This is a genomic window from Enterococcus sp. DIV0802b (genome assembly GCF_050543535.1).
GTDB lineage: Bacteria > Bacillota > Bacilli > Lactobacillales > Enterococcaceae > Enterococcus_D > Enterococcus_D entomosocium.
This window is the reverse complement of the sequence record NZ_CP172941.1, coordinates 2,101,372-3,024,117: the sequence shown is the minus strand read 5'-3', so window position 1 is coordinate 3,024,117 and position 922,746 is coordinate 2,101,372. Positions and strand designations below refer to the sequence as shown.

General features: G+C 43.0%; 819 protein-coding genes, 5 tRNA genes, 4 pseudogenes, 1 riboswitch and 7 other annotated features (1 of these 836 only partly in view). Of the genes and pseudogenes, 641 read left to right on the top strand and 187 right to left on the bottom strand.

What is annotated here, in order from left to right; genetic code table 11:
• Positions 1 to 64: 64 nt before the first annotated feature.
• A complete protein-coding gene (locus tag IGJ12_RS14090; protein WP_430619143.1) occupies positions 65 to 2,389 on the bottom strand; it encodes an HAD-IC family P-type ATPase in 2,325 nt (774 codons plus the stop codon).
• A gap of 259 nt (positions 2,390 to 2,648) precedes the next feature.
• Here IGJ12_RS14090 and queG point away from each other — a divergent pair, with 259 nt between their 5' ends.
• Positions 2,649 to 3,824, top strand: a complete 1,176-nt coding sequence (queG, locus tag IGJ12_RS14085; protein ID WP_034872140.1) for a tRNA epoxyqueuosine(34) reductase QueG — start codon at positions 2,649 to 2,651, stop codon at positions 3,822 to 3,824.
• A gap of 39 nt (positions 3,825 to 3,863) precedes the next feature.
• On the opposite strand, the gene IGJ12_RS14080 is transcribed toward queG, so the two are convergent.
• Positions 3,864 to 4,220, bottom strand: coding sequence for a hypothetical protein (locus IGJ12_RS14080; RefSeq protein ID WP_005228172.1), 357 nt, complete (start codon positions 4,218 to 4,220; stop codon positions 3,864 to 3,866).
• Between the two features lie 165 nt (positions 4,221 to 4,385).
• Between IGJ12_RS14080 and IGJ12_RS14075 the strand changes: the two genes are divergently transcribed.
• The 6 genes from IGJ12_RS14075 (at position 4,386) to IGJ12_RS14050 (ending at position 9,778) form a co-directional block, all read left to right on the top strand.
• Positions 4,386 to 5,261 (top strand): SPFH domain-containing protein, encoded by an 876-nt coding sequence (locus IGJ12_RS14075; protein ID WP_008379560.1) that lies wholly within the window; start codon positions 4,386 to 4,388, stop codon positions 5,259 to 5,261.
• A gap of 3 nt (positions 5,262 to 5,264) precedes the next feature.
• On the top strand, positions 5,265 to 5,762 hold the full coding sequence (locus IGJ12_RS14070; RefSeq protein ID WP_005233908.1) for an LURP-one-related/scramblase family protein: 498 nt from the start codon (positions 5,265 to 5,267) through the stop codon (positions 5,760 to 5,762).
• 19 nt (positions 5,763 to 5,781) lie between these two features.
• The gene (gene scrK / locus IGJ12_RS14065; protein ID WP_002347415.1) at positions 5,782 to 6,654 is read left to right on the top strand and encodes a fructokinase ScrK; all 873 of its coding nucleotides are present in this window, start codon (positions 5,782 to 5,784) and stop codon (positions 6,652 to 6,654) included.
• A gap of 100 nt (positions 6,655 to 6,754) precedes the next feature.
• Positions 6,755 to 7,504: an alpha/beta fold hydrolase gene (locus tag IGJ12_RS14060; protein ID WP_010749998.1), complete on the top strand. Its 750-nt coding sequence runs from the start codon at positions 6,755 to 6,757 to the stop codon at positions 7,502 to 7,504.
• 107 nt (positions 7,505 to 7,611) lie between these two features.
• Positions 7,612 to 8,574, top strand: coding sequence for a rhodanese-related sulfurtransferase (locus IGJ12_RS14055; RefSeq protein WP_016612875.1), 963 nt, complete (start codon positions 7,612 to 7,614; stop codon positions 8,572 to 8,574).
• Between the two features lie 265 nt (positions 8,575 to 8,839).
• Positions 8,840 to 9,778, top strand: coding sequence for a 2-dehydropantoate 2-reductase (locus tag IGJ12_RS14050; protein WP_086316570.1), 939 nt, complete (start codon positions 8,840 to 8,842; stop codon positions 9,776 to 9,778).
• 160 nt (positions 9,779 to 9,938) lie between these two features.
• Here the strand turns inward: IGJ12_RS14050 and IGJ12_RS14045 are convergent, their stop codons facing one another.
• On the bottom strand, positions 9,939 to 10,688 hold the full coding sequence (locus IGJ12_RS14045; RefSeq protein WP_008380325.1) for a MurR/RpiR family transcriptional regulator: 750 nt from the start codon (positions 10,686 to 10,688) through the stop codon (positions 9,939 to 9,941).
• A 154-nt stretch (positions 10,689 to 10,842) separates the two neighbouring features.
• On the opposite strand from IGJ12_RS14045, the gene pfkB reads away from it, so the two are divergent.
• From pfkB to IGJ12_RS13985, 12 genes are all read left to right on the top strand, one after another.
• On the top strand, positions 10,843 to 11,781 hold the full coding sequence (pfkB, locus tag IGJ12_RS14040) for a 1-phosphofructokinase (protein WP_430619142.1): 939 nt from the start codon (positions 10,843 to 10,845) through the stop codon (positions 11,779 to 11,781).
• On the top strand, positions 11,778 to 13,184 hold the full coding sequence (locus IGJ12_RS14035) for a PTS fructose transporter subunit IIC (RefSeq protein WP_016621854.1): 1,407 nt from the start codon (positions 11,778 to 11,780) through the stop codon (positions 13,182 to 13,184). The genes pfkB and IGJ12_RS14035 overlap by 4 nt, the downstream gene beginning before the upstream one ends.
• On the top strand, positions 13,181 to 13,630 hold the full coding sequence (locus IGJ12_RS14030; protein WP_008380329.1) for a PTS sugar transporter subunit IIA: 450 nt from the start codon (positions 13,181 to 13,183) through the stop codon (positions 13,628 to 13,630). Before IGJ12_RS14035 ends, IGJ12_RS14030 begins: the two co-directional genes overlap by 4 nt.
• A 4-nt stretch (positions 13,631 to 13,634) precedes the next feature.
• Positions 13,635 to 14,612 carry a tagatose-bisphosphate aldolase gene (lacD, locus tag IGJ12_RS14025; protein ID WP_008380331.1) on the top strand — a complete coding sequence of 326 codons (978 nt, stop codon included), beginning with the start codon at positions 13,635 to 13,637 and terminating at the stop codon, positions 14,610 to 14,612.
• A gap of 558 nt (positions 14,613 to 15,170) precedes the next feature.
• A complete protein-coding gene (locus IGJ12_RS14020; protein WP_430619141.1) occupies positions 15,171 to 15,971 on the top strand; it encodes an SDR family oxidoreductase in 801 nt (266 codons plus the stop codon).
• Positions 15,972 to 15,986: 15 nt separating this feature from the next.
• The gene (locus IGJ12_RS14015; RefSeq protein ID WP_430619140.1) at positions 15,987 to 17,849 is read left to right on the top strand and encodes a BglG family transcription antiterminator; all 1,863 of its coding nucleotides are present in this window, start codon (positions 15,987 to 15,989) and stop codon (positions 17,847 to 17,849) included.
• On the top strand, positions 17,846 to 18,331 hold the full coding sequence (locus IGJ12_RS14010) for a transcriptional regulator GutM (RefSeq protein ID WP_430619139.1): 486 nt from the start codon (positions 17,846 to 17,848) through the stop codon (positions 18,329 to 18,331). The genes IGJ12_RS14015 and IGJ12_RS14010 overlap by 4 nt, the downstream gene beginning before the upstream one ends.
• Entirely contained in the window at positions 18,331 to 18,885 is a 555-nt protein-coding gene (gene srlA / locus IGJ12_RS14005) for a PTS glucitol/sorbitol transporter subunit IIC (RefSeq protein ID WP_430619138.1), read from the top strand. The genes IGJ12_RS14010 and srlA overlap by 1 nt, the downstream gene beginning before the upstream one ends.
• A 12-nt stretch (positions 18,886 to 18,897) precedes the next feature.
• A complete protein-coding gene (gene srlE, locus IGJ12_RS14000; protein WP_430619137.1) occupies positions 18,898 to 19,896 on the top strand; it encodes a PTS glucitol/sorbitol transporter subunit IIB in 999 nt (332 codons plus the stop codon).
• A gap of 22 nt (positions 19,897 to 19,918) precedes the next feature.
• Positions 19,919 to 20,275, top strand: coding sequence for a PTS glucitol/sorbitol transporter subunit IIA (locus IGJ12_RS13995; RefSeq protein ID WP_016621850.1), 357 nt, complete (start codon positions 19,919 to 19,921; stop codon positions 20,273 to 20,275).
• Between the two features lie 42 nt (positions 20,276 to 20,317).
• Complete coding sequence (locus IGJ12_RS13990) at positions 20,318 to 20,998, top strand: fructose-6-phosphate aldolase (protein ID WP_008380347.1); 681 nt, start codon at positions 20,318 to 20,320, stop codon at positions 20,996 to 20,998.
• On the top strand, positions 20,995 to 21,645 hold the full coding sequence (locus tag IGJ12_RS13985) for an HAD family hydrolase (RefSeq protein WP_430619136.1): 651 nt from the start codon (positions 20,995 to 20,997) through the stop codon (positions 21,643 to 21,645). The genes IGJ12_RS13990 and IGJ12_RS13985 overlap by 4 nt, the downstream gene beginning before the upstream one ends.
• A 111-nt stretch (positions 21,646 to 21,756) precedes the next feature.
• Here IGJ12_RS13985 and IGJ12_RS13980 read toward each other — a convergent pair whose 3' ends face one another.
• Complete coding sequence (locus IGJ12_RS13980; protein WP_008380351.1) at positions 21,757 to 22,545, bottom strand: PHP domain-containing protein; 789 nt, start codon at positions 22,543 to 22,545, stop codon at positions 21,757 to 21,759.
• Positions 22,546 to 22,677: 132 nt separating this feature from the next.
• Between IGJ12_RS13980 and IGJ12_RS13975 the strand changes: the two genes are divergently transcribed.
• From IGJ12_RS13975 to IGJ12_RS13950, 6 genes are all read left to right on the top strand, one after another.
• On the top strand, positions 22,678 to 23,544 hold the full coding sequence (locus IGJ12_RS13975; RefSeq protein ID WP_005233920.1) for an AraC family transcriptional regulator: 867 nt from the start codon (positions 22,678 to 22,680) through the stop codon (positions 23,542 to 23,544).
• A 234-nt stretch (positions 23,545 to 23,778) separates the two neighbouring features.
• On the top strand, positions 23,779 to 24,852 hold the full coding sequence (locus tag IGJ12_RS13970) for a Gfo/Idh/MocA family protein (protein ID WP_430619135.1): 1,074 nt from the start codon (positions 23,779 to 23,781) through the stop codon (positions 24,850 to 24,852).
• Between the two features lie 30 nt (positions 24,853 to 24,882).
• Positions 24,883 to 25,635 (top strand): sugar phosphate isomerase/epimerase family protein, encoded by a 753-nt coding sequence (locus IGJ12_RS13965; RefSeq protein ID WP_430619134.1) that lies wholly within the window; start codon positions 24,883 to 24,885, stop codon positions 25,633 to 25,635.
• Positions 25,632 to 26,351: a ThuA domain-containing protein gene (locus IGJ12_RS13960; RefSeq protein ID WP_430619133.1), complete on the top strand. Its 720-nt coding sequence runs from the start codon at positions 25,632 to 25,634 to the stop codon at positions 26,349 to 26,351. The genes IGJ12_RS13965 and IGJ12_RS13960 overlap by 4 nt, the downstream gene beginning before the upstream one ends.
• On the top strand, positions 26,348 to 27,316 hold the full coding sequence (locus tag IGJ12_RS13955; RefSeq protein ID WP_005228209.1) for a sugar phosphate isomerase/epimerase family protein: 969 nt from the start codon (positions 26,348 to 26,350) through the stop codon (positions 27,314 to 27,316). The genes IGJ12_RS13960 and IGJ12_RS13955 overlap by 4 nt, the downstream gene beginning before the upstream one ends.
• Positions 27,317 to 27,340: 24 nt before the next feature.
• Positions 27,341 to 28,369: a Gfo/Idh/MocA family protein gene (locus IGJ12_RS13950; RefSeq protein ID WP_016612868.1), complete on the top strand. Its 1,029-nt coding sequence runs from the start codon at positions 27,341 to 27,343 to the stop codon at positions 28,367 to 28,369.
• Positions 28,370 to 28,447: 78 nt separating this feature from the next.
• Here IGJ12_RS13950 and IGJ12_RS13945 read toward each other — a convergent pair whose 3' ends face one another.
• Positions 28,448 to 29,356 (bottom strand): ArsR/SmtB family transcription factor, encoded by a 909-nt coding sequence (locus IGJ12_RS13945; protein WP_008380365.1) that lies wholly within the window; start codon positions 29,354 to 29,356, stop codon positions 28,448 to 28,450.
• Positions 29,357 to 29,602: 246 nt separating this feature from the next.
• Between IGJ12_RS13945 and IGJ12_RS13940 the strand changes: the two genes are divergently transcribed.
• The 9 genes from IGJ12_RS13940 (at position 29,603) to IGJ12_RS13900 (ending at position 40,713) form a co-directional block, all read left to right on the top strand.
• Positions 29,603 to 30,844 (top strand): extracellular solute-binding protein, encoded by a 1,242-nt coding sequence (locus IGJ12_RS13940; RefSeq protein WP_016612867.1) that lies wholly within the window; start codon positions 29,603 to 29,605, stop codon positions 30,842 to 30,844.
• Between the two features lie 155 nt (positions 30,845 to 30,999).
• A complete protein-coding gene (locus tag IGJ12_RS13935; RefSeq protein WP_016612866.1) occupies positions 31,000 to 31,875 on the top strand; it encodes a carbohydrate ABC transporter permease in 876 nt (291 codons plus the stop codon).
• 11 nt (positions 31,876 to 31,886) lie between these two features.
• The gene (locus IGJ12_RS13930) at positions 31,887 to 32,720 is read left to right on the top strand and encodes a carbohydrate ABC transporter permease (RefSeq protein ID WP_008380370.1); all 834 of its coding nucleotides are present in this window, start codon (positions 31,887 to 31,889) and stop codon (positions 32,718 to 32,720) included.
• Between the two features lie 18 nt (positions 32,721 to 32,738).
• Positions 32,739 to 34,532: a glycoside hydrolase family 2 protein gene (locus IGJ12_RS13925; RefSeq protein ID WP_016612865.1), complete on the top strand. Its 1,794-nt coding sequence runs from the start codon at positions 32,739 to 32,741 to the stop codon at positions 34,530 to 34,532.
• A gap of 30 nt (positions 34,533 to 34,562) precedes the next feature.
• Positions 34,563 to 35,969, top strand: a complete 1,407-nt coding sequence (locus IGJ12_RS13920; protein ID WP_016612864.1) for a glycoside hydrolase family 43 protein — start codon at positions 34,563 to 34,565, stop codon at positions 35,967 to 35,969.
• 204 nt (positions 35,970 to 36,173) lie between these two features.
• A complete protein-coding gene (locus tag IGJ12_RS13915; protein WP_034872138.1) occupies positions 36,174 to 37,100 on the top strand; it encodes an alpha/beta fold hydrolase in 927 nt (308 codons plus the stop codon).
• A 125-nt stretch (positions 37,101 to 37,225) separates the two neighbouring features.
• The gene (serC, locus tag IGJ12_RS13910; RefSeq protein WP_005233933.1) at positions 37,226 to 38,305 is read left to right on the top strand and encodes a 3-phosphoserine/phosphohydroxythreonine transaminase; all 1,080 of its coding nucleotides are present in this window, start codon (positions 37,226 to 37,228) and stop codon (positions 38,303 to 38,305) included.
• Positions 38,306 to 39,490, top strand: coding sequence for a phosphoglycerate dehydrogenase (locus IGJ12_RS13905; protein WP_005233935.1), 1,185 nt, complete (start codon positions 38,306 to 38,308; stop codon positions 39,488 to 39,490).
• Complete coding sequence (locus tag IGJ12_RS13900; RefSeq protein WP_016612862.1) at positions 39,490 to 40,713, top strand: DUF1015 domain-containing protein; 1,224 nt, start codon at positions 39,490 to 39,492, stop codon at positions 40,711 to 40,713. Before IGJ12_RS13905 ends, IGJ12_RS13900 begins: the two co-directional genes overlap by 1 nt.
• Positions 40,714 to 40,755: 42 nt before the next feature.
• Here the strand turns inward: IGJ12_RS13900 and IGJ12_RS13895 are convergent, their stop codons facing one another.
• Positions 40,756 to 42,105, bottom strand: coding sequence for an Nramp family divalent metal transporter (locus IGJ12_RS13895; protein ID WP_008380385.1), 1,350 nt, complete (start codon positions 42,103 to 42,105; stop codon positions 40,756 to 40,758).
• 156 nt (positions 42,106 to 42,261) lie between these two features.
• A complete protein-coding gene (locus IGJ12_RS13890; protein ID WP_016612861.1) occupies positions 42,262 to 44,604 on the bottom strand; it encodes an ABC transporter ATP-binding protein/permease in 2,343 nt (780 codons plus the stop codon).
• A gap of 138 nt (positions 44,605 to 44,742) precedes the next feature.
• On the opposite strand from IGJ12_RS13890, the gene IGJ12_RS13885 reads away from it, so the two are divergent.
• The 8 genes from IGJ12_RS13885 to IGJ12_RS13850 all read left to right on the top strand — a co-directional run bounded on the left by IGJ12_RS13885 (position 44,743) and on the right by IGJ12_RS13850 (position 55,278).
• Positions 44,743 to 45,228 carry a MarR family winged helix-turn-helix transcriptional regulator gene (locus tag IGJ12_RS13885; protein ID WP_034872137.1) on the top strand — a complete coding sequence of 162 codons (486 nt, stop codon included), beginning with the start codon at positions 44,743 to 44,745 and terminating at the stop codon, positions 45,226 to 45,228.
• Between the two features lie 160 nt (positions 45,229 to 45,388).
• Positions 45,389 to 47,176, top strand: a complete 1,788-nt coding sequence (locus IGJ12_RS13880) for a glycoside hydrolase family 13 protein (protein WP_034872136.1) — start codon at positions 45,389 to 45,391, stop codon at positions 47,174 to 47,176.
• 304 nt (positions 47,177 to 47,480) lie between these two features.
• Positions 47,481 to 48,533 (top strand): aspartate-semialdehyde dehydrogenase, encoded by a 1,053-nt coding sequence (locus tag IGJ12_RS13875; protein WP_008380394.1) that lies wholly within the window; start codon positions 47,481 to 47,483, stop codon positions 48,531 to 48,533.
• 122 nt (positions 48,534 to 48,655) lie between these two features.
• Positions 48,656 to 50,338: a ribonuclease J gene (locus IGJ12_RS13870; protein ID WP_005228243.1), complete on the top strand. Its 1,683-nt coding sequence runs from the start codon at positions 48,656 to 48,658 to the stop codon at positions 50,336 to 50,338.
• Between the two features lie 241 nt (positions 50,339 to 50,579).
• On the top strand, positions 50,580 to 52,019 hold the full coding sequence (locus IGJ12_RS13865) for an MFS transporter (protein ID WP_016612801.1): 1,440 nt from the start codon (positions 50,580 to 50,582) through the stop codon (positions 52,017 to 52,019).
• Between the two features lie 198 nt (positions 52,020 to 52,217).
• Positions 52,218 to 52,901 (top strand): metal-dependent hydrolase, encoded by a 684-nt coding sequence (locus IGJ12_RS13860; RefSeq protein ID WP_005233945.1) that lies wholly within the window; start codon positions 52,218 to 52,220, stop codon positions 52,899 to 52,901.
• A 37-nt stretch (positions 52,902 to 52,938) separates the two neighbouring features.
• Entirely contained in the window at positions 52,939 to 54,270 is a 1,332-nt protein-coding gene (locus IGJ12_RS13855; protein WP_005233948.1) for a DRTGG domain-containing protein, read from the top strand.
• A 54-nt stretch (positions 54,271 to 54,324) separates the two neighbouring features.
• A complete protein-coding gene (locus tag IGJ12_RS13850) occupies positions 54,325 to 55,278 on the top strand; it encodes a DHH family phosphoesterase (RefSeq protein ID WP_008380500.1) in 954 nt (317 codons plus the stop codon).
• Between the two features lie 144 nt (positions 55,279 to 55,422).
• On the opposite strand, the gene dapD is transcribed toward IGJ12_RS13850, so the two are convergent.
• The 3 genes from dapD to dapA are packed head-to-tail and all read right to left on the bottom strand — an operon-like array spanning position 55,423 to position 57,799.
• Positions 55,423 to 56,136 (bottom strand): 2,3,4,5-tetrahydropyridine-2,6-dicarboxylate N-acetyltransferase, encoded by a 714-nt coding sequence (gene dapD / locus IGJ12_RS13845; protein WP_005233952.1) that lies wholly within the window; start codon positions 56,134 to 56,136, stop codon positions 55,423 to 55,425.
• Between the two features lie 12 nt (positions 56,137 to 56,148).
• On the bottom strand, positions 56,149 to 56,904 hold the full coding sequence (dapB, locus tag IGJ12_RS13840) for a 4-hydroxy-tetrahydrodipicolinate reductase (RefSeq protein WP_005233953.1): 756 nt from the start codon (positions 56,902 to 56,904) through the stop codon (positions 56,149 to 56,151).
• A gap of 13 nt (positions 56,905 to 56,917) precedes the next feature.
• Complete coding sequence (dapA, locus tag IGJ12_RS13835; RefSeq protein WP_008380503.1) at positions 56,918 to 57,799, bottom strand: 4-hydroxy-tetrahydrodipicolinate synthase; 882 nt, start codon at positions 57,797 to 57,799, stop codon at positions 56,918 to 56,920.
• Positions 57,800 to 58,021: 222 nt separating this feature from the next.
• Between dapA and IGJ12_RS13830 the strand changes: the two genes are divergently transcribed.
• The 8 genes from IGJ12_RS13830 to IGJ12_RS13795 all read left to right on the top strand — a co-directional run bounded on the left by IGJ12_RS13830 (position 58,022) and on the right by IGJ12_RS13795 (position 65,616).
• A complete protein-coding gene (locus IGJ12_RS13830; protein WP_008380505.1) occupies positions 58,022 to 59,191 on the top strand; it encodes a M20 metallopeptidase family protein in 1,170 nt (389 codons plus the stop codon).
• A gap of 4 nt (positions 59,192 to 59,195) precedes the next feature.
• On the top strand, positions 59,196 to 60,512 hold the full coding sequence (gene lysA, locus IGJ12_RS13825; protein ID WP_005233959.1) for a diaminopimelate decarboxylase: 1,317 nt from the start codon (positions 59,196 to 59,198) through the stop codon (positions 60,510 to 60,512).
• A 23-nt stretch (positions 60,513 to 60,535) separates the two neighbouring features.
• A complete protein-coding gene (dapF, locus tag IGJ12_RS13820) occupies positions 60,536 to 61,369 on the top strand; it encodes a diaminopimelate epimerase (protein ID WP_429968809.1) in 834 nt (277 codons plus the stop codon).
• A gap of 92 nt (positions 61,370 to 61,461) precedes the next feature.
• Positions 61,462 to 61,696 (top strand) — a binding site (T-box leader).
• Between the two features lie 50 nt (positions 61,697 to 61,746).
• Positions 61,747 to 62,604 (top strand): MetQ/NlpA family ABC transporter substrate-binding protein, encoded by an 858-nt coding sequence (locus tag IGJ12_RS13815; RefSeq protein WP_074934143.1) that lies wholly within the window; start codon positions 61,747 to 61,749, stop codon positions 62,602 to 62,604.
• 17 nt (positions 62,605 to 62,621) lie between these two features.
• A complete protein-coding gene (locus tag IGJ12_RS13810) occupies positions 62,622 to 63,647 on the top strand; it encodes a methionine ABC transporter ATP-binding protein (protein WP_087664616.1) in 1,026 nt (341 codons plus the stop codon).
• The gene (locus IGJ12_RS13805; RefSeq protein ID WP_104010350.1) at positions 63,640 to 64,299 is read left to right on the top strand and encodes a methionine ABC transporter permease; all 660 of its coding nucleotides are present in this window, start codon (positions 63,640 to 63,642) and stop codon (positions 64,297 to 64,299) included. Before IGJ12_RS13810 ends, IGJ12_RS13805 begins: the two co-directional genes overlap by 8 nt.
• Positions 64,300 to 64,481: 182 nt before the next feature.
• A complete protein-coding gene (locus IGJ12_RS13800) occupies positions 64,482 to 64,814 on the top strand; it encodes a zinc ribbon domain-containing protein YjdM (RefSeq protein ID WP_005233964.1) in 333 nt (110 codons plus the stop codon).
• Positions 64,815 to 64,908: 94 nt separating this feature from the next.
• Positions 64,909 to 65,616 (top strand): zinc metallopeptidase, encoded by a 708-nt coding sequence (locus IGJ12_RS13795; RefSeq protein WP_016612795.1) that lies wholly within the window; start codon positions 64,909 to 64,911, stop codon positions 65,614 to 65,616.
• A 55-nt stretch (positions 65,617 to 65,671) separates the two neighbouring features.
• On the opposite strand, the gene IGJ12_RS13790 is transcribed toward IGJ12_RS13795, so the two are convergent.
• Complete coding sequence (locus IGJ12_RS13790) at positions 65,672 to 66,352, bottom strand: hypothetical protein (protein ID WP_430619132.1); 681 nt, start codon at positions 66,350 to 66,352, stop codon at positions 65,672 to 65,674.
• 748 nt (positions 66,353 to 67,100) lie between these two features.
• On the opposite strand from IGJ12_RS13790, the gene IGJ12_RS13785 reads away from it, so the two are divergent.
• Positions 67,101 to 68,708 (top strand): CTP synthase, encoded by a 1,608-nt coding sequence (locus tag IGJ12_RS13785; RefSeq protein ID WP_061053230.1) that lies wholly within the window; start codon positions 67,101 to 67,103, stop codon positions 68,706 to 68,708.
• Between the two features lie 263 nt (positions 68,709 to 68,971).
• Here IGJ12_RS13785 and IGJ12_RS13780 read toward each other — a convergent pair whose 3' ends face one another.
• Entirely contained in the window at positions 68,972 to 69,427 is a 456-nt protein-coding gene (locus tag IGJ12_RS13780) for a YehR family lipoprotein (protein WP_430619131.1), read from the bottom strand.
• A 368-nt stretch (positions 69,428 to 69,795) separates the two neighbouring features.
• On the opposite strand from IGJ12_RS13780, the gene IGJ12_RS13775 reads away from it, so the two are divergent.
• The 5 genes from IGJ12_RS13775 to IGJ12_RS13755 all read left to right on the top strand — a co-directional run bounded on the left by IGJ12_RS13775 (position 69,796) and on the right by IGJ12_RS13755 (position 74,878).
• Complete coding sequence (locus IGJ12_RS13775; RefSeq protein WP_005228297.1) at positions 69,796 to 70,665, top strand: class II fructose-bisphosphate aldolase; 870 nt, start codon at positions 69,796 to 69,798, stop codon at positions 70,663 to 70,665.
• Positions 70,666 to 70,838: 173 nt separating this feature from the next.
• Positions 70,839 to 72,098 (top strand): UDP-N-acetylglucosamine 1-carboxyvinyltransferase, encoded by a 1,260-nt coding sequence (locus tag IGJ12_RS13770; protein ID WP_005233977.1) that lies wholly within the window; start codon positions 70,839 to 70,841, stop codon positions 72,096 to 72,098.
• Positions 72,099 to 72,100: 2 nt separating this feature from the next.
• Positions 72,101 to 73,396, top strand: a complete 1,296-nt coding sequence (gene rho, locus IGJ12_RS13765; protein WP_005233978.1) for a transcription termination factor Rho — start codon at positions 72,101 to 72,103, stop codon at positions 73,394 to 73,396.
• Between the two features lie 99 nt (positions 73,397 to 73,495).
• Positions 73,496 to 73,759: a type B 50S ribosomal protein L31 gene (locus tag IGJ12_RS13760; protein ID WP_008380527.1), complete on the top strand. Its 264-nt coding sequence runs from the start codon at positions 73,496 to 73,498 to the stop codon at positions 73,757 to 73,759.
• Between the two features lie 492 nt (positions 73,760 to 74,251).
• Positions 74,252 to 74,878 carry a restriction endonuclease gene (locus tag IGJ12_RS13755; RefSeq protein WP_016621684.1) on the top strand — a complete coding sequence of 209 codons (627 nt, stop codon included), beginning with the start codon at positions 74,252 to 74,254 and terminating at the stop codon, positions 74,876 to 74,878.
• 144 nt (positions 74,879 to 75,022) lie between these two features.
• On the opposite strand, the gene IGJ12_RS13750 is transcribed toward IGJ12_RS13755, so the two are convergent.
• The gene (locus IGJ12_RS13750) at positions 75,023 to 75,922 is read right to left on the bottom strand and encodes a LysR family transcriptional regulator (protein ID WP_005234023.1); all 900 of its coding nucleotides are present in this window, start codon (positions 75,920 to 75,922) and stop codon (positions 75,023 to 75,025) included.
• Between the two features lie 236 nt (positions 75,923 to 76,158).
• Here IGJ12_RS13750 and IGJ12_RS13745 point away from each other — a divergent pair, with 236 nt between their 5' ends.
• The 8 genes from IGJ12_RS13745 to IGJ12_RS13710 all read left to right on the top strand — a co-directional run bounded on the left by IGJ12_RS13745 (position 76,159) and on the right by IGJ12_RS13710 (position 87,504).
• Positions 76,159 to 77,010, top strand: coding sequence for a sugar phosphate isomerase/epimerase family protein (locus IGJ12_RS13745; RefSeq protein WP_086298059.1), 852 nt, complete (start codon positions 76,159 to 76,161; stop codon positions 77,008 to 77,010).
• A 30-nt stretch (positions 77,011 to 77,040) separates the two neighbouring features.
• Positions 77,041 to 77,889 (top strand): shikimate dehydrogenase, encoded by an 849-nt coding sequence (gene aroE, locus IGJ12_RS13740; RefSeq protein WP_008380533.1) that lies wholly within the window; start codon positions 77,041 to 77,043, stop codon positions 77,887 to 77,889.
• An 87-nt stretch (positions 77,890 to 77,976) separates the two neighbouring features.
• Positions 77,977 to 79,260: an MFS transporter gene (locus tag IGJ12_RS13735; RefSeq protein ID WP_086298056.1), complete on the top strand. Its 1,284-nt coding sequence runs from the start codon at positions 77,977 to 77,979 to the stop codon at positions 79,258 to 79,260.
• 115 nt (positions 79,261 to 79,375) lie between these two features.
• Positions 79,376 to 80,704, top strand: coding sequence for a hypothetical protein (locus IGJ12_RS13730; RefSeq protein WP_005234027.1), 1,329 nt, complete (start codon positions 79,376 to 79,378; stop codon positions 80,702 to 80,704).
• A gap of 17 nt (positions 80,705 to 80,721) precedes the next feature.
• Positions 80,722 to 82,842 carry a hydantoinase/oxoprolinase family protein gene (locus IGJ12_RS13725; RefSeq protein ID WP_086298053.1) on the top strand — a complete coding sequence of 707 codons (2,121 nt, stop codon included), beginning with the start codon at positions 80,722 to 80,724 and terminating at the stop codon, positions 82,840 to 82,842.
• A 12-nt stretch (positions 82,843 to 82,854) separates the two neighbouring features.
• The gene (locus IGJ12_RS13720) at positions 82,855 to 83,523 is read left to right on the top strand and encodes a hypothetical protein (protein ID WP_086298051.1); all 669 of its coding nucleotides are present in this window, start codon (positions 82,855 to 82,857) and stop codon (positions 83,521 to 83,523) included.
• Between the two features lie 87 nt (positions 83,524 to 83,610).
• Positions 83,611 to 84,450: an SDR family NAD(P)-dependent oxidoreductase gene (locus IGJ12_RS13715; RefSeq protein ID WP_034878349.1), complete on the top strand. Its 840-nt coding sequence runs from the start codon at positions 83,611 to 83,613 to the stop codon at positions 84,448 to 84,450.
• A 138-nt stretch (positions 84,451 to 84,588) separates the two neighbouring features.
• On the top strand, positions 84,589 to 87,504 hold the full coding sequence (locus IGJ12_RS13710) for an FAD-dependent oxidoreductase (RefSeq protein WP_420694323.1): 2,916 nt from the start codon (positions 84,589 to 84,591) through the stop codon (positions 87,502 to 87,504).
• A 922-nt stretch (positions 87,505 to 88,426) separates the two neighbouring features.
• Here the strand turns inward: IGJ12_RS13710 and IGJ12_RS13705 are convergent.
• From IGJ12_RS13705 to IGJ12_RS13695, 3 genes are read right to left on the bottom strand one after another with little or no spacing between them, the layout of a single operon-like run.
• Positions 88,427 to 89,200, bottom strand: a complete 774-nt coding sequence (locus tag IGJ12_RS13705) for an ABC transporter permease (RefSeq protein ID WP_086298045.1) — start codon at positions 89,198 to 89,200, stop codon at positions 88,427 to 88,429.
• A 5-nt stretch (positions 89,201 to 89,205) separates the two neighbouring features.
• On the bottom strand, positions 89,206 to 90,009 hold the full coding sequence (locus IGJ12_RS13700) for an ABC transporter permease (RefSeq protein ID WP_016621669.1): 804 nt from the start codon (positions 90,007 to 90,009) through the stop codon (positions 89,206 to 89,208).
• A complete protein-coding gene (locus IGJ12_RS13695) occupies positions 90,006 to 90,980 on the bottom strand; it encodes an ABC transporter ATP-binding protein (RefSeq protein WP_005234036.1) in 975 nt (324 codons plus the stop codon). Before IGJ12_RS13695 ends, IGJ12_RS13700 begins: the two co-directional genes overlap by 4 nt.
• Before the next feature lie 396 nt (positions 90,981 to 91,376).
• Here IGJ12_RS13695 and IGJ12_RS13690 point away from each other — a divergent pair, with 396 nt between their 5' ends.
• Positions 91,377 to 92,045 (top strand): CPBP family intramembrane glutamic endopeptidase, encoded by a 669-nt coding sequence (locus IGJ12_RS13690; protein ID WP_034872126.1) that lies wholly within the window; start codon positions 91,377 to 91,379, stop codon positions 92,043 to 92,045.
• 46 nt (positions 92,046 to 92,091) lie between these two features.
• Here IGJ12_RS13690 and IGJ12_RS13685 read toward each other — a convergent pair whose 3' ends face one another.
• On the bottom strand, positions 92,092 to 92,883 hold the full coding sequence (locus tag IGJ12_RS13685; RefSeq protein ID WP_061053219.1) for a helix-turn-helix domain-containing protein: 792 nt from the start codon (positions 92,881 to 92,883) through the stop codon (positions 92,092 to 92,094).
• Positions 92,884 to 93,118: 235 nt separating this feature from the next.
• Between IGJ12_RS13685 and IGJ12_RS13680 the strand changes: the two genes are divergently transcribed.
• The 3 genes from IGJ12_RS13680 to IGJ12_RS13670 all read left to right on the top strand — a co-directional run bounded on the left by IGJ12_RS13680 (position 93,119) and on the right by IGJ12_RS13670 (position 95,906).
• Positions 93,119 to 94,132 carry an acyltransferase family protein gene (locus IGJ12_RS13680; RefSeq protein WP_086298042.1) on the top strand — a complete coding sequence of 338 codons (1,014 nt, stop codon included), beginning with the start codon at positions 93,119 to 93,121 and terminating at the stop codon, positions 94,130 to 94,132.
• A gap of 177 nt (positions 94,133 to 94,309) precedes the next feature.
• Positions 94,310 to 95,374 carry a DUF1002 domain-containing protein gene (locus IGJ12_RS13675; protein WP_008380562.1) on the top strand — a complete coding sequence of 355 codons (1,065 nt, stop codon included), beginning with the start codon at positions 94,310 to 94,312 and terminating at the stop codon, positions 95,372 to 95,374.
• 160 nt (positions 95,375 to 95,534) lie between these two features.
• Positions 95,535 to 95,906 carry a YccF domain-containing protein gene (locus IGJ12_RS13670; RefSeq protein ID WP_008380564.1) on the top strand — a complete coding sequence of 124 codons (372 nt, stop codon included), beginning with the start codon at positions 95,535 to 95,537 and terminating at the stop codon, positions 95,904 to 95,906.
• Positions 95,907 to 96,163: 257 nt separating this feature from the next.
• Here IGJ12_RS13670 and IGJ12_RS13665 read toward each other — a convergent pair whose 3' ends face one another.
• Positions 96,164 to 97,015 carry a MurR/RpiR family transcriptional regulator gene (locus IGJ12_RS13665; protein ID WP_008380566.1) on the bottom strand — a complete coding sequence of 284 codons (852 nt, stop codon included), beginning with the start codon at positions 97,013 to 97,015 and terminating at the stop codon, positions 96,164 to 96,166.
• A 152-nt stretch (positions 97,016 to 97,167) separates the two neighbouring features.
• Here IGJ12_RS13665 and gnd point away from each other — a divergent pair, with 152 nt between their 5' ends.
• The 11 genes from gnd to IGJ12_RS13610 all read left to right on the top strand — a co-directional run bounded on the left by gnd (position 97,168) and on the right by IGJ12_RS13610 (position 106,463).
• On the top strand, positions 97,168 to 98,067 hold the full coding sequence (gnd, locus tag IGJ12_RS13660) for a phosphogluconate dehydrogenase (NAD(+)-dependent, decarboxylating) (RefSeq protein ID WP_008380568.1): 900 nt from the start codon (positions 97,168 to 97,170) through the stop codon (positions 98,065 to 98,067).
• Positions 98,068 to 98,078: 11 nt separating this feature from the next.
• On the top strand, positions 98,079 to 99,080 hold the full coding sequence (locus IGJ12_RS13655) for a D-isomer specific 2-hydroxyacid dehydrogenase family protein (protein WP_016612775.1): 1,002 nt from the start codon (positions 98,079 to 98,081) through the stop codon (positions 99,078 to 99,080).
• A 15-nt stretch (positions 99,081 to 99,095) separates the two neighbouring features.
• On the top strand, positions 99,096 to 100,199 hold the full coding sequence (locus IGJ12_RS13650) for an iron-containing alcohol dehydrogenase family protein (protein ID WP_430619130.1): 1,104 nt from the start codon (positions 99,096 to 99,098) through the stop codon (positions 100,197 to 100,199).
• A gap of 11 nt (positions 100,200 to 100,210) precedes the next feature.
• A complete protein-coding gene (locus tag IGJ12_RS13645; protein ID WP_008380575.1) occupies positions 100,211 to 101,044 on the top strand; it encodes a PTS mannose/fructose/sorbose/N-acetylgalactosamine transporter subunit IIC in 834 nt (277 codons plus the stop codon).
• Between the two features lie 19 nt (positions 101,045 to 101,063).
• Positions 101,064 to 101,921, top strand: coding sequence for a PTS system mannose/fructose/sorbose family transporter subunit IID (locus IGJ12_RS13640; protein ID WP_008380577.1), 858 nt, complete (start codon positions 101,064 to 101,066; stop codon positions 101,919 to 101,921).
• A gap of 18 nt (positions 101,922 to 101,939) precedes the next feature.
• Positions 101,940 to 102,446 (top strand): PTS system mannose/fructose/N-acetylgalactosamine-transporter subunit IIB, encoded by a 507-nt coding sequence (locus IGJ12_RS13635; protein WP_005234049.1) that lies wholly within the window; start codon positions 101,940 to 101,942, stop codon positions 102,444 to 102,446.
• Between the two features lie 110 nt (positions 102,447 to 102,556).
• Positions 102,557 to 103,432 (top strand): hypothetical protein, encoded by an 876-nt coding sequence (locus tag IGJ12_RS13630; RefSeq protein ID WP_005234050.1) that lies wholly within the window; start codon positions 102,557 to 102,559, stop codon positions 103,430 to 103,432.
• A gap of 24 nt (positions 103,433 to 103,456) precedes the next feature.
• Positions 103,457 to 103,912, top strand: coding sequence for a PTS sugar transporter subunit IIA (locus IGJ12_RS13625; RefSeq protein WP_005234051.1), 456 nt, complete (start codon positions 103,457 to 103,459; stop codon positions 103,910 to 103,912).
• A 20-nt stretch (positions 103,913 to 103,932) separates the two neighbouring features.
• Positions 103,933 to 105,030 (top strand): mannonate dehydratase, encoded by a 1,098-nt coding sequence (gene uxuA / locus IGJ12_RS13620; RefSeq protein ID WP_430619129.1) that lies wholly within the window; start codon positions 103,933 to 103,935, stop codon positions 105,028 to 105,030.
• The gene (locus IGJ12_RS13615) at positions 105,027 to 105,644 is read left to right on the top strand and encodes a bifunctional 4-hydroxy-2-oxoglutarate aldolase/2-dehydro-3-deoxy-phosphogluconate aldolase (RefSeq protein WP_430619128.1); all 618 of its coding nucleotides are present in this window, start codon (positions 105,027 to 105,029) and stop codon (positions 105,642 to 105,644) included. Before uxuA (IGJ12_RS13620) ends, IGJ12_RS13615 begins: the two co-directional genes overlap by 4 nt.
• Before the next feature lie 96 nt (positions 105,645 to 105,740).
• Positions 105,741 to 106,463, top strand: coding sequence for an HAD family hydrolase (locus tag IGJ12_RS13610; protein WP_430619127.1), 723 nt, complete (start codon positions 105,741 to 105,743; stop codon positions 106,461 to 106,463).
• 262 nt (positions 106,464 to 106,725) lie between these two features.
• Here IGJ12_RS13610 and IGJ12_RS13605 read toward each other — a convergent pair whose 3' ends face one another.
• A complete protein-coding gene (locus tag IGJ12_RS13605) occupies positions 106,726 to 107,520 on the bottom strand; it encodes an AraC family transcriptional regulator (protein ID WP_172634710.1) in 795 nt (264 codons plus the stop codon).
• Between the two features lie 266 nt (positions 107,521 to 107,786).
• Between IGJ12_RS13605 and IGJ12_RS13600 the strand changes: the two genes are divergently transcribed.
• The 4 genes from IGJ12_RS13600 (at position 107,787) to IGJ12_RS13585 (ending at position 112,600) form a co-directional block, all read left to right on the top strand.
• A complete protein-coding gene (locus IGJ12_RS13600) occupies positions 107,787 to 109,403 on the top strand; it encodes a glycoside hydrolase family 43 protein (protein WP_042890502.1) in 1,617 nt (538 codons plus the stop codon).
• Positions 109,400 to 110,725, top strand: a complete 1,326-nt coding sequence (locus tag IGJ12_RS13595; RefSeq protein WP_430619126.1) for an ABC transporter substrate-binding protein — start codon at positions 109,400 to 109,402, stop codon at positions 110,723 to 110,725. The genes IGJ12_RS13600 and IGJ12_RS13595 overlap by 4 nt, the downstream gene beginning before the upstream one ends.
• A 129-nt stretch (positions 110,726 to 110,854) precedes the next feature.
• Positions 110,855 to 111,766 (top strand): carbohydrate ABC transporter permease, encoded by a 912-nt coding sequence (locus tag IGJ12_RS13590; protein ID WP_015510298.1) that lies wholly within the window; start codon positions 110,855 to 110,857, stop codon positions 111,764 to 111,766.
• Entirely contained in the window at positions 111,767 to 112,600 is an 834-nt protein-coding gene (locus IGJ12_RS13585) for a carbohydrate ABC transporter permease (RefSeq protein WP_430619125.1), read from the top strand. It begins immediately after the preceding gene.
• A gap of 61 nt (positions 112,601 to 112,661) precedes the next feature.
• Here IGJ12_RS13585 and IGJ12_RS13580 read toward each other — a convergent pair whose 3' ends face one another.
• Positions 112,662 to 113,840: an ROK family transcriptional regulator gene (locus IGJ12_RS13580; RefSeq protein ID WP_086332668.1), complete on the bottom strand. Its 1,179-nt coding sequence runs from the start codon at positions 113,838 to 113,840 to the stop codon at positions 112,662 to 112,664.
• Positions 113,841 to 114,090: 250 nt separating this feature from the next.
• On the opposite strand from IGJ12_RS13580, the gene xylB reads away from it, so the two are divergent.
• From xylB to IGJ12_RS13545, 7 genes are all read left to right on the top strand, one after another.
• The gene (xylB, locus tag IGJ12_RS13575; protein ID WP_430619124.1) at positions 114,091 to 115,587 is read left to right on the top strand and encodes a xylulokinase; all 1,497 of its coding nucleotides are present in this window, start codon (positions 114,091 to 114,093) and stop codon (positions 115,585 to 115,587) included.
• A 117-nt stretch (positions 115,588 to 115,704) separates the two neighbouring features.
• Positions 115,705 to 117,012: a xylose isomerase gene (gene xylA, locus IGJ12_RS13570; protein ID WP_008380597.1), complete on the top strand. Its 1,308-nt coding sequence runs from the start codon at positions 115,705 to 115,707 to the stop codon at positions 117,010 to 117,012.
• 141 nt (positions 117,013 to 117,153) lie between these two features.
• The gene (locus IGJ12_RS13565) at positions 117,154 to 118,620 is read left to right on the top strand and encodes a glycoside hydrolase family 1 protein (RefSeq protein WP_008380598.1); all 1,467 of its coding nucleotides are present in this window, start codon (positions 117,154 to 117,156) and stop codon (positions 118,618 to 118,620) included.
• A 36-nt stretch (positions 118,621 to 118,656) separates the two neighbouring features.
• Entirely contained in the window at positions 118,657 to 120,066 is a 1,410-nt protein-coding gene (locus tag IGJ12_RS13560; protein ID WP_005234063.1) for a response regulator, read from the top strand.
• 137 nt (positions 120,067 to 120,203) lie between these two features.
• Entirely contained in the window at positions 120,204 to 121,103 is a 900-nt protein-coding gene (locus IGJ12_RS13555) for an ROK family protein (protein ID WP_086316537.1), read from the top strand.
• Positions 121,100 to 123,370 carry an alpha-xylosidase gene (gene yicI, locus IGJ12_RS13550; RefSeq protein WP_430619123.1) on the top strand — a complete coding sequence of 757 codons (2,271 nt, stop codon included), beginning with the start codon at positions 121,100 to 121,102 and terminating at the stop codon, positions 123,368 to 123,370. The genes IGJ12_RS13555 and yicI (IGJ12_RS13550) overlap by 4 nt, the downstream gene beginning before the upstream one ends.
• Positions 123,371 to 124,834: a family 43 glycosylhydrolase gene (locus IGJ12_RS13545; protein ID WP_430619122.1), complete on the top strand. Its 1,464-nt coding sequence runs from the start codon at positions 123,371 to 123,373 to the stop codon at positions 124,832 to 124,834.
• Between the two features lie 57 nt (positions 124,835 to 124,891).
• Here IGJ12_RS13545 and IGJ12_RS13540 read toward each other — a convergent pair whose 3' ends face one another.
• Together IGJ12_RS13540 and IGJ12_RS13535 are read right to left on the bottom strand one after the other, a co-directional pair.
• Positions 124,892 to 126,688, bottom strand: a complete 1,797-nt coding sequence (locus tag IGJ12_RS13540; protein ID WP_086316535.1) for a sensor histidine kinase — start codon at positions 126,686 to 126,688, stop codon at positions 124,892 to 124,894.
• A complete protein-coding gene (locus IGJ12_RS13535) occupies positions 126,685 to 127,290 on the bottom strand; it encodes a YesL family protein (protein ID WP_005234068.1) in 606 nt (201 codons plus the stop codon). The genes IGJ12_RS13540 and IGJ12_RS13535 overlap by 4 nt, the downstream gene beginning before the upstream one ends.
• A 234-nt stretch (positions 127,291 to 127,524) precedes the next feature.
• On the opposite strand from IGJ12_RS13535, the gene IGJ12_RS13530 reads away from it, so the two are divergent.
• From IGJ12_RS13530 to rbsK, 11 genes are all read left to right on the top strand, one after another.
• Positions 127,525 to 128,466 carry an ABC transporter permease gene (locus tag IGJ12_RS13530; protein WP_005228459.1) on the top strand — a complete coding sequence of 314 codons (942 nt, stop codon included), beginning with the start codon at positions 127,525 to 127,527 and terminating at the stop codon, positions 128,464 to 128,466.
• Positions 128,467 to 128,481: 15 nt separating this feature from the next.
• A complete protein-coding gene (locus IGJ12_RS13525) occupies positions 128,482 to 129,414 on the top strand; it encodes a carbohydrate ABC transporter permease (protein ID WP_005234069.1) in 933 nt (310 codons plus the stop codon).
• A gap of 21 nt (positions 129,415 to 129,435) precedes the next feature.
• Positions 129,436 to 131,184: an ABC transporter substrate-binding protein gene (locus IGJ12_RS13520; protein ID WP_005234070.1), complete on the top strand. Its 1,749-nt coding sequence runs from the start codon at positions 129,436 to 129,438 to the stop codon at positions 131,182 to 131,184.
• 138 nt (positions 131,185 to 131,322) lie between these two features.
• A complete protein-coding gene (locus IGJ12_RS13515) occupies positions 131,323 to 131,979 on the top strand; it encodes an SGNH/GDSL hydrolase family protein (protein WP_005234072.1) in 657 nt (218 codons plus the stop codon).
• Positions 131,976 to 133,442 (top strand): alpha-L-fucosidase, encoded by a 1,467-nt coding sequence (locus tag IGJ12_RS13510; protein ID WP_086372346.1) that lies wholly within the window; start codon positions 131,976 to 131,978, stop codon positions 133,440 to 133,442. Before IGJ12_RS13515 ends, IGJ12_RS13510 begins: the two co-directional genes overlap by 4 nt.
• A gap of 10 nt (positions 133,443 to 133,452) precedes the next feature.
• Positions 133,453 to 134,262 carry an alpha/beta hydrolase gene (locus tag IGJ12_RS13505; RefSeq protein WP_008380605.1) on the top strand — a complete coding sequence of 270 codons (810 nt, stop codon included), beginning with the start codon at positions 133,453 to 133,455 and terminating at the stop codon, positions 134,260 to 134,262.
• 151 nt (positions 134,263 to 134,413) lie between these two features.
• Positions 134,414 to 135,427 carry a LacI family DNA-binding transcriptional regulator gene (locus IGJ12_RS13500; protein ID WP_008380606.1) on the top strand — a complete coding sequence of 338 codons (1,014 nt, stop codon included), beginning with the start codon at positions 134,414 to 134,416 and terminating at the stop codon, positions 135,425 to 135,427.
• 140 nt (positions 135,428 to 135,567) lie between these two features.
• Complete coding sequence (gene rihC, locus IGJ12_RS13495; protein WP_301388211.1) at positions 135,568 to 136,488, top strand: ribonucleoside hydrolase RihC; 921 nt, start codon at positions 135,568 to 135,570, stop codon at positions 136,486 to 136,488.
• Between the two features lie 12 nt (positions 136,489 to 136,500).
• Entirely contained in the window at positions 136,501 to 137,871 is a 1,371-nt protein-coding gene (dcuC, locus tag IGJ12_RS13490) for a C4-dicarboxylate transporter DcuC (protein WP_005234077.1), read from the top strand.
• Between the two features lie 4 nt (positions 137,872 to 137,875).
• Positions 137,876 to 138,370 carry a GNAT family N-acetyltransferase gene (locus IGJ12_RS13485; RefSeq protein WP_430619121.1) on the top strand — a complete coding sequence of 165 codons (495 nt, stop codon included), beginning with the start codon at positions 137,876 to 137,878 and terminating at the stop codon, positions 138,368 to 138,370.
• A gap of 4 nt (positions 138,371 to 138,374) precedes the next feature.
• Complete coding sequence (gene rbsK / locus IGJ12_RS13480; protein ID WP_430619120.1) at positions 138,375 to 139,283, top strand: ribokinase; 909 nt, start codon at positions 138,375 to 138,377, stop codon at positions 139,281 to 139,283.
• A 112-nt stretch (positions 139,284 to 139,395) separates the two neighbouring features.
• Here the strand turns inward: rbsK and IGJ12_RS13475 are convergent, their stop codons facing one another.
• Positions 139,396 to 140,610 carry an amidohydrolase family protein gene (locus IGJ12_RS13475; protein WP_430619119.1) on the bottom strand — a complete coding sequence of 405 codons (1,215 nt, stop codon included), beginning with the start codon at positions 140,608 to 140,610 and terminating at the stop codon, positions 139,396 to 139,398.
• Positions 140,611 to 140,839: 229 nt separating this feature from the next.
• Between IGJ12_RS13475 and IGJ12_RS13470 the strand changes: the two genes are divergently transcribed.
• The 20 genes from IGJ12_RS13470 to IGJ12_RS13375 all read left to right on the top strand — a co-directional run bounded on the left by IGJ12_RS13470 (position 140,840) and on the right by IGJ12_RS13375 (position 164,760).
• A complete protein-coding gene (locus IGJ12_RS13470) occupies positions 140,840 to 141,253 on the top strand; it encodes an RDD family protein (RefSeq protein ID WP_005234081.1) in 414 nt (137 codons plus the stop codon).
• Positions 141,231 to 141,524, top strand: coding sequence for a hypothetical protein (locus IGJ12_RS13465; RefSeq protein ID WP_005234082.1), 294 nt, complete (start codon positions 141,231 to 141,233; stop codon positions 141,522 to 141,524). The genes IGJ12_RS13470 and IGJ12_RS13465 overlap by 23 nt, the downstream gene beginning before the upstream one ends.
• Before the next feature lie 50 nt (positions 141,525 to 141,574).
• Positions 141,575 to 143,902 (top strand): glycoside hydrolase family 65 protein, encoded by a 2,328-nt coding sequence (locus IGJ12_RS13460; protein WP_430619118.1) that lies wholly within the window; start codon positions 141,575 to 141,577, stop codon positions 143,900 to 143,902.
• Between the two features lie 11 nt (positions 143,903 to 143,913).
• Positions 143,914 to 145,191 carry a sugar ABC transporter substrate-binding protein gene (locus IGJ12_RS13455; protein ID WP_430619117.1) on the top strand — a complete coding sequence of 426 codons (1,278 nt, stop codon included), beginning with the start codon at positions 143,914 to 143,916 and terminating at the stop codon, positions 145,189 to 145,191.
• A 61-nt stretch (positions 145,192 to 145,252) separates the two neighbouring features.
• Entirely contained in the window at positions 145,253 to 146,161 is a 909-nt protein-coding gene (locus IGJ12_RS13450) for a carbohydrate ABC transporter permease (protein ID WP_008380619.1), read from the top strand.
• Between the two features lie 5 nt (positions 146,162 to 146,166).
• Positions 146,167 to 147,003: a carbohydrate ABC transporter permease gene (locus IGJ12_RS13445; RefSeq protein ID WP_016612747.1), complete on the top strand. Its 837-nt coding sequence runs from the start codon at positions 146,167 to 146,169 to the stop codon at positions 147,001 to 147,003.
• The gene (locus tag IGJ12_RS13440; protein ID WP_430619116.1) at positions 146,990 to 149,116 is read left to right on the top strand and encodes a glycoside hydrolase family 65 protein; all 2,127 of its coding nucleotides are present in this window, start codon (positions 146,990 to 146,992) and stop codon (positions 149,114 to 149,116) included. The genes IGJ12_RS13445 and IGJ12_RS13440 overlap by 14 nt, the downstream gene beginning before the upstream one ends.
• 3 nt (positions 149,117 to 149,119) lie before the next feature.
• Complete coding sequence (locus tag IGJ12_RS13435; protein ID WP_005234088.1) at positions 149,120 to 150,145, top strand: LacI family DNA-binding transcriptional regulator; 1,026 nt, start codon at positions 149,120 to 149,122, stop codon at positions 150,143 to 150,145.
• Between the two features lie 244 nt (positions 150,146 to 150,389).
• Positions 150,390 to 152,270 carry a BglG family transcription antiterminator gene (locus IGJ12_RS13430; protein ID WP_430617461.1) on the top strand — a complete coding sequence of 627 codons (1,881 nt, stop codon included), beginning with the start codon at positions 150,390 to 150,392 and terminating at the stop codon, positions 152,268 to 152,270.
• Positions 152,271 to 152,273: 3 nt separating this feature from the next.
• The gene (locus IGJ12_RS13425) at positions 152,274 to 153,059 is read left to right on the top strand and encodes a tyrosine-protein phosphatase (protein ID WP_008380628.1); all 786 of its coding nucleotides are present in this window, start codon (positions 152,274 to 152,276) and stop codon (positions 153,057 to 153,059) included.
• Positions 153,060 to 153,074: 15 nt separating this feature from the next.
• Complete coding sequence (locus tag IGJ12_RS13420) at positions 153,075 to 154,340, top strand: PTS sugar transporter subunit IIC (protein ID WP_034872121.1); 1,266 nt, start codon at positions 153,075 to 153,077, stop codon at positions 154,338 to 154,340.
• A gap of 28 nt (positions 154,341 to 154,368) precedes the next feature.
• Positions 154,369 to 154,668 (top strand): PTS sugar transporter subunit IIB, encoded by a 300-nt coding sequence (locus IGJ12_RS13415; RefSeq protein WP_034872120.1) that lies wholly within the window; start codon positions 154,369 to 154,371, stop codon positions 154,666 to 154,668.
• Position 154,669: 1 nt separating this feature from the next.
• A complete protein-coding gene (locus IGJ12_RS13410) occupies positions 154,670 to 155,011 on the top strand; it encodes a PTS lactose/cellobiose transporter subunit IIA (protein ID WP_061053195.1) in 342 nt (113 codons plus the stop codon).
• A 156-nt stretch (positions 155,012 to 155,167) separates the two neighbouring features.
• The gene (locus IGJ12_RS13405) at positions 155,168 to 156,508 is read left to right on the top strand and encodes a hypothetical protein (RefSeq protein WP_430617458.1); all 1,341 of its coding nucleotides are present in this window, start codon (positions 155,168 to 155,170) and stop codon (positions 156,506 to 156,508) included.
• Between the two features lie 217 nt (positions 156,509 to 156,725).
• The gene (guaD, locus tag IGJ12_RS13400) at positions 156,726 to 158,090 is read left to right on the top strand and encodes a guanine deaminase (RefSeq protein WP_061053193.1); all 1,365 of its coding nucleotides are present in this window, start codon (positions 156,726 to 156,728) and stop codon (positions 158,088 to 158,090) included.
• A 40-nt stretch (positions 158,091 to 158,130) separates the two neighbouring features.
• On the top strand, positions 158,131 to 159,414 hold the full coding sequence (locus IGJ12_RS13395) for a uracil-xanthine permease family protein (protein ID WP_016612741.1): 1,284 nt from the start codon (positions 158,131 to 158,133) through the stop codon (positions 159,412 to 159,414).
• 328 nt (positions 159,415 to 159,742) lie between these two features.
• The gene (locus tag IGJ12_RS13390; protein WP_008380639.1) at positions 159,743 to 160,360 is read left to right on the top strand and encodes a LysM peptidoglycan-binding domain-containing protein; all 618 of its coding nucleotides are present in this window, start codon (positions 159,743 to 159,745) and stop codon (positions 160,358 to 160,360) included.
• A gap of 287 nt (positions 160,361 to 160,647) precedes the next feature.
• A complete protein-coding gene (locus tag IGJ12_RS13385) occupies positions 160,648 to 161,034 on the top strand; it encodes an MmcQ/YjbR family DNA-binding protein (RefSeq protein WP_034872119.1) in 387 nt (128 codons plus the stop codon).
• Positions 161,035 to 161,278: 244 nt separating this feature from the next.
• A complete protein-coding gene (locus IGJ12_RS13380; RefSeq protein WP_077451992.1) occupies positions 161,279 to 162,988 on the top strand; it encodes an ABC transporter ATP-binding protein in 1,710 nt (569 codons plus the stop codon).
• 2 nt (positions 162,989 to 162,990) lie between these two features.
• Positions 162,991 to 164,760, top strand: coding sequence for an ABC transporter ATP-binding protein (locus tag IGJ12_RS13375; protein WP_430619115.1), 1,770 nt, complete (start codon positions 162,991 to 162,993; stop codon positions 164,758 to 164,760).
• 208 nt (positions 164,761 to 164,968) lie between these two features.
• Here IGJ12_RS13375 and IGJ12_RS13370 read toward each other — a convergent pair whose 3' ends face one another.
• A complete protein-coding gene (locus tag IGJ12_RS13370; protein ID WP_008380645.1) occupies positions 164,969 to 165,286 on the bottom strand; it encodes an RNHCP domain-containing protein in 318 nt (105 codons plus the stop codon).
• Between the two features lie 514 nt (positions 165,287 to 165,800).
• Here IGJ12_RS13370 and IGJ12_RS13365 point away from each other — a divergent pair.
• On the top strand, positions 165,801 to 166,118 hold the full coding sequence (locus IGJ12_RS13365; RefSeq protein WP_086316521.1) for a hypothetical protein: 318 nt from the start codon (positions 165,801 to 165,803) through the stop codon (positions 166,116 to 166,118).
• Between the two features lie 107 nt (positions 166,119 to 166,225).
• Here the strand turns inward: IGJ12_RS13365 and IGJ12_RS13360 are convergent, their stop codons facing one another.
• Complete coding sequence (locus IGJ12_RS13360; protein WP_176273425.1) at positions 166,226 to 167,017, bottom strand: L-threonylcarbamoyladenylate synthase; 792 nt, start codon at positions 167,015 to 167,017, stop codon at positions 166,226 to 166,228.
• A gap of 325 nt (positions 167,018 to 167,342) precedes the next feature.
• Between IGJ12_RS13360 and IGJ12_RS13355 the strand changes: the two genes are divergently transcribed.
• Together IGJ12_RS13355 and IGJ12_RS13350 are read left to right on the top strand one after the other, a co-directional pair.
• Positions 167,343 to 168,263 (top strand): cation transporter, encoded by a 921-nt coding sequence (locus IGJ12_RS13355; RefSeq protein ID WP_008380653.1) that lies wholly within the window; start codon positions 167,343 to 167,345, stop codon positions 168,261 to 168,263.
• A 58-nt stretch (positions 168,264 to 168,321) separates the two neighbouring features.
• Positions 168,322 to 169,158 carry a YitT family protein gene (locus IGJ12_RS13350; RefSeq protein ID WP_005234105.1) on the top strand — a complete coding sequence of 279 codons (837 nt, stop codon included), beginning with the start codon at positions 168,322 to 168,324 and terminating at the stop codon, positions 169,156 to 169,158.
• Between the two features lie 97 nt (positions 169,159 to 169,255).
• On the opposite strand, the gene IGJ12_RS13345 is transcribed toward IGJ12_RS13350, so the two are convergent.
• A complete protein-coding gene (locus IGJ12_RS13345; RefSeq protein WP_005234106.1) occupies positions 169,256 to 169,924 on the bottom strand; it encodes a GntR family transcriptional regulator in 669 nt (222 codons plus the stop codon).
• Positions 169,925 to 170,112: 188 nt separating this feature from the next.
• Between IGJ12_RS13345 and IGJ12_RS13340 the strand changes: the two genes are divergently transcribed.
• From IGJ12_RS13340 to IGJ12_RS13320, 5 genes are all read left to right on the top strand, one after another.
• Complete coding sequence (locus IGJ12_RS13340; RefSeq protein WP_086316519.1) at positions 170,113 to 171,708, top strand: mannitol dehydrogenase family protein; 1,596 nt, start codon at positions 170,113 to 170,115, stop codon at positions 171,706 to 171,708.
• 3 nt (positions 171,709 to 171,711) lie between these two features.
• Positions 171,712 to 172,788, top strand: coding sequence for a mannonate dehydratase (gene uxuA / locus IGJ12_RS13335; protein ID WP_061053189.1), 1,077 nt, complete (start codon positions 171,712 to 171,714; stop codon positions 172,786 to 172,788).
• Positions 172,789 to 172,804: 16 nt separating this feature from the next.
• Positions 172,805 to 174,193 (top strand): glucuronate isomerase, encoded by a 1,389-nt coding sequence (gene uxaC / locus IGJ12_RS13330; protein WP_430619114.1) that lies wholly within the window; start codon positions 172,805 to 172,807, stop codon positions 174,191 to 174,193.
• Between the two features lie 139 nt (positions 174,194 to 174,332).
• Complete coding sequence (locus IGJ12_RS13325; protein ID WP_429969694.1) at positions 174,333 to 174,659, top strand: MGMT family protein; 327 nt, start codon at positions 174,333 to 174,335, stop codon at positions 174,657 to 174,659.
• Entirely contained in the window at positions 174,656 to 175,363 is a 708-nt protein-coding gene (locus IGJ12_RS13320) for a GntR family transcriptional regulator (RefSeq protein WP_101699311.1), read from the top strand. Before IGJ12_RS13325 ends, IGJ12_RS13320 begins: the two co-directional genes overlap by 4 nt.
• A gap of 94 nt (positions 175,364 to 175,457) precedes the next feature.
• Here the strand turns inward: IGJ12_RS13320 and IGJ12_RS13315 are convergent, their stop codons facing one another.
• Positions 175,458 to 176,657, bottom strand: coding sequence for an enolase C-terminal domain-like protein (locus IGJ12_RS13315; protein ID WP_086297948.1), 1,200 nt, complete (start codon positions 176,655 to 176,657; stop codon positions 175,458 to 175,460).
• 290 nt (positions 176,658 to 176,947) lie between these two features.
• Here IGJ12_RS13315 and IGJ12_RS13310 point away from each other — a divergent pair, with 290 nt between their 5' ends.
• Positions 176,948 to 178,777, top strand: a complete 1,830-nt coding sequence (locus tag IGJ12_RS13310; protein WP_008380669.1) for a glucose PTS transporter subunit IIA — start codon at positions 176,948 to 176,950, stop codon at positions 178,775 to 178,777.
• Positions 178,778 to 178,829: 52 nt separating this feature from the next.
• On the opposite strand, the gene IGJ12_RS13305 is transcribed toward IGJ12_RS13310, so the two are convergent.
• The 3 genes from IGJ12_RS13305 to IGJ12_RS13295 all read right to left on the bottom strand — a co-directional run bounded on the left by IGJ12_RS13305 (position 178,830) and on the right by IGJ12_RS13295 (position 180,953).
• On the bottom strand, positions 178,830 to 179,600 hold the full coding sequence (locus IGJ12_RS13305; RefSeq protein WP_005228499.1) for an ABC transporter permease: 771 nt from the start codon (positions 179,598 to 179,600) through the stop codon (positions 178,830 to 178,832).
• Entirely contained in the window at positions 179,593 to 180,528 is a 936-nt protein-coding gene (locus IGJ12_RS13300; protein WP_429969696.1) for an ABC transporter ATP-binding protein, read from the bottom strand. The genes IGJ12_RS13305 and IGJ12_RS13300 overlap by 8 nt, the downstream gene beginning before the upstream one ends.
• A 176-nt stretch (positions 180,529 to 180,704) precedes the next feature.
• Positions 180,705 to 180,953 carry a helix-turn-helix domain-containing protein gene (locus IGJ12_RS13295; RefSeq protein WP_077451962.1) on the bottom strand — a complete coding sequence of 83 codons (249 nt, stop codon included), beginning with the start codon at positions 180,951 to 180,953 and terminating at the stop codon, positions 180,705 to 180,707.
• Positions 180,954 to 181,147: 194 nt separating this feature from the next.
• On the opposite strand from IGJ12_RS13295, the gene IGJ12_RS13290 reads away from it, so the two are divergent.
• Entirely contained in the window at positions 181,148 to 181,411 is a 264-nt protein-coding gene (locus tag IGJ12_RS13290; protein ID WP_005228502.1) for a hypothetical protein, read from the top strand.
• 13 nt (positions 181,412 to 181,424) lie between these two features.
• On the top strand, positions 181,425 to 182,342 hold the full coding sequence (locus IGJ12_RS13285; protein ID WP_008380675.1) for a LacI family DNA-binding transcriptional regulator: 918 nt from the start codon (positions 181,425 to 181,427) through the stop codon (positions 182,340 to 182,342).
• 60 nt (positions 182,343 to 182,402) lie between these two features.
• On the opposite strand, the gene IGJ12_RS13280 is transcribed toward IGJ12_RS13285, so the two are convergent.
• Positions 182,403 to 183,176 (bottom strand): MerR family transcriptional regulator, encoded by a 774-nt coding sequence (locus tag IGJ12_RS13280; protein ID WP_086316513.1) that lies wholly within the window; start codon positions 183,174 to 183,176, stop codon positions 182,403 to 182,405.
• A gap of 114 nt (positions 183,177 to 183,290) precedes the next feature.
• Here IGJ12_RS13280 and IGJ12_RS13275 point away from each other — a divergent pair, with 114 nt between their 5' ends.
• The 5 genes from IGJ12_RS13275 (at position 183,291) to IGJ12_RS13255 (ending at position 189,125) form a co-directional block, all read left to right on the top strand.
• On the top strand, positions 183,291 to 184,172 hold the full coding sequence (locus IGJ12_RS13275) for an HAD-IIB family hydrolase (protein WP_005234118.1): 882 nt from the start codon (positions 183,291 to 183,293) through the stop codon (positions 184,170 to 184,172).
• Entirely contained in the window at positions 184,159 to 184,515 is a 357-nt protein-coding gene (locus tag IGJ12_RS13270; RefSeq protein WP_008380681.1) for a DUF1827 family protein, read from the top strand. Before IGJ12_RS13275 ends, IGJ12_RS13270 begins: the two co-directional genes overlap by 14 nt.
• Positions 184,516 to 184,759: 244 nt before the next feature.
• Positions 184,760 to 186,226, top strand: a complete 1,467-nt coding sequence (locus IGJ12_RS13265) for a nicotinate phosphoribosyltransferase (protein ID WP_429969698.1) — start codon at positions 184,760 to 184,762, stop codon at positions 186,224 to 186,226.
• 62 nt (positions 186,227 to 186,288) lie between these two features.
• Positions 186,289 to 187,113 (top strand): ammonia-dependent NAD(+) synthetase, encoded by an 825-nt coding sequence (nadE, locus tag IGJ12_RS13260; RefSeq protein ID WP_016612726.1) that lies wholly within the window; start codon positions 186,289 to 186,291, stop codon positions 187,111 to 187,113.
• Positions 187,114 to 187,304: 191 nt separating this feature from the next.
• Positions 187,305 to 189,125, top strand: coding sequence for an LTA synthase family protein (locus IGJ12_RS13255; RefSeq protein ID WP_430619113.1), 1,821 nt, complete (start codon positions 187,305 to 187,307; stop codon positions 189,123 to 189,125).
• A 67-nt stretch (positions 189,126 to 189,192) separates the two neighbouring features.
• Here the strand turns inward: IGJ12_RS13255 and IGJ12_RS13250 are convergent, their stop codons facing one another.
• Together IGJ12_RS13250 and nrdI are read right to left on the bottom strand one after the other, a co-directional pair.
• Positions 189,193 to 190,842, bottom strand: a complete 1,650-nt coding sequence (locus IGJ12_RS13250; RefSeq protein WP_086316512.1) for a MutS-related protein — start codon at positions 190,840 to 190,842, stop codon at positions 189,193 to 189,195.
• A gap of 41 nt (positions 190,843 to 190,883) precedes the next feature.
• Complete coding sequence (gene nrdI, locus IGJ12_RS13245) at positions 190,884 to 191,333, bottom strand: class Ib ribonucleoside-diphosphate reductase assembly flavoprotein NrdI (protein ID WP_429969699.1); 450 nt, start codon at positions 191,331 to 191,333, stop codon at positions 190,884 to 190,886.
• Positions 191,334 to 191,468: 135 nt separating this feature from the next.
• On the opposite strand from nrdI, the gene gloA2 reads away from it, so the two are divergent.
• Both gloA2 and IGJ12_RS13235 read left to right on the top strand, forming a co-directional pair.
• Entirely contained in the window at positions 191,469 to 191,846 is a 378-nt protein-coding gene (gene gloA2 / locus IGJ12_RS13240; protein WP_005234127.1) for an SMU1112c/YaeR family gloxylase I-like metalloprotein, read from the top strand.
• Between the two features lie 93 nt (positions 191,847 to 191,939).
• Positions 191,940 to 192,506 carry a GNAT family N-acetyltransferase gene (locus IGJ12_RS13235; protein WP_005234129.1) on the top strand — a complete coding sequence of 189 codons (567 nt, stop codon included), beginning with the start codon at positions 191,940 to 191,942 and terminating at the stop codon, positions 192,504 to 192,506.
• 4 nt (positions 192,507 to 192,510) lie between these two features.
• Here the strand turns inward: IGJ12_RS13235 and IGJ12_RS13230 are convergent, their stop codons facing one another.
• Together IGJ12_RS13230 and IGJ12_RS13225 are read right to left on the bottom strand one after the other, a co-directional pair.
• Positions 192,511 to 193,032: an LURP-one-related/scramblase family protein gene (locus IGJ12_RS13230; protein WP_005228514.1), complete on the bottom strand. Its 522-nt coding sequence runs from the start codon at positions 193,030 to 193,032 to the stop codon at positions 192,511 to 192,513.
• Between the two features lie 39 nt (positions 193,033 to 193,071).
• Positions 193,072 to 193,941 carry a Cof-type HAD-IIB family hydrolase gene (locus IGJ12_RS13225; protein ID WP_086297929.1) on the bottom strand — a complete coding sequence of 290 codons (870 nt, stop codon included), beginning with the start codon at positions 193,939 to 193,941 and terminating at the stop codon, positions 193,072 to 193,074.
• Positions 193,942 to 194,072: 131 nt separating this feature from the next.
• On the opposite strand from IGJ12_RS13225, the gene IGJ12_RS13220 reads away from it, so the two are divergent.
• The 5 genes from IGJ12_RS13220 to IGJ12_RS13200 all read left to right on the top strand — a co-directional run bounded on the left by IGJ12_RS13220 (position 194,073) and on the right by IGJ12_RS13200 (position 197,624).
• Complete coding sequence (locus IGJ12_RS13220; protein WP_005234138.1) at positions 194,073 to 194,762, top strand: uracil-DNA glycosylase; 690 nt, start codon at positions 194,073 to 194,075, stop codon at positions 194,760 to 194,762.
• A gap of 141 nt (positions 194,763 to 194,903) precedes the next feature.
• Positions 194,904 to 195,887 (top strand): phosphate acetyltransferase, encoded by a 984-nt coding sequence (gene pta, locus IGJ12_RS13215; protein ID WP_008380699.1) that lies wholly within the window; start codon positions 194,904 to 194,906, stop codon positions 195,885 to 195,887.
• Between the two features lie 215 nt (positions 195,888 to 196,102).
• A complete protein-coding gene (tsaE, locus tag IGJ12_RS13210) occupies positions 196,103 to 196,576 on the top strand; it encodes a tRNA (adenosine(37)-N6)-threonylcarbamoyltransferase complex ATPase subunit type 1 TsaE (protein ID WP_034878371.1) in 474 nt (157 codons plus the stop codon).
• Positions 196,569 to 197,093: a GNAT family N-acetyltransferase gene (locus IGJ12_RS13205; protein WP_016621612.1), complete on the top strand. Its 525-nt coding sequence runs from the start codon at positions 196,569 to 196,571 to the stop codon at positions 197,091 to 197,093. The genes tsaE and IGJ12_RS13205 overlap by 8 nt, the downstream gene beginning before the upstream one ends.
• A 15-nt stretch (positions 197,094 to 197,108) precedes the next feature.
• Complete coding sequence (locus tag IGJ12_RS13200; protein ID WP_430619112.1) at positions 197,109 to 197,624, top strand: GNAT family N-acetyltransferase; 516 nt, start codon at positions 197,109 to 197,111, stop codon at positions 197,622 to 197,624.
• A gap of 75 nt (positions 197,625 to 197,699) precedes the next feature.
• On the opposite strand, the gene IGJ12_RS13195 is transcribed toward IGJ12_RS13200, so the two are convergent.
• A complete protein-coding gene (locus IGJ12_RS13195; RefSeq protein ID WP_005234143.1) occupies positions 197,700 to 198,233 on the bottom strand; it encodes a 3'-5' exonuclease in 534 nt (177 codons plus the stop codon).
• An 84-nt stretch (positions 198,234 to 198,317) separates the two neighbouring features.
• Positions 198,318 to 199,070: an exodeoxyribonuclease III gene (locus IGJ12_RS13190; RefSeq protein ID WP_008380708.1), complete on the bottom strand. Its 753-nt coding sequence runs from the start codon at positions 199,068 to 199,070 to the stop codon at positions 198,318 to 198,320.
• Between the two features lie 214 nt (positions 199,071 to 199,284).
• Between IGJ12_RS13190 and IGJ12_RS13185 the strand changes: the two genes are divergently transcribed.
• From IGJ12_RS13185 to IGJ12_RS13170, 4 genes are all read left to right on the top strand, one after another.
• Positions 199,285 to 199,560, top strand: coding sequence for an AbrB/MazE/SpoVT family DNA-binding domain-containing protein (locus IGJ12_RS13185; protein WP_005234145.1), 276 nt, complete (start codon positions 199,285 to 199,287; stop codon positions 199,558 to 199,560).
• On the top strand, positions 199,554 to 199,904 hold the full coding sequence (locus tag IGJ12_RS13180; RefSeq protein WP_008380710.1) for a type II toxin-antitoxin system PemK/MazF family toxin: 351 nt from the start codon (positions 199,554 to 199,556) through the stop codon (positions 199,902 to 199,904). The genes IGJ12_RS13185 and IGJ12_RS13180 overlap by 7 nt, the downstream gene beginning before the upstream one ends.
• 138 nt (positions 199,905 to 200,042) lie before the next feature.
• Positions 200,043 to 200,927, top strand: coding sequence for a UDP-N-acetylmuramate dehydrogenase (gene murB / locus IGJ12_RS13175; RefSeq protein WP_375137363.1), 885 nt, complete (start codon positions 200,043 to 200,045; stop codon positions 200,925 to 200,927).
• Between the two features lie 116 nt (positions 200,928 to 201,043).
• Positions 201,044 to 202,264, top strand: a complete 1,221-nt coding sequence (locus tag IGJ12_RS13170) for a hypothetical protein (protein WP_008380714.1) — start codon at positions 201,044 to 201,046, stop codon at positions 202,262 to 202,264.
• A 66-nt stretch (positions 202,265 to 202,330) separates the two neighbouring features.
• Here the strand turns inward: IGJ12_RS13170 and IGJ12_RS13165 are convergent, their stop codons facing one another.
• Genes IGJ12_RS13165 through IGJ12_RS13150 form a run of 4 tightly spaced genes read right to left on the bottom strand, consistent with a single transcriptional unit; the run spans position 202,331 to position 205,303 of the window.
• Positions 202,331 to 202,975 carry an ECF transporter S component gene (locus IGJ12_RS13165; protein WP_005228527.1) on the bottom strand — a complete coding sequence of 215 codons (645 nt, stop codon included), beginning with the start codon at positions 202,973 to 202,975 and terminating at the stop codon, positions 202,331 to 202,333.
• Between the two features lie 2 nt (positions 202,976 to 202,977).
• Positions 202,978 to 203,535, bottom strand: coding sequence for a phosphopantothenoylcysteine decarboxylase (coaC, locus tag IGJ12_RS13160; RefSeq protein ID WP_008380717.1), 558 nt, complete (start codon positions 203,533 to 203,535; stop codon positions 202,978 to 202,980).
• Positions 203,536 to 203,567: 32 nt separating this feature from the next.
• Positions 203,568 to 204,317 carry a phosphopantothenate--cysteine ligase gene (coaB, locus tag IGJ12_RS13155; protein ID WP_008380720.1) on the bottom strand — a complete coding sequence of 250 codons (750 nt, stop codon included), beginning with the start codon at positions 204,315 to 204,317 and terminating at the stop codon, positions 203,568 to 203,570.
• Positions 204,314 to 205,303 carry an acryloyl-CoA reductase gene (locus tag IGJ12_RS13150; protein ID WP_008380723.1) on the bottom strand — a complete coding sequence of 330 codons (990 nt, stop codon included), beginning with the start codon at positions 205,301 to 205,303 and terminating at the stop codon, positions 204,314 to 204,316. Before IGJ12_RS13150 ends, coaB begins: the two co-directional genes overlap by 4 nt.
• A 386-nt stretch (positions 205,304 to 205,689) precedes the next feature.
• Between IGJ12_RS13150 and IGJ12_RS13145 the strand changes: the two genes are divergently transcribed.
• Genes IGJ12_RS13145 through IGJ12_RS13125 form a run of 5 tightly spaced genes read left to right on the top strand, consistent with a single transcriptional unit; the run spans position 205,690 to position 210,062 of the window.
• Positions 205,690 to 206,232, top strand: coding sequence for a helix-turn-helix domain-containing protein (locus tag IGJ12_RS13145; RefSeq protein WP_008380724.1), 543 nt, complete (start codon positions 205,690 to 205,692; stop codon positions 206,230 to 206,232).
• Between the two features lie 16 nt (positions 206,233 to 206,248).
• Positions 206,249 to 207,337, top strand: a complete 1,089-nt coding sequence (locus IGJ12_RS13140) for an ABC transporter ATP-binding protein (protein WP_005228533.1) — start codon at positions 206,249 to 206,251, stop codon at positions 207,335 to 207,337.
• 12 nt (positions 207,338 to 207,349) lie between these two features.
• Positions 207,350 to 208,159 (top strand): ABC transporter permease, encoded by an 810-nt coding sequence (locus IGJ12_RS13135; protein ID WP_005234157.1) that lies wholly within the window; start codon positions 207,350 to 207,352, stop codon positions 208,157 to 208,159.
• The gene (locus IGJ12_RS13130; protein ID WP_005228535.1) at positions 208,156 to 208,992 is read left to right on the top strand and encodes an ABC transporter permease; all 837 of its coding nucleotides are present in this window, start codon (positions 208,156 to 208,158) and stop codon (positions 208,990 to 208,992) included. Before IGJ12_RS13135 ends, IGJ12_RS13130 begins: the two co-directional genes overlap by 4 nt.
• Entirely contained in the window at positions 208,989 to 210,062 is a 1,074-nt protein-coding gene (locus IGJ12_RS13125) for an ABC transporter substrate-binding protein (RefSeq protein ID WP_194199245.1), read from the top strand. Before IGJ12_RS13130 ends, IGJ12_RS13125 begins: the two co-directional genes overlap by 4 nt.
• A gap of 140 nt (positions 210,063 to 210,202) precedes the next feature.
• Here IGJ12_RS13125 and IGJ12_RS13120 read toward each other — a convergent pair whose 3' ends face one another.
• Positions 210,203 to 210,649 carry a MerR family transcriptional regulator gene (locus IGJ12_RS13120; protein WP_016612709.1) on the bottom strand — a complete coding sequence of 149 codons (447 nt, stop codon included), beginning with the start codon at positions 210,647 to 210,649 and terminating at the stop codon, positions 210,203 to 210,205.
• A 253-nt stretch (positions 210,650 to 210,902) separates the two neighbouring features.
• On the opposite strand from IGJ12_RS13120, the gene IGJ12_RS13115 reads away from it, so the two are divergent.
• The 6 genes from IGJ12_RS13115 to IGJ12_RS13090 all read left to right on the top strand — a co-directional run bounded on the left by IGJ12_RS13115 (position 210,903) and on the right by IGJ12_RS13090 (position 217,191).
• Positions 210,903 to 211,910, top strand: coding sequence for an aldo/keto reductase (locus tag IGJ12_RS13115; RefSeq protein WP_086316509.1), 1,008 nt, complete (start codon positions 210,903 to 210,905; stop codon positions 211,908 to 211,910).
• A 171-nt stretch (positions 211,911 to 212,081) separates the two neighbouring features.
• The gene (locus IGJ12_RS13110) at positions 212,082 to 212,375 is read left to right on the top strand and encodes a zeta toxin family protein (protein ID WP_231472762.1); all 294 of its coding nucleotides are present in this window, start codon (positions 212,082 to 212,084) and stop codon (positions 212,373 to 212,375) included.
• Positions 212,368 to 212,535, top strand: coding sequence for a hypothetical protein (locus IGJ12_RS13105; protein ID WP_086316508.1), 168 nt, complete (start codon positions 212,368 to 212,370; stop codon positions 212,533 to 212,535). Before IGJ12_RS13110 ends, IGJ12_RS13105 begins: the two co-directional genes overlap by 8 nt.
• Before the next feature lie 408 nt (positions 212,536 to 212,943).
• Positions 212,944 to 214,710, top strand: coding sequence for a 1-deoxy-D-xylulose-5-phosphate synthase (locus IGJ12_RS13100; protein ID WP_430619111.1), 1,767 nt, complete (start codon positions 212,944 to 212,946; stop codon positions 214,708 to 214,710).
• Positions 214,711 to 214,999: 289 nt separating this feature from the next.
• Positions 215,000 to 216,178: an MFS transporter gene (locus IGJ12_RS13095; protein WP_034872112.1), complete on the top strand. Its 1,179-nt coding sequence runs from the start codon at positions 215,000 to 215,002 to the stop codon at positions 216,176 to 216,178.
• Between the two features lie 125 nt (positions 216,179 to 216,303).
• Entirely contained in the window at positions 216,304 to 217,191 is an 888-nt protein-coding gene (locus IGJ12_RS13090; protein ID WP_008380734.1) for a MurR/RpiR family transcriptional regulator, read from the top strand.
• Between the two features lie 35 nt (positions 217,192 to 217,226).
• On the opposite strand, the gene IGJ12_RS13085 is transcribed toward IGJ12_RS13090, so the two are convergent.
• A complete protein-coding gene (locus IGJ12_RS13085) occupies positions 217,227 to 218,048 on the bottom strand; it encodes an MBL fold metallo-hydrolase (RefSeq protein WP_430619110.1) in 822 nt (273 codons plus the stop codon).
• A gap of 98 nt (positions 218,049 to 218,146) precedes the next feature.
• Between IGJ12_RS13085 and IGJ12_RS13080 the strand changes: the two genes are divergently transcribed.
• The 3 genes from IGJ12_RS13080 to IGJ12_RS13070 all read left to right on the top strand — a co-directional run bounded on the left by IGJ12_RS13080 (position 218,147) and on the right by IGJ12_RS13070 (position 221,808).
• Positions 218,147 to 218,302, top strand: a complete 156-nt coding sequence (locus tag IGJ12_RS13080; RefSeq protein WP_430619109.1) for a hypothetical protein — start codon at positions 218,147 to 218,149, stop codon at positions 218,300 to 218,302.
• A gap of 213 nt (positions 218,303 to 218,515) precedes the next feature.
• Complete coding sequence (locus IGJ12_RS13075) at positions 218,516 to 220,372, top strand: beta-glucoside-specific PTS transporter subunit IIABC (protein WP_430619108.1); 1,857 nt, start codon at positions 218,516 to 218,518, stop codon at positions 220,370 to 220,372.
• Between the two features lie 11 nt (positions 220,373 to 220,383).
• Entirely contained in the window at positions 220,384 to 221,808 is a 1,425-nt protein-coding gene (locus IGJ12_RS13070; RefSeq protein ID WP_086297909.1) for a 6-phospho-beta-glucosidase, read from the top strand.
• A 122-nt stretch (positions 221,809 to 221,930) separates the two neighbouring features.
• Here IGJ12_RS13070 and IGJ12_RS13065 read toward each other — a convergent pair whose 3' ends face one another.
• Complete coding sequence (locus IGJ12_RS13065; RefSeq protein ID WP_008380738.1) at positions 221,931 to 222,815, bottom strand: AraC family transcriptional regulator; 885 nt, start codon at positions 222,813 to 222,815, stop codon at positions 221,931 to 221,933.
• A gap of 132 nt (positions 222,816 to 222,947) precedes the next feature.
• Between IGJ12_RS13065 and IGJ12_RS13060 the strand changes: the two genes are divergently transcribed.
• Positions 222,948 to 224,054: a glycoside hydrolase family 88/105 protein gene (locus IGJ12_RS13060; RefSeq protein ID WP_010749873.1), complete on the top strand. Its 1,107-nt coding sequence runs from the start codon at positions 222,948 to 222,950 to the stop codon at positions 224,052 to 224,054.
• Between the two features lie 39 nt (positions 224,055 to 224,093).
• A complete protein-coding gene (gene rhaM / locus IGJ12_RS13055; RefSeq protein ID WP_061053170.1) occupies positions 224,094 to 224,405 on the top strand; it encodes an L-rhamnose mutarotase in 312 nt (103 codons plus the stop codon).
• A 155-nt stretch (positions 224,406 to 224,560) separates the two neighbouring features.
• On the opposite strand, the gene IGJ12_RS13050 is transcribed toward rhaM, so the two are convergent.
• From IGJ12_RS13050 to IGJ12_RS13040, 3 genes are read right to left on the bottom strand one after another with little or no spacing between them, the layout of a single operon-like run.
• Positions 224,561 to 226,012 carry a response regulator gene (locus tag IGJ12_RS13050; protein WP_005234181.1) on the bottom strand — a complete coding sequence of 484 codons (1,452 nt, stop codon included), beginning with the start codon at positions 226,010 to 226,012 and terminating at the stop codon, positions 224,561 to 224,563.
• On the bottom strand, positions 226,009 to 227,778 hold the full coding sequence (locus tag IGJ12_RS13045; RefSeq protein WP_430619107.1) for a sensor histidine kinase: 1,770 nt from the start codon (positions 227,776 to 227,778) through the stop codon (positions 226,009 to 226,011). Before IGJ12_RS13045 ends, IGJ12_RS13050 begins: the two co-directional genes overlap by 4 nt.
• On the bottom strand, positions 227,747 to 228,403 hold the full coding sequence (locus IGJ12_RS13040) for a DUF624 domain-containing protein (RefSeq protein ID WP_010749870.1): 657 nt from the start codon (positions 228,401 to 228,403) through the stop codon (positions 227,747 to 227,749). The genes IGJ12_RS13045 and IGJ12_RS13040 overlap by 32 nt, the downstream gene beginning before the upstream one ends.
• A 264-nt stretch (positions 228,404 to 228,667) precedes the next feature.
• Between IGJ12_RS13040 and IGJ12_RS13035 the strand changes: the two genes are divergently transcribed.
• From IGJ12_RS13035 to IGJ12_RS12960, 16 genes are all read left to right on the top strand, one after another.
• Positions 228,668 to 229,978, top strand: coding sequence for an ABC transporter substrate-binding protein (locus IGJ12_RS13035; protein ID WP_430619106.1), 1,311 nt, complete (start codon positions 228,668 to 228,670; stop codon positions 229,976 to 229,978).
• 189 nt (positions 229,979 to 230,167) lie between these two features.
• Positions 230,168 to 231,127: a carbohydrate ABC transporter permease gene (locus IGJ12_RS13030; RefSeq protein WP_430619593.1), complete on the top strand. Its 960-nt coding sequence runs from the start codon at positions 230,168 to 230,170 to the stop codon at positions 231,125 to 231,127.
• A gap of 3 nt (positions 231,128 to 231,130) precedes the next feature.
• Positions 231,131 to 231,964 carry a carbohydrate ABC transporter permease gene (locus IGJ12_RS13025; protein WP_005234188.1) on the top strand — a complete coding sequence of 278 codons (834 nt, stop codon included), beginning with the start codon at positions 231,131 to 231,133 and terminating at the stop codon, positions 231,962 to 231,964.
• 75 nt (positions 231,965 to 232,039) lie between these two features.
• Positions 232,040 to 233,653, top strand: coding sequence for a glycosyl hydrolase family 28 protein (locus IGJ12_RS13020; RefSeq protein WP_016621591.1), 1,614 nt, complete (start codon positions 232,040 to 232,042; stop codon positions 233,651 to 233,653).
• Between the two features lie 423 nt (positions 233,654 to 234,076).
• Complete coding sequence (locus IGJ12_RS13015) at positions 234,077 to 235,330, top strand: glycosyl hydrolase family 28 protein (RefSeq protein ID WP_194188651.1); 1,254 nt, start codon at positions 234,077 to 234,079, stop codon at positions 235,328 to 235,330.
• A 419-nt stretch (positions 235,331 to 235,749) separates the two neighbouring features.
• Positions 235,750 to 237,261: an extracellular solute-binding protein gene (locus IGJ12_RS13010; RefSeq protein WP_430619105.1), complete on the top strand. Its 1,512-nt coding sequence runs from the start codon at positions 235,750 to 235,752 to the stop codon at positions 237,259 to 237,261.
• 281 nt (positions 237,262 to 237,542) lie between these two features.
• Positions 237,543 to 238,214 carry a DUF1961 family protein gene (locus IGJ12_RS13005; protein ID WP_194188649.1) on the top strand — a complete coding sequence of 224 codons (672 nt, stop codon included), beginning with the start codon at positions 237,543 to 237,545 and terminating at the stop codon, positions 238,212 to 238,214.
• Positions 238,211 to 238,885, top strand: a complete 675-nt coding sequence (locus IGJ12_RS13000) for a DUF624 domain-containing protein (RefSeq protein ID WP_194188648.1) — start codon at positions 238,211 to 238,213, stop codon at positions 238,883 to 238,885. Before IGJ12_RS13005 ends, IGJ12_RS13000 begins: the two co-directional genes overlap by 4 nt.
• Complete coding sequence (locus tag IGJ12_RS12995; protein WP_430619104.1) at positions 238,860 to 241,373, top strand: hypothetical protein; 2,514 nt, start codon at positions 238,860 to 238,862, stop codon at positions 241,371 to 241,373. Before IGJ12_RS13000 ends, IGJ12_RS12995 begins: the two co-directional genes overlap by 26 nt.
• On the top strand, positions 241,358 to 242,305 hold the full coding sequence (locus tag IGJ12_RS12990) for an ABC transporter permease (RefSeq protein WP_005234199.1): 948 nt from the start codon (positions 241,358 to 241,360) through the stop codon (positions 242,303 to 242,305). The genes IGJ12_RS12995 and IGJ12_RS12990 overlap by 16 nt, the downstream gene beginning before the upstream one ends.
• A gap of 11 nt (positions 242,306 to 242,316) precedes the next feature.
• On the top strand, positions 242,317 to 243,195 hold the full coding sequence (locus IGJ12_RS12985) for a carbohydrate ABC transporter permease (RefSeq protein ID WP_086297880.1): 879 nt from the start codon (positions 242,317 to 242,319) through the stop codon (positions 243,193 to 243,195).
• Between the two features lie 86 nt (positions 243,196 to 243,281).
• Positions 243,282 to 245,492, top strand: coding sequence for a helix-turn-helix transcriptional regulator (locus tag IGJ12_RS12980; RefSeq protein ID WP_430619103.1), 2,211 nt, complete (start codon positions 243,282 to 243,284; stop codon positions 245,490 to 245,492).
• 193 nt (positions 245,493 to 245,685) lie between these two features.
• Entirely contained in the window at positions 245,686 to 248,358 is a 2,673-nt protein-coding gene (locus tag IGJ12_RS12975) for a beta-galactosidase (RefSeq protein ID WP_430619102.1), read from the top strand.
• The gene (locus tag IGJ12_RS12970) at positions 248,330 to 249,169 is read left to right on the top strand and encodes a sugar phosphate isomerase/epimerase family protein (protein ID WP_430619101.1); all 840 of its coding nucleotides are present in this window, start codon (positions 248,330 to 248,332) and stop codon (positions 249,167 to 249,169) included. Before IGJ12_RS12975 ends, IGJ12_RS12970 begins: the two co-directional genes overlap by 29 nt.
• A 286-nt stretch (positions 249,170 to 249,455) precedes the next feature.
• Entirely contained in the window at positions 249,456 to 250,439 is a 984-nt protein-coding gene (locus IGJ12_RS12965; protein WP_430619100.1) for a LacI family DNA-binding transcriptional regulator, read from the top strand.
• A 273-nt stretch (positions 250,440 to 250,712) separates the two neighbouring features.
• The gene (locus IGJ12_RS12960) at positions 250,713 to 251,480 is read left to right on the top strand and encodes a histidinol-phosphatase (RefSeq protein WP_086316497.1); all 768 of its coding nucleotides are present in this window, start codon (positions 250,713 to 250,715) and stop codon (positions 251,478 to 251,480) included.
• 68 nt (positions 251,481 to 251,548) lie between these two features.
• Here the strand turns inward: IGJ12_RS12960 and add are convergent, their stop codons facing one another.
• From add to IGJ12_RS12940, 4 genes are all read right to left on the bottom strand, one after another.
• A complete protein-coding gene (add, locus tag IGJ12_RS12955; RefSeq protein ID WP_430619099.1) occupies positions 251,549 to 252,565 on the bottom strand; it encodes an adenosine deaminase in 1,017 nt (338 codons plus the stop codon).
• Between the two features lie 151 nt (positions 252,566 to 252,716).
• Positions 252,717 to 253,823: an alanine dehydrogenase gene (gene ald / locus IGJ12_RS12950; protein WP_008380781.1), complete on the bottom strand. Its 1,107-nt coding sequence runs from the start codon at positions 253,821 to 253,823 to the stop codon at positions 252,717 to 252,719.
• A gap of 147 nt (positions 253,824 to 253,970) precedes the next feature.
• Positions 253,971 to 254,693, bottom strand: coding sequence for a C39 family peptidase (locus IGJ12_RS12945; RefSeq protein WP_086297862.1), 723 nt, complete (start codon positions 254,691 to 254,693; stop codon positions 253,971 to 253,973).
• A gap of 100 nt (positions 254,694 to 254,793) precedes the next feature.
• Complete coding sequence (locus IGJ12_RS12940; protein ID WP_430619098.1) at positions 254,794 to 256,725, bottom strand: ABC-F family ATP-binding cassette domain-containing protein; 1,932 nt, start codon at positions 256,723 to 256,725, stop codon at positions 254,794 to 254,796.
• Between the two features lie 217 nt (positions 256,726 to 256,942).
• On the opposite strand from IGJ12_RS12940, the gene IGJ12_RS12935 reads away from it, so the two are divergent.
• The gene (locus tag IGJ12_RS12935) at positions 256,943 to 257,617 is read left to right on the top strand and encodes a redox-sensing transcriptional repressor Rex (protein ID WP_005228549.1); all 675 of its coding nucleotides are present in this window, start codon (positions 256,943 to 256,945) and stop codon (positions 257,615 to 257,617) included.
• A gap of 92 nt (positions 257,618 to 257,709) precedes the next feature.
• Here IGJ12_RS12935 and IGJ12_RS12930 read toward each other — a convergent pair whose 3' ends face one another.
• Positions 257,710 to 258,072: a thioredoxin family protein gene (locus IGJ12_RS12930; protein WP_429946740.1), complete on the bottom strand. Its 363-nt coding sequence runs from the start codon at positions 258,070 to 258,072 to the stop codon at positions 257,710 to 257,712.
• A gap of 220 nt (positions 258,073 to 258,292) precedes the next feature.
• Between IGJ12_RS12930 and IGJ12_RS12925 the strand changes: the two genes are divergently transcribed.
• From IGJ12_RS12925 to IGJ12_RS12865, 13 genes are all read left to right on the top strand, one after another.
• Positions 258,293 to 259,240 (top strand): permease, encoded by a 948-nt coding sequence (locus IGJ12_RS12925; protein WP_008380792.1) that lies wholly within the window; start codon positions 258,293 to 258,295, stop codon positions 259,238 to 259,240.
• 3 nt (positions 259,241 to 259,243) lie between these two features.
• A complete protein-coding gene (locus IGJ12_RS12920; protein ID WP_005234239.1) occupies positions 259,244 to 260,074 on the top strand; it encodes a TIGR03943 family putative permease subunit in 831 nt (276 codons plus the stop codon).
• Positions 260,075 to 260,219: 145 nt separating this feature from the next.
• A complete protein-coding gene (locus IGJ12_RS12915) occupies positions 260,220 to 260,486 on the top strand; it encodes an IreB family regulatory phosphoprotein (RefSeq protein WP_005228556.1) in 267 nt (88 codons plus the stop codon).
• Complete coding sequence (gene ruvX, locus IGJ12_RS12910; RefSeq protein WP_005234242.1) at positions 260,486 to 260,917, top strand: Holliday junction resolvase RuvX; 432 nt, start codon at positions 260,486 to 260,488, stop codon at positions 260,915 to 260,917. Before IGJ12_RS12915 ends, ruvX begins: the two co-directional genes overlap by 1 nt.
• Positions 260,918 to 260,939: 22 nt before the next feature.
• A complete protein-coding gene (locus IGJ12_RS12905) occupies positions 260,940 to 261,257 on the top strand; it encodes a DUF1292 domain-containing protein (protein ID WP_005228559.1) in 318 nt (105 codons plus the stop codon).
• 106 nt (positions 261,258 to 261,363) lie between these two features.
• Complete coding sequence (locus IGJ12_RS12900) at positions 261,364 to 261,780, top strand: NUDIX hydrolase (RefSeq protein ID WP_313150981.1); 417 nt, start codon at positions 261,364 to 261,366, stop codon at positions 261,778 to 261,780.
• Positions 261,781 to 261,931: 151 nt separating this feature from the next.
• Positions 261,932 to 263,035, top strand: coding sequence for an alpha-hydroxy-acid oxidizing protein (locus IGJ12_RS12895; protein WP_422700711.1), 1,104 nt, complete (start codon positions 261,932 to 261,934; stop codon positions 263,033 to 263,035).
• A 176-nt stretch (positions 263,036 to 263,211) separates the two neighbouring features.
• Positions 263,212 to 263,838, top strand: a complete 627-nt coding sequence (locus IGJ12_RS12890; RefSeq protein ID WP_005234264.1) for a glycosyltransferase family 32 protein — start codon at positions 263,212 to 263,214, stop codon at positions 263,836 to 263,838.
• A gap of 113 nt (positions 263,839 to 263,951) precedes the next feature.
• Positions 263,952 to 264,461, top strand: coding sequence for a GNAT family N-acetyltransferase (locus IGJ12_RS12885; protein ID WP_086297857.1), 510 nt, complete (start codon positions 263,952 to 263,954; stop codon positions 264,459 to 264,461).
• A gap of 121 nt (positions 264,462 to 264,582) precedes the next feature.
• Complete coding sequence (locus IGJ12_RS12880; protein ID WP_429968031.1) at positions 264,583 to 265,425, top strand: DUF368 domain-containing protein; 843 nt, start codon at positions 264,583 to 264,585, stop codon at positions 265,423 to 265,425.
• Between the two features lie 259 nt (positions 265,426 to 265,684).
• Positions 265,685 to 267,136 carry an amidase gene (locus tag IGJ12_RS12875; RefSeq protein WP_430619097.1) on the top strand — a complete coding sequence of 484 codons (1,452 nt, stop codon included), beginning with the start codon at positions 265,685 to 265,687 and terminating at the stop codon, positions 267,134 to 267,136.
• A gap of 9 nt (positions 267,137 to 267,145) precedes the next feature.
• Complete coding sequence (locus IGJ12_RS12870) at positions 267,146 to 267,997, top strand: transporter substrate-binding domain-containing protein (protein WP_015510211.1); 852 nt, start codon at positions 267,146 to 267,148, stop codon at positions 267,995 to 267,997.
• Positions 267,997 to 268,677, top strand: a complete 681-nt coding sequence (locus IGJ12_RS12865; RefSeq protein ID WP_015510210.1) for an amino acid ABC transporter permease — start codon at positions 267,997 to 267,999, stop codon at positions 268,675 to 268,677. The genes IGJ12_RS12870 and IGJ12_RS12865 overlap by 1 nt, the downstream gene beginning before the upstream one ends.
• A 124-nt stretch (positions 268,678 to 268,801) precedes the next feature.
• Here the strand turns inward: IGJ12_RS12865 and IGJ12_RS12860 are convergent, their stop codons facing one another.
• The gene (locus IGJ12_RS12860; RefSeq protein WP_430619096.1) at positions 268,802 to 269,122 is read right to left on the bottom strand and encodes a helix-turn-helix domain-containing protein; all 321 of its coding nucleotides are present in this window, start codon (positions 269,120 to 269,122) and stop codon (positions 268,802 to 268,804) included.
• Between the two features lie 255 nt (positions 269,123 to 269,377).
• Here IGJ12_RS12860 and IGJ12_RS12855 point away from each other — a divergent pair, with 255 nt between their 5' ends.
• The 6 genes and pseudogenes from IGJ12_RS12855 to IGJ12_RS12830 all read left to right on the top strand — a co-directional run bounded on the left by IGJ12_RS12855 (position 269,378) and on the right by IGJ12_RS12830 (position 273,662).
• The gene (locus IGJ12_RS12855; protein WP_430619095.1) at positions 269,378 to 269,713 is read left to right on the top strand and encodes a PTS cellobiose transporter subunit IIB; all 336 of its coding nucleotides are present in this window, start codon (positions 269,378 to 269,380) and stop codon (positions 269,711 to 269,713) included.
• A 13-nt stretch (positions 269,714 to 269,726) separates the two neighbouring features.
• Positions 269,727 to 270,083 (top strand): annotated as a pseudogene (locus tag IGJ12_RS12850) (PTS lactose/cellobiose transporter subunit IIA).
• Complete coding sequence (locus tag IGJ12_RS12845; protein WP_087665048.1) at positions 270,073 to 270,591, top strand: hypothetical protein; 519 nt, start codon at positions 270,073 to 270,075, stop codon at positions 270,589 to 270,591. Before IGJ12_RS12850 ends, IGJ12_RS12845 begins: the two are co-directional and overlap by 11 nt.
• Positions 270,584 to 271,936 carry a PTS cellobiose transporter subunit IIC gene (gene celB / locus IGJ12_RS12840; RefSeq protein ID WP_430619094.1) on the top strand — a complete coding sequence of 451 codons (1,353 nt, stop codon included), beginning with the start codon at positions 270,584 to 270,586 and terminating at the stop codon, positions 271,934 to 271,936. Before IGJ12_RS12845 ends, celB (IGJ12_RS12840) begins: the two co-directional genes overlap by 8 nt.
• Positions 271,937 to 272,082: 146 nt before the next feature.
• The gene (locus tag IGJ12_RS12835; protein WP_153883883.1) at positions 272,083 to 272,721 is read left to right on the top strand and encodes a GyrI-like domain-containing protein; all 639 of its coding nucleotides are present in this window, start codon (positions 272,083 to 272,085) and stop codon (positions 272,719 to 272,721) included.
• Entirely contained in the window at positions 272,718 to 273,662 is a 945-nt protein-coding gene (locus tag IGJ12_RS12830) for an ROK family protein (protein WP_074535512.1), read from the top strand. The genes IGJ12_RS12835 and IGJ12_RS12830 overlap by 4 nt, the downstream gene beginning before the upstream one ends.
• Before the next feature lie 44 nt (positions 273,663 to 273,706).
• On the opposite strand, the gene IGJ12_RS12825 is transcribed toward IGJ12_RS12830, so the two are convergent.
• Together IGJ12_RS12825 and IGJ12_RS12820 are read right to left on the bottom strand one after the other, a co-directional pair.
• Positions 273,707 to 274,906, bottom strand: a complete 1,200-nt coding sequence (locus IGJ12_RS12825; protein WP_430619093.1) for an AI-2E family transporter — start codon at positions 274,904 to 274,906, stop codon at positions 273,707 to 273,709.
• 201 nt (positions 274,907 to 275,107) lie between these two features.
• The gene (locus tag IGJ12_RS12820; protein WP_005234285.1) at positions 275,108 to 275,476 is read right to left on the bottom strand and encodes a PaaI family thioesterase; all 369 of its coding nucleotides are present in this window, start codon (positions 275,474 to 275,476) and stop codon (positions 275,108 to 275,110) included.
• A gap of 188 nt (positions 275,477 to 275,664) precedes the next feature.
• On the opposite strand from IGJ12_RS12820, the gene menB reads away from it, so the two are divergent.
• From menB to menC, 6 genes are read left to right on the top strand one after another with little or no spacing between them, the layout of a single operon-like run.
• Complete coding sequence (menB, locus tag IGJ12_RS12815) at positions 275,665 to 276,480, top strand: 1,4-dihydroxy-2-naphthoyl-CoA synthase (RefSeq protein ID WP_005228595.1); 816 nt, start codon at positions 275,665 to 275,667, stop codon at positions 276,478 to 276,480.
• Positions 276,480 to 277,979, top strand: a complete 1,500-nt coding sequence (gene menE / locus IGJ12_RS12810; protein WP_430619092.1) for an o-succinylbenzoate--CoA ligase — start codon at positions 276,480 to 276,482, stop codon at positions 277,977 to 277,979. Before menB ends, menE begins: the two co-directional genes overlap by 1 nt.
• Positions 277,957 to 279,321: an isochorismate synthase gene (locus IGJ12_RS12805; protein ID WP_430619091.1), complete on the top strand. Its 1,365-nt coding sequence runs from the start codon at positions 277,957 to 277,959 to the stop codon at positions 279,319 to 279,321. The genes menE and IGJ12_RS12805 overlap by 23 nt, the downstream gene beginning before the upstream one ends.
• Entirely contained in the window at positions 279,314 to 281,026 is a 1,713-nt protein-coding gene (gene menD / locus IGJ12_RS12800) for a 2-succinyl-5-enolpyruvyl-6-hydroxy-3-cyclohexene-1-carboxylic-acid synthase (RefSeq protein WP_196043934.1), read from the top strand. The genes IGJ12_RS12805 and menD overlap by 8 nt, the downstream gene beginning before the upstream one ends.
• Positions 281,023 to 281,862: a 2-succinyl-6-hydroxy-2,4-cyclohexadiene-1-carboxylate synthase gene (gene menH, locus IGJ12_RS12795; protein WP_430619090.1), complete on the top strand. Its 840-nt coding sequence runs from the start codon at positions 281,023 to 281,025 to the stop codon at positions 281,860 to 281,862. The genes menD and menH overlap by 4 nt, the downstream gene beginning before the upstream one ends.
• A gap of 15 nt (positions 281,863 to 281,877) precedes the next feature.
• On the top strand, positions 281,878 to 283,005 hold the full coding sequence (menC, locus tag IGJ12_RS12790) for an o-succinylbenzoate synthase (protein WP_196043932.1): 1,128 nt from the start codon (positions 281,878 to 281,880) through the stop codon (positions 283,003 to 283,005).
• 73 nt (positions 283,006 to 283,078) lie between these two features.
• Here the strand turns inward: menC and IGJ12_RS12785 are convergent, their stop codons facing one another.
• Positions 283,079 to 284,617, bottom strand: a complete 1,539-nt coding sequence (locus IGJ12_RS12785) for an AMP-binding protein (protein ID WP_430619089.1) — start codon at positions 284,615 to 284,617, stop codon at positions 283,079 to 283,081.
• Positions 284,618 to 284,811: 194 nt separating this feature from the next.
• Positions 284,812 to 285,435, bottom strand: a complete 624-nt coding sequence (locus IGJ12_RS12780; protein ID WP_430619088.1) for a DapH/DapD/GlmU-related protein — start codon at positions 285,433 to 285,435, stop codon at positions 284,812 to 284,814.
• A 94-nt stretch (positions 285,436 to 285,529) separates the two neighbouring features.
• Between IGJ12_RS12780 and IGJ12_RS12775 the strand changes: the two genes are divergently transcribed.
• The 4 genes from IGJ12_RS12775 (at position 285,530) to IGJ12_RS12760 (ending at position 290,498) form a co-directional block, all read left to right on the top strand.
• The gene (locus IGJ12_RS12775; RefSeq protein WP_196043929.1) at positions 285,530 to 286,723 is read left to right on the top strand and encodes an NAD(P)-dependent oxidoreductase; all 1,194 of its coding nucleotides are present in this window, start codon (positions 285,530 to 285,532) and stop codon (positions 286,721 to 286,723) included.
• A 54-nt stretch (positions 286,724 to 286,777) separates the two neighbouring features.
• Entirely contained in the window at positions 286,778 to 287,431 is a 654-nt protein-coding gene (locus tag IGJ12_RS12770; RefSeq protein ID WP_086316481.1) for a GntR family transcriptional regulator, read from the top strand.
• 135 nt (positions 287,432 to 287,566) lie between these two features.
• Positions 287,567 to 288,781 (top strand): quaternary amine ABC transporter ATP-binding protein, encoded by a 1,215-nt coding sequence (locus IGJ12_RS12765; RefSeq protein ID WP_042890221.1) that lies wholly within the window; start codon positions 287,567 to 287,569, stop codon positions 288,779 to 288,781.
• The gene (locus IGJ12_RS12760) at positions 288,774 to 290,498 is read left to right on the top strand and encodes an ABC transporter permease/substrate binding protein (protein WP_005228611.1); all 1,725 of its coding nucleotides are present in this window, start codon (positions 288,774 to 288,776) and stop codon (positions 290,496 to 290,498) included. The genes IGJ12_RS12765 and IGJ12_RS12760 overlap by 8 nt, the downstream gene beginning before the upstream one ends.
• 119 nt (positions 290,499 to 290,617) lie before the next feature.
• On the opposite strand, the gene IGJ12_RS12755 is transcribed toward IGJ12_RS12760, so the two are convergent.
• Genes IGJ12_RS12755 through IGJ12_RS12745 form a run of 3 tightly spaced genes read right to left on the bottom strand, consistent with a single transcriptional unit; the run spans position 290,618 to position 292,521 of the window.
• Positions 290,618 to 291,454, bottom strand: a complete 837-nt coding sequence (locus tag IGJ12_RS12755; protein ID WP_194188633.1) for a histidinol-phosphatase HisJ family protein — start codon at positions 291,452 to 291,454, stop codon at positions 290,618 to 290,620.
• Between the two features lie 19 nt (positions 291,455 to 291,473).
• Complete coding sequence (locus IGJ12_RS12750; protein ID WP_430619087.1) at positions 291,474 to 292,115, bottom strand: sugar O-acetyltransferase; 642 nt, start codon at positions 292,113 to 292,115, stop codon at positions 291,474 to 291,476.
• 13 nt (positions 292,116 to 292,128) lie between these two features.
• Positions 292,129 to 292,521 (bottom strand): VOC family protein, encoded by a 393-nt coding sequence (locus IGJ12_RS12745; RefSeq protein WP_008380837.1) that lies wholly within the window; start codon positions 292,519 to 292,521, stop codon positions 292,129 to 292,131.
• Between the two features lie 170 nt (positions 292,522 to 292,691).
• Between IGJ12_RS12745 and IGJ12_RS12740 the strand changes: the two genes are divergently transcribed.
• Positions 292,692 to 293,672, top strand: coding sequence for an ROK family protein (locus tag IGJ12_RS12740; RefSeq protein WP_086297807.1), 981 nt, complete (start codon positions 292,692 to 292,694; stop codon positions 293,670 to 293,672).
• An 88-nt stretch (positions 293,673 to 293,760) separates the two neighbouring features.
• Here the strand turns inward: IGJ12_RS12740 and rnhC are convergent, their stop codons facing one another.
• Complete coding sequence (gene rnhC, locus IGJ12_RS12735) at positions 293,761 to 294,687, bottom strand: ribonuclease HIII (RefSeq protein WP_086332635.1); 927 nt, start codon at positions 294,685 to 294,687, stop codon at positions 293,761 to 293,763.
• A 216-nt stretch (positions 294,688 to 294,903) separates the two neighbouring features.
• Here rnhC and zapA point away from each other — a divergent pair, with 216 nt between their 5' ends.
• The 9 genes from zapA (at position 294,904) to IGJ12_RS12690 (ending at position 304,468) form a co-directional block, all read left to right on the top strand.
• Positions 294,904 to 295,344 carry a cell division protein ZapA gene (gene zapA / locus IGJ12_RS12730; RefSeq protein WP_005228634.1) on the top strand — a complete coding sequence of 147 codons (441 nt, stop codon included), beginning with the start codon at positions 294,904 to 294,906 and terminating at the stop codon, positions 295,342 to 295,344.
• Between the two features lie 23 nt (positions 295,345 to 295,367).
• Positions 295,368 to 295,922: a CvpA family protein gene (locus IGJ12_RS12725; protein WP_016612652.1), complete on the top strand. Its 555-nt coding sequence runs from the start codon at positions 295,368 to 295,370 to the stop codon at positions 295,920 to 295,922.
• A gap of 78 nt (positions 295,923 to 296,000) precedes the next feature.
• Complete coding sequence (locus tag IGJ12_RS12720; protein ID WP_430619086.1) at positions 296,001 to 298,364, top strand: endonuclease MutS2; 2,364 nt, start codon at positions 296,001 to 296,003, stop codon at positions 298,362 to 298,364.
• Positions 298,365 to 298,460: 96 nt separating this feature from the next.
• Complete coding sequence (trxA, locus tag IGJ12_RS12715; RefSeq protein ID WP_005228645.1) at positions 298,461 to 298,775, top strand: thioredoxin; 315 nt, start codon at positions 298,461 to 298,463, stop codon at positions 298,773 to 298,775.
• Positions 298,776 to 298,953: 178 nt separating this feature from the next.
• Positions 298,954 to 301,188, top strand: a complete 2,235-nt coding sequence (locus IGJ12_RS12710) for a L,D-transpeptidase (protein WP_422705730.1) — start codon at positions 298,954 to 298,956, stop codon at positions 301,186 to 301,188.
• A 123-nt stretch (positions 301,189 to 301,311) separates the two neighbouring features.
• Positions 301,312 to 301,638, top strand: coding sequence for a PadR family transcriptional regulator (locus tag IGJ12_RS12705; protein ID WP_005234324.1), 327 nt, complete (start codon positions 301,312 to 301,314; stop codon positions 301,636 to 301,638).
• Positions 301,625 to 302,305, top strand: coding sequence for a DUF2812 domain-containing protein (locus tag IGJ12_RS12700; RefSeq protein ID WP_005234326.1), 681 nt, complete (start codon positions 301,625 to 301,627; stop codon positions 302,303 to 302,305). Before IGJ12_RS12705 ends, IGJ12_RS12700 begins: the two co-directional genes overlap by 14 nt.
• A 17-nt stretch (positions 302,306 to 302,322) precedes the next feature.
• Positions 302,323 to 303,222, top strand: coding sequence for an ABC transporter ATP-binding protein (locus IGJ12_RS12695; RefSeq protein ID WP_005234329.1), 900 nt, complete (start codon positions 302,323 to 302,325; stop codon positions 303,220 to 303,222).
• A complete protein-coding gene (locus tag IGJ12_RS12690) occupies positions 303,215 to 304,468 on the top strand; it encodes an ABC transporter permease (RefSeq protein ID WP_008380850.1) in 1,254 nt (417 codons plus the stop codon). Before IGJ12_RS12695 ends, IGJ12_RS12690 begins: the two co-directional genes overlap by 8 nt.
• A gap of 72 nt (positions 304,469 to 304,540) precedes the next feature.
• Here IGJ12_RS12690 and IGJ12_RS12685 read toward each other — a convergent pair whose 3' ends face one another.
• Together IGJ12_RS12685 and gloA are read right to left on the bottom strand one after the other, a co-directional pair.
• Positions 304,541 to 305,254: a gamma-glutamyl-gamma-aminobutyrate hydrolase family protein gene (locus IGJ12_RS12685; RefSeq protein ID WP_008380852.1), complete on the bottom strand. Its 714-nt coding sequence runs from the start codon at positions 305,252 to 305,254 to the stop codon at positions 304,541 to 304,543.
• A gap of 76 nt (positions 305,255 to 305,330) precedes the next feature.
• Positions 305,331 to 305,705, bottom strand: a complete 375-nt coding sequence (gene gloA, locus IGJ12_RS12680; protein ID WP_005234340.1) for a lactoylglutathione lyase — start codon at positions 305,703 to 305,705, stop codon at positions 305,331 to 305,333.
• Between the two features lie 147 nt (positions 305,706 to 305,852).
• Between gloA and IGJ12_RS12675 the strand changes: the two genes are divergently transcribed.
• Complete coding sequence (locus tag IGJ12_RS12675; protein ID WP_005234342.1) at positions 305,853 to 306,296, top strand: NUDIX hydrolase; 444 nt, start codon at positions 305,853 to 305,855, stop codon at positions 306,294 to 306,296.
• A gap of 42 nt (positions 306,297 to 306,338) precedes the next feature.
• Here the strand turns inward: IGJ12_RS12675 and yidA are convergent, their stop codons facing one another.
• From yidA to IGJ12_RS12660, 3 genes are read right to left on the bottom strand one after another with little or no spacing between them, the layout of a single operon-like run.
• A complete protein-coding gene (gene yidA / locus IGJ12_RS12670; RefSeq protein WP_016619757.1) occupies positions 306,339 to 307,157 on the bottom strand; it encodes a sugar-phosphatase in 819 nt (272 codons plus the stop codon).
• 9 nt (positions 307,158 to 307,166) lie between these two features.
• Positions 307,167 to 308,537, bottom strand: a complete 1,371-nt coding sequence (locus IGJ12_RS12665) for an HD domain-containing protein (protein WP_008380856.1) — start codon at positions 308,535 to 308,537, stop codon at positions 307,167 to 307,169.
• Complete coding sequence (locus IGJ12_RS12660) at positions 308,521 to 309,342, bottom strand: lipoate--protein ligase family protein (RefSeq protein ID WP_430619592.1); 822 nt, start codon at positions 309,340 to 309,342, stop codon at positions 308,521 to 308,523. The genes IGJ12_RS12665 and IGJ12_RS12660 overlap by 17 nt, the downstream gene beginning before the upstream one ends.
• A gap of 221 nt (positions 309,343 to 309,563) precedes the next feature.
• Here IGJ12_RS12660 and IGJ12_RS12655 point away from each other — a divergent pair, with 221 nt between their 5' ends.
• Positions 309,564 to 310,001 (top strand): DUF1934 domain-containing protein, encoded by a 438-nt coding sequence (locus IGJ12_RS12655; protein ID WP_016612645.1) that lies wholly within the window; start codon positions 309,564 to 309,566, stop codon positions 309,999 to 310,001.
• 84 nt (positions 310,002 to 310,085) lie between these two features.
• Positions 310,086 to 310,694 carry a DNA-directed RNA polymerase subunit delta gene (rpoE, locus tag IGJ12_RS12650; RefSeq protein WP_005234347.1) on the top strand — a complete coding sequence of 203 codons (609 nt, stop codon included), beginning with the start codon at positions 310,086 to 310,088 and terminating at the stop codon, positions 310,692 to 310,694.
• A 164-nt stretch (positions 310,695 to 310,858) separates the two neighbouring features.
• Here rpoE and IGJ12_RS12645 read toward each other — a convergent pair.
• Positions 310,859 to 310,930: transfer RNA gene (locus tag IGJ12_RS12645), tRNA-Arg, on the bottom strand.
• Between the two features lie 51 nt (positions 310,931 to 310,981).
• Here IGJ12_RS12645 and rpoN point away from each other — a divergent pair.
• The 8 genes from rpoN (at position 310,982) to IGJ12_RS12605 (ending at position 331,676) form a co-directional block, all read left to right on the top strand.
• A complete protein-coding gene (gene rpoN, locus IGJ12_RS12640) occupies positions 310,982 to 312,301 on the top strand; it encodes an RNA polymerase factor sigma-54 (RefSeq protein WP_185932222.1) in 1,320 nt (439 codons plus the stop codon).
• 246 nt (positions 312,302 to 312,547) lie between these two features.
• Positions 312,548 to 313,585 carry a sugar-binding transcriptional regulator gene (locus tag IGJ12_RS12635; RefSeq protein ID WP_005228675.1) on the top strand — a complete coding sequence of 346 codons (1,038 nt, stop codon included), beginning with the start codon at positions 312,548 to 312,550 and terminating at the stop codon, positions 313,583 to 313,585.
• A 40-nt stretch (positions 313,586 to 313,625) separates the two neighbouring features.
• Positions 313,626 to 314,627 carry a type I glyceraldehyde-3-phosphate dehydrogenase gene (gap, locus tag IGJ12_RS12630; RefSeq protein WP_008380858.1) on the top strand — a complete coding sequence of 334 codons (1,002 nt, stop codon included), beginning with the start codon at positions 313,626 to 313,628 and terminating at the stop codon, positions 314,625 to 314,627.
• Positions 314,628 to 314,726: 99 nt separating this feature from the next.
• The gene (locus tag IGJ12_RS12625) at positions 314,727 to 315,917 is read left to right on the top strand and encodes a phosphoglycerate kinase (RefSeq protein ID WP_008380859.1); all 1,191 of its coding nucleotides are present in this window, start codon (positions 314,727 to 314,729) and stop codon (positions 315,915 to 315,917) included.
• Positions 315,918 to 315,980: 63 nt separating this feature from the next.
• Positions 315,981 to 316,736: a triose-phosphate isomerase gene (tpiA, locus tag IGJ12_RS12620; protein WP_008380860.1), complete on the top strand. Its 756-nt coding sequence runs from the start codon at positions 315,981 to 315,983 to the stop codon at positions 316,734 to 316,736.
• Positions 316,737 to 316,848: 112 nt separating this feature from the next.
• Entirely contained in the window at positions 316,849 to 318,150 is a 1,302-nt protein-coding gene (gene eno, locus IGJ12_RS12615; protein WP_005234360.1) for a surface-displayed alpha-enolase, read from the top strand.
• 230 nt (positions 318,151 to 318,380) lie between these two features.
• The gene (glf, locus tag IGJ12_RS12610) at positions 318,381 to 319,493 is read left to right on the top strand and encodes a UDP-galactopyranose mutase (RefSeq protein WP_005234362.1); all 1,113 of its coding nucleotides are present in this window, start codon (positions 318,381 to 318,383) and stop codon (positions 319,491 to 319,493) included.
• Positions 319,494 to 319,652: 159 nt separating this feature from the next.
• Complete coding sequence (locus tag IGJ12_RS12605) at positions 319,653 to 331,676, top strand: KxYKxGKxW signal peptide domain-containing protein (RefSeq protein ID WP_430619085.1); 12,024 nt, start codon at positions 319,653 to 319,655, stop codon at positions 331,674 to 331,676.
• A 135-nt stretch (positions 331,677 to 331,811) separates the two neighbouring features.
• Here the strand turns inward: IGJ12_RS12605 and secA2 are convergent, their stop codons facing one another.
• The gene (secA2, locus tag IGJ12_RS12600) at positions 331,812 to 334,181 is read right to left on the bottom strand and encodes an accessory Sec system translocase SecA2 (RefSeq protein ID WP_430619084.1); all 2,370 of its coding nucleotides are present in this window, start codon (positions 334,179 to 334,181) and stop codon (positions 331,812 to 331,814) included.
• A 46-nt stretch (positions 334,182 to 334,227) separates the two neighbouring features.
• Positions 334,228 to 334,623 (bottom strand): hypothetical protein, encoded by a 396-nt coding sequence (locus IGJ12_RS12595; protein ID WP_225869310.1) that lies wholly within the window; start codon positions 334,621 to 334,623, stop codon positions 334,228 to 334,230.
• 323 nt (positions 334,624 to 334,946) lie between these two features.
• Here IGJ12_RS12595 and IGJ12_RS12590 point away from each other — a divergent pair, with 323 nt between their 5' ends.
• The 55 genes from IGJ12_RS12590 (at position 334,947) to IGJ12_RS12320 (ending at position 390,488) form a co-directional block, all read left to right on the top strand.
• Positions 334,947 to 336,164: an accessory Sec system protein translocase subunit SecY2 gene (locus IGJ12_RS12590; protein ID WP_430619083.1), complete on the top strand. Its 1,218-nt coding sequence runs from the start codon at positions 334,947 to 334,949 to the stop codon at positions 336,162 to 336,164.
• Positions 336,165 to 336,185: 21 nt separating this feature from the next.
• Positions 336,186 to 337,787, top strand: coding sequence for an accessory Sec system protein Asp1 (asp1, locus tag IGJ12_RS12585; protein WP_430619082.1), 1,602 nt, complete (start codon positions 336,186 to 336,188; stop codon positions 337,785 to 337,787).
• The gene (gene asp2, locus IGJ12_RS12580) at positions 337,777 to 339,360 is read left to right on the top strand and encodes an accessory Sec system protein Asp2 (protein WP_061053140.1); all 1,584 of its coding nucleotides are present in this window, start codon (positions 337,777 to 337,779) and stop codon (positions 339,358 to 339,360) included. The genes asp1 and asp2 overlap by 11 nt, the downstream gene beginning before the upstream one ends.
• A 15-nt stretch (positions 339,361 to 339,375) precedes the next feature.
• On the top strand, positions 339,376 to 340,281 hold the full coding sequence (asp3, locus tag IGJ12_RS12575) for an accessory Sec system protein Asp3 (RefSeq protein ID WP_225869308.1): 906 nt from the start codon (positions 339,376 to 339,378) through the stop codon (positions 340,279 to 340,281).
• Between the two features lie 16 nt (positions 340,282 to 340,297).
• Positions 340,298 to 341,737, top strand: coding sequence for a glycosyltransferase (locus IGJ12_RS12570; RefSeq protein ID WP_016612576.1), 1,440 nt, complete (start codon positions 340,298 to 340,300; stop codon positions 341,735 to 341,737).
• Positions 341,727 to 342,575, top strand: coding sequence for a hypothetical protein (locus IGJ12_RS12565; RefSeq protein ID WP_086372295.1), 849 nt, complete (start codon positions 341,727 to 341,729; stop codon positions 342,573 to 342,575). Before IGJ12_RS12570 ends, IGJ12_RS12565 begins: the two co-directional genes overlap by 11 nt.
• 7 nt (positions 342,576 to 342,582) lie before the next feature.
• Entirely contained in the window at positions 342,583 to 343,140 is a 558-nt protein-coding gene (locus tag IGJ12_RS12560) for a hypothetical protein (protein ID WP_016612578.1), read from the top strand.
• Positions 343,141 to 343,189: 49 nt separating this feature from the next.
• The gene (locus IGJ12_RS12555; RefSeq protein WP_077452924.1) at positions 343,190 to 343,381 is read left to right on the top strand and encodes a hypothetical protein; all 192 of its coding nucleotides are present in this window, start codon (positions 343,190 to 343,192) and stop codon (positions 343,379 to 343,381) included.
• A 45-nt stretch (positions 343,382 to 343,426) separates the two neighbouring features.
• Entirely contained in the window at positions 343,427 to 344,413 is a 987-nt protein-coding gene (locus IGJ12_RS12550) for a helix-turn-helix domain-containing protein (protein WP_016612580.1), read from the top strand.
• Complete coding sequence (locus tag IGJ12_RS12545; RefSeq protein ID WP_086316465.1) at positions 344,410 to 345,426, top strand: sugar transferase; 1,017 nt, start codon at positions 344,410 to 344,412, stop codon at positions 345,424 to 345,426. The genes IGJ12_RS12550 and IGJ12_RS12545 overlap by 4 nt, the downstream gene beginning before the upstream one ends.
• Positions 345,423 to 345,806: a hypothetical protein gene (locus tag IGJ12_RS12540; RefSeq protein ID WP_086316464.1), complete on the top strand. Its 384-nt coding sequence runs from the start codon at positions 345,423 to 345,425 to the stop codon at positions 345,804 to 345,806. The genes IGJ12_RS12545 and IGJ12_RS12540 overlap by 4 nt, the downstream gene beginning before the upstream one ends.
• A 71-nt stretch (positions 345,807 to 345,877) precedes the next feature.
• Positions 345,878 to 347,215: a hypothetical protein gene (locus tag IGJ12_RS12535; RefSeq protein WP_430601144.1), complete on the top strand. Its 1,338-nt coding sequence runs from the start codon at positions 345,878 to 345,880 to the stop codon at positions 347,213 to 347,215.
• Positions 347,216 to 347,878: 663 nt separating this feature from the next.
• On the top strand, positions 347,879 to 351,763 hold the full coding sequence (locus tag IGJ12_RS12530; protein WP_430619081.1) for a Cna B-type domain-containing protein: 3,885 nt from the start codon (positions 347,879 to 347,881) through the stop codon (positions 351,761 to 351,763).
• A 144-nt stretch (positions 351,764 to 351,907) separates the two neighbouring features.
• A complete protein-coding gene (locus tag IGJ12_RS12525; RefSeq protein WP_430619080.1) occupies positions 351,908 to 352,864 on the top strand; it encodes an alpha/beta hydrolase in 957 nt (318 codons plus the stop codon).
• A 17-nt stretch (positions 352,865 to 352,881) separates the two neighbouring features.
• Positions 352,882 to 353,154 carry a GNAT family N-acetyltransferase gene (locus IGJ12_RS12520; RefSeq protein WP_005234370.1) on the top strand — a complete coding sequence of 91 codons (273 nt, stop codon included), beginning with the start codon at positions 352,882 to 352,884 and terminating at the stop codon, positions 353,152 to 353,154.
• Between the two features lie 156 nt (positions 353,155 to 353,310).
• Entirely contained in the window at positions 353,311 to 353,547 is a 237-nt protein-coding gene (secG, locus tag IGJ12_RS12515) for a preprotein translocase subunit SecG (protein ID WP_005228700.1), read from the top strand.
• 123 nt (positions 353,548 to 353,670) lie between these two features.
• On the top strand, positions 353,671 to 354,423 hold the full coding sequence (locus tag IGJ12_RS12510) for an alpha/beta hydrolase (protein WP_087665018.1): 753 nt from the start codon (positions 353,671 to 353,673) through the stop codon (positions 354,421 to 354,423).
• 3 nt (positions 354,424 to 354,426) lie between these two features.
• Positions 354,427 to 356,787: a ribonuclease R gene (gene rnr / locus IGJ12_RS12505; protein ID WP_005234372.1), complete on the top strand. Its 2,361-nt coding sequence runs from the start codon at positions 354,427 to 354,429 to the stop codon at positions 356,785 to 356,787.
• A 15-nt stretch (positions 356,788 to 356,802) separates the two neighbouring features.
• Entirely contained in the window at positions 356,803 to 357,261 is a 459-nt protein-coding gene (smpB, locus tag IGJ12_RS12500) for an SsrA-binding protein SmpB (protein WP_008380870.1), read from the top strand.
• Positions 357,262 to 357,553: 292 nt separating this feature from the next.
• Positions 357,554 to 358,273: a F0F1 ATP synthase subunit A gene (gene atpB, locus IGJ12_RS12495; RefSeq protein ID WP_008380872.1), complete on the top strand. Its 720-nt coding sequence runs from the start codon at positions 357,554 to 357,556 to the stop codon at positions 358,271 to 358,273.
• Positions 358,274 to 358,305: 32 nt separating this feature from the next.
• Positions 358,306 to 358,518, top strand: coding sequence for an ATP synthase F0 subunit C (atpE, locus tag IGJ12_RS12490; RefSeq protein ID WP_005228705.1), 213 nt, complete (start codon positions 358,306 to 358,308; stop codon positions 358,516 to 358,518).
• Positions 358,519 to 358,606: 88 nt separating this feature from the next.
• Positions 358,607 to 359,131, top strand: coding sequence for a F0F1 ATP synthase subunit B (gene atpF, locus IGJ12_RS12485; RefSeq protein WP_005228706.1), 525 nt, complete (start codon positions 358,607 to 358,609; stop codon positions 359,129 to 359,131).
• On the top strand, positions 359,118 to 359,660 hold the full coding sequence (locus tag IGJ12_RS12480; RefSeq protein WP_005234375.1) for a F0F1 ATP synthase subunit delta: 543 nt from the start codon (positions 359,118 to 359,120) through the stop codon (positions 359,658 to 359,660). The genes atpF and IGJ12_RS12480 overlap by 14 nt, the downstream gene beginning before the upstream one ends.
• A gap of 23 nt (positions 359,661 to 359,683) precedes the next feature.
• Positions 359,684 to 361,240, top strand: a complete 1,557-nt coding sequence (gene atpA, locus IGJ12_RS12475; protein WP_008380876.1) for a F0F1 ATP synthase subunit alpha — start codon at positions 359,684 to 359,686, stop codon at positions 361,238 to 361,240.
• Positions 361,241 to 361,256: 16 nt separating this feature from the next.
• Positions 361,257 to 362,159 (top strand): F0F1 ATP synthase subunit gamma, encoded by a 903-nt coding sequence (locus tag IGJ12_RS12470; RefSeq protein ID WP_005228710.1) that lies wholly within the window; start codon positions 361,257 to 361,259, stop codon positions 362,157 to 362,159.
• A 26-nt stretch (positions 362,160 to 362,185) separates the two neighbouring features.
• Positions 362,186 to 363,592, top strand: coding sequence for a F0F1 ATP synthase subunit beta (gene atpD, locus IGJ12_RS12465; RefSeq protein ID WP_005234377.1), 1,407 nt, complete (start codon positions 362,186 to 362,188; stop codon positions 363,590 to 363,592).
• A 31-nt stretch (positions 363,593 to 363,623) separates the two neighbouring features.
• Complete coding sequence (locus IGJ12_RS12460) at positions 363,624 to 364,046, top strand: F0F1 ATP synthase subunit epsilon (protein ID WP_005228716.1); 423 nt, start codon at positions 363,624 to 363,626, stop codon at positions 364,044 to 364,046.
• A gap of 157 nt (positions 364,047 to 364,203) precedes the next feature.
• Positions 364,204 to 364,437, top strand: a complete 234-nt coding sequence (locus tag IGJ12_RS12455; protein WP_008380880.1) for a DUF1146 family protein — start codon at positions 364,204 to 364,206, stop codon at positions 364,435 to 364,437.
• Positions 364,438 to 364,527: 90 nt separating this feature from the next.
• Positions 364,528 to 365,820, top strand: a complete 1,293-nt coding sequence (gene murA, locus IGJ12_RS12450) for a UDP-N-acetylglucosamine 1-carboxyvinyltransferase (RefSeq protein WP_008380882.1) — start codon at positions 364,528 to 364,530, stop codon at positions 365,818 to 365,820.
• Between the two features lie 20 nt (positions 365,821 to 365,840).
• The gene (locus IGJ12_RS12445) at positions 365,841 to 366,017 is read left to right on the top strand and encodes a DNA-directed RNA polymerase subunit beta (RefSeq protein ID WP_005228723.1); all 177 of its coding nucleotides are present in this window, start codon (positions 365,841 to 365,843) and stop codon (positions 366,015 to 366,017) included.
• 92 nt (positions 366,018 to 366,109) lie between these two features.
• Positions 366,110 to 366,385, top strand: coding sequence for a membrane protein insertion efficiency factor YidD (yidD, locus tag IGJ12_RS12440; RefSeq protein WP_008380886.1), 276 nt, complete (start codon positions 366,110 to 366,112; stop codon positions 366,383 to 366,385).
• A 39-nt stretch (positions 366,386 to 366,424) separates the two neighbouring features.
• On the top strand, positions 366,425 to 366,883 hold the full coding sequence (locus IGJ12_RS12435; protein ID WP_016612593.1) for a GNAT family N-acetyltransferase: 459 nt from the start codon (positions 366,425 to 366,427) through the stop codon (positions 366,881 to 366,883).
• 126 nt (positions 366,884 to 367,009) lie between these two features.
• The gene (locus IGJ12_RS12430) at positions 367,010 to 367,891 is read left to right on the top strand and encodes an ROK family protein (protein ID WP_005234383.1); all 882 of its coding nucleotides are present in this window, start codon (positions 367,010 to 367,012) and stop codon (positions 367,889 to 367,891) included.
• A gap of 284 nt (positions 367,892 to 368,175) precedes the next feature.
• Positions 368,176 to 369,363: an ABC transporter substrate-binding protein gene (locus IGJ12_RS12425; protein ID WP_008380891.1), complete on the top strand. Its 1,188-nt coding sequence runs from the start codon at positions 368,176 to 368,178 to the stop codon at positions 369,361 to 369,363.
• Positions 369,364 to 369,471: 108 nt separating this feature from the next.
• Positions 369,472 to 370,350 carry a branched-chain amino acid ABC transporter permease gene (locus IGJ12_RS12420; RefSeq protein ID WP_008380893.1) on the top strand — a complete coding sequence of 293 codons (879 nt, stop codon included), beginning with the start codon at positions 369,472 to 369,474 and terminating at the stop codon, positions 370,348 to 370,350.
• A gap of 9 nt (positions 370,351 to 370,359) precedes the next feature.
• Positions 370,360 to 371,337 carry a branched-chain amino acid ABC transporter permease gene (locus IGJ12_RS12415; protein WP_005228744.1) on the top strand — a complete coding sequence of 326 codons (978 nt, stop codon included), beginning with the start codon at positions 370,360 to 370,362 and terminating at the stop codon, positions 371,335 to 371,337.
• A complete protein-coding gene (locus tag IGJ12_RS12410; protein ID WP_008380898.1) occupies positions 371,318 to 372,094 on the top strand; it encodes an ABC transporter ATP-binding protein in 777 nt (258 codons plus the stop codon). The genes IGJ12_RS12415 and IGJ12_RS12410 overlap by 20 nt, the downstream gene beginning before the upstream one ends.
• Positions 372,094 to 372,795, top strand: a complete 702-nt coding sequence (locus tag IGJ12_RS12405) for an ABC transporter ATP-binding protein (protein ID WP_005234392.1) — start codon at positions 372,094 to 372,096, stop codon at positions 372,793 to 372,795. The genes IGJ12_RS12410 and IGJ12_RS12405 overlap by 1 nt, the downstream gene beginning before the upstream one ends.
• Before the next feature lie 3 nt (positions 372,796 to 372,798).
• Complete coding sequence (locus IGJ12_RS12400) at positions 372,799 to 373,446, top strand: CBS and ACT domain-containing protein (protein ID WP_005234394.1); 648 nt, start codon at positions 372,799 to 372,801, stop codon at positions 373,444 to 373,446.
• A gap of 122 nt (positions 373,447 to 373,568) precedes the next feature.
• Positions 373,569 to 373,802: a DUF2969 domain-containing protein gene (locus tag IGJ12_RS12395; protein ID WP_005228752.1), complete on the top strand. Its 234-nt coding sequence runs from the start codon at positions 373,569 to 373,571 to the stop codon at positions 373,800 to 373,802.
• Between the two features lie 85 nt (positions 373,803 to 373,887).
• A tRNA-Tyr gene (locus tag IGJ12_RS12390) sits at positions 373,888 to 373,971 on the top strand.
• A gap of 4 nt (positions 373,972 to 373,975) precedes the next feature.
• Positions 373,976 to 374,047: transfer RNA gene (locus IGJ12_RS12385), tRNA-Gln, on the top strand.
• Between the two features lie 103 nt (positions 374,048 to 374,150).
• Positions 374,151 to 374,333, top strand: a complete 183-nt coding sequence (locus IGJ12_RS12380) for a hypothetical protein (RefSeq protein WP_086297747.1) — start codon at positions 374,151 to 374,153, stop codon at positions 374,331 to 374,333.
• Positions 374,334 to 374,443: 110 nt separating this feature from the next.
• Positions 374,444 to 375,151, top strand: a complete 708-nt coding sequence (locus IGJ12_RS12375; RefSeq protein ID WP_005234399.1) for an EAL domain-containing protein — start codon at positions 374,444 to 374,446, stop codon at positions 375,149 to 375,151.
• A gap of 4 nt (positions 375,152 to 375,155) precedes the next feature.
• Entirely contained in the window at positions 375,156 to 376,265 is a 1,110-nt protein-coding gene (locus IGJ12_RS12370) for a GGDEF domain-containing protein (RefSeq protein WP_086297741.1), read from the top strand.
• 332 nt (positions 376,266 to 376,597) lie between these two features.
• Entirely contained in the window at positions 376,598 to 377,650 is a 1,053-nt protein-coding gene (locus IGJ12_RS12365; protein ID WP_005234402.1) for a GGDEF domain-containing protein, read from the top strand.
• Between the two features lie 60 nt (positions 377,651 to 377,710).
• Positions 377,711 to 378,751: a bifunctional glycosyltransferase family 2/GtrA family protein gene (locus IGJ12_RS12360; protein WP_008380912.1), complete on the top strand. Its 1,041-nt coding sequence runs from the start codon at positions 377,711 to 377,713 to the stop codon at positions 378,749 to 378,751.
• Complete coding sequence (locus IGJ12_RS12355) at positions 378,748 to 381,012, top strand: glycosyltransferase family 2 protein (protein ID WP_086297732.1); 2,265 nt, start codon at positions 378,748 to 378,750, stop codon at positions 381,010 to 381,012. The genes IGJ12_RS12360 and IGJ12_RS12355 overlap by 4 nt, the downstream gene beginning before the upstream one ends.
• On the top strand, positions 380,987 to 382,816 hold the full coding sequence (locus tag IGJ12_RS12350) for a lantibiotic ABC transporter permease (RefSeq protein ID WP_086316460.1): 1,830 nt from the start codon (positions 380,987 to 380,989) through the stop codon (positions 382,814 to 382,816). The genes IGJ12_RS12355 and IGJ12_RS12350 overlap by 26 nt, the downstream gene beginning before the upstream one ends.
• A 303-nt stretch (positions 382,817 to 383,119) precedes the next feature.
• Positions 383,120 to 385,024: a BglG family transcription antiterminator gene (locus tag IGJ12_RS12345; protein WP_420694348.1), complete on the top strand. Its 1,905-nt coding sequence runs from the start codon at positions 383,120 to 383,122 to the stop codon at positions 385,022 to 385,024.
• Position 385,025: 1 nt separating this feature from the next.
• Complete coding sequence (locus IGJ12_RS12340; RefSeq protein WP_005234407.1) at positions 385,026 to 385,475, top strand: PTS sugar transporter subunit IIA; 450 nt, start codon at positions 385,026 to 385,028, stop codon at positions 385,473 to 385,475.
• Positions 385,476 to 385,498: 23 nt separating this feature from the next.
• Positions 385,499 to 385,816: a PTS fructose transporter subunit IIB gene (locus tag IGJ12_RS12335; protein WP_005234408.1), complete on the top strand. Its 318-nt coding sequence runs from the start codon at positions 385,499 to 385,501 to the stop codon at positions 385,814 to 385,816.
• Positions 385,806 to 386,942, top strand: coding sequence for a PTS fructose transporter subunit IIC (locus IGJ12_RS12330; RefSeq protein WP_086316458.1), 1,137 nt, complete (start codon positions 385,806 to 385,808; stop codon positions 386,940 to 386,942). Before IGJ12_RS12335 ends, IGJ12_RS12330 begins: the two co-directional genes overlap by 11 nt.
• 2 nt (positions 386,943 to 386,944) lie before the next feature.
• On the top strand, positions 386,945 to 389,530 hold the full coding sequence (locus tag IGJ12_RS12325) for an alpha-mannosidase (RefSeq protein ID WP_420694349.1): 2,586 nt from the start codon (positions 386,945 to 386,947) through the stop codon (positions 389,528 to 389,530).
• A gap of 103 nt (positions 389,531 to 389,633) precedes the next feature.
• Positions 389,634 to 390,488 carry a GRP family sugar transporter gene (locus IGJ12_RS12320; RefSeq protein ID WP_005234411.1) on the top strand — a complete coding sequence of 285 codons (855 nt, stop codon included), beginning with the start codon at positions 389,634 to 389,636 and terminating at the stop codon, positions 390,486 to 390,488.
• A 172-nt stretch (positions 390,489 to 390,660) separates the two neighbouring features.
• On the opposite strand, the gene IGJ12_RS12315 is transcribed toward IGJ12_RS12320, so the two are convergent.
• On the bottom strand, positions 390,661 to 391,629 hold the full coding sequence (locus IGJ12_RS12315; RefSeq protein ID WP_086316456.1) for an AraC family transcriptional regulator: 969 nt from the start codon (positions 391,627 to 391,629) through the stop codon (positions 390,661 to 390,663).
• A gap of 152 nt (positions 391,630 to 391,781) precedes the next feature.
• On the opposite strand from IGJ12_RS12315, the gene IGJ12_RS12310 reads away from it, so the two are divergent.
• Together IGJ12_RS12310 and IGJ12_RS12305 are read left to right on the top strand one after the other, a co-directional pair.
• The gene (locus IGJ12_RS12310) at positions 391,782 to 394,439 is read left to right on the top strand and encodes a glycosyl hydrolase (RefSeq protein ID WP_228085300.1); all 2,658 of its coding nucleotides are present in this window, start codon (positions 391,782 to 391,784) and stop codon (positions 394,437 to 394,439) included.
• On the top strand, positions 394,436 to 396,250 hold the full coding sequence (locus IGJ12_RS12305; protein WP_086316454.1) for a beta-glucoside-specific PTS transporter subunit IIABC: 1,815 nt from the start codon (positions 394,436 to 394,438) through the stop codon (positions 396,248 to 396,250). Before IGJ12_RS12310 ends, IGJ12_RS12305 begins: the two co-directional genes overlap by 4 nt.
• A 57-nt stretch (positions 396,251 to 396,307) precedes the next feature.
• Here the strand turns inward: IGJ12_RS12305 and IGJ12_RS12300 are convergent, their stop codons facing one another.
• Positions 396,308 to 397,189 (bottom strand): AraC family transcriptional regulator, encoded by an 882-nt coding sequence (locus IGJ12_RS12300; protein WP_430619079.1) that lies wholly within the window; start codon positions 397,187 to 397,189, stop codon positions 396,308 to 396,310.
• Positions 397,190 to 397,340: 151 nt separating this feature from the next.
• On the opposite strand from IGJ12_RS12300, the gene rhaB reads away from it, so the two are divergent.
• The 11 genes from rhaB (at position 397,341) to tkt (ending at position 409,291) form a co-directional block, all read left to right on the top strand.
• The gene (rhaB, locus tag IGJ12_RS12295; protein WP_087665014.1) at positions 397,341 to 398,825 is read left to right on the top strand and encodes a rhamnulokinase; all 1,485 of its coding nucleotides are present in this window, start codon (positions 397,341 to 397,343) and stop codon (positions 398,823 to 398,825) included.
• Positions 398,800 to 400,053, top strand: a complete 1,254-nt coding sequence (rhaA, locus tag IGJ12_RS12290; protein WP_005234414.1) for an L-rhamnose isomerase — start codon at positions 398,800 to 398,802, stop codon at positions 400,051 to 400,053. Before rhaB ends, rhaA begins: the two co-directional genes overlap by 26 nt.
• A 7-nt stretch (positions 400,054 to 400,060) precedes the next feature.
• Positions 400,061 to 400,885, top strand: coding sequence for a rhamnulose-1-phosphate aldolase (gene rhaD / locus IGJ12_RS12285; protein WP_016612608.1), 825 nt, complete (start codon positions 400,061 to 400,063; stop codon positions 400,883 to 400,885).
• Positions 400,886 to 400,969: 84 nt separating this feature from the next.
• Positions 400,970 to 402,121, top strand: coding sequence for a lactaldehyde reductase (fucO, locus tag IGJ12_RS12280; RefSeq protein ID WP_034872046.1), 1,152 nt, complete (start codon positions 400,970 to 400,972; stop codon positions 402,119 to 402,121).
• A 345-nt stretch (positions 402,122 to 402,466) separates the two neighbouring features.
• Positions 402,467 to 403,945 (top strand): BglG family transcription antiterminator, encoded by a 1,479-nt coding sequence (locus IGJ12_RS12275; RefSeq protein WP_430619078.1) that lies wholly within the window; start codon positions 402,467 to 402,469, stop codon positions 403,943 to 403,945.
• On the top strand, positions 403,938 to 404,375 hold the full coding sequence (locus tag IGJ12_RS12270) for a PTS sugar transporter subunit IIA (RefSeq protein WP_016612611.1): 438 nt from the start codon (positions 403,938 to 403,940) through the stop codon (positions 404,373 to 404,375). The genes IGJ12_RS12275 and IGJ12_RS12270 overlap by 8 nt, the downstream gene beginning before the upstream one ends.
• A 58-nt stretch (positions 404,376 to 404,433) precedes the next feature.
• Positions 404,434 to 404,886: a PTS sugar transporter subunit IIA gene (locus IGJ12_RS12265; RefSeq protein ID WP_016612612.1), complete on the top strand. Its 453-nt coding sequence runs from the start codon at positions 404,434 to 404,436 to the stop codon at positions 404,884 to 404,886.
• 25 nt (positions 404,887 to 404,911) lie between these two features.
• The gene (locus tag IGJ12_RS12260) at positions 404,912 to 405,232 is read left to right on the top strand and encodes a PTS fructose transporter subunit IIB (RefSeq protein ID WP_008380953.1); all 321 of its coding nucleotides are present in this window, start codon (positions 404,912 to 404,914) and stop codon (positions 405,230 to 405,232) included.
• 24 nt (positions 405,233 to 405,256) lie between these two features.
• Positions 405,257 to 406,357 (top strand): PTS fructose transporter subunit IIC, encoded by a 1,101-nt coding sequence (locus IGJ12_RS12255; RefSeq protein ID WP_430619077.1) that lies wholly within the window; start codon positions 405,257 to 405,259, stop codon positions 406,355 to 406,357.
• A gap of 71 nt (positions 406,358 to 406,428) precedes the next feature.
• Positions 406,429 to 407,121 carry a D-allulose 6-phosphate 3-epimerase gene (gene alsE, locus IGJ12_RS12250; RefSeq protein WP_008380955.1) on the top strand — a complete coding sequence of 231 codons (693 nt, stop codon included), beginning with the start codon at positions 406,429 to 406,431 and terminating at the stop codon, positions 407,119 to 407,121.
• A gap of 166 nt (positions 407,122 to 407,287) precedes the next feature.
• Positions 407,288 to 409,291 (top strand): transketolase, encoded by a 2,004-nt coding sequence (gene tkt / locus IGJ12_RS12245; RefSeq protein WP_194199698.1) that lies wholly within the window; start codon positions 407,288 to 407,290, stop codon positions 409,289 to 409,291.
• Between the two features lie 85 nt (positions 409,292 to 409,376).
• Here the strand turns inward: tkt and IGJ12_RS12240 are convergent, their stop codons facing one another.
• The gene (locus IGJ12_RS12240) at positions 409,377 to 410,249 is read right to left on the bottom strand and encodes an alpha/beta hydrolase (RefSeq protein ID WP_016613703.1); all 873 of its coding nucleotides are present in this window, start codon (positions 410,247 to 410,249) and stop codon (positions 409,377 to 409,379) included.
• A gap of 169 nt (positions 410,250 to 410,418) precedes the next feature.
• On the opposite strand from IGJ12_RS12240, the gene allC reads away from it, so the two are divergent.
• The 7 genes from allC to arcC (IGJ12_RS12205) are packed head-to-tail and all read left to right on the top strand — an operon-like array spanning position 410,419 to position 418,386.
• Positions 410,419 to 411,648 (top strand): allantoate deiminase, encoded by a 1,230-nt coding sequence (allC, locus tag IGJ12_RS12235; protein ID WP_016613702.1) that lies wholly within the window; start codon positions 410,419 to 410,421, stop codon positions 411,646 to 411,648.
• 15 nt (positions 411,649 to 411,663) lie between these two features.
• Positions 411,664 to 412,449: a (S)-ureidoglycine aminohydrolase gene (allE, locus tag IGJ12_RS12230; RefSeq protein ID WP_016613701.1), complete on the top strand. Its 786-nt coding sequence runs from the start codon at positions 411,664 to 411,666 to the stop codon at positions 412,447 to 412,449.
• A gap of 13 nt (positions 412,450 to 412,462) precedes the next feature.
• Positions 412,463 to 413,539, top strand: a complete 1,077-nt coding sequence (gene allD, locus IGJ12_RS12225) for an ureidoglycolate dehydrogenase (RefSeq protein WP_005234452.1) — start codon at positions 412,463 to 412,465, stop codon at positions 413,537 to 413,539.
• Between the two features lie 8 nt (positions 413,540 to 413,547).
• A complete protein-coding gene (gene fdrA / locus IGJ12_RS12220; protein ID WP_008379230.1) occupies positions 413,548 to 415,302 on the top strand; it encodes an acyl-CoA synthetase FdrA in 1,755 nt (584 codons plus the stop codon).
• 12 nt (positions 415,303 to 415,314) lie between these two features.
• Positions 415,315 to 416,577: a DUF1116 domain-containing protein gene (locus IGJ12_RS12215; RefSeq protein ID WP_005234461.1), complete on the top strand. Its 1,263-nt coding sequence runs from the start codon at positions 415,315 to 415,317 to the stop codon at positions 416,575 to 416,577.
• A gap of 37 nt (positions 416,578 to 416,614) precedes the next feature.
• The gene (locus IGJ12_RS12210) at positions 416,615 to 417,478 is read left to right on the top strand and encodes a DUF2877 domain-containing protein (RefSeq protein ID WP_034872369.1); all 864 of its coding nucleotides are present in this window, start codon (positions 416,615 to 416,617) and stop codon (positions 417,476 to 417,478) included.
• Entirely contained in the window at positions 417,451 to 418,386 is a 936-nt protein-coding gene (gene arcC, locus IGJ12_RS12205) for a carbamate kinase (RefSeq protein ID WP_008379225.1), read from the top strand. Before IGJ12_RS12210 ends, arcC (IGJ12_RS12205) begins: the two co-directional genes overlap by 28 nt.
• Positions 418,387 to 418,416: 30 nt before the next feature.
• Here the strand turns inward: arcC (IGJ12_RS12205) and IGJ12_RS12200 are convergent, their stop codons facing one another.
• Entirely contained in the window at positions 418,417 to 420,048 is a 1,632-nt protein-coding gene (locus tag IGJ12_RS12200) for a PucR family transcriptional regulator (RefSeq protein WP_087665007.1), read from the bottom strand.
• A 130-nt stretch (positions 420,049 to 420,178) separates the two neighbouring features.
• Here IGJ12_RS12200 and IGJ12_RS12195 point away from each other — a divergent pair, with 130 nt between their 5' ends.
• From IGJ12_RS12195 to abc-f, 4 genes are all read left to right on the top strand, one after another.
• Positions 420,179 to 421,393, top strand: a complete 1,215-nt coding sequence (locus IGJ12_RS12195) for a pyridoxal-phosphate-dependent aminotransferase family protein (RefSeq protein ID WP_429967316.1) — start codon at positions 420,179 to 420,181, stop codon at positions 421,391 to 421,393.
• Between the two features lie 151 nt (positions 421,394 to 421,544).
• Positions 421,545 to 422,795: an MFS transporter gene (locus IGJ12_RS12190; protein ID WP_005225368.1), complete on the top strand. Its 1,251-nt coding sequence runs from the start codon at positions 421,545 to 421,547 to the stop codon at positions 422,793 to 422,795.
• 18 nt (positions 422,796 to 422,813) lie between these two features.
• Positions 422,814 to 424,082, top strand: a complete 1,269-nt coding sequence (locus tag IGJ12_RS12185) for a dicarboxylate/amino acid:cation symporter (RefSeq protein WP_429967315.1) — start codon at positions 422,814 to 422,816, stop codon at positions 424,080 to 424,082.
• Between the two features lie 359 nt (positions 424,083 to 424,441).
• Entirely contained in the window at positions 424,442 to 425,911 is a 1,470-nt protein-coding gene (gene abc-f / locus IGJ12_RS12180; protein ID WP_429967314.1) for a ribosomal protection-like ABC-F family protein, read from the top strand.
• 156 nt (positions 425,912 to 426,067) lie between these two features.
• On the opposite strand, the gene IGJ12_RS12175 is transcribed toward abc-f, so the two are convergent.
• The 3 genes from IGJ12_RS12175 to IGJ12_RS12165 form a co-directional block, all read right to left on the bottom strand.
• Positions 426,068 to 427,213, bottom strand: coding sequence for a cation:proton antiporter (locus IGJ12_RS12175; protein WP_005234488.1), 1,146 nt, complete (start codon positions 427,211 to 427,213; stop codon positions 426,068 to 426,070).
• A 204-nt stretch (positions 427,214 to 427,417) separates the two neighbouring features.
• Complete coding sequence (locus IGJ12_RS12170; RefSeq protein WP_430619076.1) at positions 427,418 to 428,215, bottom strand: alpha/beta hydrolase; 798 nt, start codon at positions 428,213 to 428,215, stop codon at positions 427,418 to 427,420.
• Entirely contained in the window at positions 428,212 to 429,789 is a 1,578-nt protein-coding gene (locus IGJ12_RS12165) for a PucR family transcriptional regulator (RefSeq protein ID WP_008379210.1), read from the bottom strand. The genes IGJ12_RS12170 and IGJ12_RS12165 overlap by 4 nt, the downstream gene beginning before the upstream one ends.
• Before the next feature lie 116 nt (positions 429,790 to 429,905).
• On the opposite strand from IGJ12_RS12165, the gene fdrA (IGJ12_RS12160) reads away from it, so the two are divergent.
• The 11 genes from fdrA (IGJ12_RS12160) (at position 429,906) to IGJ12_RS12110 (ending at position 445,598) form a co-directional block, all read left to right on the top strand.
• On the top strand, positions 429,906 to 432,914 hold the full coding sequence (gene fdrA, locus IGJ12_RS12160) for an acyl-CoA synthetase FdrA (RefSeq protein WP_430619075.1): 3,009 nt from the start codon (positions 429,906 to 429,908) through the stop codon (positions 432,912 to 432,914).
• Positions 432,904 to 433,725, top strand: a complete 822-nt coding sequence (locus tag IGJ12_RS12155) for a DUF2877 domain-containing protein (RefSeq protein ID WP_061054456.1) — start codon at positions 432,904 to 432,906, stop codon at positions 433,723 to 433,725. Before fdrA (IGJ12_RS12160) ends, IGJ12_RS12155 begins: the two co-directional genes overlap by 11 nt.
• A gap of 15 nt (positions 433,726 to 433,740) precedes the next feature.
• Positions 433,741 to 434,991 carry an MFS transporter gene (locus tag IGJ12_RS12150; RefSeq protein WP_008379204.1) on the top strand — a complete coding sequence of 417 codons (1,251 nt, stop codon included), beginning with the start codon at positions 433,741 to 433,743 and terminating at the stop codon, positions 434,989 to 434,991.
• Positions 434,988 to 435,920 (top strand): carbamate kinase, encoded by a 933-nt coding sequence (arcC, locus tag IGJ12_RS12145; protein WP_008379201.1) that lies wholly within the window; start codon positions 434,988 to 434,990, stop codon positions 435,918 to 435,920. Before IGJ12_RS12150 ends, arcC (IGJ12_RS12145) begins: the two co-directional genes overlap by 4 nt.
• A 13-nt stretch (positions 435,921 to 435,933) precedes the next feature.
• Positions 435,934 to 437,151 (top strand): dicarboxylate/amino acid:cation symporter, encoded by a 1,218-nt coding sequence (locus IGJ12_RS12140; protein WP_430619074.1) that lies wholly within the window; start codon positions 435,934 to 435,936, stop codon positions 437,149 to 437,151.
• Positions 437,152 to 437,199: 48 nt separating this feature from the next.
• Positions 437,200 to 438,261, top strand: a complete 1,062-nt coding sequence (allD, locus tag IGJ12_RS12135) for an ureidoglycolate dehydrogenase (protein WP_430619073.1) — start codon at positions 437,200 to 437,202, stop codon at positions 438,259 to 438,261.
• A 228-nt stretch (positions 438,262 to 438,489) separates the two neighbouring features.
• A complete protein-coding gene (gene ssb / locus IGJ12_RS12130; RefSeq protein WP_074534919.1) occupies positions 438,490 to 438,972 on the top strand; it encodes a single-stranded DNA-binding protein in 483 nt (160 codons plus the stop codon).
• A 293-nt stretch (positions 438,973 to 439,265) separates the two neighbouring features.
• The gene (locus tag IGJ12_RS12125) at positions 439,266 to 439,976 is read left to right on the top strand and encodes a gamma-glutamyl-gamma-aminobutyrate hydrolase family protein (protein ID WP_005234504.1); all 711 of its coding nucleotides are present in this window, start codon (positions 439,266 to 439,268) and stop codon (positions 439,974 to 439,976) included.
• Between the two features lie 28 nt (positions 439,977 to 440,004).
• A complete protein-coding gene (locus tag IGJ12_RS12120; protein ID WP_430619072.1) occupies positions 440,005 to 441,648 on the top strand; it encodes a peptide ABC transporter substrate-binding protein in 1,644 nt (547 codons plus the stop codon).
• A gap of 463 nt (positions 441,649 to 442,111) precedes the next feature.
• A complete protein-coding gene (locus IGJ12_RS12115) occupies positions 442,112 to 443,866 on the top strand; it encodes an ABC transporter ATP-binding protein (protein ID WP_430619071.1) in 1,755 nt (584 codons plus the stop codon).
• A complete protein-coding gene (locus IGJ12_RS12110; protein ID WP_086332607.1) occupies positions 443,850 to 445,598 on the top strand; it encodes an ABC transporter ATP-binding protein in 1,749 nt (582 codons plus the stop codon). Before IGJ12_RS12115 ends, IGJ12_RS12110 begins: the two co-directional genes overlap by 17 nt.
• 137 nt (positions 445,599 to 445,735) lie before the next feature.
• Here IGJ12_RS12110 and IGJ12_RS12105 read toward each other — a convergent pair whose 3' ends face one another.
• Together IGJ12_RS12105 and IGJ12_RS12100 are read right to left on the bottom strand one after the other, a co-directional pair.
• The gene (locus tag IGJ12_RS12105) at positions 445,736 to 446,647 is read right to left on the bottom strand and encodes a LysR family transcriptional regulator (RefSeq protein WP_005234515.1); all 912 of its coding nucleotides are present in this window, start codon (positions 446,645 to 446,647) and stop codon (positions 445,736 to 445,738) included.
• A gap of 123 nt (positions 446,648 to 446,770) precedes the next feature.
• On the bottom strand, positions 446,771 to 447,625 hold the full coding sequence (locus tag IGJ12_RS12100) for a MetQ/NlpA family ABC transporter substrate-binding protein (protein WP_430619070.1): 855 nt from the start codon (positions 447,623 to 447,625) through the stop codon (positions 446,771 to 446,773).
• A 49-nt stretch (positions 447,626 to 447,674) separates the two neighbouring features.
• Positions 447,675 to 447,906: a binding site (T-box leader), on the bottom strand.
• Positions 447,907 to 448,107: 201 nt separating this feature from the next.
• Between IGJ12_RS12100 and IGJ12_RS12095 the strand changes: the two genes are divergently transcribed.
• Positions 448,108 to 448,713 (top strand): short chain dehydrogenase, encoded by a 606-nt coding sequence (locus IGJ12_RS12095; RefSeq protein WP_016613677.1) that lies wholly within the window; start codon positions 448,108 to 448,110, stop codon positions 448,711 to 448,713.
• Between the two features lie 82 nt (positions 448,714 to 448,795).
• Here the strand turns inward: IGJ12_RS12095 and IGJ12_RS12090 are convergent, their stop codons facing one another.
• The gene (locus IGJ12_RS12090; protein ID WP_429967304.1) at positions 448,796 to 449,380 is read right to left on the bottom strand and encodes an SOS response-associated peptidase; all 585 of its coding nucleotides are present in this window, start codon (positions 449,378 to 449,380) and stop codon (positions 448,796 to 448,798) included.
• Positions 449,381 to 449,598: 218 nt separating this feature from the next.
• Entirely contained in the window at positions 449,599 to 449,745 is a 147-nt protein-coding gene (locus IGJ12_RS12085) for a hypothetical protein (RefSeq protein ID WP_005234527.1), read from the bottom strand.
• A gap of 721 nt (positions 449,746 to 450,466) precedes the next feature.
• Between IGJ12_RS12085 and IGJ12_RS12080 the strand changes: the two genes are divergently transcribed.
• Genes IGJ12_RS12080 through IGJ12_RS12070 form a run of 3 tightly spaced genes read left to right on the top strand, consistent with a single transcriptional unit; the run spans position 450,467 to position 454,644 of the window.
• Positions 450,467 to 451,324: a PRD domain-containing protein gene (locus IGJ12_RS12080; RefSeq protein WP_008379178.1), complete on the top strand. Its 858-nt coding sequence runs from the start codon at positions 450,467 to 450,469 to the stop codon at positions 451,322 to 451,324.
• The gene (locus tag IGJ12_RS12075; RefSeq protein ID WP_430617317.1) at positions 451,314 to 453,185 is read left to right on the top strand and encodes a beta-glucoside-specific PTS transporter subunit IIABC; all 1,872 of its coding nucleotides are present in this window, start codon (positions 451,314 to 451,316) and stop codon (positions 453,183 to 453,185) included. The genes IGJ12_RS12080 and IGJ12_RS12075 overlap by 11 nt, the downstream gene beginning before the upstream one ends.
• A gap of 28 nt (positions 453,186 to 453,213) precedes the next feature.
• Positions 453,214 to 454,644: a glycoside hydrolase family 1 protein gene (locus IGJ12_RS12070; RefSeq protein ID WP_008379173.1), complete on the top strand. Its 1,431-nt coding sequence runs from the start codon at positions 453,214 to 453,216 to the stop codon at positions 454,642 to 454,644.
• Positions 454,645 to 454,761: 117 nt separating this feature from the next.
• Here IGJ12_RS12070 and IGJ12_RS12065 read toward each other — a convergent pair whose 3' ends face one another.
• Together IGJ12_RS12065 and IGJ12_RS12060 are read right to left on the bottom strand one after the other, a co-directional pair.
• Positions 454,762 to 456,366, bottom strand: coding sequence for an amidohydrolase (locus IGJ12_RS12065; RefSeq protein ID WP_008379171.1), 1,605 nt, complete (start codon positions 456,364 to 456,366; stop codon positions 454,762 to 454,764).
• On the bottom strand, positions 456,367 to 457,446 hold the full coding sequence (locus IGJ12_RS12060; RefSeq protein WP_430619069.1) for an ABC transporter substrate-binding protein: 1,080 nt from the start codon (positions 457,444 to 457,446) through the stop codon (positions 456,367 to 456,369).
• A gap of 267 nt (positions 457,447 to 457,713) precedes the next feature.
• On the opposite strand from IGJ12_RS12060, the gene IGJ12_RS12055 reads away from it, so the two are divergent.
• From IGJ12_RS12055 to IGJ12_RS12040, 4 genes are all read left to right on the top strand, one after another.
• The gene (locus tag IGJ12_RS12055) at positions 457,714 to 458,682 is read left to right on the top strand and encodes an NADP-dependent oxidoreductase (RefSeq protein WP_034878421.1); all 969 of its coding nucleotides are present in this window, start codon (positions 457,714 to 457,716) and stop codon (positions 458,680 to 458,682) included.
• A 14-nt stretch (positions 458,683 to 458,696) separates the two neighbouring features.
• The gene (locus IGJ12_RS12050; protein WP_010747697.1) at positions 458,697 to 459,059 is read left to right on the top strand and encodes a TIGR02328 family protein; all 363 of its coding nucleotides are present in this window, start codon (positions 458,697 to 458,699) and stop codon (positions 459,057 to 459,059) included.
• Positions 459,060 to 459,211: 152 nt separating this feature from the next.
• Complete coding sequence (locus IGJ12_RS12045) at positions 459,212 to 460,273, top strand: LLM class flavin-dependent oxidoreductase (RefSeq protein WP_087627089.1); 1,062 nt, start codon at positions 459,212 to 459,214, stop codon at positions 460,271 to 460,273.
• Positions 460,266 to 460,982 carry an NADPH-dependent F420 reductase gene (locus tag IGJ12_RS12040; protein WP_087664998.1) on the top strand — a complete coding sequence of 239 codons (717 nt, stop codon included), beginning with the start codon at positions 460,266 to 460,268 and terminating at the stop codon, positions 460,980 to 460,982. Before IGJ12_RS12045 ends, IGJ12_RS12040 begins: the two co-directional genes overlap by 8 nt.
• Before the next feature lie 235 nt (positions 460,983 to 461,217).
• Here the strand turns inward: IGJ12_RS12040 and IGJ12_RS12035 are convergent, their stop codons facing one another.
• Positions 461,218 to 461,670 carry a DIP1984 family protein gene (locus IGJ12_RS12035; RefSeq protein WP_005234539.1) on the bottom strand — a complete coding sequence of 151 codons (453 nt, stop codon included), beginning with the start codon at positions 461,668 to 461,670 and terminating at the stop codon, positions 461,218 to 461,220.
• Between the two features lie 562 nt (positions 461,671 to 462,232).
• Here IGJ12_RS12035 and IGJ12_RS12030 point away from each other — a divergent pair.
• Positions 462,233 to 463,885 carry a peptide ABC transporter substrate-binding protein gene (locus IGJ12_RS12030; protein WP_086373195.1) on the top strand — a complete coding sequence of 551 codons (1,653 nt, stop codon included), beginning with the start codon at positions 462,233 to 462,235 and terminating at the stop codon, positions 463,883 to 463,885.
• Positions 463,886 to 463,978: 93 nt separating this feature from the next.
• Here IGJ12_RS12030 and IGJ12_RS12025 read toward each other — a convergent pair.
• Positions 463,979 to 464,060 (bottom strand) — tRNA-Leu (locus IGJ12_RS12025).
• 631 nt (positions 464,061 to 464,691) lie between these two features.
• Positions 464,692 to 464,931 (top strand) — a binding site (T-box leader).
• A gap of 92 nt (positions 464,932 to 465,023) precedes the next feature.
• On the opposite strand from IGJ12_RS12025, the gene IGJ12_RS12020 reads away from it, so the two are divergent.
• The 6 genes from IGJ12_RS12020 (at position 465,024) to IGJ12_RS11995 (ending at position 471,121) form a co-directional block, all read left to right on the top strand.
• Positions 465,024 to 465,872, top strand: coding sequence for an SAM hydrolase/SAM-dependent halogenase family protein (locus IGJ12_RS12020; protein WP_430619068.1), 849 nt, complete (start codon positions 465,024 to 465,026; stop codon positions 465,870 to 465,872).
• Complete coding sequence (locus IGJ12_RS12015; protein ID WP_430619067.1) at positions 465,869 to 466,423, top strand: ECF-type riboflavin transporter substrate-binding protein; 555 nt, start codon at positions 465,869 to 465,871, stop codon at positions 466,421 to 466,423. Before IGJ12_RS12020 ends, IGJ12_RS12015 begins: the two co-directional genes overlap by 4 nt.
• Before the next feature lie 26 nt (positions 466,424 to 466,449).
• Positions 466,450 to 468,159 carry an ABC transporter ATP-binding protein gene (locus IGJ12_RS12010; RefSeq protein ID WP_008379154.1) on the top strand — a complete coding sequence of 570 codons (1,710 nt, stop codon included), beginning with the start codon at positions 466,450 to 466,452 and terminating at the stop codon, positions 468,157 to 468,159.
• The gene (locus IGJ12_RS12005; RefSeq protein WP_061054436.1) at positions 468,149 to 468,979 is read left to right on the top strand and encodes an energy-coupling factor transporter transmembrane component T family protein; all 831 of its coding nucleotides are present in this window, start codon (positions 468,149 to 468,151) and stop codon (positions 468,977 to 468,979) included. The genes IGJ12_RS12010 and IGJ12_RS12005 overlap by 11 nt, the downstream gene beginning before the upstream one ends.
• A 445-nt stretch (positions 468,980 to 469,424) precedes the next feature.
• Entirely contained in the window at positions 469,425 to 470,309 is an 885-nt protein-coding gene (locus IGJ12_RS12000) for an ABC transporter ATP-binding protein (protein WP_005234548.1), read from the top strand.
• Positions 470,306 to 471,121 (top strand): ABC transporter permease subunit, encoded by an 816-nt coding sequence (locus IGJ12_RS11995; protein WP_430619066.1) that lies wholly within the window; start codon positions 470,306 to 470,308, stop codon positions 471,119 to 471,121. Before IGJ12_RS12000 ends, IGJ12_RS11995 begins: the two co-directional genes overlap by 4 nt.
• 284 nt (positions 471,122 to 471,405) lie before the next feature.
• Here the strand turns inward: IGJ12_RS11995 and ypfJ are convergent, their stop codons facing one another.
• Positions 471,406 to 472,296 (bottom strand): KPN_02809 family neutral zinc metallopeptidase, encoded by an 891-nt coding sequence (gene ypfJ, locus IGJ12_RS11990; RefSeq protein ID WP_016613658.1) that lies wholly within the window; start codon positions 472,294 to 472,296, stop codon positions 471,406 to 471,408.
• A gap of 201 nt (positions 472,297 to 472,497) precedes the next feature.
• Here ypfJ and IGJ12_RS11985 point away from each other — a divergent pair, with 201 nt between their 5' ends.
• The 5 genes from IGJ12_RS11985 to IGJ12_RS11965 are packed head-to-tail and all read left to right on the top strand — an operon-like array spanning position 472,498 to position 476,848.
• Positions 472,498 to 474,138, top strand: a complete 1,641-nt coding sequence (locus IGJ12_RS11985) for a BglG family transcription antiterminator (RefSeq protein WP_430619065.1) — start codon at positions 472,498 to 472,500, stop codon at positions 474,136 to 474,138.
• Positions 474,135 to 474,563, top strand: coding sequence for a PTS sugar transporter subunit IIA (locus IGJ12_RS11980; protein ID WP_005234553.1), 429 nt, complete (start codon positions 474,135 to 474,137; stop codon positions 474,561 to 474,563). The genes IGJ12_RS11985 and IGJ12_RS11980 overlap by 4 nt, the downstream gene beginning before the upstream one ends.
• Before the next feature lie 12 nt (positions 474,564 to 474,575).
• Positions 474,576 to 474,857, top strand: a complete 282-nt coding sequence (locus IGJ12_RS11975; RefSeq protein WP_005225413.1) for a PTS sugar transporter subunit IIB — start codon at positions 474,576 to 474,578, stop codon at positions 474,855 to 474,857.
• A 2-nt stretch (positions 474,858 to 474,859) separates the two neighbouring features.
• Entirely contained in the window at positions 474,860 to 476,110 is a 1,251-nt protein-coding gene (locus tag IGJ12_RS11970) for a PTS ascorbate transporter subunit IIC (RefSeq protein WP_218193353.1), read from the top strand.
• Positions 476,111 to 476,848 carry an SIS domain-containing protein gene (locus IGJ12_RS11965; protein WP_430619064.1) on the top strand — a complete coding sequence of 246 codons (738 nt, stop codon included), beginning with the start codon at positions 476,111 to 476,113 and terminating at the stop codon, positions 476,846 to 476,848.
• A gap of 150 nt (positions 476,849 to 476,998) precedes the next feature.
• Here the strand turns inward: IGJ12_RS11965 and IGJ12_RS11960 are convergent, their stop codons facing one another.
• The gene (locus IGJ12_RS11960) at positions 476,999 to 479,140 is read right to left on the bottom strand and encodes a helix-turn-helix transcriptional regulator (protein WP_074534941.1); all 2,142 of its coding nucleotides are present in this window, start codon (positions 479,138 to 479,140) and stop codon (positions 476,999 to 477,001) included.
• Positions 479,141 to 479,360: 220 nt separating this feature from the next.
• On the opposite strand from IGJ12_RS11960, the gene IGJ12_RS11955 reads away from it, so the two are divergent.
• From IGJ12_RS11955 to IGJ12_RS11940, 4 genes are all read left to right on the top strand, one after another.
• Positions 479,361 to 480,731: an extracellular solute-binding protein gene (locus IGJ12_RS11955; protein WP_074534942.1), complete on the top strand. Its 1,371-nt coding sequence runs from the start codon at positions 479,361 to 479,363 to the stop codon at positions 480,729 to 480,731.
• 84 nt (positions 480,732 to 480,815) lie between these two features.
• Positions 480,816 to 481,709, top strand: coding sequence for a carbohydrate ABC transporter permease (locus IGJ12_RS11950; protein ID WP_008379138.1), 894 nt, complete (start codon positions 480,816 to 480,818; stop codon positions 481,707 to 481,709).
• A gap of 9 nt (positions 481,710 to 481,718) precedes the next feature.
• The gene (locus tag IGJ12_RS11945) at positions 481,719 to 482,549 is read left to right on the top strand and encodes a carbohydrate ABC transporter permease (protein WP_218193351.1); all 831 of its coding nucleotides are present in this window, start codon (positions 481,719 to 481,721) and stop codon (positions 482,547 to 482,549) included.
• Complete coding sequence (locus tag IGJ12_RS11940; RefSeq protein WP_218193350.1) at positions 482,546 to 485,635, top strand: alpha-mannosidase; 3,090 nt, start codon at positions 482,546 to 482,548, stop codon at positions 485,633 to 485,635. Before IGJ12_RS11945 ends, IGJ12_RS11940 begins: the two co-directional genes overlap by 4 nt.
• 50 nt (positions 485,636 to 485,685) lie before the next feature.
• Here the strand turns inward: IGJ12_RS11940 and IGJ12_RS11935 are convergent, their stop codons facing one another.
• The gene (locus IGJ12_RS11935; RefSeq protein ID WP_016621425.1) at positions 485,686 to 486,525 is read right to left on the bottom strand and encodes an aldo/keto reductase; all 840 of its coding nucleotides are present in this window, start codon (positions 486,523 to 486,525) and stop codon (positions 485,686 to 485,688) included.
• Between the two features lie 128 nt (positions 486,526 to 486,653).
• Complete coding sequence (locus IGJ12_RS11930) at positions 486,654 to 487,481, bottom strand: manganese catalase family protein (protein ID WP_034872349.1); 828 nt, start codon at positions 487,479 to 487,481, stop codon at positions 486,654 to 486,656.
• A 186-nt stretch (positions 487,482 to 487,667) separates the two neighbouring features.
• Here IGJ12_RS11930 and IGJ12_RS11925 point away from each other — a divergent pair, with 186 nt between their 5' ends.
• On the top strand, positions 487,668 to 488,609 hold the full coding sequence (locus IGJ12_RS11925) for a magnesium transporter CorA family protein (RefSeq protein WP_016621424.1): 942 nt from the start codon (positions 487,668 to 487,670) through the stop codon (positions 488,607 to 488,609).
• A 71-nt stretch (positions 488,610 to 488,680) separates the two neighbouring features.
• Here the strand turns inward: IGJ12_RS11925 and IGJ12_RS11920 are convergent, their stop codons facing one another.
• A complete protein-coding gene (locus IGJ12_RS11920) occupies positions 488,681 to 488,869 on the bottom strand; it encodes a hypothetical protein (protein WP_430617313.1) in 189 nt (62 codons plus the stop codon).
• Positions 488,853 to 489,104 carry a hypothetical protein gene (locus IGJ12_RS11915; RefSeq protein ID WP_430617951.1) on the bottom strand — a complete coding sequence of 84 codons (252 nt, stop codon included), beginning with the start codon at positions 489,102 to 489,104 and terminating at the stop codon, positions 488,853 to 488,855. The genes IGJ12_RS11920 and IGJ12_RS11915 overlap by 17 nt, the downstream gene beginning before the upstream one ends.
• A 425-nt stretch (positions 489,105 to 489,529) precedes the next feature.
• Here IGJ12_RS11915 and IGJ12_RS11910 point away from each other — a divergent pair, with 425 nt between their 5' ends.
• From IGJ12_RS11910 to IGJ12_RS11900, 3 genes are all read left to right on the top strand, one after another.
• Positions 489,530 to 489,778: a GlsB/YeaQ/YmgE family stress response membrane protein gene (locus tag IGJ12_RS11910; RefSeq protein WP_005225422.1), complete on the top strand. Its 249-nt coding sequence runs from the start codon at positions 489,530 to 489,532 to the stop codon at positions 489,776 to 489,778.
• Positions 489,779 to 489,959: 181 nt separating this feature from the next.
• Positions 489,960 to 490,361, top strand: a complete 402-nt coding sequence (locus IGJ12_RS11905) for an Ohr family peroxiredoxin (protein WP_005225423.1) — start codon at positions 489,960 to 489,962, stop codon at positions 490,359 to 490,361.
• Positions 490,362 to 490,438: 77 nt separating this feature from the next.
• Positions 490,439 to 491,473 carry a hypothetical protein gene (locus IGJ12_RS11900; protein ID WP_430617312.1) on the top strand — a complete coding sequence of 345 codons (1,035 nt, stop codon included), beginning with the start codon at positions 490,439 to 490,441 and terminating at the stop codon, positions 491,471 to 491,473.
• Positions 491,474 to 491,533: 60 nt separating this feature from the next.
• On the opposite strand, the gene IGJ12_RS11895 is transcribed toward IGJ12_RS11900, so the two are convergent.
• A complete protein-coding gene (locus tag IGJ12_RS11895; protein WP_005234590.1) occupies positions 491,534 to 491,878 on the bottom strand; it encodes a peptidase in 345 nt (114 codons plus the stop codon).
• A 292-nt stretch (positions 491,879 to 492,170) separates the two neighbouring features.
• Between IGJ12_RS11895 and pepA the strand changes: the two genes are divergently transcribed.
• The 4 genes from pepA to ytpR all read left to right on the top strand — a co-directional run bounded on the left by pepA (position 492,171) and on the right by ytpR (position 495,063).
• Positions 492,171 to 493,247 (top strand): glutamyl aminopeptidase, encoded by a 1,077-nt coding sequence (gene pepA, locus IGJ12_RS11890; RefSeq protein ID WP_034878843.1) that lies wholly within the window; start codon positions 492,171 to 492,173, stop codon positions 493,245 to 493,247.
• A 134-nt stretch (positions 493,248 to 493,381) separates the two neighbouring features.
• Positions 493,382 to 493,702, top strand: a complete 321-nt coding sequence (locus IGJ12_RS11885) for a thioredoxin family protein (protein ID WP_430619063.1) — start codon at positions 493,382 to 493,384, stop codon at positions 493,700 to 493,702.
• A gap of 12 nt (positions 493,703 to 493,714) precedes the next feature.
• Complete coding sequence (locus IGJ12_RS11880) at positions 493,715 to 494,176, top strand: universal stress protein (protein WP_005225429.1); 462 nt, start codon at positions 493,715 to 493,717, stop codon at positions 494,174 to 494,176.
• 272 nt (positions 494,177 to 494,448) lie between these two features.
• Complete coding sequence (gene ytpR / locus IGJ12_RS11875) at positions 494,449 to 495,063, top strand: YtpR family tRNA-binding protein (RefSeq protein WP_005234600.1); 615 nt, start codon at positions 494,449 to 494,451, stop codon at positions 495,061 to 495,063.
• Between the two features lie 67 nt (positions 495,064 to 495,130).
• Here the strand turns inward: ytpR and IGJ12_RS11870 are convergent, their stop codons facing one another.
• The gene (locus IGJ12_RS11870; RefSeq protein WP_008379110.1) at positions 495,131 to 496,435 is read right to left on the bottom strand and encodes a S1C family serine protease; all 1,305 of its coding nucleotides are present in this window, start codon (positions 496,433 to 496,435) and stop codon (positions 495,131 to 495,133) included.
• A gap of 373 nt (positions 496,436 to 496,808) precedes the next feature.
• Here IGJ12_RS11870 and rlmH point away from each other — a divergent pair, with 373 nt between their 5' ends.
• From rlmH to map, 3 genes are all read left to right on the top strand, one after another.
• A complete protein-coding gene (gene rlmH / locus IGJ12_RS11865; RefSeq protein WP_430617310.1) occupies positions 496,809 to 497,288 on the top strand; it encodes a 23S rRNA (pseudouridine(1915)-N(3))-methyltransferase RlmH in 480 nt (159 codons plus the stop codon).
• 65 nt (positions 497,289 to 497,353) lie between these two features.
• Positions 497,354 to 498,091 carry a tRNA pseudouridine(38-40) synthase TruA gene (gene truA, locus IGJ12_RS11860; RefSeq protein WP_005225435.1) on the top strand — a complete coding sequence of 246 codons (738 nt, stop codon included), beginning with the start codon at positions 497,354 to 497,356 and terminating at the stop codon, positions 498,089 to 498,091.
• 42 nt (positions 498,092 to 498,133) lie between these two features.
• A complete protein-coding gene (gene map, locus IGJ12_RS11855) occupies positions 498,134 to 498,919 on the top strand; it encodes a type I methionyl aminopeptidase (RefSeq protein ID WP_087664984.1) in 786 nt (261 codons plus the stop codon).
• Between the two features lie 490 nt (positions 498,920 to 499,409).
• Here map and IGJ12_RS11850 read toward each other — a convergent pair whose 3' ends face one another.
• Entirely contained in the window at positions 499,410 to 501,242 is a 1,833-nt protein-coding gene (locus IGJ12_RS11850) for a hypothetical protein (RefSeq protein ID WP_430619062.1), read from the bottom strand.
• A 665-nt stretch (positions 501,243 to 501,907) separates the two neighbouring features.
• Here IGJ12_RS11850 and IGJ12_RS11845 point away from each other — a divergent pair.
• Positions 501,908 to 502,252 carry a DUF7006 family protein gene (locus tag IGJ12_RS11845; RefSeq protein ID WP_005234616.1) on the top strand — a complete coding sequence of 115 codons (345 nt, stop codon included), beginning with the start codon at positions 501,908 to 501,910 and terminating at the stop codon, positions 502,250 to 502,252.
• 259 nt (positions 502,253 to 502,511) lie between these two features.
• Here the strand turns inward: IGJ12_RS11845 and IGJ12_RS11840 are convergent, their stop codons facing one another.
• Positions 502,512 to 503,093: a hypothetical protein gene (locus IGJ12_RS11840; RefSeq protein ID WP_207463048.1), complete on the bottom strand. Its 582-nt coding sequence runs from the start codon at positions 503,091 to 503,093 to the stop codon at positions 502,512 to 502,514.
• A gap of 387 nt (positions 503,094 to 503,480) precedes the next feature.
• Here IGJ12_RS11840 and IGJ12_RS11835 point away from each other — a divergent pair, with 387 nt between their 5' ends.
• The 24 genes and pseudogenes from IGJ12_RS11835 to IGJ12_RS11720 all read left to right on the top strand — a co-directional run bounded on the left by IGJ12_RS11835 (position 503,481) and on the right by IGJ12_RS11720 (position 525,299).
• Complete coding sequence (locus IGJ12_RS11835) at positions 503,481 to 504,098, top strand: CPBP family intramembrane glutamic endopeptidase (RefSeq protein ID WP_194188426.1); 618 nt, start codon at positions 503,481 to 503,483, stop codon at positions 504,096 to 504,098.
• Between the two features lie 249 nt (positions 504,099 to 504,347).
• Entirely contained in the window at positions 504,348 to 505,199 is an 852-nt protein-coding gene (locus IGJ12_RS11830; protein WP_194188425.1) for a helix-turn-helix domain-containing protein, read from the top strand.
• Between the two features lie 87 nt (positions 505,200 to 505,286).
• A complete protein-coding gene (locus IGJ12_RS11825; protein WP_194188424.1) occupies positions 505,287 to 505,493 on the top strand; it encodes a DUF3955 domain-containing protein in 207 nt (68 codons plus the stop codon).
• A 259-nt stretch (positions 505,494 to 505,752) separates the two neighbouring features.
• Positions 505,753 to 506,604: pseudogene (locus IGJ12_RS11820) on the top strand (helix-turn-helix domain-containing protein).
• Between the two features lie 364 nt (positions 506,605 to 506,968).
• On the top strand, positions 506,969 to 507,133 hold the full coding sequence (locus IGJ12_RS11815) for a hypothetical protein (RefSeq protein WP_176374317.1): 165 nt from the start codon (positions 506,969 to 506,971) through the stop codon (positions 507,131 to 507,133).
• Between the two features lie 138 nt (positions 507,134 to 507,271).
• The gene (locus tag IGJ12_RS11810; RefSeq protein WP_207491133.1) at positions 507,272 to 507,523 is read left to right on the top strand and encodes a hypothetical protein; all 252 of its coding nucleotides are present in this window, start codon (positions 507,272 to 507,274) and stop codon (positions 507,521 to 507,523) included.
• Between the two features lie 457 nt (positions 507,524 to 507,980).
• Positions 507,981 to 508,244 (top strand): AbrB/MazE/SpoVT family DNA-binding domain-containing protein, encoded by a 264-nt coding sequence (locus IGJ12_RS11805; protein ID WP_087664981.1) that lies wholly within the window; start codon positions 507,981 to 507,983, stop codon positions 508,242 to 508,244.
• Positions 508,238 to 508,588, top strand: a complete 351-nt coding sequence (locus IGJ12_RS11800) for a type II toxin-antitoxin system PemK/MazF family toxin (protein ID WP_087664980.1) — start codon at positions 508,238 to 508,240, stop codon at positions 508,586 to 508,588. Before IGJ12_RS11805 ends, IGJ12_RS11800 begins: the two co-directional genes overlap by 7 nt.
• Positions 508,589 to 508,863: 275 nt before the next feature.
• Positions 508,864 to 509,787: a peptide-methionine (S)-S-oxide reductase MsrA gene (msrA, locus tag IGJ12_RS11795; RefSeq protein WP_087664979.1), complete on the top strand. Its 924-nt coding sequence runs from the start codon at positions 508,864 to 508,866 to the stop codon at positions 509,785 to 509,787.
• 348 nt (positions 509,788 to 510,135) lie between these two features.
• Positions 510,136 to 511,497, top strand: coding sequence for a hypothetical protein (locus IGJ12_RS11790; RefSeq protein WP_005225442.1), 1,362 nt, complete (start codon positions 510,136 to 510,138; stop codon positions 511,495 to 511,497).
• Positions 511,498 to 511,513: 16 nt separating this feature from the next.
• Complete coding sequence (locus tag IGJ12_RS11785; RefSeq protein WP_430619061.1) at positions 511,514 to 512,737, top strand: amidohydrolase family protein; 1,224 nt, start codon at positions 511,514 to 511,516, stop codon at positions 512,735 to 512,737.
• A 246-nt stretch (positions 512,738 to 512,983) separates the two neighbouring features.
• Positions 512,984 to 513,391, top strand: coding sequence for a helix-turn-helix domain-containing protein (locus IGJ12_RS11780; protein WP_430619060.1), 408 nt, complete (start codon positions 512,984 to 512,986; stop codon positions 513,389 to 513,391).
• Positions 513,392 to 513,713: 322 nt separating this feature from the next.
• Entirely contained in the window at positions 513,714 to 514,250 is a 537-nt protein-coding gene (locus IGJ12_RS11775; protein WP_430619059.1) for an LOG family protein, read from the top strand.
• Between the two features lie 38 nt (positions 514,251 to 514,288).
• Positions 514,289 to 514,624, top strand: a complete 336-nt coding sequence (locus tag IGJ12_RS11770) for a nucleoside 2-deoxyribosyltransferase (protein ID WP_430619058.1) — start codon at positions 514,289 to 514,291, stop codon at positions 514,622 to 514,624.
• A gap of 120 nt (positions 514,625 to 514,744) precedes the next feature.
• Positions 514,745 to 515,449: a deoxynucleoside kinase gene (locus IGJ12_RS11765; protein WP_086316414.1), complete on the top strand. Its 705-nt coding sequence runs from the start codon at positions 514,745 to 514,747 to the stop codon at positions 515,447 to 515,449.
• 648 nt (positions 515,450 to 516,097) lie between these two features.
• Positions 516,098 to 517,147 (top strand): FUSC family protein, encoded by a 1,050-nt coding sequence (locus IGJ12_RS11760; protein ID WP_005234658.1) that lies wholly within the window; start codon positions 516,098 to 516,100, stop codon positions 517,145 to 517,147.
• Positions 517,148 to 517,382: 235 nt separating this feature from the next.
• A complete protein-coding gene (locus IGJ12_RS11755) occupies positions 517,383 to 519,452 on the top strand; it encodes a BglG family transcription antiterminator (protein ID WP_086316413.1) in 2,070 nt (689 codons plus the stop codon).
• 24 nt (positions 519,453 to 519,476) lie between these two features.
• The gene (locus IGJ12_RS11750) at positions 519,477 to 519,779 is read left to right on the top strand and encodes a PTS sugar transporter subunit IIB (protein ID WP_005225455.1); all 303 of its coding nucleotides are present in this window, start codon (positions 519,477 to 519,479) and stop codon (positions 519,777 to 519,779) included.
• Positions 519,780 to 519,810: 31 nt separating this feature from the next.
• Positions 519,811 to 521,100, top strand: a complete 1,290-nt coding sequence (locus tag IGJ12_RS11745; RefSeq protein ID WP_008379073.1) for a PTS sugar transporter subunit IIC — start codon at positions 519,811 to 519,813, stop codon at positions 521,098 to 521,100.
• Between the two features lie 18 nt (positions 521,101 to 521,118).
• Positions 521,119 to 521,511: a hypothetical protein gene (locus tag IGJ12_RS11740; RefSeq protein WP_005225457.1), complete on the top strand. Its 393-nt coding sequence runs from the start codon at positions 521,119 to 521,121 to the stop codon at positions 521,509 to 521,511.
• 22 nt (positions 521,512 to 521,533) lie between these two features.
• The gene (locus tag IGJ12_RS11735) at positions 521,534 to 522,400 is read left to right on the top strand and encodes a class II fructose-bisphosphate aldolase (protein WP_005234664.1); all 867 of its coding nucleotides are present in this window, start codon (positions 521,534 to 521,536) and stop codon (positions 522,398 to 522,400) included.
• On the top strand, positions 522,401 to 523,021 hold the full coding sequence (locus IGJ12_RS11730) for a zeta toxin family protein (protein WP_016613624.1): 621 nt from the start codon (positions 522,401 to 522,403) through the stop codon (positions 523,019 to 523,021).
• A 206-nt stretch (positions 523,022 to 523,227) separates the two neighbouring features.
• Complete coding sequence (locus tag IGJ12_RS11725) at positions 523,228 to 523,827, top strand: NUDIX hydrolase N-terminal domain-containing protein (protein WP_086316410.1); 600 nt, start codon at positions 523,228 to 523,230, stop codon at positions 523,825 to 523,827.
• A 161-nt stretch (positions 523,828 to 523,988) separates the two neighbouring features.
• Positions 523,989 to 525,299: an NCS2 family permease gene (locus IGJ12_RS11720; RefSeq protein WP_016621395.1), complete on the top strand. Its 1,311-nt coding sequence runs from the start codon at positions 523,989 to 523,991 to the stop codon at positions 525,297 to 525,299.
• Positions 525,300 to 525,531: 232 nt separating this feature from the next.
• Here IGJ12_RS11720 and mazE read toward each other — a convergent pair whose 3' ends face one another.
• Complete coding sequence (gene mazE / locus IGJ12_RS11715; RefSeq protein ID WP_087664974.1) at positions 525,532 to 525,762, bottom strand: type II toxin-antitoxin system PemI/MazE family antitoxin; 231 nt, start codon at positions 525,760 to 525,762, stop codon at positions 525,532 to 525,534.
• A gap of 363 nt (positions 525,763 to 526,125) precedes the next feature.
• Here mazE and IGJ12_RS11710 point away from each other — a divergent pair, with 363 nt between their 5' ends.
• The 3 genes from IGJ12_RS11710 to IGJ12_RS11700 all read left to right on the top strand — a co-directional run bounded on the left by IGJ12_RS11710 (position 526,126) and on the right by IGJ12_RS11700 (position 530,130).
• Positions 526,126 to 527,121, top strand: coding sequence for a LacI family DNA-binding transcriptional regulator (locus IGJ12_RS11710; RefSeq protein ID WP_042890342.1), 996 nt, complete (start codon positions 526,126 to 526,128; stop codon positions 527,119 to 527,121).
• Between the two features lie 146 nt (positions 527,122 to 527,267).
• Positions 527,268 to 528,644, top strand: a complete 1,377-nt coding sequence (locus tag IGJ12_RS11705; protein WP_015509272.1) for a PTS transporter subunit EIIC — start codon at positions 527,268 to 527,270, stop codon at positions 528,642 to 528,644.
• Positions 528,645 to 528,687: 43 nt separating this feature from the next.
• Entirely contained in the window at positions 528,688 to 530,130 is a 1,443-nt protein-coding gene (locus IGJ12_RS11700) for a glycoside hydrolase family 32 protein (RefSeq protein WP_429967284.1), read from the top strand.
• Positions 530,131 to 530,252: 122 nt separating this feature from the next.
• Here IGJ12_RS11700 and IGJ12_RS11695 read toward each other — a convergent pair whose 3' ends face one another.
• Complete coding sequence (locus IGJ12_RS11695; protein WP_151195787.1) at positions 530,253 to 530,924, bottom strand: cyclic nucleotide-binding domain-containing protein; 672 nt, start codon at positions 530,922 to 530,924, stop codon at positions 530,253 to 530,255.
• Positions 530,925 to 531,016: 92 nt separating this feature from the next.
• On the opposite strand from IGJ12_RS11695, the gene IGJ12_RS11690 reads away from it, so the two are divergent.
• The gene (locus IGJ12_RS11690; RefSeq protein WP_430619057.1) at positions 531,017 to 531,673 is read left to right on the top strand and encodes a YczE/YyaS/YitT family protein; all 657 of its coding nucleotides are present in this window, start codon (positions 531,017 to 531,019) and stop codon (positions 531,671 to 531,673) included.
• A 109-nt stretch (positions 531,674 to 531,782) separates the two neighbouring features.
• A complete protein-coding gene (locus IGJ12_RS11685; RefSeq protein ID WP_430619056.1) occupies positions 531,783 to 533,045 on the top strand; it encodes a PTS sugar transporter subunit IIC in 1,263 nt (420 codons plus the stop codon).
• Positions 533,046 to 533,101: 56 nt separating this feature from the next.
• Here the strand turns inward: IGJ12_RS11685 and IGJ12_RS11680 are convergent, their stop codons facing one another.
• The 3 genes from IGJ12_RS11680 to IGJ12_RS11670 are packed head-to-tail and all read right to left on the bottom strand — an operon-like array spanning position 533,102 to position 535,284.
• Positions 533,102 to 533,506 (bottom strand): arsenic metallochaperone ArsD family protein, encoded by a 405-nt coding sequence (locus IGJ12_RS11680; protein WP_086317419.1) that lies wholly within the window; start codon positions 533,504 to 533,506, stop codon positions 533,102 to 533,104.
• Between the two features lie 51 nt (positions 533,507 to 533,557).
• Positions 533,558 to 534,535, bottom strand: a complete 978-nt coding sequence (locus IGJ12_RS11675; protein ID WP_430619055.1) for an ABC transporter substrate-binding protein — start codon at positions 534,533 to 534,535, stop codon at positions 533,558 to 533,560.
• On the bottom strand, positions 534,532 to 535,284 hold the full coding sequence (locus IGJ12_RS11670; RefSeq protein ID WP_429967500.1) for a polysaccharide deacetylase family protein: 753 nt from the start codon (positions 535,282 to 535,284) through the stop codon (positions 534,532 to 534,534). Before IGJ12_RS11670 ends, IGJ12_RS11675 begins: the two co-directional genes overlap by 4 nt.
• A gap of 96 nt (positions 535,285 to 535,380) precedes the next feature.
• Here IGJ12_RS11670 and IGJ12_RS11665 point away from each other — a divergent pair, with 96 nt between their 5' ends.
• The 3 genes from IGJ12_RS11665 (at position 535,381) to IGJ12_RS11655 (ending at position 537,710) form a co-directional block, all read left to right on the top strand.
• Complete coding sequence (locus tag IGJ12_RS11665) at positions 535,381 to 536,100, top strand: ABC transporter ATP-binding protein (protein WP_429967281.1); 720 nt, start codon at positions 535,381 to 535,383, stop codon at positions 536,098 to 536,100.
• Positions 536,097 to 536,831 (top strand): ABC transporter permease, encoded by a 735-nt coding sequence (locus tag IGJ12_RS11660; RefSeq protein ID WP_429967280.1) that lies wholly within the window; start codon positions 536,097 to 536,099, stop codon positions 536,829 to 536,831. Before IGJ12_RS11665 ends, IGJ12_RS11660 begins: the two co-directional genes overlap by 4 nt.
• 99 nt (positions 536,832 to 536,930) lie before the next feature.
• Entirely contained in the window at positions 536,931 to 537,710 is a 780-nt protein-coding gene (locus IGJ12_RS11655) for a sulfite exporter TauE/SafE family protein (RefSeq protein ID WP_005225475.1), read from the top strand.
• 63 nt (positions 537,711 to 537,773) lie between these two features.
• On the opposite strand, the gene IGJ12_RS11650 is transcribed toward IGJ12_RS11655, so the two are convergent.
• From IGJ12_RS11650 to IGJ12_RS11635, 4 genes are all read right to left on the bottom strand, one after another.
• On the bottom strand, positions 537,774 to 538,616 hold the full coding sequence (locus IGJ12_RS11650) for a hypothetical protein (protein WP_008379024.1): 843 nt from the start codon (positions 538,614 to 538,616) through the stop codon (positions 537,774 to 537,776).
• A gap of 181 nt (positions 538,617 to 538,797) precedes the next feature.
• Positions 538,798 to 539,013 (bottom strand): DUF378 domain-containing protein, encoded by a 216-nt coding sequence (locus tag IGJ12_RS11645; protein ID WP_008379021.1) that lies wholly within the window; start codon positions 539,011 to 539,013, stop codon positions 538,798 to 538,800.
• Between the two features lie 28 nt (positions 539,014 to 539,041).
• Complete coding sequence (locus IGJ12_RS11640) at positions 539,042 to 539,386, bottom strand: YrhK family protein (protein ID WP_430619054.1); 345 nt, start codon at positions 539,384 to 539,386, stop codon at positions 539,042 to 539,044.
• 19 nt (positions 539,387 to 539,405) lie between these two features.
• The gene (locus IGJ12_RS11635) at positions 539,406 to 540,539 is read right to left on the bottom strand and encodes an alcohol dehydrogenase catalytic domain-containing protein (protein ID WP_086299276.1); all 1,134 of its coding nucleotides are present in this window, start codon (positions 540,537 to 540,539) and stop codon (positions 539,406 to 539,408) included.
• A 288-nt stretch (positions 540,540 to 540,827) separates the two neighbouring features.
• Between IGJ12_RS11635 and IGJ12_RS11630 the strand changes: the two genes are divergently transcribed.
• Positions 540,828 to 541,112 (top strand): hypothetical protein, encoded by a 285-nt coding sequence (locus IGJ12_RS11630; protein ID WP_005234711.1) that lies wholly within the window; start codon positions 540,828 to 540,830, stop codon positions 541,110 to 541,112.
• Between the two features lie 70 nt (positions 541,113 to 541,182).
• On the opposite strand, the gene IGJ12_RS11625 is transcribed toward IGJ12_RS11630, so the two are convergent.
• Positions 541,183 to 541,686 (bottom strand): isochorismatase family cysteine hydrolase, encoded by a 504-nt coding sequence (locus tag IGJ12_RS11625; protein WP_086332574.1) that lies wholly within the window; start codon positions 541,684 to 541,686, stop codon positions 541,183 to 541,185.
• A 242-nt stretch (positions 541,687 to 541,928) separates the two neighbouring features.
• Between IGJ12_RS11625 and IGJ12_RS11620 the strand changes: the two genes are divergently transcribed.
• The 9 genes from IGJ12_RS11620 (at position 541,929) to IGJ12_RS11580 (ending at position 553,176) form a co-directional block, all read left to right on the top strand.
• A complete protein-coding gene (locus tag IGJ12_RS11620; RefSeq protein WP_008379010.1) occupies positions 541,929 to 543,245 on the top strand; it encodes an ABC transporter substrate-binding protein in 1,317 nt (438 codons plus the stop codon).
• 132 nt (positions 543,246 to 543,377) lie between these two features.
• Positions 543,378 to 544,289, top strand: coding sequence for a carbohydrate ABC transporter permease (locus tag IGJ12_RS11615; RefSeq protein ID WP_005234717.1), 912 nt, complete (start codon positions 543,378 to 543,380; stop codon positions 544,287 to 544,289).
• On the top strand, positions 544,289 to 545,149 hold the full coding sequence (locus IGJ12_RS11610; protein WP_005225484.1) for a carbohydrate ABC transporter permease: 861 nt from the start codon (positions 544,289 to 544,291) through the stop codon (positions 545,147 to 545,149). The genes IGJ12_RS11615 and IGJ12_RS11610 overlap by 1 nt, the downstream gene beginning before the upstream one ends.
• Positions 545,146 to 545,748 (top strand): hypothetical protein, encoded by a 603-nt coding sequence (locus IGJ12_RS11605; RefSeq protein WP_429967279.1) that lies wholly within the window; start codon positions 545,146 to 545,148, stop codon positions 545,746 to 545,748. The genes IGJ12_RS11610 and IGJ12_RS11605 overlap by 4 nt, the downstream gene beginning before the upstream one ends.
• 141 nt (positions 545,749 to 545,889) lie before the next feature.
• Positions 545,890 to 546,924 (top strand): LacI family DNA-binding transcriptional regulator, encoded by a 1,035-nt coding sequence (locus IGJ12_RS11600; protein ID WP_429967278.1) that lies wholly within the window; start codon positions 545,890 to 545,892, stop codon positions 546,922 to 546,924.
• A 99-nt stretch (positions 546,925 to 547,023) separates the two neighbouring features.
• Positions 547,024 to 548,358, top strand: a complete 1,335-nt coding sequence (locus tag IGJ12_RS11595) for a PTS sugar transporter subunit IIC (RefSeq protein ID WP_015509292.1) — start codon at positions 547,024 to 547,026, stop codon at positions 548,356 to 548,358.
• A gap of 53 nt (positions 548,359 to 548,411) precedes the next feature.
• Complete coding sequence (locus IGJ12_RS11590) at positions 548,412 to 548,879, top strand: hypothetical protein (protein WP_086373180.1); 468 nt, start codon at positions 548,412 to 548,414, stop codon at positions 548,877 to 548,879.
• 8 nt (positions 548,880 to 548,887) lie between these two features.
• Positions 548,888 to 551,125 (top strand): alpha-galactosidase, encoded by a 2,238-nt coding sequence (locus IGJ12_RS11585; protein ID WP_430617302.1) that lies wholly within the window; start codon positions 548,888 to 548,890, stop codon positions 551,123 to 551,125.
• Complete coding sequence (locus IGJ12_RS11580) at positions 551,122 to 553,176, top strand: beta-galactosidase (protein ID WP_430619053.1); 2,055 nt, start codon at positions 551,122 to 551,124, stop codon at positions 553,174 to 553,176. The genes IGJ12_RS11585 and IGJ12_RS11580 overlap by 4 nt, the downstream gene beginning before the upstream one ends.
• A gap of 74 nt (positions 553,177 to 553,250) precedes the next feature.
• On the opposite strand, the gene IGJ12_RS11575 is transcribed toward IGJ12_RS11580, so the two are convergent.
• A complete protein-coding gene (locus tag IGJ12_RS11575; protein ID WP_034878454.1) occupies positions 553,251 to 554,087 on the bottom strand; it encodes an NAD(P)H-hydrate dehydratase in 837 nt (278 codons plus the stop codon).
• A 159-nt stretch (positions 554,088 to 554,246) separates the two neighbouring features.
• Between IGJ12_RS11575 and pepV the strand changes: the two genes are divergently transcribed.
• Both pepV and IGJ12_RS11565 read left to right on the top strand, forming a co-directional pair.
• Complete coding sequence (pepV, locus tag IGJ12_RS11570) at positions 554,247 to 555,671, top strand: dipeptidase PepV (protein ID WP_008378990.1); 1,425 nt, start codon at positions 554,247 to 554,249, stop codon at positions 555,669 to 555,671.
• Between the two features lie 220 nt (positions 555,672 to 555,891).
• Positions 555,892 to 556,185, top strand: coding sequence for a hypothetical protein (locus IGJ12_RS11565; protein ID WP_016613595.1), 294 nt, complete (start codon positions 555,892 to 555,894; stop codon positions 556,183 to 556,185).
• Between the two features lie 143 nt (positions 556,186 to 556,328).
• On the opposite strand, the gene IGJ12_RS11560 is transcribed toward IGJ12_RS11565, so the two are convergent.
• Both IGJ12_RS11560 and IGJ12_RS11555 read right to left on the bottom strand, forming a co-directional pair.
• Complete coding sequence (locus IGJ12_RS11560) at positions 556,329 to 556,535, bottom strand: hypothetical protein (protein ID WP_008378986.1); 207 nt, start codon at positions 556,533 to 556,535, stop codon at positions 556,329 to 556,331.
• Positions 556,536 to 556,666: 131 nt separating this feature from the next.
• On the bottom strand, positions 556,667 to 556,975 hold the full coding sequence (locus IGJ12_RS11555) for a DUF5960 family protein (protein WP_008378984.1): 309 nt from the start codon (positions 556,973 to 556,975) through the stop codon (positions 556,667 to 556,669).
• A gap of 221 nt (positions 556,976 to 557,196) precedes the next feature.
• On the opposite strand from IGJ12_RS11555, the gene IGJ12_RS11550 reads away from it, so the two are divergent.
• Positions 557,197 to 557,487, top strand: a complete 291-nt coding sequence (locus IGJ12_RS11550) for a hypothetical protein (RefSeq protein ID WP_430619052.1) — start codon at positions 557,197 to 557,199, stop codon at positions 557,485 to 557,487.
• A 120-nt stretch (positions 557,488 to 557,607) separates the two neighbouring features.
• Here the strand turns inward: IGJ12_RS11550 and IGJ12_RS11545 are convergent, their stop codons facing one another.
• Positions 557,608 to 558,351: an NADPH-dependent oxidoreductase gene (locus IGJ12_RS11545; protein WP_008378980.1), complete on the bottom strand. Its 744-nt coding sequence runs from the start codon at positions 558,349 to 558,351 to the stop codon at positions 557,608 to 557,610.
• A 349-nt stretch (positions 558,352 to 558,700) separates the two neighbouring features.
• Here IGJ12_RS11545 and IGJ12_RS11540 point away from each other — a divergent pair, with 349 nt between their 5' ends.
• The gene (locus IGJ12_RS11540) at positions 558,701 to 561,352 is read left to right on the top strand and encodes a cation-translocating P-type ATPase (RefSeq protein ID WP_430619591.1); all 2,652 of its coding nucleotides are present in this window, start codon (positions 558,701 to 558,703) and stop codon (positions 561,350 to 561,352) included.
• A gap of 58 nt (positions 561,353 to 561,410) precedes the next feature.
• Here IGJ12_RS11540 and IGJ12_RS11535 read toward each other — a convergent pair whose 3' ends face one another.
• The 5 genes from IGJ12_RS11535 to IGJ12_RS11515 form a co-directional block, all read right to left on the bottom strand.
• Complete coding sequence (locus IGJ12_RS11535) at positions 561,411 to 563,549, bottom strand: transglutaminase domain-containing protein (protein ID WP_430617300.1); 2,139 nt, start codon at positions 563,547 to 563,549, stop codon at positions 561,411 to 561,413.
• A complete protein-coding gene (locus tag IGJ12_RS11530) occupies positions 563,546 to 564,589 on the bottom strand; it encodes a DUF58 domain-containing protein (protein ID WP_005234735.1) in 1,044 nt (347 codons plus the stop codon). The genes IGJ12_RS11535 and IGJ12_RS11530 overlap by 4 nt, the downstream gene beginning before the upstream one ends.
• A gap of 2 nt (positions 564,590 to 564,591) precedes the next feature.
• Positions 564,592 to 565,530, bottom strand: a complete 939-nt coding sequence (locus IGJ12_RS11525; protein WP_005234736.1) for an AAA family ATPase — start codon at positions 565,528 to 565,530, stop codon at positions 564,592 to 564,594.
• A 192-nt stretch (positions 565,531 to 565,722) separates the two neighbouring features.
• Positions 565,723 to 567,564: an FAD/NAD(P)-binding protein gene (locus IGJ12_RS11520; protein ID WP_430617299.1), complete on the bottom strand. Its 1,842-nt coding sequence runs from the start codon at positions 567,562 to 567,564 to the stop codon at positions 565,723 to 565,725.
• Between the two features lie 37 nt (positions 567,565 to 567,601).
• Entirely contained in the window at positions 567,602 to 568,597 is a 996-nt protein-coding gene (locus IGJ12_RS11515; RefSeq protein ID WP_016621584.1) for an ROK family protein, read from the bottom strand.
• A gap of 172 nt (positions 568,598 to 568,769) precedes the next feature.
• Here IGJ12_RS11515 and IGJ12_RS11510 point away from each other — a divergent pair, with 172 nt between their 5' ends.
• Positions 568,770 to 569,576: a Cof-type HAD-IIB family hydrolase gene (locus tag IGJ12_RS11510; RefSeq protein ID WP_042890481.1), complete on the top strand. Its 807-nt coding sequence runs from the start codon at positions 568,770 to 568,772 to the stop codon at positions 569,574 to 569,576.
• 85 nt (positions 569,577 to 569,661) lie between these two features.
• Here IGJ12_RS11510 and IGJ12_RS11505 read toward each other — a convergent pair whose 3' ends face one another.
• Complete coding sequence (locus tag IGJ12_RS11505; protein ID WP_430619051.1) at positions 569,662 to 571,812, bottom strand: GH92 family glycosyl hydrolase; 2,151 nt, start codon at positions 571,810 to 571,812, stop codon at positions 569,662 to 569,664.
• Between the two features lie 5 nt (positions 571,813 to 571,817).
• Complete coding sequence (locus tag IGJ12_RS11500; RefSeq protein WP_005234743.1) at positions 571,818 to 572,870, bottom strand: GntR family transcriptional regulator; 1,053 nt, start codon at positions 572,868 to 572,870, stop codon at positions 571,818 to 571,820.
• 154 nt (positions 572,871 to 573,024) lie between these two features.
• Here IGJ12_RS11500 and IGJ12_RS11495 point away from each other — a divergent pair, with 154 nt between their 5' ends.
• The 17 genes from IGJ12_RS11495 to IGJ12_RS11415 all read left to right on the top strand — a co-directional run bounded on the left by IGJ12_RS11495 (position 573,025) and on the right by IGJ12_RS11415 (position 594,018).
• On the top strand, positions 573,025 to 574,314 hold the full coding sequence (locus IGJ12_RS11495) for a glycoside hydrolase family 125 protein (protein ID WP_016613582.1): 1,290 nt from the start codon (positions 573,025 to 573,027) through the stop codon (positions 574,312 to 574,314).
• 73 nt (positions 574,315 to 574,387) lie between these two features.
• Positions 574,388 to 577,066 (top strand): alpha-mannosidase, encoded by a 2,679-nt coding sequence (locus tag IGJ12_RS11490; RefSeq protein ID WP_430619050.1) that lies wholly within the window; start codon positions 574,388 to 574,390, stop codon positions 577,064 to 577,066.
• A gap of 3 nt (positions 577,067 to 577,069) precedes the next feature.
• A complete protein-coding gene (locus IGJ12_RS11485; RefSeq protein ID WP_430619049.1) occupies positions 577,070 to 577,945 on the top strand; it encodes an ROK family protein in 876 nt (291 codons plus the stop codon).
• Entirely contained in the window at positions 577,938 to 579,329 is a 1,392-nt protein-coding gene (locus IGJ12_RS11480; RefSeq protein WP_400449663.1) for a glycoside hydrolase family 1 protein, read from the top strand. Before IGJ12_RS11485 ends, IGJ12_RS11480 begins: the two co-directional genes overlap by 8 nt.
• A gap of 240 nt (positions 579,330 to 579,569) precedes the next feature.
• Positions 579,570 to 580,451, top strand: coding sequence for an ABC transporter permease (locus tag IGJ12_RS11475; RefSeq protein WP_086294872.1), 882 nt, complete (start codon positions 579,570 to 579,572; stop codon positions 580,449 to 580,451).
• 13 nt (positions 580,452 to 580,464) lie between these two features.
• Positions 580,465 to 581,385, top strand: a complete 921-nt coding sequence (locus IGJ12_RS11470; protein WP_005225516.1) for a carbohydrate ABC transporter permease — start codon at positions 580,465 to 580,467, stop codon at positions 581,383 to 581,385.
• 27 nt (positions 581,386 to 581,412) lie between these two features.
• Complete coding sequence (locus tag IGJ12_RS11465; RefSeq protein ID WP_430619048.1) at positions 581,413 to 582,882, top strand: ABC transporter substrate-binding protein; 1,470 nt, start codon at positions 581,413 to 581,415, stop codon at positions 582,880 to 582,882.
• A 273-nt stretch (positions 582,883 to 583,155) separates the two neighbouring features.
• Positions 583,156 to 583,776 (top strand): DUF624 domain-containing protein, encoded by a 621-nt coding sequence (locus tag IGJ12_RS11460; protein ID WP_008378954.1) that lies wholly within the window; start codon positions 583,156 to 583,158, stop codon positions 583,774 to 583,776.
• Entirely contained in the window at positions 583,769 to 585,517 is a 1,749-nt protein-coding gene (locus tag IGJ12_RS11455) for a sensor histidine kinase (protein WP_008378953.1), read from the top strand. The genes IGJ12_RS11460 and IGJ12_RS11455 overlap by 8 nt, the downstream gene beginning before the upstream one ends.
• On the top strand, positions 585,510 to 586,994 hold the full coding sequence (locus IGJ12_RS11450) for a response regulator transcription factor (protein ID WP_430619047.1): 1,485 nt from the start codon (positions 585,510 to 585,512) through the stop codon (positions 586,992 to 586,994). Before IGJ12_RS11455 ends, IGJ12_RS11450 begins: the two co-directional genes overlap by 8 nt.
• 107 nt (positions 586,995 to 587,101) lie before the next feature.
• Entirely contained in the window at positions 587,102 to 587,701 is a 600-nt protein-coding gene (locus IGJ12_RS11445) for a YczE/YyaS/YitT family protein (RefSeq protein ID WP_430619046.1), read from the top strand.
• 188 nt (positions 587,702 to 587,889) lie between these two features.
• The gene (locus IGJ12_RS11440; RefSeq protein ID WP_430619045.1) at positions 587,890 to 589,110 is read left to right on the top strand and encodes an MFS transporter; all 1,221 of its coding nucleotides are present in this window, start codon (positions 587,890 to 587,892) and stop codon (positions 589,108 to 589,110) included.
• Between the two features lie 123 nt (positions 589,111 to 589,233).
• The gene (locus IGJ12_RS11435) at positions 589,234 to 590,565 is read left to right on the top strand and encodes an APC family permease (protein ID WP_008378950.1); all 1,332 of its coding nucleotides are present in this window, start codon (positions 589,234 to 589,236) and stop codon (positions 590,563 to 590,565) included.
• Positions 590,562 to 591,521 carry a D-2-hydroxyacid dehydrogenase gene (locus IGJ12_RS11430; protein ID WP_218193209.1) on the top strand — a complete coding sequence of 320 codons (960 nt, stop codon included), beginning with the start codon at positions 590,562 to 590,564 and terminating at the stop codon, positions 591,519 to 591,521. Before IGJ12_RS11435 ends, IGJ12_RS11430 begins: the two co-directional genes overlap by 4 nt.
• A gap of 168 nt (positions 591,522 to 591,689) precedes the next feature.
• On the top strand, positions 591,690 to 592,721 hold the full coding sequence (locus tag IGJ12_RS11425) for a YibE/F family protein (RefSeq protein WP_430617290.1): 1,032 nt from the start codon (positions 591,690 to 591,692) through the stop codon (positions 592,719 to 592,721).
• On the top strand, positions 592,718 to 593,479 hold the full coding sequence (locus tag IGJ12_RS11420; RefSeq protein WP_430619044.1) for a YibE/F family protein: 762 nt from the start codon (positions 592,718 to 592,720) through the stop codon (positions 593,477 to 593,479). The genes IGJ12_RS11425 and IGJ12_RS11420 overlap by 4 nt, the downstream gene beginning before the upstream one ends.
• A gap of 17 nt (positions 593,480 to 593,496) precedes the next feature.
• A complete protein-coding gene (locus IGJ12_RS11415) occupies positions 593,497 to 594,018 on the top strand; it encodes a GNAT family N-acetyltransferase (protein ID WP_420657639.1) in 522 nt (173 codons plus the stop codon).
• Positions 594,019 to 594,100: 82 nt separating this feature from the next.
• Here IGJ12_RS11415 and IGJ12_RS11410 read toward each other — a convergent pair whose 3' ends face one another.
• On the bottom strand, positions 594,101 to 595,099 hold the full coding sequence (locus tag IGJ12_RS11410; RefSeq protein WP_430619043.1) for a LacI family DNA-binding transcriptional regulator: 999 nt from the start codon (positions 595,097 to 595,099) through the stop codon (positions 594,101 to 594,103).
• Positions 595,100 to 595,354: 255 nt separating this feature from the next.
• Here IGJ12_RS11410 and IGJ12_RS11405 point away from each other — a divergent pair, with 255 nt between their 5' ends.
• From IGJ12_RS11405 to IGJ12_RS11390, 4 genes are all read left to right on the top strand, one after another.
• The gene (locus tag IGJ12_RS11405) at positions 595,355 to 596,626 is read left to right on the top strand and encodes an extracellular solute-binding protein (protein ID WP_086373165.1); all 1,272 of its coding nucleotides are present in this window, start codon (positions 595,355 to 595,357) and stop codon (positions 596,624 to 596,626) included.
• Between the two features lie 139 nt (positions 596,627 to 596,765).
• Positions 596,766 to 598,001: a carbohydrate ABC transporter permease gene (locus IGJ12_RS11400; protein ID WP_016613570.1), complete on the top strand. Its 1,236-nt coding sequence runs from the start codon at positions 596,766 to 596,768 to the stop codon at positions 597,999 to 598,001.
• 1 nt (position 598,002) lies between these two features.
• Positions 598,003 to 598,857 carry a sugar ABC transporter permease gene (locus IGJ12_RS11395; protein WP_008378938.1) on the top strand — a complete coding sequence of 285 codons (855 nt, stop codon included), beginning with the start codon at positions 598,003 to 598,005 and terminating at the stop codon, positions 598,855 to 598,857.
• Positions 598,858 to 598,866: 9 nt separating this feature from the next.
• Complete coding sequence (locus tag IGJ12_RS11390) at positions 598,867 to 600,924, top strand: beta-galactosidase (RefSeq protein ID WP_430619042.1); 2,058 nt, start codon at positions 598,867 to 598,869, stop codon at positions 600,922 to 600,924.
• A gap of 92 nt (positions 600,925 to 601,016) precedes the next feature.
• Here the strand turns inward: IGJ12_RS11390 and IGJ12_RS11385 are convergent, their stop codons facing one another.
• Positions 601,017 to 602,531 carry a flavocytochrome c gene (locus IGJ12_RS11385; RefSeq protein WP_008378933.1) on the bottom strand — a complete coding sequence of 505 codons (1,515 nt, stop codon included), beginning with the start codon at positions 602,529 to 602,531 and terminating at the stop codon, positions 601,017 to 601,019.
• Positions 602,532 to 603,103: 572 nt separating this feature from the next.
• Here IGJ12_RS11385 and IGJ12_RS11380 point away from each other — a divergent pair.
• Complete coding sequence (locus IGJ12_RS11380; protein WP_005234801.1) at positions 603,104 to 603,826, top strand: metal ABC transporter ATP-binding protein; 723 nt, start codon at positions 603,104 to 603,106, stop codon at positions 603,824 to 603,826.
• 1 nt (position 603,827) lies between these two features.
• Positions 603,828 to 605,585, top strand: coding sequence for a metal ABC transporter permease subunit (locus IGJ12_RS11375; RefSeq protein WP_087627167.1), 1,758 nt, complete (start codon positions 603,828 to 603,830; stop codon positions 605,583 to 605,585).
• Between the two features lie 29 nt (positions 605,586 to 605,614).
• On the opposite strand, the gene IGJ12_RS11370 is transcribed toward IGJ12_RS11375, so the two are convergent.
• From IGJ12_RS11370 to IGJ12_RS11360, 3 genes are all read right to left on the bottom strand, one after another.
• Positions 605,615 to 605,788, bottom strand: coding sequence for a hypothetical protein (locus tag IGJ12_RS11370; RefSeq protein WP_016613567.1), 174 nt, complete (start codon positions 605,786 to 605,788; stop codon positions 605,615 to 605,617).
• 134 nt (positions 605,789 to 605,922) lie between these two features.
• Positions 605,923 to 606,783, bottom strand: coding sequence for a metallophosphoesterase (locus IGJ12_RS11365; RefSeq protein WP_005234806.1), 861 nt, complete (start codon positions 606,781 to 606,783; stop codon positions 605,923 to 605,925).
• A gap of 173 nt (positions 606,784 to 606,956) precedes the next feature.
• Entirely contained in the window at positions 606,957 to 607,673 is a 717-nt protein-coding gene (locus IGJ12_RS11360) for a hypothetical protein (protein ID WP_016613566.1), read from the bottom strand.
• 185 nt (positions 607,674 to 607,858) lie between these two features.
• Between IGJ12_RS11360 and IGJ12_RS11355 the strand changes: the two genes are divergently transcribed.
• The 15 genes from IGJ12_RS11355 (at position 607,859) to IGJ12_RS11285 (ending at position 622,099) form a co-directional block, all read left to right on the top strand.
• A complete protein-coding gene (locus tag IGJ12_RS11355; RefSeq protein ID WP_016613564.1) occupies positions 607,859 to 608,629 on the top strand; it encodes a TatD family hydrolase in 771 nt (256 codons plus the stop codon).
• Positions 608,622 to 609,194 (top strand): ribonuclease M5, encoded by a 573-nt coding sequence (rnmV, locus tag IGJ12_RS11350; RefSeq protein ID WP_005234813.1) that lies wholly within the window; start codon positions 608,622 to 608,624, stop codon positions 609,192 to 609,194. Before IGJ12_RS11355 ends, rnmV begins: the two co-directional genes overlap by 8 nt.
• A complete protein-coding gene (rsmA, locus tag IGJ12_RS11345; protein WP_005234815.1) occupies positions 609,191 to 610,078 on the top strand; it encodes a 16S rRNA (adenine(1518)-N(6)/adenine(1519)-N(6))-dimethyltransferase RsmA in 888 nt (295 codons plus the stop codon). Before rnmV ends, rsmA begins: the two co-directional genes overlap by 4 nt.
• Before the next feature lie 119 nt (positions 610,079 to 610,197).
• Positions 610,198 to 610,809, top strand: coding sequence for a hypothetical protein (locus IGJ12_RS11340; RefSeq protein ID WP_005225537.1), 612 nt, complete (start codon positions 610,198 to 610,200; stop codon positions 610,807 to 610,809).
• Between the two features lie 138 nt (positions 610,810 to 610,947).
• A complete protein-coding gene (locus IGJ12_RS11335; RefSeq protein WP_016613561.1) occupies positions 610,948 to 611,718 on the top strand; it encodes a C39 family peptidase in 771 nt (256 codons plus the stop codon).
• Between the two features lie 399 nt (positions 611,719 to 612,117).
• Positions 612,118 to 613,086: a homoserine O-succinyltransferase gene (locus IGJ12_RS11330; RefSeq protein WP_016613560.1), complete on the top strand. Its 969-nt coding sequence runs from the start codon at positions 612,118 to 612,120 to the stop codon at positions 613,084 to 613,086.
• The gene (locus IGJ12_RS11325) at positions 613,076 to 614,275 is read left to right on the top strand and encodes a MalY/PatB family protein (protein WP_430619041.1); all 1,200 of its coding nucleotides are present in this window, start codon (positions 613,076 to 613,078) and stop codon (positions 614,273 to 614,275) included. Before IGJ12_RS11330 ends, IGJ12_RS11325 begins: the two co-directional genes overlap by 11 nt.
• Positions 614,265 to 615,359: an aminotransferase class I/II-fold pyridoxal phosphate-dependent enzyme gene (locus IGJ12_RS11320; protein WP_430619040.1), complete on the top strand. Its 1,095-nt coding sequence runs from the start codon at positions 614,265 to 614,267 to the stop codon at positions 615,357 to 615,359. The genes IGJ12_RS11325 and IGJ12_RS11320 overlap by 11 nt, the downstream gene beginning before the upstream one ends.
• A 255-nt stretch (positions 615,360 to 615,614) precedes the next feature.
• Positions 615,615 to 616,445: a MetQ/NlpA family ABC transporter substrate-binding protein gene (locus IGJ12_RS11315; protein ID WP_005234826.1), complete on the top strand. Its 831-nt coding sequence runs from the start codon at positions 615,615 to 615,617 to the stop codon at positions 616,443 to 616,445.
• A 50-nt stretch (positions 616,446 to 616,495) separates the two neighbouring features.
• Positions 616,496 to 618,076 carry an ABC transporter substrate-binding protein gene (locus IGJ12_RS11310; protein ID WP_144330504.1) on the top strand — a complete coding sequence of 527 codons (1,581 nt, stop codon included), beginning with the start codon at positions 616,496 to 616,498 and terminating at the stop codon, positions 618,074 to 618,076.
• Between the two features lie 72 nt (positions 618,077 to 618,148).
• Positions 618,149 to 619,108 (top strand): ABC transporter permease, encoded by a 960-nt coding sequence (locus tag IGJ12_RS11305; protein WP_005234830.1) that lies wholly within the window; start codon positions 618,149 to 618,151, stop codon positions 619,106 to 619,108.
• On the top strand, positions 619,108 to 619,938 hold the full coding sequence (locus tag IGJ12_RS11300; protein WP_005234832.1) for an ABC transporter permease: 831 nt from the start codon (positions 619,108 to 619,110) through the stop codon (positions 619,936 to 619,938). Before IGJ12_RS11305 ends, IGJ12_RS11300 begins: the two co-directional genes overlap by 1 nt.
• A 3-nt stretch (positions 619,939 to 619,941) precedes the next feature.
• Positions 619,942 to 620,820, top strand: a complete 879-nt coding sequence (locus IGJ12_RS11295; protein ID WP_144330505.1) for an ABC transporter ATP-binding protein — start codon at positions 619,942 to 619,944, stop codon at positions 620,818 to 620,820.
• The gene (locus IGJ12_RS11290) at positions 620,820 to 621,710 is read left to right on the top strand and encodes an ATP-binding cassette domain-containing protein (RefSeq protein ID WP_005234837.1); all 891 of its coding nucleotides are present in this window, start codon (positions 620,820 to 620,822) and stop codon (positions 621,708 to 621,710) included. The genes IGJ12_RS11295 and IGJ12_RS11290 overlap by 1 nt, the downstream gene beginning before the upstream one ends.
• Positions 621,707 to 622,099 (top strand): OsmC family protein, encoded by a 393-nt coding sequence (locus IGJ12_RS11285; protein WP_016613552.1) that lies wholly within the window; start codon positions 621,707 to 621,709, stop codon positions 622,097 to 622,099. Before IGJ12_RS11290 ends, IGJ12_RS11285 begins: the two co-directional genes overlap by 4 nt.
• Positions 622,100 to 622,153: 54 nt before the next feature.
• On the opposite strand, the gene IGJ12_RS11280 is transcribed toward IGJ12_RS11285, so the two are convergent.
• Positions 622,154 to 622,810 (bottom strand): Crp/Fnr family transcriptional regulator, encoded by a 657-nt coding sequence (locus IGJ12_RS11280; RefSeq protein ID WP_061054390.1) that lies wholly within the window; start codon positions 622,808 to 622,810, stop codon positions 622,154 to 622,156.
• A gap of 222 nt (positions 622,811 to 623,032) precedes the next feature.
• Between IGJ12_RS11280 and IGJ12_RS11275 the strand changes: the two genes are divergently transcribed.
• From IGJ12_RS11275 to IGJ12_RS11260, 4 genes are all read left to right on the top strand, one after another.
• The gene (locus IGJ12_RS11275) at positions 623,033 to 624,298 is read left to right on the top strand and encodes an MFS transporter (RefSeq protein ID WP_087664929.1); all 1,266 of its coding nucleotides are present in this window, start codon (positions 623,033 to 623,035) and stop codon (positions 624,296 to 624,298) included.
• A 31-nt stretch (positions 624,299 to 624,329) separates the two neighbouring features.
• On the top strand, positions 624,330 to 624,512 hold the full coding sequence (locus IGJ12_RS11270; protein WP_005225550.1) for a hypothetical protein: 183 nt from the start codon (positions 624,330 to 624,332) through the stop codon (positions 624,510 to 624,512).
• Between the two features lie 231 nt (positions 624,513 to 624,743).
• Positions 624,744 to 624,845: riboswitch (THF riboswitch) on the top strand.
• 26 nt (positions 624,846 to 624,871) lie between these two features.
• On the top strand, positions 624,872 to 625,402 hold the full coding sequence (locus tag IGJ12_RS11265; protein ID WP_005234846.1) for a folate family ECF transporter S component: 531 nt from the start codon (positions 624,872 to 624,874) through the stop codon (positions 625,400 to 625,402).
• A 130-nt stretch (positions 625,403 to 625,532) separates the two neighbouring features.
• Positions 625,533 to 626,759: a glycoside hydrolase family 3 protein gene (locus IGJ12_RS11260; protein WP_430619039.1), complete on the top strand. Its 1,227-nt coding sequence runs from the start codon at positions 625,533 to 625,535 to the stop codon at positions 626,757 to 626,759.
• 71 nt (positions 626,760 to 626,830) lie between these two features.
• Here IGJ12_RS11260 and IGJ12_RS11255 read toward each other — a convergent pair whose 3' ends face one another.
• From IGJ12_RS11255 to IGJ12_RS11215, 9 genes are all read right to left on the bottom strand, one after another.
• Positions 626,831 to 627,682, bottom strand: a complete 852-nt coding sequence (locus IGJ12_RS11255; protein WP_008378897.1) for an Rgg/GadR/MutR family transcriptional regulator — start codon at positions 627,680 to 627,682, stop codon at positions 626,831 to 626,833.
• 403 nt (positions 627,683 to 628,085) lie between these two features.
• On the bottom strand, positions 628,086 to 628,274 hold the full coding sequence (locus IGJ12_RS11250; RefSeq protein WP_005234854.1) for a hypothetical protein: 189 nt from the start codon (positions 628,272 to 628,274) through the stop codon (positions 628,086 to 628,088).
• Between the two features lie 229 nt (positions 628,275 to 628,503).
• Positions 628,504 to 628,701 carry a hypothetical protein gene (locus IGJ12_RS11245; protein ID WP_429960630.1) on the bottom strand — a complete coding sequence of 66 codons (198 nt, stop codon included), beginning with the start codon at positions 628,699 to 628,701 and terminating at the stop codon, positions 628,504 to 628,506.
• 8 nt (positions 628,702 to 628,709) lie between these two features.
• Positions 628,710 to 628,925 carry a hypothetical protein gene (locus IGJ12_RS11240; protein WP_429960631.1) on the bottom strand — a complete coding sequence of 72 codons (216 nt, stop codon included), beginning with the start codon at positions 628,923 to 628,925 and terminating at the stop codon, positions 628,710 to 628,712.
• A 103-nt stretch (positions 628,926 to 629,028) separates the two neighbouring features.
• On the bottom strand, positions 629,029 to 629,613 hold the full coding sequence (locus tag IGJ12_RS11235; protein WP_005234861.1) for an AAA family ATPase: 585 nt from the start codon (positions 629,611 to 629,613) through the stop codon (positions 629,029 to 629,031).
• A 116-nt stretch (positions 629,614 to 629,729) separates the two neighbouring features.
• Positions 629,730 to 630,101: a hypothetical protein gene (locus tag IGJ12_RS11230; RefSeq protein ID WP_008378891.1), complete on the bottom strand. Its 372-nt coding sequence runs from the start codon at positions 630,099 to 630,101 to the stop codon at positions 629,730 to 629,732.
• A gap of 257 nt (positions 630,102 to 630,358) precedes the next feature.
• Complete coding sequence (locus IGJ12_RS11225; RefSeq protein ID WP_429969268.1) at positions 630,359 to 630,844, bottom strand: tetratricopeptide repeat protein; 486 nt, start codon at positions 630,842 to 630,844, stop codon at positions 630,359 to 630,361.
• A gap of 57 nt (positions 630,845 to 630,901) precedes the next feature.
• Positions 630,902 to 631,429 (bottom strand): GNAT family N-acetyltransferase, encoded by a 528-nt coding sequence (locus IGJ12_RS11220; protein ID WP_430619038.1) that lies wholly within the window; start codon positions 631,427 to 631,429, stop codon positions 630,902 to 630,904.
• Positions 631,430 to 631,453: 24 nt separating this feature from the next.
• Positions 631,454 to 631,666, bottom strand: a complete 213-nt coding sequence (locus IGJ12_RS11215; RefSeq protein WP_008378885.1) for a hypothetical protein — start codon at positions 631,664 to 631,666, stop codon at positions 631,454 to 631,456.
• A 720-nt stretch (positions 631,667 to 632,386) separates the two neighbouring features.
• Positions 632,387 to 632,440, top strand: a sequence feature (sodium ion sensor (DUF1646 type); this cis-regulatory element may regulate processes involved in with the transportation of sodium ions).
• Between the two features lie 112 nt (positions 632,441 to 632,552).
• On the opposite strand from IGJ12_RS11215, the gene IGJ12_RS11210 reads away from it, so the two are divergent.
• The 10 genes from IGJ12_RS11210 (at position 632,553) to IGJ12_RS11165 (ending at position 642,425) form a co-directional block, all read left to right on the top strand.
• A complete protein-coding gene (locus tag IGJ12_RS11210) occupies positions 632,553 to 632,885 on the top strand; it encodes a hypothetical protein (protein WP_008378883.1) in 333 nt (110 codons plus the stop codon).
• Positions 632,863 to 634,824, top strand: coding sequence for a V-type ATP synthase subunit I (locus tag IGJ12_RS11205; RefSeq protein WP_016613540.1), 1,962 nt, complete (start codon positions 632,863 to 632,865; stop codon positions 634,822 to 634,824). Before IGJ12_RS11210 ends, IGJ12_RS11205 begins: the two co-directional genes overlap by 23 nt.
• A complete protein-coding gene (locus IGJ12_RS11200; RefSeq protein ID WP_005225567.1) occupies positions 634,821 to 635,291 on the top strand; it encodes a V-type ATP synthase subunit K in 471 nt (156 codons plus the stop codon). Before IGJ12_RS11205 ends, IGJ12_RS11200 begins: the two co-directional genes overlap by 4 nt.
• A gap of 13 nt (positions 635,292 to 635,304) precedes the next feature.
• A complete protein-coding gene (locus IGJ12_RS11195; RefSeq protein WP_430619037.1) occupies positions 635,305 to 635,889 on the top strand; it encodes a hypothetical protein in 585 nt (194 codons plus the stop codon).
• 3 nt (positions 635,890 to 635,892) lie between these two features.
• Positions 635,893 to 636,879, top strand: coding sequence for a V0D/AC39 family V-type ATPase subunit (locus tag IGJ12_RS11190; protein WP_218193196.1), 987 nt, complete (start codon positions 635,893 to 635,895; stop codon positions 636,877 to 636,879).
• Positions 636,869 to 637,177, top strand: a complete 309-nt coding sequence (locus IGJ12_RS11185; RefSeq protein ID WP_005225570.1) for a V-type ATP synthase subunit F — start codon at positions 636,869 to 636,871, stop codon at positions 637,175 to 637,177. Before IGJ12_RS11190 ends, IGJ12_RS11185 begins: the two co-directional genes overlap by 11 nt.
• A 15-nt stretch (positions 637,178 to 637,192) precedes the next feature.
• A complete protein-coding gene (locus IGJ12_RS11180) occupies positions 637,193 to 638,980 on the top strand; it encodes a V-type ATP synthase subunit A (RefSeq protein ID WP_218193195.1) in 1,788 nt (595 codons plus the stop codon).
• Positions 638,964 to 640,361, top strand: a complete 1,398-nt coding sequence (locus tag IGJ12_RS11175; protein WP_005234898.1) for a V-type ATP synthase subunit B — start codon at positions 638,964 to 638,966, stop codon at positions 640,359 to 640,361. Before IGJ12_RS11180 ends, IGJ12_RS11175 begins: the two co-directional genes overlap by 17 nt.
• On the top strand, positions 640,342 to 640,971 hold the full coding sequence (locus IGJ12_RS11170) for a V-type ATP synthase subunit D (RefSeq protein WP_005234899.1): 630 nt from the start codon (positions 640,342 to 640,344) through the stop codon (positions 640,969 to 640,971). The genes IGJ12_RS11175 and IGJ12_RS11170 overlap by 20 nt, the downstream gene beginning before the upstream one ends.
• 77 nt (positions 640,972 to 641,048) lie before the next feature.
• The gene (locus IGJ12_RS11165; RefSeq protein ID WP_086296973.1) at positions 641,049 to 642,425 is read left to right on the top strand and encodes a TrkH family potassium uptake protein; all 1,377 of its coding nucleotides are present in this window, start codon (positions 641,049 to 641,051) and stop codon (positions 642,423 to 642,425) included.
• A 43-nt stretch (positions 642,426 to 642,468) separates the two neighbouring features.
• On the opposite strand, the gene IGJ12_RS11160 is transcribed toward IGJ12_RS11165, so the two are convergent.
• Entirely contained in the window at positions 642,469 to 643,128 is a 660-nt protein-coding gene (locus IGJ12_RS11160; protein WP_430619036.1) for a hypothetical protein, read from the bottom strand.
• A 321-nt stretch (positions 643,129 to 643,449) separates the two neighbouring features.
• On the opposite strand from IGJ12_RS11160, the gene IGJ12_RS11155 reads away from it, so the two are divergent.
• The 6 genes from IGJ12_RS11155 (at position 643,450) to IGJ12_RS11130 (ending at position 650,996) form a co-directional block, all read left to right on the top strand.
• Positions 643,450 to 643,821: a MarR family winged helix-turn-helix transcriptional regulator gene (locus IGJ12_RS11155; protein ID WP_016613534.1), complete on the top strand. Its 372-nt coding sequence runs from the start codon at positions 643,450 to 643,452 to the stop codon at positions 643,819 to 643,821.
• A 171-nt stretch (positions 643,822 to 643,992) separates the two neighbouring features.
• Entirely contained in the window at positions 643,993 to 645,102 is a 1,110-nt protein-coding gene (locus IGJ12_RS11150) for an NADH-dependent flavin oxidoreductase (RefSeq protein WP_086316369.1), read from the top strand.
• A gap of 350 nt (positions 645,103 to 645,452) precedes the next feature.
• Positions 645,453 to 646,499 (top strand): hypothetical protein, encoded by a 1,047-nt coding sequence (locus IGJ12_RS11145; protein WP_430619035.1) that lies wholly within the window; start codon positions 645,453 to 645,455, stop codon positions 646,497 to 646,499.
• 228 nt (positions 646,500 to 646,727) lie between these two features.
• A complete protein-coding gene (licT, locus tag IGJ12_RS11140; protein ID WP_005234912.1) occupies positions 646,728 to 647,564 on the top strand; it encodes a BglG family transcription antiterminator LicT in 837 nt (278 codons plus the stop codon).
• 116 nt (positions 647,565 to 647,680) lie between these two features.
• On the top strand, positions 647,681 to 649,552 hold the full coding sequence (locus IGJ12_RS11135) for a beta-glucoside-specific PTS transporter subunit IIABC (protein ID WP_218193194.1): 1,872 nt from the start codon (positions 647,681 to 647,683) through the stop codon (positions 649,550 to 649,552).
• 16 nt (positions 649,553 to 649,568) lie between these two features.
• A complete protein-coding gene (locus IGJ12_RS11130) occupies positions 649,569 to 650,996 on the top strand; it encodes a 6-phospho-beta-glucosidase (protein WP_016621528.1) in 1,428 nt (475 codons plus the stop codon).
• Positions 650,997 to 651,078: 82 nt separating this feature from the next.
• Here the strand turns inward: IGJ12_RS11130 and IGJ12_RS11125 are convergent, their stop codons facing one another.
• A complete protein-coding gene (locus IGJ12_RS11125; protein WP_008378851.1) occupies positions 651,079 to 652,026 on the bottom strand; it encodes an AraC family transcriptional regulator in 948 nt (315 codons plus the stop codon).
• A 117-nt stretch (positions 652,027 to 652,143) separates the two neighbouring features.
• Here IGJ12_RS11125 and IGJ12_RS11120 point away from each other — a divergent pair, with 117 nt between their 5' ends.
• From IGJ12_RS11120 to yicI (IGJ12_RS11105), 4 genes are all read left to right on the top strand, one after another.
• The gene (locus IGJ12_RS11120) at positions 652,144 to 653,418 is read left to right on the top strand and encodes an ABC transporter substrate-binding protein (RefSeq protein WP_430619034.1); all 1,275 of its coding nucleotides are present in this window, start codon (positions 652,144 to 652,146) and stop codon (positions 653,416 to 653,418) included.
• 71 nt (positions 653,419 to 653,489) lie between these two features.
• Positions 653,490 to 654,356 (top strand): carbohydrate ABC transporter permease, encoded by an 867-nt coding sequence (locus tag IGJ12_RS11115; RefSeq protein WP_008378847.1) that lies wholly within the window; start codon positions 653,490 to 653,492, stop codon positions 654,354 to 654,356.
• Positions 654,353 to 655,228 (top strand): carbohydrate ABC transporter permease, encoded by an 876-nt coding sequence (locus IGJ12_RS11110; RefSeq protein ID WP_430619033.1) that lies wholly within the window; start codon positions 654,353 to 654,355, stop codon positions 655,226 to 655,228. The genes IGJ12_RS11115 and IGJ12_RS11110 overlap by 4 nt, the downstream gene beginning before the upstream one ends.
• A gap of 12 nt (positions 655,229 to 655,240) precedes the next feature.
• The gene (gene yicI, locus IGJ12_RS11105; RefSeq protein WP_430619032.1) at positions 655,241 to 657,523 is read left to right on the top strand and encodes an alpha-xylosidase; all 2,283 of its coding nucleotides are present in this window, start codon (positions 655,241 to 655,243) and stop codon (positions 657,521 to 657,523) included.
• A 109-nt stretch (positions 657,524 to 657,632) separates the two neighbouring features.
• Here the strand turns inward: yicI (IGJ12_RS11105) and IGJ12_RS11100 are convergent, their stop codons facing one another.
• Both IGJ12_RS11100 and IGJ12_RS11095 read right to left on the bottom strand, forming a co-directional pair.
• A complete protein-coding gene (locus tag IGJ12_RS11100) occupies positions 657,633 to 659,336 on the bottom strand; it encodes a sensor histidine kinase (RefSeq protein ID WP_430619031.1) in 1,704 nt (567 codons plus the stop codon).
• Positions 659,333 to 660,856: a response regulator transcription factor gene (locus tag IGJ12_RS11095; RefSeq protein ID WP_087664916.1), complete on the bottom strand. Its 1,524-nt coding sequence runs from the start codon at positions 660,854 to 660,856 to the stop codon at positions 659,333 to 659,335. The genes IGJ12_RS11100 and IGJ12_RS11095 overlap by 4 nt, the downstream gene beginning before the upstream one ends.
• Before the next feature lie 168 nt (positions 660,857 to 661,024).
• Between IGJ12_RS11095 and IGJ12_RS11090 the strand changes: the two genes are divergently transcribed.
• The 6 genes from IGJ12_RS11090 (at position 661,025) to IGJ12_RS11065 (ending at position 667,031) form a co-directional block, all read left to right on the top strand.
• Positions 661,025 to 662,314: an ABC transporter substrate-binding protein gene (locus IGJ12_RS11090; protein WP_005234924.1), complete on the top strand. Its 1,290-nt coding sequence runs from the start codon at positions 661,025 to 661,027 to the stop codon at positions 662,312 to 662,314.
• 61 nt (positions 662,315 to 662,375) lie between these two features.
• Entirely contained in the window at positions 662,376 to 663,251 is an 876-nt protein-coding gene (locus tag IGJ12_RS11085) for a carbohydrate ABC transporter permease (RefSeq protein ID WP_005225588.1), read from the top strand.
• Positions 663,248 to 664,069, top strand: a complete 822-nt coding sequence (locus IGJ12_RS11080; protein ID WP_010747842.1) for a carbohydrate ABC transporter permease — start codon at positions 663,248 to 663,250, stop codon at positions 664,067 to 664,069. Before IGJ12_RS11085 ends, IGJ12_RS11080 begins: the two co-directional genes overlap by 4 nt.
• Before the next feature lie 40 nt (positions 664,070 to 664,109).
• Positions 664,110 to 666,302 carry an alpha-galactosidase gene (locus tag IGJ12_RS11075; protein ID WP_430619030.1) on the top strand — a complete coding sequence of 731 codons (2,193 nt, stop codon included), beginning with the start codon at positions 664,110 to 664,112 and terminating at the stop codon, positions 666,300 to 666,302.
• A 190-nt stretch (positions 666,303 to 666,492) separates the two neighbouring features.
• A complete protein-coding gene (locus tag IGJ12_RS11070; protein ID WP_430619029.1) occupies positions 666,493 to 666,771 on the top strand; it encodes a (4Fe-4S)-binding protein in 279 nt (92 codons plus the stop codon).
• Complete coding sequence (locus tag IGJ12_RS11065) at positions 666,759 to 667,031, top strand: GNAT family N-acetyltransferase (RefSeq protein ID WP_430619028.1); 273 nt, start codon at positions 666,759 to 666,761, stop codon at positions 667,029 to 667,031. Before IGJ12_RS11070 ends, IGJ12_RS11065 begins: the two co-directional genes overlap by 13 nt.
• Positions 667,032 to 667,100: 69 nt before the next feature.
• On the opposite strand, the gene IGJ12_RS11060 is transcribed toward IGJ12_RS11065, so the two are convergent.
• From IGJ12_RS11060 to IGJ12_RS11040, 5 genes are all read right to left on the bottom strand, one after another.
• Positions 667,101 to 668,855 (bottom strand): ABC transporter ATP-binding protein, encoded by a 1,755-nt coding sequence (locus IGJ12_RS11060; RefSeq protein WP_061054371.1) that lies wholly within the window; start codon positions 668,853 to 668,855, stop codon positions 667,101 to 667,103.
• The gene (locus IGJ12_RS11055; RefSeq protein WP_430619027.1) at positions 668,852 to 670,582 is read right to left on the bottom strand and encodes an ABC transporter ATP-binding protein; all 1,731 of its coding nucleotides are present in this window, start codon (positions 670,580 to 670,582) and stop codon (positions 668,852 to 668,854) included. Before IGJ12_RS11055 ends, IGJ12_RS11060 begins: the two co-directional genes overlap by 4 nt.
• Positions 670,583 to 670,634: 52 nt before the next feature.
• Positions 670,635 to 671,177 (bottom strand): GNAT family N-acetyltransferase, encoded by a 543-nt coding sequence (locus tag IGJ12_RS11050; protein ID WP_034878476.1) that lies wholly within the window; start codon positions 671,175 to 671,177, stop codon positions 670,635 to 670,637.
• Between the two features lie 149 nt (positions 671,178 to 671,326).
• Positions 671,327 to 671,686 carry a hypothetical protein gene (locus IGJ12_RS11045; RefSeq protein WP_016621521.1) on the bottom strand — a complete coding sequence of 120 codons (360 nt, stop codon included), beginning with the start codon at positions 671,684 to 671,686 and terminating at the stop codon, positions 671,327 to 671,329.
• Between the two features lie 73 nt (positions 671,687 to 671,759).
• Positions 671,760 to 672,692, bottom strand: a complete 933-nt coding sequence (locus IGJ12_RS11040; protein ID WP_430619026.1) for a helix-turn-helix transcriptional regulator — start codon at positions 672,690 to 672,692, stop codon at positions 671,760 to 671,762.
• A 77-nt stretch (positions 672,693 to 672,769) separates the two neighbouring features.
• On the opposite strand from IGJ12_RS11040, the gene IGJ12_RS11035 reads away from it, so the two are divergent.
• The 8 genes from IGJ12_RS11035 to IGJ12_RS11000 all read left to right on the top strand — a co-directional run bounded on the left by IGJ12_RS11035 (position 672,770) and on the right by IGJ12_RS11000 (position 681,030).
• Entirely contained in the window at positions 672,770 to 673,234 is a 465-nt protein-coding gene (locus IGJ12_RS11035) for a VOC family protein (protein ID WP_042890471.1), read from the top strand.
• Between the two features lie 193 nt (positions 673,235 to 673,427).
• Positions 673,428 to 674,567: an LCP family protein gene (locus IGJ12_RS11030; protein WP_430619025.1), complete on the top strand. Its 1,140-nt coding sequence runs from the start codon at positions 673,428 to 673,430 to the stop codon at positions 674,565 to 674,567.
• A gap of 176 nt (positions 674,568 to 674,743) precedes the next feature.
• On the top strand, positions 674,744 to 675,661 hold the full coding sequence (locus IGJ12_RS11025; protein ID WP_144330518.1) for a cation diffusion facilitator family transporter: 918 nt from the start codon (positions 674,744 to 674,746) through the stop codon (positions 675,659 to 675,661).
• Between the two features lie 771 nt (positions 675,662 to 676,432).
• Positions 676,433 to 679,099 carry a cation-translocating P-type ATPase gene (locus IGJ12_RS11020; protein WP_430619024.1) on the top strand — a complete coding sequence of 889 codons (2,667 nt, stop codon included), beginning with the start codon at positions 676,433 to 676,435 and terminating at the stop codon, positions 679,097 to 679,099.
• Between the two features lie 209 nt (positions 679,100 to 679,308).
• Entirely contained in the window at positions 679,309 to 679,716 is a 408-nt protein-coding gene (locus IGJ12_RS11015) for a MarR family winged helix-turn-helix transcriptional regulator (RefSeq protein WP_008378808.1), read from the top strand.
• A gap of 14 nt (positions 679,717 to 679,730) precedes the next feature.
• Positions 679,731 to 680,366: a nitroreductase family protein gene (locus IGJ12_RS11010; RefSeq protein WP_008378805.1), complete on the top strand. Its 636-nt coding sequence runs from the start codon at positions 679,731 to 679,733 to the stop codon at positions 680,364 to 680,366.
• 14 nt (positions 680,367 to 680,380) lie between these two features.
• Positions 680,381 to 680,668, top strand: coding sequence for a putative quinol monooxygenase (locus tag IGJ12_RS11005; RefSeq protein WP_275626590.1), 288 nt, complete (start codon positions 680,381 to 680,383; stop codon positions 680,666 to 680,668).
• A gap of 2 nt (positions 680,669 to 680,670) precedes the next feature.
• Positions 680,671 to 681,030: a DUF1304 domain-containing protein gene (locus IGJ12_RS11000; RefSeq protein ID WP_275626591.1), complete on the top strand. Its 360-nt coding sequence runs from the start codon at positions 680,671 to 680,673 to the stop codon at positions 681,028 to 681,030.
• A gap of 132 nt (positions 681,031 to 681,162) precedes the next feature.
• Here the strand turns inward: IGJ12_RS11000 and IGJ12_RS10995 are convergent, their stop codons facing one another.
• Entirely contained in the window at positions 681,163 to 681,765 is a 603-nt protein-coding gene (locus IGJ12_RS10995) for an ECF transporter S component (protein ID WP_430619023.1), read from the bottom strand.
• Positions 681,766 to 681,875: 110 nt separating this feature from the next.
• Here IGJ12_RS10995 and IGJ12_RS10990 point away from each other — a divergent pair, with 110 nt between their 5' ends.
• The 3 genes from IGJ12_RS10990 (at position 681,876) to IGJ12_RS10980 (ending at position 686,234) form a co-directional block, all read left to right on the top strand.
• Positions 681,876 to 682,496 (top strand): TetR/AcrR family transcriptional regulator, encoded by a 621-nt coding sequence (locus IGJ12_RS10990; RefSeq protein WP_005225615.1) that lies wholly within the window; start codon positions 681,876 to 681,878, stop codon positions 682,494 to 682,496.
• Between the two features lie 366 nt (positions 682,497 to 682,862).
• Entirely contained in the window at positions 682,863 to 684,353 is a 1,491-nt protein-coding gene (locus IGJ12_RS10985) for an NlpC/P60 family protein (protein ID WP_430619022.1), read from the top strand.
• Between the two features lie 33 nt (positions 684,354 to 684,386).
• Positions 684,387 to 686,234: a glucosaminidase domain-containing protein gene (locus IGJ12_RS10980; protein WP_430619021.1), complete on the top strand. Its 1,848-nt coding sequence runs from the start codon at positions 684,387 to 684,389 to the stop codon at positions 686,232 to 686,234.
• Positions 686,235 to 686,296: 62 nt separating this feature from the next.
• Here the strand turns inward: IGJ12_RS10980 and IGJ12_RS10975 are convergent, their stop codons facing one another.
• On the bottom strand, positions 686,297 to 686,920 hold the full coding sequence (locus IGJ12_RS10975; protein ID WP_005234960.1) for a hypothetical protein: 624 nt from the start codon (positions 686,918 to 686,920) through the stop codon (positions 686,297 to 686,299).
• Between the two features lie 489 nt (positions 686,921 to 687,409).
• On the opposite strand from IGJ12_RS10975, the gene IGJ12_RS10970 reads away from it, so the two are divergent.
• The 3 genes from IGJ12_RS10970 (at position 687,410) to IGJ12_RS10960 (ending at position 690,095) form a co-directional block, all read left to right on the top strand.
• Complete coding sequence (locus IGJ12_RS10970) at positions 687,410 to 687,787, top strand: DUF7006 family protein (protein ID WP_005234961.1); 378 nt, start codon at positions 687,410 to 687,412, stop codon at positions 687,785 to 687,787.
• Positions 687,788 to 687,925: 138 nt separating this feature from the next.
• Positions 687,926 to 688,693: a putative ABC transporter permease gene (locus IGJ12_RS10965; protein ID WP_430619020.1), complete on the top strand. Its 768-nt coding sequence runs from the start codon at positions 687,926 to 687,928 to the stop codon at positions 688,691 to 688,693.
• A gap of 205 nt (positions 688,694 to 688,898) precedes the next feature.
• Complete coding sequence (locus IGJ12_RS10960; RefSeq protein ID WP_420657714.1) at positions 688,899 to 690,095, top strand: 3D domain-containing protein; 1,197 nt, start codon at positions 688,899 to 688,901, stop codon at positions 690,093 to 690,095.
• A 297-nt stretch (positions 690,096 to 690,392) separates the two neighbouring features.
• On the opposite strand, the gene IGJ12_RS10955 is transcribed toward IGJ12_RS10960, so the two are convergent.
• Entirely contained in the window at positions 690,393 to 691,862 is a 1,470-nt protein-coding gene (locus IGJ12_RS10955) for a helix-turn-helix domain-containing protein (RefSeq protein WP_430619019.1), read from the bottom strand.
• Positions 691,863 to 692,722: 860 nt separating this feature from the next.
• Between IGJ12_RS10955 and IGJ12_RS10950 the strand changes: the two genes are divergently transcribed.
• From IGJ12_RS10950 to IGJ12_RS10865, 18 genes are all read left to right on the top strand, one after another.
• The gene (locus IGJ12_RS10950; RefSeq protein WP_430619018.1) at positions 692,723 to 693,592 is read left to right on the top strand and encodes a hypothetical protein; all 870 of its coding nucleotides are present in this window, start codon (positions 692,723 to 692,725) and stop codon (positions 693,590 to 693,592) included.
• Between the two features lie 45 nt (positions 693,593 to 693,637).
• Complete coding sequence (locus IGJ12_RS10945; RefSeq protein ID WP_430619017.1) at positions 693,638 to 694,570, top strand: LCP family protein; 933 nt, start codon at positions 693,638 to 693,640, stop codon at positions 694,568 to 694,570.
• A 15-nt stretch (positions 694,571 to 694,585) separates the two neighbouring features.
• Positions 694,586 to 695,365: a YveK family protein gene (locus tag IGJ12_RS10940; protein ID WP_008378786.1), complete on the top strand. Its 780-nt coding sequence runs from the start codon at positions 694,586 to 694,588 to the stop codon at positions 695,363 to 695,365.
• Between the two features lie 9 nt (positions 695,366 to 695,374).
• Positions 695,375 to 696,082 carry a CpsD/CapB family tyrosine-protein kinase gene (locus tag IGJ12_RS10935; RefSeq protein ID WP_420680569.1) on the top strand — a complete coding sequence of 236 codons (708 nt, stop codon included), beginning with the start codon at positions 695,375 to 695,377 and terminating at the stop codon, positions 696,080 to 696,082.
• A gap of 23 nt (positions 696,083 to 696,105) precedes the next feature.
• Positions 696,106 to 696,870 (top strand): tyrosine-protein phosphatase, encoded by a 765-nt coding sequence (locus tag IGJ12_RS10930; protein WP_008378782.1) that lies wholly within the window; start codon positions 696,106 to 696,108, stop codon positions 696,868 to 696,870.
• Between the two features lie 12 nt (positions 696,871 to 696,882).
• Positions 696,883 to 698,700, top strand: coding sequence for a polysaccharide biosynthesis protein (locus IGJ12_RS10925; RefSeq protein WP_430619016.1), 1,818 nt, complete (start codon positions 696,883 to 696,885; stop codon positions 698,698 to 698,700).
• 12 nt (positions 698,701 to 698,712) lie between these two features.
• Positions 698,713 to 699,327, top strand: a complete 615-nt coding sequence (locus IGJ12_RS10920; protein WP_176257001.1) for a sugar transferase — start codon at positions 698,713 to 698,715, stop codon at positions 699,325 to 699,327.
• Positions 699,324 to 700,190: an NAD-dependent epimerase/dehydratase family protein gene (locus IGJ12_RS10915; RefSeq protein WP_016613508.1), complete on the top strand. Its 867-nt coding sequence runs from the start codon at positions 699,324 to 699,326 to the stop codon at positions 700,188 to 700,190. Before IGJ12_RS10920 ends, IGJ12_RS10915 begins: the two co-directional genes overlap by 4 nt.
• Positions 700,187 to 701,410: a glycosyltransferase family 4 protein gene (locus IGJ12_RS10910; protein WP_430619015.1), complete on the top strand. Its 1,224-nt coding sequence runs from the start codon at positions 700,187 to 700,189 to the stop codon at positions 701,408 to 701,410. Before IGJ12_RS10915 ends, IGJ12_RS10910 begins: the two co-directional genes overlap by 4 nt.
• 2 nt (positions 701,411 to 701,412) lie before the next feature.
• Complete coding sequence (locus tag IGJ12_RS10905) at positions 701,413 to 702,435, top strand: polysaccharide biosynthesis protein (RefSeq protein WP_430619014.1); 1,023 nt, start codon at positions 701,413 to 701,415, stop codon at positions 702,433 to 702,435.
• Complete coding sequence (locus tag IGJ12_RS10900; protein ID WP_430619590.1) at positions 702,432 to 703,541, top strand: capsular polysaccharide biosynthesis protein CapF; 1,110 nt, start codon at positions 702,432 to 702,434, stop codon at positions 703,539 to 703,541. Before IGJ12_RS10905 ends, IGJ12_RS10900 begins: the two co-directional genes overlap by 4 nt.
• Before the next feature lie 2 nt (positions 703,542 to 703,543).
• Positions 703,544 to 704,668, top strand: a complete 1,125-nt coding sequence (wecB, locus tag IGJ12_RS10895; RefSeq protein WP_430619013.1) for a non-hydrolyzing UDP-N-acetylglucosamine 2-epimerase — start codon at positions 703,544 to 703,546, stop codon at positions 704,666 to 704,668.
• Positions 704,665 to 705,720 (top strand): glycosyltransferase, encoded by a 1,056-nt coding sequence (locus IGJ12_RS10890; RefSeq protein WP_430619012.1) that lies wholly within the window; start codon positions 704,665 to 704,667, stop codon positions 705,718 to 705,720. The genes wecB and IGJ12_RS10890 overlap by 4 nt, the downstream gene beginning before the upstream one ends.
• 68 nt (positions 705,721 to 705,788) lie before the next feature.
• A complete protein-coding gene (locus IGJ12_RS10885) occupies positions 705,789 to 706,997 on the top strand; it encodes an O-antigen ligase family protein (protein WP_430619011.1) in 1,209 nt (402 codons plus the stop codon).
• A gap of 99 nt (positions 706,998 to 707,096) precedes the next feature.
• On the top strand, positions 707,097 to 708,212 hold the full coding sequence (locus IGJ12_RS10880) for a glycosyltransferase (protein WP_430619010.1): 1,116 nt from the start codon (positions 707,097 to 707,099) through the stop codon (positions 708,210 to 708,212).
• 1 nt (position 708,213) lies between these two features.
• Positions 708,214 to 709,209, top strand: coding sequence for a Stealth CR1 domain-containing protein (locus IGJ12_RS10875; RefSeq protein WP_430619009.1), 996 nt, complete (start codon positions 708,214 to 708,216; stop codon positions 709,207 to 709,209).
• Positions 709,210 to 709,309: 100 nt separating this feature from the next.
• Positions 709,310 to 710,359 (top strand): glycosyltransferase, encoded by a 1,050-nt coding sequence (locus IGJ12_RS10870; RefSeq protein WP_430619008.1) that lies wholly within the window; start codon positions 709,310 to 709,312, stop codon positions 710,357 to 710,359.
• A gap of 15 nt (positions 710,360 to 710,374) precedes the next feature.
• Positions 710,375 to 711,844, top strand: a complete 1,470-nt coding sequence (locus IGJ12_RS10865; protein WP_430619007.1) for an oligosaccharide flippase family protein — start codon at positions 710,375 to 710,377, stop codon at positions 711,842 to 711,844.
• Positions 711,845 to 712,370: 526 nt separating this feature from the next.
• Here the strand turns inward: IGJ12_RS10865 and IGJ12_RS10860 are convergent.
• The gene (locus tag IGJ12_RS10860; protein WP_430619006.1) at positions 712,371 to 712,985 is read right to left on the bottom strand and encodes a helix-turn-helix domain-containing protein; all 615 of its coding nucleotides are present in this window, start codon (positions 712,983 to 712,985) and stop codon (positions 712,371 to 712,373) included.
• 636 nt (positions 712,986 to 713,621) lie between these two features.
• On the opposite strand from IGJ12_RS10860, the gene IGJ12_RS10855 reads away from it, so the two are divergent.
• On the top strand, positions 713,622 to 716,753 hold the full coding sequence (locus tag IGJ12_RS10855) for a MucBP domain-containing protein (protein WP_430619005.1): 3,132 nt from the start codon (positions 713,622 to 713,624) through the stop codon (positions 716,751 to 716,753).
• Between the two features lie 82 nt (positions 716,754 to 716,835).
• Here IGJ12_RS10855 and IGJ12_RS10850 read toward each other — a convergent pair whose 3' ends face one another.
• Entirely contained in the window at positions 716,836 to 717,507 is a 672-nt protein-coding gene (locus IGJ12_RS10850; RefSeq protein ID WP_016613494.1) for a CPBP family intramembrane glutamic endopeptidase, read from the bottom strand.
• A 234-nt stretch (positions 717,508 to 717,741) separates the two neighbouring features.
• Between IGJ12_RS10850 and IGJ12_RS10845 the strand changes: the two genes are divergently transcribed.
• A complete protein-coding gene (locus tag IGJ12_RS10845) occupies positions 717,742 to 719,304 on the top strand; it encodes a polysaccharide deacetylase family protein (RefSeq protein ID WP_194199537.1) in 1,563 nt (520 codons plus the stop codon).
• A gap of 71 nt (positions 719,305 to 719,375) precedes the next feature.
• Here the strand turns inward: IGJ12_RS10845 and IGJ12_RS10840 are convergent, their stop codons facing one another.
• Entirely contained in the window at positions 719,376 to 720,260 is an 885-nt protein-coding gene (locus tag IGJ12_RS10840; RefSeq protein ID WP_144330535.1) for a helix-turn-helix domain-containing protein, read from the bottom strand.
• A 1,153-nt stretch (positions 720,261 to 721,413) separates the two neighbouring features.
• Between IGJ12_RS10840 and IGJ12_RS10835 the strand changes: the two genes are divergently transcribed.
• From IGJ12_RS10835 to IGJ12_RS10780, 12 genes are all read left to right on the top strand, one after another.
• Complete coding sequence (locus IGJ12_RS10835) at positions 721,414 to 730,788, top strand: Ig-like domain-containing protein (protein ID WP_194199538.1); 9,375 nt, start codon at positions 721,414 to 721,416, stop codon at positions 730,786 to 730,788.
• 102 nt (positions 730,789 to 730,890) lie between these two features.
• Positions 730,891 to 732,360 (top strand): adhesive domain-containing protein, encoded by a 1,470-nt coding sequence (locus tag IGJ12_RS10830; protein ID WP_430619004.1) that lies wholly within the window; start codon positions 730,891 to 730,893, stop codon positions 732,358 to 732,360.
• Positions 732,361 to 732,374: 14 nt separating this feature from the next.
• Positions 732,375 to 732,683, top strand: coding sequence for a hypothetical protein (locus tag IGJ12_RS10825; RefSeq protein ID WP_016620539.1), 309 nt, complete (start codon positions 732,375 to 732,377; stop codon positions 732,681 to 732,683).
• Complete coding sequence (locus tag IGJ12_RS10820) at positions 732,680 to 733,327, top strand: WxL domain-containing protein (protein ID WP_005235021.1); 648 nt, start codon at positions 732,680 to 732,682, stop codon at positions 733,325 to 733,327. The genes IGJ12_RS10825 and IGJ12_RS10820 overlap by 4 nt, the downstream gene beginning before the upstream one ends.
• A 111-nt stretch (positions 733,328 to 733,438) precedes the next feature.
• Positions 733,439 to 734,482 (top strand): DUF916 and DUF3324 domain-containing protein, encoded by a 1,044-nt coding sequence (locus IGJ12_RS10815; protein WP_008378736.1) that lies wholly within the window; start codon positions 733,439 to 733,441, stop codon positions 734,480 to 734,482.
• Between the two features lie 656 nt (positions 734,483 to 735,138).
• Positions 735,139 to 735,867: a LytTR family DNA-binding domain-containing protein gene (locus IGJ12_RS10810; RefSeq protein WP_005235024.1), complete on the top strand. Its 729-nt coding sequence runs from the start codon at positions 735,139 to 735,141 to the stop codon at positions 735,865 to 735,867.
• Between the two features lie 28 nt (positions 735,868 to 735,895).
• Positions 735,896 to 741,826, top strand: coding sequence for a bacterial Ig-like domain-containing protein (locus IGJ12_RS10805; protein WP_430619003.1), 5,931 nt, complete (start codon positions 735,896 to 735,898; stop codon positions 741,824 to 741,826).
• Between the two features lie 266 nt (positions 741,827 to 742,092).
• Positions 742,093 to 743,769 (top strand): potassium-transporting ATPase subunit KdpA, encoded by a 1,677-nt coding sequence (kdpA, locus tag IGJ12_RS10800; protein WP_008378734.1) that lies wholly within the window; start codon positions 742,093 to 742,095, stop codon positions 743,767 to 743,769.
• A gap of 12 nt (positions 743,770 to 743,781) precedes the next feature.
• Positions 743,782 to 745,812: a potassium-transporting ATPase subunit KdpB gene (gene kdpB / locus IGJ12_RS10795; RefSeq protein ID WP_005235034.1), complete on the top strand. Its 2,031-nt coding sequence runs from the start codon at positions 743,782 to 743,784 to the stop codon at positions 745,810 to 745,812.
• A 48-nt stretch (positions 745,813 to 745,860) separates the two neighbouring features.
• Positions 745,861 to 746,397 (top strand): potassium-transporting ATPase subunit C, encoded by a 537-nt coding sequence (locus IGJ12_RS10790; RefSeq protein WP_430619002.1) that lies wholly within the window; start codon positions 745,861 to 745,863, stop codon positions 746,395 to 746,397.
• 12 nt (positions 746,398 to 746,409) lie between these two features.
• Positions 746,410 to 749,010, top strand: coding sequence for a sensor histidine kinase (locus tag IGJ12_RS10785; RefSeq protein WP_194199543.1), 2,601 nt, complete (start codon positions 746,410 to 746,412; stop codon positions 749,008 to 749,010).
• 11 nt (positions 749,011 to 749,021) lie between these two features.
• Positions 749,022 to 749,723, top strand: a complete 702-nt coding sequence (locus tag IGJ12_RS10780; protein WP_016613477.1) for a response regulator transcription factor — start codon at positions 749,022 to 749,024, stop codon at positions 749,721 to 749,723.
• A 296-nt stretch (positions 749,724 to 750,019) separates the two neighbouring features.
• Here IGJ12_RS10780 and IGJ12_RS10775 read toward each other — a convergent pair whose 3' ends face one another.
• Entirely contained in the window at positions 750,020 to 750,451 is a 432-nt protein-coding gene (locus tag IGJ12_RS10775; protein ID WP_005235070.1) for a GNAT family N-acetyltransferase, read from the bottom strand.
• A gap of 282 nt (positions 750,452 to 750,733) precedes the next feature.
• On the opposite strand from IGJ12_RS10775, the gene IGJ12_RS10770 reads away from it, so the two are divergent.
• Positions 750,734 to 752,074 carry a peptidoglycan DD-metalloendopeptidase family protein gene (locus IGJ12_RS10770; RefSeq protein ID WP_086373109.1) on the top strand — a complete coding sequence of 447 codons (1,341 nt, stop codon included), beginning with the start codon at positions 750,734 to 750,736 and terminating at the stop codon, positions 752,072 to 752,074.
• Positions 752,075 to 752,151: 77 nt separating this feature from the next.
• Here IGJ12_RS10770 and IGJ12_RS10765 read toward each other — a convergent pair whose 3' ends face one another.
• Positions 752,152 to 752,520, bottom strand: a complete 369-nt coding sequence (locus IGJ12_RS10765) for an iron chaperone (RefSeq protein ID WP_430619001.1) — start codon at positions 752,518 to 752,520, stop codon at positions 752,152 to 752,154.
• A 417-nt stretch (positions 752,521 to 752,937) separates the two neighbouring features.
• Here IGJ12_RS10765 and IGJ12_RS10760 point away from each other — a divergent pair, with 417 nt between their 5' ends.
• The 23 genes from IGJ12_RS10760 (at position 752,938) to IGJ12_RS10650 (ending at position 780,059) form a co-directional block, all read left to right on the top strand.
• Entirely contained in the window at positions 752,938 to 753,450 is a 513-nt protein-coding gene (locus IGJ12_RS10760; protein WP_034878497.1) for a hypothetical protein, read from the top strand.
• Positions 753,434 to 754,789, top strand: a complete 1,356-nt coding sequence (celB, locus tag IGJ12_RS10755; protein WP_005235081.1) for a PTS cellobiose transporter subunit IIC — start codon at positions 753,434 to 753,436, stop codon at positions 754,787 to 754,789. Before IGJ12_RS10760 ends, celB (IGJ12_RS10755) begins: the two co-directional genes overlap by 17 nt.
• Before the next feature lie 101 nt (positions 754,790 to 754,890).
• Positions 754,891 to 755,619, top strand: coding sequence for a GntR family transcriptional regulator (locus tag IGJ12_RS10750; protein WP_008378710.1), 729 nt, complete (start codon positions 754,891 to 754,893; stop codon positions 755,617 to 755,619).
• Between the two features lie 787 nt (positions 755,620 to 756,406).
• The gene (locus tag IGJ12_RS10745) at positions 756,407 to 757,492 is read left to right on the top strand and encodes a DivIVA domain-containing protein (RefSeq protein WP_430619000.1); all 1,086 of its coding nucleotides are present in this window, start codon (positions 756,407 to 756,409) and stop codon (positions 757,490 to 757,492) included.
• Between the two features lie 137 nt (positions 757,493 to 757,629).
• Positions 757,630 to 758,937 carry a hypothetical protein gene (locus IGJ12_RS10740; protein ID WP_008378705.1) on the top strand — a complete coding sequence of 436 codons (1,308 nt, stop codon included), beginning with the start codon at positions 757,630 to 757,632 and terminating at the stop codon, positions 758,935 to 758,937.
• Complete coding sequence (locus IGJ12_RS10735) at positions 758,934 to 759,308, top strand: hypothetical protein (RefSeq protein ID WP_005235091.1); 375 nt, start codon at positions 758,934 to 758,936, stop codon at positions 759,306 to 759,308. The genes IGJ12_RS10740 and IGJ12_RS10735 overlap by 4 nt, the downstream gene beginning before the upstream one ends.
• Positions 759,241 to 760,620 (top strand): glucosaminidase domain-containing protein, encoded by a 1,380-nt coding sequence (locus IGJ12_RS10730; protein ID WP_430618999.1) that lies wholly within the window; start codon positions 759,241 to 759,243, stop codon positions 760,618 to 760,620. Before IGJ12_RS10735 ends, IGJ12_RS10730 begins: the two co-directional genes overlap by 68 nt.
• Entirely contained in the window at positions 760,613 to 761,656 is a 1,044-nt protein-coding gene (locus IGJ12_RS10725; protein WP_194188345.1) for a hypothetical protein, read from the top strand. The genes IGJ12_RS10730 and IGJ12_RS10725 overlap by 8 nt, the downstream gene beginning before the upstream one ends.
• A gap of 13 nt (positions 761,657 to 761,669) precedes the next feature.
• Entirely contained in the window at positions 761,670 to 763,124 is a 1,455-nt protein-coding gene (locus IGJ12_RS10720; RefSeq protein ID WP_194188344.1) for a hypothetical protein, read from the top strand.
• Between the two features lie 38 nt (positions 763,125 to 763,162).
• The gene (locus IGJ12_RS10715; protein WP_005235105.1) at positions 763,163 to 763,486 is read left to right on the top strand and encodes a hypothetical protein; all 324 of its coding nucleotides are present in this window, start codon (positions 763,163 to 763,165) and stop codon (positions 763,484 to 763,486) included.
• Positions 763,487 to 763,511: 25 nt separating this feature from the next.
• Positions 763,512 to 764,207 carry a type IV pilus modification PilV family protein gene (locus IGJ12_RS10710; protein ID WP_005235106.1) on the top strand — a complete coding sequence of 232 codons (696 nt, stop codon included), beginning with the start codon at positions 763,512 to 763,514 and terminating at the stop codon, positions 764,205 to 764,207.
• Positions 764,208 to 764,250: 43 nt separating this feature from the next.
• Entirely contained in the window at positions 764,251 to 764,937 is a 687-nt protein-coding gene (locus IGJ12_RS10705) for a PulJ/GspJ family protein (RefSeq protein ID WP_430618998.1), read from the top strand.
• On the top strand, positions 764,924 to 766,972 hold the full coding sequence (locus IGJ12_RS10700; protein ID WP_008378689.1) for a hypothetical protein: 2,049 nt from the start codon (positions 764,924 to 764,926) through the stop codon (positions 766,970 to 766,972). Before IGJ12_RS10705 ends, IGJ12_RS10700 begins: the two co-directional genes overlap by 14 nt.
• Before the next feature lie 14 nt (positions 766,973 to 766,986).
• Entirely contained in the window at positions 766,987 to 768,561 is a 1,575-nt protein-coding gene (locus IGJ12_RS10695) for a GspE/PulE family protein (protein ID WP_430618997.1), read from the top strand.
• Positions 768,562 to 768,652: 91 nt separating this feature from the next.
• Entirely contained in the window at positions 768,653 to 769,963 is a 1,311-nt protein-coding gene (locus IGJ12_RS10690) for a type IV pilus twitching motility protein PilT (RefSeq protein WP_008378685.1), read from the top strand.
• A 3-nt stretch (positions 769,964 to 769,966) separates the two neighbouring features.
• Entirely contained in the window at positions 769,967 to 771,178 is a 1,212-nt protein-coding gene (locus IGJ12_RS10685; protein WP_430618996.1) for a type II secretion system F family protein, read from the top strand.
• 75 nt (positions 771,179 to 771,253) lie between these two features.
• Complete coding sequence (locus IGJ12_RS10680) at positions 771,254 to 771,778, top strand: type II secretion system protein (RefSeq protein WP_008378681.1); 525 nt, start codon at positions 771,254 to 771,256, stop codon at positions 771,776 to 771,778.
• Positions 771,779 to 771,874: 96 nt separating this feature from the next.
• On the top strand, positions 771,875 to 772,627 hold the full coding sequence (locus tag IGJ12_RS10675; RefSeq protein WP_008378680.1) for a prepilin peptidase: 753 nt from the start codon (positions 771,875 to 771,877) through the stop codon (positions 772,625 to 772,627).
• A 108-nt stretch (positions 772,628 to 772,735) separates the two neighbouring features.
• On the top strand, positions 772,736 to 773,782 hold the full coding sequence (gene pilM, locus IGJ12_RS10670) for a type IV pilus biogenesis protein PilM (RefSeq protein ID WP_430618995.1): 1,047 nt from the start codon (positions 772,736 to 772,738) through the stop codon (positions 773,780 to 773,782).
• Between the two features lie 2 nt (positions 773,783 to 773,784).
• Positions 773,785 to 774,408 carry a hypothetical protein gene (locus IGJ12_RS10665; protein ID WP_430618994.1) on the top strand — a complete coding sequence of 208 codons (624 nt, stop codon included), beginning with the start codon at positions 773,785 to 773,787 and terminating at the stop codon, positions 774,406 to 774,408.
• Positions 774,401 to 775,027, top strand: a complete 627-nt coding sequence (locus IGJ12_RS10660; RefSeq protein ID WP_016613452.1) for a hypothetical protein — start codon at positions 774,401 to 774,403, stop codon at positions 775,025 to 775,027. Before IGJ12_RS10665 ends, IGJ12_RS10660 begins: the two co-directional genes overlap by 8 nt.
• Positions 775,028 to 775,048: 21 nt before the next feature.
• Complete coding sequence (locus IGJ12_RS10655) at positions 775,049 to 779,092, top strand: pectate lyase-like adhesive domain-containing protein (protein WP_430618993.1); 4,044 nt, start codon at positions 775,049 to 775,051, stop codon at positions 779,090 to 779,092.
• 253 nt (positions 779,093 to 779,345) lie between these two features.
• Positions 779,346 to 780,059, top strand: coding sequence for a demethylmenaquinone methyltransferase (locus IGJ12_RS10650; protein WP_244732008.1), 714 nt, complete (start codon positions 779,346 to 779,348; stop codon positions 780,057 to 780,059).
• A 97-nt stretch (positions 780,060 to 780,156) separates the two neighbouring features.
• Here IGJ12_RS10650 and IGJ12_RS10645 read toward each other — a convergent pair whose 3' ends face one another.
• The 5 genes from IGJ12_RS10645 to IGJ12_RS10625 form a co-directional block, all read right to left on the bottom strand.
• Positions 780,157 to 781,962 (bottom strand): ABC transporter permease, encoded by a 1,806-nt coding sequence (locus IGJ12_RS10645; protein WP_430618992.1) that lies wholly within the window; start codon positions 781,960 to 781,962, stop codon positions 780,157 to 780,159.
• A gap of 13 nt (positions 781,963 to 781,975) precedes the next feature.
• On the bottom strand, positions 781,976 to 782,728 hold the full coding sequence (locus IGJ12_RS10640) for an ABC transporter ATP-binding protein (RefSeq protein ID WP_005235131.1): 753 nt from the start codon (positions 782,726 to 782,728) through the stop codon (positions 781,976 to 781,978).
• A 7-nt stretch (positions 782,729 to 782,735) separates the two neighbouring features.
• Positions 782,736 to 783,098: a YxeA family protein gene (locus IGJ12_RS10635; RefSeq protein WP_005235132.1), complete on the bottom strand. Its 363-nt coding sequence runs from the start codon at positions 783,096 to 783,098 to the stop codon at positions 782,736 to 782,738.
• Positions 783,099 to 783,266: 168 nt separating this feature from the next.
• Positions 783,267 to 783,617, bottom strand: a complete 351-nt coding sequence (locus tag IGJ12_RS10630) for a hypothetical protein (protein ID WP_008378669.1) — start codon at positions 783,615 to 783,617, stop codon at positions 783,267 to 783,269.
• Positions 783,614 to 784,915 carry a DUF1576 domain-containing protein gene (locus tag IGJ12_RS10625; protein WP_086316314.1) on the bottom strand — a complete coding sequence of 434 codons (1,302 nt, stop codon included), beginning with the start codon at positions 784,913 to 784,915 and terminating at the stop codon, positions 783,614 to 783,616. The genes IGJ12_RS10630 and IGJ12_RS10625 overlap by 4 nt, the downstream gene beginning before the upstream one ends.
• 360 nt (positions 784,916 to 785,275) lie before the next feature.
• Here IGJ12_RS10625 and IGJ12_RS10620 point away from each other — a divergent pair, with 360 nt between their 5' ends.
• The gene (locus IGJ12_RS10620) at positions 785,276 to 787,069 is read left to right on the top strand and encodes an oligopeptide ABC transporter substrate-binding protein (protein WP_244731999.1); all 1,794 of its coding nucleotides are present in this window, start codon (positions 785,276 to 785,278) and stop codon (positions 787,067 to 787,069) included.
• 311 nt (positions 787,070 to 787,380) lie between these two features.
• Here the strand turns inward: IGJ12_RS10620 and IGJ12_RS10615 are convergent, their stop codons facing one another.
• Positions 787,381 to 788,244, bottom strand: coding sequence for a helix-turn-helix domain-containing protein (locus IGJ12_RS10615; protein ID WP_008378664.1), 864 nt, complete (start codon positions 788,242 to 788,244; stop codon positions 787,381 to 787,383).
• 1,047 nt (positions 788,245 to 789,291) lie between these two features.
• Between IGJ12_RS10615 and IGJ12_RS10610 the strand changes: the two genes are divergently transcribed.
• The 3 genes from IGJ12_RS10610 to IGJ12_RS10600 all read left to right on the top strand — a co-directional run bounded on the left by IGJ12_RS10610 (position 789,292) and on the right by IGJ12_RS10600 (position 793,766).
• Complete coding sequence (locus IGJ12_RS10610; RefSeq protein ID WP_008378663.1) at positions 789,292 to 790,134, top strand: PRD domain-containing protein; 843 nt, start codon at positions 789,292 to 789,294, stop codon at positions 790,132 to 790,134.
• 169 nt (positions 790,135 to 790,303) lie between these two features.
• Positions 790,304 to 792,205, top strand: coding sequence for a beta-glucoside-specific PTS transporter subunit IIABC (locus IGJ12_RS10605; RefSeq protein WP_016613444.1), 1,902 nt, complete (start codon positions 790,304 to 790,306; stop codon positions 792,203 to 792,205).
• A 91-nt stretch (positions 792,206 to 792,296) separates the two neighbouring features.
• Positions 792,297 to 793,766 carry a glycoside hydrolase family 1 protein gene (locus IGJ12_RS10600; RefSeq protein ID WP_430618991.1) on the top strand — a complete coding sequence of 490 codons (1,470 nt, stop codon included), beginning with the start codon at positions 792,297 to 792,299 and terminating at the stop codon, positions 793,764 to 793,766.
• A 581-nt stretch (positions 793,767 to 794,347) separates the two neighbouring features.
• On the opposite strand, the gene IGJ12_RS10595 is transcribed toward IGJ12_RS10600, so the two are convergent.
• Together IGJ12_RS10595 and IGJ12_RS10590 are read right to left on the bottom strand one after the other, a co-directional pair.
• Positions 794,348 to 794,605, bottom strand: a complete 258-nt coding sequence (locus IGJ12_RS10595) for a hypothetical protein (protein WP_430618990.1) — start codon at positions 794,603 to 794,605, stop codon at positions 794,348 to 794,350.
• A 106-nt stretch (positions 794,606 to 794,711) separates the two neighbouring features.
• Entirely contained in the window at positions 794,712 to 795,887 is a 1,176-nt protein-coding gene (locus IGJ12_RS10590) for a helix-turn-helix transcriptional regulator (protein ID WP_253271636.1), read from the bottom strand.
• Positions 795,888 to 796,047: 160 nt separating this feature from the next.
• On the opposite strand from IGJ12_RS10590, the gene IGJ12_RS10585 reads away from it, so the two are divergent.
• The 7 genes and pseudogenes from IGJ12_RS10585 (at position 796,048) to IGJ12_RS10555 (ending at position 805,700) form a co-directional block, all read left to right on the top strand.
• Positions 796,048 to 798,249: a glycoside hydrolase family 3 N-terminal domain-containing protein gene (locus tag IGJ12_RS10585; RefSeq protein WP_139960154.1), complete on the top strand. Its 2,202-nt coding sequence runs from the start codon at positions 796,048 to 796,050 to the stop codon at positions 798,247 to 798,249.
• Between the two features lie 19 nt (positions 798,250 to 798,268).
• Entirely contained in the window at positions 798,269 to 799,621 is a 1,353-nt protein-coding gene (locus IGJ12_RS10580; RefSeq protein WP_008378647.1) for a PTS sugar transporter subunit IIC, read from the top strand.
• Positions 799,622 to 799,630: 9 nt separating this feature from the next.
• The gene (locus IGJ12_RS10575) at positions 799,631 to 800,536 is read left to right on the top strand and encodes an ROK family protein (RefSeq protein WP_430618989.1); all 906 of its coding nucleotides are present in this window, start codon (positions 799,631 to 799,633) and stop codon (positions 800,534 to 800,536) included.
• Positions 800,529 to 801,889: pseudogene (locus tag IGJ12_RS10570) on the top strand (glycoside hydrolase family 1 protein). Before IGJ12_RS10575 ends, IGJ12_RS10570 begins: the two are co-directional and overlap by 8 nt.
• Positions 801,890 to 801,892: 3 nt before the next feature.
• The gene (locus tag IGJ12_RS10565; RefSeq protein WP_008378639.1) at positions 801,893 to 802,864 is read left to right on the top strand and encodes an alpha/beta hydrolase; all 972 of its coding nucleotides are present in this window, start codon (positions 801,893 to 801,895) and stop codon (positions 802,862 to 802,864) included.
• 2 nt (positions 802,865 to 802,866) lie between these two features.
• Positions 802,867 to 804,567 carry a DUF4091 domain-containing protein gene (locus IGJ12_RS10560; protein ID WP_430618988.1) on the top strand — a complete coding sequence of 567 codons (1,701 nt, stop codon included), beginning with the start codon at positions 802,867 to 802,869 and terminating at the stop codon, positions 804,565 to 804,567.
• A gap of 245 nt (positions 804,568 to 804,812) precedes the next feature.
• Entirely contained in the window at positions 804,813 to 805,700 is an 888-nt protein-coding gene (locus IGJ12_RS10555; protein WP_005235175.1) for an SDR family oxidoreductase, read from the top strand.
• Between the two features lie 83 nt (positions 805,701 to 805,783).
• On the opposite strand, the gene IGJ12_RS10550 is transcribed toward IGJ12_RS10555, so the two are convergent.
• On the bottom strand, positions 805,784 to 807,289 hold the full coding sequence (locus IGJ12_RS10550; protein WP_142971681.1) for a helix-turn-helix domain-containing protein: 1,506 nt from the start codon (positions 807,287 to 807,289) through the stop codon (positions 805,784 to 805,786).
• A 139-nt stretch (positions 807,290 to 807,428) separates the two neighbouring features.
• Between IGJ12_RS10550 and IGJ12_RS10545 the strand changes: the two genes are divergently transcribed.
• From IGJ12_RS10545 to IGJ12_RS10535, 3 genes are read left to right on the top strand one after another with little or no spacing between them, the layout of a single operon-like run.
• Entirely contained in the window at positions 807,429 to 808,049 is a 621-nt protein-coding gene (locus IGJ12_RS10545) for a WxL domain-containing protein (protein ID WP_005235179.1), read from the top strand.
• Positions 808,050 to 808,065: 16 nt separating this feature from the next.
• A complete protein-coding gene (locus tag IGJ12_RS10540; protein WP_430618987.1) occupies positions 808,066 to 809,115 on the top strand; it encodes a DUF916 and DUF3324 domain-containing protein in 1,050 nt (349 codons plus the stop codon).
• An 18-nt stretch (positions 809,116 to 809,133) separates the two neighbouring features.
• On the top strand, positions 809,134 to 811,293 hold the full coding sequence (locus IGJ12_RS10535; RefSeq protein WP_430618986.1) for a lectin-like domain-containing protein: 2,160 nt from the start codon (positions 809,134 to 809,136) through the stop codon (positions 811,291 to 811,293).
• A 55-nt stretch (positions 811,294 to 811,348) separates the two neighbouring features.
• Here IGJ12_RS10535 and IGJ12_RS10530 read toward each other — a convergent pair whose 3' ends face one another.
• Positions 811,349 to 811,525, bottom strand: a complete 177-nt coding sequence (locus IGJ12_RS10530) for a hypothetical protein (RefSeq protein WP_005235184.1) — start codon at positions 811,523 to 811,525, stop codon at positions 811,349 to 811,351.
• Positions 811,526 to 811,979: 454 nt separating this feature from the next.
• Here IGJ12_RS10530 and IGJ12_RS10525 point away from each other — a divergent pair, with 454 nt between their 5' ends.
• Together IGJ12_RS10525 and IGJ12_RS10520 are read left to right on the top strand one after the other, a co-directional pair.
• Entirely contained in the window at positions 811,980 to 812,348 is a 369-nt protein-coding gene (locus IGJ12_RS10525; RefSeq protein WP_430618985.1) for a DUF7006 family protein, read from the top strand.
• Positions 812,349 to 812,626: 278 nt separating this feature from the next.
• A complete protein-coding gene (locus tag IGJ12_RS10520) occupies positions 812,627 to 812,989 on the top strand; it encodes a hypothetical protein (protein WP_008378626.1) in 363 nt (120 codons plus the stop codon).
• Positions 812,990 to 813,039: 50 nt separating this feature from the next.
• Here IGJ12_RS10520 and IGJ12_RS10515 read toward each other — a convergent pair whose 3' ends face one another.
• The gene (locus IGJ12_RS10515; protein ID WP_086373082.1) at positions 813,040 to 813,474 is read right to left on the bottom strand and encodes a MarR family winged helix-turn-helix transcriptional regulator; all 435 of its coding nucleotides are present in this window, start codon (positions 813,472 to 813,474) and stop codon (positions 813,040 to 813,042) included.
• 58 nt (positions 813,475 to 813,532) lie between these two features.
• The gene (locus IGJ12_RS10510; protein WP_034872372.1) at positions 813,533 to 813,943 is read right to left on the bottom strand and encodes an organic hydroperoxide resistance protein; all 411 of its coding nucleotides are present in this window, start codon (positions 813,941 to 813,943) and stop codon (positions 813,533 to 813,535) included.
• Between the two features lie 185 nt (positions 813,944 to 814,128).
• Between IGJ12_RS10510 and IGJ12_RS10505 the strand changes: the two genes are divergently transcribed.
• The gene (locus IGJ12_RS10505; RefSeq protein WP_016620494.1) at positions 814,129 to 814,404 is read left to right on the top strand and encodes a hypothetical protein; all 276 of its coding nucleotides are present in this window, start codon (positions 814,129 to 814,131) and stop codon (positions 814,402 to 814,404) included.
• Complete coding sequence (locus IGJ12_RS10500; RefSeq protein WP_005235198.1) at positions 814,401 to 815,360, top strand: SPFH domain-containing protein; 960 nt, start codon at positions 814,401 to 814,403, stop codon at positions 815,358 to 815,360. Before IGJ12_RS10505 ends, IGJ12_RS10500 begins: the two co-directional genes overlap by 4 nt.
• 65 nt (positions 815,361 to 815,425) lie before the next feature.
• On the opposite strand, the gene mprF is transcribed toward IGJ12_RS10500, so the two are convergent.
• Both mprF and IGJ12_RS10490 read right to left on the bottom strand, forming a co-directional pair.
• A complete protein-coding gene (gene mprF, locus IGJ12_RS10495) occupies positions 815,426 to 817,972 on the bottom strand; it encodes a bifunctional lysylphosphatidylglycerol flippase/synthetase MprF (protein WP_005235200.1) in 2,547 nt (848 codons plus the stop codon).
• Positions 817,973 to 817,974: 2 nt separating this feature from the next.
• Entirely contained in the window at positions 817,975 to 818,700 is a 726-nt protein-coding gene (locus tag IGJ12_RS10490) for an alpha/beta fold hydrolase (RefSeq protein ID WP_005235202.1), read from the bottom strand.
• Between the two features lie 266 nt (positions 818,701 to 818,966).
• Here IGJ12_RS10490 and IGJ12_RS10485 point away from each other — a divergent pair, with 266 nt between their 5' ends.
• From IGJ12_RS10485 to IGJ12_RS10475, 3 genes are all read left to right on the top strand, one after another.
• Positions 818,967 to 819,992 carry an NAD(P)/FAD-dependent oxidoreductase gene (locus IGJ12_RS10485; RefSeq protein ID WP_005235204.1) on the top strand — a complete coding sequence of 342 codons (1,026 nt, stop codon included), beginning with the start codon at positions 818,967 to 818,969 and terminating at the stop codon, positions 819,990 to 819,992.
• A gap of 200 nt (positions 819,993 to 820,192) precedes the next feature.
• Positions 820,193 to 821,068: a cation diffusion facilitator family transporter gene (locus IGJ12_RS10480; protein ID WP_005235206.1), complete on the top strand. Its 876-nt coding sequence runs from the start codon at positions 820,193 to 820,195 to the stop codon at positions 821,066 to 821,068.
• A gap of 131 nt (positions 821,069 to 821,199) precedes the next feature.
• Positions 821,200 to 821,370, top strand: a complete 171-nt coding sequence (locus IGJ12_RS10475) for a hypothetical protein (RefSeq protein WP_005235207.1) — start codon at positions 821,200 to 821,202, stop codon at positions 821,368 to 821,370.
• Between the two features lie 113 nt (positions 821,371 to 821,483).
• Here IGJ12_RS10475 and IGJ12_RS10470 read toward each other — a convergent pair whose 3' ends face one another.
• A complete protein-coding gene (locus tag IGJ12_RS10470; protein ID WP_042890964.1) occupies positions 821,484 to 821,747 on the bottom strand; it encodes a hypothetical protein in 264 nt (87 codons plus the stop codon).
• Between the two features lie 171 nt (positions 821,748 to 821,918).
• Between IGJ12_RS10470 and IGJ12_RS10465 the strand changes: the two genes are divergently transcribed.
• From IGJ12_RS10465 to IGJ12_RS10455, 3 genes are read left to right on the top strand one after another with little or no spacing between them, the layout of a single operon-like run.
• Positions 821,919 to 822,422, top strand: coding sequence for a GNAT family N-acetyltransferase (locus tag IGJ12_RS10465; RefSeq protein ID WP_008378608.1), 504 nt, complete (start codon positions 821,919 to 821,921; stop codon positions 822,420 to 822,422).
• Between the two features lie 14 nt (positions 822,423 to 822,436).
• Positions 822,437 to 822,616 (top strand): MurR/RpiR family transcriptional regulator, encoded by a 180-nt coding sequence (locus IGJ12_RS10460; RefSeq protein ID WP_430618984.1) that lies wholly within the window; start codon positions 822,437 to 822,439, stop codon positions 822,614 to 822,616.
• Positions 822,617 to 822,630: 14 nt separating this feature from the next.
• A complete protein-coding gene (locus tag IGJ12_RS10455) occupies positions 822,631 to 823,173 on the top strand; it encodes an SIS domain-containing protein (protein WP_430618983.1) in 543 nt (180 codons plus the stop codon).
• A gap of 23 nt (positions 823,174 to 823,196) precedes the next feature.
• Here IGJ12_RS10455 and IGJ12_RS10450 read toward each other — a convergent pair whose 3' ends face one another.
• A complete protein-coding gene (locus IGJ12_RS10450; RefSeq protein ID WP_430618982.1) occupies positions 823,197 to 823,967 on the bottom strand; it encodes a MurR/RpiR family transcriptional regulator in 771 nt (256 codons plus the stop codon).
• Positions 823,968 to 824,138: 171 nt separating this feature from the next.
• On the opposite strand from IGJ12_RS10450, the gene IGJ12_RS10445 reads away from it, so the two are divergent.
• From IGJ12_RS10445 to IGJ12_RS10405, 9 genes are all read left to right on the top strand, one after another.
• Entirely contained in the window at positions 824,139 to 825,530 is a 1,392-nt protein-coding gene (locus IGJ12_RS10445; protein WP_196044016.1) for a glycoside hydrolase family 1 protein, read from the top strand.
• A gap of 12 nt (positions 825,531 to 825,542) precedes the next feature.
• Entirely contained in the window at positions 825,543 to 826,847 is a 1,305-nt protein-coding gene (locus IGJ12_RS10440; protein WP_008378600.1) for a PTS sugar transporter subunit IIC, read from the top strand.
• Between the two features lie 387 nt (positions 826,848 to 827,234).
• Complete coding sequence (locus IGJ12_RS10435) at positions 827,235 to 828,533, top strand: PTS sugar transporter subunit IIC (protein WP_005225702.1); 1,299 nt, start codon at positions 827,235 to 827,237, stop codon at positions 828,531 to 828,533.
• A gap of 27 nt (positions 828,534 to 828,560) precedes the next feature.
• Positions 828,561 to 828,812, top strand: a complete 252-nt coding sequence (locus tag IGJ12_RS10430) for a hypothetical protein (protein WP_005235223.1) — start codon at positions 828,561 to 828,563, stop codon at positions 828,810 to 828,812.
• 1 nt (position 828,813) lies between these two features.
• Positions 828,814 to 829,908, top strand: coding sequence for a DUF871 domain-containing protein (locus tag IGJ12_RS10425; protein WP_430618981.1), 1,095 nt, complete (start codon positions 828,814 to 828,816; stop codon positions 829,906 to 829,908).
• A 4-nt stretch (positions 829,909 to 829,912) separates the two neighbouring features.
• Complete coding sequence (locus IGJ12_RS10420; RefSeq protein WP_430618980.1) at positions 829,913 to 831,025, top strand: amidohydrolase/deacetylase family metallohydrolase; 1,113 nt, start codon at positions 829,913 to 829,915, stop codon at positions 831,023 to 831,025.
• A complete protein-coding gene (locus IGJ12_RS10415; RefSeq protein WP_008378592.1) occupies positions 831,009 to 832,115 on the top strand; it encodes a DgaE family pyridoxal phosphate-dependent ammonia lyase in 1,107 nt (368 codons plus the stop codon). Before IGJ12_RS10420 ends, IGJ12_RS10415 begins: the two co-directional genes overlap by 17 nt.
• On the top strand, positions 832,112 to 832,861 hold the full coding sequence (dagF, locus tag IGJ12_RS10410; protein ID WP_008378590.1) for a 2-dehydro-3-deoxy-phosphogluconate aldolase: 750 nt from the start codon (positions 832,112 to 832,114) through the stop codon (positions 832,859 to 832,861). The genes IGJ12_RS10415 and dagF overlap by 4 nt, the downstream gene beginning before the upstream one ends.
• Before the next feature lie 9 nt (positions 832,862 to 832,870).
• Positions 832,871 to 833,875: a sugar kinase gene (locus IGJ12_RS10405; RefSeq protein WP_087663964.1), complete on the top strand. Its 1,005-nt coding sequence runs from the start codon at positions 832,871 to 832,873 to the stop codon at positions 833,873 to 833,875.
• A gap of 106 nt (positions 833,876 to 833,981) precedes the next feature.
• On the opposite strand, the gene IGJ12_RS10400 is transcribed toward IGJ12_RS10405, so the two are convergent.
• From IGJ12_RS10400 to IGJ12_RS10365, 8 genes and pseudogenes are all read right to left on the bottom strand, one after another.
• Positions 833,982 to 834,560: a TMEM175 family protein gene (locus IGJ12_RS10400; protein WP_176374269.1), complete on the bottom strand. Its 579-nt coding sequence runs from the start codon at positions 834,558 to 834,560 to the stop codon at positions 833,982 to 833,984.
• Between the two features lie 99 nt (positions 834,561 to 834,659).
• A complete protein-coding gene (locus IGJ12_RS10395) occupies positions 834,660 to 835,220 on the bottom strand; it encodes a TetR/AcrR family transcriptional regulator (RefSeq protein ID WP_005235234.1) in 561 nt (186 codons plus the stop codon).
• 2 nt (positions 835,221 to 835,222) lie between these two features.
• Entirely contained in the window at positions 835,223 to 836,146 is a 924-nt protein-coding gene (locus IGJ12_RS10390) for a phytoene/squalene synthase family protein (RefSeq protein ID WP_016620479.1), read from the bottom strand.
• Positions 836,136 to 837,623, bottom strand: a complete 1,488-nt coding sequence (locus IGJ12_RS10385; RefSeq protein WP_086373069.1) for a phytoene desaturase family protein — start codon at positions 837,621 to 837,623, stop codon at positions 836,136 to 836,138. The genes IGJ12_RS10390 and IGJ12_RS10385 overlap by 11 nt, the downstream gene beginning before the upstream one ends.
• Positions 837,620 to 838,336, bottom strand: a complete 717-nt coding sequence (locus tag IGJ12_RS10380; RefSeq protein WP_005235241.1) for an ABC transporter ATP-binding protein — start codon at positions 838,334 to 838,336, stop codon at positions 837,620 to 837,622. Before IGJ12_RS10380 ends, IGJ12_RS10385 begins: the two co-directional genes overlap by 4 nt.
• A gap of 11 nt (positions 838,337 to 838,347) precedes the next feature.
• A complete protein-coding gene (locus IGJ12_RS10375) occupies positions 838,348 to 839,412 on the bottom strand; it encodes an ABC transporter permease (RefSeq protein ID WP_016613416.1) in 1,065 nt (354 codons plus the stop codon).
• A gap of 316 nt (positions 839,413 to 839,728) precedes the next feature.
• A pseudogene (locus IGJ12_RS10370) lies at positions 839,729 to 840,376 on the bottom strand (HD domain-containing protein).
• Between the two features lie 22 nt (positions 840,377 to 840,398).
• A complete protein-coding gene (locus tag IGJ12_RS10365) occupies positions 840,399 to 841,289 on the bottom strand; it encodes a dihydrodipicolinate synthase family protein (RefSeq protein WP_142971940.1) in 891 nt (296 codons plus the stop codon).
• Between the two features lie 336 nt (positions 841,290 to 841,625).
• On the opposite strand from IGJ12_RS10365, the gene IGJ12_RS10360 reads away from it, so the two are divergent.
• From IGJ12_RS10360 to IGJ12_RS10350, 3 genes are read left to right on the top strand one after another with little or no spacing between them, the layout of a single operon-like run.
• Positions 841,626 to 843,458, top strand: coding sequence for a beta-glucoside-specific PTS transporter subunit IIABC (locus IGJ12_RS10360; protein ID WP_086316292.1), 1,833 nt, complete (start codon positions 841,626 to 841,628; stop codon positions 843,456 to 843,458).
• A 46-nt stretch (positions 843,459 to 843,504) separates the two neighbouring features.
• On the top strand, positions 843,505 to 844,968 hold the full coding sequence (locus IGJ12_RS10355) for a glycoside hydrolase family 1 protein (RefSeq protein ID WP_005235257.1): 1,464 nt from the start codon (positions 843,505 to 843,507) through the stop codon (positions 844,966 to 844,968).
• 20 nt (positions 844,969 to 844,988) lie between these two features.
• Positions 844,989 to 845,837, top strand: a complete 849-nt coding sequence (locus IGJ12_RS10350) for a PRD domain-containing protein (RefSeq protein WP_005235258.1) — start codon at positions 844,989 to 844,991, stop codon at positions 845,835 to 845,837.
• 67 nt (positions 845,838 to 845,904) lie between these two features.
• Here the strand turns inward: IGJ12_RS10350 and IGJ12_RS10345 are convergent, their stop codons facing one another.
• Positions 845,905 to 846,306, bottom strand: a complete 402-nt coding sequence (locus IGJ12_RS10345) for an HIT family protein (RefSeq protein ID WP_430619589.1) — start codon at positions 846,304 to 846,306, stop codon at positions 845,905 to 845,907.
• 173 nt (positions 846,307 to 846,479) lie between these two features.
• Here IGJ12_RS10345 and IGJ12_RS10340 point away from each other — a divergent pair, with 173 nt between their 5' ends.
• From IGJ12_RS10340 to IGJ12_RS10325, 4 genes are all read left to right on the top strand, one after another.
• On the top strand, positions 846,480 to 847,460 hold the full coding sequence (locus IGJ12_RS10340) for an aldo/keto reductase (RefSeq protein ID WP_005235260.1): 981 nt from the start codon (positions 846,480 to 846,482) through the stop codon (positions 847,458 to 847,460).
• Between the two features lie 75 nt (positions 847,461 to 847,535).
• Entirely contained in the window at positions 847,536 to 847,940 is a 405-nt protein-coding gene (locus IGJ12_RS10335; RefSeq protein ID WP_061054285.1) for a MerR family transcriptional regulator, read from the top strand.
• A gap of 66 nt (positions 847,941 to 848,006) precedes the next feature.
• Positions 848,007 to 848,567, top strand: coding sequence for an NAD(P)H-binding protein (locus IGJ12_RS10330; protein ID WP_061054284.1), 561 nt, complete (start codon positions 848,007 to 848,009; stop codon positions 848,565 to 848,567).
• 168 nt (positions 848,568 to 848,735) lie between these two features.
• Positions 848,736 to 849,353, top strand: coding sequence for a YitT family protein (locus IGJ12_RS10325; RefSeq protein ID WP_008378566.1), 618 nt, complete (start codon positions 848,736 to 848,738; stop codon positions 849,351 to 849,353).
• Between the two features lie 52 nt (positions 849,354 to 849,405).
• Here the strand turns inward: IGJ12_RS10325 and IGJ12_RS10320 are convergent, their stop codons facing one another.
• Genes IGJ12_RS10320 through IGJ12_RS10305 form a run of 4 tightly spaced genes read right to left on the bottom strand, consistent with a single transcriptional unit; the run spans position 849,406 to position 852,485 of the window.
• Positions 849,406 to 850,170 carry an ABC transporter permease gene (locus IGJ12_RS10320; RefSeq protein WP_061054282.1) on the bottom strand — a complete coding sequence of 255 codons (765 nt, stop codon included), beginning with the start codon at positions 850,168 to 850,170 and terminating at the stop codon, positions 849,406 to 849,408.
• Complete coding sequence (locus tag IGJ12_RS10315) at positions 850,167 to 851,078, bottom strand: ABC transporter ATP-binding protein (protein ID WP_008378547.1); 912 nt, start codon at positions 851,076 to 851,078, stop codon at positions 850,167 to 850,169. The genes IGJ12_RS10320 and IGJ12_RS10315 overlap by 4 nt, the downstream gene beginning before the upstream one ends.
• The gene (locus tag IGJ12_RS10310) at positions 851,075 to 851,302 is read right to left on the bottom strand and encodes a PLD nuclease N-terminal domain-containing protein (protein WP_005235274.1); all 228 of its coding nucleotides are present in this window, start codon (positions 851,300 to 851,302) and stop codon (positions 851,075 to 851,077) included. Before IGJ12_RS10310 ends, IGJ12_RS10315 begins: the two co-directional genes overlap by 4 nt.
• Complete coding sequence (locus IGJ12_RS10305; protein WP_061054280.1) at positions 851,295 to 852,485, bottom strand: helix-turn-helix domain-containing protein; 1,191 nt, start codon at positions 852,483 to 852,485, stop codon at positions 851,295 to 851,297. Before IGJ12_RS10305 ends, IGJ12_RS10310 begins: the two co-directional genes overlap by 8 nt.
• A 167-nt stretch (positions 852,486 to 852,652) precedes the next feature.
• Between IGJ12_RS10305 and IGJ12_RS10300 the strand changes: the two genes are divergently transcribed.
• Positions 852,653 to 853,819, top strand: coding sequence for a glycerate kinase family protein (locus IGJ12_RS10300; protein ID WP_430618979.1), 1,167 nt, complete (start codon positions 852,653 to 852,655; stop codon positions 853,817 to 853,819).
• A gap of 69 nt (positions 853,820 to 853,888) precedes the next feature.
• Here the strand turns inward: IGJ12_RS10300 and IGJ12_RS10295 are convergent, their stop codons facing one another.
• Entirely contained in the window at positions 853,889 to 854,227 is a 339-nt protein-coding gene (locus IGJ12_RS10295) for a RidA family protein (protein ID WP_016613408.1), read from the bottom strand.
• Between the two features lie 269 nt (positions 854,228 to 854,496).
• On the opposite strand from IGJ12_RS10295, the gene IGJ12_RS10290 reads away from it, so the two are divergent.
• Positions 854,497 to 857,061, top strand: a complete 2,565-nt coding sequence (locus tag IGJ12_RS10290; RefSeq protein WP_430618978.1) for an HAD-IC family P-type ATPase — start codon at positions 854,497 to 854,499, stop codon at positions 857,059 to 857,061.
• 16 nt (positions 857,062 to 857,077) lie between these two features.
• Here the strand turns inward: IGJ12_RS10290 and IGJ12_RS10285 are convergent, their stop codons facing one another.
• Positions 857,078 to 858,529, bottom strand: a complete 1,452-nt coding sequence (locus IGJ12_RS10285) for a helix-turn-helix domain-containing protein (protein ID WP_005235280.1) — start codon at positions 858,527 to 858,529, stop codon at positions 857,078 to 857,080.
• 812 nt (positions 858,530 to 859,341) lie between these two features.
• Positions 859,342 to 859,554 (top strand) — a binding site (T-box leader).
• Between the two features lie 66 nt (positions 859,555 to 859,620).
• Positions 859,621 to 859,866, top strand: a binding site (T-box leader).
• Positions 859,867 to 859,924: 58 nt separating this feature from the next.
• Here IGJ12_RS10285 and trpE point away from each other — a divergent pair.
• Genes trpE through trpA form a run of 7 tightly spaced genes read left to right on the top strand, consistent with a single transcriptional unit; the run spans position 859,925 to position 866,334 of the window.
• Positions 859,925 to 861,331, top strand: a complete 1,407-nt coding sequence (gene trpE, locus IGJ12_RS10280; protein ID WP_430618977.1) for an anthranilate synthase component I — start codon at positions 859,925 to 859,927, stop codon at positions 861,329 to 861,331.
• The gene (locus IGJ12_RS10275; RefSeq protein ID WP_087663971.1) at positions 861,312 to 861,908 is read left to right on the top strand and encodes an aminodeoxychorismate/anthranilate synthase component II; all 597 of its coding nucleotides are present in this window, start codon (positions 861,312 to 861,314) and stop codon (positions 861,906 to 861,908) included. Before trpE ends, IGJ12_RS10275 begins: the two co-directional genes overlap by 20 nt.
• Positions 861,908 to 862,942: an anthranilate phosphoribosyltransferase gene (gene trpD / locus IGJ12_RS10270; protein WP_430618976.1), complete on the top strand. Its 1,035-nt coding sequence runs from the start codon at positions 861,908 to 861,910 to the stop codon at positions 862,940 to 862,942. The genes IGJ12_RS10275 and trpD overlap by 1 nt, the downstream gene beginning before the upstream one ends.
• A 26-nt stretch (positions 862,943 to 862,968) precedes the next feature.
• Positions 862,969 to 863,727, top strand: coding sequence for an indole-3-glycerol phosphate synthase TrpC (gene trpC, locus IGJ12_RS10265; protein ID WP_086316286.1), 759 nt, complete (start codon positions 862,969 to 862,971; stop codon positions 863,725 to 863,727).
• Positions 863,724 to 864,371 carry a phosphoribosylanthranilate isomerase gene (locus tag IGJ12_RS10260; RefSeq protein ID WP_008378521.1) on the top strand — a complete coding sequence of 216 codons (648 nt, stop codon included), beginning with the start codon at positions 863,724 to 863,726 and terminating at the stop codon, positions 864,369 to 864,371. The genes trpC and IGJ12_RS10260 overlap by 4 nt, the downstream gene beginning before the upstream one ends.
• Positions 864,368 to 865,561 carry a tryptophan synthase subunit beta gene (gene trpB / locus IGJ12_RS10255; RefSeq protein ID WP_086373060.1) on the top strand — a complete coding sequence of 398 codons (1,194 nt, stop codon included), beginning with the start codon at positions 864,368 to 864,370 and terminating at the stop codon, positions 865,559 to 865,561. The genes IGJ12_RS10260 and trpB overlap by 4 nt, the downstream gene beginning before the upstream one ends.
• Positions 865,558 to 866,334, top strand: coding sequence for a tryptophan synthase subunit alpha (gene trpA / locus IGJ12_RS10250; RefSeq protein ID WP_430618975.1), 777 nt, complete (start codon positions 865,558 to 865,560; stop codon positions 866,332 to 866,334). The genes trpB and trpA overlap by 4 nt, the downstream gene beginning before the upstream one ends.
• Positions 866,335 to 866,487: 153 nt before the next feature.
• On the opposite strand, the gene IGJ12_RS10245 is transcribed toward trpA, so the two are convergent.
• The 4 genes from IGJ12_RS10245 to IGJ12_RS10230 form a co-directional block, all read right to left on the bottom strand.
• Positions 866,488 to 867,345 (bottom strand): PhzF family phenazine biosynthesis protein, encoded by an 858-nt coding sequence (locus tag IGJ12_RS10245; protein WP_315040048.1) that lies wholly within the window; start codon positions 867,343 to 867,345, stop codon positions 866,488 to 866,490.
• Positions 867,346 to 867,706: 361 nt separating this feature from the next.
• Positions 867,707 to 867,955 (bottom strand): hypothetical protein, encoded by a 249-nt coding sequence (locus IGJ12_RS10240; RefSeq protein ID WP_010747977.1) that lies wholly within the window; start codon positions 867,953 to 867,955, stop codon positions 867,707 to 867,709.
• A 471-nt stretch (positions 867,956 to 868,426) separates the two neighbouring features.
• Positions 868,427 to 868,500: transfer RNA gene (locus IGJ12_RS10235), tRNA-Arg, on the bottom strand.
• A gap of 145 nt (positions 868,501 to 868,645) precedes the next feature.
• Positions 868,646 to 869,344, bottom strand: coding sequence for an O-methyltransferase (locus tag IGJ12_RS10230; protein ID WP_008378512.1), 699 nt, complete (start codon positions 869,342 to 869,344; stop codon positions 868,646 to 868,648).
• Positions 869,345 to 869,920: 576 nt separating this feature from the next.
• Between IGJ12_RS10230 and IGJ12_RS10225 the strand changes: the two genes are divergently transcribed.
• The 4 genes from IGJ12_RS10225 to leuD are packed head-to-tail and all read left to right on the top strand — an operon-like array spanning position 869,921 to position 874,452.
• The gene (locus IGJ12_RS10225; RefSeq protein ID WP_016612263.1) at positions 869,921 to 871,441 is read left to right on the top strand and encodes a 2-isopropylmalate synthase; all 1,521 of its coding nucleotides are present in this window, start codon (positions 869,921 to 869,923) and stop codon (positions 871,439 to 871,441) included.
• Positions 871,438 to 872,502, top strand: coding sequence for a 3-isopropylmalate dehydrogenase (gene leuB / locus IGJ12_RS10220; protein WP_005235314.1), 1,065 nt, complete (start codon positions 871,438 to 871,440; stop codon positions 872,500 to 872,502). Before IGJ12_RS10225 ends, leuB begins: the two co-directional genes overlap by 4 nt.
• Entirely contained in the window at positions 872,483 to 873,865 is a 1,383-nt protein-coding gene (leuC, locus tag IGJ12_RS10215; protein WP_086373056.1) for a 3-isopropylmalate dehydratase large subunit, read from the top strand. The genes leuB and leuC overlap by 20 nt, the downstream gene beginning before the upstream one ends.
• Positions 873,865 to 874,452 carry a 3-isopropylmalate dehydratase small subunit gene (leuD, locus tag IGJ12_RS10210; RefSeq protein WP_016612252.1) on the top strand — a complete coding sequence of 196 codons (588 nt, stop codon included), beginning with the start codon at positions 873,865 to 873,867 and terminating at the stop codon, positions 874,450 to 874,452. The genes leuC and leuD overlap by 1 nt, the downstream gene beginning before the upstream one ends.
• Positions 874,453 to 874,469: 17 nt before the next feature.
• On the opposite strand, the gene IGJ12_RS10205 is transcribed toward leuD, so the two are convergent.
• A complete protein-coding gene (locus IGJ12_RS10205; protein WP_034872574.1) occupies positions 874,470 to 875,123 on the bottom strand; it encodes a uracil-DNA glycosylase in 654 nt (217 codons plus the stop codon).
• A gap of 169 nt (positions 875,124 to 875,292) precedes the next feature.
• Positions 875,293 to 875,363 (top strand) — a sequence feature (ribosomal protein L21 leader region).
• Between the two features lie 19 nt (positions 875,364 to 875,382).
• Here IGJ12_RS10205 and rplU point away from each other — a divergent pair.
• The 37 genes from rplU to IGJ12_RS10020 all read left to right on the top strand — a co-directional run bounded on the left by rplU (position 875,383) and on the right by IGJ12_RS10020 (position 907,934).
• Complete coding sequence (gene rplU / locus IGJ12_RS10200) at positions 875,383 to 875,691, top strand: 50S ribosomal protein L21 (protein WP_005225751.1); 309 nt, start codon at positions 875,383 to 875,385, stop codon at positions 875,689 to 875,691.
• A 26-nt stretch (positions 875,692 to 875,717) separates the two neighbouring features.
• Complete coding sequence (locus IGJ12_RS10195) at positions 875,718 to 876,062, top strand: ribosomal-processing cysteine protease Prp (RefSeq protein WP_005225752.1); 345 nt, start codon at positions 875,718 to 875,720, stop codon at positions 876,060 to 876,062.
• Between the two features lie 12 nt (positions 876,063 to 876,074).
• Entirely contained in the window at positions 876,075 to 876,368 is a 294-nt protein-coding gene (gene rpmA / locus IGJ12_RS10190) for a 50S ribosomal protein L27 (protein ID WP_003126181.1), read from the top strand.
• Positions 876,369 to 876,477: 109 nt separating this feature from the next.
• Positions 876,478 to 876,942, top strand: coding sequence for a GNAT family N-acetyltransferase (locus IGJ12_RS10185; RefSeq protein WP_430618974.1), 465 nt, complete (start codon positions 876,478 to 876,480; stop codon positions 876,940 to 876,942).
• 463 nt (positions 876,943 to 877,405) lie between these two features.
• Positions 877,406 to 878,341 carry a phosphate/phosphite/phosphonate ABC transporter substrate-binding protein gene (gene phnD / locus IGJ12_RS10180; protein ID WP_005235326.1) on the top strand — a complete coding sequence of 312 codons (936 nt, stop codon included), beginning with the start codon at positions 877,406 to 877,408 and terminating at the stop codon, positions 878,339 to 878,341.
• A 95-nt stretch (positions 878,342 to 878,436) separates the two neighbouring features.
• Positions 878,437 to 879,225, top strand: coding sequence for a phosphonate ABC transporter ATP-binding protein (gene phnC / locus IGJ12_RS10175; protein WP_430618973.1), 789 nt, complete (start codon positions 878,437 to 878,439; stop codon positions 879,223 to 879,225).
• Complete coding sequence (gene phnE, locus IGJ12_RS10170; protein WP_005235330.1) at positions 879,222 to 880,004, top strand: phosphonate ABC transporter, permease protein PhnE; 783 nt, start codon at positions 879,222 to 879,224, stop codon at positions 880,002 to 880,004. Before phnC ends, phnE (IGJ12_RS10170) begins: the two co-directional genes overlap by 4 nt.
• Complete coding sequence (gene phnE, locus IGJ12_RS10165; protein ID WP_008378503.1) at positions 880,001 to 880,792, top strand: phosphonate ABC transporter, permease protein PhnE; 792 nt, start codon at positions 880,001 to 880,003, stop codon at positions 880,790 to 880,792. Before phnE (IGJ12_RS10170) ends, phnE (IGJ12_RS10165) begins: the two co-directional genes overlap by 4 nt.
• Before the next feature lie 145 nt (positions 880,793 to 880,937).
• Positions 880,938 to 881,846 carry a diacylglycerol/lipid kinase family protein gene (locus tag IGJ12_RS10160; RefSeq protein ID WP_008378502.1) on the top strand — a complete coding sequence of 303 codons (909 nt, stop codon included), beginning with the start codon at positions 880,938 to 880,940 and terminating at the stop codon, positions 881,844 to 881,846.
• Positions 881,847 to 881,942: 96 nt separating this feature from the next.
• Positions 881,943 to 882,476 (top strand): GNAT family N-acetyltransferase, encoded by a 534-nt coding sequence (locus IGJ12_RS10155; protein WP_008378501.1) that lies wholly within the window; start codon positions 881,943 to 881,945, stop codon positions 882,474 to 882,476.
• 230 nt (positions 882,477 to 882,706) lie between these two features.
• Positions 882,707 to 885,481 carry a sigma-54-dependent transcriptional regulator gene (locus IGJ12_RS10150; RefSeq protein WP_430601627.1) on the top strand — a complete coding sequence of 925 codons (2,775 nt, stop codon included), beginning with the start codon at positions 882,707 to 882,709 and terminating at the stop codon, positions 885,479 to 885,481.
• 229 nt (positions 885,482 to 885,710) lie between these two features.
• Positions 885,711 to 886,205, top strand: coding sequence for a PTS system mannose/fructose/N-acetylgalactosamine-transporter subunit IIB (locus IGJ12_RS10145; RefSeq protein WP_026008065.1), 495 nt, complete (start codon positions 885,711 to 885,713; stop codon positions 886,203 to 886,205).
• Positions 886,206 to 886,273: 68 nt separating this feature from the next.
• Positions 886,274 to 887,266, top strand: coding sequence for a mannose/fructose/sorbose PTS transporter subunit IIA (locus IGJ12_RS10140; RefSeq protein WP_008378493.1), 993 nt, complete (start codon positions 886,274 to 886,276; stop codon positions 887,264 to 887,266).
• A 30-nt stretch (positions 887,267 to 887,296) separates the two neighbouring features.
• The gene (locus IGJ12_RS10135; RefSeq protein ID WP_008378492.1) at positions 887,297 to 888,100 is read left to right on the top strand and encodes a PTS mannose/fructose/sorbose transporter subunit IIC; all 804 of its coding nucleotides are present in this window, start codon (positions 887,297 to 887,299) and stop codon (positions 888,098 to 888,100) included.
• 20 nt (positions 888,101 to 888,120) lie between these two features.
• Complete coding sequence (locus tag IGJ12_RS10130) at positions 888,121 to 889,032, top strand: PTS system mannose/fructose/sorbose family transporter subunit IID (RefSeq protein ID WP_005235347.1); 912 nt, start codon at positions 888,121 to 888,123, stop codon at positions 889,030 to 889,032.
• A 116-nt stretch (positions 889,033 to 889,148) separates the two neighbouring features.
• Complete coding sequence (locus IGJ12_RS10125) at positions 889,149 to 889,514, top strand: DUF956 family protein (RefSeq protein ID WP_005235348.1); 366 nt, start codon at positions 889,149 to 889,151, stop codon at positions 889,512 to 889,514.
• A 74-nt stretch (positions 889,515 to 889,588) separates the two neighbouring features.
• Positions 889,589 to 889,828 (top strand): GlsB/YeaQ/YmgE family stress response membrane protein, encoded by a 240-nt coding sequence (locus IGJ12_RS10120; protein ID WP_005225767.1) that lies wholly within the window; start codon positions 889,589 to 889,591, stop codon positions 889,826 to 889,828.
• A gap of 214 nt (positions 889,829 to 890,042) precedes the next feature.
• Positions 890,043 to 891,107 (top strand): M24 family metallopeptidase, encoded by a 1,065-nt coding sequence (locus IGJ12_RS10115; protein WP_005235349.1) that lies wholly within the window; start codon positions 890,043 to 890,045, stop codon positions 891,105 to 891,107.
• Between the two features lie 209 nt (positions 891,108 to 891,316).
• Positions 891,317 to 891,742 carry an Asp23/Gls24 family envelope stress response protein gene (locus IGJ12_RS10110; RefSeq protein WP_005225770.1) on the top strand — a complete coding sequence of 142 codons (426 nt, stop codon included), beginning with the start codon at positions 891,317 to 891,319 and terminating at the stop codon, positions 891,740 to 891,742.
• Entirely contained in the window at positions 891,735 to 892,199 is a 465-nt protein-coding gene (gene nusB / locus IGJ12_RS10105) for a transcription antitermination factor NusB (protein ID WP_005235350.1), read from the top strand. The genes IGJ12_RS10110 and nusB overlap by 8 nt, the downstream gene beginning before the upstream one ends.
• 293 nt (positions 892,200 to 892,492) lie before the next feature.
• The gene (locus IGJ12_RS10100) at positions 892,493 to 893,344 is read left to right on the top strand and encodes a bifunctional methylenetetrahydrofolate dehydrogenase/methenyltetrahydrofolate cyclohydrolase (RefSeq protein ID WP_005235351.1); all 852 of its coding nucleotides are present in this window, start codon (positions 892,493 to 892,495) and stop codon (positions 893,342 to 893,344) included.
• Positions 893,345 to 894,697 carry an exodeoxyribonuclease VII large subunit gene (xseA, locus tag IGJ12_RS10095; RefSeq protein ID WP_005235354.1) on the top strand — a complete coding sequence of 451 codons (1,353 nt, stop codon included), beginning with the start codon at positions 893,345 to 893,347 and terminating at the stop codon, positions 894,695 to 894,697.
• Entirely contained in the window at positions 894,678 to 894,899 is a 222-nt protein-coding gene (locus tag IGJ12_RS10090) for an exodeoxyribonuclease VII small subunit (protein WP_086299366.1), read from the top strand. Before xseA ends, IGJ12_RS10090 begins: the two co-directional genes overlap by 20 nt.
• Positions 894,896 to 895,792, top strand: coding sequence for a polyprenyl synthetase family protein (locus IGJ12_RS10085; RefSeq protein WP_005235358.1), 897 nt, complete (start codon positions 894,896 to 894,898; stop codon positions 895,790 to 895,792). The genes IGJ12_RS10090 and IGJ12_RS10085 overlap by 4 nt, the downstream gene beginning before the upstream one ends.
• Entirely contained in the window at positions 895,789 to 896,610 is an 822-nt protein-coding gene (locus IGJ12_RS10080) for a TlyA family RNA methyltransferase (protein ID WP_005235360.1), read from the top strand. Before IGJ12_RS10085 ends, IGJ12_RS10080 begins: the two co-directional genes overlap by 4 nt.
• Before the next feature lie 97 nt (positions 896,611 to 896,707).
• Positions 896,708 to 897,157 carry an arginine repressor gene (argR, locus tag IGJ12_RS10075; protein ID WP_005235362.1) on the top strand — a complete coding sequence of 150 codons (450 nt, stop codon included), beginning with the start codon at positions 896,708 to 896,710 and terminating at the stop codon, positions 897,155 to 897,157.
• Positions 897,158 to 897,172: 15 nt separating this feature from the next.
• Entirely contained in the window at positions 897,173 to 898,846 is a 1,674-nt protein-coding gene (gene recN / locus IGJ12_RS10070) for a DNA repair protein RecN (RefSeq protein ID WP_005235363.1), read from the top strand.
• A gap of 96 nt (positions 898,847 to 898,942) precedes the next feature.
• Positions 898,943 to 899,674: an alpha/beta hydrolase gene (locus tag IGJ12_RS10065; protein WP_172634716.1), complete on the top strand. Its 732-nt coding sequence runs from the start codon at positions 898,943 to 898,945 to the stop codon at positions 899,672 to 899,674.
• Positions 899,675 to 900,073: 399 nt separating this feature from the next.
• Positions 900,074 to 900,928: a phosphate ABC transporter substrate-binding protein PstS gene (locus IGJ12_RS10060; RefSeq protein ID WP_008378479.1), complete on the top strand. Its 855-nt coding sequence runs from the start codon at positions 900,074 to 900,076 to the stop codon at positions 900,926 to 900,928.
• Positions 900,929 to 901,025: 97 nt separating this feature from the next.
• Complete coding sequence (gene pstC, locus IGJ12_RS10055; RefSeq protein WP_005235375.1) at positions 901,026 to 901,946, top strand: phosphate ABC transporter permease subunit PstC; 921 nt, start codon at positions 901,026 to 901,028, stop codon at positions 901,944 to 901,946.
• The gene (gene pstA / locus IGJ12_RS10050) at positions 901,946 to 902,830 is read left to right on the top strand and encodes a phosphate ABC transporter permease PstA (RefSeq protein ID WP_008378478.1); all 885 of its coding nucleotides are present in this window, start codon (positions 901,946 to 901,948) and stop codon (positions 902,828 to 902,830) included. The genes pstC and pstA overlap by 1 nt, the downstream gene beginning before the upstream one ends.
• A gap of 13 nt (positions 902,831 to 902,843) precedes the next feature.
• Positions 902,844 to 903,650, top strand: coding sequence for a phosphate ABC transporter ATP-binding protein PstB (pstB, locus tag IGJ12_RS10045; protein ID WP_005225783.1), 807 nt, complete (start codon positions 902,844 to 902,846; stop codon positions 903,648 to 903,650).
• A gap of 31 nt (positions 903,651 to 903,681) precedes the next feature.
• Positions 903,682 to 904,440 (top strand): phosphate ABC transporter ATP-binding protein PstB, encoded by a 759-nt coding sequence (gene pstB / locus IGJ12_RS10040; protein WP_005235379.1) that lies wholly within the window; start codon positions 903,682 to 903,684, stop codon positions 904,438 to 904,440.
• 11 nt (positions 904,441 to 904,451) lie between these two features.
• Positions 904,452 to 905,129: a phosphate signaling complex protein PhoU gene (gene phoU / locus IGJ12_RS10035; RefSeq protein WP_008378477.1), complete on the top strand. Its 678-nt coding sequence runs from the start codon at positions 904,452 to 904,454 to the stop codon at positions 905,127 to 905,129.
• Positions 905,130 to 905,654: 525 nt separating this feature from the next.
• Positions 905,655 to 907,217 carry a daptomycin-sensing surface protein LiaX gene (gene liaX / locus IGJ12_RS10030; RefSeq protein WP_016612240.1) on the top strand — a complete coding sequence of 521 codons (1,563 nt, stop codon included), beginning with the start codon at positions 905,655 to 905,657 and terminating at the stop codon, positions 907,215 to 907,217.
• A 49-nt stretch (positions 907,218 to 907,266) separates the two neighbouring features.
• Positions 907,267 to 907,575: a PspC domain-containing protein gene (locus tag IGJ12_RS10025; protein ID WP_005235384.1), complete on the top strand. Its 309-nt coding sequence runs from the start codon at positions 907,267 to 907,269 to the stop codon at positions 907,573 to 907,575.
• Positions 907,575 to 907,934: a phage holin family protein gene (locus tag IGJ12_RS10020; protein WP_005225788.1), complete on the top strand. Its 360-nt coding sequence runs from the start codon at positions 907,575 to 907,577 to the stop codon at positions 907,932 to 907,934. The genes IGJ12_RS10025 and IGJ12_RS10020 overlap by 1 nt, the downstream gene beginning before the upstream one ends.
• A gap of 63 nt (positions 907,935 to 907,997) precedes the next feature.
• On the opposite strand, the gene IGJ12_RS10015 is transcribed toward IGJ12_RS10020, so the two are convergent.
• Positions 907,998 to 909,698, bottom strand: coding sequence for a M3 family oligoendopeptidase (locus IGJ12_RS10015; protein WP_430618972.1), 1,701 nt, complete (start codon positions 909,696 to 909,698; stop codon positions 907,998 to 908,000).
• Positions 909,699 to 909,855: 157 nt separating this feature from the next.
• Here IGJ12_RS10015 and hprK point away from each other — a divergent pair, with 157 nt between their 5' ends.
• The 6 genes from hprK (at position 909,856) to IGJ12_RS09985 (ending at position 914,956) form a co-directional block, all read left to right on the top strand.
• Positions 909,856 to 910,791: an HPr(Ser) kinase/phosphatase gene (gene hprK / locus IGJ12_RS10010; RefSeq protein ID WP_005235388.1), complete on the top strand. Its 936-nt coding sequence runs from the start codon at positions 909,856 to 909,858 to the stop codon at positions 910,789 to 910,791.
• A 14-nt stretch (positions 910,792 to 910,805) separates the two neighbouring features.
• The gene (gene lgt / locus IGJ12_RS10005; RefSeq protein ID WP_005235390.1) at positions 910,806 to 911,636 is read left to right on the top strand and encodes a prolipoprotein diacylglyceryl transferase; all 831 of its coding nucleotides are present in this window, start codon (positions 910,806 to 910,808) and stop codon (positions 911,634 to 911,636) included.
• A gap of 75 nt (positions 911,637 to 911,711) precedes the next feature.
• Positions 911,712 to 912,740, top strand: a complete 1,029-nt coding sequence (locus IGJ12_RS10000; RefSeq protein ID WP_008378474.1) for an NAD(P)H-dependent glycerol-3-phosphate dehydrogenase — start codon at positions 911,712 to 911,714, stop codon at positions 912,738 to 912,740.
• Positions 912,741 to 912,757: 17 nt separating this feature from the next.
• Positions 912,758 to 913,675 (top strand): UTP--glucose-1-phosphate uridylyltransferase GalU, encoded by a 918-nt coding sequence (gene galU, locus IGJ12_RS09995; protein WP_008378473.1) that lies wholly within the window; start codon positions 912,758 to 912,760, stop codon positions 913,673 to 913,675.
• A 160-nt stretch (positions 913,676 to 913,835) separates the two neighbouring features.
• Positions 913,836 to 914,261, top strand: coding sequence for a DUF948 domain-containing protein (locus IGJ12_RS09990; RefSeq protein WP_430618971.1), 426 nt, complete (start codon positions 913,836 to 913,838; stop codon positions 914,259 to 914,261).
• A gap of 14 nt (positions 914,262 to 914,275) precedes the next feature.
• On the top strand, positions 914,276 to 914,956 hold the full coding sequence (locus tag IGJ12_RS09985; protein WP_005235400.1) for a YtxH domain-containing protein: 681 nt from the start codon (positions 914,276 to 914,278) through the stop codon (positions 914,954 to 914,956).
• Positions 914,957 to 915,038: 82 nt separating this feature from the next.
• On the opposite strand, the gene IGJ12_RS09980 is transcribed toward IGJ12_RS09985, so the two are convergent.
• Positions 915,039 to 915,917 (bottom strand): NAD-dependent epimerase/dehydratase family protein, encoded by an 879-nt coding sequence (locus IGJ12_RS09980; protein WP_008378472.1) that lies wholly within the window; start codon positions 915,915 to 915,917, stop codon positions 915,039 to 915,041.
• 54 nt (positions 915,918 to 915,971) lie between these two features.
• Positions 915,972 to 917,072, bottom strand: a complete 1,101-nt coding sequence (locus tag IGJ12_RS09975; RefSeq protein WP_086373049.1) for a M24 family metallopeptidase — start codon at positions 917,070 to 917,072, stop codon at positions 915,972 to 915,974.
• Positions 917,073 to 917,266: 194 nt separating this feature from the next.
• Here IGJ12_RS09975 and ccpA point away from each other — a divergent pair, with 194 nt between their 5' ends.
• A complete protein-coding gene (ccpA, locus tag IGJ12_RS09970) occupies positions 917,267 to 918,265 on the top strand; it encodes a catabolite control protein A (RefSeq protein ID WP_008378470.1) in 999 nt (332 codons plus the stop codon).
• Positions 918,266 to 918,407: 142 nt separating this feature from the next.
• Here the strand turns inward: ccpA and IGJ12_RS09965 are convergent, their stop codons facing one another.
• Positions 918,408 to 920,846, bottom strand: coding sequence for a transglycosylase domain-containing protein (locus IGJ12_RS09965; RefSeq protein ID WP_016612234.1), 2,439 nt, complete (start codon positions 920,844 to 920,846; stop codon positions 918,408 to 918,410).
• A 262-nt stretch (positions 920,847 to 921,108) separates the two neighbouring features.
• Between IGJ12_RS09965 and tyrS the strand changes: the two genes are divergently transcribed.
• Both tyrS and IGJ12_RS09955 read left to right on the top strand, forming a co-directional pair.
• On the top strand, positions 921,109 to 922,371 hold the full coding sequence (gene tyrS, locus IGJ12_RS09960) for a tyrosine--tRNA ligase (protein ID WP_008378466.1): 1,263 nt from the start codon (positions 921,109 to 921,111) through the stop codon (positions 922,369 to 922,371).
• Between the two features lie 70 nt (positions 922,372 to 922,441).
• Positions 922,442 to 922,746 carry the 5' end (the start) of an AEC family transporter gene (locus tag IGJ12_RS09955; RefSeq protein WP_005235411.1) on the top strand. 607 nt of this gene lie beyond the right edge of the window, so 305 of the gene's 912 nt are visible here — the first part of the coding sequence; the start codon lies at positions 922,442 to 922,444; the stop codon falls past the right edge of the window.

The following is a 922,746-nucleotide window of genomic DNA, read 5'->3' as shown; positions in this document are numbered from 1 at the left end:
AGAGGACAAAAAAACAGCATCGTCTTTCTGGACAAAGCAAGAAAGAGCGATGCTGCAAAATCAATTAGGATTGTTTAACGAGCACTTTGGCTGAAAAGCGCTTCGTTAGGAAAGAAAGCCCCACGTACAGGCAGATGTTCAATGCCATCATGCCAAGGAAGTAAGGCAATGTTACGGCGGTCAAGAAACCGACTTCCAGCAATCCGTGGAAAAGCATTGCTGCGACATAGATCCCCACGGTAGTGGTAATCGCTAAGAACAATCGCAATGGATTTAATGGCAAGCAAGCGCGAATCACAGCGATACAGCTGATCCCGATCAACAAATAGTACAACAAGGTCGTCGTATCAAATTGCGACCAACCGTAGTCGGTTTGTAAAAAGCGGATCGCAAAGTAATTGACTAACACCAACAAGGCATTTGGCAACGCATTGAGCAAGACTGTCGGCAAGTAACGACCTTTGATCGGTGCTTTGTTTTCTTCAAAGGAAAGGAAGAAAGATGGATAACCTTCAATTGCTAAGTCGATCAATGTGATTTGGATCGGCAAGAACGGAAAGGCGCTGGATGTCAGGATACAAACCAAAGAGAGCAAGAAGCTGTAAATCGTCTTGATAAAGAAGATTCCCGACGCTTTGGTCACGTTATTGACGACGCGGCGTCCTTCAAATAAAACATCTGGCAACGTAGTAAAGTCAGAATCCAATAAGACAAAGTTAGCGATTTGACGAGCCGCACTGTCGCCAGCAGCCATTGCAATGCTGACGTCGGCTTCCCGTAGTGCCAACACATCGTTGACGCCATCACCCGTCATGGCAACGGTCCGTTGATTGGCTTTTAATTCTTGAACGAGTAGTTTCTTTTGTTCAGGAGTCACACGACCAAAGACCGTATAGCGTGTCGCAGCTTCTCGGACTTCTGCTTCGGTCGTTAAGGTAGAAAGATCGATGGCTTGATCGGCATTCGCTAGGCCTGCACGATGGGCGATCGCTGCGACTGCTATTGGATTATCGCCAGAGATCACTTTTAGATCGATGCCTTGATCCGCTAAGTAAGCCAAGGTTTCTTCTGCGTTTTGGCGGATGATATCGGATAAAATCAAGACAGCCACCGCTTGTGCGTTGGTTGGGTCAAAGGATGTCGGCGTTTTTGGATCAGTTTCTACGGCTAAAATCAACACCCGTAGACCAGCTTCTTGCGCTTCTATGACTTGCGACAAGGCAGCAGAGCCGGCGACTTTTTCAGGTGCGCCAAGATAGACATTTCCTAGATGTTCAAAAGCCACAGCACCCCATTTGCGCTGTGAAGAAAAGGCAGCGACTTCGATCGGCTGATGATCCGTTAGCTCAGGGCAGCCTTGACGCAATGCTTGCATCGTCAAATTGTTATCTGTGCTGGCTGCCAAATAATTCCCTAAGAGCATGTTAGGGTCGCTGTCGGCTTGGAGAGGAACGATCGATTCGAGAACCATATGGCCTTCCGTCAACGTCCCCGTCTTATCCAGACAAAGGGTATCGACATGCGCCAAGGTTTCAACGGCATACATGTCTTGGACCAAAATCCGTTTTTTGGCCAATTTAATGACACCTGTCGTCAAGGCGATACTGATCAGCAGGACAAGTCCTTTTGGTAACATTCCTAATAAGGCAGCGGCAGAAACGACGACGGATTCCTTGATCCCAGCATCTCGCATCATAAAGGCTTGGAAGAACAAAATCACCCCTAAAGGAACGATCACATAGCTGGTGAATTTGGATACACTACGGATCGAAGCAAGCAGCTCAGAGCGGATCGGTTTGTGGACCTTCGCCTCATTGCTTAGTTTCGCTGCGTAGTTTTCTGCACCGACATGAATGACTTTTCCTGTCACTTCACCGCTGACGATGAAACTTCCTGAGAGTAAGGAAGCACCTGCTTCTTTGACAACCAGATCGGCTTCACCAGTCAGCATCGCTTCATTGACTTCGACTAGTCCAGAAAGCACCGTCATATCAGCGGGGATTTGGTCCCCAGCACCAAGAATGACTGAGTCGTCCAAAACCAATTCTTTGGCTGAAATCTCATGGATTTGACCATCTCGAATCACTCGTACCGTTTGCGGTGAAACAAGTGAGAGTTTTTTTACTAAATTACGTGCGTGCAATTCTTGGCTGATCCCAATGGTGATATTCACAAAAATAATCGCTAAGTAGAACATGTTGGAATAGGCGCCTACGGCAAATAAAAAAACGCCAATCAATAGGTTGAGAAAATTGAATAACGTCAGTAAATTGTCCTTGATGATCGCAGCAGTTGATTTACTGGTTTTGGTTTCATAATCATTGTGCAGTCCCTCTTGGGTTTTCTTGGCGACTTCTGCTGCAGTCAAGCCGGTGGGTAATTGAGTCATAAGCATCTCCATTTCATTTGTTCATTTCTTTCTGATTCCTTTATCTAGTCTAGCATTCGAAAAAGGCAATGCAATCGTTGCGAGGAAAATAACGATAAAATTAATTAAAATCTTAAACAATCAACACGTGTTCTTTTAAAGAAAGAAAAAAACTGGGGGAACAAACCGCACCATCGACTTTTTTCTGGTGCTTACGTATAATAGGGGAAGAGAAAAAGCCGAGAAGCAGATGCTTAGCGGACAAAAGAGGGTAGCGAGCATGTCTTTAAAAGAAAAAATTATTGCAGAAAGCAAGCGGCTTGGCATCGACAAGATCGGGTTTGCTTCAGCGGAGCCGTTTTTGGCATTGGAGCCTTCCTTGCGGGAACAAAAAGCCAAAGGCCATACCTCTGGTTTTGAGCATCCCGTGATCGAAGAGCGGATCTATCCTGAACGGACATTTGAAAATCCGCAAACGATCATTGCGATCGCTTTAGCTTATCCGACAAAAATCAAAGAGAAAGTCCCCCGGGATGAAAAGCGTGGCATGTTTGCCCGTGCCTCGTGGGGCATCGATTACCATGATATTTTGCGAGAACGATTGGATCGCTTGATCGCCTTTATCAAAGAACAAGCGCAAACGATGGAAGAACAAGTCGAATGGCGTTTCGCACCGCAAGTCGATACAGGGGAATTGGTGGATGTGGCGGCAGCGCAGCGGGCGGGTCTTGGCTTTATCGGTCGTAATGGCTTGCTGATTACTGAAGAATTTGGTTCGTTTGTTTATCTAGGGGAGATCGTCACTAATATCTCTCTTGAACCAGATGAAGAAGTCCCGTTTGGTTGTGGGGATTGCATGCGTTGTGTGACGGCTTGCCCCACCAAAGCGTTATTGGGCGATGGTCGAATGAATGCCCAGCGCTGTTTGTCCTATCAAACCCAGACGAAGGGTATGATGCCAGAAGAGTACCGCAAAAAGATGCATAACGTGATTTACGGCTGCGATATTTGTCAGCTGGTCTGCCCTTATAATCGGGGGAAAGACTTCCATTTTCATCAAGAGATGGAGCCTGAAGTCGATACCGTTTATCCAAAACTGCAACCGATGCTGTCTTTATCAAACAAAGCCTTCAAAGCACAATTTGGCCATCTATCTGGCTCTTGGCGGGGGAAAAAACCTCTGCAGCGTAATGCCATCATCGCCTTAGCCAATGTGGGAGACCGCAGTGCCTTGCCAGCGATTTGGCGCTGTGCGACAGAAGACGTGCGCCCAGTGATTCGAGGAACGGCTTATTGGGCCATTGGCCAGTTGGGCGTCAAAGAACCAGAAATGTGGTTAGAGCGACTGCAACGGTGTGCAGAGTTAGAACCCGAAGAAGAGGCGCTACAAGAATTGCAGCCTGCCATCGAACGATTGCAAGCAGTCATTACCAAAAAGCAGGAAAAAGAGCTATAAAAAAAGCAAAACGTGCCCGTGGCCGTTTTGCTTTTTTGTTTAATCTAGTACGTCATCACTTTCAACGATTTCTTCTGAATCCAGTTCAAAATCAGGTGCTGGATGCACACGCTCAGGCAGCTCCATTTCTAACTCGCCTTCTTCGGTGTATTGGTTGTCGGTATCGGCAACGTCAACTAAAATTTCTTCAGGAAGCTCTTGCTCCAACCGATAGCCTTCTGCATGACGTGCATCGAGTAATTCCAAAAGATGTTGCCACTCGTCTTTCGAGATCACTACAACGTCAATGCCATCTTTGTTTTGTACCTCTACAACAGAGGAAAGATCGGTGCCGACCGTTTTAATGATCGATTCCAACGACCATTTACTCGTTTCTAAGTCAATTTTTTGTGCCATAAGAATTACTCCTTTTTTGAGAAAAATTTTGTCCTACCTTAATTGTAACGGGAAAGTTGCAGAAAACAAAATAGCTTGATTGGGAATCGTCCCTGATATGCGCAAGAACATTTGCACAGCGGCTTTAACCAAGGTAAGATAAGAGCAAGAAGGGAAGGAATAAAAATGACAGAAAAACAGACATTTCATGTGAATGGGTATTTAGCACTGGTTGTGCTGATCGGGTTATTAGTTGGCGGCGGTTATTTGTTTTATCATGGGTTCGTAAATGAGAGCGTTCTCGAAATCGTTCTCAGTATTCTTTTATGGATCGTTTCGTTTCTTTTCCTTAGTTCGTTAACGATCGTACAACCCAACCAAGCCAAAGCGATCCTCTTTTTTGGGCAATATTTAGGAACCATTAAAGACAACGGCTTGTTTGTGACAACCCCATTAACCCAAAAAATCAATGTTTCATTGAAAGTTCGCAACTTTAACAGTTCGCTGTTGAAGGTCAATGATTCAGACGGAAACCCGATCGAGATCTCGGCAGTGGTGGTTTTTAAAGTTGTAGATACCGCTAAAGCATTGTTTGATGTCGATTATTACCAAGACTTCATTGAGATCCAAAGTGAAACAGCGATTCGTCACATTGCGACGCAATACCCTTATGACACGTTCAATGACGATGATCTGACGTTGCGAGGCAATACAAGTGAAGTCTCGGAGGAGCTGGCAAAAGAATTGCAGGAACGATTAGCTGTTGCTGGGGTCGAAGTCATAGAGACCCGCTTAAATCACCTCGCGTATGCGACTGAGATCGCTAGTGCGATGCTGCAGCGCCAACAAGCTAAAGCAATTTTATCAGCACGGCAAATCATTGTTGAAGGGGCCGTCTCCATGACACAAATGGCGTTAGAACAAATCGAAGACGGACAGGACATCAATTTCACAGACGACCGCAAAGTCCAACTGATCAATAATTTATTGGTGTCGATCATTACCGATAAAGGCACTCAGCCGGTGATCAATACGGGTGATGTCAAAGAGAAAGGAGTGTAGCATTTGAAGAAACTTTACATCAAACAGAAGGTTTTCAGCATCGGCGAAAAATTTACCGTGACCGATGACTTACAAAACCCTCGCTATTATGTCGAAGGCAGTTTTTTTAAGATTCCGAAAAGTTTTACGATCTTCAATGAGCAGCAGCGACCGATCGCGGAGATCACCAAAAAAGTGTTCAGTTTATTACCGAAATTTTTTGTGGAAGTCCACGGCCAAGAAGCGATCGTTTTAGAAAAACATTTCACATTTTTTAAAGCCCGCTATTCCATCAGTGCAGAAGGCATCGATGTGGACGGCAATTGGTGGGATATGGATTTTGTGGTCAACCGCAACGGCAAGCGGATCGCAGAGATCCACAAAAAATGGATCTCTTGGGGCGATACCTATGAAGTCGTGATCTATGAAGAAGATCTAGATGACCTGATCATTGCATTAGTGGTAGCCATCGATCGCGTCAAAGCAGATGATGCCGCAGCATCAAGTTCAGCAAGTAGTTAGAAAAAAAGGAGCGATGTGCATGTTATACGGTTCGATTGAAGCAGGCGGCACAAAATTTGTGTGTGCCATTGGCGATGAAGAAATGACGATCAAGGAAAGAGTGAGCTTTCCGACAACGACACCTGAGGAAACAATGCCTTTAGTCATTGATTTCTTCAAACAATACCAAGCAGATTTAGCAGGGATTGGGATTGGCTCATTTGGGCCCATCGATATCCATCGCGATTCTGCCACTTATGGGTACATTACCTCAACCCCGAAATTGGCATGGCAAAATTTTGATTTCATCGGTACCATGAAAAAAGAATTTCCGATCCCGATTTCTTGGACAACAGATGTCAATGCGGCTGCCTATGGTGAGTATGTCTTCGGCAGTGGCAAAGGATTGAGTAGTGTCGTTTACTACACGATCGGTACAGGTGTTGGCGGCGGTGCCTTACAAGAAGGGCGCTTTATCGAAGGATTTAGTCATCCAGAAATGGGGCATATGCTCGTCGTCCCTCATCCAAAAGATGACTTTGCTGGCAGCTGTCCATTTCATGGCAACTGTTTAGAAGGGATGGCCGCTGGACCCGCCATCGAAAAACGCTTAGGGAAAAAAGGACAAGAGGTTGCAGAAGATGATCCTTATTGGGAAATCGAAGCCTCCTATATTGCTCAATGTGCCTACAATACAACTTTGATGTTTTCTCCAGATGTGATCATTTTTGGCGGTGGTGTGATGAAACAACGCCATATGCTGCAAAACGTCCATGACGCATTTGCAAAATTGGTCAATGGGTATGTCGAAACACCTGAGTTAAGCAAATATATCGTGACCCCAGCATTGGAAGACAACGCTGGAACGCTCGGTTGTTTGGCATTGGCTCGAGAAGCGGTCTTACATTCATAAACGAAAAAACGGATCATACTCTTCGGGTATGATCTTTTTTTACAGCGTATCAGTGGCGCTTTTGGCGACTTTTTGTATACTTAAGCTGAGGTGGAAAAGAATGAAATTAGCTGTTCGAAAAAGAAAAATCGGGAATATTCCGGTCTTAGAAGTCGTACCAGAAGAAATGATTTATGAACCGCTGCCATTGATTATTTACTATCATGGTTGGCAGACGAGTAAAGAATTAGTGTTGACACAAGGCAGAAAGTTGGCTAGAGAAGGTTTTCGGGTGGTCTTGCCAGATGCAGCCAATCATGGGGAGCGCAAGACCCAGCTATCGGAGATTCCTTCTTTAACTTTTTGGCAAAGTATCCAAACCAATCTATTTGAGTTTTCTTACTTAGTCGATTTTTTTGAAAACCTTGGTTTGGTCAACGGTCAGATCGCAGTTGGCGGTGTCTCCATGGGAGGGATGACCACGTGTGGTTTATTATGCCAGCATCCAGAAATCACAGCGGCAGCTTGTATCATGGGTTCTCCTTCCATGTTGAAATACCGTGACCGCATCCAAATGCACGCCGGCGCTGCTGGGTTCTTTGTACCCGAGGATTATGGTCAGCTTTTAAGCTGGATGGATGCTTACGATCTGTCTTCTCAACCAGAGAAATTAGGACAGCGTCCCCTTTTATTTTGGCATGGTACCCAAGATGAGAAAATTCCTTATGGTGATGTGGAAGCCTTTGTGGCAGAAAATCCAGAAGCAAATCTGCAGTTTATCTCGCGAGAAGAACGCCATCTGGTGCGTGGAGAAACGATGGATCAAGTCACAGCTTTTTTCGTGGCAGAGCTCAATCAAACCAATCCATGACACTGTTTGCTCAAAGAAAAAGATTGTGTGAAAAGGTACAAGCATAAAACTCGTTTTTTGTCACGCGATAACCTATACTGTAGGGTGCAAAAAAAGGAGGAATTGGTTTGACATACCGCGTTTTATTATTTTATAAATATACAACAATTGAAGATCCGGAAAGCTTCGCCAAGGAGCATTTAGCATTTGGAAAAGAAATTGGCATCAAGGGCCGTATTTTAGTAGCCAATGAAGGGATCAATGGCACGCTTTCTGGAACGGTTGAAGCAACAAATCGCTATATGGAAAAAATGGAAGCTGATCCCCGTTTTAAAGGGATTTTTTATAAAATCGATGAAGTAGAAGAACATGCGTTTAAAAAGCTATTCGTTCGTCCGCGCAAAGAATTGGTTTCATTGAACCTGGAAGATGACATCGATCCATTAGAAATGACTGGAAAATATTTAGATCCTAAAGCGTTCAAAGAAGCTTTGTTAGATGAAGATACCGTGGTGATCGATGCCCGTAACGATTATGAATATGACTTAGGCCATTTCCGAGGAGCCGTTCGTCCCGATATCCGCAGCTTCCGTGAGTTGCCGCAATGGATCATCGATAATAAAGAAAAATTTATGGATAAAAAAGTCGTTACTTATTGTACTGGTGGTATCCGTTGTGAAAAATTCTCAGGCTGGTTGCTGCGAGAAGGCTTTGATGATGTGGCCCAACTTCATGGTGGTATCTTTGCTTATGGGAATGACCCAGAAGTTCAAGGCGAGCTTTGGGATGGCAAAATGTACGTCTTTGATGAACGCATTAGTGTGGAAATCAATCATGTGGATAAAAAAGTTATCGGTCGCGACTGGTTTGATGGCACACCTTGCGAGCGCTATGTAAACTGTGCCAACCCAGAATGCAATCGCCAATTTTTGACTTCTGAAGAAAATCAAGCTGCCCATTTAGGTGCCTGTAGCTATGATTGTGCCATCCACGAACACAACCGTTACGTGGAACAACATGGGATCACAGAAGCGGAAAAAGCTGAACGGCTAAAAAACTTTACAACAAACAATGAAACAGTCACTGCCTAAAACGACAACTGTTTCACAGGAAATAATTGAATAGAAGGGTCGCACGTGAGTCCGAAAACTGGTTTCGCTCAGTCAAGTTTTCAATCTTCCGTGCGACTTTTTGAATGGACAAAATTGGAAACGACCGTTTTTTAATTATCTGAAAAATCTAACTATTCCAATTGTTCTTTTTTCTTTCCTATCGAGAAAAAACGCAAGGCTCTCGCATATTTCACGATTTTAGAGTAAACTATACCTAATTGTGGAAGAGGAAAGAGGAATTCAGATGAAAATTGTTATTGCTGGTGCAGGTGCTATGGGCAGCCGTTTTGCTATTATGCTAAAAAGAGGCGGAAATGACGTCACGTTGATCGACGGCTGGCCGGCGCATATCGAAGCGATCCGTGAACACGGATTACGAGCGAACTTAAACGGTGAAGAGATCGCAGTCCCTTTTTCGATCTATTCGCAAAATGAGATCCCAACGACTGTACAAGCAGACTTGATCCTGGTCTTTACTAAAGCGATGCAACTGGATCAAATGATGCAAACGATCAAACCGATGATCGGAGAGCAAACGAAAGTCTTATGCTTATTAAACGGGATCGGTCATGAGGACACGATTGAAAAATATGTCAGCACGGATAAAATCTTTTTAGGAAATACCATTTGGACGGCGGACTTGATTGGTCCTGGTAATGTTCGCTTGTTTGGGGATGGTTCTGTAGAACTGCAAAATATCGAACCGGGCAAAGAAGAAGATGCCCGTCAATTAGCGGCAGTCTTGGCTGATGCTGGGTTAAATGCGTCTTATTCTGAGAACATTCGCTACTCCATCTATCGCAAAGCCTGTGTCAACGGCACACTAAATGGTTTGTGTTCGATTTTAAATGTGAATATTGCCCAATTCGGACAAACCTCAACGGCGCGTGCGATGGTCCAAACGATTGTGGAAGAATTTGCGGCAGTTGCTACCCATGAATCTGTTCAACTGGATGTATCCGAAGTAGTCCACCATATTGAGGAAACCTATGATCCAGAAGGCATCGGAATGCACTATCCATCCATGTATCAAGATTTGATCAATAATCATCGCAAAACCGAGATCGATTATATCAATGGCGCAATCTCACGAAAAGGCCGCAAGTACCAAGTGCCAACGCCTTATTGTGACTTTTTGACTCAAATGATCCATGCCAAGGAAGATATTTTAGCAGCAGAGTAAACACTTCTGCGAAGGTAATAACTCTTAAAATCGCTAGCAGTCAGTAGCGATTTTAAGAGACTGCATCCAAATCATTCAGCAAAAAAGTCTTTTCGCTCGCTCATAGCAGAAACACTATGAGGGCGAAAAGACTTTTTTTATTGATTTCGAGTGAGTCTGCTTATTTTTTCTTGATGCGAATCGCATAAGAATCCAACAATATTCGAGCAATGACCGATAAGGGCAGTCGTGAGCGGACTTCATAATCAGGGAAAAAGGAAATTTCTGATTTGAAGCCAATCAAAGAAAGCTCGACTAATTCCAGCAAGCGGCTTTCTTTTGAGGCGGTGATCAAAAGCGATCCGATTTCTTTGTCGTAACAATTTTGAGCCGCGATGACTAATTCTTCGGTTTCCCCATTTAATGAAACAAAAATCACGGTATCTTCTTTGCGTAAACGCTTACTGATCGTAGTGATAATATTGGGATCAGTGTACAACTCACAATATTTATCCACCAGTTGAAATTTTGTCTTCATTTCTTCCCCAATCAATTCTGAAAAGCCCCGTGCAAAAATAACGATTCGTTTCGCGTTGTATATTTTTTGGATCGCATCTTCAATAGTGCCCGTATCCAGCATATTTAAGGTACGAATGACTTCTTGTTCATTTTTAATAATGGAGCGACGGATCTCTTCATCCACCATCTCCACGTTTGAAAAATTCAAGGTCATATTCGATTGCTCTTTTAAATGATGTTTAAAAGAGGTGTAGCCCTCATAGCCCTTTTTCTTCATGGTTCGGACGATCGTTGTCGTTGAAACATTTGCCAGTTCACTTAGTTTGATAATCGAAAGGCTCGGAATTTCTGAAAGGTTTTGCGTAATGTAATTCCATAAAAATAGTTCTGCTTCACTTAATTTGTTGTCCATCTTGCCACCTCTTATCGCTATTTTAGTGTGATTGTATCTGAAAATCAAATGGAATCAAACAAGATTGAAAATGTTTTCAACAGAATGGATCGTTTTAGAAAACATGTACATTCAGAAACAGTGCATACTTAAGGTACAGCAAGGAGGAACAATTATGGGAACGATTTACACATGCACGATGAATTTAGCGATTGACTTATTTATTGAAACAGAACAGCTTTTGCCTCAAGTTGTCAATCGTACACTAGATGATGATATCCAAGCCAATGGCAAAGGGGTGAACGTTTCTCTTATTTTGAAAATGCTAGGTATTCCCAGCACTGCTTTAGGATTTAGTGGTGGCTTTACAGGAAAATATATTGAAGATTTTTTAAGCGAAAAGCACATCAAGAACGATTTTGTAGCGGTTAATGGAATGACAAGGATCAATGTCTTTACACAAGTCAACGAAGAAAACAAAGAATATAAATTGGTCAATCAAGGACCAGCGATCAGTCCAGAAAATGTGGAACGATTGTTAGCAAAAATCAAGACTCTTATTCCAGGTGATTTTCTCTGTGTTTCTGGGAGTTTGCCAAAAGGTGTTCAGCCGACGGTTTTGATTGAGATCAGTAAAATCTGTCAGGAACGAGAAGTCAAGCTGATTATTGATAGTAGTTATAAGGAAGTTCGGGAATGTTTGCAGTATCGTCCTTACTTAATCAAACCAAATGAAGAAGAGTTAGCGACACTATTTGATGTCGCCACGATCGCACCCGAAGATTATCAGAAATACGGTCAAATGTTAATTGCAGAAGGAGCGCAAAATGTGTTGCTGTCTTTAGGAAGTGAGGGGGGGATTTTTTTAAATGAAGCAACTTGTCTGATCGCTAATGCTCCAAAAGGCAAAGTGGTAAATACAGCCTGTGCGGGAGACAGCTTATTAGGGACCTTTATTGCTGGGATGGTTCGCAAGGAGAAGGTTTCTCATACATTGAAAAGAAGTATTGCAGCGGGAAGTTCAACTGCTTTTAAAAAGGGATTGACTGACTTTTTAGATATCCCTGAATTGGAAGCGCAAATACATGTTCATAGAAAGGAAGTCCATAAATGACAAAATTTCAGATAGTAGCTGCGACGGGATGTCCGACGGGGATCGCGCATACGTATATGGCACAAGAAGCATTAGAGCAAGCCGCTAAGAAGCGAGGCATTTCGATCAAAGTAGAGACTCATGGACAGATTGGGATCGAAAATGCATTGACTGCTAAAGAGATCGAAGCTGCCGACGCAGTCATTATCGCGGCTGATAAAGATGTTCAAGCCGAACGTTTTGCAGGCAAAAAAATCATTGATGTCCCGGTAGCTTCGGGCATTCGCAATGCGGATCAATTGATCGCTGATGCCTTAGAGGGTGCAGGGAAAATCAAACAGTCGAAGCAATCTGTTCCGACCGATAAAGAAGAAGTAGCCGTCAGTGGGATTGGACATACGATCTACAAAAACTTAATGAATGGTGTCTCTCATATGTTGCCGTTTGTGGTCAGTGGGGGAGTCTTGATTGCTATTTCATTTCTTTGGGGGATTTATTCGGCTGATCCAACTAACGCTCAGTACAACGAATTTGCTGCCCGACTCAATGGAATCGGTGGTTTTGCTATGAGTATGATGGTCCCGATCCTATCAGCATTTATTGCGGAGAGCATCGCGAAACGACCAGGACTAGTGGTTGGGTTTGTTGGGGGCTTGATCGCGGCAGACGGCGGCACTGGTTTCTTAGGTGGGATCGTTTCAGGTTTCTTAGCCGGTTATGTCGTGCTAGGTCTGATGAAGGCATTGATTCTTTTACCTAAATCATTAGATGGTTTGAAAGCAATTTTTCTTTATCCTGTTTTAGGAGTCTTGATTACAGGACTGATTATGGACTTTGTGTCAGGACCGATGGCAACAATCAACGAAGCAATGATGTCCTTCTTAGCTGGTTTCGAAAACTCTAGTCCCTTTGTATTAGGAATTATTGTTGGCTGTATGTGTGCATTCGATATGGGAGGACCAATCAATAAAGCAGCTTATGTAACAGGTACTGCTTTATTGGCACAAGGAAATACTAGTTTCATGGCAGGAGTTTCGGCAGCATGCATTGCCCCACCATTGATTACAGGTTTTGCCGTTTTATTCTTTGGGAAGTATTTTGATGCAAATGAAAAAAATGCTGGATTAGTCAATTTTATCTTAGGCTCAACACATATTACAGAAGGAGCGATTCCTTTTGCGGCAAAAGACCCGCTGAGAGTGTTACCGATCATGATGTTTGGTTCTTCGATTGCTGCTGTACTGACCTATCTCTTCAAAGTGCAAGTGCCTGCACCTCATGGTGGCTTCCTGGTATTACCCGTTGTTACTCATGGTCTTTTATGGGTAAGTGCGATTTTGGCAGGATCGATCGCAGGTGGTTTGTTGCTAGGATTGGTTCAAAAAAGAAAAGTTGCCAAACAGAGAATGGACGTGAAAGCATGATTACGGAAGAATATATTTTTATCGATTCCCTCTTAAAGAATAAAGCAGAAGCTTTATCATTTCTAGCAAAAGAAAGTCGGAGACAAGGCGATGCTACGAATGCTTCAGAAGTGGAAGCAGCATTTATCCTTCGAGAAGAACAAGGCTCTACAGGCATGATGGATGGTTTTGCCATTCCTCATGCGAAGAGCAGTGTTATTAGACGACCATTTATTAGTGTAATCAAACTTAGAGAAGCAATCGATTGGGACAGTTTAGACGGACAAAAAATCCATACGATCATCGCTATGTTTATACCAGAGAATGAAGCTGGGAGTACCCACCTTACGATTTTATCTCAAGTGGCAAGGATGCTGATGAAAGAAGATTTTAAAAAAGCGATCCAAACAACTACTTCTAAAACAGCTTTACTACAAGTAATGAATCAGTATCTAGAAGGGAATTGAAAAAATGACTACGACAATGAAGCAACCGATAGCAGTAACAAAACTTTGTAATTCAAAAGGAATCATCAGTGCCTTAGCGATCGATCAAAGAGGCGCATTAAAGAGGATGCTAAGTCAATATAAAAAAGAAGTGTCGGATGCAGCGATCGAGCAGTTTAAAACCATCGTCTCTGAAGAACTAACACCCTATGCATCGGCTATTTTATTAGATCCAGAATACGGACTTCCGGCAGCAAAAGAACGCGCTCAGCAAACTGGTCTATTGATGGCTTATGAAAAAACGGGGTATGACGCAACGACGCCTGGGAGACTCCCAGACTCGTTAAATTATTGGTCAGTCAAGAAGCTCAAAGAGGCAGGAGCAGATGCCTGTAAGTTTTTACTCTACTATGATGTAGACGAAAGCGATGCGATCAACGATCAAAAGAAAGCTTATATAGAACGAATCGGTTCTGAATGTCTGGCGGAAGGGCTGCCCTTTTTCTTAGAGCTAGTCTCCTATGATGCGACCATTTCGGATAACACATCGAAAGAATACGCAACGATCAAACCACATAAAGTCAATCAAATGATGAAGGTTTTTGCGGAGTCGCGCTATAACGTGGCTGTTTTGAAAGTAGAAGTTCCTGTCAATATGAAGTTTGTTGAAGGGTTCGGAAATGAAGTTGTCTATACACAAAAAGAGGCTGCAGCATTCTTTAAAGAACAAAGCCAAATGACTGCTTGTCCATTTATTTTTCTTAGCGGGGGCGTCAGTGCGGAGCTTTTTCAAGAAACCCTCCGTTTTGCCAAAGCAGCTGGTTCAACCTTCAATGGTGTATTATGCGGGCGAGCAACTTGGGCAGATGGTGTTAAGGTATTTGCCACTAAAGGAGAAGCTGCTGCAAGACAATGGATGCAAACAGACGGTAGAAAAAACATCGAAACATTGAATGAAGTGCTAATGGAAACAGCTTCTTCTTGTCAGGCAACAACTGAATGATTTCTTTCAATGGGAATATCTGAACTTGGGGAAATAAGGTGTCAACATATGCTGGCTTCCAGACGGTTAAACGGATATCTGAGATTGACTTTCGCCGAAGTCTTCATTTGAAAAAGTCAACGAGTTGGGTCATTCTTAAGGAGCGTACTAACCAATCTCCGCCTTTTTAATACACTCTAATTTCAATCGTTTCAATTAGCTTAGGGAATTTTCCTAAGCTTTTTTTGTGGAAGAAAAAGGTAGGAGTTTTTCTTTCTTTGACTGCTTGTTATTGGAGTGGCTTTGTTGTGGAAAAATCGAGAGCAATTAGTACACAAACCATCCTTTAAAAAAGAGTGGATGGCTCCATCTAAGGAGAAGATAGGATAGAATAGAAGTCGCTTCAACATGAATTCTTTCAGTTGCAAAATAAAATTGCATTGTTTTATAAGGCAAACGGTCTGAAGATTATTCAGTGAATTCGTACACTTTTTTTCCAGATCTTTGAAAAAATCCTGTCTTAATTATTATTGGTCAACGCTTATACTGAAAGCGTAATCAAATTGTAGGAGGGAACGTATGAAAGACTGGTTAAATATAGCTGGAAAAACCGTGATCGTAACAGGAGGTTCTTCAGGAATCGGAAAGAGGATTGTCGAAAGTTTATTAGAGCAAGGGGTGAATGTGGCAAATTTTGACCTTACAGAAGCTACCCAACAACATGACAATTTGTTGTTTGTTGAAACGGATATTTCAGTAAGGGAAGAGGTGGAGTCAGGTGTAGAAAAAGTCGTTGAGCGGTTTGGAACTGTCGATGGTTTAGTGAACAATGCAGGGATCAATATTCCACGTCTTTTAGTAGATAAGAAAGATCCTCATGGGAAATATGAATTGTCAGATCCTATTTTTGACAAGATGAGTGCAATCAATCAAAAGGGCGTTTTCCTAATGACGCAAACAGTAGCCCGAGAATTGGTCAATAAAAAATCTGGAGTCATCATCAATATGTCATCAGAATCAGGGCTTGAAGGATCTGAAGGGCAAAGTGCATATGCTGCTACCAAAGCGGCACTCAATAGCTATACAAGATCATGGGCAAAAGAATTAGGAAAATCAAATGTTCGAGTGGTGGGTATTGCACCCGGCATCATGGAAGAAACAGGTTTGAGAACGCCTGCCTATGAGGAGGCATTGGCTTACACAAGAGGGACGACAGTTGAAAAACTGCGAGAAGGATACACAAAAACGAGTACAATTCCTCTAGGTCGGAGTGGCAAATTGTCAGAAGTAGCTGACTTGGTCTGCTATTACCTGTCTGATCGATCCAGTTATATTACAGGAGTGACAACAAATGTAGCGGGAGGAAAAACTAGGGGATAGAAATAGGGGGATAAAATGGCATTCGTAAATCGATGGTATCAAATCTTAGACTTGTTAATAACCCATAAGGATATTTCAATCATTGATTTACAGAAAAAGTTGAGCAGTAGTTCAAAAACAGTAAAGAGTAGTATTGATCTGCTTAATGAAGAACTAATTGGTATTGCGAAAATCGTGCAAAGGAAAAAGAGCTATTCGATTGAGGTAGAAGACGCTGAAGAATTTGAACTCATTTTGGCTGGAAAGTTAAAAAAAGAAACCGATTTTAACTCAGCAAGTAAGCGGGTAGCATTTATCCTAAAACAATTGATCGAGGAAAAGTCATTTATTTTAATTGACGATCTGTCTGAAGCGCTAGGGATCAGTAGGAGTACTGTCTATAATGATTTTCGGATGCTAAAAAAGCTACTCAAGCCTTTTGATACAGAAGTAGTTGGAACGCCAAATAGAGGGATTCAGATTAAAGGAAGTGAATTTAATCTGCGATTGCTTTACATCTATTATGTACAAGATTATTTTTATGAAAATCATTTAGAAAACGATACACGAGCAATGATCCAAAAAATCATTTCTCTCTCAGGGATTCCGCAGTATTATGGTCGTTTACTGTATAAAGTGATTTCTATTTCCATGAAAAGGATCATTGAAGGGAATTATTTAGAGACGATACCGAATTGTTATACAAATTTCATCAAAGAAGAAGAACAAATCGAGCAGTTGATCTATCATCTAGAGACCAAATACCGAGTGACTTTAAGTCAAACAGAACAGGACTTTCTCTGGTTCCCGTTAAATTTATCTGCAAATTCCTTAATTGAGCGTACGGTTGTCCCGACAGCAGTCGAACAGTACTTTAAAGCGATGCTAAAGCGAATCCATCGCACGCTCGTTTTGGATATCAATGAGAAAGTTTTGTTTTTAGAAATGAAAGAACACTTAAAGTATATGATCAACCGAATCGTGGTCCAAGCAAAATTAAGCGATTTGTTTTACGGCGAAATCGAGCGACAATATCCCTTTGCCTATGAATTAGCCAAAGTCGGTCTACAAGAGATTGAAGAAGTGGTTGGTCGAACCATACCCACAGTCGAAATCAGTTATCTAGCACTTTATTTTGAACTTGCTTTGAAAAGCCAACAAAACGAACCAGCCAAAAAGCAAATTGCTGTAGTTTGTCACAGTGGCAGAGGTACGGCGATGATCATTCGTCGTCAATTGGAACGAGTCTTAGGCAATGATATTCGCATCACCCATTTATCAGAGGAAGCCTATCAGCAGGAAAATATGACCGATTACTTCGCCATTTTTACGACGATTCCATTAAAACATTTAGAGCAAGTGAAAAGTCCAATCATTAAATTGACCAACTTATTTGACGATCATTGGTTGCGCAATGAGTGGGAAAAAGCCGAACGCTTGCAGTCAGTAGGGAAGCAGTCGATCCTCTTACATTTTAATCACTTAGATCCTGACTTGACCTATCAAGAGAATGTCCAGTCAATGATCGCCGAATTAACAAAGGAGCATATAGTAGATGAGTGCTTTTTGGAACGAATCAGACAAAGAGAGGAAAAACATGCCACGATTTTTGATTCTGAGATTGGCTTTCCCCATGCGATCAATGATCAAACAGATAAAATCGTTCTGTCGATAGGTGTATTCAAAAGGAAATTGGTTACTCCTGAGGGCAATATCAAACTGATTTTTTTGTTAGGTATTCCAAGTGAATTGACAGGGAAAAACGAACAAGACTTGTTGCGCATTTATGATGAATTATTTGCGATTGCTGGCAACGCGGATTTCAGAGAAGAAATCAGTGCCCGAGAAAATCTATTGGCATTGAAAGAATGGCTTTATCAGAAGGAGTTGATTATATGAGTTTTGTTTATCTATTTGGTATTTTTGCCTTAGGCGCCTATTTGTTACAAATTCTTTTTGGGTTAAAACAGATCAAACACTTTAATCAAAACTATCAGCAACTGCGCAAAAAAGGCAAGGTAGCGATTGGACGCAGAGCTGGGAAAATAAAAGCAGGAACGATCGTTTTATTTGCGGTCGATCCAGCAGGGATCATTCTTGATGCCAGAAAGATGCAAGGGGTAACCGTGTTGGCGAAGTTTAAAGAGCTGCCGGTCTATCTAGGAGAAGATATTCATTATATCGATAAGTACCATCCCAATGTGCAAAAAGAAAACAAGTTGACGATTCAAGCGATGGAAAATGCCAGAGAAATCTATTTGCGCACAGAAGCCGGGAACTATACCGAAAATCAAGGAGTGTCGCCTGTAACACTGTTGAAAATACAAATACAAACATGGAAAGAGAAAATATACATGAAAGAAAAAAGGAGTGCAAAATAATGGAGTATATTACAAAATTTGCTGAAAGTTTTATGAGCCTTTTTCAAACCGGAGCAGAAACCTTTATCTCATGGATGACAGGTATCGTTCCAGTGGTGCTAATGCTGATGGTCGCCATGAATACGCTGATTGCTTTCTTAGGAGAAGAACGCGTGACCAAAGTGGCACGTTTATCTTCAAAAAATCCTTTTACTCGCTATTTGCTTTTACCTTTCCTATCTGCCTTTATGTTAGGAAATCCAATGTCGTTTACTATGGCTCGCTTTTTACCTGAATACTATAAACCTAGCTATTATGCTTCACAAGCGCAATTTTGTCACACCAGTAATGGGGTATTTCCTCATATCAATCCGGGAGAACTCTTTGTATGGTTGGGTATTGCCCAAGGAATCACAACATTAGGCTTAAACTCGATGGAGCTGGCGATTCGTTATCTGTTGGTCGGTATGATCATGAACTTTATTGGTGGTTGGGTCACCGACTTTACGACTGCTTACGTGTGTAAGCAGCAAGGCATCACTTTGAGTAAAACCGTCAAACTAGTGGCAGAATAAGGAGGAATCAAGATGACGTATAAAAGTATACGAGTAGTCAAAGGCAGCGGTGGTTATGGCGGTCCCTTAGTGATCACGCCGACAGAAGAAAGACATAAATTTATTTACATTACTGGTGGTGGTGAGCGACCTGCAATCGTTGATAAAATTGTTGAATTAACGGGAATGGAAGCAGTCAATGGCTTTAAAACATCGATTCCCGATGATGAAATTGCATTGGCAATCATTGACTGTGGTGGCACACTACGTTGCGGTATTTATCCCAAAAAAGGGATTCCGACGATCAATGTCGTCGCAACGGGGAAAAGCGGGCCATTAGCACAATATATCAATGAACAGATCTATGTTTCAGCGGTTGGGGTCGACCAAATTTCATTAAGCGAAGAGCAAGAAGCAATCACTGTCATCAATGAAGCAACAGCTACTAAGCGGGAATTTACCTACGATACTTCGAAAAAAATCACGGAGCAAAAAGCCGAGCAGCAAAATTTTATTGCCAAGATCGGGATGGGCGCCGGGAAAGTCGTTGCGACCTTTAACCAATCTGCACGAGATGGGGTTCAGACGATGATCAATACCGTCATTCCCTTCATGGCATTTGTTTCCCTGTTGATTGGGATCATTCAAGGGTCAGGCGTTGGAAATTTCTTTGCGAATGTAATGGCGCCATTGGCTGGCAATATTTGGGGATTGATGATCATTGGCTTTATTTGTTCCCTGCCATTTCTCTCCCCGTTACTTGGACCAGGGGCAGTGATCAGTCAAGTGATTGGAACTCTGATTGGGGTCGAGATCGGTAAAGGAACGATTCCACCTCAACTTGCTCTACCTGCATTATTTGCGATCAATACTCAAAATGCCTGTGATTTCATTCCAGTTGGGTTAGGATTAGAAGAGGCAGAAGCGGAAACGGTTGAGGTTGGGGTACCTTCTGTTCTTTATTCTCGTTTCTTAAATGGTGTACCACGGGTCTTCGTAGCATGGCTTGCAAGTTTTGGACTTTATAGTTAAATCAGTATAGGAGGAAGCAGAAATGGCAGTTTTTACTACGACAGTTCTTTCAATCGGTGTGGAGGCAGAATTATTTCGCGAAGAAAATATGATCATTCTTTTTGGCAAAGATGCACCGGCAGCATTAGCTGACTATTGTTACAATATTGAAGTACAGCCAATGAATGGCACGATTACATCTGAACAAAAATTATGGATCGATGATCAAAGCTATCAAATTACCTCGGTAGGTGACGTGGTATCAAGGAATTTGCAAGAGTTAGGACACATCACGATTAAATTTGATGGCAGTTCGACCTCTGAATTACCAGGCACACTTTATGTAGAAGAAAAAACGATCCCTGTGATTGAAAAAGGAACAAAAATCAGTATTAAGTAAGGAAACTGTCTAGTAAAACGTAAGATTGAAGGAGTGTAAACAATGGAATTCTTTTTGGATACAGTAAATCTTGAGGAAATCACCCACTATCAAAAGGTACTCCCGCTGGCAGGAGTAACCTCGAACCCCACGATTTTGAAAGCTGCGGGGAACATCGACTTTTTTACTCATTTGCAAGCAGTGAAAGAACGAATCGGAGAAGCGTCCTTACACGTTCAAGTGGTTGGGGAAACTGTCGATGAGATGATTCTAGATGCAGAAACGATTATCAATAAGCTGGGAAACGACGTCTATATCAAAATCCCTGTCAATGAAAATGGGTTAGAAGCCATCAAACGATTAAAAGAGCGTGAATTCAATTTAACAGCTACAGCCATTTATACCGAATTACAGGGGTTCTTAGCGATTGGTGCTGGAGTCGATTATTTGGCGCCATACTATAACCGTATGGAAAATATCAATGTTGATGCACCAACAGTCATTGAATCATTGGCACAAGCGATTCATACCACTCAAGCACAAAGTAAGATCCTTGCTGCAAGCTTTAAGAACACTGCGCAAATGAATCGCGCGATTCGTGCAGGGGCACATGCGCTCACTGCTGATCCAGACATCTATCGACAAGGATTAGCCATGCCTTCCATTCAAAAAGCAATAACGGACTTTCACAATGACTGGGTCGAGACATTTGAGTCGCCATCGATTCAGGGGTTATGCCAATGATGCCAACGGTAATTTTTGATATGGATGGGGTTATCGTAGATTCTGAGTATACGTTTTTAGAATCAAAAACAGCGATGCTTCATAGTGAAGGACACCTTGTAGATGAGTCGTATCACTATCAGTTCATGGGGACCACTGCAGAATTTATGTGGGAAAAAATGAAGGAAGAATTACAGTTACAAAAATCTGTTTCAGCGTACATTGAAGAAATGAATCTCAGAAGAAAAGCGTTGATCACACGTGATGGCGTCAAAGCGATTCCTCATGTGCAAACATTGATTCGGCAGTTAGCAGAAGCGAACTTTCAGCTTGGTGTTGCTTCCTCTTCTCCCAAAAAAGAGATTGAGGAGAACCTGGATCAATTGCAGTTGCGAAACTATTTTACTGAGATCGTCAGTAGTGAAGAGGTAGCACGCTCGAAACCTTTTCCCGACGTATTTTTGAAAGTAGCGTCTTCGTTGGGCACGAACCCTCAGCAATGTATCGTCATTGAAGATACGATCAATGGCTGTAAAGCTGCCAAAGATGCGGGTATGTACTGTATTGGTTTTGCAAATCCAGCATTCCCTGCGCAAGATCTGCCAGCGGATCAAACGATCATTAATTTTCGTGACCTGAATGTGCAAGGATTGAAAACCATTAAATAATACGCACGTCTAAAATGACCAGCCTATAAAGGATGATTGCTAATGAAGCTGGAATCATCCTTTATAGGCTGGTCATTTTTAATTTTTTAGCATGATAGTCAAAGAATAAGCTTATTCTGTCGGCAGATCCGCCATAAACCGTTCGCTACCTTGAAAGACCGCTAATTGATTGACACCAAAGGAACGCAATAGATCGCTCATCGCTGCAAAATCTAACCGATAGTCACTGGCTTTATGGGCATCAGAGCCGAGGGTGAACAAGTTACCCCCGACACTTTGATACAGCGGGATAGCATATTGGTAAAGGTGGGCATTTTGATAGGGGCCAAAGCTCTTCGCGTTGATTTCCATCGCTAAGTCACGGGCAACGATTTTTTTGAAGATCGTCGTTAACTCTGTTTCAAAATGGGCGGCCAATTCCTCAGCTGTAAATTGGAAACGACGCAAGCCATAATCAAAGTGGGTCACGATATGCCCGTCTGGAAACGAGTCCAATACGTGGGCCATTTGGTCAAAGTATTGTTTGGCGACTGCAAATTTGTCCTTCGTCAACACGGCATCGTCCATATAATCAAAGGTACCGTTTTGATGGATACTGATCAATTTCAAGTCATAAGGATGGCTTTCAAGATAGCGCAAGATTTCTTGTTCTTGACCAGGCACGACACCAATCTCGATGCCTTTTAAGAGTTTCGTCGCTGTGGTCTCTTGCAGCTTCTGGTGGGTTTTTACTAGTAATTCATAGTCAGGAATATCATCACGGAATCCCGAATAGGGGTTCTTCAAATCGAAATGATCTGTCGCAACGAAGTAGGCAGGCTGGTAAGCTAGATAATTCTCAAACTGTTCATCTGAATCAAAAGACAAAAATGTATGCAGATGTTGATCATAATAATTCATAAACAAGACTCCTTTTCTTGAATACGATACCACAAAAAAGCAGAAGAAACTATGATTGGCTGAGAAAAGGTTTTCTCTTAGGCAATTTTTCGCTTATAATAAATAAGAATAGAGCGAAGGAGTCGGTCAGCCATGAGTATGTATCTTGAAATTCCTGAATTTGAAAGTGAATTTCGTTTTCGAACGTTTCTAAATGATGGTTTGACCATCGTTTATCCCCATGTCCATAAAGAAATCGAGATCATTTACGCTAAGCGTGGCACGGTGAATATTGGTGTTGACGATACGATCATTGAGTTGGAGGAAGGGGATCTGTATCTTTTTTCCAGCGGGCAACCCCACTATTTTCTAGCATCGCCTGAGAGTGAACGCTATGTCTATCAATTTGATATGCAGCTTTTTGAAGAGCCGTTGCTGCGAGAAAATGAAGTATCCTTGATGACACTCTTTGAAGAAGGGGAGCCCCACAGCAAAAATTGGCCAGCGAGTTTTACGGAAAAAATAACAGGTCTCTTGATCGAGTTGTATCAGTTGGAAGAGGAAAATGTTGTTGGGAAGCGTTATTTGACTCTCGGGCTGCTTTACCAGTTGATCGGGGAGTGCTATCAAAGCTTGCCAAAGCGAAAACGAGCCGTCAATCCACTAAAACGAACGGCCGCACAATACAAAGAAACCTTGCAGCGTCTGAATGATGTCTTTGAGTACATCGAATCCCATTACCAAGAAGTCTTGACAATGGAGGACACCGCAAGACATGTAGGGTTTAGTCCCCATTATTTCACGCGTTTCTTTAAAACCAATACTGGCAAGACCTTCATGCAGTTTTTGACGGAATACCGCATCAATCAAGCCAAATTTATCTTGGCAAATGAAAAGATCCCGATGGCGGAAGTCGCTGAAAAAGCAGGCTTTGCCAGTGTCAAAACATTTCATCATGTCTTTAAGGAAGCTGTTGGTCAATCACCGTTGCAGTACCAGAAACAATTGAATCAAAATTGATAGAAACAGCCGATGAGCCTTTGCTTGTCGACTGTTTTTTTGTTGATCTGGCACTATTTTTTTCTCGATAGTGTTTTTTTAAGCGCTTTGCATAAATTGTGGAGTGGTTCTTTTTGTTAAAGTTTCATAAGATAATTTTCGGGAATTTTTTCAATGGAAACTGGGAAGAACTGCTTTCGATGTTTCGCTATAATGAGGGGGTAGAAAATAATAAGCGTTTTCAGGAGGAAAGATATGACAGTTAAAGTTGGAATCATTGGGTGCGGTGGGATCGCAAACGGCAAGCACATGCCTGCCTTGTCTCAAGTAGAAGAAGTAGAAATGGTTGCCTTTTGTGATCTGCTGGTTGAACGTGCAGTTGAAGCGAAATCAGCATTTGGGACTGAAGATGCCCAAGTATTCAGCGATTATCAAGAAATGTTGGCACAAGCTGATCTAGATGTAATCCATGTGTGTACACCAAACGCCTCACATGCTGAGTTGACGATTGCTGCACTAGAAGCAGATTGTCATGTCATGTGTGAAAAACCAATGGCAAAAACAGCGGCAGAAGCCAAAGCGATGATCGAAGCAGCCAACCGAACAGGAAAAAAACTCACGATCGGCTACCAAAACCGTTTTAGAAAAGATTCTCGTTATCTTCATGAAGTGTGCACCGAAGGACAGTTAGGAAACATTTATTTTGGGAAAGCTCATGCGATCCGTCGTCGGGCTGTGCCAACTTGGGGTGTTTTCCTTGATGAAGAAGCGCAAGGCGGCGGTCCGTTGATCGATATTGGTACCCACGCATTGGATCTGACCTTATGGATGATGAACAATTACAAACCAAAATTTGTTGTCGGAAAAGCGTATCATGAGTTGTCGCAAACCAAAAATGCCGCAAATGCTTGGGGCCCTTGGGACCCAGAGAAATTCTCAGTAGAAGATTCGGCCTTTGGTTTTGTGGTCATGGAAGATGGCGCAACGATTTTCTTAGAAGCCAGCTGGGCGCTCAACAGCTTGGATGTGAAAGAAGCCAAAACGACACTGATGGGCAGCAAAGCCGGTGCGGATATGAACAACGGTTTGACCATCAATGGGGAAGACCACAGCTTGCTGTATGAAAAAAATATCGAACTTGAAACAGGCGGCGTTGATTTTTATGAAGGAAACGGGGAGACGCCAGAAATTTTAGAAGCACAATCGTGGATCCATGCGATCATCAACGATACCGAACCAGTGGTCAAACCTGAAGAAGCAATGGTCGTGACGGAGATTCTAGAAGCGATCTACAAATCATCGCAAACCGGTGAGCCAGTCTACCTATAAGAACTGCTGGAAGAAAAGGAGCGAGCATAAATGACAAAACCGAAAATCGCTTTACAGCTTTGGAGTATTCAAGAGGACTGCAAGACAGATCTTTTTGAAGCGTTGAAAACAGTAAAACAAAACGGCTATGACGGTGTTGAATTTGCAGGTTATCATGGACACAGTGCTACTCAGATCAAAGAAATGCTGGAGCAGTTGGATTTGGCGGTCGCGGCTTCCCATATCCCGTTTGAAGCATTGCAAGATCGTTTTGAAGAAACCGTCGCTTTTGAAAAAACGATTGGCAATCAACGGATCGTGATTCCGTATGCGGGCTTTGATTCTTTGGAAAAATGGCAAGCCTTTGCTGCGGAGCTGACCCAGATCACCCAAAAATTGCAGGCAGAAGGGCTGACTTGCTACTACCACAACCATGCCCATGAATTTACTGAAGTTGCTGGAAAATCCATGATCGATGAACTGATCAAAGACAATCCGCAACTGCGTTTGGAAGCCGACCTTTACTGGTTAGCCTTTGCAAACGTGGCTGTTTTACCTTGGCTAAAGGAACGCGAAACGAAGGTCGGCTTGGTTCATATCAAAGATATGCAAGAGCAGCCGCAAGAAAGCACCGAGATCGGCAATGGGATTTTACCAATTAAGTCGTATGTAGAAGCAGCTAAAGCATTAGAACTACCATGGCTGATCGTCGAGCAGGAAGCGTTTCAAAAATTCGCTCCTTTAGAAGCTAGCGGGATTGATTATCTGCAATTAAAAGACATCGTAGAGGAGGTCTACCAATGATCCATGTTACGGTATGGAACGAGTTTCGTCATGAAAAAACGAATGAGATCGTCCAAAAAATGTATCCAGAAGGAATCCATGGTCAAATTGCCAAGTTTTTAGAAGAGGATGATTTCCAAGTGCGAACGGCGACCCTTGATGAACCAGAACATGGGTTGACTGAGCAAGTATTGGCTGACACGGATGTGTTGGTTTGGTGGGGCCATATGGCGCATGAAGAAGTCGATGATGCTATCGTTGCTCGTGTGCAACAGCGTGTATGGGAAGGAATGGGACTGATCGTCTTGCATTCTGGTCACTTTTCGAAAATCTTTAAAACGTTGATGGGAACGTCGTGCGATTTGAAATGGCGAGTAGACGATCAGCATGCGCGGATCTGGAATGTTAATCCAAGCCACCCAATCGCTGAAGGAGTCGGCGAATGGATCGAACTAGAGCAAGAGGAAATGTATGGCGAACACTTTGATATTCCAGCGCCGGATGAATTGATCTTTGTCAGCTGGTTCCCTGGGGGTGAAGTTTTCCGCAGCGGCTGTACATTCCGCCGTGGGAATGGCAAGATTTTCTATTTCCAGCCTGGTCATGAGACATTCCCAAGCTATTACAATCCCAAAGTGCAAAAAGTGATCCAAAATGCGGCTCGCTGGTGTGCACCAACAGAAAATCGTTACCCAACATATGGGCATTTTCAAGCAATTGAGGAGGAAAGAAAATGAAATTAGGTGTTTTTACCCCGTTATTCAATCAACTTAGCTTTGAAGAAATGATCGATGAAGTAGCGAAAAAAGGGCTCCAAACCGTTGAGATCGGTACCGGTGGTTCTCCCGGCAATGCCCACTTAGACATTGACCGTTTACTAGCAAGTGAAGCAGAGCGAAAAGAATACTTAGCGAAATTAGCTGATAAAGGATTGGAAATCTCAGCTTTGAGCTGTCACAACAACCCAATCTCTCCACTAAAAGCAGAAGCGCAAGAAGCCGATGAACTTTTGCGCAAAACCATCAAATTAGCCAGCTTAATGAATGTACCTGTTGTGAATGGATTTTCAGGCGTTTCAGGCGGAAATGCAACAGATACGCAAGTCAACTGGCCAGTATTGCCATGGCCAACGGAATACGATGACAATTATAATTATCAATGGGAACAAAAACTGATTCCTTATTGGAAAGGCATCAACACGGAAGCGGAAGCGGCTGGTGTTAAAATCGGGATCGAACTTCATGGCGGCTTTTTGGCACATACTCCTTATACGATGTTGAAACTACGAGATGCTGCGGGGAAAGCCATCGGCTGTAACTTGGATCCAAGTCATTTATGGTGGCAAGGGATCGACCCAGTGGCAGCGGTCAAAATCTTAGGGGAAGCCGATGCGATCCATCACTTCCATGCCAAAGATACGTATTTGGACCAAGACAATATCAACATGCATGGCTTGACGGACATGCAGCCATATAGCAATGTCAAAACCCGAGCTTGGACCTTCCGTTCAGTCGGTTGCGGCCACAGCTTACAAGTCTGGTCAGATATTATTTCTGCGCTTAGAATTTATGGGTATGATTATGTCTTGAGTATTGAACATGAAGATCCAATCATGTCCATTGATGAAGGACTGACTCGTGCCATCAGTAACTTGAAGACGATTATGATCCGTGAAGAAGCTTCATCCATGTGGTGGGCATAAGAAGAAAACCGAGGAGTGTCAGACATGAGTGCAATCAATTTTGCAGTAATCGGATATGGCGGCATGGGTGCGTACCATGTCCACAATATCTTACCAAATGAAAACGAACGAATCCACATCGTAGGAACTTACGATATCAATGAAGAACGTCAAGCGATCTCACAAGAAAAAGGGCATAAGATCTTTAAAAGCTATGATGAAGTCTTAGTCGATGAGACGATCGAAGCAGTATTGATCGCCACACCTAATGACTTGCATAAAGAGTTATCGATCGCTGCATTGAGAGCAGGCAAACATGTTGTTTGCGAGAAGCCTGTTGCGCTGAATACTGCGGAACTAGATGAGATCGTGGCGGTTGCCCAAGAAACCGGCAATACCTTTATGGTTCACCAAAACCGCCGTTGGGATCCTGATTTTCTACTTGTACGCGAACTGTACCGTAATGGACAGATCGGTGATTTGTTCCAATTAGAGTCACGGGTCCAAGGGGCAAACGGCATCCCAGGAGACTGGCGCCATGTGAAAAAACAAGGTGGGGGAATGCTTTTAGACTGGGGCGTTCACTTGCTGGATCAAATGCTATGGCTGATCGACAGCCCAGTGAAAGACGTCAAAGCGGATCTTAGCTTTGTGTTGGGGGAAGAAGTTGATGATGGGTTCTTCGCTTTGATTACTTTTGAAAATGGGGTCAAAGCAATCGTGGAAGTTGGAACCTCCAATTACACGCAATTGCCTCGCTGGTACATCAAAGGAACGGAAGGAACAGCCACCATCACCGATTGGGATCTAAATGGTGAAATGGTTCAGGCAACAGGTCGCGAAGACGTGGCCGCACCAAAACCAGTTCAAGCAGGCGTTGGCTTGACGAAAACGATGGCACCGCCATCGGAATTGGCAGCCAAAGAGATTCCTTTCCCGAAAGCCGAAGCGGATTTTGAACCTTTCTACAAGAATTTTTACAACGTTGTACGCAACGGTGCCGAACCTATCGTTAAAAACGAAGAAGTCCGAGCAGTGATGCAGTTGATTGAACGCATTTTTGCCACAGCGTAAGAGAATAGAAAAAAGCACTAGCTGAGGGAGTGGTCTCTCTTCGCTACGTGCTTTTTTTGTGTAATGGAACGACAACAGTCATTCCGATACGTAAAAATTGAACAATAAATCTTGAGGATAATTTCCCCATCGATCGCCGAAAATGGTCAAACCACCAGCGTTTTCGGCAGTTGCAGGTGCAGCAATTTTAAAGGTGAAAAAGTCACTGTGGTCTAAGTCGATTTCATTCAGGTTGTGATCTGTTAATTTTTCTCCATCGAGGGAAGTATCATAGCGATTGATGCGTAAATGCTTAAGCAATCCATATTGACTGAACTCATCGATCCACCATTGCGGAGTCAGAGAACCTCTGACATCCGAAAAGTTTCCTGGTACGGTGTAACTACCGATGCAGTGATTGTTTAAGTAAAAGGAAAGATCACTGGGCCAATAGTTATTCGAAATTGGGAACTCTGAAGCGATCTCCATACTGATTTCCAGTAATTCGATTTTTTCACCATTTTTCAAAGGATTTGGGATTTTGTATTCTAAAAAACCGTTATTTAGCCAGATGATACTTGCATCAACACGTTCTTGATCCAGAAAAGATTTTGGATCATCTAAGGCGCCAATCAAGCGGTCTTTGGTCGCCATTCCACAAGAAGGCTCAGCTTTAAAATCGGTGAAGTGGCCGATTTTCACAGATTGGGAGGTTAGATTCATTTCTGGAAACACTTTTGCTGGGAAATTGATATTGATGAAATCAGTTTTTAGAGACAAATATTTTTTCTTCCAGTCTTGCCCCGATCCTTTTTCGGTTTTGATCAACTGAGCTTCTTCGAGTTTACGGATATGTTTGGTCATTAAAGCATTGCTGATTGCTAATTTTTGTCCAATTTCACTGATGCTTTTCTTCTTATCGCCTAATTCTCTTAAAATCGCTAAGCGAGTTTCATTTGCCAGTGCTTCGTAGATCGGTAAAGATGCGTTTGTTAAATCCAATTCCATAGCGATCACCTCGTTATACTAAAATGTTTAATGAAAAGATGGTTTAATTATAACACAACCTTGTGGATTTACAAAATAGTAAAATGATATAATTTTTGGTTATACCTTGTTAAAATAATGTTGACAGCGCTTTATGTTTATAGTAACTTTACGGTGTAAACATTATTTGACGATAGTCTAACGATTATGTTTATTGATAATTGGATGTCATTTTACTTTTTAGTTAAATTAAAAGGAGTGTAAAAAATGAAAGTAAGTAAATCTATTGTTTTAGTAGGGACAAGCTTATTATGTACAGTGTTGTTAGCTGCTTGTGGCGGGAGTGGTAGCTCAAGTAATAATTCAGAAATTTTGCTTTGGTCTTCGACGACAGGACCAGACGGTGAAAAAATCAAAAAAACGATTGATCAATACAATGAAACAGACCCAGACTTTAAAGTGAAGTTAGTAAGCATGCAAGGTGATACCTTTACTTCAAAGTTGACGACTGCGGGGAAATCGGGGAAAGGTGTTCCTGATTTGGCTTTGATTGCCTCAGAAGCTTTGCCTACGTACAAACACCAAGACATGCTTGAAACCTGGGATGACATGATCGATGGGACAGAATTGGCACGGGAAAACTACGTTGAAGCTGCTTGGGACACTGGTGTAGTGGATGATAGTCAATATGGGATTCCGGCAACCATGGGTTCGTGGGTGATGTATTACAACCAAGATTTGGTGGATAAATATGTTCCAGGAGCGTTGGATGATGGCGTAGTGACGTATGAAGAAATCAGACAAGCTGGGGAAAAAGCAAAAGCAGATGGTATCTATAGTTTTGGCTATACATGGGGCATGCAGAATTATTCGAATCTCTACCAACAAATGGGTGGGGAATGGCAAGATGCACAAGGAAACATCAATATCGATAATGAGTATTCTTACAATGCCGTTCAAGAGTTTAAGGATCTGTACGATGCCGGCTACATGGTCCCAGATGGTGAAGATGCAAATAAACTTTTTGCAAACCAGAAACTGATTTTTCTTCCAGAAGGAACATGGATGCTAAGTAATATGGAAGAAATCAGTGACTTCACTTGGGGCCAAACATTTACTCCTCAATGGGATGCGGAACATATCATTCAAGGTTCAGGCGTCGATCAGTTTGCAATGTTCAAAACGAACGAGGAACGTTCCGATGAAAAGAAAAGTGGCATGGTCGACTTTCTGACTTGGTTACAAGCAAACCAATTAGAGTGGGTCAAATCAGGTGCAAATCCTACTTCCTTAGCTATGCTAGACAATGAAGAATATGTTGAGATGCCACAATCCTTCTTATTGAAGACAGAAAAAGGACAAGCGGCAATTTCTGTTAACGCAGTTGATGGCTTATCGTATATCTTTGGTGAATATGATAATCGCTCATGGGACATGATCACAGGAAAAGCAGATATTCAAACGACTTTTGGTGAGATCCAAAAAGTTGTAGAAGAAAAGATGAAATAATCTTCTCACATAGAGGCTGTGGCAGAAGGAAGAGCGACCATAAAAAGAATTCAGTCCATTTTTTGATAGGGGAGGAATTCTGATAGGCTTAAAGGGCTGTCACAGTTGTTTCTTGTTGAGAGCTGCACTAGAAATACAAGGAAGGATGGGTATTGATGAAAAAAAGGTTAAATGGCTGGCCAATCGTTTTTATTGGTCCGCATATGCTCCTTTTTCTTTTATTCTTTTTAGTTCCTGCAGTGATTGGGATCTATGTTTCTTTTACTGAATGGGATCTGTTCAGTACACCGATTTTTGTCGGGTTTGATAATTTTCAAACGATTTTGTTTGATCAAGACTCGTTGTATCATACGCAATTTTTTAATGGAATGAAAAATACGCTGTTTTTTGCGGCAATCTCCGTTCCGTTATGTATTGTAATTCCCTTGTTGCTAGCGGTTGCATTGTCTGCTAAACCAAAAATGATGCGTTTTTTTCAATCGATTCTCTATCTGCCAACACTGTTTGCAATCTCTGCCGTCATGATTATTTGGGGGTTCCTTTTGAGCAAATCTTTTGGGCCAATCAAAGAAGTATTCGGTATCGACATCAATTTTGTAGGCACGCAACCATGGGCATGGATCGCTATTTTGATCGTGACGATTTGGTGGACATTAGGTGGGAATCTAATTATTTATGTTGCTGCATTAAATGGCGTCTCTAAAGAGCAGTTAGAAGCAGCAGAATTAGATGGTGCAAATAGTATAACGAAATTTTTCCGTATTTCTTTGCCGAGTATTCGCAACCAGCTTGTTTTTACCACGGTCATGACGACCATCGCTCAGTTTAATATTTATGGTCAGCCACTAATGTTGACGGGTGGCGGACCCAACAATTCTACTCGCGTGTTGATGATGTACATCCAAGAAAATGCTTTTGGTAGTAGTACCTCGGTTGCAGGAATTTCTTCAGCGATGGCTATTTTACTAGGTTTTGTAATCATGGCAGTTTCGATTGTGCAATTTATGGTCATCAAAAAAATGGAAAGATAGGAGGGAAGAAGATGCGAGAAAACAAACTAGGGAAAAGAATTGCCTTTATTTTGCTAGCGATCGTCTGTGTGATTTGGCTCTTTCCTTTGATATGGGCAATTTTTACCTCGTTTAAATCGGAGGCAGAGATTCAAAAGGTTGGGTTCAGTTTGATTCCACAAGATTGGACGCTGGCTAATTTTTTTGGCTTGTTACAAGGCAATGATTCTTCTCCTGTGTTCCGCTGGTTTGTGAATTCAATGATTATTTCAACTTCACATACGCTGTTGGTTATGGTGATCGTCTCGTTTGCAGCCTATGGCTATACACGACTCACCTTTAAGGGGAGAGATTTGATTTTTGCCCTATTGTTAGGAACGATGATGTTTCCCGGGGTGGTCAATTTGATCCCGAATTTTAAAATCGTTGATACGTTAGGTTGGACCAATACATTTCTGGCAGTCATCGTTCCTGGGGCTGCAGGTGTTTATAACATTTTCCTCGTTCGGCAGTTCATTTTAGGGATTCCTAAAGAATTGGATGAATCGGCTGTGATCGATGGGGCCAACGAGTTTCAAATCTTTTATCATATTATCTTACCACTGATCAAACCTGTATTGACGGTGGTTGCGTTATTTAGTTTTACTGGCTCATGGAATGACTTCTTGTGGCCATCGATCGTGATAAACGATATTGATAAATTACCGATTACACCGGGGCTGCAGTTGCTACAAGGGCAATACATGACCTATCCGGGAATTGGAACTGCCGGAGCAATCTTGGCTTTGATCCCTACCTTTTTATTGTATTTGGTGGCGCAAAAAAGCTTTATGGCGTCAATGTCGTTGCAAAGTGGCATAAAATAATTTGTTTTTGGAGGAAATATGAGTAGAGAAGAATACCCGAGACCGCAATTTGAGAGAGAGAATTGGTTAAGCTTAAATGGTGAATGGCAATTTACCTTTGATGACCAAAATCTTGGTTTAAAAGAAAAGTGGTACACAAATGAAGCAAACTATCCGTACAAGATCAATGTTCCCTTTGTCTATCAAAGTGCATTGAGCGGCATTGATCATCGAGAAGTGCACGACGTTGTATGGTATTATCGGACCTTCAATGTGCAAGTCCCTGAAAAAAGTCGTGTCCTTTTGCATTTTGGGGCGGTGGACTATGAAGCAGATGTGTTTGTCAATGGCAATCATGTGAAAAATCATTGCGGAGGGCATACCTCTTTTGATATAGACATCACGGATGCTTTAGTATCTGGACAAGAGCAAATACTAAGTGTGCGAGCATTTGATCCACATTTTGATGAAAGCATTCCACGGGGGAAACAATTTTGGGAAGAAGAATCAGCAGGAATCTGGTACACAAACTCAACAGGGATCTGGCAGCCAGTTTGGCTTGAAGTAGTTGCCGAATCCCATCTGCAACAGGTGAAATTTACGAGTGATTTTGATGCTGGCGCCGTTAAGATCGATGTAGAACTGAACCAGTTACAGCCACAAGTAGTCTTAGAATATCAAATCTATTTTAAAGGTGCTTTAGTTACCAGCGGAAAGGCAGACTTTATCACTTCTAAGTTGAGTTTTGCGGTTGATATTTTCCAGCAAGAAATTTTTCGGACGAATTTTCACCATGAAGGCTGGTCTTGGACACCTGAAAAACCGCAATTATTTGATGTTGAATTGACTCTTAGAGAAGCAGGGAAGGCCATCGATCAGCTAAAAAGTTATTTTGGTATGCGTAAAATACATACAGAAAACGGTATGATTTACTTAAATAACAAGCCTTACTACCAGAAGCTGGTGCTCGATCAAGGCTATTGGCCGAGCGGCTTGTTAACTGCACCAACAGATGAGGACTTTAAACAAGACATCTTATTGGCCAAAGAAATGGGATTTAATGGTTGCCGAAAACACCAAAAAACAGAAGACCCACGCTTTTTATACTGGGCAGATAAATTAGGATTTCTTGTTTGGGGAGAGTGTGCGGCGCCGGCAATCTATACAGATCTTTCGGTAACGCGCTTGATGCAAGAGTGGGCAGAAATCATTACTCGGGATTATAGTCATCCTTCGATCGTTACTTGGGTCCCAATCAACGAGAGCTGGGGTGTGCCAAAAATCTCATTTGATCGTCAGCAACAGCATTTTTCTCAAGCGATGTATCACTTTATCCATTCGTTAGACCAGCAACGGTTGGTTATTTCAAATGATGGTTGGGCGATGACGGAGACCGATATTTGTGCGATTCATAATTATGCGCATGGGCAAGAATCCGAACGGCAAAAATATCTATACTTCAAAGACAGTCTCAGCACGAGAGAAAAATTGGTGAGTCGAGTATCGACCCCGTGGCCGATTTTCGCTGGAGGATTTTCTTATCAGGATCAGCCTATTTTATTGACCGAGTTTGGTGGTATTGGCTTCGATGTTTCGGGGCAACCCGGTTGGGGCTATACCTCAGTGGAAAATCAACAAGATTTCTTGAAGGATTATCAGCGAATCATGGTGGCTGTTTATGACTCTGTCGGACTCTGGGGCTATTGCTACACTCAGTTGACAGATGTCGAACAAGAAATCAATGGGTTACTGACCTATGATCGCCAACCAAAAGTTGATTTGGCAGCAATTAAAGAGATCAATGAGCAGTTTCATCCACCGCAGGTAGAATAAAATGATTGGTAAGGAAAGGGGCGATGTCCGATGGGGAAATCAGCAGCTTGGCTCAGTGGAGTAAGTATCTTGATTGCTGCGCTTATGATAACCGGTTGTAGCGCTGGAACTGATCCAGGGGAAGAAGTGACCGATTTTACTTCAATTATCGATAATGATGGGGCAGATCCTTGGATCTTGCAAACGGAAGCGTTCTTTTATTATACCAAAACGACTGGGAATAATTTAACGCTTTGGCGTGCTGAAAACCTCTCTCACGTTGCTGCTGGTGAAAAAAAGATCATCTGGGAAATGCCAGCAGAATTTGAAAGTATCTGGGCACCTGAACTTCATTACTTAGATGATCGCTGGGTGATGTATTTCGCGGCTAATCGTCCTTCAGAAACGCATCGTATGTACGCATTAGTCAATCATCAAAAAGATCCATACATGGGTGAGTGGCAATTGGAAGAGATCAAAGGGATGGATGATAAATTTGCGATTGATGGAACAGTCTTAGAGATCAATGACAAACGCTATTTCCTTTGGTCGGGCTGGAAAGGGTATGAAAATGTTGCGCAAAATCTTTATTTAGCGGAAATGGCCTCCCCTACGGAAGTGATTGGGGAGAAACGACTTATCTCAGAACCAGAATATGAATGGGAAATGCGGCAAACACCATTGATCAATGAAGCCCCTCAAGTGATGATCAAAGACGTAACAGTCAATTTGGTATACTCTGCCAGTGGAAGCTGGGACAATGATTACGCTCTTGGTCTTATGACCCTAGATGTGGCTGATGATCCGCTAGAAAGAGCGAACTGGCAAAAGGAACCAGCGCCGATTTTCCAACAGACAAACACTGTCTATGGACCTGGTCATAATGGATTTGCTAAATCAAAAGATGGTTCTGAAGACTGGCTGATTTATCATGCTGCTCGGTGGGATCATTCGGGCTGGAACCGTTCGATCCGCTTACAAAAGTTTGGTTGGGATCAAGAGGATAAAATTCTAATGGAAGCTCCTTTGGATGAATGGCATGTTCAAGCGTTGCCAAAAGCTGAGCCCAATCGACTGCGATTAACTGCTAGCCGTGCTTTGCTGGAGGGCGATTTAGTGCTTGTCGAAGATGAGGCAGCACTCTCTAAGAAAGTCGTCCAAGGCTTTGAATCAACGACTGACAAAATTATCTTTGCCCCGCAGATTGAAGAAGCAGACGAATTTCTGGTGATTGCCTATGTCAAAACCACTGATTATCTCTCCTTGAATGACCCAATTCAGGTCAGGATTGAAACGAAACAAGCAAACCACGTGGTGGATGTCTATCCTTCCGAATATTATCAACCGCTACAAGTCCGCATGAAGTTACCGAAAGGGGCGCAGGAAATCACCCTTTCGTCTGAGATTGGGGTGGATACGCTAAGTATTGATCGTTTAGAAATCGTCAAATTCAAATAAAAAATAGTGAGGAAGTTTTCCAATCCAAGCGATGGGTAATGATCGTTTGACTCCTGCTACTTTGTCTCTAGACAATGTGGCAGGAGTTTTTTATCCTCGCAAATTCCCAACTCCTACCGCCATAGCCTAAAATTCCATGTATAATAAAGAAAACGACCGTTTTATTTGGCGGAGGGAAAAGAAAAAGCAAAAGAGGTGCAAACTATGAGGATGAATCAAGAAAAGCTGACTTCATCAAATGGGAAGGATCAGCTTTTTGTCAAAACGTGGCTGCCAGAAGAACAGCCAAAAGCAGTCGTGCAAATCGTCCACGGAATGATTGAGCACATTGAACGTTACCATGAGTTTGCGGAATGTTTAACTGCACAAGGCTATGCGGTGGTCGGTCATGATCACTTAGGGCATGGGCAATCCGTGAAGGACACACAGGCTTATGGGCATTTTGGTGAAAAAGAGGGCGCCAAACATTTAGTGGCAGATGTGGCAATAGTCCATCAGTACGCCGCTGCTTGCTATCCAGACAGGCCATACTTTATCTTAGGTCACAGTATGGGATCGCTGGTTTTGCGGAATTATTTGTTTAGTCAGCCACATCCATTGACAGGAGCGATCATCATGGGCACCACGATGGAAAAAGCCGTGCTGATGCAAGGAGGCAAACTCGTCACGAACTTGTTGCGGCCGTTTGCCGCTCAGCAATGGCCTTATCACGTAATGGAACAGCTAGTTTTTGGCCAGCACAACCGGCGTTTTCGTCCCAATCGGACCGCCAAAGATTGGTTGACCAGTGATCCGCAGCAAGTGGATCGCTATTTGAAGGACCCTTACACCCAATTTCATTTTTCTTTAGCAGCTTACAAGGATCTCTTTACATTGACACAAGCTGCCAGTGATCCGGATCAACTGCGCAAGATTGATTCAGAATTGCCGCTGCTGCTGATTTCAGGTGGAGACGATCCTGTTGGGCACTATGGCAAAAGCGTCCGCCAATTGGCTCAGCAACTGAAGCAAAATGCTGACGTGACGATGTATTTGCTCGAACATGGCCGTCATGAGATTTTGAATGAGCGCAACCGCGAGATCGTTTACAATGAAATTTCTCGCTGGCTATTTGAAAAAATGCCGAAATGACGAACGTTAAGAAATTGGTAGTCTTTTCTGAAAATTCAAAATTATTTTCTCTTTTAAGGCTTTTTTCATTTTCGGCTATCTGTTATAATGATTTTCACATCTAACATAAAGGAGAGATTTTTTGTATGACAGTTTATAACTTTTCAGCTGGTCCTGCCGTATTGCCCCGTCCCGTATTGGAGAAAGCACAATCCGAACTTTTGAATTACCGCGGAAGTGGGATGTCCGTTATGGAGCTGAGTCATCGGTCCTCCTTGTTTGAAGCAATCATTAAAGATGCAGAAGCACTTTTACGAAAATTAATGGGGATTCCTGAAAACTATCAGGTACTGTTTTTACAAGGCGGCGCGAGTCTCCAATTCAGTATGATCCCTTTGAATCTTGCACAAAACAAAAAAGCCTTATACGTAAATACCGGTTCTTGGTCGAAGAAAGCTATTGAAGCAGCAAAAGCGCTTGGAAACGTGACGGTGGAAGTCATTGCCTCTAGTGAGGATCAAAACTTTACTTATATTCCAGAAATTTCAGAAGATGCGATCGATCAAGAAGCGGCTTATTTGCATATCACCACGAACAATACCATTGAAGGGACGGCCTTTCAAACGATTCCGCAGGCTGGCAATGTGCCGATCGTAGCAGACATGTCCTCAAATATTTTAGCCAATGACTATCGCGTAGAAGACTTCGGTGTGATTTATGCTGGGGCCCAAAAGAATATTGGTCCTGCAGGGTTGACGGTAGTGATCATCCGAGAAGATTTACTCAATGATGATGCTGTTTTCGCTCCAATGCTGGATTATCGTCTACAGGCTAAAAATGACTCATTGTACAATACACCACCAACGTATGCTATCTATATTGCTAAATTGGTGTTTGAATGGTTGGAAGAATTAGGCGGCATTCCTGCAATTTTAGAACAAGACCGCCAAAAAGCGGCGCTTTTATACGAAACGATCGAAGCCTCTGCTCTTTACAGTAGTCCTGTGGCTGTTGATAGCCGTTCACTAACGAATATTCCTTTTGTAACAGGGGATAAAGCATTAGATCAGCGCTTCAATGAAGAAGCTGTCAAAGCTGGTTTTGAGAACTTGAAAGGGCATCGTTCCGTTGGAGGAATGCGAGCAAGCTTGTACAATGCCTTTCCATTAGCTGGCGTTCAAGCGTTAGTCGACTTTATGAAATCATTTGAAGCGGAGGTCAAATAAATGTTCCAAATCAAAACATTCAATGCGATCGCACCAGAAGGATTACAGCGTTTAGAAAAAGAAAAGTATGCCATCAACGAGAGCGACCAACCGCAAGGGATTTTGCTGCGCAGCCAGAAATTGCACGATTACGCTTTTCCTGAAAGTGTCTTAGGTATTGCTCGTGCAGGGGCTGGGACCAACAACATTCCCGTCAAAGCATGTACTGAAAAAGGGATCGTCGTCTTTAATACACCCGGTGCCAATGCCAATGCGGTCAAAGAATTAGTGATTGCTAGTCTGCTCTTAAGTGTCCGCCCGATTTTACGAGGTGCCCAATGGGTCCAAACCTTGAACGGTGATAATGTGGAAGAACAAGCAGAAGCACAAAAAAGTCAATTTGCTGGAACAGAGTTAGAAGGTAAAAAGTTAGGAATCATCGGCCTTGGTTCTATTGGAGCGATGGTTGCCAACGATGCTTATCGTCTAGGGATGGAAGTAGTCGGTTATGATCCTTACGTGTCAGTGGATACTGCTTGGACGATCTCTCGTCGGGTCAAGCGTGCCAATGATATTGCGGAAGTCTTTTCAACCTGTGATTTTATTACGGTTCATGTGCCGCTAATGGAAAACACGCATCATCTCGTCGGGGAAGCCGAACTTGCGAAAATGAAACCAACAACGAAGCTATTCAACTTTTCTCGTAAAGAAATCGTCGATACAGATGCCGTTTTACGTGCGTTAAAAGCCGACCGTTTAGCGGGCTATACGACTGATTTTGCGGATGAACAATTGCTGCACAATGAAAAAGTACTCGTCTTGCCGCATTTAGGTGCCTCAACAGAAGAAGCTGAAGTCAACTGTGCCAAGATGGCAGCCCGAACATTGAAAAAATTCTTGGAATTCGGGACCATCAAGCGCTCGGTGAATTTTCCAACCGTTGAGATGGCTTTTCATTCGCCTTATCGTCTGACGATCATCAATCGCAATGTACCGAATATGTTAGGTCAGATTTCGTCGATCATTGCGGAATCTGGGATTAATATCGACAATATGCTGAATCGTGGACGGGAAGACTTTGCTTACACCCTAGCAGATGTCGCTTCTGAAGATGAGGCATTGTTGAATCAATTAGCCGATAAACTGCGGGAGAACGAAAATATCGTTCGTGTACGGGTCATCAAAAATCAGGAGGTTGGGTATTAATGGTTCAAGTATTTCCGTTTAAAGCCATTCGTCCAGAAGCCTCATTGGCAGAAAAAGTGGCCGAGCTGCCTTATGACGTGGTCAATTCACAAGAAGCCGCAGCGTTTGCGCAAGGCAATCCTTACAGCTATTTCCACATCGACCGTTCGGAGATCGACTTGCCAGGAATCGATCCTTATGATACACAGGTGTATCAAAAAGCGGCTGAAAATCTTGCATCTTTTCAAGAAGAAGGCTGGTTGATTCAAGAAACGGCGCCCGCATATTATTTGTATGAATTGACGATGGCTGGCAGAAGTCAAACTGGGCTTGTCGCCTGTACCTCGATCGATGATTATGTCGCTGGGAAAATCAAGAAACACGAGTTTACCCGTCCAGAAAAAGAAATCGATCGGATCAATCATATTCTGGCATGTGATGCCAATACAAGTCCGATTTTCTTGAGCTATCGCCAACCAGCAGCAGTCAAAGAAGCGATCGATGCGTGGCAAGCAGAGCATGCGCCGATCTATGATTTTGTCAGCTATCATGAGGTGCAGCATCGTGTTTGGCTGATCGATGATCCAGCGCTAGTCGCCTCTTTTGCCCAGCAGTTTCAGGCTGTAAATGCCCTCTATATTGCGGATGGACATCACCGTACAGAGTCAGCAGTTAAAGTTGGCTTGCAAAAGCGAGCCGATGGCCAAAGCAGCCAAGAAAGCGACCGCTTTTTAGCAATCTTATTCCCAGAAAATGAATTAGCGATTTGGGAATACAATCGGGTCTTGCGGGTACCGGTGCCAGAAACCTTTTTTGAGCAGGCAGCCCAGCATTTTACGATTCAAGAAACTACAACGAAGAAACCAGCGCAACGTGGTTCGATTCATCTGTACCTAAACCATGCGTGGTGGGAGTTGACCATCAAACCGGCATCTGTGCCGCAAGATGCGGTAGGACAGCTGGATGTGTCGCTTTTACAACAATACGTGCTGGCTGATATTTTCGCGATCCAAGATGTGCGGACAGACAAACGCATTGATTTTGTCGGCGGGATTCGTGGTCCAGAAGAATTGGAACGTTTGGTGGATAGCGGAGAATGGACATTGGCTTTTTCCATGTATCCAACGCAAATGGCCGATCTTTTGGCAGTCGCCGATGCGGGAGAAATCATGCCGCCAAAATCAACTTGGTTTGAACCAAAACTGTTAAGCGGTCTGTTTTTACATGATTTAGAAACGAATTAACCAAAAAAGCTTACGAGGCTACCTCGTAAGCTTTTTTCGATATTAGAAGTTGCCGAGTGTTTCGATGATCAAGCGGACATTTAAGACCGTCAGTGCAATGGCACAAATCCAGCCTAAGGTAGAGACCCATAGCGGATTCTTGAAGCGTTCCCCCATGATTTTTTTTGAGCTGGTAAAAAGAACCAGCGGAATCATCGAAACGGGTAAGGCGATGCTTAAAAAGACTTGCGAATAGATCAGCAGATCGTCCAGAGCTTGTTCGTTGCCGCCAAAGTAAATTGTACAAAGCAAGACGGGGATCACCGATAAGCCACGGGTGATCAGACGTCGCGCCCAAGTAGGGATCTTCATATGGATAAATCCTTCCATCACGACTTGGCCTGTCAGTGTCCCAGTGATCGTTGAATTTTGACCGGATGCCAAGAGCGCTACGGCAAACAGAACGCTCAAGACTGGACTGGCGACAGCACCAGCAATGGAGGAATCTTGCAATGCATTGAACAGCGCGGAGAAGGTGCCGACTTCTTCGCTATGACCAAAGAACAAGGCGCTTCCTAAGATCAAAAGCAGGCAATTGACCAAAAACGCAGCGGATAATTGGATATTGGAATCCCAAGTAGCGAACCGCACGGCCGTTGCCACTTCTTGAGTATCGCTGCGATCGATTTTTCGTGACTGGGAGATCGAAGAATGCAGATAGAGATTATGGGGCATCACAGTCGCACCAACGATCCCCAATGCCATTGTCAGCTGCCCATGGTTCAAGACTTGTTTTTGCGGAATAAAGCCTTGCAAGACAGCCGGTAGATCCGGTTGAGCAATAATGACTTCGTAACAAAAGACCAGCATAATGACCAAAATCAGTGTCATGACGATCGCTTCGATTTTACGGAAACCTAGTTTCATTAAAAAGAGCAGAAGCAATACATCGAAAATCGTTAAGATGACCCCAACTAATAACGGTAAGCCGAATAGTAGATTGAGAGCGATCGCTCCTCCGATCACTTCCGCGATATCCGTTGCCATGATAGCCAATTCGGTGACGATCCACAAGACAAAGCCTAAACCTTTGCTGGTGTGTTTACGAGTTGCTTGCGCAAGGTCCATCTGGGTCACGATCCCTAGCTTGGCTGCCATGTATTGCAGTAGCATAGCGATCAAACTGGAAATCAAGATCACAGAAAGTAAGAGATAGCCATATTCAGCACCGCCTCCGATCGAGGTGATCCAGTTTCCTGGGTCCATATAGCCCACGGCTACCAATGCCCCAGGACCAGAGAACGCTAAGAGATTGCGCCAAAAGCTGCCGTTTTTTGGGATGGCAACTGTATTATTTATTTCTTCCAAGCTAGGACCGTTGGCCGCTTGGATCAATTTTTTTTCTTCATTCATCGTTTCACACCCTATCTTTTTAGGTATACCTAAAAACAAATCTATTGTATTCCTCATTTATGGATTTTTCAAGAGAAACCTTTTGGAAGTCAGAAGGAAGGACAAAAAAACAGCAGCCAAGGGGATGGCTGCTGCCTGTTAGGCTTTCTTATAAAATTAGTCGGCGCGTAAAGCGATCGCTGCATCTTTTTTCGCTGCCATTCGAGCTGGAATGTGGCCGCCAATCATGGTTAGAACGGTGCTGACGGCAATCAAGATCAGGCCGTGGACCGGATTTAATTGAGCAACATTTTCGAGATCAGTCATACTATATAAGATCGCGTTGATCGGGAATGTAGCTAACCAAGCAATTAGGACACCTAAAGCCCCTGAAGCGATCCCTAAAATACAGGTTTCGGCATCGAAGACGCGGGTGATGTCTTTTTTACGAGCACCTAATGCTTTTAAGACCCCAATTTCTTTCGTGCGTTCTAGTACAGAGGTATAAGTGATGATACCGATCATGATCATGCTGGTTACCAAAGAGATTCCTGCAAAAGCGATCAAGACATAGGTGATCGCATCCATCAAGCCACCAGTCAATTGAGTCATCGTACCGGCTAAATCGGAATAAACGATTTGGTCTTCTTTGTCTTTGCCTTTGTTGAAGTCATCCAAGTAATCAAGGATTTTTTCTTTGGCACTGAAATCATTTGGATAGATCATAATGCTGTTTGGTAAATCACTGCCGCCGAGATAAGCGATCAATGAATCTTTGGCACTTTCGTCAACGGGTTCATTCGTCATCACGTTGGTGTCGCTATCTTTTTGTGCTTGGACGATCGCTGAGTCTTGGTTTTCTTTGATCACTTCTTGCGCGAGGGCATCACTGTAGGCAATGCCGGTTGACAGCAAGTTCATCGTAGAGTTTTGCTTGATACGTAAGATTCCGCTGATCGTTAATTCTTTGTTGTTGCTGTTATCGAAAACTTCATTTAAATCTTGGTTTGGAATGAAGTTTCCAGTCGGCAATTCGGTGTAAAAGGCATCATTAGACGCCAATGTGATTTTTGTTCCCACGATATCGTCGAAGGAAACCGTGTCACCATCTTCAATATCAAAACCGAGATTGATCAATGCATTGACATTCGTTACGTTATTTTCATCGACGATCAAAACGACATCTGTGCTGGCACTTGGGTAGCTGCCTTCTAAAAGGTCATAGTTGTCTTTCAAGAAATTGCCGTTATCTTCTGATAACTGCTCAGGGAAAGTCGAAACCCCAATACCGGTTGAGGCACTCATGGCAGACATCATGGCATTGGTCTGTTCATTGTCAGGCGACGCGTTGGAGAAGCTGACTTGTTCCACATTGTCATCGATCTTGCGGAAAAGATTCAATGAAGTTGAACGAGTGTAGCCGATATTGTTACTTAACTCAGGATCAATGTCGTTGATGTAATCGAGAAACTCTTGATCGATTTTGTTAATATGAGTTGCACGATCCGTATCACTTAATTTGGCAGTGACCTCTTTATCTGAAGGGAAATCTTCAGATTTATCCCGCGTACCCATCGCTGATGGATCTTGTTCAGTGGCCACTTGTGAGATCGTAATCGGAAAACGAGCTAATGTTTCTGACTGGGTATTGTCGATTTGTTTTTGGAATCCCGTTGATAGTGACAAAACAATGGCGATTCCGATGATTCCGATACTAGAAGCAAAGGCTGTCAAGAAGGTGCGCCCTTTTTTGGTTCGGATATTGTTAAACGACAAACGTAAGGCCGTCATAAAACTCATTTTTGTGTGCTTTAATTCGAATTGGTCTTTCTTTTGTCCTTCAACATGGGGGTTCGAATCTTTAATAATTCGTCCGTCTTTGAATTCAATGATCCGTCCAGCGTATTTGTGGGCCAATTCAGGATTATGAGTAACCATGATGACCAATTTTTCTTTTGATAGTTCTTGGATCAGTTCCATGATTTGGACACTTGTCTCTGAATCTAAGGCACCTGTAGGTTCATCACAAAGGAGGATATCAGGATCATTTGCTAAGGCACGGGCGATCGCTACCCGCTGCATTTGACCACCAGAAAGCTGATTTGGTTTTTTGTGCATATGTTCAGCCAAGCCCACACGCGTCAAAGCATCGGTTGCTTTGGCTCGTTTTTCTTCTTTTGACACACCGCTCAAGGTCATCCCAAGCTCGACGTTGTCGATGATGCCTAAATGACTGATCAAATTGTAGCTTTGGAAGACAAAGCCAATCGAATTGTTCCGATAGGCATCCCAGTCGCGGTCTTTAAAGGATTTGGTTGATTTTCCATTGATGATCATATCACCAGAGTCGTAATTATCTAAGCCGCCGATCACGTTCAACATGGTTGTTTTCCCAGAGCCGCTTGGCCCTAAAATGGCAACAAACTCTTGTTTACGAAAGGCGACGGTGACGCCGTCGAGGGCTTTCGTAGTACTGGAGCCAACTGTATAATACTTCTTGATATCTTTTAATTCTAACATGGGGTCACTCTTTTCTTGCCGTTTTCACGATTATTTTCATTATGTAACCACGCTATCATAATGGTTAACAAAAATCAACGATTATCATTGTTTAAACAAATAATTTATACTAAACTAAAGACAGAAAAGAGGGAGAGTATGGAAAAAGCGTTAGGAACATTCAATATGGCAGTGTTTGCGGAGATATTTTCGCTGATGGGAAACATATTGTTTGAAGAAATCGGTCTGGAAGATTTAAAATTGACCAAAATGGAAATCTTGGAACTCGTGGTGATCTCTAGTAATGAAGGAATTACGATGTCCGAGTTGGCCCAGCAAATCGGTACATCAAAAGTCCAAATCAGTCGTTCGATCTCGGGGTTGGAAAAGGCTGGCTTTGTGGTACGCAAAACCAACGGCGTCAATCGTCGCAACGTCAATGTTTATTTGGAAGAAGCTGGGAAGCAGTTGTTTATCCAAAAGAAAAAACAAGTGGAAGACCGCTTGAATGCCAAAACCGCTCAAATGGCTGCGGAAGATATCCAGCAGTTGAGTCAATCGTTGACGGAGGCAGTGGGGATCTTGCGGAAATATGACATTTTACGGACTGGCAATCAATGTGAGAAGAAGACACCGTTTGATTAAAAAAGGGTGAAGCAATCGTTTGCTTTTTAATTGCTGAATTAATTTCATATTGACCTATATTATCGATTTATTAGATAAAGCAACCGATTGCGTTTTTCTCTTGTTTTGACTTCTGATTTGTGCGACAATGGGTATATCAAACAAGTCAAAGGAGTCTGCTATGAATACTACTGCCATCTATCATCGTCCCGAAAGTGAATTTGCGTATTTGTACGAGAAGGATAAAATGCATATCCGTTTGCGTACCGCCCGTCAAGACGTCCGCCATGTCCAGCTACTTTGCGGTGATCCTTACACACTGTATAAAGAAGCTTGGTACCAACAAAGAATTGAAATGCAAAAAATTCTTTCCACGGACTTGCATGATTATTGGCAAGTATCGGTCGGAGCAGAATTCCGCCGTTTGTCTTACGGCTTTTCCATCGAAAGTTACGATGGGTTGCATGTCTTCTATGGGGATCACGGGGTCTACCCCTTTGAACAGCAATATTTAGAAATGAACAACAATTATTTTCGGATGCCTTACTTCCAAGAAGCCGATCGTTTCAAAATTCCCGAGTGGGCGAAAGAAACGGTTTGGTATCAAATTTTCCCTGAGCGCTTTGCAAATGGGGACCCATCAAATGATCCTGAAGGTGTGTTGCCATGGGGCTCAAAAAATCCCGATCGCCAAGACTTTTTCGGTGGGGATCTACAAGGAGTCATCGATCATTTGGATTACCTTGTCGATCTAGGAATCAATGGGATCTATTTCTGTCCGATTTTTGAGGCATATTCGAATCACAAGTATGATACCATCGATTATTTGGCCATCGATCCTGCTTTTGGTGATAACGATACCTTTAAACGATTAGTGGAGGAATGCCACAAACGCGGCATCAAAGTTATGCTGGATGCTGTTTTCAACCATATGGGGGATACTTCGCATCAATGGCTAGATGTCATCAAAAACGGCAAAGATTCGCCGTTTGCTGATTGGTTCCACATCAATGAGTTTCCTGTCAACTACAAAGAAGGGGAAAACTTTGAAGATGCTTATGACATCACCTATGATGTTTTTGCCTTTACGCCGCATATGCCGAAACTCAATACGGAAAATCCCGATGTGCAAGATTATTTGTTGAAGATCGCTCGTTATTGGATCGAAGAATTTGATATCGATGCTTGGCGCTTGGACGTGGCTAATGAAGTTAGTCACTTCTTCTGGAAAAAATTCCGCCAAGTGTGTGATGAGGCCAAAGATGATTTTTATATCCTTGGGGAAATTTGGCATTCTTCTCAACGCTGGTTACAAGGCGACGAGTTTCATGCAGTGATGAACTACGCCTTTACAGATGCAATTATTGAATATTTTGTCAAAGACGAGATCTCCATGACGAAAATGGTCTCGGAATTAAATAACCAGCTGATGTTGTATCGGGAGCAAACCAACCAAGTGCAGTTCAATATTTTGGATTCTCATGATACCCCGCGTTTGTTAACTTTGGCTCGGGGAGACAAAGACTTGATGCGCCAAGTGATGGCCTTTACGTATCTGCAACAAGGCGTTCCTTGCCTGTATTACGGCGATGAGATTGGTTTGACCGGTGATATGGATCCGGATTGTCGTAAATGTATGATTTGGGATGAGGAAAAGCAAGATCGTGATTTGCTGCATTTCACCCAGTCATTGATCAAACTACGCAAAGACAACCAAAAAGTCTTATCTGAAGGTTCCTTGAGTTGGAACTGGGTTTCGGAAGAAGATGGCCTGATCATTTTCGAACGAGAGTTGGGGGCACAGCGGATCATCGGTATTTTCAACACTGGCGAGGACCAACTTACACTCTCTCGTCCTGATTCAATTTTGATGGAACAGTTTGTCCAACTGGAAGATGAGACGATGATCATCGATAACAAAGGCTTTGCTATCGTGAAAGTAAATAACGAAGAATCGAATGAAGCATAAAAATGAGGCAAGAATTGCATATGCAATTCTTGCCTCATTCAATGTTTTGGGTATTTTTAATTTCCCCATGCACGTTGGAAAGAATCTTCCCCAAAATTCCTTCTGTCGGTATTATATCCTATAACACCTAAATGTGACAAATGATAACCCTTAAATATAGGTAGTTTTTTCCTGAAACGGGGAAAACGATAGAAAATTTAGATAGTTCTGCCTTCTTTTTGCGCTTCTTTCCACGAAAGGCCTTTTCTTTTTTACAAGATATGATAAACTAGTAAAAATGTATTTTTATTCGAGGAGTGATTTGATGAGTACAGGGTATCACATAGCAGTTGTCGGAGCTACCGGCGCAGTAGGAACAAAAATGATTGAGATGTTGGAGAAGACCACGTTGCCGATCAAAAAAATAACGTTGTTGGCATCCAAACGTTCTGCTGGGAAGACCCTTGTGTTCAAAAATGAACCGCTCGTTATTCAAGAGCTGACCGCAGATTCCTTTGCGGGAGTCGATATTGCATTGTTCAGTGCCGGTGGTGGCATTTCAAAACAATTTGCTCCAGAAGCAGTCAAACACGGTGCAGTCGTAATCGACAATACCAGTCATTTTCGGATGGATCCGAATGTTCCTCTAGTCGTTCCTGAGGTGAATCCTCATGCATTAGCGCAACATAAAGGAATCATTGCCAATCCGAATTGTTCAACGATTCAAATGATGGTGGCATTAGAACCGATTCGTCAAAAAGTCGGTTTATCGAGGGTCTTGGTTTCAACGTATCAAGCAGTTTCAGGTGCTGGCGCACAAGCCTTGGCTGAATTGACTCGTGAATCTCAAGAACTATTAGCCGGAAAAGCCGCTGATGAACTAAACCCTGAGATTTTACCAGCAGGCAGCGATAAAAAGCACTACCCAATCGCGTTTAACGCCTTGCCACAAATCGATGTCTTTGCTGAAGACGATTATACTTACGAAGAGTGGAAAATGATCAATGAAACGAAGAAGATCATGGAAGATGCGCAGATCAAAGTAGCAGCTACGTGTGTGCGAATCCCTGTGTTTAGCGGTCATTCGGAGTCGATTTATATCGAGACCAAAGACCATGCCAGTGTTGAGGAAGTTAGGCAGTGGATCAGCGAAGCCCCAGGAGCTGTCTTGCAAGATGATCCGAGTCAACAAGTGTACCCGCAAGCTTTGACCAGTGTGGACAAAACGGCAACCTTTGTTGGTCGGATTCGCAAAGATTTGGATGTCGAAAACGGCTTGCATTTATGGGTCGTTTCTGATAATTTGCTGAAAGGTGCGGCATGGAACTCTGTTCAAATCGCCGAAAGCCTGCATCAGCAAGGATTAGTTCATGTGTAAACCATAAGTTTTTCAGAAAAGTGTGGTGAATGCCACGCTTTTCTTTTTTTTGTTGTATAATAATAGGGACGGCTTATGCTTGGGAAATAATACAGTAGAAAAAAATTAAGAGGTGAATAAAAGTGGAAACGATAAAAATCATTCCTCTTGGCGGTGTACGCGAAAACGGAAAGAACATGTACATTGCTGAAGTTGGCGAGGATATATTTGTGCTGGATTGCGGTGTCCGTTATCCAGAAAATGAATTATTAGGGATCGATACAGTGATTCCAGACTTCACATATTTAGAAGAAAATGCCGACCGTGTGGCTGGTGTCTTCTTGACCCACGGGCATGCAGATGCGATTGGTGCATTGCCTTATTTCTTGGAGAATATCCAAGTACCGGTCTTTGGGACCGAGTTAACGATCGAACTAGCAAAATTGACCGTGAATAAAAATGAAGCTACCAAGCGCTTCAAAGATTTTCATGTGATCGATGAACATTCGGAGATTGACTTTGGCCATGCGACCATCAGCTTTTTCCGTACGACCCACTCTATCCCTGATTCTGTTGGAATCAGCGTAAAAACAGAAGCTGGCAATATCGTTTATACAGGAGATTTCAAGTTTGACCAAACAGCGATCCCTATGTATCAAACCGATTTTGGCCGCTTAGCGGAAATTGGAAAAGAAGGAGTCTTAGCATTGCTAAGTACGTCCTCAAATGCCGAAAATCCAACGCCGATTGCTTCTGAATTGACGATCCAAGATGAAGTTTATGACAATATCCGTTACTGGGAAGGTCGGATCATCGTCGCTAGTGTTGCTAGCAATTTGCAACGGGTGCAACAAGTATTAGATGCGGCGTTTCGTTCTGACCGCAAAGTCGTTTTGACTGGTCAAGATTTTGGTCGGATCATCAAAACGGCCATGAAGTTAGGGAAATTAAAATTACCTGCCGAAGACTTGCTGATCACCCAAAAAGAAATGAAAAAATACTCAGACGAACAGTTGTTGATTTTAGAAACAGGTCGTATGGGGGAACCAATCAAAGCGTTGCAAAAAATGGCCAACGGCTCTCACCGGACGCTGCGTATCAAAGAAGGAGATCTTGTTTACATCACGACGACGCCGACAACGGCAATGGAAACGGTGGTTGCGAAAACGGAAGATATCATCTATCGCGCTGGCGGTACCGTGAAACAGATCTCGGATAATTTCCGTGTTTCTGGTCATGCCAACCCGAATGATCTGCAGCTGATGTTGAATATGATGAAACCGAAGTACTTTATCCCTATTCAAGGCGAGTACCGCCAATTAGCCGCCCATGTGGACTTGGCGCAAGAAGTCGGGATTCCGATGAAAAATATCTTCATTACTGCACGCGGGGATGTTTTAGAATACAAAAAAGGCGAAATGATCGCCGCAGGTGCGGTTCCAGCTGAGAACGTCATGATCGACGGGATCGGTGTCGGAGATATTGGGAATATCGTCCTGCGAGACCGCAAAGTCTTATCTGAAGATGGAATTTTCGTTGCAGTAGTGACGATCAATCGTCGCGAAAAGAAAATTATTTCTGCCCCTCAAATCACTTCTCGCGGGTTTGTCTACGTGAAAGCCAGCCGTGACCTGATTCGTGAAAGTGGCGAGATCGTGGAAGAAATCGTAGAAAAACACCTTCATGATGAAGAGTTTGAATGGAGCAAATTGAAACAAGATATCCGTGATCGTTTGAGTCGTTTCTTGTTTGAACAAACCAAACGCCGTCCAGTCATCTTGCCGGTCATCATGGAATCAAGCCAAAGAAATCGCAACCGTAAATAATTCGTTTTGACCTACTGACAAAAGCAGGTGAAAGAATAGCCGTTTGACGGCCGATTTCTTTTCACCGAAGCTTTTGTCTTTTTTTGTGCAAGAAACAGGCGACGTTTTTTCAATAAATGCCCCTTATTTTGATCGTGAATGGGCAGATAAGGATTGACGGCGAATGGATTTCGATCAATAATACAAAGTTGTCCCCCTAAGACTAGAGGAACAAAATAAGCAAAGAGAGGATGGTCGATTTGTGAATAGTTATCAAGAAAACCCCGTAGTACAACAGAGAAAGTGGTGGATTCTCATTGCTGTTTCGATGTTTACCTTTATGTCAACACTGGATGGGAGTATCGTAAATATCGCATTGCCGACGATCTCGGCAGATATGGGTGTACCTATGAATCAAGCGGAATGGGTCGTGTCCGTTTACTTGATGATCGTTTGTGCCTGCCTTTTATTATTCGGTAAGGTAGGGGACAGTTGGGGCAAAATCAAAGTTTTCCGCTTGGGAATGCTAATTTTTATTATCGGTTCGCTGTTATGCGGGTTTAATCACTCCTTAGCATTTCTTTTATTTGCCCGAGTGGTGCAAGCGATCGGTGCTAGCATGACGATGGCGACGAATACCGGAATCATTACTGAAGTTTTTCCTATGAGTGAACGAGGACGCGCCTTAGGGATGATTGGTGCCTTTGTTTCGTTAGGCTCCATCGCCGGTCCTGGATTAGGCGGAGTGATTTTGGCGCATTTTTCTTGGCCGTTTATTTTTTGGATCAATGTTCCTGTCGGTATTCTGACGATGATTGCTGGAGAAAAGGTGTTACCAAAAGATATTACCATGAGTCATGATTCCATCGATAAAACCGGGTTTGTGCTGTTTTCAATTGCAATTATCAGCTTCTTCGGCGGCATTTTTCTTGGACAAGAGCGTGGCTTTCTAACGTGGCTGCCGCTGCTGTTGGGTGGGATCGCTTTAGTGGCATTCATCGTCTTTTTGCGAGTAGAAGCGCGTGTGAGCAAACCGCTGATTACCTTTGGGATCTTTCGTAATAAAATTTTCACCATGAGCCTGATCACGGCGTTGCTGATCTTTTCTGCAAACTTTTTTGTCAATGTCGTGATTCCCTTTTACTTGCAAAGTGCCCGAGGCTTAACGCCGAGCGTGGCAGGGATGCTGATGATGGTCTTTCCTTTGATGATGGTCATTGGTTCACCACTTAGCGGGTATTTGACGGACCGTGTAGGACCGGAGATTTTGGTCTTAGCTGGCTTAGCGTTGCTGTCGATCACTCAGCTGATGTATATGTTTATGAATCAGGATACGCCGATTTGGTATTATATCGTTGCCACTGCCATCATGGGACTTGGCAATTCGTTGTTCCAATCCCCAAACAATACGATGGTAATGAGCAGTGTCACCAAAGAAAATCTTGGGGTGGCAGGTAGTCTAAATTCCTTTGCCCGTAACTTGGGCATGGTGTTAGGGATATCCTTAGCAACGACGATTCTCTATGCAGCAATGAGTCAAGCGTATGGAAAGCATGTGACGACCTATATCGCAGGTCGGGCAGATATTTTTGCCTATGGCATGAAAATCACCTTCTTTGGGGCGTTCCTTCTTTGTATCACGGCGTTATTCTTAACAGTCTGGCGCATCTATAAACAAGGCGGACGTAAGAAAACGCTATGATCGCTTGAAGTCATCAGGTCGAACTGTTCTATTCCTTATTCAGAAAGGGTAGAACAGTTTTTTTATTTTTCTTGACAAGAACCAGAAAAAGGACGGATGTAATAAAGCTGCCAGAATTTGTGCTTTTGGATTTCTGGCGTTATCTGTTATAATGAAAAATATTAGACTGTATTACTTAGATGGAAAGGGGAATGTTGTATGAAACTCACGTATCACGGACACTCAGTGCTTGCTATCCAATTAGCGGATGGCCAAAAATTGTTGTTTGACCCTTTTATTACTGGAAATGCTCTGACTGATTTAGATGCAGAGACAGTGGAAACCGATTGGCTTTTGATCACGCATGGTCATAGTGATCATATTGGGGATATGGTGCCGATCGCCAAAAGAAATGAAGCGCCAGTGATCAGTGTCGTTGAAATTTGCCGCTATGCAGCCCGCAAAGGCGTTGCTGAGACGCATGGCATGAATATGGGAGGTTCTTTTGAGTTTCCGTTTGGCAAAATCTCAATGGTGGAAGCGAAACACAGCTCTGGCCTTGAAGAAGACGGAACGATGATCTATATGGGCAATCCTGTTGGAATCATTTTAGAAGCAGAAGGCAAAACCATCTACCACGCTGGAGATACTGCACTCTTTAGCGATATGGCGATGATCGGTGAACGTTTCGACATCGATGTGGCATTTTTACCGATCGGGGATAATTTTACGATGGGCGTTCAAGATGCCGCAACAGCAGCGGCCCTTTTAAACGCGAGCAAAGTAGTACCGATCCATTACAATACGTTTCCAATGATCAAGCAAGATCCGCAAACCTTCGTGAATTTATTGCCGGCAGGTGTGGGCCAGATCCTTGCAGTCGGTGAGACATTAGAAGTTTAAGCAACAGGAAGATTCGTAGTAGGAATAGGGGATAATTATGGCGACAAAACACGACTTGATTTTAGCGCATATCGAGAATCTGCCTGTAGGCGATCGCATCTCGGTGCGGGGAATCGCAAAAGACTTGAATGTCAGTGAAGGAACAGCCTATCGGGCAATCAAAGATGCGGAAAATATCGGCTTGGTTTCAACGATCCAGCGTGTCGGAACCATCCGTATCGAACGAAAACTAAAAAAACACATTGAAAAACTAACTTTCGGCGAAGTCGTCCAAATCATTGAAGGTGATGTTTTGGGCGGCGCTGCCGGTTTGGACAAAGACTTGAACAAATTTGTTATCGGCGCTATGAAAGAATCAGCAATGGAACGCTACATCACGCCTGGCTCCTTAGTGATCGTCGGAAACCGCAACGAAGTCCACAAGTTGGCACTGGAGGATGGCGCAGCCGTCTTGATCACGGGAGGCTTTGAAACAACAGAGGAAATCTGTCGTTTAGCAGACGAATTGGAGTTGCCGATTTTACAAACGACCTATGACACCTTTACCGTGGCAACGATGATCAACCGTGCCTTAAGCGACCAGCTGATCAAAAAGGACATTATGCTGGTGAGTGACATTTATATGCCATTGGAAAAAACCAAGTATCTGCACACCTTTGATACGGTCAAGGATTACAAACTGCTTTCGGAGTCTACCAATCACTCCCGCTATCCAGTCGTCAACAAGAATATGCGGGTCGTTGGGATCATCACAGCCAAAGATGTCTTAGAAAAGCCTGATACGCAGATCATCGAACGAATCATGACCCGGGAACCACGGGTCGTAAAAAAAGAGATGAGTGTGGCCTCTGCCAGCCATCAGATGATTTGGGATGGCTTAGAAGTGATGCCCGTCGTAGCTGATGACCTTTCTTTGATTGGGATTGTCACACGCCAAGACATTATGAAAGCGATGCAGATGGTCCAACGACAAACGCAAATTTCAGATACGATTTCTGACCAAATCTCGGGACAGATGCAAGTTATCGAACAAGATTTTGAAGGGAACAAATTGCCACAGCCGTATTTCAGCTTTGCGGTGACGCCCCAAATGGTTAATGAAGTCGGAACGATCTCTTTTGGTGTCTTGAGTGAAGTAATCGCTAATACGGCGAAACGTACGATGCAGTTGAATCAACGACGCAATAGCTGGATCGAGCAAGTCAATCTGCATTACTTCCGTTTGATCCAATTAGAAAGCGAGATCATCATTCAACCGAAGATTCTAGAACTGGGGCGACGTTCGGCGAAAATCGATATCGAAGTATCGATCGAAAATTCCTTAGTGGCAAAAGCGATCGTGGTATGCCAAGTAATGGAACGCCCATAAATCATCGAAAACGGCACTTATGGAAAAATTTTAGAGAGAAAGTTGAGACCATTCATGAAGGTACAAGAAGAAATACTTGCAACAATCAAAGCATTCGACCGGATCATTATCCATCGGCACCAGCGCCCTGATCCAGATGCATTAGGATCACAAGTGGGGTTGGCAGAAATTTTACGAGCTAGTTTTCCCAAAAAAGAAATCTATCAAGTTGGCGGACCCGTTGAAGGATTGGATTACTTGGCGCTGATGCAGACGATCCCTGATGATTTGTATAAAGGGGCGCTGGTGATCGTTACAGATACGGCCAATGCACCACGGATCAGTGACCAACGCTATGATCAAGGGGCGAAATTGATCAAAATCGATCATCACCCTAATGATGAACCTTACGGAGAACTGGTTTGGGTCAATACGAAAGCCAGCAGCTGTAGTGAGATGATCGTTTCGTTTTGGCAAATGTTTCAAAACGAGCTGACGATGACGCAAGAAGCGGCTCGTCTGTTATATGCGGGCATTGTTGGTGATACTGGACGGTTTTTATATCCGGCAACGACAGCGACAACCCTGCGCTTAGCGGCTGAACTATTGGATTACGGCTTTGATGCTCCGAAGATCAATCGTCAATTGGATCAAGTCTCTCGCAGTGTTGCTCGCCTTTCAGGGTATGTCTACGAAAACATCGAGATTGATGAGATTGGTGCTGGCAAAGTGATCCTATCGCAAGAATTGCAGCAGCGTTTTGGCGTAGTAGATTCGGAAACCTCAGCAGTCGTTTCCTTACCAGGGAAAATCGACGAAGTGATGGCTTGGGCGATCTTTGTCGAACAACCAGAAGGCTATTACCGTGTGCGGATGCGTTCGAAAGGTCCAGTGATCAATGAGATCGCCAAACGCCATCATGGTGGTGGACATCCGCTTGCCAGTGGAGCAAATGCAAAAGACCTTGAAGAAGTTGCAGTGATCTATCAAGAGATCCAAGCAGCGATCAAAGAATTTCAAGCAGAATAAACACTTTTACAAGCACATTTGCCAATAGAAAAAGGGCGTGCCAAAAGCTTTCGGCACGCCCTTTTTTAGACAAAACGCAGCGCAGGCTCATCACTGAACCGGTACTGCGTTTTTTTGTTGCGTATTTACGAGAAAATAAGAAGTTTACCCCCGTAGATCGTCTAAAAATTCGGTTTTGCTTTTCGTTTTCTCGTCTTTCATTTTGATGACTTTAGCTGGTGAGCCAGCAACGACTGCTCCAGCAGGGACATCTTCCGTCACCACAGAACCGGCAGCAACGACTGCACCTTCGCCGACACGGACGCCTTCAAGGACGACGGCATTTGCGCCGATCAAAACATTGTCTTCAATGATGACTGGGCTTGCTGAAGGTGGCTCAAGAACGCCAGCCAAGACAGCACCAGCGCCAATATGGGCTTTTTTCCCAACGGTTGCCCGGGCACCTAAAATCGCACCCATATCGATCATGGTTTCTTCACCAACCACAGCACCAATGTTGATCACTGCCCCCATCATGATAACGGCATTTTTTTCAATGATGGCTTGGTCACGGATAAAGGCACCTGGTTCGATACGGGCATCGACTTTCGTCAAGTCCAACAAAGGAATCGCTGAGTTGCGGCGATCATTTTCCAGATAGTGATCGGTGATCTTGTCTTGGTGCGCGGTTAAAAACTCAGCTACTTTTTGACTGTCACCAACCACGAAATAGAAGGTGCCGTTACCAAACAATTGGATGCCATCTGCTTGGACGTCGCCAAGATCTCCATTGATATAGACTTTTACAGGTGTTTGTTTATTTGCTTCTTTGATATATTTTGCTAATTGATAAGGATCGGAAAATTGTAATTCTGTCATGAGAGACCACCTTTACTTGTCGATTAGATTTTGCATGGAATAAAAACCGGCTGGTTGATCGGCTAAAAATTCCGCTGCTTTTAGTGCACCATTGGCGAAGATTTCGCGGGAGAGCGCAGTGTGTTTTAATTCAATGATTTCATCCTGCCCAGCATAGATGACAATGTGTTCCCCAGGGATCGTTCCGCCGCGAACGGCATGGATACCCATCTGCTTGCGGTCATTTACTAGATCACTGCCTTCACGCCCGTAGAGATACTCTTTTTTTGTTTCGCAGCTGTCATTGATACTATCTGCCAACAGCAAAGCTGTACCGCTTGGTGCATCAAGTTTTTGATTATGATGCTTTTCGATGATCTCAATGTCAAAGTCAGCTTCTAATGCGGGGGTGATACTTTGTAGTGCTTTGATCAGTACATTGATCCCCAACGACATATTGGCAGAATAGAAAACCGGAATCACTTTAGCAGCCAACGGCAGCATCATCTGCGTGTCTTCCGTCAAACCAGTTGTAGCAACCACGATTGGCAGCTGCTGTTCGACACAATAGTTCAACAAGGCAGGCACATTGCTATAATGAGAAAAATCAATCACCAAATCGATCGGTTGCGTGATTTTTTCTGGACGATCATAGATTGGAAAAGGACCATCTAATTGCTCGGTACGATCTAAGCCGGCGGCCACTTCTAACTGAGGGTGCTTTGCGATCAGGCTTTGCAACACTTTGCCCATGCGACCGTTTGCACCGCTTAATAAAATTTGTTTCACCAAAAACTCCTCCTTACAGCAATCCGTAATTGGTCATTTCTTCTTCTAAATGAACGAGGGTCGCATCTTCCGGGACACCCAAAGGCAAACGATAATGCAATTCGCATTTGCCCAGTAAGGAGACCGCTGCTTTGATCGGCACAGGATTTACTTCACTGAAAATCGCATCGATCAACGGTTTTTGTCGCAACTGCTCTTTGATGGCTGCTTTTACATCACCATTTAAGAAATCAGCAACGAGTTGTGCCGTTTGTTTCGGAGCGATATTGCCGATCGTTGAAATCACGCCAGAGCCACCTAAAGCTAAAATTGGGGTTACTTGATCGTCATTTCCTGAATAGATCGCAAAGTCATCATCCGCAAGACGAGCGATTTCTGCGATTTGCGAAATATCACCGCTGGCCTCTTTGATGCCTTTGATATTAGGGATTTTTTTTAGTTCTGCCACGGCTTCAGGTGTTAAATTTAAGCCGGTTCTTGAGCTGACGGAGTATAAGATCACTGGCAGCTCAACGCTTTGACAGATTGCTTCATAGTGAGCGACTAAACTTTTCTTGGTCGCTTTGTTGTAGTAAGGTGTTACAACCAATAATGCGTCAGCACCAACGCGCTGTGCTTCTTTTGAAAGATGGATCCCATGTTGGGTATTGTTGGAGCCTGTTCCTCCGATAACGGGGATTCGACCAGCAACTTGTTTTACCACCGCTTCGATCACCGCGATATGTTCTTCATCGTCTAACGTGGATGCTTCACCGGTCGTACCGCATGCAATGATTGCATTCGTTCCTTGCTGCACATGCCACTCCGCTAACTCCTTCAGCTTATCGAAATCCACCGAACCATCTTGAAGCATAGGGGTAATCAACGCAACGCCAGAACCTTTGAATATTGTCAAACTACGACACATCCTTTCAACCAATTTATTTTTCGTTACTCTACGTATAAGTGTACCAAAACGAGGGGTAAAATTTTCAATAAAAATCGAAACATTTCGACAATTTATACTATAGATTATTCGAATTATATACTATAATATTAAACAATATCAATGAAAAACTGAATATTCGCTGGTTTTTATGGATATTTTTAAAAGGAATGTATAGAAAGGTGTTTTAACATGCAAGTATCGCAAACAGTCACAGAATTAACCGAAGACGTGGTTCGTTTTCGTCGTGAATTACATACAATCCCTGAATTAGGGTTAACTGAGTTCAAAACAAAGGAATACTTGCTGCGTCAGTTGCAATCCTTTGGGATCAAAGAAATCTATCCAGTGATTGAAACCGGCTTGATTGCTGTCTTTCGCAGTGAGCGTCCAGGAAAGACACTGGCCTTTCGAACGGATATCGATGCACTACCGATCAAAGAAGAGACCGGTGTTTCTTTTGCTTCCAAACATGAAGGAAAAATGCACGCCTGCGGTCATGATGGCCATATGGCAACGATGCTAGGGTTTGCCAAATACTTAGCGACGCATCCTGAAGTGATTCGTGGAACGATCGTTTTGATTTTCCAACCAGCCGAGGAAAGCCCCGGTGGCGCTCAACTGATGATCGATGAAGGCATCTTACGAGATTTTGGCGTGGAAAAAATCGTGGGGCTGCATGTCTTCCCAGACTTTCCCGAAGGAGTCATTGCGAGTCGGAAAGGTCCGATGATGGCCCGTAACGGCGAGATCAATCTAACGATCAACGGTACGAGTGCCCATGGTGCCCAGCCTCATCAAGGGCATGATGCCATTTTAGCTGCGGCTGCGATCATTCAAGGATTGCATTCGATCATTTCACGCAATATCAGCCCGCTTTCTGCTGGGGTCATCACTTTTGGGAAGATCCATGGGGGAGATGCGGAAAATATCATTCCCGGCAAGGTCGTTTTAAAAGGAACGATGCGGGCGTTTGAAGATGAAGTCTATGAAACGATGACGCGCAGAATCACCACTGTCGCACAAGAAATCGCCAAAGGATATGATTGCACGGCGGATGTTGAATTCGAACATCTTTATCGTGTCGTGGACAATGATCCTGAGATGGTGGAAGTATTGGAAAAAGTGGTCGGGGAGAGCTACCGAGAAACACCGCCATATATGTTGGCAGAGGATTTTTCGATGTACCAAAAGGAAATCCCCGGCGTCTTTTTCTTTGTCGGTACCCGAAATGAAGAAAAAGGTTATGTCCACCCTTTACACAGCAGCAAAATGAATTTTGACGAAAAAAATCTATTGCAAGGCATCGAATGCTACGTTCGTTTGATCGAGGCGTTGAACGAGCCGACAGACAAGGAGTAAAGCGATGGCAAAAGAAATCAAGAACAATCACTTATACATTGACGGTTGCGATACCGTTGAACTGGCAAAAACCTTTGGAACCCCCCTTTACGTGTATTCCGTTTCGGAGATTCGCGAAGAATGCCAAAAGATTCAGGCGCAGTTTTTGACGCGCTACAGCAAGACACGAGCAGCCTATGCCGCCAAAGCTTTCTGTACTACAGCGATGCTGCAAGTGATCAAGTCAGAAGGACTTTCATTAGACGTGGTTAGCGGTGGGGAGCTGTATACAGCGATCCAAGCTGATTTTCCAGCAGAACACATCGAGTTTAACGGCAATAACAAATCCATTGAAGAATTAGCAGCCGCCCTTGATTATGGCGTGGGACGGATCATCGTTGATGGCATTCAAGAAGTCGGCTTGATCCGCGCGTTATGTCAAGAAAAGCAAGTCGTTGCTAAAATCTTGTTGCGCATCACACCCGAGGTTTCGGTCAGCACCCATCAATTTATCTCGACCGGACAAAAAGATTCAAAATTCGGGATTCCTTTAGATGAAGAAATCTTATTTCCATTAGTGGAAGAAGTGATTCAAGCACCTGAATTGGATTTCTATGGACTGCATTTTCATGTCGGCAGTCAATTGTCGGACAATCGCTCACATCTAGCGGCAGTTGATGCGGCTTTGGCCCTTGTCCAAACCATTCATGAACGTTTTGATTATTGGATCAAAGAACTAAATGTTGGCGGCGGCTTTGGCGTTCGATACACAGATGCAGATATTCGCCAACCCTACAGCTATTTTTTAGATCCTGTGATGGAAAAAATCGACGCCTTTTATGCGCAGCACCAGAGCGAACGTCCGACCATCGTTATTGAACCCGGTCGCAGTATCGTCGCAGAAGCAGGTATCAGTTTGCACACCATCGGCAGTATCAAGACATTGCCGGGAATCAGAACATACGCCAGCATTGACGGTGGCATGACAGACAATATTCGTCCTGGTCTTTATCAGGCAACTTACACTGGGATCTTAGCCAACCGCGCTTCCGAAGCAGCGACACAGAAGATCACCATTTCTGGTAAAGCTTGTGAGAGCACAGACATCTTAGTAAAAGATCTTGCATTACCGCCCGTTGAAACTGGGGATCTGTTTGCTACGTTCGCAACAGGAGCTTACGGCTATTCGATGGCCAGCAGCTACAATAATTTACAGATACCCGCAGTCGTCTTTGTGGAAAATGGCCAAGCGGAATTAGCCGTTAAACGCCAGTCCTACGAGCAAATGCTGCAAAATGAAGTGGTTCCTTCGTTTCTAAAAGAAGAAGCTTCCAGCAAGTAAAATTTTGAAAAGCAGGTGACAACATGACGATTCCTTATACAAAAATGCAAGGTGCGGGGAATGATTTTATCGTAATCGATAACCGCACATTGAAATTCTCCCATGAACAACTGTCGCAATTTGCTGCTCAAGTTTGCCATCGGAAATTTTCTGTCGGCGCGGATGCAGTCATGGCAGTGGATTTCCCCACAGGAACCGCTGATTTTCGGATGCGGTTTTACAATGCTGATGGGACCGAAGCAGAAATGTGCGGCAACGGCGCTCGCTGTATTGCCCGTTATGCCTTTGAGAAGGGAATTGCTGGCGAGCAGATGACCATCGAAACAGTTGCTGGCGATGTCCCCGCATGGCGCTTGTCGGCAAAACACTACAAAGTAACCTTGAACCCACCGACCGTGACTACATTTGATCAAGCGTACCCGAATCCAACGGTTTCTTTCGTGGACTATGTGGAATTAGGTGATCCAGGAATCCCTCATGCGGTGGTTCACTATCCTGGTCTGGCAGAAACTGAGTTGGAACAGCTGGCTGAACTTGCCAAAGAGATACGCTATTGGGAGGTTTTCCCCAAAGGGGCGAATGTCAATTTCTATGAAGAAGATGACAAGGGTGAGCTGATCGTTCGCACGTATGAGCGAGGGGTGGAAGGTTTTACCTATGCGTGCGGCACAGGATCTGGTGCCACTGCGTATGTCGTGACCAAACGCCAACAGCAAGCGGCAGCGAATGTCTTGCTGCACGTGTTAGGTGGCGAGTTAACGGTAGAAGTTGATGTTGATCAGGGCGCATTAGAATTGATCGGTGATGCGGTTATGGTATCTGAAGGCTTGATTTTAGATGAGAATTTGACTCTGTAAACACTGTGAAAGTTATTGCAAAAAGATGATATTTTCGTGAAAAAAAGAATTGACATTCATTTGAGGCTATCGTATAGTTAAACACAACTTAAAAACACGCGATGATAAGAAGAGTAAGTCAGTTTCGATTGGATCAGAGAGCTCGGATTGGTGAGAAAGAGCACAGCCGTTTGACTGAAGATGGCCTTGGAGCGTTTGGACGTGAGCAAAAGCAAGCGTGCAGCGGGATTGCCCGTTATAGCAAAGCAGTTGATAAACTGATAAGGTTGGCAGCTTGTGCCAATGAATCAAAGGTGGTACCACGAACAAGGTTGTTTCGTCCTTTCTCTATGATGGAGAAAGGACGTTTTTTTATTATAAAAAGGGGGAACAAAAAAATGAAACAGTTGAAAAAGGGAATCGTTGGATTAGTTGCTGCTGCTGTCTTAATTACATTGGCAGCTTGTGGCAATACTAGCAGCACAGAGGATACACAGTCTGGTGAAAACAGTGTAGATGCAGTGGAAGAAAAAGTCGTTGGAGTGGCACCAGGACCATATGGGGATATGGTGACAGAGGTGATCTCTCCATTACTGGAAGAAAAAGGGTATCAACTAACGACCAAAGTGTTTAATGATTATATTCAGCCGAACAATGCCTTGGCGAATGGCCAAATCGATGCCAATTTGTTTCAGCATACGGCCTATCTAGAAAAATTTTCGGCAGATAACCAGTTATCTCTTACGGCATTACAAAAAGTGCCCACACTGGGAATGGGCATCTATTCGAAGCAACTGTCCAGCTTGGATGAGTTAGCAGACGGGGCGACTGTTTCGATTGCCAATGATGCCTCAAATTTAGCTCGGACCTTGCAACTGTTAGCTGCCAATGAGTTGATCACCATCGCAGACAATATCGACGAAACGAAGGCAACGGTGAATGATATCGAAGAAAATCCGAAGAATCTGACATTTAAAGAATTAGACGCAGCCCAATTGGCTCGTTCGTTAGATACAGTTGATTTAGCTTTAGTACCAGGAAACTTCGCTTGGGCGGCTTCTCTTGATCCTGCAGATGCTTTGGCGTTGGAGTCGTTGAAAGAAGAATATAAAAATGTCTTTGTGGTGTCCACCGAAGAAGAAGACAGTGATTTTGCTAAGGCAGTTACGGAAGTATTAGAAAGTGATGCATTTAAAGAAGCGATTGCCGAATCACCGTTCAGCAACTTTGATCAACCGAAATTTTGGACTGAGTAAGAAGAAGGGCATATCCTATGGCAAAAATAGAAGTAAAACAAGTATCAGTGACATTCACTCATAAAAAACAAATCAAAAAAGCAGTGGATTCCGTTGATTTTTCCGTTCAAGCTGGAGAAGTATATGGGATCGTCGGATTGAGCGGGGCGGGGAAAAGTACCTTGGTTCGTACGTTGAATCTACTGCAGGTGCCATCTAGCGGTCAAATTCTGATTGATGGTCAAGACATCACGCAAGCCAAAGGGAAACACTTGCGTGAAGTACGACAAAAAATCGGGATGATCTTTCAGCATTTCAATCTGATCCATAATCGAACCATCAAGGAAAATTTAGCCTTTGCTTTGCGTGCTGGGCATTATCCGCAAGAAAAGCAAGAAGCGAGGATCAAGGAACTGTTGGAAATGGTGGATCTGCCTCACAAAATTCACGAGTATCCGAATAATTTGTCTGGGGGAGAAAAGCAACGGATCGGCATTGCGCGAGCGATTGCCAACGAACCTGAGATTTTGTTGTGTGACGAAGCTACCAGTGCGTTAGATGTTGAAACGACTGAAGAAATTTTGAAATTATTGATCCGAATCAAGGAACAGACAGGCATCACCATCGTCTTTATCACCCATGAATTGGATGTTGCCCGAAAGTTTTTTGATCGGGTAGCAGTGATGGAGAAGGGTCGCATCGTTGAAGAACAAACGACCTACGGCTTGTTCAGCCAGCCTAAACAGCCTATTACGAAAAAACTGGTTGGCCGCTACTTGGATCTGACGCTTCCCGAGGAGATTCTAGCAACCTTCACGGAAGGCGATTTGCTGGAATTGCGCTATCAAGGGGAGTATACGTTAGAACCGCTGATTTCGACTGTAGCTAAAGCCTATGATGTGTCGATCAATATTATCCACGGAAAAATTGAGTATATCAAAAAAGATGTGATCGGTATTTTGTATATCTATTTGACCGGACCCGCTGAAGAAGCAGCAAAAGCCCGAGAACACCTAGCTGCGAACGTCTTTTCTCTAAGAAAGATAGGTGAAGAAAATGGCTGATACGCTTGAGATTTTAAAAACAAACCTGCCCCAAGCACTATGGGAAACATTCTTCATGGTGGGAACTTCAGCAATTATAGGAGTAGTTTTCGGCTTATTGATTGGATTAGTCCTGTTTTTAGTCGGCAGTAACCTTTTTCATAAAAATGTTTTCTTGCATCATCTGGCCGATTTTGTCGTCAATGCAATCCGTTCGCTACCATTTTTGATCTTATTGATTACGTTGATTCCGTTATCAGCGGTGCTGATCGGTGATCCTTATACCCCGGCGGGCGGAGCGATTGCTTTATCGATTGCCGCGATTCCTTTTTACGCCCGAATCGCTGAATCCGCATTTGCCGAAATCGACTATGGCGTCCTTGAAGCTAGTGTCGCTTCCGGAGCATCGACGGGGCAAGTTATTCGCGAAGTGATTTTACCAGAAAGTCTGCCAGCTTTGATTCGCGGATTTGTGTTAACTTTGATCAGTCTTTTAGGCTACTCGGCGATGGTGGGAACGATTGGCGCAGGCGGCATTGGCGATTTAGCGATTCAGTATGGTTATTATCGCTATGAAACGGCGATTTTGATTGTGGTGATTCTCCTGCTGATTCTTCTGGTACAAATCATCCAGTGGGTCGGCGATGCTTGTGCGAATCATTTCTCAAAATAATACCCAACGCTTTGTAGTTCCTTTTCGAATACACTTGAGTTATCGCTTCTGTTATTACTCTACAGAAGCGATTTTTTTTACTTACAGGTCACTGATTTTTGGTTGCACCACTAGTGGTTTTTCGGTATGCTGATGGTGAGTTGTTTTTTACAGCGAAAATTATATTTTAAAGGAGCAACACTATGACTCAAATTCCTAATTGTCCAAATTGCCAATCTGAATACGCTTATGAAGATCGCGGGCTGTTTGTTTGTCCTGAATGCGGAAACGAATGGCAAGAGCAACAAGCGGCGGAAGAAGCACCCGTATACAAAGATGCCAATGGCAATATTTTAGTAGATGGTGATACAGTAACGGTCATCAAAGACTTGAAAGTCAAAGGCGCATCTGGCGCCATCAAACAAGGAACGAAAGTGAAAAACATCAAATTAGTCGAAGGCGACCATAACATTGATTGCAAGATCGATGGCTTCGGCCCAATGAAACTAAAATCAGAATTTGTAAAAAAAGGTTAAAAACAAAATCTTCCAGTCATCTTCATAATTTTTTCACCACTTTAATGGTAAAATAAGGTCAAAGATTAAAAGGGGGAATTTTATCGTGTATGGTATGGGCGGATACGGGTTCGGCTTTTTTTATGACCCGACTTTCATTCTCGTAATTATCGGTATGGTGATTTCGCTAGCAGCGTCAGCGTATGTCAAAAGTACCTTTAACAAATATGACAAAGTCAGAAGTAAAAATAATATTACCGGCACAAAAGCGGCGCAGTACATCTTGCAGAGCCAAGGAATCAATAATGTTGGTGTGCAAGCGATCGCTGGTGATTTGACGGATAATTACAATTCTGGCAACAAAATGTTGAGTTTATCGCAATCCACCGCACAATCAACTTCGGTAGCAGCAATCGGTGTTGCGGCCCATGAGTGTGGTCACGCAGTCCAAGATGCCAAAGGCTATTTTCCTTTGCGTTTGCGTCATGCGATCGTACCGATCGCCAATATCGGAACCAGCATCTCGATCCCGTTGATTTTGATCGGGGTACTGTTACGAGGCTCGTTTCTGATCAACTTAGGTTTGTTGGCTTTCTCATTGGCGTTTATTTTCCAATTAGTGACCTTGCCAGTCGAGTTCGATGCCTCAAAACGGGCGATCCGTATTTTGGCAGATGGTGGCTTGTTAACAGAAGAGGAAGTACCACAAGCGAGAAGAGTGCTCTTTGCCGCAGCGTTGACCTATGTCGCAGCTGCCGTAGCAACCTTATTGCAACTCTTACGTTTGATTATTTTATTTGGTAATAACAACCGTCGGAATTAATCGACAGTGTGACAGAAAAAAGACCAGCTCAGCATCCTGAACTGGTCTTTTTTCGTTATTCTACTATTAAGTAAACGTAATAGACGTTTTCAACGCTTTTTAAATTTTCTTCAGATAGATTGTTTTCCATTTCAGCATATAGTTTGACGTCACCGCCCTTGGCAATATAAAGCAACGGAATTTCTTGTTTTTTCTCAATGTTAAGCTCGTTATTGGGAATACTAGTGCTAGCTCCAGTGGGAGATAAACTATCTTCTCCAAGGGACGTATAGTGGAATTTAGATAAGTCGGTCATTGTATTTGATGAGGAACCATTTGAAAATAAATCAACGAAGAGTAGAGAATCGCTCTTAGTAATTCCTATGTTCAAATAGCCATTATAATCACTTCTTGGCTCTGTTATCAGGGAAGCGACTATTTTGTGTTCTTTTATCTCCCTTTTTTGATAATAATCAAAGTAAACCGTCATGGACTCAGCCACTGTGTTAAATTTCAGTTGTGAGCCAAAATCCAACAATAAACTAGAAAGGTCCATAGGGTTCTCTAGCTGAACAAGGTGATTATTGGGGACGCCAGCTACTTTTTTACTAGGGAAAGGACTGTAATTATAGTAATAACAATAAAGCATGGTAGGTAGCCCTATCACGAGCAAGAATGCGAAAAAAATCTGTAAAGGATTTCGAGACCGGATTAGTGTCTTGACAGTATCTGGTGCTTTTTGGTTTTTAGCAGTCATTGTCTTCTTCCTCCAAAATTGTGGCTTCTATAGAATCTCTTTTGGGAGACAATAGAATTTGATTGTTTCCTTATCGGTAAATGATTACCGGAAGATACCACAAAAAAATAATTTAAATATATATCTATAATCTCAAAGATAACCAAAAAGCGCAATCAAATTTTGATATTTATTGAGAGCACTCCTTATTGGGGAATAATCATTCAGAGCACATTACTTGGCAGACAAAAATAGCAGAATAGTTAGCTCTATCCTGCAAAAGAAAAATTATCTTAGCGTAGAAGGCAGGAATCGAACCTGCACCTCGTCTTTGCCAAAAATAACCAGAAATATGTTCCGATCATTTTTACCAAAACGAGTAAAGCGCCAGACTTCATCTACACTTTGTATTATGCCAAAGAGAGTTCAACGATTTCGTAAGAAGCAATGAAAAATTTGCAAAAAGTTGTGCAGAAAACATGAAGGTTGTTTAAGAAAGAGTAACCTTAGAATGCCAGTGTGAAAAAGGAGGAACCAGCTGCAACGAAGCGTAAAGCGCTTCGTTTGGAAGCCTCCGTTTTTTCTGAAAAAATCAGATAAAGTTTTCTTGACATTTGTGAGGTGAGAATGTATCATTCTGTTTGGGCACTCTTTACAAGAGTCAGAAAGTGATTTAGAATTTTCGCTCCCTATTCATTTATGGATAGGGAGCTTTTATTATTTTCTAAATGCTTTTCCTGTAAAATAGATTAAAGGAGTTTTTCAGTTTATGACAAAATATATTTTTGTAACCGGCGGTGTGGTTTCTTCTATTGGTAAAGGGATCGTAGCAGCATCATTAGGACGTTTGTTGAAAAATCGCGGCTTGAAAGTAACCATTCAAAAATTCGATCCGTACATCAACGTCGATCCAGGAACGATGAGCCCATATCAACATGGTGAAGTATTCGTAACCGATGATGGAGCAGAGACCGACTTAGACTTAGGTCACTATGAACGCTTTATCGATATCAATTTGAACAAATACTCAAATGTAACAACTGGAAAAATCTATTCAGAAGTTTTGCGGAAAGAGCGTAAAGGAGAATACTTAGGCGCGACTGTTCAAGTGATCCCGCACATCACCAACGAGATCAAAGAAAAAATCATGCGGGCAGCCAAAATGACTGATTCAGATGTGATCATCACAGAAGTCGGCGGAACAGTAGGGGATATTGAATCATTGCCGTTTCTAGAAGCTTTGCGTCAAATGAAGGCAGACGTAGGTGCGGACAACGTGATGTACATCCATACGACGCTGATTCCTTATTTGAAAGCAGCAGGCGAAATGAAAACAAAGCCGACACAACATAGTGTGAAGGAACTGCGCGGCTTAGGGATTCAACCAAATATCTTGGTCGTTCGGACAGAACAACCTGTAGGACAATCAACAAAAAACAAATTGGCACAATTCTGTGACGTGGCACCAGAAGCCGTGATCGAATCTCGTGACGTTGAGACCCTGTATTCGATCCCATTGGCACTGCAAGCGCAAGGCATGGATCAAATCGTGTGTGATCATTTGAAACTGACTGCACCAGTTGCTGACATGACTGAATGGCAAGCATTGGAAGAAAAGGTGCTGAATTTGAAGAAAAAAGTACGCATCGCGTTAGTTGGAAAATATGTGGAATTGCCAGATGCTTATCTATCGGTTGTCGAAGCCTTGAAACATTCTGGTTTTGCCTTTGATGCAGACATCGAGATCGATTGGATCAAAGCCCAAGAAATCACACGGGAAAATGTGGAGTCTTACTTAGGTGAAGTAGACGGGATCCTTGTTCCTGGTGGATTTGGTGATCGTGGGATTGAAGGGAAAATTGAAGCGATCCGTTATGCTCGGGAAAATGATGTGCCATTCTTAGGTATTTGTCTTGGGATGCAAATGGCTTGTGTGGAATATGCCCGCAATGTCGTTGGGTTGGAAAATGCCAATTCCGCAGAAACAGATCCTGAAACAGCCAACAATATCATTGATTTGATGGCTGACCAAGAAAACATCGAAAACTTAGGCGGGACATTGCGCTTAGGCTTGTACCCATGTAAAGTGAAGAAAGGCACCAAAACAGCTGCAGCTTATGACGGAGAAGAAGTTGTTCAGGAACGTCACCGTCACCGTTATGAATTCAACAACAAATACCGTGAAATCTTTGAAGCAAACGGGATGGTTTTCTCAGGTGTGTCACCAGACAATCGTTTGGTTGAGATCGTTGAGATTCCAGAAAACAAATTCTTCGTGGGTTGCCAATTCCACCCAGAATTGATTTCTCGTCCAACTCGCCCACAACGCTTGATCAAAGCCTTTGTTGGAGCTTCATTAGACAACCGCCGAGCATAATAATCGCTAGCGGCAAAATCAAGCAATGAATGTGCGAAACTCCTCATCTCAAGATGGGGAGTTTTTTGAGTTGCGCGATCCCAGTAATCCGTAAAAGGTTGAAACTTGCTTGAGCGTTGGTAGAAGCTATCCCTTTTTGCACACAAAAAAACTTCCGTCAAAGCGACCGGAAGTTTCTGACTGATGCATTATTTTTTTCGCTAACAGTTCGAATGAAATCCGCCAGCGGTAACGCATGTTGATTTGCTGGTGCCTAGAGAGGATTATTCTTTTAGCTTATACCCTTGGTCTAAGAGCATTTCCTCTGTACGTTCCATGCTGATCCCATTTTCGGTGTTTCCTTCAAAACTAACTCCAGGCAATTGTTTCGCTGAATCATAATCCAACTCATCATAATTGATGGTCAATGATTCAGTCGCATCACTATCTGTATAGTCGAGGGAATAGTCCAACCCTTTGACTTGCTGATACTGCTCTGCGATCGGATCAAGTACCGTCTGTGCTTCTTCTTTGGTCGTTACCCCAATCGCTGAATACGGCATGATATTGTTCGCAGTCTGGGTTTTTACTTTATCGCCTTCATAAGTGAAGACCAGTTCCATCGAAACCCCATTTTGATCCATTGTGAATGTTTTGGTTTCTTCTTTGGCCCCCGAGCTGCAACTTGCCAAGAAAAGAACCCCGATGACTGCCAAAAATCCAATAAGCGCTTTTTTCATTTTATCCCTCCTTTTTTACATGATAATATAGCCGCTTTCACAAGGCTATTCTTATGCTCAGAGGAGAAGAAGGAAGGATTTACTGGAAGATTATGATAAAATGACGAAAAAATATGTGAAATTTTTCTCGAATTTTCACATGCCGATTTGTTATCTAACGACCGCAGACAGAAGAGAAAAACCTTACAGAATCGTAGACTTTCAGAAAAGATGATGAAAATGCTGGATTTTTATATTTGTGCAATCTTTTTTTGAAAAGAGAAATTCCTCTTTTTAGTAGCAAATACCGCAAATCTTTGCTAAAATAGCATTGTCGGTTAAGCATTGCTTAACAAATAAAGTTTTTCAAAACTTAGGAGGAATTTTTTATGCCAGTAGTATCAGGAGCTGAATTCTTAAAAGCTGCTCGTCAAGGCGGATATGCAGTCGGCGGATTCAACACAAACAACTTAGAATGGACACAAGCGATTTTAAAAGCTGCTGAAGCGAAAAAAGCGCCAGTTCTAATCCAAACTTCAATGGGTGCTGCCAAATATATGGGCGGATACAAAGTTGCTAAAGACATCGTTACAAACTTGGTTGATTCAATGAACATCACTGTTCCAGTTGCAATCCACTTAGACCATGGTGATTACGATGCAGCAATGGAATGTATCGAAGTTGGTTACACTTCTGTTATGTTTGATGGCTCTCACTTACCATTTGAAGAAAACTTGAAATTGGCTAAAGAAGTTGTCGAAAAAGCACACGCAAAAGGCGTTTCTGTTGAGTGTGAAGTTGGTTCAATCGGCGGAGAAGAAGATGGAATCATCGGTTCTGGCGAATTAGCTGACATCGAAGAATGTAAACAAATGGTTGCAACTGGTATTGATTACCTAGCTTGCGGAATTGGTAACATTCACGGTCAATACCCTGAAAACTGGAAAGGCCTTGCTTTTGACCACTTACAAGCAATCGCTGATGCAGTAGGTTCTGATGTACCATTAGTATTACACGGTGGTTCTGGTATTCCTCAAGACCAAATCGAAAAAGCAATCTCAATGGGTGTTTCTAAAGTAAACGTAAATACTGAATTCCAATTATCATTTGCTAAAGCAACTCGTGAATACATCGAAGCTGGCAAAGATAAAGAAGGCAAAGGATTCGACCCTCGTAAATTATTAGCACCAGGTGTTGCTGCAATCGTTAAAGATGCAGAAGAACACATCGACTGGTTCGGTTCAGCTGGTAAAGCTTAATCTTAATCAAAGATCAAAACTCTTAGAATCACTGATTCTAAGAGTTTTTTTGTTTTCTAAGAAAATATTCTTGATGCGGGGATCAAAAATATACTGCATCTTTTTTCTTTGTGTAATCTGTGCTAAAATTGGAATGATACACATAAATTAAAAAAGAGTATAGGTGGAATTCAATGAAAAAAATTGTCATCAACGGCAATCGTCCCTTAAAAGGTGAAGTCACCATTAGCGGCGCAAAAAACAGTGCAGTCGCATTGATCCCGGCAGCGATCTTAGCTGATTCACCGGTCATTTTAGAAGGAGTGCCCGACATCCAAGATGTGCACTCATTAATTGAGATTATCGAAATCATGGGCGTGAAGACCCATTTTGAAAACAATACGCTAGAGATCGATCCAACCAATATCGTTTCGATCCCGATGCCTAACGGAAAAATCAATAGTCTACGGGCTTCGTATTATTTCATGGGGGCATTATTGGCGAAGTTTGGTGAAGGCGTCGTTGGGTTGCCTGGCGGCTGTTTCTTAGGCCCGCGACCAATCGATTTGCATATCAAAGGCTTCGAAGCACTTGGCGCAAAAGTCACCAACGAGCATGGCGCCATGTATTTGCGTACCGAAGAAGAAGGCTTGACTGGCGAACGGATTTTCTTAGATATGGTCTCCATCGGAGCAACAATCAATGTAATGCTGGCAGCAGTAAGAGCCAAAGGCAAAACGATCATTGAAAATGCTGCACGGGAACCTGAGATCATTGATGTCGCGACCCTTTTAAATAATATGGGAGCGAAAATCAGAGGTGCAGGTACCAATGAAATTCGTATCGAAGGTGTGGAAGAACTGCACGGTTGTCGTCATTCTATTATTCCAGACCGAATCGAAGCAGGAACCTATCTTTCTTTAGCCGCAGCAGCGGGTGAAGGCATTACAGTCAAAAATGTGATTTATGAGCATCTAGAAAGCTACATTGCGAAATTGGAAGAAATCGGTGTGCGAATGGATATCAGCGAAGATGAAATCTATGTGCATCCCTCAAAAGAGTTGAAACCAGCGACTGTGAAAACTTATCCTTATCCGGGATTTGCCACAGACCTGCAACAGCCGATCACACCATTATTGCTAAAAGCAAAGGGAACATCGGAGATTATGGACACGATTTATGCCAAACGGGTCAACCATATTCCTGAATTAGCACGGATGGGCGCACAAGCAACGACAGAAGGCAACATGATTTTTGTCAGCGGACCGAGCCAATTGCACGGAGCAGAAGTTGTCGCTTCTGATTTGCGGGCAGGGGCTTGTCTAGTTATTGCCGGATTGATGGCGACTGGCACGACTAGCGTCTTTAATGTCGAGTACATTTTGCGCGGCTATGATCATATCATCGAAAAACTAACGGCTCTTGGAGCTGATATTCAAATGATAGAGGAGTAATTATGAGCGATTATCTTACGATGGCAGAGTTGGAAAACAAAACCTTAAAAGAGATCTACACCTTTGCCAAAGAGTTTCGAATTCCTTATTACAGCCAAATGAATAAAAAAGAATTGTCATTGGCTGTGATACGGGCGCAGGCGGAAAAACAAGGCTTCTTTTATATGGAAGGAATCTTGGATATCGTAGGCCAAGAAGGCTATGGTTTTTTACGTCCAATCAACTATGGACCGAGTGCAGAAGATATCTATATTTCTTCTTCACAGATTCGTCGGTTTAGTTTGCGTAATGGCGATAAAGTCGCCGGTAAGGCGCGCCCGCCTAAGGAATCTGAACGCTATTATGGATTGATGCACGTTGAGTCTGTTAACGGCAAAGATCCAGAAGATGCCAAAGAGCGCCCGCATTTTCCAGCGCTGACGCCCCTTTATCCGAACCGTCATTTAAAATTAGAAACAACGTCAGGACGTCTTTCGACTCGGATGATCGATATGCTGGCGCCAGTGGGTTTTGGTCAACGGGGACTGATCGTTGCCCCGCCTAAAGCTGGGAAAACCAGTATATTGAAAGAAATTGCCAATGGGATTACGGACAACTATCCTGAGGTGGAATTGATCGTACTTTTGATCGACGAGCGTCCAGAAGAAGTAACTGATCTAGAACGTAGTGTCAAGGGTGACGTGGTTTCTTCAACCTTTGACCTACAGCCTAGCAATCATACCCGTGTTTCAGAATTGGTACTAGAACGGGCGATGCGCTTGGTGGAAGACAAGCGTGATGTCGTGATTTTGATGGATAGTATCACTCGTTTGGCGAGAGCTTATAACTTAGTCGTTCCTCCAAGCGGACGTACACTAAGCGGCGGGATCGATCCAGCTGCTTTGTACAAACCGAAGAAATTCTTTGGCGCTGCCCGCAATATTGAAGAAGGCGGTAGTTTGACGATCCTTGCCACAGCTTTGGTAGATACCGGCAGCCGCATGGATGATGTCATCTATGAAGAGTTTAAAGGAACCGGCAATATGGAGCTGCAGCTTTCTCGCAGCCTCGCAGAACGCCGGGTCTTCCCAGCGATCGACATCAAGAAATCTGGTACCCGTAAAGAAGAATTGCTGATGAGCAGTGAACAATTGGAGGAAACTTGGCGCTTACGCAACAACATGTTGGGGGATTCCTTGGAGTTCACAGAACAATTCATTCAATTCTTGCGCAAAACGAAAAAGAATGAAGAGTTTTTAGCGGCTTTTCATGATGTCCATTTCGGAGACAAGCGGCCAAAAAGAAATATAAAAAGATAATTGCATCTAAAATCCAAACATGGTAAGATAGTCATGTTGTAAAATCGACAAATCAACTCTGGTGAAGCAAATGAGCCAGGGCAAAGGAGAGAAGAAGAAATGAAACAAGATATCCATCCAGATTATCATCCAGTTGTATTCATGGACTCAACTACTGGTTTCAAATTCTTATCAGGTTCTACAAAGAATTCTCAAGAAACTGTTGAGTGGGAAGACGGCAACACGTATCCATTGATCCGTGTCGAAGTAACTTCTGATTCACATCCATTCTACACTGGACGTCAAAAATTCACACAAGCAGACGGACGTGTGGACCGTTTCAACAAAAAATACGGTCTCAAAGACAACAACGCTGCAGAATAAGACAAATAAATGTAAATGTTGTTTCGATAACATTTCTGAGGTTTCCCTTTTACGAGGGAAACCTTTTTTGTTTTTATAGGTAATAGACACTCAACTGCTAAACCGAAAAAAAACATTCAGAATCTGTTACAAACAAAGTAAAAGGACTCAATAAATCTGTAGGCAAGAATGTGGAAATTAGCACTGTAACGAATCCTATCTAGTAATTTTCGAAATGGAGCAATGATCAAGAGTGGTTTGATTTAATCATCGATTATTATTGAATATTCAAACTTCAATTGACATTTATCTTGAATAAAATTATCATTAAATTAATAATATTCCGTTATAAGTTTCTTATTTTTGACTTATTTTATCGAGTTCACACGATTTTTATTGAGAAAAGTAGATAGTTCTCTCTTTAAGAACCAGTTTCTATTCTACATAATTAAAGACCACTCACTAGCTATGCTTTAACGAATCACATCCAAAACAATCAAGAAAGGAAGAGACATGTTTTCATTTAAGAAAAAGAAGGAAGTCATTAATTTCCCAGAACTAAGCAACCATAATGAACGTACATACCCGAAAAAATTGAAAAAGATTGTGGCTCAATTAGAAACCTGTAAATCAGAGGATTTGAATTATATTGCTGAATGTATTTTACAAAAGATGGGATATACCGTCCAAAACATCGATGGTTACAAAGATGGTGGTATTGATGTGTATGCTTTTTCTAATAATAAAAAGGCAATAGCGGTCCAATGTAAAGCCTGGAATCCGCAAAAAACAACGGAGCGGATCAGTAAGCCACTCGTTGCCGCATTTAAAGGGATTTTTCCAGACAAAGGGTTTCCCAATGGGCTTTTCATCACTACACATTTTTTTACAGATCAAGCATTAGAAATAGCCGGTGATAATCTACTGCTGGTTGATAGAAAAAAACTGATTGAGCTTCTTGCACATTTTTATCCAGAGATGATCAGTGAGTTGTTTTATTATAAAACCTTGACGGAATTAGAAGAATGCAAGAGTTGTAAAAATGGGAAGAAGTTGAAACTCTACAATAAGAAGAAGCGCAATTATTACTATATCTGCGAAACGTGCGGTGAGTATAGCTCTTTTAATTATTCGTCATGAGAAAAAGAACAAGAGAATAAGCAATAAAAAACAGACATTCCATTAATGAATGTCTGTTTTTTATTAAGTGAAAACGCCAAAAAAAGGCGGGAACATAGTTTTATTCCTATTTTCTAAAGCTTTGTTTTTCACCCACCCAGTCACTCAATAAACGATCTGTTTCGGATTTGCATGGGCCAAAATAAATTCTTTGAAATTGCTGACTACAGGTGGTAAGTAAGTCTCTTTATTGTAGGCTAAATAAAAGTATCGCTCCCAACTGATGCCATTAAGTTTGATTCGCTTAAGGGGCAAAGAGTCAAGCATCGTCATATTGGGAATGATAGCAATCCCCAATCCTTGACTGACTAGTCCAGCGATCACTTGATCGATCTTGACTTCGTAGGCTACTTGATAGCTGACGTTGTTACGCTGATAAAGGTCATCGATGATTTCACGTAAGGCACTTTTTTTGCTGAAAATAATCTGGGGATATTCTGCTAAGTCGTCCAAAGAGACTTCATCAAATTGTGCGAGAGGATGATCCAACGCGGTGATCACGACAAGTTCTTGACTTGCAATCGGGACGAATTCAATGGTTGGTTCATTGGTGATGTAGGAACAAATACCGAGATCATAGCGCAAGGTTTTTAGTCCTTGGACTGTTTCGGTACTGACGCTATCTGAGTGAAATTCAAATTGAATCTTTTTTTCAGGATTTGCTTCAAGAAATTGTTTAGTGATTTTTGGTACGTAAGATGTACCGAGGACTTGCAAAAAAGCAAAGCTGATATGCCCAAAGCCTTTGCTGATTTTTGTTACTGTATCGATACCTGAATCTAAGTTTTCTAACGTTCGTATAACATGTTCATGGAAAATTTTTCCAGGCTTGGTTAGGATCACATTTCGTCCGTTTTTTTCAAAGAGTTGTACACCTAGCTCATCTTCTAAAAGTGAAATGGCATTACTGAGACTTGGTTGTGTGATGTTGAGCAATTTACTCGAACGTGTATAGTGTTCTTCTCTAGCAAGGATATCAAAATATTTTAAATGCTGAAGATTCATTGAAACCTCCTCTAAAATCCTTCTTTTTTTATCAGTATATCACAAGACTTATATCTTTTATCTATAGATCCATAAAGAAAAAACAATTAGAAGTACGGAGAGGGAAAAGCTATAATAACGGTAATAAACATTGTGAATAAAAACACAATTACTGCGGCCGCTTTTTAGTTCGTGTTTTTATTTCCAGCTGTAAACCAAGTAGTAGTTGTTTACAGACTTTTAAAGGGGGAAATAACATGAGAAACATTCCATTGACGATTAGCTCTTACACATTAGGGACAGAGATTAATTTTGAAGACAGAGTGAAGATCGCGAAAGAGGCAGGATACGACGGGATCGGTTTACGTGCGGAGACCTATATGCTTGCTGTGAAGCAAGGCTATTCTGATGAGCGGATGCTTGAAATTCTTGCAGAACATGACATGAAAGTAACCGAGGTCGAATATATCACCTTGTGGGCTGATCCAAATAAAACGATGGAAACACCGGAAACACTGCTGCAACAATTTAAAGAGCAAACGATCTATCATATGGCACGTTTGTTTGGTGTTGGGCACATCAATTGTGGCTTAATGGAAAAATACCCAGCAGAGGTTCATATCCAAGCCTTTAAAGAACTATGTACACGAGCAAAAGAATTAGTCATTGGGTTAGAATTCATGCCTTATAGCGGTGTTCCTGATCTAGCTAGTGCATGGAATATTGTCAAAGAGGCAGATTGTGAAAATGGGATGCTGATCCTAGATACATGGCACTGGGCGAGAGCCAACATGACAGCAGCTGACTTGGAAGGGGTCCCAGCGGAGAAAGTTGTTTCGATCCAAATTTGTGATGTTTTAGAAAGACGATATCCTGATACGATCTTACGGGATGAGTCGATGCACGATCGCTTATGTCCAGGAACAGGATGGGGTGATACCGAAGGCTTCTTACGGGCACTAAAAGTACACGGCATCAAGCCTCGTGTTGTAGGCACGGAAGTGATTTCTGATCCGATTTTAAGTCAAGGCTATCAAAAAGCAGCAGAGCAAAATTACAAAACGAGTATTGAAGTGATCCAAAACGCATGGCCAGAATTGCTTGCGTAAAAAAAAATCAAATAGAAAAGAGGAAATACGATGAGCGAAAAAATTTCGGGAAAAACGAAGCTCTTAGGATTGATCGGTACACCTGTTGGGCATTCTGGTTCGCCAGCCATGTATAATTATGGCTTTGACCAGCTTGATATCGATGCAGTTTATTTAGCTTTTGACATTAAAGAAGACCAAGTCGCCCAGGCGATCGAGGCATTTCGAACCTTCAAAATGAGTGGAAATGTCACGATGCCTTGCAAGACGGCAGCGGCAGAATACATGGATGAATTGACCCCCGCTGCAAAAATGGTTGGTGCCATCAATACTATCGTCAATGATGAAGGCAAGCTCGTCGGCCATATTACCGATGGTGTCGGCTTTGTTGATAATCTGCAAGCACACGATGTAAAAATGAAAGATCAAAAATTTGTTGTGATCGGAGCTGGTGGAGCTGCCACCGCGATCCAAGTCCAATTGGCGATCGAAGGCGCAGCCTCCATTGCAATTTTCAACATCAAAGATGCATTTTATGAAAAAGGCAAAGAGACCGTTGCTCGCATTAAAGAATATTACCCTGATCTAGTAATTGATATTTATGATCTGACGGATCAAGCGTTACTTGCTGAAAAAATAAAAGGAGCCGATTGTTTAGTGAATGCAACGACTGTTGGAATGGGTGAAGGAAATACAGCGACACCGATTGCAGACACAGAGGTACTGCATGCAGATTTGACGGTGGCTGATGCGATCTATAACCCACCAATGACCCAGTTATTGAAAGATGCCAGCGCAAAAGGGTGTAAGACCGTGGGTGGAAAAGGAATGCTGGTGGGACAAGGAAAAGCCGCCTTTAAACTGTTTACTGGCAAGGAACTGCCTGTCAGAGCAAACTAACTAGGGAACGAGTATCCCTTTCCTACGAAAATTTCCCTGTGGGTATTTCGTAGGAAAGCTGGATGTTCTTTTATAAGGAGCGTACAAATGAGAGCAAAAAAGTATATTTTGTCACTGGCAACTATCTATATGTGTTATTTCACTCATGGGATCCAAGCCATTATTTTAAGCCAAAATGCGACTTATTTTTCGGATAAATGGGGCTATACCGATGCTTCTGCAGGAGCCGCTGCGGTATCGTTGGCCATCACTGCGACCGGATTAGGAAAATTTTTGACCGTCTGGATCGGTGGAGAAATTTCGGATAAAGTGGGACGCAAAAAAATGGCGGTCATGGGGGCTGTTTTGTATACGCTATGCTTTTTAGGTCTGTTACTGACGACGAATATGGTGATCGCGTCTGTCTGTGCCTTTATCGCAGGGGTGGCGACTTCTGGTTTCTGGGATGCTGCATTGTATCCCGCTTCTCAAGAAGCAGCACCGAAATATGCGGCTTCAGCAATGATTGGGATCAAGTTTTTTGTTTCTTTGTCAGGGGTTATCTATCCCTTACTTGTGGTAAATTTCATCGGGTCTGGGAATCAGTCGATGGGGATTATTATTCCATTAGTCCTATCGATCGTCTGCACGATTTTAGCAGCTATCGCGCCATTCGCCTATGATGACATGATGAAAGAAAAAGCGGCAACCGTCGATGGAAAAGAAACGAATGCGGTTCAAGAAGAAGTTGCGGCAATGAAGGCCAGAATGCTTGTTAAGCCGAATATGGTCGTTAACTTCTTCACAATGTTCTTTGGTTTCATCTGTATGTTCATCATGTACGGCGCCCAACAGTATACCAAAGCGTTTGGTTTGACGAATGCTGGTTTGACTGAGATGCAGTCAGCAGGGCTAACATCGATCTATACTTTTGGCTCAATGGTGGCTGTTTTGTTTTGGGCAGTAATGATGGGGAAATTGCGTTGGAATCCCTTAAAAGTCTTGTTTATTGATACGGTATTCATCGCTCTTGCGTTAGGGATGGTATTAGTGATCCAACATGTCGTAGTGATTTATATCAGTATCGCCTTCTTGGGTTTCTTTGCTGCCGGAGGAGCGTTGCAAACTGGGCTAGGGGTACGACAAATGTTTTGCCCTGGACCAAAAGGTCGAAATACCGGGATCTACTATACTTGGATGGGCTTAGCAAGTACCTTTTTACCTTACATCGTTGCTTCCATGACTCGGTCAGTAGGAGAAACGCAAGCGATTTTTATTATGATGGGCTTATTACTCGCAGCTGCGGTTTTAGCGATCGTCATGATGGTTTATTTGTTACTGCAACACAAAAGAGTATTTGGCTACAGCGCATTTGATAAATTAAAGGACTAAACGTCCTGGAGGATAGTGGCCAACCACTTCCTCCTTTTTCGCTTTTGTTAAACGGCGGCTTTCGCGTATCTGGCTGCAGGTTCAAACGGCGTAATTTGTATGGAGGAGAAGAAGAATGGATAGCTTGATTGGCTTATTACTAGTAGTGTCATTTGGTGGCATGGTTTTTTATTGTATCAAAGGATATAACCTGATGATTGGTTTTATCGTTATGGCAACATTATGGGTGTTGTTGCCGCTTATAGGGAATGTCATTTCACCCAATCCGGCATTTGAAAACCTCCCTTTTACCGAGATGCTGGCACAGGTCTATCAACAGGCGCCAGAACGCTGGGGGGCTTCACAAATGAATATTTTTGTAGGAGCATTCTTTGGTAGGATCTTGTTGGAAACGGGCATTGCGGCAACTATCATTCGTAAGAGTGTGGAACTAGGTGGGGATAGCCCAGCGATTATTCTAGTAATTGTCAATTTGATTACCGGCTTTATCTTTTCATCCATGTCAGGTGCCGGATCTGTCATCGCGATCGCCGTGATCGTATTGCCAATTTTATTTTCGATTGGTATTCCTAAAGTCGTGGCATTCTTTAGTTTTTCGGCTTCCGTTGCAGCAGGTGTTTTCTTAAATCCAATCAATTTCACACAGTATCAAGCCTTTTTTGGTAATGTGAATGGTGGGGTTGATTACACCTATAATGATTATTTTTCGTTTGGATTATTGGCTTTCTTTGTGATGATTCTGGTTTCTTCGATTTTTGCTATTGGGTATTTGAGAGTAGAAAGTTTGACCTATGCTTGGGCGGTTGGAGAAGAACCGAAAGTTCAAGACGTTCCTAGTTTGGCGTTACTTACCCCTTTTATACCGGTCGTAGGAGTCATCATCTTTCAATTTCCAGTGATCTTTTGTTTTATTGGTGCGAGTCTTTATGCCTTGTGGATTTGTGGTGTTTTAAAGGATGGGTTTAGAAAAGATTCTCAGATTTTGACACGTATTTTTGCAGATGGGGTCAAAGATACTGCGACCTTAGTTGCCTTTTGGATGACCCTTGCGATGTTCAATGCAGCTGCAACCTTCGCTGCACCTTATTTTGAATCATTGCTAGGAGGAATCATTCCGACGCATCCCTTAGCGCTTTGTTTGCTTTTTGGTTTTTTAGCTCCCTTGACCTGGTTTCGCGGGCCACTTTCTTTGATTGGTTGTGGTGCAGCGTTATTAGCAGTAATCAGCAATCAAACCAATTATCCTGTGACGTTTTTATATCCGTTGTTCATTTCTAATATGATCGGTATGGGTCATTTTGATTTGACCATTTCTTGGAATGCTTGGGGATTAGGCTTCAATAATATCAATACGAAAGATTACATGAAGGTTGCTTTTTTACCAGGAGTCGTCATTTCGCTGGTTCTTGAAATTGCGACGTTCCTGTTATATAGCCCGATTTAAAAAAGTAGGTGAAAAAAATGAGAAGAAGTGTCCGAATTGGCATTGATGTGGGTGGAACTCATACGAAAGCTGTCGCAATCAACAATGACACGCAAGAGGTGATTGGAAAGTCATCTGTAAAAACGACCCACAAAAGTGAGCAAGGGGTTGCAGAAGGTGTAGTGGCCTCTTTTATTAAGTGTTTAGCCGAAAATCAGATCCAGCCAGATGAAGTGGTCTTTGTCGCTCACAGCACAACCCAAGCCACCAATGCACTCTTAGAAGGAGATGTAGCGAAGGTCGGCATTATCAGTACAGCAAAGGGCGGCGTCGAAGGTTGGCTGGCAAAGTGGCAAACGGCATTAAAAGACATTGATTTAGGTACGGGAAGAAGTATTGAAGTCGTTGCTCGCTTTATTCCTAAAAAAGAGCTTTCAGAAGCAACAATCGAAGCGGCATTAGCAGAACTACAACAGGCACAAGCTCAGGTCATCGTGACTTCAGCAGCTTTTGGTGTAGATGATTTACAAACAGAAGAAAGAATCGCTGAAGTAGCCAAACGAAAGGGCATCGAAGTAACCTTGGCGTCGGAGATGACCAAACTATATGGGTTATCCCGGAGAACCCGTACCGCAGCAATCAATGCATCGATTTTGCCAACGATGCTGGAAACGGCAAATTCAACAGAAAATAGTGTTCGCCAAGCAGGTGTGGATGTACCACTGATGATCATGCGGGGCGATGGCGGGTTGATGGAAATTGTTGAAATGAAAAAACGACCGGTGCTAACGATGCTTTCTGGTCCAGCAGCCAGCGTGATGGGAGCATTGATGTATCTGCGAACGTCGAACGGTATTTATTTTGAAGTAGGGGGAACTTCTACGAATCTTGGCGTGATCAAAAATGGTCGGCCAGTCATCGATTACTCAGAGATTGCAGGCCATAAGACGTATGTCAATTCATTAGATGTTCGCGTCCTAGGTGTGGCTGGCGGCAGTATGGTTCGAGTGAACAAAAAAGGCGTGATAGACGTCGGCCCAAGAAGTGCCCATATCGCTGGGTTAGAATATAGTACGTATCTGCCAGAAGAAGAGATCGTTGCACCAGAACTGGAGCTTTATGCGCCAAAAGAAGGTGACCCAGCAGATTATGTTGCAATCAAACTTGCTAACGGGAAACGAATTACGATCACGAATTCTTGTGCAGCGAATGTCTTAGGATATGTCACAAAGGATGATTTTTCCTATGGCAATGCCCATTCGGCCAGAAAAGCCATGCAGCCTTTAGCGAAGTACTTAGAAACGACGGTGGAGGATGTCGCACAGCAAATATTGGATCAAGCAGTCCAAAAAATAGCACCTGTGATTCAATCTTTTGCCCGCAAGTATCAATTAGAGCCTAACCAAATGACTTTAGTAGGTGTAGGAGGAGGCGTCTCTTCACTGATCAAACATGCAGCGAAACAATTGTCGTTGAATTATAAAATACCTGAAAATGCTGAAGTGATTTCATCGATCGGTGTGGCGTTATCCGTCGTTCAAGACGTGGTGGAACGAATTGTCCCGAATCCAACAAAAGCGGATATTGCAGCAATCAAGCAAGAAGCAGCTACTTTGGCGATCGAGAGTGGGGCAACGCCTGATAGTATTGAAGTCTATATTGAAATCGATCCTCAGACGCAAAAAATTACTGCGCGAGCCTCCGGTGCCACAGCTGCTCAAGCCGCTGAGCGTCAAAACCAAATTAACCGTGAAGAAGCGCAAGACATTGCCTATGCTGAGCTGCAAGTTGCTAAAGAAAACGTGGTTTCTTGTGCTACAAGTGAACATTTTTATGTTTATGGCGCAGCGACAAAAAAAGGCGATCGTGTTTGTGTCATTGATCATCGAGGCTTTATTCGCGTGCAAAGAGACCATGCAGATGTCGTGAAAACGACGATCCAAAGTTATAGTGAACAAATCGCTCGTCTTTGGGAAAGTATGGCGAACTACCAAAGTGATCTAGTCATCCGGCCAGATTTTTATATTTGTGCTGGACCGCGTCTCTTTGATTTTAGTTCGACAGATTATACCCAATTGATGATGTTGATCGATATTGAATTAAGTCAGTTGATTGGTACAGAAGAGATTATTATTATTGCTGCGAACCGCTTGCAGTAGGCCAAGGAAGGAATGAGATCCGTGAAAGTAGAAGAATTTTGCCAACAATTTTTACACCTATGGTCTCAAGCAACCAATCCTCACCTGCAGCTGTTCAAACAAGACCCCCTTCACGCCAAAGTTGATCCTGCGCAGGCAGAGTCCTTTATTGAAACTGCTAAAAGCATAGGTAAGCAAGAAGCCCGCTGGTATCGAGAGCATCCTCAAGAATTGCAAGGAATCATTGATTCATTAAAGATCAATGAACTGCCTGAAGCGCAAGCGCAACAGGAGCGCTATACCTTTGCTGTCTATAAAAAAACAGATCATATTATGATTGATCGCAATTTCTTGGCGCAAGCGCAGCATTTTATCGAAGCACAGCAATTAAGCCGATTACTTCCTGCGACGACACTTACGGAATTGGTTTTCATGCATGAAGTGTTTCATGTATTGGAATATCGTAAAAATCTCTGGACCATTCAAAGACAACTGCACTATCAGATAGGTTTTTTGAAAAAACAGGCACGTCTCTATTCCTTGAGTGAGATCGCTGCTGCATCTTTTGTACAGACGTTTTATCAGCTGGAAAATTCCCCTACATTGCTTGCTAGCTGCATAATCTATTGTAAAAATCCTGAGCTCGCTCAAGCGCTCGTTACGACTGCGTTAAAGGAACAAACCATTCACAGAAGCTATTGATCAATGGAAAAAAAGAATTAGTTTCTCTGCTCATATCAAGGTATATTGTTAGTGAAGAATATAACAATATTAGAGGTGGTATAAATGATGGAGCAATCTTGGTTGAATCTTAAGAATGAAGTCGTAGTTATTACTGGCGCTTTAGGTGGTATGGGGAAAAAAATCGCACAGGACTTTGCTGATCAAGGCGCACAACTTGCATTAGTTGATTTGCATGAGGAAAACCTTGCCAACTATGCTGTACAGCTAGCAGATCAATTCGGTGTGAAAGTAAACAGTTATGTCTGCAATTCGACGATCGAAGCGCAGGTAGATGCATTGGCAGAAAAGGTCAAAGAAGATTTTGGCCGCATTGATGTTTTGGTAAACACAGCGGCTATTTTGAAATTTTCATTGCTTGAAGATCTACCATTTGAAGAATGGAAACAAGTGATCGACGTCAACTTAAACGGCTACTTCTTGGTTTCTCAAAGAATCGGGCGAGTGATGATCGCACAAAAATCAGGGCGGATGGTGCATGTCTCAACGATCGCCTCAATCAGCCCTGAAACATATTCTGGTGCGTATAGCCCAAGTAAGGCTGGAGTTAATATGATGTCGAAACAAATGGCTGCAGAGTGGGGGCAGTACGGCCTTCGCAGCAATTGTGTCTTGCCATGCTTTGTGAAGACACCTTTATCCGCAAGCTTTTATGCAGACCCAGAAGTTGAAGAGGGGCGGAAACGTTTAACTGCCAATAAGCGAATCGGCGATGTGCAAGACATTGCTAATGCAGTCCTTTACTTAGCCAGCGAACGTTCCGATTATACGAACGGGCACGAATTACGTGTTGAAGGCGGTTTTGGGATCATGATGGGGGATCAAGTACCAAAACCTGGTGGGCGTAAACAGTATGCCATCAATTCTCGGCCGGAAAACCAAAAATAAATGGGGAAATGAAGTAAGTAATAACTGAACAGGGGAGACACTCATCTTTTCGACTTGTCCGAAAAAGATGGGTGTATTTCGTGATGCCTTAATACATGCGGTCTGACGAAGCAAGCTATTTGAAAGGAACTGATTTTTATGAAAAAAGAATTATTTGAACCGATCAAACTATCTTCTGGCGTTGAACTTAAAAATCGACTCGTTATGGCACCTATGACAACTCAATCTGCTTTTTACGATGGTGAAATAACGGAGGAGATCATTGAATACTATCGCTGTCGTGCCGGTGCAGCTGCGGCAGTGATCGTAGAAAGCTGCTTTATCGAAGAACATGGGCGTGGGTTTCCGGGAGCACTCGGGGTAGATACAGACAAGAAAATTGCTGGGCTCACTAGATTAGCAAAAGCCATCAAAGAAAAAGGCTCAAAAGCGATCCTGCAAATTTATCATGCTGGACGAATGGCATGGCCTGAGTACAATGGTGGAGTACAACCGATTTGCGCAAGTCCCGTCGCAGCGTTACGACCAAACGCACCTGTTCCGAAAGAAATGAGTAATGATGAGATCCTAACGATGATTCAACGATTTGGAGACGCGACTAGGCGTGCCATCAAAGCTGGTTACGATGGCGTGGAGATACATGGTGCGAATACCTTTTTGATCCAACAATTTTTCTCGCCTCACTCAAATCGCAGAAACGACTATTGGGGAGGCAGTCTGGAAAAAAGAGCGCACTTTCCATTAGCCGTATTAAAAGAAGTACAGCGGATCCGTCAAGAAGAATCGGTTGAAGACTTTGTTATCGGTTATCGTTTTTCGCCAGAAGAAATGGAAAAGCCTGGGATTTGTTTTGAAGAAACGATGTACTTGTTGAATCAACTAGCGAAAAGCAAGCCAGAGTACCTTCATTTTTCAATGGGAACGTACCAACGAAGCTCTATTATTGATAACGAGAGCAGCGAGCCATTAATTGTGAAGTTTTTAACAATGCGTTCGCCTGAACTTTCGACTATTCCGATTATAGGAGTGGGCTCTATCTTGCAACGAGAAGACGCAGAAGCAGCACTGAAAATTGGCTACGATTTGCTTGCCATCGGGAAAGGATTTTTAGTCGAACCTAATTGGGTTCAGATGATCGCCGAGAAGAAAGTTGTTCGTCATTTTGCTCTTAGTCATGCGCAAAGTGAGTTGAAAATCCCAACACCATTGTGGCAGTTTATGGAAGATATGGTCATTGATCCAGAAGAGGAGAAACAAAAGCATGAACGCTTGAAAGAACTCCAAAAGCGGAAAGTCGCTTACCAACCAGGGACTTATCTTGTACAAGCCCAAGGACACAATAGTCCGATTGAAATGCAAGTGACTTTTTCAAAGGAAACGATTGAAAAGATTACGATTGATAAAGGCAATGAATCTGAAGGTTTATCTGATTTAGTCTTTACGAGAATTCCGGCACAGATCATTGAAGGACAAACGCTGAATGTCGATGCTGTTTCTGGTGCTTCTGCTTCCAGTCAAGGGGTGATCGCAGGGGTGGAAGAAGCGGTAAAACTTGCAGGCGCCGATGTAGAGGTCCTCAAAGCACGGCCAAAGCCAGTCGTGGCTTGGTCAGAAGAAGTGGTTGAAGAAGCAGTTGATGTAGTGATCATTGGCTCAGGCGCCGCTGGGCTTGCTGCTGCATTGCGAGCGGATCAGTTAGAACGAAAGGTCATCTTACTGGAAAAATTAAGTTTTGTGGGTGGAGCGATCTCTATTAGTGGTGGAAACCAAATCGTGACTGGTTCGAAACTACAACAGATTGCTGGTGTAAAAGATGATACACCGACAGCAATGGTGGCTGATTTTCTGGAAAACGGGAATGGGCTGAACGATCGAAACCTTTTGACCCTTTTCGCTGAGAACGTAGGAGAAACCACAGATTGGGTCCATGAATACTTAGGTGTAGCCTACGATATGGAGCAAGGGCTGCACGTCCTACCAGAATATCAAAAAAATCGCGAACTTGCTTATCAAGGGGGCGGCGCTGGATTTGCCCAGACCGTCCGTAAAACACTACAGAATAGTGGGGTTCAGGTCTTGCTCCAAACGAAAGCCCAACAGCTACTAGTAGATGATCAAAATAATGTCATAGGCGTCAAAGCCGTCGAAGAATCAGGGAAAACTCATATGATCTATGCCCCAACGGTCATTATGACAACCGGTGGCTATGGGAATAATGCCTCCTTACTCAAGGAAAGATTCAAGCAAATTTTGTATTATGGACCAAAATCTGCCACCGGCGATGGTCTGTTGATGGCAACCATTCCTGCTTTAAAGGCACAAACGCGAGCGATGGATCAAGGAAAAATCTATCCCAATGGATTGGAAATTTCTCAAGGGGTGGCGAAATCAACGATTGGTGGCAATCTGATCGTGTTGAAAGAAAACGGTATTCTAGTGAATCAATTTGGAAAGCGGGTAGTAAATGAGCGAGCTAGCAATAAGCTAGTATTAGAAGCATTATTAAGACAACGCTCGCCAATGCTTTATTTATTGCTAGACGGCAAACACTTTGAGCATTTCAGCCAAGGTGTAGCAGAAGGCGGAATCACCAGTGAAGAGCTGGCTTGTTGGATTGCGCAAGAAGGAAAGGCCACACCTCGTATTCTTAAAGCTGCCACGTTAGAACAGTTAGCCATCAAAGCGCAGATGCCTGTAGAACAACTGATCGAAACAGTGGATAATTTTAACTACTGGGTAGCGCAAGGAAGCGACGAAGAGTTTCACCGTGCACCTGAATACTTGCAAGAACCGATTGGTGCAGGTCCCTATTATCTTATCGAACAAAAGCCTCGGTTTGCGACTACGCTAGGTGGGTTAGCGGTCAATCGTTCGTTGCAAGTTTTGAATCAGCAAAACCAGCCCATTAAAGGGCTCTATGCTGCAGGTGAAGTTGTGGGAGGCGTCATGGGATCAGACTCTCCATCAGGTGCCAATAATGCCTGGGCATTGACTTCTGGGAAATTAGCAGCAGAAGCTGTTTGGGAAATGACGAAAAGACCGAAAAAAGCGTAGAATCCGCTTTTTCGCTTTATTGCTAAATTGAGAAACCAGCGTCGATGACGGATCAGCTAGGAGAATCCTTCTATAATTCTCTTTCAGAAATTTGGCTAGAATCAGAGCGATTTAGGTCGTTTCTCTAGATAATCAAATCAGCAAAAAAACCAGAACGATCCTTTCGGGGGTTCTGGTTTTTTCGTGTGATTTTAACAAACTTGTCGTTTACGACTGATTGGTCGCCTGTAGCCACTGTCAATCTACTTTGCAAAAAAACATAAGTGGTACATCGTTCTACCTCGGACTTGGAAGAGTGATCGGCGAACGCACGGCATCCACAAAGGTTGCTGCGAAGATGGGGACGATATCACCGACATCAAAGGTGCATATGTTGCTTTCGCTAGACTTGATAAAGAGCAAAAGAACAGCGATTTGTTTGAAGGTGGACACAAATTGTGTGTGTCTAATAGCTTCTAAATCGGGTGTAATGACTAAAACAGCCTCGTTTGTTTCGGTAGGTTCGTAGCCATCTCCCCGTGTTTTTGACAACTTAAAGTGTATTTGAATAGAAGAAAACGTAAGAAATGGCAATCAAGCAAACCAACAATAAACCAGAGAGTGACAGAAAAAGCAGCATGATTCGTTTCTTCTTCAATCCAAGTACAAGTATCACTACATTCAATAGAAAGAAAACAAGTAAAATCGCTAAATATTCCATAACTGGTCCTCTTTTACGTTTTTATTTATCTTACCAGAGATTGCTTGCTTTTCCTAGCCAGTTTTTGTCTTTAAGGGGATAAATATTTACAGTATATCAGTGACGTGATTGCTCAAATAAAAAGCGACTGAGCAATTTTACAATTATCGAAAAGAAAAAGAGCACCAATCATTAGAGGATGCGTCTTCAATGATTGATGTCTATAAGGGCTTCTTGCTTGTTCTACGAACCCGTAGAAATATAATTCTTCAAACCTACTCGCCAAAAGAAGAAGGCGGGAAAGGCAAAGAGCAGACAAACCAACGGTGATAAGATCCACCAAGGATTAGTTACCCGACCAATGACATACAAGAATGGATAATACTGAAACCAAGCCATCGGCACGACGTAGGTCAACAAACGCAAGACGTGTTTTCCGTAGATACTAAATGGGTAGCGGCCAAATTCTCGGGCACCATCGGTAAAAATATTCATAAATTCAAGTCCTTGGATCGTAAAGAAGGAAATGGCGGCATACACTAAGAACAATAGGGCGAAAAAGAGGGCGCCGCAGACGATCATTAGAAAAAGAGTCAGGACATTTCCAAAATGCCAAGTAATTCCACTATTGGGAATCGCATAAGCAAACAACAGCAAGGCTTGAATAAAACGACCGAGACGAGAGAACTCCATTTTGGAAGCTAAGACTTGAAAGATCAAGGAGCGAGGGCGCACGAGTGCCCGATCGAACTCGCCATTACTGATCATTTGTGGAAAAAGATCGAACCCGCGAAAGAAGCATTCCGCAATCGAAAAGGCAAACAAAACCGTCGCAAAGGAAAGCAAGACTTCTTCAAAGGTGAAGCCATCCACTTGATGAAACCGGGTAAACATAAACCAAATGCCTAAAAAAGCAGTAAAGGAACCTAGAAATTGTCCCAAAGCAGTTAACACAAAGGAAACTTTATATTGCATCTGACTTTTGAGATGAATACAAAAATAATGCCAATAAACCATATTCCTTAACCTCCTTGCACAACGACACGCTTGAGTGCCTGCTGCAGCCAAATTTTTCCGATCACGATCAAAAGTACGAGCCAAAACGCTTGTAAGAGCAATGCTGAAACAAGCGCAAAGCCAGTCAGATCCCCGTTGTAAATTCGCAGCGGGACGTTTTGCATGGAAGCAAAAGGCAATAGTTCCACGAATTGGCGAAAAGGCTGTGGAAAGAAAGGCAGAGGAATGACCCCGCCAGCTAAAAATTCACCGATGGAGCTGATGACGATCCGCACCCCGATGGAGGATAATGTGTAAAAAGTCGAGATATAGACCAGCTGCGACATAGCGATCACTACACCTAAACTCAGCGCCATAGACAAAAGAAACAAGAACAGGGCAACGATGTTTGCTGGCAGAATCAAGCGATAAGGTGCTGGCAGTAAAAAGGCAATCACAAAAATCGGTCCGCAACGCAAGACGGCTTTTGCTAAGCGATTGGCAGCCGATTGGCAAAACCAGCGATTGTATAGATCCATCGGCCGCACAAGTTCGTAGGCGATCGTCCCTGTGGTGATGGTATTGAAAATTTCTGCCTCAAAGAACCACAACATAAATAAAGACAAGAAGGCTTGCTGGAGCCAAACATAGGAGACGGTTTGTTGAAAGGTCATGGGAAAGGCACTAGGATCTGCTTGGTAAAAGGCGTGGAATGCCAGAATTTCCATCAAGCCCCAAGCTAGTTGCGTAGCCATCCCGGCAATTGCCGCCGAGCGGTATTGCAAGGTATTGATAAAGCGAATGCGGAAAAATGCCTGATACTTCCTCATATTTGATACTCCTGATACAGCTTAGCGACCATTTCTTCGGCGGTGATACTGGCAACGGCCAAATCGGTGATCTCGACTTGATTGCTGAGCAGACTGAGCAGCTGAGCGACCGACACTTCTTTGGGATCAAGTTTCAGAACAAGGCGACCAACGTCTTTTTGAAGCAGCTGGACGTTTTCTGGCAGATGAGGTTCATTCCCTTGATAGTCGATCTCCAGCGTTTTGACATCAGAAAAACGATGCTTTAGTTCATCGAGGCGACCATCCAGCAAAATTTGCCCTTTGCCGATCAACAGAATTCGCTGTGTCAGCGCCTCGATATCTTGCATATCGTGGGTCGTTAGGATGACTGTGGTGCCTTTTTCTTGGTTTCTTTTTTTAATAAACTGACGCACGGCAATCTTTGATACAGCATCTAAACCGATGGTGGGTTCATCAAGAAATAAGATTTTGGGGTCATGGAGTAAGGAGGCGGCGATCTCACAGCGCATACGCTGACCGAGACTCAAGGACCGAGCAGGGGTTTTTAAGATCTCACCTAAATCTAGTAAGGTGACTAATTCTTCTAGGTTGCGCTGATAACTAGCAGCGTCGACTTTGTAGATATCACGGATCAAATCAAAGCTGTCATTGACGGGGACATCCCACCAGAGTTGACTGCGCTGCCCGAAGACGACGCCGATGTCTTTGACATGTTGAATACGTTCTTGCCAAGGCGTACGACCATTGATGTGACAAATGCCTTGATCAGGGGTCAAAATCCCGCACATGATTTTTATGGTGGTACTTTTTCCAGCACCATTAGGCCCGATGTAGCCAACCATTTCGCCTTCATTGATGGTAAAGCTGATGTCTTGCAACGCATGGACGGTGGTGGTTTCACGAGAAAGAAATGCTTTGGCTGCTTGGCGAAAGCCGCTTTTTCGCTTGGACACTTGGAAGGTCTTGCTGAGGTGTTCTACTTGGATCATTTGGATTCACTCACTTTCTTTTGACAAACGCGACAAAAAGAGCATTCGAAATCGAATACTCGCAACGAGTTGGTCCAAACGAACATGGTTGGGGCAGCGGTTCGTCAGCCAAACAAAAGTAGGAACAGTGTAGCATAAGAGAGCGCTTTTTTCAAACACTACTTATATTTTTTTGAGGGCAGCGAAAGAAAAAACGTGGTTTGTTGGATAAAATACGCAAAATAACTGTTTTTATTTTTTATTTGTTGTAAATACTGAGGAAACTCAGTATCATTAGAAACAAGCCGATAGCGGCTAAGTAGTTTCTGGATATATGGGGAACCAAGTGATGGACTGTGTCATGATTTGTCGTAACCCAATCCTGCAAAATGCAATGAGCAAACGATGGAGGAGAGCATGAAAGCAGTAAAGAACTTATTTATTTTGATTGGCTTATTCTTACTAAGTCAAGTAGGGATGACCGTATTCAGTGTGGTAAAAATCTATTATTTGGAAGCAGGAGAGCCGAGGATTCCTGCGATGATGAGCTACGGGTTGATTGCCTTGCTTTTGGCAAACATTGGCCTACTGATGTATTTGGCTCGGAAGCTAGGACTTGCCACCTTTGACTTTGGGTGGTCAACGAAGCGCAACTGGCTATGGATCATCGGTGGTTTTGTTTTAGGTCGAGTCGTTGCTGTTGGTGGTACCATGTATCTGCAGCATATATCCGATCAAGAGGCGACCGCGAATGATGCATTGTTAGGGGAACTGTTTACAGGCGAAAATCCGCTTTTGATCTTCCTATTGATCGCTGTGGCGGCGCCAATCATGGAAGAAATCGTTTTCCGTGGTGGGTTTATCGGCCTTTTATTCAAGAAATACCCGATAGTCGGGATCATTTCAAGTGTAGCCGTTTTTAGTATCATCCATTCCGTCACCAACCTGGTCGAGTTTTTGATCTACGGTGCTATGGGGCTGATCATGGCGTTGATTTATGTAAAAACCAAGCGCTTAGAAACAGCCATCGCCATGCATTTTCTCAATAACGCCTTGGCGGCGATCGCAATGATCTTGCTAGGATAAGAAGTCAGCAAAAAACCACCGATCAAAACGATTCGGTGGTTTTTGTTTACTCTGGCAGTTGTCCTTGTTCAAAGGGTAATTGTTCCAGTTCTTCTGCAGTAAAGAGGAGATCGCCTTCGTCTTCGATAGAAAATGCGTCACCTGCTGCAGATTTTTGATAGGCGCGCGCTTTATTCATATTACGAAGATAAAGATCCTTGTTTGCATTTAATTCTGGTGCAGCTAAATTGTCTTCGCGATTGCTGCGAATGATGATTTTGCTTGTTTGCGTGCCAAAATGAAAACCGTGATAACCCGAAACCATTAATTGGCTGGCATTTTCGCTGCTGTATTCTTTATAACCCGACAGACGGCCCGTTTTTACCATTGGCCGATCGATCGTATAAGTGATCAAGTATTCCGTATCTTCAGGCAGCTGAATCACTTGTCCGGTTTCCTGATTCGTTATCTCAGTGGCAGGCAAGTGGTACTTTTTAATAGAAGTGATCGTTAGGTCTTCTTTTGTGAAAAAGACTGGATCGATCCAAAATCCTGCCAGCAAAATCGTACTTAAGCTAATACTGAGAACAGTCAAAAGGGCGATCAATACGAGGCCAATTCGTTTTCGGTGAGTGGTCAGATTGAGTTCTTGGACCATCTGTTTGTCTTCTTTTAATAAATAGTCCAAGGTCAATTCAAAATAGTTGCTCAGTTTGACTACTTGGTCTAGATCAGGATAGCTCTTGCCGTTTTCCCATTTTGAAATCAGTTGCCGAGTGACAAAAAATTCCTGCGCCAATTGTTCTTGCGTGAGATTTCGTTTGGTGCGTTCTTCTTTAATAATTTTCCCAATATCCATGTGTCTGTTTTGCCTCCATCATTCTTCTTATATATTATAGCAAACTCTTTTCTATGCGAACGAGGATCTATGAAATTAACGATGCAACAAAGGGTAACATCCTTTATTTATCAATGTTTCTACTTGTTGCACTGTCTTTCTATTCTGGAAGCTTTCAGTGCTGGTCATAAAAAGAAAGGTCCAGTAGAGTGAAGTATGTTTGATCAAATTTGACGGAGAAAGGAGAAACGATCGAATGAAGACAAAACACCTTATGGTTCCAATTGGCTATACCCAATTCTTCGCTTCCTTACTGGTGATTCTCGTTCACTGTGGTCGACTGGCAGAAAACAACGGGCTTCATTTTTTGTTAAAGAGTCTCTTATGTCGTTTGGCGGTTCCTTTTTTTCTGCTGCTGAATGGCTATTTTTTTCAAAAGAGCACCTGTTCATGGAAGCAATGGTGCAAACGACAACTCAAGCTTTATTTGCGTTGGTCGATCGTGTACCTTCCCTTAGGTTGGTTTTATTTAGGACAGCAAAATCTTGCCGATCCATTACGGGTCATCGGTTTGGCTGCTGGCTTTTTAACAGTAGGGGTCTGGTACCATCTTTGGTATTTTCCAGCGTTGCTCTTTGGCATGTGGTTAGTAAGGAAAACCCGTTTTCTTGGCTATCGGTGGCAGTTTTTACTGGCGATCAGTTTGTATTTGATTGGCTGTCTTGAAACGTACAGCAGTTATTTAAGTGGACCTTTATTGGTATTTTATCAAAATTATCGGACCCTATTTTTTACAACGAGAAACGGTCTTTTTTATGGGTTTCTTTTTTTGCTGTGCGGGTTTTGTTTAGGTGAACACCAGAAACGTCCTTTTTTCACGAAGCATCTTGGCAGAAAATTCGCGGTCTCTCTTTGCTTATTAGGCATTGAAGGTCGACTGGTGTATCTCAATCAGGGGGACGATAAGAATTTCATGCTGTTCTTTGTGCCGACGACTCTTTTTTTCCTTGCTTGGCTGATCAAGCAGCAACCACAAAAGCGGACTTGGCAAGAAAAACAGACAGCTGAGGCTAGTCGATTGATCTTTCTGAGTCACCCGCTGTTTCTGGAATCCGGGAAAGTCTTTTTTTCACTAGGAGGGTTTCCGTTGTTCTTTTATACGATAGTTTTAACGGGAGCCTTTCTCGGCTTGAGGAAAGTGGGCAGTCATTTCAAATCCTATGCTGTTGGGTTTGCTAAAAAAACAGTTGATGAAAAGAAAAGCGCCTAAAGCATTGCTGCGCCAAGGATAATACCAAATTACGCCTTTTTTAAATAGCAGCAGAGTTCTAAGTTTTTCTTCATTTCAGACCCTAGACGTAGGCTTTGCAAGAAAACCTATAGTACAATAACAGCAGTAAGAGGGAAAAATCCCTGAAAAAGAGATCAACACTTGGAGGATATAGTGATGAAAAAACAGACTCGAAAACCAGCGATGATTTTAGCGACTCTCTTGGTATCTAGCCAAGTTTTATTAGCAGCACCACAAGTTTTTGCTGACGAAACCAATTCAACGACGAGCAGTTCCACTGCAACAAGCAGTTCTACCGCAACGACAGCCACTACCGACAGTCAAACAAGTACCTCTGACAGCAGTTCAGATCGTTTGCAAGTCAATGCTGTGGCGATCGGAAATGCCTTGACGAAAGCACAAGAAGACTACACACTTGAGCGCTTAGGCATCCAAGGCGAAACACCGATTTATACGACAAACGGTAATGACTTGATGAAATACATTCCCGATGGTGGCTTTACCGCAGATTGGGCGGTCTATAGCTCGGTCAGAATGCAGACGCTAGAAAGCGGGGCAGGAATCACTGTCGATATCGCGACACCAGATAACATTACCCGCATCACCGCAGCCCAGTATCAAAATGCGGCGCTGACGGCAGGGATCACTGATGCGAAGCTAACGGTTGCTTCTGCTGTACCGATCGACGGTTCCGGTGCTTTAGCTGGGGTTTACAAAATCGTTGAAGAATCAGGCGGCGTCATCAATCAGAATCGAGTAGCTGTAGCTCAAGATGAGATGGATGTGCTTTCTACGATCACCGAAGAGAACAAAGACAAAGAAGGCTATTCCGATGAAGCTTTGAATGCTGCGCAAGAACAAGCGAAAACCGATTTGGCTGCTCAAACCGCAGATGGTACGGAATTGACTCAAGCAGATATTCAAGAGACAGTAGAAAAAGCCTTGAAGGACAACGGACTTGAAGGAATCGTTACGGAAAATCAAATTTCTGAATTGACTTCTTTGATGAGCGACATGCGAGACAACAATATCTTCGATGACTTCATCAAAGAATTGGATCTGTCAGAAGCTCGCAAGCAAATCGAAGAAACCTCTAAGGGCCTTTGGGAAAATATCAAGAGCTTCTTTAGCGGCATCTGGTCTTCGATCACCGGTGTCTTCGGCAATGACTCAAATGAATCAAATAACAGCAGCGAATCAACGGTTGATTCTGGACAATAAGCATTTTACAAAATAACGTATTTCGCTTGTATTAAGAAAAAAGAGAAGAGCGCAGGGGAAGGAGCAGGGACGCTAGTGCACATCTGAGTGCTAACGATGTCCTCTGCTTTCTTTGCTAAAACAGGAGCAGTCTTTATTAAAAGAGAAGGAGGGCAATCAGATGAATTTTTTAGGCAACGTGATTTGGTTTGTCTTTGGCGGCTTGATCGGTGCGATCTCATGGTTTTTGGCTGGGTGTTTATGGTGTATTACCATCATCGGCATTCCCATTGGTCTGCAATGTTTTAAGTTTGCGACTTTGTCATTAGCACCATTTGGGAAAGACATCGTTTACCGTGGCGGTGGCGTGTCCGTGATTCTCAATATTTTATGGTTGATTTTTTCTGGTATACCACTGGCTTTAGGACATTTAGCTAGCGCAGTCCTTCTAGCCATCACGATCATCGGCATTCCATTTGCGGCGCAATCATTGAAAATGGCGCGCTTAGCGTTGATGCCCTTTGGAGCAGAGATTGTGTCTAGTCGTTATTGATTTACCCCAAAAAATAGTCTTAAAAAACCACATTACAGAGCGGATAGCTTTGTGATGTGGTTTTTTTGCGAATATCAGCAAGAGTAAGGGACAAGATTTTTGGCAGGCTCACCGCAGTTGAATTTCAGAACTGAAAAAGTTGTTAAGAAACCAAAGAAGAGGACAGGAAAAAACACACAAGTTTTTTTGCATATCAACCGTGATTCACAAAAGATTTAGCGAAACACAGAAAAATGTTAAGTTTTTTTCTTCCCTTCTCAGGGTTCTTTGATTTTTGAAATGGAGCGCCGAATTTTGGCAATCGATTGTTGTGCTTTGTCTCGATTAATAAACATTAAGATGACATAGAGGGAATCCATGATGCTCAGTTGAGCGATTCTGGATGCCAATGCCTCTGAGCGAAACTCAGTTTCTTCGGAAATAGAGATGAAAACCACGTCGCCGAGTTTGGCTAAAGGAGAAGCAGCATGGCTAGTAATGACGATAATTTTGGCACCATTGTTTTTGGCAACTTGAGCTAGTTCAATGGTTTCTCTTGATTTTCCAGTATGAGAGATAAAAATGCCGCAATCATCTGGCGTCAACAATGAAGCCTCCATCAGTTGGATGTGATAATCACTGCTGTGGAAAACAGTGATCGGCGAGCGCAAAAATTTGTGATAGGCATCGGTTGCCACGATTTCTGAACCACCAACGCCGAAGAAAAAAAGTCGTTTAGATTTATTGATCATTGCAGCAGCAATCTTTAAATCTTCTTCTTTTAAAAGATTTTTGGTATCAGTCAGTGTGGTCATATTGGAATCAAATACTTTTTGAGCCATAGTCAATTCATTATCAGACTTCTGGATATTTTCATGGATCGAAATGGCAGAAAAATCATTTTCCTGCATCAGCATTGCCATTTTGAAGTCTTTAAATCCGTTGTAACCGAGTTTTTTTGTGAATTGAAAAAAGGTCGAATCAGCGATGCCTAATTCATTGGATAAATCACTGATTGAACTGTGGCTGACTTTACTAGGATTTTCCAAAATGTAGTCGGCAATCGCTTGTTCTTTGAGACTTAAGTCTTTATAAAGCGTTTTTATTTGCAGTCGAATCGAAACAGTCAAAGACGGTTACCTCCTTTATATGAACATTATCATCTTTGTATTGTTACGTTACCTCTTTTAAAGAAAAAAAGCAAATAAAAATTATTTTTATTTTTATTGTTTACAAAAAAATATTTTTTTGTATAATGGAAGTATGAAATGGAGGCGCTATCATGGAGGTAGGAATTATCGGACTTGGAAAAATGGGATTGAACTTAGCCCTCAATTTAAAAGATCAAGGTTATCAAGTAAAAGGGCTGGATCTTTCGGTACATGCGCAGAAAACAGCGCAAGAAGCTGGAATCACACTCTATCAAACGCTAGCTGATTTGACTAATTCCTTTAGCGGCCGACGGATTTTATGGTTGATGCTTCCTGCGGGAACGGTGACTGAGGGGGTTCTTGAAGAACTATGGACCCTTGTATCAGCGAAAGATATCGTGATTGAAGGCGGAAATTCTAATTACAAAGATTCGATTCGCCGAGCAGCCTGGTTTAAAGAAAAAGAGGTGCATTACTTTGATTGTGGGACTTCTGGTGGGGTTTCCGGAGCTAGAAAAGATGCATGTTTGATGATTGGCGGGAATGAGATCGCTTTTTTAGAGGTGGAATCTTTGTTTGCAGATGTGGCTGTTTTAGGAGGCTACCTTTACGCAGGGGAATCAGGAAGCGGTCATTTTCTAAAGATGGTCCATAACGGTATCGAATATGGAATGATGCAAGCGATCGGTGAAGGCTTTCAATTGATTGAACAAAGTGCCTATAACTTTGATTTGGCTTCCGTCGCGGAGGTATGGAATCATGGATCGGTTATTCGCAGCTGGCTGATGGAAATCGCAGCGGCCCAATTTAATGAGAGCCCTAAGTTGGAGGAATATCGCGGGGTTGTTGCAGCTTCTGGTGAAGCTAGGTGGACAGTGGAAACGGCTTTGGAGATGAATGTTGCTGTACCGACGATCGCTATGAGTTTGTTTATGAGAAATTTGTCCCAAGAAGAAGACAGTTTCTCAGCAAAAGTCGTCTCTGCGCTAAGGAATGGTTTTGGTGGTCATGAGATTGTTGCAAAAGAGTAAGGAGGAAGAATATGGAACAGTTTAAGATCGCTATAGTGAATTCCAGCAGCTTTGGAAAAATCTTTCCGCAACATATCGAGCGGTTGAAAGCAATCGGAACTGTCAGTCCTTTCACGTTCGATAGCGAAATCAACGGGAAAGAATTGGCAGAAAAGCTTAAGGGATACAACATCATTATAGCAAGTGTTACCCCATTTTTTACCAAAGAATTTTTTGAGTACAAAGATGAATTGCTACTGATCACACGCCACGGGATCGGCTATAACAATATTGATTTAGAAGCAGCGAAGGACCACCAAACGATTGTTTCGATCATTCCAGCTTTGGTCGAGCGTGATGCAGTAGCAGAAAATAATGTGACCAATCTATTGGCGCTTCTGCGCTGTACAGTTGAATCGAATACAAAAGTCCGCGAAGATCAATGGGAAAAACGAGCGAACTTTGTCGGACGCGCACTATTTAACAAGACAGTAGGCGTGATTGGTGTCGGCAATACTGGAAGTTGTGTAGTAGAAATATTGAGAAATGGTTTCCGCTGCGAGATTTTGGCATACGATCCATATAAGTCCGCTTTGCATATTCAAAGCTATGGCGGAAAAAAAGTCGATCTAGACGAGCTGCTAGCAAAATCAGATATTATTTGTCTATGTGCTAACTTGACGGAGGAAAATTATCATATGATTTCCTTTGAAGAAATTTCAAAAATGAAAGATCAAGTGTATCTCTCCAATAGTGCCCGTGGCGCACTTTTGAATGAAGAGGCAATTGTAAGCGGATTAAAAAGTGGGAAAATCGCTGGTCTTGCCACCGATGTCTTAGAGGAAGAGCCTGGTCATAAAGATCATCCGTATTTAGCTTTTGAAAATATAGTTATGACACCGCATACATCAGCTTATACTATGGAATGCTTAGAAGAGATGGGAAACAAATGTGTAACGGATATTGAACGAATCGTTAAGGGACTGCTGCCAGACCGTGCTGTTCAAGCGGAAAGTCGGTTTTTGGCTGTATAAAGGAGAGTGAAGCTCGTGCTAACGGATTTAAAAGTAAAGGTTGGACCGCAAGTTTATCGTTACCATGAAGGCGCGATCGACTATGTGCCGGAAGTATTAAAAGAGTACAAAGTAAAACGACTGCTGCTCGTACATGGAACGGTTTCATGGGAAAAAGCGAAACCAAAATTACCCTTTTTAGAAGATGCGCATTTGGAAATTTTTTATCATCGCTACACAGGAGAATGTAGCTATTATGGCGCTGGACTGATTGCTGATCTTGTTGAAGAACTGGCGATCGATTTTATTCTGGGGGTTGGTGGCGGGACGTTAGCCGACTTAGTGGGATATGCAGCACATGTAGTCAATCGACCCTTTGGACTGATCCCAACATTGGCCAGTAATTGTGCACCATGGACACCCTTGTCTGTCATGTATAAAGAGTCGGGAGAATCTGAAGGGAAGTCGGAACACTATTTAAGACAGGCTGCTTTTTTGATTACCGATCCGACGTTAGTGATCGATGCACCAGTCTCCTACTTTATCGCCGGTTTAGCAGATACGTTGGCAAAGTGGATTGAATCGGAAGCAATCTTAGCCCAACCACATTTGAAAAATGAGCCTTTCTTGCAAATGGCAGGCTATACAGCAAAATTATGCGAAACAGCTATTTTGACACAATCGAAACAAGCGATTGAAGATATGAAGCGGCAGGAAGTGACAGACGCCTTTTGTCATTTGTCGGAGATCGTTATTGCAGTTGCTGGAATGGTAGGCGGGCTAGGCGATAAATATGCCCGCAATGCAGCGGCGCATGCGATGCATGATGCCATCAGTAAATATCTTCCTGAGAGTCATCGTTTTCTTCACGGGGAAAAGGTTGCCTATGGGATGTTTTATCAATTAGCGCTTGAAGAAAAATGGACGGTCATCGATCAGTTGATCCCCTTTTATCAAGAATTGCACTTACCAATGAGTTTACATCAAATGGGTATTTTTCCTGAAGATGCACAAGTCATTGATAAGTTGGTGCAGTTCATAGATTCAAAAGAAAAAGTACACTTGATTCCAGTCTTAATCACCAAAGAACGCTTGAAAGAAGCTGTTCTTGATTTAGAAAACTATTTGAAAGAAGTTTAGGAGGAGGAAAAATGGATACATTAAGTGTTACACAAAGTTTACTGATTGCGCTATGGGTTGCAGCAGTCATGTCTCGTTGGCTCGGCGGAGGCGCCACACTGACTTTACGTTTTTCACCGTTGATGACGGGATTAGTTGTCGGACTGGTGATGGGAAATGTGCCTCAAGCCATGATCGTCACTGCCGCTTTACAAATGATTTACATGGGGGTATTTTCTCCCGGCGGATCCATGCCGGCGGAACCTTCGATTGCAGCGGCGATTGCCGTACCGGTAGCTTTGCTAGGAAATCTGCAACCAGAAGCAGCGATTGCTGTTGCCGTACCTGTTGGTTTGCTTGGGAGTTATTTATATCAGTTCCGTTTCTTTATCAATACCTTCTTAGGAAAATATACGGATAAAGCAGTGGAAGATCTTAATGACAAAGCAATGACTCGTTCAATAATTTTATACCCAACGCTGGCTTCATTTATTTTATTTGTTCCGCTGGTATTTATTGCACTTTATTTAGGCGCTCCACTGATTGCTGATGTCATCAATGCTCTTGAGGGGACAGTCGTTATCCATATTTTAGAAGTAGTCGGCGGCGGATTGGCAGCGATCGGGATTGCAACTACCGTCTATGTGATCGGTCGAAAAGATTATATGGTCTTTTTCTTCTTGGCCTATTTCATGAGTGTAGTTTTCAGTTCGCTGGAAATTACCATGGTCACCTATGCGATTTTTGGTATTTTGATCGCGTTGATTTTTGTTCAGTCACAAAAAGGAAAATTGGCCCCAGCCCCAGAAACGAATACAGCATCACCATCCTTTGATGATGACGATGACTATGATGACGGGTTCTAATCGATAAGGAGGAGCAGTAATGACCGAAATAATTCAAAAAGCGCAAGGCGCACCGGAAGAAATCACGAAGAAAGATGTCACAAAAGCATACCTAAGATGGCATTTCGCCAATGAGATCCCGCATTCGTTTGAACGGTATTTATCACCATCGCTTTTATACGCCATGATGCCGATTTTGCGCAAACTTTACAAAGACGATGAGGCACTGAAAGCTGCCTACAAACGCCAACTGTTGTTTTTCAATACCCAGCTAAGTTGGGGTGGCGGTGTTATTACTGGGCTGATGTCATCAATGGAACAACAGCGAGCCGAGGAAGAGCATGAGAAAAAAGAGATCTTGATGCAGGATGATCTAATGTACAACACGAAAGCTGGTTTGATGGGTGCTTTAGCAGGAATCGGGGATGCCATCGACTCAGGAACCGTTCAATATATCTTTATTGCGATTGCCGTCCCTTGGGCACAGCAAGGAAGTCCGCTAGGTGCGTTGTTTCCGTTCATTTGCTTTGCACTGTATCAAGTTTCTCTAGGAATGTTTTTTGCCCGCCAAGCGTTCTCAATGGGACGCAACGCAACTGGCTTGATGCAGAGTACAGGTGTTCAAACTGCCATTGAAACACTGTCGGTTCTCGGTTTGTTTATGATGGGGGTTCTGGCTGGAAACTATGTCAAAGTCAGTTCTTCGCTGCAGTTTGATATTTCTGGACGAGAATTTATTATCCAAGATATCCTTGATCAGATTGTACCAGGGATCTTGCCGTTAGCAGTTGTAATGGGCGTCTACTGGTTCTATACAAAGAAAGGATTAAAAGTCACGCAAGCATTGCTATGGCTGACTTTGATTCTGATTATTTTAGCCGGTGTCGGTATTTTATAAGAAAAGGAAGTGTCAAAAATGGGTGTAGTAAATTTAGCACGAGTAGACGAGCGATTGATCCATGGGCAGGTCATGATGACCTTGTCGCAAAAAAGCGGAGTCAACTCGATCTTTGTAGTGGATGAGGTAGTAGCTAAGGATAAGTTCATGCGGGAACTATACAAAAATGCCGGTAGCCGAACAGGGCAAAAAACGATCGTCGTTACACCAGAAAAAGCCAAATTTTACTGGGATGAATACAACTTCAAAGATTACAACTGTATCTTGATCGCCAAAACCGTCAGCGTGATGTACGACTTAGTCAAACATGGCGTGCCGATGAAAGAATTGAACATAGGCGGTATCGCCCAAAAAGATCCTGAAAAGGATCTTCTCGTTACAAAATCTGTTTATTTAAATCAAGCTGATGCGCAAAAACTCAAAGAGATGAATGAAGAATATGGTGTGGAATCAATCTATTTTCAAGCAACGCCATCTGCACCGAAATCAACACTTAAAGATGTGTTGAAGCAGTTCAAGTTATAAGTAGCACACTAATTCATTTATCTCTAAGGAATATTGTGAGGGAAGCTGGGGGATCTCGCAAGGAAAAGAGGTCCTCCAGTGTCAGTAATTTGTGAATAGGAGAATCCGCCATGAATCAAACAGAAACATTTCGTGATTGGCTGTTTCGTTATCGGTATGTCTACCGAGCGCGATCAACGGATAAAAGCAAACAAAGATTTTTGAAGGCACTCATCGCGGATATCATTCCATTTCGCAAAGACCTTCAGGTGATCGAGTATGATCACACGAAAAAAAATGCCTCACGCAATTTGTATGTTGGTGATCTGACTAAAGCAAAACGGATCATCTGCACGTATTATGATACACCGCCAGAGCATTTCGGCGATTACCATTTTTTTGATCGGCAGGAGCAAGGCCGTAAAACAAATCAATTTATTCTGACTGCTTCAGCAGTGATGATTCTTTTAGGGCTGTTGGGAACTTGGCTTTATATCCACTTTGCTTCAGGGAGATTTCCCTTGTTGTCTTGGCAAACAGCACTTTTTGCTTTAGGGGTCGGTGTTTATTTTCTGCTATTAAATCGCGTAAGCCACGGGGCAGGATTTCAGCAAAATCTAACCCGCAATACCTCCTCTATCTTAGCGCTGCTGTCCTTAATCAGTCAAAACAGTCAAACAGCGACGGCCTTCGCATTTCTTGATGAAGGAAGTTACGGAGAACGCGGGTTGGAAGTGTTACGTGATTCAGTAAGGCCGAATGCGAAGATTTATTATTTAGATTCTATTGGTGCCGATGCTCCGATTCGAGCTATCGGCAAGCAATTCAATGAAGGGCAACTGCAGCAGTTGGCGATCGAACACAGTAGTGAAGCAATGGGCAGCATCAACTATCTGTTTTGTGCAGAAAAGCAGCAGGATCAGACGTATGTGCTGCCTAGAAAACAATTAAAGCAAAAAGAGCTGAATCTGAGGAATATGCAAAAAGTTCTTGCGTTATTTGGTTAGGAAGCGAAAAAGGAGGAATAACATTTGTTAGGAATCGTATTGGCAACTCACGGACAGCTGAGTACTGGTTTTAAAGATGCTGCAGAGGTGATCATGGGCAGTGTCGAAAATATTGCGGTCGTTAATTTGAACCACGGAGAGGATATTCAACTTCTGGGAAACAAAATCCATGAAGCGATTCATGAAACAGATCAAGGGGACGGTGTCTTGGTGTTTGCTGATCTATTGAGTGCCAGTCCCTACAATCAGTCGGTTGTTACGATCAATCAATTAGAAGAATCGCTTCAGGAAAAGACGTATGTGATCGGCGGAGTGAATCTACCGATGGTATTAGAAGCAATCAATCACCAATTTTTGGCGACACCGATTGAACAGGCGGTGGCAGCAGTGATCCAGCAAGGAGAAAACAGTGTAGCGCTTTGGCACAATTCTTCAGCAGGTGATAGTAGCGAAGAAACTGATGAGGACGATGATTTTTAAAAACGAAAGGATGACAGCAAATGCAATGGGGGTTTCGATGGTACGGGGAAGGGGATACGATCCCGTTAACGAATATTCGACAAATTCCAGGAATGCACGGCATTGTAGGAACACTTCTAAATAAAATGCCTGGAGATGTCTGGGAGATTTCCGAAATCAACGCACTAAAAGCATCAATTGAAAAAGAGCATCTTTCACTATTAGGGATTGAGAGTGTGGCGATCCACGATGCGATCAAAGCCGGAACAGAGGAACGGGATCACTACATCGATCAATATATTCAAACAATTCGGAATTTAGCAGCTTGTGATGTACATATGATCTGCTATAGCTTCAAACCGATCTTCGGCTGGGCAAAAACAAATCTATTTTATCAAAACGAGGATGGCAGCTTCTCTTTGCTCTATGATCAAGCCGTTGTGGATGATATGGAACCTAGTGAGATGTATACGCTGATCCATAGCCAATCAAAAGGCTTTAAATTGCCAGGCTGGGAAGAAGAACGACTGAAAAAGTTCCAGCGTTTGATGGCAACTTATGAAGGGGTCACTCAAGAGATCCTCTTTGATAACTTAAGCTATTTCTTAAAGCGGATCATTCCTGTGTGTGAAGAAGTAGATGTGAAAATGGCGATCCATCCGGACGATCCACCTTGGGAAATTTTTGGTTTGCCACGGATCACCAAAAATTTAGAGGACTTGAAAAAAATCATGGCCATCGTGGATTCGCCTTATAATGGGGTAACGTTGTGCACCGGTTCGTTAGGTGCCGATCCAGAAAACGACATGGTGGAGATCGTTCATGGCTTAAAAGGCCGCATCAACTTTGTTCATTTTCGCAATGTGTTGTTTATGGGGGAACGCAAATTTAAAGAATCTGCCCATCTTTCCACTGAAGGATCGTTAGATATGTATGCCATTATGAAAGCCTTGGTTGAGGTCGGTTTTGATGGTGTCATCCGTCCTGATCACGGGCGGACGATCTGGGGGGAAGTGGCGATGCCAGGCTATGGTCTGTATGATCGCGCGATTGGTATCAGTTATCTTCAAGGGCTTCATGAATCCGTCTTGAAAGAGCAAATGCAATCGAGGGGAACGAAGGGAGGAGAGAGCGTATGACACTCTATGAACAATTGGCAAAAACAAGGGTGTTGCCTCTTTACACTGCAACAGACCTTACCTATTTGCCAGTAGTAGAATCACTGCTGATTGAGCATGAACTGTATTTTATTGAAGTGACCTTCCGCAGTGACCTTGCTTTAGAAGCGATTGAAAAACTCTCTCAATCGGGCAAATTGATCGTAGGCGCAGGCACGGTCCGCACCTTAGAACAAGCGAAAGCAGCGGTTGAGAAAGGGGCGCGCTTTATTGTTTCCCCTGCTCTTGTACCTGATGTGGTGGAATTTTGTCTTGCCGAAAACATTCCAGTGATTCCAGGGACAGCTACCCCCAATGACATTCAACGGGCAACGGATTATGGCTTATCAGTTGTGAAATTTTTCCCTGCGGATATCTACGGGGGCTTGTCGGCAATCAAAGCCCTCAGTGGTCCGTTTTACGATATTCGATTTGTCCCAACTGGCGGAATCACTCTCGAAAATGTTCAAGACTATTTATCTGATCCGCAAGTATTAGCGGTTGGCGGCTCCTTCATTCTGTCAGAAGCGCTAGTAAAAGAAGGGCGGGAAAAGGCTGACAGCCATTTGGCGCATGTAAAATCATTGCTAAGTTGAGCAGTCAGCTGTATATAAACAAGATGAAGCAATGGGTGCCAAAGGATTTTGGTACCATTGCTTTTTTATTCGCAGAAAAGCAAAGGAGGCCATAGGATGGAGAAGATAAAACTGGTGATTTTTGATATGGACGGTTTGATGTTTGAAACTGGTCGGTTAGCTTACCGCGCCTATTTAAGAGCCGCGGAGGAGTATGATTTTGAAGTTTGCCAAGATGTTTATTATTACCTGACTGGCAGAACGGAAGCAGATATTCGTAAAGGGATGCAGGAACTCTATGGCAGTACGGTACCAACGGATCGGTGGCGAGAAGCGATGAATCGTCAGAAAGAAGTGATTTTAGCTGAAGAAAAACGGGTGTTCAAAAAGCCCGGCCTTCTTGAACTATTGGAAGCATTAAAAAAACAAGATTGCTTGATAGCCGTGGCGTCCTCTTCGTCGAAAGATAAAATCAAGGCGTATTTTGAAATGGAACAGATGCCAGATTGGTTTGATACGGTGGTTTCTGGGGATCAAGTGCGAAAGGGCAAACCTGATCCAGAAATCTTTCTGACAGCATGCCAACAATTAGGCGTAAAGCCTGAAGCAGCCTTGGTATTAGAAGATTCTCTAGCCGGCATAAGAGCCGCAAAACAAGCCAAGATCCCAGCTTTTCTGATTGCGGATGATTTGAGTATTTTGCCAGTCAAGAAAAATGGGAAGTATCCTTTGCTTAAACAGCCAAAACTTGAGCAAGAAGTAGCTGCACAGGTGAAAACTTTTTCTGATCTGACGGAAGTCAGAGACTGGCTAGTCGTGAATCATTTTTCTTGGGCTTGATCGTTATTCCAAGAAGCTTCGATAAAGCAAACGGCATTAAGCAAGAACATACGGTGCTATAAATCAGGCATAGCGTTGCGGAATCGGTAAAACAACAAAGGTTGATTTTGGCAATTGGTTTTTTCCTGCTCATGTCTCTATGAAGAAGGGGAGCGTTAGAACGTTTTTCACTACTTTCTGGGAACGTGGCAAAAGGCTGACTAGAAAAACGAGTAAGATTGTAGCAGCTCACTTTATAGGTAAGTGAAGCTGCTTTTTTGCGCTATTCCTTCAGCAACGAAAAATGAGCATTGTGTGTTAAGCGGTATTCTTTCGGAGTCAGTGAGGTCAAAGCTTTGAAATTTCGATTGAAGGTTCGCACATTTTGAAAGCCAGCCTGTTCTGCTACTTCCGTAATCGGCAAGAGACTATGAGTCAGCAAAAAAGAGGCATGGCGAATTCTTGCTTGATTCAAAAGCCGAGGAAAGGTGCTTTTCAATTTCTCAGTGATCATTCTGGAAACGTAGACGCTACTATAACCGATACTGCTGCTTAGTTTTTCGAGCGTCAGCTCTTCTTTGAAGTGTGACTCGATATAGGCAAGCAGCTGGATCAGGATATCCTCTTGGTTTTTGGCTGGTAGTAAAGTCGTTTGGTGCTCAAAAAGGTAAAGGACTTGATACAGTGCCGATTTTCGTAAATAGAGGGAATCCGTTTCAAATAAAGGATAATACAGCTGATTTGCGACAGACGGATCAATGGTGATAACGGGATCTGACAAAGCGAAATCTTTGGTTTTAGCATAAAAATCTGGAATAAACTCCGGCGAAAAAACCAGAATATGTAGTTGTGATTCCTTAGGGGTTTCGATGGCATGGGTCTGGTAAGGCATGACTAATAACACTTGGCCAGTTGTAAGGACATAGGGACTTTCTTCGATTTTGACAACCGCTTCGCCGTCACTACAAAAAAGCAACTCAAAGGAACGATGAAAATGTTCCATGTAATTAAGCGAGTAGGGATGGTAACTGGAAACGCCTAGGTATTCGCCAAAATGGTATTCTTCTAAAATGGTCACGCAATCTTTCCTCCATTTTTTGTCTATCGATGTGTGGAAATCGTCCTGTGAATGATAGCGATTTCATTTTATAATTATGACAGTTCAGCTGAAGAAAGTAAATAGAACAATGATTAGTGAATATTTTTAAAATGGACTACAGCAGCAAGTTTCTTTTTTTAGTTAGGTATATTAGTAAAGAAAACTTACTAACTGAAAGATGCTCATTCCTATTGACTCTCAGTTGAATCACAAAATGCCAAAAAGGGAAAGAGGAGGAAATTTTTTTGATTACCAATCCGATACTAACAGGCTTTCATCCAGACCCGAGTATTTGTCGTGCAGGAGAAGATTATTACATTGCTACGTCGACCTTTGAATGGTTTCCAGGTGTGCGCATCTTCCATTCGAAGGATTTGAAGAACTGGCGCTTGATCAGTACACCAGTCAATCGTGTCAGTCAGTTGAATATGCTGGGAAATCCTGATTCTGGGGGCGTTTGGGCGCCAAACTTAAGTTACAGTGATGGTCGTTTTTGGTTGATTTATTCAGATGTCAAAACACAATCCAATAGCTGGAAAGATGTGAACAATTATTTGATCACCTGTGAAACCATTGATGGGGATTGGTCAGAACCAATCTATATGAATTCTTCTGGTTTCGATCCCTCTTTATTTCATGACGATGACGGCAAAAAATATTTTCTGAACATGGTCTGGGATTATCGCCCGACAAATCATTCCTTTTATGGGATCGTTCTCCAAGAGTTTGATTGGCAAGCCAAGAAATTGGTGGGGCAGCCCAAAATTATCTTCAAAGGAACAGAGCGCAAATTGACTGAAGCACCGGTCATGTATAAAGTGAACGGCTATTATTATTTATTAACGGCAGAAGGTGGCACCCAGTTTGAACATGCAAGTACCATCGCTCGTGGGACACACATCGAAGGCCCCTATGAAGTTCATCCTCAAAACCCTCTGATTAGTTCATGGGGACAGCCAGAGATCCCGCTACAAAAAGCCGGTCATGGTTCATTTGTGAAAACGCAGACCGATGAATGGTATTTTGTTCACTTAACAGGACGAGCGCTGAAGTATCCAGAAACGCCCCTCTTAGAAAATCGCGGCTATTGCCCGCTCGGACGAGAAACAGCGATCCAGTCTGTTTACTGGGAAAATGATTGGCCGTATATCACAGGCGGAAACTTTCCAAAAGCGGAGGTCCCACAGCCACAGCTGCCCGAACATCCGTGGGAAACAGAATCAGGCTTTGATGATTTTGAAGAGGTGTCGTTGGCACCAGTGTTTCAAACCTTGCGGATTCCCTTTTCTGAGGAGATCGGTAGTTTGACCGCACGACCAGGGTACTTGCGCTTGTATGGCCGAGAGTCATTCAATTCCTTATTCCATCAAGCACTGGTGGCAAGGAGATGGAGCGATTTTCGTTTTGAAGCAACGACTGCCGTCGAATTTTCGCCGACCTCGTTTCTACAGTTGGCAGGCATGACGAATTACTACAATACACAAAATTGGTCGGCGATCTACATCACTCATGATGAGAGGAAAGGAAAAATCATCACTGTATTGGCAAGCGAAAAGGGCCAACTGAAGAGCCAAAAAGTATCAAAAGTTGTGATACCAGCCGATGTACAAACGGTCTACTTCAAAACGATCGTTAATTATGCCCACTATCAATACGCGTACTCCTTTGATCAAAAAGAGTGGCAGGTCATCGATCAGCTATTTGACAGCTTGCAATTGTCTGACGACTATGTGGCAGAACATTACGGTGGGTTCTTTACGGGGGCTTTTGTGGGGATGTTTGCGATCGATACGACTGGCAATCGTTTGGCGGCTGATTTTGATTCATTTGACTATCAAAAAATCGAGGAGGAAGAAAGATGAAAAATTGGAAACGGGTCTTACAAACAGCGTCAGTGGCGGGCTTAGCGGCTTTTATGCTTAGTGGCTGCGGGAATGGTTCAGGAAACAGTGGCTCGGATAACAGCGCAACGGGAAGCAGTGGCAAGGATGAACTCGTGGTTTGGACCTTTACTTCAGAATTATCAACGATGATCAATGATTACTATTTGCCGGCGCATGACGATTTGGCCTATGACATTCGGATCGTGGAGATTCCTTCTGACCAATTCGAGACCAAGCTCGATCCGATTCTCGGTTCCAAAGATGCACCAGATGTGATTGCTTTAGAATCTGCCTTTGTCAAAAAATATGTGGAATCAGGGATGATGGCAGACCTTGGTTCACTGGGACTTGATGAAGCCGCGGCAGATACGTATCAATATGTCAAAGACGTAGGAACTTCAAAAGACGGGGTTCTTCATGCCTTGGCTTGGCAAGCTGCTCCTGGCGGGTTTTATTACCGGGCGTCGATGGCAGAAGAGCTGCTAGGGATCGATGATCCAGCGGCTGCGCAAGTGGCCTTGTCAGACTACGACAAGTTCTATGAGGAAGCCAAAGCAGTCAAAGAAAAAAGTGGTGGAACCACCTATATGATCTCTAGTGTCCAAGATTTGGCGAAGCCTTTTTATGGTCAACGCGAACATGGCTGGGTTGAAGACGGTAAATTAGTGATCGACGACAGTTTGTATGATTTGTTGGATATATCACGAAAATTTGTAGAAGAAGGCCTGACACAAGATACAGAAGGACAATCAGAAGCTTGGTTTGCTGGAATGAATAGCGACAATGTATTCGGTTATAGTTTGCCGACATGGGGGCTGCACTATTGGTTAAAACCAAATGCGACAGCTGCCGATAACTCCAGCTCAACAGAAGGGGACTGGCGCATGATCCAAGGACCGTCGTCGTGGTTCTGGGGCGGCACATGGATCGGTGCTACGGCAAATTCTGAGATGCAAGAAGAAGCGGCGCAATTGGTGGCTTACTTGACCACAGATCAAGCATTTTTAAAACAATGGGCCGAAGATACCGGTGATTTTGTATCGAATGAGCGAGTCGTTGAAGAAATTAAAAGCGAATACCAAGAGGAATTTTTAGGCGGTCAAAACCACTATGCAGAATTTGCCGATATGGTTCAAGACATCAACGCGAAAATTCTGACCGAGTATGACCAAACGATTGAAACCCTCTTTACGGATAGTTGTTTGACACCATATTCAAAAGGTGAAGTGGATCAGGAAACGGCGATCCAAAACTTTAAAGATGCGGTCGTCAATGCTTATCCAGATGTTCAAGTAGATTAGGTGTTGTTGAAACCGGCACCGAATAACGGGGTCGGTTTCAACCTTTTCTAGGTACTACGCGCTGCTTAAATGGCTTGTCTTTACAGGCAGAAGTTGACAGTGGAAGAAAAAAATATCAGGGGGATTACGATGCAGAATAAGAGAAGATTTGAACAGTATCATCGCTATGGGCTATTATTTATCGCACCATTTTTTCTAGCATTCTTGGTTTTTCAGCTTTATCCAATTCTCTATACGATTTACCTGAGCTTTACAGATCTAAAAGGGTGGAATCCAGCTGCCAATCTTGTCGGACTGGATAACTATTTTGCGATTTTTCGCAACCCGTTATTTTTAAAATCGATCAGCAATACTTTTATTTTGTGGGGTGTAAACTTTGTCCCTCAAATTGGCTTGGCTTTGTTGTTGGCGGCATGGTTTACCAATATCAAGCTACGCTTGCGAGGGAAAGGCTTCTTCAAAGTCGCTTTTTACTTACCCAACATCATTACTGCGGCTTCAGTAGCAATCTTATTTTTTGTTTTGTTCAGTTTTCCGTTAGGTCCGATCAACTTAGTCTTGCAGCATTTCGGTGTTTTGGACCAGCCCTATGACTTTTTCCGTAGTGAAACGGGCACTCGGCTGATCGTTTCCTTCATCCAATTTTGGATGTGGTATGGTCAGACAACGATCGTTTTGGTTTCGGGCATTTTGAGCATTGATGATGCTCTTTTTGAATCAGCAATGGTCGATGGAGCCAATGATGGTCAAATTTTCCGCAAGATCACGCTGCCTTTGTTAAAACCAATCTTGCTTTATACATTGGTGACGTCCTTGATAGGCGGCTTGCAAATGTTCGACATTCCTTTTTTGCTGACAAACGGTAATCCCAACAATAGTGTCTTAACGATCACGATGTTCATCTACAACCAGGCCTTTACCGGGAGTCGGAATTTCAACGTTGCCGCAACCGCGTCGGTACTATTATTGGTACTTTCAATCGTATTAAGCACGTTATTGTTTCAATTTTTCAAAGAAAACAGCAAAGTGGGGCGAAAATAAATGGAAAATAGCTATCGAGCAAAACGATTGTTGATCTATGTCTTTTTGGTATTGCTGACCATCCTAAGTATATTGCCGTTTTGGGTCGTCTTAGTCAATGCAACCCGTTCAGCGGAACAGATCCAGCAAGGGCTGTCCTTGTGGCCCGGCGGTAATCTCCAATACAACTGGTCCGACTTAATGGGCAGAGGCTTCAATGTTTTCAATGGGTTTAAAAATAGTTTCCTGATTGCTGCTGGTGCTACCGTTCTCAATGTGTATTTTTCGGCGCTGACGGCTTATGGCGTGATCGCCTATGAATTTCGTGGCAAGAAAGTCCTGTTTGCTGTCATTCTTGGGCTGATCATGATTCCTCAGCAAATCAGCATGATCGGTTTTTATCAATTTATGAATCGCTTAGGACTCTTAAATAATTTTCTGCCATTGATTTTACCAGCGATTGCATCACCCGCTACCGTTTTTTTCTTAAAGCAATACTTAGAAACGATCTATCATCCTGATTTGGCAGATTCTGCTCGTTTAGACGGAGCCGGCGAAATCAAAATTTTCCATCGCATCATGTTGCCTTTGATGAAACCGGGCTTAGCTACCATGGCGATTTTCTCGTTCGTGACCTCGTGGAATAATTTCTTGATGCCCTTGATCTTGATCAACGATACGGAAAAGTATACGTTGCCGATGCTGGTCCAATTGTTGAAAACTGATGTTTACCGTACTGAATTTGGCAGTATGTATCTAGGGATCTCATTAAGTATTATTCCTTTACTGCTGATTTACCTGTTTCTATCGAAATACATCGTGGGCGGTGTGACGGCTGGCGGAATCAAAGGATAGCGAGACCCTTTTACCAAAAGAAAACACTGGACTGAGTTTTCAGTCCAGCATTCATTTACATTTAACGGATCGCACGGGAGAGATCAAGTGCCGCAAAGCGCAAATCGTTGATATTCAAGAAATGTTTTGCCACTAGAACGTTGCCGCCAAACAGCGGGGCTTGATCGCCTAATCGACTGTTTTTGATCTTCGTGTTTTTGGTGAACTGACTGGTCAATTTTTGCTGCAGCGCCAGTAATAAATCAGGAATTTTGCGATAGACTGAGCTGTTGATATAGACTTCTTCGGGATCAGAAAAAGTGATGACATTGTTTAGCCCAATACTAAGAAACTCAACATTTTGTTGCGCCAATTCGACTGCTGATTTTTCTCCGGCATGATAGGCTTGTGCAAAGGTATCCGAATTAACGAACGCAGTTTTTGTATAGTGACTGTAGGTGTCAAACAAGACTTTGTTCGACGCATATTGCTCTAAGCAGCCTCGATTGCCGCAAGGGCACAAGTTGCCGTGAGGAAAGAGCGTAGAATGACCAACTTCCCCCGCCATGCCGTGAGTACCGGTTTGCAGCTGCCCATCAACGATGATTCCGACACCGATCCCACTATGGACGCTGACGCTCAGTAAATTCGTGGAATCAGAAGAAAAACAGTACTCGCCTAAAGCCGTCAGATTGGCTTCGTTCTCTATATAGACCGCCGTATTGTATTTTTGGCTCAAAGGGGCGATCAAATCAAAGTGTTCCAAGTCGTAGTAGGGGGCAAAGGTGATCGTCTGATTGTGAACGATGCCGTGGATCGCCAAACAGATTCCTACTAATCCATGAGTGGTTTGCGGCATTTGCGGCCAAAATTCTTTCATCATGGAATCGATCGTCGCCAGTACATTTTCTTTGGTGATCAATTCATGGGAATGGTCGGCGGAGGCGATCATCTCGCCATTGATATAAGAAAGCATTCCACGAACATAGTTATAGCCGATGTCAAAGGTAACAGCTAAGCTGCTGCGGTGATTGAATTGCAATTGAATCGGTTTGCGACCACCGATCGAAGTGGAATCCCCAATGCCGACTTCGCGAACGAAGTCCGTGTCGATCAGTTTTTTGGTTATTTGAGAAACAGACGCTTTATTGAGATGGGTCAAATTTGACACTTCCGCTCGTGACACATTTTCATTGTCAATGATCGTCTTCAATACAGCCGCTTCATTTTGTTCGCGTATGCCCATTTTATTGATAATCATGTGTTCTCCTCTTCATAGATGTGATTAGTGTTAGTTTACCGTGCAAATTAATATTGTGCAAGCTGAAGAATAAAGAAAAGAGGAAGAATGCAAGATCAGCAGTTTGAGAACGAAAAACCATGAAAGATTCGTTGAAAGCGCTTGACAGAAATGCGAGAATCGTTTACTATCCAATTAGTTAGTTTTGAATGCTAATTAACCGATTGAGAGGCAATGGTTAACTGCTTCAAACAGAGGAAGGAGAGAAGAGATGGCTTATTTTTTAGGGTTGGATCTAGGAACAAGTGCGTTAAAAGGCTTAGTTTTTGATCAAACCGGGGAACTCCAAGGAACAGCAAGTGTTGACTATCCATTGTCATCCCCTAGACCGGGGTTCAGTGAGCAAGAGCCGGTGCATTGGCAAGAGGCGGCAGATAAGGTAATCAAAACCTTGATCCAGCAGCTTCCAAAGCTGCAGAAGGAATTGATCGGCATCAGCTTTTCCGGGCAAATGCATAGTCTTGTTTTATTGGATGAAGAAAACCGAGTCATTCGCCCGGCAATATTATGGAATGACGTTCGAACCACCAAACAATGTCAAGCGATCATGGCATCCTTTGGAGAGGAAATAAAAGCAATCACCAAGAATGTTGCTTTGGAAGGGTTCACCTTACCAAAAATTTTATGGGTTCAAGAACACGAGCCTGAACATTGGCAACAAGTTCGTCACATGATGCTGCCAAAAGACTACTTGGCTTTTTGGCTGACAGGTAACTATTCGATGGATTATTCTGATGCGGCGGGTACGTTACTGCTGGATATCGAAAAGAAGTGCTGGTCTGAAGCCATTCTAGAAAAATTCGCAATCGCATCGGATTTACTGCCGCCGCTTTTTGAATCAGCAGCGCCTGTAGGGCAAATGCGAAAAGAACTGCAAGAAGCCTTTGGCTTTGAACAAGAGGTGACGATCTATGCAGGTGGCGCAGACAATGCCTGTGCTGCATTAGGGTCCGGGATCATCGCCGAAGGTGTCGGCATGGTGTCGATTGGCACTAGCGGTGTGTTCTTATCCTTTGAAGAAGCGCAAGAGGTTGATTATCAAGGCGATCTACACCTTTTCCGTCATGCGATCAAAGACAAGTTGTATTCAATGGGGGTCACTTTAGCCGCTGGAAATTCCTTAAGCTGGTATCGTGATACGTTTGCCCCAAACCAATCGTTTCAGGAATTGCTTTCAGCGATCAGTGAGGTAAAATCGGGGGCAGAAGGCCTGCTGTTTACGCCTTATATCGTGGGTGAACGCACACCACATACCGACAGCCAAATCAGGGGAAGTTTTATTGGTATTGACACACGGCATCGCGAAAAGCATTTCAGTCGTGCCGTCTTAGAAGGGATCACCTTCTCTCTGAAAGATTCCCAAATGATCATGGAAGAACGAGCACAGCGGAAATTCACCCAGATCGTTTCTGTGGGGGGCGGTGCGAAAAATGCCGAATGGCTGCAAATGCAAGCCGATATTTTTAATGCAGAAATGCTGACTTTATCTACTGAACAAGGTCCAGGTATGGGCGCAGCAATGCTGGCAGCAATCGGCAGTGGCATTTATCCAGATGCGGCCGCTTGTGTTAACACCTTTGTCAAATACAGCAAGGCCATTGCACCGATTCCTGAAAATGTCGCCAAATACCAAGAAATCTATGCGATCTACCGGACCGTCTACCAGCAGACCGCGCCTATCTGCCATGCGTTGGCGCAGATCGAATAGCATAATGGCAGCAGAAAATCTGCTTGATCAAAGCGAGGAATCGTTTTTGGTTCTAAATGATTGGAACCAAGTAAGTTAGTTTATTACACTAAAAAACATAAAATGGAGGCAACAACAATGACTTATTTCCCAGAAATCGAAAAAATCCGCTACGAAGGTCCTAAAACAGACAATATGTTTGCATTTCGCCACTACGATGCCGAAGAAGTTGTTTTAGGCAAGAAAATGAAAGATCATCTACGTTTTGCAATCGCCTATTGGCATACGATGACGCAAGACGGCTCTGATCCTTTCGGCGCACCCGTCAACAAACGGACGTGGATCGGTGACACCGAAATGGAAACGGCGAAAAATCGAGTAGAAGCTTTTTTTGAGATTTGCGAAAAATTAGGGGCAGAGTTCTTCTGTTTCCATGATGTTGACGTGGCACCTGCGGGAGAAACGTTAGAAGAATTTTTCCAAAACTTAGACGAAATCACCGATTTGATCAAAGAAAAAATGGAACAAACGGGGATCAAACTATTATGGAATACAGCAAATATGTTCTCACACCCTCGTTTCAACAACGGCGCTGCTTCCACCAATAATGCGGAAGTTTACGCGTATGCAGCAGCCCAAGTTAAAAAAGGCTTAGATATCTCGAAAAAATTAGGCGGTGAGAACTATGTCTTCTGGGGCGGCCGTGAAGGCTATGAAACCTTGTTGAATACAGACATGAAATTTGAACAAGACAACATCGCCCGTCTATTCAAAATGGCGATCGCTTATGGCGAAAAAATCGGTCATAAACCGCAGTTCTTATTAGAGCCGAAACCAAAAGAACCCTCAAAACACCAATATGATTTTGATGCAGCGACAACGATGGCCTTCATTCAGCACTACGGCTTAGAAGGAGATTTCAAATTAAACCTAGAAGCCAATCATGCAACATTAGCTGGCCATACCTTTGAACATGAAATCGCCGTTGCCCGTAGCTATAACGCATTAGGCTCACTGGATGCCAACCAAGGAGATATGCTGTTAGGATGGGATACGGATGAATTTCCAACCAACGTTTTTGACTCGACACTCGCTTTATACGAAGTCTTAGAAAACGGCGGCATCGCACCGGGAGGAATCAACTTCGATTCTAAAGTCCGTCGTTCGTCATTTGAAATGGAAGATCTGTTGTTAGCCCACATCGCTGGTATGGATACGTATGCCCGAGCGTTAAAAGCAGCAGCGAAACTGAAAGAAGACCGCTTCTTAGACGAGTTGAAGGAAAAACGGTACGCCTCGTTCCAAGAAGGCATCGGAGCGAAGATCGTTGCTGATGAGGAAAACTTAGAAACACTGACAGATTACGCATTGGCGCATGATCAAATCGAATTAGAATCCAGCCACATTGAATATGTGAAATCTCGTTTGAATGATTACCTGTTTTAATAAGAAACGACTGTCGTTCTGAGGAGCGACAGTTTTTTCACCTAAAAAATATCTTTTGGCAATTGTTACGAATCAACCAAATTATGATACGATAAAATGTAACCGATTTAACTCGGTTTAGGAATTGAAGGAGGCAACTTGATGTTTCACACAAACTTAGATCCTTTCCCAGAAAACTTCTTATGGGGGGCGGCTTCGGCGGCCTATCAAATTGAAGGTGCATGGGCAGAAGACGGCAAAGGTCCGTCGATTTGGGATACCTATGCCCAAATTCCCGGCAATACCTTTGAGGAAACCAACGGCAAAGTGGCGATCGATCACTACCATCGATACAAAGAAGATGTTGCCTTGATGAAGCAAATGGGCTTGAAAGCCTATCGCTTCAGCGTGGCGTGGTCGCGAATCGTGCCTGATGGCGAAGGTGCGGTCAATGAAGCTGGTGTGGCGTTTTACGAAAAGCTGGTGGACGAATTGCTTCGGCAAGGAGTAGAACCGATTTTGACGCTGTATCATTGGGATCTTCCTCAGGCTTTGCAAGACAAATACCAAGGATGGGAGGGACGAGAAACAGCAGCGGCATTTGAACGGTATTGCCGAATCCTTTTTGAACGCTTAGGAAAGAAAGTCACCTATTGGGTCACCATGAATGAACAAAATGTCTTCACTTCTCTTGGGTACCGTTGGGCGGCACATCCACCGGGCTTGAAGGACTTAAAACGGATGTATGCAGCCAATCATATCATCAACCTTGCCAATGCAAAGGCAATTAATTTGTTCCATGAGCTGGTTCCACAGGGCAAGATTGGTCCAAGTTTTGGCTATGGACCGATGTATCCTTTTAGCTGTGACCCAGAAGATGTGCTGGCTGCAGAAAATGGCGAAGCCTTCAACAACGCGTGGTTTTTAGATGTCTATTGCAAAGGCGAATACCCGAAATTTGTCTACAAGCAATTAGCCAAAGTCGGTCTGGCTCCTGAAGTCACTCCAGAAGATCAAGCACTATTAAAACAGGCAAAACCTGATTTCTTAGGGATCAATTACTATCACGGTGGAACGGCCCAACAAAACAATTTGCAGAAGCAGTCAGCTGAAAAGAAAGAATTTTCTAAAGTCGATCCGTATTTGATGCAAGCGGCAGCTGGCGAGTTCTCACCAGAAGAAACCATGTTTGCGACGGCGGAAAATCCCCACTTGAAAAAAACAGATTGGGGTTGGGAGATCGATCCCGTTGGTTTCCGTGTGGCCTTGCGACGTATCCAGGCCAATTATGACTTGCCGATTTTTATTACTGAAAATGGGTTAGGCGCCATCGATCAATTGACAGAAGACAAACAGATCCATGATCCATACCGCATTACCTATTTGCAGGAACATCTGGTGGAACTGCAAAAGGCCATCACGGATGGGGTTGAGCTGATCGGCTATTGTGCTTGGTCCTTTACAGATCTACTAAGTTGGTTGAATGGATACCAAAAACGCTATGGGTTTGTTTATGTCGATCGCGACAATCAAAACGAACGTCAGTTGGCGCGCATCCCGAAGGATAGTTTTTATTGGTATCAAGAGGTGATTCGCACCAATGGGGCAAGTTTGACAAGTGAAACATGATGTAACGAAGGAGTAGCTGAAAATGGAGGTTGGAAAATGCGTAAAGTGTTGATCGTTGATGATGAAGCATCGATCCGAAATGGACTGCCTCTGATCATCGATTGGGAACGTCTGGGGTATCAAATCGTCGGGTCGGCGGAAAACGGCGAAGCTGGCTTGGCAATGATCCGCGAATTGAAGCCAGACGTTGTGATCGCTGATATCCGTATGCCGGGAAAAAATGGTCTTGAGATGGTGCAAGCAGCATCGGAGGAAGGGCTTTTGTTTTTTGCCATTATTTTGTCCGGCTACTCAGATTTTGACTATGCCAAGCAAGCTTTGCAACTGGGCGCTGTGACCTATTTGCTGAAACCAGTTGATGAAGAAGAGCTGATCGGTATTTTGACGAAAATCGATCAAAAAGCCAAGACCGATCAGCAGAAAAATCAGAAGAGTCAGTTGATGGAGAAATTGTTTGGCGGGGATCAAACGGGGATCAAAGACGCACAAGCCATCAAGCTATTGCGACTTTCCGAGGAGGCAGATGCCCAAAAGCTGGTTGAGAAATTACAGGAGCAAGTGGCGCAAGTCATCACCTTGATCCATCGGCATCATCGGTATTTGGTTTTGTTAAACGAGGAACGCTTTCCCGACGAGGCGATCGATGCGTGGTGCCGCAAAAAAATGGCTCATCAAGAGATCTTGATCTCCCGATGGTTTGCGGCGCAAGAGAACTTGAAGCCATTGATGATCGATATCCAGACATTAAGTAAATTGATTTTCTTATTTCCCAATCAAGTCATTTCTCACCATGTTTTGGATACGACCCAAGAAGCAGAAGAACGAAGCGATTTGCGTGAAGAATTAGTAAAAGCGATTTTGGCAAACGATCCGTTGGAACAGCCGTTATTCCGCTATTATCAAACCTTTTATCATTTATTGGCATTGGAAGAAGAGATCAAATGGCAAGTCAATGGCGACATCGAATGGCTGCAGCATCAAATCAGTGAAAAAGTAGCATTAGCGATCGAATGGTCGACAGACGAAGTGCATCAGCAGATTTTTCTCGCCCAAACGTTTCCGATGCTACAAGAGGTGATCACCGAAAAACTAGCAGACTTGCAAGCAACAGTCGCCAGCAGTTTGAACCAAATCGATATCATTGCAGAATTGATCCAATACACAAAAAAGCATTATCAAGAAGATTTGACCTTGAAAAAAATCGGGGAACGTTTCAATTACAATAGTGCCTATCTAGGCAAGAAGTTTCGCAAAGAAACCGGTAAAAATTATTTGGCGTTCTTGGATGAAGTACGAATGGAAAAAGCGGTGGAAATCTTACGTCATTCCAATCTAATGGTCTACGAAGTTGCTGAATTGGTGGGCTACAGCAATGTTGATTATTTCTATAAAAAGTTCAAACAATACCATCGGGTTTCACCGAATGAGTTTCGGAAAAATGAATAACCACAAAGATGTCCGTGATTTTCTACGGACATCTATTTTTTAGGGTAACGATGACTAAATTGCTTGGTAGGCTTTCTTTTTTTTCTTTTATATAATTTAAATGAAACTGTAAGCGCTTTTTGAACGGAGGAGGAGAAATGACAGATGTACGCCTGTGCTTTGATGTAGGCGGGACCTATATCAAATTCGGGGTTTTTACCGAGAAGAATCAATGGCTGGACCGAGGCAAAATCAAAACCCCGAGTAATACGCGGGATGAACTTTTTGCTGCCTTAGCTGCCAAAATACAAGAAGTCGAGCAAGCGCATGTTATCGAAGGGATCGGGCTGAGTTTTCCTGGTTTCATTGATTCAGTCAATGGCCGAGCGATCATGGCGGGGGCGTTGGCTCCTTTACACGGCTGTGCTGTCGTACAAGAGCTACAGCAGCGTTTAACCAAGTCTTATCCGATCTGGATCGAAAATGATGCGAAATGTGCTGCTTTAGCAGAACTCTCGACCGGCAATGCTACTGACGTACAAGATTTTGTCATGATCACATTAGGCACCGGTATTGGTGGCGCGCTCGTTCATCAGCGCCAGTTGATTCACGGAAATGGGTTTCGGGCAGGAGAATTCGGAATGATGATCACTGATTTTCAAGCATCTTCTTTTGCGACCCTCCATGACCTAGCTTCAACGAGAGGACTGATTGATGCCTATCGACGGGCAAAAGCGATTCCTGAATCAGAGGAGATTTTAGGCGAAACCATCATGCAGCAGCGGTCGAGTGATCCTGAAACGCAAGAGATTCTGAAACAGTGGGCACGTTATGTCGCACTTGCGATTTACAACCTAGCTGTCACGATGAATCCCGAAAAAATACTGATCGGCGGCGGCATCAGCCAAAACCCTGATCTATTAGCTATAATCAAACAAGCAATCAATGAGAACCCCCATTGGCCGGATTTCCAAGTGCCGATAGAGACTTGTCGTTACTATAATGATTCTGGTCTGTTAGGGGCGTTGACATTGATCCAACAAGGAGGAAAAAAATGAAATTTTCAGATGGCGGTTGGTTATTTCGTGAAGGATTTGATGTGAAATTTGCGGTGCATGTCTACGATGCCCGTAAAGAAGAAAACAAATTGGTCTTATATCTGCCTTATAGCTATGTCGGGCATAAAGGGGCAACACTGGATGGCGGATTGTTAACGATGGAAGTTACTACCCCTAGAACCAATATCATTGGGATCACCCTCTACAATTATAAAGGGGTCCAAGCCAAAGCCCCCAACTTTGAATTGATGACAGAAGAGATCACTCCTGATATTTCAGAAGATGAGCAATCGTATGTTTTTCGCTCGGGAGACTTGCAAGTCGTGATCAGCAAAGAGGAAAATGTGACAGCTTCGTTTTATTACAAAGAACAGCTGATTACCCAAAGCAAACCTCGCAGCAAAGCCTTAGTGATTGATCCGCAAGCAAATACCCATATCAGCGAACAGTTGACCCTGGATGTGGGAGAAACGATTTATGGTTTAGGGGAACGCTTTACAAATTTCGTGAAGAACGGCCAAAGTGTTGATATCTGGAATGCCGACGGGGGCACTGGTACGGAGCAAGCTTACAAAAATATTCCGTTTTATGTAAGTAATAAAGGGTATGGCGTCTTTGTCAATTCACCCGACCGGGTGCAATTTGAAGTGGGGAGTGAAAAAGTTTCTCGTGTTCAATTCAGCAATCCAGGACAAACGCTGCAGTACTTTGTGATCGCCGGTGATGAGTTAAAACAAGTGATCCAGCGCTACACTGATTTGACGGGGAAACCGTCGCTGCCACCTGCGTGGTCCTTTGGGTTGTGGCTAAGTACCTCGTTCTTGACGGATTATGATGAACAAACCGTAACATCTTTTGTAGACGGTATGGCAGAACGTGAGATTCCCCTTGAGGTCTTTCATTTTGACTGCTTATGGATGAAGGAATACGAGTGGTGCAACTTCACGTGGGACGAACGAACTTTCCCAGAACCGGAAAAAATGCTGCAGCGCTTGAAAGCCAAAGGATTGAAAATCTGTGTCTGGATCAATCCGTACATTGGGCAAAAATCACCCTTGTTTGACGAAGGGATGGCCAATGGCTACTTTTTGAAACGCGCCAATGGAGATGTCTGGCAATGGGACAAATGGCAAGCAGGTTTGGCGATCGTCGACTTCACCAACCCTGAAGCGGTCGCTTGGTACAATAGCAAGCTGCGTGCCTTATTAGACATGGGTGTGGATTGCTTCAAAACGGATTTTGGTGAACGGATTCCCACCGATGCGGTGTACTATGACGGCTCTGATCCAGAAAAAATGCACAATTATTACGCCTACCTATACAATAAAGTCGTCTTTGACTTGCTGAAAGAAGTCAAGGGAGCAGAAGAAGCCATCGTTTTTGCGCGGGCAGCTTCGGTTGGTTCGCAACGCTTGCCTGTACACTGGGGTGGCGACAGTACCTCAGATTATCCATCAATGGCAGAGTCACTGCGGGCAGGTCTGTCCTTTGGGTTAGGCGGCTTTGGATATTGGAGCCACGATATCTCAGGGTTTGAAGCTGGCTCAACCCCAGACCTTTACAAGCGCTGGACACAATTTGGTCTGCTGTCTTCCCATAGCCGTTACCATGGCAGCTGGGAATACAAAGTGCCTTGGGTTTATGACGACGAAGCCGTGGCGGTAGCCAAAGCCTTTACCAAGTTAAAATTGTCCTTGATGCCTTACTTGCAAGCTCAATCGGTGCTAACCGCCCAAACGGGGATTCCGATGATGCGGGCGATGGTCTTAGAGTTTCCTGAAGACGAGATGACCCATCATTTGGATCGCCAATACATGCTGGGGGAACACCTTTTAGTTGCGCCCATTTTTAATGATCAAGGAACGGTCTCCTTTTACGTACCGAAGACGAAGGGGCATTGGATCGACTATTTATCTGGCAAAGCTTACGAGGGCGGACGTTGGTACCAAGAAACCTATGATTATTTCCACTTGCCACTGTTAGTCCGACCCAATCAACTGATTATCGAAGGCCTTGAACAAACCAAAGCAGTCTATGACTATGCCGAACATCCAACGATCCATCTCTTTGATCCGCAAGACAAGACCGCTGCGGCTATCTATGATCACCACGGTGAGTGGATTGGCGAGGTGGCTGTTGAAAGAGTCGATCAAGAACTGATCGTCAAGCTGACAGGGATCCAGCAAGCATCCTTGCAGATTCACACGACTGCTGGAAAAACGAGCCATAAGCTGACGGCTGACCAAACCACGATAAAGGAGTTCTAGATGCCGATGCGAACCATCACGAATCCAATTTTACCTGGATTCCATCCAGATCCCAGTATTTGCCGTGTCGGTGAAGACTTTTATCTGGTGACGAGTACTTTTGAATATTTTCCTGGATTACCAATTTATCACAGTAAAAACTTGGCAGACTGGCAGCTGATTGGTCATGGACTTTCGCGACCTGAGCAGCTGCAGTTATCGACGGAAAATCCCAATGCTTTTGGTCTGTATGCCCCAACCTTGCGTTTTATCAAGGACCGCTTTTACCTCGTTTGTACCAACGTTGGGGCAAACGAAGGAAGAGAAGGCAACTTTCTGATCTGGACAGATGACATCGCCGGTGAATGGTCTGCCCCGATTTGGTTGGACACTCCTGGGATCGACCCGACGATTTTCGCAGATGACGATGGGCAGACCTATTACTTAGGCACCCATAAGGAGATCTATCTGCGGACGATCGATTTGGCTTCTGGAGAATTAGGCCCGCGCCAAAACATTTGGACTGGCAGCGGAGCGGCTGATCCAGAAGGCCCCCACTTGTATAAAAAAGACGGCTATTACTACCTGTTGATCTCCGAAGGCGGAACGTCCTATGGTCATATGCTGACCATGGCCTGCAGCCGTTCCTTGACGGGACCCTATGAAGCATGCCCCAACAATCCAGTGATGACCAATCGTAGTACGAATCTGCCGCTGCAAGCTGCAGGGCATGCGGACCTCGTGCAAGATACCCAAGGCAATTGGTGGGCAGTTTGTCTGGCAGTACGCCCCATCAGCTATCCTTTGAGGCATTTGCTAGGTCGGGAAACATGCCTGCTACCGGTGGACTGGTCAAACCCATGGCCGGTGTTTGGCGAGGAAGGTCACTTGCCAGAAATCATTCAGGTAGACACAGCGGCGGCACCAAAGGAAACACAAAAGAAGAGCAGCAAGCCTGATTACGTGACTTTATTCGAATGGGACCCGACGTTGATTGAAGAAGAGCCGCATGGCTTCTTGCTGCATCCTAATCAGACGGGTCTATCTGATCAAGGCAAACTCGCCGCAGTGTTCCAACGGCAAACCGCCTTTGAGCAACAATTTCAGGCAACCTTTGATTGTCGGCAACTAACGGATGGACAAGCAGGATTGACGGTTTTCTTAAATGCCACCCATCACTATGAGGGATACCTAGAAAAAACGGCGTCCAGTCAGCAGCTAGTTTTCCGCCGACAAATCGGTTCCTTATGGAAAGTGGAAAAGAAACTGCCTTATGCAGCAGATATGGTCACCTTGCAGCTGAGCGCCGATAAAGAAACCTATCGTTTTTCTGTTCTTGATGAACAAGGACAAGCACAGCTTTTAGGCAGTGGAGAAACAAAATATCTGACCACTGAAGTCGGTGGTGTCTTTACTGGGATCATGGTGGGCTGTTACGCCAGTGCTTCTTCACCACAACAAACCGTTCGTGTGCGGGATTTCTAATCAATCAAAAGCCCCCTTTCGATTTCTGAAACAGGAATCGAAGGGGGCTTTACTGTTTTAGTGAAGAGAAAATGAATCTTGGCTTAGATCATGGATGCGCAAGATGACTTGTGTGCCGCTACCCAGCACACTCTCGATCGTCAAGCCGTATTCAGGTCCATAAAACATTTTGACCCGATGATTGACGTTGGCTAGCCCAATGTTCTTTTTGGCATGGGTGGAGGGCGTCTTGATTTTTTGCTGCAAGCCTTCGAGTTTTTCTGGCGGTATCCCGCTGCCGTTGTCTTGTACCACGATCACCAGATCATGGCCGTCTTTGGTGATCGTCAAACGGACAAACCCTGGATAGGTGATGCCTTCCAAGCCATGGGAGATGGCGTTTTCCACCAATGGTTGAATCAGGAGGGGCAATATTTGGACTTCTTTTTGGTCGATCTCATTGGAGACTGAATAGGAAAAGTTGACTCGATCGCCAAAGCGCATCCGCTGGATCTTGACATATACGTGAACGGCATCTAAGGACTCTTCTAAACTCGTTCGCTTGGTTCCGTGGGCTTCTAGCGTATAGCGCATCGATTTTGCCAGTAATTTGATGGCGTAAACGACGTCAGAATTGCCGGAAGTCAGCGCCATCATGCGAATCGTTTCTAACGTGTTGAACAAAAAGTGGGGATTGATCTGCCCCGCTAAGATATTAAATTCCATTTGCTGTTGTTGAGTCAACAGCTCTTGCTGCGCCAGACGCGAACGGTAGATCTCTTCTTCTTTTTTCTTGATTCGTTGAATGATCTTATGGAAATCAAGAGAGATCTGAGAAATTTCGTCTTCGCCACTAATATTTTGAAAGAAATCATAATCCTCGATCGAGGCAAAGTAGACCGCCTGCTGCAGTTGAGAAATTCGTTTGGTAAAGAATCGAGCAAACAGAAAGACGATGATGAAAGTAGTGATCAAAATCACCAAAACGATCGTGCTCCAACGGATCAGATTGGCGCGTAGATTGCTATAGGCATTTGTATCCGCACTATAAATTGTGATGATGTCTTCTTTGTTACTCATGGGTAAGGTGCTTTTGGTGAGCATCACCTTGGTACCATCATCTTTTAAAAAGGCAGCACTCGTTTGCGGCTCAGAAAGAGTCGTAAGCTGTCCCGGTTCACCGACTTGATTGATTTTGTCGCTATAAAAGATGACATCATCATTTAACTGTAATTCCAATTCATAGGATGAATTACGAAGTCGGTTGCTGAGATAATTATAATCGACTTGGATCTCCAAAACGGCAGTTTCTTTTGATAAAGGCAAAGGCAACGTTTTATAAAGACTCAAACGATTTGCTTTGTAATCCTCTGGCATCGTCATCAAAAAAGCATCGGGTTGCTTGAGGGCTCGTTGGTACCAGGCGGTCGCTTGAATTGTGTCATCTGCCTGTTGAAAATATTTATAGTTCGGAATGGTTTGATTCGTCGTATAGATAGTTAATTTCGCAATCGAGGTTTGAAGATTTCTGATCTCATCTAGCTGATCATAGCTATTGATGTCCACGATCGCTTCTTGGTCGTCAAGGTAATTGGCAGTTAAAAGCTGACGTAGATGAGTATCGTTTGATAAGGAACTCGCCGTGTTGGTCAGCGTGTTTGTTGTATCAAAAAGAACAGATTTGACACGCTGAGCATTCAACTCTGCCAAGTGTTGGTAATTGCCTGTCAGCTGTTTGGTTGAATCGTAGACTAATAAGAGACCTATAGTCACTGTGGATAAAAAAACAACAGGCAGATAAAGAATGAATAATTGTCGCCGAATGGAAAACTGACTCAGACGACGAAAAAGTGAGAGATGACTGATTTTTTTCATGCTTGTTGATTACGAAAGATAGAAAGCAACAGGAACGAACTACAATAAATAACGAAAGAAAAACCAAAAATCAACAAGAGGAATTTAAACAATGGAAATAAAACAACAAAACAAAACGCAGCGATAGGAATAAGCGCGAGGGCTAACGAACGGATAGGGTCCGCAATCGGTAACAGAAACGCGTTTTTTAATGTTTGCCTAAAGCTGTTTTCATAACGTCCAATTAACGCGAGGCAATAGACTAACACAATAAACAGATAAATAGCTGTAACAATTAGAACGAAGGCAAAAATACTGGCAAGAATGGTTTTTGAGGAAAACCAAAACAAGCTACTATACAGTAGTGCTACCATGGGCAATCCAAGAAGGAGAAAACTACCGGTGGCTTTCATAAAGTTTGCTCGTAGCGCTCGGACATAGCCCACGATCAATTCACCACGCTCTTCATCCGCATAACGAATCGTCACTTCATAAAGGGCAGCTGTCGCAGCTCCAATCGTAATAATTGGCAAACAGCTAATGATATATAGTAAATTTAACAATGTGAATTGTGAAAAAACGGTGGTTATTTTGTACAGTTGACCATCAGGATTGTACTTCATTTTTATCCCTCCAAAATTGATATATTCCTATAGTACTCGCAAAAAACAAATTTTGAAAGCCTTACCATTTAGGTGTCTTTTATCTGAAACCTTGATGTATCAGCATTCTTTATAAATAAAAGAAAAATAAAGTCTAAAATGTACGGATTGACCTCTATTTTTAACAGGTGGCAAATGAGATTTCAGGTGCTAGTATTAAAAATGTAAAAGCGGTTACAAAAAAGGGGGAGGAAAATGGAAAGTAAACTAAGCAGTGTCCCAAGAAAAAATAAGCGGGTGACACGAGAAGGGAAGATTTTGTTTTTATGTATCGTTCCCTTTCTGATTCTCGTGTTTTTGTTCTCTTATTTTCCTTTGCACGGATGGATTTATTCACTTTATGATTACAAACCAGCATTAGGTTTAGCGCGCAGCGAGTTTGTAGGCTTCAAATGGTTTCGACTTCTTGTCTCTAGTCCAACACAAGTGGATCAGATCGTACAAGTAATGAAAAACACCTTTGCCATGAGTTTTTTAGGGATCGCCACTTCGATCCTACCAGTAGGCTTCGCCATTTTATTGAACGAAATCAAGTGCAAATGGTTTAAAAACTTGGTCCAAACGCTGACCACGCTGCCGAATTTTATCAGTTGGGTTTTGGTGTATACGATCGCCTTTAGCTTGTTTTCTTCAACAGGGCTGGTAAACACGTTGCTGCAAGAATGGGGCTTCGTTACAGATCCAGTCAAATTTTTGGATAGCGGCAATCATACGTGGCTTATGATGTGTCTTTGGAATATTTGGAAAGGCTTGGGCTGGGGTGCCATCATGTATCTTGCAGGCATTTCAGGAATTGACCCCGAATTGTATGAATCGGCACGAATCGATGGGGCGAATCGTTTCCACCTGATGCGTCATATCACACTGCCTGCCTTGATGCCGACGTTCCTTGTGATGCTGATGCTGTCTATCGCCAACTTGTTGAACAACGGGATGGATCAGTACTTTGTTTTCCAAAATGCATTCAATCGAAATACGATCCAAGTCCTCGATTTGTATGTCTACAATTTAGGGATGGGTGGAAATAGTCTATCTCTGGCTACCGCGATCAGTATGCTAAAAAGTGTCATTTCTGTTGCCTTGTTAGCCATCGTCAATATTGCTTCGAAAAAAATTCGGGGGACTTCCATTATTTAGGAGAGGAGGATATCTATGGAACTATCGATTAGTGAAAAGAAAAAGGCGAAAAAAGTACCCAAACGTGAAAACCTGACGTTTAGTATCCTCAATTATACCTTTTTCTTTCTGATTACGTTGATTTGTGCGTATCCTTTTTATTACTTGATTATTAATTCAATCAGTAATAATGAGTTGAGTGCGTTAGGACAAATTCGCTTTTTTCCACAAGAGATCCATTTTGAAAACTACAGTCAAGTGTTACAACTAAAAGGGTTGCCATTAGCCGCAACCGTTTCGGTGGCTAGAACGGTGATCGGAACAGCAGCAACCGTCTTAGCTTCAGCCTTCTTAGGCTTTATGTTTACCCAAGAAAAAATGTGGAAACGAAAATTTTGGTATCGCTTTGTCGTGATTACAATGTATTTCAATGCAGGGCTGATTCCATTATTCATCACGATGAAGACATTAGGTTTAACGAATAATTTTTGGGTCTATATTTTGCCGGCTGTCGTTCAGCCTTTTAACATCATCTTAGTGAAAACCTATATTGAGTCAATCCCCAAATCGTTGCAAGAAGCAGCTGAAATGGATGGAGCTGGCATCATTCAAGTATTCTTTCGGGTAATTTTACCCAACTGTACGCCGATTTTAGCAACAGTCGCGATCTTCTCGGCAGTTGGTCAATGGAATTCTTTCCAAGATACACTGATTTACATTACGGATCAAAGTCTCTACTCCTTGCAATACCTTCTTTATACGTATATCAATCAAGCCAATTCGTTGGCACAAATGGTCAAAAATACATCGGGATCACTTTCCAGTATCGCTTCAGCTGCAACAACGCAGACACCGACTTCGATTCGCATGACCGTTTCAGTCATTGTTGTTTTACCAATCATGTTTATTTATCCGCTTTTCCAGAAATATTTTGTCAAAGGAATTATGTTGGGTGCGGTGAAAGGTTAATAAAAAGAAAGAGGGAAGAAAATGAAAAAAATGTCGAAATATGTAACAACAGGTTTGTTAGGCATGACATTGCTAGGTAGTTTAGCCGGCTGTGGAGGAGCGGCTGACTCTGACACAGACGCTGCTTCCAGCGAAAGTGGCTACGATGAAACGATCACGATCGATGTCTATAATGGGCTAGCCAACTATATGGGGATGCAAGAAGGTTGGTTTGCCAAAATCGTGCGGGATAAATTCAATATGGAATTGAACATCATCGCACCAAACGTTGCTGGAAACGGAGACACTCTTTATCAAACGAGGACGGCAGCAGGTGATTTGGGCGATTTGATCATTGTTGATAATGGCCAACAATACAACGAATTGGTTGAAGCTGGTTTGTTGACCGATGCGAGCGAGTATTATGAAACTATGGAAAATGTTCAGCGCTTCGATGCGGCTGTTCAAAATCTAAACAAAGATGCCGATGGTCTATATGGCTTTCCAACTTCCGTTTCTACATTAAAAGCCACCGATCCTTCAGAAGGATTAGATCCTACATTTGGTGCTTATGTGCGTTGGGATCTTTATGGGGATCAAGGATATCCAGAAATCGGTACATTGGAAGACCTGCTTCCTGTGATTCAAAAAATGCAAGAAGACAATCCAACAACAGATTCTGGGAAAAAAGTTTATGGGTTTTCTCTATTCAGCGATTGGGACGGCAACATGATGAATGCAGGCAAACAGCTGGTCACCTACTATGGGTACGATGAATCAGGTTTTGTCTTGGCAAAAGCGGATGGTTCTGATTATCAAAGCATTCTCGATAGTGATTCTGAATATATTCGCGCACTTAAGTTTTATTTCCAAGCCAATCAAATGGGCTTAGTGGATCCAGAATCAACGACGCAAAATTACGATACACTTTTTGCCAAATTCCAAGAAGGACAAGTCTTATTCTCATGGTGGCCTTGGTTAGGTCAAGCGGCTTTTAATACGACTACGAACTTGAATGAAGGAAAAGGCTTTATGTTGGCACCGATTCAAGACCAAAAAATCTTCTCTTATGGTGCGGAAGTTTACGGTGGCAAACAATTTATCGGGATCGGTTCAAATGCCGAAGACCCAGAGCGAATCGCAGCCTTTATTGACTGGCTCTACTCTTCAGAAGGCGTGTTAGCAAATTCTTCTCAAACAAGCGGTAGTAGTGGCCCTGAAGGCTTAACTTGGGAAATGAAAGATGGCGAGCCTGTCTTAACTGAGTTTGGGAAACAAGCGTTGCTAGATGGCGATGGGGATGTGCCAGAAGAATATGGTGGCGGAAGTTACAAAGATGGTGTATCCGCGCTAAACGTCAATACGGTATTACCGATCGATATCAATCCTGATACCGGCTTCCCATATGCTTATACGATGTGGGAAAGCTATCAAAATGAAACAACCGATCCTGTAAAAGAAGATTGGTCAAAAAATATGGGTGGTGCAGAATCGACCATTGGCTATTTAGAGGAGAACGACCAATTGTTAGTTGCCCCTGGTGCCAGCTATGTAGCGCCAGAAGATAGTTCAGAGATCTCTACGTTGCGGAACCAAGCCAAAGCGACAATCATCGAGTACTCTTGGCGAATGGTTTTTGCCAAAGATGAAGCAGAATTTGACCAATTGCTAAAAGAAATGCAAGAAACAGCAGACGGCTTAGGCTATCAAACAGTGCTAGAATTTGACATGAATAATGCGAAAGATCAAAACGAAAAACGGGTAGAAGTAGCGAAAGAATTTGGGGACTAATCAAAAACAAAGAATCATAAAAATGGTTGGTCAACGGTTCCTTGACAAAAGTGAGTAAACAGCGTTTGGTTAAGCAATCACTTAAGAAGATTGATCCAGCACCAGCGGATCAGTCTTCTTTCTTTAAGGAGGAAAACAATGATAGTGGATAAAAAAGATCGTCTGCTTTTTATGGGGGATTCGATCACAGATAGTAATCGAAATTATCAAGCGATACCTGCGGGATGGTCGTCATGGGGGGACGGCTATGTTCATCTGATCAACGCCTATACCACAGCATTACTCCCACAAATGGAATTAATGATCGTTAACCGAGGCATCAGTGGAGATACAGTCGTCGATTTGAAGAAGCGTTGGAAGGATGATGTATTGGCATTTCAACCAGATTGGGTAACGATCATGATCGGTGTAAATGATGTGTGGCGGCATTTTGATGGCACATTTGCTCAAACGGAACTGGTGGGGATTGAAAGATTTGAATCAGAGTTGCGTGATTTGATCGCTCAGACATTACCGAGTGTCAAAGGAATGATTCTCTTGACCCCGTTTATGGTTGAAGCCAACAAAGAAGATCCACTAAGAGAAATGCTTACCAACTACCAACACGTGCTTGCTAAAGTAGCGCAAGAGTATGGTATCCTTTTAGGAGATACGCAGGAAAAGTTTGATGATTTTTTGCTTTATCAGTCATCCTATGTCTTAAGCAGTGATCGTGTGCATCCGTCGACTGCAGGACATGTGTTGATTGCAAAAACATGGCTGGAAACAGTCGGTATTTTGGAGGAAAGACCATGATCACAGTAGAAACGATCCACCAAGTCGCGCATCAAGGCCCCTTTTTCCCAAATTGGCAATCTTTGGGCGCTTTTGTTCTACCGGAATGGTTCCCCAAAGCAAAATTTGGGGTCTTCATTCATTGGGGATTGTATAGTGTTCCTGCATTTAATAACGAGTGGTACTCCAGAAATATGTACATCAAAGACCATCCGGAATACGATCACCATATCAACACCTACGGTCCGCAAAAAAACTTCGGCTACAAAGACTTTATTCCCATATTTACTGCAGAAAAATTCGATGCAAATGAGTGGATTCGACTGATCAAACAAGCCGGTGCCAATTATCTTTTTCCCGTTGCAGAACATCACGATGGGTTTCAGATGTACAAAAGCGAGCTTTCTGAATGGAATGCGGCAGTTATGGGACCGAAAAAAGATATTCTTGCGGAATTAAAAGAAGCAGCTGAGGAACAAGGCCTGCATTTTTGCACCTCATCTCATCGTGCCGAACATTGGTTTTTCATGGGACATGGTAAGGAATTTGACAGCGACATCAAGGAACCGTTAGCAAAAGGCGACTTTTATTGGCCTGCTATGCCAGAACCTGATAATCAAGATTTGTATAGCGAGCCATATCCCTCAAAAGAGTTTTTAGATGATTGGCTACTGCGAACCTGTGAACTCGTCGACAACTATCAACCAGAGCTGCTGTATTTTGATTGGTGGATCCAACACGAAGCCTTCAAGGAGCACCTGCAAGTTTTCGCTGCTTACTATTACAATCGTGGGGCTGAATGGGGCAAACAAGTTGGTATCTGCTACAAACACGATGCCATGATGTTTGGTAGTGGTATTGTGGAGATCGAACGGGGAAAATTTGCCGAACCACAACCTTTTTACTGGCAAACAGATACAGCGATCGCTCGCAATTCATGGTGTTATACCACAACGTTGGATTACAAAACAACGCGTGAGATTTTACAGGATTTGATCGAAGTCGTCAGTAAAAATGGCAATCTTCTTTTGAATATCGGGCCGAAAGGGAATGGTTCGATCCCAGAAAAAGATCAAACGATCTTAAAAGAAATCGGTGCGTGGCTGGATGTAAACGGTGAAGCCATTTATGAAGCGAAACCATGGCGCAAAGCCGGGGAAGGACCCACGACCGTTGTCTCAGGCCAATTTCAAGAGGCACAGGCGACGACATACACGAGCCAGGATTTCCGCTTTACGGTTCAGGGGGATTCGTTGTATGCTATTGGCATGGCAAGTCCTGAGAATGGACACGCAAGGATCCAAGCACTGGCCCAGTCTAAAGATCAAAATTTGCCAGAATTTCACGGCATCATCCAAACCGTGACGATTCTAGGACACGAAGAACAGCCTATTGATTGGCAAGTGACCGATGAAGGCTTGCAACTAACTTTTGAACCAATTGAAACCGACCAACCAATCGTCTATAAAATTACAATGAAATGAGGCGCAATCCGTGATACATGAAAAAAGAACCGCACTTTTACCAGAAAGCCAAGCCAGTTTAACCACGTATGTCATGGAAAATTCTCCTGAAATGGAACCAGATCGTGTTCGACCAGCGGTCATCATCTGTCCTGGCGGCGGCTATGAAATGTTGTCTGATCGCGAAGCGGAACCCATCGCCATCAAAATGATGAGCTTTGGTTTCCAAGCCTTTGTGTTGCATTATAGTATCAAACCGGCTGTCTATCCGTTAGCCTTAAAGGAATTGGCGGCTGCCGTTCGTCTTGTGCGCACCAATCATGAGGTCTGGCACGTCGATCCTGAAAAAATCATTGTTGCCGGTTTTTCAGCTGGTGGTCACTTAGCTGCTAATCTGGGTGTGTCTTGGCAGCAACCTTTTCTAGCAGAGGCTTTACAAGGAGCCAATGAAGAATGGCGACCTAACGGGTTACTGTTGAGTTATCCGGTCTTATCTAGTGGTGAACTTGGGCACCAAGATTCCTTCCGTTCATTATTAGCAGATCGCTATGAAACAGAAAAAGCCGCTTTGTCTTTAGAGACTTTAGTCAATGAACAGACACCGCCGACGTTTCTTTGGCATACGTTAGAAGATGGATTAGTCTTGGCGGAAAACAGCCTCCTTTTTGCCGAACAGCTGCGCAAATTTAATATACCTTATGAGCTGCACATTTTCCCTCGCGGTGGTCATGGACTAAGTTTAGGAACACCGGAAACCGCCAACGGCAATCAACACGGGATCGAAGCATCGGTTGTCCGTTGGCCAGAATTGTTTGCTGATTGGGTGAGGTGGAACATCTAAGAGGAATTCAAAAAAACAGTATAATCTTTAATCAATCATCTTTGTCTAATTCTCAAATCCGTTTTTTCAGCAGTATAAAAAGGATTTACTGAAAACATAAGATTGAGTGCTTGGTTCATTTACAAAATTAGGAAAGCGAAAGGGGTATTCAGTGAAAGTCAGATTAAAAGACATTGCAAAAGAAGTAGGTGTATCGATCGCAGCCGTTTCTCAAGTGTTAAATGACAAACCGATTCGGATCACAGAAGAAAAAAAACAGCAAATCAAGCGCTTGGCGGCAGAAAACAATTATACGCCGAATGCTGCGGCTAAAAGCCTGGTTTTGAAAAAAACCAATACGATCGGACTGATCATCCCAGATATCAACAATCCTTTTTTTGCCAACTTGGCCAAGGTCTTAGAAGATTTGCTGCGAAAACAGGGGTATCTGCTGATTTTGGTCAACTCAGATGATAAAGTTGACGTTGAGAAGGAATTGATTCAGCTCCTGATTGACCGCAACGTTGATGCGTTGATCATCGCCCTTTCAACCGAATCCTACGCGGATGAGGTACAAACCAAAGAACGATTGAAGAATCTTTCGGTTCCAATCGTTTTGGTTGATAGAGGAATAGATAACTTTGAGGTCGATCAAGTCTTTTATAATAATCGGCATGGGGGATACATTGCTACCAGTGAGCTAATAAAAAAAGGACACAAAAAGATTGGTACGATGATGAACCCTGATAAAAATATCAATTGTGTGTATCGATACCAAGGCTATTTAGATGCGCTGAAGGAATTCAATCTCCAACGAAAAGACAGTTGGCATGTGGTAACAAAGTTCCAATTTGAAGACGCCTATGAAAAAGCAGACATTCTCTTAAAAAACCGAGATGTAACCGGCATTGTTGCTGGCAACGACTTGATTGCATTGGGAATTATGAAGCGTGCCAAAGAACTAGGAATCAAGGTTCCAGAGGATGTTTCGATCGTAGGATACGACAATCTTGTTTTGAATGATCTTTTAGAAGTATCTCTAACGTCTGTGGAACAAGATGTAAATGATTTAGGTGAAAAAACGGTTCTTGCCTTGATGAATGCAATCAGCGGACAGAAGCCACGTTACGTCCAATTGACACCTAGATTGATAAAAAAGAACAGTGTGACTGAAAGAGTTTCCTAGCGAAACTCTTTTTTTACTATTGACAGCGCTTTAAAACGATGCTATTCTTTGTGTGAACATTAGATAAAACGCTTTATCAGATGTTCGCTTTTTTTAGAAAAATGATAAAACGTTTTATCAAAGGTGAGAGGAGAATACGTATGTCAAAAAAAGAAGTCATTATTGATACGGATCCGGGGATCGATGATGCAGTTGCGTTGGGAATTGCTCTATTTAGTGAAGGCTTGGAGGTCAAGTTGATCACGACAGTGGCCGGAAATGTCGGTATTGAACATGTCACCAATAATTTACTGAAACTGCTTTCCTTTTGGGATTTGTCGATTCCAGCAGCACAAGGTGCATCTCAGCCACTAACGCGAGCAGTCAAAGATGCCAGCGATGTTCATGGGGTCACAGGAATGGCCGGCTATTCATTTCCAGAACCAGATCGTTCATTGCTGCTGGAAACTTCAGCTGTGGAAACGATGTATCAAACGATCAAAAAGAATAAAGAAAAAATCACAATTGTCGCATTAGGTCCTCTAACGAATATTGCTCTTTTGCTTAAGATTTATCCAGAAGTCAAAGAAAAAATCGATGAGATCGTTTTAATGGGCGGAGCCTTAGGCAGAGGAAACTTTGGTGTATTGTCAGAGTTCAATATTGCGATTGACCCCGAGGCTGCAACGATTGTTTTTGAGAGCGGCTTACCACTTTCTGTAGCACCATTAGATGTGGGCGCAAAAGCGCTTGTTTACCCAGAAGACAGCGCAAAAATCAAAGAAATGAATCAAACCGGAGATATGATGGTTCAATTATTCAAAAAATACCGTGGTGGCAGTTTTGGCACGGGGCTGAAAATGTATGACAGTTGTGCGATCGCTTATCTTTTGTGTCCAGAGATGTTCACTGTTCAAGAGACTTTTGTTGCGATCGAAACACAAGGAGCCTACACAGCAGGTGCGACAATTGTCGATCTCAACAATCGTCTGAAGCAGAAAAACAATTGCCGTGTTTGTGTCGATATCGATGAAGCGCTCTTTAAAGAATGGTTTTTACAGGCAATCAGCAAGTGTAAATAGGAGGGGAAAGAAATGATAGAAGCGATTTTAGTACTCGTTGTTTTGGGGATCGTCGGATATTTTATTATTAAGAGTTATAATCCAGCATTGATTTTGATTATTGGGGCACTTGTCTTGCTTTGTGCATCCGTTGCTTTAGGAAATCCGCTTTACCCAGAAGGCGAAGGGACTGGCTTGGCCTTATTCGATATTTTTTTAAAGCTTAAAGATACGATCATCTCTCAAGTAAGTTCTGCTGGTCTAGTGATCATGATCTTATTCGGATATTCAGGTTATATGAATCTCATTGGTGCCAATCAAAAAGCTGTCAATATCCTGGTTCAGCCAATGACCAAAATCAAGTCTAAGGCATTATTTATTCCGATCGTTTTCTTATTAGGGAATTTGATGTCATTAGTCGTCCCAAGTGCATCTAGTTTGGCAATAATTTTGATGGCAATCCTTTATCCACTGCTTCAAGGGATTGGTATCTCTTCCTTAACAGCAGCCGGTGTTATCGCAATGACTGCCACGATCATGCCGACGCCATTAGGTGCGGATAATGTGATTGCGGCTCAGACATTGAATTACAACATCTTAACTTATGTTCTGTACCATGCGAAAATTTCCATCCCAACATTGCTGATCATGGCCATTGTTCATTACTTTTGGCAAACGTATTGTGATAAAAAAGAAGGCAAAGATGCCTTTGTAGAACTAAAAGAAATTGAAAGTAAGTCAGAAGAAACGGCTGTTCCTGGATTTTATGCAATTTTACCACTCCTTCCTTTGGTGTTGATCATTATCGTTGGTATAATCGGTATATTCAAAGAAGGTGTAACAATGGATATTTTCGTCCTAACGATGATTTCCTTTTTTGTCGCATTACTGATTGAATGTTTGAGAAAGAAATCTTTCAAAATCGCGCAAGAAAGTGCAGTGGAACTATTCAAAGGAATGGGACAAGGGTTTAGTCAAGTAGTCATGTTGGTTGTGGGTGGATCATTATTTACCACAGCTATCCAAAGCTTAGGAGTGATTGATTCACTAATGAGTGCGGTAGAAAATTCTCAATCTGCTGGCGTGTTAACGGCATTGATATTCAGCGGCGCAACCGCATTGTTCGGTATTTTGAGTGGCGGAGGATTGGCGATGTTTTACGCTGTGATTGAACTGATTCCCGATATTGCCGCTAAAGCGGGAATTGACGGGATTTTGATCGCCTTGCCAATGCAGATGATCGCCAATCTTGGCAGAACGATCTCACCAGTTGCCGCTGTAATTATGATTGTGTCTTCTTCAATCGACGTCAGCCCTGTTCGGTTACTGAAACGAACCAGCGTTCCAACGATCGTTGGGATTATAGCAGTGGTCATTTTGTCGTTGGTATTGCTCCCTTACTAGAGTCATGGATGAACTACAAAGGGCGTCACGGCAAGAATTAGCAGAGATTTTTCAACTGTTCATCGAAGCAAAGCAGCAGATGAATAGAAGGAAAATCTACCAGTGGACTGATACTTATCCCTCCCTAGAAATCTTAGCGAAGGATATCGAGAAAAAGGAACTGTTGGTGTTGAAGGATGAAAATAAAAACATTGTAAGTGTCGGTGTTTTGTCAGTTGACTCATTGTCAAATTGTAGCAAAGAATATCATGGGATAAGAACGATTCAGCGACTCGTTGCGAGACCATCTCAAGCGGGGCAAGGCTTTGGCCGCCAGTGGATCAGAAGCTGTTTGGAACAACAGTGTGATGAAGGGGAAACACTTCTTTCAATCACAAATCATACCAATCTGCCCATGCAGCGATTATTTGTAAAAACAGGGTTTTTAAAGGTTGGTGAAACGACCATTGAGGGTCGGGAAGCCTTTGGTCCTTTTTATATATTCAAGAGAAATAGGTGATTTTTTGAGTAAGATAACGATTTTAGGTAGTGTGAACATGGATATCGTGATCACGACAACACGAATGCCGAGGATCGGCGAAACGATCATTGGGGAGCAAATTGATTATTTTGTCGGGGGCAAAGGAGCAAATCAAGCAGTGGCAGCTTCTCGTTACGGTGCATCAACAAAATTTTTAGGGAAAATCGGGGAAGATACTTTTGGGGAAAAGGTTCTTCAGCACCTCAGCAGAGAAGCTCTCGATTTATCGGCTGTTTCCCGTGAAAAAAATATGTTCACAGGAATTGCGAGTATTTTTAAATTAGCAGAGGATAATTGTATCACTGTCGTCCCCGGTGCGAATGGACTGATCGATGAAGCCTACGTTCAGCAAACAATCAGTGAACTTTCACAAGGGGATATCTTACTTACTCAACTGGAAATTCCTGTGGAAACAATCAAACAAGCATTGATTCTTGCCAAGAAAAAAGGAGTTCTAACGATTTTGAATCCTGCTCCTTACAATGAAATCGTACCGGAACTCCTGCCGTATATTGATATTTTGACACCAAATGAAACGGAATTTGCCGCTTTGATCGGTAAAGAGGCCATTTTGGAAGACGAAATTGAGCAGGTCATTGCTGATTGGCAAAAAAAATATGCCACGCGAATCGTTGTCACACGAGGAAGCAAAGGGGTAACATTTGTAGAAAAGTCACAAGTTGTGACGATTCCATCGAACAAAGTTTCAGTTGTAGACACTACCGGTGCAGGGGATACCTTTAATGGCATCTTGGCAGCAGCTTTAGGGGAAGGAGCCGATTTTTATGAAGCCGTTTCTATGGCGAATAATGGAGCTAGTCTGTCCGTTCAAAAGCTGGGGGCTCAAACAGGAATGCCACTAAGAAGTGAAATAGAAGAGTTTATGAAGTAGCAGGTTGATTCATTTACCTGAAAGGCTATGTACAATTAGCAAACGACTATTCCTGAAAAAAGGCATCTGCGCCTCTAAAAAGAAGCGCAGATGCCTTTTATATAGGTAAGATTTATGCGGTGAAAACAACTGTTCCTTGATAAAAGCTTTTGCTGACGAAGCCTTTACGGGCAACGAATTCTGCCGTACAAGTAGCTGGTGTCAGTAAGAAATCAGCCGAATCACCAACCTTAGGCCATTGCTGCACACCGTTTTTATCCAACGGGACTTTGCCATCCGTGACTAAACCTAATGCTTGCGTCAAGTCTTCCTGACTTTTGACGGCAAAAATCTCTAAATAGCGGGCCAGTTTTTCTTGTAAAGAACCATCTCCTAGAGAAGACCAAGAATCATAGACGTTGTCGCAACCAATATGAACAGCAACGCCATAGCTTTGCAATTCCTTAAGCGGTGGAATCGTGCCAGGGCTGATGGGAATACTTGAAATGATGTGGATCTCTAAATCTGCTAAGGCTTGAAAGACTTCTTTGCGTTCTGTGCCTTCAAAGTCATTTAGACCAAAGGCGTGACTGATCGCCACATTTCCTTGCATATTGAATTCCTTCGTCAAACGAATCATTTCTTTGACGGTCGCTCTGCCAGCTTCTTGCCGATCGTGAAGATGGAGGTCAATCCCGACATGTCCTTTTTGAGCAAGTTCAAAAGTTGTCCGTAAGGAAGCCTGGTAATCTTGATCGAGTGTATAAGGATCAACACCGCCAATAAAAGATGCTTTGCCCGTTGCTAAGGCTTCTTCAATCAAAGAAGCAGCATTTGAGCGCAATAAGCCATGTTGTGGGAATAAGACCAACTCCGAGCCAAAAGGTTGTTCGGCAACTAATTCGGTAATCGCATCAAAATAACGCAGCTGAGTCATTGGTTCAATATCAATATGTGAGCGGAACATCACCGCACCATGAGGCAGTTCTAAATCGATCAGCGCTTGTCCGCGTTCTTTGATCGATAACGGCAAGGCATCTAATTGGGGAATCTCAGTTTCAAATCGTTCCACCAAGCTAGCTGCCGGCGTTACTGGACGCCAAGGAGTACCTAATTTACTTTTGTCCAAATGACAATGTTTTTCGATCAATCCTGGCAACAATAACTGATTTCCCCCATCAATGATTGTCGCTTCGCTTGATGCCTGCCATTCGGTCATCGGCACGATCTCCGCTATTTTTCCATCATTGATCCCGATTGCTGTATTTTCTGTTTTGGTTCCATAAGACCAATCGCCTTCTTTTAAATAACTCGTCTCAAGTTGTACATTTGTAAGCCATAAATCCAAGAAATCGCCTTCTTTCGTATTTGCTTCATGGTATCACAAGTAAAGCTGGTTCCCAACCAAATCGCTTGCAAAAAAACAGACAATCTAAAACGTTTTAGTATTTACGCGATTTTCCATTAGGAAATCGGAAAAAATAAAAATTATTTTTTATGAAAACGCTTGAATAGAGAAAAGATGTCTGGTAATATGTGGATGTAACGAAAAGGTTTTCGAAAAAAGGGGGACAAATATGCTGTTACTAAGATTGCTAGCATTTTTGATTGATTGCATGATCATTTTTTTACCAAGTACCATGCTTAGCTATCTCCTAATGGTACCTGCTGGAGTAACGATTGTCTTGCCACAACTTCTCTTTGTGGTCTACAACATGATTTGTTTGAGTAGTTTTGAGGGGAAAACGATTGGCAAACATTTTGCGAAACTCGTTGTTTTTACGAATCAACGTAATTTATTAACTGTAGGAATGAGGGAAGTAGCAAAATTGCTCTACTTTTTACCAATGATCGGTTGGTTGTTTTTCACTGGTTCTTTCTTCCTCTATCTAGGTACGAAAAAAACGTTACACGACATTTTAGGACAAAGTGTAGTGGGGTTCAATAAGAAACAGGGGAATGATCAGTATGAACGAAACCTCCTTCGATGAGTTGTTAACAGGGAATCCTTTATTGGAGATCAATACACAAGCGCTACTTTTGTTAGTTATTTTTGCTTGGGCTAGTGCGAGTCTTATTGCTTGGAAGTGGCGAAACGAATACCAAGCCGCAAAAATAATTAGAGATTATGCTTACTATGCGCCACTCCACTTGATCGTAGGATGGGTGTTTCTTAACGCAGCAATTGTCCTAGTAATTGGTAGTTACTTCATGGGCTTGATTGTACTTTTGTTTCGGTCCAATAACTATTTTTATAAATAAAAAATTTTTGAAAGAAACTAAAACGTTTTCTGAAGAAATAGGAGGAAAAAATGGAGACAGCGATGCAGTATTTAAAAGAAGACCCTTGGAAAATTACGGAAAAGACCTTTGATACAAAATGGTTAGGCAAAGCAGAAGCCATCATGTGTTTGGGCAACGGGTATCTGGGGATGCGCTCTGTGACAGAAGAGAAATATGTTGGCGAAACGCGTAATCTTTTTGTTGCAGGAACCTTTAATAAATTCGACGAAAATGAAGTGACTGAGCTTCCTAATGTGCCGGATATGATTGGAATGGAGCTCCTTTTTGATGGCGAACGATTAGATTTATCAAAAGGCAAATATTCAAACTATTCACGTGTCTTAAATTTGAGAACTGGGGAACTCACGCGCTCCTTTCAATGGAAACATGGTCAGATTAATGTCGAACTTACCTTTAAGCGATGTGTTTCCTTTGCCCAAAAGCATGTGTTTGCGCAACAAGTGCTGGTCGAAAATTTAGGAAAAGAAGTCACGTTGGAAATTATTTCTGGTATTGACGGACAAAAGACAAATAGCGGCTCGCAGCATTTTACTGAAGGTGACAAATCATTAACAGAAAATCGTTTCTTACAAATGATGCCAAAGACCACTCAATCTAAGATCACCTTTGTTCTTTCGACAGCACATAATCTAGAAAAAACAGAAGATTGCTATGATGGAACCAAGAAGCGGATCCAGATGGGAAGACGGAAAATCTACAATCGTTACTGGCAAACCTTGGCACCTAATGAGACGTTGAAGCTTGAGAAGTTTTCTTCTGTTTATACCACGATCGATAAAGAGCATTTAGGAAAGACACCACAAGATTTGAAGAAGATTGCCCTTGAAGAGCTGAAAGAGATTCGCAAAAACGGCTATCAGGAATTAGCAAAAGCTTCAGCAGCGGCATGGGACAAAGAAGTCTGGTCCGTCTTTCCAATCAAAATCAAGACAGAGAACACACTAGATCAATTAGCGATTCATTTTGCAAAATATCATCTACATGTGATGACACCAGCCCATGACGAACGCATGAACATAGGTGCCAAAGGCCTATCTGGGGAAGGGTACAAAGGACATACCTTTTGGGATACAGAGATTTTTATGCTGCCATATTTTACCTTCACACACCCAGAAATCGCCAAAAAATTAGTGACTTATCGCTATTTAGGTTTGGCTGGTGCCCATAAAAAAGCTACTGAGAACGGCTATCAAGGCGCCCAATTTCCGTGGGAAGCTGCTTGGCCTGAAGATGGTGAGACTACGCCAGTTTGGGGCGCTGCGGATATCCTTACGGGCTTACCAACGAAAATTTGGTCAGGATTTATTGAACAGCATATTACCAGCGATGTCACCTACGGCATCAAACAATTTATTGATGTAACGAATGATCAACAATTTGCATGGGAAAAAGGCTATGAAGTGATTTTTGATACGGCGATCTTCTGGGCGAGTCGTTTAGAGTGGTCCGAAGAAAACCAGCGCTTTGAAATTTTAGACGTAGTCGGACCAGATGAATATAAGGAGCATGTCGATAATAATGCTTTCACGAATCATACTGCGCACTGGAACATTCAATTAGCTATTTCATTGTATGAAGAGTTGAAAAAGAACCAGCCAGAACAATTTACGAAACTAGCTGAAAAATTACCATTAAATGAAGCTTATCAAGAATGGCAAGCAAAAGTAGTTGCTATTTATTTACCGCAACCGAATGAAGCGGGAATCATCCCGCAAGACGATACCTATTTGACGAAAAAAGAGATCGATCTCACGAAATATAAAAATGATTCGCAAGTAGGCACACTGTTCCATGAGTATAACTTAGAACAGGTCAACGAGATGCAAGTTTCGAAACAAGCGGATGTTCTTTTGCTCTTGTTCTTATTTGAGAACCTTTTTCCAAAAGAAGAGAAACGGTTGAATTGGGATTACTATGAGCCGAAAACGTTGCATGATTCTTCCTTATCCTTATCGACACATGCCATCCTCGCTGCTGATTTAGGGGAAATAGCACTTTCTTATGATTTGTTTCAACAAGCAATCAACATTGATATGGGAGAAAATATGCTGTCTTCCAATGAAGGGATTCATGCAGCATCACTCGGCGGTATTTGGCAAATGACGGTCTTCGGCTATGGTGGTGTCCGTTGTTTAGACGGCCAGTTAAGAATCGAACCACATTTACCAAAGGCTTGGGAAGCACTTGAATTTGGTATTATGTGGCACCAACAGCCATTAAAGATTGAGGTCACACAGGAAGGTTTTACGGTCACCAACCATGGGGAGCAAGCGATTGAGTTTATCGCTTTTGATAAGGTTTATCTGCTTGAAGAACAAATCAAAATCACTTTTTAGGGGGAAATAAAATGACTGGATGGAAAAAAGTAGTAGGAACAGGGCTTCTATTGTCTGCAGCAGTGGTGCTGGCAGCTTGTGGGGGAAACGAAGACACCAGTAGTTCGACAGATCAGACGGATTTCACAGGGGATTCGTTAACGATCGGTGTTTGGGGTGGCAACGAGGCAGAAGAAAAATCGTTGGATGAGATGATCCAATCTTTTGAAGAAGCAACGGGTGCAACAGTTGAAAAGAAAGTATATACCGATTATAATACCCAAATTCAAGCTGACATGGCTGGTAGAACGGCACCAGATGTCTTTTACGTGGATGCCTATATGTTCCCATGGTTCTCAGATAATGGCACACTTGCAGAGCTGGATCCGGCTAATTTTGAAAGTGAGCAGTTTTATGATAGCTTGATCGATGCTTTTACGACTTCGGATGGACAACTGCAGGCTGTTCCCAAAGATATGTCAACTTTAGCACTCTATTTCAATACAGCGATTTTTGAAGAAGCGGGTGTGTCGATCGATGAAGTGCCAGACACACTTGAAGCGTATGTTGAGTGGCTGCCGTCGTTCCAAGAAAAAATCAATGAGGCGTATGGTGACGGAAATGTTTTTGCCATGAGCTATAACCAAGATATGGCTCGCAACTATCATCTTGCAACGCGGGAAAATGCTCAACCAATCAATGAAGATGGGACGGCTAATTTGGCTGATCCAGCAGTAGTTGATAATCTTTCTATTTTAAAAGAGTTGGTCGATACGAAAGCAGCTGTTACACCGCAAGATATCGGAACAGGTTGGAACGGCGAAGCTTTTGGTTCTGGAAAAATTGCGATCATGGATGAAGGAAACTGGGTGTATGAGACACTTAAGACAGAATTTCCTGATATTCCTTTTGTTGTAAAAGAAATGCCAACGTATAAAGGAACGGAAGGGTCAATGATGTTTTCTGTCGGTTGGGGAAAATATGTTGGGACTGAAAAAAGTGCCTTGGCAGATAAATGGATTCAACACGCTACTGGTCAAAGCGGTATGCAAGCATGGGTTGAAGGAACCGGGACATTACCTAGTCGTCAAGATGTAGCAGATGCGGCCAAAATCACAGAAAACAGTGACTTGAATGTTCACCTAGAGGCTTGGGATTATGCAACGATTTGGCAAAAGGGCACCACTTTAGATACGATCAACAAAGCCTATCAAAACTTTTTACCGAATGCTTTAAATGGAAACATGACCTTTGAAGAAGCAATGGAAGCTGCTGATGAACAAGCGAACGCAGATATTACAGCAAACTAGTCTGAATTTGAACGAGGGAGAGGAACTCCTCTCTCTTTTCTTTTGGAAAGGTGACAACATGATGGAACGAAAAAAAACTAACTATACAAAAAGCCAATGGCAAGAAATCCGACAAGCGTGGCTCTTTCTGGCTCCAGCAATCATTGTCGTAGGAATCTTTTTCGTCTTAGCTGTTCTCTTTGCTTTTTATCTATCTTTCAACGACGTCAATTTGTTTACCAATACATTTTCTTTTAAAGGGATAGAAAACTATTTACGTATCTTCACCGATCAAAAAGCGCGAATCGCTCTTAGAAATACGGCCACGTTTGCCTTGGTCGTCGTTCCGTTACAAACGATTTTTGCTTTGATTATCGCGTATATTTTAAGCAGCAAAGGAATCAAGGGGAAGAAACTGTTTCGGATGGTTTATTTTTTGCCAACTTTAACTTCTAGTTCAGCATTGACGATCATCTTTATGTTTATTTTTAATATTTACGGTCCAGTCAATGACTTATTTATGAATTTAGGATTTTACTCAGAACCAATCAATTTTTTACAAGAACCGGCCTATGCGTTGAAAGTGATTATGGTAATGAATATCTGGTCGACCGTGCCTTATTATATGACGATCTATTTGGCTTCTTTAGTTGATCTGCCTCATTCTTTGTACGAAGCAGCAGAGATCGATGGTGCGACAACCGTGGATAAATTACGGTATATCACGATTCCCTATCTACGCCCAATCACTACCTATGTACTGCTGACGGGGATCATTGGTACCTTTCAGATGTTTGACCAGGCGTATATCTTCTCGAACGGATCAGGGGGACCCAACAATTCGACTCTGACCTTGTCACTAATGATTTACCAATACGCCTTTGGACAAATGAACACGATGGGGTATGCGGCAGCATTAGCGATCGTTTTAGCAATTATTATCTTTATCACGTCACTTTTAGCAGAAAAATTGAACAAAGAAAGAGGGTAACGTACGTGAGAGGAAAAGAGAAAACAAAAATTTTAAAGATCTTGCTCTATACGATCTTGATTCTTTATGCAGTACTGACCTTTTATCCTTTTGTCTGGGCAATTGCTGCATCTTTCAAACCCTATAGAGAAATTGTTTCTGGGGATATGAGTTTGATCCCCAATGAGTTTACTTTAGACAATTTTCGATATGTCTTGGGGCGCTCTTCTTTGTTTATGCGCTGGTTTCTAAACTCCGTGATTATATCCGTTATTGGAACGACCATCAATATTTTATTAAATACGATGGCAGGTTATGCCTTAGCAAGATTAAATTTTCCGGGGCGTGAACGAATTTACTATGGGTTTTTGGCATTGATGATGGTGCCAGCTCAGGTTTTGTTGATTCCAAATTACTTAATCTTGATGAATCTAGGAATGTTAGATAGTTTTTCAGCGTTGATTTTACCAGCTGCGATCAACATCGGGAATATCTTTATGATGCGTCAATTCTTTTTATCTTTTCCAAAAGATGTGGAAGAAGCTGCGGCAATCGATGGTCTCGGCAGATTTCAAACATTCTTTCGTATCGTGATGCCATTAGCAAAACCATCCATCGCAACACAAGCTGTCTTTATTTTTATGGGCTTTTGGAACGAATTCATGAAACCAATGCTCTATTTGACCACGCCAAGTAAATATACTTTGACTCTAGGGTTGCAGACTTTCCAAAGTCGAAATGGTGGTGTACGATGGGATCAGACGATGGCGGCAAGTGTGATCACGATCATTCCCATTGTGATCATTTACTTGCTGTTCAACAAATATTTCTTACAAGGAGTGCGAATGGATGGCGAAAAATGATTCATTTAAAGTAAGAGCACAGGAACTTTCTCATCAAACCCCTGAATACTTAGAAACATTGTTTGCAGTTGGCAATGGTCAAATTGGCGTGCGGGCAGGGCATCCTTTAAAAGTTAATGAGCTTTACGGGGGAAATCCGGGCTCCTTTGTTAACGGTTTTTTTGATAGTGAGCCGATTCAATACGGTGAATGGGCATACGGCTATGCCAAAGAGCATCAGACGATCATCAAGCTGCCGAATCTAAGAGGCGTACGTTTACAGATTGGTGACGAGGACTCTAGTGCTTCAGAATGGCAAGTAAAGCCTATACAAATGACTTTGGATTTGGAAAAAGGCGTGTTGGATGAATCCTATAAAGTAGTAACGCCACTAGGTAAAACTTTTGAATTGGTGATGCAGTCGTTTGCCTCTATGACACGAAGTGAACTCTACGTCTGTCAGTATCAAATTAAGAACACCAATTTCTCAGAGCCAATTTCCATGACACATCCGTTAGAACAAAAAGCAGCAATTGTTCAAACAGATGATCCTCGGGTTGCCAGTAAAGCACATCACTTACGAAAAGCTGATTATCAGGATTATGCGATTTGGACTGCTGAAAATAGTCAACGAAGTATAGCAATTCGAGTGATCAATGGCGAAAAGCAAGTACAAGCAGAGGAAACGCTTACGACGGTTTTCCAAATGAAACTACTTGAAGATAATCAAAATCACGAAACACCTTTTAACCAAGAGTTAGCCGATTTTGAAGTTCTCTTGCAAGAGCAGCAACAAAGTTATCAGCAATTTTGGGCGGCAAGTGATATCCAAATCGAAGGAGATCCAGTTCTTCAAAAAGGCATTCGGTTCAATTTGTTTCATTTGAATCAAGGTGCGGGGCGAGACGGCAGAACAAATTTCGCAGCCAAAGGATTGACTGGCGAGGGATATGAAGGGCATTACTTCTGGGATACGGAAATGTATCTGTTGCCGTTTTTTATTTTCACGAACCCTGAAATAGCCAAGGCATTGCTTTCCTATCGCGGGAAGATCTTGCCGCAAGCCAAACAACGGGCGCAGGAGCTAAGCCAAGAGGGTGCTTTGTTTGCTTGGCGAACAATTGATGGAAATGAGACGAGTGCTTATTATCCAGCGGGAACTGCCCAAGTCCATATCAATGCGGATATCGTTTATGCATTCCAATTGTATGAACGAGTGACTGGCGACCAGGCATTCATCGAAACGGTTGGCAGTGAAGTTGTTTTTGAAACGGCGAAATTCTGGTTGAGCTATGGCGATCTAGTAGAAAAAGAGGGCAAACTTGCCTTTTGCATCAATGGAGTGACTGGACCTGATGAGTACAGTGCCCTTGTTAATAATAATTTTTATACGAATAAAATGGTTCAAAATAATCTATATTATGCCATTGAGTTAGCACAGCGGTATGGTAAATACCAAGAAACAATTAGTGCTTGGCAGCAAGCAGCCGACTTAATGTACTTTGGTTACGATGAACAGCGAGGGATTACGAAGCAAGACGATGGATTCTTAGAACAAGCAGTCTGGCCATTTGAAACTACACCTGCTGAAAAGTATCCTCTCCTGCTGCATTATCATCCAATGGTCATCTACAAACATCAAGTCTGTAAGCAAGCCGATACGGTTTTAGCCCAAATGCTCTATACAGGAGACTTCAGTCTTGAGCAATTAAAAAAAGATTATGACTATTACGAACAAGTGACGACGCATGATTCCTCCTTGTCTCGTTCTATTTTTAGCGTGATGGCGAGTCGAATTGGGGATTCTGAAAAAGCCTATCGTTATTTTATGGATACGGCTTTGATGGATTTAACGGATCTCCAAAAAAATGTTGTCGATGGCATTCACGCAGCAAATATGGGGGGAAGTTGGCTGAGCTTGATTTACGGTTTTGCAGGGTTGTATTACGATCAAGGCCTGCGATTAGCGAATCATTTGCCACAGAAAATAAAAGAACTAAAATTTACGCTCTTTTATCAAGGAGAACCTGTTAAAATCAGTTTAAAGGATCGCGATATTGACTGTCAGTTAGCGGAGACAACCCAATTGTTCGCTACGAAGACTGATGGTGGTATTTGGATAAAGGAGAGATAGCAAATGCGAACAACGATTCGCGATGTGGCAAAGGCAGCCGGTGTATCAATAGCGACTGTATCCAAAGTTTTTAACGGGTATAGTGATATCAACCAACAAACCAAGCAAGAAATTTTAAAAATAGCGAAAGAATTAGACTATTCCCCAAACATGGCAGCAAGGACACTGTCTTCGAAGAAACAACAAACCATCGCCTTGATTTTAAATGAGTTGAATTTCAACCGAAAATCAACGATGCCTTTGGAAGTGTTGAATGGGGTCTATCGTTATACGGATCAGTCAGATTTTGAGTTTGTCTTTTATGGGACAAGTACTGAGAAACAAAAGCAAAAGACGTTTAGTCAGTTCTGCAATGAGCACAATATCACTGGTGTAGTGATCCAAGGGTTAAAAACCACCGATCCTTACTACCAGGAAGTACAGCAAACCTCTTTGCCGACAGTTCTGATTGATATGGAAATCGACAATCCTAAGATCGGCTTGGTTTCGATTGACAATGAAAAAGCGGCGCAAGAAGCTGTGGATTTTTTGATTGCCAATAATCATCGACAAATTGGCATGATCAACGGGAGTCGTGATGCCAATGTCAGTGAACTTAGAGAAAAAGGCTACCGCGCTTCTTTGGCAGCGCATGGCTTGTTAGTGAATGAGTCGTATATCCAGTACGCCAACTATGAAGAAGAAATTGCCTATTTGATTTGTAAAAATCTGTTAGAAAATAATCAAGAAATCACTGCACTGTTCTGTGCTAGTGATATTATGGCAATCGGAGCGATACGAGGAATCAAAGACATGGGCTTGCGGGTTCCTGAAGATATTTCGGTCATCGGGTTCGATGATATTATTTTGGCTAGCTACGTAACGCCTGAATTAACAACCGTTGCCCAAGATATGGAACGAATCGGTTATGAAGCAGCTGAATTACTAGCAGACATCATCACCAATCAAGCAGAAACGAGCCATCGAAAAATTAGTCCCCATCAATTAAAAGTGCGACAGTCGGTAGAGAAAATCAGCGAGGTTCGCTAAATAAAAAAGACATGACCTTCATTGAGTGAAGATCATGTCTTTTTTTGTGGAGAAGAAAACTCAAACAAATTGGTCGGTCATATGTGGCAACAACAAAGTGAAAGTCACGACCATTCGTTTTTTTCATAAGAAGCAAAGCACAAGGCAAGCAACTTCTTGTAGAAATTTCCCTTAATGAAAGGGAAGATATACCTATGGAGGTTGCTTGGGTTTGACTCTAAACTAGTAAGCGAGGGAGAGAGAGATGGAAAAATTAAGCCTATTGTTGTTAAGAACACTTTCGGAGCATGACGGTTTTATGACGAGTAAAGCGGCTGCTGCCGAGTTGGGTGTTAGCAGAAAAACCGTTCGCCGTTATGCAGAAGAAATCAACCAGCATCAAGAACGATACGGTTGTATGATTCAAGCGAAAAAAGGGAGTGGGTTGTATTTACAAATAACGAACGAAGAAGCTTTTCAGCGAAGGAAAGAACAAGCGTCCCACAATGACGACTTTGTTTCTAGAATTATTGAATTCTTTATTCAAGAAGAAACGTATATTAAATCCGAAATGCTTTGCGAACGCTTATTCATTTCTCAGAGTAAGCTATCTCAAGAATTGAAAAAGCTGCGACGGATACTAAGCCATTACCAGCTATCCATTCAAACGAAGCCGTATTACGGAATGAAACTTAGCGGTAGCGAATTTGACTTGAGACGGTTTATGGCTAGTAATTATTTGCAAAGAACCCATATCAAGCAGTTAGAAGAGGGCACAATCAGCGAAGATACACCGTCGCTTCTTCACCAGCAGATAAAAGCGATCGTTTCGTCGGAGTTTTCGCAAAAAGCCTACCCCATGTCGGAGGCTATTTTGAACAATCTGGTGAATCATTTAGCGATCGCTGTCTTACGCATGCAAAGCGGCCGCTACTTAGATCGAAACCTACCGATCAGCGGCAGGACCAATGATGAGCAGACATTACTAGGAGAGCGAATCATCGCCAGAATTGAAAAAGAGTGTGCTGTACATTTTACCGAATACGAGCGAAATTATGTTTTAGGGCAAATCGTTGGCAAACGAGTAGTCCCTAGAAATGAAAAGATGACTGTTTCAGATGAAGCAGCAGAATTGGTCAGCAAAATTTTAAAAGCGATCAAGGAAAGCCGCCAAATCGATTTCAGTAAGGACTTGGATCTGCAAACGATGTTGATGTTGCACTTTGCTCCGCTGATCGATCGGATCGAATTGGGGATCGAGCTGAAAAATCCTTTGTTGAATGAGGTGAAGGTACACTGTAATGTCGCTTATGATTTAGCCATTATTGCCGGTCAAGTCATTGCAAAGCAATTTGAAAAGACCGTCAGTGATCATGAACTCAGCTATTTGGCGATGCACTTTGATGTGGCTTTAAATAAGAAAGATTCGCAAACACAGCGCAAGTATATTTTAGTGGTCAATGACCTCGGCCGAGCGGCCAATACCTTCCTTAAAGAGAAATTTGAGTTTTATTTTCGCAATTATATCAAGAAAGTCACGGTATGCAATCCTTATGAATTTTTGCAAATGATCGAAGAGCAGGAGTTCGATTTTATCTTTTCTTCGATTCCACTTCCTTACGAAGGAACGATTCCTGTTATGAATGTTGATTATTTTATGCAACCGGATATGATCAAAAAGATCGAAGCCGCATTGGCCGCTATCTTCACAGAAGAAGTGCTTTTGAACTACTTTAAGGAATCGTTATTCATCTGTGAACAAGAATTTGAAACAAAAGAAGCGGTGTTGCATTTTTTATGCCAACAAATCAAAGAACAGTATTCAATGCCTGAGAATTTTGAAACGTTGGTTTTTGAACGAGAAGCCTTTTTTGGAACCGATTTCTTGCCGTCAGTCGCTTTCCCTCATCCCAATGCGCTGATTGGTGCAGAAACGGTGATTGCCGTTGCAAACTTGAAAAAGCCAGTGTTCTGGTACAAACAGACGGTTCGTCTCGTTTTCTTATTAGTGATTGCTGAACAAGATCACTTAAAAGTGAAACCGCTGAATGATCATTTGATCAAACAATGTTCTTCGTTGGATAAAGTAAACAAACTAGCTGCGACAACGGACTTTATGACGTTCATTAATTATTTAAAGGAGTAGTGTATGACAAATGAAAAAGTAACCTTAGAAGGTGCGTATAATTTTCGCGATTTTGGCGGCTATCGGACCAAAGAGGGCAAATACGTAGTGACTGGAAAACTATATCGCTCAGACGAATTGAGCAAATTGACAGAAGCCGATCAGAAAAAATTAGCAGCTCTGGGAATTGAGAAAATTATTGACTACCGCAATGCCCAAGAAAGAGCAGACAATGAAGACAAACCCATTGGGAATGCTCAGATACTTTATTTGACGCCAATTGCTGATATTGCTGCTTTAGCTTCTTCAGAAGAAGGGGAGCCAATGGCGCTTTCTGCAGAAAAAATCACCGCCGAAGTTGCAAAAGAATTGATGATTCGGCAAAATTATGAATTTGTTGAAAACAGTCAATGCAAGACCGTTTTCAAAGAAGTATTGGCCATTCATTTGGAAGCTGAAGGTGCAGTGGTTCAGCACTGCCGTGGTGGCAAAGACCGCACCGGGTATGGCGTTGCCCTGATTCAGTTACTGTTGGGTGTCAGTTATGAAGAGGTCATGGAAGATTACCTGCTGACCAACGAGTACAAAAGGGAGAAAAATACCAAGAGTCTCAAGCAGATACAAGAAGAAACGAACAACCCCGATTTTGTGGCAGCAATGCGATACTTCAAAGAAGCTGATCGGTGTTTTTTACAAACCGCTTTGGATTTGATTGAGGCTCATGGGGGGATTGAAACATATGTAAAAGAAGAACTGGGTTTTTCACAGCAGAAAATCCAGCTACTTAAAGATAAATACTTGCGGGATTAAGTGAAGGAGGACCTTATGAATACACTGAAAGATAAAATACTAGCTGCAGCCGTTCAAGTACAAAACAATATTTATATGAAAGCCATTGCCAATGCAATGATGGGCTTAATGCCCGTCATGATGATCAGTTCCATTGCCTCCTTGATCAATGCGATCGACATTGGGGCAACGCAACAGATAATGGAACAAATTGGTTTGAAAGCATTATTAACCCAAGTCAACGCGATGACGATCGATGTCGTTTCCGTTTATGTCGCCTTTCTAGTTGGCTATAAATTAGCCGAGCATTTAAATGCGGATCAACTAAATGCCGGTATCATGAGTTTGGTATCATTTTTGATCTTGAGTCCGATTTCGACTTTAGAAGAAACCCGTACGATGGAGTTGTCGACCCTTGGCTCCGGTGGGATGTTTGTCGCCATGTTTGGCGGATTGTTGGGTGCCAGAATTTACATTTTATGTGTACAGAAGAATTTGATGATCAAAATGCCGGATTCGGTACCGCCGATCGTCAACAAATCCTTTGCAGCGATCGTGCCAGCAATTATTGTTTCAGCCATTATGGGCATCATTTACGTGGGTATGGCGGCAACTCCTTACGGCACGCTGACAGATATGATCTATACTTGGGTACAAGCTCCATTGACCTTATTAGGAGCGAATATTTTTGCTTGTATGATCATTGTGGCGTTTATCGAATTTCTTTGGTTCTTTGGCATTCACGGAGTGTTGGCTGTTTATCCGATCTTGATGTTGGTCTTTTACCAACCAGGGCTTGATAATCTGGCGGCGTACAGTGCCGGCCAAGCATTACCACATCTGTTTACGATTGGGTTTATTTTGAACAATCGCGGGGCTCGTTCATTTGCAGTCGCTTTACTGGCTATTTTTGGCTGCAAATCAGAGCAACTAAAAGCTGTTGGTAAAATTGGATTGATCCCTTCCATGTTTGGTATTTCTGAGCCAATCAAATTTGGGATTCCTCAGGTGATGAATATCAGAATGCTGCTTCCCTTGATGTTAACACCGGCTGTTTCCGTGTTGTCAGCATATCTCTTAACAATTGTCGGCTTTTTGCCTTACCACAATGGAGTCAATATCCCAACTGGATTTCCGATTATTTTCGGTGGCTTCTTAGTGAATGGCTGGCAAGGGATCATTGCACAATTGATCCAATTTGTCTTATGTATCATCATCTACATCCCTTTTATGCGTCTGCAAGACAAAGCAGCACTAGCTGAAGAAAAGAATCTGCAAACCCAAGCGGCAGTCGTTGAGTAACAAATAACGAGAAAATGGAGGAAAAATGATGAAAAAAATAGTGTTAGTTTGCGCTGGCGGCATGTCTACTGGCGTCTTAGTAAATAATATGAAGAAAGCAGCGCAAGAAAAAGGAGAAGCGGTGGCGATCGATGCGTTCTCCATTGAATCTGTCACGACTGCAGCAAAAGATGCTGATTGCGTACTGTTAGGACCGCAAGTTTCTTACCGATTAAATGAAGTCCAAGGCTTAGTTGCTTGTCCAGCAGCCAGTATCGACATGCGCACCTATGGCATGATGGATGGAAAAAAAGCATTGGAACAAGCACTTGAACTAATAGGAGAGTAGAATGGAAGAAAAAGAACAAATTTGTTTTCAGATTATCTCGCAAGCGGGTATGGCAAGAAGTTGCTTTTTTGAAAGTATTCAAAAAGGAAGAGAAGCCCAGAATCTGGCTGCACTGCAAGCAATCGAAAAAGGAAAAGAACACTATCATGAAGCCCATTTGGCACATCGGAAGTTAGTTCAACAAGAAGCTCAAGGGGACAAAGTTTGGATGTCCTTACTATTAAGTCATGCGGAAGATCTTTTGATGAGCGCAGACATCATGAGTGAGCTTGCAAAAGAGTTTCAAGGGTTGTATGAAGAAATTCAGGCAATTAAGCAAACGATTCAGTCTACTGGCTCCTAGCCGAAAATCGCAATAAGAAAAAGAAACGAAGTGTCAGTCTTTTGACAATACACTTGGTTTCTTTTTGCTTAAATTTGGCACGCAAGTTGACAGGATTGCTTGAAAGTGTAGGATAGAAGAAAGATGGAACTTTAAATCAAGGCAAGGAGTCGGACGATGAAAGTTTTAAAATCCCATACCGCACTTTTGATCATCAGCAATACGATCACGATCATCCCGTATCTTTATTTCTTATCTTTGAGCAAAGAGCAGTCGCTAAGTGCAGCATTAGCCTTTGCGCTCTTTTATACCTTTCGCATGACAGGGGTCTTTTTCTTACAGACGCTTACGGCGCTTTTTGCACCATCATTGTTAGCAGCCAGTGTCTTGATCGGCGGCGCCGGCGCATTGGTAGGTATCTTGAGCACTTGGTGGAGCGTGGCACTCTTGCCAGCTGCTGGTTTGTTGGGGATCAGTGCTTCTTGGCTGCCGCCAGCTGATCTGATGGTACGACAAAAAGCCAAGCTCACTGAACAGCCGCTGAAAAATGATTGGAAGGAGGCGCTGTTCTTTCTTTTTGTTTTACTGTTTGCCTTACGGTTGCCTGATGACCTTCAAGGCGTTGGCCTATTTGGCAGTTATTTTGCACTCTTTGTGCTGGCAGCTAAGAGTAGTCAAACCTTCAACAACCTCCCAAAAAGACCGTTGATGCAGCGCAACCAGTTATTCAACAAGCAGTTTTTGTTGTATTTCTTTTTCTTTCTCTTACTGTTTGGCTTGCGAGCAGCCAGGCTGATCAAGTCGAATGCCCTGTTTGAGTGGGCGATTACTGGCTTCTTGTTTCTCTTTGCTTTGCTGCTGATCACTTTAACGAAACGCAGCCGCTCGTGGAAACAGCCGCTTCACTTGAACATCCTCACCTTTATTCGGGGAGTGATCGGTAACTTTCTTTTTCTTTTCGGCTCGGTCTATGTTACCGGTCGATTTGGGGCACAAGCGCTTAGTACTCACGTTTACTTGCCTTATGCACTGGGCCTTTTTGGCGCAATGTTTCTCGGAGGAAAACTCGCACGCTTGCTAGAAAAACAGTTAGTACCGGCGTATTTGCTTGGATTGATGGTTGGTGTTCTTCTATTTAGCAGCGATCTTTTGATCCCAATAAGTTTATTTGTCATTAGTTTCTTTAATGCGGGATTGAATCAATGGCTCACGAAACAGTATTTGGCGGCAAAACCGGAAGCAATTGAACAGCAGAGCTTGGCCAAGTATGCCACACAAAGCAAAGGGAGTCTGGTACATCAATTTCTTTTGATGACACTCCTATTTATTATTCTTCGTTTTGAACATCAGCCGCTGGCTTTCTTGTTTCAGCTATCAGGAACGACGGCAACGAATCAGACCTCAAGGATCCAAAGCTTTTTAGAGCCAGCAAAATGGGGCTCGATTGCAGGAGTACTCTGTTTGCTAGTAGGTGGACTGGTGGTATTTTATCGGCAACTAAAGAAAACAAAAGTATAAGCGTCGTTAACTGACACTGTCTTATTTCTAGACGGTGTCTTTTTTTGAAATCGCATAAAAACCGAACATTTATCGTTTTATCTTTCTTTATGATAGTGAATTTTATTGCACTATTTTCGAATAGCGTTAAAATAAGAACATCGTGTTAGTGAAAAAGGAACATTAAATGAACGGCTTTTTCCTGACAATGTCTTAGAGAACGGGGGAAATCAAACAAATGGCAACCATTCACTATTTTAAAGGAGATGTTTTCCATACGCCAACTGATGGAAAACTAGAATATATAGAAGAAGCTTTGATTCAAGTCGATGACGCAGGGATCATCACGAAAGTCACTGCCAAAACAGATCAAGGGTATGAGGCAGAGCTGGCAAAAGCATCAGAGAATCTTCAGGCTTTATCTGAAGGCCAGTGCTTTTTACCAGGGTTTGTCGATCTGCATGTCCATGCACCGCAATGGCCGCAAGCAGGGATCGCGTTAGATGAACCGTTAAATGTCTGGTTAGATGAATGCACGTTTCCGCTGGAGGCAAAATATGCCGATCCAGCATTTGCCAAAGCTGTCTATCAAGATTTGGTGGCACAGCTATTGGCAAGAGGAACGACAACGGTTCTTTATTTTGCAACGATCCATCTAGAAGCGAGTCTTCAATTGGCGAAGACTTGTGCCGCTCTTGGTCAACGGGGATTAGTCGGAAAAGTCGTTATGGACGATCCTCAAGCCAATCCTGCTTTTTATCGGGATGCGTCAACAGAAGAGGCATTAGCGGATACAGAACGTTTTATTCAAGAAGTACAAGCAATCGCAAAGACCGCACCTCAAGGCGTTTATCCTGTGGTCACTCCGCGATTTGTCCCCAGCTGTACCGATGAAGGCTTGGCAGGGTTAGGCGCATTGGCTCAAAAATATGATGTCCATGTTCAGACCCACTGCAGTGAAGGGCAATGGGAACATGACTTTGTTCAAGAACGATTTGGTAAAACGGATACCGAAGTGCTGCAAGATTTTGGCTTGTTGCGTGAAAAAGCAGTGATGGCTCATGGCAATTTCATCAGCCCAGCTGACGGCGCCCGTTTTGTCGAAACCGGCGCCGCAGTTGCGCACTGTCCCATCTCAAATGCCTACTTTGCCAATGGCGTGATCCCAATCAAGCGCTTGAAAGAACAAGGGGTCACGATTGGTTTAGGAACGGATATCTCCGGCGGTTTTTCACCGAGTTTGTATGACAACATCAAACAAGCTGTGATGTCTTCGAGAATGTTAGAAGATGGCGTGGATGTCACGCTTCCTCAAAACACACGAGGAGTAGCTGATTCTCGTATATCCGTGATCGATGCGTTCTCATTGGCGACAAAAGGCGGCGGTGAGGCACTAAAATTACCAGTAGGTGTCATCAAAGAAGGGTATGCGTTTGATGTGCAAGTGATCGATACGCGACAAAAAGAAAATCCTTTGCCTGACTTCGGTGTGTTTACTTCACCCGAAGCAAGATTACAAAAAATCCTGTACTTAGCAACGATGCAAAATATTCGCCAAGTCTGGGTCCAAGGAAAAAAAGTACACGAAAAACGAGGAGAATGAGACAGTGGAATCAACGAAAAACAAACATTTAACGATCGGAATGAATGAAGACATTCCCTTTGGTCAAGCAGTACTTTTAGGATTACAGCATGTGTTGGCAATGGACGTGTATGTGCCGCCATTTATTATCGCAACGGCGGTGGCGATGTCCTCTTCAGACGCATCAGGTTTGATCCAATCGACCTTTTTAGGAGCAGGGATCGCTTCTTTGATCCAAGTCCTCTTTTTCTTGAAATTACCCGTATGTCAAGGGCCGTCCTTTGTCCCCGTTGGAGCGATCATCGGTATTTATTTTGGTGCCAACGGCATGGACACGGTGTTAGGAGCCAGCATCGTTGGTGCCGCAGCAGTCATTTTACTAGGTTTTACTGGAATCTATAAGTATATCGTTCGTCATTTTATTCCTACGATCGTCAGTGGAACGATCATCATGATCGTTGGTTTGACGCTGTTGCCAACGGCCTTTACTAGCAATATCTATCCTGCCACTGAAACACTAAGTGCCAATCAAAACATGTTGTTGGCTGCGATTACTGCGGCGATTTTGATCTTGTTTTCCATGTTAGGCGATTATTTTCCAGGAATGGGAAAATACTTCCGAATCAGTTCGGTCATTATTGCTTTGGTTATCGGTACCGTGATTGCTTCCTTTATGGGAGGCGTTGATTTTCAGTCGGTGGCGGATGCTTCTTTCTTTAGCCTGCCAAAACTGGTATTTCTAAACTATGGCCTGCATTTTGATGTTTCAGCGATCTTAACGATGCTAGTGATCTATATGGTTCTCCTAGCAGAAACAACAGGAACTTGGTACGCGGTCAGTTCTGTGACAGAAGAACCTGTTACGGATGAACAGATCAATAAAGGCGTGATCGGTGAAGGGTTAGGCTGCTTGGTTGCCGCCTTAGTTGGAACGACACCTGTAACTGGTTATTCTACCAATGCAGGGATCATTTCGATCACCGGGGTTGCTAGTAAAAAAGTCTTTGTGATGGCGTCCGTCTGGTTTATCCTATTGTCCTTCATGGGAAAACTTTCAGCCTTGATTCACGCAGTACCTTCTGCTGTCATCGGCGGCGTGTTCGCGGTCGTCTGTGTCATTATTTTGTTGAGCGGCTTTCGGGTCATTAAGAATGAAGAGTTTTCCGAGCGTGAGTTGTATATTATCGGGGTACCATTGATTATTGCCATCGGCTTGTTGTTTATGCCAGCAGAAATCAAAGAATCTGCGCCTCAATTCTTACAATATTTATTAGATTCACCGATTGCTTTAAGCGCTATTGCGGCGATCGTCATGAATAAATTGATCCCAGTGAAGAAAAAATAGGAAGTAAATGAGGAATGAGACCTTGTCTCGTTCCTTCTTTTGTTACAAATCTGTGTAAAAAGAGGGTTTTTTGTAATATAGGAAAGGTTTTCTAAGGTTAACTGGTTTACCTAGAAACAAAATAACTGTAATGTTAAAAATTACAGCAGAGAAAAGCTTGATATGATAGTCTTTTTCAATTCTTACGAAACGTAAGGCAACTGTCGTTTTCGTAATCATCTGTAATGATTTCTTTACCTATGAAATATTCTTCGGTGTTAGACTTGTTTATGCGCTTGAGTCATCTCAAATGACGCAAAATGAGTTTCAAAGAAGGAGATTTAATTATATGAAGTCTTTAAAAACTGTTTTACTTAGTACAGCTGTCCTTGCCGGTTTCGGCCTTTTCTTAGGTGGGAAAGACGCCTTTGCAGACGAACAATACACTGTTCAATCTGGTGATACATTATCAACAATCGCTACTAACTTTTACGGTTATAGCTCTGATGATACGATCAATGCGATCGTTGAAGCAAACGAGATTGCTGATAAAAACTTGATTTTTGTTGGGGAAGCATTGATCATCCCTACAGATGGCACTGCCACTTATACAGAATCTGCAAACACGACTGCTGCAGCAAGTGTACAACAACCAAGTGAACCAGCAGCTTCACAATCAAGCAACACACAATCTGCTGCTGCAAGCACACAAAGCAGCTCAAGCTACAGCTCTTCAGCTAGCGGCTCAGAAGCTTCAGCAAAAGAATGGATCGCAAACAAAGAATCTGGTGGTTCTTACACAGCGACAAACGGACAATACTACGGCCGTTACCAATTAACCAACTCTTACTTAAATGGTGACTATTCAGCTGCTAACCAAGAAAAGGTTGCCGATGAATATGTTGCATCACGTTATGGTTCTTGGTCTGCTGCCAAAGCATTCTGGGAAGCAAATGGTTGGTACTAAGATTCTAAAATGAATCTTGTCCATGACATCTAGTAATCAATTGCCCTTATTGGCGAGTACATCTTACTCGCTGATAAGGGTTTTTTTGTATCTTCTGAGAGAGATGAATGAATGTAACGCCGCATGCAACTCTCAAGAGTCATTTTCAGGCAACATGCCATTGATAAAAAATCCCTTTTTACACGGCAACCATGTATAATAGTAGGAAATAGAGCAGAAAGCGATTCAATCTGTCAAAATTGAGACAGAAAATGATGGTTTTGATAGTAGAAAGTGAGGGAAACACAATGAGTACATCGATTGAAGAAAAAATTGCACAAAAAATGCAGCGATTTCAAGCATTTGGGGAAGGCTTGCCGGGAGCCAAAGTCTATTACCGCGAAGATTGGGATGCAATCTACTTTGATTTAGTAGGAAAACAGTTTGGGATCATGAGTCCGCAAGCAGAAGAAACAGCATTTTTGACTTTGAAAAATCTGCCCGAGGTCAACGAAACGCTGCGAGAGCAATTTCCTGACGTCATCATTCCGGGGTATTATGCCAATAAGACCCATTGGAATACCATCAAGTTGGCATCTGATGCCTTGATGGAAGAAAACATCGAACAAATGATTTTGGTTTCCTACGATCTAGTCAAACAAAAACTGACAAAAAAACAAAAAAGTGAGCTGTAAAACAGCGAATCGTAAGTCAAAGATTTAGCGCCAGAAAATAAGGAAGACCCTCTTGAGGATCATCATAATCCCTTTATTATTCGTTATTTTCGCCAACATTTATGCAATATTTTCAAAGAGCTTTCATGAAAGCTCTTTTTGTTTTATTTGTTCGCTTGTTTCTAGTCGTGATCCATGGTAAATTGTTGTGCAACCGAAATTTTTTGGCAGTCTTTTCTGCTAAACACAAAGGAGTGGTACGTATATGGATCTGGTCTTACGCCATGTCAAAAAGTACAAAGCGGCAACTGGCATTGCCTTATTATCGGTCATTTTAATGGTCGTTGCTGCATTATGGCAGCCAAAGCTCTTGCAGCAAGTGCTAGAATCAATTATTACTGAAAACAATGATGAAATGAAAAAAATTGGTGTGCAGTTGATTGGGCTAGCATTGCTAGGACTTGTTGCAGGGATCATCAACACGGTTTTTTCTGCGAAAGTGGCGCAAGGCGTTAGTGCCGATATTCGAGAAGAGATGTTTCGGAAAATCCAGACATTCTCATTTGGAAATATCGAAACCTTCTCAGCGGGAAATCTTGTGGTGCGCTTGACCAATGACATCACGCAAATTCAAAACTTAGTGATGATCTCGCTACAATCGTTGTTTCGGATCCCGTTCTTATTTATCGGTGCCTTCATTTTGGCGATGACAACCATGCCGCAACTGTGGTGGATCATCGTCTTACTGATTATCGCTGTCCTAGTGATTACGGCACTATCCTTTACACGGATGGGCAAACACTTTATGATCATCCAGAACTTGATCGACAAAATCAATGGGATTGCCAAAGAAAATTTGATGGGGATTCGTGTGGTGAAATCTTTTGTTCAAGAAGACAACCAACTGCAAGGCTTTTCCAAAGTCAGTGAAACGTTAACGAAGCATAATATTATTGTAGGAACCCTGTTCTCTGTAATGATCCCCTCCTTTATGCTGGCGGCCAACTTAGCAGTGGTCGGCGCGATTTTCTTTGTCAGTGATCTAGCGAAAGATGACCCAACCTTGATTGGGGGAATTGCCTCATTCATGAATTATTTGATGCAAATTATGATGGCGATCATTATCGGCGGCATGATGATGATGATGACTTCACGGGCTGCAGTTTCGCTAAAACGGATCAAAGAGATTCTAGATACCGAACCGGATCTGCAATACCAAGATGTCCCAGAACAAGAATTGTCTGGAAGTGTCGCTTTTGAAAACGTCAGCTTCCGTTACCCTGGGGATGAAAAAAATGCCCTAACGGCTATCAGTTTTACCATCAAACCTGGCGAAATGATTGGGATCGTAGGAGCGACTGGTGCCGGCAAATCAACACTGGCGCAGCTGATTCCCCGTTTGTTTGACCCAACGGAAGGTGTCGTGCGGGTTGGCGGCGTTGACCTAAAAGAAGTCAATGAACAAAGCTTGCGTAAAACGGTCGCCTTTGTCTTGCAAAAAGCGATCCTCTTTTCAGGAACGATTGCCCAAAACTTACGGCAAGGGAAAAAAGATGCCTCAGAGTCTGAGATGTCTCGCGCAACAGAAATCGCTCAAGCCAGCGAATTTATTCAAAAATTGACAGCGGGTTTTGAAGCGCCGGTCTCCGAGCGCAGCAGCAATTTTTCTGGAGGACAAAAGCAACGCTTATCGATTTCTCGAGGCGTGATCGGTGAACCGAAAATTTTGATTTTGGATGATAGTACGAGTGCATTAGATGCTCGTTCGGAAAAATTGGTTCGCGAAGCGTTTGAAAAACAATTAAAAGACACGACAACAATCATTATCGCGCAAAAGATTGCCTCTGTTGTGAAAGCCGACCGCATCTTCGTTTTAGATAATGGACGTTTGGTTGGTGAAGGAAGCCATGAATTTTTAGCCAATAACAATGCCATCTATCAAGAAATCTTCGCAACACAGAAAGGAGAGGAGTAACCATGACAGATTTGTTCAAAGCGAGTAAATTTTTCTACCATTACTTAAAACAATACAAGTGGTCGTTTCTATTCATTTTTGTGACGGTGATTCTGGCAACGTATCTGCAAGTACAAGCGCCAGTCTTTATCGGAGAAGCGTTCCAGGAATTGGCGAATTATGTTGGCGGTTTGATGCAAGGGGTCGATGATAAATCGGCTTTTCTATCGATCATTTGGAAACTGTTGATTTTTTATGTCTTAGCCAGTGCAGCCAATTTTGTCTATAGTATCTTGTTCACGCAAGTGGTGGGGAAATCAACCAACAGAATGCGGATCGGTTTATTTAATAAACTGGAAAAATTGACGATCAAATTCTTTGATTCTCATCAAGACGGTGATATTTTGAGCCGTTTCACCAGTGACTTGGATAACATCCAAAACAGTCTGAACCAAGCATTGTTGCAAGTGCTGACCAATGTAGTCTTAATGGTGGGGATCTTGATCATGATGTTCCGTCAAAACGTTGAATTGGCATGGGCAACGATTGCTTCTACCCCGATTGCGGTGTTGATCGCGGTGATCGTGATCCAAAAAGCCCGCAAATATGTCGATCTGCAGCAAGATGAAGTCGGAAAATTAAACGGCTATATCGATGAAAAAATCAGTGGTCAACGAATCATCATCACCAATGGACTGCAAGAAGAAACCATCAATGGTTTTCTGGTCCACAACCAACAAGTCCGGGAAGCTACCTACAAAGGGCAAGTCTACTCTGGGCTGCTTTTCCCCTTGATGCAAGGGATGTCCTTGTTGAACACGGCAATCGTGATTTTTTTTGGTGGCTGGTTAGCATTGAACGGTGACTTAGAACGTTCCGTTGCTTTAGGATTAGTTGTGACCTTTGTCCAGTATTCGCAGCAGTATTACCAACCATTGATGCAGATCTCTTCTGGTTACAGCATGATTCAGTTGGCGATCACCGGTGCGCGCAGAATCAATGAAATGTTTGATGAACCTGATGAGGTCAAACCAAAAGACGGGATCAAAGTGAAGGGCATCAAAGAGGCGGTTGCTTTGAATCATGTGGACTTTGGGTATGACAGTCAAAAATTGGTCCTAAAAGATGTGTCGATCACGGTCAACAAAGGCGAAATGGTCGCATTGGTCGGACCGACTGGTTCAGGAAAAACGACCATCATGAACTTGTTGAATCGCTTCTATGATGTGAATGGTGGTTCTGTGACCTTTGACGGCATCGACATCCGGGAGCTAGACTTGGATCTGCTGCGTTCTCAAGTGGGAATCGTTTTGCAAGAATCCGTGCTGTTCTCAGGGACGATTCGTGAAAACATTGCTTTTGGGAAACCAGAAGCGACCGAAGCAGAAGTCATTGCAGCAGCGAAACAAGCCAATATCCATGAGTTTGTTATGACGTTGGAAAAAGGCTATGACACGGAGATCACCGAAGAGAATAATCTTTTCAGTACTGGTCAAAAACAATTGATGAGTATTGCCCGAACGATTTTGACCAATCCAGAATTGTTGATTTTGGATGAAGCCACCAGTAATGTTGATACCGTGACCGAAGCGAAAATTCAACGAGCAATGGATGAAGCAATCAAAGGACGAACCAGTTTTGTGATCGCCCATCGCTTGAAGACGATTTTGAATGCCGATCGCATCGTTGTCTTAAAGGACGGCGAAGTCATTGAAGAAGGCAATCACCATCAATTGGTGGCGGCTGACGGCTTTTATGCGGAACTGTATCACAATCAATTCGTTTTTGAATAAGCGCAAACCAACGTAAAATCATCAAGAAGACACTAGCAGGACAGCCCGCTGATTTCGTCAACCAATCGACGAGACAGCGAGCTGTTTTTTTTAGGTTAAAGTAAGCACTTCTTATGACGACAATGTCTATGAGCAGTTAGTGGTATAAGGGGGCCGTTGTTCTGATTACCAAAAAAGACCAGCCTGAAGCATGGTCTTCTTTGGCTGTTTAGTGATACGCAGCGGTTTGAGCCAACCACTCAATAAAATGGTCAGGCTGTTGCGTATCCTGTGCCACGATATTCCACTGCTGGTTTTTGCAGCGAGTGCATTGATGCAGCAGCTGATAGCCTTTTTTGGAATGTTGGCGATAATCGATGGGTCGCATCAGGCCATGGCAAGTATTTTGACGATCACCCGGGCGAATATCCACGTGTAACGAGTAGAGACACTGGGGACAATGGTTGCGGTAAGAACCATTGGTCAAGGGTGCCACAGGCGTACTGCAGTTTTTACAAACAAAGGTCGTATTTTCACCTTTTCTCATTTTGCTTTCCTCCAAAAGAATGATTTCTTTTGAGAGAAAAGGGTTCCGTTCGTTCTTCATCAGGCTTCTTTGGCTAGGGACACATTCACCGTCCGTAACGATTACTTCTGCTTCCAGCTTCATGCGATTTCGCAATCCGTACCACGCTTAGTTTTTTCGTTTTGTGCTAAGCACTGTGTTGCGGCAGCCCACAACCCAGCAGTAAGTGTAGTCCAAAGTCACTGTCATTGGCGTCGTCCCCTAGAAAGCAATTGAGGAATGCTTTTTCATAGAGTCCCTCCTATGTGTTTATGAGGGGATTATAGCAGAAATAGAGTTGGAATTCTATGACAGAGAAAATCCGATCGTAATTTACCTCCTTTTTTATCTTTAAAAACAACAAAATGTAGATTATAATGCTTTTTTATGACAAAATGTTCGTATGTAGGTTTCTCTCAATTTTATTTTGGTCACTGAAGAAGAGACACGGAATCACAAAATGGAGGAAGGATGACCTAACGAAAGGAGAACAAAAATGTTTGGTACGAACAAGAAATCTGAAAATTCGAATGGCACACAAGGCAAGAAACGAAAAAAGCGTTTGACTGTAGAAGACCTGATCAACCAGTATATTGTAGAAAAAGAGGTTCATGAATTGAGTGAGGGTCTGTCTGTTCAGATTTTTAATGACTTAGCTGCTCACCGCGGACTGTTCATGGAGATCCCCAAACTCAGTTACAAAGACCTTGGAGCAGCTATCCAAATCGATCAAAACTGGATTAAAATCAAGCAACAAGATACGATCATCAAACAACAGGCACAGATCATTCAGCTTTTGAAAGAAACACGATAGAAGAAAAGTATTTTTTTCTATTGAAAAACCGAAGAACGAGCTGAGCGTTTTTCCTTGAAAAGGAGGGCCGTTAGCTGGTTCTTCGGTTCTTTGTTGACGATGAAAGATTAATAATACTCCCCGTGGCGATAGTCCCATGAGTTGAAGTGATCAGAAAGGTACATTTGGATTTTTTCAACATCGAGTCCTTTACGGATCAAGACAGGTGCTGGCGTGATGGAGCGTTGGTCTCCTTGCTCTGGAATCAAGTTGCCGTCTTGGTCAACGAAAGAAACCATGACTCCTTGCTCATAGCGGGTTTCCAGCGTTTTGTCTGGTTGGATCGATGCAACATAGTCGTTGCCTTCGATGATCAGATCGGCTTCTTGCGCGATTTGTTCGCCGATCCCTTCAACAAGTCCGCGATTTCCTTTGCCTGAAGGGTTCGCTGAGCTGGCGAAAAGCAATTTCTTTTTTTGATCCCAAAGTTCTTTTGAGATCTGCTCACCAGGGACACCGAATTTGATCACGAAACAGCTGGTTCCCCGAACGTCCGTCATCAATTCTTCTGAACCATCTTTTGGGATATAGGCTTTTCCTGATTCTTTCCAAGGCAAAATCGCACCGAATAACACGTCATTGTTCCAACACGTTTCATAAACGGCGGCGGTTTCCGCATTTAATTCGGCTAATTCATGTAGCTGCTCCAATGAGCTGCAAAGAACGACGCCTGGTTTGTTACGCTTGCGATTCTTTGCTGAAAACTTGCGTTCCAGCCCTTTTTTATCAGAGACGGCAATGATATAGCCGACTTTGGTTGGGCAGACGATCACTTTGCCTTCTTCATTCAAATAGTTGATCGCTCGTTGGTTTGGTTCTCCTGTCCATGGGACTTGTTTTGCTTCATTCACTCTCTTCATCCTCCCTGTCTTCCAATGAATCGCCGTTATGAAAAATATAACGGAATATTCTGAAAATTCTGATTGAATATGGTTACCCTTGATGATAAGGGAATCAATCCGCGTAGTCAAGGGGATTTACACCAGAATGTAAAAAGAGTGGAATAGAAAGATCGAATATGCATCACTAGAGAATAGAGTGAATGATTGACAGCAATACTATTTTTTTCCGCTTTGTATGAAAAAATTGACTGTTTTTTATGTTATTTATATGGGAAGATAGGCTTATAGATAGAAGAATGCAATCAAATTGATAGTTTTTTTGAAAAAAAGAAAGAGGAGTATCATGAGTGAAAAGAAAAAAATACGCAAGCTTTTGTTGGCATCGATTGTCGCTGGGAGTATTTATGGCGGCGGTGCCTTGCTTTTTGGGTTACTGGTCAGTTATAACGTCCTCTTGTTAGATGGTGTTTATACATTGATTGGTGCAGTGATGTCACTGATTGCTTTGTATGTGGCAAAATATATCCAAGCCCAAGACTTTGAACGTTTCCCATTCGGCAAAGAAGCGTTGATGCCGTTGGTTGTTTTTATTCAATATAGTATCATCTTGCTGATCTCAATTTATGGAGTCATTGAATCTGCTTTTAGTTTATTACACGTCAGTGATGGCATGATTGATCCAATCGGTTTGTATTTCTCGCTGATTGGTACGATCTACTGTTTCTCTTTTTACTTGTACTTAAAAAAGAAACCACTGACTCATCCCTTTTACTGGGTAGAACTAGAACAATGGCGTTTCGGCTTTTTCTTTAGTCTGGGTGTCGTCGGTTCATTTCTTGTGTCATGGCTGATTCAAGCCAGTCCCTATGGAAATTTCGCGATGTATGTCGACCCAATCATCTCCATCGGGATCACCTTGTTCTTTATTCAGCTTTCGATTAAAGAGTTGAAAGCGGCCATTCTGGAATTGACTTCTTCAACTCCGAAAGAAGAACTACGAGAGTCCATCATGACGATCGTTGAAAAAGAACTGCGCGCAGAAGAAGTGGTGGACTTTGTGTTACGTACCGCCAAAGTCGGCAATCAAGTCATTGTGGAATTAGATGTGGTGATTTTACCTGCAACACCTCTCGATACAGTTGGGCGGCAAGATCCCTTGCGAGAACGATTGAATCAAGCAATCAGCCAACAGATTTCCGGTTATTCCCTCTGGCTAAACATAAATTTTGTCGGTGACATCAAATGGGCGTATAGTGAGGAGTAAGAATGGCTGCAAAGCGGCTTGAATAAACCGTGAAAATGACAGAGAAAAGAGGAAACAAATGACAATTCTGAAAACCTATGGAAAAATCACCGCAGCACTTTTCTTGTTAGCGGCAAGCATCAATTTATTTTTAGGCCCGCATCATGTGGCAGCTGGCGGTGTCAGCGGAATCGGTATTTTATTAGAGTCAGCCCTCGGTTGGGATCGAGCGGCTGTGATCATGGTCTTGAATATTCTCATGCTTATTCTTGCCTATGCCTTTTTAGGGAAGGGGCCTTTTTTGAAAGTCCTCTATGGTAGTTTTGCTTTTCCAGTAGCAATTGCTTTAGTCCCAGAATATATGGTGGCTGAAGATCGGCTGCTTTCCGTGATATTTGGCAGTGCGATTTTTGCTTTAGGAGTAGCGATTTTGTACAAAAATCAATCTTCTAGCGGTGGCACAACGATTCCACCGCTGATTTTCAAGAAATACTTTAATTTGAATCCAGCGATTGGCTTGCTGGCGACCGATGCGATCGTGGTCTCCATGAACTTGTTCGTTTTCGGGTTTGAAGAGTTCTTGTTTGCGATATTATCGATCGTGATCACCTCTGGTGTGATGACCTACATTGAAACGGGCTTTAACCGGAAGAAATCCATCATGATCTTAAGTGAGAACCACGTGAACGAGATTCGAGAAGCAGTCTTTGATAAAACAGCTCGTGGTGCCACACTATTGGCTGCCCAAGGCGGCTACCAGCAAGCAGACAAACAAGTACTGTTGATCGTGGCCAGCGACCAAGAATTTATGCAGATCAGACAAATCATTGAGACCATTGACCCAAAAGCGTTTGTGATCGTCAATAATGTCTCAGAAGTACTGGGCCAAGGCTTTAGTTATCACCCAATCGAATGAGCGTATTCTCGCTTGTTCAGCGTATGAAACCACTCTCGTCAAGTAGGCAATCTACTCGACGAGGGTGGTTTTTAAGGTCCATGATTTTCAAATAGCTTTACTCCGTAAAGTAATCGGGAAAGGCCTTTTCCACAAAAATCAAATCGTTATCAATGACATCAATGTGTTGTCCGACCAAGGGAGCAATTTTGGCTTGGTCTTTTTCTTTTAAAGTGGCTAAGATTTCTTCGTGATCCCGCAAAATAATTTCCCAAGACAATTCCTCCACCTCTAAACGTAAGAAGCGGAAGCGATTTAAAGGCAGATTGATCGTTTGTAGCCAATTCCAGACATTTTCTTTGTCGGCGATTTTATAAATCAACTGATGGAAGGCCTCGTCGAGTTGGAAAAACTCGATTTCATCCTTCAATTGGGCATAGGTCCGCTGCAAAATAACGAGTTTTTCTAGTTCTTTCAGCTGCTCTTCTGTAATGGCTTGGCAGGCCGCTACGAATACTTCTTTTTCAAGCGTCTCTCTGACAAAACGAGCTTCTTCAATTTGTTTGATACTGATTTTAGAAATATAGGTGCCGCTTTGGGGAACGACATGGATCAGTGCTTCACGGCGCAGACGAATAATTGCTTCACGGATCGGCGTCCTGCCAATGGTTAGCCGTTGCTCCAATTCCTTTTCAGATATTTTTTGACCGGGAATCAGTTTGGCGGTTAAAATCAACTCTTTGATTGATTCATAAGCTTGTGATTGAAAATTTGTAGGGTTCAACATAAACGCTTCTTTCTGTATCAGGCATTCAATTACCTTCTAAAGAAAAACTCTGAAGGAAGGTGCCTAGGGATAGTTTTGAGTAATAAAACTAGTATATAAGTTGAATAACCTTTTGTAAAGGCTTGCAATTCAGTATAGAATGAACTAGAATACTAATATATCAGTTTTAAGAAAAAGGAGGAAGTAGGATGTTTGATTTTGCTGCCTTGAAGCAGGCAGGAGTTACGATGCCGATCGTTCCCAAAGAAGTGACGGATCAATCAGATACTCAGTTTCAATGGTTACACTTTGGTGGGGGAAATTTGTATCGGGCATTTCACGCAGAAGTAGCCCAAACGTTGATCGATCAACAAGCGCTGACAAAAGGAATCGTAGTTTGTGAAACCTTTGATGAACAGGTGATTGATCAAGTATATGCCCCTTACGAGAATGATATTTTAGAAGTGGTCATGCATGAAGGGGGACGGTTGGAGAAAAAATTGCTCCAGTCAACGGCGGCTAGTTATTATTGCCATCCTTCCCGTGCTGCGAGTTATGAGCAAATACGCAAAGTATTTCAGGAGCCGTCACTACAGTTGGTTACCGTAACGATCACAGAAAAAGGCTATGGCTTAAAAGACAGTCAGGGGAAATTTTTACCTGTCGTACAAGCGGATCTCGCTGCGGGTCCCCATCAGGTCAACCATACAATGAGCATTTTGGCTAGCTTTTTATGGGATCGTTTTCAATCAGGGGCACTTCCGATCGCTATGGTTTCCACCGATAATTTTTCGCAAAATGGGCTCCGTTTCCAAACGGCGATTGTCACCATTGCAAAAGAATGGCAAAAGCTGGGGCATGTTTCAGAAGCGTTTGTCCGATACTTAGAAAACAACGCGCAGGTGACGTTTCCGTGGTCAATGATCGATCGGATCACGCCAAATCCTTCAACAGCAGTTGCAGAAGAATTAGCAGCAGCTGGGATCGAGCAGCTGCCAGTCATCCGTACCGATAAAGGAACGAATATCGCTCCGTTTGCTAACACAGAGACGACTCATTACCTGGTGATTGAAGATGATTTTCCAAATGGTCGCCCGAATTTGGATAAAGCGGGGGTGATCTTGACGAGTCGAGAGATCGTCGACAAAACCGATAGTATGAAAGTCACAACTTGTTTGAATCCACTGCATACCGCAATGAGTTTGTTCGGCTGTTTACTCGGTTATACATCTATTGCTGCGGAAATGACCGATCCAGATATTGTTGCTTTGATCAAAGGAATCGGCTATCGTGAAGGCTTGCCGGTAGTGGAAGATCCTGAGATCATTCAGCCAAAGAAATTTATCGATGAGGTGGTGGGCCTTCGTTTACCCAATCCCCTGATTCCTGACACTCCACAGCGGATCGCCGCAGATACCTCACAGAAAATCGCCATCCGTTTTGGCGAAACCATCAAAAAGTATGTGAAGAAAGAAGGCTCGGCTTCTGAGCTGACTTTCATTCCCTTAGCGATTGCAGGCTGGTTGCGTTATCTATTAGCGATCGATGATGAAGGCCATCCATTTGGCCCAAGTCCTGATCCCCTCTTAGCAGAATTACAAGAGATTTTACGTGAGTGTCAGTTAGGGACAGCCGCCGATGTTCAAGGGATCATTCGACCAATCTTAGCAAATCCGCAGATTTTTGGTTTGGATCTCTATCAAGCAGGAATCACTGAAAAGGTGGGTCACTTGTTCGCTAAGATGCTGGCAGGAACCGGCGCAGTCCGTAAAACATTACATGAAACAGTAGAAGGGATCGAATAAAAAATGGAAATGACATTTCGTTGGTATGGAAAAGACTACGATAAAATCAAGTTAGCAGATATCCGTCAAATTCCTGGAATGAAAGGCATCGTCGGCACACTCTTTGATTTGCCTGCTGGGGCAGTTTGGCCGAAAGAACGGATCAAGGCGCTCGTGGAAGAAGTCGAAGCAGTTGGCCTTTCCCTGAAGGTGATCGAAAGCGTCAATATTCATGATGACATCAAGATTGGCTTGCCTTCGAGAGACCTGTATATCGAAAACTACAAAAAAACGATTCGTAATTTGGCAGCATATGGGATCGAAGTGATCTGCTATAATTTTATGCCGATTTTCGATTGGATCAAAACGGATCTCGATTATCGCTTAGCCGACGGTTCTTCTACGATGGCATTTGAAAAAGCAGGGATTGACAAAGACCCAGAAGAGATCGTCAAAGAAGTTGAGGAGTCAAGCTCTGGCTATACCTTGCCAGGCTGGGAACCAGAACGTTTGGCACATGTCAAAGAATTGTTTGCTGCGTATAAGGATGTCGATGATGACAAATTAAGAGAAAACTTTGCTTACTTCCTAAAAGCCATTATTCCCACCTGTGAAGAGGTCGGCATCAAGATGGCTGTTCATCCAGATGATCCTCCCTATTCGATTTTTGGTCTGCCGCGTATCGTTAAAAACCGCGATGATTTGGATTGGGTCTGCAACGTGGTCGACAGTCCGTCAAATGGTATCACACTTTGTACTGGCAGTATCGCCGAAGACCCAGCCAATAATGTCTATGAGATTTTGGCTGAGTTTTGTCGCCGGGATCGGATTCCTTTTGCCCATGTTCGTAACATTCAATACTTGGGCAATGACAAAGACTTTTATGAAGCACCGCATCTCTCCTCTGAAGGCTCATTAGACATGTATCAGATCCTAGAAGCGATGTACAAAAATGGCTTTGACGGCTACATTCGACCAGATCATGGGCGAATGATCTGGGGAGAAACGGGACGTCCAGGCTATGGCTTGTATGATCGGGCGATCGGCGCTTCCTACTTATTAGGGTTGTGGGAAGCCATCGACAAGAGCGTGGGGCGTTAAGAAAAGGAGCGAAGAAATGTTTTTAACTGACGATTTTATTTTGAAAAACAGCTTTGCCAAACAGTTGTACCATGAGTATGCAAAAAAGCAGCCGATCATTGATTACCATTGCCATTTAGAGCCGAAAGAGATTTTCGAAAACCAAAACTTCACCAATCTCACCCAAGCGTGGCTGGCGGGGGACCATTACAAATGGCGCTTGATGCGTGCCAATGGTGTTGCAGAATCTTTGATCACTGGCGATGCTGACGACTACGAAAAATTCTGTGCTTGGGCGCAGACCTTGGAGGCTTGCATTGGCAATCCATTATATGTCTGGACCAATTTGGAATTGAAGCGAATCTTTGGTATTGATGAGCGATTGACACCAGCCAATGCAGCAAGCATTTGGGAAAAAGCCAATCAACAGCTGCAAACGAAGGAATTTTCACCACGAGGGCTGATCAAAAAGATGGCTGTTGAGGTGATCTGTACGACGGATGATCCCATTGATTCGTTGACGTATCATCAAAAGCTGGCAGAAGAATCCTTTGACGTGTATCCTACCTTTCGTCCTGACAAAGCAATCAATCTGCAGAATCCAGAATTTCCAGCGTACCTTAAGCAATTGGCTGCAGCTGCGAGCAAAGAAATCACTAGCTATCAAACGCTGGTTGAAGCATTGACAGTGCGTATTTCCTACTTCCAGCAACAAGGTTGTCGTTTAGCAGATCACAGTCTGTCACGTCTTGGAGAGGAAGCTTATGATGGCGCTGCACTTGAAGCGATTTTTCAAAAGCGTTTGACCACTGAGACACTGACTAATGAAGAAATCAGACAGTTTCAAACCGGCTTGCTGATTGACTTGATGCGCCAATATGCGAAACAAGGCTGGACCGCGCAATTGCATCTGATGGCGACTCGCAACAACAATCAAAAACTTTTCCAACAACTAGGACCTGATAGCGGCGGTGATGCGATGGGGGACGATCGTCTAGTGAGCGGCTTAAGTCGGACATTGGCGCAGCTTCAGGCGGAAAGTTTATTGCCGAAGACGATTTTGTATTCACTGAACCCCAAAGATTATCCAGTGTTGACTGCGCTGATGGGGGCGTTCCAAGAAGAGAGCAAAGGCAAGCTGCAATTAGGCTCTGCTTGGTGGTTCAATGATACGTATTCTGGTATGCGATATCAGTTGACGACCCTAGCAGAAGGCGGGATTCTTGGAAACTTCGTCGGCATGCTGACGGATTCTCGCAGCTTTTTGTCTTATCCACGCCACGAGTATTTCCGGCGGATTTTGTGTCAGGTGATCAGTGAATGGGTAGAAGACGGACAACTACCAGCAGATGAAATATATTTAGGGCAGATCGTCGCAGATATCTCATATCACAATGCGAAAACCTACTTTGATTTTCCAAACTAATGACTACTCGATTCGTTCTTGGCTTGCTAGAGAAGGAATCGAGTGTTTGGATGGCTATTGCTAAAGTTGCGTCTGTTCATTTACTATTGGCAGGGAATCCAGTACTATGATAGAAAGAATCAAAGAAGGAGCGAACAGTATGAATCCATTCTATGAAGAAGTCTATGCGCTGGCGCGGCAGATCCCTTTTGGTAAAGTCGTCTCCTATAGTCAGATTGCGTGGAAATTGGGACAAATCAACGGCGCGCGAGCAGTCGGTCGAGCGATGCGCTTGAGTCCTCAGGATGTCCCTGCTCATCGAGTCGTGCGGGCAGATGGCGTCTTAGTTGGTTCCTCCGCCAATGGGCGAAAAGCAGCACTCGTCGATGAAGGGGTGGTCTTCAAAGCCAGTGGTCGTATCGATATGAAGGCTTGCAGTTGGTCCATGAGCGAGATCGCTCCCGCTCAAATGAAGGAGCCATTATGAAAAAACGTGAATTTATCGTGCAAGATCTGTTGAGTAAAATCTATCAGGAAGAATTTTCTGCCGGCAAATTACCCAACCAAAGAACCCTTGCGCAAACCTATGGCGTTTCTCGGTTTACGATCCAGCAAGCAATCAAAAACCTTGAAGAGATCGGGATCGTCAAAGTGGTACAAGGTTCAGGGATTTTTATCCATGAAAAATGGGTCAAAAACCCAATGATCTTTAATTCCTTGACCCGCACTCCTTATGACCGCATCCATTCCAAAATGATTTCCTTGAATAAGGAGGCAGCAACGTTGGATGAACAGCAGATTTTCCAAATAGGCCCAGACGAGGAAGTCTGGACCTTTGAACGAGTGCGGATCGTCAATTACAAAATCGAACAGCTGGAAACCTCTAAATTGCCCGTCAGCCTATTTCCCGAATTGACACAGGAAATCGTGGAGCACTCGATCCAACGCTATGTCGAAAGCTGCGGGTACCGTATTTCCCACTACATCACCAGCTATACCCCCATCACCACATCGACCGCTCAATCGGGCATTTTATTGTGCAAGCGGGGGACGCCGGCAATGCAGATCAGCAATCGGGCGATTTTAGAAGACGGCCGCGTGTATGAGTTCAGCAATATCGTTGCCATTGATTATGCCGTGACCTACATCCGTCCCTTTGACCGTGAGATCCATCGCTCACGCATCGATTGATTTGGAAAAGCAAATGTGCCAGTTGCGTCTTTTTTATCCAGAAAGAACAAAAGACATCCCCTGTCGGTTGGACAGGGGATGTCTTTTGTTGTGTTTAAGGAGTGATCAATGTGCCGTCTGGTGTACGGCTCTGGGTCCATTCATGAGGACGGTAAACCACGGGAAATTCCGCAGCTGCTGCTTCATCGAACGTGATTCCGATCCCACTTTTCTCGATCGGATAAAAATAGCCGTTTTCAGGTTGCGGACTGCCACCAAAGACCGACTGGGTATTTGCTGGGATCGCAATCGTTTCTTGGATCGCGGCATTGTGCAGATGGATATTTAGATGGGTGTTGACGGCTAAGCCGACAGGGCTGATATCAGACGGCGTGTGCCAAGCGATCCGAATGCCCATCGCATCGCAGAAGTGAGCCAATTTCAATGCTGGCGTGATCCCACCGATTTGTGAGACATGGGCACGCATAAAGTCAATCTGTTGATTTTTGACTAGCTCTTGCCATTCCATCGGATTATTGAACAATTCGCCGGTCGCGATCGGGGTCGCCGACTGGCTGCGGAGTTGCTGCAACCACTTGTTTTGATCCGGCGGCAAAATATCTTCTAGGAAAAAGAGATTAAAAGGTTCAGCGGATTTTGCAAATTGAATCGCTTGGTTTGGATGCAGCCGTTCATGCACGTCATGCAGCATTTGAAATTGATTGCCGTATCGTTCTTGGATCGCAGCAAACATTTTCAGTGTTGTGTCCATGTAGTCTGTTTGATCAAAATAGGAACCAGCGATGGGCTGATCGGGTGTTTGCAGTTGGCTAGGATTTCCACCATAAAAGCCTAATTGGCAACGGATATAGCGATACCCCTCAGCCAAGAAGCGATCGATTTCTTGATAAAGGCCTTCGAGATTATCTGCCACGGCATGGGTATAGGCGGGAATCGCCGTACGCGCTTTTCCACCTAACAGTTGATACAATGGCATATCGGCTAATTGTCCCTTGATGTCCCATAAAGCCATGTCGACTCCTGAGATGGCATTGTTGGTGATCGGACCATTCCGCCAGTAAGAGTTGACATTCATCACTTGCCAAAGATCTTCGATTTGATTGGCATCGCGGCCAAGTAAGAGGGGGCGTAAATACTCGTCAACGACGGTTTTTACGGCTAGTGGGCGAAACTGGAAGGTTGCGCAGCCTAACCCAGATACGCCTTTGTTCGTTTCTACTTTAACGACAACAAGGTTATGGCGATCAGGTTTGATCGCAAAGGCTTTGACGTCGGTGATGATCGTTGGTGTCATTTCATTCACTCCAATTTTTGTCTCTAGTTGCTATAGCCATTGAAACATGCTTGGCAACCGCTGTCAATTTGGTCTAATAAAAACTAGATATACACCATAAAACCAGTCCAATTTTTTACTTTTTTATAATAAAACGTTGATATATAGCGTTTTTATTCTGTTTTTATCAAAAAAGGACTGGTTTTACAAGTATGTGTGAGCATGCTACTATGTGTGTGAAAACGGAAACACCTGAAAGGGCGCCCGTCAAAAGGATCAGGACCGTTAGCAAACAACAGGGGGAAAAAAAGATGACCAAAGAAGACATCGTAAAACAGATTATTAAAGATGTTGGCGGATCAGAAAATATCAACAATGCATGGCACTGTATGACTCGCTTGCGTTTTGATTTAAAGGATGAGAAGAAAGTCGACTATGCGGCGTTAGAAAAAACACCCAAAGTCGTAGGAACAAAATATCAAAGCAATCAGCTGCAAGTAGTGATAGGAACGGATGTTGCTGATTATTATGCACCTTTAGCCAAAGAATTAGGTCTTGATGAAGCGAACCAAGGGGGAACATCAGAGAAAAAAGGGGCCGTTTCCTTATTTATGGATACCGTTTCTGGCGTTTTTGGTCCGATCGTTCCAGCTATCGCTGGCGCAGGAATGATCAAAGGATTAATGGCTGGATTGGTGGCTTTGAATGTCATCTCTAATCAAACAGACACCTATTTAGTGATCGACATGATCGCGAGCGGCGTATTTACATTCTTGCCATTTTTTGTTGCTGCCTCAGCCGCTCGGATTTTTAAAACCAATCAATATTTAGCGATCGCAATCGCGGCAACGCTGCAATTTCCAACGATGACCAATGCGGTAGCCGAAGGAAGTATTTCCGCCTTTCGCTTGTTCGGCATACTGCCAGTACCCGTCTTTAACTATGCAGGAACAGTGATTCCCATTATCTTTGCCGTGCTGGCGCTCAGTTATATTTACCGTTGGGTCGATAAACTCTTACCACAAGTGCTGCGTACCGTGTTTACACCGACGATTTCGTTGTTTGTCGCTGGTATCTTGACATTAACGGTCATTGGCCCAATCAGTATCCATCTAGGAAACTTACTGGCTGCTGGCGTGGCTGGTTTATTCACTATCTCGCCTGTCTTAGCAGGAATTGTGGTAGGGGCGATTCGACCAATTGCAATCTTCACGGGATTGCATCATGCCATGACCCCGATCGCTTTGCAAAACTTCGCCAATCAAGGGTATGACATGTTGATGCCAATGATGTTTATGGCAAATATGGCAATCACCGGCGCAACAGCAGCTATTTATTTCAAAGTCAAAACCAAAGAAGAAAAATCGATCATTCTATCTTCGGCGGTTTCTGGCTTATTAGGGATCACAGAACCTGCGTTATTCGGGATTTTGTCGAAGTATAAAAAAGCCTTTATCGCAGCAACAGTTGGTAGTTCTGTGGCGTCTGCCTTCATCAGTTTCTTCGGTGTTCGGATTTATGGATATATTCTTTCAAGTATCTTTAGTTTGCCAGCCTATATTGGGGAATACTTTATCTATGCTGTTTTAGGGATCATCTTGGCAATCGGCTTATCCTTTGCAATGAGCTGGTTCTTGGTACCAAATCAAGCAGCCGAAGGCGATCGTTACACCAACGAAGTGGATCTGCATGCCGTGACCCATGGAGAATATGTCCCATTAGAAGATGTACCAGATGAAGTTTTTTCAACGAAAATGATGGGAGAAGGCTATGCCATCGAGTCACAAGATGGGCAAATCTTTGCACCGGTCAGTGGCGAAGTCACCACTGTGTTCCCTTCAAAACATGCCGTCGGGATCAAAACCCAAAACGGCGTTGAAGTTCTTGTGCATATGGGGATCGATACAGTCTCACTTGGCGGACAAGGCTTTGATGTCTTTGTCAAAGCTGGGGAGCAAGTCACTCCGCAAACCAAACTGGCACAAATGGATCTACCTTATATCAAGCAGCAAGGCAAAGAAACCATGGTGATCGTTTTGATCACCAACATGGATCGCGTGCAGCAATTTTCTGGAAGTACTGATTTAGAAGGCAGACACCAAGCCGGTGCATTGCTGGAAAAAGTCGTTTTGAATGCCTAATAAAAAAAAAAGATGAGCTTCATTAATGAAGTTCATCTTTTTTTTATTGCAATTAACTACGCAGCCCGCGGCCTTTTTGGATCAAGTACCAGCATACGCTGTATAAGACAACAATGAACAAGACCAAAATACCGATGGATAGGAAAATTGGGACATCGATGGTGCCTAAAAAGCCGTAGCGGAAACCAGAGATCATATACACGATCGGGTTGACTTTGGAGATCGTTTGCCAAATCGGCGGCAGCATGCTGATGGAGTAAAAGACGCCTCCAAGATAGGTCAATGGTTGTAAAACAAAGGTTGGCACGATGGAAACATCGTCAAAGGATTGGGCGAAGATCCCATTTAGCAACCCTGCTAATGAAAATAAGATGGCGGTCATGACTAGGGTTAAGACAACGATGACCCAAGAATACACATGTAATGGCACGAAGAAAAGGGAAATGATGGTCACCAATGTGCCCACCAAGATACTACGGCCAAGTCCGCCAAAGACAAAGCCCCAAATGATGACGTGAGTAGGAACCGGCGCCACTAAGAGTTCCTCAATGTTTTTTTGAAACTTCTGTGAAAAGAAGGAAGAAGACACATTGGAGTAAGAGCTGGTGATCGTCGACATCATGATCAGCCCAGGAACGATAAATTCCATATAAGAAAAGCCGCCCATTTCGCCGATGCGGCTGCCAATCATTTTCCCAAAGATAATGAAGTATAAGGAAGTAGTGATGACGGGTGGGACGAGGGTCTGCACCCAAATCCTTAAATAGCGGTTGGTCTCTTTGACCGCTAAACTTTTTAAGGCTGTAAAATAAAGACTAAACATGGTTTTCCTCCGCTTCGTGTGCTTCTTCGGTGATTTTCAAAAATAGTTCTTCCAAGCGATTGGATTTGTTGCGCATGGAGAGGACATTGATCCCTTGCTGGCTGAATTGAGCAAAAAGATCGTTGACGCCTTGGTCTCGAGCGACTTCAACGGCGATGGTCTGTTCATCTTCCATTTGGATCGGATATCCAGTGATCGTTGGTGCTTGTTTGATCGGTGCGATATCAAAAAGAAAGGTTTCAAATTGCAGTTTTGCCAACAAGGATTTCATGCTGGTGTTTTCGATCAGTTCACCAGATTGAATGATCCCGATGTTGCGGCAAAGCATTTCCGCCTCTTCTAAATAATGGGTCGTCAAAATGATCGTTGTGCCATTTTGGTTCAGCTCCCGCAAAAAGCTCCACATTTCCCGACGCAATTCGATATCGACACCTGCCGTCGGTTCATCCAAAATCAATAACCGTGGTTCATGCATCAGGGCACGAGCGATCATCAAACGGCGTTTCATCCCGCCCGACAGCATCCGCGCACGAACATTGCGTTTTTCCCACAAATTCGACTGCTTCAAGTATTTTTCGCTGCGCTTGATGGCTTCGTTGCGGGGGACACCATAATACCCAGCTTGATTGACCACGATCTGCTGGACCGTTTCAAAGGGATTGAAATTGAATTCTTGGGGAACCAAACCAATCTGTTGTTTGACTTGGACCAATTCTTTGTCTAAATCGTAGCCGAAGACTTTGACGCTTCCGGAAGATTTATTGACAAGAGAGGTGATAATGCCGATGGTGGTGGACTTTCCAGCGCCGTTAGGGCCTAACAAGGCATAAAAGTCGCCTTCTTCCACCTTCAAATTTATGCCCCGCAACGCTTCAACGCCGGTGGTATAGACTTTGCGTAAATCGGTTAGTTCTAGTGCATAGGTCATGTTTGTTTGAACTCCTTCTATGTATGATGGTTTATTCTATCATTTTTTTTCAAGAAGAACCGCATGATTTGATTTTTTTCATTTGATTAGATAACAATTGTTGCTAATCGATGAAAAGTGGGAAAGAGGCAAAAGAAAAAACGACCGTTTGATCGTTTTTTCGATAAAGTCGTTTGTTAGCATAAATACCGTTCTGGTCGTTCTGTCTGTCCTAGTAAGTAATCGACAGAGACATTATAGAGGGAAGCTGCGTGTAACAGCGTCAATACATCGGGTAAGCGATCGCCTGCTTCGTATAAGGTGTAATCGGGGTAAGGCACATCGAGATGCTGGCATACTTCTTTTGGGCTCAATCCGCGTTCTTCTCTTAAAAATTTGAAGCGGCATCGCAAGGTGTCTAATAAAAAAGCTTCTTCTAATGTCACTTTGCGGTCCTCCTTAAAAAAATCGCGCTTCCTTTCGCACTGTTCTCTTTTTATTGTACCAACAAAAGCAAAATATGCGAAGTAATTCACATGAAAGTCGATCGGTTTTTGTTAAAAAGTGAAACAAATGACTTGCTCTGAGACGCGTTTCATACAGTATGCTTGATTCATAAAAAGGAAGGCGGGATGAAAAAATGAATACGTACATGAAGAAGAATGGTGCGGAATGTTGTTATGTAACGTTGGCTTTTGATGGACAACAATTGGTATTGACGAAACCAAAAGGGTTCTTTCAAGAACGCTTGGTAGAAATTCCGGTGGATGAGATCAGTCATTTGACATGTGATGAACACTTCGGGTCTCAGCGGATCGGTTTTATTCATCACAATGATTACTATGAATTTTATACATGTGGGTTAAGTGTGATAGACTATATGAAAGAACAATTATTCGTTTAAGGAGCAGTGAGTCATGGCAAACATTCGGGATATTGCACGCTTGACCGGCTATTCGGTCTCCACAGTTTCACGAGTCATTAACAACAATCCGTATGTCAGTGAAGAAAAGCGTCGCAAGATCCTGGCTGTCATGAAAGAGGTCAACTATATTCCAAATTACACGGCACGAGCGTTGAGTGTTGGTAAAACCAAAAATATCGGTGTGATCCTACCGTTTGTCAATCATCCCTATTTTGATCGATTATTGAGCGGCATCACAACAGCAGCGTTTGCTCGGGGCTATAAGGTTACGCTTTTAGCCACGAACTATGATCCGCAAGTAGAGGAAGCGTATTTGCAAGAATTTGCGGCGAAAAGCTTTGATGCCTTGATCATTGCCTCGCGGGCGAATCCGATCGAAACCTTATTGCCTTATCGTTCTTACGGTCGCATCGTCTTTTGTGAGAATATCTCGTATTTGACTGACGGTTGCACCTATATTGATCGAGAGGAATCGATCAAAGAAGTCTTTACGTATTTTAAGGAACAAGGTATCCAGAAAATTGGCGTGACATTGGGACGCAGCCGCAAGCTCAGCAGCAATTCAAAAATCACGGTCCGTTTGGCTCATGACTATTTTTCGACTTTTTCCGAAGACTTGATCTTTTGGGATTGTTTGACGGAAGAAGATGGCAAAGAAGCAGCTGCTTATTTTGCAGATAAAGGGGTCGAAGCGATTTTCACCAATGGGGATCATGTTGCTGCTGGGATCCAGTCACAGGCGCCGGGAGAATGGCTCGTGATTGGACGGGACAATTTATACATCAGTGAGCTGCTACAGCTTTCAACGATCGATCATCACTTGCAAGCTTGCGGGGAGACTGCCGTCCAATTGGCGATAATGGAAAAAAGCGGCAACTATCGCATGCCCTATGAGTTCATCAAACGATAGCATAGACGAAACGATGCGCAAACAAAGCCCCTGAGCGGGCAGTGCTTGCGCATCGTTTTTTTAATGGGATTCGGTGTAATGGTCAATGATCTGTTTCAACAGCTGGGCGCTGCCGACGCCCGCTTTTTGATCGTAATAGGCGGTAAAACGCTCGTCTTGAACGTACATTTCCCCTAAAGATCGGTGATATTTTGCTGAGTAAAAGGGTGCTGCTTGTTTGAGCCATGCTTGATGTGCAGCAAAAGCCATTTGGGCTTTGTCAGAAGGGATTCGTTTCCCTTCCTTTTCAGTCAATAGCTCTTTTAACAGCTGCAATAAGCGGTTTTCGTTGTCGGTCAGTGCTTGATAATCGACTTGGGTCATCTGCTGCCACTTTTGGTTGCTTTTTTCGATGATCTCCTCACCGTAGGTTTCTCGTAACTCGGCACCGTAGTTTGCTTCGTTTTCACGAATTTTTTGTTTCTTAAAATAACTGAATTTCTCTTGATCGGTCATCGTCTTTTCTCCTTCATAATAATCAATTGTTTGCGCTAAGGTGGTCAAAAGACTGTCCAGGGCTGCTCGCTCTTGTAAAAGCTGTTGGTAATGCTGCAACAAGACCGTTTGGATCGATGCTTGCGGCTCATCCAAGATCCCGCGGATCGTTTCTAATGACAGCCCAAAAGACTTAAAATACAAAATCTGCTGTAGGCGATCGACTTCCTGTCTCCCGTAGATACGGTAACCAGCTGAGTTGGTGCGTTGCGGTTGTAACAACTTGATCTGATCATAATACCGCAGGGTACGGCTGCTGACTCCTGACAGTTTGGCTAAGGCACTGATCGTATATTCCATCGGCTTTTCCCTCCTTACACCTGTATCCTAAAGGTTGACGTAACGACAAAGTCAAGAAAATTTTTTTGCGTTTTTTAAAATGTGCTATAATTATAACAAAGAAAGGAAGATAAGATGCAAATAGTTTTTTCTGATATTGATGGGACGTTTCAAGAAATGGGGCACCCGATTCATGAGATCAATAAAGAAGCCATCCGTTGTTTGCAAGCCCAAGGGGATCACTTTGTGTTTGTCACAGGGCGAGGATTTGAGCTTGTTCAAGATATGATGGCGGAAGAAGGCCTTTCCTGCGATGTGATTTTCGGAAACGGCGCCGGTCTGATGATAAAAGGAGAAGCGCCTGTTTTGACGCATACCTTACCCTATAAGACATTGGCACAAGTGATTGGTATCTTAGAGACAGAAGCGGTTTTTTATTTCTTACATACTGACCATGGCATCATTTCCCCACAAGCGCATTTGTATGAAGCGCAATTTCAAGAAAGCCGTAAGCAGTTACTCGCGGAGTTAGGGGAGCGAGGGCAAATCATCGCTGACTACAAATACGAGTTCTTCTACAACGAATGCCTTCATAAAGACGACGTGTTGCAGTTTATGAAGGAACATCCAGAGATAAAGGTCATCAAAATCGAACTGATGGAAGCGTCAGACGAAAAAAGAGAACGGCTGCGGGCGATGATCCAGTCAGAAACGGCAGCGATTTTTCAATCCTTTGTCCAAACACTGGAAATCGTTGATCCATTGGCGACCAAAGGTGCGGCGATCCGTAGCTTTTTAGAAGCTTTTCCCGCTGCCAAAAGCTACGGGATCGGTGATGGTGAAAATGACCTTGCGATGTTTGAAGCGGTGGATGTTTCTTTGGCTGTAGCAAATGCCAGCCCAGCGATCAAAGCAGTTTGTGATCGAACCATTGAGCGCGCGGAAGACGGCGGTGTTGGCCGCTTTATTTTAACAGAATTAGTTTCGAGAGAGGATGTTGTGCATGAAGTTGATTGAAACCCCAGTAAACCAAAATCTAAATATGGAAACTTTTTACCCGAACATCTCCAAGTATCTATTCGACAAAATAGCGATCAAATACTATAAATTGTATTCGCTTGATCGGACGCAGATTCTCTATGTGGATAGTTTTGATACGATTTCTTTAGTATTGATCAACAATAAAAAGAAAATCAGTCGGGAAGAAGTCGATACAGCGATTCATCGTTTGCTGAAGGTCGATCGCAAAGACGTGACCGTCAATATCAATATTCGTAAAGAAATGGAAGCAAGAGGCATCACCTTTTCTAAACCGAGAAAAGATGTCATTCTTGTTCAATTGCCTGTGAAAGAACACTAGTTGAAAGAAGTTGGGACATGCATGTTGCAAGAGCAATCAAACGTTGAACAAAGGGGCGACCTTATACGAGCGCGCAAATAATGCGCAATAAGTAGGAGGCTGACCCATGCTTTGGAGCAATTTGTTCTCAGATGGATTGCCTTGTACTGGCAAAAGCCCAACTTTTTTTTGAAAAAACAAGTTTTTCTGTCTTTTGTGTTTTTTTTGCTATAATGAGAAGAAGTAAGCTAGAGGGAGTAAGAACATGCAGAAATTATTTAAAGATGACAGCTTGACGCTGCACACCGATCTCTACCAAATCAACATGATGCAAACCTATTGGGAGTTAGGCAGAGCCGATCGTAATGCGGTGTTTGAATGCTATTTCCGTGACATGCCTTTTGAAAATGGCTATGCGATCTTTGCCGGTCTGGAACGTTTGATCGATTATTTGAACGATTTATCCTTTTCAGAAACGGATATTACCTACTTGCGAGAAATCGGCGGCTACCCAGAAGCCTTTTTAGAGTATCTAAAGGAGTTCAAGTTTGCTTGTACCGTTCGTTCAGCGTTAGAAGGCGATTTAGTCTTCAACAATGAACCAATCATTCAAGTAGAAGGGCCGTTAGCACAAGCGCAGCTGATCGAAACAGCGCTACTGAATATGGTCAATTTCCAAACCTTGATCGCCACGAAAGCTGCCCGCATCAAATCCGTGATCGGCACGGATCCCTTGTTGGAATTTGGTTCACGTCGGGCACAAGAATTGGATGCAGCCATTTGGGGGACCCGAGCGGCTTATATTGGCGGAGCGGATGCGACGAGTAATGTGCGGGCAGGGAAGATTTTTGGCATCCCAGCCAGCGGAACCCACGCCCATTCCCTCGTGCAATCCTACGGCAATGACTATGATGCATTTATGGCGTATGCCCAAACCCACAAAGATTGCGTATTCTTAGTCGATACCTATGATACCTTGCGTTTAGGTGTGCCAAATGCGATTCGTGTGGCCAAAGAGATGGGGGATAAGATCAATTTCTTAGGTGTGCGGATCGACAGCGGCGATATGGCCTATATCTCGAAAAAAGTCCGTGAACAGTTGGATGAAGCGGGATTCACGGAAGCCAAAGTCTATGCTTCCAATGATCTAGACGAAAATACGATTCTAAGCTTGAAAATGCAAAAGGCGAAAATCGATGTATGGGGTGTCGGCACCAAGCTGATCACCGCTTACGATCAACCGGCATTAGGTGCGGTTTATAAACTGGTTGCCATCGAAAATGAGCAGGGAGAAATGATCGACACCATCAAATTATCCAGCAATGCCGAAAAGGTTTCGACCCCTGGGAAAAAACAAGTCTGGCGGATCACCCGTAAATCGGACGGCAAGTCAGAAGGCGATTATGTCACGCTATGGGAAGAAAATCCGCAAGCAGCAGACGAACTGTTCATGTTCCATCCTGTTCACACTTTTATCAACAAAACAGTGACGAACTTTGATGCGCGACCATTGTTGCAAGATATCTTTGTAGATGGCCAGCAAGTGTATCAAGTACCTGACTTAGAACACGTCAAAGCCTATGCGACGAATTGCTTGGATTCCCTTTGGGATGAGTACAAACGTGATTTGAATCCACAGAAGTACCCAGTTGATCTCTCGCAAGAATGTTGGGATCATAAAATGCGGACGATTGAAAAAGTACGTAAACAAACCAATGGCGCGATTTTGTAATCCGCAACTGCGCTGGTCCTAGGATCAGTCAGCTGCTTCAAAAAATAAGAGGAGGCGTTTCTATGACCATGCAACAAGAAATTATCAAAGAATTAGGAGTCTTACCGACCATCGACCCGAAAGAAGAAGTTCGTAAGAGTATTGATTTTTTAAAGGCGTATCTGCAAAAGAATTCGTTCTTGCATACGTTTGTCTTGGGGATCAGTGGTGGGCAAGATTCGACATTAGCTGGCCGGATCGCGCAATTGACGATGGAGGAAATGCGCAGTGAAACCGGGAATCCCAACTATCAGTTCATAGGGGTACGCTTACCTTATGGGGAACAAGCAGATGAAGAAGATGCAAAAAAAGCCATTGAATTTATCAAACCAGATATTGAGCTGCGGGTAAACATCAAAGCCGCCGTCGATGCCCAAGTGCAAGCGGTGGAAGAAGCAGGCTTAGCGGTTTCTGACTTTAATAAAGGCAATATCAAAGCCCGTCAACGGATGATTACGCAATATGCCATTGCGGGTGAAAAAGCAGGAGCTGTTCTGGGTACGGATCACGCTGCTGAAAATATCACCGGCTTCTTTACGAAATACGGCGATGGCGGTGCCGATATCTTACCACTGTTTCGTTTAAACAAACGCCAAGGCCGCCAACTCTTGCAATACTTAGGCGCACCAGAAGCATTGTATACAAAAGTCCCAACTGCGGACTTGGAAGACGGCAAACCTTTAGTTGCAGATGAAGCAGCTTTAGGAGTGACCTACAACGACATCGATGACTATTTAGAAGGCAAGGAAATTGCGGCTGAAGCCCAACAAACCATTGAAAACTGGTGGAACAAAACGCAACATAAACGCCACTTGCCGGTCACGATTTTTGACGATTTTTGGAAATAAACGAAACCAGTGATTGAGTTCCATTCGGATAGAAAGAAGAGTCTAGGGGGCAAGAAACCTTAGACTCTTTTTTATGAGGGTTGCTTTCTTTAAAAATAACAAAAGCTTCTTGCCCTGGCTTTACTTTCTTGTCTTGAAAGCATAAAATACGAGGGTACCTAGAACGTGTAGAAAAGGAGGAATGTTCCTTCGTGAAAATAAATAGCCATCCTTATCTGAAGATCGCATTAAAAGGCATCGCCATCGTCCTGTTGATCATTTTCAGTAATTTATATTTGCAATGGTATCAAAACAATCTTTCCGTTGAATTAGCCTTGAAATTTGCCTTTTCGTGGCATACAGCAAAGTTTTTCTTGGCTTGTGGGGTGCTACTGCTGGTGTATGGGGTGTTTGCCAGCTTGGCAGGTTCGGTACTGATTGGGGGCATCTTTTATAGTGTCGTCATCGGAATCTTAGGGTATGCCAATCACACGAAGATGGTCTATCGCCAAGAACCAATCTATCCCGATGATTTAAAGATGGTCACTCAATTCGACCTTCTACGAACTATGATCGGCAATGGCGCCTTTTTCTTAGCCATCCTCTTCGCTCTGGTGGCGATCGGAGCGATCGGCTGGAGTATCTATCGCAGCCGCAAATTAAACCGGCGTTTGCAAGTGATGCGAGGAGCGGTGCTGGTCGTATGCTCGCTGGGCTTAGTCTATGTTTCACACTTCAACGACAGCAACAACCTTTTACGCAAAGCCTACAATCAGACGGCGCTCTGGATTCCGTATTCACAAAAAATGAACTACTACAATACGGGATTTATCGGTGGTTTTTTGTACAACCTGCGGGTAGATGCCATGACGAAGCCTGAGGGGTATTCAAAAGAAGCGATCCAAGCGATTGCGGACACCTACAATGCACAGGCGGCGGAGAAAAATCAAGACCGTGAAAGTGAAGCACCAAATATCGTCTATGTGATGAGCGAGAGTTTTTCCGACCCGAGCCATTTAAATGGCTTATCGATCACCGGCGATCCGTTGAAAGACTATTACCACGTCGCCGATCAAACCATCAGTGGAAAAATGCTTTCGCAAAATTATGGAGGCGGTACGGCAAACATCGAGTTTGAAGCGTTGACTGGTTTTGCTATGGGCCTATTGAATCCACAGATGACAACGCCTTACACGATGCTAGTGCCGAAATTGACGCAACTGCCATCCTTGGTTTCTTTCTTGGAACAATCAGGGTATACGGCAACGGCGATCCATCCTTACGATACATCGATGTACAAACGCAAGGATGTCTATGGGGTGATGGGGTTTGAACAGTTTATCGATCAAGATACGATGACCTATACCGACAAAATCGAAAATAATCCTTATATCTCTGATGAGGCGGCCTACAAAGAAGTGCTGGCTTTGTTGGAAAACGATCAGCAACCGCAATTTGTCCATTTAGTGACGATGCAGACCCATATGCCTTATGCTGGCAAATACGATACGTTGAATTACCAAGCGAGCGGTCCGGGCAATATGGCTTCTTTGGAAAACTACCTGCAGGATATCTCTTATAGCAGTACAGCGTTGAAAAACTTTGTGGCTGAATTAGAGCAGCTGGATCGGCGAACGCTGGTCGTCTTTTGGGGAGATCATTTACCAGGCATTTATGACGATGAGATCAAGGATCAAAATGAAACGGCTGCCCTGCATGAAACCGAATTTTTGATGGTTGATTCGCAAGGGAATTTTGCGCCAGAAGATGTACCAGTAACAAGTCCTTTTTATTTTGCGCCGAACCTATTAGAAGCCAGTGATCAACCAACCAGCGGGTTTTACCAGTTGTTGTTGGCCTTGCAAGATGAGTTGCCGGCTTTTGAACTGGGTCAGTATTATCAAGAGGGACAATGGCAGACGACTCTTGCGTTGGATAAAGAAGCCCAAGAAATCTATGATGCCTACAATTTGATCCAATATGATGTGCTACAAGGAGAGCAATACAGTTTAACGACTGGTTTGTTTGACTAAATGAAACATAAAATAGCGCCTTATCCTGTGACTGACACTGGGATAAGGCGCTTTTGTTTGTGTGAAGTTATAATTCCTGCCATTTACGATTTTGATCAAAATCATTGGCGGCGGCATAGGCGTCTTGAACGATCGTTTCAGGGTAGCCCATGACTTTTAAGAGGGCGATCGCGTTGCGGCTCAAGGCAGGACCGGATTTGACCTTATAATCAAAGGAGATGCCGTCATCTTCCGTGACTTGTTCAGAAAAATGAATGTTGCGGCAATCATTTTTCAAAATTTCAGTCAGCTCAATATCATGGGTAGCGACAAAGGCCAATGATGGGTAGGCTCGCAACCAATGGATGATGCTAGCAGAAGAAGCGATTCGTTCCACCGTATTGGTTCCTTTTAAAATCTCATCAACAAAACAGTAGCAGCGCTGTTTCGTGGCAACGGTATCTAGCAGGCGTTTGATGGATTTGATCTCCGCCACGAAATAGCTGTCGCCTTCAAATAGATCATCTTCGACAGCCATCGAGGTAATGACGTGACCAGGAACCATCGTAAAGGTTTCAGCTACTGCTGTCTGGATGGTTTGTGCCAAAATACAGTTGATGGCGACACTTTTGACATATGTCGATTTGCCTGAGGCATTGGAGCCAGTTACAAGGGTATTGTGGTTCCAAGTGACATCATTCATGACTGCTTCACTCAGAAGGGGATGATACGTACCCGTTGCTTCTACACCTCCGCTTGTTTGGAAGGTCGGTAGGCAAGTGATGGGCATATACGTGCGAAAATTTAAAATGGCGGCTGCGACTTCCAATTTTCCCAGCAAATTCCACAGATCGATGGCTGCTTGTTGGTGTTTGGCCAGAGTAGTGGTGACCGTTTGATAGGAAATAAACGGCAGCATAAAAATGATATTGATGTATTCAAACAACATGTCTCCTTCGCTGCCGTTTTTGGCACGAAACGAGAAAGCGAAACGAGTGATCTTCTTTAATGGTGACAAAGATTGTTTGATCTCATCTTGGAGGGGCGTGTTGATTTTAGCGATCTGACTGCCACAGGCAATCGTTTGAACCAAATAGCGCATGCTGTTCAGTTCTGTTTCCAGCTTGGCTTTTTTGATGGAGTAATAGATCGTATTGAAAACGACACTAATCAACGTCAACAGGAGACCTTGGACAATCCCCAGCAGGAGCAGCAAGATGCCGACTAATGGCAGCACACCTAAAAAGACAAAGAACGGCAGAGAACCGATCGATTGCGCCGCTTCATTGGCCAAGTAGGCTTTCGAAAAATTATCATCTTGTTTTCCTAAACGAGCAAACGTATATTGGGATTGTTCGCGTGCGGCACTGTCAGCAGCAAAAAAGTCGATCAATTTGGTCAGCTGTTTGTCCGGCTTGAAGTGGAAATTGCGTAATTGCTGGTACAACGCTTCTGAACCAACACTGGAAAACGTCAGATTAATGGACTCAAACAACGAAAAGCCATCCAAGTCATACCAAGTGATGTCATCGACCTCGCTATCAAAATCGTGAAACTTCTTCTCAGTCAGCCAAGCTTTTTTCAAACTCGCTTCTTTATCAAAGCGGGGCTGACGGGGAAGTTTTCCCCAAGCAAGCCGAACGTAACGGCGTACTTTGTATCGATTCCAGATATCTAGTGCGGTCAAGATGAGAATGCTGGCGAGTATGATCAAAATGACCATCGTTTGTGGTTCCATATGCAAAAGTCCTCCTAATGGCTAATGAATGCTGGCTAAAGCTAAGTGTTGCTGTGGGCAGGATCGATTTCTTTTAAACAAGCATAGATCCGTTCAATATCTTGTGACGTGCCTCGCAGCTCGAAATCCGCTAAGAACGGGATCGAAAATTGTTCCGCATATTGCTTTGCGGTCAAGCAATATTGATAATTAAAGTTTTTGTTGCCGCTGCCGATCACGCCTAAGCAAAGAGCGGCGTTGTTTTCATAGTCAATGTATTCCCGCATGGTTTCTGTGAGGATCTCCTGATCGCCGTTATCGACGCCGTTTCCACCTTCTAAATAGGTAGGGACAAAAACCACATAAGGTTCGTCTTCTTGTTCAAAGACACTATTGTCATGAATTTCTTTGGCTTCCCAAGTGCTCGGTGTGTCTTGCTGATCTGCATAGGCCAACAAGCGGTTGACGAATGCACGGGTATTTCCAGAGATTGAAATATAAAGTAGTTTCATTTTTTCATCACCTTCCGCTTTCTAGTATAACAGAAACCATTTATGAAAAGAGGAGAACTTCGGCAGTCTTTTCTAGTAAAATGCAGCCAAAGGCTTTAAACTGAGAGAGGAGTCCAATACAAAGGAGTGGCAATAATGTTTTCAAAAATGCATCATGTGGCGATCATCGCTAGTAATTACCAACAGACCAAAGAGTTTTATGTAGAAAAATTAGGCTTTGAAGTGATTCGTGAACATGCGCGCCCAGAAAAGAAAGATGTAAAAATCGACTTGCGCTTTGGGGAATCAGAAATAGAACTGTTTGTGGTGGAAAACCCACCAGCAAGACCAAGTTTTCCCGAAGCAGCCGGCTTGCGACATTTGGCCTTTGCGGTGGAAAATATTGAAGCAGTCGTAGCGGAGTTAGCCACTAAAGGGATTGTGTGCGAACCGATTCGTTTTGATACCTTCACCAATAAGAAGATGACCTTTTTCCAAGATCCAGACGGCTTGCCGTTGGAATTACATGAATAAACAAGGAAGACTTTGTGTTGATCCTTTGTCGATTCAACTTGGTTTTTCTTGAGAGAATTGTTATTCTATGTATAGAAGCAAGGAGGAAAAAACGTGATAAGATTTGCAAAAGAAGAAGATCGTTTTGTCATGGCTGAACTCGTTTTAGTCATTTTAAAGGACATGGAATTGCCGTTTGTCAAAGAGATCGGAGAAGCCAAGACCTTAGAGATCTTGGCAGATGCCATGCTAGAACCCGATTATCGTTACGGCTTTCGCCGTGCGCTAGTCAATGAGATCGACGGAGAAGTTGCTGGCGTCGCCTTTGGATATCCAGACAAAGAAGAGGCGACGATCGATCAGCCTCTAGATAAAGTGCTGGAACAGTACGGTTTGAGTAAAGACATGAAGCTGTTTATCGATGAAGAGACTTTACCAAATGAATGGTACTTAGATACCATCTGTGTGGCTGAGAAATTTCGGGGCAAAGGCGTCGGCTCAGCCTTGTTAGAAGCATTGCCGAAAATTGCTTCTAGAGATGGTTATGAGGTGATCGGCTTGAGTGTTGACCGAGCAAATCCCCATGCGAAGCGGCTCTATGAAAAGCACGGATTTGAAGTCGTGGCCCAAAGAGAGATCAGTGGCCATCTTTACGACCATATGCAAAAAAGAACCAGCTGATTTTTCAGCTGGTTCCATTTGTTAGTCGAAGCTCAAGAGGATGGTCTTTTTTGCGGTGCCGATTGTACAGCCAGTAATCCATGACGGCCGCAATACAGATGCAGACCGGCGCATCCCGGTCATCGACAACATCCAGTACATAATAATCCCCCGTCAACAAGGTCGCTTTGTCCATCTCCATAATCTTTTTATTGAAATGATGGATCCCATAGCGATGATTATAGATATCGCCGTGGACCGCCCAGTGAAGCTGCTGGATATAGTAGAAATCACCTGGCCAGTTAAAGATTTTTTGCAGTGTACCGACTTTCTCAAAGTCTTTGTAGATCTCAAAGCGTGTACCAAAAGTAAAGCTGATTTGTTTGATACTAGCGACCATTTGCCCATTTAAACGGTAAAGGGAGAGGGCATCGCCCTTGGTTCCCCAACGTCCCACCATCAAAAATAGTGATTTGCCTGTTTCATCTTTGACAATGGTTCGTGTGACTCTGCTAAGTTGCCTATCTTGGATGAAAAATTCTGACATACTTACGCCTCCTCATGTATCCCCAAAAAGCTGCGTGGTTTAAAGATTTTCATCAATTGCCCGAACGATTGCTTTGCCGACACCAGCCTCAATATTGGTGTCCGTCAAATACTTCGCGACTTCTTTTACCTCTAACTCGCCATTTCCCATTGCAAAACTAACGCCTGCCAGTTGCAGCATACTTACATCATTTAAGTTGTCACCGATCGTCATCACTTCCGCCAGTGAGATCATCCGATCTTTGGCGACATGTGCCACTGCGATTCCTTTTTGCGCGTTTCGGTGGTTGATCTCAATATTGTTTTGTCCAGAAGAAGTCACCACTAGATCGCCGTACCCATCGATGATTTTCGTGATAGGACCCAATACCCGGGCACCGTCTTGGTGGAAGCAGATCACTTTCAAAAATTCTAATTCTTCGATCGAAAACAACTCACTGAAATCATCGACATAATTGATCGGTAAAAATTCTAAACGGGCAGCTGTCATAGCAATCGCCATCTTATGGGTTAAATGGGGCATTGCTTCTGCCGTATGGATCGCAAAATTTTCGATCCGACGTGTCTGACTTTCCGAATAGATCCCATTGCTCGTTGAGATCTCAAAATAGATGTCGTTTTCTTTTAGTAGGTCGATCAACGAACGAGTTTGTTCATGGCTGATCGGCACAGTAAATAATGAATTACCCGCTTCGTCATAGACTTGGGCCCCATTCAAGGTGATCATTGCACAGTCGATCCCGGCTTCTTGCAGCGGCGGCAATGCCTCTTTACGGTTACGGCCAGTTGCGACCATAAATTCGATTCCTTTGGATTGGGCATATTTGATTGCTTGGATATTTTCTTCTGAAATCTGCATACTGGCATTTAAAAGCGTACCATCCATATCAGAAGCAATTAATTTGATCATTGTCAGCGTCCTTTCTTAATCGTTTCTACAAATAGTGTACCATAAATCACGGATTTTTTTCTTTCGAAGAGTAATTCTTGTTTCTAAGGGGAGGGATTTGTTATCCTAGAAGAAAACAAAGGAGATTCGCCATGAAACGACTATTGGACAATGATTGGCAAGAACAATTGCAGGAATCATTTGAGCAACCCTATTACCAACAACTACGGGCTTTCTTGAAACAAGAATATGCCCAGCAAAAGATCCATCCAGCGATGGATCATATTTATGAAGCACTTAAACTGACACCATACCATGACGTAAAAGTTGTCATCTTAGGTCAAGATCCTTATCATGGCCCTCACCAAGCCCACGGACTGTCGTTTTCCGTGCAGCCGGGGGTCAAAATACCGCCTTCCTTACGCAATATTTACAAGGAATTAGCCGATGACTTAGGGATTGCACCTGTGTCCCATGGCTATCTTGTGCCATGGGCGCAGCAAGGGGTCTTATTGTTGAATACCGTATTGACGGTACGTGAGGGACAAGCCTATTCACATCACGGGCATGGCTGGGAGCAGCTGACAGATACGATTATCGAAAAATTGAATCAACGAGAAAAACCGGTCATTTTTGTGCTTTGGGGCAAACCCGCTCAAAAGAAAGCCGCTTTACTAGATACCAGCAAACATATTATTATAACAGCGCCTCATCCAAGTCCGTTGTCGGCACATCGAGGATTCTTTGGTTCAAAGCCTTTTTCTAAGATCAATCAAGCGTTGCTGGCATTAGGGGAAGAACCGATTTCTTGGGCGTTACCGGAAAAAATAACACAGTTGTAAAACTGTGTTATTTAGAATGAGTGGATTTGTGAAAAAGGTAACGATATTTAAAATAATCGACTAATACAGGATTTTTATCTGTTCTTTTTTTCATAGTTATTGTACAATGGAAGGGTATAAAAAAACTGGAGGTCTTTACCCGTGGAATTATTCGAAAGTTTAAAATTTAAAATCGTGCGTCGTCATATCAAAATCGTTTTTCCAGAAGCAACAGATCCTCGTATCCTAGGTGCTGCTAGCCGTTTACGTTCAGAAGAATTGATTGAACCCGTTTTGATCGGTAACCCGGTTGAAATCGAAAAAGCAGCAGAAGCTCGCGGAATCAACGTATCAAACTTTGAAATTTTAGATCCTGAAAATTATGATCGTTGGGATGAAATGGTTGAAGCTTTTGTGGAACGCCGCAACGGCAAAGCAACGAAAGAACAAGCAGAAGAAATCTTAAAAGATGTCAACTATTTCGGTACAATGTTGACTTACATGGGCATTACTGAAGGAATGGTTTCAGGAGCGATCCATTCTACGGGTGATACAGTAAGACCCGCTTTACAAATCATCAAAACAAAACCAGGTGTGAGCCGTACAAGTGGTGCTTTCTTAATGGTTCGTGGTCGTGACCAAGAAAAATACTTGTTCTCAGACTGTGCCATCAATGTAAACCCAAATGCACAAGAATTAGCAGAAATCGCTGTTGACTCAGCGAAAACCGCTGAATTATTTGAAATCGATCCAAAGGTTGCTATGTTAAGCTTCTCAACGAAAGGTTCTGCGAAAGCACCAGAAGTAGATAAAGTCGTTGAAGCAACAAAAATCGCCAAAGAATTGGCACCAGAATACCAAATCGATGGAGAATTGCAATTCGATGCTGCGTATATCTCAGCAGTTGCTCAATTGAAAGCTCCTGAATCTGAAGTAGCAGGTAAAGCAACCGTCTTTGTTTTCCCCGATTTACAATCAGGAAACATTGGCTACAAGATCGCCCAACGTTTCGGTAACTTTGAAGCGATTGGACCAATCTTACAAGGGTTGAACAAACCAATCTCTGATTTGTCCCGTGGTTCAAATGAAGAAGATGTCTACAAATTATCAATCATTACTGCGGCACAAACATTAATGGAAAAATAAGCAGCCTATCGCTGCACTTATGAAAAACTGATCCGTTGAGGGTCAGTTTTTTGTTTTGCTTTTGGAAAGTTGAGGGCAACAAAGCAGGGGGCGTCCATATGAATCAACGATCCAGTGGTCGTCGGGAAATTTTCCTTAAGCTCCTTCTTTACAATTCCTTGAAAAACAAGCTATACTAGCAACTAGTAAATTAGATTGATCAAAGGATGGGGACTATGTTTACCATTAACGACTTAGAAGCAACCGCAGCATTTGCAAAAATCATTGGAGAAGTAGCCGAGCCAGGGGATAATCTGGTATTGACGGGCGACTTGGGTGCTGGCAAAACAACATTGACGAAAGGCATCGCCTTGGGGTTAGGGATCGAGCAACTGATCAAAAGTCCGACCTATACGATCATTCGTGAATATACCAATGGGCGGATGCCCCTGTACCATATGGATGTCTATCGGGTGGAATACGGTGCAGAAGATTTAGGACTGGATGATTATTTCGAAGGGGATGGCTTGTGTGTGATCGAGTGGGGCAATCTCTTAGAAGCCTCCCTGCCAGAGGATTATTTAGAACTGATTTTGGAAAAAGATGATACAGATGAACAAAAACGTCTTGTGAAATGTCATGCATATGGCACCAAAGCAACCGCCTTTTTGCAACGGATCACAACCAAATGGCAGGCAGCCCATGAGTGAGATCCAATTACAGATCAAAGAAGCCACGGGTGCTGATGCGAAAGCCGTGTTAGCAGTCAGTCAACTGCTAGGAGAAGAAACGGATTTTCTCTTAATGGATGAAAGCGGCTTGGCGTTGCCAGAAGCCCTATTGGCAGAACAGCTGGATGCTATCTATGAACGGGAGGACTATTTGCTGTTGTTGGCATTTGATCAAGAACAATTGATTGCCATGGCATCAGTCAAAGGCAATGAAGAGTGGCAATTAGCCCATGTCGGAGAGATCGGTATCTCGATTTTAAAAGACTATTGGGGCTTGGGCTTAGGTTCGCTCCTGATTGAAGAATTACTGGACTGGGTAGTAGAAGTTGGCGAATTGACCCGCATCGAATTGACCGTCCAAGCGAGAAATCTACGAGCGATCCACCTGTATCAAAAATTTGGCTTTCTAACAGAAGGCTGTATGAAAGAAGCGGTGCAAACCCGCGAGGGGCAAAAAGTTGATGTCTTGATGATGGCACGTCTTTTTGAATCATAAAAAGGAGTGAAGGAAATGGAGTTTCGGGAACCGACGATCGCAGACTGCGATCAAATCGAAGCGTATCGGCAAGCGTTCGAGAAGAATCAAGAAGTCATTCACGGTGGGGCAGGACTTGTAGAAAGTCCGACAGCCAAAGACTGGCTAGAGGGATTGGCGGATTTTAAAACAGCAGAAACGGTACCAGAAGGATTCGTTCCCGCCCGTACCTATCTGGCTATCCAAGATCAAAAAGTGATCGGTCTCTTGAATCTGCGTCTGACACTTAATGCGTATTTGCGCCAAATTGGCGGACACATCGGGTATTCGGTGCACCCAGACCATCGAAAGCAAGGCATCGGCTCGGCAATGTTGGCACAGTCATTGGTAAAGGCCAAACAATTTGGCTTGAACAACGTGTTAGTAACCTGTGAAGAAGCCAATCGTGCTTCCGCCAAAGTCATTGAAAATAACGGAGGTAAACTAACCGAAAAAGCCATTGATCCTGAAGATGGCGCTGTAATCTGTCATTATTGGATCGATCTAACTTAAAATGATTCCTTCCTTAAATGAAAACGTGCGTCCTAAAGTCTAGCGCAATGCTGACTTTAGGACGCACGTTCTTATTTATTTGACTAAAACCATTTTTTTTAATGGATCGATGCCAAATTCTTCTTCTTGACGCAATAAGATTTGGGCACATGCCCGGCTATCTTCCAAGGCATCATGGTGGTTTAGTAAAGGAATCTGCAATTGCTCACAAACCGTATTTAATTTGTGGTTCGTAAATTCTGGATACAGTTTGCGGCTTGTTCGTACCGTGCACAAGGAAAGATAGTTTGGTTGTGACAACCCATAATAGTCAAGACACCCCGCCAAAACGCCGGTATCAAAACCAGCATTATGCGCAACAATCAGACTGTTTAATTGATAATATTGTTGGATTTGTTTCCATACGTCAGGAAACTTAGGCGCTTCTTGCACATCTTCTGGACGAATGCCATGAATTTGAATGTTTTTCCAAAAAAATTCCGTTTCCGGTTGGATCAATGTGTAATATTCGCCCACGATTTTGCTATCTTGTACCATGACTAGTGCAAGGGAACAGGCACTATGCTTTTGATAATTTGCTGTTTCAAAGTCCATTGCGATAAAATTCATCAGACTCACCTCATTGCCATTCTAGCACAAAATCAAAGAATGAAAAGCGAACAAACGTTAAGAAAAACTGAAGTTTTCTTACGGTTATTTGAGATCCAGTTCCACCGGGCAATGGTCACTGCCGATGATATCTGTATGGATCTTGGCATCTAGCAAGCGCTCATTTAAGTTATCCGAAACGACAAAGTAATCGATGCGCCAGCCGGCATTGTTTTTGCGAGCGTTGAAACGGTAGCTCCACCAAGAATAAATGCCTTCTGCATCTGGATAGAAATAACGGAACGTATCGGTAAAGCCAGCAGCCAAAAGAGTCGAAAACTTTTCCCGTTCTTCAGGTGTAAACCCAGCACTTTTTTGATTGGTTTTCCAGTTTTTGATATCGATATTTTTATGGGCAACATTCAAATCACCACAGAGAATCACTGACTTTTGTTGTTTCAATTCAGTCAAGTAAGCCAAAAAGGCATCTTCCCAAGTCATGCGATAATCCAAGCGGCGCAATTCATTTTGGGAATTTGGTGTGTAGCAAGTAATCAAGAAAAATTCAGGATACTCCAGCGTGATGACGCGACCTTCCGTATCATGTTCTTCGATCCCTAATCCATAACGGACAGATAGCGCAGGTTCTTTTGCGAAAATCGCCGTGCCAGAATAGCCTTTCTTCTCCGCATAATTCCAGTATTGATGATAGCCTGGTAAATCCAATTCAATCTGACCTTCTTGCAGCTTTGTTTCTTGTAAACAAAAGAAATCAGCATCGAGGGCTTCAAACACTTCAGAAAAATTTTTTTTAACGATGGCCCGTAAACCATTGACATTCCAAGAAATAAATTTCATTGAGACTCCTCCTTATTTTCCACTACGCCTCCCATTTTACCTAAAAAAGCCAGAAGCGCAAAGCAAGTGAGCGGAATAAGGAAAACAAGGAGGAAGAATGAGGATTAAATTTGGATGCTAGAGAAAATTCGTTTGTGGTACGAAAAAGGATTAATAAATCCTTACTTTTCCTTACGTTTTATGTTACAATCGTTTTGAAAAGGGGGCAGTTCACATGACGATCAAAGCGCAAGTTTCAGCGAAAATGACTTCGAAAAATCAAATAACTATTCCAAAAAGTGTGCGGCAAAAGTTAGGCTTAAAAGAGAATCAGCGGGTAATTTTTGAATTTACTCCAGAAGGCGAGATCAAGGTAACAGGCGAAAAAGCAGCACCTTCCTTTGAAGATTTTTGGAAACAAGAATTAGCGATCGTAGAAGAAACGGGGAAATTTGATACAGGTGAGATGTTTTTTGGAGAAGATTTAGGTGAGGAGAATATTGAATGGTAAGACAAGGAGATATTCTTTTTATTGACTTAAATCCCACCAAAGGAAATGAAATGGCAAAAAAAAGACCGTGTGTGGTGGTTAGTAATGATTATTATAACAAGAGTTTCAATACCGTCTTAGTGATGCCAATCAGTAGCTCAAAAAAATATGTAGAAGAAAAATTCGCTCGATCGAATGCGTTTCAAACAGTTACCGAAACACAAAAGAGTAAAGTTCAAGGGACGATTCTTTGTCAGCATATTCGCAGTGTGGACCTCTTGCATCACAGCAACTTAGAAGTAGTCGATAAAGTCACTACGGAGATGAAAGAACGATTATCTGAAATAACAAAACACTTTTTTTGAAGCTTACTCTTTATTAATCAGGTCATTCGATTATTAAGCTTTTCTTTGATTCACCAGAGGTAGCAACTTTTCCTTGAACATGCTAAAATAAGTGAGATGTTTATTGTGAAAGGAAACCTTCTCGTGAATAAAGACTTGATGATTGCGCAATTCCCTGAAATTGCCTTATTAAAAGATGAACCCTTATTGAACTATACGTATACAAAAACTGGTGGACCGGCAGACATTTTGGCTTTTCCCAAAACAGCAGAAGAGGCTAAACAGCTGCTTGATTATTGCCGAGAACAAGCGATTCCTTGGATCGTCTTAGGAAACGCCAGCAACTTGATCGTCCGTGATGGTGGTATTCGCGGCGTGGTGATCATGCTGTCGGAAATGAACCAAATCGTGGTAGACGGCACTTCTTTGATCGTCGATGCTGGAGCAAAGTTGATCGATACCACCTATGTCGCTTTGCATGAATCCTTGACTGGTTTTGAATTTGCCTGCGGGATTCCTGGCAGTGTCGGCGGTGCCGTCTTTATGAATGCTGGCGCTTATGATGGCGAGATCCAAGATGTCTTTGCGTCCTGCGACGTTTTGCTGGCTGATGGTCAAATCGTGACATATACCAAGGAAGAAATGGAATTTGCTTATCGGCATAGCAAATTGCAAGAGCAAAAGATGATCATTTTGAGCAGTCGCTTTGATCTAGCAAAAGGCGATCAAGAGCAAATCAAAAAGCGAATGGATGAACTGACAGAATTGCGGCAATTGAAGCAACCGCTAGAATACCCCTCTTGTGGGAGTGTCTTCAAACGCCCAGTCGGTCATTTTACCGGCAAGCTGATCCAAGATGCAGGCTTACAAGGATTGAAATGGGGCGGTGCCCAAATTTCGGAAAAACATGCGGGCTTTATCGTGAATGTCGATCAAGCAACAGCCACGGATTACGTTGAACTGATCGCTCATATCCAACAAGTCATCAAAGAAACTTTTGATGTCACCTTAGAAACAGAAGTCCGAATCATCGGCGAAGAATAGATTAGCGAAAAGATTGTCCCGCGGGGCAATCTTTTTTTCATGAGAGCTAATAAAAAGAGCTTAGGATTGTAAGCTTTCGCAGTCTTCGGTACAATAAACGAAAAGGAGTGAGCAGGATGAAAAAGTGGGGATGCGTCATTTTGTTTGTTGGGTTCGCCTTTCTTTTCGGTGGTTGTACGAAATTACCGCAAGAACAGTTTGCCGAACAGTTAACGAATCAGCAAGCAACGAATGCTGGTGAATTCCAAGCGACGATCGATACCTTTGAGATAGGCAACAGCAGCGAATACGGTCAAGAAGCCGATAGGTATGCCTCTATGTTGATGTCACAGTTAGTCGGCTCGTCATTTAAAGGGGACTTCGTCCAAGACAAGGAAACCAAAGCGATTTTACTCAATCTGGCAGTCGCTTATGGGGGGCAGGAGCTGCCGATCAAGCTGATCGTCGATCCTGAAAAACAAGAAGCGTATGTGTCAGCTGAAATCTATGAAACACTGCAAGGGTATATCAGCGCATTTGGTAGTGACAGTTATGGGACAAAACCAGACGCTGCGGAATATGAAGGCAAATACCTGCGCATCGATCAAGAAACCTTAGATTCTTACTTTGGCGAAGGAACTTTTGCAGAGGACGGCGAGGGGACGACCGAAGCAGAAAAAGCGCCTGAAAACCTCTTTACCATGAACAGTCTTTTTCATAATGAGACATTTGCAGACTATTTGAAAACCTTCGAACCGGATGCTTTCAAAAGAGATGGAGATACGATCAGCCATACGTTTACCAAAGAAGAATTGGCAGATTATGCAACCTATGCCCAAGAACACGGTGCCGATCAAAAGCAAGTCGCCGAATTAGAAACGATGCTGGAAGAAGTCGAGCAGTTTGACTTAGCTATGACCGTCAATACGAAAACAAATCAGCAGAAAATGGCTTTTCACTTCGTGCAAGCGGATGAGCTGCAAACGACTATCGGAGCTACGGTGACTTTTACAGGAAAGAAAAGTGATACAGCCGTTGCGATCCCCACAGCGGAAGAATTGATTGACCCAGAAGAATTGTTTTCTCCCTATGATTATGGCTGGGATGACAGCTATGACGATGGGTATGAGAATGATTATGATGATGAGTACTGGGATAGCTATGATGAAGCCGATGATTGGTCTTCTTATATGCTGACGGATGAGGAGTTCGAGGAACTGCTACTGCAAATCAAGCAAGAGCTGCCTTATTTGACCCAAGCAGATATCGATGATTATCTGACATTTTATGAAGAGTATTTGACCCAAGAGCAGTATCAAGAGCTTGTCGAAGCACTCCAGATGACACAAAGTTTATGAGTCACTCAAAAGGGAAGCGACCGCCTAAGTTAGCCAAAAAGCTAACTTTAGGCGGTCGCTATTTTTTTAGATACGATTTTTTTTGCGGTTCATGACTAAGCGCAAAAGGACGGTTCCAACTGCCATCGTGGCGATTCCCGCTACAATGGCTTCAGGTACACCTTGGGCGAAGATCACACCCAAAATCGCTGCATAAACAGCATTGCCAGCTTTCCCCACAACCTCCGCATATTCTTGCTGGAACAAGAAGTAGATCAAGTTCATTACCAGAATCGTATTCGTCAAACCTCCGGCAACACCAGCAATTAGTAGCGAAAGACTTTGCTGTTTGTTTTTCCAGATTTTTTGACAGCCCTTATAAACAAAGTAAGGAACGACACCAATCAAAATACGGGGAATCAGCGCTACGAGGATCGCTTTCCAACTTCCTTGATCACTCCCATAAATCGGTACGAAAGGAGAGAAGACAAAAGAAAGCGGGGTGATGATCCACGTCGAACGTACCATACTGATGATCCCAAAGGCACCGCCTAAAAAGCCACCGATCCGAGGGCCCAATACAATGGAAGCAATGATGACAGGAATGTGCATCGTTGTCGCATTGATTGGTCCTAAGGGAATAAATCCAAGAAAGGGTACCGATGCTAAAAGAATCAAGATTCCTAAAAAGAAAGCTGTTAAGACAAGTTCAAAAGTTGATATTTTTTTCATTGTTAGACACTCCGTACTTCCAAAGCAGTCAATGCTTTTTCGAGAATCGTTTCTGTTGCTGCTAATGCGCCTCTGCCGAAATCACCGCAAGCCAGTAACGCTTCACGGGGTTCAATCTCTTGGAAGCCGACTTCTTTCAAAATCCCCAAATTTCTTTGAACAATCGGGTTTTCGTACATGACGGTATTCATGGCTGGTGCAATCAAGCGGGGCACGGATAACGGCAACGCTAAGGCAACTGTTGAGATCAAATCATCGGCTAACCCATGCGCCAGCTTGCCAATACTGTTAGCACTGGCTGGGGCGAGCAAGAAAAGATCGGCTTGTTTGGCTAGTTCAATATGATTGATCCGATCTGGTTGGCGCTCTTGCATAACATCCACATGGATCGGGCGTTTGGATAATGACTGTAACGTCAAAGGCGTAATAAATTGTGTGCTATTTTGAGTCATTAAGACATCCACTGCATAGCCCTTTTTGGTTAATTCATTGGTCAGGTCGGCTGCTTTGTATGCAGAGATACTGCCGCTGACGCCAAGCAGAACGTGTTTTTGTTTCATGATTCTTTCTCCTTTTCTAAAAAAACATCTAGCTAAGCACGCAGGTCATTGCGTAATGTGTCAACGATCAAGGTTGCGATCTCAGCTTTTGTGCGACCAGTCCCGATTTGTCCTTCTTGTGTCAAAAGGTGGCCAACATGCTGGTTTCCTGAAATTTGCGTCAAGTCGTTGGCCAACACATAATCCGCTTGGCTAGCCAGCAAACTTTTTCGTGCGACCGCGAACAACTCGTCTTCCGCTACGGCTACTAATAATTTGAATCCGACTAATAAGGTTGTCGGCTGTAATGCTTTGATGGTTTGGATCACTTTCGGGGTTTTCTTCAACACTAAAAACAAATGATCCGTATTGGAAGAAACTTTGCCTGCCGTTGCTTCAGATTGTGCGAGCACGTGTGCCATCAATGCCGGAGTGACCTGGTTGTCATAAGTCGGTAGGGCATCGTTGATTGCTTCATAAAAGGCTGCTTCTGAAAAATGAGCAGCAGGGGTAAAATCACTAACTGCCATACTGTGGATCACGGCAGCATACGAATGGGTCGTCAATAAATCGGTCAATTGCCCCAACAAGTCCGTGGTCCCTTCAATGAAATGACAGGTAACTCGTGGATCGGTAGGCGGTTGCTTGGCAGTTTTCGTCGTAACGTAATCGATGGTCACCTCAGGGTACCGCAGCCATTCATTGGCAATCGCTTGACCAAGTGAACCCGTGGAATGATTCGTGATTGCACGGACATCATCGATTTTTTCGGAAGTACCGCCAGCCGTAATCAAAATTCTCATTGCCCTTGTGACACCTCAACGATCGTCCGTCCTTGGTGCGTGCCAGCTAATAAAGCTGCCAACGTTTCTGGTAAGTCTTCCAAAGTGATGGCTTTCGTGTAAAGCTGATCGATCACATTCCACTCACCCGCTAATTTCTCCCATAATGCCGTGCGGATCTCATGGGAAACATTGACTGAATCGATCCCAATTACGCGAATCCCACGCAAAATAAAGGGTAAGACAGTCGTTTCGATTTTGATCCCACCAGCATTGCCGCATAAGAAGGCACCGCCCCCATAAGCGATTTGCGGAAGCACTGCCGCAAGCAATGGACCGCCAACAGTATCGATGACCGCTGCAAACGATTGTTTTGCTAATGGTTTGACCTTTTCGGGTACCACTTCATCCGGACGGATGATTTTTGCTGCGCCTAGGTCTAACAACCATTGCGCATCGGTTTTACGAGATAGCGCCACTATATTTGTATAGCCCAGTTTTTTCAATAAGGCAATGCTGACACTGCCGACGCCACCGCTCGCACCTGTCACCAAAATCGCAGCGTCTTTTGCTAAGTGCAGCTGCTCTAATTCTTGCACCGCTAAAGCTGCTGTGAACCCAGCCGTGCCATAGGTCATACTGTCTTTCGCTGAAAAACCAGCAGAACGTTTTACGAGCCACTCGGCCGGGACCTGTTGAAATTGACTGTAACCGCCTGGGTGAGAAACCCCTAAGCCATAGCCAGTCACTAAAACTTGATCGCCTGGGGCAAAATCAGCAGACTGACTGTCCACGACTTCCCCTGCTAAATCGATTCCCGGCGTCATCGGATACGTGCGAATCACGCCGCCATTTTCATTTGCTGCCAAGGCATCTTTGTAATTAACATCTGAGTAATCAACACGGACAAGCACATCGCCTGCTGGCAGCTCGTCAAGGGTTGCAGTTGTGAGTGAAGCAGTAAAATTTGGTTCATTCATGACACGAAAGGTAGAGAAATTCGTCATTTCAGACACTCCTTTGATGGTTTGTACTCATAATACCATAAGTTTTATTTTTTTAACCAGTGAAGCAAGAAAAGGCAGGGCTTCTTATCAAAAAATCAGTAAAAACAGATCATTATTAAATCTACCTTTTCTTCGTTAAAATAGAAGATGTTCTTTTAAACCTGTGAAAAGCGAAAATGACGGGACCGCCAATCGTTTCCTTTATAGCACAAGCATTTAGCATCACTCCTTTTTTTGATTAGGGAGAAAAGAATTCAAAGAAATGAAGAAAAAAGGCTTGTGTTTTTTGCAATTATTTGTATACTAGAAAAAGTGAAATTAAACATGAAGTTTACTTATAGCAAACTTTTTTACTTGCAGTTGTGTCAATAAAAGGGGGAATGAACATGGAGATTGGCGAGAAGCTGCGCAATTTGCGCGTTCAAAAGAATTTGACCCAAGAAGAATTAGGCGAGCGGACCGATTTGACGAAAGGCTATATCTCACAGTTGGAACGTGATTTGAGTTCGCCTTCTATGGAAACTTTTTTTACGATCTTAGAAGTTTTAGGCGTGACACCAGAGGAATTTTTCCGAGAAGAAAATGCGCAGCATCAAGTGGTTTATCGCGAAGAAGACAGTACGCTTTATTATGATGAAGAAAATGGCTATGAATTGAAATGGCTGATTCCCGATTCCAATGAAAAAGAAATGGAGCCAGTCTTGCTGACTTTTGATAAAGCCGGCGAATACAAGACCTTTGAACCATCGTTAGCAGAAACATTTATCTATGTCTTAGAGGGCAGTGTGGCGTTGTCGTTAGGAGAAACGCAGTACAAGGCTCGTAAAGGCCAATCGATCTATTATCAGGCGACTGAGCCGCATCAATTAAAAAATATCGCCGGCAAAAAAAGCCGTGTGCTCGTAGTCGTGACGGATTCTTATTTATAGTACAGGAGGAAAGAGTGTGGGAAAAACAATAATTTCATTCAACAATGTGGTGAAGCGATTTGATGATGATGAAACAGTTTTGAAAAAAGTGAGTTTTGATATTGAAGAAGGTCGCTTTTATACATTGTTAGGTCCTTCAGGTTGTGGAAAAACAACTATTTTACGCATCATTGCGGGTTTTTCGGACGCAACAGAAGGCGACGTTTATTTTGATGGACAAAGAATTAATGACGTTCCTGCCAATCAACGGCAAGTGAATACTGTCTTTCAAGATTATGCCTTATTCCCACATATGAACGTTTTTGAAAATGTGGCATTTGGTCTGCGAATCAAAAAATTACCAAAAGATGAAGTGAATAAAAAAGTCTTAGAAGCGTTACGGTTAGTACAACTTCCTGGTTATGAGAATCGTGAAATCAGCGAAATGTCAGGAGGTCAACGCCAACGGGTCGCAATCGCACGAGCGATCGTCAATGAACCCAAAGTATTGCTTCTTGATGAACCATTGTCCGCATTGGACTTGAAATTGCGAACTGACATGCAATACGAGCTGCGGGAATTGCAGCAGCGACTAGGCATCACCTTTATTTTTGTCACCCATGACCAAGAAGAAGCGTTGGCCATGAGTGATGAGATTTTCGTCATGAACAAAGGGAAGATCGTCCAAAGCGGAACACCAGTGGATATCTACGATGAACCAATCAACCATTTCGTGGCGGATTTTGTCGGTGAAAGCAACATCGTCACAGGCACGATGATCGAAGACAACTTAGTGGAGTTTGTCGGCAAGCAATTTGAATGTGTCGATGGCGGGATGCGGCCGAATGAAGCCGTTGAGATCGTGATCCGTCCGGAAGATTTGAATTTGACGACGGCGGAAAAAGGCAAGCTGGTCGTTGAAGTAGACACGCAATTGTTCCGAGGCGTGCATTACGAAATCATTTGTTACGACGAACAAGGCAACGAATGGATGGTTCACTCTACAAGAAAAGCCACTGAAGGAAGCAAGATCGGGCTTTCCTTTGAACCAGAAGACATCCACGTCATGCGTTTCAATGAGTCCGAAGAAGATTTTGATGCTCGTTTAGAGAGCTACGAAGATTAGGAGGGAAAGCTAATGACGAAAATGCGTCGTTTTTATGCGATACCCTATGTCTTTTGGTTATTGCTATTTGTTATTGCACCAGTCTTATTGATCATCTACCAATCTTTTTTTGATATGAACGGCAACTTTTCGCTGGTCAATTATCAAAGCTACTTAGGTTCGGGAAAATATTTGATCATGACCTTAAACTCGGTTTGGTATGCCTTTTTGATCACCTTGATTACCTTAGTGATCAGCTACCCGACAGCGTATTTCTTAACTAAGCTGCGCCACAAAGATTTGTGGCTGCTGTTGATCATCTTACCAACGTGGGTCAACTTATTGTTAAAAGCCTATGCGTTTATTGGGATTTTCGGCATTCATGGCAGTGTCAACAACTTCCTAGAAATCATGGGGGTTGGACCAAAGCAGATTTTGTTTACTGACTTCAGCTTTTTGACGGTTGCCGTCTATATCGAACTGCCCTTTATGATCATGCCGATTTTTAATGCCTTAGAAGAAATGAATCCCTCTTTGATCAGTGCCAGTCGCGATCTAGGGGCAAACAGTTATGATACTTTCCGACGAGTGATTTTCCCTCTTTCGTTAAACGGGGTAAAAAGCGGCGTCCAAGCCGTCTTCATTCCATCGCTCTCCCTCTTCATGTTGACCCGTTTGATTGGGGGAAATCGCGTGATCACGCTTGGTACGGCGATCGAGCAGCACTTTCTCGTTACCCAAAATTGGGGCATGGGTTCGACCATCGGCGTCATTTTGATCATCGCCATGTTCCTCGTGATGTTGTTTACGGGAGAAAAGAAAAAAGGAGGGCAACGTAAATGAAAAAATTTCGCTGGTCGAATCTTTATCTGATCGTCGTCTTTATTCTTTTGTACGTGCCGATCTTTTATTTGATTTTCTATTCCTTCAATGAAGGAGGCACCATGAATGCTTTTACGGGTTTCACTTTTGAACATTACCAATCCGTCTTTCAAGATACCCGCTTGATGATCATCGTGTTGAACACCTTTATGCTGGCATTTTTATCAGCATTACTGGCAACGATCATTGGCACATTTGGTGCGATGGGCATCTACTATACCCGCAAGCGCCGAACGAGAACGGCCTTGTTGAGTTTAAATAATATTTTGCTGGTTTCACCAGATGTCATCATTGGTGCCAGCTTCTTGATTTTCTTTACGATGATCGGCAACTTGTTCCGTGGGTTTAGCTTAGGCTTTTTCAGCGTATTGCTTTCGCATATCGCCTTTAGTATCCCGATCGTGGTCTTGATGGTCTTGCCGAAATTGCAAGAGATGAACGATTCAATGATCGATGCTGCCCGTGATTTAGGCGCGAATAATTTTCAAGTCATCAAAAATATCATTTTGCCTTTCTTGACACCGGGCATCATCGCCGGCTATTTCATGGCCTTTACTTATTCACTTGATGATTTTGCCGTGACATTCTTTGTGACGGGCAATGGCTTTAGTACCTTATCAGTAGAGATCTATTCTAGAGCACGTCAAGGAATCAGTTTAGAAATCAATGCATTAAGCACACTTGTCTTCTTATTCTCCATGATTCTGGTGGTAGGCTATTACTTTATCAGTAAAGAAAACGGCGCGAAGAAATTACGTAAAAACCGCCGTGTGGAGGTGGCAAATCTGCGATGAAACGACTACAATCTCTGATTATCGGTATTGTTGCGATCGTCCTGATCTTGCTCTTTGGTGTCCGTGAATTGGAACGCACCTCTGGTATGGCAGGTGCTGAGGTCGTCAACATCTACAACTGGGGCGACTACATCGACCCTGATTTGATCAGTAAGTTTGAAGAAGAGACTGGCTACAAAGTCAATTATGAAACCTTTGACTCAAATGAAGCGATGTTCACGAAGATCCAACAAGGCGGTACGTCTTATGACATCGCCATACCGAGTGAATACATGATTGAGAAAATGATGGAACAAAATCTTTTAAAACCATTGGATCACAGCAAAATCAAAGGGCTAGACAATATCGACCCTCGCTTTTTGGACCTGAGTTTTGATCCTGGCAATCAATATTCGATCCCTTATTTCTGGGGAACACTGGGGATCGTCTATAACGATAAGTTCTTTGATGAAGGTGAAATCACCCAATGGGACGATCTTTGGAAACCCGAATTAGCAAATAGCATCATGCTGATCGATGGCGCGCGTGAAGTAATGGGATTAGGTTTGGACAGCTTAGGCTATTCTCTTAACAGCAAAGACGATGATCAGCTGCAAGAGGCATTCAATAAGCTGCGGACCATGACTCCAAATATCAAAGCCATTGTCGCAGATGAAATCAAGATGTACATGGCAAATGAAGAAGCATCGGTTGCGGTCACATTTTCTGGGGAAGCAGCCGACATGATGTACGAGAACGAGCACATTCATTACGTGATCCCTTCAGAAGGCTCCAACTTGTGGTTCGATAATATGGTCATTCCTAAGACCTCACAAAACGAAGCCGGCGCCTACGCCTTCTTGAACTTTATGCTGGAACCCGAGAACGCTGCACAAAACGCAGAATACATCGGCTATTCCACACCTAACCAAGCAGCCATGGCATTACTGCCAGACGAGATCACCGAAGACGAACAATTCTATCCATCCGATGAATTGATGGAACACCTCGAAGTCTATGAAAACTTAGGTGCTGAGTATCTGGGCATCTATAATGATTTGTTCTTGGAATTGAAGATGTATCGGAAATAAGCAAACTGCCATTAAGCAGGGAATGGATCCTGTTTAATGGCAGTTTTTTAGTAATGAATAGTCTATTTCAGCACTATACGAATATAATCATCAAAAAATTAAGTGTCTATTGATCCAAATCATTGGTAAAATATCTTCATTCAAGTTCTATTCCGCAATACTGCTTCCTCCTCCCAAGTTGCCGGATTCAATGGATCGTTAGAAGCTGTTTTCTGGTTGATGAGCTCTTGATAGGTATTGCTTTTCTTTTCTAAATAAGCGACTCGTTTTTGCGCTTCTGTAAGTTTAACGAGCGCTTTTTCTTTTTGCGATTGAATGATGTCGGCTCTTTCTTTGATCGTCGAATCGCCAAGGAGGCAAAGCGAAATATAATGCTTAATGGCTTCTAAAGACATGCCTGTTTCGCGCAAATTCTTGATACCAGTTAACCAATTGATGGAAGTCTGATTAAAAACCCGTCTGTTGTTTTTGTCCCTGATCAAACTAGGAACCAAACCCATATCGGTATAATAGCGAATCGTGTGTTCAGACAATTCAGTGATCGTGGCTGCTTCTTTGATAGAGTAAATGTTGGTCACGCCTTTCATAATTTGCTGAAGTCAAGCAAGTCGTTTGAACGTATTAGTAAAAACTGTTGTAGATCATTTTCTTTTTATATCGCGTATTATAGCACAGATAATTTTGTGGAGAAAAGTAGCTTCCTATTTGAGAGCCTCAAAAAGACAAAAGGTGGAAGAAAAATGATTGTTAGAAACTCCTTGACTTCGAGTGACTCGAAGATGCTAAAGTTTAGCTAGCTTAACGAGTGCATAAGGTATCGATGAAGGAGGGAATTGTAATATGAAGAATAGAAAAATCAGAAGTTTAGCAGTTTCGCCAATCGGAATGGGGTGTATGGGGTTTTCTCACGGATATGGAAAGGTGCCAGAAGAAAAAGAGAGTATTGCATCTATTCGCAAAGCTTACGAATTTGGCTGTACATTTTTTGATACAGCAGAAGCTTATGGAAAAGAAATGTTTTATTCTGGACATAATGAGGAGTTGGTGGGTAAAGCACTGTCGCCTTTTCGAAACAAAGTTGTTCTTGCCACCAAGTATCATCTCGACGAAAAAGAAGTGAATGAAAGCACAACTCTTTACACAGCCATCCGTAACCATTTGATTGCTTCAATGGAAAAATTGCGCACCGATTATGTTGATCTCTATTATCTTCATCGAATCAATGAACAGCTTTCTTTAGAAGAAATAGCTGATGTGATGGGACGATTGATCAAAGAAGGTATGATCAGAGAATGGGGACTCTCACAAGTTTCCGTGGAGACACTTGCTAAAGCACATGGGATTACCCCCGTTGGTGCTGTGCAAAATCTCTATTCAATGGTTGAGCGTGATTGTGAGCGAGAGATTTTCCCCTATTGTCTTGAGAACGAGATCGCCGTCGTTCCTTTTTCACCAATCGCTAGTGGGTTTTTATCTGGAAAAGTCACACCAGATACATCCTTTGAAGGGGATGATGTTCGCAAATTCGTCCCTCAGCTGGCTAAAGAAAACCTCGTAGCCAATCAACCGATTTTAAATATGCTAGCAGAAGTCGCTCAAGCAAAGCAGTCGACAAATGCCCAAATTTCATTGGCGTGGATGCTTCACAAGTACCCGAATGCAGTGCCGATTCCTGGATCAAAAAATCGAGGCAGGATTTTGGAAAATCTAGCTGCTTGGGATGTACAGCTTACAGATACCGAGTTTCAAGTAATTGAAAACCAATTGAATCAAATACCTGTATATGGCCATCGAGGACATGTCGAATCACAACAACAATCTTTCGGAAAACAGTGGGACAAACACTAAATAAAGAAAAAGTTGGAAAAGCAGACTGCATGACAAATGTAGTCTGTTTTTTTGCGTATAGTTCATTAACAGAAATTTTTGCCATCTTACTTCTCGCAATAAATGATTCTTGTTTCACCCACTAAAAAAGCTGATCAAAATATTGCGCGATGCTTAAAAAAGAATTATGATGTGCTTATCTATTATATCTATCAAGATCCTTTTATTGCTTGGAATTATACGAAGCAACGTGAAAAAATAGAAGGACGCTTTGTTCCTAAAGAACATTTTATAAATGCTTTTTTTCAATCAAGATATAACTTGATTAAAATGAAGGAATTGTATAAAGAAAATGTGACCGTTAATATTTTTATAAAAGATTTTCAGAATCGCCATTCTCATACGTTGATGGCAGTTGACAATGTATCGTTCGCTTTGCCATTAACATACACAAAGGAAGAATTGGAGGAGAAGCTCAATGACTGAGAAAGAAAAAGTAGAAACAATCATGATACAATATCATCGAAACTTCTCGATCTTACAGAAAAAGGCAACGCCTAGCGAATTGAAAACAGTTTTAAACTTTGTTGCAGAAGAATCGAACCGTAAACAGCGAGTGCTTGTTGGCTTAGAGAAAGAAGAATAAGTGGTCAATGAAAAAATTTAGGTTTCTTAAGAATGACCATTGAACAAGTAAAACCCGAGATAAGAAGCAAGCGCTTCTTATCTTTTTTTGTATCATTATGGCGGGCACGCAGTAAAGATAGGATCAAAATAGAATAAATTCACAAAAAGTGCTTGACCTAAAGTCAGCTCTAGGTGGTATCTTTTTAGATAGAAGAAATGAGCAGCGATTGTTGAAACTCAGAAAAATTACGATTTCCCTTTAGGATAACTTGCTATTTCTCGGTTTGACAGGAATTCTAAAAAGAGCGTCTAGCTCCGATGGCCACGTTTTTCATTCTAGAGAACGATCCACTCATTTCGATTTCGTGTCTTTTTCCTTGTGAGTAAACACACGAAACATTCAAACATTTCTACAGGAGGTACGTACATGTTATTAGAAAAAATCAAAAGCCCCAAAGAGTTAAAAGAATTGACCAGTGGGCAACTTCAAGAACTGGTAGTAGAAGCACGAACTGCTTTATTGGAAAAAATCAGTCACCATGGGGGGCACAATGGCCCCAATCTGGGGATGGTTGAGATGACGATTGCGTTGCATAAAGTCTTTGATTCCCCCACAGATAAGCTGATTTTTGATGTGTCCCATCAGACCTATATCCATAAAATGTTGACGGGACGCGCCCATGCCTTTCTTGATGCTGCGCAGTATGGTGCGGTTTCTGGTTACACGAATCCGAAAGAAAGCGAGCACGATCTCTTTACGGTCGGTCATACCTCCACCTCAGTTTCGTTGGCAAATGGTGTGGCGAAAGCCCGTGACCTAAAAAATGAAACGTATAACGTCGTTGCCGTGATTGGTGATGGTTCTCTATCAGGCGGGTTAGCGTTTGAAGGCTTGAACAATATCGTGGAATTAGGCACCAATACCATCGTGATCCTCAATGACAATGACCAATCGATCGCAGAAAACCATGGGGGGATGTATCAGAATTTGCGGGCATTGCGGGAAACAAAGGGGCAAGTAGCAGACAATCTGTTCAAAGCGATTGGTTTTGAGTACCACTATTTAGATGAAGGAAATGACCTCGCTGCACTGATCGCTTTATTTGAAAAAGTGAAAGATGTTGATCATCCTGTTTTATTACACATTCATACGATCAAAGGCAAAGGCTTCAAGTTTGCGGAAGAAAATCGTGAAAAGTTTCATGCAGGCGGTCCCTTTCATTTAGAAACCGGCGAATATATTTCTATTGGCGGCAATCAAGTAACGTACAATAGCTTAACGACGGATTATTTATTAGAAAAAATGGCGTCAGATCCTAAAGTCGTGGCAGTAAACGCTGGTACACCGATGCTGCTTTTTTCTCCGGAACAAAGAGAAAAAGCAGGCAAACAATTTGTAGATGTAGGTATTGCAGAAGAACATGCGGTATCGATGGTTGCTGGGTTAGCAAAAAATGGAGCAAAACCTGTCTGGGCCGTTTTTTCTACCTTTATGCAACGTAGTTTTGATCAAATTTCCCATGATTTGGCCTTAAATCATCTGCCTGGAACGATTCTGGTATATGGTGCATCGATTTACGGCATGAATGACGAGAGCCATTTGGGAATTTTTGATATTCCATTTTTGGCACATATTCCCAACCTTATTTATCTTGCGCCAACCTCTAAAGAAGAATATCTGGCAATGTTGGATTGGTCGCTGGAACAAACCAGCGCACCAGTTGCGATCCGGGTACCGGTTGGACCTGTCAACGAAATGGCAGTGACAGTCTCTACTGACTACAGTGATCAAAAAAATGAAGTGACTCAAGCTGGCACGCAGGTAGCCATCGTCGGTGTTGGGAACTTTTATGCGCTAGCGGAAGAGATCGCAGAACAATTGAAAATGCAACATGGAATTACGCCAACGGTGATCAATCCTAAGTTTATTTCAGGGGTCGACAAAGAGTTGTTGGATGCTGTGGCACGATCGCACAAACTCGTTGTCACGTTGGAAGATGGCATACGAGAGGGTGGCTATGGACAAATGATTGCCAGCTACCTGGGTGATCGTGAGATTGTCGTCAAAAACTATGGCTTAGAAAAGAAATTTTATGATAATTACCGGGCAGCGGACGTTTTATCTGAACTTGGTATCACCGTTGAGACAATTACGAAAGACGTTATGGAACAGTTACAGCAATCAATTCACTAAAGCATTCTGAGTAGTTACAGTCGATTTATGAAAAGAAGGAAACCTTGCAGAAAACATACTGCAAGGTTTCTTTTTTTAGACAAACATAAATGAGTTCCAGCAATCGCCATAGAAACCCAGTAAAATACAGAAGACCAATGCTTTTCAAGCATAAAGCCCAAGCGCGTTAAGCATTGGTCAACGAGGACAATCTAGCGAATAATAAGGTAGTGAAAGGATCACTTTGTCATCTTGGACTATTGGGTTCAGAGACAAGGAAGAAAAGGTGTTTTTAAGGAAAGGGGTATTTATGAAATTTTTTTCTATGAAGTTGTTGGCACTGCTGTCGGTGGCAATGGTTGTCTATTCGGCACCGGCGATTTCTGCCAATGTCCCAGCGATTGCGGCAAGCTTTCCAGAAGTTGATGCGGTCTACATTGGGTTACTGACCACGATTCCATCATTGTTTCTTTTACTGGGGATTTTTACTACCAGCATGATCGAAAAAAGGATCGGCAAAAAATACACGATGGTCACCGGCTTGGTCATTGTGGCGGTTTTTGGCACGCTGCCGGCATGGTATCAGGGGAGCTTTCCCGTCTTGTTTCTTTCTCGAGGGATTCTTGGCTTCGGGATCGGCTTATTCAATCGTTTGGCGATTCAAATGATTAGTTTGCTGTTTCAAAATGAGCCGCAAAAGAAAGCCAAAGCTCTTGGATTAGAAAGTGCCGTCGGTGGTTTAGGTGGTATCTTTATGACTTTGCTGGTTGGACAGCTAGTGAAAATCAGTTGGGAAATGTCCTTCTTGGTTTATGGCTTTGCCCTGATCAGTCTCTTCTTTGTCCAGCTGTTTATTCCAAACGAAACACAGGCTGTGACTAATGAGACGTTATTGGCGAACGTCACGGTTTCAAAAGAACGGAAACAGCGATCATTCGTTCTGGGTGTGCTCTTGTTTCTAATCGTTGTCTTATTTATTAATTACAATTTACAGATCACACCATTGTTATTGGAAAAAGGAATCGGGGACGCCACTGAAGGCAGTAACATGATTGCCGCCATTGCGACGGGAGCATTTATCGCCGGCAATGCCTTTGGCTTGATATACAGTCGCCTACATCGCTGGTTGCTGCCCATTGCGGCATTGCTTGCAGGAAGCAGCATCTATTTGACTTATCCATTGCAGACAGTGGGGCTACTCTTGGGTTGTTCTTTATTATTAGGCTTTGCCTTTCGCAGCATCATGCCTTTTTTCACCCACTTGCTGACGACTGGTGGTGAAGCAGAAGCTAAGTTTGGCACGATCGTCTCGATCGTTGCTTACAATTTAGGGGTCACGCTCGCACCCTATGCATCACGCTTGCTGATACTAGTCAGCGGCAATGAAACAGCAGGGATGCAGATGATCTTATCAGGGGGCATGCTATGTCTGATTGGTATGATCGCCCTTTTGGGAAATAAATTCTTTTTGTATTTTGAACGAGGGTAGGCATACGCTGGCGTGCTCCACGCTTTTCTGTCTTCAATTCATCACTTTCAGTGCTTTTAGATAGAAAGAAACGTGAATGAATGGGACGTGTAAAACTAACAGCAGCAATCAGAAGGGAGAACCAGATGTATCTTTTTCAAAAAATTGAAGAAGCAGCGTTTAAACAAAATGATGCAAGAAGGACGATCGGTGATTTTTTACTAGGCAATCGGGAAAAAGTCAGTGAGTATACTATGGAAGAAATCGCAAAACTGACCCATACCTCAAAGCCGACGTTAGTCCGTTTTGCAAAATATTTTGGCTTTTCCGGTTGGAAAGAATTTGTGTATGCCTTCGTGCATGAACTGGCACACTTTGATGATGGCTCAGCAACGATCGATGTGAATATCCCTTTTGGTGAGGCGGCAGACACATTAGAAATCATTGAAAACTTGGCGAACTTACGCATGCAGACGATTAAAGAAACAGCGGCACTTATGACGGTAAAAGACCTGAATCAAGCCGCTCGACTCATCAATGGCGCTCAAAACGTTGTCATCTATGGGCGTAGTCCAAATTCGTATTTCGGGCAGCTGTTTAAACGCAACTTAAACACGATTCATAAAAAAGCCTTTGTTGCGGATACGGACGAAGCGGGCTTGATTTCCCAAACGCTGACCCCGCAGGATTGTGCCATTCTTATCTCTTATTCTGGCAATAATTCAGAGACCTATCCTATGAAAAATGTGAAAACATTGCTGAAAAATGGTGTGCCAATTATCAGTCTTACGAGTGGTGGGGACAACTATTTGCGGGACTATTCGACGATCGTCTTGACGATTGCTAGCCGAGAAAAACTATATTCTAAAATCGGAAATTTTTCCACAGAAGAATCGATTCAATTCCTTTTGACGGTTTTGTTTGCTCAGATTTTTTCCCTCGATTATCAGGAGAATATCCAAATGAAAATCAGCAACGCTCGTTATTTAGAAACGAGTCGAAGAACGACGTTTAAAGAGATGGCAGAAGAATAAAAGGACCACACCAAAAACGGTGTGGTCCTTTTTCCCTATTCTAAATTGTTGGAAGTGGTTGATTTCAATTCGATCGGCTCACCGGCAGCAACTAGACGAATCCGTTTCGGATTGACGATCCGATCGTACAAAGCTTCAGGGTCCCCATTAAAAGCATCGATATGCGGAGCATCCACTGTTCCCCAATGGGAGAGGATCAATTCAGCATGAGGATAGGTATTTGCCAGTTTCACGGCGTTCTCAAAGCCGATATGCCAAGCGTTGTCGTTAAAGTCAAATAAGATCGCATCTGGTTGAGGCATCTCTAATTGTTCTGGTAAAAGACGAGAATCGCCAGGAATCCACAAGGAACCATCCGGAGTATCGATCCAAAAGCCGCAATAGTCCTCAATTTGGAAGACACGGTCAAATTTTGTCGTCTCATTTTGCCAAAGGTGATACGCCTTTGTTAAAGAAATCTCCAAATTTTTAACGATGAATGAATCATAGATTTCGTGACCTTGGGCAGCAACTTGAAAGTGCTCTTGCATAAGTTCGGCAACATATTTGGGTCCATGGAAGCTATCGGTAATCGGGACTAATTTTTCAATCGTCGGAATGCCGTAGTGATCATTATCTGAATGGGTGATCAATACCGCATCTAAGTGAGGGACTGCCGCCGGTTTGATTGGCAGATCGATCAGTAACGGCAGGTCAAATCCTTCTAAGACCGGATCGACCATGATACATGTACCACGGCTGTTTAGAAGAATACCGGAGTTTCCTAACCAGCGAATGATCGTTTGATCTGTTTTTTGAAAAGCTTCTTCATGAAAGAAAATCGTTTTTGGGGGTATTGCTTGTTTCGCGTTTGTCATGTTTCTTCGTTCCCTTCGCCTGTTTTTTATAAATCCAACCCAGAATAGCCGTTCATAACAGGCTAGACCAAATCGTTGATTCAGTAAGGATTGCTTCAATGGTTGGGGGAAGAAGCAGTGGTTTGATCCGTTGTTGCGGGATCATCGGGGCGCTCTTTTTCGGTTGGTGGATCCATTACGTTGAAAAAGCCTATTATGATCGCGATAAATCAAAAGTAACACAATCATCTAGTAAATTATATCATTGTTTCTAGTGGCTTCGTCAAGGCGATGTTTGGTCTTTTAATGGAATGGATTTCGAAAAAAGAGCGGTTTTTAATGAAAAGATGAAATCCATTTCGTCTTTAGGAAAATATATTGGAAACGCTCTCTATAAATGGTACATTGCTGGCAGAAAGAACAGTATGTTATACCGGTAAGCACATACAACATAGATTTTCTTTGAAATTTATTTAGGGGTGGAATGTATGAGTGAAAATTATCAATCATTAGCAAAAAAAATCGTCCAGTATCTGGGGGGACAAGAAAATATCACGGATGCCTATCACTGTCAAACCCGATTGCGCTTTAAAGTCAATGAAGAAAAGCGTATAGATCAAGGAGAACTAGAGGCACTCGATGGGGTTGCCAAATACATCAATAACGCAGGGGTACATCAAGTCGTGATCGGAACACATGTCAAAGATGTCTATGAAGAAGTCACAAAATTGGTTTCGCTTCAATCATCAGGGGCGTCGGAACCTGGGGAGAAAAAAGGACCAGCAGCTGCAGCGATCGATTTTGTGGCAGGAACGTTTCAACCAATTATTCCCGCACTGTCCGGTGCCGGAATGGTTAAGGCAGTTTTGGCTTTATTGATCGTTTTTGATGTGATCACGGCTGATTCGCAAACCTATTACATGCTGAATCTTTTTGCAGATGGTGTTTTCTTCTTCTTACCAATAATCCTGGCCTTCACTGTGGCACAAAAATTGCGATGCAATCCGATTTTAGCGGCTTCAGTGGCTGCTATGATGATGCATCCTAATTGGGGTGCCTTGGTCACAGCAGGCGAACCCGTTCACTTTTTTGGGGTTATTCCTTTTACATTAGCAAATTATACGGGATCAGTCATTCCGATCCTGATCGTGATTTTTTTCCAATCGTATGTCGAAAAGTTTTTGAACAAAGTGATTCCAAAATCAGTGGAGCTGGTTTTTGTTCCGATGCTAACATTCTTGATAATGGGTACATTAGCCTTCTCGCTATTTGGACCGATCGGTAGTATCTTGGGTGGTTATTTGGCAACTTTCTTTACCTTCTTAAGTGTCCATGCTAGCTGGGTTCCAGCGGTTTTGATTGGGGGCTTTTTGCCAATCATGGTGATGTTTGGATTGCACAATGGGATTGCTCCTTTAGGGGTGATGCAAATGGCAGAACTTGGGTATGACAGTATTTTTGGTCCAGGGGCATTGGTCTCAAACATTGCTCAAGCAACCGCAGTAGCAGTTGTCGCATTGCGTACGAAAGAGAAAAAAACTAAGCAGTTGGCGGTATCAGGGGCAATCACTGCCTACATGGGGATTACCGAACCCGCTTTATATGGCATCAATTTGCCCAAAAAATATCCGTTGGTTGCGGCAATGATTGGTGGGGCTTCTGGTGGTTTGTATGCTGGCTTGACCAATACGCATCGCTTTGCGACCGGTTCGTCTGGTCTCCCAGCAATCTTACTATATATCGGTGATGATACGATGCGCTATTTTTGGAACATCATTATCGCATTGGTGATTGCAGCTGTGGTGAGTGGGGCCGTTACCTATGTCTTAAGTTTCAAATATGAAACAAAAGTGACAATTGATGTTCCGGAGATGAAAGCAGTAGTACTAGAAGATACCGGCTTGATCAATCCTGTACCGGGAATCGTGATTCCGTTGAATCAAGTCAAAGATGACGCATTTGCTTCTGAAGCACTCGGAAAAGGATTTGCGGTCGATGAACCCATCGGTGAAGTCATTGCGCCTTTTGATGGAAAAGTCGCTGCTGTTTTTCCTACCAAACACGCGATTGGCTTGGTTTCAGACACCGGAATCGAATTGTTGATCCATGTCGGTTTAGACACAGTGGAACTAAATGGTCAGTATTTTGATGCTTTAGTAGAAGCAGAGCAAAAAGTTACAAAAGGGCAGCGATTGCTGACGTTTGATGTACCGCAGATAAAAGCTGCAGGATATGTCACACAAGTACCGATCATCGTTACCAATACACCACAATATACCGCAGTCGAACGTGTGAAAGAAGGTTTGGTAGCTAAAGAAGAGGAAGTACTTGTAGTCAAAGTTTAGGAGGAAATAACATGGGATTATCAGATGATTTTTTATGGGGCGGTGCAACGGCTGCCAATCAAGCAGAAGGTGGTGTATTAGCAGGAGGACGTGGCTTATCAAATGTCGACCTCTTACCAACTGGTCCTGATCGCGCAAAGGTCGCTGCGGGTGAACTGGAAATGTTGGAATGGCAGGAAGATTCTTTTTATCCAGCCCAAACGGCCATTGATATGTACCACCATTATATGGAAGATATTGCCCTTTTTGCCGAAATGGGGTTTAACGTGTATCGGATGTCACTTTCTTGGTCACGGATTTTTCCGAATGGCAATGACGAAGCGCCCAACGAAGAAGGACTGCTTTTTTATGAGAAAATCTTCAAAGAATTGAGAAAACATCAAATCGAGCCATTAGTCACGATTGCCCACTTCGATGTTCCGCTGCATTTGATCAAGGAATTTGGTGGCTGGAAAAATCGCCGACTCATTGATTTCTATGTGACTTATGCGGAAACCGTCTTCCAACGCTATCGCGGGTTGGTCAAATATTGGCTGACGATCAATGAAATCAATATTTTGCTGCATCAGCCCTTTGTAGGTGGCGGGATCGTCTTTAAAGAAGGGGACAATCGTCAAGAAATCAAATACCAAGCAGCGCATCATCAGTTAGTCGCCAGTGCCTTAGCAACCCAAAAGGCTCATGAAATCGATCCGACCAATCAAGTTGGTTGTATGCTGGCTGGTGGCAGTCATTATCCTTATACTTGCCGACCTGAAGATTACCAAGAAGCAATCGATCGTGATCGCGAAGGCTATTTCTTTATCGATGTGCAAGCCCGAGGCAAATACCCCAATTATGCCTTGAAAAAATTTGAGCGAGAAGGCTTAACAATCAAAATAACACCTGAGGACGAGGCGATTTTAGCGGCTTCTCCTGTTGATTTTGTCAGTTTTTCTTATTACTGTTCGCGAACGGTCAGTGCCCACCCAGAAGACTATGCGCAAGCGACAGGGAATCTCTTTCCATCAATTAAAAATGAACATCTATCATCGACTGAGTGGGGGTGGCAGATTGATCCGTTAGGACTGAGAAATTCATTGAATCAATTGTATGATCGCTATCAAAAACCGTTGTTTATCGTAGAAAATGGGTTAGGGGCGATCGATACCCCTGATGAGAATGGGTTTGTCGCAGACGATTATCGGATCGACTATTTAAAAAAACATATTCAAGCCTTCAAAGATGCAGTGACGATCGATGGCGTGGAACTACTTGGTTATACTACTTGGGGTTGTATTGATCTTGTAGCAGCCAGCACCGGTCAAATGAGTAAACGCTACGGCTTTATCTACGTGGATCGAGACGATCAAGGCAACGGCACCTTGAAACGAACCAAGAAAAAATCCTTTGAGTGGTATAAAAAAGTGATCGCTTCAAATGGGGAAGTTTTATAGCATACAAAAAGAATGACACATTTCCTCGTGTCATTCTTTTTGTATTGTGTCATCTAACATCAGGAAAGGGAAGCAGCAACTCTTTTTTCACGAGCCAATGATTGGCGCTTTGCAACGGCTTGCTATTTTTTCCCTGCAAAATGCGTAAAACGGACAAACTGATTTTGGGCTTCTTCTTGTAAAAATTCTTTTGGTGTCAGCTGAAATTCTTGTTTAAAGCAGCGTAAAAAATGGGTATAGGAGTTGAAGCCGCAAGCTTCGAACGTGGCGGTGGCGCTTCTGGTTTTACGTAAAATTTCTTTGCTCTTTAAGAGTCGTTTCTTTACCACATAGGCATGAAAGGCGACGCCAGTTTCTTTTTTGAAGGTCCTTGAAAGCGAGTATGGGCTCATGAAAAGGGCTTTGGCGACGGTCTCTAAGGAGAGATCAGCGGTCAAATGCTGATTGATATAGGTAATAGCAGCCAAAATGTCTTTATTTTTATAGAGTGAGTCGGATAAAAATAGCGGTTCTTTTTCCTGATAGGCAATCGTATTGATGGAAATCAAAAACGCAATCAAATGATTTTGATAAAGTAAGTCGGTGCCATAATTGCTATCCGTTTTTTTGCGTAAAGGACGCAATAGCTGGTCTAGTTGGTCGGCATCGATCGATAAAATACGACTGTTGATGCCGCCGTTGCTACGAAAACAGGCAGTGAGATCTGTTTGGGTAGTGGAGAGGGCAGCGAGATAACTAGGATTGATATACAGGTAGGTTCGCTCGAAAAAATCAGAAGTTTGATGAACGATTCGATGCAAGACGTTTGGAGGAATCAAGATGATCGTACCAGGTTCTAGAGGGAATTCTCCGCCATCGATAAAGAAGACCGCTGATCCTTTTAAGGTACAGTGAATCTCATAAAAACTATGGTAATGATAAAGGGTATTGTTTTCTTCTACGATGTCTTTGATATGAAAGGCCTCAAAACGATCGTTGATCATCGTATCCGCACTTTGCTTCTCCATGATTGGCTCCTTTCGTACTCGTTTGTTTTTATCATACAAGAATAGATAGTAAAGTGTCAATAACTGCTATTTTTGTGTAAATGTAAGCGTGTTACGATCAATCTATCAAAGAGAAATGAGAGGATGAACCCAATGGTGATTTTAGAACAGTTGTTTGTGGAAAAACGTGTTGTAGAAGAAAAAATTGATCGCATGATCGAAAATTTAACGACGATCAAGGATGATAATGGCGAATTTCTATTAGACTTTGACGGCTTGATCGTTGATGATAAAAGCTGGGGGATTTGGAACTGGCCGCAAGGGGTGGGACTATATGGCATTTATAAAAACTACCAAATCACCAAAAATCCTAAAGCGCTCCAAGTTGTGGAAGAATGGTTTGAGCAGCGGATGTTAGAAGGCGCGCCGCCTAAAAATGTCAACACGATGGCGCCGCTTTTGGCAATGGCGTATCTTTATGAAGACACCAAAGATTCTCGTTACTTGCCTTACCTTGAACAATGGGCGGAATGGGTCATGCATGATATGCCGCGAACCGATGAAAATGGTCTGCAGCATGCGACCTATGGACCAGAAAATCGCAACCAGCTTTGGGACGATACCTTGATGATGACCGCTTTGCCTTTGGCGAAAATTGGCATGTTGCTGAATCGTCCGGCTTATATCGAAGAAGCAAAACAACAATTTATGATCCATATCAAATACTTAGTGGATAAAAAAACTGGGCTTTGGTTCCACGGCTGGACCTTTGAAGAACGCCACAATTATGCACAAGCGCTTTGGGCAAGAGGCAACTGCTGGATCACCATTGCGATTCCTGAGATCATTGAAATTCTCGACTTGCAAGAAGGAGATGCGTTACGTGGCTTCTTAATCAATACCCTCTTAGACCAACTAACTGCCTTGCAAGAAATGCAAGATGAAAGTGGCCTGTGGCACACCTTGTTAGACGATCCTAGCTCGTATGTGGAGGCTTCCGCGACGGCTGGTTTTGCCTATGGGATTTTAAAAGCCGTTCATAAGCGTTACATTGACAAAGCTTGGGAAGATGTTGCCTATAAAGCGTTAGCCGGTTTGATCGAACAAGTCGCAGAAGATGGAGAAGTCCAAAATGTTTCCATCGGTACTGGAATGGGAGAAGACTTGGCGTACTACAAAAATATCGCGATTACGGCGATGCCTTACGGGCAATCACTGACAGTTTTAGCATTTACTGAACTATTGGTTTCATTTTGTTAAGCAGAACACCTTACGTAATAAAGAGAGGAGCAGACAAAGATGATCAAAAAAGCGATTCGGATGAAGCTACATCCTGGTTATGAAGCAGAATATGAAAAACGGCATCGCGAACTATGGCCAGAACTAAAAGAGCAGCTCATAGCACACGGGGCGAAAAGCTACCAGATTTTTTTAGATCCAGAAAGCCTTGCGTTGTTTGGCTACCTTGAGATTGAAGATGAAACCCGCTGGCAGCAGTTAGCGGCAACCGAGATCAACCAAAAATGGTGGCAGTACATGGCAGAACTTATGGAAACAAATCCGGATGATTCGCCAGTGACACAGGAGTTAAAGGAAGTCTTTACGCTGTAAGCTAGACAAAAATGTTTATTTCTTAAAACGAACACGGTCGCATCAATTGTTTGACATCAATTACTGGTTAGTCAAAGAGGTAGTTCGCTCACGAATGTGAGCGGACTACCTCTTTTGTTGAAATAGCAAAACAATCATTTCGGATAGAAGAACCGTTAAGAGAGAAGTGCTTTTTCTTGCTGCTTCAAGAATTTCTTTGGTGTCATACCGGTAATCTTTTTGAACGTTTGAACAAAATATTCGGGGGCATTACTAAAGCCCGTCATCGCTGCCACTTCGTAGACTTTGTAGTTTTTCTTCAGCAATTCTTGTGCTTTTTGGATGCGGTATTCGGCTAATTTTTGATTGAAGCGAATCCCGGTTTCTTTGTAATAGGTTTTTCCTAAGTATTCAGGATTTAAGTACAAAAGATGGGCGGCGATCCATTTCAATGACAATGCTTCATGGTCATAATATTCTTCGATGATTAGATTGACTTTTTGGGACAACTGCATGTTCTCGCTATCGTCTAAGCTGCCCCGCATCAAATCGATACAGTGAAGCAGCATAAACTGGAGTTCGTGCCAATTATTCAAGAGCATGATCTTTGGGGAATAGTCATCGAAGTAGATGTCTTTTTTGATGCGATGATTTTCAAAAATTGCTGATAACAAATCGTTGACCTGCAGCCGCAATAGTTGGACAGGGTAAAGCTCCATGCGACAGGTAGAAAAAAAGTTTTCCGTAAGAACTTGGGCTAAAGTCAGTTCGCCTTTGTCGATCAATGCCAAAAGTTTTTCACGGTATTCCATGTAGAGACTATTTTCATAGACATTTTCTTGTGAGATTTGGGCTTCTTGGATGACTTCAAAGGTATCAAAATAAAACTCCTTATCCAAGTTCCGCTTGCCTAAATGATAACTGAGTAAAAATTTTTCGGGGGTTTCGACCCAGCAATTGATGGCGATCCCTTTTCCTAGATGCGCAGCCTGTACCTTCGTTTTAAAAAAGAGATTAAAGGTATTTTCCGTACTGAAGTTCAGGATATAGCCAACTTTGTTTTGATGACCGATCACCAACTCGTGATGGTTCTCATAGCTTTCGATCCGCTTGGCGATGGCGTGATAGAATTTCGAATCAAATAAGTACATACAAAATGGAAAAACGAACGATTCAGGCAGCGGTTCTTCTCCGCAGCTATTGATGTATTGTTCAATTTGTTGTTTTAAATAGAGGGTAGATTCCATTTGACGACGTTCAGAACGTTCGATCGTCTCAGCCAACGCTTCTGAAAGCTTGCTCGGAAAAACAGGTTTTTCAAGGAAAAATTTGACCCCTAAAGCCATCGCTTCTTTGGCAAAGGAGAAGCTGCCAAAGCCTGTCAAAATAATGATTTGAATCGCAGGATTGATGGCTTTTAATTTTTTGATCAAGGCAAGTCCATTGACTTTAGGCATATTGATGTCGGTAATCACGATGTCGATGGTGTTTTGCTGACAAAATGCCAAGGCTTCTTCACTGTCTGTGTAAATTCCTTTGACCACTAATGGGAAATCAAAAGAAGCAACGAGGTTAGCCACACCATTTGCTATCAAGGGTTCATCGTCAACAACGAGGATATTTTTCATGTTTCACTCACTCCTTTTAAGGGGATCACAAAGCGCACCGTCGTCTTTTTGAAGGGAATCGAGGAGACGATGGCTAAGGACGCTTGATCACCATAATGCAGTTGCAATCGTTTTTGAATATTGGTCAATCCGATGCCGCCTTCTTTTTCAATCGAGAAGTTGGCTTTAAAACCAGGGCCATTGTCAGAGACACTGACTTGGAGAAAGGTTGCTTGTTGTTCAATCGTAAGGACGAGGCGACACGTCTCCTTCATATCATTGACGGCGTATTTAAAGACATTTTCAATCAATGGTTGAATCAGTAACTTAGGAATCTTAAAGGACAAGTCATTCACCAAAATTACTTCGATATACTCGATCCGTTTCCCGAAGCGAACGTTTTGAATATTGATATAGGCGTGCACGATATCTAATTCATCTTGTAGCGTTGTGAAGTCAGACTTGGTATCGATTTTTTTTCGAAACAAATAGGCAAGGGAGGTGACCATCTCTGAGATCTGCCACTGCTGATTTTCAATGGCGATCCAGTTGATCGAGTCTAACGTATTGTATAGAAAATGTGGATCTAATTGCGCTTGCAATCCTTTAAATTCGATTTCTTGGGACAATATACGCATTTCATAATTGTCCTTGATCAAGGCATTTAATTCATCGATCATCGTATTGTAGCTTTCATAAAGGACCATGATCTCTTCTTGACTATTTTCTGGGACAGCGAGGGTCTTTAAAGAGGCCAGTTTTTTCGTTTTCCGCAGAACTGCCATTTGCGAAGCCAAGTCAGCTAAAGGGCGGGTCAGCTGATTGCTTATTTTCCGAATCACAACAATAATCAAACATAAAAAAGGCAAACTCACAGCGATGGAAAGGCCTTGTAGTTTATAAAGATCAGCTAAGACTTGATTTTCAGGCAGCAAATAAATGAAGGTCATATTCGGCATCGTCTTCCGATCCATTGCGTAGTAGTACTGGCGATTATCAAACGTCATGGAGCCGATCGATCGCTGGAAGGTTTCCATTTTTTGCTGCAAGGTATTTTGATCCGCAGCGAGGGTTTGCTCGTCATTTGCGGTACTATAAAATTGGTTCTGATACGCCATGAAAAATTGGTTTTGTTCGGAGACAATGGGAAGACTTTCGATCTCGTTACGAAAGAAGGACGTATTCACTAGAAATATCACCGTACCAATATAGGTTAAAGAAAGATCGGCTGTTGAATAGATTTTTCGCAGGTAGACGCCTTGAGAAAGGTCTTTTGCAAAAAACCAACTCCCTTTGGCAGGCTTATCGGGCAAAGTCTCGATCATATCTTTGATGGTTTGGGCATTAAAGATATGGTCGGTCTCGGCTAGAAAGTTGATCATGTTTTCGTTCGTTGGGGTAAAGAGATAGACGTTTTGAATCGTTGATTCATTGCGTACGAGGGCGTTGATTTCTGCACTTAAGGCATTCTTTTGGTCGATCGCCTCTAAGGATTGCAAGGAATCTTGTGCCAAGATCCTTTGTAGGCCATTTTGGATCGGTGCACTATCGATAATGCGAAAAGAGAGGGTTTCGACGGCAGTTAAACGCTTGGCGATATTTGTTGAAATGATCGAGACATCTTTATACGCGGCTTCTTTCAGCTGCGCCATGTAGACTTGTCGCCAAACTAAGGTCAGGAGAACAGCCAATGAGACGATAATTGCCACCGTCGCAAAAAAGACAAAATGTAACTGTCGCTCAAAAGGCTGCTTTTTAAAGTGATTGATCAGCTTCTGGGACTTCATGGACACTGCCTCGCTTTGCTTGCAATTGTTTGGTTTTTTCAATCATCTGACCATGAAAAAATTCAGCGAAGAACAAGAAAATCACCAGTCCAAAGACGAGTAACAAAGAGGTTTTGGCAGTCAATAAGAGAAACAATAAATACCAGGTAAACAACAAGGCAAGGCCTTGCAGTGGGTAGCGAAAGACTAGAAAGATACTGACGTACAAGGTCTGTTTCCAAGCGTGTTGTTCGGCTTTGGCATAGGTCATAAAGCTGATGAATGCAGTGTAAAGGAGGAGAATCGTTAAAAGTAAATAGACAGGACGCAGCCAAGCCATTTCAGTCGGGAAAAAATGAGTAATCCGTAAGTTAAACAACAACAGGAGTACTGTACTTAATAGTCCAATGCCAAAAAGGGAAAAGGTGCGAAAGGCTTGCTTGTAGGCTTGCCAGAAGGCAACAGCTGAATAGTCATGACCAGTTTTACGAAAATCATGTAAACATTTGATCGTGACAGCGGTGGCAGGACCGAAGCCAAAAATCCCCAACCCTAAAAGGGTAAAGAAAAGCCATAAAAGGTTTAATTTAGCAAAATAAGCTGTTACCGTAAAAAGACGAAACAGTCCGGTTTGTATTTTTTTCATTGTTTCCACCTACCTTGTTTTTTGAAAAGTAAGCCTTTTCAACGCTAGTATAGCATAGTATATTGGAAAAAATAGAGCATGTCTGTTTTTTTACATTTTTCATCTGTTTTTCTATTTTTTTCTAGCTATTGCCCGTGAAGGCTTAGCCTTCAGCAAAAACGACAGTCTAGTTTTTCACATATTTGCTCTTGTTTTTTCATTTTTATTAACGAGGATTTCCATTACAATCAGCTTGTAAGCGCAAACAAAAAGGAGTGTAGAAGAATGAAGAAAACTTTTTTTAAAGCAGCGAGCTTGTTGTTTCTTGGTGCGACCTTAGCAGCTTGTGGCAACAACGGCAATAGTAGCGGAAGCTCAGAAGCTGATGCAGATGGGAAAACGACGATTTCCTTTACCTGGTGGGGCTCAGAAGTCAGACACGAGAAGTATATCGAATCAATCAAAGAATTTGAGAAACAAAATCCTGACATCAAAGTTGAATATGAATATGGTTCTTGGGATGACCATTGGAAAAAACTAGCAACAAAAGCGGCTTCTGGAGAATTACCTGATGTGATCCAGATGGATGTGCAGTACATTGCGCAATATGGAACGAAAAATCAATTAGCAGATATGTCAGAATTTATCGGCAATGAGATTCAAACCGATGATATCAAAGAATCGATTTTAGCAACTGGCGAGTTAGATGGAAACATTTTTGGCATACCAACTTCTGTCAATACTATGGCGATGCTCTACAATCCATCATTGGTAGAACAAGGGGGCACTGGGATCGACTTTAGCAATTATACCTTCGATGACCTTGTAGAAAGTACGGCAGCGATCGCTGAAGTAACAGGTGATTACGGTTGGAATGATAACAATGACAACAGTACGATTTTGCAATACTTTTTACGCACTAAAGGTGAAGATCTATACAAATACGATGCGGACGGCAAACCAGAGATCGGTTTTACCAAAGAAAACTGGGTTGAATTTATGGGGGCTATCGCGGATCTTACGGAAGCCAAAGCAATGCCAACCGCAGAAGTGACTAGCAATGCCAACAGTATGGATCAATATCCGTTTTCACAAGGAAAAGCAGCCTATATGATGACTTGGTCCAATCAATACTTGACCTATAAAGCCTCCGCCGCAGAAGATGTCGAAATCAATTTGGCTCGTCCTTTTGACTCAGAAAACGGGGCGATGGCGTATCGACCAGGGTTCTTTTATTCGATCGCGAATGCTTCTGAATCAAAAGAAGCAGCTGCGAAGTTTGTTGACTTTTTAGTGAATAGTGAAGAAGCCAATAAGATCATCGGTACTGAGCGGGGAATTCCTTCCAATGATGCCATCAAAGAATTGCTTTATGCCGACATGACACCAGAAGAACAAGAGTCCTCTGATTTCTTAGATGATATTGCAGACATCGTCGGTGATCCATCCCCAATCCCACCAATTGGGTTTGCTGAAATCAACACGTACTTTAAAGAGCTGTACGCAGAGATCACTTATGGCACGATGACACCAGAAGAAACTTATGATGCCTTTACGCAACGCTGCGAAGAAATTTTTGCAGAAAACTATCAATAAGCATAGATGCGGCGCCTTTACTGACTTTTTCAGTAAAGGCGTTTTTTTAGGAGAAGCACTGGAGGAAAAAAATATAGGTCCTCTAGTTTTTCACATTTCTGTGCTTTTTTTTCTATTCATTCTTAAGAAGTACTTCGTTAAAATCAACTTGTAAGCGTAATCAACTATAGGAGGTAGGAAGTGAAAATTATGGAACTACAATCAAAATCACCCACGGCCAAAGAACCTGGGAAACTCAAAAGCTGGTTTAATCGATTACCAGAATCAAAACAGAATATGGTTACAGGCTACTTATTTATCTCACCCTTCATCATTGGCTTTTTTGCTTTTATAATCGTCCCGATGGGGATTTCTCTTTTTATGTCTTTTCATGACTATGATCTATTGACAGAGGCGCAATTTGTTGGCTGGAATAACTTTATAACGATTTTTACGAATGATCCCAAGTTTGTTCAGTCACTGACTGTTACGCTGAAATATGTTGTGTTGGCAGTCCCTTTACGGCTGATCGTCGCATTAGCAGTGGCGATGCTGATCAACCGCCCATCGAAATTAAGCGGCGCTTATCGGGTATTATTTTATATCCCTTCGATTTTAGGTGGGAGCGTGGCGGTATCGATCATGTGGCGGAATCTTTTTGGCGATTCAGGGTTGATCAATGGCGTGCTAGCGGCGATCGGCTTAGACCCGATCTACTTCTTTAAAAGTCCTGGCTCAGCGTTGATGACCTTGATTTTATTAGCAGCGTGGCAATTTGGCTCGTCGATGTTGATTTTCTTATCCGGTTTGAAAAATATTCCGAAAGATTATTACGAAGCGGCGGAAATTGATGGGGCAGGAAAAATCAGACAGTTTTTCAATATCACGGTCCCAGTCCTGACGCCAATCATCTTTTTCAATCTGATCTATCAAACGATCATGGCCTTTTTGACCTTTACACCTGCGTTTATCATTTCGAATGGGACGGGTTCACCCCGTAACGGCACGTTAGTCTATTCCTTGTACATGTATCAACGAGCCTTTACCGATTTCAAAATGGGCTATGCTTCAGCCTTAGCGTGGATTTTACTGGTCATCGTTGGGTTGATTACGATTCTGTTGTTCGCAACATCGAAATTTTGGGTGTTTAAAGAAAACGAGGAGGTTTGATTGATGCGTGAACAAAAACAAAATTATTTCTTTGATGCCGTGATCTTAGTTGCTGCATTACTGATGCTTTATCCGATTTTCTGGCTGCTGTTTAGTGCCTTTAAACCTAGTAGTGACATTTTTCGAACGGCAACGGAGTTGATCCCCCGCAGCTGGACGTTAGAAAACTTTACCAAGGGGTTTGAAGGGATCGCAGGGATTCCCTTCATTCGCTATATTTTCAACTCATTGCAAATCGCGTTGATTTCAATGGTAGGGGCGGTCTGTTCTTCGGCTGTCATTTCTTATGGATTTGGTCGGATTCCTTTCAAAGGAAAAGGCTTTTGGTTTGCTTGTATCTTGGTCACGATGATGCTACCGCAAGAGATCATCATGGTGCCTCAGTATCTTTGGTTTAATCAATTAGGCTGGCTTAACTCGATTCGTCCAGTGACCGTTCCTTCATACTTCGGACAAGCCTTCTTTATTTTCATGATGGTCCAATTCGTCTCTGCGATCCCGACAGATTTAGATGAAGCAGCAAAAATGGACGGCTGTGGACGGGTCGGTATTTTCTTCCGCGTGATTCTACCGTTGATGAAGCCTTCCTTGGCAAACGCTGCGATCTTCTCTTTCTATTGGAAATGGGAAGAACTGATCGGACCGATGCTGTACCTCACACGTCCGCAAAACTACACGGTATCGATTGCCTTGAAGCAGTTCCTGGATGCTAGCAGCACCTCCAATTGGGGAGCCATGTTCGCGATGTCTGTGGTCTCCTTGCTGCCTGTGTTGATCATTTTCTTTATTTTCCAAAAATACATTGTTGAAGGCATCAGCACGACTGGTCTTAAATAAGTATGGAAAAAGATATTCGCTGTTTTGGAATATCTTTTTTCTATTGAATGAATTCGTTGAAGAAAGGACAAACCGATGGAACCATTTCAAGTAATTGATTTTCATGTCGTACCAAGCACGATCGGCGCTCATCAAGCGACCCTTATTTGGGAGAAGCCGCTGCACGCTCAAGCTATTTTTGGTTATCAATTGTTTTTAGACAACGATTTGATCCAAACCAGACCAACAAACAAGACGCATTGGACGTTGACAAACTTATCTGCCGATCAAACGTATCAAGTAACGATCATCTGCCTCGATCTTCAGGGATGTCTGCTTACAAATACCGCAGTCACGACGACCTTTCGTACAAAGAAAAAAAGTGTTGTGTTAGATGTTACGCAAGCACCATACCATGCTGATAGCGAAGGCAAAGAAGATAGTACCGCCATTCTCCAGCAAGCGATCAACGATTGTCCTAGCAACGGCACAGTCTGGATCCCAACAGGGGCGGTGATCCTTTCCGGTGCGTTGGAGCTAAAAAGCAATATGATTTTTCAGGTAGATGGCACATTGCAAGCAAGCCTCGACATAGAAACGTATCGGGTTGCCCCTCACGATTATTTAGGAAGCGTGAATCAAGAGGGGTTGCCATTAAGCCGTTATGAAGGCTGGGAATTGTTTTGTTTTCGTTCATTGATCAACATTGGGTATATCGATCGGGGCGATCGAGGGCGTATCGTTTGTGAAAATGTCCGTCTTTGTGGCAAAGGAACGATCATTGGTGGCGGGAATCCATTAGGACTAGCGATGCGAAACCCTTATGCAGACCGTGAACAGTATCCAGAATATGTTTCTGATGGAAAACCTGGAAGACGAGTAAGGGGACGTTTGATCTGTATGATGCAGGCCAAAAACATCCATTTGACAGAGCTGACGTTGAGTGATCCACCATGCTGGACTGTTCATATGATTTACTGTGACACCGTTGTGACCCATGGGGTGACTATTCAGTCCAAAGGCATCGACAATGGCGATGGTTGGGACCCAGATTCTTCGCAAAATTTGCTGATTTTTGACACCGTTTTTGATACGGGCGATGATTGTATCGCAATCAAATCTGGCAAAAATCCAGAAGGAAATCAGATCAATAGACCAGCGAAAAATATTCGGCTGTTTGATTTGGCTATTCGAGGGGGACATGGCATCGCGATTGGTAGTGAGCAATCTGGTGGTGTTGAAAATATCGCTTTTCGAGATTGTCAACTGACCAATACGCTTTATGGACTAGAATTGAAAGCGCAGAATGATCGTGGTGGCTATATTCGTCAAGTGACGATCACCGATTGCCTGTTGGATCGTTTCATGGCTCATCCTGTTGCTTACAATGCCGATGGTCAGGCAGCACAACAGTTACCGATCATTTCGGATATTTTGGTCAAGAATACCCGTATCGTAGGGCAGAACCCTTTGGTCGAGCTAAAAGGGTTTGTCGATGAACAAACACAGCAGGTTTCACCGATCCAACGCGTTACTTTTGAGTCAGTTGCCTTTGAATCAGCTAAAGGGCAAAAGAAAATGATTTTTGAACAGTGTCAGGAGGTCAGCTTTAAAGAGGCAGCGATCATTGATCGAGCGGCCATAAGTGACGCAATAAGTTGCCAAGAAACAGTCGAACTATCCATGGTGGGGCAAAAGAAACGCACGTAGAACAAGCTTTTGGAAATGATCTGCGTTGGTTTTCCCAATGAGAAACAGTTAGTTAAGCACCTTATTTCCTTCCTTGACAGGTTGCGCCTTTTTGCTTTTGTAGACAAAAAGGCGCATTTTTCTAACAAGAAAGGACGTTGCAAAAAAAGACGATCCCCAGAAATCAAAAAGAACTTTCTTTTCCCGCTAAGGGGACTATAGTAAAGAATGTAGAGAAAAAAGACGCCAAAAATACATGGGAAAAGACAACGAGATGAGCCAAGAGGAACGCTTTACTTGATGGGCAGCGCCAGTAAGAAGCACTTAGTTCTATCCAAATAAACGATAGATGAAAAAAGGTTGGCGATGCGCAAATTTTTCAAAGTCATGGATATCGACAAACCTATTTGTAGCGTAAAACAAAAGCGCAGGAGGAAAGCAAGAATGGAAGACATCACGCAATTATTGCAACGAGAAATTGACCAAGCATCAACTGTGCAGGGAACAGTGATTACACCACCCGGCGCCTATCAAATCGGCGCACTGTTTTTAAAAAGCAATGTGCACTTGATTGTCTCAGAGGATACGATTCTGTATGGTAGTCAAGAACTGACCGATTATCCCGAAGTAAATAATCGGGTCGCAGGGATCAATATGAAGTGGCCTGCAGCGATGATCAATGTTTTTCACGCAGAAAATGTCATGATCTCGGGAAAAGGAAAACTTGATGGTCGTGGAGAAACATGGTGGCAAACGTTTTGGGGAACAGATGAAGCCAGCGGGATGATGGCGGATTACGCAAAGAGAGGCTTACGCTGGGCAGCAGATTATGATTGCAAGCGTCCACGGAATATCCTTGTTTATGAAAGTCAGCAAGTAACCATCAAAGATATTTCGTCGGTACAGTCGGGTTTTTGGAATACCCAAATCACGTATTCTCACCACATATTGATCGACGGCATCACGATAGACAATGGGAAAGGGCCTAGTACCGATGGCATCGATATTGATTCCTGTGAAGAAGTCACCATTCAAAATGCTCACATTTCCTGCAACGATGATAATATCTCGATTAAAGCGGGACGTGGGGCAGAAGCCTTAGCCCAGCAAAGAAGCTGTCGGAAAATCACGATCAAAGACTGTCAGTTAGGGTACGGTTCAGGAATTGCCATTGGCAGTGAAACTTCAGGTGGGATCGAAGAGATCAAAATCCAAAAAGTCGTCTTTGAGCAAACTGGCGCAGGGTTTCGGATCAAATCCGCCAACAATCGAGGTGGATTTATACGCAAGGTCACTGCTTCGGATTTAACGATGAAGGATGTTGGCTTTCCTTTTCTCTTACAAACAAATTGGTACCCAGATTATAGTTATCCAGAACTGCCAGCTGATTATGCGGAAGAGATTCCCGACTATTGGCACAAATTGATGGCACAACCTGCTATTCCAGTAGGTCCAGCAAAGGTCTGCGACATTACTATTGAAAACGTGCAAGCTACCAAAATAGGACAACAAAGCGTGCGTGCTTTCTTCATCGAGGCCAGCCCAGCAGAACCGATCCGCAATCTAATATTGAAAAATCTTTCCATCCATGCCGATGAGTTCGGCAAGATTGCAGGGGTTGAGAACTTAAAGATGGTGGAAACGATCGTCACTGCGTTAGCGCCAACCTTGGATCAAAATGATGTGTATGAGCGGTAGTACTCTTTCTGTCAAATATGAATAAGTGGTGATCCGCTTAGTACTAAAAAACTGATGAATTATCAAAGAAGACCAATGAGTTGGTCTTTTTTTCATGATAAGGTGTTTCCAAATCTCTCACGAATAAGAACATCAGTACTTAGGCTACTTTTTCTACAACGAGAATTTAAGAATGATAGGAATCAGAAAAACTGCGATAATTAAATTGATTGAGCGAACTAAGAACACGAAGAACTATTTATTCTTTTTTCCTATAATTTACGATACCTGCAAATGTAGAGCAAAACTCCCTACCCAGCCATATATCAACGATTAACAAAAAATGTCAATTGCTGGAAATCCTGCTTTTCGTTATGCTTTTGGTATTGAAAGCGGTTTACTTAATCGGGCTCAACAACAAAATCTAAGGAGGAAAAGTAGTGAAAAAATTAAGTACGATTCTTGGTTTGGGGTTACTATCAGTCGTCTTTTTGTCGGCATGTGGGAAGGAGGAAGCAGGTTCCACAACAGATTATGATACGATTTCGATTTTATCGCCGTACATTGAAACTGAACCACCTGCAAGTGACAACGAGATTTTGAAACAATTAGAAGCTTACACTGGCAAAAACATTGATATTACCTGGGCACCCAATACATCCTACGAGGATAAAATGAATATTACGTTAGCTTCAGATGATATTCCAGAAGTGATGGTCATTCAAGGAAAATCAGGAGGATTTATCAAGTCAGCAGAAAATGGCGCTTTTTGGGATTTGACCGACTATTTAGCTGATTATCCTAATCTCTCTCAATCTAACGAGGATGTTTTGCGTAATTCTTCTGTGAATGGTAAAGTGTACGGAATTTATCGAAAACGTGATGCGATGCGGACGGCGGTGATCATCCGAAAAGATTGGTTAGAAAACTTAAACTTAGAGGTACCAGAAACGATCGATGATCTTTATGAGATTGCCAAAGCATTTACTGAGAACGATCCCGATGGGAATGGTGAAAATGATACGTTTGGTTTGATTATTCCCCAATGGCCTGGCTCGATCAATTCAAATAGTCCTTACGATGTGTTAGCTACTTGGTTTGGGGCAGGAAATGCTTGGAAAGAAATAGACGGCACTTTAGAGCCATCCTTTATGCAACCAGAATACCTAGAATCAATGCAATTTGTTAAAGATATGGTGGAACAAGGCTATGTCAATCGGGATTTTGCAACTATGGCAGCAGATAAATGGGATGAGCCGTTTATCAATGGACGTGGTGGGATCATTATTGATACGTATTCACGAGCAGCACAAATCAGTAATAAATTATTGCAAGCTGGAGAAGAAGACCTCGTCGTCTTTACAGGGAATTTAAAAGATAATAACGGTACGATGAATGCGTTACCGACAGATGGCTATTCTGGTTTCTTGGCGATTCCTAAGTCGAGTGTCCAGACAGAGGAACATCTAAAAGAGGTGTTGACGTTCCTTGATAAATTAAATGATAAAGAAGCACAGGTATTGCTGAACAACGGAATCGAAGGAATCAATTTTGAAGTAGTGGATGGAATGTCCGTCGCACTAGAAGGATCAGAAGCTGAAGCGCTAGCCAATGCGGTCAAAGGGTACTCACAAATTGGGATGAATGTAACGGAAGATACCCTGTACTATATTGCTAAACCTGATACAGAAGCGGCTACTGAAAGCTATGAAAAACGATTGTCACTGATGGAAGCTGATTTAGAGCACGCTGTCTTTAATCCAGCAGCCTCCTATAATACAGATACGTATGTAACGAAAGGGGCACAGCTTGATCAGATCATTAGTGATGCACGGGTTCAATTTATTGCAGGACAAATCGATGAAGCGGGATGGGAAGCTGCGATCGAACTTTGGAAGAATCAAGGAGGCACGCAGCTGATGGAAGAAACGAATGCCCTTCATCAAGCATAATAACGACAGTCGAAGAAGGTTGAGTGGATCTTGCTCTCAACCTTTTTCTTTTTCACTGATTTTTTCCAGCTAATTTTTCAGCTAATAAATGGAGTAATAGTCGAGTGAGACGAGACAGGTAGTAAGAAATCAGAAAAGAAAAAATGGAAACAAGCAAATGAAAACCCTAATCTAACGCTTGATATCAAGGAATTCAAAAAAAGTCAATTGTTAGAAATGTAGGTCAAGTTTACTATGAAAAGAGAAAAGCAGCTCATATAAGCATAAAAGGAGAAGAAGAAATGGTAGCGAAATTGATCTATGAAAATCCGCTGAATCAAGCAGCAGATATTCAACACTTTATTGCTGAAGGAGAGCCCAAGATTACTTTCCAAGACGGGATGATTCTGGCGAATACGTATTCTGAAGAATCAAACAAACAACCACATTTTGTTTTATGGCTGCCTCAACAATTTCCAGCGGACCTACGAATCACCTGGCAGTTTCAACCACTGGCTGAACCAGGCTTATGTATGCTCTTTTTTGCAGCAGCCAATCGCAAGGGTGGCTCGATCTTCGATTCTGGAGTACCCAAACGAACCGGGGCATATCCCGAGTATCATTCTGGAGGGATCGATGCTTACCACCTTTCTTATTTTCGAAGAAAGTATGAGGAGGAACGGGCGTTTGAAACGTGTAATTTGCGCAAAAGCCATGGGTTTCATCTGGTCGCCCAAGGCGCAGATCCACTTCCGAGTGTAGCAGATGCCCGAGGGTTTTATCACCTAAGAATCGATAAGGTAGGTGCAACGATCTCCTTTTGGATCAACGACTTATTGGTGTTAAGGTATCTTGATGAGGAACAGTTTGGTCCCATATTAACCAAAGGAGCGATCGGATTTCGGCAAATGGCGCCAATGAAGGCCCGCTATAAAGACTTAAAGGTATATTCCTTAGAGGAGGAACGGTTATGAATTGGCAGAAAGTATATCAAGCAGCAGATTTTGTCTTTTATTGTTTGCTGATAAATGTAACCGTTATTATAGGTGCGCTAGTAGGTGGGATCATCTTTGGACTGGCGCCTAGCGTACAAGCAGGATTCCACGTAGCAAAGAAAACCCTTAAACAGGAATCGCCGCCTTTTTTTCAAACGTTCTTTTGGTATTACCGCAGGAACTTTTGGCGATCGAATCGCTTGGGCTTACCGATCATTCTCTTTTATTTGTGCCCCATGGTAGTGATCCAGCAAGGATTTTTAGCGGCATTGACTCAAACAGGCTTGATCCTATTGATCGTTAGCCAATGCGTCGCGATCGCTGTGATTAATACATTGCTTAGCATGTACGAATATTATGTGCTCCCAACGAAGAAGTACCTAGGCGCTTCACTACGCTTTCTTTTTTTTCAACCTATTGGCACCTTTTTAGGCGTCCTTTGGTTTGGGATTTGTAGTACGATCAGCTTTTTTCTCCCCGGTCTCCTGCCATTTTTAAGTATTGGGATGTGGATCATTGGCACAATGGGGATTTACTTGAAATTATTTGATGAAAATGAACAAAAGCTAAAGCAACAAAACGATGCAGTTCAACCTGCAGAGAGAGAAGGGGAGGAAATCGAACATGGCATTGAAATGGCTCAAAAATAAACCTAAGGGAAAACGTGGGCTGAGTTTTGGGTATCCATGGGAAAAAGGAGCTTTACAACCTGAGGTTCTAAGGGAGGAACTGTTTTTGCTGGGGGAGGAGCCGCTGCAAACGAAAGTACTGGCTTACTGGCCAGATGGCAGTGTGAAATGGACAGGACACAGTGGTCTGGTGGCAGAAACGACGCAGTTACTTTTTCAAAGAAAACAGCGTGTCCAGAAGAAACAGGCGATTGCTAGGGAAGCTTACAACGGTATTTATTTTGACAACGGTACGATCAAAGGCTTCTTCCCGAAACATGGGGAAGGGAAAAATGTATTGGACTGGGTAGCGGTCAATGGGCAGAAAAAATTGCAAGATCTTCACGCAATCCTGCAATACCAAAACAAAAAGGTGCAGTCCAAAGTAACGGACTTGATGTTGGAAGAAAATGGTTCAGAAAAAGCCGTTATCAAAGTATCGGGCGTCATTGAGATCAATCAAGAAGTGGTGCAAGAGTTTATTTTACGGTTCCGTATCTTTCGCGAAATCAGCAAATTGGAAATCATTCATACGGTCATTATCATCAAACCACTTGCTTATGAAGGCATGGGGGTAGCATTTGATTATGCGTTGACAGGTGAAAATTGGAATCGACAAGTCAAATTTATTGCAGATGCTGTGTATCATGAAGCGGCACAATTGTTACTTTCACGGCGACACTATCAGCAAAACATTCCCTATCAACAACAAGCCAGTGGACAGCTCGTTTCATTGACCCCAGCGGACGAGCCGATGCTGTCTCATGCGGTGGAAAATGCTATTTGGGACAATTTTCGGGTCAATCAAATCAATCATCGGTCATTTGAATTAGAAAAACAGACCGAAGCTGGGTACTGTTGGTTGCCCATTGGGGATGGCGAGCATTATTCAGGTACCTTTTACGCTGGGGGAGAAACCGGCGGCGTTTCTTGCAGCATGGAGAAATTTTGGGAAAAAGCACCATCTGCGATCGAGGTGACAGGCATCACCCAAAAAGAAACCCAAATCACGATGTGGCAGTGGTCACCGAATGCCAAGCCAATGGATTTTCAGCACTATTCCAAACGGGATCATATGCTTAGCGGATACGAAGGAATGGAAGAGATTCGTTCGACGGCAGTTGGTGTAGCAAATACGACGCGTTGTTGGTTGGATCTTTATGAAGAAGCCCCGTCAGAAGAAGTGTTGCTGGGCTTAGCTCAAGAAAACCAAGAACCTGCCCAGATCGTTTCATTGCCAGAGCGTTATCAAGAGACGAGGGTTTTTGGCAGGATCAGTTTACCAGACGAATCAACGAAAACGAAACAATTGCTGGAGCAACAATTGGCTGAGATGCGGCAATTCTATTTAGCAGAAGTCCAACAAAGAGGTTGGTATGGCTATTGGAACTATGGTGATGTCATGCATACCTATGATCAGTTTCGACACCAATGGCGCTACGATCTTGGTGGGTACGCTTGGCAAAACACTGAATTGGTCCCTAACATGTGGCTTTGGTTAGATTTTTTACGGACTGGTGATCCAAGCGTCTACTATCTGGCTGAAAGCATGACGAGACATACTTCAGAAGTCGATCAGTATCATGCTGGGGAATACAAAGGATTAGGGTCACGGCATAATGTCGTTCATTGGGGTTGCCAAGCCAAAGAAGTTCGAATTTCAATGGCGGGTCTCCATCGCTACTACTACTATTTGACAGCGGATGAACGCATTGGAGAGATTATGGAACAAGTCAAAGACAATGAAACCTATGCTTTTGATGCGTTACCACCGATGCGCGAGTTTTATGAACGAGAAACGAAGCGGATACCGATTCGCATCGGACCAGATTGGGCTGCGCTAGTCTCGAACTGGTTTACCCAGTGGGAACGGACGAATGATCCTGTTTACCTTGAAAGAATTCGCACCGGCATCACCTGCATCAAAGCCATGCCCCAGCGCCTATTGTCTGGTCCCACAGTGTTATTTGATCCACAAGACAAAACCTTATCTTATATGGGAACAGGGAATTTTGGCGGCTATCACATGGTCATCTCCTTTGGGGCGCCGCAAATTTGGTTAGAACTTGCTCAAGTGCTGGAAGACCCAGAGTGGACAGAGATGTTAGGGGAGTTTGGCTGGTTTTATAGCTTGAGTCCTGAAATAAAAGCAGAAGAGTCAAACGAGGTACTGACGGAACCTCATTTTGCCTGGCCAATGTTTGCGTCGACGATGATGGCCTTTGCTGGGCGAGTGCGTAACGATCGAGCAATCAGTCAAAGGGCTTGGCAGTTATTGCTTGATAATGACAAATCGGGTGTTCCATTGCCGATCGAAGCGACCATTGAAGCAGCGACAACGTGGAAAAAAATAAAAGAAATGCCGTGGGTATCGACCAATGTGTTGTCACAGTGGGGGCTAAATACGATTTGTTGTTTAGCACTGATTGGAGCGGAATTAGAGGAGGAGAATGAATGGAAACAACAATAAAAAAAGTGCCGAAAACGAAAGAGCAATGGGGGAGTTTTCTCAACCATTTTAAACAAAATAAATGGCTCTATATTTTGACGATTCCCGGGATCATCTATTTTGCAGTATTTCGTTATGCACCGATGTATGGGTTGATCATTGCTTTCAAAGATTATGTGCCTTTTTTAGGAATCGCAGATAGTCCATGGGTCGGAACACAAAATTTTATGGATTTCTTCAATAATCCTGATTTCTTTCGGATCTTGTGGAACACGTTGATGATTGCCTTTTTAAACATCTTCTTTTCGTTTCCAGCACCCATCTTTTTGGCACTGTTACTGAATGAATTGCGCAACAAGCTGTTTCAGCGGACCATTCAAACCTTCGTCTATGTACCACATTTTCTTTCATGGACGATCGTCGTTAGTCTTTGGCATATCTTATTCAACATCGATCATGGAGCGATCACTCAATTTATCGCTTCGTTGACAGGCGTTGAAATCGACTTTCTCTCAGACCCGCAATGGTTCCGCCCCATGATCGTGATGCAATCGATTTGGAAAGAGATCGGTTGGGGGACCATTATTTATTTAGCTGCCTTATCAGGTGTGGATCAAGAACAATACGAAGCCGCGATCATGGATGGTGCAGGACGTTTCCGACGTGTGTGGCACATTACTTTGCCTGCGATTCGTTCGACGATCATCATTATGCTGATCATGCGGATCGGGTCGATTTTGTCTACTGGGTTTGATCAGATTTTCTTGATGACCAATCAATTGAACCGGACAGTAGCAGATGTTTTTGACACGTATGTGTATATGATGGGGATCACCAATGGCGCTTACAGTTACTCAACAGCCGTCGGATTATTTAAATCGATCGTTGGGATCATCCTCGTACTTTGTACCAATAAATTAGCGAAACGTTTTGGCGAAAGCGGCTTATACTAAGGAGGAAAAAGATGGCTACTTTACACAATACGAAAGCAGGGAAAATATTTGACATTTTTAATGCGCTATTTTTGGCATTGATTGGGTTATTCATGGTGATTCCTTTTATTTATGTGATCGCCGGTTCATTTGCTACGGAGTTAGAATTGACCACTCGCTCGTTTTTCTTATGGCCAAACGAGATCAGTCTCGACTCCTATCGTTTTATTTTTTCAACCAACACCTTTATCCGTAGTTTGCTTGTAACGGTCGGCGTTACCATCGTTGGTACGCTGGTGCAACTTTTCTGTACCTTCACCTTTGCCTATCCTTTATCACGCAAGCATCTAAAAGGACGGAACACCTTGTTGAATCTCGTGATTTTTGCGATGCTCTTTTCAGGTGGGATGATCCCAACGTTTATCGTGGTGAAAAATTTAGGACTGATCAATTCTTATTGGGCATTGATTTTGCCAATCGCGATCAACCCGTTCAACTTAATGATCATTAAAAATTTCTTTCAAGAAATGCCGATCGAATTGGAAGAATCCGCCAAGATGGACGGCTGTACGGAACTAGGGATTTTATGGAAAATCATTTTGCCTTTATCAAAACCAGTGATCGCGACCTTCACTCTTTTTTACGCCGTTGGTATCTGGAACGACTTCATGAGTGGATTGCTTTATATCAACGATTCAGCAAAATGGCCGATTCAGTTATTGTTAAGACAGATCACGATGGCGTCCAGTGGTGCCAATGCGTTAGCAAGTATGGACCCCAACTATGTGCCCCCGGAACAAGGAATCAAATTTGCAGTCATCATTGTGGCTACTTTGCCAATTTTGATCTTCTATCCGTTTTTGCAAAAACATTTTGCCAAAGGAATGCTGATTGGATCCGTCAAAGGATGATACACTTCAATAGTTGTGGATAGGTTGTCATGCGTTTTTTCGCATGACAATTTGTTACATAAAATCTATTACAAGGGTGTTTGGGAATGAAGTACTTTAAAACAGGCGGTTTTCATCGAAAACTGCAGCTAGCCAGTCTATGGATCGTCGTGCCGCTATTAGCCGTTGCAATCTTTTTGCATGCCTATTTGATCGGACCATTACAACGATCGTATCAGGAACTAAATAATCGCCAAGTCGAAGGAATCGTTAGTAACATCAACCAACAGTTCTCGCAGCTGGAAGTGACTTTAAGCGTTTGGGGGCAATCGTTTCAAAGGCGCTACCAAGAAGATTTATTGGAAACGACAAATTATCAGACGCTGATCCAGCTGTCGGAAGAATTGTTTTACTTAACAAATAGCTCCAATTATGTCAATCGAATCGGTATTTATTCACTAGGCGAGACGCCTTTTGGGATTGAAAGTGGCGGCACGTATGAATTAACACTCGAGCAAACCAAAACAGCATTTGCACGCTATCGGATCGATAATGGTAGGCAGTATCAGTGGAAGATCATTGAAGAAGAGGATGAATTGATTTTTGTACAAAACATTGATAGCCAAGGCGAAGATCAGCCTAAAATTTTTTTAGTTGCAACGATCGACGAGCAATCATTGTTAAAGTATTTTTATGATACTCAAATTGAAAATGGACTCGCAGCGATTTCCTTTAATCATGAGAGTTTTCGTTTTATTGGCGATCAGAACTTAGCGAATGTTATCCAACCGCTGAGTGAAGAGCATCAAGGAACTTGGGTCGAATCGATCAATGGCAATGATTATAGCATGATCGCCGTAAACAGTACGCGACTCAATCAAATATGGACCTTTTATACCGTCGTTCCCTTAGCATTGATTACTGAACCAGTCACTCACTTGGCTAGAGTGCTGATCGTCGTAAGTATTCTTTTTATTGCTTGTGTGGCAGTCATGAGTCTCTTTTTGGCAAAAAAACAGTACCAACCTTTTGAAAAAACGATGGATCAGCTCTTTGGTAATACCCAATGGAAAAAAGAAAACGATCTGGAGTTTTTGGTGGACCGTTGGCAACAATTAAGTCGGGAAAAAGGATTGTTGCAAAATCAGGCGGAACGCTTTCAAGATTCGCTCAAGCGGCAAGTGATCCAACATTTGATGGAAGGGTATTATGGCTATCTGTCAGAGGAAGAATCGCAACAATTACTGCAGCAAAAAAACTGGCGCTTAAGTGACCAAGGGTATCGCCTGTTTTATTTCCAACTCAATGATCTATTAAGCAATCAAGCAAATTCACAAGATGAAACCCATATTTTGTTTGCGCTAGAAAACATTATAACGGATGTCACAGCCATGTTTTTCCCTGAATCAACCATTGTTTCTTCAAATGAAGGACGGATTTTGGTTTTTGTGGTCAATCAAGAGCAGCTACTGACAGATTACTTCACGATGATCACCAAGCAAATCAATTTGATCGTCTGCCGTTATGTCACCATCGTTAGTTCGCAACAAGAAACAGAGATTCGCAAGTTGCCTGAAGTTGCCCAACGTCTCAAAAAGCAAATCCATCTGCAACGGTTGATTCCCGAAAATCAAGTGCTTCAAGGAGAGAAAATGCGCCCGCTGCCGAAGTATTCTCTTTCGCAAGAAAATTTGATTTTAACAGCGCTGAAAAGTGGCTATCATGAAGAATTGCAACGAAGTGTCCAGCGGTTTTTAGAACAGGTCGTGGCAGAAAACAATCAACAGGCTGCGGTGATCTATGTGGTCAATCGACTGTACGATCAAGTCGATTACCTTTTAAATGAAAATGGGGTCTCACGAACGGATTATGTATCGAAAACGGTTGTGTTAGAGCGAATCGAACGACTTTTGGACATCAATCAGATCCAAGCCTTTTTGTACCATCATTTCTTAAAACCCGTCTCCATCCTCTGGCAAGAAAATGTCGCTAATTCTTATAGTGAAATGATCCAAAAAGTAGCTGAGTACATCCAATCTGATTTTCGCAATGAACAAATTTCGTTAGAATACGTTGCGGATCGTTTCGAAGTAGACCCAATCTTTTTGAGTAAGGAGTTCAAGCGTGCCAAGCAGGTCAACTTTATTGATTATTTAACCAATGTTCGCATCGTAGAAGCAAAACGGCAGTTGCTCGAAACTGATCACCAAATCAATGAAATTGCAGAAAACCTTGGGTATAATCCCAGTTACTTCAATCGTTTATTTAAAAAGTGCACGGGAATGACCCCAGGACAATATCGAAAAGGTCAGAGCTGATCACTGTTGGTTGCTGCGGAAAAGCTCGTATTTTCGCAGCTTTTGCTCTGATTTTTCCATGTTTTCGTCAGCGAATGTTTTGTATAATAGAAAAGAAAGCGATTTCTAATGCAGCTTATGTTCAGCAAGAAAACCAGTGGACTTGTCGAAGCTGTTGGAAATCTGATAGTAAATAGATGGAGGAAGAAAAGAAATGAAAATCGTTCTAGGCGGAGATTCAACCGTGGCGGATTATCCCCTTGATCAACAGCCAATGATGGGCTGGGGACAAGCTTTACCAAGCTATCTGTCCCCAGAAGTAGACGTACACAATTTTGCGAAAAACGGCAGTACGACTCGTTCCTTTATCGAAGAAGGGTTGTTTGAGCAACTCCTGCAAGAAGTCGAACCGAATACAGTCGTCCTACTGCAATTTGGACATAATGACCAAAAAGAGAAAAATCATGTCACGATGGAGGCGTACATTGCTCATTTGACAGACATGATCCGTCAAATCAAAGAAAAAACAGGAATCCCGATCCTGTGTACACCTGTTGAACGGCGTGTAGGAGAAGAGGGACGACTGGCGCATACGTTGTCAGCGTTTTTATCGGTCTTAAGAGAACTTAGTCGAACGGAAGAAGTGGATTTGTTTGATTTAAATCGCTATACCTATCATTATTATGACACACTAGGACTAGAAGCTTCCAAAGCACTCTTTGTTTGGTTAGCACCGGATGAACACCCCAATTATCCTGCAGGTCTCGCAGATGATACCCACTTTTCAAAGGTCGGGGCGCATATGATCGCTCGCTATGTAGCGATTCGTTTACAGGCGTTTTTCCATGAGCAACCACTGTTTCCTGATATTTATTACGGCGCCTGCATGTATCCAGAAGTCTGGTCGGAAGAAATCATGCAAAGTGATAGTCAAACGATGAAAACGTTGGGCATGAATTTTGCTAGAATTGGGGAATTCATGTGGCGCGACTTGGAGCCTCAACCTGGAGAATATGATTTTTCGTTGTTGGAACGTGCGCTAGAACAGTACCAAGCAAATGGCATCGATGTTTGCTTATGTATTCCAACTCCGACCCCACCCCGCTGGTTTACAAAACAGTACCCAGAAGCATTGGTCACTAACCAAGATGGAACGAAGATGCATCACGGCTCAAGACAGCATGTCTGTACCAACAACGAGGACTTTCGCCGTTATGCCTATCGTTTGACGAGAAAAATCGCTGAGATTGCCGAAAAACATGAAAATGTCGTTATGTTGCAATTGGACAATGAGTTTAAATGTCATGTCGATCTATGTTACTGTACGACGTGCCAAACGCGTTGGCATACGTATTTAAAAGACAGCTATCAATCCGTGACTAACCTCAATGAGTGTTGGGGAACGAAGGTGTGGAGTGAGTGGTATGACGCATTTGAGGATGTCGTCTTGCCGCTAACGACCCCATTTTTGCATAATTCTTCCTTGATGAATGCCTTTCGCCGTTTTACCACCGATACGTTGAATGAGTTTGCGCATGATCTTTGTCATTTTATCCGAATGGAGACCGCGTTACCCATTACCCATAACTCCGCTTTTGGGTTTAACTTGCAAAATGATGAGCTATTTGCTGATTTAGATATTGCTGGTTTTGATACGTATGCACCGGCAGACAACTATCCAGCGTATACCATGAACTTGGATCGTTGGCGGAATGTCAAACCGCGCAACAAGGAAATGTTATTGTTAGAAACTTGTACCGCCAATGCCGGTCATATTGAAAACTATGCGACTCCTCGTCCTCATGGGTTTGTCACAAGTGAAGCGTTCATTGGCTATGCTGGTCATTTGAAATCCTTCTGCTTTTGGCATTTTCGTGGACATCGCTATGGTGTGGAGCAACCCCATAGTGCCGTGTTAACTGCTTGGGGAGAGCCAGATCGTGGGTATGAAGAGGTAGTTCGGATTGGCGAACTAAGACAACAGATCGCACCACTTTTAGCGGAAACGAAGTATGTATCGGCAAAAATAGCCATTATCTACTCGGATTACTCGAAACGCTTTTACACGATCGATCATGGGGGTGTTTATGATTATCGCAGCCTGTTTACCGAATTTTACGGCAGTCTGATTCGCCAAGGGATTCGTGTAGAAATCATTCAAGAAAATAGTCCGTTAGAAGAGTATGATGTTGTTCTTGCCCCATTTGTTCGTTGGATCAGTCCGACCTTGCTGAAAAAATTTGCCGCCTTTACTGAAGCAGGAGGCAAGCTGATTTTAGGCCCGATGACGGGGGATCGGACCAAAGAGCTGGCGTGGCCAGCGACAAATGGCTTAGATCGTTTAGGAGAATGGCTCGGGTTTGACCAAATCCAGCAATTTACGGTGAAAGGACTGACTTATCAGCTAACCTATGACGGCCTAAAAGAACCTTTGGATCATTTGGTCACAGTTTTTCATTGCCCAGAAGATTGGGAAACGATCGGACGAGGGAATGACCAAACGCTACTAGCTAAGAAACAACTGGCTCAAGGAGAGATCATCTATTTAGGTGCGCTACCTAGCAATTTAACAGACAGTTTGATATGGCAGTCGTTTTGTCACAAAGAACTTTTCCCTTATGAATCAGAGCGCCTGTTGATCAAATGTTCGGAAGGTGTGATGAAGTATCGCCGAGAGTCAGCGACCCATGTCCAACTCTGGATCAGTAACTTAGGGATGACGACAGCTGACTTTACCTTACATCTCCCCGGTTTCGAACGCTTATCAGGTGAAGCGCTGGCGCGGGGTAACCATAGGCTAGAACCTTATGAAAATTTGATTATTGAATGGGAAAAAACAGTAGAAAGCGAGGAGTCAGATGATTCATTTAGCCATCCGAGGGCATGACCTCTCAGGAGAATATACACCCAAGCAGCTAGCACAAGCGGTAGGAGCAAAGAAAATAAGAAACGTTCAGTTTGCCTTGAATGCGTCTTTTCCAGACCTAAGTGCTCCTGAAAAAATGAGTCCAGGTATGGGGACCTTCTTCAAGAATGAATTCCAAGAACAAGGCGTTCAAATCGCTTTGTTAAGTTGTTATAGTAACTTGATTCATCCCGAACCAGAGGAACGAGAGAAAATCTTACAGAAATTTGAGCGCTACTTATTCCATGCCCGTTATTTTGGTGCCAGCATGGTGGCTTCAGAAACAGGCTCAGTCATTGCCGCGCTGGGATATAGCGAAGAGAATTTTTCGGATGAGGTTTTTGAAAACTTGATCCATGTGATCCAGCGACTCGTTCGAGTGGGAGAAAAATATCAAATCATGGTAGGGATCGAAGCAGGACTGAATCATCCGTTGTATTCGAATCAGCGCATCGCCGAGCTGATTGAACGTGTTCCTTCTGATTATCTAGGGATCATTTACGATCCAACGAATTTGATCACCGCAAAAACGGCTGCTGATCAAGTTGCATTGGTAGAAGAAGCGTTTACTCTTTTTGGCGAGAAAATCGTCTGCTTGCACCTAAAGGATTTTCAACTCTCGAGAGAAGAAGTGATCCCTGTCCCGTTAGGTGAAGGACAAATACGGTATCCAGAAATTTTACAGCTTCTGATCAAACACAAGCCATACTGTTACGTGGTGCTAGAAGAAACAAAAGATGCTGGGATCGATCGTGCGGTGGCGTTGATTGAAGGCTTAGATTTAAAAAATTAGCTGGGTGCTTGTGTAAATGATTGTTTAAGAGAACACGGGAGTGATTTTCTTGTTTTCTTCAAAGACGCTGACATTAATGCAAACTTTTATCGAGCATAGAAAAGTTGTTTATGGTGAGATTTTATCTAAACAGCTTTTTTATTTTCATAAAAACAGAAAATATGATTCAAGGTTTGTTATTATAGAATAAAAAGAAAGCATTTTAGAGTGTTGCATTCGGATAATAGATCAAATGGAAAAGGATTTAACAATTACGAGACATGTAAAAGAGAGAAAGGAGGGACCAATGACAAACATGCAAGACGTGGCAAAACTTGCCAATGTATCCGTGACTACCGTCTCACGAGTGATCAACAATAAAAAATACGTGAATGAAGAAACAAAGCAGATTGTGCTAGAAGCAATTCAAGCACTTGATTATGTACCAAATGAATTAGCACGGTCCTTTTATTACAATTCCTCAAAGATGATCGGCTTGCTGATCTATGATTTGAAAAATGATTTTTATAATCAATTTATTACCCGAATCGAGTCGCAACTGATTGAGAAAGGCTATAGTTTGATGATTGGTACCACACAAGGAAATCCTGAAAGAGAAGCCTATTTTTTGAACTTGTTTCTCGCAAATAATATTGATGGGTTGATCTTATGTACCAACCTTTGTACGCAAGGTCCGTTGTTGCAAAAGGTTCTCAAATTACCTCTAGTGAGTGTGGGTAGAGTCCTTAGCGATGAAGTATCCTCCGTTTCTGCGGATAATACCTCAGGTGGACAGTTGGCAGCACAGATCTTAATCCAAAATCGTTGTCGCGAGATCCTCTTCATTAATGGGCCAAAGACATTACATTCCGTTCAAGAAAAATCGGCTGGTTTTTATCAAGTGATGGACCAATACCCAGAGATTCTTGTTCACGAGGTCGTACTCGATTTTGTAAATGTCACGCAAACATCCTTTGATCAACTTTTTCATCAATGGCCTTCTATCGACGGCATTTTTGCGGCAAGCGATTTTTTGGCAGCCTGTGCTTTACGTTCCCTTCATTCACTGGATAAAAAGATTGGTGAAGCGATTCAGGTGATTGGTTATGAAAACACCAATGTTTGTCTTTGTACTAGCCCTTTGCTTTCGTCCATCGCACGACCTTTAGAGGAGATGGTGGATTGGACGACCCAGCTACTTTTTCAAGAGGTACAAGGAGACAAAACCGCACCAAGACACGTCCTCTTGAAAAATTCATTTGTCCCAAGAGAAACGACTCAATGGAAGTGATGGGAAAAGAAGCAACCGTTTGCAGCTTTCTTTTGATTGTCTTGGGATAGCCGCAATTCTATAATGAAATGGACTGGAATAAATCCAGACTGATGAAGTTGCTAAGTGATAGGTGTTGATAGCTAGTACTATTTTTTCGAAAAAACGGTTCCGTTTACAAAAGATTCTGTAAAATAGCGAACGGTTTGAAGGATAACGCCTCAAGAAGAGTGTACCTAAAATGCGATCACAAAAACAAATTAACCTAAATGTAATAAGAAGGAGTGAATAACCATGTGGAAAGCAAACTATCATACCCACACAACTCGATGCAAACATGCACGGGATTCTGATGAAGACTATGTGATCAAAGCCATCCAAGCTGGCTTTAAGGAAATCGGCTTCGCTGATCATTGTCCATGGCCCTTTGAGGATGGGTATGTCTCGCCGATGAGAATGGATGTTGCGCAATTGGAAGATTACGTTTCATCGGTGAAAAGCTTACGGGAAAAATATCAAGGACAAATCGATGTGAAATTAGGATTAGAGTGTGAATATTTTGAAACAATGATTCCTTGGCTAGTTGCAGAGAAAGAAAGGCTGTCGATCGACTATTTGATTTTTGGCAATCACTTTCCTGAAATCGAAAGCAATCACTATTACGACCATACACCCGGGGATTCGGTAAAAGCGATCAAAGATTATCTCCGTGTTTCTTTACAAGGGATCGAATCAGAAATTTTTGCTTATATGGCACACCCAGATGTGTTTATGCGGGGCTATAAAACCTTCGATTCCCATTGCGAAGAAGTTGCTTACCGTTTATGCGAAAAAGCCAAAGAGTATCAGCTGCCATTGGAGTATAATTTGGCGGGCTATACGAATGGTGGCTATCCGCATCCTGAATTTTGGAAGATCGCTAAGGAAGTCGGCTGCTCTTGTATTATTGGGATCGATGCCCACGAGAGTGCGGCTTTCACAAATACAGAAATTTACGAAAGAGCTCTTTTAGAAATCGATGCCTTAGGATTAACAAGGATCGATCGGCTCTTCTTTGCGTGAAGGAAAGAAAGTTGATTGTTTTGGAAATAAACATGGACGCCAGTGGGGATCACTAGCGTCCATGTTTATTAGAATTGCCATTCTTGAATTTTTTTCAAGAGTACCGCTTTGTCGGCAGCTTCCGCAAAGGAATGCTGAGCGGCAGTTTCGTTTATGAAGCGCATCTCTGATTCGGACATGTCGCAATGATGAGCCATTTGCAGGTATTCATTGGTCAATGTCGTATTTGAGACCGTTCGGTTATCTGTGTTCAAACAAAAAGGGACATTGGCTTCCAGCCATTCTCTTAATGGGTATGCCGAGTATGTGGGAATCGCACGAGTATGAACATTGCTGGTAGGACAGCCTTCGATACAGCGCTTTTGTTCTCGAACAAACGCTTGAGCAGTGTGATCTCCTTTTAAGGCGATGCCGTGGCCAATCCGCTGCGCACCGCTTTCGATGGCTTGATAAATGTTTTGCACACAGCCGCATTCGCCTGCATGTAAGGTCAGCTGGACACTTTGGTTCTTGAGGAACACTTGATAGCTGGCAGCTAAATCAGGGACGTACCCGTCTTCTTCTGGACCTGCTAGATCAATACCGACTACTTTTTCATCGGTAAGAGCGATCGCTTCATCAAAAATCGCCGTAATAGCTGGTAGGTCTTCTTGACGCATCCCAATGACCAAAACATTGCCTTTGATTGGGTAGCGTTTTTCTGCTCGTGCGATGCCTTCGATCACGGCTTGGATGGTCTGGCTGCAAGTGAGTCCTTTGTCCATCGATAAGCTGGGGGCAAAGCGGATCTCAATATAAGCGACCCCATCTTGAGCGGCTTGTTCCATCACGTCATAGGCAGCAGCTGCTAACGCTTCTTGTGTTTGCAAATACGGCCGAACGAAATCAAAGCAGCTAAGATAATCCCTCAGGTCATGACAATCTTTGGGGGCTTGCATCTGTGCTTTCACAGCTTCGATGTCTTGCTCGATCGGTAGTTCTTGCTGATTGGCGATGGCGATCAATGTTTCTGGACGAATGGAACCGTCGAGATGGCAGTGAAGTTCTACTTTGGGAAATGCTTGGATTTGTTGTTGAGTAAGCACAGTGTTCCTCCTGTCTAGGTCGAATTTTTTTAAGTATGAATATAGCATACTTCCAAAGCCCATGCTACCCAAAAAAGGAAATTCTCATAGAAAGCAAAACAGCAACCGCGAATTACTTGTGCGGCTGCTGGTTTTATTGTGGGAGAGTGGCTCAAATCAATTCCGATAGATCGGTAAAAGGCAATGACAGATCGTGAGCGGCTTCTTTTGAAGTAAATGCGCCCTCATAGGCGATGACCCCTTTGGCAAGGGCCTCGTTTTCTCGCAACGCTGCTAAAGGGTTTTTCGCTAGCTGCTGGGCATACGGTAATGTGGCAATGCTCAATGCGATGGTTGCCGTTTGCGGCACAGCTCCCGGCATATTCGCCACTGCATAGTGAATAACTTCTTCCCGGATATAGGTTGGCTCGTCGTGGGTGGTGACTTTGTCTTCAGTCTCGAAAATTCCGCCTTGGTCAATGGCAATATCGACGATCACGGATTTTTCAGGCATCTGTTTCACCATGTCGCGGGTCACTAAGCACGGGGCTTTTTGTCCTGGCAATAAAACTGCTCCTACCACCAAGTCTGCGGATTGGATCGTTCGCTCGATATTCAAACGATTGGAATACAAAGTTTGGACTTGACCAGAAAATTGTCGATCCAGCTCTTGTAAGCGTGGGATTGAAACGTCTAAAATTGTCACTTGTGCGCCTAGACCTACGGCGACTCTCGCGGCATTCTCGCCGGCAACGCCACCACCAATGATCGTTACCCGACCTTGACGGACGCCGGGAACACCCGAGAGCAGGATCCCTTTTCCGCCATAAATTTTTTCGAGAAATTGCGCGCCAATTTGAACAGACATTCTTCCAGCGATCTCACTCATGGGAGACAGTAAAGGCAGGGTGCCGTTCGCCAGCTGGACGTTCTCATAAGCAACAGCGATCACTTTGCTGTCGATCAACGCTTGAGCAAGCTGTTGATTGGCGGCTACATGGAAATAGGTGAATAAAACCAGTCCCTCATGCAAAAAGGGGTATTCTTCTGGTAAAGGTTCTTTGACTTTCATAACCAATTCAGAGGCCCAAACCTCTTCAACGGTAGCAATCGTAGCGCCGACTTCCTGATACGCTTGATCAGAAAAGGTTGATCCTGCACCAGCGCCTTGTTCAACGAAGACTTCGTGTCCGTCTTGGACTAACTCATAGACTCCGGAGGGCGGCAATGCCACACGATTTTCATTGTTCTTAATTTCTTTGGGGATACCGATTTTCATAGATTTCACACCTTTCTTTCTTCCATTATAATAGAAAGCGGATTCCCAAAGGGAGAAAAAAGGGTTTTTTTATTAAAAAAGTAAGATCCAGTTGCTGCTTTCGGGACGACAAAGAAAAAAGCCCCCAATGGGACTTTTTTCGAACAATCAGCTGAAGGTCCAAAAGCGCAAGCTTTGATCAGCGATTTCATCTAGTGTGTAGTAAGTAGCGTAGTGGGATTTTTCCGGATCATCATTTGGATCTAAGACAAACACTTGATCGCCCATCATTCCACCTAAGACCATGATATGGCCGCCATCTGTAAATTCCCCTGGGGTCATAGAAACGATGACGGGATGATTTTGTTGCAAGTAGGCTTCAACGCTAGCTAGGTCAGTACTAAGATCATAATAGTTGTAGCCGTTTGCATCGGCAAAGTCAGAAAAAATCCGCCAGTCCGTTCCTTGGCCGTCAACGTAATAATGATCTCCTGCCCAATCAAGGACTTCCGGTGGCGTAATGTGATAGCCTTCAAGATAGGATTGAACCATCGCAAGAGAAGCGATCGCACAGCCGTTTTCTGCTAAGGTTTGGCTGCCGTCATTGCCATAGGATCTATCGGCCCATTCTTCGTTCGTCTGCAGGAAAATCGGTGTTGTGATGTCCATTTCCCCTAAGTAAGCATTGATATCTTCACTAAAAATAGCTTGAGAGTAAATATATTCGTCGTCATAACTCTCATCATAGGCAACGACGGTGTGCACGTGTTCGGACAACTCTCCGTACAACACGTGATGAGAGATTCGATTGAACCCTATCCAAATCAACACCAATCCTGCTAAAACAATCATTGGCCGACGCTTTCGATAAACATCTGTCTGTTTTTGCATTTTTCCCTCCTTGTTTTACGAATCGTACGTATTCATCCTGTTCTTTTAAGTAAAACAAAGGAGGGGGAGCTTGTCATCGGCCTACAGACCGATTCCACGATCAACTTTCAAATGCCTCTAGTTCTAAGCTAGTATTTTCCCATGCTTCTAATAGGGCTTCTTGTTCAGTGCGGGCTTGTTCTAACGCTTGATTCAACGCGGTCAATTTTACATGATCATTCAACGCTTCTGGTGCGGTCATGTCTTGTTCCAGTTGCTGGATCGTTTCTTCTATCTTGGCAAGCTCTTCTTCGATTTGGGCGACTTTTCGCTGTAAGGTTCTAACGGCTTTTTGCTGTTCTTTGCTTTGGACAAAGTTTTGTTTGCCTGCTGAAATGGTGGTTTCGGTTGTTTTTGCTTCCAACATTGCTGCGATCTCAGCTTCTTCTTGTTTCTTTTCTAAATAATAATCGTAATCGCCTAGATAGAGCTTGCTGCCGTTTTCAGACAGTTCCACGACCTTGGTGGCGATTCGATTGATAAAGTAGCGGTCATGAGATACGAAGAACAACGTGCCTTCATAATCGATCAGGGCATTTTCTAAGACTTCTTTGCTGTCGATGTCTAAATGGTTGGTTGGCTCATCCAAAATCAAGAAATTGTCATGGTCCATGGCTAATTTTGCCAAAGCGACACGGGCTTTTTCGCCACCGCTTAACAGCGTGATCGGCTTTTCAACATCTTCTCCCGAAAATAAGAAGCTGCCTAATATATTGCGAATCTCGACTTCAGGTGTGGTACTGTGGTCATCCCAAAGCTCATGGAGGATCGTTTTTGTTGAGTGCAGATCGGATTGAGTTTGGTCATAGTACCCGATTGAAACATTGGCGCCAAAATGCACCTTTCCTTGAATAAAGGGGATTTTATGAATCAGCGATTTCAGTAAGGTTGACTTGCCGATCCCATTCGGCCCCACTAAAGCGATCGCATCTTTGCGACGAACATCTAAGTCGATGGGCGCCGATAAAACTTCTTCTTCAGAATAACCGATAGCGGCATTTTCTACTTGCATCACAACATTTCCTGAAGGTTTTTCAATGGAAAAAAGGAAGTGGGCGGATTTTTCATCTCCTTGCGGGCGATCCAACCGGTCCATTTTCTCTAATTGCTTACGGCGACTTTGCGCGCGTTTGGTGGTAGAGGCACGGACAAGGTTGCGGGCAACAATGTCTTCCAGTTTATTGATTTCTTCTTGCTGCTTTTCAAAGGCTTTCCATTCGCTTTGCAGCTGTTCAGCTTTCAAGGTCAAATAGCGGCTGTAATTGCCTTTGTAGTGGCGCATTTTTTGCCGACTCAGTTCGTAGACTTCGTTGACAACTTTGTCTAAGAAGTAACGGTCATGGGAAACGATCAGCAACGCACCGGCATATCCTTGTAGATAGTTTTCCAACCAAGATAACGTTTCGATGTCTAAATGGTTGGTCGGCTCATCGAGGATCAAGATATCAGGTTTTTGCAGCAGCATTTTTGCTAATGCCAAGCGGGTTTTTTGACCACCGGAAAGGGTATCGATCGGCTGTGTGTAAAAAGAAGGATCAAACTGAAAACCGTGCAAGACGGAGCGAATTTCATTTTCATAGCCATAGCCGTTTTTTTCTGCAAATTCATGTTGCAATTGATCGTATTCTTTCAGAAGATTGCCAGAGTCAGCAGCAGGATCTGCTTCGGAGATGGCGATCTCTAAGGTACGCATGCGCTGCTCCATCTGTCGAACCGTTGCAAAAGCTCCTAGCATTTCTTCCCAAACGGTGGCCTGACTAGCAAGTCCGGTATCTTGAGCTAAGTAGCCCATCGTAGCGGTCTTGTTTTTAGCGATCGTTCCTTTATCAGGACTTTCGAGTCCAGCAATAATTTTCAGCAGCGTTGATTTACCAGCACCGTTGCGCCCAACAAGCGCGATTCGGGAATTGCTGGCAATCTCTAATTGGATATTTTCAAATAAAACCTCGGCTCCGAAAAGACGGGCGATTTGGTTGGCTTGTAATAAAATCATGTGTATGTCATTCCTATCTTTAAGAAACTTGTCTGTATCAAGGTTACAATACTACAAGTCTATCATATTTTAGGGGAAACGGCGATTGGGAAAAAGTTTGATTTTACCATTATAAAATTTATATTTCAAATTATGAGCATTCAAATTGATTTTTGAACAATGTATTTGTTATGATAGCTTCATCACAAGTGAATTTTTCACAATGGGGGAGTATTCTTTGAAAGATCATCAAATTCCAAAGGCAACAGCGAAGCGATTGCCTTTATATTATCGTTACTTGCGTATTTTGCACCAAGCTGGCAAATTAAAAGTTTCTTCGACCGAACTAAGTGAAGCTGTTCAAGTTGATAGTGCGACGATCCGCCGCGACTTTTCCTACTTTGGTGAATTAGGAAAACGCGGCTATGGCTATGACGTTGAAAGCTTGATGCAGTTCTTTGCGAAGACATTGAACGAAGACCACATGACGAATGTAGCTTTAGTCGGTGTCGGAAACTTGGGGAGCGCCTTGTTGAAATACAAATTTCACCAAAGCAACAGCATTCGGATCAGTGCTGCATTTGATGTCAACGAAGATCTAGTTGGTCGAATCGTAGATGGTGTGCCGGTCTATCCAATGGATGACATGAAGGAACAAGTGAAGATCCAGCAGATCGATGTGGCTATTTTGACGGTTCCCGCACAACATTCACAAGATTTAGTGAATGAGCTTGTGAAAGCTGGCATTAAAGGAATCTTGAACTTTACACCTGCACGGATCACTGCACCAAAAGGCGTGCTGATTCAAAACGTTGACTTAACCAATGAATTGCAAACATTGATTTATTTCTTGCATTCAGGCAACGTCTTGTCACATGAAGAACCAGTAGAAGAACCATCACTAAGCGAATAATCGCATCACATAAATAGGAACCAACAAAACAGCTGCCAGATCGTAGTATATACAACGATCTGACAGCTGTTTTTTGCTTTTCGCCATTGATCTTACTCGTCTAACTGGTCAAAAAGTGATTCGTAGGAATCTTGCTCTTCAACGCTTGTGAGCGCTTCTTGATACCGCAAGATTTGTTGAGTCAAACGTGTGAAATCGATGATGCGGGCTTCACGATGCACTTCTTTCCCATTCGCGAACAAGAGGATGACGGGAACCGTCAAGACCGAAAATAAACTGGCTGCTTCTGGCTCTGTCAGCGTGTTGATGGTAAATAGTGGGAGTTGTTGGGTTTGTGCCAGTGTTTGGATGCGTGGTTTGTCCGCAACACAAATACTGCAATTTGGTTGAGAGAGATAGAGTAGTGCCAACGGATGTTGGGCGAGCCTCTCTTGGATCGGTTGATTTTTTTGCATAAGTCATTCCTCCATGGAAAATGTACGCTGTTCTTGAGGAAAAGTCAAAATATCTGCTAGTTGCTGATCATTTAGGTGAACAAGAAGGATTTAAAGATAAGGAAAATCTAAAGCAACGATTAAAAAAACAAACTGCTTTAAAAAAAACGTTGTATAAAAAAAGGAAAAAACGTATAGTAATTCCAGCGTTTCGAATTTATTGATAAAGAAGGTTAAAGTTATGTTTCAGGCATTACCGAATTCTGTCCTGCAAATGAGTGTTATTTTTTTATCTATCGTCATTGAAGCCTTGCCCTTTGTCCTATTGGGCTGCTTGATATCAGGTGCTTTACAAGTCTTCTTGACGCCAGAAAGAGTCACGAGACTCTTACCAAAAAACAAATTGGCATCGATCACTGTTGGTTGTGGCCTGGGGGTATTTTTTCCTTCCTGCGAGTGTGGGATCGTACCGATCGTTAATCAGTTTGTAAAAAAAGAAGTGCCAGTGTATACGGCGTTTGCCTTTATGCTGACTGCACCGATCATCAATCCTATCGTGATTTTTTCGACATTCATTGCCTTTGGAAATTCCGCGAAGTTCGCCTTTTTGCGTGTACTGGGCAGCTTATTGGTCGCAATGGTCGTGGGGATCTGGCTGGCGTATTTTAACAAACAAGAGGTCTTAAAAACACGGCTTGCCAATCAATTAAGTGGCGGGAATGAGCAAGTAGCTCACCCACACCATCATGGGCATGATCACGCCCACCATCAAACAGAAAAGACCAGTCATCCGCTTCTTCGGCAGATTCGTCATTTGCTGCAGCATAGTTTGGATGAGTTTTTCGATACTGGGCGTTATTTGATCATTGGTGCGTTGATCGCCTCAGCGATGCAGACCTATCTGCCAACTGGCTTGATGCTGACATTAGGCTCCACGAAGCTGTTAGCGGTTTTCGTCATGCTGCTGTTGGCACTGACATTATCCCTATGTTCCGAAGCAGATGCCTTTATCGGCTCTTCGTTGTTGAGTTTATTCGGCACTGGACCAGTCGTCGGTTTCCTGGTTTTTGGTCCAATGGTAGATATTAAAAACCTGTTGATGATGAAGCGGTACTTTTCGGGGCGTTTTATCGCTTCTCTGGTTGGTTTAGTCGCAATCGTCGTTTCAATTTATGCATGGGTGGTGTAAAGGATGATTCGTTTTTTGATCTTATCAGGCTATTTTGAATTAATGATGTATTTGCAAGTGACGGGCAAACTCAATCAATTTATCAACATTCATTATCGCTATCTCGCTATTTTATCTATGATCATTTCTTTATTGTTGGCTTTGGTCCAGCTGTACTTTTGGGTCAAACAAGAGCCCGATCATCATCATGACGACGAGCACCAGCATGGATTAGAGAAAAAATACCAACGAGTGATTGCGTATTTTCTATTAGCCTTACCGATCATCGTGGGTCTCTTTTTTCCCACCGTTAGCTTGGATACGACGATCGTTGAAGCAAAAGGGTTTAATTTCCCCCTAAGTGAAGAATCTGTGGGGGATCCAGAAATGACGACCCAATATCTGAAACCCGATACAAGTCTTTATTTTAACAAAGAAGATTATGACACTCAGATGGATGCCGCATTGGCACGTTACGCCAAAGATGAGACGATTGCGGTAACGGAAGAAAATTACTTGGAAGTCATGGAGTTGATCTATACGTATCCGAGTGAATTCATTGGTAAGAAAATCACCTATGATGGATTTGTGTACCATGCAGATCAAGATGATGCCAACGAAATCTTTTTGTTTCGTTTTGGGATTATCCATTGTGTGGCTGATTCAGGCGTTTTCGGCTTGCGAGTGGAATTACCGCAGCAAGCGACTGCAGAAAATAACCAGTGGCTTCACGTGGAAGGGACGATTCAATCGAAGTACTATCAACCCTTCAAACGAGACTTGCCGATGGTGGTGGCAGACCAAGAGAAGACGATTGAAGCACCAGAAAACCAGTATGTCTATCGCGCGTTCTAGCTTTTTTTAAGAAAGTTCATAAAAACATCATAAACCTTTGTTATAATGGAGAAAATCTAAGCATATGTTTGTAGTTTTATCAAACGTTTAGTACAATATAGTAGGAACATATGCTAAAATCTATACAAAAGAGAGGTGTCGTGAAATGGGTTTTACAGATGAAACAGTTCGCTTTGATTTTGATGATAGCCGTAAAAAAGAAGTCAGCGAAACATTAGCTATCGTCTACCGAGCATTAGAGGAAAAAGGATACAATCCGATCAATCAAATCGTCGGTTATCTCCTTTCTGGCGACCCGGCTTACATTCCTCGTTATCGGGATGCCCGGAATTTGATTCGTCGTCACGAACGGGATGAGATCATGGAAGTTCTGATCCGTTATTATTTAGGCAATCACGGGATCAACCTATAATGAGAATCATGGGATTGGATGTTGGTTCGCGGACAGTCGGCGTGGCGGTCAGTGACCCAATGGGCTGGACAGCACAAGGGATCGAGATCATTCGCATCAATGAAGATGAAGGCAATTTCGGTTATGATCGACTTGCTGAATTGGTGAAAGAATATGAAGTCTCACGTTTTGTGGTAGGACTACCTAAAAATATGAATAATACGATCGGACCTAGAGCGGAAGCTTCTATGGCTTACGGCGCAGCGATCGAACAGCAATTCGGTTTGCCTGTCGTTTACCAAGACGAACGTCTGACGACCGTTCAAGCAGAACGAATGCTGGTAGAACAGGCGAATACATCGCGTGCCAAACGAAAAAAAGTGATTGATAAATTAGCAGCAGTCATGATTTTGCAGAATTATTTAGATGGTGCTGGGAAACAGCTGTTTTAATTTACAGAAAAGAGGAAAATAAATGTCAGAACATACACACGATCATAACCACGATCACGATCATGAAGGACATGAACACATTACTTTGATCGATGACCAAGGAAATGAAACCTTATACGAAATTCTATTAACGGTTGACGGTACGGAAGAATTCGGCCGCAACTACGTCTTGCTTTATCCAGCAGGCGTACCGGAAGAAGAAGACGTTGAATTACAAGCGTACGCTTATATTGAAAACGAAGACGGTTCTGAAGGTGAATTAGAACAGATCGAAACAGAAGCAGAATGGGATATGATTGAAGAAGTCTTCAACACATTCATGGCGGAAGAAGAAGAATAACAAGCTGCAAGTGCTGATCCTTTCCATAAGGGATCAGCACTTTTTTTGATTTTTAACGACTGTTTATTATAGAAGCAAGCCTGCTTTTTTGAAAGGAATGAGTAAAATGAATCACGTAACGATTTTTGAGCTTGAAAAGATCGCAGAAGAGCAGCTAGTTTTTGCGGTGATCATCAGCAAGTACCAAGAAAAGTTCGTCTATGTCAAACACAAAGAACGAGACACCTTGGAGATCCCTGGAGGCAAGCGAGAACTAGGAGAAAGCATCACAGAGTGTGCTGCCCGTGAATTAAAAGAAGAAACAGGCGCCAAGCACTTTACCCTAGAACCGTTATTTATCTATGGTGTAGAAAAAAACGGGGAGACCGATTACGGCTTGGTGTTTGAAGCCCAGATCACGGACTTGCAGGATGAATTGACCTCAGAGATCGAAGCAATCTATGTAATGGCAGAGCCGCCTGCCAACTGGACATATCCAACGATTCAGCCGTTGTTGTTGGCAGAATATTTCTCACGAACATAAAAATAATTCAGCCAGCTCAAATGGAGGGCTGTCTTGAGTTGAAAAGTAAAAGCAGCGTGTTGAGTAGGAATGAGCGAATGAGTTGCGTGATCCTGCAATCAGGGGTAGGATGAAAATGTAAACGTTATCTTATTGGAGAGTAGGGAAAGGCATGGAAAAAATTTATCAAGCAAGTACCGCAGAAGGAGCAATCGATTTTATCAATATGCGCGATTTGGAGATCGCGGCAGAGGAAGTGATTCCTAAAGGTGGGTATGGCTATATCAGCAGTGGTGCGGGGGATATTTTTACCTATCAAGAAAATGAACGCGCCTTCAATCACAAATTGATCATTCCTCATGTCTTAAAGGACATTGAATTACCGGACACAACGTTGTCCTTTGGCGGCGATACGTTGTCAGCGCCAATCATTATGGCGCCTGTTGCCGCCCACGGCTTAGCAAATGTTGCGGCAGAACAAGCGTCAGTCAAAGGTGTTTCACGTTTTGGCACGATCTATACGGCGAGTTCGTATGCCTCTTGTACGTTGGAAGAAATCCGAGCAGCTGGTGGCCAAGAAGCGCCGCAGTGGTTCCAATTCTATATGAGCAAAGACGATGGCATCAATAAAGACATCTTGGCGATGGCAAAACGCAATGGCGCCAAAGCGATCGTTTTGACCGCAGATGCAACCGTGGGGGGCAATCGAGAAACGGATCGCCGCAATGGCTTCACCTTTCCGTTGGCAATGCCGATCGTTCAGGCTTATCAATCAGGGATCGGACAAACGATGGATGCCGTTTACGGCTCCTCAAAACAAAAATTAAGTCCTCAGGATGTCGCTTTTATCGCCAAAGAATCTGATTTGCCGGTTTATGTCAAAGGGGTGCAATCAGAAGAAGATGTGGAACGAGCATTAGGGGCAGGTGCACAAGGGATTTGGGTCTCAAATCACGGGGGACGCCAATTGGATGGTGGTCCAGCTTCCTTTGATTCCTTGCAGATCGTGGCTGAAGCAGTGGCAGGTCGGGCGCCGATCGTCTTCGATAGCGGGGTACGGCGAGGACAGCATGTCTTTAAAGCGATCGCTTGCGGAGCTGATCTAGTGGCGATCGGCCGCCCAGTGATCTATGGGTTGGCTCTAGGTGGTGCCACTGGTGTTCAACAAGTCTTTGATTTCTTCAAAAAAGAATTGGAGATGGTCATGCAGCTTGCGGGGACGCAAACGGTGGCAGACATCAAAAAAGCCGTTTTACGGGACAATCGCTATTTATAGGCAATCCCTCAAAAAGGCGCTAGGATCGCTGATTCTGGTGCTTTTTTTTATGGCTTTTTCTGATCATGCCGAGGAGCAGGAACAACTGCTTTCGCTGAAAAAGTGTATATGATTTTGAAACAATTGCAAAATCAGCTACACTTAAAAGAGACCAATAAACTAAAGGAGAGAGATTGATGATTCCAAAAATTATTCATTATTGCTGGTTTGGCGGCAATCCATTAGGTGAACAAGAAAAGAAATACATGGATACCTGGAAGAAATATTGTCCGGATTATGAGATCAAACGTTGGGATGAATCAACGATCGACCTTTCAAAATTCGGTCCTTATCTAAAAGAGGCCTATGACCAAGAAGAATGGGCCTTTGTGTCAGATGTGGTTCGTCTGTATGCATTAGTGACAGAAGGCGGTATTTATATGGATACCGATATCGAGGTGGTCAAACCTTTAGATGAGCTCTTGACACTGGAGGCATTTATGGGCTTTGAGATCGAAACCAAGATTTCTACTGGGATCATTGGAGCGGTGCCGCATCATCCCTTTATGGAAGAATGGTACCACGATTACGATGACCGAAAATTTGTCCGGGCAGAAAAAACGGAAGATGTCGTCACCAATGTGATCCGAGTGACGGAACTGTTGCAAAACCACGGATTAGAATTGAATAATCAACAACAAACCGTTAAGGGTGTAGAAATCTTCCCGCAAATGACGTTTTCACCAAAAAGCTATATCACTGGTGAGGTCGAGGAAGATCCGAGTACGATGGTAATCCATCAGTTTTCTGGCTCTTGGTTATAAAAGAGTAAGTCTATGAAAGGACGGACAGTGGGGAAAGCTGTCCGTCCTTTTTGCTTTTGCAAGGGATGATGGAGATGTGATAGAATAGCTTGAAAAAATGAGGAGGCGTTTTGATGGCTATCAAACGATGTACTTTGGCAGATTTAGAAGAATTGGGAGAAATCAGCGTATCCACCTATTACGATACATTTGCTCCTTTCAATACGGAGGAAAATACCCGCATCTATCTAGAAGAAGCCTACAATCTGCCGAAACTGACCCGAGAGTTAGAAAATCCGCAATCGGCGTTTTATTTTTTGCAAGAAAATGATCAAACCGTAGGGTATATCAAACTTAACTGGGGGGAGGCGCAAACGGAAGCGATCGCCCCAGAGGGGTTGGAAATTGAACGGATCTATATCAAAAAAGAACATAAGCGGATGGGCTATGGCAAAACACTGCTGCTGTTTGCCCAAGAGACCGCCAAAGAGCTGCAGAAAAAGTCGATCTGGTTAGGCGTTTGGGAATTTAACGACAATGCTTTGGCTTTTTATCATACGATGGGCTTTGAAAGAGTTGGCAGTCATTCCTTTTTTATGGGGGATGATGAGCAGACGGATTTCTTGATGCTGAAAGAGCTTTGAGTGCCGCCTTGTATGAGGAATTAGAAATTACTTTCCATTTTTTTGGCAATCAAGTATAGTTAAAGGGATTGATGAAAAAAGAACGATTGGTGAAAACCATCGCTAAGGAGAGCAATTGTAAATGGAAAAACAGAGAAACGAAAGTATTTTGTCACGTTTTTTTAAAGGCGTGGTGATTGCCTTGGGCTTTATCTTGCCTGGTGTTTCAGGTGGCGTATTGGCAGCCATCTTAGGTATTTATGAGCGGATGCTGCGCTTTATGGCACATCTGACGAAGAATTTTAAAGAGAATTTCCTCTTTTTCCTACCAGTAGGGATCGGGGGAATCGTAGGGATCGGGCTTTTATCGAAGCCATTAGAGTGGTTGCTGCAAAATTATCAAATCATCGTTTTGTGGGGCTTTGCGGGGGCAATTATTGGGACATTACCGGCACTTGCCAAAGAATCGACTTTAAAAAGCAAACGAACAACCGGTGATTTGATTTGGTTCTTCGGCAGTATGGTCATCGGCTTCTTGTTCCTCTATTTTATGGGCGATATCTTAGGAACCATCCCTGCTAATTTCATAGGTTTTGTGATCGCCGGCGGTCTGATCGCGTTAGGTGTTTTGGTTCCCGGCTTGAGTCCTTCAAACCTTTTGCTCGTTCTGGGACTTTATGATCCGATGTTGAAAGGCTTTAAGAGCTTTGACATCATGGGTGTTTTTCTACCGATCGCCATTGGCGGCTTGGCAGTGATGCTGTTGTTTTCGAAACTGATGGAGTGGCTATTGACGCATTATCATTCAAAAGTCTATCACTTCATTTTAGGGATCGTTATTGCCTCAACGGGTTTGATCGTGATTCCTCCGGTGGCAAACTATAGCGGCTTTACTTGGGTAACGGCCGTCATCGGAATTATCTTGTTTGTCTTGGGGGCTTGGTTAGGTCTTTGGATGAGCAAGCTGGAAGAAAAATACAAGTAAATCAAAACGGCACATCGTTTGGCGATGTGCCGTTTTTGTTAGGTTATGATTCGGGCAGCTAAGAGAAAGCGTTGGTGTACAGCCAGTAGTAAAAAGATTGGAACGTTTGATAACGATGTGATACAGGTTTAAAAACTGTTCTATTTTTGTTGAAAGATTTCCTAGTGTTTGGTATATTGTAGTCTATATAAAGAAGAATTTCCCATGTGTTACAGTTTAGATAATTGTTTGAGGTTATTGAGAAAAAGGAGGGACAAGCATGCAAGATGCGACCTATTGGGCGGAACAATTGCGGCAAGGACAAATCAGCTTTGCTGAGCGGGTGGCGATGATCGAAGAAAGAGTCAATCAACAAAATTCGCTTTTGAATGCGCTTGTAACATTTGATCCGCAAGCAGCGATCCAGCATTACGAGCAGCATCTTCAAAAAACGGTTTTTGGTGGACAACCCATGCCGTTAAAAATACTCGGCCAAACCAAAGCAGGGTGGCCAGCAACGTCAGGAGCCAAACTGTTTGCAAAAGCACGAGCCAGCCGCACGGCACATTTTGTCTCTCGTTTAGAAGAGGCGGGCTTTGTGCCGTTAGGGCAAACCAATGCACCAGAATTTGGATTCAAAAATATCACTGATCCAACATTGTATGGACCTACACGTAATCCGTGGAATCCTGCCTATTCAGCTGGTGGTTCCAGTGGTGGTGCGGCAGCGGCAGTGGCTTCGGGGATGTTTCCGATTGCAGGTGCCAGTGATGGCGGCGGATCGATCCGCATTCCAGCTTCCTTTAGCGGATTGATCGGTTTGAAGCCAACCCGTGGCACGATGCCAGTGGGTCCTAGTGAATGGCGCAGCTGGCAAGGCGCTTCCATCAACTTTGCGTTGACGCTTTCTATGCGTGATACGGAACAGTTGTTTTATGCGTTGCGGACGTCACAGCCGGCAGCCCCTTATCAGGCACCGCAAGTAGAATGGCATCATCAGCAAGCGAGTCAAAAACCGCGGTTGAAGGTTGCTTTTACTACCGCATCGCCGACCGGTGGACAAGTGTCTGAAACTGCCATCCAAGCAGTCCGAAGTGCAGCCGCATTTTTAGAAAAGCAGGGGCACGAAGTCATTGAAGTGGGCTATCCAGTGGATGGTCAGCAAATGATGACCACTTATTACGCCATGAATGGTGGCGAAACAGCTGCGATGTTTGCTGAGATCAATGCTGCTCGTCAAGAACCGGTCAGACGGGAAGAAATGGAATTGATGACCTGGGCACTTTACCAATATGGCAAAAAACTGCCGGCCGCCGATTACGTTCTTGCCTTGCAGTGGTGGGATCAGCTGGCAGAAAAAATGGAAGAAGTCTTTTCGACCTATGATCTCTTTTTAACACCGACGACGGCTTTTCCAGCCCCTTTGATCGAGGAAGACTTACAAAGCGATAGCATACGCCAAAGACTGCATGAGATCGAGACGCTTGGAAAAAGTGCTGCGGGTGAGTTGATCGAAGAAATGTTTGCCAAGAGCTATGCTCTGACACCTTACACTCAATTAGCCAATTTAACGGGGCAGCCAGCCATCAGCTTGCCAACTGCTCTTAGCGAGGAAGGGTTGCCGCTAGGGATCCAATTTATGGCGTCTAAAGGCAGAGAAGATCTGCTTTTCCAAGTCGGCTATTTATTTGAAACACAGCAACGATTTCTGTTGCCAAAACAAGGAGACTAGGAGGATATTATGAAACAAGTTAGAAAAGGGAAAATCGTTGCAATGGTTGGCTTTTTAGGTTTATTTGCGGGAGTCTTGTTAAGTGCCTGCAGCAAACCAACGGAAGAAGACACCAGTCTAAGCAAGGTGGAAGAAGCCAAAACATTGGTTGTTGCTACTTCGGGAACCTTGTATCCATCGTCTTACTATAACGATGAAAATGAATTAGTGGGCTATGATGTCGATGTGGCAAAAGAAGTCGCCAAACGATTAGGCGTAGAGATCACATTTAAAGAGTACAATGTCGATGGACAAGTTTCTTCTTTAACACGTGGAGAAGCCGATTTTGCTGCCAACGATTTTGGTTTGACGGATGAACGGGCGGAAAAATTCAGTCTTTCAACGCCTATCAAATACTCGTTCGATAGTATGATCGTGCGAAAAAGTGATGACTCTGGGATTGCTTCTTTAGAAGATTTGGATGGCAAAAAAGCTGCTGGTGAACCAAATACTAGCTACATGCGCTTAGCCGAATCCTATGGGGCAGAATTAGTGACTTACGACAACGCAACGAATGATCAGTATTTGACAGATGTTGCGAATGGTCGAACGGATGTGATCTTGAATGATTACTATTTGCAAAAAATGGCAGTCGCTGCTTTGCCAGATATCCCTGTTAAAATTTTAGAAGATGTCTACTTTAATCCGAATGAAACGGGCTTCTTATTTGTGAAAGATCATCAAGCATTGCAGGAAAAAGTGGATGCTGTTTTAGCAGAAATGAAAGAGGATGGCCGTTTAAAAGAACTTGCGGAAACGTATTTTCAAACCGATATTTCAGTAAAATCTGATCAAGCGATCCAAACGGTTGAAACAGACTAATGTATATTCCAACCCTTGATTTGCCGTTGATGTGGGAGTCATTGCCCTATTTGCTGTCGGGCTTGTCCTATACGGTCGGCATTGCTGTCGTTTCGTTTCTAGGAGGCAACGTATTAGGGATCATGCTCACCTTCTTAGGGATGCTGGAAAATCCATTCATTAGAGGGTTCGTGCGGGGCTACCTCTCCTTTCTAAGAGGCGTCCCAGCGTTGGTCTTGTTGTTCCTACTGTATTTTGGCTTGCCTTATCAATTGTCGGCGCTTAGTGCTGCGATCATCTGTTTTACATTGACCAGCAGCGCATTTATCGGAGAAATCTACCGAGGATCAATTGCTGGTGTGGATCGTGGGCAATTTGATGCTGCCTATGCGTTAGGGCTATCCTTTACGAAAACGATGCGTCTGATTATTTTGCCACAAGCCTTTCGTATTTCTGTACCGGCATTGAGTAATGTGGCAATGGATTTGTTGAAAGGAACCTCCTTGGCAGCAATGATCACGATTCCTGATATTTTTCAAAAAGCTAAGATCGTTGGCGGACGAACCTTTGATTACATGTCCATGTATGTGCTAGTTGCCATCATCTATTGGCTGTTGTGTATTTTGATTGAAGCCGGGCAAAAGCGATTAGAACAACATTTTTCAAAACGCTTTGCCGCTAATGAGGCTGTAAGACAATAAAAAAAGAGCCGTGGCTCTTCAGCTGCTGTCAATGTTTCCTTGTGAGACATTGACCGCAGTTTTTTCTTTAGGTAATGAAGCAGCACCACAAGTTAGCCAGAGAAAAAAGGCAGAATAGTACCGTTTACTCTGGGCGGTTTTTTATAAATTCGATAAAGGTAATGATTTCAGATAGTTGATATTCAGTAAAGTCCTCATTGATTCTTGAAGCCACACGAATCTGTTTCATAGAGAGGGCCTCCAAATCATTCGGACATCCATGCAAATAATCGAGACTGACATTGAAGTAATCAGCAAGTTCTTTTTGGATCTCAATATCGGGCATCCGATTGCCTTGCTCATACGAAGCATAGGTTGTTTTGGCGATTCCTAAATATTTTGCCATTTTTGCTTGTGTTAAACCAGATCGCGTTTTCCGCAACTGTCTTAAACGATCTTTAAACATGAAATCCCCTCCACAAAATTATTCTACTATGACACGATAGAAGCAGAAAGAAATTAATGTTTTATATCACTAATAGAGTTTTATTGCATTTACAAAGTACTCGATATGTAATGCTATTTATATGAAGAAGGATTACTGCCTGTAAGAATCAGCAGATAGTGAATCGTTCTCAAGGATTTTTTATAGCACGAAGGAGGGGAGAAGAAAGGAACAGATACAACGAAATGGAAGCGTTTCATAGAAGGAGGAAGGGAAATGAAAAAAGTATTGATAATTTGTGCAGCAGGCATGTCTTCATCGTTGGTCGCCAAAAAAGGAACAAGCTTTTTAACCACAGAAGGCTGGTCAGTTAGGATCGATGCCATCTCTGCTTCAGAGGGCATCGCTACGATCGCCAAGGATGACTACGATTTATATCTAGTTAGCCCGCAAACGAAAATTCATTTTGCCAATTTAAAGAAAAGCGCCGATAAATACGGCAAACCAATCGTGAATATTCCCCCGCAAGCGTATATTCCGATCCCAATCGGAATCGAGAAATTAGCACAGTTAGTCAAAGAAAGCATTGCATTAGAAAAAAGTACGAAATAAATGGAGGCAGGCTATGGATAGTGAAAAAATACAAGAAATATCCTTTGAACTTATTTTAGCAAGCGGTGATGCCCGCACGATGATTCATTAAGCCTTTGAACAGATGCGAATCAGTAGTTGTCAAGAAGCGCAAGAGTTGTTGGACACAGCCAATGATTCATTAGTCAAAGCCCACCGCATCCAGTCAAAAATGCTGCAAGAATATGCTTCAGGGACCTCATTTACCTGCGATATCTTGTTGATACATGCACAAGATCATTTGATGACAACCATGACCCTCAGAGAGGTTGCACTAGAAATGCTAAGGATTTATCAAAAGATGAATCGCCTTGAAGAAGCGATCCAATGCAGGAGTGCAGATGGCGAGTAAGCAAGCAAAAGTCGCGCAAAGAGATGCATCGCAAAAACTGACGAAGAAAAATCTCTATTTTCAACGTCTGTTGTTTTTGCGGTACTTAGTCGCATTCTCTTTCTTTTTTAACCTATATTGGCTGTTAGCTGCTTCTTTGGCAGGGCAATGGCTGCGTGTGGTTCCACTGAGCCTGTTGCTTTTTTCAATGGGAGCGATCAGTGAGTTTATCCGCTTATATGGACACCACGCAACCATCGTCCGCAAGCAACTCTTTTTTACTACTTGGTATTTACGCCTTCAAATGGGGACAATGACCATTCTTTTTTTATTGACTTTTTTTGGAGTGACAGAAGTTATTTTCCCCTATTTCACCTCGCAAAGTACGGAGTATGTTCGCATAGTTCTCTGGATAAGTGGCGTCTTTGCTTGGAGTGGTATCAGAAAACTGAAGAAAATTTTTCGTAATAAAGATCGACAATGGCAATGGATACGTGAATTTGAAGAGATAGAAAGAAAGGGTGATTGAATTGACAGAATCGAACAATAAACTATTTCAACTTTTGGAAAAAGCAGTAATGGGTCCGATGGGAAAGATTTCCCAATACAAAATCGTTCGTAGCATCATGGCGGCAGGGATGGCGTCGATTCCTTTTACGATCGTAGGCTCAATGTTTTTAGTATTCAACATTTTACCGATCACGTTTCCGTTTTTAGCTGACTTTTTTGAAGCGACTTTTTTGAATTTCAGTGATTTGTATATGTTAGCAAATAGTACGACCATGGGGTTATTGGCATTATATTTTTGTATCGTTCTGGGCTATGAGTATTCCAAGATCATTCAAGTCGAGGAGAATCTCGACCTGACGCCGATCAATGGGGCGTTGTTAGGTGTTTTTGCTACATTGATGTCGATTCCTCAGCTTGTTTTTGACGGCGGAAAAATGACACGGATGAATGATGTGGAAGAAGGGCTGATCAATGGTTGGTTGATTGGTGCCGATGGAGTCGCACGTCTAGGAACTGTTGGTATTTTCACCGGTATCGTGATGGCGGTCGTTGCCGTTCAGCTGTATCGTCTCTGTGTAAAAAACAACTGGGTCATCAAAATGCCCGAAGAAGTGCCTGAAGGTGTGGCTCGTAGTTTTACAGCACTGATACCAGCCTTTGTAGTGGCAGTTGTGGTTCTGACCATCAATGGGATTTTAGTTGTTTTTGGGACGGATATTTTTCAACTAGTGGCAATTCCGTTTGGGTTTGTTACCCACCTTACGGATAGTTGGTTGGGAATCATGGTGATTTACTTCCTCGCGCATGCCTTGTGGTTGGTAGGGATTCATGGATTCAATATCATTAGTCCACTGATCACCCCGATCATGTTAGCTAATTTAGCTGCCAATGTTGAAGGGGCGAGTTTCCCATTAGCAGGCCAATTTACCAACGGGTACGTGACATTAGGTGGTTCGGGAGCAACCCTTGGTTTTACCTTATTTATGATCTACATTGCTAAATCGAAACAGATGAAAGTATTAGGGAGAGCTGCCATCGTCCCGTCGATTTTCAATATCAATGAACCGATTATTTTCGGGGTGCCGATCATCTATAATCCTTATTTAGCAATTCCTTTCTTGTTAGCACCGATGGCATCCGCCACGATCGCGTATTTTGCCACAAGGATGGAATTGATTCGTCCCATGATCGCCAATATTCCTTTCCCAACACCCGTTGGACTTGGTGGCTTTATTGGCACCGGTGGAGACTGGCGTGCAGGCGTCGTTGCCATTGTTTGTGCAGTTGTTTCTTTCTTGATCTATTTTCCATTTGCGAAGTTTTATGACACAAAATTGCTGAAAGAAGAACAAGAAGCCGCATAAGACGAGCAGTTGGGGTAACAGCAAGTAACTACATTATCTCTATAGAAAAAACAATCGTCCCTTTGCAGTTGAGGGGATAACTGTTTTTGCGATGTCCCTTCTTTTTCATGGTAAAATAAAGAAAAGCAAATCGAGGAGGGTCTTTTATGAAGTATGAATGGCGCAAACTAGAAAAAGAGCTTTATCTTCCCAAAAAACCAACAGTGATCGAGGTGCCAACGTATCAATTTATTAGTTTGAGCGGCAGCGGCAATCCGAATCGTCCTGAATTTAGCGAAGAGATCGCCGCTTTATATACGATTTCTTATTCACTCAGGATGGGATTGAAAAAAGGGGCTTTTGGCAATGAACCCTTTGAATACACGGTCTTTCCTTTGGAAGGCGTGTGGACCTCTCTGACAAAGCCAGAGGGTGCCATCAACAAAGAAGAATTGATCTACAAAATCATGATTCGCCAACCAGAACCAGTCACGGAAACACTGTTTCAAGAACAGCTCTTGGCCGTCAAAGAGAAGAAAGACAATCCAAATCTAGAAAAGCTCATCTTTGAGCGCTATGAAGAAGGATTGTGTCTGCAAGCGATGCATACAGGTTCTTTTGACACTGAAGCGGAAACATTTGCGAAAATGAAGGAGCTGTTAAAACAAGAGCAGTTAGTGATCCGTCCAACGATGGACACGTTCCAGCATCGAGAAATCTATTTGTCTGATCCGCGAAAAGTTTCACCAGATAAAGCCAAAACCGTCCTGCGATGGGCAGTAGAAGCAGAGGGTGGGATTCAGTGAATAAAAACTATTTAAGCATCGACATCGGCGGCACGAAAATCAAATCGGCTGTCATTGATCGCTCGGGGAATATTCTGACACGAGGACGGATGGATACGCCGAAAAATCTTACGGAATTTCTGACAGGGATTGAAACGATCGTTGAAGACGTTCATGGGAGCATTCGGGGCATTGCTGTTAGTACTCCAGGAAAAGTCAACCCAGAGACAGGGACGATCTCGTTTGGCGGGGCATTGCCTTTTTTAGATGGAGTCTCCTTAAAACAGCTGCTGGCAAAGTACCAAGTGCCGCTGGCTGTGACCAACGATGGCAAGGCAGCCGCATTAGCTGAATGGTGGCTAGGAAACCTTAAAGGGATTCAAAATGGGGCTGCCATAACCTTAGGTACTGGTTTGGGTGGTGGTGTGATCGTTGAAGGAAAACTGATCCAAGGTGCACATTTTCAAGCAGGGGAATTAAGTTTTCTACTAAATGCCACTAAGAGAAGCGATGCTCCAGAAAACGCTGAGCAACCAAATAATCAGGGATTGACCCTGCAGCAATTGGCAGGTTTTAGCGGTTCAGCGGTCGCCATGATTCGCCGCAGCGCCCAACTGCTAGGCTTAGCTGATCTTGCGGATGGTGAAGCAGTTTTTGACGCTATCAATCAAAAAGAGCCACAGGTCTGGGCGCTGTTTACAGCGTATTGCCGAGAAATTGCGTGTGTCATACTCAATGTTCAAGCCGTGATCGACTTAGAGCGCTTCGTGATTGGTGGTGGCATCAGTGCCCAAGCGATCGTGGTGGAAGAAATCGACCGTCAGTATCAGCAACTGCTGGCTAGTTTACCGATTTTGCAGCAGACCTTGACGAAGCCGGAGATTCAAGCCTGCAAATTTCAAAATGACGCCAATTTATTAGGGGCGCTCTATCATTTCTTTTTGGAACATGAGATGAAATAAAATAGACAAAAAACTGCCGCGAACCAACGATTCGCGGCAGTTTTTTAGGCTTTTTTCTTGGTGTCTTTGTCTTCGTCACCTAGGTAATCTTTGCTAGTGAAGGCACTGTGGAAGTATTTGCCCTCTTGACCGTAATAGCGGTTGTAGCGCTGCTTGAATTTGCGGAACACGTAAACGACAAGAACTTTTAGCAGACAATAAATCGGGATTCCGAAAATCACCCCAACGATCCCCATCAAATCACCCATCACTAATAAAACAACCAGAATCGTAATAGGATGGATTTTCAATCGGTCACCCATCACACGGGGCACGACTAAATCGCCATGAAGCAACTGTACAGCAAACCAAGCAATCAAAAACTTAACCAACATCCCGGTGGAGTCTTGTGCGGCAATGAAAAGCCCTGGGAAAAAGACGATAAAAGGTCCAATATAGGGGATGATGCAAAGCAGACCAGCGGCGATCGCCAGAATACTGGCATACTCTAGGCCGATCAAGAGGAAAACGACCCAATAGATCGCCCCTAAAATCAGGGATGAAATGATTTGTCCTTTCAAAAAGGCACCGACTTGTAAGTCAGAGATCTTGACGATTTCATTAAAGTCTTTGCGAAAACGTGGTGGCACTAATGAGAGGACCGAAAAATAAAACTTGTTTGGGTTACGCAATAAGAAAAAGGCAATGATCGGTCCAGTAAACAAAGCAATGAACAAGGTCGAAATGGTTGAAAACAAACTGCTGAGCCCAGCGGCACCAGTTTGCCAATAGTCTCCAATAAAACTCATGATATTACTGGTGATATTTTGTAGTGTGTCTGTAATTTGTGCCATCTCATCTTGAAATGGGGTATTTTCTAAAAAGGCGGTCGCGTTTTTCTCAAAGTCACTGACCAAACTCGGTAAGCTGTTGATCAGATCGGTGGTTTGCTGCTCCAAAATCGGGTAAAGCTGGAAACCAGCAAAGACGATCAACAAAAGAATCAACAGATAGATCCCAGCAATCGAAACACTGCGGGGAATTTTTTTCGATTCCAATTTATCGACTACCGGGTTAAACAGATAGTAAAGGATCAGCCCAAATAAAAAGGGTGGGATAATAGCTGTAAGTATGGCTGAAAAGGGTGTAAATAAAAAAGAAATCTGATTTAGCAAAAAGACAGCAACTGCCGACAAGATAATCAGTCCTAAGACATAATAGCTTGTTTTGCCGCCTAAAAAGTGGATCAATCGGTTATTTTTCATAATAAGCCTCGCTTTCTTAGCTACATTATAACGAAAGACCCCTATTCTGTAAAAAAACAACGTACCTTTTGAAAAAACTACGCTCATATTCTCAATATCTTTATAACGAAAGAATATCTTTGATAAGGGGTTAACTGATGGCATCTTTCTTCAAAGCAGGCCAAAAATGCTCCCGTGTTTACAACACAGGAGCGAAAAGAATTATTTACGCACTGTCGTCAAGGTACAGCGACCAACGGCTGTTTTTAACCCGCTAGCTAACCAAATAGTGGCTTGCCAAGTTTGGATACGAGCGCCGATACGATCAGGACTAGCTTCTACGATCAGGGTTCCTTCTTGAGCGGCGGCTAGATGGTTGACTTGTAGGTCAACGCCGGCGGCGAAGGCTTCTTCTTGAGCCAAAGCTTGATTGGCACCGATGCTGCAGGCAGTCTCGATCAAAACGCCGTTAATGCCACCGTGAACGAGACCAAAAGGCTGTTTATGCTGTTCTTTGATGGGCATCCGTAAACGAACAAAATCGGCTGTTGCTGCTTCTACTTCGATTTCTAAAGCTTCTAGTAAGTTCATTTTTTGCTCCTTTTTCTAAGAAAGTTACCATGATTATAGCACGAGTTTTGGTAGAAATAGCCGAAGTTCTAAGAAAGACAGCAACAGGGGGAGAAGTCTTAAGAAATTCCCTTAACCAAAGCAATTTCTAACGAAAAGCGACTAGATATGTGTATAATAGAGCTATGTGAATTGAGGAGGAACAAGTAATGAGAGAATGGAAAACCTTAAAAGAATATGATGAAATTTTATTTGAACAACATGGAAAAGTGGCGAAGATCACGATCAACCGCCCAGAAGTCCACAATGCGTTTACACCAAAAACGGTGTTTGAAATGATTGATGCGTTTTCAATCAGTCGCGATGAACCAGGCATCGGCGTGATTATTTTGACAGGCGCCGGCGACAAAGCCTTTTGTTCAGGCGGAGACCAAAAAGTCCGTGGTCACGGTGGCTATGTTGGGGAAGATCAGGTTCCTCGCTTAAACGTATTGGATCTGCAACGCTTGATCCGAACGTTGCCAAAACCGGTGATCGCCATGGTCAAAGGCTGGTCGATCGGCGGCGGAAATGTTTTACAATTGGTTTGTGATTTAACGATTGCCGCTGACAACGCTAAATTTGGTCAAACAGGACCAAATGTCGGTAGTTTTGATGGTGGCTATGGTTCGGGCTATCTTGCACGGACGATCGGACATAAAAAAGCCAAGGAAGTTTGGTTCATGACAAAACAATATACTGCCGAAGAAGCATTGGCGATGAACTGGATCAATACAGTCGTTCCTCTTGATCGAGTAGAAGATGAAACGATGGAATGGGCCGAAACGATGCTGCAAAAGAGCCCGTTGGCGTTACGTATGATCAAAGCATCAATGAATGCCGATACGGATGGATTAGCTGGCATTCAGCAATTAGCTGGCGATGCGACCTTATTGTATTACACGATGGATGAAGCCAAAGAAGGTCGTGACGCGTTTAAAGAAAAACGTCAACCAGACTTCGACCAATTCCCTAAATTCCCATAATGACTGGGAGTTGGCTGCAAAGGCAAGCACAACTTCATCCAGAACGACCAGCTTTTTATTGGCATGAAAAAAGCTGGTCGTTTGCTGCCTTGCAAAAAGAGGTTTATGCTTATGCTGCTTATTATCAAGCCCAATTCGTTGTTCTGCCAAACCGGGTAGCCCTTTTTAGCAATAACTCCCCTGAATTGGTTTTTACGATCCTTGCGTTGTGGGAGTTGGGGATCGAAGTCCAGCTGTTGAATACGCGATTGACAGCCGCTGAAATCACCTTCCAATTGCAAGATGCCCACTGCGACTGGGTGATCACGGCAGATAAGATTGCGGTCTCGGGTGTTCGCAGCATGACCTTTGGACAAGCGATGGAACAGGCGAAGGCTCTTGCCAGTTCTTTTGATCCTTCGTTTGTTCCTAATAAAGCAATCTATCAAGCAGAACAAGTAGCTTCGATTATGTATACATCCGGTACGACGGGCAATCCCAAGGGTGTGCCGCAAACCTTTAGGAATCATCTAGCAAGTGCCGAAGCAACTCAAAAGAACTTAACGATCACTAGTGAGGATTGTTGGCTTTGTGCAGTTCCGCTGTATCATATCAGTGGATTATCAATTCTCTTGCGTTCCTTGCGACTTGGAATGAGTGTTCGTTTGTATGAGCGCTTTGATGCTGGAGAAATGGCGAAAGATCTTGAGGCAGGAAAAGGGACGATCGTTTCTTTGGTGGCGAAAATGTTGACAGATTTGCTGCCGTTGGTGCCCCAACAAGGCTTTGATTCGTTGCGTTATGTACTGCTAGGCGGCGGTCCGATTGCCAAAAGTATATTGGAAAAATGCCAGCAAAAACAGGTTTCTGTGATCCAATCCTATGGGATGACAGAAACCTGTTCACAAGTGGTGGCATTGCCGCCAGAAAAAGCTTCAGAAAAAAACGGCTCCTCAGGGGTTCCCCTGCAAGGTGTCCATTTACGAATTGCGGTTGATGCGAAAATGGCAGATCATCAGACTGCTGAAAGTACCCAGTCGATCGGAGAGATCCAACTGCAAGGACCGGCGATCACGACCCGTTACTTAAACGATCGCAGTCCACAGCAGTGGGACCAAGAGGGCTGGTTTGCCACAGGAGATCTAGGGTATCTTGATCAAGAGGGCTTTTTGTATGTAGTCAGTCGTGCAAGCGAACTGATCATATCTGGTGGAGAAAACATCTATCCCGCAGAAGTGGAGCAAGCCTTGTTGCAGCATCCAGCGGTCAAAGAGGCAGCTGTGGTGGGGGAACCAGACGAGGAGTGGGGACAATCTGTCGCGGCTTATTTAACGTTAAATGAGTCCGTCCGACTCCAAGCGTTGTTGGGTACATTAGAAGGGCAGATCGCCCATTATAAATTTCCGCGCCGTTTTTATCACGTACGAGAAATGCCGCGCACAGCAAGCGGCAAACTTTTAAAACGGCTATTGCTGAGTGAAGAAAGAGTGAACTACATTGAACAGCAAATCATCAAGTAATTATAAAGCAGCGATCGCTGCCGGGAAAACCTATTTGAGTGAGTATCAGCCTTTAAAAAGGTGTGACTTACTGGCTCTTTATGCAGCGGCACAAGAATATCAAGGGGAACGCTATTTCTGGCGTACTCCTGATGAAACGACTAGTATGGTAGGGTTGGGTTGGTTAGTCACTTTTTCGCAACCCAAACTTGCAGACTTTTCAGAAGTCCGCTCTCTCTTAAAGCAAGCCCATTATCAACCAGAGGCACCTTTTCAGGCGCAGCTGGTTGGGGGCTTTGCTTTTGATGAACAGGCAGAAGTCAGTCAGGATTGGGCTGAGCTAGGTGCCGGTCTCTTTGCGTTGCCAGAAATACTGGTCCGCAAAACTGGCGATCAGTGTGGCGTCGTTTATACAGTAGCCGCTTCTTCCGAGGAACAACGACAACAAAAAGTCGCTGTCTTACAGGAAAAAGTCGCAAGCTGGTTGAATGCCAACCCGGACAAGAGTCTTGTAGCAGAAACGCCTGCTTTTCAGGCACAAGAGGAACTAGAGGTGCCCCAATGGCTGCAAGCGGTCGAAGAGACAGTGGCAGCCATTCGCTCGACTGAAACACCGTTGAAAAAAGTGGTTCTGGCAAGGAGAATGAAGATAGAAACGAAGCAGTCGATCATTAGTGCTGCGGTGTTGCAACGGTTGGCGCAACAGCAGCCGAATACCTATCTTTTTGCCATCGAACATGGGGGCCATGTTTTTGCTGGTGCGACGCCAGAACGCTTGCTAAAAGCGACTGTCGATCAATTTGAAACGGTAAGTATCGCAGGTTCCGCGCCAAGAGGCAAAACCAAAGAAGAAGATGAGGCACTGGCACAAGCCCTCTTAGCGGACGCAAAAAATACCCATGAACATCAAGTAGTTGTCGATCGCTTAGAAACGGCATTGGCTACTTTGTTAGCTGACGGTTTTCAATCAGAAGCCCGCTCCGTGATCAAAAATCGGGACATTCAGCATTTGTTTGTTCCTTTAGCAGGGCAAAGAAAAGCAGGAGTCAATTTTCTGAGCGCCGTGCAAAAACTACACCCGACCCCAGCATTGGGGGGAGAACCGAAAGAAGCAGCCGTCTCATGGATTCGTACCCATGAACCAGCCAGCAGAGGGATGTACGGTGGACCGATCGGTTGGTTGGGTATTCAAGAAGATATTGGCGAGTTTGCTGTGGCCATCCGCTCAGGATTCTTTAGCGGCAATCAAGCAACGCTGTATGCAGGCTGTGGGATCGTTGCCGATTCAGATGCGGAATCCGAACGTCAAGAAACACGGTTAAAATTTCAACCGATGAGGAGAGGGATCTTAGGAGATGAATAACCAGACAGTCATGACAGACTATTTATTAGCGGCAATCCAAGGACTAAAAGCAGCGGGTGCGAAGCGAGCGGTTATTAGTCCCGGTTCACGCTCAACGCCATTGGCGCTACTATTGCATCGTGATCCTGAGATCACCTGTATGGTGGCTGTCGATGAACGTTCGGCTGCTTTTTTTGCTTTAGGGATGTCCAAAGTTGATCTCCAACCGACGATCTTACTGTGTACCTCTGGAACTGCAGCAGCCAATTATTATCCAGCAATTTGTGAAGCAGAGGCCACCAACTTGCCATTGATCGTCTTAACGGCTGATCGCCCGCCAGAACTGCGGGGCGTTGGGGCGCCACAAGCAATGGACCAACAGAATTTGTATGCCTCTCACGTCAAAAAGATGGTAGAGATGACGGTGCCAGAAAACGATCCTGCTTTGTTGCGTTATAGTTTTTGGCAAGCTACAACTTGCACGATCGAAGCGCAAAAACAGCCGAAAGGCCCGGTCCAAATCAACTTTCCATTACGGGAGCCGCTGTTGCCTGACTTTAGTCGCCAATGCAGTATTCAGCAAGACGTGAGCTATCTGGCACCACAACAAGAGCTGTCAGCAGAGATGATCACCCAGCTAGCCCCTTACTTTGATAAAAAAGGTATTCTGATTGCTGGAGAAAGCCTTACGATCGAAGAAGCGCAGCAGTTGCTGGCTTTTTCAGAGAAATTAGGCTGGCCGATTGTCGGCGATCCATTGACCAATCTGGCGACAGCCGGTACCAAAGTAGGAACATTTATCAGTCAAGCCGATCTTGTTTTCCCGCAATTGACTTCTGCCTTCCAACCAGAAGTGGTCGTGCGTTTTGGTCGCTTACCAGTCACTAAAAATGTCCTATTATGGTTGAACAAAGCAGCGGATACGACGACGTGGCTCTTTGTTGATCCATCGGGGCAGTGGCAAGATCAGCTGCATCGGGCAAACTATTTGATCGAAGCAGCGATCAGCACTTTCGTGGCGGCCATCACCCAGTTGCCGATCGTCAAACATACGGCGTGGCAACAACAATGGCAAGCACTTCAAGCGCGGGCAGATCAGGTGATTGCTGCAAGTCCGCAGTTGAAACAATGGGATGAGAGCAGCGCTGTGCGCATGCTTCAACAATGTCTACCTGAAGAAGCGCAAATTCTTTTGGCAAACAGCAATGCGATCCGTTTCTTTGATCGCTACGGCAGCAAAACTTCCTCCACTTATCGAGTGTATGGAAATCGGGGCGTCAATGGGATCGACGGCCTTGTCTCGACCGTAGCTGGGATTGCTTCAGCCAGTCAAAAGCCTACCTACTTGTTGATTGGTGATTTAGCGTTGTACCATGATATGAACGGCCTACAACTACTGCGTCAGTATCAATTGCCAGTAACGATCATTTTACTGAATAATAACGGTGGTGGGATCTTTTCCTTTTTGTCACAAAACACCTTAGAACCAAACGACTTTGTCCCGCTCTTTGGCACGCCGTTAGACCTTGAGTTTCAAAAAGTGGCGGCCTTATATGAGGCAGATTGGCACACACCGACCTCATTGCTAGAGTTTCAAACGATTTTAACGGAAACAAGCCAACAGCTGCGTTTTCAAATAATCGAAGTGAAGGGTGAGCCAAAAGATCCGGTTGATACTTGGCAAGCACTGCAACAGCAGTTTAGCGAGGCGGGAGCGCAGCAATGAGGGACACGATAAATGGCGTCAGTTATTTTTATCAGTGGTTGCAACCGTACCGACCAGCCTTACCAACCCTTGTGGCATTGCATGGCTTCACGGGTTCTTCGGAAAGTTTTCGACCGGTTTTTGTAGAGGAAGGTTCTTATAATGTATTGGCAGTCGACTTGATTGGACATGGACGGTCATCGATTTATGTCCATCCCATGCGTTATGAACTTCCTTTACTGGTGGAGGATCTCGCACAGCTTTTAGCGAAGTTAGGGATTGAACGCTATGGTCTTTATGGCTACTCGATGGGGGCACGAATCGCACTTGTCTGGGCAGTCAAGGAACCAGCTGCAGTGACCCATCTTTTGCTTGAGAGTGGTTCCCCCGGGTTGACTGATCCAGCAGAACGACTCGCTCGTCAGCGGCACGATCACCGCTTAGGATTGCGCTTACTAAGGGAGCCTTTGGTCGATTTTGTCGATTACTGGCAAGAACTGCCGTTGTTTGCTAGTCAAAAGGAGCTGCCCTTAGTGCAGCAGGCTGCTGTACGCCAAGGACGCTTGCAGCAAAATAAATTTGGCTTGGCAGTAAGCTTGGTTTACGGTGGTACTGGCAAACAGCCAAGCTGTTGGTCGGCACTTCCGCAGCTAGCTTGTGAAATTCTTTATTTAGCGGGGGAAAAAGATTTAAAGTTTCGGAAAATCGCCCACCAAATGAAGCAGCTGCAACCAGAGATGACCATCAAAGTTGTTGCTAATGCTGGACATTGTATCCATTTAGAACAGCCGACAAAGGTTCGTCATGAAATCGATCAATGGTTTGTAAAAGGATCGAGGCCACAGTCAGCTGATTGACAAGGAGAGAACGCAATGAAGATTGAGAAAATTGAACGCATCGCCTGTCGCTTGCCCCTCAAACAACCCTTTGTGACAAGTTACGGACAATTAACAGAAAAAGCCTTTGATCTTTATTTGGTGACGGCAGAGGATGGAATGGTTGGCATCGGTGAATTGGTCGCTTTTGAGCAGCCAGATTACATTGAAGAAACCCTCTTTTCTGCTCGACAAGTGATTGAAACAGCACTGATCCCATTATTGATTGACCAGGAGATCGAGCATCCGCAAGAAGTTTGGCAGCTGTTTCAAACGGTCCAAGGAAATTACATGGCAAAATCGGCTTTGGAAACAGCAATTTGGGATCTATATGGCAAGCAAACGCATCAAAGTGTGAAAGAGCTGTATACCGCAACCCGACCGAGTGTCGCTGTTGGCGTTAGTATCGGCATACAAGACTCTGTCGAAAAACTAATGGCTCTTGTTGCCGCTTATGTCGCCCAAGGGTATCAACGAATCAAATTAAAAATCAAGCCGGGGCAAGATGTGGCACCCTTGCGAGCGATTCGACAAGCCTTTCCAGAATTGCTTTTGATGGCAGATGCGAACGGGGCCTATCAAAATGAACCTGAACGCATTTTGGCACTTGATGACTTAGGCTTGGTGATGATCGAGCAACCCCTTAAGGTACGAGATCTGGTGGGGCACAGTCAGCTACAGCGACAGATGAAGACGCCTCTATGTTTGGATGAAGATATTCGAACGGCAGAAGACGTCGATACAGTCGCAGCACTGGACAGCTGCCGTGCGATCAACCTGAAAATCCCTCGTGTCGGTGGGATCACCGAAGCTTTGCGAATCCTTGATCGATGTCAAACCCATGGACTACTCGTTTGGTTAGGCGGCATGTTTGAGTCTGGTGTAGGACGAGCCATGAATTTGCAATTTGCGAGTCAAGATATTTTCCATTTTCCCGGGGACCTTTCCGCTTCTGACCGTTACTTTTATGATGATGTCATTACACAGCCTGCAACTTTGCATGAAGGAAAGCTGCTGGTACCTGATGGAAAGGGCTTTGGTATCACATTAGCTGAAACAAAGCTAAGTCAATATGGGCAATCTAAAGAACGTATCTACTCAAGAAAACGGTCAGCGAAAGAATAACCGCAGCGAAAGAAAACACAGCGAAAGCAAAAGAAACGGCCAGCAGGGAAATCTGCTGGCCGTTTCTTTTGTTTTAGTCTGCGTTTTTGAATTCTTTTTCAATTTGTAGTCGTTGAACTTTCATGGTTGCTGTTCGTGGGATATCTTCGTAGTCGCGTAAAATTGGTTGATTGAGGTGAGGGAGATCTTCCACCATTTTCCACCAAGCATCCCAATCCATTTCACGATTTGGCGCTAAAGCAATGATTGGTTGTGGTGAGTTTTCTTTGTCGCGAACAATCACAACTTCGGCAAGGAAGTCTAAATGATCCAGCAAAAGGTCTTCCAAGGCAAGATTGCTTTCAATATTTTTGATCAAGTCCACTTGACGGTCTTTTAAGTAAAGATGGCCCTGATCATCCATCATGCCGTAGTCACCACTGTCCCACCAAGCGCCATAGACATTGTCAGCAAAACGCTGATCTTCTTTATAATAGGTCAACGCGCGTCCTTTTGAAAGGAAATGGATGTGCCCATCGGTATTGGCTGGCAGCTCGTTGCCCTCTGCATCGGCGATCCGTGCTCTCGTTAAGTCCTCGAGACCCACACCCATATCACGGGCATCGTTGGTAGCGATGCTTTCTAAGGTATGTGCTTTTAGGATCATTGGCCCGCATTCACTTTGACCATAGACTTGCAAAAAGATTGCTTCTTTTGTTGCTGAAGTATTTAAAAAAGTGGCCATTGTTTGGTTGTTGATGGCATCAAAGGTTGAATGGTAATAGCGAATATTGGCGAAAGCATCTGGTTGTTCTTTTGCCACAAAGCTCCATTGGACAAAATTGTTTGGATGAGTTTCCAAAGCGATTGGTGGGTATTCTTTTAGCATGCTTACGACATGAGCGCCGTTGGCATTGGCTAATGGCATCATCGGAAAGCCCATCGCCATCAAGGATGAGATGCCAATATTGAAGCGGGAGTGCACCGGTGAGATATGGAACGCAATTAAATCAGAGTCTGCCTTGGTGCGATCAATCTTGGTGAAGATCGTTTTTTGCCATTTTGTCCGCCAGCCCATGGAGTTTGCCGAATGACAAATCAATTTTGGAATACCCGTTGTTCCAGAAGTGTGGGTCATATAGGAAATTTGATCCGCCGGTAACTCAGTTTGTGCCACGGGTTCCGCTGGTTGTTGCAGCAGATGACGAACAGAAATTTGTTTATCAGTACTGCTATTTTTCACTTGTGCGACGCGGCCTTCGGTTTCTTCATCAAATAAGATGAATGGATCTTCTAAGCGATCCACAAACACTTCGATGGTTTCAGCAGGGAAATGGTAAGAGATCATAGCAGGCACTGCGCCAAGGTAAGAAGCAGCCGTTGCTAATAAATAGGTATCGAATTTTGAAGATTTATAAAGGATGATTTTATCGCCGGCTTGCACGCCTAGTGCAGCAAGTTGGTAAGCACGTTTTAAAATCATTTCATGACTCGAACGGTAGGTACTACGATAGCCAAGTTCAGGAAATGCTGGTAGCACTTCATCGTGGATGATGGTTGTGTCAGGAAATGCCTCGGCAGCTTCGCGGTAATTGGTGTAAAGATTTAATGGACGATAGTCTAAAATGGACAAATAGAACACTCCTTTAAAAGTTCGTGAAAAACTTCATTTGATTTCTCCATTTTAGCACAGGAATTTCTCGATACAATAGATTTTCAGTGTTTTTTATTTATTTCTAAAAAATCCTTCCCTCAAAGACTTTCGAAGAATGAACGACTGTGATGTGTTATCATTCATTCCTCGTGCTAAGCGGAAAAAGCGCATAATCAACGGGTGTATTTTACTACAAAATCTTCGATTGGGAGGCGAAAGTCTAAATAGCGTGCTTCTAATTCTGCACGATTCCAATTCCACCAAGCGATTTCTTGCAAAGCAGTGATCGTTTCTGGATCAAAGCGGTATTTGATCACTTTTGCTGGAACCCCGCCGACGATCGCATAAGGCGGCACATCTTTGGTTACGACTGCGTTTGAGGCGATCACGGCACCATCACCGACGGTCAAACCAGATTGGATCACGGCACCGTGGCCGATCCAGACATCATTGCCAATGACGGTCGTTTTTGCTTTGCGTTTTTCTAAGAAGGACTCGTCCTTTGGCGCAAATCCATAGCCTTCGCCATTATAGGCAAAAAGATGCTGACTAGGGCGTTCATAGGGATGATTGGTAGGTCCGACTCGAACCATCGCTGCAATACTGACAAAACAACCTAATTGACTATTCTGAATGAAGCAATATTGACCCGTATAGGTATAATTGCCGATGGAAGAATGATCAATGTGATTGGCTTCGCCAATTTCGACATAGTCTCCTAAAGTTGTGTCTTGAAGCTGCGAGTCTTTGCCAACGATCGGCTGTTCATCTGGAAAATTTGTGATCGATAGGTGCATAGTAATCATCCTCTCTTGCGTATTGCTATCATTTTACCGCACTTTTTTGTACTATTTGACTAATACGCACTAAAGACAAAAGGAGGTCTGCTTTATGGAGACGATTTATCAGTTAGATAAGATGACCGAAACGATAGGTAAGCGAGCAATCAAAAAAGGATACTCGTTAAAAAATCAAGCGGCCCCAGAGGCGCTGTTTGTACGCAGTTCAACGGTTCCTAACGAATGGATCACACCAGAATTAGCTGTGATCGCTCGCTCAGGAACAGGCACCAATACGATCGATTTGGCACGGTGTACTCAAAATGGCACAGTAGTCTTCAATAGTCCCGGTGTCAATGCCAATGCAGTCAAAGAATTGGTGCTCTCCAATTTGTTTCTCAGCGTTCGCCCCTTATTCAAAGCCATCCAGACGGTAGCCGATTTGCAAGAAGAGCTAACGTCAGGTCAAATTGAAGCAGAAGATGTGTTGAAGGTAGCTGAAGAACGGCGAAAAGAAGTGATCGGCGAAGAATTAGCTGGAAAAACCATCGGTATTTTAGGCTTAGGAGAGATCGGTGAACGGGTGGCAAAAGCCTGTCACCAGTTAGGAATGGAAGTCCTCGGCTATGCCCGTACGAAAAAAGCGGCCCACGATTACGAACAAGTTAGTGACTTGCACGTACTGTTGGCCGAATCAGATTTTGTAGTGGTTTTGCTCCCTTTAAGTCAGGAAACCAAAGGCATGCTGAATCGCCAAACGATTCAGCAGATGAAAAAAAATGCAGTGTTGATGAATTTTGGTCGCGGGGAGATCGTGGAAGAAGCAGCCGTCTTAGAAGCACTAGCCAAAAATCAGCTCAAACAATACATCACCGACTTTCCTAGTGCCGGCTTGATCGGACAACCGAAAGTGTTGTGTTATCCGCATATCGGCGGCAGTACTACCAATGCCTTGGAAAAGGGGGATCACGTAGTTTTTAATCGCATGCATGCCTATTTGCGCGCTGGGACGATTCAAGAATCGGTCAATTTTCCTCATGCAGAGTTGCCTTTTTTGGCACCGTATCGCTTGGCGCTGTTTTATCACGACAAGCCTGGTGCTTTTGCCCCGCTATTGCGGATCATTTCTGAAGCAGGCGTAGATATCGATAATTTGGCGAGTGAGAGAAAAGCCGGAGTCGCCTATACCTTGATTGATCTTGATGAGACAAATGAAATACTGCTGCAAGATCTACAAAAGCAGATACAGCAAGAAACAGCGATCATCCGTGCCCGCTTGATCAAAAATTCGCGAACCAGTGAATAGTTGCCACCAACAATGTTTCTTGTTATGATGAAAAAAAAGTAAAGGAAATTCATCATGACGAATAAGTTTCAAGATAAAAAGAAGGTCGCTTTGCCTCGTTATCAGCAGATTGCCGTAGCGATCGCGGAACGAATCGTTGAAAATCGCTACCAAGTTGGGCAAAAGATCCATGCGCGCTCAACGTTAGCCAGCAATTTCAATGTCTCTCCTGAAACAGCCCGCAAAGCGATCAATGTATTAGTTGATTTAGAAATCATGGATGTCCGTCATGGCAGCGGCGCCTATATCGCTTCAAAGGAAAAAGCACAGGCCTTTGTTGAACAATACCAAGATGTGCAGTCGATCCAAGAAATCAGACAAGACATTTTAGACAGTGTGGAGCGGCAGCAGCAAGAGCTGGATAATTTTTCTGACTTGTTGAACACGTTAGTGCAGCAGACCAAAAAGGTACACCATATGAGTCCGTTTGTGCCCTTTGAACTTCAGTTGACGGTACAAGCGCAGCATTTGGAAAAAAGTATCAATGAATTGAATATTTGGCAAGCCACAGGGGCGACGATCATCGCAATCCAAACAACCGAAGAATTGTTGTTGTCACCAGGACCTTATGCGAAATTCAGTGCAGGCAATACGATTTATTTTGTCGGAAATGAACTGGCGTTGCAGCGCATGACCAATTTCTTCTATCCAACGGACCATTCAGCGTAATTCTTTTTCCTGATTCCCATGCTTTTTTTGCAAAAGAAAAAGCATTGGGAAATTTTTTTTGACAAAGTGACCACATCTTGTTAAGATAGTATGGTCACTTTCGTGAAATTTTTCAGAAAAAGGAGTATTAATCATTTGAGTAAAGTTAAAGTGGAACACTTAACCAAAATCTTCGGTAAGAAAAAGCAGCAAGCTCTTGCCATGGTCAAAGAACAACGCAGCAAAAACGAGATTTTAGAAAAAACAGGTGCCACCGTCGGGGTCTATGATGTGAACTTTGAAGTCAACGAAGGCGAGATTTTCGTCATCATGGGCCTTTCTGGAAGCGGGAAGTCAACATTGATTCGACTATTGAATCGATTGATCGAGCCGTCTGGCGGAGATATTTACATAGATGGCGTAGATGTTGCCAAAATGAGTAAAGAAGAACTGCGAGAAGTTCGTCGTCACAAAATCAACATGGTTTTCCAAAGCTTTGGCCTTTTCCCTCATCGGACGATTTTAGAGAACACCGAATATGGACTAGAAGTCCGTGGGGTCTCGAAAGAAGAACGAACAGCGAAAGCGGAAAAAGCGTTAGAAAACTCAGGATTGCTTTCTTTTAAAGACCAATATCCTGACCAGCTGTCTGGAGGGATGCAACAGCGTGTGGGACTTGCCCGTGCGTTAGCCAATGATCCAGAGATCCTCTTGATGGACGAAGCCTTTTCAGCACTCGATCCGCTGATTCGCCGTGAAATGCAAGATGAACTTTTAGAACTACAAGCCAATGTTCAAAAAACGATCATCTTTATCACCCATGATTTGAACGAGGCCTTGCGGATCGGTGACCGGATCGCTTTAATGAAAGATGGTCAGATCATGCAGATCGGTACAGGAGAAGATATTTTGACGAATCCTGCCAACCAATACGTGCGTGATTTCGTGGAAGATGTCGATCGTTCCAAAGTCTTGACTGCGCAAAACATCATGGTTCCAGCATTGACGACGAACATCGAGATCGATGGACCAAGCGTAGCATTGAACCGGATGCGGAAAGAAGAAGTCAGCATGCTGTTAGCCGTCGACAAACGTCGTCACCTAAAAGGAAGCTTGACAGCCGAGTCTGCTCGTGAGGCGCGGAAAAACAATCTGACCTTGAAGGAAGTTATTGATAAAAATGTTAAAAAGATTGATAAAGATATGCTGGTAACGGATATCTTCAATTTGATCTATGATTCGCCTACACCTTTAGCCGTGGTAGAAAACGATCGTTTGATCGGAGTCGTGATCCGCGGAAGCGTGATTGAAGCGTTGGCTGAGACCGATTCAGCCGCTCTAGCAGAGGAAGGGGTAGTGACAAATGGATAATTTCTTACAACATACGATTCCGGTGGCTGATTGGGTCGAAAACTTTACTGATTGGCTAACAGGAACTTTCAGTGGATTGTTTTCAGCCTTACAGTCTTTCGGACAATTTATCATGGACGCTATTACAAATGTATTATTGTTTGTACCACCGTTGTTAATGATCGTCTTATTGACGGCTGCTGCCTTTTTCGTTTCACGCAAAAAATTCGGCTTGCCAGCCTTTACTTTTGTTGGGTTGCTGTTCATCTATAACCAAGGGTTATGGACAGACTTGATGAACACCGTGACGTTGGTCTTGTTGTCAAGTTTGGTTTCGATCATCATTGGGATTCCACTAGGGATCTTAATGGCGAAAAGCGAAAAAGCGCAAAGCATCGTGACGCCAATCTTAGACTTTATGCAAACGATGCCTGGTTTCGTTTATTTGATTCCTGCGGTTGCTTTCTTTGGGATCGGCATGGTTCCTGGGGTCTTTGCCTCAGTGATCTTTGCTCTACCACCAACCGTTCGGATGACGAACTTAGGGATTCGCCAAATTTCTCGTGAATTGGTAGAAGCCTCTGATTCCTTCGGTGGGACTGGCTGGCAAAAACTGATCAAATTAGAATTGCCACTAGCCAAAAGCACTATTTTGGCTGGGGTCAACCAAACCACGATGCTGGCATTATCAATGGTCGTGATCGCGTCAATGATCGGTGCTCCTGGGTTAGGGCGCGGCGTCTTGTCCGCCTTGCAACGAGCACAAGTCGGTAACGGATTTGTCAGTGGGGTATCCTTAGTTATTTTGGCGATCATCATGGATCGCTTTACCCAGAATTTGAATCGTTCGGCACATCAAAAAGCAGCCAGCAAGACAAGTCGCAAACAAAAACGTCTTTTTGGCGGGATTGCTGCAGCGGCAGTCGTTGCTTTGATTGGCGCATCGTTTGCCTTTGGAAATGTTTCTGACAGCAAAGGCACGGTGAACTTGGCGTATGTCGAATGGGATACGGAAGTCGCATCTACCCATGTGGTGGCAGAAGTCTTGTCGCAAATGGGCTACGAAGTCAACACGACGCCTTTGGATAATGCCATCATGTGGGAATCGGTGGCAAAAGGGGAAGTTGACGGGATGGTTGCTGCTTGGCTGCCATCTACGCATCAATCCCAGTATGAACAGTACCAAGACCAAGTCGAGAACTTAGGTCCTAACTTAGAAGGGGCAAAACTGGGGATCGTTGTACCAAGTTATATGGATGTAGATTCCATCGCAGACCTTTCTGACGAAGCTGGAAAAACCATCACTGGTATCGAACCAGGCGCTGGTGTCGTAAATGCAGCGGAAAATACGGTTGCAACGTATGACAACCTTTCCGATTGGAATGTCGCTACCTCTTCTTCAGGAGCGATGACAGTGGCATTAGGCCAAGCCATCAAGAACCAAGATGAGATCGTTATTACTGGCTGGTCTCCACATTGGATGTTTGCGAAATATGATCTGAAATATCTGGATGATCCAGAAGGAACAATGGGTGAAGCAGAAAGCATCAACACTGTTGTACGCCAAGGATTAGCAGATGACATGCCAGAAGTTTACGAAGTACTTGATCGTTTCAACTGGACACAAGAAGATATGGAAGAAGTCATGTTAGCAATCAATGACGGAACGTCAGCCGAAGATGCAGCCAAAGATTGGGTAGCCAATCACCCAGAAGAAGTTGCTGCATGGACGAACTAATGTCTAAAAAAAGAACGACCGTAGATTGAAGCGGTCGTTCTTTTTGTTGTTTAAAATACTTAGGTTCATAACGAAAGACGAGGGGATGATTTTTGCAAAAGACGGAGCTTTTGTGCAGGTTAAGCAAAACGATGAAAAATCGGCTGCATCTGTTCAAACGTACAGAGTTCAGTAAATCCTAATGATCGTAAAAGATCTTGTCCCTCTTTGATTTGAAACCCGAGCTGCTCTGGTTTATGACTGTCGCTGCCGATGGTTAGCACGCTTCCCCCCAAGTCACGATAAAGCTTGAGGATCTCGATCGATGGCGTATACCCATTGATTCCGTAACGGTGGGAAGAGGTATTCAGTTCAATGCCTTTGCCATCTTTGATCACGACTTTCAAGATCTCTGCGATTTGTTCTTTCGTTTGTTCAAAAGCATCCTTCTCTTTATCTAAATAACGACGAATCAAATCCATATGAGCTAAGACGGAATACTCTTTATATGTCGTGACCAGCTGATACATTTCATCATAATAGCGCTCGTAGCATTCCTGTTGGCTGCGTCCTTTTTGAAATTCTCCGGTCCAAAATTCTTGATCGTCTACCTGATGAACGGAAAGTAAAATGAAGTCAAAGGGATGCGAATGATAAAGACGGGTAAATTGTGGGATCGTGTGCATTTGCATCCCAAATTCCAGCCCAGTTTTTAGCTTGATTTGGTCACTGTATGTTTCCTTTAAGCGTGCCAGTTCGGTAAAATACAAGTCGTAGTAGACATTTTTTACGACTTTATTGGCTCCGACGAGGTACGCATCCGTCGCTTGCCAGTCTTCTTTGACCCCATAATCCACATGATCGGTAAAGCAGATTTCTGCTAAGCCTAGGTTAATGGCGTCTTTGACTACATCTTCCATCAAATACCAAGAATCATCGCTGTAATCACTATGAACGTGATAGTCTGTAAAAATCATGGCGTCTCCTTTTGTTTCGTTATTTTTGCTGCTTCTGCCAGTCTGCTCGTTTTTGATAATAAAGCTGGGCGGCCGTTTCCCAATGCTCTTTGTCAGTCGGCTGAATCTCACGGATCAGACGGGCTGGATTGCCGCCGACGATCGTATTCGGCGGCACATCTTTTGTGACGACGGAACCAGCAGCGACGATGGCATGTTTGCCGATCGTGACACCTGGTAAAATCGTACTATTGCCTTCGATCCAAACGTAATCTTCGACGGTGATCGGTAGGCCAAATTCCAAATCTTGACTGCGGATCACAGAATCGATCGGATGGCCGGCTGTATAGAAGCTGACCCGTGGTCCCACCATCACATGATCACCAATCAGAATCTTATTGACATCTAAAAAAATGCAATCCATATTGGCATAAAAGTGATCACCAATCTCAACATGGCGACCATAGTCGACAAAAAGGGGTGGTTGGACAAAGCAATGCTGCCCAAATTTGCCAAAGAGTGCTTTTTCTTTGGCGATGATTCCTTCTCGGTCATCGACTGGTAAAAGGTTGATTTCCTGGGCACGTTTTTTCCCCTCCACTGAGCCATTCTCAGGGAGAATACCGGCAGCTTGATACAGTTGACCAGCCAACATCGCTTGATAATCAAAATCTTCTTTCATTGCAAAATCCTTTCTAAGACGGTAAATCGTCGGTGGTTAATTCAATCAAATTGCCTTCGGGGTCTTGGACAACTGCTTCATAATAGCCATCGCCTGTCGTACGAGGACCATTTAAAAGAGGGTAGCCATCTTCAACAAACCGTTGAGCGTATCGATCAACGTCAGCTTGATCACCTACTGCAATCGCAAGGTGAGTGTAGCCTAAGCTCTCACTGACACGAGGGCTTAAAAATTTCTTGGTCGTTAATTCTAACCGACTTCCAGAATCAAAGGTCAAAAAATAGGACTGAAAGCCTGTTTTCGGATTATGATATTTTTGGTTGCTGACCGCCTGAAAGTAGGTTTCATAAAATGTTCTCATTTTTTCTAAATCATTGACATATAGTGCGATGTGTTCAATTTTCATTATTGACAACTCCTTTAATAAGCAACATGCGTCGTTCTTTCTTCGTTCCTTTTTGAACTTAGTAAACTTTGTTTAATAAGTTGCTTCTATTATACCTTTGTTAACAAAATTAATAAAGGTGTATTCCCAGCTTTTTATCTGTTAAAATAGGAGCGTTGAGGGGGAGAAAAATGAAAGCTTATCAGCCAACGACCATTAAATTACATAATCAGGCAGTATTGCTGGATTTGCTAAAACAGCAGCAAGCGCCTATGACCAAGCGCCAACTGGCAGATGCCTCTCAATTAAGCGTGGTAACGATCAACAAGCTGCTTCCTGAATTGATAGAAAAGCAGTTGCTTTTGACGACGGATCAACCGCAACGAACGGGAGGACGTCAAGCTGCGGCTTACCAGTACAATGCGCAACGGACACTGTTGTTGATCATTCAGTTTATCGAAGAAGACCAGCAGATCGTGATTCGTTTTTCAGTCGTCGATCTCGTCGGGAACATTTTGCATCATGAGCAGTCAGCAGAGGGCCGATTGCCGCAGTTCTTGCAAGTGATTCGTCAGATAAAACAGGAATACCCGAAAATCAGCTTGGCAGTCGTGGGAATTCCTGGTGTGGAAATTGCTGGAAGACTGAAGATCATGGATGCTCCAGCATTTAAGGACATGGCGCTAGGGGAATTGATTGAAAAGGAGATCGCGGTAAAAACGCTTATTGAGAATGACGTGAATGCAGCGGTATTCCATTTCAAAGAAGAGAAAAAAATCGTGGCTGGCATTTATTTTCCGAAAAATTATCCGCCAGGTGCGGGACTGGTCATCGACCAACAGCTCTTTAAAGGAGCCAACCATTTAAGTGGCGAAATCAAGCATTTGCCGCATCTTTACAAAGTTTCTTACCCTTTGGCAACAGAGGCGATCCAAGAGCAAGTGACTGCCACTCTTCAAGCGATCGTGGCAGTCACGGACCCGCATCAAGTCATTTTGTTTTTGCCCTCTGAGTGGCAGGCGCTTGTGCCGCGCTCTTTTTTGGAAAAGCAGCTGGCAGCAGTGTTTCATTATGGCGTCTTACCAAAGTTACACTTTTCAGATCGGTTTTCAGAAAACTATTTGGCTGGGTTGATCACGATGGGAATCGAAGCAGCGGGCTTAGGGCTTTGATTCGCAGCATTTAAATGGTACTGAGGACAAAAACTGCCGCTGCTTCCTTTATCAGAAGCAGTGGCAGTTTTTTTGAAAATACGAGAACTCACAGTTTAGCGAGTTTCTGTGCTTTTTCGGTATTCGCAAAATGCAGTTTGGCATATTTGCCCAATAGTGCTATGCCACCTTGCTGCAGTAATTTTGCGGCAACTTGGTCAGCAGCTGCGTGGGCGCCAGAAGGCAAGCGCATACCGACTTCTTTGGAGGCTGCCTCTAATTCATCCAAAAAGACTGTACGACATAAAATAGAGGCTGCCGCTACTGCTAGATGATATTGTTCACCTTTCGTCGCAAAATAGAGCTTTTCGGTAACCGCTGCTTGTTCCGATTTTAAATAAGTGCGATAATTTTTTTCGCTTGTGAACTGATCGATCAAAATGGCATCTGGTGTCTCAGGAGCAATCTTTTGCAAAAGCAAACGAATGGCTTGATTATGCAAAGCAACTTTCATTCGGACCGTGTTGTATTTTGGTTGGATCTCGTTGTATTTGCTGGGTGTAACAGTGAGCAATTGGTAAGGAACCAATTCTTTGATTTTCGGCGCCATCTTACGGATCTCTGGATCTGTCAGCATTTTTGAGTCCTTGACACCTAAGGCTTTCAGCTGTGGCAATTGCTCTTTTTTGGCATAGACGGCACAGACCACCAAAGGACCGAAATAACTGCCGTTGCCGACCTCGTCACTGCCGACGACGCTTTTTTCGCTAAATCCTGCTGGCAACGCAGTGGTTGAAACAGTCGCTTTTTTCTTATCCGGTACAGCACTTGCCGTATCGCCCCATAAGGAAGCTTCTTTTTCAGCAGTCGCTCCTTGAAACATGACTTTTCCAGACGTATAAGCAGTGATCGTCGTTGGCCCTTTTTTGGCGACAAACACTGTATAAGGAACTTTCTTAGCCAGCAGTTCTCGTTGGTAAAATTGCTGCATCTTTTGGATAGTTGAAGTTGGTACTTTGATAACGATCGTACTCATTTGATTCCTCCTGTTTTTTTGTCTTTTCTTAGGTAGACAAAAGGATACTTTAAGATTTTACCATACTTCTTATTCTTTTTTACTAAGACGATCAGCAAACAAACGATTGGCATGGAAATTCATAAGAAAATCACGTATAATAGTTAAGAGTTTGCGACACATGTTCAATAAGTGATAGAATAGAGCAGAATGTAAGCAATGGGAGGAAATATTCCTATGACGGAGCAAAAGAAACGCTATAAAGCAGTTATCGCGAATCAAAGTTACACGATTATTGGACGCGAAAGCAAAGAACACATGGATATGGTGACAAGATTGGTCAATGACCAACTGCTTGAGATCATGCAATTATCGCCACAAACCGATCAAGAACAAGCGTCGATCTTATTAGCGATCAACGCTGTTTCCGACCAGCTGAAAAAACAAGAACAGCTTTTGGTCCTACAAAAAAAAGTGGACGAGTTGCGGGGACAAGCCATTAAAGCAACGGAGCTTGAGAATCGCATCAAGCGGATCGAAGCAATCGAATCCGAAGCACGGAAAGTTCTCGATGAGACAGGTCGCAGTGATGTGGAGATCCATAATCATGTGGAAGCACAACAGATCTTAAATGAACAAAGGAAACGAAAAATTCAAGAAAAGACAGCCCATGGGTAGTGCGGCGTAGAAAGGATTCCTAAATGATTGGATTATTTGTCTTGGTTTTGTTGTTGGCAGCCTTTTACGGCGGCGCGCGGCGCGGAACCAGTTTACAATTGGTCTCAGTTTTGGGCTATTTGCTCTCTTTTTTCTTTGCAGTTGCGAATTACCAAGAAATTGCGAAAAAAATTGAGCTCTATGTTCCTTATATGTCAGTAACGGCGGATTCAAAGTTAAAATACTACGATATGGAACTGGCTTTAGATTTAGACAAAGCCTATTATGCGGCCATTGCTTTTGTGATGGTACTCTTTGCTGGTTGGCTGATCACCAAACTATTAGTGATTTTTGCAGACAGTTTGCGTTACAAACGCCTACGTTTTTTAGGCGGCTATGACTGGGCAGTTGCGGGTGTTTTGAATGTCATCTTGATGTATATCAATTTGTATATGTTTTTCATGATTCTCTCAATGATCCCGTTTGCCACGATTCAAAATCTGTTTGAAACGAGCGGAACTGCGAATTTCATCGTTGATCGGTCACCGATTCTCTCAGATTACTTCTATCGATTGTGGATCACAGATGTGATTGGGTAAAAAGCAGGCAGATGGTTGCAGAGCCATTCTGCCTTTTTCTTAGGAACAAAAAGTTAAAACAAAGCAGGTGAGAAAAGAATGAATACTAAGATCCTTGATGTTTTAGGATTTGAACAAGTAAAGAGTCAAATCGGTCAGTATATCGTAACAGCCCAAGGAAAAGAAGCCTTAGCAAAGCTTGTGCCATCAAGTGATGCGCAAGTCATTTCCTCTTGGCTAGCAGAAACAGAAGACGCGATCAAGATCCAGCGTTTAAGAGGCGGAATCCCTGTACCAAAAATTGAGAATATTCGTCCCCAAATGAAACGGATCGAAATCGGCGCAGATTTAAACGGCGTTGAATTGGCACAAGTTGCCCGCGTCTTATCAACTACGCAGGAATTGAAACGCTTTTTTGCTGATTTGTCTGAAAGTGAGATTGAATTTTCCCGCTTGTATCACTGGGAAGAACAGTTGGTTTCTTTACCAACCTTGAATCGTCGCTTGAAAGAAGCTATCGATGAGGATGGCCGAGTCACAGACGATGCCTCTCCAGCACTTCGGGGAATTCGTCAATCGATCCGACGAGCAGAACGGACGATCCGTGAGACATTGGATGGCATCGTCCGAGGTGGCAATGCAAAGTATCTAAGTGATACGATCGTAACCATGCGAAATGAGCGTTATGTGATTCCAGTCAAACAAGAATACCGAGGTGTTTTCGGCGGCGTGGTTCACGACCAAAGTTCATCTGGTCAAACCTTGTTTATCGAACCGAAACAAGTAGTGGAACAAAATAACCGCTTGCGTCAGCATCAAATTGCGGAACGGGACGAAATCACTCGTATTTTGGCGGAATTATCAGCAGAGTTAGCTCCGTACCAAAGAGAGATCCTCCATAATGCATATGTGATCGGAATCATGGATTTCATGAATGCCAAGGCTCGTTTTGGGAAAGAGATGAAGGCAATCGTACCAGCGATCAATCAAGATAACCATGTCTTTTTTAAACAAGCACGTCATCCATTGATCGATCAAGAAAAAGTCGTTCCTAACGATATTACGATTGGAAAAGACTATCAAGCTGTTGTCATTACTGGGCCGAATACCGGCGGGAAAACCATCACCTTAAAAACATTAGGGCTATTGCAGATCATGGGCCAAGCCGGCTTACCAATCTTGGTAGAAGAAGAAAGCCAAATGGGGATCTTCAATGAGATTTTTGCGGACATTGGTGATGAACAATCCATTGAGCAAAGTCTATCGACCTTTTCTTCACATATGACAACGATCGTTGATGTGTTGAAAAAAGTCGACGAAACAAGTCTGGTGCTTTTTGATGAACTAGGTGCTGGGACCGATCCCCAAGAAGGGGCAGCACTAGCAATTGCGATTTTGGACGAACTCGGGGCTAAGTCGGCTTATGTCATGGCGACGACCCATTATCCAGAATTGAAAGTTTATGGCTATAACCGATCCAATACGATCAACGCCTCTATGGAGTTTGATGTCGATACCTTAAGTCCGACCTATCGCTTGTTGATCGGGGTTCCGGGACGAAGCAATGCGTTTGAGATTTCGAAAAGACTTGGCTTGCCAGAGACGATCATTGATCAAGCCAAAGAGATCATGGACGGAGAAAGCCAAGACCTGAATGAAATGATCGCTGATTTAGAAAATCGAAGAAAAATGACGGAAACCGAGTATCTGGAAGTTCGTCATCATGTAAAAGAAGCAGCCCGCTTGCACCAAGAATTAGAAGCAGCTTACAGTTATTTCTTTGAAGAACGCGAAAAAGAATTGGCAAAAGCCCGTCAAAAAGCCAATCAAATCGTAGAAGAGGCTAAAGAGGAATCTGAAAAAATCATTGCCGATATTCGTAAAATGCAGTTAGCCGGCGGTCAAACGAAGGTCAAAGAACACGAACTGATCGACGCGCGCACCAAGCTATCAGGACTGCAGCAAGAAGAACATCTGCAAAAAAACAAGGTTCTGCAAAAAGCCAAAGCAGCCAAGACGCTGAAAGAAGGAGACGAGGTACTCGTAACTTCTTATGGGCAGCGTGGGGTACTGTTGAAAAAAGCCGGTAAAAATCAGTGGCAAGTCCAAATCGGCATTCTGAAAATGAATTTGCCAGAAACAGATCTCCAACCAGCAGCGCCAGTGAAGGAGCCTACACAGCGTATCGTTAATACGATTCGTTCTGCTGACAGCAGTCCAGTGGTCAATCAGTTGGATTTACGCGGCAAGCGGTACGAAGAAGCCCTAAATGAAGTGGATCAGTATTTGGATGCAGCAATTTTGGCAGGCTATCCGCAGGTGACGATCGTTCACGGTAAAGGAACTGGCGCATTGCGTCAAGGGATCACTGACTACCTAAAAAATCATCGCTCGGTGAAAAGTTTTGAATTTGCGCCAGCAAATCAAGGGGGCAATGGAGCGACCATTGTGAAGTTTAACTAAACGTTAAGAACCCTTACCTTTTGTAAGCAGACGATTTTAAAAAACTTAGGATACGTGGTATACTTTTTTTAGTTTTAAAAATGGAGGGGAAGTACGATGGCAAAAGAAATTACCGATAAAACTTTTTCAGAAGAAACCGATAAAGGCTTAGTCCTTATTGATTTTTGGGCAACTTGGTGTGGCCCTTGTCGTATGCAAGCACCGATCTTGGAACAATTAGCGAATGAATATGAGGAAGACGAATTGAAGATCGTGAAAATGGATGTGGATGAAAATCCTGAAACACCTGCTTCATTCGGGATCATGTCTATTCCTACTTTGTTGTTGAAAAAAGACGGACAAGTCGTTGATAAAGCAATTGGGGTGCATACAAAAGATCAATTGAAAGCTTTAGTTGCGGAACATATGTAATAGAATAAGTGTTTTTGAAGCAATAGCCAAAAGAGGCTATTGCTTTTTTGTTTTTGGGAGGTTTTTTTTAGATATTTCTTTCGGCAGTGGTATACTTAAAGTGGGGAGTGGCACTAAAAAATATCTCGTTTATATAGTAAGAAAGTGATACCAAAATAGGATTAAAGGGGGAATAAAAATGAAAAAGTTGAAACGCGGGTTATTTCAAGGCGTTGCGATTGTTGGGGTACTGGTCGCACCCATCGTAGGAACGATCACACAAGTCTATGCAGTAAATGAAGGAGATTCGACAACAGCTTCTTTCGCTGCGCAAGAGACTACGTCAGTAAGTTTCTCAGAAGAAAGCGCAGCATCATCTCAAGAGGCCAGCACTGAAAGTATAGAGTCAAGTTCGACAACAGAGTCCTCATCAACGTCTACCTCTTCATCAGAAACAACGTCAAGTACTGGCACGGCTACGACTGAGACCAGTCAGACCGAGGCCACCCAAGACTCATCTACTCAATCGACGGAAGAAACTTCGGAAGAACCAGAACTTGGGAACATTGATGTTGAACCAGTTGCAGATAAAAACCAATATGTAAAAATCAAGCCGGTCGTAGCAACGGATCCAGAAACACACAAAATCCTTTACCGTTTAGAAAATGGCCAATTGATCGAACAAGGAACGATCGATGAATTAGCTGGCAAGGTATACCGTAGTGTCAAACGGTATCAAGATACCGATAAGCAGACCTATCTTGAAATTCGCGACGATCAAAAGGTTATCGGTGTCGTAGCAGAAGCAGCAGTGAAAGTTGCCGGCGGAACCTTCAAAACCGAGAAGAAATATGCAACCATCACAAGTGCGAAAGAACCGCTTTGGCAAGATGTGTTTTTAGATAAAAAAACGAGCACCTCTTCAAGCATTAATGGTCAAACCTTTGAAATCAAAGAAATATTCACGACGAATAATAACGTAGTCTATTACGCATTGTATTCAAATAAAAATGTTCTCATCGGTTGGATAAAAGCTACCGGCGTTAAGTTAGCGACAACTCCTGGGGGTGCATGGCAGTCTGAATCAAAATATGCCACGATCATCAGCGGGAATTATACGCTATGGCAAAATTTTAATTGGACAGCGAAGAAAGGAACGACAGCCGCTTTAAATGGCAAAACAGTCAAAGTTACTGGGAAATATCGTCACTTGAATGGGTCGACGTACTATTCCCTTTATACAAATAACAATAAATGGCTAGGCTATATCAATGCCTCGGGTGTTAAGTTAACGACGGATGCACAAGGTGCCTATCAATCCTACGGAAAATATGTGACATTGACCAAGAAAAATTACACGATTTGGGGGAATTTCCGTTGGTCGAGTAAGAAAAATACTACAACGAAATTAGCGGGAAAAACCTATCTTGCAAAAGGAAGATATAACCATGTCAATGGCGGTGTCTACTTGTCCCTTTATGATGCTAACGGAAAATGGATCGGCTACTTAAATGCCGATGCAGCAACGGTTGCCAACAATCAAGGCGGTACTTGGCAAAGTGAAAAACGCACAGTCCGCCTAAAAAGTAAGAATTATACCTTATGGCAAGATTTAGCTTTTGCGAAGAAAAAAGGCAGCAGCGCTGATTATATGAACAAGAATATTCAAGTTACTGGGAAATATCAACATTTCAACGGCTCCACCTACTATTCACTTTATCTCAATAACAAGTGGCTGGGTTACATCAATGCAAGTGGGGTGACTAATGCCCATACGATCACCTCTCAAAGCAACATTAGCCGCTACGTGGTCGTCAAGAATGGGGATGGCAATTTCTTTGAAAAAGCTGATCCAAATAGTACGAAACTTGGGAAAAAGAGTGCCTACAAAGGGTATATGGCACAAGCGACCAAACTAGCAAAAACGAGTGATGGCAACTACCTGTATCTCGTTTCGCCAGCCGGTCGAATCGGTTGGGTCAAGGAAAATCAAACCACAAATGTAAATAGTAACTTTTGGATGTATACTACTGGAGGAAAATATCCTTCATTAAACGTTCAAAACTTAAATATTGAAGTATCCATCAGCAAGCAGCGGGTTTATATCAAATCAGGGAATAAAGTGATTTATACGATGCTTTGCTCGACCGGTGCCTTCAATACACCAACACCTTTAGGGAATTTTCGCATCCAAGCAGAAAAAGGCTTAGCTTTTTCAGGAGCCGCCTACTACCGTTCCTTTAAAGACCATGGGGTCTATTTATTCCATACGATCCCAACGAGTATCGCTTGGTCCACCAATGCTTTTAGTTCCGTTGAAGGACGAAAATTAGGCACTCGGGCTTCTCATGGCTGTATTCGATTAGCAGTGCCGGATGCCAAATGGTTTTACTATAACATGCCTTATAATACGCCTGTCAAAATTGCTAATTAATGATCAAAAGTCGTTTCCGTCAACGGAGACGGCTTTTATTTTCCCAAAAAAAAAGATTGACGCTGGCTATATCATTCGATAATATATCATTAAGTGATATAGTTAGTGGGATGGAGGAATCAAATGGATGAGGCATTGACAGATTCAACCTATTTGATTTTATTAGCGCTTTTAAAGCCAAAACATGGGTATGTCATTATGAAACAAATCCATGAGCTAAGCCAAGGAACATTTGAGATTGGCCCCGCGACGATGTATACGATTTTGAAAAAGCTGACGAAAAAGGGGTGGATCGATTTAGAAGAAAGCGTCGATCGAAAAAAAATCTATCAGATTACACCAGAAGGAAGACAGGTTCTGGAGAAAGATATTCAGCGACGCAAACTATTTTATCAAATCGGAGAACAGGTCTTCGAAGCGTTAGGAGGGGAACAAGATGGGCATCAATAAGAAATATCTTCTTTCTCTTGGAGTCGCCTATTATCCGGAAAAGGAAATGGTTCGTTTACAAAAACAAGCGTCAATGGGCTGGCATTTTGTGAAGATGAATCGGTTAGGGTTTTTGAAGTTTATCAAAGGAAAATCGGAAACGACCAAATATGCAGTGGACTTTTTCGAAGGAGATCCTTCTGAGATCGTTGATTACCTAGCGATGTATCAAGCTGGGGGCTGGACCTATATCAGCAATTATAAAGATCGGTATTTTTATTTTAAAGCATCTCCGGATACACCAGCGATTTTCAGCGATCAAGAAAGCTATCAAGAACGAATCGATAATGAGACGCGCTATTTGATGAAAAAATCGATTCTGTTTTCAGTGGTCAGTTTAGCAATTTTAGCAGTGATTTATTTTTCCATTCGTTATTTCAATATTCGTACAAATCCCTTTTGGTCCTTTGGGCTAGGATTGATTACTGGGCTAGTATTTATTCCGATAGGGGTAGGATTGACCACGATTTTGATGAAATTTTTATACAAAAATCGAGCAAGTTATTACAATGAACCAGAGAAACTGGCGAAACGCCAACGGGTGATCCGCGACTCTATCATCTTGATGGTTGCAGGAGCAATCGTTGGTGCCATTATCGGTTTTTTCTTTAGTGACATATTTTATTAGACAGGGAAGGTGAGCATGTGTTAGAAGCAAAACAGCTAGTAAAAACATTTGGGGATTATACAGCAGTCGATCAATTGTCTTTTACCATCAATGATGGTCAGATTATGGGATTAATTGGTCAAAACGGAGCAGGAAAAACGACGACATTCCGATTGATCTTGGATTTTTTGAAAGCCGATCAAGGAGAAGTATTATGGGATGGTCACAAAATTAGTGAAAAAGAATACAATCTTATTGGCTATCTGCCAGAAGAACGCGGCTTGTATCCAAAAGTCACGATTGAAGATCAATTGATCTACTTCGCGCGTTTACGTGGTAAAAAGAAAGAAGACATCGTACCCAAAATCGACTATTGGATGGACAAGTTTAAAGTCAAAGGCAAGAAAACTGATAAAGTCAAATCTTTATCAAAAGGAAATCAGCAAAAAGTTCAGCTAATTTCAACGTTGATCCATGAACCAAAATTAGTGATTCTAGATGAACCGTTTAGTGGCTTAGACCCAGTCAACGCGGAACTGTTGAAAAACGGGATCATTGAACTGAAAAAAAATGGCTCTTGTGTCATCTTCTCCAGTCATAATATGGATAACGTAGAAAAAATCTGTGACCACTTGATTATGCTAAGGGATGGTCAAACTGTCTTAAACGGAAAGGTCCATGAAATTCGTGAATCCTTTGGACGAACGAAAGTTTATTTGGAGTCTAATTTGACGAAAGAACAGCTTTTGGCAGTGGCAGGTGTTGAGGAAGTCATTGCCAGAGAAGACGGCAGCTATGATATTACGATCGCTGATCCTGCAGTAGGAAAAACCTTATTTGATTTAGCGACGGCGGATGGTTATATCCCTATGTTCAATCAACAACCGCCAACGTTAGAAGAAATCTTTAAGCGGAAGGCAGGAAAAACAAATGAATAAGTTTTGGGTAATCGCATTAGATGTTTATAAGAAAAATATCAAATCAATTTCGTTTTTGATTATGATATTGGTTCCATTCATTGCAATGGGCGGATTTTATCTGATTAGTTACTTTGCCGATGGTATGAGCAGTGTGGATAAAATTGTCGTTTATGCGAATGAACCAGCCATTGCGCAGACCTTTGTGGAGCAAAGTAGCGATGATTATGAATTTGAAGTTGTGGAAAGCGAAGAACAAGGACAACAACAGTTGGCTGACAAAGATGCTGATGCCTTGTTAGTTATTACTGCTTCAGGGGATACGCTGCAAGGGGAATTATTAAGCGAGTCCTCAATGGGGCAAGCTTTAGAGCTGACGATCCAACAATTATTGACGGGCTTGCAGTCATCCTTTCGAGCTAGCGAGCTTGGTTTGACTGCTGAGCAAGTGGCAGTTCTTAGTGAAGTTGCACCGCTTGACCGGCAAAAAGTTTCCTTCAGTGAAGGTGGCGAAATGACCTATGGAGAAGATAATACCGCGATGCAAGCAGCAGTTAGTACCATCGCAACAATCGTTCTCTTTTTCTTTATCATCACTTACGCACAAATCATTGCGCAAGAAATTGCTTCTGAAAAAGGAACGCGCATTATGGAAGTCATTTTGTCTAGTACGCGTGCACAAACCCATTACTACGCCAAATTAACTGGGGTGATCATGGTTGCAGCGACCCAGCTAGTTGCGTATGTTGCGATTTTTGGCGGGAGTTATTTCTGGATCAAGGACAACTCCATGGTAAAAGACTTATTGGCAAGTTTTTCATCAGATGGCATTTTTGGTCCTTTCCTCGTGTTTGCGATCGTTTTCGTCTTCTTAGGAATCTTGATCTATTCTGTCTTGTCAGCCCTTTGCGGGTCGTTAGTGAACAAAGCAGAAGATACGGCGAAAGCCATTATTCCAGTGACGTATCTTTCGTTGGGCGGGTATATGCTAGGAATCGTACTAGGCGGTATGGATCCGCATAACGTTGTTTTACGAGTAACTTCTTATATCCCATTCTTGTCCTCGTATATTATGCCAGTACGGCTTGCTAATGATACAGTGGGGATTGGCGGAGCGTTGATTTCAGTAGGGATCCTTGCTGTTACCACAATCGTCCTGATGCTGGTTTCTGCAAAAATGTACAAATCAAATGTCTTGATCTATAACGACAATGGCATCTTGGCAACGTTGAAACAATCACTGGTGTTAATGAAAAATGAGAAATAAACAAAACGCCCGATCCTTTTTGTGATCGGGCGTTTTTTATTGGCTAGAATCTAGAAAACAAGGTGCAGGCCTTTAGAATTCCTGCACAAAAAAGTCGAAGATCGATTGCTCAGAAGGCAGCTTGTGAGCGGCTAGCTCAGGATGCCACTGAATGCCTAAGATCGGTGCGCCATAGGCGGTGGATTCAATGGCTTCAACAACACCATCAGGAGCGGTGGCGGTCACATTGAAATCATCTGCAACTGTTTTGACTGCTTGGTGATGAAAAGAATTGACTTGATAGGTTGTGCCTAAAAGAGCAGCCAAACGACTGTCTGCCTTGATTTCCACCCGATGTGTAGGGAATTGAAAGAACGTTGGTAATTGCACGTGTTTGATCGTTGGGTGATCGATCAAAGAGAGATCTTGGTACAAACTCCCACCAAATGCGACATTTAGTAACTGCATGCCGCGGCAGATTCCAAAGATGGGTTTGTTTTGAGCCACTGCTTCTTTGATCAATGCCAATTCAAAGACATCACGATCAGGATGAATGCCTTGAATCAAAGGATGAGGATCTTCGCCATAATGATCAGGGGAGACATCATGACCACCGGCTAACAAGAGTTTATCGATTTTGCTGATGTAAGTCGCAGCATCTTCCACGACACCCATTGGTAATATTAGGGGAATGCCTTGGGCTTGTTGGATATGGGTGACAAAATTTTTGGGTGTATAGGACAACCAATGTTCTGCTTCTTCAATCATTGGCCGTTCATTAGCAGCGATGCCGATAATGGGTTTCATTTGATCAAACCTTTCTATAAGTAAATGGAACGAAAAGAAAAAAGGACACGAGGTCCTTTTTTCGAGCATCTTCGCTTTATTTTTCGCGAATAACTTCGATTTTATAACCATCAGGATCTTTCACAAAATAGTAAGATGGAGAAGTCCCTGGTAGTCCTTTCAAGTCAGTGACGTCAAATCCGGCAGCTTGGTGCTTCTCATGAAGCGCTTCTAGATCATCGGTACTGATGGCGATGTGGCCATAGCCGTCGCCTAACTCATAGCCAGGATGGTCATAGTTATATGTCAACTCTAGCTCGTAGTCATCTCCAGGCAATGTTAAGTAAACCAAAGTAAATTGATGTTCAGGAAAATCACGACGGCGAGATTCTTCAAAACCAAAGGCAGTTTGATAAAAATCTAGAGAAGCCGTTAAGTCTTTGACGCGGACACAAGTGTGAGCCATTTTCATGGGTAAATCATCCTTTCGATCTTGATAGTTGTATGATAACATATTTTCTCATTTTATAACGAATAAAAGACAACAGAGCGTTATTTCCAGCTTGTCCAGACTATTGGCATAGGGTAAAATGGAAAGAAAGTGTTGGTGGAGGGAATCATGCCAGAAAAGGAAATTGTGTTCGGGGAAAAAGAAGCGGGGAAACCATACAAATCAAGATATGGCGCGTATGTCGTTCTTCCAAATGAAAAAAATGAAGTGATCTTGGTACAAGCACCCAATGGCGCCTATTTTTTACCAGGCGGTGAAATTGAACCAAATGAGACCAAAGAAGAAGCGATCCAGCGAGAATTAATAGAAGAACTTGGATTTGAAGGGGAGATCGCTGCCTATTTAGGGGAGGCAGTTGAATACTTCTATTCACGCCATCGCGATACATTTTACCATCATCCCGGCTATTTCTATTTAATGACCAAATGGAAAAAAGTCTGTGAACCGACAGAAGAAACCAATCAGTTGTCATGGCATACGCCAGAAGAAGCGATTCAGCGATTGAAACGCGGCAGCCATAAATGGGCAGTTGAACAATGGTTGGCAAAATAAAAAAGGCAGGCTTCCGATAAAAAGGAAACCTGCCTTTTACACTTAGTTATTTGCTAAAACATACTTGTTGATTACTTCTGCCACACCGTCTTCTTCGTTTGATGCAGTTAGGACATCTGCGGCATTTTTCACGTTTTCAGTGGCATTGGCCATCGCCACACCGATACCAGCGTATTCCACCATGGTTAAATCATTTTCGTTATCGCCGATCGCCATGACTTCTTCTTGTTTGATGCCTAAGTGCTCCGCCAATTTTTTGACAGCAGCCCCTTTATGGGCTTGTTTATTTAGAACTTCCAAGAAGTAAGGAGCACTTTTGACCACATTGTAATTGTCCGTCAAACTGCTCGGCAATTGTGGGATGATCTGATCAAGTATTTCGGGATCATCGATCATCATCATTTTGATGATATTCAAGTCAGCAGTCATTTCTTCTGGTGTCCGATATTTCAATGGCATGTTGACTAAGAAGGCTTCATAAATCGTATAAGGACTGATATCGCGGTTAGCGGTATACATGGTATCTTCGGTTTCTACATGAAGATGAACCCCTAATTTTCTCGCAGTCATCTCAACAAAGAGATAGTCATCTTGGGACAAGCCGAATTCAGAGATGATCTCTTGGTTTTTGGTTTTTTGAACCAAAGAGCCATTATAAGTAATAACGAAATCATTGTCCGTAAATAAGTCTAGTTCCTTTAATAAATCTTGGACACCAGTTAAAGGGCGTCCCGTACACAAAACGATGCGTACACCTTGCTTTTCAGCGTCTTTCAATGCCTTGTAAACGGCTGGGGTGATCTTGCGGTCGTTGTTCAACAGGGTACCATCGATATCGATGGCGATCAATTTGATACTCATAAGTTCCTCCTAGTGGCTTGGTTTGATCAAAGCACCATTGCGAATGTGCTTGGCAAACTCTTGATACGTCTCTCCAAATAAATCATAGTGATTTTGGATGTTGGGGTCAATCATTTCTTTTGGAAAATAAAAGCGTTGGTCACCTTGGGTTTGTCCCGCTAAAGCTGCAACTAGCTGACTGGCTTGGGATAATTCCACAAGGGAACCATCTTTTTCCTGTAATTCGATTTGTGTCCGATGTTTGCCTGAAGTCGGCCGATAAAAATCATAAGGCAGATCGAAGCTTGAATTGATGGCAGTATAATAGCGGGGATTGAAGCCGACTTTTTCCACCAGTCCCTGCATTTCTTCAATCATCGGCAACTGCGTCTCATCGTCAAAGCGGGCGGATTTCAACGGTTTACGATTTAAGAACCGCTTGGCCAAATCGCTGAGGATCGGATCATTTTCTTCCGTCCATTGGGTAAAGTAGGTATTCAGAACGCCATCGTCGAGTTTCAAGTATTCATCTAAGGTGAATTCTTGTTTTAAAAATGGGAGAAGCAGCTGCGAATGGCCTTGAAACAATTCTGAATCCACTTGATACAGTTCTGCAGCTCGATCCAGCAAATGGGCTAAGATCACTTCCATCCCTCGAGAACTCGCATGGAAATAAACTTGCACATACATCTGGTAACGACTGACGATGTAGTCCTCCACAGCGTGCATGCCATTCATAGAAAAAGCAATACCGCCTTCGTACGGACGAATCACTCGTAAAATTCGGGTCAGATCAAACGTGCCGTATTCAGTGCCGGTAAAATAAGCATCGCGCAGCAAGTAGTCCATCCGATCAGCATCGATTTGACTAGAAATCATTTGAACGACTTGAGGATTTGGATAAGTTTTAGTGATAACACTTGCGACTTTCTCAGGAAATCCAGCTTCCACTCGGTTCAATATCTGATGAACTTCCGTTTCAGGAGAAGTAATGATCGCCACTGTGATGGCTTCATGGTCTGTATGGAAAATGTGCTCAAAGGTGTGGGAGTATGGTCCGTGGCCCACATCATGAAGCAATGCTGCACACAAGGTCACTAAACGCTCTTTATCATCCCAGCCGTTTGGTCCGACTTTTTCAAGGGAATAATTGCGTTGGAAAATATCGCAAATGCGACGGCTGATTTCATAAACGCCCAAGGAGTGAGAAAAGCGGCTATGTTCTGCTCCGTGAAAGGTAAAGGAAGCAGTTCCCAGCTGTTTGATGCGCCGCAAACGCTGCACTTCTTTGGAATTGATCAAATCTAAAATCACTTGGTGCTGTACATGGACATAGTTATGAACAGGATCACGAAATACTTTTTCTATCGCTAAGGTTTGATATTTATATGGTAGGCTCATCGCTAAACTCCTTTATTGGTTGGTTTCGCTTTTCCATGCCAGCTAAGCGTTGCTGCATTTGTTCGCTAAGGTTATTTTCTGTCAGCCATTGATCCAGTGATTCAAGCGGATATAGGGATTGGTCTGTGATCAAGGGAAGCAGGGCTTTTTGCAAGCGGTCAGTCACCTCGTGTGTGGTAAACTTACGGCCGAGGGCCGCTTCTAAAGTGGTCATGCTCGCAGGATTGACGACTGGATAGCCATCTGTACCAAAGCGCTCTTTCAAACCTGCTTGGTAAAAACGACGAACGAGAGAGCCGCGGGCTGGTTGGTCGCCGTTGACACTCAGATACATCATGACAGCCACGCCGTCTTTGATTCGTCGTTGTGCTGTACCAGCAATTTTTTTCCCATCAATACTCAGGTCATAGGTGCCTGGGCAATACGAGTCAGCAATTTCATAAGCCAAAATTGTCCGCTCAGGAAAGGCGGTTTGCAGCAATGTCGCCATCATTTCATAGGCTGCATCTGTGGTGGCAGCCAAATGTTTAGGGAAGATGAGGGAGACATTCAAAATACCGGCATCATTAATTACACCAAGCCCCCCTGAGTTGCGGATGATCGAGGCATAGCCAGCTTCTTTCAAAACCTGCAGACCATCTGTCAAAAAAGGCAGCCGGGTATCTTTCATTCCTAAAATCATCGTATCGGACAACTGCCAAAAATGACAATAAACTTGTTCCTTTTTGCCAGCAACTTCGGTGGCAACATCGGTGAAGGCAAACGGCTCATAAGGATTGTGGATACGTGGTAAGGTTTGATCCATTACATAGATAGTCAAATCGGTTAAACTCCTTTAAAATACCTGTTATCCTTATTATATACGATTCTTGGAAAATTACTTGGAGAAAAGAATGAAAACTTGCTTTTGTTTTCGTTTTTTATTTTCAATGAAGAAATAGACCAAGGAGAATCAACTGAAATGATTGACAAACGAATGAAAAAAAGCAAGAATGAAACTGAAATCTTCAAAGGAGGCACTCGTACATGCAAGAATTATCAAAAGGAATCCCAATCTCGATTCATTTAACAACCAATGTACGTCAAGCAGGGGAAACAGAAAACTTTCTGTTTGATCTGCAAGGACAAGCAGTCAAGATCGGTGATACCTTATATCTCCGTTACAAAGAGATCCAGCCAGACGGCACCGACGTTCCCGTTACGATGAAAATTATGCCAGACGGATTGATTCAATTGATTCGCTCAGGGGAAATGCGCATGCGCTTGAAATTTTCTTATAAGGAACGTTTAGAGACGAGTTATCAAACCCCGTATGGCTTGATGATGTTCCACACCTTCACCAATCACTTGCACGTTAGCTTGAAAGACCGTCCATACTCGGGAAAGATCGATATCGATTATGACTTGTTCATGGCTGCTGACAAAGTCGGCGAATACAAACTGTCTTTAGAATTTACCGCTTAATCAAAGGGAAATTGAAAGAAAAAATTGCAATTTGAGACGTAATTTTGTATGATTAGGAGTAGACTGTGAAAGGACGTGTCCCGTTTGGAAATTAATGTATTTGAAGGTGTAAATAAAAACGAATTGTCGATGATTGAAGTTGCCCATGCGATTTTAGAGCAGCGCGGTGACGTGATGGATTTTTCTGATTTGGTCAACCAAATTCAAAACTATCTTGAAACTTCAGACAGCGAGATTCGTGATTCATTGGCGCAGTTTTATACAGACTTGAATATCGACGGTAGTTTTATTTCTTTAGGCGACAATCGTTGGGGCTTACGTTCATGGTACGCCATTGATTCGATCGATGAAGAAGTCAACCATGGCATCGAAGACGAGGATGAAGATACACCACGTCGTCGCAAACGTAAAAAAGTCAATGCCTTTATCAACGATGATGAAGATGCAATCGATTATAACGATGATGATCCTGAGGATACTGATTTGTCAGATGACGAAGAAGATGATCTCTTTGATGATGATGATGACGAGGATGAAGAAATCTCGGCATACAATTCAGACTTGCAAGAAATCGGCGCCGACAATAGCACCGATGATGAAGAAGAATTACCTGACAGCATTGAGGAAGATCTAACCATTATCGATGACGATGATGAAGATGATTTTGCGGATGAAGAGGAAGAAGAGGAGTAATCCTCTTCTTTTTTTCGCCTTATGGCTGTAAGCAGCTTTTAATCGTTGAAGGACGAGTTCGCCTTCTTACATAGATACAAATAAAAAAGGAACCGCATCAGCGGTCCCTAAGTGCTTTTGAATTATTGATTTGAATCGAGTATACTTGTAACGAAAAGAAAAAACGCGCCTTGAGGGAATCGAACCCCCGTCTCAAGAACCGGAATCTTACGTGATATCCACTACACTAAAGGCGCGAAGCACAAATATTAGTTTAACCAATTTCAGTGAAAAAAACAAGAGGTAGAATGATGAAATTTCAACAGCAATTTTCACAACAACAAAAACAGACGCAAAAGCTTGCTATGACGCAGAAATTACAGCAATCGATCCAAGTGCTGCAATTTTCTGCAGATGAATTATTGTCCTTCATAGATAACCAGGCATTAGAAAATCCGTTGATTGATCTGGGGGAATATGATTCGCCCATCACACCAAGCAAGAGCAGCGGCTCGTCAGAACAAATAATGGATTACTTAAGCCAGATCCCTGATCAGCACACGTCTTTATTCGAACACCTCATTGATCAAGTTCATTTAAATTACCGCGACACCTTTTTGCGGACGATCGTTTTATTTTTAGTCGAGTACATTGATTTAAACGGCTTTTTGACGATTGATTTGGAAGAAGCTGGGAAGCTTGTCGGGGGGACGCCGATCCAAATGCTTGATGCTTTAACCTTGATCCAGCAACTGGATCCGGCAGGAGTCGGTGCTCGTGATCTAAGAGAGTGTTTGATGCTGCAAACGGAAAGAGATGACTATGCGCCGCCAATGGCTTATCTCATTTTAGAAGAATTCTTCACGGAAATGGCAGAGCGCAAGTGGGACAAAATCAGCAAAGCGCTGCAGATTCCATTAACTGAGATTCAAAAGGTCTTTGATTATGTTCAAACATTGACCCCCACACCAGGGGCGGCGTTTGGGTCGACCGATGGGCTTTACATCGTTCCTGACCTGCGAGTGACGGTTGAAAAAGGACAACCGATCGTGAAATCAAACAAACGCGCCTTACCAGAGGTTCGCTTTCAGCAGCAGTACTTTGACCAATTGAAGCAAAGCGGTGATCCAGAAGTCTTAAGTTATTTAGACAATAAAGCCCAAGAGTTCGAGTGGTTAAAGAAGACCTTGCTGCAACGAGGGGATACCATCTATCGTGTCGGGGTGCAGATCGTTGCGCGGCAAAAGGAGTTTTTCACTCAACCAGATCGACCATTAAAGCCATTGGTTTTAAGAGAAGTTGCCGAAGAATTAGGAATTCATGAATCAACGGTCAGCCGGGCAGTCAATGGGAAATACTTGGAGACCTCCTTTGGGGTGTTTGAATTAAAACTATTCTTTGGACAGAAAGTTTCGACGCAAGAAAGCGGTGATGACCTGACGACGGCATCGATCAAACAGCAGCTAAAAGCACTGATCGATGAAGAAAATAAAAACAAACCATTGTCAGACCAAAAGTTGACAGATGCCCTCAAAGCCCAAGGCATCGATATTTCTAGACGAACGGTGGCAAAGTATCGTGAAGCCATGAATATCCCTGGTTCTTCCAAGCGGAAACGATTCGAGTAAAGCAAAACTTACTATTAACGATGAGTAGGGAAGGCAGCAAAGCCTTTCCTTTTTTTATCGATCCTTTCCTCTTTTTCAAATTATGACGATTTTATGAAAAGCAAGATTTTGTGACTGAAATAGTTGCGTATCAAGGCGATAAGTGCTACTATTATTGGTGTAGGAAACAGATTTAAATTTTTTTTGCAATCGATGGGTCATTTTAAGTCATTGTAGGACGAAAATTGTCCAACGGGAGGATATAAAATGCTCGATGAATTAAAATTGATTGAGGCAATCACCCCGGATATTCTCGCTGTACTCCAGGAACGTTACCGTATCTTAAGAAATATTTATTGGATGCAGCCCGTTGGCCGCCGGACACTTTCGGAAAGTTTATCAATGACGGAACGCGTGTTGAGGACGGAAACAGATATCCTTAAAAAGCTGAAACTGATCGACTCTTCAAAAAGCGGCATGCAATTGACCGCCTACGGAGAAGAAGTGTACACGAAGATTGGTGCACTGATGGATCAGCTGTTCGGAATGCACCAAATCGAGAAACGATTATCAGAGACCTTTGGCATCGAACGTTGTTTGATTGCGAGCGGCGATGGTGATCGACAACCGAAAGTTATTGCTGAATTTGGCCAGTTGCTGAATGAATCGTTGGATCTCTTATTGCCAGAAGGCAAAAACACCATCGCAGTAATGGGAGGGACGACAATGGCGAAAGTTGCCGAGGAATTGGGTAATTTGGAAACCGCCAAACGTCATAACTTGTTTGTTCCAGCCCGTGGTGGTATCGGAGAATCAGTCAACGTGCAAGCAAACTCTGTCAGCTCGGTGATGGCAATGCAGACAAATGGCGATTATCGCTCCTTGTTTGTACCAGAACAATTAAGCATGAACACCTACGAGTTTCTCTTGAAAGAACCCGCCATCGTTGATGTCTTAAACTTGATAAGTCAAGCAAATTGTGTTATTCATAGTATTGGACGGGCGTTGCATATGGCGGCTCGAAGAAAAATGTCAGAACAAGAAATTCTGATGTTGAAACAAAAAAATGCAGTTGCAGAATCCTTTGGGTATTTCTTTAACGAAGCAGGCGAGGTCGTTTACAAAGTTCCTCGAATCGGACTTCAATTAAAAGATTTACAAAAAGTCCCAATCATTTTTGCGGTCGCTGGCGGACAATCAAAAGCCAAAGCGGTCAATGCATACATGAAAAATGCACCAAAACAAACCTGGCTCATCACCGATGAAGCTTGCGCAAATGAGATTTTAAAAGGGGCAACCCTTTAAAATAAATATTTTTATGATTTTCATAAGGAGGAAATCTTAAATGACAGTTAAAGTAGGTATTAATGGATTTGGACGTATCGGACGCTTAGCATTTCGTCGTATCCAAGAAGTAGAAGGAATCGAAGTTGTGGCTATCAATGACTTAACAGACGCTAAAATGTTAGCTCACTTGTTAAAATATGATACAACACAAGGACGTTTCAACGGTACAGTTGAAGTTCACGAAGGTTCATTCAATGTGAACGGAAACGAAATCAAAGTTTTAGCTAACCGCAACCCTGAAGAATTGCCTTGGGGCGAACTAGGTGTTGAAATCGTGTTAGAATGTACTGGATTCTTCACTTCTAAAGCAGCTGCTGAAAAACATTTAACAGCTGGTGCAAAACGTGTAGTTATCTCAGCTCCTGGTGGAAACGATGTTCCAACAATCGTTTACAACACAAACCATGAAACTTTAACAGGTGAAGAAACAGTTATCTCTGGTGCTTCATGTACAACAAACTGTTTAGCTCCTATGGCGAAAACATTGAACGACAAATTTGGTGTGATTGAAGGATTAATGACTACAATCCATGCTTACACAGGTGACCAAATGACTCTAGACGGACCACACCCTAAAGGTGACTTCCGCCGTGCCCGTGCTGCTGCTGCAAACATCGTGCCTAACTCAACTGGTGCTGCTAAAGCGATCGGCTTAGTAATCCCAGAATTGAACGGCAAATTAGATGGTGCTGCTCAACGTGTTCCTGTTGCAACTGGTTCATTAACTGAATTAGTTACTGTTCTTGACAAAGAAGTAACTGTTGATGAAATCAATGCAGCAATGAAAGAAGCTTCAAACGAATCTTACGGTTACAACACAGACGAAATCGTTTCTTCTGATATCGTTGGTATGACTTACGGTTCATTATTTGATGCAACTCAAACAAAAGTTATGACTGTTGGCGACAAACAATTAGTTAAAACTGTTGCTTGGTACGACAATGAAATGTCATACACTGCACAATTAGTACGTACTTTAGAATACTTCGCTAACCTATAAGAGTTGCGAACGACTTTAATTTAAACCATCGCAAGAGAAAGCGGGGAAGCATCGCGCTTCTCCGCTTTTTTTAACAATTATGCTAGGAGGAATCTGTTCATGGCTAAAATGACAGTTCAAGATATCGATTTAAAAGATAAAAAAGTTCTTGTACGTGTGGACTTCAACGTTCCATTGAAAGATGGAGTGATCGGAGATGATACACGGATCAAAGCAGCATTACCAACAATCAATTATGTGATCGAAAACGGCGGAAAAGCAATTCTTTTCTCACACTTAGGTCGTGTGAAAGAAGAAGCAGATAAAGCTGGAAAATCTTTAGCGCCAGTTGCGAAACGTCTTGGCGAATTATTAGGCAAAGAAGTAACTTTCATTGATGAAACCCGCGGCGAAAAATTAGAAACAGCGATCAACAACATGCAAGATGGCGATGTCGTTGTTTTTGAAAACACTCGTTTCGAAGACATCGATGGCAAAAAAGAAAGCAAAAACGATCCTGAACTAGGCAAATACTGGGCTTCTTTAGGCGATGTTTTTGTAAATGATGCCTTTGGTACCGCACACCGCGCACACGCTTCAAACGTAGGGATCGCTTCAACAGGTATCCCAACAGTTGCTGGTTTCTTAATGGAAAAAGAAATCAAATTCATCGGGGAAGCAGTCGAAGAACCAAAACGTCCAATGATTGCGATTCTTGGTGGAGCAAAAGTATCTGATAAAATCGGCGTAATCGAAAACTTGATTCCTAAAGCAGACAAAATCTTGATCGGCGGCGGAATGACGTATACGTTCTACAAAGCAAAAGGCATGGAAATCGGTAATTCTCTTGTGGAAGCAGATAAAGTAGAATTAGCAAAAGAATTGATCGAAAAAGCTGGCGATAAATTAGTATTACCAGTTGATTCAATCACTGCTGCTGAATTTTCAAATGATGTCCCAACAGAAGAACATACTGGTGATGTTCCTGAAGGACAAATGGGCTTAGATATCGGACCTGAAACCATCGCTTTGTTTGCTGAAACATTAAAAGGCGCAAAAACAGTCGTTTGGAACGGACCTATGGGTGTGTTTGAAATGTCTAACTTCGCAAACGGTACGATTGGTGTTTGTGAAGCAATTGCCAACCTTGAAGATGCAACAACGATCATCGGTGGCGGTGACTCTGCAGCTGCAGCAGAACAATTAGGGTTTGCTGACAAATTTACCCACATCTCAACAGGTGGCGGTGCCAGCCTTGAATTGCTAGAAGGAAAAACACTTCCTGGCCTAGCTGCGATCAACGATAAATAATCAATGACAAGCCGTGCAAAGAACTTTCTTTGCACGCTTGATAACGAAAAGGAGTGCCAGAACATGCGCAAACCAATTATTGCCGGAAACTGGAAAATGAACAAAACTGCGAAAGAAGCAAAAGAATTTGCTGAAGCAGTCAAAACAAAAATTCCTAGCAACGAGACAGTTGACTCTGTGATCGGTTCGCCAGCTTTATTCTTAGAAACATTAGTGAATGCTGCTGAAGGAACAGAATTAAAAATTGCTGCTCAAAACAGCTATTGGGAAAATGAAGGTGCCTTTACTGGCGAAACTTCACCAGCAGCTTTAGCAGATCTAGGTGTTGACTATGTCATCATCGGCCATTCAGAACGTCGTGAATACTTCCATGAGACAGATGAAGACATCAACAAAAAAGCCAAAGCAATCTTTGCAAACGGCATGATTCCAATCCTATGCTGTGGTGAATCTTTAGAAACCTATGAAGCTGGCAAAACAGCGGAGTGGATCGAAGGACAAATCACTGCTGGCTTAGACGGTTTAACAGACGGTCAAGTAAGTAATCTTGTGATTGCTTACGAACCAATCTGGGCAATCGGTACTGGTAAATCAGCGGATGCAAACATCGCAGACGAAATTTGTGGCGTTGTCCGCAAAACCGTTGAAAAATTATACGGCAAAGAAGTTTCAGATAGCGTGCGTATCCAATACGGCGGTTCTGTAAAACCTGAAAACATTGCTGAATACATGGCAAAAGAAAATGTTGACGGAGCATTAGTTGGCGGCGCAAGCTTGCAAGCTGATTCATTCCTAGCATTATTAGATGCTGTAAAATAATTTCATTTTCATGAAAATAACATTTGCAGAATCGTGATTTTTTCACTACAATTAAGTTGTTCGCAAGGGGTATTCCCCTTAAGATAAAACAAACTCAAAGGAGAGACAAAACATGTCAATTATTACTGATGTTTACGCACGCGAAGTCTTAGACTCACGTGGTAACCCAACTATCGAAGTAGAAGTCTACACAGAATCAGGTGCTTTCGGCCGCGGAATGGTTCCTTCAGGAGCTTCAACAGGTGAACACGAAGCAGTTGAATTACGTGATGGCGACAAAGCTCGTTATGGCGGTAAAGGTGTAACGAAAGCAGTTGACAATGTAAATAACATCATTGCAGAAGCTATCATCGGCTACGATGTACGTGACCAAATGGCTATCGATAAAGCAATGATCGCTTTAGACGGAACTCCTAACAAAGGCAAATTAGGCGCAAACGCGATTCTTGGTGTTTCTATCGCTGTTGCTCGTGCAGCTGCTGATTACCTAGAAGTACCTTTATACCACTACTTAGGCGGATTCAATACAAAAGTATTGCCAACTCCTATGATGAACATCATCAACGGTGGTTCTCACTCTGACGCACCAATCGCTTTCCAAGAATTCATGATCTTGCCTGTAGGCGCACCTACATTCAAAGAAGGCTTACGTTGGGGTACTGAAGTATTCCACGCTTTGAAATCAATCTTGTCTAAACGTGGTTTAGAAACTTCAGTAGGTGACGAAGGTGGTTTCGCTCCTCGTTTTGAAGGAACTGAAGACGGTGTTGAAACAATCTTAGAAGCAATCAAAGCTGCTGGTTTAGAACCAGGTAAAGATGTATACCTAGGATTTGACTGTGCATCATCAGAATTCTACGAAAACGGTGTTTACGACTACTCTAAATTTGAAGGCGAAAACGGCGTAAAACGTACTGCTGCTGAACAAGTTGACTACTTAGAAGAATTAGTTAACAAATACCCAATCATCACTATCGAAGACGGTATGGATGAAAACGATTGGGATGGTTGGAAACTATTAACTGAACGCTTAGGCGACAAAGTTCAATTAGTAGGGGATGACTTGTTTGTTACAAATACTGAAATCCTTGAAAAAGGAATCAAAAACGGTATCGGTAACTCAATCCTTATCAAAGTTAACCAAATCGGTACATTGACTGAAACATTCAATGCTATCGAAATGGCGAAAGAAGCTGGTTACACTGCAGTAGTTTCTCACCGTTCAGGTGAAACAGAAGATTCAACAATCTCTGATATCGCTGTTGCAACAAACGCTGGCCAAATCAAAACTGGTTCTCTTTCACGTACTGACCGTATTGCAAAATACAACCAATTACTACGTATCGAAGACCAACTTGGTGAAGTTGCTGAATACAAAGGCTTGCAAGCTTTCTACAACTTAAAAAATAAATAATCTTTCGATTATTGCTTTGCTCTGAAAGAGCAGCGGTTGATTTAACAGTCAGCTGCTGCGATTTCAGAGCTTTTTTGTTGTCTCGATTCATTCAGTGCAGACAATGACCAATCATTTAAGATAACAGAAGGTAGTCATTTCTTCTTTATTTTCTTTTTCAAAAAAAAGAAATTATAGTTCTGACTTATCAAAATCCTATAATAGAAGAAAATAGTTTTTAGGAGAAAAAAATGGCTTATGATTATTTGATCGTTGGTACAGGTCTTTTTGGCTCAGTTTTTGCTCATGAAGCAGCGAAACGGGGACATACAGTCAAAATGTTGGAAAAACGGACACATATTGGCGGTAATTGTTATACAGAAAAACAAGCAGGAATCGACGTACATAAATATGGTGCGCATATTTTTCATACATCGAGTAAAAAAATTTGGGACTATATCAATCAGTTTACTGAATTCTATCCCTACATTCATGCTCCTATTGCAAACTATCAAGGCGAGCTATATAATCTTCCTTTTAATATGAACACATTTTACCAACTATGGGGAACCAAAAATCCTGCTGAAGCTCGTACCAAAATAATGACTCAAATTGAAAAGACAAGAATAAAAAGACCACGAAATTTAGAAGAACAGGCTCTTTCTTTAGTCGGACCAGACATCTATCATAAGCTGATCAAAGGCTACACTGAAAAACAGTGGGGACGAGAATGTGATCTTCTTCCTTCTTTTATTATCAAAAGGCTGCCGATCCGGTATACCTTTAACAACAATTATTTTACGGATATTTTTCAAGGAATACCTAAATTGGGTTATACACAAATGATTCAAAAAATGCTTACACATCCACTGATTGATGTTTCTTTAGAGACTGATTTTTTTGCAGATCGCACACGACATGAAGCCTCTTCTAAGAACATTGTTTATACTGGAATGATTGATCAATATTTCGATTATTGTTATGGCGAGTTGGCCTATCGGTCTTTACATTTTGAAACTGAAGTCTATAACACGGATAATTACCAAGGAACAGCCGTCATGAACTTTACAGACAGTCAAACGCCCTATACGCGAATCATTGAGCATAAACATTTTTGTCCAGTGGTGTCAAAAAGAACAGTTATCACTAAAGAATACCCGAAAGAGTGGAAGAAAGGAGATATTCCTTACTACCCAATTAACGATCAAAGCAATAATGCATTGTATCGCAAATATGAAAAATTAGCGCAACAGCAAAAAAATTGTTTGTTTGGTGGGCGCCTAGCCAGCTATCGCTATTATGATATGGACGATACGATCGCAGCTGCTTTAAAGCTTGTCCAACAGGAATTTCAAGTGGAGTAACCTCTTCTATTGGAGAGGTTGCTTTTTTTTGTCCCGATTCTGGGACAAAACGTAACTTTTTTACTAGCTATGAAATAATTAGTTATCCTATCTTCTAAATAAATAGGACTTGGGGAAGTTTATAAAACATTTTTACGAAAGGGGAGAAAAATAAACGTAATGAGTAAAAAGAATAATTATCGAAAGTTGTTACGCTCCAATAAAAGTGAACGCTACAAGATGTATAAAAGCGGAAAACATTGGGTCTATGCAACGATCACTTCTTTTACTGGCATTGCTGGATTGAGTATCGCGCCAATCGTGGCACATGCTTCAGAAATCACACCGCCATTAGATGCAAGTAAAGAAGCAAATGCCGAGAATGTCTTGGCAAATAAAACGACGACCAAAATACCGGCTTCATCGACACAAGAAAGTGAAGCTACTTCTCAATCTGAAAGCACACAGCCATCGGATAGTTTTTCTGAATCCGAAAGTATTACCCAGTCACAAAGTGCAACAGAGTCAACTAGTTTAACCGAATCACAGAGTGTGAGTGATTCAGAAATTGAAAACAATGTTACCACTATTGAAGAATCCCAAAGCACTTCTGAATCAATGAGCCTTTCCGAGGAGGAGAGTGTGTCTGAATCAGAGAGTTTGAGTATCTCAGAAAGTACCTCTATTTCAGAAAGTGGTTCGTTGTCGTCAAGTGCATCAGAATCGACTAGTCTATCGATGTCACGATCTACCAGCGTCTCTCATTCAACGTCAGTAAGTCAAAAGAACCCACCAAAACAAACAGTCTCCGAAAAAAATAAAGTAGAATCGCAAAAAGCACAAGATCTCTTTGATCAATTAGTGCCGAAGAAAGTACAAGCGTCGGTTGACACTACAACGAATTCATTAGAGATAGTAGTCAAAGATGGCAATTCACCAAGTACATCTTTGATACGGGCAGCGCAACAATATGCTAGTGCCAATAATTTGATTGCAAGTTTTGCAATTACCACCCAATCGGGGCAGATCATTAAAATCAATGTTTCTGCAGATCCGGATATGGGTCGAGAAGAATTTGAGCAGGCAATCAATGATGGAAATAAAACCAATTCACCTTCTGGGGTAACAGTTGATGTGCCAGACCAAGTGAAGAATAAAGATTTATATAAGCAAACCGCTATTGCTAATGGCACTTATGCCGCAGTTACTGACTGGGCTACCTTAAAAGCAGCATATGGAAATTCTTCGATTACCTATATCGAGGTAACCGCCAATATTACAGCGGCTACCAATGTGGCAACTCGTGATTTGGGTTGGCGCGAAACGAGTGTGATTATTGACGGGAATGGTTTTACAGTCAATATGGCAGGAGCAGCGTTTAATGTAGGGGCAAGTTCTACGGTTCGCGGTTCTATTTTTACGATCACAAATATTAACTTGATTCATTGGCAGTCAGGCACCAATTCAGGAGACAGTGGGACAGGTACAGCGGACGCTGTGATCGATTCAAGGTCGGCAACAGGTGGTTATGGATACTGGTACTTCAATATCGATAATGTCACTCTCGAAGGACGAGATGGTGTTAGCGGAACAGATACTGCTTATCAACCACGACGACTACTGGATGCTGAGGATAGTCAAGTGACATTATCAGGCAAAATCGTTGCCAATGTAAAACAAGAATTGATGCAAATTGGGGAAGTAGCTATCGCTAACGGATCCCATGTAGAGTTGAATCGAACAGCTGGTACCACTGGTTATTCCATGTTTTACTATATGGCCATCCGAGGGAACAATGCGAGTGATACAGGATTCAACCATACCTTTAAAGTAGGTGATGGAGCGACAATTATTGGGAACGAACTTAGTACCTATAATAGTAACAACTATCCCCTTGTCTATTATGGATTTAACTCAATCACTGTTGGAGATGACGTAACCTGGAAACAAGACGGCTTCCAAATGCTCCTTGATTTTTCTCGTTATTCAGGAAGTCAATCAAATGACCGAACTGCAACTTTTGGACAAAATTTACAAATGACGGCTACGCGTACAGTAGGTTCTAACTCGCTGAATGTCACAAATAGAGCGGTTGTTACATTTAATGCAGGAACGGTACTTGATTTGCAACAATGGAATGCCAATACTGTTGTAAACGTTGATTCTGGCGCAACCATTCGCTTTATTTCACCGCGAGCATTGCACTTAGCACGTTTAACTTCTTCAGGAGCTGTTTCGGCTGGCCGATTGATTACAGGTTCGGGAACATTTGTCATGAATAATTCTCAGATTAGTACATGGCAAGGCAGCAGTAGCCAAACCGCTGCTCCAGAAGGAAACCGTAACTTAAAATTCGTAGAGATGACTATTTCAGGTACGACAACCACCATTAAAGATACGGCTGGAAATGTTACTACATCTAATATTGTAGATACTTCTACCCGTGAATTAGCGACTGTTGCTATTGCACCAGGAACTGTAACTGTAAACTATGTTGATCAGTATGGCAATATTATCAAAACTGTTGATATGCCAATTGATCCAGACGTTAATTACATTGGTGAGTATCTTGATTTGCAAACGTTGGAGTATGCCAATGATCTAATGCCTGATAATTATATGTGGGCAATTGGTACTCAAGTCGCTAGTTCTGCGAAAAACGATGGCCAAAGTGGCGGAGATAGTACGACTAATGCCGATAATGGGGATAGTTATGGACAAGCGACAGTTGCGATCGTTCCGATGGAAAACACCAATTATACCTATAATATTTATGTATACGGTGTTGCTAATAATTCGGTTCAGTACCAATATGTTGACGTTAAGACAGGTCAAGTGATTTCTTCTGAGTACATGAATGCTGGTACCGAAGCTTCAGGAACAGATAGAGTTCCTGCAAACTACGGGAATGTTATTGATTGGACCAATAGTTACTATACTTCGACGAATTTACCTCCTGGTTACTATTATGCAACAGGTGCAGTATTAAATGGCAATGTACAGCCTGGATCTACTACAGTAGGAACAGGTGCGAGTCTAACCACTATTTACGTTGTAGCAGATACACAAACAGTCAATGTAACATTTGTTAATTCAGATGGTCGTCCATTACAAAACCAAACTGGCACAGTTGCCATCAATGGGACGACCGGCCAAGAAATAAGTTATGAGGATTTAATTGCGGATTACCTCACTCAAACCGGTTATTATGCAGATCAAACAGGGACATTTGTTTTTGATAATACTAGCAATAATGGTAGTACGACAGATAGTGATCAACAGTTTATTACGATCACTCTCTATCCGTCTTATCAAGAAGTCGGTGTCGTTGGAAATAATCAACCGGAATCAGATCCTGCTACAGGGGAAGCATTTGAGCAAATCCCGGGAACAGTCACTGTTGGAAAATATGGTACTTCTGGCGTTTCAAACGAAAGTATCACTCTTGGTGTAACAGATGCAGATTTAGAGAGAAATGGATATATTTATACGGTTACAGGACCAGATGGAGTAGTCTACAATACATTAGCGGAAGCTATGGCTGCCAATCAAACTTTTGATACCACCAGCAATGGAGCATCTCAAATGGATTCTTCACCTCAGATGTTCACGGTCAATTATGAACAAGATCCGGTATCTTTGTCTACTTCAGAGTCTGTTTCGGGAAGTGAATCATTATCAGAATCCATTATTACTTCTACTTCAGAATCAGAAAGTGTTTCTCTTTCTCAATCGATTTCAGAAAGTGACTCTTTATCAGAATCGATCTCTGTTAGTGATTCAGAATCAATGTCTACATCAATGAGTGAGTCTGTTTCAGTTTCAGAATCAGAGAGTGACTCATTGTCATCGTCTATTTCAGAAAGTGAATCTGATATGAATGATTCGACATCTGAATCATTATCAACATCAATCTCTACTTCAACTTCTTTAAGTGATTCAGAATCGGTTTCGATCTCATTGAGTGACTCAGAATCAGCGTCTCTTTCAACAAGTGAATCTATTTCAGTGTCGGACTCAGAGAGTAACTCGTCATCGACCTCTATCTCAGAAAGTGAATCAATGTCTCTTTCAATTTCGCTTAGTGATTCAGAATCTTTATCAGAATCCCTGTCTGAAAGTATTTCAACATCGATTTCATTGTCGGATAGTGATTCAATGTCAGAAAGCCTTTCAGCATCAGAATCGTTATCCATATCAGCTAGTGTTTCTGAGTCAGATTCAGAAAGTGATAGTTCTAGCTTTAGTGCCTCTGTTTCTGGATCATTGAGTAACAGTACAAGTGATTCTGAAAGTTTATCTTTATCTGAGTCAGTATCAGTTTCACTCTCGCAATCACTCAGTGAATCCACTTCACTGTCATTGTCAGAGAGTGATTCAGTATCAGAAAGTATTTCAGCATCAGAATCATTATCGGTCGCAATTAGTGAATCTGATTCTTCTTCGCTTAGTGAGAGCATTAGTTTCAGCGAATCTATTTCTGATTCATTGAGTGCCAGCATGAGTTTATCAGAAAGTTTATCGGAATCAGACTCGATCTCAAATTCAATTAGTACGTCGATGTCATTGAGCATTAGTGAAAGCAATAGTGAGTCTACTAGCGAATCAGCAAGTTTCAGTGGCAGCACAAGTGTAAGTAACAGTGATTCCACAAGTGTAAGTACGTCAGCTAGTGCATCAACATCTGTAAGTATTAGCGAGTCAATCAGTACCAGCACATCAGTTAGCGATTCATTATCATTAAGTAACAGTGAGTCAATGAGTTTGAGTACCTCGCTTAGTGATTCATCCTCATTGAGTGCCAGCATTTCGACATCATTAAGTGCAAGTGACTCTGCAAGTTATAGCGGCAGTACGAGCGTAAGTAATAGCGATTCGGCAAGCGAAAGTATATCTGCAAGTAATTCACTTTCAGTAAGTATTAGTGAGTCAACAAGTGAAAGTACGTCAATCAGCGATTCATTATCATTGAGTACAAGTGTTTCATCTTCCCTAAGTGCGAGTGAATCAGCAAGCTTTAGCGGTAGCACAAGTGTAAGTAACAGTGATTCGACAAGTGCAAGTACGTCAAGTAGTGAATCAACATCTACAAGTATCAGTGAGTCGACAAGCTTGAGCACCTCGATCAGCGATTCATTATCATTGAGTACAAGTGTTTCATCTTCCTTAAGTGCGAGTGAATCAGCAAGCTTCAGTGGTAGTACAAGTGTAAGCAACAGTGATTCCACAAGCGCAAGTACGTCAAGCAGTGAATCAACATCTGCAAGCATTAGTGAGTCAACAAGCACCAGCACGTCGATCAGCGATTCGTTATCAGTAAGTACAAGTATCAGTAACAGCGAATCAGCAAGTGAAAGTACGTCAATCAGCGATTCTGCATCATTGAGTACAAGCATTTCGACATCCTTAAGTGCGAGTGATTCTGCAAGCTTCAGTGGTAGTACAAGTGTAAGCAACAGTGATTCGACAAGTGCAAGTACGTCAAGTAGTGAATCAACATCTACAAGTATCAGTGAGTCGACAAGCTTGAGCACATCAATTAGTGATTCATCATCATTGAGTACAAGTGTTTCATCTTCCCTAAGTGCGAGTGAATCAGCAAGCTTCAGTGGTAGCACAAGTGTAAGCAACAGTGATTCCACAAGCGCAAGTACGTCAAGCAGTGAATCAACATCTGCAAGCATTAGTGAGTCAACAAGCACCAGCACATCGATCAGCGATTCGTTATCAGTAAGTACAAGTATCAGTAACAGCGAATCAGCAAGTGAAAGTACGTCAATCAGCGATTCTGCATCATTGAGTACAAGCATTTCTGCATCATTAAGTGCGAGTGATTCAGCAAGCTTTAGCGGCAGCACAAGTGTAAGCAACAGTGAGTCCACAAGTACGAGCACGTCGATCAGCGATTCATTATCAGTAAGTACAAGCATCAGTAACAGTGAATCAGCAAGCCTGAGCACATCAGTCAGTGATTCATCATCATTGAGCACAAGCATTTCGACATCCCTAAGTGCGAGTGAATCAGCAAGCTTCAGTGGTAGTACAAGTGTAAGCAACAGTGATTCCACAAGCGCAAGTACGTCAAGCAGTGAATCAACATCTGCAAGCATTAGTGAGTCAACAAGCACCAGCACATCGATCAGCGATTCGTTATCAGTAAGTACAAGTATCAGTAACAGCGAATCAGCAAGTGAAAGTACGTCAATCAGCGATTCTGCATCATTGAGTACAAGCATTTCGACATCCTTAAGTGCGAGTGATTCTGCAAGCTTTAGCGGCAGTACAAGTGTAAGCAACAGTGATTCCACAAGCGCAAGTACGTCATCGAGCGAATCAACATCTACAAGCATTAGTGAGTCAACAAGCCTAAGCACATCGATCAGTGATTCATCATCATTGAGTACAAGTATTTCTTCTTCCCTAAGTGCGAGTGATTCAGCAAGCTTTAGCGGTAGCACAAGTGTAAGTAACAGTGATTCGACAAGTGCAAGTACGTCAAGTAGTGATTCAACATCTACAAGTATTAGTGAGTCGACAAGCACCAGCACATCGATCAGCGATTCGTTATCAGTAAGTACAAGCATCAGTAACAGTGAATCAGCAAGCCTGAGCACATCAGTCAGTGATTCATCATCATTGAGCACAAGCATTTCGACATCCCTAAGTGCGAGTGAATCAGCAAGCTTTAGTGGTAGCACAAGCGTAAGCAACAGTGAGTCGACAAGCGCAAGTACGTCAGTGAGCGAATCAACATCTACAAGCGTTAGTGAGTCAACAAGCTTGAGCACATCAATCAGTGATTCATTATCATTGAGCACAAGCATTTCGACATCCCTAAGTGCGAGTGAATCAGCAAGCTTTAGTGGTAGCACAAGCGTAAGCAACAGTGAGTCGACAAGCGCAAGTACGTCAGTGAGCGAATCAACATCTACAAGCGTTAGTGAGTCAACAAGCTTGAGCACATCAATCAGTGATTCATTATCATTGAGCACAAGCATTTCGACATCCCTAAGTGCGAGTGAATCAGCAAGCTTTAGTGGTAGCACAAGCGTAAGCAACAGTGAGTCGACAAGCGCAAGTACGTCAGTGAGCGAATCAACATCTACAAGCGTTAGTGAGTCAACAAGCTTGAGCACATCAATCAGTGATTCATTATCATTGAGTACAAGTATTTCGACATCTCTAAGTGCGAGTGATTCAGCAAGCTTTAGTGGTAGCACAAGTGTAAGTAATAGTGATTCCACAAGTACGAGCACGTCGATTAGCGATTCATTATCAGTAAGTACAAGCATCAGTAACAGCGAATCAGCAAGTGAAAGTACGTCGATCAGTGATTCACTATCATTGAGTACAAGTATTTCAGCATCCCTAAGTGCGAGTGATTCAGCAAGCTTTAGTGGTAGCACAAGTGTAAGCAACAGTGAGTCCACAAGTACAAGCACGTCGATTAGCGATTCATTATCAGTGAGTACAAGCATCAGTAACAGTGAATCAGCAAGTATAAGCACATCAATCAGTGATTCATCATCATTGAGTACAAGTGTTTCGACATCTCTAAGTGCGAGTGATTCAGCAAGCTTCAGTGGTAGTACAAGTGTAAGCAGCAGTGATTCCACAAGTACGAGCACGTCGATCAGCGATTCATCATCATTGAGCACAAGTATTTCGACATCTCTAAGTGCGAGTGATTCTGCAAGCTTCAGTGGCAGCACAAGTGTAAGTAATAGTGAGTCGACAAGCACCAGCACGTCGATTAGCGATTCAATGTCTGTAAGTACAAGTATCAGTAACAGTGAATCAGCAAGTGAAAGTACGTCAATCAGTGATTCATCATCATTGAGCACAAGTATTTCGACATCTCTAAGTGCGAGTGAATCAGCAAGCTTTAGTGGTAGCACAAGCGTAAGCAACAGTGAGTCGACAAGCGCAAGTACGTCAGTGAGCGAATCAACATCTACAAGCGTTAGTGAGTCAACAAGCTTGAGCACATCAATCAGTGATTCATTATCATTGAGTACAAGTGTTTCGACATCTCTAAGTGCGAGTGATTCAGCAAGCTTTAGTGGTAGCACAAGTGTAAGTAATAGTGAATCAACAAGTACAAGTACGTCGATCAGTGATTCACTATCATTGAGTACAAGTATTTCAGCATCCCTAAGTGCGAGTGATTCAGCAAGCTTCAGTGGCAGCACAAGTGTAAGCAACAGTGAGTCGACAAGCTCAAGTACGTCAGTGAGCGAATCATCATCTACAAGCGTTAGTGAGTCGACAAGCTTGAGCACATCGATCAGTGACTCATCATCACAAAGCACAAGCATTTCGACATCATTAAGTGCGAGCGATTCTACAAGCTTTAGTGGCAGCACAAGTCTAAGCAACAGTGATTCCACAAGTACGAGCACGTCGATCAGCGATTCATTATCTGTAAGTACAAGCATTAGTAACAGTGAATCAACAAGCCTGAGCACATCAATCAGTGATTCATCATCATTGAGTACAAGTGTTTCGACATCTCTAAGTGCGAGTGATTCTGCAAGCTTTAGTGGCAGCACAAGTGTAAGTAATAGTGAGTCGATAAGTACAAGCACGTCGATCAGCGATTCATTGTCTGTAAGTACAAGCATCAGTAACAGTGAGTCGATAAGTACAAGCACATCAATCAGTGATTCATCATCATTGAGTACAAGTGTTTCGACATCTCTAAGTGCGAGTGATTCTGCAAGCTTTAGTGGCAGCACAAGTGTAAGCAACAGTGAGTCCATAAGTACGAGCACGTCGATCAGTGATTCATCATCATTGAGTACAAGTATTTCGGCATCCTTAAGTGCGAGTGATTCAGCAAGCTTTAGCGGAAGCACAAGTGTTAGCAGTAGCGATTCCACAAGTGTAAGTACGTCATTAAGTGATTCATCATCGCTAAGTACAAGTGTAAGCAACAGTGACTCGACAAGTACAAGCACGTCGATCAGCGATTCGTTATCAGTAAGTACAAGTATCAGTAACAGTGAATCAGCAAGTACAAGCACATCAATCAGTGATTCATCATCGCTAAGTACAAGTGTAAGCAACAGTGACTCGACAAGTGCAAGTACGTCGATCAGTGACTCGTTATCTCTAAGCACAAGTACTTCGTTGTCATTAAGTGCGAGCGATTCTACAAGCTTTAGCGGCAGCACAAGTGTAAGTACTAGAGAATCACTAAGTACGAGTACGTCATTGAGTGACTCATTATCAGTAAGTACAAGTATTAGTAACAGTGAGTCAGCAAGTATTAGTACTTCACTAAGTGATTCATCATCATTGAGTACTAGTGGTTTAATGTCACAAAGTGCAAGCGACTCTGCAAGCTACAGCGGTAGCACAAGTACAAGTAATAGTGAATCAACAAGCATTAGTACGTCTGTGAGCGATTCACGGACTAGTGAAAGTCAAAGCTATAGCAGCAGTACTTCAGCCAGCTTGAGCATGAGTACTAGTGTCAGTACTTCGGTTAGTGACTCTGCTTCAATTAGTACAAGTAGCAGTAACAGTGAATCGAATAGTTTGAGTACGTCAATTAGTGATTCACGATCAAGTATGAGTGAAAGTTTTAGCAGCAGTACCTCAGCAAGTATTAGTCTAAGTACTAGTGACAGTACTAGCTACAGTAGCAGCACCTCAGCAAGCATAAGTACAAGTACTAGCGATAGTACAAGTATTAGTAATAGTGCTTCTGAAAGTATGAGTGAAAGCTTGAGTATCAGTACATCAATGAGCGACTCATCGTCAATCAGTGCTAGCTTGAGCAATAGCGATAGTCTTTCAGAAAGCAGATCACTAGCAAGTGAAAGTCAAAGCTACAGTAGTAGTACTTCTGCGAGTCTAAGTCTCAGCACAAGTACTAGCAGTTCATTAAGTGATTCATCGTCAACTAGTGCGAGCGACAGCTACAGTTTGAGTAATAGTTTGAGCCAATTGACAAGTGACTCACTTTCCGAAGGTATTAGTTTAAGTAATAGCCTAAGTAATAGTTTCAGTCAAAGTACTTCAGCTAGCACGAGTTTGAGTTCAAGTACAAGTCTAAGTGAACAATTATCTCAATCAGTCAGTGCCAGCGAGTCACGGAGTGATAGCCTAAGCTATAGCAGCAGCACATCAATTAGTACGAGTGAAAGTAGCAGTACTAGCTTGAGCGAATTACTATCTCGGTCAACCAGTGCCAGTGAATCACGGAGCAATAGCATGAGCCAAAGCACAAGTACTTCGTTGAGTGGCAGCAACAGCTCTAGCTTAAGTTTAAGTGAAATGAACTCTCAATCTAGCAGTGCGAGCGAATCACGGAGTGATAGTGTAAGCAATAGCATGAGCACATCAACCAGTGACAGCTTAAGTTCTAGTACGAGTGTAAGTGATTTACTTTCTAGATCAGAGAGTGCAAGTGAATCTAGAAGTGATAGCCTAAGCTATAGCGGCAGCACGAGCGTAAGTAACAGCTTAAGTTTAAGCGCGAGTCTAAGTGATTTACTATCTAGATCTGAAAGTGCCAGCGAATCACGTAGTTTCAGTACGAGTGATAGTGCAAGCACATCACTCAGCAATAGCGATAGTGCAAGTGATAGCTTAAGCGATCTATATTCAAGATCGAACAGTTCTAGCCTTTCAACCAGTGACAGTACAAGTACAAATGATTCTGTCTCAGCAAGTGCTAGTGAGAGCACCAGCATTTCACAATCTACTAGTACAAGTCTAAGCGAATCGGCATCAATCAGCACATCGCTTAGCGAAAAACAAGAAGTGATTGAATCTCAAAGTGTGAGTGCTTCGACAAGTGATTCACAAAGCTCTAGCACCAGTGAATCAGTTAGCGTCAGCATCAGTACTAGCGAAAGCGAGCGGAATAGTACGGAAGTTACACCTAGCGAATCAACCTCCATTAGCGAAAGCATTAGTACAAGTGAAAGTGTACGAGATTCCGAATCGGTTAGTTCAAGTGACAGTACAAGTTTGAGTCAATCTATGAGTACGAGCGACCAAGCCTCCGCCTCTGAAAGCACAAGCAACAGTTCTAGCATTCGCGATTCTGAGTCTGAAAGCGCAAGTATTTCTACGGAAGAAAGCCGCAGCTTCAGTACAAGTGAGTCGATTTTTGCAAGTGAGAGCACATCAATCAGTCAAAGTGACAGTACAAGTATGAGCGAATCAGCTAGTGAAAGTACCAGCATTAGTGACAGTGAACGTGGTTCAATGTCTGATAGTGCAAGTGTAAGTGATTCGACTTCAACCAGTGACAGTACAAGTGTGAGTGAATCTGTTAGCGAAAGTACCAGCATTAGTGACAGTGAACGTGGTTCAATGTCTGATAGTGCAAGTGTAAGTGATTCGACTTCAGCAAGCGAAAGCCTAAGTGTGAGTGAATCAGCAAGCGAAAGCACCAGCATCAGCGACAGTGAACGTGGTTCAATGTCTGATAGTGCAAGTGTAAGTGATTCGACTTCAGCAAGCGAAAGCCTAAGTGTGAGTGAATCAGCAAGCGAAAGCACTAGCATCAGCGATAGTGAACGTGATTCAATGTCAAATAGTGCAAGTGTAAGTGATTCGACTTCTATCAGTGACAGTACAAGCGTAAGTGAATCAGCAAGCGAAAGCACCAGCATCAGTGATAGTGAACGTGATTCAGTATCACTTAGCGCCGAATCAAGTGATTCAGGGTCAACAAGCGAAAGTCTGAGTGCTAGCAACTCGGCTAGTCAGAGTGAAAGCTTTAGTGCCTCTGATCGAGATTCAGTCTCCATGAGCGCTAGTGAATCAATCAGCGATAGTACCAGCGTGAGTGACTCTGCTTCGCTAAGCACAAGTACAAGTGATATCAACTCTGATATCGTCAGTGAATATCACAGTAATAGCTTGTCTGAGAGTCTATCAGAGCTGCAATCACAATCAACTAGCCAAGATCATTCACTTTCGGCAAGTGAGTCTAACAGCGGCTCTACTTCAACACCATCAAGTTCTGATCAGAACAATGGAGTAAATGGAAATACAATAACGCCAATTGGCAACACAGAAGTAGGGAGTCATACGACCGGTGCAACTGGTTCTACTCTTCCTAAGACTGGCGAATCTGATGCAAGTGGTATTCAAATGTCTCTTGCTGGAATTGCCACGCTGTTAGCTGCTATTGCTTTAATGAAAAAGAAAAAAGATGAAGCAAAGCGTGAAACAGAGTAACTCGTTAGTTTTGTTTTGTGAAGAGCTAGGATAAATTTCCTAGCTCTTCTAAAATGATAAAAGTACTTCTATTAAATAAAAAAGCATCACAGTTAGGCAAACTAACTGTGATGCTTTTTTATTGGCTATGGTTGGCTATGGAAATTCAACATCGAATGAACCATCTTCTGTTTTTACCAACTCGGATAATAATAAATTTCTGACTGCTTCTAGATAAATGGCTTCACGCATTTCAGTAAAAGAACGATGTGCTTCTACTTGAAATTCATAGATGGGGCGATGTTGTCCCCAGTTTCGCCCATTGATGACTGTTTTCAATTGTTGCAGGTTGTCTGATTGTTCGATCCAAAGAGTATCTAAGGCTTTTAAAAGAATGATTCGCTTGAAAAATAGCTGTTGGAAACTATCTGGCATAAATTGTTGAATGTGAATCAAACGCTCTGAAATCAGATCCAATAAAAATTTTTTGACCGTTCGCTTATTAAATTTATCTAGTTTCTCGATTTCAAAAACATCAAAATTATAGTCCAAATTATTAAAGATAAAATCAAGGATCGCTTGTTGATTTAGGTTCTCTTTTTTAGTGGTGAATTGATTGATTGTTTCTTCTATGCATTGATTAATGATGTTTTCTAACTCGACAGGGGTACCTTTCATAATGCTGTTTCTCATGCTGTACATTTTGTCTCTTTGAATGGTAATAATTGAGTCAAATTCTAGCGTCGTTTGACGTCCGGCAATTTCTTGATTTTTGCGATTGCTTTGAGACTGATTGATTAGTTTATTGTATTTTTTCTTTTTTAAGGGCGTGAGATCACTGGATAATTCTTCTTGTTCAGTTAATAATTCTCGTTCGTCGGCGGCCCATTTGGGTGCACTTTCAACCACGATTTTGTCTTCCATAGATACATAGAAAATACTGTCACCCGGATCTCCTTGACGTCCAGAGCGGCCCCGAAGCTGATTGTCAATTCGGTCACTGGTCATCCGCTCAGTTCCTACTACTAATAGACCACCATTTTCCCGTGCGTCTTCTTCCAGTTTAATATCTGTACCACGCCCAGCCATTGAAGTAGCCACAGTTACGGCACCTTTTTTACCAGCTTCTGAGATGATCCAGGATTCCTTGGTCGCTGTTGTAGCGTTTAAAAGATTATGAGGGATTCGATGCTTTAAGAGAATCAGGGAGTATAACGTCGACATTGAGACTGATCCTGTCTCAATCAATACGGGGCGTTCTTGCGTCAAAGCATTTCTTACTGCTTCTAAAGAAGCCATGATTTTCGACTGATTGGTCACATAGACCAGATCCTGATGATCTTTTCGGCGAATGGGTTTATTTGTCGGGATTTCGATTACGTCAATATCATACGTTTCTCGAAATTCGTCGGCGTCTGTTTTGGCAGTACCAGTCATTCCGGACAAAATTTTAAATTTTCGGAATAGGTTTTGGTAGGTAATGGAGCCCATGGATCGGCTCTCTGTAGTAATCTCTACGCCTTCTTTCGCTTCGATTGCTTGATGAAGGCCAGCTTGTAGTTTTGTTCCAATCAGCTTACGTCCATTTGCTTCATCAAGCAAAAGAATCTCGTTGTCCTCCACAACATAGTCTTTGTTTAAGTGTAAGAGATAATTGGCCCGTAAGGCAATGACTAAATGACGGTAAAGACTTTTCCATTTTTCTGAAAGAATAGTTTCAATACCTAAGTAGTCTTCGGCTTTTTTTATGCCTGCTTCTGTAAACCAAGCGTGACGTTTGTTTTCACTTCTCATAAAGTCTTTACCTTCAATCAAGCTTTTCACAAACCAATCAGATAGCGTAAAAAAATTTGACTGAACTTTGGGTGCTCCTGAAATGATCAATGGCGTTTGCGCCATATCAAGTAATATTGCATCGATTTCATCTATCAGTACATAATTGAAGTGGGTGACATATTGTTCGTCTGGAGAAACAGCCAAGTTGTCAAATAAATAGTCAAAGCCCAGTGCGCTATGCGTCGTATAGACGATGTCTGCTGCATAGACCACCTCTTTATCGATTTCTTCTCCTTCATCTTCATGTTCAGGAACACCTGCAGCCACGGATAGTCCTAGAAAACGATAGACTTTTCCCGTTTCTTCAATATCTCGCAAGGCTAAATACGTATTAGAAGTAATCAAGAAATTGCCTTTGCCTCCCAGACCATGTAAATACATCGGCATGGTTGCGGACAATGTTTTTCCTTCTCCGGTTTTCATTTCAGCAACATTGCCGTAAAAAAGAGCAATTGCGCCAAGAATTTGAACAAAATAAGGCTCCATTCCCAAGACACGACGGTCTGCTTCGACAACGACAGCATAGGCTTGCGGGAGTAAACTCTCCAGTTTTTTGCCCTGTTCGAGTTGTTGTCGAAAATGAATGGTTTGCATTTGCAATTCTTGATCTGATAATTGCCGATAGTTTTCTGCTAGACTTTGAACTTTTCTCGCCAACCGAATATACTTGCGAAACTTTTTATCTTTCATTTTTTTGTTCCTCCTTTCAAAAACTTATATTGCTTGTGGCTTAAGCTTAATCAGCAATGCTTTCTAATTTAGCACGAATCATGACGTCGTCTAGGTCAAAAAGATATTCCCTCATCAAATCATTGGCTTCTAAAAAAAAGACGATCTTTCCCTTCTGAGTAACTAGTTTCATCTTTCTTGATGCAATAAGTGGTTCTTTGTTTTGATCCAGCAGCGCTTCACCAGAACTTGTTACGAAGTGAAGTGAAAACGTATAGGTTTTGGTGCTATCCATATTATAGTAGGGAAATTCACCGTGATAGATGGACTCTTGATCAACTGCTTCCAAAGAGTCATCAGTCCGCAAAACGACAGCTTTTAGGTTTAACTTAGGCGTCGGTTCATTGTCAGGGACCCTAGATTCTGTAGTCGGTGTTTCGTTGACTGTTAAATTTTCTTTCAAAAAAAAGATACCTCCTAAGAGCAAAACGAGAGGTATGATGACTTCAATTAGTTTTTTCATAGTAAAGACCTTCTTTTGGGGGCTATTTCTCAGGAAATTCTCCCTTTTTTTCTTTTCCAATCCTTGTATTTCTCTGATGACCATTTAAAGTGAGTAGTTTTTACTTATTTGAATTTAAAACGATGATACCACAATGACCAACCTCACCTTTTCCTTTTTTTTTTTTATTTCAACAAAAAACAAGTACAAAAGGCAATTTTAAACCTGTTACTATTTTGTTAAACCTTGCAGATTAAAAAAAAGTAAGAAAATTGGAGATGAAAATGAAGAATCAAAAAGAACTCATTCGAAGAATAATCGCGAGCTTTTTCCTTTTGTTCATTGTTGAGATAGGTAAGCATATCCAGGTTCCTTTTTTTATTTCAGAAAAGATACCAGAGGAATCAACTAGTTTGATTCTGAAATTTTTAGCGACATCAACCGGTGGGAATTTTACTGTTCCAACGCTTTTTTCTTTAGGGATGGGCCCGTATATGACTGCCCTGATCATCTGGACAACGATCAGCATGATTGATACAGAAAGTATCGGAAATCTTTCCACCAAACGAATTGGGTATATTCAACGCAGTTTGACTCTTTTATTTGCTATCCTTCAAAGTTGCGCACTGGTTTTAAAATTTCGTTCCTCAATGATTGATCAAAAAGCAATTGGAGGCTCTATTGTCCTGTTGTTTTTAGGAGCAGTTCTTCTTTTGACGGCTGGGGGATTGTTCGTTGCATGGCTAGCTGATATCAACATTGATAAAGGAATTGGAGGTCAAAGTCTGTTTATTGTTCCAGGTTTACTGATGAATATCCCAGCTATGTTAATTTCGGGACAAACAGAATCCGTTCATTTAAGTCAAAACTTTATTATCGGGTTAGTTATGGTGACCTTAGTTTTTATTAATCTCACACTCTTCCTGTACAATGCAGAATACCGTATCAATATTGAACGGACAGGTATCGACAGTCGCTTTAACAATTCATATATTCCTATTCGACTTTTACCTGCCGGGGCAATGCCTTTCATGTTTGCAGTAACCGTCTTTTCAATGCCACAGCTTTTACTATTGAACGAAAAGTGGGGAGACACAGGCTTTTCAAATTTTATTACGACTTACTTTTCCTTTAATAATGTGCGGGGTATTTTCACTTATGGTCTGATTCTCTATGTTTTAGGTTACGGATTTAGTTTTATAAATGTTCGACCATACGATATAGCCAAAAATCTAAAAGAGACGGGAGATTACATTTTAAATGTTGCTCCTGGCAAACAGACAGAGCGATATATATTGAAGCGTTTATCAACCGTTGCATTACTTGGCAACAGTTATCTTGTGATCGTTTCAATGATTCCCTTGTTGATTGGATTGCAAAATCAAATCATTTCCAACTTAGCTTTTTATTTCGGAAGTATTTTTATGTTGATCATCATTTTAGAAACTATCACAAATGAAATACGGTTCCTCTTTTCCAGACATACTTACCGGATTTTTTAGAGGATGTTAGGAGGCAATTTTTTGAATTATTTTATCCCTGATTGGACGACCAGTAGTGGCAATTTAGAAAGTGATTATATGATGAATATCATTCAGCTTTTCAAGAACAATCGAGAACCGTATCACTTATTGTTATTGGAGCATATACCGTTTTTACGTTATCAGATGCATGCATATGAATTAGAAGTAGCGCAAATGACTTCGCTTTATGATCGCTTGCAAGACATTCAAAAAACCAATGGATTTCCCTTAGATGTCGATGACTTGCCTCTTGCTCAGAATGTTGAGAAGGTCTATACACCTTTTGGAATCACGCTGATTAAGGAAAATCAACCATTTGGTGAAATTCGGTTCAATTCATTTGGTTTTGCAGAACAGATGTCTATAATGACGGAACCTTATCGACAAATCCTCTTTTTCGATGATCGGGGATTTATTTCTGCAAAATCGTTCCAGAATGACAAAGGGGAACAAGTAAAGAAGATTTATTATAACGAATCGGGAATGGAAAAATGTGTGGAATACTTTGGAGAAAATCCACACGTTGAGCTGGTAAATCCTCGGAAAAGTGGACTAAAGAAAAGTCAGTATCGAAGCATGGATGAACTTCTTTTAGAGATGATGAATCAATTTCAACTGAGCCTTGAGCCAGAAGATCAAATCCTCTGTTTGACAAATGAGCGGAGTCTACGATTGGTCAAAACGAACGAGGAACGAAAAAGAGTGATCCAGATCGTTTCTGATGCCCACAGACTTTCAACTTGTGCATCAGATGAAAAAGCAGCATTATGGGCTGGCGAAAATAAAATCATTACGGATTCGACTAGTAATCAAACAGCGCTTTTCTCTTTAATGAAACAGTCCGGTGTCAATGACCTATCTCGGATACAACGCATCCCTATTTACACAACTTCTTTTCAGCTGGGCAATAGCAACTCCATTCCCCAGCTGGTTCTTTATTGGAACGCCGGTGAGCTTAACGAAGACGTTCGGAGAATCCATCATCTATTACTGCAAAAAGTTATTCAGAATGATCGTTATGACTTAATTATCGAAACGACGACATTCCAAAGCGAAGTCGTTTTACGAGAAGCACAAAAAGAACTGGTTGATACTCACTTCGGTGTCGATAGTGAATCTGAGGAGTATCAAAAGGTATTAAAGTATTTCGAAGCAAAAAAGGCGAAAAAGTTATTTAAAACGGATGAAGAGGCGATTGAAGAGATCCGAGAAAGCAAAAATTGGCGAAATCTAGTAGAGGCAGTTGATGTCAATTTTAGGATTCACTTTCGCTTGGATTCTCATCTCACCACGATTCGTCAGGATTTCAATGAGACACGATTGTATATTGATTTGTCTGCTGAAGTTGATGTCCAGAAACAAGCACTAGCTGTTAGTGCAGGGATTCCTCAGCTTGTTAGGAAGAAAACCGATTATGTGGATGACCAAAAGAATGGGCAAATCATTGGTCAAATTAGAGAATTAGATGCAGCAATCGCTTTTTACCTAGACGATTTAAATAATTGGAACCAAGCATTGGTGGAAAATATTAGTTATATTGAGCGTTTTAGTGAGGAAAATATTATTAAACAATGGAGGGAGTTGCTAGAGGGTGTCGTCTAAACAGATTCAGGTATTTCATGTTGCAGCTGTTTCTTCTGAGGGGCAAAAGCAGCTTTCTCCTTTGTTTGCCTATCAGTGGCTTCCGTTGGCCTATGATTTCAGAAAAGATGAGCAGGAGCTACAGCTGTTTAAGAAAGACAAATATAATACCAAATACCATCGGGCAATTTTTCTTCTAGAGGAAAATGCCGCGATTCTTGAAAATTTGGAATTTTTAAAACAATTACCAGCCTACCAAATATTTTACGAAGAAAATGGGCAGCTATCTCCAGAAGTTCAAGCGCTATTCACATTAAAAGCAGCGAATCCTTTTGATAAAAAGCAGCTAGAAAATGTTTTTCGTACGATCAATGAGCAATTCTCAGCAAAGCAACAAGGATATAAGCTATCTATGGATCACATGAAATTTAATAAAACTGTCCCGTTGCAGATCGTTAAAGAAGGACATGCAGCCTGTCAGGTAAAGGCACAACTGACATCAGACGATCAGCAAATAACTACTTGGAAAATGACTAACCTGATTCCTAAAAACGAACGCACCTGTTTTTATCCGGAGATCGCAGATGTTCAAGGAGAAGTGACATTAAAAATCAAACTCTTTTTCATTAAAGAAAACACGAATCAAGTCATCCAAGTGATTGAGGTCCTTCACGATCAAATCATAAATGGGGAGCCGGTTTACTTCAAATTAGATCAAAATTCATACATCAATGTTTCATTGTATGCCAAAGGAAATCGAGGGCAATTTACGATCGGGCAGATGCACCTGCGAAGAGCAATGGCAGATGAAAGTGTCATGATTCCAGGAGGTGGTCGGATTCGGGATGAAGAGAATCTGGGGGGAGAAGTGATCTATTACTTTAATCCGGGAGATTTAAAACCTCCATTAGCGGTTTATTTTTCTGGCTATCGTTCAGCGGAAGGATTTGAAGGCCGTGGGATGATGGGAAGTATGGGCTGTCCGTTTCTGCTGATTGGTGACCCTCGTTTAGAAGGTGGGAATTTCTATCTAGGCAGCCAGAAATTCGAACAAGAAATCGTAGCGATCATCTTAGGGAAACTAGCACTGCTAGGTTTTGAAAAGTCAGATCTCATTTTATCCGGATTGTCGATGGGAACGTTTGGCGCGCTATATTTTGCTAGCGATTTAAGCCCAAACAGTGTCATCGTGGGAAAACCGTTGACGAATCTTGGTTCCATTGCTCTAAATGAACGCATCAATCGACCAACTGGATTTCCAACCTCATTGGATATGCTGCTTTACAATATTGGGGTTGTTTCAAAAGAAGCGAGCAGTCAATTGAATGAACGGTTCTGGAGCAAATTCAAAAGTGGCGATTATCGGGAGACAACCTTTGCGATCGCCTATATGAAACAAGACGATTACGACATGGAGGCATTTCCAATGTTGTTTGAATTTTTAAAAAATAATTTCCCCATGACTCGTGTTCTGTATAAAGGCATGATCGGCCGACATAACGATAATAGTCCTGCCATCAATAATTGGTTTTTGAAACAATACAAAAATATTCTCGTGCATACATTTCACCGCGATATCAAGAAAATATTATAGGGAATGAGGGAGTCGATGAATAGTTTATATCGTATCAAGTGGGGGATCGACTTTAATGACAATTATAATTATGGCGCAAAAATAGCTTATATGCCCTCTGGGGATGTCTTGTACTCTTCTCCTTTGATGCCTCCAGGCGTCAGTATTAAATCTTGGTATTCGAAAACAGAATTTCATATTAGTCGGAAATCACCAATGCTACCAATGTTACTGCCTGGATACAAGTACGAGTTAACACTTCATGCTGCATTCGATCGTAAGGAAGCAGTACAGCTATTGGTGGAATTTTTTGATAAGGATGGGTTTCTCCTTGAAAAACTAGTCTTCGAAACAAACCAAGAATGTTTTCTCTTTCCGCAAGGTGCCACTGATTATCAGATTCATATGGTAAACAAAAAGCATCAAGAGATTCATTTTAAGGAATTGGTTTTATCCACTAAGGAGAATCAAGCATTTGAAGTGGTTCCTATAAATGCAACCACTGGAGCAAACCAAGGCTCAAACATAGCAACCAGCGTTGTTGCGGTTACACCGTTGGTTGAGAAACATGCTGCATTATCGGTCGTATTTGAAAAACAGAACAGCTATGTCAAAGAATATTCACTTTCAGATTTTGAAGCAGGATTGTTTGTTGAACCGGATACTAAGGCTGCATCATCGTATTTGGAAGTATTGCTTGAACAAATCTATCAGCGAAGCGACAGTCCCGAAAAAATCAACCTTAAAATGGGACAAAATTTTTCTTTGCTGGAGTCTTGTTACCACGAAGATTTTTCTGTATTAGCTTTATTATTTGCAAAGCCAAATAAAGAAGCCGAAGCACCCGAGCTTATGGATCGTCTGCAAAAAAAGATCGCACTTAATCAAAGGGCACTAAAAGTTTTAGAGAATGTAAAAGAAAACAGGAAAAAATCAACCTAATAAAGAGGGGGACATCATGAATTTTTTTGTAAATAAAGCAATGGGGATTGGTAATTCTGGTGTGGAACATGCACAGTTCTATCGTGCTGCTTGTTTTGATAGAAAAAATATTCCCTATAAGTATATTTTTATGGAGCTAGTGAAGAATCTCCATGAAGCCATGGCGGCTTGGAAAATACCAGATGATAAAGTCATCTCCATGTGGGAATATTTTGCACTAGAAGGTGATTATTTAAGGCAAGGGGCTAAAGCAGTTTTTACTGCACAACAAGATCTCTTAGTAGATGCTACGAACACACATAGAATCAAAGAAACCATCACGTCATCAGGATTAAAAATCGTTGAGCATATGGAAAAATCTCCTAGTCCAAAAAAGGAAGGCTTACTGCTAGTTTCGGATTATCGGGTAGAGATTTTTGACTATCGAACGAATCAAAGAAAAATCATGTACAGTTATCGAAATGATTCGCATCGAGGAAGAGTAATGACGAATATTCATTTGTTTGCTTTCAAAGGCAAACATCGTTTCTTTAGAAATGAAGTCTTATTGCAGCGATTTTTCTTTAAACAACTGATAGAAGAATTCCCAGAAACCAAAAGTATCATCATTGATCGGGGGGAGGAAAGCGAGGCTGCTTTATATGATCATTGTCCTCCGGAAATCAAATTGATTGAGATCGTTCATGCCGATCATTTATCTGATCGTGACGTAGCTAGCGCACCTCTTTGGAACAATTACTATGAATTTGCTTTGACGCATTTGGAACAAGTCGCTCATATCGTTGTTGCGACAGAATTGCAAAGGCAAGATTTGTTGATCGATTTCCCAAACGAGTCCAAAAAAATTGTGACGATCCCGGTGGGAGGGATTCGCGATGTGACAGAAGATTCATTTGAATTAGGCAAACAACAGGCAGAAAAGTTTGTGACAGTCTCTCGTTTGGCATCCGAAAAGCACATTGATCTTGTGATGCGGGCAATTGCTGCAGCAAAAAAAGAACATCCAACGATCTCTTTAGACATCTATGGTCAAGGGGGAGAAGAAGGTAAGTTAAAAGCAGTGATCAAGGAGTTGAATGCAGAAGAGTACATTCGGTTAAAAGGGCATTCTCATGCAATCAATGAAGTATATCCTGATTATGATGCATTTATCTCTGGTTCTTTTTCAGAAGGTTTCGGATTGACTTATATTGAAGCTTTAAATGCAGGATTGCCAATTGTAACCTTCAAGGCTCGTTTTGGGGCCATGGAGTTGATCAAAGAAGGAGTCAATGGTTATTTGAAAGATTTTTCTAGAACTGATGAAGCTTATACTATTCAGCAACTAACAGATGGCATTCGTCAGTTGACTGCTTCTGATCTGAACCAACTTAAAGCCAATACCCGCAAGTCTGTACGAATGTTTCAAGACGCGATAATTGCAGAGAAATGGAGTGAGTTGATCGATGCATTATGAATTAGTCACCGTGATCCGACCAAATGACCGAATTTGGATGGCACAAAAATCACGAATCAAAGAAGGAAGTCAAGTGTTGTCCATCTCACCGAGTCCAAATTTTCAAGCGATGCTCCAAAAAGAAGCATTGCAGGGAATAAATATTTTAGATCAAGTGACACAGCGCAGTCACGATCCAGAAGCCTTTCTGTTTTTTAACCAAGTACCAACAGCTTACTCTACAGAAGTTTATATGAACGAGGACCGGACCATTTCCTTGATCACTGATGGAGATGAAGTAGGTAAAGTGAGCTTGTATCCTATGACTAGAAGACATGTCAAAGAAGTTCGCTACTTTTATCCTGATGGCACGACAGATTTCATTGAAGAATATGCCGCAGATGGGAAATTATTCTCAACTATTTATTACTGCAATGACCAGGTTCAAGAGATTGCTTTTTTCAATGATCAGCAACAAAGTATTCTGAATTACTATTTTTATCAAGGCACCATCAATTTAGTCACGATTCGTGATACAGAAACATTCAAGGTAACTCAAAAATTTAACACAACACTTGATTTCATTCGTGATCAGTTAGCTTTTCGGTTAACAGAAAATGATACAGTGGGCATTTCATATATGGGGTTAGAATTATTTTCTCTAGCAAAATCCAACTCGACAAATACACTTTATCTGGAAGAATCGCCGCTTGATGGCAAAGGGAATATCAAAGGGAACTTAATGAGTATTTTAGATGACCGCGTTCCTTATATTCATAAGGTAGAAGTCGATCAAAAGAATTATCAGTTGTTGGCAAACAAAAATGTATGCATGGACAAAGTTGTGTTGAAAGGATGAAGACAAAATGAAAAAAATGAAAACCACTGAATTGTATGAGCAAATTATGTTGTTAATAAAAGAGAACAGCGGGTCCATGCTCACTTTTGAGAAGGAACAAGAGGAAGCAAAGAAACTTTTTGCTCATCAAAACGCATTGATTGATCAGCTGATTCAAATCAATCAAGAAATGAAAGCAATGATGAACAAGTCAGAAAACGATATCGATCTAAATGTGATCCAAACATTAAAAAAACAATTCAATGCATCTTTTGAGCAGCAACAGGAGGAGCAAAATAAATTACAAATGATTTATGAGAAGCTCTTTTCTGCTTATGAGGTTGAAAAGCAAATGCTTCGAACCTATTTTTTGAATGAAACCGAGCAGATCATTGAACGGTTAACCTCAACCGTCGAAAGACAAGATAACGATGTGAATCAATTGAGTCAAGAGCTGATTGATGAGCTTCGGGCAGTGGAAGTAGCAGAGGTAGTGAATGAGATAGCTACAAACGAAAATGAACCAGTAGAAAATGTTTCAGAACTGAGTGAATCACTACAACTGGCAGACGATCAGAACCAGTAGATAAACCAGTTTTCTTCATAGTTGTTTGCCGAAAATAAACTGGGAAGAGGTGATTTCGTTGGCGAATAATCAGCTAGAAAAAACGATTCAAGCGGGATTTCAAGAAGAACGAGAAAACGTAAGAAATCACTCAGAAGAAAAGAAAAAGGGCAAAGCGATCACCATCGTGCTTTCCTTAGTTATGTCGATCGTGATCCTTGGATCGTTGGTTTATTCTTTATTGGAAGCATTACAGAAGTAAGAATAAAAATAGGTCCTGCATTTTAGAAAAAAGGATTTGAAAAATATGGAAACTAGATTACTAAGCGTTTGTCGATTAATTAGTACGATCAACCCAGACTTAAAGATACCTGATACATCAGTCGTTGCTGTCAATATTGATCGCGAGAAATTAGAAGAGATACGCAAATGTAAAGGACTATCTGTGAAATCTTTTGAAAGAAAGATTGGGTTATCTCGCTCACGGTACTATAGATGGGTACAATATGAGATCGATTTGCCCTTCGAATTGGTTGTTGGCATCAAGAAAATGTTGAGCATTTCAGATACCGAATTGCTAGACATGTTTGCAATGTCAACAGATGAACAACTTCATCTATTGAGTGTATTGATTTATAGCTCTTTATCAACGAAAGAGGACATGTTTGTTACCTTTATGAAAGTTAGAAAAGAGTTAGAAAAGTTTCGCCCCTCAACTGAGGATAATACGATATTTAAACTCATGTTGGCCTATTCTGACCTCGTATTTGGTTGTATGAACCAGAAAGTCCCGGATGCAAGTTTAGAAATGCTTGAAACATTTTTTCTGGGAACTGATTTTTATACATTATTTGACAGCCTTTTATATTTAGCTACATTACGCATCAAACAGCGCTATGGCTTGCACGCTTCATCTTTAGAAAAACAAATTTTTTTGTTAGAGAGCTGCCTTTTAAAGAAAATAAATTCGACTGATTTTACGGAACTGCGGCCAGTCTTAGTAGGCGCCGTATTAGATTTATCAGAATGTTTGGTAGACATCCAACGCTGTGATGATGCGGTTCAATTACTTCAACATGCAAGTCGTTTAATGGAGGAACATTGGCATATTGATGTCTATAATCAGACAGTTCTAAAACTAGTCAAATATTTGCTGCTTACAAGGAATACTGCACAAGAAGATCCTGCTGTACAACTGTTTTCTAAAAATTTGAAGGGTGCAGAATGGTGCTTACCAAAAGATGAAGTGATGTTTGTGCGGGCAATGATGGAAAAGGAGATGGGACAAGCGTGAATCGGTGGGTGACGACGATCATTGAATCGAATGCAGCAGATTCAGTCAAAAAAGCGAAAGTAGATGTTTTTCACATTGCCAATGGGATGGATTATCAACCTTTATATATTTATCGTTATATCGATGAGAATGAAGATGATTATGCACTTATGTCAAGGATTGATGGCATTACAGCTGGTGTCGCTTATGAAGATATCGTGGTCTATCAATATCCAAGTTATAACGGAGCCCATTTTGACCGAATGTTCTTACAAAGAATGAAACAAAGAGGGATTTACACGAGTTTATTCATCCATGACGCTGAGATGTTGCGTGGGAAAGTCGATTTTGATGAATCTGCTCTTTTCAATGAAGCAACAGTATTGATCGTTCATAGCCAAGCTATGCAGACAGCCTTAGTCGAAAGAGGCGTAACACGGAGAATGATCCAAAAACCATTTTTCGACTATCAGCATCAAGAAGTTAGTGTCAGTCATGAAAGACCAGAAAAACGAGTTGTCTTTGCAGGAAATTTGGCAAAAACCCGTTTTCTACAGCAGTGGCCCAATCGCACGGAAATTCTTGTATACGGCGATAAAAACGACAGTCAATTTGGTCCGAATGTTCATTATTGTGGTGTTTTTGAGCAAGAGAAATTGGTTCGTAGGATGGAGAAAAATGGTTTCGGACTTGCGTGGGATGATAAGTTGCCTGATGGTGGTGACTACCAACAATATACGAAGTATAATGCACCGCACAAAATCTCGTTGTATCTCTCGTTAGGAATCCCTGTCATTGTATGGAAAGAAGCAGCTATAGCAGAGATGGTACAGAAACTGGAACTTGGCATTACTATCAACGCAATTGAAGACATTGATCATCAATTAAGTGAGTTAACAGATGAAGAGCTGCTGCGGATAAAAAATAATGTTCTTTCATTTAGTCGTTTACTGCAATCAGGAATATTTACTAGAACGGCACTGATGGATTCAGAAGTGAAAATACTCCTAGGCAAAGGAGCAAGTCAAGCATGAAACAATCAATGAGTACAAAGAAGTTATCCGCAATCATTCAAATCAGCGAACTAGACCAGATGTTGACTGATTTGAAACAAACGATCGAACAACGGGACAGTAAAATTGCGCGATTACAACAAATGATTTTAGAAAAACGACAGTCAGCCATTGGTTATCGCGATTTTATTGTCTTAAAGAATAGCCAAGAAGAATTGAGAGAGTTATGCAAAAAAATTGACTTGCAGCTGGTCAAAACCAATGAACTTTTGCGGCATATACGTAATACAAAAGTAATTTTCAGCGACTTGTTGCTTTTAGAAGCAGAAGTCAACGAACAAATGAGTAAAATTCATGAACTGTCCAATGCATTCTTTATCCAAGAAGAGGCAGGAAAATAGAGGATGAAATAGCAATAGTGTTATTAGGGAAGCTGTAATTCATGATAAATAGGGAAGTTAGGGGGATTAGTGTGAACAAAATCATTGCATTAGACATTGATGAATTTCGAGTAGGCGTTGTTGGCTACGGTTATCAAGATGTCAGAAGTTCTGTTTATTCAGAAGTCAAAAAAAATAATCTACAATATCTTTTAGGAAAGAATAATGAACCGATCTACCTAAAAAACAAAGTAGGGAAACGAATACTTCTCGGGGGCAGCGAGAAAGAAATCACTTGGGGGCTCGACAAGTTGTATAGTCGACGATCAGAAGCCTATCAAACATTTGGCAATCCGTTGGCAACCCTGGGAGACCAAAAATTTAAGACATATATCAAAACGATACTCTCTTATTTAGTAGCGAAAAGACCCTCACTTTTTACTGAAATTGCAGAGGATTACTTTAGCTGTTCATTATGCCTTGGCGTAGCAACAGAAAGTTTTGACCGGCTTGCTGACATTGAGAGACAACTGGCAGATGAATTCGAGACAGTTGTTGATGGCACGCACTATCGGATTCGCATCGAGCGAGTAAAGCTGATCCCAAAATCTCTGGGCGCAATTTTTGAAAGCAAACGAAATGATATTCATTTGATGTTAGGCGTGGAAGAAATTCTGGCTGGGTTGACCTATGTGATTGAAATCAATGATCATTCACTCACTTGTGATAGCTACGAAAATGGGGAACTGATCAAAAGTTCAAAAGTCACAGACGGCTTGTTTGAATTGGCAGGCAACGTGGTACAAGCTTATCAAGAAAATGAGGGGGATCATCCCGCACCTATCTTTGCGCTGGATCATGGCGTCGTTTACGATATGCTTGTCACAGCTAAGAAAAACAATCCATTTGTCGTGACGATCAATGGACGTCAGACAATAGATTTAACTGAGATCGTTAAAAAAGAGACGACTGCTTTGACAGATCAATTGATTGATTATGTAAACAGTGATCAAGATATTCAATATGCTGATACAATTCTAATCAGAGATATTCCTTCAGAAACGATCAACGAAAACACAGTAAATCAGACACTCACCAAGATGGGGTTATCTTGTAAAGTGTTTAACAATAAAAATGCTCTGGGCGTGTATCTTTTCGGAGAGTTGTTTTGGAAAAGTCAACTGAATGCTTCGATAGATCACTTTGAGGATAATAGTCCATTTCCAATGAAGCCAGACGGTTTAGAGTCGAAAGTGAATGCAGAACCTTTACCAGTTGAGAATTCCCTCGAATCTTCAACTAACCAAATTGATGCTGAACTACCAGAAGCTACCAAGCAAAAGAGTCATCATAGAAGCTTATCTGTAGAAGCAATCTTTGCGGAACAGTCGGAATTGCTTGATTTCTTGATCAGCAACGACAAAGAATAGTCAATTTGGAGAAGGAAACGTGAATTTCGAGCGGATTGCAATAACCATTCCCTTTTTTCCAATGGTCAGTCTTTTGTACTAGATCAGAACATCGGACTTTGCAATAAAGTCTTGTCGTCAATAAGGATTGATATGTTGTACAAAAATCACACTTGGGACTGAAGAATCAATTATGAGTCATCAGTCCCAAAAATGATAGAGACGTTTCTTTGTACAGTAAAAGTTAAGAGAACTTATAAATAGAGGGAAAATAACAGTAAGATTTTAAAGAATCTGCTAAAATTTTTGTAACCAAAAATGAAAATAATATGATTGTTTATGAAAATTTTCATTTTCAGTTTACAATTATTTTTTTTTGACAAGTGAAATTTTAGCAAGTAGCCAATCACTCCTGGTGTTTAAGCGTTTTGAAGGAAAGAACTTTTATCACAAACAAAAGATTCTTTCTGGATTTTGAGTATTTATCATGAAAAAAATATTCTAATGTTTTTCAAACTAAAGAAATCCTATTTCATTTTCACAAATTCCCTTGAGAGCAGGAACCATTTTTCGGTTTTTGCTCTCATTTTTCTCACAGAATCAAAATTTGGTCCATTTTGCATTTTCTCTTTTTTCCGATTAGGATAATCACCTGAGTAAAATTTGTTGTTTGGAGGAAGAGAAATGCGTACTTATGTGAAAAAAACAGCTTACCCAATGTTCATGCTGTCCTTACTTATGTTTTCCTATTTGGCGCCTTTATTATCAGTCATCACAGCCAATGCGGACACCGAGGAGAATCCCAAAACAATCCTATTTCAAAACGAAAAGGGCACAGCGCAAGTGACATCATTACCAGATCCTACCACAGGGGAGATCACTTGGACGATCGAAGTAGAAAAGAATCAACAAGCAGCAAATCAACTGGCATTCAGCTTGAGTGAAGGGGAACAAACGGTTCTGGCGAACTCGATTCAAAGCAGCGGCACGCCATTTACATATGATCCGCAAAGACAGCAGCTGATGGAAGAAACCGCTAGCAGTTCTTTTAGCCAAATGACGCTAACGTTTCAAACAAAAAGTCTTCAAACATTGACAATCAAATCCGCCTTTCTTCAAACAGATGAAAAAAATGGACAAGTGAAAGAAGACATCATCAACACAACAGATGTAGCAGTTGTTCTACCTGAAAATGAATCCACAGAAGCAACGAGTACAGAAGCCGTACTTTCTGATACTCAGGATCAAACAGAGGCTTCTGAAAAACAGGTTGTAACAACAAGCAGCGAGTCACAACAACAAACGGCGTCAAATACTGCATCAAAAACCATAGAATCAACGCCTGATACCCAAGCAAGTGCGCCAGCAGCTTCACAACTTTCAAGTGGGGGCATTTTTAAAAATGATGTTCCTGAAGTTGATGACGCACTTCTAGGAGAAGCGCAATATTTTCATATTTTTGCTAACCATGCGACGCTAAATACACACACGAACGGAAATTTGGCCGTTGGTGAATTAAACGGAAATGTCAATTTTGGGACCAGTATTCAGGATGGTTCTTTGCCAACAGAAATCAATTATATTCAAAAGGTCAATTCCATCGCAAACTCTTCTTTTGTATCAGGAACGGATAGTAGAAAAAACAAAGTTGTTTTTGGCCCATCAGTCACAGTAGATTTAGCAGATCAAAATCAGCAACCTGCCGTTTTTGTAAATGGTCAGAGAATGGATCACTTGAAGACTTCCGAAGTTTTTCAAGATCAATCCGTGAGTGAGCCTTATATAGACTTTGAACAGGCATTTTCAACGTTACAGGCGACGTCAGAAAGACTGGGAGCTTATCCGCAGACACCCGGTGTAACCAAGGATTTCACTGATAATAATCAGCGGGTCATCAATACAGCCGATGCCGAAGATGAGACACAAGCGGTTGTTTTGACCTTGACAGACGAACAAGGAAATCCACTTGATGATGGTGTTTACGAACTTCAAAACAACAAGACGCATAAGGAAGTCGATGAAGAAGTCACAAATGATGATGGGCAGGTGATCGAAGCTGGTCTTCCAGAGGGAGAATATTCCTTTGTGGAAACGGAAGCGCCAGACGGCTATCTGATTGATAAAAAACCCATTTCTTTTTCAGAAGATACAATTGCGAAAGAAGATCAAAAGGTTGTTGTTTCTCTTTCAAAAACGGAATTAGAAAAAGATACGCCAATCACCATTAAAGGGCTAACAAGAGGAAATACGCCTGTGATCATCAATGTGGACACTGAGGGAGCCAGCACCGTTAATGTTAAGTCCCAAATCAAACTAGAATATACGGATGGTACGTCTCGTAATAGCCATGAAACAGAAGAGTTTGATGATGCTGTTATCTTATGGAATTTTGTTGACCAATCAGAGGGCCAAACGATTTCGATTAATAGTCCATTCCAAGGAACCATCTTGGCTGTTGGTGATACAGTCGATGTCCATCAAAATGTTGACGGCAGTATCATTGCTGATACAGTGCTGGTCAACGCAGAAACCCATCGCTGGGATCTGCAAGCAAATGAAACAATCGTGCCGACTATTAAACTAGCTGCCATGAATCAATTACTTTCTTTTGATACAACGACAATCAGCGGGACCAAAACGTGGGATGATTATGACAACAAATTCAATACCCGTCCGACAAGCATTATGGTTCAATTATTGCAAAACGGTGAAGTATTCCAAACAAAAACGGTTACCCAAAGTAAAGAGGGGGACTGGCATTATGAATTTACTGATCTACCGAAAACTGACGAATCTGGTCAGACTTATGAATACACAATCCAAGAAACACATGTTGAAGGGTATTCTACTAAAGTAAACGGTTATGACCTGGTCAACACGTACCGCAATATTGAAACGACAGACGTAGCTGGAACAAAGACATGGAAAGACTACGATAACAAATTCGAAACAAGACCAGAAAGCATCACTGTCAAGCTGATGCAAAATGATAAAGAAATCGACAAGCAAGTCGTAAAAGCAGATAACCAAGGCGACTGGACTTATCACTTTGAGAATCTGCCTAAGTATGATGAAAAAGGTCAAGCATACACGTACACGATCCAAGAAGAAAAAGTTTCAGGTTACACCACTGAAATCAATGGTTATGACCTAGTCAACACCTATCGCAATACTGAAACGACAGACGTAGCTGGAACAAAGACATGGGATGACTATGGCAACAAGTTCAATACCCGCCCTGAAAACATCACTGTCGACTTAATGCAAAACGGTAAAGAGATTGACAAACAAACCGTAAAAGCTGATAAAGAAAACAACTGGACCTATCACTTCGAGAATCTGCCTAAGTATGATGAAAAAGGTCAAGTGTACACGTACACGATCCAAGAAGAAAAAGTGCCAGGTTACACCACTGAAATCAATGGTTATGATCTAGTCAACACCTACCGCAATACTGAAACGACAGACGTAGCCGGAACAAAGACATGGAATGACTACGATAACAAATTCGAAACAAGACCAGAAAGCATCACTGTCAAGCTGATGCAAAATGATAAAGAAATCGACAAGCAAGTCGTAAAAGCAGATAACCAAGGCGACTGGACTTATCACTTCGAGAATCTGCCAAAGTATGATGAAAAAGGTCAAGCTTACACCTACACGATCCAAGAAGAAAAAGTTTCAGGTTACACCACTGAAATCAATGGTTATGACCTATTCAACACCTATCGCAACACCGAAACAACGGTAGTATCGGGAACGAAGACGTGGAATGACTATGGCAACAAGTTCCACACCCGTCCAGAGAGTATCACTGTGAAGCTGATGCAAAATGATAAAAAAATTGACAAACAAACCGTAAAAGCAGATAACCAAGGGAACTGGACCTATCGCTTTGAAAATTTGCCTAAGTATGATGAAAAAGGTCAAGCATACACGTACACGATCCAAGAAGAAAAAGTGCCAGGTTACACTATTAAAGTCAACGGCTATGACCTGGTCAACACCTATCACAATACCGAAACAACGGTAGTATCGGGAACGAAGACGTGGAATGACTATGGCAACAAGTTCAATACCCGCCCTGAAAGCATCACTGTCGAATTAATGCAAAACGGTAAAGAAATCGACAAGCAAACCGTAAAAGCAGATAAAGAAGGCAACTGGACCTATCGTTTTGAAGATCTGCCAAAATATGATGAGAAAGGTCAAGCGTACACCTATAGCATTCAAGAAGTGGCTGTCAAAGGATACAGGTCAGAAGTCCATGATTATGATTTGATCAATACTTATGTCGAACCAAAAACGCCGAGAACGCCTAAGACACCGAATGATCCTAGCGGTCCCAAAGTACCAACACCTTCTGACAAGTCTGATAAACCGATAAAAATAGCCGGAAACGCCGAGCAAAAGCTGGATGACAAAAAGAACCAGACAGAGTCATCACAGACAGATAATGAAAAACGATTGCCAAAGACAAATGAGGAATCCTCTTATGAACTAAGTGTTCTTGGAAGTATTTTACTCACCATGATCGCCTTCCTATTCTATAAACAGAAACATATTTAACCAAACAAATCTTTGTACTGCTCCTTCGCTAGAAGTCAGTACAAAGATTTTTTCTTAAAAAAGTATAGGACTTATTTAAGACTTGCGACAAAACTTTGGCTGAAAACCGGTGTAAATGGTAAACTAAAATGAAGGGGGGATCCTATGGTTTGGCTATTGCTACTACTGCTAATTTTTATTTTTTTGGTGTACTATGTATATCGCACGTCTGTGATGAAAAAGGGCGTACGCTATTTTGTTTCGGCAATTATTATGCGTAACAATGAATGGTATGAAAAAGAAGGCAGAAAGAAACTGGGGATTCCATACAAAGAGCGGATCGCGAAAAGCAGTTCGGCTTTTTGGTCACAAGGTTCGGAATGTACGGTAACGACCACCGATGATCTGATCCTGAGAGCAGAAGTCTTTGATCAGTGTGCTAAAACGTGGGTGATCTGCTTGCATGGGTATCGCAGTGATGGGCAAGCAGACTGTCAAGATGCGGCCGAGAAATTCTGGGCTGCGGGTTACAATGTTTTAGTTCCTGATTTGCGTGGACATGGCCGTAGTGAAGGCAAAGAGATCGGCTTAGGGTGGCTAGATCGGATGGATCTGCTTTTGTGGATCGATAAGATTTTGGAAAAAGACCCACAAACCCAAATCTTCCTCTATGGTTTAGGGATGGGAGCGGCGACTTTGCTGCTGGCCAGTGGAGAAGTCATGGCGGTGCAAGTTGCGGGTTTGATCTCAGACAGCAGTTATACGTCCGTTTATAGTGCCATTCGGGCAAGTCTACCACAATTTTCTCGGTTACCCGTCAAGCGCTTTTTGCGATTAGCCAATCGTTACAGTAAACACTTAGTCGGCTACCCCTTCCTACAAATCTCAGTGACCCGACAAGTCGGCAGCAACCATTTACCTGTGCTGTTTTTACAAGGAGAAAAGGATACGTTTCTTTCTGAAAAAGAAATCAATACTTTAATGGAAGCAACGGCTGGTCCGAAACAAAAAGTCCTTTTTCCCAATATGGGACATTTACAGGCAGTTAAAGATGCCCCAGAATATTGGCCAACCGTTTTGCAATTTATTGAGAATATCAAACAAAAAACAGACATTGTCTGATAGAAAGGGCGAAAACAATGGAAATAAAAGAAGAAAACAAGCGTTTTGCTTTATATGATGGAGAAACAGAAATTGGTGAGATTACATGGCAAGAAACACCAGATGATGTACTTGAAGTTGATCACACCTTCGTCAACCCTGATTATCGTGGACAGCAATTGGCGCAAAAATTGCTCAAAGCAGTTGTTGAAAAAGCACGACGGGAAGAGAAAAAAATTATGCCTGTCTGCTCCTTTGCGGTCAAAGAGTTCAAAGAAAAACCAGAATATGATGACGTACTCGTTCGCTGATTTGAACGAAAGCGATCTATGAGAAAAAGGCTGTCAGAAAGGACAGTCTTTTTTTTAAACCGTCACGCAACGAGCAATGACAAAAAGGGAGTAGTAATTTCTAGCGGAAAATGCTAAAATAGAAAGGACGACTTTAGCAAGCAAGGAGGAGCTAACGTGTATAATATCTTATTAACTGCTGTAATTGTTATTTCGATTTTAATGGTCATTACGATCATGATGCAGCCTAGCAAGCAAAATAGTGCAGCTAGTGCCTTTACTGGCGGTGCGGATCAATTGTTTGGTAAGCAAAAAGCCCGTGGATTTGAAGCAGTGATGCAGCGCTCAACGGCCATTTTAGGGTTTGTTTGGATGGTCTTGCTCTTTATTTTGGCTTTTCTTTCATCAAACTAATCATTTTGCTAGCGAACCTCTCGTAAAGAGAGGTTTTTTTCTTTTTAAGGGGAAGATTTTGATCGCATTTGTCGAAGTATTCTTCTTAACTATGGTAGAATTGGACGTGAGGTGAAAGGAAACATGAAAACATTTAATCAACCAAAACCGGTTTTTGCTGAACACGGCAAGCGAGCAGTCATTTTGTTCCATGCCTATTCAGGTAGTCCTAACGATGTGCGTATGCTTTGTCGTTCGTTAGAACAAAAAGACTACACGGTTTATACTCCGATGTTTACTGGACATGGTACGCCCAATCCAGATGATATCTTAAATCAAGGGATGGCTGTTTGGCAGCAGGATGCTGCAGATGCAGTTACTTATGTAAGAGAAAAAGGCTATGAAGAAGTTGCCGTTCTTGGACTTTCGATGGGCGGGATTTTAGCGATGGATCGTTTGACACAAGATCCAACATTGATGGGGGGCGGACTGTTTTGTTCGCCATTATTTGAAACCAAGAATGAAGTGCCAGTCAATTTTGAAAAGTATGCTGAAATGGTCATACCCTATGCTGATTTAGACGAGGCGACCCAAAAAGAAATATTGGCAGAAGTCCCTTGTAAGGTCAGAGAGCAACTGCAAGGAATCGAAACAGTCGGACAAACCACAGCTGGGCATTTAGGGAAAATCGAGCGCCCAGTCTTTCTATCACAAGCAGGAAAGGATCAAATGATCGATCCACAGACGGTTTTCAAAACAGCAGGGGCACTGTCCCATGTTCCCTATACGCTTCAATGGTATCCCGAAAGCGGTCATGTGGTGACCGTTGGACCAGAACGGAAAAAATTAGAGCAGGATGTGTTTGCTTTCTTAGAAACACTTGCTTGGAAAGAGTGAGTTATGACAGAAACGATTAAAACAAAAATCATTCAGTTTCTCGAAGAAAGCCGCAAAAAAAGTTTTTCAATGGAAGAAATTGCTGAAGGTCTAGGACTTCAAAAAAGTACAGACTTTAAGAATCTTGTTCAGACAGTAGCGGCGATGGAACGAGAAGGCAGCGTGATTTTTAACAAAAAAGGCAAAGTGAAATTACCCATGAAACGAGTGTTTGTGGAAGGAACCTTCCGTGCCAACGAGCGGGGCTTCGGCTTTGTCACTTTGGATGAAGAAGAAGACGATATTTATATCCCTAAAGAAGCAACAGGCTATGCCATGGACGGCGATACCGTTGCTGTGGACATCGTGCACGTTGCGGATCCTTTCTCAGATCGTGGTGCAGAGGGGAAAGTCGTTGAGATCAAACAACGGGCCATCAGTCAGTTGGTCGGCGAGTTTACATTATTTGATGAAAAAGAGATCGAAGAGTCGGATCTATATGGCGTTGTTCAGCCTAAAGATAAAAAACTAAGTGAATTAAAGGTGTTTATTGGTGCTCAAGGGATTCGACCTGTAGATGGGAGCATTGTGATCGTTGAAATCAGCCATTACCCAGAAAAAGGTTATTCGAAAAGCTTAGAGGGGTTGATCACGAAAGTTGTAGGACATAAAAACGATCCTGGAATGGATATATTATCGATCGTCGTGGCGAACGGGATTCCAACAAAATTTGAGGAAGAAACCTTAGCAGCGGCAGACGCAGTACCAGATACGATCGATCCTGCCGACTTTCCGGAACGGCGGGATTTGCGAGATCAACAGATTGTAACAATCGATGGAGCGGATGCCAAAGATTTGGATGATGCGGTGACCGTAAAAGCATTGCCTGACGGTAGCTTCTATTTGGGCGTGCATATCGCCGATGTTTCTTATTATGTGACCGAAAACAGCGCATTGGATAAAGAAGCGTTTGATCGGGGAACGAGTGTCTATCTTACGGATCGTGTGATTCCGATGATCCCACAGCGTTTATCAAACGGGATCTGTTCGTTGAATCCGAATGTCCCAAGGTTGACTATGAGCTGTGAAATGTGGATCAACCAAGAGGGGATCGTCACAGATTACAATATTTTCCAAAGTATTATTCAAACAAGTGCCCGTATGACGTATCAAGCAGTCAATCAAATCATTGAAGACAATGATCCAGAAACCACCAAAGAATATGCGGAATTAGTACCGATGTTCCATGATATGGCCGCCTTGCATCACGTGTTAGAAGCGATGCGCATCAAACGTGGGGCAGTTTCTTTTGAAGACCGAGAAGCAAAAGTCTTGGTCGATGGAGAAGGACACCCGCAAGAAATCGTTCTACGAGCACGGGGCGTCGGCGAACGATTGATCGAATCCTTCATGTTGGCAGCCAATGAAACCGTGGCGCGTCATTTCAATCAGAAGCATTTACCATTTATTTACCGGATCCATGAGGAACCAAAAGAAGAGAAAATGCGCCGCTTCTTTGATTTTGCATCTGCTTTAGGGATCGTAGTCAAGCAGACCAATGGCTCGATCTCACCAAAACAATTGCAAAAAGTTGTTGAAGATGTCGCAGATAAGCCAGAGGCAATGGTTGTCAATACGATGCTGCTAAGAAGTATGCAACAAGCGAAGTATTCTGAAGAAAACGTCGGTCACTATGGTTTGGCAGCGGAAGATTATACCCACTTCACGTCACCGATCCGTCGTTATCCCGACTTGATCGTGCATCGTTTGATTCGATCTTACAGTGAAGATGTCTCAGAAGCCAACCAAAACAAATGGGCTGAAATCTTGCCGGACATCGCGCTGCACAGCTCCCAAATGGAACGACGAGCAGTCGATGCAGAAAGAGAAGTCGATGCGCTTAAAAAAGCTGAGTATATGGCCGATAAAGTAGGAGAAGAGTTTGACGGTATCATCAGTTCCGTCGTTAAGTTTGGCTTGTTTATTGAATTGCCTAACACGATTGAAGGGTTGATCCATATCAATAATCTGAAGCAAGATTACTTCCATTATTTGGAAAACCATCTGGCACTTGTGGGTGAACGGACAGGCCTGACCTTTAAAATTGGTCAGAAAGTTCGCATCAAAGTCGTAAAGGCTGATCCAGAAACAAGAGAGATCGATTTCGAACTGGTAGCAGCAGAAGAAGTTGAAAAACTGCAAGCACCAAAAGCCAACAAACGTAACAACAATCAAAAAAATGAAGCTAGCCGCCGTGGAAAAAAACAACGAAACCCTGAGAAAAACCAAGGGAAACGCTTTGAGCAATCAGGTAAAGGCAAGCCGAAAAAAGCTGGCAAAGTGAAAAAGAAAAAACCTTTTTACAAAGGAATCAAGAAAAAATAATTGGAGGGATGGCCCGTGCCTAAAGGAGAAGGGAAATTAATCGCCCAAAACAAAAAGGCCCGCCATGATTACACGATCCTCGATACGATCGAAGCGGGGATCGTCTTACAGGGAACAGAGATCAAAGCGATCCGTAACAGCCGGATCAATTTGAAAGACGGCTTTGTACGCATTCGTAACGGTGAGGCATTCTTAGTCAATGTGCATATCAGTCCTTACGAGCAAGGAAACATTTTTAATCACGATCCATTGCGGACGAGAAAACTGTTGCTACACAAAAAGCAGATCGCTCGTCTGATTGGCGAAACAAAAAATACCGGTATGACGATTGTGCCATTAAAGGTGTATATCAAGGATGGTTATGCCAAAGTTTTGATTGGTTTAGCGAAAGGAAAACGCGAATATGACAAGCGGGAATCCTTGAAACGCAAAGATCAAGAAAGACAAATTGACCGAGTTCTTAGAAATTTCTAATTTTCTAAGAACTTCTTTTAGAATCCGATAGAGGTTATTGCTTTGAAAATCACGCTAAATTTGGTAGCATTTAAGGGAAAGCTGTTGATATAACAGGCTTTTTCTTCCACATAGCGACACGAGGATTTTTCAATTAATTTAGGATTTTTGGCATTGTGAGTTTTTTGTCTAATTTTCTTGAAAATGCTTTGAAATTTTCCATTCGTGGTGGTATGATACCGATTGTTATGAGAGGAAACGCATTGTAACACCAGATTTTTTCTGGAGATGACAGGAAAAGAGGTGAGAAAGATTGGAAGATAAATCGCTTATGTTTCATATCGGTCCTATATGGTTTGATGGAACTGTAGCTATGATGACAATCATTTCTTGTATTATTGTTTTTTTGGTGGTCTTTATTTGTACACGTAACCTGCAAATGAAACCGAAAGGGAAGCAGAACTTCATTGAATGGGTCATTGACTTTGTTCGTGGCATCGTGGCGGACAATCTACCAGGATCTCAAGTGAACAACTTTCATTTGCTCGGTGTAACAATGTTTCTTTTTGTGTTTGTGGCAAATGAGATCGGCTTAGTCACAAAAATCGTGACGACAGATGACATTACCTTATGGAAAAGTCCGACAGCAGACCCGTTTGTTACATTGACACTTGCACTTATGGTTATTTCCTTGACACATTTCTTTGGGATCAAGTCGTTGGGCTTCAAAAATTACTTGATCAATTCGTATCTGAAACCGGTGGGCTTTTTATTGCCGCTAAAAATCATCGAAGAATTTACGAATGTCATCACGTTAGGCTTGCGTTTATATGGAAATATATTCGCTGGTGAAGTGTTATTAGGATTGATTGCCAACATGTTTATTAGTCTTGGTTGGTGGTCATTGCCGATCGTGATGCCGCTAGAAATGATCTGGATTGGCTTCTCGCTCTTTATTGGAGCGATCCAAGCTTATGTATTTGTTACATTGACCATGGTATTTATGAGCCACAAAATCGTGGCAGAACATTAATCGAATCGACATACAATTAGGAGGAAAAAAGAATGAACTTTATTGGAGCAGGATTAGCAATTATCGGAGCAGCAATTGGTGCAGGGTATGGTAACGGACAAGTAATCGCAAAAACGATCGAATCAATGGCACGCCAACCTGAAATGTCAGGTCAACTACGTTCAACAATGTTTATCGGGGTAGCGTTAGTCGAAGCTGTACCGATTCTAGGGGTAGTTATCGCGCTGTTATTAGTCTTCCGATAAGACAAGCACGAAAAGGCAGAAACGAACAATTGCACTCGTTTTTGCTTTTTTCTAATGAAACAATGACTTTCAGAAAGGAAGAATCGTTATGCTAAATCAGTTGGTTATAGCGGAAGTTCAAAATCCAATGCTTGGCAATATTATCGTTGTCAGCGGATCAATTCTTCTTTTGCTATTCTTATTGAAACATTTTGCATGGGATGCCATCAGCAGCATGATGCAAAAACGGGAAGATAAAATCGCCAATGATTTGGATTCAGCGGAACAATCACGCTTGAATGCAGCAAAATTAGAAAAAGAACGCCAAGAAAAATTGGCACGTTCTCATTCTGAAGCTGCGGAGATCATCAAGAGCGCCAAAGATAGCGGGGAATTGAGTCGACAAAATATTTTGAGCGAGACCAAAGAAGAAGTGGCTCGTTTGAAAGAAAAAGCAAACTCAGATATCACCCTTGAAAAAGAAACTGCGTTAAAAGAAGTGAAAGATGATGTTGCAGAACTTTCGCTTCAAATCGCAGAAAAAATCTTAGGCCGCGAATTGACTCCCGAAAATCATGAATCCCTAATCAATCAATATATCGAAGGATTGGGTTCAGTTAATGAAACTCGATAAATTCACAGTGGGAAAACGTTATGGAAAAGCGTTGTTCGAATTGGCGATGGAAGAACAGCGCTTGACAGAAGTTTACCAAGAATTATTGACCTTGCGTCAGATTTATCAGGAAATTCCAACATTCGGCCAAATCGTGACCGATAACCGTTTGGATCTTCATGAGAAAAGACAATTAGTCGATCAATTGCTGAAGGGCTTTGAAGGTTTAGTCAGAAATTTCTTGGAGATCGTTTACGAATATGATCGCATGGATGATTTATTGCTGATCATTGATGAATACGAACGTCGTTACGATGAATATCAAGGTCTTGTTCTCGGAACGATCACAACGGCTGTTGCTTTGTCAGCAGAACAAAAAAGCAAAATCGAAAAGCAAATCGCCGATAAGCTTGGGTACAAGCAGGCACAATTGAAAGAAACGATCGATCCAACGATTTTAGGCGGTGTCATCGTTGAAGCAAATCATCAAGTGATCGACGGTAGTATTAAGAGCCAACTGGATTATCTGCGACAAAAAATCGGCAGATAAACAAGAGATAAGAGGTGAATCGGATGGCCATCAAAGCAGAAGAAATTAGTGCCTTGATCAAAGAGCAAATTAAAAATTATCAGAACGAACTTTCTGTAGAAGAAATCGGTACTGTCACATATGTTGGGGACGGGATCGCCCGCGCCCACGGTTTAGAAAATGCCATGAGTGGAGAACTGCTTGAGTTTTCAAACGGTTCTTATGGGATGGCACAAAACTTAGAGTCAAACGATGTCGGAATCATCATCCTAGGTGATTTTGAAACCATTCGTGAAGGGGACAAAGTAAAACGAACTGGTAAAATCATGGAAGTTCCTGTCGGCGATGCATTAATTGGCCGGGTAGTAAATCCATTAGGGCAACCAATCGATGGTTTAGGTCCGATCGAAACAGATAAATCACGCCCAGTCGAAGCAGCTGCACCAGGTGTTATGCAACGGAAATCCGTTTCGGAACCAATGCAAACAGGGTTGAAAGCTATTGATGCTTTAGTACCAATCGGTCGTGGCCAACGGGAATTAGTCATCGGTGACCGGAAAACCGGAAAAACAACGATCGCTATTGATGCGATCATCAACCAAAAAGGGCAAGACATGATCTGTATTTATGTCGCAATTGGCCAAAAAGATTCAACTGTTCGTGCACAAGTGGAAACATTGCGTCGTTACGGTGCGCTTGATTACACGATCGTGGTCTCAGCAGGTGCTTCACAACCAGCACCACTGCTTTATATCGCACCTTATGCGGGGGCTGCGATGGGGGAAGAATTCATGTATAACGGCAAACATGTTTTGATCGTCTTCGATGACTTATCAAAACAAGCGGTCGCTTATCGTGAACTTTCTCTACTTCTACGTCGTCCGCCAGGTCGTGAAGCATACCCAGGGGATGTCTTCTACTTGCATTCTCGTTTATTGGAACGTGCAGCGAAATTAAGTGATGAACTAGGTGGTGGATCGATGACGGCATTGCCGTTTGTTGAAACACAAGCAGGGGATATTTCAGCCTATATCCCAACCAACGTGATTTCTATCACAGATGGACAAATTTTCTTAGAAAACGACCTTTTCTATTCTGGTGTTCGTCCTGCCGTAGCGGCTGGATTATCCGTTTCACGGGTTGGGGGGTCTGCGCAGATCAAAGCAATGAAAAAAGTTGCCGGTACCTTGCGTTTGGACTTGGCTAGCTATCGCGAACTAGAGGCCTTTACGCAGTTTGGGTCTGATCTAGATGCTGCAACACAAGCCAAATTAAACCGCGGTCGTCGAACCGTTGAAATCTTGAAGCAAAAACTGCATGAACCACTGGCAGTAGAAAAACAAGTCGTGATTCTTTATGCCTTGACGCATGGATTCATTGATAGTGTACCAGTCAATAAACTATTGGACTTTGAAGCAGAATTATTTGAATATATCGAAGCAAATGCAGCGACGATTTTTGAAACCATTCGGACAACGAAAGACTTGCCAGAAGAAAGCTTGTTAGATGACACCATTAAAGCATTCAAAGATATTTTCATGGCATCCAACGGTTCTCGGGTGACACCCCAAGATAAAATATCGACAATGCAAAACGCATAAAAAGAGGTGAGAGAAAATGGCTGCTTCATTAAATGAAATTAAGCAACGAATTGCCTCAACAAAAAAAACCAGCCAAATCACAAAGGCCATGCAAATGGTTTCAGCTGCAAAATTAACAAAATCTGAAGCTCATTCGAAACAGTTTCAAGTGTATGCCAACAAAGTACGTGAAATCGTTACGCATTTAACTGCGCAGCAGCTTTCCGATCTTGCAGGTTCTGGTCCTAAAGATGGTGTGAACTATAACAGTATGTTGGTTAGTCGTCCGGTCAAACGCACAGGCTACATCGTCATCACTTCTGATGGCGGTCTAGTAGGCGGCTACAATAGTTCCATCTTGAAGCAAATGATGACCATGCTGGATGAAGACCATGCAAAAGAAGAAGAGTATGTCATGATTGCCATTGGTGCAACTGGCGCTGACTTTTTCAAAGCACGGGGCATCAATTTGGCGTACGAGCTAAGAAACCTTTCGGATCAACCAAGCTTTGACGAGGTGCGTAAAATCGTAACATTGGCGACAACGATGTACCAAAACGAAGTCTTCGATGAATTATATGTGTGTTATAACCATCACATCAACTCATTGACTAGCCAATTTCGTGTGGAGAAAATGTTGCCGATTTCCGATCTAGATCCTGAAGAAGCCGAAAGTTATGAACAAGAATACTTGTTTGAACCTTCCAGAGAAGCAATTTTGAATCAATTACTGCCTCAATACGCTGAAAGCTTGATTTATGGTGCGATTGTTGACGCAAAAACAGCCGAGCATGCTGCCGGAATGACAGCGATGAAAACAGCAACAGATAATGCCAAAAATATTATTGGGGACTTGACGATCTCTTATAACCGAGCGCGCCAAGGAGCGATCACCCAAGAAATTACTGAAATTGTGGCGGGGGCATCCGCGTTAGAATAGTTTCAAGAACGAATGGAGGAATACGAATGAGTTCAGGCAAGATTGTTCAAGTCATTGGTCCCGTTGTTGACGTGGAATTCTCTCTAGACCAATCATTACCAGATATCAACAATGCGTTGATTGTTTACAAAAAAGATGAGCAGAAAACAAAAGTTGTGTTAGAAGCTGCCTTAGAACTTGGCGACGGCGTTATCCGTACGATTGCCATGGAATCAACAGATGGCTTACAACGAGGAATGGAAGTAATCGATACAGGCGCCTCCATTTCTGTTCCAGTTGGGACAGAAACCTTAGGACGGGTGTTTAATGTCTTAGGGGACACCATCGATTTAGAAGCACCGTTTCCTGAAGAAGCACCCCGCAGTGGGATCCACAAAAAAGCTCCTGACTTTGATGAATTGTCAACAAGTACTGAGATCCTTGAGACTGGGATCAAAGTTATCGACTTATTAGCCCCTTATTTAAAAGGGGGGAAAGTTGGTCTTTTCGGTGGTGCCGGTGTTGGTAAAACTGTCTTGATCCAAGAACTGATCCACAACATTGCCCAAGAGCATGGGGGGATCTCTGTCTTCACAGGTGTTGGTGAACGGACACGTGAAGGAAACGACCTTTATAATGAAATGAAAGAATCTGGCGTTATCGAAAAAACAGCCATGGTGTTTGGACAAATGAACGAACCACCAGGTGCCCGGATGCGGGTTGCCTTGACTGGGTTGACCTTAGCGGAGTACTTCCGCGATGTAGAAGGACAAGACGTGCTCTTGTTTATCGATAATATCTTCCGATTTACTCAAGCTGGTTCTGAAGTATCTGCCTTACTAGGTCGGATGCCTTCTGCCGTTGGATATCAACCGACACTAGCAACCGAAATGGGACAATTGCAAGAACGGATCACTTCAACAAAAAAAGGATCGGTTACTTCTATTCAAGCAATCTATGTTCCTGCCGATGACTACACGGACCCGGCACCAGCGACTGCTTTTGCCCATTTGGATGCAACAACCAACTTGGAACGTAAATTGACTGAACAAGGGATCTATCCAGCTGTTGATCCGCTAGCTTCTTCTTCTAGTGCGTTAGCACCTGAAATCGTTGGTGAAAAACACTATGAAGTAGCGACTGAAGTACAGCATGCGTTGCAACGTTATCGCGAACTACAAGACATCATCGCTATCTTAGGGATGGATGAGTTGTCTGATGAAGAAAAAACGTTAGTGGCTCGTGCGCGTCGGATCCAATTCTTCTTGTCGCAAAACTTCCACGTAGCGGAACAGTTTACTGGACAACCTGGTTCTTATGTACCAGTTGAAGAAACGATCAAAGGCTTTGCTGAGATTCTTGAAGGAAAATATGATGATCTTCCAGAAGAAGCCTTCCGTAGTGTAGGACGAATTGAAGACGTCATTGAAAAAGCGAAAAAAATTGGCTATTAATTAACCAGCCTTGAAGAAAGAGGGGAACCTCATGGATCAATTTTTAACAGTCAATGTGGTGACACCTGCTGGTTTGGTTTACGATCATCACGCGAAAATCGTGGTTGCACGTACGACAGATGGTGAGATCGGTATTTTGCCGCATCATGCCCCAATCATCGTTCCTTTGACGATTGATGAAGTCCGGGTCAAACGGATCGATTCAGATACTCACGTCGACTGGGTCGCCGTTAATGGCGGTATCCTTGAAGTGCGGGACAATGTTGTCTCCATCGTAGCCGATAGTGCGGAACGTGATCGTGATATCGACGTTTCACGGGCAGAAAGAGCAAAACAACGTGCAGAACGTCAAATCGAAGAGGCCAAACAAGTCGAAGATATCGACCAGCTTCGTCGCGCAACGGTTGCTTTGCACCGCGCCATTAATCGAATCAACGTGTCAAAACATTCCTAAAAAAACAAGGGCATCTTGCCTTTGTTTTTTTTATTCGAGAAAACGTTTTAAAAACTTTTTAAAGTCTTTTCATGAAGGTTTCAAGAAAGATTATTTTTTATCTTGACATCTTTGTGGTATGATAGGAATGTTCAATTATGAAAAAGGAGCAGGAAGTATGCAAGTGTATGGAATTGATGCAATCATTCGAATCGTGAGTCATTTAGCGTTCATCTATTTAGCATTTTGGGCATTGCAATCTGTGCGGATCGATGCTTTTTTTAAAGCCTTACGAACGACTCAGATACGAATGGTCATGGTGTTTCTTGCGATTGCATTAGGCTACACCGCCAGTACTTTTTTCCTTGAGTTGATTGCGTTATGTCGTAATTTATTTTTAACAGGTTTTTAAGAATTTCATTAATATATGCAAAAACACCGAATATTATGCTATAATTGGCAAGATTTGTGTGAGTCACTGCATTATTTGGAGGGAACATAAATGGAAGAGATGATCGTTCAAGGTGGTAATCGATTAACTGGAACAGTGAAGATCGAAGGGGCAAAAAATGCTGTTCTACCTATCTTAGCGGCAAGCTTATTAGCGGAAGAAGGAACAACGACATTAACAAATGTACCGATCCTTTCCGATGTATTAACAATGAAAGAAGTGATTCGGCATTTAAATGTCGCAATCGATTTTGAAGAAGAAAACAATACGATGACGATCGATGCATCACAAGAGTTAGCGATCGAAGCACCTTATGAGTATGTAAGCCAAATGCGCGCTTCAATCGTAGTCATGGGGCCTTTGTTAGCCCGTAATGGTCATGCCAAAGTGGCAATGCCTGGCGGCTGTGCAATCGGCAAACGACCAATTGATTTGCATTTGAAGGGATTTCAAGCACTAGGCGCGCAAATCATCCAAAAAGATGGATACATAGAAGCGATCGCCGATGAGTTAAAAGGCAATAGCATTTACTTGGATTTCCCAAGTGTCGGCGCAACGCAAAATATCATGATGGCTGCGGTAAAAGCTAAAGGTATCACCATCATTGAAAACGTCGCTCGTGAACCTGAAATCGTCGATTTAGCAAACATTTTAAACAAAATGGGTGCCAAAGTCTTTGGTGCAGGAACCGAAACGATGCGTATCGAAGGGGTCGATCACCTTCATGCGGTGGAACATTCGATCGTCCAAGACCGTATCGAAGCAGGAACCTTTATGGTTGCAGCAGCGATGACCCAAGGAGACGTCATTATTAAAGATGCGATCTCAGAACACAATCGTCCATTGATCTCAAAATTGATCGAAATGGGCGCAGAAGTGACTGAAGTAGCTGAAGGGATTCGTGTCGTTGGACCTGAACAATTGAAGGCAACAGATGTGAAAACAATGCCTCATCCAGGTTTTCCTACGGACATGCAAGCGCAAATGTCTGCTATTCAACTTTTAGCAGCTGGAACAAGTGTTGTGAATGAAACGGTATTTGAGAACCGTTTCCAGCATTTAGAAGAAATGCGTCGGATGAATGCTCATGTCAAAATCGACGGCAACGTAGCAGTGATCGAAGGCGGCCATGAATTGCAAGGTGCGCTGGTCTATGCAACGGATTTACGTGCAGCAGCAGCGTTAATTTTATTAGGGCTACGTTCAACTGGTCGGACACGTGTCCGCAATCTAAAATATTTGGATCGTGGCTATTACAAATTCCATGAAAAATTGCAGCAATTAGGTGCTTCTGTGGAACGAGTTTCTGAAGCAGTTGAAGAAACCGTACCAGTAAACGCATAGTAGGAGTAGGAGAGAATAAAGTGAAGTTGAACCGTTACATTCTAACTAGCTTGATAAAAATTCTAATCGTCATATTATTAGCTATTTTATTGTTCTTAGCCGGAACGATGATTGGCTATGGGGTGATTGGCGACGGTAGTCCTTTTAAAGTCTTCTCTCCAAGTCTTTGGAATCATATCTTTGAGTTTATGAAGTAACCCCAAACTAGGACTTATGCCTCGTGCTGAGTCCTAGTTTTTTCTATCTATCTTCACTGAATCGTGATCATAAAAAGAAAGGTTGGCAAGAAATGAGTAAACTTTTGATTGGCTTTGTTCGTTTCTATCAACGTTTTATTTCCCCATTATTTCCTCCTAGCTGTCGTTATTATCCGACTTGCTCAGGATACATGATCCAAGCGATCCAAGTCCATGGCGCAGCCAAAGGAGGTTTGATGGGGGTAGCTCGTATCTTACGCTGCCATCCCTTTGTAAAAGGCGGTATAGATTACGTACCCCAGACGTTTACTTTAAAACGAAATACGCAAGACAAAGTCAAACCAACGTACCGTTATCGGAAAAGTTAAAAGGAATCAACAAAAATGTAAAAAAGGAGCCCAAAAGCCATGATTCGTCCAATCGACTCTAATGAAGCGTATCCTTGGGCGTTGCTGCTGGATGCAGATCCTGAAAAAGCAGTCGTAGAAAGCTATCTATATAATAGCCAAACACTTGTTTATGAAGAAGCTGGAGAAATGATTGGTGTGCTAGTTTATCAAAATCAAGGCAACAATTGGGAGATTATGAATGTGGCCGTTTCTCCAGAAAAGCAAGGAATGGGCATTGGTCGTCAATTGCTGCAAGCTGCCGAAGAAGCAATCCTCAGTCAACACCTTGGGGCAAAACGGCCGATTGTAGTGATCAAAACTGGTAGTCTGCCCTCTGCAGCCCTGACTTTGTACCAAACGCAAGGCTATGTTGAAAAAGACCGGATGGATAATTATTTCACCACTCACTATGCTGAACCGATTTTCGAAAATGGGCAGCAGTTGATCGATCAAGTTATTTTGGAAAAGCAGCTCTAATCCCATAGAGACAGTCTATGGCGATTTTAGGCTGTTTTTTTTATTGTTCTCGGAAATCGCTTTCTTCAAGCAGGGACTTACGGTAAAATAGATAGTATCAGAATAATAAAGGATTGAGGGAAAAAAATGGCGATTTTAGTCTTTGATATGGGTGGTTCAGCAGTAAAATATGGCGTCTGGGCACAGGATTCTTTGGTGAGTAAAGGCAAATTTACTACACCAAGCACGTGGCAAGAAATGAAAGCCCAGTTGCAGCAAGTAAGAGCAAGCGTAAACGAAGAGATCGAAGGGGTCGGGATCAGTGCTCCAGGTGCAGTCAATGCCCAAGAACGTCGAATCGACGGTATCAGTGCGATTCCTTATATCCATGGGTTTGACATCTACTCTGAACTCGAAGGAGTGTTTGGGGTACCAGTAACCATCGAAAATGATGCCAATTGCGCTGGGATGGCTGAATTCTATCAAGGAGCGGGCAAAGAGTATCAGCAAGCAGCTTTCGTTGTGATCGGAACAGGCGTTGGCGGTACCCTGTTTCAAAATGGTGAGCTAGTCCGTGGGGCACATTTATACGGCGGTGAATTTGGGTTGATGATTTTGGATCAAGGCAAAACATTTTCGCAACTAGGGACAGCGGTTCAGATGGCTTGGCGTTATTGTGATCGAATTGGTGTAGATCGAACCACAATTACCGGCGAAGAGGTCTTTCAACGTGCAGAAGATGGGGATGCCATTGCGATCGAGGAAGTCAATAAATTTTACCGCTATTTAGCGCAAGGACTATTCAGTATTCAATTTGCTTTTGATCCTGAAGTGATCATTATCGGTGGCGGTGTCAGTGCCAAAAATGGCTTGTTAGAAGAAGTGAATCAACGGTTGAAAAAAATGTTGGCAGATCAAGCTTTAAATGATTTTGTCCCACTGATCAAGCTATGTGACTATCGCAACGATGCCAATCTAGTTGGGGCGGCAGCCAATTTTCAAGCATTGTATCCACGAAATAGCCGCTAACATCTTGATGTAATGTTTTCAAACGTCCTTTTGACAAAAAATGAAGCAATTCGAAACGATCAAAAAGTAAGCAAAGGAAAAAAAACTTTGCTTGCTTTTCTTTTTGTTCAAAAAAATGAAAAGCGATTCCATTATTGATGGAACAGTGTTTTAAAAACACTATTTTTTCCTAGTAAAAAAAATAAATTCTGAATAGGTGAAATATTCTGATAATTCGTTGACATTTTCCAGATTTTTCAGTATATTGGATAACATATTCAGGGGAAGTGAAGGAGAGGAAAATTATGAAAAAGAAATTTGCGTTTTTGTTTGCGAGTTTGTTTTTGTTGACAGCATGTAGCGCTGGACCAACAGGTGGATCAACGGATGGCAGCGGGGCTGCTGAAGGTGGCAATAAACAAGAGGGAGATACCATCAAGATCGGAACCAACTTAGAGTTGTCAGGAGCCGTAGCTGCTTATGGGACGGCTGAAAAAGAAGGAATCGACTTAGCAGTAGAAGAAATCAATGCTGCCGGCGGTATTCTTGGAAAACAAATTGAAATTATTTCGAAAGATAACAAATCAGATAACAATGAAGCTGCAACGGTAGCAGCCAACTTAGCTACAAATGATAAAGTTGTAGCCATCATTGGTCCAGCAACTTCTGGTGCTACGAAAGCGGCTTTGCCTAACGTGACCAGAGCACAAGTACCAATGGTTACACCTTCAGGTACTGACGATGCGATTACTTATACTAGTGGGAAAGTGCAAGAATTTGCCTTCCGTTCTTGTTTCCAAGATAGCTTCCAAGGAACGATCTTAGCGAAATATGCGGCTGAAAATTTGGATGCATCAAAAGCCGTGATCTTGGGAGACAACTCAAGTGATTACGCAATTGGATTGACGGAAGCATTTAAAGAAAGTTACCCAGGCGAAATTGTCTTAGAAGATAACTTTACTGAAGGCGACAAAGATTTCCAAGCAGTTCTTACAAGAATCAAAGATGTCGACTTCGATGTCTTGTTCATTCCAGGCTACTACACAGAAGCTGGTTTGATCATCAAGCAAGCGCGAGAATTAGGAATTGATCAAGCAATCATTGGTGCCGATGGATTCGGTGATGAAAAAATGGTTCAAACAGCTGGTGCAGAAAATGTCAGCAATGTTTACTATACCGGTCACTTCTCTACCAAAGCACCAGCAAACGACAAAGTTGAGCCCTTTGTGGCAGCGTTCAATGAAAAGTATGGCAAAGAACCTTCTGCTTTTAATGCGTTAGCCTATGATGCAGTTTACATGATCAAACAAGCAATCGAAGATCAAAACTCAGCAGATTCATTGGCAATTGCAGCTGGTTTGTCTGAACTGAAAGACTTTGTCGGCGTGACAGGTGAAATCACAATGGATGAAAATCATAACCCTGAGAAATCAGCAGTTGTTTTAGGATTGACTGACGGGAAGGAAACCTCAGCAGACACTGTGGAACCTTAAAAACCTGTAGTTGTTTGGCAGTGAAAACTGGGACAGACCTGATGTGTTTGTCTCAGTTTCTTTTCTCTAATGAGAAGAACCATAATAAATGATATTGGAAGTGAGTATATGGAAATGATGATCCAACAATTGATCAACGGCTTGTTTCTAGGCAGTATCTACGCCTTGTTAGCGTTGGGTTATACGATGGTGTATGGCATCATCAAGCTGATCAACTTCGCCCACGGAGAAGTTTATATGATTGGTAGTTTTATCGGTTACTTTTTGATCAATCAATGGCAATTGGGCTTTTTCCCAGCGTTATTCATTTCGATGATCGCCAGTGCAGCACTTGGGGTAACGATTGAATTTTTAGCCTATCGTCCTTTGAGAAATTCCACGCGAATTTCGGCATTGATTACGGCAATCGGGGTTTCTTATTTTTTGCAAAATGTCATGATTTTTTTCTTTTCTGCCAATGTGCGCCCGTTTCCGCAAGCAATCGAACGAAAAACCTATTCCATCGGGTTTGTTCAAGTAAGTAATGTCCAGTTATTGATTTTGGCTGTTTCGGTTACCTTAATGATTCTCTTGCAATTGATCGTGAAAAAGACCCGTATGGGAAAAGCGATGCGTGCAGTAAGTGTTGATGCAGATGCAGCGCGTTTGATGGGGATCAATGTTAATCGAACGATTTCCTTTACCTTTGCCTTAGGCTCGGCTTTAGCTGCAGCTGGCGGGATGCTGATCGGTTTGTATTATAATTCCATTGATCCATCAATGGGGGTCGTTCCTGGTCTGAAGTCTTTTGTTGCGGCGGTTCTCGGCGGGATCGGGATCATTCCTGGTGCAGCTTTAGGCGGCTTTGTGATCGGTTTAGTGGAGACAGCAGCGACAGCGCTTGGTTTTTCTGATTACAAGGATGCTTTAGTGTATGTCATTTTAATAATTATATTGTTGGTTCGTCCAGCTGGGATCCTCGGCAAAAATATCAAAGAGAAAGTGTAGGTGGCAGAAATGAAAAAGAATTTACGTTACAACTTAATCTGGCTCGCTCTGGCAGCTATTCTTTATTTTGGATTATTTGCAGCCTACAATGGCGGAATGATTAATTTGTTCTCTGATGCGATCATCGTCAATATCGGAATCAATATCATCTTGGCAGTCAGTTTGAATCTAATCATCGGCTTTTCAGGGCAATTCTCCTTAGGACATGCTGGGTTTATGGCAATCGGTGCTTATGCTGGCGCGATCCTGTCGGCAAGCAATCCAACCTTTGGCGGCTTTTTAACTGGTTTACTGGTGGGGATGCTGGTTTCAGGTGCAGTCGCATTAGTGGTTGGGATTCCGACCCTCCGTTTAAAAGGCGACTATCTAGCGATCGCTACCCTAGGTGTGGCAGAGATCATTCGGATCTTGTTGGTGAACCTACGAGGCTTGACCAATGGTCCTGCTGGAATTTTCGGATTGCCCCAATTCAGTAATTGGCAGATCGTCTTTCTCTTTGCCGTTCTATCGATTCTTGTCGTTTCAAACTTTATCCATAGCGGACCAGGCAGAGCGACTTTAGCGATTCGGGAAGATGAGATCGCTGCAGAATCGATGGGGGTCAACACAACGAAATACAAGGTAATTGCGTTTGTGATGGGGGCAGTGATGGCAAGCATTGCTGGTACCCTTTATGCCAGCTATCAGCAGTCGGTTTTCCCACGAGATTACGGTTTTATGAAATCGATCGATGTGTTGATCATCGTCGTTTTTGGAGGGCTTGGGAGTACCACAGGAGCGGTTGTTTCGGCAGTAGTGCTAGGAATCTTAAACATGTACTTGCAAGGCTTCTCTGATTTGCGCATGATCATTTATGCATTGGCTTTGATCATCATCATGATCTTTAAACCAAGCGGACTTTTAGGGACCTGGGAATTCTCCGTAAAAGGACTGTTGGACAAATTTAGAAAAAAGGGGGATGACAACGATGCCTCTATTAGAAGTTAAAAGCTTAACGAAAAACTTCGGTGGTTTAGCTGCTGTTTCTCATGTAGACCTCCATCTAGATACCAATGAGCTGGTCGGGTTGATTGGACCAAACGGTGCCGGCAAGACAACGCTCTTTAACCTCCTGACAGGTGTTTATGAGCCTAGTGAAGGCGAAGTGCTTTTTGAGACCCAAGGTAAGCCAAAACGTTTAAATGGCGTGAAGCCTTATAAAATCGCGGATTTAGGCCTTTCAAGAACCTTCCAAAATATTCGCTTGTTTAAAAACTTGACCGTAATGGATAACGTCTTGATCGCTATGAACAGTAAGCATAAAGAAGGACTACTGACGAGCATCTTGCGTTTGCCAAAGTATTACAAAAACGAAGAATCCATGAAGAAAAAAGCCTTAGAGCTGTTACGGATCTTTGATATGGATGGCAAAAGCCAAACGTTAGCGAAAAATTTGCCTTATGGCGAGCAACGCCGTTTAGAGATCGTACGCGCATTGGCTACAGAGCCAAAAATTTTGTTTCTTGACGAGCCGGCAGCGGGGATGAATCCTCAGGAAACAACAGAACTGACAAAGCTGATCTATAAGATCCAAAAAGATTTTCAATTGACGATCCTCTTGATCGAGCATGATATGAGTTTGGTCATGGAAGTGTGCGAACGGATCTATGTACTGGAATACGGGCAAGTCATCGCCCACGGTGAACCAGAAGAGATCAAAAACAATCCACGGGTAATCGAAGCCTATCTAGGAGGGGAAATCTGATGCTGGAAATTCAAAATTTAAGTGTTCACTACGGCATGATCCAAGCAGTTCATGATGTTTCCTTCCACGTCAATCAAGGAGAGATCGTTTCGCTGATTGGTGCCAATGGTGCCGGAAAAACCACGATTTTACGGACGATTTCTGGATTGATCCGTCCTTCAAAAGGCTCCGTCACTTTTGAAGGAAAGCAAATTGAGAAAGAAGCACCGCAAAAAATCGTCGCAAACGGCTTGTCGCAGGTGCCAGAAGGGCGGCACGTCTTTTCCGGTTTGACGGTTCAAGAAAACTTAGAGATGGGCGCCTTCTTGCGTAAAGACAGTGGTGTCAAAGAAGACTATGAACAAGTTTATCGCAAGTTTCCTGTATTGAAAGAACGCCTCTCGCAAGATGCGTCGACATTATCTGGCGGTGAGCAGCAGATGTTGGCAATGGGGCGGGCATTGATGTCAAAACCGCGCTTGCTTTTGCTGGATGAGCCATCGATGGGCTTGGCGCCAATTTTTATCAAAGAAATTTTTTCCATCATTCAAGAAATCAAGCAGCAAGGAACGACTGTGCTGCTGATCGAACAAAATGCGAAAATGGCTTTATCGATTGCCGATCGCGGCTATGTATTAGAAACCGGGAAAATCGTTTTAGAAGGTACCGGAGAAGAATTACTAGCAAGCGATGAAGTTAGAAAAGCGTATCTAGGAGGTTAAACAATGAGCGTAAGTGATTTTATGACGAAGACGGTCATCACCGTCGATTCACAAACACCGATCTTTGATGCAATAGATGTGATGAAGCAGCACGATATCCATCGTCTACCTGTCGTTGATGATGGCAAATTAGTAGGGTTGATCACAGAAGGAACGATCGCTGAAGCAACTCCCTCAAAAGCGACCAGCTTAAGCGTTTATGAAATGAACTATCTCTTAAATAAAACGACGGTCGCTGATATCATGTTGAAAAAAGTGACCACGATTGAACCGGAAGCTTTATTAGAGGATGCGATTTCGGTGATGCGAAGTGAAAACGTTGGGGTTTTACCAGTCATGGATGATGATGCCTTAGTGGGAATCATTACCAACAATGATATTTTCGATGCCTTTTTGAAAATCACTGGGTACCACGATGGTGGAACACGAGTGTCCATTGAGATCACGGATGACCATGTGGGTGTTTTAGCAGACGTGACGAAACTCCTTGCGGATCATCAGATGAGTATTTTGACGATTGTGGTAAATCGGATGGCACTAAAAACAGTTGTTGAGATCCAAGTAGAATCACGGCAAGTCGCAGCAATCGAGAAAATTTTAAGCGATGCAGGCTATACCGTGACGAGTGCTGTCTTGACGAACCAGAAGTGATCTAAGAAAAAGTAGCTGATCGTAAAGATTGGCTACTTTTTTTATTTCCAGAAGAGATTTTCTTTTTCTTTTGTTGCTTTTCTGTTAAAATAGGAAGGTGCTGTAAAGAAAGAGGTGCAACCATGTCTAAGAAAAATAAAGATATCGAAGTACGTATTGAAGAAACAACAAAAGCCATTCATGGCAAAGACTATACCGTCAATGAATTATTCATCGGAAAAAAACGCATTGGTGAGATTTTAACAACTGGACCAAAAGAATTTCAAAGCTTTTTAGGGGATGAAGATCTAGGTTCGAGCAGAAGCTTAGAAGCTGCCATCGAGATGATTATTCGTCAATGGAATTTACATGAATAATTTCTAGAAAAATTTACTTTTTGCTCTTGCAATTTGTTATCTTTTTCGGTATTATAACTATTGTCAGGTTTGAGAAAAACCTTTTGGAGGAGTAGCGAAGTGGCTAAACGCGACGGACTGTAAATCCGTTCCTTAGGGTTCAGTGGTTCGAATCCACTCTCCTCCACCATTATTGGGGTATAGCCAAGCGGTAAGGCAACGGACTTTGACTCCGTCATGCGTTGGTTCGAATCCAGCTACCCCAGTCAAAGAGATACGTAGAAAAAAACAGCAAGCACTCTTGCTGTTTTTTTGTTATTTAAAAAGAATCGTGTTTTTTATAAGTACTTAAAGAAACAGGAGACTGATATGGAAGAAGCCACTTTCAACAAGCTAGTTTCTACGAAATTGAAAAAAGCAATGGTTGCTTTGGGGCATTTCTATGAAACAGGCATGGAGTGGAACGGAAAATCACAGTCGATTCTTTCACAGAAATTTCTTTCAGAGAATTTAAAATATTTGGGCATTTTTGGTTCTGTTTGGTATACTTAGGCAAATCAGTTCCTTTGAGAGAACCATTTTATAGCATGAGAAACGAGCGATGACAGGAATATTGCCGATTTTCGGAAGTGATAACTTTACTAGATGGGGGCTTAACGAAGATGGGAAATGAAACGACTTGGGAGAACACAGACCGCCTTTATCTGTTGTGTCAACCAATCATGCAGGTAAAATCGCTAAGTCAGCAAGAGGTGAATGGCTATGAAGTCTTGCTACGTAGCGAGAAGAACAACCGATTTCCACAGCAAGAATTCAGCACAATGATTCAAACTGAAAGTGGCAATCAGCAATTGATGAGATGGTATGCCAAGGAATTGCGGCGTCTATGCAAAAAAAAGCCGGAAACCCGCTTTAGTGTCAATATACATCCACAACAGCTGCTGTGGCAGTCTACGTGGTCCTTTTTTGAAACGATGGCTGTTTATAAGGCGCAGTTGCAGATTGAATTGACGGAACACCCCGTACGCATACAGCAAGAGTCATTTGATTTGTCTGTAGCCATTGCAAAAATTAAAGCTTATGGTTATGTGATCGCGGTCGATGATATCGGTTGCGGACAAAATACCCTCTCGTTGGTCTTTGCCAATCTTGCCAGCGTTGATTGTTTGAAATTTTCGTTGTTACCGTTTATTCAGCTTGATGAGGAGATTGGCTTCAGCTTTTTGGCTTGTTGGTTGAAGGTTGCCCAAAAATATCAGCTTGAGCTGATCGTTGAAGGGATCGAGAACCGCGAAAAAATGGTCCAGTTGCTTGAGATGGGGGTGCATTTGCAACAAGGATATTTATGGTCTAAAGGAGAGCGATTGTGATGGAATGTTAGAACGAGGCGTGCTTTTGGCGTTTGGTTTGCCGCTGATGATTGCCAGTTTACTGGTGACCGCAGATGTTTTTGTACGAAGTGTGCAAAAAATATCGGTTTCTCGTCCATTTAAGTATTTTATTATTGGTATTCTGACGTTTACGCATTTGTATTTTATTCTTTCTTTCTCAATGAATTCAGTTGGGTTTATCTGTTATCAATACACAACTGCTTTTATTGCGAGTCATTTTTTCTATGGTGATCGTGGCAAGATCTTGATTTTGATAACGCCGTGTATGGTCGTTTTCTATTTACTGTTTGTCGGTTTTTCTGACATTGGCAAAGCCTTTTATTTACCGCTATTAGGTGTCGGTGTCTTTGTCCTTGATTTTCTCTTATCAAAAATCAAGTCGCTGCGTCCGCAACAGCAATTTTATATGATGTATTTTTTGACCTGCCTGCTCTCACCGCGTTTTTCGATGCTAGTCCATCATACGACGACCTATGACTGGGAAGCGATGTTGGCAGTATTTGTTGGTTCTTTCGTGCTGCTAGGAAGTTTTATGTGGTTGCATCGATTGATTGAGGGGCAAGAATACCAAGTACTGGCAGAGTTAGCGAATAGTAAGATCGATGCGTTGACCGGCTGCTTCAACTATGGGACCTATAACCACGATCTGCTTCAAGCCGTTTCACAGAAAAAGACTGTGACGATCGCCATGATCGATCTCGATCACTTCAAAAAGGTCAACGACCGTTATGGTCATATCGCCGGAAATGAGCTATTGAGAACTTTCGCCTCACGGACGGCCACTTTTTTAGAGGCGCATTTTGCCGAGACCTTTTCCTTTTATCGTTATGGCGGCGAAGAGTTCTGTGTCGTGATCGAAGGGGATGTCAAAGAACAGACCGTAGCTGCGATGACGACACTGTGTCAAACCATTTCTAGTAGTATGTTTCCTGTCGCTAATTTTGAAAAAGGGACGATGTCTTTGTCTTGCGGCGTTGAAGCGAGCACCGTTTGTCATGGGGATATCTTGGCAGCCGTCGAAAGAGCCGATCAAGCACTCTATCTCGCAAAACAAAGTGGTCGAAACCGGGTGTGCACCTTACCTGAGACGTAAAAAAATAATGAAAAAATGATTTGCACAAATTCACAAAGAATTAAATCTTTATGCACAAATTGTTAGTAATAATAAAGAAATAATGTTATTTATTTACAAAATATACATTTTGATTATTTTATTTATCTTGAGAATCTTCGCATATCAACAAAAAGATTGAAACTATGTATAATTTCTGGTAAATTATTCTAAATCAAGAGTGATAAAAACTGTCAATAATTAATAGTGATTCTTACTTGATGCTTTGTCCGCTTTTCCAATGAAATGTTTCTGGAATTGTCCCGTCGAATCAGCAAGTAAGGGTTCTTTTTTTTAGAAAGGAAGCACAGGAAATGGCAAATACGCTGGTTGTCAATACACTCGCAAATTTAGGCGCAATTATCATCAATATTTATTTGTTATTCAAAATCAGTGACGGATTCGTTGGCCAAGGGACGTTCAAAGCGAAACAGATCGCAGCGGCGATTGCTTGTGAAACCGTGGTGGGGATGCTGATGATGAATTTCTCTTATGTCGTATACGAAACGCGATTTGACCTGCGCTTCTTGCTTTACGCTTTTTCCATGAAATATCTGGGGTGGAAGGTGACCGTACCGACGATGGTCAATCTAGCGTTAGGGCGTTTCTTGTTTGAAGTATCAAAATCTTCTTGGCTGAACTTATATCTTACGTTTTTTTTGATGGTGACACTGACATTTCTGCATGCCTGGGCCAAACGGCGATTTACTGACAAACAAGAGTTGTTCCTATCAATAACCTACTTGATCGCTATCTCCTTTCTTTTTGGTTTTTATTTGACGGGTGATATTCAAAAAACGACCCTAATTTATATAGTTTATGGCATTCTCGCCTATACGTTGGCGTTTTTCCTTTATTCGATAGTCAATGATATGCAGCGCATTTTGGCATTGGTCAAAATCGATGATCTTACGCAGTTGAACAACTTTCGTAAATTTCAAGATGACCGCCAACGCCTAGATACGACCGAGGTGGACTTATCGATCGCTTTGATCGATATCGATCATTTCAAAAATTACAATGACCGTTACGGACACCGTGCCGGGGATGTGATTTTGCAAGAAATCGCTCGTATTTTTTCGACCTACTGTACGGCGAGCAATCCGGTCTATCGCATCGGTGGGGAAGAGTTTGCGATCTTGATCCAAGGAGACGCACAGGCTGCTGCTTATCTCCTTGAAAAAATTCAAAAGCGCATCCGTTACCAAGAAATCATCTTGGATGCCGGTGATTCGGTCAGCATCACGTTGTCGATTGGGATCGCACAACGGCAAAGGGGTGAGTTGCTACAACAAACGCAAGAACGTGCGGATCAAGCATTGTATCGAGCCAAACGCAGCGGTCGCGACCAACTCTGTCTTTACTGATGGGGGTGGCTTCTTTTCTTTTTTTGTTTTCAAAAATACTACCTTAAATGAGGAGCGCATATGGAAAATAGTTTAATCATGATTCCTTCGCTAGAACCTGACCACAAACTGCTGGCTCTGGTGGAGAAAATTCGTTTGCATAATCAGCACCTGCCGATTTTGGTCGTGGATGATGGCAGTGGGGCAGCTTATCAGTCCGTCTTTTCGGCATTGGAACAGAAGTTTGGTTGTCAGGTTTTGACCCATCCAAAGAATCAGGGAAAAGGCGCAGCCATCAAAACCGCTCTCACTGAAGTGCTGACAAACCAGCCAGCTGTTGAATTTATGGTGACCATTGATTCGGACGGGCAGCATGAGTATACCGATATGATGGCTTGCTTAGCAAAGGCCCAAGCCCATCCGGACAGCATTATTTTAGGGACCCGATCCTTTGGCAAAGAAGTGCCCTTGCGGAGTAAGTTCGGCAACATTTTGACCCGAAATATCCTGCGTTTAGCGACTGGTCTTGCTATTGAGGATTCGCAGACGGGCTTAAGGGTTTTCCCTCGAAAATTCATGACAGATTTGTTGGCGATCTCAGGTGAGCGTTTTGAATATGAAACGCGGATGCTAATCGAAGCCCAGAAGCGGGGGTGGCCGATTCTTTCACAACCGATCGCAACCATCTATATTGAAGAAAATGCCTCTTCCCATTTTCGGGTCTTGGCAGATTCTGTCGCTATCTATAGCGTCTTTTTGAAGTATTTGTTTTCATCTGTGGTCTCCTTTTTTGTCGATGTGATCGCTTATGCGTTATTGATCCATTTCTTGTCTGTCATCAATCTGTCCTCCATCGTGATCGCTTCGTTGGGTGCCCGATTGATTTCGGCGATCGTCAATTACTACATCAATCGCGAGCTTGTTTTTGGTCAACGGACAAAGAACAGTATGCTGCAGTATTTTTTATTGGTGATCGTACAGATTTTGCTGTCCTCTTTTCTCGTCTACCTGATTTATTTGATCCTACCGATCGGAGATTCTGTGTTGTTAAAAATAGGCGTCGATTGCCTGCTCTTTTTCTTTAGTTACCATGTGCAAAAAAATGTCATCTTTAAGGAGTGATTGAGGTGGAACAAAAACGTTTGCCTTGGGCGAAAAAAGTCGTTTACTTTCTGGCGTTTGTCTTTTCGCTGATCTATTTATCATGGCGGGGGCTGTATACATTGCCATGGCACGAGTCTTGGTTTGCCTTGCTGTTTGGTTTGCTGCTTTGGGGCAGTGAGATCGTATCGAACTTTACGGGCTTGCTGTTGATTTGGAACAAAAACAAAGCAAAGCCCTTTGAAAAACCGGTCGTGCCAGAAGCCGACTATCCGGCGATCGATGTGTTGATTGCTACTCATAATGAAGAAGTGCCGCTTTTATTAAAAACGGTCAATGCGGCAGTTCATATGAAATACCCCGATCCCAAAAAAGTTCACATCTATTTGTCAGATGACACCAACCGTCCAGAGGTCAAAGCACTGGCAGATAAATTTGGCATCGGCTATATCGGATTGATCGGCAATCAGCATGCCAAGTCAGGCAATCTCAATCATGCATTATCAAAAACCAATTCGCCGCTAGTGGCGACCTTTGATGCAGATATGATTCCTTACTCAGATTTTTTGCTGGAAACAGTGCCATATTTTGTGGCAAATCAGCAGGAACGCCGCAATGACCAGACCATCAAACCGTTGGGCTTTGTTCAAACACCGCAAAGTTTTTACAATGCGGATCTTTTTCAGTACAATCTTTTTTCAGAAGCGGCGATCCCTAACGAGCAGGACTTCTTTTCCAGAGAAGTCAATGTTTTGAACAACGCCCATGATACCGCTATTTATACAGGTTCCAATACGGTGATTGCACGAGAAGCGATCGAAGCCGCTGGCGGATTTCCGACGGACACGATCACGGAAGATTTTGAATTAGGCGCCTTGATCAATTGCCAAGGTTATCGCAGTTTATCAACACTGCAGCCAATGGCCAGCGGTCTGTCTCCAATTGATATCCCAAGTGCCTTAAAGCAGCGAATTCGCTGGGGAAGAGGAGTGGTCCAAAGTGTCCACAATCTCCATCTTTTTAAGAATAAGACGTTGTCTTTGGCGCAAAAAATGGTTTTCTTAAACAGCTATCTGTATTGGTGGTCGTTTCTACGACGGCTACTATTTATTTTCGCGCCGATTTTGTACACCGTCTTTAATGTAAGGGTCGTAGAGACAAACTTTTGGGTCTTGCTGCTGTTTTGGCTGCCAAGCTATACGTTCTTGCATTTGGCGATGCAGGATTTGAGCAGTGATATTCGAACGCAGCGTTGGGGCGAGATCCAGGAAACGATTTTTGCACCTTACCTAGTGATTCCTGTCTTTTTGCAAGCCATTGGAATCAAAGAGACCCGCTTCAAGGTGACTAATAAAGCAGCAACTCAGTCTAAAAAAGACTTGTTGTTTGTGGTGCCGCATTTGTTGCTGTTGATTTTGACGATTATCGGCTTAGTGAAGTTTAATTACGGCAAATTCGGCTCAGAGATTTTCTACGGCAGTGTGTTGACCTTCTGGCTGCTGACCCATTTCTTTAACTTAACCTTTGCGGTCTTATTTTATCTCGGTCGCCCGATTTATCGAACGACGGAACGGTTCAGAGCCCATTATCCTGTTGAAGTTTCCGACCAAGACGCCAGCTATTCTTTGATGACAGAAAATATCTCAGAAAATGGCTTGTCCTTCGTTTCTGACGTTCCTCTTTATTTTCCGCCAGATGCGCCGCTGACTTTTAAAATCACCCGTAATGGCTACCAAGCAGAGATGACTGGAAATATTGTCCGCGTCTTTTCTGGAAAAGATCGATGGGTCTATGGCGTTGCTTTAAACCAGTTGACAGAAAAAGATTACTTAGCCTATCTGCAGATCATTTATGATGGCTTCAATCAAAGCCTGCCGGTTCTGCGGGATCCGTGGATGACCTTCTTTGACAGTCTTTTTGAAAATCTCGGTAAGCATCTGCTGCAAGCCAAACAAAAGCCATTGCCGCCTCAAAGAGTGCCCATACTGACCATTGATCAAAAATGGCACTTTGATGAAGGAACCTATGCGGTCACAACATTTGGTTTTGATCAGTTCACGTTGGCAAAAACAGAGGAGGTCGAGATGCCGGTCCATCTAAACTTACCGATCAGTAATCTTGTGCTTCACGCTGAAAAAGCGACGCTTCAGCCAAAAGAAAATCAAGTGATATATCAAGTAAGCAATCTTTCAGAGCTGCGTTCCACAGTAGCCCTCCAAGAATGGGTAGACAGCTTGCTGAGAAAGGAGGCAGACGATGATCGAGATCCTGCTGCGATTTAGTCTATTTGGTTTATCATTAGCTGGCTATGCCTATCTTTTTGTACGAGTTTGTCATTTTACCAAATACATTAGCTGGATCGCTGCCTGCTGTTTGCCGATCCTCGTTCTTTCCTTTGTCGCATATGGTCCCAAAGGATGGTTGATCTGGGGGGCCTGGTTTTTATTTGGTCTTGGCTTACTATTATGCGTTTGGCGTTTTTGGCAGGAGCGCCATCAGGTGCGCTGGGGTTTACAAGAGCCCATCATGCTGTGGTTTTATGGCTATTTTGCTTTGTTCGTTTTAACATTGCTTCACAGTCATTTGACCCACTATGACAACTTCTCTCATTGGGCGACGATCGTTAAATTCCTTTATACGCAGGGACAATTGCCAACGGCAACCGATGCCATCATCAGTTTTACTTCCTATCCTTTAGGCAGCTCACTGTTTGTTACTTATACAGCAATCATCGTTGGCTATCATGAGAATGTCTTGCTGATTGGTCAATTGATTTTGATTTTCTGTAGTCTGTATAGTTTTTTTGCGATTATTCGTGATCCGAAAAGAAAGCTGGCTTTTGTCTTGGTCTTCACCAGCATGGCCGTATTCAATTATTTTAATATTGCGATTCGAATGAATAATTTGCTGGTAGACTTCATTCTTCCCGTTTTAACTTTGGCAGGCATCTCCGGGTTATTTTCTTTAAAAGGCAAAGTGCTGCCTTCAATCAGCTACTTTCTTTTGATTGGCGCCTCTCTTGATTTGGTCAAAAATAGTGCCGTCTTTTTTCTGCTGATTTTAGGTGGCTATTTACTAGTCTGCTTATGGCAGGCATCAATTCGTTGGCGGCAACGGCTAGGCTTGATGATTGTAGGATTAGCTGCCATTGGGCTATCTGTCCTGCCGGCGATTCTTTGGAACCTGCATGTCAAAGCGAATTTTCCTAAATCGAAGCATGAAGTCAGCGTGACCGCTTATAAACAGATTTTTGGTGAAAAGGATTCTCAGATACTGCAGCAGATTACGGATGTTTTTGTCAAAACGATCACGGATGTTACGACGGTTTCCACGCAAGGGATTCTCTTGATCCAGGTCATCCTGTTGGGCAGTTGGCTATTTGTCCGATTTATTATAAAAAAACGCAATCCATTTCTAAAAGAACTGCTGTTGATCGATGGTATTATTGGTCTCTATTACTTGGGTATTTACGCCATGTTCTTGTTCTCGATGCCCACTGATGAAGCACTGTCTTTGGCAGGGTTCGATCGCTATGCTTCGAGTATTGTGATCTTGGCATTAGGTTTGATGACCTTTTTCATGGTCCGGGGCATTGATCATTTGTATCATGAACAAGCGATCGATCGGCGAAACTACCGTAGTTTTGCCAGCTTGACCACAAAAAAAATCTATCAATACAGTACCTTGATTCTGTTATTTTTTGCGACATTGCTGATCCTTTCAGAAAATAATGGCATGCGTTATACCAATCGTGAATATGCTGCTTCGATTCCAGCACAAGTTTCAGCCGTTACTGGCGATCGCTTTGACCTAAACCAGAAAAAATACTTGGTCGTCAGTACCAATAAAGAAGCAGTAGACAGCTACTTAGTTGGCTATGTCGGCAAATATTACTTGTTTTCACCCAATGTCGATGGCCGAGAGAATTTCCTCTTATCAGATGCAGATTTTCGCACGCTATTAAAACAATACGATGAAGTCGTCGTCCTAGAAGAGCACTATACCTTTAATGCCATGACGAAGAAGCTAACAGGCAAGACCTTTGCCCCTGGTGTTTATTCGGTGGCGGAGGTGTTGGGGCAATAGATGAAGGAATTTCTCAAGCGCGTCTCCTTATTAGAGAATCAATAGTAAAAATACCAATGAAACAGACGTATCGTTTGTTCATTGGTATTTTTTTTCTGTTCCCACTGAGTAATATCCTCTATACTATGAAAATACCAAAAGATATGTAAATAATCTGGATTAAACGAAAGGGTACACATGAATAAAAAAACGGCGCAATATTTTCAGTGCCTATGATTTACTGTAATCAATGCAGTAAAAGTAAGTGTTTTCATTTTTTTGAGAAAAAGCTACCATTAGAAATGTAGACGAGGTGAAAGTTTCATGATCAGTGAACGGGAAAAAGCAATTATTCGATATCTCTTAGAGAATGGACCAACAACGGTTGCTAAAATTGGGTTGCATATGTCGCTTTCGCAAAAGACAGTTTCGCAATCGCTAAAGAGAATTGATGAATTTTTGCAGGAAACAGCAATAAGGCTTGTTCGCAAACCTAGAGTAGGTGTATTTCTTGATGGCGATTCAGCTGAAATTCTAAAGTATCTTGATGGGCACGAGGAATCAAACTTACCGACGAGCAAAAAAGATCGTATTCAGTTTCTTTGCTTTGAAATACTGAAACAAAAAACGTATTTTACGCGTCAACAACTGCAAGATGCACTCTACATCAGTAAATCAACTTTAGAAAATGACATGGGGCAGGTAAGCGAGATCTTTCGTCATTTTAACGTTACGATTGAAGTTTTACCGGGGAAGGGTTCCTTTTTGAATTTGTCAGAACAAGAAAAACGTCGTTTAGCATTTGATTTGATCTACTATTTCTGGGGTGGAAATTGGAAAATAACACAAGAGCAGCAACGCTATTTGCATTCGATTCAAGGAATTCCTCAGTTTGTTAATGATTTTATTGACCTGACAAAAATTTCTTTAGTTGATACGCTCTTACAAGAGTATTTGAAAAAAGAACAAATTACGCTTAATGATGCTGCCTATCACTCACTATTGCTTCATCTAATCATCATGATTGATCGGGTCAAAGAGAAGAATTATCTGACTTTCGAAGAAAGAAGCCATCCTTTGATGGAGAATAGAGCTTTTTATCGATTTATCGCATCAATAGAAGAAACGTTTTCTCTGTCGTTGCCAGTTTCGGAAGTTCATTATATTTCGCTTCATATCTATGGGGATTCGTTGATGAAGAAGAATGACTCCGATGATTTTCTTGATGAAACGATACGAAAATTGATTCATGAGACGATCTCCCTACGCAATGAAAGTCTTTTGTTAGGATTGGTATCACATATCAAAGAAGCTATTTATCGCATTCAAAAAGGATTAGTCATTCATAACCCGTTTCTAAATGATGTGAAGAAGAATTTCCCTTTGTCTTTTGAGGAAGCGCTTCGATTAGCTCATGCCTTAAATTGGCAGTTTTCGATTTCGATCCCCGAAGATGAGGTTGCTTTTTTGGCCGTACACATCCAAGTGATGAAAGAACAGCGAGAAGAAAAACAACCGCAGAAAGTGAGTGTCTTATTAGTTTGTAGCAGTGGGAAAGGCACTTCACAACTATTAGCTGCTCGCATTCGGAGAAATTATGAGCAAATCGATATTTCCAGAATTCTTTCTATTCAAGAGTTGATTCAGACCAATATTTATGAGGACTTGATTTTATCGACAGTGGATTTAAAAATCGATTCGATTCCAACAATCAATGTTTCACCTGTACTGAATAAAGATGAGCAGCGAAAAATAGAAACCTTTTTAAAAAATGTCGAAGAAAAGCAAAATGGTTCTTTCAGTCAGTTTTCGAAACTGATTCACGAGGACTTGATTTTTTTAGATCATCATTTTGAAAATTATCAAGAGGTGATTACATTTATTGGAGAGCAGTTGGTTACTCGTGGGTATGTGATCGAGGAAATGATTAATTCTTCCCTAAAAAGGGAACAGCTTTCCTTTACTTCTTTTGGACGATTCGCAACGCCTCATGGGACGCCAGAATACGTGAAAAAATCAGCGATTGTATTTTTACGTCTTAATAATGAGATCCACTGGGGAGAAACAAAGGTGAAATATGTCTTTTTCATCTGTATCAAGGATGAAACTGTACAAGACCTTGAGGAAATCTATGACACGATGCTTAATGTGATGGAATCAGATGAACGAACCTTCCTCCTTAAAGGGACGAAAGATGAATTAAAAAAGTATTTACAAGGGGGAACATAAAATGAATATAGAAACACTACTACCTTTTGAACATATTGTTCTTGGTCTAGAGGCAACCACTAAAGAAGAAGTGGTCCGTCAATTAGCAAAAATATTAGTAATTGAAGGAATCGTTCAATCCGAAAATGAGTATGTTCAATCAGTCATGGAAAGAGAAGATCACTCGACCACAGGAATAGGCAATAATATAGCTATCCCTCATGGAAAAAGTCGTGCAGTTTCTGAACCCGCAATCGTTTTTGCTCGGTTAAAGGCACCATTAGAATGGCAATCTTTAGATGATGAACCGGTAACGGTTGTGATTATGCTTGCTATTCCTGAAGAACATCAAGGAGACACCCATTTACGGATTTTATCAGAAATTGCCATGAAATTGATGGATGAAGACATCACAGAAGCGCTGAAAAGCGAAACAGATAAAGAGATTATCGCGAAATTATTAAGCGAATAAAATGGAGAAAAGGGGAAAGACGAATGAAGAGAAAAATTATTGCAGTAACGGCGTGTGCCACAGGAGTTGCTCATACCTTTATGGCGGCACAGGCGCTAAAAAAAGCAGCAGCGAAACGTGGCGATTTAATCAAGGTTGAGACACAAGGAGCAACAGGTATCGAAAATGAATTGAACGAGCGGGATTGTCAAATTGGGGAAGTCGTGATTTTTGCCGTTGATACGAAAGTGAGAAATGAGGAGCGTTTCAATGGCAAAATGATTCTCAAAGTCCCGGTAGCAGCCCCTATAAAAAACGCAGAAAAAGTAATTGAAGATGCATTAAAGCTGATTGATCAATAAAGAGGAGGAAAATCAGATGAAAAAGTTGGCAAGTGAAATGAAAAATCATGTTTTAACAGGAATATCTTATATGATTCCTCTAGTGATTGCCGGAGCAGTTATCATGGCGATTTCTCGAGTAGGTGGATCAATATTTGGGATTGTTGATATTTGGGACGCCTCTCATGGAGAAAGTGCGAATACGATTATCCGATTACTCCATAGTTTAGATGGATTCGGTGGCATTGCGTTAGGACTGATGTTTCCCGTAATATCGGCATTTATTGCTTATTCGATTTCCGATAAGCTAGGGATTGCCCCTGGTCTTGTTGGAGGTATGTTAGTAAAAGACATTAACGCAGGCTTCTTAGGCGCAATTGTTTCAGGGTTGATCGCTGGGTACATCTGCTTGTGGATCAAAAACCATATCAAACTGCCAAAATCGATGGCATCGGTAGTTCCAGTGTTCTTAGTTCCTGTTTTAGGTACTTTAGTCACTGTCCTACTTGTGAACTATGTGATCGGTACACCATTTGCAGCTATCAATGTGGGCTTAGAGTCATGGTTGAACGGATTGAGTGGCGGAAATGCGGTCGTGATGGCGGCAGTTGTAGGGGCAATGGTTGGATTTGATCTTGGAGGGCCAGTAAATAAGGCAGCTGTGACAACCGCGATGGCTTTATTGACAAGTAACGTTTATGCACCAAACACTGCAGCACAAGTGGCGATTATCATTCCGCCAATTGGTTTAGGATTAGCGACTGTTTTTGCAAAGAATAAATACAATAACGAACTAAAAGAAGCAGGAAAATCGTCGATCATTATGGGACTAGTAGGTATTTCAGAAGGAGCGATCCCATTTGCGGTGGAAAATCCACTAAAAGTGATCCCAGTGAATATGATTGGTTCAGCGATTGGTTCTGCAATGGCTGTAGGTCTAGGAGCTGTCAATACAGCGCCAATCTCTGGTTTTTATGGTTGGTTCACCGTAGAAAAATGGCCACTGTATGTTTTATCGATTGCTACTGGCTCATTATTCATTGCGATTTGTACAAGCTTGCTACGTTCAAAAGATGCGGGGAAAGAAACAGATGCCACGATGGAAGAGTTTGACGAAGCGGCTTGGGAAGAGCAGTGGGAAGCATAGCTATGACAAATGTACACATAGTAAACCACACCCATTGGGATCGTGAATGGTATTTTACTTCGATGGACTGTGTCGTTTTGAGTGACCAATTATTTAGTGATGTACTAAAAGAACTAAAGAGGCAACCGACTGCTTCTTTCGTGCTAGATGGACAACTGTCTATTCTGGACGATTACTTAGAACTCTATCCTGAGCGCTTGACTGAGGTCAAAGAGTTGATCGCCAATGGTCAATTGTTCATCGGTCCTTGGTACACCCAAACAGATGCCTTTTTCGCTTCTGGTGAGTCCATCATTCGAAATGCCATGATTGGTATATTTGATAGCAAAAAATATGGCAGCTATATGCCGATCGGCTATTTGCCAGATACATTTGGTTTTAATGCTCAAATGCCAACCATATTGAACGAAGTTGGACTTGATAACATTATCTTTTGGCGAGGCATCGATTTAGGGGAACAGGTCAAATCCCCTTACTTTAAATGGACGAGTTTAAGTGGGCAAGGTTCACTGTATGCGGTGAATTTTCCTCAAGGATATGGTGCACAGCAGCAATTGGAGCCAACGAGCAGTTATGTAGATGGCAGACTCGATAAAGGTGTTGATTTTATTAAGAGCTACGCGAATGAACCTGAAATTTTGATTCCAACTGGAAATGATCAGTTAGGCATTGTTTCTGCCATAGAAGAAAAACTAACGAAAATCAATCAGCTTGGAAAATACAAGTATCAATTGAGCACCTATCCAGCATTTATGGAGATCGTCCGTCAAAAAGAACTGGAAGTTTATCAAGGAGAGTTTCGTGCACCGGTTTTTGCACGGGTTCACAAAACGATTGGTTCTGTACGAATGGATCTGAAACGTGAGATTTTTCGATTAGAAAACAAATTAGTTTTAGAAATTGAACCAATGTTAGTTATTGCGAAAGATTTAGGGATCGAATTAAGCAATCGCTTGCTAATGAAAGCTTGGAAAAAGTTATTTGAATGTCAAGCCCATGATAGTTTGGCAGGCTGTGTATCAGATAGTGTTGCACAAGATATCAGTCATCGGTTAAAAGAAATTAGTGAGATTTGTGAGAGCATTGAAAATTTGATTTTAAAAAGAATCAGTGAAGGACTCGCTTTACAAGCCAACCAATTTCTGATTCTTCATCCAACACCAGTGCCATTTCAAGGAGAGAAATTAGTTAAGATCGTATCCAGAACCAACAATATCAAGGTTATTGGAGCTGATTCATCTGTACTTGAAGCAGTGTATATCCCAAGCAGGAAAAATATTATGGAAGAAACTCCGGCTGGCAACCGTTTTATTGAAGAAGAGGGGTATTATCTGTTAACCGTTCAAGTGACCTGTGCCTTTTCAGGCCTTGGTTATCAAGTCCTTACATTTGAAGAGCAAGAGACAACTCCCGAATCGTCTTTAGATCAAAACACATGGATTAGAAATGGAAAATACATGCTTTCCTTTGAAGACGGCAACCTGATTTATTCAGATGGAAAACAACAGATCGTGGATTTCTTGTCGATCATCGATGATAGTAATGCCGGTGATACGTATGACTATTCGCCTATTTTGAATGATCAACCGATCACGCTTCGTTTTGCCAGCTGCAATGGGAAGCAAGAAACATTGGCTTTGGAAGGAAGTTTACAGCTACCGTATACGATCGAAGAACGGATGAAAGGAATCGCCACCAAAACATTCGCTTATACATTGACCCTCCAACTGACAAAAAATGGTGAGGTAAACGCAAAGCTACGTTTTAAAAATACGCTTTTAAATCATCGGATTCGAGTGAAAGCTCGATTAAACAAGCCGATAGAAAGAGCGGTTGCGGCCATTCAATTTGGCTATCTTGAAAAAAGAAATCAAACACTGGAAAATTGGCAAGAAAAATATGCAGAAAAACCTGTCAATATTGAACCATTTGAAAAACAAGTGGTTGTTTATGATCAAGAGAACGCCCTCGTTTTTTATAGCGAGCAGAGCAAAGAGTATGAATATATCGATGACTCCTTATATGTAACGGTACTAGCTGCAACCGACTCTCTAGGAAAACCAGATTTGTTGTATCGACCAGGTCGTGCTTCTGGCGATACAACCAAAAAGGGACATATTATGATGGAAACACCTCTTGCTCAAATGGAAAACTATGAGATGGTCTTCGATTTTTCCCTAAGGGTCGCATCAACAGCTATTTCTGAAGAGTTGTTGGCTACTTGGAAAACTGTTAAAGAACAGCCATCGATTTCTTATCAATTGCAAGATTTGAATTACTTTATTTATCGTATAGACAATAAAATTCAAAAGCGCATTGATCCATTATCTCTGACCGACATGTCTCTTTCTTTGTTGTCTTGCAGCTTAGAACCAGGTGTGGGAGTCAGTGCGCTCCATAATGCTTATTACTCTGAGGGAATCGTTGTCCGTTTCGTCAATTCAACGAGCAAAGAACGTCCTCTTGAGCCCAAAAAATTATTTAATGGGTACGAATATCAGCGAATCAATGCCTTAGAAGAACCGCTTGAAGCGGATCATATTATCCACGCTTATGGAGTAGCAACCTATTTATTAACTAAAAACTAGGAATAAAGAACACAAAATTTGTCGAGAAGGAATTGCTTCTGTAACGTTTTCCTCTACAAGATTTTGTGTTCTCGCTTTTTTACAATATTTAGAAGGAGTTTTTATGTCCGTACAACTTTTATTGCTTGCCTCACTGCCTGCACTAGGATGGGGCTTAATGCCAATCGTCGCTAAATTGATGGGAGGAAAATCAGAGGAACAACTGCTAGGAACAACAATCGCAGCCTTGATTTTCGGTAGTGTATTTGGTTTCTTGAATCAAGTGAGTTATGCCATGGTGCCATTTTTCATCAGTTTATTATCTGGGGTTTTTTGGGCTTGCGGACAATACTTCCAATTTCTTGCTTTGGAGAAAGCGGAGGTTTCTAAAGTAATGCCCGTCTCCGTCGGGACCCAATTATTATTTGTTACATTAGCATCTGGCTTCTTTCTCAAAGAATGGACAGATTTAACGACTGTAATTTTCTCAATCATGGCATTAGGAGTCATTCTAACAGGTGTTTTCCTTGTAACTAAGACAACTCATCAGCAAACAGGCTTAACACAGCAAGTACTTCTTTATCTATGTTGTTCTTCAGCTTTTTTGATGCTATATGTGACAGTCACTGGTCTGTTTCAGATAAGTGGCGCACAGATTTTCTTGCCTCAGGCAGTAGGGATGTTTCTCGGGGGAAGCGTAATTTCCTTGAAAAGTAAGCAACAGTTGCGTTTCCGCAAAATAATCCACAATTTAGGTACTGGTAGCACATGGGTTATCGCGAATACTTCGTTATTCGCTGTATCGTCTTCTTTAGGTGTAGGCGTAACCTATTCATTTTCTCAAATGAGCTTACTTGTTGCTACTTATGGAAGTATTGTCCTCTTAAAGGAACAAAAAGTTGGCAGAGAAAAGCAATTTGTAGCTCTTGGTAGCTTGCTCTATATTGTTGGTGTATTAGGGATGAGTTGGTTGAAATAACTTTGCACCTGAGCAATTTTAGTTAGTGATCAATAAAGTAGCAGATAACAGTTTAACCAATAAAGAACTTATCTTAAAAATCAAAGAGTGGGTAACCACTCTTTTTTTTGTTTAGAACATGAATATTTAACTTATGCCACATTTTTTTATTTAAGCAAGTAGCGACATAGAATCATTTTTTCTTTTTTGGCGTATGCCCATAATACAGTTTGTATTTTTTATAGAAAAAAGTGATATTGGTGAAACCTGCTTCAGCCGCACATTGGGTGATTGGTTTGGTGGAGGAAGCAATTAAGTTGTGGGCGAGATTCAATTTCTTTTCGATAATCAATTCGGTCAAATTTTTACTAGTTTCTCGTTTGATCAATGTACTTAAATAGGAAGGAGAATAGTTGAAAAGGGTGGCGAGTTTTGGCAAAGTAACCGTTTGGAAGTTCTCTTCGATATAGGTCAAGATCGCTAGAATGTGCTGTTTTTTTGCCGCTTCTTGCTTGTTGGTCTGATAGTCGAACTCACGTACGAGAAAAGTGAAAAGAATGGCTATTAGATTGCTGATGATTCGTTTACTACCAATGGCTTTTTCATAAGTTTCTTTCAGCATTTCTTGAATCACAGCATGGATCCGATCATCTTTATTGTTCTTAAAGACAATATATTGGTCATGCGCGTGCTTGTCTGACAATGCAGTCAGAACAAAATCAAGCACGACCCCTTCATTAAACTGTTCTCGACTAATCAATTGAGCGAAATAATCCCGCTTGATCAAAAGATTGATCAAAACATCGTCTTCACCAGTCATTTCAATCGAATGGGGAATTCCGGTATCAATCAGACAAATTTGTCCTTTTGTCAGCGTAACTTTCTGATCATCGATCAATTGGGTGCATGTTCCTGAGTAGATATAATTTAATTCGATAAAACTGTGGTTATGATAAGGAACTGGACTGAAGCGGCTTTGCTTTAACAGAGTAAAGTTTTCTTGTTCTTCCATCAGATTATCGAATAAGTAAACTTGTCGGCCATTGATCATCACTTTTTCCAGCTGTTGATAATAGTCAGAAAGGTGGTTTGGATGGTCTCTGTGATAGCATTCCCGCTCAGATAACTGAAAAAGCTTTTTTTCCATTTCTTCGGTTGTCATTATGATCTCCTCCTTTCGTAAATCTAAAAATGTGATAATTATCTGCAAAGAAGATGACATTGTTTCAATCTGCAGAATTGCTTATGATACATTTGAAAGCGTATTTATTATGATTTTAAATGAAGTTGAATGAGAAAGAAAGAGGAATTTGTATGAAAAAGATAACGAATTTATTGAACGAAAAATATGATAATCATATTTTTCCGTTTTTATGGATGCATGGAGAAGAGAAGGAGACGATTCAAACTTACATCAATAAAATTTACGAAGCCGGCATCCGATCTGTCTGCATCGAATCACGCCCTCATGAAGAATTTTTGAAAGCGCAATGGTGGGACGAGTTGGCGATCATCATTGAAGAGTGTGAAAAAAGACAAATGACACTTTGGATTTTGGATGACAAGCACTTTCCAACAGGCTACGCCGCAGGAGAAATTGAGAAGAATCATCGACATTTGCAGAAAGAATTTTTGAATTTTCGACAATTTGATTTTGTAGGCCCAAAAAAGAATGCTGGAATTATGTTGGATTGGTGTTCCAATGCAGAGCGACCGAATATTTTGAATTCCGAAGGGGAAACGGTTAACGAGAGTGGCAAATCATTTTTTTCTGCTGAAATCATCAGCGCCGTTGCGGTCAAAAAAACTGGATTTAAGCAGATCAGCGAGGAGGAGTGGATCGACCTTACAGACTCAATGATTGATGAGACATTGTATTGGTCTATTCCTGAAGGAGAGTGGAGTATCTTTGTCTTTTACACGACACAAGAAGGAGGGGAAGCTTCGACACAAGGGTACTTGAATCCTTTGGTACCAGAAGCAACGGATGTTTTGCTGGAAACGGTTTATCAAAGTCATTATCAACACTTTGGAGAGAAATTTGGCACAACGATCCAAGGATTTTTCTCAGATGAACCGCGGTTTGGGAATATCAAGGGTCCTGATGCAGTCCTTGGAAAAGTAGATATGCCATTGCCGTGGCGGTATGATTTGTTGACTTTGTTAGCAAACCAGCTAGCCATATCTGAAACTGAGCTGCGAGGGCTGTTGCCGGCTCTCTATCGTGGTGAATCAAAACAGACGGCTAAGATTCGTTACAATTATATGTCGTTGGTTTCTGAGCTATATAGTCAACACTTTTCTCAGCGGATCGGACGCTGGTGTCGGGAACATAAGGTCGACTATATCGGACATGTGATTGAGGATAACAATGCCCATGCACGTTTAGGCTATGGGGCAGGTCACTTCTTTCAATCGATGAAAGGACAATCGATGGCAGGGATCGATGTCGTTTTGCATCAATTGATGCCGCAACAAAATGACGGATACTTTGAAGCCATGACATCTACTGGCTGGGATGGCGAATTTTTCCATTACGCATTAGGGAAAATGGGGGCATCTTTAGGAAACTTAGACCCTGTGAAACAAGGTCGAACGATGTGCGAAGTATTCGGTGCATATGGTTGGTCAGAAGGAACCAAACTGATGAAATGGCTAACCGATCACATGCTGGTGCGAGGGGTCAATCATTTTGTCCCTCATGCTTTTTCAATGAATGACTTTCCTGATGCCGATTGCCCGCCACACTTTTATGCGCAAGGCCATAATCCACAATTTGAGGGCTTCAAACAGCTGATGACGTATATGAATCGTTTGAGTTATCTATTTAGCGACGGGAAACATCAAGCGGATATTGCTGTGCTGTACCATGCTGAAGCGGAGTGGGCAGGCGCTTATATGCCGATTCAAAAAGTTGCTCGTGAACTGATGGAACATCAATACGAATTTGAAATCGTTTCGGTTGAGATGATGCTTGATGCGCAATTTACGGATCAAACGTTTGTCATCAATGAGTATGCCTTTCAAACATTAGTCATTCCATATACTGAGCGAATGTCTGGTCCATTGATCAAAAAGCTGACAGCTCTCGCAGAATCTGGAATTCAAATTATTTTTGTTGAGGAAATGGTGAAAGAAGCCCTTGAACAAACTCTGCTTACCCATGAACTGCGGCTTCTCGCTCGCCTTACGGAAGTAACACCGCTCACAGCACTTACTGATAACGTTGGCTTGAAGGTACGGGATCGTTTAGAAACATCAAAAGCTCTGCCGTATTTGCGCTACTATCATTATCAGCAGCAGACAGATGAAATATTCATGCTTTTCAATGAAAATGACAGTGAATCGCTGCAGTTTCAGGCTGTTTTTCCTGCTAAGAAGCCTTTAGTTCAATATGATCCAGTAGAAAATAAACTGAAACCTGTGTCATATAAAAATGGCAGCTATGAGATTCATTTAGCACCAGCAGAGAGTATGATTCTTTTTGAAGCTACCTCGGAACAACCATTGCGTATTGATAGAAGCAAACCAGTGAAAGAAGTTCATCTAAACGATCAGCCATGGCAAGTCACTTTCGAAGGAATCGGGAAAGAGCAAGCGGTAGTTGCCTGTCAAAAACAATATTCGTCATTGCCTTTACTGGGAGTCGGTGATGACTTCAGTCGGTTTAGCGGGAAAATCACTTATACCGTGGACTTCCCTAAAGCAGCAGGAGAGGTTTTATTAAGTATTGAAGATGCTTCAGAAGTTGTGACTGTTTCAGTGAACGGTCATTGTGTAGGCACAAGAATCAGTACACCGTATACATTTGAGTTGACGGACCTGCTTCAAGAAACGAATAATTCCATCCAGATTGAAGTGATCAATAATTTAGGTCGCAGTATGCGGGATTATCTTTCACAGTTTGTCCTGTTCGAGCCTTTGGGGATCACTGGCGAAATCAAACTTTTTATTGAGGAGGAGCAAAAATGAACAACCAGCAGTTGGCAACAGAGGTTTTAAAGGAAATTGGTGGAAAAGCCAATATCGAATCGGTGACCCATTGCGTCACACGTCTGCGTTTTGTATTGCATGATACAGATACCCCAAGTAAGGAGACCATTGCTAGTCTTGACGGAGTGATTTCAGTCGTTGAACAGGGCGGACAGTACCAGATCGTTTTAGGAAATCGTGTAAACGATGTCTATGAAGCGGTCCTGCAACAAGTCGGCGAATTAATAGAAGACAATACCCATGAAAAAACAAAAAAATCTCTTTTTGATCAGTTTACCTCCACGATTTCAGGGATTTTCACGCCAGCTTTAGGCGCTATGGCTGCGTCAGGAACGATCAAAGGGATCTTGACGATTTTATCAGTAGCAGGTATTTTGTCAGAAACTTCGGGAACCTATATCGTTTTGTATGCATTGTCTAATGCTTTCTTTTACTTCATGCCAATCTTATTAGGTGCTTCGGCGGCAAATTATTTTAAATTAAACAGCTATGTCGGAATGTTGATTGGGGCATCATTGATCTATCCTACTTTGCTGCCGTATGCGACAGAAGGTAGTTTGACCTTTTTGTCGATTCCCGTGAATATGATGGACTATACTTCTTCCGTTTTTCCGGCAATCATTGCTGTCTGGGTGGCAGCCAAAATCAATGGCTTCGTTCAGAATTGGCCGTTGAAAGATTTGCGATTCATGGTACAGCCTCTTATCGTGTTACTAGTTTCTGTCCCTCTTGCCTTGCTGGTCGTTGGTCCAATTATATCCAACTTATCAAGTCTACTGGCAACGCTTGTTAATAATGTTTATCACTTCAGTCCGGTTTTGGGCGGGCTGGTGATTGGGGGACCATGGATCTTGATGGTCATGTTCGGATTGCATTGGGCATTCATTCCAATTTTTCTTAACAACATGGCGATGCAAGGATTCGATCCTGTGATGGGTCTGCTCTTAGCGAACCAAATGGCAATGGCTGGAGCTGTCGTGGCGGTTGGTCTACGAACGAAAAACGATAAAACGAAAGCACTCGCATACTCAACAGGTCTGACAACCCTGATTGGTGTCAGTGAACCAGCATTGTACGGAGTATTACTTCCTTATAAACGTCCGTTGATCGCTGCTGTCATCGGTGGAAGTTTAGGTGGTGTTATTGCAGGATTTATGCAGACAGTGCAGTATTCTTTTGGTGGTTCAGGATTGTTGGGTATTCCTTTGATTATCAATCCAGCAGGAATCGATGGTGGATTTTATGGTGGGATTGCTTCGCAGGTAGTAGGGCTTGTTGCGGCATTTCTAATCACCTATTTTTGGGGAATTGTAGAACCTGAAAAAAGGAAAGCAGTCAATTCAAAAGAGCCAGTGAATTCAAAAATCAATTTTCAAGAAGTCGTTCAAGGAGAAGTCGTTCCCTTAACAGAGGTTCCTGACAAAGTTTTTTCAGAAGGCTTGATGGGGCAAGGGAAAGCAATCAAACCACAATCAAACACCTTTTATGCCCCTTTTGATGGCGTGGTCACTGCTTTATTTCCAACAAAGCATGCGATCGGCTTGACCAGTGATCAAGGCGTTGAACTTTTGATCCATATCGGTGTTGACACAGTAGAGCTAGAGGGAAGGCACTTTACGACCCTTATTGAAGCAAATCAAGCAATCAAAAAGGGCCAGCCGCTGATAAAAGCCGATCTCGCAGCTATCCAAGCAGAGGGATATGCGACCATTACGCCAGTTGTGGTAACGAATGCGTCAGCATTTGAGAAGATCATGAATGAAAAAGAGTCACTTATTGTTGCCAACTAAAACCTTAGATTCAATGCAAAGAAACATGAAATCAGTGAATGATTTCATGTTTCTTTTTTACCGTCCATTCTCCGTCTGTCGATAATCACTAGGTGAAATGCCGACTTTTTTCTTGAATAAACGGCTGAAATAGGCGGTGTTTTCGATGCCGATCGCCAATGAGATCTCTTTGATGGAAAGCCGAGAATAGCGCAAAAGGTCTTTCGAATAAGAGATGCGTTTGCTGATCTGGTACTCGATGGGGGGCAAGCCCATGTATTTGGAAAACTCCTTGACGATTTGATACTTATTGATATGATACCTTTCCTCCAAAGAGTCCAAGGTGATCCCTTGACGGAAATCTTCTTCTAGCTGGTCACGAATCTGCAAAATATAAGTGGGGATCTCACTATCCGAAAAATCGAGATGATATTTTTGCAGGAGCAGTTCATTGAGCAGCTGATGGATCAAAACAGAGCTTTGGAAGGCAGTTTTCGCATTTGGTTCTGGCTGTAGCATCAATAAATCTTGTAAGACCAAGTGGATCGGATTTTGACGACTGCTGGCAGGATTGGTGTGAAAAACTGGACTGCCATTTTTGAGGAATTCCTCATAAAACGCTGCGACGTTGGCGCCATATAGATGGATCCAGTCCATTTCCCAGGGCTCTTGACTAACGGTGCGGTAGTACTGATAGTCTAGACAGTCGATAAAAAACACATCACCCGCTTTCAGTTGATAGCTTTTTCCTTTGTAGCGCAATTCACCGCAGCCGGACAATGTATACTTGATCAAATAAGAAGGCAGGTTCTCTCGTTCTGTAAAGTAAGGTTTGCTGGCTTTGAAATAGCCGATTTCTTGAATGTAATAGAAAAGTTCACGCTGCTTTTGAGTTGAAGTATTGATGTAACGCAGTGAATCGGTTGACCATGAGTGGTTGGCTTTTTCCCAGTAGTCCATCGGATCCTCCTTTTTACCAAGATTGTGCAAGTCTTTATCAAAATTGTGTGATGAAACTCGTTGATTGTCAAGCTAAAATTGAGGCAACAAGAATGAATCAGTAAATTGTAATCGATTTATTTTTAACCAAGATAATGAAAGGTGGAGACCAGTGAACACATTTATCGCAATCGATATCGGCGCATCAAGCGGTCGTCTGATGTTGAGCCGTTGGGAAAATGAGCAGATCACTTTAGAAGAGATCCATCGCTTTAAAAACGGCTTTCGTCCCCTTGAAGGCTTTGACCGCTGGGCGATCGATTATTTGATCCAAGAGATTTTAGTAGGACTGCAAAAAGTGAAACAAGCCGGTATCAATGACTGCTTCGTCGGAATCGACACCTGGGCAGTGGACTACTGTTTGATCGATCAAGCAGGCGAACGTTTAGGCGACCCAGTCGCTTATCGAGATAGTCGCACCAATGATGCGATCGCGGCTTTTGGCCAGCGCTATTCTTTGCAAAAACTGTATGAGAAAACAGGCATTCAGCTGCAGCCCTTCAACACGATTTTTCAATTAGCCACAGAAGAAGCGCAACTGTTGCAAAAAGCCGACAAACTGCTGTTGATTCCAGATTATTTGGGCTACGTTTTTACCGGCAAGATGGTCACGGAAAAAACCAATGCCTCGACGATGCAGCTTCTAAATGCCAATACCCAAACATGGGATGTAGAATTATTAGCTGAGATTGGCGTAACAGAAGGACTGTTCCCACCATTGGTTGATGCTGGGACGGTTTTAGGCGCACTGCAAACTCAGAAGTTTCCAGCTTATGATTTGCCACAAGCGACCTTTGTCACTGTCGCTAGTCATGATACGGCTTCGGCGATCATCGGTACACCCGGAGAAGGGTCAGAGTGGGGCTACATCAGCAGCGGGACATGGTCATTGCTGGGGATCGAAACCAAAGTACCCAATGTTTCCCTTGCCGCCTTTGATGAAAATTATACGAACGAATGGGGTGCCCACAACACGATTCGCTTTTTAAAAAATATTATGGGCATGTGGCTGATCCAAGAAGTGGCTCGGCAGCAAGATTATCAGTATTCCTATGCAGAACTGGCGGAATTGGCGCAAGCAACGCCTGCTTTTCAACAGTTTGTCGATGTCAATGATCCTCGTTTTTTGAATCCAGAAAATATGATTACTGAACTGCAAGCGTATTGTCGAGAAACCCAGCAGAAAGTTCCAGAAACCGCAGGGGAACTGGCTCGCTGTGTGTATGATAACTTAGCGCTTTGTTATGCCAGCGAATTGCAAAAGCTGGAACAGCTGACAGGTATGACGAACAAGCTGCAAAAACTGCATATCGTGGGGGGCGGTTCCAACAATCGCTTTTTAAATCAACTGACGGCTGATGCTGCGCAGCTGACGATCGAAGCTGGCCCAAGTGAAGCAACGGCGATCGGCAATCTTTTAATGCAGATGATGAGTGCTGGCATCTTCACGTCGCTGGTTGAAGCACGCCGCGCGGTCAAACACTCATTTCCTTGCAGTGTTCATGAACCACAGCCTTTTGATCACAAGATTTTAAGCAACTATCAACGTTTTATAGAAGGAGAAGGAAAAAATGACAACGATTCAACAGCGTTATGAAGAAGCTAAGACAGCATATGCCAAATTAGACGTCGACACGGATGCGGTTTTGAAAAAATTAGCCGATGTGAAAATCTCGATGCATGTTTGGCAAGGGGACGATGTGCAAGGATTTTTGAGTGATGAAGCGTTATCTGGTGGGATCTCTGTAACAGGGAATTATCCTGGTGCTGCGCATACCCCTGAGGAGTTGCGCCAAGATTTAGAAAAAGCCTACTCTTTGATTCCTGGAAAACACAAATTGAACCTTCACGCCATCTATTTAGACACCGAGGAAGCAGTGGATCTAAATGAATTGGAGCCTAAGCATTTTGAAAAATGGGTCGCTTGGGCGAAAGAACAAGGCTTAGGTTTAGACTTCAATCCAACCTTTTTCTCACATCCCATGTTCAAAGATGGCTTTACCCTTGCTTCACCAGATGAAGAAGTTCGTCAGTTTTGGATCGAACACGGCAAACGTTCGCGTCAAATCGCTGCCTATATGGGCAAAGAAACTGGGCAAGTCTGTGTCAATAATTTCTGGGTGCCAGATGGCTACAAAGACAACCCGATCGATCGTTTTACACCACGGGAACGCTTGATGACAGCATTAGATGAGATTTTTGCTGAAGAATTGCCAGCGGAATACACAGTGGATGCCGTGGAAAGCAAGTTGTTTGGTCTTGGCGCCGAAGCCTACACCGTCGGCTCTCATGAATTTTATATGGGCTATGGCTTGACGCGCGATAAACTGATTTGTTTGGATGCTGGACATTTTCATCCAACTGAAGTGATCTCCAATAAATTGTCTTCATTGGCACTATTCAGCAAAGGCATTTTGCTGCACGTCAGCCGTCCTGTACGCTGGGATAGTGATCATGTCGTGATCATGGATGATGAATTGCAAGAGATTGGCCGCGAATTGGTTCGCAATGACTTATTGCCAAAAACCAACATTGGGTTAGATTTCTTTGATGCGACGATCAATCGGGTCGCTGCGTGGGTGATCGGGACGCGCAATACTCAAAAAGCGTTGCTAAAAGCGATGCTAGAACCGATCGAAGAACTAAAAGCAATCGAATTATCAGGTGATTTCACCACTCGTTTAGCCATGACGGAAGAATTAAAAGACTATCCGTATGCAGATGTTTGGAATTACTTCTGTGAAAGCCAAGGGGTACCAGCAGGTCTGGATTGGCTATCAGAAGTGAAAGCCTATGAAGAAACCGTCTTAAAAGCCAGAAAGTAGGAGAACGATGAAAAAGATTGATATTTTACAAGCGAATTTTGTACAAGAAATGATGGAAACGACAGCAAATCTTTACCGTTTAGGGTGGGATGAGCGCAACGGTGGCAATATTTCTTACTTATTAACAGAAGAAGAGATCTTGCCTTTCATCGATCCGCAAAGCGTCTTGCGGGAAATTCCCATGATTTTTGATGCTACGGCACTAGCCGGCAAGTACTTTATTGTGACAGGTTCAGGAAAATACTTTAAAAATGTAGCCGCACATGCAGCGGAAAACCTTGGTGTGATTCGGGTCAAAGAAGATGGGCAAACATTGGAATTGCTTTGGGGCTTGGAAAATGGTGCGGTGCCAACGAGTGAACTGCCAAGTCATTTCATGAGTCATATCGCTCGCTTGTCGGTCGATCCAGAAAACCGAATCATCATGCATAACCACGCATCGCATCTTTTAGCCATGAGTTTTACCCATGAGTTGGATGAACGCAGTTTCACGAGGACCCTGTGGCAGATGTGTACGGAGTGCTTGGTGGTCTTCCCAGAAGGTGTTTCCATCATTCCTTGGATGGTTCCAGGAACGAACGAGATCGGCGAAGCAACAGCTGCTAAAATGAAAGAAACCCGTTTGGTACTTTGGCCGCAACATGGCATCTACGGTGCTGGCAAAGATATGGATGAAGTCTTTGGCTTGATTGAAACGGCAGAGAAAGCTGCGGAAGTGTACACCTATGTCAAAGCGCAAGGCCCAATTTTACAAACCATTACAGATGAAAATCTGAAAAAATTGGCTGACGCTTTCAAAGTCACTCCCCGAGCAGGCTATCTTGAGGTATAATCAATGGTAGAAGAATAGAAAAGGCTTTCAGTCTTTTCTATTTAACCTATATTGTGAATAAACAAACAAATGGAGGTAGGAAGAATGGCGAATAGAATGATTTTGAATGAAACATCGTATTTTGGAAAAGGAGCAATCGAGAACGTACCGACAGAATTCAAGGCACGAGGGTTCAAAAAAGCGGCAGTGATCACCGACAAAGATTTGGTGAAATTTGAAGTAGCAACCAAAGTGACGAAATTATTGGATGAAGCAGGTGTCGACTATGCGTTATATGATGGGATCGTGCCCAACCCAACGATCCAAAATGTCAAAGACGGCTTAGCGTTTGTCAAAGAAGCCCAAGCTGATTGTATCATTGCGATTGGCGGTGGTTCACCGATCGATACGGCAAAAGCGATTGCGATTATTGCTACGAATCCTGAATTTTCAGATGTGATTAGTTTGGAAGGCGTGGCAGACACGAAACATCCATGCTTGCCGATTTTAGCGGTACCGACAACTTCTGGGACTGCAGCCGAGGTAACGATCAACTATGTGATTACAGATGAAGAAAATCATCGGAAATTCGTTTGTGTAGATCCTCACGATATTCCTCTAGTAGCCTTTGTGGACAGCGATATGATGATGGGGATGCCGAAGAGCTTGGCAGCCGCAACGGGAATGGATGCCATGACCCACGCCATCGAAGGCTTCATCACCAAAGGCGCTTGGGAAATGACTGACATGCTGCACATCAAAGCAATCGAGATCATCGGGCGCTCATTGAGAGATTCCGTGAATGGCGATCAAGCAGGACGAGAAGCGATGGCACTAGGGCAATACATTGCCGGTATGGGCTTTTCAAACGTCGGCTTGGGCTTAGTCCACGGCATGGCACATCCATTGTCCGCTTGGTACAACATTCCTCACGGAGTAGCGTGCGCGTCTTTGTTGCCAACCATCATGAAATACAACAAAGACTTTACGGGTGAAAAATACCGTGAGATCGCGATCGTTTTAGGCATTGAAGGGGCAGAAACGATGTCACTTGAAGACGTCCGAGATGCTGCTTGCCAAGCAATCGATCAGTTAAGCACAGATGTGGGTATTCCAGCGACCATTTCTGAATTAGGCGTCAAAGAAGAAGATATCCCAGCCATCGCCAAAGATGCCTTGAATGATGTCTGCACACCAGGCAACCCGCGGGATACGACTTTAGAAGAGATTATTGAGCTTTATCGTTCGTTGATGTAAAAGCTCAAATCGTTCCTTTCAATGAGCGTGCTTATTTCGCTTGCTGTATAGGCGCTCAAACCTGGATTGCTCCTTAACGACGGTTGAAGGGTTTCGATAAACGGCGTTTTCCTTATCGTTTCATGGGAACTAGCAGCTTTTCTTATTCCAACAGTTGAATAATGAACATTGATGATAACACTGACTTTGTTACAGCCATTTTGAAAAATGGCTGTTTTTTTTGTCCTTAACGTTGTATTGTAATTCTTATTATCGATCGTCTTTGTCCCTTGAAGGGGACAAAGAATGATAGAACGCTTACATTTCCTGGTGCTATGATAAGTGTGTAGAAAGGAGAACGGTTACATGACTGTTATGGAACAACGAAAGAGAAAAATCATCCATATTCTTTCCAATACGAGAGAATTTGTCACAGCCGATGAACTATCCGCAGCGCTTCGACTTTCTACAAAGTCGATTTATCGCATCGTAAAAGCGATCAATGAGGATGCCACGATTGACTATGTGATTCTCTCAGAAAAAGGGAAAGGCTACCGCTTAAGTTTCCATCATCAAGAAAAGCCCCAGAGTCAGAAAGCGGAGATGCCGAATGCACTGACACCAGTGGAACGCCGTAACAAGGTGATGGAGGAGCTATTGCTTATTTCACCCAAAAGAAAGAATATTTTTTCCCTGTATCAGCCTTTTTATGTGAGTGAAACGGTCATCAACAGTGATGAGAAATTAATTTCTGAAGCTTTGCAGCGTTTTGAGCTGACGGTTTCCCGCAAAAATAAAATGATCGGGGTGAACGGTGCAGAAAAAAATATCCGTCGAGCATTGCAGGAGTATATCCAGCAAACCCGCAATATCCGCTTGGATGATCTGCATGTGACGAATGAGTCGTTCAACCGTTATGATGCGGAGTTTGTTTTTCGACAGCTGAATTTGATTGAAAATCACCTAGGCTTAGTAATTCCTCACCCATACAACATCAATCTTTTTTCTCACCTGTATATCTTATTGCGGCGGTTTCGCAAAGTAGGGAATTCGTTTAACGAGGATATTTTAGATGAGAAAGAGAAACAGCAAATGCAAGAAAACCCAGAATTAGCCACCATCGCCAAAGAGATCATTGGCAATAGCGAACAGTACTTGCATACGAAATTACCAGAAAACGAAAGCTATTATATGTATCAGTACCTCGTCTCCTCACGGATGCAAAAGGCCACGGATGAATTAGAGGATCTGTCAGAACAAGTAAAACTGATTTCCAATGCATTTATAGAAAAAATGAGCACTCAGCTGCAGCGCTCATTTGAAGACGAGGAGTTATTCGGTAAATTGGCTCGCCATATCAAACCAATGATCAATCGATTGCGACATGGGATCGAAGTCAAAAACAATCTTTTGGAGCAAATCAAATTAGAATACACAGATTTGTTTTTTGCTACCGAAGAGACTGCAAGAGAAATCTGCCATGTGTACGATTTGCCAGCGCTCACAGAAGATGAAGTCGGCTTTGTCACCCTTTACTTTGCTCAAGCGATCGAAGAACATCCTCAACAACTCAAGGTTATGATCGTCTGTACTACGGGAATCGGGACCTCCGAATTATTAAAAGTAAAAGTGCATAAGAAATTTCGTGAGTTGGCAATCACCGCTGTCCTACCTTCTCGTGATGTGGAAGCGGCTTTAAAGCAACACCCGGATACGGAGATGATCATCTCAACCGTTCAATTAACGATCGATAGTCCGATTCCGGTCGTGATCGTGAGCGCCATGCTGACGATGGAAGACCAAAAACGCCTTGAAGCGATGATTGGGAGGGTGAGAAATGTCTAAATTCCCTTTGTCCCTTACTTTAGTTTCAACAGAAGCAGGAGAGACGAAAGTCGATGTTTTAAGGAAGATTGCAGCTGTTAGTCAAACAATCGGGCTGACGGAGAGCAAAACCCTGCTATTTGAAGCACTGCAAGCCCGAGAAGCGAGCGGCAACACGATGATCGCTGAAGATTTTGCGCTACCACACATTGAAAGTGCTGTGGTGAAAAAAAGCGGAATCGTCCTCGTCAGAGGTGAAAAAGTCCTTTGGCAGGGAACGCTGCAAGCAAAAACGATTTTTGCGATCCTGATGAAGACTGACGAAACAACCGCGGTGAAACAAGCAGTCATCCGCTTAATGAAATGTTTCGCCTATGAAGAAAATCTGCAATTCATTGCAGAAAAATCAAAAGAAGAAATCGAAGCCTTCCTTCTCAACCAACGCGGCTGATAGGAATGAATGGTCAATTCAGTAAGGCAAGAGGTACTCAACTAGAGGAGGAAAACGAATGGATATTTCAACAGTAATTGATCCAAAAATAATCAAAACCAACATGGAGGCCGCTTCTAAAGAAGAAGCCCTGCAGCAATTGAGTCAGCTTTTATATACCAATGAGTACTTGACGGATCAGGCAGCATTTTTAAAAGATGTCTATGAGCGGGAAGCAGTTGGTCAAACAGGGATTGGTAATTACATTGCCATTCCTCATGGAAAAAGTGCTCATGTGAAGGAGATTGGTGTAGCAATCGGGGTTTTAAAACAAGAGATCCCTTGGGAAACGTTGGATGGCAAGGGAGTGAAAGGAATTATCTTATTCGCCGTCGGTGATGACACGGAAGGGGCGCAAAAGCATTTGAAATTGCTCTCTTTGTTCGCTCGGAAATTAGGAAATGACGAGGTGACGGCTGCCTTGTTGAAAGCAAAAGAGCCGCAGCAAGTGATTGAAGCATTTCAAGGATAACAGAAAATTTAAGGAGGAATTATTTATGAAAATCGTCGGAGTATGTGCATGTACAGTAGGGATCGCTCACACTTATATTGCTCAAGAAAAGTTAGAAAATGCGGCAAAAAAGGCAGGTTACGAGATCCATGTGGAAACACAAGGAACGATCGGTCGTGAAAATGAATTGTCACCTGAAGCGATTGCGGCTGCAGATGTCGTGATTTTAGCAGTTGACGTCAAAGTAGCAGGACGTGAACGATTTGAAGGGAAACGAATCATTCAAGTGCCGACCGAAGTTGCCATCAAGTCCCCAAGCAAATTGTTGGAAAAAGCCAAAGAGGTCGTCCAACAGCAGGCGGTCTAAGCAAACCGAAGGAGGAAGGAAACTATGGAAAAAATCAAAGCATTGAATTTAAAAGGACATTTGTTGACAGCCATCTCCTATTTGATTCCGATTGTCTGCGGTGCCGGAATCTTGATTGCCATTGGCATGGCTTTCGGCGGCACCAGCCAGGGACAACTAGTGCCAGGTGAATTTACGATTTGGGATGCTTTAGCTACGATGGGAGGCGCAGGACTCGGGTTGCTTCCAGTGGTCATTGCGACAGGAATTTCTTATGCGATTGCCGAAAAACCGGGGATCGCGCCAGGGTTTATTATTGGTTTGACAGCCAATGCCATTGGTGCAGGTTTTATTGGGGGAATTTTGGGCGGCTACTTAGCTGGATATCTAGTAATTGCTATTTTACGATTTATTAAAGTACCAAATTGGGCGAAAGGCTTGATGCCGACATTGATCATTCCCTTTTTGACCTCTTTGATCGGTGGTCTGATCATGGTCTATATTATCGGTACACCGATCACTGCCTTTACGAACTTACTGACGAACGCACTAAATAGCTTAGGCTCCTCTTCATTATTGGTTTTTGGTGCCGTCATCGGCTTGTTGAGCGGCGTTGATTATGGTGGACCAATCAATAAAACGGTCTTTGCTTTTGTTCTGACGATGCAAGCAGAAGGGATCAATGGACCGATCACTGCACTGCAATTAGTCAATACTGCAACACCGATCGGCTTTGGTTTAGCATTCTTTATTGCAAAACTGTTCGGCAAAAACATCTATACGCCTGTAGAAGTGGAAACGTTAAAATCTGCCGTACCAATGGGTGTGATCAATATCGTTGAAGGGGTGATCCCAATCGTTATGAACGATATCGTCCGAGGGCTGATCGCAACAGCTATCGGTGGCGCTGCTGGAGGTGCTGTTTCAATGGTCTTAGGGGCAGATGCAACGGTACCGTTTGGTGGTGTGCTGATGCTGCCGACTATGACTCGTCCATGGGCTGGGGCAGTAGCTTTGTTGGTAAATATAGTAGTGACTGGGATCACCTTGGCTTTGATCAAGAAAAATGTCACTGAAGAACAAGTAGCCGCGCAAGCAGAAGTGGAAGAAGAAGAAATCGATTTAGATGATATTCAAATTTTCTAAGAAAAGCGATTCAATTGAAAGAAGAATCGTTCCTCTCAGTACAAGACTGATCGAGGAGAAAGGATAAGTCTATGAACAAAGTTGAATTTTCACCGTCACTGATGACGATGGATCTAGATAAATTTAAAGAGCAAATCACTTTTTTGAATGACCAAGTGGACTCCTATCATATTGATATTATGGATGGTCATTACGTACCCAATATTTCCCTATCCCCATGGTTTATTCAAGAGGTCCGCAAAATCAGTACTTTGCCTTTGTCCGCTCATTTGATGGTCACTGAACCTGCCTTTTGGGTGCAGCAGCTGATCGATATCAACTGTGAATGGATTTGCATGCACGCTGAAGTTTTGGATGGGTTAGCATTTCGTCTGATCGATCAAATCCATGATGCCGGATTAAAAGCCGGGATCGTCTTAAATCCTGAAACGCCAGTATCGGTCATTTTGCCTTATATCGATCGTTTGGATAAAGTCACGATCATGACGGTTGATCCAGGGTTTGCTGGCCAACGCTTTATTGAAGGGGCGTTAGATAAAATTGTTGAACTGCGGGAATTACGGGAAGAATACGACTATCACTATGTCATTGAAATGGATGGTTCCTCCAATCGGAAATCCTTCAAACGGATCGATGAAGCCAATCCAGACATCTATATTGTCGGACGCAGTGGATTGTTTGGTTTAGATGATGACATTGCCAAAGCATGGTCGATCATGGTCGCAGATTATCAAGAAATGACTGGAAAAGTTTTGAGTAGCTAAGCAAAGCCGAAAGCAAAAGAACCGGACGACTCAAGTTGCGGACTGTTAAAAAGAGGAGCATTAGATGCCTCCTAGCCTGTAAACTTTGGGTGTCTGGTTCTTTTCTATTGTGAAAAGGCAGTGAATAGAAACATGCTGGCTGAAGAAAGTGAAGGAGGCAATTTAATTGAAAAAATTATTTGATAAAATCGATCAATTAGGAGTGAACACCCTTCGTACATTAAGTATCGAAGCCGTACAAAAAGCCAATTCAGGACATCCAGGATTACCGATGGGGGCAGCACCCATGGCCTATGCCTTGTGGACCAAACACTTGAAAGTCAATCCAACAACTTCTCGCAACTGGGTGGATCGTGACCGCTTTGTTTTGTCTGCTGGACACGGTTCGGCGTTATTGTACAGCTTGTTGCATGTGTCTGGTTACGATGTGACCATTGAGGATCTAAAAAACTTCCGTCAATGGGATAGCCGCACACCAGGACATCCAGAAGTCGATCACACAGACGGCGTGGAAGCAACCACTGGACCTTTAGGACAAGGGATCGCCATGGCAGTCGGTATGGCAATGGCCGAAGCCCACTTGGCTGCAACCTATAATCGCGAAAAGTATCAAGTCATCGATCACTATACCTACGCTTTATGTGGCGATGGCGACTTGATGGAAGGTGTTTCGCAAGAAGCTGCATCCATGGCTGGTCACATAAAATTAGACAAACTGATCGTCTTGTACGATTCAAATGACATCTCCCTAGATGGCCCAACTTCAAAAGCCTTTACAGAAAATGTCGGTGCGCGTTTTGAAGCGTATGGCTGGCAACACATTCTCGTTGAAGACGGCAATGATTTAGAAGCGATCTCGAAAGCGATCGACGAAGCAAAAGCTGAAAGCGACAAACCAACCTTGATCGAAATCAAGACTGTGATCGGATACGGTGCGCCAAATCAAGGCACCTCTGCCGTTCATGGTGCGCCGATCGGTGCCGAAGGCATTTCTGCAGCCAAAGCGATTTATGGTTGGGAATACCCAGAATTTACCGTACCTGAAGAAGTTGCCGCGCGCTTCAAAGAAACCATGATCGATGAAGGACAAAAAGCTGAAGCCGCTTGGAACGAAACTTTCCATGCCTATGAAGCAGCCTACCCAGAACTTGCGGCGCAATTCAAACAAGCCTTTGCGGGTGAATTGCCAGCAGATTGGGATGCAGCATTACCAAGCTACGAAGTTGGCAGCTCACAAGCTAGCCGGGTATCCAGCAAAGAGATGATCCAAGCCTTATCCAAAGCCGTCCCTAGTCTCTGGGGCGGATCGGCTGACCTTTCTGGTTCCAACAACACGATGGTGGCAGCAGAAAAAGACTTTGAACCTGGCCAATACGAAGGCCGCAACATTTGGTTTGGTGTCCGAGAATTTGCGATGGCGGCAGCGATGAACGGAATCCAATTGCATGGCGGTACGCGAATCTATGGCGGAACCTTCTTCGTCTTCGTTGATTACTTGCGTCCAGCGGTGCGCTTGTCTGCGATCCAGCATGCACCTGTGATCTATGTCTTGACGCATGACTCCGTGGCGGTGGGAGAAGATGGACCGACGCATGAGCCAATCGAGCAATTAGCCAGCGTCCGGTGCATGCCAAATGTCCAAGTGATTCGTCCAGCAGACGGCAATGAAACCCGTGCTGCCTGGAAATTGGCCATGACGACAACGGATAAACCAACGGTCTTAGTCTTAAGCCGACAAAATCTACCAGTGATCGAAGGCACGCAAACCGGTGCGGATGAAAATGTCGCAAAAGGTGGCTACGTGATTTCAAAACAAGCTGGTGAAACACCAGCGGGGATTTTGATCGCCACAGGTTCTGAAGTGAATCTTGCGGTCCAAGCACAAGCTAAATTGGCAGAAGAAGGCATCGATGTATCGGTGGTCTCCTTACCAAGCTTTGATTTGTTTGAAGCACAAAGTTCAGAATACAAAGAAAGCGTCTTGCCAAAAGCAGTGAAGAAACGGGTAGCGATCGAAGCGGCTTCCCCATTTGGTTGGGAACGTTACACTGGCTGTCATGGAAAAGTGATTGCGATCGATCATTTCGGTGCATCCGCACCTGGTGACAAAGTCTTAGCGGAATTCGGCTTCAGTGTTGAGAATGTCGTGAATACCTTCAACTCACTATAATCAAAAAACAGGCGATCTTTAGAGGGAACATTCCTTTGAAGATCGCCTGTTTTTGTTTACTAAAGAAGCATGGCCAAATCTGCGCTTAATTTTTCTCTATTGTTAAAAGGAGCCATGAAATCATCTCTCGATAGCAGTCATCAGCGATCGCATTTGGTGTCCGATCAAAGTCATGCTGTTCTAAGTCGAGCCAAAGTGTTTTGGCACGGGGGACTTGTGCAGCGAAAGCTTCGGAGGCGCTGAAGGGAACGTCTGGATCTTTTTTGCAATGAACGACAAAGCAAGGAGGAAAGTCTTTGTAAGCGGCAGCAGGAATCGCCAAGGCTGCCAGCTGTTCCCGATTGCCTAAATAACGCTGCCAGTTGCCATATTGACGGGCGGAAAGGTACAAAGGGAATCGTTTTTCTAACGTGCCGTGGGTGATTGGTTGGCTTTCGATCATAGCTTCGGCGTCGAGTGGCGGGACTTTCGGAAATTGCGTGTAAAAGCGTGCCGGCTGCAAAAATTCTTTATAAAACAACTCTTGGTATCCGTAAAATCGGATCAAGCCTTTTTGCTCCGGATGCTTTGTGCGTGCGGTCAGTAAGGTCGCTAAAAAACCGCCGGCGGAGCGACCGAATAGAATGTACTCATTTGCACCAACGCCGCTGAAGTGCCAGCCCTCTGTCAAAAACCATTCCACTGCCTTTTTTGTATGAAGGTAAATGTCGTTCAGCGCTACTTCGGGAGCCAGTGGATAATCAAAGAGATAAAGGCTAACACCGGCAGCCAGCAATTGGTGGACATAATCCTGCGGAAGGTCTTCCCGCTGACCATAGAGGAAGCCACCACCATGAAAATACAAAAGGCTGATCCGAGGCTGCGCTGCTTTTAGGATCGTCACTTCTAACGGCAAAGTGCCGTAGGTGTCAAATTGGATTTTTTCTGTTTGCGCAAAGGCATTTTTAGGATAAACCATTGTTTTCTTCCTTTCTCTTCTTCGATAGTATAAGGAAGAGTATAGGAGAAGGAAGCGGTTTAAAAAACAGCGTTATGACTAAAAATAGAAACGGTTTTGTCGAAAGTGAACAATGATGTCCTTCAGTAACACGCTTACAATAACCGTATAAATTAAAGGAGGCAGAACAATGGAGTTGAAAAAAGAAGTAGCGGCAATGATCGATGCATTATCTCAGATTGGGAATGATCCAACTGGAGGAATGACTAGACTGCTTTATACCGATTCATGGAAAGAAGCGCAATCATTTGTAGAAAAACAATTAAAAAAAACTGGCTTAACGACGTCCTATGATGCAGTCGGCAATCTCTTCGGCAGAATGGAAGGCAGCCAGTATCCAGAAGAAACGATTCTTTCAGGGTCACATATCGATACCGTCGTCAACGGTGGCACATTAGACGGTCAATACGGGGTCGTTGCTGCTGCTTTAGCGATCAAGTATTTAAAAGAGACCTATGGGCAACCTTTACGCTCCTTGGAAGTCATCTCAATGGCAGAAGAAGAAGGCAGTCGTTTTCCAACCGTTTTTTGGGGAAGTAAAAACTTTGTCGGAGAGGCCAAAAAAGCCGATGTTGAAGCGATCGCAGATTTTGAAGGCAATAGCTTCGTGGCAGAGATGCAACGCCAAGGCTTTGATTTTCGCGACCCACAAGAACCGGTTCGATCAGACATTAAAGCCTTCGTGGAAATCCATATCGAACAAGGCAGTGTTTTAGAAAAAGAAAATTTGCAGATCGGTGTCGTCAATAGTATCGCTGGTCAAAAGCGCTACACCTTTGTCTTAAAAGGACAAGCCAATCATGCAGGAACCACACCGATGGGCTATCGCCAAGATGCTGTGTATGGTTTTGCCAAAATGTGTGCCGCAGTGATCGACCGTGGCTTAGAGCTTGGGGATCCATTAGTAGTGACATTCGGTAAAGTTGAGCCAAAACCGAATACGGTCAACGTGGTTCCTGGTGAAGTGTTGTTTACGATGGATTGTCGCCATACTGATGGGCAGCTATTGGATGCCTTTACTGCTGAAGCAGAACAGATCATTCAAACGATCGCCCAAGAGCATGACTTGACAGTGGAGATGGATCTATGGATGGATGAACGCCCTGTGCCGATGGACGATACGATCGTTGCCACGGTGGAACACGCGGTGAAGCAAACTGGCAAACGCTACAAAGTCATGCATAGTGGGGCGGGGCATGATTCCCAAATCATTGCACCACATTTTCCAACGGCGATGCTTTTTGTACCAAGTATTGATGGGATTAGCCACAACCCAGCCGAAGCAACGACTATCGAAGATTTAACAGCTGGGGTAGAAGTTTTAGCAGCTTCCCTTTACGAGCTAGCATACAAAGAATAGAAAGCAGGGACACACATGGGATACAAAAATAATAATACGGGCTATTTAGATGGATTGCTGCAATCACGAGCAGTCATTAGAAAAAATAATTTTGCGATCTTGCCGCATGATGGGCTAGTGAATAATGTCATTCCAGGCTTCGAAAACTGTGAATGTTCGATACTCGGCACACCAAAATTAGGGGCGTCTTTTGTCGATTACATCATTTCATTCAAAAAAGATGGCGCCAACCAATTGGGCTTCGGCGGTCCAGAGATCGAGAGTTTTTTGTATGTCATCTCGGGCAAACTGGAAGTAAGTGATGGCAAAGAAACCCATACATTGACGGACGGAGGCTATATCTATCTGCCTGCTGGAGAAAAACTGTATATGAAAAATCTCCAAGAAGAAGCGACAGAAGTGTTCTTGTATAAGAAACGTTACCAACCACTTGAAAATCACCAAGCCTACAAAGTAGTGGGGAATCTCTCAGAGTTGACACCGATCCAATACGAAGGGATGGAAGACGTCTTGCTTTGGGATTTCTTACCAAAAGAGCTGGGCTTTGACATGAATATCCATATCCTTTCCTTTGAACCAGGGGCAAGTCATGGCTACATTGAGACCCACTACCAAGAACATGGAGCGTACTTACTGTCAGGTAAAGGGATGTATAACTTAGATAATGAGTGGTTCCCAGTGGAAAAAGGCGACTACATTTTCATGAGTGCCTATGTACAGCAAGCGGCCTATGGTGTTGGTCGTGACGAACCATTGACCTATATTTATTCCAAAGATTGCAACCGCGATCCGGAAATTTAAAGGAGTTTAGAAAATGGAAGAGACGGTTATTGTACAGTCACAAGAGTTACAGCAATTGATCCAAAAAAAATTAGCGGCTGCTGGTTTGTCTGAAGCGCACGCAGCCATCGTTGCAGAGCATTTGGTCTTTGCCGATGCCAGCGGGATCCACTCTCATGGGGCTGTACGGGTAGACTATTACGCAGAGCGGATCGCTAAAGGTGGAATGAATCGCACTCCACAGATCACGTTTGAAGAGACTGGGCCTAGCAGCGGGATCGTTCACGGTCAAAATGGCGCAGGGCAGGTCGTTGTATTAGAAGCGACAAAGCATGCCATTGAGATGGCCAAACGTTCTGGGATCGCGGCGGTTGGTGTACGGAAAACGAGTCATAGTGGGGCGCTATCCTACTATGTCAAAAAAGCTGCAGAAGCTGACTTGATTGCATTATCTATGTGCCAATCAGATTCAATGGTGGTTCCTTTTGGCGGCAAAGAAAATTATTTTGGTACCAATCCAATCGCATTTGCCGCACCACGAAAACAGGGGGCACCGGTGGTCTTTGACATGGCAACGACGGTCCAAGCGTGGGGCAAAATATTAGATGCTCGCTCCAAAAATAAAGAGATTCCTGCGACATGGGCCGTGGATGCTCATGGCAAGCCAACGACGAATCCACATCATGTCCACGGCTTACTGCCTATCTCAGGGCCAAAAGGCTTTGGGTTGATGATGATGGTGGATATCTTATCAGGAATGCTCCTTGGGCTGCCTTTTGGCAAGCATGTTTCCTCTATGTACAACGATCTGACGAAAGGTCGCGACTTAGGGCAATTTATTTTGCTGATCGATCCGCAACGCTTTACAGATTTAGACACATTTAAAGAGTCGGTGGAGACGATGGTTGCCGAACTGCACGACATACCGGCTGCTGAACAGTTCCAGCAAGTCTATTATCCAGGCGAGATCAATCAACTAACCTATGAAAAATATATGGCAGAAGGCATTCCCATCGAGAAGAACATTTATCGCTATCTCATTAGCGACACGGTTCATTTTGACCAGTATTCTGGGTCAGATGCCTTTGCACAGACAGGAACAGGAGAGTGAGGAGACCCATGTTACACACTATTATTCAAAAAAACAATTACCAAGATTCCATTGTTTTAATGCTTTTGACCAATCGTCTACTGACGATCGAAGGGATCAACAACGCTTCGGTCATGATGGGCACACCTGCCAATAAGGACATTTTCAAGACGGGTGGTCTTTATACCGAGGAGATGAGCAATGCGACATCTAACGATATGGTGCTCGTTTTAGACATCGAAGAGGAAGAAATCATCGAAACAGTCCTGTCAGAAATCGATGCCTTCTTATCGGACCAAAGCAATAGCGCAGGAGAGGAAACCCAAAGCGTCAAAACTTGGGAAAAAGCCTTAGATCTTGGAAAAGATGCGAAGGTCGCTGTCTTATCGATTCCCGGTACTATGGCAGCACCAGAAATTGAAACCGCATTAGCAGCGGGCAAACATGTATTTTGTTTCAGTGATAACGTTTCATTGGAAGAGGAAGTTCGGCTAAAGAAACTGGCGCATGAAAAAGGACTTCTTTTAATGGGACCAGATTGTGGCACAGGGATTCTCAATGGGATACCAGTAGCCTTCACCAATGCCGTCCGTAAAGGGAAAATCGGTGTTGTCGGCGCTTCGGGTACTGGTATCCAAGAAGTCACCACTATTATTCATAAATTGGGTGCCGGTGTGACACAAGCCATCGGAACCGGTGGACGAGATCTCAAAGAAGCCGTCGGTGGGATCACCATGAAAGATAGCATTCTTGCCTTGGAACACGATCCTGATACGGAGGTGATCGTGGTGATCTCCAAACCACCTGCACCACGTGTCCGAGATGAAGTGTTGGCACTTTTAAGAAGAGGAACAAAACCTGCAGTCACGATTTTTCTTGGGGAAGAGCCAACGGACCACGAAGAAAATCTTTACCGAGCCTACACGCTGGAAGAAGCGGCTCAATTAGCCGTGCAGCTGCTACGTCAAGAACAGATTGGACTAGAGCCAGTGAAAGAGGAAACAGCAGCTGCCACTTTTGGACCTGAACAACAAAAAATCAAAGCTTACTATTCTGGCGGAACATTGGCGTACGAAGCAGCGATGCTTGTTAAAGCAGGATTAAATCTGGAACAAGAAGATACCCATCAGGAAGGATACATCTTAAAAGCAGCTGGCCATGAGATCATCGATTTAGGTGATGACATTTATACTCAAGGCAAGCCCCATCCGATGATCGACCCAACAAAGCGGATCGAACTGTTGAAACAAGCGGGGGAAGATCCTGAAACGGCAGTGATTTTGTTAGATATCGTTTTAGGGTACGGCTCTCATCAAGATATGGCGAGTGAATTGGCACCGACCATCAAATCATTGAAGGAAGAAGCACAAGCAGCTGGTCGGGAGTTAGCGGTGATCGCTACGATCGTTGGAACTGATTTAGACCCCCAAGATAGCAACGAGCAAGCAGAGATTTTAACCGCAGCTGGCGTGATTTTGTGTCAAAGCAATGCCCAAGCAGTCAAAAAAGCTTTAGCAATGCTCGGCCATCCCTTTTCCCCAATTAGTCGTAAGCTGTTGCCAAAAGCAGTGACAACTGCCGATGGGTTGCCAGAGCCATCTGAAAAGAGCCGCGAATTGTTGTCGAATGACGCGTTCATCAATGTAGGGTTGCGTAGCTTTGCAGAAGCGATCCAGACGCATCACGGTCAAGTCGTTCAATACGACTGGCAGCCAATTGCTGGTGGGAACGTAACGTTACAAAAAGCCTTACGTTTCTTAGCACAAGTGTCACTATCAGAGTAGGAGGAAGTTATCGTGTACGAAACTATTGAAGAAGCAAACCAAGCCGTTATTGCCAAGATCGTTGCCGGTTCGCCTTTTTTGTTGGATGTCGTTCCAGCAGTCAGTGTCATTCCAGAATTAGGTGAAGGAAAAGTCCTATTGCACGCAGGACCACCGATCCGCTACGACCAGATGATCGATCCGATTCAAGGCGCTTGTGTTGGAGCGGGACTTTTTGAAGGCTGGGGCGAAACGGAAGAAGAGGTACGTCATTTATTAGCATCTGGGGAAGTTCAACTGATTCCTTGTCACCACGTGCAAGCGGTTGGCCCAATGGGGGGCATCACCTCTGCCAATATGCCGGTTCTCGTGGTGGAAAACAAAACAGACGGCAACCGAGCGTACTGTACGATGAACGAAGGGATTGGGGCAGTTTTACGTTTTGGCGCCTATTCTCAAGAAGTCATTGATCGCTTGCATTGGATGAAAAATACGTTAGCACCAGTTTTAAGTGCTGCACTACAAACAAAACCCGATGGCTTGAACATCAATGTCTTAGTCGCAAAAGCAATCGCCATGGGGGATGAGTTCCATCAACGGAATATCGCTGCTTCGTTGGCGTTCTTAAAAGAAGTAGCACCAGCGATCGTTACCCTTGAAGGATTTGAAAAAGAAAAACCAGAAGTCATTCAGTTTCTAGCAGACACGGATCAGTTTTTCTTGAATATCATGATGGCTTCTTCAAAAGCGGTGCTTGATGGCGCCCGGACGATTGAAGAAGGAACGGTTGTGACAGCAATGTGTCGCAACGGGCATGAATTCGGTATCCGTATTTCTGGTATGGGGGACGAGTGGTTTACCGGTCCTGTCAATACACCAAAAGGGTTGTATTTCTCAGGATTCAGTGAAGAAGATGCCTCTCCAGATATGGGCGACAGTGCCATTACGGAAACCTTTGGTGTTGGGGGAATGGCGATGATTGCTGCCCCAGCTGTGACACGCTTCGTTGGTTCCGGCGGATTTCACGATGCGTTGAAAACCAGCAATGAGATGTTAGAGATCTCCATTGATACCAATCCGAATTTTCCCGTTCCTACATGGGACTTCAAAGGGATCTGTTTAGGGATCGATGCTCGGAAAGTCGTGGAAACAGGGATCTTACCGGTGATCAATACAGGGATCGCCAACAAACAAGCTGGACGGGGACAAATTGGGGCCGGGACAGTGACACCACCAATGGATTGCTTTGAAAAAGCTGTCTTGGCTTATGCAAAAAAATTAGGATTTGAAGAATAACTCAGGGTCTGAAAACGTGAAAAGGAGCAACCTAGCGATGATACAGGCAAAATGGATCGACCAAGCTTTATTTGAACCCGCATTTATCAATGGCACCTGGCTCGTTCACAGTGTGTTTCAGCATAGTTTCAATCTGCAAGATCCTCGTCAGGATCAGCTGATCTGTGTCTCTAAACAAGCGGCTCGCGTGCCCAAAGGGATGATTTTAGCTGCCGACGATTATGCAGCGTTGGCGACCGACTTGCTTGCTGGTACCACTCTTTTGGTTCAGCAACGAGTGATCCATTTTCCGCATCATCGTCTGTCTTTTCAAAAGGCAGCCATGTTTACAACCACCTTCCCAGCTGGCACAGCCCCATTTGATCGAGAACTGTTTTGGTCAACCCTCCAACATGTCACGGAAAAGACGGGGATTCAAGAAGCTGTTTCACAAACCATCAGCAGCAATCATCCGTTTTATGACGCAATCGATCAGCTATGCACGCCTTCATTTAAAGAACAACGGCAAGCAGTCGCTTATTTAGTCGGACGGGGTGTCGGATTGACCCCCACAGGCGATGATATGCTAGTTGGTCATTTGCTGGCTCGCCGAGTGATGGGGCAAGAAGATACCCGCTTGGTGGCTTATCTACAAAGAAGGCTGTTGACAGTCAATGATTTGACGACTGACGTCAGTAAACATTATCTTCTGCATGCGTTGACAGGCGCATTCAATCAATCGGCGTTATCCTTGACCAGGTGTACCGATTCAGCGGCTTTTTACCAAGTAATCAAAGAGATACTAGCGATCGGTCATACCTCGGGGGCTGACTTTTTGGCAGGGTTTGCTCGCAGTATCAATCAATTTCAAAACAATAGAAATGAGGAATTCATATGGCAAAACGAGTGGTCATCGCTCTAGGGGGCAATGCAATTTTAAAACCGAATCAACCAGCGACCGTAGAGACACAGCTTGCAAATATCCAGTTAAGTGCAGAACAGATCGCTAAAATCGAGAAACTTGACCATCAAATCGTTGTGACGCATGGCAATGGGCCGCAAGTCGGCAATATTTTACGACAAAATGAAGAAGCCAAAGAAGTCGTGCCGCCTTTTCCACTGGATGTCTGCAATGCAGAGTCACAAGGCTTTATCGGTTATTTGATGGAGCAAAGCATCAAAAATAAAATCGATCAAGAAGAACTGACCAGCAATGTCGTGACCTTATTGACTCAAGTGGAAGTGGCAGCGGATGATCCCGCGTTTGAAAAGCCAACGAAGCCGATCGGCTTGTTCTACTCAGAAGAAGAAGCAAAAACAATGGCTGAGGAAAAACATTGGGTTATGGAAGAAGATGCTGGACGTGGGTACCGTCGCGTCGTGCCATCCCCACAACCTGTGACGATCCACGGCGTGGAATCAATGGTTCATTTATTGAATCAAAATACCATCGTGATCGCTGGTGGCGGCGGTGGGATTCCAGTCGTAAAACAAGCGGAAGGCTTGAAAGGGATCGAAGCAGTCATCGATAAAGACCGAACTGGGAAAAAATTGGCAGAACAAGTGGATGCCGATGTATTTATGATGCTGACCGACGTCAGCAACGTTTATATCAATTACGGAACACCGGAGCAAGAAAAATTAACGGGGTTATCCGTAAGTGAAGCGCAAGCATATTTTGATGCGGGGCATTTTGCAGAAGGCAGTATGGGGCCGAAAATGGAAGCAGCGATTGCGTTTGCCAAGCAAGGAAAGACGGCAATCATCTGCTCATTGGAAGAAGCAGACTTAGCATTGTTAGGTGAAGCAGGCACAAGGATCGCTGGGTAACACCAGCGATCCAACTGCTTGATTCGCCTATTAGTCGCCTTCTTCGGACAGCTCAAGGGCTAAGCGCAGATCCAGGCTAATGCTAGGATCATGCACGTTTTTTCCTAGTAGCTTTTGGCACTGTTCGATGCGGTATTTGATCGTATTGCGATGAACGAACAAGGCTTTGGCGGTGCGGGTGATCTCACATTGATAATCCAAGTAAGCCCGTAAGGTTTTGCGCAATTCGATGGTGGCATCTTCTTGCGGAAACGCCAATTCTTTGAGGATCGTGCGGCAGAAATAATGGATATCTTCAGGGCTCATTTTTTCAAATAGACTCCGCATTCCCCGTTGATGGTAGAAAGAGACGATGGGAGAATCATGTTGGCCTCTTCGTTCTTCATAAGCAGTCTTTGCTTCAATGTAGGAGCTGGCTAAATCATTGATGCTTTCACAGACACTCCCTACACCAAAGGCCATTCGAAAAGGCAACCGATTGGTCAAAGCATTGGCGGTCTCAATCAAATGGTCTTCTAAGGCATCACACTTATGCTGCACGAAAATCGCAAAGTGATTGCTGCCCTTTAAGCGAAAGAGACAAACATCTTTGATGCGATAAGGCAGTTGTTCACTAAACCACTGATAGACCAAGTCACTTTCTTCTTTTAGGTATTTGTCTTTGCCTTTGGTTTCTTTGGTTGGTTCGCAGGCACCATAGATGACACGATAATGGCGGGCTTTGACCAACCCATAAGTTTTTCCGAGATCTAACCAATCCTTTTGTTCTTGCTTGGTCGATTGCTGGTATTCGATCATTCGTGTTAAAAAGTCACTTTTTAAATCTTCAAAAGATTCTTGCACTTTTTGGTTTTTGTAGAGCATAAACGACAAGACCAATGCTGCTTGTTCCAGCGCAAAATCCGAGACAGGATAAGGAATCGCCTCAGGATTCAAAATGACTAAATAATGGGGGAAATAAGTGGAGGTTTCAATGGCATAATAAGAAATTTGTGACGTTTTTTCATGAAGATCTTTGATAGGGATTGCCCCGCTTTTTTCACCAGTAAAAACCCCTTTCGTTTGTCCTAATTGATGGATGTAATACTCCGCGGGTTTTGACATGCGGGTGAAATGCTTGGAGTGGGCAATCACTTGTTTAAAAGGATTCAACAAAATGATCGGTGTATTGACCATTTGGCCAAAATCAGCGATAAAGCGAGCGATGCTGACATCCTTCATCAAGGAAGCAGAGAACCGTTTTTGAATGTCTAATGCATAACTCAGCTGCTCGGTTTTGGTGTTCCATAGCAAATTCAAAAGCTGGTGCATCAAACGCCCCAGCGGCATCGTGGCAGGTACTTCTACGATGGGGAAACCCAAGCTATCGGCGTAGGCGATGACTTCAGGATCGATGACATCCAAAAAACGACCAATCTTGATGCCTAATCCAGCGGCATTTTTGGCTACGAGAGAATCGATCAGCTCTAGAAGCGCTCCTTGATTATCTTTATAAACCATCGCCGTGCTTAAGATAAAGGTATGCTCAGGAATATAGTGGGCGATATCGGGGGTCTCGGTGATTTCGATACTGTCGACGGGAATTTCCGCAGTCAGGGGATCTGTCAATAAACGCAAATTGGAAAAGCGTGGTATAGCAAGCAATTCAGCAACTAACTTCATAGAGAAACTCCTTTTGGAATTGAACAAAACAAACAAAAACATGTCCTTTTTTAGCTTTATTGTACAACAAACTTGGAAACGTTGACAAGGCGTTGGACAGTGAAATCAAAAAGAGAAATGAGGGAAAAAGATGTATAAAGAGTTAACGATCGCACAACGTACGATCATGACACCTGGGCCTGTAGAAGCCCATCCAGCTGTTCTACAAGCAATGACCAATCGCATTTTGGGGCAGTTTGATCCGAATTTTTTGGCGATCATGGATGAGGTCAAAGAAATGATCAAACAACCGTTTGGAACCAAAAATAAAGAGGCATTTGCCATTGATGGGACTTCCCGAGCTGGTTTAGAAGCGGCGCTGATCGCTTTGATCGAACCAGGGGACAAAGTCTTGATCCCCGCCTATGGGCGCTTTGCTTTCTTACTTGGAGAAATCTGTGAACGTGCCCAAGCGCAAGTCAAATATGTAGAAAAAGAATGGACGGCTCCTTTTGCACCCGCAGAGGTCATCAAAGAAATCGACGCATTTCAACCCAAGATCGTGGCGATGGTCCACGGGGAAACTGCCAATGGGCAAATGCAGCCGTTAGCAGAAATCGGGCAGTATTGTCGCGCAAAAGATATTTTCTTTGTCGTTGACATGGTGGCGACTTATGGTGGCGTGGCCCTGTCAGTCGATGATTGGTGTGTCGATTTGGCAATTGCCGGTACACAGAAGTGTTTAAGTGTGCCGTCTGGTCTTTCATTAGTGACCTACAACGATCGAGTCGAAGCCGTCCTTAATGCCCGTTACCAAAAAGAATTAGGCTTGAGCAAAACGGATCGAAACAAGCGGTACATTATGAGTAATTACTTGGATTTGAGTCAATTGCAACGCTACTGGAACAAAGAGCGAATCAACCATCACACAGAAGCGACGAGTATGATCTATGCGCTTCATGAAGGATTACGGATGTTGCTAAACGAAGGCCTCGATGCAGCCTATCAACGTCATTTGACGAATGAAGGGGCGTTGGTCGCTGGACTGGAGGCAATGGGGCTTTCGATTTATGGCGAAAAAGCAACCAAAATGCCGACAGTTACCCCCATCTTTATTCCAGAAGGTGTTGATGGCGAAGCTGTCCGAGAAGAGATGCTTCACTCCTTTGGTGTAGAGATCGCTAGTTCATTTGGTGATCTAAAAGGAAAAATCTGGCGGATTGGAAATATGGGCTACAGCAGCCGCAAAGAAAATATTTTACATGTCCTAGCCGCGTTAGAAGGGGCACTATTGTACCAGCAAGCACCAATTTCTGCCGGCAAAGCGCTCATCGCTGCGTTAAATTACTACCAAAAAACGACTTAAAATTTTAGCACAAATGCACAACGACTGAAAGCGCTTTGTGAAAAATGACAAATGCAATAGTCGGCAAAAAAACGTACACTAAGACTATCTTAAAGCGCTTTCGTTGGCGTGCTTCACAAACTTTACTTGTGTAACTGATGGAGGGAAAAAAATGGAAATCAATAAAGAACGTGGTGGGCTTGCCTACTGGAAACAAATTATTATCTTAATGTGTTCAGGCTGGGTCACTATCTGGATTTATCGCGCTGCGTTATCACCGGTCTATCCGCAAATCAATGAGTCACTTGGCGGCAATATTTCTGATACAGCATTAGGATCGATCGCCAGCTTTTACTTTTTCGGCTATGTGATCATGCAGATCCCTGCCGGCTTTTTAGTGGATAAGATTGGGAAGAAAACAGTTCTGCTTCCGGGATTTGTGGTATTTGCACTGGCAGCTTTACTGATTTCACAAGCCTCTTCAATCTCCATGATCTATACCGGTAGCTTTTTAGCAGGGATCGGCTGTGGATCATTTTATGGTTCCGCGTATTCTTTGACCTCACAGAACATTCCGAAAGAAAAGAAGAGCTTCTCAACAGCGATCGTCAATAGTGGTTCTGCCGTTGGGTCAGGGTTTGGGATGATCTTATCAAGCTTTATCGTTATTCAGATGAACATGCCTTGGCAAACAATGATGTATTTATCCGCTTTCTTGATCGTTTGTATGACGATCGCTTTCGCATTGGTGATCCGCAGCAACAAAGAAGACGTAGCTTTCTTGGAGAGTCAAGCAGCAGCTGAAGAAGAAACAACGGATCAGCCGAAAGAAAAAGTTTCCCTTTCGACCTTGTTCTCCCTGCGGATGCTCTTTACGTATGTGTTATATTTTGCGACGTGTTATGCCTACTATATGACGGTTACTTGGTTACCAAACTTCTTAGGAACAGAACGAGGCTTCCAAGGAGTCGCAATCGGCTTCTCTTCTTCATTGGTGGCATTTGCTTCGATTCCTGGGGCCTTGTTCTTTAGCCGCTTGGCAGACAAATACATGCATAAAAAAGTTACCTTTATCGTTATTTTAGAAGTATTAGCGGCGTTGATGTTATTAGTAACGGTGCAAGCAACAAATTCGACCTTCTTAATGATCGCGTTGATCTTGTACGGGTTCCTTGGAAAACTAGCGGTTGAACCAATCATCATTTCTTGGCTAGGGGAAAATGCACCAAAAGTTGGGGTCGGTACGACATTAGGGGTCTTCAACTTTTTCGGCATGATGTCTTCCGTTATCGCACCAACATTGACCGGATCGATCTCGGATGCAACAGGGTCAAAAGTAATGGGCTTTTATATCGCAATTATTTTGTTGATCGGTGGTACATTCTTATTCTTGACTGTAAACTCTAAGAAAACAGCAAAGTAGAAAAGTGAGGAACAACAGATGAAAAAACGATCCTTAAAAATCAGTTTGACCAACCAAATCATGATTGCAACGGTATTGGGGATTTTTTGGGGCGTTTCCTTTCCCGGTTTAGGTGATCAAATGCAGCTAGTCGGGGACTTCTTCTTGCGACTGATTCAAATGTCTGTGGTCGTGTTGGTCATGGGCTCGGTGATTGAAGCGGTGGGGGGACTTGATCCAAAAGAATTAGGTGGGATCGGCGGGAAAGTCTTCCTCTGGTTTACCGGTTCGACCCTCGTCGCCGCTATTTTCGGTCTCTTGTTCGCCTTGATCCTCAAGCCCGGCGCAGGCCTTGACCAGTCGCTGCTGCAAAGTACAGAAACTGCATTAAGTACCAGCAGTATAGAAGAAGTCATCTTGAACTTTGTTCCACTGAACATTATTCAAGCCATGGTGGAGCAGAATATGGTCCAAGTGATTATTTTTTCGCTCTTCTTTGGCCTTGCCTTGAGCTTAATCAAGCATGAAAAAAAGAATCAGCTGTTTCTAGATATGATCGGTAGTTTTAATCATATTTTGTTAAAAATGGTCAGCATGATCATGAAGTTGGCGCCGATCGGGATTTTCGGCCTTGTTGCTTCCTTGGTAGAAGATACCGGCATTCGTGTGTTGGGAATGTTAGCCAGTTTTTTATTGACGTTAGCAGCGGCATCTTTGCTCTTTTTGTTTCTTTGGTTTCTCTTGACGTCGCTCTATTGCAAAGTTTCCTTGTTTCGTTTGATAAAGAATATGTGGCGTCTATCGGTGGTTTCCTTTACGACCACCTCTTCTGCTGTTTCATTGCCGTTTCAAATCGAAGATGGCAAAGAACGATTTGGGATCAGTGATCGAATCAATAAGCTCGTGATGCCTTTAGGCATGACCTTAAATAGCAATGGGCTCTCCTTATTTTTAGCCCTGGCAATCGTAACCGTTGCTCAGGCGTACCAGATCCAATTGAGCTGGGGGGATCTTTTGCAAGTGGTCTTGTTGTCCTCGTTGGCATGCTTGGGAACGATCGTCGTTCCAGGCGGCGGATTAGTCACACTGGCTACGGTTTTACCTATGTTAGGACTGCCTAATGAAAGCATCGCCTTACTGGCAGGGATCGATTGGTTTTCTGGGATGTTTCGGACCCTCTTGAATGTTGACCCTGACGTCACGGTGGCGTTGATCGTTGCTCATGATGAAGGAGAACTGGATCGTGCAATCTTCAATGGTGAAAAAGCCCAGGTCAAATTAGCAGAAAAAATCACCGATGGCGTATAAGACCAATCATTCTTGTGATGAAACTTTACTCTTTTTTGGAAACGTGCTACGATTGATTCGTTGATAGACTAAAGAAGCTTCCTGAAATACCGTAAACGGTAAACAGTAGCGGCTGATTTTCCGCTTGTCATTCAACAGACAAATACGACAAAAAGAGGAGGAAAAAACATGACAGCATCGATGAAATTGTGGATTGACCTTTTGAATAGCTAATTTAAATCTATTTCAAAAGTCTAGGCAATCGTGATTTCAAGGGATGAGTGTCCTCTTTTTTCCAATTTCTTATTAAAATCAGGGTATAGCGGTAGGCTATGCCCTTTTTTTGTGCTTGCGTTTTCCTAGACGGGAAGGACAGACTGATGGAACAATTAAGTGTAAAAATAAACAATCTAATCAAAAATTATGGGGCCAAAGAAGTACTGAACATTGAAGAACTGAGTGCCTATCAAACGGATCGTATCGGGATCGTGGGCGCAAACGGGCAAGGCAAGTCTACCTTGCTGAAGTTGATTGCGGGAGTGGTCGATCCTGATTCAGGAACGATCCAAAAAGAAAATTCGTTTCACTATTTCCCGCAAATCGCTGAGGTGACTGAAAAGACGGAGGCCCTTGACTGGGCGCTGTTCGGTCGTTTTTCGATCCCAACAAATGAATTGGCGACACTAAGCGGCGGGGAGGAGACCAAATACCGGTTGGCACAAACGTTATCTTCCTATCAGTTAGGACTTTTGCTCGATGAGCCAACGACCCACTTGGACCAGCAAGGAATTCAAGTCTTGATTGATGAACTGCAGTATTATTATGGCACCCTGATCGTGGTCAGTCATGATCGGTATCTATTGAATCAGCTGACAACGAAAATCTGGGAAGTCGATCAAGGAAAAGTCACCGAGTATTCTGGTAATTATGACAGTTACCGACAGCAAAAAGAGCAAGCGGCACAGCGTGTTGCCTGGGAGGCTGCGCAGTATCAGCAACAAAAACAGCAGTTGACCCAAGCGATCCAAAAGAAAAAAGAACAAGCGATCAAGAGCAGTCGCATTTCTGAAAAAAAGCGGCAGCAGAACATCCGACCAGACCGTTTGTCGTCATCAAAACAAAAAGACACGGTGCAAAAGTCATTGCAAAAAACAGTCAAAGCCATGGAAAGTCGCTTGGATCAGTTGGAAGAAGTGAAGGGTGTTGCCCGGCAGCAGGTGATTCGTTTTCCGGTAGTCCCTGCAGTGGAGCTGCATAATAAACGACCGATTCGTGGGGAGCAAGTAACCATTCAAAGAGGGGCGAAACGTTTGCTAGACAGCAGCAGTTTCCAGTTTGCTGCCGGGAAGAAAATCGCTATCGTGGGTCCGAACGGTTCGGGAAAGTCGACTTTACTAAAAGAAATCATCGCAGGTGGAGAGGGAATCTATGTATCACCGAAAATCGTCTTTGCGGTCTACGAGCAAATGGGCTATCGAAAAAACAGCACCACACCGCTTTTGACGGAATTGATGGCTCAAACAGACTATCAGGAACCACTGGTCCGCAGTATTTTACACAATCTGGGATTAAGCCAGATTGACGTGATGAAGCCAGTCAATGTGCTAAGCGGCGGGGAAGCGACACGGGTCGAGCTCGCACGCATCTTTACTCAACCTGCCAATGTCTTGATACTTGATGAACCGACGAACTTTATTGATCTACCGACAATCACCGTCTTGGAACAATTGATTCGCAGCTATCGTGGTATGGTTTTGTTCACATCTCACGATCAAGCGTTTATCGATGCCGTCGCGGATGACGTGTGTCTAATCGATCATGGGAAATTAACATTGGTTTCTAGTAACTAGCAGCATTGTCGCTTTTATACCTGTATAGAGAAAAACAGCGCGGGAAAGGAAGCGACCGCCCAACGTTCGATCAACAATCGGCCGTTGAGCGGTCACTACAAAACCCGCGCTGTTTTTTTCGCAATCATCGGTATCGCCTCGCTGTTGCTACATCGCTTAATAAATCTTTTTCGTAAAGTATTTTAAGATCAGGGGAGAGATCAAGGTACTCAACAAGACAACGATCACCAAAGGGGAATACAATGCGGACGAAATCAATTGGTTTTGTTGACCAATCTGTAAAATGATCAATGCCATTTCACCTCGGGAAATCATTCCAGCTCCCACCATCCAAGCACTGTTGTTTGAGAATTTCGCGATTTTCGCCCCGACATAGCCGCCGACCAATTTGGTCATGATCGCGACCACGGTAAAGGCAAGAATAAAGAATAATTGCTCATTTAAGCGGGAAAAATCAACTTCTAAGCCAACGCTGACAAAGAACACCGGAATGAAGACGGCGTAACCTAATGCTTCGACACTGTGTTCCACTTCCTCACGAACCTTCGTTTGACTGACAGCGATCCCTGCGAAGAAGGCACCAATGACCGAGCTTAACCCAACGAGGTCAGCAAGATACGCCATTCCTAAGCAGATGATCAGTGACATGATGATCACCGCGGAATTTGCAAATAGCTTTTCTGCAAGTGCCAATAAGAACGGAGCAATCCATTTCACTAATAGAAAAATCAACACAAAATAAATCAATTCTACCAATAAGGTGACCGGCAGTGGTGTTGCTTGGCTGCTTTCGCCGCCTAAAAAGGAAAGGCTAAGACTCAAAACCAACACGACCAAAATATCATCCACGACGGAAGCACCAAGAATCGTCGACCCTTCTTTCGTATTCACCACATTCAACTCTTTCAATACTTCGACAGAAATACTGACTGAGGTGGCAGCTAATACGATCCCGAAAAAGAACGCTTCTGTGGGACTGCTTTGAAAACCGACCCCCGTGGCATACCCGAAGAGCATAGGGAACACGATCCCCAAAAGGGCAACGAGCATCCCTGGACGAAAATAGCGTTTCAATAAAGAAATATCACTTTCCAATCCCGCTAAAAACATCAGCAAAATAACACCAATCTCTGAAAAATCATGAACCAGAATATCTGGATGGACCCAATTGAGTCCTGCGCCTCCTAATAAAACCCCCGCTAACAACTGCCCGATAACAGCAGGAACGCCCATCCGTCTCGCCAGATGCGAGAAGAGGGTCGTCGTGATTAGGATCAAACACAAAATCCCGACAAAATGCATAAAACCTCATCCTTCTTTCCTATAACATACTCCCCTTTAGTATAGCATTCTCTCTTGAATTGAGCCTGTATCAAGCCTTTTTTTATTAAAAGAGTTTCATTAAACCACACGTTTTTTGAGATAAGGAGGAAGCGAAGGCAATCAGAGTTTTTCTGTGCACTCGTCGAAATAAAAAAACATTATTTTCACTTTACTTGTATCAAATTATTGTTTGAGCCAACGGGCGAGCTGCTGAAACACCATTTGGACTTGCGGCTCCTCGACGTTTTTCAAAAAGTCGTGGGGCAAATCATAGACAGGGACAAATTTGCTTTTAGGCACTTTCTTCAAGCCTTTGCTGTAACGAAAAGGAACTTCCTCATCGGTATTGCTGGCACTGCTGAAAATTGGAGGAAATTGAGCAAGCAGCTCAGGATCAATGGCATAGTCAGAAAGAGCTTCAGCTGTTAGACCATAGATCGTGGTGAGTTCTTGCTGTTGAACCCAATAAACATAAGGCAAATAGCGCTGAAACTGCGGATCATCCCAAACGATCTCGGTTTGATCCAAAGGAGGAACTTGCTCTTTGCTTAAGAGCGGCTGCTGCAAGACTCGTTTGTTTTCAATAAAAGAAAGATCGGTATACCCATAAAAATTGACCAGTTTTTCAGGCAATCTCTGTTGTTCCTTCAGTAATTGCTGGGTCAGCGCCAGCATCAAATAACCGCCAGCTGAGCGTCCGCAGAAACAAAACGGGTTATCTTTAAGCACAGTTGCTTGCAATTCTTGAAAATTTTGCCAGTTCAGCGCCAAAATCTCCGCTAACGAGGAATTGGGCGCCAGTAAATAATCGACTGTGAGGACGCTGTATTGCTGCTCTTGAAATAGTGCGATCAGTGATGCGGGAATGTCTTGGCGGGTTCCATAAACAAAACCGCCGCCGTGAAAGTAAATCACGTATTTCTCCGAAGCAGGATAAAGGGACACCGAAGCACCGGTGGTCAATTGCCATTCTTTTTTCATTTTGCTTGACTCCTTTTCTGAAGCTCTAATAAATAGGTGCCGATCTCGTAATTGACTAATTGGATCGGACTTGTCAGATCGATCTCTAGTAGCTGTTCGATTTTGCTTAGCCGATAACGAATCGTTTTGGCATGAAGAAACAAGGTTTCAGCCGTATTTTTGTAATTGCGATTCGTGATAAAAAAGGTATACAGCGTTTTGAACAGCTCTTCATTTTCTTCCGAGAGTTGATACAGCTTCGGGGGAATGCTTTGCTGCAGCTTTTCCAGTTGGTTCTCCTTGATAAAGGAACTAAAGATACCTAAGTCGCTATAGGCAATGATCGGCGCCAAATAAAACTGCCGATTGAAGCGGATCGCATCCAAACACTCTGGCAGGATCTCTTTGATCTGTTCCTTGCGCAAGACTTCGCTGACCACCAAGCAGCCATGTTCATCGGCTAACAGGGCATCATCAAAATGTGTCTGCAGCATCTGTTTCGTCACCTGATGGGCGATCGATTGGAAATTATAGAGGATCACCAAATAATTGTGGTGTTCAAAAAAGACGTGGGGTGTTTTCAACGCCCGTAGCTTGTGCAAAACGACGGACTTACGCTCCTTATCTTTAAAGCTGTTGGAAGCAAAGGCGATGCCTTGGTAAAAATCGTAGCGATCCAGTTGCGCTTCTTCTAACAAAAGATCCAGCTCAGCCAAATTGCTAGGAGTGTTTTGCAAGATCGCATCGGCAAGATTGTTCATGCGATTGTAGCGCTCTTTCTTCAACAAATACGCCATTTGGAGGCGTTCATAGATGACGTCGATCACATTTTCAATAATCATGACTTTTGCCTCAGGGATCTGCGAATCTTTCTGATAAACGATCAGGGTACATAGATCATTGTAAGGATTGATGATCTCTACTTTGATGGCAGTCACATATTGATTGTTCTCATGAGAAAATAATTCCAAATATTCGTAGTGGTTCTTGGTAAACTCGATGGTCTTCATAGGTTCTTGTTTGGTCACCACGAAATTCTTAAAGGATTGACCGACGGACACATGCACATCTAAATGGGGGATGCGCAAAGAACAAGGCTTTTCGATCAATTGATAGAACTCTTGCATGATCTGATCGAAAGAAGAGTGGTTGCGCTCGACTTTCATGAAGCGCTGGCGAACTTCGTAATAGGTACGCAGCAGCTGGGTTTGGTGATTCAGCAATGGTTCGTAAACCGCTAGCATGATAGCTTCATAGCTGACTTCTTGCTGTACTTTGATCAAAGGGATCTGATAAGCAAAGCTAAGCTCAATCACCCAATCTGGAATCATAGGGATCAAGCGATCCACTTTGATCACTAAACCGCTGACACCGATTTGCTGCATTTTTTCAAAAAAAACACGCAGTTCCTCAGGCGATTGGTCTTTGAAGGCATAAAAAGAAGTCAAAATCAATTGATGGGCTTTGCTCCATTTTTCGATATCCATCGCTTCCAACACCATAACGGAACCAACGGAATTTGTTAAACCAATGGAGCCAGTCAGGACTTTACTTTTTTCAAAAAGCGGCAGTTCAACCAATTCTTTTAATTTCATAAAATGCTCCTTTTTTCTCTTTTGGATAAAAAGTATAGCATTTTTTTAGAACTTTATCCAATGAAAACGCAAACAAGGCTCGTTAGAATGAGAGTATAAGAAAAGGAGGAGAACAAATGCTGCACACAGTAATCTTAAAGAATAACTACCAAGATTCCATTAACTTAATGCTGCTGACGAATACGATCAATGATCTAGGCGATGTCGAAATGAGTCAAATCATGATGGGGACGGATGCAAACAAAGATATATTAAATAACACTGGATTGCTTTCTAAAGAGGCAGAAGGTGCTTCACCCAACGATATGATGATCGTGGTCGATAGCCAAAACGAACAGATCATGGATCAAGTAATGCCAGCGATCGATTCATTTTTAGCTGATCTTTCAGCAAAAGATCAAGGCAAAGAAACGCCAGCGGCGGCTTCATGGCAAGAAGCCTTGAGCGCAATGCCGGATGCCAATGTTGCACTATTTAGTATTCCTGGGGAATATGGTGCTGCCGAGATGGAAAAAGCCTTGAAAAATGAATTGCATGTATTCTCGTTTACGGACAATGTTGCTATCGAAGATGAAGTGCGTTTGAAACAGCTGGCTCATGAAAAAGGCTTATTGATGATGGGGCCAGACTGTGGGACCGGTATTATTTCCAGCATTCCGATTGCCTTCACGAATGTCGTGGCACCAGGAAACATCGGTGTTGTTGGTGCCTCTGGTACGGGGATTCAAGAAGTGACGACGATCATTGACCGATTAGGCGGTGGTGTCGTTCATGCCATCGGGACCGGCGGACGTGACTTAAGCGACAAAGTTGGGGCGATCACTGTCAAAGATGCCATCGTTGCTTTAGAAAATCATGAACCGACAGATGTGATTTGCGTGATCTCGAAACCACCTGCAAAAGAAGTGCGGGATGAAGTCGTTCAATTGCTACAAAGTATCAGCAAACCTGTAGTAGCGATTTTCTTAGGAGAAAAACCAGAAGCCCATGAAGGAAAAGTCTATTTGGCACATACTCTGGAAGAAACAGCGCGCATTGCTGTTGATCTTGCCAATGAAGAACCAGTCAAGGCGAACTATTTTGAACGCGTGGCAACCCCAGATGTGCCCAAGCTCGCTGCCGACAAAGTGGTTAAAGGTCTTTATTCTGGCGGAACATTAGCTGCCGAAGCAGGAATGCTGATCTCAGAAGCCTTGAATCTAGAAGGCCTTGTAAAACAAGAAGGCTATATCTTGCATTCCCACGGCTATGATGTGATCGACCTTGGTGATGATATCTATACCCAAGGCAAACCGCATCCAATGATCGATCCTGAAGTGCGCATCAAAAAAATCGAAGACTATGCGCAAGATGAGCAAACCGGGGTCATTTTATTTGATGTGGTGTTAGGTTACGGCGCACATGCAGATATGGTAGGTGCACTGTTACCAGCCATCGAAGCTGCACAGCAAACAGTCCAAGCAGCTGATCGCACGCTGTACTTTGTTGCTACCGTCTGCGGAACTGAAAAAGATCCGCAAAACTATCAAGAAGCAGTCAACCGTTTGAAAGCAGCTGGCGTCTATGTGGCACCAAGCAATGCTCAAGCAGTGCAATTAGCCCTAGCTTTAAAAGGGGCGACTCTTTCTGAAGCAGACAAAGCGGTCAATGACTATACTGGTAGCAAAGTTGAGGTGCCGACAGTCAGCGAGAAAGTGATGGAGCTGTTGACCACCAAACCACGGATCATCAATGTTGGCTTACAAAGCTTCAATGAATCGATCCTGCAATATGGCGGGAAAACAGAACAATTCAACTGGCGTCCTCGTGCCAACGGCAACAAGAAAATGATCCGTATTTTAGACGCGTTAGAAGAATTTGACGAAAAAATCACAGATGAAAACCAAGCAGTGACGGATAAAATCAAAAATGCCCAACCATTCTTGATCGATGTCGTTCCGGCTAAATCAGTGATCGCTGAATTAAACGAAAGTCAGAAAACCTTGCTGCATGCAGGACCGCCGATCCAATGGTCGGAAATGACGGGACCGATGCAAGGGTCTTGTATCGGCGCTGCCTTGTTTGAACGCTGGGCGAAAGATGAAGACGAAGCCCGCCGCTTACTCGAAAGTGGGGAAGTCCGCTTTATGCCATGTCACCATGTCCAGGCAGTTGGACCAATGGGGGGAATCACTTCTGGGAATATGCCTGTCTTTGTGGTTGAAAACCGCCTTGTCGGCAACAAAGCCTACTGTATTTTGAACGAAGGGATCGGTAAAGTCTTACGATTTGGTGCCTATTCACAAGAAGTCATCGATCGTTTGGATTGGATCAAAGACGTCTTAGGACCAACCATTGCCAAGGCATTAAAACTAACTGAAGAAGGCATCAATTTGAATGTATTGATTGCCCGGTCGATCACAATGGGGGATGAATTCCATCAACGAAATATTGCAGCATCATTGAACTTCTTGAAAGAGATCGCGCCGTTGATCATCCAAACAGAAATCGATGAAAAGCAAAAATATGAAGTGATCAAGTTCTTAGCAGATACCGATCAGTTCTTCTTGAATATCATGATGGCAACCGGCAAAGCCATCGTTGACGGTGCCCGTGTCGATGCCAAAGGAACGATCGTGACCACCATGACGAGAAACGGCGTCAATTTTGGGGTTCGTGTCGCCCAAACAGAAGACCAATGGCATACTGCACCAGTCAATACGCCGAAAGGTTTGTACTTTACTGGGTTTACCGAAGCAGATGGCAATCCTGATATTGGGGACAGTGCCATTACTGAAACCGTCGGTGTCGGAGCAATGGCGATGGTAGCCGCACCAGGTGTAACACGCTTTGTCGGCGCTGGTGGCTTTGAAGATGCGCTAGAAACTTCCAATGAAATGGCAAAAATCTGTTTCGGTCATAATCCGACCTTCTCGATCCCAACATGGGACTTCCAGGGGACTTGTTTGGGGATCGACATCCGGAAAGTCGTTGAAACAGGCATCACCCCAATCATCAATACTGGGATCGCCCATAAAGAAGCAGGTGTCGGTCAAGTCGGTGCAGGGACGGTGCGTGCACCGTTAGGCTGTTTTGAAAATGCCTTGACGGCTTATGCGAAGGATCTGGGGATCGATGTTGACTGAGAAAATCAAAATCAGTGATTATCTAGACCCATTGCAACGATTCGGTCGTACCGGTCGGGTGCATAGCGTGTTTGATCGTTCATTCAATGTGATGATCGGGCAGCAGCTGGTCAATATCAACAACTATCGCAACTATTTGACTGGCTTCGGAGTCTTTTTACCAGATGCATTGTTTGAGCAAGTCCTGCCTTTGATCGAGGTCGGCAATCGCGTGCAAGTCCGAGAGCATGGTCTGACCTTTTACAGCACAAAAGGAACATTTTCTCTTTCATTAGAGGAAAAAGAATTGGTTTCGCTGCAGGTGAAGGAGCTATCCTTCACCTCTGCGGAATTGCAGCTTTTGAAAGAAATCCTGCTTCAACAAAAACTAGAAACCAAGATTGGGTTGCCCGAAGATGAGAAAACCCAAGCAGTGTTTGCGGCATTGCGGCAGCCTGTCTCAGATTGGGAACCAATCATTGCTCACCTGATTGGCCGCGGCAAAGGATTGACACCTAGCGGCGATGATCTTTTAGTTGCCTATCAAGCGATGCTCTATGCCTTGCAGCAGCCGGAAGCTGACGCGTTAGCGCAAGCATTGGCAAAACCGCTGTCTACGACGGATGTCAGCCTTGCTTATATTCAAAGTGCCAGTCAAGGGTATGTCAATTCTCTGATGCTGCAATTATTCAAAGACTTAAAAAAGCAAAACCCACAAGTGATTGAAAAAGATGTGCAGCAGTTGATGTCCGTTGGTCATTCGTCAGGCAAAGATCTTAGTTTTGGGTTGTTGTTAGCGTTGGAGTCATTGTCACTTGAGGAAAAAGAATAGAAATGGGGAGAAATCATGGAAATCAGTAACCAGAAAGATGCGGTCAAAGTAAGCAATTCTTACTGGAAAAAAGTCGTTGCTATTTTCTTTGTCGGCTGGATTTTAATGTACGCCACACGGACGATCTTCAATCCAATCATGGGTGTGATCGGAGAAGAATTCAATTTAAGCAACACACAACTAGGACTTGCCAATAGTATTTTCTTTTTGACATATGCCGTTGCGCAAATTCCTTTTGGCATCATCGGCGACAAAATCGGTCGCAAATTGGTGATCGCCCTAGGTTTTGTTTTATTGGCGGTGACTACTTACTTCAGTGGGCTAGCCACAAGCTTCGTTTTGTTCTTAGTGATTCGTGCCATTGCAGGGATTGGTCAAGGTGCCTATTACGGTCCGCAATACGCATTGTCTACCGAAGCGATTCCCGACAACAAACGGACCGTCGGAAATGCCATTATCAACAGTGGGATGGCGTTTGGAACGTCTGGCGGGTACTTGCTTTCTAGTAAATTGGTCTTGGATAACGGGGGCCATTGGAGCCAACCCTTCTTCCTAATGGCGTTTCCGACCTTGATTGTCGGTGTCTTGTTCTATTTTGTTTTGAAAGAAAAAGTGATTCGTCCAGAAGATGAAGGACAAGAAATAAAAGAAGAGGGGCCAAAAGAAAAGATTTCCTTGAAGCAGATTTTTTCAAACCGCAATCTCGTGGCAGCCTTTGTTCTATGCTTTACCAGCATTTATGCAAACTTTGTGATTATAACTTGGCTGCCGCAATTCTTGATTGCCGAGCGTGGCTTTGAAGGGGCGAGTGTCGGCTTTATTGCTTCCTTAGTCCCATGGGCATCGATTCCAGGTGCGTTGATTTTTGCTCGATTGAATGATAAAACTGGCGCGACGAAAAAATTAGTCTATTTATTGGTCCCATTGGCGACCCTTTCCGTATTTGCCATTGCCTTTGTAACGGATCGTACCTTATTGATCACTGTTTTGATTTTGTATGGATTGACTGGCAAGCTGGCGCTTGATCCAATCGTCGTGACCTTTGTGACGAAAAACGCACCAAAAGGCGCCTTAGGAACAACCTTGAGTGCCTATAACTTTATCGGGATGTCGGGGTCGATCTTAGCGCCTTATGTTACTGGCTTTTTAGCCGATTCTTTAGGATCGATGCAGGTCGGGTTTTACCTGTCTTGTTTATTACTGCTGATCGGATTAGGTGTTTTTGCCGTATTAGCAAAGGAAAATCAGAAGGAGAGCATAAAATGAGTTTGAATGTGATCGCTTTAGGCGGCAATGCTATTTTAGATAAAGACCCCAGTGATGAAGGACAAAAAGCAGTCGTTGCGCAAGCAGCACGTTATATTGCCGATTTTGTCGAAAAAGGGGAAAAAGTCATTGTTTGTCACGGCAATGGACCACAAGTCGGCAACTTGCTGTTGCAGCAAAAAGCCGGGGAAAGTGAAAAAAATCCCCAATTGAAATTAGACAGCTGCGTAGCGATGACCCAAGGAAGTATCGGTTATTGGCTGCAAAATGCCTTGATCAATGAGTTTGCCACACGTCAAGCACATCCATCGGTAATCTCATTAGTCACCCAAGTTCGTGTCGATCCAGCAGATCCATCGTTTGAGAAACCTTCCAAACCAGTCGGACCTTTTTATAGTGAAGAGGAAGCCAATGCTGCGATGGCAGCCAATGGCGGGGTGTATCAAGAAGACGCTGGGCGTGGTTACCGCAAAGTGGTTCCATCGCCGAAACCGCAAGAAATTGTTGAAAAAGAAGCCATCAAAACATTGGTCGATGCAGGTGTGATCACGATTTGTGCCGGTGGCGGTGGCGTACCTGTCGTTCGCAACGATAATGGGTTTACTGGCGTGGAAGCCGTCAACGACAAAGACTTTACCGCCAGTGTCTTAGCAAAAGATGTGCAGGCCGATCGCCTGATTATTTTGACCGGTGTCGACAATATCTACATCAATTACAACCAGCCGAATCAGCAAGCCTTAGGAGAAATCAGTGTGGCACAAGCCAAGGGCTACATCGAGGAAGGCCATTTTGCAGCGGGCAGTATGTTGCCAAAAATAGAAGCTGCGATTGATTTTGTTGAAGAAGATGCAGCCAGAACCGCGATTATTACCTCAATCGAAAAGTTAGCTGAACTGGATCAGCATACAGGAACCATACTTCGAAAATAAAGAGGGGATCAAAGTGAAAGCAAAAAAACTACCGATGGTGACGCAGATCGTTATTGCCGTTCTTCTAGGGATTCTTTGCGGTTTGTTCTTTGGGCAAGCCGCTGCATTCCTAAAAATCTTGGGCGATCTTTTCTTGCGTCTGATGCAAATGGCGATCCCGTTATTGATCGTTGGACAAATCATTCAAGCAGTTGGGGGGATTGCCCCGAAAGAACTCACTCGTTTGGGTGGAAAAACGATCGCTGTCTTTGGGATTTCCTCCTTATTCGCTGCTGCATGGGGCGTGCTGATGGCGCTCTTCTTTGCTCCAGGCAAAGGGATCGACTTTTCACAAGCTGCCGGCGAACCTCTACAAGCACAAGAAATTTCTATATCAGAGACTGTGATCAACTTTATTCCCACGAATATTTTCGATGCGTTGAGTAAAGGGTCAATTATTCAAATCATCGTTTTTGGGTTGTTCTTTGGTGTTGCTCTCAATCGCTTTATGCAAAAGAAACCTGAGTCATCTCTTTATGGGCTGATCGTGGATCTAAATGAGGTTGTCATCGCTATCATTCGTTACGTGATGATCGTGGCACCAATCGGTATTTTTGCTTTGATCGCTTCAACGATCAGCTCCCTGGGCTTGCAGATCATTTTGCCATTAGGCAGCTATTTGCTCGTCTACGGTCTAGCCACCGTCACGTTCCTTGGGCTGTGGCTAGTCTTATTGACCGTTTATTGTCGGATCAATCCGTTACGATTGATCAAAAATATGAAGAATATGTCGGTCATGGCATTGGCGACGACCTCCTCTGCCATCACGCTGCCGATCGCTATGGAAGAATCCCAGAACAAATTAGGACTCAGTAGCCGCATCACCAATTTGGTATTGCCATTGGGCATGTCTTTGAACAGCAATGGGTCAGCGATGCATATGGCGATTACCGTCATGACAATCGCCCAAATGTATCAAATCAACTTTGACGGGATCCAAATGGTGACGGTAGCTGTAACTGCGACTTTCGTTTCTTTAGCCAATGCAGTTGTTCCCGGAGCGGGGTTAGTTTCCTTGGCAATCATCGTTCCCCAGCTTGGTTTACCAATCGAAAGCATTGCGCTATTTGCTGGTGTCGAATGGTTTGTTGGCATGCTGCGGACGATTTTGAACGTGAACTCAGACGTCTATTCAGCGCTGCTGATCGCTAAGTCAGCCGATGAACTGGATTATCGCGTGTTTAATCAATAAGAGAAGCCGTTGCCAAGCGTGCTTCTCTTTTTCTAAGGAGGAGAAAAGATGGAAGAAATGAGCAGACGTTCTCTGCTGGAATTAGAAGCATTGATGAAAAAGAAACTATTGGCTGCTGGTTTGCCAGAAGCCGCTGCCAGTGAAACAGCGGCGCATTTGACCTTTGCGGATGCTTGCGGGATCCATTCTCATGGTGCCGTGCGGATGGACTACTATGCCGAGCGTTTAGTAAAAGGTGGCATCACGCTGGAACCAAACATGTCTTTTGAAAAAACAGGCGCCGCTACCGGAATTTTCCACGGAGATAACGGCATGGGGCATTATGTGTGCAATGAAGCGATCGCGATCGCCATTCATCTGGCGAAAGAAGTCGGGATCGCTGCAGTAGGAATCGAGCAGACCAGCCATAGCGGGACGATGGCGTATTACGTCAAACAGGCTGCTGAAGCCGACTTAGTGGCGATCGCCATGTGTCAATCGGATCCGATGGCGGTGCCTTTTGGTGGGATCGAAAACTATTTTGGCACCAATCCAATCGCGTTTGCAGCACCACGAGCCAATCATCCGCCGGTGGTTTTTGATATGGCGACGACGGTTCAAGCGTGGGGCAAAATTTTGGACGCTCGCTCGAAGAAGCAGCAGATCCCCGATACTTGGGCCGTAGACGAGCAAGGCTTGCCTACCACCGACCCCTATGCAGTCCAAGGATTATTGCCAATCGCTGGTGCTAAAGGATATGGCTTGATGATGATGGTGGATATTTTAGCTGGCTCGATGCTAGGCTTGGCTTTTGGTAAACAGGTCACCTCCATGTATGCGGACTTGACGGAAAAACGCCGCTTAGGACAATTCCTTCTTGTGATCGATCCATCTCGTTTTACCAACACCGAAACCTTCAAGCAAAGCATCGATCAGATGGTGACTGAGCTGCATGCAATCCCGCCAGTAGAAGGGCAATCACAAGTCTACTATCCTGGAGAGATCAGCCAAATACACTTTGAAAAAGCCCAGCAAGAAGGGGTCATGATCCCCAAAGCGATCATCGATTATCTCGAAAGCGAAACCCTCCATTTTGATCGCTATGGTAGTCAAGATTCCTTTGCTAAATAAAAATCCGCAAAAGGCAGTTGGTTCAGAGGGGGATTGAACCAACTGTTTTTTTGCTGTCTGGAGCAAAGAGAAGTTTTCAGTCAGAAAATCGCACATTATTGGAAAGATTAGACGAATTCTTTGAGTTGGTTCATTTTGTTCAAAGCATTTCTTAAGCCATTCGACCTTTGATTGCTTGTTTTTTGGAATGTGGTAGAATAGGTCGCATAAGTTAAGATCACTCAAGAAATGAGAGAAAAGCGAGGATGCAACGTGGCAATGAATAAAGTGGTTCTTACTGGGAAAATCGCAGAGATGCCTAGTAAAGAAGCGTTTGATGCGGCGGACGATCAGGGCGTACGTTTTGATCTTGTCATTGTGTCTCAATGGCAAAACAGTGAAGAAGTGCACCATGAATGGTTTGCTTGCGTCATTCATGGAAAACAGGCAGAGACCTTTTTACGGTATACTCAAAAAGGGGCAAGTATCAAAATCAATGGACACTTGCAAGGCTGTCCTTATGAAACACCAGAAGGTCAGAGACTTTGTGCGGCAGAAGTGGTGGTGGATAGCTTCCAAATCATAGAGTTGGCAGAAGAACCAGCGGCGCCTTTTCCTAAAACGCGGCCATCGACACTTGATGAAACGACGCAAACAAAGTCGATCCGTAATGAAAAAGATCCCCTAAAAACACAGATGCTGGAGTTTTTAAAAGACAATCGATTATTTTAATGACGAAACATGCGGAAAGCAACGGCTTCTCGCATGTTTTTTTACGTAGAAAAAGCATTGGTAAAATTCAACTATATCTGACTAGCGGTGTTCTTTATTGCTTATCAAAGAGGGGGTTAAATAGAATGGTGATTGTAATAAATGATCGCGAAAGTGAAAATAGTGTTTCACAAAAAGTGCGGATTGGTTTAGAATAGTTGAAACATATCTTGAGAAAAAGTGCGGCGCTTGCCTTGTTCAACTGCTAGATACCGCTTTTTTCTGAAAAAATCGTTAATCAGGGAGGGATGTCGATGGGCAAACCAATTATAGGGATCGCTGCGAATGAAGTGCAAGATGCTGGCGATGTGCTGCATCATTTGCCGATCGCCTACACACCATTAGGGTATGTGCGAGCGATCCAGCAAGCGGGCGGACTGCCATTGCTCGTGCCAATCAGTGAGCCAGCTGCAGCCAAGGACTATGTTTCACAGATCGATAAACTGGTATTAGCTGGTGGACAAGATGTTTCACCCAAGTTTTATGGGCAGGAGGCCCATCAGGCAACTGGAAGCGGCTTGTTGGCACGGGATGAGTTTGAACTAGCGCTGATCGATGAAGCGCTGCTGCAAAAGAAACCAATTTTTGCGGTTTGTCGGGGAATGCAGCTGGTCAACGTGGCATTCGGTGGCACGCTGCAGCAAGACATCAGTACCTTCAGTGAGATCATTCATATGCAGGCGCCGATTCCGAAAGAAGTGCCGACCCATGCCATCGTGACGGCTGAAAAAAGCATGTTGGCTCGTGTTTACGGTCAAAAAACAAAGGTTAATTCCTTTCATCATCAAGCGGTGGATCGATTGGCTCGTCCATTGCAAAAGACAGCTTGGAGTCCTGATGGCATCATTGAAGGCATTGAACACGTGGGTCAGCGCTTGTTGGCGGTTCAATGGCATCCTGATTTTGCCTATGATGCGCTTATACAAGAACAAGCGGTTTTCAAGTATGTCGTTGACGTATTGTAAGAAAGAGGATCACGCAAGGAGGAGAAAAATGAAAAAGAGAATGATGGGTATCACTGCTTTCACAGTATTGGTTTTAAGTGCCTGCAGTACCACGAGCCCCACGACGGATTCTGGACAGCAAGAGGAGCAAGGAGCCGTTGCGCAAGAAATTCAAGTGTCAACCGCTGGCGCCTTATCAACCCTTGATAGCGGACAATACACGGATGTCAATAGTTCCGATATGATCGGACAAGTGGCAGAAGGGTTATACCGTCTGGATCAAGAGGGGGATCCTGAGCTTGCGATGGCCGCTGAAGAGCCTACGGTATCAGAAGACGGACTGGTTTATACCTTCACCATTCGTGATGCAAAATGGAGCAATGGCGATCCTGTTACTGCGGATGATTTTGTCTACGCCTTTCAATATGTTGCTAATCCAGAGAATGGTTCTAGTAGCAGTAATCAAATGGATGTGTTGAAAAATGGCAGTCAAGTGCGTCAAGGGGACGCTGAGGTGAGTGAGTTAGGTGCAAAAGCATTGGACCAGCAGACGTTAGAGCTGACATTGGCAAGTCCAATCTCGTATCTGGATCAAATTTTGGTCGGGACACCTTTTATGCCAAAAAACCAAGCGTTTGCTGAAGAAAAAGGCGCCGATTATGGGTTATCAGCGGAAAATTTTGTTGGCAATGGCCCATTCTTGATCGAAGGGTGGAACGGGACCAACGAATCATGGACGTTAACGAAAAATCCTGATTATTGGGATGCTGAGAATGTCCAATTGACCAAGATCGACGTGCAAGTAGTGAAGGAAACGGCGACTGGTGTCAGCCTTTTTGAAACAGGAGAACTGGACTACACCACCTTAACGGATACTTACGCGCAGCAATACCAAAACTCAGCTCAAGCCAACTATGTGCCAAAGGCGCTGGTGGGGTATTTAAGTGCCAACCAAAAACGAGAAGTCACAGGCAATGTCAAAGTACGTCAAGCAATTTTACAAGCCATCGACAAAGAGGCATTTGCCGAAAATATCTTAGGTGATGGGTCCACTGCATTGAACGGCTTTGTGCCAAGCAACTTTGCCAAAGATCCTGAAACAGACCAAGATTTTCGTGAAGAAAATGGCGATTTACTGCCGTACGATTTAACAGCCGCACAAGAGCTTTGGGCACAAGCCAAAGAAGAGTTGGGACAAGAGGAAATCACTTTGGAACTGTTGTCAGCAGATACAGCAGCAGCCAAGAAAACCATCGAGTTTGTCCAAGGGCAGTTAGAAACCAATTTGCCGGGATTAACCATCGATGCCAAGTCGATTCCTTTACAAAACCGTTTGGACTTGCAATCCCAAGGTGAATTTGATCTCGTTTTTGGGACTTGGACACCAGATTACGCGGACCCGATCAACTTCTTAGAATTTTATGATTCAACAGGTGGCTTGAATACGTCTGGGTATGCTAGTGAAAGTTACGATCAAGGGTTAGCAGAAGCACGGACGACTTTAGCAAACGACCCAGCTGCCCGTTGGGACTTATTGAAAGAACTGGAAAAACAATTGATCGTTGAAGATACAGCCGTTTTGCCGTTATATCAAGGGGTGGTGGCGTATTTGAAAACAGATCGTTTGCAAGGGGTGCAAGTGTTTCCTTTTGGACGAACAGTATCCTATCGCCTAGCATCTGTCACAGAATAAACAGGTAGTAAGAAAACAGAGGAACTTTTTTTCAACCAAGTGTGCTGATCAAACAGCGTTTGTTGAAGAGAAGGGCATCTGTTTTTTTATTTTAGCCAAAATCGTTGCAACTCTTGGGGTAAAACAGAAATTCGTTTTCAAAAAAAGGTTGTTAAAAAGGGCTGTTTTCACATCTGTGTTTTTAGAAAAGTCAATCTTTTTTAAAGAAAATTAATAAAAGTTGTTGCATTCTCAGAAACTTATCTGTAAAGTGTTAGGTGTAGTCAGCAAAATAAAAAGAGAAGGAGGGATTACGATGCAAAAAGTATTTGATAAAAAAACAACCAAATTGAATAAAGTGAATCCCTCATTCGGTAACCATTAGTGTACAGATAATGTCTATAATAACGACGTTTATGCTCTGTCCTTTTTCCGAAGGGACAGAGCTTTTTTGTGTGCTTTTTTAGAATGTGAGGGATAAAACATGAAGTATGTATTAAAACAATTAACAACGTATTTTAAAGAACATAAGGTGCGCTATACCTTCGTATTCGTCTTTATGGTGATTGCTAGTGCGATGTATGTCGCACCAATCTATATCTTGCGCTTATTCATTGATGCGCTGATCCAAGATAATTTTGATTATTCGGTACTGGTCCAATACGTGACCCTCTTTGCCGGAGCTATCTTGTTAGGATATCTGGCCGAATTTGTTTGGACGTTTAATTTATTTATTGGTTCTTACGATTTGCAAAAACAATTACGGGAACAATTGATGAGCCACTTTCTCAAAATGGGGGCGCCGTTTTACCATCGTTTCCGAACAGGTGATTTAATGACTCGTTCCAGTGACGATGTCCAAGTGATGGGGATGACCGTTGGGTATGGTCTGATGGTTTTCTTAAATACTAGTTTGTATCTAAGTTTTATCGTAGCGATGATGGCTGGGACGGTTTCTTGGCTACTGACCTTGATTGCCTTGATTCCAATGCCGCTTTTAGCCTATTACATTTTCAAATGGGGCTCGCAAGTCGATAAGGCGTTTACGGAAGCGCAGAATTCTGTTTCTGAGATGAACAGTGAAGTGTTGGAGATCATTGATGGCATTCGGGTCGTCCGAGCTTATGGACTAGAAGGAGCCACCACGGAACAGTTTCAAAAGAAAACACTGGAAACACGAGCGAAAAACAATATCGTTTCTGAGATCGATTCCCGTTTTGGGCCGCTGATTACCATCATCTTAGCAATCAGTTTCGTGATGAGCTTTGGTGTGGGGGCGTTTCTTGTTGCCAACCAAACGATCACCATCGGTGCGATGGTCTCTTTCCAAGTGTACTTGACAATGGTCGTTTGGCCGATGATCTCAGCAGGAGATCTTGTGAATGTGATGCAGCAAGGTGCCGCATCCTGGCGTCGGATCAATGAAGTGCTGCAGACGGGAGATGAATTAGAAACGCCAGGCGAAGCCGACCTGCAAGCCATCAATACGATCCGTTTTGAAGCATACCATTTCCAATACCCGCAAGCAGCTCGTTATGTGTTAGAAGGACTGGATTTGACGATCACTCGTGGAGAAGTCTTAGGGATCGTTGGGAAGACCGGCAGCGGAAAAACGACGCTGCTAAGACAATTCGGTCACCGCTATCCATACTCTGATCAAGTCCCCTTGATCAACGAGCAGCCGTTGACGGCCTATCAAACAACAGCAGTGCGCAACCACTTTGCAGAAGTACCGCAAGAACATACCTTGTTTTCACGAACGATTCGCGAGAACTTGTTATTCGGACAGCCAGACGCTTCCGAAGAAGTATTGTGGGAAGCACTGGAAGCTGCTTGCTTTAGCGAAGACATCAAGCGGATGCCAGAAGGGCTCGAAACGGTCGTCGGTGAGAAAGGCGTTTCCCTTTCTGGTGGACAAAAACAACGCTTGTCCTTAGCACGGGCGTTTTTACGAAACAGTGAAGTCCTCTTACTGGATGATGCCCTTTCGGCAGTTGATGCCAAAACGGAACAAGCCATCATCACGAATTTGAAAACGATGAAGCAGGCACCGACCTCCATCATCGTGACCCATCGATTGTCCGCCATCACCGAAGCGAATCAAATCATCGTCTTAGAAGACGGACGGATCACACAGCGTGGTACCCATCAGGAGTTGATCGAAACGCCAGGCTGGTACCAAGAACAGTATTACCATCAACAGTTAAAGGAGGACGATACAAGTGTTCTCAACGATTAAGCGTTTGCTCACGTATTTGAGCTATTATAAAAAACAATTTACCGTGGGCGCGATCTTGCTGTTGCTAGCAGCAGCGCTCGAGCTGACTTCACCACTGATTGCCAAACAGCTGATCGACCGAGTGATGACACCGGCGGTTGACAGCAGAAACCTAAACACGATGCTTTTGATCCAATTACTCGCTGGGTATTTGCTGGTCAATTTGATTGGTTCCCTCTTTCGTTATATCAGCTTGCTGCAATTGCGAAAAATGTCCAACAGTATTGTCAAAAAAATGCGGGATCAGCTTTTTGACCATATGCACAAATTACCGGTTTCTTACTTTGACCAGATCCCAGCTGGTAAAGTCGTCGCACGGATTACGAATGACACCGAAGTTTTGCGGTCTAATTTCTACGTGATCGTGATCAGTAATTTGTTAAGCAACATCATCCAAATCATTGGTGCGTTTATTGCATTATTTCTTTTGAACCGCACCTTAGGAGCAGCGATGCTGATCCTGATCCCGATTTTAGGAATCTGGCAGCATTTTTACACCAAATATGCCTCTCGTTACAATTTAGCAATGCGGGAATACATCTCACAAATCAGTGGGCAGTTAAATGAATTTGTCCAAGGAATGGCGATCATCCAAGCCTTCCAACGAGAAAAGCAGTTGCAGAAAGAATTTAATGAAACAGTAGAGAAATGGTTCAAAACTGGACGTAAATACCTCTTACTCGATTCAAGTATCGCTTGGGGATTAGGCAATTTGTTGCGAAACTCAACGATCTTGATTTTGATCACGACCTTGGCCGCCTTTTTCCTTGATGGCCGCTTGGCGATCTCAGCAGGCTTGCTGTATGCCTTTATTGATTACATCAACCGCCTGTATGATCCCATCGAAGGGCTTGTCCAAACCATCACCAATGTGCAGCAATCATTGGCTGCCGGACAGCGGGTCTTTGAGTTTGCTGATCAGCCGGTTGAAAAACAACAAAGTGAGCAGCTGACTGTCACGAATGGCGATGTTTCTTTCCAACAGGTGACCTTTGGCTACGATCCTGAGCAAGCGATCTTGCACGATATCAACTTTGACGTTGCCGCAGGAGAGACCATTGCTCTAGTCGGTCATACTGGTTCTGGAAAATCGAGTATTTTGAACCTGTTGTTCCGTTTTTATGATCCGCAGCACGGAAAAATCGTTGTGGATGGACAAGTGATCGCTGATTTTGATCGTCATAGTTTAAGAGATTCAATGGCGATCGTCATGCAAGATCCCTATCTATTTACTGGAACGATCGCCAGCAACATCGGAATGAACGATCCAACGATCACCGAAGCGATGATTATCGATGCCTTGAAACAAGTCGGCGCTGACTACCTTTTGAGCCGCTACGAAAAAGGCATCCATCATCCAGTCGTTGAAAAAGGCAATGAGTTTTCTAGTGGAGAACGCCAGCTGATCAGTTTTGCCCGTGCATTAGTGTTTGATCCGAAAATCTTGATTCTGGATGAAGCGACGAGCCATGTGGACACTGAAACAGAATCCATCATTCAAAAGGCGATGACCATCTTGCAAAAAGGACGGACGACCTTTATGATCGCTCACCGTTTGTCAACGATCAAACAAGCAGATCAAATCTTGGTCTTGGATCAAGGGAAGATCGTGGAACGGGGAACCCATTCGAGTCTTGTCCAAGGGCAAGGAATCTATCAGCAAATGTATCAAATGCAGGCAGAGCAGCTGTAATCAGCGGTGATTGCCGACAATGTTAACCGTAAAAGAAAATCCTTGAGCCTCCTGCATGGGAAGTGGCTCAAGGATTTTTTATATAATGCGAAGGAGCAGCCAATCATCTATGGGGAGTTGGAAGAGGAGGCCTTCGCTTATATATCACTAGGAAAAGCTGTAAGATGATGCCGTAATTTTGCTAAGAAACGCTCGCCGATCACTGATAACGGGCGATCGTTCTTTTTAATGAGGATGATCTCACCCTCGGACGCGTCGATCAAAGGAAGAAAAGCCAAGCCTTGGCGTTCTGGTTGGGCAACGATCCCCGAGCCGGTTCCATAAAGATCCGTCTGTTGTAATAGCTGGACCATCGTGCCTCGATCGCTGACATGCACCACTTGAGGGCTTTGAGCGAAGTCGATCAAATCTTCTGAGAAGAACGAATAGCGTTCATCTTCTTGCAAAAAGCGTACTTGTGGATAAGGGGCGAGATCTCTTAAGGAAAGCTGCCTTTTTTCTGTCAAGGGATGAGCTGCTCGCAAAAAGACATGGGGGCGAAACCGTCCCAACGCCTCGAAGGACAATTGGGCGCCTTGCAGCAGTCGTTCCAATCCTGCTTGGTTTTGCTCATTCAAATAAAGGATCCCAAATTCACTTCGATATTGTTGCACGTCCGTGATCACCTTTAAGGTCGTGGTTTCTAATAAGCGAAACTGGCGGCAGTCGGGAAATTCCTGCAGCAGCTCACTGAAAATTCCAGCCGTGAAATCATAGTGCTGGCTTGCGATAGCGAAGGTTTGACTCGCTGCTTGCTTGCTGGAAAAACGCGTTTGCAGCTGCGCCACTTGACTCAAGATTGGCTGGGCATGGTCTAGAAATTCCGAGCCTTCGGCAGTCAAGCGGGCGCCTTGATTCGTACGCTCGAAAAGCTGGACCTCCAATTCTGTTTCCAACTCTTTCACGGCTTGGGAAAGACTTGGCTGCGAAAGATACAGCCGTTTGGCTGCTTCACGAAAACTTCCATGGTCAGCGATCGCTTGCACGATGCGCATTTGTTGAATATTCAATTTTTGACCTCCTTTACAAAGATTCAGACGGGGAATGGTCCACTAATCAATAGTAGTCATGTCTTTTCCTTCTATAGTAATAGAAGCTTCTTTAAAAAATACGACGACAGTTGCTGCCTATTGCTACTTGTGAAGCGGGCATTGCAATTCTTCAGGAATAAACCAATAACCCGTTTGATTTTCTTCTGCCAGCAGTTCTTTAAAGGCTTCAGAATGATAAGCTGCCACCACTGCCTGTGCCCAGTCACTATCTTTGTTGGCTTTTTTTATCGTTGCCACCAGTTCATACTCTTGCAAAATGTCTTCACTTAATAAGCTTTCCTCTGCAGCGATTCCAGCACTGTAAACGATGCTGCCGGGAATCACCGCATAGTCTAAATCTGCTAAGCTGCGGGGGATTTGCGCAGAATCCATCTCAACGATATCCAAGTCATAAGGATTGTCAGTAATGGTTCTTAACGTCGCGTCAATGGGCGCCACTTCCGGGTCAAGTTCGATCCAGCCGGCTTTTTGCAGCAGCAACAGGGCACGGGCACTATTTGACGGATCATTGGGGATCCCGATGGTATCGTTTGCTTCAATCGCTGCTAAATTGTCCTTTCTGCCAGGATACAAGCCGGCTGGAACGGTAGGAATCGGTGTGATACCCACTAAATCGGCATCCGTGTTTTCATTGAAGTTTTCTAAATAGGCGGTGTGCTGATCGACGTTTAAGTCGATCTCGCCATCGTTCAATGCAATGTCCGCTTCCAAGACTCCAGTAAAGCCAATATCCGTCACAGTATAGCCAGCTTCTTCTAAAATCGGTTTGATTCCTTTGAGAAACAGTTCGCTGTAAGGCCCTGGTGTCGTCCCCAATCTGATTTCTGTCTGCTGTTCCTCGGCATTTCCCGTTACTTCTTCTTGATTGCCACAACCGGCAAATAAAACTAAGGACAATAAACCAATGCCCACACCCAATCGAATCTTTCGTTTCATAACTTTTCCTCCTTTTTTATAAAAAAAGCCTTCCCAAAGAATAGTCTTTGGGAAGGACGATCATTTCGCGGTACCACCTTCGTTTGTTTTTTGCTGAAACAAAAAACCTCAGTCAGTTCATCAAATAAACTGCATTGCGCTATCGGGCTTTCTCCGTCGGGGATTGTTCGTCCACGAATGCTCAAAGGTCATTTTCGGATCGTCTTCCTTACTCGTTTCCACCAGTTCCGAGTTCTCTTGAAAGAAAGGGGGGATCGTACTCTTCTTCTCACAGCATGTGTATGAAATTAGTAGTATCTTAGAACAAGATGAGAAAGTTGTCAATTGCTTTCGTGATAGGTGATTCCAATCACTACGCAGGTAGTAGGGGAACAAATGGACAAGGGCAAGAATAGACCTAAAAAGCAGGAAAAGCAGATGAATGGTCGAAATCGCTTGGTTGGGTTAGAATCGAAACACAAAACAAAAAAAGAGGCGAGCAAATGAAATTACTTTTGATTGGTCATACCGGCACACTTGGGCAGCTTTTAGTTGAAGGCTTTCAGCAGCTACCAGAGGTGGAGCTGATCACGGCTAGCCGTAGCAGCGGCGATCATCAAGTCGAAATTGCGGATGCAGACAGTGTCAGCCAGCTATTTGCAGCCACTGGGAAAGTGGATGCCATTGTTTCCGCTGCGGGAAGCACAGTGTTTAAACCCTTTGAGGAATTGACGCCAGCAGATATTCAACAGTCGGTGGCTTCGAAGCTGCAAGGACAAGTCAACCTTGCGTTGATTGGCCAGCATTTTCTCAATGAAGGTGGCAGTATCACGCTGACTTCTGGAATTATCAAAGACGAATTTATCCCAATGGGCACGCCTTCAGCACTGGTCAACGGCGGTTTAGAAGCCTTCGTGGCATCGGCAGCTTTTGAGATCGGTCAGGGGATACGAATCAATGCAGTCAGTCCCAATGCGCTTGTGGGCTCTTGGGAAACCTTCGCCGATTCTTTCAAAGGCTTTATTCCCGTTGGTGACGCACCCGTTTTTGCAGCGTATCAAAAAGCAGTCTTTGGAATCATGACTGGCAAGACCTTCACCGTTTATTAAGAAAAAGCAGAAGTAGAAAAAAACCGCCAAATCAAAGCTGACTTGGCGGTTTTTGTTCTGCTGAAAAAGAAGTAGCAAACAGTTAAGAAGAGAGCAATTGGGTTTTCAGCTTGGGCATTTCTGCTTTGAGTTGTTGGCGAGCAAAAGCCAAGTCATTGATCCAAGAAGCAATCGCTTCTTTTTCTAAGAACAGAGGCATTCGATCATGGACTGGTTCAACAGAATCGTTCGCGGCAGTCGTTAGAATGATTGATTCGGTTTCGATCTGATCCTCTTTTTGAAGGATGCGATAAAAACCAGCAGCATAAATCACGTGATCTTGCGAAAAGAGGAACTTTTCCTTTTCATGATTCCATTCATAGAAACCAGACATCGGAAAGACACAGCGATGCTCTTGGAAAGGCTTGCGAAAAGTCGGTTTTTCTTCAACAGTCTCAGAACGCGCATTGATCATCAAATGCCCTTTTTTAAAGCCGGTAAAGCCCCATCTTGTCACACCGGCTACAACTTGTTGTTGTTGATTTGCACCGATGGTTACGACGTGATTGGAGGGGAAAACATCATTGATAGCGACAGTCTGTTGGCGCTTGCGGGCTTTCGCCGCGGCTTCTTGATAATATTCTGACAATTCGCCAGTTGATGGATCAAATAAGTATCGGCCGCACATGGACAGGTCACTCCTTTTTTGGATTGGCTGGTGCCTTTGTTTCAGTATAAAGACTCAAGGCGTCAAAACCAACTAACTTGCTTCACAGCGTGATTCGACAAGGAAAGGATAGGGACGGTTATGTAAAAAGTTAGTACCGCGAAAAGAGTTAAAAGAAATCAGATAACAAAAAAAGGCAGTCACCTACTGAGGTTGACAGCCTTTTTTATTCTAGTTGGTTAGCCAATTTTTTTAACTCTCCCGCCGATTTTATTTGCGAAACGTTCAGCATCTTCTCTGCAAGTATAGGTCAATGCAATTGTTTTGTCCCGTGTTCTTTTTCCTTCGGCGGTTAGATAACCATGAAAGATTTTAATCGCATACAATCGATAAACACCTCCTTATCCTTCGTAATAATAACAAATTTACCGCTTACATTCAAGAGATATAGTAAAAGTTTATTTTTTGTTAGTTATTTTATTAAGAAATTGTTCAAACGCTTAAGAAAAGATTGAGAGATAAAGGGAGGAGGTGTGGAATAGACCAATGCGCATTTGAAAGGAAAGACGAAGGAACCTAGATGTATAAAGTTACTGCTACTTGCTTTCCAGCATAGAAGGACAAAGAATGAAAGCTGTTTTGTTTTGAAATTTAAACAAATAGACCAATCGAGGAATAGCTAAGATAGGTGTCAAAAGTAGAGAAGAGAATCTATTTTTGTATTTGCGTGTTATTGAGACATTTTCCCCTCAAAAAATGGTTTGTAGAAAGAAACGATGATTCAAGCGCTGCATAAGCACGAAGATTGTTGTTTATTGTGCCGGCAAGTTGCTGGTTTGGGGATTAAAAAAAGCAAAAGTTGTTCTTAAAACACCAGTCTGACAAAAATAGCTTTTGTGAGAAGCTCAACGGTGGCTTAGCGATCGTGTGAAAAAATTTAAGGAAGCGATTGACAAGTTTTTTTTGAAGTGCTATGATACCGATGTAATTAGATAACGGTTACAGAAGTGCTGTGACCAAGAGGCGTGTTACTGTAAGAAGGCAAACCTCATATTCCACCAAGGGTGGAGTATGAGGTTTTTTAGTGTTTTTAAGGTGGAGGAAATCATGAAAATAAAGAAGTTTTTAAATAATAATGTTGTCTTACTAAAGAAAGGCAGCAATGAAATTATCGGATTTTCTACAGGCATCAGCTTCAATAAGAAGGTAGGAGATGATGTAGAAGAACAAGATTTTGAAAAGATTTTTGTATTGGATACTCACGCAATGTTGGAACATTTTAGCTATCAATTAGGAAAATGCGATCCGAAATACGTAGCGATCGTTGCTAAAATCGTGGCTTATGCCAAACAGAATTATCGCTTAGCAGTCAGCGACTATATTTATTTGACTTTGCTGGATCATATTGATTTCACTGTTCATAGGATCAAGCAGCAAATGACTTTTCATAGTCCTTTGCAATGGGATATTCGGCGATTTTATCCCGATGAATATGCCATTGGGGTGTATGCTGTCCAGCTTATGGAGCAAGAACTAGCGATCGATGTACCAACAGAAGAAGCGATCTCCATCGCATTGCATTTTGTAAATGTCCAATCACAAAAGAAGGATATGGCGGTTACCAATCAAATCGCGAAATTTATAGAAGACGTACTGACGATCGTAAAGTATGAGTACAAACAAAATTTTGATGAGAATAGTTTCCATTATTCTCGCTTTGTCACGCATCTGCACTATTTTGCACAAAATGTGATCAATCATACACTTCCCAGCTATGAAGCGTCGACGCTCTATGCACAAATTGAGAAGATGTATCCGCAAGCGTTTCACTGTGTGGAAAAAATCAAGGTTTATATCAAAAATACGTATGATATCAGCATCTCAGAAAATGAAGAAATTTATCTATCACTCCATATCCAGAAATTGACGGAACAAGGAGAAAGGGAGAAAAACAATGGACTATAAAAAACTAGCCAATGAAATTTATGAAAATGTCGGCGGAGGTAAAAATATCCAGCACGTGACCCACTGTGCAACAAGACTGCGTTTCACGCTGGCCGACGACAAAAAAGCTGACAGTGAAGCAATCAAACAGTTAAAAGGAGTGACTGGACTCGTTCAGGGAAATGGTCAATACCAAGTGATTATTGGGCCAGATGTATCGAGTGTATACGCTCAACTACCGACGACAGAAACGACGGCTGATCAAAGCAGTAGCGATCAATCGATCATCTCACGACTCCTTGACTTTATCGCAGGCTGTTTTACACCGATGATTGCAATCATAGCAGCTGGAGGAATGCTGCAAGTGGTCCTTTCACTATTGGAGTTATCAGGAATTTTAGCTGCAACTGACGATACGTATCTCGTATTGTATCAAGTATCGCAAGCAGCCTTCTTTTTCATTCCCGTTTATTTAGGAAATTCTGTGGCCAAACGATTGAAAATTGATCCTTTCTTAGGAAGCTACGTCGGAGCGATTTTTGTGATGCCAGGATTGACGGCCCTTCTTAGCCAAGAAGGAGGAATCACATTATTTGGATTGCTCGTACCGAATGTGAGCTACAATGCCTCCGTTTTGCCAGTTTTATTAAGTGTCTGGGTTATGTCTTATGTCTATCGGTTCGCCGATCGGATTTTACCGAACAGTGTCAAATTTATTCTACGTCCATTGATCGCCATCATCGTGATCACACCGCTGGCTCTATTGCTAATCGGACCATTAGGTGTGACGATCGGCAACTATGTGTCACAGTTTTTGAACTACTTAACAAACAATTTTGGTCCGTTAGCCGTCTTGTTTATGGGTGCCTTTGCTCAATTGCTAGTAATGACGGGCATGCACACGACGCTGACCCCTATTTTATTAACTTCTTTGGCAACGTACGGGTATGATGATTTGATCGTCCCTGGTATGCTGCTTGGATTGGCTGCCGAAGCAGCGATTTGTTTAGCGGCTGGAATCAAAGCTAAGGATACGGAATTTAAACAAGTGAGTTTTTCATCGGCAATTACTGCCTTGATGGGTGTGTCTGAACCTGCTTTGTACGGAGTAACCTTACGTCTGAAAAAACCGATTGTCGGAATGATCCTTGGGGGTGCTGCTGGGGGACTTTATTTTGGTTTGATGAAAATCAATACGCCAGTAGTCATTGCTTCATTTGTGGCGCTTCCATCATACAGCAGTGTGTTTCATGCGCTGATCGGCTCGTTGATTACTTTTGCGATTGCCTTTGCTTACACCTGGGTCATGGTCAAAGATGCAGATTTTCCTAATAATAATCAGCCGCAAGCAGTCAAATCTGGAGCGCAAGATGTGACAGCCAAAGCAACTGATGTTTCTTCTGAAACGAAGAAAGAACAATCAGCGATTGAAAAAATTGTATTATCACCTTTAAAAGGAACTGCCGTTCCATTGACAGAAACCAATGATCAGGCGTTTGCTTCATTGGCATTAGGTAAAGGAATTGCTGTTAAGCCACAAGATCAACAGGTGATTGCCCCATTTACGGGACAGGTTTCTGCCGTTTTTCCAGGAAATCATGCGATTGGACTTACCAGTACCGAGGGGATTGAACTTCTGATCCACATCGGTATTGATACGGTGAATATGCAAGGAAGTGCCTTTGAACGACTAGTCAATGAAGGTGATCAAATCACTATGGGAGAAACATTATTGCACTTTGATGCAGAAAAAATCGCTCAGGCAGGGTATGAAGATACCGTTATGATCACTGTTACCAATACGGCAGACTTCTTAGATGTTGTGGCACTTGCCCAACATCAAGAAATTAAAGCTGGCGATCAGTTATTAGCCATTTTTTAACCATTAGAAAGAAGAAAGGATGACAGCAATGAGTTTCCCAAAACATTTTTTATGGGGCGGCGCTTCGGCGGCAAACCAATATGAAGGCGGCTATAATGAGGGCGGAAAAGGACTCGCTTGTGCTGACTTGATCAGCGGTGGCAGCCATACGACTTCTCGGAAAATCACAGCAAAAATTGAAGAAGAGTTGTTGTATCCAAGCCACGAAGCAACTGATTTTTATCATCATTATCAAGAAGATATTGCATTGTTTGCAGAAGCTGGATTTAAAGCTTTCCGCATGTCTATCAACTGGACCCGAATTTTTCCCAAGGGCAACGACGCTGAACCGAATGAAGAAGGCCTGGCCTTTTATGATCGCGTGTTTGACGAGTGTCGGAAGTACGGGATTGAACCAATTGTAACCATTGCTCATTTTGATGTTCCCGCATATTTGAGCCAAGAATACAATGGTTGGGCGAGTCGTGAAGTGATCGACTTTTATGCGAGATATGCGGCGGTGTTGTTGGAACGCTATCACGAAAAAGTAAACTATTGGATCACTTTTAATGAAATCAACACGGCCACCTTAAGTATCGGAAACTTTTTATCACTGGGACTGCAAGTTGGTGAATCTGAATTTATCAATCAGCCGGATAATCTACAGCAACGCTACCAAGCCCTGCATCATCAATTTGTTGCCAGTGCAAAGGTTGTCGCTTACGGACATGAGCATTATCCAGACCTGAAAATCGGCTGTATGATTTCTTATATGCCACGCTATCCTTATACTAGCCATCCAAATGATGTATTACTAGCCAAACAAGAAGAAAATATGCACTCGAAATTTTGTGGCGATGTGCAGGTCACAGGGAAATATCCTTATTATGCAAAGAAATATTTTGCTGATCATGGCTTTGCAATCGAGTTTGCACCAGAAGATCAAGCGATCCTAGCTAAGGGAACAGTGGATTACTACACGTTTAGTTACTATCTAACACTTTGTGTCTCTGCAGATGAGAAAGTTACCAAAAATGGGCACAGTATGATTGGCGGTTCAGGCGTAAATAATCCTTATCTAGAGCAGACGGAATGGAATGCGATGATTGATCCAGTAGGATTGAGAATTGCGTTGAATGATATTTATGATCGCTACCAACTGCCATTGATGATCGTGGAAAATGGGATCGGGGTTTCAGAAACTGTTGCTGAAGATGGACAGATTCATGATGATTATCGCATCGATTATTTAGAAAAGCATATTGCTGAAATGGAGAAAGCCATCGATGATGGTGTCGAGTTGATTGGTTACACGATTTGGAGTGCCGTTGATATTGTCAGTGCTTCTACAGGAGAAATGAAAAAAAGGTATGGCATCATTTTTGTGGATAAATATGACGACGGGACAGGGACTTTAGATAGAAAGAAAAAAGACAGTTTCTATTGGTATCAAAAAGTGATTGAACGAAACGGCTTATGATTAAATACTCCAGTACTTGCGGTGTACAAGTGCTGGAGTTTTTTTGCGTATCAATTTCAGCGCGTACAAAACAAAAACCACGCGTAAAACACGCGTGGTCCATATCAGGGGTTCATGTTAGTTGCCCCAATAAACAAATCGTCCATCAAATACGGTGGCTTCAACGGTCGTTTGAAGCAATTCTTCGGCAGTTAAAGGCAAGATGTTTTGTGACAAAATACAAAGATCGGCTAAACAGCCAACTTCTAATTGACCGATATCTTGCCGACTCAAGGCTTTGGCGGCGCCTGCGGTGTGGGCATAGAGGGCATCGGCGATGGTGATTTTTTCCTGTGGCATCAATCCGCCTGCTGGCTGGCCATTTTTTTCTTGCCGAGCAACCGCATAATACAGCGAGTCTAAAGGGGTCACGTCGATCACGACCGGCGTATCAGTCCCAAAAGCCAAGGTGGCACCTTGCTCTAGAAAGGATTGAAAAGGAAACATTTGACTGGCACGCTGAGGTCCTACTTCTTCATCGAGGGTCTCATAACCGACTAATAGATGGCTAGGCTGTACGGAGAGTACTAGTTGTTCTTGGCGAACTAGTGGCAAATCGGCGGCATCCATCACTTCCAAGTGTTCCAAGGTATTGGCTTTGCCTTTAGAAAGCGGGTGAGCAGCAGCACTTTCTTGATAAAAGAGGAGTGCTTGTCGAATCGCTTCATCACCGATGGTATGGATGCGCATCGGCCAGTCTTGCTGGTTAGCTTGTAATATAAAGCGGCGCATCCGTTGAACATCGATCAACGGCATCCCGACATCACCAGCAAAATACGGTGTTTCATATTCCGCTTTTAAAAAAGCCGTGTGCGTACTCGTCACGCCGTCAAAAAATTGTTTGACGCCGCCCATTTGTACTTTTTCGGAGCGATACGTACGGTAAGTTTCTTTTAGTTGCGTGATGTCTTCTCGCATGGCTGGATAAAAGACAGCGCGCAAGGTCGCTTCTGCTTCCGTTTGTCGATAAAGATTGGGGTAGACCAAATCGTCCCAGCTTTCTCCTGTCAAGGCAACATCGCCGATCGTCGTGATGCCGTATTGATTGAGCTGTTTCATATAGGTCAGAAAAGCAGCAGAGCTTTGCGCTTGGAATGACTGTAAGACCTCTGCTAAATAATGAATGGCGATCGCTTCTAAAAAGCAGCCGCTTAATTGTCCGCTGTTTTCGTCAAGCAATGCCTCCCCGCTGATCCCCGTTGGCAAGTTCTCAGGTGTGATCCCTAAAGCAGCGATCCCTTGGCTATTTAACCAAATGCTGTGGGCATCACCGGAAATCAGCATGACAGGCGTGTCGGCACAATAGTTGTCGATCGAATCTTTCGTTGGGTAGACTTGCTGACCGAAATCACTGCTGAACCAGCCGATGCCGATTTTCCATCCATGTGTGATGGGCAGCGCGGGCACTTGCTGGGCAACGGCTTCTTCTGTCACTCCCGTAAGATGGGTCAGTGCCCCTTGATGGAGTAATGCGGAAAGATAAAAATGAACATGAGCATCAATAAAGCCCGGGATGATCATTTGTTCTTTGAGATCAATGACCTGGGTGTCTTCAGCAAGTGTTGGCAGCGCTGAAAGAGGACCCACAGCCGTGATTTTCTGGTCTTCTATCAGGAGAAAGCCCGCAAAAGTCGTTTTCGTTTTGGTATCAAAGATGTGTTCAGATTTTAGTAATAGTGACAATTATAATCCCAACTTCCATTCAAGGAAAAGGTCGTTATAAAGCTCAACCGCTTCTTTTCCTAAGTATTCATAATGTTCCATTTGTTCCATCGCACTTGGCTCAGGGTAGAAAGCCTTGTCAGCAGTAAGTTCTACTGGTAGCATGGCTTTGGCCGTTTCACTCGGCGTGGCGTAGCCCACGTATTCGGCATTTTGTGCGGCATTTTCTGGGCGCAGCATAAAATTGATGAAGGCGTAGGCTCCCTCAAGATTGCCAACGGTTTTCGGGATCGCAAAATTGTCTGTCCAAATCGCACCGCCATCATTGGGAACGATATAGGTGACGGCAGGATTTTCCGCCATCACATAAGCGGCATCGCCCGAATACCCGATTCCTAAAGGGGCATCGTTGTTGATCATCAAGGTTTTGATCTCGTCGGTCAAAACTGCTTTGACGTTGGGGCGGATACTTTCCAGCTTCTTCAAGGCTTCGGCGACTTTGGTCGGGTCTTTTTCATTTTGGGAAAGACCGAGCGTCTGTAACGCGATTCCTAAGGTTTCGCGAGCACCATCCACCATCAATACATCATTTTTAAATGCAGGGTTCCATAAATCCCCCCAGCCATGGATCGAAGAAACATCGACTTCTTCAGTATTTGCCATGATCCCGATCGTGCCCCAAAAATAGGGGATCGAATAGGTATTGTTTGGATCAAAGGCTTGATCCATCAAAAAAGGCGACAGATCTTCCGTTCCCGTCAATTTCTGATGATCTAAAGGCACTAACAGTCCTTCTTCGATCATTTTCGGAATGATCGATTCGCTAGGGAAAACCAAATCATAGCGTGAGCCGCCTTGTTTGATTTTTGTTTCCATCGCTTCGTTGGAGTCAAATGTATTATAAATCACTGAGTAACCAGTCTCAGTTTCGAATGTTTTGATCAATTCGGGGTCAATATATTCGCCCCAATTGTAAATAATCACTGTATTTTTGTCGGACGACGTTGCTGCCCCCGATTCTCTCGTTAACACCGAAGCACCGAAAAACAGCAATGCGGTGATGCCGATCACACCGCCAAAAAATACCCACAACCTTTTCAATTCATCAATTCCTTCTTTCTTTACAATTTCGTATTTCTTGAGTAGCGTAATTGATTTTTAAAGAAAAGGCAATAAAAAAATGAAGAAAAAATAAACCCGTTTCCTTCAAGGCTTAGCAGGAGGAACGGCCAGGTGGCTGCGGCAGTTTCCAAACATATCATTTGTCAAATTTCTTCCTTTTGCCTAAGCTAGGGAAGTGAGAAATCAAGGGATGGAAAAACAGGAACCTCTCTTTGATGAAGAATGAATGTAAGGAGTGAAGCATCAATGGAAACACGTGCTGTCGTTATTGAAGCCTATGGTGGAAAAGACCAATTAAAAGAAGCAACGGTCCAATTACCAGAATTAAAAGCAAATCAATTATTAGTCAAAGTTGCCGCAACATCCATCAACCCAATCGATTGGAAATTAAGAGAAGGCTATTTGAAACAAATGTTTCCATGGGACTTCCCAATTATTTTAGGCTGGGATGTCGCAGGGGATATCGTAGAAATAGGCGCTGACGTGACAGAATTCAAAGTTGGTGATGCAATCTATGCCCGCCCTGAAACGACTCGTTTTGGGACGTATGCTGATTATGCCATCGTGGATGCTGAGTTAGCAGCGATTAAACCAGAAAACCAAAACTACGCAGAAGCAGCTGCAGTGCCATTAGCTGGTTTGACTGCTTACCAAGCGTTGTTTGAACACGGTCGTTTAAAAGAAGGGGAAAAAGTCTTGATCCATGCCGGAGCAGGCGGAGTTGGTACCTATGCGATCCAACTGGCCAAAGCAGTTGGCGCTTACGTCATCACGACGGCTAGTCCACGTAACCATGAGTTATTGCAAAAACTTGGTGCCGATGAGATCATCGATTACCACACGACAGATTTTGAAGAAGTCTTGCAAGACATCGATTTGGTCTTTGATACGATGGGGGGCGACACCCAGAAGAAAAGTTTCACTGTCTTAAAACCTAAGGGCCGTCTGATCTCGATTTTGAGTATTGAAGACGAAGACTTGGCAAAAGAAAAAGACATCTTCGCCAAAGCAGTTTGGTTACGAACCAACGGCAAACAATTGGCAGAATTGACAGAGCTGATCGAAGCAGAAAAAGTCAACAGTGTCATCGGTGCAACCTTCCCATTGACAGCACAAGGAATTTACGATGCCCACGCATTGAGTGAGACACACCATGCAGTCGGCAAGATCGTTATTGAAAACCAAGACAATTTCATCAGCCAAGACGCAGAATAAAGGAGGCTGAACCGATGCGCTTATGGCATGAAGCGCTGATACCTGCTTTGCCTCGGCAGCAGCTGTTAGGCCAGCATCGTGAAGCAGCAGCCTTGCGGGGGCTAGGCTGGGGCAAGAAGCACGCAACCGTCGATTACGTTTTTACCCATCCGCCCTATAAATTGTTTCAATACCATCAGTTAGTGCTGGATGAAATGACCTATCGAGGCTATCGGCCAGCACCTGAATGGTACGATCCAGCGTATCGTGGCAAAAATCTGCCGCTGGAACCCTCCGTTCAAGCTGTTCCTTTGACTACGCCGATCTATCCAGAACATGATGAAGCATACTTGGAAGAATGCTTAGTGAATCTCCATAGTAAAGGGATCTATCTTTAAAGACCAAACACTTTCCTGAATTTTTGTTCGGGAAAGTGTTTTTTTGCTTTAAAATCGATAACTTACAAAAAGTAAGCATATTGTTCGCAACTTTTTTTGTTCCTTGTTATAGTGAGAACAGAGAATCAGTAATGAGAAATGAGGAAAAGAAAATGACCATCAATCACAGAAATCTTGAATTTGGGTTAGATACGTTTGGCGATCTAGCCTTTGATGATACAACGAAAGAACGGATCAGTTACAGCGAATCGTTGCGCAATATCGTGGCAGAAGGAAAATTAGCCGATGAAGTCGGCATCGATGTCATTGCCTTAGGGGAGCACCATCGGGAAGAATATTCGATCTCAAGTCCTGATACGGTACTAGCGGCTTTAGCGATGGTTACCAAAACCATCAAATTAGGTACCGGTGTAACTGTCTTGAGTTCGGATGATCCCGTGCGGGTCTACGAACGGTTTGCGACCGTTGACGCGTTGTCGAACGGTCGTGCACAAATCATGCTGGGACGAGGATCTTTTACTGAATCATTCCCTCTATTCGGCTATGACTTGCAAGATTATGAAGAACTATTTGAAGAAAAAACAGCGATGTTCAGTGAATTGAGAAAAGGCAAACCATTAACTTGGGAAGGCAAGTTCACGCAATCCTTAAAAAATGCCGACGTTTTTCCAAAAATCGAGGGACACCAATTAGATACCTATGTGGGTGTCGGTGGAACCCCTGAATCGATCATTCGTGCCGTCCGTTATGGGTTTCCCGTTATGTTAGCGATCATCGGTGGCGAACCTGCTCGTTTTGCGCCGTATGTTGATCTGTATAAAAAGGCAGCGCAGCAATTGGGGCAACCGATTTTGCCAATCGGCATGCACTCCCATGGTGTGATCGCCGACACCGACGAAGAAGCCTATGAAATCGGCTGGAACTACATCAAAAAGAGCATGGACAAAATCGGTCTTGATCGCGGCTGGCCAGCCATGAGCAAAGAGCGCTTTGACTTTGAAGTCGAACATGGTTCTTACTATGTAGGCAGTCCAGAAACCGTGGCGCAAAAAATCGCCCGTATGATGCCGCAAGTCGGTGTAGAACGCTTTGATCTGGTTTACGGTACTGGCGGACAGCTGCAAAAAGACCGTTTCAAAACGATTGAATTGTATGGAACCAAAGTGATTCCACGGGTGAAAGAATTGTTGGCAGCAGGTGATAGCAATGCCTAAAACCATCGGTATTTTAGGCGCAGGCAAGTTAGGCTTAGCACTCGCAAATCTTGGTGCCAAGGCGGGCTATCGGGTCTTGATCGCTAGTACGAAGCCAGCAGAAAAAATCGCCTTGTCCGTTTCTGTGTTGGCTCCGGGAGCGATCGCAAAAAATGCCGCTGAAGTGATGACAGAAGCCCAAACGATCCTTTTGGCAATTCCGTTGAGTAAGTACCAACAGCTACCAGCAGAAGCTTTGGCTGGCAAGCTAATAATCGATGCCATGAATTATTGGTGGGAAGTCGATGGCAAAGAAACAGAATACTCATCCATCGAGCAGACTTCTTCGGAACGTGTGCAACGCTATTTTTCCCAAAGTAAAGTAGTCAAAGGATTCAATCATATGGGGTACCACGACATCCAAGAGGAATCTTTGCTGACGAGAACGGCTGCTCAAGGAACTGCCAAAAAAGCCATCGCCATTGCTGGTGATGACCAAACCGCCCTCGATCAGACAGCAGAAATCGTTTCTGCCTTCGGCTTTGATCCCTTTCCTATCGGTGCTTTAGCTAATGGCATCATGTTGGAACCCGGCAGTCCTTTCTTTGGTGCCAATCAAACCAAAGAGGGATTGACGGCATTGATGAAGGAGTTTTGGAGCAGTGAGAAAGGGCAAGCGTTTCTGGCGCGTCCTTCCGCTGTGAGTAACAAGCAGCAGGCTTCGCAGTAAAAGAGCCGCCTCCATGTACGACTGGATACGATAAAAACAACCCTCTTCTCAAAAAAGAAGAGGGTTTTTCCCATCCAGTCAAATCAGCACGTGGTCGCTAAAAAATACAATGTGATTGTTACGATTGTGATTCGTAAGCAGTGGTTGTTACGTTTACGTCTCTGCCAGACGTTCCATAGTGTACATATCAGCCTGTACCTGCTTTGTGCTCGCCTTTGACACCCACCCATATTGATTAAAGATCGACCAGCCAGTTGGTTTGTTGGATCTTTCCATCTAATTCTCGCAGCTGCTTGGCGGTCGCATTCAATTGCTCCGTTAGCGTTTTTGTATCGATCGTACGCACCAGTCGAATTTCGTTGCGACCTATTCGGGGAGCTGCTTTGGTTTCATCCAGTGCTTGCGTTAGCAGTGCATGCTTGCGGCGCAGCTGTTCTCGCTGTTCTAGTGCTTCCATCAGCAATAACGCACTATCTGCTAAAGAGGCAGTCGCATTTTTCCGATTGATGGCAACGACTAATTCTGAATATTGTTGATTGATCTCATCGTATTCCTTGAACAATTCTGTGATACTACGATCCAAGGTATCGCCTTCTTGGACTAACACACTGCTAGAGATCTCGTTACGTAATTGAAACAGACGATTGTTCAAATCCCGTCTTAAAAGTAACGCTTCTGCTAATTTCATTTTGGCACACTCCTTTTTACAAATGAGAACAGCTTATCTAGTTCTTATCCTAGAGAAGAACGTGATGAAAGGCAAGCAAGATGCAAAAAAAGGTCTGCCAGAAAAATCATAAAAAACTGAATATTCGCAATTCTTGTTGACTTCCAAAAACACCAATAGTATACTTTATAACAATCATGAAATAGACAAAAAAACGTCATTTACCTGTTTTTTAGATAAAAAGAAAGACGATGAAGAGAAGAGTAGCTTTGGAATCTGTTAGAAGAGAACCCGGATGGTGAGAAAGGGCAGCAGAAAAAAAGTGAAGATGAGCTCTGAGTGATCTGATTTGTTCACGCAAATCAGACGGAAAGCAGCCGTTATCGTGCCAAGTATCTTAGCGTACTGTTGAGGTGCCATTTGTGAGGATGGTGCGAAAAAGGGTGGTAACACGAAAATCTCGTCCCTTTGTTTGTCAAAATTGATAAGCAAAGGGATGAGGTTTTTTCTTTTTATCGATGAATGCGTTTTTTGCCGTCATGAAAAACACTTGCGTTGGTTGCGCAATCACATAGGAGGAAGAATGGAAATGATCTGGAAGAAGCGTTTATTGGTTGCAGCAGGAGTGATTGGGTTGACCCTTTCCGGCTGCACGACAACAGGAAATACCGAGGGATCAGAGGCTGAAACTAACGGAGCGCCGAATCAAGCGATTGCGGTGAGTCTACCGGCTGAGCTGACGACTCTCGATACGACTCAAACGACGGATAAAGCAACATTTACCATCGTTCAACATTTATTCGAAGGGCTTTACCGTTTCGATGAAAACAGTGAACCAGTTCCGGGCTTGGCAGAAGGAGTCGAAATCAGTGAAGATGGCAAAACCTATACCTTTACCTTGCGAGAGGATGCGAAGTGGAGCAATGGCGAAGCGATCACTTCAGCTGACTTTGCTTATGCGTGGAAAAAGTTAGTCGATCCAGCAACGATGGGACCTAACGCCTATTTGTTAGATAATGTAGTTAATAGTAAAGACATTCGTGAAGGCAATGCTGATATAGAAACGATTGGTCTGGAGACCCCAGATGACGCGACCTTTATCGTGCAGTTGGAGCAGCCACAGCCATCCTTTTTATCCTTGATTTCCATCGGCTGGTTGGCACCGCAAAACCAAGCCTTTGTTGAAGAAAAAGGTGATACCTATGCTCGTACAAGTGAAGATTTGCTGTATTCTGGTCCCTTTACCTTGACCGATTGGCAACAGACTGGGGATGAGTGGACATTGGTGAAAAATGACCAATACTATGATGCTGATGTCGTTCAATTGGAGGAGATCAAAGGCTCCACCATCAAAGAAGAAAATACTGGGATCCAATTGTTTGAAAGCGGCGACCTTGATTTGCAAAAAATCAGTGGGATCTATGTTCAACAATATGGAGACAATGAAGAGCTAGTTACGCAAAATGATGTTGCGAACTTTTTCTTAGACTTTAACAAAACGGCCAACGATGCCTTGGCAAATGTTCATGTGCGTAAAGCGATCGCGTTGGCGATCGACAAAGAAAGTCTCGTGGATAATGTGTTGAACGATGGAGCGAAAGTTTTAAACGGGCTGGTCCCCACCGGCTTAGCTACGAATCCAAATACTGGCGAAGATTTTCGAGCATATAGCGGTGATTACAACTTGTATGATTTAGAGGCGGCCAAGGAAGAGTGGGAAAAAGCCCAAGCGGAAATTGGCGAAAGTACGACGTTGCGTTTATTAGTGACAGATGATGACAATGGTCAAAAAATCGGGGAGTACTTGCAAAGCCAACTGCAAGAAAACTTGCCAGGCTTGTCGATCTCCATCAACAAACAGCCACGTGCCAGCTTGAATCAATCAAGAGCAAATAGTGATTACGAGCTTTCCGTTTCTGGCTGGATCGCTGGAAGTAGTGACATGGATATGTTCTTTATCTTATACAAAAATGGCGCTTCCTTTAACTACGGCGGCTATGTCAACGAAGAATATACGGCATTGACGGAAGATGCTCGCACCGTTCATGCCAATGACCCCGATCAATATTTTGAAGATTACAAAGCGGCAGAAGAAATTTTGTTGGAACAAGATGCTGCGCAAGTCCCTCTATACCAGAGTGCTTCAAATTATCTGATCAAATCAAATGTAAAAGACATCCAATTCCCAGCCTATGGCGCGCATTTCTTTTTCCGCACCGCCTATGTCAGTGAATAAGGAGAAAAATAGCTGAATGAAGAGCGCATGTTTATTCGATGAACATGCGCTTTTTGCAACAAAAAAAGCAGTTCAGAAAGCTGAACTGCTAAATGCGGAAGATGGGAGTTGAACCCACACGAGATAAACTCACACGCGCCTGAAGCGTGCGCGTCTGCCATTCCGCCACTTCCGCATAAGATAAAGATAATCCTTTCTAGGAAGAAATGCAAGTCCAATCTCACAAAAAGGAGCCCGCCAGCGGGGACTGGCGGGATAGGAGTAAAAATGAAAAAGTGTTAGGGTTGTTTGTTGGTATGCATTTATAATAGCGTGTAAATGTGAAAAAAAATTGACGAATCAAACAGAATTCTGAGAAGAAATCGCCAAGAAAAAGTGAAACTAGATAAAACAATCAGAAGACAAAAAGGAGCCCGCCAGCGGGGACTGACGGGATAGGAGTAAAAATGAAAAAGTGTTAGGGTTGTTTGTTGGTATGCATTTATAATAGCGTGAAAATGTGAAAAAAAGTTGACGAATCAAACAGAATTCTGAGAAGAAATCGCCAAGAAAAAGTGAAACCATGTAAAACAGTCAGAAGACAAAAAGGAGCCCGCCATCGGGGACTGGCGGGAAGGAGTAAAAATGAAAAAGTGTTAGGGTTGTTTGTTGGTATACAAGTATCATACCGAGAAAATATGAAGAATTTTCGAGCGAAATTTAGGAATTGCGTGAATCTTTTGACAAATTATGCCTTCTGTTTGAATTTTTTCTTAAAAGAGAATTGACAAAAGGCACAAGCTTTGATAATTTAAATGAAACAAAATGCAAACGCGATGAAAAAGAAAGTAGAATCAAGGAAGTTGTCTAGCAGAGAGTTCCGGTAGGTGGGAAGGAACGACAACGAATGATTTGAAAATGACTTTGGAGCGGATTTTCTGACTAATTAGGAAAATACGGTTGCCCCGTTAACAAGCGACAGTCTCCGAGTGTTTTCGGGTACTGAATGAGGTGAAGCCTGTGAAGGTTTTGCAGATTAAGGTGGTACCGCAGGTGATGCCCTTAGCTTTGGCTAAGGGCTTTTTTTGTGTCTGCACGGTCAGCTGTTTCAAGCGCAGGTTTTGTTAAAAAGGAGAAAGGTTGTTGGGAGGAGAGAAAAATGCACAAATTAGTGGTTCAAACCGATTTTGGTTTGCAAGATGGAGCGGTTAATGCGATGTACGGGGTAGCTTATCAAGTGGCACCGGAGCTGGTCATTGCTGATTTGACTCATGAGATCGAGCCATACAACATTCATGATGCCAGCTATCGTCTGCTGCAAAGCGTCACCTATTGGCCGGCAGGAACGGTCTTTGTTTCAGTGGTCGATCCTGGCGTAGGGTCTGATCGACGAAGTGTGGTTGCCAAGTTGGCGACCGGACAGTTGGTTTTGACACCAGATAATGGCACACTGACTTATTTAGCGACTTATATCGGAATCACTGAACTACGGGTGATCAATGAGGCAACTGAGCGGTTGGCAGGATCAGCCGAAAGCCATACATTTCATGGTCGGGATGTTTATATGTATAACGCCGCGCGTCTCGCCAGTGGCGCCATCAGCTTTGATGAGCTAGGAACACCCGAACCTAAAGAAGCGATCCAAGTCTTTGTCATTGAAAAGCCAAGCCAAACAGCAGAAACGATCACTGGCACGATCGATATTCTTGATATTCGTTTTGGTTCGTTGTGGACGAATATTCCCCATACGTTCTTTAAGCAATGGCAGGTACAGTACAATGAGCCGCTGCTCGTCAGTATTTATTACCAAGATACGCTTCGTTATCAAGAAGAAGTGCGTTTCGGACGCTCCTTTGCGCAAGTGTCGGAAAATGAACCTGTCTTATATGTCAATTCCCTATTGAATATTGGTTTAGGGCTCAACTTGGCTTCATTTGCTGAAACCTATAAAATCGGGACTGGCACGAATTGGAAAATTACCCTCAAAAAAAGGAGAAATGAAAAATGAATCAATCAAAATTTACAGTAAAACACATTGTTGCTATCGGAATCGGTGCTGCCGTCTTTTTCGTCTTAAAACGTTTCGTCACGATTCCAACTGGTTTTCCAAATACAGATATCGCCACAGCCTATCCTTTCTTGGCACTATTAGGCGTTGTCTACGGTCCAATCGTTGCTGGTTTAGCGGGCTTTATCGGCCATGCCCTAGGAGATTTGACGACTTATGGTCCGTGGTGGTCTTGGATCGCCGCCTCTGGGATCTTAGGGGTGTTCTTCGGACTTTTGACTCGTTGGATTCCAATCCAGCAAGGAACCTTTGGCGCTAAAGAAATTCGGACCTTCTTGATCGGTGAATCGATTGCAAATTTGGTCGTCTGGGTGATCGTTGCCCCAATCGGTGATATTTTGATCTATGGCGAACCAGCGAACAAAGCCTTTGCACAAGGAGTCATTGCGGGATTGACCAACGCAGTCGTAACTGGGATAATCGGAGTGATCCTGCTAAAAGCCTATGCCCAAACCAAAACCAAAAAAGGCAGCTTGAGCAAGGAATCCTAAACAAAGAAATGTGTGAAGGCTAAAAAATGAAACAAAAAATCATTCAATTTACGAATTTTTCTTTCCAATATGATGCACAAGCGGAACCGACCTTGAAAAACATCGATCTAACGATCTATGAAGGAGAAAAAGTCCTGATCGTCGGTGCTAGCGGTTCTGGCAAAAGTACATTAGGAAAATGTTTGAACGGTTTGATCCCGCAAAATGACGAAGGTAGTAGTACCGGAGCATTGACGATCGGTACCAATGCCTTTGGGCAAGCTTCCATCTACGAGCTGTCTTTGACCGTCGGCACGGTGCTGCAAGACACCGATAGCCAATTTGTAGGCTTAACCGTAGCAGAAGATATCGTGTTTTCCTTGGAAAACGATCAGCGTAGTCAAGCTGTGATGCAGGAGGCGCTGCGCGTTTGGGCAGAAAAGACCGACTTAATGGATCATTTGGCAAAAAAACCGCAGGAATTATCGGGTGGCCAAAAGCAGCGTGTTTCAATGGCAGGTGTTTTGATCGATGAAACACCGATTCTACTGTTTGATGAGCCGCTAGCCAACTTAGATCCGCAAACAGGTGTGGAAGCCATCAAAATGATCGACCAGCTGTATCAAGAGAAGCGTTTTACCACCATCATCATCGAACATCGCTTAGAAGAAGTGTTAGCCGCCGCTGTCGATCGCATCATCGTGATGGAAGAAGGCCGCATCATTGCCGACAGTACACCGAATGAACTATTAAAAACGGACATGCTGCAGCAAGTCGGCATTCGTGAACCACTGTATTTAGCCGCCTTAAAAAAAGCGGGGGTTCCTGTGACCGATGCTGCTGATTTGGTCGCGGTAGAAGCATTTGCATCACCTGAGATTGCCGAAAAACTGACTAGGTTTCAAAAGGAATATCCGAAATCGGCACTTCCTAGCCAACAGCCGCCGTTGTTGGAAGCGAAGAATTTATCGTTTTCTTACCAAGTGGGCAAACCAATCTTGCAGGCACTGGATTTTACCATCCATCAAGGAGAAATGATTAGTTTGGTTGGGCATAATGGCGCAGGAAAATCGACCTTGTCCCATTTGATTACCGGCTTTTTGACACCGACTTCTGGCAAGTTGCTTTGGCAAGGAACAGACATGGGCAATGATTCCATCAAAGAACGAGCGCAAAAAATCGGGTATGTTTTGCAAAACAGCAATCAAATGCTGTCAAAAAACTTCCTGTTTGACGAAGTTGCCTTAGGCTTGCGCAACCGAAATGTCCCAGAGGCTGAAATCACAGAAAAAGTTCATCAGACCTTGAAAATTTGTGGTCTTTATCCGTTTCGCTCATGGCCATTGTCGGCACTAAGTCATGGGCAAAAACGCCGAGCCGCCATTGCAGCGATCCTCGTCTTAGATCCTGAACTCATTTTATTGGATGAGCCGACAGCGGGACAAGACTATCGCCATTACACCGAAATGATGCAATTTTTACAGGAGTTGAACCAGCGGGGATTAACGATTGTTATGATCACCCACGATATGCACCTGATGTTGGAGTATACACAGCGGACGATCGTTTTGACGCAAGGAACGATTTTGCTGGACGCACCGCCAGAAGTTGTTTTAGCAGACAAACAAGTGGTGAGTGCCGCGAACCTTAAAGAAACCAGCTTGTATACACTGGCGACCCTTAACCAGTTGACAGATCCCGCCGCTTTTACTGCCGCCTTCATTGCCAGCGAGAAGGAGGGACACGATGGAGAGTAATCTAATCGGCTATCTTGACCGCAAAACGTGGATCCACCAATTAAGCGGTGCCGCAAAACTGATTTGTTTTTTGCTGCTATCCGTTATCGGGATGATCTCTTATGATACGCGTTTTCTTATTGGACTGGCATTGTTTTCGGTCTTTCTATTTGCCAGTGCTGGAATTCGCTACCGAGATATCGCTTTTGTATTAAAATTTATCATCTTCTTTTCGATTTTGAATTTGGTGGCGGTCTATCTTTTCGCTCCAGAATACGGGGTGGAGATCTATGGGACGCGCCACGTGATTTTCGAAGGGATCGGTCGGTATACATTGACCCAAGAGCAAGTGTTTTATGAGTTGAATCTGTTGATCAAATATTTTGTCACGATTCCGCCAGGGTTGATTTTCCTGTTTACCACTAATCCAAGCGAGTTGGCGTCCAGTATCAACCGCATCGGGATTTCCTACAAGATCGCCTATGCAGTCGCACTGGCTTTGCGTTACATCCCTGATATTCAAGAGGATTTTCGAACCATTGCCAAAGCGCAGCAAGCACGGGGCGTGGAGCTTTCTAAAAAAGCACCTTTGCGCAAACGAGTGGCAGGCAATGTCACGATCGCGATTCCTTTGATTTTTTCCAGCTTGGAACGGATCGACCATATTTCTGCTGCCATGGAGCTAAGAAGGTTTGGCAAGCATAAGCAGCGTACCTGGCTGAAAGCTAAGCCGATCCAAGGCAAAGATCTCTTGGCGATTGCTGTCGTTTGCTTGATCGTGGCGCTTGGATTGTTCTTGATGGTCCTTAATGGCGGACGCTTTTACAATCCGTTTCGTTAACAAATCAACACATGAAAACTTAAAAAAACGGACTCATTGTCAATAATGAAAGTGGGACGGATGAATCAACTCTGATTCATCCGGTCCCATAAATGATCGAGACAAAAAACGCAGGACAGTCAGTCAATTGACTTTAGCGAGTGCTACATTTGCTAAAGCCAGTTGCTGCTAGGTCTGCGTTTTTTTGCCGATAAAAAAAAGGAGCCCGCCAGCGGGGACTGGCGGGATAGGAGTAAAAATGAAAAAGTGTTAGGGTTGTTTGTTGGTATGTATTGATAATAGCGGGAAAATGTGAAAAATATCGGAAGAGAAAGTAATAGAAGTGTGTCAATCTTTTGATGATTTTCGTAAAACATTCCAGCGGAACCCTTTTAGATCTTTGATTGACGGAAACACGAAATAAGGCTACACTGATGGCATCAAAGCAGTACAAGGAGGGGACAGGATGGATGCCATTACGATCAACGGATTAAGCAAACAATACAACAAGAAGTACGCCATCGAGAATGTATCATTGCAAGTGGCAGAAGGAGAGATTTTTGGCTTTATCGGACCAAATGGTGCGGGAAAATCAACGACCATCAAAGTATTGTTGAATTTTATTAAACCGGATGCAGGGCATGCGGCGATTTTTGGACGAGATTGCCAACAAGCAGCCAAAGAAATCAAAACGTTTACTGGATATGTTTCCAGTGATGTACGGTTTTATTCAAAAATGACGACAGCAGAATTGCTGGCATTTACGGCAGATTTTCATCAAGTCAAGCAGCCAAAAAAAGAGATTCAGAATTTGATGGAGCTTTTTCAAATTGATCCAAACAAATCGATCGCAGAACTTTCTTTGGGCAACAAGAAAAAAGTCGGGCTTGCGAGCGCCTTGATTGCACAACCGAGAATGTTGATTTTAGATGAACCGACCAATGGCTTAGATCCCTTGATTCAAAAACGGCTGTTTGAAGAGCTCCTTAGAAGAAACAAACAGGGGATGACGATTTTTCTATCTAGCCATGATTTGCATGAAATTCAGACCTATGCCCATCGGACCGCCTTTATTCGTGAAGGACAGATCATCACCGTGAAAGAACTGAGTGAGGAAGAAAATTTCGGCAAAGTTGTAACGCTCACGAATGAGGACAGTATCTCATTAGTCGGCTTGGAAAACGTACAAGTTCTTGCTCAGGAATCACACAGCTTGCGTTTTTTCTATCAAGGAGACATGAATCAGCTGGCACATTTTCTAACCAATCCTGCCATTAAAGAGTTCACGATCGAACACCCAACCCTTGAACAGCAATTTATGCTGCTCTATGAAGGAGGTTCTCAAAAATGACTTTAATGAAAATCGACCTTAAAAATACCTTCAAAGGCTGGCTGGTCTGGACGATCCTTTTTGCAGCAATCATTTTTGGATTTACGGCTATCTATCCTCAAATGATCACGCCAGAAATGAAAACGTCCTTAGACCAGATGTTGGGCTCTTTCAGCCCAGAATTACTAGGCATCTTTAACATCCAACTGACAGGACCCTCAAGCTTGGTTTCACCGACAGGCTTTTTCGGGTACTACTTTCAATACTTATTTATCGCCGCGTGTATTTATGGGATGCTTTTAGGCTTGAACAGTCTGATCACTGAAGAATCAGAAGGAACGATCGAGTATTTATATGCTCAGCCTATTAGCCGCAGAGAAATCGCTGGGTGGAAGTTCCTCGCCCGATTGTTGCTGCTGACTGGCTTTTGGCTGATTGCCTATGGCAGTAGTCTGGCCTCGTTTGCTCTATTCAAACTACCAGGAGACGACCTGTCCTCTTTTATAGAAGAAATCAGCAAAATCTTCGTTGCCGAGTATGGTGTCTTAGTCTTCTTCCTCTGTCTAGGTTTCTTTTTATCCACGATCTTGCGTTCCAGCAAACAAACCGCAAGTGTCGGCTTAGGCTGCGTGTTTGGTCTGTATTTGCTCGGCATCGTGGGGGAACTCTACGATAAATTGGAATGGCTGGCAGGACTTTCGCCTGTGCGGATGGCATTACCCGTCCAACTCATGGATAACGGCGCCACATCAATCCTATGGGTACTGCTGATCGGTGTATTGTGTTTCTTTGGCACCTTTTACCGTTACGAGCGCAAAGACTTGCAGGTCTGAGCACTACAATCAAAAGACGAAAAAGAGCCTGTCAGCGGGGACTGACAGGCAAAGGAGTAAAAATGAAAAAGTGTTAGGGTTGTTTGTTGGTATGCTTATATAATAGTCTCGAAATGTGAAAAAAGTATGACGAAGCAGGCACGTTTTTGCGAAAAAATCGTTGCGAAAGTTAAGAAAGCCTAAAGTGTCCCTTCACCAAAAGGCTTGAAGGGACACCCAGAACCTAAAAACACTCCGAAGCAGCAGGCGGTTCATGCTGTTACGGAGTGTTTTTTTAGTTGAAGCTACTTGCTCAAATCAAGGCTATCGACATTAAAGGTGTCGCCATGTGCTAAGTCACCATAACGATAGCCACGGTTAAACCAGTCCACGCGCTGCTGCGATGTGCCGTGCGTAAAACTATCTGGAACAACATAGCCTTGGTATTCTTTTTGCAGCGTATCATCCCCGATGGCATTGGCAGCCGTGATCGCTTCTTGAATATCGCCAGCTTCTAAAATCGGCTGTCCTTGATAGGTTTCGCCTTGCAAATATTTCGCAAAGGTACCAGCTAAGTAGTCAGCTTGCAACTCCAAGCGAACGCTGTACTGGTTGTACTCCTTCTCTGAAACTTGCTGGCGGATTTTTTCCAATTGTTGGGTGATCCCCAGCTCATTTTGCACATGATGACCGACTTCATGGGCGATGACATAGGCCATTGCAAAGTCGCCGCTTGCGCCATATTTATCAGAAAGCTCATTGGCAAAACTCAGATCAAGGTACACATTCTCATCTGCTGGGCAATAAAACGGACCAACCTGTGACGTGGCATAGCCGCATGCCGACTGGACACTTCCCGTAAATAATACGAGTGTTGGGTCTTGATAGGTTTCTTGCCGCTCTTGAAAAACGTCTTGCCAGTAATCTTCTAAATAGCCGAACACGACTGCGGAAAACTCTTTTTCTTCCGTGTACTCACTGGTGCCCACATTTTCTGTCTGGTAATTGGCTGCTTGTCCGCTGCCACCCAAGACATCCGGCAGCGAATTTAAATCACCACCGCTAAACAGGAAAAATAAAACAGCGATGATCACCGTACCGATCCCGCCACCAGCAGCCAACATCCCACCTGAGCCAGATGATCGCCCCGTTCGATCATCGACATTGCTGCTTTGTCTACCCCCACGCCATTTCATGTTATCTCCTCCTATATAAATCCTAGCTTAATTATAAGAGAAAGGCGGCAGATTGTGAAAAAAAGCGCCTTGAAATTGTTATAAAATGCCTTCAGGAGCCTTAAAAATCAAAGTGTACACTCCTTTTAATCATTCTTTAATCTAACAATTAGCCTTCTAATTTGGTACAGTAGCAATAAAATAGATGTAGAGGGTGAGCGTATGAAAATGAATTATTCGGGGACATCGGAACGAAGGATTTTGATTTTTAAACGGTTGATTGCTGGCGAGCACCTCAGCTATCAGCAGTTAGCAGAGGATTATTTCGTTTCCCGCAGCAGTATTGCAAAAGATATTTCTTATTTAAAAGAGCTGTTTCAAAAAGAAAGCTTACGTCTGAGATTTGATAATTCAGGTACATTTTTTGAAGGAAGTGAATCCCAGATCCATCGAGTGCTCAAACGCTTTTGCTTAATGATGCTGGATCAACCAGCGGCGTTTTCCTTGTTGGTGGAACCTGCGAAATACCAGAAAGTAAATCAGGCCTTTCGTCGAGCGTTAATGGAAAAACAAGTGGAAATGCCCGACAGCTATATCCAAAGTATTGTCCTTTCCATCGTGCTGCTGATCGAGCGGGCGAGTCATGCGGAAAGCTTAGTGATTGAAGAAAACCGCCAAGTGGGGAAGCTGTTTTTGGAGTTCGACAAATATCCGTTAGTCTATGAGCTACTGAAAGAAATCGAAGAACAACACATTTATCAATTTTCACCAAAAGAAGTGCAATATCTAACCTACCTAATTGTAGGTAGCGGCTTGAAATTTTTTATGAAAAGTGAAAAAGTTCCTTTCGTATTTCGGGGAAAAGTGCGTAACTTGATTCAAAAGATCAGCGAAGGCTTAGGCACCGACTTGACCCAAGACAATCGTTTGGAAGAAGATGTGACGATCCATCTGTATCAACTACTGCTGCGGATCGAAGCGCAAACCACAGTCATCAACCCTTTGTTAGAAGAAATCAAACAAAACTATCCTGCCTTGTATGGCGTGGTCTGGTTCTCGCTTCATGATTTCTTGAAAGCGTATCAAGTGGGGATCTCTGATGATGAGATCGGATTTGTCACGATCCATTTTCAAGCAGCAATCGAGCGAATGCGCCGCATGAACAAAATCATTTTTGTCTGCCCCAATGGCGTCGGCACTAGCTCATTTGTCTCTGCGAAAATCCGTCGCATTCTGCCAGAGATCGACAGTATCGAAACCGTTTCAGTAGAAAAATTAAAGCAGATGGACATTTCGGCGATCGATTTTATTATTTCAACTATCGATCTCGTAGGGATTCAAAAACCTGTGGTGCGGATCTCGCCTATGGTGACCAATCGCGACATGAAGCGGATCATGAATCACTACATCGATTTAGTCATCGATAATGAGGCGGTGGTCGATCAAAATGGTTTACTTCTTCAAGCCCAATCGATGATCCAGCCAACCGTCTTTTTCGAGCGATTTGCCAGCAAAACAGAAGCCATCAATTTTTTGATCGAACAAACCCCTTTTAGTGATGAAAAACGAAAAGCGCAGTTTCGGCAATCCGTCATTGAAAGAGAGCAGCTACAATCAACCTATTTAGATAATGGCTTTGCCATCCCTCATGGCAATCCGAATTATGTCGAAAAAACAGCGATCTCGATCCTGCTTTTGGATCAGCCAGTAGAATGGGGCAACCAAAAAGCGGACATCATTATTTTATTGATGATCCGAGAGGATGAGACGCAAAAGGTGGAACCAATGATGAAATTGATCATGCAAGGAATCGAAAACAAAGAATGGTTCCTATCAAAAATGTTGGAGGTTAAATCAGAATGAAAGTGAAGGATTATTTGCCTGAGAAGCATATACAGACGGATGAGACAGTGGCAGATTGGCGCTCAGCCGTAAAATTAGCCAGTCAGCCCTTGCTCGATGAAGCGCTGATCACGTCAGAATACATCGAAGCGATGATTCAAAGCGTGGAAGAAAATGGTCCTTACATGGTGTTGGCGGATTACTTTGCGCTGATGCATGCCCGTCCTGGAGAAGGGGTTTTGGAGCAAAGTATGAGCCTTTTAGTAACGAAACAGCCCATCGATCTTGAGGGCAAACCGGTGCGGATATTTCTTGTCTTAGCCGCCGCAGATAGTGAAAGCCATCTAGAAAGCTTGAAAGAGATCATGGCGATCTTTATGGATGAAGAAAAATACAACGTGATATTAAACGGCGATCGGGAACAAATTTGTCAATTATTCCATTAGGAGGAAAAGGATATGAAAATTTTAGCAGTATGTGGATTTGGTGTAGGAAGCTCAATGGTATTGAAGATGACGATCGATAAGGTGATCAAAGAGTTAGGGTTGACGGCAACTGCCGAGAATACTGATTTATCAACGGCAAAAGCGACACCAGCAGATGTTTATTTTACGAGTAATGAATTATTGAATGAGTTAAAAGCATCCGTGAAAGCACCCGTTTATCCAATCAAAAAGTATATGGATAAAGAAGAAGTCAAACAGCAAATGGAAAAATTTTTAGCTGAAAGAGAGGGATAATCATGAATTTTGTCACGGATTATATTTTAAAAAATCCGCCAGTCCTACTGGGGATCATTGCCATGATTGGGTTATTGGTACAAAGAAAGCCCTTCGCAGAAGTCGTCAAAGGAACCTTAACAGCTTCCTTCGGGATGGTGGCATTGACGGCTGGGGTAAACATGTTGGTGGGAACGATCGCACCGATCAATGCTGCGGTTCAAACCCAATTAGGCGTTGCTGTGTCAGATGGACTCTCTGACATCACCTTTACGGCAGAATACGGCGGAACAGTTGGTTTAGCGATGTTTTTCGGCCTGATCATTCATTTATTGATTGCTCGCTTTACACCTGTGAAGACGATTTTCCTCACCGGTCACATGTTGTGGTGGTTCCCATTCGTCATCGTCGCTGGGGGCGTTGAAGGCGGACTTACCGGAATCCCACTGTTGATCTTAGGGGCGGTTCTATCTGCTTGTTACTGGTCCTTCATGCCATGGATCATGCGTAAATATGTGTGGGATGCCACAGGCGATGATTCATTCTTGATCGGTCATCCAACGGGGATCTTGTCATTGGTTTCAGGCTTTGTTGCAAAACGGGTCGGAAACAAAGAAAAATCGACGGAAGATTTGAAAGTGCCAGAAAATCTATCGTTTTTCCGTGAAATATCGATTACTGGCGCGTTAGTGATGTTTTTGATGAATATCGTTATCGGTCTGATTGCGCCCGTATTAGTTCCTGAAGGGGGCAACTTGGTGATGTTTGCGGTTAATGCTGGCTTGAACTTCGGTGCAGGATTATTGATCATGTTGTATGGGGTACGTCTATTGATCAACCAAATCATTCCCGCCTTTCAAGGGATCGCAGAAAAAGTCGTTCCTGGAGCAAAACCAGCTTTTGATGTGCCAATCTTGTTCAACTACCGTCCAAATGCTGTAATCATCGGCTTTATCGTGGCGATGATCACCTCAACGATTTTAGTGGTGATTGCCAATACCACCAACGTCTTTGGCATTTTGATCGTTCCTTTAGTCATCACCAGCTTCTTTGAATGTGGCGGTGCTGCGGTGATCGGTGAAGGACAAGGGGGCTTGCGAGGGGCAATTATTGGTACGATCACAGCTTCTGTCGTTATGGTAGCACTCGTTGGGATCTCTGCAGCGTTATTCTCAACGACGATTCAAAACTGGATCTTGATTTTCGGTGGGAACGATTTATCTCTATGGGGCATCCTTGGTGAATTGATCGGCAAGCTGTTTGGAGGGTTTTAAATGTTTCAATACTTTGAAAAAGCAAAAGAACTATTGTCTATTGTAGAAGAAAAAGAAGTACCAGCGATTGAGCAAGCCATTGAATTGCTGACGCAAGCCAACTTGACCAAAAAAGCCATCTACATTTTTGGCGCTAGTCACGCTGGGATCTTAGCCGAAGAGATGTATTATCGAGCAGGCGGCATGATGACGATCAACGCGATCTTTGGAAGAGAACTGATGCTTGATCGCAGCCCAATCACCTTCACTAGTAAAATGGAGCGCTTAGAAGGCTACGGTAGTGCCTTGGCGGCGACCCAGCCCTTTACAGCAGGCGATGTGCTGATCTTGCATTCGGTGTCTGGGCGAAATCCAGTTATCATCGATATGGCGCTTCATGCCAAAGAAAAAGGGGTCAAGATCATCGCATTAACGAACCTTACCTATTCGAAAACAGTCAGCAGCCGTCATACATCAGGCTTGCGTTTGTTTGAAACGGCGGATATCGTCATCGACAATCATGGGGAGATTGGCGATGCTGCGTGTACGATTCCAGACGTAGAACAAAAAGTCGGACCTACATCCACCGTAGTCGGCGCAACGATCTTAAATGCGATTATCGTTGAAGTTTGCCAAAAACTAAAAGAAGCCGGTGTCGACTATCCGCCGATTTTTTACTCAGCGAACCTAGACGGCGGGGATGAATTGAACCAGTCCCTGTTTGAAAAGTACCAAGAAGCGATCCATTATCAGCTGTGACTGTATAAGTAACTTATCTTTTTATTAGAACGATCAGAACGAAAAATTTGAAAACTACTAATAGAACGAATTTTCTTGGGGGAATCAATTCGTAAATGTAGTGGTCAAATCTCGTTCAGATCGTTTTTTTTTGTATTAGAATTTTAGAGCTTAATGAATTTTATTGGTACGATAAGTACCAGGTGTCGACCCTTCAAATTGTTTGAATACCCGAATAAAGGAATTGGTATTTTTAAAGCCGACTTTACTAGCAATTTCATTGATTGAACTTTCTTGTTCGCTCATCAGACGTTTGGCTTTTTCGACACGTAGTTGATTGACGTATGGTTTGAAGGACATGGACAGTCGTTCTTTAATCAACCGGCTTAAATAGGCTTCACTTAGATGAAACTGCTGGGCAATATCTGTTAAACTGAGGTCGCTGCAATAGTTGCTATTAATATATTGAATGATTTCATCTATTTTGGATCCATTATTTTTTTCCATGGTTTCGATCTGAGTGATCAGCGTGTCAAAAAGGGAAAAAATCGTTTTTTTCACATCGGGATCTGAAAACCCTTTTCTTAAATAAAGAAATTGTTTCTTATTTTGATTGTAGAATTCAGGATAGGAAATCTCTTTGATCACAGCAATTCGTTTTATTGTTAAGATCAGAGCGGTTGAAAATTCCTGAAGGAAGCCTAGGGAATGGTTGCTGGAAATATTGATCTCCACGATTTGTTGCAATAATTCTCTGGCATGGACAAAATCATCTACTTTGAAATATTGGATCAATAACTGTTCCTCATCAACGGTATAATTGATTTTATGAAGAGCATTGGATGTTGGAACCGGTATTTGATGGAACTGATCTTCGCCATTGCATTCATCTGACCACTGACAGGTTTCATGAAAGACTTCGATAAAATGTTCAAGAGAATGAAAAGGTTTTGATAGCAAGTAAGTCATTCTTAAGTTCAAACTGTCTTCGATTGTTAGTTTCAATTGATCGATCTCTTTCATGATTTGTGAAAATTCCTGATCATAAAAAAGAATGGCAAGGTGTTTTTCGGAAAAACTGATGATATCATAACACTTGATATGAAGATTTTTCTTGATCAACTGTTTTCGCACATGAATGATCTCTGTTTCATTAAAAGTGGCTTCTTCCGCCATCTCGCCTGAGAAGGTCAGAAAAGCAAAACTCCCACGTTTTTCTATGCCTTCAAGATGGAAAGTGGGCAGTAAACTCTTGCTCATATTGTACGTATATTTTCCGTAAAGCAGATTCTTCAAGAATAGTTCCTTTACTTCTTCTGAGACAGGGGATTGGAGCTGGTTGATCGAACTAGACGACTCGATTATCTGGTGCAAAGCTAAGTTGATATCATCAACTGTTAAAATATCAACATTACTCTTTTTGATTTCATCTAATATTTCTAGATAAGGTTTGTACATCCGCTTACTCAAGAAAATGACGATCAAAGCACCCAGTACGATCAAAACCATTAATGGAAGGAGAAAGGACGAAATTGTAGAGAGTGGAAAACTGCTTTGAATCGCGGTTGTCAATTCATAATTGGCAAAAGGGAGCACCTCTGAATTTTTTATAAAAACGATAGTATCTGATTGGATCTCTTGCTGAATGGTATTTTGTGTAAAATCAGTAAGTATCGGTGAACTAGTCTTACTAGAAGGATATTGTTGATCGATAACTTGTAGTCCTTGATTCATTGGAGACAGTAGTTCATTTTTTTTCCAGTAGGCAAAGAAGTAGAGGGTCTGATTCCCTACTTGCTCTTTATGAAGCATGATCAGCCGTTGATCAAAGGTTTCGAAGATGGAGGAACTGAAGCTGGCATCTGCCAGCATTTCGGAAAGAAGCCCGGATTTTGTTTCTATATTCAAGAAGGAAAAGAAATCATTGTAAACAAAATAGCCGTCAGAACTTACGATGATATGATTTTCTGGATTCAAGATTCCGATAGAGTATTCAAACTGATTCATTAATAAATAGTTTTCACGAATTTCATCATACATCGCTGAAAACAGCGCATAATCAGATTCAGTACTTTGGGAAAACAGTATAATACTTTCTTTTGTTGCTAAAGATTTCATTGAATTGAGGGCAAATCGAAGTTGCTGATCAATGCGAAAAGCACTGTTTTCTAGCGTCATAATACTTTGGGTAGTTTGTTCAGTTTTCCGCTGATTAACTTCATTATTGATGACAATCACCATAATAAAAATAGTATATGCAATGATTACCGTTAAAAAGGTTAAGAATATTTTTCGATATGTTTTTGATTTCATAAGTGCTCCTTTCTTTTTTTGGTAACGTTTACATTGATTATAGAGATAAATTAGCTTGAGTCAAATCATCATTATTTGTAGTTGTCTACAAAACTTGATATTAAGAGTAAAAAGTGTATATTTCAACGAATAATAATGATATTCAACAATGGCTAAACAGGCTATATTTAAAGCGCTTACTTTAAGCGATAGAAAATGAAAAAATTTAGGAGGAACGATTATGTCGATGAAAAGAAAAGCTGTATCATTACTGTCTCTACTGACACTACCAATGGTTTTAGCTGCTTGTGGGAACAGCGACGGCTCGTCAAATGGGGACGGGGCAGAGGGGAAAACCGAGATAAAGGTTACTTGGCGCAATACCGGGGAAAACGATAAAATGACCCAATATTTGGAAGAAACATTTATTCCACAATTTGAGAAAGAAAATGAGGACATTAAAATCGTACTTTCTCCGATTACCGCAAGTGAGGGAGACTATTTTTCAAAAGTTGCTCTTTCTATGCAATCGGAGAGCACAGCACCCGATGTAGTGGCAGAAGATTCCTTTATGTTGAATTCTGATGCAAATGCCGGTTACTTAACCAATCTTGATGAATATGTTGCTGACTGGGATCAATGGGATAAATATACAGAAAACTTAAAAGCTGGTGTCATTGCTGAAGATGGTAGTACGTATGCCATTCCAGGAACTTCTGATTCTCGCGGGATTTGGTACAACAAAAATGTCTTTAAGAAAGCCGGTCTGCCTGAAGACTGGCAGCCAACAACTTGGGGGGAGATTATTGAGGCAGCTGAAGCAATCAAAGCTTCCGATGAGAATGTGATCCCCTTAGGATTAGGTGTGGCTAAAGCCAATGGTGAGTCGGTTTCCATGCAGACTTTCCAGATGCTCTTATATGGTACTCAAGATACATTATTTGATAGTGAAACGCGTAAATGGCAAGTGAATACACAAGGGATTATTGACTCTCTGGCTTTTATTGATGAAGTGTATAACCAGAAACAATTAGGTCCTTCTTTATCCATCGCTATTAACAGTAATTATGGATCTGTGATGTTCCAAGATAAATTTCCTAATGATGAAGTCGGCATGCTTTTAGATGGATTTTGGAGTGCCGGTAACTGGGCCGAAAATGGGGCAACTCCTGTTGAGAATATGACAGAACGCTTTGGTTTTGCAGCCATGCCTACACAAAATGGTGGTGAACCGCCATTTACGACCATGTCAGGAGGCTGGACATGGGCCATTCCTGAAAAAGCACAAAACAAAGAAGCGTCTTGGCGAGTGGTTCAAGCACTCGGTGGAAAAGAACAGCAAGCTGCACGCGCAATCGCTGAAGGGAATTTAACCGTCCGAGACGATTCAGCAGAAATAGCTGAATATAAGGAGCAGCCTTTTATTGAACAAGCAACCTCTTTCTTACAATACGCTCATTTCCGTCCTGCAGATGACAAATATCCTAATGTTTCAGTAGAGATTCAAACAATGGTTGAAGCAGTTGCCACTGGCAGCAAGACACCAGAAGAAGCAGCTAGTGATTATGCCGCCAATGTAACAAGGATCGTTGGAGACGATGCCGTTAACTAAATCATTAATAAAGAGAAGGAATTGCAGCAAACAATCCGAATGGAGGCTAACGTTTCTTCTCTTTAAAAAAGAAAGGAGAAAAGAATGGAAAATTCGCTAAAACGAGAGCAGCAAATGTCCAATAGTAAAAAAGCGTTGATCTTTTTATTTCCCAGTTGGCTCTTGCTGCTGATATTTTTTGTTGGTCCAGTTATCTTAACTTTTATCTTTTCCTTCACGAACTTGGCTCTGACCGGTGCTGAAGCAAGTCAATTGCGGTTCATCGGCTTTGAAAATTTTGTGCGCATGTTCAATGATCCGGCTTTTCAAACTAGTGTCGTACGAACCTTGATTTTTGTCATTTTTTCTGCAGTGATCGGTCAATGTTTCTTAGGTTTTTTGATTGCATTTATGATGCGGGAGAAAAATCGAGCCTTTCGGCGAGTCGTTGGTCTGATCATCATTGCTGCATGGGTTACGCCGGAAGTCGTTGTTTCCTTTTGCTGGGTCGCTTTTTTAGGAGATAGCGGAACAGCTAATTGGTTGATGGGACTGATGGGATTTGAGCCGGTTGCTTGGCTGTTTGCGTTTCCTATGATAAGCGTTGTGGTTGCCAATATTTGGCGAGGAACCGCTTTTTCAATGATGGTGTTTCAATCCGCTTTAGATGAGATCCCTAAGGAAGTAGAGGAAGCTGCAGTTATGGATGGCGCCAGCCGCTGGCAAGTGATTCGAAAAATTACGATACCGATGGTCAAAGGTACCATTGCAACGAATTTGATGCTCGTCACTTTGCAGACATTGGGTGTCTTTACGTTGATTTATACTATGACTGGTGGTGGTCCCGGCAATCAGACTGCAACCCTGCCGGTCTTCATGTACAAACAAGCTTTTGTGAGCTATCAGCTAGGATACGGAACAGCGATTTCGCTGGTCTTGCTACTGATTGGTGCTGCCGCAAGCTTGATTTATATGAAAATGCTGAAAGTGAAAGTGTAGGTGAAAAAAATGGTAAAACGCAGTGAAAAATTGGAGACCATGATTCATTATCTGCTTTTGGCAGTATTAGCCTTATTGTTTTTGCTCCCATTGTTGTGGATGCTGATCGCCTCTATTGATCCGGGCGCTATTCAAACTTTGAAATTACCTGAAGCAGTATCATTTGAAAATTTTGCTTCGATCCTTTCTGATCAAACTATCATTCGGTCATTCGGAATCGGCTTGCTTTTGTCCGGCTGTCAATCGATTTTAGTTGTTGTCATATGTGTTTTGGCAGCATATCCCTTGTCGAGGTATCAGCTAAGATATAAAAAAAGTTTTTTGATGGCGGTGCTGTTCATGACCTCATTACCGATGACTGCTGTCATCGTGCCGGTCTATCAACTGTTTATCTTTTTAAAGTTTCAAGATTCGTTACTGGCGGTGACGTTCTTCTTGACGGCGTCCTCACTGCCTTATGGGATTTGGATGATGAAGAACTTTATGGATTCGGTACCAATCGACTTAGAAGAGTCCGCTTGGGTCGATGGGGCTTCAACATGGCAAGGGGTGCGAAAAGTCGTAGCACCGCTGATGGTTCCAGGTATTTGTACGGTTGGTATTTTTACTTTTACTGGAAGCTGGGGCAACTTCTTTGTTCCTTATATTTTGATTCAGTCACCCGAAAAAATGCCGGCATCAGTCTCGATCTTTCAGTTTTTCGGCAACTTTGGTATGGTCAATTATGGCCGTTTAGCCGCTTTTTCGGTGCTATATACCTTACCAGTCGTCATTTTATATGCTTTGTCACAAACGTATATGTCTAAAGGATTTAGCATGGGAGGAGCGACGAAAGGATGAAAGATCCATTTCATACGACAAAAAAATTAACGAAACGAATCGCTGAACTAAAAGCGTATCGTTTTCAAAAAGTACAAGACCTTACAATGTGGTCGGCAAAAGAAGATAAGTCAAAAACGGAAAAACACCCACCAGAAGAGTGGGACTTTACACTTTCAGTTAGCGATTTCTGGCAAGGGAGAGACCGTTATATTTGGGCTCATCATGAATTGACAGTTCCAGAGGAGGAAGACTTATGGTTACTGATCGATTTTGGTCGTACAGGTGGTGGCTATAATTCAGGCTTTGAGTCCTTGCTATTGATCGATGGTGAACCTTATCAGGGTGTCGATTCGAATCATACAGAGATTTTTCTGGCGGATCATTACCGGGGGACAACCATCCGACTTGATTTAAAACTATGGTCTGGCTTGGAAGGCGGTGGGGCTGAAGTCATTCAACGGCATGAGTTTCGGCAAGCTTGTTTGGCAAAGCGACACTTAGCTGCTGATGACTGTTTCTTTCTCGCTGACATGATGGCGAAAACTATCGATGGGTTACCGGAAAATGAACCGATACGATACAAGCTGTTGAATCTTTTAGATGATGCCTTTCGTTTGATTCAGTGGCAGGTACCCGGATCTATCTCTTTTTACTACAGCGTTGAGGAAGCGGATCATTATTTAAACCAAGAACTGCAAAAAATACCTAAACTTTCGGAGATCACTGTGACAACTATCGGTCATACACATATCGATGTTGCTTGGCTGTGGCGGCTGAAGCATACAGGGGAAAAAGCTGTCCGCAGTTTTTCAACGGTTTTACGTTTGATGGAACAATACCCAGAATATATTTTCTTGCAAACCCAACCTCAGCTATACAAATATGTCAAAGAAAGCTATCCAGCTCTTTATGAGAAAATCAAAAAGAGAATCAAAGAAGGCCGTTGGGAAGTGGACGGAGCCATGTGGCTGGAAGCCGATTGCAATATACCGTCAGGCGAATCATTGGTCCGTCAGATACTCCATGGGAAAAAATTTGTGAAGGAAGAATTTGACAAAGAGATGCATTTCTTGTGGCTTCCAGATGTATTCGGTTATTCTTGGGCGTTGCCCCAAATTTTAAGAAAATCTGGCATTGAGACGTTTATGACGACCAAAATCAGCTGGAACCAATACAACCGGATGCCCCATGATACCTTTTATTGGCGGGGAATCGATGGGACAGATATTTTGACGCATTTTATCACCACGCCAGTTGATGGTAAAACGGATGAATGGGCAGAAGAATGGTTTTATACCTACAATGGAACGCTCTCTCCGGGGACCGTTCAAGGAATTTACGACGGATATCAAGACAAGCGTTTGAATCAAGAATTTCTGCTGTCTTACGGTCATGGGGACGGCGGAGGCGGTGTCACTAGAGAGATGCTGGAAAATCGACGACGCCTTGACCAGATTCCAGGATTGCCGCAAGTCAAAACAGGAATAGCGAAAGCCTTTTTTGAACGACTGCATCAGACAGTAGAACGAAATAAGTCGCTGGTCTCTCGTTGGGATGGCGAATTGTACTTGGAATATCATCGAGGAACCTATACCTCGCAAGCGTTTGTCAAAAAAATGAATCGAAAAGCTGAAATTGCTCTACGGGAACTTGAGATTCTCTATACATGTTTAGCAGCCAGCAAAGAAGACGAGTATCCTAAGGATCCGCTTTTTGAAACATGGGAGACGGTTCTTCGTAATCAATTCCACGATATTATTCCTGGTTCTTCGATCAAAGAAGTTTATCAAGACCATAGAGCAGAGTTTGCCGTCGTGACTCAGACCATTCAACAGTTATTTGAACAATTAGATGGACCTGCTAATCAAAAGTATACAGTCAACAATACAGCTAGCTGGTCAAGGAATGAACTGATTGAACTTCCACTTTTACAAGAAGGTCGCTTTATTGATTCACAAGGAAAAGAACTTCCGGCTTATTTTGATGGAGAAAAACAGTCTGTTCTTGTGACAAATGTTCCGCCAATGAGTCAGGTGATGATAGAGTTTCAACCGATAGCAGAAAATAAAGACATCAAACCGCTCGCTGAGTTCACAGAGGGAGCGCTTGAGACCGATCGTTTGCGAATTTTATGGGAAACATCGGGAAATTTGATCAGCATTTTTGATAAGAAACTAGGTAGAGAAATGTTGGAAGGAAAAGGGAATGTTTTTCAGCTATTTGAAGACAAACCTTTAAATTACGATGCATGGGATATCGATAGTTTTTATCAAGAAAAAGCAACAGTGCTTCAAGCCGATCAAATACGATTACGCTCAAATAATGCGCTTTACGCTTCCGTAGTATTTGAGTATACGTTTGGTAATTCGCAGATACATCAGGAAATGCGGGTCTATGCTCATACACAACGAATCGATTTTTTAACAAACGTGTCATGGCATGAACGCCAACAACTGTTGAAGGTAAACTTTGATGCAGCAATTCGATCAACTGAAGCAGTATTTGATATTCAGTACGGAAATGTAAAACGAGCTACCCATGCTAATACCAGTTGGCAATTGGCTCAGTTTGAAACAGTAGGCCACCAATGGGCAGATCTTTCAGAAAAATATTGTGGGGTAAGTTTATTGAATGACTGTAAATATGGTTATGCTGTTAAGGAAAATCAATTAAGCTTGACCTTGCTTAAAGGCGCTATCTATCCTGATCCACTGGCTGACGATGGCGATCACAAATTTACTTACAGTTTTTATGCCCACGAGCACGATGCCATCGATGGGGGAACAATGGAAGAAGCATGGTCCCTCAACTCGCCATTAACGGTTATTAACGGAGAACATTCTTGGTTGCTTCCGTTGCAAATAGACTGTGAAACCTCAGTTACCATCGACGCCATCAAGCAAGCAGAAACCGGCAAAGGGTGGATTTTACGCTTACATGATCACACGGGAGGAACTAGAAAGGTTACATTGCAGTTGCCAAGCAGTTTTTGGCAAGAAACAGATTTAATGGAGATACCTTTAAATAATGAGCAGTGGAAAGATGAAGTCTCATTTACCTTGTCACCCTTCGAAATAAAAACATTTCATTTTGAGTTGAGATAAACTAAAACCAGCAGATTCTCCATTTATAGCGGAGAATCTGCTGGTTGTGTTTATTCAAATTCTTCATACTCATTTGGGTCTTGACCATCGATGCGGCCGTCTGCTTTGTTTAACTGATTGATTTGATTGATTTCATCTTCAGTCAGTTCAAAGTCGAAGATCGCAAGATTTTCTCGTTGATGGGCGAGGTTTCTTGATTTAGGTAGGGGCAAAATGCCACGTTCCACATGCCAGCGCAAGATGATTTGACCAGCTGATTTTTGGTATTTCTCAGCTAATTCAGTGATCAGTGGTTCTTTCAGGGCATCGCTGCCGCGGCCTAATGGGCTCCAAGCTTCAGTTACGATGCCGCGTTTTTTGTTCTCTGTAACCATTCGTTCTTGGACCCAGTAAGGATGGATCTCAATTTGATTTAGCGCAGGGGTCACACCAGTTGCTTCAATGATGGCATCCAAATGTTCTGGCTCGAAATTGGAAACGCCGATGGAACGGATCAAACCTAATTTCTGGGCGGTCACTAAGGCTTGCCAAGCTTCGACATATTTGCCGCGTTTTGGTAATGGCCAGTGGATCAAAAAGGCATCGAAGTAGTCGAGTCCCATGCGAGCAAGGGATTCTTGAATGCTGGTTAAGGCATCATCATAGCCATGGTATTTTCCCGGTAATTTTGAGGTGATATAAAATTCTGAACGTGGGATACCAGAGCGACGGATCGCTTTGCCGACAATGCCTTCATTGTCATAATTGGTTGAAGAATCGATTAATCGATACCCGTCAGCGATCGCTGCTTGCAGCTGGCTCAACCCTTCGCCACCGCGGATCTGATAGGTACCGATGCCCACGGCGGGGCGTAAATTGCCGTCGTTTAATGTCAGTAAAGGTGCTTTCATAAAATGATTCCTCCTTTTCTTTACATTCTACTCTAACGCTTTTTTGCCAGGAACGTAACCAACTTGCTCAGACAAAGAAAAAAGAGCAACGGTTTCTGTTTCAGAAACAATTGCTCTTTTTGATTAAATTATTTTTCAGGCGGTGTGCCATACATTTTTGGTGTGACTTGATCGAGTTTTGGCGCTTTTCCTTCGATCTTTGGTTCGTCTAGCCATTGGTATTCGCCTTCACCATCAAGGGCTTTGCCTTTCGCCCAAGAGCCTTCTTTACTTTGGTCGCCTTCTGAGAAGTTATAGAAATCATAAGCGATATCTAAGCGTTCGTTTTTGCGGTCAAAGGTAGTCGGCACTAAAATCGAGCCTTCGTTTTCTTCCAATTCTTTCACGGCAGCTGCCCAAAGATTTTGGTGGTAGCTATCACGCGCTAATAAGACCGAAAGTAAGTCTTTGACCCCACGGTCATCGATCATTTCATAGATGCGTGCTACTTGCAGACGACCTTGTGATTCTGCATTTAAGTTGGCACGGAAATCAGCAAGCAAGTTGCCACTAGCAATGATATACGCACCTGACCATGGATTGCCGACGCTATCAGCAGGACGTGGTCCTAAGCCGGCAACGATGGCATGTTGCGGATTCATTCCGGAAATGATCGCACCGATCGTTGGGTCTTTTTTCATGGCAGCTTCCTGATCTTCCACAGGTGCACCTTCCAGCAGACGTGCAACCATCGTTGCCAACATTTCAACGTGTCCAAGCTCTTCAGTAGCGATATCCATTAACATGTCTTTGTATTTTTCTTCCCCACGGCAGCTCCATCCTTGGAATAAGTATTGCATGGCAACACTCATCTCTCCATATTGTCCACCGATTAATTCTTGAAGGTATTTCGCAACTAACGGATTTGGTTTTTCTGGTTTAGCTTCAAACTGTAGTTCTTTTTGATGACGAAACATACTATTCCTCCTAAAATTTTTTATTGGGCCCATAAAAAGTTTCTCATGAATCGAAAGGTTCGTCTAATAAAATGCACTTAGTTCAAAATGAAAAAAGCTCCAAAAAGAAAAGCCATTTACTTTGACAAAAAGCGAGAAGCGTTAGATAGTTAAATTAAGAGAGAATTAGAAAAGGAGCGAGTCACCATGTTTCAGTATTACAAAATGGACGACCGAAAAATAAGGGAATCCTCGGAGGAAGATTACAATTGGCTGGTGGTTTCTGGGACAGATCCAGAGGAACAACGCCACTTGTTAGATAAGTATCAACTGCCCGAAGATATTTTTATTGGCGCCAATGAACCGGAAGAAGTCTCACGTTTGGAATACTTACGTAACACTAAGTTAAATCATCCGATTCTTTATACCTTGATCGATTTGTCAGAAGTGACACAAGACCGCATCGAAGATCGTTTAGAACCGGTGACGTTTATTTATACCAAAGATCTTTTAATCACGTATGTCTCTCATCAATCTACACTGATTAAACGCCTGATTGAAAAGCATGAGCAAGATATTCAACGGTATGAAGATATTGTTGCCTACTCGACGCTGATGATCTACACCCATTACATCAAAGGTCTGCAGGAAATGAAGAAACAGATCGATGCACTAGATGAAGCAGCCCGTAAAACGACGGAAAACAACGAATTGTTTAATTTAGCCGATACCGAACGAGACATGGTCTATCTGGATCACACCTTACGGGATCAGAACCATACTGTCGATCGTTTGATGGATCGCAAAGAATTTTTGGATCGTTTGGATAATGAAGCACTCGTTTATGACATTAAGCTTCGACAGAAGTTTGCCATGAAAATGGTCACTATCTATCGCGACTTGTTAGAAACCATTGGTGGCTTGTTCTCCGATATGATGGACAACAATCTAAACCATCTGATGAAATACTTAGATTCTGCGGCATTGGTGGTGGCTGTGCCGTCCTTGATCGCGGGGCTATGGGGGATCAACACCGGGGGACTGCCAGGAAAAGACAATGCCATCGGTACGATCATTGTCTTTGGTTTGGCTATTTTAGTTGGGATATTAACCGCCATTTACTTGTCACGGAAAGACTTTTCAAAATAAAAAGCGCCGCTGCTCTGTGGCACCGTTCATCCATAAAAGGAGAATGGTGTGACGAAGCAGTTGGCATTTTTTTATTTTAACCCGCTGTCCAAATTGCTGTCGAGAATCCAGCGCTGAAAGGCGAGAAAGACCATCAGCAAAGGCAAGATGTAAATTACCAAGGCAGCAATCAAAATCGTCCAATTGATGTTTTCAGTGCCCACCAAGCTGCGGTTCGCCACTTGCAAGGTGTATTTTTTCGGATCATTCAAGATGATCAAGGGCTAGATATAATCCTTCCACCGCCACTGGAAGGAGAAGATCCCCAGTGTCATAATGATTGGTCGGGCAATCGGCAGCATGGTGATGGCGATGATAGATGAAGAAAAAAATGGCATCGTATTTTGTAAGCGCATAGCTGCAGTCGGCACTGACTAGAATCCTCAATAAATCCGCGTAAGGCAAATCAGGTACTTCTACAGTCACACCGTTTTTTTCTGAGTATTTTCCCGTCATTTTCAAATAAGTACCGCTTTCGCTGGGAGCTCTGGAAGCAAACATGGGAATCTGCGAAGACATTTCCAATCGGCAACGATCGAAACGTCCTCTAATGAAAAATAGATGAAGTGCTGAAAGGATAGCTGTCCTAAAACGCACTGAGGAGTAAAAAGTGCCAATTATCTGACAAAATAAGAGTGGTTCTCCCTCAGTTTAGCGGATAAGATGCAAAATACAAAATAAAACGATTTCAAAAAATGCACCAATACTAAAAAAAACGAATTAAAGCTCTTACAACGATAATTAGGAAGTACTGATAAACGTTAATATAACAAGGTTTGAAATTTTTTTTTGCAAATTGAGTGCAAATCTTTTGTCTAAAACGGGGATTAAGCGTAACATAATATGTGTAATAACTACTTAAAAGAAAGAAGGAGAAAAATATGCATTGGTTATGGGTATTAATCGTAGGAGCTATTATCGGTTTGATCGCCGGAGCTATCACAAATAAAGGTGGATCAATGGGTTGGATCGCCAACATCGTTGCAGGTTTAGTAGGTTCAGCTATTGGACAAGCGATCTTAGGTTCTTGGGGTCCATCACTTGCTGGAATGGCAATCGTCCCATCAATTATTGGTGCGGTTATTGTAGTTGCTGTTGTTTCATTCTTCTTAGGACGTTCAAACGGCTAGTCCATTCAGCAATTGTTTCCATTCATTTATTTCGGGTAGTAATTACCTCGAATAGACAGGCAAATCCAGATTTTCTGGGTTTGCCTTTTTTGTTTTTAAGGAAGCATAAGCAATCCTTTTGTCATATCGGGAAATTGTCGTTACACTTGAAGTAGGTCAAAAAAAGAAAGGAAGAGGTTCAATGAAAAAGCAATATGAAACAGCGATGATCAATCGAGGCGGACGTGTCGGAGAGGTCGAAGCACCAAATGGCAGTTTTCACCTGAAAATCGACAAACCGGGTCTTCACAGTGAGGGCACAAACCCAGAACAATTATTTGCCGCTGGCTATGCTTCTTGTTTCAACGGTGCCGTACAGCATATGCTGAAAGAGCATAACATCGAATCCGAATCCGAAGTTAAAGCAAGAGTGTCTTTGTATCAGCATGAGGACGGCAGTTACCAAATCGGCGTGATTTTAGAAGTGTCGTTACCAGGCGTTGAAAAAGCCGAGGCAGAGAAAATCGCAGAAGAAGCCCATGATTTTTGTCCGTATTCTCGGGCAACTCGTGGCAACATTGATGTCGAAGTACAAGTAGTCTAAGCATTATTGCAGCTAGACAAACAATAAGCGGCTGATGAATCAGCCGACAAGAGGGAATTCATCAAGGAGGCCAATCAATGAGACAAACAGAGATCCTGCTGCTTTTGGGCGTGTTTGTGGTTGGCCTTTTTGTGGTGTACTGGCTGAAAAAGCATCGACATGCGGGCCACAATCAAGCACTGGCAGCTCAGCTGAAGCGTTATCCCAGTGTGCGGAAAGCGTGGTTGGCAGCCGGGGCAAAAAGGGAAGCAGTCCTTTTGGTTCCTGGTTTAAAAAAAGCTACTGCCGCAGTTGCAACGACGGCAACGGCGAAAGCAGAAACGAGGCTGTACAAGCATGCGGATCAGTGTCAGGCAATGACCCCACAAGGGTTGGCCGTTTCGGAGGACTATTTGTTCCTCTCTGCGTACTGTTCGCAGCAGGAACATCACTCACAGCTTTATATAATAGAAAGAACGAGCGGACGGCATCTGAAAACGGTGGTTCTGCCAAAACGCCCCCATGTCGGCGGATTAGTCTTTGATCGAGCAACGCAAGTGCTGTGGCTAACCATCACTGGGAAAGGAATGGGACGAGTGGCGTGTGTTTCACTGCAGACACTGCTGGAAGATGATTCCTTGGCAACCAGTCAGCCGATCGCTTATCAGCAAGTCATCGAATTGGCAGGCATCACTCACAGCTCCTATTTGGCAGCCGATAGCGGTGAACTTGTCTCAGGGACCTTTGCCTTGAAAAACGGTGGCGTGGTGGCGAATTATCCGCTGCCTGTTCTTTCAGACAGCGGTCGCAAAGCGTCTCTTCGCATCAAGCCGCATAAGAGAAGGATCACCACCACGAAAGTCCAAAGTATCGCCTTTACCACTGAATATTTGTTGCTGGCACGTTCCTTTGGACCAGGGTCGGCTGAGTTATGGGTCTTTTCAAAGGATGCAACGGTGCTGACCCGCAAACATGCGTTGCGGCGCATCAAGTTTCCCCATTACCTTGAACAGATCGTGGTAGAAAAAGGGCAGCTGTACTGCTTGTTTGAAAGTGGGGCATGGGCGTATCGGCAAAAAGGCGGCAGCATCGATGAAGTCGTGGTATTGGACCTTGCGACCTTACTTCAGTAAGATAACTGCTTAAAAAGAAAAAAGACCAGCCTCTTAAGAAGTTGGTCGTAAGTGCAGTAATTATTCCACGATTGCTCGTTGGATATCTAAGACGGTGCCGGTATGAGCATCTGCCAAAAATTCATAGGTGACAAGCTGTCCGTCTTCGGTGCGGGTGATGCCGCCAGTATATCCTTGGGAAGTGATCGCAAATTTGCGCAAAGGTTGTTTTTCGAAATTGATCCAAGAACCTTCGATCGGTCCTTCTTTGATAAACGCCGCTTTTATATTGTCTAAGACATCATCGGCATTCATGGCTTGCCTTTTCTTCAACCAGATCGTTGAAAAAATCCCTCCTGCAAAGCCAAGACCTAAACCGATGGTCAGTCCATTTTTAAAATAATGCAATGGATGCTCATTCTCCATCTAATGTCCCTCCTAAAGTAAGTTTTCCCGAATGTTTTGATCTCGGTGAAAGCACAGGTTCTCTTAACAATAGTTTACCATAGTTTAGAAATATTCTATAAGAAAAATAACCAACAATAGAAATTTGCGCTATAATAAAGAATATCAGTAGGAATAAGGAGGAAGAGAGCACATCCGTTGTTTCACCCGAAAATTGCTGGAAAACACAGCAACAGCAAGCGTTGCTTTTTCAAAAAAAGCAGCTTTGTTTCTTTGGGGCAGCAAACAACTGATATGTGTTTCTCGAATGATCATGGAAGAAAAAACATTTCAACGTATCAAAGAACTAACGGAGTTACAAGGAACCAGCGGGTTTGAACACGACGTGCGAGCGTATATGCGTGAAGCGATGACTCCATTGGTAGATGAAATCCAACAAGATGGCTTAGGCGGCATCTTCGGTTTGCGTCACCACCAAGAAGCAGATGCACCACGAGTGATGTTAGCTGCTCACATGGACGAAGTTGGTTTCTTATTGACGACGATCACCGATCGCGGCTTATTCAAAGTCACTCCTTTAGGCGGATGGAACCCTTATGTGGTATCTGCTCAACGGTTTACATTGAAAACAGCGAAGGGCGATTACCCATGCGTTTCTTCTTCAGTACCGCCACATTTGTTGCGAGGAAGCAGCGGTCAAAAAAATGTCGAAGTGACAGATATTTTGTTTGATGCTGGTTTTGAATCAAAAGAAGAAGCAGAAAGCTTTGGCGTACGTCCTGGCGATACGATCGTCCCACAAGTGGAAACCATCAAAACAGCCAATGGGAAAAACATCATCTCGAAAGCTTGGGACAACCGTTACGGCTGTGCTGTCGTATTAGAAGCACTTGAAGCCTTGAAAGAGGAAACATTAGGCCATACGTTGATTGCTGGTGCCAATGTTCAAGAAGAAGTCGGCTTACGAGGTTCTCGTCCGTCTGTGACGAAATTCAAACCAGACTTGTTCTTTGCGGTCGATTGCTCGCCAGCAGATGACACAGTTACCAAAAATGGTACCTTTGGTCATCTAGGAGCCGGGACTTTGATGCGAATCTATGATCCAGGCATGATCATGTTGCCACGGATGAAAGAATTCTTGTTGGATACAGCAGAAAGCAACAACATTCCTTATCAATACTTTGTTTCAAAAGGTGGTACCGACGCTGGTGCGGCACACATGGCAAATGAAGGGATCCCAAGTTCAGTTATCGGTGTTCCCGGACGGTACATCCATACCCACCAAACCCTATTCAGTATCGCCGATTATGAAGCGGCACGGGAAATGGTGATTCAAGTCTTGAAAGGTTTGGATCGTTCAACCGTTGATACGATTTTGGCAGGACAATAAGCGAGAACGAACGAAAGCAAAGAGACAGCCACCCGTTGTCTCTTTTTTTTCTGCAGGGCTTTGCAAGATCAGCATGTCAGTTGGTAGTCCCTGAAAGAAAGGTGTATACTTAAAGAAAAGAAAGTGGTGAGTATTTGATTATTCCAAAATATTTAGCAGAGTTAGCAACATATGTGGAGAAAGGCAAAAATGTCTTCTTTTTCACCGCCGATTGGTGTGGCGATTGCCGATATATCAAACCGCAATTGCCTGAGATCGAAGCGGACTTTCCAGATCTTCAATTTATCGAAGTCGACCGTGACGAATACATGGATGTAGCGGTTGAATGGAACATTTTTGGTATTCCTAGCCTCGTCGTTATCGAAGACGGCAAGGAGCTGGGACGGTTAGTCAACAAGGATCGCAAAACCAAAGAAGAGATCGAAGCCTTTTTAACCAGAGTACAATCAGCATAGGAGGGGAAAAAGATGGAAGCACAAAGATATCAAAACATTTTAGTAGGGATCGACGGTTCAGATCAAGCGATGTCAGCCTTCAAAAAAGCAGTGGAAGTCGCTCGTCGAAATCAAGGGAAGGTCTATGCCGCAACGATCATCGATCAGCAAGTGCCGACCATGATGGGCTATGCACCTTTGGATAGTTCCATCTTAGAACAAGAAAAAGACACGGCGAAAAATCTGATCGACGACTGCAAAGCCTACGCAAAATCAGTGGATTTTGATCTAGTAGAAGGCATCGTCGCTTACGGCTCCATCAAAGACGCCCTTGCCACCCAATTACCGGATCAATACGACATCGATTTGATCATGGTGGGGCAATCCGGGCTGAACGCCGTGGAACGCTTCATGATGGGGAGTGTCGCCAGCTTCGTTATCCGTGAAGCCCGGTGCGACGTGCTGATCGTATCACCTGAAGAAACCAAAGCGTAAGGTCATTTTGGAAAAAATAAGCTTGTCGTTGCCGTGTTCTTTTCCATAGTTCGCATGGTAGTAACAAGTGACAAAAGGAAGTTCCTGAGAACCAGTGGTTTTGCTCGCTAGTGAAGCATTGTCTTTAGCAAATGAGCAGTAGCTGGTTTTCAGGCTTTTTTGTCTTTGAAAATAACTAGAATTTCAAGGAAAACAAAGAAATTCCATGACGGATGCCGAAAAATTTGATAAGATTATGGGCGGAATGTGTAAGTACCTAAGGAGGAAAAAACGTGATTTTTGCTTATAACAAAGAATATGTTAGTGATACACTGCTTGCGATCACAGCAGATGATAAAGGATTAGAACAAACCGTCGAACGCAAAGGCAATGTTGCCCAAATCAAAAATGAAGAAGGCACGATCGTTGGCTGGAACTTTTTTGCGATCTCAGAAGTGATGACGATCGAAGGCCGTGGTCAAGTGACGTTGACGAAAGAACAAATCCAACAATTGAACACCATGATCAAAGAAGCAGGATTCAGCGAAGAACTGCCTGCAGATACGGAACCAAAAATCGTCGTTGGCTATGTGAAATCTTGTGTAGAACATCCAGACAGCGACCATCTTTCTATCACGGAAACAGAAGTTGGAGATGGGAAAGTCTTGCAAATCGTCTGTGGCGCTGCCAATATTCGTAAAGGATTGAAAGTCGTTGTCGCAAAACCTGGCGCAATGATGCCGGATGGCTTGATGATTTGGCCGGGGACACTTCGTGGCGTAGAAAGCTTCGGAATGATCTGTTCTGCTAAAGAACTACATTTAGAAGGTGCCCCAATGAAAAAAGGCATCCTTGAGCTGCCTCAAGATGCCGTTGTAGGTGAAGCTTTTCCAGTCGGTAAAGCCTAAAAAATGAACTGCCGCTTCCTGTTTTTGCGGCAGTTCATTTTTTGATTGTTTCGATTGGTTTTGGTGATTAGTTGCTGCTGTCTGTTGATTGTTCGTTGATCGATGTATCAACGGAAAGTTTTACTTCTGCTGTTTTTTCTTCATCGCCACGATAGAAGGTTACAGTGATCGTGTCACCGACTTTGTGTTTGTACAACGCAGATTGCAGATCCGTTGTGGTGCTGACTTCTGTATCATCGATTTTCGTGATAACGTCATATTGTTGCAATCCTGCTTGTTCTGCTGGTGTTGCATTGTTGACTGAGTAGATCACAACGCCTGAAGTTACAGATGAAGGAACTTTCAAGATTTGTTCTTGTTGTTGTGATGTGATTGAACCTAAATCGATCGTTTGGATCCCTAGTGCAGGGCGAACCACTTTGCCGTCTGCTTCTAGTTGATTGATGATCTCAACGACATCGTTACTTGGGATCGCAAAGCCCATCCCTTCGACACTAACGCCTGAAGCAGAGCCCGAGGTGCTGGCGATTTTACTTGAGTTGATCCCAATCACTTGACCATCAACGTTGATCAGTGGACCACCTGAGTTCCCTGGGTTGATTGCAGCATCCGTTTGGATCGCATTGATACTGATCGTACCACCAGATTCGTTTTGGCTTGTTACTTGACGATTCAAGGAAGACACGATCCCTTGTGTCACAGAGTTTGCATAGTCAGAGCCTAGAGGAGAACCGATCGCGATTGCTGGTTCGCCGACTTTCAAGGCACTTGAATCGCCAAATGTTGCGGCAGTTGTAACTTTTTCAGAAGAGATTTTTAAGACGGCTAAGTCTGTGTAAGAATCGGTACCTACCAATTCAGCTTTGACTTTTGTACCATCTGCTAAGACAACTTCCAAACCATCTTGACCTTCAACTACGTGGTTGTTGGTTACGACATAGGCATCGTCGCCATCGATTTTGTAGATGACACCACTACCTTCAGAAGAAGCTTCTAAGGCGCTGTCGTCTTCGCTTTGGCTATCGCCTTCACTTTGTCCACCTTGCTGACCAAAGAGGCTGTTCCAATCGTTGCTTTGACTTTGTTGTAAATTAATGATGGAAACGACGGAATCTTGTACTTTTTCAACTGCTTCAGTGACATCGCTGGTCACATCAAGTTTGACATTAGATACTTGTGTTTGCCCGTTAGAATCTTGGACCCCACTGTTGGTCGTGGTTTCTGGTGTTGAAGTCAAGGATGAACCCATTGCCAGATACAGACCGCCGAAGGTCAATAATCCGCCGACCATACCGCCTAAAATCCCAATACCTAATCGTTTTAATAAACCAGGAGAAGTTTTCTTACCTGGTGTGACATATTTTCTTGCCATTACTATTTCCCCCTTAATGAATAATTCGTTATAATCAGTATATTCCTTCTATCTGAGATTAGTCTACTAAGAGATTTTGAAAAAAATATGAAGAAGTTGCGTAAGAATCTGTTTCAAACGATGAAATTTTCTTCGCAAAGCCCGTTCATTTTTGAATAAAAATAGCAGAGAAATCTGGGGAGAAGTAAAGGTCTTTTTATCCACAGTGTGTGGACAAACTTGATGGGGTTGGTTGGGTGGATGAAGAAATCGTTGAAGTGTCGCAGTTTTATAGATAAGATAGAAGGATTTCAAAGAAAGTCAAAGTGTGTAAAAGGTTGTGGATAGCATTGTCCACATTTTCATAAAATAAGGGGATAACGAGGAGAAATCTATGAAAATCAAAATCGTCACGGTAGGAAAACTAAAAGAAAAGTACCTCGTTCAAGGAATCAACGAGTACGCCAAACGATTGGGGGCATACGCAAAGCTTGAGTTTATCGAAGTACCAGATGAAAAAGCACCAGAAACCTTGAGTGAAGCCCAAATGCTGCAAATCAAAGAAAAAGAAGGCCAGCGCATTTTAGCCAAAATCAAAGACACCGAATATGTCTTTGCCTTAGCAATCGAAGGCACCAATCCCACCAGCGAAGCCTTCGCCAAACAAATCGATCAACTCGGCATCCAAGGAAAAAGCCAACTGACCTTCGTCATCGGCGGATCCCTAGGCTTAAGCCAAGAAGTCATGAGCCGCAGTGATGCCAAAATCTCCTTTGGCAAAATGACCTATCCGCATCAACTCATGAAGTTGATCTTATTGGAGCAAATCTATCGCGCGTATCGAATCAATACGGGAGCGCCGTATCATAAGTAAATATCTTAAGCAGTATAATAGAAAAAATTATCCACCGGTACTACCGGTAAAAAGGAGCAACAACCATGCGAAATATCAAACTAACGATTGAATACGACGGCAAGCGCTACTTAGGGTGGCAACGACTAGGAGATTCTGAAAAAACGATCCAAGAAAAAGTTGAAGGGGTCATCAAATTATTGACGGGAGAAGAAATTGAGATCGTGGGTTCTGGTAGAACCGATGCGGGCACGCATGCTCGAGGACAAGTGGCAAATTTCAAGACGACCCATCAAATGAGTTTGCCAGAGATGCAGCAGTTCTTTAACCGCTATTTGCCGCAAGACATCGTTGTCAACAAGATTGAAGAAGTGCCTGAACGATTCCATGCACGCTATCACGCCAAAGGCAAGCAATACAGCTATTATGTTTGGAACAACGCGATCCCATCGGTCTTTGCTCGCAATACCAGTTTTCATTGCCCGCAGCCCCTTGATTTGGAAAAAATGCAGCAAGCAGCTGAGAAGTTGATCGGCACCCATGATTTTATTGGCTTTTCTGCGTTGAAAAAATCAAAAAAATCAACGGTGCGGACGATCGATGAAATCACCATCACACCAGAAGGCGACCTACTGCGGTTTACCTTCAAAGGCAACGGTTTTTTGCATAAAATGGTCCGAATCTTGACAGGCACACTGATTGCCATTGGCGATGGCACACTGCCGCCAGAAGTGATCGATCAAGTGTTAGCCGATAAAGTACGACAAGCAGCTGGTGAAACAGTGCCTTCTCATGGCTTATTTCTAGATGAGGTGTATTATTAAAAGAAACATGGTAATGGCTATTTAAGGAAAGGAGATCATCTATTGATCACATTAAAATCCCCACGAGAAATCGAACAAATGAAAACTTCCGGTCGTATCTTGGCAAGTATTCACGAGCAACTACGGGAAAAAATCGTTCCCGGTATCACCACGAACCAAATCAACGCCTTTGTCCATCAACAGATAGAAGCTGCAGGGGCAACAGCCGCGCAAATTGGGTTTGAAGGCTATGAATTTGCGACGTGTATCAGTGTCAATGAAGAGATTTGTCATGGTTTCCCTTCAGAATATGTTTTAAAATCAGGCGATGTCGTCAAAGTCGATTTTTGTGTCGATTACAAAGGAGCAATCTCTGACAGCTGTTGGACATATGCTGTAGGAGAGATTTCGCCAGAACATCAAGCGCTGATGGAAGTAACGAAAGAAGCCTTAATGAAAGGCATCGAGCAAGCACAAGTCGGCAACCGCGTCGGCGATATTGGCTATGCGATCCAAAGCTTTGCTGAAGAAAAAGGGTATGGTGTCGTGCGGGACTTTATTGCTCACGGCATTGGCCCAACCATTCATGAAGAACCCTTCTTTCCTCATTTCGGGTTACCTGGCAAAGGAATTCGTTTGAAAGAGGGCATGACGATCACCATCGAACCGATGATCACGACCGGCACTTGGCGCATGAAGATGGACCCAAACGGCTGGACAGCACGCACGATTGACGGCAGTTATTGTGCCCAATATGAACACTCGATCGCCATCACCAAAGAAGGTCCAGTCATCACGACGTTGCAAAAGGAAGAAACGTCATCATCACTTAATGTCTTTGAAAAATAACTGTGCGGAACTTCTGTATCATGTAGATTTTCCACATCTCTTAAAAGGGCGTACCTAACTGATGGTACGCCCTTTCGATCTGTGCTTTTTTCAAAAAGATCGTAAAAGAACTCAGTAATCAACGAGTGCTTGTCTATTCATATTGGTATTTTTGATGGAGTCGTTCATATAGTATATCGTGTCCTTAGTTGTTTTGGGGTGATTTAAACAAACTAGAGAATGATCTTTTTTCTACTTAAAATGAAAATGAGATTGGAGAGTCAATTCTGATTCATCAGTCCCATAAATTATAGCGCCTTTTTTATAGATTAAGAAAAGAGGGGCAGAAACTTAAAATTTTGATCTCTATTTTATTAATATTTTCATAGATCATTAGTACTAGCGATCTATGAAAATATATTAACTTAAGTTTACAAATAATAATACTTTATATGTCAAATTTCAATAAAGCATAAAAAGACTAGCCATATAGAGCTAGTCTTTTTATATCTTATTTCTTGTAACCTTTTCTACTTTTAAATGATAAACCTAACAGACTTAGACTAGCCAAAACAAAACCAATGATTCGTAAACTTTCTTGAAAAGTAAAAGAGTCGGCGTCTCCTGTTTTAGGCATCATTGCTAGGCTTGAAGATTTTAAGAGTGTGGATTTCACGTCATGCCTTGAAGACCTAGTAGGCAGGGGAATCGTCTCTCTATTTACCTGATTTTCTTTTTTTGTTAAAGATTGCGCTGTTTGTTTACTTTCAGATTTCATGAGCGCTGTTTTGAATTGGATTGTTTTAATTGTTTGCTTTTCTTCAGAAGTCTTAGGGACAGGTCGGCTTGTTTTCTGTTCACTTAGTTGTTCCAATTTCATAATTACTGGTTTTTCAATAATTGGTACTCTACTAGCTTGAATAAACTGTTTATGATCAAAAGGGTTTAAATTTTTAGGGATATCTCCATCGATAAGTGATGGCTGTTTTTCGACTAGTACATTAGTTGCAGGAGTAATCTTTTCTGTATTTGTAGAGAATGTATTATCAATTATAGTAGTCGCAAAAGTATTGATTTCTTGCATAGAAAAATTAAAAGTATTCATTTGTGGAAATTTTTTAATAGGAACATTTATTGTCATTTCTGCTGGTTGGCTAGGTATCATACTAGGTACTTCTTTTAGCTGTTTATTTATTGGATCCTCGTATTTTTTATTCGGTACTTTTTGCTCAGAGACAGGTTTAACTGATGCGATATACTCGGCTTTTGTAGGAACAGCAGGAGTAGCAGGAACCAATTGAACCGATGCATTCGGCTGCAAATCAGGGACGATTATCACAGGAGTTGCAGGTACAAAGGGCGTATTTGGTACTTTTTGCTCAGAGACAGGTTTAACTGGTGCGATATACTCGGCTTTTGTAGGAACAGCAGGAGTAGCAGGAACCAATTGCACAGGCGTATTCGGCTGCAAATCAGGGACGTTTATCACAGGAGTAGCAGGAACAGCTGGCGTATTCGGTAGTTTTTGCTCAGAGACAGGTTTAACTGGTGCGATATACTCGGCTTTTGTAGGAACAGCAGGAGTAGCAGGAACCAATTGAACCGATGCATTCGGCTGCAAATCAGGGACGATTATCACAGGAGTTGCAGGTACAAAGGGCGTATTTGGTACTTTTTGCTCAGAGACAGGTTTAACTGGTGCGATATACTCGGCTTTTGTAGGAACAGCAGGAGTAGCAGGAACCAATTGCACAGGCGTATTCGGCTGCAAATCAGGGACGTTTATCACAGGAGTAGCAGGAACAGCTGGCGTATTCGGTAGTTTTTGCTCAGAGACAGGTTTAACTGGTGCGATATACTCGGCTTTTGTAGGAACAGCAGGAGTAGCAGGAACCAATTGCACAGGCGTGTTCGGCTGCAAATCAGGCACATTTATCACAGGAGTAGCAGGAACAGCTGGCGTATTCGGTACTTTTTGCTCAGAGATAGGTTTAGCCGGTGCGATATACTCGGCTTTTGTAGGTACCGATGGTGCAGATGGGGTTTCTTGCTTAATAATCGGCGGTGTTTGATTAGGTTCAGCAGGCGTTAAAGACTGCTCAGGTTTTTGCTGACCGGGAGTATTCGGTGGTGTAATGATACCGTTATCCCCTGAAGTTTGGTTATACCATACATTATTATCATTAACCCAAGTTTCACCATTTTCACTGGTGGCTTTTTTTTGTGTTTGATCAGTTGTTACATCAACGCCATTGATGGAGTCTGCATTGGCTTGAGCCTCAGTCGCGATTACGGTAGTTATGCTAGCTAATATGATTGATGTGGCAATGATTTGTTTTTTCATGATTAAAATTTCTCCTCAAATTCGATTTGTGATTGGTTTTTCTCGTAGAAATACAAGTATCTTGTCTAAGAACTTAGAATAAGATAGTCAATCCACGGCAAAATAAAAGACAAATCTCCATGAACACCAGTGAAAATGGAAGTAAATACTGAATGGTATTTAAATTCAATGAATTATTTCATGAAAATTTCTTGATTCTGTCTGACAAAACTTATCATATAAGGTTTTGGCTTATTCTACATAGAAGGTCTTAAATTTAGTACCTCAATGATAATTATGGTGAGTGCTATTATATTATTTATTGAAATTCTTGTTCTAAAACAGCCCATTGTTTCTTCTTTTGTTTCTAGTAATCATATTCTTACTTGTATTCAAAGATAATAAGGACAAAATGGTTAATTAATTTTTCTGAATATGTGTGTACATAAAGATGATTAATATCTCTTTTGTAACTCAATTCCATGAATAACAATAAACTTCCAAAGTCATATGTTCTTTTATAAGTCCTAAATTAAAGACTTTTTTTTCTTTGACCAAATTCAAGAGGTAAAATAAATGGAAATTCGCAGACTGCTTTTAAAATGACAAGTAGAAGAGGAAACATTTTGAATAAACGAATAGGTATTGTGCGGATCTCTTAGAATAAATTTGAAAGGAGATAACAAGTGACAATAAAATCAGCTAACGAATATTTCTTATTTTTCGATGATTTTTTCGAAAAATATAACTATCCATTAATTAACGAGTACTATATAACGACAAAAGAAAATTTCATTAAATTGATTCAGAATATTTCTACCAAAAATGCGTTTGCAACCATCAAAGAATTGGTACGAATCGATGCTAAGTTGCAAATTTTATCTAGTTTAATTGATGACAATATTTTCAAATTATCTGAAACTGAAATAATAAGATTGGCAGAAATAGATAGCGGAACTTACTATGAAGAAATATTCAGGATGGATGGAATGACAAATATTAGTAAGATTCACTCACTTATACTTCTATAAAATAAATGACTTCAGGAGACTGTTCAAAGTGAATTTTATTCAGATAATATAAAAATTTAATATGCGATTTAAATATATATTTACAATAAAAAGACAGGACAGAACTTTACTCTCCTGACCTGACATTTTTATTTATGACGGGTTGCTTTTTTATTATTTACCTCAAAGTTTATTATCTATTGAGCATAATACTTTGAATAAACCTATTTAATGTTAGGGTTCATGATTTACAGTTTGATATTAGAAGAACTAAACAAATTTATGAATTACCTTGATTCACTTTTTCTGTTTGATTCTTATTGGCGTCATCGACAGCTTTTGCTGCATCATCGCTACCTTTTAATGCTTCTACACTATCTTTATTACTGTCAGGAAGCACATTGTGCTCAGACAGGATACTATCAACTGCAGTTTTAAGGGCGCCTAGTTGTTCATCTTTTGCAGCTGCTACGGCACTTCCTTTATCTTCAGCAGTTTTTTTATCAAGAGCTGCACTGGCTTGCGCTTCTGTGACAGCGTTATTGGCATTTGTAATTTGTGTTCTTAAATCAGTAATTGTGTTATTTGCCGTTTCGAGATTATTTTCGACAGCTTTCTTCTCATTCTCAGCTTTTATTTTATCAGCTTCTGCTTTTGCTTTATCTACTAACGCTGTTGCCAAGTCTGTCTTAGTGCCGCTTAAAGTTCGGGATAAGGCATGAACACCTTGGTAGATAGCTTCTGTAGTTGCCGTGGAGTCACGATAAAGTGCAGTGCTGGCTGCAAATGTTGTAACACTCCCGAATATTGTACAAAGTAAGCCAGTGGCTATTAAAGATTTTGATAATTGCTTTTTTTTCATGTTCTAAATTCTCCATTTATTTATTTTGTTGCAAAATCTATTTTAGGTTATTTTAGGTTCAAATAACCTAAAAAGACAGATATTTCATACTTCAAAAAAGTAAAATATAGGTACATATAATATAAATAATGATTTATCTATATGATCGTATGTTTCATTTTTAGCAAGCACGATAATGCTGGGAAAATTAGTTGTCCTTGGTATAGTATCAGTCTTTCTCAATCTTCCTGGTATTCAATATGAATATGGTATAATTAAAATACAAAACTTTACAAAATTTTGTATGAAACAGAAAATTAGTATGTATATTTATTTTTCCCGAGAAGGCTACCATGTTTGAATAGTTTTAAAATAATAATCAGATAAAAATAAGGAGGTTGGGTAAATATGAAAAAACAATCAGCTAATTTCTTGTTATTGACTACTATAGGAATTGCTTTGATTTATCAAATTTTATCTTTTATAAATTTTCCCGAGCTACTTCATGTCGTTTTTGGAACGGTTTGGAATTTAGTATTTGCCTTTATTGCCGGGTATTATTTATTAAGAAAGGACTTTCTAAATCAGTTCAAGCACTTCAACTTTAAATCATTCGCCTGGGGATTACCTCTTGTTTTGTTTTCTGGAATGCTTTTTTCATTCCTCTATTCATTAATTTTTGGGCAACCTACGCCGAATGCGATTAATGATACACTTTCAGTAAAAATGATTTTGTTTCAAGTGCCCTTTATGCTGATGGGAGAAGAACTATTAAGTACAAATATCCTAATCGCTCTTCAGAAAAAAGGCCTTTCTTTTTTCTGGTCAACAATTATCTGCAGCATTCTTTTTGCATGCTGGCACATTCCTGCGTATGGATTTCACCCTATACAATTAATATTCACCCTAGCACCGGCTAGGTTAGCACTAAACTATGTATGGAAGAAATCATCTAGTGTTTGGGTGAGTTGGATCTGTCATTTTATCTATGACTCGCTAGGCTTTATTATCTTTTTTCTCAAATAGTGTTTTTTTAATTCCTATATTGATATATAGACGAATAAGAGAATTAGCAAGAACTTGCTAGTTCTCTTTTTTTCTATTTATATAAAGAACCTTATTGTTCAATACATGACTCGTAATAGTTATAAAAAAATTATTGTTTCGAATTTTTCGGTCTCATATTTAATACCTGATGATCCAAAAAAAGAAAGATTACTATAATAAGAAATATAAGAAGTTTTTTAATACAATCTTATGATAGGAGGATAATAAATGTATGGAGAAACGTTAAGGAAAATTCGTCTGAAAAAAGGGTTAACTCAAAAAGAAGTGTATGAAAACATCATATCAAAATCATATGCAGTAGAATTCGAAAAAGGAAAGCATCAAATTTCTACTTATATATTGCTTGAAATTTTACAGAATCTATCTATAGAAATAGACGAATTTTTATTTATTGCTAATAACTATAATATGAACGAAAAAACGTATTATGATTGTACGTACAGTAAGCTAGCCAACAAGCATGATATTGAAGGTCTAGAAGATTTATTAAAAACATTAAAAAGTAGGGAAGGTAGATTAAATGATATTAGAATAGCTGAAGTAAGGTCTCGTCTCCGAATTTTACGAAATTTCAGAGACAATGGTGTTTATGATACAAATGTGATTTTACAAGAAGATAGACAGACTATTTTAACCTACCTAATTGAGAGGGAAAGTTGGACACTTCAAGAAATTAAGCTTTTCGCTAATACGCTAGATTTGTTAGACAATGAATCAATATTTATTCTTTTTAAAAGAGTTTCTCGTGTGCTTGAATATTATGCCGATCTAGAGAAGGGGAAAGAAATATATTGCGCATTGATTATAAATTTATTGGAATATACATTTAAGAAAAAGCAATACGACTATACAGAAGTATTACTTATCCAATTGGATCTTTTATCATCCAACTATAAAGAGTTTTTTTATAGAACCGTTTATAATTTTTTTGAGGGACTCTTGGTAATGAAAAAACTTGATCAAGAAAAGGGAAGAGCTATTGCAGAAAATATGTTAGATATTATGAAAAAATTAAACCAAGAACCACTAGCCAAGTTGTACGCCCTTTTATTGATTTAACGGATTTTTTCATAGATGATAATAAATCCATTACTTGTTAAACTGAACCAATCATTTAAATAAAGTAAAAAGCAGGAGGAATATAAAATGAAACAATTTGGCAGTTCAATTTTCTTTTTTTTATTAGCAGTAGTGCTCTTTATGGTTAGTAACTTGGTAGGGTCGCATCTGGACTCAAGAGGATTTGTTGTAGAGCCAGCATTCTTTTGTATACCACTAGGATATTTATCAATCTTTATTTCAATTTCTATAACTACTACTAAGCTATTAAGAAATAAATTAAAGACTAAATGATACAGATGAGATGTTTTTCACGATTAGGACTTCTTGTTTTTAATCTAAACGAAAGAAAAAGAGGAGCGAATGAGATGTATCCAAGTCATTCACTCCTCTTTTTCTTTCATCTTATAGGTTAAGTCACTATAATGATCAGAAAACAAATTGTATAATAAGATCAAATATCCTTTCAAAGAAATTTAATGAATAATATGCTAGCATACATATTTCTTTGTTGATATGGATGAGAGAATCTTGAATGTGAGAGGAGTACTATATGTACGGAGAAACTATAAGGGAAATAAGATTAAAAAAAGGATTTAGCCAGAAAGATGTATATGGAAATATTATATCTAAATCATATGCTATTGAATTTGAAAAAGGAAAACATCAAATATCAGCCAATATACTGATGCAAATATTAGACAATATTTCTATGGACATTGATGAATTTATGTTTATTTCTAATGGATACCAATTAAATGAACAGAATAACTATAATTATATTTATAATAAACTGGCGAACAATCAAGATATCAAAGGACTCAAACATCTTTTAGAAGATCTGCAAGTAAAATCCGGCAAGTTAAATGGAATTAGAATTGCTGAGGTCTGATCTCGGATACGCCTCTTAGAATATTTTGAAGAGTATGGGGAATATAATACCAAAGTAGTTTTAGAAGCTGATAGACATACCATTTTAACCTATCTGATCGATGTGGAAAGTTGGTCTCTGCAAGAAATTCAACTATTTACGAATACACTCGAATTTTTAGATAGTGAAATTATTCTAGTTTTTTTTAAAAGAGTTTCAAAATTGATGGAACGTTATGTGAAACTTGAAAAAGGAAGAGAAATATATTGTGTTTTGTTGATCAACCTAATTGAATATACATTTAAAAGGCAGCAGTATGACTATACAGAAGTATTATTAACACAGCTAGATTTACTATCAACCGATTATAAAGAATTTTTTCACCGAACGGTATATAAGTTTTTTAGCGGGTTACTATTAATAAAAAGAGGGCCTGAGCAAGAGGGAAGAGATCTTACACAAAAAATGCTTCAGATAATGAGAGATTTAAATCAAGACTCTTTAGCTGAGCTTTATTCACAATTAGTTTCATAATTATATAGGGCATGTAGTTTTCGATTGTGCATCTATTTAAAAGTAGATATTAAGACTTAAATTAGAAAGCTATTTAAGTTTTAAAATACTATGGTTTATTTTTCATTCTAAATATGTTTACTAATTTGAATTAGAAGGTCAAATTAGATGAATTTGCCCAAATAGGAAGCTGAAGGTATTTAAAGAGAATTATGATTTATATTAATTAAAGGGATAATAACTATAAACATAGTTGTCAATAACTTATTTGGGGAATGAATATTTATATAGAAATTGTTGGGAAGTCCATTATATCGGACTTTTTTTATTTTCTTCTTAAATAGCCTTATTATAAGATTTACATTGTAAGGAAAGAGGAAATCAAATGGAAGAATTAACATATAAAACATACCGATGCGGATCCCTTAAGTTCAAAAGCCCAATCGATCAGAAACGTCAGAAAGAAATTGAGAGAAAATGTAATCGACAAGAGGTTCAAAAGTTAGCACAGATACTCTTGAAGCAAGAGTTTTTATTAATAGGAAATTAATCTATGAAAAAATCAACTCTTTCATCTGTGATTGTATCTGGTATAACTTGCGCATTGGTAATTTTATTTGGCTATGTCTTGGCAAAATCGGAGCACCCAATAAATCGGTTTGTCGAGGCGATGAAGGAACCAACGTTTATGGAGTCTATTGGGAGTACCGAACAATCAGGAAGGAGCACAAGCGAAACTATGGCGCCATCTACATCGGAGCCGCAATGGTATAACCAAGCAGAAAGTTTGATATCGGATTTTCATGAACGGATGACTTTGGCACAAAACCAAAACACTACTTTCAATATTGGCGCCACTGTCGACGAGTTAGAACATGCTATTCAACTGATGGCACGGTCTAATCAAGATAGTGGCATGTTATTAATCTATTCTAGGTAAATATTATATGACCACGGCTACCCTACAGATAATCCAAATTTTGTTGAAGACTTAATAACAAGAGCATTTCATAGTGCTGGGTGGCAAGTTGCGCCTAATGAAGAAGGTTTCACCGAATCAAGCAACTAATCATAGTATGATATTATACAATTTTGATTTTTAAGAATGCGACAGAGTCTAATTTATGTATTTTGTTCTTGTTGTGAGATAATATTGGTACAATATTATTGAGGATCAGAAACTTAATAATTTTTGATCCTTTTTCTATTCTTCATTTCAAAATTCCTTTAGTAGCTCAATTAGTTAGGATAGAAAGATCCTAATTTAGGACAGCAGAGTAAACTTTTAAGAACAATTCTTTTTAAATGAATTTAGGTGCTTCGACAAAAGGATAATTATGTATATACTCCGTCGTGATATATCTTATACTATGTATATATAGAAAGAGGTGTCGCGCATGGAAATGTTACCTATAAAAAAATGGGGCAATAGTAACGGTCTTAGATTGCCAAAGTACATTATGGAGTATCTTGGCATTCATACTGATGACAAAGTGAAGATAATACAAGAAGAAGTAAACGGGCATAAGCGACTAATCATCGAAGCGGCAAATTCAGAAAACGAGTTAACGATTGAAAAGTTATTTGAAAATTACACTGCTGAGAGAAATCAGGTGGAAATTCAACGTTTAGGTGAAGCCGTAGGGAATGAAAGGTGGTAAAAAAAACTAGACAAGGTGATATTTTGTTGTTGGATACAGCTCCTCGTTCTGGACATGAACAAACGGAAAAAAGGCCCTATATTGTTTTAAGTCATGACATGATTGCAGATTATAGTAACGTTGCCACCATTGCTCCGATTTCTAGTACAAGTAGAAACTATCCGTTATATGTAAGTATTGATCCAGATTATGGCATGAAAACAACAGGAAAAGTATTGCTAGATCAATTAACGACAATTGATTATGAGGCCAGAGCGTGTGTTTTTTTGGAAAAAGCGCATGAGAGATTGGTTGAGGAGTTATTGATGAAAGTTAGAACAATATTTCAAAAAGTAAGTAAATAAAAACAACATGGTCATCTTATCTATGTTGACCATGCTGTTTTCTTTTATTCTATAGACAGTGTGTCCGTAAACTTATACTCCTTTGTAATCTTTGAGATAGCAACGCCATTCTCAAAATCCTGAACGATTTATACGCTAACCTATACAAAAGCCAAAAACGTTCGAGACATTCTCTCGAACGTTTTTTGGGCATCAAATTGGGCGAATCGTCGAAACTATGGTACAGTGCAACCAAACAAGGAGTGAAAGCGGCTCGTTCATGAGGCAAAGGGGCAATGGTGATGAAGCAAACAACGATGGCGTGGCTGTCAGAAATCTATAATTTGATCTTGCATCCTGGCACGAGACAGTGGGAACGAGAACAACTGGTGCAAGCGAAAAATACCTTGGAAACCCAGCTGGCGACCAAACAAAAAGCAGGCAAACACGAAAAGGAATCGTCAAAAAGTCTTGAAGACCAACAGACCAGGCGGGTTTTGGAAAAACTAGAAGCGTCGTTGCGTCCTTTGGCACTGAGAAACAATCTGACCCCGAATGTCGCCGAGTTTTATCAAACAATCAGCCAGCCAGCACCGAAAAAGGCAATGAATGAAGAAACAAGCAAAGCCCAACCAGCAGAAGTTTCCGTGGAGCCGACCGAAACAGGTGGAAAAGCACAAGAAGTGGCTATTTTTGCTGGCGGCTGCTTTTGGTGTATGGTAGAGCCTTTTGAAGACCAGCCGGGCATTCTTTCCGTTTTGTCGGGGTATACTGGGGGAACAGTCCCGAATCCGACGTATGATCAAGTACTAAGTGGAACAACAGGGCATGTCGAAGCAGTAGAGATCATTTTTGATCCCAAAATCATCACCTATCAGGACTTGTTGCAGTTGTACTGGCAAGTGACAGACCCGACAGATGCTTTCGGACAATTTCAAGATCGCGGCAATTTTTATCGCCCAATCATTTTCTATACGACTGCTGAACAGGAAGTGTTTGCGCAAGGAGCCAAAAAGGAACTAGCCCAATCTGGTTATTATCAGCAACCCATCGTGACTGAGATCCGCAAGGCCACGCAGTTTTGGCCAGCGGAAAACTACCATCAAGCATTTTACAAGAAGCAGCCTAAGCGCTACCAGCGGATCAAGCGAGCGCGCAAGCAACTGATGCTTTTTTATAAACTGAAACGCTGGACAAACCGAGGGGAAAAACGATCATAGTCAGAAGATACATCAAAAAAGCGGGGCTCCGAGAAAAGGCCAGAGGATCAAATGAAGGCTCTTTTCTCCACAGGCCGCGCTTTTTTCTGCGCGTTTAGCCAATTGGATAAAAAACGAAGATTTATTTTAGAATAATGTCCAAAGAAAGCGTTAACAACAAGAATTATAATAGAGAAAGAAAAAGTGGCGAAAAAGGTCGAAAAAGCAGGTTCCTTTTGCTTGGTTCCTTTCTTCGAGGAAAGAAGGTGGGAAACACCAGAGAAAAATCAGCGGAAAAATCAATCAGCAACACCCCATAGCAACACAACATTTATTATATGAAGATTCATATAAGTTAGGAGAAATGTGATGAAAAAAAAGGGAACGTTCGTCTCACTGTTTATGGCTCTCATTCTTTTTATCTTTTCAGAAAGAACAGTGTTTGCGGCAGAAGCGATCAATGAGATCGTTGCACCAACTGGAGTCAAAGCATTTTTAGTACTGATTCCGTTAGTGTTAGTACTGGTTTTACTCTTTAAAAAAGTAGATATGATCATTGCTGGCTTGATTGCTGGGATATTGGCGATGATTATTGGCGGGATCAGTTTAGCTGAAGCCAATTCGCAACTGTTGGAAGCTATTCCGACGATGTTAAGTATTACGGTGCCAATCATCAATTCCGCTGTAGCGATGGCGGTCTTCAAAGCCGGTAGTTATACGGCAGCCTTAACTTTAGCCAAAAGAGGGACCAAAGGAAAAGTGGAATATGTGGCTGGTTTTATTGTCATCTTATTGGCAGCAGCGACTTATATGTCTGGGATCGGCGGCGGGAGTGCAATGGTGATCGCACCATTAGCATTTGCGGCAGTTGGGGTGGTACCCGAATTGATCGCAGCGATGTCGTTAGCGGCAGCTGTCTCCTTTACGACCTCTCCTGCCTCTTTGGAATCTAGTATCGTGTCTGAACTGGGCGGCTTTAGTGTCGCTTCTTATGTCGATCAAATGCGCCCATTTTGGTTGTTATTCGTTGGTTTGGCGATTTTATTGGCATTCTTCGGGACCAAGCGTCGTCATCTGGGCTTCAAAGAATCAGCCAACCAAGAGTACGAAAACAAAAGCAATGGCGAGTTATTCAAAACGACACTGCCTGCGATCTTCTTGCTTTTTGCGGTCATCTTTGGCCCGTTGATCAATGACCTGATCGGCTTTGTCCTCTTTACGCCGCTAGTTTATATGGTGGTCACGTTGGCGTTGATTTTTGTTTGTACCGACTTTTCGATGAATCAATCGGTGGAAGCGATGGTGGACGGATCCACGTATATTTTGACCCGCTTGTTCCAAGTGGGGATCTTTTTAGCCTTCATCAACGTGATCGCTGAAACTGGGACATTTGCTGTTATTGCTGGTGCGGCACAAAATGCCCCCGCAGCGATCGTCGTTCCCGTGGCGATCTTGACGGGTGTCTTGATTGGGATTCCCGCAGGTGCCTATGTCGGCTCCGTATTAACATTAGTGTTACCAGTTGCCGTTTCATTAGGCTTCCCAGTGTTAGCTCTTGGTTTTGTAACGATGGGGGTTGGACTCGGCAGTCAAATGAGTTTCGTCAACATTACGATGCAAGCTTTATCTTCTGGTTTCCAAATTCCGATTCTAGATGTGGTCAAAGGAAACGTGAAGTGGTTGAGTTTAGCAGCCGTATTATTATTAGTCATCGGCTTAGTGTTTGGCTGATGGATAGGAGGAAAACATGGATTTATTGATCAAGCAAGCACGTCTTGAAGACGATGCAGAATTAGTAGACATTGCCATTTCAGGAGGAAAAATCACCGCAGTTGCACCCAACATTGAAGAATCAGCAGCAAAAACGATTGAGGCGAAAGGCAAAGTGGTGATCCCCGGATTGATCGAAAGCCATATCCACTTAGACAAAGCCTTGATTGCCGATCGTGAACCTAATAATTCAGGTACATTACAAGAAGCGATCCAAGTTACGGCAAAGCTCAAACCGACTTTTACCGAAGAAGATATTTATGATCGAGCGAAACGTGCATTAGAAATGCTGATCGTACATGGTACGACTGCTGTTCGCACCCATGCCGAATTTGATCCGGCGCAAGGCTTCACTGGGTTTGACACCATCATGCGCTTAAAAGAAGAATACCGAGACCTGATCGACATTCAGGTCGTTGCCTTTCCGCAAGAAGGAATTTTTAAAGCACCCGGAACGGATAAAATGATGATTGAAGCGATGGAGAAAGGCGCCGATGTCGTTGGCGGCATTCCTTACAATGATGCGCCAGCCAATAAACACATCGACTTGATCTTTGAGATCGCCAAACAATTTGACAAAGACATTGACTTGCATCAGGATTTTGCTGACGAAGCAGACGATACATCGATCGTCTACCTGTGTGAAAAAACCATCGCAGAAGGCTACCAAGGTCGGGTATCAGTAGGACACTTGACTGCGCTGCACGCCATGGAACCGGATCAGCTGGCAGAAGTCATCGATTTGATGGTCAAAGCCCAAATCAATGTGATGCCGTTGCCTGCGACCGACTTGCACTTAGGTGCTAGAAACGATGCCTACAACGTTCGCCGTGCCGTGACGCCGATTCGCAAATTACGTGATGCTGGTGTGAATATCTGCTTAGGCAGCAACAATATCCGAAACGCCTTTACGCCCTATGGCAATGGGGATTTGATCCAAATCGCTATGCTGGCTGTGCCAGTGGCGCATTTAGGCGGCGCCGATGACTTGCCGACGGTCTTGCCAATGATTACGACCAATACCGCCAAAGCATTAAATATCAAAGACTATGGAATCGCTGTTGGCAACCGCGCAGATTTGATTCTTTTAGATACCAAGAGAAAAGCCGATGTGCTGATCGATATTCCTGAACGTTTAATGGTCATCAAAAATGGCCGCATCACCGTGGAAGTCAAAAAAGAAGTGACGATCCACCGTTAGCAACAGGTCATGCTTTCTTAAGTAGTACGATTTATTCGTGCTGCTTTTTTTGTTGTAATATAGTCGAAATGAAAAAATCATTTTCTAGTCATTTGTGCTTTTTTCATCTATGATAGAAAGAAAACCGCTATCACGGAGAGTTCGTGTAAGAAAATCCTGTCAAAACTGTTTGACAATGCCGTAATATCAATGGATTTGAGCAGAAATCACAGCAGGTCTGCGTTAAGGTAGGAGAAGGAGGCCAAGATGACGATTGGGGAAGCACTAAAGAACCATCGAGTCACACAGCAAATGAGCCAAGAAGAAGTAGCAACAAAAATTTTAGTGACCCGCACATCGATCTCAAATTGGGAAACCGATAAGACGGTACCAGACAGTTTGAATTTATTGAAACTGAGTACCCTTTATGGGTGCAGTGTCGATGAGCTATTAAAAAAGGAGCGAGCAGGAATGAAAAAAAATTTTCGTACGATGACCTATGGTGCTGGATTGAAAGACGGAACGATGCGTTTGAAAATCGAGACTGATGCTAGCAAGTTTTTCCCACGAGGGGTGGAAGTCAAAGCATCCGTCGATTTAGAAACAGGAGAAGTGACTTTTTTTGTCGAGCAAGAGAATTTACAAAAGCTGAAAGCAGCCACCGACGACAAATAATTTTTTTATACAGTTTTTTGCGGAATTTTGCTTGGACAAGAGAAAAAAAGCGATGGATAAAAAAACACGAGCCTAGCTGCATCGTGTTTTTTTATGTGGGATGAAAGAGGGATGAGGCAATCGATGGAAGCTGATTCTGTTTTTTCTTGTCTGCTATTTTCAAGATTTGTAACGATTAAGGAAAAGCGAAAAGATGTAAACGGCTATATACAATATATAGTGAATAGATCGATTTTTATCAAAATGACGCACAATATGTAGTGTTTACTTTTTTAAGGGATTGTGTAAAATAGCAGATGTAGTGAAGAAGGAGCTGTTGTTTTTGAGAGTAACTGTATGTTGCGGCACCCATTTAGAAAATGAGAAAAAGTTGGCAAAGACCGCTCGTGCCATCGGCAATGCCTTAGCAAAAAATCACATCGAGTTGGTTTATTGCGGCCCTTTGGCTGGCTTGATGAGGGAGATCGTGAAAGGGGTCTTTGAAAAAGAAGGCGCAGTGACGGGGATCTATCCATCAGGTTCCTTTGCAGAAGATTTGCCGCCAATTGTCACTGGGTCAAGCACATACACTGAGTTCTATACGGATACGAGGGAGGAACAAACGCAACAATTGCTGGAAATGAGCGATGCCTACCTTGTATTACCTGGTGGATTTGGTACACTAGAGGAGTTGTCATCAGCATGCTCTTTTATGACTCTTGGGCCATTATCAGGCAAGCCGATCAGTGTGTTGATGACCGAAGGCTTGAAGGATGGACTGAATCCGCTGCAAACTATGTTCGAAGCTTCCAGCTTTGCTTGGGCTGAACTGCCGGAACCGCTCTTTGTCCTATCTGACGTTGAGACGTTGATCCAGTGATTAGCGGAGAAGGGGTCAAAAAAGGAGTGCTTGGCAGGATGAAGCAGGTCTATTTAGCTGGACCGTTTTTTTCAAACGAACCAATCGCACGACTCAAGCAAGCAGAAAGCAGTTTAGCTGAGGACCCGCAGCCCTTGGCGGTCTATGCGCCGCGCTTGTATCAAAAAAGTTCATCTGAACCCTATACACCGGAATGGGCGAGAGAAGTTTTTGAAAAAGACATGCTGGAATTGACACGAGCCGACGTCGTCGTTGCCGTTTTGGATGACCATGAAGGAATCACTGATCCGGGAACAGCCTTTGAAATCGGCGCAGCACACGTACGAAATAAACCAGTGATCGCTTTTCAGGAAAAGCCGCGGCGGTCAATCTGATGTTGACGGAGTCGGTGCAAGCGTATTTGACTGATCTGGCGGCACGAACAACGTATGATTTTGAAGAGATGGCGCACCGAGCATTTGTCGGTGACTATATTTAATAAAGGATGGATGAATGTGTTATTAATCGCAGGTACGATCGGGGCAGGAAAAAGCAGTTTGACTGATTTTTTATCGAAGGAAATGGCGTCGAAGCCTTTTTATGAAAACGTGGAGGACAACGATGTTCTGCCATTGTTTTATTCCAATCCAGAACGATACGCTTTTTTATTGCAGATTTTTTTCTTAAACAAAAGTTTTTTAGGGATGCGGGAAGCGTTATCGAATGATGACAATGTCATTGACCGCTCCATCTATGAGGACAGTTTGATGTTTCATCTAAATGCGGATCTAGGTCGCATCGCACCGATGGAGGTCGAACAATACGATAACCTGTTGAATACGATGCTGCGGGAATTGGAAGAATCGGCGCCGTTGAAACATCCAGATTTAATGGTTCATATTAAGGTTTCCTTGGATACAATGATTGAACGGATCAATAAACGTGGGCGTTCCTATGAACAAATTGCCAATGATCCGACATTGTATGACTATTACAAAGAATTGAATCAGCGATACGATGAATGGTATGAAAACTTTGATGTCTGTCCGAAAATGCAAATTGATGGGGATCAATTGGACTTTGTTGCCAATGAAGACAATCTCATGGTGATCCTCGAGATGATTCAAGAAAAATTGGTGGAAGTCCGTCAGACCCATGGCAAAGGCCACTATTGTACGAACAAAGCCATCGCAAAAGGTGATTTTTCCAAGAAAAATTAAAGCAGAGAAGCAACCGATGATTCTTGCCAGTTGGTTGAAAGAGCACTCGTCCCTGTCAGCTTTTTTATGATTAATCGAAGTGCTTGAAAACGGCGATTCTACAGGATTATAGAGCAATTCTCGTTGTCAAACCAATCATTCAATGGCGTTTGCAGTAAACAAAAGAAAATTGGTCAGCACTGAAGACGCCGTTTTCGGTGCTTTAGTGTTTCAATTATCTATTGAGAGAAATATTCGCGCCAGACACCAGCAACAAAGGTAATGACTCGTGTCGGTGTATCAAGAGTCTGTCCATGTGATCACTAGGGTGAGACACTAGCTGATTGAGTGCATCAAGTGTTATTCTAACGGGTGAATGCTGCGAAATACTAATAGTTGATACAATCACCAGCACTTCATTGAAGAATATTTTGCCTAAAGGTAGAGAGATTCGCTTGTAGTCTATTGCCAAGCGAATGCTTCTCTTTTTTTATTGGTAAGGGCTGTTTTGTGCCAGCGTATGATTTGATCAAGAAAACATCGATACGATTATATCGAAAAGTTTCTGAAAAAAATTTGCATATTCATCTTTTGCTCCGTATACTAGTTTAGGACGTTGTTTATAAAACGCTGTATCATCGTACATATTTTTTTGATAGGAGGAATTGCATGAAAGACAAACGAAAAGTCTTGCGTCCGTTAGGATCAGGGTTTGCGATGGCGGTTCCTTTGTTTATAGGGATCCTTGTTCAGGACCCTTTGATAAGTTCTGTGGGGGCGATGGGGGCTTTTTCCTACTTGGCTTTTCAACATCGGTCCCTTTTTTATAATCTGCGCGCCATTTTGACCCACGGGGCGGCGTTGCTGCTGGCCTTTATTTTAGGCGCTGGGACAGCACTGATTCCTTGGAGCGCGCCTTTTATTATCGGTGCTTTATCGTTTTCCGCGTTTTTGTTGTCAAAAGTGATGCGGATCCCCAAGCCGGATTATTTCTTCGTGTTGATGCTTTATGCCACCGGCTTTAACTTTCACGCCGCTCATCTTGGAGAAATCTTGCACCACAGTTCCTATTTGCTTTACGGCATCGCAGGCTCATTGCTTGCTGGACTGGTGATTTCGTTAGCTGAACAGCTACCGTTGAAAGAAGAAAAAACGGCCTTTCAACAACTGAGCTTGCACGAGAAATATTCGCTGGCATTATCTCAGCAACCAGAAATGGTCATCAAAGCACTGCACTTTTCTTTGATATTGTTTATTGCGACCTACATTGCCTATCTGTTGCGGGACAGCAACGGGTATTGGATCTTGATTTCCGCTGCTGCCGTATTGGCAGGGGAACATATGGAAAAAATCAAAAATCGCACGATCGGCAGGGTACTGGGAGGAATCGTAGGGCTGCTGCTGGGTTTCTTATTGATGTCCTTGCATATGCCCCTTGAAGCGATCGCAGTTGTCTTGATCATTCTAAACATACTGACGGAGTTTTTTATGCCAGTCAATTATACCGTTGCTAATTTCTTTACCAACCCACAAGTCCTGCTGTTAATGACGATCGGTACTAGTTTTACGCCACTGAAATTGATCCCATTGCGTTTTTCAGGGGCATTGATTGGCAGCGTGCTGGCAATGCTGTTGATCTTTCTAATGGATTGGGCAGTAAAGCAAATGGAGCAAGCGCTGGGAAATAAGCCAGAAGACACGACGGATCAAACACAATAGAATGCACCATCATCGAAAAGCAAGAGCAGCTGCTCTTGCTTTTTTTGCATCTGATCCTCTATCTAAACGTTTTCTCCATCGGATAGGAAAAATAAGGAAAATATGAAATAATCGAGCAAAGATTCCTATTTCGAAATAGAAGCGTTTACATTTTTGCAAACTAAAGTGGCAGAAACATCTACTTTTTTTGTTGTAAGCGAAATCATATACTCAAATCAGAGAAGGAGAGAAAGTTGTGAAAAAAAGAATCGTAGATGTTTTGCATCGCCTGTTGGTGACTGATTATCCACTATCCATCGAACAACTGGCAGAAGAGACCGCAGCGAGTGGGCGGACGATCCGCAATGATTTGAATGAGATCAACACGTTTCTTGCTGACTTACACATCCGACCGATCCAAACTCTTCGAGGAAAGGGCATCCTTTTGAAACTGACCTCGAAACAGCAAGCCATCGTTTGGCAGGCATTACAGGCACAACAGTCGGAATATATGACCCGTGAAGAGCGTCGTTTTGATCTGCTGCTGCATCTGACCTTTTCAAATGAGATCCTGGTGTTGAATAAAAAAGAAGAAGCGTACCAGATATCAAAAAGCAGCATGGATGAAGACATGCGCCGTTTGCGGGCGGACATCAATAAATATGGCATTGAGATCATCAGCCTAGGAAAAAAAGGACTGCGGTTGAATGGATCGGAACGAGCGATTCGGACGATGATTTTTGACATCATCAATCAGCGGATCGGTAGGTTGCCACTTGATAAACAGACCCCAGATTTAGTCTTTACTAAATTGCTTTATCGCTATTTGCCGCAAAAAGAAATCAAACAGATCCAACTAGTGATGCAAGCAGTGTTGCCGCCAAATCAAAATGAGTTGTATAGCAGCCAAATTTTATTGTTTACCGCCATTTGGCTGATGCGTATCAGAATGAAGGAATTTATCACTCGCATGAACTGGTCTGCTTCCAGCAATCCGCTCCAAGGGTCAGCCTATATCCAGGCGATCGCTGAAACCTTTTCGATCGAGCCACCAGAAATCGAAGTCAACTATCTTTCTTTCATCATCGAATCACTGAATTTTAAAGATTTGTCCAATTCCATCGAATGGGCGCATGCGCAACTCTTGTCGCTGCAGCTGATCCAATTTGTGGAATGCCAAACCAAGATCCCTTTTAGTAAAAAGGAAGAAGAGTTGTTAGAGGGATTGTATAAACATATGGCAGCGCTGATCGTTCGAGCCAAGAGCGGTATTCAAGTACCCAATCCGATCAAAGAGACCGTTCGCAAAAATTATGGACAAATCTACCAAGCCGTCAAGGGGTTCGCTCCTACGATCGAAGAGATCGTCGGTCAACCACTATCGGAAGATGAACTGACATTTCTCGTGATCCATTTTTCTACAGCCCTAAGTTCATTGAACCACGAGATTATTACGATCTATAAGGCGGTCGTCGTCTGTAACCATGGAATGGCAACCGGCAATCTGCTGGCAGCCAGCCTCAAGGAGAAGTTTCCAGAAGTAGAAGTTGCGGCAGTCTTGAATTCACAAGAAGTCAATTTGATCACGAAATTCGATGTGGATCTAGTTTTTTCAACCTATGAGATCGATTATCGAGAAAAGCCGGTATTACTGATCCCACCGATCATCAATGAAGAAAATCACCAAGTGATCCGCCGTTTCTTAAAAAACAATGAACAATTCAAGCGGATCGCCTTTGACCAAAAAAATGCCACGCTGTTCTTCAATCAATTGCTTACAGTCATTGAAGAAAGCGGTGGGACGGTCGATGCTGCCGCCTATCGCAAATTGACACACTTGTTTGAACAAAATCAATTAGCCATTAATGCAAGGGAGATTCAGCCAATGTTAAAAGATGTTTTATCCGCTAGTCATATTCAATTAAATGTTCCTGTTCAAAATTGGGAAGAAGCCATTGAACGCTCGGCGCAGCCGCTAGTAAAAGAACAGATCATCGAAAAACGCTATATCGAGGCAATGGTTGCTGCGGTGAAGGAATACGGTCCTTATATCGTCATTGGCAAACATTTGGCGCTTGCGCATGCCCGACCAGAAGATGGCGCCCAGCAGTTGGGTGTGAGTGTCCTCACCTTGGCGCCGCCAGTCGCATTTGGGAACCCAGAAATGGACCCTGTCAAAATCATTTTTTGCTTGGCTGCGGTGGACTCCTACTCTCATCTTGCCATCATGAAGGAATTGATCGAACTGATCAATGATGAAGAAAAAGTCACGCAGTTGCTGGCTTGTTCCACGATTGAAGCTTTTCAATCATTGCTATTTTCATAAAAAACAAGAAAAGGGGAAAAAATCATGAACAAATTATCGATCTTATTCGTATGCGGTGCAGGTCTTGGCAGCAGTTTTGCGGCTCAGATGTCAACAGAAGATGTCTTAACGAAATTAGGAGTGGAGGCGAAATTGGATCATGTCGATATCTCATCAGCAGTATCAATGAAACCAGACATCATCATTACGGCAGAGAATTTTCGGACGCAATTTGAAAAGTTTGCTTTGGACCCGACAACCGCAATCATTTATTTACGCAACATCGTTTCAAAACCAGAAATCGAAGAAAAAATCACCCCAGTATTAACGGAAAAAGGCGCACTGTAAGGAAGAGGCATGACGAAGGGAGTTTGAAAAAATGGGCATCATCAATTTTATCATTGATAATATTTTAACGCAGGCATCGATCACGATCGCTTTGATCGCGATGTTAGGGCTGTTGCTTCAGAAAAAGTCAGCAGGTCAAGTCATTTCAGGAAGTTTGAAGACGCTATTGGGCTTCCAGGTTTTAAGCGCTGGTTCTAGCATCATCGTCGGTAGTTTGACCTATTTCGGCGAGATTTTCACAGAAGGATTCGACATGCAAGGCATAATTCCTTCCATCGAAGCCATCAACGGGCAAGCGATGAATGAGTTGGGCTTGGGTCGGGACATAGCGCTGACATTTTTAGCCATCTTTGTTTTTAATATTTTATTGGCACGCTTTACAAAATGGAAATATATTTTCTTGACGGGTCAAGCCATTTTATGGATGGCGACCATGACGACGGTCTTTGGCTATTTCGCTGGTTTACGGGGCGTTGTCTTGATTCTTGTCGGTGGGTTGATTGGGGCGATCTTTGCCGTAGCGATGCCAGCGATGGCTCAGCCCATCATTCGCAAAGTCACTGGTTCAGACGACATTGCTCTCGGACATTTTTGTACGATCGGCTACCTCTTTGAAGCAGGCGTTGCCTATCTGTTTGGGGAAAGAGGCGAGAAGAAAAAATCGATCGAAGACATCAAACTGCCACGTTCTTTTGAATTTTTACAAGACACCTATCTTTCTGTCATGGTCGTGATGGTTCCACTGTATATCGTGACGGTCTTGTTTGCTGGAGAAACCTTTGCTTCTACGCTCTCTGGTGATCAAAACTATATCATGTATGCCTTCTTGCAAGCCATCCAATTCGTGGTTGGGGTCTATGTTTTGCTAGCTGGCGTTCGGTTGCTCTTAGGCGAGATCGTCCCTGCGTTTCGTGGGATCGCCATGAAATTGGTGCCTGATGCAAAACCAGCACTCGATTGCCCAGTGTTCTTCCCATATAGCCCCAATGCAGTTATTTTAGGCTTCATTACTACAACGATTGGGACAGTCATCGCCATGTTCGTTTTACCAGTCTTTGGCTTGGCGATGATCTTGCCAGGGATGCTGACGAACTTCTTTGCAGGCGGCACCGCTGGGATCTTCGGCAATGCGGTCGGTGGACGTCGAGGGGCGATCATCGGAGGGATCTTTCACGGTTTCTTCATTACGTTATTGCCAGCCCTACTTGTAACGATCTTCAATCAAATGGGCTTTGTTAACGCTACGGCAACTGATGTGGATACCGTCACGGCAGCCTTGCTATATGCTTGGATCATCAGTCCCTTATTGAAAAACTTTTAATCGCTAGGAGGAAGACGCATGTTCTCTTTTTTCAAAAAAGAAAAAAAGCCCACAGAAACACCAGCGGTTCCTTTGACCGCTGAAGAAAGCCAAGAGGCAGAAGCGCTTATTGCAAATCTAGAAAGTCAGTTGCAAGCAGAAACCGACATCGACGAACAGGCAAAATTGTATGAAGCGTTAGGCTTAGCCCAGGCAAAACTTTCTCGCACAGAAGAAGCGATCGACGCATTGGAAAAAAGTTTGCAGGCGAAGAAATCGATCGGGGACGGCTACAAAAAACTGATGTCCCTTTACAATGCTCAGCGTGCCGCCGCCGCACGAAATGGCGACGATGCAAAGATCGACTATTACATGGATAAAATGGAAGAAATGCGGCAAATCGCCAAACAACTTACGATCAGCGGCAATTAAACTAGACGAGGTGGAATCAAGGATGTATACAACATTAAAAGAAGTAACGAAAACAGCAGAAGCATTGAATTTTACAGTGGGGGCTTTTAATACCCATAATTTAGAAATGCTGCCAAGCATGCTGCGGGCAGCCAAAGAGATGGGGGCACCTATCATCATTCAAACAAGTATCGATACGGCGAAATACATCGGCTATGATGTCTTGGTCAATGTCGTCAAAACGATTGCCGATCACGAGCTGGTGGACGCTGTCTTGCATTTGGACCATGCCAGAGATTTCGATGAGATCAAAGCGGCGATTGATAGCGGCTATAGCTCGGTGATGTATGATGGTTCGCATTTGCCCTTCAAAGAGAATATTTTGAAAACGCGCGCAGTCGTAGAATACGCCCATGCCCATGGGGTGTCCGTCGAAGGAGAACTAGGAACGATCGGCGGCACAGAAGAAGGCATTCATGTGGAAGAAGACGATAAAGTCTTCACACGCCCAGAAGATGCGGTAGAATTTGTCGCTGCTACTGGCGTCGATGCGCTAGCCATCGCTATCGGAACCAATCATGGCCAATTCCGCTCCAAAACCGAAGTGAATGTTGCGTTATTGAAGGAGATCCATGCAGTCGTCGACGTGCCGCTAGTCATTCATGGAGGAACTGGCGTCAAGGAAGAAGATTATCCTGAATTGATCAATAACGGCATTCGCAAGTTTAATGTAGGTACTGAATTGTTGGTCAACTGGACGAAGATTGCGAAAGAAAATTTTGGGGCAACGGAAGTCAACAAATCTTTGCGCCACAACGTGATCCCATCCAATGAAGCCATCAAAGAAATCGTCAAGCACAAGATCGGCCTTTTCATGAATACGAAAGCGCCGACTGCAATCGGCAAATAGATGGTACGCAAAAAGATGCTTGTTTTATTGGCAGGCAGCCCTGGAACTGGAAAAAGTTATTTATTGAATCTGTTGAAGACACGTTTTCCTGATCTTTTCGCTCTTACGCCAGATGAAATCAAAGAATGCTATGCCGAATCCCTCGGCTTTGATTCATTGGCAGAAAAAGCCCAGATCGAAAAGCAGTATGTTTGGCCTTTTTACTATCAGGCATTGGGCTTGTACATGTCTCTAGGAAAACGCTTGGTGGTCTCGGAATACCCCTTTAGTGAAAAGCAGAAGCCCTTGCTGACTTTTCTCGCTCAAAGTTATGGCTACGACTGCTTGACCATACGTTTGACTGCCTCGTTTGAAACCTTATGGGAAAGACGTTTCATACGTGATCGAGCGGATGACCGTCATTTGAGTTTTATCATGGAACGATACCATTACGGGGATGTGCTGGAAGATAGACAAGCTGCAACCAACCATATAACCAAAGAAGCGTTTCGGCAAATCATCACCGATCGCCGTTACGATGACTTTCAGTTAGGGGAGCTTATCGAAGTCAATGTGGAAGATTACAAGCAAGTGGATTATCGTCCGTTGATCGAGAGAATCGCAATTGAGCTAAGTAAATAAGCAAAGCAGTGGGCGTTATACCTGTTCTAGGTACATGCCAACTGCTTTTTTTTATGAGCTATTTCTCATGACTCAGCTTTTGGGGAAGTTTAGCTGTCACAGCAAGACGGATTGTTTCTTATGTCTCAGAAGACTTTCTTTTGCAAAACCGCCGATTTCCTCTAGAATAAGAAGCATAACAGAGAAATGGAAAAGGCGGGGAATGGATGAAAGATTATTTTGCGCAATACAAACGCCTGTTATCGATCGCTGAAGCAGGTTTGTACTATGGCAAAGATGTGTACGATAAGGAACGATACCAAGAAATCAAAGAGTTGGCATTGCATTTGATGAGTACCGTCGTGGATCAAGACGCAGCTGCGTTGACCCTCTTAACAGAAAAAAATGAGGGGTATCCTACACCTAAAGTCGACGTACGAGCATTGATCCAAAAAGACGAAAAAATCTTGCTAGTGGAAGACAGCCTGACGAAAGAATGGTCACTGCCGGGTGGCTATGCAGAGATTGGCTTGACGCCTCGGGAAAACATCAAAAAAGAAGTGCTGGAAGAAACCGGTTTGCTAGTAGAGGTGAAGGAGCTGCGAGCAATTTTTGATACGAATCTAAGACAAGACATTCCGCAAGTGTTTCAATACTATAAGTTGGTCTTTGAATGTGAGGTTCTGGCAGGGGACTTTATCAAAAACAGTGAAACCTCCAACAGCGATTACTTTGCGTTGAACGAGTTGCCAAAGCTTTCCATCAAGCGCACCACCAAGGAACAGCTGGAGCAATTGATGAATGAGAAGTCGTTACACGTTGATTAAAAACAGCTAAGGGTAAGATGTTGGAAAAAGCGTTTTATTGGTTTTTTTAACCGGATAATATTTACTTGCAGATAAAGTTGGTTTATGATTGATTTCGTCGTTTTCATTATAAAAAAATCAAGCAATGGCGACACCTTTGCTTGATTGCTGGAGGAGTAAAAATGAAGAATCAAATCAATTCCTTTTTTGGGCTGGATGTCTTACAAACAACGGTTAAACGAGAAATCTTAGCTGGTTTTACCACCTTTATCTCAATGGCCTATATTCTATTCGTCAATCCAACGGTCCTTGGGGCATCTGGGATGGACGAAGGTGCCGTCTTTACAGCAACGGCGCTAGCCAGTGCATTGGGCTGTATCTTGATGGGGGTTTTAGCAAAATACCCGATCGCTACGGCACCCGCATTAGGGATCAACGCCTTCTTTTCTTATTCAGTTTGTATTGGAATGGGGGTTCCATGGCAAACAGCATTAGCGGGTGTGTTTGTGGCATCACTGATTTTCATCGTGATCACGATCTTCAAATTAAGGGAGCTGATCATTGATGCGATCCCTGCTGATTTAAAATACGCCATCTCTGGCGGGATCGGTCTGTTCATCGCCTTTTTGGGACTGAGCGAAGGCGGGATCATCGTTTCCGACGATTCGACCCTTGTGGCACTAGGCTCATTGAGTGTCGGTACGACGTGGCTGACGATTTTTGGTCTAGTGATCACTGCCGTCTTGATGGTTCGCCGAGTTCCTGGTGGAATTTTTATCGGGATGGCCGCAACAACTGTTTTAGGTCTTTTGACTGGCTTGATCCAAGCACCATCCAGTATCGTTTCTGCTGCACCAAGTATTTCTTCCACATTCTTAGTGGCGCTAAACCATGTAGGAGACATCAACTCCCTGCAAATGTGGGTCGTAGTACTGACTTTCTTACTCGTCACTTTCTTTGATACCGCAGGCACCTTGGTGGGGCTTGCCAACCAAGCAGGCTTCATGAAAGACAACAAAATGCCGCGGGTCGGCAAAGCACTTGCTTCTGACTCCACCGCCATGCTCGCCGGTTCTTTATTAGGGACCTCACCAGTAGGGGCGTATGTGGAATCTTCCGCTGGGATCGCCGTGGGCGGTCGTTCTGGCTTGACTGCTGTGACGACTGGAATTTTCTTCTTGTTCGGCTTGTTCTTTTCACCATTGCTATCCGTTGTCACTTCTCAAGTGACGGCACCAGCACTGATCGTCGTAGGCGTGTTGATGGCACAATCACTGCGAGAAATCAAATGGCACGAAATGGAAATCGCAATCCCAGCCTTCTTGATTCTACTAGGCATGCCGTTGACCTACAGCATCTCCGATGGGATCGCCTTGGGCTTCATCTTTTACCCAATCACCATGTTAGCAGCCAAACGCGGCAAAGAAGTCTCACCGATCATGTACGGCTTGTTCTTTGTCTTTCTTGGGTTTATGTGGATTTTGAATGTGTGATAGAGGCGTTTTAATGTAAACTTAGGATTGGATTTCTACTAATGAAAAACCAGCTAAGCGTGGCTTAACTGGTTTTTTTCTTATATGTCGCTTGCTATAAAGATGTTCAGAATCGAATAATGGTAAATATCTAATACAGGACGTCTTTTTTTGAATTTCCTTTCCAGACGAAGGGGAAAAGTCGATCCAAGCGATAGTCGCTTTTTGGAAATGTAAGTTTGAAAATTAGTTATTAAAAAATCATTCTCCCTTCAGATGAAAGGTCTTCCCACGCATCTTTTTCATAAAACTCTGATTCCTCTCCACCATGAAAAGGATCTTCAATTTTAGGAACAAGAATGATCGTCCCATCCTCTGCGTAGACAACAACATATTCTTGGTTTTCAGGCGGTTTTTTTCCGTTATCAGAAGGAAGCGTAACGACGATGGAATTGCCTTGTAGACTTGATTTAGTAATAAGCATAGTATCACCTCTTAGAGATAGTATACCTTGCAATACTATGGAAGGAGAAGACAACAGTGAGATTTAATGTATTTTGAACACATCAAAAGTTTAAAATTCACTTTACATAAGATAGATAAAAAACCGCAATGAAGTATTGTTTGAAAAGATGGATGAATATCTCAGAACAATTGATTTCAGCCTTTAAGCAGAATTACGAAGTTTTTAGATGGATCATTTATGGTGTACCAATGACCAGGGTATTGAACTGACGAAAAAGTGAAGCTTCATTCCAAAACCGCCCAACCCAACAATTTTTACGCAAAACCTGCGCTTTTCTTTCAGTTATTGTTATAATAAAAGAAAATGCAAAGGTGGGAAATCATGACAACGATCAAGGACATTGCTGAAAAGGCGGGAGTAGCGAAAAGTACGGTTTCCCGCTATCTGAACAATGGCTATATCAGTGAAGAAAAGCGCAAAAAAATTGATCAGATCATTGCTGAAACTGGTTATCGCCCCAATACATTTGCTCGATCGCTGAAAGCCCAAGATACGAAATTGCTGGGCGTGATCATTCCTCGATTGAATTCGCCCTCGACAAATGATGTGTTAAAAGGGATCGATACGACGGCTCGGGAAAACGGCTATCAAATGCTGATCACCAACTCTGATCAAAGCGATGAACGGGAACTAGAAAATATCGAAATGCTAGTCAAACAAAAAGTAGCAGGGATGATCCTTTTTGCGCGCAAAATCACGCCGCAGCTGCAAGCGGTGCTGGCAGAGGTTCCTATGCCGGTTTTATTGTTGGGCCAACAGTTAGCTGGCATTCATTCCATCGTCCATGAAGATTATCAAGCGGGCAAAACCATGGCAGAATATGCAGTCAGCGCTGGCCACCGACGTTATTTATTTGTTGGGGTCAGCGAGAATGATTATGCGGTAGGTGTCTTGCGAAAAAAAGGATTTCTTGATGTCTTGGCACAAACGCCCAACGTCAAAGTCGACTTTATCGAAACGTCTTTTTCAAGAAGAGAAACGTACCAAAAAGCCCTTGTGTTCTTGAAAGATCAACCGGCAACGTACATCGCCTGTGCTACCGATAATATTGCTGTTGCTGTATTGAAAGCCGCCCATGAACTAGGGTACCAAGTGCCGAAAGACTTTTCCTTGAACGGATTTGGCGGCTATGATTCGACGGATTATGTCTATCCGACCATCACAACGACCCAATATCCCTATGTCCAGTTAGGCATCGATGCCGTCTTAACGATCCAAAAACTGACGCAAGGGGAAAAGGTTCCTGAAGTGATCGAATTGCCGAATCGATTAGTGGTCAAACAGTCGACTGCCAAGCTTGACAAGCAGGAGCAATAAAGCAAACATTTTTAGAGAAAACAGGACGTCCAGTTGCGGCGTTCTGTTTTTTTATTTTCTTTGCTTGCAATTGCAAACGGTTTCTGTTAATCTACAGATGTAGAACCGGTTCCACAAATGAACCGACGATCAAAGGAGTGGGAAAAATGAAGGAACAAAAAACGATCGACCAAGTGTTAGAAGCTGTTGGCGGCAAAGAAAATGTCAAAAACTTTGAACACTGTGCCACACGTTTGCGCTTGATTTTGAAAGACGATCAGTTAGTAGATAAAGACAAAGCGGAAGCAGTTGAGGGCAGCAAGGGCTATTTTTTCAACACGGGACAGCATCAGTTCATTTTTGGAACAGGAAAAGTCAATGAAGTGTATCAAGCCTTCGCAGCAGAAATGGGCAATGACGCCTCCGCTGATAAAGCTGGCTTCAAAGACGATGTCTATTCGAATCTGTCACCCGTCCAAAAAGTTGTCCGCACGTTGTCAGATGTCTTGGTGCCATTGATTCCAGCTTTGGTAACGACGGGGCTTTTGATGGGGATTCGGGGATTATTGACCGAGTTGGGGGTCACCTATAGTGCTGACTGGTTAGCTATGTTTGAAATGTTAACGGATACAGCGTTTGCCTTTTTACCTGTTTTGATCGCCTATAGTGCGACGAAAAAATTCGGCGGTAATCCGATCATCGGGATCGTGGTAGGATTGATGATGGTGGCACCGCAATTGCCGAACGCTTGGGCAGTTGCCAGCGGGGATGCAGAGCCATTGCACTTATTCGGTTTATCGATCTCTGGGTATCAAGGGTCGATTTTTCCAGCAATTATTGTCGGGATCTTAGTTTCTAAGCTAGAGAAATGGTTCCGTAAATTTGTTCCACAAATGATGGATTTGATCGTGACACCATTCTTAACGATCGTCATTACTTTAGGTTTGATTTTGTTTGCGTTAGGACCAATCTTGCAAGTAGCTGAAAGAGCAGTCATCAACAGTATCGTCTACTTGGTGCAAGCGCCATTGGGCATCGGTTATATCATTTACGGAGGGGTTCAGCAAGTGATCGTGATCACTGGATTGCACCATTCGTTAAGTATTATTGAGTTAGGGTTATTGAATACGACAGGCGAAAACGTCCTACAAGTCTTAGGTACAGCAAGTATGGCGGGACAATTCGGGGCTGCGATCGCTGCGGCATTTATTTATAAAAACAAAGTCAAACGCTCAAATGCCATCAGTGCGGCGGTTCCAACCTTATTTGGGATCACTGAACCTTTACTATTTGGGGTCAACTTACGCTCGATGCGCATTTTTGGCGCAGGCATGCTGGGAGGCGCAGTCGGCGGGTTTGCGACGTATGTCTTCCAATTAGCTGCCACTGGGATGGGCATCACTTTTATTCCAGGACTATTGTTGTATACTGGAGATTTCGGTGCCATGCTGAAATACGTTGTCGTGATTTTGATTGCCTTTGGTGTCGGTTTTGCTGGTGTCCAATTGCAGCGCAAACCGCTAGCCAAAGAGTTGAATCAATAAATAATCCCTTGCTGTTCATCGGCAAGAGAAAAGAGGTACCGCATTGTTAACGAAGGAATACTGGGCACAGCTTGCCCAAACACAAAACGAATTAGCAGAAAAAATCAGTGCTGATGCGTGGCGCTTGAACTATCATTTGATGCCAGAAACAGGATGGATGAACGACCCGAATGGTCTTTGCCAATTCAAAGGCGTGGTTCATTTTTACCATCAATATGTACCGCAAACGCCCCATGGCGGGGAACCACCTCACTGGGGACACAAAACGTCGACGGATTATGTCACGTTTCAAGAAGAAGCGCTGTTTCTTTCTCCCGAACACGACTATGACAAAGACGGGGTCTACTCGGGTTCTGCCTTTATCGAGAATGACGCGATCCATTTCTTCTATACGGGGAATGTCAAACATCCTGGTGATCATGACTATACCTTTAGTGGACGAGAACAAAACACGGTCCATGTAATCAGCAAAGACGGCTATACCGTCGAAAAGCAAGAAGTCGTGATTCCTCATGAGGACTACCCTGAGGGATTTACCGATCATATTCGGGACCCAAAGGTTTTTGCCCACGAAGACACCTACTATATGCTGCTAGGCGCGCGTACGTTGGAAAACGAAGGCAAAATTTTGATTTATGAATCGACGGATTTAAATGAATGGACCTATCGAGGAATCTTTTTCGGTGAGGACTATGCTCTAGGCTACATGTGGGAATGCCCAGACTACTTCCATTTAGATGGCAAAGATGTGTTGGTCTTCTCGCCGCAGGGCTTGGCAGCCAAAGAACATACCTACCAAAATATTCATCAATCAGGGTATCTGATCGGTGAGGTGGATTGGGAAACCCTAACGTTTAAAGAAACTTCTGCGTTTCGTGAACTTGATTATGGGTTTGACTTCTATGCCCCGCAAACCTTTGAAGATGAGCAAAAACGCCGCATCTTATGGGGCTGGATGGGGCTAGGGGATACCAGTCCTGAGTACAGCAATCCTACGATCCCTCGTGGCTGGCAGCATGCCGCAACGCTGCCAAGACAGCTTTCGGTCAAAAATGACCAGTTGTATCAAGAACCTTTGCCAGAATTTCAAAAATTGCGGGACAAGCAAGTCAGCCAAAAAATTGTGCTTTCAGAGAAACCGCAGCACTTGTCTTTCGATGAATTGGCATATGAGTTGCAAGTTACGGCGGAAGCCCCATTGCAGCAGTTCCAGCTTGGACTTTTGCAAGATACGACTTTGGCTTATGAAGCTGGCGTCTTCACGATCCATCATGGCGTTTCTGGCTACGGCCGTAAACAGCGCAGTGTCAAGGTCGATGAGCTGACGCAGCTGCAGATTTTTGTCGATACGTCTTCGATTGAGATCTTCCTAAATGGCGGGCAATATTGTTTGACCTCTCGCGTGTATCCAAAACGGACCGAGGCGATCGCTCTCAGCGGAACCGGCACGGTTAGTGTCAATGCTTGGGCATTGGCGAAAAAATAAAGCAACGTCCCGAAAACGACAGCAAACAGTTGGTTTTTCTTGTTGCACCCCCAAGAGTCAGCTTTTTCTCTGGCTTTTAGGGGGTGTATCATACCAACTATTTTGCTGTCGTTATTTGCATGTTACTGCTTTTGTTGGTTTTGGATAAAGGTCTGCAGCGCAGGCGCATCGATCCGATAGCCGTCTTCAGTTTTTGTGACTAGTTTTTGCGTTTTGAAATCTTTTAAGGTATACGTCAAATGGCGATAGCTCACGCCTAAGTATTCTGCGGTCTCCGTCAATTTTTCTTGAAAAAGATCATCGATCGAAGCTTCCAACAGTAGATGAGCAAGGCGCCAAGCTAAGGGATAGGTTTGATTGACGGAAAAATGATCCATACGCAGCAGCAATTTTTCACCGATAGTTTTGCCTAGTGTTTGTACGAAAGCCAGGTCTTGCATGAGCCCGTGAGCTGCTGCTTGCATCGGAATGCCCAGACATGTTGTTTCACCGATCGCAACCACGGTTTTCGGTACTGTTTCGGCGCCAATCAACGTGAGATCGCCAATGCAATCACCAGGATGGAGAAACTGCAGCAAGGCACGTTTGCCGTTTTCTTGCGTTTGAATGATCTTGGCTTTGCCAGTCAATAGGACGAAAAAGACCGACATCGGCACCGTTTCTTTTTGGATCGCTTCTCGATGATCAAAGGTCCAGAGGGCACTTTGTTGTAAAATCTCCTCAGGAATCGGCAAGGGGCAGCTTTCTTTGATTGGTACCTGCTTTATTGCCAAGGCATAAGCGGTTTTTTTCACTTTTTTCCTCCAAACTAGGAGAAATCTCCTATTTGTTTTTAGTCAGTATAGCACATACTTAGAAAAGCAAAAACGAAAGTGTGGGAGAAAAAATGAATAAAAAGCAATGGATAGGATCAGGGATTTTTTATGGGCTGAGTGCATTCGGGATCAGCTTGACCATTAAAGCCAGCGTTGGGGTCAGTAGTTTTAATGCCTTGAATGTTACGCTGGCAACGATGTCAGGAATCAAAGTCGGCACCATCACAACAGCCATCAACTTGGGCTTTTTAGCTGCCTGTTGGCTATTGGATCGGCGGCAGACGTCCCTCAAACAAAAAGGCAGTGAGTACTTGATTATGTTTTTCGCTTTGCTGGCTTTCGGCTATTTGATCAATGGCTTTGTTTACTACTTCTTGGCATCGCTGCACTTGATGAATTATTGGAGCCAACTAGCTGCTTTGATCGGTGGGATCTTGATTTCTGGAACGGCGACGGGACAAGTCCTACGGTTGCAGGTCTTGAAATTTCCAATCGAGCACTGGTGTCATTTGCTGGCGCAACGCAGTCGTTGGACATTTAAGCAGTACCGTTATGGCGTTGATGCAGTCTGTATTTCGGGGGCACTCTTGCTAGCGATCAGTTTGGGCTTACCGCTAGCGGTGAGGGAAGGGACGGTCATTAGTTTCTTTTTGCTGTCAGGTGCCATCGCTTGGTCGAAGGAACGTGATTTGGCAGGGGCTTTACCCATTTGGCAAAGAAACAGTTAGCCAGCAGTATTCTTGGAATCGGGAAGGCGTCGAGTGTTTTAAAAATGCAGAAAGCGTTTTTTATGCTACTCTTATTAAAAAATCGAGATGTTTAGTAGGAGGAGACAGGATGAATCGGTTGATTGAAGGGTTTCAGGAAAATTTTGCACCAAAATTGGTTAGGATCAGTGAAAATCGGTTTTTAGTCGCCGTGCGCAACGGAGTCGCCGTTACGATGCCGCTGACGATTATCGGCAGTCTCTTTTTGATTTTAGCCAATCTGCCTTTTCCCGGATGGACCGATTTTGTTGGGGAGTTTGGCTTCAAACTAGGCGCCGCCAGCAATTTTACATTTGGGATTTTGGGACTGGCCGCTTGTATCGGGATCGCCTACTATTTGGCGGCTTCGTATGAGATCGATCGGATCGGTTCTGTCGTGTTGGCAGTCTGCGCGTTTTTGCTGCTGCAGGCGGGGGAAGAATGGACGATCGATCCAGCTTCTTTGGGGGCATCTGGTCTGTTTACAGGAATCGTCACAGCGATTGCGACAGTAGTGATCCATCGCTTTTTTCTCAAGCACCGCTTAGTGATTCGGATGCCAGCAGAAGTGCCGCCCGCAGTTGCCAAGAGTTTTTCGGTCTTGCTTCCCGGAGCTGCCATCATCACTGGTGCCTGGGTGATTCGGGTCTTGTTGGAATTTAATGTCAATCAATTCGTGCAAGCCATCTTTTCACCGCTGGCAGTTGGTCTAAACACATTGCCTGGGATGCTGTTGTATACCTTTTTGATTTTGTTGCTTTGGTGTTTAGGGATTCATGGCAGCAATGTGATGGGGAGTATCGGCGATCCGATTTTTCTAGCTTTATTAGCAGCCAATACCGATGCCTACACTGCAGGCGAACCGTTACCGAACATTTTTGCAGGCGGGTTTTATATCATGTTTTTGTGCTATGGAGGCACTGGTTCAACACTGGGGCTGATCATCAACATGTTAGTTTCAAAGAAAAAAGCCTATCGTTCCCTAGGGAAGATGGCTTTGCCCTCTGCTATTTTTTGTATCAATGAGCCAATCATTTTTGGGTTTCCGATCGTGATGAACCCTATTATGATGATTCCTTTCATCCTGACACCCCTTGTATTATGTGTCGGAACGTATTTCTTGTCGGTCACCAATGTCATTGGGCGAATCATGTTCAATCCACCGTGGACCACACCGCCCTTTATCAATACTTACCTTGCAACCGGCGGCAATATCCCTGCTGTTCTTTGGAGTATGGCTTCCTTACTGATTAGTGTGGCGATCTACTATCCATTCTTTAAAATCAGCGAACGAAGTTTAACGGAAGAAGAAAAAGGCGTTACCGACGCAGTTGCTGCGAAGGGGGAGAACTAAACGCTTATGATTGGCACGTGGTGCGTTGTTTTGTCTGGCAAAGAAAACAGTGGCTGCTACTCATCAAATTGCACAGTGATCCCAGATTTCGTCAATTGTTCCCATTCACGGATCGTTGGCAAGCGACCTTGGCAAAATAGCTGATCGTCGACATAAACGAGTGGCAGACAGCTGCGGCCATTGCTTGCTAATTGCTGCTTGACGGCTTGATTCGTATGAAAAGGGGCAGGATCTTCTGTAAAGAAGTATTCGTCGATCGTTAAAGGTTCGTTATGGAATGTTTGATGAGCCTGGGTCCTTTCTTCATTTATTTTTAACTGGTGAGTCAAGTGTGCTTCCCAAGTATCTTCTTTCTGGTCGGCATAAACAGCGATCGTTGGCATTAAATCAAATCCTTTCATGGCAGCTGATTTGTCAAAAGTATACCTGAATTTCTTGCCACGAGCAAAAAAGAGTGTCAAAAAGAAGTGAAAAGACAAAAAAAGACGCAAATGCGTCTTTTTTGTTGTTTCTTATTCGTCAGCGGGTAAAAAATCGAAATTGGTCAACTCGTTGTAAGAATACGCTTGGTCGATTTGACCTTTGTCTTTCGTCCAAGCAATGATCGCGTCGTATTGCTCTTGCGGTACAGCTTGGGCATAAGGATAGTCTTCCTGGCTGTCTAAGTAAGTACTCATAGCATCTGGGAATTGATAGTCTGCCAAGATGTCGGCATAGTCTTTTGCTGAATGAGCATTCATGTAATCGATGGCTTCGTTGTAAGCACTGTAGAATGCTTTTAGGTCTTGCGGTCGATTTTGGATGACTTCGTCCATAAATTGCAGCGTCCCGCCTTTGATGCCAGCATCTTTAGAGCTGCCTAAAACAATCGCCCCTTGGGCAGCCAACATGCTGGCTTGCGGTTCCGTATAAACAGCGCCATCGACTTGGTCATTGAGCAATGCTTCGGAACGGGCAGAAAAAGAAGCGATATCCACGATGTCATAAGTAAAATCATTTTCTTGTGCAAATTGATCCATGATGTATTCTAAAATGAAATTCGGTACAAGGGTGATTTTTTTATCCGCTAACCCTTTCATCTCAGTAATCCCTGAATTCGGTGAAGCGAGAATCTTGAAGTTTTCCAAAATATCAGAAGTGATCGTCATATCGATGCCGTTTTGCTTGAAGGTCGCTTCTGTCATGACATCGCTGATCGTACCATCCAGCTCGCCTGCCTGCACTGCCACATTGCGGTCATTTGGGGAAGTGAAGGATTTGAGTTCCACAGTCAATCCTTGCTTTTCGAAAAAGCCTTCTTCTTTTGCTAGAATGATCGGAATCGCTGATTCTGCTGGTAACACCCCGATCGTCAATGTTTGATCCGTGACCGCAGCTTCTGTACTGCTAGTGCTGGAATTGCTGGTATTTGCTGTTTCGCCAGTGTTGCCACAGGCGGCAGCGCCGACAGCGAATAGTGCTAGGATACTTGCTAAAATCGTTTTTTTCATTGGTTCATTTCCTCGTTTCTAAATCGTTGTTCAAAAGCAGCCATTGGTAGTGAGAACGGGATGACAGCCCGATGGAGTTCCATTGGCTTGGTTTTTGTCGTATTGATGCCAGGTTTGGTTGTAAATGCCAGAACAAAGCCTTCCTTTTCTAGTGTTGCGATCGTCTGCTGATCATAAAAGCCAAAGGGATAGGCAAAAACATCCTTGATGGCCACGTGCTGATTGCAGCTTCGTAAGTCTTGCGCAAAGGCTGCCGGTGTTTCCCACATTGACCGCCCTTGCTGGTCCTTGCGTTCGTGAAAATGAGCGGTATGATTGGCATATTCGAAGACATCGCTCATTTCGGCTAATTCGGCACTGCTCAATGTCCGCGAAACTTCTGGTTCGTAAGGCTGAGGGGCATCAAAAAGCCAGCCGGTCACGACAAAGGCAGTGGCCTTGAAACCAGCTTCCTTCAACAGTGGGTAGGCATATTCTTTCATTGATTGATAACAGTCGTCAAAGGTCAGCAACACGGATTTTTCTGGTAGCGGCTGCTGCCGGAAATAAAAATCTTTGACTTCTGCAAGGGTCAACGTATGGTAATTTTCTGCTTTCAAAAAGTCGATTTGTTGTTTAAAATGAGAAGTGCTATTGAATAAGGGCAGAGGCAAGGCATCTTGATAGCCGTCTGCGACTTTGATCGGGCGCACCTGATCATAAAGTTCTGCTTCGGGACGTATTTCATGAAATACGAGGGTCTGAAACATCATAAACCATCCTTTCTTGTCAATCACGCAAAAAATAGTATAGCATAAAATGTGAAAACCAACACAAATAATTTGAAGAAAGAAGTTTATTCTCTTATGAGTATTCGATTCGATTCCGTTTCCTTTACGTATGGGGAAACCGTCATTTTTAAGGATCTTTCGTTTTGTTTTGAACAAGGCACGACCTATGTGCTGCTGGGAGAATCGGGGATTGGCAAAAGCACGCTTTTATCCTTGATCAAAGGGTTGCAGCGACCGCAATCAGGCACGATCACTTACCAAGGCTGTTCCCCTGACAACATCGAGGTCGTTTTCCAAGAACTGCATTTGTTTCCTTGGCAAACAGTCTACCAAGCGCTGGAAATGCCGCTGCTTATCAATCAAACACCCAGTGAGAGCCGTAAAAAACGGGTCACAAGCTGTTTGGCGGAGTTGGGATTGACGCAGGTGCAGGACCGCTATCCACATCAGCTTAGCGGCGGTCAAAAACAGCGGACCGCCATGGGGCGGGGACTGATCACACAGCCCGATGTTTTATTATTGGATGAGCCGACTGCTTCGCTGGATCAAGAAACCAAAGCAAACGCCCAAGCCTTGATCGCTGCCCAACAGCAGCGCTGGCAAAACGGCTTGATTGTGGTCACCCACGATCCGGAAGAAGCAGTGTTTTTGGGGCAGACGATTTTGTTATTAAAAGATCAGGACGTTACGCCGATCAGTAATCCATTTTACGGCAGCCAGCTGGAACGAGACTCGTTGGCTTTTTATGAAGTCGTCTTGCAGTTGAAAGAACAAATGAGGGAGGCGAGGCAATGAAACCCATCAAATCTTTTGCTTGGGGCTTCTGTTCGTTTGTCGTGGTTTGGTGGGGCGTAAGCTGGGTGACCAACAATCGCTCACTGCCTAATCCTTTAGAAACGGCCGAACGTTTTTGGGCACTGCGAGAAGTCTTACTGATCCACACAGGTGCCAGTTTGCTGCGGGTATTTGCGGCGTTGAGTGGGGCGTTGCTAGTCGGGGTGCCGTTAGGAATCTTGATTGGGCGATCCCAAAGAGTGGATCGGCTGCTTGGTCCACTGCTTTACTTTTTATATCCGATTCCTAAAGTTGCGTTTTTACCTGTCTTTATGATTTTCTTTGGCTTAGGCAATCTCTCAAAAATTCTCTTGATTTTTGCGGTGATTGTCATTCAAGTGATCGTCTCGATTCGTGATGCAGTCACGAAGATCCCACCAGCGTATTTTCAGGTCATGAAAAATTATACCAATCAATGGCGCCATGTCTTGCGCTTCGTTATTTTGCCCGCGCTTATGCCAGCACTTTTTGCCAGTGTGCGGGTCAGTATCGGGATCGCGTTGGCTTCCCTCTTTTTTGCCGAAAACTATAACACGACGTATGGTGTCGGCTATCTGATCTTAAGTGCGTGGTCAAAAATGGACTACCCACAAATGCTTTCGGGTATCCTCCTGATTGCTTTGATGGGCTATCTGCTTTTTGCCAGTATCGATTGGTTGGAAAAATTGGTGTGCCGTTACCGGCAATCTTAGAAAATGAATGGTTGCTCCATTGTATGATAGTATTTATTGATAAGAAAGAGCGGTCAAGCGAGAAAAACAAAGTTGATCGCAATACTAAGGAGTGAGCGAGTGATAGGGTTTATCTATTTTATTGTCATTGTTTTGGCGAATGCAGTAGGCGCTGTTTCGGGTATGGGTGGTGGTGTATTGATCAAACCGATTTTCGATTTTATCGGTGCCCATTCTGTTGCTGCGATCTCTTTTTACTCGGCGACAGCGGTCTTCACGATGTCCATCGTTTCGACAGCTAGACAATTAGCCAGTGGACGGAAAATCAATTGGTCGATTGCCTTGTGGGTTTCTGGCGGCGCTGTGTTAGGTGGTATCTTAGGAAATGTTGCCTTTGAACGGTTATTACTGGTCTTTCGAGACGACAAGATGGTTCAGCTGATCCAAATCCTTGTGACTGTGCTGACACTATTGTTTGCTTTTTTGTATACAAAATATAACTGGCGCGGGTTTGCGTTGAAAAAAGTCGGCTGGTATGCAGCTTGCGGCTTGATTCTTGGCTTTCTAGCCAGTTTGCTGGGGATCGGCGGCGGACCCATCAATGTTTCTTTATTGATGCTGCTGTTTGCCATGCCGATCAAAGAGGCGACGATTTATTCCATTTGTACGATTTTTTTCTCACAGCTGGCAAAAATTTTGACGATCGCTTTTTCGACAGGTTTTGGTCTATATGACCTCAAGGTTTTATGGTTTGTCATTCCGGCAGCCATTGTTGGGGGACTCATCGGGGCAAAGGCTAGCAATGTCCTTTCGCCCCAGCGGGTGACACTGGTTTTTCAAACAGTGATCGTTTTGGTTTTGCTGATCAATATTTACAATGGCATGCAACTATTTTTCTAATTCAATCGGCTTGCTTAACTATGAAAAAGCGGCACCTATCCACGTGGATAGGTGCCGCTTGTTTTATTGCCATTCGGATTGATAATTTCCTTTGAGATCATAGACATAATTGATCTCGGTTCGATTACGAATCCCATTTAAACCAACGGTCCAAGTCCATTCGCCTTGGAAGCCGTTTAAAATGACGATGCTGACGCCAGGAACATAGTGATCTAGCTGAGCTGCTCGCGCCTCAGAATCCTTGATGATCTTGGGAATGACGCCCCAGTCGATGGCATCAAAGGCAATGGTATCTTCCATCGAAAGCTCGATCGTATCGTCGTCTTTTTTCCATTTGGTCAACAGATTTTCTGGGTAATACCAATACTCGTCTTGTAGGCCTGTGTTTGGATTGATCACTCGCGCAACTGCATAAATGCCGCTTTTTAGCGGGACATTGCGGATGTGAAAACTATAGCTGACCAGTTGCAGCTCTTTGTCCTTGAATGAAGATTGATTTGGCAGCGCCGCCATAATTTCTTTGGCACTGGTTTCTTCTCGAAAGAGTTGGCGGTCTACAGGTAAAAAGGTGGAAACTACGCCAATACAAAAGAGAATCGCTGGCAGCAAGAGCAATGAGAATAACCAGTAAAATGGCGATTTTTTGTGTTTTTTGAGGCCGATGATCAGACCGATCAAAAAGACCAGCAGGATCCCTGCTACCCAAAAGTAGGGGAACAAACGAATGATCTGATGCCTGGTTTCAACGACTTGGTATTCATTCAGACCAAACCAATTTTCCGCGATGGTGAGGTTATTTAAAACAATAATTCCGCCAATAATACCTAGAATAAATAAGAAAATCAATAGCAAAAGCATCCGACCGAGTATCCGACGTATCAGCGAGGGTCTAGTAGGTGGGGTCATGAGTCACGTCCTTTTTATATTTTTGAAAATAGTAGGTTAAATACAAGAGTAGTACAACTGGTGTTTTTTTTCAATGATTGTAGACAAAAAAACTACATCCACAGATGCGACCTCAAAAAGTTAGACCAAAAATCTAACTTTTTTGGGGTCAGCACACCGCAGATGCAGGCTTTATTTTCATTTAGTCGAGTGTTTGTTGGCGGGCGATAGCTGGAAAGAATTTTAGGCTATACAATGCGCTGATCCCAACTAGAATATAAATGACGCGGGCAATGATCGACGTGCTGCCGCCGGTGATCGCTGCGACAAGGTCAAACTCGAAGGCGCCGACCAGCAGCCAATTGATCCCACCGATGATCAATAGTGTCAGTGCGATCCCATCAAATGTTTTTAACATAGGAAACTCCTCTCTAGTTGTCGCCCCATCAACTTTCATCGTCGGTGATGGTGACATCTTTTTCTTTCTCGCCTTCTTGATTGCGATCATTATAGATATAGACATGGCGAACGATTTTAATCAGCGGGCGAATGGTCAAAAAGACACCGCCGATCAAATAGGCGATCGTTCCGTAAATCGCAGGTAAGCTAGTTAATGAAACGATACTCCCGAAAATATAAAACAAGCCCGTCAAAATATCATTCGTAAGTGAGATCAACATGTAGCGATTTTGAAAGTAGATGCGAAAGCGACTTGCCTTGATGATCACATCTTCTTCTTTTCCAGGATCGAAATGATGTTCACTCCGTTTGATTTTTGGCATAGGTGCCATCACTGCTCCTTTATTTGTGCTAAGGTTTCAAGACAACTTTGATGTTCTTGTCTTCTTTTTTGTCAAAAATCTCATACGCTTTGGCAGCATCTGCTAAAGGCATCGTGTGGGTGATGATCTGTGACGGGTCAAACAAACCGTCCGCGATCATATCATAAATTTTTGGCATCAAATGGATCACAGGTGCTTGCCCGTGTTTGACATCAATGTTGCGCATAAAGAATTCTTGCAATGGATAAGAAGAAGCAGGTGTCATGTAAACGCCAGTGATTTGGACGGTACCAAATTTTTTGACTGCCTTGGCGGCCATCTGGATCGGTGAGATTGTTCCACTTTGCAAGCTGACTAGATTTTTGGCTTTTTCTTTGACGGGTTCTAAACCATCCATCCCAACACAGTCGATGATCACATCAGCGCCACCTTTGGTCAGCTCATACAATTCATCGGCACTAGTAGCCAGATCATCCAATTGGAATGTTTCGACTTGATTGTAGCTGCTGGCTTTTTCTAGGCGATGAGCAACAGGGTCCACGGCAATCACCCGCTTAGCGCCTGCCATCACAGCAAATTTTTGCGCAAACAAGCCAACTGGTCCTGAGCCTAAGACGATCACGGTATCATCTTTTTTGACGCCGGCATTTTGGACGCTCCAATATGCTGTAGGTAAGATGTCAGATAAAAACAATACTTTTTCATCAGGGATCGTTGATTCAGGTACGATAAACGAGGTGAAATCTGCGAACGGTACGCGCAAGAATTCGGCTTGACCGCCCCAGTGGTTGCCGTTCATTTTTCCAAAACCGAATAAGCCGCCATACAATGTATCTTCTGAAGAATTGTCGCATTGACTTTCCATCTCATTTTGGCAAAAGTGGCAGTGACCGCAACCGATATTGAAAGGGATGACGACGCGGTCGCCTTTTTTTAGTTTCTGTATTTGACTGCCGACTTCTTCGACAATACCCATTGGTTCGTGACCAACGACATAGCCTTCTTCCAAAACCGAGCCGCCATGGTGGTAAAGGTGGAGATCAGAGCCGCAGATTGCAGTTGCGGTGATTCGGATGATCGCATCCGTCGGTTCTAAAATCGTTGGATCTTCTACACGGCGAACGTCCATTTTTTGATTTCCTTGCCAGGTTACTGCTTGCATCATTTTTCCTCCTTGTTTGTTCAGATAAGTTCGGACAATCACTAATTTTTCCAACAACATGTTTTTACTTTTCAGTAACAGATAAGTTAATTCTGCAAGGATTTTAACGATTTGACAACGAAAACGCTCAAAACGGTTGATTAGGATTTTTCTTCATCAATGGTTTAAAAAAAGAAAAACAGATGATTTGCTAAAAAAGTGAAAGCGTGACACTATTAAAGTGAAGCATGCATGTGTTACGAGTATCTACTGGAACCTGCATCAACCAGTGACAAGAAATGAGGAGGGATGATCATGGATCTAACGATTCGAGGAAAAGCTTCCTGCACCAATTGCAATGAAAACTTTGATGGGAAGCTAGTCGTTCATTTACAAGAAGACAGCGAGGGGCAATTAACCATGGTACCACCGTTGGAAACGAATGAATTGGCAGAAGATGAAATCGCTATTCATTATACTTACGGGGAAGTGAAGGAAGCCATCGAAGGAACCTTCGTATGTCCAAACTGTCAGACAGAAAATGAGGTTCGGATTGAAATTCCGACCGAGCTATTAGATGGCTCAATGAATTGAATGAATAATTAAATTGAAAAAGCTCTCTGTTCCTTGAACAGGGAGCTTTCGTTATTTATTGGTCATTGGTTTATTTTGTTCCATCAATGATTTGGACATTGAAGTCTCGTAAGATGTCGAGTCCTTGCGACTCGTGATTTTTACCGGCGACTAATGTTTTATTGATGGTGAAATCAGCGTCAGGAAAGGCGCTTTGGATCTCGATCGTATTGGAAAGGACGCAGATGTTGGTTTCAACACCGGTGATTTCGATTTTCTTTTCTTCTTCAGGCTTAAATAGATTTTTCTTGATGTCGATCAAGACTTCAGGTGGAATACTGTAATAGTATTTCTTGACGACTTTTTCATTTTCGAGAGGCTTAAGTTCTGGGATAAGCTGCAGGGCAGCGGCTTCTTCATCAGGCGTTCCTTTGACTTCGATTGGGATGTCGCGGGTGTGTAAGATGTACTCCCCATTCACCCGCGCTTGTTCTAGGCGCTTGGCGATTCGTTTGACGAGAGCGGCGCTATCTGGCACATACGCTTCGTTCGCTTCATCGAGAATTTGGTTTTGCATATCGACAATGACTAGCATGTGGTTACTCCCTTTCTATAAACATCGTTTTTCAAATGATCTAACGAGAGGTTGAAAAATAGGTGCTATTTCTATGATGCCCCACTTTTTTTAAATTTTCAAAGAAAACGCTCTTCTTATCGTGAAACGGTAAAAATGTTATTTTTTTATTCGAATAACGATGCTTTTTGTTTGCTGAAAAGAAGAAGTAGTGATAGCTTTTAAATAGTACATTAAAAATAAATGAAAGTAGGTTAGGTTAAATGAGAAAGTTATTTTATATGGGGACTTTGCTTTTTTCAGTTGGTGTACTGGCGGCAGGATGTGGCAATAGCGAAACCGCTGATTCCTCGGGGAATGAGTCAGCAGATGGCAAAACGACGTTGGATTTTTGGTCCTTCTGGGGGTCTGGTGCAAGACAAGAAGTAATTGAAGAAATTATTGATGATTTTAATGCGTCACAAGATAAAATCGAGGTCAAATACAGCTACCAGCCTTGGGGCGATATTTGGACAAAATCACTGTCGTCGATCACTGCTGGTAATCCGCCTGATGTTATTGTACAAGATATTAATTCTGTTGCTCAGCGGGCAGAAGCGCAGCAAGCAACAAATTTAAGCGAGTATATCGAAGAAGGCTTTTCTGATGAATTTTATCCGCAATTATGGGATACGGTGGAGTATGAAGGGGATGCGTATGCTGTTCCTTTCAATACAGATACGCAAGTGATTTTCTACAACAAGACACTCTTTAAAGAGGCAGGTATCAGTGAAGAGCAACTGCCCCAAACGTGGGAGGAGTTAGAAACAGTTGCTCGTAAATTAGATGTCAAAAACGGTGATGACTTTGAGCGGATCGGTTTTTACCCATTGTGGAATTTAGGCGCCGATGTGTGGGCCTTGAATGCCGACGATGGCGTCAGCTGGTTTGACAAGGATGAGAACGTCAAAATCGATACAGACAACAAAGTGGAAGCGTTGGAATGGATCTTAGACTGGCAAGAGTATTATGGTCAAGATACCATCAATCGGTTAGAAGCTGAATTTGGTTCAGGTGTTGCCGATCCATTCATTTCTGGATTAGTGGCGATGCGTGCGCAAAACATCAACTACTACTCAAGTTTAGCGGAAAATGCACCGGATGACTTTGAATTTGGGGTCATTCAAATTCCTGAAAAAGAAAGTGGTTCTGGTCACTGGTCATGGGGTGGCGGGTTCGTCTTAGAAGTGCCATACGGAGCCAAAGATCCTGAAGCGTCCTATGAGTTTATCAAATACTTGTCGACACCAGAAGTTCAAGAGAAATTTGGTGAGAAAAGCTTTGATATCATGGCGAATCGAACAGCCAACGAAAACTTGGTCAACAACGACAATCTAGATGAAAACGGCCAAATGATCTACCAAATGGCAGATGAAAACTTTGCCAATACGGTGATCACACCTGTACCATTGACAGCTCCTGATTTCAGCAGTCTTGTCAATGAACAGATCGACCAAATCATGCTGGGCAGCAAAACACCGGCTGAAGGGTTGGCAGATGCGCAAAAAGCGGTCGAAGATCTCGTTGAGCAAAACAAATAAATTTCAAAACGAGCGTTTTTAAAAAAGAAGGAAAGTCCAGTCGGTTAGCGGACTGGGCTTTGCTTTCTGCTTTGCGAAGCGGACATGTTTTCTTGAACAAACAATGAGTAAAAATAGAATGGAGTGGAAGGAATGCCAAAGAAGCGTTCAAAAAGTAAACGGCAAGAAGCTCTTTGGGGCTACTTCTTCGTAGCACCATTTTTGCTTGGGTTCGTGGTGTTTATGTTAGGGCCCATGCTGTTTTCCTTCGTAGGAAGCTTTACCGATTACAATCTGACTTCGAAAATGAATTTTATCGGCTTTAAGAACTTTACCCGCATGTTTACGCAAGATACCCTGTTTTGGAAATCTCTCTATAACACGGCGTATTTTGTACTCTTCAATGTTCCCTTAACCACGTTGTTCAGTGTCTTTCTAGCCACGTTATTGAATCAAAAAATCCGCGGAATCAGTTTTTTCCGAACGACCTTTTACTTGCCAGCGATCCTTTCAGGGGTTGCCGTCTACGTCTTATGGATGCAATTATTATCTCCTTCCGCAGGATTGATCAATACCTTCTTGAGCTGGTTCAATATCAAAGGTCCAGCGTGGCTGTTTGATCCCGAATGGACGAAACCAGCGTTGATTTTGATGAAGATTTGGAGTTCGGGGGGCGCGATGCTCTTGTATCTAGCTACCTTGCAAAATATTTCACCGACGCTGTATGAATCGGCTGAGATCGATGGGGCGGGAGTCTGGGCGAAATTCAAAAATATTACGATCCCTTTGATCACGCCAATCATCTTCTATGATGTGATTACTTCAACGATCGGTTCTTTTCAAATTTTCCAAGAAGCATACGTGATGACCAAAAATGGTACCGGCGGTCCTGCAAATTCGCTGCTCTTCTATAATTTGCATATGTGGAACAAAGCCTTCGTCGCCTTTGATATGGGCTATGCGATGGCCATGTCGATGATCTTGTTCTTGATCGTCTTAGTCTTGACCTTTATCAATCTCAAGCTGGCACCACGCTGGGTTCACTATACCGGAGGTGGCAGCTAATGGAAATGACGACAAAAACACGAAGCAAATCAAGCCAACAGCGAGTCAAAAAAATCATCAGCTATGTGGTGATGTCGATCATCGGGATCGTGCTGCTGATCCCGTTGCTGTGGATGGTCTTTACGTCATTGAAACCGATGGAGGAGATCGTGCGCTACCCGCCGACCTTTTTCCCAGAAGAAATCAATCTTGGCAATTATTTGGAGACTATCAACGCCTTTCCATTTTGGCAGTATGCAAAAAACACCTTATTCATTACCGTCTTAGTGGTCTTCGGGAATGTCTTATCAAATTCCTTCATTGCTTATGGGTTTGCAAAATTGGCCTTTCCAGGAAAAAATCTGATCTTTGCCCTCGTCTTGTCTACGATGATGATTCCTGGCTTTGTGACGATGATCCCGCAGTATGTCTTGTTTTCCAAAATCGGCTGGGTTGGCACCTATCTGCCGCTGATCGTTCCAGCGTTTTTCGGCAACGCCTTTAACATTTTCTTGATGCGGCAGTTTTACTTGTCCGTCAACAATGAATTGATCGAAGCCGCTAAGATCGATGGCGCCAATCATCTTTATATTTGGAGCCATCTAATGATCCCATTGACGAAACCCGCGCTGATCACGATTGCCATCAACTCCTTCAATGGGGCGTGGAATGATTTCTTAGGACCATTACTGTATATTCAAAATCAAGAAAAGTACACGCTGCAGATTGGCCTGCAAGTCTTCCAAAACCAATCAACGACCCAATGGAACTACTTGATGGCAGGAGCAACGCTTGTGCTATTGCCGACGATCTTGCTATTCTTCCTCGCACAACGCTACTTTATTGAGGGAATGGATCTGACGGGAGGTTCCAAAGGATGAGAACAAAAGTTACCCCGCAACGCTTGAACCAAGCGCTGTTGACTGGCATCAACTGGCTTCCGCATTTACTGGTTTTACAAGGCATGTGGCTGTTGTATTCCTTGCCTTTGATCACCAGTACCACCGCTAGTCGAGCATTGATCGAGACGTTGACGGAACTGCGGAACGATGGCTTGGAGGCAAGCAGCAAAGCTCGTTTTCAGCAGGCATTTCATCAACAGTGGACAACAAGAAAAGGGCAAGACCGTTTGCTCAGTCTATTCTTCCTGCTGCTTTTGGCGGACAGCTTTATCTTTAGCCGTTTGCAGCACCCGCTGTTTCAGATCGCTAGTTACGCGTTAGCGTTCACCTTTGGCTTGTTTTGCTTGGTCTTACTTTATCAAACGAGTCTGCTTCACACCTATCCGCAGCAGCCCAGCTCATTGTTTTATAGTTTTTATCAGTTTGCTCGTTCACCCAAACGAGTACTGGCGCATCTTTTAGCAACAGTGACGCTTGTCTTGACCTTTTTGCTGTTTGGTCCAGTCTACTTATTGGTCTTAGGAATCAGCACCTTGTATTTAGTCAATGTCGTGCTCTGTGACCAAGCGCTCAAATAGAAAACAAATGGGTATCCCGAAACTTCCTTAGTGAAAAGCTAAGGAGTTTCGGTTTTTTTGTGAAAAGAAGGTTGACAGGGCCAAAAATTATGCCTATGCTGAATGTAAATTTAGTAAACAGTAAACAGATGAGGTGCAGCTATGGCAAGTATGAGAGATATCGCGAAATTAGCCGGGGTGTCGGTAGCAAGTGTTTCTAGAATCCTTAACAATGATGAAACCTTCAGTATCAATGAACACACGCGGCAACGAGTCATTGAGATCGCTAACCAAATGAACTATTCAAAAGAAAAAAATCAGCCCCATTCCCGTGAAGTCGGCGACCAAAACACGATTGCCATCATTACCCGCCACGATCGAGAGTCGGAAAGAAACGATCCGTACTTTATGATGATCCGCAATGGGATCGAAAAGGAAGCGGCGAAGTGGCGCTTAAAAACGATTCGGGCCTTTTCCATGCGGGAGCCTCAAAAAGATTTGGCACAATTGGCGAAGTATGGCGCAGTCATTATTATTGGAGAGATGACCAGCGATGCTTTGGCAGAGATCAGTCAGCAAAATGCCAATATTATCCTCGTGGATAATTATAGTGAAGCACCCAGCTACGATTGCATCCAAACCGATTTTGCCCAAAAGACCCACCAGATCCTCACGATGTTAAAAGAGAAGGGCCATGAGCATATCGCCTTTGTTGGCGGTGTTGCCAGCCGAGTGACGATTTCTGGCGAAGTCGTTTACGATGAACAAGAGATTCGAGCAGAAAACTACCGCCAATGGATGCTGCTCAACAAATTGGAAAAGTTCACAACCGTGCTGCAGGGGAAATGGTCACCGGAGACTGGGTTGCATTTTGGTCAGCAGATCGCGCAAATGAATCCTCGCCCCACAGCGATCGTCGTTGCCAGCGATCCTATGGCAGTCGGGGTTTACAAGGCACTCGCTGAAGCGGGGCTATTGATTCCTAAAGATGTGTCAGTCGTTAGTTTTGATGATATCGAAATGGCGCAATTTATGACGCCCGCACTGTCCTCCGTCAAGATGAAAGCCGAAGAGATGGGACAGATGAGTGTCGAATTAGCGAAAAATAAAATCCTTGGGGTGCGGACGATGCCGGTTCGCGTCGTTTGTGGCAGTGAATTGATCATTAGAGAATCGATTGCCGAAAAAGATCAGTGACGTCTGATCTTTTTTATTTTAGGGGTTGTGTAAACATTAACTAAACAACTATACTGATTGTAGTAAACGTTTACAGTTAAAAATAAAGGAGAAAACGAAATGAAGTTTATTGATAAATTAGCCGAAAAGATGGTGCCTTTTGCTCAGATCATTGCCAACAACAAATACTTGTTAAGTCTGCGTGATGGGTTTATGGTCGCTTTTCCTGCGACAATGTTTGCGTCAATTATGATTATTATTCAAAATCTGCCTGCTACTTTCGGACTCTCGGAAAAACTTCCAGAGGGATTCATCACGTTTCTAAACGACTTTTTTGGTCCTATCGGAAATGCGACCATGAGTATCACCGCTATTTTCGTTGTTTTTGGGATCGGCTATCAGTTGGCTGGCAAATATGGACAAGCCAAATTATTTGCGGGTGCCATCTCACTGTCTTCGTTTTTGATGCTGCTGCCTTTTGGCTCATCCGAAGAGTTAGGTACAGTGATCCCCTTGTCGAAATTAGGGGCTGAGGGAATGTTTGTCGGAATCATCACGGCCATTATCGCTACGCAGATCTATTGCAAAATCAGTGCGGCTGGGCTGACGATCAAAATGCCAGATTCGGTTCCGCCAATGATCGCAGAATCATTTGTCGCCATCATTCCTGGGGCGGCACCGTTGTTCCTTTTCAATTTGATCCGCTACTTGTTCACCTTTACTTCATGGGGCAATGCCGTTGATTTCGTTTATGAGATTCTGCAAAAACCATTAATGGGCTTGGGCGGTACGTTGCCAGCAGTACTGATTGCCGTCTTGTTCACCCAATTCTTCTGGTGGTTTGGGATTCACGGTACCTTGGTGGTCAATGCGGTGATCGATCCAATCATGAATGCGTTAGCGATCGAAAACTATGAAGCCTACAAAGCGGGAGCTGAACAACTGCCCCATATCATTAACACTACGTTTATGGGCGTGTTCGTCAATCAAGGAATGCAGTTGGGGATCTCGATTACGATGGCCTTCTTTATCGCTCGTTCGATTCGGATGAAAAAATTAATGAAGACCGTGATCGCGCCATCTGTTTTCAACGTATCTGAACCGATGACCTTTGGTTTGCCTATCGTCCTGAACCCGATCGCTTTTGTCCCATGGATCTTAGCGCCATTAGCTAGTACGACGATCTCTTACTTTGCGATTGCCGCAGGCTTGGTGCCACGACCAATCGGAGCAACGGTGGTTTGGACGACCCCGGTCTTCTTATCTGGTTGGTTAGGCACGGGTTCTGTTGCCGGCGCAATCTTACAGTTAGTGACGGTTGCCGTAATGACCTTGATCTGGGTGCCATTCTTGATCGTAATGGATCGCGGCTACTTGAAAGAAGAAAAAGCGGAAGCGGCATTAAATGAACAAGCGACATCTGAGACGATCAATCAAAGGGTAGAAGAAAGATAAGCCCAGAAACGGAAAGGAATGCAATACGCGCACCCTTTAGAAAGGAATTTGTGATGAGAACCGATACATTGTCTTGTAGTTATCAAATGAATACCACATCTACGGATTTTTCCAGTGTGTTATTGGCGGAACAAGAGAAATTCTTTCGAGCCAAACAAGCCCAAGAACCGTTCGGGGAAGGTTGCCGTATTGAAACGATGATTCAAACCAAAACCGCTCCGCGGATGGTACCAGCCGTTATGACGGTCAAAAAAATTGCCGCGGATGCGCTGTGGCTTTGTACGACCCATGAAGAAGGAGTGATCGATCAACGGTATAGTTTTGCTCCAGGACGAAAAGGGAAGCTGCAAGTCACGTATTCGGAACAAAGCCGTTTTGAGCAGCAGAAAACAACCTACAGCTTTATGTTGGCGGCGCTGTTTTACAAATTCTTTTTCAATCGTGGTGTCAAAAAACGCTTGCGTTATCTTGAAGCAGCTTGTCAACGAGCAGGGACAAATGAAAAAAATGGGGAAAATTGAGGATAGCAATGATAGAAATAAAGAACGAACAACTCTTTCACTTATACAATGAAAAAATCAGTTATATCATAAATGTGTTACCAAATCAGCAACTGGGTCATATCTATTTTGGGCCATCTCTAGGCACACTGGCGCCGTTTGATCAAGCGTACCTTGAGAAAAAAGAGAATAAATCGGCAGGAACCGTCAAATTTTTTGAAGCAGACAATCTTTTTACCTTGGCAGACCGTTTTCAAGAATTGCCAACGTATGGGACTTCTGATTTTCGAGAAGGGGTAGTGTCGGTTTTTGAGGAAGAAACCCCACTTTATGTTGATTTTAAACTTGTGGCTTTTCACTGTTTTGAGGGCAAAGAACGAAAGCTGGCGCAACCAGCCAGCTTCGCGGCTGCCGATGAAAGCCAAAGCATCGTCTTTGAATTAGTAGATCAAGAGCGACAGCTGGAAATGGCGATCACCTATACGATCTTCAAAGGATCAGGAACCATCACGAGGCAGCAGACACTGACCAATACGGGAAGCAAGCCTAGAACCATCCAGCGCTTTTTGAGTGGTGTCTTGGAGCTGAAAAATCGCGATTTTGAACTGCTGCATCTTTCAGGCGCATGGCTGAAAGAACGGCATATCAAGACGGTCCCTTTGACCCAAGGGACGATCAGTGTTGGCTCGTTAAAAGGAGCGTCTGGTCATCAGCACAATCCTTTTGTCGCCTTAAAAGAACAGCAAGCCACCAATGACACTGGTCACGTCTACGGTGCCAACCTGATTTATTCTGGTAACTTTTTGGCGCAAGCAGAAATGGATGAATGGGACAACGTTCGATTGATGTTGGGGATACATCCTGAACATTTCAGCTGGCAGCTTTCACAAGGAGAAACCTTTGAAGCGCCGGAATGTCTCTTCACCTTCACCGCTGCTGGCCTGAATGGTTTGAGTCAAGAATCCGCCCAATTTATCGAAAAGCATGTGATTGCCCCTTATTGGCAAAAGCGGCAGCGGCCGATCGTCTTTAATAACTGGGAAGCGACTTATTTTGATTTTAATGAAGAGAAGCTGTTGACCTTAGCCCAAGAAAGCAAGGCGTTAGGGATGGAGTGCTTTGTGCTGGATGATGGTTGGTTTGGAAAACGTAACAACGACCGCAGTTCATTAGGCGATTGGGTGGCGGACCCTGCCAAATTTCCAAAAGGAATCGGCTCTTTTGCTGAGAAAATTCATGCCATGCAGCTGCAGCTGGGGATTTGGTTTGAACCGGAAATGGTTTCGCCAGATAGTCAGTTGTACCAAGAGCATCCTGAGTGGGTAGTCAAGCATCCTTATGAGCGGATCTCTGTGGGGCGCGGGCAATACGTGTTGGATTTTGCCAATCCAGCAGTGGTCGAGGCAATTTTCGAAGCGATGCAAAAAGTGATCCTTGAAACCAAGCTGGATTACATCAAATGGGATATGAACCGCAATATCACGGAAGCTTACTCTCCTTACTTAGCGGAACAGGGAATTTCTCAGACGGAGTTTTATCATCGTTATATTTTAGGCCTTTATCGCTTATATGAAAAAATCTTAGCGGCGTTTCCGACCCTTTTGATTGAAGGCTGTGCTGGCGGCGGGGGCAGATACGATTTGGGGATCTTGTTTTACAGTCCGCAGATTTGGCCTAGTGATGATAGTGATGCAGTGGAACGTTTAGCCATCCAAAGTGGAACGTTGCTAGGGTATCCGTTGTCCTCCTTCAGCAATCACGTGTCGGCGGTACCAAACCACCAAGTCGGCCGGGCAACTTCTTTAGCCTTTCGGCAAACCGTCGCAATGTTTGGGCCATTGGGGTATGAACTCGATCTCTTTCACTTGTCTGAAGCTGAAAAGCAGGCGATCAAATCCCAAATCGTTTTTTATAAAAAGCAGCGGCAATTGCTGACCTTTGGTACTTTTTATCAGCTGCAGCAGTTGGAACATGCCAATGAAAAAACTTGGGCGGTGTATGATCCGCAAAATGAAGAAGCATTGGTTGCTTTCTTTCGCGTGTTGGCACAAGCCAATCCGACGGCGGAAGACTTTTTGCCCGCAGCCTTTCTCGATGGCCAACAGGTGTATCAGGTCAATGGCGAACCCGTCTCTGGTCAGCTGTTAAGGCAATTAGGGTTGCGTAAACCCTATCAGTTTAATGCCGTCAACCATGGAACGGCGCAAGTCACTGGCGATTTTCAATCATTTGTATACCATTTACATGCCAAAAAAGGAGCAGAATGATGAGCAATCAATTGTTTGATCAGCAGTTTATGCATGGCGGGGATTACAACCCCGATCAATGGCTGGCTTATCCAGAAATCTTGCAAAAGGATCTTGCTTATATGCAGCAAGCCCATGTCAACACCGTCACATTAGGGGTGTTTGCTTGGAGTGCCTTAGAGCCGCAAGAAGGCGTTTATCAGTTTGACTGGTTGGATCGTGTGTTTGATAAGATCCATGGCATCGGCGGCAAAGTCATTTTAGCCACTCCTAGCGGTGGGCGTCCGCAATGGTTGAGCCAAAAGTATCCCGAAGTCAATCGGACCAACGCCCAAGGGCAAAAACATACCCATGGGTTTCGCCACAATCATTGTTACTCTTCACCGATCTATCGGGAAAAGGTAACGCAAATCAATCAGCAGTTGGCAAAACGTTACGGCAAGCATCCGGCATTAGCCATGTGGCATATCTCCAATGAGTACTCTGGGGAATGCTTTTGCTCCTATTGTCAAGAAAACTGGCGCAGTTGGCTGCAAAAGAAATATGGTGATTTAGCCACGTTGAATCATGCCTGGTGGACTTCTTTTTGGAGTGGTACGTACTCCGATTGGTCGCAGGTTTTACCGCCTTCGCCTCTAGGAGAACACAAAGTGCATGGCATGGATCTTGATTGGAAACGATTTGTTACAGATAGGACGATCGATTTTTATTTGCATGAATGTACGCCGATTCGCCAACTGACACCGGACATTCCTGTGACGACGAATTTTATGGCGGAAGGACATGCTACCCAAGACTTTATTCCTTTGGAAGGCATTGACTACAGCAAGTTTGCTCGTCATGTGGACATCGTTAGCTGGGATAGTTACCCTGATTGGAACAACAACTTTGAATCTTTGACAGCGACAGCAATGAAATCTGCCTATGTGCATGACCAGTACTGGTCTTTGAAGAAACAGCCCTTTTTAGTGATGGAATGCACGCCGAGTTTTGTTAACTGGCATTCCTTCAATAAAGCGAAAAAGCCTGGTGTCCATCAGTTGAGTGCCATGCAGCAGATCGCTCACGGCTCAGATAGTACCTTGTATTTTCAATGGCGCCAATCCCGCGGCAATTCAGAAAAATTCCATGGGGCAGTCGTGGGACATGATGATTCCACGGAGAATAGGGTCTTCAAAGAAGTTGCGGCTTACGGCAAGCGCTTGGAAAAAATCAAAGAGATTCAAGGAACCACAAGAAAAAAAGCAGTGGCGATCCTTTTTGACTGGGAAAGCAACTGGGCATTGAAGCGAGGCGGCGGGTTTGGTCGACCAACCAGACGGTATCCGCAAACGTTGCAGGAGCATTATCGTTATTTCTGGGAACAAGACATCGCTGTCGATATTTTGACGCCAGAGCAAGATTTTTCTGACTATCGGTTGGTGATCGCTCCGATGCTTTACTTGATGACCTCGGAGACGATGGCAAAACTTTGCCAGTACACGGAAGCTGGTGGTACCTTGATTTCCAGTTACTTTAGCGGCATGGTCAATGAAACCGACCTGTTGTATCTGGGGGGCTTGCCACAGCCGTTGCGAGGGTTATTAGGCATCAACGTGCTGGAGCTGGAAACTCTTTTTGACACTGAACACAATCAAGTGGTTTTTCAAGGACAGCCCTTTGAAACACGGGACTATTCTGCAATCATCGAAGCCGAAACAGCGGAGGTACTAGGGGTGTATCAAGCGGATTTTTACCAAGGAACACCTGCGATCACCAAACATACCTTTGGTGCAGGCACCGCCTACTATCTGGCGGCTCGCACCAACTATGACTTTTTCGAACAGTTTTATGCCTCTTTGGTCCGTGAGCTGTCCTTGGCAGAGGAAAGGATCGCGCATGCCAATCCTGCAGTCTCGATCCAAGGCAGGATCAGTCCAGAACGAACGTACTTTTTCATCATGAATTTTTCTGAGAAAGAGCAGACACTACACTTGATCAAAGAAGTCGTTGATTTAGAGACCAATCAAGCAGTCCCTCAAACAGCAACCTTGGCGCCGTATGAAGTGCGAGTGGTTTATTTTAACAATTAGCTGACCATTGGAAAAAACGTCCCTTTCGACAAATGCAGAAAGGGACGTTTTTTTGATGAATGGTTTATCAGAAATCATTCTGGATCGGCTGCTTGGTGCTTTTTCATCCATTGAGGCAATGCGGCACTGATTTGTGTCGGCAACACGACATAGTGCTCTTTTGCCAAGGCTTCGCCAATCAGGCTATGGAGATAGACAGCCGCGTGGATCGTTTCCTCTGTTTTTTCAAACTGTGCCAAAAAGCTGGTAATCATGCCTGCCAGCGTATCACCCATCCCACCAGTCGCCATTGCGGGTGTTCCTAGGGGATTTTGGGCGATGCTGCTACCGTAAATTTGCGTGCGATGGCTTTTTAAGACCACCAGACTTCCGAGTTTTTGTTGGGCTTGCTGATTGTTTTCTTCGGTCTGGTCGGCAATTGCCAGTCCGCTGAGCCGTTGCCATTCCATCTGATGCGGCGTGAAGACGACTTGTTCAGGAAAGGGGATGATCAGCGGATATTTGGCAGCCAAATTGATCGCCGAACCATCGATCACCAACCATTGGTGTTCTTTTTGGGCAGAAACGATCCGCTGCAGCAGATCAAAATTGCTTTTTCCTTCTCCTAATCCGGGACCAATCAGTAGGACGTCCGCCGATTCGGTGACCGTATCGATCAGTTCTGTTTGCTGCCAATCGACAAACATCGCTTCAGGCAAGCGGGCGTGCAGGGCGGTTCGGTTGACGCCATCGGAGATCACAGTGGTCAAACCAGTTCCCCCATATACACAGGCTTGCGCCGCCATTAAGATCGCCCCACCGAATTGGCGGTTGCCCCCTACTAAAACGGCCCGGCCAAAGGTACCTTTGTGGCTTTTTGTCGGGCGCTGTTGGATCACTTTGGATAAAATCGCAGAATCAAGTTGCTCCATGCAATGACTCCTTTCGTTAATCAAAATCGAGTTATATTTATTATACCTGTTTCCTAGAAATTTCATAGAAAAGACCCATGGAAAAAGGCGCAATTTTTTTTCCTTTTTTGGTTTAAGAGTGTTATCATAAATAGCGAGAACAGAAATGGAGGGAACACTATGACAATCGATTGGAAAAAAGAGGTCGAAGCCCGCAAAGACGATTTGCTGAACGACTTGATTGATCTATTGAAAGTGAAAAGTGAAAGAGAAGATGATAAAGTGACTGCGGACGCGCCATTTGGTCCTGGACCTCGTGATGCGTTGCTACACATGCTAGCTTATGGCGAACGTGATGGCTTCACAGTCAAAAACGTCGATAATTACGCTGGTCACATCGAATTTGGTGAAGGAGACGAAACATTAGGGATCTTCGGTCACATGGATGTTGTTCCTGCAGGTGACGGCTGGTCAACCGATCCTTATGATCCAGTCATCAATGACAACAAAATCTATGCTCGTGGTTCTTCTGATGATAAAGGTCCTTCAATGGCCGCCTATTATGGGATGAAAATCATTAAAGAATTGGGCTTGCCATTATCGAAAAAAATCCGTTTTGTCGTTGGTTCTGATGAAGAAAGCGGCTGGGCAGATATGGATTACTACTTTGAGCATGAAGAAAAGCCTGATTTTGGCTTCTCGCCAGATGCCAATTTCCCAATCATCAATGGAGAAAAAGGAAATGTGACATTAGGGATCCATTTCCAAGGCAACAATGAAGGAGACTTCACGCTGCAAAGCTTCACTGCTGGCTTGCGAGAAAATATGGTACCAGGAACGGCAACGGCAAGCTTCATTGCTCCATCAACAGAAGAAGCATTAGCGATCGAAAAAGCCTTTTTCGATTACGTTGAAGCCAATCCAGTGACGGGCACAATTGAAACAGAAAATGAACAAGTGACGATCGAATTAGTCGGTAAAGGTGCCCATGGTGCCAGCCCACAATCAGGAATCAATGCGGGAACCTTCTTAGCTGTCTTCTTAGATAACTATGCCTTTGGCGGCGGCGCAAAACAATTCATCCATGCAGCAGCAGCCTATGTCCATGAAGATTTCTACGGTGAAAAATTAGGTGTGGCGTACGAAGACGAAAAAATGGGTAAATTAACTATGAATGCTGGCTTGTTTGCTTTTAAAGCGAACCAAGCAGGAACGCAAGCAGACAACTTTATCGCCTTGAACTTCCGTTATCCTAAAGGGGTAACTGCGGAAGGACTTGAAATCGGTGTGGAACGCACCGTCGGTATGGAAGGGGCCACCGTTACTCGCAATGACCGCAACATGGAACCTCACTACGTGCCAGCAGATGATCCATTGGTAGAAACTTTATTGGCGGTTTATGAAGAACATACCGGCGAAAAAGGCTTTGAACAAATCATCGGCGGCGGCACATACGGCCGTCTATTGAAACGCGGCGTTGCCTATGGCGCAATGTTCCCAGGCTATGTTGATACCATGCACCAAGCCAATGAATTCATGAGCTTGGATGACCTATTCAACGCAGCGGTGATCTATGCAGATGCTATCTACCGTTTGGCGAAATAAAGAGACATTGATACCGTCTATTCTTTTTTAGCGGAGTCGATTTATTGATACTTAGATGAATAGAGGCAATAAAGGAATAGCAGTACGACTGATTGTTTTAATCATTGTCGTACTGTTATTTTATTACTTTAGAAAATAAATATTTTATTTTCGTTGGGTTATTTTATTATTGACATCAAATCATCCGAATGATTTACTTTTTGTAAGGAGTTGAAAAGTGATGCCTGATTTGGTGAAATTTATTTTGGTTATTCTGGCGATTTGGGTGGTTTATCAAATATTTACGACGGTTTTATTTACCCTTTCCCAAAAAGCAGTTGCCAAACGAATCAAAAGCGGGAAGATGTCTGATCAGCAATTGGCGAATTTGTACCACGCTGTAGCACGAGCAAATCAAGGAAGCAATTTCCAAGCGATTTTCTCTTATGGGCTCTTTTACCGCAGCCATGCAAAGCAAAGTGATGCGGTCTATGAACTGTATCGCGCGGAAATGGCGAAAAGAAATCTGCTGTAACCAACTGTGAAGCAGCTGCTTTCGAGAATATTGCTCGAAGTAGCAAAAAAGCCTAGGTCCTGTACAACAAGTGCAGAACCTAGGCTTTTTGGGTATTTACTCGGCAGCAAGCTGTGACAGATAAACACAGCTCTTTGATTCAGCTATTTCTTGTCTTTGTTGCTTTTTTGATCCATGCCGGCACCGATCGCTACACCTAGTGCGATGCCTAAACCCATGCCTAATGCCAGGTTGTCAAAAAACAGCATCCCAAATGCAGCACCTAAGGCCATTCCGACACCGATCCCCAATCCCATATTGTTAGAAGCGGCTTCTTTTTCTTCAGACGTTTGCGGCGGTTTTTTCGTCATTGTGAAAAACCCCTTTCTTTTTAGTATAGAGGGGTTTTGTTTTGATGACAAACATTCGAACTGCTGCTCAGTGATTTTCATGAGGAGAGAGCAGCCGCTTGGTACAGTAAACGGGGGTGGGGACCATTGGTCTATCTTCCGCCGGGCAAATAGTTACGCTCGGGGTTGTAGCGGCGAATGATCTTATTTTCAGCAAGTACGTGCTCATAATAATAAACAGGCGCATCCTTAGTCTCTAGTCGAAAAACAAAGACGAGCGGAACCTTTAAGACGGAATAGCGCGCGGGGATCGCAATATATGATTTTTGATTGCGCTCCATCGTCAATGCGAATTCATCAAACAAAAGCGCCACTGGTGTGGGAAAGTTTACCAATTCATAATAGTGTTTTTCAAATGCATAGGTTTCTTGTTTTGCATAAGCGATTTTTGCAGCTGGCATACGCATTCACCTCACTTGAATTATACGAACGTTTGTTCTATTTGTAAAGTGGAAAATCACCAAACGAGGAAACAGGGGGAGTTCTCTATGAAAAAGATGTTTTGCTAACAAGAAATTTGCTACACTAGAGAAAAGAAGGAATCAAAAAGGAGCAGATACCATGGATTATGAACGCTTTGCACGATTACAGGCACGCTTTACCGATGAAAAACTGCTGACCAATGAAGGGGTTCTATCGGTTGCGCTTGTCAGGGAAGGCGCAGTTCGAACTAGCCTTTATCAAAACTGGACCTTGTGGCGAGTCTGTCTACCAGCCGCTGATCAAGGGCACTTTTTCTGAAAAAGAAGCAATCCCTACCTATTTGCTGGATCTTGCGGCGCAACCTATGACGCAAATCAGTCAGCGAACCTCCGAAAATGCAGCCGTGTTAGATAAAGCATTCGTAGAATTAATGGAAAAATGTGAGCAGGCAGTTGCCGTCAACGAAACCGCACAAGAAGCCGCACGTTAATTAGCGCGACAAAGATACAAGAGCAGCCTGAACCTGATTTTTTACACCAAGCAAAAAAACGATCCTGACAAGATTCCTTGCCAAAGATCGTTTTTTATTTTCCCGTGGTGATTAGTGTCCTCATTCGCCGAAGTGGTCTGAGAAGCCTTGTTGCTTCATAAAGGCAGCGACATCTGGACGTCGCGGTTCACGGAAAAATTCCGTCATTTTCGTTTGCCAATTGGTTTGCTGTTGATTGCTGCTGCGCTGTGCATAATAGGCTTCCGTCGTTTGGTTGTACTGGGCTGTTTGCTCCTGCGTCAGCGGTTGATACTGATCGACACTTACGATCGCTTCTTGAGGCAAGCGGACTTTCGGCTCATTTCTATGTTGCGGATAACCGATCGTCAAGCCGAATAACGGAAACGTCAATTTTGGTAAGCCGACAAGTTCTGCGATACGAGGCAAATCATTGCGGATGCCGCCGATGTAGCAAATTCCTAAGTCTTGTGCTTCAGCATATGCTACCATATTTTGGGCAGCGATCGTCGTATCAACGACAGACACAATAAACGGTTCCATCGTGGTTAAGTGGGTATCCGGCAACCCTGCTTGGGTCAGCAGCTGCTGATGCTTATGTAAGTCGGCGACAAAAAGATAGAAGACCCCCGTTCGAGTGATGTAATTTGGGGCACCGGCAATTTTTTCGATGGCAGCCAGTTTTTCAGGATCACTGACCTCAATGATAGAATAAGCTTGAACAAAGTTCGAACTGGAACCACTTTGGGCAACCGTCACTAATTTTTGCTTGAGTTCCTTTGATAGTGGCCGGGGTTGAAAATCTCTGACAGAGCTGTGGCGGGTAAAAGTATCAAAAAGATCCATCGTTTTTCCTCCTGTAACGTACAAATTTCTTTCTTCTTTAGTGTAACAGAAAAAAAGGAATGGGAACAAAAAGAATGTTTTCAAAAAATTTTCAAATTGATGTTTTATAGTTGCCAAGAACAACAGTTTCCGTTATGATAATGATACATTCTTATTATTATTCCTTAGGGGAGTAACCGGTGGCGCAAGCTGCGATAATATCAACAGTAAGTAAGCTGGCGACAGCTTTCTGGTATTATTTGAAATGGTGAGACCTAAGACAAGCGTATACTTGTCTTAGGTCTCTTTTTTTCTAGCAGAGTGCCTAAGGAAAATAAAATTAAAAGGGGCAAAAAAATTGGCGAAAGAAATGTATCAAAAAGAAATCTCGGAAATTATGGCAGAGGTCCAGAGCAGTCCAGAGGGGTTGACGCAGCAAGAGGCAGCCAAGCGGTTAGAAAATGGCCTGAACCAGCTGAAGGAAGCACCTAAGAAATCAAGCTTTTCCTTATTCTTAGATACCTTCAAAGATGCGATGGTGATCGTCTTGCTGATCGTGGCAATCATCCAAATGGTTATGGGTGCCCACGTTGAGTCGATCGTTATCTTTGCAGTACTCTTGTTGAATTCCGTCGTCAGTGTGATTCAAACGAAAAAAGCCGAAGGGTCGTTAGACGCTTTGAAAAGCTTGTCGGCACCGGATGCTAACGTCATTCGGGATGGCAAAGAACAAAGTGTGCTGGCGAAAGAATTGGTTGTCGGCGATATCGTTATTTTAGAAGCTGGGGACTATGTACCAGCAGATGGTCGATTGATTGAAGAGGGTTCTTTGAAGGTCGATGAAGGAATGCTGACTGGGGAATCAACGCCAGCGGAAAAAGAATTAGGTGTGATCGATCGTACCGCACCGATCGGCGACCGTGACAACATGGTCTTCAGTGGAACGATCGTCACTTATGGGCGTGGTCGGTTTATCGTAACCGCGACTGGTAATGTGACGGAAATCGGTCAAGTGGCTGGCTTATTGGAAAGTACGGTTGAACACAAAACGCCATTGCAACGAGGATTGGACAGCTTCAGTAAAAAACTGAGCTTGGCGATCTTGGTCCTTTCATTGATTATTTTAGGGGTTCAAGTAGCACGGTTGTTCTTAGGTGACGGAACAGGTGATATGACGGAAGACTTAGTCAACGCCTTTATGTTTGCGGTAGCCGTAGCCGTAGCAGCGATTCCAGAAGCATTGCAATCGATCGTGACGATCGTCCTTTCGATCGGAACAAAACAAATGGCGAAGCGTCATGCCATCATTCGAAAACTACCGGCGGTTGAAACATTGGGTTCAACGAGTATCGTTTGTACAGATAAGACAGGGACCTTGACCCAAAACAAAATGACCGTTGTTGACTACTATTTACCAAATGGACAAACGGGCACGTTCCCCGATGAGCCAACTACCTGGACATTGCCTGAAAAACGCTTGGTAGAAATCAGTGTCTTGGCAAATGATGCTGCCATCAGTGAAGATGGGGCGAAGCTAGGAGACCCTACTGAAATTGCTTTTCTGGATTACAGTGAGAAACTAAATCAGCCATATCGGGCGATTCGTCAACAGTTTCCTCGTTTACAAGAATTGCCTTTCGATTCTGATCGTAAATTGATGTCCACCTTACATGAGATCGATGGCGAACATTTGTTGTTGACCAAAGGTGGTCCAGACATCGTCTTTGGCCGCAGTAACAAAGTCTTGATCGATGATCAAGTCGTGCCTTTAACAGATGAAATCAGAAATAAATTGCAGCATCAAAACGAAGAATTCTCAAAACGGGCATTACGGGTCTTGGCGTTTGCTTACCGTCCATTGACCGATGCCCAATCACGAGAATTGACACTTGAGGATGAAAACGAGCTGATTTTGGTTGGTTTGATGGCAATGATCGATCCTCCTCGTAAAGAAGTCAAACAAGCCGTAGCAGATGCCAAATCTGCCGGTATCAAAACAGTGATGATCACAGGGGACCACAAAACGACAGCCGTGGCGATCGCACAAGAGATCGGTATTTCAGCTGAGGGCGACTTAGCCTTGACTGGTACGGAATTGGATTCTCTTTCTGAAACCGAACTAGCGGATCAATTAGACAAAATCACGGTTTATGCTCGTGTTTCGCCGGAAAACAAAATCCGTATCGTGCGGGCTTGGCAAGACAAAGGCAAGATCTCTGCCATGACCGGAGATGGAGTCAATGATGCACCCGCCTTGAAACAAGCGGATATCGGGATCGCAATGGGAACCGGAACGGACGTTGCCAAAGATGCAGCGGCGATGGTCTTGACGGATGATAACTTTGCCTCGATCATTCGTGCCGTAGAAGTTGGCCGAAACGTCTTTGACAACATCAAAAAAGCCATTTCGTATTTGTTTGCTGGAAACTTAGGTGCGATCATTGCGATCGTCTTTGCCTTAGTGATGGGTTGGGACAATCCATTTACTGCCTTGCAGCTACTCTTTATCAACTTAGTCAACGACTCATTACCAGCAATTGCTCTGGGAATGGAAAAAGCCGAACCAACCATCATGCAACGTCAGCCTAGAGATCCAAATGCAGGTATCTTCACTGGAAAAACTTTGATCTCAGTAACGTATCGCGGTATTTTGATTGCCGCTGTCGTGATTTTGGCACAATGGTTAGGGATGAGCCAATCACCTGAGTTAGGTGTAGCGATGGCCTTCTCAACACTTATCTGGAGCCGGACATTGCAAACATTGCCAGCACGCTCAAATACCGAGACTGCTTGGCAAGCTGGCCTTTTTGCCAATAAAATGGTGTGGTTGGCGATCGTCGTTTGTGGTGGACTATACAGCATTACCTTGATTCCTGGCATCCGTGAAGTCTTTGCGATTCCAGCAACCTTCACTTTAGGACATGTCGGTCTATGTATCGCAATGGCTGCTGTGGCAGTTGTTTTGATGGAAATCACAAAACTGATTATTATTGCCGTTCAAAAACGTCAAGGAAACGCCTAAAGCAAAAAACGTATCGATCCTTTGATCGATACGTTTTTTTGTCGTTTCTCCTCACTGCTTAGTTGATTTTTTTCAGCTGACTGATTTGGGCAGCGACTTGCTTCAAGAAGGCTTCTTGACCAGCCGGCTGTTCTTGGCTGTAAAGGTAGGCTTCGTATTGCTGCGTCAAGCGGATAAAATCACCATGAAACAGTGGATAGAAGGCTTCGAGTCGTTGGGCATAATCAATCAACGGCTCCGCCTCGTTACGGTACAAAACTTTCGTCGTTTGCCTTAAAAACAAAGGATAGGCAGCAACTAGTGGCTGTTTGTTAAAGCGGCAGATCAACCATAAATGAATACGGAAAAACGAATGGCGGAAATAGAAAAGCAGGCCAAGTCCTAGGAGAGCTAAGCCTCCAAAGAAGCCATTACGCAGCGTTTGTTTCAGCTCCTCAGTCAACCAAACATCATCGGTAACCGCGGCTGTTGCAGAACTGCTGGTCGTGGTTTCACTACTTTCTGTTTCCGTGCTGCTCGTTGGTGTTGTCTCGCTGCTAGCGGTCGGCGTTTCTTCGGAGCTAGTAGATTCTTGCGTCAACACGGGACGATCTGGATTTTGGAAACTAGGTGTCGGTTCAAAAGGCACCCAGCCGTATCCGTCAAAGTAGACTTCCACCCATGAGTGGGCATTCAAGTTACGGACAGTATAAGTAGTGATGCCGTTTTCTGTCACGGGGGATCCAGGAGAAAAGCCTTTAGCCCAGCGAGCAGGGATCTCTAAACTCCGTAGTAGAACGACCATTGCCGTGGAAAAATTGTCGCAGTAGCCGACTTGTGATTCAAATAAAAATTGATCAACGTAATCTTGCTCTTCTGCAGGCACGACGGCATCGGTCTTGGAATAGCGAAATACTAGCGGATCTTTCAAATAGCTTTCAATTGCGGTGACTCGGTCAAACAGACTGTTGCTGTCAGTGGTGATCTCAGCGGCGAGATCTCGTACCCGCTGCGGCAAAGAATCGGGTAATTGGATATAATCGATCGGAGAATCCGGATAGATCAAAGGCAGATTTTGAAGATTTTCTGCGGAAAAATCTGGATGGTCCCAATCGAGGGTCAAGGCCGTGTCTGGTAGCGAATCAATCAAATCGACCCGTTGAATAGCGTCGCTGATTTGAAAGCCACGTGCGCCGCTTTCAAGGGATAACCTACTGCGGCCATAGGGCAATGGCACATAGTCTCCATGGTTTTGGAATTGGATCCGCACTTGTTCATTCTCAGGATAGGTTTGTTGATAGCTCTGGTCAGCGATGGTGACATCGTCTGCTTCCAAGCGAACGTCTTCGCGGCTCGTACTGATCCAGCCTTTACCAGAATAAAAGTCTTTGCTTTCCACCCGCCAGTAATGCGGGGTTTCTTGTTGCGCTTCAAATAAAATCGTCGCATCATCAAGTAGTGGTCCGCCTAATTGACGATCATTTTCACTGAAACCCGTGCGAGAACCAGTGGGGGTGCCATGTTCTTCAATAAATTGATAAAAACCCAGCTGATTCAGATTTGTCCGTATAGGCGTGGAACGGGCTGCCAACTGATCCCGCACGCTCGTTTGCGGCAAGTAGACAGCAGTGACGGCTAAGCCACCAATCAATAGCATCACACCAAACCAAGGGGCGATCGTTTGACTGGATCGAAAGGTGCTGCGCTGGATCAGTGAAGAAGCCAGTGCGCAAAGAAAAATACCAATCAAATGCCACGTCAAGTCAAATTGATTAAAAATCACGACTGTCAGCAAGTAGCCGATCATGGTGGCGTAAATCAAGAAAAAGCGCTGATAAGCAATCGGCAAGATCGCTAAAAACAAGACCCAACTAACGATCAATGTCACCGCCGCCAGTTCGGTGATATAGCCGACTTCACCACTGAGGATCTCTTGAAAGGCACGGTGCAGGTCTAGCCAAAAACGCAGTAGCCAATCAAAAGAAAAGGCAGTCCCATAAGGAAAGATCCGATACAAGACGATCAGCCAAGCGGCTGCCAGCAAAGGCAAACTGTAACGGACTTTCGGCACGATGGTCAAAATCAAACAGACACTAAAGGCATAAGTTAAAAGGGTGAACTGATTGCCAAGGTCATAAACTGCGATAAACGGCAAGATCACCAGTGATAGACTGAGAAAGGTCAAAAGACCAATCAGTGCTTTCTTAATAAATCTCATCCTACCACCTCCTCAAGTTCATTCAACTGCCTCATTAAATCAGCGTAGGTAAACACTTGGCAGCTGTTTTTTGCTTCCAACTGACTGAGGTAGTTTTCCAGTTGTGGGGTGAAAACCGGGGTAATGAAGATAAGATGGCTGCCAGTCAAGAGCGGTACTCCTTCAGGAACTTTCTCGAAGGGAAGGATCTGGGCATAGGCAGCGGCATCCGTTTGGTAAGGGGAAGTCAATCCGTCACCAATCAAGAGCGGCTGAAAAAGTCGTTGATTTTGTGAGAAATGGTGGATCGAATAAAACAGTGTCAAGGTCTCTTCAAAAGCAGGATGATCTTCTCCCCAAAAGAGCAGAAAGATGTCTTGTTCTTCTTCGTATTCTCGTTCGCGATAGATCAATTCCTGTTGTTTGCTGGATAATTTCCAATCGATATTTTTTAATGAATCCCCTAACTGGTATTGACGGAACTGTCGAATAGAAAAATTGGGTTCCCCGTGGGTTTGGCTGCGGACTTGCTGTTTAAAAAATGGCAATAGGGCAACGGCTTCTAGCTTCAATTTCGGTAGGATCAAAATCGATTGTTTCGCACCTGCAGCGTAGCTTTTTTCAAAAAAGCCAAAGAGATCATGGCTGTACAATTGAACGGGCAATTCTTCATAGCTGCCGCGCTCCTTTGGGGTCCAAGGCAGATGGAGCCGAATCAGATTGCCTCGATAAAAGGCGCTGTGATGACTATTCTTGAAACGATCGTCAAACTGCAAGGTGAAATCGACCAGCGGCAGCAGCGTCGGGCGATACTTGAAGACTTGCAGCGGTAAGGTGATCGCTGTCTGTGTTTCAGCTTGGATCGATTCTTCTAAAACGATTTGGACCTTCTTGAGGGAGGGCAGCAAGAATACTGCGTCAAGCAACAATAACAGAGTCAGTAAAAACCAGAGGCTCCAACCGGCATTATTATTAAAGATCACACAGTAAGCCAGCAGCAAAAAATAGGCAGCGCTAAACAACAGGAGGCGCAGCACGCGTTCAAGCTTTTTTTTCTTCATCGCTATTTCCTCGTAGGGACAGGCACCCGTTGGATCATCTGTTTCATCAAATCTGAAAGGGTCTCCGCGCTAGCATGAACGCCGCCTTTCAGTAATAAACGATGACCGAAGACTGCTGGTAAAATTCGCTGTAAGTCTTGCGGCGTGACAAAGGTCCGTCCTTCCGTCAACGCTAACGCTTTTGCCCCTTTTAAGAAGGCGATCCCACCACGAGGACTGATACCAAGGTCAATGGCATTATGCTGGCGGCTTGCTTGAACCAGCTGCAATGCGTAACGGGCGACCCGCTCATCGACATACACGTCGTCCACCATCGCTTTCAAAGCGGTCACTTCATCAGCATGTAAAATGGTTTGGATCTGATCCAAGCTTTGCTGTCGTTTTCCAGTCAAGAGGGCGAGCTCATCTTGAAAATCTGGGTAACCGATATGCAGGCGGAACAAAAAACGATCCAATTGGGCTTCAGGCAAAGGATACGTTCCTTCATATTCGATTGGGTTTTGGGTAGCTAACACAAAAAAGTGGGGACTCAATGGGTACGTTTGATTGTCGATGGTGACATGATTTTCTGACATGGCTTCTAAGAGCGAGGCTTGCGTCCTTGGTGTGGTTCGGTTGATCTCATCTGCCAAGAGGACGGAGGTGAAGATCGGGCCGGGACGAAACTCGAACTGGTGGCTTTGGGAATTAAAAATCGACACACCTAACACATCGTTAGGCAAAAGGTCTGGGGTAAACTGTACCCGTTTGTAGTCACTTTGAATGGCTTTGGCTAATGATTTGACCAACATCGTTTTCCCAACACCGGGGATATCTTCGAATAAAACGTGTCCACCAGCAAGCAGCGCAGCCACGGTAAATTGGATCACATCTCGTTTGCCTAAAATCACTTTTTCCACTTCTGCGATCAAGGCATCAATTTTTTGTAATTCAGCGGTCATGAAACAACCTCCTTGCGTTCTTTTCTTCTATTGTAACGGTTTTCTAGGACTGTCGCAATTTTCGTGTAACAATTAAAGGAAATTTCAAGAATATTCAAAAAAAGGAAAATCCTGCCTGCGGGTTTGCGGAAGAAAAGCAAAAAACTTCCGAAGCGGTTCGTCGGAAGTTTGCGTTTGATAGAAAAGAAGCGACTAGAAGATGTGGTGTAAGAGGTCAGCGGCGATCTGGTCCGCCTGCCGTAAATTCCAAGCATCGGTTCCTGGCTGAGCAGTGGCAGCCGTCAGCCAGTGGATGCCTTCTGTGGGAATCCCGAAACAATAGAGGGCAGTGTAGGGGCGTTCATCTGGTCCAAGGACCTGATTGGTCTCAGGATCGATGGCGATAGCACCCGTCTCAAAAGGCACCTCATTGGGTATCGTCAACCGGTGCGGGTGAATGATCCGATCGTTTAGCAGTTGCCGCAACAAGGAATTGTTGGTTCGACGAATCGCTGTCGATGGAATGCGAGCCTCAATTAGTTGCGTCGCGTGATAGCGTGTGTCGGGAAATCGCTTTGAATACGTACAATAAGCCTCCTCGATCTCAACAGTCATGTCAGGACCTAGTAAGGTCACCACTCCGGCTTCCAACAAGGCGACCAGTTCCTGCAGTCGTTGAACCGGCGGACCGATCGATAAAAAGCTGTTAAAGGGAACGAAAGACTGCCAAAAGAGTGTTTTCAGGTCTTTTGCTGGCATTAGCTGATGATCGAGAACAAACCGAATCGGGTCACGCAGATCTTTGAAGACTTCCAAGGCACTGCTGATAGGTCCCGCTAGATTGCCTTTTTCGGCATCTTGGATTTGGGTACGTAATAGCGCAATGAAAAAGTCTTGCAAGGACTGCTGCTCTTTCTGAGCAAAGGGATCGGCTAGTTGGTGCCATGACCACCATTCCCTCTTAGGAAGCTGCCATTTTTTTAGCAAGTCTTCAGATCCTTCCGTGGCAACAAAGGCGGTGGTAAAAGCGTCAAGCTGATCTTTGTCAAGCCGCTGTTTTTCTAAAAGCAGCGTCTGATAATAGACGAGTTCTGCCTCTTTCTTTAAATAGAAGAGCAGTGTCTTGCCAGCAACCGTTTTGGCTGCTTGCCAAGCAGCTAGGCGTTCAGGGGTCAAAAAAACGGGCTTTCGCTGCTGCGTTGGTGTTTTTTGATTGCGGCCACGAGGATGATACGGGACACCCCGACGAGAACCGGCGATGATTTGCGGTTCTTCACCAGAAGGTTGATAGACGAGGGATTCATTGACTTTGATGAAGGTTCCGCCCCGACCACTGGTCAAGCGGGTGACGTAATCGTAAAAGGCAAGTCCTAGTCCCCGTAAAATCACAGGTTCGCCAGCTTTCACAGCCGTTAGATCCGTATCTGCCGCATTGGCTGGCGGTGCATAAAACCAGCCATTATTTTCTGCGGCAGCCGCCAATTGTTGTTCCCCTGATGACAGTTGGGCTTGTGAATGTCCTGTAGCTAAGACGACGGCATCAACAAGGAATGTTTGGTGAGCCGTCGTCAACTGGTAGCGATTTTTGGAAAGAGGGGTCAAAGAGCTGACACTATCTGACAGATGGTTGACGGTAATGGATTCAGGTAGCTCTATTAACAACTGCTGATAAAACCACTGTTGATAGAGTCCATATAACGCCCGCGAGCAATGCCCATTAGGATCAAGTGAATCAAGTGCTGTGCATTCCGCAACGAGCTCAGGGGCATGGATGGCTGCGAAATGTTTCCCTTCTGTCACTGCCCATTCGTACAAGGTAGGTCCTTTGACCACGGGGCCGCCGGTGCTTAATGTGTCATCCGTGAAAAGGGTGACTTGGCTGGTCACAGAATTCAATAGCAAATCTGCCGATTGGTCCGTGCGCCAAACTGCCCCAGGAAGAAAAGGATCAAACAGCAGCAAGTCGATGGCTTGTTTGTTTTGTTTGCTATGAGCAATCAGCCGTTCTGAAAGTGAAAGTCCACGAGGACCAGCACCAATGATCGCTATTTTCATATCACACCACCTCAATTATTCTATGGTCTTTGTGTCATCAACGGGCTAAGTCAAAAGGTGTCTTGCGGAAAATCAGCCAGTGCATGCCTAGCACCATGGCTTCCTCGATAGCATCGATATAATGGAAAGCGGGCTGATTGGGTTGTTGCTGCAGCAATGGATTTTTTTGGATCGCGTCTAGGAGATCGGTTTTTACTGCATCACTGCTGGCTAAAATGATACAGTGGGGGGCAAAAGCTGCATTGTAAAATGGCAGTATGCTTGTCAGGCGCTGGACCAAAGCCGTGCGGTCTTGCGGTGCACCTTGATCCAAGTAGCCGGGTAAAAATTTTGCCTCTCCCGCTAGGGCATCTTTTCCTTCTAAAAGCGCACCATTGACTAGGAGCGTGATACCGGGCATGCTTTTTTCAGGATTGTACATGCCAACGATGGTTTGCTGCAAGGAGATCTGTTGGGCGATGCAATAGCCGATCGTTAAAATATGGGCATCGTTTTGACAGTAGAAGGGCAGTGCAGTGACCTCTGCCACGAGGGCTGCCAGCTGCCAGCCGTTAAATTTTTCATACCAGCTGGAAGTCACGGTTCCTCCACTGATTTTTCCTGGTAAAAAGAGGGCGATCTGTTCCACAGAAGGAAATAATGCCAGCTCGTTCGTTACACATTCTTGAAAGCGATGAGGGGCAACATCAGGAAAGGGCTGGTCGTGTTTTGCCAAAACTTTCCCCTTGCGGTCGATCAGCATGGACCAAAGAGCCAAGGAGCCATCGTGATCGATAAAGCTAAGCAAAAGAGAATGACCTCGGTCTTGATTTAGCTGATAGGTCACTGCTGGTCGTCCTAGCTCTTTTTGCTCCAGCGGACCTTTCGTGATTTCCCCCTCTGTTAACAATTCTTTTAATAATGAGTTAGTGGTGACCATGCTGATGCCGGTTTTCTTCACTAAATCGGAGGCGAATAATGCCCCGTTTTGAAACAAAGTTTTTAAAACCAGCTGTTTGTTTTGCTGGCGAATGGTATGGGTGGTAGAAGCCATAAATGTTCTCCTTAATGAAGTGATTTAATTAAGTATACCGACGGGATGAAACGATGTAAAGTTTTTAAAAGACTGACTTGACGGAAAACTTGAAAATAAGTATACTTAATTAATAACGTTAATTAAGTGATTTGGAATGAAGAGGACACGAGGTAGAGGGGAAGAGAAACGTATGATCAAATTAGTCATCACAGATTTAGACGGTACATTTTTGAACAGCCAAGGCAGTTTTGATCGGCCTTATTATGAACAAGTCAGCCAACAAATGAAAGAAGCGGGTGTTGCTTTTGCTGCGTGTACCGGCAAACAGTGTGAACGAGTGGAAGAACTGTTTGGTGAAGCAGCAGCGGATGTTTGGATTCTTGGGGATAGCGCGACCCGCATCAAACATCAAGGAGAGTACATCTTTGAATCGCTGCTGCCAAACGAATTAGGGCGGCGGATCATTGCGAAGCTCGCTGCGATTGCGCAAGATCATGTGATCATCGCTTGTACACCGACTGCGGCGTACATTGCTGACACAACCAATGAAGCGGATGCGCAGAAAGTGCGTGGCTCTTATCGGGTGGTCAAAACGGTGGCGGATTATCAAACTATCACAGAAGATTTTGTGAAGCTTACTATTTTTGATCCCAAACTACGTTGTTTTGAGCATGTCCAACAGTTAAGCGAATTTACCAATGAAGCGTACATCGTGGCTTCGGAAGCCGCTTGGATCGATATCACCAATCAAGGCGTCCACAAAGGAACGACTGTGGCACACTTGCAAGAATTGCTGCACGTCACACCCGAGGAGACAATGGTTTTCGGCGATGGCTTGAACGATTTGGAGTTGATGGCAGCTGGCACGTTTAGTTTCGCCATGAGCAATGCCTTTGAGGAAGTCAAGGCAGCGGCAGCGTTTGTGACCAAATCAAACGATGAAAATGGCGTGCTGAAAACTATCGAACGTCTGTTACCGCTACAAATGAAACAATAAAAAAATCGCTCCCTGGCAGGGACAGCGTGCACTTTCAATTGACTGAAAGTAGACTGCTGCCTGTTGCTAAGGAGCGGTTTTTTCGTTATGCATGTGGTTGACTGACGCTATAAGGATAGGCATCGGCTGACCACCCTTTGCTGCGAGGGACGATACCTAGCTGGAAGTTCAATGTACCACCGGCAGTCAATTCTTGGTGGGTGAAAAATAATCGCTCGAAGGGTTCTTCGTTCAATGTAATTTTATCCACGAAGAGCTGTTGCGGCGCATTGGGCGTGCTCTTGATCACTAAGTCTTTGCCTGAAGCAAGATGCAGTGTTGCTTGATCAAATAAGGGCATGCCAATGACATATTCGCCTGTCCCCGGTGTGACTGGATAAAAGCCCAAGGCATTGAAGATGTACCAACCAGCCATGCTGCCGTTGTCTTCATCGCCAGGAAAGCCTTTTGGTGAGTCATTGAAGCACTGTGTCAGTAGCTGCTTGATCAAGGGCTGTGCCATTTCTGGTTTGCCCAAATAGCTGAATAGATACGGATAGTGGAAGCTTGGCTGATTGGAGATCGCCAGCTGACCAAAATCGAGTGCGGCCATCTCACTCATTTCATGGATCTCGAACCCGTAGCCTTCTGTCGTATAGCGAGGTTCTTGATTGCACAAGTCAATCAGTTTTGCTTCAAAGGCCGCTTTGCCGCCGTGTGCAGTGATCAAGCCAGCGAAATCATGGTAAACAGCAAAACTACTTTGCCACGCACTGCCTTCTGCATAATCCAAGCCCCAGCGTGTGTCACTAAACTCTGGACGAAAAGCGCCATCTGGGTCTTTTGCCCGCATAAAGCCGGTCTCCTGATCGAAAATGTTGCGGTAATTTTGCGATTGCTGCTGATAATAGTCTGCTTGCTCGTCACCCAGCTGTTGCGCGACTTGTGAGATACAAAAATCACTGTAACAATAATCAAGGGTGTGATTGACCGATTCATGATGCGTCAATGGCACATACCCGTAAGTCAAATAGTCCGTCGTGCCGCGCCGACCATAATTGGGATTTTCACTTTGGACGGTGGCACCTTTTTTCATCGCTGCTAAAAATTCGGGCATCAAATCGGGACGAATGCCTTTTACTGCGGCATCAGCGATCACGGCATCGATCAGCGTCCCGGGCATCAACCCCCGCTCATCAGGTGATAGCCATTTTGGTAAAAAGCCGCTTTCGCGATAACTGTTCAAAAAGCCTTCCAGCATGTCTTCCAATTGTTCGACAGCCAAGAGTGAAAAGAGCGGGTAGACAGTTTTATACGTATCCCAAAAGCCGTTGTTTGTGTACAGTGGTCCTGGTTTGATCGCTTTTGCCAAGGTATCCCAGTGCACTTTGCGACCCTCTTGATCGATTTCGAAGAAGGTTTGAGGAAACAAGAATAAGCGATAAAAATTATGATAAAAAGTAGAAACTTGTGCTTGATCGTGATGCTCGATCTCGATTTTTTGCAAAAAATGATTCCATTGCTGTTGGACAGAAGCCAGATAATCGGCAGGAGCCCATTGCTGTTCCCGCTGCAAGTTCAAACAAGCTTGTTCGCGACTGAGAAACGAGGTTGCAAAACGGATCGTCTGTGTTTGGCAATTATCAAAGCGGAGAACGACGAAGGCTTCTTTGCCTGTCAAGGCACCTTCGATCGCCGTGATGGGTGTTTCAAAACGATAGACGAAATGGAAGGTGAAGCTTTCGTCTTCGCATCCTGAAAATACGATCAGTTGACCAGCCACTGTCTGTTCATCCAACTGTTCTAAGACATAGTCACCCGGCAGTGACAATCCAAGACCCGGCTGATCCCCGCAGTTTTCAATAGACAGCACACCGCCATACATACTGGGAATCAAAGTCGTTGTTGTTAAATACCGCTGCGTCTTGATTTTAAGAAAGGCTGGATTAAAGGTGCTTTCTTCCGGACGATACGAGCTTTGCGCATGGAAAAGGGTATTTTCAGAAAGCGTGCCGTTTATCGGCAGCATCGTCAGATGGCTGAAATCACCCATCCAAGGGCTAGGCTGATGGGTGATGCGAAAGCCCTGAAAGGTTCGATCTTCTGGATGAAACCACCAACTGCCTCGTTGATCGCTGGTTTGCGGGGCAAAGTAGTTCATGCCAAAAGGAACCCCTGTATAAGGCAGGCAGTTGCCATGGGAAAAACTATATTGGTTGTCTGTTCCGTGTCGTGTGTCGATCATTGATACGTTCACTTGGTTCACTCCTTTAATTGGGTTGATTCTCTTTTGATCAAAGAAACAGCCACTAAATGGGTGGTCGTCTCCGTTGGTACTGGGGGTGCTGCCTTCGCAGCGTTGATTTTCTCAATCACTTGGTTTCCTGCCAAGCGCCCCATCTCCGCAAAATTCTGCCCGATGGTCGTTAGTGCTGGATCAACGAGGGCAGCGGCTTGGATATTATCGAAACCAACCAGGGAAATGTTGGCAGGGACGTGCAAATCTGCTTGACGCAGTGCACGCATCAATTCGATGGCGATCAAGTCATTTTCACAGACGGCTGCCGTGACCTGATGTTCTTCCAGGTAGGCAAGCGCATTTGCGATACTGGCAGCTGTGTCGTCGAGCTTGGTGCGAAAGGTTCTTTGGGCTTTTTTCAGCGCATCGATGTAACCTAGATAACGCTGACGGACGGATTGTGGATGGTGGGTATCACCAAAAATATAAGCGATCCGTTGATGCCCCAACGCAAGTAAATGCTCCGTAGCTAGCTGTCCACCTTGAAAGTTATCTGGCATGACCGCTGGAAAATCAAACTCATGCAGCTTTTTATCTAAGGTCACGATAGGAAAGTGTTTTTCAGCACATTCGAACAGCAAGTCATAGTAAGAAAACGTATTGCTGGCGTAATAGATCAGGCCGTCGAATTCTTGCATCAGCTCAGCTGCCGTCGTTTTTTCCAAATAATCCACTGGTGTCATCAAAAGTTCAAAGCCGTGTTCTTGCATCACGGGGTAAATGCCTTCGGTAAAGTTTCCTAAAGAGAGATCATTGGCAAAGGGCAAGACAAACAAAATTCGTCCAGTCGCTTTTTTTTCCTTCAATTCTCGGACAAAGCTGCCGCTGCCTTGCACGCGATAGATCAGCTGATTTTGTTCCAGTTCCGTCAAGGCTCTTTTAGAGGTGATCCGACTGACTTGGTATTGTTCAGATAGTTCTTTTTCAGTAGGGACACGACTGCCCGGAGCTAATCGCCCTTCAACGATGGCTTCGTGAAGCTCCGAGTAAATTTTTTTATATAATGGTTGTTTCATAAGAAAACCCCTTTTGATATATCATATTTGTTAGCATACCATAAACCGATAAAAATGAAAACCCTTTAATTATTTTGAAAAAGCGCTAGACATTCACATGATTCATGATATACTAGGTTCGTAAATTGATATATCAAATCAGGAAGGTGATGGAATGGTTTATAAAGAAATACCAACTTCAGTAGCAACATTTATGGAAACGATTACGGATCTATGCGGAGAAACGCATGCCGATTGGGCGAAAAATTTTAATGCAGCTTTTGCCAATACACTATTAACGACGGTCAAGCGTCATGAGGATGGCACGACCTTTTTACTGACGGGGGATATTCCAGCTATGTGGCTGCGAGATTCCACTGCGCAAGTTCGTCCGTATTTAGTGATCGCCAAAGAAGATGAAGACTTAGCAAGTATGATCAGCGGGTTGGTCAAGAAGCAATTCTACTATATTACGATCGATCCTTACGCAAATGCCTTTAACGAATCAGCCAATGGCGCTGGCCACCAAACAGACGATACAGAAATGAACGATTGGATCTGGGAACGCAAATATGAGATCGATTCTTTGTGTTATCCGATCCAACTGGCCTATCTGCTATATAAAAACACAGGCAGAACCGATCAGTTCAATGATGATTTTGTAACAGGCATCAAAAAAGCCTTGGAGGTGTTTGTAACAGAACAAAACCATGAGGAATCCCCGTATCGCTTTGAACGGGATACCTGGCGAAAAGAAGATACCTTGACTCATGACGGCAAAGGCGCGCCGGTGAAACCCGTTGGCTTGACTTGGTCAGGTTTTCGACCAAGTGATGATGCCTGCAAATACGGCTATTTGATTCCCTCCAATATGTTTGCGGTGGTGGTCTTAGGCTATATCCAAGAAATCTTTACGACGGTTTTAGAAGACACAGCGATCGTGGCACAAGCGAAAAAATTGCAAGCAGAGATCGAAGCAGGGATTAAAGCATACGGGTTGACCAAAAATCAAGCTGGCGAAGAAGTCTACGCGTATGAAGTGGATGGATTCGGCAATGGCACACTGATGGATGACAGCAACGTGCCGAATTTGATCGCCGCCCCTTACTTGGGGTATGGCAGTATGGAAGATCCCCTTTATCTTCAGACCCGTAAAACGTTGTTAAGCAGTGAAAATCCGTATTTCTATGAAGGCAAATACGCTAAAGGCATTGGCAGCTCTCATACGCCAGAAAATTATGTGTGGCCGATCGCCATGGCAATGGAAGGCATGACCACCACTGACAAAGAAGAAAAGAAACGAATTTTGGATCAGTTAGTGGCGACAGATGCGGGTACAAATTTGATGCATGAAGGGTTCGATGTCGATGATCCTTCGCAATACACGAGAGAATGGTTCTCTTGGGCGAACATGATGTTTTGTGAATTGGTCATGGATTATTTCGATATCCGAGTGGAAAAATAAGCAGCACGACCCACGACCGTTCGAGTGACACAAAAAGCAGTCCAACGACGCAAACAGCGAGGAGTAAAAATCAATGAAGAAACAAGTTTATATCATCTCTCACAGCCACTGGGATCGGGAATGGTACATGCCTTACGAACAGCATCACATGCGGCTAGTTGAATTGATGGATGATCTTTTAGAGTTAATTGAAAATGACCCTGAGTTCCACAGCTTCCATCTAGATGGGCAGACGATCATCTTGGATGACTATTTAGGAGTGCGACCTGAAAAACGCGAAGCGGTCAAAGCGGCCATCAAACAAGGAAAATTACAGATCGGTCCGTTTTATATTTTGCAAGATGACTTTTTGATAAGTGCTGAATCAAACACCCGTAATATGCTGATTGGAATGGCAGAAAGCAAAAAGTGGGGCACCCCTGTTATGTTGGGGTATTTCCCAGATACTTTCGGCAATATGGGGCAAACCCCGCAAATGATGCTGCAAGCCAATCTTGAAAGTGCTGCATTTGGACGTGGCGTCAAACCAATCGGCTTTGACAACGAAGTTTTACCCGATGATCAATTTACTTCCCAATATTCTGAAATGCATTGGGAAGGTCCAGATGGCAGTCAAATCTTTGGTCTACTTTTTGCCAACTGGTACTCCAATGGCAATGAGATTCCAGTGGATAAAGCAGAAGCCAAAGCTTTTTGGACACAAAAACTGCAAGATGTAGAGAAATTTGGTGCCACCAATCATTACTTAATGATGAATGGGGTCGATCATCAACCTGTCCAAAAAGACATTTCGGCAGCGATTCGTACAGCTAACGAGCTTTTCCCAGAGTATGAATTCAAACACGCCAGCTTTACCGAATACCTTGAAGCGGTGCAAGCAGATCTGCCAGATGACCTAGGAACTGTCACAGGTGAATTGACCAGTCAAGAAACCGATGGTTGGTATACTCTAGCCAATACCGCCTCTTCCCGAGTCTATCTGAAACAATGGAATACAAAGGTTTCCCGCCAATTAGAAAATGTCGCTGAACCATTAGCAACTATGGCTTATGAAGCAAGCGGCAGCTATCCTCACGATATGTTGGATCATGCGTGGAAAACACTGATGCAAAATCATCCTCACGACAGTATCTGCGGCTGTTCAGTGGACGAAGTACACCGAGAAATGATGCCGCGGTTTGAAAAAGCCAATGAAATTGGTAAGTTCGTGGCAGATGAAGCGTTACGCAATTTAGTAGCCGCCATCGACACGAGCAGGTTTCCTGAGGAGAGTCGTCCCTTTGTGGTCTTCAACACCACTGGCAGCACCCGTTCTGGTTTAGTGGAAGTCGTGATCGAACTTGAGCGTAAAACATTCCGTGAAGGATTGCCAAGCAAGCTTTACCACGAATTATTGGCGAAGCCAAAAGGTTCTTATTCGGTGATCGATGAACAGGGGAAACCTGTTGCTGCGATCATCAGTGAAGAAGAGGTCCTTTTTGACTATGAATTGCCTAAAGATGCCTTTCGGATTCCTTTCATGAAACGCTTTGTCACGGTTCAAGTAGAAGCAAACCAGTTGCCGGAATTTTCATGGCAGACCTTTGCCCTAGTGGAAAAAGCCGCTACGCCAGTAGAGAGCGCACCGATCGTTTCAGAAGGAGGGCGTAAACTTGCCAACGCACATTTGGAAGCCGTCATTACTGAAAACGGCAGCTTGACGATTACAGACAAAGCAACCCAAAAAACGTATCGCAATTTACTGGTTTTCGAGGATGTGGGGGATATCGCCAATGAGTACATCTTCAAACAACCAGAAGGGGATCAAGCAATCTTATCGACGCAATTTCCGCATCAGGTGACGATCGAACAAAACGATCCGCTGGTGGGAATTGTGCGACTGACACAAGAATTACAGATTCCTGTTTCAGCAGATGACCGTTTGTTAGAAGAACAAAAAGCTGTCGTCGATTTCCGTTTCCGTAAAGCACAGCGGAGTCAAGAATTGGTTGCTTTCAAGATCGAGACGGAGATTCGCTTAGAACGAACCAGCAACCGCCTGGCATTTAAAACCACCGTCAACAACCAAAGCAAAGATCACCGACTGCGGGTTTTATTCCCAACAGGGATTATCACGGATTTCCATGAAGCTGACAGCATTTATGAAGTCGTAAAACGGCCGAATCAGGTTTCCAGTCATTGGGAAAACCCAACGAATCCGCAGCATCAACACGCCTTTGTCAACTTGCATGATGAAACAGGCGGCATGACGGTTTCTAATTTTGGTTTGAACGAATATGAAATCGTGAAGGATCAGATCTGCTTGACCTTGTTGCGCTGTACGGGAGAGCTAGGCGATTGGGGCTACTTCCCAACACCAGAAGCGCAATGCTTAGGCAGCCACACCTTTGAATATGGCGTAGCCTGTCATGGGGCTCCTGAAGAACGTTATGAAACGTATCGCCAAGCACAAGCTGCCCAAGTTCCTTGGACGGCAAGCCAGACCGACAAGCATCAAGGCAAGCTAGCCAGCAGCAACCAATACATGGAAGCTCATGGAACGACGGTAGCTATCACCGCCTTAAAACGCAATCGCCAAGACCAGCAGATCGTTTTGCGGGGCTATAATTTGGCGGATCAAGCCACTGCCTTTCATGTGCAAAAAGAGCAGGCGACACTCTGTCTGTTGAACCTATTAGAGGAAGAACAAGCATCGTCCGTCAATGAGCAATTACACCCATATGAAATTCGAACCATTGGAGTAAAGGAGTGAGAAATGATGGTTTACGGAGGAATTGAAGCCGGCGGCACAAAAATGATTTGTGCCGTTGCCGATGAACAGCTGACGATCATCGCCCAAGAGTCGATCCCAACGACAACGCCAGAGGAAACGTTAGCGGCGATCTTTGCCTTTTTCGATCCCTACGATCTCGTGTCATTAGGGGTCGGTTCCTTTGGTCCGATCGGGATCGATCCAACCCAAGCGACCTATGGCCACATACTAGCCACGCCGAAACAGGGCTGGCAGCAGTTCGATTTTCTCGGTGGGTTGAAGAAGCGCTACCCAGAGACAGCATTTGCTTGGACAACAGATGTCAATGCTGCCGCTTATGGAGAATTACGCCAAGGAGCGGCACAAGGCAAAGACAGCTGTGTCTATTTGACGGTCGGGACCGGCATTGGCGCCGGGGTCGTTCGTGAAGGAAAGATTTTCGAAGGGATCGGTCATCCAGAAATCGGTCATACCTATGTCAAACGCCACAGTGAAGATATGTATGCTGGTACATGCCCGTATCACGGCGACTGTTTGGAAGGATTAGCCGCAGGGCCTTCTTTGGAAGGACGTACGGGGATCAAAGGACAAGACTTGCCGCAAGCGCACGAGATTTGGGGGTTGCAGGCCTTTTATCTTGGGCAAGCGCTGGTCAATATCACGTTAACTTTAGCACCTGAGATAATCATTTTAGGCGGTGGGGTCATGAATCAGCCGCATTTACTCGCTCAAATCCAACAAGCCTTCCTGAAACAAATGGCAGGCTATATGGAGACACCACCAGTGGAAGACTACATCGTCACTTGGGGCTTGCCGAACAAAAGTGGCATTATCGGCTGTCTCTTGTTAGGCAAAGAGCAGGTGACTGCCCATGACTAACCTGCATTTTCCTAAAGATTTTTGGTGGGGAGCCGCTGCCAGCGGTCCGCAAACTGAAGGACGAACGGCCGATGATGGCAAAGGCGATTCGATTTGGGACTATTGGTACGCAACGGAGCCAGAACGTTTTTATCAAAAACGGGGACCCAAAGATACCGTCCAGCTGCTACAGCGTTACCCAGAAGATGTGGCGCTGATGAAAGAGATCGGTTTTAATTCTTTTCGAACCTCGATCCAGTGGAGTCGCTTGCTGCCAGAAGGAAGAGGGGCGGTCAATCAACAAGCGGTGACGTTTTATCGCGAGTACTTCGCCACTTTGATCGATCATGGCATCGAGCCCTTCATCAATTTGTATCATTTTGATATGCCGATGGCACTGCAAAAAGAAGGCGGCTGGCTCAATCGCGAGACTGTCACAGCATTTGCAGATTATGCCGCTTTGTGTTTTGAATTGTTCGGTGATCAAGTCCGCCGTTGGTTCACGCAAAATGAACCGATCGTGCCAGTGGAGATGGGGTATTTGTATCAGCAGCATTACCCAGCAGAAATCAATTTGGCTCACGCGGTGCAAGTTGGCTACCATGAAGCACTCGCCAGCGCCTTAGCGATCCAACGCTTCCGTCAGTCTCAGCAACCAGGCGAAATCGGCATCATCTTGAATTTGACACCGACTTATCCGAAAGATCCGAACGATGAAAAAGATGTCCAAGCGGCGCAACTGGCAGATGCCTTTTTTAACCGATCCTTCTTAGATCCAGCGGTCAAAGGCACCTTTCCTGAAGAATTGATCTCTGTCTTAAACGAGTTGGCGATCATGCCAGAAACCAGAGCCGAAGATTTGCAGATCATTAAAGAAAACACGGTCGATCTCTTGGGGGTCAACTATTATCAGCCGCGGCGGGTGCAGCAAAAGCGTTCTGCCAAAACAGCGGACACTCCAATGCCAGAAGATTACTTCGATGTTTATGATTGGCCAGAAAAGAAAATCAATCCCCATCGAGGCTGGGAGATTTATGAGCGAGGCATTTATGATACCTTGATCAACCTACGAGACAACTACGGCAATATCCCCTGTTATATTTCAGAAAACGGCATGGGAGTCGAAGATGAAACACGCTTTATCGATGCCAGCGGTCAGATCCAAGATGAGTACCGCATCACCTTTATCAAAGATCATTTGCGGTATGTACACCAAGCGATCCAAGAAGGCAGCCAGTGCCGCGGGTATCACATGTGGACCTGCATGGACAATTGGTCTTGGCTGAATGAATTCAAAAATCGTTACGGGTTTATTGCCGTTGATTTGGCTACCCAAAAACGCACCATCAAAAAGTCAGGTGAGTGGTTCCGCGAAGTGATTCAGCAAAACGGCTTTGTCGACTGAACATTCATAAAAAACAAATCAATGAAGCGTCCTATCTTGCAAAAGGTAGGACGTTTTTCTGGTTTTTAGAGAATAAAAACAAAATATAAACAAAGACCTTTAATTTGTTTCATTTTATCTTTAGTTTGTTCCTTATTTTTTAGGGATGAAAGCGTTATTCTAGTAGCATGAAGGAGATGATGAGATGTGAAGAAAAAGGGGTTTTGGAGGAATGTCTGGCAATACAAAGCGTTAATATTGATGGCTTTGCCAGGTGTTGTCTGGTTTATCTTTTTTTTCTATATACCTGTATTCGCAAATGTGGTGGCGTTCAAAGATTTCCACATTTCACCAGACGGCTTTTTTGCCAGTTTGAAACAAAGCCCGTGGGTCGGCTTTGATAACTTTAAATTTTTATTTGCATCCAATGATGCTTGGCTGATTACTAGAAATACGTTACTCTACAATATCGTATTTTTAGCATTCAACCTATTCTTTGCGATTGCCTTTGCCATTATAATGAGTGAGCTACGCAATAAGCGTTTGGTAAAAGTTTATCACACGATGTCACTGTTGCCGTACTTCCTTTCTTGGGTGGTTATTTCGTACTTTGTCTATGCCTTTTTGAGTCCAGACAAAGGGATCATCAACCAATGGATCACGGGTATGGGCGGTGAAGGAATCAACTGGTATGCTGATCCGAAATGGTGGCCGTTTATTTTCGTCTTTATGAATGTCTGGAAGAGCTTAGGCTACAACAGCATCATCTATTATGCGTCAGTGGTCGGGATCGATCAAACGTATTACGAAGCCGCGATGGTCGATGGCGCCAGCAAATGGCAGCAGATTAAAAATGTGACGTTGCCACAACTGATTCCAATGATTTCCGTCTTGTTGATTTTGAACATCGGTGGGATCTTCCGTGCCGACTTCGGACTTTTCTATCAAGTCCCACGAAACTCTGGGGCGTTGTACCAAGTCACCTCCGTTTTAGATACGTACATTTATAATGGACTGACTGCCACAGGCGACTTCGGGATGACCGCAGCTGCCGGCCTTTATCAATCAGTGGTTGGGGCATTATTATTACTAACAGCGAATTTGGTTGTTCGTAAACTAGAACCAGATTCAGCATTATTCTAAGGAGGATGGATAAATGAAGAAAAAAGTAACGAAAGTCGAGATCCGCTCCTTTAACCCAACGGTCAACCTGATTTTTAATATCGTGATCGGTCTGTTCGCGATTTCCTGTGTCTTGCCGTTTCTCTTTGTGATCGCGATCTCATTGACCAGTGAAACCTCTTTGGCAGAAAACGGCTATCGCTTTTGGCCACAAGAATTTTCGTTCGCAGCATATACCTACCTGTTTAGCGGACAAATGAGCAGCAAAATTTTCCAAGCATTTGGCGTATCTATTTTTATCACTGTTTTTGGTACCTTCGTCAATGCAACGATGACTTCGCTATATGCCTATGTCATCTCTCGCTCAAATTTTCCATTCCGTCGGTTCTTTACGATCTTCGCTTTGATCACCATGTTATTTGCGCCAGGGATGGTTGCCAATTACTTAGTGATGGTCAACTTGATCCAATTGAAAGACACGATTTGGGCATTGATCTTACCCCTTGCCTTAGGGCCTTTTAATATCCTTGTTATGCGGACCTTCTTTAAAAAGACGGTACCAGATAGTATTATAGAATCTGCGCGCATCGACGGTGCCAGCGAAATGAAGATTTTTCTGTCCATCGTGTTGCCGTTAGCGGTTCCAGGGATCGCAACGATCAGTCTATTTGCCGCTCTTGGCTATTGGAACGACTGGTTCAATGCATTGTTGTATATTCAAAAAGACTCTTTAGTGCCGTTACAAGCACTTTTGATGCGGATTCAAAGCAACTTGGACTATCTAGCCAAAAGCTCCGGCATGGCTGCCCAGATCCAAGGCGGTTTGGCCGCTTTGCCAAGCGAAACTGCTCGCATGGCAATCGTTGTTGTTGCAACCTTACCGATTGCGATCACCTATCCATTCTTCCAACGGTATTTTGTCGGTGGTCTGACAATTGGTGGCGTCAAAGAATAATCAAATAAGTATAGGGAGGAAACAAAAATGAATTTGTGGAAAAAAACAGCTTTTGCTGGGATGGCCGCAGCGGCAACTTTGGGAATGGCTGCCTGTGGGTCGAACGGCGCAACATCCGATTCAGAGAACAATGCAGACGGCGTAACGACTTTATTGATGTATCAAGTCGGGGACAAGCCAGAAAACTTTGATCAATTAATGGAGATCGCTAATAAACGCATTGAAGAAAAAACCAACGCTCGCATCGATCTGCAGTACATCGGCTGGGGAGACTGGGATCAAAAAATGAGCACCATCATTTCATCGGGTGAAAACTACGATATTTCTTTTGCCTCAAACTATGTTGCCAATGCGCAAAAAGGCGCGTATGCAGATTTGACGGAGTTAGCACCAAAATATGCCAAAGAAGCGTATGATCAATTAGACGAATCTTATATCAAAGGCAATACGATCGACGGAAAATTATATGCCTTTCCAGTCAACGGCAATATTTATGCCCAACAAGTCTTGACCTTCAATAAACAATATTTAGACAAATATGATTTGGATATCAGCGGGATCGAATCTTATGTAGATGCCGAAGACGTGTTGAAGAAGTTCAAAGAAGAAGAACCAAACATCGCACCGTTTGCGATCGGACAAACCTTTAATGTTTCTGGAAACTATGATTATGTGATTGGGAAAGATTACCCATTTGCTGTCAAATTGGATGGCGATACAACGAAGATCATCAATCAATACGAAGATGATGAACAAATGGAAAACTTGAAATTGATGCACAAATGGTACAACGAAGGCTTGATCCCAACCGATGCAGCCACCAATACAACTGGTTACCCATTAGAAGGCAACACATGGTTCATGCGTGAAGAAACCCAAGGACCAATGGATTACGGTGATACGATCTTAAGCAATGCCGCAGGTCATGAATTGGTTTCACGTCCAATCACGAAACAATTAAAATCAACCGGACAAGCGCAAATGGCAAACTTTGTCGTAGCGAATGTTTCGAAAAACAAAGAAAAAGCAGTGGAAGTGTTGGGCTTGTTGAACAGCGATCCTGAATTGTTGAATGGATTGGTTTGGGGTGTCGAAGGTGAAGCATGGGAAAAAATCGAAGGCCAAGACAACAAAATCCGTCTCCTTGATGGCTACTTGCCAAATACCCGGATGGCTGCTTGGAACACTGGGAACAACATGATCCTTTACACACAAGAATCCATCACAGACGATATGATCAAAGAGCGTGATGAAAACATTGCTAACGCGGAAGCATCACCAATCTTAGGGTTCAACTTCAAGACTGATAATGTGAAAACAGAAATCACGAATATCGCCAATGTCATGAACCGTTACAAAGCAAGTTTAGCAACCGGAACGATCGATCCAGAAGAAAATGTTCCGAAACTAAACGAAGAATTAAAAACCGCTGGCTGGGAGAAGGTCCGCGATGAAATGCAAAAACAATTTGATGAGTACCGCGCAAGCCAAGAATAAGTAACAGGTGGTTCTCATAAATCAATAGATCAAGCAAGCCGGAGGCTAAACGCATCAGGACCAATGGTTCCCACGTCTAGCTTTTGGCTGCTTTTTCTTTTAAAGTAAATAGCAAAATCTTTGATAAAAACGTTACTTTTGTTTTTAACGTTCAAACAGCAAGCATGTTGCATCTAAAACGTACATAGCATTAAAAGATTCTCAGGTAGCTTGAGTAGGAAGCTGGAATCATGCTACATTTTCGGTAGGGAACAAATAAGGGAGGAATTTTAAATGGAAGAAACAGCAAATAGCGGGTTGGTCAAGGGCTTTCGCTTGATTTGGGCGATCGTGAAGTTGAATTTGTTTTTTGTCGTATTGACGCTTGCCGGTGGGGGAATCTTAGGGATTGGTCCAGCGTTTCATACCATCAGTGCTTTGATCCACGAAGATGGACTAAATTATGAGAATCAAAGTTTTCGTAGCGCATGGCGCATTTGGCGCAACGTCTTTGTCAAGGCCAATAAGCAGTTTTATCTGTTCTTCCTACTGACAGGGTTCTTAGTGTATAACCTGTATTTAGCTACCCAGATCCAAGGCTTGATTTGGTTGATGATCTCTTTTGTTTTAGTTGTTGTCAGTGGATTGAGTGTTTTACTGTACCTGTTAAGTGTGGTTTTTGACACGTCTTATGAGATATCCTTGTGGAATAACCTGAAATTGTCCTTTGTGTGTCTGTTTCTTCATATGGCGACCTTTCTAAAATTGCTGGTTGGGATCGCTAGTATTCTAGTTTTTACTTGGATGATGAAAGGGCTCTTGCTCTTTGGAACATTCAGCTTACTGATTTTATGGTGCCATGTGGCGATCAGTCAGGAAAAAAACGTCATTGATCGGGATTTGGCACATGACTAAGTGGCGTTTTCGTTTGTTCAAACATGATTTTTTGATCAATCAGTTGATGCAGCTGTACAGTGTACTCTTGGTGATCATCTCCATCATTATTATGTTGGTCCTGACCGCTTATACCGGAGCGGATCGTTTTACTACGAGTGAACGTTTAGTGGAGAGCACAAGCTTGCAGCTGGATGCTTACGTGCAAGATCAAAATACCGTTGTTTCAACGGTACTTGGCGAATTTACTAGTTCAGATACCGCCTTTGAATCATTACGCAACTATTTGCAGCTTTCATTGCCAGATTATTTTTCCTATAGTAATGATATTTTTCGCCAGACGGGACAGAGTGTTTACTTGCCCAATATTCTCTATCGTTTGATTCGTAATCATCCTAGTATCGAAGAGATCATCATTCAATTGGATGAAAGCAATGAGACATTAGTGGCAACGCCGGATACACCTTATGGAGAAAAACACAGCGGCAAACAGATTGATTTAAAAAATCGTCTGTTTTTTGTTCGTTCGATCGCCCAACCAAGTAATTATGCCCAGCCCTTAGGACAAGTCTACGTGATCTTTCGTTCAGACGATGTTTTAGCCAATCGACAAGAAGACAACCAAGTTCATGGAATCAACAGTTTTTTGTTTACCTCAAATGGTCAGCGCCTTTACAAGGATGCCACGAACCTCAGCAAGGAAACTTTAGCCAAAATAGATCAGGCGGTTGCTCACGGAACCATTCACGACACTCTTTCGAAAGACTTTTATATCAAAAAACAAACCACTGTCAGCGGAGAAGTGTCCCTGGTTTTGTTGTCAAAAAGGGTGATCTGGCGTGATATTTTTTCTAGTGCCATCTGGATCTTTAGTTTCGGGATCGGGATTCTCTTATTAGTCCTATGGGTGCTTCATCGCACCTTTAAGCGCTATACATCGCAAGTACAGCAGATCGTCTATGCGACGAAAGAAGTCAGCCAAGGGAATTTTGACAAACGGATCGATACCGCCAATGTCCAACAAGAGCTGAAAGAAATCGCAGAAGCCATCAATCAAATGACCTACAGTATCAACGAGTACATCAAAGATATTTACACGCTAGAGATCAAACAACGGGATGCCGACATGCGGGCGCTGCAAGCCCAGATCAATCCGCATTTTCTCTATAACACATTAGAATACATTCGAATGTATGCCTTGAGCCGCAACCAAGAAGAGCTGGCGGATGTCGTCTATGCTTTTTCGGCCCTATTACGGAACAACACGACGCAAGAAAAGACGAAGACCTTAAAAGAAGAAATCGATTTTTGTGAAAAATATGTCTACTTGTTTCAGATGCGCTACCCAGATAAGATCGCCTATCATGTAACCATCGATCCGGCATTAGAACAGTTGGAATTGCCGAAGTTCACACTGCAGCCACTTGTCGAAAACTATTTTGTTCACGGCATCGATTATCAGCGCAATGATAACGCCATCAGTATCAAAGCTTATAAAGAAGCCGGTCAAATCGTGATTGAAGTCAAAGACAACGGCAAAGGCGCAGATCCGCAGCAGTTAGGAATGATTCATGAAGAATTGCAAAATCAGGAGATCGGAGCCCAAACCTCAATCGGGATCAAAAATGTTCACGAACGGTTGCGGGGCATGTTCAATGGCGCTTATCAAATGGACGTTACGTCTCAAGCAGCCGCTGGGTTTACGGTCAAGATCCGTCTAGATGAAAACAATTTGCAAAGGGGGCATGAGGCAGATGTATAAAGCAATGTTCGTTGATGATGAATATATGATCTTGCAAGGGCTGCAAATGATCTTGCCTTGGCAAGAGCTGGGCTTTGAGGTGGTGCATACAGCGAAAAGTGCTAGTGAGGCCCTCGAGTATCTACAAGAACATTCCGTTGATTTGCTGATCACGGATATTCGGATGCCAGAAATGAACGGCATCGATATGATCCGCCAAGCGCAAGCGTTTGGGAATCGATTTTTTTCGATCATTCTATCTGGTTATCAAGAGTTTGCCTTTGTCAAACAAGGCATGGCGTTAGGTGTGCGTAATTATCTAGTCAAACCTGTTAACAAAGAAGAACTGCGTAGCAGTGTTCAAGCGATTGCAGCTGAGTTAGAGGAGCAGCAAAAACTGTTGGCAGAAAAAGAACTTTATCAAGAATCAAGCCTGCTGCTTTGGTTGAATGATGAATTGAACGAAAGCGAGTACCTCCATTTGCTGGCGCAACAGAGGGTGCCGCTAGCAGCCCCCTTTACCGTTTTGCAGTTCAATGGGACTGCCGAGATCTTACAAAAAATCACGACGTTTTTTCAGCAACACGATCAGCCATTGATCTTACCAGGGCGATTAGATGAAAACCAAGTGATCATTACCGCAGCCGGACCAAGACAGCAAATCAACGCTGACTTAAAAGCACTAGCCCAGCAGCTTAATAGTAAAGACTGGCAGTTGATCATGAGCGAAACCATCAACGAGTGGGAGAATTTGTATAAAGCCTATGAGAAAATCAAGCAGGTTCAATCGCTGCAAGCCTTCTATCCAGATCTGTTTTTACAAGAACAGACGATCCACGTGGATATATTAGAGCGAAACGAAGAACTACCGTTTCTATCTTTTAACAAAGCGCTGACCATCGGGGATGTTAAAACAATCCAACATGAGCTAGATAAAATGTTCGCTATTTTGGAACAAACCCAAGCAGACCCTGAACATGTTCGCTATGTTTCTTTTTTGTTGTTCAATGATATTTATCGGCAACTGCCGGTGCTTTCCCAAGAAAACCATGAGCAGATTTTGGCACGGATTCGCGAGACCAATACATTGGCAGATTTGCGGCAACTTTTTGATGATGTGTTGGAGCTGGCCAAATCGCAGCCGCCGCAAAAACGTTATTCAGAGATCGTTCAAAAGACGATCCAGCTGATTGAAGAAGGCTACACCCATGATTTGACGGTCAAATCAGCGGCAGAAGAACTGCACGTTAGCGTTGTTTATTTGGGGCAACTCTTTAAGAAAGAAACGGAAATGAGTTTTAATCAGTACGTCAATCTGGTGCGAATCAAGCAAGCTCAACAGCTGCTGCTTCATTCGAAAGCCACGATCAGTGAGATCGGGGATTGCATCGGTTACAACAATACCAACTATTTTTCGAAGATGTTTAAGAAGTTAAATGGCTTGACCCCCAAAGAGTTTCGCGATACCTATGAACAGCATTATGAATCCCTTGATTGAATTTAGATTTCTTCAAAAAAAATCCGGTTTTTGTGATTAAATGATAGTAATTGTGACGCTTTCACGGTAAACTAAGAGAGGAAAAATAAAGAAGAGAGCGTGATGTTGTGAAAGAAACCAAAAAATTTGCACAAGTTTTGATAGGTACCGGGCTGATTGCGTTAGCCATATCCTTATTGATCACTGCCCATCAAGGATATGATACGATCAGTACGTTTTTGTTAGGAATTTTGAATTTTATCGATGTCCCTTTTTGGATAGCCAGTTTGTGTTTTAACATTGTTGTTTTGTTGATCGTTGCAGTCTTTGATCGTGCCGAATTAGGCATTGGCAGTTTTATCAACGGGATCGGCTTAGGCTTGTTGATTGGGATCTTTGAACCAGTGATGGACAAAGTATCAATTCATTTGCCTTTCTACCCATGGATTGCTATTTTCGCTGCACCGATCTTATTTGGCATCGGCGCTGGTATCTACGTTTCTTCCAGCAAAGGTTCAGCGGCGTTAGAAGCCTTGACGGCCTTGATCTACAAGCGAAGCAAATTGACCCAAAAAACGATCCGTATCGGCTTGGATGCTGCGATGGTCTTGATCGGTTTTGCGTTAGGCGCCAGTGTGGGGTTAGGTACTCTCTTGTGTATCGTCTTTATTGGCCCAATCTTTGAAGCCACCATGAAAACCATCGCTGCCCGGAGGAAAAACGCCTAGCCTTGAGAATAAGTCGGAAAAAGCTGTCTGAGAGGGCAGCTTTTTTGCTGCTTCCATTTAAGGAAATCAGCTGAAGAAAGAGGAATCCTGATTTCCTTAAGATTCTCTGGGTAAAAAAAGTGTTTTCTCCATGGTTCCCGACTGATTGGACTTGGTATACTGATAAGACGAGTAAAGGAGAAGTGAAAATGAAAAGTTATCGTTCGACGATTGCGGCTTGCTTTGTAGGGTACATCGTTCAAGCCGTGATCAATAATTTTGCCCCCTTATTATTTTTGACCTTTCAAAGCCAATACCAGCTACCAATCAGCCAGATAACTTTGTTGGTCAGTTTTAACTTTTTGACTCAGTTAGCCGTCGATTTTGCAGCAATCTTTTTTGTAGACCGTATCGGCTATCGTATTTCGATCGTAGCGGCGCATTTTTTTGCAGCGATCGGCTTGATTGGTTTAGCCATTTTTCCCTTATGGTTTCCGACCCCGTTTAGCGGATTATTAGCAGCGGTTTTATTGTATGCCATTGGCGGTGGCTTGCTGGAAGTTTTAGTCAGTCCCATCGTTGAAGCCTGTCCAACGGAACATAAGGAAAAAACGATGAGCATGCTGCACTCGTTTTATTGCTGGGGGTACGTGGGGGTCGTTTTGTTCTCAACGGCGTTCTTCATGGTGTTCGGTATTCAACAGTGGCCGATTTTAGCGATCGTCTGGGCGCTGATCCCGTTGGTCAATTTGTTTTTCTTTACCAAAGTCCCGTTGGCGCCAATCGTTGCCGAAGGAGAACGAGGGTTGACCACTCGGCAGCTCTTTTCCTTGAAAAGCTTTTGGCTGTTTCTGGTGATGATGGTCTGTGCTGGAGCCAGCGAACAAGCAGTCAGCCAATGGGCATCAACCTTTGCTGAACAGGGCTTAGGTGTTAGTAAGACACTAGGCGATTTGGCAGGACCGATGGTTTTTGCCTTGATGATGGGGATCTCCCGCTTGCTTTACGGCAAATTTGGAGAACGAATCGATTTGAAACGCTTTATGTTTTTGAGTGTTTTGCTTTGCCTACTGGCGTATATGATGATCGGCTTTGCTTCATTGCCATTGATCGGGTTCCTTGGCTGCGGCTTAAGCGGTTTTGCCGTAGGGATCATGTGGCCGGGGGTCTTTAGTCTTTCTGCGCAATACATTCGCAACGGCGGGACGGCGCTATTTGCTTATTTGGCATTAGCGGGAGATCTAGGATGTTCAATCGGACCCGCTGTCGTCGGTAGCATCGTCGAATGGTCGGGACAACAGCTGCAGGTTGGGATTTTAGGTGCGATCATTTTCCCGATCATCTTGCTGGCAGGAATTTATTTGGTTCAACAAATGCACAAAAAACGACAGCTTCCGTTGCTGGTTTTTCAAGAATCCACAAAAGAATAAAAAAATTTTGGAGCAAATGCCGTCTTTTCATGGTATTTGCTTTTTGTTTTCTGAAATTCCTCTAGTCAAGATAGTTTCTATCCGCTATACTTTGACTTATTCATTTAAAAAGGAAGTGATGTTGTGAAAAGTCAATTGAAAAAAGAAATCAGTTTTTTTGGGGCATTATCGACAGTAATGGGAACGGTGATTGGCGCCGGCGTGTTTTTCAAAGCAGCGGCTGTGGTCCAGCAGACCCAATCGACTGGATTGACCTTGTTGGTTTGGCTGCTTGCCGGCTTTCTAACGATTTGCGGCGGCTTGACCGTGGCAGAGTTAGCGACGGCGATTCCTGAGACCGGCGGACCTATTCGATATATCGAAAGAATTTATGGGAAATTACCCTCCTTTTTATTAGGCTGGGCACAAAGTATCATTTACTTTCCAGCGAACGTGGCGGCTTTAAGTATTATTTTCGCAACACAATGTTTGAACTTATTTCATCTACCTAGCAATTATTTGCTTCCTTTATCGATTTTGACCGGAACGAGTGTGACCTTGATTAATCTTTTGGGAACAAAAGCTGCAGCTCAAGTCCAGTCCGTCACCTTAGCAGTCAAGCTGATTCCGATTGCGGTGATTATCGTGGCTGGCCTGATGACACCAGGTCAAGTATCGGTCTCATTGGTGGATTTTTCTTCCAATACTCAAGGCTCCCTTGCAGCTGGTATCAGTAGTGCCCTCTTAGCAACCCTTTTTGCTTATGATGGCTGGATGGGGGTCGGCAATGTCGCTGGAGAAATGAAGCGACCCGAAAAAGATTTGCCTAAAGCCATCATCTTTGGGTTGAGTTTTGTCACCTTGGTGTACGTGTTGATCAATGTTGCGTTTTTAAAAACATTGCCGATCGATCAAATCGCTGGTAATTTGAACAGTGCCTCAGAAACTGCGATGGCCTTGTTCGGCAGTTTTGGCGGAAAACTGGTCACGATCGGTATCTTGATCTCTGTTTATGGCGCATTGAACGGCTATACAATGACTGGCTTGCGGGTCCCATATGCGATGGCGTTGGAAGATGAGATTCCTTTCAGTAAGACCTTTGCGACCCTAAGCAAAACCACCAATGCACCCTATGCGGCGGCCTTTTTACAATTAGGGATCGCTTGTATCATGATGCTTTTAGGCACCTTTGATCTTTTGACCGATATGCTGGTTTTTGTTATGTGGTTCTTTAGTGTATTATTGTTTGTAGGAGTTTTTCGTTTGCGAAAAACAGAACCACAGATGAAGCGTCCGTATAAAGTTCCCTTCTATCCAATCATTCCCTTGATTGCGATTTTAGGTGGCTGTTTTATCTTGATCATGACCTTGATCACTGACACGTGGTTAGCAGTCGTGGGAATCGGCGTGACATTACTAGGAATTCCCGTTTTTTATGGAAAAGCAAAAGGAAAAGCGAGAGGGGCGAAAGAATGAAGATCGTTGTACTTGATGGCTATGCGTTGAATCCAGGGGATTTGGCTTGGCAAGGGTTTGAAGAATTAGGAGAGGTGACGGTGTATGATCGTACCTCATATACAGATAAACAAGAAATAATTGAGCGAATCGGTGATGCCGAAGCGATTTTGACAAATAAAACACCGATCACCGCTGATGTGCTCAAAGCATGTCCGCAATTGACCTACATTGGGGTACTAGCAACTGGATACAATGTCGTTGATTTGGCAGCAGCGAGGGAACAAGGAATCACCGTGACCAATATTCCTAGCTACAGTACCAATGCAGTGGCACAAGCGACCTTTGCTTTGCTGCTGGAAGTGACGAACCAAGTGGGACACCATAATCGTTCCGTGCATCAGGGTGACTGGCAAACCAGCAAAGATTTTTCTTATTGGCAGACGCCATTGATGGAATTGGCAGGCAAAACGATTGGGCTGATTGGATATGGTGCGATCGCTCAAGCAGTTGCCACGATCGCACATGCGTTTCAATTGAAAGTAATCTACTTTAATCATCGACCAAAACCAGCACAAGCTGCTTGGGCAAAACAAGTGTCGTTGGCGGAACTGTATCAAGAAGCAGATATCATTAGCCTTCATGTTCCACAGTTTCCTGAGACAGAAAAAATGATCGATCGCACAGCTTTGGCACAAATGAAACCTTCTGCGATCCTGATCAATACCTCGCGTGGCGGCTTGATTGATGAAGCAGCAGTTGCTGAAGCGCTGAAAACCGGGCAGATTGCAGCCTTGGCGGCAGATGTCGTCTCGAAAGAACCGATTGCAGCGGACAATCCCTTGTTGCAAGCACCAAATTGCTATTTGACGCCGCATATCGCTTGGGCGCCCGTCGAAACCCGACGTCGTTTGATGGGGATCGCTGTGGCGAACCTAAGCGGCTTTAAAGCAGGTACAGCGCAAAATGTCGTGTAAGCAAAACGAGCAATTAAAAGGACTTTGACAAAGCAGGCGACTAGTAAAGCAGTTAGTCTCGCCAACACAGTAACCATTTCGACCAGTCATCTAGCCTCATAAGGTGGTCGGTCGTAGGACTGGTGGTTTGTCTAAGTCTTTTTTTGCTGAAAAAGAAAGGAGACGGTCTTGAAAAAGTATTATTATCTAGCGGTCTTTATCAGCTTGGTTGTCTTTAGCTGGCTGATCCAAACCCAAAGTAGCCGCTTTTATGCACAGCCGATTATAGAAGTACAGACGGTTCAAGTCACAGCCGATCAGCAGCAGATTCAAGGGATCCTTCGCAACGGAGAAGAAGCTGGGGTACTGCGGACAGTCACTACGCAATACACCCCCAACGGTGCGATTCATCCGTTGTATCAGAACGGACAACAGCTGCTTTTGCAAAAAGAAGGGGATGGCTGGCAGGTACAAGCACAAAAACGGGATGGGTATCTCTTTTTCTTCCTTGCCTTATTCCTGATGGCAGTAGTCGCAATTGGTGGCAAAAAGGGCTTACGGGCTTTGCTTAGTATCTTTGTGAATACTGGCTTGCTGCTCCTTTTTCTTTGGTTTCACAAAGGCAACAGCTCCTTTTCATTGGTCTTTTTGATGATCGTTTTTACGATCGTCTCGTTGGTTTTGACGATGGGGATTTCCTATGGCTTTCGTACGATCGACAGCCGCAAAATCATTGCCTCGTTAGCCAGCGTCCTCTTGGCGTTTTTTCTCTGTCGGTTCGCCATGGATCTTTTGCAAGATCATGGGTTGCGCTATGAAGAAATGTCGTTTCTGACCCGTCCGTATCGCAGTGTCTATCTAGGGAGTCTGCTGATTGGCGCGATTGGTGCCAGCATGGACAATATCGTCATGCTGATTGCCAGTTTAGATGAGATCCAACGCATCAATCCCCAGACGAGCCGCAAGGAACGATTAGCGATCGGTCGGTCCATCGCGCAAGATACGACTTCTTCGATGATCAATGTCTTGTTGTTTGCCTATTTAAGTGGGAGTATGCCAGCGCTATTGTTTTACCTAGCAAATGGCTGGCTGCTGTCGCAAGCATTGCCGATGCATCTTTCTTTAGAAATAGTGCGTACATTATGCGGCGGCTTTGCGCTGGTTTTATCGGTACCGTTGACGCTTCTTTGCTTTGAACTACAAAGGAGGAAAGCAAAATGACTGTTTTGTTTGTGTTGATCTTGCTTTTTCTCTTGCTGACTTTCGCTGTTTTTCGGATCGAAGGGCTGTTTCAAGTCACAGGTCTGTTTATGAATGTGGCCGTCTTTCTAGCGCTACTGGTCCTGATTGACCGAGGGGCACCGATTTTACCAGCGGCTTGTGTTGCCTTTTTAGCCGTGGCGGCGATCACCTTGTTTTTCGTGAACGGCGTCAATCAGAAAACCAAAATTGCCTTTGTCTGTGTGTTGGTCTTTCTAGGGCTTTTTCTACTATTATTTCCTCTTGTGCTCTCTGCAATGAATCTTCATGGGTTTTCGGCAGAGGAACTCGATGAGTTGGCGATGTATTCCTTTGATGTAGCTATCGATTTTAAGACATTGATGACTGCGATCATTTTGATGAGTTTTTCGGGGGCGGTGGCAGATGGGAGTATGGCGATCAGCACTGCGACCTATGAACTTTTTCAAGCAAACCCGCAAGTCTCAATCAAGGCATTAAGTAAAAGTAGTATGACAGTGGTATCAGACGTATTGTCTTCGACGATCAATACCTTATTGTTTGCCTTTATGGGAAGTAATCTGGCGTTGATTGCGTGGTTTCAAGATTTGTCGATCTCCTTTGGTGAAATGCTCAATTCGAAGGCGTTCGTCTCAGAATTGGTCGTTTGTTTGATCACGGGTCTGGCAGCGGTGATTATTTTACCCATCACCGCATGGGCAGCAAGTTGGTATTTTTTGAAAAGAAACCGAATGGAATAGGAAGGAGCGCAACCACCATGGAACCACTAATTGAAACTAAGCGATTAGTGCTGCGAGAAATGAGTCATGACGATCGACCAGCGATTGAAAAGATTTTGCAAGATCCAGAAGTTATGATTGCCTATGAAGGACCCTTCAGTGAGCAAGAAGTCACTGGTTGGATCGACAAACAGCTGCAACACTATCAAAACGATCACATTGGCTTGTGGCTAGTGATTGAGAAAGCATCCGGGCAAGCGATCGGTCAATGCGGGTTGACATGGCAAGACGTCAAGGGAGAAGCCGTTTTAGAAATTGGGTACTTGTTTCAAAAGAACTTCTGGCATCATGGGTTTGCCACAGAAGCCGCCCAGGCCTGTAAAGACTATGCGTTTGCAACGCTGAATGCCGATATTGTTTATTCGATCATTCGTGAGTCCAATCAAGCCTCCATAAATGTGGCATTGCGCAATGGAATGAAGCTGGTGGATCGCTTTGTTAAACACTATCGACAAGTGGACATGCCGCATCTTGTGTATGCTGTGGCGAAAGAGATGTGAAAAACGAAAGAATGCTTTTTTCGATTTAGACAATGAAACGCCCCTAGAAAGTTAGCTTTTCCTAACTTTCTAGGGGCGTTTTTTAAGCTTGCGTAAAGCTTTTTCGCTCGATGAGTTCAGCCCCTAAAAGGACTGTTTTGGTGATCGCTCGAGGATGAACGATCTGATCCACCAGCAAATCGATCGCGGTTTTGGCGATTTCCTCCACATCGATGTTAAACGTTGTTAGTGGGGGAGCCACAAATTTTGCGATCTCATTGTCATTGATACTGATTAATTCCAAGCAATCAGGAATGATGATAGATCGTTCATTTAACGCTTGGAGCACACCAACTGCGATGGTGTCAGAAGCCACAAAGAGCGCCTCTGGCAAATTGTCACCAAGGGATTCCACCATTTTTTTCGCCAAACGATAGCCGGTTTCAACGGAAAAATTGCCACCACTAAATAAGAACGCCTCATCGAGGGCGTCTCGACGAGCCAGCGTTTGACGGAAGATGACCTCGCGACTATCCATTTCTGCACGTTGGGTATCAGGATTTAGATAAGCACCACCAATAAAGCCGATCTTTCGGTATCCTTTTGTTAAAAATAGATCGATCGCCAGTTGCGTCATTCGATCAGTATCAGGTTTGACCGTATCGAACAGCTCTGGACAGGGGTTGATTTCCAAAAGGACGCCATAGGGGCAAACGGATTTGAACTGCTGCGTTTCATTCTCAGTGAAAGAGCCAATCCCAATAAATCCGGCGACTTCTTGCAGTGTTTCTAAAACATCATCTTCATGGGTGATTAGTTGAATTTCCAAATTGTTGATTTTCGCATATTTTTCTAAAGAGATTCGCAATTGTCGAAAATAGACATCTTGAAGCTCTTCTTGTTCTGTCAGCCAGAAAAGGACGGCGATTTTTTCTAGTGTTGTTTTTATTTTTGAGCGATCATAACCTAGTGATAAAGCGGTATGAATAATTTTTTGACGCGTATCGGCTGCGATCGACAACGATTCGTCGCCTTTCAATAATCGGGAAACAGTCGCTTGTGAAAAGCCTGATTGCTCGGCAATTTTTTTTATTGTAACCAATCTTCTTCACCTCTTTCTTCTAGTATACGCTAACAACTTTACCAAGTAAATGAATTTACTAAATATATTTACTGAATAGTGGAAGTTAGTAACATAGAGGTATTTCGAAAAAATTATTTGTGTGATAAACCTTGATTTTATCCTTTTATTTACTCCATTGAAGAAATTAATTTAGTAAAACTATTTACATATTAAGTAAAATAATTTATTATAAACGAGAAGATAGCGTTTGCAAAATAAAGAAAAGGTGGAGAAATGATGATGAAAAAAATGTCTCGAGTTCTTTTTTTAAGTGTAGCAGCTTTAGGATTAGGTGCTTGCGGTCCACAAAGTGAAGGGACAGATAGTACTGCAGCAAATAGTGGCAGCGATAAGGACTATGATCTATTGGTCTGGGAAGACCAAGCAAAATCAGCTGGGATTGAAGAGGCAGTCAAACAATTTGAAGAAGAACACGATGTGACGATCAAAGTGGTCGAAAAAGCCTATGGTGGACAGATTGAAGATTTACGATTGGATGGACCCGCTGGTACAGGTGCGGATGTCATCACAATTCCTGGTGATCAAATCGGTACAGCAGTTACCGAAGGGTTGTTGAAAGAATTAACAGTCGATCAAACGCTACAAGATCTGTATACGGAATCAGCAATGCAATCGCAAATCGTTGATGGCAAAGTCTACGGCTTACCAAAAGCGGTTGAAACACAAATTTTGTATTATAACAAAGAACTAATTTCCGAAGAAGACTTGCCACAGACAACGGATGAGTGGCTAGAGTATTCTAAATCTGTTTTAGGTGCTGACAGTTATGGGTTACTGGCATTATGGGATCAAATTTATTACGCACAAGGTGTATTGAGCGGTTATGGCGGGTATGTTTTTGGCGAGAATGCCGATGGATCCTATGACCCTGAAGATATTGGATTAGCTAATGAAGGTGCGATCGAAGGAGCGGACTATATCCAACAGTTTTATGATGCAGGTGTTTTTCCATCCGGATTGGTCGGTGAACAAGGAATCAATGTGTTGGACTCTTTATTTACGGAAGGAAAAGCTGCAGCTGTCGTCTCGGGACCATGGAACTTGTCTCCTTATAAAGAAGCGGGCATCGACTATGGTGTGAAAGAATTGCCATTATTAGGGAATGGTGAACATATGGGCTCCTTTATCGGTGTCAAAAGTTACAACGTAAGCAGTTATTCCCAAAACCCTGAATTAGCTGAAGCGTTCGTGAAATTTATCAGCAATGAGGAAAATTCAAAAGTCCGTTATGAAAAAACGCAAGAAGTACCAGCGGTTGCTTCATTGGCAGATGATCCAGCAGTTCAAGAAAGCGAAAGTGCTGCAGCCATTGCTGCTCAGTCCCAATACGCAGAACTAACGCCTGGGATCACTGAAATGAATTCAGTATGGGAACCAATGGATGCCGCATTGCAGACCATTGCTACTGGAAAGGCTGAACCGAAAACAGCTCTACCACAGGCAGTCGATCAGATCAAATCAGCCATTGCAGCAATTCAAAACTAAAAAGTCGTTACGAGGACAAACGTTTCGGATGGTGATTCAGTACTAGGAATCAAGTAATGCCGAACGAAACGTTTGTCAGCGGCTTTTTCTTACAGGGGGCGAAAATGTGAAAAACACGCAGTCGTATGCAAAACGAGCAATGCTATTCTCGATAATACCAGGATTCGGTCAATTTTATAATCGGCAAAAAATCAAAGGCGCTTTATTTTTCTTCTTTTTTGCTATGTATCTTGTCGTCTTTAAAGATTTATTTAATATGGGACTTTGGGGCATCGTGACATTAGGCGTGGAAGTGCCGAGAGACAATTCCATCTTTTTATTAGCAGAAGGATTAGTTGCCTTGATCGTCATCGGTTTTGGTCTGTTGTTCTATTATTTAAATATCCGTGATGCCTATAAAAACGGCGAATTAAGAGACAATGAGCTACCAGTCAACTCTATCCGTGAAAGCTACCAGGCACTATTAAGAGAAGGCTATCCTTATTTAATGAGTAGTCCAGCATTTTTCTTACTCGTGTTTTCTGTTATTTTTCCGATTCTCTTTAGTATCGCGTTAGCTTTTACGAACTATGATCTGTATCATTCTGCACCTGCCAATTTAGCAGATTGGGTGGGATTAGAGACCTTTAAGAAGATTTTTACTGTCGATATTTGGCGTAGTACCTTCTTCAATGTTCTAGGCTGGACAGTTATCTGGACCTTGATCGCCTCAACGCTACAAGTTTCTATCGGAATATTTTTAGCGGTGCTGGTGCATCAAAAAGAACTACGATTCAAAAAGTTCTTTCGAACGATTTTGATCCTCCCATGGGCAGTTCCGGGATTTGTTACGATCTTGGTATTTTCAGGAATGTTCAATGATTCCTTTGGTGCGATTAATAATACGATTTTGAATTTCTTCCAGATTTCACCGATTCCTTGGCTAACGAGTGCGAATTGGACCCGTTTAGCTTTGTTACTGATTCAAGGCTGGCTAGGCTTTCCGTATATTTTTATCGTGACTACAGGGACGCTGCAATCCATTCCTGATGATTTGTATGAGGCGGCGACCATCGATGGTGCTTCAGCTATGCAAAAATTCCGACGAATCACATTGCCATTACTGCTTTATGCAATGGCACCAATTTTGATTACGCAATATACGTTTAATTTCAACAATTTCAATATCATTTATCTGTTTAATTCTGGTGGACCGGCAGTTCCTGGTTCGACCGCTGGTGGTACCGATATTTTGGTTTCATGGATCTATAAGCTCACGATGCAAAATAGTCAATATGCACTAGCAGCAGCATTGACGATTCTCTTATCGATCGTCGTGATCGCGATTGCTTTATGGCAATTCCGCCGAACAAATTCATTCAAGGAGGTTGGATAACATGAAGGCAGCAAGTATGAAAAAACAAAAATTTGTCCGCCTATCCTTGACGTATCTCGTACTGATTTTTACGGTAGTGGTGATCGTCTACCCTTTACTATGGACGATCGGTGCTAGTTTTAATCCTGGGAACAGTTTAATAAGTACGAGTCTGATTCCGACGAGTCCGACATTAAGTCACTACACGAAATTGTTTGCTGGCGACAATTCGCTATATTATAGTCAATGGTATTTGAATTCATTGAAAATCAGTGTATGCACTATGTTCCTGTCACTGATCTTTGTCTCCATGACGGCTTATTCCTTTTCACGGTTTCGTTTTACAGGCCGTAAAAATGGATTGATGCTGTTCTTACTACTACAAATGATCCCGCAGTTCTCTGCCTTGATCGCAATTTTTGTACTGGCGCAAATGCTCGGCTTGATCAATAGTCATTGGTTGCTGATCTTGATTTACGTTGGGGGTCAGATTCCCATGAACACGTACTTATTGAAAGGATATTTTGACTCGATTCCGTTAGATTTAGACGAGAGTGCCAAGATAGATGGTGCAAGCAATACGCGAATATTCTGGCAAATTTTGATTCCATTATCTCGACCAATGCTGGCAGTGGTTGCCATGAATGGTTTCACCGGACCACTGGGAGACTTTGCCCTGTCTTCAGTGATTTTACGTAATCCTGAGTACTATACATTACCCATCGGGTTATACAAATTAGTCACGGATAAAATGGGTGCCAGCTATACGACTTTTGCGGCAGGGGCCATTTTGATCAGTATTCCGATCGCGCTCGTCTTTATTGCATTACAAAAACATTTTGTCACCGGTTTGACCGCTGGCGGCACAAAAGGATAGGAAGAGAAGATGATAAGATATAACTTAGAAGAACGCTTTTTACATGGTGGGGATTATAATCCTGACCAGTGGCTAAATTATCCCGAGATCTTAGCCAAAGATTTAGAACTAATGGAAAAAGCTCATGCTAATACATTTTCCCTTGGTATTTTTGCTTGGAGTGCCTTAGAGCCAGCAGAAGGGGTGTTTCAATTTGAATGGTTAGACAAAATCATGGATCAGCTCGCCGAACGAAACAGTAACGTCATTTTAGCGACGCCAAGCGGTGCGCGTCCTGCCTGGTTGTCTAAAGCATACCCTGAAGTTCTCCGGACCAATGAAAAACGGGAAAAAATGTTACACGGTGGGCGACACAATCACTGTTTTTCTTCGCCAATCTATCGTGAGAAAGTGGCGATCATCAATCGGAAATTAGCTGAACGCTACCACGATCACCCAGCACTATTGATGTGGCATATTTCCAATGAGTATTCTGGAGATTGTCATTGTCCTATTTGCCAAGAAAACTTTCGTCAGTGGGTCAAGCAGAAGTATCAAACGCTAGCAGCCTTGAATGAGGCCTGGTGGGGACCGTTCTGGAGCCATACCATCACCGATTGGTCGCAAATCGAATCTCCTTCACCGATCGGCGAAATGCAAGTTCATGGACTAAATCTAGACTGGCATCGTTTTGTAACCGATCAGACTATTGATTTCTATGAACATGAGATCAAAGACATTCGTCGTTTGTCTCCAGATGTGCCGATCACAACGAATTTCATGGCAGATACCCGTGAGTTGATTCCCTTTTATAGTCTTGATTATGGAAAATTTGCCCAGCATGTGGATGTCATTAGTTGGGACTGTTATCCTGCTTGGCATAATGATTGGGGAACGACAGCCGATTTGGCAAGTAAGGTTGGGTTTATCAATGATCAATATCGTAGCTTGAAAAAGCAACCATTTTTGATCATGGAATCAACCCCTAGTGGTGTGAATTGGCATCCAGTCAACCGCACGAAACGACCCGGGATGCATCTGTTGTCTTCTATGCAATTTATTGCTCACGGTTCAGACAGTAATCTTTATTTCCAATGGCGGAAATCTCGAGGCTCGTCTGAGAAGTTCCATGGGGCTGTCGTGGACCATGACAACGACGAACAAAATCGTGTTTTTCAAGATGTAGTAGAAGTTGGGAAAGCCTTAGAAGAAATCAAAGAAATCAAGGGATTGCACAAAAAAGCCAAAGTGGCGATCATCTATGATTGGGATAACAATTGGGCGCTCAATGATGCGCAAGGTTTTGGTTTAGAGAGCAAACGCTACCCACAAACGTTGCAAGAGCATTACCGCTATTTTTGGGATCATGACATCGCGGTTGATGTCATCACGAAAGACCATGACTTTGATGCTTACCAATTGATCATCGCTCCGATGCTTTACCTCTTACCAAAAGAAACTATGAAAAAATTTCAACAGTATACGAAAAATGGCGGGACACTGGTTTCCACTTATTTGACGGGGATCGTGAATGAAACGGACTTGACCTATTTAGGGGGCTGGCCCCAAGAGTTAGAAGAACTGTTTGGTGTGTCTGTGAAAGAAATCGATACGTTATATCCGAAACAAAAAAATCTGCTTTTATTGAAGGAGCAGCAGTACCAAATTCATGATTATTGTAGTATTGTCCAAACAAACACCGCCCAAACGTTAGGGGTGTACGGTGCAGATTTTTATCAAGGTCAAGCTGCAGTGACCGTAAATGATTATGGTGAAGGAAGTGCCTACTATCTCGGGGGACGGACGGATCAAGCCTTTTTGGAAGACTTCTATCAAGAAGTAACACAACAGCTTCGCTTACAAAATGAGTGGGTCCGCCAAGGTTCAACGAACGTGTCGATCCAAAGTAGAGAAAGTCAGCAAGAGCAGCTCGCTCCGACCACCTATTATTTTGTGATGAATTTTTCCGAAGAAAATCAAGAAGTAGAGGTAGCAACTTCAGGAATCGATTTGCTTACTGGAAAAACGACAAGCCAACTTCTTCAGTTGGCGCCTTATGAGGTGCAGATCATCAAAGTGACAGCATAAGATCAATAAAAACTATTGTGTCAATTATATGAGAAAAAAGAAGTACTAACGCTGATGAAAAGCGTTAGTACTTCTTTTTTATAGAGAATGGTTTAATTTTCTTGCGCAAATTCGGCAGCTTTTGTTCCTGCTTGGCGTCCGAAGATGATGATATCGGCAACTGCATTTCCGCCAATTCGGTTTTCACCATGCAACCCACCAGTTACTTCACCGGCTGCAAAGAGACCTGGAATGATCTCGTTATCCGTAGCGATCACTTCTGTGTTGGTGTTGATCTTCACGCCGCCCATCGTGTGGTGGATACCAGGAGCGATAGCGATGGCATAGTAAGGTCCTGTTGACAAATCGTTGTCCATTGCTGTGCTGCGTCCAAAGGCTTCGTCTTCACCAGCAGCCACACTGCTGTTCCAGGTAGCGATCGTTTCAGCAAGCGCTGCTTCTGGCATGTCCAATTCTTTTGCCAATTCTTCGATCGTGTCAGCGGATTTGACTAATCCTTGTTGCTCGTAAAAATCAATGGCTGTTACGCGTTCTTTGACACCTGCATCAAAAACTAACGTTGCTGATTTTTCAGGCAGGGCAATGATCGCTTCAGAGACTTTGTCTCGTGTTTCCATTTCATTGAAGAACCGTTCGCCTTCTTGATTGACCAAGATCGCGCCTTCTCCACGGACAGCTTCAGTGATCAACAGTGATTTAGACTGATCCACTGTTGGGTGAATTTGGATTTGTTCTAAATCAACCGTTTGTCCGCCTAATGCTTCGATCATTTTGATTCCATCACCAGTCGAACCCTCTTGGTTCGTTGTCACGTAGTCTGCCAATTCTGGTTTGTACTCGGTGATCATGTCGAAATTGGCACCGAAACCGCCTGTTGTAACGACAACTGCTTTGGCATCAATGGTTTGTTCGTTTCCTTCTACTTCAACGGTCACCCCGTTGACTTGACCATCTTCTTCATTGATTTCTTTGACATCGGCATTTACAAAAATTGGGATTTCCAATTCATGGATGTTGCGCATCAAGCCATCAACTAAGTATTCCCCAACAGCGGAACCATCAGATGGACGGTGCGTTCTTTTTTCACTCATCCCGCCAGTCGTTGTTAAGTTGTCTAAAGTGATACCCATGGAATCTAACCAATCGATCGCTTCTGCTGAATGATCCACAAAGTAGCGCAACAATTCTTCATCATTGGTGTTGTGACCGCCAGCTAATGTTTCTTCATAGAATAGATCGTTTGAATCTTCAATGCCTTCTGCTTCTTGGAATTTGGTTTCTGAAGCGTTCATTCCTGCAGAAGATTTCAATGTATTCCCACCAGAAATTGGCATTTTTTCTAAAATAACTGGGTTTGCGCCAGCTTCCTTTGCTTGGATCGCAGCGGCCATTCCAGCGCCACCCGCACCGACAATCACGACATCGTAGCTGTCTGCAAGTTCGCTAGGGTCTGTGTATTCTTGACCAGATGCAGCGGAAGTTGCATCTGTTTCTTCATTAGCAGATGAACCAGTACTTGTGCTGCTGCTTGTTTGTGAATCAGCGCCACAAGCACTCAAAGTTGCTAACGAGGTTAGGACTAATAGTGTTTGGAAAATTTTCTTCATTGTTTTTATTCCTCCTAAAACTTTTTCCAAATCAAAGACTAACATAGTTGTCATGTTATTTTTAGGTTTTGTTCGAAAAATCACATAATAATTAGAAAAGTTTAATTTATAAAGCGTTTTAGTCGAGATGAAAGGGTTTCTTGGTCATCATAAAAAAGAGTAGATTCGTGAATTTGTGGAAATAGAAGAATTACTGATTCTTTGATTTGTTTGGTATTAATCATGAAGGGAGTATGAAATGAGATTTGATTTTTCTCTTTTCTGTTATTGAAAAAAGGTACGTCACTGAGGTGCCGAGGAACGATCTCTTTTATTGAAAATAAATTAAACGCTTTGCGATCAAAAGATAGAAAGAAATTAGTGGAATCAGTATTTGTGGTCGCCAATTTTTATTCAATAAATAGAGATAGAATCTTGGGTTTCAAGAACCATTGCCAAAAAATTGCGGTGTTTCTTAAAAAAAACAAGAGAACTGTCTTGCAAAACCAATCCTTTCTTGTATAATAAAAATAAGTTAGGTCTACCTAAAAAATAAATAAACTATCCTTAACTATGGAAATGGAGTGAAAATAATGATTACTTTTTCAGAAATATCCGCAGCCTATGATGGCAATCATCAAGTGATCTCGGATTTGTCGTTTCAAGTAGAGAAACCAGCGATCGTAGGGATCATCGGACCAAATGGGGCAGGGAAGTCGACGCTGATCAAAGCGGCGTTGAAGTTGATCCCTTCCAGTGGGAACATGAGTGTCAACAAAAAAGCGTTAAAAGACTTTCAAAAGGAAATTGCCTATGTCGAACAAAAGACTGCGGTTGATTACACGTTTCCGATCACAGTCAAAGAAGTCGTATCTTTAGGCTTGTATCCTAAGATGCGCATGTTCCAAAGAATGTCAGCCAACGATTGGCAGAAAGTGACAGCCGCTCTGGCAGCGGTAGAAATGGAATCCTTTGCGGAGCGTCAGATTGGGGAATTGTCCGGTGGGCAGTTTCAGCGGGTCTTGATTGCTCGAACGTTGGTGCAAGATGCTAACTATATCTTCCTCGATGAGCCCTTTGTAGGGATCGATGCCACCAGTGAAGCGATCATCGTCGGCCTGTTGCGTAACTTGCGAGATGCCGGAAAGACGATTTTTATCGTTCATCATGATCTGGGGAAAATCACCGAATACTTTGATTACTTGGTTTTTCTCAATCAAACCCTGATCGCTGCGGGCCCAGTGAGTGAAGTCTTTACCGAAAGCAATTTGAAGCAAACATTTGGCGATGCGATCATCGTGAAAGGAGGCGTTTAACATGTTGACAAGCTTTTTTACGAGTTTAAGTAACTATCATTTCTTACAAAATGCCTTGATCACGGCAGTCGCGATCGGGATCGTCGCAGGGGTGATTGGTTGTTTTATCATCTTACGAGGGATGTCCTTGATGGGGGATGCAATCTCTCATGCGGTCTTACCAGGGGTAGCCTTGTCTTATATCTTCGGCGTTCACTTTTTTGTCGGGGCGATCTTCTTTGGGATCTTGGCTTCCATGATTATTACCTATATCGCCAATAACAGCCTGATCAAAAGTGATACGGCGATCGGTATCACCTTTAGTTCGTTTCTAGCTTTAGGGGTTATCTTGATTGGGGTAGCAAACAGTTCGACTGATTTGTTTCACATTTTGTTTGGGAATGTGCTAGCGGTGCAAGATAGCGACAAATGGCTGACGATCGCTATCGCTATCCTTGTGCTGGCAGTGATCATCCTCTTCTTCCGTCCACTGCTGATCACTTCTTTTGATCCGATGATGGCAAAGGCCTTTGGGATGAAAGTGCAAGCCTATCACTACTTATTGATGTTCTTGTTAACTTTGGTTTCAGTGACAGCGATGCAAAGCGTCGGAACGATCTTGATCGTGGCTTTATTAGTCACTCCAGCAGCAACGGCTTATTTATATACAAAACAATTGAAGCATATGATGGTCATCGCAGGGGTTCTAGGTGGTTTCGCTTCATTTATCGGCTTGTTTATCGGGTACAGCTTTAATATTGCCGCAGGATCAAGTATCGTTTTGACCGCAGGAGCCTTTTTCGTGATCGGTTTCTTGTTCTCACCAAAACAAAAGACCAGTCCGGTCAAGCGCTGGTCAGCGACAGCGGTTTTAGCAACGGCAGCGGTAGCCGGCGGCTTCTTTTTGGCACAGCAAAACGGACAGATGGCCCAAACAGAAGGGAAGCTTTCAGTAGTAGCGACCAATTCGATCATTGCTGATATTACGGAAAACATTGCCGGTGATCGAATCGATCTTCACAGTATCGTACCGGTGGGGCGTGATCCCCATGAGTATGAACCTTTAGTGGAAGATGTTCGAAAAGCGACCGATGCCGATCTTATCCTTTACAACGGCTTGAATCTAGAAACTGGCGGCAATGGCTGGTTTACCAAATTGATGAACAATGCCAATAAGGTAGAAAATGAAGATTACTTTGCTGTCAGTGATGGCGTGGATGTGCTTTATTTATCTGATGATGAAGACCACAGCAAAGCCGATCCTCATGCCTGGTTAAATCTAGAAAACGGTATGATCTATGCCCGTAACATCGCTCAACGCCTGAGCGAAAAGGACCCTGACAATCGCTCTTTCTATGAAGAAAACCTTGAACGCTACTTGGCTTCATTAGAAGAACTGGATCAGCAAGCGAAGGAAAACTTCCAATCGATTCCTAGAGAGAAGAAATTGATCGTCACCAGTGAGGGAGCCTTCAAATACTTCTCCAAAGCCTATGGTGTACCGTCTGCCTATATTTGGGAAATCAATACCGAAGAAGAAGGTACCCCTGCGCAAATCAAAAACTTAGTGGATCAGCTGCAAAACTCAGCCGTCGCTTCCTTGTTTGTTGAAAGCAGCGTCAATACTCGTCCAATGCAAAGTGTTTCTCGTGATGCGGGCATTCCGATTTTCGGAACCGTCTTTACCGATTCGATTGCAGAACCGGGAGAAGAAGGCGACAGCTACTATAACATGATGAAGTGGAATCTCGAGACGATTTATCAAGGCTTGAATCAATAAAGCAAAAAAACATCCTTAGCTCGTTCTGGCTAAGGATGTTTTTTCGTCGTATTTTTGTGCTGGAGAAAAGCAAAGAGATAAAATCCGCAGCCCACCAAGGCAGCAAGAAATGCGATGACAGGAAAGTACAACCCCTGACCGTAAACATAGGCTGTATAAGCAAAGAAGGCGATTAAAAACCAGAGTGTTCCTGAGATGACCATTTTTTGGTTCCTCCTAATTGTTTAAAAGTATTTATTTGGTATATTTTAACACGATAGGGGCAAAAAGAAAATCAGCGAATCGAACGTTTGCTGAAACGATTTGCTGATTTTTTCCCAATTACAACGATGAACAGTTAAGAAACGTTCAATTGCTGTTGCGGTTCTAAATGGTAATAAAGGATCTCTGGCGGGACGCCGAGTCGGGCGGGAATCTTGGTCATACCGACCCCACTGGAAACACTCAATAAGGTCTCATTTCCTAAAAGGTAGAGCCCATCGGTATATTTCAACGCGCCCTTTGTTTTCGCATAATAAAAAGGCAAGCGAATCTGCCCGCCATGGCTATGGCCAGAAAGAATCAAGTCGTAGTTTGGCAGATTGGTGATCCGAGAAACATAATCGGGTTCATGGAGCAAAAGCAGCTGCCATTCTGCTAAGGTTGCTTCATAGGTAAAACTGACTTTCGGACTTTCTATATCGATACCGACAATATTCATCGACGTCTTGTCATCAGAACCAAAAACCGACTCATTATCAAGTAAGGTAAACCCTGCATGCTGGTATATTTCCTTAACAAAGTAATGACCGTCATTCAAATGGTCATGGTTCCCCATAACTGCGATCTTACCCAGAGGCGCTTGCAATTTTTTCAGCTTTTCGATCAGTCGCTTGGTTGAACGATGCGGCCATTTTTTATAATTATCGATCAGATCCCCCGTGATGATGATCAGATCCGGCTTGTTTTGGATCGTTGATCGAATGATGCGATTCATTCGTCTTGGTTTAAACCAACGAGAAAAATGGAGATCACTGATATGGGCAATCACGATATTGCTTTCTGCTTGGTAAAGGTCATAAGCTTTTGAAATATCTAAGACGGTGCGCTTGTCTTTTTTTATGAGATAATGCCGTTGTTTGAGAAGATGCGGTTCAATAATAAAGGAGTAAACTAGCAAGCCCGTAAGGAGGAATGCAATAAGAATGAGGGTGTACATGGCGTGGCTCCTTTTTTGATTTGCTAGTTTCTAGCATAGTAGATTCTTACAAAAAAAGCAATCATACGGAAGCAAAAATAACAAAAAATATCCATCGTATTTCGCTTGATTTTTCCATTAAAAAAGATACAAAAGAAGCTGCAACAGCCTATCTTTTGTATCCTAGATCGCAATTATTTGATTTTCACCAATCGTTTGAAGCGTGCCTTGTGTTTGACAGGGATCAAAGCCATGACACAATCATAAGGGACAGAGATGATCGCCCATGCGAGACTTTTACTTGAAGCAAAGGGATAGTTTTGCTGTAAGACAAAATGGCCACTGATCAAGGCAAAACCGATACTCCCGACCCACAGCCATTGCGGGTCCCAATTCGTGAAGTGCTGGAGGGCTGTGATGACAAACGGATAGCCGTAAAAGTACAATGCAGTCAAAACGAAAGTGACATTTTTGGTTAATTGACGCAAGGTCAGTAAGAAAAACAAGCCAGAAAGAACGATACCCAATGGAGGAAACAGACTAACTAAGAAGGAATAAACGATGCCCCATAAGATCATGCCTGGGCCTTTGACGAGAGCAGCTATGACAAAGACAAAAAGTAGGAATAAGAGCTGTTGCGAAAAACTTGCTGCCGTCAAAAGTCCGAAGAAACCAACCAATAACCAGTGAGAAAAAGTCGCTGTTTGATTCTTTTGTGGCGTCTGCTGATGCAGTTTTAGCCATGTAGCAAAATTGGGGAAATCTTGCTGGAAATTTCGCTGAAAATCGCTATTGAATGCTTGATGGGCATTTTGCTGCCGATAGTAGTGATATTGATTTTTTAACGTGCCTTTAGTTGCTGCTTTTTGGCCAGAAAAAAAGCGGCCGGGATCAATTTTTGATCGTTCCATATTTCCACCTCCATACGATTTCGTTACCCTCAGTATAGAGAAAATCAGCTTCGGCGTCCTCCAACTTTGGGCGGATTTTTTTTGCTTGCTGAAAGTTTTCTTAAACTGCTGAAAAAAGCGGAGAGGATTCGTTTCTTAAACCGTCAAAATATGCTAGAGTATAGAAGGACTAAGGAGGAGATTTCATGATTTTTGATTCTCATACACATTTGAATGCAGAACAGTTTAACGAAGACATTCCCGAAACCGTCGCCCGTGCGCATGAACTAGGAGTAACGGAGATGGCGGTCGTCGGTTTCGATCAGCCAACGATTGAAAAATCGTTAGCATTAAGCAAAGAATATCCTGGCATTTACAGCATTATCGGTTGGCATCCCACCGAAGCTGGTTCTTATACCCCACACGTAGAAACCTATTTGCAAGAGCGCTTGGAACGACCAAAAGTCGTTGCCCTAGGTGAAATCGGTTTAGACTACCATTGGATGGAAGATCCGAAAGAAGTTCAAGAAAAGGTCTTTCGTCGGCAAATGGCAATCGCTCGTGAACATCAGCTGCCCATCAGTATTCATACCCGTGAAGCCTTAGAAGATACCTATGCGATCTTAAAGGATGAAAAAGTCCAAACAATCGGTGGTATTATGCACAGCTTTAGTGGAGACGGAGAATGGGCGAAAAAGTTCTTGGATCTAGGAATGTACATTTCCTTTAGTGGTGTCGTGACCTTCAAAAAGGCCACGGAGGTACAAGAAGCTGCACTAGTCGTACCACAAGATCGGCTACTCGTTGAGACTGACGCGCCGTATTTAGCCCCTGTTCCTTATCGCGGCAAACGCAATGAACCCGGCTATACCCATTATGTGGTGGATAAAATCGCGGAGCTGCGGCAAGAAGCGGTCGCTGATGTTGCGGCCTACACGACAAAAAATGCCCACCGCTTGTTTAGGATCAATGACTGATAAACCGAAAATCGAAGAAATCATTGTCGTCGAAGGCAAAGACGACACCCGTCGATTGCAAGAAGTGTTCGAAGTAGATACGATCGAAACGATCGGTTCAGCGATCGATGATACGATCCTTGATCAAATCGAGCATGCCCAAGAGACACGAGGGGTCATCGTGTTTACCGATCCCGATTTTTCGGGAGAAAAGATCCGCAAAATCATTATGGAAGTGGTTCCGGATGCCAAGCATGCCTTTTTACCGCGCAGTCAGGCAGCACCGAAAAGCAAAGGCAGTTTGGGCGTGGAACACGCCAGCCATGAAGCATTGAAAGAAGCCTTGCGAAAAGTCGTAACCCCGATTGCTTCAAATGAAGTCAGTGAAGGAACCATTGATCGCCAACAGTTATTAGCGTATGGCTTGATCGCAGGCGCTGGAGCAAAAGAGAAACGAGAGCGGCTAGGAGATCTTTTACGCATCGGCTATACGAACGGCAAACAATTAGAGAAGCGGCTGGCAATGTTTCGTATCACCGATGCAGAGTTGGCAGAAGCTATGAAAACAGTGGAGGAAGAATTGTGAAGGAAGAACGGGATATAGCAACCCCCTCAAGAACCAAAGAGATTTTAGCGAAACATGGCTTTACCTTTAAAAAAAGTTTAGGACAAAACTTCTTAACAGAACCGAATATTTTACGGAAAATCGTAGAAACAGCAGGCATCGACGAAACGACAAACGTCATTGAGGTTGGACCTGGAATCGGTGCGCTGACCGAACAGTTGGCAAAACAGGCCAAGCAAGTGTTGGCGTTTGAAATCGATGATCGGTTGATCCCTGTATTAGCTGATACGATGCAGCCTTACGCAAACGTAAAGATCATTCATCAAGATGTCTTGCAAGCAGACCTATCAACGACCATTCGGTCAGAATTCAGCGATACGGCTGCTTCATTAAAAGTTGTCGCAAATCTGCCTTATTATATTACTACGCCTATCATGATGCACTTTTTAGAGTCTCAGGTACCAGTAGATGAAATGGTCGTGATGATGCAAAAAGAAGTGGCTGATCGAATCTCAGCAGTTCCCGGGACCAAAGCCTATGGCTCGTTGTCGATCGCTGTGCAATACTACATGGAAGCAAAACTGGCATTCATCGTCCCGAAAACCGTTTTTGTACCCCAACCGAATGTTGATTCGGCTATTTTGAAATTGACGCGCCGTCCACAACCAGCGGTCGCAGTCACCGATGAAAAAGAGTTCTTTAAATTAACGAAAGCAGCCTTTCAGTTGCGTCGTAAAACCCTTTGGAACAATTTGCAAAATAGCTATGGAAAAGATGAAGAAACCAAACAGTGGTTGGCAGACAGTTTAGAAGCAAGTGGGATCGATCCGAAACGTCGTGGAGAAACGCTGTCGTTAGCGGAATTTGCCAAATTAAGCAATGAAATGCAAGCGCGCAAAGGATAACTTCTATAAAAACGGATGTTGAATAAACATTCGTTTTTTTTGTGTCTTGACACCTTGTGGAAATACCAGTAGAATAAGCAAGACAGAACTGTCATGACACATTGAAGGAGAGAGTATAAATGAAAAATCATTCCATCCGCCATTTAACGATCGCTGCATTGTTAATAGGCATGGGGATCGTCATTCCCATGGTAATGCCCAAAATCGTCATCGGACCTGCATCTTTTACCTTAGCTAGCCATGTTCCCGTATTTGTGGCGATGTTCTTTTCACCAGCGATGGCGATCGCTGTAGCTTTAGGAACGACCTTTGGCTTTTTCTTAACACTACCACCAATCATTGCATTACGGGCATTGTCCCATGTTGTTTTTGCAGTCATCGGTGCCTTTTATTTACAGAAGCACCCAGATATTTTACTGAAAAATGGCAAACCCTCTTTATTGAATATCAAATTTCAGAGCTTTAACTTGATTATCGGACTGATTCATTCTGCCGTTGAAATGGCAGTCGTTGCCGCCTTTTACTTCACAGGAAATGTACCAGGGACAGCATTCGATGGCAATTTCTACTATTTCTTGTTCGTTTTGATGGGGATCGGTGGCTTGATCCATAGCTTGATCGATTTCAATTTGGCTTATTTTGTTGCAGGTGCCTTAAGCAAACAATTTGATATTCGTTCGTTTTCAAAAGCAAAAGGACGCTTTATTCAGAAACAGAAGAAAGCGGCATAAGCGCCAGTTTGAATAGATCCGCTGCGTAAACGGGTCTATTTTTTTGTGTTTAGATTAAGAAAATACTCCCTCTTAAAACGTTTATTATAGTGAAATAATAAACAGAAATAAGTTATAATATAAAAGAGGAGGAAGTAGATGAAGAAGAAAAAGTTAAAACGGTTACTTTTAGGTATGTTCGTCTTGATGCTCTTCTTTCTGCTGATTTTTTATGACAGTAAGAATGGGCAGTCCCCCTTTGAAAAGATAGAGGATGAATTGACACTAGCACTTTCGGATGAAGAACAAACACCAGAGCCTGAATACAGTGACGTTATTCAATTGGACGTTCCGTTAGAAAATCAATTCGATGAAGTTACGTTAGGAAATGGTTGTGAAGTAACGGCTTTATCGATGCTCTTGAATTTTTACGGATTTGATACCAATAAAAATCAATTGGCAGAAGAATTAGTGTATGTCCCACTTTATGAGGATTATAATCACCATGGAGATCCGCGAGAAGGCTTTGTTGGAAACATCTATGGCGGCGATAGCGCGATGGGTGTTGACGTAGAACCGATCACTGATGTCGCCGAAAGTATTGTAAAAGAGCAATATGAAGTCGTTAGTGGACGAGACAAAAGTTTTGATGAGATTGTCAAAGTCCTGCAATCTGGGAAACCAGTTTGGATGATCGCGACGTTAGAATTACAAGTACCTACCGATGCTGATTTCTTTCAATGGAATACCCAAAATGGCGAAATCCTTGTGACTGCATTGATCCATTCGGTAGTGATCACTGGCATCGATGGTGATACGATGTATGTCAACGACCCTTATGGGCATAAGGATCGCGAAGTCAGCAAAGAAGACTTAGCAGCGATCTATGAAAAAATGGGTCAGCAATACTTATATTTAGAAGAAATCTAAGAAAAAGTCTCAACTTGCCGTTGACAGTAAATGAAAAAACAATTATAATTTTTTAAAATTAAACAAAGAATTCGATAACGTTGAAGAGAAGAGTAGCAGATCAACAAAGGTACAGAGACTCCGGTTGGTGAAAAAGGAGACATGCGGTGATCAGTGAAGATGAGCTCTGAGTTTTTTTGTTGGTTCACGCCAGCAAAACGGCATGCGCCCGTTACAGCGCCAAGTATCATAGTGTACTGTTGAGGTGTTATTTGTGAGAATAGCACGAATTAGGGTGGTAACGCGCATCAAGTCGTCCCTTTTATCCATAAGGATAAAAGGGCGGCTTTTTTTGTTTTTCACAGCCGAAACTGTTCGCTTTCTCTTCGACAAGAAATTTATCTGTAAGGGGTTGAAGCAATGCCAATCATTATTCCCAAAGAATTACCCGCTGCAGCGGTCCTGCAAAAAGAAAATGTCTTTGCCTTACTGCAGCATAAAGCGGCGAAGCAAGAGATCCGTCCCTTGAAAATCGCGATCGTCAATTTGATGCCGAAAAAGATCGCTACAGAAAATCAGTTGTTGCGTTTACTTTCCCAAAGTCCACTGCAAATTGAGGTGACTTTACTAAAAATGAAATACCACGAAAGCAAAAACACCTCTGTCGATCACATGGAAAAGTTTTATCAAGAATTTTCAGTGATCCAGCCGCAACGATTCGATGGCTTGATCATCACCGGAGCCCCAGTTGAAAAAATGGCATTCGAAGCCATTGACTATTGGCAAGAACTACAAGAAATCATGGATTGGAGTCAGACGAATTGCACTTCAGTCCTACATATTTGCTGGGGGGCACAAGCGGGGCTTTATTACCATTACGGTATCGACAAAGTGTTGTACCAAAGCAAATTGTTCGGTGTCTTCGAACAAACAGTCACGCATTTTCATCCACTGGTTCGGGGCTTTGACGACGTCTTTTATACACCGCATTCACGCTATACCGGCATCGATGAAGTCCAGCTCGTCCAAGCACCTTTAGAAATATTGGCAGCAGGTGTTGAAACAGGGCCTTCCATCTTCGTATCAGAAGATCATAAAAATGTTTTCTTGCTAGGACATTTTGAATACCATTCAGCGACCTTGAATGAAGAGTACTTGCGAGACATGGAACGGGGCTTAGATACCGCGTTGCCCAAAAATTACTTTGCTTATGACCGCTTAGGGGGAAAAATCACCAACCGTTGGCGGGGACATGCCTCTTTGTTTTTCAGCAATTGGATAAATGAAACCTATTTGCGAACGCCGTATGACCTGTCCGTCATGCCGACGAAAGAAGGTTACCGAATTGGCAGTGAGCCAGAAGGTCGGGTGAGTATCAATGACGATTGAGCATTTTCTCTCCCACTATGCCAGGCAGCGAAAAGGCACCAATTCTTTAAAATGGGATCTTGTGGATCAACGGTTCCAAGGAGAAAAGCTTTTGCCTTTATGGGTAGCTGATATGGATTTTGCGGCGCCAAAGGCAGTGGAAGAAGCCTTGCAGCAACTGGTTGCTCAAGGAACCTTTGGCTATGCGATTCCCCCCTCAGGCTATTTTTTAGCCTATCAAGCTTGGCAAGATCGCCACTGGGGGACGAAATTCGAAGAAAAATGGCTCTCGTTTTCCACAGGGGTCGTCCAATCTTTGGTTGATTTGCTTCATTGTTTCACAGAACCAGACGATGGCATCTTGATCCAGCCGCCCGTCTATTATCCCTTTTTTGACAGCATCAAAGAGACGAAAAGGCGCTTGATAGAAGCACCCTTGCAAAAGGTGGGGAATTCTTATCAAATCGATTTTGCTGCTTTTGAAGCCAAAATCATTGAAGAAAAAGTGAAACTATTTATTCTCTGCTCGCCTCACAATCCAGTAGGGCGGGTCTGGCAAGAGAAAGAACTGCATCAGTTATTGGCCATTTGCCAAAAACATGAGGTTGTCGTGATCGCCGACGAGATCCATCGTGAGCTGATACTCGGTGAGCAGCAATTTGTTTCAGCCGTGACAGTGGCACAGGGGGTCGGCTTTGAGAAGCTGATCGTTCTGGATTCGCCCTCAAAAACCTTCAACTTAGCAGGATTATTGCTCTCTCATGTTTGGATTCCTGTTTTAGAGATGCGTAGAGCCTATGAGGAGTGGTGCCGACAATACAAGCAGACGGAAGTCAATCGTTTGGGATTGGTGGCTGCGAAAGCCGCGTATGAATCGGGGGATCAATGGCTAGCGGACCTGCTTTTGGTGATTGCTGCCAATGAACAAATGGTCCGCCAGCAACTGCAAGCAGCATTTCCCAAAATTGAGCTGCTGCCATTAGAAGGAACCTATCTTCTCTGGGTGGATCTGCGGCAAGTCATTGCCAAAGAACGAACCAAGCACGTGATCCAAGATACTGCCGGTCTGGCAGTCGACTATGGGGAATGGTTTTCACAAGGCGGTCAGGGCTTGATTCGTCTGAATCTTGCGACAACACCGACGATCATTCAAGAAGCCCTTGATCGCATGATCGAGGCAATCAAAAAGGAGGAACGACATGACGATTGATACAGCAACTTTTCTGGCACAATTAGGCAATCATTCGGATCAGCAAACTGGGGCGATCAGCCCACCGATCTATCTTTCCACGACCTTTGCTCATCCTGAGTTAGGGCAAAGTACAGGCTATGATTATACCCGTACCAAAAACCCGACCCGTGATATCTTAGAAGCAGGTCTTGCTGAATTAGAAAAAGGAGCTCGGGCAGTAGTGACCAGCTCTGGCATGAGTGCGATCGCTTTGATTTTTGATTTATTTGCCAGCGGCAGCCGCTTTTTGGTTTCTCGTGACTTGTACGGCGGTAGCTTTCGCTATTTTGCGGAACTGGAAAATAGCAAGCGGGCCTTTTTCGATACCTTCAGTACTTTAGCCGAATTAAGTGAAAAATTAACTGACGAGGTAACGGCTGTCTTCTTAGAGACCCCGACGAATCCTTTGATGACCGTGACGGATATTGCTGAAACCGCCAAGCTTGCTCACGAACAGGGGGCGCTATTGATCGTAGATAATACCTTTTTGACGCCCTTACGGCAGTTGCCCTTAGAAGATGGCGCGGATCTAGTGATCCATTCAGGTACCAAGTTCTTATCTGGTCACAATGATATTTTGGCAGGCGTCGTCATCGCAAAAGATGCGCAGCTGGGGGAGCGTTTGAACTATTTAGCCAATACTTCTGGCCCGACCTTGAGCAGCTTTGATACGTGGTTATTTATCCGAAGTTTAAAGACGCTGCCGTTGCGCTTTGAACGGCAAGAAGCCAACGCCAAGGAAGTTGGCCGCTTTTTACGAGCCCATCCGGCGATCAAAGAGGTGCTGTACCCAAATGCAGGGGCGATGATCAGTATTCGGGTGCTTGATGAAACCAAAATCAGCGGCTTCTTAGCGGCATTAAAGGTCTTTACCTTTGCGGAAAGCCTGGGTGGTGTGGAAAGTCTCATCACGTATCCAACGACACAGACCCACGCAGATATTCCTCAAGAGGTACGAGAATCTTATGGATTGACGCCGGATCTTTTACGGATCTCCATTGGGATCGAAAGCAGTAAAGATTTGATCGATGACTTAGAAAATGCACTGAAGATATTCAAATAACCCGACCACAGATCAGCTAGTTAAAAACTTACTTTTGTAGAGTAATTTTATTGACAGTTTTAGTTGTATAGGATAAAGTTACACTACATATGAATAGTGAGTCCGATGTTTTCGGTTGACGGCAACAGGCATTTGCCATTTCTCCTTTGAAAAAACAATTTGTTTTGAGAAACAGAGGTGAAATTGGTCTAGTTGAGCAATACGTCAAGAAAACGGGACGATTGATCTGAGGAGGGAACAAAAGGGGAAAAAGGGATGAAAAGAAACGTAGTAAAGGGATTGGCAACAGGGGCTCTTGGATTGCTGGCATTGTTCAGCTTCGCCGCTTGCGGCAGCAGTCAAGCAGATGAGGAAGCCACCGTTGTCAAATTGGGTGTCGTGGGTGAGCAAAACGAAGCCTGGGAACATGTGCAGGAAGAATTGAAGGAAAACGAAAATATCGACTTGCAATTGGTGAAATTCACCGATTATCGTCAGCCAATCGTGGCGCTTGAGGATGGCTCAATTGACCTTCACGCAGCATTGACGGAGATTTTTATGGACAATGTCAACGAAGAAAGTGGTTATTCCAACACGACGATTGCCTATACGACATTAAACCCACTTGGTATTTATTCCGATAAAATCACCGATGTCAACGAATTGGCAGATGGTGCTACGGTGGCTTTACCCAATGATGTCTCAAATGAGAGCCGTGCACTATTACTCTTACAGACCGCCGGTTTGATCACTTTGGATGAATCAAAAGGTTTACTGCCAACAACCAGTGATGTCATTGACAATCCCAAAGCCCTGAAATTTGAGCTACTTGACTCCAATCAAACTGCTCGGGCAATGACCGATGTCGACATTTCTTTGATCAATAATGGCATGGCCGTCGATGCTGGTTTGGTTCCTACAGAAGATGCGATTTTCTTAGAACCTGTGGCTGATTCCTCCAAGCCTTATTATAATGTGATCGCTGCGCGAGCAGACGAAGCAGACAATGACGTTTACCAAACGGTCGTTCGATATTATCAGACCGATGAAGTAAAAGCAATCATCGAGGAAGTAACAAAGAAATCTAGTATACCTGTATGGGAATAGAAAGTTAAAAACGACTATTACTATATAGGAACAGGAAGTAGGATGGAAAAATGATAAATTGGAAAAAAGGTTTAGCAAGTGTTGCCGTCGTTGGACTAGGATTTGTTCTAGCAGCCTGCGGTGGATCAAATACAGAAGAAACGTCAACCAGTAGTGCAGCTGGAGCTGGGGATGATTCAACATTCACTTATGCGATCAGCGGGGACCCATCGTCCACTAACCCGATCAACACCAGTGATCGTTGGGGATTGACAGTGACAAACATGATTTATTCTCCACTAGTTACAGTGGAAGCAGACGGAACAACACAAAATGCGTTGGCAGAATCAGTGGAACCAGCTGAAGACGGCCTTTCATTGACAGTACATTTGAAACAAGATGTGAAATGGTCAGATGGCGAAGACTTTACCGCCGATGACGTTGTTTTCACATATGAACAAAAAGTCAAAAAAGAAAATGGCAATGCCGATTCCCTTTGGGTCGACGACCAACCAATCGCGATCGAAAAAGTGGATGAATACACCGTCAAATTCGTGTTGCCGACACCGAGTGCGGCAGCGATCAGTAATATTGCAACCGAAACATACATCATTCCCGAGCATATCTTTAAAGATGTTACCGACTTCTCTGTCAGTGAACTGCCTGAAAAACCAGTCGGCACTGGTCCGTATCAACTGAAAGAATACAAACGTGGTGAGTACTTTACTTTTGAAGCCAATGAAAACTATTATGGCGGCAAGCCTTCGATTCAAAATGTGACGTTGCGCATCATCGAAAGTACCGATACTGCGAAAGTCGCTTTGCAAAAAGGGGAAGTGGATGCAGCCGTTGTCTTGCCTTCAGATATTGAAGATTTAGATGATGATCAGATCTCTGTTTATCCTTATACTGAAAACCGTGTCGGTTATCTAGGCTTGAACACTCACTCAGATGCTTTGCAAGATGTGAAAGTTCGACAAGCAGTTCTCTATGCGTTGAACAAAGATGAATTAAATCAAGCGGCGTATTTAGATGAAGAGTATTACGCAACACCATATTCATTCTTGCCACCAAACAATCCATACGTTACTGATGATGTTGAAAAATATGAGACGAATGCTGAAAAAGCAAAAGAACTTTTACAAGAAGCTGGTGTGACTGATTTGTCATTGAATTTGGCTTTCAACTCAACCGATCCAGCCCAAACGATCCAAGCTACGTTGATCCAACAACAATTGCAACAAGCAGGCATAACGGTTACACTTGAAGGTGGCGATGGTACAGCGATCTTTACCGAGTTGAAGAAACCTGATTCAACGAAGTACAACTTATTCCTTGGCGGGTATATCATGGGAAATGACCCTGACTTATACGGCAGTCTATTTGAAACTGGCGGTAGTGCCAACTACTTCCAAAGCAATAGCGAAACCATTGACAATTTGTTTGCCCAAGCAGCAGTTGAATTAGACACGGACAAACGTGAAGCATTGTATGATGATTTGCAAAAGGCCATTGCTGACGAAGCGATCATTTACCCAATCGTTGACAACAAGAAAATCCTAGCGGTCAATAACCGAATTGGTAATGTAGAAGATGCTGGTTTGATTCCAATCTATACATTCGAAGATATGTCTAAATTGACAATCAAGTAAATCCATTGGCTGTGATAAAGAGGAATCTTTTTTATCACAGCTTTTTTCTATGAAAAAGAAAGTAGGTCAGTTATGTTTCGATACATTGCAAAACGAGTATTGCAAGCAATCCCTTTGCTGTTTGTGATCTCTTTTATCGTTTTTTCACTTATACATATCGCACCGTATGATGTGATCGACTCCATCACGACACCCAATATGTCGCAAGAGCAAATCGATCTTTTGCGGCAGCGCTATGGCTTGGATCAACCTTTTTTGGTTCAATATTTTCTTTGGATCAGAAATATTCTTACCGGTAATCTTGGATTTTCTTTGGTGTCTCAAAGTAGTATTTCACAAGAACTTGCGACTCGGATTCCCAATACCATGCGCCTAGTGATCCCCGCTTATTTGACTGCCTTGTTGTTGGCCATCATTTTGGGCCTGTTGGCTGCTGCCAACAAAGGAAAGATTTGGGATCGGATCATTGACGCTGTGGCATCTCTAGGAATCGCTGTGCCGACCTTCTGGTTTGCGATGATCTTGATTTATGTATTTGGTTACTTATTAAATATGTTTCCAATCATTGGCATGTATACGGTCGGTAAAGAAGGGGATTTTGGCGATTTTCTGCAGCATTTTATTTTGCCATATACCACATTGACAGTCGCCTTCTTTCCAGATTTGACGCGGTATATCCGCGCATCAGCGACACAACAAGTTTCAGAAGACTACGTGATGGTGCAACGGGCATTTCATGCCAGCAAATGGCAGATTTTCAGCCGTCATATTAGTCGAAATATTTTGATTCCCGTTGTCACCCAAATCGGCTTGGCGTTGCCGATGTTAGTTACCGGTGCGATCATTACAGAAACGATCTACGGCTGGCCGGGCGTCGGCCCTTACTTGATGAGTGCGACGAAAAGCCTCGATTATCCTGTGATCATGGCCATCATGCTGTTGTCAGCAACACTGGTCATCTTAGGGAATTTGTTAGCGGATGTATTATACTCCGTGGTTGATCCACGTATCCGTAAAGGAGGGAGTAAGTAATGAAACGTTTCAAAAAAATCAGTGAAGTCATGCTTGCTTCGCCCATCTATACCTTTTCTGTCGTTTTCCTGACGTTATTGATTATTTTGTCGCTTGTTGCACCTTTGATCCCCATCGATCCTAATGCAACGGATGTCAGCAACATGTCACAGCCGCCGAGTTGGTCTCATTTATTTGGAACCGATGAAGTGGGGCGAGATTACTTTATTCGGGTCGTCTACGGCGGTCGGGTATCATTGTTTGTAGGTGTTTTGGCAATGATCACAGCGACGTTTATTGGGACTCTTGTCGGTCTTGTTTCTGGCTACTTTGGCGGTTGGATCGACAACCTGCTGATGCGGCTCGTCGATGTATTGTCATCGATTCCTTGGTTGGTGTTAGTGATCGTTTTGAGCGTCTTTTTACGTCCCGGACTAACTACGATTATTATTGTGATCGGCGGCTTCTCCTGGATGAACATCGCTCGTTTGATTCGTGGTGAAACGTTAGCGGCGAAAGAACGGGAATATGTCGCTTACGGGAAATTTATCGGACGTTCTTCATTTAGTATTATCGTGAAGCATGTTTTCCCAGCAGTGCTTCCTACCTTGATCGTTGCGGCATCTGCAAGTATTTCAGGAGCGATCATGACCGAATCGGCTTTGAGTTTTCTAGGCTTAGGAATACAGCAACCGATGGCTTCGTGGGGCAGTCTGTTGCAAAACGCGCAAAACAGCTTGCAGCGGGCACCATACATGGCGATTCTTCCAGGGCTCTTTGTTATTTTCACCATCTATTCCTTTAACAATATCGGCGACATGATCAAACATGTCTTGCAGAGAGAGGTGTGACCGATGAAGACAGAGTTATTAGCGATCGAAGCGTTGAATGTGACATTTCAAAGCAAAACCGGTCCGAAACCGTTAGTAAAAAATCTTGATCTGGTAATTCCTAAGGGCAAAGTCGTTGGGATCGTTGGCGAATCTGGCAGCGGCAAAAGTATGACCATGAAAAGCGTCATGGATCTTTTGCCTGATAAAGTGACCGATCACTATACCAGTTATACATTTGAAGGAGCAGCAGTTACCGATCGTCGAACATTACCGATCGCCATGATTTTTCAAGACCCGATGACTTCGTTAAATCCTTTGCGCACGATTGGCTATCATTTGATCGAAGTGATTCGCCGCTCACAAAAAGTATCGAAAAAAGCAGCACAAGAAATCGCCGTCAAAGAGTTAGAAAAAGTCGGCATACCTTTTCCAGCACAACGCATGAAACAATATCCTCATGAGCTATCTGGGGGGATGCGTCAGCGGGTGATGATTGCCATGGCTTTGTTGGCGCAACCGAAATTGCTGATCGCAGATGAACCGACAACGGCTTTAGATGTGACGATCCAAGCACAGATTTTGGCATTGATCAAAAACCTGCAAAGAGAGAACCAGCTTTCCGTCGTCCTTGTGACCCATGACTTTGGGGTCGTTGCAGGAATGTGCGACTTTATTAAAGTGATGTATCAAGGCCGAGTCGTGGAAGAAGGAACCACGGAAGAAATTTTTTATCAGCCGGAACATCCTTATACGAAACAATTATTGCAGGCGGCCCATTTAGGCGACAAGCATGCCGAATTAAAAGTCTTTGACTATCATGAGACATTGGTAGATGAACTGCAAGAAACGCAACTATCTAAGACACATCGCGTCTGGCGCAATCAGGAGGTGACAGAATAATGGAAGAACTGATTCGCGTAGAACATGCGACGAAAATCTTTCGCAGTAAAAACTGGCGCGGCACTGTCAGTGAAGTCCGAGCGGTCGAAGATGTCAGTCTAACGATCCATCGGGGCGAGACATTGGGGCTAGTGGGGGAATCTGGGAGTGGGAAAACCACTTTAGGACGCAGTATTTTAAATTTAGAGACCTTAACAAGCGGGGAGATTTTCTTTGAAGGCAAAGAGCTAACAGCATTGACGGCAGAAGATCGCAAAGCAGCGTATCAGCAAATGCAGATTATTTTCCAAGATCCGTATTCATCATTGAATCCCCGTATGACGGCACTTGAACTGGTGATGGAGCCGTTGTATCATGAAACGAAAGATGCTGCTCGAGCGAAAGCCAAAGAAATCTTAGCGATCGTCGGGATCACCGGTGATGATGTCCATAAACTGCCTCGCAGTTTCAGCGGCGGACAACGGCAACGGATCGGTATCGCTCGTGCGGTGGTCAATCGCCCGGCGTTCGTCTTGTGTGACGAACCGACTTCGGCATTAGATGTCTCCATTCAGGCTCAGATTATCCAATTGCTACTGCGTCTACAAAAAGAGTTTTCATTGTCTTATTTATTCATTTCCCATGACTTATCCGTGATTCGTCATATCAGTGATCGAACAGCCGTCATGTATCAAGGGAAATTAGTTGAATTGGCACCTACCGACCGTTTGTTTGAAAATCCGCTGCATCCTTACACGAAGAAATTATTAGCAGCAGCGCCGATCGCTGATCCTGTGTTAGCAAGAGGTGCGATGGAACAAACGGAAATTCAAAGCACGATTACTTTGACACCATTGTATGAATGGGTCGAAGTTGAACCAGATCATTTTGTGAGGAGAGAAAAACGATGACAGTAGAAACATTGACGATCCATCAAGGAAGCGACAAATTTGAAATGACGACCCCAACTGGCAATTGGGTGTTAGCACGGGAAAAAGGCTATTCGCCAGTCCAAATGCTTGTGAGTGCGGTAGCTGCTTGCGGCGGCTATGTATACGCATCTGTCTTAGAGAATTCAAAGGTTGAAGCAGAAATCGAAAAGATCGAAGTCAGCTATGACCGGGACGACAACAAAAAAGCCCAACCAGTCAGTGCTATCCACATTCAGTTTTATGCGAAAATCGCTGAAGCCGACCATGACAAAGCGACGCGTTGCCTAAAACTCGTTTCACCAAATTGCCCCGTGATCCAATCATTAGATCCAGCGATCGAAGTGACGGAAACAGTGACGTTTATTTAATCGAAAAAAGACTTTGTGTGCCTGAAACCAAAAGGCGTACAAAGTCTTTTTTGATCAATAAATAATATTCTCCCGAATAAAATCGATATCTGTCACTAATAGTTTTCGATCGACACTCTTTAGGGCGCCAGATTCTCGTAATTTTTGCATCATTCGATTGACACTGCTGGCAGAGGTAATGCCGCAAAAGCGAGCGATCTCTTCATTGGTGACTTCAAAGTCGATCAAGACGCCCTCTGTTGTTTGAACCCCAAAAGTTTCATAGAGCTCATTGATTTGGGTACAGACAGCACCGAATTTGCCGTTCATCAGCATTTGCTGCATCTTTTTCATCGTATCCATCAAGTTTCTCCGATAATACTCTTTGACATAATCCTGTAGCAGACGGTCACGATTGACATCTGCCCAAAATTGATCCCGCACGATTTTGTATAATTCGGCTTCTTCTGATTCAACCCGCACATTAAAAGGGGCTTCGACTTCTTGAGAGGATTCGTCTTTAAACAAAGAGACGATCTCGAAATCCGTCAAATAGCGCAAGTTGAATTCGCGCCCTTCATGGGTCACTACGCTAGTTTTGATGATGCCTTTTTTTAAAATATAGACGTACCGATCCGGGATGCCTTCATACGTCAAGTAACTCTTTTTCTTGCGGATAACGACCGGTATTGCTTGTTTTTCTAAATAATCACGTAATATCTGTTTCTCCACCCACGTTACTCCTTCACTTCATGCCAACCCAACATTTTCTGAAAAAAAGATGAAATATCCTCTGTTCAAGCTTCATTAAAAGACATTTCTAGTGAAAAAGCAATAACAAATGTTAATGTTTCTTGTTAATGCTCTTTTTTAACAGCAAAAGCGCATTTCAAGTAGAGGAAGTTTCGGTATAGTAAAACGCATCACAGCACAAACAGGAGGAATGGAAGAAACATGTCAGACAGGGAAACCAATCAAGAAGGAATCGTCAGCTCGACGCCGTCAACCAAAAATGAAAAACTATGGAACAAAGGGTTTATCACGATTACCTTGATCAATTTTATCGTCTTTCTCGTGTATTATTGTTTTGTCGTCATCACTGCGAAATTTGCCACTCAGGAGTTAGGGGCATCCACCGCACAAGCTGGCTTGGCAGCGGGGATCTACATTATCGGAACCTTGATCGCTCGCTTGTATGTTGGAAAAATTTTAGAATTAGTTGGTCGTAAAGCTGTTTTGCGCTGGGGGATATTGTTTTATGTCATTACCACCGCTGCTTATTTGGTCTCAGTCAACATTTATATTTTAGATACTGTGCGCTTTTTCAATGGCTTTGCTTATGGTGCTGTCTCAACTGCGGCTAATGCGATCGTCACAGCATATATCCCAGCTTCCAAACATGGCGAAGGGATCAATTACTATGGATTAAGTACCAGTTTAGCAGCGGCAGTCGGGCCTTTTATTGGCATGCTATTATTACCGACCGTCGGCTTTGATTTCATTATTTGGTTAGCAACCATCTTATCAATCGCAACAGCCATCGCGTGTTTCTGGTTCCCAGTCAAAAATATCCCATTAACAGAAGAACACAGAGCACAACTAAAAAAATGGTCCATCAAAAGTTTTGTCGAACCAAAAGTCTTTTTCATTTCCGGGATTGCCTTTTTGATCGGGTTGGCTTATTCCAGTGTTCTCGGCTTCTTGTCAATCTACGCCAGTGACCTTGGGTTAGAAACGGCCGGTGCTTTTTTCTTCATCGTCTATGCACTTTCCGTGACCTTCACACGACCAATGACTGGCAAACTATTTGACCGCCATGGCGCAGATGCGGTCATGTATCCTAGCTTTCTTTTCTTGACCCTTGGTCTTTTCCTATTGAGTATTACCGGCAACAGCTGGATGTTGTTGCTTGCGGGTTGCTTTGTCGGCTTGGGCTATGGCACCTTCATGTCGAATGGCCAAGCCGTTTGTCTAAAAGAGGTCGATCCTCACCGTGTCGGCGTAGCGCTCTCCACCTATTTCATCGGGCTGGACCTCGGCTTAGGCGTAGGTCCCTATGCATTAGGAAGCTTGCACGGTCTGTTTGATTACTCGCAGATCTACATCTTATGCGGACTGATCCCAGTCGTCGTTCTTGTTTTATACAAATTGTTTTATAAAACGAAACGCGCAGTTGCCGCCGTTGGTACTTTGAAGCAGCCAATCAACGAAGAAGAATGACCTCAACCATCACAAAAAGGAGTGTTTCACCATGGATAACAATCAATTGATTATTGAAGCATTGAACAAATTAGTGACGAACATCAACGAATTAAATGAAGAAATGCACGCTATGAAAGAGGTCACCGCAACGATGACCCATGAACAACTAGCTATCGATCATCAATTACGCGATATCAAATCGGTATTGATCAATGACAATTTAATTGGATAAATTGTCATAAGGCATAAAATGAAACAATAAACAGGAATGAACGCTTTTTTTGAGAATGTTTGTTGATCACTTACTAGTGGCAGAAAAATTCACATAAGAAAAGCGTTTTTTTTGATGCGCAAAAAAGAAAAGCGAACATTGGCAGAGTTTGTACAAGAAAATAAGCAAGAAAAATTGTGGCAGTCCGCGCTTATATGCTATAGTGTGTCTGGGTAGCAATACCTAATAAAAATCAGAGTAGGAAATAAAGCGTTAAGTGCTGAAAGGATGGGATGTTGCCTTTCGGACGAAGAACGATCATTCGTTCGCGGTTTTATTTTCGCATTCGCTGCATGAATTTGTAGCAACTCTAAAAGGAGATGCTCGCTATGAAAAGAAAAGTCGATGCACACATGATTGCGGTCATGGGACTTTTGATTGCCTTAATGGTGGTCTTGTCGCAAATCTTGGGGTTTGAAACCTCCTATATCAAAATCACATTTTCCTTTGTACCACAGCTGATCATGGGTATGCTGTTTGGTCCGTTTTGGACCGCAGTTGGATCGTCATTAGCTGATATCGCAGGAATGGTGATTTTTCCAAAATCAGCCTACTTTTTCGGCTTTACCATCAATGCCTTTGTTGGTGGACTGATTTATGGCTACTTCTTCTATCGGAAAGAAGTCACATTAAAACGAGCGGCAACGGTCGTCTTGTTAAATACTATTTTGATAACCTTGATCTTAACTCCGATCTGGTTAGCTATGATGCTGAATATTCCTTTGACAAGCTGGGCCATCTGGTCGGTCCGCTTGCTAAAAGCAGTCATCATGTTCCCGATACAAACTGCGTTGATTTACATCGTAGGGCGTGCGGTACCATACAAACGGCTGATCCGACGGTTCGTTTAACGAGTAAAAAAGAACGATAACATCCATTGAAGTGAATCATCTGCGAATATTTCGACAGTGGTTCACTTTTTTCTTTCTAAGGATGGGCTTAGTCATTCTCAATAACTTGTTTAGAGGGGAAGGTGAACCTATGAAAAAAAAAGGACTCGCTATGGGACTGTTTCTTTTCTTGGTCTTAGCAGCAATGGGAGGGATGAAGTGGGTGATAGAACAGCAAAAACAGCAAACGGAGGAGTCATCCGTGATCCAGCAAAGCAGCTCGAGAGACGAAACAAAGGAAGAAAGCAGTGCAAGCCAAGAAACCACCTCAGTTTCCACGTCACCTTCTGTTTCAACTTCCGCGCAAGAACAGCCAGAAGAGGCGATAGCAGAAAAAATCGCCACGATGAGTTTAGAGGAGAAGGTCGGGCAATTGTTTTTTGTCCGTGTACCTGAAAGCAATCAAATCGAAGAACTTCAAAACTATCACTTTGGCGGCTATCTGTTATTCGGCCGTGATACCGAAAATGAGACGGCGGAGAGCTTGAAACAGAAAATTTCAGATTACCAAGCAGCCAGCGCCATTCCGCTGTTGATCGGTATGGATGAAGAAGGGGGCACGGTGACTCGCATCAGCCGCAATCCGAACCTTACGGATCAGCGTTTTCTCTCACCACAACAGCTATATGCCCAAGGTGGATGGTCGGCGATCGAAGAAGATACAGCAAAGAAAGCGGAAATTTTAAAAGCGTATGGCATCAATGCCGGGCTGTTTCCCGTTGCCGATGTTTCCACTGATCCGCAGTCCTTTATCTACGACCGAACCATTGGCATGGATGCGCAGGGCACGAGTGCGTTTGTAGAACGTGTGGTTCATGTTTTGCAGAAACACCACGTGGGGTCAACCTTGAAGCATTTTCCCGGCTATGGCAACAATCGTGACTCGCATGTCGCCATCGTCACCGATGACCGCCCGCTATCTGCACTGCGGGAAACGGATTTTCTGCCTTTTGCAGCAGGAATCAAGGCTGGTGCCGATAGTATTTTGGTGGCCCATACGATTGTCAATAGTATCGATAACACTGTACCCGCCTCTATTTCAAAACCCGTGCATGAGTTGCTCCGAAATGAATTGCATTTTGAAGGGGTCATCATGACGGATGACTTGGATATGGCAGGACTTTCTGAGTTCATTCCGCAAAATGAAGCCGCATTACAGGCGTTGCAGGCGGGAAATGATCTAGTGATCTCATCTACCTACCAAGAACAGATCCCCTTTGTCGTACAAGCGGTTGAAGATGGCCGCTATTTGGAAGCTGATTTGAATGCTTCCGTCAAACGAGTTTTGCTCTGGAAAGAAGCATTGCATTTACTTTAAGAAAAAATAAACCTGCTGTTTCCTCCGTGTAAGAGAGTCGTTCTCTTACTGAGAGGAAGCAGCAGGTTTTTTTAGATACTATGAGCCAGTACCTCTAATTCTTTGGCAAAGGCTTCTTGTCCAATAAATCGCAGATAGTCCAAGGCTTTTTCAATCGTGGCCATTCCCAGCGTACGATCTCCTTGGAACAAGGCGTAAATGCCTTCGAAATAACGAATCATCAGGCGGATACGATCATTGTCCGGCGGCAGGTGATCGGCTAGATACGTCAGCACATGCGCCAACTCGGCAGGTTTTTTGCGATCGATAAACAAGAAAGCCGCATTCGTCAGCAATTTTGTGTAGATTTGATAATTGATACTTAGCGTATTGCTGTAAAAAATTTTTTTATTCAGGTGTTTCATTTGATACAAGATGTACTCGTCAGAAAAAAGGAAAAGCAGATTGGTAAATAAGGAGATTTCAAACTTTCCCCACGTGTCGATTCGTTCCAAGTATTTCTTGATGGTCGCTTCGATGATGCAACGTTCTTCCTCGTCGGTAACTACGCCTTTTTTCTCTAAAATCAAAAAGAATTGACTATACAATACATAATAGAAAAAATCCTTCGTGGTTTTATACAGTGCTTGGGCTTTGTTGATCAAAGAGAGTACTTCAGAATAATTGCTTTCATAGTAAGCGGTGGTCAACTGTTTGGATAGCTGTTTTTTCTCGCTGACTTGATTGTCATCCAAGCGATACTCAAATTCCTCTAAGGTGACATTTAAGCGGTCCAAATATTGGTGCAAAATATCAAAGGCGATGCGATGCCCTTTTTGTTCAAAGGTTGCCAGTGTACTGCGTTCTGAAATGTTCTCAACCAATTTTCGCTGTGAGATATTTCGTTCCGTTCGTAACTCTTTTAACAAGTCATTGGCCTTCAAAAAATCCCTCCTAAAAAAGTGGACGGAAAAATAGTCCAAATATGTTACAGCTTTATTTTGCGGGTAAACTTAAAGAAAGTCAATTAAAGGAGGAGAAATGGATGTTTGATTTTTTTAGTTTTCCCTGGGAAGTTGTAGAACTAATGGCTAACGTTTTTTCTTTCTTCAAATAATCGATCCTTTGTGATTGGTTAGCAATTGATTTTTTAACAGGAAAAAAGTATAAGTGGTTTCACGTAATAAGTTACTGTTCATTCGCGCATTCAAACGCCCTCTCCCCAAACAGCTTACCCTGTCAAGGTGCGTAGGTTTGCCGAATCCCTTTTAAAAAAGGAGCAAACACAACAGCGAGTGATTGCTCTTTTTTTGTTGGTCAAAAAACCTACATACGGCATCGCAACAGTCAGTTTTGCTTTTTCTTAAACATTGGTTCATTCGGATCAGAATAGTAATCAGGATTGAATTCATCATCGATCGATACCCCGAAAAGAGAAACGAGACTGGGAAGAAACCCAATCACGCCGAGGACGACGGCAACTGGAAGGTAGAATTTTTTACGCTTGTACCACGGAAGCTGCGATTTCTTTTCCATAGGAAATCCCCCTTTTCGCTTAGTGTAACATGTTCTGAGTTAGGTGTGTTAATAATTACCTTCAATACTTAAAAATATACTAAAGCGGTGTATTGGTACATCTGATGGGGCAAAAAGTTTCGCTAGGTAAATCTAGGAAAGGGTCGTTTTTTGGTCATTGCTGCCAGAATCAAGTTTTTATATAAAAAAGGAACCGAGTAAGAAAGCAATTCTTCTTACTCGGTTCCTTTTATTGAAAATAATCCTTGGCTTGGTCCATCAAGGTTTGAAAGTCTGATTCGTTTTTTCTTATTGCCTCTGTTAGGGTAAACAAATAACCGTTGGGGTCTTTGATGGTCATTTCAAGGGCATTCCAAGGCTTTTCCATCAAAGGTTCCACGATCCACTTTGAGGGAATTTTCTGAGCGATATTCTGAAGATCATTCATCGCTACATTCAAAATTGCCCATCGCCAACAGTGAACGCTTCTGCTGCAATCAGCATCAAATCTTGGTAGTCAGCAAGACGCAGGTGGTCCATCATAACTTGATTTTCTTGATTGCGAAACTGATACAATGACTGGAAACCCAAGATTTCTGTGAACCATTTCGATGATTGCACAATATCTTTTGTCTTCATTTGGTAAAACATTGGCATAACATAAACTTTCATTTTGACACCTCCTCTTGATTAGAGGATACCGCTTGACGCAGCGTCAAAGTCAATAGACATTTTCGTAGTGAAGCAAAGCTTGATAATGGCGTTTCTTTGGCACTTAAGTCAAGGAAAAATGGGCAATAATTTTTTGACTCACTTCATCAGGTGACAAGTGGGTATTGTTGATTTTCAGCGAAGGAATCGTTGGGAAAAGGGTAGTTAATTCCTGTGGCAGGCTTTCTAAGCGATAGTTTTCATACGAAGACAAAAGCTCATTTCTAGAAAAAGCCAGCGCTCTTTTTGACGGCTTTGCGGCTAAACGGTCCTCATGGCAATTGCGCTTTAAACGTTCCTCAATATCAGCCACTAATTCGATAAAATAGACCTCTTGTCGGGCATCGGTAAATAGCTGGGCGATCTCTTGTAAAAAAGCTAAATCTCCCGCTTGATCGAAATCAATCAAGACCGTAAAGATGATTGATTTTGTCGTATTATTGGCTTCATTATGAACAAAGGCTTTGAAGAGTTCGATCCGCGTTTGATTAGACAAAGCAAATGCTGCTGGGCTATAGCCAAGAAAATTCGCAAATAGATCAATGGTCTGGTGATTGAATAATAGTTTTGCATCCAATCGTTTTTCCAGTTCTTTCCCCACAGTCATTTTTCCTACCGCTTGCGCGCCAATCAAGACGATCAATGGCATCACAACACATCCTTTTTATCAATCGTAACAAAGGTGGGCTATCGTGTAAATCCGTTCTTAGAAAGAAACGATTGAGAAGCTGGATTTTTTTATGTGGAAACCAAGGATGCTCTTTTTTAGGTAAAAAGGAATGAGCGAAATTTCTCTGAGACAGGAAAAAAGATCATACAGCATAGTAGTACGGTTTGGAACAACAAAATGACTAGTAGATTGATCGTTTCAAATCGTGAATAAAGATAGAAGTGGATCAGCCATTCGAAGACATTGACAAAGACTAAATAAAGGTAGTGCGCTTTTTTGACCTTGCAGTTTTTCAACCAATAATAGCTTAAGTAATAATCCAGCAAGATCATCAATAATAGAAAAAGTTTGCTAAAAGCCGTCAGATTGTCATGCTGGGAGGCAAGTTTTTGAAAAAATAGCAAAAGTGTGGGTGTCGGAATATAAATAATCAATAAGGATAGAAAAAAATAGACAATAAAGGGCATAGTCATTCCTCCAAAATATTGATAAAAAAAGCATAGATAAATTAGCAAATTTGACCGTGCACGTCAATTGGTTTCGTTATCGAAATTTTCGATAATGGATGATTGGTATTGATTGAAGGAAAAAGGATCATAGGAAAGTCGATGGCTATTGATTCAGCAAAGCGCTGATAGCGAAGGAGTAATTAAGGGACAGGAAAAAAGAAATACTCCCTTTCTTTAATCGAGAAGGGAGTGGTTGATTGATCCGACGGAAACATCTAACCCCATGTCTCATTGAGTTTATCCGCATAAAACAAAAGTGCCTGTCGGTAAGACTGGATGTCTGGATCGCTAGAGGTTTCGGCAAGCAGGGTCAATAATCGTTCAGCGGCTTGCTCATACTCGGCTAGATTAAACAGTGTCATGGCATAGAAGGTTTGCAAAGCATGATTTTTTGGAAACAGCTGCATCGCGTGTAAAAACACTCCTTCGGCTTTTTGATACTTGCCGAGGGCACGATAGGTGCTGCCTAGACCTAGGTAGGCATCTGGCAAGTCGTTTTCTGATAAACCTAACGCGATTGCTTGTTCATAATAAGGAATTGCCTGTTGTTCTTCCCCTAAAAGATCATAGCTCCAAGCCGTTTGGTAGTGGACAAAGGCATCTTGGGGATTTTCGGCAGCTAATTGAATCAATTGTTCATTTGATTGTTGCAGCTTTTTTTCAGCCCGCAGTTGGATCGCAGCAGCTAGTCGTTCATTCATTGGTTCGAAGCTCCTTTTCAAATAGTAGAAAATGACACGGATAACTTGCGAGCCTAGCTAAGGGGAAATATCAGCCCAGCTTTCACCTGCAAAGGAAAAACCGCATGCTTCATACAGCTTGTAGGCTGGCTGATTTTCAACCGTCACTACCAGATAAAGGTGAGTGAGTCCCATGGCTTTTGCTCGTTGGATCAATTCATTCATCATTAGCTTGGATAAGCCTTTGCCTTTAAAGGCTGCGCTCATAACAACAAATAATAGCAGGGGAAGCTCTTGAAACGTGCTGGTTACTACGGCACCGATAGGATAATTATCCATTTGCAACTGAAAAGAAAGCTCTGGACTCAAGGGACCGTATTTTCCGTCAGCAGTCTCTCTCAGCTCTCTTTGCCAGTCAGCAATCGATTCCCCTTCGTCATCCGTCGTTTCATGATAGGCCGAATAAAAAAGTTCTGCGACACTTCGAGAATCCGGGATAAAGGGGTCAAAAGAAAGGGCGGATTCTTGTAAAGCTTTGGGGGTATGTTGTAAGTCACAAGCCATAATGATTCGTTTCATAGAAGCACTCCTCTCTGCTCGTTTCATTTATTATAGCAGAGCAAAGCTTTCTCAAGATCGTTTTTTTCTAATGAAAGCCCAGATACAACGAATTCCTTCGTAGATTGCAGTAAAGACAGCAACCAGAAACAAAAACGACATGTAATGGATCAAAAAAGCCAGTTGAAACCACAAGCCATAGACCATCGGCAGGACGACGAGCAAACAAATTCCTAATTCGATGTTTCGCTTTCTTCTTATTTGAAACCAACGTTCATCTGACATCCTTTTTTCCTCCTGTTCATTCTTTACACACGCTCTCGGATAAATATCCATCTTTTTATAAAATATTCAATATAGTTGCGATATTTTGATTAAAAACTAGAAAATTAGTTTATTTTTTGGTAATCTTGAAGATAAGATTAGAAATAGCTGTTGTTTTTTATTTTGACTTATTATCCCACGAAAGACAAGGTGAGCTCAATGGAAAGAAAACCGATGTATTTAAAAAATGGGCTTCCTCTAACAATGGAGCCCGGTAAGATTTATACATGCCTTTACCGAGGCGGTTATTTTATTTGTGAAGAAAAGGGCCAACCGCTGCCATCGATAAAAAGAGAAGCGAAATAAGCGAACTTCTCACTTAAGATTTGTCAGGGATCGAACGGGTTGTTGGAATTGTTATCTCCTTTTTGGTACCAATCAAATGATGTCTAGCATTTTCAAAAAATCTCAACGTTCTTCATTCAGACCATTCTAAGGCTTAAATTGATTTTGACCGATTTCAATTTAGTAAGAACAATCCGATCACTGACAAATGTTAGGTGAAAAGTCCCCAAGAGACTGAACGAATAGTAATGGTTATTCGGACAGCCAAGAGCAGTGGAATTACGAGCGAACATACAATAGTAGAAATCGTCTTTTTCTCATAAAAAACGATTCTACTTGAAGGGAACATTTTTTTTTGCTATAATAGTTCAGGAATTGAAAAATAAAATAGACAAAGGTTGAGCATTTTTTATGCTTCAAGGATCAGGTTTGCCAAGGGGTGAGGCAAACGTTCTTGGAGGAATGCTGGCCTTTTTTTTGTTATCAGCATACTTCTTCGTGAGGTATGCTTTTTTTGTTTATTTTTCAGTTGAGAATATAAATCACTATGGGAGGGAAATCGATGAGAGAAGCTTTGACTCGTTTACGAGAAGCAGAAGAAGCCAATGAACAGCAATTGCTCGCTTTGAAAAAAGAACTGCAGTCGGAAGAAGCGCAGCAGCAACAAGCATTGCAAGAGCGGGCTTCCGCTTTGGAAGAAGCCCTTGCTCAGGAACAAGCAACAGTCGAAGACCAGTTGCAACAGTCACTAGAAGCACAAAAGCAGCAGCTGGCAAAAGAGACCCAGCAAGTGTTAGATCGTTACCAAAAAAATATGCAAAGCTTCCAAGAGCAAGCGGTTCAACAGATCGTTGAAGGAGTGATCGGAACTTATGGCAGTAACCAAACTAAATAAACTAACGTTGATCACCCCGAAGCACTACCAAGAAAGGGTATTGACGAAGCTGCAAACGATGCAGTTTGTTGAAATCGAGAACGTATTTGAGCAGGAAGCGAACGAAACTTGGCTACGGGAATTTTTTGCAGGAGCCACCCCAGAAGGTGCTTCTCACCAACCAATGATTCGTCGACTGCAAGAAGCAATCCGCTTTATTCGCCAAAATGGTGATGCGAAAAAAGGCATAGAATGGCAACGAGATGCCTTGCGGCTGTCGGACTTTGAAACAAGCTTCGATGAAGCAGCAGCATTGACGGAGCTGGTTGAAGTCGAGAATTTGCAAGAGCGCTGGGTAGAGACGATCGAAGCGATCGAAGCAGCGACGCAGACGGAAGAATGGGCGACACAGTGGCAAAATCTTGACGTGCCGTTGGAGATCGAAGCACCTGCTCATACAAGTTTTTTTGCTGGGCGTGTCGAAGGCCCACGCTGGGAAGATCTAGCTGAAGCCTTGCGACAATTGGAAGAGGTTCATATCGAAGTGATCTATTCTGAGCCAAAAAAAGTCAATTTCAGCTGCCTATTTTTAGCAGCGATCGAAGAGCAAGTGTTCCAATTGTTTCACCGATATGGGGTGAAGAAAGAAACCGGTCTAACATCCGAATCACCAAAAGTGGTTTTGCAAAACGCGAAACAAGCGTTGACTTCCTTGACCCAGCAGCGCAAAGAACTGATTACAGAAATCAGTCAGCACAAACAACGGCTGATCCTGTTACAGCAAGCGGAAGAACTGTTTTTGACTCGTGAGAATCGGGCAATGATGCAACAGCGCTTAGCAGCTGGTCAGACCTTTGCCCTCTTGCGCGGCTGGATCGCAGAAAAGGATCAACCGTTAGTGGCGGAAATGGTCCAAGAATCCTTTGCCAACGAGATTTACTATTCGTTTGAAGAACCCACTTCAGAGGAGATCGCTGCTAATCAAGTGCCAACGAAGCTAAAAAACGCCTCGTTTATTCAACCCTTTGAAATGTTGACGGAGATGTACAGCCTGCCAAAATACGATGAGATCGATCCAACCCCATGGATGACGCCCTTTTACTATGTTTTCTTTGGTATGATGGTGGCTGACTTAGGTTATGGTGCATTAATGGCTGTAGCGACCACGATCGGGCTGCACGCCATGCGTTTGCCCAAAGGGACCAAACGGTTTCTGAAATTGTTCCAGATTTTGTCCGTGCCAACTATGATTTGGGGCGCAGTCTACGGCTCTTTCTTTGGCGCTACATTGCCCTTCCAACTTTTATCACCCTCCGAAGATTTTATGGCGATCTTTGGTCTATCCATGATTTTTGGTGGGATCCAACTGTTTACAGGCCTTTATTTAGCAGCCAAAGAAAATATCCGCAAAAAGGATCTTTTAGGTGCAGTCAACGATGGCTTTGCGTGGCTAGGACTTTTGAGTGGTCTTTTAGTGGCAGCCGCAGGCAATCTTTTGATCGATGTCCCAGCACTAACAACCGTCGGCTTGATTTTAGCAGGCTTTAGTGCCTTATTGATCATCGTGGTACCGATTCTGAAAGGGAAAACCAAAGTGGGCGGCTTCTTTTTAGGGTTGTATGACTTATACGGTGTGACCAGTTACATCGGCGACTTTGTCAGCTACAGCCGCTTGATGGCATTAGGGATCTCCGGTGGGAGTATCGCAGCAGCTTTCAACTTATTGGTGGGCTACTTGCCGCCAGCCGCTCGTTTTTCTGTAGGCATTCTCTTATTGGTTGTCCTACAAGCTTTAAACATCTTTTTATCGTTACTGAGTGCATATGTGCATGCCGCACGTTTACAATATGTAGAGTTTTTCGGAAAATTTTTCACTGGTGGGGGGCGCCAATTTGAAACCTTCAAGCCAAGTGAGAAATACGTTGATTTTGATAAAGAAAATGGAGGAGACAATAAATGATTGATTACTTAATTAATAATAATGGTGGTATGGTGTTTGCAATTATCGGAATGGGGATCGCTACGATCTTTTCTGGGATCGGTTCAGCCAAAGGGGTGGGCCAAACTGGTGAAGCAGCGGCAGCCTTAACGACGAATCAGCCGGAGAAGTTTGGACAAGCCTTGATTTTACAATTACTTCCCGGAACGCAAGGGCTATACGGATTCGTTATTGCGTTTATGATCTATGGTAGCTTAAGTGGTGAAATGTCGACAGTGACTGGTATGGCGTATTTGATGGCCTCACTGCCAGTTGCCTTTACTGGCTTATTCTCAGGAATGGCCCAAGGGAAGGTCGCTGCAGCTGGGATTCAAATTTTAGCGAAGAAACCAGAGCATTTCTTTAAAGGGGTCATGTTCTCAGTAATGGTTGAGATGTATGCCATCTTAGGTTTTGTTATTTCTTTCTTACTTTTAGGAACGATTTAAAGGGGGCGAAGGTATGGACGCAATCGACAAAATGATTGCTGAACTAGACCAAGAAGCGCAGACAAAACGGGAACCTTTGGCTGCCGCTGAACGTGCTAGGATCAGTGAAACGATGGCACGTGACTGGGCGAAAAAAGAGTCGGACTTGCAGCTTCGTGCCCAGCAAGCAAAAAAGCAAGCCGAAAAACATTATCAGCAAGCCCTGAATCGCCAAGCAAGTGCCGCTAAGCAGCAGCAAATGGTGAAACAAAACGAATACCTGACACAACTTTTTGAGCAAGCGTATCAAAAAATGGTTGCCTGGACGCCAGAAGAGCTGCAGTCATTTGCTGAAAATGTGCTGCAGCAGTTGCCGATCAGTGGGACGGTGACCTTCCACGCTGGTCCTGAGCAAGCAGCCCATCTAGATGCCGCTTGGCTTACGTCTTGTCAATCAAAACTACCGTATCAAATCAAAGCAGGCGCACCATTGACAGAAGCGGGCTTTTTGGTAGATGACAACGGCATTCAATACAATTTTACCTATCAGGTACTGCTTGATGAATACAAGAAAGAAACCCGAGAACGGTGGTTGCAGATCATACAACAAGGAGGTTGATCCATGAGGAACTATCATCAATTGAATCCAATCATTCGGCTGAAAGAGATGACGTTGTTAAAGTCGCAAGAAGTCGAGCAAATGATTGCGGCAAAAGGGTTTGCTGAAGTCGAAGCTGTCTTGCAGCAGACCCATTATCAACGCTATTTGAAGCCAGATTTTCATGAACGATTCGAAACCTATCTCGATGAAGAATTGTTAAAGACGATCAAAGAATTGGCCGAGCTGGTTCCTGATCAAGAGATCCTCCGACTGTATATGATGCCTTTTACTTTCCATAATCTAAAAGTCTTGACCAAAGAGTCAGTCACTGGAAAAGATTATGATCATCTACTGATCGAAGACGGTTTTTACACGATCGATGAGTGTCGGACCGCCATCAAAACGGGAACCTCAGAGGTATTGCCTGAGAAAATCGTGACTACGATCCAAGAGGTGCGGGAGTACTTAGAAGGCGGCGCCGTGCTGCAAGGCATCGATATCATTTACGATCGCCGGTATTTACATGAACAACGGCGACTGGCAGATGAAATCAAGATCCTTGAGCTACAAGAAGCTGTCATCAAAATGATCGATCTGACCAATCTAACGATCGCCGCTCGTTGTGTACTTCAAAAACGATCGCGCAGTTTTATGGAGGCAGTCCTAGTGAGTGTCGGCAGTATACCAAAAGAAGAATTTTTAGCGTTTGCGGATGCGTCCTATAGCGACTTTTTAGCCTTCTTATTAGAAAGTGATTATCAGGAAGTATTGCGGCCTTTGATTCATGAACAGGTGATCGACTTTGCTGGCTTGGCACTTTTACAAGACAATTTGATCACAGAAAGCTATGGTCAAGCTCAAACGGATGCTTTAGGACCACTGCCTTTACTCGCATTTTTGAATGCTAAGGTTTTGGAACTGCAAAATCTGCGTATCTTGCTGGTAGGCAAACGCAGCGGCTTTACGGAAGAACAAATCAGAGAAAGGATGCGGCACTATGACTCATAAAATCGGCGTGATCGGCGAGAAAGAATCCGTCATTCCTTTTCAACTATTTGGCTTTCAGGTCTGCTATGCCTCGGAAGAAAAAGAAGTGAAGCAGGCGCTGGCAAAATTAATGAAGAACAGTACGATCATCTACCTGACTGAAAAATGTGCAGAGCTGATTCCCGATGAATTAGCAAAAGTCCAACAAAAAATGACACCTGCAGTCATCTTGATCCCTGATTACGATGGTTCCCGAGGAATCGGCAAACGAATGATTCAAGAAAATGTCGAAAAAGCAGTTGGGCAAAACATACTATAGAGAGGAGCCGATGTTGTGGAAAAAGGAACAATTATTAAAGTATCCGGTCCATTGGTGTTAGCCAAAAATATGGGCCATGCAAGTTTAGAAGATATCTGTTATGTAGGAGATTTAGGCGTGGTCGGTGAGATCATCGAAATGCGCGGCGACGTCGCTTCGATCCAAGTCTATGAAGAAACGTCCGGGATCGGACCTGGTGAACCAGTCGAAACCACCGGTGAACCGCTATCCGTAGAATTGGCGCCTGGGATCATGTCACAAATGTTTGATGGCATCCAACGTCCCTTAGAAACCTTCATGTCTGTCACCCAAAGTAACTTCTTGTCGCGTGGGGTGCAATTGCCTGCGTTGGATCATGAGAAAAAGTGGCCTTTTGTACCGACCGTGGAAGTCGGCGCAACAGTCAGTACCGGGATGGTCATCGGCACCGTGCAAGAAACACCGTTGATCAATCACAAGATCATGGTTCCTCATGGCGTTTCAGGAACAGTCAAGGCTGTTTATGCGGGGGAATTTACGATCGATGAAACGATTTATGTTTTAGATACCCCCAAAGGAGAACGGTCTTTCACGATGCTGCAAAAATGGCCCGTTCGTCATAGTCGTCCTGTAAAGCAAAAACTGAATCCAGTCGAACCAATGATTACTGGCCAGCGAGTGATCGACACCTTCTTTCCAATCGCTAAAGGCGGGGCATCAGCCGTTCCAGGACCTTTTGGTGCAGGGAAGACTGTCGTTCAGCACCAAATCGCCAAATGGGCGGATGTCGACCTAGTCGTCTATGTCGGCTGCGGCGAACGCGGCAATGAAATGACCGATGTAATGAACGAGTTCCCAGAGTTGATCGACCCTCGCAGTGGTGAATCTTTAATGGCGAGAACCGTGTTGATCGCTAACACCTCCAATATGCCGGTAGCCGCTCGGGAAGCGTCGATTTATACTGGGATCACGATTGCGGAATACTTCCGAGACATGGGGTATTCCGTGGCGATCATGGCGGATTCCACCTCACGTTGGGCAGAAGCACTGCGGGAAATGTCTGGTCGTCTGGAAGAAATGCCCGGGGATGAAGGGTATCCGGCTTACTTAGGCAGCCGCTTGGCAGAGTATTATGAGCGTTCTGGAAAAGCGATTTGCTTAGGTTCTGATCAAGAAGGCAGCATCACTGCCATCAGCGCTGTTTCACCATCAGGCGGTGATATTTCAGAACCAGTTACCCAAAATACGTTGCGGGTCGTTAAAGTCTTTTGGGGCTTAGATGCCACCTTAGCGCAAAAGCGTCATTTTCCATCGATCGATTGGTTGAAGAGCTATTCTTTATACGAAAACGAATTGGGTGCCTTTTTGGACCAACAAATGCAAGTAGATTGGTCCAAACAAGTAACAGAAGCCATGCGGATGCTGCAAAAAGAATCTGAGTTGTCAGAGATCGTTCGACTTGTCGGCATCGACGCTTTATCCGAAAAAGATCAGTTATTGCTGGAAACCACCAAGTCTTTGCGAGAAGATTTCTTGCAGCAAAACGCTTTTGACGACGTCGATACGTTTACCTCTCGTGAAAAGCAGTTCAAAATGCTGGAAACGATCTTGCTGCTCCACAAAGAAGCGGAAGATGCGTTGACGCTAGGTGCGTATCTTTCAGAAATCTATGCAGGAACCGAAGAATTGCGAGACAAAGTGGCACGTATGAAGTACCTGCCTGAAACGGAATTAGCAAAAATTCCTGCTTTGCATCAAGAGATCAAAGCAACGATGAAAGAAATTTTACAGAAAGGAGACCGCACCGATGATCAAGGAATATAAAACGATTGGAGAAGTCGTCGGACCATTGATGGCCGTCGATCGCGTCTCCGGTGTCAAATACGAAGAGTTGATCGAAGTCCGCATGCAAAACGGCGAAACGCGGCAAGGACAAGTACTGGAGATCCAAGAAGACAAAGCGTTGGTCCAAATTTTTGAAGGAACCGGCGGGATCAATTTGCGGGAATCTGCGGTGCGTTTCTTAGGACATCCTTTGGAATTAGGCGTTTCCGAGCAAATGATCGGGCGAGTCTTTGACGGTTTAGGTCGGGTCAAAGATGGCGGAGTAGAGATCGTCCCAGAAAAATTTATGGACATCAACGGCGAAGTGATCAATCCAGCAGCGCGGGATTATCCTGATGAGTTTATTCAAACGGGGATCTCATCGATCGACCACTTGAATACGCTCGTTCGGGGACAAAAGCTGCCGATTTTTTCTGGTTCTGGTCTGCCTCATAAAGAATTGGCTTCGCAAATTGCGCGTCAAGCACAAGTGTTGAACTCGGAAGACGATTTCGCTGTTGTGTTTGCTGGCATCGGGATCACCTTTGAAGAAGCAGAATATTTCATGGAAGATTTTCGTCAAACTGGCGCCATCGACCATTCTGTCGTCTTTATGAATCTAGCCAATGATCCAGCGATCGAGCGGATCGCTACTCCCCGAATGGCACTGACGGCAGCCGAATACTTGGCTTATGAAAAGGGCATGCATGTCTTGGTGATCATGACGGATATGACCAACTACTGTGAAGCTTTGCGGGAGATCTCCTCTGCTCGTCGTGAAGTGCCAGGACGTCGCGGCTATCCTGGGTATCTATATACCAATCTATCCACGTTATATGAACGTGCTGGACGGATTCGCGGCTTGAAAGGCTCAGTAACCCAGCTGCCGATTTTGACCATGCCAGAAGATGACAAAACCCATCCGATTCCCGATTTGACCGGCTATATCACCGAAGGACAAATCATCTTGTCTCGTGATTTGTATAAAAACGGCATCCAGCCGCCCATCGATGTCTTGCCGTCATTGTCACGGTTAAAAGATAAAGGGACCGGCGAAGGCAAGACACGTAAAGACCATGCCGCAACGATGAACCAGTTGTTTTCTGCGTATGCTCAAGGAAAGCAAGCCAAGGAATTGGCAGTCGTTTTAGGAGAATCGGCATTGTCGGAAGTAGATAAAACCTATGCCAAATTTGCAGAACGCTTCGAAAATGAATATTTGAACCAAGGGTACCGCACCAACCGTTCGATTATCGAAACCTTGGAATTAGGGTGGGACTTGTTGGCGATGCTGCCAAAAGTCGAACTGAAGCGGATCAGCGATGCCTTACTGGCGGAATACTTACCGGGAGAGGAGAACAATGGCGCAAAAAAACGTTAATCCAACCCGCATGGAGTTGTCGCGCCTCAGCAAACAATTGGCGACAGCCAAACGCGGACATAAATTATTAAAAGACAAACAAGACGAACTCATGCGTCAATTTATTGAATTGATCAAAAAGAATGACCACTTGCGTAAAGAAGTAGAAGAACAATTGCAGCGTGCCATGAAGGCATTTCGCTTAGCCAATGCCACGATCAATGAAAAATACATTGAAGAAATGTTTATTTTACCAGCAACTGAGGTCTCCCTTGAGTTATCCACGAAAAATATCATGAGTGTGGAAGTGCCAGTGATGCATTTTGATTATGACGATACGGTGATGCAAGCGCCGATCGAGTATGGCTTTTTGAATTCCAATGTTCCGTTAGATAATGCGGTCGCCCGTTTTACCGACGCCATGCCGAAGCTGTTGGAGCTAACGGAAATCGAAAAGACCTGTCAATTGATGGCAGGGGAAATCGAACGTACTCGCCGACGCGTCAATGCCCTAGAATATTTGACGATTCCCGAGCTGGAAGAAGCCATTTATGGAATCAAAATGCGGCTGGAAGAAAATGAACGAGCAAACGTAACAAGAATGATCAAAGTGAAGAATAAATCAAAATAAAATGGTATGATAAGTGAAAAACAACTGCAATAAACTAGGATTACCAAGCCATTGGTTTTTGCAAAAGGTCAAAGGAAATGAAAATGAAAAAAAGAAATCGTTTGAAAAAAAAGCTGGCATCGCAACGCTTTTTGATTCCGCAGATCGTCACACTGGTCTTCGTTTTGTTGATATTGGCAGGAACTGGCTTACTGATGCTGCCGGCTGTCACCCAAAGTGGTGAAGGTACCAACTTTTTAGATGCACTGTTTACTGCCACATCGGCTGTTTGCGTGACGGGTCTTTCGACCTTGACAGTAGCCGACCATTACAATCTCTGGGGCCAAGGGATCTTGCTGATGTTGATTGAGATCGGTGGGATCGGCTTCATGTCGATTCCCGTCTTCTTTTACATCTTGGCGAGAAAAAGAGTCCATCTTAGTACCAGGATGATTTTGCGGGAATCATTGAATCTGGATCGGATGTCTGGAGAGATCCATTTGGCATGGTACCTGATTCGGATCGCCTTTTTGATCCAAGTCAGCGGGATTATCTTACTGGCTTTTGCATTCGTGCCCCGTTTTGGTTGGGAGCAAGGCCTTTGGTACAGTGTTTTTCATGCGATCTCGGCCTTTTGTAATGCTGGGTTTGATTTGTTCGGAAACAGCATGGTAGGGTTTCAAAATGACCCGTTTGTGCTGGGGATTATCAGTTTCTTGATCATTGCCGGCGGTCTTGGGTTTCTCGTTTGGTTCGATCTCCTGCATACGGCGTCCAAAAAACGGTCCCTGCATAGCCGCTTGGCATGGATCGCTATGATCGTTTTGGTGGTTTTTGGAACGGCAGGGTTCTTTTTGACCGAAGCCAATTCACAGTTGATCACGGGTGACTCGGTCATCGAACGTTTTTTCCAATACCTCTTCTTAGCGGTCACCCCAAGAACCGCGGGATTTTTCAGTATTGATTACGGACAAATGAGTCAAGCAGGCTTGATGCTGACGATGATTTTAATGTATATCGGCGGGACCTCGGGATCAACGGCTGGGGGATTGAAGACAACGACGTTTGCAGTCTTGATCATCAAGATCCGCAGTTTATTGAAAGGGCGCAGTCGAGCGGAAGTGTTCGGTCGCACGATCAAAGAATCTGCTGTATCGCGTGCCTTTACGTTGTTCTTCCTTACCTTGACGTTATGCTTCGTAGCGATTTTCTTATTGTCGATCACTGAGCGTATGCCGCAAACCCCAAACTTTGGGTTGCCAACCATTGCCTTTGAAGTTTTTTCCGCTTTTGGAACCGTGGGGTTGACCATGGGGTTGACGCCTTACTTGTCGGTTTTTGGCAAACTACTGATCATTTTTTTGATGTTCATTGGTCGAGTCGGCATCATGACCGTTGCTTTTTCATTGATGAAAAAAGCCAACAAACAAGAAGCTGGCTACAAATATCCTGATGAAACCGTGATGATCGGGTAACGAAACAGGGAAACGAAGCACGCTTCGTTTCCCTGTTTTTCGTTTATTGAAGTACTTCTAACATCACATCTCGTTGATCATCGCTGACATTCCCCGCATAATTCGGTGTGATCAAAGATAGACCACCCTTTTTATTTGTAAATAGATACATGTTTTGGTTAAAGTCAGGATTGCTATTGGGTGTGATCTCTTTTGAAAAGGTTAACTGGGTATTCACCTTTACTGTACGAATCCCATTGTCATTTGCTGAAAAGATGCGAATCTCCTTTGTTGCGATCGTATCGACTTGTGCTTCAAAGCTTGCGCTGTCGCCGATCGAAATGATCAAAGGACTCGTGTTTTGAATCGTGACAGCATCTGGTACATTGACGCCATGGAAATAAAAAGTCAGTGAAGGGCCATATTGGGAAAGATCAACGGCATATGGAAACTCATTGGTGGATACTGAGCTTGCTGTTGTTTGCGTTGCGTCAGAGTGATCCGTCGATTGCTGGCTTGTGGTTGAAGTTTTTGAAGTGGAGCTTGACGCTAAGGAGCTGCTTTCAGTCGTTTGCGCCGTCGTGCTTTTTTTGCTTTCAGTAGACACACGACTCTGACTTAGCTCGCTTGTTGATTGCGCGGTATCTTTTTCGTTGTTACAGCCTGTCAAAAGCCCCAAACTGACGAGCGTCAGTGTGCCAATCAAAGAAAATGTTTTTTTCATTGTTTACTTCATCCTTTCCTTAGAATACTAAAGCATCTAAAACAAGCAAACTATTGTGTCAAAAAGCACAATTTTGCTGACATAGCGTTTAAATATTCTTTAATGTTAAAGATATTGTAATCCAGAACACTGAAAAAGAATAGGAAGTTTTTGCTGAATTTTTCGTCAATTCTATCATAAAATATTCATTAACGTCCGCAGCAGCTGGCTAGTTTTGTATAATAAAGTTTCAGCCATAGTGGCGAAGCTTTCTGGCGGCTTGCGTAACGCAGGGATCTAGATTAAAATACCTTGGTATAAGAGAATGGGGTGGTGAAGAGGATGGAAAAAGAACGGATGGGCCAATGGTTAGCCTTCACGAATCAGCATCAAGCGATCGAAGCTCGCTTGGAACAAGCCCTCAAAGCAGAAAGCAATCTGTCTTTGAATGAGTATTACGTGCTTTATTACTTAGAAAAGACCCCCAATCATAGCATGCGCCTCAACGATTTGATCGCCCATTTTGATTTGAGTCAAAGTGCGATGTCACGCATGATCATGCGCATGGAAGACAACCTGTGTGGTGTGATCGAACGGCATTCTTGTCAAGAGGATAAGCGGGGGATCTATATTGATTTGACCCAATCAGGGGAAAAGAAACTGCAGCGCTCAAAAGTCGTTTTTGAAAAAGTCTTAGAGGAAATGCTAGACTAAAGATGTTTTCACTTGTTTTCTCCTTGATTCTTTTGTAATATAGATGCATGTGCATGTATATTTTGGCAAAAGAGAAAAAAATGCACCGATTTGCTTTAAGGATCTCCTTAGGTAACCAAGCCAGTCAGATTTACAAACCGAAATGAATCCAATGGAAAAGGTGGGAAACCCATGCGAAATGTAACAGACAAAGCAACATTTAAGCGCGGATTACAGTTGAAAAATCGAATCATTATGGCACCAATGACGACCAAGATGTCCTTCTTTGATGGGGTGATTACGAAAGATGAGTTGGCTTACTATGGCTTACGCTCTGGGGAAGTCGGAGCAGTCATCACAGCGGCAGCCAATGTCCAAGAAGATGGCAAGGGCTGGGAAGGGGAATTAGGCGCTTATGACGATGCCTTTTTACCTGGATTAAGCAAATTAGCCAGCACCATCAAAACAAATGGGACCAAAGCCATTTTACAGATTTTTCATGCCGGTCGGATGACGGATGACTCAGTTCTACGAGGCACACAACCCATATCCGCCAGCGCGGTTGCAGCTGAACGACCAAATGCCCAAGTTCCCCGAGAAGTTACGGTGGATGAGATATTAGCGATTATTGAAAACTTTAAAAAAGCTACCGAACGGGCGATCAAGGCGGGGTTTGATGGCGTAGAACTCCACGGAGCCAATACGTATTTGATTCAACAATTCTTTTCTCCTCACTCAAATCGTCGATCCGATGAATGGGGTGGCTCACTAGAGAACCGTTATCGTTTTATTGAGAAGCTCGTCGATGAAGTATTGGAAACAGTAGACCAATCAGGTGTGAAGGAGTTTATCGTCGGTTATCGGTTTTCACCGGAAGAATTCGAAGAACCAGGGATTCGCTTTGAAGATACGTTGTTCTTAGTGGACCAACTGGCAGAAAAAGGATTAGACTATCTGCACATTTCTCTTGCAGATTATACCCGTAAATCGATTTCAAAAGCGTATCAAGAAAAATCGATGTTGATGTATGTCTATGAAAAAATCGCTCAGCGGGTTCCTTTGATTGGTGTAGGGGATGTCCGAACGTCGAAAGATGCCGCGGGCTTGCTAGAACATGCAGATTTTGTTGCAGTGGGGCGGGCATTATTGATCGATCCTCATTGGGGACAAAAAGTCTTAGACGGTCAAGATGAGTTGATCCGCACCACGGTTTCTACTTACGAACGTGAGGAACTCGTATTACAAAATGGCGTTTGGGGTTTTATGGAAAACATGATGCCAGATCGACTAAATGAAGAATAATAAGCAGACAACCACCTTTGCCTTGGGCAAAGGTGGTTTTTCGCGATTGCCACTCATTTGGGTCACGTTGAGAAAAGCTGTTTTTTTCTCTAATGAAACCTTGTTAGCTTCAAAATAGCGAATCAAGAGAAGAATTTGAGAAACAAGCCTGTAATCGGAAGAAAGAGCGCGGAAAGATTTTTTTAGTTAAAATACACGAATGAATTTTTGTTTTATTTTAATAAATAGTCAAACAATTCAGAATCATTCATTTTTCTTACAAAAAGATAGCGCAAGTCGAGTTGATTGATAAAAAAACAATCAGTTGTTAGACTGAATACAGGTTAAAAAAACAAAAAGGGGATGTAATGATGAAAAAAGGATTCAGAAATTATTTAGGTTCAGATGAGCGGGAGGCAGGCTATAATTTGTCTTGGGGTTCTATCTTTGCAGGGGTCGTAACATTTATCGCATTGTTCATGACACTGTCAATGATCGGCTCAGCAATCGGTTTTGGTTTGGTGGAACCAACATCAAATAATCCATTAGATGGTGTGGGTACAGGATTATTGATTTGGACAGTCATTACCTTTGTCTTGGCATTATTCGGTGCTGGTTTTGTTTCAGGTGTGGCGGCTCGACGTGTTGGATTGGTTCATGGTTTCTTAACATGGGCAACTAGTATGATCGTGATGATGGTTATGCTCTCTTACTTAACGATCGGTGCATTTTCTGTAGTCGGTTCACTTTTAGGAAACGTTGCTTCTGCTGTTGGCAGTGGCGTTGAAACAGTTGCCTCAGGTGCTGGCGATGTCGCTTCAAAAGCCTTCGATGAAATAACAGGAAACATGGAAGACGTCAATACAGATGAATTACAAGCGAATGTCAATGATGTTTTACAAGATACCGATGTTCCTGAATTGCAACCAGACTACACGCAAAATCAATTGTCTGATGCGACGAACGACATCAAAGATGCCGGCAAAGACATTGCAACCAATCCAAATGATGCTGATAAAATCATTGATGATTTAGCAAGCAAATTACAAGATCGTACTACAACGATCGGTGATTCAGTCGATAAAGAAGCAATCTCAAATGCAGTGGCTCAAAACACAGATCTAAGCCAACAAGAAGCGGAAGAAGCAACGAACAATATCGTGAACGGCTTACAAGATGCTTCTGATGAAGCACAAAAACAAATCGAAAATGCACAACAAAATCTTGAACAAGCCAAACAAGACATTGACCAAGCAGTGGAAGACGCTCGTCAAAAAGCGGAAGAAGCAAGTGATGCAACAGCCAAAGCGTCTATTTGGGGCTTTGTGGCAATGGTCTTAGGACTCGCTCTTACGTCAATCGGTGGTATGGTGGGAGCAAACTTAGTTAAAACTGCTGACCACGAAAACCGTATCTAATTTTACCTCTCATCAAGAGAGCTAGTGATTTATAAACCAGTGAACAGCGTTCTGCCAAAGATTCAAATGGCAGCAGCGCTGTTTTCTGCTTTTAAACAAGCGGTTGAAAATCCCCATTGACGAGTGATTTTTCTCATGCTACACTGGCTCTGAGGATTGTTACCGCTTTAGGCGGGCTATACCTATTTTTTTGTGTGAAGAAATCTAAAGAAGAATAGGGTCGTTAAAATGAACGTAACAAAAGTGATCAATAACAACATTGTGATTTCTGAGAATGAGGAAAAACAAGAATTGGTCGTCATGGGCAAAGGCTTAGGCTTTAAGAAAAAGCCGGGCGATGCGATCGACGATACCAAGATTGAAAAAGTCTATCTCAGTACACAAGAGTGGAATGTCACAAAACTAACCCAATTACTTTCTTCTATCCCTATCGAACATATTCAAGCAGCGAATGAGATCATCAGTTTTGCAAAAGTTTCCCTTGGGAAAAAGTTGAGCGAAAAATTGTTTCTGACGCTGACCGATCATATCAATTATGCTATCGAGCGCTATCAAAACGGCATGGAAATCAAAAATGCCTTGCTATGGGAGATCAAGCGGTTTTATAACCATGAATACCTCATTGGCAAAGAAGCGTTATCGATCATTAAAAATCGCTTGGCGATCGAGCTGCCGGAAGATGAAGCCGGCTTCATTGCTCTGCACATCGTCAATGCTGAGTTGGATATGGCGCAGGTCAGTCAAGTATCGGAAATGGCGAAGATCATTCAGCATATCCTAAACATCGTCAAATATCATTTTTCAATGGAGCTTGATGAGTATTCATTGAACTACGAACGCTTTGTGACCCATTTGAAATTTTTTGTCCAGCGCTTATTCAGCGGTACAAAGCTCGATGATGCAGGAACCGGCAGTTTTATTTTTATGTTGAAAGACCGCTACATGAAGGAATATGCGTGTGCGTTGAAAATCAGTGACTACATCAACAAAGAATTCGGTAGACCGTTAGAAGAAGACGAATTGATCTATTTAACTATACACATCAAACGAATAACAAGTGCTTAGGATTGTTACTGGATTGGCAGGCTATACCTAAATGAACTCCCAAGGGGTTTGTTTAGGTATTTTTTTATGGTTTGACACACAAAAAACAAGCGAAAGACCAAAATAGGAGGAACGACATGAATTACAAAGAGTTAGCAAAAACGATCATCACCAATGTTGGTGGGGAAGAAAATATCCAAAGCTTGACCCATTGTGCGACACGCTTGCGCTTCAACTTGAAAGATGATAGCAAACCCCAAGAAAGTACTTTAAAACATACACCAGGGATCATGGGTGTGGTCAATAAAGGTGGGCAATACCAAGTAATCATCGGTAGTGATGTTGGCAATGTCTACAACGAAATCACTGCCCAAACCAATTTGACTAGTGACCAAGAAACAGTAGAAGACGATCGCGGACGTGTTGCGAAAGTCATCGATACGATCACCGGGATCTTCACTCCAATATTACCAGCCATCACGGCAGCTGGGATGTTAAAAGCGGTTCTTTCATTGCTAGTGGTCTTCAATGTCTTGACGGCAGAGAGTCAAAGTTACCAAATATTAAACTTTATGGCGGATGCGGCGTTCTACTTCTTGCCGATTTTGCTGGCTGCTTCTTCTGCACAAAAATTCAAAGCCAATATGTATTTAGCTATGATGGTGGGGGGGATTTTACTCCATCCGAACTTTATCGCGATGGTGACAGCAGTCAATGAGGCAGGCGGCGGCATCCATTTATTCGGCTTGCCGATTTCACCAGTGAGTTATTCATCATCGGTTATCCCAATCATCTTGAGTGTTTGGTTCATGTCTTACGTTGAACCGATCGCCGATAAAGTCTCGCCAAAAGCAATCAAATTCTTCAGCAAACCGTTGCTAACGATCTTCGTCGTAGGGACAGTAGCATTAGTTGCTTTAGGCCCTCTAGGCTACATGATCAGTGAAGCGATCTCTACAGGGATCCAAGCCTTAGAAACGGTTAGCCCATGGATCGTTCCATTACTGATTGGTGCCTTCACCCCATTGTTCGTGGCAACTGGTACCCACTATGGATTGGTTCCTATCGGTATCAACAACCGGATGACCACAGGTTATGACACAGTGATCTACCCTGGCATGCTGGCTTCAAACGTCAGTCAGGGAGCTGCAGCTATCGGCGTTGGTTTTAAATCAAAAGATTCTACGATCAAACAACTGGCATTTTCTGCTGGTCTGACTGGGCTATTCGGCATTACTGAACCGGCGTTGTATGGGGTCAATTTGCGGTTTAAAACACCCTTGTATGCAGCAATGATCGGTGGCGGATTTGGTGGTCTATTTATGGGGATCATGCGTGTCCGCAATTTCTCAGGCGGATCACCAGGCCTGTTGACTTTGCCAAGCTATATCGGCGATGACACCTTACGTCATTTGACCAATGCTTGTATCGGTGCGGCAATCAGTATCGTGATCACATTTATTGCGACATTATTCTTATACAAAGACCCTGTCACAGAAGAAGCACCTGAAGCAACACCGGCAGATAAAGAGCAAGAACCCGCACATCAAATCAGCGGCGCAGAGATCAAAGCACCTTTAAAAGGGGAACTAAAAAGCTTGCAAGCAGTCAATGATGGCATGTTTTCGGAAGAGATTCTTGGCCAAGGGGTAGCGATTGAGCCAACCGTCGGAGAAGTGCTAGCTCCAGTAAACGGGACTGTCACAGCAGTCTTTGATTCAAAACATGCCATTGGCTTGACTAGTGAGGAAGGCATTGAGCTGTTGATCCACGTGGGGATCGATACGGTGCAATTGAATGGCGAAGGCTATGCCTATCAAGCAGAAAAAGGGCAAAAAGTATCAGTCGGGGATCCATTGATTACGTTTGATATTGAATTTATCAAAGAAAAAGGCTATCCAGTAATCACGCCGATCGTTATCACCAACAGTACTGAAGTGGGGGACATTTTGACGGCTAACAGTGGCCCGATTACGTTTGGCGATCAAATCATCAAAGTGATCGGCTAAAAAAGGAGAATAAGACATGGGATTTCCAAAAAACTTTTTATGGGGCGGTGCAACAGCCGCCAATCAATGTGAAGGCGGGTTTGATCAAGGCGGGCGTGGGCTTGCCAATGTCGATGTAATTCCGACTGGCAAGGACCGCCGAGCAGTTATTACCGGCAAGCGTGAGATGCTTGCCTTTGAAGAAGGGTATTTCTATCCAGCCAAAGAAGCGATCGATATGTACCATCATTTCAAAGAAGATATCGCCTTGTTTGCGGAGATGGGCTTTAAAACCTATCGTTTATCGATTGCTTGGTCAAGAATTTTTCCGAAGGGGGACGAAGAAACCCCTAATGAAGAAGGCTTGCGCTTTTATGAAGAACTATTTTTAGAGTGCCGGAAATACCAAATCGAACCCTTGGTGACGATCACTCATTTTGACTGTCCGATCCATTTGATCAAAGAATATGGCGGCTGGCGCAACCGCAAGATGATCAGCTTTTATGAAAATCTTTGTCAGGCAATCTTTACTCGATACAAAGGATTGGTGAAGTACTGGCTGACCTTTAACGAAATCAATATGATCTTGCATGCCCCGTTTCTCGGTGCAGGGCTGACCTTTGCTGAAGGCGAAAATGAAGAACAAGTCAAATACCAAGCTGCTCATCATGAGTTAGTCGCAAGTGCGTTGGCAACAAAAATCGCCCACGAGATCGATCCAGAAAACAAAGTTGGCTGTATGCTGGCTGCGGCTAGTTATTATCCTTACAGCTGCAATCCGAAAGATGTCTGGGAAAGCAAAAAAAGCGATCGCGGCAACTATTTCTTTATCGATGTGCAATCGCGAGGAGAATATCCAAATTATGGTTTGAAGATGCTAGCTGATAAAGGAATCACTTTGGAACGAACCGCCGAAGATGCGGCTTTATTAAAAGCCCATACCGTCGATTTTATTTCCTTTTCATACTATGCCTCTCGGGTTGCTGCTTCAGAAGATTCCGGTGTTGAGAAAACGGAAGGCAACTTGTTCCCGACCATTAAAAACCCGTATTTAGAAGCGTCAGAATGGGGCTGGCAGATTGATCCGCTTGGTTTGCGAATCACGATGAATGATCTCTATGATCGTTACCAAAAGCCGCTTTTCATCGTCGAAAACGGTCTAGGAGCGGTGGATACGCCAAACGAAGATGGAAAAATCAATGATGTGTATCGCATCGACTATCTACGTGCGCATATCGCTGCGATGAAAGAAGCGATTGACCAAGACGGTGTGGAACTGTTGGGCTATACTTCATGGGGCTGTATCGATTTGGTCTCTGCAGGAACCGGAGAAATGAAGAAACGCTATGGCTATATCTATGTCGATCGCGACAATGAAGGCAATGGTACATTAGTCCGCAGCAAGAAGCAATCTTTTTATTGGTACAAAAAAGTGATTGCCACAAATGGGGAAGATTTGGCTTAAGCCAGTTAATTTATAAAAAATAAAACAAGGGTGTTCCGCTTTTTCAACTAGCGGAATACCCTTGTTTTATTGATTTTCAGAGTTATAAACTCGTGGTATTGCTCGGTCGTTTGCGATAGTTGGAAGGGGTCAAAGCAGTCTCCCTTTTGAAAAGTGTCGTAAAGTAATTCGGATCATCAAACCCAGTTTCCAATGCGATTTCGATGATTTTTAAATCCGTATGGAGTAAGAGATACTCCGCTTTTTTGATGCGAAACTTATTTAGATAAGTAAAAAAGCTCATCTGGAAATTTCTTTTGAAAAAACGGCAGAAATGCTCTTTGCTATAGCCAATATACTGACTGACTTCCTCAAGTGTCACTGGGCGTTGATAATTTTCTTCAATAAAAAGTAGGATTTTCTTGCATTTGTACGTATTGAGTTTGTTTTTACTGTCGATAGGTTTCTTATTGCGATTAATGTATTGGGTATTTTGACAAAGATATTTAATAAATAAAAAGAGTTCCGCTTTGATCGCCAGCTCATACAATGGTTCCTTTAATGCAAATAAATCTATAATATGAGTCAATGCCTGTTGAATGTTCATATGAGAAACGAAATCACTTGTGATGTGAATCGCTTGCTGATCCGCGGAATGGAGCAACGGGTCCAGATAGGACTGCTGGATCAAATCAGAGACGCGGCTCTCAATAAAGGTCGCGTCAAAGACGATAGCAAAGAAGGTACAAGCTGTTTGTTGATAATTTAATGCCTCATGTAGCTGATTGGCAGGGATAAATACAAGCTCGCCTTCTTTAGCGATATAAGAAACACCTTCGACCTTTATTTCCATCTTTCCTCGAAAAATATATAGGATCTCAAGCTCGCGATGCCAATGGGTGTGGATCATATTTGCTTGATCAGCAGGATGATTTGTCAAATAAACACTGACTGGAAACAAGCTATCACCATGTTCTGTGATCTCTTTTAAAGAAGTATCAATATCATATTCACTAGGGTTTGGCGTAAAAATATAGGGTTGGGTTACCATCTGTCTCCTCCATTTTCATCAATATTACAAGGTATTTCGGTTAAGATAACGATTACAGAAGGGCCGAAATATCAATATAATCAATTTGTGATCGAATTGATTGAGGAGGGAACAATGATGAAAAAGAGAATTTTGTTGACGGCTGCTACTATGTTAAGTGTGATCGGAATTGCTGGTTGCGGAAATTCTGGAAGCGGTACCTCAGATGATGGTAGTGTAACACTAGAAGTTTTTAACATCAAGACAGAGACTGCAGAACAGATGGATCGATTGGTTGCGGCTTTTGAAGAAAGCCATGAGGACATAAAAATCAATATGACTACTGTAGGTGGAGGAACGGACGCCACAGCGGCTCTCCAATCAAAATTTTCATCTGGTGATGAACCGGACATTTTTATGCTGGGGGGACTAGCAGATACGCAAACATGGGAACACAAGTTATATGACCTTGGGGAAACAGAATTAGCCCAAAAAGCAATTGAGGGAACGTTGGAAGGGGCAACACTGAATGAGACAGTCTATGGCTTGCCGATGAATATCGAAGGCTACGGTTGGCTGATCAATAAAGAGCTGTTTCAGCAAGCGGGAATCGATAGTGAAGCGATTGAAACATTTGCCGATTTTAAGGAGGCAGTAGAAACGTTAGATAGTAAGAAAGAAGAGTTAGGATTAGACGGTGTATTCGGCTTCAGCGGCGGTGAAACATGGGTTTCCAGTCAATTCAGTTCGAACTTTTTTGCACCTGAATTTAATGATAGCTTGAAAGAAACACTGGAAGCCAAAGAGCTTCATTTAACTTATGAGGCACAACTGAAAGACTACGCTGATCTGGCGATCCAATACAATGCTCAACCGTTGGAATCAATGGATTACAGCACGTCAGTCGAAGAATTATTTGCTAGTGAGAAGGTTGCCATCATTCATCAAGGCAATTGGATCGTTCCTACATTAAACAGTTTGGATGATACATTTGCAAAAGAAAAATTAGCGATCGTCCCAATGCAAGTGGGAGACGGCAGCAAAATTGTAGCCGGACCAGCTTGGTATTGGGGTGTCAACAAAGATAAGGAACAAGAAGTGATCGATGCCTCCATACAATTTTTGACATGGATGTATACCGATGAAGAGACGATGACCGCGATCATCGATGATTTTGAGTTTATTCCAGCTTATACGAACTTCTCCAGTGACGATATTTCTGATCCGTTGTCCAATGACATTTATACGTATTTAACGAATGGCCAAACGGTTCCTTGGGTCCATAACTCTTATCCAGATGGATACGGACAAAATATTTTTGGGGTTCAGTTCCAGGCTTATGCAGCCGATCAAATCTCATGGACTGAGTTTACTGATCAGCTGAAAAGCAGCTGGGCGCAAGAACGTCAATAACCAAAGTGATGCCTATCCTGCAGTGATGCGCGCAGGATAGGCAAAATCAAGGAAATCATAGGAGGAGCTGTATGTTAACAAATCGTTCAAAATCATTTTGGCTGCTGCTAGCACCGGCATTCGTCGCATTATTGGTCGTTCTGTTTATTCCTTTATTTACAGGGGGATATTACTCACTGACCAACTGGAACGGCAATACGATCAGCGACTTTATCGGATTGGAAAACTACTTGCGCGCTTTTAAAGATCAGGCGTTCATTAACAGCTTGTTGTTCACGGCGAAATTTTCTGTTTACAGTGTGATCTTGATCAATGTCATCGCGCTGTTGTTAGCAACTTTAGTCACGCAAAAACTGGGACGCTGGACCACTCTATTTCGGACCGTCTTTTTCATGCCGAACTTAATTGGTGGGATCATACTAGGATTTATATGGCAATTTATTTTTAACAAAGCATTCGAGAGTATCGCCGATTTGACTGGGATCAATTTTTTTAATGGCTGGTTGAATACACCAGAAACAGGTTTTTGGGGTTTGGTTATCTTGTTCGTCTGGCAGATGAGCGGGTATATGATGTTGATCTATATTTCGTTTCTAAATAATATTCCAGAAGAAATTTTAGAAGCAGCAGATATGGACGGCGCCAATCCGCTACAAGTCTTTTTCCGAATCAAACTACCCATGCTGATGCCCGCGTTTACCGTAACATTGTTTTTGACGCTGTCAAATGCCTTTAAAATCTATGATCAAAACTTGGCGTTGACACAGGGCGGACCGTTCAATTCGACTCAGATGGCAGCCATGAATATTTACAATGAAGCTTTTTCAATGAGAAAAATGGGCTTTGCTCAGTCAAAAGCGATGATATTTCTGGTGATCATTGTCATTATTTCCATTATTCAAATCTCAATTACCCGCAGAAAGGAGATCAGCGCATGATCGAGACTCGTCACTCCTCTACTAAAAAGGGGAATACAAAAAGTAGACGGCAGAAGAAAAAAAAGCTGCAGCACAGTCTGCTGATCGTAAGTGGTCTTTTACTTGCGTGCTTATGGTTTTATCCGTTTTTCTTAATCGTGATCAATTCATTTAAAACAAAAGCAGAGATCTTTCAGAGTACGTTGTCGCTGCCTGGCGGATTGTCCTTTGAGAATTATCAAGAGGCGTTAGAAAAACTGGATTTCATCAGAAGTTTAATGAATTCATTGTTGATTACTATCGGTTCTTTGATCTTGGTGGTCTTTGTTTCTTCAATGGCAGCATACGCTTTATCGAGAAATACCAGCCGCTTAAGTTCAGTCCTCTATTTTGTTGTTGCCATCGGCTTGCTGATCCCTTTTCAAGGGATCATGATTCCACTGATTTCTCTTTTTGGACGAATGAATTTGTTAAATCAGCCGGGTCTAATGATAATGTACTTGGGATTGGCTGTCAGTATGTCGACTTTTTTGTATTATGGTGCGTTAAGAGGCATTCCACGTTCGCTGGATGAAGCAGCGATCATTGATGGGGCGAATACCTTTCAGATTTATTGGAAAGTAATATTTCCTTTGTTGAAACCAACGACGGTAACGGTGATTGTTTTGAATACATTGTGGTTTTGGAATGACTATTTATTGCCTTCATTAAGTATTAATAAAGCCGGAATGTATACGATTCCCTTGCGGATGTTTTATTTCTTCGGCGAATTTAACAAGCAATGGCATTTAGCGCTAGCCGCTCTGGTGATCGTTGTTCTGCCAATCATTCTCTTGTTTATTGCCTTGCAAAAACATGTAGTGAAAGGCATCTCAGATGGTGCAGTAAAGTAGGAGGAAAAGAAGATGAAATTTACAAATGGCTATTGGCTGGCAAAAGAAGGCGTCCAACTCGAACATCCCCGAATTGCTTATGATCATAAGGTAGAAAAGGAGCAATTGACCCTTTATCTGCCCTATCAAGAGATTCAGCGGCGTGGCGATACCTTAAACCTTGGTTTAACCACACTCACGTTTTCGACTCCGCAAAACGATGTGATCAAAGTCAGCTTGGTGCATCATGACCAGACGATGCAGGCCCCGTCGTTTGCACTAGATACTCAACCGGCAGACGTGAAGATCGATACCGATAACGAAGACATGTATATCTTCAAATCTGGATCATTGGAAGCGAAAGTCCCTAAACAAGCGGCTTTTAAAATCGACTTTTTCGGAGAAGGTAGCTTGTTGACTTCTTCCATGCCTAAAGCACAGGCTAAAATTTCGGGAAATGACGGCAAGCAGTATATGCGAGAACAGCTTTCGCTAGATCCTTATGAACTTGTTTACGGATTAGGGGAACGGTTCACTCCTTTTATCAAGAACGGTCAAACCGTTGATATTTGGAATCAAGACGGTGGTACGGGTAGCGAGCAGGCATACAAAAATATTCCGTTTTATTTAACGAATAAAGGCTACGGTATTTTTGTTGATCATCCCGAAGCGGTTTCCTTTGAAGTGGCTTCTGAGAACGTTTCCCGCACGCAATTCAGTGTCGAGGGGCAGCGTCTGGACTATTACATCATCTATGGACCAGATATGAAAGCCATTCTAGAAAAATACACCGACATGACAGGAAAACCCGCCTTACCGCCAGCGTGGTCTTTTGGCTTATGGCTATCCACTTCATTTACGACTGATTATAGTGAAGAAACAGTGATGCACTTTATCGATGAAATGCGAGCTCGTGATATTCCATTTGATGTCTTTCATTTTGATTGTTTCTGGATGAAGGAATTTGAATGGTGTGGGTTTGAATGGAATGACGAATTGTTTCCTGATCCGAAAGGATTACTAAAGAAAATCCATGAGAAAGGATTAAAAGTCAGTTTATGGATCAACCCTTACATTGGGCAAAAAGCCTCTGTATACCAAGAATGCAAAGAGAAAGGGTACTTTATTAAGAACCATGCAGGTGAAGTCTGGCAGTGGGATCTTTGGCAAGCTGGACAAGGGATCATTGATTTTACCAATCCAGAGGCTCGTCAATGGTATAAAGATCGCTTAAAGGAATTGATTGAATTAGGTGTTGATTCCTTTAAGACGGATTTCGGTGAGCGGATCCCTGAAGATGCCGTCTATTATGACGGATCAGATCCAAAAAAAATGCACAATTATTATGCCTATCTATACAATGAAACCGTCTTTGAACTGCTGGCGGAAATGCGGGAAAATCAAGCCGTTCTTTTTGCCCGTTCTGCTTCTGTCGGTTCCCAAAAATTTCCTGTCCATTGGGGAGGCGACAATTTATCTGAATATTCTTCGATGGCAGAGTCTCTCCGCGGTGGCTTATCCTTTGTCTTATCTGGTTTTGGATTTTGGAGCCATGATATCGGCGGGTTTGAAGAACAAGCGACACCCGACTTGTATAAACGTTGGACGCAATTTGGTTTATTGTCGACCCACAGTCGTTACCATGGCAATGTTGAATATCGGGTACCATGGAATTTTGGAGAAGAAGCAGCAAAAGTCAGTCAATCTTTTTCAAAATTGAAAAACCGCCTGATGCCTTATATTTATCGTCAAGCAGCAGACACTGCAAAAACGGGCATTCCCCTGATGCGTCCATTGATGCTAGAGTTCCCAGAGGATCAGACGGTTTATGCCATTGATAAGCAGTATATGCTGGGGGATCGCTTACTAGTTGCGCCGATTTTTAATGAGCAAGGAAAGGTTCCGTTCTATCTGCCAGCTGGAACTTGGACAAATTATTTAGACAACAAACGCTATGAAGGCCAAAAATGGTGGGAAGAACGCTATGACTATTTCCATCTACCGTTGATGGTACGACCGAATTCACTGATCATTGAAGGAAGCATTGAACAGACCGCCGCCTATGACTACAACAAAAACCTGATCGTTCATGCCTTTGAAATAACGGAAGCAGTTTCTGCTGAAGTCTGTGATCAGCAAGGCGTGCCAACTGGAACAATTTCTATTGAACCAGAAGGAAGCGGTTATCGAATTTGTATGGAAGGGTTGGGAAAGGTTCAGGTGCTGTTTCGCAATCGAAGCTTTGCAAATGCCCAACGACATCCTTTTGGCAGCTTGATCACTATGGACGGACAAGAAATGACCGTCTTTGAATAGGGAAACAAAACCTACCGTTCTTGATGGGTATCTATCAAGGACGGTAGGTTTTTTGTAGTGAACAAAGCATTAAAGAACTAACGGCAAAGTGCAGACCTAGTTCTTTGGCTCAGTTTTGTTCCTCCCGCTGGATCGGCAGCAGCAAGCGAACGGTGGTTCCTTCGTTGATGCGTGATTCTACAGTCAATCCGTATTTTTCCCCATAGAGCAGCTTGATACGCTGATCAATATTGTCCAAGCCAATACCCGAATAGTGTTCAAAATGGTTGGCGGAGCTGGTTGGGTGCTCTTCATTGAACCCGATGCCCGTATCGATGATCTCAATTTTCAGGCCTTCCTTACTGACACGAGAAAAAATCTGGATCAATCCTGAATCCTCTTCGGGAAAGGCATGCAAGTAGGCATTTTCAATAATCGGTTGCAAAATCATCTTCGGTACGAGAATATCTTCGCAGCCATCTTCAGAAAAAATCGTCGATTGGATGCGATTGCCATAACGCACGTTCATTAAAACGAGGTATTCTTCCACGATCGCTAGCTCATCCTTTAAAGAGACGATCTCTTTGCGGTTAAAGGTATGCCGCAACAATTGGACAAAACTTTCAATCGCTTGGGTGGCGGCCTCTTGCTCGTTTTGCCAGATCAAAAACTTGATAGCAGTCAAGGTGTTGTAGACAAAATGCGGTTGGATCTGCATTTGCAGTGAACGAATCTCGAACTTGCGTTTTTCAGCTTCTGTAACCATTAAATGATCGACATAAGATTCCAAGTCCTCCAGCATCAAGTTATAGGCACGCCCCAATTCTCGCGTTTCATACGTCCCGTTGATGGTGACTTTATCGCTGAAATCGCCTTGCGTGACCGCCGGCAGCTTGGCGATCAGCTGATAAATCGGTTGGGTGATGTTGCGGATGATCCAAAATGCCAGCAGACTAAAGAGTAAAATACTGACGACAGAAATCAAAAGAGCTGGCTTGATCAGATTCATATTGCGTACCAGATGCGATTCATCCAAAACATCATAAAAAGTAAAGTGATACGAATAAAGGGGCAGCTGATTGATGCTAGTATCTCTTTTGACCGTGACGAGACGATCCTCAAACGGCATGCCTAAAAGGCTCGGATCAGAAGTGGAGAGAATTTGATTCTGCTCATTGACGATATAGATCGAGTGAAGACTGGTATCTAAGAGTTGACGATAGATCGAAGAAAAATCAGATTCCTTTAAGAAAATCAGGGCATAGCCGAAAATCGTTTCTTCTTTCATTAATTTGCGCACGTACATCAAGCCGGGGGAGTCGCTGGTGGAGGTACTTAAGCCTTGGTCCAAGAAATAATACTGACTGATGGCGTCATTGTCATTGATCTGCTGGATAAAGGCACTGGCGAGAAAATCATCCACCGATTGATTGCGAACCGCATCGTTTTGAAAAAAAGTACCTCCGTTGACCCCTATCAACACTAAATTCGAGGGGATGTCTTGAAACAAAGAGCGGGTGTCTTTTAATTGCTCGTTTAATTCTAAAATCGTGCGCCCTTGATTCATGTCGCCTTCTAAGTAAGTTTCAACGGCTTTGCTTTCATCGACAATGTCAAAAATCCGATGGATATTCTCGTTCAGACGCTCATAATCTTCTTGGATTTTTTCCAGCAGTAGCTGATTGGAGCTTTGGTACGAAGCAACATAGGCATCTTTCGAGCGACCATAGATCACGACGACGGTTAGCAGACATACACTAATGACCCCGACGACAACAAAGAGGAAGATCCGACTGAATAATTCATTTTTCTGAATCCATTGGTTGATTTTCATAATTGATTCAACCGCCGATACTTCGATGGAGTGACCTGACATTCTTTCTTAAAGATACGAGAAAAATAGCTGATATCCGAATACCCGACCGCTTCACTGATTTCAGATAGATTCAGATCAGATTGTGTCAGCAGTTCTTTGGCTTTATCCAAACGGGTTTTCTTAACGTACTCAGAAAAGCTCATTTTCAGTTTTGCAGAAAGAAAAGCCGAAAGATAGGTGTAACTAAAATGAAAGGTTTCAGCCAGTTCAGACAAAGACAGACTTTTGGTGTAGTTGTCTTGAATAAAGCGCTGGATCGCAACGAGTAGATCATCTTCATCCAGCGGTGATAAGGTCGTCAGCTGTTGACGAATATCATCGATGGTCGCCAACAATAAATCAGAAAAATCTTCCAAATACTGCACGTGACCGATAGCATGCAAAAATTCAGCTTTTAAGCGGCTAAAGCGGGGAGCAGTGGGAAATTCTTCTTCCAAGCGGGAGAGTAACGTGTAAAAAATACTGCTGGCCTGCTGTTTTAAAAATGTCGGATCGACATTGGATAAAATCATGTCATTAAAATATTCCTCGATTCTGGTGATTCCTAGCAAAAAGTTGTTGTCTAACAAAGCCCGTAAGAACTTCTTAGTATCAAAGCGATCACTTTCGATGTACAAAAAGAGTTCGTGTTCTTGCACCAACCGTTGGCGTTTATAAAAAAACGATTGTCCTTGGCTTTTGGCTTTAAGGGTCACAAAATGATCCCGTAACTGCTCAATCTTTCGAAAGGGCACACTGAAAGTAAAGAAGGCATCTGGCTCGGTAAAACGCAATTGCTCCAACGTTTCTTTCAAGGAGGAATAAACATCCGTTCCTTCTGGATAACTGATCACTAAGCCGGCATCTTTATTACTGGTTTGAAAAAAGAGCGTCTTTACCTGCGGTTGTGATTGAGTAAATTCTGTCAACGCATGTAGCAGCTGATTATTGGCACGAAAGCCGCTAAAATTGGTGGTCAAAATTTGGGCTTGCTGTTGCGGCTGACCCAATGCAAGGTAGTCCGCCAAAGGAGCCAACGGTTCTTCATACCCTGCTAAATAGCGATTCAACGATTCTTGCAGCTGCGTCTCCTCAGTCACGGAGCCTTTTGTATGTGACAGCTTTTGTGTGATGTTGTGTAGCGTCTTCAACAAGAGTGTCGGTGTCAGTGTCGGTTTTAAAAGATAATCTACGGCACCATTTCTAAAAGATTGACTGACATATTGGAAATCATCGTAGCTGCTCAAGACCAAAAAATGGACTTCTGGATATTGTTGTTGAATGATCGTTGTGAGTTGAAGGCCGTCCATTTGTGGCATTTTCAAATCCGTAATCACGATGTCGGGATTTAGCTCATGGATCAGCGCCAATGCTTCTTGCCCGTTCGCTGCATCGCCTAAGAGACGGAACCCTTCTTGCTCCCAACGTATCATATGTTTCAATCCATCTCGGATCGTTGCCTCATCATCAACGACTAAGACCGTGCGTAAAATAGTCATGGTATCCCCCCTATATCTCTTCTTTATTATAAACGCTTTCAAAAAAGAAAGGTATTGTAACTTTTTTCTATTTTTGGACAAATTTAGTAAGCTCTTTCATAATCGTTGAATACGGTTACAAAATCAGTGTATAGTTAGCCTTGTAAATAAAAGGAAAGAGGGATAAAAATGAAAAAACTACTTGCATCGATGGTAACGGCGGCTGCAGTGCTGACTTTGGCGGCTTGCGGAAACAGCAACACAAGCTCTGGGGATTCCGGCGAGTCCTCAAACAAAGTCACGGTCTGGGCATGGGATGAGACCTTCAACATCAAGGCAGTCAATGAAGCCAAAAAAGTGTATGAAAATCAAGATGTCGATGTGGAAGTTGTGACGATGTCGCAAGATGATATCGTCCAAAAATTGAATACTAGTCTGGCATCAGGAAATACGGACGGACTGCCAAATATCGTCTTGATCGAAGACTACCGCATCCAAGGGTACCTTTCTTCTTATCCAGATGCGTTTAGTGATCTAACGGATATCGTGAATGAGGAGGATTTCTCCAGCTATAAATTTGCGGTCAATAAAGTCGACGATGTCATTTATGGGGTGCCATTTGACAGTGGCGTCGCAGGACTATTTTACCGCACAGATTATTTGACCGATGCAGGCTATGAGCAAGCGGATCTCCAAGATATTACCTGGGATGATTTTATCAGCATTGCCAAAGATGTCAAAGAAAAAACGGGTCACGCTATGATGTCGTTAGACCCAAGCGATCTTGGCTTGGCACGAATCATTATGCAATCGGCAGGCGAATGGTATACCGGTGAAGATGGCTCCACCGTGACCATCAAAGACAATGAATCCTTCAAAGCCGGTCTAACTGTCTTGGCAACATTGTTGAATGAAGGCTTAGTTGAACAAGTTTCCGATTGGGATGGCGGGGTCAATGCTGTTCAATCGGGGAATGTTGCGTCTGCGCCAACCGGTGCGTGGTATTCTAGCACAATTCAAGGCGCTGAAGATCAAAGCGGCAAATGGGCGATCGCTCCGATCCCATCCATCGCTGGCGATAGCAATTCAGTCAATGCTTCCAGCATCGGCGGAGCAGGCTGGTACGTGATCAAAGGGGTTGACGGCGAAGAAAATGCCAAAGACTTTTTAGCCAATACCTTTGCTTCAAACAAAGAATTGATGGGTACATTAGCTACCGAGATCGGTTTAGTTTCAACCATGAATGCTGCAGAAGAAACGGAAGAATATACGTCGGGTCTTGATTTCTATGGCGGTCAAAAAGTCTTCCAAGATTTCTCACAATGGTCACAAGAAATTCCAGCCGTGAACTACGGCAATCACACCTATGCCATTGAATCCGTCTTGACTGAAAGCTTGCAACGAGTGATCAACGGTGAAGACATCGATAAAGTATTAGAAGAAGCACAATCACAAGTGGAAGCACAAATTGCAAACTAATCGAACAACTTTGCAGAAACTCGTGAGCGATCGCGAGTTTCTGTGTTAAGGGGGAATTACAATGAAAAACAAAACAAAAAATTGGTTTGCAAACGGCAATGCCTTTATTACCTTACCCGTCATTTTGATCACGATGCTGGTCTTTATCCCGATGGTCTCGGCATTGTTCACGTCATTCCAATCAGGACCACCGACAGCGATGACCTTTAACGGTCTTGGCAACTATCAGCGGATGTTGAGCGACTCAACCTTTAAAAAAGCCTTTGGCAATACGTTTTTATACTTATTAGTACAAGTTCCGATCATGCTCTTTTTGGCGCTGATCGTATCGAACATATTGAATGACAAAAAATTGAAATTTAAAGGGCTGTTCCGCACCGCCTTGTTTTTACCATGTATCACATCCTTGGTTTCTTATTCCTTGATCATGAAAAGTCTCTTTTCGGCAAACGGGTTAGTCAATAACTTTTTGACGCAGCTACATCTGATCGATGCGCCGATCCAATGGTTGACAGATCCTTTTTGGGCAAAAGTACTGATTATTTTTGCCATCACGTGGCGTTGGACCGGCTACAATATGATCTTTTTCATCTCAGGCATGCAGAATATCGATCCAAGTATTTATGAAGCGGCAGAGATCGATGGCGCTTCAAAATGGGATCAATTCTTCAAAATCACGATTCCCAACTTGCGTCCAATCATCCTATTTACCACGATCACTTCAACGATCGGTACGCTGCAATTATTCGATGAAGTTCAAAATATTACTGGCGGTGGACCAGCCAATGCTACGACGACCTTGTCACAATACATCTACAATTTAAGTTACAAATTCACGCCAAACTTTGGGTATGCCGCTGCGGTCTCCTTTGTTATCGTGATTGCAATCGTGATTTTATCGATCATCCAAACGAAAATAGGAGGAAAAGAAAATTGAAAACAATCTCACTCACTTTAAAATACGTCTTTCTGGCGATTTTGGCTTTCATCTCTATTTTTCCATTTGTTTGGATGATTCTAGGGATGACCAATCAAACCTTTGATATCGTTGCTGGAAAAATCATGATTGGGGATCAATTGGTGATCAACTTCCAAAATCTTTTTTCTTCCGATTTGAATTTTACTCGGGCATTAGGCAATTCCGCAGTGATTGCCGTGATTACGACCGTCTTTGCGCTGTTGTTCTCCTCCATGGCAGGGTATGGCTTTGAGATTTATCGAACGAAAACCAAAGACCGCATCTTTAATATTCTACTGCTGTCGATGATGGTGCCTTTTGCCGCGCTAATGATCCCGCTCTATCGGATGTTCAGCAAGCTTAGCGGCACACCGATCGGAATCAATACCTTCGCTGTCGTGATTTTGCCCTCGGTCTGTACCGCCTTTTTGATTTTCTTTTTCCGCCAAAACATCAAGGCATTCCCTAGAGAATTAGTCGAAGCTGCTCGGATCGATGGCTTGAATGAACTAAGTATTTTCTTTAGAGTCTACATGCCGACGGCTAAAAATACTTATGCAGCTGCCGCGATCATTACGTTTATGGGCAGCTGGAACAATTATTTGTGGCCATTAGTTGCCTTGCAATCACCAGACAAACGGACCGTTCCACTGGTTCTTTCGGCTATGGGTGCTTCTTATACACCTGATTATGGCATGATGATGTGCGGCATTGTGATCGCCACACTGCCAACGGCCATCATTTTCTTCGTTTTACAAAAACAATTTGTCCAAGGTATGCTGGGATCCGTGAAATAAGCGGGGCATCAGCGAACAATTATAAAGTAGAGGGTACGATATGATTCTTTTTGACAAACAATTAAACGTCTTTCATTTAAGCAACGATCAAATCAGCTATCTCATACAAATAGAAGAAGGGGGCAATGTGGCACACCTTTATTTTGGAAAAAAAATCGCTCATTATTCTGGCGGCTATCGTTATCCACGTCTTGATCGGTCCTTTTCGCCCAATCCCCCAGACAGCAGCGACCGACTTTTCTCATTAGACACCTTGATGATGGAATTTCCTGGCAACGGCTTCGGAGATTTTCGAGAAGCAGCTTATAGGATTCGCCAGTCTAACGGTAGCCGAGTCAGCCATTTTGTCTTTAGTGATTACCAGATTCAACAAGGCAAACCCGCCCTAGCAGGATTGCCTCAGACCCATGGTGCCGTCGACGGGATCGAAACACTGATTCTGTCCTTAAAAGATGATGTGACGGGACTCGAACTGCAGCTGTTTTACACGATTTTCGAGGATGCGGCAGTGATCGTCCGCTCAAGTAAAGTAATCAACCACGGAAACCAGCCTGTTACGATCGAGCAGCTGGCGAGTCAAGCGCTCGATTTTCCTAACCGTCCCTTTGATTTGATCCACTTGCCGGGGGCATGGGCGAAAGAACGCCAAGTCACCCGAGAACCAATCAATCGCGGCATCAAGCGTTTGGACAGCAAGCGTGGTTCCAGTAGCCATCAGCAAAATCCCTTTGCCGTCATACTGGAACCTAATGCTACGGAGTTTGCTGGGGAGTGTTTTGGTTTTAGTTTGCTGTATAGTGGCAACCATGAAATTATCATCGAAAAAGATCCTTACCATCAGACTCGTGTGATCATGGGGATCAACAGCCATCAATTTGCCTGGCAATTGCCGCCAACTGAAAGCTTTCAAGCCCCAGAAGCCGTGATTGCTTATAGTGAGGCTGGCTTGAACCAGCTGTCAGCCACCTATCATGACTTTTATGATGAGCATTTGATTCGGGGCAAATACAAAAAGCAAGAACGGCCGATCCTGATCAATAACTGGGAAGCAACGTACTTTGATTTCAATGAAGAAAAACTGGATGCCCTCGTTGATGAAGCGAAGGAGCTGGGAATCGAACTGTTTGTTTTGGATGACGGCTGGTTTGGTCAGCGAGAAGATGACCAAACCTCATTAGGCGATTGGTTTGAAAACGAAGGCAAGCTAGCTTCTGGCTTGGCAGGATTTGCCCAAAAAGTCCATGACAAAGGGCTGCAATTCGGGCTTTGGCTGGAACCAGAAATGATTTCTGGTGACAGTGAACTAAACCGACAGCACCCTGATTGGCTGTTACAAGTACCCAATCGCAAGCCAGCGCTTAGCCGCAGTCAGTATGTGTTGGACTTTTCTCGACAAGATGTCAGAGACCATCTCTATCAGCAATTATCCCAACTGTTTGATACGGTTGCCATCGACTATATCAAATGGGACATGAACCGCAGTCTGTCGGATGTCTATTCCTTGCTCCTCGATCCTGCCCAGCAAGGGGAGGTCGCGCATCGCTATCTGCTGGGCTTGTACGAGTTCCTCGAGAAACTGACCACTGCCTATCCGACGATCCTGTTTGAAGGCTGTTCTGGCGGTGGCGGGCGTTTTGATGCCGGTTTCTTGTATTATATGCCGCAGATTTGGACCAGCGACAACACCGACGCCATCGCCCGCTTGAAGATCCAGTACGGTACCAGTCTGGTCTATCCGCCATCCACCATGGGGGCGCATGTCTCAGCGATCCCGAACCATCAGACCCAACGGGCAACGGATCTAGCGATTCGCGGCAATGCTGCGATGTCCGGCTTGCTAGGCTATGAGCTTGATTTAACACAGCTGACAGCAGAAGAAAAAGCGCAAATCAAAGAACAAATCACTTTTTATAAAAAACATCGTCGCCTGCTGCAGTTGGGCCGCTTTGTTCGACTGCTCAGCCCTTATGAAGGCAATGACGCCGCCTGGCTGTATGTTTCTCCAGATAAAAAAGAAGCGATCGTCTTTTACTTCCGAGTCTTAGCCGAAGCCTCTGCACCATTGGTTACTTTAAAGCTGGCTGGTCTTGATCCTGACCTCACCTATCAAAGCGGGGGAGAGAGCTTCGGTGGCGATGAATTGATGCAACTCGGGTTATATATCGATCCTCATTTAGCAGGGGATTACGCCACGCAGCGGTTTCATTTTGTTGCAAAAGTGCCCCACGAATGAAAAAAGCGTTCCGTCAAAACATGCTGTTTTGACGGAACGCTTTATTGTGCTGCCGCAAGCTTTTGGCTAATGATCGGCAACTGAGAGGCTATTTTAGAACAAATGATTTATTTTTTTCTCGAGAAGTCGTATGATGAAGGAGGAGGCAGGCAGTTTGCTTCTGACAATCAGTAAGAGGAGGGTGTTCAACATGGACGAACAGCCACTAGCGAATGAAACAGAAGAAGGGTTGATTACTGCAGGATATCGGAAGTATCGTGGTGAAGCGATCGATATTTATTACAACAAAGAGATCTGCACCCACAGCGGTAATTGTGTGCGGGGCAATCCCGCCATTTTTGAAGTTGGACGGCGTCCCTGGGTGATTCCTGATAATGGGGAAGCAGCCCAAGCGGCACAAGTGATCCATACCTGTCCAAGCGGTGCATTAAAGTATGTGTTAAAGGAGGAACAATCATGGAAATCTTAGAAGAAAATGCTCGATTTGTGTTAAAAGACGGTGACAAAGAAATTGGTGAAATGACGTGGTCGGAAGCGGGCGAAACGCGCTTGATCATTGACCATACCTTTGTCGATCCCGCTTATCGGGGCCAAGGTCTGGCCGAAAAATTAGTGGCAAAAGGGGTGGAAAAAGCCCGCAAAGAACAAAAGAAAATCATTCCTTTGTGTCCCTTTGCCAAAAAAGAATTTGAACGCAAACCAGAATATGCCGATGTTTGGGACCAATAAATCAACCAAAACAACCCCCACCAACTCAAGAGGCTCTCTTTGAGGTGGTGGGGGTTGTTGTATGACTGATCAATGTTGGAATTGAGCATGGTACAGGCGATAGTAATAGCCTTGTTCTGCCAGTAATTCTTCATGGGTTCCTTGCTCCACGATTTGACCGGCATCCATTACAAGGATCTTGTCTGCTGCTCGAATCGTTGATAACCGATGGGCGATCACAAAGCTGGTTTTGCCTTCCATCATTTTCAAAAAGGCATCTTGAATTTTTTTCTCAGTCAGAGTATCAACCGAACTGGTTGCTTCATCCAAAATCAGCATTGGTGGGTTACTGATCATCGTGCGGGCAATCGTCAATAGCTGTCGTTGTCCGTCAGAGATCTTGATGCCTTGATGACCGATCGGTGTATCTAGTGTTTCTGGTAAGCGCATCACATATTCATACATATAGGCATGCTTTAGGGCATCATAGATTTCTTCATCTGTGGCAGTGTCATTTCCGTATTGCAAGTTTTCTCGTAAAGAGGCATCAAAGAGCCATGTATCTTGCAAGACCATTCCGAAGCTTTGCCGTAATTCTTCTCGTTTCAACTGACGAATATCGGTGCCATCGATCTTGATCGCGCCTTTATCGACATCATAGAAACGCATCAACAAATTGACCAACGTCGATTTACCGGCACCGGTTTTTCCGACGATTGCGACGGTTTCTCCAGGTTTTGCAGTAAAAGTGAAATCTTCGATCAATTTTTGACCAGGATCATAAGCAAAAGACACCTCCTCAAAGGCAATCTCGCCTTTGATCTCTCCCAGTGATTGAGATTCTTGATCATCGGCTGTTTCTGGCTCTTGATCCAACAGCTCAAAGGTTCTTGAAAGTCCAGCCAATGCCGTTTGGATCTGGGTCGTAATTCCTGACAATTCAATGAATGGTTTCGAAAACTGACTGGAGTAGATCGTAAAGCTGGAAATCATCCCAACCGTGACAGCACCTGAACCAGAAAAGTAAAGCAGACCGCCGACAAAGCCGACTGACAGATACGCCAAATGATCGACGAATCGTGAAAGGGGATTGGTCAAAGAAGAAGAAAACTGTGCCTTTTGCCCCCGGACATTCAATTCTTGGTTGATCGTTTCAAAACGGTTTTGGTTGATGGTTTCTCGATCAAAGGCTTTGACGATTTTTTGATTGCCGATCATTTCCGTAACAAAGCCAGAAATTTCGCCGACGATTTCTTGTTGCCGAGCAAAATGCGATTGTGACGTTCGTGCCACGATCCAGTTGACCAAAAAGATGATCGGGGTCGAAACCAATACGACCAACGTTAAGGGCACACTCATTTGCAGCATGACGACTAAGGCGATCAAGACGACCGAAATACCAGAAAACAGCTGGTTGAAGACTGCAGCGACGGCAATGGAAATATTATCCATGTCATTGGTAAAACGACTGACGATGTTGCCGTGGGAGTTTTGGTCATAATAGCGCAAAGGCAATGTATTGAGATGCGCAAAACCTTTTTTGCGCAAATCGGCGACAGATAAATACGCCACGCGGTTACCCAGTCGCTGGATCAACCATTGACTGACCACAGTCACTAAAACCACTCCGGCAAACAGAAGCAAAATACGATAGAGAGTGCTAAATTGCACTTGATCAGCACCTATCAGCTGATCGACGGCTTGACCAATCTGATACGTCATATAAACCGAGGAGACGCCAGCAGCAATCCCGAGGACAACTGCTGCCCAAGTTTCCTTCGCATAGGCAGTCAAATAAGGGAGGTAGCGACGAAAGGCCGACCAATCGAATGATTTCTTTTTCATGCTTCTTCCTCCTCTGCCTGTGATGCGACGATTTCTTGGTATTCTTTTGAAGATGCCAACAGCTCTTCATGGGTCCCTTTGCCTACTAAATTCCCTTGGTCTAAGACTAAGATCTGCTGCGCATCTTGAATGGAGCGAACCCGTTGAGAGATAATGATGACCGTGCCACGAATGCTTTCTTTTAAAGCCATCCGCAAATCAAGATCGGTTTGATAGTCAAGGGCACTTAGAGAATCATCCAAAATCAAGATATCTGGTTTAGCGATCAATGCTCTGGCAATCGTTAACCGTTGTTTTTGTCCCCCAGAAAAGTTCTTGCCCCCTTCAAAAATCGGGGTATCCAGTTGCTGCGGCAAGGCTTCAACGAAGTCGCGGCTTTGAGCGATTTCGAGTGCTCGCCAACACTCTTCATCGGTGGCCTCTTTTTTGCCCCATTGCAAGTTTTCTCGAATCGTTCCCGTAAACAGCACGGCGGTTTGAGGCACCATGGCGATTTTTTGGCGTAATTGCTGTAAAGGCCATTTCCGCACATCGTGTCCGTCAACGATCACTTTGCCATCTGCCACATCGTAGAAGCGGGGGATCAATTGGGTCAAGGCAGATTTCCCACTCCCGGTTGGTCCAGTGATACCTAAAATAGACCCCGGCGCGACTTGGAAATCAATGTTTTTCAAAGCTAATCCGTATTCTTTTGAAAAGCGGAAATCAACATGTTCAAAGCGAATCGCTCCGACGTTGTTTTTCGGCTGATCCATAAAGACTTCTGAAAGTTCATCGCCGATCGATGGCTCAGTGGTTAACACTTCGTTGATCCGTGAACCTGATGCTGCCGCACGGGTAAAGATGATCACTAAGTTGGAAACCACGATCAATGCTAAGAGCATTTGATTCATGTAATTGACCAGTGCCAGCACTTGTCCTTGCTGCAAATTGCCTATATTGACTTTGAATCCACCGATATAAAACAACGTGATAATGCCGACATTCATGATCAAGGTGGTGGCAGGCGTCAATAAAGCAGACAGGTTTGTCACCCGTAAATAGACATCACTTAAATCATCAGTTGCCTTATCAAAGCGTTTCGTTTCCGTTTTTGTGCGGGCAAAGGCACGAATCACCCGAATCCCGCTTAAATTTTGACTAACTAGCTCATTCAACTCATCTAAATGGACTTGAACTTTCTTATACAATGGCACGGTTTTGGCGATGATCCAGAATAAGACGATACAAAAGAGCGGTAAAACGAGTAGGAAAATCAAGCCAGCTTGCCAATCAATGACAAAGGCCATAATCACAGAACCGATACTTAAGAAGGGCGCCCGGACAACCAGCCGAATCAGCATCGCCAAAGCAATCTGCATCTGATTGATGTCGTTGGTCATTCGAGTAATCAACGTATCAGTACCGAATAAGTTCAGTTCGCTATGGGAAAGGGTGTTGATTTTTTTCATCAAGCGATTGCGTAATTCTGTCCCGAATCCTTGAGAAGCGACGGAAGCATAATACTGACAGATGACGGCACAGATCATCCCCAACACGGACATCACGATCATCCAGATCGTCATTTCAACGACCTTCGACCAATTGTTTTGCCGTAGGCCCTCATCGACTAAAGCGGCCATCTGTAAAGGCAGGACCAATTCAAACACCGCTTCTAAAAATTTGAAAAACGGACCAAGAATAATCTGTTTGCGATAATCCTTGGCGTAGCGTAACAAGCTTATCATAAAAAACCTCCTAAATTATTGCGGATGAGCGGACTTGTTCATCCTCATGAGCTTATGAGTGAACTTCAGCAAGATGTTCACTGACTAAACAGGCAAAAACCAAACTATCGGTCCATTCCCCCTTGTTCCACCAGTCTTGGATAAAATGTGCTTCTTGGCGCAATCCAATCCGTTGGCAAAGCTTGGCTGAGGCCTGATTGCGGGCATCTAGCGTCGCTTGGACCCGATGGATCTTCTGACTGGCAAACAACCAGTCCAACAACTCTTTCAAGGCTTCTTGAGCAAACCCTTGTCCGCCAAATGACGGATGGAAGGCATAGCCGATTTCAACGGAAGACGGCTGACCAGTAGACCACACCGACAAATCGCCGATGACCGTTTGATCGTGTAGTACCGCCAAAGAAAGACCTGCTTGGTCCGTCAAGGTGTGCTGTTGACATTTTTTGGCAAAAGACGCCGCTGCCGTTTCTGTCTGCCAAGGCTCATGAAGTAAGAAACGGCAAACTTCCGCTTGCTGATAAATAGCAAAGGTATCGGCAAAATCACTTTCTTGAAACGGACGGATCGTTAACCGTTCACTTTCCATACATACCATAGACAGCCTCCATTTCTTTAGGGACATCTTACCATAGAACGAAATAGCCGAAAACATTATCAGAAAAATACAACAACTTTCTTGTAAAAGAGTGTAAATTTCATGAAAATTCTTTCTTTTACAATTAGAACTTGCCAGTTGCTGCCTATTTACCACGCCTGCCAGCGGGCAAGAAAGGTTTTTTGCCAATCCCCCAAGGGCAAAATCACTCGCTGCATTTGAAAACGGTAGGTTTCCCCTTTATAAGTAAAGCGAATCGGGACGAGCATCCCTACAACAGGATCTTTGTGCTGTTTTTTTAGCTCAGCAAGCGGCACGATTTTGTGCTGCAGGACTTTTGTCGAGAAAAGATTCAATGCCAAAATCGTCAATTGCTGATCATCTAAGACGAGCAGGGTACGGCTGGTGATGGCATTGAAGGACTGCCATTTTGCATAGCCGATCACAGCTCCTTCCGTCAAATAGGGGGCTGCCAACGCTTGGAAGGTTTTTTTATTTAAAAGAAACATGGGTAGAAAACTCCTTATAAGTAAGAATTGTTTTAGGCAGAGTGTCAACCATCATCGAACAGCGTGAAGACGCTTAGTCAGTTGTAAATGGCTGCAGCATCCGCCGAACTTTTTCAGTATACGCCTGTTTGAGGGCTAACGGTTCGATTTCTTTGATGGTTGGCCCAAATTGCAAGAGAAAGTCAGCTAGAAAATCAAGCTCATTGTCGGCAATGTGTCCTTCTAAGCAAAGCTCACTAGGACGTTCCACCACTGCCATATCAGGATATTTTTCTTGCCACAAGCGTTCCTTTGCCGATAGATCAAAGCGGATGTGATAGCCCAGTGTTTGTGTCAACACTTGTTGCTGCAGCTGTTTTTCAGCTAACTGCTGCAAGGTATAGCCTGTTTTTTCAGTCGGAGCAAGTCCCTGCATTGCATCACAGCGATAGCGGCGAAAGGCCTGCTTTTGACAATCAAAGGCCAAACAATACCAGTAACCAGCACGAAAATCCAGCTGATAGGGTTGTACGGTCTTGTACGTTTTTTGATAACGCTGATAGGTAAATTGGATGACCTGTTCTTGTACGATTGCTGAAAAAAGCGCTGAGAGGATCGGTGCACTCGTCAATTGAGGCACCCCTTGAAATGAAACCGCCGTCTCCATTTTTTCTAACCAGTCGGTATCTCCTTGATAAAAAGACTGCAAAAGTTTTCGCCGCAGCCCTTGATAGCTCCGATCAAAAGGAGAATCGGACAGTTTTTGTAAGAGCTGTAAAGCAAAGAAAAGGGTATAACGTTCATTTTTGTCAAAGTACAAGGGGGTCAGTTGATTTTTTAAGATCTGATAGCCGCCATAACGACCGGTTTCTACCACGAGAGGCAAGCCCAGCTCTTCCAACGATTGGACATCGCGGACGGCTGTGCGTTTTGAAATCGCAAAGGTTTCCATCAAATCAGCTAGATGAAAAGTGGTTTTTCCTTGTAAATACAATAGCTCCTGAGTTAAACGTTCTGATTTTTTCATTTCTTTCTCCAATGGTGCCAAGTTTTGGCAATATTCACAGTTACACTTATGGTAACAAGAAAAGGAGGAACCAACAAATGATCGAACCAAAAATCGCTTTATTTTTGACCTTAGACGGCAAAGCCCAAGAAGCCATCCACTTTTATCAGGAAACATTAGACGCGACCCTCTTATTCGCCATCACCAACCAAGAATATCAAAAAAAACTTGATCCAACGCTGGAGATTCTTGCAGGTCAAGAACAGTATCTTTCTCATTCCATCCTACAAATCGGAGATTTCCAGTTGCAGCTGGCTGACAATCCATTGATCGAAGGGGAGCCCATTCAAGCAGGGAATCACTTATCCTTGAGTTTGACGATAGACGACACCAAAACAGCTCAAAAGCTTTATCAACGACTAGTGGAAAAGGGCAGTCAGGTGATCCAGGCACCTAGTGAAAATCCGTTTGCGTTTTTTTATGCAAGTGTTCGCGATCCATTTGGTGTAATTATTCAGCTTACTGTCGAAAAAGAAGTTGATCCATCAAAAAAGGGTGAATGAAAAAAATCGTTTTTTAATAAAATATCCATAGAAGTTGACTAATTATCCAGCTTTCTTTCATCATCAGAATTATTTTTAAGGAATGTTTAAAGGACTTCACAGAAAAAGAATAAAACTTCTTAAAAAAATAGGCGGATCGCAAAAATTCTGGTACAATCGGGGAGAGCAATTCAGGAGAAATGAAGGAGGCACTATGGATAGAAAGACGAGATATAAACAGCAAAGAGCCCACAAAGCGCGCAACAAACGCGTGATTATTGGAGGAATCTTTCTTTTCGCCATTGCAGGCATCGTTTTATTTGCCGGCTATACGTATTATGCAGCAAAAAATTCAGTGGATAAAATGTTTAAAGAATCCGCTGTAATCAGTTCCAATAAAAGTAAAGAAGACAACTCATTGAAAGCTTCTGACGTGAATTCAAAGTTTGGGATCTTGCTGATGGGTGTCGATAATGACGCGGAACGTGAAAAGACAGAACATTTGGACAGTGCCCGTACCGACAGTTTGATTTACATGGTATATGATGGCGAAAACAAGAAAATTGATATGGTTAGTCTCCCTAGAGATATTTGGACCAATATTTATGATGGAACAGGAACTGGGACAATTGCTACTACAGCCAAGATCAATAGTGCATTCACGATTGGTGAGGAAGACGCAACGATTGAAACAGTCCAAAACTACCTGCAATTGCCAATTGACTATTACGTAAACATCAATTTTACAAGTTTTGAAAAAATAATCGATGCGATTGGCGGAATCACTGTTGATGTGCCTTACGACATCAACAAGAAATATACTTCAGACAACACGGGAGAAACGTTGATTCCAGAAGGACGTCAATTGTTGAACGGTGAACAAGCCTTGATTTTTGCCCGTATCCGGAAAATGGATACTGATGTGGATCGAGGAAACCGTCAGCAAGAAGTTATTGAAGCAGCGATCCACCAAGCTTTGAAAATCAATAATGTCACCAAGTACCAAGAAATTTTAGATTCTGTCAGCGAAGATGTGAATACAAACTTTAAGTTTGAAGACTTAGTATCTTTGGCAGGCAATATGTTGTCTGGATTCGATATTCAAAAACATACCTTTGAATGGTACGATGGGGAATCTTATGATGGACAATCGATCGTATATATTCAAGACTATTCTTACAATGAAATTCGTAACGATATGTTGAAAGCATTAGGTCAAGCGCCAGCAGATACACAAGCAGATGTCAATACAGAAGCCCAAACCGGCGTAGGTACCGATACAGGAAACGAGACAGGTGCAGGAACTGGTGACGGATACGGCTCGGATGTCGTTGATGACGGAACCGGCTACTAATCAAGAGAAAAAAGTCAGGAACATTCCTGACTTTTTTTATACCCTCAGACCTTTAAAAATCGATTGAAAACAAGTTCAGTCTCTCAAGCCGCTTTCGTTTGCATCTCAGAAGTGCAGTGCTATTCTTAAGAAAAGAGACAACTTGTTGCAGCAAGTCATACACTGGGGGAGGAACCATGATGGAAAAACAGCAAGAACAAAAAGCCCGTAGAATCGTTTTGCTAACCCACGTCTTAGGGTTGATCATGAAAGCCATCGGCTACTTCTTTAGCGGCAGTGCTGTCTTGATGAACGAAAGTATCCATAGTCTGATCGATTGCATCAATCAAGGACTTCTAGCCATCGGTGAAAACCGAGCACAGCGAGGACGCAGTGAACTGCATCAGTTTGGTGAAGGACGAGCGACCTATTTTTTTAGTACCGTAGTTGCCATGACAGTTTTTTTAGGCGGTGGGATTTTAGCGGTTGTTGAAGCCAGCCGTGATCTACTAGACCCAACCCACGAAGTGGAACAGCTCCAGCTGGTGGCAGCGATCTTATTTGTCAGTTTGTTCATTGAAGTGACGGCTGTACAAGAGGGATGGCAAGAAGTCAAAGAACAAAACAAGCAAAACCAGCCCCTCGTCCGTTTCTTAAAAGAAAGCCGCGATTCCGATCTGCTTTTAGGCTTCACGGAAAATTTGTTTGCCTTAGGTAGTGTGACGATCGCCATCGCAGGAATCTCATTGACTGCTTTGACAGGCAATCCGGTATTTGATTCCCTCGGGGGCATTTTAGGTGGATTGTTGTTGATAGCTGCTGCTGTCTTTTTAGCCAAAGAATTTTATAGCCTTTTGATTGGCGAAGGGGCATCCGCATCAGATTTAATGGCGATCAAACAAATTTTAGCCAACCCTGCCATCATTCAAATCAAAGATTTACGAACCCTCCATCTAAGCCCAGAGGAACTTTTGATCGTCGCCGACCTTAGCTTGAAACTAGCGCCGGATGAAGAACCAAGCACGTTTATTGATACCATTGAGCAGCAAATAAAGCAGGCTTTGCCTGAACTGAGGGTCTATTGCTATATCGAGAGTGAGGAAATTACCTCTTAAAGTAGAATAAATACGAAGCATTCTTCGGTTGGTGATTCACAATTCAACCCAGGAATGCTTGTTTTGGGTAGTGGTGAGCTCGTGTTGAATGAACACAAAGGATCAATGGCTTGTTTTAACTTTAGGCTTTTTTGACGATCAGGAATTAGATTGTAAGCGGAAAGATGCAGCGGTTTATCTATTTTTTTAGCAGTAAACAGTTTTTTTGTTCAAAAGTTTGTGTTTTTTTGTTAAAATAAAGTAAGGACAGTGAGCGATCTCTTTTTAAAGTTATTTTTTTGCTAGAGTTGTAACATTGTAAATCACAACATAGCGAAAGCTCAGGTTATTAAGAAAACGCCGAAACGAGTGCCTGTTTGCCATTACTGGCATGCTGTCAAATCGACACCAAAAGCTGAGGTGCTAATTTTGTCACGACTGTTTTTTTACTTTACTTGTGAAGCAAAATCCTTTGCGAACATCTTCATCCATGATAGGTTAGAAATAGGCCGAATGGTTTTTTCACAAAGTACGTACATAGAAAGATCACTTGCGACTACCAAAAAAAGTTACTTCACTGCTCGCAAAATGATCGATGCTCATCACACATACCTTTTCCCTCAGCCAGTCAATCTGCGCTTGCTTTTCTTATTGGTTATATTCCCTTCAATCAGCAATTGCCTGAACCGATTAAAAATCAAAAAATGACTGTGCAAGGTATCTGTACCGATTTATCCCTTCAGAAACGTGGAAACCCTCGGCAAGAAGTTTACAATTAAAAGGAGGAATTTGATGGAAAAATTTTACCAGCAAAAGACTGAAGAGACCTTGAAACATTTTGAAAGTGACCGCAAGCAAGGCCTAAGCGGGAAAGAAGCCGACAAACGCTTAGAAAAATACGGAGAAAACACGATCCAGCAACAAGAATCCCTTTCTGTATGGGAATTGCTGTGGCATAACTTGAACAACTTGATTGTTTATCTCTTGCTAGCAGCTGCGTTACTCTCTTTTGCGATGGGGGAAACGGTTGAAGGAATTGCAGTATTGATTGCCGTGGTGATTGCTGTAATGACCGGTTTCATTACAGAATTGCGAGCACAAAAATCAATTGATTCACTTCAAAGCATGATTTACACTACCGCAAAAGTGATTCGTGATGGAGAAGTAATGGAGATCGAGTCGGCAAAAATCTTTCCAGGCGATATTCTCGTTCTGGAAGAAGGGGATGCCATTGCGGCAGATGCCCGCTTACTTGAAACGAGCAACTTTGCCTGCATCGAATCAGCGCTGACCGGTGAGTCAGAAGCTGTTGAAAAAGATGCACGAGAAACTTATGAAGAAGATGTTCCATTAGGCGATCGCCGCAATGTCGTTTTCGCAGGAACTGCGGCAACTCGGGGAAATGCCTATGCAGTAGTGACAGAAACCGGCATGAAGACCGAGGTTGGAAAAATCAGTGACATGCTGACGGGTGACAAAAAGCGTCAAACGCCGTTAGATATCGAATTGGACAAGCTTGGAAAAGCAATCATTATTGCAGCGCTCTTTGCTGCTGTGGCAGTTTTGGTCGCAGGTATTTTGACGAATCAGCCATTTGTCGAAATGATCCATATTTCGATTATTTTAGCGGTCGCAGCCATTCCTGAAGCAATGCCAGCCGTTTCGACAATCACATTGTCTCGAGGCATGCGGACGATGGCCGAGCACAAAGCACTCGTCAAATCGTTATCTGCCGTCGAGACTCTTGGCGCCACCAGTATCATTGCCAGTGATAAAACGGGGACGCTGACAGAAAACCAAATGACGGTTGCCGAGATCATTTTAGGTTCTGGGGAAATGTTCAAAGTGACAGGAAATGGGTATGAACCCAACGGAAAATTCTATAAGGCAGACTCGGATGATAATTCCGAGATCGACGCAACCAATCATGATGCACTGCAAGGGATGGTTGCAAATGGCGCTTTATGTACCACCGCCACTTTACGTGAAAACGAAGGGCAATACGAGATCCTCGGTGATCCAACGGATGGGGCGTTTGTTGTTTTAGGTCAAAAGATCGGCATCGATCGGCAAAAAGAGCAGGACAGCGGGCTGAAGAAAATCGCAGAAATGCCCTTTGATTCCGACAACAAATACATGGTGACCGTGTATGAAGGAGAGCAACGGACATTGATCATCAAAGGGGCACCAGATGTCTTAATTGATTTAGCTGATGCTGATGCCACTGAAAAAGAACAACTTCATGAATACAATGACACGTTAGCCAGTCATGGGCAGCGGGTGATCGCTGTCGGTTGCATCAAGGATTATCAAGGTGGGACGGACGAAGCAGAACTGAAAGCAGCATTACAGGAAATCAAGATCCAAGGCTTTGCGGGCATCGTCGATCCGCCACGAACAGATGTCAAAGAGGCAGTGAAGGTCGCCCAAGAAGCGGGGATCCGAGTGAAGATGATCACGGGGGACCATCCGAAGACCGCATCAATGATCGCCAAAGAAATTGGCTTAAAAGATCATGAAAAAACCATGACAGGTCGCGAGATCGATGAATTGGCAGGGCAGGAAGGCTTTAACGAAAAAATAGAAGAAGTCGCTGTCTTTGCTCGAGTCTCTCCAAAAAATAAATTACAACTTGTGGAAGCCTTGCGTGAAGAAGGCGATATCGTTTCTATGACTGGCGATGGCGTTAACGATGCGCCGGCACTCAACGGCGCCGATATCGGGATCGCCATGGGGATTCGTGGGACAGAAGTAGCCAAAGAATCTTCCGATATGATTTTAACTGATGACCGTTTTGGAACAATCGTCGATGCCATCAAAGAAGGACGCATCATTTTTGACAACATAAAAAAATATGTTTCCTTCCTGTTCTCTTGTAATATGGTTGAGATCGTGACGATCTTTTTAAGTGTCATCTTCTTGATGCCAATGCCGATCCAACCGCTGCATATCCTTTTCTTAAATCTAGTCATCGATATTGCGCCAGCAATGGCGTTAGCCTTTGAACCAGCAGAAGACGATATCATGAAACGTCAGCCACGGTCGAAAGCTGATGGCCTCGTCAACAAACGCTTCTTAGGACGCATCATTTTAAGTGGTGTTGTGATTGGTTTGGTGGCGTTTGGCTTCTTCAATTTCTTGATGTTGACGGATCACGAGTTGCTTTATGCACAAACAGCGACCTTTACCTTTATGGCAGTAGCACAATTGATGCATATTTTCAACGTTCGTAAGAGCAGCGGTTTTGGCTTAGACAAAACTCTCTTGAAAAACAAACCGTTGATGGGGGCATTGCTCCTTTCCGTAGGTTTGCAGCTTTCAGCAGTCTATGTACCGTTTATGAATGAGCTATTAGACACGATGCCAATTCAAGCCGGCACGTGGGGGATCATCTTCGCTGCTGCAGCGATCTCTACACTGATTGTGATGGGCTTGAAGAAACTCTTCCAATTAAAATAAAATAAATTATCCAGTATTTTCTCAATACCGGAGTAACGAAGACCCGCAGCCTAATGGCGCAACTTCGCCAAAGGATTCTTGATTCGATCCTTGATGAAGTTCGCCTAGCTGCGGGTCTTTTTTGCTTACTCTTTACAAGCAAAAGAAAATGATTTATACTTGACTAGTCAACAGTTGACAAGTCAATGATGAAAGGAGCGGTTTATGCAATGAATTTACGTGAGCTAAGCGGATTGCTGTATCGGATGAAAATCGTGAATCAAGAATTAACGGCGATCTTTGAAAAAGAGACTGGCTTTAGTCTGACCCGTTATCAGTTGCTGCAGTTTTTGAATGAGCAAGGACGCTGTACCCAAAATCAAGTACAGAATGAATTGAAGATCGATAGTGCAGCGGTCACCCGGCATTTGAAGATTCTCGAAGAAAAACAATTTGTGACACGGGAACGAAACAAAGACAATAACCGCGAGATTTTTGTTTCTTTGACACCGAAAGCACAAGCCGATTTGGCTAGTTGTGCTTCAAAGCATGCCAGCTCTGAGGAGTCGTTAGGCATCAATTTGACCGAAGAAGAAGAAGCACAGCTTCTAACATTACTTATGAAATTAGTTCCATGAAAGAAGGCAAACCCATGACAGAATACAGCAATAACAATTTTTCAGAGATCACCTTTGGCCGAAAATCGGTTCGTGTCTATGATGAAACCTACAAAATCCCACATGAAGAAATGTTGACCATGATCCAAGAGTCAACGACAGCACCTTCCTCAGTCAATATGCAGCCTTGGCGTTTTGTCGTTGTGGAAAGCGATGAGCAAAAAGCAAAATTGAAACCGTTGATTCGTTTCAACGTCCGACAAAATGATACATCTTCTGCAATGGTCTTGATTTTTGGCGATATGCTTTGTCATGAACTAGGAGAAGAAATTTATAACAAAGCAGTAGCAGAAGGCAAAATGCCAGCGGAAGTACGTGACCAACAATTAGCAGCGATCATTCCTCATTACGAAAATCTTACAAAAGAACAAATGAATGATGTGGTGAAGATCGACGCTAGTTTAGCAGCGATGCAATTTATGTTAGTTGCGCGGGCGCATGGCTATGAAACCAACCCAATCGGCGGCTTTGAAGCAGATCAATTAGCAGAAGCTTTTGGCTTAGACAAAGAACGTTATGTTCCTGTCATGATCCTTTCAGTCGGAAAAGCCAAAGAATTAGGCTATGAATCCGTTCGGTTAGACGCAGAACAAATTACGACATTTCTATAAGAGGAGGGAAAACGATGGAAATCATCAATGCAACGTTTTACATCAAAGAAGAAAAGCGGGCAGATTTTTTAGTCGCTGTTACCCCATTAATAGCATCGGCAAGAACTGAGGATGGCTGCCACGGCTATCATCTCTATGAATCATTGGAAGAGGACAATCGGTTTGTCATGGTCGAAAAATGGGCGAATCAAGAAGCGATCACCGCCCACAATCAAAACCCGCTGCTGCAACAATTATTCCAGCAAATGCCTGACTTCGCAGCCAAACCGAGCGAGATCATTGTCGCTCAACAAGGAGAATAAAGATGACGATTTTATCGACGATTTTAATTGTACTGGTTGCCTTAGAGTTTTTCTATATTCTCTATTTAGAAACATTTGCCACTACGTCCAAAGCAACGGCGCGGGTCTTCAATGTGACGAAAGCAGAACTTGAACGACCGATCGTTGTGACCTTGTTCAAAAACCAAGGGGTTTACAATGGACTCATTGGTTTGGGGTTACTGTATAGTATTACCTTTGCTTCAGCACCATTGGAAATCAGTCGCTTGTTGCTGATCTACATTATCTTAGTAGCTGCATATGGCAGTGTGACTAGCGACAAGAAAATTATTTTGACCCAAGGCGGTCTAGCGATCCTTGCCTTGCTGTTCACCTTTTTTTAACCAATAAAAGAAGAAGCCCCCTAATCTAAGAAAGCCTTTCTATACAATAGAAGCTTTCATAAATCGGGGGCTTTTAATGTTTGGGCAAAGAGTACTCAGAACGTGAAAAAAATGATAGGATAAGAGAAGGGACTAACGATTTTCTGGACGTAAACTGGTTGCCGCAAATAAGGCTTTTACTAGAATGGGTGTTAAGATCGCAGCTGTGATCACCTCAGAGATTCCATTCGTTATAGCAATTCCACCGAGGGTCACGAATAAAGCCGAAGCATCGACACCATAGGTATTGGCAACTAAGCCAGTATATAAGGTTCCCATTAGGGTTAAGACCAAAACTGTATTTGTGATGGTCCCAAAGATTGCTGCAACAATCGAAGCAGCGACGACTTTTTTGGTCTTTTTGTAAATGATCGTAAATAAGAGACCAGCCACTAAGCCAACCAACACACGGGGGACCACCGAGATGATTGGGTTGGTGAAAACGGCAATGTCCAAGGGCGTTGTCGGGGAGGTAAACGCACGGATCATGGTAAAAAGACCCCAGACTAAGCCGATGAACATCCCGTCTTTTATCCCTAAAACGATGGCAGCGACGATCACCGTGATATGGATGATCGTTAAACTAGTGATACCGATCGGAATAAATCCAAGGAAAGGTACCATCGTCTGTAAAATAATAATAGCAGTCAAAATGGCACGAATGACAAGGCGATAGGTTTTGCTTTTTGTATTCATTGTAAAAACTCCTTTTTTTATAATGACACTCGTGTCATTTTTAAGTTAGGTTGATTATACAACAAAATGACACGAGTGTCATTAATAATGTGATGAAAGGAGCCAAAAAAATGGCGAAGAAGCAGCAGAGCGAATTGACTACAGCGGAAAAGAAAAAACAACAAAAGCGTGATTTGATTCTTGAAAGTGCCAAAGTCGTCTTTAGTAAGAAAGGTTTGATTGATGCGACAATGAAGGACATTATCGAAGAGTGCGGCATTAGTCGCGGCGGCATTTATTTGTACTTTCGTTCGGTGGATGAGATTTTTTTGGCAGTGTTAGAGCAGCGTTCCAAACGAAAATTTGATGATGTACGAGAGATGATCATGGAGCAAGTACCCTTTGAAACGATTTTAAACAAATATTTTTCCGACCATCGCAAGCGTCTACTCCACAGCATTTCTGACGGTATGCTGCGAGCCGTCTACGAGTATTACTATACGCATAAAACCGAAGCCTCCAGTTCACTGCAGCAAGCTCAACTCGCTGAGACGAAACGGACGATCCATGAGATTTTTCAAGTGGGCGTTCAGCAAGGTGTATTAAAAGATGAAAACTTGGCAGTGATTGCAGAAAACTATATGTTCGTGATTGAAGGATTAGGGATTTTGGCTCTGACCGGTCACATCACAGAACAGACCATTGATGACCAAATCGCCGTAATGAGACAACTACTCCCTTATCGTGAATAACACAGACAAAAAAACTCGCTCTTTTCTAGAAAACACTAGGAAGGAGCTTTTTTCGTCTGTTTATAACTTTGTGAATCAAGCATATTTTGCAGAAAATTAATGTAATAAAAGTGAAATCTACAACATTATTTATTTTTCTTAAGAAAAAGGACTTTTTCTATGAAGTTTTCTTGAACAGTTGATACATAGGGATTCACTCGGCGTGTCGGTGGGATAGGAGTGGGGAACATGCAATAAAAAAACAGAGCTTATTTATGTAACTAAAATGTAAATCGCTTACGGATTGGGTTTGTTGCTGAACTATGGTAAAATGAAAATGGTCAAATAAATGAAAAAAAAGTTTTAAAATTGAATTTGGAGGATCAGATGAAGAAGAAAATCTTTGCAACAGTGTGTATGTGCGGCATTGTATTGTCATCATTCGGCGGACCTGTGACCGTTTTTGCTACGAATCACGATCAATTGATCGAACAAAAAAATAACGAAATTGATCAGTTGAGACAGCAACGTCAAAGCGTACAAGGGGAAATTGACGGATTGTCTGCAGAAATTGATTCGTTAAATCAAGAAGCAGCAATCATTTTAGCGCAGCAAAGTGATTTGTTGCAAGCGATCGAAGGATTGGATCAGGAAATCAGTCAGTTAGAAGAGCGCATTGCCAAACGCTCAGAAAACATTGAAAAGCAAGCCAGAGAAACACAAGTTAATGGAAAAGGCGACCATTTTCTAACAGCGGTACTAGAGGCGGACTCTGTCAGTGATCTAGTCGGTCGTTTGCATGCGATGACGACGATCATTCGAGCGAATAATGAAGTGATCGAACAGCAAAAAGCCGACCAACAAGCTGTTGAACAAAAGCGTGCGGAATCACAAGAAAAAGTGGCAGAATTGCAAGCAGCACAGAGCCATCTGGAAGCACAAAAAGGTGTTTTGGAAGCAAGCCAAGCAGAATTAAATGTCTTAGTTAGTAATTTAGCCTACGAAGAAGCAACGAAAGAAGAAGAAAAAGAACAGCTGCGTGCGGAAAAAGAAGCCTATGAAGCGGAGCAAGCGAGAATTCGTGAAGAAGCTGCCCGAGTAGCTGCTTTACAAGCCCAAGCGGAACAAGCGGCGCAACAGCAGGCAGAACAAGCTGCAGCGGAAGAAGCAGCCTTGAATGAAGCAGCTGTTCAAGTAGAGAGCACAGAACCTGACGTAGAAACAGAGAGCCCAGCGCCAGTGGAAGAGCCAGAAGCACCAGCAGAAACGCAACCAGAGGAAACGCAAGAATCTGAACCGGTTGAAACACCAGAGGTTCCAGAGGAAACACCAGTAGATACACCAGAAATTCATGAGCCAGAAACACCAGTGACACCTGCAGCACCGGAGACGCCAGCGGACAGTGCACCTGCAGTTCCTGCACCAACGCCAGCACCGACGCCAGTTACACCAACACCGGCGCCAACGCCTGCTCCGTCACCTGCACCGATCGTGACGCCGCCAGCACCTTCTGCACCAGCATCAACAAATGGTGCTGCAATCGTGGCAGAAGCCTATAAGCATATCGGAAAAACCTATGTGTGGGGTGCCAAAGGACCGGACAGCTTTGACTGTTCTGGGTTTACTCGCTATGTCTTTTTACAAGTAACAGGGAGAGATATTGGTGGATGGACGGTGCCACAAGAAACAGCCGGTACAGTGATTTCCGTTAGCCAAGCACAACCAGGAGATCTTTTATTCTGGGGTTCATCAGGTAGCACCTATCATGTAGCCATTGCTTTAGGTGGCGGACAATACATTCATGCACCACGCCCAGGACAAAATGTTTCTGTTGGCAGCACCGCTCATTTTACACCTAGCTTTGCAGTAAGAATGTAAGAAGTAGCTAGCTGTAGTTTTAAGGAGAGACAAATGGAAGAAAGAAAACAACTTCGTTATCGTGCGAAGAAACAAAAAAGAGGGCTTCTTTACCGTAAAAGTGCGGCGGCAACCGCTGCACTTGTTAGTACGGTGAATATTTTGCCGATGAATGTTTTAGCAGATACACTCGAGTCAGCAGAAGCCCAAAATGGTGTTCAAGTAGTTGAAACAGCAGAGTCAACCCAAGACACATCGACGCATGATTCAGTGAGCATTGTAGAAGATCAAGAAGTGAACGAGGGATCACCAGCAACTCAAGATAGTACCGATCCATCAGAAGCTGAAAGTGCGGATGGAGTAGACATCCAAGAGGTACCCGAAAATGCACCAGCAGATGATGCTTCTGAACAGAATGAAGCAGAAACCGATAGTGATATTCCTGTTCTGTCAGAAGAAGAGCGGATCGCCATTGAAACGAAGGTCATGCCCAACTACAATAATCCAATGGCACGTTCCAACAATCAGCAAGCATTTATTCAGCAAGTAGGACCAATGGCACAAGAAGTTGCCGGGGCAAATGACCTCTACGCTTCGGTCATGATTGCCCAAGCGATCTTAGAATCAGGTTGGGGGCAATCCACGCTGACCACTCTTGCAAATAATATGTTTGGTATCAAGGGATCTTACAATGGACAATTTGTAGAGATGCAAACCATGGAAGATGACGGGAATGGCAATCTCTATCCGATTATTGCTAGGTTTCGTAAATACCCCTCATTAAAAGAATCTTTTCAAGACAATGCGCACGTTTTGAGAACTACCTCATTTTCGCCGGGTGTTTTCTTCTACCATGGGGCATGGAAGTCTAATACAAATTCTTATCGTGACGCGACTCAATGGCTGCAAGGACGTTATGCCACCGATACTTCTTATGCAAGTAAGCTAGACAACTTGATTGAAACGCACAATTTGACCCAGTACGATACATCAAGTGGTGGCGGTTCAAATGATAACAACAATAACAATTCTGAGCAGGCGATCAATAAGCAATTCAGAACAAATGCAGCACTCAATATCCGTTCGGATGCTTCCACTAGCGCCTCGATCGTTGGTTCATTGGCTGCCAATGCAACATTTGAAGCAGTAGCGCAAAAAACTGGTACCAGTGTGAACGGCAATACGACGTGGTATCGAATTCAAGGACGTGGCTGGGTAAGTGCTGCTCACGTGACGGAGATCTCATCGAATACGGGTGGGAATGATAACAACAATAATAATGGTAACAACAACAATGCCGAACAAAGCATCAACAAAGAGTTCCGCACAACTGCTGCCTTGAACATCCGTTCAGATGCATCGACTAGCGCTTCTGTTGTTGGCTCCTTGGCAAGTAATGCGACATTTCGAGCAGTCGCTCAAAAGACGGGAACGAGTGTCAACGGAAACAATGTGTGGTATCGAATTCAAGGACGCGGCTGGGTGAGTGCTACGTACGTGACAGAAGTGAACGCTGGAAGTAATAGCTCTGAGCAAAGCATCAACAAAGAGTTTCGTACAACCGCAACATTGAATATTCGCTCTGATGCGTCTACCAGTGCCAGAATAGTTGGTTCTTTGTTAAACAACTCCTCTTTTCGCGCGGTTGCGCAAAAGACCGGAACCAGTGTGAATGGCAACAACGTCTGGTATCGAATTGAAGGGCGTGGCTGGGTAAGTGCAGCGTATGTTCAAGAAACGAACACTTCCTCATCAAACAGCACCACCTATACCGTACGTTCGGGAGACACTCTATGGGGCATTTCGCAACGCTACAGTGTGACTGTGAATCAGTTGATGCAGTGGAATAATCTTTCTGGCTCATTGATTCTTGTAGGACAGCGTCTTGTAGTCCGTAGATAAAATGAAAAAACATCTGGAACCATTTTTGCGGCTATTTGCCAAAATGGTTCCAGATGTTTTGTTTATTCTTCTTTGAAGCTGTTCATGATCGCTGTTAGCTCGTCTTTTGAAGAGTCGTATAAGCTTTCTAACGTCCAACCATACAACTGAACATAATTATTGTCGGTTTCAAGTACATAATAAATATAGTGGATATTTAGCCCTTCAACTGTCGCTGGGAAATCAACGAAATAGGCCTTCGTGTCAGGAATTGGTAAAAAGGTGGCGGTCGTATCGAAGCTTGTTGCCAAATTTTCTTGAACCAATCCGAGATAAGTTTCTAAATCGGCAAAATCTTGTTTCGATTCAACGACTGCAGCTAAGTATTTCGTTTCTAACGCATCTGACAACATGAAATCATTGTCAGGATTCAATGAAGTGAAATCGGGTACCTCTTGCCAATTACTAGGCAAATCGATGGTATAGTTTGTTCCACTCACGCCTGTGATGGTTTGTTCCGAACTCGGTAAAGCCGCTTCGCTGGAAGAGCCCGTCGATTCTTGCGCGACTTCTGTTGACGAAGTCATAGATAAGCTTGTAGCGCTTGCATTTTCCGTGCTTTCTGAAGCTGGTTTCTCCTCTTTTGGCGTACAGCCAGCAAAAAGAAGTGTGAACCCCAATAAACTAAAAACAACACTTTTTCTCATTATTCTCACGTTCCCCTTTGTTTTCTATTTTCAAATAACCAACATTATTTAGTTAATCGTATAATAGGAAAGGAAATAACGCAATAAAATATTCTCAGTTACTGCATGAAAAGAAAAAAATAAAGGATTGTTAAATAATAAATTTAAAAAAATGAAGCCGAAATAACTGACTGTTACCGCTTATTTTCACTTTTTTCTTAGATTGATGCAAAAGTTGATTATAAATACGGGGCGACTTTTGCTATGCTTTAGAAAAGAAAGGAAGCATTAAAAGAATAGTGAAGTTAAAAATTGTGTCGGTTATATCTATAAAATAATAGTGTGTTTTTTATTTATCTATTTGTTTTGAATAATTGTCAGAATTTTGTTGCGAAATACTATGGCTTCTTTCGATACAAAAAGTAGGGCGACATCAGCGACAGCCGGATAGAGAAAGATAGCTCAAAGCGGCGAGGAATAGAAGAAACATAAGATCTACGTTTAAAAATAATGGAACTAGGGGGAAGGAAATTGTTTTATCAATCAGTAAATGAGTATCTAGTAAAAATGAGAGAAGGATTATCTGCTGAAACCATTAAAGGTGAAATGCCATCAGTCTATGCGTACTGGTTAGCACAGGAAGCAGAATTGAAAAAAATATTGAAAAACAAAGACATGGCTTTTTGGATGGATATCCAAAGAGTTCTCTTGATCGATGCAAAATTAGTATTACTTCGCAGTTATATCAATGACTACGATTTTCACGGATTTTCCGAAGATGAGATCATTGCAAATGTGGAACAAGATCATTTTACCTTTAACAAAGAACTGTGTGGCTATAGTTTGAAAGAACAAGTGCACCCATCAATTATTTTTGGTGATCAATAAGCAACGAAAAAAGAACGCTCAAACAGGGAATAAGCTACTGCACTGATTCAAAATAAGACTGATTGATTTGTGGTATGATTGTGATGACAAGTACGATTGCACAAATCATTGTGACAGTTTGAAAAGGAGCGGATAGGTATGGTTCAATTTGAACGGATCATTTTATTATTTTTCTTGTACTCATTTATCGGTTGGCTTTGGGAAACCATTTATTGCTCACTAAAAGCCAAGCACTTTGTTTATCGGGGCTTCCTTGTTGGTCCCATCACACCCATCTACGGCTTTGGGATTCTTGGCGTTGTCTATTTATTGCGGCCATTGCATGAGCAAGTGATTCCACTGTTCTTTGCGGCAGCGTTGTTGGTTACCGTGCTTGAATATGTGACAAGTTATTTACTTGAGCGTTTTTTTCATGCCTCATGGTGGGATTATAAAGAAGTCCCATTAAATATCAATGGACGGGTGGCATTGCCGATTTCTCTTTTTTGGGGCGTGTGCTGTGTGCTCATTGTTCGATTTGTTCATCCGCAAATGCTGGAGATTGTTCAAACATTGAGTGCTCGCGTAGGATTCTTATTGCCAGTTTTCTTATTGATGGTTCTCTCTTTTGATATGGGCTATACCCTAGCTAACTTGGTTGCCTTTCAGAAAGCGGTGCAACAGGTCAATCAAGCCTATGAACAGCACAAAAAAGAATTGGCTGAAAATATTGAGCAATATAAAAACGATTGGCAAGGGCGCTTCGCAGCGTTTCCAGAAGAATGGCGCGTATTAAAACAGAATCTACCGAGATTGAATTTCCATCAAAGAAGACTCTTAAAAAACTTTCAAAAGTTAGAAATCAATCAGATAAAAAGCAGTCAGGAATTGTCTCGATTTATTGAAGCGATCCGTAAGAAAAAATAGGTTTGTTACGGTAAGGTTACAAAAAATAAACCCTTATCAATGCTGATTCTTCCCACTTCTGACTGATTTCAGTTGAAAAAGACGATTAAAACACCCACTTTTACGATAATTTGTAACAAATTGTAAAGGTCCTGCAATAAAATTCTTCTTAAGAATTTGTATAATAGGATATGTTGGAAAACATAGTGAGAAGTGAGGGAATTTTTTGAAGGCAAAGAAACTACGAACAATCGTTGTCGCTGTCTTTGCGGCAGGAATCGTTTCTCCAATCTTTGCGCAGGCTGAGTCACTTGAATCATTGCAAGAGCAAGAAAGTGCCGTCATGCAGCAAAGTCAGGAAATCAGTACGGAAGTACAGATTGCATTGACTGATGTGAATGCGAAATACAGTGAGGTAGAAGAGCTAAAAGCTCAAATCGCTGAAAATGAAGAATCATTAGCAACAACCAAAGCAGAAATCAAAACTGCACAAGAAACAATTGAAAAGCGTGAAGCAGTCGTTGCGGAACGTATGAAAGACATCCAAGTCAATGGCGGGGCTACCAGAGACTGGACGGTACTGTTAGAATCATCAAACATCCAAGATTTTATCAATCGTGCCTATGCGATGACGATGTTACAAAACTTGGAAAAAGAAAAGATCGATTCATTAACAGCTGAAAAAGAAAAGCTAGAAGCTTTAGAAGAAAAAGCACAGTCAACACAGCAATCATTGAAAGAAAATCAAACCGCATTAGAATCAGAAGCCAAAACACTGGATTCAAAAATTGCGAATCTACAAGCTCAATTGAAAGAAAACGAATCAACCTTGGCACAAATCGCTTCAAGCAAAGAAGCTGAAACAGCTCGCTTAGCTGCTGAAAAAGCAGCAGAAGAACGAGCAGCCAAAGAAGCGGCAGAACAAGCAGCGAAAGAAAAAGCAGAAAAAGAAGCAGCCCAAGCTGCCGAACGTTCAAGCGCTTCTGAATCACAAGCGGCTGCTTCATCGAGCAGCAATACGACTGAAAGCAGCACCTCATCATCGAGCAGCTCTTCAAGCAGTAACAATAGCTCAAATAGCAGCTCAAGCAATACAAACAATAACAATAACAATAGCAACAACAGCAATACAAGTAGTGGTCGGACATTGATGATGGAATCAACTGCCTACTCTTATAAAGAAGCTGGCTCCAGTTTCTTTACAGCAAGCGGTACAGACTTACGTAAAAATCCAATGGCAGTTGCCGTGGATCCAAGCGTGATTCCGTTAGGCACCTTAGTCAATGTTGAAGGTTATGGCGTAGCACTAGCGCTTGATACTGGTGGCGCGATCAAAGGAAATATCATTGATGTTCACTTTGATAACGTAGCACAATGTATCCAATGGGGACGTCGTCAAGTAAAAGTAACGATTCTCGATTAATCAATCAACTAGCAAGAAGCAGCTCACTGAATGAAGTGGCTGCTTCTTTTTTTGCTTTTAATAGAATAAGGCATAAGTAGAGAGCGTATCGCTGTGTCAGTGCCGACCCAAACGATACGCTCTGTTTTGATTTAAATTGCCCATAAGTCTTACAATCATTCTCTCAGTTATTTATTTTGTGGTGATCTAATCATACTAGAGAACGATATGTTTTTTAATACCTAAAATAAAAATGGGGCTGAAGAATCAGTTATGATTCCTCAGTCCCATAAATTAAAGAGCCAAGATTTTCATTTATCAAGGATTGAAGTTGGCATTCAGTTTTTCTTCTAAAGCTTCCCAGTCGTGCTCATCGGGAAAAGTTTTGAATAGCAAATAATCAATGTCTTGGGCATATTCGGTAATGTATTCCGTATAGTTGGTGACGATCAAGTCAATTTGATTTTTTTCCAAATAGCCTGCCGACAATTCATTGGAGTCTGGAAAATAAAATGTCCGAGAGCTGCGCAAATAACGAACAGATTTGCATTTTAATAATTGGCATAAATAAAAGGGGCCTTCAAACAAAAAAGCGATATTCTTCTTTGCTTGCCAGTACAAAGATTTAATAGAGGTAACGTACATCGTAAGACTCGTTCCTAAGTGTTCCAGTGTGATACAGTCCCAAATTTCTCTGGCTAATGGTTGCGTCAACAGATAGTTTTTAAATAGATGGTAATCATCCATATACGCCTCTTCGACAAAATGAACGGTATCCGAAATCATATGGTTTAATAAGGGGGATAATAATTGCTTGATTTTTGCTACCGTAAAAAAGGATTCTACTAAGAGCCGGTCACGAGCGCTATCTTGAGTATCTGGCAAACAATCCTTGACAAAGGCTGCAGCAAGCTGCTTAATTTCAGGCCAATGATTATACTCTTTACAAAAGGTTTGTTCGATCGCCAAGTTGCTGATCGAGCGACGGGTTTTCACCAATAAGAACAAATAAAGGACTTCCTCATAGGGAAGTTCTTTTTGGTATTGTTCACTCATTGCCTCGTTGATTTCAGAAAACAGCCGAAAATCATTATATTGCTCAAATATTTTTTTTATTTGCTTAGGAAACTTGATACCTTGACCCGCACAATGGCGCTCAAAGGTGATATACAAGTAATAATTGAATTCACCAAACGAGCAAGCATGCTGGTCAAGTTGATAACATCTAGAAAAAGCGCTAGCAGTGATATTTTGGATGGCGATCGGCGGAAAAATTGTATGGGCAGTAATTTCCGATTCGTAATAGAAATCATGGAAAAACTTGCGAATATTGATCTCCTCACCAATAAAGCAAATAGGATTGGTTTGGATCTCCAAACGATAGAAAGAAAAAATCGGTTGCACTTTCCGCAAATAGCGAAGAACAGTGCTTTCTGATATATGGTATTTCTCAGCCCATTCAGATGAGCTATAAAGATCATTGTGGAAAATACTTTCGATGATATGGAACAGAATCTCATTGGCAATCAGCGCACGTTTTTTCGTTAAATAAACAGCGGAATGTTTGATCGAAAAAATATACCCCTTGTGAGAAGAGTCGATCGATAAACAATCGCCAAAGTACTCTTTTAGATCCGTCACATCCGTAACGATCGTTCGCGTGGTACTTCCTGAAATTTTTGCCAAACCTTGAGTCGAACATTGATAATTTTTCTCGAATGCCCTCAAAATTTTCAGCCATCGAATCGTTGCAGTATTAGTAATAAAATTTATTTGAAAATTTCTCAAGACGTGGCTCCTTTCATGAACAAAATCGCAAATCTTACTTATTCATCTTAAAGAAGATAGGGAAGAAAAAACAAATCACGTATTTCATCGATTGGTGAAATCTATACCTGAGTCTATGCGAGATTTTTTGCATTTTCTATAAATCAACTGACGATCGGCATATATATAGGTAGAAACACGTTTTTTCCAGCATGTCGAAGAAGATTGATGGAAATTGAATAGCCAGAGAGGGGGCGAGACGATAAGTGTTTAGTGGTGGAATAAAAATTAAATGATTATTGTTTTTCGGGGGGCGATTGAATATTAAGGGGAACAGAATTGAAGAAAAAAGTCACTTTACGAAAGACAACTTATAATTTTAACAGGAACGATTGACGTAAATAAATAGCAGCCGCAAAGGAAACCCTAAGTGCGCCAAGAAAAGAATTCAGCTTTGCCAAATTAATTTATAATAACAAGAAAAGTGTATAAAAATACTTTCTGAATTTCTTATCTTTTCTATTTATAATGAAAAGATGTTGAGAAAGTGAACGAATATAATCTCTTAAGGTTATTTTTCTATAATGTGACAACCTTCAAAGGTGATGAGAACAACGATTATAACTGAATTATTCATTATTTAAAATGAGGGTTTAAAAAAACTGTCAATTAAAGTAGACGTTATTTATGGTTTTTTAAAATAACTGATGTTTGGCAGTATATAAGTCTTTTATTGACGAAAAATATACCTTAATAAATAAAAAACGGGAATTTCCTTTATTTAATGATACATTTCTCTTATAATAAACTAGAATTGCCTTTATTATGTGAGAGGAAGGCAGAATGCTTAAACAAGCACAATTGAAGTAGGGAGTGTGTTCATGGGAAAGCCGTTAATAAAGACTTTGACTGTTTTAGCCGTTGGTATTGGCGCCGTTGCAATTTGTTTTATTGGTTACCGACAAAATAACCAAAGGCAATATCAGCAACGAGTCGAATATGCACAGACAGCGATTGCCAGCGAAAAAGATCGCATCAATGAGTTGTCAAATGAAATTGCTGAATTTTACAGCAACGAAGATCAAACGTTTTTGCGAAAAGATCTTAAAGAAGAAGACGTTCTTAAAACAGTCGCAAAACTTTCTGCAGTGAAAGTATCTGCAGACGATTATGGGATCGATGATGATGCACTGCCAAGTGAGTCAGTGGAGATCCAACAAGAAAAAACCGCCCTTGATGATCAGCTAAAAGACATCGAGGCAAAATTAAAAGTACAAGCGGATACGGAAGCCTTATTTACTGAAGGTGTTTCAAATTGGCAAAGTGCTGAAAATGATGTCATCATTAGAGCTGATCTAAAAGAAACGGATGTCGGGAATGTCCGTGAAAATCTGAGCTTTTTTGAGGATAGTAAATGGAAAGAGTTAGTCGTTTCCTATTTAGAATATGCGGATACTCAATTGGACCGCATTGCAAAATTACAAGAAACTTTTGATGAAATGCTTGATGGGGATGAGGTGACAAGTGAAGTCACCTTAGAAAAATACCTGAGTGCAGTCGACAGTATCAGCAAAGTTCGTAATGAAGAATTGAAAGAGAAATACACCGAATTAGCAGAAAAAGTCGCTACCCAAATGGGGTACACAGGATACAGCACGTATACACCCCCCGCTTCAACGGAAAGTTATTCAGAGGATACATCCGCAGGAGATGGCACCTGGACAGACCAAAGTTCAGACACTGTTTACTAATTTAAAGATGTATCGAAGAAAATAGAGATAACTGGAGGAAAGCAAATGTCAAAAGGAAAAAAAATCTTTTTAATCATCTTTTCAATCGTTGCAGTGTTAGTCATCGGAATGATCGGTGTCGCTGCAAAATTATATTTTGATGTATCAAACTCAATTCAAGAAACCTATCAATCAGTCGAACGTGATCTAGAAGATCGACTACGTGAAAATGATGTCGACCTATCCCAAAAAGATTCCTTCTCGGTTTTACTGATGGGGATCGATACCGGTGATTTAGGAAGAGTCGAACAAGGACGTTCTGATACCATGATGGTTGCGACTATCAGCCCACAAGACAATCAGACGACGGTGGTGAGTATTGGAAGAGATTCCTATGTTGATATCGTTGGACATGGGACGACAGATAAAATTAATCATGCCTATGCTTTTGGTGGACCAGCGATGGCAATGAATACCGTAGAAAAATTCTTGGATATTCCGATCGATCATTATGTATCAATCAATATGGCTGGTTTGAAAGAATTAGTCGATGCGGTTGGCGGCATTGAAGTTGATAATGAAATCACCTTTTCGCAAGACGGCTTTGATTTTGCTATCGGACGTACATCACTAAATGGCGAACAAGCCCTTGCCTATTCAAGAATGCGTTATGAAGATCCAAACGGCGATTATGGGCGTCAAGAACGCCAACGTAAAATCGTTGAAGGGATCGTTAAGAAAGTCTTGAGTCTTGATGGAATCACCCAATATCAAACGATCTTAAATGCCGTTGAGCAAAACATGAAGACAGATATGAGTTTCGATGACATGCGAACCTTAGCATTTAATTATCGCAGTGCCTTTCAAACGATCAAACAAGATCAGTTGCAAGGGGAAGGATTCATGCAAGACGGCATCTCATATCAGCGTGTGAGTGACGAAGAACTAGCAAGAGTTCAAAAAGAGTTGAAAGCTCAACTAAATCTAGAGAATGAATAGGAAAGTGGAGAAAAGATGGAAGAAACAATTAGCTTAAAAGAAATATTCGCAATTCTACGGAAACACTTAGCTGCTATTTTTATTTCAATGTTTGCTGGTTTAGCTTTAGCAGGGATATTCACCTTCTTTGTCATTACACCGAAATACAGTTCACAAGCTCAGTTGATTGTGACATTGCCTCAATCCGAAACTACCAATGCCAACGATGTGAATACAAACTTGCAAATGATCAATACGTATAAAGATATGATTGTCAGTGACTTGGTTATGACACAAGTGAAGGATCGTTTGGAGTCTGAAAATAACCTTGACTTGACTGTCGGACAATTGAAAGAATCCATTTCGATCAACCAGTCACAGAACTCACAGATGTTTTCCATTCAGGCAACTAGTACAAATGCAGTGTCAGCGCAAAATATTGCCAATACGACAGCATTGGTCTTTCAAGAAAATGCTCAAGATGTTATGAATGTTGATAAAATCTCAATCATTTCAAGTGCGGTAGCTAGTACTACACCAGTTTCACCTAACAACAAACTAAATTTAGCCATTGGTCTGGTATTAGGGATCATGGTCGGTGTCGGTTTAGCCTTCTTATTGGAGCTACTAGATCGAACTGTCAAAGATGATAAATTTGTAACCGAAACATTAGGCTTTACCGTATTGGGTACTGTACCCCAAATGTCACCAAAAGAATTGGCTGCGACCATTCAGAAAAAGCCAAGCGCACCATTTATTAAGAAACCGCAAGGCGACAAAACGGCAGAATCACGCCGTAGTCGTAGCCGGGTCTAGGAGGGAACAATGATGGCAAAAAAACAAGAACGTACTGGGACACAGACACATGCAGTGAGCTTGATTACAATGGTTGATCCTTCTTCACCAATCTCAGAGCAATATCGTACGATCCGTACAAATATTCAATTTGCGTCTTCAGCAGATAAACAAATCAAGACCATTGTTGTTACTTCTTCTGGTCCAGGTGAAGGGAAATCGACAACTTCAGCTAATTTAGCGGTTGTTTTTGCAAAATCAGGACAACGAGTATTGTTAGTTGATGCCGATATGCGAAAGCCTACTGTATACAAAACATTCAGCTTAAACAATGCGAGTGGATTGAGTACCGTATTAAGTACCTCAACGAGCGTCCTTGAAGCAGCTCAAAAAACGGTGATTGATAATTTATCTGTCTTAACCAGCGGACCAAAACCACCAAATCCATCTGAGCTACTTGGGTCAGCACGAATGAACCAAGTGATGGAAGAAGCGAAAAACCTTTACGATGTGGTTATCTTTGATATGCCACCAGTTGTAGCAGTCACCGATGCACAAATCATGGCATCTAAAGCAGATGGGACGATCTTAGTGGTTCGAGAAAATGTTGCACGTAAAGAATCCTTAACAAAAGCGAGAGATCTATTGAATATGGTTCAAGCAAGAATCATTGGGGTGGTCTATAACGGTGCCGAACACTCGAAAGACTCAGGTTACTACTATTATTATGGAAATTAATTAATTTGAAGGAGACGAGAGAAATGATTGATTTACATTGCCACATTTTACCAGGAATTGATGATGGTGCAGAAGACATCAATGCGAGCATTGCTATGGCTGAAAAAGCGATTAGCCAAGGAATTACGCATATCCTTTGTACCCCACATCATAACAATGGAAAATACCGCAATCCGAAGTCAGAGGTCATTTCTCTCGTTACCTCTTTACAAGAAGAATTAGACGCACGGAACCTGCCCTTGACAGTTCTTGAGGGGCAAGAGGTTAGGATAACAGGAGATTTAATTGAGGATATACAGAAAAATGACATCCTTTTTACAGATCTTGATGATACGTATATCTTGATAGAATTTCCTACGATTGAAGTGCCTACGTATACAGAACAAATATTCTTCGATTTACTACAGCTGGGAAAGATTCCAGTCATTGTCCACCCCGAGCGGAATGCTCATTTTAGAAAAGACCCTAACAATCTCATCCCTTTTTTGGATATGGGCTGTTTGGCACAGTTAACTGCGCCAAGTTATGTCGGCGTATTTGGAAAAGAAATCCAAAAAACAGCAAAAACAATGGTTGAACATAATCTTGTTCAGATGGTCGCTTCGGATGCCCATGGCGTTACAAAACGCACCTTTAATTTAAAAGAAGCTTATGAGCAAATTGAGCAAGATTTTGGCATGCTCAAAGTAACCTTGATGAAACAAGTAGCAAAAGATTTGATAAATGGGGATCAAATCAGTTTTCCAGCTTTTACAGAAGTGAAAAAAAAGAAATTCGGGTTATTTTAGGGGGCAACTGGGTTGTTTGAATTAACGAGAAGAAGAAAAATTGTAACTTTGATAGTTGTAGATAGTTTATTGATCATAGCAGCGAATATAGCAGCAGTTTATTTTATGAAACCCTTTGTGGCGATTCCAAAAGAATTTACATTGATGTCGGTGAGTCTGTCTGTAGGTTTCTACCTTTTTTATGGTTCCGTATTTCGTGTTTTTTCTCGGATCAATCGTTACACGAACTTGAAAGAAATGATCGCTATCTTCTTGGCTGTATCATGCAGCGCTTTTACTTGTAACGTGATCTTGTTTTTCGGTGATGAAACCTATAGCATGCGCTTAGTGATCTTTACGTACTTTCTTTCGCTCTTTTTGATCATTGCTAGTCGATTGATATGGCGGATCTATATAGAAAGAAAAAACATGAGAGGGGCATCCAATGAGGTTGTTAAGAATACCTTGATCGTCGGCGCAGGTGAAGGCGGCAGAATTCTTTATAATAGCTTTGTAGGTTCGAAAACGGCAAGTGACATTAATATTATCGGATTTGTCGATGATGATCCGAATAAACGAAAAACTTATCTTTCTGGAAAAAAAGTCTTGGGTTGTATCAGTGATTTACCTGATTTGATTCAAAAGTATGAGATCAATATGGTTACGATCGCTATTCCATCCTTGTCACGGAAAAAATTGCGGAGTATTTTTAGCTTAATTGAACCTTTGCATGTCAAAGTCAACACGATGCCATCAATGGAAGAAATCGCCTCTGGAAAAATCAGCACCTCACGTTTGAAGAAAATCGATGTCGTTGATTTGCTAGGGAGAGATGAAGTCAAATTGGATATCGACTCCATCAAAGATCAAATTACTGGAAAGACGATATTAGTGACTGGTGCTGGTGGATCGATCGGTTCCGAAATCTGTCGCCAAGTGATTCAATTCAATCCTAAAAAACTAGTTTTGTTGGGACATGGAGAAAACTCGATTTACTTAATTGACCGTGAGTTGAAAATCAATTTTAAAGACAATATTACCGAAATCGTTCCTGTTATAGCCGATATACAAGATCGAGAAAAGATGTTTGAAATCATGAAGGAAGTCAAACCGGATATCGTTTATCATGCGGCAGCCCATAAACACGTACCGTTGATGGAATACAATCCTAAAGAGGCAGTCAAAAATAATATTTACGGAACCAAGAATACTGCTGAAGCTGCCAAAGCCGCGAAAGTGAAGAACTTCGTAATGGTCTCTACAGATAAGGCCAATAACCCTCCTAACGTCATGGGAGCGACAAAACGCATCTCTGAGATGATTGTTACCGGCTTAAATGAAAAAGGGTGCACGAAATTTTCTGCTGTGCGTTTTGGCAATGTATTAGGTTCAAGAGGCAGTGTGATTCCAGTATTCCGTGAACAAATAGCAAAAGGTGGACCAATCACAGTAACTGATTTTCGTATGACCCGCTATTTCATGACGATCCCAGAAGCTAGTCGCTTGGTTATTCAGTCAGGGGCACTTGCTAAAGGTGGCGAAATCTTCATTTTAGATATGGGCGAACCGGTGAAGATTGTTGATCTTGCGAAGAACATGATTCGTCTAAGTGGTTATAGCGAAGAAGAGATTGAGATTATTGAAACTGGGATTCGACCTGGGGAAAAATTATATGAAGAGCTTTTGCTGGATAAAGAACGAAATGATAAAGCAGTCTTTGAGAAAATTTTTGTTGGGAATATCAAAGGATATTCATTGGAAGAGGTACTTTGTTTTGTAGATGCACTTCCTAAAGACAGTGCTACATTGGCTAATGAAATTGTGAAATTTGCAAATGCTTCAAACAAATAGGAGTGGGTTTTGTTGTATAAGGATGGAATGAAAAGAATTATAGATTTTCTATTATCGCTAATAGGGATAATTGTTTTATCACCAGTACTATTACTATTATGTCTAGCGATAAAAATCGATTCAAAGGGTCCCATTATATTTAAACAAAAACGGGTTGGAAAGAATAAAACCTATTTTAACATTTATAAATTCAGAACAATGAAGATTGATACACCAAAAGAAATGCCAACACATCTTTTAGAAGACCCTGATTTTTATATCACAAAGGTCGGGAAATTTTTAAGAAAAACAAGTTTAGATGAACTGCCTCAGTTGTTCAATATTATCAAAGGTGATATGGCTGTCATTGGGCCTCGTCCAGCGCTATGGAATCAATATGATTTGATTGAAGAACGTGATAAGTATGGGGCAAATAATATTCGACCAGGATTGACTGGGTTGGCTCAAATTAGTGGTCGAGACGAGTTGGAAATTAAACAAAAAGCTCTTTTAGATGGGAATTATACTGAAAGCATTTCACCCTCTATGGATCTGAAGTGTTTTCTTGGAACGATTGTTTCTGTTTTTAAAAGTGAGGGTGTTATAGAAGGCGGAACAAGTAGTATTAAGAAGGAGGATGGGCAATGAAGCGTATCCTCATCACAGGAGAGAATAGCTATATTGGTACATCATTTAAAACATGGATAGAGCAATATAAAGAATATTATCAAATTGAAACGATTAGTGTTAGGGAGAGTACTTGGAAAGATGTTGATTTTTCTGTATATGATGTTTTGATTCATCTTGCAGCTATTGTTCACGTCAAAGAAAAGAATGAAGAATTGTATTACAAAGTAAATCGTGATTTAGCTATTAAAGTAGCAGAAAAAGCAAAGAAAGAACATGTACAGCATTTTATTTTTTTTAGCACGATGTCTGTTTTCGGAGTAGAGAGCGGAGCTATTTCTGCAGAAACTAAAATAAATCCTACAACACCGTATGGTAAATCTAAGAGAGAAGCTGAGATACAGATCGAAAGGTTAGCAACTGATTCTTTCAATGTAGCGATAATCAGACCTCCTATGATTTACGGTCCGCAATGTGTTGGAAATTACCAAAGATTATCAAATGTGGCAAAAAAAACTATTGTATTTCCTAAAGTAAACAACAAGAGAAGTATGCTTTATATTGATAATCTCCATTGCTTTGTCAAAGTAATTATAGATAATCAGTTAAATGGAACGTTCCATCCACAGAACAAAGTGCTCGTCAACACGTCTTTAATGGTAAATGAGATCGCAAAATTTCATAGAAGAAACATATATTTAATAAAAGGGTTCGATACCCTTATTTCTAAACTTTCGGAGCATAGCAACTTACTTCAAAAAGTTTTTGGCACGCTCTTCTATGATTCAACCCTGGAGGGTTATCCAGAATCGATTTTTAATAATGTGAAATTTGATTATCAAATCAGAGACTTTAAGGCTAGTATTGAGGAGAGTGAAAAGTGAAAAGAGATATACTATTTATGTGCCAATTCTTTTATCCAGAGTATGTTTCCTCGGCACTCTTGCCTTATCAGACTGCTCAAGGATTAAGTAAAGCAGGTCTAACAGTCGATGTCCTATGTGGTTATCCTCGAGAATATACACAAAAAAATGAAAAAATACCAGTTAACGAAAAAATCGACGATATGAAGGTTTATCGAAAAAAATATATCCAACTTGGCAGAAAGAATTTTTTAAGTAGACTAATAAATTACTTTTCATTTACATTCACAATATTATTGAATGTACGGATGTGTAGAAATTACAAAACAATCATTGTCTATTCAAACCCACCTATTTTGCCTGTAATATCCATTATTGCAAAAAAACTTTATGGATGTAAAATTGTTTTTGTTGCATATGATCTTTATCCGGAAATTGCTGAAAGAACAGATACGATTAGGAAGGATAGTTTTATTTCTAGATTTATGCGAAAAATAAATGAACGATTATATCCGGAAGCATCAAATATTGTGGCTTTGTCAAATGACATGAAATCGTATATTAGAAAAAATAGGAACATTGATCCAGAAAGAATAATAGTAATACCAAATTGGGCAACAGAAGAAAAATCATTGAATAAACTTGTGACACCGGTGTTTATAGAGATAAGTAATAAGTATCCACTCATAGTTTCTTATTTTGGTAATATGGGAACGGCACAGGATATGGATACCATTTTGAAGACAATTTCTGATGAACGTATTGCTAAAGAAAAAATCGCCTTTTTATTTGCTGGTCACGGCAATAAGAAAAAAGAAATATCAGAAGTCATCACAGAAAAAAGTCTAAAGAATTGCTTTATGTTTGATTATTTAAGTGGGAATGAATTTAATGATGCTTTAAACATCACTTCTATATTTATTGTTTCACTTGAAGATGGTCTCTCTGGATTAGCAGTTCCTAGTAAAACATACAGTTATTATCAAGCCGAAAAACCAGTAATTGCGATCATGGATACGAACACTGACATTGCTCGTGAATTATTATTAAATAATGCAGGGATCGCAGTGGATAATGGAGAATCGGAAGAATTAATAAGTAGTTTGTTGACTTTAAATAATGATAAAACAACACTTCGCTCTATGAGTAAGAATATGTCAAACAAAGTTTCCAAAAACTATTGTAGAAATATTCAAATTCAAAAATACATTAAATTATTCAAAAGAATATTGGAGGAATAAAAGTGTTTAATAATAAAGTGTTATTAATAACAGGTGGTACAGGTTCATTTGGTAATGCAGTAATGAAAAGATTTTTAGACTCCGATATAAAAGAAATCCGTATCTTCTCGCGAGATGAAAAGAAACAAGATGATATGAGAAAGAAATACAACAATGACAAATTGAAATTTTATATTGGGGATGTACGCGATATAAATAGTGTTAAAAATGCAATGTACGGAGTAGATTACATATTTCATGCGGCTGCTTTAAAGCAAGTTCCTTCATGCGAATTCTTTCCGATGGAAGCTGTTAAAACAAATGTCATGGGTACGGATAATGTTGTGACAGCTGCTGTTGAGATGGGGGTAAAAAAAGTTATTTGTCTTTCAACAGATAAAGCTGCTTATCCAATCAACGCAATGGGGATTTCAAAGGCAATGATGGAGAAGGTTTTTGTAGCAAAAGCGAAAACTGTGACAGATGAAAATACAATGATTTGCGGAACGCGGTATGGTAATGTCATGGCATCCAGAGGTTCTGTGATTCCATTATTTATTGAGCAAATAAAAGCAGGAAAACCGTTAACTGTAACGGACCCAGGTATGACAAGATTCTTGATGAGTTTAGAAGAAGCAGTCGAATTAGTTGTTTTTGCATTTCAAAATGCAAAAGCAGGAGACATCATGGTTCAAAAATCGCCTGCGTCAACGGTCGGTAATCTAGCACAAGCAGTGAAAGAACTTTTTGAAGTCGAAAATGAGATTCAAATTATAGGCACACGTCATGGTGAGAAAAGATACGAAACCCTTCTTACAAAAGAAGAATACCTCGTTGCGAAAGATATGGGCGACTTCTATCGTGTACCAGCCGATACTAGAGATCTTAATTATGAGAAATATTTTAGCGAAGGCAGTACCGAGTTGACACACGAAGGCGAATACAATTCTGATAATACGGAACGACTATCCGTAGAACAAATCAAAGAAAAATTATTAGCATTAGATTATGTTCAGGAAGAGTTGAAAGAGTGGAAGAATCGATGAATATTTTAGTTACAGGAGCCAATGGATTTGTAGGTAAAAATTTAATTGCAGAGCTTCGAAACGAAGGTTATGAAAATGTTTTTGAATATGATATAGATACTGCTCCGCATTTATTAGATGAATATTGCTTAAAAGCAGATTTTGTTTTCCATTTAGCGGGTGTAAATCGGCCCAAGGAAGAAGAAGAGTTTATGGAAGGAAATTTCGGTTTCACCTCAGTTCTTCTAGATAAACTAAAGGAATACAACAATACCTGTCCAGTAATGATATCATCCTCTATTCAAGCTGCTCTTAACAATGCTTATGGTCGCAGTAAGAAAGCTGGAGAAGATCTCTTACGAAAATATCAAAGTGAAACCGGAGCGAAAGTCTACATTTATCGTTTCTCTAATTTGTATGGAAAATGGTCGAAACCAAATTATAATACGGTAGTAGCGACTTTTTGTTATAAAGTGGCTCGAGGTGAAGAAATAACCGTCAATGATAAAATTGCAGAAATTGAACTTTGCTATATTGATGATGTTGTTAAGGAATTGCTGAATTGCCTTCAAGCAAGACCATTTATTGTCGATGACTTTTGTTCAGTAAGAGAAACGGATATAGTAACTGTGGGTGCTTTGAGAGATATAATTCTTTCTTTTAAAGAAAGTAGAAAAAATCTATCTGTACCTCAATTGAATCGTAGAATAGAAAAAAATCTATATAGTACATTTCTTAGCTTTTTACCAGAGAATGAGTTTTCATATCCTTTAAAGATGAATATCGATGATCGCGGATCATTCACCGAATTTTTGAGGACTGAAGATCGCGGACAAGTCTCAATTAATATTTCAAAGCCGGGGATTGTCAAAGGAAATCACTGGCATCATACCAAAAATGAGAAATTTCTGGTAGTAAGTGGAAAAGGCGTCATCCGCTTTAGAAAGATTGATTCTAAAGAAATCATTGAGTATTTCGTTTCTGGTGAGAATTTAGAAGTAGTCGATATACCTGTTGGCTATACCCATAATATTGAAAATTTAGGGGATACTGACATGGTCACTGTTATGTGGGTAAACGAAACGTTTGACCCTGAAAATCCTGATACTTATTACGAGGAGGTCTAGCATTGAAAAAATTAAAAGTTATGACAGTCGTCGGGACTCGTCCTGAAATCATTCGCTTATCTGCAGTTATTAATCGTTTAGAAAGTTCTGAAGCGATTGACCATGTACTTGTACATACTGGTCAAAACTATGATTATGAACTAAATGAAGTTTTCTTTGAAGACTTTAAATTAAAGAAGCCAGATTATTTTTTGAATGCAGCAACAGGTACAGCCATTGAAACCGTTGGGAATATACTGATTAAAATAGATCCAATTCTTGAAGAAGTAAAACCAGATGCATTTTTGGTCTTGGGAGATACCAACAGTTGTTTATGTGCAATTGCCGCGAAGAGAAGACACATTCCTATTTTTCATATGGAAGCTGGAAATCGCTGTTTTGATCAAAGAGTACCAGAAGAAACAAATCGTAAAATTGTAGATCATACTGCGGACATTAATTTGACGTATAGTGATATCGCCAGAGAATATTTATTAAGAGAAGGATTGCCAGCTGATCGAATAATTAAGACAGGTAGTCCGATGTTTGAAGTACTAAATTCTAGAAAAGAAGATATTGAGAATTCATCTATTTTGAAAAAACTAAATCTTAAGCAAAATGAGTACTTTTTAGTCTCAGCGCATAGGGAAGAAAATATTAGTTCAAAAGAAAATTTTCATGATCTAGTGGATTCACTAAACTCGATTGCCGAAGCATATCAATATCCAATTATTATCAGTACTCATCCTCGAACAATGAAAATGATAGAATCAGAGGGTATTCAATTCCACGAATTGATTCAAACCATGAAACCTATGGGATTTAATGATTACAATAAGCTTCAAATGAATGCTAAAGCTGTTTTAAGTGATAGTGGTACGATTAGTGAAGAAGCATCGATTCTTGGATTCAAAGCTCTAAATATCCGTCAGGCACATGAAAGACCAGAAGCTATGGAAGAAGCTAGTGTGATGATGGTTGGTTTGGAGAAAAACAGAATAATTGAAGGATTAGAAGTTTTAGAAACACAAGAAAATGATACTCTCCGACAAGTAATAGATTATACAATGCCAAATGTGTCTGAGAAGGTGTTAAGGATTATTGTTTCTTATACAGATTATGTGAATCGTGTGGTGTGGCAAAAGTGAAAATTGTAGTTAATGATATTGCTGCCTCAGAAGGAGGTGCATTATCTGTTTTAAATGAATTCTATGCAGAAATTTTAGCTTCTGAAGACAAGAATGAGTGGTTTTTTTTTCTTGGAAAAGATTATATTCTGGAAACCAATAATATAAAGGTAAAAACGTTTCCTAAAATAAAAAAAAGCTGGACTAGAAGGTTACTCTTTGATCTTTTTTATGGCAGAATAATTATAAATAAGATTAAACCTGATATTTATATTTCTTTGCAGAATACAGCAACTATTGGTGTAAAGGCAAAACAATATGTTTATTTACACCAGTCATTACCTTATCAAACTGAGCATACTTTTTCTATTTTCAAGAAACAAGAAAGAAAATATGCTATATATCAGAAAATCATAGGCAGAATATATAATTTTTTGTTTTGCGTTTCAAAATCTACTATTATTGTACAAACAAAATGGTTTAAGAATGCTGTAAAAAGAAAAATAAGCAACGATGTTGTAATTGTACCTCCTAAAGTAAATTTCGTGAGTAGTAGTTATAAATCTGCAATAAATTCAAATGGGGAGATAACATTTTTTTACCCTGCTGCAAAAGAAATCTATAAAAATCATGAAGTTATTTTTAAGGCGGTAGATAAAGTAGTAAATCAAGGTTATAAAAATTTTAGGATAGTTTTAACAATCCCTATTCAAGAAGTAAATAATAAAGACATGTATACTTTTCTAGGGACAATTTCTCGCGAGGATGTATTTGAATGGTACACAAAGAGTGTCCTTCTTTTTTCATCTTTTATTGAAACGTATGGCTTGCCTTTGAAAGAAGCACAATTATCGAACACCCCAATAATTGCATCGAATACAGATTTTGCTAGGGAAGTGTTAAAAGATTATGATGAAAAATATTTTTTTGATAAATACGATGACGAACAATTATGTAGTATAATGATTAGTTTAATTCAAAGTGAAGGAAAGACAAATAAAAAGAGCAGTATAAATTATACAAAAGAGAAACTAACTTTATTCAATTATCTCACGAAGTATAGGAAAAGTTAAGTTATTAAGGATACTTTTTACTCCCAAAAATAAGTTCTCATCATGCATAAACTTCAGGAGGACAATAAATGCAAAATTCTAATGTTACATCAAATATCGCAGAAGAAAAAAATTCAAGTTCTTTTATAATATATGTTATTATGACGCTGTTAATATTTATTCAACAGCTTCCTATTTTTCAGGGGAATTTATATAGTCAAATCAGGTTGTTGATATATCTATTGATGATCTCATTGATTTTAACTTCTTTCTTTAAATCGAAAAAAAGAATTAAAAATAATATTTTGTTTTATGGAATATTACTATTATTTTTTTCAGTCTTACTCTCGGTTATATCAATTGTAAGTGGAAACCCAGAATTTTCAACAGTTATGGAATTGGGGGCTGCATTAGGAGTGCTATATTGTTCTGCTAGTACTCATGTATCGGAAAGAAATTTATCTAGGTTAGTATTGATATATATTTTTTTATCATCCTTACTGAGCATAATCCTAATATTTACTTACAATTTATCTTTTCAAATTAGTGAACAATATTTAGTAGTTGGTAAAAACCAGATTGGCCCATTACTTTCCTATGGGTTATTGATAAGTCTATATATTATCTTATATACAAAAAAAAACATGTCTTTAAAAGTATTGTTATTTTTTTTGACAATGGTTTCATTTTTCACATTGATAATGATGAGAAATAGGTCAAGTCTCATTGCTATATTTATAGTAGGGATTATTTTAATATTAAAAAAAATTACACAAAAAATTACACTAAAAAAACTATTAACTCTTATTTTATCTTCCTTTTTTCTGTTACTTTTTATAAAGACTGAATTTTTCTATATGATATTGAAGATGATTAGTGATTCGCTTTTTTTAAATTATAATGTAAATGATTTAAATTCTTTATCAGCAAATAGAACGGATGTTTATTTATATGCATTTAACTATATTAAAGAAAATTTTCTATTTGGAGAATTAATTAGTAGCAATGCTTTTACTAGTTTGTATGGTTTTCCACATAATTATGTTTTAAACAAACTTGTTTTATATGGTTTTTTTGGAGGAATGCCTTTCATATTATTTTATGGATCACTTGTTTTTTATACTGCAAAAAAATTTGTTTTTAAACAGGAAACAACTATTTCAGGTATGTTATTATTGTTCAGTTTAATTGTGAGTCTCTTTGAATATACATATCCATTTGGTCCTGGTACTTCCCAGTTCATGCTTTGGTTTTTACTAGGACAAGATATTTATCGTGAAAAGCGCTATTACAATTAATTGCTGAAACATTCTTCGTATCCATATTAAATTGTTTCTATTATACTTAATACGATCAGGAAAATACTAATTAAAGAAAATTGTCTAGAGGTGAATTAAGTGAAAGTCTCTTTTATCACATATTCTCGTGCACCATATAGAACAGATCAACTTGAAGAAATATGTAAAGTAAATAATTTAGATTTAACAGTTTACTATGTTGGTAGAACCATAAAAAGTAGGAATTGGAATATTAAAGAAAGCAGTATTTTTCAGGAAGTTCATTTAGAAGGCTTTTCTAAATTGGGAAATCATTTTATTTTTTATCCAAATGTGAAAAAAATTGTCCAAAATTCTGACTTAATATTAATAGGAGGTTATAATTCTACGGCTTCATACTTATTTACTTTTTATGCCAAACGTTTAAAAAAGAAATTAGTATTTGTAATGGATGGTATTTCACCTCAAAAGATTAAAGAAAGTAGAAGTATAAAATTAATTCCAAAAAGATGGATTATAAAAAAAATGGATGCTTTTTTCGCAAATGGAGAAGTTTCTGGAGACTATTTGAGATTAAACTATCAAATAAATGATCAATATATCTTTAATCAATTTTTGACAGTAGATGTCAAAAAAATAAATGAAATAAGAAAAGGATCATTAAGTAAAATAACTAAAATAAAAAATGATAAATATAATAATAGATTTACTATATTATACGCTGGAAGGTTGCTTAAGAGGAAACAAGTTATAAATATTCTGAAAGCTGTTTCAAAAGTTAAGAATAATCAAGATATTCAGATTGTGATTATTGGATCTGGTGAAGAAAGTAGATCACTTAAAGAATATGCAAGAAATTCATATTTAAACGTGGATTTCATAGATTTTATATCAGATCAAAAAGTTTTATTTGAATATTATAATATTGCAGATTGCTTCATTTTACCTTCTGTCGATGAGCCATGGGGATTGGTTGTCAATGAAGCTGAATCGGCTCATCTTCCTGTTATAGCCACTGAAGCTTGTGGTTGCGTGAATGATTTAGTAAAAGATGGATATAACGGATATGTTATAAGAGAGAACAACATAGATGATTTAGCTGATAAAATTTATTTAATTTCAAAAAATAGAGAACACGCAAAAGTTATGGGAAATAATTCGTTTGAATTAATATCTAATTGGACTCATAGTAATTCTGCACTATCATTTAAGAAGTTATTGGAGGAAATTTTTTGAAATGAGTAAAATAGACTTTGTGGTTACATGGGTTGACTCAAACGATCCTAAATGGTTGAAGGAAAAAAAACAATATTATAAAGAGAAGTTTATGGAAGATATATTAAATGATGAGTCCAAATTTAGAGATTGGGATTTTTTTAAATATTGGTTTAGATCTCTCGAAGCCAATACTCCATGGGTAAATAAAGTTCATTTAGTAACCTATGGTCATATTCCAGAATGGTTAAATATTAGCCATCCCAAATTAAATATAGTTAATCATAAGGATATATTACCAAAATCTTCCTTACCGACATTTAATTCCCAAGCTATTGAATTATGTCTTCACAAGATAGAAGATTTAAGTGAGAATTTTGTTTATTTTAATGATGATATGTTTATTAATGCCTTTTGTGAAGAAAAAAACTTTTTTGAAAATAGCCTACCAAAAGATTATGGAATTTTTAATGTAATATCTCCTTCATATGGAGGAATTGAGCATGCTATAGTTAATAATTTGGAAATAATAAACAAGTATTTTGAAAAAAAAAATGTTTTAAAAAGGAATGTGAACAAATTTTTCAATTTTAGTTACGGAAAAAATAATTTAAGAAATTTATTTTTATTGCCTTGGAATAAATTTACTGGCTTTTATGAACCTCATTCAGCGATTTCATTAAAGAAAAGTAGTTTTCAAAAGGTATGGGACAAAGAAAATGCCTATTTGACTAAAACTGTTCATTCAAAATTTAGGAGTAAAGAGGATTTGAATTTTTGGGTGGTTAGATATTGGCAGATTTGTACTGGAGAATTCTCTCCTCAAAAAATAGGTATATCTAAAATGTATTATTTATCAGATTATAGTTCTTCATTACTTAAAGATATTAAAGATTCAAAACATAAGTTAATTTGCTTAAATGACTCATCAGATGTAAAAAATTTTAATAAAGTAAAAGATGAAATTAATTCTGCATTTGAAAAAAAATATCCAACTAAATCTAGTTTTGAGATATAGTTTTCTTTAAACTTTGTACGATGCAAGATTTTTACGAACAATAGTCTAATAATCATTACAATTATGAAGAAGAAATAAATGTATTTATGTGGAGGTAATAATGAATGTTTCAATAATAATTCCTTTTTTTAATGCTGAAAATCATTTGGAAAATTGTTTAGTTAGCTTTTTAAAACAAACAGTACAAAATTATGAAATAGTTCTAGTGGATGACGGTTCCATTGACAAATCAAAAGAAATAATAGCGAAATTCAATCAAAAGCTCAATATTAAATATATATATCAAAATAATAGTGGAGTTTCGGCCGCAAGAAATCTTGGAATCTTAAAATCCAAGAATAGATACCTTCTTTTCGTAGATGTTGATGATACTATTTATCCTACTTTTGTAGAAAAGTTTATGAATTCTATAAAATTTGAAAATCAACTTACATGTTGTTCATACTTAATTGATTTTCCTTTAGAAAATAAGTCTTACACATTATCATTGGATACTATTAAACCATATAATAGTGTGAATTATACTATATTTCAGTTAGACACTTTAGGAGTACTAAATGTAGTATGGAACAAATGCTTCGACAAAGAAATCATTGAAAAAAATAATATTCGTTTTGATATTGGCTTAAAATCAGGTGAAGATTTAGATTTTGTTTACAAATACTGCAAATATGTAAAAGAAGTCATAATAATAGAGGAGGCCTTATATCGTTATATAAGGATAGATGGACAATCCACTTTAAATAAATATATACCATTGCTGAATGAAAATTTGAATCAAGTACAAAAAAGTAGAGAAGAATTTTATAGAAATTCATCATTACCAGAATCGACCTACAAAGATTTTCTAGAGAAATCCTATATTTACAATAAAATGGTTGTTCTAAATAATTGTTATAAGAAAGATGCTCCTAGAAAGGAAAAATTAGAAATAGTAAGACAATTGTTAAATGATCCTTATTTAAAAAAACTAGTAAATTCACATGTGGCAATTTCTATTGCTGAAAAATTATTTTTCTATTTTATAAAAATGAATAAACCAATATTGTTAATTCAATTTTATAATTTTCTCTTTTGGTTAAGACGTAACTTCAATAAGATATATAAGAAAATGTATCCATATATTTTTAATAGAAAAAATGTTAAATAGGGAGATAAATAAACTTTGGAGAAAAAAAAAGATACTAAACTATTAATGATTAATATGGTTTCCAGTGGAGTTTTTCAGCTTTTGATGCTTATTGTACCTATTATAACTACCCCATATGTTTCAAGAATTTTTTCTCCAGAACAGTTGGGATTATATGCGTCAAGTTATAGCATGGCGAGTATTTTTGTTACGATAGCTATGTTTGGAATTCCTATTTATGGAGCTAGGAAAATAGCACAATCAAATGACAAGGAAACCAGAACTAAAAATTTTTTTAGTATTTGGTTTTTACAGATTTTTTTTTCAGTCATTTGCTTTGCATTATTCAATTTTATAGTAATTGCCTTCGGATTGGACAATATGTATTATTTTCAATCTTTTCTAATTTTAGTAACTATTTTTGATATATCTTGGTTTTTTATAGGTCTTGAAGAAATAAGAAAAAATATACTAAGAAATTTTATTACTAAATTTGTTGCAACTTTATCAATCTTTTTTTTTATAAAACAAAATTATCAATTAGATATATATTTATTTATTAATGTTCTAGCAATGTTGTTGGGAAATTTAACAATGTTCACATCATTAAGGCCGCATCTAATTCTTAAGAAAAACTATTATCATTTTTCTAAAGACCTTCGTACCGTCAAAGAATCTTTTCGGTTATTGATACCAATGTTAATTGATACTACAAAAAATGCTTCAGCTAAACTTATTTTGGTAAGTTTAGCTGGTAATTATCAAGTAGGTATTTTTGATCAAGGATCAAAAATCATTGTATTATTGTTAGGTATATTAACTTCTATGTCTAGTGCTTTAGTACCCAGAATGTCTCATTTTGTTAGTTTAAATAGAAAAAACGAATTGAATAAGTATTTTAAGGTTTTCAATTCAATTATATGCGTATTTTCTGTAATTGTTATTTCTGGAATAATTTCCGTTGGAGAATTTTTTGTACCGTTATTCTTTGGTGAGGGCTATTCAGGGGTAGTTCCAGTATTGATCATTGGTTCGTTTGTAATTCTATTTGGAACTTTGAATGGTTTTATGATGAATGGATTAATAATACCGTTGTCTCTTGATTCTGAATTAATTAAAGCTTCATCCATATCAATGTCTAGTGTTGTTTTATTAAATTTAGCTTTTAACAAATATTTAGGGGCTATAGGAGCTATGTTGTCTTATTTGAGCAGCACAATAATCCTAACAATAATTTATTGTATCTTCCTTAGAAAAAATATTGACTTGAAATCTTTTTTTATTAAAATAACTACAACTATTATGTTAATAATAATAAATTATTTAATTGTGTTTGTAATTAAAAATAGTATAATAATGACTGGGAATATTAGTAATTTTATTCTGTTTGGAGGAATATCAGTTTTCATTTCCCTAATATTAATTTATATAATTACGTTAAAAAGTAGTATTTTCTTTGATGGTTCTGTAAAATCAGTATTCAACTTTTTTAAAAGCAAGTATTAATTTGTATTAATGAGTAAACTTTTTTCCTAAATCTAGTTTTCTATGAAAATAGATATAATATTAAAAAAATACAAAGATAAGCTTATAATCAAACTTTTTTTAAAATTTAAAAATTTAAATTATTTAGAATAATTTTTTATTGATATGAACGCGTTAAGCTTGCCTTTTCTATAGGATGGAGAAAGAATAATTGCTCGAAGATATTACTTCCAATATTTTTGTAATACTTTCAATTATTAAAACTACATTCTTGAAATAAATGATTAAAATTTTGTTGTAATACAAGTAATATATGAATAAAGAAACTTAAGAATTAATGATGATATTTCTGCTCGCAAACTGCAAAGATAATGTGATTGTATATAAGATAGGAACTATTCTAATAAGTTATAAAAAGTAATTATTTTAATCTTAATTAGAATAGTTTAACAGTTACTAAAATAGTAATAAAATATATTTGAAAAACTATATAATGAGCATATGTTGGTTATGATTCAGGTATTTGTTAGATAAATATCTTTAATTATTAACGTTCAAACTTCCGCCAATCAAACAAATAAATCACCCCAATTGCTTTGAACATCAAATAGACAAAATGACCATAATTATGGCCGATCAGATGTAACGCATCAGCGGAAGCTCCTTTATTCGACCAAAGAGTAAAACCTAATATAATGGCTAAGATCAGCAGGCCTTTTCCTAATGCAAAGACAATTGTTTTTGCAGGGAGGGGTCTTTTTTTTGTGAGGAAAAAGCCGAATAAAAGGACAAAGTTAACTAGCAACAAAAAATGTGCAGCAGCTGTCCATAGGGTCGTTGTTCCTGTAGGTGTTAAGAAGTCGGTGAAAACGCAAGTGACGACTGCAGTCAAATTGAGCAAGTATAGAGGAAGGCGGAAGGTTGGTTTCTTCTCCTCACTCATTCTTTCTGGTTCGTCTGCTAATTGTTCTGGTTTTAGCAGTGACTCTAAATCAATTTGATAGAGATCACTTAATTTGATCAATGTATCGATGTCTGGGGTGCTTCGATTGTTTTCCCAATTGGAGATCGTTTGTCTGGTAACAAATAATTTTTCGGAAACTTCTTGTTGGGTGAGTCCTAATTTCAAGCGACTCTCTTTTATTTTTTCAGCTATAGTCATTTCAATGCTCCTTCTGACATATCCTATCATAAAGCGGTTCAAAGAAACAATTGTAAAGCTCGATTTAACGAAGAAATGCACAAGTGTATTTCTTCGTTTTCAAAAAATGAAAATAAAATGAGTTTAGCTTAGAATTTCGCATTGGATATTCACGGCAACTCGATTATTTTTAGTGTTTTTTTCTTTTAAATAATACCTAATTCTATTGTTCTGAGTTGGAAACTTGAAAAAAATATCTCTTTTGAAAATTAGGAGGTATTTTTATATGAGTCATTCAAAAAAGAAAGGAAATCTTAGGTGAAAATAGTGTCCTGTTTTCGGGAAACGGCAATCGTTGATAAAACAAGGATGCAAAGAAGCTTTGCGCTGATTTGCACTGGATTTGCTTGAAGGGAAGGGTACTTGAATTATAAAATTCTGAAGAGGTGATGTAGTGCAATGATAAATGAATCAGGTATACACAAGATAAAGGGCATTTCATGAGTCCGCATAAAAACTTCAGCTAGGAGTGGAGAATACGATAAATAAAAAAAGGTTTGTAAATTAAAATTTAATAAATTATAATGATTTTCAAGCGTGAAAAAATCTTGAATAAAAAAGTCTAAATTTTGAAAAAGAAGGTTAAGGTGAAAGTTTGTGAAAAAGAAATTTAAACATATTATGTCTTTAATAATCCTATTAAGTGCTGCGGTGGTAACGCCAGCATTTCAGGTAATGGCGGAAAGCGAAGGTTTTTCAGATTCCCAACAGTTGGAGCAAGACGAAAAGATAGCTACACCATCTAATGATACAAATGATTCAACGGAAGCAGATAATGCTGCGATGACAACAATGACCTCATCGAGTGTGGATGCTAAAAACGAGCAAACGCAAGTCAACAGTGATAATGAAAAAAATATTTCTGAATCAGATATTAAAGAAGATTCTGCTGTAAGCACTGTAGATAAGGTCCCCTCATCTGTTAATGCTTCAGCTGCAAGAGCTGTCAATGGGCAACTGACGGTTCAAGTGTTAGATGGTAATTCAAACCAACCGATCCAAGGAGCTTATTTCACATTGACCTCCTCGACATCTGGTGAAGTGACATTGTTAGTCACGGACAGTTCAGGAAAGGTTACAATTCAACTTCCTTCAGGTGGCTATTTTATTAAGCAAGTTGGTACCACGAATCAAAGACAAAACTATGCATTCACGTCGGTTGGAAATTCCATCACCTTGCAGCCTGGGGAAACGAAAACACTTGAACTCTACGAGCGTTTAATTACGGGTGAGTATGCTTTTGGAAACAGTCCCGATACGATTCATATTCCTGTAAACAGTACGTTTGATTTCTCAACCAAAGCATTAGGCATTGAGGCGTTTAAACTAAATTTTAGCGGCAATATAGAAAAAAGCATTTCTGACTCGCAAATCTATCCTTACTACACCAATGTGGACCCAAGCAAGCCAGGTTCCTATGTAGCAATTTTTATGGCTCGACAAGCTTCCTATAGCGTGAATACCACACATGTGGTCAATGTCATTGTCGATCCGGAGCAGATTGGAGAGGTAAATGTCCGATACCTTGATGGTCAAGGGCAAGAAATCCATGAGATGCAGACCTTGACCGGTACGATTGGTGAACCATATGATGTCAGCAACGAAGAATATAAGTTAACAATTGATGGCTACACGTTAGATGAAACTAAGTTACCAGAAAACAGTAAAGGTATCTTGGGAGAAACAGCACAGACGGTCACCTATGTGTATACAAAAAATCCCGTACCAGCAGCGGATGTAACGGTCGAGTACGTAGATACAGAAGGTAAAGAAGTTCATCCTTCTCAAACGATCAGTGGAAATGTAGGGGACCCATACGATGCTAGCACAGAACAATATCAATTAAAAATCGAAGGCTACACTTTAGACGAAACTAAACTACCAGAAAATGGTATCGGTGTATTTGGCGAAACGGTGCAAATAGTCACTTATGTCTACACAAAAAATGCCGTACCAGCTGCGGATATCACGGTCGAATATATAGATACCGAAGGCAACGAAATCCACGCTTCTCAGATGATTAGCGGTAATGTGGGCAATCCATACGATGCCAGTACAGAGAACTATCAATTAACGATCGACGGCTATACACTGGATGAAAGCCAACTGCCAGAAAATACCACAGGAGTATTTGGTGAAACGGTGCAAACAGTCACTTATGTGTATACAAAAAATCCCGTACCAGCAGCAGATGTAATGATTGAGTATGTGGATAAAGAAGGCAAAGAAATACACGCTAGCCAAACGATTAGCGGTAATGTAGGTGAATCATACGATGCCAGCGTAGAAAAATATCAAGTAAAAATCGAAGGCTACACTTTAGACGAAACTAAACTACCAGTAAATGGTATCGGTGTATTCAGCGAAACGGCCCAAACTGTTACCTACATTTACATAAAAAATCCGATACCAGCAGCGGATATAACAGTAAAATACCTTGATACAGAGGGCAATGAAATTCATGACTCCCAAACGATTAGCGGAAGTATAGGTGATTCATACGATGCCAGCACACATCGATATAAAGTAACGATCGAAGGCTATACTCTAGATGAAACCCAGTTGCCAGAAAATAGTAAAGGTATTTTTAGCGAAACAGCGGAAACAGTTGCGTACATCTATATAAAAAATCCGGTACCAGCAGCTGATGTAACAGTGGAGTACGTGGATACAGAAGGAAAAGAGATTCACTCCTCTCAAGCGATCAGTGGAAATGTAGGCGACCCATACGATGCTAGTACAGAAAAATATCAACTAATAATCGACGGATACACCTTAGATCAAAGTCAATTACCAGAAAACAATAAGGGTGTGTTTGGAGAAATGGCACAAACAGTCACCTATATCTACACGAAAAATCCCGTACCAGCAGCGGATGTAACGGTCGAGTACGTAGATGCAGAAGGTAAAGAAGTTCATCCTTCTCAAACGATCAGTGGAAATGTAGGGGACCCATACGATGCTAGCACAGATCAATATCAATTAAAAATCGAAGGCTACACCTTAATTCAAAGTCAATTACCAGAAAATAGTAAAGGTTTGTTTAGCGAAACAGCACAAACAGTCACATACATCTACACAAAAAATTCTTTACCAGCAGCGGATATAACGGTCGAGTATGTGGATACAGAAGGCAAAGAAATTCACCCTTCTCAAATCATAACTGGAAACGTAGGCGAGTCTTATGATGCCAGCACAGAAAAATATCAATTAAAAATCGAAGGCTACATCTTAGACGAAAGCCAATTTCCAGAAAACCTTAAAGGTGTGTTTGAAGAAACAGCACAAACTGTCACATACATCTACACAAAAAATTCTGTACCCGCAGCGGATATAACGGTCGGGTATGTGGACACCGAAGGCAAAGAAATTCACCCGCCTCAAATCATAACTGGAAACGTAGGCGACTCTTATGATGCCAGCACAGAAAAATATCAACTAACAATCGAAGGCTACACGTTAGACGGAAGTCAGCTGCCGCAAAATGCCAAAGGCACATTCGGTAAGCAGGAGGCAACTGTGACGTATGTTTATACAAAAGAAAACGTAGCAACAGTGGATAGTTCTGATAAAAAAGAAAAAGACCCAACAGCGACTGTCACTTCGAAAAAAAGCAATTCTGCGCAAAGATTGCCGCAAACCGATGAGCAGGGGACGTTGTTCCCATTTGTAGTTGGTTTGTGCTTCGTCGCCACAGCAAGCTGGCTTTATTTCAGAAAGCAAAAATAGCGATCAAGTAAGTCATTGGGGAAAGGCGTTACTGACTATCAAAAAAGGACAGCTACGATTCAGCTGTCCTTTTTTTGATTATTTAACGAAAGAATGAAATAAAACCGAGTCCATCATAAAGAAAATGACAGATCCAGCTGACCCAAACACTATTGGATTTTTTCCAGACGTAGTTGAGTGCCAATCTTGCGGGCATCAAGGTGATCAATAATTGTGCTGGATGAAAACCGTACGCTGGGATATGCCACAAAGCGAACAGCACACTGCAAATGATGGAAGACCAGAGGAAAGAGAATCCTTTTTTCTGTAAAGCTAACAAGAGATTGGTACTAAGCAACTCTTCTCCCATCAACATGAAGGGTACTTGTAAAAAGACCATTTGGACAGTGATGGTTTCGCCGATCGAGTTAGTTGTTGGTTGTCCAAAAATAGCGGCATAAATAAAGGAAAAGAACACGCCAGTCAAAATGACGAAAGGCACACCCCATAATAAAACGATGAACCGAAAATGCTTGAATTGTTCCAAAAAGGTCCTTCGTAAGAGAAAGTACCCTGCACCAAATGCCAAAATCACATTCCATACAGTACCAATGATGGATAAAACGGAATCGCTTAGGGGTGTATAGGGAAGCATTTGATAGGTTAAACCGATGACTAATGTAAGAATAAATAAATACGTTGCTGACTTGTGTTTCATTTTGAACACATCCTTTAAAGTAATTGCCACACGCTGAATTATAAACAGAAAAAACATCAAAGTACAAAAAGATATCTCTCATTATTTTTAAACGAAAATAAAACGGAGTGAATACGATATCATGGCTGATAGGCTTGCTTTTATTAGTATCAGAATAAAAGATTTCTTAGAACAATTCTCAAAAATGGTGAACAAAAAGAGAAGTTTATAAGAATCTCTGTAACACTGTTGAAATATTATTACGCTTATGTTACATTTTGTTTACGTTATTATGTTTTAGGGAGAATGTTTATGAAGAAATCAAGCAATTATTCAAATAATTCACAACATAAAGAAGCGATGTCTGAAAAACAAGCACCTTTTTCAAGGGTCGAATCACATCAAAAGCAAACAACGGGAACGGCAAAACGCACGCAAACCACCAATCGTCAAGTTTCTAAAAAGAAGCCAACCCATCGTAAGTATCTCTTTTCATTGATGACGCTTCTGACAATTGTCATTATCGCCACTGGCGGCTATATCGCCTTTACGTTGAAGCAGCAAGAAGCCTTGGCACGGGAAAAATATGAGGCTGCTGCTGAAAAGTTATTGGCATCGATCCAAGAAGAACAAGTTAAAGAGGGAATCCCAGCAAAACTCGAAACATTGTCTAATGGGGACAAGAAAGAATTGATTTTCCGACCAAAAGAAGAAAGTACGATTCCTGTCAAAGATGCAAGCAAGAAATTGTCGACCATGGCGAACAAATTATGCAAAAAACACACCGACAAAGAGACAGTCACTGTTGCTCGGATTGAAGCACAAGCTGTCGCATCGAAAGTGTCAACCTATTCTTTAAAAGCGGACAGCTATGTTTGGAACCGGGAAACTGGTCGCTTTGAAGATGCGGATAGCGTGGTTGCCGATCCAATTTTTATTTCCGAGAAAACCGGCAATGAATTATCCTTGAAAGACTTGGTTCCAGATGAAGGCAGCTTGTTAGGGATCCAGCAAGTCATTCAGCAAAAGATTTTAGACCAAGCCAAGGAACCTGATAAAGTCATTGATGCGGTCTTGGCGATGGATCGAATCACCTATGAGTCGAAATTTACGTATGATCCTGAAAAATTAACGATCCAGTTGCCCCAAAATCAAACTGGCGTATCTGAGATCACGTTGGCGTACAAAGAGATTGCACCGTTTATTGATCCGGAACTTGTTAATGCGGATCAATTGAAAGAGCAACAATCGACATTGGACCAAAACAAAAAATATGTTGCACTGACTTTCGATGATGGCCCTAACGACACAACCACATTAGATCTTTTGAAGATTTTAAAGGACAACGATGTCAAAGCAACGTTTTTTGAATTAGGACAAATGGTGGATCGATATCCTGAAGTATCGAAAAAAGTCCATGAGGAAGGGCATGAAATTGCCAGTCACTCCTATTCACATCCGCAATTAAATACGTTGTCGCCGGAGGATGTCAAAGCTGAAATAACTAAGACCGACAAAGCAATCTATCAGGCAACAGGAGTCTTACCTAAGAATTTGCGCCCGCCGTATGGGGCGATCGATCAACAGAGCGCCCAAGCGGCAGGAAAATCGATCATTCAATGGAGTGTTGATACCGAGGATTGGAAGCTAAAAGATCCGAACAAAATTTTGAAGGTCGTACAAAATAATGTCTACGATGGTTCAATAATTCTGCTCCATGATATTCATCCGAAATCCGTTCAAGCCGTACCTGGTATTATTCAAACGCTGAAAGCGCAAGGCTATGAATTTGTGACGGTGGATCAATTGCTCAATGGCAACCAAAAACCAATGTATCAATACTTTGGAGCGACAGACGAACGTAGTGTTAGCTAATAGCTGAAAAAGGAAGTGATGGCAATCATCACTTCCTTTTTTTATTAACGAACGCTGCAGTTGCCGCTTTATCACTCGGAGGAGGCAAATGCTCGGAGATAATCTTCATCCAATAGCAAAGCAAAATCATCGGCAAGGGCTTCTTGATCCAGTTCTCGCATAATAGCCAACATCTTTTGCGTGATCGTTTCACCAGCTTTTTGATCGCCGGTTCTTATGAGCAACACGCCTTGGAAAAACTTGCAGACGGTTTGGTGGAAAAATTCTTTGTAGTCTGTCGCTAAAAGTTTCAATTGGACAACGAGAACTTCCGTCGCATCGTACTGCTGGTGTTTTAGCGTATATTCAATCAAATTGATCAGCAAGGCGCAGTAGATTTCACGACCTTTTTCCATATCGATGTAGTACTCGAGCATCTTGGATACTTTTTTGAAAAAGAGGAAATTATGGTCGTTGTCCAGAAGATCGATGGTGTTGCCAAATAGTTGGATTTCTTGTAACGTCCAGCTCTCAACATCAATGAGGTAAGAAGTGATCGTTTGGCGATCGCATTCTAAAACAGCACTTTGTCGATAGACCCCATGTTTTGCCAAGCATTGTAGCATGCGAATTCGCGAGCGAACCTCTGCAATACGGATATTGTTCAGTCTACTAGTGGTTTGTTGTAGTTCCTGTAACAGCTTTTGTAAATTTGGCAGATCGTGTTTGTTTGAATATTGATTATACCGATGATTATAGCTGTTTTGCTCATCCAGGCGATAGCCATTCGCGATATAGAGAAATTCATCGATATCCATTGAGAGATTTTCTAAAATTTGCAACAGCAAGTTGGCAGCAATTTGATGCTTGCCTTTTTCGAACTCGATGGCATAAGACTTTGAAATAATCGTGCCATAGACTTCTTTTTGGGTGAAGCCTTTTTTCAATCGGATTTGTCTGATCGTTTCGCCATACATAAGAAAGCCTCCGCTCTCGTTGAATTAATGAGATCTTGTATCCCCATTATAGTAAAGTAAAGCCAATAGAGGAATCTAAAAGGTCTTTTATTTCAGACTTTCCTTGATTTGGTGGAAGAAATCGTTCAGTAATCTTTGTGATAGAGTATCCTCAGAGGGGGATCGTAGAAAAGCGTGAGAACATTCGGTTCTCACGCTTTTTTTAGACAAAACTGAGGCAGATCAATAGAAAAATCATTACTAGCCAATGCATCGTTTGTTGCTCCTTAAGTCGTATTAGAAGAAGCCAATTGGGTAGCGGTGTTTCCTTCTTACCAACAAGTATAACCGCTTCGAGTAGAATGAACGTTTACGTCCGAAATGTAGGACCAAATAACTAGGTGAGGATGAAAAGCAGCGAAGAGCAACTGAAGAAATAATCGTTCATAATAGTGCAACGTTGATTTTGATAGAATAGTTTCATTCTTTTTTCACAGAACTTTCTGCGAGCGTTTCGATTCCTTTTTTTCGTTAGCAAGAGTTATTTTAGGTGATATCGTGAAAAAACGGCTAAATTATTTTTGTTTTTTTATTTGCGGAGGTAAAAAACGAGGTTAAAATCATGAAAAAACACAATCATCATTTTTCTCTATCTAGATGTATAAATATGCAATTGAAATCGTATTCATTATATTGATTAAACATAAAAAAAAGAAAGGTTAACTGACGAAAAAAGGCAATATTTTATCATTATACATTTGTTTATAAGATAAATATAAATAATTTCTGCTTGTTTATAAAATAAACCTTTTGTGTTTTGAAAGGTGAAATTCAGTGTTTTTTTAATTATTTATCGTGTTTATAATTTGTTGGAAAGAAATAAATTTGCTAGAATTTTGGTACACAGTGTGTTCGTTTAGTTATTTTATTTTTTAGTTTCACAAGAGTGAGCTAATGTGCTTCTAAACTATTTGAACAAAAATCACTGGGTTTTTCAGAAAGCATGCGAAAAAATCTTCGCTTTGCGATCGGTTACTTTTTGTTTTCTCTCTATGCCTTTAGGTGTTGGGTTGAAATAGATTTTCATCTGGTTTTAAAGGGGGAAAGAAGGATTCCAGAGATCATCAGTTTTATCTTTTGTCGGTTAAATTTTTTTCGAACAGGAGGAGAATGAATGAAAGGCATTAATTATAAAAAGCTCATGGATTCAAAGAAAAACACACGCGTTCGAACAAAGAAAAATATTATTGCGAATTTAACTGTCAGTGGAATGTTGTTGACAAGTACGGTGGTCGTGCCAGCAAGTTTGTTATGGGCACCAACGACGGTTGAAGCTGCTTTGGTTTCAGCTGAACTTTTCTCAGATATCACAGCGTCTAATAACTCAGGCACGAGTGCGTCTGCACCTTATGCAACTCCTGGTGCAACGAACCAAGTCAATTTCTCGATTTCTGGATCGAATGCAGTAACGGTTGATGTCTTGAATGGGGATAAAGTCGCGGTTGTTGGGGTTCCTCAAGGCCTTACTGGTTTGGTTCAACCGGCAGGGAATGCATCGATTTCCACCAATGTGATACTCCAACTGGGGAATTTCCCAGCCTTGCAAACACTGATCGGTACAGTCACACCAGCAGTCAATACCTTGATCAGCACGGTGGATGGAATCGTCAATCAAAATTTAGCTGATGCACTTGATATTCCGCCAACAATCGTTGGCGGCTTGCCAAATCCGTTGTATACGGCGGCTTCAATCGTGGATGTTAGCCAAGTGATATCCGTCAACTTAGATGAAATCACTACCCAGTTAGACTTATTAAATCAACTTGGACAATTTGGCCAAGCGAATTTTGAAATTCCAGCTGGACTAACCGATAACGAACGTGCCCTGATTGCCAATGTGGATGATGGTTTATTTATCGTTATCAATCAACGCATCAATCAAATTCTCGATAATTTACAAGCAGCCCAGATTCAAGTCAGTATTTTGGATGGTGCAAGTGGGATTCCAGGCATCGGTACCTTGATCGGTCAAATCAATACGTTGGTACAAAGTACCGTTAATACAGCTAAAGCCACTTTAAACGCAACGGTTGAAACAGCACAAACAGTCTTCAATGCAACGACAGATTTAGCAGATCAAATCGCTTCTGCATCTGTTTTAGGTCAAACCAATGTGGTCATTCCAACGAATGTCACCAGTCCGACCTATGCACAATTGGTTGAAAACGGCGTGGCGAATCCATCTAATCCTTACGAAGCCCGCTTCGAAGGAACGATGTCTCAACTTGATTTGATCACCATTGATTTATTTACGGATGCTGACGGCAATAACTCGATTTGGTTTGCGCCAGATACACCAGAAGATCAAACCGATACACCAACAATCAATCCATTGACAGCAGGGGAAACGACGATCAGCGGAACAGCTGAGCCAGGCGCAGCCATCACATTGGCGATCAACGGCGGTGCACCTATTACAACAACCGCAGATGGTGACGGCAATTGGACGGCAGATGTCCCTGAATTGGTGGAAGGCGATACAGTCACAGCAGTAGCGGAAGCTGATGGGGAATCGGCGAGTGAGCCTGCAACGGCAACGGTAGCAGCACCAGTGGTTAATGCACCAACGGCTTCGATTACAGGAAATAGTACCGATGGGTACCCTGTGACGGGGACAGCCGCAGCAAATGCAGCCATTGAAATCACCAATGCCGAAGGTGAAGTCGTTGGCTCTGGTACGGCAAATGAGAACGGCAACTACAGTATCACGTTGAACCCAGCAGATGTAGCAGAAAATGAAAACTTGAATGTTGCCGCAATCGTCACTGCCGGTGGGCAAACTTACCGTAGTGGTAATACGCCAATCGTCGTTCCAGCAGACGATGCGGAGCAACAAACGGGAACACCAACGATTCAACCGGTGACTGCCGGGGATACAAGCGTCAGCGGAACTGCTGAGCCTGGTGCCTCGATTACTGTGACCGTCAACGGTGCAGATCCGATCGTGACGGAAGCCGATGAAGAGGGCAATTGGCGTGTTGATGTGGACGAAGTGTCAGAGGGCGATACGGTTTCAGCTATCGCCGAACTAGCAGGACAAACGCCAAGCCAACCGGCTAGCACCACCGTGTCCGCCTTAACAGTCAACGCACCAACGGCTTCGATCACAGGAAATAGTCAAGAGGGCTATCCAGTGACTGGAACCGCAGCACCAAATGCGGCCATTGAGATCACCAATGCGGATGGCGAAATTGTCGGAACAGGTACCGCCAATGAGAATGGTATTTATACAGTCACGTTAGATCCAGCGGATGTTGACGCGGAAGAAACCCTGAATGTGACAGCGGTTGTGACCGCTGGCGGCGAAACCTATCGAAGTAACCCAACACCTGTTGTGGTGCCTGCAGATATCCTGCAGACGGAAACACCAACGATCGATCCAGTCAGTGCTGGAGATACGACCGTTAGTGGGACAGCGGAACCGGGGGCAACGGTAACGATCACGCTTCCTGAAGGCGATCCAATCACGGCTGAAGCCGATGATGAAGGCAACTGGGAAGCAACGGTTCCTGAATTATCAGAAGGCGATTCCGTGACCGTCGTAGCTGAGTCTGAAGGCAAAGATCCGAGTGCCCCAATCACCGTGAGTGTAAACGGTTTAACCGTGGCGGCACCAACGGCTACGATCACCGGAAATAGCACAGATGGGTATCCAGTAACGGGAACAGCGATTGCCAATGCAGCAATTGAAATTTTGAATGAAGCAGGAGAGGTCGTTGGTAGCGGAACAGCTGATGAGGATGGTAACTTCACGATCACCCTTGATCCTCAAGAGGTGACAGCTGGCGACAACTTACGAGTGGAAGCGATCGTGACGGCTGGTGGTGAAGATTATCGCAGTACAGGCACACCGCTTGTAGTTCCTGCAGATGATGAAGAAAATTTAACTGAAACACCAACAATCGACCCAGTAACAGCTGGGGATACGACCGTCAGCGGAACGGCTGAACCAGGGGCAACTGTGACGATTACGCTGCCTGAAGGCGATCCGATCACGGCAGAAGCCGATGACGAAGGCAATTGGGAAGCGACGGTACCAGAATTAACGGAAGGTGATACGGTAACAGTCGTTGCCGAAGTAGAAGGCAAAGAGCCAAGTGCACCGATTACCGTGACCGTTGATGGTGTGACTGTCAGTGCACCGAGCGCTTCCATCACAGGCAATAGTACGGATGGCTATCCGGTCAGTGGAACAACCACGCCGAATGCGGCCATTGAGATTTTGAATGAGGCAGGAGATGTCGTTGGTAGCACGACGGCGGATGACGCGGGTGCTTATACCGTGACCTTAGATCCAGCCGATGTGGCGCCAGAAGAAGCCTTGCAGGTGGTGGCAGTTGTGACAGCGGGCGGTCAAGACTACCGCAGTAATGCCACGCCAATCACGGTACCAGCAGACATTGAACAAACAGAGACACCAACGATCGATCCGGTCACAGCAGGTGATACCACGATTAGCGGAACGGCAGAACCAGGTTCGACGGTTACTGTTACGATCACCGGTCAAGAACCAGTAACGGCTGAAACGGATGACGAAGGAAACTGGCTTGCGGAAGTGCCAGCAGTCTCTGGTGGCGATACAGTCACAGTCGTTGCGGAAGCCGAAGGCAAAGAGCCAAGCGCGCCAGTCAGCGTTGGAGTCAATGGAGTCACCGTTGCAGCACCAACAGCGATCATCAGCGGCAATAGTACCGATGGCTATCCAATCACGGGGACTGCTCCAGCGAACGCAGCGATTGAAGTGTTGAATGAGTCAGGCGATGTGATCGGTACTGGGACAGCCGATGGGGATGGAAACTATACGGTAACCATCGCACCATCCGATGCAGCACCAGAAGAAACCTTGTCTGTCGTTGCGATTGTTACAGCAGGCGGAGATCAGTACCGCAGTCCTGCCACACCGGTGACGGTACCAGCAGATGAGCTTGAACAAACAGCATCACCAACCATTGACCCAATCAATGCCGGGGATACGACGATCAGTGGGACCGCAGAACCAGGCGCTACGGTGACGGTAACGATCCCAGGTGAAGAACCTGTTACTGGTGAAGCCGATGACGAGGGGAACTGGACAGTTGAAGTTCCTGAAGTTTCTGAAGGAGAAACCGTCACAGTGGTCGCACAAGCACCAGACAAAGACCCAAGTGCACCGATCAGTGTTGGAGTCAATGGGTTGACGATCGCTACACCAACCGCGACGATCAGCGGCAATAGTACCGCAGGTTATCCAGTAACGGGAACGGCACCAGCCAATGCAGCCATCGAAATCTTGAATGCCGATGACGAGGTCATAGGTACTGGCACCGCCAATGACGAAGGCCAATATACGATCACGTTAACGAGTAATGACGCGTCTCCAGCTGAAGCCTTACGGGTGGTGGCGGTAGTCACAGCCGGTGGTCAAGAGTACCGCAGTGCGGCTGCACCAATCACAGTACCTTTGGATCAAACTGCAGTCCCAACGATTGAATCGGTGACAGCCGGCGACACGACCATCAGTGGTACGGCTGAACCTGGTGCGACAGTCTCGGTCACGATTGGTGACGCAGAGCCAGTCACTGCCGAAGCGGATGACGAAGGCAATTGGACGGCAACTGTGCCCGAGGTTTCTCAAGGAGAAATTGTTTCTGTGGTAGCGACCCTTGATGGGGAAACACCAAGTGATGCAGCTACGGTCGTCGTAAATCCACTCACTGTGGCGACACCGACAGCAGCGATCAGCGGCAATAGTTCGGATGGGTATCCAGTAACCGGAACGGCCACGCCAAATGCAGCGATTGAGATCTTAAATGCAGCCGGTGAGGTTGTTGGTAGCGGTGAAGCAAATGAGGAAGGTGCTTACAGCATCACATTGAGCAGCGACGATGTTGATCCTTCAGAAGCACTTCAGGTGGTGGCAGTGGTAACAGCTGGCGGCGATGAGTACCGCAGTACGCCGCTCTCCATCGTGGTACCAGCAGACCAAACGACCACCCCAACGATCGATCCAGTGCAAGCAGGTGATACATCCGTCGGAGGAACTGCCGAACCTGGTTCAACGGTGACGGTAACGATTCCTGGAGAAGATCCAGTGACTGCCGAAACGGATGAGGAAGGCAATTGGACAGTCACCGTACCAGAACTTTCAGAAGGCGACACGGTCACAGTGGTTGCTGAAGCTGAAGGCAAAGACCCAAGTGCACCAATCAGTGTTGGTGTCGGTGCCTTGAACGTGGCTGCACCAACCGCAACGATCACGGGCAACAGTACTGACGGCTATCCAGTCACAGGAACAGCACCAGCCAACGCAACCATTGAAATCTTAAATGCTGCCAATGAAGTGGTAGGCAGTGGTACTGCCAATGGAGACGGTGAGTATACGATCACCTTGACAGAAGGTGTTTCACCAGCAGAAACCTTGCGAGTGGTGGCTATCGTATCAGCCGGCGGTCAAGACTATCGCAGTCCGGCAACTACTATCGTGGTGCCAGAAGATAACGCAGAAGACCAAACAGCGGCACCGACTGTCGCACCAGTGATTGCTGGGGCTACAACCGTTAGCGGAACGGCTGAACCTGGGGCAGATGTAACGGTTGAACTACCAAACGGCGATACTGTTACAGTGGCAGCGAATGACGAAGGTGAGTGGACGGCAACTGTGCCGACGGTTTCTCTGGATGATGTCTTGACAGTTACTGCCTTGGCAGACGGCAAAACAGAAAGTTTACCAGTAACAGTGACGGTGCAAGGGCTGATCGTGGCAGCACCAACGGCAACGATTTCTGGCAATAGTGCAGATGGCTATCCAGTAACTGGTACAGCACCAGCTAATGCGTCAATCGAAATCTTAAATGCTGATGATCAAGTGATTGGCACAGGGACGGCCAATGAGAATGGTGTTTACACCGTTACCTTGACCAGTGAAGAGGCATCAGCAGGAGAAACGGTCCGTGTCATTGCCATCGTTTCAGCAGGTGGGGATGACTTCCGTAGTCAACCAACGGCTGTCGTGGTACCTGCGGATCAAACGGCGACACCAACGATCAATCCAGCAGTTGCCGGCGCAACAGAAATCAGCGGGACAGCCGAACCAGGAGCAATAGTCAACGTGACGGTCGGTGAGCAAGACCCAATCTCAGCCGAAGTTGACGAAGAGGGCAATTGGCAAGTTGATGTGCCAGAGCTTTCCGAAGGGACGACTGTTACGGCAGTAGCAGAAGTAGAAAATGAAACACCAAGTACACCAGCAACGATCACAGTCGGTGCATTAACGGTGGCGGCTCCTAGTGCGTCCATCAGTGGCAATGCAGCCGAAGGTTATCCAGTGACCGGAACAGGACCAGTGAATGCGACCATCGAAATCTTGAACGAAGCTGGCGAGACAGTTGGAACGGGTACGACCAATGATGCAGGGCTTTACACGATCGATTTGACCAGTGAAAATGTCTCTCCTGAAGAAAACTTGACGGTAGTTGCGGTGGTCACAGCTGGTGGTACAGATTATCGTAGTCCAGCGACACCAATCATGGTGCCAGCTGAACCGGGTGAAAATCAAACAACGGCACCAACGGTTGATCCAATCAAAGCAGGCGATGAAACAGTTAGCGGAACGGCAGAACCAGGCTCAACTGTGACTGTGACACTACCTGACGGCACAGAAGAAACCGCCGAAACAGATGATGAGGGCAACTGGAGTGTCGATGTGCCTGAATTGTCTGAAGGGGATACCATCACAGTCGTCGCAGACAGTGACGGCAAAGACCCAAGTGATCCAATCACTGTCATCGTTGAAGGAGTGACTGTCGCAGCACCAACAGCTTCCATCAGCGGCAACAGCACGGATGGCTACCCAGTGACTGGTACAGCACCAGCCAATGCAGCGATCGAGATCTTGAACGCAGACAATGAAGTCGTTGGAACAGGCACTGCCGATGGAGACGGCAACTATACAGTGGACTTAACTGCTGAAACTGTCAATCCAGAAGAAACCTTAAATGTCGTTGCCATCGTAACAGCTGGTGGGAAAGAGTATCGCAGTAATCCAACAGCGGTCATCGTACCAGCAGATACGGTAGTGGATCAGACAGCTGCACCAACGATTAATCCAATCACGGCAGGAGATACCAGCATCAGTGGGACCGCAGAACCAGGTTCAACCGTGACGATCACTGTACCAGATGCGGAACCAATCACGGCTGAAACGGATGACGAAGGCAATTGGACAGCAGAAGTACCAGAAGTTTCTGAAGGCGATGCAGTCACTGTTGTGGCTCAATCACCTGACAAAGAGCCAAGCGCTCCAGTAACAGTTGGTGTGGGGGCGTTGACGGTCACTGCTCCTAGTGCAACCATCACAGGCAATAGCACGGATGGCTATCCAGTAAGTGGAACGGCACCAGCCAATGCCACCATACAAATCTTGAATAGCGATGGACAAATCGTCGGTTCAGGAACCGCAGACGCGGAAGGAAACTACAGTATCACTCTTGAACCAACAGCTGTTGCACCAGCGGAAAGCCTAACAGTCGTCGCAGTTCTGACAGCTGGCGGCAAAGAATACCGCAGTAATGCGACACCAATCGTGGTACCTTTGGATCAAGAAGAGCAACAAACTGCAACACCAACGATCGATCCAGTCAAAGCTGGCGATACGACGATCAGCGGGACTGCCGAACCAGGTTCGACGGTGACGGTAACGATTGGTGAAAATGAACCGATCACAACTGAAACGGACGAAGAGGGCAATTGGACAGTCGAGGTACCTGAAGTTGCGGAGGGTGATACCGTCACTGTTGTGGCACAATCCCCTGAAAAAGACCCTAGTGCACCAATCACAGTGAGTGTGGATGGCATCACGGTTTCAGCACCGACCGCTTCCATCACTGGCAATCCAGAGGATGGTTATCCAGTGACGGGGATGGCAGCACCAAATGCGGCGATTGAAATCGTGAATGAAGCGGGGGATGTCGTTGGATCAGGCAATACCGATGAAAATGGCAACTACACCATCACGCTCTCTGGTGAAGATGTTTCTCCTGAAGAATCATTGAACGTCGTTGCGATCATTACAGCCGGTGGCAAAGACTACCGAAGTAATGCGACACCAATCGTCGTGCCCGTTGAGAATACGATCGATCAAACCGCCACACCAATCATCGAACCAGTCACAGCTGGTGACACGACCATCACTGGTACTGCTGTACCGGGAGCGATGGTCACCGTGACGGTAACGGGAGAAGAAGCGGTTGAAACCGAAGCAGATGAAGCAGGAAATTGGTCAGTGGAAGTTGCAGAAGTTTCTCGAGATGAAATCGTAACAGCAGTGGCGCAAAGTGAAGGAGAAACCACCAGTGAACCAGCAACGACCGTTGTTAATGGCATCACGGTCAACGCACCTTCCGCGTCCATTACGGGTAATTCCCAAGAAGGCTATCCAGTAACCGGAAACGGGCCTGCCAATGCAGCAATCGAAATTCTTAATGAAGCGGGTGTTGTCGTAGGAACAGGCACGACCGATGAAAATGGTGACTATACGATCACATTGACTAGTGAGGATGTCGCACCAGAAGAAAACTTATCGGTTGTGGCGATCGTTACTGCTGGTGGGGATGACTACCGCAGTAATGCGACGCCAATCGTCGTACCTGTCGATGATGAAAATATCAAGACAGATACACCAACCATTGACCCAGTCACGGCTGGTGATACAACGATCAGCGGAACGAGTGAGCCGGGTGCTACGATCACCGTTACCATCAGTGATCCGTTAACAAGCAGATTCCTAACCATCTTTGCGGCTGAAAGACCGATCACAACGATCGCCGATCAAAATGGCGACTGGCGTGTTGAGTTATCCGCGGAAGCGACGGAAGGTGAAACCGTTACGGTTCTTGCCTTAGCCGAAGGCGAAACCTTAAGTGATCCGACGACGACCGTAGTCGGTGCCTTGACGGTTGACGCACCGGTTGCCACGATCACTGGCAATCCTACCGATGGCTATCCAGTCTTCGGGAATGGGTCAGCCAATGCGACGATCGAAATCTTGAATGAAGCGGGTGACGTTGTCGGAACTGGAACGACCAATGGGAATGGTGCCTTCAGCATCACATTAGACCCAGAGGATGTTTCACCAGAAGAAACCCTTAACGTTGTGGCTATCGTTACAGCAGGTGGCAGAGAATACCGCAGTGCAGCAACACCAATCGTGGTACCAACGGGTGACAATGGTACGGATGGTACCGACGGCACGGACGGTAGCAATGGCACGGACGGTACCAATGGAACGAATGGTACCGACGGAAGCAACGGCGCTTGGGGTAACTGGGGCAGTTGGGGGAACAACAACGGCAACGGTAGCAATAACAACCAAAGCTGGTGGGGAAGTAAGTACCTACCGAAAACGGGATCTGAAGGAACTTGGTATGCTTCACTGATTGGGGCAGCAGTCTTCGTTGTAGGAGGAATTGGTTTGTTCTTCAAAGCAAGAAAGAAAAAAGACCAACAAAAATAGCATGACTTTACCAGCGGAGTGGACATCCTCCGCTGGTATCTCTAGTGAACAATAGTTTTGAAGCAATGATCATCGTTTCGTAAAGAAAGGGTTAGAAATGGTATGAAAAGCAGAAGGAGGGAAAAACGTCTTTACAAATGGACGATCGGCCAATTAATTCTCTTTTTGACCAGCATCAGTTTCGTCAATTTGTATCTTTTAACAACGACAATAAAAGCCGAAGCAGCAGTGAATGTTTTAGATGTGGAGATTTTAAGCAATTTAACGAGTGCCAATACAAGTGGCACCTCAGTAAGCGTTCCATGGCCAGGCAGCGTGACAAATCGACCAGTGACTTTTTCTATTAAAGGCAACGGCGGGTTGAACGCTTCTGTCAATGTCAGTGGGGAAGATAAATTTGCTTTATTAGCGATCCCAGCAGAATTGAGAACTAGCATTAGTGCCAATGGATCAGCATCGATCAAGACGTCGACCACAGTCAATATGGCCAATGTCCCACTTTTGAATGCGATCTTAACAGCGCTTGATTCCTTGACCAGTTCACTAAATCTCAACCTTGGGATTGTTCAAATCGATTTGACAGCGATCAATCAGCAGATTTCTTTACTAAAGACTGTCGGAAATATTGGGAATGTTGAATTTACTAGTCCGTTGCAGTTTACGACCCAGAAAGAAGCTTTATATGCCAATATGAGTTCGAACCTTGGTGTCGTCTTAGGAACCAATGTCCCGCAAATTCTACGGAATTTAAGTACCGCGATTCAAAATACCCAGATCCGAGTGATCGGCATCGATATTGGCGGCGTCGTGCGCGCATTGCTGCAAGGGTTGCTCAATACTCTACTTAGCACCGTGAACTCAGCATTGAATAATTTGACAACTGTCCAAGAACAGCTGGCGGATGCAGCTGTTTTAGGAGCAACGGATGTTCAAATTCCGACGTTACTTTCAGGTCCGGGTCAGTTGACTGCAAATTGGACTGCTAATTTTTCCGCTTCTGTTTTGAAAGCAAAGCCGACGGACATCAATCTCTTGAACTTTAGTGCGCTAAATATCAGCAGTCGCCAAACCATGATTTATTTCATGGTCGAAGCACTGACGATGGATCGGACGAATCTACCGACTCAGCTGAATTTTGGCCGACATGCCATTCAAACGAAAAAGAGTGAGACGTGGCGGGCAACCGCCAACGGCGATCAAAGCTCAGCTGCTACAACTGGGATTTTACGGATCAATGATACCCGCAATCGGCAGAAAAAATGGCAAGTCAAGGTCAGACAATCCACCAATTGGGTCAATGGTACACGCACATTGCCAGCCGCCGAATTAAGGGTTCAGCTTGGCACTGTCAATTCGACCTTTACGGATGGTCGAGTGGTTTTACCTGATAATGCAACGATTGCCCTGCAGCAAAATGTCGAAAAAAATGTGGTGGCGTTGGAAAATGCGGCATCGACTGGTGGACTGACCGTTAATTTTTCCCAGTTCAATTTATTTGTACCTGAGAAAACACCTAAATTTCAAGGTCAGTATCGCGCCACCGTCGTGTGGACCGTTTCCGATACACCTTGAAAAGGAAGAGCAGAATGAAAAAGAATTCCCTTGTGCTGCTTCTGATTTTGATGATCGGCAGTTTCTGCAGTTTCGTTCCATCAGCAGTAGCCAATACGACGACCGGCAACATTGAGTTTTATGAAGGACCAACGGAAACAGCTAGCAGTGATTCAATTGATGAAGAAATTGAACCACCGCCCAGTCAAGAAACGGTCACTAACGTAGAAGAACCACTGCCGCAGCTTGCTGAAACCAATCACTTTTGGCTGCCCTTAATAGGTGGATTCTTCATTAGTCTGACATTGATCATTTGCATCAAAAAAAGGAGGATGGCAAAATGATTTCAAAGAAATCGGTAATAGGCGCATTGGGGGTATTGACCGCCCTTAGTATTGTGACCACGGTGCAAGCGGACGATACGACCGGTGTCGTAGAATATACCTCTGGTGGCATCGTGTTTGACCCGGATAAAGGCGGGAGTGATCCCAATACGCAGCTACCAACGAATTTAGATTTTGGTGCCCATGAGATCCAAACAGAAAATGCCGAAACGTGGGTGGCTACTACGGATGGGACTGGACTACCTGGCGATGGGTCCACGCTGCAAAGAGGGGCAGTTGCAGTCAGTGATAACCGAGGACAGGCGAACTCTTCTTGGGCAATTAAAGTACGGCAAGCAACCCAATTTACGGCAGGAGACAGTACGTTGGACGGTGCGGTATTAACGGTAGATACGGGTACATTGACCAACAACTTAAGTTCGCCGCCAACCGGAACCAGTGATATTGCCAATGGCGAGCTTGATTTTGCGGCGATCAACAATGAATATGCTTTCTTGACCGCCAATGCTGGTGAAGGGATCGGTGAAACGTCGATGCCTCTAGAACAATTTACCCTTTCGATCCCAGCCAATACGGAAAAACAATCGGCAACCTATCAAACGACCCTCGTTTGGACGATCAGCAGTGCTCCGACGACCCCATAGGTTAGTAGTCATTGCTTAACAGTTAGCAGAAAAAAAGCAGCTTGCCTAAGCGGCTGCTTTTTATGCTAGCTGATTTTTCTTTCCTATTTTGTGTAGAAAGGATCTGACAGGATGCATCAGAACAAACTTCGAGGCAAAGGATTTCAGTATTGGGTAGTAAGTATTCTAACGGTCTTATTTTTCATTGGTACTAGTAGTACGGGGGCAGCAGATTCACTTGATACCTTCGATGTTCAAATCAAATTGCCGGAGTCACAGCGGGACAAAGAGTTAATGTACTATGATTTGTTGCTGGAGCCCAAGGCAGAAGAAAAACTAGCAGTCATGGTTTCCAATAAAAGCGAGCAACCAATCAATCTACAGCTATCGTTTAATCGAGCGGTCACGAACATGACTGGCGTCGTTGAGTACTCTGGGGCAAATGAGGAAGCAACGCCTTCTGCTCCGTACGCGATCGAAGAACTCGTTACTTTGAGTGATGAAACACTTTCATTAGCTCCTAATGAACAAAAAGAAATCATCTTGACAGTCCGGATGCCATCTAAATCATTTGATGGGATTTTGGCAGGGGGACTATACGTACAGCAAACCGGCAGTGAAGAATTTCAAGGGAATGTTCAAAACCTATTAGCAAGAGAAGTGGCGGTATTGCTCCGAAATAAAGAGTCAGACATCCCGCCAGCGGTCCGAATTGAAGAAGCCCATTTGGAAGAGATCAACCGCCGCAATGTCATCATCGTAGCGGTGGAAAATGCAGCAGCCGATTATCTCAGTAAAGCCACGCTTGCTTATGAAGTGTTTCATGAAGGAAAAGCAACAGCCATAAAAGGAGAAAAAGAGATCCAATTAGCGCCCAATGCATTAATGAATTACGCACTTCCGCTGGATGGAAAGGAACTGCTATCAGGAGAGTATGAAATAAAAGCGACCCTCAAAGCAGCCGATCAAGAATGGCAGGGAGAGCCGACCTTCCAAGTTGCAAGGCAAGAAGCGCAAGAAAGAAACGAGCAAGATGTCAGTATTGAAGAAACCGCTTCGCCGATCCTTCTCTATCTATCGATTGGGGGTGTTTTATGTTTGATCATCGCTTATCTGATTTGGCATAATCGAAAACTAAAACGAGCATTAAAAAAAACAGATGATAAAACCCCATGAGCACTTGTAAGAAATTCCTTATTAATATAGAAGGAAAAAAAGAAAACAATTAAAATTCACGGGATGCATGTAAATCAGAAGCATAATAAAAGCAGCAAACAGGCCATTTATTGTTCGAAATAAATGGTTTTTTGTCGTGTCCATGAAGATTCGATATGGTAAATTAAGTAGAAAATTTTTTTGATTGCATCTTGCAGCAGCGAACGATCACTTTTATTTTGATGGAAAATCTTCAGAGGAAACAGTTGATTACCCTTAACCGGACTGCCCAAAGAGAAGGGTAGCTTTTTTTTGCGAAAAAACGAAGAATAAATAACGATTAATATTTTATTTGAACGAAGGTTATTTTTTGAAAATCATTAGAAAGGCTGGGCAGTAGTCGGTAAGTTTTGGAATTGTTAATTAGTTAAACTACTTAAAAAAACATAAGTTTTTATTGTTGTTTGCGCTTTCTGTCTTATAAATGTGTTAAGAAAGCAGTACGACGGGAACTCCTTTACTATAATAGGTTTAGACCAATTATAAAGTCTTTTCTTACTTTGTTTTTAATTTAAACTACCTTTTTTGCATAAACGTTTCGCTAATTCGTTTGAAAGTGCAAGCAGGCATTTTTAATTAAGAATACAATTAGAAATGATGTGAAAAGGAGAATTAAGATGTCTGCAAATTTGAGCAATTTCGCTGTTTATATAGTAGATGACAACTTTTTTAATGGAAATTTGATGAAAAAAATGATCACTGAAAGTCATGTTCCTTATTCTATGGTGGAGATCATTTCACCGGAAGAACTAGATTCTTTTCTTGAAGGGTATCTAACAGATGTGAATGATTTATTTTTATTTTCCATTGAAATGATGGGCTTTGATCGAAGTTTTCAATTAGCAGGGCGATTGAGGGAGCAGTGCAAAAAGTGTCAAATTGCTTTTTATGGTGCCTATGCGTCCAAAATCGAAATCAAGAAACTGAATCTTATCTGTCCTTTAGGAATCATCGATACAGAAGAAAAGGATGTGGCAATGCAGTTAAGAAATTTGTTAACAGAAGCAATTGAAGTGAAACGATCATTGCTGGGAAAAAAACACTTATTAAAAATTGTTAGTAAACGAGAGTTGATGATCGTTGATGCAGAAGCAATCAACTACATAACAACGATCAAAGGTGAGCGAAACCGAATCGTATTCCATCAAAAGAAATCAGTTGAGTGCATTGAAACTTCGTTAAAGGTCATCAAACAGCTAGATTTGCCTGAGTATTATAAAGTATTCAAATCGTACATTATTAATGCGCGACAAATCAAAATGATTGATCGAACAAACAATGTTCTTTGCTTTTTTAATGGGGAAGAATTAGAAGTTGGAAAAAAAATCCGTAAAGCAATCAGTTAAAACTACATATATTTAATGGAGGAAAAAAATGAAAAAGAGAAATAAACGAATTCGTCATGGCATTGTTGTTACCGCTTTAGGTCTGTCCCAAGTGATCACTCCGGTCATGGCGCTTGCGGAAACCACGGAACAGGGACAGACCATTCGTACTTTAGATAACTCAAATCATCTGCTGGAATCAACCAGCGGCGTTGCCAATGAAACAAACACAAGCGACGCGCAAACAACTGAGACTACTCAAACGGATCGTTCTTCAGAAGAAAGCGGCGAAGCAACCTCCAAGACGGATGCAGCAACAACGAGTCAAAGTGAAACGCCTGCTACAACTTCATCAACGCATACAGCAGATACTACAGATTCGACGCAAACAAGTTCTTCAGAAACTGAATCGAAAGAGGCAAAAGGAGCCGAAAAGAGTTCCCGTGTCAGCACCCGCATCAATGGACAAGAGCTTTTAGAAAAAGGCACATTACTGACGATTGCTGGTGAGGAGTTCAGTCAAACGGAAGAAACGCGGATTTTAAACAATAGTCCGGTGAAACTGAAATTAGACTTTGAAATCAATGACGAAGACTACTTAGCCGGTACCACTGCTGTTTTTGACCTGCCGGAAGGCCTTGGTTTTAGTGATATGCAAGGAACAAATGAAGCAATCAATGCTTCGTGGGCAGTAGATAGCGCCGCCCATCAATTAACGATCACCTTTAACCAATCCGTTCATGATGCCTCGTTTTCGATCGAGTTGACCAGTTATCTTTATTCAGAAGACAAGCCTCAGCTAACCATTGAAATCGGCGATCAAAACCAGACAAGCTACGCCATTGATTTGTATGAAGAAGTTGACCCGATTCAATATGTGTCAGAAAAAAATGTCTTTGGGATGCAAGGAATGGTTTACTACAATACTGATCGGACATTATCTGGAACGGAAACTCTTTCACTGCATTTGGTTGATACGCCGGGGGCTTCCTTCAAAAAGATTGAGACCCAACCGTTAAAAGTCTTCAGCTATGAAGTGGATATCAAAGGAAAGATCAAGCCAGAAACACAAACAGCATTGACTGAAGGGACGGACTACACAATCACCTCAAATAGTCTCTACAATACTGCTGTTGAAGTCAAACAAATGGACAAGCAAAAGGCCTATGGTGTTTCTTATCAATTCACGATGAGTTTGACCGCGTTGACGGATTATACTTCTTCTTTTTCAAAAGGGTATCCGACGACCGGATTTGGTTCGGTACAGCTAAAACAAACAGCTGCCCAAAACAGAGGGTTTTCCTTTACCGCAGCAACCAGTAAAGATGAAAAAGAAGTCGATTCTAGGTATTATATGGGGGTTGCTTCTGCCAGTTTTATGAATGGCCTTTCTAAAGGAAACTACTATGTATCAATTCATCAAATGCCGACGGAGATGAAAGCAGGTCAACAAATCATTCTTTCGAGTCAAAACGGACAGCCGATCACGGCGAAACAGTTAACAGCAAGAGACGCCTTCTATCAAAATGTGACTTTTACGGATTATTTTTCTGTCGAAAATAATGGGGACAAACTGATTGTGACGGCCACAAAAGACAGCAATCTCACTCTTGGTTCCACGAACATAACCGTACCCTTTGATCAGAAAGATATCATCCTCAATGTCTCGACACCGTTAATTGCTAATAAAGAATTCAAAATCGTTGAAGACAACTACGTCGAACCAATCAGTGTTCTTAATCCCAATAACGCTGAAACTGCTTGGGGAAATTATGATCAAAATGGTGCCTATGCCAGTGACACTTCAGTCAATATCGAAGGCAGCACCTCACAACCGATCGAAAATTTACAAATGTTTATTGAACATCCCGAGTATCTTTCTTTAAGAAAGGTACCAAAAGTCGGCTTCTATTATACTTTAGGAACTGATTATACGATTGAAGAAGTAGCAGGCGGAACGATGGTCACCTTTACGTCGCCCATTACCTATTCTGTTCAATTTGATATTGGCTTCAATTATGTGCCAGACAGTTTAGCACCGACAAAATCAATTCCTAACGATACAATTCCAATCACGATTTCCGCGACAGGACTTGACACGGTTCATACCTCCGTCTATACCGGAAGAAAACTGTATTCTGAACGCACGCTCCAAAGCAGTAAGAATCAGTTTTTAGTCAACGCTCGTCAAGATACCATCAGTGATTTGACTGTTGAGACCCATGTTCCGAAAAATACGGATGTTGTGTTTTCGATCATCGATGTTTCCAATGAACAAGTCAGTGGCATTTATCCACAGTACTGGGATCGTGGTTATTATGATAATCAAGCCATGAAAGAAAGCGATCCGAATTATCCAACGATCACCCATGATGAGGCAACCAACTATTATACCTTTGATTTTGGGACGACTAACCATCGCTACATCATTTCCTATCGGTACGCCAATGGTTGGCAGGAAATGAGTACGATTTATGTACCTGGTTTTGCAAAAGAGCCGCTATCAAATAATCAGCAAGGCTCAACTACCGTTTCGGTTTCCAATACAGCGACGGATATTATTGGGATTACTCAAAATACCGTGAATAATACAAAAAACATGACTCAGGTCAAGGTCACAACAAAAAATATCGATGATGGCTCGAAAAAAGTAGCAAATCCAACGATCCTTCTAAAATCATTGGGAAATACCAATGGTGAAATCGATCTTAGGTCAATCAATGTTTCAAATGTGCCAGACGATAGCTACGAAATCAAAGAAATTGACGGAGACGTACAGCTTGTCTTTTCAAACTATGTTTTAACGAAAAATATCGAAATCAGTTACAACGTACTTTCACAAAACGCCGGCCAAATCTCAGCTTCAGCAACGATCGTTTCTGATACGATTGATACCTTGTCGGAAGCCAAACGGACGGCTACTTCGACGGTGACTAACCTGCAATTTTCGGCAGGTGATTCAAACGGGATCATTTACAAAACTAGTGCGTCACTTGATGTTTATAATACCGAAGAACCAACTCAGAAAATTGCAGGCGTTACATTGATGCTTTGGAATCAGTTGACTGGAGATGTTATTTCTGTTGTAACGGATGAGAAGGGAGAGTATCAATTAGCTGATATTTATACAGGGACCTATATGCTTTATGTTTCCTACGTCCCAGAAGGTTACGTCATACCACAGGAACTTCAGCTTGGTAAAGAGGTGCAAGTGAACCGGACGGGCAATCATCTTTCTGTCGGCATCACACCAGAAGAAGACTTGTCGACGATCGACGCCAAAGATAGCACGATCTACGTGGGAGATGAATGGCATGCTGAAGACAACTTTGTTTCAGCGACAGACAAGCATGGCAATGCGTTGACCTTCTCGGAAATTACCGTCAACGGTGAGGTCGACACATCTAAAGTCGGCACTTATGAAGTCAAATACATGAATGGCAACGTGAGCGAGACAGCGACGATCACTGTGGTGGCCAACCAAGAAACGGTGGCAGCCAAAGACAGCACGTTATATGTGGGCGATGCATGGACAGCAGCTGATAATTTTCTAGCGGCAACGGATAAAGACGGTAACACAGTGGCAATCACAGAAGTGACCATCACCGGTGAAGTTGACACGGATACACCTGGAGAATACCAAGTAATCTATCGTAACGGCAAAGCCGAAGCAACAGCTACGATCACGGTCTTAGCAGACCAAACTTCGGTTAAAGCCAAAGACAGCACCTTATACATCGGGGACGACTGGCATGCGGTTGATAACTTTGTTTCGGCAACGGACAAAACAGGAGCGAACGTTCCATTTTCAAATGTGACAGTTAGTGGAGCCGTGGATACTTCCAAAGAAGGCCAATATTTAGTGGTTTATCAAAATGGCAATCAAAAAGCAGTCGCCACGATCACCGTGGTTGCCAATCAAGAAACAGTCGTTGCCAAGGATAGTACACTTTATGTTGGAGATGCGTGGGAGCTTGCGGATAATTTTGTTTCAGCAACGGATAAGAAGGGACAACCGTTAAGCTTGGCAGAAGTCACCACCAGTGGTGACGTGGATACGAAAGTACCAGGAGAATACCAAGTAATCTATCGTAACGGCAAAGCTGAGGCGAAAGCGACGATCACCGTGATAGCTGATCAAACATCAATTAAAGCTAAAGATAGCACCTTATATGTTGGTGACGACTGGCAAGCAATCGACAACTTTGTTTCGGCAACGGATAAAGCAGGAGCAAACCTACCATTTTCAGCAGTGACCGTTAGTGGATTAGTTGATACGAGCAAAGAAGGTCAGTACAAAGTTACTTATAGCAATGGTAAAACAGAAGCTATTGCTACGATCACGGTTGTTGCGAACCAAGAAACGGTGGCAGCTAAAGATAGTACGTTGTATGTAGGTGACTCATGGGAAGCCGCGGATAATTTTCTTTCCGCAACAGACAAAGACGGCAAGGCATTGCCGCTAACAGAAGTAACCGTTGATGGCACAGTTGACACCTCTAAAGCAGGCAGATATGAAGTGGTTTATCGCAATGGCAAAGCCGAAGCGACTGCCACGATCACCGTGTTAGCTGATCAAACGAGTGTCGAAGCCAAAGACAGTACCCTATACGTCGGCGATGACTGGCAAGCTGCCGACAACTTTGTCTCAGCCACAGACAAAACGGGAGCAAACCTACCATTTTCAGGAGTAACCGTTAGTGGCTCAGTCGATACCTCCAAAGCAGGCGAGTACCCAGTGGTTTACCAAAATGGTCATGTCAAAGCAACGGCGACGATTACAGTCGTTGCGAACCAAGAAACCGTAGTCGCTAAGGACAGTACGATTTATGTGGATGATAACTGGCAAGCTGCCGACAACTTCGTGTCAGCCAAAGACAAGGACGGTAATGAGCTAAAACTTGCAGATATCACAACAGTAGGTACAGTCGATAGCGCCACACCAGGGAAATATGAAGTGATTTATCGCAACGGCAAAGCCGAAGCGACTGCCACGATTACCGTGTTGGCAGATCAAACGAGTGTCAAAGCCAAAGACAGTACCCTGTATGTCGGCGATGACTGGCAAGCTGCCGACAACTTTGTCTCAGCCACAGACAAAACGGGAGTAACGGTTGAACTATCAGGAGTAATCGTTACTGGTACCGTCGATACCACTCAAGAAGGCACATACGAAGTCACTTATACGAATGGAAAAGTCAGCGACATAGCGACAATCACTGTGGTTGCTCACGAAGAAACGGTCATAGCAAAAGACAGTACGATCTATGAAGGAGAGAAGTGGCAAGCCGTCGATAATTTTGTCTCGGCAACAGATAAAAGCGGACAAGCAGTCGATTATGATCAAGTATTGACTAGCGGTACAGTCAATACTGATGTGCCTGGAAAATACCAAGTAACCTATCGCAATGGCAAAGCCGAAGCCACTGCCACAATTACCGTGTTGGCAGACCAAACCTCTGTGACTGTGAAAGATAGCGTGATTTATGTTGGTGACAACTGGACAGCTGCCGACAATTTTGTCTCCGCTACAGATCGTGATGGTAAGACACTTACGTTGGAGCAACTACTGGTGGACGGTTCGGTGGATACGAACAAAACCGGAACCTATCAAGTCACTTATTCAATCGTAACCGATGAAGCAGCAACTCCTAACTTTTTCGCACGCTTATTTGGTACTGACTCACAAGAAGCAGTCACCGCCACAGCGACGATCAAAGTCATTGAAAAAGCAGAAGAACCAGAGGAAAATGATCAGCAGCCAGAGAAAGATGATTCTAATAAAGGGCAAGAAAAACCAACGGATGCAGGACAGCCTGGTAAACAAAGCAAAGCGACCGCAAAGGACAAGCGGGTGTTACCAAAGACCGGTACAGCCATCACTCAAGGCTATTCGATTGCAGGAGTGAGCCTTATTGCACTAGCGGGGATCGTCTTCTTTCGTAAGAAACACACGAACAAAAGCAGAAAAACAAAATAAGTCTCAATGACTCTAACAGCGGATATCCTTCACGATATCCGCTGTTTTTTTTTCTAAAAAAAACCTGCTGTATTGCGGTTTTCTTGTCTGATAAGCAGCCGTATAAAGAAGATGTAAAGATGCTAGCAGAAGATTTACACTATTTTTATTTCTTTTTGCGTATGCTTACGTCATGAAGGAGTGAAGAATATGAATCTTGTTTTAGGAATAATCGGAGTGATCGTAATGATCTATCTCTTTTGGTACTTGTTTGAGGGGGGAGAACGATGAGTAGCTATTTTGTGCAAGGCTTTTTATTTTTACTGATTTTACTAGCAGCAGCGGTTCCTTTGGGCTGGTATATCAAAGAAATCATGCAAGGGAAAACACCGCGATTTGTCCGCTTTATTCAACCCATTGAACGGTTGACCTATCGAGTGATTGGTTCGGTCAGCAAAAAAGAAATGACCGCCAAAACCTATCTATTCTCAGTCTTGGCCGTCAGCGTCTTTTCCATCATCGGATTGACCGGATTATTGATGGTCCAGCACTGGTTACCGCAAGGGGCGGCCGTTGAGAATTTGTCCTTTGACTTAGCATTGAACACAGCCGTCAGTTTTGTGACGAACACGAACTGGCAAGCTTACGCTGGGGAAGAAGCACTGACCAATCTTTCCCAAGCATTAGGATTAACGGTGCAAAATTTCTTATCTGCGGCAGTCGGACTAGCAGTACTGTGTGCCTTGATTCGTGGTCTGCAGCAAAAACAAAAACGAACGGTAGGAAATTTTTGGCAAGACATCACCCGTTCCTTGCTTTATATCCTTTTACCACTCTCATTGATTTTAGCGATCTTGCTCCTGTCTCAAGGCGTCGTCCAAACGTTGAGCAGCGGCGTTGAAGTCAATGGATTTGAGGGGGAATCCTTTTGGATGGCGCTCGGACCGGTAGCGAGTCAAATCGCCATCAAGCAATTAGGGACCAACGGCGGTGGGTTCTTTGGCGCCAACGCCGCCCATCCATTTGAAAATCCAACGATGTTCAGTAATTTTTTAGAAAACTTAGCGATCTTGTTGCTGCCAGCTGCTTTGATTTTTGCCTTTGGCTTTTGGATCAAAGAGTGGAAACAAGGACGTACGATCTTGATCACCGCAACCGTCTTTTTGATCCTGGCTTTTATTGGCGTAGTGATCAGTGAAGCTTATGGACCGCAATTCAGTCAAGTGCTTGGAACGGCCAATCTAGAAGGCAAAGAAGTTCGTTTCGGTATCGGTTGGTCGAGCCTCTGGGCAGTGAGTACCACCGCCGCTTCCAGTGGATCAGTCAATGCCATGCTGGATAGTTTCACACCACTCGGGGGTGCAATCCCGATGTTCTTGATGCAGCTGGGGGAAATCATCTTTGGCGGTGTTGGTAGCGGACTTTATGGCATGATCGCTTTTCTATTATTGACGGTCTTTATCGCTGGTTTACTCGTGGGACGAACACCAGAATATATCGGCAAAAAAATCGAAGCCTTTGACATTAAAATGACGAGTATCGTTATTTTGACGCCATTGCTATTGACGCTTTTCGGGGCTATGTTGATGACCTTGCATCCTGACATCATGAGCTGGCTAACCAACCAAGGCGCCCATGGCTTTAGCGAACTGTTGTACGCAGCAACTTCCTTCAGCAACAACAACGGGAGTGCCTTTGGCGGCTTGACCGCAGATACTGTTTTCCTAAATAGTTTGGGTAGTATCTTGATGTTCGTTTCACGTTTCGTTCCCATCGCAGCCATTTTATATCTGGCAGAAAACATGGGGGCCAAAAAGAAAACCGTTCGTAATGAAGGAACCTTGTCAACCACGAGTCCAGTCTTTGTCACGATGCTGATCATTGTGATCATCGTGATCGGTGCACTGAGCTTTTTACCAGCGATGGCTTTAGGTCCAATCGCAGACTTCTTTACAACGAAATAGGAGAGAGAAAAAATGAAAAAAATCTATCAATGGGCGATCGGCGAATCCTTTAAGAAATTGGATCCTCGCCAACAAATCAAAAACCCCGTAATGTTTGTGGTTTACTTAGGGGCGATCTTGACAACGATTTTATGTTTTCAAGAACAAACGGTCCCGTTGTGGTTTAGCATCAGTGTGACCGTCTTCTTATGGTTGACCTTGTTGTTTGCCAATTTTGCCGAAGCAGTGGCAGAAGGGCGCGGCAAAGCACAAGCGGATAGTTTGAAGCAAGCAAAAAAAGAAATCATGACCTACAAAGTCATGTCCTTGGAAGATGTAGCGAAAGAGGCTTTTATCGAAGTCCGTTCCTCCGATTTGAAAAAAGGCGACTTGGTGTATGTTCCATCTGGCGAACAAATTCCTGCCGATGGGGATGTCGTGGAAGGTGCTGCTTCGGTGGACGAAAGTGCCATCACAGGAGAATCAGCACCTGTCATTCGTGAATCTGGCGGCGACCGCAGTGCAGTCACGGGAGGAACGTTAGTCGTTTCCGATTACTTGGTCATCAAAGTGACCGCTGAAAATGGCCACTCCTTTTTGGATAAGATGATTGCGATGGTGGAAGGGACACAGCGGAAAAAAACACCCAATGAGATTGGCTTGCAGCTGTTCTTAGTGACACTGACCATCATCTTCTTAGCTGTTTCCATCACATTGATTCCTTTTACCGATTTTAGCAGTCAGTTATCTGGTCGGGGAACGGCGATTTCCAGTGTGATCGTGATCGCTTTATTGATTTGTCTTGCACCGACCACGATCGGCGCCTTGATTTCCTCGATTGGGATTGCTGGAATGAGTCGTTTGACCAAAGAAAACGTCATCGCCATGAGTGGCCGCGCGATTGAAGCAGCAGGAGATGTAGATGTTTTGCTGCTGGATAAAACAGGGACCATTACTCTGGGAAACCGCCGTGCCAGTGAGTTCTTGCCGGTACCGGGGGTCACCGCCAAAGAGTTGGCAGATGCAGCGCAGTTGGCATCTTTTGCCGATGAAACGGCGGAAGGCCGCAGTATCGTGATTTTAGCCAAAGAAGCCTTCAATATTCGTGAACGGGAATTTCAGCAAGCTGATGTCCATTGGATCGATTTTAGTGCCAAAACACGGATGTCTGGGATCGACTATCGTGGTGATGAGATCCGTAAAGGAGCTGCTGATACGATCAAGCAATACGTGACGGCAAAAGGGCAGATCTATCCCACTGCATGTGACGAGATCGTGGAAAAAGTCGCTAAAGCTGGTGGAACCCCATTGGTCGTAGTGAAAAATGGCCAGGTACTCGGGGTCGTTTATTTAAAAGACATCGTGAAAAACGGCGTCAAAGAAAAATTTGCCGACATGCGAAAGATGGGCATCAAGACGATCATGATCACTGGAGACAACCCTTTGACGGCAGCTGCTATTGCTGCCGAAGCGGGCGTCGATGATTTCTTAGCCGAAGCAACACCAGAAAACAAAATGAACCTGATTCGCGAATATCAGGAAAAAGGGCATTTGGTGGCGATGACGGGGGATGGAACCAACGATGCACCCGCACTCGCCCAAGCCGATGTGGCAATGGCGATGAATACCGGTACGCAAGCAGCCAAAGAAGCAGGGAATATGATCGACCTTGATTCCAGCCCAACCAAATTACTGCAAGTAGTCCAAATTGGTAAACAGCTGCTGATGACCCGTGGGGCATTGACGACCTTTAGTATCGCGAATGATATCGCCAAATATTTCGCAGTGATCCCTGTCCTGTTTTATGCGATTTATCCAGAACTTGCAGCGCTGAATATCATGAATCTTGGTAGTCCCTTAACGGCGATTTTGTCCGCAGTCATTTACAATGCAGTCGTGATCATCGCCTTGATCCCTCTGGCGTTAAAAGGGGTCAAATACCAAGAAAAACCAGCCAGCCAAATGCTGCGGCACAATCTTGTCGTCTACGGCCTAGGCGGCATCATCGCACCATTCATTTGTATTAAGCTAGTAGATTTGCTTTTGTCAGCTGTTCTACTATAAGAGAAAAGAGAAGTCCATCAGAGTCAAAGAGTCATTTAGGAGGAAAACATGATGAAGAATACCCTCTTTGCCAGTATCAAATTTTTACTAGTTAGTACCGTGCTATTTGGCGGTCTCTATACATTATTGGTCACCGGTGTCGGACAAGTCTTTTTTGCCCATCAAGCCAACGGCAGTCAGATCGTGGAAGACGGAGCGGTTAAAGGGTCTGAGCTGCTTGCACAACCCTTTGACCAAGCGGGTTACTTCCAAGGACGTGATCAAACCGTTTCACAATTGTCGCCCTATGATCCGACCCAAAAAAAGACTGTAGCTGAGCGGACAGCGGCGTTACTGGCAGAAAACCCAATCCAAACCAGTGTGCCGATCGATCTCGTGACCGCTTCGGGTAGTGGCGTTGATCCTGATATCAGTGTCGAAGCGGCACTTTTTCAACTGCCGCGGATCGCTGACACAAGAGGCATCGATGAACAAACAATTCATGATATAATAAACAGAAATAAAGTAGCTGATCTGTTCTCCACGAGAGAATATGTCAATATCATGACCTTGAATCAGCAGCTCGATCAATTACCCGAAGAATAGGGGGAAGCATCTATGAGTGAAAACAACCAGCAGACGATCCCAGAAGAGATGCTGCTGCAAGCCGGATTTGGCCCCAAACGTGGCAAGCTGCGGGTATTTTTCGGTTTTGCTGCCGGTGTCGGAAAAACCTATACGATGTTAACCGAAGCCCATGAGTGTTTGCTCATGGGCAAAAATGTGGTGATCGGCTATATCGAACCCCACAAACGTCCCGATACCAATCGATTGCTTGAAGGGTTACCACAAGTACCATTAAAGCAATACCAGCACAAGCAATTGACCCTATATGAGCCGGATATCGATCGACTGATCCAACTAAAACCAGATATCGTCTTGATCGATGAGTTAGCACATACCAATCCCATTGGTGCGCGAAACAAAAAACGTTACCAAGATGTTGATGAACTTTTGCATGCAGGAATCACCGTCTACACGACCATCAATGTCCAGCATATCGAAAGTCTGAATGACATCGTGGAAAAGGTCACGGAAGTGGAAGTCAGAGAAACTGTACCCGACACCTTTTTCCAGCACGCCAGCTTACGAGTGGTGGACGTTGAACCAGACGAACTGATTGATCGGTTGGAACAAGGCAAAATCTATGCCGATGAAAATGCCAAGCGGGCACTAAAAAACTTTTTTACGCCAGAAAAACTTGATCATTTACGTGGATTAGCGATCCAAAAAGCTTCCAATCATATCAATCAAATGAACGGCGGTCGAAAACGAGTCCAAAGCAAGCTTTTGACGATTATTGATGATCGCTTGCCGAAAATGGCAGAGAAATGCATTCGTTGGACCGCCCGCTTAGCCCAAGGAGTGGGGGCGGAATGGACGGTGATTCAAGTTCGATCGTTAGATGATACACCTACCGAGGTGCCATTGGCAGAGCGTTTGGGAGCAGAAGTCATCAACATCGAAGCGGATGACAGTTTTGAGACCATCGTAGAGTATGCCAAAATGACGGGTGCCAGTGACATTATCATGGGGAAACAGGTTTCTCAGAAGTGGTTCCAAAAATTGTTTGTCGAGGATTTGGAAGACCGCTTGATTCGGCGCCTTGATGATATTGAGATCCATTTGATTCCTTTTAAAGAAAAAATGCAGCGACCACGGCTGACGTTTTCGCAATTATTTGAAGGCGGCGGTCGAGATTTCAGCTTGACCTTTGGGCTGATCATGCTCGCTACCATAGTGACAGAAGGCATGCAGTACTTACATTTCGGCGATCAGAATTTGATGCTGGTTTATATCTTTTTTGTTCTCTTAGTGGCACGTTACACGAGTGGCTATCTATGGAGTGCCATGGCATCAATCATTAGTGTCCTTTCTTACAACTGGTTCTTTGTCGAACCTTTGTATTCCTTGACGGTCTATAAAGCAGGCTATCCAATCACATTAGTGATCATGCTGATCGTTGCCTTAATGATCAGTAATTTGATGGTTCGATTGAAGACCCAGGCAGAAAATGCCAAGGAAAAAGAGCATCAAATGGAGATATTGTATGAGTTGAACAAACAATACATGGAAACGCGGAATGAGCAAGACATTTATGAAAGTACGACCACCTATTTGGCACGCTTACTCCAGCGAGAAGTGGCGTTATATGACAGAGAAGGTCACTTGAGAAGTCTGCATTCTTCAAGAGAAACATTGTCTCAACTAACTGGCAAGGATGAGAAAGCCGTCGCTTTTTGGGTCGTGAAAAATCAAAAAGAAGCCGGTCGCGGCACAGATACTCTGATTGGTGCCAATGGATTTTACTTGCCGATCGTTTTAAACGGCAAACCACTAGGCGCCCTTGGGGTAGAACGCAACGAGGAGCATCAGTTGGCCAATAGTCAATTGAATTACTTGCGCCTTGTGATCACCCAAATTGCTACCGTGTTGGAGCAAGTCTCTCTGGCGAGTGAGAAAGAACAGATCCAATTAGAAAACGAACGGGAAAAAGTCCGCAGCAATCTACTGCGTGCGGTTTCTCATGACTTGCGGACGCCACTGACGACGATTTCTGGCATTGCCGAAACATTGAGCGAAACCGAAGGCGCGATCAAAAAGGAAACGAAACAAAAGCTGCTAGGAGATATCCAAAGTGAATCCCAGTGGTTGATCCGCATGGTCGAAAACTTACTGTCGGTGACCCGCATCAATTTGACTAACATGGCGGTCAAGCGCAGTGAAGAACCAATCGAAGAAATTATCGAAGCGGTTTTAACGCACCTAAAAAAAGTCTATCCGCAACAAAAAATCATCGTGAAGATGCCCGATCAGCTGATTTTTGTCAAAGTCGATCCAATCTTGATCGAACAAGCCTTGTTTAATTTGATTGAAAATGGCGTACGCCATGGAACCGCCGATACACCGATTTTCTTGCGAGTTTTTCAGGAGCAAGAAGTGGTCATTGAAATCGAGAACCAAGGGGAGATCCCCTTAGGGCAATACCAAAAAATCCAAGCGAATTTGACTAATGACACCGAAGTGCCGGTGGATTCCAAAAATGGACTAGGCATCGGACTGAGTATCGTTAAAACCATCATCCATGCCCATGAAGGCAAATTGGCGATCGAAACGAAAGCTGGCAGTACCATCTTTCGTATTTATTTAAAGCAGTAAGGAGGAAGAGCATGCAGCGACATTTTTTATTGATTGAAGATGATTCGAATATCGTTGATTTTATGGAGGTCGTCTTGCAAAGAGAACACTACAACTTTACGTCAGTTGGCACGGGCATGGAGGCATTGATGCTCTTGCAGGAAGAAACTATCGACTTCATCTTGCTGGATCTGGGCTTACCGGACATTGACGGCATGGAGCTGTTAAAAATCATTCGTAAGCGCATGAACACACCGATCATCGTGATCTCTGCCCGCAAAGATGAACAAGACAAAGTGCAAGCGTTAGACCTCGGTGCCGATGATTATGTAACAAAGCCCTTCAGTACCAATGAATTATTTGCCCGTATCCGCACGGCATTGCGGCACAAGGAGTCAGCTGCCTTTAGCAGCAGCCCGATTCTCGTAAACAAGGAGTTAACGATCGATTTTGAGAAGAAAATCCTGTACAAGAATCAAAATGAGATCCATTTGACCAAAAACGAATACCGCATCATGGCAGTTATGTTCAAGAATTTAGGCAAAGTCGTCACTTATGATACGCTCACCAGCGAAGTTTGGGGACCTTTTGCAGCGGATGCACAAACCTTACGAGTCAATATCTCAAACATTCGCAAAAAAATCGAAACCAATACGCTGCAGCCAGAATATTTGATCACTGAAATCGGCGTCGGGTATCGCTTGCGGGAGTATCCAGCAGAATCTTCTGTATAAGTTCGATTCAATCCTAAACAGCCTCCTCCTAAAATTTAGGAGGAGGCTGTTTACTTTCATTGCATCAATGACCATAGTATCCACTGCTTTATACCATTTGACAGTGCCAATCCAAGGGAAGATGGGACTGCACGAAGGGGAAAATAATCAATCATGTTGCTCATTCAAATTTTGTATATTTGTCCTATATGTATTGCTGGGAAATATGTTGTTTGATCAGTTATACTTTTTTTATTAAACAGTTTCCAAAGGGTTCGTTAACTAACAGGTAGAAAAAAATAGGAAAAAGAGCAGCATCAACGATGCCACTCCATGGAGTTTTCGATTTCATTGGTATCAGAATCCAGTTGTTCAGAAACGATGGTAAAGCCGTTTTTGAGATAAAACGCAATAGCAGCTGTATTTTTTTTGTAGACATTCAGAGTCAGCTTCTCGTGTTCTGCTTGTGCTTTTTGTAAAAGCTGCTTGCCAATGCCGTGGGCACGATAGTCTTTCAAAACGAAAATACCAGCGATATAATCACCCAACATCCCGATGAAGCCGACGGGCTGATCATCCACCGAATAGGTGTAAATAAGGGCATCAGAGAAGGCTTTTTTCACAAAATCATAGTTATCTTGCCAATGGGCAGCCGAAATAAAGTCATGGGCATCCAAATTACTTTGCAGCCAAATCTGGGCGATGGTTTCTAATTCAGAATCAGTAAATTGGGTCACTTGTTGTATCATGAGAACCTCCGTTTTTATTCAGTATAGCATAGGTCCAGTACTGATTGCTGCGAATCGCGGCACTTTCGTAGACAATCGGTCAGGAGACAAACCGCTTGATAAGTAACGAAGGTTAAATGACGAAGAAAAGCAATCTTTTTCGTTGAAATATTCTAACAATTTTGTTTCAGCTAGATGTCAATTTCTTGCAGCCAGATGTTATTTGTGTGAAAACAGCCCCAAGAATGAAATCTTTCGGTATGCTAGAGAAAGCGATAAGACACATCTAGTTAAGGAGAAAAAATGAAAAAGACACTTTTGGTTGCAAGTTCACTTGTTTTGCTGACGCTGCCTGTCGTGACGGTATCCGCAGACAGCTTTGATCAGAAGATCCAGCAGCAAAATGAAAAAATCAGTGACATAAAAAATGAATCTACCTCATTAGAATCACTGAAACGATCCACAGAGGCAGAGATTCAATCGATTGAAGGAGAAATCCAAGCAATCCTACAAAAGAAAACGACGACGGAAGAAGAAGTCAATGCCTTGGCACAAGAGATCCAAGTCCTTGAAGAAAAAATCATCAAGCGCACAGAGGTACTGGCGAATCAAGCGCGTGACATTCAAACGTCGGAACCTTCCAATCGGTTGTTCCAAAAAATCGTTGATGCTGAATCCATCGGAGAAGCCATTCAACGGGCGATTGCTTCAGTAACGATCATGAATGCCAGCAATAGCATCGTCGAACAACAGCAAGAAGATATCGCAATGAGCCAGAAATTGGAAAAAGAGTTGCAGGAACAATTGGTTGCGATCGAAGAGCAGTCAAGCGCATTGCAAGGAAAACAAGCGGAATTAGCTGATGTCAAATTGAATCAAGAAGTTGAACTAGCGGACCTTGCCTTGGCATTGAACACCGAAGAAGAGAAAAAAGACCAATTGGAAGCGGACCAAGCAGAAGCAAAACGGCAACGAGAAGCAGCGTTGAAGCAACTGGCTGAGCAAGAAGCACAAGAAGCAAAAGCGCGCAAAGAAGCAGAAGAAGCAGCAAAACGCCAGCAAGCAGCAGAAGCCGAGTCAGCTAAAACTGCTGAAAATCCTGCCGTTCAACAAGCAGCAGTGGCAGCAGCACAGCCGAAGACGGAAGCAGCAGTGGCGCCAGAAACATCGGTGGCGCCAGAAAAAACTGTAGCTACTCCTGCACCTGTGCAGCAAGCAACTGAGCCAAAAGAACAAGCAAGCACAGGTGGATGGCAAATGCCAGTCGATTCGGTTCATATTTCGAGTCGTTTTGGGTATCGAACAGATCCAACAGGGGCATCAGGAAATCAACATAATGGCATCGACTTTACCGGGGGGACAGGAACACCGATCTATGCGATTCAAGCAGGCGAAGTTGTCGAAGCGGGCTATGGTCCGTCAACTGGTAACTATGTGATCATCAAACATGCCAATGGCATTTACAGCTACTACATGCACTTTAGTACACTGCCAGCTGTCTCGGTCGGACAAAGCGTCTCAGCTAGACAATATGTAGGCGGTATGGGAACGACTGGAAATTCAACTGGCGTCCATCTACATTTAGGGATGTCAACAAGCTTATGGTCAGGATTCTTTGATCCGGCACCAGAATTGGGCTTATAATAGTCAGAAAATCCGCAGAAGCGAACAGGCTTCTGCGGATTTTTTGGTTGCTATTCTTTTACGAAGTCTCAATTGGCTCAGCGCCAAAAGCGGGTCATCTCCGCTTTGTCTTTCAGGTTGAAAGCGATCATGTCTTCAATCAATGCTTGATCGATCGGCTCAGTCCACTTGATGCGAAAAATGTTATCCGTATGGCTGTAGCAAGCTTTTTCAATGGCATCGATAAACTGTTCAAGACACTTGGTTTCTGGAGAGACAGAAAAGTGCGGTTTTGAAACGCTGAAACCGATAATAAAGGTTTCATGGGCGGTGAACATCGGCTGATTCCATTTAATGACTGGAACGAGGTCAGGAAATTTCTTGGTAATAGCGGCAAATAAGGCACGCAGTTTTTCTTGTTTTACTAAATCTTCAATGCTGGTTAAGTAAGTTTCTAATACATCCATTGGGAGATCTCCTTTCGTTTTAAGGAACGAGTACAGGCAATGTCGATTAATAAAAATAACGCATGTTTGAAATCAACTATTTTGTTACTTAGAGTGTACTGTAAAGTTAGTAAGTTGACAAACCTGTTGCCTTGCATGGGGGATAAAGCCTTCAGAAACAAACATTTTTTGCAAAAAGTAACGCTAAAAACAACTTTTTTCTGCTCGAACAAAAGCCAAACATCAGGAACATTCCAGTATTATCCTGCACGGTTCCTTGAGATCAGCTTAACTTTTCAGAAATAACAAATGAAAAAGCAGATTATTTTCAGAGAAAACTTTCAAAAAGAAATCGGTTGCATTCAACAAGAATTCTGCTAGAATATAACTTGTTCGAACAAGTTGTTGAGCGAAAGCAAAAAGAAAGGAGGAGGACTTGTGACCAAAAGGAAACCGGTAACCCAAGCAGCCAAGAAAGAATATGCAAACAAAAGTATGCGGTTTAATCGTTTTTTACTTTTTCGTTATATGACGGCGATCTTTTTCTTTGTCAATCTTTATTGGACCCTATTGAGTCTGTCTCAATGGACATGGGCTGGTTTGATTCCCATTGCCTTATTGATCGTTGATGGACTTATACTTATTGAACAAACTCAAAAATATTGGCAGCAATCGAATCGTTTACTGGTGACAAAAATCGGATATTGGCTCCAATTCGGTGTCAATCTGATTGCAATTCTATTTATTTTGATCGGGCAGCAAGCAACATTGATTCCTTTTATGAATCAATCGGGTAGAGGCATCTTACTTGCTTTGTTTACTGTCGGCATGATCGCGTGCCTGTTCATCCAGCGTAAAGCGTGGTTGATCGAGCATGACCGCGACAAATATTTCACGTATTTGACTACATTTGAAACTCAAGGAGGAACAGTCAATGGATTCAGAAAATAACAAAATGTTTGCCTTCTTGGACCGCTACTTAATGGGTCCAATGGGGAAAATCTCACAATTACGGATCGTTCGTGGGGTCATGGCAGCCGGGATGGCGTCGATTCCTTTCACTATTGTAGGATCTATGTTCTTGATCGTCAGCGTTTTGCCACAAAGCTTCCCTGCATTAGAGGGCATTTGGAGTGCGTCATTCGATAAGATCCAAAATCTTTACATGTTAGGTAATACCGCAACGATGGGGATTTTAGCACTTTACTTCTGTGTCGTGTTTGGTTACGAGTACACCAAAATCCAAGCACAAGAAGAAAAAATCGTTCTTAGCCCAGTCAATGGCGCGTTGCTTTCAATGATGGCGTTCTTTATGTGCTTGCCACAATTAGTTTTTGAAGGCGGTATGGCAACATTAGTCAATGTCATTTCTGATGACCAAAAAATCATCGATGGTTGGGAAATGGCTGGCGGGGTGACTCGTTTAGGAACAACTGGGATCTTTACAGCGATCATCATGGCGATTATTGCCGTAAAAATCTACGCATTCTGTGTGAAACGCAATATTGTTATCAAAATGCCTGACACAGTGCCAACAGGAGTATCTTCCTCTTTTACAGCATTGATCCCAACGGCACTGACTTCATTAGCTGTAATCGTCATCAATGGTGCATTAGTCGCAATGGGCACAGATATTTTCAAAGTCATTGCGATTCCTTTTAGTTTCGTGACGCAATTGACCAGTACTTGGGTCGGACTACTTGTTATCTACTTCTTCATGCATGCGCTCTGGATCGTGGGTATTCATGGGGCAACGATCGTGACCTCATTCTTGACGCCAATCGTATTGTCGAATATGGTGGAAAACCAAAATGGTGCCAACATTGCCTTTGCGGGTGAGTTTAACAATAGTTTCGTAACGATCGGTGGTTCAGGAGCGACGTTAGGAATGGTGATTTTCATCGCCTTCTTTGCAAAATCAGCGCAGTTAAGTGCTTTAGGAAAAGCAGCGATCGTGCCATCCTTCTTCAATATCAATGAACCGATTTTGTTCGGGATGCCAGTGGTATACAACCCGTACACAGCGATCCCATTCTTCTTAGCACCGATGGTTTCAATGTCCGTTGCTTATTTTGGCATCAACTTAGGCTTTGTTAACCCACCGATTGCCCAAGTAGCGTGGCCGACCCCAATTGGCTTATCCGGCTTTATTGGTTCAGGTGGTGACTGGCGTGCCTTTGTCTTAGCAATCATCTGTGCAGTCGTTGCTTTCTTGATTTGGTTCCCATTCATCAAAATGTATGATGGCAAATTATACAAGGACGAACAAGCAAACGCAACGAAGGCATAATCTTTCCGTTTTTTTGATAAGCCGGCTATGAAAAATAGCTGGCTTTTTTTACGCCAAAGACGATAATAGTAGTAGAGAATCGCAAGGAAAGGAGTAGGCAGATGACGAAACTCAGTATTGAAGACTTAGCAGCAGAATTGATCAGAAAGATCGAAGCTGGTGACATTGGAAATGAGCAGGGGAAGATGCCTAGTGAACGAGAGCTTTTGGCAATTTATCCAGTTTCTCGTTATACGTTACGCCAAGCCCTCAATAAGTTGAGCAAGATGGGCTGGATCTACCAGATGCAAGGCCGCGGCTCGTATATTCGTTTTCATAACAACCAAAAACCGACCATTGAACAAGGAGATCTTGGCTTCAATGAAGACTTGACCCGGGGCGAGAAAAACATTCGAACGGTCAAAGCCTCAAAGCGACTGGTCAAAGTATCAGAGGCGTTGTTTCTCCCAAGTCAAAAACAATTTGCGAAAGATCAGCACTTTATCGAAGTCCAACGGTTTCGCACGCTAGATGACAAACCGTATTTGATTGAACGTTCCTATTATATACCTGAAATCGTAGGGGAGATCTCCGAAACAATGATGGAGGGGTCAATGTTCCAAGCTTTGGCAGAAGAAAAACAACTGACAGTCGCCTTCATCGACAAGTTCATTCAAAGCAAACCGTTATCACAGGAACAAGCAGCGTTTTTTCATCTAGAAGAAGGTATGCCCGCACTGATCGTACGAGACGACAGCTATCTGAGAAATGGCGAACTATTAGCCTTTTCGATGATCCATTATGATTATCGGATGGCGACATTATACATGCATAAAAAGTTGTTCGTTTAAAGAAAATGGATTTTCAAGAAACGGTTCTTTCTTTTTTGAAGGCAATAGAAAAGCAGCCCATTAGGGAAAAAAACTTACAGTTGCAGATCGGTAGACAGGAACCGGCTTTCAAACTGAGAGAAAAGGGATCGCTTCCAATGGATGAAAGATGACTGAGCAGTAAAACTATATAATAGGTAAAGAATCGATCAGCGACCTTGGCTTATAAGGTCGCTGTTTTTTTTGAGGGGATTGATCGGCGGTTAGGAAGGCGTGATTGTTGATTTAAGATAAAGATCGTTTAAAGAAGACCATTCGTTTCCTTAATACGAGGATATTTTGCTCAATTTTTAACAATATCATGTGGATAACCGACTTGCTCTGACAGATATTTCATCAAGTGAAGAAATATCTGATTTTTCAATCTGTTTTTGCTTTGATACTATCAAATAGACAACAGATGTTCTGCGAACGGAAGCCGTCTTTTCGTTTAATGGCTATTTTATTGAGAAACAGGCCGATTCACTGACTTGATTTCTATCCTCCAAAATAAATGGAGGTCGTGGAAATCAAGGGGTGTGGTGGTTTTTGCTTTCTTTTTTTGAACGAATGATGGCAAGAAGGAAACGGACATCACTGCTCAAAAGGTCACAGCAGAAACGTCAGCTCGTTTGAAAGAACGACCGCGGATAGAACAGCGAAAGTGCAACTTTTCACGAAAGCAGACGAATAAGCAGACCAATTTGTAGACACACTAAATTGTTCAACGAATCAAATCATCGATGAGTGAGGAATCAGGAGGGGTAACATGGCATTATTTCGCAAAAAGAAAGATGAAGAAACTTACGAAGGCGTTCATGTCTACGACGAGGAATATGATGAAGAAGAGTACGACGAAGACGAGTACGATGATGAAGAATATGATGACGATGAGTATGACGATGAAGAATATGATGACGACGAGTACGAGGACGATGAGTACGAGGATGAAGAATACGAGGAAGACGAGTATGACGATGATGCCCAAGAAGAGCTGCTGGCATTAGAAAATACCGTTTCACAACTGACCAAGACCGTCGAACATTTGACCAAGCAATTGGAAAACAAACAAGAATCCATCAATCGGATGGCTTCGCAAGCGACGCAACAAGAAAGTATCATTTATGAAAACAAGCAGCTGCAAATGCGCTACAACGAGTTACAGCAGCAGTTAAAAGAAGCAGAACGTCAACAAGAAGCCCTCAAAACCAATTATGAGCAAGAAATTGAGCAGTTGACGAGTCAAGAAGACGAATTGATCGAAGTAGAAGAAGAGCTCGAACAATTGCGTCAAAGAGAAGATGAACTGCTAAAAGAATTAGAAGAAAAAAGCAAGCAAGTCCAGGCTTTTGAAGAAAAAGCGATTCATTTAGAAGAAAAAGCGGCGATCATCGAAAACTACAAATTAAAAGAAGTCGAAAGCATGCGGCGTATCACTTCGCTTGAAAATGAGAATCAACAGTTGAACATGCGCTTGCAAGAAGCCGAAGCGAAATATCGTGATCTCGAGCGTTCAAGAGTCGAACAATTGGCGGATAAGAATGTCTTACAGCGTGACTTGGAACGTGAGCTGGCAAAGGTCGAACAAATGAAGGACGAGCTGGCGACGATTTTGATCGAAGCAAAAGAAAAAGCACGGGAAACCGCTGCTGAAGCAGAACTGGAAGCCGACAGAAGACGTCAAATGGCGGAAAATGAAGCCCACAAGATCATTTCAGAAGCATCGATGGAAGTGATGAAGATCCGTCAAGAGATCAAGCAATACCAAGAACGACTTACGGCGTTTCATCATGAATCGAAAGGGTTGTTTGAGCAGTTGATCCAGCATAGCAAAGTGTTGAATCTGCCAGACTAAAAAGAAGGTTATGAGTCGGAATAGACGAAAAGGTCTGCTAAATAATTTCCGAGAGCGACACGACAAAGGAGGGAAACCCACTAGGACCATATATGCTGTATAAGAAATCACAGGCAACAACTACGACTTGATTTCTTATGAGCATGTTGGTCATTGGGACGAATGTGACGAATGATATTTTAAAAATTGCCATCTATCCAACCTTGAGTCCAAATCTTGAGGAATTATTTTACAAACAAGAGGCACTTCCATCAGTAATCACTGCCTGTGACAACCTCTATCAAAAAAAGTGGCCGCTCAAATCGTCGATTCGCAAACAAGTGACGCATTACTTTGAGCAATTTTATTCCATCGAAGCCTTCACCCATCATATCGAGATGGAGATCTTACGGAAAAAAATCGATTACTCAAAATTACGCATTCCCTTGGAACAGCAATTTCCTCAGTTTGTGTGGACGCAAATTGGCATCAATCATGTGTCCGATGAGAAAAGCAATTTGTTTTTGGAGTTTGTACCAATCGCATACACAGAAGAAGAGTTTCCCTTTACGATGCAGTTGCATGCTAGCTTGCAGCAGCAAGCCCCCGCTGGTGTAAGTGATGCGAACGACTTTAAAGAGCAACTGGTAAAAATCGTACAAAGCGTGATCGACGAACAAAATGTCACGTTTGTGAGTCGCCCGAAAGCGCAAGTCCATGAAGAAAAACGTCAGGGCAAAACCAATGCAATGAAAAAAGAACTGGAAGACACGCTCGAGTTCCAAAAGGTCAGTGCGGATGAGCCACCAAAGTTCAAAAAGAAAGTTCGAAAAAAAAGCAGCAAAAAAAAACAGTCAAAAAAAGCCAAGCAATTGTCCAAAGTCAACGCCAATGAATTAGCGTTGGAGGAAGAGGCGAAACGAGAACGAGCAAGCAAAGAGCGCTTGCGCTTGGCCAATCAAAAGCTTGAGATCTACATCGAAAACTTAGAAGCCTCTTTGATCAAAAATAGTATCCACTATTTAAACAGCTTGACCGATGAAGAAGACGAGAACTGGCATACGCAATTGAAAATCAGCTTACGAGAATATACCTATCTTTTTCAAAAAGCCAAATACCTCGAACAGGTTTGGCGCATCAATGACAATCTCGTACAAAAGATCGAAAAAATGACGTTGAACGAAAAAGAATTGACCTATGAGAGAGGGCAAGTGCAGCAAGTGGTCGACAACAACCTATCTGCTAAAGATATCAGTTTAGTTTTTTATGAATGCAGCGTGATTGAATCACGAGTCAAATTGTATGAGCGACCATGGTTTAGAAAACCTTACGCACGCATTATGAAGATGGACTATGACAATCTTTTACGAAAAGCCGCTTACTTTGATCTTCTCCAAAGCGAAAGCTATCTATTAGAAAAAAAAGCATTGATCGAAGGCAATACAGACGTTAGGAGCAGTCTATGAGAACCCAAAAGCAAAAACAACGATTCTTATTCTTATACCGCATCTACTTTATTGCTTCTTTGATCCCATTAGCGGTATTTTTGCAGCTGACCGCCTATTTTTATCTCTCTGCCTTTCGAGAATATGTCACTATCAGTCACTTGTTTTTACTCGCTCTTTTGCTAGGTTTTACGATGTATTTGCGGAACAATGCCTTTCATTATCAATTGCTGCTTGTGCAGCTCGAGAAAAATGAAAGCAAAGACCATGAACGACCAAAAAAAGGCACCAGCAAGAACAGCCCCAAGGAGGAGGATCAAGAAGATGAAAAAGCCCAGAAGAAACGTAAAAAGTCTGTTAGCGATCGGAGCATTTATCGGAATCATCAATAATCAAACGATTTCTGAAGCCATGGTTCGATCGATCTTAGGTGTAGAACCATCTACTTATATGGAAACCATCGATGCACAACGAGAAAGTCGTGGGCAATCGATAACGGATGCCCTCCGACCGGTCTCTTACGAAGGAGCTGACAGGATAACGGAGCAACTTGATACTCCTCCAGAACAAACAAAAGAAACCCTTCCAGAAGAAGCGGAGCAGGCCGAAAAAGGAACGGAAGTCCAAGTCGTAAATGATGTGGAACGACCGGCAGACGAGGGACAGACAGACGAGGAAGAGATGGAGAGCGGCTCGGATGAAACAGAAGACCAAGAGGCCGAAAACGTTCCGTCGACGCCAGATCCTTCAGAAGGCGATCAACAGCCGAATCAGCCTGCTGGACCTGAAACGAATGAGCAAGAAACCAACGATACCAACAGCAGCAACAATAGCGGAAACAACCAATCAAATGGGAATCAAACCAATCAGGACAAAGAAAAAAAGCCCGATCCAATCACTGAAGAACCAGAATCGCCGATTGATGAAGAAGAGCGGGAAAGCAATTTTCAATTTTCGGTTTCTCGTAATCTAACGACACAGCAATTCATCAATGAGATCGGTTCTGACGCGCAGGATGTTGCCTATAACAATGATCTTTATGCTTCAGTGATGATTGCACAAGCCATCTTGGAGACTGGCTCAGGAAATAGTGCCTTATCCAGTCCGCCAAACCACAATCTCTTTGGCATCAAGGGCAGCTTTCGTGGGCAAAAAGTGACCTTCAATACGCAAGAAGATGATGGAAGTGGTGCGTGGTATACGATCTCTTCCAATTTCCGTAAATACCCAAGTTACCGTGAATCCATCGAAGATTACGCTCGCTTACTAAGAGGAGGCATCACAGGCAACCCGCGCTTTTATGCCCCCGTTTGGAAAGAAAATGCCCCAACTTATCGGGAAGCAACTGCGTGGTTGACCGGGCGCTATGCTACGGACATCCATTATGACCAAAAGCTGAATGCGTTGATCGAGGCCTATGATCTAACCATTTATGATAATGAGCCGACCGAAGAGATTTTGGAAGAGATTGAACGCACACGTGCACAAGCAATCGAAGCAGCCCGCAAGGAAGAAGCGGAGACGACCCGTTCGTTGTTTGAAGACTTGCAAAGAAGCGCGGCAAATCGTCGAGGCTCAGGGAATTTGCCAGCGTCCATTCGGACCGTCAAGGATCGCTTGCAGGAAAATGCCAATGCCAATACTTATGCAAACCAATTAAGAGGGATGGAACGAGCGGGCAGCGAGGTAGATGCCAATGAGTAATCAGTCGCAAGCACCTAGAAGAAAAAAACGTCCGCCACAGCCTGCCAAACGTGAAAAAAAACGAGACCAATCAGAGGATACACCGAGAAATCCCCGAATCGAAAAGTTTCAGGCGCAAGGCAAGCAAGCCAGCCCTTCTAGTGGCAAGAAACGACCAAAAAAGCCGACCCAAAAAGAACCGACAGGACAGGCGCCTGTGAAAAAGAAACGAAAAAAAGCGGCTAGTACAGCGAATCGCCCCAAATTACCGACCGAAAAGCAGCATCCTAGCAAGCAAAAAGAAAGAGCAGCTGCCAGTACGACCAGTGAAGCACCACGCAAAAAGAAAAAGCGTCCACTGCAGCAAGCACGTCCAAGTCAGCACAACGAGCAGGGGAAAATCAAAAAATCAAGTCATCCTAATGCCAAATCAAAAGGGACCCACAAGCAAGGCAAAAAACCAGCGGAAGTTTCCCAGAAACGACGACCCCCGCAAAAAGGCAAAGCCGCGACGAAGAAACCAACAGCCAAAAAGAAATCTGGCAATCTCGTACTGAAAATCATCTATCTGATTTTCTTGGTTTGTAGCATGACTGTCCTATTTACGTTTATCGGCTTATATGTGACTGATCAAAACGAAATGACGGTTTTTAATCATCGGGTGGTGCGTTTATCAGATAATGGGATGGCGAATCTTGACAGCTCCGCATTACGCACACAAGATTTGATCATTTTAAGAGAACAAGCCTTCACTCAAGTACAGCCAAACGGGCTCGCGGTCTTTACAAATGGCTCAGGAACCGGCTATATTGCTCGCCGAGTACTATCGATCGAGGCTGACGAAGAGCAGGGCTATCATTTATCCGTCATTGGTGATGGACAGGCATTTGGGGAAGAAGCCATCGAAGCAGACCGTTTCGTTGGAGAAGTCTCAATGAGTATCAACCATGTAGCAGATGTGTTTCGTTTTATTGATCAAAACTTGATATTATCCATCATCTTCTGTGTATCATTGATCGCCTTATTCATTCTATTAGGCATTTATCTCTTTACTTGAGAGCCGTCATTACTTGAGAAAAGAGGAAACAAGGGTGCAAAAAAAAATAGTGTTAAGAAATAGTATCGCGGGTCTGCTTTTCTTTCTTTTGTTGCTTAGCATCTTGATTTGGCAGAATAATCAGTCTATTCATATTCGTCGATTAGCGGATGAAAATGAAGTGTTCGAAAAAATCGAGATTTTGGAAGAATGGCAGGAACGAATGACCCTTACAGGGACGACGATCCAACGATCCGTTCGGGTAATGAACGCTAGTGAAGTGCCAGTCTTTGTCCGAGCAAGCTTTGAAGAAGTGCTGCGCTATATCGCGCCAGACAGTGAGGAAGCAGCCTTTGAGCAGGCGGCTGATGCGAGTGATGCGCCAGACTTATTACCAGTACTGTCTCGCTTTGATGAAAACGAGATTTTAGCAAGAGGGTATCAGAACGTGACCCAGCAGATCCCAGAACTCATTGGAAATGCTCTTGATGGTCAAGTGATGGTTTGGATCAGCGATGAGACGATCGAAGAGTTGGCACCCACGCCAGCCTTGGATGCCTTCGATAGCGAAGAGATGCAGGAGTTATTGGGGGAATTAGACGCTGAAGGACAGGATAATCCTGAGAACTTCTACGATCACACCGAGGGCAATGACGAAATGGAGGAGCAACCGTCATCAGACTTGATCGATGGTCCGCCAGATCTCTGGCAAGAACCGGTCCTTGTCGAAGCTCACTTCAGCTATTCCTTTCGACGAAACCAACAACCGGTCATGCAGAAAATGAGTGGGGAACTGCTGCTGCTCAATCCTGCTGATCCGGTTGCTGAGTGGACCTTTGAAGCAGCCAACTTGACCTATAGTTATTATCTTGAAGGGTATCGTTATTTTGTTCGAAACTGGGCGGAGTCGCAGCTAGCCAGCCCCTTTTCCACCAATGAAGAACCTACGGGATTCACGTATCTCGGAGAACAGGGAACGATTGACCAGTCGTCATTTGATTACACGACGACAGAATCTGGGTTAGGCAGTGCCTTTCAATTGCCAGAGATGATCAGTGCGTTTCCCGATGCTGCTGGGTTGTATCCGACCCAAACGGTGAAAACGCTAAGCAGCTTTGTCTCTGAAAGTCCTGCCCAGATCGATTCAGAAGCCATCATGATCGAATTCGGCTCTTTGAGCGATTACCGTCAGATCGATCGCAACACTTGGATCTATAATCCCGATGATGGCTGGTTTTATTATAGTTTCCCTTTGGACCGATCCTATCAAAGTGAAGACGGTTATGGCGTCACCCGTTCACTGATCGAACAAGTGATGATCGATACAAGTGTCGCAGACGATAGCCATCTTGCCTACGAACTTTTACCGAAAGTCGAAGTCATTCAAGCTTCTGATCGACAATCATTAAAGGAGGTCTTTCAGTTAGACAATGATCGCCCAGAGAGTGCTACTGCGATCATCTATCGGCATTTGTACTCACTTCAATAAGTTGCTAGAAAATAAGTCAAGGAGAGATTCACGTGAAAATGGTCATTGAAGAAATTGAATACCGTTATTTTCTTCAATACGGGAAGTATTTGGATTATTTCTACCAACAATATATGCAAGCGAATGTCGAAGATCCTGATGTTGAAAAAGGGATCGCCGAGATTCAGCGACTGGTTGAAGAAGAAAGGTATCATTATATCAGGGAACGAATCCGCATCACACGCAAAGCCAAAAAAAGTATTCCATTAGCTGACTACCCTGATTTCAATAAACTGATTCACTGGGGGTTTGCCCTTAGCAAATTATCTTTTCTTGACCCAGATACAAGTATCAACCAGCTAGAAGAAAAGGATTCTCCTTGATCGGGGGCTAGGTAAAAAGCAGGTGATGAAACTGAAAAACGGCAGACAAGCACATAAAGTACTTGATGAATCAGGGTTCAGCCTGGTTGAGATCCTTGGAGCGATCGTCATTCTCGGGATCGCAATGGTCATGATCGCCATGCTGATCATCCAAAACAACCTGATCCTTAGCTACAATACCCGAATGGAAGAGGCCATCGCAGCACGAGATGATGTCAAGGAATGGCTAATCTACCGGGCACAGACTCAAGACTTGGCGGATTTGAATATCGGGATCTTTACGGCTAGACCTTCTTGGATGATGGTCGATCCAGATGATCCCTCAGAAGTTCGCCGACACCATTTGGTCCTCGATAATTCAGGGATTCAATACAATGCGCAAGGGCAACCGATGTATGAAGAAATCCCGATTGCTGTAGATGATCTCAATCGGGGCCGATTTATTCGCAAGGTGGTATACGATCATTCTGGCGCTCATTTGCCGCAGCCCTTGGTAAATTCGGAAGAAAATCGCCTCTATATGGGAACGTACTTGTCGGAGAATGAAGAAACCACCAACTATTTGGTCAAGGTCTCCATTCGCGAAGACCCCAGACATGGACTGCGAGAAGACAGTTACGACCGTCGTCAGCTCGGGCTCGGACTTATTATTCAGGTCTTCGATAAACAAACGGGCGCATTTTTGACAGAAACGTATCTGCATTGGGTAGTAGACTATTGAAAGGGCTGGCTGTTCTTGCGGAAGTTGCAAAGGAGGGGCGCAGATGAAGCATCGATTACAGGATGAGCAAGGAATCATGCTTGTCGAATTGTTAGGGGCGATGGTCATATTCGGCATCATCATTGCACTCTTTTCTGGGACACTCTTTTTGATCGTCCAAGCCTCTGTTCGTCAAGGTCGAATTGCTGCCTTTCAAGGGATAGCGAATGAAATCTTGGCGCAAGCAGACCGAATCGCCAAAATTGATGGTATCTATGAACATGCGGGGTATTTAGGAAAATATGATAGTCTTCTTTTCCACGAGGAACATATTGTCAAAACAATGCCCGAAGGAACCTTAGGGGCAACGATTACGGAAGAGGGCAGTCCGCGAATGGTTGTGACTGATATCACAGATACCAACAATATTCGTGCCAGAGTCTATGATACGAAAGATCCTACGATTAAGTTAAAGATCATTCAACAAAAAAATGAGAATGAAGCGACGTTGACCCATCACTATACGCCAAATTATCGCGATACGTTCAGTATCCAGACCAAGTTTTTCGTTTTATTTTACACGGAAACGATCAACTTTGCGGATTATTATGATGATTTGACTGGCTGGTGGCAGATGGAGGATCTGGTCACTGATTACCACAAGCAGATTATCTATAAACGAGAATTTACGATCAATTATCGTGACAATGAGAAAGCAAGAGGGGGGGTACCCGGGAATGGACGATGGTAGACAAAATGAAGCTGGTTTTGCGCTGATTTATGCCCTCGCGGCGATCATTCTTTCCTCTTTGATGATTGGCTTGGTCTTCCTTGTTGCTCGAAATGTCAATTCACAAATTCGAACGATAGATAGCTTCCGTCGAGTGGAAGATGTACACGAATATTCCTTTCAACTCGCTTCTCAGGAGCTAAAACTGAGAATAGATGATTTCATCACTCGAACCATGCAGAATGGCGGCTTCTATTCTAATAATAATGACTGGCAAGACCATCTAGATAACGAATTGAGATTTGTGCTGGACGAAGTCGATGTGAATGAGAACATCGATGATAAATTTTCTTTTACCTCCTCTGTCGTTGACTATGAATATAATGAGATCGCCCCTTATGTAATGACCAAATCTGGTGGGGAGCAAGGATGGATCCAATCCGCCTCGATGCTGCCAGATAAAACCAATCTTCAAATCATTATTCAAATTCAATCGCAAGTCACGGATCAGACGCAATTGGCTGAAGGGCAACCGCGAGTACATACAGCTTCTGCCGAATATATCTATGAAATGCAGCTTGAAGAAGAAGACCTCGAACAAAGACAAACACAGCTGGATATTTGGCGAAACATTTTTTATCCCTATTACTTACCCTCTACAGCAGGGCAAGCTGTATCCGCCGATACTTGGGTTCGAAAATTGTTTGAAGTCGCCGATTTTCAACGCGTACGTCCATCGTTTGATTATCTCGCTTTTGAATCGGATGACTTCTTGCAATTCGGGTTTGCCAACAATGTCCTGCAAGATTTTCAAGACGGCAGATTTTTAGATTTTCGAACAAAGCCGATTCTTAATTGGCTGCATTTCGATGGTTCCTTTTTCTTTAATCATGGGGTCCAGATGGAAGGACAGGGAAGCGGGCAATTTTCGGCAAAAAGTCTGCTTGCGATCCAGAATGATGGCGGACAGCCTAGTAACGGGTTGAACGTGATCAAAGACATCTTCTTGCAAGCCGGTTTAGGAATGTATATCGATTTGGGCAGTCGAGCTGGCAGTCGCTTGGTCCTATCACAAGCATATACGGATATCCTTGCTGGAAACGTATGGATCAACAACACCAATAGTTCGGCTTCGAGAGTTGAGCAAGAAGGGGTTCTCTTTGCTGAAGGCCATCTGAATGTTTCCGTAAATTCACCGGATGCGGGCACTGGGTTAGGCGAATTAAATACCAATTATTTTAATTTTTATCATCGAGAAGCTACGAAACAGAACCCTGCGGCAGATGGTAGTTTGACGTTTATGAAGCCGTCGATGGTTCTGACGAGCAGCAATTTTTATGCGGGACCAGTCACGGAAGGCTCGATCGTGCATAGTACCGAAGATACGGAACGAAGGATTACTGTTTATGGTGATTTTATGCTGACGAATACGATGATGCCTAGTGGTGGAACGATCGATGATTTCTCGTATTTTCAGAATCAAAATCAATTCACAGTGCCCCATGACCCGTCAAGAATCACATTGGATGGCAGCAATACCATAATGGAGGTTCACGGGCTTTCATTTATCGATGCGCCGAAAACTGCTCGTAGATTGGCATTAGCAGAAGCCGGCAGTTCCGCGGTTTTTGATTCTTATTATGAAGATCCAGCGTATTGGAATCAAATCACCTTAAAAAATGGTGCCCAGCTGATCTTGGGTCATACAGGCGTGGAACCCTTTCATTTAGCTGTGGATAGAGAGTCGACCTTTGTCATGGAAATACTGCCAGATTTGGCATTATTTGACCCGACTTTTTTAGCAACAGGGGCTCATAACCGTCGTCTTGAAGGAACGGTCGTTCTCGTACCTTACTATATGGATGACCAGGTGGAACTAGAAAATCAACTGCAACAATTAGGCGTCAATTATCGCGTCCGCGACTTTGAAAGTCAGGCGCAACCGGGGGAGGTAACGATCCTCAGAAGTTTTTTGGATCGAAACATGTGGTCTGATGATGAAGCATATTTAACCGTTACACGAATGTTTGACTATATCAACAAACTCGATTATTGAAAGGAGGGCGCCAGTTGCCGCAATCAAGTGAAAGAACGCCACGTAGAAAACCTAGAAGGCCTCTCAAAAAGTCTGAGAGTAGTCCAAGTTCAACCACCGCTGAGAAAACACAAACAGGCAACCTGTTTGACTTAGAGATCAGCTCAGAGGTTTTGTCACTGATCCCCCGCTCGTTTGCCAAACAGCACAGCGTCTTTCCATTAGAAAAAAAAGGCAACCGCTTGACCGTTGCGATGGCAAACCCTGGGGATTATGCGGCGATCAATGAAATGCGTTTGATCACTGGGTTATTGATTCGTCCGCAAAAAGCCCACAATGCCGATATCCAACAACTGATCGTTCGCGATTACCCTTCTGAGATCAGTTTGGATGGCTTGAGCGACTCTCTCGTTGAAACCATCGATCCAGAAGGCGACTCAAAATTAGATGATTCGCCAATCGTAAAATTGGTCAATACCCTGCTGCAAGATGCAGTGGATCGGGGCGCCAGTGATATCCATTTCGATCCCCAAGAAAAAGGATTAGTTGTCCGCTTACGGGTCGATGGGGAGCTTCGTACCCATGAAAACTTGCCTAAGAGTATTCAGACTGGTGTGACTTCACGACTGAAAATCATTTCCTCCTTGGATATCACCGAAACACGTGTGCCACAAGATGGTCGGGCAATGATTCGTAACGGGGGCAACGTGGTTGATTTGCGGGTCTCGGTTTTGCCTGTCATTCATGGGGAGAAAGTTGTGATTCGGGTGTTGGATCGCTCCAGTGGCATTCGGCGCCTAGATGAGTTTCGCTTTGAACCGAAGGTATTGGCAATCTTTAAAGCGATTTTGCATAAACCCCACGGGATCATTCTTGTCACTGGACCGACAGGATCAGGGAAATCCTCTTCCTTGTATGCGGCGCTGCAAGAGTTGAACACGCCTGAGATCAATATTATCACCGTCGAAGACCCAGTGGAGTTTCAGCTGCAAGGCATCAACCAAGTGGCAGTCAACAGCAACGTCGGTTTGACCTTTTCCGCTGGGTTACGGTCGATCTTGCGACAAGACCCCAATGTCGTGATGGTGGGAGAGATTCGAGATGGCGAAACGGCGGAGATTGCGATTCGGGCTTCCATGACCGGGCACTTGGTATTATCCACCCTGCATACCAATGATTCCGTCAGCACCATCAATCGCTTAGTCGACATGGGGGTAGAACCGTTTCTGGTCGCCAATGCGTTAGAAGGCATCTTAGCTCAACGGCTCGTCCGAACCCTTTGTTCTTCTTGTAAGACAGTAGGACCAGCCAGCGACAAGGACAAGCAGTTATTTGAATCCTATGGCATCACGGTTACGGAACTGGCACAGCCTGTGGGCTGTCCAAAGTGTGGCAATACGGGATTCAAAGGGCGAATGGCCGTCCAAGAGCTGTTGACGATCGATGCCAAGCTGCGTCGTATGATCACGAACAAAGCGACCAACGACCAGCTGATGGATTATGTTCAGGAACGAAAGATGCGCTTTTTGTTGGATGATGGGTTAGACAAAGTGCAACAAGGCTTTTCCACCATCGAAGAAGTCTTGAAGGTGGTCGCCGCAGAAGAGTGAGGCACGGATTGATTTATCGGTGATCTAGGGATCACCGAAGAACTACATACATTGTTTTAAAAGGAAATGCACATAGAAAGGGGCTGGTTTAATGGATCAAACGAGAGTGGCAACACAAGAGCGAGCAACCAAAAGGGCGACGAGAGAAAAAACAGCTCCGACCCGTACCCGCATTCGGGAAAATCGTGAACTGAGAGAAAAAAAACGTGCCCACAGTCGCCAGAGCGATCAAGACCGATCTGTCTCGACGCGGGAGATCATTCAAAAAGCAGAACGGCAAGCAGTGACAAAAACGACGACTGCCAGCAGTACACAGGGCGTCAATCGCAACGAAGCGGCGCAATTTGCTGCCATGTCACCTAAAGAGCGGATCGATCATTGGTTGATGATCGCCGTCGAACAAAAAGCATCGGATATCCATTTAGTCGAAGGCGTACCGCCGATTTTTCGTCGCCACGGCGACTTGCTACCGATCGAAGGGGTTCCGACCATCGACACCAAGGACATCGAAGCCATTGCCGAAATCCTTTGCAACCAACGGCAATGGGAGGAATTCAAGGGAAAAGGCGAGACCGACTTGGCCTACGAACTAGGCGACATCTGTCGCTTTCGGGTCAATATTTTCCGCCAAAAAGATACCGTTTCGATCGCCTTGCGGCAGATCCCCATCGAGATCCCGAAGCTAAGCAAACTCGGTATGCCGACCGTCTTGCGGACTCTGATCCATAAAAGCCAAGGCTTGTTCTTAGTTACAGGGCCGACCGGTTCAGGGAAATCAACGACACTGGCTGCGATGCTGGACTATTTGAATGATACCAAAAAGACGCATATTTTGACGTTGGAAGACCCGATTGAGTACATCCATAACCACAAAAAAAGCATCGTTGCCCAGCGCGAAGTCGGCAGCGACACCATGTCCTTTGGCAATGGCTTACGAGCTGCCCTGCGTCAAGATCCAGACGTCATCTTAGTAGGGGAGCTACGAGATTTTGAAACAATCTCGATTGCTTTGACGGCAGCGGAAACGGGACACTTGGTATTAGGAACCTTGCATACGTCAAGTGCCCCAGCGACTATTGAACGGATCGTCGATGTCTTTCCTGCCGATCAGCAGACTCAGATTCGTACACAGCTTGCTGGCGCATTACTAGGGATCTTGTCCCAGCGCTTGCTGCCAACGATCGATGGCAACGGACGGGTAGCAGCAACCGAAATGATGCTCAATACCCGAGGGATCGCCAGCTTGATCCGTCAAGGGAAAACCCACCAGATCCATAATATGCTGCAGATGGGAAAAAACGAAGGCATGCATACCATGAGCGCTTCTTTAGAAGAACTCGTTGCTGCGGAACGGGTCGATGCCGATGTGGCAGATAACTTGATGGAGGAAGGGGGCGAATAGCCGATGGCACTCTTTGCCTATCAAGGCACCAATGTCCGAGGCGAAACGTTTTCTGGCAGCTTACGTGCCAATTCCTCCGTTGAAGCCCGCCAAAAGCTGCGCCAAAAGCATATCAAAGTCAACAGTTTGATCGAACAGCCAGAAACCTTGGCGAATAAAGAGATTCAACTCTTTACAAAAGTTTCGTTAAAACTGCTGGTAGGGTATTTGCGCCAGTTTTCGACATTGATCGCTTCGGGGATCACGATTGTTGATGCCTCACGAATGCTGGAAGAGCAACAAAAAAACCCGAATTTCAAGAAAATTCTTGGCGAAGTTCGGGATGAGATTGATAGCGGACGCCCGCTCTCAGAAGCCTACAAAGATCATCCCAATGCCTTTCCGACACTTCTGACCAGTGTCATCGCTGTTTCGGAGATGTCTGGATCACTGGAAGGAAATTTGAAGGATATGGCGGATTACTATGAAAAAAGCGCCGAAAACCGCAGCGGGATCGTCACAGCGATGGTCTATCCGATTATTTTAGTGATTTTAACCTTTATCGTGGGGATCATTTTATTGGTGATGATCGTACCGATGTTCGTGGAAGTATTTGAAGGATTTGATGCGGATCTGCCGACGATCACCGTCGTAACGATGGCGATCAGCGAGTTCCTTCAGACCAGAGGGTGGGTTTTAGCCGTCTTGATCGCCGGATTTTTCGTCGGACTGTGGATCGCGCGACGCAATCCAACCTTCGATTTCGCTTTTCATAGTTTTCTATTACGTATTCCTTTGGTGGGCGATATGATCACCAAAAATAGTTTTTCATTATTTATGACAACCATGTCGACACTGCTTAGCAGCTCTGTCGGTATGGTGACCGCCTTGAATATGAGTCGGGATGTCGTTTCCAATAAATACATCAAGCGAATCATCGATAATTGTGCCTTTCAAATTGAAGAAGGTGGCAAGATGAGTGATATCTTTCGTGGCAACATGATGGTCCCGATGTTAGTGACCCAGATGGTCGAGATTGGCGAAAGTACTGGTTCCCTAGAGGACATGCTGAAACGATTGAGTATCATCTATCAAAAAGAAGTTGATGAAACCAGTAAGCGACTGAAAACGATCATGGAACCGATTGTCATCTTGATAATCTGTGTGATCGTTGGCTTGATCGTTGCGGCGATCATGATCCCGATGTTCGATTTATTCGGTGCGATCCAAGGGTAATGAATTTTGGTATTATCAAGCCACCTAGACGGCTTGTTTAATATATATGGAAGAAACAGGAGGAGTAAACACACTATGATTGATGCAATTTTAGCAGAAGAAACAACGGACAATCGATTGAATAAATTATTGAAAGACGAGCGCGGCCTCTCCTTGGTCGAGTTGCTGGCAGTAGTCGTTATCTTAGCGATCATCGCTGGGATCGGGGTTATTGCGATTGGGAACGTGATTCAAAATGCTCGAGAAGATGCAGTTGTTTCTGATATTCAACAAGCTTTCTCAGCAGCAGTGCTCTATCAATCAACTAATAGCAACTTGAATGACGGGACAGCTAACGCGGTTTTAGATTTTACCTTAGAAGATGTAATGGATGATGGATTACTAAACAGTACATCATGGGAAGATACTGATAATGTTATGTTTTATATCGGATCAACAGGTGCTTTAACAATGTATGCTCCAGCTGGCGTTTTAAAGGCTGGACAAGAAAATAGCAACGAGATAGGTGTTCTCGGTACTGGGTTAACACAAAATCAAATCAATGGTTTAACTCGAGAGTATGTATTTGGAGATCCTCAACCAGCTCCTCCACCGTTATAAGATATTAATTTTTTTAGGAAACTAAAAACACCTCAAGTCACTAACCTGACCTAAGGTGTACGGCAACTCAACCCCCCAGGAAAAAAGGAGTTTTTTATGAACGAAATTTTGCAACAGATCCCAATGGGCCTAATCATTGGTTATCTTTTCATCATAGGAATGTGTCTAGGTTCTTTTTTCCTAGTGGTTGGTTGGCGGGTTCCCAAAAAGGAATCCCTGCTGACTCGCTCGCACTGTGATGACTGCCAACAGACATTAGGTGCAAGGGATCTCATTCCAGTTTTATCATACCTTATTTTAAAAGGCAAGTGCCGTAAGTGTCAAAAAAAGATCCCGCTGATTGCTTTTCTTTATGAAGTGTTGATCGGCATGCTATTTACGGGTACGACCTTGCTGTTTTGGGGCACTGCTGAAGTGATTGCCGCTTGGTGTTTATTAGCCTTATTAGCCATTATTTCTGCCAGCGACATCTTCTATCAGCTGATCCCCAATAAAGTGTTAGCCCCTTTTTTCGCCGGAGGGATCGGTTTACGGTTGATCCAACCGCAAAATGAATTTTGGTGGTATTGGCTCGTCGGCTTCTTTGCTGGCTTCTTGCCATTGTATCTCTTAGCGGAGCTCAGTAAAAAAGGCATGGGTGGCGGCGATATCAAATTATTTGCCGTCTTAGGTGTGTATATCGGCCCAGTGCAAGTCTTGACGGTTTTATTTGTCGCTTCTTGCTTGGCAGTGATCTTTTACGTGATCCAAATGCTACGGGGCAAAGTCAAAAGCCGCTACATTGCTTTTGGTCCCTTTATCGCCATTGCTACCGGCATGGTTTATCTTGGCAGCGGCTGGTTCCTTTGAATTGGGTTGCTGACCTTGACGTTTGCTTGATTAGCTAAGCAAGCGTTGTACATAGAAATAACGTTGGTTCCTTCATATAAAACCAACAAGAAGAAAGCAGGTCCTCGTATGTTTGGCAAAAAAACAATTCCCCGCTTAGTAGGGATCGACATCCAAAAAAACTGCATCCGTTACTGTACCAAAAAAGGTGACCGTCTCAAATACGGCGAGCTGGTTGTGAATGGTACGATTTTTAAAGATGATAAGCTGCGCAATCCTGATAGTCTTGAAGCCGCCTTCAATGAGATTGCCAAACGCTTGGGATTACGCACGATGAGTGTGGTGATCACGGCACTAAATTCTCGTCTGCTGATCAAACAGATCCCAATCGGTAAGATGAACTCGGAAAAAGAGATTCGCGAGTACTTGTATTTTGAATTGGGGGAGTCCATCTCTTTGCCTTTTGAAAACCCGATTTTTGATCTACTGATCCTTGGTAAAGGCAACAAGGAAAAAGCACCAAAAGCACAAAAGAAAAAAGCCAACAAGAAGGAAGAAAAAGCAGAGCCGCAAGCTGTGGTCATCCAGCGGAATCGGTTTACCATCAATGGCAATGTGCCAGTCGTGGTCACATCAGAGCCGATTTTGATTCAACTCGGCGACACATTGAAAAAAGGCGGCCATCAGTTGATGGGCGTCGATTGCAGTTTTCTGGCGTATAGTCGCATGTTTCAGCGACAGATCAACTGGAGTGAAAATTTCGTGCTGGTTGAGTTAGATGCTGGCATCGCCAATATCACCTTTTTTGAAGAATTGGTGCCGACTTACCTGCAGTATGAAGATTATAATCAAGCCAACTGGAAATATATTGAAAAAGCCCAATCTGTGCAAGTGAACTTTAGGGAAAGTGCGGAGATCCAAGCACTGGAAGGGTTAGCAGAAACCTTGAATTCGGTGATTGCTTACTATTATCAGGAAATCTCGCCTGATTGTGAATTGAAAAAAATCTACTTAGTCGGCGGTCATCCAATGCTGCGGAAAGAAGTCCAAGAAATATTTCATGAGGTGTCTTCTTTGCCGGTCAAAACGATTTCCGCAAAAGTAAGTGAAACCAGCAAGAAAAAAATTCCCGACCGCTATATCTTGGCTGCTGGATTAGCGACGAAAGAGGTGTAACCATGAACATCAATCTATTGCCTAATAAATTTATCCGTAATCGGGCGTTTGAAGTCATTCTTTCGGTTTCGCTTCTCCTTTCGTTAGTAGTCGTTGGGGTTTGTGGGTTAGGCTTTTGGTATTATCAAAGGCTGGTGACCAATAATCAAAGCAATATAATGTCTAGTCAAGCAGAGCGCATCGTTTTCCAGCGCCAGTTAGAAGAGATGCTAGCGTCAAAATCTCAAGACCTGCAAGAATTCATTGCCTTGCAAAAGCAAGAGAAATATTTCACAGCGCCTATTATGGAAACCTTTGAGGAGGTGGCATCAGGAATCGATGTGACCATCAATTCGTATAATTTGCTGCTAAATGGCGAGGGGACAATGTCCGAAACAGCCCAAGACGGCACACCATTGTTTCCTTTGGTGAGCATGGCAGTCCAAGGGGATGTTTATGAAAGTCTGATTCGCCTTAAATCGGCTTTTGAAGCAATCGATTGGGTGCACCATGTGACCTATCAATCCTTCTCTCATAGTTCAACGCCGCAGGATGGGCGCATCACTGTCTACCTCTCACGAATCGATGCACCACAAGTGATCAGTGAAGAGACCGAAGAAGAAAGCGAGGTGGAAGCGGATGACTAGAGTTTTTTTCTCTAAAAAACACATCATCATCTCCGCGGTAATTGCGCTAGTTCTCGCTACTTCCGTACTCATTTTCTGGCTATTTTTACTGAACCCCAAACGTGCTGAAGGGATCGAATTGGCTCAGGAATTAGCTGGGATCGAAGCTGAGATCCGCGACATTCAGGAACAGCTAGTCTACCTGCAAGGGGAACCAGACCTTCTTTCCTCAGAGACGGTCAATGAGGTGCCAATCATTCCCAATGGTATGGCGATCGAGTCTTATTTTACCGATCTCGCTGCCCTTGAAACGGAATTGCCGATCACGATTTTGCAATCGACCTTTAATGAAGAGATGCTTTACCCTACACCAGAACAACTGGCGGATCAGACCGGTGACAATCCTTTGGCTACGCAATTTCGGGTCACAAGGATCGGCTTTGACCTCCTGAGTGAGACGAATGAAGGAATCGTGCGTTTTATTGATCGGATGGAAAACCTGAATCGCTTTTTAAAAGTGGAATCAGTCGAATATCGGCAAGGAAGTAATACGTCAGGAGCAGATGCATTTTCGGCAAGTGTCGTTATCAAGCTGTATTATCTATCGAGCTTTGAAACGGGACAAGAACTGTTGGAGTAATCAAAGGAAAGGGGTGCCTAGATGAAATCATTTACTGTTCTGGCGACTGTCTCGAAAATCAAATTGGCTACCGCTGCATTAGGGGGCTTTATCGTAATTTCTGTCTTGTATGCGGTCTTTGCTATCCATGGTGGCAATTCCTATGAAGTGTCCGGTCACTTTGACCCAGAAACAGGACAATATGTAGTGACGATCGAATCGGAACAAGCCGCAGGCGAGACGCTTTTCTTGATGGCGAATCATGAAGCGCTGGTGTCATTAGAAATGTTTGAAATGCTTGAGCTTGAGGAAGCGACCTTGCATCCAGCTGAACAAGAGGGTGTTTATGGTGTGGCAATCGAAGTGGCGCCTACGGAAGAAACGTTGTCCTTGGCATTACCGGTCTCTTTAGGAGAAGAAGACGCCATCGAATTTGTTCTTAAACGGGGAAACCGAACGCTGCAAAAAATCGCTCCGCCTTCACTCGAGGAACGACATGCCTTGCGATTGGAAGCCGACAAGGCTGTAGAAGAAGCAGCCTTGCTTGACATTCAGCAGCAGGAAACCAATGAGTCAGCGGCAGTCGAACTACTTTCAGAACGGGCGATGCAAGGAGAGCGTGCCGAAGTTTCGGACTATCAAGAGCTGCGGGCTGCTTTTAGTGATTCCTCGATCTCTGAAATCGTGTTTCTCGCTGACATTACCGCTGATTATACGAATGAGGCCAACAATCGCTTAACTGCGTTGAATCGTTCGGTGTCCATCGATGGGAATGGCTTTACCTTAACCACACCGAAGCGTTTCAACACGAACGGGACACCAAACTATAGCACGAATCCTACTGGACGTTTCTTTGAACTGACGACTACCCATGATCGTCAACCAGCGGTCTTTGAGTTAAAAAATATGACGATCGATTTTCAGGGGAACAATCTAGGATTAAACGCGTTGATCTATCAACAATCGCTGGCAGCTTCGGCTTTTTGGACGGTCAAAATAGAAAATATCGAGGCAAAAAGTGGTGTGCTAGAGGGAAGTACGGGCAATGATTTCCTTTATTTGCAGCAAGGAAATCTCGAGATTCGCGGAACGTTCCATTGGGTGGCTCACAAGAATCCAACCGCAGGTACTAATAATGATAATGGCAGCTTTAATGTCAAAAGTGTCTTGATTACGGATGAGGCGGATGTCAAGATCTCAAATACTCGGCCAATTTTTCGACTTCATCCAAATAACAACAACATTTCAACCTCGTTTCGAGTCAATAAGGGTTCTAAAGTAGATCTCTATAGTGTCCAGTGGCAAGCAATTTGGGCAAATCTCGAAGGACGTACTAACGAGGTGATTTTTGAAGTGGATGGAGAAGGTACCGTCTTAAATGCCTCCTCACAAATGGACTTAGCGGGAGCAAACGGTGCAATCATTTCCTTGATTGGACGTCGGGATGAGACGCAAAATAAGTTTTCTCGTACCATTATTTCTGGTGGGGCGGTCGTAAACTCGTATTCTAGAGCCCCCAGTCCCACGAATGGTGTACCGAAAGGAACCACTGCTTTTGTCAATCAAATCTCTAAAGCGGGATCGACCACCAAACTCGGCGGCAATGTGACGGTAACTGGGGAAGGGTCGCAATTTAATTTGTTTGGCGAAGGTCAACATCATGAGTATGGTTCAGTTATGCGGTTTCGCTTAGTAGGGGAACAGACTTTTCTGCTTGCCGACCAAGGGAAAATGAATATCGTCAAATACCATGGCAATGCGGCTGCAGTGCGGATGTACGGGCGGAACAACGAGTTCTATGTGGAGTCAGCCGGTCAGTTGAATATCTTTAACCATGCCGGCACCAGGACTGCGGCAGATGATGGCATCTATATTGATGAAGCAGGCTTTGCCGTATTCGATCAATACAATGATGAAGAACGAGAATTTGACCCATCTGCTGATTCCACCATTACTGCCAGTAATGGCTCAGATACGGCTGGTCGACAAGGCATTCAATTTCCTCTTGATGGCAGTGGAACTTCGGTTTTTCATGCACAAGGTGAAAACAGTCGAATCCATATCTATGCACATCGTGGACCTGCTGTTTGGATGCAAGGCGGAGAAGCCGAGTTCTTAGCTGGAAAAGACGCGACCTTTCGAATGGAAGGTCGGACCCTAGGTGCAAATAATGGAATAATCAGTTCGGTTGCCAGAAGCAATTTTGTGATTGATGAACCACTGTTTTATGACTTCCGAAATAATCGTCCGAATGGCGGACAAGCTTTTTCTAATTCGAACCGTAACAGTACCTTTATGTCTAATCGTGTTGGACTAGCGGTTTGGGAAAAGCGCAACGACGTGAATCTAGATGGTGATCCGGACAATTTCTGGAATCCACTGAGCTATCAACTAGGCAATGTCAATTTTGCACAAATCGTTAGTCCGCAGCCGGGAGAGCCTTTTTCAAATGAATTCAACAGTACGACTTTTAGGGGCGGGAATGCCTATACGCGATTTTCTGCCAATAATTATCCGCCAATGATCCAGCACTTAGTGACCCCGACCAATGCCGACAAAACCTTTTATGCCAAAGCGGTCGTTCCGTATGAATACACGGGGGCGATTCGCGATGCCTGGGATGATGAGGTCTGGGTGGAAGTTGCTTTGAAGGACGAAGCAGGCAACCAGCTTGAAACGCAATGGCTTTCCTCCAAATCAACTGTCGATGTTTTTGGTGAGGTGCATAATGGTGTGATCGCATGGACGCGGGACGACTTTTTCAAGACAGGTCAACGTTTTGAAGTGCTGCGTGCCCACCGAGGATTAGACCCCACGATGGAGGGTGTTGACGATTCGATTTTCATTCATGCAACAGAAGAGAGTATTGCCGCTTTGCCTGATGCGGTCGTCGTGGATGTACGACCACCGACTGGTCTGCAAGTGGCAGAGGATCAGGTCTTTAATGAACGGACGACAACAGTTTCGGGGATCATGGATTTTCATTCTCCGCAAGACGACCAGCCAAAAGAGCGCGTCGCCATTTATGCGAGTACCGCGCAAGGATTGATCCGTGATGCTTCAGGTGACCCATATGTCATTACGCTTGATGCCGAACAAGGCAACTCCGTGCCATGGCAGTATCAATTACCACGTCGCCTTGATCCTGAAGAGGATGTGTATATCGAATTTTACGCGAAAGATTTTGCAAATGATCGTTACGACGATTTCGTAGGAACGTTACCAGATACGACCACGACGGAACCCAATGGTCAGTTGGGGAGCACGAATCCGTCCGCCAGCGATTATGAGGACTATTTAGGGTATCGTGATGCCATTGGCGATGAACGTTTCCCACCAGCGCTCTCCTTTGAAGTCACCAGTATTCGACCTTCTGACCCATCGATTACGTTGCGAGTACCGCAAAGCTTTGATCGTGATGAAGAAGGCAATCCGATTATCACCGTCGGCAATCAATTGATCTTGCGGACGATCGTAGAAAGCAACGATGCGCGAAATTCTGGGAAAGACGATATTGAAAATGCTGTCGTGACGCTAGATATCTCGCCGAATTTATTGACGTTCTTAAATGTCGATGCGCTCGTGTACCAAGACAATATAGCCTCGGCTAGTCTTTCTGGCGATCGTATCACGATCCACTTAGAACGACCAATCGCACCGGGGGATCGCATGGAATGGAACTTGACTGCTCGAGTGGATGAACAGGCAGCTGCTGGTAATGTTCTGACCCCGGTAACGATCAACGGTAGAGTTTCGGGGAATCAACCAGAGACGGAAAACATTTTGATAGGGGAAGACAGTCTCACGCTTCAGACCGGTACACGCGCTGTCACTGGTGAGTTGATCAACCTTGCTGTTCATAACAATCAGCTGCAGATTTTTTACTCCAATCTTAGTACCTTTGACGTCTATATGGATGGCACCTTTTATCGAACATACAACGTGCAGCAAAGACCCGTAACGGATTCTGTCACCCTTGACATTCCTGTTCATGACATCCGTAATTTGATTTCTGTGCGCTACAAAGATGAAAATGGCGCAGACCGTGTTTCTTATTGGAACAATATCTGGGACTTCATCGATTAAACGTGAACAACCTGTTTTAAAACAAACAGAAGAAGAACAGTCTTTCACTGCTGGATCCGCTTGTTGCTGACCGAATTGCCTTGGTCAACAACGTGGGGATCTATGTAGGAAAGGCTGTTTTTTGGTGGGAAAATGACTGGAGGAAAAGGAGAAAGCAGGGTTTTTGTTCCGCAGGTTTTTTCGTGCTAGACTAAAAAGCAGAAGCACGTGAAGCAACAGCAAAACGAAGGGAACAAAGAAAGGACGTGCCGCAATGGCAACAACAGCCAAAGAAACCAAAGTACATGATGTATTTGAATCGATCGCTTCCCGTTATGATCGAATGAACGGTATTATCTCCTTTCAGCTCCACAAACGGTGGCGCAAGGACACCATGAAACGGATGGCAGTACCAATGGGTGCTGAGATATTAGATTTATGCTGCGGGACCGGGGATTGGGCGTTTGCTTTAAATGAAGCGGTCGGTCCGACGGGGCAAGTGACCGGCGTTGATTTTAGCGAAGAAATGTTAACGGTTGCCAAAGCAAAGGCACAGAAAAAGCAACAAACGCAGATCCAGTGGCAGACCGGCAATGCGATGGCATTAAGTTTTCCAGACGCGCACTTTGATTATGTGACGATCGGGTTCGGGTTGAGAAATGTCGCGGATCGCCAACAAGTCTTGGCGGAAATCCATCGGGTGCTGCGCCCAGACGGGAAAATCGTTTGTCTCGAAACATCACAGCCCACACTGATCGGCTGGCGGCAACTGTTTACTTTTTATTTTCACCATGTCATGCCGTTATTTGGCAAATTGTTCGCCAAAAGCTATCAAGAATATTCCTGGCTCCAGGAGTCTGCGCGGGATTTTCCTGACAAGGAGGCATTGAAACGGGAGTTTCAGGCAGCTGGCTTTGATGTGTTGCAAGTCAAAAGCTATGCAGGAGGTGCGGCCGCGATGCATATGGGCGTTAAACCTCAAAGCTAACGGCGTTTTTTTTCGATAGAAGAGCGACGAAATGAAAGAGACCATCAAGCGGATTGATGGTCTCTTTGCGTTGAGCAATTCAGAAAGTCTGTACGAGTTATTTTTTGTTTGGTCGTAAAACGATGTTGGTGTATAACCAGATGGTCACCACGTAATAAATGGCATAGAGAGCAATAAAGATGCCAAAGGGCAGCCATAGATCGTGGTACGGATCGATCATCAATGTTGTGAACATTTGTAATCCGAACAAGACATGGATCATCCCTAAGATACCAGGAACTAGGAAGAGCACACCAATCTCTTTGCGGATCGATCCTTTCAATAAGCTAGTCCGGGTTCCGATTTTTTTCAACATCGTATAGCGTTGAATGTCGCTGTTGGCCCCAGAAAGAATTTTAAACATCAAGCAGCTTGCTAACATCGTCAAGAAGGCGATCCCCAAGAAAAAGCCCATAAATTCAAAACCGGAGAAGAGACCATTATACGTGTCATAGACGAAGACCCGTTGCGAAAAATTCGTATCGGCAGTTTCAGTAGTATTGGTTTCTTGGTTTGTTTGCGCCAATTCATGTAATGCATCGTAACTTGCTTGAAAGTCTTTGACTTGCACCATTCGCAAGCTGGATTCAGGGGCATTGATTGTGTCAAAAGCGGTTTGATCGACAACTTGGATCTCTTTGCCTCGTTGTTCTGGCAAGAGGTAGCTACGCAATTGGTCCTGCGCGGTGATATCTTTGGCTAATTGGTCTCCCGACAGCTTGTTGTAGGTAACGTCGATACTCATCTGATTCGTACTGGTGCTGAGCAAGTTGTTCTTGTTGAATTGATCTTTATTGTAATAAAGGGTGTCGTCTGTTTCCTTCAGACTATATGTGACATCAAGAGTCGGCTTTAAGGCTGCAACTTTTTCGTCAGAAGCATTTTGGGCATTATTCAAATACAAGTCATAAGGGGCAACGGATTTTGCCATAATTGGGATCTCGTTTTTGAAGCCCAGACCAACAGTCAAAGCACCTAATGCTAGAGCAAAGAGCATGGCTACCATCGATAGCATCTGCGTATAATCACGAATCCGAAAGCTTAGCTGAGACAAGGTGAAATTGTTTAACCTTTTCAAAGCAATGGCATCGGTCCTCTTCAGCAAAGATAAAATCGTGATGATCACGGAACGAAAGACGAGGTAGGTCCCTAAAATAATAGTAACTAGGGCAACACCGATCCCCACCAATTGGAATTTCATCAAGTCGCTCATCATATAATAACCGACTGCTAAAGAACAAATCCCTAAGACAGTTTGCAAAAAGAGCATGAAAGGACGTTGCTTGACTTGCGTCGGTGTGCTGGTTTCTCGTAACAAGGCTAAAATTGATTTTTTGGCAATTGCCCGTGCATTAAAGATAGCAGCGATCAAAAAGAGAATCGAGAAGAATGCAAGTGTCACGACTAATGCTTGTAGATTAAAGGCCGCATAATGGCTGATCTGTAAATTTAATTGGTTCACTAGTAAGGTATTGACACCACTGGCTAATCCAATACCTAGTAATGAACCAACAGCAGTGGCGGCGATCCCGACCAAGAATGTTTCAATGAAAATCATTTGGGCGATCTTACGTCCTTTGGCTCCTAGCATCATAAACATGGCATAGTCTTTTTGCCGCATCGCCATTAAGAAAGAATTGGCGTATAAAATGTAGGCAAAGGTGATGATCCCCAATAAGACAGAACCAAAGCGAAAGATAAAGACCACCATACTGATGATCGAGTTGCTTTTTAAAAAGGCTTCATTGCTGGCCATTGATTCGAACATATAGAAGATGGCTGAGGCCATGACTAAACCAGAAAAGAGGACGATATAATCCTTCAACCGGCCTTTGATTCCGGTAAGTGATAATTTCCAAAGCATGTGTTCTTCCTCCTTATTGTTCCAAGTTTCCTAGAATGACAAGGATCTTGCGGTAAAATTCTTCCCGGCTTTGATCCTCACGTTTCACTTCTTGATGGATCTTCCCGTCCTTGATAAATAAAATACGTTGGCAATAGCTGGCAGAAAGGGGATCATGAGTGACTAATAAAATCGATACTTGGTCATTGGTATTCAAGTCGTCCATCATATTTAATAAGTCTTTGGCACTTTTTGAATCCAAGGCACCTGTCGGTTCATCTGCAAAAAGAATCGTTGGTTCCGTGATCAAGGCTCGAGCGGCTGCCACCCGTTGTTTTTGTCCACCTGAGATTGCTGCCGGATAGTTGTCGAGGATATGCGTGATAGACAAACGTTCTGCGACTCGTTTGATCCGTTGTTGGATGATCTTTGGTTTGACCCCTTGTAAAGAAAGGGGCACCGCAATGTTTTCAGAAGCTGTTAAGTTTTCTAGGAGATTGAAATCTTGGAAGATGAAGCCAATTTCACGGCTGCGAAAATCTGCCAAGGCATCGCCTTTTAGTTTGGTGATGTCGCTGTTGTTGATGCGGATCGTACCTTTGGTTGGATGATCCAAGGTTGAAAGAATGTTCAACAAGGTAGACTTACCGGAGCCTGAAGCTCCCATGATTCCGATAAATTCACCTTTTTCAATATCAAAGCTGATGCCTTTCAAGGCTTCGGTTTGTTTTTCGTTGGCTTTTCCGTAAACTTTAGTAAGTTCACTTGCTTGAATAATTTTTTCCATGATTAAGTTACGCTCCTTTTAATTGAGTTAGTGCTTTTGCGGGAATGTCTTTTTCTTTGACCTCTTCATAGCTGGTCACGCCTTTTTTCTCATTCCAAGTAAGTTTCAAATAGGCTTCTTTACGCAAAGGCCGCTCTTGGAAACCATTGAAATCAAGGGTTTTGCTTTTGCCATTTTCGTCATAAGCCGGTAGTTCATAGTGGTATTGAGTATAGACATTGCCACTGTCATCTTTAGAAGTCGTCTTTTCGCCATCTGTCGTGATTTGGACATAATAGCTGTCGCCCCCCATGATGACTGATTCAGCAATTTGCAATGCACCAAATCCCACAAGCACGACAACTGCTAGTCCAATCAAAAATTTTTTCATAAATAGGTCACCTCGTTTTTTATTATGATGAAAGTATAACGCTAGTTTTCTGAAAAGGAGTGTGAAAAATCTATCAATAAACTTTCAATTTTGTCACGAGGAACGAACAAAAAAACGTTTCTGAATTGTGTGATCCACAAATCAGAAACGTCGTTTGCTTGTTACTCTTCAGTCATATTTTTTGCGAAACAGTTCAACGACTAGTTGTCCCTCATCATACATAATGGCGGCTTCATCGATCATTAATCCCAATAAATAGTAATCTTTTTCTTCATGGATCGTTTGATGACCGCCCAACAGTTCAACGTAATAGTTTTCCAAGGTACTGTCTCTTGGTGTATTGAGCATGTTGATAAAATGTTCTAGATCAGAGGGCTGTTCAGGGAAAGGGCCCTGCACGACTGCTTTGAAACCTTCTGCTTCAAAGGCCATCTCGCTCGTTATCTTTTGACAGTCATGGGACAAAAAGTAGGTGACTACTTCATCGACGATTCGTCGTGCCCGTTCTTTTTCAATCATTTTTTTCGCCGCCTTCTGATTTGTTGGTATTCATCTAACAATGGTACCATTGCCGCCGCGACAAATCCACTGGAAAAACCGTTATTGTATAAGTTCAATCCTCCATGTAAATAAGTGATATTTGTGACCAGTGCTGCATGGACGATGCCTGCTAAGATACCAGCTACAGGACCATAATACCCACTGATCGGAGCTAAACTTGTTCCAAAGATCGCTGTGAGTAATAAGCTGAAGGTGGATACATCAGAAGTCAAACCGACTTTGGTGGCTAAGACCACCCCAATCATCACGGGCAAACTATTTTTCCAATGGTTTCCAAAGGCACTGAAACCAATCACGGTCAATACAGCCCCTAAAAGTGGACCGGAAAGCTCGCCTTGCAGCAGGAAAATAAAGACTAACATCAAGAGCCCCATCATTGCCATGTTCATCATGGTGATTCCTAGTGAAAAAATTGTGACATAATCGGTCATCAGTTTCCCAGAAGTTTTAAAAAGATCCGTTAAACCTTTTATCGATCGTTTATTTAAAAAATAACCAATAAAAAACAAGAAAAAACAAAGGATGAGCAAGAAAGCCGTCAGATAATAGTGATAGTCAGTCGTCAATTGCTTGTTCGAATAGACTTCCATGTCGAATAATCGTAAAAAGCTAGTGAAAAACATGGTGATAATACCGGTGGCAAAGCCAATATTGTACAAAGAAAATCCTTGATGGAATTGTAAAAATTGTGCTGCCAGTGGGGGGAGTGTTAAGCCAATCAAAATGCCGATTCCATAACCTAACGCGATTCCTAGGGGCAAAGGTAAGCCTAAGCCAAATGCTAAGTAACTAATGACGGGTGAGGCAGCACTGCCAAATAAAGCGACAAGTGAGTACTGGGTTGAGGGCCGTTGCTGTATGTAAGAGTATAGATAGACACCCAAGGGAATGGGGATTGAGTTAAAGATGTTTTTTCCAAAAAAAGAAAAGCCGGATATGGTAAAGAAAGCGGCGATCATCGGACCACTAATAATGGTTCCTTGCTTTTTAGCAAGCAGGATACTGATCAAAGTCAATAAGCCGCTATTCAAAAAGGCGCTTCCGAGATTGCCGATTGCAAAATAATCAGAAATCAAATTGCTAGGGGCATTCAAAATAGCCAACGATCCTTGCCACAATGCCTGAGGCGGCGAGGAGAACAAGCCGAGTAGAATCAACACACAGCTGTAAGCCAGAAGCAACCGCTGAGTTAAGAGCTGTGAGATCGGTGCAAAAGGTTTCGATTTCGTTTGTAAGAAAATTCGTTTGTCTGACATAGTTTCACTGAACGCTCCTTTTTTTCATAGTATCACATCTTTTCTCGTCTAAGAAGGTTTTTTTGACAGTTTCCACAAGGCGCTTTTCGAAAAATATGAGAGAAAAGGAACGTCATAAAAGAAAAACTTAAGGATATTTGAAAAAAAGCAATAGCGATTTATCAATGATTTTCGTCTTATTTTCAATAATTTCATAGATTGATGAAATTATTGACGGAAAGAGTTTTGAGAAAATTGTTATAATTTAGTTAATCTCGTTCAGATTTTCTAATAAAAAAGCCATTTTAAGATAAAAAAACTGTTTGCTTGGTTTTTTTATCAGTGAATCACAAATGAGGGGATTTAATAAGGAGGAAGAGTATGAAGAAAACGAAGTTTGGCATGATTACTTTATTGGCAGCGCTTGTTTTAGGGGCTTGCGGACAAAGTAACGGAGGTGGAACAGGTTCGACAGATACAGGAGAGTCGTCATCAGACGCTGCAGCATCAGATATTGGTACTATGCCATTGGCAGTAGTGAACGATGGTGAAGTAATGGATGGCGGTACATTGGATGTGGCAGTCGTCATGGATACTCAATTCCAAGGATTGTTCCAATGGGAGTTCTACCAAGATACTTATGACAATGATTTTATGTTACCAAGTCATGAACAGCTCTTTTTAAGAGATGCAGATTTCAAAATCATTGATGGCGGAGCGGCTGATCTTGATTTAGATATCGAGAATAATATTGCAACGATCACGCTACGAGATGACTTGAAATGGTCAGACGGGGAAGAGGTCACAGCTGAAGACGTTATTTTCTCTTACGAAGTTATTGGACATCAAGATTATACCGGTATTCGTTATGACAACACCTTTACCAATGTAGTCGGTATGGAAGAATATCACAACGGAGATTCAGATACGATTTCTGGAATCACCGCTGTCAGCGATAAAGTAGTTGAAATTGAATTTAAAGAAATGCATCCAGGAATGATGCAACTAGGTGGCGGTGTGTGGTATTCTGCATTACCAAAACATACTTTTGAAGGTATTGAAGTGGCAGATATGGAATCTAGTGATCCCGTTCGAAGCAACCCAATTGGCTTTGGTCCTTATCAAATGAGTAACATCGTTCCAGGTGAGACAGTGGAATATATTCCAAATGAGCATTATTATGGTGATACTCCGCCGTTAGACAAAATCGTTATGCGTGGCGTTCCTTCCGCATCGATCAACGAAGCGTTGAATGCGAAACAATACGATCTTGCACTAAAAATGCCTACTGATACTTATGATTCCTATGCGGATACTGACGGATACCAAATTTTAGGCCGTCCAGAACAATCGTATACGTACCTTGGCTTCAAATTGGGTACTTGGAATGAAGAAACAAATAGTGTGGAATACAATCCAGATGCAAAAATGGCAAATAAAGCCTTGCGCCAAGCGATGGGCTATGCTGTAGACAATGATGCAATTGGCGAGCGTTTCTATTATGGTTTGCGCTCAAATGCTAGCACTCTGATCCCACCTGTTTATGGCTCATTGCACAACTCAGAACTTGAAGGATACCATTTAGATTTAGATAGAGCCAATCAATTATTAGATGATGCAGGCTTTATCGACGTTGATGGCGATGGCTTCCGGGAAGATCCAGATGGCAACAAGTTAACCATCAATTTTGCTTCAATGGCAGGTGGAGAAACTGCACAGCCGTTGGCGGATTACTATGTACAGCAATGGCAAGAAATCGGTTTAGATGTTCAATACTCAACAGGACGGTTGATCGACTTCCAAGCATTCTACGACAAGCTGAAAAATGATGATCCAGATATCGATGTTTATTTAGCTGCTTGGGGAACAGGGTCTGATCCTTCACCGACCGGTCTATGGGGACCAAATTCTGCCTTCAACTACACTCGTTATGAGTCTGAGCGCAATACAGAATTGTTAGCAGCCATCGATTCAAATGATTCCTTCGATGAAGAAAAACGCAAAGAAGCATTTGATGCATGGCAAGAATATGTGTTAGAAGAAGCGTTTGGAATTCCAACATTGTACCGTAACCAAGTATTGCCGGTCTCTGATCGTGTCGCAAACTTTACATGGGCATATGATGCCGATCATAATCCATGGGCACGAATTGGTGTAACTTCAGAATCTCGCTAATCGATTTGTTGAATCACTGAAATCAAAAGAGAACAACGCTTTTGTCGTTTTCTGAAAAGCCAGCTCAGTTTACTTCTATAGTTAACCGGAGGGATGAGTTGTGTAAAATCAAATCTGGGTCAGGATAAACCAGATACGTTTTAAGATTTTAGCCCGAAAACCAGTTAGGTCTACGCACCTAACTGGTTTTTTGTGTACAAGTTAGGCTAGCATTTGACTGAAAAACGCCTGTCCTTCAATAAGCAGACAGGCGTTTACGAAAAAGATAAATCATGTTTGTAAGGATATAGGATGATTCAAAGGGAAGAATGTTAAATGGAGATATTCGTCACGGTATGAATCAAGTTTTGCAGGTCATTTTTATGGTTCTGGTAACCGGCTTGTTCGATAACGATTAAGCTGTTTCTTAACACTTCTTTGTTTAATTGAGAAGATTGCAAATAGGAGTAAATTTCTTGATACAAGACTTGATGGATTTTCAAATAAAAATACAGAGGTGTATTAGGCAAGGGATGAGACAAAAGCAGAAACTTGTTAAGCAGATAGGAATCCTTACTTTCACTGGCAAAGGCGCAGCCATTTAAGATCACAACACTTAACAAATTTGCATAAAAGGGATCATTGGCATAGCGAAGAATTTTTTTGATCCCATGATCTAAATAGTAACTGATGGTTTCTTGGTCGAAAATAAATAACAAATTTGAGAATAAGTTCAACTCAAAGCGCCCCCAGGTTTCGATATCAAACAAGTATTGCTTTACCAGTTCAACTTCTTGGGTGTAAGCTCCTCGATTCATCAGAAATGATTCACGGTTGAGCAGCAGCAGGCCTTGGACATACAAAGAATAATAAAAAAAATTTTGTGTCTCAAAGTAGCGTTCCTCAAGGCTAGTCAAGTAGTCGATAGTCAGTGTTCGATCATAATATCGGGTATAGAAATCTTGCACCAGCTGACGTTTCTGACCAGTGGCTTCGCTGTCGATCAACAGACTGAACTCATGAACCGTGATATTCATTTTGTCTAAGTAGTCAAACAAGGTTTGTGAAGAGAGATTTGTTTTGCGATTTTCGAAAGAAGAAAGGGTGGTGCGAGAGGAAATACCTTCGGCAAGCTTGGCTTGCGAGATTTTGCGATCTGTGCGCAGTTTCTTGATTAAAGAGCCTTGCTGTTTCATGGGGGACCTCCTTAATTGTGACGCATTTCTGAACAATGTGATTTTAATAACATGTTATCAAATATAATAGGGTATAGCAAATAATAAAGGAGGTCGTTTTTCATGGAATTTGAACCATTTGGTCCTTGGGAAATCAACCCATTTAAAAACTAGTACAGGCTTTCATTTAGATACTTGTCATTGAAGGATCAGTGACAGATTGATAAATGAAATTTAGTTTACGTCCTGCTTTTTTCGCGGCGAACTGCGAACATTCTAAGCAGGAAAGAGAAGATCTTGAAGAATCGAAAGGTTATTTGGTTGATTCCCCCACTCAAAGAGACCTTTTCGTTTGTGGAAGTCATGAAACGCATGAATCGCGCAAGGTGGTCAGTCCCGTTGAATGTCTGTCATGCACCAGACCTTCCCCAATTTTCTGATTCTTTGTGATTGATCGTCTTTCAAGCATCATACTTCCAGCTATGACCGTAATGCACGAAGATTACGGTTTTTTGTGGTCTTATTGTGCTACACAGTAAACCTTGTATTTCAAGTGAACTAAAAGACCAAAGCTAGAAAAGAAATTCAGTGAGAAAGATAGTGAAAAAAAGTCAAAAACAAAAAAAGAAAAACGTTTGCAAAAAAAGTGTTGACATTTTTTCTCAGAATGAGTACTATTATCTCAACGGAACACGAGAGTGTTCTCATTACTGGATTCGTTACTGTTCGGCAGGCAAGACCAGAGGAAAAAAGTGCATTGATTACCCAAAGTTTCTTGGGTTGTACACTTTTTTGCTTTGGTCTTCTTTTTTTGCTCCGTTATTTCTATTCGCTAAAAAAGAACCGGTTCCAAGGTAAGGTCCAGTCATTGATCATCAAAGGAGGGGAGAAGTAAAACGCAATGAAGTGCCAGCTAGGTTTGACGATATCCTGCAGTACTGCCTGGAGCAGACATTCACCTCGTCACTTAATGGCAAGTCAGAGAAAGAAAAAAATACAAGACCTTCTGCATAGACGTCAAACGATGCAAAGCTGTGTATGCGCTATGCTGATCAAGGAGGATCGTTCGTGAAGATTATCAAGAGGATCAACAACAATGTTGTACTTTCAAAAGAAGATGAAGTTGAAGTGATCCTAATGGGAAAAGGGATCGGCTTTCAAACGAAACCGGGTGACCTGATTCCGGCTGAGCGAATCGAAAAAAAATACTACCCAGAAGATGACTTGACAGTGGAACATATGTCGAAAGTCATGACGAAGGCTGACGAGAAACAAATGGCCGTCATTTATGAAATCGTGCGTCTTTTTCGGGAAAGTGTTGGAACCGATTTCAATCCAAACGTTTATTTCACACTGATGGATCATATCTTGTTTGCCATCAGTCGTCAAAAGCAAGAAATTGTTTTGACCAATCCCATGCATTGGGAAATCAAGAAAATCTATGCCAAGGAATATGCGGTCAGTGTCCAAGCGGTCGAGTTAATCCGCAAAGAGCTGTATCCCGATTTTTCGCAAGAAGAAGCTGCGTTTATCACTTTGCATTTCGTCAATGCGCAAATTGAAAAAAGCGCCAATCAAAGTGCCTATGAGCACACCGAGTTGACCAACAATATTTTACGGATCGTTAAGTATAGCATGAACATCGAGTACGATGAGAATTCTTCCTACTTCCAACGGTTTGTGACCCACATTCGCTATTATTTAATTCGACAAAGTCAAGAAAAAGAAGAGCCAGTATTGGCTAATCCGATGATTGCCTTGGCTTTCAGCAGCTATCCGAAAGAAAAAGAAACCGCAGATTCGATCAAAGAATACTTATTTGAACAAAAGGGCTGGCATGTCAACGATATGGAATTGATGTATTTGATTCTGCATATCGGTAACTTAGCCGCTCACTCAAAATTAACCTAAGAATGGAAATGGATTCGTTACAGTTCGGCTGGCAAGACCTGCACTTTCTTACAATACTCGTTGAGGAGACCCGTCTCGTTTTTTATGGGTGATACTCCTGCTTGTTTATTGTAGAAATGGCCGGTCTTTTTATTTTTATTAAATGATCTATTAAAAAGGAGAAATCAAAATGGCAAAATATACTGAATTAGCACAAGACATTTTGGCCCACGTTGGCGGCAAAGAAAATGTCTCTTCTGTAAAACACTGTGTGACTCGCTTACGTTTCCACTTAAAAGACGAAAGCAAAGCAGACACAGATTATTTGCAAAAACGTGACGGTGTCGTGACCGTTGTCAAAGCAGGCGGACAATACCAAGTGGTTATCGGTAATCATGTGCCAGATGTTTACGATGAAGTGCTGAAAGTCGGCGGATTAGCCGATGGCGGCAGTCTTGATATCGACGAAGGCGACGAAAAGAAAGGCAGTTTGTTTGACCGCTTTATCGATGTCATCTCAAGCTTGTTTCAACCGTTCTTAGGTCCATTAGCGGCAGCCGGTATTTTAAAAGGGATCACGGCGCTACTTGCAGCAACTGGGATGGAAGCGACCAATGGAATCTATGTAGTAATGAATACCCTAGGCGATGGTTTGTTCCAATACTTACCTATGATCTTAGCCGTAACTGCTGCAAAGAAATTCAAGATGAATACCTATACAGCATTAGCGATTGCAGGTGCGATGGTCTATCCTGGTTTAGCAGAAAGCGTTGCTGAAGCGAGCAAAGTCTTTGGTCTAACCTTGACCTTACCAGCAGGTGGCTACTTTAATAGCGTACTGCCGATTATTTTAGCGATTTTTGTCGCTTCGAAAATTGAACAGTTTATGCGCAAAGTTACACCTGATGTAGTCAAAATGTTTGTGGTTCCTTTTGTAACGATTTTGATCACTGTGCCGTTGACCTTCTTTGTGGTAGGTCCAGTCGCAAATACAGCATCTAGCTGGATCGGTATTGCTTTCCAAGCGGTTTATGATTTCAGCCCAATCATTTATGGATTTGCTTTAGGGGCATTATGGCAAGTATTGGTAATGTTTGGTCTTCATTGGGGTCTTGTGCCATTGGCGATCATGGATATGGCGCAAAACGGTTCTTCGATTATTTTGACCGCCGCAGTGCTACCATGTTTCACGCAAACGGGTGTGTTAGCAGCGATTTGGTTGAAAACGAAAGAACCAAAAGTCAAACAAGGCGCAATGCCAGCATTGATCTCATCGATCTTCGGTGTGACTGAACCTGCGATCTACGGTTACACTTTGCCAATGAAAACACCATTTATCGTTTCTTGTTTAGTTTCAGGTTTCGTCGGTATCTACTTGTCAATCTTTAACGTCACTGGTTACGCAATGGGCGGTATGGGCATCTTCTTGTATCCTGCATATATCGATCCAGCAACAGGCAGCTTCCATAGCGTGATCCACTTAGCCATCGGTACAGTTATTGCAATCGTAGCGTCATTTATCATCATGATGTTATTGAAAGTACCAACTTTGTATACAACTGTTGATTCACCAGTCGACGGTCAAGCAACACCAGCAGCACCAGCACCAGAAGTAAAAACCGTTTCTGCCAGCGTCAAAGATGAAACAGTCAAAAGTCCAGTAACCGGTCAAGTGGTTGCTTTAGCAGATGTGGAAGACAAAGTCTTTTCTTCAGGTGCTATGGGAAAAGGGATCGCCGTTGAACCAGCGATCGGTGAAATCACTGCTCCAGCAGATGCAGAAGTCAAAATCTTGTTTCCAACAAAACATGCCATCGGCTTAGTCACTGAGGATGGGACAGAATTATTGATCCACATCGGCATGAATACGGTGGAACTTGAAGGCAATCACTTTACTGCCTACATCAACCAAGGAGACAAAGTCAAAGCCGGTCAAAAATTGATCTCTTTTGATACTGAAGCGATTCGTGCGGAAGGCTATTCCTTACTGACACCAGTCATCGTCACAAACTCTAACGACTACAGTGACATCCAAACGACACAGTCAAAAGAAGTAACAGCGAACGACAATTTGATCGAAGTCGTAAAATAAATGCGTTTATCGGCACGTCGTAGGATCAGTAAGAATGCTTTCTTACTGATCCGCTGTGTCGATCAATAAAGAAAAAGAAAGTAGGCTAATCATGACAGAAAAACAATTTCCAAAAGGCTTTTTATGGGGCGGCGCCACTGCAGCCAACCAATTTGAAGGAGCATGGAACGAAGGCGGACGTGGCCCAGCGACATCCGATACGGCGATCGCTGTCAAACCAGAAGACCGTAAAAACATGGCAGAATTTGCTGCACCAATGACTCGGGAAAAAGTCTTGTTTGCCTTAAATGACAAAGAAGGCTTGTATCCAAAACGTTGGGGATCAGATTTCTACCATCGTTACAAAGAAGATATCGCCTTGTACGCAGAGATGGGCTTTAAAACGTTCCGTCTGTCCATCGCTTGGTCAAGAATTTTTCCAAATGGTGACGATGTTCAGCCAAATGAAGAAGGCTTGCAATTTTATGACAACGTGTTTGATGAGTGTGCAAAATACGGGATCGAACCCTTAGTGACCCTCTCTCACTACGAAACACCTATCGGGATCGCGTTAAACTATGGCGGCTGGAAAAATCGCCAAGTGATCGATTTGTTCGTCAAATACGCAGAAACTGTGTTGACCCGCTACAAAGACAAAGTCAAATATTGGTTGACCTTCAATGAAATCAATATCATGGGGATCTCTGGCTATGTTGGCGGTGCCTTGTTATCCGAAGATGGCACGCAAAACCTTTCTGACATGTATCAAGCTGTGCATCATCAATTTGTGGCTTCTAGTTTAGCAACAAAATTTGCCCACGAAATCAATCCTGATATCAAAGTAGGGATGATGTTGGCACGGATGCAAGCCTACCCAGCTACACCAAATCCAGCAGATGTGATGGAAGAAATCAAGCGTGACCACGAGAATCTCTTCTTCTCTGATGTCCAAGTTCGTGGGAAGTATCCAGCGTATACGAAGCGCTTCTTTAAAGAAAACGGCATCGAAGTGACCTTCGAAGATGGCGATTTAGACATTCTTGCGCAATACCCTGTCGACTTCATGTCCTTTTCTTACTACATGAGTTCTATTGCCCGCCACAATCCTGAAGAAGGCGGCGAAGCAACGGCCGGCAACTTTTCTTTAGGCGAATCAAACCCATACTTGGAAGCCTCTGACTGGGGGTGGCAAATCGATCCAATCGGCTTGCGTGTGACTTTGAATAACTTGTACGACCGCTACCAAGTACCATTGTTTATCGTTGAAAACGGCTTAGGTGCCTTGGATACGGTGGAAGAGGATGGTTCGATCCATGACAGCTATCGAATCGATTATTTGAAGGCGCATATCGAACAAATGTATGAAGCGATCGAAGATGGTGTGGAATTGATGGGCTATACGCCTTGGGGTTGTACAGACTTAGTTTCGGCTTCAACGTCAGAAATGTCGAAACGTTATGGCTTTGTCTATGTAGACGCGGATGATGAAGGAAATGGCAGCTTTGATCGTTCTCGCAAAGATAGTTTCTACTGGTACAAAGAAGTCATTGCCACCAATGGCGGTAGTTTGTTAAAGGATTAAAAATAAACCAAAGCGGCTCTCAAAAAAGAGAGCCGCTTTTTTGTTGTGCTCAGTAAAAAAAGAAGAGAAAGGGGGTTAGCAGCTGCCATGATAGAAAGATCAATGAAACAGTCAACGCCCATTTTTTCATTTTGGGCTTAGGCACAAGGGATTCGGGCATCAAATAGACGAGAGAGAATACTGTAAGAAAAAACAGCAGGGTCAGTGGTTGGACGACAAAGGTCAGCCAGTTCATAGGGTAAGCTCCTTTTATGAGGATAGATGATTTGTTCTTTTGTGTTATTATTTTGCAAATTCATTATATATTTAGTTCGTTAAAAAGGCAAGGAGCTCATGGAATAACGATCGTGTGCAGGAAGGGGGGAGAAAAACGAGTGGCACATCCTTGTATTTTGATTCGAATCTTTCTAGAGTAACACAGTAAGCTTGAGGTTAGAATCAGAACTAGCAATAAAAAAGCCCCTTTTCAGGGGAGGGGAGTTCTTTAAAAAGATAGGAAGAAACCCGTGTATTTGATGAAGCTATTGATCCTTAGTTACTGGGGACCTGACTAATTTACGTGGAAAACCCGCCACTGTCATTCACCGTTTTCTGCTCCTCAAGTAGAAAATAAAACAAAGAAGACTAGCCGAAATCAAGAAACCCATAAAATAGAAAGTTAGCTGCATGTCAGGCATCGTATAGGAATACTCTAAAATCTTACAAACAAAGATCACTAAAGAAACCGTGATGGATAAGGAAACCCATGTGAAACGCGGCAATCGTTTCGTTACGATGATCAATCCTAACGAAAAAAAGATGACTGGTACCCAAAAGATCAAGCGAGCAAGTTGGATCATTTTATCTCTCCTCATTCAAATTGATTTGAGTAAAAGGATAGCTTACAACGTTTGTTATTAAAAATAATAACCATTGTTTCTGAGCATTTTTTCGGAAATTGTGTCTTTAACTTAAAGCATGAGCGTAATGTTTCTCTTTAAATTCTTTTGGTGTTTGCCCGGTAACGGCTTTGAAATTGCGGATAAAATGGCTTTGATTGGCAAATGCCAACTGGGTGCTGATTTTTTCGTAGGAAAAATCTGTGAACAGCAATAGATGCTTGGCTTCGCTGATCTTTCGTTCCTGAATGTAGCTGTGGATCGTTTTGTTCATTTCTTTTTTGAACTGATTACATAGATGGGTCTTATGTTTTTGAGTGATGGCTGCGAGATCATCAATGGTCACTTTTTCATAGAGATGGCTGTCGACATAATTAACAATCGTCTTGACCAACAGTGATTTTTGCGCCAGCGGATAGCTATGCAGAAGCTCCATAAAGCGGTAGGTGGCTTCTTTGATATAGCGGAGGCACTCATCGGCAGAATGAATATAAACCAGACCTTGGATCAAGGAATCAGATAAGCCGAATGCTTGGTTGACTGGTACTCCTTCATCAATGCTCATGCGGGTCACGACAGCGACAAAGGCCGAAAACTTTAGTTTTAAGCCTTCCAGTTCATGAGGGGAAAGGGAAACACTGTAGGTCTCTTTCATTTTGTTAAATACCCAGACTACTTTTTCCGGCTCGTTTCGTTTGATGTAGTCAAGATAGCGCAATTCAAAATGATAGGAATCAAAGGTAGCTTCATGCACACGGCGTTCATAAAGATTAGTTTCCAAGCTAAGATCTGTTTGCATGGATCGGTCGTGGGATTCAGTTTGGTAATGCCAATGGATTTGGTCTTTTGCCAACGGCTGCTCCGCAAACAGCGTATAAAGCAGCTGGATGTATTCTTCAAAGGAGTATTTGTCTTCTTTGGAATAGTGCACATTGTAGTGGTATTCATGTTCAAGAAATAGGTAAGACGTATCTGGTGTACCAATCACTCCACAGGGTCCGATGACCATATAACAGGTTTTTCCAGCTAACTGAAACGCAAAACAACCAAGCATATATTTGCCGAAATGATAGAGATTTGCAACTGGGCCGTTCGTTTCTTCCAAATAGTGTTTCAGAGGATTCTTGGCTGTTAAGGTGAGTGGGGGATACAGCGGAGTCCCTTCTTGATCCAAGAGAATCATCGGGATCAAATATTTGCGATAAAGCAGATCCATGGCGGTCGTAAGTGTTGTTTTGTTCATGAGACACCTCAAAGTCCAAACATTGTTTTTTCTTTTAGTATAACGTAAATTTTTTAGCATTCAATAAACAATTTATTATAAACACTAGTTTTTTAGTATATCTAAGGAAGGATTCTTTCTATAATTCAGATAAATAAAACGGTTACAGGAAGGAGTAAACATGGATAGTAAAAAATTGAAAGAATTGTTTCAGCAATTGACGCCAGAAGAAAAAATCGCTCAGACGATTCAATTGAATGGCAGTTTAGTCATTGAAAATGAGGTGATGACTACTGGCCCGATGCAAGATTTAGGGCTTCCACCAAATTTGAAGATTCACGAGATTGGTTCGATTTATAATGTGAACGATTACCAAAAATTGATTCAGTTACAGAGGGAAACGTTAGCACACAGCCGACTAAAGATTCCTATGCTGTTTATGTCGGACGTCATCTACGGGTTTCGAACGATTTTTCCGATTCCCCTTGCCCAAGCAGGTTCCTACGATTTTAATTTGATCGGGCAAGCCGCTGAGATGACCGCCAAAGAATGTTACCAAAATGGCCTTCATGTGATCTTTTCACCCATGCTGGATCTTGTTCGCGATCCTCGCTGGGGCAGAGTGATGGAGTCGCCAGGAGAGGATGTGTATACGGCAAAACGTTTTGCTAAAAGCGTCGTGACCGGCTACCAAGGCAATCTTGATCAAGGAGTGGCAGAAAATCACGTTGCTGCTTGCATCAAACATTTTGCTGGTTATGGTGCACCCGAAGCGGGCAGAGAATACAATACGGTCGATATGTCCAATCAGCGCTTATTCAATGAATATTTGCAACCCTATCAAGCGGCGATCGAAGCCCAAGCACTGCTAGTGATGACGGCCTTCAACATATTGAATGGTGAACCTGCAACGGGTAGCCGCTGGTTGAACCGAGAGATTTTGCGCGAACGTTTCGGTTTTGATGGGGTACTGGTCTCCGATCATGCCGCCATCAAAGAATTGGTCCCCCACGGTTTTGTCAAAGATGAACGGGAGGCCGCTCAGAAAGGTTTGGAAGCGGGCGTTGATTTTGATATGATGACATCGGTCTATGCGACGCATTTGCCAGAACTGATTAAACAACCCGAATTAGCCGCGTTGCTGGATGAAGCAGTCTGGCGAATTCTCGTACTAAAAAATCAATTAGGTTTGTTTGAGGAACCCTATCGAGGGTTGAAAACGCAACAAACTGGAGAGGTTTTGTCGGATAAAGCCAAAGAGCTAGCCGTTAAGCTAGTAGAAAAAAGCTGTGTGCTGTTAAAAAATGAGGGCAGCTTACCTTTGAAAAAGGACCAAACCGTCGCTGTGATCGGTCCTTATGGAGAAAGCCGGTTGACCTTAGGTTTTTGGGCGTCAGTCAGCGGCAAGCCACAAGACACGATTCCTTTAAAAACCGGTTTGCTGCAGCATTTCGCACCCGAAAACTTGATCTTTGCTCGTGGATACAATCTATTCGACTCGTATGAGAAATTTGGTCCTTTAAAAGCCGGGATCGAACAGCTGAATGGACCGATCGAACCAGAAGATCAGTTGCTTTTGGAAGCCATGGAAGCCGCCGAAGCCGCCGAAGTTATCGTCTTGACTTTTGGAGAGCAGTTTTTGGAGAGCGGCGAAGGGGCATCAAAAGCTCATTTGCAGCTGCCATTGAAACAAATTCGTTTGATCCAAGCGTTGAAAAAAACTGGCAAGCCTTTGATTGGCGTGCTTTATACTGGCAGACCGTTAGTCTTAACACAAGTGGAAGCATTATTTGATAGTCTGTTGCTCGTATGGTATCCAGGAACGATGGGCGGGATCGGGATCGCCAATCTGTTGAGTGGGCAGGCTTCTCCGACGGCAAAACTGGCGATGACCTTTCCTCGGAGTGAAGGACAGATCCCACTATACAGTGCCCAACTGCCAACGGGCAGACCTTTGACAGATAGTGAGCATTCTGATCGCTTTTTGTCAAAATACCGCGATGAATCAAATGAACCCTTATTCGCATTCGGAACAGGTCTTAGTTACAGTTCGTTTACTGGTGAATGGCTTGGTAGTGAAGTATCTAGCGAGACAATCCATTTGGCTTATCGAGTGAAAAACCAATCGGCAATAGCTGCAGAAACCGTCATCCAAATTTATCTCATGCAGCGCCCAGCGGCAATGGTTCGTCCAAGTCGCCAATTAATTGCGAGTGACCTCATCTCATTCGCGCCCCAAGAAGAAAAAGAGCGCAGATTGTCACTGCCGTTGTCAGAACTTGTTTTCTATGACAATCAAGGGAAGAAACACATAACCAAAGGTACTTATCGATTCCTAATGCGGATCGATCAAAAAGAAACGATGCTTAGTGTAACGATCTAAACTAAAGGAGTGAGAAAGAATGGAAAAATTAGAAGCATTTTTAAGTAGCAAACTATTACCAATGTCACAAAAATTACAACAAAACAAAGTATTGGCCGCTTTGATGGAGGGTTTTATTCGAACAAGTCCCATCACTTTAGGAATTGCGTTTATCACGATCATTGGAAATTTTCCGATTCCTGGTTGGACGGACTATTTGACGAAAATTGGCATCTTCCAGCATGTTGAAGCGATCACCAACGGAGCAACTGGCGTTTTTGCCTTGTATGTTGTATACAGTTTGGCGTATTCTTACGCAAAACAATTAGGAAGCAATGAACGCAATTCAGCGATTATTTCTTTAGCTAGTTTCATTATGTTGATGCCACAAACCGTCGCAACAACTGTCATGCAAGATGGCCAAGCAGTGGAACAAACGATTGGTGCCTTGAAGCTTGATTTCTTAGGCGGGCAAGGACTGTTTATCGGCATGCTGACCGCTTTGTTGGTCACTCGCTTTTATGCTTTCTTATCGAGAAAAAACATTATGATCAAGCTACCGGATAGTGTTCCCCCAATGGTAACCCAATCTTTAGCACCAGTGTTTGTTGTCACGATCATTTTTGCAGTCGTCTTTGTCTTACGTGTCTTATTTGGGTTTACTTCATCCGGTTCGATTTTCCAATTCTTTATCGATGTGATCAATGCGCCGTTGAACTCCTTAGTTGCCAGCCCGCTATCGATCATCATCATTATGGAATTATTAGCTGTTTTATGGTTTTTCGGAATTCATAATGCAGTTTTACAAGGACCACTCGGGGCGATTAGTATGACCATGGTCGTTTCAAATATTGCCGCTTACCAACAAGGACAAGCGCTGCCTTATCTGATTCCTTCAGTGATTTATATGGGCATGTATGCTGCTGGCTTCATGGGCTTTGTGACCTTCTTTATGATCCGCAGCAAATCGGCAAAAATGAAACAATTAGGAAAATTGTCGTTTATCCCGTCGATCTTTAACATCACAGAGCCAATCATGTTCGGGATGCCGATTATTTTGAATCCGTTGTTCTTTATTCCGCAAGTCTTTACACAATTGATCGCTGGCTTTGTGACCTGGGGATTGGCGACAACGATCCTCCCAATCAGTTTGAATCCAACCATGAGTCTATTGCCATGGACTACACCGACTTTTATCAAAATGCCCTTTTCAGGAGGGCTCAATTACACGATCTTGATGGTTATCTGTATGCTGATCGGTATTGTTATGTGGTATCCGTTTCTAAAAATTGCGGATAAAAAAGAGTACGAATTAGAAATGGCTGCTGAAAAAAAGCAAGCAAGTGAAGCAGCAAAAATGACAGAAAAAGTCGTGGAAGAAATTCAAGCGTAAACAAAGGAAGTGGCACATTTGGTTTATTTAGGAATTGATATCGGTGGGACGCACATCAAAACGGGATGGGTTGAAAAAAATGAAGTCACCGACGGACGAAGTTTTCCCACCCCGGCAACGCTGGCGGCATTTAGTGAAACTATCAAAACGATCCTCCAAAGCTATGCCCGTCAAGTTTCTTTCACGAAAGTGGCTATCGCAGTCCCTGGTTCAGTTAATGAAACAGGGACGGTCTTCTTTGGTGGTGCCTTGCCATACCTTGATGGGGTAAATTTGCCAGAATTGATCTGCCAGTTAAGCGATGGCATGGTGACAGAGGTTACTGTCGAAAACGACGCAAAAGCCGCCGCGCTAGGGGAAATGAAAGCCGGCAATCTGCAAGGGATCCAAAATGGTGCGGCAATCATTTTAGGAACAGGTGTGGGAGTTGGTCTTTGTCTCAATGGAAAACTCTATCGTGGGCATCATGGACAAGCTGGTGAAGTCAGTTTTATGATTCGTGACCGACAAATGAGAGGCGCGGACTCTTTTGTGGGAATCGGTCTTTCGGCTGTCGGATTAATTGAGCGTTTGGCTGCTAGTATGGCTATCGCGCCTGATGGTCCTTTGGTCTTTGATACCCTTACGAAAACTGCTGATCCTGAGGCAGAGGCTTTATTTTTAGCTTATACCAAAGAAATCGCTGTCTTGTGTTTCGATCTTCAGTGTCTTTTAGCTCTGGAGAAAATCGTTATCGGTGGCGGGATCAGCCGTCAGCCACGCTTGATCGAAGCCATATCTAGCAGCTATCAAGCTATTTTTAAAACCGCACCAATCATTGAGAAAACGCTGCAGCCAGTTGCGATCCAAGCCGCTTATTTTCAAGCGGACGCCAACTTGATCGGCGCAGCCAAGGAGGAACCGTGGGATGAGTAAATTTCCGGAAGCATTTTTGTGGGGAGCATCCACTAGTGCTTATCAAGTAGAGGGCGCATGGGCAGAAGACGGCAAAGGTCCCTCAGTGCAAGACATCAAAGAGATTCCGCAAGGGACCACTGATTTTAAAGTAGCATCAGATCACTATCATCGCTATGAAGAAGATGTGAAATTGTTTAAAGAATTAGGGTTAAAAGCCTATCGTTTTTCTATATCATGGAGTCGAGTCATGCCCGATGGTCAGGTCAACCCAGCAGGATTGGCGTTTTATCAAAACCTGATCGATCTGCTACTAGAAAACGAGATTCAACCAATCGTCACCGTATTCCATTTTGATCTGCCCGTTACGATCGCGAAGCAAGGCGGGTGGGAAAACCGAGAGACGATCCAAGCATTTGCTGATTACTGCCAAGTACTGTTCGAAAACTTTGGCCATCAAGTCCCGCTATGGCAAACCATCAACGAGCAAAATGTGATGGCACTTGCTGGTTCGGTCATTGGGACGAGTCAAAAATCCATGAAAGAAAAATTTCAAGAAAATCATCATATGCTAGTGGCACAAGCATTGGTGACCCAACAGTTTCATGCCGGTAATTTTAGCGGCAAGATTGGCCCAGCACCGAATATCGCCAGTGTCTATCCAGCTTCTGAAAAACCAGCCGATCAGCTGGCAGCTCTTTCTATGAGTGCGCTGAGAAATTGGTTATTCCTAGATGCGGCTGTTTTCGGCACATACAACCATAACGCATGGCATTTGTTAGAGACGATTGGTGCAGCACCGACAGTCACTGAAGCAGATCGAAAGATTTTGGCGGCTGGAACATGTGATTACATCGCATTGAATTATTATAATACGATGACCGTCAGCAGCTATTTTCAAAAAGAGACAAAACTCGATCAACAGTCTGGTTTCGGGATTCCCGGCTTTTTCCAAGCAGTAGAAAACACCCATTTGCCCATGACTGAATTCGGCTGGCCGATTGATCCAGAGGGCTTTCGTTTTACGTTGAACGAAATCTATTCCCGTTATCGTCTGCCTCTTTTGATCACGGAAAATGGCATTGGTGCCAAGGATGTTTTGACAACTGATGGTAAAATCCACGATGATTATCGGATCGACTACTTGCAACAGCACATCGAACAAATGGCGCTCGCAATCGAAGACGGCGTCGATGTGATCGGCTTCCATGGAGTGCGATTGACCTAGTCAGTACTCATGAAGGCATCGCTAAACGCTACGGGTTTATCTATGTCAATCGTACGGACGAGCAGCTGTTGGACTTGGCGCGATACAAGAAAGATAGTTTTTATTGGTATCAAAACGTCATCGATAAAAACGGGTTAGGAGAGTAAGCGATGTTTTTTCAGGAATATCTATTTGATCCAGAAGCGCAAGCCGGTTTGACAGTGTACCTGCATGAGGAAAAAGCCGAGTATGAACGGGTGGGCGATCGTCCGTTTGTCTTGGTGATTCCCGGTGGCGGCTACTCCTTTTGTAGTGAGCGGGAAGCTGAGCCGATTGCTTTAAATTTTGCTGCCCAAGGTTTTCACGCCGGGGTCTTACGCTATCATGTAGGGACACATCGCAGTTTCAGCCATTCCTTAGCAGATGCAGAAAAAGCGATTACTAAAATCCGAGAACTTGCAAGTGAATGGGGAATCGATGCCGAAAAAATCGCTGTGATCGGCTTTTCTGCCGGCGGCCATTTGGCAGCGGCGTTATCAACACTCTCCTCAATGAAACCGAGCTTATGTATTTTAGGCTACCCAGCGATATTGTCTTCATTTGCTACTGTGATGAAGATCGATGCCCCTTCATTAGAGGAATGTGTCACAAAAGATACGCCGCCCACCTTTTTGTTTTCAACCTTTGAAGACAATGTCGTTCCTATCGAAAATTCATTGGCGTATCTGCAGGCCCTAGAAGATCACGAGGTTCCCTTTGAAAGTCATATTTTCCAAAAAGGACGTCACGGTCTTTCTTTGGCGACCGAACGCTTCGGTAATCGTAAAGAAATAGTTGATCCACGTTTTGCCCGTTGGTTTGATGAATGCGTCGAATGGCTAGAGTTGAACTGGGCAGATAAAGTTGCCCAGCCAGCTTTGTTTCCTGATTTAGGGCAGTGGCCAATTCGGGCATTACTCGAGTCAGGTGAAAACAAACGCTTGCTGTTGCAGGCTTTTCCATCATGGGCAGACAAAAGCCGCTTAAAAATCGTAAAAAACATCAGCTTGCAGCAACTACTAACGATCATGCCAGAAGCTTTTGAGAATGTTTCTTATCAAGCGCTTGTTTTGCAGCTGATTGATCCTAGAAAGGAAGAGTAAAAATGAAAGCAATCCTGGTCCATGAAAGCTATAAGGCTTCAACAGAATTGATCACACAAGAGCCACAAGCGATTGAACAGTTATCAGCTGTTCGTAACAGTACTGCTGCTTGTCAGTTGCTGCTGCACGATGGCAACCGCAATCATTATATTATTGGCGACGAGTTTTCGATCCCCGATGAAATCGAGATTCCCATGATACGCGTTGAGATTTTTAGCGAATTGCCGGTCAAAGCGCAATTCGTCGACTATTATGTCGGTCAGCAGGAATTGGCGTACGCCGATAAATTACTTGAACGAACTGCCAAAACCTATCCTGGCGATCGCTTTGCACCACTTTATTTGGAGTGGCAGATCGATGAGACGATCAAACCGAAAGTTTATCCCGTGAAAATCAAGGTCTATCGGGCACACTTGACTAGCCAAGAGGAGTGCTTGTTAGAAAAGAACCTAACGATTGAAGTGGACGCTTTTACTTTTCCAAAAGATTATTTAGAGACGTTCCACTTAAATATGTGGCAGCAGCCCAGCAATTTGGCTCGCACCTTTGACGTTCCGTTATGGAGCGATGCCCACTTTGACTTGATCAAGGAAATGGCTGAGAGTCTCGCTGTGATCGGACAAAAAGCGATCACAGTGATCGCCGGAGAGATCCCTTGGAAGGGCTGGTTCAATTACATCGTCAAAGATTATCCCGCCAATTTATATGAGTATTCGATGGTAAAGGTCAAAAAGACACCAGACGGAGAACTTTCCTGCGATTTTTCTGTGCTGATACGTTACCTTGATTGTTTTTTTGCTGCGGGCATCAAAGATGAAATTGATGTGTTTGGTTTATTAGGGGTCTGGGAACCGCCATTTTTTCCGTTAGTCAACTTGGACCATCCAGAAAAATTGGTGATTCGCTTTTATGATGAGGGGAAAGGCGCCTTTGGCTTTATTAATCAAAAAGCTGAGTTGCAGGAGTATCTACGCCAAGTATTTGATTATTTTAAAGGAAAGAATCTGTGGGAGAAGGTTCGCATCGTTTCTGACGAACCGAAGAAACATCAAATCGACAGTTTCCGAGCCTCGTTAGCTGTTTTAAAAGAAATTGATCCGTCGATCCAGATCAAAGCTGCTTTTGATAAAGAAGACGTGTTATTTGAGCTGCTGCCAGTGATCGATCATCCTGTGACTTCCTATTACTGTACTTGCAACCATTACGAAACACTAGCACAAAGCCATCCGGGCAAGATGCAGTACTATGTCTGCAATTATCCCGACAAACCAAATACCTTTTTGCATAGTCCCCTGTTAGAGACGCGAATGCAAGGAATCTTATCGTATCAGTTCAAAACAGACGGCTTTCTGCGTTGGGCCTACAATTGCTGGCCAGAACATGCTCGGTCCGATATTCGGTACAATACGAGCTCACTACCGATCGGTGATCTTTGTTTCGTCTATCCTGGCAATCACGGACAATTATTGTTGTCCCTAAGGTATAAACAACTACAGCGGGGGATTGAAGATTTCTATCTCTTGAAGACCGCTCAAGCTGCACAACCGCAGCAAACCGACGCCGTAGTAGCAGATTTTCTTAAAGTTACAGACACGAAACACTGGATGATCGACAGCCATCACAGTCATCCCGATGTTTTTCTACAGACCGCGGAGGAGATGGAGGCCTTTCATCGGGCCCTCCTCGAACTGCTAGAAAAGTAGCAAAATCAAACACTGCACCCAGAAATTTCACTACGATTTTCCAGAAGAATAGTGAGATACCTGTGGGCGTTTTCACTACTGATTCACGCAGCTTTTTCGTTTTACTAGGCATCTGTTTTCTTACAGATGCTTTTTTTCTGGTGAGCGTTTCGTTTTTCATTCCCTCCATCTTCCTTTACACTTTTAAGTAAGGTCATAACAAACGATGACAAATAGAAGTAGAAATAATCAAGGAGGAAACGAGCATGTCAGAAAAAATCAACAATCCGTTAACGAAGTATTATGATGGCAAATTTGAAAAACAGGTGCAAGAAGCACCGGCAATTCAAGGAAAGATGCAGCCAGTACCTGATTGCGGGGAAGAAAGCTACGCAGGTTCAGGCAAATTAGCTGGACGCAAAGCATTAGTGACCGGTGGTGATTCTGGTATTGGTCGAGCAGCAGCGATTGCTTTTGCCAAAGAAGGCGCCGATGTTGCAATCAACTATCTTCCTTTTGAAGAAGAAGACGCGCAAGAAGTCAAAGCAGTCATTGAAAAAGCTGGACGCAAAGCAGTTTTGATCCCAGGAGACTTGAAAGATGAAACTTTCGCTCGTCAATTGGTTCATGAAGCAGCCAAAGAATTAGGCGGGTTAGATACGTTGGTTCTAAATGCTGGGATGCAACAAGCGGTGAAGGACATCAAAGAGTTGACTACACAACAAATTCAAGATACCTTTACAACGAATATCATCTCGATGTATTGGACAGTCCAAGAAGCGTTGGATTATCTGCCAGCTGGTGGGAGCATCATCACGACCACTTCGATCCAAAGTGCGGAGCCTAGTGCCCATCTTTTAGACTATGCAGCCACGAAAGGTGCTATTACTTCCTTTAGTAAAGGGCTAGCTGCTCAATTAAGTGAAAAAGGCATTCGGGTCAATACGGTGGCTCCTGGTCCAATCTGGACACCACTTCAAATTTCGGGTGGACAGCCACAATCTGCGATTCCAGAATTTGGTCAAAAAGAACTGATGAAACGTGCTGGACAACCAGTCGAATTAGCACCAGTCTATGTTTTCTTAGCCTCTGATGAAGCAAGTTATGTAACTGGTCAAGTTTACAGTGTAACTGGCGGTAGCTTCTTCGCTTAAAATTCCTAGGACTAAAATAGTAGAAAAAAAGCTCGAGCAAAGAGGCTCGGGCTTTTTTTGCGGATGAAAATGGAATCGGCAACTTATTTTCCTTGTTCGGCAAACATCTTGGTCATCATCAGTTGATTGATCTTTGCAAAAACGGCTGCCCACTCTTGCTCGGCTTGCAGGTTAGACAGTAAGACTAATTTTTCGGAAAACATCACTTCTTCATAATTATCCGTGATCAATAAATCTGCGGCTTCCATTTGTTTGACGAAAGTCACAGAAGCTTTAGAATAAATCGAACGAATCCTCGTCTCAATCATTTGCTTTGTGCGGTATTGAATCGTCGTTTGAATATAGATCGACACGGTCGGGGGCGTATTCATCTGTGTTTCCAAATACAAGAGATGAGCCAGATAAGGCAACTGTGTCTGTTCAAAATACTCTTTATCCAAGTCAGCAAATGGATACTTTTCAACATGGGTCAGTAAAAGTGTGCAGATTGCTTCATAGGTTCTGTCTTTGGAAGGAGCATTTTCAGTCAACAGTTGGTGTTCTAGCTGCCACACTTCCAGAAGATCGATGCCGATAATGATCGATAGATTGAAGACCAGCAGACAGCTGCTTAATAATTTTTCGAATTCGGCGGCTTCCTGACTTGGAGCAAAGGTATCGTGCCAATCTTTGATCATTGCAGTGAAAAAGCGCACAAGATCAGTATCAGAATGTTTGATCTCTTGGATGATCGTTTGATTCTTTTCTTGGGGAACAACCCCTGGCAAAAAGACATGCAAAAAGAAATTCAAGTAAAGATACTCTGACTGAAGCATCTTTTCTGAGGCATAATCGGCACTCAAAAAAAGTGATTCGAGAATTTCTTCTGGTAAAAAACAATAGAAATTCATCAATCCCATGTATTTTTTAGGAATCGGTGGCAAATATTTTTTCTGGATCGTTCGGCTGACCACTGCTTGCCAAAATGCAGCGAGTTTATTTTTCGTCAACGGATCAAAGTGAGAAACAGCAAAGAATGCCGTAAATTCTTCGACATTTTTATGGGAAACACTCGGCAAAAGCCACAAATCAGCAGGCGCACTTTGGGTCAAGAAACTGTAGGTGAAAATACGGATATCAAGCTCTTTTCCAGCAAGAACGATGCGATTATTCAGGTCTGTTCGAATTCGGATTTGAAATTTTTCCAATAGTTGGTTGATTTTCTTGATCAACCGATACATATGCGATTGGCTGACATGCAAATCCAAACATAATTGAGTCAAGGTCATTTGCGGGCGCCCAATCAAGTAATGAATCAGGTTGTATTGTGTGGAGTTGAGCAAGTAATGGTACATCAATTGTGCATAGAAAGGTTCATCATCCTCTGTTCGATCAAGAAAATACTGATTGTAATGATTTTTTGATAGAAGCAGGTGAGGTGAGAGCAGCTGCAAATCTTCATTTAAAAAATAGATATATTTTTGCAGGCTTTTTTGCGGGATATTCAAAACTTCTGACAGTTGGACCAATGTCACTCCGTTGGAATTGCAGACAACTTTGAAAATCTCTAATTTCTTTTCTTCTGCGGGAGAAATGAATTCTCGATACATAAGGGATTCTCCTTTTTGGCGTTTTTTTTACGCTAAATCTGTGAACCGTATGATAACCATGATGGATTATACTTATGATAGATGAGAATAGAATGAAAAAACACCAATTAAATTATTATTTTTTAAGGCTGTTTTTTCGATGACCCTCGGTTTCTCATTAAAAAAAGTGAAGGAAGAGATGAAAATGAACAAAAAGGTACGAATGTTAGGTTTGGTCGGAATGGGTTTAGGAATGGCGCCCACTGCGGCAGCTGCAGCAGAAGCGAATCCAACGGCTTCAATGACGAGTCAAGCAACACTAACGATCGAACAAGGAATTTTGTCACTGGATCAGGTGACCAATTTTAACTTCGGTACAAGCAGTATCCAAGATATCGCTACCGATGAACAAGTGATTCAAACAACGTCGGATGAAGTGACATCGATCACGGATTACCGTGGACCAAATCAAGCTGGTTGGCAGTTGACTGCGCAATTATCGAAAATGACGAATGCCAGCGATAACGAGCTAGCAAATGCCAAAGTCACTTTAAATGGTTCAACGGCTTCGGGCGATGCAACGCTAGTATCGGGCACCGAATTGATGGTAGGGGCAACAGAACCTACATTGATCGCTTCTGCTAATGGGACGACCGGCTTAGCAACCAATGACTTTAACTTTTCCAATGCTTCATTAACCGTACCAAAACAAAATGTGAACAGCGGCACTTATAGTGGAACGATCACTTGGACATTATCAAACACCTATCAAGCAGAATAACAAGGAAAGGGTGACAATGAAAAAACAAATCAAGTGCTTCGTACTCATTAGTTTCTTTATCAGTTTGTGTTGCTTTACGAAAGTCACCGGTCATGCACAGACCACACGGTTCACTGTAACCCCAGAACTTCCCCAAAATCAAGTCAGTGACGTCAGTTATTTCGACTTACTGGTAAATCATGAGACCGAACAGAATTTGACCGTTGCCCTTCATAATACAAGTTCAGAGCCGTTGACCATTAAAGCAGCAGCACTAAATAGTTATACGGCCTCTACTGGGATCATCGCGTACCAAGCAGAACAGACCGCCGAAGAGAACCAAGGAATCTCGTTTAGTCAATTGATTGAAAATCCGAGACAGACGATCCAGCTTGACCCTGGAGAAAGTCGTCAGGTCCATTTTACCCTTTCAATGAAGGCAAAAGAATTTGCAGGAGAAATACTTGGTGTGTTTGCCTTTGAAGAAGAACCGTCAGAGACAACTGAAAGCCAGCAAACAAATCTGCAAGCCAACTATAAAATTCAACAAGGGATCCGCTTGCGTCAGAATGTGGCAACCATGCCTGATCCTCAATTGTCTTTGATCAATTCTGAGGCGGTGGAAAGATATGGTTCTACAGCTCTCAAAAGTAGGATCCGCAATGATCAGCCCACAGCCTTTGGCAACATCACTGTCAAAACCGTGATACGCGAGCAAGATAGCGGCAACAAGGTCGGTGGGTTTTCTGCAGAGAATTTTCAAATAGCTCCGAATTCGGTTTTGGAGCTGTTTAGTGCCTTTGATCAGAACATTCTCGAACCGGGGACCTATCTATTACAGATCGAGTTGAATGCGCCTAAAGGAACATGGGTGTTTGAGGATTCGGTGGTGGTTGATCGCAAGCAAGCCAACCTTATCAACCGTCAGACAACGTTAGGTGCAGCGTATCTTCAAAAACAGTACTGGCTCTATGCAGGAGGGCTACTTCTCTTCCTGTTTGTCCTACTTCTCTTGTTCATTTTATATAGGAGACGTAAAAAAGCAGAAGCAGATGTTAGGCTGTCAGTGCAAGAAGAATCAGAATGAAGAAAGCGGAGGACAGTGATGAAAAAGTTTGGCATTATCCGATGGGGCTATGTGTTCTTTTTTAGCATTTTCCTGCTATGTGGGAAACAAGAAATCGTCCATGCTGCGGTATCTGCGCCAGATTTTCCTACGTTAGCGATTGACGATTCTCTGATCACTCCTGTGGGACAAGCGGGGTCGCCACAAGGAGAACCGGGCGTCAATTATGTTCAGATTAATGATGGAGCTACCACCAACTCCAGTGGTGGTGTCTGGTTCAATAAGCCGGTTTCTTTTACTCGCTCTTTTCGGTTAGAAATGGCATTTTGTATCGATAATACAGCAACGGACAGCGATGGGCTCGCTTTTGTGATGCAAAGCAGTGGCTTAAATGCGCTGGCAGAACAAGCAGGACCGACGATTGGCGTCTGGTCAAATACAGGAGGAACGACTCCTCTAAGTACGGGGGCAATCCCGCAAAGTTTTGCGATTGAATTCGATACGTTCTATAATAATGCCGGTTTGACTGGGGACGGTATGATGGATCGCGATGTTCCTTCCGGCCATCATATCGCATGGAATTTTCCCGGCTCAAATGACGCATATACCACCGATGGCTGGCTGATTATCGACAAAGTCTTAAATCATCGTGATACGGTATCAGTGAGTGATATTTCCGATGGGGTGTGGCATAGTTTTACAGTAGTTTTTGATCAGCCAACGCAAACGTTGCGTTACACCGTACCAGATTTCGGTGTTGATGTGACGGTACCTGTTGATGACACCTTCAAATCAAATTTGAACCTGACTAATAGTGCACCGGTCTATTTTGGTTTTACTGGTGCAAACGGGGGCTATGTTCAAGAAAAAGCAGTGGCGTTTGTCGATGTTGAAGGATTAGTAGAACTTGAGATGCGAACCGGTGTTTTTGAAAAAGACCCAGTCAAACTATTGTTGGATACTGGTACGACACTTTCCCAGCCAGCCACTGTCGACAATAGCAAAACCATTACTTATGCGACCTATCTCTCCTATAAAAGCACCAGTGATCTAGCTGACTTGGAATCGGGAATCTTGCTCTCATCGCTTTTTCCAGAAGGACTATCATTAGTTCCCGAGGCGGTTTATTTTGGAAAAGCCAGTGAAATCATGGTTAATGGCATGCCGGAAGGCGGAACTGCCTTACCTTTTGTCATTGAAAATGGGCAATTGGTTGCGACACTGCCTGACATGGTCAAAGGGAATGAATACATCGTTCACTTTTCCGTCAATTACACAGAAGCGCCGCTCAATCAGAATTTAGATATAGCCATCCCTGTCCAAACTGTTTTTAATGGAAATGCTTTTGTTTCCAGTATGACGTCAGGTGATCCAGAAATTCATTATTATCAAATGACTGGAATCTTTCCACCAACGCTTACAACAGGTTCGGCGTCATTGGCAGAATCAAAAGCAGACCTGCAGATCGTGCGGCAAAAGCGCAATTCCTATATACCGATCACGATTGATGACCAAAACTCGACCCAAGCCAAAATATATGTCACGGAGTTCTTTACGGAGGATGTGACAATCACCGAAACCGATTTCTCTGAAGCAGCGTTGGTTGAACGGGGAACATTGTCGGAGCCGCTAACGGATACATTGGTGTTAGACACCGAAGAACTAGAACCAGGCACAACCTATTATCTGGCTTCCTATGTGATCGATACAGAAGGCAATCGATCGGCGACACGTTATTATGGGATTGACTTTCGTGGGATTGTAGAATTTCAGCGTGCGCCTGCTTCAATCACAGCGACAGTGACCTTGAATGAACTGGTACGATCCATCAGAGACGATGGCTTTGCTTATATAGCGATTGCTTTTGATCAAGAAGCCCTTTTGTCTATCAGCAATACCAGCGAAGGAACCTGGCAGTTAAGTGGACAGATAAAGGATTTTATGCAAGAGCAGCAACTATTGGCAGAGGAAATTCAGTTGGTACTCTATGATCCGGTGACCAATCAGCTGGTGGCTTCTGTCACTTCTGAAGAGCAAGTGATTTTCCAGCAGGAGCCAACAGGAGCAACGGACTTAACCTTGGATCTTCAGGAATATGATTGCTACTTTCGCTTTGTCCCCAAGTTAGATTTGATTTTACCAGGTACCTATACAGGCACAGTCGACTGGCTGTTGGAGAGTACAATCATTAATGAATAGCAAATAAAAACGCCTAGAAGGCGTTTTTTTCGTCTAAAAGTTTAAGTCGGTCCCTTTAACTTTGGCGACTTTTCGCAATTTTTAAAACTAATGATAGGCCTGCTAAAGCAAAACTGCCGTATTTAACGAATTTTTCCAAGGATTCTAAGGTTTGCTGTTTTTTGTGTTTGCAGTCTGGACAGCTTTTTTCATGGGCATTCATTTTTTTTCCACATTTACAATGACTCTTCATCTGTGATCCACTCCTCGTTTCGTTTTATTTTGATGACTTTCTATAATTTAATTATACATGTTGTATAAGGTTCTGTCTGAAATTATGCTGTGTAAGACGTTTGTTAAAATGAGAAAAAACCTACGTTTATTGGGGGAGGCGTAGAAGTGTGTAATTGCGAGGCTATTGGCAGTTACAGAGCCCGATGGGTAGGAATCGCTATAGATAAAAAAGGAAGGAAATCTGACAATTTTCTCATTTTCGATAGGTGCTGAATCGCTTTGCTTATCAGTTTAGCAAAATTTTGCTATTGTGGAGTAAGATTAGGGGACAAGAAAAGACGCTTCTCTTTTTTTTCTATATTCTATCCTTAATCTGAGAACGAAAATCACCGATAGTATGCTATATATAAGAACAAGGAGCCATCCTTGACAATGTCGAATATGGCATTTGAATGAAAGGATTGATGAAATAAGTGATTTCTTCAATAATTTATACCGATACAAAGGCTTATTTAGATAAAGTGCTAGACCAAGCACTGTTGGATCTACTAAAATCTGATTATCCTAAAGTCTATGAACACGTGCAAAACTTGATTGTTGCTATGGAACAAACGATCCAACAAATTGACAGCACAAATTTTTGGCGGTTGATACCGGAAATTTTAGGCTATGATTCTCGTTTTGTTTTGTTGAACTCGCTGCAATTGTCAGAAGACAAACTGTTGACGGAAATCGAGATTATTCAGATGATCGAACGTGATTTTCCGAATTTGAATAAAGAATTTTGTGGCTATTCCTTAAAAGAACAAGAGCATGAGAGTTTGATCTTCAGTGTTCAATAAACACTTCTCGTAGGAATATCAAGTAGAGTAAGAAAACGACTAGCTGATCTAGTCGTTTTTTTTTATCAAGAAAAAGAATAATTAAACATGTTATTTATCATTAAAATAAAAATTATTTTGAAATTATGAATAAAATAGATTATTATTGGTATATAATCCTTTTAGTGAAAGAAAAAACAATCGAAAAAAGGAAGAGGAAAGCCAGCTGACTGAAATAGCTGCGATTGTTTTAATTTAGAAAATAAGAACCAGCCTCATCGGCATGGAAAGGAGCAATTATGGATTACTTGAGTTTTTCAAAAAAAGAGTGGGAAGTCTTAGTTTGTTTTTGGGCTGTGGATGAACCTCTGTGCTGTACAGAATTTAGTGAACGTTTCGGCTTAAACCGTAACACATCACTGTCCGTGATTCGCAAGTTAGTAAACAAAGGAGTTCTGGAGATTGCAAGTATCAAAATGAGCGGATCAGTCTTGGCTCGTCGCTTTCAGCCAGCTGTAAGTGAATTGGAGATATTACAGACAGGCCTAACCGATGACCAGATTTTTGAATTAGTGAAAATCGCCATCAGAAAAATCGAAGATCCTGAACAATTAACCCAGTTGCTAAATGTGATTGGTGAATTGAAAACTAAAGCTTCTTAAAGAATACTCGTTTGCATGATAAAAAAATGATCCGCTGTGAAAACAGCGGATCATTTTTCTTGTTCTTGAAATCTTTGTACCATTTTTGTCGTCAATTGATGGAGCACGGACAGTTCTTCCGGTTCAAGAGGCAAGAATTCGGTCACTTTGTAGGGGATCTCTAACGCTTGTTCATGAAGCGCTTTGCCTGAGTCAGTCAATGTGACCCTCAAAGAACGTTCATCGTCTTGATTTCGATTTCTTACTAGGTAGCCTTTTGCTTCAAGCTTTTTTAAAACCGGTGTCAGTGTGCCAGAATCGAGACATAATTGCTTCCCCAATGCTTTGACACTGATCGCTTCATCTTCCCATAACACTAACATCACTAAATATTGGGTATAGGTCAAATTCAACGGGTCCAGTAAGTCTTTGTACTGTTTGATAATTTCTTTTGAAGCGGCGTATAGAGGAAAACACAATTGGTTTTCTAACGCTAAGACATTCATGTTTTCACCCCTTTTTCTAATATCCGCCTCTTATCATAGCTGTTTTTTCAACGAAAGTCTACTCGCTAACGGCTTTGACAGTCACTTCAATGTTGCCAGCTGTGGCTTTTGAATAAGGACATACGGTATGAGCGATCTCAAGCAATTCTTGTGTTTCTTCTGTTGACAATCCTTCGATTTGACCTTCGATCTCAACACCCAAGACAAAACTGGATTCGCTTTCTGCGTATAAGGTCACTTGTGCGCTCACCGTAGAAGCACCATCGATTCCTTTGCTGCTTTTCACCAATTCAAGGGCACTGTTGAAGCAAGCACTAAAACCAGCCGCAAAAAGTTGTTCTGGATTGGTAGCATTTTCGACACGTTTGCCAGGTGCAGTGATGTTTAGCTCAAATGAATGATCTGGACTGTGTACTTCTCCTGAACGGCCACCAGTGTTGATCATTTTAGTCGAATACATTTTTTTCATCATTTCTTCACTCCTGATTTTTATATTTTGTACAATTAAATTGTATGCAATTTAATTGAAAAATGCAAGGAATTGGTTTTCGTTCTATGTTTTTTTTCTAAAAAAAACCGGAATCAGCATAAGTTTACTGTTCTCTTGGGTGAAACGTGCTATCATAGTTAGTAACACTTGTAATAGATTAACAAATGAGTTTGAAGCTTCAAATTTACTGCATGAAGGCAAAGAGGGTGAAAATCATCGTAGATTATATGGAAAAACGAGCGGTAGGGCGCTATTTTCGATCGTTGACGGATCATTATTCAGGCTATATACGGCTTTATGGCACCTATACAGAATATCGGGTGATTGCAGGGATTCCTGCTGAAAATGTCATGTTAGAGATTATCGGGGTTGAAAACGGTGTCTTATTGACCCGTGTAAACAATACATTATTTGAAAATGGAAGAGGGTTTTTACAATGATCATTATCCAAATTATTTTAGTTATTTTAGTATTAGTGATTCTGATTTGGCTGATTGCAAGCACTGCTGTGATCGTTCGTCAAGGGGAAGTCAAAGTTGTCGAAAGTTTTGGGAAGTACGTTCGAACGTTGGAACCAGGGCTTCATTTTCTTGTTCCGATTTTGTATACAGTTAGAGAAAGAGTGTCCTTGAAACAGATTCCTTTGGAGATCGAACCCCAAAGTGCAATCACAAAAGATAATGTAATCGTTCAAATTGATGAAGCAATCAAATACCATGTCACAGATGTGCGTGCCTTTGTCTACGAAAATGAAAACTCCGTTGTTTCAATGATCCAAGATGCCCAATCGAACTTGCGGGGAATCATCGGGAAAATGGATTTAAATGAAGTTTTAAATGGGACTGAAGAAATCAACGTAGCGTTGTTTACTTCAATCAAAGATATCACGGCAGGCTATGGCTTAGCGATCGACCGAATCAACATTGGGGAAATCAAAGTTTCGCAAGAAATCATTGAATCAATGAACAAATTGATCACTGCCTCTAGAGACAAAGAATCGATGATCACAAGAGCCCAAGGTGAGAAATCTTCTTCAGTCTTGAGTGCAGAAGCCAAAGCTTCTCAAATGACGATCGACGCCGAAGCCCGAGCGGAACAAACTCAAATCGATGCCGAGGCGCGGGCAAAGCGTGTACGGATTGATGCCGAGGCGGAAGCAGAACGAATCGCGAAAATCACTGAAGCTGAACGCAAACGGATTTTAGCCATCAATGAAGCAATCAAAGAAAGCCAGCTCGACGAGCGCTCACTATCATATCTAGGGATCGAAGCCTTCAGAGATGTGGTGAATAGCAATACCAATACGGTCATTCTGCCATCAAATATGACGGAACTGGGAAATATTCCAGTCGTCAAACAACTTTGGGAAAATGCACCATCTAAATCGGCTGAATAAGTTAAGCACAACAATTGAAAAAGGTTCCCATACTCCGAAAAGAAAGAGGAGTATGGGAACCTTTTTTACTTCGTTTTTTCCGCCGATTGATTATCGACGATCAAGAGGGCCATCATGACATACCCGATCCAACTATCCCGAGAGTATAAAATGTAGCGAGGGGACCAAGAAGCGGCATATTTCTGTTTGTATTCGCGTAACCCTTCAAAAGAATAGAAACGAGAACCAAAGGTGTAAACGAGATAGGCGATCCGCTCTTGCAAGAAACTGCTGCGGAAAGTACCAACGTTGGCTAATGGTGCCATGCCTAAATCAAATTGTTGGTAGCCTTGTTCTTTAAAATAGTCGAATAGCTGAATAAACAAGAAATCCATCGTTCCATTCGGCGCTTTTTCAGGATCGTGGCGCATCAAATCAATGGATGCTAGGCCTGTTTGATAGGTGGGCATAAAGGAAGCGAATGCGACGATCTCCTGTTGCTGATTACGGACGACAGCAATTGGTGCAGTGCTTAGATAGGATTCTGAAAAGAACCCAAGGGAGAACCCTTTTTCTTTCCGTCCATCTAGCCAGTTGTCAGAAATTTCCTTAAGCGTTGCAAATGTTTCGGCTGAAAAGGGTGGGGTGAGCACATCAAAAGTAAAGCCTTCTTTAGTGATCTTATTGTTCAATGCCCGCTGTCCCTTCATTTTCTTTCCTGAGAGGGTGAAGCTAGGTAGATCCACATAAGCTTTCTCACCGAATTTGATAAAGTCATACCCAAATTCATGCAGCAGCATCACCATTTCTTCACTACTTTCATAAAAGACCGGCAGATAATTCCATTGATCCATTTCTGTTAAGAAAGTTTCCAGTGCCTGTGGAAAGTCTGCTTGCTTCCCAGAAGGATCCCCCATGACTAAACATTTGTTATTAAAGGTCGTAAATTGAAAAAAGACCGTCGGCTCGCCAATTTCTGGATACACGTATACTTTCTTGTCTTTTAGATACACCAGATGGCTGTCGCTGTTGCCACCGTAAGTATTTAAAACATGTTTCACTTTATCAGTGGCAGCACTGACGCCTAATTGGTGTTTTGGTCCCATCAAGTACCGGGCAAACAGCAGCATCGCAATGGCGACGAATAAAATCGCAACGAACCCTTGCAGCCATAATTTTTCAGAAGGGAAAAGCAAAAAATCCATCGAATGGTGATGCGTTGGATGTCGATTGATATGAGGCATATTGTAGACCCCGATAATGACATAGAGGATCGTCAACGAACCAATTAACAAACCATCGATCGTCAGCCATTCCCACGAGAAGACGAGTTGTTTACGGAACAACTCGCTTTTTGAAAAAATCATGATTGCTAATAATAATAGAAGAAACAGCATGGTCGAAAAACGGAAGCCCGCAAAAATAGCATAACCGATTGTTGCTGCAATCAACAAAAGCGTCGGCACGTACGCGCGACTGACACGGGCAGATATCCCTCGACCGGCAATTAAAAAGAGGTAACCGAGAAAAATACTCGGGTACTGCATCACAAAATTCAAGCGAATCGGATTGAGGTGGGCTAACCATTTGATTTGATCAAAGGCTTCTGGAATCGTGGCGGAGAGCACCAACATCGTTCCCGTCAAATAAAGCAGCAACACTTCGATCTTGTGGAACACTTCCAACAACAAGCTTTTTGGAATACCAGAAAAGCGCTGGTTGAGGGAGACGCCGACATTTTTTGAGAAAAAAAGCAAACCGATCAAAAAGGGAATGATGTAATAAAACAGGCGGAAAAGCAACAGCCAAGCAATGACACTTTCACGGGGAATCTGCAGTGAGCCCATTCCCATGATCATCATTACATCAAAGGTTCCAAGTTCTCCGGGAATCATCGAAACGATCCCAATCACGGAGGCAGCGATGAAAAGTGGCAACAATTGAAACACATCCACCGAGATGCCCATCAAGAGACCAGTCGTAAAGAAGGCTGCAAAAACACCTAACCATTCTAATAAGGAAGCGGCGATCAACTGCAGACGATCACGCCGTTGCAGTCCACCTAAGTAAGCATTTTTTTTGGAAAAACTAAGGGCATAGACAACTGGAAAATAAAGACTACCGCCTAACAGCCAGATCCAATACTGTTGCAGATAATCTGTCGTTGGACCAAATAAGACGAAGGCTAGTGCAGCAAGGGATAAAATCGAAAGACCAGACATCAGGTAAATAAAAATCTTCGAAATTGCTTGGGCAACTTCTTTGCCTTTTTTTCCTTTGCCGTAAAATTCCGAGCGTAATCCGATGCTGATGAAGCCGCCGAAGCCGATTAAGTTGTTCATAGTGTTGATGATCCAGCTGGTTTCCAGCAAATAACGGCGATCAGGTTTGTCCCCTAATAGGCGGTTCAAGACAATGTCATATAAGACCATTGGCAAGACACATAATAACCCAATGACAGCCATTAATGCCACTCGCCAAAGTGCCAGTTGCGCAAACAACTCTTTTAATTGATCAATGGAGATCGTCTTGCTTAATGAAAGCAGTTCGCCCAACACGATCACGGCTACTGCAATCAAGAAGAGTGTTTTAAACAGTGAGCGGTGGTCGCGGAGCCAAGTAAAGATTCTCATAGTTATTCACCGACCTTTTCTAAAAAAGATAATACTTTCGTGTTAAATACCTCTGGATTCTTTCGTGCAAAACTATGTCCTTGTCCTTTGACGACGATAAAATTGGACTGAGGGATACTGTTTGCAATATAAAAAGAATGGGAAAGCTTGATCGAATCACGTTTGCCGACCAAAATCAATGTCGGCACACTGAGGTGATTCAAATCGGCTGTAGATAAACCGATTGGACGAAACAACAATCCCAAAATAGGGAGAAAGCCCCGCATTCCTTTTGAGAATGGGGAACAAAGCCAAACGATCAGATATTGCAAGACACTCCCCATTCGAGAAAAGAGTCTAACTCCCCGTGGCTCAGTATTGCCCGAGTTTAAAATCATACAACTAACATACTCAGGGTAAAGATGACAAAAGACCATTGCTAGATTAGCCCCATCACTAAATCCTAATAGGGCGATTTTAGACAAATTTTCTTGCTGAATGATTGCTAAAAGATCCGTTGCCATTTTAAAAAAATCGATCTTTTTCTGTGTGTTAGTGGACTTGCCATGCCCACGGCTATCGATTAAGTACAATTGATGTTTTTGTCGCAATGCGTCGACCTGCTTTGAGAAATAGGCACTGCTACCGCCATTTCCGTGCAATAAAAAAAGAGGGCATCCTGAACCGGTTTTTTCATAATAGAGGACAGACCCATCCGGTAAGGGTGCGTAACATTTTTCAACTTTCATTTTTTCACCTACTTTCTAAGAGTATACCTTGAAGTCAGTAGCTATCACAAACATATCACTAGATAAAATGAGAAAAAATAACATTCTACTCATTTTTTCTTTAGCAGATATTTAGGAAAAGGCTTTTTTCTTTACAATGTAAATAAAAATAATCGACTAAGTTAATTAATTTGTTTTCAGAAAATTCTTTACAAACACGTATTCGTTGACTATAATCGAACTAACTAATTGAGAATGATTTTCATTTATGAAAGGGAGGCTAGCCAATGACCACTATAGCAGATGTTCTGATTATCGGAGGAGGGCCCACGGGGCTCTATGCGAGTTTTTATGCTGGATTACGTGATCTATCGGTCGTATTGTTTGAAGCACAAGCCGAATTAGGCGGGAAGATCAATTTTTATCCTGAAAAAATGGTCTGGGATGTGGGTGCATTGCCGCCAACCAAGGGGAAGAAAGTCAAAGAACACTTGATTGAACAGGCTAAGTTGTTTGATCCAACGATCTATCTGAAAACGAAAATCATCGAATTGACCAAGGAAGACGATCTTTTTTATGCAGTGGATGACCAAGGGAGGACCCATGTTGGACGCACCGTTTTAGTTTGTATTGGCGGCGGTGTCGTTTCTCCGCAAAAATTGCCTTGTTTCATCCATAATAATGTCGACAACTATATCCACTATCAGTTTCCTGACCAGCAAGCGATCCAAGGCAAACATCTTGTGATCTCTGGCGGCGGGGATGCAGCAGTTGATTATGCGATTGAAGCGGCGTCTTATGGGGCAAAAGTTTCGCTTTGTTATCGGGGCGAGAAATTGAAGGCCCATGAAGCACAAGTAAAGAAGATGAAAGCAGAAGGGATTCAAGTGTTGATGAATCACACGATTGACGGGGTGAATCAAGCCGAAACCTTCAATATGGTTCTAAGATTAAAAAACAGTGCTAACCAAGAAACGATCGATTTTTTATGCGATCATTTGTTGATCCAACATGGCTATGACCGGGACAGTGCCTTGTTAGATAAAGTTTCCTTTGATCTCGCACGTCATGAAGATTTTTATTTGAACTGTGAGATTCCAACAAAAACCAGCCATCCTGGTGTGTTTGCAGCTGGTGACATCCATTACTTCAAAGGCAAAGTGAATCTTTTGGCAGGCGCCTTTCAAGATGCTGCGCAAGCAGTCAACCAAATCAAACACTATTTAGAGCCGACCAGTGTCCCACAGGCGATGGTTTCTTCCCATAATGAGAAATTCAGTGAAAGAAATCGACAGCTGCTGGTGAACGAGTAGCAGCGATTCTTTGTGAAAGAAAAAAAGCAAAAAACAGGATTCCCTTGGGAGTCCTGTTTTTTTGGTAACCTCAGAACAGAAATTCGTTTCACTAGAAGTGAATGTTTGCCACTCCTAAAAAATAAAATCTCTCAAATAAATGATGCAATTGATGAAAATTTCAGCTATTATTTTCAAGTTGACTAATTGGAGGGGATGACATGAATCAAACAAGATATGCAGAATTAAAACAAGCAGAAAGAGGCGCTATCTTAAGTATCGTTGCCTACATTTTTGTTTCCATCGCCAAACTAGTTATTGGTCGTTTGGCAAACTCTGAAGGATTATGGGCGGATGGATTAAACAATGCGACGGATATCGTAGCGTCTATCGCTGTTTTGATCGGTTTGCGTTTGGCTCAAAAGCCAGCAGATGAAGACCATAAATATGGTCATTGGAAAGCAGAAAATGTGGCGAGTCTCGTAACATCCTTGATTATGCTGGCGGTCGGTCTGCAGGTTTTATGGTCCTCCATTCAAACGATTCTACTCGGTGAAACGCAAAGTCCCGATATGATTGCGGCAGTCGTCGGTATCATTTCAGCTATTTTGATGTATGGTATGTATTACTACAATAAGCGATTATCCGCTCGCGTAAAAAGCTCCGCTTTGCTAGCAGCTGCTAAAGACAACCGCAGCGATGCGTGGACGAGTATTGGAACGGCGATCGCTATTTTTGCCGCCTCATTTGGTATCGGTTGGTTAGACAGTTTGACTGCGATCGTGGTAGCTCTTTTGATTATCAAAACCGCCGTTGATATTTTTCGCGAGAGTGCCTTTTCACTTTCTGATGGGTTTGATGAATCGTTAGTCGTGGAGTATGAAGCGGCAATCGCTGGTTTTTCTGAAGTGAAATCTGTTAAATCGATTCGAGGAAGAATGTATGGCGCCAATGTTTTTCTTGATGTCGTCGTGACGATGGACAAATCTTTGACGGTTGAAAAGAGTCATAACGTGGCAGATGCTATTGAAGATCTCTTAGCTGATCGTTTTCAGGTGTTTGATACTGACATCCACATTGAGCCAGCTACCGAATAAATTTTCTGGAAAAACCTTGGTAGGACAAGGATGTAAACCACCCGTTTCCTGTTTGTAAACTGAAAAGTTCTTACGGAACCTGCTCATTCATGGCAAACTAGAGGTAACAAAGGAAGAAAGTAGGGAGCCCTATGAATAATAAGCAGGTAGTAGAAAATGAATTAGTTATTTCTTTAGATAAAATGGATGAAACAGAAATGATGGCAATTTGCCAACAATATATTGCGGCTATCGATGATAGCCAAGTCCTCTTCGCTTTACTGAAAAAAGTTCAAGCCTCTAAAGCAGCAGTAAGCAAATAAAAAAACCGGCATCTTATGCATTGATGTTCCCCACAGCGAAAGCGAAAGGAGCATTGATCAACAGGAAAAGATGCCGGTTATTTTTTGATTCGTTCAAGTCTTTTTAAAAACTTTTAAAGGACGTTTAATAGTGCGGTTAATCCATAGACGAGCAAAGAAGCTATTCCTAAAGGAATAATGCGTCGAAATATAATCTCTTTCAAGCGCTTGCCTGCTTGTCGTTCTTTTTCATAGTTAGGATCATGAGCGTGTGCTTTAAATTGCTGAGGAAAACGAGAAAAGATCAAGCCATTGGTCATCGATAAAACCCATCCAATCAACACCAAGAAGAAAGAAACAAAAATGATTGCCAGTAAAAGTAGTTGTAAGAGTTGCATCGTATTACTACCTCCTTTTAGTAGCCATTTTTTCACTTCTAGTTTACCATCTTTTGAAACTTTTAGGGATCTTTATTCAACGTGCCCTTTCTTTTTTTGGTTCTTCCCTTATAATAGAGATATTTATAAGCGAGTTTCTGTTTCGCACAGCAACAGAGAGAAGGGATTCTTATGGCAATTACACAAAAAATCATTCAATCACCAGAAGACTTCCAAACGTTGGATCGTTTGATCAAAGAAATCTGGCCAGAAGTGTTTACACCAATCATTGGTTTGGATCAAGTCGCGTATATGCTGGCTCATTATCAATCACCAGCAGCGATTCAAAACGAAGTCCAGCAAGGAGCCGTCTATCTTTTACTAATGGAAGGTGACCAAGCAGTAGGGTATACAGCGTATGAAGAAACGCCGCAGCAGATTTATTTAAGTAAATTGTATCTCCACCAATCCACTAGAGGCAAAGGCTATGCCAGCCAAGTCTTTGATTGGTATGAGGAAATCGCCTCAGGCAAAACGTTGCATTTAAACGTCAACAAACAAAATCAGCAAGCGATCGCTGTTTATGAACATCGCGGCTTTGAACGCGTTTCTGAACGCACCGTTACGATTGGTTCGGGATTTGTTATGGATGATTTTATTTATGAGAAGAAGATTGCTGGAGACGAAGGGGCGTAACAAGGAGAAAACGAATGGAACTCACTGCCAAGAATAAGTCGTTCAGTAAGAAAGAATGGCAACTATTTCAATACGTTTTAAATCAGCAAGCAGAAGTCTGTTCGATGTCTATTCGTGAACTGGCTGATACAACAAAAACTAGCTCAACGACTGTTCTGCGGTTTTGTCGAAAATTTGATTGCGAAGGTTTTTAGAATTTAAAATCAAATTGAAAAAGACGTTACAGAAACAAGGAAAGACTGATCGATTATTCAAACAAGATAAAAAAGCCCTGCACTATTTTTTTGAACGTATGGATGAATCCTTCTATCGAGAAACATTATTAACGATCGCCAAACGAATAAGTAAAGCAAAACTTTTGATCTTAGCCAGTGATAGGGAATCGACACTTGCTTTGAGCTATGCCCAACAAAAGTTTGCACGTTTAGATAAGATCGTGAGCGTAGAGGAAGAAGCAACATCGATTAAATCCGTTTGGCGAACCTTAGGTAGCGAAACCACGTTGCTGGTCTTTTCTAATAAAGGCGCCGATCCATTCCTTGAATCTTTGATCACTGAATGTAGCCTCTCTGGAATTTCAACCATTTCACTGACAAATCGTTCAACAACGTCAATTGCTAAACTATCTGAGCGAAATTTTGCTTATTATTATTCCGATAATCAAGAAGCTGATTCATTGTCCTCACAAATTCCAGCCATTTATTTGGTGGAACTTTTATTTGATTTAGTTACTGATTGTGAAGGCCGCTGAATAATTAAAACTACCTACGCCTATCAGAGAAATTCTTCTGATAGGCGTATTCTTTTGGCAATTTTTTCAATTAAATAGATTGCTGGTAGCTGAGAAGTCAGTTCAATGGTTTTCTCTTTTTTTTGACTAGCTTTAAAAATGGTCTCTCTTTCAATGTAATAGGGCACCGTTAAGTCGGATAACTGGCTGATGGTTGAATCTTCCGTATTCGTGATGGCAATTATCTGACAATCTTTTTGATTTAACTTTTGTAAGTATCGAATCATTTCTTGTGTTTCCCCAGAAATCGACAAAACAATGATACCGGTTTTGCACAATATGTCTTCTGGAAACCAGTCGATAGGATAATTTGAGGGATCGTCAACTTTTAATGCCGTTTTTCCCAAGTCAGTAAAATAGAGTGCGCCATATTCCGCAATCGTTTCAGATAAGCCTGATCCAATAAATAGAACGAAGCTTTTGTTCTTAAGAATCTCTGTTGCTCGATTGATTCTCTCAGATAAAAAGGGCTGGTTTACTCGCTTTAAGAAATCAATTGTTTGAGATTCATCACTATCGGATATTTTGGATTTTACGAGAGAATCTAAGTAAAAGCGCAAATTGATCTTAAATTCGGTAAACGTATCACATTCAAATTTCTTGCAAAAGCGGCTAATACTAGCAGTACTGGTATGGGTCTCTTTGGCAAGTTCTTTCATCTTCATTTTAGACACTGAAGCCAAGTTTTTTGATACAAATCGGTAAACCTCGTATTCTAGTGCAGTAAGTTCAGGATTGTAGTCAAGAAAAAGCATGATGCACCTCCGTAGCAAAGTGTTTTTTTTGTGGAACAAATGACAAGGGATGAAAACGTTCTCTATTTTGGATTATAACATTATATTGATTTTACTTCATGCTATACTTTCGTTGTTCAACGATGTAAGCGGATGCTTCGCTTAGTAAAAAAGGAATTGTAGGAGGGCGACATGGAGTATAATTTTTCAAAGAATTTTTTCTGGGGTGCAGCAACGAGTGCGACACAATCAGAAGGAACGATAGCTGGAGACAAGAAAGGAGAAAACATTTGGGATTATGCATCAAAAAACTATAACCATCGGTTTTTTGAAGGAGTTACAACAGAACATACATCAAGGTTTTATCAGGAAATGGAAGCGGATCTGGATCGAATGGCGGCACTTTCTTTTAATTCTTTTCGGACTTCGATCTCTTGGTCACGTCTTATTCCCGAAGGTACAGGGGAAGTCAATCCAGAAGCAGTTGATTTTTATACCAGAATGCTTGATGGGTTAAATCAAAGAGGCATCAAACCGTTTATCAATCTTTATCACTTTGACATGCCAATGAAATTACAAGAAATCGGCGGATTTGAAAATCGTGAGGTCATCGAAGCGTATCGGGCGTATGCGAAAATTTGTTTTGATTTATTTCATGAGAAAGTTGCGTACTGGTTTACCTTTAATGAGCCGATGATTCCAGCAGAAGCCGGCTATTTGCATGACCGGCACTATCCTTATGTAGTTGATTTTAAACGAGCGGCACAAGTACTTCATCATATCATCCTTGCTCACTGTGAGGCAGTTAAGGTCTTTCGACAAGGAACTTATCAAGGGAAAATCGGTATCATCATGGATGTGATCCCAGTTTACCCAAGAAGCCAACATCCTGCCGACTTAAAGGCAGCGGAAATGGCAGACCTCTTCTATACTCGCTCCCTTAATGAAGCGATATTAAAAGGTCGTTACCCTCAAGAGTTAAAGTCTATTTTAACGTGCTACGACCAAATGCCACGAGTGGAAGAACAGGATCTTGCCTTGATTGCTGAAACAACGATTGATCTGTTAGGGATCAATTATTACCGTCCACGGCGAGTGAAAGCCAAAGAATCATTGCCTAATCCCGAGGGAGTTTTTTCGCCAGAATGGTTTTACGATGATTACGAGATGCCCGGCAGAAGGATGAATACTTCAAGGGGGATTGAGATTTATCCTCATGGCTTGTATGATATCGCCAAAAAAATCCAGTTAGAATATGGGAATATTGATTGGTTTGTTTCAGAAAATGGCATCGGGATTCAGGGAGAAGAAACATTTATCGAAGGGGGGCAAGTACAAGACAACTATCGGATTGCTTTTTTAAAAGAGCATTTAATTGAGCTTCACCAAGCAATGACGGAGGGTAGTAACTGTCTGGGGTATCACATGTGGACATTTGTGGACTGTTGGAGTTGGCAAAATGCGTTCAAAAATCGCTATGGCTTTTATCGCTTAGATTTAGAAACAGGAGAAAAAACGATGAAAAAGTCTGGTCTATGGTTTAAAGAAGTGATTCAAAGAAATGGTTTTTCAAACGAATTTTAGGAGGTTTTTATAATGAAAGTTTTAGACTCGGTTGCAATGAAGTTATTACCGATTGCCAATGCTATTGGACAGCAGCGGCACTTGCAGGCAATTCGAAATGGGTTGATTTCTATTTTGCCGCTCACGATCGTTGGCTCTTTTTTCACCATTATTTTAAATTTGCCGATTCCTGGTTATACCGAATGGGTCGCTCCTTATTTACCGGCACTTGACATTCCTTTTCGATTTACGGTGGGGCTAATGTCTCTCTATGCCTCATTTACGATCGGCTCCAACTTAGGTGCAAGTTACAAACTCGATCGGATAACAAGTGGGTTTTTATCCATGTTAGCGACGATTTTAATGGTCGTTCCAATCAATTTGGCGGAAGGCATCAGCACGACAGGAGATGCCGTACTTGCAGGAAGGTATTTACCCATCGCTTCACTTGGATCACAAGGACTATTCGGTGCGATCATTGCGGCGCTAGTTTCAGTAGAGATTTATCATTTTACGAAAGCAAAAAACTTGGAAATCAAGATGCCAGAAGGCGTACCTCCTGTGGTAGGCGAATCCTTTGCGGCACTCCTACCAACCTTGCTAGTTATCTTAGTCTTTTGGATTCCGCGACACTTTTTTGGTTTTGATTTAAATGGATTGTTGACGATCGCCATCTCTCCTTTAAAAGGGTTCTTAACGGGAAATAATTTGATTGGTGGGATCATCACACAATTTGTAATCTGTGTATTCTGGGTATTGGGTATTCATGGCCATGCCGTTTTAGGTCCCATCATTCGCCCGTTTTGGGATCAGGCAATTTTAGAAAATGCAGAATTGTTCCAAAATGGGATGTCTGCCTTTGACCTACCAAATCTTTTTACCGAGCAATTTTATCAATGGTATGCCCAAATGGGTGGAACAGGATCAACGCTTGCATTGGTTGTTTTGTTTATGTTCTCCCGTTCAAACTATTTAAAACAATTGGGGCGTCTTTCCATTTTACCGGGAATTTTTAATATTAATGAACCAATGATCTTTGGGACACCGATTGTAATGAATCCGCTATTGGCGATTCCCTTTATTCTAGTGCCAATTGCTAATACCATTATAGTTTATATCGTTACCGCTTTAAATTGGATGCCTAAGATGATGGTCAAACCACCATTTTCAATTCCCGCACCTCTTGGCGCATTGATTACCTCAAATTGGAATTGGGTTGCTTGTTTGATGGTCTTCGTCTGTTTCTTCGTTTCGTTAGCGATTTATTATCCATTCTTCAAAGCATTTGAGAAACTTCAAGTGGCGCAAGAGCTAGAAACAGTTAAAGAAGGTGAGTAGAATGGTTCTAGTAGTGAGTTGTTTGCTCTTGATTTTTCTGACCCATCTTCTTTTAGAAAAAAATAATGCTAGAATCACGCTGTCTTTTTGGAAACTATTACTTGTTTCCTTACTTTTCTTACTCAGTTTGTTTTTCCTGTTGATCCGCACTCCTTTGGCGCCAGTTTTCATTTTGTTACTTATCATCAATTGTACCGTCATCCAAAATCGATTTATGTATCAGTATCGACCGAAAGGACAACGATAGGACGCTTGATGGTTACTGTAAGAAATGTTATTGCGAAAAGATTATTCTATCTACAGTTTAAAAAACTATTTACGAACCTTGATCCTATGTGCTATTATCCTTGTATAAACATTATAATGTTATAAACTAAGGAGGCAATTATGAAAGGGTTTGTAGAATTTATTGAACAGAAATTGATGCCGATTGCAAATAAAGTGGGGATGCAACGGCACATGGTAGCGATTCGTAAGGGGATCATCGCTACTTTACCATTAACGATCGTTGGGTCTTTCTTCACGATCTTACTGAATTTTCCCATCGAATCAGTCGCTGCCGTGATCGAACCGTATCGGGAAGTTTTGGATATTCCATTTCGCTATACAGTCGGATTATTGGCATTATATGCAACGTATGGGATTGCTTCATCGCTAGCCAAAAGCTACAAGCTGGATTCATTGACTGCGGGTATCTTAGCAACGATGTCCTTTCTTGTAACCGCTGCACCACCGTTGCGAGTCTTTGATTCTGTGGAAGGTATCATTGATGCCGGGCGTTATATCAATGTGGCCAACCTAGGTTCCGGCTCTTTGTTTGGTGCGATCGTTACGGCGATCTTGTCCGTTGAAATCTATCGTTTCTTTATCGTAAAAAACATCACCATCAAAATGCCAGATGGTGTGCCGCCAGAAGTGACGAATTCATTTATGGCATTGATTCCCGGTGGAGCGATCCTGATTTTGTTCTGGGTGATCCGTCATATGCTTGGTTTTGATATCAATGGCTTTTTAAGTAATTTGTTGATGCCGTTAAAAGACGTGCTAGCGGGTAACAGCTTGTTTGGTGGTTTATTGACTGTCTTCTTGATCTGTTTCTTCTGGGTACTGGGAATTCATGGACCAGCCATCATGGGTCCTGTCATTCGTCCCTTCTGGGATATTTCCATCGCTGAAAATATGGAAGCCTTCCAAGCATCTGGCAATGCGCATGAATTGCCTAATATTTTTACGGAACAATTTTTACAATGGTTCGTATGGATCGGTGGAGCCGGTACGACCTTAGCGTTGGTCGTTTTGTTCTTCTTCTCCAAATCAAAATACTTGAAACAATTGGGCCGTTTGTCCATCTTGCCAGGCCTATTCAATATCAATGAACCAGTGATTTTCGGTGCACCGATCGTAATGAACCCAATCTTAGGTATTCCTTTCTTGGTGGCACCGTTGATTACGACAACGATTTCTTACTTCGCTACCATTACCGGTGTTGTACCGATGATGGCTGCCAGACTTGGGTTTGCCATTCCAGCACCAATCGCCGCCTGGATGAGTACGGACTGGAGTATCGCAGCAGCGATTTTAGTGATCGTCAACTTCTTTATCACACTCGCAATCTATTACCCATTCTTTAAAGTCTTTGAGAAACAGCAGATTGCCCGAGAGCAAGAAGAAGAAACAGCCGCTTAAGCAAAACAAAAAGAGTGAGGTGCAAACATGGGGATTTATGCCATTTGTTTATTTTTTGGTTGTCAAATTTGGTTAACAAAATCAGCACAAGGGAAAAAAATTCAAGAAGTGCCGTTTTGGCGGATGCTTTTGTTCGGGATTCTTGGCGTTGCTGCAGCGATCCTACTGAGCCGTCAGTTTCCGTGGGGACCATTTTTGACGATGACGGCGACGATTGTTTGCAGTTCGCTTTTACTGACACGTTTTACTGCTTTTTATGAAGAAATGAGGATGAGATAAGTTGAAAAGAAAACTAGGAGTATCGGTGTATCCCGATCACAGTGATTTTGAAACAGATAAAGCCTATCTGCAATTAGCCCATGATTATGGCTTTAGCCGCATTTTTATGAGTATGTTGGAAGTGAGCGACGGCAAAGAAAACGTGCAGAAAAAATTTAAAGCGTTGATTGATTTTGCCAAAGGATTAGGCTATGAAACGATTTTAGACGTGGCACCAGCCATCTTTTCTGAACTAGGCATCTCCTATGATGACTTGACCTTTTTCCATGAACTAGGTGCCGATGGGATTCGTTTAGATTTAGGTTTTGACGGCAACAAAGAAGCGATGTTGACCTACAATCCCTTTGGTTTAGCTGTTGAATTGAATATGAGCAATGATGTGGCGTATTTAGACAATATTTTGACCTATCAAGCCAACATTCCTTACTTATACGGCTGCCACAATTTCTATCCACAAGAAGGGACTGCCTTACCCTATGATTTCTTTGAAAAATGCAGTCGTCGTTTCAAGGAAAAAGGCATTCGAACCGCCGCATTTATCTCTTCTCAAACGGGAAGGATCGGACCTTGGGATATCAATGATGGCTTACCGACCTTAGAAATGCACCGAAGAATGCCTGTAGAAACTGCCGCAAAGCATTTGTTTGCCACAGGCTTGATTGATGATGTCATTATCGGCAATGCTTATGCTTCGGAAGCAGAATTGGCGGCACTAGGAGCGATTGATCGCTACCAGACGGCATTTGCGATTGAATTTGTGCCTGAAATCAATGAAGTTGAACGCCGAATCGCCCTTGACGAGCAGCATTACCGCCGAGGCGACATCACTGACCGGATGATCCGTTCCACAGAAGTTCGTAAAAAGTATAAGAACCATGACAATCCTGCCGATGACCACGAAGGAGTCTTTCAACGAGGGGATGTTGTGATCGGCAATGATCGTTTTGGCAAGTACAAAAACGAGCTGCAAGTCGTGCTAGAGCCTCACTCAGACCCACGAAAAAATAAAATCGGTTCGATCGTCGAACAAGAGTTAGTTCTGCTGCCCTTTATCCATCCTTGGTCGAAATTCACTTTCACAGAGAGGAAGGTGTAACGAAATGTTTGATTTGATTATTCGTCAAGCCCGCACGATCGATGAAAAAGTATTTGATATTGGGATTCAAGACGGCAAAATCACTGCTCTGGCACCCATGTTGAAGGAGCAGGCGAAACAAGAGCTGACCTTAGCAGAAGGGGAGTTCTTGTCAGCTGGTTGGATCGATGACCATGTCCATTGTTTCGAGGAAATGACGCTCTATTATGATTATCCAGACGAGATCGGTGTTAAACAAGGCGTCACGACCGTTATCGATGCGGGGACGACTGGCGCCGAAAATATCCATCGGTTTTATGATTTAGCCAAAGAAGCCAAAACCAATGTCTTTGCTTTAGTCAATATTTCCAAATGGGGGATCGTAGAGCAGGATGAACTTGCGGATCTGTCAAAAGTCAAAAAAGAATTGGTCAAAGAAGCGTTGCAGAAGTTTCCTGACTTTATCGTCGGGATCAAAGCCCGAATGAGTAAAACGGTGATCGGCGAAAATGGCATCACGCCGTTGAAATTAGCCAAAGCGATCCAAGCTGAAAATCAACCGTTGCCTCTGATGGTCCATATTGGTTCAGCACCACCGAATTTAGCAGAGATTCTCGCTGAATTGGAAGCAGGTGATGTGGTGACCCATTGCTTTAACGGCAAAGCCAATGGGATTTTGGATCAGACGAACCAAACCATCAAGCCTTTCGTCTTTGCTGCCTATGAAAAAGGCTTGGTCTTCGATATTGGTCATGGGACAGACAGTTTTAATTTTGATGTGGCGGAGACGGCCTTTGCCAATCAGCTAAAGGCTTCTTCCATTAGTACGGATATCTACATCCGCAATCGTACCAATGGACCTGTTTTTGATTTAGCGACGACTATGGAAAAATTAGCGGTCGTAGGGTATGATTGGCGTGAGATCATCGAGAAGGTGACCAGTGCCCCTGCGAAGCAATTTCATTTACAGGACAAAGGCGAGATCGCATTGGGATATGATGCTGATTTTACGATTTTCCGCTTTGAAGAGGGCGAAAAGGAATTGACGGATTCTAACGGCAATCGCCGAATCACGACACAACAGATCGTGCCGCAAAAAGCGGTGATAGGAGGGGAACTTTTTGACACTGAATATTGAAGAACTAGGCTTGAAAGAAGTCATCAATGCTTCCGGCAAAATGACGATTCTAGGTGTCTCGAAAGTCAGCGAAGGCGTGCTTGCAGCCCAGCGCTATGGCGGGGAGCATTTCTTTGAAATGGCAGATCTAGCAGAAAAAACCGGTGCCTATTTAGCAAAATTGTTGAAAACGGAAGATGCGCAAATCGTTTCTTCCGCTTCGGCGGGAATCGCCCAATCAGTGGCGGCACTCATCGGTCAAGGAGACAGCTATCATTTGTACCACCCATATAGTGAGAAAATCAGCAAGCGGGAGATCATTTTGCCCAAAGGCCACAACGTAGATTATGGCACACCGGTGGAAGTGATGGTGGCGCAAGGCGGCGGAAAAGTCGTAGAAGCAGGCTATGCCAATATGTGCACACCCGAGCACATTGAACAGATGATTACGCCCGAAACGGCGGGGATCCTCTACATAAAGAGTCATCATACCGTTCAAAAAAGTATGCTGACGGTAGCAGAAACGGCCCAAGTTGCCAAGGCACACGATCTTCCATTGATCGTTGATGCGGCTGCTGAGGAAGATTTGTTTGCCTATACCCAAGCAGGTGCTGATTTAGTGATCTATTCAGGTGCGAAAGCACTGTCAGGACCAAGTGCTGGCTTAGTGATCGGCAAGCAGCCCTATGTCTCTTGGGTGCGCCTGCAATCCAAAGGTATTGGTCGAGCAATGAAAATCGGTAAAGACAATATTCTCGGATTTACCCAAGCCGTGACGGATTATCTAGCGGAGGGAACAGAATCTGGCGCTTCGATGCAAGAGCGCCTACAACCATTTATTGCGGCAATCAATGAAATCACTGGTTTCGAAGCAAAAATCGTTCAAGACAGCGCCGGCAGAGACATTTATCGAGCGAGTGTCAAAGTGAAAGAACCAAGTGCCAAAGCAGTGATCGACGCGCTAAAAGCGGGAGAACCAGCGATTTATACCCGTGAATACCAAGCCAATAACGGCATTATTGAATTTGATATCCGAGCAGTCAATGAACAAGAAATGGCAGTGATCACCGATCGCTTACAAGAAATTATGTTAGGAGCAACCCAAAAATGAAAACTTCACCCAATTATTTCGCTGACCGTGTCTGTCTGAATGTGTTAGCAAACTCTATTGAAAATGCGAAAGCTTGTTATGAAGCAGCAGAGGGCAACATCGTCCTAGGTGTTTTATCAAAAAATTATGCTAGCGATGAGGCAGCCATCTTTGACATGAAAACCTATCAAGCGGCAACAAATAATGCCCTTTCTGTTGGACTTGGTGCTGGCGACCCCAACCAAAGTGAAATGGTCTCCCGAATTTCCGCTGTTCTACAGCCACAGCATGTTAACCAAGTGTTCACGGGAGCGGGGACCTCACGAGCTTTGCTAGGACAATCTGAAACGATCGTCAATGCCCTTGTTTCACCAACGGGAAAAGTCGGCTATGTCAATATTGCTACTGGACCATTGAGTTCACAAACTCCAGCTGCAGAAGTCCCCGTCGAAACAGCGATCGCTTTATTAAAAGATATGGGGGCTAGTTCTATCAAGTATTTTCCAATGAAAGGGTTGGCTCATAAAGCAGAGTATCAAGCAGTAGCAGAGGCTTGTGCTGCGAATGATTTTTATTTGGAACCGACCGGCGGCATCGATTTAGAAAACTTTGAAGAAATCTTGCAGATCGCTGTTGATGCAGGAGTGAAAAAAGTCATTCCACATATTTACAGCTCGATCATCGATGGCGAAACAGGGGACACACGCCCTGAAGATGTACAGAAATTAGCAGAAATGACGAAAAAGGTACTGGCAGCAGCCAAATAGGGGGGATCAATGATGCGGATCGGTGCTTACGGTGAGGTAATGATGCGATTGACGCCACCAGAATATCGAACACTGGAACAGACCCACTCTTTGCGGATGGATTTTACAGGAACAGGGGTCAATCTGTTAGGCAATTTGGCGCATTTCGGCTTGACCACCTCGATGCTGACACAAGTGCCAGCCAACCGTTTAGGGGATACGGCGAAAGCCAGCTTGCGTTCCTATGGGATTCAAACAGCATTTGTTGGCAAAAAATACAGCCATATCGGCAGTTATTTCGCCGAGATCGGCTACGGCGCTCGTCCGACTTACGTGACTTATCAAAATCGCCATCATAGTTCCTTTGGCGTTTCAGGTCCAGAAGAATATGCCATCGATGAATTTCTAGAAACAGTCGATCTCATTCATATTTGCGGGATCTCACTTAGTTTGACTGAGAAAACCTGGCAAACTGCATTGGCTTTGGCGAAACAGGCCCATGCCAAGCAGATTCGCGTCTGCTTTGATTTCAACTTCCGTCCAAGCTTGAATGAAGATTTAAATCGGGAGGTACTAAAACAACGGTATGAAACGATCTTGCCTTATTGTGATCTAGTTTTCGGCTCTGTCCGTGACTTGGAGGAGCTGCTGGCATATCCCTTAGAGGAAACAGAAGGCGCCGAGCTTGCGTTGATCCAATCCTTTATTGACCAGTATCAACTAGAATGGTTCTGCGGGACACGCCGTCTAGCCGTGGAAGACAAGCAGTTTATCAGTGGAAGAATCATTACGGCGCAGGATGCCTATGAAACGGCACCGCAGCTGCTGCAAGTCTTGGATCGGATCGGGGCAGGGGATGCCTATGCCGCTGGTGTATTATTAGGCTATGCCGAAAAATGGTCGCTCCAACGCACCGCTGATTTTGCAATCACGAATGCAGTTTTGGCTCATACGATGCTGGGAGATGTCCCCTTAACCACCAAAGAACAAGTGGAACAAGTCTTACAGGCACCAGGGAAAGACTTGATTCGCTAGAAAAAACACTTGCATCCTTCTCCTAAAAGCGATGGATGATTGCGCAAAAGCAGCCGATTGTTCTGCTTTTGCGCAGTTATCCATCAGGAGAAGGACGCAAGTGTTTTTATTGTTTTAAAAAGGTTTCTACTTTTTTCTCAGGGATCACCCACAACAATAGCACGAGACTATCCAGCGTGATGATAAGTAGTGGATGGACCAGCCAGCCGAGGAGCAATGCCAGCACGTTGATAAACAACGTAAAGTAGAGTTTCTTGTATCCGCGAAACAGTTCTACGATGGCTTGATTGTCAGGATTGGCACGAACCAAGGTCTTTCCTACAAGGAAATAGCTGAAATCCGTCAATAAAATGACAGCCCCGTATAGCAGCTGAGGGGCAAGAGCGACTGGATAACGACTGACCCATGACGTTACAAAAGGAAAGAGGGTCAGTGCCAGGATCAATAAATGATTCGCCCACAAGGTCCAACCGTCAATTTTAGATACTACTTGAAATAGATGATGGTGATTGTTCCAGTAGATCGCTAACATCACAAAGCTGATCAAATAAATAATAAATTGCTGTTCCACTCCTAAAAAAGAAGCAAAGGTATCGCCTTCGGGCTGGTGCAATTCCAGTACTAATAAGGTCATTACGATCGCAATGACCGCATCCGTAAAGGCTTCGATTCGATTTTTTGACATGTACATCCATCCTTTTAAGTTTCTGTTTACTGGATCAGTGTACGCGATTGTCAGAAATTCGTCGAATGATTATTCTCGGGACAAAAGCCAACGTTCCAGCTATTTCGCAATTGGCCCATTGCCTAGTGCACCGAATAAAAACAAATCGATCGCTTCTGGCATTTTGTCTTCTTTTCCCGGTGAGTCCAAGTGAGCCGCCATCAGTACTAACAACTGACTGGTGACAAATTCTGGGTCGACATCCGAACGGAGATTGGAATCACTGCGACGAAACAAGTCAAGAAACGGTTCTTTGTAATTTTTCCGCCAAAGCAAGTACAGTTTTTTTGAAGTGTCCTCAGAAACGGTATGCTGAATGTCGTGCATCATCATATAAAAATTGATGCGATGCCGACTTCTTAAAAAAAGAAACATGTTTAAGATTTTTTCAGAGATCGTCAAGGAAGTATCTTCAACAGTCTGATTTAGTTTTCCAGAAACCTCTTGTGCCAAAGAGACCATCACTTCATAATAGATGGCTTCTTTGCCTTTGAAGTGATAATAAAGATTGGGTTGGGTGATGCCGACGGCTTCTGCGATCTGTCTAGTAGAAGTTGCTTGATACCCCTGCTGCATAAACAGGTTTTCTGCGACTCGTAATATTTTTTCTCGCAAGTTCAAAGTCAGCCCTCCCAACGTTCCTGACGAAGCATTTTTTTCGCGGTAAACAAAAGTTGGATTTTCCGTTGTTTCGGTACCGCTGTTTTTTCAGCAAATACTTGATAGTTGTTTTTGCGGATCACAGTCAAGATTTCCCGATAGATCAAAGCAGCTGCTAATAGAGCTTCACGGCAATCTTCATCGATTTGCGGCATCATGACAAAAGATTCCTGATAAAGCGTCTCAGCAAGTTGCGCTTCGTGTTCCCACATCTCGATAAACTGCTGGTTTTGATTGCCAGCTGCTAATGCCTCTCGCGAAAGGTTGAATTGCGCCAAGACCGTTTGTGGCAAATAGATGCGGCCCATTCGCAGATCCTCGCCAATATCACGTAAAATATTGGTGCGTTGCATCGCTTCACCCAATTTTATGGCGGGCTCTTGAATCGCAGCGGCTGTTTGTGAGAGAATCGGCAAGAGCATCAGACCCACACTGCCAGCTACGTAGTAACTATAGTCGGAAAGCTCTTTTTCAGAGGTGGGCTGCTGGAAGTCAAGGTCTTGTTTTTGTCCCACCAATAGATCGAAAAAGGGCTGAAACTGTAGGTCAAACTGTTGGAAAGAAAGGGTCAATGCCCGCCAAATGGCTTCATCAGGATCTTCTTCCTTGATGGCTTGCGGCAAGTCGATCGCATCGCCGGTTAATAGTTCTTGTATTTTTTCCAAGCGTTTTTTCATGGCTTCGATCAACAATGGGTCTTGCTTTTCATCGACGGCATCATCGGCACGTCGACAAAAGGCGTAGACGGCATAGACGGCGCGTGCTTTGTCTTTTGGCAATTGAGAAAAGGCGGTATGAAAGTTTTTCGAATGCTTTTTTATGATGGCCTCACAGTATAAAAAATCGTTGTCGTATTCATCAAAGACACTTAATGATTTAACGGTCATCTTTTAACAACTCCTCCACAGCTAACTTGGCACTTTGCATCACGATTGGCACACCCGCTCCCGGATGCGTACTGCTGCCGCAGAAGTATAGGCCTTCTGCATAATCAAATTTATTATGGGGACGATAGTAATTGCTTTGCGACAAGGTTGGTTTCAAGCCAAATGTCGCACCGTTGTAGGCATTGAACCGATCATTGAACGTATCTGGCGTATACATTTTTTCATACACGATGTGTTCATCGATATCCGTAAAGATCGTTTTTTCTTTTAATAATCCAATGATCTGCTGGCGGTAGCTTTGGATCGTTTCATCCGTCCATTGATCAAATTTAGATAATTCAGGTACTGGGACTAAAACATAAAGACCTTCTTGACCATCAGGTGCTAAGGAAGCATCTTTCAGGGTTGGACGATACAAGTAGAAGGAAGGATCTTCTGGCAGCTTGCCAGCCTCGAAAAGATCGTCTACATTGCGTTTGAAATCATTGGCAAAATAAATGCTATGGAGTGCGCTATCTTCATATTTTTTGTCCAGTCCTAAATAAAGCAAGAAACAAGAACAAGAGTAATCCATCGAAGCGATTTTTTGATTGGTATATTTGCCGCGTTTTGATTCATCAGGAATCAAGCTTTCCATAGCATAAGGAAAATCAGCCGCACAAATCACAGCATCTGCGGTGATCGTTTCTCCATTGACACGAACGCCTTTGGTTTGCTTGTTTTCGATCAATAATTCATCGATTGGGGTATTGTAATGGATCGTTCCGCCTAATTCTTGGAACAAACGTGCCATACCAGTGGCTAATGTATACATGCCGCCTTTGATGAAATAGACCCCATACATCAACTCGATCATAGGGATGATGGTATAAAGGGACGGCCCTTGGTAAGGGGAGACACCGATATACAAGGTTTGAAACGCCAATGATTTTCGCAGGCGATCATCTTTGACAAATTTAGAAATGGAAGAGTAGGCGTCACTAAACGTTCGCAGCTTTAACCCTGCCCATAATGATTTGGGATTGTAAAAGTCTCGCCATGTCCGAAACGACTTGGTGATGAAGGACTCTTTGGCGATCACATAGCGTTTGTAAATATCTGCTAAAAAGGCAAAATAGCCTTGAGCATCTTCTTCCGAGATCGCTTCTAGCGTTTTGGTCAATTCTACTAAGTCGTTTGAGAAGGTCAGCGGTTCGTCTTGAGCAAAATACAGCTGCAGCATCGGATCGACTTTCTCCATAGGAATATAGTCATTCGGATCAACGCCAGCAAATTCAAACACTTCACGATAAATTTCAGGCATCATCACGATGGTGGGTCCCACATCAAAGGTAAAGCCGTTTTCCTTGATCTGATTCATTTTGCCCCCAGGTTGACCTTCTTTTTCGTAGAGGGTGACGTCATAGCCAAGTTTTTGCAAACGGACAGCAGCAGCTAATCCTGACACGCCCGCACCGACAACAATAATTTTTTTCATGCTTGCTCCTTCTGCGAATCACTTGATTCGGCTTCTTTTTTCGTGTGTTCTTTTTCCTCTAAAACGCCATCCTTCATGACGAGGACCCGGTCACAATAATCTGTCAAACGGGTATCATGGGTCACCATAATGGTGGCTTTTTGTTTTTCTTTGGTTTCTTTCGCTAAGATTTTGACGACTTCGACGGCTTTTTTTGAATCAAGACTCGCCGTTGGTTCATCTGCCAAAATGATGGTGGGATCATGATAGAGCGCTCGGGCAATAGCCACACGCTGCCTTTCACCACCAGATAGTTCATCGGGGTATTTGTTCTGCAGCTTTTCAATCCCTAGTTGTTCAAACAATTCAGTAGCTGATTGCTCTTGGGGTTCTTTGCTGACCTTATCCACCAATTGAAGTTGCTTTTTGACCGTCAAAAAAGGGACAAGGTTGGAAGCTTGTAAAATAAAGCCGATCTTTTTGAAACGAGTTTTTGCCCGTTGCTTTTCTTTTTGTTTACTAAAAGGTTCGTCATTGATAAATACTTCGCCTTCAGAGGGAGCTTGTAGACCACCGGCAATCGTCAGAAAGGTACTTTTCCCAGAGCCGGAAGGACCGATGATGGCGACAAATTCGCCTTTTTCTACCGAAAAGTTGGTTTCTTTCAAGGCTTCAATCGTCGCGTCCCCATCTTTAAATGATTTTTTGACTTGTTTGAATTCAATGGCACTCATGTTTTTTCCTCCTATCCGATTGCTTTCAATGGGTCGATTTTTACAATCGTTCGCACCGAGAAGAAAGCACCTAGCATCGCGATCAGAATCATCATTACACTGATACTAGCAAAGAATAATAGATTGATTTGGAATGGCACTGCCGCAGGTAACACGAGGGCGGTACCGATCGTTGCCAACCCACCGATCAAAACACCCGAGGTGGCCAACAAGAACGTTTGGGCGATCACCGAAAAAGCAATGTAGCGGCTAGAGATCCCTTGGGCTTTCATGACACCGAAAATTTCTGATTTTTGCATCGTTAGCACATAGATAAAAATACCGATAACGATGGCAGCGATCACGATCAAGAACCCGATCATAAAGCCAAAGGTCAGCACTTGTGCGTTGTAACCAGGCAATTCATTAATAAATTTGCTGATATCCGTAGCGACTAGATCATCTGGCACTTCTTTGATTTTGCCACGAGTTACGATCGCGTTGATACGGGCATTTTCTGAATCATCTTCTTTTTCAAAACGAATTTCTTGATAGGCACCGATCGAGGTGTAGAGGACCGGAGCAACACTGAAGCGGGCGTTATCTGTAAAACCGACGATTTTCAATTTTTTGTCACTGCCGGCTAATTTGATGGTGTCACCAATGGAAATCCCGTATTCTTCCTCAATGCTGCTGTCTGCGACCGCTTCATCATCTGACGCAAACATCTCGCCATCGATAATATTTGGTGCTAGAAATTGATCTGGATCAATGCCGAAAAAGGTGACATCGACTTTTTCACCGTTGTCTTCTTTGGTCACTACCCCAGCGGTTTGCGCCAAAACAGCTTTTTCTGGTGCATCGACTTCGTCATAAAGACTGCGAGGAAGCATCGACATGTTTAAATTATCATTTGCTTCTTCAGTCAACAAAATTTGATCTGCCTCCCATTTGTCGACCGCCATCCGATTATCTTGAGCCAACCCATACGCTAAGCCAGTTAAAAAAAAGACCAGATAGGCGATTAAAAACATGACTCCTGTTACTAGGGCGTAACGCAATTTGGAATGGCGTATTTCATTGATTGCCAAAAACATAACGATTCCTCCTATTATTTTATCACTTGATAAAATAAAAATACCATTTTTTTTATTTTCAGCAAACTATCTTGCTTACAAAGAGTAAATTCGGTGAAAAAAGGAAGGTTATTTAGAAGGGCGTCTGTCGATTGAAGAAAACCAATTACTGCTCTTTTATTTCGATAGAATCGTTTGAGCAATGAAGGAGAGGGGCGACTTCCGTGAAAAAAGAACTAGAATAACAATAAAAGCCCTCTGATTCAGCGCACGCAAACACTTGGCGTATTTTGAAATCAGAGGGTTTCTATTTAAAGTCTGGTGCTGGATCAAAGTGTCAATCGTCAGTTTCTTTGCTTGTAGCGATAACTAACGGCACGATTTTTTCAAAGGTGTGGCGGAAGCTTTCAGGTTGTGCTAATTTTTGATAAATGATCGCCAAACCGTCTTGGTTTTTGCGATAATCCAACCAAACCTTCAGCTCACTTTGAGGACCATATTTCTTTGAAATGTACTGATACGCTTCTTGGTGCAATTGTTCTAGATCTGTGAGTTGCTTTTTCTCATAAGCAAAAAGCAAGGTTCGCTTGAGGATTCGCTCAAAATCTAAGGCACGATCGGCTTCGGAAATAATTTTGCCATAAAGCTAGCGAGGCTCATAGGGCAGCGAAGCACGATGGTCTTCTACTGCTTTGCCGATCATTGAAATGACTGGAGGCAAGAAAAAGCGTGGCAACACAGCATCTTGTTCAACGATCTTGCGGGAATTGCTTTCGTGGTTTTTGCGGCCATAGAGCAAGCCGATATCATGGTAGGCAGCTACCGTATAGACGATATTCAGGTCAACAGGCAATGTTTCAGCAATCTCAAAACTATTTTGGATCACTTGGTGGACGTGCGCTGGGGAGTGACTGCTATCCAATTGGTTGTATTGTGGGATGATGGAGCTTTCAATATAGTGCTTTAGTTGTGGATCAATCTTCATTTGTCTGGTTCTCCTGCCTTTCTTATGCTAGATGAGGGGGAATTGAGCCAGTGCCAAACCGATCACTCGTTTCTAGACCTAGCGGCTGACGACAAAAGCCAAAGGGCTGTCCATCAATGGTGATTTGCTGCTTGAGCCACGGAAGGTAACTGATGGTATCTGTTGGATCGCCGGCAGCTGCTTGTTCCATTTTCTGCCATTCATCCGACGTAGAAATCGTTGCAGCACCTTTGAGTAACCCTTGCCAAATCACCTGGATCTCCTCGGGACAAAGGTTTCCTGCCATTGATGACAGCCCGTTAAACCCTAGTGCGACCTTTTCCACCAAGTCCGCTTCACCACCAGCATAAAAACGAAAATCGGCAGCCGTCTTTGTTTTTAGTTGAGGCACTCGCTCCTTACTGCCAGCTTCTTTTAAGCCGATCACCCGAGGGTCAGCGATCAAGGTCAAGAGACTTTCTGCAGATAAATCAAAGCCCGTGCGGCGGGGATTGTTGTATAAAATAACTGGTTTTTCGCAAGTATGGATCAATCCCTGAGCATAGAGGACGGCTTCCTTTTGGGTCAGGCAAAGATAAGGGGGAAAGCCTAAAACCACACCATCGATTCGGGGATTTTTGCTGATTGCTTCTGCCAACGCGAGCGTTTCATGAAATACGATGCCAGCTAAACCGAAGAGGACTTCGAAATCGGCTGCCCAGCTGGTTTCTTGCGCTAAGGCATGTAGAAGCTGTTTTTTTTCTGTTAAGGTCAATGAGTGCTGTTCACCGGTGGAGCCGCACACCAAAACCGATTTGATCCCTTGCTTTTGCAGTTGCAAGATATGAGCGATCGTCCTTTTCGTGTCAAGTCTTTCTGCATGATCAAATGCTGTTGGGACGGCAACATGCAGTGAGTGATTCAATGAAGTCATCCGATTCATCCTTTCTTGTGATACGTTTAGCCAGCGATGTTCTTCTTGCTTCTGGTGCAAGCCAAGGAAGACGAAATAACTGATTATCCACTAAGTGTAGCAAACTTCTCGTTTCAGCAAAAGGCTTAGCAAAATATTTTTAAAACGGTGGTTGCGTTTTCAAATAAAGCATGGTATTATGCAAGTAATAAAACAGGCATGTGACTGGTAATGCAGGCAGGACCTATAAAAAACATGGAAGGGATCGTTGGATTCCGTTCAATGTTTTTGTAGGTGTTGCCTGCTTTTTTCTTTGTTTGGCCAACAAAGGAAAACTAATTAAAGGAGAAGAAAATTATGAATGTAAAAGAAACGGCAACTGCCATCGTTGAGTTGATTGGCGGAAAAGAAAATATCGCACATTTGGAACATTGCTCCACACGCTTGCGCTTTACCTTAAAAGACAATAGCCTCGTACAAAAAGATGCCTTGGAAAAAGTCGATGGCGTGATTGGGGTGCGACAAAATGTCCAATGCCAAGTCATCATCGGCAATGATGTCGTCGAAGTGTATGATGAGGTTATGAACGTGTTAGGTCATGAGCTAACAGCGGATGGAGGAAGTGAAGGCAAACAAAAACAATCGTGGGGTGCGGTCCTGCTTGATTTTATTATCTCGATTTTTCAACCGTTGATTCCAGCGGTCGCTGGTGGGGGCGTCTTGAAATCCTTACTGCTACTTGCTTCTGTCACTGGATTGATGGACAATACCAGCCAAACGTATCAAATTTTGAATCTGATCGGTGGCGCACCATTGTATTTCTTACCGATTTTAGTGGCGATCACCACGGCAAATAAATTAAAGGTCAACCAATTGGTGGCGGTTTCCGCTGTCGGTGCCTTGATTTTGCCTGAACTAACAACACTATTGACAGATGGCGCAGCTTTCATGGGCTTCGGTTTACAAAATATCGCTTATGCGTCACAAGTATTTCCAGCCATTTTAACGGTTTTATTTTACGCTCAAATTGAAAAACTGTTTACCCGAATCTCACCAAAACCGATCCGTATCTTCTTTGTTCCAATGATGAGCTTAGTTATTACGGTTCCAGTTGCTTTATTGATTTTAGGCCCATTAGGCTTTGAAGTCGGAACGATTTTTTCAGCAGCGATCATTTGGCTGTATGCCCATTTAGGTTGGGTGGCAACAGGGATCTTAGCCGCTGTTTTACCATTGATGGTGGTTACCGGTATGCACAAAGCTATGATTCCTTATGCTGTTTCGTCTATGAGTGAGATGGGGGCAGAGCTGTTATACTTACCTGCCTCATTGGCACATAACATCGCAGAAGCCGGTGCTTGTTTTGCGGTGAGTGTTCGGACCAAAGACCAAAAACTTCGTTCAACCGCTGTTTCTGCAGGCATCTCCGCCCTTTTTGGCATAACCGAGCCTGCTTTGTATGGGGTGACGATCCTGCACAAACGAGTGCTTTACGGCGTGATGGCTTCCAGCCTAGTTGGTGGTGCAGTGGCTGGGTTATTTGCCATCAAGGCCTTCGCATTAGTTGGTCCCGGTCTAGCAAGTATCACTATGTTCGTCGATGAAGCCAACCCGATGAATCTTGTGTGGGCATTAGTCACGTTAGGGGTATCCTTTGCTGTTTCCTTCGTCCTTGTCCTTTTCTTATTCAAAGACAAAACAGTGGAAAATAAGACGACAGTTGCCGATCCGAAAGCCGAAGTATTGAGTAAACCAGTAGAAGGCCAAGTGGTAGCCCTATCTGAAGTCAACGATGAAGTCTTTTCAAGCGGTATGATCGGAGAAGGTTTCGGGATCATCCCGACGTCTGGCGAATTGATCGCACCAGAAGATGGCGAAATCACGATGTTGTTTGAAACCAACCATGCGATCGGGTTAAAAACTCGTAATGGCGCAGAATTGCTCTTTCATATCGGCTTGGATACCGTTCAATTAGAAGGCAAACACTTTACCCCTTACGTGAAAGCGGGGGATCAAGTGAAACAAGGGCAACCCCTGATTCAATTTGATCTAGATGCCATCAAAGCAGCTGGGTTTGATCCAATCGTGATCTGTGTGGTCACCAATCAAGAGAACTTTACTGTCAAACCGATCGAATCAACCGATGAGCGCAACGAACAAGGTGTTTTATCGATTGCACCGATCGTCTAAACCAATGAGCAATGCAACAAAAACAATGTAAAAGGGGATTGAAAAAATGACTGAAACAACTTTTCCAAAGGACTTCTTATGGGGTGGCGCTATCGCCGCAAATCAAGTAGAAGGGGGATGGAATCTTGGCGGCAAAGGCTTGTCGGTAGCGGATGTGGCTACTTACAAACCTCATGTCGACGTGAAAAACTTTGCAGCACATATGAGTGTGACTGTTGAAGCCGTCAAAGAAGCAATGGCGGATTCAACGGATACCATCTATCCAAAACGCCGAGGGATAGACTTCTATCATCGCTATCCAGAAGATTTGGCTTTATTTGCGGAGATAGGTTTTAAAGTATTGCGTTTATCGATTGCATGGACCCGATTGTTCCCAACTGGGGAAGAAACGACACCCAATCCAGAAGGGATCGCTTTTTACCGCAATGTCTTCCAAGAAATGCAGCGTTTGGGAATCAAACCGATCGTAACGTTGTCTCACTATGAGATGCCGTTAGCGCTGAGCTTGAAGTACAATGGCTGGGTGGAACGTAAAGTGATCGATGACTTTGTCCGTTTTGCGACCGTCTGCTTTGAAGAATTTGGGGAGTATGTGGAGTATTGGCTGACCTTTAACGAAATCGACAGTATCCATCGTCATCCCTTTACAACAGCAGGTCTCATTCCTGAGCAATCAGAAGCTGGTAAGGAAGAGCAAGACGTATATCAAGCCCTCCATCACCAATTTGTGGCCAGCTCATTAGTGACAAAAATCGCCCATGAAATAAATCCCGACAACAAAGTCGGCTGTATGATCACGAAGTTAATGACGTATCCATTGACTTGTGACCCATTGGATGTTGAATTAACTTTAAAAAAAAACTTGGAAAATGATTTTTATGCGGACGTTCAAGTCAAAGGTGCTTATCCGCGAATGATTGAAAAAGATCTGGAAAAACGGGGCATCAAGATTGAAATGGCACCAGAAGACCGCCAAATCTTAAAAGATCACACCGTTGATTTTCTTTCTTTCAGTTATTATATGTCTATGGCTGAATCAGGCGACCCACATGCGGAACGGACACCGGGCAATACGGTTTTAGGGGTAAAAAATCCCAAGCTGCCGTCAACTGAATGGGGCTGGCAGATCGATCCTAAAGGCTTGAAAATCTCCTTGCTTTCATTGTATGATCGGTATCAAGTGCCATTGATGATCGTTGAAAATGGTATGGGTGCCGTGGATGTCCTTGAAGACGGTCAAGTGCATGATCCGTATCGGGTCGATTATTTCAAGGCACACTTCAAACAAATGAAGGAAGCCATCGATGAAGGAGTCGATTTGATTGGTTATACTTCATGGGCACCGATCGATCTGGTCAGTGCGGGGACGTCACAAGTGACGAAACGCTACGGCTTCATTTATGTGGATGCCGATGATGAAGGAAACGGCAGTTATGACCGTTTGAAAAAAGATTCCTTCGATTGGTACAAAGAAGTGATCGCTACCAATGGCGCAAGTTTGGCAGAATAAACAGTGAGGAGCGAGAGTGCATGATTTACATCAAGAAAGTCTTAAATTCAAGTGTCGTACTTGTTGATAAGGAAGGCCAGGAAATGATTGCACTTGGGAAGGGGATCGGCTATGGAAAGAAAGTCGGCGACAGCATAGCCGATACCCAGATCGATCAAGTTTTTCTGCCAATCGATGAAAAAAAATCGGGTCAGTTTGCCGATTTGGTGGATGAGATTCCGTTGTACTATTTTGAAATGACCAAAGAAATCGTTCAGCTGGCGCAAAAAATGCTGCCGTATCCGCTAAATTCAACGATTTACCTTACCTTATCGGATCACTTGCACTTTGCTGTGGAACGTCAGCAAAAAGGCTTGAGTGTGACGAATCGGCTCTATTGGGAAATCAAGAATTACTATACGGAGGAATTTCGAGCCGCCGAACAGGCACTACGCTTGTTGAAAGAGAAGTATCAAATTGATCTGCCGGAAGAAGAAGCCTCCAATATCGCGTTTCATTTGATCAATGCCCAGTCGAACACCGAGGAAAATCAAGATGGGTTGAAAAAAGCCAAATTGATCGGGTTGATCGTCAATATGGTACGCTACTCGATCCAGCAAGACGTCAACACCAATTCGATCCATTATAATCGCTTTATCACCCACGTGCGTTTCTTCGTTGACCGGTTCTTTTTGGATGGTCTGCTGCAAGAAGAAGACGAAGGACTATACCGTCAAATGTGGGCTCTTTATCCAAATGCTATGGAGATCGCGACAAAAGTCAAAGCCTATATCGATAAAGAATATCAAACGAAGATCCCTGTCAATGAAATCGTCTATCTAGGCGTTCATATCAATCGGTTGATGAATCATTCAGCGATCAATTCCTAAGCGTCCTCATTTTTAACAAACACAAACAAGCCGTTTCCCTTTGCTGGAAGAAACGGCTTGTTTGTATTTAGTAGGCTTGCTTGTCAGGAATCACGCCTCGAACGCCGCCTTTTGGTTCCTCCACGTCGCCTTGGTAGCGTGGGATCAAATGACAATGGCAATGAAAGACCGTCTGTCCGGCAGCCTCCCCGCAATTGAAGCCGATGTTGAAGCCGTCTGGTCGATAGGTTTCCAACAAATAGGCTTTGCCTTCCTGCAACAAAGCCTGCATGTCTTGTAATTCCTCTTGGGTGAGGGCAAAATAATCCCTTCGATGTTCTTTGGGGATCAATAGCAGGTGTCCAGGGGTGACGGGAAACTTATCAAAGATCGCATAAAAGCGTTCGTTTTCAATGATCGCATGTTTTGAGGCAGTACAAAAAATACAAGTCAAAATCTTCCGCTCCTTTTTCTCAGCTAGATAGCGTATCGATACTTATCTTTAGTGTACCAAAAGCTGATTCGAAATGAAACACACGACAAAAAGCATGTCATTATGAGTCATTTGCGAGTAAAATGAAAAAAAGTTTGCTGATTCGCTTGACTTAGAGTGCACTTCAACCTGTATGCTTAGTGTAACTTAAAAAACAGGAGGACGAGCAAATGAACTATGTAAAATTTGGCAATACGGGACTTGATGTGTCACCATTATGTTTAGGGACAATGGGATTTGGCGATCCCAATAGTGGCTTTCATGAGTGGGTGTTAGAAGAAGCAGATAGTCGCGAAGTCATAAAAAAAGCCTTAGATCTAGGCATCAACTTTTTTGATACGGCAAATGTCTATTCTTATGGAGCGAGCGAAGAAATCGTCGGTCGAGCATTGAATGATTTTGCTCCGCGGGATGAGATCGTGGTTGCCACAAAACTGTATTCAAAAATGAAGCAACGGCCAAACAGTGGAGGGCTGTCTCGAAAAGCGATCTTTTATCAAGTCGAACAAAGCTTAAAACGCCTACAAATGGACTACATTGATTTGTATATCATCCATCGTTGGGATTACCACACGCCAATTGAAGAAACCATGAAGGCCTTACATGATTTGGTGGTTTCTGGAAAAGTGCGCTATATTGGTGCATCCGCGATGTACGCTTGGCAATTTGCCAAAGCACAAGCAGTTGCAGAGAAAAATGGCTGGACCAAATTTGTTTCGATGCAAAATCACTTAAACTTGCTTTATCGAGAAGAAGAGCGAGAAATGATGCCCTTGTGTGCCGATCAAAAAATTGCCGTGACGCCATATAGTCCTTTGGCTGCTGGACGTTTAACAAGAGATTGGGGTGCAGAGACCAAACGGTACTTAACGGATAAAACCGCCAATCAAAAGTACGACAAAACGATGGAACAAGACCGGGAGATCGTGGCACGAGTCGCAAAGATCGCTGACAATCACCAAAGCAAACGGTCGCAAATCGCCTTGGCTTGGTTATTGCAAAAAGAACAAGTGGTCGCACCAATTATTGGCGCAACAAAAGAAAGCCACTTATTGGATGCTTTACCTGCCCTTGATCTAAAGCTGACTGCCGAAGAGATTGCTTATTTGGAAGAGCCTTACTTGCCTCATGCAGTGGTAGGAGCGGAATAACGAGTAACAAAAGGGCTTCTGGCTCGTAGCATGTAAAACGATCTAGGAAAAAATGCAAAACAAGGAAGTGAAGTCATGAATATCAAAAAAGTCAGTGAACTGAGCGGTATCTCAGCTGATACCATCCGTTACTATGAAAAAATTGGCCTGATTCCGCCGGTCAAACGCAATAAAAACGGTGTTCGTGAATTTGATGATGACGACTTAAAATGGATCACCTTTACTAGGCAAATGCGTAATGCTGGACTATCGATTGATGGGTTGAGTCATTACCTGGCTTTATTTGAAGAAGGGCGAGGGACGGTTCCTGAGCGCAAGCAGCTCTTAGCAGAGCAAATTGCGGTACTCAGGGAGAAAATCTCAGATATGACGGAAGCTGTTGAACGTTTAGAATACAAACTAGAACATTACGACGAGCATGTTCTGCCGACAGAAGAACGATTGCGTCAACGAAAAGCCAATTTGGTCACTAAGTCTTAATGACTGAATTCGCTACTATGGAAATTGAAGCGTTCTGCTCAATGGAATCCAATAGAAAGGAAGCTTATGAAACGACTTGCGATTTTAGGTGCTGCTGGAACGATTGGGCAGCTGACACGCCAAACACTTTTAGAAAGAACCAATTTCTCCCTAGTACTCTATGCCCGCCAGGCAACGGAGCGTTTGCAACAGATTGATGCTGGGCGTGAGAAGATCATTGATGGTGACTTTCTCGATTTAGGACGACTCGTTCGGGCATTGCAAGGTTGCCAGTCGGTTTTTTTGACGGATATCCATGATCCGCGGGCAACGCTGCGGGTGATCGAGGCGATGAAATTAGCAGAGGTCAGCCAATTGATCAGTGTCGCACCAGAAAGAAACCTTTGTCATTCAGAGGCATTAAAGCAATTGGTGTCCGCAACTGATCTTTCCCTTTCCCCGAAAAAGCATCAGCTGTTATTGCAGCAAAAAAATCGCTTGATGTCCTATCAATTGATTAAAGGATCAGAATTGTCGGTTTACTTTGTTCATTTGCCGTCAGAGAAGAAACGTATGGCGAATAGAAGAGCATGGCGGGAATCTGTTGTAGAAGAAATCCTTTCCGCTTGTGATTGCTGTGCAGCTTAACAGCAATCTTAAAGGAATGAAAAAATAGCAGAATACTTTCTTGAATGTCAGAATCAATTTTTTCATGTTTTCATGAAAAAATTGGTTCTTTCTTTTACGATTTTTTTGATAGAATAGACAGAAGCTTTTATACATAAAAATAGTTGCCAGATCGAAAGGAGAACGTTGATGGAAACACTTATCAAAAAAAATCTTGCTTTATTGCTTGGGGTGCTATGGATCTGCATCGCATTAAACTTCTTCCTTTTACCTCACAGCATTGCTTCTGCCGGCGTCGGGTCGATTGGCTACCTCATCGAAACTGGCTGGTCGATCAATCGCCATATCGTTGTCTGGGGTATAAATTTATTGATGCTGGCCCTTGCGTTTTTACTTTTGAAACGAGAGGTCTTTGTCAATACGGTTATCGGTAGTTTGGCATTTCCCGTTCTTCTAGCACTTTTACCAGAAATTATGCTGCTGCGCTTTTATTCCATCTCATTGATTTTAGGTAGTTTCTTCTTTAGCTTCGGCATCTTTTCGCTCTACAAAATTGGTGCGTCTAATGGCGGCGTGACGATTCCGCCACTAATTTTGGAAAAATACTATGGCATTCGCAGATCTAGTGGGGTTTTCTTGACCAATTTGATCATCATCTTATTGAACCTTCTGATCTTTTCTTGGCAAGAAGCACTTATTTCTGCCTTTTCAATCTACTTGATTGCCTTCTTCATGCGGCTCTTCATGAGAATCGAACAAAAAATGCAGGCCAAGAAATCTGTGAAAGTCCAAGGAACAGCAAAATAGAGTAACATTTCAGAAGCAAAACATCGGTGCAAAAAATCTGCACCGATGTTTTTTAATATTTTCTTTTTCTTAGAACAGCTATGGAACCAGTCAAACAAGCGATGATCAAAAAGCAAGTTAACAACAGTGCTGGCAGCAGTTCCCCTAGTTTGATTTGGTCGGTTAAGTAGTTAGGAAATTGGCTGGAAAGGGAATATGGATTCCAGTTTGTTACTTGACTCCATAGGTTGCCTAACATGCCCATCAGATAACAGACGCCAATAAACAACAAACCTTGATAGATACTTTTAGCAAAGCTGGAACCTAGCAGCAGGATGCTGATTGCTAGTAAACCAAAAAGCCAATAGCTGACCAAAGCGCTAGGGACTTGAGCAGCGCTGGAATCATCGAAATAAATCATCGTATAAAAAGCACTGACACTGGCACTTATAAGGTAACTCAAAGACCAAAGAATCATTAAATAGCAAGCTTTTGCTATGACGATCGTGGTTTTTGGTAAGCCTCTGGTGATCAGCTGAATAAAGGTACCCTGATTTATTTCGGCTGAGAGCGTATCGGTAAAAAGAATCACAAATATTAGCAGGCCAATCGTGCCGATGTTGCTGTAAAACTGAAGCCACGCATCGATCGATGTCGGATCAGCAATCGTGATTTCAATCGATTCCGGCATCATACTGGCCATCAGATCTGGCATAATTTTGGCAGTAAAGGGAGAAAGCATACCAATCAGGGCAAACAGGATCAAGCAAATCAGTAGTTTTTTGCTACGAAGACCGCCGAGAAACTCTTTCTTTAAGAAAACAAGAAACGCATTCATTTGATCACCTCCAAATAAATCGACTCTAACGATGGTTCGATTCTTTGAAAGGATTCTGGGACAATGTGTTGTTCGTTCAGCAATTGTAGCAACTGTGAACCGATATTGGTTCCAGTTTGTTCATCGATCAGTAATTGATTGTTCTTTCTTTTCGCCGAAATGCCATGGATTGCTAACACTTTGGCAAATTTTAAATGGTCTCCTTCGTCGGTAAAGACAATCCCAAAGACGGTTTTTCGATAACGGTTTTTTAAGGAATCCATCGTTTCGAACGCACGGATCTGACCTTTGTGCAAAATTGCAATATAATCTGACAGCTGTTCGACATCTGCGAGAATATGAGAGGAAAAAAGCACTGTCGTTTCTTCTTTGATTTTTTCCAATACATCAAGAAATGCTTTGCGTCCGAGAGGGTCTAGTGCGGATGTTGGTTCATCACAAATCAAGATGGCCGGGCGGTTGATCAGAGCTTGGGCTAACCCTAGACGTTGCTTCATGCCGCGAGAAAAGCCAGCGATTTTTTGTTTCGAAGCTTCCAGGCCTACCAACTCTAAGACTTCCATCACTCGCTGAGGCTGAAAAGATTCTTTATTTGGCTGAATTTTTCCGCAGAAAGTCAAATATTCTACAGCTGTCATAAAAGAGTAAAACTGCGGCACATCTGGCAAATAGCCGATCCAGCGATTGGTCTTGGTTGAGCCAAATTGTACTGGTTCGCCACAGACAGTGATTTCGCCTTCATCAATAGGGAGTAACCCTAAAATCGCTTTCATAGTGGTTGTTTTGCCAGCGCCGTTTTCCCCTACAAATCCCACGACACTCCCTTTGGGGACCGAAAAGGATAGGTCTTGTAGCACTTGTTTGTGCCCAAAACGTTTGGATAAGTGATTGATCTCGATCATCTTCATTGTTGATCCCCTTTTCCAAAAGCAAAATAAAGGATAGGACCGATCAGGCTAACAAAACAGGCGATGAAGAGCCAAAGAATACGAGAGCCGAACTTAAATTGTTCTTGTTTTAAAATATCTCGAACTGCCAAAACGATCAAGATCAATTGCAAAAGAATCAGAGGGATCAGTATGGGCAAATAATCAGATATATTTTCTGGTACGTTTAGTGAAAAACTATTCATGTGAGTCACTCCTTTGCGAATTAGATACTTGTTCAGCCAGATTGCTCAAGCGCTGAAACAACTCTTTAAATGGGGGTTTTTCTTGATATGGTTCAAACAAGGGTGTCAGCTGTGCTATTGCAAGAAATTGTTTTTTGACACTACCTGAGTTACGCGGGATCTGACTCCCTAATTCTAATTCACTGATCCACTCATCGATGCTGTTGAAATAATCATCTCCTTTCAAAACGATTTCCTCTGGAGTAGCTTCTAATGTTTTGACATACAGCGTTAATGCTTGTAACAATAAGCTTTCTTTTCCTAAAGCAGCAAACGAAACCATCCCAGCGGCTAGAAAATTCAGTAAAGAGAGGGGATGCAATTCGGCCAGTTGGAAGCTCTCGCTGAGTGCCAGTCCACGTGCATAGGTTTTTTCCAGTTGCTCCTCGTCTTGTGTGAGCATTGCTAAATAATTCGTTAGCAAACTCATAAAAATAATTAAGTACTGGTAAATCGCACTTTGCGTAACGATCTCAGCTTGTTGCAACTGATTTTTTTGCTGAAATGCTGCGGCAATCAACGGTTCGCTAGGTAAAAAAGAGAGAGTTTTCGTGCCAAGGATCGCCAAGACTTCTTCTGGCTTGTTTCTCATCAGAAGACAATAAGCATCGATCTGTTTCGCTTGTTGTGCCAGCTCACTGTCTCCTTGGTCCATGATCCGTTGGTACAGGGTTTCTGCTTCCTTCAAATAGGTATTTTTCTTTGCTTCCATCAAAGCGTCTTCGTAAGTTTGCCCTTTCGGGACGCCTTCTACGGGGACATCCGGCAACAGATCCCAATGATTCAAGTAAAAGGACCCCATTTGTAATAAGAATGGATAACAAGAGTAATAGCGTTTGGTAAAACTTTGAGCAAGAGCGAGAACTTCCGTTGGTGTTTTTGTTTGGAAGGCGTCTTTTAATAATTGGTAGATTCGCTGGATCTCTTTAGGTGATAGCTGCGAATCTAAAATCAACAATTCATCGACGCTGCAATCAAAATACGCCGCTAATAAGGGCAGTGAAGTGATATCTGGATACGTCTGTCCCGTTTCCCATTTTGAAACGGATGCTTTTGACACGTTCATAAATGCTGCTAATTCTTGCTGCGTAACGCCTCTGTGTTTTCTTCTCCGGGCGATTTCCTCGCCAATTGGTAAGTCCATAGTACACCTCCGATAGGTTTGTTTGATATACTTCTATCATAAGAGGAGAAGGGATAACTTACAATGGATTACTAGTTAACTTTTGGTTGATTTGATTAACCAAAGGTTGATTATTAACGTAGGTGCCCCCATCTCTGGCAAAGAGATGATCTAGAAGGAGAGGCAGAATGATGAAAATTGTAGCAGCGATTGATTCCTTCAAAGGAAGCGCCACTTCCGCAGAATTAAATCAAGCGGTCTTAAGCGGGTTTTCAGACCAGTGGGAAAAATGTAGTATTCCCATCGCTGATGGGGGAGAAGGCTCAATGGCAGCAGTCTTTGCTGCGTTTGGAGGCAATTACGAAACGGTTCCAGTGACCGACCCATTAGGTGGTAAGTTGCAAGCCCGTATGTTGGTCACAAAAATCAATGAAGAAAAAATCGCTTTGATTGAATCTGCGGAAGTGATCGGATTGCAACTCGTGGAACCTAGTGACGAGACCACCCGCAATAGCTCTTCTTTTGGTTTAGGCCAAATGGTCTTAGCAGCTTGCAGACAAGGAGTGAAAAAGATTTACTTGACCCTTGGCGGTAGCGGCACTTCTGATGGGGGCGTAGGCTTTTTACTTGCGTTAGGAGCAACCATTCAAAGAAACGAGCGAATGGAAAACAATCCTTTGCTGCAGGCAGAATCTCTGGAGCTCAGCCAGTTGAACCCTCTGCTTGCACAAATTGACCTGTTTGCTTTAGCCGATGTAACAAATCCTTATTCAGGTGAACAAGGATTTGCGTCAGTTTTTGGTTCACAGAAAGGGGCAACCAAAGAAACGATCCAGCAGTTGGATCAACAAGCAAATCGTTTAGCTGAACACATCAAGCGGACCACGGGGATCGATTTGGAAGTCCCTGGTTCTGGTGCAGCTGGGGGCCTTGGTGGTGCGGTTTATTTGGCAGGTGGTCAGTTGGTTCCGGGATTTTCGACGATTGCTTCCTTGATTGGATTTGAGGAAAAAATCAAAGGAGCAGACTTATTGATCACCGGTGAAGGTCGTATCGATGGCCAAACAGCTAGGGGGAAAGTACCCTATGGTGTCGCTTTGCTCGCTCAAAAACGCCAACTCCCAATTGTTGCAATCTGTGGCTCCCGAACCGAACGTCTCGGTGAACTGTCGCAATTGCTTCCAACAGTCTTCAGTATCCAACAAGGACCAGTTTCCTTGGCAGAAGCGATGGGAAAAAAGCGAACCTTGATTAATGCTCAACAGACTGCTCAAGCCATCGCCGGCTTTGTGGAGCAGTGGCAAAAAAAGACCGGATCAGCTCCTTCAGAAGGCACTGATTTTCCAACCAAATAAGAAGCAAACACCAAAAAACTTCGTAGGGAAGGCAATAGCCAGTACGAAGTTTTTTGGTGTTGCGCCTTTTTAAGCCAAGGTGGCTTGTGCTTCAATCTCCACTTTAAATTCAGGGGCAACCAAGCCGGCAACGATGACGAGACTCATGGCCGGTTTGTTTTCTGCCAAAATGGTTGTGAATGCCGTACGGACAGCAGCTAAGTAAGCAGCATCCGTTAAAAAGACGGTCATTTTGACCACTGATGACCAAGACAGTTGATTGGCTGATAAATGCTCTTCGATTTTCTTCAAAACGATGGCTGTTTGCTCTTGCGGGTCCTCAGGTGTGGCTCCGTCTTGTGACGGCGTTTGACCAGAAATGAAAAGAAAAGGTCCCTGCGCGATTTTTGTATCGGTATAGATTGCCATTTATTTGGCTCCTTTCTTCTATCTTACCTTTGGATGATGGGGACAGATAGCAATTGATTGGGTGTGTCTTAGTTTACTTGATTACACCTGCAAAAACAATCAACAAACGTTTTCTGTTGGTTTTGTGAAACCACGGGACGAAGCCGCCCTTCCCCTTTAATAAAAACACTCATTTTTTTCAGGCTCCACTGAAATTATCGCCAGAATTTTATGGTTTTAATGTCTTATACTATGTTCAGATCAAATAAATAAACAAGGAGGAAAAAAATATGAATTGGTACAAAAACACAACAGAAGAACTATTACATACGTTGCAAACAACACGGCAGGGCCTTTCCTCCGAAGAACGCAACCAGCGTTTAGCAAAGCAAGGTGAAAATAAAATTACTGAGGCAGCGCAGATCCCTACATGGAAGAAAGTCGGCAAGCATTTTACAGACTTACTGATGTTGGTCTTAATCGTCGCAGCCGTCTTAAAAGGGGTTTCGGGTGATTATATCGAAAGCGGCATTATTATGGCGGTCGTCGTCATCAATGGATTAGTCGGCTACTGGCAAGAGCGTAAAGCCCAAGAGTCACTGGATGGGTTGAAGCAATTCATGGGGCAAGAAGCAACAATTTATGTTCATGGCCGCAAGAAGAAAATTGCTGTTTCTTCCTTAGTAAACGGAGATTTAGTCGTTTTAGGACCAGGAGATGTCGTACCAGCAGATATGCGCTTGATCGAAACCCATGATCTTGTGATTGAAGAGTCTATCTTAACCGGCGAATCTGAGCCAGTTCAAAAAATGACCGAACCCATTACTCAAGAAAGTACGATTGGTGACCAGCGGAACATGGCGTTTTCTGGTACCCATGTAGAAAGCGGAACTGCCAGCGGGATCGTCGTTGAAACAGGAGACGATACACAAATCGGCCAGATCAATCAAGCAATTCAGTCTGTGAAAGCGCAAGAAACCCCGTTGATCAAAAAAATGAAGCAATTGAATCACCAAATCTTTAAAGGCATTATCGGATTAGTGATTTTCTTGATCTTCTTTACTACCTTCCGCTACGGCTTTGATCTTGATCTCTTGTTCTCATCAGGTATCGCATTAGTTGTAGCAATGATTCCTGAGGGCTTGCCAGCCGTGCTGACCATGATTTTATCGATGGGTGTCAAGGAAATGTCTGAGGAGCAAGCAATCATCAAAACGATGCCATCAGTGGAGACACTAGGTGCCATGACGGTGATTTGTTCAGACAAAACAGGAACCTTGACCAAAAATGAAATGACGGTCGTCGATGTCTTAGTTGAGTCAAACGTGGATAAAGCAACGGTGCTTGATATCATGGCAAATTGTCAAGATTTGAAGCAAGACGAAGGACAAAAGGCGGCTGAACTCGTTGGAAACCCAACCGAAAAAGCCTTGTTACAATACGCAGAATTATCGCAGCAACCATTGCGTAAAACAGTCGATAAAATTCCTTTTAGTTCCTCTTACAAGTACATGGCAACACGCCATCAAAATCAAGAAGAGCCGAATGACTCGGTAGTGTTTGTCAAAGGTGCGCCCGAAGTGTTGCTTGAGAAAAGCCAACTGACTTCAGATCAAAAGCAATGGTGGTTTGATGAAAGTGCAAAATTAGCAGCGAAAGGGCAGCGACTGATCGGCTTTGCGCATCTGACGCTGTCGGCACAGGAGTCCTTGTCCCACGAAGCACTCATCAATTTAACCTTTGTTGGGATCGCTGGCATCATTGATCCTCCGAAAGACAGTGCCATCAAAGCAGTAAAAGAGTGCTTGCAAGCGGGCATCCAAGTCAAAATGATCACAGGAGATCATGGCAAGACCGCTCAAGCTATCGGCAAGCAAATTGGATTGAAGCACACGAATCACGTGTTGGAAGGGCTGGAAATCGATCTGCTGTCTGAGGAGGAGTTGCAGCAAGCAGTCCAAAAGACAGATATCTTTGCTCGAACGACCCCAGAGCATAAATTACGGATCGTTAGTGCTTTGCAGGCGAATGAAGAGATTGTCGGAATGACCGGCGATGGTGTAAACGATGCACCAGCGCTGAAAAAAGCCGACATTGGGATCGCTATGGGGATCAAAGGCAGTGAAGTAACCAAGCAAGCAGCCGATATGGTTTTGGCAGACGATAATTTTCATACGATCGCCAATGCCGTCCGAGTGGGTCGACGGATCTACGATAATTTGAAGAAAACCATCAACTTCTTCTTACCAACGGCTGTTGCACAAGGATTGATCGTTATTGCGGCTCTCTTGTTGAACCGACCACTGCCACTGACACCTGTACAAATTTTATGGGTAAATATGGTGACAACCATCACGCTTTCTTACGCACTCGGTTTTGAGAAGGCAAGTGCGGATGTCATGAATCGACCACCACGGCCAATCAAAGAAGGTATCTTATCTTGGTACAGTCTGTTCCGCATCTTCTATGTCTCGCTGTTAATCATGATTCCTTCCTACGTCTTAGCGATTCAGTTTGAAGGAACGGTCCTTCAACAAAGCATGCTACTGCAAAGTATCGTCTTTGCTCAAGCAGTCTACTTACTGAACTGTCGTGAGCTGGTAAAGCCGGCGTTGAATCGCCAACTCTTTGCCAATAAAGCACTCTTAGTCTCCCTGGCACTACTGATTGTATTGCAGGCAGCGATTTTCCTAACACCTATCGGACACCAGCTTTTAGGGATCGGTTCTTTGACGCTGATGCAGCAGTTGAGTATTGCAGCCAACGGGGCACTTCTTTTCACAGTCGTCGAAGGTGAGAAATTTATTACAAACAAGCTGCAAGGACGTCAAAAAGCTGCCCCAGTGAAACAATAAAGGCAGCTTGATGATTCTAGTGATAACTTAAATAATAGGTTTGAATGAGCTCAGTCACTTGATTGAGCTCATTTTTGGTCGGTACCATCGATAAATAAAAGACTGGGACAGGGGCATCATCTAATGGGAAGTTTGACAAAACAAAATCAACGTCGGTTGCCGATAGCCCTTCTAGTTGACCTGGTTCGATCGCCGATAGCAGAATACGTGCTCCGAGAAAGTCATTCAATTCTTGCATAAGGTAAGCTTTCCATGCTGGCTCCCCTTGAAAGATAAAGTATCCCTTTGCCCGGATAGGGTTGATTTGTAAAATAGCCTGTTGGATCAACAAGGTGGTGGTTGACCATAAAGGAAAACTCGTTTCCCTTTGACTGTTTGTCTGTTCTTCTAAAAAGTCATGGATCGTTGCTTCTATCGGTAGCGAATAGGGCTGATTCAAGCGCTGGATCTCGTGAAATTCTAACCCAAACCATTCTGAGAGTTTGGCAGACTCTTGCGTTTTGATCAAGAGCAGCAACAGATTCTCAATCAGCTGCGTCCCGCTAGCGAGAGGTAGCTGCAACGAGCGGGCTAATTGTTCGACAAAATGGGTCGTTTTATCGTGAATGGTTTGATACGTTTCAAGAGTCGCTTGAATCGTTTGGGACCAATCGTTATTGTAGTTCCAGCTTTCTAAAAAACAGTAGAAGCTAAAGAAGTGTTCGCTGCATTCTAAATATACGCCTTCTTTTTGGTAGAGATAACTTAATGGCTGTTGGAAAAGACCGTAGAGGGGATCATCCCCATTAAATTCGAAGGAATCCATGCGGCAATTGGCCTTGATACGGATTGTATTGATAAAAAACCAGCAAGTACCGAAGATTTGTTCTACGTCGATTTGGAGTTTATCTTTGCCCAGACGCTGTAAAAAATGTTGATAGTGGGACTCATGAATTGTATATTCCTCAAAAAAGTAATTGTTATGGGTATAAGGCAGTAAAAGTCGATGGAAAAAGACCCGAATATTGATCTCACTTCCTTCAAAGCGGATCACGCGATTTGTGATGCGAATCCGTAAGGAAAAATCCGTCAAACTTTTATTTAATTTTGTAATATGCCGCCGCAAAGTTTCATAGGAAGTTCCCGCTTGGCCAAGAATTTCTTGCGTGCTAAGTTCGCTGGAAAAAAGCAATGCTTTCATTAAAGAAACACCGATTGATTGAGGGAAAAACGTTTCCCATAGCTGACTCATCAACAATGGCCCATCATGGGTCAAAGCAAAGCCATTACTGGCGGCTTCAATCTGCCAACCTTCGGGTAATTGTTGACGAATATAGGTTATATCAGAAAAAACCGTTCGTTCCGTCGTATCGATCAATTTTGCTAGTTGCTTGGCAGTGATCATTTTGTGATTCGCCAGTTGTTCCAAGAGAAGGATCTGACGTAATAAATCCTTCTCGGTAATGATTTTTTTCATCATCCCATCCATGACAAAAACTTCCTTTCTGAGTCTTTCGTGTTCTTTTTGATTTTATACGAAAAAGGCAAGTTTTGCTATTTCCAATTCACCGAATGATGTTTTTCTATTAAAAAAGATGGAATGGGTATCCTTCTGAGTAACTGTCTAAAGGAATGAGGTTTTTTATGTGTTTTAACGGTTAGAGGTCTATCATATGTTCGTATTTCTTCATTCGCAAATACAAAGAATAACTTTCTTTCGATAATTTTATTTTTGAGGAAAAAAGACTCTTTTTGCGAGAGGCGTAGAGTTTTCGATGGAGAGCAGAGTCGATGATCCATTCAATTTCTGCTTGTTCTTCCTCTGATAAATCGGCATTTTTCTCATTGGATTGAATGAGAGAGTAAGTAAATTCTAAGCAGCTCATTTTATAAATAAAGGTGGAGAAATATAATTTGTCTATGTGCATTTAATCACCCTTTCTTATATCCGGTTCAATCATATAGAATAATATTTTGACTAACAATTCTGTTTTTTCATGATGTCATGAAAATTTTGGGTAAATGTCGATTTTTTGGTAAAAGATAGCGAATATTTCGTAGCTTGATCTTCACGTAAGGGTTATAAAAAAACAAATATTATTTAAATGGATCAGCAACTATAATTAAGTAATCTGAAAGAAGTGAAGGGCATTTTTGGCCTAAAGAGTGTGTCGTCATTTTGGTTAAGACAAACCGTTGCAGGATGTTTTCTTGTTTTGTCAAAAGGAGCCAAAAAAATAAAATTCGCTTTTTCCTGTTGACAGATCAACAAAAGCCGCGTAATATAGCTACCAATAACTCATTAAGACTAAACAAAAGAGAAGTATGAGGACGTTCGTCTTGCAGAGAGCTGATGGTGGTGCAAATCAGCAGATTGACGCTTCAGAAATGGACTTTTGTGTCGAAAGGCTGAAATCAGTAGGCTTTTTCCGGGAACTCCCGTTACAGAGAACGATCGTTGATAGACGATCTAGAGAACCAATTGAGGTGGCACCGTGAGTAATCGCCCTCAGGCAGACAAGTTTGTTTGCCTGAGGGCTTTTTTGTTTTTCTTGCCCTTCAAACAATAAAAAAATAAACGTAAAATCAAACTAAGAGAAGTACTTGAGTCTTTTTTGGTTACAGAAAGTCGGCGGTGATGAGAGTCCGGCACCAAGAAATCAAGGAAATGGCCTTAGCCGATCATTTTTTGAACCCTTTTTTGGCAGTAGGAAAATGCGGGAACTCCCGTTATAGAGGAAGACCGTTGTTAGACGGTTGATAGAGAAGAAGTTGTTTATTTGGGCAACTTCAATTGAGGTGGTACCGCGATCATTCGCCCTCAAGCAGACGTTTTTATGGCGTTTGCTTGAGGGCTTTTTGTTTACAAAGAAAGGAGCAGCTTATGTATCGAATGGAACGAATCAACAGCGATTGTTTGACACCTGTCTCAGTTTTTTTACGGATTCAAGGGGCGCATAAATGTTTATTGGAAAGTATTCCCAGAGAAGAAGATACCGGACGCTATTCGATCCTTACCTTTGATCCCGTTCAGAAAATGACCTTTAAGGATGGTGTTTTTCAAGTGGAGGATCTTTTGAAAAAAACGGTCAACAAGTACCCGTGTCAGGACCCTTTAAAAGAAATGGAAGGGTATGTAGTCAAAAAGGAAATTAGCGCTTTACCGAATCTACCGCTGCAAAGTGGGGCTATCGGGTATGCGGGCTATGATATCGCCGCTTGCTATGAAGACATCGGACAACTGCCCGCAGATGAATTGCAAGTGCCTGATATGGCCTTTTGGCTTTTCGAAACTTTTCTCGTTTTGGACCATCAGACGGAAACTTTAACGATCATTCTTGAAAATTGCTATAGCCAAAGAGGAACCGTCGAGATGGAGCAGGTAATGCAAGCAGTGAAGCAGCAGTTAAGGACACCAGTCGCCGCTGAGACCCGTGTATTGTCAAATGAAAAACTGCATTTTACCAGCAATGTTACTCAACATGCCTATGAAGCGATCGTTCAAGAGGCGAAAGCCCGAATTACGGCGGGAGACATGTTCCAAGTCGTTCCTTCGCAACGTCTGAAAGCGTCATTTAAACAAGAGCCCTTTGACTATTACCGCAAACTACGAGTGACAAATCCTTCCGCGTATCTCTATTATCTTGATTTCGATCACGGATTTAAAGTGATTGGTAGCTCACCTGAAAGCCTGATTCGCGTTCAAGGCGACGAAATCACCACGAATCCGATCGCTGGTACCCGCAAACGAGGTGCAACCAAAGCAGAAGACGAAGCTTTGGCAAATGAACTATTGGCAGATGAAAAAGAACGTGCAGAGCATCAGATGCTGATCGATCTTGGGCGCAATGATTTAGGGCGGATCGCTGAACATGGGACGGTTCATGTTCCTTTATACATGGTGATCGAGAAATACCGCTATGTCATGCACATCGTTTCGGTAGTGGCTGCCAAGCGCAGAGCAGGTGTGACGGCAATGGATGCCTTGAAAGCAACCCTGCCAGCAGGCACGGTCAGCGGGGCACCAAAGATTCGTGCCATGACTCGCATCTATCAGTGGGAAGCTGTTCGAAGAGGGGTCTATGCTGGTGCAGTTGGTTATTTTTCACGAAATGATCAAGCGGATTTTGCCATCGGGATTCGGACATTGGTATTGAAAGACGAGATCGCATATGTCCAAGCAGGGGCGGGGATCGTTTATGATTCTGATCCTTCATCTGAATACCAAGAAACATTACACAAAGCCAAAGCACTATTGGAGGTGTCAGCCAATGATTTTACTAGTCGATAATTATGATTCCTTTACGTATAACTTAGTCCAGCAATGTCCAGCGGATACGATCGTCTTGCGAAATGACGATCCAGAGCTTTTTATTGTTGCTAAAGAAGCAGATGCCATCATTTTTTCCCCGGGACCAGGCCGTCCCGAAGAGGCAGGATTCATGATTTCTTTGATCAAAACATACCATGATAGCAAGCCGCTTTTAGGCATCTGCTTAGGTCATCAAGCCATTGGTGAAGCGTTTGGTGCCAAAGTGGTCCAAGCACCAGCTATTATGCACGGCAAGCAATCGACCCTTACGTATCAGAAAAAAGGCGTATTCGAAACCTACCTAGGAGACATGACTGTAATGCGCTATCACTCGCTTGTCATTGAGCCAGCGACACTTTCAGCGGAATTTGAGGTGTTGGCTGAAACAGAAGGGATCATCATGGCGATTCAGCATCGCGAAAAACCAATCGTAGGACTCCAATTCCATCCAGAATCAATGGGAACAAACGAGGGGGCATTTTTCATAGAACAGTTTCTTAAACTCGTCTCGGATAATACAGAAAAAACACAAGATGAAAAAAGGAGGAATCTTTAATGCAAGCACTAAAAAAGCAGCCGCCGCAACAAATCACTCAGCAATTATTTAATGGCCGTCATTTAAGTTATCAGGAGATGCGTCACTTTGCTCAAGGAATTTTAAGCGGGGTGTTTTCAGAAAGTCAATTGGGCGCAGCATTAGTTGCGATGAAGATCAACGGCATCACAGCTGCCGAATTGACTGCTTTAGCAGAAATTATGTTAGAGCATGCCGTGACCATTCCTTATGAAGGAGGAGACACCATGGACAATTGCGGCACTGGTGGCGACCACGCCAATAGTTTTAATGTCTCCACTACGGCTGCCTTCGTTTTAGCAGCTGGGGGAATCACGATGGCAAAACACGGCAATCGCAGTATCTCTAGTCGTTCAGGCAGTGCTGATGTCTTAGCATGCTTGGGGGTGGCAATTCAAGCATCACCAGAAAAAATCGCCGATCTATTAGCGACAGTCGGCATCGCTTTTCTCTTCGCCCCGTCGTTGCATCCGGGCATGAAAGCAGTGATGAAAATACGGCAAGAATTAGCGACACCAACGATTTTTAATCTATTAGGCCCTTTGATCAATCCTGTGCCATTGACTACGCAACTGATCGGTACTTACGCTGGCGAGAGCTTGGTAGACACCGCTCAGGCGTTAGGCAGTCTTGGTCGGCAACGAGCAATGGTGATCCATGGATGTAATGGGATGGATGAAGCCAATTTGGCTGGTGAAACGGCGATCAGTTTTTATCACGAAGGAAAGGTGACGAATTTTTCTTTGGATCCGCAAGCGTATGGCTTTACGCCAGCACCGATCGAGGCGATCGTCGGCGGAGATGCGGCTCAAAACGCCGCGATCTTAACAGCAGTTTTGAAAAATCACCCTTCCGTTTATCTAGAGACAGTGGTCTTAAATGCAGGGTTAGGCTTTTATACCAACGGCAAAGCCGCCACCCTAGCGGAAGGCTTTGAGATGGCACGAGCGTGTATCGCTTCGGGCGCGGCCTACGACAAACTGCAGATGCTGATTCGTCAGTCAAATAGCCATTAACTACGAGAGCTGTAAGGAGGAGAATCATGGATTTTTTAGAAACGATCATCCAGAAAAAAGTTGAAGAAGTTGCCGCGATGCCACAAGAAATCGAAAAGGTCGTAGCGAAACGTCCATCATTTTATCAGCAAGTCAAGGACCAACCACAAAAGATGCACCTCATTGCTGAAATCAAGCGTGCTTCACCCTCAAAAGGAGATATCAACCAAGGGATTGACCCAGTCACACAAGCGCAAGCTTATGAAGCCGCGGGTGTCAGCGGGATTTCCGTTTTGACCGACCAGCAGTTTTTTAAAGGCTCGCTGGCAGATCTTGAAGCAGTCAGTAATGCCGTTTCGGTGCCTATACTATGCAAAGACTTTATTATCGACAGAAAACAATTGATTCGCGCCAAGAATGCGGGTGCCAGTATTGTTTTATTGATCGTGGCCGCTTTAAAACCAGAACGCTTAGCCATACTTCATCAAGAGGCAATAGCACTAGGGTTGGAAGTACTCGTTGAGACTCATAATGCGGCTGAATTTCAACAAGCCCAAGCCTTAGGGGCCAAAATCATCGGCGTCAACAATCGTGACCTAAAAACCTTTGACGTTTCCTTGGATGTCAGTGTTGCTTTAGCACCTCAGCCGTCAGAGGCGGTTTACATCAGTGAATCTGGTATTCGAACTTCCTCCGATGTGCTGCAGCTTGCACCGTTTTATCATGGAGTCCTCGTTGGAGAAACGTTGATGAGAAGCAATCGAATTGCTGAAACAGCTGCAGATTTGCAGGTGAGCCGCCGATGACCAAAGTGAAAATTTGTGGACTCACCGAACGGCTGCATGTCGAAACTGCCATCAGTGCAGGAGCAGATTACCTTGGCTTTGTTTTTGCCGAAAGCCGTCGGAGAATCGATCCGACACAAGTCCGCAAGATAACGGAGCAAGTACCCCAAAATGTAGGGAAAGTCGGGGTTTTCGTTTCTCCAAGTTTTGAAGAAGTGCAAGCGGCAATTCAAGCCGCCCAGCTGACAGCGATTCAGCTCCATGGAAAGGTTCTGCCATCTTTGCAAACAGCCATCCAGACAGGCATTTTTGCGCATCAAAAGATCGCAGTGATCCAAGCCTTTGATGGAGAAGCAGAGACTTTAGAACAAGATTTCCTAAGCTGCGATGCAGATTTTGGGTTATTGGACGCTCCAGTAAGAGATCACCCTTATGCTGGCGGCAACGGCCAATCCTTTGATTGGCAAAAAGCGGCGAGAAAACCGTTACCGTTGTCTGAGCGATTTTTTATTGCTGGCGGTTTGCACGCGGAAAATGTAGAAGAGGCGATCCAACTTTTTAGGCCTTATGCTGTCGATGTTTCTTCAGGCGTTGAAACCCAGGGAAAGAAAGACAGTCGGAAAATCGAACAATTTATTTACTTAGTAAAGGAGAAGATAAAATGACCCAATACCCCACAGAAGCAGGTTTTTATGGTTCTTTTGGCGGGCAGTTTGTGCCAGAGACATTGATGTATGCAGTCAAGCAATTGGAAACTGTCTATCGTGAAGCACAAGCGGACGCAATTTTTCAAGCAGAATTACAGGAATATTTGCAAGAGTATGTAGGAAGAGAGACCCCCCTTTATCATGCACAGCGCTTGTCACAACACTTAGGCGGTGCCAAAATTTATCTGAAGCGAGAAGATTTGAATCATACGGGCGCCCATAAAATCAATAATGCGCTAGGGCAAGTGTTATTAGCAAAGCGGATGGGGAAAAAGAAAGTGGTAGCGGAGACCGGTGCTGGACAGCATGGCGTCGCCACAGCGACTGCGGCCGCGTTGTTCGGTATGGAATGCACGATTTTTATGGGTGCGGTAGATGTTCAGCGGCAAGCACTAAACGTCTTTCGAATGGAATTGTTGGGAGCAAAAGTGGTTTCAGTCACTTCAGGCAATCAGACATTGAAAGATGCTGTCAATGAAGCGCTGCGTTACTGGGTCGCAACCGTCGAGGACACCCATTACGTGATGGGTTCCGTACTCGGTCCGCATCCTTTTCCAGAGATCGTTCGAGATTTTCAAAGTGTGATTGGCAGTGAGACACGACGGCAACTATTAGAAAAAGAAGGACGACTACCGACGACAGTCGTTGCTTGTGTTGGCGGCGGCAGCAATGCGATGGGAATGTTTTACCCTTTTATCGATGATCAGACCGTTCGTTTGATTGGCGTTGAAGCAGCTGGGAAAGGTGTGGATACTACTGAGCATGCGGCGACCTTGACGAAAGGCAGTATCGGTATTTTACATGGTACCAAAATGCATCTGCTGCAAGACGATGATGGGCAAGTGATCGAACCTTATTCGATTTCAGCTGGTTTGGATTATCCAGGGGTCGGTCCCGAGCATTCTTACTTGAAGGAGATTGAGCGAGCGGAGTATTTCGCTGTCACTGATGAAGAAGCCGTTGACGCCTTTTATCTCTTGTCTCAAATCGAAGGCATTATTCCTGCTTTGGAAAGTGCTCATGCCGTTGCCTATGCCCTAAAGCTAGCCCCAATCATGACACCCGAAGAACGCTTAGTGATCTGCTTGTCTGGGCGAGGGGACAAAGATGTTCAACAAATCAAAGACCGGAAAGGAGCAGCGAAATGACCAGCAAAACATTGACGATGAAACTAAAGGAGCGCCAAAAACAAGGCAAGCCACTATTTGTTCCTTATATTATGGCGGGTGCCAACGGACTGGAACGCCTGCCAGCAGAAATCGAACTGTTGACGACACATGGCGCAGCCGCCATTGAAATCGGCGTGCCCTTTTCAGACCCAGTCGCAGATGGAGCGGTCATCCAAGCAGCTGGAATGCAGGCATTAGCCAATGGGACCACTTTAAAAAAGATCATTGCTTTGCTGCAAACCATCCATTCCGAGGTTCCACTGGTATTGATGGGGTATGCCAATTCATTCTTTCATTATGGGATTGAACAGTTAGCAAATGAGTTAAAAGCGACAAATGTGAAAGGGTTGATTATTCCAGATTTACCTTTTGAACATCGATCACTAGTAACCCCTACTTTTGATGCGGCGGATCTCGCGCTGATCACACTGGTCTCTTTGACCAGTCCTCCAGACAGAATTCAGACGCTGATCGAAGACGCGGAAGGATTCGTTTATGCTGTGACAGTGAACGGTGTCACTGGAGAAGATCGCCAATACAACGAACAGCTGGATCAGCATTTGCAAGCCATTTCGGAAAAAAGTCCGATTCCAGTATTAGCTGGTTTCGGGGTCTCGACCCACGCAGATGTGCAGCGCTTTGCCAGTGTGTGTGAGGGGGTAGTGATCGGTTCAAAAATCGTAGCAGCGCTACAAAACGAGCCACTGCCTAAAGTCAGTGAGCTGTTAGCAAAACTTGTTGGTAAGCCATAGAAAACAATGTGAAGGAAAGAACCCGAATTGGGTTCTTTTTTTATGAGAAAACTAGTATTCGAGGTACTGATGGGCTGCTATGGAAAAAAGAACGTGATGTGTGAAGAGGAAAAGAAAAAAGGCTGATTGAAGATCAGCCCCAAATTGTCGTGATTATGCCAGTGTATCCGTGTCGATGGTTACTGTCTCGCAAAAATGCCCTCTGCCCCCAACGTAAACATGTTGGATTACCTTTCGCGAAGTCGTAGCTAGTTTGACAAAGATTTCAGAAGGTTCACCTAAATTGCTGCCTTGTTCAAAGCGATACACTTCTTTTTCGAGGGCACACTTTTGATACAAGAAGCAAGCCAAAGCGGCATTGGAAGTGCCTGTGGCAGATTCTTCATTGATGTCAAACAATGGGGCAAAGTTACGGCAAACGATTCGTTCTTTTTCCATTGCATATAAGTGCATGCCAACTACTTGTTGAAGCGCACTTACTTTTTTTATTTCCTCAAAATCAGGTGCAACTTGCTGCAACTGGGCCGTTGTTTTGATTGGGATAAGGATATCCTTTAATCCAGTAGAAACGATTTGAATAGGAATTTGATCATTGATAGCATTGGTATCAAAACAGTCAGTTAATTGTTCTAGTGAAAGCACATCTGAAAACAGTGGTTTGTTCTGTTCCATGAAAATGACACCGTCTTTGATGGTGATCGACAAACGTCCGGCGTTGGTGTCGATGCGATACTGTTGCTTGGAAAGTTTGTTTAGATACGATAATAGTGCAAAGGAGGCAATTGTTGCATGTCCGCATAAGTCAACTTCTTCTTTTGGCGTAAAATAGTCAAATCGGAAATCGGCCTGCGGGCATTTCGATAAAAAAGCTGTTTCTGAAAAGCCTAACTCTTTTGCGACGGCTAACTTTTGTTGTGGCGTAAGAGGCTGTTCCAACAAGACGACTCCAGCCTTGTTGCCACCCGTTTGATTTTTACTAAACCCACTTGCGATATGTACCGTTATCTCCATAGGACACCTGCTTTCTTTGTTCTTGTTAAGCATAGCATAATTTTTGCAGGAGGAGGATATGAAAACGGATTGGGTAAGCGTGTTATACTGAAGGTACGATAAAATGAAAAAAATGAGTGATCGAAGAGTGCGGTATGTAAGCATACTATAGCAAAAACGTTCCTTTGAGCATGCCAACCTTTCTCGTCAACTATTATCTTATAGGTACCAGTAAATATTTTAGCTATCAAAAAAGCAAATGAGAACGCAGCATCCCTGTTGCTTTCTCATTTACTTAAATCGTTTGGTAAAAAGCGTTGAGGTTATGCTAAAATCATTGCTGCATAAAAAAATGATAACCTTACTGCGAGGCTGAAATAGTTTAACTTTGATTGTAAACTTTCAATGCTTGTTTGAGACCAGCGTAAAAAAATCCGACTGTAACTATCAACATAGGGGTCACAGAAAACAGTTGACGATAATAACGATTTTTATCTAAGTAGCTTCCATCAATGGGAAAAATCAAGGAAGAGAGGTATTGCCAGAAGGAATTGAAGTTGAACAGAAAGACAATGAAAGAAATAAGTGTAAGAATCAGCCAAAAAACAACAACGAAATTCGTTTTTTTCATAGTTCGTCTCCTTTAATAAATTAGATTATTAGCTAATAAGTATAGCATGACGGCATCGAGTTAAGTAAATCAGATATTTCTTGGAATTGTGAAATTGAAGAAACTAAGCTGTTTAAATGGAACGATTTATAGATCTCATCGATCATACAGGCAAAGCCAAGTCTTCGTTTGTTAGAACAGTGTCTACTAAATAAAACGGCGAGGTATCATTTAACTAGAGAATGAGTATTTTACGGAGAGAAATTGCTGACAATTAGAATAAATACGGAAACGATGATGCCAATGAAAGAAATTTGCTGAAGATTGAAGCGGATGGGAAGCGATCGTTTAATTGCTTTGTGATGAGGAAGGGAACAGGCTGTTGATTAGTCACCAAATTGCTATGGCAAAAAAATTAGATCAATTTGGCACACATTTGGCACAAGAACAAACAAAAACCGCCAAGAACAAGGGTTCTCGACGGTTAAATAACGTTCCAGGAGGGATTCGAACCCCCGACCGTTCGCTTAGAAGGCGAATGCTCTATCCGGCTGAGCTACTGGAACAAATAATTTTCAGCGAATGCTCACTTCGCCTAAGCTGTTGAAATCAATCAGCAACAAATAACATTATAGAAAAAGGGCGCAGCAATGTCAATCGCTTTTCGCCCTTTTCTTATTTTTTCTTTGAAAAAAGGAAGCGCAGCTGCCCTCAACCTTTCTCAGGTTCCTCAAGAATTACGCTATCTGCTTCTTTCGTAATGAGAATCACGCCATCTCCCAAAGGGACAAGCGTGGAGGTCAGCTGAGGATGGTTCATCACAGTATCCAAGAAAAGATTCAATTTGCGATGGATTGCTCGCTGGTTGCGAGGAATTTCTTCGATGGGTTGTAGAATCGTTCCAGCTTGAAATACGTCATCCACCATCAGCACACCGCCTTTGCGTAATAGACGCAGACATTCTGGTAAAAATTCAATGTATTTTGATTTGGCGCTGTCCATGAAGATAAAATCATAGGGGCCACTCAATGTAGGTAGAACGTCTGCCGCTTGTCCTTCTAATAGCGTGATTTTTTCTTCATTTCCTAAGCGAGCGTAAGTTTCTTTGGCTTTGCGGATCATGACGTCAAAGCGATCGATCGTTGTGACATGACCATCTTTCACACATTGCGCCATCAAGCTTGAAGAAAAACCGATCGCTGTGCCGATCTCAAGGATTTCTTTTGGCTGGAGTTGTCCTAATAAAAACTGCAAAAAGACCACTGTTTCATGTGGGATGATTGGCACTTCTTTTTTATGAGCGGCTTGCTCGATTTCACCAAGTTCGCCGGGTAATTGTTTTTGTTTTTCACGCATAAACGCCACTAGTTCTGGTTTGACTACTGGACGATGCATCATTTCGTTGCGCATCTTCATCCTCCTAATTTATCGCTGTCCCCTATTATACGAATAACTCACCTTAAGTTCAATCTTTTCGAGTCTTTGGAACAACAAAAAAACCAGTCATAAGACTGGCAGGATAAAGGGGTGAAAAATATTTTTGGGATATTTCTATCATAACGGTGTTATGTGGAGGTTTGGTTAAAATCCTGTGAAGATCTCGTCAGGTTCTGCTTAAATTTTCATCAAGGAAGAAAAGCAACCCATCAACAGGGTAAAAACGAACTTTTTATCGAAATATTCAGAAAATTCAGGGAAAAGTGTTGACAGAGGAACCTGCTGTTTGGTATCTTCATAACAAGATAAAAAAAGTGATAGGTGACGACGATGGATAAACGATTGAAACAAACAGCTGCATTTTTATTATTATTATCGTAAGGACTCTTTTTCTATGACCCGCCTTTTTTAAGGCATCATTTGAAGAGTCCTATTCGCATTGCATGAAGGAAACCCTTTATGGAGTGCTTTTTTTATACCATTTTTTCAATTGTGTTTGAATGAGGTCGCGCCAAGCGTGCTCCTACCACTGCTAAGGAGGAAATAGTGATGAGAAAAATCCAGTTTTTTGATACGACATTGCGAGACGGTGAACAGACCCCGGGAGTCAACTTTAATACGAAAGAGAAGGTTCAACTGGCGCTGCAATTAGAAAAATGGGGCATCGATACGATCGAAGCAGGTTTTCCGATTGCATCAGAAGGAGATTTTCAAGCAGTCAAAGCGATTGCTGGGGCGGTGACGAAAATGACCGTTGCAGGACTTGCCCGTTGTCAGAAAAAAGACATTGATCGTGCCTATGAAGCTCTTTATCAAGCCGTCGATCCACAGATCCATGTCTTTCTAGCAACGAGTAAGGTGCATCGCCAGTACAAGCTGAATATGACGAAAGCAGAAGTACTCGCTTCCATCAAAGAACATGTGGCTTATGCGCGTGAACGCTTTGAAAAAGTTCAATTCTCGCCAGAAGATGCCACCCGCACCGATAAAGCCTTCTTGCTTGAGGCGGTTCAAACAGCGATTGATGCCGGCGCGACGATCATCAATGTGCCCGATACAGTAGGGTTTACCAATCCTACGGAATATGGAGCGCTTTTTGCCTATTTGATCGCCAATATCAAAAGCGAGCAGCAGATCACTTTTTCTTCCCATTGTCATGATGACTTGGGAATGGCGACAGCCAATGCGCTGGCGGCTATTGAAAATGGTGCTGATCGGGTGGAAGGAACTATCAACGGGATCGGCGAACGAGCTGGCAATACTGCATTAGAAGAAGTGGCCTTGGCGTTGCATATTCGCAATGATTTCTATCAGGCTACCTCCAACATCAAATTAAACGAAACAAAACGAACCAGCGATCTGGTGGCACGTTTGTCAGGAATCACGGTACCGAAAAACAAAGCGATCGTCGGAGGCAATGCTTATGCCCATGAATCAGGGATTCATCAAGATGGCGTCTTGAAAAATCCTGAGACCTACGAAATTATTACCCCACAGTTGGTGGGGGTAGAAACCAACTCGTTGCCTTTAGGCAAACTTTCTGGCCGCCATGCGTTTGTCGATAAAATGCAGCAACTGGGCTACCAGTTTGACCAAGAAGAAACCAACGAATTGTTTAAACGCTTCAAAGAATTGGCAGATAAAAAGAAGCAAGTGACCGAACAAGATTTGCTGGCTTTGGTGGCCGATCAAGGCCGCAGCCAAGAAGGCGGCTGCGAGTTGGACGCCGTTCAGCTACAATACGTGTCCAATGGCCATCAAGGAGCAGTGGTTTCTATCATCAAAGACGAGGAAAAACAAGTGGCATCAGCCATCGGTGCCGGCAGTATCCAAGCTATCTACAACTCGATCGATCAGATTTTCCAGCAGCAGCCGAAGTTGTTGAATTATGAGATCACTGCCTTGACCAGTGGGGAAGATGCGCAAGCGGAAGTGCACGTGGTCATTGAATGCCAGGAAACCAATGAAAAAATCAGCGGGATCGGCTTAGACTTTGATGTCTTGCAGGCGTCAGCCAAAGCATATGTACAGGCTAGCGCAGCTCTAAAGAATCGAGGTGTCCTTGTTTGAAAAAGATCGTGGTTTTAGCAGGAGATGGCATCGGACCAGAAATTATGGACAGTGCCCTTGCGGTATTGAAAGCGGCTTGTCCTGACCATCTCCAGCACTTTCATTTTGACCAGCGGCCATTTGGTGGAGCGGCGCTGGCACTTACTGGAGAGCCATTGCCGCAAGAAACACTACAAGCTTGCCAGCAGGCGGATGCGGTCCTTTTAGGAGCCATTGGTGATCCAGCTTGGGAAAACGCACCGACAACACCCGAGAAAGGACTTTTGAATCTGCGTCAAGCGTTAGGTCTATACGCCAATATTCGACCCATCAAAGTAGTTGATGCGGTGATTGCTTTGTCTCCCATCAAAGAAACGATCCTTCGAGGGACAGATTTTGTCATCGTTCGTGAGTTGACTGGCGGTATCTATTTTGGCGAAAAAGCAGAAAAACCTGAAGAAGCCTACGACATCAATCATTATCACCAAGCAGAGATTCGACGGATTTTGCGTAAAGCCTTTGAGATCGCCCGTACGCGGAAGAAGCGGGTTCTCTCTGTCGATAAAGCAAATGTGTTGGCGACTAGCCGGCTTTGGCGCCGATTAGCGGAAGAAACGGCACAGGAATTCCCGGATTGTCAGTTGACTCATCAATATGTTGATTCCGCCGCTATGAAAATCATCCAAAATCCCAAAGACTTTGATGTAATCGTGACCGAAAATCTCTTTGGCGACATTTTAAGTGATGAAGCCTCGGTTTTGCCGGGGTCATTAGGGGTGCTACCAAGCGCAAGCCATGGCGCAGAAGGGGTTTCTTTATATGAACCGATCCATGGCTCGGCACCGGATATTGCTAGGCAAAATTGTGCCAATCCGGTTTCCATGATTTTGTCTGTCGTGATGATGCTAAGAGAGTCCTTTCAAGAGGAACAGCTGGCAGATACCATCGAAAGTGCGTGTTATGAGGTAATGAATGCGGGGATCTTGACGCGTGATTTAGGTGGGACGGCAACGACAACTGCCTTTACAGAAGCGGTTATTGCACAGTTAGGAGTGAGCAATTATGGGGAAAACGCTGTTTGATAAACTATGGGATCGGCATGTGATCACAGGAGAAGAAGGGCAGGCGCAGCTGCTTTATGTCGATCTGCATATGATCCATGAAGTGACGACGCCGCAAGCCTTCGAAGGCTTGCGGCAAGCGGGACGGACAGTTCGCTGTCCCGAAAAAACCTTCGCAACAATGGATCATAATGTGCCTACCAAAGATATTTTTACCATCACCGATCTGGTTGCAAAAAAGCAAATGGATACGTTACGTAAAAACTGTCATGATTTTGGGATCGAATTGTGTGACAATGGCTCTGCCAACCAAGGAATTGTCCATATGGTTGGCCCAGAAGTAGGCTTGACCCAACCAGGAAAAACGATCGTTTGCGGTGATTCCCATACTGCCACCCATGGTGCTTTCGGCGCGATCGCATTTGGGATCGGTACGAGTGAAGTGGAGCATGTCTTTGCGACACAGACGATTTGGCAGACAAAACCGAAACGCATGGGAGTTGAGATCACCGGTCATCTGCAGCCGGGGGTGTACGCCAAAGATATTATTTTGGCATTGATCGCGACGCATGGCACAGATTTTGGTGGTGGCTATGCCGTAGAATTCTTTGGCGAAACGATCCGCAACCTGACGATGGAAGAGCGCATGACCATTTGCAATATGTCGATCGAAGGTGGGGCGAAAATGGGCTTGATCGCACCTGATGAAACGACCTTTGCTTATGTCAAGGATCGACGCTTTGCGCCACAAGCGTTTGCCAGTGCGGTGACGGATTGGGAAACCCTGTATACCGATGAAGGTGCCAACTATGATGCCCTGATCACCTTAGACGCAGCAACCTTAGAACCTTACATCACTTGGGGCACCAATCCAGAAATGGGAGTACCGGTCAGCGAAACGTTTCCTGAAGTGCGAGATCACAATGATCAGCAAGCCTATGAATATATGGCACTGCACCCCGGACAGACGGCTGCCGATATCCCCATCGAATACATCTTTATCGGATCGTGTACCAATGGTCGTTTGTCTGATCTGCAAGAAGCAGCGGCGATTTTGAAAGGTCAGACCATCAAAGAAGGGGTCACTGGCATTATCGTTCCTGGTTCACGCCCTGTTCGTAAAGCAGCGGAAGCTATCGGTTTAGACAAAGTCTTTATTGAGGCTGGTTTTGAATGGCGGGAGCCTGGCTGTTCCATGTGCCTAGGAATGAATCCTGATAAAGTACCAGAAGGCGTCCACTGTGCCTCCACGTCAAACCGCAATTTTGTTGGACGGCAAGGGAAAAACGCTCGGACGCACCTTTGTAGTCCAGCAATGGCGGCAGCAGCTGCGATCCATGGGCGTTTTGTCGATGTACGAGAAGTGGTTGGAGGTGTTGGTTAATGGAAGCTTTTACGCAATTTGAAGGTACGACGCTGCCTTTGATGAATGACAATATCGATACCGATCAAATCCTACCGAAAAATTATTTGAAGCGCGTTGAAAAAACGGGGTTTGGCGAATTTTTATTTGACGATTGGCGCTATTTGCCGCAACGCAAGCCTAATCCAGCATTTATCTTGAATGATCCAGCATATCAGACCGCTCAAGTCCTCGTCACTGGTGATAATTTTGGTTCTGGCTCTTCTCGAGAGCATGCGGCATGGGCGCTGTTGGATTACGGCTTTAAAGCCGTGATTGCTGGCAGCTTCGGTGATATTTTCTATATGAATGCCACCAAAAACGGGCTGCTACCCATCGAGCTGCCTTTGACTGTTCGCCAAAGGATCGCCTCGCTGCCTGCTTCTGAAAAAATCAGCATCGACTTGCCGAGGCAATGTGTGATCGTTGCCGGGGAGGAGCATTTCTTTGCAATCGATGCTACCTGGAAACACAAATTGATCCACGGTCTCGATGAGATCAGTATCACCTTGCAGGAAGAGGCGAAAATCACCGCCTATGAGCAGACGATTCCAGCGTATTGGCAGTAGGGCTAGGGGACTGGTCGTTATTCGTCGGCTGGTATTTGTGAAAGAATGTTTCTTAACCCTCGCCAATCAGCTTCGATTTGCGGAGTCAACGTCCGATTATAAAAGATCGCAGCGGGATGATACATCGGCACGATCAGATATTCTTTTTCCGACCATTGATAGCCATCCTTTGTCGGATTGCTTTCTTGAATTTTGGAACGGATCACTTCGCCATGGTGGTCTTTGATATAATAGGCGTTGCCTAATAATCGCTGTAGTCCGATATTGCCAACAGTTGCAATGACGGGCGGATCCACGATGGACAACTCGTAGTCAAGCAGTGGTGCGTGTAGCAAGACTTCCTTTTTGGTAGGTGTCCGATTGGGATGGACGATCTCATGGGCACCGCTGCGCTTGTTGATTCGCTCTTTGACGGAATATGGACGGCTGCGGACAGCGCTGGTGATGTAGACATCCTCACGGGTCAAACCGGCTAAAGCCAACGATTTCATCAATTCTTTTCCTGCTTGTCCGCTAAAAGGAATAAAATTCTCGATTTCGGTTCGACCAGGGGCTTCACCAACGATCATCAATTTGGGCTGCAGCGGTCCTTGACCTGGAACAAATCCTTCCAACGGATAACTGCGGGATGCCTGTTGAACGGCAGTGGCTAATTCTTTGGGGTATTGCATGAAAACTCCTCCCATTCTGTTTCGCTTGTGCTCTTTCTTCTATAGTAATAGAAAATAAAAAATGCACAAAAGGAAATGACTAGTAGCAAAAGAATTCTGTCTTTTCCTTAATTAGTGATTGACTTTAGGAAAACATTTTGATAAAGTTAATCTGTTGTAATTGTGGACTCCACAGCTACAACCGCACAGAACAAGTAGTAAGTACGAAAGTCACTTGGGATGGCGAGTCTAAGTATATTATAAGGAGGTGCTGTAGAGCATGTACGCAATTATCAAAACTGGTGGGAAACAAGTAAAAGTTGAAGTGGGTCAAGCAATCTACGTTGAAAAATTAGACGTTGAAGCTGGACAAAAGGTTACTTTTGATGAAGTTATCTTAGTAGGTGGCGAATCAACAAAAGTGGGTGCCCCAATCGTTGCAGGAGCAACTGTTGAAGGAACTGTTGAAAAACACGGCAAACAAAAGAAAGTCGTAACTTTCAAATACAAACCTAAAAAACATTCACACCGTAAACAAGGTCACCGTCAACCTTACACAAAAGTTGTTATTGACGCGATCAACGCTTAATTCTTACGAAAAGCAGGGTAACGAATATGATCAAAGGGACATTCAAACGAAATGACTCTGGTCGGATTGTTTCTTTTGAACTAGCTGGACACGCACAAGCAGGAGAATACGGCAAAGACATCGTCTGTGCTGCAGCATCCGCTTTAGCGATCAGTGCAGTCAATGGGATCGATGCTTTGGCTGGCGTTGCGCCAAAAGTTGAAGCAGATAACGAAAATGGTGGGTACTTATTAGTCACGCTGCCTTCTCGTTTGACCCAAGAGCAGTCGAATATCGCACAAATTCTTTTAGAAAATTTGTTGATCGGCTTGCAATCAGTTCAAGAAGAGTACAACGATTATATCCAAATCAAAACTACTAAAGAAAACTAGGAGGTGCATCTCATGTTGATGAAAATGAATTTGCAATTCTTCGCTCACAAAAAAGGTGGGGGTTCTACTTCTAACGGACGTGACTCTCAATCAAAACGTTTAGGTGCGAAACGTGCTGACGGTCAAACCGTTTCAGGCGGATCAATCCTTTATCGCCAACGCGGTACTAAAATTTACCCAGGGGTAAACGTAGGTATCGGTGGAGATGATACATTGTTTGCAAAAGTTGACGGCGTTGTTCGTTTCGAACGTAAAGGCCGCGACAAAAAACAAGTATCTGTTTATCCAGTAGCGCAAGAAGCATAAGAAAATGACATCCAGATTACGTAAAAGTAACCTGGGTGTTTTTTTATACACCAATGAAACCGTTTTAACGAAATAGTTATTTATAATGGCTTAGATAAGGAGTGAAGCAATGATTCAATTAAAAGAAATCACGAAGGGAAACTATCGTGCGTGCATGAATTTGAAGACAACGAAGGAGCAAGAAGATTTTGTTGCGCCCAATTGGTACTCAATGTTAGAGGCGATCTATGAGGAACCACGTCAGGCATTTGCCCTCTACAATGGTGAGGATATGGTCGGCTTTCTCTTATTTAGTTTTTACGAAGCGGATGAGGATTATCCAAAAGCTTCGTGGTGGATCGAGCGGTTTATGATCGCAGAAAAATTCCAAAATCAAGGGTTAGGCAGTCAGGCGTTTCTTGCTGGGTTAGATTGGTTCAAAACCCATATCCAAGCGCAAGAATTAAGGATCTCCGCTGTAGATGGCAACGAGATCGCAACAAAGCTTTACGAACGAAACGGCTTTGTCTTGACAGGTGAAATGATTGATAACGAGCATGTACTCTTGTTGCAGCTGCCAACGGATCAAGGGTAAATGACTCTTTCTACTGTAAAAAATGAGGTCAAAAGCAGAGGTTCTTAAGGGGATTCTCTGCTTTTTTTATTGGTGTTTTTCCGGTCAAAAAAGTGTGCCGTCATTTTCTGGCTAGATTTTTCAAGAAATTTTGTGCACTTAGGGTAAGAATTACGAGTATATCCATGCTTTGTTGTTCACAAAGTTCCTTTTGCTATTAACGGAATCTTTACACGTTGACAACACAAACCTTATATTCATTTGATACTCTGAGGAAGTAGAACAAATGGAAAGAAACTTTCGAAAAACGTTGATTATTGAGAATGTGCTCACGAATGATTTTGGTCGAAACACGAACATTATCAAAAAAGAAAACGTTCGTAATTCGAAAAAGATTGTTTTTGATTCGTTGGTTTTTTATAATCAAAAAGGAAAGTTCGGAATTCCGTGAGTTCGATTTTTTTAATGAAAAGGAGAAAAAGTGATGAAAGTTTGGAAGAAAACGGCAATGTTTGGTTTAGGTTTGGTGGCAGCAGTTACGCTGGCGGCATGTGGCTCAGGTGGAGCAAGTACTGACTCGGCGGCTGAAGAAGCAGGATATGTACCAGAAAAGTTGACCGTTCAATTTGTTCCATCACAAGCAGCAGAAACATTAGAAGCAAAAGCAAAACCACTTGAGCAATTATTAAGTGATGAATTGGGGATTCCAGTCACTGTGAGTGTTTCCACTGACTACAATACAATCGTCGAAGCAATGGCTTCGAAACAAGTAGATGTAGGCTTTTTACCGCCGAATGCCTATGTTTTAGCAAATGAACAAAGCAATGTTAAGGTGCTATTACAAGCACAGCGTTATGGCATCAAGCAGCCTGGTGGGGAATCAACGGATGAATTGGTTGATAGCTATCGCTCAATGATCGTCGTAAAAAGCGGCAGCGATATCAAAGAGTTGGAAGATTTAAAAGGCAAAACGATTGCCACGCAAGATGTTACTTCTTCTGCCGGTTATGTTTGGCCAGTAGCAGAAATGAAAAAAGCAGGCATCGATATCAATACGGATGTGACGACTGTTCAAGTCAAAGGCCATGACCAAGCGGTCTTATCTGTCTTGAATGGCGACGTTGACGCAGCGTTCGTTTTTGAAGATGCCCGCAACACGGTCAAAAATGATTACCCAGAAATCATGGATGAGGTAGAACCAATGTACTTTACCGAACCGATCCCGAACGATACGATCAGTGTCCGCAGCGACATGAGTGAAGAGTGGGACAAAAAAATCCAAGATGCCTTTATCGCGATCGGTAAAGATGAAGAAGGAAAACAAATCATCTCTGATATTTACTCTCATGAAGGATACGTTGTTTCACAAGACAGCAATTTCGACATCGTAAGAGAGTATGCGGAACAAGTCGGACAATAACTAATAGATGAATAGATCGGGAGGGTACCGGTAGTTGAGGTACCCTTTTCGAATGGAAAGCAATTTTTACCTAATGGAAAGAAAGTAGGAGAATCATGTCTCTAGAGAACGAAACGATTATTTCATTTCAGAATGTGACCAAGCAATACCCAAATGGGGTATTAGGTTTGAAGGACTTAAACATCGATATCAAAAAAGGGGAATTTGTCATCGTAGTGGGTTTATCAGGAGCAGGAAAATCAACGATGCTGCGCTCCATCAATCGACTGCACGAGATCACGAGTGGCGAGATTTTAATCGATAGCAAGTCGATCACAAAAGCAAAAGGAAGAGAGTTGCGCTTGATTCGTCGAGACATTGGCATGATTTTCCAAAGCTTTAATTTGGTGAAACGTTCGAGTGTCTTGCGAAATGTCTTAACTGGGCGAGTAGCTTATCACCCAACGATCAAAATGTTGCTTGGTTTGTTCCCGCAAGCGGATAAAGAGCTGGCTTATCAATCGCTGCAGCGGGTCAATTTAGCAGAAAAAGTCTATACTCGAGCCGATGAATTGTCTGGCGGTCAGCAGCAGCGGGTTTCGATTGCCCGTGCTTTGACGCAAGAGCCGAAGATTATTTTAGCGGATGAACCGGTTGCTTCCTTAGATCCTTTAACCACTGAAAAAGTCATGAATGACTTAAAACGGATCAATCAAGATCTGGGCATCACTATCGTAGTCAATTTACATTCTGTCCAATTGGCAAGAGAATACGGCACACGGATCATCGGGTTACGAGATGGGGGCTTGGTTTTTGATGGCCCTGTCAGTGAAGCGACCGATCAGCGATTGAAACAGATTTATGGTAGCGAGATCATGGAAGAGCAGGAAGGGGCAGGACAATGACGACAAATACGTTGCCGAAACGCAGCGGACTATGGAAAAATGTTCTGTGGCTCGTCATTTTTTTAGTGGTATTGTTCGTTAGCGGCTCTATTTCTGGCGTTGATTTGGCACGGTTCTTTAGCAACAGCAGTCAAATGAATGTCATTTTACAAAAGATGGCTCATCCTGATTGGGCATATGCCAAAATCATTGTTGAGCCGATTTTGCAAACCATCCAAATGGCGATCATCGGCACAACCTTTGGTGCACTGGCGGCCTTTCCGTTTTCACTTTTAGCAGCACGAAATATCATGACGAATCATTGGATCAGCGGTTGTTTCCGTTTTGTTTTAAATATCATTCGGACAGTACCTGATTTGATGCTGGCGGCTTTATTTGTTGCCATTGTCGGAATCGGTCCCGTTGCCGGGGTGATCTCCATCTCTGTGTTTTCTTTTGGGATGATCACCAAATTGTTTTATGAATCGATTGAAACGATTGATGAAGGTCCGATCGAAGCAATCACGGCTTCTGGAGGATCGAAGTTTGACATCATCCGCTATGCAGTCGTACCGCAAGTCATGAGCCATTTTCTTAGTTACTTGCTTTATGCCTTTGAGATCAATGTGCGGGCATCGACGATTCTTGGGTATATCGGCGCAGGCGGAATCGGTGTTTTCTTACAACGATCTTTAAGCCAATTTCGATATGACCAGACGTCGATTATCGTCTTAGTGATTTTTGCAGTTGTTTTGGTGATTGATACCATCAGTAATAGATTAAGGGAGCGATTGTTATGATGTTGCCAGCAGAACCGAAAAAGAAAAAAATACGGAATTGGCTGATCGCAGTAGTCGTTATCCTCCTTTATATTTGGGCTTTTGCTGGCGTGCCTTTTGCGGGTGTTAAAGAAAATGTCGGTCAAATTGTCGGCTCAATCTTTTATGGCCTGATCCATCCTGATTGGGGCTATGTTTATACCGGTGATGGCGAAGATTTGATCAGTTTGATGATCGAAACCGTTGCGATCGCCTTTGTGGGTACGTTTTTATCCTCAATATTAAGTATTCCTTTTGCCTTTTGGGCGGCGCGCAGCAAAAACAGCCCTCGCTGGCTATCAGGTTTCGGTAAAATCGTGCTGACGGCGATTCGAACGTTTCCAGAAATCGTCTTAGCGATCATGTTCATCAAAACAGTGGGTCCCGGATCCTTTGCTGGTGTTTTGGCAGTTAGTGTCCATTCCATTGGGATGTTGGCGAAACTCTATAGCGAAGCGATCGAGAACATGGATCACGGTCCTTCAGAATCGGTCGTTAGTGCGGGAGGAAATCGTTGGGATGTGTTAGGCTTTGCGACATTGCCACAATTGATTCCAGAATTTCTTTCTTTTACCTTGTATCGTTTTGAACTGGCTGTCCGTTCAGCTTCGATCTTAGGGATCGTAGGGGCAGGTGGGATCGGTACGCCGATGATCTTTGCCATCAATGCGCGATCATGGAGCCGTGTAGGAATCATTTTATTAGGGATCGTTGTGACGGTCACGATCATTGATTTTATTTCTGGGCGCTTGCGTAAACGATTGGTTTAATAAAATGAGGTGCGTACTCGAAAAAACACAGTCTGCATAGGCTGTGTTTTTTTGCAGCGGATAGGCGGATGTCGTTTAAGACAGGTTTCGTGAAACTTGTTATACTGGATTCATAGAAAATGAACCCAAACAAGGAGGCTGTTTTATGAAAGCATTATTGATCGTCAATCCAAGTTCTGGTGGGGAACAAGCGAAAGAATTTGAGGAGATGGCAGAAGAAAAGCTGCGGGAAGCTTTTTCAGAAGTCGTTGTCAAACATACCGAAAAAGAAGGAGATGCTACACGTTTTGCCTCTGAGGCAGCAGCAGAATTTGACAGTGTCTTCGCAATGGGCGGTGATGGTACCGTCAATGAAGCGGTCAATGGCTTAGCTCCTCATGACAAACGACCAAATTTCGGTTTCTTCCCGCTGGGCACAGTAAATGATTTAGCCAGAGCATTAGCGATTCCACTAGATCCCAAGGAAGCCATCGAATCATTTGCAGTGGATCACACCCGCAAAATCGATATTGGGCAGGTTAATCAAGACTATTTTACCAATGTAGTGGCGATTGGTATGATTCCAGCGGCGATCAACAATGTGGAAGTTGAAGAAAAAACCAAGCTGGGAAAAATGGCCTATTTTGTTTCTGGTCTACGGGAAGTGCGGAAAAATGAAAGTCATCCGTTTGAAGTGACCGCCGAAAATAATGGCGAAAAAACGACGATCGCTGTGGAAAGCAGTACGATGATCGTTGGTTCATCCAATACGATCGGCGGTTTCGAATCTCTTTTGCCTAAAGCGAGTACCGATGACGGCAAATTACATCTGATCTACTTAAAGGATACGAATCTTTGGGAAACTGTCAAAAGCGTGCCTGAGCTTCTCAAAGGAGTTACGGAATCAAATGATGTTCTTGGTTATCAAACTTTTGATAAAGCAACGATTCGTTTGACGGATGGGGCAACGATCGAAACGAATGTCGATGGTGATCCAGGGCCGGAATTGCCAATCACAGTAGCGGTGCTGCCGCAACATCTTACCGTGTATTGCGGAGTTGAAAAAGCCCGTTAAATCATTCATAACTAGGAAACGATCCGTCAAAAGCGGATTGTTTTTTTTATTCAGAAAGAGTATACTGGGAAAAAATTTACTGAAAGAAGGGGTTCTATGACGATACGTTCTGCCACGATTGCAGATGCCCAAGCCTTGACAGCAATCTATGCTTATTATGTAGAAAATACACCGATTACCTTTGAAACGGAGGTGCCATCGGTTCAAGAATTCGCGGAACGCATCGCCAAGACCTTGAAACGCTACCCGTATCTCGTTGCAGAAGAGGCTGGTGAAATTGTCGGTTATGCCTATGCGTCAGCCTATAAAGAACGGGCGGCGTATGATTGGACCGTTGAAGTAACCGTTTATTTAGCGCCGGATGCCAAAGCAAAAGGGCTCGGCACCGCTCTTTATCAAGGGCTTGAAGAAAAACTAAAAGCGCAAAACGTGGTCAATCTGACTGCGTGTATTACAGGAGGCAATCAACAAAGCGAGGCTTTTCATGAGAAGCTTGGGTATCGGAAAGTTGCTGATTTTTCGCATGTCGGCTATAAGTTCAATCAATGGCACGATGTGATTTGGATGCAAAAAGAACTGCAACGATTTCCAGACCAGGTGCCAACGTTCATTCCCAATGAAAAAGCCTAACACATCCTGACTTTTGAATATCTTTTTTTGGCAAAATGCTTTATGCTGAGAGTAGCATGTGAAAGGACGTTCTATTGTTCTTTCGAACAAAGTATTTTGCTTTTTCTGTGTGGAAAAAAAGTTGCTTTTTTATAGAAAAATGAGTAAAGTATTCAAGTGGAAAAAACAAGGAGGCGAAGCTGTTGGGCAAGCGAATCGAACGGATTTATCAATATATCGTCGAAAATACGATGAGCGGCTTAGGGGAAAAGAAGGGGTTGTCTACTTCAGAAGTTGCCGATCATTTAGCCATTCAGCGCAGTAATGCCAGTAAGGATTTAAATAAGCTTGTTAAAGAAGGGCGCGTCGAAAAAAGCGACTCGCGGCCTGTTCGTTATTGGGCGGCAGGGGTCGATCCCAGCAGTAAGGAAAAGTATGTCCCAAGCTACAAAGAAAGTCGCCCGCAAAGAGAAAAAGCCTTCCCTCAACGAGTACAAGGAAAACCCTCTGACCGAGATATTTTTGCGACGATCATCGGTGCCAACGGAAGTATGAAAAACGCTGTTGAGCAGGCGAAAGCAGCGATCTTGTATCCGCCGAAAGGGCTAAACTGCTTGATCACAGGGCCTACTGGTTCTGGGAAAACGTACTTTGCCCATGCGATGTTCCAGTTTGCCAAAAGCAATCAAGTAATTGCCGATGACAAAGAATTGATCGTCTTTAACTGTGCGGACTATGCAAATAACCCAGAGCTTTTGATGAGCCATTTGTTTGGTTATGTACGGGGGGCATTTACGGGTGCCGATCAAGAGAAGATTGGTATTATTGATCAAGCGGATGAGAGTATGTTGTTTCTCGATGAGATCCATCGATTACCGCCAGAAGGGCAAGAAATGATTTTTTACTTTATGGATCATGGAACCTTTAGCCGTCTAGGAGAGACGGGCAAAAATCATCAAGCGAATGTCCGAATCGTTGGTGCTACTACCGAAGACCCCAACTCAACGCTATTAGATACCTTTACCCGACGCATTCCCATCAATATTCAACTGCCCTTTTTTGAGAAACGACCCGCATCAGAAAAAGTCGATCTCGTTCGGGTATTAGTCGGGCAAGAGGCGACCCGTATTCAGCGGACGATCTCCTTGACAGAAGATGTGGTCAAAGCGTTGATCGGCAGTGTCAGTTTTGGGAATATCGGTCAATTGAAATCCAATGTCCAGCTAGTCTGTGCACGGGGCTTTTTGAATCATATGCAACAAGATGAGATTGAAATCGATTTGATCGATTTGCCAGAAGGGATTCGTTCAGGATTGATCGTTTTGGGGAATCGCCGCAATGAGCTGGCAGAGCTCTCTAAGATCCTTGAACCGAAGATCAGCATTCAACCGAATCAAAACTTAAACAATATTCAATCAGATTCCTATGAATTGCCTTATAATCTTTACGATATTATCGGCGACAAGGCTGCTCTGCTAAAAGCAGATGGGTTAGATCAAGAAGCGATCAATCATTTTATCTCAACAGATATCAATGTTCACTTAAAGTCTTTTTATAAAGATCACGGGTTTTCCTTTAACTCGGTCAATAAACTAAGTGAATTTGTCGATCAGAAAGTGATCAGTGTAACAAATCAAATCTATGAGCTGGTTCGACAACGCTTAAATTATGATTTTCAGCAAAATTTCATCTATGCCATGAGCTTACACATCAGCTCGTTTTTGAAAAAAATCCATTTGGGAGAAGAACGACAAACCAACGACAATATTCGTCAGATGGTAGCTGATTATCCTCAAGAGTTTGAAGTCGCCAAAGAAGTCCGCGATTTTATTGGTGATAGTTTCCAAGTGGCGATTCCTGAGAGCGAATCTTATTATTTAGCGGTTCTTCTGGTTTCTCTTAGAACCTCTCATTCCTCTGGGAAAATCGGCGTCGTCGTTGCAGCCCACGGCAACAGCACAGCCAGTAGCATGGTACAAGTGGTCAAACAATTGCTGGAAGTCGATCAAGTGACAGCGGTGGACATGCCGTTAGATATGCCCCCGGCTGTGGCGTTGAAAAAAATCGTGGATAGTGTACGGGCAGTCAATGATGGCAGTGGGGTGATCCTTTTAGTCGATATGGGGTCCTTAGCGACCTTTAATAATGAAATCCAACGAGAAACGGGTGTGGCTGTTCGAACAGTCGATATGGTGACCACCTCCATCGTCCTAGAGACGGTCCGTAAAGCGTCAGTGATCGGCACGGACCTCGATCAGCTCTATGATTCATTACGGAAGTTCCGCGGGTATGGAGCGGTCACTGTGGAAGAACCAGTGACACAAAACCACCATCCTAAAGCGATTCTAGCGGTCTGCGCTTCGGGAAAGGGAACGGCGCAGCGCATCAAAGAATTGATCCAAAGCTCATTGTCAAAACGTCAAAACCAAAATGTCGAAGTGGTGACGTTATCGGTGGCGGATCTGAGGACGGACTTGGATCAGATTCAACAGCGCTACCGTCTGATTGCCGCAACAGGGATCATCGATCCCCATATCGACGCACCGTTTATTTCATTAGAACGTTTTATTGATCAAGATGTTGATCTACTGTTGGATGATATCCTATTAGAGAATGATTTGAGTTTTGAAGATGAAGTACAGCTAGATGATCGGCAGGCGAAAGAAATCTGTGTCCGGTATTTAGAGGAAAACTTTACCTATGTCAATGCGAAAAAAGTAGTAGAGCCGTTGTGGAAATTTGGCGAAGAGATCATTCACGATTTGGATTTGGTAGGGGCGCAGCAAGGCTTTCAGATCAATTTTGTGATGCATGGCGCAGGTATGCTGGAGCGGATCTTACTGCGGCAGCCATTGACTGTTTCTGAAATTGATTTAACAGCGATGGAGGAGAATCCGCTTTATGGCCAATTGCATGTGCATGTCCAATCGTTTTCACGCTTGATGAATATCGAAGTGCCTAAGACTGAAGAGTACTATCTGCTAGAGCTGATCAAAAACCATCACGAAAAAGAAATGTATTTTTAAATCTTACAAATAATACAGATACACTAAAAAAGATACAGTATTTTTTAGTGTATCTTTTTTAGTGTATTATCTGAATGCTGATTCTTAAGGTTTTTTCAAGAATAGTGTATCGGAAAAACTTGGCACGCTTCTTGCTTCTATATAAGTGGATACAGGAGGTGATTGAAAAAAGAACAGATCCTCAATATGAAAAGCGGATCGATGGATGTAGGAGGCTTGCACAATGGGAATGGATATACGTCTTGCCCGAATCGACGATCGGTTGATTCATGGTCAGGTCGCCACAGCTTGGTCGAAAATGACTGGTATCAATCGAATCATCGTGGTCAGTGATGAAGTCGCAAATGACCAATTACGAAAGTTTCTCTTGAAAGAAGCTGCTCCACCAGGGATCAAATCCAATGTGGTGACAGTAGCGAAAATGCTTGAGGTGGCGCATAACACATTATTTAATACGCAAAAAGTCATGTTATTATTTACCAACCCTCAAGATGTCGTGACTCTGGTTAAAGGAGGCATTGACATTCGTTCCGTCAATATCGGCGGTATGAGTTTTTCAATGGGAAAACGAATGATCACTAATTTCGTGTCAGTCAATGATCAAGATCTTGCTTCATTGCTTTACTTGCAAAACCAAGGCATTGAAGTGGAGATACGCAAAGTTCCAGCTGATCGTAAAATCTTTTTGAAGGATATTTTGGAAAAAGAAGGTAGTCACCCTTAGTTTTTCGATGTTGTTTTTTCTTTCGTATTCGTGTCACATTTTTCAATTTTGATATAGGAGGTAAAAAGATGGTAGGAATTATCCTAGCAAGTCATGGAGAATTTGCTAACGGCATTTTGCAATCTGGTTCAATGATCTTCGGCGAACAAGAAAATGTTAAAGCTGTTACATTGATGCCAAGTGAAGGTCCAGATGACATCAAGGCAAAAATGCAAGAAGCAATTGCTACATTTGACGATCAAGAAGAAGTATTATTCTTAGTTGATCTTTGGGGTGGTACTCCTTTCAACCAAGCGAACAGCTTGTTTGAAGATCACAAAGACAAATGGGCAATCGTTGCTGGTATGAATTTACCAATGGTGATCGAAGCCTATGCTTCACGTTTTTCAATGAATACAGCGCATGAAATTGCTGCGCATATCGTTGAAACAGCTAAAGAAGGGGTCAAGGTCAAACCAGAAGAACTTGAACCAGAAGAAGCTTCAGCACCAAAAGCAGTGCAAGACGATCAACCTAAAGGATCACTTCCTCCGGGAACTGTTCTAGGCGATGGCAAAATCAAAATCGTACTTGCTCGTGTCGATTCACGTTTGTTGCATGGTCAAGTTGCTACAGCTTGGACAAAATCAGTGAATCCATCTCGGATCATCGTTGTTTCTGACGCGGTGGCAAAAGATGACTTGCGTAAAAAACTGATCGAACAAGCAGCTCCTCCAGGAGTAAAAGCGAACGTCATTCCAGTGGACAAAATGATTGAAGTTTCTAAAGACCCTCGTTTCGGGAATACGAAAGCTTTACTATTATTTGAAAACCCACAAGATGTATTACGTGCTGTTGAAGGTGGCGTTGATATTACTGAAGTGAACGTTGGTTCAATGGCTCACTCTGTTGGGAAAGTTGTTGTAAGTAAAGTATTGTCGATGGGTACAGATGATGTGAATACATTTGAAGATTTGAAAGAACGCGGCATCAAATTCGATGTGCGTAAAGTACCAAATGACTCTCGAGACAACATGGACGAAATCTTACGCAAAGCCAAAAATGAATTGGCAAATAAATAGAAACGTATTCAACTAAATAGGAGGTCTATCATGACTATTATATCTATGGTATTAGTAGTACTCGTTGCCTTTTTAGCTGGTATGGAAGGGATCTTGGATGAATTCCAATTCCATCAACCGCTAATCGCGTGTACTTTGATCGGTTTAGTGACCGGTAATTTGGAAGCATGTATCATTTTGGGCGGATCATTACAAATGATCGCACTTGGATGGGCAAATATCGGTGCCGCTGTTGCACCTGATGCTGCATTGGCGTCTGTCGCATCTGCAATTATTTTAGTTTTAGGTGGACAAGGAACTGCTGGTGTTGATACAGCGATTGCCGTTGCGATCCCTCTAGCTGTTGCTGGGTTGTTCTTGACAATGATCGTTCGTACATTGGCTGTGCCAATCGTTCACTTTATGGATGCTGCTGCTGAAGAAGGCAACATTCGTAAAATCGAAATGTGGCACGTGATCGCTGTATGTATGCAAGGGGTTCGTATTGCGATTCCTGCAGCTGCATTGTTGGCTATCCCTGCTGCAACTGTTCAAAACTTCTTAGAATCAATGCCTGCATGGTTAACTGATGGTATGGCTATCGGTGGTGGTATGGTTGTTGCCGTTGGTTACGCAATGGTTATCAACATGATGGCAACTCGCGAAGTATGGCCATTCTTTATTATCGGTTTCGTAATCGCAGCTATCTCTCAATTGACATTGATCGCTATCGGTGCCTTGGCAGTAGCAATCGCATTGATCTACTTGAACCTAACTAAAATGGGCGGATCATCAAATGGAGGCGGCGGCAGCAACACTGGCGACCCTCTAGGCGATATCTTGAATGACTATTAGAATCGAAGGAGGAGAAAAAAATGGCAGAAAAAATTCAATTAAATAAAAAAGATCGTTTAGCCGTAGCATGGCGCTCTACCTTCATTCAAGGTTCATGGAACTATGAACGTATGCAAAATGGTGGTTGGGCATTCTCAATGATTCCAGCAATCAAAAAATTATACAAAACAAAAGAAGACCGTGCCGCTGCTTTGAAGCGTCACTTAGAATTCTTTAATACTCACCCATATATCGCATCACCAATCTTAGGTGTAACTTTAGCGTTAGAAGAAGAACGTGCCAATGGTGCGCCTGTCGATGACGTAGCGATCCAAGGGGTAAAAGTTGGGATGATGGGTCCTTTAGCCGGTGTCGGTGACCCTGTGTTCTGGTTTACTGTACGTCCGATGTTAGGTGCATTAGGTGCTTCTCTTGCTTTAGGCGGAAACATCTTAGGCCCAATCATCTTCTTCGTTGCTTGGAACATCATCCGTTGGGCATTTATGTGGTACACACAAGAATTCGGCTACCGTGCTGGTTCTAAAATCACAGATGACCTTTCAGGTGGTTTGCTACAAGATGTAACAAAAGGTGCTTCTATTTTAGGGATGTTCGTATTAGGGTCACTTGTTCAACGTTGGGTATCGATTTCCTTTGCACCAGTTGTCTCAAGCGTACCGCTTGATGAAGGTGCTTATGTCGACTGGGCGAACTTGCCTTCTGGTTCAGCTGGTTTGCAACAAGCCTTCCAACAAGTAGCTGAAGGCCGTGCATTGACTGATACAAAAGTAACAACATTGCAAAACAACTTGGATCAATTGATTCCTGGTTTAGCTGCACTATTGCTTACTTTGTTATGTATGTGGTTATTGAAGAAAAAAGTTTCTCCAATCGTCATTATTATCGGTCTATTCTTAGTCGGTATCGGTGGACACTTGATCGGATTGTTATAATCTTTTCAATGATAGGTGCTTGGGGAGACCCAAGCATCTTTTTATTTATTCGCCAAACATGCCGCAAACACGTATAATAGGTAACGATAAGACGATATAGAATGGAGTAAGCGCAAATGGTACAATCCCTTAATACAAAAGTTGATTTGACGATCGATGCTACGTCTTTTTTAGGTATCAATGAATACGGCAAAATAATGATCGGCGATAATGCCTTTGAGTTTTATAATGATCGTGACAAACGCAAGTTTATTCAAATTCCTTGGGAAGATGTCGACTATGTGATCGCTTCGGTCTTGTTCAAAGGACGCTGGATCCCACGGTATGCGATTCGGACCAAAAAGAATGGGACATATACCTTCTCATCAAAAGAACCAAAAAAAGTTCTGCGGGCAATTCGCGAATACGTTGACCCAGATCATATGGTCCATTCTCTTGGCTTTTTCGATATCTTGAAACGGGCAATTACCCGTAGAAAATAACAAGAGAGCATATGTTTTTCCAATTGATTCTCAATATGTTACCCTTTTTATAAGAAAGTTTAGGAGGGGTTATTATGCACTTTTTATGGACATTGATCGTGGGAGCGGTCATCGGTTCAATCGGTGGCGCCATCGCAGGAGAAAAACGCGGTTGCATTTTTGATATCGTGGCAGGACTTGTGGGCGCATCAATCGGACAAGGCTTATTCGGCACTTGGGGACCGCAAGTGGCAGGAATGGCAATCGTGCCAGCAATCATTGGGGCAGTCATTTTCGTGGCTGTCGTATCATTCTTTTTGGGACGTAAAAGATAATTATCAAAGAAGCAATCCGTTGATTGGGTTGCTTTTTTTGTGGATTAAAGTTATCTAGAAAAGAACAACGAGAGAGCCAACTAGAGTCTTTTTAAAACACCATTCTTTAGGTTCGTATTGTTTGATTTTTTAGAAAACTTTTCGCTTACTTTCCGCTTTTTCTGGAAGTTTGTTATAATACTATCGTATAGAACAAGAAAGTAGGGAACGATACATGTTAAGAGTTGAAAAATTACGTGAAGCAATGAGAAAAGATTCGATTGATGGGTTCTTGATCACCAGCCCATACAATTTGCGTTACTTGACAAACTTTACTGGTACAACTGGTTTAGCAGTCATTACGTTGGACAAAGCTTTTTTTGTAACAGATTTCCGATATACAGAGCAAGCAGCTGCCCAAGCCCAAGGATTTGAGATCGTAAAAAATAGTGGACCGATTTTTGAAGAAGTTGCAACTATCTGCCAAAAGGAAGAAATCAATGTCTTAGCATTTGAAGAAAGTTTCGTCAGCTTTGCTGAATACTCCGTCTTAGAAGACTTGATTGAGGAATCCTCATTAGCTCCTGTATCTGGTATGATCGAGGCATTGCGGGAAGTCAAAGATGAGGAAGAAATCGCATTGATCCAACAAGCCTGCCATATCGCCGATCAAGGGTTCGAACATATTTTGAAAATGATCCGCCCAGGGATGACCGAAATCGAAGTGGCGAATCAGTTAGATTTCTTTATGCGTTCATTAGGTGCCACAAGCGTATCTTTTGAAACGATCGTGGCCAGTGGTCTTCGTTCAGCAATGCCCCATGGGGTTGCCAGTGAAAAAGTGATTGAACAAGGCGATCTGATCACGTTAGACTTTGGCTGTTACTATCAAGGCTATGTGTCTGATATGACCAGAACTTTTGCTGTGGGGGATCCTGGCGATAAATTGAAAGAAATCTATCAAATCGTGCTAGAAGCACAAGAAAAAGTCTTGGCAGCAGCAAAACCTGGAATGACCGGAATTGAGCTAGATGCGATCGCCCGGGATCACATAGCTTCCTTTGGCTACGGGGATGCTTTTGGTCATTCAACAGGCCATGGGATTGGTTTAGAAATCCACGAAGGACCAAATGTCTCCTTCCGTGCTGATAAAGCATTTGTTGTCGGAAACGTCATTACAGATGAACCAGGCATCTATCTTCCAGGAATTGGCGGCGTTCGTATCGAGGATGATCTTTTGATCACTGAAACTGGTAATAAAGTGTTGACACATTCACCGAAAGAATTGATCATTCTCTGATTCATCGACCTTGTTTTTCAGAAAATTCATTGAGAATAGTGGGTTATTATAGATTCTCAGTGCAGAAAATGATAAACTTAGAGCGAGAAGAAACACTGTGCCATGGATGTTATTGATTGAATCAAGCGCTGGCTTGCTTCAAACGGAAAAAACGAGCGATTTTTTTACAAACAATACGGTACAGCTGTTTAGAATGGAGGCAAAAACGTATGAATGAAGATAAAAACCTTGTATTAAATGCAAGTCCTGAATTAGGCGAAATCGTCATCGCGCCAGAAGTGATCGAGATCATTATTGGGATCGCTGCTTCTAAAGTGGAAGGTGTCTATGGGATGCGAGGAACACTGGCAAACAGTGTCACTGAATTACTAGGCCGCGCAGCTCATGGCAAAGGAGTCTACTTAACGATCGATGAAACAGGGATCAAAGTGGATATCTACTGCTATATCACTTATGGGATGTCAGTGCCTAAAGTGGCAATGGAGATCCAAGAACGGGTCAAACAGCAAGTCTTATTTATGACAGATGTGCAACTGGCTGAAGTAAATGTTCATGTTGTGGCAGTCGTGCCAGAAAAAGTAGATTTACCAGACATCGAAGAATTATTTGGAAACGACGAGGAAGAAAATGAGTAAAGAATTATCACGGCATGAAATACGGAAAATGGCGTTACAAGCTTTATTTCCACTAGACTTTAACAAAGATTTAACGAAACAAGATGCCATCATGCATGCCATCGAGTTGGAACACCATGAATTGATTGATGAAGAACAAGAGCATTTTGTCCCTGTTTATTTAGATCAATTAGTGGCAGGTGTCTGTCATTACAAAGAAGCCTTGGATGAAGTCATTCAAAGTCATCTAAAAGCCGGTTGGAAAATCCAGCGTTTATCAAAAATGGACGTGACGATTTTACGAATCGCTTTGTATGAAATGATCTATGTGGATAATGTGCCGAATCGTGTGGCTTTGAATGAAGCGATCGAATTAGCGAAAACCTTTAGTGACGATCAGTCAAGAAAGTTTGTCAACGGTATTTTATCGACAGTCAATCAAGAGCTAGAAACAAAAAACAACCAAGTAAGTGAGTAGTTTTCAGCCTTAACACTATCGAACAAAAGAAAACAGCCTTTATTCGATCGAGGCAGAAACCGAACGATTTATGAGCAACCGCCTTGTTTTGACGGTCCTGCTTGATCGTTCGGTTTTTTTGCATACACTTTGTCGGTTTGACCTCGTTTTTTCCGAAAAAAGGGAGCCTTAGACGGTGTTTTTCTTTTCAGAAAATGCTATGATAGAAAACATGAAGAAGCAGATCGACAAACGATTGTTGCGTTTCTTTTTACAAAATAAGTCAGTATAATCAGGTTGGAGGAGTTGTCAGAATGGGTACATTGATCAATGGAAAAGAATTGGCTGAAAAAATGCAAGCGGCGTTTCTTTCAGAGACAGCAACACTAAAAGAGCAGGGTGTGACACCGGGATTAGTTGTTTTACTTGTTGGAGAAGACAAAGCAAGCCAGACTTATGTGAAAAATAAAGAACTAGCTGCGGCGAAAATCGGCATCAATTCCCGTGTTGCCCGCTATCCTGAATCCATTACTGAGGCAGAATTATTAGCAGAAATCGAACAGTTCAATAACGATGATGCCTTTCACGGCATTTTGGTTCAACTTCCTTTGCCAAAACATATCAATGAAGAAAAAGTGCTGTTAGCCATCAAACCGGAAAAAGATGTCGACGGTTTTCATCCAATCAATTTAGGAAAATTATTTGCCGGTGTACCTGACCGAATTCCTTGTACCCCTTATGGCATCATGAAAATGTTTGCTGCGTATGGGATCGAATTGGAAGGGAAAAATGCTTTAGTTATCGGCCGCAGCAACATTGTCGGAAAACCGATGGCGCACTTGCTCTTAGGGGCAAATGCCACCGTGACTATTGCTCATTCAAAAACCAAAAATCTGCCTGAGTTAGCGAAGCAAGCGGACATTTTAGTCGTGGCGATCGGCCGCGGTCATTTTGTCACAAAAGACTTCGTAAAAGAAGGGGCCGTGGTGATCGATGTAGGAATGAATCGGGATGCCAATGGCAAGTTGATCGGCGATGTGAAATTTGATGAAGTCGAACCGATCGCTAGCTATATCACCCCGGTACCTAGAGGTGTAGGACCAATGACGATCACGATGTTGATGGCCCAAACGATCGAGGCAGCAAAGGAGACAATGAAAAACTAAATGGCGCAAGAATATTTAACGGTGACCGCATTAACAAAATATATCAAGCGTAAGTTTGACGTCGATCCGTATTTAGAGCGGGTTTATTTGACGGGGGAGATCTCTAATTTTCGTCGTCGCCCCAATCACCAATACTTTAGTTTAAAGGATGATGGTGCAAAAATTTCGACCGTCATGTTCAAGGGCGCTTTTGACAAGCTGCGCTTTCAACCAGAAGAGGGCATGAAAGTCATGGCGGTTGGACGTATCACCTTGTATGAGGCAAGCGGAAATTACCAGATGGTGATCGATCACATGGAACCAGACGGTGTCGGTGCCCTTTATCAAGCCTATGAACAATTAAAGCAGAAATTGGCAGCGGAAGGATTATTTTCTGCACCGAAGCAGTCGTTGCCGAAATACCCGAAACGCATCGCAGTCTTGACCAGTCCTAGTGGGGCGGTGATCAGAGATATCATCACGACGACCCAGCGGCGTTATCCCATTGCTCAGATCGTTTTGTATCCAACCGTGGTACAAGGCAACAAAGCCGCGGATGATGTGGTGAAAAATATCCAACGAGTCGAAGCCGATGGTACCTTTGATACTATGATCATCGGACGTGGGGGTGGGTCGATTGAGGACCTCTGGCCTTTCAATGAAGAACGAGTGGCAAGAGCCATTTTTGACGCAAAAACCCCCGTTATTTCTTCAGTGGGGCATGAAACTGATACGACAATTGCCGATTTAGTGGCGGATGTGCGGGCGGCAACTCCGACCGCAGCTGCCGAATTAGCAGTGCCCGTCCTATCAGAAGAGATTTTGCGGATCGAAGAAAGACAAGCCCGATTAGAGCAAGCTTTTATGCACCAGATCCAGTACAAACAAGAACGCTATCAGCGAGTGATTGGATCATATGTTTTTCGACAACCAGAGCGCTTGTATGAGGCACAGTCCATCAAACTCGATCAGTTGCAGCAGCGGATGCAGCAAGGTCTGCAAACCTTGCTTTATGACAAGGATCGCCATGCACAGCAATTGATTTCACGTTTAGCACAACAACAACCAAAAGCGCGATTGCAAGCTAGTAACCAAGAGGTCAGTTATCTTTCCCAACGCTTAATGAAAGCTATGAAAGATATTTATGCAGCAAAAGAAAATCAATTTGCAAATGCAGTCCAATCTCTTGATTTGCTAAGCCCACTGAAAATCATGGGTCGGGGCTACAGCTATACCACGAAAAATGAGCAGGTGATCAAATCGATTGATACGATCGAGCCAGAAGACCAGCTGACGATCCATTACCAAGATGGCCAAGCACTTGTCGAAGTTATTAGTACAGAAGGAGTTAATCATGGCAAATCCAATATTTGAAGAATCATTACAAGAATTAGAACAAATTGTAACCCGTTTGGAACAAGGGGATGTTCCCTTAGAAGAGGCACTAGATGCTTTTCAAAAAGGGATGGTTTTGAGTAAGCAATGCAAGGACACTTTGAGTAAAGCAGAAAAGTCCTTAACAAAAATGATGACAGAATCTAACGAAGAAGTGCCTTTTGAAGAGGAAAACCAATGAGTGCTTTAACAGAATTCACAAAAGAACACGCCCCATTGATTGAAGAAGTCATGGAGCGCTTTGTCAAAGAACACACCTCTGATCAACGATTGTTTAAAAGCATGCAGTATTCGATCCAAGCTGGCGGCAAACGTATTCGCCCGCTTTTATTGGCAGCAACAGTCGCCGCTTTTCACAAACCCGTCAATACCGCGGTGTACCAGTGTGCGGCAGCCCTAGAAATGGTGCATACGTATTCGCTGATCCATGATGATCTTCCAGCAATGGACAACGATGATCTGCGTCGAGGCAAACCTACCAACCATAAGGTTTTTGGTGAAGCTTTAGCGATTTTAGCTGGAGATGGTCTTTTGACGGCTGCATTTCAATTAGTCGCTATGGCGGAGATCGAAGCCAATCAAAAAGTCTTGCTGCTGCAGCAATTGAGTAAAGCGGCGGGAACACAAGGCATGGTCGCCGGCCAAGCAGCTGATATTCAAGGAGAAAACCAAGCCCTTAGTCTTGAGGAACTGATGTCCATTCATGAACGGAAAACTGGAGAATTGATCCGCTTTGCGGTGATTGCTGGAGGTGTCTTAGCCGACCAGACGGAAGAAGTTCTGCATGAATTGGATCGCTTTGCCCAGCATATTGGGTTAGCCTTTCAAATTCGCGACGATCTGCTGGATGCCACTAGTACGACCGAAGAGCTAGGCAAAGTTGTCCGTCGAGATGACGAATTGGCGAAAAGTACCTATCCTGCTTTACTTGGCTTAGCAGGCGCGCAGCAAGCCTTGACAGAAGAATTAGGCAAGGCCAAAGAAATTCTGGCGCAATTAAGTCAATACGGTCAATTTACGCCGGATGTTTTATTGGCATTTGTGGAACGATTTGAGATTCGAGGGAACGCATGAAGAAAGAACGAGTAGATGTTTTAGCTGTCCAGCAAGGCCTGTTTGAGACCCGAGAGCAAGCCAAACGGGGAGTGATGGCTGGATTGGTGTACAAAGAAAAAAATAATGAGCGCCTAGATAAGCCGGGAGAAAAAATTGCCGCAGATACACTGCTGCAGATCAAAGGCAAAAAGCTGCCTTATGTTTCTCGTGGTGGTCTCAAGTTAGAAAAAGCACTCAAAGTCTTTGATTTTGACGTAACCGATAAAATCATGTTAGACATCGGCGCATCCACCGGTGGTTTTACTGATGCGGCATTGCAAAATGGTGCCAAAAAAAGCTATGCATTGGATGTCGGTTACAATCAGTTAGCCTGGAAGCTGCGGCAAGATGAGCGAGTGATCGTAATGGAGCGGGTCAACTTCCGTTATGCAAAACCAACTGATTTTTTAGACGGTCTTCCAGATGCCGCTACGATCGATGTTTCTTTTATTTCACTTAAACTGATTTTACCCCCGCTGTATGATATTTTGGTAGCGGATGGCGAAGTGATGGCGCTGATTAAACCGCAATTTGAAGCGGGCAAAGAAGCAGTCGGGAAAAATGGGATCGTTCGTGATCCCAGAACCCATGAACGAGTTTTGGAGGAAGTACTAGCATTTGCTAAGAAAACAAATTTCGATGTCTTAAACCTAAGTTTTTCACCAATCACTGGTGGCGAAGGGAATATCGAGTTTATCGTACATTTAAAGAAAAGCCTGCAAGAAGGTACCGCAGCAGGGATCGATATCCCGAAAGTTGTTGCATCAGCACATGAGACCTTTCATCAACCAAAATAAAGAATGGAAGAGAGTGGACATTTTACTTGTCGGCTCTCTTTCTTTCTTGCGCAAAATAGGATAAAATTAGTAGGAATTCATTCAGGAGGAACAAGAGATGAGAAAAAAAGAACGGCATCGCTTGATTACACGATTGTTAAGTGAACAAGATATTCAGAAACAAGAAGATTTTGTCGAGTTGTTAAAAGATCGCGGCGTCTCAGTCACACAAGCAACAATATCAAGAGATATCAAGGAATTGAAGTTAGTAAAAGTTCCTTCCCAAAAAGGTGGCTATCGCTACAGTATCCCACAAGAGACAACGGAAGACGTGAGTGGTAAACTAGATAAAATCCTAAAAACGGCTTTTGTTTCTGTCGATCGAATGGACAAATTTGTGATCCTGCGCACACTGCCAGGTAATGCCTCGGCTTTGGCGAATTTAATCGATAAACGTTATGCCAAGGAATTATTTGGCACGTTAAACGATGATGACAACGTCTTGATGATCACTAGAACAGAAGCAGATACCGAGAACCTATTCAGGGATTTCCAACGTTACGTTTAGAAGAGGAGGCAAGGGATGCTTTTAGAATTGTCGATCCAAAATTTTGCGATTATTTCCAACTTGCACTTATCTTTCCATGAGGGAATGACGGCACTGACAGGTGAGACAGGTGCCGGGAAATCAATTATTATCGATGCGATGGGTTTGCTAGCAGGCGGTAGAGGTTCCAGCGACTATTTGCGTCAAGGAGCAGAGAAATGCCGTTTAGAAGGGATCTTCGAATGGCCGAATCAGCAGGAGTTCAAAGACTTGACCGCAGATTTAGGTATTGATGAAGAAGAAGTTTTGATCGTACAACGAGATATCTCTCAATCGGGGAAAAATATTTGTCGTGTCAATGGTCGAACCGTTACCTTGTCGGTTTTGCGTCAAATCGGTTTATTCTTGGTCGATATCCAAGGACAAAATGAGCATCAAGAGCTGCTGCAGCCAGAAAAACATTTGACCTTGATGGATGGGTTTGGGGATGATAGCTTTAAAGCGGAGCTTGCGGATTACCGTCAAGCCTATCAAAGCTATCGCTCTTTAGAAAAACACGTCAGGACCATTCAAGAAAATGAACAGCTGTATGTCCAGCGAATGGACATGTTGCGTTTTCAACAAGAAGAAATCGCCCAAGCAGAATTGATGGAAAATGAAGAAGAACTGCTGATCGATGAACGAGAAAAACTGACCAATTATCAAAAAATCGTGGATGCTCTAGGGCAAAGCTATGGTGCCTTATCTGCCGAAGAAGTCAATAGCCTAGATGGAGTCAGTGTAGCTTTATCCGAGATCCAGTCAATCGCCCATCTTGATCCGGCTTACGAAAAAATCAGTGAAGTGATCCAAAGTGCGTATTACTTGTTGCAAGATGCAGCTACTGATATTTCGCGGCAAGTCGACAATCTTGAATTAGATGAAGGCCGACTGGAAGAAGTCATTTCGCGGCTGGAAACGATTCGTCAATTGAAGCGCAAATACGGGGAGTCGATTCCTGTGATTCTTGCTTACTATGATGAGATCAGTAAAGAAATCAGCGAGTCTGCCTATACAGAAGGTCAGTTGGAGCAATTAGAAGAAGAGCTTGCCCAAAAAGCTGAAGCAGTTTGGCAGCTGGCGGAAGCCTTGCACGTCAAACGACGTGAACTGGCTCATCGTTTAGAAAAAGAAATCGTTCAAGAGTTAAAAGAGCTGTATATGGAGCACGCACAATTTGAAGTACGGTTTGCACCTGGCTCAAAACAATTGAGTAGCAGCGGATTTGACACCGTAGAATTTTATTTGACCACAAATCCTGGTGAAGGCATGAAGCCGTTGGTGCGGGTTGCTTCTGGGGGAGAACTTTCACGGATCTTACTGGCCCTCAAATCAATTTTCTCTCGGAAACAAGGAATCACCAGTATTGTTTTTGACGAAGTTGATACTGGGGTTAGTGGCCGAGTAGCCCAAGCAATTGCTGAAAAAATCGCCAAGATCGCAGCCAATTCGCAAGTTTTGTGTATCACTCACTTGCCGCAAGTAGCTGCTGTAGCGGATAATCAATATTTTATTGAAAAAGCAATCCAAGAAGGACGGACAGAAACCCACGTCCGTAAACTATCTAAAGAAGAACGGGTGGCAGAGATCGCCCGTATGCTCTCAGGTGCAGAAATCACCGATTTAACGATCGAACATGCACGAGAACTATTGGCACTTGCACACCGATAAAAATTGGGAAACATTCGTAGAAAGATTCAGGAGATGATGGACCAGCAAGTTTCGTCTGCCATCCTTTCCTGATCTTCTTTTTTGCAGGAGGATATGATGAGAAAAAGAACAAAAGTTTTGATTGGTGTATTGGTCACCGTTGTTATTTTAACTATTGCCGGTTGGATCGGTTGGCAACAACTACACTACCCAGCAGTTGATGCTGCAGTCACAGCTGCGAAAGAGGCAGAAGATGAGGGGAATGCCCTTTATTTTGTTGGAGATGAAGAAAAGCCATTGGTTATTTTCTATCCCGGCGCCCTTGTCGATGCGGAAAGCTATAGTGTATGGGCAGCAGGTTTAGCGGAAAAAGGCTATCCTGTCGCGATCGTTAAAATGCCCTTTAACATGGCTGTTTTATCAGGCAATCGTGCAGAAGAGGTCTTGAAAGAAATTCCCCATAACTCCTATGTCATTGGTGGTCATTCATTAGGTGGGGTAATGGCGAGCCGTTTTGCAGCGAATCAATTGGCTGCAAACGACAAGGATTTAAAAGGGGTCTTTTTCTTCGCAAGCTATCCCGATGAAAAAGGGTCTTTGGCTGATCAGTCGATTTCTGTGCTATCGTTGACAGGGAGTCAAGATCAGGTGGTCAATCAAGAAAATTGGCAAGCTGCCCGCAGCTTCCTTCCAGAATCTACCACGTTCCAAACGATCGAAGGCGGCAATCATGCTGGCTTTGGTACCTATGGGTTACAAAAAGGAGAAGCCGCCGCTGATTTATCAAATGAAGCGCAGCAAAAAGCCATCGTTGTGCAGATGGCTGCGTGGCTAAGTGAATTAGAGTAAAAAAAGACGGCAGAAGATGCATAGAAATGCTTCTTTCTGCCGTTTCGATTCAACAGACATTTTGGGGAAATGTTGATGAAATCGTGAAAACGCTGAACATAACAACATATTGTACTTGATTGGGGAAGCAAGATTAATAATTATGTTCTTTTAAAATACGTTTCCTCTCACAGTATAGCATAGCATACCTTCTGGATGCACGTAATTTAATTAAGAAATTCTGTCATTTTTTTTACGAAACAGTTATTTTGAAAAAGAAAAAAAGCGTTTTAAATAAACGAACGGACGCTGTTCCAGAAAAAAAAGCAAATAATAATTTTCATTAAATTCAACTAATGGTAAAATGAAAATAATTGATTTTTAAGATCAATGACTTACGAAAGTACAAGGAGCGTTATGATGAAAAAATTTAAACTTCTAAGTCCTATTATCGGATTGGTTATTTTACTCTCAGGATGTGCAAGCTGGGCAGATAGAGGAGAATCGATCACCGCAGTCGGTTCCTCTGCTTTGCAGCCGCTAGTAGAAACAGTTGCAGAAGAATTTCAAAACTCAAATCCAGGACGGTTCATCAATGTCCAAGGAGGCGGAAGCGGAACCGGACTAAGTCAAGTCCAAGCCGGTGCAGTCGATATCGGAAATTCTGATTTGTTTGCGGAAGAAAAGCCAGGAATCGATGCTGATGCCCTTGTTGATCATCGGGTGGCAACGGTGGGAATCACACCAATCGTTAACAAAGGAGTTGGTATCACAGACATTTCCACAGAAGATCTAAAAAATATCTTCTTAGGAAAGATCACCAATTGGAGCGAAGTCGGTGGAAATGATCTGCCGATCGTTTTATTGAACCGGGCGACAGGTAGTGGTACGAGAAGCACGTTTGAAAAATGGATCATGGATGGCGAAACCGCTATTCCTTCTCAAGAGCAAGATTCTAGTGGGATGGTACGCTCGATCGTTTCTGATACACCAGGGGCTATTAGCTACGTTGCATTTTCTTATGTGACTGATGAAGTCAATGTCCTTTCAATTGATGGCGTTGAACCTACGATTGAAAATGTGACGACGAATGATTGGAAAGTTTGGGCGTATGAGCATATGTATACAAAAGGAGAACCAACCGGATTAACTGCTGAGTTTTTAGAATATATGCTTTCTGACGAAGTCCAAGAGCATATCGTTGGGGATCTAGGCTATATTCCAATTTCCATCATGCAGGTGGAAAGAGACTGGGAAGGCAACATTGTTGAATAATCTTTACACAAAATTTACACAAGCTTTAACAGAAATTGATGTTGAACCGATAAACTAATGGTTATGAGTTTAGTTTGATTTTTGAGGAGGAACCCTCGTGGAAAATGTAAAAGAAGTGTTAACAAAAAAATCTAAGCGCGCAAGAATGGAACAAAGAGGAAAACTAATCAGTTTTCTTTGTATCGCGTTGATTGTTTTGGTTGTGATCTCCATTTTTTATTTCGTTGCTAGCCGAGGATTAGCGACATTCTTTGTAGACAAAGTCAATGTGTTTGACTTTTTGTTTGGTACCCAATGGAATCCGAGTGCTGTGGGACCTGATGGACAACCGTTAGTTGGTGCCTTGCCGATGATTCTAGGATCGTTCTTCGTAACGTTCTTATCAGCGATCGTGGCAACACCTTTTGCCATCGGTGCAGCCGTCTTTATGGTAGAAATCTCACCTCGTAATGGAGAGAAGATCTTGCAGCCGGTCATCGAACTTTTAGTCGGTATCCCTTCAGTTGTTTATGGATTCATCGGTTTGTCTGTCGTTGTACCAGCAGTCCGCTCCGTTTTTGGCGGTACTGGTTTTGGGATCTTGGCAGGGACGTTTGTCCTGTTTATCATGATCTTACCGACAGTGACTACGATGACTGTCGACGCTTTGCGGGCAGTTCCACGGCATTATCGTGAAGCTTCGTTAGCTTTAGGTGCGACTCGCTGGCAAACGATTTACAAAGTTGTTTTACGAGCAGCTGTTCCTGGTATTTTAACAGCGGTTGTTTTTGGAATGGCGCGGGCGTTTGGTGAAGCATTGGCGATTCAAATGGTTATTGGTAATGCGGCATTGATGCCAACTAGCTTAGTGACACCAGCTTCAACATTGACTTCTATCCTAACGATGGGTATCGGAAATACGATCATGGGGACAGTCCAAAATAATGTTTTATGGTCATTAGCCTTGATCTTGTTATTGATGTCCTTACTATTTAACATTGTTATTCGCTTTATTGGGAAGAAAGGAGCCTTGAAATAATGAATGCAAAACGTTCAGATAAAATTGCTACCGGCGTCTTGTATGCCGTTGCTGGAATCATTGTTTTGATTTTGGCTTCCTTATTACTGTACATTTTGGTTCGGGGGGTTCCTCACATTAGCTGGGAATTTCTGACCTCTTCTTCAAAAGCGTATCAAGAAGGCGGCGGGATCGGCATCCAATTGTTCAATTCCCTTTACTTGCTTTTAGTAACAATGATCATTAGCTTCCCGATTTCTTTAGGAGCGGGGATCTACTTATCAGAGTATGCAAAGAAAAACTGGTTAACGGATATCATTCGGACATCGATCGAGATTTTGAGCTCACTGCCTTCAGTGGTTGTCGGTCTCTTTGGTTTCTTAGTCTTTGTTATTCAGTTTGGTTATGGCTTTTCAATTATTTCTGGTGCCTTGGCATTGACCTTCTTCAATTTGCCACTATTGACGAGAAATGTAGAAGAATCACTTCAAGCGATTCATTACACGCAACGTGAAGCAGGCTTGTCTCTTGGGTTGTCACGTTGGGAAACGGTCACACGCATCATTGTTCCAGAAGCAACACCAGGGATTTTGACTGGGGTCATTCTAAGTTCTGGTCGGATTTTTGGTGAAGCGGCAGCGCTGATCTATACTGCAGGACAAAGTGCACCGGCCCTTGATTTTACAAACTGGAATCCATTGAGTGTTTCCAGCCCGATCGGTCTTTTCCGACAAGCGGAGACGCTGGCAGTCCATATTTGGAAAATCAATACAGAGGGCACGATGCCTGATGGCGCACAAGTTTCAGCTGGAGCTTCGGCAGTATTGATCATTGCCGTCTTGCTATTTAACTTTGGCGCCCGTGCAGCTGGCAAACGGTTGTACAAGAAAATGACGTCAGCATAAGGAGAATGACAGTATGAACGATTACAATTGGGATGATCGAAATATCATTACCTTCGATAAACCAGAAGATGTGGCGCTTTATACCACTGACTTGCATGTATGGTATGGATCAAATGAAGCCATCAAAGGCATTGATCTACAATTTGAAAAGAATAAAATCACCGCATTGATCGGTCCCTCTGGTTGCGGAAAATCAACGTATCTGCGTTCCTTGAATCGAATGAATGACGGAATCGCAAATACGAGAGTCACAGGAAACATCATGTACAAAGGGGTCGACGTGAACACGAAAGAAGTCGATGTCTTCGAAATGCGTAAGCGGATCGGCATGGTTTTCCAACGACCAAACCCTTTCAGTAAATCGATCTATGACAACATCGCCTTTGCTTTGCGACGTCATGGAGAAAGAAACAAAAAGAAATTGGATGAAGCAGTCGAAACCAGCTTGAAACAAGCCGCACTTTGGGATCAAGTAAAGGACAGCTTAGACAAAAGTGCTTTGGCATTGTCCGGTGGACAGCAGCAACGTCTGTGTATCGCTCGAGCAATTGCGATGAAACCAGATATTTTGCTTCTAGATGAACCAGCTAGTGCCCTTGACCCCATCTCAACCGGGACAGTGGAAGAAACTCTTATCAACTTGAAAAACGACTATTCAATCATCATCGTGACCCACAACATGCAGCAAGCTGCTCGGATCAGCGATTATACCGCCTTTTTCTACTTAGGAAATGCGATCGAGTACGATGAGACCCGTAAGATATTTACTCGTCCAAAAATTAAAGCAACAGAAGATTACGTATCCGGTCATTTTGGCTGAGCCGATTCGATCAGTAAACGGAGGCAAAACAATGGCAGAAGAAATTATTACATCGAAAGATCTGCATTTATACTACGGAAAAAAAGAAGCATTAAAAGGAATCGACCTTTCCATCAAAAAAGGCGAGATCACTGCGATGATCGGTCCTTCAGGTTGTGGGAAATCGACCTACTTGCGTTCTCTTAATCGAATGAATGATTTGATCCCTGGTGTGACAATTACAGGAAGTGTTGTCTATAAAGGGAAAGACATTTATAGTCCGAAGCAAGACATCGTTGATTTGCGTAAAGAAATCGGAATGGTTTTTCAGCAACCGAATCCATTTCCCTTTTCAATTTACGAAAATGTGATTTATGGGTTAAAATTAAAAGGAGTCACGGACAAGGCGATTCTTGATAAGACGGTAGAGGAAAGCTTGAAAGCAGCGTCTGTCTGGGAAGATGTCAAAGATAAGCTTCACCAAAGTGCGCTATCTTTATCCGGTGGACAACAGCAGCGGGTATGCATCGCTCGGGTATTGGCTGTCGATCCAGAAATCATTTTGCTGGATGAACCAACCAGTGCGTTAGACCCAATTTCATCTGGGAAAATCGAGAATACCCTTTTGGCACTGAAAGAACGCTATACCATGATCATCGTGACTCACAACATGTCACAAGCTTCAAGAATCTCAGATAAAACCGCGTTCTTTTTGGACGGCAACTTGATCGAGTTTAATGACACGAAAAAAGTGTTCCTAAGTCCAAGCAAAAAAGAAACAGAAGATTATATCTCAGGAAGATTTGGTTAGGAGGAAAAGGGATGTTGCGTACACAGTTTGAAGAAGAATTATTAAATCTACACAATCAATTTTATGAGATGGGGATGCTAGTCAGCAGCGCGATCCACAAATCCGTACGAGCATATGTCAGACATGATAAAGCAATTGCTCAAGAAGTGATTGAAAATGATTTGGCGATCAACAATATGGAAGTTCGTTTGGAGAAAAAGAGCTTTGAAATGATTGCTTTGCAACAACCAGTAACCACCGATCTACGAATGATCATTACTGTAATGAAAGCCAGCTCTGACTTGGAACGAATGGGAGACCATGCAGTATCGATCGCGAAGTCAACGATTCGGGTCAAAGGTGAAACACGGATCGCCGAAATCGAAAAAGAAATTTCTGATATGTCGGATTATGTGAAGAAAATGGTCGATAATGTTTTAGTTGCCTATGTAAAAACTGACCAAGAAGATGCCCGTATGATCGCCCAAATGGATGATCGGGTCAATGAGTATTACAAAGACATCTATTACAAAACGATCGAGAGTATGAAAGAAAATCCGGAAACCGTTGTTAGTGGAACCGATTATTTATCTGTTGCACAGTACTTAGAACGTATCGGTGACTACGTAACGAATATTTGTGAATGGATCGTGTATCTTGCTACTGGGAAAATCAGTGAATTGAATACAAACCGTACGGAAATGATTTAAGAAACCAGCTTAGGTTCTTGATCACTTATCTCTTTTAAAAGAGATGGGACAGACCGCCGAAAGAAGTTGACCTTTAAGGAGTAACTTCTCTCGGCGGTCTTTTTGATTTGGAAGAATCACTGAAATAGATGACGTGAACAAGATAGACAAATTATAAAATGGCTTCCCTAAAGATGGACAATGGAAATCGATTCTATCGTACCCGAATTTTTCAAGTTGAACCTTCGGCTCTTTTCATCCCCGACCCGCAGTGAAATGAACAATAGATCATTTACTCTAGCAGGCCTATTCCTCAAGGCCGCTATTAGCTGAAACTTTTGTTTCCAATGGTTTTTCGTGGTACTGTTAAGATAAGGAAGATCGTTTTGTGCCTAAAGTAATGAAGAAAAGTGCCGGTTCTGCTTGCCAATCTGCAGATTGAGAAAAACTTGGTACTTAAGACCTATGACACTTTTGCAAAAACAAGGCATAATAGGTTCGTAAGCTAAACTTGCAATCACACATTTGCTGAAGGAGGCAATTTCCATGAACGAAAGAGAACGTATATTGGATCTAGTAAAAAAAGGTGTGCTTTCTACAGAAGAAGCCTTAGATTTACTAGAAGGTATGGCAAAAGCCAAAGACGAAAAACAAATTAACAAAGCTGCTGCTGAGGTAACCGCGGATAAGAATGCGACAAGCCCATTTGATGATACTGAAAATGACGATGAGATGTTCACGTTTGACGGCGAAGAAAAACTTCGTCAAAACGAAGCGCAAGACAAAGAAAATCTTGAAAAGATTCTTGATGGCTTAGCAACGGAAGCCAACCAAGCATCTGCTGAGTTGGACGAAATCAATGCTGAAATTCTTGGCGTCAAAGAAGAATTAAAAGAAGCGCAAGAAACTCTGATGCAATTGAATACCAAAGAAGAATTGGATCAATTGTCAGAAGAGGAATTGGCAACACGTCATGAAACAGAAGCGACCATTACTGGCTTAGAAGAAACGTTAGATGGCTTAACCGAAGAAAAAGCAGAATTGGAAGCAAAACTAAAAAATATTCGCAAAGACCAATGGTCTCAAACGAAAGAGAAAATCTCTCAAAAATTAGATATTCCAGAAGATTGGAAAGAGCAAGCGACCGATACTATCAATCAAGTAAGTGAAAAAATGGTCGATGCCAGCACCCACTTCGGACACTTCTTGAAGAAAACGGTTCGAGCAGTAACGGATTCTGTTAACGACAACATGGAATGGAAAGATATCAACTTGAAAGTTCCCGGTGTTGCAGCGACGAAATTTGAACACACATTCAGCTATGACGAAACGGCAGCGACATTGATCGATGTGAAGTTAGCCAACGGCAATGTTTCCTTCCAATTATGGGATGAACCAGGTGTCAAAGTAGATGCCAAAATCAAACTATATGGTAAAATGGATGCGGCGGAGCCTTTCGATGCTTTTGAAGCAAGAAGCCAAATCAATGTTGATGATGAACGCATCTCCTTCCAAATTCCAAACAAACGCATTCGTGCCGATCTGGTTTTCTATTTACCAAAACGTACCTATGATCATGTGGCAGTAAAACTATTGAACGGAAATGTTACATTCAATGAATTGGATGCAAAAGATGTTTATACAAAATCAACAAATGGCAATATCGATTTCCGCAAAGTAAACGCATCGATGTTAGAGATTGAAGGCGTGAATGGAACGATCACTGTTCAAGAGGGTGAGATTTTAGATGCCATCATCGAAACAGTGAATGGCGACGTGACGTTGACAGCCACACCACAAAACACCGGTATTTCTTTAGTAAACGGCAATATCCGTGTGACCTACAAAGAAGAAACGGTCCAAAAATTAAACGCCAGCTCTGTAAATGGCAATGTTAAAGTAGCATTACCTGCAGGGATCGGTTTTGAAGGGATCGCCAAAACAAGTTTAGGTAGCATTAACAATCGCTTAAGTGAAATGGAAGTTGTACGGGAGAAAAAAGAACGCCTAAACCAACTATTGCAATTCCGTCGGGTTGCCGATAAAGTCGCACAAATCGATCTATCCACAACAACAGGAAATGTCTTTATCAAAGATACAGATAAATAAGAATAGTTGAGTATACACTCATTAAAGAAAAGAAGGAAGGTGTAGATAAATGAACAAAAAATTAACAAAATCAGCCAATAACGTCGTCATTACAGGGACTCTAGGGGGTCTGGCAGAATACTTGCGAATCGATCCAACTATCGTTCGCGTGATCTATGTCTTTCTATCTTTAGTGACTGCTGGGTTCCCTGGAATCACTTTATATATCATCATGGCGGTCTTGATTCCTTCAGGACGCAAGAGCACCTCAGGATATGGTCATGACAATCGATATTACAAACAAAACAAATACAATGAAGCAAATCGTCCCCGTAAAGAAGCGGAAAAGGTAGAGGATGAGGACTGGAGTGACTTCTAGTGTCTTATTTTCAACGGCTTATCATGAATACACTGACGTTTGTCACATTGGCGGTTCTATTACCAAATATGATCCACGTTCAAAGCATTATGACTGCAGTGATCGCCAGTTTTGTACTGTCGATCCTGAATGCTTTGATTAAACCAATTCTGATCGTCATTTCATTTCCATTGACTTTACTGACGCTTGGGTTTTTCACCTTTGTGATCAATGCGCTCATGCTGAATTTGACTTCGTATTTTGTTGGGTCAGCCAACTTCGGCTTTTCCTCGTTTGGGGCTGCTTTATTAGTGGCACTGATCATGTCAGTGATCAATATGATCGTGACCGAACACCATATCGAAAAATATTCACGTTAAAAAGACGTTTCACGTTTTCTCCTACTAGCTACGAAGCTAGTGGAGAAACGGAAACGTCTTTTTTTAGTTTAACTGTTCTTCTTTGATGGCTGACAGATACGTATCTACTGCCTGTAACGTTTCATCAAGCGCTCCTTTTTCAAAAGGTGAACGTAGATGAGCCAGAGCCAGGATCTCAAGAAATGTTTTCGTGCCGCCGACTTCGCAAATGGCCAAATAATCTTGCCAAGCGGTTTCGTCTTTTGCCACGATGAATCGATACCAAAATTGAAACGCACACACTTGTGCCAATGTGTAATCGATATAGTAGAAAGGTGATTCAAAAATATGCCCCTGTCTGAACCAATACAAGCCACGATCAAGGTCAGGATATTCTGAATAATCCCGTTCTGGGCAATACTGGCGCTCTAATTCCCGCCAACGGGCTTTGCGCTGTGCTGGTGACCACTCAGGATGCTCATAAACCTCTTGTTGGAAGTGATCCACTAAAACGCCATAAGGCAGAAATTGCAGGCTGCTAGCAAGATGCGCAAATTTGTATTTTTCTGTTTCTTCTTCGAAAAAGGCATCCATCCATGGCCAGGCGATAAACTCCATCGACATTGAATGGATCTCGCAAGATTCATAATTGGGAAAGAGAATTTCCGGTTCTTTGATCCAACGAGAGCGAAAGGCTTGAAAGGCGTGGCCAGCTTCGTGGGTCAAAACATCGACATCGCCCGAAGTACCGTTAAAGTTGGCAAAGATAAATGGCGCTTGATAGTCTTGGATAAACGTACAGTAGCCGCCAGATTGTTTGCCTTTTTTGCTTAGTAGATCAAGTAGGTCATGCTCGACCATAAAATCAAAAAATTCGCCAGTTTCAGGGGATAGTTCCTGATACATCACACGGGCTTTTTCTACTAGTTCTTCAGGAGTTCCTTTAGGCTCTGCGTTACCACTAGGATAAACAAGTGGCAAGTCGGTAAAGGTTGCCTGAGTCAATTGATTACGCTGCGCCTGTCTTTGGTACAGCTTTTGGGTAATTGGGACGACTTTTTCTAAAATTTCCCGACGATAGGTCTCGATCATTGAACGATCATAGTCCCAACGATTCATTTGGGTATCCGCAAAGGCAACATAATTTTCAAAGCCGAGCTTGTGGGCGATCTCGGTACGAACCTTGACCATCTCGTCATAAATTTGATCAAAACGGTCTTCATTTTCCGTGAAGAAAGCCGTTTGTTTTTCAAACGCTTCTTTTCGAACACCGCGATCTTTGTTTTCGGTAAATGGTCGCAGTTGTGCGAGGGTATAGGTTTCTCCTTGGAAGTCGATTTGGGCAGAAGCGACCAATTTGCTGTAATCAGAAGCCAATTGGTTTTCTTTTTGAAACAATTCGATCAAGGCCTCATCAAAAAGCTTCACACGGCTTTCGGCATATAAAAAAAGTGTTTCTGGATATTCGGCTTTTAATTCATCTAAGACCGGTGAAGCCAAGAGTGCTTGATAGAATTGAAAATCCAGAGCTTCAAAATGAGGCTGGTATTCATTCCAGAAAGTGTCTTCTGTTTCATAAAAGGCATCGTTGGTATCGATCGAATAACGGATCGAAGCCAAGTTCATTGCGGTATCGATCGTTCCTCTTAGTTCGTTCAAAGCATCAAGAGCTTGCTTCGCCTCCGAGAAGGTATCGGCTGACTGAAGGTTTGCTAATGCTTTTTTGAATGTTTCTTGATAAACTGGAAAATCAGGGCGTTGATACGTGTATGCTGAAAATTTCATTAAAAATCCCTCCTTAGTAAAATAATAACACAAACGAAAAAGAATGAGGACTTCTATTGGCGAAGGTAGTAACTTTACTGATAGAATGATAAAATAGAACCAGAGTGTCGTTTACAAGAAGCAGCGGCAAGAATCATTGAGAAAAGAGGGAAAACCTATGGCAGAAACCGTCAAAGTCAGCGAGCTGGCGGAGGCTTTAAATTTAGAGATAGTTGAAGGAACTGAAAACAGTTTAGAAAGAGAAATCATTACCGGTGATATTTCCCGACCTGGTTTGGAATTGACGGGTTATTTTAATTACTATTCCCATGATCGTCTGCAATTATTCGGCAGCAAAGAGATCACCTTTGCGGAACGAATGATGCCAGAAGAACGCTTGATGGTGATGCGCAAAATGTGTGCCGATGATACACCGGGATTTATTGTTTCTCGCGGCTTGGAAGTACCAGCAGAAATGATTCAAGCCTGCAAAGAACATGAGATTACGATTCTACGTTCGCCCATCTCAACGTCACGTCTGCAAGGAGAGCTTTCTAGTTTTCTCGATGGGCGTTTAGCAACAAGAACCAGTGTCCATGGGGTATTAGTGGATGTCTATGGCTTGGGCGTTTTGATCCAAGGCGATAGCGGAATTGGTAAAAGCGAAACAGCATTAGAGTTGATCAAACGTGGGCATCGGTTGATCGCTGATGACCGTGTGGATGTGTATAAGCAAGATGAGTTGACTTTGGTGGGGGAACCGCCGAAAATCTTGCAACACTTGATCGAGATCCGGGGAATCGGGATCATCGATGTCATGAATCTTTTTGGTGCCAGTGCCGTACGAGGGTATATGCAGGTTCAAGTAGCGGTGTATTTAGAAGCTTGGGCGAAAGACAAAAAGTATGATCGACTAGGAACCGATGATACGACGGTTGAAATTGGTGGCGTTGATGTACCACAAATCAAAATCCCCGTGAAAACTGGTCGAAATGTTGCGATCATTATCGAAGTTGCTGCCATGAATTTCCGGGCGAAAACGATGGGTTATGATGCAACGAAGACCTTTGAAAATCGATTGACGCAATTGATCGAAGAAAATTCTGGAAACTAGAGAGGATAAGATAGATGTTAGGTTTAGTAAATCGAGTCGCATTTGAACTATTTGGTTTGCCGATTTATTGGTATGCGATCATTATCGTATCAGGCGTGATCATTGCTATGTGGTTAAGTACGAGAGAGGCGGTTCGTGTCGGGCTCAAGCCAGATGATGTGACTGATTTTATGTTGATTGGATTGCCAGTATCGATCATTGGTGCGCGGCTTTATTATATTCTATTTGACTTGCAATACTACATTGATGACCCGAGTCAAATTTTCAATATTCGGTCTGGTGGGATCGCTATCTACGGTGCATTGATTGCCGGGGGGATTTGGCTGTACTTTTTCTGCCAACGAAATTTTATTTCTCCCTGGACCTTTTTAGATATCGCTGCACCAAGTGTCCTATTGGCACAAGGCATCGGGCGTTGGGGCAACTTCATGAATCATGAAGCATTTGGAGCCGAAGTCAGCCGCTCCTTCTTAGAAAGTTTGTATATACCGAAATTTATTATCGATAATATGTATATCGACGAAGCGTATCGGCAGCCGACGTTTCTTTATGAATCGGTTTGGAATGTGATCGGATTTATCGTTTTGATTTTCTTGCGCAAGAAAACTGGGTTATTAAAAGAAGGCGAAGTTTTCTTGAGCTACTTAATTTGGTATGGGTTCGGACGCTTCTTTATTGAAGGAATGCGCACCGATAGTTTATACTTATTTGGGGATATCCGTGTGTCACAAGCACTTTCCGCTTTATTATTCTTTGGAGCGATTGGGCTATTGATCTGGCGTCGGAAAAACCAAACTTTAAAAGACTACAATCGCAGCTTTGGCAAAAACCAAACGATTATCTAAACAGTTATTTTATCGAAATTATGGTAAAATGATAAAGTGCATGAATTTGCGAAAAGGATAGAGGAGGTTTCCATAGTGAAACAGAAAATCGCCGTTTTAGGTCCCGGATCATGGGGGACTGCTTTGGCACAAGTCTTGTCTGAAAACGGACATGAAGTGACTATTTGGGGCAACAATCCCGCCCAAATCGATGAAATCAATACGTATCATACCAATCGGCATTATTTGCCTGATTTGAAATTACCTGAAAATATTTTAGGCTGCAAAAATCTAGAAGAGGCGATCCAAGGGGCAGATGCTGTCTTGTTTGTAGTACCAACCAAAGCGATTCGTGCCGTGGCACAAGAATTCACTAAGAAGACAACCGGTAAACCAGTCATCATCCATGCCTCAAAAGGATTAGAACAAGGCAGTCATAAACGAATCTCAGAAGTACTTGCCGAAGAGATCCCAGCCGATAAACGGCAAGAAATCGTTGTCCTGTCAGGACCATCACATGCCGAAGAAGTCGCTGTCCATGATATTACCACGATCACGGCAGCTTCAGAAAATGAATCGGCTGCTAAATATGTACAAGAGCTATTTATGAATGATTACTTTAGAATCTACACCAATAACGATGTGATCGGTGTCGAAACTGGCGCCGCGCTGAAAAACATCATCGCTATTGGTGCCGGAGCGATTGCTGGACTGGGCTTTGGGGATGATGCGAAGGCTGCGATCATGACCCGTGGGTTAGCAGAAATCAGTCGTCTCGGTGTGGCAATGGGTGCAAATCCATTAACCTTTATCGGATTGAGTGGTGTTGGCGATTTGATCGTCACGTGTACCAGTGTCCATTCGCGGAATTGGCGTGCCGGAAACCTATTAGGAAAAGGCCATAGCTTAGACGAAGTGTTAGACAATATGGGCATGATCGTTGAAGGAGTTTCAACCACCAAAGCTGCCCGCGAATTAGCAGAAGCTTTGTCAGTGGAAATGCCAATCACAGAAACGATTTATTCGGTCTTGTATGAAGGCAAAGACATCAAGCAAGCAGCTAAAGATATTATGCTGCGAGACGGCAAAGAAGAAAACGAATTTACGGTAGATCAATCATTATGATTAAAGGAGCGAGTCACATGAATGTCAAAAAAGCAGTTATCCCAGCAGCCGGTCTAGGTACCCGATTTTTACCAGCTACAAAGGCAATGGCAAAGGAAATGTTGCCGATCGTTGACAAACCAACGATCCAATTTATCGTGGAAGAAGCTTTACAATCAGGGATCGAAGATATTTTGATCGTAACAGGAAAAGCAAAGCGTCCGATCGAAGACCATTTCGATGCCAATTTAGAATTAGAGATGAATCTAAAAGAAAAAGGCAAGACAGAGCTTTTGAAATTAGTGGAAGAAACAACTGACGTAAATCTGCATTTCATTCGCCAATCTCATCCGAAAGGATTAGGCCATGCCGTATTACAGGCGCGGGCATTTGTCGGAAATGAACCGTTTGTAGTCATGCTAGGTGATGACTTGATGGAAGATCAAGTGCCATTGACGAAACAGCTGATCGATAATTATGAAAAAACGCATGCATCAACGATCGCTGTCATGGATGTTCCTCATGAAGATACATCAAAATACGGAATCATTGATCCTGGTATGGAAGTTGAAAAAGGCTTGTTCAATGTCAAAAACTTTGTTGAAAAACCAGCGCCAGAAAATGCGCCAAGTGATTTAGCAATTATTGGTCGCTACTTGCTGACCCCTGAAATTTTTGATATTTTAGCCAATCAGGAACCTGGTGCTGGCGGCGAGATCCAATTGACGGATGCCATCGACACATTAAACAAAACCCAACGCGTGTTTGCTCATCAATTTACCGGCAAGCGTTACGATGTAGGAGACAAATTTGGTTTCTTAAAAACAAGTATTGAGTATGGTTTAGTACACCCTGAAGTCAAGGACAACTTGAAAGAGTATTTGATCGAGTTAGGAAAAGAACTAGCTCCGGCTCAAAAAGAAGTCAAAGAAGCACCGAAAGAGTCAAAAAAATAACAAAAACTCCTAAACAAGGCAATTTCTGATGAAATTGCTTTGTTTTTTTATTATTTCCTGTTGAAAGCGGATAATTTTCTTAAAAATGCAGTCTTTTATTTGTAGAAAGTGCAGTGAAATGCTATTCTTAATATAAGTAAATGGGGAAAGGAGCCATTCTATGTCAGGAGGAGAACTAGCTGCATTGATTGCTGCGATCGCATTTGTCGTATTGGTCATTTTCGTCGTTCGTTTGTTGATGCAAGTCAGCAAGACAATGACCAAAGTAGACAAAACGGTCGAAGAAGCAAACACAACCATCCGTGTCATTACCAATGACGTTGATATTCTTTCAAAAGAGGTTGAAGGTCTTTTGGTAAAAACGAATGAGCTTTTACAAGATGTGAACGGAAAAGTCGCAACCATCGATCCTTTGTTCACAGCAGTTGCAGATCTAAGTACCAGTGTTTCAGAACTAAATGTTTCTGGAAAAAATTTAATTACGCGCGTGGGTAGTCTTGGCCGGACCACTGCCAAAGCAACGGTAGCTGGAAAAGTCGGTCAAACAGCCATGAAATTTTTCAAAGACAAAAATAACCAAAAATAAAAGGAGGACTTTCAATGAGTAAAAAAGGCGGATTTTTATTAGGAGCAATCATCGGAGGAACAGCGGCAGCAGCAGCAGCACTTTTGTTGGCGCCAGAATCTGGTAAAACATTAAGAAATAAATTAGCAAAACAAGCAGACGATTTATTAGATAAAGCATCTGATTATGGTGATTTAGCCAAAGAAAGAAGTACGGATCTTGTCGATATCGCTAAAGATAAAGCAGCAAAATTAAGCGAGCAAGCATCTGACTTTACCGGTTCTTTAACAGCGAAAGTCGATGACTTAAAAGAAACAGCAGCTGGTTCATCAGAAGAAACCGTTGAAGAGTTAAAGAAACAAGCAGGTGATCTATCAGAACGCTTCAAAAAATCAGCAAGCGATGTGAAAGAAACAGCGAAAGATGCCAAAGAAGATGCAGATGATACAGTCCAAGATATCATCATTGATGCAAAATCTTCTGCAGCGGATATGAAACAAACCGTCAAAGAAGGGGCACAAGAAGCAAAACCTGTAGTTGAAGAAGCCAAAAAAGACGGTCAAGCAGCCGCAGCTGATTTGAAAAAAGAAGCTGGAAAAGCAGCGGATGATGCCAAAAAAACAGCGAAAGCAGAAACAAAAGAAGCTAAAGCTGACTTGGAAGATGCAAAAGAAGAATTAAAAGATACATTAGAAAAAAACAATCCTGAAGCATAAGCAAGGATACAAAATTTGATTACTTTAAAAGTTAAAAACGTTCGCCAGTTAAATCGGCGAACGTTTTTCGTGACTTCAGTAGCTATTCGTTTGATGCTTGGGTGATTTCCCAATCGCAAAGTTGATAGATCCAATCCCGCAGTTGACTGAATGGAAACCCAATTCCCTCAGCGAGAGCAACATTGATCGAATAAACAGGTGTACCATTGTAAGGGCCTTGATCACCTGTTTCTGAAAAGAGAGGGGAAAGACCGGTTTTTTCCGTTACGTATTGCAGCACTTCTTCTAAAGAAATCGTGCCTTTTGACGCACCGTTGATGGGTCCTGTGAAAGAGCTGGTACCTAAAAACGCTAAAAATTGGCCAGCTTCTTCAGCATCGACAAAGCCCATTTGATGCGTTAGATTATCGACAGCCATTGGCTTTTGCTTTATCAGATGGTCGATGTAAAAGGCAAAACGTTTTGTATAATCATCTGCACCGATCACGTAAGGAAAGCGGACAAAAACGGACGGAATCTGACTGTAGTTTTGGGTAAGAATCTCTTCAACGGTTCGTTTGCCTTCAGCATAATTGACTTCCTCAGAGCAGACAATTTTGACCGCTTCTTTGGCAGGGTCAAAATCCGTTTCTTTCAAATCGAAGTGCAGTTCATGATAGGCAGACATCGAACTAGTGACAATGTAGCGTTTGGGTGTGACATGACGCAGTAGAATCTCAATGTCGTTGGAAGTATAAGCAATATTGTCGTAAATAACATCATAGGTTTCTTGTGTCAACGTCGTTTTGATACTTTCTTCATCCGTGCGATCAAAGACAAGTCGGTTGACTTGATCGCCAAAAGAATCAGTCGTCTTCCCTCTGGTAGCGATCGTGACATCACAGCCTTGATCCACTAAAGATTGGACCAAATATTTACCGAAAAAACGCGTGCCGCCTAAAACTAACACTTTTTTACTCATAAGAACACTCCTTTTCATGTAATTACAACATATTGCGCCGTTTCATTAAAAGAATCAAGATAAAATCAACAATTCTTTTTTTGTTTTGGTAAATGGTACACAGCCATCTGCAGTGACATAGATGCAATCTTCAATACGAACACCGACTTGATCTGGCAAATAAATCCCTGGTTCGATAGAGAAGCACATGCCTTCTTCAATCACTAAATCATTGCCAGTGATCAAAGAGGGGAACTCATGAACCGTGGTCCCGATGCCATGACCTAAACGATGGTTGAAGTAGTCGCCATAGCCATAACCCGTAATCACATCACGAGCGATCTTGTCTAATTCTCCAGCGGTGATCCCAGGTTTGACCGCTGCTTGAGCCGCTAGTTCTGCTTCAAGAACGATGTCATAAATTTTTCTTTGTAATGCAGTCGGTTCTTTATAGGCAACCGTTCTGGTTGCATCGCTGCAATACCCTTTCCAGATGACTCCTAAATCAAATAAGACGAGTTCATTAGCAGTCACTTTGCGATCCCCAGGTACGCCATGAGGACTTGCTGCATTGGCACCAGCTAATACGGTCGTATCGAAGGACATATGGGAAACCCCACGTTTTTTCAACTCGTACTCAATTTCTGCTACGATTTCCATTTCGCTAACGCCTTCTTTGATGGCAGCAAACCCAACCTCAAAAGCAACATCTGCCCAGTTGCCAGCTTCTAGTAAGGTGTCAATCTCAGACGCGGTTTTTGTTAATTGCATTTTTTGAATCACCGGGGTCACATCTAAAGAAAAATCGGTTTTTGGCAAGAACCGTTTCAATGCTTCATAGCGCTCGACGGAAAGGTCATTTTTTTCTAATGCCAAGGAAGAAACCTCGTAACGAGAGGTCAATTCTTGGCAGATTTTCGCCCAAGGGTCTTCACTATCGAGATAACCGATAATGTCAAAGGGCCAGCCGCTATTTTTTGCTTCTTCTACTTCCAGAGCTGGTGTGAAAAGAAAGGGATCTTTTCCAGGTGCGACGAACAAAGCAAGGACCCGTTCATGAGGTTCACTTTTAAAACCGGAAAAATAAGCGATCGTTGCTGGATTAGAAATATAGGCAACATCGGCGCCATTGGTTTTCAACCAGGCATTTAACTCATTGATTTTTTTATCATTCATTTGATAAAACCTTCTTTCAAGTATTCTTTTTCTATTTTATCATGCTTTCGAAGAGAATAGGGGAGGGGAAAGTAGGAAATTGCTAAGTTTTCATGAAAACAAAATTAAAACGGTTGCAAATCCAGAAAAAATTTGCTATCCTAACAAAGAAATGTAAATAAGATTTTCTGAAAATAGAATAAGGGAGATATATCATGGAAAAACAAACAATTACGATTTATGATGTTGCACGGGAAGCGAATGTATCGATGGCAACTGTTTCACGGGTAGTCAACGGAAATCCAAATGTAAAACCAGCAACTCGTAAGAAAGTGCTGGAAGTGATCGACCGCTTGGATTATCGTCCAAACGCAGTTGCTCGAGGGTTGGCAAGTAAAAAGACCACAACTGTTGGTGTTATCATTCCTGATGTCAGCAATATGTTCTTCTCATCACTTGCTCGTGGGATCGATGATGTAGCGACCATGTATAAATACAATATCATCTTAGCCAACTCTGATGGCGATACGATGAAAGAAGTCAACGTATTGAACAACTTGTTAGCAAAACAAGTAGACGGCGTTATCTTCATGGGTCATCGCATCACGGATGAAATTCGCGGGGAATTCTCTCGCTCAAAAACTCCAGTCGTTTTAGCTGGTTCGATCGATCCTGATGAACAAGTAGGAAGTGTCAATATCGATTACACAGCAGCTGCCAAAGATGCTGTTTCGTTATTGGCGAAAAACAATCAAAAAATCGCTTTTGTCAGCGGTGCTTTGATCGATCCAATCAATGGCCAAAACCGCTTGAAAGGCTATAAAGAAGCCTTGAAAGAAAACAACCTTGACTATTCTGAAGGGTTGATCTTTGAATCACCATACAGCTTTAAAGAAGGCTTAGCATTAGTTGATCGCATCATCAACAGTGGTGCAACAGCAGCTTATGTTACAGACGATGAGTTAGCCATCGGCGTCTTAGATGGTTTGTTAGACAAAGGCGTTAAAGTTCCTGAGGATTTCGAGATCATCACCAGCAACAACTCATTATTGGCTGAAGCAGCTCGTCCACGCTTATCAAGTGTGACGCAACCATTGTATGATATGGGTGCCGTTGCGATGCGTCTATTAACTAAAATGATGAACAAAGAAGATGTAGAACAAAAAACGATCGTCTTGCCTTACGGTATTTCAGAAAAAAGCTCTACGAAATAAGCAGCGATTTAATAAAAAGACTAGTGGAGCAACGCTTTGCTGTTCCACTTTTTGCTTCAACGATCGTTCGTGTGGGTAGAAAATCTATGGATTTTCTACCCACACTTTTTTTGTATAAAAAAACTGATCAGCACAAGGCTGATCAGTCATCATCATCATTTGTATTAGGTTGGTTATTTTCTTGCTCGTCCTCGTCGTCATCATTTGCAGTAGGTGTAACATTGTTGGATGCGTTATTCGATGATGTATTCGACGAACGATTTGTTGAACGGCTAGAAGATGCTTTTTTCCAATAGTCAGCATAGTTTGCATCTGAACCACCGAGTCCAAATTTGAAATCGACCGTATCTGGTCCGCCAGTTGCCCAATAAGAAGTAACGGTACTACTTGGATTCGTATAGGTTCGATTATCGACTCGCACGGTTCCGCCTGGTTGGGTACCAGTAAACTTGGAAACTTGAGCTTTTTTGACATCACTAGAAAGTTCAAACTTCTGATTTACACCAAAGACTTCTTGGTTTGTTTGATAGATACGATTGATCAAGTAAGCCATGTAATTGGCTGTCCGAGTTCCTGCTGCACTATCGGTAGCTTTATTGTCATCCCGCCCTGACCAGCTGCTGATGGTGATCGATGGGGTGGAAACGACTAGCCAAGAGTCAGACCAATTATTGGTAGACCCAGTTTTACCGACCCAATCGGCATTCCCGAGGTTCCAATCTAATCCGCTGATAACCGATTTAAAGGAACTGGTTTTTTGCTCATCGATAACACTACGCATCATGTCGGTCATGATGGACGCTGTCGCTTCAGAAAAGACTTGGACCGGTTTGGCTTCATGCTGATAAAGCACTTCGCCTTCATTATCCTTGATTGATTCGATGATGTAGCCTTGCTGATAGACACCGTTATTGGCAAATGTTTGGAAGCCATTTGTTTGATTCAACACTGTGACATCGGTAACCCCTAATGGCGCTGATTCATATGCCCAGCTGTTATCTTCAGGATAGCCCATTTTGCTCAAATAATTTGAATAGGCATAAAAATGATCGCCTTCTTTTTCCCACAGATCTTGGAAAATATTTGTCGCTGCGATATTACTGGAAACTTCCAATGATTCGCGAATCGACATAAAAGTATTGGTTCCACGGTTTGTGGCATTGACGATCGGCTCACCGGCGTTTTCTCCTGTCCGCCATTTTGCGGCATAATCAGAAACCATTGATTCAGAGCCCATCAAGCCACTTTCGATCGCCGGTCCGTAAACCAGCATTGGTTTGATACTTGAACCTGCTTGGCGTTTAGCATCAAAGGCATGGTTGAATTGATTGTCAGCATAGTTACGACCACCAATAAAGCCTAATACTTTCCCGGTGGCATTGTCCATCATGACGTTGCCGACTTCGATGGTGGAGTCGCCCCAGTTGTCTAACATATAGCCGTATTTATCGACGGCATCTTGCATTGCATTATAAATATCTTTATCGATCGTTGATGTGACGGTATAGCCACCATTAACCAGTTTTTGCTGCGCCAATTCGAAGTATTTTTGGTAGGTTTCGTCTTTGGCATATTCTTCGTCACTGACATCATCTTCATCTGCCAGCTGTTTGGCAATAATGTCTTTTGCTTCATTTAACACAGTGTAATAAAGGAAGCTTTGATCCGTTTGTTCAATGGCTTCTTGTTTTTTGAAGTCTTGCTTCAAGTCATAATTAAGCGCCTCTTCGTATTCTTCTTTCGTAATATCGTGGTTACGATACATACTGAAGAGCACGAAGTCTTTCCGCTCTAAGCCAGCGGTCAAGTTTTCCTTGATCTCGCCCGTATTTGTATAAGGGCTGTAGACGATCGGGCTTTGTGGCAGACCCGCAATAAAGGCTGCTTGCGGTAAAGACAGGTCAGCTGCGTTAACGCCAAAAATTCCTTGCGCCGCTTCTTGCACACCTGCGATATTTTGCCCTTTATTGTTCCGGCCAAAAGGGGAGATGTTTAGATACATGGTGACGATCTCATCTTTATCGAAAAATTTCTCCACTTCCATGGCTAATAAAATCTCATTGGCTTTGCGTTTGAAGGTCGTTTCACTGGAAAGGATTTGTTGTTTCACCAGCTGCTGGGTCAAAGTGGAACCCCCGCTGCCGCCAAAGCCTGTCGCTTCGGATAATAACGCCCGCACGACTGCTTTTGGTACGACGCCATTATGAATATTAAAATATTCGTCCTCTGTTGCGATGATCGCTTTTTTCAAGTAGTCTGAAATTTGATCGGAATTAACCGACGTTCGCATCAGATCTGAGCGAATCGTTGCGATTTTACTGCCATCAGCGTATGCGAGTTGAGAAGTCTCTGTGATGTCGGTCAGTTCTTTCTGCAACTCATCTTTAGAAGGAGCTGCGGTATCTTCCACAAGAAAAGCAAAGTAGCCGGCACCGATCCCTAAAGCTAAAGAACCGCCTAGCACCAGTAAAGAAATAGCCACTAAGAACAAGGCATGTAAAACCCTAAGACTGATATTGAAATAGAACCAGCCTCTATTTTTGTTTTCTGTATTCTTTTGATTTTTCGTTTTCTGGGACAAAAAGAGTCACCTCAATAAATTAGAATAGATTCCGTGTAATTATAGCAAAAAACAAGGCGCTTGGGTAGCACCCTATCTGTTATCGAAAGAAGTGTGCGAGAAAATGCCAGTTGGTATTTGTATTGAACCAGCGATAATAAGGGAAAACGAACTGATTTGCCTAAAAGTTTCTTTTTTGGTAAAGGACTTTGAGAGAAAGACTTTTCATTGCCCTCTTTTTCAGTTAAGATGAACAATGAAGCAATTATTAGGAGGAGAAAGAATGAGTACAGACTTTTTTGAAGAACTAAAGCAACGCGGATTAGTTCATCAGACCACAGACGAAGCAGCCTTGACCAAACAATTAAATGAAGAGTCTGTGAAACTATATATCGGCTTTGATCCTACCGCAGATAGCCTGCATATTGGTCATTTATTGCCTATTTTGATGTTGCGCCGTTTCCAACAAAACGGACATGTGCCAATCGCATTAGTTGGTGGCGGTACAGGAATGATCGGTGACCCATCCTTTAAAGATCAAGAACGTCAATTAAACACATTAGATACCGTTTTGGAATGGTCACAAAGTATCAAGAGCCAATTATCTCGCTTTATTGATTTTGATGACCAAGAAAATCCTGCCATCATTGCCAATAACTATGAATGGTTAGGGGAATTGAAACTGATCGATTTCTTACGGGACACTGGGAAAAACTTTACCATCAACTACATGATGAGCAAAGAAAGTGTCAAACGTCGGATCGAAACAGGAATTTCCTACACCGAATTTGCATACCAGCTTTTACAAGCCTATGACTTTTTGAACCTTTACGACAACCACGGTTGCTTGTTGCAATTAGGTGGTAGCGATCAATGGGGGAATATCACCTCTGGAATCGAATTATTGCGTCGTGAGCGTGAAGTCCAAGGGTTCGGTTTGACTATGCCATTGATCACAAAAGCAGATGGAACGAAATTTGGGAAAACAGAAGGCAATGCGGTTTGGCTAGATGCCAAGAAAACAACGCCTTACGAGTTCTACCAATTCTGGATCAATACGGATGATCGTGATGCAGTCAAATTCTTGAAATATTTCACCTTCTTATCATTAGAAGAAATCGCTGCGATCGAAGCTGAATTTAACGCTGCACCAGAATCTCGAGCAGCACAAAAAGCTTTGGCAAAAGAAGTCACTACTTTGGTTCATGGGGCAGAGGCTTATGAACAAGCCGTACGCATCTCAGCAAGTTTATTCAGCGGCAATATCAAAGAATTGAACGCTGAAGAGATCGAACAAGGCTTTAAAGGGGTTCCTAGTCATCAGGTAACAGCGGATGATTCTTTGAACATCGTTGAAGTGTTGACGACTGCTAAAATCGAACCATCAAAACGTCAAGCAAGAGAAGACGTACAAAATGGGGCCATCTACATCAATGGGGAACGCGTCCAAGACCTAACGTACGAGATCCAAGCAAGTGATCGGATCGGTGGAAAATACGTCGTGATTCGTCGTGGCAAGAAAAAATATTTCTTATTAACATTTTAATCGCAAAAAGCGAACCGACCTGTTGGTTCGCTTTTTTTCAAATTTTTGTAGAGGAAGGGTCTTTGTTGGAATGGGAAATATAGTGTTGAATGCCGCCGGTTTATTTGCCATGATCTTCTTAGGGTATTTTCTTAAACGGCTAAATGTCCTTTCAAAAGCGGATGGCTCGATCTTATCCAAAATTATTTTGAATGTGACGTTACCGGCAGCAATCATTTTGAATTTAGCTTCAATGCAAGTACAAGTCAGTGCGCTTAGTTTGATTGTGATCGCTTTGATCATTACGGTCGTCCAGATCCTCTTCGCATTTTTCTTGACCAAAAAAGAATCGAACACGCTGCAACAGTTTGCTATGTACTGCGGGTCAGGCTTTAA

Bases quoted from the DNA above. Each gene is read 5' to 3' on its own strand.
- IGJ12_RS12855 (WP_430619095.1), top strand. From the start codon at position 269,378: ATGAAAAAAGTATTGATAATTTGTGCAGCAGGCATGTCTTCATCGTTG.
- IGJ12_RS13585 (WP_430619125.1), top strand. From the start codon at position 111,767: ATGGAAAATAGCTATCGAGCAAAACGATTGTTGATCTATGTCTTTTTG.
- IGJ12_RS13565 (WP_008380598.1), top strand. From the start codon at position 117,154: ATGTTTCACACAAACTTAGATCCTTTCCCAGAAAACTTCTTATGGGGG.
- IGJ12_RS13285 (WP_008380675.1), top strand. From the start codon at position 181,425: ATGGCAAACATTCGGGATATTGCACGCTTGACCGGCTATTCGGTCTCC.
- IGJ12_RS13415 (WP_034872120.1), top strand. From the start codon at position 154,369: ATGAAAAAAATAGTGTTAGTTTGCGCTGGCGGCATGTCTACTGGCGTC.
- IGJ12_RS11115 (WP_008378847.1), top strand. From the start codon at position 653,490: ATGTTAACAAATCGTTCAAAATCATTTTGGCTGCTGCTAGCACCGGCA.
- IGJ12_RS11835 (WP_194188426.1), top strand. From the start codon at position 503,481: ATGAAAAAACAATCAGCTAATTTCTTGTTATTGACTACTATAGGAATT.
- IGJ12_RS10185 (WP_430618974.1), top strand. From the start codon at position 876,478: ATGATTCAATTAAAAGAAATCACGAAGGGAAACTATCGTGCGTGCATG.
- IGJ12_RS12915 (WP_005228556.1), top strand. From the start codon at position 260,220: ATGGGTTTTACAGATGAAACAGTTCGCTTTGATTTTGATGATAGCCGT.
- IGJ12_RS12430 (WP_005234383.1), top strand. From the start codon at position 367,010: ATGGCGATTTTAGTCTTTGATATGGGTGGTTCAGCAGTAAAATATGGC.
- IGJ12_RS11090 (WP_005234924.1), top strand. From the start codon at position 661,025: ATGAAAAAACTACTTGCATCGATGGTAACGGCGGCTGCAGTGCTGACT.
- IGJ12_RS13540 (WP_086316535.1), bottom strand. From the start codon at position 126,688: ATGAAAAAAATCAGTCATCTCTCACTTTTTCGTCGTCTGAGTCAGTTT.
- IGJ12_RS11205 (WP_016613540.1), top strand. From the start codon at position 632,863: ATGGCAGTAACCAAACTAAATAAACTAACGTTGATCACCCCGAAGCAC.
- IGJ12_RS12660 (WP_430619592.1), bottom strand. From the start codon at position 309,342: ATGGATCAAACCTTACCACGTATCCACAATCCTTATGAGCCGTTTGCC.
- IGJ12_RS13000 (WP_194188648.1), top strand. From the start codon at position 238,211: ATGAATTGGCAGAAAGTATATCAAGCAGCAGATTTTGTCTTTTATTGT.
- IGJ12_RS13270 (WP_008380681.1), top strand. From the start codon at position 184,159: ATGAAGTTGATTGAAACCCCAGTAAACCAAAATCTAAATATGGAAACT.
- IGJ12_RS11060 (WP_061054371.1), bottom strand. From the start codon at position 668,855: ATGAAAAAGAAATCATTCGATTGGTCGGCCTTTCGTCGCTACCTCCCT.
- IGJ12_RS12720 (WP_430619086.1), top strand. From the start codon at position 296,001: ATGAATACTAAGATCCTTGATGTTTTAGGATTTGAACAAGTAAAGAGT.
- IGJ12_RS13780 (WP_430619131.1), bottom strand. From the start codon at position 69,427: ATGAAAAAAGCGCTTATTGGATTTTTGGCAGTCATCGGGGTTCTTTTC.
- liaX (WP_016612240.1), top strand. From the start codon at position 905,655: ATGAACGAAAGAGAACGTATATTGGATCTAGTAAAAAAAGGTGTGCTT.
- IGJ12_RS10815 (WP_008378736.1), top strand. From the start codon at position 733,439: ATGCATCAGAACAAACTTCGAGGCAAAGGATTTCAGTATTGGGTAGTA.
- IGJ12_RS11625 (WP_086332574.1), bottom strand. From the start codon at position 541,686: ATGCTAGTCATTGTCGATATGCAAAACCAAATTCTCGATGAAGCGAAC.
- IGJ12_RS11330 (WP_016613560.1), top strand. From the start codon at position 612,118: ATGCCAATCATTATTCCCAAAGAATTACCCGCTGCAGCGGTCCTGCAA.
- IGJ12_RS13685 (WP_061053219.1), bottom strand. From the start codon at position 92,883: ATGGATATTGGGAAAATTATTAAAGAAGAACGCACCAAACGAAATCTC.
- IGJ12_RS13555 (WP_086316537.1), top strand. From the start codon at position 120,204: ATGACAGATGTACGCCTGTGCTTTGATGTAGGCGGGACCTATATCAAA.
- IGJ12_RS11560 (WP_008378986.1), bottom strand. From the start codon at position 556,535: ATGACGAAAAAACCGCCGCAAACGTCTGAAGAAAAAGAAGCCGCTTCT.
- IGJ12_RS13395 (WP_016612741.1), top strand. From the start codon at position 158,131: ATGAATGAAGACATTCCCTTTGGTCAAGCAGTACTTTTAGGATTACAG.
- IGJ12_RS11400 (WP_016613570.1), top strand. From the start codon at position 596,766: ATGCTATTCTCGATAATACCAGGATTCGGTCAATTTTATAATCGGCAA.
- IGJ12_RS11310 (WP_144330504.1), top strand. From the start codon at position 616,496: ATGATAAATTGGAAAAAAGGTTTAGCAAGTGTTGCCGTCGTTGGACTA.
- IGJ12_RS11650 (WP_008379024.1), bottom strand. From the start codon at position 538,616: ATGACCCCACCTACTAGACCCTCGCTGATACGTCGGATACTCGGTCGG.
- IGJ12_RS10065 (WP_172634716.1), top strand. From the start codon at position 898,943: ATGAGAAAAAGAACAAAAGTTTTGATTGGTGTATTGGTCACCGTTGTT.
- IGJ12_RS11065 (WP_430619028.1), top strand. From the start codon at position 666,759: ATGGAAATCTTAGAAGAAAATGCTCGATTTGTGTTAAAAGACGGTGAC.
- IGJ12_RS12125 (WP_005234504.1), top strand. From the start codon at position 439,266: ATGGGCAAACCAATTATAGGGATCGCTGCGAATGAAGTGCAAGATGCT.
- IGJ12_RS12190 (WP_005225368.1), top strand. From the start codon at position 421,545: ATGGAAATCAATAAAGAACGTGGTGGGCTTGCCTACTGGAAACAAATT.
- IGJ12_RS10245 (WP_315040048.1), bottom strand. From the start codon at position 867,345: ATGGAGATAACGGTACATATCGCAAGTGGGTTTAGTAAAAATCAAACG.
- yicI (WP_430619123.1), top strand. From the start codon at position 121,100: ATGAAATTTTCAGATGGCGGTTGGTTATTTCGTGAAGGATTTGATGTG.
- pstB (WP_005225783.1), top strand. From the start codon at position 902,844: ATGAACGATTACAATTGGGATGATCGAAATATCATTACCTTCGATAAA.
- IGJ12_RS13030 (WP_430619593.1), top strand. From the start codon at position 230,168: ATGGAACTACAATCAAAATCACCCACGGCCAAAGAACCTGGGAAACTC.
- IGJ12_RS11665 (WP_429967281.1), top strand. From the start codon at position 535,381: ATGAGTATTCGATTCGATTCCGTTTCCTTTACGTATGGGGAAACCGTC.
- IGJ12_RS12265 (WP_016612612.1), top strand. From the start codon at position 404,434: ATGGATATTTCAACAGTAATTGATCCAAAAATAATCAAAACCAACATG.
- IGJ12_RS13085 (WP_430619110.1), bottom strand. From the start codon at position 218,048: ATGACAAACGCGAAACAAGCAATACCCCCAAAAACGATTTTCTTTCAT.
- IGJ12_RS10680 (WP_008378681.1), top strand. From the start codon at position 771,254: ATGATTGATGCAATTTTAGCAGAAGAAACAACGGACAATCGATTGAAT.
- IGJ12_RS11045 (WP_016621521.1), bottom strand. From the start codon at position 671,686: ATGTTTCTTTTAAATAAAAAAACCTTCCAAGCGTTGGCAGCCCCCTAT.
- IGJ12_RS13385 (WP_034872119.1), top strand. From the start codon at position 160,648: ATGAGTACATCGATTGAAGAAAAAATTGCACAAAAAATGCAGCGATTT.
- IGJ12_RS10390 (WP_016620479.1), bottom strand. From the start codon at position 836,146: ATGACCGTTAAATCATTAAGTGTCTTTGATGAATACGACAACGATTTT.
- IGJ12_RS11265 (WP_005234846.1), top strand. From the start codon at position 624,872: ATGCTCGCTATGAAAAGAAAAGTCGATGCACACATGATTGCGGTCATG.
- truA (WP_005225435.1), top strand. From the start codon at position 497,354: ATGCGAAATATCAAACTAACGATTGAATACGACGGCAAGCGCTACTTA.
- IGJ12_RS10325 (WP_008378566.1), top strand. From the start codon at position 848,736: ATGGAAACACTTATCAAAAAAAATCTTGCTTTATTGCTTGGGGTGCTA.
- IGJ12_RS13290 (WP_005228502.1), top strand. From the start codon at position 181,148: ATGAATACGTACATGAAGAAGAATGGTGCGGAATGTTGTTATGTAACG.
- IGJ12_RS11235 (WP_005234861.1), bottom strand. From the start codon at position 629,613: ATGCCATTGATCGTCTTGATTGGCGCGCAAGCGGTAGGAAAAATGACT.
- IGJ12_RS11540 (WP_430619591.1), top strand. From the start codon at position 558,701: ATGTATCAAAAAGAAATCTCGGAAATTATGGCAGAGGTCCAGAGCAGT.
- IGJ12_RS11965 (WP_430619064.1), top strand. From the start codon at position 476,111: ATGTTTCAATACTTTGAAAAAGCAAAAGAACTATTGTCTATTGTAGAA.
- IGJ12_RS13360 (WP_176273425.1), bottom strand. From the start codon at position 167,017: ATGAAGAGAGTGAATGAAGCAAAACAAGTCCCATGGACAGGAGAACCA.
- IGJ12_RS11840 (WP_207463048.1), bottom strand. From the start codon at position 503,093: ATGAAAAAAAAGCAATTATCAAAATCTTTAATAGCCACTGGCTTACTT.
- IGJ12_RS12210 (WP_034872369.1), top strand. From the start codon at position 416,615: ATGATACAGGCAAAATGGATCGACCAAGCTTTATTTGAACCCGCATTT.
- IGJ12_RS13525 (WP_005234069.1), top strand. From the start codon at position 128,482: ATGGAACTATCGATTAGTGAAAAGAAAAAGGCGAAAAAAGTACCCAAA.
- lacD (WP_008380331.1), top strand. From the start codon at position 13,635: ATGACTACGACAATGAAGCAACCGATAGCAGTAACAAAACTTTGTAAT.
- IGJ12_RS10490 (WP_005235202.1), bottom strand. From the start codon at position 818,700: ATGAAAGTTGAAAAATGTTACGCACCCTTACCGGATGGGTCTGTCCTC.
- IGJ12_RS11290 (WP_005234837.1), top strand. From the start codon at position 620,820: ATGGAAGAACTGATTCGCGTAGAACATGCGACGAAAATCTTTCGCAGT.
- IGJ12_RS13190 (WP_008380708.1), bottom strand. From the start codon at position 199,070: ATGAAATTTATTTCTTGGAATGTCAATGGTTTACGGGCCATCGTTAAA.
- IGJ12_RS11925 (WP_016621424.1), top strand. From the start codon at position 487,668: ATGTTTCAGTATTACAAAATGGACGACCGAAAAATAAGGGAATCCTCG.
- IGJ12_RS10335 (WP_061054285.1), top strand. From the start codon at position 847,536: ATGAATATCAAAAAAGTCAGTGAACTGAGCGGTATCTCAGCTGATACC.
- IGJ12_RS10450 (WP_430618982.1), bottom strand. From the start codon at position 823,967: ATGCTTTTTCTTGACTACAATCCTGAACTTACTGCACTAGAATACGAG.
- IGJ12_RS10980 (WP_430619021.1), top strand. From the start codon at position 684,387: ATGGAAGAAAGAAAACAACTTCGTTATCGTGCGAAGAAACAAAAAAGA.
- IGJ12_RS12760 (WP_005228611.1), top strand. From the start codon at position 288,774: ATGGATAATTTCTTACAACATACGATTCCGGTGGCTGATTGGGTCGAA.
- IGJ12_RS11365 (WP_005234806.1), bottom strand. From the start codon at position 606,783: ATGTACACCCTCATTCTTATTGCATTCCTCCTTACGGGCTTGCTAGTT.
- IGJ12_RS12050 (WP_010747697.1), top strand. From the start codon at position 458,697: ATGCGCTTATGGCATGAAGCGCTGATACCTGCTTTGCCTCGGCAGCAG.
- IGJ12_RS11185 (WP_005225570.1), top strand. From the start codon at position 636,869: ATGACTCATAAAATCGGCGTGATCGGCGAGAAAGAATCCGTCATTCCT.
- IGJ12_RS10100 (WP_005235351.1), top strand. From the start codon at position 892,493: ATGGGTACATTGATCAATGGAAAAGAATTGGCTGAAAAAATGCAAGCG.
- mprF (WP_005235200.1), bottom strand. From the start codon at position 817,972: ATGAGAATCTTTACTTGGCTCCGCGACCACCGCTCACTGTTTAAAACA.
- IGJ12_RS10125 (WP_005235348.1), top strand. From the start codon at position 889,149: ATGGTACAATCCCTTAATACAAAAGTTGATTTGACGATCGATGCTACG.
- leuD (WP_016612252.1), top strand. From the start codon at position 873,865: ATGGAAGCTTTTACGCAATTTGAAGGTACGACGCTGCCTTTGATGAAT.
- IGJ12_RS13280 (WP_086316513.1), bottom strand. From the start codon at position 183,176: ATGGAATATACGATCAGTGCCTTAGCCAAACTGTCAGGAGTCAGCAGC.
- IGJ12_RS12470 (WP_005228710.1), top strand. From the start codon at position 361,257: ATGGCTGCTTCATTAAATGAAATTAAGCAACGAATTGCCTCAACAAAA.
- IGJ12_RS13790 (WP_430619132.1), bottom strand. From the start codon at position 66,352: ATGACTGCTAAAAACCAAAAAGCACCAGATACTGTCAAGACACTAATC.
- IGJ12_RS11805 (WP_087664981.1), top strand. From the start codon at position 507,981: ATGGAAATGTTACCTATAAAAAAATGGGGCAATAGTAACGGTCTTAGA.
- IGJ12_RS10685 (WP_430618996.1), top strand. From the start codon at position 769,967: ATGGCACTCTTTGCCTATCAAGGCACCAATGTCCGAGGCGAAACGTTT.
- IGJ12_RS10140 (WP_008378493.1), top strand. From the start codon at position 886,274: ATGGTAGGAATTATCCTAGCAAGTCATGGAGAATTTGCTAACGGCATT.
- IGJ12_RS11420 (WP_430619044.1), top strand. From the start codon at position 592,718: ATGACTGTTTTGTTTGTGTTGATCTTGCTTTTTCTCTTGCTGACTTTC.
- IGJ12_RS10085 (WP_005235358.1), top strand. From the start codon at position 894,896: ATGAGTGCTTTAACAGAATTCACAAAAGAACACGCCCCATTGATTGAA.
- IGJ12_RS13265 (WP_429969698.1), top strand. From the start codon at position 184,760: ATGCAGAAATTATTTAAAGATGACAGCTTGACGCTGCACACCGATCTC.
- IGJ12_RS11735 (WP_005234664.1), top strand. From the start codon at position 521,534: ATGTATACAACATTAAAAGAAGTAACGAAAACAGCAGAAGCATTGAAT.
- IGJ12_RS12870 (WP_015510211.1), top strand. From the start codon at position 267,146: ATGAAACAAGTTAGAAAAGGGAAAATCGTTGCAATGGTTGGCTTTTTA.
- IGJ12_RS11130 (WP_016621528.1), top strand. From the start codon at position 649,569: ATGGGATTTCCAAAAAACTTTTTATGGGGCGGTGCAACAGCCGCCAAT.
- IGJ12_RS12425 (WP_008380891.1), top strand. From the start codon at position 368,176: ATGAAAAAGAAATTTGCGTTTTTGTTTGCGAGTTTGTTTTTGTTGACA.
- IGJ12_RS10620 (WP_244731999.1), top strand. From the start codon at position 785,276: ATGAAGAAAACGAAGTTTGGCATGATTACTTTATTGGCAGCGCTTGTT.
- IGJ12_RS12990 (WP_005234199.1), top strand. From the start codon at position 241,358: ATGGAAACAACAATAAAAAAAGTGCCGAAAACGAAAGAGCAATGGGGG.
- IGJ12_RS13195 (WP_005234143.1), bottom strand. From the start codon at position 198,233: ATGAATTTTATCGCAATGGACTTTGAAACAGCAAATTATCAAAAGCAT.
- celB (WP_005235081.1), top strand. From the start codon at position 753,434: ATGGATTCAGAAAATAACAAAATGTTTGCCTTCTTGGACCGCTACTTA.
- IGJ12_RS11095 (WP_087664916.1), bottom strand. From the start codon at position 660,856: ATGACTATTTTACGCACGGTCTTAGTCGTTGATGATGAGGCAACGATC.
- nadE (WP_016612726.1), top strand. From the start codon at position 186,289: ATGACCATGCAACAAGAAATTATCAAAGAATTAGGAGTCTTACCGACC.
- IGJ12_RS13130 (WP_005228535.1), top strand. From the start codon at position 208,156: ATGAAAAAATTTCGCTGGTCGAATCTTTATCTGATCGTCGTCTTTATT.
- IGJ12_RS11610 (WP_005225484.1), top strand. From the start codon at position 544,289: ATGGAAATGACGACAAAAACACGAAGCAAATCAAGCCAACAGCGAGTC.
- IGJ12_RS11935 (WP_016621425.1), bottom strand. From the start codon at position 486,525: ATGAAAGCACCTTTACTGACATTAAACGACGGCAATTTACGCCCCGCC.
- IGJ12_RS14090 (WP_430619143.1), bottom strand. From the start codon at position 2,389: ATGACTCAATTACCCACCGGCTTGACTGCAGCAGAAGTCGCCAAGAAA.
- IGJ12_RS13735 (WP_086298056.1), top strand. From the start codon at position 77,977: ATGAGAGCAAAAAAGTATATTTTGTCACTGGCAACTATCTATATGTGT.
- IGJ12_RS13805 (WP_104010350.1), top strand. From the start codon at position 63,640: ATGGCTGATACGCTTGAGATTTTAAAAACAAACCTGCCCCAAGCACTA.
- pepA (WP_034878843.1), top strand. From the start codon at position 492,171: ATGGAAGAAAAAACATTTCAACGTATCAAAGAACTAACGGAGTTACAA.
- IGJ12_RS10625 (WP_086316314.1), bottom strand. From the start codon at position 784,915: ATGTCAGACAAACGAATTTTCTTACAAACGAAATCGAAACCTTTTGCA.
- IGJ12_RS11075 (WP_430619030.1), top strand. From the start codon at position 664,110: ATGATTCTTTTTGACAAACAATTAAACGTCTTTCATTTAAGCAACGAT.
- IGJ12_RS11585 (WP_430617302.1), top strand. From the start codon at position 548,888: ATGATAGAAATAAAGAACGAACAACTCTTTCACTTATACAATGAAAAA.
- IGJ12_RS14060 (WP_010749998.1), top strand. From the start codon at position 6,755: ATGAAATTAGCTGTTCGAAAAAGAAAAATCGGGAATATTCCGGTCTTA.
- IGJ12_RS13655 (WP_016612775.1), top strand. From the start codon at position 98,079: ATGGAACAGTTTAAGATCGCTATAGTGAATTCCAGCAGCTTTGGAAAA.
- IGJ12_RS11170 (WP_005234899.1), top strand. From the start codon at position 640,342: ATGGCGCAAAAAAACGTTAATCCAACCCGCATGGAGTTGTCGCGCCTC.
- IGJ12_RS12965 (WP_430619100.1), top strand. From the start codon at position 249,456: ATGACAAACATGCAAGACGTGGCAAAACTTGCCAATGTATCCGTGACT.
- IGJ12_RS13710 (WP_420694323.1), top strand. From the start codon at position 84,589: ATGAAAAAAGAATTATTTGAACCGATCAAACTATCTTCTGGCGTTGAA.
- IGJ12_RS11605 (WP_429967279.1), top strand. From the start codon at position 545,146: ATGAGAACAAAAGTTACCCCGCAACGCTTGAACCAAGCGCTGTTGACT.
- IGJ12_RS12045 (WP_087627089.1), top strand. From the start codon at position 459,212: ATGACCATCAATCACAGAAATCTTGAATTTGGGTTAGATACGTTTGGC.
- rpmA (WP_003126181.1), top strand. From the start codon at position 876,075: ATGTTGATGAAAATGAATTTGCAATTCTTCGCTCACAAAAAAGGTGGG.
- IGJ12_RS10160 (WP_008378502.1), top strand. From the start codon at position 880,938: ATGAAAGCATTATTGATCGTCAATCCAAGTTCTGGTGGGGAACAAGCG.
- msrA (WP_087664979.1), top strand. From the start codon at position 508,864: ATGGTGATGAAGCAAACAACGATGGCGTGGCTGTCAGAAATCTATAAT.
- IGJ12_RS10870 (WP_430619008.1), top strand. From the start codon at position 709,310: ATGAATGTTTCAATAATAATTCCTTTTTTTAATGCTGAAAATCATTTG.
- IGJ12_RS12360 (WP_008380912.1), top strand. From the start codon at position 377,711: ATGGAAAATAGTTTAATCATGATTCCTTCGCTAGAACCTGACCACAAA.
- IGJ12_RS11955 (WP_074534942.1), top strand. From the start codon at position 479,361: ATGTCGATGAAAAGAAAAGCTGTATCATTACTGTCTCTACTGACACTA.
- IGJ12_RS10950 (WP_430619018.1), top strand. From the start codon at position 692,723: ATGGGAAAGCCGTTAATAAAGACTTTGACTGTTTTAGCCGTTGGTATT.
- IGJ12_RS10900 (WP_430619590.1), top strand. From the start codon at position 702,432: ATGAATATTTTAGTTACAGGAGCCAATGGATTTGTAGGTAAAAATTTA.
- IGJ12_RS13230 (WP_005228514.1), bottom strand. From the start codon at position 193,032: ATGTCAGAATTTTTCATCCAAGATAGGCAACTTAGCAGAGTCACACGA.
- IGJ12_RS13325 (WP_429969694.1), top strand. From the start codon at position 174,333: ATGAATCCATTCTATGAAGAAGTCTATGCGCTGGCGCGGCAGATCCCT.
- IGJ12_RS13485 (WP_430619121.1), top strand. From the start codon at position 137,876: ATGGATGAACTACAAAGGGCGTCACGGCAAGAATTAGCAGAGATTTTT.
- IGJ12_RS13380 (WP_077451992.1), top strand. From the start codon at position 161,279: ATGGATCTGGTCTTACGCCATGTCAAAAAGTACAAAGCGGCAACTGGC.
- IGJ12_RS09990 (WP_430618971.1), top strand. From the start codon at position 913,836: ATGTCAGGAGGAGAACTAGCTGCATTGATTGCTGCGATCGCATTTGTC.
- IGJ12_RS11120 (WP_430619034.1), top strand. From the start codon at position 652,144: ATGAAAAAGAGAATTTTGTTGACGGCTGCTACTATGTTAAGTGTGATC.
- IGJ12_RS10540 (WP_430618987.1), top strand. From the start codon at position 808,066: ATGAAAAAACAAATCAAGTGCTTCGTACTCATTAGTTTCTTTATCAGT.
- IGJ12_RS11395 (WP_008378938.1), top strand. From the start codon at position 598,003: ATGAAGGCAGCAAGTATGAAAAAACAAAAATTTGTCCGCCTATCCTTG.
- phnE (WP_008378503.1), top strand. From the start codon at position 880,001: ATGATGTTGCCAGCAGAACCGAAAAAGAAAAAAATACGGAATTGGCTG.
- IGJ12_RS10630 (WP_008378669.1), bottom strand. From the start codon at position 783,617: ATGATTGAAAAAGAACGGGCACGACGAATCGTCGATGAAGTAGTCACC.
- IGJ12_RS11135 (WP_218193194.1), top strand. From the start codon at position 647,681: ATGAATTACAAAGAGTTAGCAAAAACGATCATCACCAATGTTGGTGGG.
- IGJ12_RS14030 (WP_008380329.1), top strand. From the start codon at position 13,181: ATGATTACGGAAGAATATATTTTTATCGATTCCCTCTTAAAGAATAAA.
- IGJ12_RS10115 (WP_005235349.1), top strand. From the start codon at position 890,043: ATGTTAAGAGTTGAAAAATTACGTGAAGCAATGAGAAAAGATTCGATT.
- IGJ12_RS13880 (WP_034872136.1), top strand. From the start codon at position 45,389: ATGAATACTACTGCCATCTATCATCGTCCCGAAAGTGAATTTGCGTAT.
- IGJ12_RS13920 (WP_016612864.1), top strand. From the start codon at position 34,563: ATGGGGAAATCAGCAGCTTGGCTCAGTGGAGTAAGTATCTTGATTGCT.
- IGJ12_RS12115 (WP_430619071.1), top strand. From the start codon at position 442,112: ATGAAGTATGTATTAAAACAATTAACAACGTATTTTAAAGAACATAAG.
- IGJ12_RS13220 (WP_005234138.1), top strand. From the start codon at position 194,073: ATGAAACGACTATTGGACAATGATTGGCAAGAACAATTGCAGGAATCA.
- uxuA (WP_061053189.1), top strand. From the start codon at position 171,712: ATGGAAATGACATTTCGTTGGTATGGAAAAGACTACGATAAAATCAAG.
- IGJ12_RS10530 (WP_005235184.1), bottom strand. From the start codon at position 811,525: ATGAAGAGTCATTGTAAATGTGGAAAAAAAATGAATGCCCATGAAAAA.
- IGJ12_RS11975 (WP_005225413.1), top strand. From the start codon at position 474,576: ATGAAAATTTTAGCAGTATGTGGATTTGGTGTAGGAAGCTCAATGGTA.
- IGJ12_RS12345 (WP_420694348.1), top strand. From the start codon at position 383,120: ATGATCAGTGAACGGGAAAAAGCAATTATTCGATATCTCTTAGAGAAT.
- IGJ12_RS11110 (WP_430619033.1), top strand. From the start codon at position 654,353: ATGATCGAGACTCGTCACTCCTCTACTAAAAAGGGGAATACAAAAAGT.
- IGJ12_RS11660 (WP_429967280.1), top strand. From the start codon at position 536,097: ATGAAACCCATCAAATCTTTTGCTTGGGGCTTCTGTTCGTTTGTCGTG.
- IGJ12_RS10840 (WP_144330535.1), bottom strand. From the start codon at position 720,260: ATGTATGGCGAAACGATCAGACAAATCCGATTGAAAAAAGGCTTCACC.
- IGJ12_RS12080 (WP_008379178.1), top strand. From the start codon at position 450,467: ATGAAAATAAAGAAGTTTTTAAATAATAATGTTGTCTTACTAAAGAAA.
- IGJ12_RS13275 (WP_005234118.1), top strand. From the start codon at position 183,291: ATGCAAATAGTTTTTTCTGATATTGATGGGACGTTTCAAGAAATGGGG.
- IGJ12_RS11780 (WP_430619060.1), top strand. From the start codon at position 512,984: ATGACGATTGGGGAAGCACTAAAGAACCATCGAGTCACACAGCAAATG.
- IGJ12_RS13020 (WP_016621591.1), top strand. From the start codon at position 232,040: ATGGAACCATTTCAAGTAATTGATTTTCATGTCGTACCAAGCACGATC.
- IGJ12_RS10615 (WP_008378664.1), bottom strand. From the start codon at position 788,244: ATGAAACAGCAAGGCTCTTTAATCAAGAAACTGCGCACAGATCGCAAA.
- IGJ12_RS13150 (WP_008380723.1), bottom strand. From the start codon at position 205,303: ATGACGAATTTCTCTACCTTTCGTGTCATGAATGAACCAAATTTTACT.
- atpA (WP_008380876.1), top strand. From the start codon at position 359,684: ATGGCCATCAAAGCAGAAGAAATTAGTGCCTTGATCAAAGAGCAAATT.
- pilM (WP_430618995.1), top strand. From the start codon at position 772,736: ATGTTTGGCAAAAAAACAATTCCCCGCTTAGTAGGGATCGACATCCAA.
- IGJ12_RS11020 (WP_430619024.1), top strand. From the start codon at position 676,433: ATGGAAAAATTTTACCAGCAAAAGACTGAAGAGACCTTGAAACATTTT.
- IGJ12_RS12780 (WP_430619088.1), bottom strand. From the start codon at position 285,435: ATGCACCTATCGATCACAAATTTTCCAGATGAACAGCCGATCGTTGGC.
- IGJ12_RS11155 (WP_016613534.1), top strand. From the start codon at position 643,450: ATGGAAAAAGAACGGATGGGCCAATGGTTAGCCTTCACGAATCAGCAT.
- IGJ12_RS13695 (WP_005234036.1), bottom strand. From the start codon at position 90,980: ATGATCCAAGTAGAACACCTCAGCAAGACCTTCCAAGTGTCCAAGCGA.
- IGJ12_RS13850 (WP_008380500.1), top strand. From the start codon at position 54,325: ATGAAGGTACAAGAAGAAATACTTGCAACAATCAAAGCATTCGACCGG.
- IGJ12_RS11210 (WP_008378883.1), top strand. From the start codon at position 632,553: ATGAGAGAAGCTTTGACTCGTTTACGAGAAGCAGAAGAAGCCAATGAA.
- IGJ12_RS11870 (WP_008379110.1), bottom strand. From the start codon at position 496,435: ATGGCAAGAAAATATGTCACACCAGGTAAGAAAACTTCTCCTGGTTTA.
- leuC (WP_086373056.1), top strand. From the start codon at position 872,483: ATGGGGAAAACGCTGTTTGATAAACTATGGGATCGGCATGTGATCACA.
- IGJ12_RS11950 (WP_008379138.1), top strand. From the start codon at position 480,816: ATGGAAAATTCGCTAAAACGAGAGCAGCAAATGTCCAATAGTAAAAAA.
- IGJ12_RS10805 (WP_430619003.1), top strand. From the start codon at position 735,896: ATGAAAAAGAGAAATAAACGAATTCGTCATGGCATTGTTGTTACCGCT.
- IGJ12_RS12200 (WP_087665007.1), bottom strand. From the start codon at position 420,048: ATGAAGTTAGTTGCTGAATTGCTTGCTATACCACGCTTTTCCAATTTG.
- tsaE (WP_034878371.1), top strand. From the start codon at position 196,103: ATGTTTACCATTAACGACTTAGAAGCAACCGCAGCATTTGCAAAAATC.
- IGJ12_RS12565 (WP_086372295.1), top strand. From the start codon at position 341,727: ATGCATTATGAATTAGTCACCGTGATCCGACCAAATGACCGAATTTGG.
- trpA (WP_430618975.1), top strand. From the start codon at position 865,558: ATGACCAGCAAAACATTGACGATGAAACTAAAGGAGCGCCAAAAACAA.
- IGJ12_RS10655 (WP_430618993.1), top strand. From the start codon at position 775,049: ATGAAATCATTTACTGTTCTGGCGACTGTCTCGAAAATCAAATTGGCT.
- IGJ12_RS12520 (WP_005234370.1), top strand. From the start codon at position 352,882: ATGGAAATAAAAGAAGAAAACAAGCGTTTTGCTTTATATGATGGAGAA.
- menE (WP_430619092.1), top strand. From the start codon at position 276,480: ATGACTGGGAGTTGGCTGCAAAGGCAAGCACAACTTCATCCAGAACGA.
- IGJ12_RS10555 (WP_005235175.1), top strand. From the start codon at position 804,813: ATGTCAGAAAAAATCAACAATCCGTTAACGAAGTATTATGATGGCAAA.
- IGJ12_RS11390 (WP_430619042.1), top strand. From the start codon at position 598,867: ATGATAAGATATAACTTAGAAGAACGCTTTTTACATGGTGGGGATTAT.
- pepV (WP_008378990.1), top strand. From the start codon at position 554,247: ATGACAATCGATTGGAAAAAAGAGGTCGAAGCCCGCAAAGACGATTTG.
- IGJ12_RS10240 (WP_010747977.1), bottom strand. From the start codon at position 867,955: ATGAAAAAAACGAATTTCGTTGTTGTTTTTTGGCTGATTCTTACACTT.
- IGJ12_RS10675 (WP_008378680.1), top strand. From the start codon at position 771,875: ATGAACGAAATTTTGCAACAGATCCCAATGGGCCTAATCATTGGTTAT.
- IGJ12_RS10730 (WP_430618999.1), top strand. From the start codon at position 759,241: ATGAAAAAGCCCAGAAGAAACGTAAAAAGTCTGTTAGCGATCGGAGCA.
- IGJ12_RS13630 (WP_005234050.1), top strand. From the start codon at position 102,557: ATGAATCAAACAGAAACATTTCGTGATTGGCTGTTTCGTTATCGGTAT.
- gloA2 (WP_005234127.1), top strand. From the start codon at position 191,469: ATGTTTTCAAAAATGCATCATGTGGCGATCATCGCTAGTAATTACCAA.
- IGJ12_RS10790 (WP_430619002.1), top strand. From the start codon at position 745,861: ATGATGAAGAATACCCTCTTTGCCAGTATCAAATTTTTACTAGTTAGT.
- IGJ12_RS11480 (WP_400449663.1), top strand. From the start codon at position 577,938: ATGACTAACCTGCATTTTCCTAAAGATTTTTGGTGGGGAGCCGCTGCC.
- tpiA (WP_008380860.1), top strand. From the start codon at position 315,981: ATGCGCAAACCAATTATTGCCGGAAACTGGAAAATGAACAAAACTGCG.
- IGJ12_RS10660 (WP_016613452.1), top strand. From the start codon at position 774,401: ATGACTAGAGTTTTTTTCTCTAAAAAACACATCATCATCTCCGCGGTA.
- secA2 (WP_430619084.1), bottom strand. From the start codon at position 334,181: ATGAAAGATAAAAAGTTTCGCAAGTATATTCGGTTGGCGAGAAAAGTT.
- trpB (WP_086373060.1), top strand. From the start codon at position 864,368: ATGACCCAATACCCCACAGAAGCAGGTTTTTATGGTTCTTTTGGCGGG.
- rlmH (WP_430617310.1), top strand. From the start codon at position 496,809: ATGAAAATCAAAATCGTCACGGTAGGAAAACTAAAAGAAAAGTACCTC.
- IGJ12_RS10430 (WP_005235223.1), top strand. From the start codon at position 828,561: ATGGGGATTTATGCCATTTGTTTATTTTTTGGTTGTCAAATTTGGTTA.
- IGJ12_RS11030 (WP_430619025.1), top strand. From the start codon at position 673,428: ATGGATAGAAAGACGAGATATAAACAGCAAAGAGCCCACAAAGCGCGC.
- IGJ12_RS12170 (WP_430619076.1), bottom strand. From the start codon at position 428,215: ATGAAAAAAGAATGGCAATTGACCACCGGTGCTTCGGTGTCCCTTTAT.
- IGJ12_RS10295 (WP_016613408.1), bottom strand. From the start codon at position 854,227: ATGGCAATCTATACCGATACAAAAATCGCGCAGGGACCTTTTCTTTTC.
- trpE (WP_430618977.1), top strand. From the start codon at position 859,925: ATGTATCGAATGGAACGAATCAACAGCGATTGTTTGACACCTGTCTCA.
- IGJ12_RS10480 (WP_005235206.1), top strand. From the start codon at position 820,193: ATGAATCAAACAAGATATGCAGAATTAAAACAAGCAGAAAGAGGCGCT.
- IGJ12_RS12745 (WP_008380837.1), bottom strand. From the start codon at position 292,521: ATGAAAATTGAACACATCGCACTATATGTCAATGATTTAGAAAAAATG.
- IGJ12_RS11260 (WP_430619039.1), top strand. From the start codon at position 625,533: ATGAAAAAAAAAGGACTCGCTATGGGACTGTTTCTTTTCTTGGTCTTA.
- IGJ12_RS11630 (WP_005234711.1), top strand. From the start codon at position 540,828: ATGATCATGGATCTAACGATTCGAGGAAAAGCTTCCTGCACCAATTGC.
- IGJ12_RS11575 (WP_034878454.1), bottom strand. From the start codon at position 554,087: ATGGAGCAACTTGATTCTGCGATTTTATCCAAAGTGATCCAACAGCGC.
- IGJ12_RS12685 (WP_008380852.1), bottom strand. From the start codon at position 305,254: ATGAAACCCATTATCGGCATCGCTGCTAATGAACGGCCAATGATTGAA.
- IGJ12_RS10650 (WP_244732008.1), top strand. From the start codon at position 779,346: ATGGCAACAACAGCCAAAGAAACCAAAGTACATGATGTATTTGAATCG.
- mazE (WP_087664974.1), bottom strand. From the start codon at position 525,762: ATGCTTATTACTAAATCAAGTCTACAAGGCAATTCCATCGTCGTTACG.
- IGJ12_RS10775 (WP_005235070.1), bottom strand. From the start codon at position 750,451: ATGATACAACAAGTGACCCAATTTACTGATTCTGAATTAGAAACCATC.
- rnmV (WP_005234813.1), top strand. From the start codon at position 608,622: ATGACTGATAAACCGAAAATCGAAGAAATCATTGTCGTCGAAGGCAAA.
- IGJ12_RS11085 (WP_005225588.1), top strand. From the start codon at position 662,376: ATGAAAAACAAAACAAAAAATTGGTTTGCAAACGGCAATGCCTTTATT.
- IGJ12_RS11930 (WP_034872349.1), bottom strand. From the start codon at position 487,481: ATGTTTCGTCATCAAAAAGAACTACAGTTTGAAGCTAAACCAGAAAAA.
- IGJ12_RS11730 (WP_016613624.1), top strand. From the start codon at position 522,401: ATGGTACGCAAAAAGATGCTTGTTTTATTGGCAGGCAGCCCTGGAACT.
- dapF (WP_429968809.1), top strand. From the start codon at position 60,536: ATGACGATTCCTTATACAAAAATGCAAGGTGCGGGGAATGATTTTATC.
- IGJ12_RS11880 (WP_005225429.1), top strand. From the start codon at position 493,715: ATGGAAGCACAAAGATATCAAAACATTTTAGTAGGGATCGACGGTTCA.
- IGJ12_RS13005 (WP_194188649.1), top strand. From the start codon at position 237,543: ATGGTAGCGAAATTGATCTATGAAAATCCGCTGAATCAAGCAGCAGAT.
- IGJ12_RS12960 (WP_086316497.1), top strand. From the start codon at position 250,713: ATGTGGAAAGCAAACTATCATACCCACACAACTCGATGCAAACATGCA.
- IGJ12_RS11220 (WP_430619038.1), bottom strand. From the start codon at position 631,429: ATGAAACGAGCAGAGAGGAGTGCTTCTATGAAACGAATCATTATGGCT.
- IGJ12_RS11705 (WP_015509272.1), top strand. From the start codon at position 527,268: ATGAAGGAACAAAAAACGATCGACCAAGTGTTAGAAGCTGTTGGCGGC.
- nusB (WP_005235350.1), top strand. From the start codon at position 891,735: ATGAGTAAAGAATTATCACGGCATGAAATACGGAAAATGGCGTTACAA.
- IGJ12_RS12260 (WP_008380953.1), top strand. From the start codon at position 404,912: ATGAAAATCGTCGGAGTATGTGCATGTACAGTAGGGATCGCTCACACT.
- IGJ12_RS11810 (WP_207491133.1), top strand. From the start codon at position 507,272: ATGGAGTCTATTGGGAGTACCGAACAATCAGGAAGGAGCACAAGCGAA.
- IGJ12_RS11980 (WP_005234553.1), top strand. From the start codon at position 474,135: ATGAAAGTGAAGGATTATTTGCCTGAGAAGCATATACAGACGGATGAG.
- IGJ12_RS10750 (WP_008378710.1), top strand. From the start codon at position 754,891: ATGACGAAACTCAGTATTGAAGACTTAGCAGCAGAATTGATCAGAAAG.
- IGJ12_RS12185 (WP_429967315.1), top strand. From the start codon at position 422,814: ATGAAAAAACGATCCTTAAAAATCAGTTTGACCAACCAAATCATGATT.
- IGJ12_RS10135 (WP_008378492.1), top strand. From the start codon at position 887,297: ATGACTATTATATCTATGGTATTAGTAGTACTCGTTGCCTTTTTAGCT.
- xylB (WP_430619124.1), top strand. From the start codon at position 114,091: ATGGCTTATTTTTTAGGGTTGGATCTAGGAACAAGTGCGTTAAAAGGC.
- IGJ12_RS13940 (WP_016612867.1), top strand. From the start codon at position 29,603: ATGAAAGTAAGTAAATCTATTGTTTTAGTAGGGACAAGCTTATTATGT.
- IGJ12_RS10145 (WP_026008065.1), top strand. From the start codon at position 885,711: ATGGATATACGTCTTGCCCGAATCGACGATCGGTTGATTCATGGTCAG.
- IGJ12_RS12750 (WP_430619087.1), bottom strand. From the start codon at position 292,115: ATGAAAGAAGATTTTGATTATCAAGCGATGTTGGCTGGTCAACTGTAT.
- IGJ12_RS11670 (WP_429967500.1), bottom strand. From the start codon at position 535,284: ATGTTTCAGACCCTCGTATTTCATGAAATACGTCCCGAAGCAGAACTT.
- IGJ12_RS13610 (WP_430619127.1), top strand. From the start codon at position 105,741: ATGGAGAAGATAAAACTGGTGATTTTTGATATGGACGGTTTGATGTTT.
- IGJ12_RS13730 (WP_005234027.1), top strand. From the start codon at position 79,376: ATGGATAGCTTGATTGGCTTATTACTAGTAGTGTCATTTGGTGGCATG.
- IGJ12_RS11710 (WP_042890342.1), top strand. From the start codon at position 526,126: ATGACAACGATCAAGGACATTGCTGAAAAGGCGGGAGTAGCGAAAAGT.
- IGJ12_RS12310 (WP_228085300.1), top strand. From the start codon at position 391,782: ATGAAAAAGATAACGAATTTATTGAACGAAAAATATGATAATCATATT.
- IGJ12_RS12070 (WP_008379173.1), top strand. From the start codon at position 453,214: ATGAGTTTCCCAAAACATTTTTTATGGGGCGGCGCTTCGGCGGCAAAC.
- IGJ12_RS13640 (WP_008380577.1), top strand. From the start codon at position 101,064: ATGACCGAAATAATTCAAAAAGCGCAAGGCGCACCGGAAGAAATCACG.
- IGJ12_RS11340 (WP_005225537.1), top strand. From the start codon at position 610,198: ATGAAAAATCATTCCATCCGCCATTTAACGATCGCTGCATTGTTAATA.
- IGJ12_RS10155 (WP_008378501.1), top strand. From the start codon at position 881,943: ATGACGATACGTTCTGCCACGATTGCAGATGCCCAAGCCTTGACAGCA.
- aroE (WP_008380533.1), top strand. From the start codon at position 77,041: ATGAGCGAAAAAATTTCGGGAAAAACGAAGCTCTTAGGATTGATCGGT.
- IGJ12_RS12460 (WP_005228716.1), top strand. From the start codon at position 363,624: ATGGATCAATTTTTAACAGTCAATGTGGTGACACCTGCTGGTTTGGTT.
- IGJ12_RS13100 (WP_430619111.1), top strand. From the start codon at position 212,944: ATGTTATTAGAAAAAATCAAAAGCCCCAAAGAGTTAAAAGAATTGACC.
- IGJ12_RS11165 (WP_086296973.1), top strand. From the start codon at position 641,049: ATGAAAATGAAAAAAAGAAATCGTTTGAAAAAAAAGCTGGCATCGCAA.
- hprK (WP_005235388.1), top strand. From the start codon at position 909,856: ATGGCAGAAACCGTCAAAGTCAGCGAGCTGGCGGAGGCTTTAAATTTA.
- IGJ12_RS12820 (WP_005234285.1), bottom strand. From the start codon at position 275,476: ATGAACTTACTAGAAGCTTTAGAAATCGAAGTAGAAGCAGCAACAGCC.
- IGJ12_RS12035 (WP_005234539.1), bottom strand. From the start codon at position 461,670: ATGAAATTAGCAGAAGCGTTACTTTTAAGACGGGATTTGAACAATCGT.
- IGJ12_RS12825 (WP_430619093.1), bottom strand. From the start codon at position 274,906: ATGAAAAATAACCGATTGATCCACTTTTTAGGCGGCAAAACAAGCTAT.
- IGJ12_RS10130 (WP_005235347.1), top strand. From the start codon at position 888,121: ATGGCAGAAAAAATTCAATTAAATAAAAAAGATCGTTTAGCCGTAGCA.
- IGJ12_RS11915 (WP_430617951.1), bottom strand. From the start codon at position 489,104: ATGACGGGAAAATACTCAGAAAAAAACGGTGTGACTGTAGAAGTACCT.
- IGJ12_RS10940 (WP_008378786.1), top strand. From the start codon at position 694,586: ATGGAAGAAACAATTAGCTTAAAAGAAATATTCGCAATTCTACGGAAA.
- IGJ12_RS10320 (WP_061054282.1), bottom strand. From the start codon at position 850,170: ATGAATGCGTTTCTTGTTTTCTTAAAGAAAGAGTTTCTCGGCGGTCTT.
- IGJ12_RS10850 (WP_016613494.1), bottom strand. From the start codon at position 717,507: ATGTTTTTTCTGTTTATAATTCAGCGTGTGGCAATTACTTTAAAGGAT.
- IGJ12_RS13115 (WP_086316509.1), top strand. From the start codon at position 210,903: ATGAAGAATAGAAAAATCAGAAGTTTAGCAGTTTCGCCAATCGGAATG.
- IGJ12_RS13405 (WP_430617458.1), top strand. From the start codon at position 155,168: ATGAAAGTTTTAAAATCCCATACCGCACTTTTGATCATCAGCAATACG.
- IGJ12_RS10485 (WP_005235204.1), top strand. From the start codon at position 818,967: ATGACCACTATAGCAGATGTTCTGATTATCGGAGGAGGGCCCACGGGG.
- IGJ12_RS10820 (WP_005235021.1), top strand. From the start codon at position 732,680: ATGATTTCAAAGAAATCGGTAATAGGCGCATTGGGGGTATTGACCGCC.
- IGJ12_RS10740 (WP_008378705.1), top strand. From the start codon at position 757,630: ATGAGCATGTTGGTCATTGGGACGAATGTGACGAATGATATTTTAAAA.
- IGJ12_RS11195 (WP_430619037.1), top strand. From the start codon at position 635,305: ATGGACGCAATCGACAAAATGATTGCTGAACTAGACCAAGAAGCGCAG.
- IGJ12_RS10970 (WP_005234961.1), top strand. From the start codon at position 687,410: ATGGAACTAGGGGGAAGGAAATTGTTTTATCAATCAGTAAATGAGTAT.
- IGJ12_RS10550 (WP_142971681.1), bottom strand. From the start codon at position 807,289: ATGTATCGAGAATTCATTTCTCCCGCAGAAGAAAAGAAATTAGAGATT.
- IGJ12_RS11325 (WP_430619041.1), top strand. From the start codon at position 613,076: ATGACGATTGAGCATTTTCTCTCCCACTATGCCAGGCAGCGAAAAGGC.
- IGJ12_RS10965 (WP_430619020.1), top strand. From the start codon at position 687,926: ATGGTTCAATTTGAACGGATCATTTTATTATTTTTCTTGTACTCATTT.
- IGJ12_RS11070 (WP_430619029.1), top strand. From the start codon at position 666,493: ATGGACGAACAGCCACTAGCGAATGAAACAGAAGAAGGGTTGATTACT.
- IGJ12_RS10785 (WP_194199543.1), top strand. From the start codon at position 746,410: ATGAGTGAAAACAACCAGCAGACGATCCCAGAAGAGATGCTGCTGCAA.
- rnr (WP_005234372.1), top strand. From the start codon at position 354,427: ATGACAGAAACGATTAAAACAAAAATCATTCAGTTTCTCGAAGAAAGC.
- IGJ12_RS13180 (WP_008380710.1), top strand. From the start codon at position 199,554: ATGGTAAGACAAGGAGATATTCTTTTTATTGACTTAAATCCCACCAAA.
- IGJ12_RS11450 (WP_430619047.1), top strand. From the start codon at position 585,510: ATGTATAAAGCAATGTTCGTTGATGATGAATATATGATCTTGCAAGGG.
- IGJ12_RS10195 (WP_005225752.1), top strand. From the start codon at position 875,718: ATGATCAAAGGGACATTCAAACGAAATGACTCTGGTCGGATTGTTTCT.
- IGJ12_RS11250 (WP_005234854.1), bottom strand. From the start codon at position 628,274: ATGGAAAAGAAATCGCAGCTTCCGTGGTACAAGCGTAAAAAATTCTAC.
- IGJ12_RS12920 (WP_005234239.1), top strand. From the start codon at position 259,244: ATGATTCGTTTTTTGATCTTATCAGGCTATTTTGAATTAATGATGTAT.
- atpD (WP_005234377.1), top strand. From the start codon at position 362,186: ATGAGTTCAGGCAAGATTGTTCAAGTCATTGGTCCCGTTGTTGACGTG.
- IGJ12_RS10535 (WP_430618986.1), top strand. From the start codon at position 809,134: ATGAAAAAGTTTGGCATTATCCGATGGGGCTATGTGTTCTTTTTTAGC.
- IGJ12_RS13690 (WP_034872126.1), top strand. From the start codon at position 91,377: ATGAAAGCAGTAAAGAACTTATTTATTTTGATTGGCTTATTCTTACTA.
- allE (WP_016613701.1), top strand. From the start codon at position 411,664: ATGGGATACAAAAATAATAATACGGGCTATTTAGATGGATTGCTGCAA.
- ssb (WP_074534919.1), top strand. From the start codon at position 438,490: ATGAGAGAAAAGCGAGGATGCAACGTGGCAATGAATAAAGTGGTTCTT.
- rho (WP_005233978.1), top strand. From the start codon at position 72,101: ATGAGCGATTATCTTACGATGGCAGAGTTGGAAAACAAAACCTTAAAA.
- IGJ12_RS12165 (WP_008379210.1), bottom strand. From the start codon at position 429,789: ATGAAATTAAAAGAATTGGTTGAACTGCCGCTTTTTGAAAAAAGTAAA.
- IGJ12_RS09985 (WP_005235400.1), top strand. From the start codon at position 914,276: ATGAGTAAAAAAGGCGGATTTTTATTAGGAGCAATCATCGGAGGAACA.
- IGJ12_RS12770 (WP_086316481.1), top strand. From the start codon at position 286,778: ATGACGAATAAGTTTCAAGATAAAAAGAAGGTCGCTTTGCCTCGTTAT.
- scrK (WP_002347415.1), top strand. From the start codon at position 5,782: ATGTTATACGGTTCGATTGAAGCAGGCGGCACAAAATTTGTGTGTGCC.
- IGJ12_RS10080 (WP_005235360.1), top strand. From the start codon at position 895,789: ATGAAGAAAGAACGAGTAGATGTTTTAGCTGTCCAGCAAGGCCTGTTT.
- IGJ12_RS13205 (WP_016621612.1), top strand. From the start codon at position 196,569: ATGAGTGAGATCCAATTACAGATCAAAGAAGCCACGGGTGCTGATGCG.
- IGJ12_RS12690 (WP_008380850.1), top strand. From the start codon at position 303,215: ATGAATAAGTTTTGGGTAATCGCATTAGATGTTTATAAGAAAAATATC.
- IGJ12_RS13090 (WP_008380734.1), top strand. From the start codon at position 216,304: ATGTATCTTTTTCAAAAAATTGAAGAAGCAGCGTTTAAACAAAATGAT.
- IGJ12_RS12090 (WP_429967304.1), bottom strand. From the start codon at position 449,380: ATGTGCGGCCGATACTTATTTGATCCATCAACTGGCGAATTGTCAGAA.
- IGJ12_RS10360 (WP_086316292.1), top strand. From the start codon at position 841,626: ATGAATGTAAAAGAAACGGCAACTGCCATCGTTGAGTTGATTGGCGGA.
- IGJ12_RS13135 (WP_005234157.1), top strand. From the start codon at position 207,350: ATGACGAAAATGCGTCGTTTTTATGCGATACCCTATGTCTTTTGGTTA.
- IGJ12_RS11520 (WP_430617299.1), bottom strand. From the start codon at position 567,564: ATGAAAATAGCGATCATTGGTGCTGGTCCTCGTGGACTTTCACTTTCA.
- IGJ12_RS11900 (WP_430617312.1), top strand. From the start codon at position 490,439: ATGAGACAAACAGAGATCCTGCTGCTTTTGGGCGTGTTTGTGGTTGGC.
- abc-f (WP_429967314.1), top strand. From the start codon at position 424,442: ATGGAACAATTAAGTGTAAAAATAAACAATCTAATCAAAAATTATGGG.
- rnhC (WP_086332635.1), bottom strand. From the start codon at position 294,687: ATGAGTACGATCGTTATCAAAGTACCAACTTCAACTATCCAAAAGATG.
- dapD (WP_005233952.1), bottom strand. From the start codon at position 56,136: ATGACAGAATTACAATTTTCCGATCCTTATCAATTAGCAAAATATATC.
- IGJ12_RS11825 (WP_194188424.1), top strand. From the start codon at position 505,287: ATGAAACAATTTGGCAGTTCAATTTTCTTTTTTTTATTAGCAGTAGTG.
- IGJ12_RS14045 (WP_008380325.1), bottom strand. From the start codon at position 10,688: ATGGACAACAAATTAAGTGAAGCAGAACTATTTTTATGGAATTACATT.
- IGJ12_RS11790 (WP_005225442.1), top strand. From the start codon at position 510,136: ATGAAAAAAAAGGGAACGTTCGTCTCACTGTTTATGGCTCTCATTCTT.
- IGJ12_RS13435 (WP_005234088.1), top strand. From the start codon at position 149,120: ATGCGAACAACGATTCGCGATGTGGCAAAGGCAGCCGGTGTATCAATA.
- allD (WP_005234452.1), top strand. From the start codon at position 412,463: ATGGAAGAGACGGTTATTGTACAGTCACAAGAGTTACAGCAATTGATC.
- IGJ12_RS11430 (WP_218193209.1), top strand. From the start codon at position 590,562: ATGAAGATCGTTGTACTTGATGGCTATGCGTTGAATCCAGGGGATTTG.
- IGJ12_RS13950 (WP_016612868.1), top strand. From the start codon at position 27,341: ATGAGTGCAATCAATTTTGCAGTAATCGGATATGGCGGCATGGGTGCG.
- IGJ12_RS11005 (WP_275626590.1), top strand. From the start codon at position 680,381: ATGGAAATCATCAATGCAACGTTTTACATCAAAGAAGAAAAGCGGGCA.
- IGJ12_RS12530 (WP_430619081.1), top strand. From the start codon at position 347,879: ATGCGTACTTATGTGAAAAAAACAGCTTACCCAATGTTCATGCTGTCC.
- IGJ12_RS13035 (WP_430619106.1), top strand. From the start codon at position 228,668: ATGAAGAAAACTTTTTTTAAAGCAGCGAGCTTGTTGTTTCTTGGTGCG.
- IGJ12_RS11285 (WP_016613552.1), top strand. From the start codon at position 621,707: ATGACAGTAGAAACATTGACGATCCATCAAGGAAGCGACAAATTTGAA.
- IGJ12_RS12335 (WP_005234408.1), top strand. From the start codon at position 385,499: ATGAAGAGAAAAATTATTGCAGTAACGGCGTGTGCCACAGGAGTTGCT.
- IGJ12_RS13170 (WP_008380714.1), top strand. From the start codon at position 201,044: ATGAAAAAGTGGGGATGCGTCATTTTGTTTGTTGGGTTCGCCTTTCTT.
- IGJ12_RS11455 (WP_008378953.1), top strand. From the start codon at position 583,769: ATGACTAAGTGGCGTTTTCGTTTGTTCAAACATGATTTTTTGATCAAT.
- IGJ12_RS13515 (WP_005234072.1), top strand. From the start codon at position 131,323: ATGATAGTGGATAAAAAAGATCGTCTGCTTTTTATGGGGGATTCGATC.
- dagF (WP_008378590.1), top strand. From the start codon at position 832,112: ATGAAAACTTCACCCAATTATTTCGCTGACCGTGTCTGTCTGAATGTG.
- zapA (WP_005228634.1), top strand. From the start codon at position 294,904: ATGACGGAGCAAAAGAAACGCTATAAAGCAGTTATCGCGAATCAAAGT.
- queG (WP_034872140.1), top strand. From the start codon at position 2,649: ATGTCTTTAAAAGAAAAAATTATTGCAGAAAGCAAGCGGCTTGGCATC.
- IGJ12_RS12100 (WP_430619070.1), bottom strand. From the start codon at position 447,625: ATGAAACGAAAGATTCGATTGGGTGTGGGCATTGGTTTATTGTCCTTA.
- IGJ12_RS10465 (WP_008378608.1), top strand. From the start codon at position 821,919: ATGGCAATTACACAAAAAATCATTCAATCACCAGAAGACTTCCAAACG.
- IGJ12_RS11620 (WP_008379010.1), top strand. From the start codon at position 541,929: ATGAGAAAGTTATTTTATATGGGGACTTTGCTTTTTTCAGTTGGTGTA.
- IGJ12_RS12405 (WP_005234392.1), top strand. From the start codon at position 372,094: ATGCTGGAAATTCAAAATTTAAGTGTTCACTACGGCATGATCCAAGCA.
- rhaM (WP_061053170.1), top strand. From the start codon at position 224,094: ATGATCAAAAAAGCGATTCGGATGAAGCTACATCCTGGTTATGAAGCA.
- nrdI (WP_429969699.1), bottom strand. From the start codon at position 191,333: ATGAAACTACTTTATATTTCAATCTCTGGAAATACCCGTGCATTCGTC.
- IGJ12_RS13065 (WP_008380738.1), bottom strand. From the start codon at position 222,815: ATGGAGAAGCAAAGTGCGGATACGATGATCAACGATCGTTTTGAGGCC.
- IGJ12_RS11830 (WP_194188425.1), top strand. From the start codon at position 504,348: ATGTATGGAGAAACGTTAAGGAAAATTCGTCTGAAAAAAGGGTTAACT.
- IGJ12_RS11050 (WP_034878476.1), bottom strand. From the start codon at position 671,177: ATGGTATGTATGGAAAGTGAACGGTTAACGATCCGTCCGTTTCAAGAA.
- IGJ12_RS11760 (WP_005234658.1), top strand. From the start codon at position 516,098: ATGAAAGACAAACGAAAAGTCTTGCGTCCGTTAGGATCAGGGTTTGCG.
- IGJ12_RS12635 (WP_005228675.1), top strand. From the start codon at position 312,548: ATGCTCGATGAATTAAAATTGATTGAGGCAATCACCCCGGATATTCTC.
- IGJ12_RS13905 (WP_005233935.1), top strand. From the start codon at position 38,306: ATGTTCCAAATCAAAACATTCAATGCGATCGCACCAGAAGGATTACAG.
- menC (WP_196043932.1), top strand. From the start codon at position 281,878: ATGAAGATTGAGAAAATTGAACGCATCGCCTGTCGCTTGCCCCTCAAA.
- IGJ12_RS13770 (WP_005233977.1), top strand. From the start codon at position 70,839: ATGAAAAAAATTGTCATCAACGGCAATCGTCCCTTAAAAGGTGAAGTC.
- IGJ12_RS10305 (WP_061054280.1), bottom strand. From the start codon at position 852,485: ATGGACTTACCAATTGGCGAGGAAATCGCCCGGAGAAGAAAACACAGA.
- IGJ12_RS10060 (WP_008378479.1), top strand. From the start codon at position 900,074: ATGAAAAAATTTAAACTTCTAAGTCCTATTATCGGATTGGTTATTTTA.
- coaC (WP_008380717.1), bottom strand. From the start codon at position 203,535: ATGAAACAAAAACACGTTCTGCTTGGCGTCAGCGGCAGTATCTCTGCA.
- IGJ12_RS11040 (WP_430619026.1), bottom strand. From the start codon at position 672,692: ATGAAAAAATCAGAACGTTTAACTCAGGAGCTATTGTATTTACAAGGA.
- IGJ12_RS11960 (WP_074534941.1), bottom strand. From the start codon at position 479,140: ATGAAATCAAAAACATATCGAAAAATATTCTTAACCTTTTTAACGGTA.
- IGJ12_RS12900 (WP_313150981.1), top strand. From the start codon at position 261,364: ATGAATCACGTAACGATTTTTGAGCTTGAAAAGATCGCAGAAGAGCAG.
- IGJ12_RS13955 (WP_005228209.1), top strand. From the start codon at position 26,348: ATGAAATTAGGTGTTTTTACCCCGTTATTCAATCAACTTAGCTTTGAA.
- IGJ12_RS12055 (WP_034878421.1), top strand. From the start codon at position 457,714: ATGGAAACACGTGCTGTCGTTATTGAAGCCTATGGTGGAAAAGACCAA.
- IGJ12_RS10205 (WP_034872574.1), bottom strand. From the start codon at position 875,123: ATGCAATACCCCAAAGAATTAGCCACTGCCGTTCAACAGGCATCCCGC.
- IGJ12_RS10110 (WP_005225770.1), top strand. From the start codon at position 891,317: ATGAATGAAGATAAAAACCTTGTATTAAATGCAAGTCCTGAATTAGGC.
- IGJ12_RS10580 (WP_008378647.1), top strand. From the start codon at position 798,269: ATGGAAAAATTAGAAGCATTTTTAAGTAGCAAACTATTACCAATGTCA.
- serC (WP_005233933.1), top strand. From the start codon at position 37,226: ATGACAGTTTATAACTTTTCAGCTGGTCCTGCCGTATTGCCCCGTCCC.
- murA (WP_008380882.1), top strand. From the start codon at position 364,528: ATGGAAGAGATGATCGTTCAAGGTGGTAATCGATTAACTGGAACAGTG.
- yicI (WP_430619032.1), top strand. From the start codon at position 655,241: ATGAAATTTACAAATGGCTATTGGCTGGCAAAAGAAGGCGTCCAACTC.
- IGJ12_RS10315 (WP_008378547.1), bottom strand. From the start codon at position 851,078: ATGAAGATGATCGAGATCAATCACTTATCCAAACGTTTTGGGCACAAA.
- gloA (WP_005234340.1), bottom strand. From the start codon at position 305,705: ATGAAAATGGCTCACACTTGTGTCCGCGTCAAAGACTTAACGGCTTCT.
- pfkB (WP_430619142.1), top strand. From the start codon at position 10,843: ATGGGAACGATTTACACATGCACGATGAATTTAGCGATTGACTTATTT.
- IGJ12_RS13795 (WP_016612795.1), top strand. From the start codon at position 64,909: ATGGGCGGATACGGGTTCGGCTTTTTTTATGACCCGACTTTCATTCTC.
- IGJ12_RS10400 (WP_176374269.1), bottom strand. From the start codon at position 834,560: ATGTCAAAAAATCGAATCGAAGCCTTTACGGATGCGGTCATTGCGATC.
- IGJ12_RS12700 (WP_005234326.1), top strand. From the start codon at position 301,625: ATGGGCATCAATAAGAAATATCTTCTTTCTCTTGGAGTCGCCTATTAT.
- IGJ12_RS12865 (WP_015510210.1), top strand. From the start codon at position 267,997: ATGTATATTCCAACCCTTGATTTGCCGTTGATGTGGGAGTCATTGCCC.
- IGJ12_RS12705 (WP_005234324.1), top strand. From the start codon at position 301,312: ATGGATGAGGCATTGACAGATTCAACCTATTTGATTTTATTAGCGCTT.
- IGJ12_RS10605 (WP_016613444.1), top strand. From the start codon at position 790,304: ATGGCAAAATATACTGAATTAGCACAAGACATTTTGGCCCACGTTGGC.
- IGJ12_RS11555 (WP_008378984.1), bottom strand. From the start codon at position 556,975: ATGCCAGCTGCAAAAATCGCTTATGCAAAACAAGAAACCTATGCATTT.
- lgt (WP_005235390.1), top strand. From the start codon at position 910,806: ATGTTAGGTTTAGTAAATCGAGTCGCATTTGAACTATTTGGTTTGCCG.
- IGJ12_RS13310 (WP_008380669.1), top strand. From the start codon at position 176,948: ATGACCAAAGAAGACATCGTAAAACAGATTATTAAAGATGTTGGCGGA.
- IGJ12_RS13800 (WP_005233964.1), top strand. From the start codon at position 64,482: ATGACTCAAATTCCTAATTGTCCAAATTGCCAATCTGAATACGCTTAT.
- IGJ12_RS13185 (WP_005234145.1), top strand. From the start codon at position 199,285: ATGACGATCAAAGCGCAAGTTTCAGCGAAAATGACTTCGAAAAATCAA.
- IGJ12_RS12155 (WP_061054456.1), top strand. From the start codon at position 432,904: ATGTTGACTGAGAAAATCAAAATCAGTGATTATCTAGACCCATTGCAA.
- IGJ12_RS11315 (WP_005234826.1), top strand. From the start codon at position 615,615: ATGAAAAGAAACGTAGTAAAGGGATTGGCAACAGGGGCTCTTGGATTG.
- IGJ12_RS11240 (WP_429960631.1), bottom strand. From the start codon at position 628,925: ATGAAAGTTTATGTTATGCCAATGTTTTACCAAATGAAGACAAAAGAT.
- IGJ12_RS11190 (WP_218193196.1), top strand. From the start codon at position 635,893: ATGAGGAACTATCATCAATTGAATCCAATCATTCGGCTGAAAGAGATG.
- IGJ12_RS11515 (WP_016621584.1), bottom strand. From the start codon at position 568,597: ATGGCTTCTACCACCCATACCATTCGCCAGCAAAACAAACAGCTGGTT.
- IGJ12_RS10260 (WP_008378521.1), top strand. From the start codon at position 863,724: ATGACCAAAGTGAAAATTTGTGGACTCACCGAACGGCTGCATGTCGAA.
- IGJ12_RS13120 (WP_016612709.1), bottom strand. From the start codon at position 210,649: ATGAAAGGCGTGACCAACATTTACTCTATCAAAGAAGCAGCCACGATC.
- IGJ12_RS12510 (WP_087665018.1), top strand. From the start codon at position 353,671: ATGAAAACATTTAATCAACCAAAACCGGTTTTTGCTGAACACGGCAAG.
- IGJ12_RS11525 (WP_005234736.1), bottom strand. From the start codon at position 565,530: ATGACCGCTGAATTACAAAAAATTGATGCCTTGATCGCAGAAGTGGAA.
- IGJ12_RS10560 (WP_430618988.1), top strand. From the start codon at position 802,867: ATGAAAGCAATCCTGGTCCATGAAAGCTATAAGGCTTCAACAGAATTG.
- IGJ12_RS11275 (WP_087664929.1), top strand. From the start codon at position 623,033: ATGTCAGACAGGGAAACCAATCAAGAAGGAATCGTCAGCTCGACGCCG.
- IGJ12_RS13315 (WP_086297948.1), bottom strand. From the start codon at position 176,657: ATGACACCAACGATCATCACCGACGTCAAAGCCTTTGCGATCAAACCT.
- lysA (WP_005233959.1), top strand. From the start codon at position 59,196: ATGGCAAAAGAAATCAAGAACAATCACTTATACATTGACGGTTGCGAT.
- IGJ12_RS12420 (WP_008380893.1), top strand. From the start codon at position 369,472: ATGGAAATGATGATCCAACAATTGATCAACGGCTTGTTTCTAGGCAGT.
- IGJ12_RS11320 (WP_430619040.1), top strand. From the start codon at position 614,265: ATGACGATTGATACAGCAACTTTTCTGGCACAATTAGGCAATCATTCG.
- IGJ12_RS13510 (WP_086372346.1), top strand. From the start codon at position 131,976: ATGATCACAGTAGAAACGATCCACCAAGTCGCGCATCAAGGCCCCTTT.
- IGJ12_RS11565 (WP_016613595.1), top strand. From the start codon at position 555,892: ATGCCTGATTTGGTGAAATTTATTTTGGTTATTCTGGCGATTTGGGTG.
- IGJ12_RS12415 (WP_005228744.1), top strand. From the start codon at position 370,360: ATGAAAAAGAATTTACGTTACAACTTAATCTGGCTCGCTCTGGCAGCT.
- IGJ12_RS12010 (WP_008379154.1), top strand. From the start codon at position 466,450: ATGAAACAAAAAATCATTCAATTTACGAATTTTTCTTTCCAATATGAT.
- IGJ12_RS12175 (WP_005234488.1), bottom strand. From the start codon at position 427,213: ATGCATTTTGTCGGGATTTTGTGTTTGATCCTAATCACGACGACCCTC.
- kdpB (WP_005235034.1), top strand. From the start codon at position 743,782: ATGAAAAAAATCTATCAATGGGCGATCGGCGAATCCTTTAAGAAATTG.
- allD (WP_430619073.1), top strand. From the start codon at position 437,200: ATGGAAGAAATGAGCAGACGTTCTCTGCTGGAATTAGAAGCATTGATG.
- IGJ12_RS10515 (WP_086373082.1), bottom strand. From the start codon at position 813,474: ATGAATGTCTTAGCGTTAGAAAACCAATTGTGTTTTCCTCTATACGCC.
- IGJ12_RS12040 (WP_087664998.1), top strand. From the start codon at position 460,266: ATGCCTAAAACCATCGGTATTTTAGGCGCAGGCAAGTTAGGCTTAGCA.
- IGJ12_RS12945 (WP_086297862.1), bottom strand. From the start codon at position 254,693: ATGCAAAAACAGACAGATGTTTATCGAAAGCGTCGGCCAATGATTGTT.
- IGJ12_RS13670 (WP_008380564.1), top strand. From the start codon at position 95,535: ATGAATTTTTTAGGCAACGTGATTTGGTTTGTCTTTGGCGGCTTGATC.
- IGJ12_RS12525 (WP_430619080.1), top strand. From the start codon at position 351,908: ATGGTTTGGCTATTGCTACTACTGCTAATTTTTATTTTTTTGGTGTAC.
- IGJ12_RS10375 (WP_016613416.1), bottom strand. From the start codon at position 839,412: ATGTTTTTGGCAATCAATGAAATACGCCATTCCAAATTGCGTTACGCC.
- IGJ12_RS12340 (WP_005234407.1), top strand. From the start codon at position 385,026: ATGAATATAGAAACACTACTACCTTTTGAACATATTGTTCTTGGTCTA.
- IGJ12_RS12885 (WP_086297857.1), top strand. From the start codon at position 263,952: ATGGCTATCAAACGATGTACTTTGGCAGATTTAGAAGAATTGGGAGAA.
- IGJ12_RS11360 (WP_016613566.1), bottom strand. From the start codon at position 607,673: ATGGAACGATCAAAAATTGATCCCGGCCGCTTTTTTTCTGGCCAAAAA.
- IGJ12_RS12410 (WP_008380898.1), top strand. From the start codon at position 371,318: ATGCCTCTATTAGAAGTTAAAAGCTTAACGAAAAACTTCGGTGGTTTA.
- IGJ12_RS10745 (WP_430619000.1), top strand. From the start codon at position 756,407: ATGGCATTATTTCGCAAAAAGAAAGATGAAGAAACTTACGAAGGCGTT.
- IGJ12_RS10990 (WP_005225615.1), top strand. From the start codon at position 681,876: ATGGCGAAGAAGCAGCAGAGCGAATTGACTACAGCGGAAAAGAAAAAA.
- IGJ12_RS13425 (WP_008380628.1), top strand. From the start codon at position 152,274: ATGACAAATGAAAAAGTAACCTTAGAAGGTGCGTATAATTTTCGCGAT.
- IGJ12_RS10440 (WP_008378600.1), top strand. From the start codon at position 825,543: ATGAAAGTTTTAGACTCGGTTGCAATGAAGTTATTACCGATTGCCAAT.
- IGJ12_RS13225 (WP_086297929.1), bottom strand. From the start codon at position 193,941: ATGATCAAATTAATTGCTTCTGATATGGATGGTACGCTTTTAAATGCC.
- IGJ12_RS10600 (WP_430618991.1), top strand. From the start codon at position 792,297: ATGACAGAAAAACAATTTCCAAAAGGCTTTTTATGGGGCGGCGCCACT.
- IGJ12_RS12150 (WP_008379204.1), top strand. From the start codon at position 433,741: ATGGAAATCAGTAACCAGAAAGATGCGGTCAAAGTAAGCAATTCTTAC.
- murB (WP_375137363.1), top strand. From the start codon at position 200,043: ATGATTGCGCAATTCCCTGAAATTGCCTTATTAAAAGATGAACCCTTA.
- menH (WP_430619090.1), top strand. From the start codon at position 281,023: ATGAGGGACACGATAAATGGCGTCAGTTATTTTTATCAGTGGTTGCAA.
- IGJ12_RS11725 (WP_086316410.1), top strand. From the start codon at position 523,228: ATGAAAGATTATTTTGCGCAATACAAACGCCTGTTATCGATCGCTGAA.
- IGJ12_RS10460 (WP_430618984.1), top strand. From the start codon at position 822,437: ATGGAACTCACTGCCAAGAATAAGTCGTTCAGTAAGAAAGAATGGCAA.
- IGJ12_RS12775 (WP_196043929.1), top strand. From the start codon at position 285,530: ATGGAGACGATTTATCAGTTAGATAAGATGACCGAAACGATAGGTAAG.
- IGJ12_RS10505 (WP_016620494.1), top strand. From the start codon at position 814,129: ATGAGTTTGAAGCTTCAAATTTACTGCATGAAGGCAAAGAGGGTGAAA.
- IGJ12_RS10090 (WP_086299366.1), top strand. From the start codon at position 894,678: ATGGCAAATCCAATATTTGAAGAATCATTACAAGAATTAGAACAAATT.
- IGJ12_RS13420 (WP_034872121.1), top strand. From the start codon at position 153,075: ATGAATACACTGAAAGATAAAATACTAGCTGCAGCCGTTCAAGTACAA.
- IGJ12_RS12625 (WP_008380859.1), top strand. From the start codon at position 314,727: ATGGCTAAAATGACAGTTCAAGATATCGATTTAAAAGATAAAAAAGTT.
- IGJ12_RS10500 (WP_005235198.1), top strand. From the start codon at position 814,401: ATGATCATTATCCAAATTATTTTAGTTATTTTAGTATTAGTGATTCTG.
- gnd (WP_008380568.1), top strand. From the start codon at position 97,168: ATGGAGGTAGGAATTATCGGACTTGGAAAAATGGGATTGAACTTAGCC.
- IGJ12_RS10565 (WP_008378639.1), top strand. From the start codon at position 801,893: ATGTTTTTTCAGGAATATCTATTTGATCCAGAAGCGCAAGCCGGTTTG.
- IGJ12_RS13745 (WP_086298059.1), top strand. From the start codon at position 76,159: ATGAGAAACATTCCATTGACGATTAGCTCTTACACATTAGGGACAGAG.
- IGJ12_RS12020 (WP_430619068.1), top strand. From the start codon at position 465,024: ATGCACAAATTAGTGGTTCAAACCGATTTTGGTTTGCAAGATGGAGCG.
- IGJ12_RS11745 (WP_008379073.1), top strand. From the start codon at position 519,811: ATGGGCATCATCAATTTTATCATTGATAATATTTTAACGCAGGCATCG.
- IGJ12_RS12240 (WP_016613703.1), bottom strand. From the start codon at position 410,249: ATGGTTTATCCTAAAAATGCCTTTGCGCAAACAGAAAAAATCCAATTT.
- IGJ12_RS10355 (WP_005235257.1), top strand. From the start codon at position 843,505: ATGACTGAAACAACTTTTCCAAAGGACTTCTTATGGGGTGGCGCTATC.
- IGJ12_RS10435 (WP_005225702.1), top strand. From the start codon at position 827,235: ATGAAAGGGTTTGTAGAATTTATTGAACAGAAATTGATGCCGATTGCA.
- IGJ12_RS11485 (WP_430619049.1), top strand. From the start codon at position 577,070: ATGATGGTTTACGGAGGAATTGAAGCCGGCGGCACAAAAATGATTTGT.
- IGJ12_RS12005 (WP_061054436.1), top strand. From the start codon at position 468,149: ATGGAGAGTAATCTAATCGGCTATCTTGACCGCAAAACGTGGATCCAC.
- IGJ12_RS12015 (WP_430619067.1), top strand. From the start codon at position 465,869: ATGAATCAATCAAAATTTACAGTAAAACACATTGTTGCTATCGGAATC.
- IGJ12_RS13300 (WP_429969696.1), bottom strand. From the start codon at position 180,528: ATGACCTATGCACTAGAACTAACCGATTTACGCAAAGTCTATACCACC.
- IGJ12_RS12755 (WP_194188633.1), bottom strand. From the start codon at position 291,454: ATGATTTTTACAGACTATCACGTTCATAGTGATTACAGCGATGATTCT.
- IGJ12_RS13930 (WP_008380370.1), top strand. From the start codon at position 31,887: ATGCGAGAAAACAAACTAGGGAAAAGAATTGCCTTTATTTTGCTAGCG.
- IGJ12_RS11215 (WP_008378885.1), bottom strand. From the start codon at position 631,666: ATGTCAGATGAACGTTGGTTTCAAATAAGAAGAAAGCGAAACATCGAA.
- IGJ12_RS10330 (WP_061054284.1), top strand. From the start codon at position 848,007: ATGAAACGACTTGCGATTTTAGGTGCTGCTGGAACGATTGGGCAGCTG.
- IGJ12_RS12710 (WP_422705730.1), top strand. From the start codon at position 298,954: ATGAAAAAGTTGAAACGCGGGTTATTTCAAGGCGTTGCGATTGTTGGG.
- IGJ12_RS10780 (WP_016613477.1), top strand. From the start codon at position 749,022: ATGCAGCGACATTTTTTATTGATTGAAGATGATTCGAATATCGTTGAT.
- IGJ12_RS12655 (WP_016612645.1), top strand. From the start codon at position 309,564: ATGCAAGAATTATCAAAAGGAATCCCAATCTCGATTCATTTAACAACC.
- IGJ12_RS11305 (WP_005234830.1), top strand. From the start codon at position 618,149: ATGTTTCGATACATTGCAAAACGAGTATTGCAAGCAATCCCTTTGCTG.
- IGJ12_RS11615 (WP_005234717.1), top strand. From the start codon at position 543,378: ATGCCAAAGAAGCGTTCAAAAAGTAAACGGCAAGAAGCTCTTTGGGGC.
- IGJ12_RS12560 (WP_016612578.1), top strand. From the start codon at position 342,583: ATGAAAAAAATGAAAACCACTGAATTGTATGAGCAAATTATGTTGTTA.
- xylA (WP_008380597.1), top strand. From the start codon at position 115,705: ATGACTTATTTCCCAGAAATCGAAAAAATCCGCTACGAAGGTCCTAAA.
- IGJ12_RS13080 (WP_430619109.1), top strand. From the start codon at position 218,147: ATGGTTGGGGGAAGAAGCAGTGGTTTGATCCGTTGTTGCGGGATCATC.
- IGJ12_RS12000 (WP_005234548.1), top strand. From the start codon at position 469,425: ATGGATGCCATTACGATCAACGGATTAAGCAAACAATACAACAAGAAG.
- IGJ12_RS10225 (WP_016612263.1), top strand. From the start codon at position 869,921: ATGAGAAAAATCCAGTTTTTTGATACGACATTGCGAGACGGTGAACAG.
- IGJ12_RS11495 (WP_016613582.1), top strand. From the start codon at position 573,025: ATGGTTTATAAAGAAATACCAACTTCAGTAGCAACATTTATGGAAACG.
- IGJ12_RS13040 (WP_010749870.1), bottom strand. From the start codon at position 228,403: ATGAAAAAAATACAAACCGGACTGTTTCGTCTTTTTACGGTAACAGCT.
- IGJ12_RS10470 (WP_042890964.1), bottom strand. From the start codon at position 821,747: ATGCAACTCTTACAACTACTTTTACTGGCAATCATTTTTGTTTCTTTC.
- IGJ12_RS13915 (WP_034872138.1), top strand. From the start codon at position 36,174: ATGAGGATGAATCAAGAAAAGCTGACTTCATCAAATGGGAAGGATCAG.
- IGJ12_RS13590 (WP_015510298.1), top strand. From the start codon at position 110,855: ATGCAGAATAAGAGAAGATTTGAACAGTATCATCGCTATGGGCTATTA.
- IGJ12_RS14080 (WP_005228172.1), bottom strand. From the start codon at position 4,220: ATGGCACAAAAAATTGACTTAGAAACGAGTAAATGGTCGTTGGAATCG.
- IGJ12_RS13815 (WP_074934143.1), top strand. From the start codon at position 61,747: ATGAAACAGTTGAAAAAGGGAATCGTTGGATTAGTTGCTGCTGCTGTC.
- IGJ12_RS10120 (WP_005225767.1), top strand. From the start codon at position 889,589: ATGCACTTTTTATGGACATTGATCGTGGGAGCGGTCATCGGTTCAATC.
- IGJ12_RS13705 (WP_086298045.1), bottom strand. From the start codon at position 89,200: ATGGTTTATTGGCATTATTTTTGTATTCATCTCAAAAGTCAGATGCAA.
- IGJ12_RS13015 (WP_194188651.1), top strand. From the start codon at position 234,077: ATGGAAGACATCACGCAATTATTGCAACGAGAAATTGACCAAGCATCA.
- IGJ12_RS11145 (WP_430619035.1), top strand. From the start codon at position 645,453: ATGAAAAAAGGATTCAGAAATTATTTAGGTTCAGATGAGCGGGAGGCA.
- IGJ12_RS12255 (WP_430619077.1), top strand. From the start codon at position 405,257: ATGGAAAAAATCAAAGCATTGAATTTAAAAGGACATTTGTTGACAGCC.
- IGJ12_RS10995 (WP_430619023.1), bottom strand. From the start codon at position 681,765: ATGAATACAAAAAGCAAAACCTATCGCCTTGTCATTCGTGCCATTTTG.
- arcC (WP_008379201.1), top strand. From the start codon at position 434,988: ATGAGTTTGAATGTGATCGCTTTAGGCGGCAATGCTATTTTAGATAAA.
- IGJ12_RS13945 (WP_008380365.1), bottom strand. From the start codon at position 29,356: ATGGAATTGGATTTAACAAACGCATCTTTACCGATCTACGAAGCACTG.
- IGJ12_RS14015 (WP_430619140.1), top strand. From the start codon at position 15,987: ATGGCATTCGTAAATCGATGGTATCAAATCTTAGACTTGTTAATAACC.
- IGJ12_RS12435 (WP_016612593.1), top strand. From the start codon at position 366,425: ATGATTCGTCCAATCGACTCTAATGAAGCGTATCCTTGGGCGTTGCTG.
- IGJ12_RS12480 (WP_005234375.1), top strand. From the start codon at position 359,118: ATGAAACTCGATAAATTCACAGTGGGAAAACGTTATGGAAAAGCGTTG.
- IGJ12_RS13595 (WP_430619126.1), top strand. From the start codon at position 109,400: ATGAAAAATTGGAAACGGGTCTTACAAACAGCGTCAGTGGCGGGCTTA.
- IGJ12_RS11850 (WP_430619062.1), bottom strand. From the start codon at position 501,242: ATGAAAAAACAAATCATTGCCACATCAATCATATTAGCTAGCATAACT.
- IGJ12_RS11370 (WP_016613567.1), bottom strand. From the start codon at position 605,788: ATGGTCATCTCAGGAACACTCTGGTTTTTAATCGCCTTCTTTGCTTAT.
- IGJ12_RS11175 (WP_005234898.1), top strand. From the start codon at position 638,964: ATGATCAAGGAATATAAAACGATTGGAGAAGTCGTCGGACCATTGATG.
- IGJ12_RS11720 (WP_016621395.1), top strand. From the start codon at position 523,989: ATGAAGAATCAAATCAATTCCTTTTTTGGGCTGGATGTCTTACAAACA.
- IGJ12_RS12890 (WP_005234264.1), top strand. From the start codon at position 263,212: ATGATTCCAAAAATTATTCATTATTGCTGGTTTGGCGGCAATCCATTA.
- IGJ12_RS13810 (WP_087664616.1), top strand. From the start codon at position 62,622: ATGGCAAAAATAGAAGTAAAACAAGTATCAGTGACATTCACTCATAAA.
- IGJ12_RS11940 (WP_218193350.1), top strand. From the start codon at position 482,546: ATGAAAGATCCATTTCATACGACAAAAAAATTAACGAAACGAATCGCT.
- IGJ12_RS10595 (WP_430618990.1), bottom strand. From the start codon at position 794,605: ATGATCCAACTTGCTCGCTTGATCTTTTGGGTACCAGTCATCTTTTTT.
- IGJ12_RS11225 (WP_429969268.1), bottom strand. From the start codon at position 630,844: ATGAATGAACGACTAGCTGCTGCGATCCAACTGCGGGCTGAAAAAAAG.
- IGJ12_RS10645 (WP_430618992.1), bottom strand. From the start codon at position 781,962: ATGCTTTGGAAATTATCACTTACCGGAATCAAAGGCCGGTTGAAGGAT.
- IGJ12_RS12940 (WP_430619098.1), bottom strand. From the start codon at position 256,725: ATGATTTTATTACAAGCCAACCAAATCGCCCGTCTTTTCGGAGCCGAG.
- IGJ12_RS13755 (WP_016621684.1), top strand. From the start codon at position 74,252: ATGTTTTCATTTAAGAAAAAGAAGGAAGTCATTAATTTCCCAGAACTA.
- IGJ12_RS13350 (WP_005234105.1), top strand. From the start codon at position 168,322: ATGACAATTCTGAAAACCTATGGAAAAATCACCGCAGCACTTTTCTTG.
- IGJ12_RS10810 (WP_005235024.1), top strand. From the start codon at position 735,139: ATGTCTGCAAATTTGAGCAATTTCGCTGTTTATATAGTAGATGACAAC.
- coaB (WP_008380720.1), bottom strand. From the start codon at position 204,317: ATGAGAATTTTGATTACGGCTGGCGGTACTTCCGAAAAAATCGATGAT.
- IGJ12_RS10420 (WP_430618980.1), top strand. From the start codon at position 829,913: ATGTTTGATTTGATTATTCGTCAAGCCCGCACGATCGATGAAAAAGTA.
- IGJ12_RS13455 (WP_430619117.1), top strand. From the start codon at position 143,914: ATGACTGGATGGAAAAAAGTAGTAGGAACAGGGCTTCTATTGTCTGCA.
- IGJ12_RS12095 (WP_016613677.1), top strand. From the start codon at position 448,108: ATGAAATTACTTTTGATTGGTCATACCGGCACACTTGGGCAGCTTTTA.
- IGJ12_RS13320 (WP_101699311.1), top strand. From the start codon at position 174,656: ATGAAAAAACGTGAATTTATCGTGCAAGATCTGTTGAGTAAAATCTAT.
- IGJ12_RS10300 (WP_430618979.1), top strand. From the start codon at position 852,653: ATGATGAAAATTGTAGCAGCGATTGATTCCTTCAAAGGAAGCGCCACT.
- arcC (WP_008379225.1), top strand. From the start codon at position 417,451: ATGGCAAAACGAGTGGTCATCGCTCTAGGGGGCAATGCAATTTTAAAA.
- ypfJ (WP_016613658.1), bottom strand. From the start codon at position 472,296: ATGAAATGGCGTGGGGGTAGACAAAGCAGCAATGTCGATGATCGAACG.
- IGJ12_RS13680 (WP_086298042.1), top strand. From the start codon at position 93,119: ATGAAGACAAAACACCTTATGGTTCCAATTGGCTATACCCAATTCTTC.
- phnD (WP_005235326.1), top strand. From the start codon at position 877,406: ATGAAAGTTTGGAAGAAAACGGCAATGTTTGGTTTAGGTTTGGTGGCA.
- IGJ12_RS10590 (WP_253271636.1), bottom strand. From the start codon at position 795,887: ATGAACAAAACAACACTTACGACCGCCATGGATCTGCTTTATCGCAAA.
- IGJ12_RS13700 (WP_016621669.1), bottom strand. From the start codon at position 90,009: ATGAGGAAGTATCAGGCATTTTTCCGCATTCGCTTTATCAATACCTTG.
- IGJ12_RS11970 (WP_218193353.1), top strand. From the start codon at position 474,860: ATGAATTTTGTCACGGATTATATTTTAAAAAATCCGCCAGTCCTACTG.
- IGJ12_RS11785 (WP_430619061.1), top strand. From the start codon at position 511,514: ATGGATTTATTGATCAAGCAAGCACGTCTTGAAGACGATGCAGAATTA.
- IGJ12_RS11015 (WP_008378808.1), top strand. From the start codon at position 679,309: ATGAATTTACGTGAGCTAAGCGGATTGCTGTATCGGATGAAAATCGTG.
- ald (WP_008380781.1), bottom strand. From the start codon at position 253,823: ATGAAAATCGGTATCCCCAAAGAAATTAAGAACAATGAAAATCGTGTG.
- IGJ12_RS11995 (WP_430619066.1), top strand. From the start codon at position 470,306: ATGACTTTAATGAAAATCGACCTTAAAAATACCTTCAAAGGCTGGCTG.
- IGJ12_RS13305 (WP_005228499.1), bottom strand. From the start codon at position 179,600: ATGTTTAGTCTTTATTTTACAGCCTTAAAAAGTTTAGCGGTCAAAGAG.
- pstB (WP_005235379.1), top strand. From the start codon at position 903,682: ATGGCAGAAGAAATTATTACATCGAAAGATCTGCATTTATACTACGGA.
- atpE (WP_005228705.1), top strand. From the start codon at position 358,306: ATGAACTTTATTGGAGCAGGATTAGCAATTATCGGAGCAGCAATTGGT.
- IGJ12_RS12665 (WP_008380856.1), bottom strand. From the start codon at position 308,537: ATGAGCCTACCATATAAATATCAAACCTTAGCGATAGAAAAAGTATTT.
- fucO (WP_034872046.1), top strand. From the start codon at position 400,970: ATGGCGAATAGAATGATTTTGAATGAAACATCGTATTTTGGAAAAGGA.
- IGJ12_RS11270 (WP_005225550.1), top strand. From the start codon at position 624,330: ATGGATAACAATCAATTGATTATTGAAGCATTGAACAAATTAGTGACG.
- IGJ12_RS11490 (WP_430619050.1), top strand. From the start codon at position 574,388: ATGAAGAAACAAGTTTATATCATCTCTCACAGCCACTGGGATCGGGAA.
- IGJ12_RS10935 (WP_420680569.1), top strand. From the start codon at position 695,375: ATGATGGCAAAAAAACAAGAACGTACTGGGACACAGACACATGCAGTG.
- IGJ12_RS10510 (WP_034872372.1), bottom strand. From the start codon at position 813,943: ATGAAAAAAATGTATTCGACTAAAATGATCAACACTGGTGGCCGTTCA.
- IGJ12_RS13560 (WP_005234063.1), top strand. From the start codon at position 118,657: ATGCGTAAAGTGTTGATCGTTGATGATGAAGCATCGATCCGAAATGGA.
- IGJ12_RS11380 (WP_005234801.1), top strand. From the start codon at position 603,104: ATGATTACTTTTTCAGAAATATCCGCAGCCTATGATGGCAATCATCAA.
- IGJ12_RS10365 (WP_142971940.1), bottom strand. From the start codon at position 841,289: ATGACTTCATTGAATCACTCACTGCATGTTGCCGTCCCAACAGCATTT.
- IGJ12_RS13410 (WP_061053195.1), top strand. From the start codon at position 154,670: ATGGAAGAAAAAGAACAAATTTGTTTTCAGATTATCTCGCAAGCGGGT.
- IGJ12_RS12400 (WP_005234394.1), top strand. From the start codon at position 372,799: ATGAGCGTAAGTGATTTTATGACGAAGACGGTCATCACCGTCGATTCA.
- IGJ12_RS12455 (WP_008380880.1), top strand. From the start codon at position 364,204: ATGCAAGTGTATGGAATTGATGCAATCATTCGAATCGTGAGTCATTTA.
- IGJ12_RS11895 (WP_005234590.1), bottom strand. From the start codon at position 491,878: ATGGAGAATGAGCATCCATTGCATTATTTTAAAAATGGACTGACCATC.
- IGJ12_RS11640 (WP_430619054.1), bottom strand. From the start codon at position 539,386: ATGGCACCTATGCCAAAAATCAAACGGAGTGAACATCATTTCGATCCT.
- phnE (WP_005235330.1), top strand. From the start codon at position 879,222: ATGACGACAAATACGTTGCCGAAACGCAGCGGACTATGGAAAAATGTT.
- IGJ12_RS11545 (WP_008378980.1), bottom strand. From the start codon at position 558,351: ATGGATCTTTTTGATACTTTTACCCGCCACAGCTCTGTCAGAGATTTT.
- rpoN (WP_185932222.1), top strand. From the start codon at position 310,982: ATGATGAAATTTCAACAGCAATTTTCACAACAACAAAAACAGACGCAA.
- IGJ12_RS13935 (WP_016612866.1), top strand. From the start codon at position 31,000: ATGAAAAAAAGGTTAAATGGCTGGCCAATCGTTTTTATTGGTCCGCAT.
- IGJ12_RS11770 (WP_430619058.1), top strand. From the start codon at position 514,289: ATGAAGCAGGTCTATTTAGCTGGACCGTTTTTTTCAAACGAACCAATC.
- IGJ12_RS13720 (WP_086298051.1), top strand. From the start codon at position 82,855: ATGAGATCCGTGAAAGTAGAAGAATTTTGCCAACAATTTTTACACCTA.
- asp3 (WP_225869308.1), top strand. From the start codon at position 339,376: ATGAATAGTTTATATCGTATCAAGTGGGGGATCGACTTTAATGACAAT.
- IGJ12_RS10715 (WP_005235105.1), top strand. From the start codon at position 763,163: ATGGTCATTGAAGAAATTGAATACCGTTATTTTCTTCAATACGGGAAG.
- tyrS (WP_008378466.1), top strand. From the start codon at position 921,109: ATGAGTACAGACTTTTTTGAAGAACTAAAGCAACGCGGATTAGTTCAT.
- IGJ12_RS11580 (WP_430619053.1), top strand. From the start codon at position 551,122: ATGATGAGCAATCAATTGTTTGATCAGCAGTTTATGCATGGCGGGGAT.
- IGJ12_RS12875 (WP_430619097.1), top strand. From the start codon at position 265,685: ATGCAAGATGCGACCTATTGGGCGGAACAATTGCGGCAAGGACAAATC.
- IGJ12_RS09980 (WP_008378472.1), bottom strand. From the start codon at position 915,917: ATGAGTAAAAAAGTGTTAGTTTTAGGCGGCACGCGTTTTTTCGGTAAA.
- IGJ12_RS10640 (WP_005235131.1), bottom strand. From the start codon at position 782,728: ATGGAAAAAATTATTCAAGCAAGTGAACTTACTAAAGTTTACGGAAAA.
- IGJ12_RS11230 (WP_008378891.1), bottom strand. From the start codon at position 630,101: ATGCCCTTTATTGTCTATTTTTTTCTATCCTTATTGATTATTTATATT.
- IGJ12_RS11355 (WP_016613564.1), top strand. From the start codon at position 607,859: ATGATTTTTGATTCTCATACACATTTGAATGCAGAACAGTTTAACGAA.
- IGJ12_RS10025 (WP_005235384.1), top strand. From the start codon at position 907,267: ATGAACAAAAAATTAACAAAATCAGCCAATAACGTCGTCATTACAGGG.
- IGJ12_RS10985 (WP_430619022.1), top strand. From the start codon at position 682,863: ATGAAGAAGAAAATCTTTGCAACAGTGTGTATGTGCGGCATTGTATTG.
- eno (WP_005234360.1), top strand. From the start codon at position 316,849: ATGTCAATTATTACTGATGTTTACGCACGCGAAGTCTTAGACTCACGT.
- IGJ12_RS12845 (WP_087665048.1), top strand. From the start codon at position 270,073: ATGGCGAGTAAGCAAGCAAAAGTCGCGCAAAGAGATGCATCGCAAAAA.
- IGJ12_RS12570 (WP_016612576.1), top strand. From the start codon at position 340,298: ATGAATTTTTTTGTAAATAAAGCAATGGGGATTGGTAATTCTGGTGTG.
- IGJ12_RS13895 (WP_008380385.1), bottom strand. From the start codon at position 42,105: ATGAATGAAGAAAAAAAATTGATCCAAGCGGCCAACGGTCCTAGCTTG.
- IGJ12_RS10310 (WP_005235274.1), bottom strand. From the start codon at position 851,302: ATGAATAGTTTTTCACTAAACGTACCAGAAAATATATCTGATTATTTG.
- yidA (WP_016619757.1), bottom strand. From the start codon at position 307,157: ATGAGTATCAAATTGATCGCCATCGATATCGATGGTACCCTGTTGAAC.
- alsE (WP_008380955.1), top strand. From the start codon at position 406,429: ATGAACAAAGTTGAATTTTCACCGTCACTGATGACGATGGATCTAGAT.
- IGJ12_RS12550 (WP_016612580.1), top strand. From the start codon at position 343,427: ATGGAAACTAGATTACTAAGCGTTTGTCGATTAATTAGTACGATCAAC.
- IGJ12_RS11645 (WP_008379021.1), bottom strand. From the start codon at position 539,013: ATGTTAAAAACATTTGATGGGATCGCACTGACACTATTGATCATCGGT.
- IGJ12_RS13675 (WP_008380562.1), top strand. From the start codon at position 94,310: ATGAAAAAACAGACTCGAAAACCAGCGATGATTTTAGCGACTCTCTTG.
- IGJ12_RS10765 (WP_430619001.1), bottom strand. From the start codon at position 752,520: ATGGATGTATTAGAAACTTACTTAACCAGCATTGAAGATTTAGTAAAA.
- IGJ12_RS12030 (WP_086373195.1), top strand. From the start codon at position 462,233: ATGGAAATGATCTGGAAGAAGCGTTTATTGGTTGCAGCAGGAGTGATT.
- ruvX (WP_005234242.1), top strand. From the start codon at position 260,486: ATGAGAATCATGGGATTGGATGTTGGTTCGCGGACAGTCGGCGTGGCG.
- IGJ12_RS13965 (WP_430619134.1), top strand. From the start codon at position 24,883: ATGACAAAACCGAAAATCGCTTTACAGCTTTGGAGTATTCAAGAGGAC.
- IGJ12_RS12395 (WP_005228752.1), top strand. From the start codon at position 373,569: ATGTCTAAGAAAAATAAAGATATCGAAGTACGTATTGAAGAAACAACA.
- IGJ12_RS11385 (WP_008378933.1), bottom strand. From the start codon at position 602,531: ATGAAGAAAATTTTCCAAACACTATTAGTCCTAACCTCGTTAGCAACT.
- IGJ12_RS14035 (WP_016621854.1), top strand. From the start codon at position 11,778: ATGACAAAATTTCAGATAGTAGCTGCGACGGGATGTCCGACGGGGATC.
- IGJ12_RS10475 (WP_005235207.1), top strand. From the start codon at position 821,200: ATGAATAATAAGCAGGTAGTAGAAAATGAATTAGTTATTTCTTTAGAT.
- IGJ12_RS10015 (WP_430618972.1), bottom strand. From the start codon at position 909,698: ATGAAATTTTCAGCATACACGTATCAACGCCCTGATTTTCCAGTTTAT.
- IGJ12_RS13460 (WP_430619118.1), top strand. From the start codon at position 141,575: ATGGAGACAGCGATGCAGTATTTAAAAGAAGACCCTTGGAAAATTACG.
- IGJ12_RS13105 (WP_086316508.1), top strand. From the start codon at position 212,368: ATGACTGAGAAAGAAAAAGTAGAAACAATCATGATACAATATCATCGA.
- IGJ12_RS11160 (WP_430619036.1), bottom strand. From the start codon at position 643,128: ATGAAAAAAACATTTTCTTTGATTGGCACACTGACGCTCGTCAGTTTG.
- trpC (WP_086316286.1), top strand. From the start codon at position 862,969: ATGGATTTTTTAGAAACGATCATCCAGAAAAAAGTTGAAGAAGTTGCC.
- IGJ12_RS11905 (WP_005225423.1), top strand. From the start codon at position 489,960: ATGAAAAAGCAATATGAAACAGCGATGATCAATCGAGGCGGACGTGTC.
- IGJ12_RS10735 (WP_005235091.1), top strand. From the start codon at position 758,934: ATGAGAACCCAAAAGCAAAAACAACGATTCTTATTCTTATACCGCATC.
- IGJ12_RS12725 (WP_016612652.1), top strand. From the start codon at position 295,368: ATGATTGGATTATTTGTCTTGGTTTTGTTGTTGGCAGCCTTTTACGGC.
- IGJ12_RS13890 (WP_016612861.1), bottom strand. From the start codon at position 44,604: ATGTTAGAATTAAAAGATATCAAGAAGTATTATACAGTTGGCTCCAGT.
- IGJ12_RS12985 (WP_086297880.1), top strand. From the start codon at position 242,317: ATGGCTACTTTACACAATACGAAAGCAGGGAAAATATTTGACATTTTT.
- IGJ12_RS13760 (WP_008380527.1), top strand. From the start codon at position 73,496: ATGAAACAAGATATCCATCCAGATTATCATCCAGTTGTATTCATGGAC.
- IGJ12_RS10825 (WP_016620539.1), top strand. From the start codon at position 732,375: ATGAAAAAGAATTCCCTTGTGCTGCTTCTGATTTTGATGATCGGCAGT.
- IGJ12_RS10275 (WP_087663971.1), top strand. From the start codon at position 861,312: ATGATTTTACTAGTCGATAATTATGATTCCTTTACGTATAACTTAGTC.
- ccpA (WP_008378470.1), top strand. From the start codon at position 917,267: ATGGAAAAACAAACAATTACGATTTATGATGTTGCACGGGAAGCGAAT.
- IGJ12_RS11600 (WP_429967278.1), top strand. From the start codon at position 545,890: ATGGCAAGTATGAGAGATATCGCGAAATTAGCCGGGGTGTCGGTAGCA.
- IGJ12_RS13995 (WP_016621850.1), top strand. From the start codon at position 19,919: ATGGCAGTTTTTACTACGACAGTTCTTTCAATCGGTGTGGAGGCAGAA.
- rplU (WP_005225751.1), top strand. From the start codon at position 875,383: ATGTACGCAATTATCAAAACTGGTGGGAAACAAGTAAAAGTTGAAGTG.
- IGJ12_RS12315 (WP_086316456.1), bottom strand. From the start codon at position 391,629: ATGACAACCGAAGAAATGGAAAAAAAGCTTTTTCAGTTATCTGAGCGG.
- licT (WP_005234912.1), top strand. From the start codon at position 646,728: ATGAACGTAACAAAAGTGATCAATAACAACATTGTGATTTCTGAGAAT.
- IGJ12_RS13715 (WP_034878349.1), top strand. From the start codon at position 83,611: ATGGAGCAATCTTGGTTGAATCTTAAGAATGAAGTCGTAGTTATTACT.
- IGJ12_RS11750 (WP_005225455.1), top strand. From the start codon at position 519,477: ATGAACAAATTATCGATCTTATTCGTATGCGGTGCAGGTCTTGGCAGC.
- IGJ12_RS09975 (WP_086373049.1), bottom strand. From the start codon at position 917,072: ATGAATGATAAAAAAATCAATGAGTTAAATGCCTGGTTGAAAACCAAT.
- IGJ12_RS12975 (WP_430619102.1), top strand. From the start codon at position 245,686: ATGAAAATCGTTCTAGGCGGAGATTCAACCGTGGCGGATTATCCCCTT.
- IGJ12_RS11685 (WP_430619056.1), top strand. From the start codon at position 531,783: ATGAATCGGTTGATTGAAGGGTTTCAGGAAAATTTTGCACCAAAATTG.
- IGJ12_RS13545 (WP_430619122.1), top strand. From the start codon at position 123,371: ATGCCGATGCGAACCATCACGAATCCAATTTTACCTGGATTCCATCCA.
- IGJ12_RS13200 (WP_430619112.1), top strand. From the start codon at position 197,109: ATGGAGTTTCGGGAACCGACGATCGCAGACTGCGATCAAATCGAAGCG.
- rhaA (WP_005234414.1), top strand. From the start codon at position 398,800: ATGACAACGATTCAACAGCGTTATGAAGAAGCTAAGACAGCATATGCC.
- IGJ12_RS10385 (WP_086373069.1), bottom strand. From the start codon at position 837,623: ATGAAAAAAATTATTGTTGTCGGTGCGGGCGTGTCAGGATTAGCTGCT.
- IGJ12_RS13440 (WP_430619116.1), top strand. From the start codon at position 146,990: ATGGCGAAAAATGATTCATTTAAAGTAAGAGCACAGGAACTTTCTCAT.
- IGJ12_RS13970 (WP_430619135.1), top strand. From the start codon at position 23,779: ATGACAGTTAAAGTTGGAATCATTGGGTGCGGTGGGATCGCAAACGGC.
- IGJ12_RS10875 (WP_430619009.1), top strand. From the start codon at position 708,214: ATGAGTAAAATAGACTTTGTGGTTACATGGGTTGACTCAAACGATCCT.
- IGJ12_RS12835 (WP_153883883.1), top strand. From the start codon at position 272,083: ATGAAGTATGAATGGCGCAAACTAGAAAAAGAGCTTTATCTTCCCAAA.
- IGJ12_RS12895 (WP_422700711.1), top strand. From the start codon at position 261,932: ATGGAAAAAATTTATCAAGCAAGTACCGCAGAAGGAGCAATCGATTTT.
- IGJ12_RS11375 (WP_087627167.1), top strand. From the start codon at position 603,828: ATGTTGACAAGCTTTTTTACGAGTTTAAGTAACTATCATTTCTTACAA.
- IGJ12_RS10150 (WP_430601627.1), top strand. From the start codon at position 882,707: ATGAGCGGCTTAGGGGAAAAGAAGGGGTTGTCTACTTCAGAAGTTGCC.
- IGJ12_RS13785 (WP_061053230.1), top strand. From the start codon at position 67,101: ATGACAAAATATATTTTTGTAACCGGCGGTGTGGTTTCTTCTATTGGT.
- IGJ12_RS10710 (WP_005235106.1), top strand. From the start codon at position 763,512: ATGAAACTGAAAAACGGCAGACAAGCACATAAAGTACTTGATGAATCA.
- fdrA (WP_008379230.1), top strand. From the start codon at position 413,548: ATGTTACACACTATTATTCAAAAAAACAATTACCAAGATTCCATTGTT.
- IGJ12_RS10340 (WP_005235260.1), top strand. From the start codon at position 846,480: ATGAACTATGTAAAATTTGGCAATACGGGACTTGATGTGTCACCATTA.
- IGJ12_RS13355 (WP_008380653.1), top strand. From the start codon at position 167,343: ATGAGTGAAAAGAAAAAAATACGCAAGCTTTTGTTGGCATCGATTGTC.
- IGJ12_RS11690 (WP_430619057.1), top strand. From the start codon at position 531,017: ATGAATAAAAAGCAATGGATAGGATCAGGGATTTTTTATGGGCTGAGT.
- IGJ12_RS13975 (WP_005233920.1), top strand. From the start codon at position 22,678: ATGAGTATGTATCTTGAAATTCCTGAATTTGAAAGTGAATTTCGTTTT.
- IGJ12_RS11595 (WP_015509292.1), top strand. From the start codon at position 547,024: ATGAAGTTTATTGATAAATTAGCCGAAAAGATGGTGCCTTTTGCTCAG.
- IGJ12_RS11460 (WP_008378954.1), top strand. From the start codon at position 583,156: ATGGAAGAAACAGCAAATAGCGGGTTGGTCAAGGGCTTTCGCTTGATT.
- xseA (WP_005235354.1), top strand. From the start codon at position 893,345: ATGGCGCAAGAATATTTAACGGTGACCGCATTAACAAAATATATCAAG.
- IGJ12_RS11510 (WP_042890481.1), top strand. From the start codon at position 568,770: ATGATCAAATTAGTCATCACAGATTTAGACGGTACATTTTTGAACAGC.
- IGJ12_RS10635 (WP_005235132.1), bottom strand. From the start codon at position 783,098: ATGAAAAAATTTTTGATTGGACTAGCAGTTGTCGTGCTTGTGGGATTT.
- argR (WP_005235362.1), top strand. From the start codon at position 896,708: ATGAGAAAAAAAGAACGGCATCGCTTGATTACACGATTGTTAAGTGAA.
- IGJ12_RS10445 (WP_196044016.1), top strand. From the start codon at position 824,139: ATGGAGTATAATTTTTCAAAGAATTTTTTCTGGGGTGCAGCAACGAGT.
- menD (WP_196043934.1), top strand. From the start codon at position 279,314: ATGAATAACCAGACAGTCATGACAGACTATTTATTAGCGGCAATCCAA.
- IGJ12_RS13165 (WP_005228527.1), bottom strand. From the start codon at position 202,975: ATGAAAAAAATATCAACTTTTGAACTTGTCTTAACAGCTTTCTTTTTA.
- IGJ12_RS13530 (WP_005228459.1), top strand. From the start codon at position 127,525: ATGGAAAGTAAACTAAGCAGTGTCCCAAGAAAAAATAAGCGGGTGACA.
- IGJ12_RS13615 (WP_430619128.1), top strand. From the start codon at position 105,027: ATGACACTCTATGAACAATTGGCAAAAACAAGGGTGTTGCCTCTTTAC.
- IGJ12_RS11055 (WP_430619027.1), bottom strand. From the start codon at position 670,582: ATGATAAGCTTGTTACGCTACGCCAAGGATTATCGCAAACAGATTATT.
- IGJ12_RS10930 (WP_008378782.1), top strand. From the start codon at position 696,106: ATGATTGATTTACATTGCCACATTTTACCAGGAATTGATGATGGTGCA.
- menB (WP_005228595.1), top strand. From the start codon at position 275,665: ATGAGAGAATGGAAAACCTTAAAAGAATATGATGAAATTTTATTTGAA.
- IGJ12_RS12995 (WP_430619104.1), top strand. From the start codon at position 238,860: ATGGCATTGAAATGGCTCAAAAATAAACCTAAGGGAAAACGTGGGCTG.
- IGJ12_RS12380 (WP_086297747.1), top strand. From the start codon at position 374,151: ATGGAAGAAGCCACTTTCAACAAGCTAGTTTCTACGAAATTGAAAAAA.
- kdpA (WP_008378734.1), top strand. From the start codon at position 742,093: ATGAGTAGCTATTTTGTGCAAGGCTTTTTATTTTTACTGATTTTACTA.
- IGJ12_RS12980 (WP_430619103.1), top strand. From the start codon at position 243,282: ATGAAGTACTTTAAAACAGGCGGTTTTCATCGAAAACTGCAGCTAGCC.
- IGJ12_RS11405 (WP_086373165.1), top strand. From the start codon at position 595,355: ATGATGATGAAAAAAATGTCTCGAGTTCTTTTTTTAAGTGTAGCAGCT.
- IGJ12_RS10380 (WP_005235241.1), bottom strand. From the start codon at position 838,336: ATGAGTGCCATTGAATTCAAACAAGTCAAAAAATCATTTAAAGATGGG.
- IGJ12_RS11530 (WP_005234735.1), bottom strand. From the start codon at position 564,589: ATGAAGAAAAAAAAGCTTGAACGCGTGCTGCGCCTCCTGTTGTTTAGC.
- IGJ12_RS14075 (WP_008379560.1), top strand. From the start codon at position 4,386: ATGACAGAAAAACAGACATTTCATGTGAATGGGTATTTAGCACTGGTT.
- IGJ12_RS11635 (WP_086299276.1), bottom strand. From the start codon at position 540,539: ATGCAAGCAGTAACCTGGCAAGGAAATCAAAAAATGGACGTTCGCCGT.
- IGJ12_RS10585 (WP_139960154.1), top strand. From the start codon at position 796,048: ATGGATAGTAAAAAATTGAAAGAATTGTTTCAGCAATTGACGCCAGAA.
- IGJ12_RS12880 (WP_429968031.1), top strand. From the start codon at position 264,583: ATGGAAAAACAGAGAAACGAAAGTATTTTGTCACGTTTTTTTAAAGGC.
- uxaC (WP_430619114.1), top strand. From the start codon at position 172,805: ATGTTTTTAACTGACGATTTTATTTTGAAAAACAGCTTTGCCAAACAG.
- IGJ12_RS13985 (WP_430619136.1), top strand. From the start codon at position 20,995: ATGATGCCAACGGTAATTTTTGATATGGATGGGGTTATCGTAGATTCT.
- IGJ12_RS12370 (WP_086297741.1), top strand. From the start codon at position 375,156: ATGTTAGAACGAGGCGTGCTTTTGGCGTTTGGTTTGCCGCTGATGATT.
- trxA (WP_005228645.1), top strand. From the start codon at position 298,461: ATGGCAAAAGAAATTACCGATAAAACTTTTTCAGAAGAAACCGATAAA.
- IGJ12_RS10290 (WP_430618978.1), top strand. From the start codon at position 854,497: ATGAATTGGTACAAAAACACAACAGAAGAACTATTACATACGTTGCAA.
- IGJ12_RS13365 (WP_086316521.1), top strand. From the start codon at position 165,801: ATGTTTGGTACGAACAAGAAATCTGAAAATTCGAATGGCACACAAGGC.
- IGJ12_RS13075 (WP_430619108.1), top strand. From the start codon at position 218,516: ATGAGTGAAAATTATCAATCATTAGCAAAAAAAATCGTCCAGTATCTG.
- IGJ12_RS13830 (WP_008380505.1), top strand. From the start codon at position 58,022: ATGCAAGTATCGCAAACAGTCACAGAATTAACCGAAGACGTGGTTCGT.
- IGJ12_RS12270 (WP_016612611.1), top strand. From the start codon at position 403,938: ATGTCTAAATTCCCTTTGTCCCTTACTTTAGTTTCAACAGAAGCAGGA.
- IGJ12_RS12905 (WP_005228559.1), top strand. From the start codon at position 260,940: ATGTCAGAACATACACACGATCATAACCACGATCACGATCATGAAGGA.
- IGJ12_RS10520 (WP_008378626.1), top strand. From the start codon at position 812,627: ATGGATTACTTGAGTTTTTCAAAAAAAGAGTGGGAAGTCTTAGTTTGT.
- IGJ12_RS11035 (WP_042890471.1), top strand. From the start codon at position 672,770: ATGATCGAACCAAAAATCGCTTTATTTTTGACCTTAGACGGCAAAGCC.
- IGJ12_RS10285 (WP_005235280.1), bottom strand. From the start codon at position 858,529: ATGGATGGGATGATGAAAAAAATCATTACCGAGAAGGATTTATTACGT.
- IGJ12_RS10845 (WP_194199537.1), top strand. From the start codon at position 717,742: ATGAAGAAATCAAGCAATTATTCAAATAATTCACAACATAAAGAAGCG.
- IGJ12_RS10770 (WP_086373109.1), top strand. From the start codon at position 750,734: ATGAAAAAGACACTTTTGGTTGCAAGTTCACTTGTTTTGCTGACGCTG.
- IGJ12_RS13465 (WP_005234082.1), top strand. From the start codon at position 141,231: ATGAACGAAACCTCCTTCGATGAGTTGTTAACAGGGAATCCTTTATTG.
- IGJ12_RS12740 (WP_086297807.1), top strand. From the start codon at position 292,692: ATGAAAGCTTATCAGCCAACGACCATTAAATTACATAATCAGGCAGTA.
- IGJ12_RS13370 (WP_008380645.1), bottom strand. From the start codon at position 165,286: ATGAGAAAAGGTGAAAATACGACCTTTGTTTGTAAAAACTGCAGTACG.
- IGJ12_RS10665 (WP_430618994.1), top strand. From the start codon at position 773,785: ATGAACATCAATCTATTGCCTAATAAATTTATCCGTAATCGGGCGTTT.
- IGJ12_RS11470 (WP_005225516.1), top strand. From the start codon at position 580,465: ATGAAGAAAAAAGTAACGAAAGTCGAGATCCGCTCCTTTAACCCAACG.
- IGJ12_RS11910 (WP_005225422.1), top strand. From the start codon at position 489,530: ATGCATTGGTTATGGGTATTAATCGTAGGAGCTATTATCGGTTTGATC.
- IGJ12_RS13470 (WP_005234081.1), top strand. From the start codon at position 140,840: ATGCTGTTACTAAGATTGCTAGCATTTTTGATTGATTGCATGATCATT.
- IGJ12_RS13050 (WP_005234181.1), bottom strand. From the start codon at position 226,012: ATGAAAAATATCCTCGTTGTTGACGATGAACCCTTGATAGCAAATGGT.
- IGJ12_RS12930 (WP_429946740.1), bottom strand. From the start codon at position 258,072: ATGCAAAAAAATCAACCGATCCAAGAGAGGCTCGCCCAACATCCGTTG.
- trpD (WP_430618976.1), top strand. From the start codon at position 861,908: ATGCAAGCACTAAAAAAGCAGCCGCCGCAACAAATCACTCAGCAATTA.
- IGJ12_RS12325 (WP_420694349.1), top strand. From the start codon at position 386,945: ATGACAAATGTACACATAGTAAACCACACCCATTGGGATCGTGAATGG.
- recN (WP_005235363.1), top strand. From the start codon at position 897,173: ATGCTTTTAGAATTGTCGATCCAAAATTTTGCGATTATTTCCAACTTG.
- IGJ12_RS12320 (WP_005234411.1), top strand. From the start codon at position 389,634: ATGTCCGTACAACTTTTATTGCTTGCCTCACTGCCTGCACTAGGATGG.
- srlA (WP_430619138.1), top strand. From the start codon at position 18,331: ATGGAGTATATTACAAAATTTGCTGAAAGTTTTATGAGCCTTTTTCAA.
- IGJ12_RS13750 (WP_005234023.1), bottom strand. From the start codon at position 75,922: ATGAATCTTCAGCATTTAAAATATTTTGATATCCTTGCTAGAGAAGAA.
- IGJ12_RS12365 (WP_005234402.1), top strand. From the start codon at position 376,598: ATGGCAAATACGCTGGTTGTCAATACACTCGCAAATTTAGGCGCAATT.
- IGJ12_RS12970 (WP_430619101.1), top strand. From the start codon at position 248,330: ATGATTCATTTAGCCATCCGAGGGCATGACCTCTCAGGAGAATATACA.
- allC (WP_016613702.1), top strand. From the start codon at position 410,419: ATGGAGTTGAAAAAAGAAGTAGCGGCAATGATCGATGCATTATCTCAG.
- IGJ12_RS12590 (WP_430619083.1), top strand. From the start codon at position 334,947: ATGAAGAATCAAAAAGAACTCATTCGAAGAATAATCGCGAGCTTTTTC.
- IGJ12_RS13900 (WP_016612862.1), top strand. From the start codon at position 39,490: ATGGTTCAAGTATTTCCGTTTAAAGCCATTCGTCCAGAAGCCTCATTG.
- uxuA (WP_430619129.1), top strand. From the start codon at position 103,933: ATGCAATGGGGGTTTCGATGGTACGGGGAAGGGGATACGATCCCGTTA.
- IGJ12_RS12195 (WP_429967316.1), top strand. From the start codon at position 420,179: ATGTATAAAGAGTTAACGATCGCACAACGTACGATCATGACACCTGGG.
- IGJ12_RS13775 (WP_005228297.1), top strand. From the start codon at position 69,796: ATGCCAGTAGTATCAGGAGCTGAATTCTTAAAAGCTGCTCGTCAAGGC.
- IGJ12_RS10690 (WP_008378685.1), top strand. From the start codon at position 768,653: ATGGATCAAACGAGAGTGGCAACACAAGAGCGAGCAACCAAAAGGGCG.
- IGJ12_RS13860 (WP_005233945.1), top strand. From the start codon at position 52,218: ATGAAACTCACGTATCACGGACACTCAGTGCTTGCTATCCAATTAGCG.
- IGJ12_RS14010 (WP_430619139.1), top strand. From the start codon at position 17,846: ATGAGTTTTGTTTATCTATTTGGTATTTTTGCCTTAGGCGCCTATTTG.
- IGJ12_RS13070 (WP_086297909.1), top strand. From the start codon at position 220,384: ATGGGATTATCAGATGATTTTTTATGGGGCGGTGCAACGGCTGCCAAT.
- IGJ12_RS14020 (WP_430619141.1), top strand. From the start codon at position 15,171: ATGAAAGACTGGTTAAATATAGCTGGAAAAACCGTGATCGTAACAGGA.
- phnC (WP_430618973.1), top strand. From the start codon at position 878,437: ATGTCTCTAGAGAACGAAACGATTATTTCATTTCAGAATGTGACCAAG.
- IGJ12_RS13960 (WP_430619133.1), top strand. From the start codon at position 25,632: ATGATCCATGTTACGGTATGGAACGAGTTTCGTCATGAAAAAACGAAT.
- rhaD (WP_016612608.1), top strand. From the start codon at position 400,061: ATGAAAAAGATTGATATTTTACAAGCGAATTTTGTACAAGAAATGATG.
- IGJ12_RS11300 (WP_005234832.1), top strand. From the start codon at position 619,108: ATGAAACGTTTCAAAAAAATCAGTGAAGTCATGCTTGCTTCGCCCATC.
- IGJ12_RS10830 (WP_430619004.1), top strand. From the start codon at position 730,891: ATGAAAAGCAGAAGGAGGGAAAAACGTCTTTACAAATGGACGATCGGC.
- IGJ12_RS11465 (WP_430619048.1), top strand. From the start codon at position 581,413: ATGAATTTGTGGAAAAAAACAGCTTTTGCTGGGATGGCCGCAGCGGCA.
- IGJ12_RS10725 (WP_194188345.1), top strand. From the start codon at position 760,613: ATGAGTAATCAGTCGCAAGCACCTAGAAGAAAAAAACGTCCGCCACAG.
- IGJ12_RS10545 (WP_005235179.1), top strand. From the start codon at position 807,429: ATGACCCTCGGTTTCTCATTAAAAAAAGTGAAGGAAGAGATGAAAATG.
- IGJ12_RS11535 (WP_430617300.1), bottom strand. From the start codon at position 563,549: ATGAGATTTATTAAGAAAGCACTGATTGGTCTTTTGACCTTTCTCAGT.
- IGJ12_RS12075 (WP_430617317.1), top strand. From the start codon at position 451,314: ATGGACTATAAAAAACTAGCCAATGAAATTTATGAAAATGTCGGCGGA.
- gap (WP_008380858.1), top strand. From the start codon at position 313,626: ATGACAGTTAAAGTAGGTATTAATGGATTTGGACGTATCGGACGCTTA.
- IGJ12_RS12120 (WP_430619072.1), top strand. From the start codon at position 440,005: ATGAAAAAGAGAATGATGGGTATCACTGCTTTCACAGTATTGGTTTTA.
- IGJ12_RS11415 (WP_420657639.1), top strand. From the start codon at position 593,497: ATGGAACCACTAATTGAAACTAAGCGATTAGTGCTGCGAGAAATGAGT.
- IGJ12_RS10230 (WP_008378512.1), bottom strand. From the start codon at position 869,344: ATGCGCAACGAAATGATGCATCGTCCAGTAGTCAAACCAGAACTAGTG.
- IGJ12_RS11295 (WP_144330505.1), top strand. From the start codon at position 619,942: ATGAAGACAGAGTTATTAGCGATCGAAGCGTTGAATGTGACATTTCAA.
- IGJ12_RS10350 (WP_005235258.1), top strand. From the start codon at position 844,989: ATGATTTACATCAAGAAAGTCTTAAATTCAAGTGTCGTACTTGTTGAT.
- IGJ12_RS11125 (WP_008378851.1), bottom strand. From the start codon at position 652,026: ATGGTAACCCAACCCTATATTTTTACGCCAAACCCTAGTGAATATGAT.
- IGJ12_RS12540 (WP_086316464.1), top strand. From the start codon at position 345,423: ATGAAACAATCAATGAGTACAAAGAAGTTATCCGCAATCATTCAAATC.
- phoU (WP_008378477.1), top strand. From the start codon at position 904,452: ATGTTGCGTACACAGTTTGAAGAAGAATTATTAAATCTACACAATCAA.
- IGJ12_RS11150 (WP_086316369.1), top strand. From the start codon at position 643,993: ATGCGAAATGTAACAGACAAAGCAACATTTAAGCGCGGATTACAGTTG.
- IGJ12_RS11550 (WP_430619052.1), top strand. From the start codon at position 557,197: ATGAAGGGGTTCTATCGGTTGCGCTTGTCAGGGAAGGCGCAGTTCGAA.
- IGJ12_RS13145 (WP_008380724.1), top strand. From the start codon at position 205,690: ATGGAGATTGGCGAGAAGCTGCGCAATTTGCGCGTTCAAAAGAATTTG.
- IGJ12_RS11440 (WP_430619045.1), top strand. From the start codon at position 587,890: ATGAAAAGTTATCGTTCGACGATTGCGGCTTGCTTTGTAGGGTACATC.
- IGJ12_RS12350 (WP_086316460.1), top strand. From the start codon at position 380,987: ATGATCGAGATCCTGCTGCGATTTAGTCTATTTGGTTTATCATTAGCT.
- glf (WP_005234362.1), top strand. From the start codon at position 318,381: ATGGCTTATGATTATTTGATCGTTGGTACAGGTCTTTTTGGCTCAGTT.
- IGJ12_RS10700 (WP_008378689.1), top strand. From the start codon at position 764,924: ATGGACGATGGTAGACAAAATGAAGCTGGTTTTGCGCTGATTTATGCC.
- IGJ12_RS13095 (WP_034872112.1), top strand. From the start codon at position 215,000: ATGAAATTTTTTTCTATGAAGTTGTTGGCACTGCTGTCGGTGGCAATG.
- IGJ12_RS11590 (WP_086373180.1), top strand. From the start codon at position 548,412: ATGAGAACCGATACATTGTCTTGTAGTTATCAAATGAATACCACATCT.
- dcuC (WP_005234077.1), top strand. From the start codon at position 136,501: ATGATAGAAGCGATTTTAGTACTCGTTGTTTTGGGGATCGTCGGATAT.
- IGJ12_RS12275 (WP_430619078.1), top strand. From the start codon at position 402,467: ATGACTGTTATGGAACAACGAAAGAGAAAAATCATCCATATTCTTTCC.
- IGJ12_RS13990 (WP_008380347.1), top strand. From the start codon at position 20,318: ATGGAATTCTTTTTGGATACAGTAAATCTTGAGGAAATCACCCACTAT.
- IGJ12_RS13450 (WP_008380619.1), top strand. From the start codon at position 145,253: ATGGAACGAAAAAAAACTAACTATACAAAAAGCCAATGGCAAGAAATC.
- IGJ12_RS13635 (WP_005234049.1), top strand. From the start codon at position 101,940: ATGGGTGTAGTAAATTTAGCACGAGTAGACGAGCGATTGATCCATGGG.
- IGJ12_RS10705 (WP_430618998.1), top strand. From the start codon at position 764,251: ATGAAGCATCGATTACAGGATGAGCAAGGAATCATGCTTGTCGAATTG.
- IGJ12_RS13430 (WP_430617461.1), top strand. From the start codon at position 150,390: ATGGAAAAATTAAGCCTATTGTTGTTAAGAACACTTTCGGAGCATGAC.
- IGJ12_RS13125 (WP_194199245.1), top strand. From the start codon at position 208,989: ATGAAACGACTACAATCTCTGATTATCGGTATTGTTGCGATCGTCCTG.
- IGJ12_RS13345 (WP_005234106.1), bottom strand. From the start codon at position 169,924: ATGTTGAACCCTACAAATTTTCAATCACAAGCTTATGAATCAATCAAA.
- IGJ12_RS13520 (WP_005234070.1), top strand. From the start codon at position 129,436: ATGAAAAAAATGTCGAAATATGTAACAACAGGTTTGTTAGGCATGACA.
- IGJ12_RS10405 (WP_087663964.1), top strand. From the start codon at position 832,871: ATGATGCGGATCGGTGCTTACGGTGAGGTAATGATGCGATTGACGCCA.
- IGJ12_RS11945 (WP_218193351.1), top strand. From the start codon at position 481,719: ATGGTAAAACGCAGTGAAAAATTGGAGACCATGATTCATTATCTGCTT.
- IGJ12_RS13885 (WP_034872137.1), top strand. From the start codon at position 44,743: ATGGAAAAAGCGTTAGGAACATTCAATATGGCAGTGTTTGCGGAGATA.
- IGJ12_RS13340 (WP_086316519.1), top strand. From the start codon at position 170,113: ATGTTTGATTTTGCTGCCTTGAAGCAGGCAGGAGTTACGATGCCGATC.
- IGJ12_RS13980 (WP_008380351.1), bottom strand. From the start codon at position 22,545: ATGAATTATTATGATCAACATCTGCATACATTTTTGTCTTTTGATTCA.
- IGJ12_RS11500 (WP_005234743.1), bottom strand. From the start codon at position 572,870: ATGAAACAACCATTATATAAAAAAATTTACTCGGAGCTTCACGAAGCC.
- rihC (WP_301388211.1), top strand. From the start codon at position 135,568: ATGTCAAAAAAAGAAGTCATTATTGATACGGATCCGGGGATCGATGAT.
- atpF (WP_005228706.1), top strand. From the start codon at position 358,607: ATGCTAAATCAGTTGGTTATAGCGGAAGTTCAAAATCCAATGCTTGGC.
- IGJ12_RS13580 (WP_086332668.1), bottom strand. From the start codon at position 113,840: ATGATTATCAATAAAATGGGCATACGCGAACAAAATGAAGCGGCTGTA.
- IGJ12_RS10860 (WP_430619006.1), bottom strand. From the start codon at position 712,985: ATGACTATAGCTGAAAAAATAAAAGAGAGTCGCTTGAAATTAGGACTC.
- IGJ12_RS10915 (WP_016613508.1), top strand. From the start codon at position 699,324: ATGAAGCGTATCCTCATCACAGGAGAGAATAGCTATATTGGTACATCA.
- IGJ12_RS13925 (WP_016612865.1), top strand. From the start codon at position 32,739: ATGAGTAGAGAAGAATACCCGAGACCGCAATTTGAGAGAGAGAATTGG.
- IGJ12_RS11475 (WP_086294872.1), top strand. From the start codon at position 579,570: ATGGCTTTGCCAGGTGTTGTCTGGTTTATCTTTTTTTTCTATATACCT.
- IGJ12_RS11675 (WP_430619055.1), bottom strand. From the start codon at position 534,535: ATGAAAAAAACGATTTTAGCAAGTATCCTAGCACTATTCGCTGTCGGC.
- IGJ12_RS13045 (WP_430619107.1), bottom strand. From the start codon at position 227,778: ATGAAGTCCCAGAAGCTGATCAATCACTTTAAAAAGCAGCCTTTTGAG.
- IGJ12_RS14050 (WP_086316570.1), top strand. From the start codon at position 8,840: ATGAAAATTGTTATTGCTGGTGCAGGTGCTATGGGCAGCCGTTTTGCT.
- IGJ12_RS13645 (WP_008380575.1), top strand. From the start codon at position 100,211: ATGGATACATTAAGTGTTACACAAAGTTTACTGATTGCGCTATGGGTT.
- IGJ12_RS11985 (WP_430619065.1), top strand. From the start codon at position 472,498: ATGAAAATGAATTATTCGGGGACATCGGAACGAAGGATTTTGATTTTT.
- IGJ12_RS12860 (WP_430619096.1), bottom strand. From the start codon at position 269,122: ATGTTTAAAGATCGTTTAAGACAGTTGCGGAAAACGCGATCTGGTTTA.
- IGJ12_RS12375 (WP_005234399.1), top strand. From the start codon at position 374,444: ATGGGAAATGAAACGACTTGGGAGAACACAGACCGCCTTTATCTGTTG.
- IGJ12_RS13375 (WP_430619115.1), top strand. From the start codon at position 162,991: ATGACAGATTTGTTCAAAGCGAGTAAATTTTTCTACCATTACTTAAAA.
- IGJ12_RS10945 (WP_430619017.1), top strand. From the start codon at position 693,638: ATGTCAAAAGGAAAAAAAATCTTTTTAATCATCTTTTCAATCGTTGCA.
- IGJ12_RS12675 (WP_005234342.1), top strand. From the start codon at position 305,853: ATGCCAGAAAAGGAAATTGTGTTCGGGGAAAAAGAAGCGGGGAAACCA.
- IGJ12_RS12300 (WP_430619079.1), bottom strand. From the start codon at position 397,189: ATGGACTACTGGGAAAAAGCCAACCACTCATGGTCAACCGATTCACTG.
- IGJ12_RS13060 (WP_010749873.1), top strand. From the start codon at position 222,948: ATGGTGATTTTAGAACAGTTGTTTGTGGAAAAACGTGTTGTAGAAGAA.
- IGJ12_RS11245 (WP_429960630.1), bottom strand. From the start codon at position 628,701: ATGAATGATCTTCAGAATATCGCTCAGAAAATTCCCTCAAAGTGGATC.
- IGJ12_RS13855 (WP_005233948.1), top strand. From the start codon at position 52,939: ATGGCGACAAAACACGACTTGATTTTAGCGCATATCGAGAATCTGCCT.
- IGJ12_RS11815 (WP_176374317.1), top strand. From the start codon at position 506,969: ATGGAAGAATTAACATATAAAACATACCGATGCGGATCCCTTAAGTTC.
- IGJ12_RS11010 (WP_008378805.1), top strand. From the start codon at position 679,731: ATGACAGAATACAGCAATAACAATTTTTCAGAGATCACCTTTGGCCGA.
- yidD (WP_008380886.1), top strand. From the start codon at position 366,110: ATGAGTAAACTTTTGATTGGCTTTGTTCGTTTCTATCAACGTTTTATT.
- IGJ12_RS13025 (WP_005234188.1), top strand. From the start codon at position 231,131: ATGCGTGAACAAAAACAAAATTATTTCTTTGATGCCGTGATCTTAGTT.
- IGJ12_RS11000 (WP_275626591.1), top strand. From the start codon at position 680,671: ATGACGATTTTATCGACGATTTTAATTGTACTGGTTGCCTTAGAGTTT.
- IGJ12_RS10975 (WP_005234960.1), bottom strand. From the start codon at position 686,920: ATGAGAAAAAGTGTTGTTTTTAGTTTATTGGGGTTCACACTTCTTTTT.
- IGJ12_RS10835 (WP_194199538.1), top strand. From the start codon at position 721,414: ATGAAAGGCATTAATTATAAAAAGCTCATGGATTCAAAGAAAAACACA.
- guaD (WP_061053193.1), top strand. From the start codon at position 156,726: ATGGCAACCATTCACTATTTTAAAGGAGATGTTTTCCATACGCCAACT.
- srlE (WP_430619137.1), top strand. From the start codon at position 18,898: ATGACGTATAAAAGTATACGAGTAGTCAAAGGCAGCGGTGGTTATGGC.
- fdrA (WP_430619075.1), top strand. From the start codon at position 429,906: ATGCTGCACACAGTAATCTTAAAGAATAACTACCAAGATTCCATTAAC.
- IGJ12_RS12605 (WP_430619085.1), top strand. From the start codon at position 319,653: ATGAGTAAAAAGAATAATTATCGAAAGTTGTTACGCTCCAATAAAAGT.
- IGJ12_RS12305 (WP_086316454.1), top strand. From the start codon at position 394,436: ATGAACAACCAGCAGTTGGCAACAGAGGTTTTAAAGGAAATTGGTGGA.
- IGJ12_RS13390 (WP_008380639.1), top strand. From the start codon at position 159,743: ATGAAGTCTTTAAAAACTGTTTTACTTAGTACAGCTGTCCTTGCCGGT.
- IGJ12_RS13725 (WP_086298053.1), top strand. From the start codon at position 80,722: ATGAGAAGAAGTGTCCGAATTGGCATTGATGTGGGTGGAACTCATACG.
- galU (WP_008378473.1), top strand. From the start codon at position 912,758: ATGAATGTCAAAAAAGCAGTTATCCCAGCAGCCGGTCTAGGTACCCGA.
- IGJ12_RS11100 (WP_430619031.1), bottom strand. From the start codon at position 659,336: ATGAAAATCAACCAATGGATTCAGAAAAATGAATTATTCAGTCGGATC.
- IGJ12_RS13875 (WP_008380394.1), top strand. From the start codon at position 47,481: ATGAGTACAGGGTATCACATAGCAGTTGTCGGAGCTACCGGCGCAGTA.
- IGJ12_RS13535 (WP_005234068.1), bottom strand. From the start codon at position 127,290: ATGAAGTACAATCCTGATGGTCAACTGTACAAAATAACCACCGTTTTT.
- IGJ12_RS12925 (WP_008380792.1), top strand. From the start codon at position 258,293: ATGTTTCAGGCATTACCGAATTCTGTCCTGCAAATGAGTGTTATTTTT.
- IGJ12_RS11740 (WP_005225457.1), top strand. From the start codon at position 521,119: ATGTTCTCTTTTTTCAAAAAAGAAAAAAAGCCCACAGAAACACCAGCG.
- IGJ12_RS11200 (WP_005225567.1), top strand. From the start codon at position 634,821: ATGATTGATTACTTAATTAATAATAATGGTGGTATGGTGTTTGCAATT.
- IGJ12_RS13250 (WP_086316512.1), bottom strand. From the start codon at position 190,842: ATGGAACCACAAACGATGGTCATTTTGATCATACTCGCCAGCATTCTC.
- IGJ12_RS10885 (WP_430619011.1), top strand. From the start codon at position 705,789: ATGCAAAATTCTAATGTTACATCAAATATCGCAGAAGAAAAAAATTCA.
- IGJ12_RS11335 (WP_016613561.1), top strand. From the start codon at position 610,948: ATGAAGAAGAAAAAGTTAAAACGGTTACTTTTAGGTATGTTCGTCTTG.
- pstA (WP_008378478.1), top strand. From the start codon at position 901,946: ATGAATGCAAAACGTTCAGATAAAATTGCTACCGGCGTCTTGTATGCC.
- IGJ12_RS11025 (WP_144330518.1), top strand. From the start codon at position 674,744: ATGATGGAAAAACAGCAAGAACAAAAAGCCCGTAGAATCGTTTTGCTA.